Source organism: Roseburia rectibacter, assembly GCF_014287515.2.
Lineage (GTDB): Bacteria > Bacillota > Clostridia > Lachnospirales > Lachnospiraceae > Roseburia > Roseburia rectibacter.
This window is the reverse complement of the sequence record NZ_CP092473.1, coordinates 3,197,501-3,920,000: the sequence shown is the minus strand read 5'-3', so window position 1 is coordinate 3,920,000 and position 722,500 is coordinate 3,197,501. Positions and strand designations below refer to the sequence as shown.

Below are 722,500 nucleotides of genomic sequence, written 5' to 3'. Positions count from 1 at the left end.
ATAACGGTCCTAAGGTAGCGAAATTCCTTGTCGGGTAAGTTCCGACCCGCACGAAAGGCGTAATGATTTGAGCACTGTCTCGACAATGCATCCGGTGAAATTGAAGTACCAGTGAAGATGCTGGTTACCCGCGCCAGGACGGAAAGACCCCATGGAGCTTTACTCCAGTTTGGTACTGGGATTCGGTACTGCACGTACAGGATAGGTGGGAGACTGAGAACTTGGGACGCCAGTTTCAAGGGAGTCGCTGTTGGGATACCACCCCTGCAGTATTGGGTTTCTAACCAGCCGCTGTGATCCAGCGGTGGGACAATGCCAGGCGGGGAGTTTGACTGGGGCGGTCGCCTCCGAAAGGGTATCGGAGGCGCTCAAAGGTTCCCTCAGAATGGTCGGAAACCATTTGAAGAGTGCAAAGGCAGAAGGGAGCTTGACTGCGACACCGACGGGTGGAGCAGGTACGAAAGTAGGACTTAGTGATCCGGTGGCATAAAGTGGGATTGCCATCGCTCAACGGATAAAAGCTACCCTGGGGATAACAGGCTTATCACTCCCAAGAGTTCACATCGACGGAGTGGTTTGGCACCTCGATGTCGGCTCATCGCATCCTGGGGCTGTAGCAGGTCCCAAGGGTTGGGCTGTTCGCCCATTAAAGCGGTACGCGAGCTGGGTTCAGAACGTCGTGAGACAGTTCGGTCCCTATCCGGCGCGGGCGGAGGATATTTGAGAGGAGCTGTCCTTAGTACGAGAGGACCGGGATGGACGGACCACTGGTGTATCTGCTGTCGACCAACGGCATGGCAGAGTAGCCAAGTCCGGAAGGGATAAACGCTGAAGGCATCTAAGCGTGAAGCCCCCCTCAAGATGAGATATCCCTTCCATAAGGAAGTAAGATCCCTTGAAGAGTACAAGGTAGATAGGGCAGAGGTGGAAGCATGGTAACATGTGGAGCTGACTGTTACTAATCGATCGAGGGCTTGACCAAATAGCGAACGATGTTCGCAATGTTATTGACGGTGTTCTGTATGAAGTTTTGAAGGTATCAACTTCAATGGCCTAATGGCTCAGTTGGTTAGAGCGCCGCCCTGTCACGGCGGAGGTCGCGGGTTCGAGTCCCGCTTGGGTCGTTCAATATGGGATCTTAGCTCAGCTGGGAGAGCATCTGCCTTACAAGCAGAGGGTCATAGGTTCGAGCCCTATAGGTCCCATTTGATACGCCGATGTGGCTCAATTGGCAGAGCAGCTGATTTGTAATCAGCAGGTTATCGGTTCGAGTCCGATCATCGGCTTTTCTCAATTTATTTTGAGAATTAAAATGAGTCAATTTCATATTGAACGTTTTAAATGGGCAGATTCCCGAGTGGCCAAAGGGGACAGACTGTAAATCTGCTGCAATTTGCTTCGGTGGTTCGAATCCACCTCTGCCCATTCTCTTTTTAAGAGATTAATTATTATCGCGGGATGGAGCAGTCTGGAAGCTCGTCGGGCTCATAACCCGAAGGTCATAGGTTCAAATCCTATTCCCGCAACTCGAATTTTAATATCGTATTTGCCCAGTTAGCTCAGTTGGTAGAGCAGAGGACTGAAAATCCTCGTGTCTCTGGTTCGATTCCGGAACTGGGCATTCAAAGAAAATATGGGATATTAGCTCAGTTGGTAGAGCACTTGACTTTTAATCAAGTTGTCCGGGGTTCGAATCCCCGATGTCTCATTAGCTAAAAGATTGGAAGTGTTGAAAAATCAACACTTCTTATTTTTGTACATTAAAAAAATTGATTACACTTTGTTTAATTTAGCAAGTATCTTTGGTTGGCTACAGCTTGAGCTTGATTCAAGTCGATTCCCGTTAAGTAATTCTTTTCTGCGACGGTTGGACTATGTCCTAATAATGCAGATGCAATTAGAAGATTACCACCTTTTGAATTAACAAGGGAGGTGGAAACATTTCTTCTAAAGGAATGAGGATCTTTAATGATACCTTTTTCGCTTTTTATACCTAATTTTTGACAAATACCTTGATAAACAAGATAGACAGCTCTATTTGTGATAGGTGAAGTATTTTCCCTATTAGGAAACAGATAGTTGCTATCGGGATATCGTAATTGATATGTTATATTATAGATGGGGATAAAAATATTATTCCATAAAGTTGAATGATTAAAAAAATATGGTAAAATAGAAATAAAAAAGGAGGAGTTTGCCATGAATAAAAAATGGACAAAAAGTTTGTTAATGATACTTTTATGCGTTTGCTGTATGTTTATGTTTAAAAGCATAAAAGTAAATGCAGCAATGACGGATGAGGCAGAAGATTATGAGTTGGAGGAAGTTTATAATGGAACAATAACAAGTCCTTCACCATGGTATACTACACACAGATATTACAAATTTAGTATTTCTAAAAAGTCACATGTTACTTTAAGTGCAACAGTAGATTCCGCTACAAATTATGGGATGTGTATATATAATTCAGATGGAAAAATTGTACTGAATGGTAATGATTTGCAATATGAAAGTAATGTAGCGACAGGAAAATTCAAAACTAGTCAGAGCAGGACTTTGCCGAAAGGAATATACTATTTAGATATTACAAAAGGTGGTACAGAAATAAGTACAGTATATTCTTTCAAAATCCAAGCAGAAAAACAGATTAAATTATCTAAAGGAACTATTAGCTCTTTAAAAAATAACAAAAAGGGTCAAATGACAGTTAAGTGTAAATCAGCAGTAAATGCGATTGGTTATAGAATCCAATATTCTACAAATTACAAATTTAAAAAGGGAGTAAAAACTGTATATTCACCAACGACAACTTATACAATAAAAAAATTAGCAAAGGGAAAAAGATATTATGTTAAGGTGTGTCCATATACAGTTTACAATGATGGTACATATGTATTTGGACAGAATTCATATGTAAAGCAAGTATTCATAAAGAAATAGGATGAGATTAAACAAGAGGTTGTTAGAACAAATGTGTCTAACAACCTCTGAATTCATTATATAGAATATGTGATTCCGTCAAGTGTTAGCAAGCAAACTTTCTTTGTGGAAAGCAAGCATTTGACAGAATGATTACACTAAGTAGATGATGTGTTGCAAATGCCCTTTCTATCAGTATTTGAACATCGAGACTTAGGTTCGAATCCCTGATGTCTCATTAACTAAAATACAGCGAAAAGCCAGTAGAACTAAGGCTTTCCGCTATTTTTTTGTAATTTTTGAAGTGGTTTAAAAACATTTTGAACATTTACCATACCCTTTATGGATTGCTTCTTGTTCAGTGAATAAAAAAGGAGGAGCCAGTAAAACGGGGGATGTTTTACTGGCTTTGTTATGAAAAAAAAGAAACTGTTTTATGTGAAAAAGGTTTATTTCCTTTTGACATTATTTATAGTAAACGAAGTTCATGATGGAATTGTGGTAAATTTTTGAAAAAAGTGTGATGTCCTGGTAAAGATTCGGTTACAATAACTGCACATGAAACGCTATTGTCTGAGGTGGGATGCTTGCGGTCTGTGTGGTTGCATGTGTAATGCGGACGCGCTGGCTGGGGCGGAGGGATGAAAGTGTGATCGGGCGGCCGGATGGATCGGAGAAGGTGGAATTTGAGACGACGTAGCGGACCTGGCTGTTGATGTCGTTTGGATTGCCGGTGTACAAAAAGCCATTTGCGGCGTCGATACTTGCAATCCTGCCGATCGAGGTTGCAATTTCAATTTGAGGGCGCCGTCTCTGTACCATGATCAGAAATGCATTTGCCTGTGGAGGGATACTCCGTGTCATTGCAGAAGAGAAAACTGCATTGATCCATGTTTGCGGGCGGATTTCCGACAGGGATATGACCTGACCGGATGAATCGAGGATGACAGTGTTCCGGTTGATATTTAAACGGAGCATCTGGATGTTGTCGGATTGCTGTCCGGGCGAGGCTGCATAAGATACGATGATATATCCGGTGGAAGTGTTGGAAAAAGCATTGACCTCCTCCACGAAAGCATTTGTGATCTGTGAAATATTACCCCGCCGGGAAAGTGTTCCTCTGGTCTCTGTGTTCATTGAAAGTCTCCAGTACAATAAGCTATTTATTTTAGTATATGATGTGATGAATCAATGTGCGAGTATAAATTACGAGTGACAATAGTCGGTTGAGAATCAATAGAGAAGTTGTTGAGATAAATGATCAGAAAAATTTTTGAGTGATTTGGGGGGAGGGATATAGCGGAATGCAGCGCAATATGTAATTTATTAAAGAACCGTAAAAGATATTGCATAAGAGATGTAAACTTTTTTAGGTATTTTATCCTATATTTTGGAAGCAATTCAATGTAAAAATAAAATAATTATAAACAAATGAAATATTCAATTCCCAAAACATAAAAAAACTTACAAAAACCATTAATAGAATTTATATAAAATTACCAAAATGGGAATGGAAAATTTGGCTTTGACAAAAAATTGACAAGTGGAAAATTTTTAAATAAAATACAGCAAAGTGTAGGAAAGAAGGGAAGTGAGAATACGGAGGAATTATCGAAAGCGCTGATGGAAGAACTTAATTGTGAGACAGCATTCACGATTCCGGTATTTGGAGGTATTCCGGTTGCCGAATCAGTGGTAGTGACATGGATCATTATGGCAGTTCTTTTGGTAGCAGCATTTTTCTTAGGAAGAAACCTGCGTGTAGAGAACGTAGGAAAACGTCAGCTGGCAGTGGAGACAGTTGTTGGTGGACTGCATAACTTCTTTTACGATTTGCTTGGAGAGGAAGGAAAACGTTATATTCCTTATTTAATGACAGTAGGAATTTATATTGCAGTTGCTAATATGATCGGGCTGTTCGGATTGAAATCCCCGACAAAGGATGTCGGTGTTACCGGTGCGCTTGCTTTAATGAGTATTGTACTGATCGAATATTCGGGAGTACATGCAAAAGGAGTGAAAGGTTTTCTGAAGAGTTTCGCCGAACCGATACCACTTATGTTACCAATGAATATACTGGAGATTTTTATTCGTCCATTATCATTGTGTATGCGTCTTTTTGGTAACATTTTAGGAGCATTTGTCATTATGGAGCTGATCAAGATTGTGGCACCGCTTTTAGTGCCGGTTCCGCTCAGTCTTTATTTTGACTTGTTTGACGGATTTATTCAGGCATATGTATTTGTATTTTTAACATCCTTATTTATTAAGGAAAGCGTCGAGTAAAAAAAGTAAAAACAAAAAAGGAGAAATTTATCATGACATCATTAATCGCAATTGGAGCAGGAATCGCAGCATTAACAGGTATTGGAGCAGGTATCGGTATCGGCCTTGCAACATCTAAGGCAACAGACGCTATCGCAAGACAGCCGGAAGCAGACGGAAAAATCACAAAAGCATTATTACTTGGTTGTGCACTTGCCGAAGGTACTGCAATTTTCGGTATGGTTGTTGCAATTTTAATTATCTTATTCTTAGGTTAAGGAAAGGGTCTGGTAGAGAATGCAATTATTAAGAATAGATTGGAACGTCGTCTTTACCATCATTAACCTGATCGTTCTGTATCTGGGACTTCGTAAGTTTTTAATTGGTCCTGTCACGAATGTTATGGAGCAGCGTAAGCAGATGATCGAAGGTCAGATCGCAGATGCCAACAATTTAAAGGCAGAAGCGGGAGACTTAAAGAAACAGTATGAGGGAATGCTTGCACAGGCGCATGAGGAATCTGCAGAACTGCTTGAGAAAACTCGTAAGAGTGCACAGGCAGAGTATGAGAACAGAATCAATGTGGCGGATGCGGAAGCAGAAAAGATCATCGAGAATGCCCATAAGACCGTGGAACTCGAACGTGACAAAACTGTGCAGGATCTTCAGTCACAGATTGCAGTTCTTGCAGTGGCAGCAGCAGGAAAAGTACTTGGTGAGGCAAGTACGAACGAGAATAACCGGTTACTGTATCAACAGTTTTTGACAAAAGCAGGTGGTGTGAATGACGCAGACAGCAAATAATTATGCAACGGTTCTCTTAGAACTTGGTGTGACAAGAGAAGCTGTTGATGAGACAAAAGAGATTCTTTCTCTGACCCAGGATCTGCCGAAGAGTTTAAAAAGCCCGGTTGTGTCAAAACAGGAGAAACATAAGCTGATCGACCGGATCTTTCCGGAATCAATGAAAAATTTTCTGAAGGTGGTTTGCGATTACGGTGAGGCAGATCTCCTTGAGGAAATTTTTGCCGCATATGATGTAGTGGAAGCGGAGAAAAATGGTATCCTTCAGGCAAAACTGGAGTATGTCTTAGAGCCGACAGAGGATGAAGTGGCACAGATGAAGGCATATCTTGCAAAGAAATATCAGAAAGATAAAGTTGCGCTTGCATTGGAAAAGAAGCCGGAACTGATCGGTGGATTTGTACTGCGGGTAGGAGATATAGAAGAAGATTACAGCATGAAAGGGCGCTTAAATCGGTTAGAGAGAAGATTAGCGTGGAGGTGATAACGTGGGTTCTATCAGTTCAGAAGAGATTATATCTATCCTGAAAACAGAAATAGAGAACTATGACATGGTAAGCAAAGACCAGGAAGTCGGAACTGTCATCTGGGTCGGTGATGGTATTGCAACGATTTATGGGATTGAGCATGCGATGTATGGTGAGATCGTTATCTTTGAGAACGGTGTCCGCGGAATGGTACAGGATATCAAACGCGATCAGATAGGCTGTATTATTTTTGGTAAAGACACAGAGATCAAAGAGGGAACGAAAGTAACCAGAACTAAGAAAAAAGCAGGTATTCCGGTAGGTGATGCTTACCTTGGAAGAATTATTAATGCCCTTGGAGCCCCGATCGATGGAAAAGGTGAGATCAAAGCAGATGATTACCGTGCCATCGAGCAGGAAGCACCGGGTATCGTAGACAGACAGTCCGTAAAACAGCCAATGGAGACAGGTATTCTAGCAATCGATTCCATGTTCCCAATCGGACGTGGACAGCGTGAGCTGATCATCGGTGACCGTCAGACCGGTAAAACATCGATCGCAGTAGATACCATCTTAAACCAGAAAGGCAAAGATGTTGTCTGCATTTACGTTGCAATCGGTCAGAAGGCATCTACGGTTGCAAAATTGGTGAATACACTGACAAAGAACGGTGCCATGGATTATTCCATCGTGCTTTCCTCGACAGCGAGTGAATCTGCATCCTTACAGTACATCGCTCCGTATGCAGGAACAGCACTTGCAGAGTACTTCATGTACAAAGGAAAAGATGTCCTGATCGTATATGATGATCTCTCCAAACATGCAGTGGCATACCGTGCACTGTCATTACTTTTAGAGCGTTCACCGGGACGTGAGGCATATCCGGGAGACGTATTCTATTTACATTCAAGATTATTAGAGCGTTCCAGTAAGTTAAACGACGAGTTAGGCGGAGGTTCCATTACCGCACTGCCAATCATCGAGACACAGGCAGGCGATGTTTCCGCTTACATTCCTACGAACGTTATTTCCATTACAGATGGTCAGATTTTCTTAGAGAGTGATCTGTTCAACTCCGGTATGAGACCGGCGGTCAACGTAGGTCTTTCCGTATCCCGTGTAGGTGGTGCGGCACAGACAAAGGCAATGAAAAAAGCATCCGGTACGATCCGTATCGATCTGGCGCAGTACCGTGAGATGGAAGTGTTTACACAGTTCAGCTCCGATCTGGATGATATGACGAAAGAGCAGTTACAGTATGGTAAAGGACTGATGGAGCTCTTAAAACAGCCGCTCTGCCATCCGATGAGCCTCGCAGATCAGGTAATTACACTGGTTGCAGCAAACAAACGTCTGCTTTTGGATGTGGATATCAAACAGATGAAAGAGTTCCAGGGAAGATTACTGGATTTCTTTAAAATCGAGCATAAAGATGTCGTTGATGCCATCAACGAGAAAAAAGTGCTGGATGATGGGATTACAGAAAAGATCGTAGAGGCAGTCAAAGAATTTAAGAGCAGGTGATAGAGCATGGCAAATACCAAGGAAATTCAGAAACGAATGAAAAGTATTCAGGATACGATGAAGATTACGAGTGCCATGTATATGATTTCCTCTGCAAAGTTAAGAAGTGCAAAGCAGAAGCTCGAAAATACAGAGCCGTATTTCTATGCGTTACAGTCTGCAATCTCACGACTGCTCCGTCATATTCCGGATGCTAAGAGCCGGTATTTTGACCAGCGCGAGGAGATTCCGGACGACAAAAAACGCAGGGGATACATTGTGATCACTGCAGATAAGGGACTGGCAGGTGCGTACAACCATAACGTCATTAAAATGGCGCATGAACTGTTTGAGCAGGGTGAAAACAACAAACTGTTCGTCGTCGGAGAGCTTGGAAGACAGTATTTTACCAAGGAAGGGTTAGAGGTAGATACCGAGTTTAAATATACGGTGCAAAATCCTTCCCTGCACAGAGCCAGAGTTATCACAGAACGTATTCTGGAGTTATACAATAACAACGAATTGGATGAGGTATACATCATTTATACGAAAATGGAGAATTCATTTTCCATGGAAGCGGAAATGATGAAACTGCTTCCACTGGTAAAAGAGGATTTCATGGGGAAAGCTCCTGTTGATATTTATCAGGAGGAGATCAAGGCAGATACGACCATGCAGGATATTTTAGAGCATGTTGTGCCGAACTATGTCAACGGATTTATTTACGGTGCACTCGTGGAGTCATTTGCCAGTGAGCACAATTCACGAATGATGGCGATGCAGGCGGCAACAGACAGTGCAAAAGAGATGCTGCAGACTTTGTCCATTGAATACAATCGTGTGCGTCAGGCTGCGATTACCCAGCAGATCACAGAGGTAATCGGCGGTGCGAAGGCACAGAAGAAAAAGAAGAAAAAATAGGAAGGGGATGTGAAAGCGGAATGAAAACAGGAAAAATCGTGCAGGTCATGGGACCTGTAGTAGACGTTGAATTTGAAGATAATGACCTTCCGTTTATCAAAGATGCGCTTGAAGTAGACAACGGCGGAAAACGCTGTGTCATGGAAGTTGCACAGCACATCGGCAATAACACAGTACGTTGTATTATGTTAGCTGCCAGTGAGGGACTTCACAAGGACATGGAAGTTGTTGCTACGGGAAGCGGCATTACGGTTCCGGTCGGACAGGGCACATTGGGGCGTCTGTTCAATGTATTAGGAGATACCTTAGACGGCGGCAAGACTTTAGAGGGTGAGAAACACTGGTGTATCCACAGAGATCCGCCATCTTTCGAGGATCAGAGTCCGGTCGTTGAGGTACTTGAAACAGGAATCAAGGTCATCGACCTTTTAGCACCGTATGCAAAAGGTGGTAAGATCGGTCTGTTCGGTGGTGCCGGCGTTGGTAAAACGGTATTGATCCAGGAGCTGATCCGTAACATTGCAACCGAGCACGGCGGATATTCCATTTTTACCGGTGTCGGAGAGCGTTCAAGAGAGGGTAATGACCTCTGGTCCGAGATGAAAGAATCCGGCGTACTCGAAAAGACAGCCTTAGTGTTTGGTCAGATGAACGAGCCGCCAGGAGCACGTATGCGTGTTGCTGAGACAGGACTTACCATGGCAGAATATTTCCGTGATGAGGAGCATCAGAACGTGCTTTTATTCATTGATAATATTTTCCGTTTTACACAGGCTGGTTCTGAGGTATCCGCTCTGTTAGGACGTATGCCGTCAGCCGTTGGTTATCAGCCGACTTTAGCAACTGAGATGGGTGAATTACAGGAACGTATCGCATCAACCAAAAACGGTTCCGTTACTTCCGTACAGGCAGTCTATGTGCCTGCAGACGACTTAACTGACCCGGCGCCTGCAACGACATTCGCACATCTGGATGCAACGACCGTTCTTTCCAGAAAGATCGTAGAGCAGGGTATTTATCCGGCAGTTGATCCGTTGGAGTCAAACTCCCGTATCCTCGAGGAGGATGTTGTCGGAAAAGAGCATTATGAGACAGCAAGACGTGTTCAGGAGATCCTTCAGAAATACACAGAGTTACAGGATATCATTGCAATTCTTGGTATGGAAGAGCTTTCCGAGGAGGATAAACTTGTTGTTTACCGTGCAAGAAAGATCCAGAAGTTCTTATCCCAGCCGTTCCACGTTGCAGAGAACTTTACCGGTGTACCGGGCAAATATGTGCCGTTAAAAGACACCGTACGCGGATTTAAGGCGATCGTTGACGGTGAGATGGATGAATATCCGGAAGCTGCTTTCTTTAACGTAGGAACGATCGAGGATGTCATTGAGCGGGCAAAGACAATGGGTAATACCGGTTCCGCCAGCTAGGAGGGAGGAACATGAATACATTTAGCTTAAAAGTAATTGCCTGTGACAAGGTATTTTACGATGGAAGATGTGCACAGGTAGTCTTGCCGCTCCATGATGGTTTAAAGGCGATCCAGGCGCACCATGAAAATATGGTGTTTGCCGTGGAGGTCGGAGAGATCCGTATCTTAGAGGAAAACGGAAACACGATCTACGGTGTTACGGGAACCGGGTTTGCGCAGATCATCAACAACCGTGCAACAGTCATTGTAGACACCTGTGAATCACCGGAGGAGATCGATGTAAGACGTGCGCAGGAAGCAAAAGAGCGTGCGGAAGAACAGCTCCGCCAGAAACAGAGCATTGAAGAGTATCATCGCTCCAAAGCCTCATTAGCGCGTGCTATGGCACGTCTTAAGGTGGGAAGCAAGGATAAACCGATCGGCTATTAATGACGGAATTTTGAGGGCGGACAGTGCTTGTCTGCTGTCTGAATCTTTGCATGTAGACAGCTTGTCGGCTACTGATGGCGGACTTTCGAGGGCAGACAGCCGTATACTTCTTTGAACATACGGTTGAATACCTTATAGTTGATAAAACCGTGGCGTTCCATGATCTGTGTAATGCTGTCGCCGGTCTGCATGAGGTCAGAATAAATATGGGAAAGCCGTACCATGTTGACGTATTCTAAGAAGGTGAATCCCATGTTTTTCTTAAAGAAACGGCAGAAGTATTCGGTATTGAGTGCAAAACGGTCTGAGATATCCGAGAGGGAGAGCGGTTCCATATAATGCCTTTCCACATAAGTTATGATATCTTTTAGCCTTGTGAGCGTTTTGGTATCCTGCGAGACGGTACTCTGTGACTGTGGCAGGACGTAAGAAGTATAAAGTATATAAAGAAAATGATGAAGGTGGCTGCCAAATAAAAACTGGTAGCCATTTTTTTCATTTTTATATAAGGAACCCATGGTCAGTAAGTGATCCCGCATTTCGCAGAATACGGGGTCATTTTTATATTTTTCCGCAGAAAAGTATTCCTGAAAACGGATGGAGGCAAAACCGGGAAGCATCTGGTTAAAGAAGTCAAACGGGATCTGCAGCAGGTAGGTTTCCGTTCTGCCGATCGTGCGGGTGTAATGGATGTCACCGGAATTCACCAGAAAGATATCGCCTGTGTGCAGCAGGAAGGATTCCTCGCGGCAGATGACATGCATGGAACCGGAGGAGATGTATAAAATCTCAACGTGTGCGTGCCAGTGGCTGGGCACGAGCTGGTTGTCGGACTGGTAGATGTCGAAGTAGACGGGGAGTTTGGGTTTGGAGGTGATGATTTCGTGGGTGGTCATGGTGGTGGGGATTCCTTTCTTCTGGGGGGAATTGATTTGTGGCATGCGGGGGTTTTGGCGAGCCTTCCTGCGGTCTGTATGGCGCCGGAGTGTCCGGGTAAGGCTGAGCCGGTTACCGCTTTTTCGTGTTCCTAAGCGGGCACCTGAACAAAGTGGCGATTTCATGCTGCTCCCAGAACTCGCTTTTTCGTTTATGGAAAGCCAAAAGTGCATTGAGCTCGGACAACTGTCCGCAGCATGACTTTTTGTTCATGTGCCCGCTAAGGAACACACAAAAAGCGGTAAGACGGCTCCACCTTACCCGGACACCCCGGCGCCGTACAGACCGCAGGGCATGTTGGAAAGCCTTCCGGAAAATATGTGCGGCAGTCCTTGTAAAGTACGATAGGACTGATTCTGCCAACTTTGTTGTTAAACTCATAATAAGTCAATATCGACCGAAATACAAGTCATTATCTGCCTTGAAATAAAAGTGTAAGGTAAGTATGATAGGAATATAAAGAATATAAGAAACGTAAGAGAGTTGCCGACAAAACGCGTCAATACCAAGAAGCCGTTGCAGGCAAAAACGCATCGAAACCAAGAAGCCGTTGCCGACAAAACGCATCAAAACCAAGAAGCCGCTGCCGACAAAACGTATCAAAACCAAGAAGCCGTTGCAGGCAAAAATGCATCGAAACCAAGAAGCCGCTGCCGACAAAACGCATCAATACGCTGAAAGCGCTGCATGCAAAACGCACCAACAACCTGCGCCTGTTGCGAGGGATACGCAGATTTATAAGAAGGTGCTGGGGAGCCGTCGGTCCTTAGCGACCGTATTTTGGTCGCTTAGTACCGCTACGAGCGACACGCAGCGGGAGCGTGCCTTCGTTAAAACTGCGTATCCCTCGCAGCATACACATCCTACAAAGCGTTTTGCCAGCAACGTGACACATCCTACAAAGCGTTTTGCCAGCAACGTGACACATCCTACGAAGCGTTTTACATCCAACGTTCACAACCTACGAAAAAGTTTTACCTCCAACGCCCACCCACCAAATATTTCAAAAAGGAGCCCACAATCATGGAAAAATGGCAAAGATCACTTTATCAACCCAACCTCCCTCTCGGAGCTGACGGCACCAAAGTCACCGCCTCAAAAGCACACATCACCCTGTCAAAAGAAGCCGCCAAAGAAGGCATGGTTCTTCTAAAGAACAATGAAAGCCTTCTCCCATTTCAGGCAGGCACCAAACTCGCCCTGTTTGGAAAAGGCAGTTTTGACTATGTCAAGGGTGGTGGCGGAAGCGGAGATGTAACCGTTGCTTATACGACAAATTTGTATGAGGGATTCAAGAAGCTGCCGGAAAAAGTAGAAGTGTATGAGGCACTCTCTGATTATTACCGTAAAGAGGTAGAAAAACAGTACGAGGCAGGAGCAGAACCGGGAATGACAGTAGAGCCTGCGTTTCCGGAAGAAACTGCAAAAAAAGCGAGAGCGTACACGGACACGGCAGTGATCTGCATCAGCCGTTTTTCCGGGGAAGGCTGGGACAGAAAGAGTTCTTATGATAAGGAGATGGATGAGTCGGTACAGACAGATCCGCTGCTGGAAAAGGCAGAGCGCATTTTTCCGGACGGAGACTTTTACCTGACGAAGGAAGAGAGCGCGATGGTGGAACAGGTGCAGCAGTTGTTCCCGAAGGTGGCAGTCGTTATGAATGTCGGCGGCATGGTCGATACGGACTGGTTTGCAGAAAATGAAAAAATTCAGGCGGTACTGATGGCATGGCAGGGGGGTATGGAAGGCGGAAGCGCAGCAGCAGAGCTTCTGTGCGGCGTCGGCAGCCCATCCGGAAAACTTTCCGACACATTTGCAAAGAAACTGGAAGACTATCCGTCATCGGAGACATTCCATGAATCGGTAAAATATGTCGATTATAAAGAAGATATCTACGTCGGCTACCGCTATTTTGAGACAATACCGGGGGCTGATAAAGCCGTCAATTATCCGTTTGGCTACGGTCTTTCCTACACGACTTTCGAGTGTGCGTTAGTATCTGCGGAAGAAAAACAGGGTGTGATCCGTGTGCGTGTCAATGTGACCAACACCGGAAAATATCCGGGAAAAGAAGTCATGCAGTTATATGCGCAGGCACCGCAGGGCGTACTTGGAAAGGCAAAGAGAGTCCTTGCAGCATTTGAAAAAACACGACTGTTAGCACAGGGAGAAACGCAGCTTCTGACGTTAGAGGCACCGGTGGCACAGCTTGCATCCTATGATGATCTGGGAAAAATTCAGAAATCTGCCTATGTGCTGGAAAAAGGTAAGTATCAGTTTTATCTTGGCACGTCCGTGAGGGAAACAGAGCAGGTATTTTGTTTTACAATGCCAGAGGATACCGTAACAGAGCAGCTTAGTGCAAAACTGGTTCCGACTTCACTTGCGGAGCGCATGCTCTCCGATGGAAGTTTTGAAAAACTGCCGCAGTCCGAACCGAATGATCCGGATTACTCCGCAATCAAACGTGTTCCGAGGGAGGAAAGCGATGGATTTTCACCGGCTGTCCGCACACTGCCGGGACATCAGATCTGGTCACAGCCGTATAAGAAAGACGCACATATTTTTATGGAAGTTGCAGAAGGAAAGATCACGCTGGACGAATTTGTGGCACAGATGACAGATGAGGAACTTGCGCATATTTTAGGCGGACAGCCGAATACCGGTGTGGCAAATACATTTGGATTTGGAAATATGCCGGAGTATGGAATCCCGAATATTATGACGGCGGACGGACCTGCCGGACTCCGCATTGAGAAAAAATGCGGCGTAGTTACGACGGCGTGGCCGTGTGCGACACTTTTAGCATGTACCTGGAACCCGGATGTGGTATATCAGGTTGGTGCAGCAGGTGCCGCTGAGGTGAAGGAAAATAACATTGCCGTCTGGCTGACGCCTGCAGTCAATATCCACAGAAGTCCGCTCTGCGGAAGAAACTTCGAGTATTATTCCGAAGACCCGTATCTGACCGGAAAAATGGCATCTGCAATGGTAAAGGGAATCCAGTCAAAACATATTGCCGCGACGGTCAAACATTTTGCATGCAACAATAAGGAGACAAACCGTAAGGAAAGCGATTCCAGAGTGTCCGAGCGGGCAGCAAGGGAGATTTATTTAAAGGCGTTTGAGATTATCGTAAAAGAGGCAGATCCGTGGTGCATTATGTCATCTTACAATATCGTAAACGGACACAGGACTTCTGAAAACCGTGAGCTTTTAGAGGACATCTTAAGAGGTGAGTGGAATTATCAGGGAATGGTCACGACCGACTGGTGGACAAGCGGTGAGCATTATAAAGAAGTAAAAGCGGGAAATGACATCAAGATGGCATGTGGATTCCCGGAGAGCCTGCTCCGCGCAAAAGAGGCAGGAGTGCTGACAAGAGAAGAGATGGAGATCTGCGCAAAGCGGATTTTAGGATTAATACTGAAAATCGACTGAAATCAGGCGAAAAACAATCATAGACAAAAACAATGACAGGCTAAAAAGATAACAACAGATATATAGTGTGAAAAATAAGATTTTTCACACGCAAGATTTGTGCTTACGCACAAACTTGAGATGCAAATGAAAACGTTGTTTTCATTGAAAGACAGCGCAAGAATGGAGATTAAAATGGAGGATTATCATGGGTAACAGTGGAATCGGTGTTCCGCTGCCGGAACTGGCAGCATACTGTAGAGAGGCAGCAGCAGAGGGAGTCGTGCTTTTAAAGAATGAGGGGCATATGCTTCCGATCAAAAAGGATGAGACAGTTTCTATTTTCGGAAGAAGCCAGATTGAGTATTACCGGAGTGGAACCGGTTCAGGTGGAGCGGTTAATGTGCCGTATGTCAAAAATATTTTAGACGGAATCAAAGAAAACAATGCTTTCCCTGTAAATGAGGAATTGGTAGAAACCTATAAAGAATGGTTAAAGGAGCATCCGTTTGACAACGGAGGCGGTGGCTGGGCGGCAGAGCCGTGGCATCAGGAAGAGATGGAAATCACCGACGAGATCGCACGCTGCGCAGCAGAAAAGTCTGAAAAAGCTATTTTTCTGATCGGAAGAACTGCCGGTGAGGATAAAGATTACGAGGACACGGAAGGCAGTTATCTTCTGACAAAACGGGAGAAAGAAAATCTTCGCATCGTAACAAAATATTTTAACGAAGTGGCAGTGCTTTTAAATGTGTCTAATATCATTGATATGAGCTGGACGAAAGATGCAGCATATCAGGATCACATCAAAGCGATTCTTTACATCTGGCAGGGAGGAATGGAAGGCGCGAACGCCGTTGCAGATCTGTTATCGGGCAGAGTGACACCATCCGGAAAACTGACGGATACGATCGCGGAGAAACTTTCTGATTACCCGGTAGCGGACCATTTTGGAAGTAAGACAGAAAATATTTATGCGGAAGATATCTATGTCGGCTACCGTTATTTTGAGACATTCGCACCGGAAAAAGTAATGTATGAGTTTGGTTTCGGTTTATCTTATACGGAATTTTCCATGGAGACGGTAAAAGCGGAGAGTACAGGAAATGGAAAAGATGCAAAGATCGCACTCAGTATCCGTGTGAAAAATACCGGGTCAGCAGCCGGAAAAGAGGCTGCCCAGGTTTATGTGTCCGCCCCACAGGGACAGCTTGGAAAACCGGCAAAGGTATTGTGCGGATTTGCAAAGACAAAACTGCTTGCTCCGGGCGAGGAGGAAGTTCTTGAACTTACCATTCCGGTAAGCCGGTTTGCTTCCTATGACGACAGCGGTGTGACTGGTCATAAGTCCTGCTATGTCTTAGAGGAAGGTCTGTATGAGATCTACGTTGGAAACAGTGTCAGATGCACAGAAAAAGCCAATGTGGACGGAAAAGGCGGCTATGAGATTGCTTCCTGCGTTGTCACAGAGGAACTGAAGGAGGCGCTTGCGCCGACAAAAGAATTTTTGCGTCTTAAGACAGGCAGGCAAAAGGAGGACGGGGTGTTTGCCCGTGCATATGAAAAAGCACCACAGCAGATGGTTGATCTGGCAGAGCGGATCAAAAGCCGTCTGCCAAAAGAACTGCCACAGACCGGAAATAAAGGAATTACCTTACAGGCGGTTGCAGAGAATATCAAAAATGGCAGCAGTGTGGAAGAAGAATTGGACGCATTTGTAGCACAGTTTACCAACGAGGAGTTAGCCGTGATCGTCCGCGGCGAGGGAATGAGCAGCCCGAAGGTAACACCGGGTACAGCATCCGCATTTGGCGGTGTCAGCGACAGCCTGCACGGTTACGGTATCCCGATCGCCTGCGCATCCGATGGCCCGTCCGGCATCCGTATGGAGAGCGGATTAAAGGCAACACAACTCCCGATCGGAACACTCCTTGCATGTTCCTTTAATATTCCAATGATGGAAGAATTATATCAGATGGAAGGCAGGGAATTAGTTGGAAACGAGATCGACACCCTGCTTGGGCCGGGAATCAATATCCACCGCTATCCATTAAATGGACGTAACTTTGAGTATTTCAGTGAAGATCCGCTTGTGACAGGACAGTTTGCGGCGGCAATGACAAGGGGAATCCGAAGTGCCGGTTCTTCTGCGACCGTGAAACATTTTGCAGCGAATAATCAGGAGACGGAAAGACATAATGTAAACTCCGTTGTATCTGAGCGGGCACTCCGTGAAATCTATCTGAAAGGCTTTGAGATTGCCGTGAAAGAGGGAAATGCAAATTCGATCATGACCTCTTACAACCCGGTCAACGGACACTGGACGGCATCCAATTATGACTTAAATACGACGATCCTGCGTGGCGAGTGGGGATATCAGGGAATTGTTATGACAGACTGGTGGGCAAAGATGAATGACGTTGTAAACGGCGGGGAGGCAGACCGCAGATACACCTCATTCATGGTTCGTGCACAGAATGACTTATACATGGTAGTCAACAATAATGGTGCTGCCATCAACGCAGCGGGCGATGATACCGTAGAAGCGTTGGAGGCGGGAAAACTCACTGTTGGAGAGTTACAGCGCTGTGCGAAAAACATCTGCCGTTTCCTGCTTGGAACACCTGTGATGAAACGTCCGTTAAAAGATTTTGATCCACTGCTTACAGTTACTGCAAAAGAAGCAGTAAATACAGACGAAAAGCAGGTCTGTGCACTGCAGAGCGGAAACCGGATCGAGGCAGGAAAGTTTGAAAACACAGTCCTTTATGTGGAAAAAGAAAGCATTTTAAACGTTAATGCACATTTCTGTTTCCCGGTGGAAGGATTAGCACAGGGAGCTGCCAATCTGTATCTGAATGGAGAACTGATGGCAACCGTCCAGACAGGTGGAACCGGAGAGCGTTTCCTGACACAGCGGATGTGTCGTGTGAAATTTATGCCGGGGTATTATGAACTGAAAGCAGAGTATGTGACACCGGAACTGAAGCTGGACTGGATTGAGTTAGAGTAAAATTTATTATCTGAATTTATAAAGTAAAAGTATACAATTTTAATCTCATAAAACAACTTAAAAAAGCAAAAATTAAGTAAAAACTCTGAAAATTTACAAACTAATATAAGCTTAATTGACAATGTTTTTTGAAGTAACATATAATTAAAAGACAAAGTGCATAAAGCTAATAAATGTATTGGAGGTAAGTTTATGAGAAAACGTTTTATGGGAAAACGACTTGCAGCCGCTCTTTTAGCGGCTGCAGTTGCGTTTTCAAGCGGCAATTTTGCAGGGGGATACGAGTATGTCTATGCGGCAGAAGCGAGTGTGTTTTATACCGGGACAAACACAGTAACAAAAGACAAACTGGATCTTGCAACAGAGGATTGGGATAATCCGCCAATGATCACTTATGATGAAAGTATTGCAGATTGTGTGACAACGAAAGATTTCACAATGAAGGCAGATATTACACTGGATGATGAGGCGTACGCATCATTGGGTACCGGGGAAAGTTACTTAAAGGTTCAGGGTATCGTGAAGCTGGGAAGTGAGTGGACATGGACAGACAGTCAGGATATCCCGTATTTACAGCAGAGCAGTTTTTCAGAAGATACACACAAAACAACGATTACGATTAAGTTTGAGGATAAGGATGCAGATGATTTAAAAGGTGTATATTTCCGACTGATTGGTCAGGGCTTTTCAGGAACATGTACATTTTCCAATGTTACATTAAGCGGTGTGGCAGAAGCGCAGCCGGAACTGCCTGCAAAAGATCCGAGTGTGATCGATGATTTTGAATCTGCAGAGACAGGAAGCAGTGCAGGCTGGGATCAGGAAGGCGGCTGGCAGTACGACAATGCGGTAGGAATCAGTGTAGCTGAATTTCAGGGAAGCAAAATGTTAAAGGCAGATCTCGATTATACCGGTTGTGAAGGTTTTACATGGAGTGAGGCAAAGATTAAAAAGTCGTTTGCAGAAGGACTCGATGTATCGGCTTATAATGTTTTAAGCTATGAAATGATCTATCCGGAAGCTTTTGACGGTTCTTTTAAGGCAAAGATTTTTGCAAAAAACGGAGCAGATGATGTGGAGATCATCAACAAAGAAGCAAAGATCGAAACGTCAGATCTCGGTGACGGATATAAGAAAGCAGTGGTCACTGTCAAATTCTCACCAAACACTGCAAAGATCACGGATCTGATGATTGGAACAGTTGGTGTGAGCACTGCCTTTTTGGGAAGCGTATATCTGGATAACCTGACTTTATCCCAGTATAATGCAGCGGGCGATTATACGGAGATCACAGAGACGGCAGGAGAGGCTGTGCTTGCAGATACGTCCAGTATGCCGGAAGAAGTAACACTTTCGGATGTGAATGCATCAGGTTCAGCAAAAGCGTTATATGCATATTTAAAAGGACTGGATGCTGCTGACCAGGTATTATTCGGACATCAGAATGACACAAGCAAGCATGTTTCAACCAGAGACGGTGTCTATTCGGATACAAAGGACGTGACCGGAAGTATTAGTGGTCTGGTCGGAATCGATTCGCTGGCACTGACAGGCGGGGAACTTGGAATTGATAACGTAGATGATGCAGTTCAGAAATCTATCGAGATCAGCAAGGCAGCAGCTGCAGAGGGTGCGATCATCACATTATCCACCCATATGCCGAATATGAGCAATGAAAAAATCATTGCAACACCGGATGCGGCGAGAAAATATGATTTTTCACAGTGTGATTTTTCGGAGGCAAAAGACCTGAGCAATAACTGCTCCGCAGAAGTACTTCCGGGTGGAAAATACAATGCGCAGTTTACAACCTATCTTGATATCATTGCAGATTACGCAAACGGACTTGGCGATATTCCTGTTTTATTCCGTCCATTCCATGAAAATACAGGCGGATGGTTCTGGTGGGGTGCTGCGACAACCGATAAAGAGACATACCGTGCGCTGTTCCAGTACACACAGGATTATCTGGCATCAAAGGGAGTACACAACTTTATTTATGTATATTCCCCAAATGGTCCGTTAACTTCAGAGGAAGAGTATATGGACCGCTATCCGGGCGATGACTGTGTGGATATCGTTGCATTTGATTACTATGATGATTACAATACTTATCCGGCAGAATATTCCGGCGAGTTTGTGGACAATTTAAAGAAAACCTGTCAGGTGGTAAAGAATATTGCAGACGCAAAAGGAAAAGTAGCTGCAATTTCCGAAACCGGTGTAAGGGTGATGAAAGCCGATGGATCGGATAATGAAGGAATTTTAGTAAAAGGAAATCCGATCGCAGGACACAACTGGTACAAACAGGTTAATCAGGTGGCAGTTGACACCGGAATGCCGTACTTCTTACTGTGGGCAAATTTTGGAGACACCAACTTTTATGTCCCATATAAATATGATGATACCCACGGACAGGAACTGATCAACGAGTTTATTGAATTCTACAATGAAAAATCTTCTGTTTTTGCGAATGGAACAAACTTTTACGGAAATGCAGACCAGAAAGAAGTAAGAAATGCAAATCAGGGAAATGCAGCAGGTTATTTTGCCAATGTTTTCTCTAAGATGGCAATCACAAGTGCATTTACTTTAAAAGCAAATGTGAGAAATGCACAGAGTGTAAGTTTTGTGCTGACAAACCCGGATACAAAGACAGAAAAAACGATCACGGCAGAGAAAACGGAAGAATCTGGTGCTTACGAAGGTGTGCTGTCTGCGGATATTCTGAGTGCACTTGGAACAACGGATACCGGTAAGATCAGCCTTGTGGCAGATGGCAAAACACTTGTGACTGTTTCCTATATCAGTTTTGGAAAAGAAAAGGAAACACTTGCAAAGAATGTCATTGAAAATTTTGAATTATACTATGATGACAATGACTACCTGGATGGAACTTTTACAGAAAATTCAGCAGCAAACTGCAGTTCTTCCTTTGTATTAGATAAGGATCATAAAGCAGAAGGTGTTTACGGAGGTGCATTTACTTATCAGCTTAAGACGAGCGGACCGGAAGTATGGACCGGACGTATGAAAGGTTTAAGCACAAACGATTACAGCGAATACAATGCGGTCAGCATGTGGGTAAAACCGGATGGAAAAGGACAGAAACTGGTAGTTCAGCTTGTTTCCGGCGGAGAGGATTTCGAAGTATTTCTGACTGACTTTGTAAAGACGACAGAGGCAAAATATGTTACGATCCCATTTAACAAATTAAAGGGTAAACAGAATGGAACTTTTGATCCAAAGAATGTTACGAAGTTTGCAATCTGGTGTAACAGCATTTCAGAAGACGGAAATGGGGTTGATATCCAGTCGAAAATTGTTTTTGATGATATCCGCTTTGTAAATGTGGATGAATCAAAGTTAAATGTGACAGAAGGTGGATATGTACTGACAGATCAGTCACTCGTGTCCGGAGGACAGAAACCGGGAGATACAGAGAAACCGGGAGATACAGAGAAACCGGGAGATACGGAGAAACCGGGAGATACAGAAAAACCGGGAAATACAGAGAAACCGGGAGATACGGAGAAACCGGGAGATACAGAAAAACCGGGAAATACAGAGAAACCGGAAGATACAGAGAAACCGGGTAATACAGATAAAACGACAGTTGCACAGGTTTCCGGCTTCAAACAGTCCGGGGCAACGGAGACTTCCATCCGCTTAACATGGAAAAAAGTAAAGAAAGCAGATGGTTATCAGGTATACCGTTATAACAAATCAACGAAAAAATATCAGAAGGTTGCAACGTTAAAAACTAATACCTATACGGATAAAAAGCTCAAAACAGCAACGGTTTATCAGTATAAAGTGCGTGCATACAGGAAAAGCGGTAAAAAGACGGTAACCGGAAAGTACTCCAATGTGATCAAGGCTGCGACCAGCCCGCAGAAGGTGACTGCGGTTAAGGCAAAACGTGTGAAGTCCAAGGTAAAATTAACCTGGAAGAAGGTAAAAGGTGCAGATGGATACGCGATCTACCGTGCAACATCCAAAAAAGGAAAATATCAAAAGATAAAGACGCTGAAAAAGGGCACTATTGTTTCTTACACAGACGGCAAAGCGAAGAAAGGAAAAACATATTACTATAAAGTAAGAGCCGTAAAAAATGCCGGAAAAACATCGGTGAAAGGAACTGCTTCAAATGCAGTGCGCTGTGGAAAATAAAAAGATTTATCATAATAATGATTATCTGGAGCGTAGATAAGGCTGACAGCAAAAAATCCGTGCGGATCAAAACTGATCCTGCACGGATTTTTTACTTATTCATGACAACAGGTTTCCTGTGAGGCGGTCTATTGTTTAGTTCAACATATTTAAGAACTGTGTAATTCTTGGAATATTACTCTGTTCAAGCTCAGCGTAAGTTCCTTCTTTTAAGATTTTTCCCTCATCAAAAAAGACGACTTTATCTGCGACTTCTCTGGCGAAAGACATCTTGTGTGTGATGATCACGATGGTCTGCTTTTCGTCGACTAATCTGCGGATGATATTTAAAACCTCCACTTCAAGTTCCGGGTCTAACGCACTGGTAGGCTCATCAAAAAGAAGTAGTTCCGGTTTCATGGCGAGTGCCCTTGCGATGGCGATTCTCTGCTGCTGGCCGCCGGAGAGCTGTCCCGGATAAGCGTCGCGCTTATCGGATAAACCGACTTTCTCTAAAAGAGATAACGCTTCTTTTTCGCATTCACTTCGGTCTTTCTTTAAGACGGTGATAGGACCTTCCATAATATTTTCCAGCACCGTTTTGTGAGGAAAAAGCTGAAAGTTCTGGAATACCATACCGGTTTTCATGCGGATATTCCGGATCTCGTTGCCGCTGTACTTTACTTTCTGTCCTTCATGAAAGGTCATAGAGGAACCGTTTACATTCACGGTGCCGCTGTCCGGGATTTCAAGCAGATTGATACAGCGTAACAGTGTTGTCTTACCGGAACCGGATGGCCCGATCAGGACGGTGGTTTTATTTTTCGGAATCTCTAAGGAGACACCTTTTAAGACCTGATTATTGTCAAATGATTTATAAATGTTATCTAAAGAATACATATGATACCTCTACTTTCCGACACGCAGTTTTTTCTCAATCCATTTCTGCAGTCCGGTCAACAGCGTACAGAAAAGAAGGTAAATGAGTGCAACTTCGATATAGATCCAAAGGTATTCGAGTGAGCTTGCTGCGGCTTCCTGTGCTTTACGGAACATCTCACCGATCATGATCGTAGATGCAAGGGAAGTATCCTTGACAAGACCGATAAAGGTGTTAAAAAGCGGTGGTATGGATACAGTAGCAGCCTGCGGAATGATGATACGGCGGAATGTCTGCTGGTAACTCATGCCGAGGGAATAGCCGGCTTCCCACTGACCTTTGTTAATGGAAAGGATTGCAGCGCGGATCGTCTCTGCGGAGTAGGCACCTACATTTAAGGAGAGTGCCGAGATACAGGCAACCCACTTGTTGATGCCAAGGGGATTACAAATACCCCAGTACATGATAAATAACTGTACCAGCAGAGGGGTTCCGCGGAATACCCAGATATAGATTCCGGCGATCTGTTTTAATACCGGTATTTTGTTGATAATAAAAAGTGCACACAGCACGGCAATGATGACACCGATCGCAAAGGATACCAGTGTCAGGGGAATCGTGTAAAGCAGGCCCTGTCTTAGCATTGGCCAGAATGCATTTTTCATCAGTTCCGCTTGTCTTGCTGTAATAATACCCGCTGTCAGGTATGCATATGATCCCATGAGTTTTCTCCTGTAACGATAGTAATTCATGACAATAGAACGATATAGTACATTCTATTGCCATGTTTAAATTCTATATATTAAGGCTGAGATACGTCTAAGCCAAAGTATTTCTCAGAAATTTCTTTGACTGTTCCATCTGCGATTAATGCGTCAATGGCGGTGTTAATTTTCTCAACTAATTCATCATTGCCTTTTTTCAACATTACGGCACTTGCATTTACGTCATCTGATTCAGCAACAATCTTTGTGGATTCGTCGCCGCCCTTCTGCTGTTTCCAGTAAGCATAGGTCAGCTCATCATTGATAGCACAATCAGCTTCGCCACTTAAAACACATTCCATGGCAAGTGCGAATTTATCCTGCCCGACGATTTCAGCACCATAGCTTTTGGCAATTTCATTGAAGTTTGATGTAAGTCCTTCTGCGGCTTTTTTGCCGTTCACATCTTCAAAAGAAGTGATATCGGTGTTGTCAGCAGCAACAATGAGAACCGGTCTTGTATAAATATACGGTGTAGAAAAGTCATATTTTTCTTTACGCTCGTCGGTAATGGTTACCTGATTCATAACTGCATCAAAATTGCCGGCATCAAGTGCAGCAGTGATGGAATCCCACTCTGTTTCAACAAATTCAACATCATATCCCATTTTTTCACCGATCGCATTTGCCATATCAACCTCAAAACCGGTTAAAGTACCATTTTCATCGTGGTAGGTGTATGGAGCATAAGTTCCCTCCATGCCGACAGTTAATACAGGTTTTTCAGCAGAATCAGCAGAACCAGTGGATTCGGTTGAAGTTTCAGCTGTGTTCTGTGTATTGTCAGCTGTATTATTTGCAGAATTATCAGCTGTATTGCTGTCAGAACCGCATGCTGCCATTCCTGTGGCTAAAACGGCTGTCAGTAAAATTGAAATCACTTTTTTCTTCATAAAACTTGTCCCTTTCTTTTTTTCATAATCTCCATCTTCTTCTTAATTCATACTATTCTGATATGATTTAGAACAGATTATACTTTTATCAGATAATGATGTCAAGTGATTTGCAAAGAAAACATTTTTGTTTGTAAAAAAATACGGTAACAACCATGCTATACAGGAGAAATGAAGTTATTCCTGTATCGGAGAAAGAAAGTTTTTCAGTTCTTCAATCGGGATCGGTTTTGAAAATTTGAATCCCTGCAGATAGTCTGCATGACTGTTTACACAAATTTCTTCCTGTTCGTCTGTTTCCACGCCCTCATAGAGTACTTTATATCCGAGTTTTTCAAAAGCAGTGGAAAAGTAGTTCAGGATAAACTGGGAATTTTCATCCTTATTTGCCATCAGAAGAAGGCTGCGGTCAAATTTTACAACATCAAGTTTTAAGCTAAGAATCCGGTCAAAATTAGAATATCCGGTTCCAAAATCGTCGAGGTAAGTACATACACCGAGGGATTTAAACTGCATTACACGGTCAAGAACGAGTTCGTATTCGGTATCGTTGCGGCTCTCGGTCAGTTCCACTGCGATGGTATGAAAATCAACACCGTTTCTTTCTACGATCTGCCGGAACTCTTCCATAAAATTCTTATTGGAGAGCTCTGAAATAGAGAGATTTACGGAAACACGGGAAAGGTGGTAACCTTCATCCTGAAATTCCCGGATCGCACGGCAGGTCTTATTTAAAATGATCATGCTTAATTTATGGATATAGCCATTCTTTTCAGCGAGCGGAATAAACCGGTTTGGATATACCATGCCGGTGTCCTTTAGTTTCAGACGCATCAGTGCTTCTGCGGTGTCATAATTGCCGGCATTTACGTTGCGGACCGGCTGGCAGTATACAAGAACTCTTTCGTCATCAAGGGAACCGTTTTCTGCAATATCTTTTAACTGCGCCGAGAGATATTTCATATCATGAAAACTTTTATAATCGGCGGTGTCGCAGGAGCGGAAATTATTTAGTTCCATCGGTTCTGCAAAGAAGTTAAAAAGTTCGTAAAACTGCTCTAAGTTTTCACAGAAATCCAGATGATTGAACATAACGATCTTATAAGGCAGTTTATAAGTTTCAAAATGGCGTTTAAAGTCATTCTGGATCATATCCTGTGCGATTTTATCTGCATTCCGGATGTCACTGACATCAATTGCAAGAACAAAAAAATCTGTAGATGGGTGGAAGAGGAGTCCGTTTTTAAAGTAGCCGTTCCAGAAGTTGAAAAAAAGTTTGCCAAGCTCATCCGGCATCACATATTCGGAATCAGTGTCGAAACGGAGACACATATAATAAGTAGAATTTTGAATTGACGCCTGCTGGTTTAAATATTCGTTTAGGGAATCAGCATTCAGGGCCCCTGTCTTGATACTGTAAGAACTTCCATGTACCATATAAAGGATTACCATGATCGGCAGGAGAAAGGTGATGGCAAGGAAGGTATTGCTGCCAAAATGGTTTTCTGCACAGACGAGAAAAACACAGATGAACTGTACGATCACGAGCATATGGAATAAACTTGTTGGAATGCGTTTATGATAGTAAAGTAACAGGAAAAAAATAAACGCCATATAAATCCCGTAAGCAATCGTAAACGGTTTTAAATAAAGGTTATCATGCCATGCACCTGAGCTGTCCCGGTAGAAACTGTAACCCAATACAGGTGACAGTGCATCCACAACGGCAAAAATGATATATAAGGAATATAGGAAAATATTCATGATATGTCCTGTTTTTCCCGGAATACCAATCAAAATCTTTAAATAAGCCGCATACAGACAAAAAATGAGCAGCAGGCTTGAATGATATATTGCACGCAGAATACATAAAGTGGTATCACTGTCGAAATACAGTACAGTATAGTAAAAGCAGGAATTGCTGAAGGCTGCAATCAGCAAAAGCGCGATGCAGGTGCGAAAAAGCAGAAAAAGTCTGCTGCGGCGGATAAATGTCTCCCGGAGAAGCAGTAAAAGTAATATACATAAGATCACGAGAATCATATCTACAGCGGGAGTGTACCCGTTGATCAAAAAAGCGTTGGATAATATTTTGGGTTGCAGATTCATAATTTCATTCCCCTGTAATCAGATTAAAAGTAATTTAGCCGAACAAAAATTATACCATAATATGGGAAAAATGTCACGGGATCGCACATGTTAATGTTGACCAAAATGACAGTATGAATGTCGAAAAAATGTCACAAAAATGCATGCTCAGGTTGACGTTAAGACAGCAAAGTTATAAAATAAAAAGCGCAACCGATTGCGCTATATTGGAGAGAAAGAATGTTGCTGAAGCAGTCAGCCGCAGGTACCTTAAGAATATAGAGAAATCGTGGAAAAAAGAGCAAATTTATGGAGGGGAGTGTGAAAAAATTTTTTCACACACAGAAAAGGTGAACATTATGAAAAAACAGGTTTACAGAAAACTACTGGCGGCATGTGTCAGCGTAAGTCTTGGAACTGTTCTTCTGGCAGGATGTGGGGATTCTGCCGGAACGACAGGGACAAAGACAGAAGTACAGGAGAACAATACATCGGAAGATGTGGTTGAGCCGGTGGGAGAAGTTACAACATTCACGCTGCCGGACGGACCGGAGGAGTCTGATATTTTTGTGCAACCGGTTGCGGATATTTCGGATGACTTTATCCGGGGAATGGATGCATCCGCGGTTCTTTCTGTGGAAAACAGTGGGGCTGTGTATTATGGCTACGATGGAAAAGAGCAGGATGTGTTTGAGACACTTGCGCAGTCCGGAGTCAATTATATCCGCCTGCGTGTATGGAATGATCCGTATGACAAGAACGGCAATGGCTATGGCGGCGGAAACAATGATCTGACGACTGCCATGAAACTTGGTGTGCGTGCAGCCAGATACGGAATGAAGGTCTGCATTGATTTTCACTATTCAGATTTCTGGGCAGATCCGAAAAGACAGCATGCACCGAAGGCATGGAAAGGTATGACAGTCGATGAAAAGAGTGATGCACTCTATGATTATACGACAGAGAGCCTTGGAAAGCTGTTAGATGCCGGTGTGGATGTCGGGATGGTGCAGATCGGAAATGAGATCAATAACGGTATGTCCGGGGAAACAGATGTGGATGCCGTGATGCAGCTTTTAAATTCCGGAAGTAAGGCAGTGAGAGAAGTGGCAGAGTCTTATGGAAAAGACATTAAAGTTGCCGTACATTATACGAACATTGAGGATAATGACCAGATCGATACGATGGCAGCAAATTTAAAAGATGCCGGTGTGGACTATGATATGTTTGGTCTTTCCTTCTATCCGTTCTGGGACGGAACCAATGAAAATATGCAGAACGCAGCAAAACTGATCGAGGATAAGTACGGAAAAGAAGTATATATTGCAGAGACTTCTTACTGTTATACATCTGAGGATGGAGACGGTTTTGGCAACAGCCTGAAAGGAACCGATGACCTGACAGACGGTTACGGTGCAACGGTACAGAGTCAGGCAACAGTGATCCGTGATATCTGTGCAGCCGCAAATGAGGCCGGAGTGGAAGGTGTCTTTTACTGGGAAGGCACATGGATCCCTGTCGGATCAGCCGATGCGGATAATTCCGCTCTGTGGGAGAAATACGGAAGCGGTTGGGCAAGCAGTTATTCGGCTGAGTATGACCCGGATGATGCAGGGTTATACTATGGAGGCTGTTCCTGGGACAATCAGGCAATGTTTGATTTTACCGGACACCCACTGGCTTCTTTGAATGTATTTAAGTATTTAAAATATGGCGCAACAGCGCCGCTTGCAGTTGACTATATCCCGGATGTTTACGTCTCCTGCAATGTAGGCGAAGATCTGGTTCTGCCGGAGAGTATTGATGTTGTATACAATGACCGTTCACAGAATAAAAAACAATCTGTAAGCTGGAATGAGACACAGATGAAGGCAATCGATACCACGAAAGCCGGCAGTTATGAGATCGAAGGGGCATTGGAAGAGGGAACCACTGTTACCGCGCATGTGGAAGTGGAAATGGTAAATTATGCGGTCAATCCAGGTTTTGAAGATAAAAACCGTTCAATGTGGAAAGTCTCTTATGAAGGGGAAGCCGATCCGACTGATTATCAGGTAAAAGCGGATGATGCACATTCCGGTGAGACCGCATTTCACTTCTGGTCCGGGGATTCAGATATGGAATTTTCCATTGAGCAGGAAGTGACCGGTCTGGAGAATGGAACGTATCAGTTGTCTGTATTTTCACAGGGCGGTGATATGTCATCGGATGCGTCCATGGAACTGTATGCAGTGACTGCAGATGGCGGGCAGACGGCTCCGTTTATGCTGACCACCTACAATGACTGGCAGAATCCGACGATCAGGGAGATTAAGGTTACGGATGGAACGGTTAAGATCGGGGTACGGTTTCAGTGTAACGTGGGCAGCTGGGGAACAGTGGATGATTTCACACTGAACCGGATTTCGGACTGATAGCTGGTATCGCTGATGAGAAGGAGATGGGTAAAAGACGTGCTTTTTATTTAGGAGCGCTTAATATGATACAGTGGTGGCAGCAGATTTTGCCGATTTGGAATGCGAAGCATCAGCAAAATCCGTTACTGGAACGAGGTACGAGTGAACAGTAACATGTTAAAATCAGGTCCGGACAGATTTCTAGCATAATTTCTAGCTATTCCCCTTTATTTGTGATACACTGGAACAAGAGTGTATCGTGAATTTTTACAGAGAGGATAAAAAGCTATGCAGGATTATGATGAGAGTTTTTTTATTGCGAAAGCAAACAAGAGGGCGAGTATCACGTGGTTTGTACTTTTGCTGATAGCGTCCGTGTTTTACGGAATAAAAGTCGGCAGGGGACAGTTAAAGGAAGCGTATTTTGCAGGCTTTTTTGTTGCAGGCTGGCTGTCGTATCTTGGCGGCAGGATCTTACTGAGATTTAAGCATGCTGACAGTCTGCGGTATAAATGGGTGGTAGGACTTGGCTACCTGATATTTTATGCGGTAATTGCGTGGACATCTTTAGATGAAGTTTCTTATGTATTTATTTTACCGTTAGTATGCATTCTGATCCTTTATAAAGATCCGAAGTTTATCCGGACAATGATGGGTATCACGTTATTTGTACTGATTTCGAGTAATCTGTATAAAGGTCTGGCAAAAGGAATGATGGATTTCGTCGCAAGCGAGGAATGTGTCCTGCAGTTTGCCATTGTTATCTGCTGTTATGCCTGTACCAATATGGCAATCGCCCATCTGGTACAATCGGATGGTGCACTGACGGCATCCATTAAATCCAATCTTGCGCGCGTCGTAAAGACCGTAGAGCAGGTTAAGGGCGCGAGCAATGAGATCGTGGATGGTGTGACGGTTGTGAGAGAGCTTGCAGACGAGAACCGTACCGGTGCCAATGATGTAATGAAAGATATGAAAAATCTTGCAGACAATAACGAAGTGCTTAATGATAAGACACTTTCCTCCGTCGAGATGACCAATGTGATCGATACGCAGGTAAAAAATGTTGCAGGACTCATGGAGCAGGTGGTACAGCTCATCGGGGCATCGGTGGATCATGCCAATATCAGCGCGGAAGAGCTGGTTGAGGTGGTGGAGATCACCAATAAGATGGCGACACTTTCCAAAGAAGTAGAGCAGGTGCTTGAGGACTTTAAGGCTGAGTTTAAGAATGTAAAAGAAGAGACCAGTACGATTGAAGGTATCACTTCAAAGACAAATTTACTTGCTTTAAATGCATCCATCGAGGCAGCGAGAGCCGGAGAAGCCGGCAAGGGATTTGCGGTAGTTGCCAATGAGATTCGCGAGCTGAGCAGTGGAACACAGGCTTCCTCCAACAGTATTATGGAAGCATTGTCAAGACTCGAAGCAATTTCCGAGAAGATGATGAAGTCCATCTCAGAGACCGTGGAACTGATCCAGGTCAATATTGAAAAAGTATCGAATGTCAACCAGAGTGTGACAAATATTACAAACGATGCGACAAGCCTTGGCGAAAACATCAAGGTCGTAGACAGCGCAGTCAAAGAAGTGGAGACATCCAACCAGACACTGACGGACAATATGCATCAGGTCGGCGAAGTCATGGAAGTGATGACACAGAGCATCAGTGGTGCGGAACTGACAACCAAGACGATGCTGAGCAAATACGAGGCGAGTGCAAAGAGTGCGCTTGATATCGAGAGTGTTGTCGGCAAACTTATGGAAGAACTCGGCGTCGGCGGATTCATGGGCGTACAGGATGTAAAACCTGGCATGAAGATTACGATTGCATTAAATGATGACAGCAGTAAAAAAGAGTATGCCGGCGAAGTTGTGGACTGCAGTGGCAAAGATCTCTTTGTAACCGCAGAAAATGGAGTGAAAGACTTTGTTGATAAAAAGAATAAACATGAGTTATGTAAACTGCATATTGTAGTTGACAATGTCTTGTATTACTGGGATGATATTGAGATCCATCCGGTCAGACAGGGTGAAAAAGGTCAGTATAAACTGCATATTGAATCCAATCCGAAGGTATATAACCGAAGAAAATATCCTCGTATGCCGATCTCTAATGCATGTACCATCCGCTTAGAAGGAACAGATAAAACATATTCCGGAAAAATGGTAAATATCAGTGCAAACGGTTTTGCATTTTCTGTGCGTGATAACGTTTTTGCAAGCCAGAAAGGTAGAAATGTCCAGCTGGATGTGAAAGATTTTGCAGTGATCGGAAATAAGCCGCTGACCGGCTGCGTGATCCGAAGCTCCAACAATGAGGGTGAATTCATCGTTGGATGCAGAATGCCGGAGGACAGCGAGGCAATTAAAGAATATGTGAGCAGGAATTACAATGGGAATTAGAGAAAAACAGAAATAAGAGGCGAAATATATGACGGCAGAAGATATCAAAGCATATTGTCTCAGTAAGCACAAGGCATGTGAAACATACCCGTTTGGGAAAGTGCCGGTCTGCTACAAACTGAATGATAAAATATTTGCGCAGTTATATCCGGATGAGGAAAACTATAAAATTACATTAAAATGTACGGCAGATGCAGCACAGTTTTACCGGATGGTCTATCCGGATAAGATCGTGGAAGGGTATCATTGTTCAAGGGTTCAGAAACCTTACTGGAATACGATCTATCTGGATGATTTCCCGGAGAAGGAACTTTATAATATGATAGATTTTGCATATGATACCGTATTGCACAGTTTCAGCAAAAAAGTGCAGAAACAGATACTGGAAAATGTATGATTGGTTATGGGGAGAAGAGTGAAAATGGGATCAGATTATGCAGCGTTAAAAAAGATATTATATATACTGACAGGACTGACCTGTGCCGGAATGGTGATTGCAGATGCGTTTACAAAACCGGCTGAGGGTGGAGAGATACTTATCAATATTGTGTTATCGTTTTTTTTCTGTCTGTTAGTGCAGTATTTTACGCCGGCAATCTTACTGATGGTGTCTGTCGGGTGTCTTGGGAAAAGGCAGATAGCAGCGCTGGTTTTTGACATTCTTGCTGTGAGCATGGCGGCTATTATGCTGTCGGCGGGTTACTTTCTCAGCTATCTGGCAACCATAGAGTCACCACATTTCAGCTATGCATTTCTGGGAAATGGTGTGATTCTGCTTCTGGCGACTGTGCAGATGGTTTTTGTCATTATAGCGATCAGAAAACAGAAGGTAAAACCGGAAATATAAAAATAAGAGCAGGTTTTGGCAATGGATAACAATTTGATAAAGATACGCAAGGCAAAAAAAGAGGATATGGAGCGCATCCATCATCTGCGGATCGATACGCATGAAAATAATCAGGTGATGCGGCATAGATAAGAATGTCCGCAAGAGCGTGCATTCTATTATTTTATAAAGTTTCCGATCGTCTGCGTCATTTTTTTCATATCGATCGGTTTTGTCAGATGGGCGTTCATACCGGCATCCAGACATTTTTTTGCATCCTCAAAGAAGGCATTTGCAGTCAGAGCAATAACAGGGATCGTGGAAGCGTCAGGGCGGTTTAGGGAACGGATGGTCCTGCAGGCTTCAAGTCCGTCCATAACAGGCATCATGATATCCATCAATATCACGTCAAACGTTCCGGGGGCATTATTTTCGAAAATAGTTACCGCCTCTTTCCCATTGCGGGCAGGGGTGATAATGGCACCCTGTTGTTCCAGTAATTCTGTGACGATCTCAAGATTCAGGTCATTGTCCTCGGCAAGAAGGATTTTGACACCGCGGATCGAAGTGACGGCACTGTCATCCGTGACTTCGGAAACAGCTTCCTGTGGAGCAATCTCAAATGGGATCGTCACGGTAAAGGTGGTCCCGACATTCTGTTCGCTTTTTACTTCAATGGTTCCGTTCATTTTATCTACAAGTGATTTCACGATTGACATTCCAAGACCGGTTCCCTGAAAAACACTTCTTGCATCTACTTTTTCCTGGGAAAACGGGTCAAACAGATGTGACATAAATTCAGGGCTCATGCCGATTCCGGTGTCTTGAATGGTACAGATATATGAAATATTTTTCTCATCACAGGCACCACTTTCCAGTTTCACATAAATCTCCCCACCTGGTTTATTGTATTTTACAGCGTTATTTAAGATATTCACAAAAATCTGCCGTACATGCAGTGTGCTTCCGTAGACATATGGATGCGGCAGGTTATAAGAACTGCTGTCTAAGTGCAGTGTAATGTTATTTTCTTTTGCAAGCATTTCAGTAATCGTTAAGATATCGTTGCCAAGGTGCCGTACATCGAATGCAGTGTGCGCCAGTTCTACTTTGTTATCCTCTAACTTGCTCATATTCAAAATATCGTCGATCAGTGTCAGCAGATGATTTGCGGCAACTCTCATATTTTTCCGGTTCTGGTCTAAAAGTTCCGGGTTGTTTTTGTTCGCCTCCGCAATAGTAAGACAGCCGATGATGCCATTTAACGGTGTGCGGATATCGTGGGACATTCTGGAAAGAAAATCGGATTTTGCAGCATTGGCGCGGTTTGCTTTTTCCAAAGCATCTTTCAGTTGTATTTCGCGTTCTGCCTGTAAATGAGCGCGGTGTTTTTCACCGATGATGATAAGAGACAAAAAAATGAAAAATGCCAGCGAAATAAAAAATATAGTCTGGTAAGTGAGTGTTTTGCTTGTATTTGCGGTCTCCATGCAGACGGAATCAGGGGCAAATACGAGGATCTCCCAGTCACTGTAACCGGTTGGGGCATAGGACAGATACATGGTTTCGCCTTTTTCCTCGGAGAGAAAGGCGGCATGTCCGGAATTGCCGGCATCGTAATTGGCAGCGACTTCATTCCAGTCATATCCGTCGAGGGCTGTGATTCCGTTGCTATCCGAAATATTTCCGAGATTATGGTGCCATGAGTCGATTAAAATATCGCCGGTTCCACGCTCAAAAAGCATAATTTCTGATTCCTCGTTATAAGCCTTTGCCTGAAAAAGCCTGGAAAATGAATTCAGATCGATGACGGAGGATAAAATACCAACACAGTCTCGGTTATGAAAAATGCATTTTGAGAGCATGATGATCTGTGATTTTCCGTCTTTCAATGCCGTTCTCCGCTCAGAAACGGAAAAACCTTCCTGCACACGTTCCTGAAAGGAGTATTTCGGTCCGAGTTCTAATTGGGTTCCATCGCTGTAAAAAACTCTTTCATCCGGAAGGCAGATTTCCCAGTGGGAGTAAGTTTTATCTGCACTGGAGGCATTCATGATCTGAAGAATCATTTCTTCATTGTTGTCATAATCAGGCAGCAGATTTTCAAGGAGAGCAGAAGCGGCTTCTAAATGCTCCTGCTCTGTCTGCATTTCATTGGTGATCATTTGCCCGAGCAGCGTCCTCGAATCGTCTAAGATACTGAAGCATTGATTCGTTGCTGTTTTCTGGACAATGGAAGTGTAGCGGATCAGGGCAAATGTAATGACAAGGATGAGTACTGCCGTGATCTCAAGATAAAAGTTTTTTTTGCTGAGCAGTTTTTTCTTCATGTAAGCCTCTTTCGTATGAACGGTGTGAATCCTATATTTATTCATTATATCACTTTAGTAAAATAAAGGGAGAAATAGTTTTTGTATTTGCAGATTATAAGAACTGGTGGATATAAAAATATCCCTGTACAATCCTGATATTGTAAGGATTTGTACAGGGATATTTTTGATCCCATGATTAAAAATGGTTAAAGTGTACTGTATCCGGTCTACATCTCCAATAACTGGAATGCACCGATCAGTTCTTTGAGTTTTTCGGACTGGGCAGCAAGTTCCTCACTGCTTGCAGAACTCTCTTCTGCCATAGCTGTATTTTCCTGTACAACTGCGGCAATCTGGTTTGCAGCTTCGGAAATCTGGGCAAGGGCCTCAGACTGATTCTCGGAAGCGTTGGAGATCTCTGCAATGTTTTCAACAAGCTCGTTTGTCTTGCCTGCAGACTCCATCAGTTTGGATGCGGTGTCATCGACGATCTGTTTTCCTTCGTCAACCGCATTCATTGCCTGCAGGATCAGAGAGCTGGAATTCTTTGCGGCTTCTGCACTCTGTGCGGCAAGTGTTCCAACCTGGGTTGCAACGACAGCGAATCCCTTTCCGGCTTCTCCGGCTCTGGCAGCCTCGATGGAAGCATTTAAGGCGAGCAGGTTTGTCTGGGAAGCAATGTCGTTGATCGTATTGATGATCGAGCTGATCTGCTGTGAGCTTTCGTTGATCGTCTCCATTGCATGTACGACCTGCTGCATCTGCTCGTTGCTCTTTGTGATCTCATCACCGACGATTTTTGCCTTTTCATTTGCTGCGTTAGCGTTCTGGGCATTGATCTGTACCTGTTCAGATACATTCATGATCGTACTCTGCAGTTCATCCACAGAACTTGCCTGATCGGTAGCACCCTCGGTCAGGGACTGAGCACCGTCTGCAATCTGGGAGGCATTGGAAGCAACCAGCTCGGATACTTCTCCAATCTCGCGGAGCGTTTTGGATAAGTCAACCAGTACGGTTGAGAGGGCGGTTTCGATCTCTTTGAAATCACCGACATGTTCTGCCTCTGCTGCAATGTTAAAGTTGCCGGCTGCCATTTCTTTTAAACCACGGGTAATATCTTTGATACTTTCACGCAGACGTGCAGCCATTACATCGAATGTCTCTGCGAGTCCACCGATCTCATCATGGTAGGTCGGCTGTACAGAAGCATTGAAATCACCGTCGGAAAGCTGGCTTGCCACAGTGACAACGTCATCGATCGGCTTGATATATTTACGCAGCAGTCGTGAACTGATCACAATAATGATAAGTACCGTTGCAATGGCAAGTAAGACCATAATTACGACGAGTATCAATGTATTGCGGTTTAAATCTGTTTTGGTAAGTGCACTTGCAGCCCACCAGGTCTGTCCGGCAGCATCAATTGGCGTAAAGTATCTTACGATCTGGCGATGGTTGCTTGCCTTTCTGGTGCTGACCGTAAAACTTGATTTGGTGTCGATACCAGACTGGATCTTTGCAAAATCCTTTGCAGACAAAAGATCCTGTAAGGACTGTCCGATGCAGTCTGTCGATTCGCTGTCAAAGACCATCATGGCATCTGCGTTGTAAATGTCCACATACATACTTGGATATTTGGAGTCTGTGGAGACTAACATATCACTGAATGCAGCAAGATTGATATCTACAAGGATTACACCCTGGACTTCATCATTATAGACAATCGGGAAAGAAGCGCTGACCATGTTGATACCCTGATCTTCATATGGATCGGTAAAGCAGTCCTGCTTGGTCTCTGCAGCTTTCTTATAGTAATCCTGTGATCCGTAGGAATCATAACTTCCATAGCTCTGTACGGTTCCGTTTTTTGCATCATCGACACTGACATAGACAGTGTAATCTTTGACCGCAGGATCAAATGCGTTCGGTTCAAAGAAGACACCGACACCATCAATGGCTTCATTGTTCGTTACGGTAGAAGCAGCCATACTGATTAAAAATTCTTCGATCCTTTTGTTCATTTCCTGCAGGTCGACGTCATAGACTTCACTCTTTGCCACTTCGCCGCTGTATCCGTTTTTCGAATACTCGTCATAGCGGTCAAGCATGTAGTTCTGGATCGTGGTTGCTGTGTTGGAAGCAGTATCGATCACACTCTGTACTATTAAGGCATTCTCGGTTGCGATGCCGTTAAATTCACCGCTGACGGTCTTGTTTAAGGAACGTCCGGCGATGACTGCACTGATTAAGATCATAAGAGACATACAGATGACAAGAAGCAGTGCGACAGCGACAGACAGCTTGTATGCAAGCGGGCGGTCGTGGAATTGCAGTACAGCGGAGGCTGTACCGGTGTTACTTTTGTTTTTTTGTTGCTTGTCTTTTGACATTTTAAAGATATTCCTCCTCTGGAAATAAAAGGTTTAATAATATTTTAGTACCATGGTAACACTTTTTTTATAATTATACAATGCAAATTATGGAATGCTTTTGCTTTATCTTTACAAATACACAACAAAATGATATATTTGATTCTGATATGACATATTAATAAATCTAAATGATATACAAATGATATACTAAAGGAGGAAAAAATGAAGCTGGGGATCGATATGGGCGGTATGTCCATCAAAATGGGGCTGGTAAATGAGGAAAACAAGATCATTGGGAGGATTACGATTCCAACCGATCTGACGGTGCCGTATCAGACGCTGGTGGAGCGCATGGCAGATGCCGTACGGCAGATGCTTGAAAATGCAGGCATGACATTAGAACAGTGCGGGGGGATTGGAATCGGAAGTCCGGGAACGATCGATGCAAAGCAGGGAGTGATCCTGTATTCTAATAATTTTGGCTGGGAAAATGTACCAATCGTGGAAGAACTGAAAAAACATCTGGATACAAGAATTGAAATTGCCAATGATGCGGATGCTGCGGCGTTGGGAGAAGTATGTGCCGGTGCGGCGGAAGGTGCAGAAAATGCAGTGCTTCTGACACTTGGAACCGGCGTGGGCAGTGGAGTGATCCTGGATAAAAAGATTTTCCGTGGTGCGATGCCGGGAGGCTGTGAGTTAGGACATCTGTCTATCCGCTATGATGGCATCCGATGTACCTGCGGAAGAAAAGGATGCTTAGAAGCCTATGCCTCTGCGTCTGCACTTCTTCGGATCGCGCGGGAAAAGGCAGCAGAGCATCCGGAGTCTATCATGAATGAGATGTGTGGGAATGATCTGGAACAGATGAATGGTAAGATCCCGTTTGACGCTGCAAAAGCCGGGGATGAAGCCGGCATGGAAACTGTAAAAGAATATGAGGGCTATCTCGCATGCGGGATTGCAAATGTGATCAATACATTCCGGCCGGAAAAGGTGATCCTTGGCGGAGGAGTTGCTGCGCAGAAAGACAATCTGACCGCACCGCTTAAGGATCTGGTGAAGGATATGTGTTTCGGTGGCAGCCATGGACATATTGCGGATATCGTGACCTCTGTACTTGGAAATGATGCCGGGATCATCGGAGCAGCAAATCTGGTAGTGTAAAATTGTAGTGCACGGTGTCACAGAAAGCATAACGGAGGCGGCAATGGGAAAAACAATTATGTATGAGCGGATCTATGGGGATCTGCTTGCAAAAATACAGAGTGGAGATTACCAGCCGGGGGACCGGCTGCCATCGGAGAAGGAGTTAGCAGAGCTTTATGGTGTAAGCCGTATTACGGCGAAAAAGGCGATGGATATGCTGGCAAAAGAAAATCAGATCAACAGAGAGCCGGGAAGAGGTTCTTTTGTGTGCAGGCCCGCTGCTGTTGTGGAGATAAAAAAAGAAAGCCAGGAGGCAGCCAATCAGCGGATCGGTGTGATATTCGACGGGTTTGGAAGCGATTTTGGCACACGGCTTTTGCAGGGGATCGAGAGTGAATGTGACAGGAGACAGTTAGACCTTTTGTTTAAGTGTACTTATGGAAGCATCGAAAAGGAAAAACAGGCGATCGACGCGGCGATCCGTGCGGGAGTAAAAGGTATTCTGCTTCTCTGTGCACAGGGGGACAATTATAACAGTAAGGTGTTAGAGCTGGCGCTGGCTGGTTATCCGCTGGTGCTTGTGGACCGGCGGATGCAGGGCATTTCGATCCCGTGTGTCAGAACGGATAATTATGAAGCGGCGAAAGAAGTCACCAAAAAGCTGATCGCAATGGGACATGAAAAAATCTGTTTTCTGACGCATGCATCCGTCACGACGACAACGATCCATGAGCGCTACGAAGGATTTGTCCATTGTATGCTCAAATATGAGGATGCCAACGGGGCACTTGCAAAACTGGAAAAATATAACCACATTCCAGAGGACATCGAAAAAGAATACCGGGAATTTGACTATGCGCAGATTGCGGAGATCCTGGAAAAAAACAGGGACTGTACGGCATATATTGCCGCTGAATACCGGATCGGGGTACTCCTTTCAAAATATTTAAAACAGCGGGGAATCTCAAAAACGATTGCCGTATTTGACGGCATTGATGAGGTCTATGAGCAGGATGACTTTATCCATGTGCGGCAGAATGAATTTGCGATGGGACAGCAGGCAGTCACGCTTTTAGAGGAAATTACAGCCGGAAAGAAACAGACCGAAGATATTCTGATCCCTTATCAGATATCGGGGATCGTGTAAAACAGGAGGATAAGATGAAAGTAAAAGAAAATTATGCAGCGATCGAGCGTACGGTCGCTCTTGTAAAAGAAAAATTTGGTGCAGACAGCAAGATCGCTGTCATGTTTGAAAAATGTATTTCGAATACGCTGCAGACGACCATTAAAGTAAAAGAAGATGACACGGTATTTGTGATCACGGGGGACATCCCTGCCATGTGGCTGCGCGATTCGGCATGCCAGCTCCGCCCGTTCTTATTGTTTGCAAAAGAAGAACCGGAGCTTGTGGAACTGATCTGCGGGTTGATCAAAAAACAGATGCAGTGCATTCTTTTAGATCCATATGCCAATGCATTTAATGAAAACGGCGACGGACAGTGCTGGGATCATGACAAGACGGATATGAAACCGGAGCTGTGGGAGCGGAAATATGAGATCGATTCCTTATGCTATCCGGTGCAGCTTTCCTATCTGCTCTGGAAGAATACAGGATGTACGGAGCAGTTTACCGGAGAATGGTTAGAAGCCGCAAAAACCGTGATCCGCGTATTCCGCACGGAACAGGATCATGAAAATGCCTCCCCGTATACATTTGAAAGAGAAAACTGCAGTTTTACCGATACCCTCTCAAGGGACGGAAAAGGTGCGCTGGTAAAAAGCAATGTCGGACTGATCTGGTCCGGTTTCCGTCCGAGTGATGATGCCTGTGTCTATGGATATCTGATCCCGTCAAATATGTTAGCTTCTGTGATCCTTGGAAATATTGCAGAGATCGCCCGTGAGATCTACCATGATGAGAAACTGGCAGAAGAGGCAGATGCTTTCTCAGAGGAAGTGAGAAATGCGATCGAGACACTTGCCATTCTTCCGGCACAGAAGACGGAATACTACGCATATGAGGTAGATGGTTTTGGCCAGTATCTTGTGATGGATGACGCAAATCTGCCGAGCCTTCTTGCGATGCCATACTATGGCTATTGCGACAATAAAAATGAGAGATACCGGAACACCAGAAAAGTGATCCTAAGCGACCAGAACCCGTATTATTTCAGTGGAGAGTGCGCGAAGGGAATCGGAAGCCCGCATACATACACACGTTTCATCTGGCCGATGGCTCTGGCAATGCAGGGACTTACCTCTGACTCCATGGAAGAAAAATTAAAAATGCTTGAGAGGATCGCAGCCTGTGATGCGGGGACAGATCTGGTACATGAGTCATTCCATGTGGATCACCCGGATGATTTTACACGTCCCTGGTTTTCCTGGGCAAATTCCGTATTCTGTGAACTTGTACTGGACTATTGCGGACAGAAAGTTACCCTTTAAAAACGAAAAATATTTGTGCCTGCGCACAAACCTGTGATAAGAATGAAAAGCAGGGGGGCGAAAATGGGCAGGAATGGAGACTTTTGTGATGCCCTGAGATACGGGCAGGAATGGAGACTACTATGAAAAAAGCGCATATTATTTCTCATACACACTGGGACAGAGAATGGTATCTTCCATATGAAAAACATCATATGCTTTATATTGAAATGATGGATACGCTGATTGATACCATGGAAAAAGATAAAGAATATAAATGTTTTCATCTGGATGGGCAGACCATCATGCTGGAAGATTATCTTCAGGTACGGCCCGAAAACCGTGCACGTCTGCAGAAGCTGATCGAGGATGGCAGGATTGCAATCGGTCCATGGTATGTATTGCAGGATGAATTTCTGACAAGCAGCGAGTCGAATGTCAGAAACTTACAGATGGGTTATAAACTTGCACAGGAATTTGGCGGAAAGTGGACAAAGATCGGATACTTCCCGGATTCCTTTGGAAATATGGGACAGGCGCCGCAGCTTTTAAAGAAGGCAGGCATTGACACGGCGGTATTCGGAAGAGGTGTAAAACCGACCGGATTTAATAATCAGACAACAGAAGCCTATGAGTCCACTTATTCCGAGATGAACTGGCAGTCAGCAGACGGATCTGCGGTGCTTGGCATTTTATTTGCAAACTGGTACAACAATGGCGTGGAAGTGCCGGTGGAAGAAGAAAAGTCAAAAGAATACTGGGATAAAAAACTTGCAGATGCTGTGCGTTATGCAAGTACGGACCAGCTTTTATTCATGAATGGCTGTGACCATCAGCCGGTACAGACCGATCTGTCATCTGCCATCCGCACGGCAAATGCGCTATACCCGGATGTGGAGTTCGTACATTCTAATTTTACCGATTATGTGGAGCAGGTAAAAAAGGAACTGCCGGACGATCTGAACACGATCACGGGCGAGCTGCGCAGCCAGAAAACGGATGGATGGTATACGTTAGCGAACACAGCATCCTCCCGCATTTATATCAAACAGTGGAATGTCCGCTGTGAGATGCTATTTGAGAAAGTGGCAGAACCGCTCGCTGCGATTGCGGCAAAAGAGGGTATGGAATATCCACAGGATCTGTTTACCTATGGCTGGAAACTTCTGATGCAGAATCATCCGCACGACAGTATCTGCGGATGCAGCGTGGATGACGTACACCGTGAGATGGTAACCCGTTTTGAAAAGGCAGAACAGGTGGCGCTGCACATCATTTCCATGTGTATGGACTATCTGAAAGGAAAGATCGATACCAGTGCAGTGAAGGAAGGAAACATTCCGTTTGTCGTTGTCAATACGACCGGCTGGGACCGCACAGGCGTTGTGGAACTGGAGTTAGAAACCGACCGCATGTATTTCAGTGAAGCGCCGGTAGCCGAAGTGGCAGCGCGCATGCATGAAAAGAAACTCCCGGAATACCGTGTACTTGACAAAGACGGAAGAGAGATCCCGGCGGTTGTCACTGAAATTGCAAATCATTTTAATTATGACCTGCCAAAAGATAAATTCCGCCAGCCATATATTGCAAAACGCGTAAAGATCACCATGGAAGCAGCCGATGTGCCGGCATTTGGATGGGACACTTATGTGTTGGCAGAGGCAGCGGGACATCAGAGTGCAGAATATGCAAGTGCAGAATGTATCAATACTGTGGAGTCATTGATCACAGCAGAAAATACACTGGAAAATGAGTTTTTAAAGGCATACTTTAATGAAGATGGCTCTGTGGAACTGACTGATAAAAAGACAGGTCATGTATACAGGGGACTTGGTATCTTTGAGGACTGCGGGGATATCGGAAACGAATATATTTTCTTTGCCCCGGTAAATGACGTACCGGTGACGACAAAAGGGACGAAAGCAGAGATCACAGTGGCAGAAGATAACGCATGCCGCGCCGTGATCCGTGTAAAACATACGATGATGCTCCCGGATGCAGCCGATGAGACGCTGGCAGGAGAGATCGAGGATCTTGTAGAGTTTAAACACCGCAAGGCATCCCGAGGCAGTCATCTGGTTCCATTTGAGATCGTGACAGAGTATACCTTAGAGAAGCACGGAAAAGGACTGAAAGTAAAGACCGCTTTCAATAACCAGATCAAAGACCACCGTCTGCGCGTCCTTTTTGAGACGGGATTACATACAGATTTCCATTACGCAGATTCTGTATTTGAGGTGGCAAAACGCCCGAACGTACCGGCAGATACATGGGAAAATCCTTGCAATGCCCAGCATCAGCAGTGCTTTGTCAATGTGCATGAGGATGCATATGGACTCACCATCGCCAATAAAGGTCTTGCAGAGTATGAGATTTTGCGTGACGGAAAAAATACGATCGCAGTAACACTTCACCGTGGTGTGCGCGAGCTGGGAGACTGGGGTGTATTTTTAACACCGGAAGCACAGTGCCTGGGCGAAAAGACCACGGAATATGAGATCATCCCGCATGGCGCAGGGGAGGAACTTTATCATTCCTACGAGGAGGCATACCAGTTCCAGACAGACTGGCAGACCGCGGGAATGGAAAGACAGACGGGAACCCTGCCGCAGACTTACCGGTTTGTAGAAAAGAAACATTTACAGGCAGTTCCGACAGCATTAAAACACAGTATGCTGACCGGGAATGTGATTTTGCGTTTCTGCAACCTTTCGGATGAAGAGACGACGGTTTCTGTCTCACAGCCTGAAGTTTATACCTATGATCTGCTGGAAAAAGACCAGTTACAGAAAGAAGAGAAGGAAATCGTATTAGGAAAACATGAGATCCGGACGATCGGATGGAGAGCATAAACAGAGATGACGCACAAAAAAGGACTGGCAGTAAGCTGATAAAAATTCAGCAATGCCAGTCCTTTTGTGTTTACAGAGTTTAAATTATTTTATTCCATAAACTTCAATCTCATAAATACGCGCAGCACTGTCGCTTCCCTGTGTAGGTTTATTTACTACGAGTTTCACATACCGTGCGTCTTTTGGTGTAAATGCATTGTGCGTCGTGCCATTTGTATTTTTTGTCACGCTGTATACTTCTTCAAAACTATTTCCATCCTGGCTGACAAGAATGGTATAAGATTTCGTGTTCATGTCTGCACTCTCGCCACCTGCTTCTGCATGGAAAATGTCAACTGCACTTACGGTATTCACTTCGCCTAAATCAAGGGTAATTTCATGAGGTGCAGCTCCTGTTGCACACCATTTCGTCGAAACATCGCCATCTACCGCAAACTCCGGCGCTTCGTTTTCATTTACATATGCGTCTGCTTCGGTTCCTGCTCCCTGGGAAAGAAGTACAAGACCATCTGCTGCATCTGAGGTGATAACAATATAGCCTTCTTTTTCTTTCTCAATGCTTCCAGCCTTATTCACCGCTGTTACCTTAACATTGTAGATGCCCTCTTCTGGATAAGATACCGATACGCTCTCGCCTTCTGCTGTTTCGATATCTGCTCCTGTAAATGTCCAGTTTACGGTTTCTGTATTTGCAGAGCATAAACTTTCAAAAGTAATCTTCGTACCTGGTGCAGCCAGTGTTACATCTGCTGCAAAATCTGCTTTCGGCAGACTGTTGTCTGGCCAATCCATAACGACCTGTGCACTGTTTCCCTCTTCAAAGGCTGCATTGACTGGAACGACCTCAAAGGCAGACTTGTTGGTATCATCTGTACGGGGAAGTGTGTTGATATAGAAACTGGTTGTGTTGGATACGCCAAGCAGGGATCTGGAATTATCCTGATTCACCCGGTAAACTTCATAATAATCAGCAGCTGTATCTGAATTCCACGCAAGACGTACACCTGCATACATTCCATCTTCATCAAACTCGGAATCTAATACTTCCAGATTGCTTACGGCTGCATTTTCTTCGGAATCTGCCTCCATCATTGTGATGTTACCGAAACGTAACTGCAGTCCGCTCACATCTTCAGCAGAAGTTATCTCATAAGAGATGGATTTGATCGTCTTTCCTATGATAGAAGAAGTATCATAAGAGACAACGGTCCATTCCTCACCGACGTTCTGGTCACCCTCTAATGTCACAACAGAACCATCTTCTAATTCAAGTACCGCATTTAAAGTAATTTCTGTTCCCTTTGCCTTTGCAGCAGTCGTATAGATCATATTGTCTGCAGCGGTAAGTTCTGCAGCATATAACTTAATTGTGGAAGAGGTATCTTTTGCCATATTGCCTCTTAAAATGAGGCTTGTTCCACCATAGTAAGCATCTGCTACATCCAGATCAGCACTTAATTTATTGCCGTCACCGTTTTCAATAATATAACGGTAGGTTGGCATAATATCTGCGATGCTGCGGTTGTTCCAGTCAAGTAAGCTTATCTGGCTGCCGTTCTTAAAGAAACTGTAACCATTCCCTGTAGAGAAATTTGTTACAAACGGTAGAGATGTCAGAGGCGTACGCTCTACTATATAAGAGGAAATACCTTTCCACTGTGTGTTACTGAGTTTTTTGACATCTGCGGATGGATCACCCATGGAGTTGACCCAGAGTTTATTTTCCTGTTTCCAGAAATTCTGGATCGTATCAGCAGAAGTATAAGCCCAGCTTGGACAGTAAAGTCCCAGTGAAGTATAGGTCCCGCCTTTTTCGTTTTCGAATAAATCCCATTTAATTTCCGTATGATAGCCCTCGCTCTGGATATCTACACCCGCATAGAGATCATAAGGGTTGATACCGTTTTCGGAAGCAAGTGCGGCAGACTTCTTCAGAAGTTCCTGATCGGAAAGGGTGTCTGAAGTCCACCAGAAATTTAAAAACATTGCATCGGCGACGGGTTCTCCGTCTTCGGACACAAGATAAGCAAGGTTTTCTTCTGTTAAGGCATTCTGCCAATCCATCCTGCCGTCCACGGTCATGGAATCATAGTAGACCAGATCCAGATCCGGTGCCTGCTCTTTGAAATATTGGATAAATTGCTGCATGCGCGCCGCATGGTCTGCCGTCAGCGGTTCTTCATCGGTTCCTTCGGTTTCCTGATTCATGAACCAACCCTCAAAACCATAAGTCTGCGCAACTTCAATGAGTTTGTCTGCTACCGGATAAGAGCCATCTTCATTTTTTACAAGCAGGTCTTCTAACCACTCCATTTTACCGCCATGTGCGGTCTGAGGCATGAAAACAGTTCCAAGAACTCTTACGCCATTTTTATGTGCTGCATCTACAACGTCAGGGCTTGGCGATACAATGAGACCTTCTCCGGAAGAACCACCCCAGTAAACCAGCGTATCCACATACTGCCAGTAGGTGAAAGTATTTGCATTCACTTTATTCAGACCATGAGGCGGGTTTCCACTGGTACTGCTGTTCATAATGGAAATTGCCATGATATTTGTTTCTTTGTTCTGAGTTGAGTTTACTGTCTGCAAATGTTCTCTTGCGGCGCGCTCTGAAAGGGGGACGGTACTTACATTGAAACGCAAATCTTCATCTGTTTTTGCATCCCAGCTTAAAAGTTCAGATGGAAACCAGTAAGAGGATTCCGGCTGACGCGCCATCGTAAGCTCCTGATTTTCATTCTCTTCCGTAAGAGAATAAATTCTCTCTGCCGTTTGAACTGTCTCTGTTATTTGAGTTGTTTCCGTCGTGGCAGCTTGTGTGTCACCCCCTGTGTTGCCACAGGCTGTTAAGCCTGCAGATAATGCTGCTGCCAGAGAAATGGCAATGCATCTTCTTCCTAAAACTTTGTTTTTCATAAAACATTTCCTTTCTTTTTTCTCCCACCGTCTTTTCATAGTGTTACTTCTTAAACATATTTTTTAACTCGCCTTATCATTTGTTAATAATATGTTATCATAAAGTTATCTGTTTTTGTTATCAATGTCAACTTTTTGTGTTGTATTTTGTGCTTTTTCTCTATAGTTCACAAATATAAGTTTAAATTTTTGAGCTATCTGCTTAATTTATTTAAACATAACAAACAACTCTGTTAACTTTTGATAACATTGCTATGAAAGATGATGAACAGAATTTGAAAGGTCAGTCTACGATAGAATCCCGGTACACAATTTCAGGGCTGATATATGTCAGCTCGAAGGGCGCATCAGGATGATCCATCCGATAGATGATCTGTAAAGAAAGTCTTTTTCCCAGGAGGCTGGTGTGAACGTAAGCGGTTGTGAGAAGTCCGTTGATGTTCGTATATTCATTGCTTCCGTCAAATCCGGTGAGGATAATACCGTTTGGAATACGCTCCGGATGTTCTGTCAGGTACAGGTGAAGAAAATGGGCAATATAGTCACTTGCGCAAATGAAAGCCTGTGGAAGTTCCGGGATAGAATCCAAAAAGGCATACAGATCATTATGATATGAGAAAATACCAATGGGATCCGTGTGACAGATGGCTGGATTTAAGGGAATATTATGATCTTTCAGGCAATGGCAGAAACCAATATACCGGTCTTTGTTCGTGATCGCGTAATGGATATCGCCAATAAAGCCTATGTTCGTAATGCCTCTTTCCAGTATGGATTGTGTGATTTCATACATGGTATTATAGCCCTCGATCAGCAGCAGGTCGCCATGTAAAGCACGGTTGCCGACTTCGGGTACCGTATCAAGGAACACTTTAGGGATGTTTAAAGTGTTATTAATTAATTCAACCATTTTCGTGTCATATACATTCAGAATAATTGCCCCAGAGACAGTTCCGTTGGTCAGGGCAGAGGGAAAGGAGTAAGAAGGTGTATAGGAGGATGGCACATAAGTATAAAGAAGGTTAATATTATGGGTTGCCAGTTCCTGCGCTAATCTATGGATAATGTTTGTCCAGAATGTAGAGGAGTCCGGGCGGGATACGATTAAAGAGACTGTTTTATCCTCTTGCGGGTCGTTAGGGATTGCGGCGGGCTCCTGCATGAATTTGGAATATCCTAATTCTTTTGCCTTTTGAAGTACGCTTTCACGAACTGCTTCTGAAACGCCTGAATGATTGTTAAATACTTTCCATACCGTAACGCGTGAGATCCCCAATTCATCTGCAATGTCTTGCATAGTTACTTTACTCATAGTAGAAATACTCCTTTTTAGATTTATAGTACAAATAGAAAAATGTGTAGTTGCAGTCAATAAAAGACAGGTATGTAGTTTGAAATTATAAGTACAGTATAGCATTAAAGAGATGATGTTTGCAACAAAAAAAATTAACAAATGTTAACAAGAGGCGGTTCGATTAATAAAAAACAACTGAAAAATAGTTGAAATGCACAAAATGCTATATAAAAATATATTAAGAACAACAAAAGTGACGACAAATGGATAAAAAAGTTAATAAAATTATTGACAAAATATAAAATAAAAGTTAATATTTGTTCATAAACAGGGAAACAAAAGTAAAGGAGGAGACTGATGAAAGAGATAAAGAAAAAGAAGGGAAAAAGACGTTGGACAAGAGATGATACGGATTTAACACTGATTTCTCTTCCAACTTTTATATGGTTTGTATTGTTTTCTTACCTTCCAATGTTTGGAATTATCATTGCATTTAAAGATTATAAATTGAGCCCGGGGCATGGATTTATCTATAATCTGCTTCACAGTGACTGGGTGGGCTGGTCTAATTTCACATATTTCTTTAAATCAAATGCCTTTTGGATGTTATTGAGAAATACGATCGTTTACAATCTTGTGTTTATTGCACTGGGAGCGGCCGTTGCAGTAGGATTTGCGCTGATGCTGAGCAATTTGCGGAATAAATTGGCATCAAAAGCATATCAGACGATGATGTTTTTCCCGTATTTTATGTCATGGGTTGTGATCAGTTATATTGTTTATGCAGTATTAACGCCGGAAAAAGGTTATTTAAATAATATCATTGTTGCACTTGGTGGAACAAAGATCATGTGGTATCAGGAACCGAAATACTGGCCGTTTATCCTTACCTTTTTAAGGATCTGGAAAGGCATGGGATATGGAATGGTCATCTACCTGGCAACGATCACCGGAATTGATCCGTCTCTGTATGAAGCGGCAGTTATGGACGGTGCAACCAAATGGCAGCAGACAAAACATATCACAATGCCATGCATCAAACCCGTTCTGATCATGATGCTGATCCTGGATGCAGGAAAAATCTTTTATTCTGATTTTGGTCTGTTTTATCAGGCAACGGGTGGAATACCGGCGTCCCTGTACAACGTTGCATCTACATTTGATACATATATTTACAAAGCAATCCAGTCGAGCGCACCAATTGGAAAGACAGCAGCGGCTTCATTCTTCCAGTCTGTATGCTGTTGTGCAACTATTTTGCTTACAAACTGGCTGGTAAAAAAAGTTGATGAAGACAGCGCGATTATATAGGGGGATAGCAATATGGCACGCAACAAATTAAGAAAAGAAAAAGAACTTAATCAGATTAAAAAAAGCACGAATGTGTTTTTTAATATCATTTTTATTATATTATCAGCGTTGTGTATTTTTCCAATCGTATTTGTGTTTTCTATCTCTATTTCGAGTGAGACATCAATACAGAAAAATGGATATCAGTTAATACCACAGGAACTTTCGGCAGCGGCATATCAGTTTCTGTGGAATGAAAGAGGAACTATTTTACATGCAACATTCATTTCCATTCTGGTTACCGCGCTTGGTATTATTTTGTCAGTACTGCTGACAACGACGATGGGATATGTTGTTTCAAGAAATACTTATAAACTGAAAAGTTTTTATACCTGGGTGATTTTTATCCCGATGATTTTCAACGGTGGTATGCTCGCCGGATACGTTGTTAATACAAATATCCTGCATTTGAGAAATTCTATCTGGGCATTGATCCTGCCGCTTGCGGTATCGCCATTTAATATTGTGATCTGTAAAACCTTTTTTAAAACGACGATCCCAGATTCCATCGTGGAATCGGCAAAAATTGATGGCGCAGGACAGCTTCGAATTTTTGCACAGATCATTTTACCGATTTCAAAGCCGATCATTGCAACGATCGCACTGTTCGCGGCATTTGGATATTGGAATGACTGGTTTCAGGCATCCTTATATATTTCAGACAAGAATTTACAGACATTACAGTCTATGCTGAATAATATCCAGAACAATATTGAGTATATAGCGAACAATCCATATGGCGGGCTTTCATTGCAGCAGTATAAAGCAAGTATGCCGACAGAGAGTGTGAGAATGGCGATCGCTATTATTATCGTGGTTCCTATTGCATGTGTATATCCATTTTTCCAGAAGTATTTTATTTCAGGTCTGACCATCGGCTCTGTAAAAGGATGATACCGTGTAAACAAAATAAGAGATATCAGATTTAGGAGGAAAATTTTATGATGAAAAAGAGAATTGTGTCATTGGGGCTTGCAGCAATGATGACCGCAGGATTATTCGCAGGGTGTGGAAATAGTTCTGAAAGCCAGGGGGACTCCACCGCTTCAGGCAGTAAAAGCGATGATATCGTTACTTTGAAGTGGGTCACAATTGGAAGTGGAATGCCGGATAACTATGATTCCTGGGTAAAGAAAGTGAATGATTATGTCGGCGAAAAAATAGGTGTAAATATTGATATGGAAGTAGTTGCCTGGGGAGACTGGGATAACCGTAGAAATATCATTATCAGTACCAATGAAGATTATGACATTATTTTCGGCAACGGAAATGTTTATACATCTGATACAAAACTCGGAGCTTACTATGACATTACAGATCTGATCGATGATAATATGCCGGGCTTGAAGGAACTTATGCCAAGTGACTATTGGGATGCAGTAGCGATCGATGGAAAGATTTATGCAGTTCCGACCTACAAAGACAGCTCATTATCCAATTATGCGATCTGGGATAAGGAGATCGTTGACAAGTATAATCTTGATATTGAATCTATGACAGACATATCTTCCCTGACAGATACCTTTAAGCAGATCAAAAGTGATACCAATGATTATCCGGTCTATGTAAAGAATGATGGTCTGTATTATATCTTTGATACTTATGATCAGTTAGGTGCCGGATGCCAGGCACTTGGTGTAAAGTACAATGATAAAGATGCGAAAGTATGCTATACACTGGAACAGGATGATATTTATTCAGAGTTAGAGACCATTCATGAGTGGTATCAGGACGGTATTATCAATCCGGATGCATCTACACTTTCCGAAGGCCGTGTATATAATGTCTGGAGAGTGGCACAGGGATGGTCTACCGCAGCACAGACATCCTGGGGTCCACAGATGGGAAAAGATGTTGAGGTTGCAAAAATTGGCGATACGATCTTATCGAATGATACAGTTCGCGGTTCTATTAACATGATCTCTGCAAATACAAAATATCCTGAGAAATGTTTACAGTTCTTAGATCTTGTAAATACAGATACGACTCTTAGGGATATGTTCTACTATGGAGAAGAGGGAGTAAACTTTGAGTACACAGATGACAATAAAGTTCACAAACTCAATGAAGACTGGACAATGGCAGGTTATACACAGGGAACATTCTTTACCGTTACACAGCAGGATACAGATACTGTAAATCAGTGGGATGAAGTGAAAGAGTTAAATGAAAATGCAGTACCATCTGTTCTGTTAGGATTTACATTTGATACATCAAACGTTGAGGATCAGTTATCAAACTGTACAGAAGTATGGTTACGTTACAAGAGTGAAGTCCTCACAGGTGTAAGAGATCCGAAGGAAGCAGTTCCGGAGATCAAAGAGGAATTAATGAATGCAGGATTCCAGGATGTCTTAGATGAGGCACAGTCACAGATTGATGAATTTTTAGCAAATAAACAGTAGGAAGAACAGTAAATATGAGTAAAATAGTAGGAAAAGCATTGCCGGATATGCCATGGCAAGACAAGGACGAAAACGATAAACTTCCTGTATGGAGATATAAAGCAAATCCAATCATTGATCGCTTTGCGACCAGAAATTCAAACAGCATTTTTAACAGTGCGGTCGTTCCGTTTGAAGATGGATATGCAGGAATATTCCGCTGCGACAGCAGATCGATCAGTATGGATATCTTTGCAGGGTTTAGTAAAGACGGGATCCATTGGGATATTTCGGATGATCCGATCGTATTCCACTGTGATGATGAAGAGATTGGAAAAAGAGATTACAGATATGATCCGAGAGTATGTTTTATAGAGGACCGCTATTATATCACCTGGTGTAATGGATATCATGGATATCCAACGATCGGCGTAGGTTATACATTTGATTTTAAAACATTTTATCAGTTGGAAAATGCATTTTTGCCATTTAACAGAAATGGAGTTCTTTTTCCGAGAAAGATCAATGGAAACTACTATATGTTAAGCCGTCCAAGTGATAATGGACATACGCCGTTTGGAGATATCTTCGTCAGTGAAAGTCCTGACATGAAACACTGGGGTGTCCACAGATATGTGATGGGAACCATCAAAGGGGACGAGTCAGCATGGCAGTCAACCAAAATTGGTGCAGGCTGTATCCCGATCGAGACAGAAGAAGGATGGCTTGTGATCTACCACGGTGTTATCAACACCTGTAACGGTTTTGTATACCGTATGGGCTGTGCACTGTTAGATCTCGAACAACCATGGAAAGTCTTAAAGCGGACAAAAAATTATATTCTGGCACCACATGAAATTTATGAGTGTATGGGAGATGTTCCGAATGTCGTATTTCCGTGTGCTGCGCTTACGGACGCAGAAACAGGAAGAATTGCAATTTACTATGGCTGTGCAGATACAGTTACAGGACTTGCGTTTACGACAGTAAATGAATTAATGGAAAGCATGGAAAGTATGTAATAAAAAACGGAGTTGTTACAAAATAATAATAATATTATTTGTGACAGCTCTGTTTTTGCAAAAAATTTCTGGAAACAGCAGTGGGAGAAAAGAATGATAGAGAAAAATTCGGGAAAACCATATATGAATGTAATATTTGGAAATTTTTACAGTCCGGGATATGACGATCCGGATTTTGTGGATGAGACGATGGAACTGATCAAAAATCTTGGTTATAACAGCGTTATGTTTGACACAAAAGACTGGGAAGATTTCAGGGAACGCTATAAAACCGGAGAACGGAGCCAATATGTAAAAATGCAGGAATATATGGGGCAGTCTGCATTGAAACATGGATTAACGTATAATTTCCTGGTGTTATATTTGAATGGCGATAATTTGTACCCGCATATCCGTTTCAGTCCACCTGTATTTGGGGAAGAGGTCGTGACAATAGATCAAAAAGGTGGAAAATGGTACAAGTACTGGTCAGATACTGCGAGAGAAACGATGGCAGAGCATGTAGACCAGATCCTTCAAATGTACGGGGAGGGCTGTACCACCTGCCGGTTGGGACAAAAACAGGTCCTTCCAACATGTACGATGTGGGATCCGATTGCAGCGCCAAGTTTTGACCAGGATGGAATAGAACGCTATCAGAAATTTTTACAAGAGAAATATAAAAACAATATATCGTTATTCAATGAGAGGTACGATCTGGATATCGATGATTTTAAGCAGTTAAAACCAGAGGATTACTGGTATTCTGTGATTTATGGAGAGGGAAGCTGTTATACCGGAGAGGATATCAAAAAAAGAACAAAGAAGTTCTGGATATGGAAAGATAACATGTCCTGGAAAATAGAAGAACTGCGGCTGTACTTTAAAGATATGCAGACACGCCTCAAAAAAGACCACCCGGAATTATTCCTTTGTCCGGATCTGTCGCAGTGGGGATATTTTTTTAATGTGTACAGCCAGAAACAATGTGACAGTGACAATCCGGATTACAGTGAATTGTGGGATACTGCAATGCGGGGGATCGATATGTATGCGATCAGTCCATATGTGGATTCCTGCCATTTCATAACAGTTCCGGCAAGACCGGATGCGAGTCCGGATGCCTATGTCACTTCCTGCCAGCACAGTATGATGCGCGTGATGAATGAAGGAAAAGAATGTATCGGCGGTATCTATTGGGGACGTTATATTTACCGGGATCTGTATGCATTTTTAACGCCGGAAGAAATTGTGGGTACCATGACCGCGTGCGGGGTAGATGGCTACACTTCCTATGGGATGAACGGACTTGATGATGGCGGTGTGCTAAATCGCATGGAAGATGACTTTTTAGATTCACTGAGAAGGGGAAATACCTGGTGTGCAGAAGTGATTCCAAAAAGGGGAAAAAGTAAATTTAAAGAGATCGCAATCCTTTTTCCATCCGAGATGTCAGATTATGAACCGTTTGATGTGGAAAATAATGAGATCCGCCGGCTGGATATGCTGGGGTGGTATGAAATATGCTGTGATCTTGGGTATCAGACGGATGTCATCAGCTATCAGGACATTTTAGGGAATAAATTAAACGCCTATAAGATGCTGATCGTTCCATCCAATGACTGTTATTTTGCGGAAGAACACACAGACATGGAAAAAATGATCCGGGAATGGGTGACAAATGGGGGAGTCGTGCTACATGGACCAGACTGCGGGTTAAGTAAAAACTGTTTCGGCATTCAGGGGATCCCATGTGAAAAAACACCGTACATATATCAAAAGCCTGTCATTCCACAGGGCTGTGAATTTCAGAGATATGAGACAGGAAGATGTATCAGTGCGTATGCAGACGATGCGGGCAAATGTATTGTTATGCAGGAAATTGAAAAAGGAAAGGTTATTTCCTGCGGAGTACAGTTAGGTGCTTCTTATGTGGCAAAAAATATACCACATGTACCATATGAACAGAGAAATAAAGAAATGTATCCGATCATTCAGGCAAGAAGTACACTGTTGGAAGATCTGTTAGGGGTATGTGGAAAACCTGTTTCAGGAATCTGTGAAAGAGGCATTGAAACAGGTGTGTTTGAGACGGGAATGGTTTTGGTAAACCATCGGTCAACACCGTATGAGATTGGAAATTTAAAAGGAAAACGGAAATTTACAAATCCAGTGAATGATACCGTGTTATTGCCACATTCAGCGGTATGGATTGAGCGTGAATAAAGAGCAGGTGAAAGTATGGCTTTTATAAGAGAAAAAGAAGAAATCAAAACGGGGTTTCAGGAGATAGAACCGTGGTCATCAGAGATTGACCTTCAGACGGATTTCGTTATGGTCTATGGTCTGAATGAATCTTTAGAATCCCGGATGCAGCAATATAGGGAGCGGGGCTATAAGGTACATTTAATGCTTGGGTGCGCCTGGGGAAATTATAAAGAGTATCTGTGCGGCAGGTGGGACGGAAAGGAGCACTGGGATGAATGTCAGACGGACCGGAACGGAAACCCGATCCTGCACGGGGTTGATACACCATATATGGTGCCGACACGGTCTTTTATCCAATATCTGACGGAACATTTATGTACTCTCATAGATAAAGGGATCACAGAAATTTATATGGAAGAACCCGAATTCTGGGAAGCGGGAGGATATTCGGAGGCATTTAAAAAAGAATATCTGGCATATTATGGCGTGGATTGGGAACCGCCCCATACAAATATCAATGCGAAATACCGCAGTTCCAGATTAAAAGCATATTTATATGGAAGGCTTGTCAGACATCTCAGCAGAAATATCAAAGAGTATGGAAGAAAAACGGGGAAAGAGATCCATTTTTATGTGGCGACGCATAGTCTGGTAAATTATGCACAGTGGAAGATCATGAGTCCGGAAAGCCGTCTTTTGGATGTCGATGAGGTGGATGGTTTTATCGCACAGGTATGGACGGGGACGAGTGGCACAGGAAACGTATATGAGGGCCATTATAAGAGCAGAACATTTGAGACGGCGTATTTAGAATATGGCATCATGCAGGAACTGGTTAAAGGGACAGATAAGGAAGTATGGTTTTTACAGGATCCGGTGGAAGATAACCCGGAGCATGGCTGGGAAGAGTATGAAGATAAATATAAAAAGACTCTGACAGCAGCTTTATTCTGGCCGGATGTGGATCACTACGAGGTGTGTCCGTGGCCAAACAGGGTGTTTAAGGGAAGATATCCAAGAAAAGTCGGTCTTGCGGAGGGGATGATCCCGACGGAGGATATGGAAGGTGCAAAAAATATCCCGGATACCTACGCGACATTTCTGGCAAGTATGATACAGACACTGGGAGATATGACCAAAGGGGAAAACGAAACAGAAAAAGATGCGGTCGGTGTATTTTTAGCGGATAGCTGTATGTACCAACGGACATACCCGGATCATGTGGAACATCATGGGCAGAAGATCAATCTGTCGGGAATGGAAGATTGGATGAACCGTCTTATTTTTCAAAAGGAAGAAGAACGTCAGCTTCTTTTATCCATGGAAAAAATGGAATATGCGTATAAAGAATGCTGCGCATTCCCGGACTGGTTTGGACTGACACTGCCATTATTAAAATATGGTTTACCGATACAGCCGGTATATTTTGATCACATGGTCCGCTATGATGAGTATCTGAGAAAATATCGGTATCTGATCTTAAGTTATGAATTTATGAAACCGGAAAGTGAAGAATTTCATCACAAACTGGTGGAATGGGTAAAACAGGGAGGCACACTTTTTTATATTGGAAAAGACTTTGATCCATATAATTATTTACAGGAATGGTGGCAGAAATTTTTCTGCGACACGCCTGCACAACATCTTTTTGCAGAGTTTGGAATGGATAAGGAACCAGCCAATGGATGTTACCGGATCGGAGAGGGAAATGTTCTCGTATGGAATGAAGTTCCTGCGCTGTTAAGCGTGAATGAAGCGATCGCAGATAAATACCGCAACTGGATCCGGGAAGGACTTAAGATGGGCGGATATCACTGGAAGATGTGCAATTATCTGTCGGTAAGAAGGGATCCGTATATTGTGATAGCGTCCATGCAGGAATCGGATATGGGATCGGTTTATACAAAAGAGGGTCTGTTTGTGGATCTGTATGAAGATAAATATCCGGTCGTGGAGCGGGTTTTGGTAGAACCCGGGCAGGAAAAGCTGCTGTTTGATCTTGAAAAGATAAAAGAAGATGTAAGGATTATCGCAACGGCAGCGCGTATTGAAAATATGGTATGTGAAAACGGACAGCTTAGTATTGAGGCGAAGGCAATTGATCACATTCAGGTGAATATGAGGATCCGCCTGCCGGGGAAACCGGAAGATTTATGTGCACATACAGAAAGCGGGAAAAACATGGAACTGCAGTCTGTATGGGATGAGAAAAGCAGAACGGTTTTGTTATCCTACAGAAGCAACAACGAAAAAGTATATATTACAGGGAAATTAAAGTATGAATCATGATGCTAATGCAGCTGCCAGATAATTTAATGGGCTGCATCATGGAACTTATATAAAGATTGGAAACGATCTTAATATAGAAAGAAAACAAGACAAGGAGGAAAATATGGATTTCTTAGACAAAAGAGTCGGTGTAATTTGCAACGAACTTAAGAAATTAAAAGTAAAACAGGTATTTCCACTGACACAGTGGGAGTACAAGGAAGGAAACTTTATTCACCCGGAGGATGCATTAAAAGACGAGGCAGCCTGGGAAAACTTTGACTGCAAGACCATGCACTGGTATGGCAAGGACCGTCATTACTGGTTCCGCACGACCTATACCGTTCCGGAGGAGCTGGATGGCAAAAGCATATGGATCCGCGTTTCCTCACAGATCGACGAGTGGGATGACGGAAGAAATCCGCAGTTTATCGTGTTTGTGAACGGGGAGGTTTATCAGGGTATCGATATGAACCACAGGGAGTGCCTGATCACAAGAAGCGGAAAGGCAGGAGAGACACTGACCATCGATCTGCAGGCATATACCGGGATCATGCATGAGGAATTTGCGCTCCGCACACAGATCGAGGAGATCGATGCAGAGATCGAAAAACTCTATTATGACCTGTGGGTTCCGCTTGCAGCATTTTCCCGTATGGAAGCAGATGATAAAAACCGCAAGGATATTGAGTATGTGCTCAATGAGACGATCAATCTGCTGGATCTAAGGACCCCGTATTCCGAAGGCTTTTACCGGAGTGTGCGGGAAGCATCTGCTTATATCCAGAAAGCACTTTATGAGGATATGGCAGGGTATGAGGATGTGATCGCAACCTGTATCGGACATACGCATATCGATGTTGCGTGGTGGTGGACTGTGGCACAGACCAGGGAAAAAGTCGGACGCAGCTTTGCAACTGTGTTAAAGCTGATGGACGAGTACCCGAATTATAAGTTCATGTCCAGCCAGCCGCAGTTATATGCATTTTTAAAGGAGCGCTATCCGGAATTGTACGAGAAAGCAAAACAGCGCATCAAAGAGAAACGCTGGGAGCCGGAAGGCGGTATGTGGGTCGAGGCAGATTGCAACCTGACATCGGGAGAATCCCTCGTCCGTCAGTTTATGCATGGCAAACGCTTTTTTAAAGAGGAATTTGGCGTGGACAACCGTATCCTCTGGCTGCCGGATGTGTTCGGTTATTCCGGGGCACTGCCGCAGATCATGAAAAAATGCGGAATCGATTATTTTATGACAACCAAACTGGCATGGAACCAGTTCAATAAAGTACCTTACGATACGATGATGTGGCGCGGAATCGATGGAACAGAGGTGCTGACACACCTGATCACGACCCTTGGCGTGAGCCAGCCGATCAAAGATTACTTTACGACCTATAATGGCATGCTGCACCCGGATGCGATCATGGGAGGATGGATGCGTTACCAGAATAAGGACATCAATAACGATATCTTAGTCTCCTACGGTTACGGCGATGGCGGCGGCGGTCCGACCAGGGAAATGCTTGAGACTTCGATCCGCATGGAAAAGGGAATCAAAGGGATTCCGAAAGTACGCCAGGAATTTTCACGCACCTATTTTGAAGAACTTGAGGAGCGCGTGAAAGGTGACAGACGCCTGCCGGTATGGGAAGGTGAATTTTACTTTGAGTACCATCGCGGAACTTATACCTCCATGGCGAGAAATAAACGTAGCAACCGTAAGGCAGAACTTGGTCTGATGGATCTGGAACTGTTGTCCGTTTTAGCACAGGCACAGGCAGCGTATCCGGCAGAAGAACTCGACCGCATGTGGAAAAAAGTCCTGATCAACCAGTTCCATGATATTCTGCCTGGATCTGCGATCCATGAAGTATATGAGGTGACAAAGGAAGAATACGCTGCACTTCAGAAAGAGATCAAAGCACTGGAAGAGGAACGTCTCCATGCACTCGTGGGAGATGGCGAAGGCATCACTATTTTCAATACAACCGGACACGACCGCAGTGATATCGTAGAACTTGGGGAGATCCATGCGGAAGCGTTAAAGGATGCAGAGGGCGTGATCTATCCGGTACAGAAGACTGCAGAAGGTGCAGTGGTCTATGTAGAGCATCTGCCGTCAAAAGGATATAAGACATTTGCGGCTGTATCCAGTGAAATTGAGCAGAAAACACCGTTTGTCCTTGTGGATGACCATACGCTTGAGACACCGTTTTATACGATCCATCTGGATGCGGAGGGATGTTTTGACCGCATCTACGATAAGGAAAACGACAGGGAAGTACTGCAGGATGGCAAAAAAGGCAATCAGTTCCGCATGTACGAGGATAAGCCGATGTGCTTTGATAACTGGGATGTGGATATTTACTATACCGAAAAGTACTGGGATGTCAATGATGTGATTTCTATGGAATGGACAGAGTGCGGTCCGGTGCGTGCAACGTTAGAGATGGAGCGGAAAGAAAGCAATTCTGTGATCCGCCAGAAGATCCATTTCTATGCAGACAGCAGAAGGATCGAATTTGAGACTTATGTGGACTGGAAAGAGCATCAGACATTGTTAAAGGTACATTTCCCGGTCAATGTACATACCGATGAAGCAACATTTGATGTACAGTTTGGTAATCTGACACGCAAAGTGCATACCAATACGAGCTGGGATAAAGCACGTTTTGAGAGCTGCGGACAGAAATGGATCGATCTCTCGGAAGGTCACTACGGAGTCAGCATGTTAAATGACTGCAAATATGGACATTCCGTGAAGGATTCTGATATGGCACTGACACTGATTAAATCCGGCATCGAACCGAATCCGGTGGCAGATCAGGAAGAGCACTATTTTACCTATGCAATCTATCCGCATGCGGAAAAATGGCAGGAAGCAAAGACCGTGGAGCAGGCATATGACCTGAACCAGCCGGCTATTGCAGTGGCAGGAGGAAAGCCGGGAAGCCTGTTGTCAAAAGCATCTGTGGACAGGTCCAACGTTGTATTAGAGACGATCAAGTGTGCAGAGTCCGGTCATGGCATCATTATCCGTATGTATGAGAGCGAAAATGCACTCACAAAGACAAATCTTGTAGTTGAGGGGAACTACAACAAAGCGTTTGCCTGCAATCTGCTCGAGGAGGAAGAAGCAGAATTAGAGTTGAAAGACGGAGTGGTTTGTGTACAACTGAAACCGTATGAAGTTGTTACTGTAAAACTCGTTTAAAATCATATAGAGGCATTCAGATTCCGAAGAGAGTTCGGTGGGATGCCTCTCTTTTTATAGGGAGATTTACGTTATGACCAATAAATTAAGCCATATTTTTGAGTGTTCCGATCATATTACGGAAAAACAGTATCGGACCAGCAGGGCACTTTTTATCCTCGATGGATGCGCTTCCACACAGATTTTTACGGTTACTTCCGGCGCATTTTTATCGGGACTTGCCTATCTTGTGGGTGCGGGGACGGCACTGACCGGGATCATAGCTGCACTGCCGACGCTGATGAATACCATCCAGATTTTTTCCTCTGTCGTCTATGAGAACCGCGCAGGCAGCAAACGGATCACGGTAGAGTTTGCACTCATCCAGCGCTTATGCCTGCTCATGATGCTGTTTGTTCCGACATTGATGTTAGGAGTGAGAATCTCGGTGGCAGTGATCGCGGTGCTGTATTCCTGTGCACATTTCTGTGGGGCATTTATCAACACCGGGGCAAATAACTGGCTGATCAGCCTGGTGAAAAAAGAACGGTTGGGAAGATATCTCGGACTGAAGGATTCAATGACTTTAGTTGCGTCCACAGGCGGTTCCCTGATCTTAAGTAAAATTTTAGATGCCTACCGTTTCGCGGATCAGGAGATTCTGGGATTCCGGATCATCGGCATTTTAGGTATCGGTATCTGCGTGGTCGACATTACCTGTCTCACGCTGATCCGGGAACCGGAAAATGTGAAACATGTGGAGCCACTGAACATAAGGAAAGCAATACAGATGCCGCTCACAGACCAGAATTACCGCAATATATTGATTTTCTTCCTGCTGTGGAGTGTGGCGTCTAATTTTGCCAGTCCGTTTTTTTCTATTTATATGTTAGAGAATCTGGGGCTGTCCTATTTTTATATCACCGTCATGAATATGGTTGCATCGGTGGCGCGGATCGCGGCTGCAAATCTGTGGGGGAAGGCAGCAGACAGTTATTCGTGGAGGCTTGTCACGCTGGGGTCCATTTTTATGCTGGGAGTTGCATATATCGGCTGGGGACTGCTGACGAAAGAAAACTGTATCTACTGGCTTCCGGTCGTACAGGCTGTGAGCGGGGTTGCCTGGGGCGGCATCAATATTGCGACTTTTCGGATGCAGTTTGCCTTTGCACCGTTAGAACACCGTGTCAGCTATGTCAGCTTCTGCTCAACAATGGTTGGGTTTGTAGGATTTTTTTCATCCATGCTCGGCTCGACATTTGTGGCATTATCAAAGGATATCAGGATTTTAAACATTCCGGTAGATAACATACAGATGGTGTTTATTTTGTCTGCATTCGGAATTATTGCAAGTTCATTATACAGCCGAAAAATAAAGGAGAAATGACAGGACAGATATGGAGAGAGATAGCAGAAAGCGGGCAGAGGCGCTGCTTGCGCAGATGACCGCAACAGAAAAAGTGGGACAGTTAAACCAGCATTTATATGGTTTTCGGATCTACCATGTAGAAGATGGAAAAATTATTTTTACGCAGGAATTAAAGGATGAAGTAAAAAAGTGGGGCGGGATCGGCACGATCTATGGTCTTTACCGTGCAGATCCATGGTCGGAAAAAAATTATGAGACAGGGCTTGCCGGGGGACTTTCCATGCAGGCATATAATCAGTTACAGAAATATGTGATCGAACACAGCCGCCTTGGAATTCCATTTTTACTGAGCAGTGAATGTCCACATGGACATCAGGCGTTAGACGGATATCTGCTCCCGGTCAATCTGGCAGTAGGTGCATCGTTTGACCCGGCATTGTATGAGCGGGCAGGGCAGGTGTGCGGCAGGCAGTTAAAGCAGATGGGCGTGGATTTTGCACTGGTTTCGGCACTGGATATTTTAAGAGACCCAAGATGGGGGCGCAGTGAGGAGTGTTATGGGGAGGATCCATATTTATCGGCAGAGCTCGCGCGGGCGATCGTAACAGGAATCCAGAAAGAGGGCGTTGCAGTGGTTGCAAAACACTTTTGTGCACAGGGGGAGACGACCGGAGGGGTCAATGCCAGCGCAGCGAGGATCGGAGAGAGGGAACTGTGGGAGATCCATTTACAGGCGGCGAAGGCATGTTGTGAGGCGGGCGTAAAAGGCATTATGGCTGCATACAACGAGATCGATGGAAAATTCTGCCATGCCAACAGACATCTGCTGCAGGATATTCTGCGGGAACAATTGGGGTTTGACGGGGTCGTGATGGCGGATGGCATCGCCATCGACCAGTTAGACATTATGACGGGGGATAATATCAGGTCGGCAGCACTTGCACTGAAAGCAGGTGTGGATATCAGTCTGTGGGATGAAGGTTATACAAAGTTAGAGGAGGCGTTAAAACAGGGATTTATCACGGAAAAGGAACTCGATCAGGCGGTCCTTCGAGTGCTCACTTTGAAATTTGAGCAGGGACTGATGGATAAACCTTATATTGATGAAAACGGGAACCGTACCGCCTCTTACAGCGAAAATGGTGCTGTTTCATTTCCGACAGAGGCATATCAGGAGTCGGAAAAACTGGCGCGCGAGTCGGTAGTGTTGTTGAAGAATGAAAATGTACTGCCGATTGGGAGAGCAGAAAAAATAGCTCTGATCGGTCCAAATGCGGATGATATTTACCGGCAGATCGGTGATTATTCACCTCCAATGGACAGGGCAGGATATGAGACGTTAAAGAGCGGCATGGAAAAAGAATTTGGTGCAGACCGGGTTCGCTGTTATAATGGACATGAGGTCGGGACGGCTGTTTCTCTTGCGGAAAATGCGGATATTATCGTGCTGGCATTAGGCGGATCATCGAGTCGTTTTAAAGGGGCGCTGTTCGATGAAAACGGTGCGGCAAAAGTACAGGGAGTACTTGAGATGGACTGTGGGGAGGGCATGGATACCGCCAGATTACAGCTCCCCGGGAACCAGAACGAACTGTTTACGGCTGTCTGTGCGCTGAAAAAACCGGTGATCTCCGTAGTCATTGCCGGGCGGCCTTATGCAATCCCTGAAATTTCGCAGGATTCAGATGCACTGTTATATGCTTTTTATCCGGGACCGATGGGAGGAAAAGCAATCGCGGAGTTGTTGTCTGGAAAATATGCACCGTCCGGCAGACTGCCGGTGTCCCTTCCGCGAAACTGCGGACAGCTTCCGGTGTACTATAACCATACGGTGTCCTATCCGGCAATGCACTATTGTGATATGGAACAGGGAGTTTTGTATACATTTGGGGAAGGAATGGGATATTCCCACATGGAGTATGTGGATATCTGTCTTAAAAAGCAGCAGGATGTGTGGATTATTTCAGGAATTGTAAAGAATAAAGGAAATATAGATGATACGGCAGTGCTGCAATGCTACCGGAAAGTGTTGTCCGGTGAGCTTGTGCCAAGAGAGCGGGAACTGGTTGCATTTTCCAGAATAAAAGTGGAAAAAGGAAGTCAGAATGCATTTGAAATCGCTATGGATGCGGATAAATTCCGGTATTTTAATGAGAGTGGTGCAAAGATTTATAAGAGTAAAATACTTTTAATGGATAGTGGAAAAATAATTTTTGAAGAATAGGAAGAAATTCTGACAGCAGGAGGAGAAAATTATGTATTTATTACCAAAGCCAAAAACAATCAAAGAACAGGACGGACAGATGCTGCTTTGCCACAGCACACATATTGTGATGACAAAAGAGGTGGCAGAGACAGAGATGCATGCAGCAAAAAGACTGCAGGAGGCGATCAGGCAGGAAACGGGGCTTATCCTGCCGTTTTCCGTAGGGGAAGTAAGGGAGGGGGATCTCTCTCTTGGGATCGCAAAAACATTACCAGAGCAGACATATGAGATCACGATCGACGAAAAAGGCGGACAGATTTCAGGCGGCGACGGGGCTGGCGTGCTTTATGGTGTGGAGACCTTCTGCCAGATCGTACAGCAGTGTGGCGGGATACTGCCCTGTGTACAGATTCAGGATGCCCCGGATATGCCAAACCGTGGTTATTATTTTGACCAGACAAGGGGACGTGTGTTAAAACTGGAAGAACTCAAAAAAATTGCAGACAGGATGTGCCGCTATAAATTAAACCAGCTTCAGCTTTATGTGGAACATACCTATCTGTTCCGTGACTTTTCGGAAATGTGGAGGGATCAGACTCCGCTTACGGCAGAGGAGATCCGCGAACTTGACAGTTATTGCCGGGAACGTCATATTGAACTGGTTCCGTCGCTGGCAAGTTTTGGACATCTGTGCACACTGCTCTCCACAAAAACATATGGGGATCTCTGCGAGATGGAGGATTCCTGGAAGGAGCCGTTTTCCTTCTGGAACCGGATGCGGTATCATACGATTAATGTCTCCGATGAGCGTTCCCTTCCTCTGATCAAAAAGATGATCGCAGAATATATGCAGTTGTTTTCTTCCAACAAATTTAATATCTGTGCGGATGAGACATTCTGCCTTGGCAAATATAAATCGAAAAAACTTGTCGAAGAGCGTGGCGTCCATCGGCTTTATATTGACTATGTCAAAGAGCTTGCACAATTTCTGGTGGAAAATGGAAAAATCCCAATGTTCTGGGGCGATATCATCTGGAATTCGCCGGAACTGATGAAGGAACTGCCGGAGAGCATGATCTGCCTGAACTGGGGATACGCACCGGAACAGAGGGAAGATGAGACGAGGGCGATCGCACAGACGGGTGCAGTGCAGTATCTGTGTCCGGGTGTATGCGGCTGGAACCAGTGGGCAAACTTAATAGAAAATTCTTATAAAAATATTACAAGAATGTGCGGTTATGCGGCAAAATATCATGGCATCGGTGTGTTGAACACAGACTGGGGAGATTTTGGACACGTTAATGATCCGGCATTTTCTGTTCCGGGGATGATCTACGGTGCTGTATTTTCCTGGAATGGGGAGAAGATACCATTTGCAGAGTTAAACCGTATGATCTCACGGATCGAGTATGGGGATACTACCGGAAATTATGTTTCCCATCTGGCAGAAATCTGCGGACAGTCGGTATTTCAGTGGAGAGAAGCTGTCATGTATTATGAGAACCGGTGCTTAAAGCATGAACTCGAAGAGGGCGAAGATCTGTTCCGCGGTGTGGATCAGGCGGGTGTAGATGCTGCAGCAGATGCCCTGCGTGATATATACAAAAAACTTTTGGAGAGCACGCAGGCGATGCCGGAAACCAAAAAACAGATGCAGCTTTTATCCGTGACATTGCAGGGGATCGGTATCTGGAATGCCGTAGGACTCCTGACAGAAAGCATGGAAAAAACGGGAAGTTTTGATATGCAGAAAGGTCTGGAACTGGCAGAAAAGTTAGAATGCTGGTTTATGGCTTATAAAGAAAACTGGAGAGCCACCAGCAAAGAAGGCGATCTGCATCATATTGCAGAGATCGTGTTCTGGTATGCAGACTGGATGCGCAGAAAATGATAAAAAAGTATAAATTCTATCAGGTGATAACTGATTAATCATCAGGACTTTTCGCGGGAAATTTATGATATAGCATATTGTCTGCTGCCGGAATCATAAGCAAATGAGAGGATACAAGAATAAATCTCAATATTTTCCACATACTAACTCCAAAGCTGATATATAAGAAAGAGCTGCTTTATCAAAATATAGCATTGGAGGATAACAACGTGAAAGCAACAGGAATTGTTCGCCGGATAGATGACTTAGGACGTATCGTAGTGCCAAAAGAGATCAGAAGAACTTTAAGGATCCGCGAGGGAGATCCGCTTGAGATATTTACAGACCGTGAGGGGGAGATCATCCTGAAAAAATATTCACCGATCGGTGAACTCGGACAGTTTGCAGGGGAGTACGCGGAGAGCCTGGCACAGACCACGGGATATCTTGTACTTGTGACAGACTGTGACCATGTGATCGCGGCATCCGGAAGCGGGAAAAAAGAATTTGAGGGAAAGCCGGTCAGCAGACAGTTAGAGGAAGCCATCAGTGAGAGAAAGAACTATCAGGCATCTGCAGGAGATGCAGAATTTATGAAAATAACACTGGATGATGCCGGGGAATATACACAGCAGGCACTCAGTACGATCATCTGTGAGGGAGATGCGATCGGTGCGGTGGTTATCTGTAATAAGGATGAAAAAAAGAAAATGAGTGATACCGAAGGAAAACTGGCTGCTGCGGCAGCATCATTTTTGGGAAGACAGATGGAACAGTAAAAAAGAAGATCAAAGATAAGAAGAGGCGGCGGGGTTTCTAATAAGAAAAATCCGCTGCTTCTTTTCACTATTGGAAAAACAGAAAAAATCATATACAATAGACACTGTAAATGAGACAGAAATGGAGCAGCTTATGAAATTCATACATGTTTCGGATGTACATCTTGGGATAAAACCGGATGTGGGAAAACCGTGGAGTGAAAAAAGAGCGCAGGATATCTGGGATTCGTTTGCAGAAGTGATCGATGCAGCAGTGGAGCTAAAGCCGGATTTTTTGCTGATATCAGGGGATTTATTCCATGCGCAGCCATTGAAAAGAGAGCTTAGGGAAGTTAATTATCTTTTTAGCAGGATACCACAGACGAAAATCATTCTGATGGCGGGCAATCACGATTATCTTCGAACGAAATCCTATTATCTGACAATGGAATGGGAGGAAAATGTTTATTTTTTCCGTCAGGAAGAACCCGGTCATTTTGATTTTGATGAGGAAAATGTCAGCATTTATGGATTAAGTTACTGGCATAGAGAGATCGGGAATGCTATTTATGATTCGGTCATCCCGGAGGATAGATCAAGGATCAATCTCCTTTTAGTACATGGCGGAGACAAACAGCATATCCCATACAATCCCAAACTTATCTTGGAAAATGGGTTTGATTATATTGCTGCCGGGCATATCCATAAGGGAGAACAGCAGATTCCGGGGAGGGCAGTGATGGCGGGAAGTCTGGAGCCGACGGATAAAAATGATGTCGGGCCGCATGGATACTGGCTGGGGACGATCGACAAAGAGCATACGGATATTCATTTTCATCCGGTGAAAAAGTGTGAATACTGTCATGAAATTTATCCGGTTACGGCAAAAACAACGGATCTTGAACTTGGGGATTGGGTGAGAAACCTGCTGGAGGAAAGACCCGGATATCAGTATTTTCGTTTATTTCTGCGGGGAAAAATTTTGCCGGATATAGAATTTGATACAGAAAAACTTGAAACGTTTGACCGGGTTGTTGATGTGACAGAGCAGCTTTTGCCGGATTATGATTATGATAAATTAAAAGAAAACTATAAAGGTACCCTTTTGGGGAATTACATAAAAGAAATGGAAAAAAGACCACAGGATGTGGTCACAAAAAAAGCGTTGGAATATGGAGTCAACGCATTATTGGGATATAAGATATGCAGATAAAAGAAGCGATCATTGGTCAGTTTGGAAAATTGCAGAACAGGCAGATCTCATTTGAACCAGGGATCAATGTGATCTATGGAGAAAATGAGGCGGGAAAAACGACACTGCATGATTTTTTGCTTGCAATGTTTTTTGGAATGGAAAAGGGGCGTGGAAGAAATACATTAAACAGCATTTATAAAAAGCACGAACCCTGGCATGCCCCTTCGTACTATAGTGGTGCCCTGCGATTTCTTGTGGATGAAAAACCATTTTATTTAGAGCGTAATTTTTATTATAAGGATAAAAAAGATATTTTGAAAAATGAGGCAGATGGAGAAGAACTGTCGGTAGTTTACGGGGATCTGTCAATGCTGCTTGGTGGAATAGATAAGGAAACGTTTGGAAACACTTATGATATACCGCAGACAGGTGCAGTGACAGGAAAGGAACTGGCAGATATTTTGTCTGAGTATCTATCGAATGCTGCTGAGGGCGGTGGTGCCAATATTCAGGTTCAGAAGGCTAAAGCAGCACTTACAGCGCGGAAAAAAGAACTGGCGCAGGAAGTAAGAATAATTCATGAACAGAAAAATGAGGATATCAGGCAGCTCATTGTGGAAAAAGATCTTTTAGAACGGGATGCACGTGGATTACATGCCAATATTGCGGATGCAGAGAGAGAGATCAATCAGTTGAAACGTGTGCGCGTGGAAGAAATTGGTGAAAAGCGAAAGAGATTATCTGAGCAGAAAAGGCAGCAGGCAGACCGCAGAGAGAGACAGGAAAATGCACCGCACAAAAGAGAAATTGATGGGGCAATGCAACCGGAAAAAGAGCATCCGGACCGTATGGCAGGGATCGGAATCTGTGCTTCGGCACTGCTTGTCAATATAGCAGTACATTATGTTACTTCATATCCGTCTCGTCTTTTTTTTATTTTGCAGGCAGTCTTTTTTGCAGGTATGATTCTTTGCGGACTTTATGTGGGAATCCGTTATGCGGTGGAACAGGCAAAAAAAGAGGCATATATGTCAGCACAAAAGAGCGATATAGAGGGTGTGACGCAGGAAACATATGCAGATGCCGGGCTAAGGCAGGCAGAGCGTATGCTCCTCAGTCTCAAAGAGTCTTTGTCTGAAAAAGAGACAAGACGTTATAATATCATGCAGGATATGGAAGAGGCGAAGCAGCCGGGAGAGCAGGAACGGGAGTTGTTAGAAGATATCCGCGCATTAGAACTTGCAGCGGCAGAAATTGACCGCCTTTCAAGCGAATACTATGAGGAAAGCCTCGATGAACTTGGCAGTGCCGTCTCAAAATGGATGTCACAGCTTACAGCGGGAAAATATGATCATGCCATTGTAAAAGAAGATGGAAAACTTTTTATTTTAGCAGATGGAAAAGAAGTCATGCCGGAGGCGTTAAGCCATGGAACGTTAGAACAGATTTATCTGGCATTTCGTCTTGCTGTCGGAGAAATCGTGACAAAAGAGGAGCCTATGCCTGTCATTTTTGATGAAGCATTTGGAATGTATGACGAGAAACGTCTGATGCAGACACTTTGTGCACTTGATGGGATTGTCAGGAGAGAGCAGGGGAGACAGATTTTGATTTTTACCTGTCAGAAACGTGAGATGGAATTAATGGAACGGGCAGGGATTACATATCATAAAATTGTTTTGAAATAGAGGTGATGCAGTTATGACAGCCAGAAAAAGGAAAAAGAAGAAATACCGTATGTTCTGGTTTTTGGCAAAGATGCAGCTTGTTCTGCTTTTTGCAGTGATCGCGGGAGCATGCTGGTATTATTTTGGCGGTTACGCAGAAGAAGTAAAGGACTTAAAGACGCAGGCGGTGGAACTGGTGCGTTATTCCAATAAAGAAACATTTAAAGCTAACCAGACCAGTATTGTTTATGCTTCCGATGAAAGCGTGATCTCTACACTAAAAGGTGGAAAAGATTCTTATTATCTTTCGATCACAGATATTCCAAGTAATGTGATATGTGCAATTGTCAGCATAGAGGATAAAAAATTTTTCCGGCATAATGGAATTGATTACCGGGCGCTTGTACGTGCGGTAAAGGCGATGATCGAAAATGGAGAGGCGACGCAGGGCGGCAGTACGATCACAATGCAGCTTGCAAGAAATATTTTCTTAAGCCAGGAAAAAACATGGCAGAGAAAAGTTGAGGAAATGTATATTGCAAGAGAACTTGAAAAGAAATATACAAAGGACGAAATTCTCGAATTTTATCTTAATAATATTTACTTTGGAAACGGATATTATGGGATTCAGTCAGCAAGCCGCGGGTATTTTAACCGGGATGTGCAGGATCTTGATCTGTCAGAGCAGGCATTTTTATGTGCTATTCCCAATAATCCGACGCTTTATGATCCTGTTACGAATATCACAAACACCTACAAAAGAAGAAACCGTATTTTAAAAAATATGCTTGATGATGGAAAAATATCCCAGACTTCATATGATAAGGCGTTAGGTCAGGTAATCGCATTAGACCGCCCGGAGGCACTGGCAAAAAATGATTATGTAGAGACTTACACTTATTACTGTGCAGCAAGAGCACTAATGGAAAATGAAGATTTCCATTTTCAATATCAGTTTTCTTCGGAAGATGAAAAAGCAAAATATGATGAAGCATATGAGACGCTTTATAATGAATGCCAGAAAAAATTGTATACTGCCGGATACCGGATCTACACATCATTTGATCTGAATTTACAGCAGGAACTGCAGGACTCTGTAAATGATGCGCTTGCTGGTTTTACGGAGGTCAATGATGAGGGTGTATATGCGTTGCAGTCTGCAGCGGTCTGCATTGACAATGACAATGGTTATGTCAGGGCGATCGTGGGTGGAAGAAGCCAGGATTTTTCCGGGTATACGTTAAATCGTGCATTTCAGAGTTACAGACAGCCGGGGAGTGCCATTAAGCCGCTCACGGTCTATACACCTTCTTTTGAACGCGGTTATACGCCGGATTCGGTAGTTAAAGATGAGCCGATCGAGGACGGTCCAAGAAATGCAAACGGATCTTATTTAGGACAGATCACAGTACGGACTGCAGTGGAAAAGTCTGTCAATACGATCGCATGGAAATTATATGGGGAGCTGACACCGGAAGTAGGTCTTTCTTATCTTGAAAACATGAATTTTGCAAAACTTGATGCCAATGATTACAGACCGGCAACGGCGCTTGGCGGTTTTACAAATGGTGTGTCTGCGCTAGAGATGGCATCCGGTTACGCAGCGATTGAAAATGATGGAAATTACCGGACACCGACCTGTATCGTTAAGATATTAGACGCGGATGGCAATGAAGTTTATGCATCTGAACAGACGGAGGAGACTGTGTATAAACAGAACGCAGCGCGCATGATGACAGATGTTTTAAAAGGTGTTATCACAAGCGGAACGGCACATGGACTCGGACTTGGCAGTATGCCATCAGCTGGAAAAACAGGTACATCCAACGATCAGAAAGATGGATGGTTCGTAGGCTATACGAGATATTATACAACCAGCGTGTGGGTGGGGTATGATATGCCCAAAAAACTTGACAAACTCATGGGATCAACTTATCCGGGTACGATCTGGCAGAAGTTTATGTTAAAGGCGCATGAAGGGCTTTCCCCGATGGAGTTTCTGCCATATGCGCAGGTGTCGGATGAGGTTCATGTATTCCGTCAGGAAGATACGGAAGAAAATCCGGATCAGAACGTGGATGAAAATGCCGGGCAGGAGCAGCAGGCGGATGACCAGCAGCCACAAGACCAACAGCCACAGGATCAGCAGCCACAGGATCAACAGCAGCAACAGGAACAGCAGCAACAACAAGACCAACAGCCACAGAACCAGCAGCCACAGGATCAACAGCCACAGGATCAACAGCAGCCACAGGATCAACAGCCACAGGATCAACAGCAACAAGATCAACAGCAACAACAAGACCAGAAACAACAAGACCAGCAGCCACAAGATCAGCAACAGCAACAGCAACAACAGTAGGAGCAACCAAATCAGCAGCAACAGCAACAGAATCAACAGCAGTAACAGAATCAGTAGCAGACAGATATAACAGTTCTGACAGAATATCGTGAGGTCAGAAATACCCCTTGGAATTGGCAGGTATCCGGAAGCCTGGATACGTATCAAAGATCCATAAGGGGTATTTTTTTTGTAAGTGCTAAAAATAGTGCACCATTTTAAAAATCAGGTATCTGTTTTATACCCTATGCGGATGGTAACATAAAAGCATCTTAAGAAACGAACCAAATGGGAGGGTTTTAATCATGAAGAAAAAAATTGTTACATCAATTCTTGCAGCAGCAATGTTAGTTTCCATGGCAGCCGGATGTGGAAACAACACAGCAGACACCAGTACAGGTACAGATAATTCCGCAGGAACAAAGACAGAGAGTCAGGCAGCGGGAACGGAAAACAAATCAGATGCAGCAGATACAGCCGATTCCGGAGAAGCAGTTACTTTAAGATTATTCTCCAATCTGCCGGATCGAAAGAACGGACAGGGACTTGTAGAGCAGACGATCATTGATGAGTACATGGCTGAAAATCCAAATGTAACGATTGAGGTTGAGGCACTTGATGAAGAGTCTTACAAGACAAAATTTAAAGCATATGCGATGAACGGCATGCCGGACGTTGTAAGCATCTGGGGACAGCCATCTTTCTTAGATGAAGTCCTTGATTCCGGTGTTCTTGCTGAGTTAAATGAGAGTGACTATTCTGATTATGGATTTGTATCCGGTTCACTGGATGGATTTAAGAAGGACGGAAAATTATACGGACTTCCAAGAAATACAGACATCATGGTTTTCTATTACAACCAGAAAATGTTTGAGGACAATGGCTGGGAAGTACCGACCACTTATGATGAACTGCTTGACCTTGGTAATAAGATCAATGCAGCAGGAATCGTTCCGGTAGCAATGGATGGTGGTGACGGCTGGGTACTTGCATGTTACATGCAGGATCTGATGGTACGTTTAGAGCAGACACCGGCAGCAAAAGTTTCCGATGCGATCGCAAATGCAAACTTCCAGGATGAACTGTTCACCAATGCAGCACAGTTATTGCAGGATACTGCAGCTTCCGGATTATTCCAGACAGGATTTGATTCCCAGGATTATGGTACGGCACAGAACCTGTTTACAAACGGTCAGGCAGCAATGTTTTACATGGGAAGCTGGGAAACATCTATGGCATTAAATGAGGATATTCCAGAGGATGTCCGTGAAAATATCAGAGCATTTGTAATGCCATCCGTAGACGGTGGAAAAGGAACACAGACAGACTTAGCAGCATGGAACGGCGGTGGATATGCAATTTCTTCTGAATCAGAGCAGAAAGAAGAGGCTGTTAAATTCTTAAATTATATGTATCAGCCGGATAAATTATCCAAATACGGCTGGGAAGATGGTGTCGGACTTTCAGCACAGGATCAGAGTGCTTATTTAACAGGCAGCGAGACAGAACTTCAGCTTCAGATCATGGATCTGTTAAAGAACGCAACCAATATTTCCGGAACACCGATCAACGACTGTGGTTCCTCCACATTTAAGACAATGATCGAGACAGATATCCAGAGCCTGTCAAACGGAACACAAAGCGTCAGCGATTTTCTTGCAACATTGGAAAAAGCTTGTGAATAATCAATGAAAAAGGGGCTGCTGCAATGTGAGCTGAAAGTGGTAACTGCAGCAGCCTTTTTATAAAAAGGAGCCAATATGAAAAATTTGTACAGTAATAAAATGGTGATTTTCAGTCTGATCCTGCCGGGTATCCTTGTATTTTTATTCGCAATTTTAGCACCGATCTGTTTAAGTGTTTATTATGGTTTTACGGATTATTCCGGTATGGGGACAGCAAAATTCATTGGGATGAAAAATTACATAGACCTGATGCACGACAAATCATTTGGCAGGTCATTACTTAACTCATTGCTGCTTGCAATCGGATTTATCTGCATCCAGCACCCGATCGCAATCGTGGTAGCAGCAGTACTTGATAAACTGCAGGGAAAAGCAGAAGGATTTTTCCGCTGCGTATATTTTATACCGAACGTTATTTCCGTGGCAGTCATTGCCTATCTTTGGAAATTTATATACAATCCGGATTTCGGACTGCTCAACAATATTTTAAAAATTTTTGGCTATCAGGGAAAAGTCAATTGGTTTTCTCAGGAAAACGCGATATGGTCAGTGCTGATCGTACTGATCTGGCATGGATTTGGATGGGGCATGCTCATTTATTACACTGGAATTAAAAATATCGATCCGGTGCTCTACGAGGCAGCATCCATCGATGGTGCAGACTGGAAAACAACATTTTTCAAGATCACACTGCCGCTCATGAAACCGGTCATCCAGATCAATGTGACAATGGCGATCATTTCCGCATTAAAACAGATGGAGACGGTTTATCTATTGACAAACGGCGGACCTGGCGATTCTACGCAGTTTGCAGCTAACTATCTGTATCAGCAGGCATTTAAGTCATTCCGGTATGGATATGGTAATGCCATCGGTGTTGTATTCATCATCATATGTATTCTTGTAACTGTTGGGCTTAATACGATTTTCCGTGACAAGAATACGGATTAGGAGGTGCATGATGAAAGTTAGTCAGAAAATAGGCAAGGTACTGCTCTGGGCCATTTTAATATTTGTGGCAGTCATTCAGATATTCCCTTTGATATGGCTTTTGGATTTTTCACTTGCGAGCAGTACGGAGATGTTTACGAACGGTCTTTTGATCATTCCGGAAAAAATACAGTGGGGAAATTATGTAACAGCATTTGTAGACGGACATTTCCTGCTCTACTTAAAAAACAGTATTGTGATCAACACTCTTGCAGTATTGCTGGTAATCATCATTTCCATTATGGCTGCATATGCGATCCGCAGAATGCGCTGGAAACTGAGCGGATTTGTAAAAACACTTTTACTGCTCGGTATGATGATCCCGATCCATGCGACACTGCTTCCGAACTATAAGATTTATAACGCAGTCGGACTTACCGATACGATCTGGGCGCTTCTGATCCCATATGTGGCTTTTTCGCTGCCGCAGGGACTGTTCTTAATGACCGGGTTTATTGATTCAATCCCGTGGGAGTTAGAGGAAGCAGCAGTCATGGATGGCTGCAGCATTTACCGTATCGTGTTCCAGATCATTACGCCGATGTTAAAACCATCGATCGCAACCGTTGCGATCATGACGTTTTTAAATAACTGGAATGAATTTATCATGGCAAGTACTTATTTAAGCAAACCTACATGGAAGACACTTCCGTTCTCCGTATTAGAGTTTACCGGACAGTATTCTTCAAATTATGCGGTACAGTTTGCAGTAATGGCACTTACCGCGGCACCGGCAGTTATTGTTTACATTATTTTAAATAAACACATCACAAAAGGTGTTGCAATGGGAGCTGTAAAAGGCTGATATGCAGACGCAAATGAAGATTATCATGTGGAAGGAATGAGTGTGATATGAGACAGAAAATTCGAAATATGAATATCCGGAAAAAACTGGTATTTTACAGTTACCTCATTATCACACCCATCCTCCTTCTGATCAGCAGTATCATGTTTGTCAGAAATTACAGAAAAAATGTAAAAGAGGAACAGGAGCAGTACCTAAAAAGTGTCGAAAATCTTTCCGAAGGGATTGACACTATGTTAAATGGTCTGTCAGAACTCGGAACATATATCTGTATCAATCAGGATATTCTGGATATTCTCGCAGAACAGGATTCCGGGAAATTAAACATGGATTCCCAGTTATGGGTCCATGAGGCACCGATGCGTACCATTGAGGATATGATCGCATTGAGCGGACAGATCAAGACACTGGCAATTTATCCGGAAAACGGAGTCAGACCATATCTGCGTTGTATGGATGCAACGGCATATCTTGATGATATTGGAACAGTACGGTTACAGGATACCTATCAGACGGCACTAAAAAAACGCGGAAAAATGTTTTTCCGGTCTGTCGGAAAAGGAAGCAGCGATACTTATCAGGCAAACCGTACTGAAAAAATCGTCATGTACCGGGAAATCTATAACCTTTCAAAAACAAAACCGTTAGGTTATCTGGTGGTCGGTGCAGATAAACAAAAATATACGCAGTTATGCGAAAATTCCCTGCCGATCAAGTCGGCAGGGCTTGTTGTAGTCAATGAAGAAGGAGTGGAACTGTTGCGGGCCGGAAATATTGATGAAGATGCTCTGCGTGATGTCATGGAAGAAAAATGTACGCCTGAAAATGTGGAAGATCATTTTATTTATACGTATAAAAGTAAAGAAACCGGAACAACCGTCTATGAGATGATCCATAAAGATGATGTGAGAAGTCAGATTTGGGATATTGCAGCAGGGCCGCTCGCACTGCTTGCCGGTTTCTTTTTAGGGCTGTATCCGATCCTTGCCCTGGTTTCTGATATTGTATCAAAACCATTAAAGAAACTCTGCAAAGCAATGGAGTCCTTTGAGCAGGGGGATTTCTCACAGAAAGTGGAAGTGATGACCGGAGACGAAGTCGGAGAGGCGGCAGCCTGCTTTAACCAGATGGTTGAAGCAATCCATGAGCTGATCAATACCAATTATGTTATGGCATTAAAAGAAAAGGAAAGTGAATTAAATGCCCTGCAGGCACAGATCAATCCGCATTTTCTTTATAATACTTTAGATTCGCTGTACTGGCAGGCAGTGAATGAAGGAGATGAAGGGATTGCGGATGACATTATAGCGTTGTCAAATCTGTTTCGTCTGGTGCTTGGTCAGGGAAGAGGAATCATCAGTGTTGAAAATGAAAAATCATTGGTCGAGCAGTATCTGCATCTTCAGAAAATGCGTTTTTCCGATAATCTGGAATACAAAGTTGGGATGTCAGATGAAATCCTGGAACGAAAAATACCAAAGCTGATCTTACAGCCGTTTGTGGAAAATGCAGTGGTACATGGATACGAAAAGACCGGAGAACGCTGTCTGGTCAGTGTGATGGGATGGCATGAGGACAACTGGCTTATATTTAAGATCAGTGACGACGGAACCGGTATGACAGAGACACAGTTAAAGGAAATCTGGGAAGTACCGGATGAAAAGCGCTATGCAGGCCAGAGGATCGGGCGTTATGCGATCCGCAATGTAAAAGAAAGATTGGATCTGATGTATCATTCAAATTTTGTATTGGAAATTGAGAGCAAACAGGGAAAAGGAACCTGTGTGACGATAAAGATTCCATGGAATATCTGATTCCACAGTGAGAAAAATACGAAAGAACGGAGGTTTTGTAATGGGAATTAAATTACTGATCGCAGATGATGAAGATGTTGTGAGAAATGGCATTACAAAATATATCCAGCTTCATACCGACCGCTATGAAAAAATTTATGGTGCAAAAAACGGACAGGAAGCACTGGACTTTATTTTTCGTTACCGACCGGACATTATGCTGCTTGATGTACAGATGCCAGTGATGAATGGCATAGAAGTCATGCAGGCGGCACACCGCGGGGGAATTTTGCCAAACACGATTATTTTAAGCGGTTATGATGAATTTCGTTATGCGCAGCAGGCGGTGCGGTTCGGGGCGCGTGAGTATATGTTAAAGCCGAGCCGTTCTTCTGATATTTTAAAAAAGATCAATGAACTGGCGGATGATGTATTTGGACCGGAAAATGAGGAACCGCCTGTGATCATCCAGAAAAACCAGCTGGTAGAACTGGCAAAAGAATATATGGATGAACATTATTTTGAAAACCTGTCGTTAAACGATATTGCAGGAAAAATCGGAATCAGTCCGGCATACCTTTCGAGCCTGTTTTCACAGCAGGCGGGTATCACGCTGATCGATTATCTGAATGAGGTGCGGATCGACCATGCCTGTGTCTATCTGGAACAGAATTTTTTCAAAACTTATGAGATCGCTTACAAGGTGGGATTCCGGGATGAAAAGTACTTTTCCAAGGTATTCCGCAAGGTCATGGAGATGTCTCCGTCGGAATATAAAAAGAGGAGTAAATATGGATACAAGAAACCCTTGATGAAGGCTTGACATACAAAATTGGAAACGTTATCATTAGCTTAATATGAGCAAAAACAATAGCGTGGCAGGCGTTTTGCTGCGAAAATACTGGAGGATTGAAAATGAAAAAGTATGCATTTGGAATTGATATTGGGGGAACTACCTGTAAGATTGGATTTTTTGAGACAAGCGGAAAGCTGATCGATAAATGGGAGATCAAGACCAATACTGAAAATAACGGAGCAGCGATCCTGTCTGATATTGCACAGGCAGTGGATAATAAACTGGCGCAGGAAGGCATCAGTAAAGATGATGTACAGGGTGTTGGAATCGGTGTTCCAGGACCGGTTAAGAGTAATGGTGTGGTAAACCGCTGTGTAAACTTAGGCTGGGGCATTGTTAACGTTGAGGAAGAGCTCGGAAATCTGACAGGTCTGAAAGTCAAAGCAGGAAATGATGCGAACGTTGCAGCTTTAGGAGAGATGTGGCAGGGTGCAGCAAAAGGCTGTAAAGACGTTATCATGGTAACACTTGGAACCGGTGTCGGCGGCGGTATCATCGTAGATGGAAAAGTCGTTGCAGGATTTAATGGTGCAGGCGGTGAGATCGGACATATCACCGTAAATCATGATGAGATCGAGGCATGTACCTGTGGACAGTACGGCTGTTTAGAGCAGTATACTTCCGCAACCGGTATCGTTCGCGTGGCAAAGAGAAAACTTGCTAAGACCAACGATGAGACAAGCCTTAGAAACTTCCCGGAACTGACTGCAAAAGATGTGTTTGATGAGGCTAAGAGCGGAGATGCAGTGGCACTTGGTTTAGTGGATGAAGTCTGCGGAATCTTAGGATCTACCTTATCTAATATTGCATGTGTGGTTAATCCGGAAGTTGTTGTTATCGGTGGCGGTGTTTCCAAAGCAGGAAGTATCCTGATCGAGAGCATCCAGAAGCATTTTGTGGAGACATCCTTCCATGCCTGCCGCAATACAAAGTTTGTAATTGCAGGACTTGGTAATGATGCCGGAATGTATGGATGTGTGCAGATGCTGTTGGACTAATCAGTTTCCAGATCTGAAGTTGTATAGCTTTTCCGGTATTCCCCCGGAGTCGTATGGAACTGTTCATAAAACATGCGGCGAAATAATTTATAATTGGTAAAACCATGACGTTCTAACAGCTCCTTTAGAGGAATATCTGTGGATGTCAGGTCGTGATAGATATGGGATAGCCTTATTTCATTTAAGTATTGAAAGTAGGTGACTCCCATATTTTTTTTGAAAAAATGACAGAAATATTCTTCCTGAAAACAGGCTATGTTTGCAATTTGAGAGAGAGAGATAGGTTCATTATAATGTTCCCTTGTATAAGTCAGAATCGGATCTAAGCGTCTGAAGTTTTTTACATCTTTTTTGACACTGGAGCTTTCCACCTCTCTGGCAAAATTGTGATAGAGAAGATAGAGCATTTCAAAGAGCAGACTGTTAAAACGCAGCAGACCACCTCTGGGCTTGATCTGGTAGACAATCTGCATCTGCTTTACGACCTCGATCAACTGGAGCTGCTTGGTTTTCTGAATTGGATTGGTCGTGTGACAGTCGAAACCAAATACATAGGAATCTACATTCGGAATATACTTCTGTAAAAATTGGTAAGGAAACTGCAGCAAAAGGGCGTGGTTTCCGTTGATTGATTTTGTCGAATGGGGAAGACGTGAATCAATCAGGTAAATATCACCGGGCAATAACACGGTGGTCTGGTGGTTCATGGTAACATTTACTTCGCCGTCAATAATGTACATCATTTCTATGGCAGTATGCCAGTGCGTGGCAACAAAACTGCTCTTATCATTAAATTCCCAGAAAAAAATATCAAAACCGTCAGTGATACGGTCCTGTTCGAAAATCGGATCATTTTTTGAGTCTGACATGAGTTTTTCTCCTTTTTTGTGCAGTAACACGATTAAAATACTGCCTACTATGTTCAGTATAATGGATACTATGAAAAAAAGCAATATTGACCTATTACAAGACAGAATAGGCGCTTGTTAGAGTATTATGCGAATGGTAAGATAATTACTGTAATTAGTACAGACCAAACAAAAACAGGGAGTGGAACTATGGGAAAAAAGAAAGAAAATATACCAAAATTGACCTGTAAAGAAAAAAGAAAGGCGTATGCGCATGATTTTAAAAAGCAGCTTCCATTGCAGGTTATGGTCATACCGGGAATTATCTTTATGATCATTTTCTGTTATTGGCCAATTTATGGGCTGACCATTGCATTTAAGAGTTATACAGTTGTCGATACGATCAATTCGGCAAGATGGGTTGGTCTTGAAAATTTTAAGATCGTGGCGACGGATAAATATTTCTGGCAGTCGGTTGTGAATACACTTGGAATCAGTTTTTTAAAACTTTTGATCGGATTTACAACACCGATCATGCTCTCCATCATGATTTATGAACTGCGGGATGGCCCATTTAAAAGAGTGATCCAGACGATCTCCTATCTGCCACATTTCCTTTCCTGGATCGTGCTGGGTGGTATGCTGATCAACTGGCTGTCAACGACAGGACTTTTAAACCAGATCCTTATGGCGTTTGGAATGGTAGGTACACCGAAAAATTTCCTGCTGGATTCCGGGAAATACTGGTGGATCGCATCCTTATCCGACACCTGGAAAGAGGCAGGATGGGGAACGGTGCTCTACCTTGCAACGATGGCGGGAATCGACCCGACCTATTATGAGGCGGCAAAGATGGATGGTGCCGGAAGAATGCGCCAGATTTTCAGTATTACACTGCCGCTTATGAAAACGATCATCAGTCTTAATTTTATTCTGACTGTGAGTGGGCTTTTAAAATCCAATTTGGATCAGACATTAGTTCTTATGAATTCACAAAACCAGGTAAGAGCAGAAGTCATTGATTCTTATGTTTATCGGATGGGTATGACACAGGGAGATTTTTCCTATGCGACTGCGGTAGGACTTGGCGTATCGGTCGTATCTGTGATCTTACTTGTGACAGCGAATAAGATTACCGGGAAGATTAATGAAGAATCAGTATTGTAAATGGAGGCATATATGGGAAAAACAAAACGATACACAGGAGACAGGATATTTGATTTTGTGAATACGGCAATTATTCTGATACTTACAGTTTTGATACTGGTGCCGCTGTTGAATGTGGTTGCGTCTTCTTTTGCGGGAAGTACGGCATTAGCGGAGGGAGGATTTATCTTCTTTCCAAAAGAGTGGTCATTAGACAATTACAGAGCAGTGTTTAAGGACACTTCCATCTGGCAGGCATTTTTGATTTCAGTTGCAAAAACAGTGCTCGGTGTGGTCACGCATGTATTTTTCTGTGCGATGGTCGCATTTGCACTCAGCAAGCGGGATTTGCGGGGACGAAAACTGTACACGGTAATGGGAATCATCACGATGTTTTTTTCGGGCGGCATGATTCCAACTTACCTGTTGATGAAACAGCTCGGACTTTTAAATAATTTTATGGTGTACATACTGCCACAGCTTTTCAGCTATTATGACGTTGTCATTCTGATGAACTTTTTCAGACAGGTTCCGGCATCATTGGAAGAATCTGCAAAAATTGATGGCGCCGGTGTATGGAGAATTTTTCTTACGATCGCAATGCCATTATCAAAACCGGCACTTGCAACGATCGCACTTTTTAATGGCGTATACCAGTGGAATGATTTTATGACTGCGAAATTATATATGACAGATAAAAGCCTGTACCCAGTACAGATGAAGATTTATGAGATCATTGTACAGCAGCAGGCACAGAGCATGAACAGTATCGGAAATGTTGCACTTTCCACGACATCGAAAGGAATACAACTTGCAACAATTGTAGTTACAACAGTACCGATCATTATTATTTATCCGCTCTTACAGAAACATTTTGTATCAGGAATGATGCTTGGAGCGGTCAAAGAATAATTGTAGTAGAAAAGGAGAGAGGAACATGAAAAAATCAATGTGGAAAAAAGGAATGGCAGCTGTATTTGCAGCGGCGCTTGCAGTGGGGACACTTGCAGGCTGTGGCGGGGGATCAAAACAGACAGATGCAGGACTGACACAGACCGGCGAGGACGGAGTTGTAGAAGGTGGACGTTATACGCTAGATGAAAACACACCGGCATGGAAATCAGACACCAAAGAAAATACAAAACTGACCTGGTATGTGAATGCAGAATGGTGGAACACCGACTGGGGAAACGATGTGGTGACAAAAAAGATCAAGGATGACTTAAAACTGGATGTGGAATTTTTAGTCGGTGATGATACGAAACTGAATACATTTTTTGCCGGTGGGGATATGCCGGATATTATTACCGTTTTTGACAGCAACTCAAGTGTGGCACAGAAGGCAGATACCTGGGCATATGCACTGCAGGATCTTGCAGATAATTATGATCCATATTTTTACAAGGTGGCATCGGATCAGACCTTAAGCTGGTTCTCGATGGATGACGGCAAGACCTATGGATATCCTGATTATTCCAATACACAGGAGGATTATGATGGTGGCGATATTTTCGCAAAAACAGCATTTGTGATCCGGAATGATGTGTATGAGGCGCTCGGTAAGCCATCTATGGGAACACAGGAAGAGTTTCTTAATGTACTTGGAGAAATTAAAGAGAAATACCCGGATCTGATTCCACTTGGTTTTAACAACTTTGAGACAGACGGAACAAGTTCTCTTGGCGATGTATTACAGGATTTCTTAGGGGTTCCGATCGCAAATGATGACAATACATTCTATGATAGAAATATGGATGAGGATTATCTGTCGTGGATTAAAACATTCAATGAGGCATATCGTGATGGTTATATCAGCGATGACAGTTTTACGGATGACAACACTGCATGGCAGGAAAAAGAAAGTATTGGTAAATATGCCTGCATTATGATGGATGGTACGGTGCAGCAGTCTGGTTTCCTTACCACGTTTGCAAGCTCAGATCCGGATGCAGCTTATATTGCAATCGACGGACCGCAGAGTACAAAAGGCAATGCACCGAAACTTAATCAGGCAGGAATCAGTGGATGGATGATCACATATGTTTCTAAGACCTGCAAGGATCCTGCAAAAGCAATCCAGATATATACCTACCTTTTAGATGATGACGGTCAGATTCTTACTAATTACGGCATTGAGGGAGAGACATATGAGATCAATGCAGACGGTAAATATGAACTGACAGAAGCAGCAAAAGAATTGCGTGACAGTGATAACGACCGCTTTAAAAAGGAGATGCGTCTCGGTGAGTTTATCCCATTCGGACATGACCGCTATAAAGCATTGAGCGATGATGCATACCCGGATGCAGTAAAACAGATGCAGGAGTGGGGCATTGGAAAATTATATCCGCATTTTATCCTTGAAAATACTGATCCGGATACCGGAAGCAATGAGGCGCGTGCATACAGTGCGATTAAAACTAACTGGGCGACCACTTTAGTTGGTATGATCCGAGCAAATGATGATGCAGAGTTTGACAGTATTTTAGAGGCACACAAACAATTCCGTGCAGATAATGACTGGGATGCGATTGTAAAAGAACGCAATGAAAAAATGCAGAAGAATGCAGAAAAATTAAATACAAAATAGGAGAGACGGATCATGAAATATTACACAAGTGGGAGAAATTTCACATTTAAAGAGGCGGAGAAAGAATTTCAGACAGACGCAAAATGTGAGATGAATCTGATCAAAGCATACCCGAAAATCACCTATCAGGAGATTCTTGGCATGGGTGGAGCGCTGACAGAATCGGCAGCCTATACCTATGCGCAGATGAGTCCGGAAAAGCAGAAAGAGCTTCTTGACCTGTATTTGGAAAAAACGGAAACCGTTATAATTTCGGGCGTGTGCATATTCAGAGCTGCGATTTTGCACTTGGAAACTATGCATATGTGGAAGATGAAACAGACAAAGAACTAAAGACATTTTCCATTGAGCGTGACAAAGAGTATATTTTGCCGCTGATCCATGCGGCAAAAGAGCAGGAGGAAGAATTGACATTGCTCGCCTCCCCATGGAGTCCGCCTGCGTTTATGAAAACAAACGGTGAAATGAATCATGGCGGAAAATTAAAGAAAGAGTATTACGGCATGTGGGCGGATATGGTAGCGCACTATGTGACAGAATATAAAAAACAGGGCGTTCATATCAGCAGGCTTACAGTACAGAATGAGCCGAATGCGTCACAGACATGGGATTCCTGTCTGTTTACCGGAAAAGAAGAACAGGAATACGTATGTGGCTATTTAAGACCGGCATTAGATGCTGCCGGACATACCGAAGTAAAGATTAATATCTGGGATCACAACAAGGAGCGCGTCTTAGACCGTGCGATGGAGAGCATGTCCACAGAAGAATCAAGAAATGCGATTGATGGAATCGGATTTCACTGGTATACCGGAGATCATTTTGAAGCACTGCAGGAAGTGAGAAACCGTTTCCCGGAAAAAGAGCTGATCTTTACCGAGGGATGCGTGGAATATTCAAGGTTTGCAGCAGACAGCCAGGTGGCTCATGCAGAAATGTACGCGCATGATATATTAGGAAATTTCAATGCAGGAATGAACGCTTATTTAGACTGGAATATCTACTTAGATGAGCAGGGTGGACCGAATCATGTGAAAAATTATTGTGATGCTCCGGTTATGTGTGATACAAAAAATGATACGATCGATGTTAAATTATCTTACTATTATATCGGACATTTCAGCCGTTTTATCAAACGCGGAGCAAAGAGGATGCTGATTTCCCGTTTTACATCACAGGTAGAAGCAGCCGGATTTGTCAACCCAGATGGAGGTAAAGTGGCAGTTCTGTTGAACAGAATGGATGAAGTGCAGAAGTTTACATTTGGTGACGGAAGCAAAGTGTGTGAGATGGAGATGGAGCCGCACACGATCATGACGATATGCTGGTAGCCGCAAAAGACTTCCTCCCTTGTTTTTGGGGCAAAATCCGAGGCCTAAATGGTTTACACATTATCTATTCTGGCTTCGGAATTTCCCTGGTGTGGTATGGTAATACTTATGAAAAAGTTCACAAAAATAACTGGTATTTGAAAACCCACACATATATGCTATTTCGGTAACGGACATTGACGTGTTCCGGAGAAGAAAAATAGATTTTTCTAAACGATAACGGTTTAGATATATCATAGGGGAAGTATTTAAATACCTTTGAAATAGAGAAGTGCATTTTGTTTTACAGCAGTTTCCGGCAGAGGAAATATCTTTCAGCAGAAGTTTTTCCGGATAGTTTTTTTTGCACATATCCGATCATCGCAGTCAGAGCCAGTATATCCTCTGTATTTTTATCGTAGTCTGGGAAGAAGTTCATATTTTCAGAAAGCAGCCGGAAAATATGAACAGACTTTTCCAGAATAATAAATGGTTGAATCTTAGTTATATTATTTTCATAGAGAATTTTAAGATCATGAAGAATAGTGTTTTGCCATTGAATAGACGGATTCAATTTCTGATAAGGGAAATGGCTGTTTTGTATCAGAGAATCTAAATAATTTTGTATAAAATAAGTATTTACAGAAAGAAGCTGTGGAGAGAGCAGAATACAGATAAAGAGACACTCTGCATGGGTATCGGAATAACCATAATGGAAGCAGCGGCTGTTGACGAAAATTCCCTCTCCGGTCTGTAATAAAATTTTCTGCCCATTGATATCATAAGCCATTTGTCCATCCAAAATCACAATAAATTCAAGATCGTCATGCCAGTGGCTGACAGCACGAAAATCAGGATAGCTTGACAGCTGTCCTTTTTTGATATATGCAGGGAAGTCCGGATTGTTATATTATTATGGCTGATTCTGGTATGAAAATCAATGGAAATTGTTTATTACAGAAAATATAAATGGTTAAAAAATTTAACAGAAACGGAGAAGAAAAAAATGGACATGAAAAAAAGAAGAGATATGCAGCTTGCCTATATTTCAGATGAGGCTGTTATGGAGGAACAGGTAAAATGCAGAAAAATCCTGCAAAAACTTAACTTTGCAGATCGTTCCGATTTTGATGAAATTGCAAAAACTGTAAAAGAACTTTTGGGAAAATCAGATGGTGCATGGATCAATCCGCCTTTTTATTGTGATTATGGTTCACATATCGAGGTAGGTAAAAATTTCTTTGCAAATTATAACTGTACGATTATAGATGTGGCAAAGGTAAAAATAGGTGATAACTGTCAGATGGCGCCGAATGTAGCTATTTATACGGCGGGGCACCCAATTTATCCTGATACCCGCAATTCTGCTTTTGAATATGGAAAAGAAGTTACCATCGGGGACAATGTCTGGTTGGGAGGAAATACAGTCGTCTGTCCGGGAGTACATATTGGAGATAATGTGGTAATTGGTGCAGGAAGTGTTGTTACAAAAGATATCCCGGACTGGTCGATCGCCGCGGGAAATCCATGCCGTGTTATCCGTAAAATAACAGAAGAGGATAAAAGAAAATTGTTTCATGACGAAGAGATTGATGATGAAGCATGGGAGATGATATGTGCGCAGAAGGAAAAATAAAATGACGGTGCGGGAGCATAACTTTCGTTGATAAAAGAAAAAGCCTGCGTGTACGAAATGTGTATATATTGCATTTCGTACACGCAGGCAAAAAAGTAGTTGTTGTGGAACAAAATAAAACAATGTTACGATTCCACGGCATTCTGTTTTACGCGTGCCATTGCTTTTGCAACCGGCGGGATACTGATGATGATTAAGGTAATGACTGCCTCCGGTACTAAGTAAGAAGCCTGATATCCCAATGAATAAAGTACCGGGTTCATACCTTCTGGTGCATAGGATGCGAAAAATACAACACCTGAGATCGTAGCGAATATAAAGCGTCCGATCACACCGACGATATATCCGATCTGAAGTCCCCATTTTTTCTTATTGAAAAATCCTGCAAGACCAAGTGCACCAAATGCAAGCGGGTAGTCAAGCAGCATTTGTGGAATGGTATAAAAAATCGGTTCGGTGACAAACTGTACCAGACCGTATGCCACGGCTGTCATGATCCCGACATAAGGACCGTACCAGTATGCGATCAAAACAATAAAAAGCATGGAAAGTAATGTGACAGAGCCGCCCATCGGCATTTCAAACAGTTTGATCATGGAACATACCACGGCAAGTGCGATGGCAACGGCAGAGTAAACGAGCTGTTTGGTTGTTAAGGCTGCCTTGCGGCTTGCATTTTTCTGACGCACAAACGCTGCAACGATGAGCAGTAATGCGATGATTACGACGACGATTACGATTCCGGTCACAGTAAGGTGTACGGAGCCGTCTCCCCAGGCGCCTTCCGGTGTAGCAAAAAAGTTATTCATAAATCCTCCTTGTTTGATTCTGGTATCAAAAGGTGGTTTTCAATTTTTGGCTGTCAAGTTGCACAAAGTCGGATCTATTTTGTTCCGTTGTCCGAAAATAAGAAAAACTAAGTATGCCTGATTTAGATTTTCCAGGAGTGACGTGTACGTCTTAAACGTCCCGTCCATGGGACGTTAAGACTTTTGCTGCCATCCATGGCAGCAAAACACTATGCATTAACAGGCATACTAAGATTTTCTAATTTTCTCCCAAAGTCACAAAACGAGTCCCAACTTTGTGCAATTTGACAATCGCTAAGTTGTGAGCCACCTTTTGACACCAGAATCCTAATTCATGATAATAGAATGTTCGCGGAGCGTACATTCTATTGTATACAAACACGGGGGATTGTTTCTTACCAGAATAAAGTAAATGAAAACGCTTTCTTACGCCGGTATTATCCGGGTCAAGTAATAAGGGTCGATGAAATCATCTCTCAGCACGTTGTAGATACCATGTGGTATAAATAGCACCCCTAGCATTTGTATGGAACGTTTCACACTATAGCAATTAATGATGAAAAAGTCAAATGTTGACAAAAAAAGCAACAAAAAATATAATGTCAAAAATGTAGAAACAACTTGCGGAGGATGAAAGACATGAAAAAAATTTATCAGAAACTGGCACTGACAGGCGTGCTTGCAGCACTGCTTCTTTCAGCTGGCTGCGGGGGAGCAAAGGAAACTTCCGCAAATGAAACGGCAGGGGATGTGCAGGCTGTTGGGCAGAAAACAGAAAGCACAGCGGATGCAGAGCAGACGGAATTGTATACAGAGACATTGGAAGCAGATACCGGGGCATTAGAAACAAATATTGAGGCGCAGACACAGGGTTATACGTTCACCGATGATCTTGGACGTGAGGTGACAGTGAAATCTGCAGATCGTGTGGCAGCGCTGATCGGTAGTTTCACAGATGTATGGATGTTAGCAGGCGGAAATGTTGTTGCAGCAGCAAATGATTCCTGGGAGAGCCTTGGTTTAGAACTTGATGAGAGCGTGGTAAATCTTGGAAGCATTTTGGAGCCGGATGTCGAGCAGCTCATTGCAGCGGAGCCGGATCTTGTGATCGCAAGTGCAAATACGGATGCGGATGTTGCATTGGAGGAAACACTGACAAAGGCAGGAATTACCGTTGCCTATTTTGACGTCGCGAATTTTGATGATTATTTAAACATGCTTTCCATCTGTACACAGATTACCGGCAGAGATGATCTCTATCAGAAAAATGGTCTGGATGTGCAGAAAGAAGTGGAAGAAATGAAGCAGAGAGCGGACGGCAGTAATCCGACTGTATTATTCCTTCGGGCAGCATCAAGCAATGTAAAGGCAAAGGGCAGTGACGGAAATGTCTGCGGAGAAATGTTAGCAGACCTTGGCTGTGTGAATATTGCAGACAGTGACGAGAGTCTGTTGGATGATCTTAGCATGGAGGCGATCATTGCGGCTGATCCGCAGTATATTTTTGTGACGATTCAGGGAAATGACAGTGATGCCGCTATGAAAAATGTAGAAGAACTTCTGACCTCTAATCCGGCATGGGCATCTTTGACTGCCGTGAAAAATGATCATTATTATATCCTTGATAAGCGCTTATTTAACTTAAAACCGAATGCAAAATGGGGAGAGGCTTATAAGCAGCTGGCAGATATTTTATACCCGGAGATGAAGTAAGAAAGGTTCGGTTTGAAAATGGCATATTTTCCGTTTTTTATTGATATAGAAAATAAAAAAGGTCTGATCGTGGGTGGCGGCAGGATTGCAGCACACAAGGCAGAAAAGGTGAAACCGTTCGGTGTAAAGATTACCATAATAGCACCGGATATTATGGACAAATTAAAACAGGATCCGGCATTTATGTGTGAGGAGCGTCCCTTTGTGCCGGAGGATATCGAGGGCTGTGCATTTGTCATTGCGGCAACCGATGATAGGGAATTAAACCACAGGATCAGCGCACTGTGTCAGGAAAAAGGAATTTTAGTCAATGTGGTAGATGACAAAGATTACTGCGGTTTTCTATTTCCGTCTCTTGTGAAAGAAGGAAAACTGACCGCGGGAATCTCCACCGCAGGAGCCAGTCCGCAGATCGCGGCAGAATTAAGAAGCCGCATGGCGAGGGAACTTCCAAATCAGATGGAAGAGATTCTTGATTATTTAGAATCAATCCGGGAACCTGCAAAAAAAATGATTGCAGATGACAGGATCAGAGCCAGATTTTTGAAAGAGACAGCACAGCTTTGCATGGATGAAAACCGCGTGCCGGATGAGGAAGAGACGAGGCAGCGGATCAGAGATTATTGCCAGAGTGCGGAACAGACTGGATTAGGGAAAATCGTCAGTACAGGCATGGTAACGCTCGTCGGTGCGGGCTGCGGTGCATATGACCTGATCACACTGCGCGGTTTAAATGCAATACGGAGAGCCGAGGTGCTTGTCTATGACGATCTGATCGATGCGCGTCTGTTAGATCACGCTTCGGAGAGCTGTGAAAAAATTTATGTCGGGAAACGGATCGGTGTACATAGCAGGGAACAGGAAGAAATCAATGCGATTCTGATCGAACATGCGAAGAAAGGCAAACGCGTGGTGCGCTTAAAAGGCGGAGATCCGTTTGTTTTCGGCAGAGGCAGTGAGGAAATGGAAGCGTTAAAGGCGAAAGGAATCCCGGTGACAGAAGTGCCGGGAATCACATCTGCCATTGCGGTTCCGGCGGCAGCAGGAATCCCGGTAACACACCGTGGAAAAAGCCGCAGTTTTCATGTGGTGACGGCACATACGAAAGGCACTGCGGACAGTCTGCCGGAAGGACTAAAAGAACTTGTGGCAGTGGAGGGCACGCTTGTATTTCTGATGGGAATGCACCAGCTTTCAAAACTAGCCGGACGGCTGATGGAGTATGGAAAATCTCCGGAAACACCGGCAGCAGTGGTGCAGGGAAATTTTGATGGAAAAACGGTAAGTGTGCGAGGAACACTTTTTGATATTGCAGAAAAAGTAAAAGAATCCGGGATGCAGTCTCCGGCGGTTATTGTGATCGGGGAGACGGCAGAGATGGAGTTGTAGTTAAAAAAAGAGGAAGCATACTGCAGTGAATGGATCACATTTAAAGCAGAGTGTGTTTCCTTTTTGTATATTATCTGATTAGATGGAAACAACATCAACGGCGTTTCCGTATTCTTTTATGATCTGTAATAAATCTTCTGTTTTTAACAATACGGTAGCCGTATTTTCATTTGGATGCACACTGATCAGACCTGTTTCATTCAGAAAATAACTGTCAATAAAGACCTGTACGCTCCGTTCTGCTGGCGAAAAATCTTTAAGTGTTCATATTAAAACATAAATACACGTCAAAGGCAATCGCTGCTATTGCCGGCAACGTCTGCTAAAATGATTTCAATATGTGAAAAAGGCAGGTAGTATTTGTGAGGGCAGAAGAAGTGATACAGGCGGTTGCAGAACTTTGCAGACATTTTTCGGCGGTGGAGGTGATCTTATTTGGCTCCAGAGCGAAAGGAACAGCACGGGAGAGAAGTGACATTGATGTTGCCGTGTCCGGTGTGAAGGATTTTGATGCACTTGCAGAAGCAAAACAGAGGGATCTTTCGGATTCTTTTGTATTGAGTGGAACCAGTGCAAAATTTAGCATCACATTTGATCTGGCATGGAAAGTTATGAAAGATATACTGGTAGAATATTATGCAATGACGGGTTTTATTGCGGGTTCGCCGCGTGAAGTGCTCAAAACATCCTATAAAGCAGAATTGATTTCAGATGATACATGGATGGAAATGCTAAAAGGTGGTAGGCTCAAACCGTTCTACCACATTTCCATCCCGGTCGATCAGAAACTTCGTAAAGTTCCACTTGATATCAGGGGTGTTACGGAAATCCGGCTGGGTGCGGTATAATCCGCTTTCGAGCAGCGGGGTGAGAGGGTGGTTTGGATCAAATCCTCCGAAACCTTTCTGTTCTTTCAGATATTTGTACAGCGGATGCGTATTTTCTCCATTTGCCTCAATTTTGGAAAAAAGTTTAAAGGTAATTCCAAATTTTGCGTCGCAGAAAGATGCGATCTCCTCGGTTGTTCCCGGTGCCTGGTTTCCAAACTGATTACATGGGAAATCAAGAATCTCAAATCCTGCATCCTCTGCTTCATAATCATAAAAATTCATAGTAAAAGTTTCCTTTCAAAATAAAAGATTTAGAACAATTAAATTGCACACAATCAAATGCAAAATAAAAATACATCATTTTAATCCATATGTCAAGAAAAATTCATACAAAAAAGAGTATTACTCAAAAAAGTAATACTCCCCATCTTCATCCGTAAACCTTTTCCAGCTTGTCTGAAACACATCCTCGATCACATGTGACTGCAGACACTCCTGGGGCGTGCCAACCATGGCGATGCTGCCGGGAAAATCAGTTGCTTTAACATCAGAGTCTGTACCGGCATGCGCTGCTTCATCAAGAGATCTGGAACCGGCGCGGTTCATGACAACCAGCGTATCTGAGATGCGCACCGCCTGACTCAGATCATGTAAGATCAGAATAATCGTTTTTCCCTGTTTTTTTAATTCCTTTATCATGGCGTAAAATTCGCGCTGCCCGGTCAGGTCGAGATAGGTGGTCGGCTCGTCCAACACGATGTAATCACAATCCTGCGCTAACACCATGGCAAAAAACACGCGCTGTCTGATACCGCCGGAGAGCGTGTCGACATACTGGTCGGCATACTGGCTGATGTGGGTAAATTCCATGGCACGGTTTACAATTTCAGTGTCCTCCTTTGATTTCCGGCGGGAAAATCCAAGGTAAGGAAAGCGCCCGTGTTCCACAAGCATTTTAACCGGAATAGCAGGAATGATCGTGCGGACCTGTGGGAGCAGGGAAATTTCCCGGGCACGTTCTTTCGGGGAAATTTTAAGAAAATCCTGTCCGTTTAAGAATATCTGTCCGGCGGTCACCGTGGAAGCACCGTTTAAGCACTGGACCAGGGTAGTCTTGCCGCAGCCGTTCGGGCCAAGGATCGTGGTGATCTCCCCGTCACGGAAAGTTAATGAGATGTCGTTTAAGATCGGCGTGTGCTGACAGGAAACGGAAACATTGCGAAATTCAAGCATGGACTCTGCGCCCTCCTTTCTTTTTCAGTAACAGATACAGGAAAAACGGTCCGCCGACGAACGACATGATAATCCCGGCGGGCAGCTCAAACGGAGAGAAGAGTATTCGTCCGAGCAGGTCACATAACAGTACAAAACTGCCGCCCAAAAGTGCGGAGCACGGCAAAAGAAAACGTGCATCATTGCCAAAAAGCCGCCTGCAGATATGCGGGATGATCAGTCCGATAAAGCCGAGCAGACCGGCGAAACTGACGACACATCCGGCAAGGATGCTTGCGAGGGACAGAAGCAAAAAGCGGGTGAGTGAAACGCGCAGTCCGAGGGAGCGCGCGATGTCATCCCCAAGTCCGAGCATATTTAACGGCTGTGCGAGAAACAAGGAAACAAAGAATGCAATAGCAATACAGAGGCACGGCAGGATCAGCCTGCTTAGGGTAAGCCCGGAGAGGGAACCGATCAGAAAAGACGTCAGATTCACCGTGATATCCGTATTTAAAAGTTTGATCGTATTGATGCCTGCACTTAAAAAACTTGAGACTGTAATTCCGGCAAGAATGATCGTAGTCCTTGAACTGTCTGAGAGCGCAGCCAGAAAAAAGATCAGCAGTGTGGTGATCAGGGCGCCGCAAAACGCAAAGACCGGAAGTGTAAATGAGTTTGCCGGGGAAAAGATCATGGCGAGCATGACCGCAAAACCGGAGCCGGAATTGACACCGATCGTGCTTGGGCTTGCCAGCGAATTGTTCATTACGCCCTGTAAGATCACACCCGAACAGGACAGCCCGATCCCGGCAAAAAGTCCGCCGAGCACGCGTGGGATGCGCACGGTAGTGATTAAAATATAAGAAGTAGAACTGTGGTCTGCCCCGGTCAGACAATGTAAGATATCTTTGAATGCAATATTCACGCTTCCAAATAAAATGCCTGCGCAGACAGACACGAGGAGTAACATACACATCAGAAGGATGGTAATGCTTTTGTGCTTTTTCATAGGGGATTCCTTCCTGCAAAAGTCTTTTGTATTGGTTAAAAAAAGATGGCAAATTTGCTCATTATGGTATCACAGGCAGGGGAAATGCGCAATGGGTTGGTTTTCATTTAAATGTTAAGGTCACTAATAAATTTCATAGTTACTTCAAAAAAGATTACCTTTAGGTTATAATACATGTAATTGGCTCAGAGATTCTGAGCAGTTACGAAAAACCTGCAGGTGATTAGTGTGAAAAATAACATTTTTCACACGCAAGATTTGTGCTTACACATAAACTTGATATGCGAAAAATGGTGTTTTTTATGGCAAAATACAGAAAAAAATTAGAGGCTGATATCCGTTGCCCGCTTGAATACGGTCTTGCGGTCTTTGGTGGCAAATGGAAATCGCGTATTATATGTGTGCTTTCCGCCGATAAAAAACTGCGTTACAGCGAGATACGGAAAGAAATGTATAACATCACAGACGCAGTTTTAGCAGCAACGTTAAAAGATCTCATAGCCGATGGTATTGTCGACCGGAAATCATATGATGAGATACCGCCGAGAGTTGAGTATTCACTTACGGAAAAAGGAAATTCGGTTGTTCCGATATTGCAGAGTATCTGCCGGTGGTCAGATATTTTCTATAAGGAAGATGTGGAAAATGAGATGAAACAGTGCCAGAAATGTGACTATCACAGATAGGATTGTGATATGTAACTATAATAATAAGCAGTAAAACAGAAATCATAAAGGAGACAGGATAAAATGAGAATAGCAGTGACATACGAAAACGGACAGATTTTTCAGCATTTCGGACACACAGAGCAGTTTAAAGTGTACGATCTTGAGGACAACAAAATTGTTAACACACAGGTTGTGGACACAAACGGACAGGGACATGGTGCACTTGCAGGATTTCTTAATTCAACAGATATAGATGTTCTGATCTGTGGTGGCATCGGTGGAGGAGCACAGGCTGCACTTGCTGCTGCGGGAATAAAACTGTTCGGTGGAGTATCAGGTGATGCAGACGAAGCTGTAAAAGCATATCTTGAAGGCAATCTGACATACAATCCGGATGTTCACTGTACACACCACGATCATGAGGATGGTCATTCATGCGGAGAGCATCATTGTGGCGAGGACAAGCATGGCTGTGCGGGAAATCACTAACAAACATTGGCGGTAAGCCATTAACATTATGCCATTATAGATGAACAGCTTCTGAAACTTCGTACACTTGGACTTACAGAGGAAGAAGCAGAGGAAGTTATTATTCAGGAAGTTATTATTCAGGAAGTTATTATTCAGAATTTTTTAAATTAACAGGCATACTAAGATTTTCTGATTTTCTCCCAAAGTCACAAAAAAAGTCCGATCTTTGTGCAATTTTTCAAGGTACTATCAATGATAGAACGATAAAAAACTTTATTTGCCCCAGCATCATCTTATCCATAAAAAAATCTGTTCTACCTGTTAGATATGAATCTGGCAAACTTGAAGTTATCGGAGCAATTTATATATTTCATAGGCAACCGGCTCACACCATTCATTCGATATCTCTTCACCAGGTACTTCAATTGCCAGATGAGAAAACCATTCATCCGGTGCGGCACCATGCCAGTGTTTCACTTCTGCCGGAATATTGATACAGTCACCAGGCTTCATTTCTGCTGCTTTTGTAAAGCTCTGTTCTTTTGCCACTGTCAAAAAATAGCGCAATAGTCTTAATTCCATATTTTTTATTCCCACAACTTCCATTTTATTCTCTTCATTATATCATTAAATAAAACGAATGCATACAATTTCAATCCTGCCCGCAAATCATATCATTCGTAATGTCCGACACCGCTTCCGGTCATCCAATCCGCAAAAATAGAAAAATAAAAAAAGTGGAAAAAACTTCTTGCAATTTATTATCTTTACTGCTATACTCAGTTAAAACATATTATTCCTATACGACAAGTAGGAAATAAAAGGAGCGATACAGTGAAATTTAATACATCTTTGCTGCACGGTGCTTTTCGGGGGGAACCGCAGACGGGAGCAACATTAACACCAATTTATCAGTCGAGTGCATTTGAACAGGAATCGGCGGAGCGTCTGGAAAAGATATTTCATAATCAGGCTCCGGGATTTTCCTATACGAGGATCAATAATCCGACCGTTGAGGCATTTGAGAAAAGGATGACTGTGTTAGAGGGCGGTAAATCAAGCGTTGCCTGTGCATCCGGAATGGCTGCAATGTTTAATGCATTTGCAAATATTTTACAGGCAGGCGATGAGATCGTATCAAGCGCGAGCCTTTATGGTGGAAGCATTGATCTTTTCCGGGATCTGGAAGCATTTGGCATCAAAACACATTATGTGGAGAATAACGATCTTGATGCATTCTGCAAGGCAACCAATGCACACACAAGACTTTATTTTGCGGAGACACTCGGAAATCCAAGACTGGATGTGACAGATATTAAGGCACTTGCAAAGCTGGCACATGAAAATGGCGTACCGCTGATCATCGACAACACGGCAGCCACTGCGTATCTGGTAAAACCGCTTTCTCTGGGAGCAGACATCGTTGTGAACTCTTCTTCGAAATATATCAATGGAAACAGCAATTCCATCAGTGGAGTGATCACAGACGGCGGAACCTTTAAGTGGGATACGGAAAAATATCCAGGCATGCGTGATTTTGTAAAATTCGGACCGTTTGCATATACAGCAAAGCTCAGAAACGGACTGTTCCGCAACACCGGAGCCTGTCTTTCGCCGCAAAATGCATTTTTAAACAGCATTGGGCTTGAGACATTGGGACTTCGCATGGAGCGTATCTGCGACAATGCAATGCAGCTTGCGGCTTATATCGAAGAAAATTATAAAGATATCACAGTAAATTATGCAGGACTGAAATCAAGCAGCTGGCATGAAATTGCAGCAAGCCAGTTTGACGGTCACTACGGCGGCATCTTTACCTTAAGGCTTGGCAGCAAGGAGCGGGCATTTGCATTTATCAATGCATTAAAATATCCGCTTAAGGTATCGAACATCGGTGATACCAAATCGCTTGTCATTCATCCGGAATCGACCATCAGCGTACACAGTACAGAGGAAGAAAAGCGGGCAGGCGGTGTATTTGATGATCTGGTGCGCATCAGCGTCGGAATCGAGGATATAGATGATCTGATCTGGGATTTTAAACAGGCAATTGAGAGCCTTTCCTGAAAAATATATCGAATTTTACAGTAACACTTTAAAACGGGCACTTTAATGTGTTACAATAGAAAAGCACAGTAAAATACTAGGATATAAAACAGAAAAGATAAGGAGTGTAAAGATGGCGGGAGTCGATTATGCAGCATTAAAAAAAGGTGGATTCATGAGACAGAAGCAGAAAGGATTTTTCTCACTCAGAATCCAGGTAGTTGGAGGTAATCTGACTGCAGAAAATATTAAGACCGTGGCAGAGGTTGCGGAAAAGTACGGAAAAGGCTATATACATATGACATCCAGACAGGGAATCGAGATTCCGTTTGTCAATTTTGAGAATATCGAGGAAGTAAAAGCAGAGCTTGCAAAAGGCGGCGTGAAACCGGGTGTCTGCGGACCGAGAGTCCGTACCGTCACGGCCTGTCAGGGATCGGAGATCTGTCCAAGCGGATGTATCGATACCTATTCACTGGCGCAGGAGTTAGATGAGCATTATTTTGGACGCGAACTTCCTCACAAGTTCAAATTTGGTGTGACCGGATGCCAGAATAACTGCTTAAAGGCAGAGGAAAATGATATCGGAATCAAAGGCGGTATGGAGGTTACATGGGCAGAGGATAAATGTATCGGCTGTGGAGTCTGTGAAAAGGCATGCCGTCAGGGTGCGATCAAATGTGAAGGAAATAAAGTGACGATCAACCGTGATAAGTGTAATTACTGCGGACGCTGCGTAAAATCCTGCCCGACCAATGCGTGGGAAGGAAACAGCGGATATCTGGTTTCTTTCGGTGGATTGTTCGGCAATCAGATCTATAAAGGCGAACAGCTTTTACCGATCGTACATGACAAAGAAACATTGTTCCGTGTCACGGATGCGGCAATCGACTTTTTCAGAGACCATGCAAATCCGGGCGAGCGTTTCCGTCTGACATTACAGCGTGTCGGCGAGGATGAGTTCCGCAAAAAGATAAAAGATGCTTACGAGGGAAAGTAAGTATTTAGAGAAGAAAAACATGTATACAGGAAAATAGATGTAACGAAAGCATGTATGTAGAAAGTAAATCAAAATAAGCAAATAAAAAGTATTTATAATAAGAAGAAACAGGAGGGAAGAAATGGAAATCGCAGGAATTGCAATCGACGAAACAGTAGATATTACCGATAAAGTATGCCCGCTCACTTTCGTAAAAGCAAAGGTAGCGCTGGAGGAATTAGATGATGGCGAAGTCATTGCCATCCGCATGAACGATGGTGAGCCGGTACAGAACGTACCGCGCAGTGTCAAGGAAGAGGGACATCAGATCTTAAAACTGGTGGACAATGAAGATGGAACTTATAACCTGATCGTCCGCAAGGTAGAGGGATAGGAGGGAACATGGCACAGCGAATCAACAAAGACAATTTTGAAGAAAAAGTCCTGAAAAATCCGCTGCCTGTTCTGGTTGATTTTTATTCAGACAGCTGTATTCCGTGCAAGCAGTTATCACCGGTGCTTGGGGATATTGAGGACGAACGCGAAGACACACTTTCCGTATACAAAGTCAATGTCAATTATGACATGGAGCTTGCAGAAAAGTATGATGTCATGGGTGTACCGGCACTGCGGTTGTTTGTGCAGGGCGAAGTCAAAGCAGAGAGAGCCGGTGCAGCAGGAAAAGCTGACATTGAAGCCTGGATCGATGAAAATTTAAAATAGCGGGCAGACAAAAAAAGGTTCCGCGGAAAAGAGGAGAAACATGCAGATCACAGTAGCAGGAAACAAAAAAGAAGTAAAAGATGACTTAAAGTTAACAGAACTGTTCGAGTTAGAGCAGGTGGAAACCCCGGAGTATGTGACCGTTTCCATCAATGAGGAATTTGTTCCATCTGACCAGGTGCAGTCAACGGTATTAAAAGATGGTGACAACGTAGAATTTTTATATTTCATGGGAGGAGGCAGCTATGGCATTAACAGATGAGCAGATTGAGCGTTACTCAAGACATATTATTTTAAAAGAAGTCGGCGCAAAGGGACAGAAAAAACTTTTGAATGCAAAAGTTCTGATTATCGGAGCAGGCGGACTTGGAGCACCGGCAGCAATGTATCTTGGTGCAGCAGGTGTGGGAACCATTGGTATCGTAGATGCAGATGAGGTCGATCTTTCTAATTTACAGCGTCAGATCATCCATGGCACAGCTGATATTGGAAAAGCAAAAGTAAAATCCGCAAAAGAGACGATTAATGCAATGAACCCGGATGTAACGGTAAAAACATATCGTCAGTTTGTGACAAGCGAAAATATTATGGATCTGATCGCAGATTATGATTTTATTATCGACGGAACTGATAATTTCCCCGCAAAGTTTTTAATCAATGATGCCTGTGTCATGGCAAAAAAACCATTTTCCCATGCAGGAATCATCCGTTTTAAGGGACAGCTTATGACCTATGTTCCGGGAGAAGGACCATGCTACCGCTGTGTATTCAAAAACCCGCCACCAAAGGATGCAGTGCCGACCTGTAAACAGGCAGGTGTCATCGGTGCCATGGGCGGTGTGATCGGAAGTTTACAGGCAATGGAAGCAATCAAGTACATTCTCGGTGTAGGAAAACTTTTAACCGGTTATCTTTTAACCTACGATGCAATCAATCAGGAGTTCCACAAAGTTAAACTGCCGTCTAATACTGATGGCTGCGCAGTATGTGGAAAACATCCGACAATCACAGAACTGATCGACTACGAGCAGGTTGTCTGCACAGACGGTATTTAACTTAGGAGGCGCATATGCTGATTTTAAAACAGGAAGATTACAATAAAATCGTGGATCATGCAAAAAAAGGACTCCCGAACGAGGCATGCGGACTGCTTGGTGGCTATGTGGAAGGTGACAAACGTGTGGTGACAGACGTGTATCTGCTTCGCAACGTAGACGAGAGCAGGGAACATTTTTCCATGGATCCGGCAGAGCAGCTTGCGGCGATCAAAGATATCCGCCAGAAAAAAGGCGTACTTCTCGGCAATTTTCACTCGCACCCGGAATCGCCGTCACGCCCGTCCCAGGAAGACATCCGCTTAGCGTATGATCCGAAGATGAACTATCTTATCCTTTCGCTGATGAATCCGGAGGAACTTGTACTTAATTCTTTCCATATCGAAAAAGGAGAGGTCACAAAAGAAGAGCTTGTGATCGAAGCGTAAAAATAAAATCATAGACAAAAATAAGTGTGGAAGAAAATTTTTTCACACTTATTTTTTGTTTTATGGTACCAGAGGACTAGACCGTCAATTGACATAAATGATAATGATACGCTAAGATAAAAATATTGTGAAAAATGATTTCTTTAAAAGAAAATGAGGTTGCAGCAGGCAGCTGGAGGAGTATTGCGTGAGTAAGAAAATGTTATTAGGAGTATTAGCGGCAGTGATGCTATCAGGAGAGATAAGTGCTTCCCCTGTGTTGGCACAGAATCTGTACGCAGACAGGGACGTGACAGAAATCATGGAAACAGAGGAGGATGCGGCGGAGACAGAGCATGTGTTTTCTGTGGGCAATGCACTAGAAGATAAAAATGGTTTTGTAATTGAAAATGGAGTTTTAACAGATTACAGAGGGTATGAAACAGAGATTGCGATTCCGGCAGGGGTAACTTCCATCGGTGAGTCGGCATTTGAGGGAAAAGATATTGAGAGCGTCAAAGTTCCGGATGGGGTTACTGCATTAGGATATAGAGCATTTTATCACTGTACGAAATTAAAGTCTGTGGAACTGCCAAAGACCTTACAGACGATCGCATCATATGCATTCAGAAGTTGTGAAAATTTAGAAAGCATAACAGTTTCCGGTACCTCTGCGAAAAAAGGAACGGTAATGATACCGGGCAGCGTTACGGAGATGAAAGATTTTACTTTTGGCGGAAGTGATTTAATTACGGAACTGGATATAACGACTTCTACGGCAGTTATCTCTAACCGTATTGTAGATCTGCCCAATGTGAATACAGTAAAAGCCACCGGCAGTACAAAATACAAAGTCCAGGATAACATATTGTATGATAAATCAGTTGAAGATTTATACTATTTTCCGCAGGGAAGCAGCAAAACGCAGGTCATACTGCCGGAGGGCGTTGAGGTTATTGAAGAAGCAGCTTTTTACAACTGCAAAAATATTGAAAATATAACCTTGCCACAGACCTTATGGAAGATTGATGATATGGCACTGTGGGGGTGTGAGAAGATAAAGAAACTGGAGCTGACTTCGAAAATTTCAAGTGTTGGAAGTTACGTATTCAGGGACTGTAAGGCATTAGAAGAGATTATAGTTGTACCGGAAAACACATATTTTAAAAGTGTGGACGGTATTTTATATGAAAAGAAGAAATACATGAGAATGATGGTATGTCCTGCGATGAAACAGGGAATTGTTACGGTTGCAGACGGAATGCATGAGATTGGTACGGAGGCATTTCATGACTGTAAATATGTGACAGAAGTCAGACTGCCGGAAAGTTTAGAGACAATCAACAGCAGTGCTTTTGAAGGATGCAGTGCGCTGGAAAAAATTGAACTGCCGGATAATATCGAGCAAATTGGAATGTATGCATTTGAAGATTGTACAGCGTTAAAGAGTGTCAAATTACCAGCCAGATTAACGGACATTGATCAGGCAGTGTTTGCGGGGTGTGAGTCTCTGGAAAATATCGTGATTCCAGAAGGGGTAACCAGTATAAAATACAGGGCATTTGATGGCTGTGATAATTTACAGTATGCGATCATTCCGGCGTCCGTAACCAGCATAGAGGATGGTGCATTTGAAACCGGCCGGAGAGACAGGGATCTGCTCATTTACTGTAAGGAGGGAACCTGTGCAGAAAGCTACGCAAAAGAAAATGATATTTCTTATGCGTATGGAAACACAGCGAAGAAACGGCAGACGATCACAGCGAATGACTTTGAAAAAATGTATGGAGATGAGTCATTTTATATTCAGGCAGCTACAGACGGAGATGGAAAGCTGACTTATAAGGTAAAGGATGAGTCTGTGGTTACGGTAAGCGCTGACGGAAAAGTCACGATCAAAGGAACAGGAACAACAGATGTCGTGATCACGGCTGCAAGAACAGACGCTTACGAGTGGGCATCGAAAACGATCCATATCAGTGTCCGGGGTGTGGTGAAGAAAAAATCGCAGACGATCACCGTCGCGGATATTATCAGTATCTATGAAGGAAATACGGTAGCATTAGACGCTGCAACGGATGGGGACGGAACAATTTCTTATGTGTCAGATGATAAAACGGTTGCAAGCGTGGATGCTTCCGGAAAAGTCTGTGGAATAAAACAGGGGACAGCACATATTACTGTTCTTGCATCAGAAACGGAATTGTATCATGCATCAGAGACAATCGTCACAGTAACTGTGAAGCCCAAAAAGACACAGAGTAATACAGATCCGGGGAAAAAACCATCGGATAACGTGTCGAAGGATGATTCACAGACAACAGAGGATAAAAAACCTTCTGATGGCGGCAACAATACATCCGGGACAACAGATGGTCAGCAGACAAAGAAGAAACAGACCATAAAAGCAAAAAATATCACAAAGACATACAGTACAAAAACATTTTCCATCGGAGCAAAGACAAATGGTGGAGGTAAATTAACATACAAGGTGGCAGATAAAAAAATTGCGACCATAAGTAAGACCGGAAAGATCAAGCTGAAAAATTATGGACAGACAAAAATTACGATCAAAGCAGCCGCAAAAGGAAAATATAAGGCAGCAACAAAGACGATCACATTAACCGTAAAACCGGTAAAGGTAAAAGTAACCTCTGTAAAGCAGCTAAAGGCAAAGACGTTACAGGTAAAATGGAAAAAGGATAAGAAGGCATCCGGTTATATCATTCAGTACTCCACAGATAAGAAATTCAAAAAGAATGTGAAAAAAGCTGTTGTCACAAAAAACCAGACCGTTACGAAAAAGATCACGAAATTAAAACCGGGAAAGAAATATTATGTCCGTGTGTGTGCATATAAAAATTCTCACGGAAAAAAAGTACAGGGAAGTTATGGTACGGTAAAAAGTGTAAAATTGAAGTGATATGCATCGGCATAAAAGTGGTAAAGGATGGAGAAACGTTATGAAAATGAAAAGAATACTGACTGGAATGCTGGGAGCAGCTATTTTAGCTGCAGGCGTAAATCTATTGTCCGTACAGGCGGCAGAAAATGCAGGAGTGATGGAATATATAGCTGCGACAGAATACATAGAGGAAACAGAAGCAGCAGAGCCGGAAAATGCAGAAAAACAGGTGTTTGAAACTGAAGAAGATACAAAAACAGCAGATACGGGTGAATTTACGATCAACAACGGTCTGTTGACAAAATATACCGGAACAGCAGAGACGGTTACAATCCCTTCAAATGTCCGTAGAATTGGCAAGTCAGCATTTCAGAATAATAAATACATCAAAAGCGTAATCATTCCGGGAAATGTACGGAAAATTGAAATACTGGCATTTTATGGATGCAGCAATCTGGAAAGTGTCACAATGGCAGAAGGTGTAGAAGAGATTGGTATGCAGACATTTTCCGAAACTCATTTGAAAAGTGTTGTTCTTCCCAAATCCATAATCAAAATGGATAGACTTGTGTTTACAAGCTGCAATCGGCTGACAAGTATTGATTTTACAGAGGGCACTTATAATATTAATGGTGATATCATAGGTTCCTGTGCTGCGCTGACAGAGATAAAGGTTTCAGGCAATAATACGAGATATCAGGTTAAAGATAACGTGTTATATGAAAAGAATGGAAAAACAGTTTGTTATTGTCCGTCAGGCCGCAAGACTGATATGAATGTGCCGGATGGAGTAGAGCATATCGGAGATTTTGCATTCTGGGATTGTCTTACAACGAAAGTTACACTTCCTGATAGTGTAAAAAGTATTGGAGAACGGGCATTTTTTTCGACCGGAATGGAGACGATGATACTTCCGGCGAATCTGGAGTCGATCGGAAAAGAAGCATTTTTTTATTGCCAAAATTTAAAACAGATCACAATTCCGGCTAAGACAACAAAAATAGGAAACAATGTGTTCGGCAGCTGTGATCACTTAGAGACGATCAATGTGGCGGCAGGGAATACGATATACAGATCAGAGGATGGCATATTGTATGGCACAGAGGAAGGCAGACTCGTGTTGATTAATTGTCCTGCCGGGAAAAAAGGCAGCGTGAAGATCTTAGAGGGGACGGTGGGAATCCTTGACGGTTCCTTCAGTAACTGTGAAAAGATCACATCGGTAGATATGCCGGACAGCGTAAAGAGCATTGGCGAAGATGCATTTAAATCCTGTTCCTCGCTTATAAAAGTCCGGTTCTCAAATCAGCTTACGGATATAGGAAACTATGCCTTTTATAGGTGTGATTCCATGCAGCAGGTACATCTGCCGGACAGTGTTAAAGATTTGGGGGCATGGGCTTTCCGGTATTGTGATGCGTTGACAGAGGTAACAATTTCCAAAAATATTTCAGATATTCCGGATAATGCGTTTGGTGGCTGTACAAATCTGACCGGTATTACCATACCGGACGGGGTAAAAACAATAGCAGACAATGCGTTTTCGTATTGCAACAATTTAACGATATACTGTAGTTCAGGTTCTGCTGCAGAAAAATATGCGAAAAATAACAATATAAAAAGTAAGGTAGCCGACGAACGGAAAACCCAGACGATTACGACAGATAATGATAACATTGAAAAAACGGTTGGAGATCCGGATTTTAAGATCACTGCAAAAACAACCGGGGATGGAACTCTAAGTTTTTATTCGGGAAACGAAGATATCATTCAGGTATCTGAAAATGGAGCTGTAAAGATCATCGGAGCAGGTACGACCAATATTGTGCTCACGGCATCTGCGACGCAAAATTGTAAAATGGCGCAGACAGAAATTTATATTACAATAAAAAATAAAGAAACGGATCAAAAGCGTGTGCAAAAGATCACGTATTCTTATCAGGCAGATAAAAAGGATCTGAATATTTTCTATCTTGACGCAAAGTCAGATGGGGATGGTAAGATATCTTACCGGTCAGAAAACGAAAAAATCGTAAAAATAGATGCAGATGGAAAAGGATATATCTTAGGTTCCGGGACAGTAAAAATTATTATCTCGGCATCAGAGACAGATACCTGTGCGGCAGCGCAGAAAATAGTTACGTTAAATGTAGAAAAAATAACAGATCAGACAGATGAACCGGGGCAGACACAAAAGCCGGATCAGACAGAAAAGCCGGGGCAGACAGATACTCCGAATCAGCCGGATAAGCCGTCAGACCAGAACGGTAATGCCACACAGCAGAAAAAGAAACAGACCATAAAAGCTAAAAATATTACAAAGACCTACAGCACAAAAACGTTTGCCATAGGTGCCAAATCAAGTTGTGGGGCAAAACTGACCTACAAGGTGGCAGATAAAAAGATCGCAGCCATAAGTAAGACCGGAAAAATCAAATTAAAGAGTTACGGACAGACAAAAATCACGATCAAAGCGGCTGCAAAAGGAAAATATAAGGCAGCAACAAAGACGATTACTTTAACGGTAAAACCGGTGAAGAACCAGATTACTTCTCTGAAATCCAAAAAGGCAAAGACATTTGAAGTAAAATGGAAAAAGGACAAGAAAGCATCCGGTTATATCGTTCAGTATTCCATGGATAAGAAATTCAAAAAGAATGTAAAAAAAGTTGTTGTCACAAAAAACAAAACCATTACCAAAAAAATCACAAAATTAAAGCCGGGAAAGAAATACTATGTCCGTGTATGCTCTTATAAAAATTCCCGCGGGAAAAGAGTGCAGGGAACTTATAGTAAGGTGAAAACTGTGACGGTCAGAAAGTGATTGCTCCTGTTATTTTCGGAAATAAAAGATTAAAAAATTTAAAAGAATTAATGTAAGAACAGCTATAAACACAGTGTTTATGGTTGTTCTTTTTTTCTATTTATGGTTCCTGATACCTAAGTACCATTTTGCAAAAATTTATCAAATTACCTTGACAAATATTTCCATCAGACATATACTTTGAAAAGCTAATTATTTGACTATCAAACTATTTGAAAGGCAAATGATTACATGAATCAGAAAATAAGAAAAGAAAATCGGCCCACAATAGAAATGAGGGCAAGGCGCTGGAAAAATAATAAGGTATGCGCAGAAAAGGAGAAAAATATGTTAGAGAAAATGATCCCGATTATTGCAGAGCAGTTAAATGTAAATGAGTCTGAAATCAAGGCAGAGTCTAATTTCAAAGATGATTTAGGAGCAGATTCCTTAGATTTATTCGAACTTGTTATGGCTCTTGAGGAAGAGTTTGGTGTTGAGATCCCATCGGAGGATTTAACTTCTATCGTAACTGTCAATGATGTTGTTGAGTACTTAAAAGGAAAAGGTGTAGCTTAAGTATGGAGACAAGGGTAAGCAAACTGCTGGGAACGAAATATCCGGTCATTCAGGGTGGTATGGCATGGGTTGCGGAATATCATCTTGCAGCGGCAGTTTCAAATGCCGGAGGTTTAGGTATCATTGGAGCGGCAAGTGCACCGCCTGAGGTGGTCAGAGAGCAGATCAGGGAGGCAAAGAAGCTGACTGACAAACCGTTTGGCGTGAACGTCATGCTGTTAAATCCAAATGCAGCCGAGGTTGCACAGATCGTCATTGAAGAGGGCGTTAAGGTTGTGACCACAGGTGCCGGAAATCCCGGAAAATTCATGGATGCATGGAAAAAGGCAGGCGTTGTCGTGATTCCGGTTGTTGCAAGTGTTGCAATGGCAAGAATGATGGAACGTGGCGGAGCAGATGCAGTCATTGCAGAGGGAATGGAGTCTGGCGGACATATCGGTGCACAGACGACCATGACACTCGTTCCGCAGGTGGCAGATGCAGTACAGATACCGGTCATTGCCGCAGGGGGAATTGCAGACGGCAGAGGCATGGCAGCAGCATTTATGCTCGGCGCCGAAGGAGTACAGATGGGAACCAGATTTGTGGTGGCAAAAGAATCCATCGTGCATCCGAACTATAAAGAGCGTGTCATCAAGGCAAAAGACATTGACTCAGAAGTGACAGGCATGAGCACCGGACATCCGATCCGGGTTCTTCGCAACCAGATGAGCCGCGAATATCTAAAACTGGAAAAAGAGGGAGCATCCTTTGAAGAGTTAGAGCACCTTACACTTGGTTCCCTGCGCAAGGCAGTCATGGATGGTGATGTGGTAAACGGAAGCCTGATGGCAGGACAGAGCGCGGGCATGGTAAAAAAAGAGCAGACCTGTAAAGAGATCATTGAGGATGTTGTGACACAGGCAGAGAAACTGCTTGGAAGATAGTGCAAAAATAAGCGCAAAAAACGGAGGTTAGTGTGAAAAATAAGATTTTTCACACGCAAGATTTGTGCTTACGCACAAACTTGAGATGCGCAAAAGACAGCGCAAGAATGGAGATTAACATGGGAAAGACGGTTTTTATGTTTCCGGGACAGGGAGCACAGTACATAGGAATGGCAAAGGATTTTTACGATGCCATCCCGGAATGCAGGGAGGTATTTGAGGAGGCATCCGAGGCGTCAGCACTTGATATCGCTGCGTTATGTTTTGAGGAAAATGATAAGATCAATATCACAGAATATACGCAGATCTGTATGCTGACTGCAGAGGCAGCAATCCTGCGTGCCTTACAGGTAAAAGGTTACAAAGCAGACGTGACGGCGGGTTTAAGTCTTGGTGAGTATGGGGCATTGATCGCCTGTGGAGCATTGAGCAGAAAAGATGCGTTTGCACTGGTGCGCAAGAGAGGTATTTATATGCAGGAGGCAGTGCCGGAAGGTGGGGCAATGGCAGCAGTTTTAGCATTAGATACCGCGCAGATCGAGGAAGCCTGTGAAAAAACAGAAGGCATTGTATCGATCGCAAACTATAACTGTCCGGGGCAGATCGTTATTACCGGAGAAGAAGAAGCTGTGACAGCGGCAGGTGAGCTCTGTAAGGAAGCCGGAGCAAAACGTGTCGTTCCTTTAAAAGTCAGCGGTCCGTTCCATTCTGCAATGTTAAAAGGTGCAGGAGAAAAGCTGGGAGAAGAATTAAAGCGGGTGACAGTCCATACCCCGGAAATTCCTTATGTTGCCAATGTGACAGCAGACTATGTGACCAAAGAAGAGGATATCAAGCCATTACTGGAAAAACAGGTATCCTCATCTGTCCGATGGCAGCAGACGATCGAGCGACTGATCGCAGATGGCGCAGATCTGTTTATAGAGATCGGACCGGGAAAAACACTGACCGGATTTATGCGTAAAATCAACCGCGATGTAACGGCAGTCAACATTGATAAGTTTGAGGATTTCAAGAAGTTTATTGCGGAGAATTAATACGCGGAATCAATGTTATCAGCTTTCGTTAACTTAAAAATTATTTTTAATAACGAAGGCATGGTGCCGCAGTTATCAGAAAAAGGAGAAGTTATGTTAACAAATAAGACAGCACTGGTCACTGGTGCAAGCCGCGGCATCGGAGCTGCGATCGCAAAAAGTCTTGCAAAAGAAGGTGCTTTTGTCATCATCAATTACAATGGTTCAAAAGAGCGTGCGGATGCTGTTGCCGCAGAAATCCTTGCAGATGGCGGTAAGGCGGCTGTTTATGGATGCAATGTTTCTGATTACAGTGCCTGTGAAAAGATGGCAAAAGACATTATAGAGAACTATGGGCATCTGGATATTCTTGTCAACAATGCAGGAATCACGAGAGATGATCTTTTGATGAAGATGAGTGAGGAAGCATTTGATGCAGTCATTGCAACAAATCTTAAGGGGACATTCAACACGATCCGTCATTTTTCACGCTACCTGTTAAAACAGCGCTCCGGAACGATCATCAATCTTTCCTCTGTATCCGGTATTCTTGGAAATGCCGGACAGGCAAATTACAGTGCAAGCAAGGCGGGAGTGATCGGACTTACCAAAAGTGTGGCAAGGGAACTTTCTTCCCGCGGAATCACCTGCAATGCGGTTGCACCGGGATTTATTGATACGGAAATGACAGCACAGATGACAGATAAGGCGAAAGAAGCAGTGAAAACACAGATTCCGCTCGGAAGAGCCGGAAAGGTGGAAGATATTGCGGAGGTAGTAACATTTCTGGCATCAGAAAAAGCATCCTACATCACAGGACAGGTGATTTCCGTGGACGGCGGTATGAGCATATAAGCAGTAAAAACATTTTGACTGCATGGGTATTGTGTCGGATCAAAAAGGAAAAGCCTGAATTTGGGGCTTGAAAATGGAAAGGAAAAGTTATGAGCAGACGAGTAGTGGTAACAGGAATGGGCGCGATCACTCCGATCGGACTTAGTGTGGAGGAGTTCTGGCAGTCCGTAAAAGAAGGAAAAACCGGTTTCGGTGAGATCACAAAATTTGATACAGAAGGATATAAATGTCATCTTGCAGCCGAAGTAAAAGATTTCGATGCAAAACAGTATATGGATGCGAAGACGGCAAGACGTATGGAACTGTTCTGCCAGTACGCGGTGGCAGCTGCAAAAGAGGCGATCACAGATGCAGCATTAGATATGGAAAAAGAAGATCCTTACCGCGTCGGCGTATCAGTCGGAAACGGAGTCGGAAGTCTTGGGGGAATTGAGCGTGAGCACAAAAGACTGTTGGAAAAAGGACCGTCAAAAGTGAATCCGCTGTTCGTACCGCTTGTCATTTCCAATATGGCAGCCGGAAATGTCTCGATCGCATTCGGTTTAAAAGGAAAGAGCATCAACGTGGTAACGGCATGCGCAACCGGAACAAACAGTATCGGTGAGGCATTCCGGAGTATTCAGTATGGTGAAGCAGATGTGATGGTTGCCGGTGGAACAGAGGGCGCAATCTGTCCGCTTGGAATTGCCGGATTTACATCACTGACGGCGCTTTCCACTGAGAGTGATCCGGCAAAATGCTCGATTCCATTTGACAAAAACCGCAGTGGTTTTGTGATGGGAGAAGGTGCTGCGATCGTTGTATTAGAGGAATTAGAACATGCAAAAGCACGTGGAGCAAAAATATATGCGGAAGTAGTCGGATACGGAACATCATCCGATGCATACCATATTACTTCGCCTGCTGAGGATGGTGCCGGTGCAGCCCGCGCCATGACAAATGCGGTGGAAGATGCAGGAATACGTCCGGAAGACGTGACTTATATCAATGCACATGGAACCTCTACACATCATAACGATCTGTTTGAGACGCGTGCGATCAAACTTGCATTTGGTGAGCATGCATATGATATGAAAGTTAATTCCACCAAATCCATGGTCGGACATTTGCTCGGTGCGGCAGGAGCCATTGAATTTGTGGCCTGTGTCAAAGAAATCCAGGATAGTTTTGTACACGCGACAGTTGGTTATACAACGCCGGATGAGGAACTTGACCTTGATTACTGCAAAGAAGCAGTGCAGATGGATGTGCCATATGCGCTGAGCAACTCGCTTGGTTTTGGCGGGCATAATGCAAGTATCCTGCTGAAAAAATACAGAGATGCTATTTGATCTTGACATCAAACATCATTTGCCGGTCAATCCATACAATCAATATATTGGAAAAATAAGGAGGCAGGGTTATGCCAGTTCTTACAACAAAACAGATCATGGAGATCATTCCGCATCGTCAGCCGTTTTTGCTGATCGATACCATAGAAGAATTAGAATCCGGTGTGCGTGCAGTGGCAAAAAAATGTGTCAGCTACAATGAGCCTTTTTTTGGCGGACATTTTCCTGCAGAGCCGGTCATGCCGGGGGTATTGATCATTGAGGCACTGGCACAGACAGGTGCGGTTGCAATCCTTTCAGTGGAAGAAAACCGTGGGAAAACTGCATATTTTGCAGGAATCAATTCAGCAAAATTCAAACGCAAAGTAGTGCCTGGCGATGTTTTGACATTAGAAACAGAGATCATTAAGCAGAAAGGTCCGATCGGTGTTGGCTGTGCCACCGCGAAAGTGGATGGAAATATTGCGTGTATCGCAGAACTTACATTTGCAATCAGTTAATACAGTAACTAAACAGGCAAAAAGGGGAAAGTATGGCAGCGTTTTTTTTGAAAAAGAAAAAAGAAGTAACAGAAACAGTGGAAGAACCACAAAAAACGGTAGAAGCAGCAAAAAAAGATGTGGATGAAGGTGTCCTAGAGCCACCGGCAACGATCGTCTGTCCGGCATGTGGCAGGGAGATCAATAAGAAAACTGCGGAGAAAAATAAGTATGTCTGTTATGAGTGCGGTAATTATTTCCGTGTCCGTACTAGAAACAGGATTCGTATGGTTGCAGATAAAGATACTTTTGAACCGTGGTTTGAGGAGTTAGAGTCGAAAAATCCATTGGATTTTCCGGGATATCCGGAGAAGATCAAAGCTGCACAGGAAAAGACAGGACTGCATGAGGCTGTCACCGTTGGAAGATGTAAGATCTATGGCATGGAGACAGTGATCGGTGTGTGTGATGCAAGGTTTATGATGAGCAGTATGGGACACGTTGTGGGAGAAAAGATCGCACTTGCGGTGGAGCGTGCAACAGAACTTTCCCTTCCGGTCATTTTATTCTGCTGTTCAGGTGGTGCAAGAATGCAGGAGGGAATCGTTTCCCTGATGCAGATGGCAAAGACGGCGGCTGCATTAAAAAAACATTCCGAGGCAGGACTTTTATATGTGCCGGTGTTAACCGATCCTACAACCGGAGGTGTGACGGCAAGTTTTGCAATGCTAGGTGATATCATCCTCGCAGAGCCGGGGGCGTTGATCGGGTTTGCCGGGCCGCGTGTTATCGAGCAGACGATCGGGGAAAAACTGCCGGAAGGATTCCAGAGAGCACAGTTTCAGTTAGAGCATGGTTTTGTGGATGCGATCGTGGAACGTAAAGATTTAAAAATGACACTTTACCGTATCTTAAAAATGCATCAGAAAACGGAAGGTTATGCAAACTTTGATCCATTGCGCAGCGATGACTGCTATGAGCCGACAGAGGTGATGAAAGAGCGTGCCACAAAGGCACAGCCGCTTTCTGCATGGGAAAAGGTGCGTGCGGCAAGACGTGCAGACAGACTTGCTTCCGTGGATTATATGGAAAATATTTTTGATGACTTTATGGAATTTCATGGGGACAGACAGTTTGCGGATGATCCTGCGATCGTGGGTGGTGTTGCTTATCTCGATGGCCAGCCGGTTACTGTGATAGGGATTCATAAAGGAAAAGATTTAAAAGACTGCATGCGCCATAATTACGGAATGCCTTCACCGGAAGGTTACAGAAAAGCACTGCGTCTGATGAAACAGGCAGAAAAATTCAATCGTCCGATCATCACGTTTGTGAATACATCCGGTGCATTCTGCGGAAAAGAGGCGGAAGAACGCGGACAGGGGGAGGCAATCGCAAGAAATCTCTACGAGATGTCAGCCATCAAGGTTCCAATTTTATGCCTGATGATCGGAGAAGGCGGAAGTGGCGGTGCACTCGCGTTGTCGGTCGGCAATGAAGTATGGATGCTCGAAAATGCTACATATTCAGTTCTTTCACCGGAGGGCTTTGCATCGATCCTCTGGAAAGATGGAAAACGTGCGAAGGAAGCAAGTGAGGTCATGAAGATCACTGCGCATGATCTGTATGCATTAAATATTGTGGAGCAGGTAATTCCGGAGTATGGCACGGCAGACGAAAAAGCATGTGAGTCGATCTCAAGATATATGAAAGGCCATATGAAAGAATTTTTAGAGCGGCAGAATGGAAAAACGGGAGAACAGCTTGCAAAAGAGCGTTATGATAGATTTCGTGCGTTCTAAGAAGCAGATTATGTGAGCCTGTATTTTATAGATTCCGGTAAAAAATTGCCGGGATATTTCGCAGAGGGCAGATGAAAAAATAAACTCTGGTAATGAGGAAAAAGTATGAGAATCAAAATCAAGGGAACAGGAAGTGCAGTCCCGAAACTTCGGGTAACAAATGATGACTTAAGTAAATTGATGGATACCTCGGACGAGTGGATCAAAAGCCGCACGGGAATCGGTGCAAGGCACCTTGCGGTAGAAGAAACGACAACAGGACTTGCCGTTGTAGCAGCAAACGATGCTTTAAGGGATGCAGGAGTAACCGCAGAAGAACTTGATCTTATCATTGCAGCGACGGTTACTGCAGATAAATTTCTTCCCAATCTTTCCTGCGAGGTGCAGAGTGCTCTGGGGGCAAAAAACGCAGTGGCTTTTGATTTAAATGCAGCGTGCTCCGGATTTTTATTTGCGTTAAATACGGTGCAGATGTATCTGGAAAATGGTGTTTATAAAAAGGCTCTTGTCATTGGTGCAGAGACTCTTTCAAAGATCATGGACTGGAATGACAGAAGCACCTGTGTATTGTTTGGGGACGGTGCAGGGGCGGCGGTCGTTGAGGTGGATTCCGAAACAAATTGTAAAGCAAAGCAGCCGGGTGCAGCAAACAAAAGCGGCATTCTAAGCATGGTACAGGGTTCCGACGGCGCGCGGGGGGAAGTTCTCCGCTGTGATAACCGTCCGGTCAATAATCCGTTTGCGGTCAACGATACGAAACTTTCCTATGTGTCGATGAATGGTCAGGAAGTATATAAATTTGCAGTCAAAACGGTGCCAAAGGTGATAGAAGAGGCAGTGAAAAAAGCGGGACTTGAAGTGGAGGATATTGATCTGTTCGTACTTCATCAGGCAAATCTGCGCATTATTGAGTCTGTTGCAAAAAGACTGCATCAGCCGATGGAAAAGTTTCCTACCAATCTGGAAGAGTGCGGCAATATTTCCGCGGCGAGCGTGCCGATTTTGCTTGATAATATCAATAAACGTGGTATGATATGTGAAGGTAAAAAAATAGTTTTGGCAGGATTTGGAGCCGGGCTGACATGGGGCGCGACGGTTTTGGTATGGTAAAGGCAGCAGCAAACAGACTGGCTGCAGTTTACATATATGTGAAAGGCAATCTGTACTGCCATGAATAGGAGTATATTTGAATGACGGCAGATGAAACATTAAATGAATTATTGGTAAAATTATTTAAAGACATTATGGAGATCGAAGGAAAATCGCTGCTCACGGATGAATTTAAGGATCTTACCTATAATGATTTTCATGTAATAGAAGCGATTGGAATGTCAGAGCCAAAGAGCATGAGCACGGTGGCAAAGCTGATGAACGTTACGACCGGAACGCTGACAAAGGCGATGGACGGTCTGACCGATAAGGGATATGTTGTCAGGGAGCGCAGCAAGCAGGATAAGCGTGTTGTCTGGGTATGCCTGACCGAAAAAGGAAAGGCAGCTTATCTGCATCATGAAGAGTTTCATCACCGTATGATCGACCACATTAAGGAAGAACTTAACGCACAGGAGACAACGGTACTGATCTATTCACTGGCAAAACTGGTGGATTTTTTCCAGCAGGTATACGGGGAGAATGAAGAATCGTAGAGGGTTTGGACAAAGTTATGGATATTATATAGATATTTATGGATGTTTTTCGGAAACGGGAGGCATCCTTTTTCTTTATAGAAGAATGCCAGGGCAGATAGTGCTTTTCAATTTTCTGATAACACAGTCATGATATATTTTCTCAAATAAATGTTGTAATTACAACATACAATCTGACCGAAATAAATTAATATGATACCAGAGACAAGGACATCAGTGTGAAAAATAAGATTTTTCACACGCAGGGTTTGTGCTTGCGCACAAACTTAAGATGCGCAAAAGCAGCGCAAGAATGGAGGTTTTCATGAAACAGTTAGAATTAAACAACAGAAAAGTGGCAGTGATCGGATGTGGATTTGTAGGTGCGACCTCTGCGTTTGGACTGATGCAGAGCGGACTTTTTTCCGAGATGGTTTTGATCGATGCGAATACAGAGAAAGCGGAAGGGGAAGCGATGGATATTTCCCATGGAATCCCATTTGCAAGACCAATGAAAATTTATGCGGGCGGCTATGATGATATCATGGATGCAGCGATCATCGTTGTGACGGCCGGTGCAAATCAGAAACCGGGAGAGACAAGACTGGATCTGGTACAGAAAAATGTCGGCATTTTTAAGAGTATTATTCCGGAGATCGCAAAGAGAAATTATCAGGGAATCCTGCTTATCGTGTCAAACCCGGTAGATATCCTTACATATACGGCTCATAAATTGAGCGGGATGCCGGAAAACCGCGTGATCGGTTCCGGTACGGTTTTAGATACGGCAAGGTTGAAGTATGAGCTGGGAGAACATCTTGGTGTGGACAGCCGGAGCGTGCATGCCTTTATCATCGGGGAGCATGGGGACAGTGAGATTGCTGCATGGAGCAGTGCGAATGTATCAGGAATCCCGTTAAATACGTTCTGCGAGATGCGAGGCCATTTCAATCATGACGATTCTATGGAACGCATTGCGGCAAATGTGCGCAACAGCGCCTATGAGATCATTGCAAAGAAAAATGCAACTTATTATGGAATCGCAATGTCTGTAAAACGAATCTGCGAGGCAATCGTTCGTGATGAAAAATCGATCCTTCCGGTTTCCGGTATGATCCATGGAATGTATGGTGTGGAGGATGTTGTCTTAAGTATGCCGGCGATCGTTGGAAAAAACGGAATTGAGAGACAGGTTCCGATTTCTTTAGATGAGGATGAGCAGAAACAGCTTCAGAAATCAGCGCAGATCTTAAAAGAGATGGCAGAACAGGTTTTGTAATTGCCTGCAAAGCGAGCAGGCTGTTATCAAATAAATATCATCATGGGAGGAAAGTTATGATAAGAGAAAAAAAAGAGCTGGCTGACAGGAATTTTAGTATTTGCATTGTTGTGTGCATTACTTTTGGTGGTACCACAGGAGCATGCAATGGCAGCATCAAAAAAAGTGCCTGCATTTGACAAGACAAAGCAGATTGTTTTTGTAGGGGACGAGGATAGCTATGTGGATTCGATCAAATTTGTTAATGTTTCATCAAAAGCAAAGGTGACAAATATTAAATTTTCAAATCCGTCGGTGCTTGAGTATGCCGGTATGCATAATGTTAATCAGGGAATTGACTGCAGACCATTAAAAGCCGGAAAATGCAAGATAAGCTGTAAAGTAAAGCAGGGTGGAAAAACTTATACATTATCCAAAAATATAACAGTAAAAAAAGCAGATCCGTTTTCTTATGTCAAATTAAATGGGAAAAATGTTCAGTAATGATCATTATCGGGATTCCAAAACTTTAAGGTATACGATGACCAAGGATAAAAAAATGAAAAATGGAGATTCTGTAAAGATCCAGAAGGAGTACACGTCTGTGAAAATTGATGTGGAAAATTCAAAGGGAGAGGTATATCGTTACTTAATTATTCTTACGCGTAAATCCGGAAAAGCTGGCATGAAAGCAGCGCCAGGTGCGCAGTCAGATCCGGAGATTTATATTACAGAGCTTGGACAGGTATATGATTATTAGTTGTTTGCAGCCGGCTTCCGTGATAAAATAGAGGGCATATTACGAAGGAAAACGGAGGAACGGTATGAGCAGAGGAATTGCGGGAAAAAATAACTGGGCATTGTTTTTACTTTTGCTGGCAGGGATCGTACTTGGAGGTTTTATCGGGAGCCTTGCAGCGGGAGTGCCGTTTTTAAGCTGGCTTAATTATGGACAGACATTTGGATTTGCAAATCCGATCGTGCTGGATCTTGGAATCCTGGTCATTACATTCGGACTCAGTATCAAGATTACGATCGCAAGCATTATTGGTGTATTAATCGCAATTATTATTTATCGGTTTTTATAAAAATAAAAGTTTAAAATGCAGGTGCAGATGGGGCGCCTGCATTTTTTAATGCCAGATGATTGTTCATCAAAACGGACTGTGTTATAGTAATAAAAAATATCACAAGGGGGGAATTCGGGTGAAAAAATTATTATTAAAGAATGCAGTGATGCTGGCAGTCGTTATATTCTGCATTGGTTCCGTCAACTGTTATGCAGCCACCAGTACGGGGATCAATGTCAATTATCACAGCCAGAAGGAAATTAAGGATTACCTGAAAAGTAAAAAGGTAAATATTGACGCAGAGACGACCTACAGTAAGAAGGCATCGGATGTAAAGCCGTATCAGGCGGGTACGATCAGTGAGAGCAGTCAGAAATCAGCATTAAATACCATGAATGCGATCCGTTATATTGCAGGAATTGACGCAGTGGGGCTTGATTCTTCTTATACCAAAATGGAACAGGCGGCAGCTTTGGTTAACTCAGCAAATGGAACCTTATCACATTTTCCATCAAAACCGGCAGGAATGGACGACAGCCTTTATAAACTGGGGGCATCCGGTGCATCCAGTGGCAATCTTTCCTATGCAAGCTGGAAATGCGGACTCGGGTATCATCTGGCAAAATCATGGATGAATGATGGTGACGCCTACAATATAGACCGCGTCGGACACAGAAGATGGATTTTAAATCCGCCGATGGAAAAAACAGGATTTGGCTGGGTATATGGATCACATGGAACTTATGCGGCGATGTATGTATTTGATAACTGGTATGAACCGACGGATTATTATGGTGTGGCATGGCCAGCCCAGAATATGCCGGTAGAGTTTTTTGGCAGCAGTTATCCATGGAGCATCAGCATGGGGAAAGATGTGGACAAATCTGCTGTAAAAGTGACTCTCATAAGGCAGTCGGATCAGAAAAAATGGGCTTTTTCAGAAAAGAAAGCCGATGGCTATTTTAACGTGGAAAACAGTAATTATGGACAGAAAGGATGCATTATTTTCCGTCCGGAAAATCTGAGTTATCAGCCGGGAGATACATTTGAAGTAAAAATTACAGGACTTGACCAGAAAGTATCTTATACAGTGAAATTCTTTTCCATAAACAGTGCGGCAGAGTCAGATGAAAAGCAGAAAGAATCGAAGATCACGGCGAAAAACATCACAAAAACCTTCAGCACCACAACATTTTCCATCAATGCGAAAACGAATGGAAAAGGGAAGATGACGTATAAGGTTGCGGACGAAAAAATCGCCACCGTAAGTAAAAACGGGGTAGTTACACTTAAAAATTACGGAGAAACAAAAATTAAGATCCGTGTAGCTGCAAGTGGTAATTATAAGGCGGCTGAAAAGACGATCGCGCTGACGGTAAAGCCGGTAAAAGCAAAAACGGGTTCGCTGAAATCGACTGCAAAGGGCAGTTTTGCGTTAAAGTGGAAACAGGATAAGAAGGCGACCGGCTATATCATACAATATTCTACCGATAAACGTTTTGAGAAGAATGTGAAAAGCACAACAGTTTCAAGTAACAGGACGACATCGAAGAAGATTGGAAAGCTGAAAGCCGGTAAAAAATATTATGTCAGAATCTGTTCCTATAAAAAATCCGGTGGAAAGAATATAAAAGGCGCTTACAGTGACGTAAAAACCGTAATAACAAAAAAATAGACAAGAAAACGATACTTAGATGATATAAAATTTTTTGTGGAAAATGAATAATTGAACCTGAAATCCTGCAAAAAATGGCTTGTTACACTGTGAAACTTTAATAATTTAGTGAAATAAAGAAAAAAATATTGCACATGGATTCATTTTATAATAAAATAAGTGTGTCAAAACGAAACCAGCGGGAGAACCGTTAGGATCATGCAGTGTAAATGGCATTGTATGGAGTATATACTATAAGTAAGGAGAGATTGTAAAATGGGATACGTTGATGAAGTACTCGAAGTAGTAAAGAAAAAAAATGCAGATCAGCCTGAATTTTTACAGGCAGTAACAGAGGTTCTTGATTCCTTAAGACCTGTTATTGATGCAAACGAAGAGTTATACAGAAAGAATGCAATCTTAGAGAGAATTACAGAGCCGGATCGTCAGATCATGTTCCGCGTTCCGTGGGTAGATGACAATGGACAGGTTCAGGTAAACAGAGGATTCCGTGTACAGTTTAACAATGCAATTGGACCGTACAAGGGAGGTTTAAGACTTCATCCATCTGTAAACCTTGGTATTATCAAATTCTTAGGTTTTGAGCAGATTTTCAAAAACTCACTTACAACACTTCCAATCGGTGGTGGTAAAGGTGGTTCTGATTTCGATCCTAAGGGCAAATCAGACAGAGAGATCATGGCATTCTGCCAGAGCTTTATGACAGAGCTTTCAAAATACATCGGTGCAGACGTCGACGTACCAGCCGGAGATATCGGAACAGGTGCAAGAGAGATCGGTTTCATGTTCGGACAGTATAAGAGAATCCGTGGTTCCTTCGAAGGTGTTCTTACAGGAAAAGGACTTACCTATGGTGGATCTCTTGCCCGTACACAGGCTACCGGATATGGTCTGTTATACCTGACAAACGCATTATGGAAAGATCACGGCATGAGTCTTGAAGGCAAGACAGCCGCAGTTTCCGGATCTGGTAACGTAGCTATCTACGCAATCGAGAAAGCACAGCAGTTAGGCGTTAAAGTTGTAACATGTTCTGATTCTACAGGCTGGATCTATGATCCGGAAGGAATCGATGTTGCATTATTAAAAGAAGTAAAAGAAGTAAAACGTGCACGTCTGACAGAGTACGCAGCTGCAAAATCATCTGCAGAGTATCATGCAAAACAGAATGGTGAGCACGGTGTATGGCAGTACAAAGTAGATTTAGCTCTTCCATGTGCTACACAGAACGAGTTAGACCTTGAAGATGCTAAGATGTTAGTTGCAAACGGTGTTACTTCCGTAACAGAGGGTGCTAACATGCCTACAACACTGGAAGCTACCAAATATCTGCAGGAGAACGGTGTATTATTCGTAGGTGGTAAAGCTGCCAATGCCGGTGGTGTTGCTACATCTGCACTTGAGATGAGCCAGAACTCCGAGAGACTTTCCTGGACATTCGAAGAAGTGGATGGAAAACTCAAAGGAATCATGGAGACGATCTACGCTAACATTTCTGATGCTGCAAAGAGATACAATGCAACTGTTGGTGGTCAGACAGACTATGTTGCTGGTGCAAATATTGCTGGATTTGAGAAGGTTGTAGATGCTATGTTAGCTCAGGGTGTTTGCTAATCAATTAGCAGATAAGTCCCGATTACAGCTAAATAACGATTGAGAAATGTCCCCGTATATTGCTGGAAATGGTAGTATACGGGGGTTTTATTTGTATTAGGGGTAGCTAGTGCAGATGTTGTAATTATGCATAAAATTTTCAGAAAAGAATTTGCTTTGTTTGACATAAAAAGACGGTGTTCATATAATAATAGTACCCAGACAGATAAATCTGTCTGGGTGCGCTGACACCTTAAAAATCTGACATTTTAGCCAGTTCGTAGGCTGGCAGACAACAGAAAATCAGCATTAAAAGAAAAGAGAAAAGGTTGTCCGAAAGGGCAGCCTTTTTCAAGTTAATGGGGTATGGATGGCAAAGTATGACAAGAAAGCAGCTTTAAAGATTATGATAGAAGCTGTAAAGCAATACGAAGAAAAACTGAATGATAAACAGTTTCTAATCATATATCGGGAAAGGAAAGATATAAAGACAGTAAATGTAGGATTTCGGGATATGAACTTTTTACATATGACTGGTGTGAAAACAAGATTGTCTGCACAACAATTTTATGCGGCTTGCCTGGAATCAAAACTTTCTGAGTATGATTTTGAAATTGATAATAAAGGAAAAGTGCAACAGAAATTAATGGTGTTACCATATCTGGCGAAGAACCAGAGTATGCATGAACTTAGGGTAAGTGATGAAATATTTGAAATGATTTTAGTGGATGAGGAATGAAAATAGTAAGGTTATAACTCCCTTGTTGTCCAACCCCCGAAATGGTAGTATAATCAAAACACACAAATCAATAAACAAATGGGGGCAACACATATGAACATTTTATTTTTTCTGACACCGAAGGAAGACGTAGCACATGTGGAAGAAACGGACACCATGCGTCAGGTGCTTGAGAAAATGGAACATCATGGTTATACAGCTATTCCGCTGCTTAGCGTGGAAGGAAAATATATCGGTACGATCACAGAAGGTGATTTACTATGGTTTTTAAAGGACCGCAATTTCCCGGATCTGAAACTGCTTGAGGATATGCCGATCACGTCGATTGAGCGTAGAAGGGATAATCAGGCGGTAAAGATCGATGAATCCATGGAGAATCTGTTTGACAAGGTAATGAACCAGAACTTCGTTCCTGTTGTAGATGATAAAAGGGTATTTATCGGAATCGTAACCAGAAAAGATGTTCTGGCATACCTTGGAAAGAAAGCGGCTGCTCAGGCGTAATGATAAACCGTCCGTTTGCGGCGCTGATAAAAAATCGATAAAAACAGTGTCACAAACTCTGCCACCGGGATTGCGAGCCACACACCGGTCACATCCCAAATGACTGGCAGTGTGAGGAGTGACAGCAGGATAAAAACAAAGGTTCTTGTAAAGGATATGATTGCCGAGGTTTTACCGTCTGAGAGTGCCGTAAAGAGAGCGGATGAAAAAATGTTATAACCGCTGAACAAAAAGGTCACACAGAATACCGAAAAACCGCTGACGGCAAGGTCATAAGTCGCTGTTTTTCCACCCACAAACAAAAGTACGATCGGCTCGGAGAGCAGGTTACAGCAAATAGTAATTATAATAGAAGAAACGATCACGAAGCGTCTGCAGATTTTGCAGACGCTTTTCAGTCCGCCTGTATTTTTTGCACCGTAATTGTAACTGATCACAGGTGCAACACCCATGGAAAATCCAAGAAAAAGAGCATTAAATAAAAATTGGGAATAAAGCAGTATCGTGATTGCGGCAACACCGTTTTCGCCGGCAAGGCGCAGCATGATTTTGTTAAATGCATAAGTAATCACAGCGTTTGCAATATTCGTTACCATCTCGGATGCACCGTTAAAACTTGCAGTAGAAAGGACACTTCCATGAAAATGAAATTTTGTAAAATAAAGATCTCCCCTGACAAAGAAAAAGTAGAAGAGTCCCACGACTGCAGGTATGAGCTGACCGATACCGGTGGCTAAGGCGGCTCCTTCAATGCCAAATCCAAGAGGAGATAAAAATACATAGTCCAACACGGCGTTTGCGATACCGGCACTGATGACTAACGTCATGCCAATGTGTGGTTTTCCCGCTGTCACGAAGAACGTCTGGAACAGGCTCTGCAGCATGCACGCCGGGGCAAATAAAACAACGGTAAAAAGATATGCCTTGCAGTTTGCAAGTAATGAATCATTTGCACCGAGAGCGCGGCAGATTGGCTCTAAAAATAAAATCGTCAGTATCAGGATGACAACACTCGCCACAACACCGGTAAACACGAGCATGGAAAAGTTATCTTTTGCTTCATCGTCTTTCCCTTCGCCCATTTTCTTTGCAACGACGGCGCTTCCTCCGGTTGCGAGCATGACGCCGATGGCGAGTACGATATTGATGACCGGATAGACGATATTGACTGCGGACAGCGCATTATCTCCAAGAAAGCGCGAGATAAAAATCCCGTCCGTGATTGTATAACAGGACATGAGTACCATCATGACCATGGATGGTAATGCGAATTTTAATAAAGTGACAGGTGTGAATTTCTGACCAATGGACTGTGCCATAATGGGTTCCTCCTTTGAAATATTTTTAAATGTTGTGTCAGCGCGGATGGAAATTGCGGTTTTGAGACACAAATGCTATCATAAACTATATTGTTACCATATAGTCAAGAACTTTTTTCGTGAGGGGAGATTAAAAGTGGACAAAAGTCAATATCTGACAACTGGTGAGCTTGCAAAGCTCATGCACGTCACCAAAAACACTTTATTTCATTATGATAAGATCGGCTTGTTTTCGCCGGAGATCGTGCTTGATAACGAGTACCGTTATTATTCGATCCATCAGATCGAAGTGCTCGAAGCGATCATTATGCTAAAGGAACTTGGTATGTCTTTAAAAGAGATCCAGACCTTTTTAAGTGACCGGACTCCGGAAAAATTATTGGAGCTGTTTGAAAAAGAGGAACAGATTCTGGCAGAAAAAATCCGGCTGTTAAAGGATCGCAGGCAGTGGATGGAAGAAAAAAGTAAAAAAATCAGGGCATATTTAGAGAAAGAAAAAGATGAAATATTTGTCTGTGAAAAACCGGGCAGATATTATCTGATGGATGCATTTTTAGACGTTTCGGAATCAGAATTTGCGGAGCGCACAGCGGAACTGATCAATTTTTATGAGAACAACAGCAAAAGCATCTGTTATGAGATTGGTTACATCCAGTATGCAAAAGATGTCAGGCGGCAGATCTATGCAAATTACAGCAACGTAATATTGCTGATGAAACATAAGCCGGGCGGCATGTCCTGCCATTTTATGCCTGCGGGGAAATATCTGACAACTTATTTTAAAGGGCACTGGAGAAACATCGGGGAGGCTTACCGGAAACTTCTTGCTTATGCAGATGAACATCAGATTACACTGGCGGAAGAGTTCCTGGAAGTTTACACGGTGGATCAGCTGATGGCGGAGACGGTGGAGGAGTATGTGACGGAGATATCGGTGCGCATCTGCGGGGGAGATATGGATGAACTGTGAAGACTGCTGTTTCACTTAATCATAGAGTGTTCGCAGAACGTGTATTTTATGGTTGGAAATATGGAAGATTTTCTTAATTTAGACGAAGGTTTAACAAAAACAAAATGAGATAAGATATAATAAGACTGCCGAGCGAAGCGAGTATAAGGCATATAGCATGAAAAACTATCTGTGTATGTCCATTATCACAAAAAAATCCTCAAAAAACGCGGATTTAAGGGAAAATTATGGGTATTTTCCGAGCAAAATTTTCATATATACCCAAAAGGTAAAAATGAATCGTGATTGAAAGGAAAAATGATGGAAAAGAGGAGGCAAAATATGAAACGAACAAGTGTAACACGGAAAATGGCATTGATTTTAGCAGCGATAGTTCTTATGACAGCATCAGGCTGTGGCAGGCGGGAAAATGCTGATAAAGAAGACAATAATATTACCATATATAAAAGCAATGAAAATGCAGATGGTTTTGACACAGAAACGGTATCGCTCGATGCGCTTACGCCTGAAAATATCATGGCTGCGCTGATCGATGCCGGTGTGGTTCCGTCGGATGTGAAAGTGCTTGATTTTAAACAGGAAGAGGATACCATAACGCTTGATCTGTCGAAAACATTTGAGGAATATGTAAATCAGATGGGAACGGCAGGAGAGTACGCGACAGTTGGAAGCGTAGTCAATACTTATCTGGACGCCTATGATGCCAAGGCAGTGTCTCTTCTGGTGGAAGGAGGAACCTGGAGCACCGGGCATGCAGAGTATGAGACTCTGCAGGGGAGGTATACATACGATGCGCAGGAGTAAAATAACAGGTTTGCTGCTTATCATGGGAATGTTTTTGGCAGGATGTGGAGCAAATAGCGGATCCGCCGGTATAGAGGAAGATGCCGTGATGCAGGAGCTGTATGATCGAAGTGAGATTGCAAGAGGATACACAGATCCAATTTTTCAGGAGTATTTAGATCAATATGATTCGGATTGTGAGATCAAAGAGACGTCGTTTGGTTTCGAACCTGCCGAAACACCGGCACAAGCGCAGTATTTTGTGGAATATCAGTACAGTAATGGTGTCAGCGACGATTTGAAATATTTTTATCAGGTTCAGGTGGATGACAATCACAACTGCATCGTTTTAAAAGAAGGGGAAGGTCAGGCAGAGATGGAAACATCGACAGAGGACGCGGAGATAGAATGGCTGACACAGTAAAAGGAAGTGTGCAGCCATCCTAATCCGATATATCATCATAAGAATAAATAAATTCTGTTATTTCGCAGCCTTATGACCGGAATCTGCGACCATATTTTCCGCATAATCGAGAGCTTCCACAATATTCGGAAGGAAATGTTCTTCCCCGATCAGCTCGATAAAGTGATCTTTTTTCATAACGGACATCGGCTGTTCGTTGACATGTGAGAAGATCAAAGTGATATGTTTTTTCTTCGCACGGGCAGCAAGGTCACGCAGGGAACGCATTGCACTCGCATCGATTGCCGGAACACTTCGCATACGGATAACGATGACTTTGGTTGACTTGTCACTGGTAATTGTAAGAATTTCATCGGCTGCGGCGAAAAACAGCGGTCCACTGATCTCAAATACACGGATTGAGTGTGGAATGTCGCGCATTTTCTCGGCTTCGCCAGGGGTCACATCCGGCTCATCTGCATATTTCCAGGCAGTGACATCGGCAGTTTCTGCCATACGTTTCATAAATAAAAGTGCGGCAAGTACGACACCGACTTCGATGGCAACGACAAGGTCAAAAAATACAGTCAGGAAAAATGTTGCAACAAGTACGATCATATCACTCTTTGGAGCAGTTTTGCACAGATGGAAAAAGGAAGTCCAGTCTGCCATGTTCCATGCAACGACTAAAAGCACTGCGGCTAATGTTGTCATAGGAATTAGGGAAGCAAGCGGCATTAAAACAACTAAAATAATGCTTAAAGTGATACAGTGTGTGATACCTGCGATCGGGGTACGTCCGCCGTTTCTTACGTTTGCAGCAGTACGGGCAATCGCTCCGGTAGCAGGGATTCCGCCAAACAGGCCGGAAAAAATATTTCCAAGTCCCTGACCGATCAGTTCGGCATTTGACTTGTGGGTGTCACCGATCATACCATCAGATACGACTGCGGAAAGCAGGGATTCAATACCGGCTAAAATCGCGATCGTAAATGCCGGGGAGATCAGTTCCTGTACCAGTTTATAGCTGAATGCCGGCATGTGGAAAGACGGAAATTCGGAGGAAAGTTCTCCGTAAACACTTCCGATCGTGTTGACCGGCAGTTTAGCAAAATAAACGATGGCAGTTGTCACGATAATTGCGATCAGGGATCCCGGCAGTTTGTCAGTTACTTTCGGCCACAGAATTAAAATCACAAGTGCAACGGCACCGATTGCGACGGTAACCGGATTGATGGTTGTGATATTTGCAGCATAGGCGCCAAGTTTTTCAATAAATTCAGAAGGAACAGCACCCATATCAAGTCCAAGAAAATCTTTGATCTGTCCGACAAACAGGGTGACTGCGATACCACAGGTAAAACCTGTCGTGATCGTATAAGGAATATATTTAATCAGGGAACCAAAATGGCAGAGACCCATAATACATAAAATGATACCTGCCATGATTGTTGCGACAATCAGTCCGTCTGTACCGTAAGTGGTCACGATGCCATAGATGATAACAACAAATGCGGCAGTTGGTCCGCCAATCTGTACACGGCTTCCTCCGAAAAAGGAAATAAAAAATCCGGCAACGATCGCAGTGTAGAGTCCCTGTACCGGACCGACACCGGAAGCGATCGCAAGTGCGATAGAAAGTGGAAGAGCAATGATCGCCACAATGATACCGGAAAGGATATCTTTGATGAGCTGCTCTTTTGTGTATCCCTTCATTACGTCAAATAGTTTTGGTCTTAGTTCGTTCATAGGTCTTTTGTACTCCAATTCTTTCCTAAGTATAAAAAGTATTAAAAATTTATAAAAACACAAATTAAAATTTTAGCATGTTCTTAACATGATTGCAAGGTGAATGGCGCAAAAAAGTAATCCATGGTATAATAAGACTGCCGAGCAGAGCGAGTGTAGATCACGATCATGAAGCCGGGCTTCATGATATAATAAGACTGCTGAGCGAATCATAGTCTATACTTAAGGAGCAGCATGGAACAGAAAAATTCCTACGAAAAAATATATGACATTGTAAAACAGATTCCACGCGGTACGGTTGCAACCTATGGACAGGTGGCAGCGCTTGCGGGCAACAAAAGGTGGGCCAGGGTGGTCGGCTATGCGCTGCATGTAAATCCGGATCCGGAGGGAATCCCGTGTTACCGGGTAGTAAACCGTGAGGGGAGAGTTTCGGAGGCCTTTGCATTTGGTGGCGAAAACAGGCAGATCGGACTTTTGGAAGCGGATGGCATAGAGGTAAAAGACGGATGTGTTGATCTCTCAAAATATCAGTGGCGCAAAGAGATATTTTAACGAATACTTTAATTCCTATTGACATGGTATGAATAGTCGGATATACTTCTAATACGATGATAAAAGAATCGTTTATTCATAAGTTTGCGGCTGCGCTGCATCCGCAAGCCTAAAATATGAAAAACAGCGCAGAAATGAGGAAAATATGAGAATATCAACAAAAGGAAGATATGCGTTACGCCTGATGCTGGATCTTGCACTGAATAATACCGGAGAGCCGATCAGTTTAAAGGATATTGCGAGACGTCAGGAAATTTCAGATAAATATTTAGAGCAGATTATTTCCGTTTTAAATAAGGCAAAATATGTAAAGAGCATTCGTGGTGCACAGGGAGGATACATTCTGACAAAAAGACCGGAAGAATATACCGTCGGAATGATATTACGCCTGACAGAGGGAAGCCTTGCACCGGTGGCATGCGTCGAGGATGAAGACACCTGTGATAAGATGAATGACTGTGCAACAGTTCTGGTGTGGAAAAAAATGAACGAGGCGATCAACCAGGTTGTTGACAGTATCACACTCGCAGATTTAGTGGACTACGAGAGACAGCGTGCCGGCGAGTATGTAATCTGAATTTTATGAGAAAATAAGAAGCGTGGGAATGGATTGATCCGACACAGTGGAAGTAAAATAATAAGCCGGAATTTATCGGTCTGACACAGTGGGAGTAAAATAATAAGGAAGAAAGAAATGGAAAAGGCAGTGGATTTTACGGGACTTGAAAAAAATATCATCGAGGTCATACAGGAAGAACAGATAAAACTTGGTTACCGGAGTGAACTGATCCGGTTATATTATCCGATTACCTCGCTGAACCGTTTCTTCCATACCGATGTAGCAGAAAAAGAGATGTCAGAACTGCTTGCAGAATTTTCAAAAAAGACGGTGCAGACACTTGGCGGGGTGGAAATCTCCAATAAAGGTGAGCGTTTCTGCATTGCAATTCCGCCGAGCGGTGTTGATTATGTGCATGAACACACGAACGGAAGTGAGTTCATTTCCAGTTTTATAGAAACAATCGGAAAACATGGCTGCACGATAGACGAGCTTTTACAGCAGTTTCACAGATATTCAGATCATGTACATGTAGAACGGACGACACACGGGGAATTTGATTACCTGGTTTATTTTGAAGATGGGGTGCCGGATGATTACCGTTACTGCATCACGGATGAGGGATGCCATCTGATCTATCATCGTTTTACACCGGAAGATTATGAAGATTTTCAGTTTTAAATATAAAAGATTAAAATAAATCAATAAAATTGATAAAATCACACCTTGCGGAACTCGAAAAAGGTATGATATTATGTAGAACAGAAAATGAAATGCAATGAAAAGGAATAGTAACAGCGGAATGGAAATCAGAGAACTGCCGGAAGGTGCGAGGCAGTCAGAGTGAAGTTGTGAACTCGCCTTGGAGCTGCCGGCTGAAGGGATCGGATGCATTATGAATGAGCAGATGGTACTGGGTAGGCTTGGACGGATCGCCCGCCGTAAGAGGGAAAAGGCATGATTGTGCCGGATGAGTGCATGTATGACGATACAGGTCATTCATGAAACAGAGTGGTACCGCGTGAAGAAAATTTTGCGTCTCTGTATGACAAAACCACACAGGTTTTGCATACAGAGATTTTTTGATTCATGGGAAATAAATCAGAAAATAGAATCATTGTTAAAACAGGATAAGGAGAATGAATATGAATTTTAATGTTGCAGAAAAATACGGAAAAGCATATTTTATGCCGCCTGAAGTTACATATGACTGGGTAAAGAAGGATGCGATCGAAAAGCCGCCGATCTGGTGCAGTGTGGATCTGCGTGATGGCAACCAGGCACTGATCGAGCCGATGAGCTTAGAGGAAAAAATTGAATTTTTCCAGATGCTTGTAGACATTGGATTCAAGGAGATCGAGGTTGGTTTCCCGGCAGCTTCAGAGACAGAGTACAATTTCATGCGTGCCTTAATCGAGCGCAATATGATCCCGGAAGATGTTACCGTTCAGGTTTTAACACAGGCGCGTGAGCACATCATCAAAAAAACATTTGAGGCAGTCAAAGGCGCACCGCACGCAGTGATCCATCTTTACAACTCCACCTCTGTTGCACAGAGAGAGCAGGTCTTTAAAAAGAGCAAAGAAGAAGTAAAGAAACTTGCAGTGGATGGAGCGATTCTGTTAAGAGATCTTGCAGCACAGACAGATGGAAGCTTTACATTTGAGTACAGTCCGGAAAGTTTCCCGGGAACAGAGGTTGATTACGCGGTGGAAGTCTGCAATGCAGTACTGGATGTCTGGAAACCGGATGCAGAGCATAAGGCGATCATCAATATCCCGACTACGGTACAGATCGCAATGCCGCATGTATTTGCATGTCAGATCGAGTATATCCATAAACACTTGAAATACAGAGACAACGTGATCTTAAGCGTACATCCGCACAACGACAGAGGCTGCGGTATCAGTGACGCTGAGTTTGGTGTGTTAGCAGGAGCTGACCGTGTAGAGGGTACTTTGTTTGGAAACGGAGAGCGTACCGGAAACGTGGATATCGTAACACTTGCAATGAACATGGTATGTCATGGTGTAGATCCGAAACTTGATTTTTCCAATATCGCAGCAGTCCGTGAAAAATATGAGCGTTTTACCAGAATGAGAGTTTATGAACGTACTCCATATGCAGGAGATCTTGTATTTACCGCATTTTCCGGTTCCCATCAGGATGCGATCTCAAAAGGTATGGCATGGAGAGAAGCAGGAAAGAGCGGTGAACGCTGGGATGTTCCGTATCTGCCGATCGATCCGAAGGATGTTGGAAGAGAGTATGAGTCTGATGTTATCCGTATCAACAGCCAGTCCGGTAAGGGCGGGGTTGCGTTCGTATTAAAGCAGAACTTTGGTATGTCGCTGCCGGATAAGATGAAAGAAGAAGTTGGTTACCTGATCAAAGGTGTATCTGATCACAGACATGAGGAACTGACTCCGGATATGATCTATCAGATATTTAATGAACACTATGTCAACATCAAAGATGTATTTGATGTGCCTGATTGCCACTTCGAGCAGAAAGATGGTATTGCTGCAAGTGTGACGATTGAACAGAACGGTGAGCGCAGAGTAATCGAGACAACCGGAAATGGACGTCTCGATGCAGTCAGCAATGCGATAAAGATGTATTTTGGCATCAGTTATGAGCTGGCAGCCTATCAGGAGCATGCGATTTCAGAGGGATCTTCCTCAAAGGCAGCAGCTTACGTGGAGATCATCTGCCAGGGAAAACATTTCTGGGGTGTTGGTGTGGATGAAGATATCATCAAGAGTTCTATTGCAGCACTGGTTTCTGCCACAAATAAGATGGCGAAAAGTGAAAATATCATTGAGGGCAGAGATGAGCGCATTATGGAGATCATGAATTACATTCAGAATAATTATGTGGATGTGACGATGGATGTACTTGCTGAAAAATTCGGACTCTCCAAACCGTATCTTTCCAAGTATATCAAGGAAAAGTCCGGTATGACATTCCAGGATGCGGTAAAAGCTGCGCGAATGAAAAAAGCAAGAAGACTTTTAAAAGAGTCAAATCAGACGGTGGAATCAATCGCAGCAAGCGTTGGATATGAGAATGTGGAACATTTTAACCGTTTGTTTAAAAAAGCGTATGAGATGACGCCGGTACAGTTCCGCAGACAGTATAAATAAAAAAACAAGAGGTGCTTCCGGAAATCTGTTCCGGTGAGCACTTCTTGTTTTTGTGATAACAGATCTGTTTAAAATATGCACAGATTGTTGTTTGTGAAAATGATGTACTAATATATAGATGTATATATATCAGGTTATTTAATATGTTTTTTGATCGCATCAAAACTTTCTTTACTGATGACATGTTCCATGCGGCATGCATCTTCGGCTGCGATCTTTGGATCAACACCGAGACGTGTCAGCCAGTCTGTTAAAAGTTCATGACGTTCATAGATCATTTCTGCAATTTCACGACCCGAATCGGTCAGATAAATATATCCTTCTTTGGTAACGGTGATATTATTTTTCTCGCGTAAGTTTTTCATTGCAACGCTGACACTTGATTTTTTAAAACCAAGCTCTTCAGCGATATCAACGGAACGTACGACCGGATTACGTTTGCTAAGGATCAGGATGGTCTCTAAATAGTTCTCAGATGATTCGTTAACCTGCATAAAAATACCTCTTTTCTGTCTATAGGATGATCCCCTGACAGGAAACGGAATCCCATCAGGGGAAATGTGCCCCGATTAAAATATATTTATCATAGTATACCATAATTCGGAGCTGACAGCAAATTTTATTTGTATTTTAGCGGGTACAGAACCGGAAAATGGATAAAAATTCCTTGCTATGCAGAATGCGTTTTGATATAATACATCTATAGCACAATTTATATGAAAATCATGTGAAAGGTAATATTGTTCACATGCAGAAATGGAGAGTACTATGTTAGACAGTGCGGACGGGGACGCGGATCCTTACCCGAATCAGAATAACAAAATGAAAAGATCAATATTGAAATATGAGAAAGCATAACTGCCGTTTGGAGAGACAAACAGGTGCAGCTATGCTTTTTTGCGTGGAAAGAGAGGAATTATTTTTTTATGGGAAGTGACTCATTGTTTTTTATCATTATTGCGATATGCCTGATCATGTCAGCATATTTTTCGGCGACGGAGACCGCATTTTTGTCGCTGAACCGGATCCGCATGAAAAATATGGCAGACAAAGGAAATAAACGGGCGGCGCTGGTGCTTGAACTGGAAGAAAAGTACGACAACCTGTTGTCAACGATCCTGATCGGAAACAATATTGTAAATATATTATCTTCCTCCTTAGCAACGATCCTGTTTGTAAAAATGCTTGGGGATGCGAAGGGGGCCAGTGTTTCAACGATCGTTACGACAGTTCTGGTTTTGATCTTTGGTGAGATTTCACCAAAAAGCATTGCAAAAGAATCACCGGACAAATTTGCACTGTTTTCCGCACCGATCATTGCTGTTCTGGTAAAAATCCTGACACCGGTTAATTTTGTGTTTGCACAGTGGAAAAAACTGCTGTCACACATCTTTAAGTCAGAAGAGGAGCCGGGAATCACAGAAGAAGAACTGCTCACCATTGTGGATGAGGCACAGGCAGGCGGCGGTATCGGAGAAGATGAGCGTGTACTGATCCGCAGCGCGATCGAGTTTGATGAGCTGGAGGCAGTGGATATTTACACACCGCGAATTGATATTGTCGGTATCCCGGTGGATATGCCAAAAGATGAGATCGCCAAAATATTTGCGGACACCGGATATTCGAGACTTCCGGTCTATGAGGAAAATATTGACCAGATCATTGGTATTTTATATCAGAAAGATTTTTACAACTTTATTTACCGTTCGGATGTGACGATCCGTGACTCAGTGCGACCGGTTATTTTTACACCGAAAAATAAAAAGATCGATGATCTTTTGCGGGAACTTCAGCAGAAGAAACTGCACATTGCGGTTGCGATGGATGAATACGGCGGAACGGCTGGAATCATTACGCTTGAAGATATTTTAGAGGAACTTGTCGGTGAGATCTGGGATGAGCACGATAAGGTCGAGACAGAAATTGAGCGCATCAGCGACAATGAATATCTGGTTGCCGGAAAAACAAAAGTGGAAAAACTGTTTGAATGTTTAGACCGTGAGGCAGAATTTGATGTGCAGACCGTCAGCGGCTGGGTGATGGAACTGTTTGAATGTATACCGAAAGCCGGAGATTTTCATACGGATGAGGAATTTAAACTTGAGATAGAAGTGACAGAGATGTCCGGCAAACGGATCGAGCAGGTGAGAATATGTGATCTGCGGGAATCAGAAGAGAAAGACGGAAAAGAATAGATCATAGAGAAGAACAAAAAAGATACATAAGATATTTGCCGGATGTGGGAAAGGGGCTGTTGCACTAAGTAATTAGTGCGCAGCTCCTTTTTGCAGTTTATTGTAGTAAACTTATGAATCTGTTCTGACGGTATTTTCAAAGCAGATATCACGATCCACCCATTCCTGTATTTCTTTTTTTACAGTGACTTCAATATTTTGTGCTTTTACGTTTTTGGCATTTTTGACATAAACGCCATGAATCTTACATTCCTGAAAAGAGGGACCACTGCAGGGACGGAAATCATAGCCCTTGATAGGATATTTGGAATTCTTTTCAAGTGTCAGGCGGATATTTTCAAGTGTCAGATCCTCGATAGGAGAGGTGTCTTTTCCGGCAATATAGATACTGCCTTCTCCGGTACAGTACACATTGGTGATGGAAATTCCACGGATTTTGCCGGAAGGGACGTCGTCTTTGCGGTTGATGGAAGCGATATTAATAGGTTCTGCACAGCCCCACCAACATTCGGAGTAATTGTTTGTGTGGATGATGCAGTTTGAAATCAACACATTTTCAATATTACCCTGATCTCTGAGCTGGAAGGAGATACCGCGGTTGGTATCGTAGATACTGCAGCCCGTGATTATAATATCACGGAAATTATTGACACTTTCGGTACCGATCTTGATCGCTGCACTGGTAGAAGCCAGGGTGCAGTTACTGATTACGATATTTTCGCAGTCACCGTACTGGCTGTTTGCTTCGGTGGTCTTTAATACGATGCAGTCATCGGCTGCCTCAATATGACAGTTAGTAATACGGACATGTTTGCAGTGATCCGGGTCAATACCGTCACAGTTCGCCATCATGCGGTTGTTTAAGATGCGGACGCCGCTGATTTCCACTTCTTCGCAGCCCACCAGATGGGTTGTCCAGAAGCCGCTCTTTTGGATCGTTACATTCTGGATGGTCAGATGAGTGCAGTGCTCCATCAGAATCAGAGGGATACGGGGATAGAAAGCGCCGTCAATCTGGTCTTCACGGATCTCACCGTAGTAGATTTCCTCGGAACCATCAATGACACCGCCACCGCTGATGCGTACGCCGTCTGTATCTTTGGAGTAGATAAAGTATTGACGTGGTTTACCGTCGTAATCGCAATTTACAAAAGTGGGGACTTCTACCATGTGGTCGTGTCCATTTTTCGCCAGATCACTAATATAATTATAATCCTGTAAATCTTCGCTCGCTTTTAATGTTGCTCCGGTTTCCACGACCAGTTCCACATGACTCTTTAAAATAATAGATCCGGACAGGTAGATGTGTCCGCTATCCAGCACGACCAGTCCGCCGCCCTGTGCATGGCACAGATCAATCGCTTTTTGTATGATGGGAGCATCGTTGTTTTTTCCATCGCCGGCTGCACCCATTTCTATTATATGATAATTCATATCGGTAACCCCCTTAATGTGTTCTGAAATCTGTCTCTATTCTCCATTTTCAGAGGTTTTTTGTCAATGTGAAAAACCGAGTACGTCTGCCACATTTCCGACATGCTGTGGTTTCTGCAAAAAGGATCAATGTCCTAAGGAGGCAATATAGTCAGTAGGGGTGATGCCGGTCTGTTTTTTGAAGAGTTGGGAGAAATATTGCGGATTGTTTCCGCAGCCAACCTGTTCTGCAATATTTTTTACGGGTTCTTCCGGATTCTGTGCAATGAGTTGTTTTGCTCTGGCAATACGCATTGCAGTGAGATATTGTGAAAACTTCTGTCCGGTTTCTTTATAAAATTTTTTACTGACGTAATCCACATTCATGAACAGATAATTTTCCGCAATCTGTTTCAAGGTCAGGGAAGAATCCTCCAGATGTGTGTCGACATAGGAATAAATCTGGGAGATCATCGGGGAGATACTTGCCTCGGTTTCACGGATGCTGGATAACTCCATGAACTTGTTTACTACCATATCTTTTAGGCTGTCCAGATTTTCTTCGTTTTCCATCTGAGTGAGCCATTCTGCCAGACCTACCGGGGAAAGCATCTGGGAATTGGAAGACATTTTGAGAAACAAACTGCTTACAAGTTGTTTTAGAAAATCAATATTATCAATTCCACGCAGAATCTCAGCCACCTGGTCAGACTTTTCACTGTCTCCTCCGCGAAGCCGCTGATATAACTGCTGGATCTGAAAAATGACGCGGTCATAGTTGCAGATTGCTGTGACATGGAAATGATTGATATAATAAATCATGGGAAAACGCATGATACGGTCTGTGTTATCTGACAGCAGGATTTTTAGAGAGGGATAGTTGGTATCCTGAATTTCAAGGGATACCTTTTGCCCGCTTAAGTGTACGTTTTTCAGGAAATTATGTATGTTTTCACAAAATCCGGAACTATTCTGAAGGAAAAGCAGAAAAGTATTTTTTACATAGATTCCGTAAAAGATTACCTGGGACATCTCTTTTTCCACATAGACTTTTAACTGCTGCAGAAATTCTGGCAGGCTATCAAATTCCAGATAATACACATAAAATAGATGGTACCCTGTGGTATGAAAATCCACATATTGTTCATAGTGCAGGACGATTTCATCTAAGGACTGTTTTTCATTGAGGCAGTCGTTGATGACACTGGAAATGACATTGTGCAGCATGCCATCATAGAGGGTAAACTGTTTTTGCAGCATAGTACGTTCACGCATCATGCGGTCGTGGTCTTTTTTACATTCCAGCACACATTCTAAGATCTGTGTTTCATTGCATGGCTTTAGGAGATACTGCTTGACCCCGTAATGCATGGCTTCTTTGGCATATTCAAATTCACCGTAGCCGGATAAAATGATAAACTGAATCGGGATGTCTGTCTGGTGGACCTCACGGATCAGATCTAAACCACTCATGCCGGGCATGCGGATATCTGTAAGAACGATATCCGGGGATTCATCGAGGATCATGTCATAGGCTTCAATTCCGTTTTTACATAATCCGATCACTTCGATATCATATTTTTTCCAGTCAATAATTTTGGAAATCGTTTCTCTGATAATTCTTTCATCATCAGCAATCAGTAATTTTAACATTTTATTCGCCTTCTTTCTTTCGATAGGGCAGGGTTATGGTAGCAACGGCAAAATCATCTTCATTGGATAAGGTCAGACCGTATTCATCGCCAAACAACAGTTGGATCCGCTGGTCAATATTCAGGAGACCGATGCCAAATCCGTGAGGATTGCGGCTTTTATTGCGCAATTTTTCCAGAAGGTCATCTTCGAAATGGGAGCCCTCATTGCGTATCTGAATCACCATGATGTCATCTGTTACATTGACTTTCAGATAAATGTGGCAGACTTCGGTCATTTCCTCCATGCCATAGTGAATTGCATTTTCCACCAGGGGTTGTATGGTCAACGGAGGAATCATGCCTTCATGAAAGGCGTCCTCTGTGATTACCTGGAATTCCAGCCGTTCCTCAAAGCGGATTTTCTGGATCGTGATATAGGAATCTACCAGTTCCAGCTCGTAGGCAAGTGTTACCAGTGTCTCCTGGGCAGATAAGGATACACGCAGGAGATTTCCGAGAGATTCCACCATCTGGGAGATGACATCATTTCCCATAGCCTTTGCCCGCCAGTTGATCGTCTCCAGGGTGTTGTAGAGAAAATGTGGACTGATCTGGGAACGGAGCGCTTTTAGCTGGGCATCTTTGGTCAGAATCTCATTTACATAATTGACTTTTACCAGATTCTGGATACGCACTGCCATCAGACGGAATTGTCTGTGCAGGGATCCGACCTCAGTAGAGTAGCAGGTATTATCTTCCGCAGGAAGTTCCAGTTCATTTTGGGTAAACAGTTTCATTTTCTGGATCAGGGCGTCAAATTCGTTGATAATTGTGTGAATCAGCCGGTTTGACATATAGAACACCAATAGCATTCCAATGGCGAGAAGAAAGTAGGTCAGGCGTATGGAAGCTCCCAATGCATTGGCAACCTCATCGTAAGGTGCCAGAGTAACATAGCGGTATTCATAATCTGGCAGAGTGCCTCCTACGGCAAAATATTTGTGACCGCCATAGGAGACAATTTTGTAGGAATCCGTAAAATTCGAAATAAGTTCTCTGGCATCTGCATCAGAGAGACTTTTGGAGGCGTAGATCAGGCTTCCGGAATCACTGGCAATGATAAACTGCTGGTTCCTGTATTGGGAGACAAACTGGCTTGCATCGGATACAACCTGTTCGAGATCAACACCAATCACCAGATTACCCAGAGATTCCAGGGAGAGATTACTGATCTGTCTGACATTCCGGCTGAGCAGAATATAGGGCTGACGTTCTCCGTAGGTCCATGTAACAGAACCTTTTGCCTTGAAACCATTTTCCAAAGCGGCATCCAGTAAAAAGGACGGAGTCTTATTTAACAATGCCCAGTTTGTGCTGTTGGTATAAGTGTCACCATAGAGCACTGCATAGGAAATGCCATTAGTCCGAAACAGGGCAGAGTATTCGGTGAGGAGATTGTTGACTGTGCGATTGTATTCTGCCACGGCAATGGAGTCACTTTCAGGAGGCTGGCTGGCAAGTTCTTTCTGGATGACTGAGGAGGAAAGAATCAGAGAGGAAATGTATTCCGCATTTTCTAACTTCTGTGAGATCTGTTTGGAAGTGACGGACAGGCTGCTCGCCATAGACTCAAAAAGTAGTTTATTGTAAGCGTGGGTATAAAGATGATAGCCAAAAGCAGCACACAATAACATGGTAACGCTGTTGAACAAAGCAATGGTAAGTATTTTGTATTTTAGTGACCAGGATGCAAATTTTTTCATAGTTTTTTCCTTAATTTATATCTGAAAAATGCTTTTAAATACATTATACAAATTTAAAAAAAGAATGCAATTCAGTTGAAAAAGGATGTCGGTTTTTTAAACATACATGTCCGTTTTAACTATTAAACGGAGATAAAAGGTGCACTATAATAACACCATCAACAAAGTTCGGTTCACGAATCTAAGGAGGTTATAAGTATGAAAAAGAAATTAGTATGCATCCTTGCAGCAGTCATGGCAGTGACATCTTTTGCAGCATGTGGCAGCAATTCCGGCAATGCCGCTGGAGCTGATACAACCGGGGAAAACGATTCCCAGACTGTTCAGTCAAATGGCGGCAGCAGCGATTCTTCCAGCCTGGTAATGGCATGGTGGGGCAATCAGACCAGAAACGAGCGTACACAGAGTATTCTGGATATGTATGCAGAGGAAAATCCGGGAGTTACGATCGAAGGACAGTTTTCTGAATTTAATGACTACTGGAATAAACTTGCAACTGCAGCAGCAGGACACTCCATGCCGGATATCGTCCAGATGGATTATAAATATTTACAGCAGTATGTAAACAATGACCTGTTGGTAGATCTGACACCTTATATTGAAGACGGCACCATTGATGTCAGCAACTGCAATCAGGACGTACTGAATTCCGCACAGGCAGACGGTGGTCTGTATGCATTGTGTAACGGCATTAACGCTCCAGCGCTTCTCTATAATAAAACCTTACTGGATGAAAATGGCATTACGGTAAAAGATAACATGACTATGGATGAGTTTATTGCCCTGTCCAAGGAAATCCAGGAGAAGACCGGTTACAAGACGAATCTTTGCTACAACCAGAATGAGCAGTTCCTGGAATATTACCTGCGTGCAGATGATATTGTACTGTATCAGGATGGCAAACTGGGCGGCGATTCGGCAGATCCTTATATAAATTTCTTCAAGCTGTATGAAGATGGTATCAAAGATGGATGGGTAGTAGATCCTTCCGTATTTGCAGAGCGTACCATCGGTTCCGTAGAACAGGATCCTCTGGTATATGGTTCCAGTCCTGAGACAATGTCCTGGTGCTCATTCTCTTATTCGAACCAGTTGACTGCAATCGAAAATGCAGTTCCGGAAGGAACGGAGATCGGTATTACCACATGGCCTTCCAGTGATCCATCCAAATCGGATTACTTAAAACCAAGCCAGTTCTTTGCAATTTCTACCGATTCAAAAAATCCGGCAGAAGCAGCTAAGATCCTGAATTATATTACGAATTCCGTTGACTGCAACAATGTACTTCTTGCAGAAAGAGGTATTCCTCTGTCAAGTGATGTAGCAGAGGCAATTTCTCCAAATCTGGATGAGAGCAGCCAGAAAGTGATTGATTTTATTTACGATGTGGTAGAACCGAATTCCTCTCAGGTAAATCCGCCAAGTGCTGATGGTTCCAGTGAGGTAAATGATCTGATCAACAAGTTTGAAGAGCAGGTATGTTATGGGCAGATGTCTGCAGAAGATGCAGGTCAGCAGTTATTTGAACAGGGTAACGCCATCATGGCATCCAAGGCTTCTGAATAAGCAGAATAGAGGTTTTATATGAAAACGATTCGTAGACTGTTTAACAGTGAACATACAGCAGGAATTATGTTTACGCTTCCATTTACTTTGGGATTCCTCTTTTTTATGCTGGTTCCCATGGGGATTTCTCTTTATTATTCGTTCTGTGATTACGACATTTTGTCAGCACCAAAATTTACAGGACTTCAGAATTACATAACGATGTTTGGCGATGGTACCTTCTGGCAGACCATAAAAGTTACTTTTTTCTTTGCCTTTGTATCTGTTCCGTTAAAACTGGTATTTGCGTTGCTGGTAGCAATGCTGCTTTTAAAAAATTCCAGAATGTCCGGTTTTTACAGAGCTGTCTATTATCTGCCATCCATCATTGGCGGATCCGTAGCAGTGGCAATTCTGTGGAAGCGTATGTTTGCCATTGATGGTGTAGTCAACAAACTTCTGGCAGGCATTGGAATTGACAGCGGTATTTCCTGGCTGGGCAACACCAAGACAGCAATCTGGGTATTGATCCTGTTAGCTGTATGGCAGTTTGGTTCTTCCATGTTGATCTTTCTGTCTTCTTTAAAGCAGATTCCGGCATCTCTCTATGAGGCAGCCATGGTGGATGGGGCAAGTGGTGTGTATCAGTTTTTTAAGATCACACTGCCTCTGCTGACGCCGACAATCTTTTTTAACCTGGTAATGCAGATGATCAATGGATTCCTGGCATTTACCCAGTGTTACATTATTACACAGGGAAAACCTATGAACTCTACCCTGCTCTACACAGTTTATATGTATCAGCAGTCTTTCGAGTTCTATAATACAGGATATGGTGCAGCATTAGCATGGGTAATGCTCCTGCTGATCGGTCTGGTCACACTGTTTCTGTTTGCAACGAAGAAGTTCTGGGTATATGAAGGAGGAGTATAAACATGAAGATGGTAAGTACAGAGAAAAAACATATGGTGGGAACTATAATCTACCATGTAGTGATTTTACTGATTGGTCTGATCATGGTATACCCGCTGGTATGGATGGTTATGAGTTCTTTTAAAGAGACCAATACGATTTTTACCACAGCAGGATCCCTGCTCCCGGAACATTTTACACTGGATAACTATATTAACGGATGGAAGGGTTTTGCAAAGATCACATTTGCAACATTTTTCAAAAACTCTATTCTGATCTCCGTACTAGCAACTTTTGGAACAATTCTTTCTTCGGCAGTGGTAGCCTACGGTTTTGCAAGATTTAAATTCCGGGGCAGAGGGATCTTATTTGCGGCAATGCTTTTGTCCATGATGCTCCCAGCACAGGTACTGATGATACCTCAGTACCTGTGGTATCAGAAACTTGGCTGGGTAGGTTCTTATCTGCCCCTGATCATTCCGTATTTCTTTGCTACGCAGGGATTCTTTGTTTATCTTATGTCTAACTTCATCAGTGGCATTCCGGTGGAACTGGATGAAGCAGCAAAGATTGACGGCTGTTCCTACTGGGGAATTTTTATCAGGGTCATCGTTCCTTTGATTAAGCCGGCAGTAGTGACGGGATGTATTTTCTCCTTTATGTGGAGATGGGATGATTTCCTTTCAGCATTACTTTATGTTAATAAAACGGCAATGTATCCGGTGAGTCTGGCACTGAAACTGTTCTGTGATCCTGGATCTTCATCCGATTATGGTGCAATGTTTGCAATGGCAAGTTTGTCTATTCTTCCGTCCGTATTGATTTTTATTTTCTTCCAGAAATATCTGGTAGAAGGAATCAGTACTTCCGGATTGAAGGGCTGATTGATAAATTAAAAGATTTATATATAGGATGTAAGTGAGAGAAGCTGTGAGAGGCTTAAGAACAGGGGGCTGCCGCACTAGGTAATTAGTGTGCAGCCCCTTCTGGTATTATTCAAAAAAACTGGGGACTAGAACCCCAGTTTTTTTAATTCCTCCGAAAACTCTGCGCGCAGCAGCTTTCTGGAAAGCACAGCCGCATAAAATCCGTCGAGTGCCTGCTCATAAATATGCTGATACTGCACGAAGTGAAAACGGATGGTATCTTTCCAGTTGTCCGCAGTCACCAGACGGTCTTCTTCAAGGTGGTAATCAAAGAGGTTGCTGCGCAGTTCATAAAGTGCTGCGTAGTGGAAAGACTCCGACAACAGTGCAAGACAACTGTCGTGATCCGGCAGTCTGGTAAGTCCGAGTGCACCAAAACGTTTCTGTACGGCAAAGCGGGAAGCAGATCCGTTTAAAATTCCAGAAATTTCTGTTGCGAGGAGTGTTTCTAAGTCTGTTTTGTAATAGCCGAGTGTCGCGGCAACGAGTGTATTGGAAAGCTCTGCAAAAAACGGCTGAAGCAGACAGTTTTTTGTTTCAAAATATTCGTCCATGAAATCGTAAAGTGCCGTATCGTCACCGGTGAACTGGTAGCTGTCGTGGTAAGCTGCACCAAATTGTGGGAGCAGACTGCCAAGGGCAGATGGATATCTTGTCAGAGCAAGATACAAAACAGCGTAAAATTCGGCTCCATTGCCGATCAGTGCATCCAGGCGGATACCTGCATCATCTAATGATACGGAGCCAAGCACCGGATATTTTGTTAAGATCAGGTCATCTATGATGGCAAGTTCATCGCCTAAAGCAAATTCGTCAAAGGCATTTTCTAAAATGCTGATCGCAGTATATAAGAAAAATACGTCAAAGCTGTCCTCTTTTAGTACCGGGCAGAAATAAGGATCTAAATCCAGATAATCATCGATCAGGGAAAAATCGAGAGTTTCGTCCGTTGGAAACAGCGTATCTTTTAAATAAGCTGCGAGTGTATCATCTTCTTCTCCGGCAAAAGATAAAAAACGATACACAGTATAAGTTAAAATACGCTTTACCCCGTACTCCGGGTGCGCGTGCATATAATCCGGGATCAGTTCCGGTGAAAATAGCTGGTTCATAAAAATCCTCATTTCCTGCACCATTTTGTGCATCAAATAAATTCTGTTTGCAAAACCTTTCCTGAGTAAAATTATCTATTAAAATATAAAGATACCTGTTGCACTCAGCGCTTTATTATAGCATTATATAGGAAGGTTGTCACTCGCTTTAGTGGAAACTGATTGTTCTTGTTTTTGCACAAAAAAATACAATTCCTATCTTGACAATAGGAATTGATGATGTATAATACTTATATCATATCAACAAACTAGGAAATAAAACAGAATGGTGATGGATACACACAGAATATACGGACTTTCTGCTAGTATGAGCAGCGTATAAAATGGATAAGATAAGGACAAAGAAAGGAACGATATCATGGCAAAATTAATTTATTTAGATAATGCAGCAACCACACAGGTATATCCGGAAGTATTAGATGCAATGCTCCCATATTTTACAGAGCATTATGGCAACCCTTCCGCTATTTATTCTTTCGCAGGAGAGAGCAAAAAAGCAGTTGATGAGGCAAGAGCAAATGTTGCAGATCTGATCAATGCAAGACCGGAGGATATCTACTTTACCGGCGGCGGCAGTGAGTCAGACAACTGGGCATTAAAGGCAACTGCAGAGACATATGAGTCAAAAGGAAAACACATCATCACAAGCAAGATCGAGCATCATGCGATCCTTCATACCTGCGCATACTTAGAGCAGAAAGGTTATGAAGTAACTTATCTGGATGTCGATGAAGACGGAAAGATCAGCCTTGAGGAATTAGAGAAAGCGATCCGCCCGGATACGATCCTGATATCCATTATGTCAGCAAATAATGAGATTGGAACAATCCAGCCGATCAAAGAGATCGGAAAGATCGCACATGATCATGGTGTATTATTCCACACAGATGCAGTTCAGGCATTCGGACATATTCCGATCGACGTGGAAGAGATGAACATTGATATGTTAAGTGCAAGTGGTCATAAGATCAACGGACCAAAGGGTATCGGTGTGATGTATATCCGCAAAGGTGTTAAGATCCGTTCCTTTATCCACGGCGGTGCACAGGAGAGAAAACGTCGTGCCGGTACACATAATGTTCCGGGTATCGTTGGAATCGGTACAGCTGCAAAACTTGCAAAAGAAAATATGGAAGAACGCAGTGCAAAAGAGATCGCATTAAGAGATCATCTGATCGAGCGTATATTAAAAGAAATTCCTTATACCAGATTAAACGGACACCGTACAGACCGTCTGCCGAACAATGCAAACTTCTGCTTCCGTTTCATCGAGGGAGAGTCCATGCTGATTCTCTTAGACCAGGCAGGAATCTGTGGTTCCAGTGGTTCTGCATGTACTTCGGGATCATTAGATCCATCCCATGTACTTCTTGCAATCGGTCTGCCGCATGAGATCGCACATGGTTCCCTGCGTCTGACTTTATCCGAGAAGAACACGATGGAAGAGATCGACTACACAGTAGATGAGTTAAAGAAGATCATTGAGCGTTTGCGCGGCATGTCCCCATTATATGAGGATTTTGTAAAAGAACAGAATAAATAAAATCAGAGCAGATCTGTAAGAGTAAAAAATTTAAATTTGCAAAATGAAAACAAATTGCAAGAGCAAAAAAATTAGATTTGTAAAATGAAAACAAATTGAGCGTAGAGAGATAAAGAAGGAGAAATCAGATATGTACAGTGAGAAAGTAATGGATCATTTTAATCATCCGAGAAATGTTGGAGAGATGGAGAATCCAAGCGGTGTTGGTACCGTTGGTAATGCAAAATGCGGAGATATCATGCGAATGTATCTTGATATTGATGATAATGGAATCATTAAAGAAGCAAAATTTAAAACTTTCGGATGCGGCGCAGCCGTTGCAACCAGCAGCATGGCAACTGAGCTTGTAAAAGGAAAAACAATCCAGGAAGCACTTGAAGTTACCAACAAAGCAGTTATGGAAGCATTAGACGGACTTCCACCAGTAAAAGTACACTGTTCCCTGCTTGCAGAGGAAGCGATCCATGCAGCACTCTGGGATTATGCAGAGAAGAATGGTATTAAGATTGAAGGCTTAGAGCGTCCGGTAAATGATATCAGTGAAAAAGAAGAGGAAGAAGAATACTAATTATATTAAATGAAGGAAAAGTGATCTATGGGAAAAAAACATTTGAGCGAAAGAAATCTGGGTTTTGAAACATTACAGTTACATGTAGGACAGGAGGAAGCAGATCCGGTTACTGATGCAAGAGCAGTACCGATCTATGCGACATCTTCTTATGTATTCCATAACAGCCAGCATGCTGCAGACCGTTTTGGCTTAAAAGATGCAGGTAATATCTATGGAAGACTTACCAATCCGACCGAGGATGTATTTGAAAAGAGAATCGCAGCATTAGAGGGTGGTGTTGCAGCACTTGCAGTAGCATCCGGTGCAGCAGCGATCACATATACGATCGAGAACCTTGCACATGCCGGTGATCATATCGTTGCAGCAAACAATATTTACGGTGGTTCTTACAACCTGTTAGAGCATACACTGCCGGATTACGGAATCACAACAACATTCGTTGATCCGCTTGATGTTTCAAACTTTGAAAAAGCGATTCAGGACAATACAAAAGCACTTTACATAGAAACATTCGGAAATCCAAACTCAGATGTCAGCGACATTGAGGCAATCGCAAAGATCGCCCATGCACATAAAATACCACTTGTTGTGGACAATACATTTGCAACCCCGTATCTGCTTCGTCCGATCGAATACGGTGCAGACATCGTTGTTCATTCTGCAACAAAATTCATCGGTGGTCATGGAACTGCAATCGGTGGTGTTATTGTAGACAGCGGAAAGTTTGACTGGGAGGCATCCGGCAAGTTCCCTGCTATCACGGAACCAAATCCGAGCTACCATGGAATTAGCTTTTCACAGGCAGCAGGACCGGCAGCATTCGTTACAAGAATCCGTGCGATCTTACTTCGTGATACCGGAGCAACGATCTCGCCATTCCATGCATTTATGTTTTTACAGGGACTTGAGACACTGTCCTTGCGTGTAGAACGTCATGTCGAAAATGCATTAAAGGTTGTAGAGTATTTAAACAATCATCCGCAGGTGGAGAAGGTACATCACCCGTCCGTTACACAGGATAAAGAGCAGCAGGAGCTGTACAAAAAATACTTCCCGAACGGTGGCGGTTCTATCTTTACCTTTGAAATCAAAGGGGATGAGCAGACGGCAAAAGATTTTATTGATAATCTTGAGATCTTTTCCTTACTTGCAAACGTGGCAGATGTAAAATCACTTGTCATTCATCCGGCTTCTACCACACATGCACAGTTAAATGAGGCAGAACTGGCAGAGCAGGGAATTTGCCCGAACACGATCCGCCTTTCCATCGGAACAGAGAATATCAAGGATATTATTGAAGACCTTGATGAGGCATTTAAGGCAATAAAGTAACAAGTAGTTTTTATCAGCCGGAGTTTTAAAGTATCTATTGTAAATTTCGGAAACAGCAGCATTCAAATAACAGATTCGTGCAAAACAGCACAGAAAAGGAGACATTATTATGGCAAACGTATACCAGAGTGCAACAGATTTAATTGGAAAAACACCTTTATTAGAAGTAACAAAATTAGAGAAAAACAAAGGACTTGAGGCAAAAGTTCTTGTAAAACTTGAGTATTTTAATACATCAGGAAGTGTCAAAGACCGTGCTGCATATTACATGGTAAAAGATGCAGAGGAGAAAGGACTTTTAAAAGAAGGTTCTGTTATCATTGAGCCAACATCCGGAAATACAGGAATCGGTCTTGCTTCTATCGCAGCAGCAAAAGGATACCGCATCATTTTAACAATGCCTGAGACCATGAGCGTTGAGCGCCGCAACATATTAAAAGCATACGGTGCAGAGATCGTTTTAACAGAGGGTGCAAAGGGAATGAAAGGTGCGATCGCAAAAGCAGAAGAACTTGCAAAAGAGATTCCTGGAAGTTTTATCCCATCCCAGTTTACAAACCCGGCAAACGTACAGGCTCACTTTGAGACAACAGGACCGGAGATCTGGGCAGATACAGACGGTAAAGTAGATATATTCGTTGCAGGTGTTGGTACCGGTGGAACAGTTACCGGTGTTGGTCAGTACTTAAAATCCCAGAATAAAGATGTAAAGGTTGTAGCAGTTGAGCCTGAGACATCTCCGGTTCTTTCCAAAGGAACTGCAGGCCCTCATAAGATTCAGGGAATCGGTGCAGGATTTGTTCCGGAAGTATTAGATACCAAAATTTATGATGAGGTATTCCCGGTAGCAAACGAAGATGCATTTGCAACCGGAAAAGAACTTGCAAAAGCAGAGGGTGTATTAGTCGGAATTTCTTCCGGCGCAGCATTATATGCAGCGATCGAGCTTGCAAAACGCCCGGAAAACAAAGGAAAAACAATCGTTGCCCTTCTTCCGGACAGTGGTGACCGCTACTACTCTACAGCATTATTTGCTGACTAAGCCGATTTTATCAATTGTCAGTCAGAGAATTAAGATTTGCTGTTTAAGTTCAATCATAATAAAAGCTGTCAGATGACAAATGGCAGCCTGCAATAGAATCATAGACAAAAAGCCACACTGCTGATTTTATGTTAACTTAGTGACATTGAACCGGCAGTGTGGCTTTTTTTGGATATATGTTTTAGAAAAAGCCGGACAAATGCTGGTTTGCGGGTGACATGAGTTTCCTCGTGTAGGGTGGTTCCGGGGGGTTTTTGATTGGCAAATTGCATCAAGCCGGGACTGTTTTGTTCCGTTGTCCGAAAATAAGAAAGTCTAAGTATGCCTGAGTTAGGTTGTGGCTGAGTGACGTGTGCGTCTTAAATGTGCCATCCGGGCACATTAAGACTTGTGCTGCCGTCCGTGGCAGCACAACACTGTATTTCGGGCAGGCATACTAAGACTTTCTAATTTTCTCCCAAAGTCACAAAACGAATCCTGGTTTGATGCGATTTGCCAGCCGCAAGGCTGTGAACCACCCTTTGCCGGGGAACTCATTTTACAACACTGGGCGGTGCGTAAATTTTTAGTGTCTTATGTCTGAATCTGCTTAAACAACATTTTCAAATAACTATGTTTAATAGATTATTATTGGTTTGATAATGCTGAAAAAACTTCAATGTATCCCGTTATGCCCATGTTTATTGCCATACACATTTGAAAAATATTCTGTGTTATTTGGTCTGGCAATTTACCAAGTAATCCGTATTATGCAATGTAGCAGATAAAAATTCTAGCAATTCATTAGGATAAATATTAATGATACAGCACATTAGCATTTTAAGCATATTTTCATTCAAGCGAATATCAAAAGGTCCACACCAACGCCCCAATTCTGAGATGAACCGCCCGCCCAAATGGTGTTCACAACCCGACGATTGGCATTTTGCGCAAAGCCGAAGTAATTTTGTGACTTTGGGAGAAAATTAGAAAATCTTAGTGTGTCTGTAGATACACAGTGATGTTCTGCCACGGATGGCAGAACAAGGCAGCATCGAGTCATGGATGACTCGTTGTTGCCGGTCACGTCACTCCGAGAAAATCTAACCCAGACACACTTAGACTTTTCTTATTTTCGTACAACGGAACCAAAATTAACTCCGGCTTTGCGCAAGATGCCATTCACAAACCTGCGACTCACCATTTGGACGGGCGACTCATGTCACCCACAAACCAGCATTTGGCGAGCAGCTCATCAGATGATTTCAGAAAAGAAGGTTTTTATTTTAATGTAAATGTGCTAAAATGATGTTTAATACAAAATATTTTGCTGCATAAAGAAAGCATTTATGGCATAAAGTGAGGACACAGATGGAAACAAAAAGACAGGATAACGAGACAAATATAGAGGAAAAACAGAAAAGTTCGGGTGCAGCACGGGAAATCCTAAGCTGGGTTCTGACTTTCGCATTAGCAATCGGAGCGGCATTTCTGATCAAAAATTATCTGATCATCAATGCGGATGTGCCGACAGGATCAATGGAAAATACGATCATGCCGGGAGACCGTCTGATCGGAAACCGTCTGGCATTTTTAAAGAGCACACCGGAGCGGGGGGATGTTGTGATCTTCCATTATCCGGATGACGAGGAAGAACTTTATGTAAAAAGGGTCATTGGACTGCCGGGAGAGGAAGTCCGCATCGAGGACGGAAAGATTTATATTGATGGAGATGAGACACCGCTTGAGGAAGATTATTTAAAAGAAGAATGGACAGTGGCGACGGGACCATATTTATTTGAAGTGCCGGATGACTGCTATCTGGTTCTTGGAGATAACCGTAATGATTCTTGGGATGCGCGTTACTGGGATAATAAATATGTAAGCATTGATAAGATACTCGGTAAGGGTGAAGTCATTTACTGGCCGCTGCAGGATATCAGAAAAATTAAGTAGAAAATTTATAAAAAAGAGTTTGACAGACAGAAGGTAAACATCAGGTGCAGGGGGGCAGACATGATAACATTTCTTTCAAAGTTTTTTATCAGGGAAAAAGAGGATAAAGCGAAAATCAGGCAGGAGTACGGAATGCTTTGTGGTATGGTGGGGATTTTTTTAAACATCCTGCTTTTCTGTGGTAAATTTTTGGCAGGGACGATCAGCCGCTCGATCGCTGTAACTGCAGATGCATTTAACAACCTGTCTGATGCAGGATCTTCGGCAGTCACACTGATCGGATTTAAGTTAGCCGGGGCAAAACCGGACCCGGAGCATCCGTTCGGACATGGACGGATTGAATATGTGTCGGGACTGGTCGTTGCGGCAGCTATCCTTCTGATGGCATATGAGCTGATCCGTGATTCGCTGGTAAAGATCATTCATCCGGAAGAAACCGAGTTTTCCGTAATGGTGGTTGTGATCCTTATTGTTTCGATTCTCGTAAAATTGTATATGTATCTTTATAACAGCGGGGTGGCAAAAAAGATTGATTCTGCGGCAATGAAGGCAACAGCAACCGACAGCCTGAGTGATACCTGTGCAACGGCAGTGGTACTTGCAGCAACTTTGATCGGACATTTTACAGGGCTTTATGTGGACGGCTATTGTGGTGTGCTGGTGGGTGTATTTATCTTGTGTGCAGGCATTGGTGCAGCAAAAGATACGTTAAATCCACTTTTGGGACAGCCGCCGGAAGAGGAATTTGTACAGAAAATTGATCAGATCGTAATGGCACATGAGGAGATATGCGGGATTCATGATCTGATCGTGCATGATTATGGTCCTGGAAGACAGATGGTGTCGCTGCATGCGGAAGTTCCGGCAGAGGGAAATATCTTAGAGATACATGATATTATTGATAATGTTGAAAATGAATTAAAAGAAAAGTTAGGCTGTGATGCGACGATACATATGGATCCGATCGTGACATCAGATGAACATGTCAGTGAGATGAAAGCTGCAGTGACATCCATTATCAAGGGAATCGATGAGCAGATCAATATGCATGATTTCCGTGTTGTGACGGGGCTTACACATACGAATATTATTTTTGATGTTCTGATACCATATAAATTTCATATACAGGATGACGAGCTGGTTGCACGCATTACATCACAGGTGAGAGATCGTCTTGGAAATAACTGTTATGTCATTATAAAAGTCGATCATTCTTATGTATAAAAGAGCAGGGTAATTCAGGTTTTTACAAAGGAGAAGCGTATGCAGACACAAAACAGGGAACTGATCCTTTTGGTAGATGATGATCCGGGTAATCTGAAAAGAGCACAGACAATTCTTGGGGAAGAATTTCGAATTTCTGCGACTACATCCGGGAAAATGGCATTATCACTTCTTTCAAAAGTGACGCCGGATCTGATCCTTCTGGATGTAAATATGCCGGAAATGAACGGATTTGAAACACTGACAAAGATTCGCGAACTTGAAAATGGAGCTGCGATACCGGTTGTGTTTCTGACCGGTGATAATGATGCGGAGACAGAGACAAAATGTTTTGAAGCAGGGGCGATGGATTTTGTCGGAAAACCATTCGTCTCACAGGTATTAGTAAGCCGTGTGAAACGGATTCTGGAGAATAAACAGTATCAGAATCATTTAGAAGATATGGTTGCATCACAGGTTGCCCAGATCACGCGCATGCAGGATGAGGTGATCACCGGTATCGCAAACCTGATCGAAAGCCGTGACAACAGCACAGGACTTCATGTAAAAAATACGCAGAACTATGTGCGGATTCTGACGAGGGCGCTGCGTGAGCGGGGACTTTATGCAGATATACTTGATTATAATTATGAACTCAATACGGTAAAAGCATCGGTACTTCATGACATTGGAAAAATTAAGACGCCGGATGCAATCCTTTTAAAACCGGGAAGACTTACTGACGAGGAGTTTGCTGTCATGAAAAGGCATACCGTAGATGGCTGTGAGATCATTGACGGGATCATAGGAACTGTGGAACATGAGGAATATGTGGATATTGCCAGAAAAATAGCAAGACACCATCACGAAAGATGGGATGGTACAGGATATCCGGATGGATTAGCCGGGGAGGAGATTCCGTTATGTGCAAGGATCATGGCGCTTGCAGATGTTTTTGATGCACTTTATCAGGAACGGTGTTACAAAAAAGCAATCCGTCCCGCATCGAAAGTATTTGAAATAATAAAGGAAAACAGCGGTTCCCAGTTTGATCCGAACCTTGCAGAAATTTTTTGTGAATTACAGCAGAAAATTACGGATGTCAGTGAATGAGGGGAAACGTTATGAAAAGAGAAATCAGGAAAGACAGAGCGGGACTGATCCCGTACATACTTTATACCATATATACGGTTTATATGGTAATGGCAGCAGTTTACTTAAAATGGCCTAGCTGGGTAGCTGCAGTGGTAGTCTGCGGACTTTTGGCAAGCATCGGGCTTCGGATTCTGTTAGGACGATCCGCAAAACTGGCAAAATTATTTTGTTCGGTAATGATCTGGATGAACATTATTTTATATACAGTTTTTACGGATGGATCGTCTCTTACCATGGCAACGGTTGCGGCAAGTGTCGTGATGTTGTCTCTTTTTGATCTGATCGAGATTAATTATATTTCGTTGGCAGCAACGCTTCTTTTGTTTGGTCTTGATACATTCCTGTTAGATAAAGTTAATTATGATAATCCGGTACGGGAAATGGAATTTTTTATGCAGTTTCTTGCGATCATCATCCTCGAACTCATGGAAAATAAACAGTTAAAGAACCGTATACAGCATGAAATCGAACTTGACGAGGCAATGCGTGAACTTGAAGAAGCGGAACATGCAAAAGATGATTTTATGGCAAATATTTCACATGAGATCCGCACACCGTTAAATTCGATCATCGGAATCGGCTCAGAGTTACTGGATGCGAAAGTGGATGATACGACCAAAGAGCAGTTATATGATATTACGGTCGCAGGCAGGAATCTGATGTCCTTAGTGTCTGATATTCTGGATTTCTCAGAACTTGAAAATGATACAATGGAGCTTGTGGAGGAGCCTTATAATATCACATCTGTGATCAATGATGTGGTAAATATGGCACATGTGTGGAATAAAGAAAAGAATCTTGAGATCATTGTGGATTGCGAGGCAGATATCCCGAATAATCTGCTTGGGGACAGTCAGAAGATCTACCGTATTATTTTAAATCTGATTAACAATGCGATCAAGTTTACGGATGCCGGAGGTGTCATTTTGTTTGTTGGCGCCCGCAAGGAACCATATGGTATCAATCTCATGGTGAAGGTAAAAGACACCGGAATCGGCATGAGTGAGAAAAATATAGATGCACTGGAAAATACATACAATCAGGTAGATACAACACGCGACAGACGAGCCGGAGGTGTTGGTTTAGGACTTGCGATCTCACGCAAAATGATCGCAAAGATGAATGGACATATGCATATCGAGAGTGTTCCTGATGTGGGGACAACCGTTTCCATTATCATACCGCAGAGAGTACTGACGGATATGCCGCTTGTATCTGTACGTGATGCAGGGGATAAAAAGATCGTTTTTTATATGAATCTCGAAAGATATCGCTTTGGGCAGCTTCGTGACGGTTATCTTGAATGTATACAGAGGATGATCGATCAGCTTCATGTAGATGCTGTGCGCTGCTCTACGATGCATGAGTTAAAGAACCGTATCGAACATGAAACATTTCAGTTCCTGTTTGTTGCGGATGTGGAATATTTTGAGGAACAGAGTTACTTTGACAGCCTGACCGACAAAATGAAAGTAGTTGTCATGGCAAACAGGGATTGTGATCTGCAGAAAGTCGGATCAGAAGTACAGCTTATTTACCGCCCAATCCATGTGTTCTCAATTGCCACTGTTTTAAATGGCGAAAAACTTCAGCAGGATGCTTATGATGAAAGGTGGCACCATGACAGATTCCGCATAAAGGGAGCAAAAATTCTCGCTGTGGATGACAGTGCCATGAATTTAAAAGTTGTTTCAAGCCTGCTTAGCCATTATGGAATTACGATCGATACGGCACTAAGCGGCAAAGAAGCCATAGAGAAAATAAGTGACAGAAGCTATGATCTTGTGTTTATGGATCACATGATGCCGGAAATGGATGGTGTGGAATGTATGCACAGGATTCATGAACTGCCGGGATTCAGGGAGAGAAAGATACCGGTCATAGCACTGACTGCCAATGCGATAGGCGGAGCCAGAGAGATGCTGATAAGAGAAGGATTTGATGATTTTGTTGCGAAACCGATTGAAAAGTCAGCAATGGAACGTGTCCTCCGCAAATATTTAAGTGCATTTATTGAAAAAGATACAGGGGAAGCAGAGAAAAATAAAACGGAAGTGACTGAGAAAATATCTGGTCAGTCCAAAGAGGAACAGAGTAGAAGTAGTGAAGTATCCGGCGAGTCAGAAGAAAGACAGAATGGAAGCAGTGAAGTATCCGGTGAGTCAGAAGAAAGACAGAATGGAAGCAAGGAAGTATCCAGCGGGTTATCAGAAGAAGAGAATTTTGAGGTGGCAGGTATTGATCATAAGTTAGGACTTTCCTATTTTGACGATAATGAAGCGGATTATATGGAGATCGTACAGTGTTTTTATGAACAGGGAAGAAGCCAGATCCAGACACTGCAGGAGTTGTATGATAAAAAAGACTGGGAAAATTATAAGATCAACATACATTCTCTGAAAGGACAGAGCCTGACGATCGGCGCAAAAGATCTTTCTGCAAAAGCAAAGAGAATGCAGGAAGCATGTGAGCATAAAAATGAAAATTATATCATACAAAACCATGTGGAGCTGATAGCAGATTATTGTGCGATTCTCGATGGACTGTCAAAATATGTAACGGCAGAGGGAGAAGAACAGACCTTGCTACAGAAATTAGCGGCTGCGATCGATAATTTTGATCAGGAGGAGGCAATACAACTGCTGGAAAACGTAAAAAATGAAGCAGGCAGTTCACTGACGGATTCGGATGCACAGATCATCACTGATATGACAGAACAGATCGGATTGTTTGATTTTTTCAGTGCGGCAGAAACATTAAAAAAATGGGGAGGTGACGTGCAATGAATAAGTTAAGTGACAGAATTATCCGGGTACTGATCCGGAAAGATGTTTCCATTCATGCACAGTTATTCCGGTTTATGTCACTGCTTGGAACGATTGCAATGGCAGTAGGCGGAGTTTATACGCTTGCCGAAGGGATGGAAATAAAAAATGTTATTGCATTGTTTGCCGGGGCATTTTTTATGGGAGTGCTTTTCTGGGCGGGAAAGAAATTTAAGCAATATGATATCTGTTCCTTTATTCTGATGCTGGGACTGAATGGGATTTTCCTGCCGGTTACATTTATGCGTTCCGGGGGTTTAAAAAGCGGTATGCCGCTCTGGTTTGTACTCGGTTTTATCTCACTCTTTTTTCTGCTCCGCGGAAAAGGACTTATTGCGGGAACAGTCATAACGATCATTGCAGATGCGGTCTGTTTTTATATAGCGATGGTTTATCCGGAGAAAATTGTTTATATGGAATCAGAATCTGTGGTTAACGTCGACATTATTGTAAGTACTGTTATAACTGTTTTTCTGACCTGTGCATTTATGTTTATTCAGATCACACTCTATGAGTATCAGCGAAAAGAAAATGAAAAACAGCAGGCAAAGCTAGTTGCTGCAATGAATACACAGAGCCGTTTTCTTGCCAATATGAGTCATGAGATCCGTACGCCGATCAATACGATCATAGGGTTAAATGAAATGACACTGCGGGAGGAGAATCTGTCGGACGATATTATTGAAAATGCCAATAATATCCAGAGCGCAAGTAAGATGCTGCTATCCCTGATCAATGATATTTTAGACCTGTCGAAGATCGAGGCTGGAAAAATGGAGGTTGTTCCGGCACGTTATGAGACAGGTAAGCTTTTCAGTGAGATCGTAAATACGACCTGGATACGTGCACATGAGAAAAATCTGGAGTTTTGTGTCAACGTATCCGAAAAACTGCCGTCAATGTTATACGGCGATGAAATGAGGATCAAACAGGTTCTGACGAATATTTTAAGTAATGCGATCAAGTACACGCAAAAAGGATCTGTTACGTTGTTTGTGGAAGGGGAGCAGACAGGGACGGATGAAATCCTTTTAAAAATGTCCGTGATCGATACCGGTATGGGAATCCGGCAGGATGATATGAAATATCTGTTTGACAGTTTTAAACGGGTCAATGAGGGCAATACGAAAGGAATCGAAGGAACAGGACTTGGACTTTCCATCTGCAGCCAGCTCGTAAATCTGATGGGCGGTCAGATCACGGTTGACAGTATTTATCAGAAGGGTTCCACTTTTACGATCACGATTCCACAGAAGATCGTGAATGCTGCACCGCTTGGAAATCTCAACTACAACAGTTCATCGAGACATCAGAGGTCTTCCTACAAAAAGAGTTTTGAAGCTCCGGAAGCAAAAGTACTTGTTGTGGACGATAATGATATGAATCTGCTTGTTGCCAAAAAGCTGCTCCGGGAGACAAAAGTCCAGCTTTCCTTAGCACACAGCGGAATGGAATGCTTAAAGCTGACGGCGAAAAATAATTATGATGTGATCTTTATGGATCATATGATGCCGGAAATGGATGGAGAAAAAACCATGGATCTGGTACGCAATCAGGAAGGCGGATTCTGCCGGAAAACACCGATTATCGCCCTGACGGCAAATGCAATGTCAGGAGCGGAAGAGAAGTATCGTAAAATGGGATTTTCCGATTATCTTGCGAAACCGATCAATGGCATTCTTTTTGAGGCAATGCTGCTTCGTTATCTGCCGAAGGAGCGTATTGAATATATGGTTGCTCCGGATGAGATCAGTGAAATGGACGGATTCCGTATTTTAGGGCAGAAGAAAAAACAGAAACTGATCATCAGTACAGATAATGTGGTAGATCTGCCGAATGATGTGGTAAGGCAGCTTGGAATACCGATGATGCATTATTTTGTAAACACGGAATACGGTCATTTTGAGGATATGGTGGAAATCCATTCGGACAGCCTGCTTTCTTATATTGAAAAAGATCAGTATGCAAAATCAGAAGCACCGACAGTCGGGGAGTATGAGACATTTTTTGGAAATCTGCTTGAGGAGGCAGAGCAGGTGCTTCACATCTGTATTGCTTCCGGATCGGGAAAGGGATTTGAGAATGCAGGAAAGGCAGCAGCCGGATTTTCCCATGTGCAGGTCTATGATTCGGGACATTTATCCAGTGGCACAGGACTGATGGTAATGCAGGCGGCAAACATGTCATTGAAAAACAGGGATATGGATGAGATAATACAGAAGTTAGATGAGATGCAGAAAAAAGTGCAGACAAGTTTTATACTTGACAGTTCTAAGCAGCTTTACCGCAGCGGGCTCTTAAATAAGCAGGTTTGGAAACTGACAGAGATGCTGCAGTGTCATCCGGTTTTGTCACTGCACAAAAAGAAAATAGTGCCGTCCGCGATCTTTTTTGGTGATACGGAGAATGTTTATAAAAAATATATTCGTGCGCAGATGGCGCGGTTTGCCTCCATTGATCAGAGAGTTTTGTTTATAACGTCTGCAGGGTGTTCAAAAGAGACGAAAGACATGATCTTAGAGGAAGTGCAAAAATATAAGCAATTCGATCAGGTATACATGCAGGAGGCATCGGCGGCAATCACGAGTAACTGCGGAGCGGGGTGTTTTGGACTTATTTATATGTTAGAGTAAGATTTTAATGGTGCTGTTTGCATCATAAATATAGTACGAAAGGAAGGATGAGGAATGAAAAGTGTAAAGAAAAAGATAACGGCAATGTTGATGGCAATTCTTCTTATATTTAGCGGGAGCATGATCGCAGTGGATGTTATGCAGCCAGTCACTGTTGCAGCGGCATCTGCTGTAAAGCTGAATAAAACGAGCCTGACGATGACAAAGGGAAAGACATATCAGCTTAAATTAAGACCGGCGCAGAAAAAAGTGAAATGGTCATCTTCAAAGAAAAAAGTAGTCAGCGTTTCAAAAAGTGGAAAACTGACTGCAAAAAAAGCAGGAAAAGCAACAATTACGGCAAAGGTCGGGAAAAAGAAATATACCTGCAAAGTAACGGTAAAAAATAAGCCGGCGGCTGTTCTGACAAAAGCAGATAAAGAGAAAGCAGAAGTTCTAAAGCTGATCAACAAGGAGAGAAAGGCGCAGGGAAAATCTTCTCTGAAAATGAATGATACCTTAAATGCTGCAGCAGATAAGCGGGCAAAAGAGCTTACACAGCTGTTTTCGCATACAAGACCAAACGGAGAGAGCTGTTTTTCTATTTTAAGTGAAAAGAAGTATCAGGTAAATTATCGCAGTGCAGGTGAAAATATTGCGGCAGGTTATACCGATGCAGCAGATGTTATGAATGGATGGATGAACTCACCGGGACATCGTGCTAATATTTTAAGCGATTCTTATGATCAGGTTGGAATCGGTTATTATTATGATGCGAATGCGCCATATCGTTATTATTGGGTGCAGATCTTTATGGGAAGCTGGTAAAAAAGTATTGACATTTTAAGAAAGAGTGTTATACTCGGACACATAAAAACAGAATATGATCTTCAGGGCAGGGTGAGATTCCCTACCGGTGGTATAGCCCACGAGCCGCAAGGCATGATTCGGTGTAACTCCGAAGCCGACAGTATAGTCTGGATGAAAGAAGATATGGATAAGCAGGATTGAAAGGATCGTTTTAAACGATCGGTAAGAATGCATACAAGGCTCTGGAATAGTTTTATTTCAGAGCCTTTTTGTTTGTGACAATAGAATTTCGCAGAGCGTGTATTCTATCGTCATGAATCAACAAAGATTGCAGATTCTGTCTTGCAGAAAGGGGAATGTATTCATGCAACAGGAAAGATATATGCGCCGTGCAATGGAACTTGCAGAACTCGGCAGAGGATGGACAAAGACAAATCCGGTGGTTGGTGCGGTTCTTGTAAAAGGGGACAGGATCATCGGGGAAGGCTATCATAAAAAATTTGGCGGACTTCACGCAGAGAGGGAAGCGCTGGCGGATTGCAGGAGCAGGGGAGAAGATCCGGCGGGAGCAGACCTTTATGTGACATTAGAACCGTGCTGTCATTACGGGAAAACGCCTCCATGTACACAGGCGATCATAGAAGCTGGCATCAGCCATGTGTTTGTCGGGGCGAAAGATATTAATCCACTTGTGGCGGGAGGAGGAATCCGGCAGTTAAGGGAGCAAGGCATCCTGTTGACGGAAGGAGTTTTACAGGAGGAATGTGAGTACCAAAATCGGGTATTTTTTCATTATATCCAGACAAAACTGCCCTATGTGCGGATGAAATATGCGATGACACTGGATGGAAAAATCGCATCGGCATCTGGAAAATCGCAATGGATCACCGGAGAGGCGGCAAGAGAACAGGTACACCGCATGCGGCATGAAATGACCGGAATCATGGTTGGGGCAGGCACGGTAATCGCGGATGATCCAATGTTAAACTGCCGTCTGCCGCAGACAAAAGACCCGGTCAGGATCGTTTGTGATACGACACTGCGGATACCGCTTAAGAGCCGTATCGTGCAGACCGCAGAGGAGCAGAAGACCATCATTGCAACCTGCTGCCAAGATGAAGCAAGGATCAGGGAATATCAGAAATATGCATGCCGGATCATAGTGACAGAGCGTGCGGATGGAAAAGTAGATTTAAAAGAACTGATGCGGCAGCTTGGAGCAGACGGGATCGAGAGTGTATTACTTGAGGGCGGTGCCATGCTGAACTGGTCGGCGTTAGAAGCCGGAATCGTCAATGAGGTGTATGCGTATGTGGCACCGAAACTGTTTGGCGGTGCAGATGCCAAAAGTCCGGTTGCAGGAATGGGCGTGGATCATCCCGATGATGCGTACCATCTGGTCAATCAGAGGATACAGCAGGTGGGGGAGGACATTCTGATCACCGGGGAGCTGAAAAATAAATGAGAGGGAAATAGATACATAAGGTTTGAACATACTGTAAAAAGGCAGGGAGGGGAGGAAATTTGTTTACAGGAATTGTGGAAGAGGTCGGAAGAATCATAACAGCGGACCGGAAAGGCAATTCTGCCAGACTGAAAATAGAGGCAGAAAAAGTATTGGAGGATATCAAAATTGGTGACAGCATTGCCGTCAACGGAATCTGTCTTACCGTGACATCTTTTGGAAAAAACTATTTTACCGCCGATGTGATGCACGAAACGCTGCGGAGGTCATCGATTGGAGAAGCAGCGTCAGGCAGCCCGGTGAATCTGGAGCGCGCGATGGCGGCGAACGGCAGATTTGGCGGTCACATCGTGACAGGACATATTGACGGAACCGGAACGATCTGTGAAGTCATATCAGATGAGATCGCGATTTATTATTCCATTAAAGCGCCTGAGAAGATCATGCACTACATTGTTGAAAAGGGTTCTGTCGCAGTGGATGGGATCAGCCTTACCATTGCAGAAACGACACAGACCACTTTTATGGTGTCTGTTATCCCACATACGGCGCAGTGTACGGTTTTGGCTCACAAAAAGGCGGGGGATAAGGTAAATCTGGAAAATGACTGTATCGGGAAGTATATAGAACATTTTTTGAACTGGAAGGAAGAAAAAATAACGGAGAGTAAGATCACGAAGGAGTTTTTATTTTCTAATGGATTTTGAAAACTCAGAAAAATCAAGTGAAAGTTCTTGTATAGAAAGGGAGAAGTATAATGAGAGAATTTGATACAGTGGAACAGGCATTAGAAGAATTGAAAAAAGGAAAGATCATTCTTGTGACAGATGATGAAGATCGTGAGAATGAAGGGGATTTTATCTGCGCGGCAGAGTTTGCAACGACAGAAAATCTGAATTTTATGGCAACACATGGAAAAGGACTGATCTGCATGCCGATGTCAAAGGAGATCTGTGAAAAATTAAGACTCCCGCAGATGGTGGCAGACAATACGGATAACCATGAGACCGCATTTACCGTATCGATCGATTATGTCGGCACAACGACTGGAATATCGGCGGAGGAACGCGGTATGACGGCAAGGCATTGCATCAGTGAGGATGCAAAACCGGAAGATTTTCGCAGACCGGGACACATGTTTCCACTGCTTGCAAAAAAGAATGGTGTGTTAGAACGTAACGGTCATACAGAAGCAACCGTTGACCTGATGCGTCTTGCCGGATTAAAAGAGTGTGGTTTATGCTGTGAGATTATGCGTGAGGACGGAACAATGATGCGTACAACAGAACTTATGGAACTGGCAGAAAAATGGAATATCTGTTTTATCACGATCGCGGCAATTCAGGAGTACCGCAAAAAACATGAGAAACTGGTAGAGTGCGCAGCAGTCGCAAAACTCCCGACAAAATATGGAGAATTTAAAGCGTATGGTTATCAGAATATTTTAAACGGGGAACATCATGTTGCGCTGGTAAAAGGTGAGATCGGAGACGGAGAGGATGTGCTGTGCCGTGTACACTCCGAGTGCCTGACGGGAGATGTATTCGGATCTCTGAGGTGTGACTGCGGGGAACAGCTTGCTGCGGCAATGGAACAGATCGAAAAAGAAGGCCGCGGAATCCTGCTTTATATGCGGCAGGAGGGAAGAGGCATCGGATTACTGAACAAGCTGCGCGCCTATACATTGCAGGAGGAAGGAATGGATACGTTAGAGGCGAACCTTGCGCTCGGTTTTGCGGGGGATGAGCGGGAGTATTACATCGGAGCACAGATTTTAAAAGATCTCGGTGTAAAAACGCTGCGGCTTCTGACCAATAACCCGGATAAAGTTTACCAACTGAAAGATTATGGCATGGAGATCAAAGAGCGCGTGCCGATCCAGATGAAGGCGACACCGTATGATCTGTTTTATCTGCGGACGAAACAGGAAAAGATGGGGCATATGCTTCGTTTTGAATAAGAGGATAAATATAATATTAAGTATCTATGGTGTCAACCTGACATCAACATTATAAAAAAGGAGATAAAAAAATGAACGTTTTAGAAGGAAAATTAACAGGAGCAGAGGATATTAAGATTGGGATCGTGGCAGCGAGGTTTAATGAATTTATCGTGTCAAGACTGATCGGGGGTGCACTTGACGGGTTGAAGCGTCATGATGTACCGGAGGAGCAGATTGATCTGGCATGGGTGCCGGGAGCGTTTGAGATACCGGTGATCGCAGAGAAGATGGCGGCAAGTGGAAAGTATGATGCAGTGATCTGCCTTGGGGCAGTGATACGCGGGGCAACGAGCCATTATGATTATGTGTGCAATGAAGTTTCCAAAGGGATTGCAAGCGTTTCCTTACAGAGCAAAATTCCGGTTATGTTTGGCGTTCTCACGACAGATAATATTGAACAGGCAATCGAGCGTGCCGGAAGCAAGGCGGGAAATAAGGGATATGAATGCGCTGTGGGTGCGATCGAGATGGTGAACCTGATGCGTGTAATGAAGAAGTAAAGAAGAGCCCAGGCGGTGCCAGATGTTTCTGGATTCTAAGCTGCCTTAAAAATGGTTCGTTCCCGGATTCTAATACCTAAAAAGGGAGCATCCCAAAGTTTGTGTAAACCTCCAAACTGATGTAAGATAAAATTACTCAGTTTGGAGGTTATTTTTATGGCAAGAAGAAAAGACAGCCCAAAAACTCCTGTATAATGCAGATATGGGCAGAATCCGGAAAATCGGCTCTGCCCATTTGTAACTATTCACAAATCTTATATCAGTTTTTAGCGTTTACACAAAACTTGAAACGGTCTCGGGGCTGTCGCACTATCTGATTAAAATCAGCAGTGTCTCAGCTCCTTTTTTATAGATTTTTTCTATATCTTGAATGATTGCAAAACTGTATTACTGACTCAAGGTTCGAACCACATCCTTATATCGTTCCGATTTGCTTACTTTATCCTCTTTTGTGACACCGTAATATCTGTATATATCTTTATAGATACTCTGAAAGTTTTTAACCACCTTTTTATTTCCACCAGCCCCACCGCCAATATATGCATATTTTTTTTCGATAACAATATACATGGTATCATTGATATCATCAAATGCTTTTTTGAATTTATGAAAGTCAATATCAAATTCTGTCGAAGGGATTTCCATTGCCCTCTGCATTCGATCCTCGCTTTGCCTGATATAAGCCTCCACATCTTTTGGCGATTCGCTCTTTAATTTAGGACAGGCAGTAGATTCTCCTAATAATTCTGGAGCATATTGAATGATAAAAGAGGCTCTCATCTGCTGATATTCTTCTGGAAATTCTTCAGCATCCTTATCGACTTCAGCAAACCCATATCTATTTACGATATACTCTATTACTTCATCCAAACTATGACCTTCACATGAAAGGGTTTTATCCACATAGAACCGCTTAATTTTATTTTTTGCTCTTTGAATTTTCTGTTTTAGAGTAAGTTTTGCATTTTTCTTAAAAAAAATGGAGGTCGGTCCATCGGCTCCTCCAATAACAGAAACTGCGCTCGCGCTTTTTTTCATAAACACCTGTCCTATTCAAAATAAAATTTATCATCCTAATAAACTGGAAGTTTTCTATTGTTCTTTATACTTCCTTTCAATGCACAAACTATAAACCGCCATGATTACTATTGTTTCTATCATTACACCCAATACTGACAGTAAAATAAACGGAGAATTCTGTCCTGAAAGCAGCGGCAATCCCAATGCAATCAAAATCACTCCATAAATAACAAACAACTTACCAACAGCACGATTGTAACCCGCGATATCATTTATAGATATAGGTTTTATGTTTGCCCAAAAGCCAACCACTTTTCTTGAAAAATATGCGCTTATTCCAAGCCCAATGATAATAACGCCACCAATCGCCCATATAACAAACCCTATAATATTTCCCATCATAATATCCCTCCCAACAAAACCCGTCCCGCTAATTAGTTTTATTATAGCATATCTATGAGCCTATTCTACTCTAATATTATTTTTTGTATATTACCAGTTCGTCAAACATGAAGTTGTCGCTTTACTTTACTTCTGTTGCGTCTTAACCAAAATGCATTCGGTTACAAGTGCCATCGTTATCAAGGCTCCCACAAAGGTGAAATAACTCAATCCATACACCAACGGCAAAAGAGAAATAACTGTTGTAATAATTGAAAGAACAAACATAGAATTGAAAACTCCATTTTTCTTTAATGAAATCAACGACAGCAACAAGATAACAACAGTAAGTACGGCTGTAATAAGTGGAGCAAAATTTGCATAGCCAAACGGTATTGGACTAAAGTATGAGAATGTTTCTTTTACTCTTTCTGTCGGAGATGGAGCAAAAGTACAAACTGCCCCCAGCGGCAATATTTCTAACGCTATTGTTATAGCTGGCAAAACTACTAAATTGATTTTCTTCATGTTCTGTACCTCTTTCGTAAATACCGAGTTGTTAAACTCTTTCTCTGTTCCATCTTCTTGCCCTTCGGACAAGAAGTATCCCTCGCTCTAAAGAGCTCGGTCAATTCAGATTTTTATAGTACAATCTTTTTCCATTTCCTAATCTTAGTTCTGAAAGTTCCGAACGGAGCAACCGTATTAACATGTATAAACTTGTATACTTCCCAGACCGCTGTTTTGGTTGCTTCATCGGCCCACTTTCTCATATGTGGCTCGAATAACTCTTCATCGCTTAATGAGTCAATGATTTCATAAATCGAATTAATATTCTCATTCAGCATGTCTTTCAGCTCCTGAAGCGAAAGATGAGCATATGTATCTGTAAACCATTGATATAATTCGCCAAGCTGATTCCACTTAAAATTATCTGAAGGAGTCTTGACATGAAGACCTTTTCTTTCATCAGATTCCCATTTAATAACAAGCGTTGTCCAGCCAACCTGATAAGCAAGATTTTCTGCCGGAGTTCTGTCAACTTCCTCAACTCTCTTATCTTTTAATGATTCTGGAATAATATCGAATTCTGAAATGTACTTTGCAAAACTTTTATTTATCTCGTTCTTAAGTTCATCTTTATTCTCGTATGTTCTCAAAATACTCCTCCTCGGTTCTATGTCCCTTATTTCAGCAGTAAAACGCTATTCCGCTTTAGGTTCAAAGTCCATCCGACCGATGGATTTGATCAGGAAGCTCAAGATTCCGAAAGCTTATTTGTTATATTCCTGTTCTAATTCATCCGCTAAATATGCATCACTCATGCAGTGCATATCCGATACGCCGTCCCGCATCAGCTGATAAACCTCAGAATTGTAGAAAAAGGCCAATGCCTCATCTAATGAAAGACCCTGCTGTTTTGAAAAACGCTCGATGACACGACTATATTTTTTCTGAAGTAAAATCGGATTTGCCTTCATACTCTTTCACTCCCTTCAAAATGTAGCAAAGATAGTGCTTTTTCTGTGCGAAAACAACTTTGCAGATTCGGCTTTTCATATCTCAACCGATTGATAGCCTCTGCTTTATCAATCAATCCGTCAAAAAACAATTCCACAGTATTAAATACCTTATCATTAGCAACACCACCAAGCACAAGGTCATAATCTGTCATATCTTTTCCGCTACGACAATTCAGAATAAAATCAAGCCATTCCTCGGAATAGGAGTCAAATTTCAAAACTTTCAGTTCAGATTCTCGGCTCTCATCATATTCATATTTTGAAATAATACCGTCTTTTCCTCGGCGTTTGAATTTTCCACACCATTTTACAGCCTGTTCATACAACGGCGTGACATAAAAGCCTCTCCCAAAGTCTACGTTATGACGGGAATGAATCAAATCAGGCTGTGCGATTCCTAAAAAAGAACCATGGTAAAGAATCATACTTCCACCCCCTTTTCTCCCATCACATCAAGGAGGTCATCTACAATATATTCCCGGCTCTGCGTATGCAAAATTTCATATTCTGGCACAATATAACCGTTAAGAATATCGCTCTTTTCGGTAAATGCCTGATAAACGCGTTCCGCATCCACCCCTAACTTTGCCGCAACATTTTCAATGCAGAATATAGCAAATTCAAGTTCATTAGAATTTTTTATCTTCTCATCTGCTACCATACACACACCTCCTCATATTACATAATGCACTATACTTCTTTACAAACAACGATTTATTGATTCCATTTTAACACAGGACATAATGTAATCAAAATTATTTTGCAAAAAAACAAGCCCAATAGCAGCATCTTGCCACATATCGGACTTGTCTGTTATTTTGATTTTTTAATAAAGCTATCTGCCAAGTGTGTCAGAGATATTTTCGGAAGATTTCACTTCCGTGCTTTCAGAGGATTTCACTTCTGTACTTTCAGAGGATTTTACCTCAGTGTTCTCAGACGATTTCACTTCAGTACTCTCAGACGATTTTACCTCCGTATTTTCGGAAGATTTCACCTCCGTATCTTCGGAAGATTTCACTTCCGTGCTTTCAGAAGATTTCATATCTGTCTTTTCCGAAGAAGGCATGTTCAGATTCCATGTGGATGCAGGGACTGGTACTTCAGTTGTCTCGGTCGGATTTTCCGTCTCTGTCTCATGGATCACATCTGGATCTTCATAAACAACCTCATCAACTCCGGTACGAAGAAGGATCCCCTTTGAACCGAGAATATTTACGCTGATCGTATCTCCATCTTTTACGTTATCGAGACTGGTTGTAACAAGTGCAGAAGAAATGTAGTTGGTAGGAACTTTCTCGCCATTTACAAAGATCTTTGTATTCTTGGTAAATCTTGAACCGTACACAGCAAAAATATTGCGGTCAGAATTTTTGCGGAGATTGGAAATCGTAACATCCTCCACATCCATCTGAAGGTCAGTAGCAGGATAGGGATCCTCGCCGCTGTAAGTATATCTTTTGCCGTAAAGTAAATCATACTGCAGATTCTCAAGACCATTTAAGTATGTCTCGGAATTGCGCTGTGTCTGATGGTAATTAAACATGGTTCCTTCGTGGATACCTGCCTGATCTGTGATCTGGGAAAGAAGCTGGTAAGCGGTCAGATCAGCATCTTCTTTCGGAAGTCCCATATTATTCCAGGTGATATATTTTGTCTTGAAAATATCACCGGATTTCATATCAGAATCAGAAAGTCCCATGGTCGGAAGATGATCGCCGAACATTACGACGATGGTATCCTCACCACGACGGTCAACAGCGGAGATCAGATCGCCGATGAAATCATCTACCTCATGGATCATATTTACGTAATATTCCCACTGATTGTTTGATTCTTCTGTTGCTGCGCCGGTAACTTTGATTGCCGGATCAGTTAAAATCTTTTCGGTCGGGTAATCACCGTGGCCTTCTACGGTGATCGTATATACAAAATCGGACTGATCTTTTGTGGAATCCAAGGCTTTTACAGTTTCCTGAACCAGTACATCATCCGTTGGCCAGTTGCCGTTTGGTGTGTACTGTGTGATGTTCATCAGCTCTTTACTGGTAAATGTGTCAAATCCCATCATGGAGAAAGCATTGTTTCTGCTGTAAAAAGTAGCTGTATTATTGTGAACTACATGTGTTCCGTAACCGATCTTTGATAAGTCAGATGCAATACTTTCGCAGTCTGTCTGTTTTAAAATGGTTTTGTAAGGATATTCACCGGTTCCGAAATACTGCATGCTCATGCCGGTTAAAACTTCAAACTCTGTGTTTGCGGTACCTGCGCCGACAACCGGAACGGTAAGATATCCGGTCGAGTAGTTACTCTCTAAATTATGGAAATTCGGAATCGGATCTTCGGACATATTTAAAAAGTTTACTTCGTAAGGATCTGTAAATGACTCTAACAGGACACAAATGATATTTGGTTCGCTGTCTTTTGAAACTGTTGTCTGTTCCTTGGAAGAATTGACCAGAGTTTCAATCGCGTCGACAGTTTCCTCAGAATAATCATCCGGTTTGCTCATACCACGGCCAACCACGCTGGTGGAGAAACCGTATACAAAACCATAATCAGCATAACCCTGGGCAATGTTGGAAAAATAGGAAGCAAGGATGTTAGAACCCTGTGCAGCCTGTGTTGTGATCGGAAGTCCTACTAAAAGTAAGGCAGCAATCGCAACTGGTCCTAATACAAAATGACGTTTTCCCTGATATTTTGGCCCTTTTGCAAAAAAGAAACCTAAAAATACAAAAAATGCAACAACAACACCGACTACAAGAGTTGCCTCTTCTGCGGTAAAATAGTTTGTATTCTGCATTGCGAACAGGTCAGAGATACATTTTAGATCGGTGTAGCTGAAAGGTGTGACACGGTTTGAAAGGATCAGACCGTTGATTGTACCAAGAAACAGCCATAAACCACTGATCAGTACACGTAGCTGCGCCCTGCACCGGAACAGGTATACGATCGAGAGCGATGCAAATACGATAAATGCATTGTAAAGGTATGCAAGTGTGTGATTATGTAAGAAAGAGATGGTTGAAAGAAAATCTCTTCTTGAAATCACTTCGATCGCAAATGTCAGCATGCATGCTAAGATAAAATGAAATACTAATGAGTACTTGTTTAAAAATGCTATCATTTTATAATATTTTTCGCCGTGTGGCTTTTTCTTTGGTAATTTTGAACGGATAAGAGAAATCTTATCAAGACAAAGATGTAATTTTTCTTTCATGGTGACCTCCCAAAGTTTCGTATAATATCAAACTGTCTATCTTTAAATGGAAATGCTGTTGTTTTTGGTATTTTGTAAAAGGTACGTAAACCCTGTGTAAAAATATTATTTTTGACACTAAGAGAATATATCGCTTCTCAGGTAAAAAATCAATCGGAAAGATGAATAAAAAAGAATGAACAATCTGTGTTTTTCTATTGAATATGAATAAAAAATGAACAAAATATGTCCAAAACAGGTAAAAACAGGAAGAAAATTGGGATTGCAAGTGTGCAAATCTCCTATATAATAAGGAAAGAAGGTAATCAGATAAGCCCCAGATATTATAAAGTGCTGTCTGCACAGGCATATCAGGAAAATGTTGCGTCGGGAAAGGAGAGCCACATATGGGAGAGTTTACTCATTTTAATAAGGAAGGAAATGCGATCATGGTGGATGTTCATGCCAAGGATGATACCTACCGTGTGGCAGTGGCAGCCGGAAAGATATATGTCAATGAGGAGGTGTATGCGGCAATCAAGGGACATACCGCAAAAAAAGGAGATGTTCTTGGGGTGGCGCGCATTGCAGGAATCATGGCAGCAAAGAAAAATTCGGAACTGATCCCCCTATGTCATATCATTGCACTGACAGACTGTGAAGTCAGCTTTAAGATGCATGATGAGGAAAGTGCTATTGAGGCAATCTGTAAGACCTCCTGTATCGGAAAGACAGGTGTTGAGATGGAGGCGATGACAGGGGTGAGTGTGACACTTCTGACCATTTACGATATGTGCAAGGCGATGGACCGTGGGATGCGGATCACCGACATTCATTTGCTGGAAAAGGATGGTGGCAAGAGTGGACATTATGTCTGTGAAAAATAAGATTGGTGCCCGCCAAATGATGGTTTGTTTATGAAATAAATCGCCCGTCCAAATGGTGTTTCATAGGCTTGTGAATGGCATCTTGCGCAAAGCCGAAGTAATTTTTGTTCCGTTGTACGAAAATAAGAAAAGTCTAGGTATGCCTGATTTAGGTTTTCTCGGAGTGACGTGACCGGCAACAACGAGTCATCCATGACTCGATGCTGCCTTGTTCTGCCATCCGTGGCAGAACATCACTGTGTATCTACAGGCACACTAAGATTTTCTAATTTTCTCCCAAAGTCACAAAATCAGCTCCGACTTTGCGCAAGATGCCAGCCGTCAGGTTATGAACACCATTTGGGTGGGCGGTTCATCTCAAAACTGGGGGCGTAGGTGCGAATTTTTGATATTCGCTTGAATGAAAATATGCTTAAAATGCTAATGTGCTGTATCATTAATATTCATCCTAAGGAATTGCTAGAATTTTTATCTGCTGCATTGCATAATACGGATTACTTGGCAAATTGCCAGACCAAATAACACAGAATATTTTTTCAAATGTGTATGGCAATAAAGACACAAAACACTAAAAATTTACGCACTCCCAAGGTTGTAAAATGAGTTCCCCGGCGAAGGGTGGTTCACAGCCTTACGGCTGGCAAATCGCATCAAACCGGGATTCGTTTTGTGACTTTGGGAGAAAATTAGAAAGTCTTAGTATGCCTGCCCGAAATACAGTGTTGTGCTGCCACGGACGGCAGCACAAGTCTTAATGTGCCCGGATGGCACATTTAAGACGCACACGTCACTCCACCACAATATAAATCAGGCATACTTAGACTTTCTTATTTTCGGACAACGGAACAAAACAGTCCCGGCTTGATGCAATTTGCCAATCAAAAACCCCGGAACCACCCTTCACCGGGGAACTCAACTCACACCCAAACCAGCATTTGGCGGGCAGGTTCATGGAATTATTAACAGTTATCAACAAGCATGGATATTATTGAAACAAATCAGCATAGAAATGGAGAGTAAGATGAATAATAAGTACACAGTCGGAATCATAACAGCAAGCGACAAAGGTTCAAAGGGAGAGCGTGAGGATATCAGTGGAAAACGGATCAGAGAAATACTGCCGTCTGAAAAATACGAAATTATATCCTATCGGGTGCTGCCGGACGAGCAAAAAGAGCTGGAACAGGAAATGATAAGGCTTGCGGATGAATGTAAATGCAGTCTGATCTTAACGACAGGTGGAACAGGATTTTCCCTGCGGGATGTGACACCGGAGGCAACGCTTGCCGTTTGTGACCGGAATGCACCGGGAATTGCGGAGGCAATCCGGGCTTACAGCATGACAATTACGAAGCGTGCCATGTTAAGCCGTGGTGCAAGTGCGATCCGGGGGCAGTCCCTGATCGTAAATCTGCCGGGCAGTCCAAAAGCGGTCGAGGAAAGCCTGACTTATATCTTAGATTCGCTGGAACATGGGATGGATATTTTGTTGGGGAGAGATGGGGAATGTGCGCGGAGAGGATAGCTGTGTGGTGCTGAATGAGGTATGTCTGCCGGTTAAAATTTGAGAGATATTTTTAAAATACTATTTTCAAGCTGAGAAAATAGTGTTATACTTATAAAAGAATAACGAGGGTGTTACTGGAGAGATTCCGTAATGCCCTTTTCTGATTCATATGGTTTCCCGTATTATAAGGCAGTTCAAAATTGATGTAGCAGGAAGTTAAGAGTTGCCTATGGTATATGGAATCTTTATAAGAATAATGAAAAATTTAGCAGAAAGGCTGGAAAAAAGATGATTACAGTAAATGCAATGGGCGATACCTGCCCGATTCCGGTAGTAAAAACAAAAAATGCAATCAAAGAGCTTAAAGGTTCTGGTGTTGTGGAGACACTGGTGGATAACGAGATCGCGGTTCAGAATCTGACGAAGATGGCAAAACAGAAAGGCTATGGAGTGAAGTCCGAGAAAATCGCAGAGGGACAGTATAAAGTGACGATGGAGATTGGAGATGGAGCAGCGGACCAGAGTGATGAAATGTCCGTAACAGACACAGAAAAAGAAACCTGTGCTCCGAATGCAATCCATGGCAACACGGTTGTTGTGATCTCTGCAGATCATATGGGTGAGGGCGATAATGAGCTTGGAAAAGTTCTGATCAAGGGCTTTATTTATGCGCTGACAGAGCAGGATGTATTACCGAAAACCATGCTTTTTTATAACGGAGGTGCAAAACTGACCTGTGAGGAATCACCGACACTTGAGGATCTGAAATCATTAGAGGCACAGGGCGTGGAGATTTTAACCTGTGGTACATGCCTTAATCACTATGGACTTACGGATAAACTTCAGGTGGGAAGTGTAACAAATATGTATGTGATTGCTGAGAAAATGACACAGGCAGGAAATATTGTAAAACCATGATTTATTTAGATAATGCGGCAACTACATTTCCAAAACCACCGGAGGTAGAACAAGCCGTCACGGAGGCATTTCATACACTTGGAAATGCAGGAAGAGGAGCACACGCGGCAACACTTGATGCATCCAGGATCATTTATGGAACCAGAGAGCGGCTTGCAGAATTATTTCACGCGGAAGATGCATCACGTATTGCATTTACCTGTAATGTGACAGAAGCGTTAAATATTGCGATTCAGGGTTTATTTGAACCGGGAGATCACGTGATCACATCGGTATGTGAACATAACTCTGTCCTGCGTCCATTGTATCTGATGGAGCAGCGGGGCGTGAAGGTCACATATCTTCCGGCAGATTTTAAGGGACGGATTTTGTATGATGAGCTGGAACATGCATATCAGTCGGATACGAAAGCAGTTGTGATCACACATGCGTCAAATCTGACAGGAAATGTGACAGATTTAGAACATATCGCTGCTTTTACAGAAAAACATCATCTTCTGTTAATTGTGGATGCTGCTCAGACCGCCGGAGTACTTCCAATCGATGTGCAGAAACAGAATATCGATGTACTCTGTTTTACCGGTCATAAAGGATTACTTGGCCCGCAGGGAACCGGAGGAATTTATGTGCGGAAAGGTGTGGATATCCGACCGCTTTTAGCGGGAGGAACCGGAGTCAAAAGTTACAGTAAAGCGCAGCCGGAAGAAATGCCGACCGCGCTTGAAGCTGGGACATTAAACGGACATGGGATTGCCGGATTGTACGCTGCTTTGGGTTATCTGCAAAAAATGGGCATTGGTATGATCTATAAACGTGAGATGGCTCTGGCAGATCGGTTTTATAATGGCGTAAAAGATATTTCCGGTGTAAACATTTATGGAGATTTTACAACGGAAAACAGAGTGGCAGTTGTCTCATTAAATATCAGGGATTTAGATTCCGGCAGTGTAAGCGACTGGCTCTGGGAAGATTATGAGATCGCAGTCCGTGCGGGGGCACATTGTGCGCCTATGATGCATGAGACGCTTGGAACAAAAGAGCAGGGGGCAGTAAGATTCAGCTTTTCCCATTTTAATACGGATGAGGAAGTGGATGCTGCGGTGCGAGCTGTGCGGGAGATTGCGGAGGAAGCATGACGGAAAGAGTCTGCATAATAAGCGGCAAAGAAAAGAGGATAGATATGAGTTTGGGAAAAAGAAAGCTTCATGAACAGGTGAGGCTGCGTATTTATGGAGATGAGCTTATATTCGGACCTGGCATTGCACAAATTATGGAACTTGTGGAGAAAACGGGATCTCTTTCTGAGGCGTGCCGTCAGATGCAGATGGCATATTCGAAAGGCTGGAGAATTGTAAAACGCGCTGAAAATGAACTTGGCTTTTCACTTATGACCGGAAATAGTGGTGGAAAAGGCGGCGGCAATATGACATTGACAGAACAGGGAAGGAATTTCATGGAAAAGTATCAGGCGATGGATGCGGAGTTAAAGAAGGATGCACAGACGTTGTTTGAAAAATATTTCACAAATTAATTTATAGAAAATGTCAATAACTCTCATCCTTTCAGGCATAAAACAGAGTGCGCACAGATCACGGAGGTGTAAGACAGATATGGAACAAAATCAGGAAAAAATCATATTTTGCAAGGGTGGCGGATGCACTGCAAAGCTCGGTGCAGGCATTTTAAGCAGAGTGTTAGAGCGTTTGCCGAAAGGCCCGGCAGATGAGAATCTTCTCATCGGATATGACAGCAAGGATGATGCAGCAGTCTATCGTATTTCCGATGATACGGCAATCGTACAGACCCTTGATTTTTTCCCCCCAATGGTGGATGATCCGTACACCTTTGGAAAAATTGCGGCGGCAAATGCGCTCAGTGATATCTATGCGATGGGCGGCGAAGTAAAGACAGCATTAAATATCGTATGTTTTCCGGAGAGTATGGATTTGAATATTTTAGGTGAGATCATGCGGGGCGGCTCCGAAAAAGTCATTGAGGCGGGAGGAACTCTTGCAGGCGGTCATTCCATTGCCGATACAGATGTGAAGTATGGACTTTCTGTCATGGGAACTGTGCATCCGGACAAGATATATCCGAATAATCAGGGAAAACCGGGTGACAAACTGATCTTAACAAAGAAACTCGGAGTTGGAATTGTCTGTACGGCAAACCGTGTAAAAGAGGCATCTGATGCTGCAATGGAACAGGCAGTTGCATCTATGACAATGTTGAATAAATATGCTTCCCATATCTGTCATCCATATGAGATCCATGCATGTACAGATGTGACAGGCTTTGGTTTTTTGGGACATCTGCATGAAATGATGGATGGGAAGTTATCCTGCCGTATTTTTGCAGACCAGGTACCTGTGATAAAAGAAGCACTTGATTATGCAGATGAGTTTTTGCTGACGGCGGCAGGTCAGAAAAACCGGAATCATGTGGGTGAATCTGTTTCATTTGAAAATGTCACTTTTGCAATGGAAGAGGTTTTATTTGATCCACAGACTTCTGGCGGACTGCTGATTGCAGTGCCAGAAAAGCAGGCAGAGGCACTTTTAGCAGATCTAAAGAAGGAAGGGCATCCGGCTGCCATAGTTGGGGAGATCCTTCCAAAATCTGAAAAGGAAATTTATGTGTGTGGATAATTGGAAAATCTGCCTGATGATTCATTACATTAAGATATTTTATAATAATTCCGGACAAAATTTAAATAGTGATATTGGCTCCAACATCACGAAATAAGGTTAGCAGGGATGGAGATCATGAGAGAAAAGAAAAATTACAGAATCATCACATTTCATACCACATCAGCGGCAATGGCAATGGAAAAATATTGCAATGAGAATTCCATCAAAGGACGGCTGATCCCGGTTCCAAGAGAACTTTCTGCAGGGTGTGGACTGGCGTGGAGAATGGAACCGGGAGATTATGAAGTGTCCGGTAAAGAAATTGAAAAATCAGGAATTGAGATGGAACAGAGTGTAGAAATATATATCTAAATAAAAAAGTATCATTCTGTTGGAAAAGACAAAATGAGACCGGAAGCCTATGAAAAGGTAAATGGTATGAATATCGCAAATATTATGGGATGTGGTAATCAAAAAGGAAATCTTAGATCGACCAGACAGTATGAGTTTTCTGTTAATCTGCTGCCAAAGATTAAAGTAGAAACCGTTGTAACGGATGAACAGGCACCGGCGATCGTGGACGAGGTTGTAAAGGAGATTCAGACAGGAAACTTTGGCGATGGTAAGATTTTTATTTATGACGTAGAAGATGCGGTCAGAATCAGAACTGGTGAGCATGGTGGTGATGCACTATAAAATACGTCAGTATTGACTTGACAAAAATTATAAGTATGGTTATTCTTATAAAAGATAGCAATGTGTAAGCTGAATGAAAGATAGCCAATGTGGGTAGAGTCCCCACATTGGTTTTCTTTTTTTCTTAATGATAATTGTCTGAAAGGCAGATGAGAAATATTGAAGAAACCATTCATTATAGTAAGAGGCGGTGGCGATCTTGCCACCGGAACCATCCACAGACTCTGGTCGGCAGGATTTCCGGTTCTGGTTCTTGAAGCGGAATATCCGGCAGCGATCCGGCGTCAGGTAGCCATCTGTGAGGCTGTTTATGAGGGCAGTGCCACGGTAGAAGGCATGGAGGCTGTTCTGATCCAAGATGCTACAGAAGCAGAAAAAGTGATCGGCGCTGGAAAAGTTCCGTTACTGGTAGATCCGGACGGAGCAGCCATTGCAGCATTAAAGCCCGATGTGGTCGTTGATGCAATCCTTGCAAAGAAAAATCTCGGAACAACACGCAATATGGCAGCACTTACGGTAGGACTTGGTCCCGGATTTACTGCGGGGGAAGATGTGGATATCGTTATTGAGACAAAGCGAGGACATAATCTCGGTCGGATCATCCGTGAGGGATCAGCTATTCCCAATACCGGAATACCGGGCAATATTGGCGGCTATGCGGCAGAGCGTGTGATTCATGCAGGCGCACCGGGTATTCTTTATAATGTGCATAAGATCGGTGATATTGTTGAACAGGGCGAGGAAATTGCGTATATCATGAATGAGGATGAAAATGCCAGATATTCGGTAACCGCCACGATCCCCGGTATTATCCGCGGACTGATCCGTGATGGATATCCGGTTACAAAAGGCTTTAAGATTGCAGATATCGATCCGCGCAAAAGCGAACTTTCGAACTGTTTTACCATTTCGGATAAAGCACGCTGTATTGCAGGCAGTGTGCTTGAAGTTGTCTGTGCTTTTGACACTGACAATTTATCATAAAAAGAAAGGAGCATATGCTTCATGAAACTGATAAAGACAGAAGATGCAGTCGGTCAGGTACTCTGCCACGATATCACACAGATCATTAAGGGTGTTACAAAAGATGCGGTTTTCCGCAAAGGGCATATCATCACAGAAGAAGATATTCCGGTGCTTCTAAGTGTTGGAAAGGATCACATTTACATCTGGGAAAAAGATGACACGATTCTCCATGAAAACGAGGCAGCGCAGATTCTTTATGAGATGTGCAGAAATGACTACATGCATCCATCGGATGTCAAAGAAGGTAAAATTGAACTGATCGCGGATTGCGACGGACTGTTAAAAGTTGATAAAGAAAAATTAAAAAAGGTGAACAGTTTCGGGGAAATGATGATCGCCAGCCGCCATGGAAATACACCGGTAAAAGCGGGAGACAAACTTGCTGGAACAAGGATCATCCCACTTGTGATCAAAAAAGAAAAGATGGAACGGGCAAGGCAGATTTGTGCAGATGCTCCTATTTTTACACTAAAGCCATTTCACAAGAAAAAAGCTGCGATCATCACGACGGGAAATGAAGTTTATCACGGAAGGATCGCAGATACTTTTACACCGGTCATCCGGGAAAAATTAGCAGAATATGATACGGAAGTCATTTTTCATGAGACCTTTGATGATGATAACGAAAAGATTACGGACGGCTGTCTTGCGGCGATCGAAGCAGGAGCAGATCTTGTGATCTGTACCGGGGGCATGAGTGTGGACCCGGATGATAAAACACCGCTTGCCATCAAAAATACCGGGGCAGAGATCATTTCTTACGGTGCACCGGTATTACCGGGAGCAATGTTTCTGCTTTCTTATTATAAAGAAAGCATTCCGATCCTTGGACTGCCGGGCTGTGTGATGTATGCAAAGCGTACGATTTTTGATCTGGTGCTGCCGCGCATTATGGCAGATGACAAAGTGGCCGCAGAAGAACTTGCAGCACTTGGCGAGGGTGGGCTTTGCTTAAACTGTGAACACTGTATTTACCCAAATTGCGGCTTTGGAAAAGGATGGTAGCAGTAGCATAAGCTACAGAGCAGATTTTGAAATGAGATTTATGGAAAGGCATGAGGAAGTATTTGAATGAAAGATCAGACAGGCAGAGAGATTGATTATATGAGAATTTCGATTACCGATCGCTGCAATCTGCGCTGTAAGTATTGTATGCCTGGCGATATAGAGACAACGGATATGGCGAATCTGCTGACATACGAGGAAATTGTAAAAGTGACAGAGACTGCCGTGTCACTTGGAATCCGGCATGTCCGTCTGACCGGTGGAGAGCCGTTAGTGCGCCGTGGCTGTGTAGAGCTGGTCAAAAAAATAAAAAATATATCGGGCATTGATACGGTTGGAATGACCACAAATGGGGTTCTGCTTGCAGAGTATGCAAGGACTTTGAAAGAAGCAGGACTTGATAGTGTAAATGTCAGCCTGGATACTTTAGATGAGACAGAATTTCAAAGACTGACGGGACGGAATGAATTAAAAGCAGTGTTAGCAGGAATCAGGGCGGCACAGGAAGCGGAAATTCCGGTAAAGATCAATACGGTTCATTATAAAAATCTGGACTGGAGAGCCGTTCTTGCTTACGCAGATGAAAGGCAGATACCGGTACGTTTTATTGAGATGATGCCGATCGGATATGGTGCAGCTTATACCGGAAGATCCAATGAAGAATTGTTCCGGCAGATCGAGGACATATATGGAAATGCCTGTGCGATGGAACCGGATCGAAAAGTGGAATCTGAAAAAGCCGGAGAGCAGGAAGTTACAGTGAAGCTGCCATATAAAAACTATGGCGCAGGACCTGCAGTTTACTGCCATTTTCCGGGATTAAATATAGATGTCGGCTTTATCAGCGCCATACATCATAAATTTTGTAAGAACTGTAATCGTATCCGTCTCACCTCCGAAGGATATTTAAAATTATGCCTCTGTTATGAAAAAGGTGTTGATCTAAGAGCAGTCCTCAGGGATCCCCAAAAAGAACAGACCTTACAGAAAGTGATGAAAGAGGCAGTTTTAGAAAAACCTATGGAACACTGTTTTGAACAGATTTCAGAAATGACAGAGCATAAAGCGATGGTACGCATTGGTGGATGAAAGAAATAGACGAAAATTATTTAGAAAGCAGAGCAGTTATATATGGGAATCATAAAAGGAATTTGCATCAGCAAAGAAAGAGGAACAGAAAAGCATGAAGTGCCTGAGGCTGAGTTTATCAGGGACTGGGGCATTCAGGGTGATGCGCATGCAGGAAAATGGCACAGACAGGTCAGTCTGCTGTCCTTTGAAAAAATAGAAGAATTTCGTGCAAAAGGCGCGGATGTAGCGTTTGGAGCATTTGGAGAAAATCTGATCGTGGATGGATATGATTTTAAAAATCTTCCGGTCGGAACAAGATTCCGCTGTGGGGATGTCCTTCTTGAAATGACCCAGATCGGTAAAGAATGTCATTCACATTGCCAGATTTATCAGCGGATGGGAGAATGTATCATGCCGCATGAAGGTGTTTTTGCTGTTGTTTTAGAGGGCGGCATGATACATGTCGGGGATGAACTTATGATAGAATCAGTGTAACACATCCGGAACAGATCAATGAAAAGAGCGCAGAAATGGAGATTGTTATGAGAGAAATTGTGGAAGCTCTTAAGAAAAGAATCAATGAAAAGAAAAATAGTATGCTCATCACTGTGGTTGCAGGACGCGGTTCCATACCGAGGAAAGCCGGTGCATATATGGTAGTCGGCGAGGATGGCAGAATAGCCGGAACGATCGGTGGCGGTAATCTGGAATATCAGGCAATTTTGCTGGGACAAAAGCTTCTTGCCGAAAAGAAGAATTATCTGCATGAGTATAATCTTGGTCAGGAAAAATCAGCAGAACTTGGAATGGCATGCGGTGGAAATGCGACCGTCTTATTTTACTATGTGGACGCGGTGGAAGATGCTGTATGGATCGGACAGATGGAAGCGGCAGAAGAAAAAAGAAAACCATTCTGGATCCTTATGCCGTTAGAGCAAGGAAAGGTAAAAATACTGCCGGAGTTTCAGACATCTGCACATCAGTCGGTGACAGAGATTGATGGAGCGCGTTTCTATGCAGAACAATTCTCCTATGATGGAAAAGTTTATATTTTTGGAGGCGGACATTTAGCACAGGAACTTGTCCCGGTGCTGTCACATCTGGGGTTCCGCTGCATTGTTTCGGATGACAGGGAAGAATTTACAAAACCGGAACTGTTTCCGGGAGCGGAAGAGATACGGCTGATCGATTTTGGAAAACTGGAAGAGACATTTACGATTCATCCGGAAGACTACATTGTGGTCGTCACAAGAGGACATCTCTGCGATACGGATGCAGAGCGTTTTGGACTGAAAACTTCTGCCGGATATATCGGTGTTGTGGGAAGCAGGAAAAAAACAAAATTTGTATATGATAAATTGATCGCGGAGGGATTTACCGGGGAACAGCTTGCACGTGTGACAGCACCGATCGGAATTGAGATCGGAAGTGAGACTCCGGCGGAGATCGCGATCAGCATTGCGGCACAGCTGATCGAAGTACGTGCGAGAAAAAATCATCATAAAATTAATTTTTAAAAGAAATGGTATAGAAAAAGGAGTTATATGGAGCTGATTTAAGAAGCTGCTTTTTTAGAGCTTTTTAAAATAAAAAAAAAGAGGAAAAACAAATGAAAAAGAAATGTGTGTGTGTATTACTTTCTGCAGCTATGGCAATGACAATGTTTGCCGGATGTGGAAACAACAAGGATCAGGCGGCAGGTGAAACCAATACGGTGGTCGAGTCAGGTGCAGAAAAATCATCTGAGACAGAAAGTGTCAGTGCAGATGCTGCTGCGACTGAGGCAGTGGAGACAGCAGATGCAACCGAAGCTGCAGCAGCAGAGCCATTTGAAGCAACAACGGTAACTGTATTTGCTGCAAAGAGTTTAAATACGGTTATGGAAGAGCTGATCGCAGAGTATAACAAAACACAGCCGAACGTATCGATCGTGGGAAGTTATGACAGTTCAGGAACCCTGATGACACAGATCGAAGAAGGAGCAGCCTGTGATGTATTTTTCTCCGCAGCACAAAAACAGATGGATCAGCTTCAGGATCAGGACGGACTGGTTATCGACGGAACCAGACATAACGTTGTAAACAATCAGGTTTGTGTCGTTACATACAAAGGCAGCGGCACGACGGTAACCGGACTTTCCGATATCGGAAATGCAAAAAGCATTGCACTTGCCGATGGTTCTGTTCCGGTTGGAAAATATACCAGACAGGCAATGGTAAATGCGGGTATGTTAGACAAAGTGGACGATGTTTCACAGATTACGACAACGGAAATCCAGAATGCACTTGGTGGTGTGGATATCAATGAGTGTGTCAATGTAGGAGCTGTAACATCTGCAGTTGCAGAAGGTTCTAATGAAGTCGGAACCGTATATTATTCAGATACTTACGGTTTTGAAGACCGTTTGGAAATCCTAGAAAAAGTTTCGTATGACCTTACCGGAAATGTTATTTATCCGGTGGCACAGATTGTAAATAACGAAGCAGATGAGTTAGAGCAGAGTGCAGCAGAGGATTTTATCAATTTTCTGGTTTCGGATGATGCAAAAACAATTTTCCAGAAATACTACTTTGATACGGATGTTGAATAAAAGGTAAAAATGAAAACAGGAGGCAGTTATGAGTCAGTTGACAGCATATTTAAGTGGACTCGACTGGAGCCCGCTTCTGATATCAATTAAAACCGGAATTGTAGCAACCATTATTTCATTTTTTTTAGGCATCTATGCAGCACGAAAAGTAGTAAAAGCAGGACCGCGCATAAAGGCAGTGGCAGATGGAATTCTGACACTGCCAATGGTGCTGCCACCGACGGTGGCAGGCTTTTTTCTGCTGTTATTGTTCAGCCTGAGGAGACCGTTTGGAGCATATCTTTATGATACGTTTCATTTCAAAGTGGTACAGACCTGGCTTGGCTGTATTTTAGCGGCAACCGTGATCGCATTTCCACTCATGTACCGGAATGCCAGAGCTGCGTTTGAACAGATTGATGTAAATCTGATTTATGCGGCGCGGACACTTGGGATGCCTGAGATCAAAATTTTCTGGAAAGTGGTGGTTCCTGCGGCGGGACCGGGCATTGCATCCGGAACAGTTTTAACCTTTGCAAGGGCGCTTGGTGAGTACGGTGCGACCTCAATGCTTGCAGGAAATATTCCGAAAAAAACAAGTACAATCTCACAGAAAATTGCGATGGTCATCCAGGACGGAGACTATGCGACAGCGGGATTCTGGGTGCTCGTGATATTGATCATTGCATTTTTGGTCATATTTTTGTTAAATATCATCACGGTAAAGAGTATAAAACATGTGAGCAGGTGGTAGCATGAAAAGTACTTCTAATTACTCAGAGCAGAGGCTCTTTCGTGAAGAAGTACTAAGTTTCATGCGGAAAAACGCAGGCATTTTTCATGTGATCAATGGAGAGTATAGGCAAGTGCATTATTTTAAATGGAGATTGGAATGAGTCTGAAAGTAAATATAAAAAAGAAGTTTGGCAGCTTTTGTTTAGACGTCGCGTTCGAGACAGAGCGTGGCGTATTTGCGATTCTTGGGGCATCCGGATGTGGAAAGAGTATGACACTAAAGTGCATAGCCGGAATTGAGACACCGGACGAGGGACGGATCGAATTAAACGGCAGGGTATTATTTGATTCTGCAAAAAAGATCAATCTTACGCCACAGAAACGTCGTGTCGGCTATATGTTTCAGGATTATGCCCTGTTTCCCAATATGACAGTGGAACAGAATATCAAAGCTGGTATGGGAAAATGTCCGGATGAAGAGAAAGTAAAGTCTTATATCAGACGTTTCCGCTTAGAAGGACTTGAAAAACATTACCCCACGCAGCTTTCCGGTGGACAGAAACAGCGTGTAGCGATGGCGCGGATGATCGCTTCAGAGCCGGATATTCTGCTTTTGGATGAACCGTTTTCTGCGCTTGACAGTTATCTCAAGTGGGAGTTAGAGCAGGAAATGCGTGATATGTTAGCAGAGGTGAAAAAGCCGGTACTTTTTGTATCGCACAATCGTGATGAGGTTTATCGTCTGTGTAATATGGTAAGCTGTATCGATCATGGAAAAATGGAAGTCATTGAGGAGACAAAAGAGTTTTTCCATAATCCGAAAACAAAGACAGCGGCTGTGTTATCCGGATGTAAGAACATTTCTGCAGTGGAAATTGTGGATAATAGTCATATAAAAGCGGTGGACTGGGGGATAACTCTGTGCGTTCCGGAAATTCCAAAGGACACAAAAGCGGTTGGTATCCGGGCACATTCGTTTTATCCTGTGGATGCAGAGCCTGTTCAGGATATGAATATTTTAAGGATAGAGGAATACCGCATCATTGAGGATACGTTTGAGTGGAATATTTCATTCCGCCCATCGAAAGAGAGTGGATGGCTTCAGTGGAAAATAGCAAAAACAGAGCAGGAAGATTCGCCAGGACCAATCCCTTCTGGTCTGGCAGTGGATGCAAAAGATATTTTATTGTTGAGGGATAATGCCTATGAATAACCGACAACTGACCATTTTCCGTACAGTATGTGAAGAAGGAAGCATGACAAAGGCAGCCGAAAAACTTTATATGACACAGCCCGCAGTCAGCCAGACCATCAAGGAGTTAGAGCAGGAGAGCGGTGTCTGCTTTTTAGAGCGCTATAACCGCAAAGTAGTACCGACGGAGAGCGGCAGGCTGCTCTATCAGTATGCGTGTCATATCCTTGGACTGTATCATGATTTAGAACAGCATTTGAAAGAAACGGAAGGTGTGCGGACGATCCGTATCGGTGCAAACCTTTCGGTTGGAGTAAAAATGCTGCGTGGATTTATCCGTACATTTGAAAAAAAATATCCGGACATTCGTGTGAAAGTGATTGTCAGTGGATCGGTAAAGCTGATGGAACTTTTAAGAACGCATCAGATCGATCTGGGTATCATGGAAGATCTGCCTGGTGAGACGGACTATATACAGGAGCCGTTTGCAAAGGACAGGACTCTTGTTGTTGCAGCACCCGGTCATCCGTTGGCGGGCATGGAGCATGTCAGGTTTGAGGATCTGAAAAAAGAAACTTTTCTTTTGCGGGAAAAGGGAGCCGGTGTACGTGACCGGTTTGAAGCTATTTTAAGGACAAAAGACTGCGTAATCGAACCTTTATGGGAGAGCCGGAGCACAAAAGTACTCGTACAGGCGGTGGAAGATGGATTTGGTATTTCGGTACTGCCATATTTTCTGATTGAGGAATATTTAAAGGCTGGCCGTCTGGTGGAAATAAAAGTAGAAGATATTTGTCTTGGAAGAAACTTAAATCTGGTATATCATCCACATAAGGTTTGGAATGATCCACTGCGTGATTTTATGGATATTGTACGTCAATATGGGAATGATGAGAGGTAGAGTAAAATTTCCTATTACATAAAAAAAGAACAGGATTTCTACGGTGGAAATACTGTTCTTTTCTATGCTATAAATGTGTGTGTGTATATAGCAATTAAAATGTATCATAAATTTGATATAACTTCAAATAGGATAAAATTATAGAAAACATAAGTAAATACTTATGAGAACGGAGATAAGATATGAACCTGTTAGATATCATCGGACCTGTAATGGTCGGCCCGTCCAGTTCGCATACGGCGGGAGCCGTCAGAATCGGGAGAGTCAGCCGTAAACTGCTGGCGGAAGAAGTAAAAGAAGCAAAAATATACTTTCATGGTTCGTTCCTTGCGACGGGCAAGGGACACGGCACAGATAAGGCGCTGATTGCCGGATTATTAGGAATGCAGGTGGATGATCCGGCAATACCGGACAGTTTCAGGATTGCGGAGAAGAGAGGAATGAGATTTTCCCTAGAGGGGATCGACCTCGGTGATGTTCATCCAAATTCGGTGAAAATGAATCTGACAGGTATTTCCGGGCGTACACTTGAAGTGATTGCAGCTTCGATCGGAGGCGGGCGGATACAGATCTGCGAGCTTGACGGGATCACTGCCAATTTCAGTGGCGATTATCCGACACTGATCGTGCATAATATCGACCAGCCGGGACATGTTACCGAGGTAACATCCATGCTTGCCCATAAAGGCGTCAATATTGCCACAATGCAGCTTTACCGGAAAAGCAGAGGCGGCAATGCTGTCATGGTCATAGAGTGTGATCAGGAAGTGCCGAAAGAATCACTTGCATGGTTAGAGCGCTTAGAGGGTATATTAAAGGTAACGTATTGCAGTCTGGTGGAAGAGTAGAGATTAATACACCTTTTGATACATTAATCAAAATATATCATAGAAAGTTGGAAGTAGTGTGAAAAATAACATTTTTCACACGCAGGAATGGAGATTTTTATGTATGGATCATTACAGGAATTATGTGAATTAGAAGAAGCATCCGGGAAACCATTTTGGAAGATCGTGCAGGAGGATGACTGCCGGGAACAGGGAATCACGGAGGATGTGTCTTTTGGGCAGATGCGCGCGATGTATCAGGCAATGAAGGATGCGGACGAGCGTTATGATGAAAAATTAAAATCCGAGAGCGGGCTTGTCGGCACAGAGGGCAAAAAAATGATGGATGCAAGGGCTGCGGGTAATTTACTATGCGGCGATTTTATTGGGAAAGTCATGGAAAAGGCATTAAAAACCAGTGAGTCGAATGCCTGCATGAAGCGTATCGTGGCGGCGCCGACGGCTGGTTCATGTGGTGTTGTTCCAGCAGTATTTCTGAGTCTGCAGGAAGAAAAGGGATATTCCGAAGAGAAAATGGTGGAGGCATTGTTTGTGGCAGCAGGCATCGGCGGCGTGATCGCAGAGCGGGCTTTTTTAGCTGGTGCAGCGGGCGGCTGTCAGGCGGAGATAGGTTCGGCATCTGCGATGGCGGCTGGCGGTGTCATGCACTTATTAGGAGGCAGTGCAAAAGAGATCGCAAATGCGGCAGCACTGGCATTAAAAAATCTGCTGGGACTTGCCTGTGATCCGGTTGCCGGATTAGTGGAAGTGCCGTGTGTCAAACGAAATGTGATGGGAGCAGTCAATGCGCTGACTTCTGCCGATCTGACGAGAGCCGGCATATTCAGTAAAATTCCGCCGGATGAAGTGATCGATGCGATGCGAAGCATTGGAAGAAGCATGTCCGAAGATATCCGGGAGACAGGAAAAGGTGGACTTGCCGGAACACCGACCGGAGTGGAGATCCGTGAGCGGATGTCCGGGGGCAGAACGCAGGAATAAAAGGGGAATGTTTAAAGCAACACACATAACGATCTGATTTACAGATCAGTTATGATGGTGTTGCTTTTTTATTATAAAAAATTTTTTGAATAAAATAGTTGACAATATCACATCTTGGTGCTATGGTTAGTTACACAAGTAATGAACCATATAACTAAATAACGAAGTGACGAAATATAAAAATTTGAGAAAGGAGCCATTATGCATGAATGAAATATTAACGCAGGAGAAATCCATTTATCTGCAGATCGCAGAAATGATCGAAACAGATATTTTGAGGGATATTCTTCTGGAGGAAGAGCGTGTGCCGAGTACCAATGAGCTGGCAAAGCTATATGCGATCAACCCGGCGACCGCAGCAAAGGGCGTAAATATATTGGTAGATGAAGGAATCTTATATAAGAAAAGAGGAATCGGCATGTTTGTAGCAGAAGGGGCAAAAGAAAACATTTTAAACCGCAGACGAAATGAGTTTTATACGCACTATGTCAAAAAGTTATTAGAGGAAGCAGCGAGTTTAGGACTTGATAAAAATGAGGTCATTAAAATGATTCAGTCAGCAGATAAATAAAAGGGGGAAAATAAAATGGAAGCAATCATTTGCAGCAATGTCAATAAGAGTTATGGGAAAAAAGAGGTTTTAAAAAATATAGATTTTACACTGGAAAAAGGAAAAATCTATGGTCTGATCGGAAGAAACGGTGCAGGAAAAACAACACTGTTATCAATCTTGTCCGCGCAGAATCCGTCGACAGAGGGAAGTGTGACATGGAATGGTGAAAAGGTCTGGGAAAATAGAAAAGCATTAGATCATATCTGCTTTTCGAGAGAACTGTCGACCAACCTGTATGGAAGCGGTGCCAGTGCTTTAAAAGTAAAAGAGTATTTAAAGAATGCATCTTATTATTATCCGAACTGGGATCAGAAGATGGCAGATGAGCTGATCGAGAAGTTTGAATTGAACACGAAACAGCGCATCAACAAAATGTCAAAAGGTATGCTTTCCATGGTAACGATCATTGTTGCACTTGCCAGCAAAGCGGATTTCACATTTTTAGATGAGCCGGTGGCGGGGTTAGATGTTGTGATGCGCGAGTACTTTTACCATAAACTGATGGAAGAGTATACAGAGACAGGACGGACTTTTGTGATATCCACGCACATTATCGAGGAGGCAGCAGACCTGATGGAAGAGGTCATTATGATTAAGGATGGCAGTCTTTTGCTGAAAGAAAATACACAGGATCTGTTGGAGAGAAGTTACCATGTCAGCGGACTTGCGGAAGTGGTAGACCGGGCGACGGAAGGATATGAGAAACATCACGAGGAAAAAATGGGACGCAGCAAGAGTGTGACCATACTTTTAAAAGAAGACCAGGCGCTGCCAAAGGGTTATGATGTGACGATACAGCCAATCAGCCTGGAGAAATTATTTGTTTCACTGTGCGGATTAGATGACTAGGAAATAGCGGGAGGAATGGAAAATGGAACAGTCTAAAATGATAATAAAAAGGAATCTGCTTTTCTGGGGGAAATATGGCGTGCAGATGACAGCGATCCTTATGGGTTTTGTTATATTGTATGGCTTCTTTTTCAGCCTGGGTAACAGTGCCGACGATGGATTCTGGCAAAATGCCAATCTTTTTGCCATCCTTATAGGAATTATGTTTAATTACATCGGACCAATCAGTTATGCAGGTGCGTATATCCCGATGGTCATTTCCTTTGGCTCTGGCAGAAAAGAGGCTGCATGGGGAGCACAGCTTTTGTATGCAGTCTATGCAGTCACGTCATATCTGTTTATCCTTTTTACAGGCTATATGTCAGTTGGCAGATTGGAAGGCTTTAAAAATATACTGATTGCGGAAGCGTTCCTTTTCTGCATAGCATTCGGACAGATCTGTGCTGTATTGCAGATGCATTATGGAAAAAAGGGAATGGCGGTAGGAATTATTATAACGATAGCAGTGGTATTTTTTGTGGGTGCCGGTTTTGTTACAGGAGTCGGGTTTTGTGATACGGTGATCGCATGGGTTGAAAGCCTGTCCGGCAGTATTGTTGCAGGAGTGCTTGTGATCGGTGCAGTTGCAGCGGCAGTGTTTTATGTAATAAGCCTGGTCATGATGCTTCGTGTTGTGTCAAAGTATGAAGTTCGTGTGTAATAAATTTGTGCAGAAAACCGGGACGATATGAAAGGCGCAGGGTGTGAAAAATGATCGAAAATTTTTTGATACAGTGTAAAACAAGAAAGATGGAAGTGTTGCAGTTCCTTGTGGCTGCATTTGGCGGTTATGTGTTTGGAATCATTGTTATGATGATTATCCGGGCAAACACCGTGGAAAAAGAATGTGTAACGCTTGGAATGCTGATTGGGATGATTATATTGGTATTTATGCATTTCTTTGGAATCACATTTTCATTTGTTGGAGAGTTTAATATGGCGCTGTCTATGGGCGCAACAAGAAAATCATTTGTGGGAAGCTATGCATTGTTTAATATGGTGGAACTTGCAGGCTTGGAATTGTTACTGTTTGTACTTGGAAAGATAGAACTTGCATTAATCAGTGTGATCTATCCGCAGTGTGAAATTATACTGGATGTTACACAGTATTTTCAGTGGAAATATCTTCTTGCGGTTATCGTTGGAATGACGGTTGTTGAACTGTTTTTAGGGGCTGTGATCCTTAGGTTTGGCATGAAAGCATTCTGGGTAGTATGGGCGATCTGGATGTTTCTCACACTTGTGCCGGTCAAATTGAGTGAAAATGAAGTGATGGCAGCAAAGATGCATCAGCTTGGTGAACAGATCGGTCTGGAAAATATCGTGCAGTATCTGTTTGCCGCCGGAGTTGTGGCAGCAGTTATTATGGCAGTGCTGGGGTGGAATTTATTGAAAAAACAAAGAGTGACAGTATAAGAAGAAAAGGCAGAACCGGGGATGAAGCGGTTCTGCCTTTTTCTTGATTCGTGATAATAGAATGTTCGCGGAGCGTCCATTCTATAATTCATAGGAAATTACATCCTATGAATTATAAAGTTTACAAGCAATCTATTTGTTGCTGCGTCTCCAGATGTGCATTCTTTCTGCTTCTTTGATCAGCTCGTCACGGAAATCCGGGTGAGCGATGGAGATCAATGCTTCGGCTTTCTGCCAAGCGGAAAGTCCTTTGACATTTACTTTACCATATTCCGTTACAACATAATGTGTGTTGGCACGGGTATCAGTTACGATGGAACCGTTTGCCAATGTCGGGCGGATTCTTGACTGTACCTGTCCGTCTTTGGTCTTAAAGGTCGAGGACAGGCAGATAAAGCTCTTGCCGCCTTTTGACAGATAAGCACCTAATACGAAGTCTAACTGTCCGCCGGCACCACTGATCTGCTTGATACCTGCTGACTCTGCATTGACCTGACCGAAGAGGTCGATATCAACGGCGTTGTTGATGGAGATAAAGTTATCGAGTGCAGAGATGGAACGGATATCGTTGGTATAGTCAACCGGAGCACTCATTAGCTCTGGGTTGTCGTCTAAGTAATCGTACATTTTCTTGGTACCTGCACCGAAAGCGTAGGTCTGACGGTAGCGGTCAATATTTTTCTTTGCACCGGTGATCTTTCCGGCTTTTGCGATGTCAACGAATGCATCTACATACATCTCTGTGTGGACACCAAGATCTTTTAAGTCGGACTCCGCGATCAGGGAACCGACAGCGTTTGGCATACCACCGATACCAAGCTGCAAACATGCACCGTTCGGAATCTCGTCTACGATCAGTTTGGCAACCGTCTTGTCGATATCTGTTGCAGGACCGCCGGCACCAAGCTCGCCGATCGGAGGATTAGAACCCTCTACGATATATGTTACATCGGAAATGTGAATTCCGCATTCTGTTCCGCCAAGGCAGCGCGGCATGTTTTCATTGACCTCTACGATGATGTGTTTTGCTCTCTCACACATTGCACCGAGATGGGAGGCACTTGGTCCGAAATTGAAATATCCATGGGAATCCATCGGAGCTACCTGAAACATTGCTACATCATCCGGGCAGTCAAGCTCGCGGTAGTAACGTGGCAGTTCGGAGTAACGGATTGGTGAATAGAAAGCGCATCCGCGGCTGATCATTTTACGTTCGATACCTGACATATGCCATGAGTTCCATGTAAAGTGCTCACCGGCGTCCTCGCGTGCGAAAGTAGCTAACGGTTTTAAAAGGATACCACCGCGCAGGTTTACGTTTGTCAACTCATCGGTACGTTTTGCCAGCGCCTGATCAAGGGCATCTACGGTGTTCGTACACCATCCGAAGTCAACCCAGTCACCGGATTTGATCAATTTTACCGCCTCATCGGCAGATACAAGTTTCTGTTTGTATTCCTGTGAATAATCCATCACAAATACCTCCTCATAATTGTTAAAAATCATGATATAAAAAGATTGTTAAAAATTTACCATAGTCTTATCCTAACACTTTATGGAGGGTTTGACAAGTCAATTAAGTTACTGTTCACACATACTGTGTGAGCAGTAACAATTACAGCCCATTTTAAATGCATCTTCGATGCATGGGGCTGTAATCTGGCATGATATAGTCTTTGGCGCACAGCTTGACAGCAAGTGTCAAGCTTGCGAGTGAACAGTAACTCAATTAATTCTCTACCGGCATCGTCCAGCTCTGCGACTCACGGCGGTATTTTTCCAACGCTTCCTCATAGCTTGAAACCAGCATGGTATCCGAAGGGATATTCGATTTTGCCTCGGCGAGAAGCAGTTCATAACATTCGACCAATCCGTATAGTGGGAGATCGCCGTTGGTGTGGACATCTAAGATGCTCTCCGTCTCGTAGGCGGCATTGTAAAACCAGATAACAGCCTCATTTAAATCCTTCTGTGCAAGAAAATAGGTGCCAAGTTCATAACAGATCTCGGAACATGGAGTGGTCAGCATATCCTTCATCGTCAGCTTGAAAAATTCATTTTTGTTGTCCTCTAGGCGGTATACATGTGCGAGTACGCAGGAGGCTTCTTTCATCGCATCATCGGAGAGGTCATGCTCTAAGATATACTGAAAGATCGGTTTGGCATCCCAGAAATCTTTTGTATCACCAGTCTTTAACAGCTCTTTGGCATACATGGTGCGGATTTTTGGAGAAAGCTCGTGACCACTCTGGAAGTTTTTGATGAAAATAGAGAAGTCACGTTTGCTGTGAAAGTTCTGTGGTTTATGTAAAATTTCAACATCACTGTCAAAAATCACGGGAGTAAGTCTTACTGTCTCGTGCACCGGATCGACCCAGGTAAAGGTGCGCAGACGTTTGAACAGCTTCGGACGGTATTCTTTTTTTGCATTTAAAACGGTGTCAAAATCAGCGTCCGTCACATATTTCATCTGAACGATCTCGATTTCCGGCAGCAGTGCATTTTTCAGACGCAGAAAACGCTCATGGTTAAATTCATCTAAAACCTCGTCTGCATCGGCGGTATAGATGTAATCCATGTTTGCCTTGGAAAAAGAAAAATTTCTCGCCGCGGAAAAATCGCTTGTCCATTTAAAATCATAGATCTGACTGGTGTATTTTGCAGCGATCTCCTTTGTGTGATCCGTAGAACCGGTATCTACGATGATGATCTCATCCATAAGATCTGCAATTGAATCGAGGCAGCGGGCAAGAACCGCTTCTTCATTTTTTACGATCATGCATAAACTTATCGTAGCCATGGAAAGTCCCCCTGTTTGTGTATGTTTTTTATAATGATTCACAACAGATATATGTAGTGCTGTATATGTCGTATGAAAAAATATAGTCTGCTTTTTTATAGTATTTATTATATCGGACATGGCAGGCAGTTACAAGAAACAGTTTTTGTTTAAAAAATATTTTATAGGCAGCATGGAATGTGCTACAATGGGTAAATGCAAAAATCAGGAAATGAGGAAAACAAATGCAATTAAATGAACAATGGATGCAGAAAACCATTGTGGTGTGGATCGGTGCACTGCTTTGCTGTGCCTGGTGGCATTGGTGCTGGTCTGCGTGGAGATTTATGTTGTAAATTATGGAAAAGAAAAAGCGTGAGAAAGGTGGATGGAAAATGAGTGCAGTTGTGACATTAAAAAAGGGTGAAGGAAGAACGATCAAGGCAGGCGGTGCATGGATTTTTGATAACGAGATTGATACGGTCATGGGAAGTTTTGAAAACGGAGAGATCGTAGTTGTGCATGATTTTGACGGCTATCCGATGGGAAAAGGATTTATCAATACCAATTCAAAGATCCGCATCCGCATGCTGACGAGACATGTGGATCAGGAGATCGACCGCGCATTTTTACAAATGCGTGTAAAAAATGCATGGGAGTACCGCAAAACAACGGTCGATACATCATCCTGCCGTGTAATCTTCGGGGAAGCAGATTTCCTGCCGGGACTTGTCATTGATAAATATGAGGACGTACTTGTGGTAGAGTGCTTAGCACTTGGCATGGAGCAGTTTAAGGAGACGATCGTTTCCTTATTAAAGGAAGAACTTGGAAAAGACGGCATCAAAGTGCGTGGCGTTTATGAGAGAAGCGATGCCAATGAGCGCACCAAAGAGGGACTTCCAAAGGTAAAAGGATTTATCGGCGAGGAATTTGACACTAACGTTGAGATTACAGAAAACGGTGTCCGTTATCTGGTTGATGTCGTAAACGGACAGAAAACCGGATTTTTCTTAGACCAGAAATATAACCGCCTTGCGATGCAGCGGATCTGTAAAGGGAAAAAGGTGTTAGACTGCTTTACCCATATGGGAACATTTGCCTTAAATGCCGGAATTGCAGGGGCAGCGGATGTCACAGGTCTTGACATTTCCGAGTATGCCGTGCAGCAGGCAAACGAAAATGCGCGCAGAAACGGACTGGAGGATACCGTTCATTTCCGCTGTGCGAATGTGCTCGATGAACTGCCGAAACTGGCGCAGAGCGGCGAGCAGTATGATGTTGTCATCTTAGACCCGCCGGCATTTACCAAGTCGCGCCAGGCAACGAAAAACGCGATCAAAGGTTACCGTGAGATCAACATGAAAGGCTTAAAACTGGTAAAAGACGGCGGCTATCTTGCAACTTGTTCCTGCTCCCATTTCATGACACAGGAACTTTTGGCAAAAACAGTCAAAGAGGCGGCAAAGGCAGCACACAAGAGACTCCGCCAGGTGGAATTCAGAACACAGGCGCCGGACCATCCGATTCTCTGGGCAAATTCTGAGAATGTGCCGGAGAGTTATTACTTGAAGTTCTATATCTTCCAGGTCGTAGACGAACGCTAGGCGTTCGTCATGAGAAGTAAGGACTGGGAAGTGGTGGAAATGCTTGATTGATAAGTGATGGAAGGCATTTGACGTTGACAGAGAAAACCTCGTAAAGTATCGCAAAATATCACAAAACCGTGATTCAAAGTGGTAAGAAAAGTGGTAAGTCTGAGTGGTAAGCACCTGAATAGAAAAGTGATAAAGAAATTGCCAGGGCAATGTACCGTCTCCAGAAGTCGGATTAAAATCCGACTTCTGGAGACGGTACATGATCCTGGCAATTTTTGTGATGATTCAAAATCACAGGTCTGCTTATGAAACAGTTTATTGTTTTAAAGGTAGGAAACCAGCTCATCCATGTCAATGCGCATATCTTTATGACGTTCTGTGGATGCGTCCGGTTCATCACTGTATCCGAGTGCTAAGATATTGACCGGTTCTAAGTTTTCCGGAAGGTTCAGTTCTTCTTTTAATATGTCCGGGTTAAAGTAGCAAATCCAGACACTGCCAAGACCAAGCTCGGTTGCCTCAAGCATCATATGGTCGGTCAGGATCGAGGCATCGATGTCGGTTGTGATCTTGCCGTCAAACGGACGCTTCCAGGCTTTTGTCTTATTGGCACAGACGACAATGGCAGCCGGTGCCTGATAAATATTTGCTGCTTTTCCGACTTTTTCCAGTCCTTCTTTGCTTTTTACGACTATAAGGCGTACCGGCTGCATGTTCGCGGCGGTCGGTGCTACGTGGGCAGCCTCTAAGATTTTATCCAGTTTTTCCTGTTCAATTTCTTTTCCTGTGTACTTTCGTACAGAATGTCTCTTTTTTGCAATCTCTAATAATTCCATGATAATCTCCATTCTTGAGCTGTTTTTTGCGCATCTTGAGTTTGTGTGTAAGCACGGATCTTGCGTGTGAAAAATCTTATTTTTCACGCTAATCCTCCATGCTTGAGCTGATTTTTGCACATAATTGAATTTCATGCGGTTTCGCTGGGATAATCCTGTTTATTTCGGATTCTATCTTGTGTTTCTGAACGTTCATGTCTATAATTATATGGAAATGCAGAATATAAGCAAGTATGCACTTTTTTGATATATACTTCCGAAAAAGTAAGTAAGGAGAAATAGATCTATGAATAAGGAATTTAACTGTCCGGTGGAGGCGACGATCTCCCTGATCGGCGGCAAATACAAGTCGGTCATTTTGTTTCATCTGATGGGAAAAACGCTCCGCTACAGTGAACTTCATAAAAAGATACCGAAAGCCACCGATAAAATGCTCGCACAGCAACTTCGGGAACTGGAAAAAGACGGACTTATCAAAAGAACCGTCTATCCGGTTGTCCCGCCCAAAACAGAGTACAACCTGACGGAGTTTGGAGAGAGCCTGTCACCGATCCTAAATGCCATGTGTAACTGGGGAGAGTCCTATCTGAACATTCCGAGTCAGTGTGTGGAAGAGTCGTGAGGCGGAAAGGTTTGAGGGACAAGTGAAAAGCAGGAATACTGTGTCTTGGTGCAGAGCGAGGAACAGAGCACGATGAGAGATTGAGGATTGTGCGCAGGATTTGTGCTTGTGCGTAAACATGAGATGTCAATGAAAGTGTTGTTTTTATTGAAAAGAATGGAGGATTGAAATGGCAGATAAAAATGCAATGAAAAATAAAAGTGCAATGAGGAACAAAAGTAAAGTTAAAAATAAAGACATAGCGAAAAATAAAGCTGCAGGCAAGAAAAAGTATGCAGTTGATAAAACAATGAAGCAGGAGGCAGAAAAACGAACCGCCGGAAAAATGGGAAAGAAAAAATATGCGGTTGATAAAACAGTGAAGCAGGAAGCAGAAAAGCGAACCATCGGAAAAATGGAAAAGAAGTATGCAGTGACTAAAGCATTTAAAGAAAAAACGGATCATGGAAAATCGGTAAAAGAGAAAAAAGTATCAGGAAAAAACACGTCGGAAAAAATGATCACGAAGAAGCAGAACGCAGACATGTGCCAGTATGCAAAAAAATGCGGTGGTTGCGATTATCAGGGACTTTCCTATGAAAAACAGCTCAAAGAAAAGCAGGAATATGTCAGAAAAAATGTCGGTGGATTTTGCAGAGTACTGCCGATCATCGGAATGGAAAATCCGTATCATTACCGCAACAAAGTGCATGCGGTATTTGACATAGCAAAAGGTGGGACAGTTATCTCCGGTGTATACAAAGCAGGAACGCATGATGTGGTAAACATTGATTCCTGCCGCATTGAAGATGAAACAGCGGACGCGATCATCCGTGATATCAGAGGACTTTTACGTTCTTTTAAGATCAAAACATATGATGAGGATACCGGATATGGTCTGCTTCGTCATGTATTGGTTCGCCGTGGTTTTCACAGTGGGGAAGTCATGGTGGTATTAGTACTCGGTTCGCCAATCCTGCCGTCAAAAAATAATTTTGTCAAAGCATTGCGCAAGCTCCATCCGGAGATCACAACCGTTGTCCTTAATGTCAATGACAAAAAAACAAGCATGGTTTTAGGAGAAAAAGAGACGGTAATCTATGGTAAAGGCTACATTGAGGACACACTTTGTGGATGTACATTCCGTATTTCCCCGAAATCTTTTTATCAGGTCAATCCGGTGCAGACAGAGATACTTTATACCAAAGCAATCGAATATGCCGGACTGACAGGAAAAGAGCGGATCGTGGATGCTTACTGCGGTATTGGAACGATTGGTCTTATCGCAGCGTCAAAAGCCAAAGAAGTCATCAGTGTAGAATTAAACCGTGATGCAGTGAAAGATGCCGTGACCAATGCAAAACGCAATGATATCAAAAATGCCCAGTTCTACAATGCCGATGCAGGACAGTTTATGGTAGAAATGGCAGAATACCGTGACGATCAGAAAAAAAATCCGACACCGGCTTCTGGAAAATCAGGAAAAAGAGCAACGCCGGATGGAAATGTGGATGTCGTATTCATGGATCCGCCAAGAGCAGGCAGTGATGAGGCATTTTTATCTTCGGTTGTCCGTCTTGCACCGAAACGCGTGGTGTATATTTCCTGTAATCCGGAAACCTTAGCAAGAGATTTAAAATATCTGACTAAACATGGGTATGAGGCAAGAGAGTGCCAGCCGGTGGACCTTTTTCCTTGGACAAAACATGTGGAGACGGTAGTTTTGATGTCAAAGGTGAACCCTGACAGGTAAATAGAGTGTAGCAGATAAAGGACTTTCTCAGAGGCTATCGTTAAAAGGTATATGAAGTCTTGCGGAAAGTCCTTTTTTGATGCTTGCAAATAGCCAAGTGGGAATTGGTCTACTCGGCAGGGTTGACACTAGTATAGCTGTCAGTAATTAACTCGACTTTTTGACTGGCAACGTATCAACCACCACTTCTTCATTTGGATCAATTTCTTCAAGTTTGTACTTCCAATGATATATAACAGGTTCTTCATTTACTTCATCAAAGTATTTATATATACGCTGCACAAGTTCATCCTTAGTTTTTACACGAATGCCCTTGAGCATCTGGCGAGTAAGTTTACTGAAGAAGCCCTCAACAAGATTCAACCATGAACCGTGCTTTGGAGTAAATACAAATTCAAATCTTCCTGGTACGGTTGCGAGGTATTTTCTGGTTTCCTCAGAAGAATGAACTTTAAGGTTATCCAACACCAGACGAATCTTATCTGATTTTGGATACTTGTTATCAAGTTTTTTAAGAAATTCGATATAGTCCTTACTGTTATGGGACTCTTTAACGAGTGGAATCGCCTCACCTGTTTGCAAATCTATTCCGGCAAGCAGTGAAATGGTTCCAAGACGCCTGTACTCATAATCTCGGCTTATGGTCTTATGATTATTATCCGGCTGGATATCTTCTGATGTGGTGGCAATTGCCTGGATTCCAGGTTTCTCATCATAAGAGAGTACATGCACCACCTGATCATCTTCACAAAATGGAAGAAGTTGTCCTTTTTTATCGAACTGTAATGATAGCTGTTTATATACCAGAAGGACATTGTGCATCTTTTGGTCAAAATCCGGATCACGATTTTCATAGTAATAAGTTATTTTGTTAGGCTTAATATCTGCCTCTTCAAGTATTGTGCGAACCTTTGACTGACTTATAGTTGATAACCTTGTATAACCTGCATTTTCTGCAAACTTATTGATATGTTTTGTGAGAAGGGCACGTGTCCATACTTCTGCTGAATAGCCAAGATTAACCGGCTTCTGACATGCGATATTTATAATCCACGTCTTTTCGTCATCGGTTATTTCAGCATTACGACCACGACCGGGAGCATCAAACAAGGCGTTTTCGACACCGCCCTCTTTGAATTTATTCAAGCACAACATTACACTGCATCTATTGATGCCTACTTTATCAGCAATATCATTAATAGAAACACCATCAGCACGTAACAACAGTATTCTTGCTCTACACACGGTTTGTGCCTGTATTGTTCTAGCACGAGTTTGTAATTCAAGATACGAACGCTGCTCCTCTGTTAGTGTTATTGTGTTTACTTTTCTGCCCATGAATATGACCTCCCTATACAATTATATGAAGATTATATCATGGAATACTTATTGAGTCGAGTTAATTAAAAACATTTATACTAGGAAAGAAATCTATGAAACGGAGCTGCCACACAGGGCGGTGGCGGTCTATCTGTATCTGGAGACTCGTGCGGACAGGGAGAGGACATGCTATCCGGCAATCGGTACCATTGCCAGAGAGCTGCACCTGTCTGTAAGTACGGTCAAGCGTGCAATCCGCGATCTGGAGTGTGCAGGATTTATACAGAAAAAGCAGAGATGGCGTGAAAATGGAGGAAAGAGCAGCCTGCTCTATGAAATCATAAAATAGGCACAAAGGGATTACTGCGCCGGTCAGGTGGACTATGGTATGGTTCACCGTGGCCTGTGCAGGGAACTTTTCACTTTAAGGGGGAAGGACAGAGAAAAGAAAATACAGTTGGCGATATGAAACATCAATATTTTTTTGGAAAAAACTAAGAATTGAAGTATTATCAGATGGATCATGTGGGGGATTCATAAAGTAGTGGTATCAACATGACGATATAGAAAATGCAGGGAAGCATTGTATTTCAAAGAGTTTGAGATACAGTGCTTCTGCGTTTCTATAGGAGATAGTCGTTCTATGCGCAAAATAGTCATTTGATGCAGAGAATGATCGAGTGAAAGATTTGTTTGATATAATAAAGAGTGCTAGGTGAGACTTGTATGGTTTACAGGTATGAGAGCAATCAAAGACAGGAATGAAAAATATGAACATTATTATTTGTGATGACAGGATAGATGACAGAAAAAATTTGTCAGATTTGCTGTCAGACTATGGTGAAAAAAAGAATTATGAGTTTACTATTACAGAATATGAATCCGGAGAACAGTTATGCGAAGAACAATCGGCTTTGGAAGCGTGTCAGCTATTATTTCTGGATATCAATATGCAGGGGATGGATGGACTGAAAACAGCTATGAGGATTAAAGAAAAATATCCAAAACTTCCGGTTGTGCTGGTGACGGCATACATGAATTACGCACTGGATGGATATAAGGTGAAAGCAAGCCGTTTTCTGCTGAAAGATAACCTTGCAGATACTATAGAAGAATGTATGGATGATTTGATAGCAGAAATTAATAAAAACCGTAGGATTCTCGAATTTCGTTTTGTGGAAGGAACGATAAAACTTTATGCAGATGACATCATTTATATAGAAACAGAGCTTCACAAAAATGTATTTTATACAGAAAAAGGGACATTTCAGATTTATAAAAAACTGGATGAACTAGAAAATGAATTCAAGGATATGGGATTCGTGCGGGCACATCTAAGTTTTCTTGTAAATATGAGGTACATCACAAAAATCAGCGGTTATGTGATGACACTTACCACGGGAAAAAAGATTCCGGTTCCCAAGGCACGATATGCACAGGTAAAGAGGGAATATATGCTGTATAAGGGAGAAGAATAACATGACATTCTGGGTATTGACATTTATTGCGGAAATGCTGGAAGTAAAAGGAACGCTATACTTTTTTGATACTTTTATGGAAAAAAGAGATGGCGGATATAGGAACAGATATAGATTTTTTGTTTATTGCGGAGTGCTTTATCTGGTAGCAGTCACAGGGGCATGGATCGGAATGTTAAAATGTATCCCGATTATACTGGTTATGTCTTTCCTGAATCTGGCTTATTATGAAGTTTCCTTCCGGCAGAGTTTTTTGTTTTCAATCATCAACTATACAATGCTTGTATTGATTGATTATGTGACTGTTTTGCTGGGAAGAGGAGGTTCAATCCAAGAAAAATGGTTTTTACAGGCACTGATATCAAAGACGGTTTTTATCATTCTGATGTTGTTTATCAGAAGATTTAGCAAGACAAGAAAAAGCTGCGGTCTGATTACAGGAAAAGAATGGTTACAGTTTTTCTGTGTTCCTGTATTTACGGTGGTCGGTTTCATTCTTATGTTTTATTCAGAAAACGATGATATGCAGAATGTATTTTTATTTCTTTCGGTGGGACTGGTTGCGATTAACCTTATCCTTATGGAGTTCATGCAGAATACCATTGAAAAAGAAGAGAGAATAAAAATTGCGGTACTTACGGAACAAAATCAGAAAAATCGTATTGCAGATTATCAGGACCGGGAAGAAATCTATGAGCGTCAGCGAAGAAAAATGCACGATTATAAAAATCAGCTTTCTACGATCCAAACGTTGATAAAGAATGGACACACAGATGAGGCACTTTCATTTACGCAGAAGCTGACAGAGAGCATAGCTGTCGAGATGTCGGCAATCAACACAAATCATCCGGTGGTCAATGCTGTTTTAAACCAGAAGTACCGCAGCATGCAGGAGAAACACATAGCGGTTATCCTGAAAGTAGGGGATCTGCAGGAGATCTGTCTGGAGGAGGAAGAGATTGTGATTCTGCTCTCTAATTTATTGGATAATGCAATCCGGGAGAGTGAAAAGGTACTGAAAAATACCGGAAAAGCGGTCATTCATCTGAAATTAGAGTGCGAAGATCATAAACTGATATTTGCGGTGAGAAATCCGGTGACAGAAAAGGTGGAAATTGAAAATGACACGATAAAGAGCAAAAGAGGGGATCATCACGGCATTGGGCTGTTAAATGTAAAAGCAGTTGTGGATAAATATGGCGGTGATATGGTGCTTTCCTGCGATGAAAATGAATTTAAGGCTGTGGTTATCTTGTAAAGAGATGGTCTTTGTGTGCGTAATATGGTCGTTTGATGATATGGGACTAGGAGAACAGGTTATTTTATCCGATAAAAAAATAGAGGAAATAAGTATGTTATGAGAATTTTAAAGAATGAATATGATAAATGGATAAGTATATATAGAGGTTAAAATATATGCAGAGAAGGTAGAAAATATGAGGTGAATTCATGGGAATATCGATTTCAAATGCAACGAGTTCTGCTATTACAAAATATAGTGTATCGCTGAGAAGTGGAGAACCTGATTGGTCTATGATTCCAAGTGCAGGGAAAAGCAATAAGTCACAGGCAGAGTTTGTCTCTGAGATTAAGGAACTGGCTCAGAGAGCTGCCAACACTACGAGTAAAACGGAATTAGAATCTATTCACAGGCAGAGAACAAGGTTATGTGCAGAATACATATCCGATGTATCCCCTGACAGAAAGGCATTATATCAGCAGGCTAAAAATGCGGTAAAAAGTCAAAATGGTAATCCGAAATGCAAAGGAATCGGAGAATTATCATTGCTCGATTTTCTGGAGAGGGCAGAGGGGAAAAATAACAACCTTGCGCAAAAGAAGTTTGCTCTGGCGGGAGGAGGCACACTGGAATGTCCGATTCTGACAGGCGAAGGATATGGTGCCGACATTTCTTATCAAGGAACAAAAGTGTTGACCTATCTGGGAGATAGTTATGGATGGGGATGCGAAAGAACTCCGGCTGAGCGGGAAAAGGAAAGAGAATTTTACGGAATTTACTTCAATGAATACCATACGCAAAAGAATGCCCAAAGCTCAGAATTGAAAGAACTGCCGAACTATTTGGAAGAGAAAACGTCTTTTGATAGGAAAGCGTAAGGATATAGGTAAGATAACAGGTTTAATATGGGAGGATGTTTTATGTCAAAAATAACGGATTATGCTTTTTTGTTTCAAAAATCATTTGGGACATCAGGAGTAAATGCAATAGGCAGTTTTCAGTTGTCCCAGTTGAACAGCAGTTCTGTTCAGTCCAAGTTAAAAGCTGCCGGGATTAACACAAACAGCAAACAATATAAAGCCGCAGTAAAACAAATGATGTCTGCTGGAAATGGTGCAATGTATGGCAATATTCAGGGAATAAAAAATCTGATGAGTCATTATGACAAGGATGGAGATTATATCAACCCTGTAAATGGACTGGCAGGACTTTTAGTGACAGATGAAAATGAAAGTTCGAGAAAACGGATCATATCAATTCCGGATAGCAGCAAAGAAGAAATGTATGAACTGACAAAAAAAGAGTTCCTGCGTGAAAACGGTGTCCACAATGGAGATACAACAAAACGTTCCGAGGTATATAACAATTTGTATCGCAAAATGCAGAAAAAGGACAGATTGGCTGCCGGGTATACGCTTGAAAAATATGAGAGAATTTACAGACAGGCATTTTATGATGCCGCAAAAAAGGCTGATCCTAACTGGAAAATTGGTAAGCCAATCAAAGATGGTGCATTAGATAGTGTTACAAGAGAATTGGCAGAGTCGGGGAAATCTCCTGCACAGGCAACGCTTGATACTAAAATTTAACATATCAGGTATATTTGAATAATTAAAAAGAGAAAATTTTGAGCTGATTGGAGAAACAAAAATATGAACATTAGTTCTAGCCTGAATACCGTATCTTCATCATACGGTCAACAAAAAGGTAATCAAATGAAAACTCCTGCATCTGGGGAAAAGACATTTTATACGGCAGAAACACCAAAGGTATATCAGATATTTACAACAGATAATATGTTGTGGACAGGAGGTAATGGTACAGGTCTTTCTTATTGTCTTAAATATGCGGATGATTCGACGGATGAAAATCCTGTGGTGTTAGCGAAAGGTGTGGATGAAAACGGGAAAGAGTTTGAGCAAAGAATTTATATCAATGATGTTAATCCATCAAATGCTACAGTAGTCGAAATGCGTGCATTGGAGGCACATTACAAAGTGGAAAAGCAGGGAGGTTTCACGTCTCTGCCGCTTGAAGCTGGTAATATGGGACTTAACGACAGAAGAGATTTTATCGCAATGTTCAAAAAAAGCATAGAAGATTTAAACAAATTGGGAAGGTTTGACTTATCGTTGCTTTGGACGAAAAGTATGGATGCTTATCTTGATTTGACAAGTGCAAATAGTAAGTATAAATAGTGCTTAGTCATTTGAACATAGGAAAAAAGAGAACTTGGATTACATATCATATTGAGGCTGAGAGAAATCAAATAGGTGACATAGTCGGAAGAACTCCGAATAATGAAGAAAAAATATGTAAAATAAAATGAAAAAAGTTTATCGATAGGGTTCCAGTATGATTTACATGATACAGATTATAAGACTTATATAAGGCAGGGGGATAATATGGTTACTGTAAATAATTCTGACTATTATAACAACATTCCAGCTGGCAGGGATTTAAACAAGCTGCCCAATAATTCCAGCGCCGATACAACTGTAGGATATCAGTATGATGGACTTACAGAGGAAGATCGTTTCGTACAAAAAGTTTTGCAGGAGCATTATGATAAAGTGTACAAAGAAAATTTGTCTCATTCTGATCCAATGGCATATATCGAATCAAAATATTGTGATGTGACCTCACCTAATTTTTGCTCATATATGACAGAAGATCAGCGTTCCATAGCTTACCGCAATGAGAAAAGAATGTTACAAACAGGAGGAAAATATTCGGCTGGATTTGCCCGGTATGATTATGCATTAAGAAATTACAAGGATGTATATACAGGTGGTTCAAGAAGTGTTGGTTATGTACGCAATACTGACAGGGAAAAACAGCATGCCAGAAGTGTTGTAAATCAGCAAATTTCAAATCTACTTTCAAAGAATGGGATATCAATATCAAAACAGGCAGATTTGGTATTTTCTATTGATCCATATACATATCAATTAACAGTGTCGGGAAATGCAGATAGAGATACATTATCGCAGATAGAAAAATTACTGAATGAAGGGGATAATGCGAAAAATATATGGACACATGCGTGGATTTGTATGCATGATGCAGATAATGAAATTGTTAATTCGCAGGCAAGTATGACAAAGGCAAACCAATATTCTTTATGGCATGAAGTGTATGAGACAACTGGATATGATGCACGCAATGCGACATATAAAAATGGTACTTTTATTGCAGAGGATGGTACAGATTTACTGGCATTGTTTAAGGAAAAATCTAAAAGTGGCGCAGGGTATGAACTTTATTCTAAGAGATGGCTGCAATATGCTAAGAATGGTTGGAAAAAAGAAAATGATTTGGTATTGAAAATAGGATTTGACAGCAGTGGATTGTATGATATAGGGCAGGAAAAAGGATATGGAGCAACACAGAATATGTGGATGAAAGGTGTTAGCCAAAGTATGTTTGAAGCTAGAGTGTGACCAATGGATGACAGAAAGTATGAACCGCTTTATGAAGTCGTTGAATAAAATTTTATACGAAAACTTCAAGCTGTTGGAGGTGGATTTATGGGAATCTCTTTTTCAAATATAGGAACAGTTGGAAGGGAACAGTTAATTACTTCTGGTAGTAATGGAGAACCAAACTGGTCTTATATTCCATCGAAAGGAAAAAGTACAAAAAAAGCGAATAACAGAACCTATCAGTTTGCAGACGAAAAAACCAAAAAGCAGATTGCTTATATGAGTGGTTATTACCTTCAGACAGTGCCGCAGAGTGTCAAGGCAGCATATCTGCAACAGGAAAAAGAATTTTATATCGTGTTGGCATCTAAAATAAGAGAATAAAATGCCGGGAGGAATTTAAAAAATGATTGGAAGTATAGGAGCGGAGAGCCGTTATTCAACAGGTTATAACAACCTAAAACCAAATCGGAACCAGAATAAGTGGGCTGACACTTTGGCTCAGACGGTGGATAAGGAGGATATTAGCAGTAGAGCGGATATCAATCGTGCTAAGAAAAGTACAGTGATGGATTCTTATCTGGCACTGTCAGGAAAAACGATAAATACTTTGAAACAGGAATATTCAGAGTACGAATCCGAAAATTATAGAATCGTACCCGATAATGAAGCTGAATGTTTTGATATATACAATAAAGACGGGGAGCGTTTGGGGGCATTTTCCTATTCTGATATAAAAATAAGACAGGATGAAACAACAGGAAAGCAGTTTTTGATTTCTGAGCATGGAACGATGAGTTACGATGCCCTGGTATTAGATGATGAATTAAAAGATGCATTGCAGAATGTAATGGATAAAGATTCGCTGGATGTGGAGACTTTGCAGGGATTTACATTAAATACACATTCAGGTACCGGCATCCAGTATTTAGTAAAAGACGGTGAAGAAGGCAGAGGTGGCAAGGTTCTTCTGCAAAATGAAGCGGATCGGAAGAGGTATGAAGAATTAGCGGAGATGTATTTTGACAAATACCCTAATTTAATTGAGAGTCGGGAAGAAGGTTTTATCTGGGCTGATTTAGAGATTAGAGGAATGGCAAAACGGACAGATCAGGGAATTATATCCATAGGAGCTGATGGAATGTCATACAGTGACAATGAAAATTATAAAAACAATTGGAGTGTCCGGTTTTCTGGTTCTATGTATGAAAAGCTGTATGAATGGCTTCAGAATAACAAGGATAGCATGGAGGAAATCCATAAATTTTCTACATGGCAAAAGGTTTTTGACGAAATTGGTGGAACGTATGAAAGAGTCTGGTCGAAAGAAGAACTGGATCAGGGATATTTGAATAATTGAAAGAGGAGGGATAGAATATGTCAGTGGCGATAAATTCAAATTATTATGCAGGATACACTATGAATTCAGCCAATAAGTTTAAAAATGTATCAGACTATTCAAAGTATTTGACTAACAAGTATAAATGTTTGACTCCATGCAAAAATGCTTCTGTATTGATTGACAGAAGTGTAATGCAAAAGGCATGTGGAGATGAAAAAACTGCGAAATGGCTTGAGGAAAATTTAGCAATTATGCCAGATGTTATACGAAATGCACAGAAGGCGGCAATAAGTCATGGTAGTAAACTGATATCAGTGGAGTTTAAGTTTACGAATAATGGAACCGAAATGACAACCTGTGGCATTTTTGGAGAGACTGGTACGGATTCAGAAATTGACAAATGGCTGGAGAGAATGAAAGAGGATAAAGAAAAAGAAGATAAAAAAACAGAAAATATGATTGCTATAGAAGCGACAACTAAAAATAAGGTAGGTTTTGATACATATGCATAGTATCAATTTCTATATCCAATAAATCAATTAAAGGTTACTACTTGGGCTTCGGATGGAGAGAGCAGGTACGGTTCTGACTGACAGAAGAACCGTGGAAAGGAGTTAATATGGGATTAGGCGTTAAAAATTCAGTTAAATCCGGGCGGGAATCTGACCTATCAGTATTACGCAAGTGATATCCGGGAAATTTTAGCATATAACCGGACACAGCACAAAGATATTATGTCTGAGTTGAATGTACAGTTTGTTATAGCAGACGGTACAATTCAGATAAACTGATTGGAGGAATAGAAGTATGCACATCGGTTTTGGTCAGAATACCGTATCTTCATTGTACGGTCATCAAAAAGGCGATTATATGAAAACTATAGGGTTTTCTCATAAAAAGCATAAGGCAAATGAATCGCAAGAAAAAATGACCGTAACATCCGGCAAGGACGTATGCCGGAAGATAGGACATTCAGATGAAGTCGATGGGGAAAATCAGGAAAACACATATATACATGATAGTTTTGCCTTAGACGCTAGTTACGCAAATTATATCAGAGAAACGGTGCCTAAAACTGTTTGGTCAAATGATTATCTTCGAGAATTATGGGATGAAAAGGCTAAATATTTAAAAAGTATCCGTGAAAGTAAAAATGGGTATGGTTTCGATGATATTGGAATGGGAGCTACATATGCCTATTCTACTATGTATCAAAAAATTGTAGAAGGATATAGGAATGGAACAAGAGAAGTGTATGTATGCGATAATCCAGAGAGTGGAAAAAGACGTCTGTTGTCAATGGATGAAGAATTGGAAAAGCTAAATAAAGGTTTTGAGGAACTGATAAAATGGGACAAAATGGTTGCCAAAAGTCAAAAGCAAAATGCAGAAAATAAGCAGAAATTTCAGAATACAAAATTGGATGAATCGTTTGATGCCTTTGATATAAATCAGGCATGTGATTATATTCAAGATTCTTATTTAGAGTTCCGTTCACTTTATCTGGAGCAATATGAAAGAACGGGAGGAAATATAGATATAAAGTCTTTGTTTTCTTCTGTTTTAAGAAGCGGAAATCAGGATATGCATAAATATTGTGAATTTCTGTTTGAAAAAATTGGTTTTATTGTTTAATGCGGGTATTAAAATGTTTGAGAAATATTGAAATAATAAGGAAAAAGCAAGGGAGGGCAGTGGACTATGAACATTTTAAATAAACAGATTGATTCCATCTATGACCGACAGAAAAATTTATATAGTAAATATCCGCATTATAGCCAACAGAATGCAGAAAGTAAAAAGGTATGCGAACAAGAAAAAATCACAGCAACATCTGGAAAGGATGTATTGGGTATCACAAAAGGAGATAAAGAAAATTCTTATATTGTGCATTTCTCTGATTCTGCAATGGTCAGCAGGGCAGTTGCAAGAGGATATGTTACGGTCAATGGTAAAGAGGTGGAATTGACGGAAGATACCAAGCAGCAGTTGTTAAAGACAGACAAAGAAGCAAGTGCTGCGAGAGAAAAGGCATATCAGGATTGGTTGATAGTTTCTCGCAACTCTATTTTACCATAAATCTTGAGGAGATATTTTATTTTAACAACAAAAAATGCCGTATTTATGCGGCTTTTGGCGTTTCGCAAACGCCTATTTGATATAAAGGCATGAAAAAGTGCTGATAAAGGAGGATTAAAAATGGCTATTAGTGGAGTAGGACAGAGTTATTATCAGAACAATGTTGCAACAACGAAAAGTACAAAGAGCGTAAACAGCACGGGAGAAACGGGCAATACAAAGGAATTATCAGAAGCGGAAGAAATGGCGATTTTCAAAAAGGAATTTTATGCTGAAATTGATAAGATACCCAGAAATAGAACTATAACCAATGTGGCTATCAACATATCAGAGGAAGCATTTAAGAATATGAAAGATGATCCGGAGTACAGGGAAAAGATATTATCAGCACTTAAACGTGACTTAACTTCGTCCTTTGCACCGTTGGAAGCTTCTATGGTGCTCACTGTAGGAGCTACTGCTAAAGATTATAGGGGCGATTCATGGTCTGGTGTTAATAATCAGTCGGAATTTTATGCTCGTTCACAAAACAGTTTTTATAAAAAGACAAGCAACAAGAAAGATAGACAAAAAGAGCTTTTGGAAGAATATCTGGAAAAACGGGCGCAGGTTAAAAAACAGCAGCAGGAAATGTTGAATGAAAAGATTGCAAAGCAGGAACAGGAAAGAAGCCGATTATTACGGTCGTGGAACAATGAAAGGCTGTTGTCAAAAGCGTCTAATGCTTATGAAGCAAGATACCAAACGGCAGTTGTTAAAGGTAGATAAAGAAGCAAGTGCCGCAAGAGAAAAGGCATATCAGGATTATGTTATGCAGTATGAGATGGCGGTTGCAAAGCAACAGAGTGAAGCGTGGAGAAAAGCGATAGATGGAGTGCCGGATAGTTTAAGAATGTTGTTGGAAATAAATAATACTGAAAATGTGCCGGAATATTCAGAAAAACAAAAAAGCAATATAACGATGCAATCAAGGCTTATGATCATACCGGTAACGGTGTAAGCTGGTCGCAGTTTGAATGGAAAACTTACGATACACAGATGACAGTCACATTTGAGGATTCGGTGAAAGTTGAAAGCATTTCAAAAAATGGAAAGTTTAAGTGTATTATGGAGCCATATCCGGGTAATGAATTAGATTTTTAAAAAGTATTTCATGTAGGAGTCAGAGCATATTACTGACTCCTATGCAGAAAGGAGAACAATTTTATGAGTATAACGAAAGTTGGAAGTTCCTATAATTTCATTTATAACACAAAGACAGGTAAATTATCTACAAAAGATGGCAGCAAAAATGAATTTGTTGATTTTTGCAATGGAGATGTAAAGGGAGAAGATACAGAGACACTGAATCATTTTGATGAGCATACAAGATATCAGTTTACAAGAATGCTGTTTGCATATGGAACCGGAATGACCGGACAGAATCCTTTTGCCAATGATGAGAAAGTCGAGATTACAGCGGATATAGACAGTGCAACCCATACTTCCTTTTATGTGAATGGGCAGAAAGCGTTTACGGCAATTACGGGTATGTCATATCTCCCATCCGAGATTCAAACCTTTGGAACCGTACAGCAGCCATTTAAAACCAGAGGGTACAAACCATATGATCCCAGTACAAACAGTATCACGATTGGGGTTGGAAGCAGATTTAATCTTGGAAATGGATACAGCATGACGGTACAGGAAGATTTTGTCTGGGGCGAGGGCTATGGAAACGGAAGCAAGGCAGATGATGAAAGATGCAATATGATGATAGGTGGTCTGAGCTCCCTGATACATTTTGCGGATCAGCAGTATTTTTCAAGTATGACAGATACATACACCGATTATATTTTAGATTTTCTTGCGTCACAGGGAGTGGATACAAGCAGAGAATTTGTGATAAACGGGACACATTGCGAACTGGTAAATGGGAAAATAAGTGAAGTTGGTAACGATTATGTGGTGCCTAGTTCCATTCAGCAGAAAGCAGTGAAAAGATATGAAGAAAGTATGTCACAGCTTTTGAATAGCGGAACTTGGTATAGATGGTCATAAAAGTAATAGATCACTTGGACCGTTATGGAGAGTGAATAGATTCCGAATGACAGAGGAAAGGACAGCATATCTGCAACAGGAAAAAGAATTTTATACAGTGTTGGCATCCAAAATAGGAGAATAATAAATGCATGATGCAAAAATGATATTGAGATAGGAGGAGTTCCATATGAAATTAGGGAAGAAAACAAAGACTGAAAAAGGAACATTTATGGCATATGCTTCTTGTTCATGTACTTGCTTCTGTGTATGTAAGTGCCAGAACTGTAATAGATCATTGGGGAGAAGAAAATAGAAATGGAAATAAACAGTAATCATTCTACATATGGGGCAGCATTTCGTCAAAAACCGATTTTTTTCATGTCTGGAAAGGAAACAGTGGCATTTTTTGAAGGAAAACTGAAGAAAAATATGACACTTCAGGAAGATTCCTGTACACTTGGCAGCAATGACACTTATCGCAGACAGCATACCACTTATGAGGTTTCGGACAAGAAGAAGGGAAGTACGTTTCTGGATCTGGATTTTCTGATTAAGGACGAAACCAGCAGTCTGAAAGGAAATCTCAGTGATAAAAAGGATGTGGATTTCTACAACTTTTCCATTCCATTTAATCGAACCATACAGAATTATTTTGGGGTTCAAATATACATGGACATGCCGGAAGGCTGTGATTATGACCTCACCTTATATGATGAATATGGCAATCAGGTCGGAAAGGCAGAATGGGACGGGGAAGGACGTAAAACACTGACCATCCCGAACTGGGATACAAATACCAATAAATATTGTATCAAAATAGAAAACAAAAATGGGGAAGAAGTTTCTCCGCATGATTATTATAAAATCAGTTTCAAGGTTACGGAAAATAAAGAACAGGAAAAGACCGATGCCATAAGGGAGGCATTCGGGAACCTTCACGGTGCATACAGCCGGAAAGATGAAAATTGGAGGGAATACCTCGACAAATATAATGAAGTCCTGATGGATACAGAGAAAAATTATACAAAAGAAATGGAGAAACTCCACCAGAAGCAGTTTGAAAGTCTGCCGGAAGAAAAACAATACAAAGGCGGGCGCACAGTGGATGAATTGTTGCAGGACATGGCAGAAGGAAAGACACTGGATGATGCGGAAATGGAGTATGTGAAGATTTTTGCCAATCTGAAAGATTTTGAGAAAGCACAGCAGAAGGCGGAACTGAAACATGATTTTTCCGAGGATTTTGTAAAGGATCTGGAAAGCAAAGGTATCTCCCGTGATGAGCTGGAGGGAATGCAGATAAAGATTGAAAGCAATGGGAATGTAACAGTGAGCGGTATCGAAGATAAAGAAGTCCGGGAACAGGTTCAGAAACTGGTAGAGGAAAAGTACAGTGACCGGATGTATCAGTATTACACAGGAATTGCTGACAGTGTGGGAAATCTGTCGTCCAATACCTACCAGTATGCCACGGATGTGCAGGAAGTCAGGCGTTACTTAAAAGGGGTTACGGGAGAAGATATTTCTCTGGAGAACCTTTACCTGACACCAGACGGAAAGATTGGCGGGCTGCCGGAAAAAGCTGCTAATCTGATTAACAAAACAAAGGACAATGCCAAGATAGAGCGGATAAAGGATGCATTGATAAATATTATAGGACATAACCGGACAAGCGGTGATCTGGGGATTCCAGACTTTACTTCGGAGTTTCAATTCAGTAATGGTGCTTTTTCTGTGGCAGACAGTGGTTTTACGGTGGATATGGCGGCATTGGATAGAAGGCTGACGCCACAACCGCATGATAACATGTATTCGGATATGTATGCGTATAGTTTCAGGAAAGTATTATGATTATGAAAAGTAATTATACACAAGGAGAATGAACAGATGGTAATAACCCGCACAGTAGAGATGCATGCGCAGCTTGTGGGATATGATTTTAAGAAAAAAGGTTTACCCACTGATAAAAATATTGCAGTAGAAAATAGTAAAGTTTCCAATGATTATTTCTGGAAAACAAATAAATATACGGATCAGGATGTGTTTGGAAGAACACTGGATCTGACGGCACTTATCAATAAGCCGGACGGATATTTAAAGGGAAGTTTATCGGATACGGAGGATGTGGACTATTACGAATTCAATATTACAGAGTACCGGGCATTAAGTTTCGCGAAGGATACCTATAATAAGGATATTACGATCACTTTAGATCATATACCGGAAATAATGTATATAAAGTTGATGATTTAGGCAGATATTATATGTTTGCATAAGATATATATACAAGTATGAAACTATAAAAATATAGTATGTTTTATGTGGTAAAAATATTGTATTTATGAGACTTTTGGTATTTCACAAATACCTAAGAAAAAATAAAGTAGAGGAGAGTGTATATTATGAATATTGATTACAGTCAGTTTTACAGAGGAACAACGAATATTCCCTCATATGGGAATGGTATATATAAGAAAGACACCCTTGTAAAGTATGAATTTAACACTACAGATGAACATGGCAATAAGATTATGGACAAGATGTCAAGGGAAGAAACCCTGCAGGCGATGAAGGACATCGGTTCGCAGTATGGAGATGCGGTTATTGTTGAATTTTCGGGAGATGGAATGGCTGCACTTGTGGAAAACAAGAAAGGTATAGTGGATGCCAATGTAACACAGGAGCAGCGGGAATCAATGGAGGCGAGAAATGCAGCGTTCCAAAAAGAAATTACGCAGGTTGATAACTCCCTAGAACTTCCGGCATATTCCGGAATGTATGGTGCAGACAAGGCGGTTGCATCTGCGGTGGAGAACTGCAGCAAAGAGGAACAGGGATTTGTGTATGATATCATCCGTCAGAATTTCCTTGTTGGAAATACTGGCTCTATGACAGAGGAAGAACGGCAGGCAAATATTTCACTTGGTATGAAAAAAGCGGAATATGCGGCAGAGAATTTTATCCCGGAAGATAGCATAAAACCATTTTTGGAAGCAATGGAGTCTATCGCAAAGCTTGCGAGCGCAGGAAAAGCTGACAATAACGGAAATATGGACTATGGAGTAGGGAAAGGTACATATCTTGGACATGGTAGCAATATTGTAAAGACTACAAATGCGCTTGATATGATGAGGACGATGGACGGCAGTGCATACACGGAATATCAGAAGATTAGTAAAGAAAGCAGCAATGAGGACAGACAGCTTAATGCATTAAAATACCTTACAAATTGGTATGAAGGGGCAGTGAAAAAGAATCCTTCGATGGTTGATAATTACGAAAAGCAGTCGGAGGAATATGTGGAGAAAAATGTAAAAGATCAGAAGCTGGATGCAACTTTTTCAGATATAAAGACAGAAAATAAAGCGGCTTTTTTTGAAAGTCTGAAAGTGTTCCAGAATAATAATCCTAATTTTCTCTCATCTATCATAAATCGGGAGCTGGCATCTAAATTTTGGAGCATTTGATAAACGTAGATTGGAAAAGTTATAATTGCTCGGAAAATGGAAGATAACAACAATAAAGTGTAGAGTGTGCCTTTCACATAGGGACACTTGTTACAAGCAATATTGTAAATGATACAAGTGGAGATTAAGGCACAAATATGATAAAAACAAAAAATATTTCAGAAATGTTGACTTCTTTAATTGAGGAGTATCGTTTTAATAAAAATACTCTTTCAAAATATTTAGAAATAACTGAAGAAACAGTAGATTGAGTAGTAATGGGCAATGTGGAATGTTTGCCAGATGATCCTGCATTGCGTCTTAAAATACTTAGTAAAGCAGGATTTCTGTATTTTGGAGCGATTGAAGATAAGGATAGGCAATTAAGCGGTTTTTTGGAAGTGCTTGTTTCCTATCATGGCATATCCAAGCTAACGATAGCAAAAATGGCTGGTGTTGAGGAAAATGATATTGACAGGCTTTTAGTCAATCCACCAGAAAAGATTGAAATCGAAGTAAAGTATAAAATTGCTGTGACGGTTATGGAACTGCGATTTTGGCTAAAAGATTGTGAATCACCGATATAATCGGGATTTGTGAGTAGAGGGCACTTATGAAAAATAAAAGTATCAATCAAGTTTCCATAATAAATGGTGAAGATGGTCCCACAAGTGTTTTTATATTTGGAGAAGCTCAAAAGCAATCTCTAAAGATTAGAATCCGAAAAGCTATCTATCAATCCAGACGAAAAAGGATAGAAAAGAGAATAGCGGCCAACCCGCATACCCTTGCGGAAGTGGTGCAATACGCAAAGGATCATTATGATTTAGTGGAAATCAATCCTGCCGCAACAAATTGGATAGAACGACAGAAAAATCTAAAAGCTAGTTTGATTATGCAGCATAAACCAGAACTTTTGGGCCAAAGGAAGGATATTCCAAAACCAGATTTTCATAATGAAGAATCTGTTAAAAATTTTTTGAATGAAATGGAAATTAGAAATAAATTGATTGACCAAATGCCTGATAATGTAATTCCCATGGATTTTCATTTATATGAAATAAAAATTGGTGAGGATTTAATGGAAATAGAGGTAGATTATACCTGGAATATATTTGGAATATCTTACTCTGGCAATAAGTCGGTCATAAAAAGGTTTAAGAAAATAGCCAGAGATTTATATTGTTATTATGGTGTCAGTGAGGAGGATATAAAGAACCGGACAAAAAGATATTCTTCACTGGTAACGGAATTGAGTTCATAATTCAGAATTTTAAATAGAGGTGTATAGTAGGGTTAGTTCAGGAAGTGATTCGTTTTATTTATATGTAGAAGATGGCAATGGAAATGTTAATTATACAACAGTAAGTAAGAGTGGAACAATAACAATTAATGATTTTAATGGTTTTGATCCGTCAGGCAAGTGGAAAATATGGATTGTTACAAAAGGAACAGTTTCAACATCCACTGAAACAATAAAAGTATATTATACATATTAAAAATGTAATGTGGCTACAATTTTGTATTATAGGAGAGAGTGAAATATGAATGTAAATATTAACAATAAAAATTTATTTTCGCAAAGTTTGCTAATAAACAAATTCTTCTTTCAGAAAAATTTCTCACACAAGCAGACTGGGATTACGACCCTAGATTCTGGGTGTCAATATAGAAATAACAATTATTACTATAATAAAGATGGTGTACCTTTTTTATCAAAGGAACAGGCAGACCGTTGTATCAATGGTAAGGATTGGAAAAAGATAGTGTCTGTATCGGATAAGGTGAAGTCGGATTTAGAAAAGGTTGTAAAGCAGGATTTTATCAGTAGCAATGGTGCATATATACCAGAAGAAAGCAAGAGACATGATGTAATCAAACAGTATTTGAATACGATTCCTTCTGAACAGCGAAATTCCGCTTCGTGGACATTGAGCAGAATGGCTGGAGATTATGCTTCAAGAATGGAGACACTGGTAAAGAAAAATAATCCTGGATGGAAGCCGGGAGATGCATTTGATACAAGTATTTTAGATCAGATGGATGATACTCTTTGTGGATTAGATTTTAAAGTATAGATGTAGGTGAGAAAAATCCAACAGGTGGCATAGTTGGAAGGACTCCGAATAATGAAAGGAGATATGTTAATATGGCAGTTACAGGAATAGAAACTTATGCGTCATATACGAATCGTTATGGCGATACACAAAATGCTGGAAACAAAACGGGCAGGACATATAAGAATGCTCATGAATATAAGAACTATTTAACACAAAAATACGATTGTTTACGAAGCAGGGATTATTCCGTAAATATAAACAGTTCTCTTTTGTCAAAGGCTATGGGAGATGAAAAGACAAAACAATGGTTGGAGTATAATCTATCTTTAATACCGGAAAGTATCGAAAAATTGAAAGCTGCTCAAAGTGCTCGTGGCTGTAAGGTACTGAGTGTAACGGATACAATAAATGGATATGATAGCATAACAGAAGAAGTACTGGTAACAGATGAGGTTGATCCGGGAACAGAAAAAGCAAGGAAAGAACTTGAAGAAAGACTCGAGAAAAGGAAAGCAGAAAAGAAAGAGACAGAGGAAAGACTGGAAAAACAGCGTGCCGAAAAACAGGATCAGGAAGAACGGCAATATAATCTGAAAATTGATGGAAAAGATGTAGCTGACCTGACAGGAAAAATGGTGGAATTGGTAGGTAATTCAATTCCTATAGGAGTGACGGAAAGCGGAGTTTCGACATTTGATGTGCTGGCATAGGGACTTTGATATGAAACCGTAAGGTGTGCAATTAAAATAATGACTTATGCTAGAACATAAAATAGACAAAAATAAATTTGTTGATTTTTGCAATGGAGATGTAAAGGGAGAAGATACAGAGACACTGAATCATTTTGATGAACATACAAGATATCAGTTTACAAGAATGCTGTATGCATATGGAACCGGGATGACCGGACAGAATCCTTTTGCCAATGATGAGGAAGTCGAGATTACAGCGGATATAGACAGTGCAACCCATACTTCCTTTTATGTGAATGGGCAGAAAGCGTTTACAGCCATTACGGGTATGTCATATCTCCCATCCGAGATTCAAACCTTTGGAACCATACAGCAGCCATTTAAAACCAGAGGGTACAAACCATATGATCCCGGTACAAACAGTATCACGATTGGGGTTGGAAGCAGATTTAATCTTGAAAATGGATACAGCATGACGGTACAGGAAGATTTTGTCTGGGGCGAGGGCTATGGAAACGGAAGCAAAGCAGATGATGAAAGATGTAATATGATAATCGGGGGATTAAATACCCTGATACATTTTGCGGACCAGCAGTATTTTTCCAGTATGACAGATCCATACACCGATTATATTTTAGACTTTCTTGCGTCCCAGGGAGTGGATACCAGCAGAGAATTTGTGATAAACGGGACACATTGCGAACTGGTAAATGGGAAAATAAGTGAAGTTGGTAACGATTATGTGGTGCCTAGTTCCATTCAGCAGAAAGCAGTGAAAAGATACGAAGAAAGTATGTCACAGCTTTTGAATGGCGGAACTTGGTATAGATGGTCATAAAAGTAATAGATCACTTGGACCGTTATGGAGAGTGAATAGGCGTGGTCCTATGTCAAGATTTAGTACAAGTTAAAATGAGAAATTTCTCCCCATTTTAACTTGCCAGAAGCTCCGCCTTAGTGTGTGTTCTTTCATATACTCGTTCGAATTCGTCTGGTGACATAAAGTCGCAATGGCTGTGAATTCGTTTCGTGTTGTAAAAAGCTTCCAGATATTCGAAAATCAGACGGTATGCTTGCTTGTAATCGCGGATTTTAAAGCGATTGAGCCATTCACGTTTGATAATAGAATGAAAGGATTCAATGCACGCATTATCCCATGGAAATGCTTTCTTCGAATAACTGCGCTGCATGTTTTCGGTTGCTTTTTTATATTCTTTTGCAACATACTGGCTGCCACGATCTGAGTGGATGATTAATGGTTGGTCGATATTTCGGCGGGCTTTGGCTTTGTTTATAGTATCAATCACGCAGGATACTTCCAGTGTCTCTGAAAGCGTCCAGGTTATGATTTTTCTGGAAAATAAATCCATAATACTGGTCAGATAGACAAATCCGTCTATTGTCCAAATGTAGGTAATATCCGAACACCAGGCAGCATTCGGTCGGTCAGGATTAAACTGTTCATCAAGGATATTTTGTAATTCTGTGCTGAAATCAGAATCTTTTGTGGTGATTGTCCATGGTTTGCTCCACTGAGCACGAATCCCCATTTGGCGCATATATGTACCAACAGTTCTTTCCGAAATAACTTCACCGGTTTTTCGCAGCTCTATAGTAATTTTCGGAGCACCGTAGTTCTGCCTGGAATCATCATAAATATCCTGTATTTTTGCTTTTACAGCTTCACAACGTTTTTCTGTATCAGAAGGTACGTGGTGGAGCCATGCAAGATAGCCTGAGCGAGAGACACCCAAAAATTTCAACATTCCGGAGACGGAAACCCGGCGTCCAGCCTTTTTGGCAGCTTCCGTCTTCTCAGACACTTCGAGATAAATGGCTTCCGTCATTTTCCCAGAATGTTGATTGCTTTTTTTAACACATCAAGTGCATCTTGTGCATCACGTAATTCACGTCTGAGACGGGCAATTTCCTTCTGCTCATCAGATGAGTAATTACCAGAACCACGAACAGGAATATCACCTGATTCCCGGAAGTCTTTCAGCCACTTTGTTAATGTGCTGTATCCGATACCAAGATTTTCTGCACATCCACGTACCCCGAGGTCTTTATGATCTTGATAGTACTGGACTGCATCAAGCTTAAATTGTTTGTCGTGTTGCTTTGACATATGAGATCCTCCTTCAGCATGTCTCTATTGTACCATGCTTATGTGTATTTGGAATTTCTCATTTTGGCTTGTACTATTTATATTCTAGCACCAAGGGTTATACAGAGAATGATCTGAAGAAGATTCTTTCAGGTGAGATGGAACGTGCCTTTGAGGATAATGAAAATGCTGAGAAACAGCTTAAGGTTTATCATCATAAAAAAGATGAGCATGAGTTTGACCTTCTTATTGATATTCAAAAGAAGCTGGCTCAGGGCAAAGGTAAATATTATGTCCGTTTCGCTAAGAACTATAATACAAAGCAGGTGGCCAAGGCAGTTTTATATCTGAAGCAGCATGACATCCGAAGCTACGATGATCTGGAGAAAAATGTGAAAACAGCAACAGCCCGATTTACGAAAATTTCAGCTTCCATCAAAGCAAAGGAGAAGCGACTTGCTGAGATTCAGGTCTTGAAGAAACATATCTTTGATTACTTTAAGACAAAAGACGTATATGCGGATTATCGTAAATGCGGATATAGCAAGAAGTTCCTGGAAGAGCATAGACAGGAAATCCTACTTCATAAGGCTGCCAAGAATGCTTTTGATGAACTTCATCTGAAGAAGCTTCCAAAGGTAAAAGATCTAAGTGCAGAATATGCCGAGATCCTTGCAGAAAAGAAAAAGCTGTACGGTGAATATCGTCAGGTTAAGAAAGATATGCAGGAGATTCAAAGAGCAAAATACGACATTGACCAATTCCTTAAAAGCGATGAAGAGCAGAAGAAGGAACGTGTCAGAAAACACAATATCACTCGATAATTCTATTTGGGGAATCTGTAGGTTTAAGACTTATGGGTTCCCCTCTTTTTTCATTTCTGAAGAATTTTCCAACAGTAAAATAAAGCGATTCGTAAGAATTGCGTAGCCAAGCGATTAGCTTGTTCAAGGGGATTGGGGATGTGCCACCAACGAGCGGATAATAGTTTTTTGTACAAAAAAGCACTGCTCGCCACTTTGCGAAGACGCGCCCTGACACCATCGAAGATGGTGCTACGCGAAGTGCAGAATACCTTTGATAGGAAAATCACAAACATTGTTACAAAAATAAAACTAATTAGCTATTAATTCGAAGCCAACTTTCGAAAAGTCGAAAATTGTATTTGAAAATATATGCTTAAGAGCGTATAATGTACACTAGGACTATTTATGAGGACTTTCGGGTCCTTCACCAAGATGGGTAATCCCCATAAGAGAGGAATTATATGGCTGTATCTTATAACGGATTATGGAAATTATTGATCGACAAGAATATGAAAAAGATGGATCTTGTTGAGAACGAAAACATTGGAATTAGCAGCAGTACACTTGCCAAGATGAGCAGAGGTGAGACTGTGTCTATGAGTATCTTGGAAAAGATTTGCATGGAGCTTGACTGTGATTTCGGAGACATAATTAGTATTGATAAGAACAATAAAATTGGTAAATGAAGTTCAGTGTCCTGTTTTAGGGACAGTAAATATATTAGTATTTTGTTTTAGGGGAAGTTGTTGCAAAGATATGGAATGCTTTGCATTGTGAAATGAGTGATATCGTTGAAATACTACCTAACGAGAAAGAGGATTAAGGAGATATGGCAAAACTAGTAGATAACGAACCTCAGTATGAAGGAGAAAAAAAGGTGTGGAACTTGTTTGGAAGCAAGTTGCCTTCGAATTGGGTTGTCTATAACAATAGAAGTGTAAATGGACGTGAGTATGATATATGTGTTATTGCGCCGGAATTTGGTTTGTTTATTGTTGAAGTAAAAGGCTGGAGTCCCGCAGGAGTATTAACAGTAGTTAACCAGAATACAATTATCATAGAGGGTAAAGAGAAACCAGAAGATAGTCCAAGAAGTCAAGCTCGTGGATATAGATTTGATTTACTAAAAAAGATTCAAAAAGAACTTGGAATGAATCCTCTTGTAATGAGTTTAGTATGTTATCCGTTTATTTCAAAGAAGCAGTATTTAGAGAAGGGGTTAAATGTTGTATCGGAAGAAAATGAAACTATTTTTGCAGAGGAGCTTGATGATACATCTCTCTTGTTTCAAAAGTTTATGGATCGTTATAACGTCGATAAGGGCGTAAAGCATGATGACTTATCGGCTAAAAGATTTGCTTTAATTAGACATCATTTTGAACCAAATTATGATCTTAAAAGTGATGAGGAAGTCTTGAATCCAGGATATTCAAGATTAAGAATTTTTGCTAATGATATTAATGAGCAAGAAGTAAGAAATGTTGTGGAAGAGTACTTTTCGGGAATAAAAGAGATAGTTTTTGTACCTTCTGCGAAGTCAATGAATTTAATAATTGATGAATTAAAGATGAAGTTTCAAGCCCAAAACATTCATCCTATAAAAGCAGATTTGTGTATTGGAAGAGATGATAGTGCAATAAAGGCTTCTGATTCTGGTTTTTCAATTTTTAATTTTGAGATAGAAGTAGTGCCTAATCTAACAGAGCTAGTAGAGGAAAATATTCTAGTAGAAGAGGGAGAATGTGTACCTGAGGTAAGGAAATTGTTAAGGACTTTATCTGATGTTACTTCATTTAACTATCAGCAATATGAGATAGAACATGCTCCATGTGATAGAAATATTTTGGTTACAGCTGGTGCAGGAACGGGGAAAACATATTCTATGGTATCTAGGATTGCTTTTCTTTGTAACAAAACAGCAGATGCTGTAGTTGATATAGTTGGCGATATTGCGATGATTACATTTACTAAGGACGCTGCTCAAAATATGAAAGTTAGATTAAAAAAGATGTTTATGAATTATTTTATTCTAACTTCAAATGAGAAGTACATGCACCTTATAGAAGACATGAGTCAGATACAGATTTCAACCATACATAAATTTGCAATTTCTTTACTCCAAAGGGATTGTATGCGAATGGGATTGGCGTATGACAGCCAAGTATCTAGTGAAACTTATAATAGAAAAGAACTATATCATAATTATTTGAATCTATTTCTAAGTGAGAAAAGTGAGGAAAATCCTGATTTTGCACAACAGATGACGCTACCAACGTACAGATTAGAAGAACTTCTTATAGAATTTTGTGACAAGCTTTATGATCGAAGTATTGATATAAAAAAACTTTCTTCAAAATCATTTGGAGAGGCAACGAGCATTCTTCCATATTTTAATGAATTAGTTGATGAGGTAATTATAAAGGCAGAAAATGACTATGCGGAATCATTGAAAGCGTCAAATTTAATTGGCTTAAGAGAATGTATGATTCAAATCAATGATTTGGTTACGAGTAATAAGCTAATGAAACAAGGACATGAATATAAGTATGTCTTCGTTGATGAGTTTCAGGATACCGATGATATCCAAATTGAGACAATTACGGGGCTCCAACATCTTTTTGGCGAACAATGCAAATTATTTATTGTAGGTGATTTAAAGCAGAGTATTTACAGATTTAGAGGTGCATCGTTAAGTGCTTTTGACAAAGCAATACAGGTTGATGGTAAGGATTTTTGGACTTTTTATTCTCTAAATAGGAATTATAGAACGGATAAACGTTTGTTAGATAAATTCCATGATGTGTTTACTCAGATGGGATTACGAAGTTTGATTCCATATGAAGAAGAGAGTGATCGTTTATCAAGCCAGATTATTAAAGAATATTCAGATGGTAATTTGATTTGCAAAATGGAATCGCATCTCAAAGATAAAGATGCATTTTATGATGATTTTTTTGAAAAATTAGAAAGTGAATTAAATGAGCTTAATGAATTATGCCAAAAAGAAAAACTATCTAAAGAAGAAAAGACTATAGCTATCTTAGTTAGATATAATTGGCAGATTTGCAATATAGTAAAAGAAGCTGAGAAAAAAGGATTACTAATTAAAGTTACCGAAGGAGGAGATCTTTATAGATTATCCTCTACTAGGGATCTATATAAGTTGGTGATGGCAATCACACACCCAAGAAATGAAATATATTTGATGAATCTAATAATGTCAAATTATGTATCTCTTTCGATAGATTTTAATGGAATTGCAGGAAAAACAAAAGGTGAAAGAAGGGACGAGATAATTAGACTTTTGGATGAATATTTTATGCTGTGTATGGGAAAGACATGGAATCAGCTTGTGTCTGATTTTGAGTCAAGACCCGTTCTTGTTGTACTCAGAGATATATACGAGGCATTAAAGCCTTGGACACATTTAAGAGAGCAGGATGATCAGCTAAATTATAGACAAAACTATGAGTGCTTGATTGAAAAAATAATAGCAAAGTATGCTAGAGAATATTTGACAATTAATAAGATTTTAGATTTTCTTCATATAAATGTAACGACATATCAAGAGGAAGCATCTAGAAGTACGGCCAACACAACAGATGGTGTTCAAATTATATGTACGACAATCCATAAATCTAAGGGATTGGAATATGGGACAGTAATACTTCCTTTCATGAATGAAGATATATCGAACATTAATGTAGGTGGGTTAAATGTAAATTATATTGATGGGAAAGTTAGCTATGGTTTATCAATAAAGAATGTTGGTACAGAGTATAATAGCGACTTCAGTGAAGATGCAGAAATCAAAGAGAAAATGCAGGAAGAGTCCAGAATTTTATATGTAGCTTTAACTCGAACTATACGCAAATTAGTATGGTTTAAGGATTTGGATTCTGATGTAGAAGATTGTTGGGCAAACTACATGGAGGTCTCAGAGTAATGGCTATTATTATTTATACATATAGTAATCCTTATAAAATAAATAGAGAACAGTATTGGGCTTTAGTGAAGAATTCTTTTCATCTTTGTGTTTCACAGACACTTGTGAATGGATTGTGTGACCAGTATAGAGAATTTTATAAAGGAAAGTTGACGACTATTGATAGGTTTATCAATAAGCTTTTCTTGGATTGGGAAAGTGATGCGGTTGAAATCAGTCAAAGAGCTTATATAGATAATGTGATAGATTATATGAGCTTTAGGGAGTATGTGGATGATGATTTAAGTGAAGAAGATATAAAATTATCACTCAAAAGAAACCGTAGTTATGTTTTGAAAAGTCTTCGAGTAATGTTCGAATTAGGAATGAATCCGGATAATATACGAGAAGATTGCTTGACGTATGAACAGAAATGTATCGTAGGCTTATTTAAAGAACTGATGACAAGCGGAAGTAGTCTTTTTTCTTTAAAAAATGATTTTACAAAGGATGAAGTGGACGACGCTATTAAACAAACTATAGCAGATGCTTTGAGAGATAAAGAAAAGGATTGCTCAGATATCAATATCGATAATGTAGTAGTACATGGTATTCATCAGTTTACTCCAATAATGCTAAAGACAATTGAAATTTTGAGCAAATATAAGAATGTAATAGTTCTGTTTAATTACCAACCGGATTATAAAAATGTTTATCAAACATGGTTAAATATTTATTCATGGTTTGAGTCAAAGATTAATCTTTCAAATCAGAATTTTAACAATGATAGTCAAGAATTTGAGGGCGGAATTGTAGCTGATAATATGGCTGCAATGATTGCAGGAAGTACAGCTGCTATAGATTTATCAAAAAGAATAGAAGTTACAGAATTTGATAATCAAACAGAATTTGCGGGTTATGTTGCGAAGAAATTTGAAAACGCTTCTCATAAGCGTGAAAATGATGAATTTCGTCATCCTGCGCTTTATTATATGGATGAACAGATATATGCAGCCAATAGTGGGGTTAATCAGATACTTAAGATTTATTTCCCTGAACAATTTGGGGAAAGGGAATTTCTTGATTATCCTATAGGTCATTTTTTTATTTCTGTCACTAATATGTGGGATCCTGAATCTAATGTTATGTGTATTAAGGATTTAAGTGATGTTTTTGAATGCTTATCTTGTGGCATTATTTCAGAGGAAAAAAATGGATTATTGGTTTCTATATTGGATAGATGTCGTTTCTATATTTCTAAAGAAACAACGATAAAGGGAATGATCAAAAAGTTAAAGAAGCTGAAAAAATCATTGGACTTTGATGGCTATAGGGAAGATCTTAGAAGACTTGATTATTATAATGTTACAGAAGATGAAATAGATACATTAATTACGGCTTTACGAGAACTAAACTCAATAGCAGAACAATTTTTTGCGGATTTTAGCGATAAAAAAAATGATTTTAAGAAGTTCTATAAAAAGATAGAGGATGTCTTAGTTAATAAAGTTTTAGATAAAGAAGAGCTAGATGAAGACTTTAAAGATATTGTAGTAAGAGTTTTAGCTAGACTGAATGAAGTTAGTTCTATAGAGGCAAGTGCGTCTTTCGAGTGTTTAAGAGAAACGATGCAATTATATTTGAAGCAGGTGCCGATTGAAGGAAAGGGAGCTAACTGGATTGTAAGAAACTTTGAGCAAATCGATGGCGATGTTTTAAGGAACAATGCGCTAGAAAGTGAAAAAATTTATCATTTTGCGTGCTTATCTGATCAAGATATGAGTATTACACATAAAGATGAATTTCCGTGGCCTTTGGATATAGCTTTTTTTGAAGTTGCTCAGGCTCCTGTAGATTGGAAATATCAAGTGTATGTGACATCGCGATTGGAATATAAGAATTTTAGAAGGTATGCATTAGTTTATGGGCTTGGTTTTAGTAAGTCTAAAATAAAACTAAGCTATATCAAAAACGAGAATGATGAAGAAAACGAATTATATTATCTTCTTCGTGTTCTCAATGCTAATATCAGGCCATATGTGCCCGATGAAGTAAATAACTATAGGAAAGATGCCACATATATAAAAGTGGATGCCCCAAAATATAAGGTATATACACAGTATGATTTAATGAAGTATAGACTATGTAAATATAGATTTTTACTTGATTCAATTATTCAAGAAAAGTCGGTCTATAAGGATCAATTCCTTATGAGAATGTATTTAACAATTGTTTTGGAAGATAGAGCTAAAAGATATTTTTCTGGAAAAGCTTATGTAAGAAATGTTGTGCATGCGTATTTAAATGAACAAATGGAGGAATTAATAGGGGATTTTCCATTTATAACACACTTAGATGTATTGGATGTAATTAATGATACACTTGCTTATTTAGAAAGATCAGCTGGAAAGTATGGGAAATTCGGTGCCATAAAGGACAGTGATATTGATTATATGATAAAGAGAGAAGAATTTTTGAGTATACCTCTGAAAAAGAATGCTGATTCTGAATATCAAGAAGTATTTAAGAATTCTACTCAGGACGAGGTTAATAGTGCTTTGACTTTTGAAAATCTTGAAAAAGTAAAATATCATAAGTCTCTTAATGTTTTATGCGATAAGTGTAGTGATAAAGAAGTGTGTATTGAAGTGTATGGTGTAAAGAAAAGATAGAAGGAGAGTGGGAACATGTTCAAAGAGGGAATGTTTGTAAGATGCCCAATTGACAAGGAATATCCAGATGATCCGCGTTTGTTTGCTACAGGAAAAATTATTAGTGTCGATGAATTTAATGAATGCGCACAGATAAAATTTTATGATCCTTATGGATTTAAAAAGTACTTTGAATATATCCCAGATGTAGTTGATGATGCTCCTCTAGAAATGTTAGATCATTGCCACTTATTTAAAGATTCTATTGTTAAATATGGTAGAAGAGATGCAACAGTTATTGAATACAAGCATAAAAAAGATGATTTGACCGAGTATTATATTCAGACTAATGATACTAAGGAATATCTTCATGTTGATGAAACTAAAATAATAGCGTCTTTTTTCTCTGGAAGTGCAAATCCTGAGCATCAGCTTGAAAATTACGAATTTCAAAATCCGTGCTGGTATTTAGGACGTCAAATTGTAAAAGAAACTATGAATGTGCTTGATAATTCTATATTTGGTTTTAAGGAGTTAGCTGGTTGTAAGATATATTTAAAAGCATTTCAGTTAAATACAATTATGCAATGTCTTCAAAGTGAACAATGCAGGTATATGCTTGCAGATGAGGTTGGGCTAGGTAAGACAATAGAAGCTTGTGCCGTATTAAAAATATATTTGAGCAATAAAGCAAATCAGAAAGTTTTAATAGCTGTTCCTAATGCACTAGTTGCACAATGGAGAACAGAGTTATTGTTTAAATTTGGAATTATTGAAGGAAATAATGAAAATGGAAACAACGTTCAATTAATAGCGGTTGAGCAAGTTCATGAAGTACTGGCCAAGCAGAAATGGAACTTTGTTGTTGTCGATGAGGTTCATAATTACCTAAAGAGTGAAAAATATTATGAAAGAGTCCATGCATTAAGTGTTAACGCAGATAATATTATACTTTTAAGCGCTACGCCGATTCAACAACGACAAAATGAGTATCTATCGCTGCTAAGGCTGATTTTACCTGATAAATATGATGATATTAGTTTAGATGACTTCACTTGTTTAGTTGAAAAACAAAAGAAGATTTCAAGATTAGCGCATGAATTACTTGATGAGATAGATAGTTTTAAAAATGAAATATTACCAGAGGTTGAATCGGATAATCCATTAGATGATGAAGATGTGCAGGATGGATTAGAAGAAATTTGTGATAATTTAGATAGCATAGCAGATATTATTGGAGACCATAAGCTTTCGGAAATGGTTGAAGCAGTTGATACCACATCTCAAGATTTTGGTATTTATGCAATTCAAGTCATTATTTCTTATATTTGTGATAACTATCAAATTGAGAGAAATATTATAAGAGGCAGGAGAGCTGTGCTAGGAGTCTATCCAAATGCCCCAGACGGGGAATTTTCTGAGCGAAAACTAGAAGAAGTAACATATTCGATTAATGAAGAAGAGAATTTTTATGAAAATGAAGCACATAGAACGCTTACTGAATGGATTGTATCTCAACAATCAGAATTAGATGCAGAAAGAATTGATAGAGAGATAAAACCTATTCTTGAGGCTTTTTTTAGCTCTGCTTGGGCATATGTATCCAGGCTAGAAGAGGCAAAGAAAATAGGTGCTTCTATTCCTAATGATGTTTTTACTAGTGCTAACAGATGGTTGGAGGATGAAAAAACTGTATATAAGGATCTAGCCAACGCTATGGATGATGTGGAGTCACATCCATCTAGATTATTAAAATTAATTAACTTTATTGATACAGCGTTATTTGGCGAAAAAATAGTTGTATTTACTGATCAACCGGAAACCTTTGAAGTGTATTGCGATTTGTTGCAATCAGCATTTGGTGATGAAGTTACTTGTTTTGGGGCTAGTATAGATGAAACGGAGAATGAAATTAATATCTATAGATTTCAGTCAGATGATGATTGCAAAATACTTATATGCGATAAGACTGGAGGCGAAGGTAGAAATTTACAGATAGCTGATTATGTGGTGCATATTGACTTGCCATGGAATATCAATAGCATTGAACAGAGAATTGGACGACTAGATAGAATGGGGCGTGATGTTGAAAAGCCAGTGACTTCTGTTGTAATTCATTCTATTGATACATATGAAGATCAATTATTTAAACTTTGGAATGAAGGACTAAATGTTTTTAGCCAGTCATTAAGCGGGCTAGAGATAATTATGAATGACATAAATAACAAAATCACAGAGTCAATAGGTAGTGATTTTGAGTATGGATTATATAGATTAATTCCTGAACTTATCGAGGAATCAAAATCCATGCGTGAAAGTGTACATAAAGAGCAAATTTTTGATACAGCAGCCCTGCGTTTTAAGCCGCTTTATCTGCAATTGAAAAAATTATTATCTAATTATCAGTTTAATGAGAATAAGCTCTTCGCAGATACTATGATGAGTTGGGCTTCCTTGGCAGGGTTTGGAAAATTGAATCATCAAAAGGATAGTAGTTTTGTTTCGTTTGATGAAAATAATTTTTCGCTCAAGTCTGCACAGAATTCATTCCTTATTCCACCTAATTGGAATAACTATCTGTCAAAAAAGCAGAATGAGGTAGCAATACGAGTCCAAAGAGGCTTGGAAGAACGAAAGGAAAGGAATACTACTCATTCTGACCGGATGATAAAAGGATCATTTGATCGAGATACCGCGATTAAAAATGACTATATTCATTTTTATGCTCCAGGAGATGAAGTTTTTGACTGTATTGTTGATAATGCAATGCATTCTTATCGAGGCATGTGTACGGCGTTCGCTGCACTTTCTAGTATGGACTGGAAAGGTTTTATATATACTTTTTCAATAGAGCCTAATGAAAGAGCACTACTCGAAGAAGGGGTATCATTATTTGCATTAGGCCAATTTAGACAGTATTTGTCTAGTTCGATACAAGTGGTTCCGGTAGCTTTTTCAACGTATGCAGATGTTCAAGAAAAAATGGTAATATCTGAGCATAAAAGATTATGTAAGATGGGATATTTTAATCAATCCGATGAAATTGAGCATCTGGGGCGAAGGGGCTACTCTGATGGCTTTATGCATATTTCACGCCAGTACAATTCTAGTAATTTGGATTGGTTCAAGGCTCAATTTGATGAAGAACAATGGAAAAAACTAGTAGAAAAAAGTGAGGAAATTGCTTTTAAAAAAGCAAGGAGCAGGTTTTTAAAGGAATCAGATTTAGAGGGTGCTAAAGAATTGATAAATCAAATTGTGTCTACGAAGGAGTCTAGGGAACGGTACTTTGGTACTACATCTGAGGAGTCAGTTGAAGAACTAAAGCATCAATATGAACTTATTTTTAAAAGCTTGGAAAAACCGATAATTCGATTAGAAGCGGCTTGTTTCCTTTGGTTGGTAAAAAAATGAAAATTAAAGAAATAATTGATCAAGTAGAAAAATTAATAAATGATAATTCGGACTTAAAATTTAATATTGAAGAGCCGTCTGACTCTGCAGTAGAGGCTTTTTTTTATAAAACAGCTCGCAGGTTGATAAATGCAAAAAAAGGGTATTTATCTGGATCCAGCGGATATTTAGACTATGTGATTGCGCTCCGTAACTTTATGTTAGTCTTTCAGACTCCTTTAGAAGTTAATTCTATTGATATACCAGATGGTAACTCTTATGGAATATATAAAAATGATGATGGGAAGTATTATGCTACGTATGATATACCGGCATTTATCAAAAATCAATCATTTGTTAGAGATGCGTTTATTAATATTGGAACAGAGGAGCCATTTGAGAAGACAAAGTACTTATTGAAAACGAATAATTTTGTAGAGTCTATTACAGGTTTTAAGTATTTTAAATCATTGGAACAGAAATTATGTGTTTATGGAGGTCTGAATACACCTTTAGGTTTTACATCTTTAGTATCTATGCCTACTGGAGGAGGAAAGAGCCTTGTTACTCAAACTTTAGCATATGAAAAGGAAGGTTTGACAATAGTAGTTGTTCCTACGGTATCACTTGCTATAGATCAGGAACGCGTTGCCAAAAAGTATTTAAAGAATTCAAAGGAAAATGAAATATTTAGTTATTACAGCGGAATAAAAAATTTTGACGAAATAAGAAACGCACTAAAAAATAAAACTGTGAAATTGCTTTTCATTTCTCCTGAAGCATTAATAAAAAATGAGCAATTCCAGAAGCTTATAAATGAAGCTAATGATAGGAAGTACATAAAGAATATCGTTATTGATGAGGCTCATATTGTAGTTGAATGGGGCGATTTTTTTAGAGTTGATTATCAATGCTTAAGTCCATGGAGAAATGAATTATTAAAAGTGACACCAGAAATTCGAACATTTCTTTTATCTGCAACATTTCAGGATGATACAGTAAAAATCCTTAAAAGAATGTTTTCAGAAGAAGGAAAATGGATTGAAATTAGGTGTGATTCCTTGCGAAAAGAACCAAGGTTTATTTTTGATAGAGCCAAGAGTTTTTCTGAAAAAAAGAAAAAGGTTCTTGATCTTGTAAATAAGTTGCCTAGACCGATGATTGTCTATGTGAATGCGCCTTATGAAGCAAAAAAGTGGAAGCAGATTTTGGAAGCAGAAGGTTATGGAAATGTACGAACTTTTACTGGTGAGACCAAAACTGCTGAGCGAAATGAGCTAATTGAGCAATGGGCTAACGATGAATATGATTTAATGGTTGCAACGTCGGCTTTTGGTGTGGGTGTAGATAAGCCTGACGTCAGAACAGTTCTTCATCTATATGTACCTGAAAGTCCAGATTCTTATTATCAGGAACTAGGACGTGGAGGTCGTGATGGATTAGCATGTTTAAGCGTAATGTGTGTTACAAATGAAGATATTAGTTATGCATCTGATCATTTAAGCAAAGTATTAACAACTCCTAAGCTATGGGGAAGATGGTGGAGTATGCTTTATAATCCTGTAAATCAATGGCAAGGGGGACTAATTGCAATTATGGCTTCGACAAAGCCTAATTATAACAAGATTAATTATTTTGAAGAGGGAAATGATACTGACGAAAAGTGGAATATTAATGTTCTTCTACTTCTAAGTAGATATGAGTTAATAGATATTGTAGGTTTAGATATTGATCATTCTAATAGGTATATCTTTACAATCAAGATTAATAATGAACTTATAGTTCAAGATAATGAACAATCACATGCTTTGTTTGATTCTATTCGTGAGAAAGAGTCAAATAAGGCAGTAGCTGCATTTAGTTTAATGAATGAGGCTATAAACAAGAACGATAGATTATGTTGGTCTGGTATGTTTTATGAAACATATCCTCTTGTTTCAGAATATTGTTCTGGATGTAATGCTCATGAGAATGTAGAAAATGATGAGCTTAATAGATTCCCTCTTTTGATAAATGTTACTGGTCCAGAGAAGGAAATTTCAGCAGAAATAGAAGACTTTTTTTCTGATACAAATGAGGCATTGATTATTACTAAAGATAAAATAAGTAAAATAATAGATCGGTATAAACCAGATGTAATTGTATGTGATGAGGAAATTATAGTAAATAATAATAATCCATATATGAATTTAATGAATTACACGGAATGTAAAGACCTTCAAGCAAGGGATAATGGCTTTTATATTTCTGGTTTAATAATGCCAATTTACAGCGATGATGATGAATTGGCTAGAAAACAGTATCAAATAATAAGTAGGGTACTTAATCGATATAAACATGTAATTCATGTTTCAAATTGCGATTTTTGTGTATCCATGGCAAATGGAAAAAATATATCCGATGTTGTAAGTGGGTCGGTAATTAAATAGGGAGGCTATAGAAGATGTTTACTGGAAATATGGTTACTGAAGCTATACCAGCTAGAGTTTTTTCTTTATACAAAATAGTGACGAGTAAAAAAGAAATAGCTAGAAATGAGGTTCAATCCTTGATGGAACCGTCAGAAATATATGAGGGCTCCTCATACTTTTCTTCGATAATTAAGGCTGCAATTGAATTAAAAATTGTGGATATACAAGATAATATAGTTGTTCCACTTGTTCCTAAGGAAGAAATGAAAAACATTGAAGATTTCCGATTATATGCTATATCTAAGATTAATTCTTTTGAAGCAGAACAATTCTTCAAGGTAACTAATTGTATAGTTAATATTAATGAACGGATATATAAGCATACACTTACTGATACAGCATTGCTTAACGAATTATCTCGGGAAACTGGCACTCAAATTACAGCTCCGATGATTAGAGGATGGAGATTTTGGGCACAGTTTCTTGGTTTTGGATATATGAATAATATGTCCTTTTTGCCTAATGCATATGTTTTTGTGAAAAACGTTTTAAGGCTTATGAATTTAGAGAAAAATAAAGAGTATGAAATAGACGATTTTATGCTGATGTTTGACGCATATGGCAAAATAATAAGTGGAAATCTTGCAAAAGAACGTAATATGAATATCGCATTATCAAGTGCTTTGAGAGAATTGCATGATAATAAAGAAATAGAACTTAAATACCGAAGTGATGCTGAAAAACGATGGATTTTATATCCATCTGTAGAACAGTTTAATGATCAAATCGCCTCAATAGTTTATAAAGGAGTGAAAAAATGAATATAGAAATTGCTTTACAACGATATAAGGATGTTTTCCTTCCTGATGTAATAGACAATTCGCAGGGGGACTTTTTGGCAAAACATGTTCCAATGCGGAATTTGCTTTTAATCGACCATGATGAACCGACAGATAATGATAAGAAAAATCCACTGACTGAGGAAGATATATATGAGAGAGTTTTTTCTGCAAGAGATGATGACCAATTTGTTCTTGTTAAAGGTGCCAGTGGAGCAGGAAAATCTCATTTGATTCGCTGGTTTGAGTCTATGCTTCAGATTCATAAGCAAGACAATGAGATTGTATTGTATCTACGTAGAGCAGATAATACGCTTAAAGGTACAATCAAACAGTTGGTTGAGCTGGAAGAGATCAAAAATCTTCCTAATACAAGTCTATATAAGAAATTGGCTTCTGCATCGACAACGATACCTGAGCTAGAATTGAAAAATACTATCTATTATTCGTTCATTAATTTGATAGAAAGCGATGATGGAAAAGCTGGTGAAGACGAAGAAAGAATTATAAGTAATGTTGATCGCAAGCATTTTATTGCATTGCTTCAAAATTCTATCTTTAAGGACAGGTTAATGGATACCAACGGTCCGATAGATAGAATTTACAATAAAATTGCAGAAAATAAGACTTTTGAAATAAATGATCATGCTGCTGAATTCGAAATAGAAGATTTTGAAATAGACTCTGAATTTAGAACAGCACTTATTAGTGTTGGAGCAGATGAAAAGGCAAGAAAAATTGCTGACAAAATGCTTGATAATGAGGAGTATATATCAAAACTAGTTATTTACATTAATAAATTCCGCGAACGTGTAGTGCAGCGTTGTACAGGTTTGGAACCGGGGGATTTAAGAACTGTAATAGAAGAAATTAGACAAGAGTTATATAAGAAAAATAAAGTGTTGACTATCTTGATAGAAGATATTACAGCAGCTTCGGGGGTTGATGATTCCTTATTAGATGCACTTTTGACGAATAAGCGAGGGTATACGGATAAAAAACTTTGCAGAATTAATTCTATTGTTGGTGTTGCAGATGGTTATTATCGTGATGACTTCCGTACTAATACAAAAGGCAGAATAAAAAAGTTTATTATTGTTCCAGATGAAATGTTTAATGGTGATGATGATGGACTAATTGAATTCTTTGCTAGATATTTGAATACGGTTTCGCTGGATACAAAAACAATAGAAGCTTGGCTGAAAGAGAAGGCACCTGCTGATAGATATCCTATCCATGAAGTAACTTTGGGCCAAAATTGGGATAGTTATCAATTGGGTGATACTAGTATAAACATTTTTCCTTTTACTAGGCATGCTATTTTATACCTGTATCAAAAGCAAGATGTTACTTTGAGAAATCCTAGAGCAATTATGAGAAACTTGATTGAACCATATGTGAAGGACGCAATTGAGTCATTGGATACATATCCAAGTAGAAGAACGACGCTTACGGGAATTAATCCAAAGCTACAAAACAAAATTTATAATGATACTGAGCTTGAGGATGACATTAAAATAAGACTGACTCAATTTATGTATATTTGGGGAAATGGTAGAGATGAAATTTATGAAGAAAATGGCATCCGATATATAGCAGGCATAGCCGAATCAGTATATAAGGAACTCGGGTTGCCACTAATTGACGGTAAGGCTGTTTCAAAGCCCAAAGTATCTATAACAGCAGAAGTAACAGTGCCCGAAAAGAAAGTTAATCATAACGAAGTAGTTAATGTTGAAAAAGAAAATGAGCAAGTTGCTGTAGCATTAAAAGAGGTTGATAAATGGATTGAAAATAAAGACTATAAACTAAGCATCGGTGCTACAACTAAGAATGTAAGAGCTCTGAATGATGCAAGAAAGAATATTAATGATTTTTTGTATAGTGTAATTGATTGGACGTCAGAGGGTGTACCTATAGATGCAATGGTTAAGATTAAGAACACGTCATCGAAGTTCCTTGTTGCATTTGAACGGCAAACGATGAATAGTGATGCTGTAGTTTTATTACCTGCATCGATAGAATCACGAAAAATAATTGAAGCCTTTGTTAGATGGAGTGAGGTTGGAAATAAGTCGTGGGACTTTCCAAATGGTACAGATTACTTATACAGAGTACAGAAATGGACCGAGAGCATAAAATCTTTATTAGTAGATTCTATATTGCATTATGATAATAAGACTGCAGATTATTTTTCTTATGCTACGGCTGCGGAGTTTTATCATTTAATATTAAATGGTAGTTGCAAAAAATATCAGAATCCAACTAATTTCGCACCAGACATATTGCTAAAGAAAAAAGAAACTGTAGATTATAATAATGGGCATACAAAGGCATGGAATGACTTGTTAAAAATAACTAGCGGAAGTGATGGTGAAGACGCAAGAAACTGTGTTTTACAGTATTATAATCTACCTCAAGGTACATCAATTACTTCTACTAATTATGAATATGATTATACAGCTTTTTCAAAGGCGGTTAGGAAAGTAATAAATACAAGATTGGAATACTCTGATGTAGATTTACAATTAGATGATCCGGTAAAAAAGAGAAGAATATATAGTGAATATCTGAAAAAGATAATGGATAGAGTTCCGACGGTGGTTGAAGAAGAACGGAGCTTGATAAAAAAAAGCATTGAGGTTATAGAAAGCCTTATTGATTTAGATGATGTCGATGATGAAGATGATATCAAAGAGATTGTCGATTCTATAAGGGGATTTTATAATCGTGCGAATCAGAGTCATATTGGTGCTGCGGTACGGATGGACAATGGATTGTTGTTATCATGTAAGAAAAATGCTGCTATTATTTTCAGTGCTATAAAAAATGGAAAGCAAGCTTTGGAAGATTGTTCGCTTGTAGAATCACTTATACGTATGAGCAAAGATCCATTGAATGGACTAAAGCCATTTGTAGACCTTCTTTCTAAAACTAGTGCGGACCTAGAAAAGGCTGATCAAGAGATCAATACTAGATTGCAAACTGCAATTGGAGATGGTAACGATGAAACTACTGAAGAATATAAGGCGGAAAAGGATAAGCTAAAGGAGTGTAAGAGTATGCTTGAGGAGGTGAAGGAATAATATGCTATTAGATGATTTAAGTAGCACTATAAAACGACTTTCTCAACTAGATAAGAAAGAATCTGCTATTCAAAATGCTGCTAAGAAAGCACAGAATGATAGTGAATTTTCGTTACTGACTTCGGATTACTATGATTGTATGCAAAAGTTAAAATATGCACATGATGAATTGGGATATGTTTTGTCAAATGACAGCTATGATTTATTAAGTGATAGTTTAACGAAATTGGAAGATACCATTGATGCTGGTGTGGTTGATGAAGAATTATTGCGGGTAACTAAGCAGCAGATAAATAAAAAACTAAATCAGGCACTCTCGAAAGAATGGCGGGAATTTCATAGTAAGAAAACGAATAGTGTAGTTGGAAAGCTTGCAACAGTTGGAAGCTTAGCTTCAGACAAAGATCATATTAATACTATTAGAGATAATATTAATGATAGTGCAGATTGGAATGCTTTATCTAATAATATTAATGCGACTACAACAAAAATCATGCGTTTTAAATCTAGTATTGATGAGGTAGACAAGATAGAGGAAGAACTGAATTTAAATGATGAAATAAAGCGTTTTATTACTCTTGTTACTCGCGGGAAGGCTAAAATTACTGATTTGAATGACGAAATTATGGCGTGGATAGAGAACGAAAATCTCGCAGATAAATTTACAATTAGATTTAAGTAGATTTGTTGACACAGCATATACTCAAGGATATACTTAAGTAGGTACTTAAGTATATCCTTTTTATTTTGGAGGGAATATGGATTACGTATATAGATTTCCGGTAGTTAGAGGAATTCAAGCTGGTTCAGAGTATTATATTGCGATGGTTCCGTTGAAGATGCTGTCAAAATTGTTTTCAACAGATGAGGAAGAGTATATCCCACCTGAGTATAGAGCACAGCGTAGACTAAATGAGAGCAGAATACCTGTAATAAGTAAGTATATTTTAGACAATCGCGAAAATTATGTTTTCTCCGCGCTTGCTGCATCTATAGACGGCGAGTTTGTGTTTAAGAATAATAAGACTAACGATGATACTGGAATATTAGAAGTATCGATGGATGCGCATTTTCTTATAAATGATGGTCAGCATAGAAAGTCGGCAATTATGGCTGCATTAAAAGAAGACAAGTCACTAGAAAATGAGACAATTTCAATAGTTTTTTATGCAGATAATGGACTTGAAAGAAGTCAGCAGATCTTTACTGATTTAAATAAAAATGCTGTAAAGACATCGAATTCTATTTCTGAGTTATATGATTCAAGGGATGAAATGGCTGTTATAACGAGAAATGTGATTTGGAATAATGAATTTTTAAATACCTACACAGATAAAGAAAAAGATATTTTAGGTAAGTATTCTTCAAGCTTGTTTACACTTAACACATTTTATACAGCTAATAAAACTATAGTAGGAAGAACTATAAAAAAAGATACAGAAAAGTTCTTATTGGACTATTGGAATAATGTTGTTGAACATATGGCTCAGTGGCAGGAACTTCAACATAGAGAAATTACAAAAGTTGACTTGCGCGAGAGTTATATTGCTACACAAAGCATTGTTATACAGGCTCTTGGGCGTATAGGAAATTATTATGTTTCACATCAGAGCGAAATGAAAGATGGATTACAGGAGCTTGAACGAATCAATTGGAGTAGAAGTGCTAAGCAATGGTATATGAGAGCCGTTGGAAAGAATGGACGGATTATTACTAGCAAAAAGGCAGCATTATTGATTTCCAATGTAATAAAAAAAGAGCTTGGAATCGCATTAAGTGCTGAGGAATTAAATGCTGAAGAAGCATTGAAGAAAACAATAAAAGATTAGAGGATTGAAAATGGCTATTACAAAGGAATTGATAGATGGACTAATTGTTACCATCCAGAATTTATATTTGGCGGACGATATTCCATGGATGGTTGGATATTCAGGAGGAAAGGATAGTACAGCAGCTGTTCAATTAGTATGGATGGCGCTGGAGAAATTACCTAAAAAGGATAGAAAAAAGCCTATACATATAATGAATACAGATACATTGGTTGAGTCTCCAGTTGTTTCTAAATGGGTTGAGAAATCTTTGGAATCAATGAGAATTGAAGCAGAGAAGATCGATTTGCCGATTATACCAGAAAGGCTAACACCAGATTACAATAACACCTTTTGGGTGAATTTAATTGGACGTGGGTATCCATTTCCTAGAATGAAGTATAGATGGTGTACTGATAGATTAAAAATTCAGCCAGTAAATAATTTTATAAAAAATAAAATAGCTGAGCATGGCGAAATAATATTGGTTTTGGGTACACGAAAGCAGGAGAGTTCGAGGAGAAATAGAACTATGACTAATCTCGAAAAGAAAAGGGTTCGAGAACTCCTTAGTCCTAATCCTACTTTAGCAAATGAACTTGTTTTTTCACCTATGGAAGATTGGACAGATGATGATGTATGGGCGTTCTTAATGCAGTATAAGAATCCGTGGAATTATTCCAATAAGGATCTTTTGACTATGTATAGAGGCGCTACGGCTGATAACGAATGTCCATTACAGGTTGATAAGTCAACGCAATCATGTGGTAAGAGTCGATTTGGATGTTGGGTTTGTACAATGGTCGAAAAAGATAAATCTATGGAAGCTATGATTGCTAATGATCAAGAGAAGGAATGGATGAGTTCGCTTCTAGAATTTAGGAATGAATTTGGTAATGAAGAGGGTGATAGAGAACGTAGAAGTTTCAGACGAATGAAGGGAAACCTTCAAGGAAACTATGGAAAGTTGTTTCATGGTCCATATAAGAAAGAAGTAAGAGAGCAATGGTTAGAAAGACTTCTTTCTATTCAAAAAGAGATAAATGAAAATGGACCTGAAGAGTTCAGAAGTCTTGAATTAATTCGATTAGAAGAATTGCAGGCTATTAGAAGAATTTGGGTAAATGATAAACATGAGTTTGATGATGCATTGCCAAGAATTTATGAAAAAGTTCTAGGAAAAGCTTTTATAGATCCTACTTGGCTTCACAATGAGAATTTCGAGTCAGAAGAATGGGATATTCTTAAGAAAGTTTGTAGTGAAATGTACCCGGAAGAGGAATTAGCTTTTGAAATGATGTACACACTGATTGATGTGGAGAATAAAGCTTCTGGCGTGAATCAAAGAAAAAACATTCTGGATGATATTAATAAAACTTTGGCGAAAACTTTCTATAAGGATGAAACTGATGCAACAGAGTACTACTCGAATATGATGGTACGAAAAAAAGAAAATGGCGGTAAATACAATGAAAAGTTTTTGGATTATCAACCGCTTGAAACAGAATTTGAAGATAACGAGGATGAATAATCAATGATTATTAAGAGATTACGATTGCATAACTTTGGAGTATATGCAGGGGATAATGAATTTTTGTTTACCAACAATAAGCCAATTGTTTTAGTTGGTGGAATGAATGGTCGAGGAAAGACTACTTTTTTGGAGGCGGTTCTTCTTGCATTATATGGCTCTAACTCTGTCGCATATACAGAGAGTAAAAAAAGATCTTACGCGCAGTATCTTAAGTCTTTTGTTAATAAGAATGCAGAAGATAAAAAGTGTGTTGTAGAATTAGAATTTGAAATTAATAATGGCTTGAAAGAAAACTATATGGTGAAAAGAGCTTGGAATAGCATTGATAAGAAGACAGAGGAAAGTATCTTTGTTTATAAAGATGGTGTCGCAAATGAATTCTTAACACAAAATTGGCCTATGTTTGTTGAGAATATTTTACCAAGTGCATTATCAAGCTTCTTCTTCTTTGATGGAGAAAAGATTGCAGAAATGGCAGTAGATAGTTCTAATAATCAGTTGAAAAATGCTATTAGATCTATGCTTGGCATAACTGTGTTGGATGTTTTGGAAAATGATATTCTAAGAAATATAAAGAAAATAAATAAGGAAGATATAAATGATAAATCTTCTGAGATGGTTCAAAAACTTCGAGATCAAAAGGATCAAGCAGTTGCTGAGTTAGAAGAGATTGATGCTGAATTAGAAAAACTTTCTCAGGTTTTAGTTGAGGATAACGATAAGCTTGAATCGTTGCATCAGTTGTATAACGCAAAAGGTGGAGATGCAGTAGAGCAGAAGCAAGAAATTATGCAGAGAAGAGCGGCATTAAAGTCTGAGTTGTTGGCTGAAGAAAATCTTTTGAGAGAAATTGCAGGTAATGAGTTACCACTGGTTTTGGTATCTGATTTATTAAAGAGTATAAAACTGCAAGCTACAGATGAACATAATGATACGATTATGAGAGAGGCAGTATTGCAATTAGATAACATTTTAGATGAATTTGTTAATGAATATCAGGGGGATACAAAGGCTAGTTTTGATTTCATTGACTATGTAAAAAAACGTCAAGAAAACACGCAAGAAGCTCCAGTTTATAGTTTATCAGAGCAGGCATTATTCCAGGCAAACAATTTAGTAGAGGGGCTTTTAGATTCTTCAAAAGTAGAGGCTAAAAGAATATTAGCTGAGAAAAAGAAGAAACAAAAGCAAATAGGAGAATTGGATAGTTATCTTTCGTTGGATATCAATGAGAAGGAACTTCAGGAAGTATATAAGAAAATTAAAAAAGCTGAGGAAAAACTGATTAAAGATCAAGTGAAAATGTCCTCTTTAGAACAAAAAAGAACTTCAGCAAATTCTAAAGTAATGGCTACTACATCTGAATTCAATAAATATGTTGAAGCCTATCTTGCAACAGCAGAATCACGAGATAGTGCAGAGCGTACTATCAAGTATTCGAATATAGCACTTAGTATTTTGGATAGGTATCAGGTTGAATTGCAGAAGAGAAAAACGGATATTCTGGCTGAAACAATTACATCTTGTTATAAAAAGCTAGCTAACAAGAAGAATTTAATTAATAAGATTGTGATGGAGTCAGATTCTTTAGCAATAAAGTATTTGTCGGAAGAAGGAAGGGAAGTTACTCAAGATTCTTTATCAGCTGGTGAGCAACAGTTGATGGTAATATCTATTCTTTGGGCGTTGGCAATATGTTCAAAGAAAAAGCTTCCTGTAATTATTGATACTCCGCTATCAAGGTTGGACTCGTTGCATAGAACAGCGTTAATTAATACGTATTTTCCAAATGCGGGAGAACAGACAATCATCCTCTCAACTGATTCGGAAATTGATAGTACATATTATGGTTTAATGAAAGATAATGTCGGAGACGAATTTACACTTAAGTACGATGAAAAAACAAAAAGTACCTCTATTGAACGGGGTTATTTGATTGGAGCGTAATTATGATTATAAAGCAGGTTAGGGTTTCTCAGCAGGCAAAAGATCAGTTGTCCAGATTAAAGGGTAAAACAGGAATTAAGAATTGGAATGTATTGTGCAGATGGGCACTTTGCTATTCTCTTAGTGAAAAAACAATACCTACGGATATTCAAATTGCTGCAGATAGCAATTTGGAGATGTCATGGTTAACTTTTGGCGGCGATTATTATGAATTGTACGAAGCATTAGTAAAAGCATGGTGTCAACAGATGAAGTTGCCTACAGATAACGAAACGGTAATAAAGTATTTTAGATTGAACTTAGAACGTGGAATTGCTCATTTGTGTGGAACTGGTTTTATAAAGGAATTTGATGATTTGATAAAACTAGCAGTGAAGGAGAAAAGAGCATGAGTACATATTTAGATTATAATGCTTCTGCTCCAATTGATTTACGAGTTTTAGATTGTATGGTGGATGTTTACAAGAATTCAATTGGAAATGCAGATAGTAGAACGCATGGGTTTGGTGAAAAAGCGAGATCTGTGGTAGAGGATGCCAGAAAGCAGGTTGCAACACTTTTAGGAATTTCATCAGACGAAGTTTTTTTTACTAGTGGTGCCACAGAAAGCAATAATATAGCGATAAGAGGCTTAGTGGATTATGGCAAAAAAAATGGGAAGATGCACATTATTACAACTGCAATTGAGCATAAAGCTGTTCTTGAAACGGTAAAGCATTTATCTGAAAACGGATTTGAAGTCGAGTTTATAAAGCCGGGAATTAATGGAAGAGTAAATGCTCCTGATGTCTTGGATAAAGTGAGAGAAGATACACTTTTGGTTAGTGTTATGCATGTAAACAATGAAACGGGAATAATACAACCTGTTAAAGAAATTGGTGACGCGCTTGCTCAAAGAAATGTATTGTTTCATGTTGATGCTACGCAGAGTTGTGGAAAGCTTGTCGATGAAATTCGTGGCATTAAATATAATATGCTTTCATTTAGTGCGCATAAGTTAATGGGGCCTCAAGGGATAGGTGTGCTTGTTTTAAAGAAGAATCGATATAAGTTACCACCAGTAAAGAACATCATGTATGGCGGTCAACAAGAACACGGAATACGACCTGGGACAATCCCAGTAGCATTAGTTGCTGGATGTGGTATGGCATGTGAAATTGCAAGTACAGAATACAAAGAGAATGCCCAAAAAGCGATTGATATAAAAAAAGCTGTGCTTAAAGAATTTGATGATTCAGGGATAGAGTATTCTATTAATGGTGATCCGAAGTTTTGCGTTGATACAACAATTAATGTTTCATTAAAAGGAGTATCTTCTGAGGCATTGATGATATCAACAAAGCAGTTTTGTGGTGTGTCAAATGGCTCAGCATGTACCTCAAAAAGTTATACTCCAAGTTATGTCTTAGTGGCTATGGGACTTGATAATGATACAATTGAAAGCTCATTGCGTATAAGTTGGGGAGCAGGAACAAATAAAGATGAGGCGGTAGAAGGTATAAGAGAACTTTTGGCTGTGGCGAAGCAGTTTAGTTTGTAAAGTGGGTGATAAAGGTGGATTCAAGTAAGTTAAGCACAATTCTATATTCGAATAAGCTAGACGTAAAGAAATTTGAGCATCTGCTGAGCAATAATGATCAAGGGTATAAGTTTTTTTGGTTAGAAGCGATATTAAAGTTAATTGCTCAGAATAGACAGTTATTTACGTTTGAAGACGTTATAGATGAGATGATCGTGGGCGCTTGGCGTATGGTTACACATTATCACCTTCGTCTGGGTCATACTGTTAATGGTAATGCTGAAAACTTTCTTGAACACGCAATAAGGATTCTGTATGAATGTTCAAAGGAAGATGTCGGAAATAAGTCACCGTCAAAGGATCGCTTGTTGTTTCTTATACAAAAGTATCAAGATAATTTGATAGATGATAAGTTGCATTTGACCGACTATGTGCCTTACAGATTAATAAAGCCTTTTGTTGAAAAGGAAGGCAAGGATTATATTGATGGAAAAAACTACGGCCGCTTTATAGCCTATTTAAATGCATTCACAAAGGTAAATCATGAATTTTTTTATGATATTACGGATGCAGAGAATCCTCTTAAGAGAAGGGTTCGGCTTAATGAAGAATGGGTTAATTTCATTCTTCAGAACTATGCTGTTATTATGGGATGGCTTAGGTTTAATAAGGCATTATTTATACAGGATCGTAATCCAGGTGTACCTGGGGTCATGTATAAAGTAGCGCCAGAAACTGAAGAAAAGCGTAAGTCATTAAAAAATGCACGAGAATTATGGATTGCAACTGTTGATGTTACAGGAAGACCACTATATGAAATTTATACGGGTAATGAGTTGTCTATAGATGAGTTTGATTTAGATCATTTTGTTCCAAGGTCATATGTATCAAACGATGAATTATGGAATCTCACCCCAATGGCAAAGAAATTAAATTCAAGTAAAAATAATAAGCTGCCTGAGCGGAGATATATCAAGGATTTCGTTGAATATAACTATTATTTATACAGCTTAATATTTGCTAATGGTAATAAAGATCAGGCTGCTATTTTAAAACATTATTTTGACAGATGTGAAAATCAGCATTTGAATGCTATATGGGCTACGGAAAAGCTGTATATTCCGGGAAATACGAAAGAGCAGTTCGTCAATATTTTGGGAGAGAATTTGGGTCTTGTATATGATTCGGCCAAACTACAAGAATATGAAGAATGGGTGCTTTAGATGAACGAGACTATTACATATTACAACCAAAATGCAGAGGAATACTTCAATAAGACAGTGAATGTTTCAATGCAGGAGTCATATGACCAGTTTGAGGTGTATTTAAAACCAGGCGATAAGATTTTGGACTTGGGCTGTGGAAGCGGGAGAGATTCTAGGTATTTCTTATCAAAAGGATATGATGTGGTTTCTGTGGATGGATCGAAGGAAATGTGCCGTTTGGCAGAAAACTATATAGGAAGGGATGTTTGCAATATTACTTTTGAAGAACTGGATTATAACAACGAGTTTAATGCGGTGTGGGCTTGTGCTTCATTATTACATGTGGATTCAAAGGAAATGATAGATGTCCTGTGTAGTATAAGAAATGCGTTGAAGAAAGATGGTATATTATATGCTTCCTGGAAATACGGAGTAGAAGAGAGAATTGAGAATAAGAGATATTATGCCGATTTAGATGAAAGAGCAGTTCGAGAATTATTTAATATTGCATCTCTTAAAATAGAAAAAATATGGTCTACGGCGGATGCCTGTTTTCGTGGTTGCAACTGGATAAATGTTATAGGGAAAAAGGTAAACGAATAATTGGATAGCTGGCCGAGATGAAAAGCTAAGAAGAAAAAATAATGTGTTTGGGAGGATACATATGAAATTAAAAAAAGAATTTTCTGATTTTTATAAAGAAATTCGTATAAGTAGCGAGGCGGATAATCTTAGAGAAAAGCGCGAAATATTAGAAGATGAAATAAAAACTAAGTTACCAGGCAAATTAAAGGATCATGGAATTACAGTAAATAAGAGCGATATTCGTATGTTTATTCAAGGTAGTTATAAGTACAATACTACTATTGTTTCAGACGTGGTAGATATGGATGTAGCTGTTATGATTCCATTGAATATTGATGAAAACCCTGATCCAAGAAAAATCAAACGTTATTTAAAGGAGTCGATTGATATTGCTCAGAGAAGTGTAACTATTAAAGAACCGTGTGTAAGAGCTTCATATTATGAAGATGGTGAAGAATGGATGCACATAGATCTTCCTCTATATGCCAATATGGATGGAGATGTTTATTTGGCTCGCGGTAAAGATACTGGAACATATAAATGGGAAGATGCAGATCCAGATGGATTAAATGAGAGCCTGTGTAATAAAATTAATGGTAACGATCAATTAAGAAGAATTATATGTTTTGTAAAAAAATGGAGAGATGAGAAATATAGTAATTCTACTTCTGATCATGAGGTTCCACCAAGTATAGGATTAACATATTTAGTATGTGATAATTTTGTTGAGTGTTCATCTGATGATGGTGATGATGATTTGCTTGCACTTAAGAAAACTATGGAGTCAATAAAAAATGCTTTTACTAATGTGTCGTATGATGTATCTGGAACAGTTATAAGCGCAAACATATCTAAATATTTGCCAGTTAAGCCTTATACAGATATTTTTTCAAAAATGAGAGATAGCAGTGAAACATATATGGTTACGTTTTATAAAAGGTTATGTGTTGCTGTAGATAACTTAACAAATGCTTTAAATGTTGAATCAGAACATGATGCCGCAAAATATGTTCAAAAGATGCTTGGAGAACAATTTGTAATTCCTGAAAAAAAGGCAATGTCTGCATCTACAAATACAAAGAAGGAGCATAATTTTGGATGAATTATTAACTGCTATACATATATTAGAGGCGTATGATGAAATATCATGTATTCAGCAATCTGAAAACAAGCTTAAGTATATAACCTTTTCTATAAGAAAACATGATTTTTTAATGCTATGTCCGGAAGAAAGCGTTCCATCTTCACGAGTGACTATATTTGCAGTGAATGATACTTGTGATGCTTACCCACACATCATGACGGAAGGGTTTGACATAGGAAAGGATAAATCATTTCCGGAGGGAAATTATAAAGCTCTATGTCTGTATGAGTCTGGAAGCGTGATAATGTCACTCTTTACGTTCGAAGAAAAAATAGTAGATGCAATTGAAAGATTGTTAGAGTTAGTTAATCTTTCAAAGCTGCAGATAGAAAAGGAACTACAGAAGGAGTTTCTATATTATTGGGACGATGTTGCTGAAGAGGGAAAAATAGATATTTATTTAGGTGATGATTCAAAGGCAAAAAAATTGAATGTCTATTTAGGTAAAGACGAAATGCGATGTGTAGCACATGGAATTAGTCTTAACGATAAAGAAAAAAAAGATGGAGATAACTGTTATTGGAAACATCGTGCTGATATTTGTGCCTATTACATACCTCTTATAGATAATAGAGGTATTATTCCTCCGACAAAGAAAACAGGATGGGGAAAAAATGACATATTGAATGTTTTATATGGTAAGCAAATTAGTCATATATCACGGGAATCATTTGAATTTATATCATCTGAGCAGATAAAAGCGCGTTCTATGATCTTATCATTTGGAATGCTGATTAATGATGTTAGAAAAGTGTTTACAATGGTAGTGTCATTTAATAATGCTACTAAAAATAGTGTAATCGCTAAAATACAGAATGATATTACTGAAGTAAGAATTATCAAGTCCAAACGACAAGATTATTATGCGTTAAGCAAAGCTATTGGAAATAGAATTGATTTAATGGATAAAAAAGTTCTCATAGTTGGAGCGGGTTCATTAGGAAGTTATGTGGCAGCTGAGATGGTTAAAAATGGATTTCGCAGTATTACGGTCTATGATGGAGACCAGCTTGAGCCAGATAACATGATGAGATGGGCTTATGGTGGATTTGGACAAGGGTTAGAAAAGCCTTATTCATTAAGATTATTCTTGGAGTACTTACATCCAGAAATACATATAAGGGCAATTGGAAAAGATTTAGATAAAGATGCTTTGCTTAGTGAGATAAACAGTCAAGATATTATAATATTCACCATTGGTAATAGTGATAAACAATTGTATTTTAATAATCTATTGAAGAGTAATAATTGTTCAATTCCTGTAATTTATTCTTGGATTGAAGCTGGAGGCAATTATAGTCATCTTCTAAAAGTAGAATACAATAAAAAAGGATGTTTTCAGTGCTTGTACACAGATGAAAAAGGAGCTCTTATAAATAATAAAGCAAATCGATTAGAAGAAGATGCACATAACAGATTGATTATTAGAAATGGTTGTGGAGGAACTCGGGCTCCTTATGGTACAGCAGTGTTGCTACGAACAGTCGCTGCAATGTTATATTGTATTGAGAATATATTTGATGTAGATGATGATGATAATTATCTTCTTACTGTGACAAAAGAAGAAGGATACCAAAAAAATTATAAATTTTACGAAGGGATGTGTAACTGTTGTGGAAATCACTCAACAGAATAGTTGTGTAAAATACATATTGCCGGATGGTAGATTTTTGGATGTGCTAACCGATGTTTTTGATGAAATGTATAAGTGGTTGCAGAATGAAGCTAATAGCCCAGAAAGTGGAGGTTATATAGTAGGATATCAGCATGATATAACAAAAAATGTTTCATTAGAGAAAATATCTCATCCATTCAGTGGAGATTATTGTAATAGAATTCATTTTACGATTAAAGATCCACGGCATAATAGCTTTTTGCTGAAAGAAGAAGTAAAAAAAAGCTATTATATGGGAGTATGGCATACTCATCCACAGGATGTACCTATACCATCTTCTATAGATTGGGAGGACTGGAGAAGTTCTATAGAAAACGAAACTAGTGGGTGTGGTTATATAATATTCATTATTGCTGGAAGAAAACAAGTTAGAATATGGGCTGGAGATACGTTCACTAAGGTAATAACTGAATTACAAGAATGTCAAAAAGTAGACGGTATATATGTAAAAGGGGTAACAACAGATGAAGCGATTGCTAAAAATAATAGAGGATAATGGGATACAGATTATTGAAATAATCATTTCGATATTTGTGCTAATTATCCCTAAAATTTTTAATATAAAAGGTATGTTCTCAGACTATCTTAAGGAGAATATAATCGAGCCGGATAACGTATTTTATATTCTGCTTTTAGGTAGTAGTAATGTTGTTATAGGAATAGTTTTATGTGTTATTGTACTTCGTATATTTAGAAAACATAATCATGATAGTGTGATGATGAACAGAGTAAATACATATCATTCCTATCCGTATTGGTGGTTTTGGTTTTCGGCTAAAGTGCTGAACATAAGAAAGTGTAATTTGAAAAAAGTTCCGCAGTATATGCAAACAAAAATAGTCGTTAATGAATTATTTGATGATTTTCCAATTGATGATAACGATTATCCTGAAGATAATGCGGAAGTAAAATTAGAAAGAAAAAACTTCAGAAATGGAAATATTCCTAAAGAGATAAATCTTGTAATTGAAGATACATATCCTATAGAGTACCGCCAGCTTCCACGTTTGAAAGCTAGTTTGCCTACCATTAGGGTGTACAGAGAGCGGGGAAATGATTTAAGTAGGCATTATAGTCCAGAGTTAATAAAAACGGTGTCTTCAGAATTAAGGCAACTTCCTGAGGGCATAACGGTAAATATATTTGCTACGTTGAATCCGAAGAATATGTTGTATATTGCAAGAAATGCATTAGCGATGGCAGAAAGAGGAAATGTAAAACATTTATATGTATTTCAACAAAAGAGTATTGATAGCCGCCACTTCAATGATAATGGAAAGAAGATTTACTAATTTCAGCATCAAATCCTCCTCCAATTATATAATTTAGAATATTTACGAATATAAAGAATAAAACTGCGAATTTGCCTGTCCCTAAATTGGGACAGGCTTTTTGCTACCATTAGAATCATAGTAAGCGATGAATAACACACCGCCTACCATATTCCTAAATTCAGTTAAAGCAGTAAACGACTACCGTTTACTTTCACTTCCTCTGCTACCTATGCGGCAGGGGAATTCTTTTTTCCGGAACATTAGATTCCACATCAATTAGTCCTGAACATTGTTCCTTTATAAATTCACTCCATGGTGATTATTCCGGAGCTCTCTGAGCCACCTGTCCGGACTTTGGGAGCCACCATTCCGGAGAATGAGAGCCACATATTCCGGTAATTCAGAGCCACATTTAAACGCTCTATTACATATATTTCCTTTATACTGTTGATACACACCATTGGTGTGAATACAGGTAAAGGAGGTCACAATTATGACCAAGTATCGTGAAATCCTACGCTTGCAGAGCTTAGGATTCAGCGAACGGAACATCGCACAGAGCTGCGGTGTATCCAGGAACACAGTCGCCAAGGTTTTGAAAAAGGCAGCGGAAATAAATATTTCATGGCCGTTGGATTTTGACATGACCGACAGCGCACTTGAGGAGCTTATGTTCCCAAAGGATAAGTCAGTAACAAATAAACGCATGCCTGACTTTGACTACATTCGCAAAGAACTTCTGCGAAATGGAGTCAACAAAAAGCTTCTCTGGGTAGAATACTGTGAGGAGTGTCGTATGAGCAACGAAGAGCCGCTCATGTATTCCCAGTTCTGCTACTACATCCAAAAGGATGAAGAGAAACGCAGGGCTACCATGCATATCCCGAGAAAGCCTGGTGAACAGATTGAAGTTGACTGGGCAGGTGATCCCGCCCACATCTTTGATCCGGACACCGGAGAGATCACAGAGGCATGGATCTTTGTAGGGGTACTGACTTACAGCCAGTATGCTTTTGTAAAAGCATACATGAATGAGAAAACAAGCAACTGGATTAAAGCTCATGTCCAGATGTTCGATTTCTTTGGCGGTGTAACACCCATGCTTGTCTCCGATAACTGCACAACAGCAGTGAATCATGAAAAGAGCGACTGGTATACCACGTCATTAAACACAACTTACCATGAGATGGCAGAACACTATAATCTTGCCATCATTCCGGCCAGAGTCCGGAAACCCAAGGATAAACCAAATGTAGAAGGATCTGTAGGAAAGATATCTACTTGGATAACTGCAGCCCTTCGTAATGAACAGTTTTTCTCGCTTGCAGAATTAAATGATTCTATCCGGGAAAAACTGAATGCCTACAATGCTCGTAAATTCCAGAAAAAGGAATGCAGCAGGCTCAGTTTATTTCTTGGGGAAGAAATGCCGTTACTGGCTCCGTTGCCTGCTACACCCTTTGAACTGGCTGAGTGGAAACAAGCCACTGTCCAGTTCAACTATCACATCGCAGTAGACAAGATGTACTACTCCGTGCCTTATCAGTATATCAAAAATAAGGTAGATGTGCGTATAACAGATACAACGGTTGAAATATTTTATAATCACAATCGAATTGCCTCTCATAGGAGACTTCACGGAAGGAGCGGCCAGTATTCCACTGTGACGGAACATATGCCGCAGGAACACCAGAAATATCTGGAATGGAACGGCGACAGGTTCCGCAAATGGGCAGATTCGATTGGAATTAACACAAGTAAGGTTGTCGATGCAATACTTACCTCCGGCAGGGTTGAACAACAATCCTATAGAAGCTGTATGGGATTGTTAAAACTGGCAGAGAAATATTCGCCTGAAAAACTGGAACAGGTCTGTGCCAAAGCACTTTCTTATTCTGCTAAACCCAGCTATAAAAGTATCAAAAATCTATTGGCTGCAATGAAAGACTCACCAGATGACATATCGAATGCATCAAAGGAATCTCAGACTGTTGAAAAGCCACATGGCATCACAAGAGGTGCCAGATACTATGGAGGTAAACGATCATGACAAATCAAAGTACAATCGATAAACTTATCGAAATGCGCCTGACCGCTATGGCAGATGCATTCCGTATCCAGATGGATGATCCTACAATGAAGGAAGTGCCGTTCGAGGACCGCTTCGGTATGCTTGTTGATATCGAGTACAGCAATCGCAAAAATAACCGGTTGAAAAGACTGATCCGGCAGGCTGAGTTCGAACAGCCGGATGCCAGCATTGCAGCAATTGATTACCAGTCCGGTCGGAAACTGAACAAAGCACTGATCAGCCGTCTGGCAACTTGCGAATACATTACAGAATACAGGAACATCTTCATTACAGGTGCCACCGGAAGTGGTAAAACTTATATGGCCTGTGCTTTTGGCATGGAGGCCTGCAAACACTACTACACAGTACGGTATGTGCGGCTTCCTGATTTATTACTGGACTTACAGGCTGCCAGAGACAGCGGAACTTTTTCAACTGTCCTGAAGAAGTACACCAAGCCAGTAGTACTGATCATTGACGAGTGGCTTCTCCTCAAACTGACGGAAGCTGAAGCCAGAAACCTTTTTGAACTGATACACAAAAGACGCAAGAAATCATCCACGATCTTTTGCTCGCAGTTCCGCGAAAGTGAATGGTACCAACAAATCTGTGGCGGTGAAAGTACCCTGGCAGATGCCATTATGGATCGTATAACGTATGACTCATATAAAATCGATATTGAAAGCATTGATCCATCCAAAGATCTCTCTATGCGAGAGGTATATGGATTAGATCCTGCAATGGCAAAGTAACTTATCACTACAGAGAACGGAGTGGCTCCGTTAGTCCGGACAGGTGGCTCTCGCCACACCGGACTGGCGGCTCCGCCGCACCGTAATATTCACCATGGCATCAGCTGCTCTATACCTGCGGACGAATTCATGTAATCCGGCATATACAGGAGTACCGTATAGAGGTATTGGAAAATATTCAGATTGTTTGCTTTTGCTGTCTCTACGATGCTGTACATCACCGCACTTGCACCGGCACCGGTCTCTGATGTGTGGAACAGGAAAGCTTTCCGCCCAATTGAATAATCCGGGTGGAAATCCATCACCTGTCCGGCGTATGGAAATCACTAATCCATTTTATTGGAAATCACGATTCCGCTAAAAAGGAAATCATTTTATCTATAAAACCTTATAATGAATTCATGCACCATTTGGTGTAAATACATTATAAGGAGGTCACACTTATGACCAAGTACAGAGAAATTATCCGGCTTACAGGCTTGGGATTTTCTCAACGCGAAATCATGGCAAGCTGTGGTGTCGCACAAAAAACCGTTGTCAAGGTTCAGAAACGTGCCAGAGAATTAAAACTTTCATGGCCACTTGATGAATCCATGACAGATACTGAGCTCCAAAAACTCATGTTTTCAAAGGAGAATACAGTATCACCTAACAAGCGTATGCCTGACTACGATTACATCCACAAGGAACTACTCCGTAACGGAGTCAGTAAAAAGCTCCTGTGGACAGAATACTGTTGTCCGTCAAATTAGATGCACCAGCTCCATGCAGATTAGATGCACCTGATTTAGATCTTATTTGTTATGCATCCGCAGATTGTCTGCACCAACATCTGCAAGTTATCTGATCGACATAAAAAATGATGCAGATTAAGAGATCAGGGAAAATACAATAAAAGCAGGCTGCCCTGCTTTTACTGCTAAATCTCATTATTATTGATTGCCTGCATGACGATCTCTGCAGTAATCATGTCACTTTTTCTAGAGTCTCCAATCAGAAGACAACTATTGCATAGATTGTTGATGATACGAGGTGTTCCATCAGATGCATTTAAGATGGCTTCAAGTGCTGCGTCTTCAAAGATTGCCCTGGTTGCACCTGCTCTTTGAAGCTTATCGAGGACATAAGATCTGCCTTCTTCTTTTGTAAATGCAGGAAGTTCATAATTCATGATGATCCTCTGACGGAATGGCTCATGCACACTCAGGCGAAGTGTGGCGTTAAGTGATGGAAGTCCTGACAGGAGAACAACAGCACGATCCCTGGAATCCATCTCAAAGTTAAACAACAGCTTAAAATCATTCAGAATGGCAGAACTGATATAGTTCGCTTCATCAATGATGATTACTGGAGTTTTCCTTTTCTCAACAGAGAGCCTTGTGAGCTCTTCCTGAATTACCCGGAAGTTATCTGGTTTTCGGTAGTGGGCCTGTGCACCAAGTTCTGTGGCAAGATTCCGATAAAAATCATTGGGGCTAAAAGTGGAAAAACAGGTATAGACTACTTTGTATTGTGAGTTATTTAAGGTTTGTACCCATTTCCTGATTGCGGTTGTTTTTCCGCGGCCGGGGCTGCCGGTAAGCAGTCCAAAGCCCTTTGTTTTTGCAAGATAGTCCAGCCGGAATAAAACTTCTTTGGATTCGTCTGTTGATACAAAGATTTCTTTGGAATTCTTTAGGAAAGGATTGAATTCCAAACCATAGCGGATCGTATAATCCATTAGTCGTCACCTCCATAAAGACGTGGTTTTTCACGTTTGATATCCGCGTTTTCAACTTTGTTTAAAAGGCGGATCGGGGTAAGCGTACCATCTGCTTCAACGACATAGATAGATTCCATATCAGGAGAATAACGGAGTTTGATCCTCTGTTTTGCAAAACGGTAATCCACCTCATACTCGATGTGGTCAATCGTAACTACACAGTCAATGGAAACACGACGCTCTAACTCCAGTAGGAATAACTGGTCAATCTTATCTTCTGGTAAGCGTAGGAAACAGTCCGGCTCGCTAAAGTAGCGCTCTTGTGGCCTTCTTCCATTTAGGGAAGAATGAATCCTCTGGTTATACTGGGAGACATAGGTATAAAGACTGCCACGAAGCTTGTCAAGAGTGTGAAAATCTCTCATATCAAGGCCTGCCATCCACTGGTCTTTCATGGTACGGAACCAACGCTCCACCTTGGCCTTCTGGGTTGGCGTATACGGCTGGTCATAATGAACTGTAGACCCGATACGCGCGGCAAGCAGATCCATCTGTTTATTCTTATAGGAACTGCCATTATCGAAGTTGAATAACTTTGGAACACCAAACTTTGCAACTGCTGCTTTCATGACAGACATGAGATTGACGAAGTTATCATTGAAAAAGACATCAATGCCAACAATGTAGCGGCTGGCGTCATCAATGAGGGCAATCACATATACCTTATGCTTTTTGCCGTCTTCTGTTTTCAGGTAAGGGCCAACACTGCTGTCACCGCACCATACCTCATTGACATGGGCACGTTCATAACGACGCATATCCTGATTGTTTGTCGTCTTTTCTTTTAAAGCAAGATTGTTTAAGAAACGGTTTACGGTTGATTCTGACAGTTCATTACGGCTCGTGGATCCATTTGTGCACAACTGACGGAAGATAGCAGCTGCAGACATACGGGGATAGGTTGTTTTCAGATATCGGATCTGTTCCTCAAGGTCAGGGTCGATCTTTCTGGAAGTTCCCTCGTCGCTGCGGCTGGAAGGGAGCAGAGCATCAAAACCATTCTTCTGATAGTGCTGGTACCAGCGTTTGATGGATGTCGGTGCCGGATGGATGAAGGATCCGTTTGGATGGAGTGCACCACGTGCAGAGGCCGCACGAAAGTAAGCCTCCTTGGATCTGTACTCATCCGGGAGACCAACAATCAGTGGTGAGATCATGGAATACCGCATCAAAGCGATATCCTGTGCTAATTCCTGTTTCATTTGAAGTCCTCTCTTTCATTTTTTCTTAAGTATAGAAGGGATCGGGAGAGGTTTCCTGTAAGGCTATGTGGGTGTAAGAAATAAGATATTTGGGGTCTGTCTTATCTGCATGAACTGGTTCATAAAAAGTGAAAAACACAGCTTTACAAGACGGGATGGGAAGGATAAATCAACCCGAAAGGAACGGATCTTCTGCATCCAGTGCATTATATAGCGTTTGGTGATGGAGGCAATAAGATTTTCATCAATAGAAGGAGTTCTGTCCATGATCTGTTCAAAATCTCCGGTATCTTCATAAGCAGATATGATAGCAGCCTGCTCCTGTAAGGATACCTGGGAATAAGGCACAAGCTGGGAAGGAAGCAGAGCATGGGTTTTACCACAGTGAGAGCATTTAACCCTGCAGATAGATAAAGTGATTTCAGAATCATTTTCCTTGAGGGAACGGGGATAGTAGCCATGAATGGTTAAACATCCTGAATGTCCACAGGTACACTGTAACTGATGGAACTGTAAGGTGTTGATAAGATTTTCGTAAGTTTTTTGATTTAACGGATTGTCAAAAGGTACTGTAATTGTTATCATAGCGTTGGTGCAGCATCTCCCTGTTTAAGGATGTAGTGGTGCATCGGATTGTTATGATAGCAGGTGTCAAACTTTGGTCGGGGAGATACCTGCTATTCTTGTAACTTTGATATGATAACACAAGAAGGTACCGGTTCAAACACTCTGCTGTAAAAAACATCAGAATATCTGAGTCAGTACCTTCATTTAATTTGACTGATATAAGAATGATTTGGAGCACCAAGGGTGCTGGATAACAATTATGGTGGGGAAATGTGATTGAAAAAGGAAACGAGTTGGATTGTTGGTATCCTTTATTACCAAGAAGGATTAATGCCAAGGATATTAATCCATTTGATGCGGATTGGACTCTACAAGAGGCAGAAGATGATGGATATGATGATGTCTTTGACACCTGCCCAGATTGTGGGTGTGGTATAAGTTTAAGAAATGATGGTGGAAATGGTTTTTGCATAGATTGTGCTTGGAATCATTAGAAAAGTAACCGGTTATATAATAAAATGGTTGGAATCAAGCCTCCAAGTCCAAAACAGATTTGGAGGTTTTCTTCTGCCCATTTTTATCGGGAAGTAATTTCCCAAATAAACAATCTATGGTACAATATCTTAGAAGTTATCATCAAGGGATGAGTAGTGGACCATAGAGAAAGAGCAGAGTCAATCGTAAGCTGATCTGGCTTACATCTAAAATACAATGCAATCTTTTTCTATGCAGGGGCAGGAGAGAGTGCATCATGTCAATTTTTGCAGCTTTATCAGAGAGGAGTGCAACATTTTTCACTCCCAGAGTACAGTGAAAGCTCTGGAAAGTGCATCTAAAATACCCTATCGACACATTGCGAGGCAATCGTTCTTTTGTCCCAACTGAAACAAAAGCCGGATGATTACATTAATGTCACGATTGAACTTGATGATGTGGATATAACATCTGCAGAGACTAAGGCAACATATGATGAGATAAAGAAGTATGTGTCTGAACATAATGCCGGCATGAAGGTTTCCAATCTGTATATTTCACAGGTAAAGAAAAAATGTGGAATTGAGATTGGAAAGAATTATAATTTACCTAAAAATGAAGATAGTAGGCAACCATAGTGTCCGAAAGATAAAGAGAGAGCAATTGTGGAGGTATTGGAGCATTTTAAGATGATTCAGCGGAAATAAAAAGTGTTTGATAAATCGGAATTGTGCGCCCAGATAAGGGCGAGTAGTCTAGCAGGTGGAATGCCTGTCTGGTAAGGTCTAACCAACCGCCAGTAGCGAGTCTTGGGTGACTGTCAGTAATGGTAGTTGCTAAGTGTAGACAGCGAGAAAATAGAGAGTGTGATTGAGCCTCGAAATTTTGACATTTAGAAGGCTGACGTTCTAATTTCGACGGAAAGCAATACAAATCAATTCGAATTGATGAGAAATGGTTTGCTTCTGCGGGGTCAAAGAGCACTTTATGTTTTACATTGTGATTATTCAGTCAACTGGGGAGAGCCTATTGTTTCTTGCCATTGCAAGTATGGCAAACAACTGCAAAATAGGAGAATGTCAAAAGAACAGTGGGCAGTCGGATAGCTTCATAGTACTGAAGAAGTTGGGTAATGCCAACGGAGGAAAGGGAGCTACATAATAATGGTCTTTCTGAGAACACATCAACCGTACTCAGGGACGGAGGTATTGATGGAAACGAAATTAGAAAGAATAGCAGAAATATCGGCAAATTCGCCGAGACCAGAGTTCACATCGTTGTATCATTTAATCAATAAAGAAATGCTTTTGCAATGTCACAAAGAATTAGACGGAAACAAAGCAGTCGGTGTTGATGAGATTACTAAGAAAGAGTACGAGAGAAATCTGGAGCAAAACATAGATGACTTGGTAGAAAGACTGAAAAGAAAATCATACAAACCACAGCCATCAATTAGGGTATATATCCCTAAAAGCAATGGAAAACTTCGGCCATTAGGAATTGCGTGCTATGAGGACAAAATAGTCCAATTAGCATTAAAGAAGATATTGGAAGCTATCTATGAACCGAGATTTCTGAACTGCATGTACGGATTCAGACCAAATCGAGGATGTCATAACGCAATAAAAGAACTGTATAAGAGATTAAACAACACGAAAATCTGCTATATTGTGGATGCTGACATCAAAGGATTCTTCGATCATATGAAGCATGAATGGATTATCAAGTTTCTCAAACTTTATATTAAAGACCCCAACATAATTGGTCTTGTCAAGAAGTATCTTAAAGTGGGAGTGCTGGATAATGGTGAACTTATGGTGAATGAAGAAGGTTCAGCTCAAGGCAATATCATAAGTCCAATCCTAGCAAACATATATATGCATAATGTATTGACACTATAGTATAAGTTTATTATTACCAAAGAATGCAAGGGAGATAACTTCCTAATTGTATATGCAGATGATTTTGTTGCAGGATTTCAATACAAATGGGAAGCAGAGAATTACTACAAGCTTCTTAAAGAACGAATGGAAAAGTTCGGTTTGCAATTAGAAGATAGTAAAAGTCGTCTCTTACAAAGCGGTGCTTATATTGCAAGGGCAAAGCAAAAGAGCGGTGAGTGTATCAGATTACAAACATTTGATTTTCTGGGATTCACATTCTATTGTGGGCGTTCACGCAAAGGCATGCCATATATAATGCCAAAGACAAGCTCTAAGAAATTCAGACAGAAAATTCGAGACATCAAGGTATGGTTATATGCGAATAGAGATCAACCGCTAAAGAAACTAACGGGTATGCTAAATCTGAAACTAATAGGTCATTATAGGTACTATGGCATAAGTTTTAATGGCAGAATGATTTCAAACTACAAACAACAAGTGAGAGAACTTCTGTTTAAGGTGCTGAATAGACGAAGTGACAGAAAGAGTTATACAAGAGAAGGATTCATTGAAATGCTGAAATATTATCCATTGGCAATGCCAAAGATTTATGTCAGCTTGTTTTGAGACTGTAAATATTATTATGAAGAGCCGTATGCGGGAAAGCCGCACGTACGGTTCTGTGAGGGGCTTACATTGTGAGGTGTAAGTCTACTCGACTGTGGAGGTGATTGGATGTGTGGAATAGCAACTGATTTATAAAAATTAAATCGGAGGTTTATATGGATTATTCAATAAGAGAATTAAGACAAAACGAGTCTAAGGTGCTAAATACTTTTTTATATGAAGCAATTTTTATTCCAGAAGGGCTTCCTGTACCACCAAAAGAGATTATAAATCAACCAGAATTACAGGTGTATGTTAAAGATTTTGGTAAGAATAAAGGAGACTTGTGTTTGGTTGCTGAAGCAAATAATGAAATTGTTGGTGCAGTATGGTGTCGTATTATGAATGATTATGGACATATTGATGCTGAAACACCATCATTTGCAATTTCACTTTTAAAACAGTATAGAAACTATGGTATTGGAACTAATCTAATGGAGCAGATATTAAAAAAACTGAAAATGCAAGGATATAAGCAAGCGTCATTATCTGTTCAGAAGATGAATTATGCAGTTCATATGTATCTAAAAGTAGGATTTGAAATTGTCGATGAGAATGACGAAGAGTATATAATGATTTGCAAATTGTAGAAATCTGTAATTTGAGTTTATGGTTTACAAATCGTTATTTGTAGAGAGGAGATGATTGTTAAATGAGAATTGCTGCGTATCAATTTGCTGTATCTGGAAATATTAGTGAGAATTATAAAGAAATAGAAAAAGCAATATATATCGCAAAAACTGAAAATGTTCGGTTGCTTATATTTCCAGAATGTTCATTAACAGGGTATCCTCCGAGAAATATATCTAATGCGTCATGTGTTGATTTTAATCTTGTTCAGATAATGTGTGATAAACTTCAATCAATAGCTAACAAAAATGACATTTCCTTTATTATTGGAACTATATTTAAAGAAAAAGAAATATACAATAGAGCAATGTTGTTTCAGCCTAATAGTCAAATTGAGTTCTATGATAAGCGTGCCTTGTGGGGATGGGATAAGGATAATTTCACAAAAGGCAGTAACAATGGAATATTTGAAATGGAAGGGATAAAATTTGGAATAAGAATTTGTTTTGAAATCAGATTTCCTGAATTCTTTCGAGAACTATACAAAAGAAATACAGATATAAATCTAGTTCTATTTTATGATGTAGCAGATATAGATGATAACGAAAGATATAACATGATTAAAGGACACTTACAAACTCGAGCAGTTGAAAATGTTACTACCACTATTTCTGTAAATGCTATTTTACCATTTCAAACGGCTCCGACAATGGTCCTTGGAAAATCGGGTCAGTGTATAAAAGAATGTGTTAGAAATAAACCTGAACTTTTGATTTATGATTTTGAAAAGACAGAGAATGATTTCGGTGAAAATGGAAGGATATCAATATCTGATATGTTGATGGAATAGAGTGCAATTGATGTTTCAAGACAATGAATTGGTTAAGTCTAGTTTATATAGGCATATGAAATTCAGAGATATTGATGAAGTTATGTTAGATAGTGTGAAAGAAATACTTCTTGAAGGATTTAGGAATGAGGAAGAATTCGGTTACATGGCAGGATATGAACCATGGGAAAAACTAATCTTTGAGAGATAAGTTTTTCGAAAACTGTCGTTTGGTAAAATCTATTCCATTTTTAAAAGCCTTGCGATAAAATATGTTCTGTGAATTATTCACAAGATAATATTTTAAGGAGGCTTGGCAATGAACAAGGATTTTGAACGCTGCTGTAGCTTTCTTGCAGACATGATTATTAAATATGCACCAGAGATAAAAGAAGAAGTAGAGGTGTGTATGATGATCAAGGATTCAATTGATGACGAGAAAGCTAATAGGCAGAAACAATTTGACAGGTTCTGTTATTACTTAGGCGGAGAAAAACAGCTTCTGGACGAAAAGACTGCGTAGGCAACCGGCATCCTGCAGATAATATGCTGTAGGATGTATACATATATCAGGAGACTTCATTCATGGCGAGTGGAGTCTCTTTTATTTTGCACTGTATAATGGAAAAAGTTGTGGTTGAACAGAGGTTGGAATGATGATAAAATCTTGTTGGGACAATAGCGAACGCATGCGTTCACATTTTATAACTAAGAAGTAATGGATTGGAGCGGTGATATGGCGGACAAAATTGGAACAGGTGAATGTGGGGAAATTCTCATATACCAGACAGATAATGGACAGACAAATATAGAAGTTAAAATAGAAGATGATACAGTATGGCTGACACAACAGCAGCTTACTGAATTATATCAATGCAGTAAATCAAATATAAGTGAACATATAAAGCATATATTCGAAGAAGGGGAATTGGATAAGGATTCAGTTGTTCGGAAATTCCGAACAACTGCAGATGATGGAAAAACATATAATGTTACTTATTACAATTTAGATATGATTATATCTCTTGGATACCGTATTAAATCAGTGATTGCAACAAGATTCAGGCAGTGGGCTACAAAGCGGTTAAAAGAATATATGATTAAGGGATTTACGATAGATGACGAGCGTTTGAAAGGAAATGGTGGAGGAAATTACTGGAAAGAGTTACTTGACAGAATCAGGGATATAAGATCTTCAGAAAAGGTATTGTATCGCCAGGTTCTTGATTTGTATGCTACGAGTGTAGATTACAATCCTCATAGCGAAGAGTCTGTTAGATTCTTTAAAATTGTTCAGAATAAACTTCACTATGCAGCACATGGTCATACTGCGGCAGAGGTTATATATCAACGTGCTGATGCACAAAAACCATTTATGGGACTTACTTCATTTTCAGGTGAATTACCAGCATTAAAAGATATAGGAATTGCAAAAAATTATCTGGATGAGAGTGAACTAAAAGTATTAAATAATCTTGTATCTGGTTATTTTGATTTGGCAGAAATTAATGCAATTGAACATAAACCTATGTACATGGATGATTATGTAAAGCAATTGGATAGTGTTTTGTCATCAGGAAACAGAAAGCTTTTAACTGGTTCCGGTTCTGTAAGTCATAAACAGGCGTTGGAGAAAGCAAAGTCAGAATACAGAAAATATCAGGAGATTACTTTGACACCAGTCGAAAAAGCATATCTTGAAAGCATTAAAGAGGTTTCCAAGGAAGTAAAAAGGAGATAACATCTGATGAAAAAACAGCAGAAATGTTACATATATACAAGAGTTTCCACTTCCATGCAGGTAGATGGTTACAGTCTTGATGCACAGAAGGACAAGCTTAGAAAATACGCAGAGTATCAGGAAATGTCTATCGTCGGGGAATATTCTGATGAGGGTAAATCTGGCAAAAGTGTGGAAGGCAGACCACAGTTTAAGCAGATGCTTGCGGATGTAGAAAGTGGCAAAGACAATGTTGATTATGTGCTGGTATTTAAGCTGTCACGATTTGGAAGAAATGCTGCAGATGTTTTATCGTCATTGCAGAAAATGCAGGATTATGGAGTTAATCTTATCTGTGTAGAGGATGGAATTGACAGCTCCAAGGATGCCGGGAAACTGATGATATCTGTGTTATCTGCAGTAGCAGAGATAGAGCGTGAGAATATACTTGTTCAGACAATGGAAGGCCGCAGACAGAAAGCGAGAGAAGGCAGATGGAACGGCGGATTTGCACCATATGGCTATCAGCTGGTAAATGGTGAGCTTATCATTGCAGAGGATGAGGCAGAGATTATCCGCATAATATATGATAAATTCGTCAATACAACGATGGGAATGGCTGCGATAGCCGCATTTTTAAATAACAGTGGTTATAAGAAAAAGCTTCGCCAGAATAACATAATTGAAGGTTTCTCTACATCATTCGTCAAAGGTGTGCTGGATAATCCGATATATTGCGGTAAGCTTGCATTTGGAAGAAGAAAAAATGAGAAGATTCCGGGAACAAGGAATGAATATCATATCGTAAAACAAAAGGATTACTTGCTAAGTGATGGAGTCCATGAGGCAATTATATCAGAAGAAATGTGGAACCAGGCACACAGAAAGCGGCAGGAGACAGGTGTTTTACAGGTAAAAACACATAGTCTTGAGCATGAACATATTTTATCAGGGATTATTAAGTGCCCTGTATGTGGAAGCGGTATGTATGGCAATGTGAATCGTAAGAAGCATCCGGACGGAGGCTATTACAAGGATTATTTCTATTATGCCTGCAAACACAGGAAGCTTGTGGACAGACACCGCTGTACTTATAAAAGACAGTGGAATGAGGACAGAATCAATGCGGCAGTTGAGGAAATTATCCGTAAATTTGTAAAGAACCCAAAGTTTGAGCAGGAAATCCGTAAGCAGATAGGAAGCAGCATTGATACTTCGGAGCTTGACAAGGAATATGATGGATTAAAAGATAGACTGAGCCAGACAACCGGGGCAAAAAACAGGCTTGCTGACCAGATGGATCATTTATCTGTATCCGATAAGAATTATGACAAAAAATATAATGACATGCAGGAACGTTTGGACAAGCTATATGATGAAATCACTGATATTGAGAATGCCATGGAAGAAGTCGAAACAAGACTATATAATATCAGGCAGGACAAAATCTCAGAAGATAATGTTTACCAGTTCCTTTTATTCTTTGATAAGCTGTATGATAAATTTACAGATCTGGAAAAGAAGACATTTTTGAAGAGCTTCCTGTCGGATGTGTTTATCTATGAGGAAGAGCAAAAGGATGGCAGAATATTAAAAGGTCTCCGGTTTAAATTTCCTATATATATGAATGGCAGAAATGTATTAGGCGTGGATTGGGACAACGAGAGTACAGATGAGACAATAGTTGCACTACATCGGACAGATTCGTAAAAATCCTTGATTTGCGCGAAGGCAACGAGGAGAGTTCCGAAGAAACAACTGGCTGTAAAGCCAGTGTTTATGCGGAATTCGACGACTGCCCGCGAGTCGGGAAGTTTGTAAAACTTCTCGACTTCCGGCACTTTGAGAGGTTTTTCAGGTTTGACCAGAGTGACCGAAAAACATACAAAAAGGCAATTTCTGATGGAGTAAACGTGTCTGTGGTATTGGACTGCGGCTTCGGAAACACATCAAAGAGAAAGTAATACATTTATCATTCAACTAAATAACAGAATCCGCCGGCATTAGTTGATAATGATGATAGAAAGTGATGGCGGATTTAATTTTTGCCGTTATAATCCGCCGGCATAGAATGCAGTTTAGGAAAATGTCGCATGATTATTGGTGAAATATGCCGCCAAAAAGCGACGGCAACACCATAAAATGTCGCAATAAAGTGATGTCAGCAATCATAATTGCCATTAAAAAGTGACGGCAACAGTTAAAAATATTTGTGTTGTAAAATGCAATACATGGTGGTACACTATAAGAAACAGGAGGTGCATACTATGGCAACGAAAACTGCAAATGTAACAGCACGAATTCAACCGAATATAAAAGAGCAGGCAGAGGCAATTCTTGACAGACTTGGAATTCCTGTATCTGTATTCATAGATATGACTTACAGACAGGTTATTATGCGTGATGGAGTACCATTTTCACTTGATATTCCGGATAAACTTGTTACAAGAGATTCTATAACACAACCTGAATTTGATACGATGATGCAGACCGGGCTTGCACAGGCAAAAAAGAACGATTCTGTATCTGTTGATGAGGCTTTTAATCAATTAAAGTCGGAGATATAGTGAATGAATATGAGGTAAGGGTAACAAGGCAGGCATTAGAGCAGATGAAAGAGATAGTGCATTATATTTCAAATGATCTAATAGCACCGGATGCAGCAGATAATCTGCTTGACAAGATGAAAGCAGAGATTACTAAGTTGTCGAGCTTTCCGAAAAAACATGCCTTGATTGATGAAGAGCCGTGGAGGACTGAGGGAGTACGCAAGATTGTTGTTAAAAACTTCCTGATTTATTATTGGGTTGATGATGAAAATAACAGAGTTCAGGTAACAGCAGTTATTTATAGCAGGAGAGACCAGATCAGGCAGCTAAGTAATATGGATATGGAGTAGTGGCTTAATCCATAAGGATTACTATAAAAGTATATAGTTGCAAATATATAAAACTGAATACACGCAATGAAAGAAGCAGATATGTGGAAATATTCCATGTGTCTGCTTTTTTCATGCAGTTATATATCCCACACCGCAGGTGTGTACCGGCAGGGTATTAGGGGCAGCCGCCACTAACGAGATGGGTTTTCGTAACACGAAAACCGTATCTCACCTACCATGTTACAGGAATTTCCAAAGCAGCGGAAATGAATTTACAAAGGACTGACAGAGTGACTATCACAGCAAAACAGATAAGAAGAATTACACAAGAGGAGGGATGTGTATGGGCAGACCAAAGAGCAGACAGGCACCAAGAACGACAATGAGCATCCGGGTATCGGAGCGTGAGCGAAGACAGATAGAGGAAAAAGTCCAAGAAAGAGAATCCAGAAGTGAAGCAATGTCCGCAGGAAAAGGTGGAGTATATTAAGGATGCGTTGAGGCATTTCAGATTGATTTAGTAAATTGATGGTATGTCACGAAAAATCCCCTAGATACTCCTACAAAGCTCATAAATAAGCCATTTCTTAGTTGAAAAAGTGCTCTACTACACACTTACTACATGTTTTTTAGAGAAATAGTTCGGTATGATTATATTAAATGGATAATTGACATTATGGTATATATGCCATATAATATTTACAAAGGAGATTGTATGACAGAATTTAAACTGATAGCATATGAAAAAGAAAACGGAGAAGTTCCAGTAGAGCAATTTCTTGATTCAGTTAATCCTAAGATGCGAGCTAAAATATTTGGATTGCTGGGTATATTACAAGAAAAGGGAAATATGCTTAGAGAACCTTACAGTAAACATCTGGATGACGGGATATTTGAATTGCGTTGTAAATTTGGAAGTGATATTACCAGAGTCTTATATTTTTCTATTATGAGGGAAAAATAATATTGACGAATGGTTTTGTTAAGAAGACACAGAAAACTTCTAAAGAGCAATCTGGTGATATGTCAAGCTAATTTTTGAAATAATTTTGATATGTATTTCAGAAAAAAGGGTAACTTTAATAGATCTATGATTCAAGCAAAACATAGGTTCGACTAGTTAGAATCTTTAATTGATGTATCCAGCGATACGCCGGAGTACAGTTGGTTTCTGGCCAGCAATCCATAAACCAAACGAACGAATTTACGTGAAGTCAGCGCGAGTGCTCTTTTGTGTTGATGTTTCGGAACTTCATTGTACTTCTTCCGATAGTACGCTCCGTACTCAACGTTGTGTTTTCTCATACTGTTGGCGGCTTCGCCAAGATAGTATCGCAGATAACGATTACCGGCTTTTATCATGGGAGTATCTTCTCCGTAGAAATCACCGGACTGGTTGGATTTCCATGTGAGACCGGCATACTTGGCAAGAGCATCAGATGAATGAAAAGCGGTTATATCGCCTATTTCAGCAATTATGCCACCAGCAAAGACAGGACCGATGCCATCAATAGATTGAAGAATAATAAAGGCATTTGGGTTCAAACCTTTGATTTCCTTTTCGATAGCATTGTCAATGACTTTGATTTCTCTTTTAAAGGTTTCAATGCAGTTGAAAGAACTGGCAATAGACACATTTAAAGGCTCATAAAGAGCTTTATCCAGACGATAAGAATCTCTGGCAGCTTTCTTTAATAAATCTGCGGTCTTGCTTATATCCTTAATGCGGTTGCGGCTTTTTTCAGCAAGGAATGCAATCAGATTTTCTTCGGAAGAAGCTAAAATTTCTTCCGGGGAAAGGTATTCCATTAATACACTGGAAGATGTAGCGCCATATATATCGCAGAAAGGCTGGTCATCTCCTTCAAGCATCTGCAATTCGCTGAATTTCAGATAAAGATTGGAGATAAGATAAGTTTTCTCCCTGGTCATGCATTCAACAAGGTGAATACGATGCCGTGTGAGACGTTTCAAAGCAAGAAACTGGCTGCCGCGCCAAGGCTCGGATTCAATGTTTCCAGCTCTTGCATAGTCTGCAATAACAAAGGCATCAATAGGGTCAGATTTACCAAGTCCTATATAGCTTTTCTTGTAGTTTGCAGTACATTTAGGGTTCAGGACAAAAACATAAGGCTTAAACCGCATCAATTCTTCACAAGAAGAAAGATAATTAGCGATATGGATGCTGTAAACAGAAGTTGATTCTAAAGCAGCAACAACCATAGTTAAGTCGGGGTGTTGATTTAAACACTCAAGTATCTTCAAAGCTAATTCCTCAGCCCCGGGCTGATTGTTGGCAAAAGAAGAGTTTATGTAATTATTTTTGAAAAAATCCAAAGCACAAACATAGTTGGATTTTGAGCTGACGTCAATACCGACGTAAAGCGTAGATAAAGGGTTAATCTTTAACATGATATCACCCGCCTTTCCGATTAAGTATTCTTGGAATCTGAAGTAAAAGGTTTATCCTGGGAATCATATGCTGACCGAAACCTCGCGTAATAAGCATACACTCTGGCAGCTCTTTTGCTGGTGCTGTACGCCAGAGGATGAAACATCTGTGTAAGCGGAATATGACATATGAATCAGGCTGCAAGCTTTCTAAGCAGGCACCGAGATCGGGCTGAAAGGAGACAAAGCAGAGCCTCTAGACATCAGACTCTGCTGATATCATACCACAGAATAACCTATGTAACTAATAACCAAAGTAGATGAGATGGAAAGGGATTATCCCAGGTGTCTCAGATCATCTATAAATCTATAGAAAGAATAAGTGCATAACCATCGTTTCTACTGGCTATACACTTATTATACGAGGAGATTCAGATTGCAAAGGATAGAAGAAAGGATTTCATAGAAAGGGTGATGAAGGATGAGAACATTTGATGATATGCTTTCTAAGCAGTTAAAGGATGATGAGTTCAGAAAAGAATATGAAGCTATTCAGCCTGAGATGGATGTCATAAGAGCTATTGTGGATGCTCGTACTTCTCAGAATATGACACAGAAGGAACTTGCAGAACGTACTGGTATTAATCAGGCAGACATCAGCAAGCTTGAGAATGGAACAAGGAACCCTTCTGTTAATTTACTTAAAAGATTAGCGGATGGTATGGGAATGGCTCTTAAGATTGAGTTTGTACCTAAACAGAAAGCTTGATTATATGACCTCACTGGAATGTTGTCTGGTGAGGTTGTTTTATTAATTAATATGGAGGATGATAAATGATAGATATTGGAATGGGAGATTGGATTAAGGATTATAATGGCTATTTGCTTATGAAATTTACCAGTAAGTACCGTTATCAGCAACGCTTTCTCGATGGAAAACTGTTTTTTAATACATCTGATTTTTTTGCAAGATGTGATGATGCAGGACGAAGTGACCATCATGAGGGAAATGCCATAGTTGTTAATGAATCTGAGAAATCAACGTCGTCATTAAGATATGAAATTATCAATGGTCAAGTATGTTTGATAGAAGAGGAGTATGCAAATGGATTGGAAATACAAATTAAAGTACAAGCTATTATTGCTATTGCATATTTAATCTATGGAGCATTGAGCACATCATATACATTGCATCGGATTAGATATGAGCATAATCAACCCATTAAATATACTGGTTATTGCGATAACGAAGGAAAACCTATACCAATTGAAGCTAAGATTTTTTATAATGGTAAAGAATACAAAGTTGTTAAGCATGAGGGAATATATAGGCTATTACCATATGATGAGAAGATAATAACTTCAAGATTAATGAAACTTGAAGTTGTTGCGTGTGATAGAGAAGGGAAGTTGTTTATATACAAATAAAGAATAGATTAATTATGGAAGGTTGAAATATACCTTCTTTTTTTATACCCATTTTTTAAGGAGGTGGTGCTCTGTATGTGCATTCACTTTAGAAATCTTCCGGTTCAATGTAATTTCCAAAACTAAAACTATACTTTTCTTTGGGCAATCACTATAATAACAGTGTATAATAAGTGGTATGGAAAAAATTGAAGCAAATGCAGTAAGAGAGGAAGAAAACGAATGACAACAAGACAGGAGGCATTTTTATGGCAGCAAAAGATACAATGGAAAATAAAATTACAGAAGGCGTGATCTGGAAACAGTTGTTATTATTCTTTTTTCCGATACTGGTGGGAACATTTTTCCAGCAGATGTATAATACCGTGGACGCTGTGATCGTCGGGCGTTTTGTTGGAAAAGAAGCGCTTTCATGCGTTAGTGGTTCGTCCGGACAGATCATCAATCTGGTGGTTGGATTTTTTACCGGGTTATCAGCCGGGGCAACTGTCATGATCTCCCAGCATTTCGGTGCAAAAAATGAAGAACAGTTACACAAAGCACTGCATACGGCATATGCGTTCGCAATCACAGGTGGAATCATTGCTGGCGTGATCGGTGTTGCTGCGACACGTATGGTTTTACAATGGATGAATACGCCGGAAAACCTGTTAGCGGATTCGACACTTTATGTCCGGATCTATTTTGCAGGATTACTGTTTATTTTTGTTTATAATATGGGGGCAGCGATCCTGCGTGCGATCGGTGATTCAAAACGACCGCTTTATTTTCTGATCGTCTGCTGCATTGTAAATATTATTCTGGATCTTTTGCTGGTGCTTGGATTCAGACTTGGGGTACTTGGTGTGGCAGTGGCGACGCTGATTGCACAGGGAATCAGTGCGGTACTTGTCAGTGTGGCGTTAATGTATCATACTGCCGGGTTAAAGTTAATTCCACGTGAGATCAAAATTCATAAAAGCGTGTTGAAAAACATGCTGACGATCGGACTGCCAACCGGTATCGAATCGAGCATGTACAGCATTTCAAATGTGATCGTGCAGGCTGCATTAAATGGATTTGGTGTCGATACGATGGCAGCATGGGCTGCGTTTGGAAAAATAGACAGCCTTTTCTGGATGATCAACAGCGCATTTGGAATTGCGGCAACCACGTTTGTTGGACAGAATTTTGGCGCAGGGAAAATGGACCGTGTCCGCAAAGGAACGAAAGAGTGTCTTGGTATGGCGTTTGTGACAGCAATCCTGTTAAGTGTGATCTTAATGTCTGCCGGAAGGTTTTTATTTAGTATATTTACCACGGATGCAAATGTGGTGGAGATCGGTCTTGGCATGATGCAGATCATATCACCGACCTATTTTCTGTTTGTGTTTATCGAGGTATATTCCGGTTCACTGCGTGCGCAGGGACATGTGCTTGTGTCTACGGCAATGACGATGCTCGGTATCTGTGTGCTGCGTGTCGTATGGGTTACCTGGATCGTGCCGGATGGGACACTTTCACAGATCGTCGCATGCTACCCGGTCACCTGGTTTGTCAGTGCTGTCGGTATGATCATTTATTATCACTATAAGCAGAAAAAGATTTTGGAAAAATTTAGTGTGGCGCAAGTGTAAATCTTTGATGCAGACTTTATAAAAATAAAGACAGATGTAAAAATTAACGAAAGAAGAGAACATACAAATGAAACAGTCAAAAAATGAAATCAACCTGGGAGAGGGCAGTGTTGGAAAGCTTTTGCTGACATTGGCAATACCGTCCGTGATCGCACAGCTTGTCAATCTTCTTTATAATCTTGTAGACCGTATCTATATTGGTCATATCCAGGAAAACGGAGGCGTGGCACTGACCGGTCTGGGTTTATGTTTTCCAATACTGATGCTTGTCACAGCATTTTCCGGTCTGATCGGATATGGAGGGGCACCGCGTGTTGCGATTTACATGGGAAAAGAAAAAAATGACGAAGCGGAGGAAATACTTGGAAACTGTACAATGGCGCTGGTTGTGATTGCAGTTATTTTAACGGTGGTATTGGAATTTACAGCCGAGCCGCTTCTGATGTTGTTTGGTGCAAGTGAGAACACGCTGCCGTATGCACTTTCCTATCTGAAGATTTATGGAAAAGGAACATTGTTTGTCATGCTGACAATGGGATTAAATTCCTTTATCAATACACAGGGATTTTCAAAAGTGGGGATGAAAACAGTCCTGATTGGGGCGGTCTGCAATATTATTTTAGATCCGGTTTTCATTTTTGTATTTGGCATGGGCGTGCAGGGGGCTGCACTTGCAACCGTGATATCGCAGGCAATATCAGCGATCTGGGTTATTTGTTTCCTGACAGGAAAACAGACAAAACTGAAAATAAAAACAAAATATTTCAAACCAAAAGCATCGGTGCTTTTACCGGTATGCGCGCTCGGCGTATCACCTTTTATCATGAATGCGACGGAGAGTGCGATCAATATCGCATTTAATGCATCGCTGTCACGTTACGGCGGTGATGTGGCGGTCGGAGCCATGACGATCTTAAGCAGTATTATGCAGCTTCAGTTTATGCCGGTACAGGGAATTGCACAGGGGGCCCAGCCGATCATGAGTTTTAACTACGGAGCAAAAAAGATGGATCGTGTTAAAAAAGCATACCATCTGCTTTTGATCTGCAGTTTTACATACACTGTGATCTTCTGGCTGGCAGTGGAAATTGCACCGGGTGCTTTTGTACATCTGTTTAACAGCAGTTCGCAGGAACTATTCGAAATGACAAAATGGGCACTGCGCATCTATATGGCAGCAACCGGAGTATTTGGCATTCAGCTTGCAGTACAGCAGGTATTTATGGCACTTGGTCAGGCAAAAATTTCGTTATTTATTGCGTGTCTGCGAAAGATCATCCTGCTGATCCCGTTGATCTATATTTTGCCGCATTTCTTTGCGGACAAGGTGTTTGCTGTCTTTTTAGCAGAGCCGGTTTCGGATTTTATCTCGGTAACTGTTGCAGCAACTTTGTTTTTATTCAATATCAAAAAGATATTGAAAGAGGGCGAAGCGTGAGCATATAATGGGATAAAAGCAAAACAATTAAAAACGAGTTTAAGCTGGCAGAAAAGCGAGGGCGATAAATGTGCAGAAGAAAAAATGAGTCCGTTTGCAACGAAGAGTGCAAAAGTATTTAACATTCAGAAGATTTCCGGCAAAGGACAGCAGATCACAGTGACACTGAAGTCAAAAGTATATAAGTTTACAGCAAAATAAAATAACGCATAGGAAAAGAGAACTGTGAGAAAATAATCTCATGGTTCTTTTTTTGCTTGACAAGTGAGTGTATCTTACTGTATGATAAAAAACGTAAAGATTGTACACAATTAAATTTAAGACAATGATTTGGAGGTGGAGAGAAAAATGGAGAGAGCAGATATAGCGATCATTGGAACCGGTCCTGGCGGTGTCTCTGCCGCATTGACTGCAAAAGTAAGAAATAAAAACATTTTGCTGATCGGCAAAAAGCAGATGAGCGATAAGGTGAGCAAGGCGCATCAGATCATGAACTATCCGGGACTTCCGGCTGTGACCGGAGCCCAAATGGCAGAAACGTTTGAAAAGCAGCTTGCCATGATGGAGATTGACATTACGGACAGCCGTATTGGTACTGTTTATGCGATGGGTGACTATTTTGCAATTCAGGCAGGCGAGGAAATGCTTGAGGCAGAGAGTGTGATCTTAGCATGCGGAGTTGTCTCCGGAAAAACCCTTCCGGGTGAGGATGAGTTTTTAGGAAGTGGCGTCAGCTATTGCGCAACCTGTGATGCCTGCTTTTATAAAGGGAAAAAAGTTGCTGTTATCGGTTACGGAAAGGATGCGGAACATGAGGCAGATTTTCTTGCGGAAGTGGCAGCAGAAGTACTTTATTTTCCGATGTATCAGCATGAACCGGAGGTTTCGGAGCGGGTGACTGTGATCAAAGAACGTCCGAACGAGATTTTCGGGGAAAAGAAAGTAGAAGGACTCCGTACAGAGCAGGGAGAACACTTTGTGGATGGTGTTTTTGTATTGCGTGATGCTGTATCTCCGAAACAGCTCGTGCCGGGACTTGAATTAGACGGAAATCATGTAAAGGTTAATCTGTCCATGGAGACAAATATTCCGGGACTATTCGCCTGTGGTGATATCACTGGCACACCGTATCAGTATATTAAAGCAGCCGGACAGGGCAATGTTGCAGCGTTATCCGCCGTGACTTATCTGGATGCAAAGAAACGTGCAGCCGGAAAGCAGTAAATCACAGCCCATATAAAAAGGAATGTGGAAAATTTAAACCGCGTTGTATGTCATTACAGCAGATGTATAGATATGTAGATATATATTAGAAATAAACAGTATATTATGCGCAAAGGGCAGCGCAGGAAGGGAAAATATTATGGTAAAGAAAATTACAAATAACGATTTAAATGAAGCAAAAAAAGGAGTAGCAGTTGTCGATTTTTCCGCAGTATGGTGTGGACCATGCCAGATGTTAGCACCGGTGATGGAAGAATTATCCGAGGAGTTTTCCGGCAAGGCAGAATTTTACAACGCAGATTCCGATGAGAACATGGGACTTGCGCAGGAGTACCGCATTGTCAGTATCCCGGCAGTCATTGTATTAAAAGATGGTGTGGAAGTGGCAAGAACGATTGGTTTCCAGCCGAAAGACGCCATGAAAAGTTTTATTGAAGAACATCTGAATTAGAATGGAATGGGGATTATTATGCCGGATAAATATGATGCATTAAAACTGGAAAATCAGTTGTGTTTTCCACTTTATGCCTGCTCGAAAGAAATCGTGCGAAAGTATAAGCCTTTTTTGGACGAGCTGGATTTAACCTATACGCAGTATATTGCGATGATGGTACTCTGGGAGCATAAACAGATCAGTGTGAAGGATATGGGAGCATTATTATATTTAGATTCCGGCACGCTCACACCTGTATTGAAAAAACTTGAACAAAAAGGGTATCTGGTCCGTGCAAGGGACAGTCAGGATGAGCGTGTGTTAAACGTGACGATCACAGAACTTGGCGAAAAGTTAAAAGAGTCTGCAGTTGAGGTACCCAAAAAAATGGGATGCTGCGTGTGCCTTGGGAAAGAGGATGCCGCCGAGTTGTACCGGTTACTGCATAAAGTACTGGGGTTACTTGGAAAAGAGTAAAAATAAATCATATTTCAAACAAAAATTGCCGCTTAGTTTATCAGACCATGGCGGCTATTTTTGTGTTTTATGATCAGTGCCTGCAATAGAAAGTTAAAGTGATTTCTACACCTAATCCAGTTGCACCATATCAAACCCGTATGGTAAAATTATCCTAATATGATGGTCGGAAAACTGGCTGATTTATACTGACAGAATATTTGCTGGGTGTGTATTCTGTTTACAAAGAGGAGAAAACACTAGGGGAGATTTTTATGGAACAGAGAATGTTGATCGCAGTATTGATCGTGGCACTTGCAGGTCTGTTAGTGTTTGATACGATACGGCTGCGCCGTATGCAGGCACAAAGAGATTTGGCAAAAAAAGAAGTCGCAGATGTAAAAACAGAATTTTTGTCGCGCATCAGTCACGAGATCAAGACACCGATGAATGTGATCGTTGGTGCAACAGCGTTAGGACTTGAGGAGACAGAGCATCCGGAGCGGATGGAAGAATGTTTAAACCGTATCCGCGGTGCGAGTGAATTCCTGATGGGATTGTTGAATGATTTAGTGGATATGTCTAAGATCGAAAACGGAAAGTTCCATCTTCATCCAAAGCCGTATTCGTTTACGGAATTTTTAAATGAAGTGGAAAATATGATGGAGCCGATGTGTGAGCGCAAATGGATTCGATTTCATATGCCGCATGAGGAGATCAACATTAATATGATGGTTGATCCGGTGCGGTTTTTCCAGATATTTTTTAATCTGCTCTCCAACGCAGTGAAGTTTACACCGGAGGGCGGGGAGGTCACATTCCGTATCTGTAATTATGCAACTCATAATGATCATTTCTGTGCAGATTATGTAGTGTCGGATAATGGAATGGGAATGAGCGAAGAGTTTCAGCAGATCCTGTTCCAGCCATTTACGCAGGAGAGCGTGAATCAGGGCGAGCGTGGAAACGGAGCGGGACTCGGACTTGCGATCGTAAGGAGCATCGTTGACCTGATGGGAGGAACAATCGCAGTGAAAAGTGAGCCGCAGAAGGGCACGGAGATAAAGGTTCACTTAGAGATCGAGATTGCAGAGATACAGCCGGAAATTGAAGTAGCGCACCGCTCTGCGGAGGAGATGCAGAATATTTTACGGGGGAAGAGAATCCTGCTTGTAGAAGATCATCCGTTAGATATTGAGATCAGCAAAAGGATTTTAGAGCATGTCGCAGTGAACGTCGTCAGTGTGCAGGATGGAAAAGCGGCATTAGAGCAGTTTAAAGTGGAAGAACCTTATCATTTTGACGCGATACTGATGGATATCCAGATGCCGAATATGAATGGTTTCGTTGCGGCGAGAGCGATAAGGAAGGTTGCGAAGCCGGATGCGCAGATCATTCCGATCATAGCATTAAGTGCAGATGATACACCGGAAGATGTAAGAAAATGCAAGGAAACAGGAATGAATGCGCATATTGCAAAACCGGTTGAACCACAAAAACTGTATCAGATTTTGTGTGAATATCTGCTTGCACCAATTTAAGAGGCAATTTTATAACAGAAAATCCGATGGCTTTATAAAGACAAATAGATAGTCTACAGAGACAGAATTTTGGAAAATAAATATGAATAAAAAAGAAAAAAGTCCGGCAGGAATGATTCTGCGCGCGGAGCGGATCAGACAGGGAAAGGGACAGAAAGAAGTCTGTTATGGCATCTGTGTGGTTTCGTATTTAAGCAAGATCGAGCGTGGATCAGCGGAGCCGGATATGGCAATTTTAAAGCAGCTTTTTGCAAGACTTGGAATCGATTATGAGACAGATTCTGCATTTCTTACTGAGAGCAGGCAACAGATGGATAAATTTTTTTATAATCTCCAATATGGACTGGAAAATGAAACGGTATGGAAAAAACTTGCCGGAAAATGGGACAGGCTTTTGATGTCACCGTTTGTGATCGATATCAGGCTGGTGGCAGCAGTTTATTACAGTGAGAGCATATGGAAAGAAGTAGATGAAAGTTTTATCGAAAGGTTCATGGAAAAAGAAACGGATGGAAATTCTATCGGAAGTTTCATGAAAAATGAAGTGGATGGAAATGACATACAGAACTTTTTGGATAAGGATATCAGCACATTAGCGCAGTTAGAAGATTGTATGGATGAAAAACAGTATGCCTATTACAGTCTGGTCTGTTCAAGACTCACAAAAGATCCTGCAGAGAAAATGAAGTGGTATCAGAAAGTACAGCATGGACTGCAGAATACGCTTGGCATGTGTTGCCTGATTGCTGGTTATTATGAACAGGCAGAATACGACGTGATTCACCGGATGGAGAACCGTTTTGTGACAGCAGCATTAGAAGAGGGAAATGTATATGCACTGGCGGATTATTATTTTATGAATGGAAGCGCATATGCATGTGTCAATATGGATGAAATGATGACCGTCTATTATGAGCGCACCAGAAGAATGTTGCAGAATACTGGCTGGTGGAAAGAATACGAGCAGGGATTATATTATAATATGGGCGCAACCTATCTGGCAGTCGGAAGATATGAGGAAGCGCTTGCCTGTTTAAATCGTGTCCGGTCAGAAGATTTTCTGCACTGTCATAAAAAGGGATGGTTACATTTGCGCCTTGGAAATACAAGGGAGGCAGACCGATATCTTGCAAAAATGAAGCTGTTACTTTCACAGAAAGAAATGAAGGATAAGACGGCAGAGCATCTGATGTATGAAGAACTTTGCATGGAACAAAAGCCTGACTTTACGGCGGATCCGGCATATTTAGATCTGATCGAACGACTGATCACAGCTCTCAAAAAAGAAAAATCGTTTGGATTCCTCTATCAATATAAAGATGTGATCTTAGAAGCCTATATGAGACAGCGGAAATATAAAAAGGCATTGGAGTTTAGTGAACAAATTTCCGCAAAGACCAGAAAAAGTACGTTTTAGCGTGCTTTTTTTGTGCCGATTTTCCCAAATCAATTCGCTTTATCTAGTTTAAAGTGGAATATATAATAACTGTAGCAATCGATATATGATGTCTGGAATCCACTATTTGCTCCGGACATCATAATCTTTACGCTATACTACAAAACATGAAATGAGGAAAAAGCATGTCACACCAGCAAAAAACACTCTGGACAAAAGATTTTACCAGTATCACTATCGCAACCATTTTAACAGCCGTGGGCGGCGAAGCCATGAACCTGCCGATCAGCCTTTTAGTATTTGATGAAACCGGATCTACCTTCCTGTCCGCACTGGTGCTGATCTGCGGCGTCTTGCCGGACATTGTTCTTTCTGTTTTGGCAGCACCTTTGATCGACAAGGGCGGAAAGAAAAAATGGATTGTCGGACTGGATATTGTAACGGCGGTATTATATGCGGTGATGGGAGTCTATATTAGTGGTCATGCGTTCAACTATCTGCTGTATCTGATATTCGTTCTTGCGGTAGGGACAATCTCAGTGTTTTACCGCCTTGCATATGATGCATGGTATCCTAATCTGATCCCGAACGGGATGGAGCAGAAGGGATACGCGGTCAGCAATACGATATATCCGCTTGTCATCATTGCAATGTCCCCGGCGGCAACCTTTTTATATGAAAAAATATCCATGGCACATATTTTTTATCTGGTTTCTGGTATCACGATGGTATCTGTTGTCATAGAGAGCCGGATTCATGAGGAAAAAGAAGAAGCACAGGATGATTATACATGGAAGCAGTACTGTCAGGATATCAGGGAAGGATTTCATTATCTGAAAAAAGAAAAGGGGATTCGTAACATCTATACTTATATGAGTATCACAAGCGGTGTGTCAGATGGAAATACCGTACTGATCCAAGCGTTTTACCAGACAGTGCCGTGGCTTACGGTCACAATGCTTGGATTTTTAAAAAGTGCGGAAATGATCGGGAGGGGACTTGGCGGCATTTTCCAGTATAAAAAAGAAATACCGGTAAAAAAACGCTATGCGTTTACCAAATTTGTCTATACGGTCTATGGACTGATGGATATTTTACTTTTATATCTGCCATATCCGCTGATGTTGTGTAACCGTTTCCTTTGTGGGGCCCTTGGCATCTCAAGTGCGACCATCCGTGAGACAGCAGTGCAGAGCTATCTGCCCGAAAATATGCGGGCGCGTATCAACGCATTTTTTAATATGGTATTTGCGATCGGAAGTGTGGCATTCCAGATGGCAGCGGGAGCACTGGGGCAGATCATGTCTTATCGGTCAGCCATTCTGATGCTCTCAGTAGCAGAACTTACCGCTATGTTTTTACTGATTTGCATTCCGGCAAAAGAAAACCGCCCCGTATATGAGGCGGTTCGGAAAACGGAGTAGTGAGACACTGCAATTTTCCAGTCAGAGAACTGAAAACCACCTCTTTATACCCGTATAGCATTGCTTATAAATCTATCACTTTTACACCAGTGGTTTTATCTCGGGTGCTGCCTGACAGCGTGCCGTCGATTCTCTTTCAATGAGTCTTGCCCGGATCTGCGTCCGGCAGAACGGGATGTGGTGCACCAGAGAATTTAAAACGACGTAAGCGCATTTTCCAAGTTCATTGCGCTCCTGACGAACCGTGGTAAGCGGCGGCTCTAAGGAGGCAGAGAGCGGAAGATCATCAAAACCAATCACACTGATATCCTCCGGAACGCGGAAACCGCGCAGCTTACACTCGGCAATTACACCGGAAGCAATGAGATCGTTGCCGCAGATGATAGCAGTTGCACCTGCACCGAGAAAAGTCGGAACATGGTATTTTGCACTGTCTGCCACATAATAGCCGTAGGCGGTCAGCTTCTCATCAGCAGCCAGTCCATGAGCTTTCATGCTGTTAAAAAATGCTTCCTGGCGCTGCTCGGATACCATGGAGTGCAGGGAACCGTTTAAAAAAGCAATTTTTTTGTGGCCGAGGGTATACAGATGATCTACGGCTGCGTCGATACCTTCGTAATTATCGGTGCCGACATAGCAGACATTAGGATTTTTTTCGATATAGTTATCAAAGAGAACAGTCGGCATTGTGGTGTGGGAAAGCTGTTGCATCCATTCGTCATGCAGGGCGAATCCGACTAAAAAGGCACCGCAGAAACCGTTCTTTAACATGTATGTATCATATTTTTCTGTAAGCTGAAAAGCAGGTGTGACCGGAATAACGGTGACATCCCAATTATGGCGGAAAGCATTCTGTTTGAAACCGAGTACGATATCGTAGCCAAACTGATCTTCCGTTTCATATTCCATATTTTCGATAAAGACCGCAAGCTTGCGGTTTTCTTTTTTCTTTGATTTTTTTGTTGCGTATCCCATTTCAACTGCAGTGTCAAGCACCATCTGACGTAATTCTTCGCTGATGTCACTCGCGCCATTTAAACCTTTTGATACGGTACTGACGGAAACACCGAGTCTTGTTGCAATATCTTTGATTGTTGCCATGGGTAAGATCCTCTCCTTAGTAAAAACAGTTGATTTTTTTATATTATATAAAGAAAACAAAAAGTTGACAAGCAGACATACTAAAATTTTCGAAACTTTTGAGTGGTTTCGTTGTAAAAATAAACAAAAACGATATAGCAAAAACGGCAAATATGGCAAAAACGCTGTTAAAAGTTGCAAATTCGTTGACAAAAAACGTTTCCAGTAATAAAATTATCACAGATACGAAAAAAAAGCGAAAAAAAAGAGAGGAAGGACCGGGGAAGATCATTGGATGCAAAAAGAATGGCAAGGGGAGCAGGAATCCTCTTAGCGATCACAAGTTTACCATCTTCATACGGAATTGGTACATTAGGAGATGCGGCATTCCAGTTTATAGATCTGCTGGTGGATTTAAAACAGCGTTACTGGCAGGTGCTGCCGATCGGTCCAACCAGTTTTGGAGACAGTCCATATCAGTCATATTCCGCATTTGCCGGGAATCCATATCTGATCGATCTGGATGATCTTGTGCAGGAGAAGCTGCTTAGTGTGGAAGAGATCCGAAGTTTCCATTGGGGAAATGATGAAGCGGATATTGATTATGCGATGATTTATGAGAACCGCTTTAAAGTTTTGAAAATGGCGTTCGCACGATTCGATATCGAAAATGAAGTTTTTGTAACGTTCTGTGAGGAAAATGCCGGATGGCTTTCTGATTATGCACTTTATACTGCATTAAAGAAACATTTTGGTGATGAGGAATGGCAGAAGTGGGACGAACCGCTTCGAAGCCGGGATCCTGAGGCATTAAAAGAGTATGAAACAACGTTACATACAGACATATTGTTCTATGAATTCTGCCAGTTTGAATTTTTTAAACAATGGAAAAAATTAAAAGAATATGCAAATAACAGAGGTATCCAGCTGATTGGTGATCTTCCGTTTTATGTGGCATTAGACAGTGTGGATGTATGGGCAAACCGGGAACTTTTCTTATTGGAAGAGGATGGGACGCCAAAAGGAGTTGCAGGTTCTCCGCCGGATGCATTTTCAGAGAATGGACAAAAGTGGGGAAGTCCAGTATACAACTGGAGCCGGATGGAAGAAGATGGATTTGCCTGGTGGCAGGCGCGCATGTTAGAACATGCAAAGCTGTTTGATGTGATACGGCTTGATCATTTTGCAGCGATCGTAAAGTATTATGTCGTACCGAACAAGGCAGAAGATGGAAGAAGTGGAAAGTGGAGTAGGGGACCTGGAAAGAAACTTACGGATGCAATCGAAAAAGTGATCGGAGATACACACATCATCGTTGAGGATATCGCAGGAAAGAGTCCGATACCGGGTGTGAAGAAGCTGATGGCAAGAACCGGATGGCCGGGCATCAAGATTTTGATGTTCGCATTTGGGGATGATACGGCAAACGAACATCTTCCACATAATTACACCGACTGCAATCTTGTCGTTTATGCGGGAACGCATGACAATGAAACAATTGTTGGTTACTTCAGGGACAAAACAGATTATGAGCTTGCTTATCTGTACGAGTATCTGAATATCAAATATAAAGAAGAAATACCGGATGCGCTGATCCGGGCTGCCTATGCAAGCATTGCAGATGTGGTGATCATACAGATGCAGGATCTGATGAAGCTTGGAAATGAAGCGCGGATGAATGCACCATCCACCGTCGGGAGAAACTGGAGATGGAGGATTGGAACCGATGAACTGAGTGAGGAGCGAAGGGCATGGATCCGGACGCTTGCGTCGGTTTATCACAGATAATTATGTTATAAAGTGCAGATTGCATTTTATATAAAAACAAAGTTCATGAAAACTTTTTGGGAAAAAGAAAAGGAGAAGAAAAAAATGAAAAAGAAAGCAGTGTCATTATTAATGGTAGCAGCTATGATGACAACCATGGCAGCAGGATGCGGAAACAAAGCCGCAAACAATGCTGGAAGCGATGCAGCAGCAGACAACAGCACAACAAGTGATGCAGCAGCAGAGGAGACAGCAGGTACTGAGGCAGCAGCCGTAGATACCGCAGGTACTGAGGCAGCAGCCGCAGATTCTGAAGATGAGCCATGGTCCGGTACAATTACAGTATGGAGCCCACAGGAAGATCAGGATACAGGCTGGCTTGCAAAAGAGTGTGACGCATTCAACGCAGCTCATCCAAACTGGGATATCACTTTCAATTATGGTGTATGTGCAGAGGGTGATGCAAAAGCAACGGTTACACAGGATGTTGAAAACTCCGCAGATGTATATATGTTAGCAAATGATAACATCCCGGATCTTGTATCTGCAAACGCATTAGCAGAGCTTGGAGGAAGTTATCTTGACTATGTAACTACAACAAACTCTGATTCTATTACGGCATCCGTTACTTACAATGATGCAGTAGTAGCATTCCCATTCACATCAAATACATGGTTTATGTACTATGATAAGAGTGTATTTTCAGATGATGATATTAAGAGCTTTGATACCATGTTAGAAAAAGGAAAAGTTTCTTTCCCATTATCTAACTCCTGGTATATTCAGGCTTTCTATGTAGCAAACGGATGTACATTATTTGGTGATGGTACTGATGCAGCAGCAGGTGTCGATTTTAGTGGTGACAAGGCAGCAGCAGTTACTGAGTATCTTGTAGACCTTTGCAAGAATCCAAACTTCATTAATGATGCAGACGGAGCAGGTATTGCCGGTTTACGTGATGGCAGCGTTAATGCCATTTTCTCAGGTACATGGGATGCAGAATCTGTAAAAGAAGCTCTTGGCGATAACATGGGTGTTGCAGCTCTTCCTACTGTAAATATCGGAGGAACAGAGGGTCAGATGAAATCCTTCATAGGATCTAAAGCAATCGGCGTTAATCCAAATACAGAGAATATGCAGGTTTCCATGGCTTTAGCGGCTTACCTTGCAGGTGAAGATGCCCAGAAAGATCATTATGATATGAGAAATATCCTTCCTACAAATACAAACATTGCAATCTCAGATGATGAAATTGCTACGGCAGTTACAAAAGTTATGACAGATACATCTATCATGCAGCCATTAGTAAGCGAAATGAGCAACTACTGGTCACCGGCTGAGAACATGGGTAAAGCACTGGTCGCTGGTGAGATCACAGCTGATAACGCAGCAGAGAAAACAGAAGATATGAATACAACAATGAACACAGACATTGCACAGTAAAAAGATTTCTTCTGATAGAAATCCCAGGGTGCCCGGACGGGCATCCTGGATGTTTCTACATTGAGATTTAAAGGAGGCGCATAACGTGAAAAAGGCTGGAATGAAAAAAGGAAAAAATAAAGAATTTTCAACACCGTACACGGTTACAAATGCGGTGGCAAAAGGAAATATAATCACAAAACTTTCCCTGTTAATTATGGGCTTAGGAAATATTGCACATAAACAAATTGGAAAGGGAATCATGTTTCTTGCAGTAGAAGCTGCATATATCTGGTACATGATTCAGTCAGGAATTTATAATTTATCTATGCTGCCATCTCTTGGATGGAGAGAGCAGGAAAAAGTATGGAACGAAAAAAAGAGTATTTATGAATATACAGCAGGTGACCAGTCAGCACTGATTCTGTTGTATGGAGTGGCAACAGTTTATATTACAGCAATGTTTATCATTGTCTGGAGAGAGTCCGTAAAGAGCTCTTATAAATCGGAAGTGCTGGCAAAATCAGGAAAGCACTTAAACAACTTTAAAGAAGACTGCAAGAGTTTGTTAGATCAAAATTTATATAAATTACTGTTGGCAGCGCCGGTTATGGGAATTTTAATTTTTACGATCTTACCACTGATCTATAACATTACCATGGCGTTCACGAACTACAGTAAGGTCAACGATCATCTGGTATTATTTGACTGGGTGGGACTGGCAAATTTTAAGAAGATTTTAAACTTCGGTGACAGTATCGGAAAGCAGTTCTATTCCGTATTAGGATGGACACTGATCTGGGCCATTGTAGCAACCGCATTAAACTATATCCTCGGTATGATCTTAGCAATTATCATCAACCGTAAGGAGACAAAAGGAAAGGCATTCTGGAGATTCTGTTTTGTACTTTCCATCGCAGTACCGCAGTTCGTATCACTGCTGATCATGCGTACCATGTTACAGCCGACCGGTATCGTCAATACGCTGTTATTAAAATATGGTCTGATCGATACCGCATTACCGTTCTTTTCAAATGCAACATGGGCAAGAGTAACGGTTATTGTTATTAACCTCTGGGTAGGTATTCCGTATACGTTACTTCAGGTAACCGGTATTTTACAGAATATTCCGGGTGAACTTTATGAGGCAGCAAAGATCGACGGAGCGAATGCTGTACAGACTTTCTTTAAGATCACATTGCCTTACATGTTATTCGTTATGACACCGTACCTGATCACACAGTTTACGGGAAATATCAATAACTTCAATGTCATCTTCCTTCTGTCAGGTGGAAATCCTACTCCGGTGGATGCCACGGCAGGAAAGACAGACCTTCTTGTTACCTGGCTGTATAAGCTGACGGTTGATAAGAACTATTATAACTTAGGTGCTGTTATTGGTATTATGACATTTATTGTACTTGCGATCGTAGCATTGGTAACATATCGCAATACCGCATCCTATAAAGATGAGGAGGGATTCATGTAATGAACACGACACATACGAGTACAGCAGCAGTGGCTGCGAAAAAAAGTGGTGCATCCAATACGGCGAAAATCCGTAAAACAGTGATAAATGTGATTGTTCACATTTTCCTGGCAATACTGGCATTTATCTGGGTTCTCCCGATTTTCTGGGTAATCCTTACAAGTTTCCGTGGAGAGAAAGGTTCTTATGTAAGTACATTTTTCCCGAAAACCTATACATTTAATAATTACATCAAATTATTTACAGACACCAGTATTTTAAACTTTCCGAAGATGTTTATGAATACCTTTGTGATCGCAATTTTTACCTGCATCATTTCTACCATCTTTGTACTTTCAGTGGCATACAGTATGTCAAGAATGCGTTTTAAGATGAGAAAACCGTTTATGAACATCGCTATGATCATTGGTCTGTTTCCATCTTTCATGTCCATGATCGCTGTGTACTATATTTTAAGAGCACTTAATTTAGCAGATGGTGCAATGATCCGTGTAGCACTTATTATCGTGTTCTCAGCGGGTTCCGGTGCAGGATTTTATGTTGCGAAGGGATTTTTTGATACAATCTCAAAATCGCTGGATGAGGCAGCGATTATCGATGGAGCGACAAGATGGAATGTATTTACAAAGATTACGGTACCGCTCAGTAAGCCGATCATCGTATATACGATTTTAACATCCTTTATGGGACCGTGGGTTGACTTTATTTTTGGTAAAGTTATCTGCCGTGCGGATGCACAGTATTATACGGTATCTATTGGTCTTTGGAAGATGCTTGAGAAAGAGTATATCGATAGCTGGTATACCTGTTTCGCAGCAGGAGCAGTTGTCGTATCGATCCCGATCGCAATTCTGTTCTTAATGACACAGAAGTTCTATGTGGAAGGTATGAGCGGAGCTGTCAAGGGCTGATCCACAGGATACAAATGGAATATGAGGGCACATTTTGGTGTGTCATTGGGCAGATGGGGAGTCTGCCGGGAGAGCAGGGACGGTTTGTTTCTGCTCTCTTTTTAAATTCATAGGAAATTGCGTCCTATGAATTTAAAAGCCCTCCGGGCAGGATGCGCATCTTGCGGAGCAGAAGTTAGCTGTAAACAGCACCGCTCGAGCGCGAAAGAGTCGCAAGCGACTCTTTATTCTAATAGAGTAGTTGAAGGATGCTGAGGTCAAATAGTGCAATCAGGAAGCTTGGGTGCACTATTGTGACTTTAACATAATTGAAAAAGCGCAGGCATATATGCGCAGAAATGAGGACTGAGATGAAAAAGAGAATCATTGCGGCTGTTTTAGCCGGTATGTTGATAGTTTCCGCAGGGGGATGTGGAAATGGGACAGCTTCATCAGGGAATGCTGTGGATAACTCGAATGGAATGGCGACGGAAAGTTCTGCGGATCAAGCCATAGCTTCTGCCGGGCAGGATGAAAATGCAGATGCTGACACGAAGGAGGGGGGAGTGACCGTCCTTTCTCTGATGCAGGAAGTCAATACCGGGGATGAACAGATCATTGATGATAATTACCGTACCTGGTATGAGGTGTTTGTGTACAGCTTTTTTGACAGCGACGGGGACGGCATCGGGGATCTGAATGGTCTGACAGAAAAGTTAGATTATATCAATGACGGTGATCCGGCGACAGATACGGATCTTGGATGTAACGGAATCTGGCTGATGCCGGTCATGCCATCGACAACCTACCATAAATATGATGTGACGGATTACTGTGATATTGACCCGGAATACGGTACGATGGACGATTTTAAAAATCTGATCGCCGCATGTCATGAGAGGGGAATCAATGTCATTATCGATCTTGTCATGAACCATACTTCCTCCCAGCATGAATGGTTTAAAACGGCAGCAGATTACCTGAAAAACCTGCCGGAGAGAGCAGAGCCGGATGCGTCGGAGTGTCCTTATGTGGATTACTATAATTTTTCTAAGGAAATGCAGGGCGGTTACAGTAAGCTCGATGGTACAGACTGGTATTATGAGGCGCAGTTCTGGAGCGAGATGCCGGATTTAAACCTTGGCAGTCAGGCAGTCCGTGATGAATTTGACAAGATCGTAGACTTCTGGCTTGATCTGGGGGTGGACGGATTCCGCCTGGATGCGGCAAAAGAGTATTACAGCGGAAGTGTGGATAAAAATGTGGAAGTGTTGTCATGGTTTCATTCCATGGTAAAAGAGAAAAAAGAGGATGCCTATATCGTGGCGGAGGTCTGGACGGATCAGAATACCTACGCAAAATACTATGAGAGTGGTATTGACAGCTGTTTTGATTTTTCTTTTGCGGACAGCACCGGAACGATCACTTCCGTGCTTAAAAATGGTTCGGCATCTTCCTATGGAAAGGCGTTGGTAAATCTACAGGATAATCTTTCCCAGTACAGTGACAGCTATATCGATGCACCATTTTACACAAATCATGATATGGCACGAGGCGCAGGTTATTATTCTGGGGATGACAGTGAAAAACAGACAAAGATCGCACAGGCAATGAATCTGTTGATGTCTGGAAGTGCTTTTCTGTATTATGGAGAGGAACTGGGCATGAAGGGTTCCGGTAAGGATGAAAATAAGCGTGCACCGATGTATTGGAGCGAAGATAGCGCAGTCGATGGAATGTGCAAGGGACCTGCTGATATGGATGCCATAAAAATGAAATACGGTGCGCTCGAAACACAGGAGGAAGATGGAAACTCTATTTACCAGTTTGTAAAACAGACGATAAAACTCCGCAATGAGTACCCGGAAATAGCCCGTGGAACAGTAAAGTTTGAGGAGAATATTTCGGATGACAAGGTATGTGTCATAAAGAAAACATATGGTGATTCGGAAATACTTCTGGTTTACAATCTTGCTCCGGAGAGTGCGGATGTAGATTTATCCGGAGTTACAGTTGGAGAAAAGAGCGGAGGTGATCTTGCAGTTGGCGGTGTACTGCTGACGGGCACAGAAGAGGCAGTGCTCCAGGATGGAACACTGACAATGCCGGGATATTCGGTGGTGATAGTGAAATAATATGTCAGGCTGTGCCGGGCAGATTTAAGAAATTACGGACAGAGCAGGCAGTAATGTGCCTGCCAATCCAATTAGTAGTTCAGCAGGAAATCCGCAAATTTCGTATAGTAATCTTTCTGCTCGGAGCGGCTGAAAACACCAAAGTAGCAGCTGTCATAAATGCCATATTTCTGGATCCACTGATTATCGGTCAGTTCGATCGCACATGGATAGGACTCTGACTCGCCATCATCGGTGGAGTAGATCAGATGATCTTTATATTTTTCTAACACATCATCCGAAACATAGGTGCGCAGATCCATCAGCGCACCTTCTTCGGCATAATCGGTGTAAACACTTCCTGTACCGAAAAACAGATCCTCGCCGCCGGCACCGATCATCGTGGAAAGTACCATGTAGTCGTTGTAGTCCGTTGTTGCATTTGGATCATCGGAAAACTGCAGATTTGCAGAAACGTCGATTGGCTGCTGTTTTTTATCATAACCGGCAGCATCAGAAAATTCGTCAAACGCAGCCTCGGCATTTTCACTGGTTGTCTGGACATTGATCATGATGACGCTGAGTACCGGCTTGCGGTAAGTGATAAAATGATATCCCAGACCAATCACGATCGCAGCAATGACACCTCCAAATAAAATATGCAGTTTGTAATAGTCCCAGATATACTGAACTTTTGCTTTGTTCGAAAGTGCCTTAAAATCTGTCTTTTTTTCCATGGTATTTCTCCAATTCTAAATATTTGTCATGTATTTTTGCCATTTACTCCACCGGTATCATTCTACTAGCATAACATACTTAAAAAAATGAAAAAAGTGCCAATTCATGAAGTTTTTCTAAAAATTGTTATTGTTTATACTGCATGCGCAAATGATAACTAAAAATTTTCTGTACTCTGGTCGGATCCAGAAAGAGAAAGTAAGAGGAGCAGGAAACATTCTGGGAAAAACTGATTGGACTGTTCCGGCAAAAACTGAAAAATTAAATTAATTATTAAAGAAGGTCTATGATTTTCAGGACCTTGTTTTTTTTGTCGATATTACAGTATTTTAATTTATTCATGATTTCTTCATCCAGGGATTTTTCTTTTTCAGGATCATGTTTGTAGGTATATTCTGCAGAAATGAAATAATCGACGCTGCATTGCAGGAGATTGGCGATTTTGATCAGTGTAGTGAGTGAAGGATTCGCTCTGCCACATTCGATATTCGAGATATGGCTTGGATTTACGTCGAGTGCATTTGCAATAGATTCCTGGGTAATCCCCAGTGATTTTCGTCGTTCTTTAATTTTCAGTCCGATTGCTTTGAAATCGAGATCATTCATCGAAATATTACCTCTTATATAATATGTGTTAATTTTAATGTACTATTCATGGTAGATGAATGAGGTAAAACAAAATAACATTAGCTATGACTAAAGTATTAGATGAAAAGTGACGATATAAGAAATAAAATAAGATACGGGTGAAGGAGTGTGAACAAGAAAATTTCAAAGAGATGAAAGGATAGTTCGGGAATGAAACGGTGGAGGTACGGAGTATGAAGAAAAAAATGAATCGAATAGGGCGATTTCTAAGTGTATTTTTTGTTGCATTATTTTTTGTAAGTCTGACTACAGTTAATGCAACGCAGGTTCGAACTGGTTATTATAACAGATCATATACATTAGGGAACAATCAGGCTGATAATATTGTGGCGGTGGCACAGGCGCAGATGGGTAAAACAAAAGCGCAACTTAATTATACGGAAGCATGGTGTGCAGATTTTGTATCGGACTGCGCGAGCCTGGCGGGTATTAGTAATATCATTCCAGGCAATGGATATTGTCAGACGCTATATAACAATATCAAAAATAAAGGTGGACAGGATGTTTCGTCACCTCAAAAGGGAGATATTGTTTTTTACTATTGCAAGAGTTGTTCGGTGCATTGGTGTCATGTTGGAATTATGATCAATTCTTCCCAGTCGGTAGAAGGAAACTATAATGGAAAGGTTTCTTTAGTTAATGGTATTTACAAAGATGGAAATGGACATTCACTTGCAAATGGACATATTACACGAAGATTTATACGTCCAGCGTATGTATCAGCAAAACCATTCCATATAAATATTGATTCGCCAAAGGCAGGCGCAAGTACAACATCTGGAATTACGGCAGAGGGATGGGCAATTTATGGAAATGGAGTAACAAATGTAACTTGTAATATTAATGGAAACACATATAACTGTTCCAGAAAATCCCGTCCGGATGTTGCAGAGAGAAATCCGGGATACCCGACCGGAAATGAAGGATTTTCCTATTATATTCCTGAATATCTCATGCATCCGGGAACGAATCAGCTTACGTTTACCGCGTATAATGGAAATACTGTGTTGGGATCGTCAACACGTACATTTCAATATAATATGACGGCATCAAAAACTCTGTCAGATGGTTTATATACCATAGTGTCAGCGGTGAATAATAACAGCGTTTTTGATATTGAATGGGCATCCATGGTGGATGAAGGAAATCTGGTTATTTCAAACCGCAATGGCGGAAACAACCAGAAGTTTGATGTCACTTATCTTGGAAACGGATATTATAAAATAGAGGCACATCATTCGAAAAAAGCACTGGATGTTTATAATGCGAGCACAGAGCGGCTGGCGAATGTGCAGCAGTGTGGTTATCATGGAGGAATGAACCAGAAATGGATACTGCGAAGTGCGGGTGACGGCTATTATTATATTATTTCTGCAAATAATGGAATGTATATGGATCTTCCAAATGCAGATATATCGCCTGGAAACAGTATATGGATGAACTGGGGAAATGGTTCACCGGCAGAAAAATGGAAATTTGAATCGACCACAGAGAAAAGAGAGGAATATAACTTTACATATATTAACTGTGATGGATCAAGAACTTATTTATGTGGTCCTGGATCGACCATTAGAATCAGGGCAGACCAGATAAAAAATGGAAAACGGTTTAAAAAGTTCCAGGTAAAATCTGGAAATGTAAAAATTGATAATGAATATAGCACATCAATTACAGTTACCATGCCGGAATCAGATCTGATTATTGAGGCTGTATATGAAACGATTCCGACATATAAAGTGACATTTAATTCCAACGGGGGAACTGTATCAGGAACCAGTACAAAAACAGTGACATCCGGGGAAAAATATGGAACTCTGCAGACAGCTACAAAGAGCGGTTATACATTTGATGGCTGGTACACATCAGGAAGCGGAGGAACAAGGATAACAGAAAATACAACGGTTTCACTGACAGGAAATCAGACCTTATATGCGCACTGGACAGCAAAAACATATACAATAACATTTAATGCCAATGGAGGAAATCTATCAGGAAACAGTTATATCACAGTGAAAACGGGAAGCAGATATGGAACTCTGCCGACAGCTGCAAAGAGCGGTTATACATTTGATGGCTGGTACACATCAGGAAGCGGAGGGACAAGGATAACGGAAAACACAACAGTTTCCCTGACAGGAAATCAGACCTTATATGCGCACTGGACAGCAAAAACATATACAGTGACATTTAATGCCAATGGAGGAAATCTATCAGACAACAGTTATATAACAGTAAAAACGGGAAGTAGATATGGAACTCTGCCGACAGCCACAAGAAATAGTTACACATTTGATGGCTGGTATACATCAGAAAATGGCGGAACAAAGATAACAGAAAATACAACGGTTTCACTGACAGGAAATCAGACCTTATATGCACACTGGACAGCAGTAAAGAAATACGGTGTGACAATTTACAATGGAACCGGAAATAAAACGGAAATGTATCCCGCTGGAACATCTGTCAGAGTGAAAGCAGACAGCCTGGAAAATGGAATGGAGTTTTCAAAATGGGTCGTTTTATCAGGAAATATAAAACTGGAAAATGAGTCTGACATAGAAACATCGTTCACGATGCCGGAAAGAAGTGTAGTAATTCAGGCGGTTTATGAGAAGTCACAGGCAGATACGGATGCAGGAACAGACACAGATACGGATACAGGAACAGACACAGACGCAGGAAAAGATGCAGATACAGGGAAGACGGATACACCTGAAGCTGATACAGAACAGGACGATGAAGATGATGAGGAAGATGAATCAGATCTTTGGACTGAATTTATTTCCGGTAAAATCCGTTATGAGGTAATGGATGGAAAAGAAGCTGCTGTAGTCGGTCTGAAAACAAAGCAGGTAACGAAAGTGAAGATACCGTCTACCGTTTCTTACGATGGCAGGATATATAAGGTAACAGAAATATCTGATTATGCATTTAAGAAAAGCAGTGTTACGGAAGTAGTGATTGCTGACTCCGTAAAAGAGATTGGTACATCTGCATTTCTTGGCTGTAAAAAGCTTGTAAAAGTTACGATCGGAGCAAACACAACAAAAATCGGTACGAAAGCATTCAAGGACTGCGGCAAATTGAAAAACATTATTGTCAGGTCTAAAAAGTTAAAGAGGATCGGCAAAAATGCATTTTCCGGAATCAGAAAAAATGCACAGATCAAAGTGCCGGCAGCACAGTATAAGAAGTACAAAAAGCTCTTTAAGGGAAAAGGGCAGGGAAAGAAAGTTGTACTGAAAAAATATAGTGGAAAGTAAAACTGTAGTACAGGAAGTCCTGCCGGTCTGTGAAAAATGATTTGCAGACCGACAGGGCATGTTTAGAAAAAGAGAAAGGAATGCTAGTTATGAAAAAACTTTGCAGAAACGGAATTATTTTATTACTGGCTGGGATGATGATGCTTTGTATCATACCGGCACAGCCTGTCATGGCACAGGAGAAAGCGTATATATACATGGATACCCTGAAGCCTGTAAAAAGCGGACAGTATACAGGAAATGAGGGAGACAGTTTTGTATATACGATTGGGCAGCATCAATATACAAGGGGAAATACAGACATTTATGGAAATTCATATACGCATGGAATTGAAGCGTGGATAGCCAGATGGAATTACACACCGGAAATCAGCTGGGCATACAGTACTTACAATATTGGAAATAAATATAAAAAACTGGAGGCAAAACTGGTCTTGATAGACAGCTATAACACGACAAATTTTGACACTACATTGTATTTTTACGGGGATGGAAAATTATTGAAAAAATATCGTATGACCCCGTCAAAAATACCATTTAAAATTTCTGTTAATGTGGCAGGAGTAAAAAAACTCAAAATATATGTAAAAGATAACAAGGCTGTGAGCGGGGGAACATCATTTGGAATTGTAAACTGTAAATTATATAAATCACAGGCACCAAAGAAACCGATGATAACTAATATAAATAAAAAGAAAGGTGTTATTGCCGGAACGACCAGTAAAAATGTAACAGTATATGCCAATATAGGGACAACTACATATTCTGCAAAATCGGATAAGAATGGGAAGTTTAAAATAAAAACGCAGAAGATAAAAAATGGTACACAGATACGGCTTTATGCAAAAAATAAATACAAGCAGAAAAGTAAGGTAAATACGGTGGTTGTGTATTGAAAATTATTTTAGCAACAAAATAGAGCAGGAAAGGAAGGAATAAAGGGATGAAAAAAAACATTAAAAAAATTATTTTTATGCATTATGGTTTTTTGTCTGTTTATGCAGATGAACATGGTTGAAACACAGGCAGCCACAAAAGTTGGGAATACGAAAATAACATCCATCACACAGACTGGGAAAAAGTCTGTTAAAGTAGCTTTTAAAAAGGTATCTGGAGCTAAAGGATATACATTACAGTACAGGACTGCCGGTGGTTCATGGAAAACAAAGAATGTAACAAAAAATAAATTGACAATCTCAAAGTTAAGTACAGGAAAGACCTATCAGTTTAGAGTGCGGGCATATAAAAATGTCAATGGAAAAAAGAAATATGGAAAATATTCCGGAGTGAAAAAAATCACTGTGCGTGATTATGTTTATCTGGTCGATACATATGAACCATATAACAGTTATAATTATGAAGCCTATACAAATGGGAACTATTTTAAGATGGGCGGAAAAGAACAAAAGAAGAGTTTTACACTTGGGCAGGATTCATCTTGGGATGAAAAATTTGCAAACTTTAATATAGAAGGAAAATACAATAAATTGACTTTTAAGGTTGGTAAGATGGATGGAGCAGGTAATCATGGTGATTTCGACGTAAAGATATATTCTGAGGGGCAGTTGGTATAAACTGTTTCGGTAGGTATTTATGATTTGCCTAAAACTGTAGATATTTCGTTGAAAAATACAAGGCGTTTAACGATTGAAGTGCCAGCAGATGCCGGGACTATTGTTGGATTTTCAGATGTGAAATTGTATTATCGTTAAAATGTTGGAGTTAGAAAAGGAGAAAATTATCTATGAGCAAAAAAATTAAAAAAAATTTACTGTTAATGTTTTTATGTGTAATTGTAATTCTGGGATTCAGAAGTAGTACGGTACAGGCTGCGATGGCAGATGAGGCAGAAGATTACGAACTGGGTGAAAGTTATACGGGGAAGCTGACATCTGGCACTTTTTATACAGAAACGAGATATTATAGATTTCAGATTACAGAAAAATCACATGTGGTATTATATGCGGCAATGGATAAAGAACCATATTATAGCTGTGATATGGATATTTATAATACGGCAGGGAAGATATTGTTGAAGAATAATGATATACCATATAAACAAAATGCTGTAACGGGGTTATATAAAGGGCAACAATCCAGAACATTACCTAAAGGCATCTATTATTTAAAGGTTGAGGGATATAGAGATGTTACATATACCTTCCGTATTGAAGCAGAAAAACAGATCAAACTCTCCAAAGGCACATTAAAATCTTTAAAAAGCACCAAAAAAGGTCAGATGACTGTGAAGTGTGCAACTGCAAAAAATGCCATTGGTTACAGGATACAATATTCTACAGATTATAAATTCAAAAAAGGTATCAAAACAGTGTATTCAGCAGGCACAACCAGGACAATAAAAGGGCTGAAAAAGGGAAAACGATATTATGTGAAAGTTTGTCCATACACAGTATATGATGATGGTACGAGGGTATTTGGACAGAATTCGTATGTGAAAACGGTTGTGGTAAAAAAGAAATAACGGATTCAAGATGGGGTGTTCAAATGAACACTTCTTTGAACACCTCAAATGGTACAATTGTTAAAATTGTATCATTTTTATTATAGAATTTTATGTGTCTGTTCAGAAACTCTTCGGGTTCACTAAGCATTTGTTGTGCAAAACAGATAATCGAAAGTATAGGTGTTCTATCCGTTACAATAGAGAAATATAAAATCTTGCGGAAAAAAATGAAGAGGAGATGACTTATGTATAATATTGGAAAGATGAAAAAGTCTGCAAAAAAGAAGCTGTTAATTATTAGTCTGGTATTTACATTATGCTTTTCGGCATGTGGGACGGATAAGGTTGTTGAGACAGAAGCAGAAAAAATAGTTGAAGCAGTTACTAATAAGGATATGAAAGCTGTCGAAACCATAATTTTAGGAACTGGAAATTTTGTAACAGACGAAAAATTGGCGGATTTCTTTGAAGATTCTGAAAATGCCAGTAATGGCATTATTACTAAGATTGTGGAGCAGGATTCTATCAAAATAAAAGAGATAACCAAAGAGTATATTGTGTATGAAATTACTGCACCGGAACTTATGAATATATTTGAAGATGTTATGAAAGAAGAAAATTTGACGGAAGAAAGTTTCGAAGAATATATATACAACTATATTGCAGCAGCAGAGAAAACAAAGTGTGAAGTTAAAGTGCCGTATAACTATGAAGAGGGTATATTTACAGCAGACTATTCAACACAGGAATTTATGAATGGAATAACAGGAAATTTAATAACGGCATATCAGAAATTGATGAAGCAGATGATTCAGGAAAATAGTGAGGAGGATGTTAAATGAGAAAAATCATAAGTTTAGTATTATGTATTGCTATGTTAATATCGTCTTCGAATATCGTTTTGGCGGATGAAAGCACAGAAGAAGCATATCATACCGTGTCGGTTGAATTTTCCGATAATATTGGCAATGCGGAAACGTTACAGGTTATGATAAAAAATGATAATGTCTATGCAAATGCAGAAGAACTTGGGACAAGGCTTGGATATGAAGTTGGGATGTCTGAGGAATATGTTTCTATTTATAATCGGGATGCAGATGAAAAAGTACCATATGGTCTGACAGTATTTTATTATGACAGTACAAAGGCTGGACATATACTGTTTACGCAAATGGCTGATTCTTATGAAGCACCGTTTGAAACCATAAAAAATGAAAATGGTGTGTGGATTCCATTAGAATATTCGCTGCTGTTATTAAATAGCAGCATGTTGGTTGTGGATAACACGATTTTAATTGATATGCCAAGTAAAAATATCATTGATATTTATATGGATGTTTTAAAAAATAATCAAACGTATTTATTTGATTGGCAGGATGACATAGGTATTTCGGAAAAAAATGAAGATACTATGGGGAAGGCTTCTTTTGTTGTAACTATGTTTAATGGGCTGCTAAATATGGACGGGGAATCATGGGTACAGTCGATACAAAATTTTGCGTTAGACAGTTCTGCATATGATTCGAAATATAGTGAAGAACTGGCAATGTTATTTTGTACATATTCAGATGATGAATTACAACAAGAAGTAAAAGCAATGAACGAGTTAATGTCTCATTTTGACGGTAAAGGGGCATTAGGAAAAGCAATCAATGCAATCGATAAGCAATTAGATGAAAATATTGACAATTTGTTAAAGACAAGTAATCATTTGAAATCTCAGATAGACGTAGATAATAATGCAAGTATAGCTGCTTATAATAAATCTTATCAGACATTAGAAAATGCATGTGACAAAGCAAAATTCTTTTCTGATACGACAGAATTATATACAAAAGTGGGAAAAGGAGTAGCAGAAGCAACCAGTTTTCTTGATAAATTTTATAAAGTTGCAGAAGTAGTTGGATTTGCAGATGAGTTTCAGAATCAAGATAAGTATGCAGTAAATGCATTAAGTAAATTTGTTGTAAACACAGATTCTCAGAGTGTTATGTCAAATGCGATGAAAAATGGAATTGTCAATTATGTAGGCACTTTAAAGACCGATATTGCAACATATTCAGCGTTGAGATATTTAAAAGAAAATTATGATGATTTAATTTTTGAGGCGGCAGATCTGACAGCTTCTTTTGGCTTAACAGCAAATTTAATGTTAATAGGATGGAGTGTTATGTCTGCGAACATACCATTTTATAAAGAAGGACTGAGCAATACAGATAGTTTTATGCTTTCCATGTATGCAAGTATATTTCAGGCAGATTCATTTACATCATATCAGACATTAAGAAATTCAATATTTAGTGATGTGAATAATATTACTCCGGAAAATTTATATAAAATAAGTCAATATTGTTATACATATCTGAAATTCTGTTATATAACAAGAGATGCGGCATTAGGTGCATTGAGCGAAGGAGCAAAGACGGCAGTACCAGATTTGATTGAATATCAAAATAATATCAACGAAGAAATTGCAGGATATTTGGTGCAGTTGAAAAATGCAGATAAAACAAATGAAAGTAAATGTTATGGATTTTTGCCGGAAGATAATGCAGAATATTTAGAACAGTATGAAGGTGAAAAGGTATTTCCTATAACAGAAACAAAATCTATGGAAGATTCCTATAATGAAATTCTTGAAAGATATAAAGAGGCTTGTGCTGTTGAAGACAATGAATGGCTGGATAATTTAGAATTATATAATTCTAAATATAGTGATTTGCATACAGCTATTTTGGAATATTATCATGAATTACAATGTACGTTGTTATATACATATTATGATATTGATAATAATGGAATACCTGAATTGTTATTAGCAAGTGGTGGTAGTGAAGTTGTATGTTTTGATATTTATATATATAACGGAAAATCTGCTGTAAAACTATTTGAGAGTGGGCAGTCACTTTATACTTCGTATGAAATTTATACAAATGGAATTATTGCGCAATACCAAGATGATGTTTCATATTATGAAATTGATAACATAAATTATAAAGTCAATAAAATAGAATCTGTTGATGTTATGGAATTATTAAATTATCAATGGGTTGATGGCAACTGGATAATTTTGGCAGAAAATGTTGCACCTGCTACAGGTGAAAATAGTACGCAGACTGCTGTTGATTATACGGAACTTAGTAATGAAGTATTACAAAAGCTGGGGACTATATACGAAAATGAAGGGACAGTATATCAGACATCATTAACAGATAATGTTTTAACAGCTAGAGTAGGTGCATATTCCGAGGATCCAAATATTTCAAGTCTTTTATACACTTTACAAGTTGATTTGATAACGAAAGAAGTAAAAGAAACCAATACTTATACTTTAGAAGAAAAAGTTTATACATTAGAATAGAAAAAGGTAACCTATTTATGCTTTCTAAAAAAGGATTTTGTATCATACGAAGGAGGATAAGATATTATTATGAAAAAAAGAAAATTTGCATCGTTATATATGTTAATGGCAATGACAATTTCTGCCTGTGGGAATCAAACAACGCAGGCAGATCTGGCTGAGCTGCAGGAGAATGATGCGATAACTGCTGATACAGAAGGGCAGACAGAGTATGAAGAAGCTGCAGCAGAAGAGGAAGAGAGTTCTGAGGATAATTCTTTCGTCGAAGTATCCAATAGCGAAAATAATATAGTTGAGATCACAGATTATATAGGAAATTTTGAAAAGGTTGTTGAAATCATGGATATGGAATACGACAACGAAGCTGCGACGGGAAGTAATAATTATTGTATCGACAACTTTAAACTAAGCTGGGATGATTATGGCTATTATGCTGTTTCAAATCAGGGAAATGAGAAGGTGGCTTTATATGGGGTACGTATTGGGGATAATAGAGCAGCTGTATTGTCCAAGATTCAGGAATATGGTTATACATATCAAAGTGTGTCAGAAGATTCAGACGCAATTTATTTGTTACAGGATGGAAAAATAATATACATAGAAATATTTTATAATGGTGAACAAGTTACTGCCTGGTATGTTAATAATTATGAAGAAGGAGAGATAGAAGATATAAAAAATATATTAGAGTTGAAAGAACAATATAATATAAAAACTTCAGAGGCTTGGAAATCAGCATATATTGATTTTGTTTTTGAAAAGTATATGAACGATGATTTTTTGCTTGATGAACCTTTACAAAAATATAAATTAGTAAATGTGAATGGAGATAATATTCCGGAACTATATATTAATTTTGGCTCTACAGCGGGTGGAGATATGTTGTGTAGCTACTTCGATAATTCAGTGATTTATCAGCCTATGTGGAATTATGGCTTTTCATATATAGAGGGTGAAAATTTATTTTTGGATTCTGGCGGGCATATGGATGAGTATTATGATATCGTTTACAGCATAGAAGATGGTTCTTTTGTTGTAGAAGCGAAAGGAGAGTGTGGTGCAGAAGATAATGCTAATATTCAATTTGATGCGGAAGGTTTTCCAATTTATAACTATTATTGGAATGGAAATCAAGTATCGGGTGAAGCTGAATATGAAGAATTACTTAATAAAGCGTTTGATAAAGGACGAGCAAAAAAGCCGTTTGAAAATGATGATATTTATGATTATCAAGAAATAGTGAATCAGATTATACAATATTAAGGTTTGCTTAGATTTTATTTAAACTATATTTTGCAATAATAACGTAAATGCAGGACATTGGTTTAGATTCAATATGAAAAGTCCGGGTTTTATTAGAAACTCGGACTTAAATCATTGCAACAAAAAAGCGGGTGATGGGAATCGAACCCACGTATCCAGCTTGGAAGGCTGGTGTTCTACCATTGAACTACACCCGCATAAAATGTATGAAATTGAATACTGCTGAGCAGAAACCATTGTTTCTGTTCGAATGCCCAGTTCCGGAATCGAACCAGAGACACGAGGATTTTCAGTCCTCTGCTCTACCAACTGAGCTAACTGGGCGTCTCACAACAAAATTTATTTTAAAGGAAAAAGGTTTTGCTGTCAAGCAGAAAATGCAAATTTTTTTAATTTTTTTCATAATATGAATTTTTGCAATAATTAGGAAAACATATACGAGCCATTTTATGGAAATCGTATACCACATTATCAGCATAGCGTACAAAAATAAAAGTAATGCAAATCCAATGAACTTAGTTTGAAACAGAATGGGCGAAACATGAAGATTACAAAAGGATTTCGTCCGATTTTAACGGCAATATATTTCAATACGTGGGAGAATGGGCGAAATAGATATGAATCAATCGGAATAACCCACAAAATTGGAAAAATCAGGGTGAAATGAGTAGAAAAAGGAAGATTTCACCCAAAATCAATAGAAAGCTGTTAAATAGTTAGAAAAAATGGGTGAAACCAGATTTTAATACCGAAGTTTCACCCATTGTGCGCATCTGTTAAATTGTGAAATGATATGTTTTTTAATTCATAGGATTCGGGTGTCAAAAGGTGGCTCTTCAATTTTTGATTGGCAAATTGCACAAAGCAATGCCTATTTTGTTCCGTTGTCCGAAAATAAGAAAATCTAAGTCTGCCTGTGTTAAATTCTCTCAAAGAGACGTGTACGTCATAAACGTCCCATCCCCATCCATGGGACATTAAGACTTTTGCTGCCGTCCATGGCAGCAAAACACTGCGCATCGACAGGCAAACTAAGATTTTCTAATTTTTTCCCCATGTCACAAAAACAGTCTCTGCTTTGTGCAATTTGCCAGCCACTAAATTAAAATCCATCTTTTGACACCCGAATCTTCATAGGAAATTACGTCCTATGAATTAAAAAGCCCTCCGGGCGGGATGTGCATCCTGCGGAGAAGAAGTTAGCTGGGAACAGCACCGCTCGAGCACGAAAGAGTCGTAAGCGACTCTTTGTTCTCTGTGTTGTCGGTCAATCATGTTATGTGGTAACGTATGGCAGTACATTTGTATATCATGCGTATAGCAGGATAGCAGGACGGAAGTTACATATACGGCAGCACATCCTGCATATAAGCCCGCAGTGTCTCACCGACGCTCCATGCCTGCGCATAGCAGCCTCTTGGATTGTGAGGTGCATCCCCGTCGAAAATTTCGGAGATCGAGCCGATACAGCCATTGTCGGTCAGGTGATGACGCACCGGCCCGAGCAGGGAAAGCAGCTCTTTGGTACATTCCAGCGAGTGATCGTGGACTTTGGCATAGGCGGACAGAAAACCGCCGAGCAGAAATCCCCATGCCGTGCCCTGGTGGTAGGCAGCGTCGCGTTTTGACAGGGAACCACAGTAAATGCCGTGGTAGTCTGAATGGTCGCTGGTGAGAGAGCGAAGTCCGCAGCCTATATAAAGATATTTTTTGACAAATGCGACGATTTTTGCTTCCTGCTCCTTCGATAACATGGTAAAAGGCAGTGACACCGCATAGATCTGGTTTGGGCGAAGATGGTCATCCGGCTCATCCCCGTCCACGACATCGTAAAGACAGCCTTCTTCCTTCCACCAGAACTTCTGGCAGAAAGATGCTTTTACAAGTTCCGCAAGTGCAGCATAATTGTGGGAGGTCATAACATGACTGCCCAGACTCGTGGCGGAAACGCCAGTAACCGAAACATGACTGCCTAAACCCTGGGCAGAACCGCCAGAACCCGAAACTTCATTGCCGGAAACCGTGGCAGAACCCGAAACCTCACTGCCGGAACTTGTGGCATAACCGCCAGTAACCAAAACATCGTCCCCACCTTCATACCGCCGGGCAAGTTCCTCCATGACCTTCAGCGCATTATACCAGAGCGCATTGATCTCCACCGGTTTTCCGTGGCGCGGGGTGGCAACCCAGTCACCGACGCGTACGTCCATCCAGGTGATCTGGTCAAGACCGCTTCCGGCATGGATGAGCCCGTCCTCCTCCATATAAATACTGAAATCTGTGCCATTTTTGTAAGCGGAAATGATTTCCTTCAAATGAGGATAAATATTTTCCTGTACGAAAGCATTTGCAGCGGTATCCGGATAATACTGCAGATACTGCCATACCGCATAAAAATACCACAGGGAAGCGTCCGCTGTATTATAAAGCGGAGCGGCATTGTCATCCGGGAACATGTTTGGCACGATCCCGTGACGGATGTATTTGGAAAAAGTTAAAAGGATTTCCTCTGCATCTTTTCTGCGCCCGGTGCAGAGCGTCAGTCCGGTAAATGCGATCATCGTGTCACGGCCCCAATCCGTAAACCATGGAAGCCCGGCAAGCACGGTTTTATAGCCGGTGGAAGCACGGTCACAGAGAAACTGATCCGCGGCGAGAACCAGGCGATCTGCAAAATCATCGTGGATACCTGCCGTTTCGTAGAGTGATTTTGTATACTTTTCCCGTTCTTTTAAAATGTCAAAAGCGGTATCTGCCGTGATATCTGTAAATGTTTCATCGGCAGCGATCACGGAACAGAGCACGGAAATCTGTTTGTGGCTTTTCGCCGGAAGAAAAACAGTGACTTCATGTGGACAATAATGACAGTCGAGTCCGTCCGTCTCAAGATCGACTTCGGTCTGAAGCTGCATGTCAATATCGAACATAGGCGTATGGTCGGAAAAAATACCTTCACTGGTCTGGAACAAAATGGCAGTATCAGGATGGCTTTCTGGGATCAGGCAGAGTGAATTGTCGATCAGGGAAGTACGAAAATGAAAATCTTCCGGGCGGCTGGATGCACTGTGTTCACGGAAATTAAAAAGCGGAACCAGCGTGAGAGAAGCATCCGGACCATTATTTTCGATTTCATAGGCAATGGCACACACATTGGCACCATGTTTTAAGCAGATATGTTTTTTCAGCATGATATCGCCCGCCTGGTATGTGTAGTGAACACTTCCGTCATAAGAAAAAGAGACGAGATATTCCTGCCCCTGTGTGTAACAGGTTCCGCCATTTTTTCTGTGCTGTGAGGTCTCAAGGTTATACACTGCAGATACAGCTGGAACAGATCCTTTTTTTAACGTGTCCGTAATGGGATGAAATTTTTCGTCAGAACTGCCGGTGTTTTCTGCTGCAAATACGGACAGGGATTCGTTGATCTTGGAAAAAACAAGATAGCGCTCGATCGGCGGGTGGAGACTCGCGATCAGATAACCCTGATGCGTCCGGTTGTGAGCACCGATGAGGGAACTTCCGGCATAACCGCCGATGCCGTTGGTCAACGCCCATTCACGGCGGATTCCATTTTTAAATGTGGAAAATGCATCTTTTTCATAGTGATAATTGATCATTTTTTTATTCTCCATGATAAAAAGTTATTGTGTGTAAAAAATGTGTTGCAAAACTGCGAAAAATTACGAAAAAACCATTTGCTTTTATTTTACACGATAACAGGTGCGATGTACAGAAAAATAAAAAATGTATAAAATTTCCTGTATTTATGCAGAGAATGGAGGGACAGCCCTTGCCTGACAAGTTGTTACATGATAATATAAGAAGTATGACCTGTGGCAGACTTGCAAAAGAGATGCTGATGTATGTGAAATAGAACCAGTTCCACGATGGTGGAAAAGGCAGCCTGCCCAAAAGAGTATGTCAAAAAACAGGTAAATATAAGAAAACAGGAGAAGATTATATGCATGAGAAATTAGTGATCGTTCCGAAAAAGAAAACAGGTTCCAAAAAAATGTTAACTACAGCATGGTTTATCCTTGCCTGCCTGATGTTTTTGCTGGCTACATTTGTGAATCCGGTTATTTTTCTGATCCCGGGAATCGCATTTGCACTGGTATGGTATTTTCAGGCATTTCGTTCGGATATAGAGTACGAATATACCTATTATGATGGAGAGTTCCGCTTTGCACAGATCAAGGCAAAAAGCAAACGTAAAGCCATCGGCAGCGTGCAGATGGATGATGTACTTGGATTTGCTCCAAGAGGTGACAGAAGCGTATACAAATACGAAAATGACAAGAATCTGGCATATAAAAATCTGACTTCCGGCGACCCGGAGGCAAAGGTGTATGAGCTGATCGCAAAGGGCGAAAAAGGACTTGTGCGTTATGAGTTTGAGCCGGATGATGAGATGCTCGATGAAGTTATGGTAAAATATCCGCGTTCCGTGGTAAGATAAGCGGTGAAACGCAGACGGAGGAAGAAATGTTAGAGTTAAGAAATATCACTTATGAGGTAGAGGACAATCAGGACAACAAAGAGATCTTAAAAGATGTCAGCCTTACGATCGATGAGCATTTTGTGGCGATCACCGGACCGAACGGTGGAGGAAAGTCCACACTTGCAAAGATCATTGCCGGAATCATCAAGCCGACATCCGGTCAGATCATTTTAGATGGAGAGGATATTACAGAACTTGATATTACCGAGCGTGCAAAACATGGCATCAGCTATGCATTTCAGCAGCCGGTACATTTTAAAGGACTGACAGTCAAAGATCTGATCACAATCGCAGCAGGAAGAACGATGACGGTGAATGAGATCTGTGAGATCTTATCGGAGGTTGGTCTGTGTGCGAGAGAGTATATTGACCGTGAGATCAATGGCAGTCTTTCCGGCGGTGAGTTAAAGCGTATTGAGATCGCGATGATCACGGCACGCGGAACAAAGCTTTCCATTTTTGATGAGCCTGAAGCGGGAATCGATCTCTGGAGTTTTAACAGTCTGATCAGGGTATTTGAAAAAATGCGTGATGAGATTCAGGGAACGATTCTTATCATTTCACATCAGGAGCGTATTTTAGACATTGCAGATAAGATCGTGGTGATCGCAAACGGACAGGTTAAGACAATCGGAACCAAGGAAGAAGTACTTCCGGAACTGCTTCATACAGCAGGGGCCTGTGAGACACTGACCAGCAAGCTGTAATGTATGAGTATGAGGAAGTGAGGATAAAAATGGATTTAATACAGAAAAATTTATTAGAGCAGGTGGCAGGACTGCACGAGATCCCGGAGGGTGCCTATAACATTCGTGCCAACGGAACCAAACTCGGAAGAAATACAACTGCAAATATTGATATTGTAACAAAGACTGATAAGGATGGAATCGATATTATCATCAAACCGGGAACGGTCAATGAGAGTGTACACATTCCGGTTCTTTTGAGTGAAAGTGGAATGCAGGAATGTGTTTACAATGATTTTTATATCGGTGAGGGTGCAGATGTCACGATCGTGGCAGGATGCGGAATCCATAACTGTGGTGTAGATACCTCCAAACATGACGGTGTGCATACGTTTTATCTGGAGAAAAATGCAAAGGTCCGCTACATTGAGCGCCATTACGGCGAGGGTGACGGCAACGGAGAGAATATCATGAATCCGCAGACCATTGTGCACTTAAAAGAGGGTGCACATATGGAGATGGAGACGACCCAGATCAAAGGGATTGATTCCACAGTCCGTGTGACAAAAGGTGATCTTGCAGAAAATGCATCTTTAGAAATTCATGAGAAGATCATGACACACGGAAAACAGTACGCGAAGACAGATTTTCATGTGGATATTAACGGGGATAATTCCAGTGTGAATCTGGTGTCACGTTCTGTTGCAAAAGGGGAATCAAAACAGGAATTTTTCTCCGTTATGAATGGTAATGCAGCCTGTGCAGGACACAGTGAATGTGATGCCATCATTATGGATAACGCCTGTGTGACTGCAAGTCCGCAGCTGACTGCCAACAATATTGACGCAAATCTGATCCATGAAGCTGCTATCGGAAAAATAGCCGGAGAGCAGCTGATCAAGCTGATGACACTTGGACTTACAGAAAAAGAAGCGGAAGAACAGATTATCAATGGATTTTTGAAATAGTCATTTAAAGGTTGTGGCCGGGAATGTCTTTGTATTCGATCATCCCGTCATCAATCCATTCTTTAATGCGGCTGAGCGGCAGATGAAAATGTGTTGCAACATCATAAGCGGTGGCGTTGTTTGTCTGAATATATTCTTTTACCTGATGAAAAAGTTCCTGTTCTAAACAGCGGGGACACAATGTTCCCTCGTAGGATGTGGGAAGAAGACAGTGACATTCTTCGCAGTATCTCCGGTTTTCAAATAAAGGTGTTTCGGTCATATAAAGTCCTCCTGTCTGTTACATTAGGATTTTATTATAACATAAATTATCATGTGGAAAGAATTGTATTTATAAATAAAATATAAAAACAAAAATAAGGATTTTTATAAATCTTTTCGAAAATCGTCACACTTAAGACATATTTTTTCCGTATACTGTAACCATCGAAAGAAGTTAACAACGCTTACCCAGGCGGGTTGTTAAACAAGGTTGTATAGAATAAAGGCTGTACATCCCGACAATTCTTTCGACGCAATTTCCTTTATATAGATTAACATTTTCATAACTAAACTCCTCGGAGGAACCCCGGAACAGTGATGTTACCGGGGTTTCTTCATTTATGGGATTAGATTATCAAAAGGTGGATTTCATTTTTTGAAAATCGAATCATATTAAAATTCAGAAAATTATCAGAAAGGCCGGATATGAGAGAAAAAACATACAGTTTCACGATAGAAGAGATCCCGATCATTGTGACGAAAAAACGCATGAAAAATATGTATCTGCGTATCAGTAAAGAGGATGGCAGTGTGCGCATTTCGGCGCCGCATCAGATGAGCGACGAGCGGATTTACCGTTTTGCAAAGGAGCGGATCGACTGGATCCGGGTTTACAGGGAAAAATATATGCATGCGAAAGAGGGACGCAGGGAAGTAAGACAATTAAGCGAAGCGGAATTAAAACAGCAGAAACTGCTTTTGAAAAAAGACGTGGAAAAATTGATTGCAAAATGGGAACCCGTCATGGGCGTAAAGGCATCCGGTGTTACGATACGCCAGATGAAAACACGCTGGGGTTCCTGCAATGTGAGGACACACCACATCAATATCAATCTCGCACTGGCGAAAAAGCCGCCGGAGTGTCTGGAGTATGTGGTTGTGCATGAACTGACACATATTTTAGAACCGAGTCATAATGCCGTGTTCTGGGGCTATATGACACAGTTTTATCCGAATTGGAAGCGTGTCAGAAAATATCTGAATGATGAAGTACCGGAATAAATGTTATACAAACTGATTTTGGGTTTCGTCATATTCGTAATCGATCATTTTTAATTTTTCAGTGATCGCATCGGCATCTGCATGAAATGCGGCAACAAACTCAGAAAAAGACGGATAATTGTCGCGGAGCTGTGTATTGACGAAACTTAAAAGCATAGCAGGATCGTTTGGAAGATTTTGATATTCAGTCATAATAAACCTCGTTTCTTCTATAATTATGGTAAACGGTTTGCCCGTGTAGTGGGTTGCCCATGATTACCGCAGATATGCGGTCTTTTCTGTGAACGGTTTCTATGCTAAAATAACATGGGAACGCAAAAAATGCAAGGAGACGATAACAGCATGGAACAAAAGATTGACAAAGAAGTGTTTGATAAATTTTTTACGGAGAGTTACTGCCCGGTTGACTATACAACGGTAAAGGAAGAGTTCGAACAGATCGCATCGGTGGGAAATGATATTTTTACCGGAAGTTATGAGGCAAGAAATTTAAACCGCGAGAATTTCATCCTATACCTGACCAGTGAGGCGTATTGTGATTTTGAGGCTGCCGTGCAGGAGGCGATGGATGATCTGAACCCGGAGATCTTAGATGCAGTTATGGATGTGACGGAAAACACACCGGACGGAGACGAGATCACTGAGAAATACTGGGATACCCAGCGCACACTTTTGAAAGAATTTTTAGAACAGCTTTATGACGAAGTGATCTCAACATGGAGATAATGTTCTGCGGAAGAGTCGGAAGTGAAAGATAAGCAGCAGACAGGATATGGAAAATACGGCAATAAGAATTGGAGGATGTTATGGCGAGCTGTGACAGTTGTGTATACAATGTATACGATGAAGATGATGACGAATATTACTGCGAAGTGGATATGGACGAGGATGATGCTGCGCGCCTGATGCAGGGACATTATAAAGAGTGTCCGTACTACCAGCTGGATGATGAGTATGCGGTGGTAAGGCATCAGATGTAATATTGAAGACAGATAATAAGCAAAAAGAATGGAGAAATATATGAGTTTTGGCAATATAAAAAAGAAGAAAAGATTACTGGCGTTATTGTTATGTACGATACTGGCGGGGGCGTCTTTTATGACGGGATGTGGCAGCAAAGCGGATGAAAACGGATCTGCCCAGGTGTCTGCTGAAGAGAAAAATGTCACAGAAACACAAGAACAGACAGAGGCAGAGTCGGAGCAGATCATGACAGAAGCGACAGAAACTGCACAGACAAAAACACAGGAAACAGAGCAGACGGAAGAAACAGAGCCGGCAGAACTGGCACCAACGGAGACCCGGGAAACAGAAGAAATCATTACAACAGAGGTGATTAAGGGAGAAGCAGATTCGGAGCAGGAGAGTGCATCATCACAGACTGCGGACACAGCGCAGTCTGCTGAGGCGGGAAATCCCCAGACTGGCACAGAACAGTCTGCTGAGATGGAAAATACGCAGACAGATACAGTCCAGACAAACATTTCCGGTAATCTGGTTGTGATCGACGCCGGACATCAGGCAAAAGGAAATAACGAAAAAGAGCCGATCGGGCCAGGCGCATCTGAGACAAAAGCGAAAGTTGCTTCCGGTACAACAGGTGTGGCGAGCGGGCTTGCGGAATACGAACTGACACTTCAGGTATCTTTAAAGCTGCAGCAGGAACTTACGGCGCGCGGCTATCAGGTGTTGATGATCCGGACGACCAATGATGTCAATATCAGCAATTCCGAGCGTGCGGCAGTTGCCAATAATAATCATGCGGCAGCATTTATCCGCATTCATGCAAATGGAAGTACCAACTCTGCGGCAAACGGAGCGATGACGATCTGTCCGACCGCAGCAAACCCGTACTGCTCCAATATTTATCAGAACTCAAGAAAACTTTCCGACTGCATCATAGGTTCCCTGTGTGCGGCAACCGGTGCAAAAAGTGAGGGTGTCTGGGAGACAGATACGATGAGCGGTATCAACTGGTGTCAGGTTCCGGTCACGATCGTTGAGATGGGGTACATGACCAATGCGGATGAGGATCTTAAAATGGCGACTGACGATTATCAGCAGAAGATCGCATCGGGAATCGCCGATGGAGTGGATGCTTACTTTGGAAAATAAATAACAGAATGCACGTTGCACGAACATTTTATTATTATTAAAAAAGCTGACTGCCGGGCAAACCGGCAAGTCAGCTTTTTGCGTTTAAAATTTATTTCATGCTGTTCTTTACAGCAGCTTCCACAAAACCTTTGAATAACGGATGTGGACGGTTCGGTCTGGATTTGAATTCCGGATGAGCCTGTGTTGCAAGGAACCACGGGTGATCCGGAATTTCAATCATCTCAACGATTCTTCCATCCGGGGAGGTACCGCAGAGTTTCATGCCGCCCTCGGTAAGTGCTGCACGGAAATCATTGTTGACTTCGTAACGGTGACGGTGTCTCTCATGGATCTCTTCAGAACCGTAAAGCTCGCGGGCTTTAGAGGTTGGATCTAACACACATGGGTAAGAGCCAAGTCTTAAGGTACCGCCGATATCCTCCACACCATTCTGATCCGGCATCAGTGCGATGACAGGATGTGTGGTGTTCGGGTCAAGCTCCACACTGTGTGCATCATGGAATCCGCAGACATGTCTTGCAAATTCAATGATGGCTACCTGCATACCAAGGCAGAGACCAAGGTATGGAACGTTGTTTTCTCTTGCGTATTTTGCTGCGGAGATCATACCCTCGACACCGCGGGAACCAAATCCTCCCGGAACAATGATACCTGCCATATCGCCGAGCAGTTCTTTTGCATTGTCATCATTTAATGTCTCAGAATCGATCCAGTGGAGATCGACGGTAGCACGCTCAGCAATTCCGCCGTGTTTTAATGCCTCCACAACAGAGATGTATGCATCATGCAGTGCAATATATTTTCCGACCAAAGCAATTTTTATTTCTTTGTTCGGGTGGCGGAGAGAATCTACCATGGCTTCCCAGTCTTTTAAATCTGGTTCCGGGCAATCTAAATGCAGGGCCTTACATGCAACCTTGGCAAGATTTTCCTTTTCCATGGCAAGAGGTGCCTCGTAAAGATACTCAACGTCAAGGTTCTGGAGTACGTTGCCGTTTGGTACGTTACAGAACAGGGCAATTTTGTCTTTTAAGCTCTGATCAAGTTCGTGCTCGGAGCGGCAGACGATGATATCCGGCTGGATACCCATTCCCTGAAGTTCTTTGACGCTTGCCTGTGTCGGTTTTGTCTTAAGCTCACCGGAAGCCTTGATATAAGGGATCAGTGTGACATGGATCAGAATCGCGTTTTCGTGTCCGACCTCATGCTGGAACTGGCGGATCGCCTCTAAGAACGGCTGGCTCTCGATATCTCCGACAGTACCGCCGACCTCAATGATCGCGATATGTGTCTCATCGGAAGTGAAATTGCGGTAAAAACGGCTCTTGATCTCATTGGTGATATGCGGGATCACCTGGACAGTACCTCCGCCGAAATCGCCGCGGCGCTCTTTCTGGAGCACAGACCAGTAAACCTTACCGGTGGTCACATTGGAATTTTTTGTTAGGCTTTCATCGATAAAACGTTCATAATGTCCTAAGTCCAGGTCTGTTTCTGCACCGTCATCGGTAACGAATACTTCACCATGCTGGATCGGGTTCATGGTTCCGGGATCGATATTGATATACGGATCGAATTTCTGCATGGTCACTTTGTATCCACGGGCTTTTAATAATCTTCCAAGAGAAGCAGCCGTGATACCTTTACCAAGACCGGAAACGACACCGCCGGTGACAAAGACATATTTTACAGGCATAGGGTTTTCCTCCTCATCATTATAGTAAATTTAAAAAATATTTCACGTATTTTATAACCCATATAGTATACAACTAAGTTTACGCAAAATCCAGCATAACTTAAAAAAGATAAAAGTGAATTTAGAAATAATTTAGAAAACACATCAAAAGTTCATGAACTGTGTATTGCTTTTGCGTGTTGTTTTCAATATAATAAAGAAGATATTGACGAATATCAGATAAAATCCAGATGCAGCAGATACTGCAGATGTTTGGAAAGGATAGATTATGGATAACCAGGGACCAAATAATTACAATAATGGAAATAATAATTATAATAATAACGGCGGTAATGGCGGCGGTGGCAATGGAAATAACGGCGGCAATGGTGGAAAGGACAACCATAACGGACAGCTTATCATGGCATTTGTTCTGGTTTCTCTCATCGTGTTATTTATCATGAGCATGGTGTCGAACCGCTTTTCACAGATGAGCACCCAGGAGATTTCCTATTCGCAATTTCTGGAAAAAGTGGAAGCAGGTGAAGTCAAATCCGTAGAGATCGGATCGTATGAGATCGACATCACACCGGTGACAAAGGACAAGAGTCCGTACCAGCCGACCTATTACTGCGGACGCGTGGCGGATGAGGATCTGATTCCGCTTTTAAAAGAAAAAGGCGTAGAAATTTACGGAGTAATCCCGGACAACACTTCCACCTGGATTTACAGTATTTTAAGTTATCTGATCCCGTTAGTACTGATCTGGGTACTGCTCGGATTTTTGATGAAGCGTATGGGCGGCGGTGCCATGGGTGTTGGCAAGAGCAATGCGAAAGTTTACGTGGAAAAACAGACGGGTGTTACATTTAAGGATGTAGCCGGACAGGACGAGGCAAAAGAATCCTTACAGGAGGTTGTTGATTTCCTGCATAACCCGAAGAAATATTCCGAGATCGGTGCAAAACTGCCGAAGGGTGCACTTTTAGTCGGACCTCCTGGTACCGGTAAGACACTGCTTGCAAAAGCAGTTGCAGGTGAGGCGAAGGTTCCGTTCTTCTCACTGGCAGGTTCTGATTTTGTGGAGATGTTTGTCGGTGTCGGAGCATCCCGTGTGCGTGACCTGTTTAAAGAAGCACAGAAACAGGCACCATGTATCATCTTTATCGATGAGATCGATGCGATCGGTAAGAGCCGTGATACCCGTTACGGCGGCAATGACGAGCGTGAGCAGACGTTAAACCAGTTACTGGCAGAGATGGATGGATTTGATACATCCAAGGGACTTCTGATCTTAGCAGCGACCAACCGTCCGGAGGTACTTGATAAAGCGTTACTCCGTCCGGGACGTTTTGACCGTCGTATCATTGTCGATAAACCGGACTTAAAGGGACGTTTAGAGACATTAAAGGTTCATTCCAAAGATGTCATGATGGATGAGACCGTAGACCTTGATGCACTTGCGCTTGCAACGGCAGGACTTGTAGGTTCCGATCTTGCCAATATGATCAATGAGGCTGCCATCAACGCAGTAAAAAATGGCAGAAAGTTTGTAAACCAGTCCGATCTGTTTGATGCATTTGAGCTTGTTGCGGTCGGTGGAAAAGAGAAGAAAGACCGCATCATGAGCGATAAGGAGCGCAAGATCGTATCTTATCACGAAGTCGGTCATGCAATGGTAACTGCACTGCAGAAAAATACCGAGCCGGTACAGAAGATCACAATCGTACCGCGTACCATGGGCGCACTTGGATATACATTACAGACACCGGAAGAAGAAAAATACCTGCAGACCAAGGATGAACTGCTTGCAAAGATCACAACCTACATGGCAGGCCGTGCGGCAGAGATGCTGGTATTTGGTTCTGCGACGAGCGGTGCAGCCAACGATATCGAGAGTGCGACTTCGATCGCGAGAGCGATGGTCACACAGTACGGTATGTCCGATAAATTTGGTATGATGTGTCTGGCAACGGTTGAGAACCAGTACTTAGACAACCGTGCAGGACTGATCTGTGGTGAGGAGACTGCAGCACAGATCGATCAGGAAGTACTTTCCATCATCAACAACAGCTACGATGAAGCATACCGCATGCTTGAGGAAAACAGGGAGGTTCTCGACAAGATCTCAGAATATCTCTACGAGCATGAGACGATCACCGGAAAAGAATTCATGAAGATTTTCCGTGAATTAAAAGGAATCCCGGAGCCGGAAGAAGAGGAGAAAAAAACATTCTTCGAGCAGGCAGAGGATGCTAAAAATGCGTTAGAGCAGGCGAAAACAGAAGAACATGCAAAAACGGAAGGACAGACAGAAATAAAAAATCAGGCAGAAGCAGAAACTTCACGTGCAGCGGAAGATCAGAATACTGTATCCTTGGAAAAGGGCAGTTTTATTGATCAGGTCGTAGACGATCAGACAGCAGCACATGAGGAACACCAGAAATAACGCAGCAGAGGCTTCGCTGCAGAAGTATCAGAAATAAAAGCTGAAAAATAAGATAAATATCAGCAGGATAAGTATAAACAGAACGATCAGAGCAGGAATGAGGTTTCATGTTTAACATCGCAGAAGAATTAAAAAAACTCCCGGATCAGCCGGGAGTTTATATTATGCATGACAGCCACGATGCGATCATCTATATCGGTAAGGCTGTCAGTTTACGAAAGAGAGTACACCAGTATTTCCAGCCGAGTCATGATGAGGGCATCAAAAAGGCACAGATGGTAAAACAGATCGCACGTTTCGAGTATATTATTACGGACTCGGAATTAGAGGCGCTTGTGTTGGAGTGCAACCTGATCAAGGAACATTGTCCAAAATACAATACCATGCTGCGCGATGACAAGACTTATCCCTATATCCGTGTGACGGTCGGTGAGGATTTCCCACGGGTACTCTTTTCACGTCAGCAGAAAAAAGACAAATCGAGATATTTTGGGCCATACACCAGTGCGGGGGCAGTAAAAGATACGATCGAGCTGATCAATAAACTTTACCAGCTCCGCACCTGCAGCCGTGTTCTGCCAAGAGATATCGGCAAGGAGCGTCCGTGTCTGAACTATCACATCCACCAGTGTCAGGCGCCGTGCCAGGGATATATCAGTAAAGAAGAGTATCGGGAAAGAGTCGATGCTGCCGTTGAATTTTTAAATGGAAATTATGCACCAATCTTAAAATCATTAGAACAGAAAATGAATGAGGCATCCGAAAATCTGGAGTTTGAGAAGGCAATCGAATACCGGGAACTTTTAGGCAGTGTGCGTCAGATCGCGCAGAAGCAGAAGATCACGCATACAGATGGAGAGGATAAAGATATCATCGCACTTGCGTCGGATGACAGGGATGCAGTGGTTCAGGTATTTTTCATCCGCGATGGAAAGCTGATCGGCAGGGATCATTTTTATGTCAGAGTCGGAACAGAAGATACCAAAAGCCAGATCTTAACAACCTTTTTAAAACAGTTTTATTCAGGGACACCGTTTATCCCAAGAGAGATCATGCTGCCGGAGGAGATCGAGGATCACGAGGTCCTAGCTGAGTGGCTGGGTGAAAAACGTGGTGCAAAGGTTTATATCCGTGTTCCGCAGAAGGGCATGAAGGAGAAGTTAGTCGAGCTGGCACAGAAAAATGCAGAACTGGTTCTTTCGCAGGATCGTGAGAAAATCAAACGCGAGGAGGGAAGAACCATCGGTGCAATGAAAGAAATCGAACATCTTCTGGGGATGGAAGGTCTTTCGCGTGTCGAGGCATACGATATTTCAAACATTAATGGTTTTGAGACAGTTGGTTCCATGATCGTTTATGAGAAAGGAAAGCCAAAGCGCAGTGATTACCGTAAATTTAAGTTAAAAACAATCACAGGACCGGATGATTATGCGTCGATGCATGAGGTGCTGACCAGACGTTTTACGCACGGCATGCAGGAGAAAAAAGATCTTGCTGAACGTGAAATAGCGGAAGAATATGGAAGTTTTACAAGATTTCCGGACCTTATCATGATGGATGGCGGACGTGGACAGGTCAATATTGCGCTTAAAGTACTCGATGAGCTGAAGATAAATATTCCGGTCTGTGGTATGGTAAAAGATGATAATCACCGTACCCGCGGGTTATACTATCAGAATAAGGAAATACCGATCGAGCGGACGAGTGAGGGATTTAAACTGATCACAAGAATCCAGGACGAGGCACACCGGTTTGCAATCGAATATCACAGATCCCTGCGAAGCAAAGAACAGGTACACTCTGTGCTTGACGATATTCCGGGAATCGGGCCTGCGCGGAGGAAAGCGTTGATGCGCCGCTTTCAGTCGCTTGAAGCAATCCGGGAGGCATCGGAGGAAGAACTTACAAAGACAGAGTCGATGAACGAGCAGGCGGCGCAGGCGGTTTATCAGTTTTTCCACGAGTATTCAAGTTGAAGAATTTTAGCGTCTATGGTAAAATGGCGTCAGAATAGTTACGAAAAAATGCTTAGGAGAGGACAAAGGATATGGAAGGTGTTGGAGTAGCAAAGATCGCACAGATCATGGATTTATGTAATTTTCTGCCGGATATGGAATTAAAGGGACATCGCATTATGATCAGTGATGTGAACAGACCGGCATTACAGCTCAGTGGATATTTTAAACATTTTGAACAGTCCAGGGTTCAGATCATCGGTACTGTAGAGTACACATATCTGCAGCAGTTAGATGAAAAAAAACGTGAAAAGATCTATCGTGAATTTATGGGATATGATATCCCTTGTGTCATTTTCTGCAGGGATTTACAGCCGGATGAATCATTCTTAAAGATTGCAGAGGAGAAGAACATCCCGGTGCTTGGCACAAAACGCAGTACTTCTGAGTTTATGGCAGAACTTATCTACTGCCTGAATGAACAGCTTGCACCGTGTATCACGATCCATGGAGTTTTAGTAGATGTCTATGGTGAGGGACTTCTGATCATGGGCGAGAGCGGTATCGGAAAGAGCGAAGCAGCCCTTGAGCTGATCAAGAGAGGACACCGTCTTGTAACAGATGATGTGGTAGAGATCCGCAAGATCAATGAGCACACGCTGATCGGAACATCACCGGATATCACACGTTATTTTATCGAACTCCGCGGTATCGGGATCATCGATGTAAAGACACTGTTTGGTGTAGAATGTGTAAAGGAAAAACAGCAGATCGACCTCGTCATCAAGTTAGAGGACTGGAAGAAAGAAAATGAGTATGACCGTCTCGGCTTAGAGGAAGAATATACAGAGTTCCTTGGCAACAAGGTAGTGTGTCATTCCCTGCCGATCCGTCCGGGACGTAACCTTGCCGTCATCTGTGAGGCGGCGGCTGTCAACCACAGACAGAAAAAGATGGGATACAATGCGGCACAGGAGCTTTACCGTCGTGTGCAGGAGAATCTCACCAAAAAGTCTTCGGATGATGATGAATAATAAAAGTCCGGAGTTAAAAAGAATAGCATAAATGGAGGCATAATCAGTCATGGAAAGAAAAAACGCATGGGAGAAATACCCGGAAGGCAAAAAAAGAAAAGAGGTATTTCAGTTTGCAGAAGATTACAGAAAGTTTATTTCGGAATGCAAAACAGAGCGTGAGTGTACCACAGAGTTTGCAAAAAGAGCTGAGGAAGCTGGATTTGTAAATCTGGATAAAGTATTGGAAAAAGGAACAAAATTAAAAGCCGGAGACCGTGTGTATGCAAACAACATGGGAAAAGGAATCGCCATGTTTGTGATCGGAAAGAAGAGCATGGAAGAAGGAATGAACATTCTCGGAGCACATATCGATTCCCCACGTATGGATTTAAAACAGGACCCGTTATATGAGGATACAGATTTTGCAATGTTAGATACCCATTATTATGGAGGTATCAAAAAATACCAGTGGGTAACACTTCCACTTGCATTGCACGGCGTGATCGTCAAAAAAGACGGAACTGTTGTGAAAGTCAATGTCGGAGATAAACCTGGTGACCCGGTATTTGGCGTCAGCGATCTTTTAATTCACTTATCAGGAGAGCAGCTTGAGAAAAAGGCTGCAAAGGTGATCGAGGGAGAGAACCTTGATCTTATCATTGGAAGTATTCCTGCAGAGGAAACAGGCGATGACAAGGAAGCTGCAAAAGAAAAAGTAAAAGCAAATATCATGAAGATCCTTGCAAAGGAATATGATATAGAGGAAGAAGATTTCTTATCAGCAGAGATCGAGGTTGTTCCGGCAGGAGAGGCAAGAGATTACGGTTTTGACCGTAGCATCATTATGGGATATGGTCATGATGACAGAGTATGTGCATACCCGTCCTTTATGGCAATGCTTGCAATGAAAAAACCGGAGATCACGAGTGTCTGTCTGCTTGTAGATAAAGAGGAGATCGGCAGTGTCGGTGCAAGCGGCATGCAGTCACGTTTCTTTGAAAATACGGTTGCAGAGGTTATGAATGCAGCAGAGGATTATTCAGAATTAAAATTAAGACGCGCCCTGAAAAATTCCAAAGTACTTTCATCCGATGTGTCCGCAGCATTTGATCCGAATTATCCGTCTGTTATGACAAAACGCAATGCAGCATACTTTGGAAGAGGACTTGTATTTAATAAATATACCGGTGCAAGAGGAAAATCCGGTTCAAATGATGCAAATGCAGAGTATGTCGGATATTTAAGAAATATCATGGATAACAATAATGTATCATTCCAGACAGCAGAGCTTGGAAAAGTAGACCAGGGCGGCGGCGGAACGATCGCATACATTCTGGCAAATTACGGAATGAGTGTTATCGACAGTGGTGTTGCAGTATTAAATATGCATGCTCCATGGGAACTTATCAGCAAAGTAGACTTATATGAAGCATATAACGGTTATGTTGCATTCTTAAAAGAAGCGTAAAACCATAGAATTGAGGAAAGCATGAATCAGCAGTTTTTGACAGAACTTAAAGCAGTCACAGCAGAAAACAGAATATTTACGGATGAACCGATGAAAAAACATACGACATTCCGTGTGGGTGGTCCGGCAGATGTTTTAATACAGCCTAAGAGAGCAGAACTGGCATCCGTTATCCGTCTGTGCAGAGAGTATGATATCCCGTATCAGGTCATCGGAAATGGAAGCAATCTTTTAGTGGGCGACCGTGGAATCAGAGGTGCTGTGATCGAGATGCTGTCAAAAAAAGATGAGATTTGTGTGGAAGATGACTGCATCACTGTGGGAGCAGGAATGTTGTTGTCAAAGACAGCAAACTGTGCGGCAGAGCATGGTCTGACCGGCATGGAATTTGCAGCCGGGATTCCGGGCAGCATCGGTGGTGCTGTTGTCATGAATGCGGGCGCTTACGGCGGTGAGATGAAGGATATCTTAACCGCTGTGACCGTCTTAGATAAAGATGGCAATGAGAAAAAACTTACGGTAGAAGAACTTGAACTTGGCTACCGGACAAGCTGTATTTTAAAAAAAGGTTATATTGTAACAGAAGCAAAGATGAAACTTTTGCATGGAGAGGAAAAAAAGATCCGTGCCCGCATGGATGAGTTAAAGAAACAGAGGGTGGAAAAACAGCCGCTTGAGTTTCCAAGTGCAGGAAGTACTTTTAAAAGACCGGAAGGATATTTTGCGGGAAAACTCATCATGGATGCAGGATTAAGAGGTTATCAGGTGGGAGATGCGCAGGTGTCAGAAAAACACTGTGGATTTGTCATCAACCGGGGAAATGCTACGGCAGCGGATGTAAGGACCCTGATGCAGAATGTTTCAGATATTGTAGAAGAAAAGTTTGACGTCAGGTTAGAACCGGAAGTCAAGATAACCGGTGAATTTTAAACAGGCTTTAGATGCGCGGAAAACGCTCTGGAATGGAGAATAGTGTGAAAAATAAGATTTTTCACACGCAAGATTTGTGCTTACGCACAAACTTGAGATGCGCAAAAAGCAGCGCAAGAATGGAGAATAAGATGAAGTTCGTAATTTTAACAGGAATGTCGGGAGCAGGAAAAAGTACAGCGATAAAGATGATGGAAGATATAGGGTTTTATTGCGTTGATAATCTTCCTATTCCGCTACTGGAAAAGTTTGTAGAACTTACAACATTACAGAGCGCGGAACTGCAGAAAGTTGCAGTCGGCATTGATATCAGAAGCGGTCAGTCATTTGATGAGCTGCATAGTGTGTTAGACCGGATGAAAGATAATGGCGTTGAATATGAGATCCTGTTTTTGGATGCCGAAGATTCTGTTCTGGTAAAACGATATAAGGAAACGAGAAGAAACCATCCGTTATCCGGCGGCGAGCGTGTGGATAAGGGAATTGAAGAGGAAAGAAAGCGTCTGGCGTTTTTAAAAGAGCGTGCAGATTATATTATAGATACAAGCCAGCTTTTGACGAGAGAGTTAAAAGCCGAGTTGGACAAAATATTTATACAGAATCAGGATTATAAGAATTTATTTATCACGATTCTGTCGTTTGGATTCAAATATGGAATACCGGTCGATTCCGATCTGGTATTTGATGTCCGTTTTCTCCCAAACCCATATTATGTGGAGGGATTGCGGGCAAAGACCGGAAATGATAAAGAAATTCAGGATTATGTCATGCAGTTTCAGGAAGCAAATGTCTTTCTTGACAAACTTGAAGATATGCTGGAATTTCTGATCCCGAATTACATTACGGAGGGCAAGAACCAGCTTGTGATCTCCATCGGATGTACCGGGGGAAAACACCGGTCTGTTGCACTGGCGAATGAATTATACAAACGTTTGTCGGGAAGAAAAGGTTATGGACTTAAAATCGAGCATCGGGATATTGGCAAAGATGCTTTAAGGGGAAAATAAAGAATGTCTTTTTCAAGTGAAGTGAAACAGGAGCTGGCAAAGCAGAGTGGAAAGAGCAGACATTGCCAGATCGCAGAACTTGCAGCGCTGGTTGCTTTTGAAGGAAAACGTCAGCGGCTGATCGGGGATGCAGGTGATGTGTTAGATTCGGAAAATCCGCTTTTGCAGGAAAAATATGGACTGTTACTGACTCAGTTGTTCCAGATTAATATAGAGGAAATAGATACACTGTCAGCCGAACGTGTCCTTGAGACGATCAAAATGTGGAACCAGTCTTTTGGAGGGGCACAGATCACTGATACGGTAAATGGAATTTTGCTGCAGCAGACCTGCTGCAGGCGGGCATTTATCCGGGGAGCATTTTTAGCGGGTGGATCGATCAGTGATCCGAATAAATCTTACCATTTTGAAATTGTCTGCAGAGGTATCGAACAGGCAAAACAGCTTCAGGATACGATCAACAGTTTTGATATGGAAGCAAAGATCGTGGTGCGAAAAAAACATCAGGTCGTATATTTAAAAGAGGGTGCGCAGATCGTGGATATGTTAAATATTATGGAAGCGCATGTGGCATTGATGAATCTTGAGAATGTGCGGATATTAAAAGAAATGAGAAACTCCGTTAACCGCAAGGTAAATTGTGAGACGGCAAATATCAGCAAAACTGTTACAGCAGCAGTAAAACAGCTTGGCGATATTGAATATATTAAGCAGAATGCAGGTTTAGACAGTCTGCCGGAAAACTTAAAAGAAATGGCATTGCTGCGGTTAGAGTACCCGGATACACCACTTAAGGAACTGGGAACTTACCTTGATCCGCCTGTCGGAAAATCAGGAGTGAACCACAGACTGCGCAGAATCAGTGAGATCGCAGATGAACTGCGTGGGAAAGAACCGTGTGAAAAATAATATTTTCACATACGAACTTGACATGCTCTTAGAATTGAGAACAGAGCAAACAGGAATGGAGGATATCATGAAAAAGAGTGTAGTGGTAAATATGCAAAACGACATGGAAGCAAGACCGATCGCACTTTTAGTGCAGAAGGCAAATCAGTTTTCAAGCCGGATCTATATGGAATCTGCTGACAACAAGAGAGTGAATGTCAAAAGCATTATGGGAATGATGAACATGGCTCTTTTAAATGGTGAAGAAGTTGTGATCGATGCTGAGGGCGAGGATGAACAGGAAGCAATCGCAGCAATCGAGGAATTTCTGACAAAATAACAGGACAGGTGTAGGAAACTTATGGAAGAAAAGAAAACACTATTATTTATTTTCAATCCATTTTCTGGAAAAGCGCAGATTAAAAACCAGCTTATGGATATCGTGGATACCATGGTGAAGGCAGGGTATGAGGTAACAATTTATCCGACACAGGCACCGGAAGATGCGATACATAAAGTGGAAACAGATGCAGAAAAATATGATCTTGTTGTATGCAGCGGAGGAGACGGTACGCTTGATGAAGTGGTAAGTGGTATCATGCATAAAGGACTTGCTGTACCGTTAGGATATATTCCGGCGGGAAGCACCAATGATTTTGCAACTTCACTTGGAATTCCAAAGGATATGGTAAAGGCAGCAGATGCAGCAGTGAATGGAAGAGCATTTCCGTGTGATATCGGTGCATTTAACAATGATTATTTTGTCTATGTGGCAGCTTTCGGACTTTTTACGGAGGTCTCTTATAAGACAAGCCAGGAATGGAAAAATGTACTTGGACATGCAGCATATATTCTGGAAGGAATGCGCAGTCTGCATGATATCCCATCGTTTACCATGCAGGTTGAGTATAATAATGTGCGTATCCAGGATGAATTTATCTATGGAATGATCAGCAATTCCACATCGGTGGGTGGATTTAAGGGAATGACCGGAAAAGATGTGCGCTTAGACGATGGCGTGTTTGAGGTTACCCTGATCAAAAAACCACGCAATCCGATTGAACTCAACGAAATTATCGCATCTCTGATCAATCTTGTGGATGACACAGATATGATTTATTCATTTAAATCTAATGAAGTAAAGTTCCTTGTAAGAGAGGAAGTTCCGTGGACGTTAGACGGCGAATTTGGCGGGGCACACGAAGAAGTTGTCGTAAAAAATATCTGCCGTGCTGTTGATATTATGGTTCCGGGAAACAAATGATTAAGATTGTTATAAATTTAACTTTATTTTTTGAAAGAAGTAATATATAATACCCATAGGGTAAAAATATTAATTTTATGGAGGAATAAGACATGTTAGTATCTGCAAAAGAAATGTTAGACAAAGCAAAAGCTGGTCACTATGCAGTTGGTCAGTTCAACATTAATAACCTGGAGTGGACAAAATCTGTTCTGCTTACAGCAGAGGAGTTAAGATCCCCGGTTATCTTAGGCGTTTCTGAAGGCGCTGGAAAATATATGACAGGTTTCGGTACTGTAGCAGCTATGGTAAAAGCTATGCATGATGAGTTAGGAATCACAGTTCCTGTTGCATTACACTTAGATCATGGTACTTACGAAGGATGCTATAAATGTATCAAAGCAGGATTTACATCCATCATGTTCGACGGTTCCCATTATCCAATCGATGAGAACGTTGAGAAAACAAAAGAGCTCGTATCCGTTGCTCATGCAATGGGAATGTCCATCGAGGCAGAAGTTGGTTCTATCGGTGGTGAGGAAGACGGCGTTGTAGGTATGGGCGAGTGCGCTGATCCGGAAGAGTGCAAGAGAGTTGCAGATCTTGGTGTGGACATGCTTGCAGCCGGTATCGGTAATATTCATGGTAAATATCCGGCAAACTGGAAAGGATTAAGCTTTGAGACTCTTGATGCTATCCAGAAATTAACAGGTCAGATGCCGTTAGTACTTCACGGAGGTACAGGTATTCCGGAAGACATGATCAAGAAAGCAATCTCCCTTGGAGTAGCTAAGATCAACGTTAACACAGAGTGCCAGTTATCTTTCGCAGATGCTACACGTAAATATATCGAAGCTGGTAAAGATTTAGAGGGTAAAGGATTTGATCCTCGTAAATTATTAGCTCCAGGTGCAGAAGCAATCAAAGCTACTGTAAAAGAGAAAATGGAACTGTTCGGTTCTGTTGGCAAAGCTGAATAATATTGGCAGACAGACGGAAGTCCACTTTCAATGAAGTTATATTTGACAAAGATTTCTGAATTTACATGAATTTATTGTTCAATATAGCAAAAAGATAAAAAAGTAAAATTTTTCTCTTGCATTTTGGAGAGAAAAGTATTATCTTAAATTCAACAAAACAAATGTGAGAGATGAACAAGGGCGTTCCAAATAGCTTGGAATGCCCTTTTTTTATAAGAAATTGTCGCACAATTTTTTATAAAAGCCATATAGGAGAAATTTCTTACTGACATTCATCCACTTTCAAGGTACAATAAGAAATGAGGGTTTAAGATCTCTTACATTTGTTCAAAAAAGCAGGGAATAGTCTTAGGGGATTAGACCGGTGAAGAAGAAAGGATGTAGAACATGAGCGAAACAGGATACTTAAATGTAGCAGAGATTTTTGGCGAGAACGTATTCAATGATGCAGTTATGCAGGAACGCCTGCCAAAGAAAGTTTACAAGAAGTTAAAGGAAGTAATTCAGGAAGGTCGCGAGTTAGACCTTGAAACAGCAGATGTTGTTGCACATGAGATGAAAGAATGGGCAATCGAAAAAGGTGCAACACATTATACTCACTGGTTCCAGCCACTGACCGGAGTAACAGCAGAGAAACATGATTCATTCATCACAGCACCGATGGAGAACGGCAAGGTATTAATGAGCTTTTCCGGTAAAGAGCTGATCAAAGGTGAGCCGGATGCATCTTCTTTTCCATCCGGTGGTTTGAGAGCTACATTCGAGGCAAGAGGATATACAGCATGGGATTGTACCTCACCGGCATTCGTAAGACAGGATGCAGCAGGCGCAACACTTTGTATCCCAACAGCTTTCTGTTCTTACACAGGAGAAGCACTCGATCAGAAAACACCGCTTCTTCGTTCTATGGAAGCTATCAATGAGCAGGCATTACGTCTTGTAAGATTATTCGGTAATACGACATCAAAGAGAGTTACTCCTTCTGTTGGACCGGAGCAGGAGTACTTCATCGTAGACAGACAGAAATATTTACAGAGAAAAGACCTTATCTTTACCGGTCGTACTTTATTCGGTGCAATGCCTCCAAAAGGTCAGGAGATGGACGATCATTACTTCGGTGCGATTCGTGAGAGAATCGCAGCATTCATGAAGGATGTAAACGAAGAACTCTGGAAATTAGGCGTCAGCGCAAAGACACAGCACAACGAAGTTGCACCTGCACAGCATGAGTTAGCTCCGATCTACGCACAGGCTAACATTGCAGTAGACCACAACCAGTTGGTAATGGAGACATTAAAGAAAGTAGCCGGACGTCATGGCTTACAGTGCCTGCTTCATGAAAAACCATTTGCAGGTGTCAATGGTTCTGGTAAACATAACAACTGGTCAATTACAACGGATGATGGAATCAACCTGTTAGAGCCAGGTAAGACACCACACGAGAATGTACAGTTCTTATTAGTACTTACCTGTATCTTAAAAGCAGTTGACAAACATGCAGATCTTTTAAGAGAGTCCGCAGCAGATGTCGGAAACGACCACAGATTAGGAGCAAACGAGGCACCGCCAGCAATCGTTTCCGTATACTTAGGAGAGCAGCTTCAGGATGTATTATCACAGCTGATCAGCACAGGCGAAGCTACACACAGTCTTGCTGGACAGAAATTAGAGACAGGTGTTAAGACACTTCCTGATTTTATGAAAGATGCGACAGACCGTAACAGAACATCACCGTTTGCATTTACCGGTAATAAATTTGAATTCCGTATGGTAGGTTCCCAGGATTCTATCGCTCAGCCGAACGTTGTATTAAATACAATCGTTGCAGAGGCATTTTCAGAGGCATGTGATGTTCTTGAAAAAGCAGATGATTTTGATATGGCAGTACATGATCTGATCAAAGAATATGCAACAGAGCATCAGAGAATCGTATTCAACGGAAACGGTTATTCCGATGAGTGGGTAGCAGAAGCTGAGAGACGCGGACTTCCAAATATCCGTTCCATGGTAGATGCGATCCCTGCATTAAATACAGAGAAATCTGTGAAATTATTTGAAAAATTCAAAGTATTTACAAAGGCAGAGTTAGACTCCCGTGTTGAAATCGAGTATGAGACATACTCAAAAGAGATTAACATCGAGGCAAGAGCTGCAATTGATATCGCAACCAAGCAGATCATTCCGGCTGTTATCAAATACACAACCGTACTTGCTGAGTCTATTACTTCCGTAAAAGCAGCATGTGGTGCAGATATCAGCGCACAGACAGAGATCCTGACACAGGTTTCCTCTTTACTGGCTGATTCCAAGAAGGCACTGGCAAAATTACAGGTAGTAACGGAAAAAGCTGCAGAGATGGAAGAAGGCAGAGATCAGGCTGTATACTATAGAGATGAAGTTAAGACAGCAATGGATGAGTTAAGAGCACCGATTGATAAACTTGAGATGTTAGTAGACAAATCCATGTGGCCAATGCCATCTTATGGTGATCTGTTATTCGAGGTATAAGGTTACCTGTAAATAACGATAGATATGTGAAAATTGGATTTTGTGTGGAAGTGGCAGTAGAAAAATCGCTGCCACTACCGCAGAAATCTGCAAAACAAGGAGAAAAAACCTCTGCTCACCAGAGGGCAAATTTTACATGGTAAAATTGCATTTTTCTTCGAAAAACAAGGAGGAAAATCCTCTGCTCGCCAATGGGCTCGCATTTTCCTTCGGAAAACAAGGAGGAAAATCCTCTGCTCCTGCAAAGGCAGTCGCATTTTGCTCCGCAAAACAAGGAGGATTGGGATGAAGAAGTTAGAGATTATTATCAAACCTGAGAAATTAGAGGATCTTAAGGCTTTGCTTGACAGTGAAGAAGTAAATGGTCTTAATATTGTAAACAGCATGGGTTACGGTAATCAGAAAGGTATTATCAAAAATTACCGTGGTGCAGAGTATGCAGTCAATCTGTTACCGAAAATAAAAGTGGAGACAGTCGTGGCAGATGAGGTTGCTCCAAAGCTGATCGACAAGATCGTTGAACAGATCAATACTGGTCATATCGGTGATGGTAAAATTTTTATGTATGAGGTAGAAGATGCGATCCGTATCAGAACAGGTGAGCGTGGTGTAGACGCACTGTAAGAGGCTTTGTGGATGAAATGAGGAGTCATCTGCAAAATCAGGGAACGGATCAGGAATAAAATATTATGAAAAAAATTGAATCAGGAAGAAATTATTATCAAAGGAGATAATTGTGACACAAGTGTGGATTGGTGTCGTGATTATCTTTTTTTATTTCTTCGGAAAACAAGGAGGATTTGATTATGGATATGAGTGTATGGTACCTTATGGGTGCAGCGTTAGTTTTTTTTATGCAATGCGGATTTGCTATGGTTGAGGCTGGTTTTACCAGATCAAAGAATGTTGGTAATATTACGATGAAGAACCTGATGGATTTTTGTATCGGCACAGTTGCTTTTTATCTGTTGGGTTATAACCTCTTATGTGGTGATGGTAAGTTTTTTGGCTGGGGATTAAATCCATTTGCTCATTTTGGAGAGACTGACTGGTCGGGATTTGTATTTAACCTGGTATTCTGCGCAACAGCAGCAACGATCGTTTCCGGCGCAATGGCAGAGCGTACCAAATTTATTACATATTGTATTTACAGTTTTATCATCAGCTTATGTGTTTACCCGATCGAAGCTCACTGGGTATGGGGCGGAACACCATGGCTTACTGATCTTGGATTTACAGATTTTGCAGGTTCTGCATGTATCCATATGGTAGGTGGTATCACAGCTTTCATCGGTGCAGCAATGTTAGGACCTCGTATCGGAAAATATGACAAAAACGGAAAACCAAGACCAATTCTTGGACATAATATTTTGATCGGTGCACTTGGCGTATTCATTCTCTGGTTTGGATGGTATGGATTTAACGGCGCAGCAGCAACAGACACCATGCAGTTATCACAGATTTTTGCAACAACGACAGTTGCTCCTGCAGTGGCAACCTGTACCGCAATGCTTTATACATGGATCAGAAATGGCAAACCGGATGTTTCCATGTCATTAAACGGATCTCTTGCAGGTCTTGTAGCAGTTACTGCCGGCTGTGCAAATGTAGATGTTATCGGTTCTTTCATCATCGGCGCAGTAGCAGGTGTGCTTGTCTGTGTAGCAGTATACTTTGTTGAGGATAAACTAAAAGTAGATGACCCGGTTGGTGCAGTTGCAGTTCATGGCTGCAATGGTATCTGGGGAACGATCGCAGTAGGACTTTTTGATTATAAAGATGGTCTGTTCTACGGTGGTGGTGTCCATCATCTTCTGATCCAGTTACTTGGTATCCTTTGCATTGCAGGATGGACGATCGTTACGATGGGAATCGTATTTACAGTCTTAAAGAAAACAATCGGTCTTCGTGTTTCTGCACAGGAAGAAATCGAAGGACTTGATTCTACAGAACATGGATTAGAGTCAGGTTATCCGGATTTTGTATCGAGAGAGTTACATTAATATGCACTAATCTAATTTGATTAGATTGGTGAAATCTAATCCCCTTAGTTAGTATATACATCAACAGTGAAAACCCCGAATGTGACTTCGGGGTTTTTGCTGTCTTATTAGGAAAATCAATGGTTGAGAGGATTTTATTGCGTATAAAAAATTAGAAAAATCCGCTTGTATGAAACTGAAAAAAAGAAGTGTCTGGGAATTTTCTGGGAGTTTTTTTAATTCTTATTTCCAGTAACGGGAATTTTGAACAAAATCAATTAAATCGGCTTTTTCAATTCGGAAACTCCCTGCGATGATATGTGCAGGAATTAAATCTTTGTGAATCAAATCTAACATTTTTGATTTGCTGATGTGTAACAGATCTTGGCACTGCTTACGTGTTAGTAAATCGGGTTCATTTTTAAACATTTTCTGTTGTCTCCTTTTTTCAAATAGTGGTCTATATTGGATGAAATTGTATTAAATAGGTGTTTTGCGGACAAAACGTAAAGTATGTAAGTGCGTTTATATATTATCCAGATGGAAGGAGGCAGAGAATGTGTGATAAAAAGAAAAAGGCTTTAAAAATTATAAATATCGTTATTATCACGTCATACAATTTATGGCTAATGTTTCGGCGCGAATTTGAAGATGAGTAAGAGCAGTAACAGGTAAACGGGCATAGTGTGAAAGCTATGCCTTATTTTTGTTGGAAAAAGGGAGATGATAAGTAATTACTTTGAAAATGATTTTGATGAAGCTGAAAAGATGGGCGTGGAATAAATGCTTTTTGATTATGTATATTAGATTTTTATGGAGGAAAAGACATGAGTTATCAGGAATTTCAGAAACGAATAAAAAAGATTTTGGAAGAAAAATTTGCAGGAAATGCAGCAGTCATAATAAGTCCGGTATTGAAAAATAATGGGATAGAGCGCATTGGTTTGTCGATACAGGGAAATGAAAGCAATGTATGTCCGGTCATATACTTGGAATATTATTACGAGTCATACCAGAGTGGACGGGAATTTGATGATATTGTAAAGGAAATAGAAGCAGTGTATCAGAAAAATTGTATTTCAGGTATGGTGGATATGTCATTTTTTAAAGATTGGAGTGTGGCACAAGGGAAAATCACGTTAAAACTCATAAATTACGAAGAAAATAAGAAACTGTTAGAGCGGTTGCCGCATAGGAAGTTTTTAGATATGGCGATTGTATATCAGTATGTAATGGAAACCGGACAAAAAGAAAGTGCGACAGTGTTGATTAATTATTTTCATATGAAAATCTGGGAAGTACAGGAGCGGGATTTATATGAGTGTGCCTGTCGGAATTATCGAAAATTAACACCAGTGATGGTAGAAAACATAAAATGTGTGATAGCAGAGCTTTTAGAAGAAAGTATGTTAGATATACCACTGGATGAAGGGGAAGATATGGCACCATTGTATGTTGTTACCAATCGGGCAAAACTTAATGGAGCGGCATCTATGGTTTTTATTTCAGAACTAAGAGATAGTTCGGATGTATTTGAGCAGGATTTATACATATTACCAAGTTCTATTCATGAAGTTCTGGTTCTTCCGGTGCAATATGCAGATATAAAGGAATTAAGATGGATGGTAAAAGAGGTAAATGGTACATTGCTTCCAGAAGAAAAGTTGTCAGATCAGGTATATCGGTATTGTTGTAAAAGCGGAAAAATTGAGATTGTGTGAAATAAATAATGAAAATTTCAAAGTGATATTTCAAGGAAAAACATGTAAATTTATAGTAACTTCTCAAGAAATATATCGAGAAATGGCGGTGATATGTTGCAGTCAGAAAATTTTGTACCCATTTATGAAGAAATTGCAAGTGTAATAGGGGAGGAGGAAACGGTAAAACTATATAAGAAATTTCGCGGGCAGCAGATAACATTTCCACAGCGGTTGTATAACACAGATTATGTTGCTGCTTATGTGAAAGAAAACTACAACGGAGAGAATATCCGTGAATTAGCGCGTGAGTTTGAGTATTCGGAACGGCGCGTGAGAGAGTTTTTGAAAATTTAGTAAAGTAATATGGCGGAGGTAAAAGAGATGAGTGCATCAGTTAAATATGTAGAATGGCGTTGTTCGCATTGTGGTAATACCGTGAGCAGAGCGAAGAACTTAGGAAAGCCAGCAGGTGGTTTTTGCAGTAAAAACAATCAAAAACCGCATACATACAAAAAGCAACGGGAGTATTAATAGATGAAAGCGAAAGCCAGAGCAAATAATATCACTTCAAAGAAGTGTGCATTCTGCAAGAACTGGTACGACCCGGCAAATTCTGCAATTAAACCATGTGGGACAATTACATGGGAATATGACATGGAAATGAAGTGCATGTGCAGGGTAAAGAAAGTTCTAAAAAAGGGATTTCAATCGTGTTCCCAATTTGAATCAAAAATTTAGAGGTAAAAAAGATGGGAAAACTGGATGATTTAAGACAGTTAACAGTAGGTTTGATGGACTTAAATTATGGAGTAAATCGGCTTGAAGAAGCAAAAAAATGTTTTAAGGCAGATTTATCGCTTGCTATTATGAGCAATCTGATATTAGCAGCAGTATGTGTCGGTATTATGTATTTGCGATTCAGAGTTTTGGGAAAGTAGGTTGAAGGCTCATGGGATTAAAAGAAATAATTACATCTGCAAATAATATACTTGATACAACGAACGAAGCAGTTAGCACAGCAAATAATACTCTTAAAGGTGTCAGTGATGTGAGAGACCATTATCGAAGTGGGAAAAAATATTATAATTCAAAAAAGGCACAGGTGGATTTTGCTAAGGCAGAAAAATTTAACCGACAATCAGATTTTGTTACAGGACTGATGGTTGTTCTTTGGCTGGTGTTTATAATCGGAACCATCGTGTTATGCGTTACTGGAAATGATATTGTCTTGGAGTTTCTGCATTTATAAGGAGTAATAGAATGAAAAGATTAAGCAGAAAAGCAAGAAAACGAAAGAAAGAGGAGGAACAGTGCCGGGAAAAAAAGTTATCGAAAGCAGGAATTCAATACTCTAAGCACAAGAAAAGAATATGCTATCATTTTGGATGGAGTGGAGATATGGCACTTGGAGTGCGGATATATGCCATGACTGAAAAGGATAACGATAACAGATATGTTTGCCGGGGATGTGGTAAGGTATTTACACAAGCAGAAATGAAACAAATGGAAAAATTGTGTTTCTATCTACAGGCAACGCCAGTAAAAAGTAAAAGTAAGGTGCAGGATTTATTGAAAGGCATAGAGCCGGTTGAGTATTATTATAAGGATAGAAACGAAATTGTTCGATGTAGCAGATTAGATGTGCTACCTAGAATAGCAGGCGTTTGGAATGAATAACAAGAGAAGTCCTGATTGTGAATATCATAAGGATAGAACTTAGCAATACGGGTTTATAAAAGTATACATTTGCAGACACCAAAAAAGAGTACAAAGAGCGTTCGAAATTCTATACAAATAGGATTTGTGGACGTTCTTTTTGTATGCAGAAATTTATGGACAGTGAATCACTATAATTGTAACAGTAAATTTTTTAACGCTAATTCAGTTCAAGCGCAAAGCAAGGACTGCGCTTGAACTATGGAAGAAAGAGAAACTGAATCATCGTAAAAAATTAACTGCCACAATGCAAGGTCAGGAGGAAAAATTATGGCAACATATGGATATCATAGGACATCAACAAAGGAACAGCATTTAGATAGAGGAATTAATGAGATAACGGAGTTTTGCAAAGATAACCATTATAAACTGGAAAAAATATATACAGATCAACAGACAGGAAAGAATTTTAGCAGACCCCGGTACACGGTACTAAGGGATGATATTTTACGTGAAGGAGATACGTTGATAATCACCGAGGTAGACCGGTTGGGGAGAAATAAAAAGGATACAGTAGAAGAACTGCGGATGTTGGCAAATCGAGGTATACGGGTAATGATCTTGGAGATACCTACAACGTTGCAGGATTTGTCTAAAATGGACAATGCTATGGCGAAAATGATATTGGAAACGGTCAATCATATGCTGATTGAACTATATGCGGCTATGGCGCAGGCAGAGGTTGAGAAAAAAGAAAAGAGACAGCGTGAAGGGATTGAACAGATGAAGGCAAGAGGTGAATGGGATAAATATGGCAGACCGCGTATAAAACAGCCGGATAACTGGAAAGAGGTTATTCACAGATGGAAGGCAGGGGAGATAACAGCAGTGGAGGCTATGAGATTAACAGGGATGAAGAAGAGCAGTTTTTATAAGCTGATTAAATCTTTATAAATGTAAAAATAGATGTTCCAATGTTCCAGACTAGTGATATTCTTTAATATATAAAAATAAAAGAAAGGTAAACCATAATATTTATTATAGGTTGTAGAAAAAGGTGAGCATTGGTATGGAACAGTGGAACGATACACTGAAAGGATGGAAAATCAGTAAAGTATATGGGTTGGAAGAAATATTTGATGATAAAAAGAAATTAAAAGAAATGATATTTACCATGGATGATATGTTACGTATAAGATATTTAATGAAAATGCTTAACCATTTAGATACGATTATAGTAAAAGAAAATCAAAATAGAATAGAATTAAAATGTGAAGAGCAAATTGGCTATAACCTTCAAGAAATACCTGTTACTGAGGCTGATGATATAATTGATAAAGCGATACAGGAAGTGTCAGAGGAGGAAAAGGAACAAGATATTGTGAATGCTTTAAGAAAGATATTAAATATAATTCAAGTGCAAGTTGAACTAGAGGTGGAGAGTCAGCAGAATATTGACACGTATATACGAAATAAACGACGTGAATTAATGATGTTGTTAAAAATAATTTTGGGAGAAGAAAATATAGAAAAGCTGAAAAAAGAGAAAAATTATAAATTATCTCTACATAATATAGAGTTTTTTAATTATTTATTGAATACATACGAAAATAGAGAAGTAACTTGGAAGAAAAAAGAGGGGGTAGTAAAGAATACGGATGGATATTTTTGGGATAATGTAGAAGAGGGACTTAAGGGATTAAAGGAAAATGAAAATATGTCAATAAAAGACACCGATGTGAAAAGAATAATTCAGTGTAAATTCAGCGTACCTTACTTGAAATTTATGGAAAAACTTCAAAGCTTTGAAGATATGGTGGAGAAAATTAAGAGATTATCAACAGATGATAAAAATAATGCGCTCTTTTTTGAAGAGGCAGGACGCTTGATTGATGAGTGTAATGGTAGTTTATGTGGAAATGCATTGAAATTAGATGAATATAAAAAAAGCCAGTTACAGTTACTGATGTCTCTTGGTGAAAGTAACAATGAGAAAATAAATTAGTTGAGGGTACAAAAAAGAGAAAAATGTTTAGTTTTGCACCCGTGCTATTGGTCGTACAGTTAGTGTATTCTTTCTTTATCAGAGAGGAGCAAAGCACTATGAAACAATCAGAAGAAAAATTTAACACCTGGATTACAAATGCTGTAAAAGGAAAGGGAGGATATGAGGTAGTTTTAGTTAAGGACAACGATTACATATGCAAAAACGAGGATTATGTACAAAAAGTAACATCATTGATTGTTATAGCGTGGAAAGATGGAAAACTGTTTTTCTGCTATCAGTGGAAGGAAGGAGAAAATAAGGAAAATATAGCAGAAATGGCATTTGTTATAAAAAAACAGAAGAAAATGATGCTATATATAAATAGCAGTGATGCAAGGATTTATAATTTTGGTCTAGGGGATACAGAGGGGGAAGAAATTAATGTACTTATTTTTTATCAGGTTCAAAATGAAATTACATTAATAGCGGCATCAAGTAAGAGTGAAGAAATAAAGATGATAAACGCTATACAAAATGAAGATAATAAGGCGATGCAATGGATACTCGGGCAGATTGAAACTTCGCTTCAGAGTCAGATGGAAGTAGAAAAAAACAAGGAGGAAGCAGGTAATGCAACCGAACTATAATAAAAGATATATGAGACAGATATTAGACATTGCTGCCGAAAGAACCGAAATAAGCGAGGAATCTGATACCCGTCGCAAAAAAATTGAACTTGAGGAAAAAAAACGTATAAGCGAAGTTGTTGGATATCGTTATAAAAATGCTGTTCAAAAAACAGACGAAGTTCGAAGAGATATTAATTCGGCACCAGAAATTGCTAATTCTCAGCACTTGAAAGGAAGCGTTTTGGTTAATCCAATGGTTGATAATGCCAAAAGTACACAGCGGGAAGCACTTTCCATGAGTGCATGTGCAAAGCGATTACAGAAAAGTGTAAGGCTCATTTCATTAGATAAGGCATTGTACTATTTCAACGGTCGTTGTTATCAGATTATAGACAATGAGGGATTGATAGAACTTTATCGGAAAAATGTAGATGATGAATTGCATGGAGCAAAAACTTTGAAGCTATTTTCTGATGTGTACGATTATTTGCTTACTGATTCTAAAATCAGAGTCAAACCAGATGAAGAAAATATATCCAATTTTGTGGTACTGAAAAATGGTATTTATGATTTGCGTGAAAAAGAATTAAAAAAACATACATCCGAGATCATTTCGTTTTCCTATGTGAATGCTTCCTATGTTGAAGATGAAAAATGTCCAACGTTTGATAAATTTTTGGACGAAGTTACAAAGGGAGATAAGACGCTGATAGAACGGATGTGGATGGTGTTGGGATATATTCTTACACAGTCAATGGATGCTAAAGCATTTTTTGTAATGGGGCAGGCATCCAATAGTGGAAAAAGTCTTTTCGGGCATTTTATTCAGAAATTGTTTGACTCAAGTTGTGTCAGTGCAATTGCACTTTCCGATATGAATGGGGAATTTTCACTTGGACAGTTGGTCGGAAAAACAGTGAATATATCACTTGATTTGCCACACTCTAAAGTGAGTGTGGCAGCAGCCTCAAAACTAAAAATGTTGACAGGTGGAGATCTGATTACCGTGAACGAAAAGTACCGGAAACAGTTTAAATATCAGAATCGGGCAAAATTCATATTTGCCTCTAACCATCCAATTCAGTTGACACAGGATGATGATGCTTTTTGGGAACGTTTGGTATTTTTACCATTTGATTATTCGGTAAGCAGGGAAAATCAGAATGAAAATTTGCTGAGAGAATTGCTGGATGAAAAAGACGCAGTTGTATCAAATGCATTAAAGTATGCTCGAAAACTTATGAAAAGGCATTATCAGTTTCCAACAACACCGGAGATTGAGAAGCGAGTCAGAGCGTGGAGAGGATTAGAGATTGATACGATAAATGATTTTATACAAAACTGTTGTTTGGTTTCAGAAGAAAACAAAGGTGAACTAATGGAAGACTTGTATCGAGAGTACATAAATTTTTGCATAGAACAAGGTGAAACATATGTTAAGCAGAATGAGTTTAAGCGGTATCTTGAAGACCAGTTGGGGTTAGTTCACAGGAAGATGCGTCGTGAAAGCGGAATGAACCCACAGTCAGCTTTCTGCGGAATACAATTATATTCAAAATAACAGGAGGACAAAAGAATGAATACAGATACAAGCATAACAGAGACAAAAGGATTACCAGTAGTTGTGAACGTAGAGGGTTTATGTGAACTGCTGCAATTAGGCAGACCAAGTGCCATGAAAGTTGCCATTGCAGCAGGGGCACGCATTGATATTGAAGGTAGCAGGATTTTAAGATTTAATGTGAAAAAAATCCTTGAGTATATTGAGGAAAACAGCTACTAAAGGTTACGAAAGAGGCGGAGGAAACTCTGCCTCTTTTCATGGGAGGATTTGAATATGGCTTTTGATAAGGATGGAAAAACTGTATTACCGGCAAATATTTATTATGACAGGAAAAAGGAAATTTACTATGCCGATAAAGTGTATAAAGGTGAAAGAATTTATTTTGCAGGGAAAACGAAAGCAGAGGCAGAAAAAAGATTGCGGAAAAGGCTATATGAGATAGATATGCACATTTCCCCACAAAAGAAAAGTAATATTACGGTAGAGGAACTTTTTGAATTATATGTAGGAGAGTATCACCCGGAATTAAAGCCGACAACCGTGCAGCAGTACAGATTTTTGTATGATTATTATTTGAAGGATTTTATTGGAAAGGTAAAATTAAAAAATCTTTTGCCGTATCATATCCAAAAAGTATATAATCATCTTGTAGAAAAAAAGATGAAACAGGGTACAGTGAATAACGTTAGAAAAATGCTGCGTACTCTGCTGAATGAAGCTGTAAGGCGTGGTATGCTTTCGGCAGATGACAATCCATACCCGAAGGTAAAGGCACCAAGTAACTTGCCGGTAAAGCAGCAAAGAAGTTTTACGGAAGAGCAGAGAGACCAGTTTTTACAGTATGCGGGGAAAAGTTTATATGCAAATTTATATAAACTGCTGCTCTATACAGGAATGAGGGTTGGAGAGGCTTTAGCTTTAATGATCTGTGATGTTGATTGGGATAACCATGTTTTGCATGTTACCAAGAATTTGCAGAAAACAACGCAGGGGGTGTTTTATATAGAAACACCTAAGACGCGGGAAAGTATCCGGGACATCTATTTAGTACCAGAGGCAGAGGAAGCGATAAAAAGCCAGTTGGAGTTACGAAAAATTATTGTTGAACCGATACAAGAAGATATAAAGGGTGAGTTTGAAAACTTATTATTTGTAAATACTAAGGGAAAACCCGTAAATGTCGGTTCGGTCAGACAGAGCATCAATCGGATTGTTGAGAAGATACGTGCCGATGGAAACGACTGTCCGGACATATGGATACATGCTATGAGGCATGGGTATGTATCTATTGCGGTGGCAAGAGGTGTGCCATTAGAGGTAGTGCAGGCAAATGTCGGACATACGAGTATTGAGACGACAATGCGTTATTTGGAGTTGCAGCCAGACTATATTAGGAAGCAGAGTATGAAGATATCAGATCTTTATCAGAGCAGAGAAGCGGGAGATAAGTCTATGCAATAGTTATGATGGATTTTTGGCTGATATCAGAGTATAATAAAAGAAACCAATAGTGATTTTTATAAGGAAGGATAGGGTGATTTTATGGCACCATTAGCACAGGAAACTGTAAAATATAGCGAGCAGGAAGAAAAACTCTTTCGTGAATTGGATAAAGGAATTGATGATATGGAACAGGGGAATACCATTCCACATGAAGAAGCAATGAGACAAATTCGCGAAAGGTTGTTAAAGGAATATGCAATATAGGTTACGTGTGACAAGGGAAGCGTCAGAAGATGTAACAGGGTTGGCAGGATATATTGCGCGAAAATTTGCTAATATAGATGCGGCACTGAATTTTCTTGATAAATACGATAAAGAAGTACAGCGACTGACTAATTTTCCATTTGGTTATCGAGGGGTAAGTTTTGAATATCGTGGATATGAAATCAGAATAAAATCCTTTGGTACATATAATGTGTTCTTTACAGTTGATATTGCTGAAAAACAGGTATTTGTTTTGCGGGTTTTAAAGGATAGGCAGGATTGGAAAACAATACTTGGAGGTCAGGATGAATATCATTTTGAATAGAACGGATATGGAAAGACAGCCAGAAAATAGTCTGGGAATTTGTCTGGGAATCTGACTGGGAATTTCAGTTTAGAGTAAAACGACAGATAATCAGAAAATGCCGAAAATAAAGGCTTTTATCAAATCAGAAACTAAGGAAAATGCGAAAAAATGTATCCCCTTAGTTAGTATATACATCAACAGTGAAAACCCCGAAGGTGACTTCGGGGTTTTTGCTGTTTGTGCAGGGAAATCATTGTCGAATCGACGATAAGCCTGCATTCTTTATTATGAAAATATATTTTCAGTTACTGAATGGGTGCATCTCCGATATTCCATCCACCATCGCCGCTGGTGTTGTTAGATGCATCATTGCCGGAGGAACCATCTGTAGAAGCATTGCCGCCGGTGTTATCTGCGGGAGCATTGCCGGTATTTTCTGCAGGTGGTTGTGTCTGCTGCGTATTATCGGCAGGAGCCTGTGTTCCCCCGGAATTATCATTATTTACTCCAGGGACCGCGGAGAAAGCAGAAGTTCCCTGGTAGGTGGAGTTGCCTTCATTGTGCAAGGTACAGGTATTATTTTTAAAATCATCCGTCAGAAGATATGGAGTATCTTCCGTTCCGGCAGTTCCGCCAATAACGAATACCCGTGAGGAAATAGAATCTGTCGGGCAGTAACCACTGGCAAGCTGACCGGAAGCGTTACAGATATTTGCAACAATATGATGGTCACAATATTCCGTAGGCTGTGTACCCTCTGCAAAATATTCCGTGTATACACGGCTGCCGCGGGGATCTGCATCACAGACACCGGCAATTGCCAGTTTTCCGGACTCCTTGCAGACCTGAGCTGTAACGATACTGGATGGTTTTGTGAAATCCTGATATTCCAGATTTTCATGGATACGGCTCATAACTGCTTTCCAGATCTTTTTCGGATAGGTAGTCTGACCACCGGACTGTGGTGAGTTATCGTCAAATCCACCCCATACAACACAGGTATAATATGGTGTAAAGCCGGCAAAAAGCGCATCGCGGTTTTTGGTTGTTGTACCGGATTTACCTGCCTGTGCCATTGAACTTCCGAAATAAGCCGGAGTACCGGTTCCCTGAGTCATAACATCCTTCATGGCATCGGTTAAAAGCCATGCAGTTGTTTCTTTTAAAACAGTATGGGAGATCGGTTCGGTATTATCGATCAATACATTTCCATCATGATCTAAGATTTTGGTGTAGAATTTTGGCTTAATGTAAGTTCCACTGTTCGCAATCGTTGCATAAGCAGCCGTAAGCTCTAAGTTGGTAACACCATGTGTCAGACCGCCGAGTGCTAAGGTTTCGTTGGAACTTTCATCTAAACCGACGGTTGTGATGCCAAAATCACAGATATAATCATATCCGAGAGACGGTCCAATTTGTGCTAAGGTTTTTACGGTAACAACATTGATAGAGTCTGTAATGGCTTCGCGCAGTGTTGTGAAACCGCGATAGCGGTTATCATAGTTGTTGACGGCACCACCTTGTCCACTGCCGTAATTATATGGCGCATCGTCCTGAACAGATGCAAGTGTCAGACCGCCGGCATCAAGTGCCGGTGCATATGCAGCAATGATCTTAAATGTAGATCCAGGCTGCCTTGTGGTGTCTGCTGCACGGTTTAAAGTCTTGTTGGCGGTTTTGTCTCCGCGGCCGCCGACCAAAGCCTTGACATTTCCGGTGCTCTGATCGATGATCGTAAGAGCTGCCTGTGGCTGAAGTGTGTAGGTAACTGTTTCACTTCCGTTTACGATCGTATCACCGTCTTTCATGATGTCAGTTTTATACTGCTCGATTGCAGCAGCAGCCTCTTCTTCCGAGTTAAAATTGATCGTAAAGCTCTTGTTTGAAGACTGATAGTAGGAAAGCATCGTCTGTTCACTGTAATTTGATATGGAACCGTCGGCAGAGCGAACAGATAAACGATAGGAAAACGATACTTTTGGAGCAGTCGGGTAATTGTCCAGATTATTTACTTCATCATCACAGATCGCCTGAATTTCCGGATCCTGTGTGGAGTAGATCGTAAGTCCACCCTGATAAAGTGCCTTGTAAGCCTGTGTCTCAGTGTAACCTTTCTGTTCTACCAGATCCTGAATGACCTGATCAGTCAGTTCATCAACAAAATATGAGTTGATACTGTTGGTTTCGGATTCGATGTTGACAAGCTGGATACGGTCATAAACATTATCTGCAACAGCTTCATCGTATTCGTCCTGGGTAATATAACCCTGATCTTTCATATTATTAAGTACTTTCATGCGGCGCTTGGCATTTTCCTGTGGGTTGGTAATAGGGTTGTATTTGGAAGGATTCTGCGTAATAGCTGCTAAAACGGCACATTCCGATAAGGTAAGATCAGAAACATCCTTGCCAAAATAACGTTCCGAGGCAACACCGACACCTAAAGTATTTTGTCCGAGGTTGATCGCATTCAGATAATTTTCTAATATCCAGTCTTTATCTACTACTTTTTCCAGCTGCAGGGCGAGGTATTGCTCCTGAAACTTTCGCTCGAATTTGTCTGCCATGGAGGATTCGCTTGTCCAACTGGTAAAGACGGTATTTTTCAAAAGCTGCTGTGTGATGGTACTGGCACCTTCTGAAAAATGAAAACCGGATGCAACACCTTTTACTCCGGCACGGATGATACCTGTTACATCAATACCATTGTGCTCATAAAAACGCTCGTCTTCAATGGCAACAAATGCATACTGCAGATTTTTTGGTATCTCATCAATCGTAACGGCACGCCGGTTAGATCCCGATGCCACTAATGTAGCAGTCTGATTGCCGTTTGCATCTAAAACCGTGGATAAGAAACCGGTAGGAGTAGCGACGATATCATCAATTGTTGGAGCGGAGGCAATGATTCCCCGAATGATTCCAACACCGGAACATACTCCGATCACCATGAAGGCAAATACACATATAAGCAGCGACTTACAAAAAATCACGTAAAATTTTTTGCGAATCATGGTACTTTTGGAAATCAGTTCTTTTTCGCGCTTTTGCGTACTTTTCTTTCCATAATTCATTTTAGGTCTCCTTTTTGTAATAAAAATAAGCTATGAAATTACAATACTATTTATAGTCAGAACGAACCATCATCATATTATAGCAAAGAAATGTGTCAGAATAAAGGAAAAACTGAAAATACAGGCTTTCTTCATTTATTTTTAAGAATTGAATTTCGAAAAAAAACATGATACCATAGGAACACGCAGAGAATGTGAGAGGTTGATTTACCTATTTATATATAGAAATATTTGATTCATTAAAATGACAGAAAACAGTCTGAAAGATGAGTGACAGGAGGGACAGGCATGAAAACAGTATATGCCGGTGGAGAGGCAGAGATTATAGAAAAAAAATCAAGGTTTATTGCAACAGTGCGTCCTGTCTCATCCGAAGAAGAAGCAACCGCATTTATTGCAGAAATGAAAAAAAAATACTGGGATGCCAGACATAACTGTTCTGCTTTTGTAATTGGAGACAGACAGGAGTTGAGCCGTTGTTCAGATGATGGGGAACCTGCACAGACAGCAGGCAGACCGATGCTTGATGTATTATTGAAAGAAGATATCCACAATGTGGCTGTTGTGGTTACGAGATATTTTGGTGGAGTGCTCCTTGGAACGGGCGGACTTGTGCGTGCATATCAGAAATCTGTCCAGGAAGGACTTGCAGCAAGTGTCATTATTGATAAAAAAGAAGGACGCAGACTTTCCGTAGGGACGGATTATACCGGACTTGGAAAATTACAGTATCTGATTGCACAAAATGGGCTGACACTTATTGATACCGTTTATACCGAAAAAGTGGAGCTGCTTTTGATGGTTCCATCCGGGATGCAGGAACAGACAGAGAAAGAAATTATCGAGGCAACCAATGGAAAAGCTGATATTTCCTGGGGAGAGATGGTGTTATATGCGATGGTCGGAGAAAAATTGCAACTTTTTTAAAAATTTAAAAATTTTTTCAAAAAAACAGTTGACAAAAATATTATACTCATATATAATAGCTATTGTTGACGGCGCGAAACGCTAGAGACAAGATAAAGGGCTATCGCCAAATGGTAAGGCAACGGACTCTGACTCCGTCATTTCAAGGTTCGAATCCTTGTAGCCCTGCTAACAAGACCTCAGCAGTGAGACTGCTGAGGTTATTTTTTTGCCCGGAGAGACGCAGAATTGTGCGGCTTTCCGGGCTTTTTTGTCTGGATGAATCAGCAAAAGCTGGGATCAAAGGGAAAATGCTCTGTAGGAACGGAGTACGGCAATTTCCTGCAAAATAAGAGGAAATTTGAATGGATAGGTCAATTCATAGGTCAATCGAAAATGCCGGGAAACATAGATTTTACTGGTGCGAGGGATATGGAAAGGGCAGCGCAAATGCATCAAGTGATGTGGATTTATTGGTCGACAGTGGACTAAAAGGTTTAAAGTTTGTTGGATTGATTGAGGCATTGCGGGCGGCATTAGATAGGAAAATGGATGTTTTTGATGTTTCTCACGTGGAGAAGGGAACGGAAATTGACCATGAGATCGCAGAAACCGGGGTAAAGATTTATGAAAAATGATGTTATTAGAAATTAAATAGGTTAATTGCAATATCATAAATTAATTTTGTAAGTGAACCCTGCCAGTGATGAAGATGCTGTCAGGGTTATTTTTAATTCATAGGAAAATACGTCCCATGAATCAAAAAGCCCTCCGGGCAGGATGTGCAATCTCGCGGAAAAGAAGTTAGTTGTAAACAGCACCGCTAGAGCGTGAAAGAGAAGCTGTGTTATTTAGTCAGGCTGCTGTTTCTTAAAACATATTCTGAAACCGCATCTCGTGGAATTTTCCATATTCTTCCGATTCTAAATGCATGGATCTGATTGGTGTTTAACAGATGGTATGCAGTATTTTTTCCAATTGCGAGCATGTCGCAGAGATCATCAATGGTTATTAAACCATCGTAGCTGTTGAACATGATTATAAAAATCCTTCCTTTATTATTGTATTACATTTATGTTTGAAAATTATTTTTTATTTTTTGCAAACAAATAAGTAATCCTGAATTATTCACGGAACAGTATCTGAACTGATAACTGTACCATGAATCCCCAAATTGACCCATGTAGCCTAAACATCGCTCAACCAATCTCCAAAAAGGGTATAAAATCCCTGTAGCAGAGTCCTGAGCGGTTATTAAGCTGTCAAGGTTCGTTAATAGTTGCTATTCCAGCTGTACATTCAGCTTACCGATATTTGAAAGTGTCTCATAGAATTCATTCTTATAAGGGCAGCTGCTACACAGCTTGAATGTGATATATCTTGCTGAACGAATTACTTTTGCAGCAATCTTCAGCAGTTTTAAACGGACGGTATCTATGCGTTGTTTTCGCATGTTTGCTGATAACGCCAATCGTCTAAACCAATTAAATATGTTATACGCAAGAGCGTGTACCTGAAGTCTGTTTGCATTTACGATTCTGGTATGACTGCTTACGGAAGCAAAATCAAAACCGGATTTGCTTTCTTTGATAAAGTTTTCCATCAGACCTCGCTTGCAGTAAAATTTGATAAGATACTCTGGTGCGGAATCCATGTTTGTGACAACAAATGTGTACATGTAAACCATCTGGTTTTCCGGCTTTTCAACCTTGCATACCACACGCCTTTCATAAGGCCATGACTTTGCTTTGTACATGAATTCACCATAAACTACCGCATAATCCACTTTGTTATTTCTGGTGATTTCATTAAGTTCATCCACAAAATAGGATGCTTTTTCACGGAGAAGACCATTCTCCTTCAGCCGGATCACATAGCTTGTGCCGTTTTCTTCACACTGCTTATAAAGATCAGGAGTCGCAAAACCACTATCACCACGAAGCAGAATACGGATTGCAGGATAATCATTCTGGTATTCATCCAGTATCGGCTGCAGGAAGTCAACCACTCCTGTACAGGAATACTGTGTTCCATCACGAAGCTGTACTTTTATCAGATCTCCAGTCATTCCGTCATAACAGACAAGCGGATGATAACCATTGCTTTGATAATGAAAGTTAAAGGCTCTGCCTTCCTGTCTGCCGTATGCATCAAGAAGGGTGGAATCCAGATCCAGAATAACAGCCGATGGCATCTGAATACTGTAAATTTTCTTCCGAAGCACTCTGGCAATCGCAAGGAACTGGTTTAAGGTATCTTCATCCATACGGTTAAAGAATCTCGATACCGTAGGCTGTGATGCAAGCGCATCTTTTTCAAGTACAGACTTGAATACCGGATCATTGGTCAGTTCATCGGAAGCATCATCTTCGAAATAACCGGCAATGATCATATATATCATCTGGAGCAGATTTTTCTGATCCGTGTGATATCTGAATAATGCAGGATCATTGGTCTTGAAAGTTTTGTCTAAAAGCTTATCAATACCAAGCTTGCTTATGAATTCTTTGATAAGAAGCAGACCTGCATCGGAGGAGAGATCTCCTCCATCAAAATTTATTTTTATCTGTCTATTGCTTTCTAAGGCTAAGGTGTTTACAATACTCATAAAGGGCTCCTTTGGGTTATTTTTTAAGATTCGACACCTTAATTTTACCACAAATGGATGCTCTTTTTTCATTCATCTGATAGGTGAAAAGCAATATTCAGTTAAAATATAGAAACTATGTGGTTTTCAGCCACTTTCACGGCTGTGCCGTGAATAATATAGGTTATATATATATTTTCCCAAAAAAACTTTCCGAAGGAAATAATTGACTTGTTTCAATCATTTGATTTAGATGAGGATGAGAAAAGGAGATATTTGATAACAATGAATAGTTTCATATCAAGCGCAAGCCGTTTTAGACTAAGTGAAGCTGAGTGGAAAAATCATAGAAAGGAGAATTGGAGTGATGTGAATTACGAAAAATATATAGAAAATAATGGGTATTGGAAACTTATTAGTAAAGGTATGTAGAAAATGGCGAATGCAATGAGTAACGTTATCTATATATTTAACGGAAAAGATATTACGATGAATAATATGTCCTTGTAGCCCTGCCTTTTGTTTTATTTTACTGGTGTGTGGGGAGATGTATGTTTTGGGAGTATCATTGAAAGGGGTTCGTATTGTAAAGGACATAAAAATAGCATATAATAATAAGTGTAGAAATGAAACATATTTTATTGAAAGAAAGGGCGGGCGGCATTAGATAAGAAAATGGAAGGAAAGAAGGTGAAAGAACATGCCACAAGGAATTCAATCTGAATTGGATGAGTTTGTAACACTCGTAAAACAATATTTTGGGAAAAATCTGAAAAGTATTATAGTGTATGGTTCATATGCCAGAGGAGATTATAATGAGAGTTCGGATATTGATATTATGATTTTGGTAACTCTATCAGAAAATCAGATAAAACAATCTGAGAACCATATATATGATGATGCATTTGATTTAGAGTTAAAATATGGGAAAGTGCTTTCGCCGGTTATTAAAAATCAGGAATTTTTTGAATATTGGTCAGATACACTTCCATTTTATCGTAATGTAAAAACAGAAGGGGTGCAGGTTGCATGACAGATAAACAAAAAGATTTGTGTCTGTATAGAGTGTCTCAGGCAGAAGATACAAAAAGAAGTGCACAGTTGTGTATGGAAAATCATTTGTTTAAAGATGCGATTAACAGATCATATTATGCGGCATTTTATGCTGTGAAGGCTGTGTTGGCTTTAGCAGATACGGATTTTAAGAGGCATAAAGATGTCGTTGCTTATTTTAATAAAGAATATGTTGCAGCAGGTATTTTCCCTAGAGAAATAGGTCGTTTGCTTGCGCGCCTCCAGAAAAAAAGAGAAACGAGTGATTATGATGATTTTTATATTGCATCAAATGAAGAGGTAGCGGAACAAATGGAAGCAGCTGGAAATATATTAGAGGCGATAAAAGCATATTTAAGAGAGAATGCAGTTATTGAATAATGTATAGTAAATGCGGATTGGTCAATCAATAGGTCAATTTCTCCCATCCCACCCTTACAACCCTTGATTTTACAGGCAGAACAACCCCTGACATTACGGACTCTGACTCCGTCATTTCAAGGTTCGAATCCTTGTAGCCCTGCTAATAAGACCTCAGCAGTGAGAACTGTTGAGGTTTTTTGTGCAATAGGAAATTTCGTTGAAATTCCTTGTTACATAAAAAGCCTTACGGGCAGGATATACGGCTGCAGGCAGAAAATTTTTAATATCCCTACCATAACGCCTCAAAATGTGGTAGCATAACAAAAGAACAATACAGCAAATCAGTCAGAGAAGTTTAAAAATACCTGGAAATGAGGCATTTTATGTATAGTTTTAACAGCCGTGTGCGTTACAGTGAAGTGAACAGTGAAAAAGAACTGACATTACCGTCATTACTGGATTATCTGCAGGATTGCTGCACTTTTCAGTCTGAGGATCTGGAAATTGGTGTGGATTATCTTGCGAAAGAACAGGTGGCATGGGTACTATCTTCCTGGGAGATAAAAATTTACAGATATCCGCAGATGGGGCAGCATATTAAGGTCAGTACATGGCCGTATGCATTCCGTGGATTTTATGGATACCGGAATTTTCGGATTGAGGGAGACGATGGTATAATATTTGCTGAGGCAAATTCAGTATGGGTGTTTATGGACACAGAAAAAATGCGGCCGGCGCGCATATCAGAGCGGATGAAAGAAATTTATACACCGGAGATTAATGATGAGATACCGGGAGAATGGGCAGACCGGAAAATCAGTTTACCAGATGATGCGGTAAAGAAAAGTGTGAAAAAGGAACCGGTACGTGTCTCACGTTTTTATATCGATACAAATCATCATATGAATAATGGCAAATACATTCTGGTAGCGGAAGAGTATCTGCCGGAACAGGTTGTGGTTTGCGGACTTCGTGCGGAGTATCGTAAGTCGGCAATGTTAGGAGACATGTTGTATCCGGTTGTCACGATGGAAGGGAAAGAGATCACAGTTACTCTTGCGGATGAAAAAGGTGCACCATATGCGGTCATCTGCTTTCAGATTCAGAAAAAAGAAAGGCAGTCATAAAATATGAGATTAGGTGAATATCAGAAACTTGTTGTAATAAAAAAAGTAGAATTTGGCGTATATCTTGCAGAACATATGGAGGATGAGACCCGTGTGCTGCTGCCGGAAAAACAGGTGCCGGAAGGAACGAAGATCGGAGAAGAACTCCGGGTGTTTTTATATAAAGATTCCAAAGACAGGCTCATTGCGACGACAAATGCACCTAAGCTGACATTGGGTGGACTTGCGGTGCTGACTGTAAAAGAGGTCGGAAAGATTGGTGCATTTTTAGACTGGGGACTGGAAAAAGATCTGTTTCTTCCTTATAAAGAGATGACCGTTAAGGTTCAGCCGGAAGATGAGATTTTAGTGACGTTATACATTGATAAGAGCAGACGTCTGTGTGCAAGCATGAAGCATCTGTATGATCTTCTGTCACTGGAATCACCGTATCATACCGGCGATATTGTAAATGGCCGTGTCTATGAGTTCAGCGATAATTTTGGAACATTTGTTGCGGTAGATGATCAGTATTCCGCCATGCTTCCATCTTTTGAAGATCATAGCACGCTCCGTATCGGTGATGTCATCGAGGCAACCGTGACCAATGTAAAGCCTGATGGGAAATTAGATATTACGATGCGGCAGAAAGCCTATCTTCAGATGGATGCAGATGCCAAAAAGGTCATGCAGGTGATTGAAGAATTTGCAGGTGTGCTCCCATTTACGGACAAATCTTCACCGGAGGTCATCAAGAGAGAGACTGGCCTTAGCAAGAATGCGTTCAAGAGAGCGGTCGGGAAGACTTTATAAAGAACGCCGGATAGAGATCAATGAAAAATCGATCCGTAAAATTGATTAATTTAAAAGCATATGCTATGATAGGAAAAAATTGACAGAAAGAAGGAAAATATTATGAAAAAAGTCATCAGTACAGACAAGGCACCGGCAGCAATTGGACCATATTCACAGGCGATCGAAGTAAATGGAATGGTTTATACATCAGGCATTATTCCGGTTGTACCGGAAACCGGTGAAATCCCGGAAGGTTCTGTTGCACAGGCAAAACAGGCACTGACAAACCTTTCTAATCTGTTGGAAGCAGCTGGAACCAGTATGGCAAATGTTGTTAAGACGACTGTTTTTATCAAAGAGATGAATGATTTTGGTGCAATTAACGAAGTATATGCAACATTTTTTGACGGAGCATTTCCATCCAGAAGCTGTGTGGAAGTTGCACGTCTGCCCAAAGATGTTATGCTTGAGATTGAGGCTATTGCTGTAAAATAAAGCAAAGCCATAAAAAGCATAGTCACTGTATCCTAGATCAGCTCTTATGAATTAACATGAAAAATCCCAGTACAGATGGTGTGATTCCCATCTGTACCGGGATTTTTTATTCTGCCGACATGATATATAATCTCTGATTTATAGATTGATTAAATATAGACGTCAATATTTCCACCAAGTCCCGGTGTTACGGAACGTTCCATCATCTGAACCATAGCGGTGCCCATTTCCTGCGTCATATCGAGCTGCTGGCTTAATAGTTCAGTAGAAACCGCATAGGAAAGGCTGGTCTGACTGACAGAAGAGCCTGCGTCGTAGGACTGTAATGTACTAAGTGCCGGCGTCATACCTGAAATATCCATACTGCACCTCCTGAAAAAATATTTATAACCTTATTATGACAGGAATCTATGGAAAAGACAAGCCATTTCCATGAAAAGACAAGCCATTTCCATGAAAAGATAAGCTATTTCCATGAAAAATTGAATAAAAAGAAATGTAATATTTTAGTAAAATTCACGGTTAATACAGGTTGACATGGAAATATGCCTTTGTTATAATAAACACGTAATAAATGTAACAAATTCGTAACAAACGATGAAATAGTTTTATAGTTGCGAAAACATGAAAACTCAGTTGGAGGCTTTTCGTAAATGAAGAAGAGAATGGTAAGAATTACAGGCTGTCTTTTAGCAGGAGCATTATCAATTGGCAGCTTTGGGTTAAATACATATGCAGCCCCGGTCGCAGGTGTTTCAAGTGTGACTGCAGCTGAAATTGCAGAGGGACAGACACCTGCAGCAGGTGTTTCACAGGCTTTGGCACAGTGCCTTGCAGACAGCAATGATGCAGCAGCTCAGGCAGCAGCAGAGCAGGCAGAGCAGGTCAGTGAGAATGAGACACCGGTTGTTGCTTCTGAATATACAGATATTGCGATTGCGCAGGTTGATAATTATGTAAATGTTCGTTCAGAGCCAAATACAGACAGTGAGGTACTTGGTAAGCTGTACAATAATTCCGCAGGAACAATCCTTGAGACAACAGATAACGGTTGGTATCGTATTAAGTCCGGTAATGTTGATGGATATGTAAATTGCGAATATGTAGTACCAAATGATGAGGAACTGGCAAAGAAAGTCAGTACTAAATACGCAAAGGTCAACACCACAACACTCCATGTAAGAACAGAGCCGTCCACAGATGCAAGTATTCTTACCATGGTTCCGGTTGGAGATGACCTGGTTGTTACAGATGATGAGTCTGTGGAAGGCTGGGCAAAAGTTACCACCGAAGAGGGTGATGGCTGGGTACATAAAGATTATGTAGATATTACGATCGAGTTTGTACAGGCTGAGTCTAAAGCAGAAGAAAAAGCAAGACTTGCAAAAGAGGAAGCAGAGCGTGAGGCAGCTGATGCAGCAGCAAACGCAGCAAGAAAGAAAGCAGATGGCAAGTTATCTTCATCAAAGAATTCTGGAAGCTCAAAGAGCTATGCAGCAGCAGGAAGTTCTAACGGACAGGCAGTTGCAAGTTATGCATCCCAGTTTATCGGTAATCCATATGTATACGGTGGAACAAGCCTGACAAACGGTGCAGACTGCTCTGGTTTTGTTATGAGTGTATATGCAGCATTTGGTGTAGGTCTTCCTCATTCTTCCAGTGCATTAAGAGGGGTTGGATATGGGGTAAGTCTATCAGATGCACAGCCGGGAGATATTGTATGCTACAGTGGACATGTTGCTATTTATGTTGGTGGTGGTACGATCGTTCATGCAAGTACGCCGTCAAGTGGTATCAAGTTCTCCAATGTAAATTACAGAAGTCCGATCTGTGTAAGAAGAATTTTCTAATTTATGATAAGAACAGCTATTGTCTTAGGATAATAGCTGTTTTTTTAATTCATAGGAAATTACGTCCTATAAAGAAAAAGTGGAGTATACAACATGCACAAAATATCATGGCGCAAAAAAAGTAATAAACAAAGGGAGAAAGTTATCCCAAAAGTTGTCCACTGTTAAAATGCCCTAAAAACGTGGAAAAATAAAGTTATACACGAAGTTATCCACGTTATCCACATTTTTGGTGTAAAAAAACATGGTTTACATAGTAAAAAAATCGAATATTTGTTTTGTGTATAAATCATAAAGTTTGCCATAAAATAAAAAACTGTGGAAAAGATATTGACTTTTTAAATATGAAAAAAGATTACAATACTTGAGAAAATATCTGATAATTCAGAAAAAAGATTCGAAATAATTAAAATGTGAAAAAAGCGGTTGACATTTGAAAAAAGAGTGCTAAACTATGTGGCATACAGATAAATAGAACAAATGCAGTGAACAGAATACCGTTATTGGAAGGCAATGCATTACAGAGAGTCGTTGGCTGGTGGAAAATGACATGCATCTTTTGATAATATCCTCTGCAAGCAGTACGCCGAAAGCCATCAGGTCAGTAAGCGGCACCGGAGCTCTTCCGTTACAGAGAGACCTGTTAGGGATATTTGTGTATGATAGATGCACGATAGGCATATGTATATGTGTGATATGATATATACATATATGGTACACAGAATATATGATGGGGCAGAGAGGTCATGGGAACATGGCAAGAAAAGTGGTATCGCGGAAGTATAGGCTTTCGTCTTTTGGATGTATAAACATCTATCAGACGAAAGTCTTTTTATTTATCTGAAAAAAAAGAAAGGAGTTGTCTGCAGTGTGCAGACGGTAAGAGGTTATGAATGGATTAGTAATTGTTTTAATTGGAATTGTAGCACTTGCAGCAGGATATCTGCTGTATGGAAGGTGGCTTGCAAAAAAATGGGGGATCGACCCGAATGCAAAAACACCTGCCTATACACATGAGGACGGACAGGATTATGTACCGTCATCAAAATTTACCGTATTTTCACATCAGTTTTCTTCCATCGCAGGAGCAGGACCTGTTACTGGACCGATCTTAGCATCCGTGTTTGGATGGGTACCGGTTCTGTTATGGCTGATCATCGGTGGATTGTTCTTCGGTGCCGTACAGGATTTTGGCGCACTGTATGCATCCGTAAAGAATGAAGGAAAATCGATGGGAATGATCATTGAGAAATATATCGGTAAGACAGGACGAAAATTATTCATGCTGTTCTGCTGGCTGTTTACACTGCTTGTTATCGCAGCATTCACTGATATGGTAGCAGGAACATTTAATGGTGTCGGATTAGACAGCGCAGGAACTGCTTATGCAAACTCAGCAGCAGCATCTATTTCGATGTTATTTATCGTTGTAGCTGTTATCTTTGGCGTGATCCAGAAGCATGTTGGAAAAATGAATGAATGGGTAAAAGCAGTTGTTGCGATCGCTCTTTTAGTTGTGATGTTTGCAGTTGGTATGAAACTTCCAATCTATGCTTCAAAGACAGCATGGATCTACATCATCATGGCATACTTGTTCCTGGCATCTGTTCTTCCAATGTGGCTTCTGATGCAGCCGAGGGATTACATGACAACATTTATGCTGCTCGGTATGATTATCGGTGCAGTTGTCGGAGTTGTCGTTGCACATCCGCAGATGCAGTTAAATGCATTTAATGGGTTTAATGTAAATGGAAGTGGATTATTCCCGACATTATTTGTTACGATCGCCTGTGGTGCAGTTTCCGGTTTCCATAGCCTTGTATCTTCCGGTACTTCTTCTAAGACAGTCAGCAATGAAAAAGATATGCCGATGATCGGCTATGGCGCAATGGTAGTAGAATCATTACTTGGTATTGTGGCACTGGTAGTTGTCGGAGCCGTTGCAGTCGGTGGAACAAAACCTGAGGGAACACCGTTTGCAATTTTCTCTTCCGGTGTTGCCGGCTTCTTAGAGAAACTTGGTGTTCCGGTTCAGGTTGCAACTGTATTTATGACTATGTGTGTATCGGCACTTGCATTAACATCACTTGACTCTGTAGCGAGAATCGGACGTATGTCTTTTCAGGAACTGTTTTATGGAGACAGCACCGATCCAGAAAAGATGACACCTGCACAGCGTGTACTGACCAATAAATATTTTGCGACAGTGATCACATTATTCTTCGGTTATCTGCTGACACTTGGCGGATACAATAATATCTGGCCGTTATTTGGTTCTGCAAACCAGCTCCTTGCAGCAATGGTATTGATCGCACTGGCTGTGTTCTTAAAGACAACAGGAAGAACCGGATGGACACTTTACATACCAATGTTCGTAATGCTGGCAGTTACATTTACAGCCCTGGTGCAGAAAACGATTGCACTGGTATCAAATATTGCCGCACACAATGCAACGTTTTTAGTGGATGGATTACAGCTTATTGTCGCACTTTTACTTATGATATTAGGTGTTCTGGTTGCATATAGCTGCTTAAAGAAACTGTTTACAACAGCCAAAAATTCAGAGCAAAAATAAGATACGGTTAGTATTTCTTGAAATATTACCCCATGTCTGCTATACTGTTCGCGTATATTTTTTCAATATATGGAAATGAATATGGGTGTAAAATGATTAAGAAGATAGATATTCTTGGAATACAACTGGACAATTATACAGTGCGGGAAGCAATCATGCGCGTGGAAGCCTGGTATGATAATAATGTGTTAAATGTTATCGAGATGGTTTCCATGCAGATGCTTACCGAGTCGGAAACAGATCCTGTGTTAAAAGAGGTGATCTCAACCCTTGATCTGGCAGTGATCGGAGAGAAAGGAATCCTTCAGGCGGCGGGAGTCGATACGATGCAGAGGATTCGAGAAACAGAAGAAAATGATTTTTCAGATGAATTTTTAAAGCGTGTGGAGCGTAACCGTAAATCTGTTTTTGTTATTGGAGAAACACAGGAGGCTGTTGATGAATTAATACAGGAACTTAGTGAGGAATATCCCAAGCTGGTACTGGCTGGTGCTGCTGCGACGGAAAACTGCGTTGGAGATCTTGAGGGTGTGATCAATGAGCTGAATGCTGCAACACCGGCTGTGATCATTTCGATCATTCCATCCCCAAAACAGGAACATTTCCTTGTAGAACACCGTGATAAGATCAATGCGAATTTATGGTATGGAATCGGCGGATTTGAAGTTCACCGGAAAAGATCAAAGATCAAAGGTTTTTTCTTTAATCTGATTCAACGTATCAGATTAAAAAACAGTATTGAAAAGTATGAAAGCTGAGGTTTGGTATGCAGAAGTTTTTATATAAAAGATCTCTGGTCTGGGATTATATCCTTATGCTGGTGGGAACGGCATTGATCGCAGTGAGTATTCAGTGTGTTTATGATCCGGTCAGTATGGTAACAGGAGGATTTACCGGTCTTGCAATCATTATAAAAGATGTGACTGGCAGACTGATTCCGGGTGGTGTTCCTTTATGGCTGACGAACCTTGTGCTTAATGTGCCGTTATTTTTAGCTGCTTTTAAGATCAAGGGGAAACGTTTTATCTGGAGAACGATCGTTGGAACACTTCTTCTTTCCCTCTGGCTTTATATACTGCCTCTTATCGATCTTACTGATGGTGATTATGTGCTGGCAGCGATTTTCGGCGGCTGTATTGGCGGTGTCGGAATGGGACTTGTGCTGCTGGCAAAATCAACAACCGGTGGAACGGAGATGGTGGCGACCCTGATCCAGCATTACTATAAACATTATTCCGTGGTACAGATCATACAGTTTTTAGATGGAGCGGTTGTGATCGCCGGACTGTTCGTGTTTGGTGTACATGTGGCATTGTATGCGATCGTTGCAATTTTTGTGACAAGCAAAGTGTCAGATGCGCTGATGGAAGGTTTAAAGTTTTCAAAAGCTGCATTTATTATCACAGACCATTATGATCAGGTGGCAAAACGTATCATGACAGAGTTAGAGCGCGGCGTGACAGGGCTTCACGCAAAAGGAATGTATTCCGGTGCGGAAAAATGCATGCTTTACTGTGTGGTTTCGAGAAAAGAGATTGTTCAGGTAAAAGAGATCGTAAGCGAAGTGGATCCGGATGCATTTGTAATTGTTTCAGATGCAAGAGAGGTACTCGGTGAGGGATTCCAGGAGCAGATGTCCTGAAAATTTTCTTTGTGAACTATGTACACTGTAAAAAATGGGAAAAAAGCAGGATACATTGAGGAAGTGCATAAAAAATATGCATTTCCTCTTTCTTTTTTTGCTGTTTTGCATTAAAATAGAATTTAGGTATTTTTAAGTGGGGACAATGGGTATATTTTTATTGTGAAAGTTGCCCATGCGTGCAATGGAGGTTATGTACTGTGGCATACAGAAATTGACAGCTGATGTACACAGCAGCCCGATTTGCCGGGTGTGTTTCAAATGAAACGAAGATAGAAGGAGCGGAGCTTATGATTTCAAATCAGATACTTCAAAATACAATTGATGGGTTGAAAGGAATTACCCGCATTGATTTATGCATTATTGATGTAGAGGGGAAGGTGCTGGCTGCTACATTTCCGGAAGCAGACAAATATATGGAGCCGGCGCTTGCGTTTGTGGAATCTCCTGCAGACAGCCAGGTTGTAAACGGCTATCAGTTTTTTAAGGTGTTTGACGATCATCAGTTAGAATACATCCTGCTTGCCAACGGCGACAGCGATGACGTCTATATGGTGGGGAAAATTGCCAGTTTCCAGATCCAGAATCTTCTGGTAGCATATAAAGAGAGATTTGATAAAGATAACTTTATCAAGAATCTGCTTTTGGATAACCTGCTTTTGGTTGATATTTACAATCGTGCCAAAAAACTGCATATTGATACGGAAGTCAGACGTGTTGTTTTTATCGTGGAGACTAACCGCGACAAAGATGGTAATGAACTTGAACGTATTCGTGGCATTTTTGGAGGAAAGACCAAAGATTTTGTCACCGCAGTCGATGAGAAAAACATTATCGTTGTAAAAGAAGTAGGCGAGAACGAGGGATACGAAGAGATGAATAAGACCGCCGAGGTCATTGTAAATCTGTTCCGTTCTGATTCGGACAGTGATGTACATGTGGCATACGGTACGATCGTCGGAGAGATCAAAGAAGTATCTCGTTCCTATAAAGAAGCAAGAATGGCACTTGATGTAGGCAAGATTTTCTTTGAGGAAAAAGATGTTATTGCTTACTCTACACTAGGAATCGGACGTTTGATCTATCAGCTCCCGATTCCACTCTGCAAGATGTTTATCAAAGAGATCTTTGATGGTAAATCACCGGATGAGTTCGATGAGGAGACACTTACAACGATCAATAAGTTTTTTGAGAACAGCCTGAATGTTTCCGAAACTTCCAGACAGCTTTATATTCACCGTAACACATTGGTATATCGTCTGGACAAGCTGCAGAAAGCAACCGGACTTGATCTGCGTGTTTTTGAAGATGCCATTACTTTTAAGATCGCACTTATGGTAGTAAAATACATGAAGTACATGGAGTCGTTAGACTACTAGAAATGGAGATTGCTATGATTAAGTTAGAACATGTCAGCAAGTCGTACTCTGCAGGAATACCTGCGCTTAATGACGTGAGTCTTAACATTGAAGAAGGAGAATTTGTATTCATCGTCGGGGACAGTGGTTCCGGAAAATCTACGCTGATTAAACTTTTATTGAAGGAACTTGAACCGACGGAGGGTACGATCACAATAAACGGTCAGAAATTAAATAAGATCAGGCGAAGACAAATCCCGAAATTCCGTCGTAAGATAGGCGTGGTATTTCAGGATTTCCGCTTGTTAAAGGATCGTAATATTTATGATAATGTTGCATTTGCACAGAAAGTCATCGGAGAATCCACGCGTTCCATCAAAAAGAATGTTCCTTTGATGCTTTCCATGGTAGGACTGGCAGCAAAATACCGCTCATATCCGAAACAGTTGTCCGGTGGTGAGCAGCAGAGAGTTGCAATCGCAAGAGCACTTATCAATAAACCGAAGATTCTTCTGGCAGATGAACCAACCGGTAATCTGGATAACAATAATGCCTGGGAGATCATGAAGCTGATGGAAGAGATCAATAACAATGGTACAACGGTTGTTGTTGTTACCCATAACCTTGAGATCGTAAAAGCCATGAATAAACGTGTTATTACCATGCAGAAAGGTGTAATCGTGGATGACAGTGATACAGCCAGCAGTATTGTGACTGGTGATAATGCTATCAGCCGCAGCCTGACGGAACGCGATGTATTAAAACGCGAGGGAGATTACGATTATGAGGATTAGTACTTTTTTTTATACGATTAAACAGGGACTGGTCAACATCTGGAAAAATAAGATGTTTTCACTCGCATCCATTGCGACGATGACAGCGTGTATCTTTTTGTTTGGTCTTTTTTATTCAATCGTGACCAATTTTCAGGCAATGGTAAAAGATGCCGAATCCGGCGTGGCGGTCACAGTATTTTTTGATGCAGGTATATCAGAACAGCGCATTGAGGAAATCGGTGATCTGATCAAGCAGCGCGTTGAGGTATCCCATTGTGAATATACGTCTGCGGATGAAGCCTGGGAAAGTTTTAAAGATGTTTATTTTGATGGTAATGAAGATGCGGCTTCAAGTTTTGCTGGTGATAATCCGCTTGCCAATTCTGCAAGTTATTCTATCTATATGAATGATATATCAATGCAGAGTACGTTAGTAACTTATTTAGAGTCCATAGATGGAATACGATCTGTAAAACAGTCTGAAATGGTAGCGCATACACTGACTGATTTTAACAGTCTGATCGGTTATATTTCTGCGGGAATTATTCTGATTTTGCTTGGTGTTGCAATTTTCCTCATCAGCAATACGATCACGGTCGGTATTTCCGTGCGCAGGGAAGAAATTGGAATTATGAAACTGATCGGTGCAACGGATTATTTTGTCCGTGCCCCGTTTGTGGTTGAGGGAATCGTGATCGGGTTGATCGGAGCGGCGATTCCGCTTGGTATTTTGTATGTTTTATATGAGAAGATTATATTATATATTGGAGATAAGTTTAAATTTATCAGTAATATGATACAGTTCTTAAGTGTGGATCAGGTATTCCACACATTGGTTCCTGTGGCATTGTTACTTGGTGTTGGTATTGGATTTATTGGAAGCCGGATTACAATCCGCAAACATTTAAAGGTATGATAATTAATAAAAGTCAATGGATACACAGGATAACGGCTGTATTACTGATTGCGATGATCGGTGTGGCTGCCACAGTGCAGATAACACCGGCAGCAGAAAACAGCAGTGCAAAGAAAAGTGAAAATACATCCACATCTTTAAAAGAAGCGCAGCAGGAAAAAGCAGCGTTGGAAAAGGCTTTGGAAGATGCAAAACAGACCATAAACGAGCTCAAAGAGTCCAAAGGGGATGTGCAGGAAAAAGTAAATGACCTGAATACGCAACTAATGAATATTTCAAGTCAGATCACTGCACTCGAAAACCAGCTTGCGCAGAAGAATCAGGAGCTGACTGAGAAAAAAGACCAGATCGAGGATACGAAAAGTCAGCTTGAAGATGCAAAAAAGCAGGAAGAACAGCAGTATGCGGATATGAAAGTGCGCATACAGTTTATGTATGAAAATGCACAGGAGTCCTACTTTGAGGCACTTTTCAGTTCAGAGAGTTTTTCAGATTTTTTAAATTCTGCTGAGTATATCATACAGATTCAGGAATATGACAGAAAAAAGCTTAACGAGTATCAGGACACAGTGGATTATATTGAGAATGTGGAAAAACAGTTAGAAGAAGACTATGCCACATTAGAGGAAATAAAAAAAGAAGTAGAGCAGGAAAAAGCATCTGTTGAACAGGAAAAGGCTTCGGTTGCAGCACTTATGAAACAGCGTGAGACAGAACTTGCCGGAATTGAGGGAAATATCGATTCGGCACAGAGTGATGCAGATTTCTATGCGGCGGAGATAAAGGCACAGGAGGAAATCATTGCGGAGATCAAGCGTATCGAAGCAGAGAAAGCGGCTGCAGGCAAGCAGGATAATCCATATACAGGAGGAGTTTTCACCTGGCCTTGTCCGAGCAGTACACGTGTGACCAGTGATTATGGAACACGTGTGTCGCCGATGGGAGGTGCTTCTTCCAATCATAAAGGAATTGACATCGGAGCGTCCGGAGGTGCTGCGATCGTGGCGGCAGCGGATGGAACGGTTACGACGGCAGCCTACAGCAGTGCTGCCGGCAATTATGTGATGATCGATCATGGCGGTGGATTATATACTGTATATATGCATGCGTCTGCGCTTCTGGTTTCACCAGGTCAGACAGTATCTGCCGGACAGACGATCGCACAGGTCGGAAGTACGGGTATTTCTACTGGAAATCATTTACACTTTGGTGTATCATTAAACGGAAGCTATGTCAGCCCGTGGAGTTATCTGGGCAGATGATGCGGATGTTTTTGGGACTACCGCAATGCGCGGTGGTCCTTTTTAAATTGGTTGGATTTGGGTGTCAAAAGGTGGCTTTTAATTTTGGGATTGTCAAATTGCATAAGGCAGTGTCTGTTTTGTTCCGTTGTACGAAAATAAGAAAAGCTAAGCTTGCCTGAGCTTAGGTTGTGGCGGAGTGACGTGAACGGCAACAACGAGTCATCCGTGACTCGATGCTGCCTTGTTCTGCCATCCGTGGCAGAACATCACTGTGTATCAACAGGCATACTAAGCTTTTCTAATTTTCTCCCAAAGTCACAAAAGCAGTCTCTGCCTTGTGCAATTTGACAGCCGCTAAGTTGTGAACCACCTTTTGACATCCGAAATCCGAAGCTTCATGGGAAATTTTGTCCCGATGTAGTAGGACAGCGAATCTTCACATATGAATGATATGATAAGTAATGTGGAGTGTAGTATAAAAGGCAATATGAAATAAAAATGCGGCTGGTCACACAACAGGTGTGAATGGCAGCGTAAAACGGCAGCATAAAAATCAACATAAAAACAGCGCAGGAATGGAGACAGAATATGGAAAATAAAAATGAGCAGCAGGTTCCGGAGATTATGCCAGAGCAAATCGGAGAACCGAAGAAAAGCAAAAAAGGACAGATGGCAAAAGGTGTGGCCTACGGTATTGCAGGGACGATTTTCGTTGGATTTGTCGCACTGAGCGTAGTTACAAAAGTAACAGGAGCAAAAATCTACATAACGAATGCATCTGGTAAGACGGACTCGATCCTGGATGCAAAAACGGTTCAGAAGATCAATGAACTGAAAGCATATACAGATATGTACTATTATGACGAGGTGGATGATACCGAATTACAGGACGGACTGTATGAGGGCATGATAAGCAGTCTTGGGGATAAGTATTCCGTCTATTATAATGCAGAAGATTATAAACAGATGCAGGTGAGCACAACCGGACAGTATTATGGAATCGGTGCGGGGTTAAGGCAGGACCCGGATACGATGGTAGTATCAATTTCCAAGATATATGAAGGAACACCTTCGGATGAAGCAGGACTGCTTGCAGATGATGTGATCACTTCGGTTGACGGAACAGATGCCACAAGCATGGAAGTGACGGAACTGGTAAAACTGATCCGTGGTGAGGAGGGGACATCGGTACATTTAGAAGTATACCGTCCTTCTACCGGGGAAAATTTATCTTTTGATGTAGAGCGTAAAAATGTAACACTGCCAAGTGTGTCTTCACAGATGCTTGACGATAATATCGGTTACGTCCATATTGATTCTTTTGAGACAGAGACTGCAGACCAGTTTGAAAAAGCAGTGGCAGAGTTAGATAAAGAGGGAATGAAAGCAATGGTATTGGATGTGCGCTATAATGGTGGAGGACTCGTTACCGCTGTTGTGCAGATCTTAGATGATATTCTTCCGGAAGGCACAGTTGTATACACGGAAGACAAAAACGGTCACCGCGAAACATATACGTCAAGTGGAGACACTTACATGGAATATCCACTTGCAGTGCTGATCAACGGAGACAGTGCAAGTGCATCTGAGATTTTAGCCGGAGCGATCAAAGATTACAAATATGGCACATTGATCGGAACAACTACATTTGGAAAAGGAATCGTTCAGACTATTTTCCCACTTGAAGATGGGGATGCAGTGAAACTTACCACAGCAAAATATTTTACGCCGAATGGAAACTATATCCACGGTGTTGGAATTGATCCGGATATTGAGTTGGAATATGAATATTTAGATCTGGATGGAACGGAATATGATGTAAAATATGATAACCAGATCCAGAAAGCAGTGGAAGTACTCACGGAGGAATTAAACGGAAAATGAACAAAACAGTAATGCGGTTGATTCTGGGAATCATGCTGATATGTTGGATGTTTATCATATTCTGGTTTTCCAATCAGCCAGCGACGGAATCTTCCGAGATCAGCGGTACGATCTCATACCGTCTGGTTGAAGATACAGATGATATTTTTAACTGGGGACTGACAGCAGAACAGATCAGAAAGATAGCAGGAAATATTGAATATCCTATCCGGAAAGCTGCACATATGACAGAATATGCAATTTTAGGATGGATCGCATTCGCATTTTTGGGTTCGTGTGGAATACAGGGGAAAATGCATTATATTGCAGTACTTGGATTCAATTTTTGTTATGCGTCGACAGATGAGATCCACCAGCTGTTTATCCCAGGGCGTTCCGGACAGTTTAAGGATGTCTGCATTGATACAGCGGGAACAGCAATAGGTCTTTTACTTCTTGCGATTCTCTTAAAAATATGGAGAAGGCATTGCGCAAAAAGAGCGCATACTTTACAATAGAAATATATCTTAAATATCAGAAAGAGGTGATACTGTGGTAGAACTTGATCAATTTAAAGTGACCCTGAACACATACAGGGAACCGCTGCAGGAAGTGAGGGATTCACTTTGACCTGGCTAATAAAGAGCAGCGGATCCAGGAATTAGAGAGGGAAATGGAAGATCCCGGTTTTTGGGATGATCCGGTTGTTTCCCAGAAAAAAATGAAAGAATTAAAGAGCATGAAGGATGATGTCGCAACTTATGCATCCTTAAAGACAGAATTTGAGGATATTGAGACATTGATCGAGATGGGATATGAGGAAAATGATGCTTCCCTGATCCCGGAGATCCAGGAAATGCTTGATGAGTTTACGAAGACCTATGAGGGAATCCGTATCAAGACTCTGTTATCCGGTGAGTATGATTCCGATGGTGCGATCGTCTCGTTACATGCAGGAGCAGGCGGTACGGAGTCCTGTGACTGGGCGGCAATGCTTTATCGTATGTATACAAGATGGGCATCGGACAAAGGATTTTCCGTGGAGGTTTTAGATTCTCTTGACGGAGAGGAAGCAGGTATCAAGTCCATTACATTCCAGATCAACGGAGAGAATGCATATGGATACATGAAATCTGAAAAAGGTGTACATCGTCTGGTTCGTATTTCACCGTTTAATGCAGCCGGCAAGCGCCAGACATCGTTTGTATCCTGCGATGTCATGCCGGATATCGAGGAAGATCTTGATGTTGAGATCAATGAGGACGATCTGCGGATCGATACCTACCGTTCAAGTGGTGCCGGCGGACAGCATATCAATAAGACATCCTCTGCAATCCGTATCACGCATATCCCGACCGGAATCGTGGTACAGTGTCAGAATGAGCGTTCCCAGTTCCAGAATAAGGATAAGGCAATGCAGATGTTAAAGGCAAAACTGTATCTGTTAAAGCAGCAGGAAAATGCAGAGAAAGCTGCAGATATCCGTGGCGAAGTGACAGAGATCGGCTGGGGCAACCAGATCCGTTCTTACGTTATGCAGCCATATACGATGGTAAAAGATCACAGAACCGGTGTAGAAACCGGAAATGTAGACAGCGTCATGGATGGAAAGATCGATATTTTTATCAATGGTTACCTGAAATGGCTTTCACTTGGATGCCCGAATGGACTTGGAGGAGACGATGAGTAAGGGAACTGTCACGCTCCTTGTGATTGTCTTTGTTGTCTGCATATCCTGTGGTGCGGGATATGCGGCATACCGGATCGTGCGGGAAAAACTGCGTAGATTGTCCCGCATGGCGTTTGGCACAGATTCCATCACAGAGGGATTAGAACAACAGGCAAAAGAGCTTGCGGTAACACCGAAATCCGTTTCTGCGATGACACGGATTTTTCTGCCGCAGATCCAGAGGGATTTTCCTGATTTTCATATCGAACAGTTTAAGGATAAAGTGGAAAATGCACTCATGCTGGCATTGCAGGCAATCTCTGCCGCAGATGCCGGCATTTTTGAAAGACAGATAAAAGATGGCGTTTCGGAAGAGTTTTTAGCGCAGATCAAAAACAGAATCCGTGAAAATGAGACGGAGTCAGTCACAGAGCACTACGAACAGATACAGATCCATCAGACAGAGATTGCTGATTATGAGAAAAAGCAGGGTACCTGTGTGATTACATTCCAGAGTGCAGTCGGGTATCTGCATTACTGTGAAAAAGCGGGAAAAGTCTTAAGTGGCAGTAAAGAGCTGACGGAACAGACCAGATATAATGTACAGCTTATGTATATTCAGAATGAAAAACTTGCAGGAATGGACAATGCAGTCGGAACTACCTGCCCGAACTGTGGTGCGCCGATTACAAATCTCGGCGCAGCTTACTGTGAGTACTGTGGTTCAGCGGTAACGCTTTTGAACCTGAAAGTATGGACATTACATAGTTTTGATGAGACGGACTACCATCATTCATAACAAAGGATGGAAAACAATGGAGGAAAATCCTCTGCTCCTGCAAAGGCAGTCGCATTTTGCTCCGCAAAACAAGGAGGAAAATCCTCTGCTCCTGCAAAGGCAGTCGCATTTTGCTCCGCAAAACAAGGAGGAAAATCCTCTGCTCCTGCAAAGGCAGTCGCATTTTGCTCCGCAAAACAAGGAGGATTAATTATGGGAATTATCAGAGCGATTACGCAGGCAATCGGTGGAGGTCTAGCCGATCAGTGGTTAGAAGTTTACGAAGCAGATGACATGGGGGACAACACTGTCTTTACGAGCGGTGTGCTGATCCGAAAAGGACAGAACCGGAAGGGAACACCGGATACGGTCAGCAACGGTTCAGTGATCCATGTGTATGATAATCAGTTTATGATGCTTGTAGATGGAGGAAAAGTTGTAGATTACACGGCTGAGCCTGGATATTATAAGGTGGATAATTCATCTATGCCATCCATGTTTAACGGGGAACTTGGAGAAGCGGTAAAAGAAACTTTCAGTCGTATCAAATTCGGTGGTCAGACACCAACGATGCAGAAAGTGTTTTTTATCAATCTGCAGGAAATCAAAGGAATCAAATTTGGTACCAGAAATCCGATCAATTATTTTGACAATTTTTATAATGCGGAACTGTTTTTGCGTGCCCATGGAACATATTCCATTAAAGTTACCAACCCGCTGCAGTTCTATGCGGAAGTCATCCCGAAAAACCAGGATCATGTGGAGATCTCATCCATCAATGAACAGTATCTGTCCGAGTTTTTAGAGGCACTGCAGGCATCAATTAACCAGATGTCAGCAGATGGAACAAGAATTTCCTATGTGACTTCAAAGGCAAGAGAACTTGGAAAGTATATGGCGAATACGCTCGATGAAGAGTGGAACCAGATGCGCGGTATGGAGATCCAGAGTGTCGGTATTGCGAGCGTATCTTATGATGAGGAGTCCCAGAAACTCATCAACATGAGAAATGAGGGAGCAATGCTCGGTGGTGACTTCAATGTAATGCGCGGTATGGCAGTCAAAAATCTGACCGAGGGTGTGCGTGATGCAGGAAGCAATGCAGCAGGAGCCATGAACGGGTTTATGGGAGTCGGCATGGGCATGAATGCGATGAACCAGACGTTGTCAGGACTTGGCGCACTTCAGACACCGCAGGATCAGCAGGGGCAGATGTATGGAAATGCAGCACAGAGCCAGATGGCAGGAGGCATGAATCAGGGGCAGAATGCGGGAGCCATGAACCAGAGCCAGCCAAATCCGGCAGGCAGTGCAGCGGGCACATGGACCTGTGAGTGCGGTCACACCAACACGGGAAAATTCTGCAGTGAATGTGGAAAACAGGCACCTGCACCAAAGAATGAGTGGACATGTGAATGCGGCCATGTCAATACAGGAAAATTCTGCAGTGAGTGTGGAAAACCGGCACCGGCAGCAGAGTGGACGTGTGAATGTGGTCAGGTCAACAAAGGAAAATTCTGCAGTAACTGTGGAAAAGCGAGGAACTAATTATGGCAGTGATCAGTTTTAAATGTCCAAATTGTGATGGAGAACTGATTTTTGATCCTTCCACACAAAAGTATAAATGTGAATATTGTTTCAGTCTGTTTTCACAGGAAGAGTTAGATGCCATGAAGCCGGCACAGACGACGGAACCTCAAAATGCAGATGCTGCGGGCGCAGGAAAAGCATCAGGTAAACCGGAGGATAAGAAGCAGAGCCAGCCGGGAAATAAAGCAGGTAGTGGAGCAGAAAAAGATAACACGGAAAATAAAGAGTCAGATAAAGAAGCAGGGAAGGAAGCTGATGCAGTGACCTATACCTGTCCGAGTTGTGGTGCACAGATTGTGACGGATGCCACTACAGCGGCGACTTTCTGTTATTATTGCCATAATCCGGTCGTGCTTGGCGGACGGCTGGAAGGTAAATTTCTGCCGGATCAGGTGATTCCGTTTTCTGTGTCGCGGGAAGATGCAGAAAAAGGTTTTAAAGATTATGTCTGCAAGAAAAAATTTGTCCCGCGTGCCTTTTATAACAAAAAGCAGGTCGAGAGCATCACAGGTGTATATTTTCCATACTGGCATTACAATACCAGCCTGGAGGGAAAAATGCAAGGCGAGGCGAGAAATGTCCGCGTGTGGCGAACCGGAAACACGGAATATACGGAGACAAAGTATTATCAGGTATCAAGAGAAGGTGATGTAAAACTTGAAAACCTGACGGAAAATGCACTTGGAAAGGCAAATCAGGAGCTGATCTGCGGTGTAATGCCTTATGATTTTAAGGATGTGAAAAAGTTTCAGCTTGGATTTCTGTCTGGATTTCTGGCAGAAAAGCGTGATATTGAAAAAAAACAGATAGAAAAGAAAGTGCAGCAGGAAGCGCATGAGAGTGCAGAAAAACTGATGCGGGAACAAATAAATGGATACAGTTCCGTGTCGGTAAAAAATGCAGATTTCCGGGCATTAAAAGAAAAGTGGTCGTATACGCTTCTACCGGTATGGACAATTACATACAAGGCGAAAAACGAAAAAATCTATTATTTTTCCATGAACGGACAGACTGGAAAGGTGTACGGCGAACTCCCGATCGACTATAAAAAAATCTCACTTGTCAGTGGAATCGTCAGTCTGGTATCACTGGTCATTTTATTACTGGGAGGGCTAGCATGAGACAGAAAAGATTTTTATGTTTAAAGGGTATCGTATTTGCCTGGCTGTTTACGATTTTACTTGCAGCAGGCGGACAGCATGTATGCTTTGCAGCAGAAGAAAATGTTCCACAACAGACGGTATATGATGATGCTGCGCTTCTGACACCGGAAGAAATCGAGACGCTTGAGAGTGAACTGGATGCTGCGGGAGAGAAGACCGGATGGAATATCCTGGTGTTGACGACGGATGACACAAACGGAAAAACCACGCAGGAATATGCGGATGATTTCTTTGATGCGATTGCAGAAAACGGTGATGGTGTTGCACTCCTGATCGATATGCAGAACCGTGAAATCTGTATTTCTACCGGTGGCATTGCGATTAAGTATCTTACGGATGCGCGTATTGAGGATATTTTAAATGACGGATATGAACCGATTTCAGATGGAGAATATGAACAGTGTCTGTCTGTAATGTTAAAAGATGTGCTGGTTTATTATGATGAAGGAATCCCGTCAAATCAGTATGAGTATGAGGAGACGGATATTGAGATCACGCCGGCAGAATATGTCATCACCTCCGTTGTTTTAGCACTGATCCCGGGCGCTATTGTATTTCTGGTGCTTGTACTATTTTGCAAATTAAGGAATGGCAAATATAAATATGATGCTCACGAGTCTGGAACAGTGAATATAAAGAAACACAGCGATGTGCTTGTGAACACTGTTGTGACACACCGTCATATAGAAGAGAAAAAAGCAGAAGACAGCGGCAGGAGTACGGTACATACGAGCAGCAGTGGCGTAAAACATGGTGGAGGCAGCAAAAAATTTTAACAGCATAATGAAAAAATGTTCCTGACATGATAAAAAAGAGGTTGCGTTGGCAGCCTCTTTATGTTATTATCTTCCTCATGAGGACAAGTGTCAGCGTGCAACAAACACAACAGATGAATTTCTAAAGAGAGGGATAGAGTCACATGAAAGAAAAAAGTCAGTATTATGTACTGAAAGAAAAAGCAGTTCCGGAGGTCCTCTTAAAAGTAGTCGAGGCAAAGCGGCTGATTGAATCCGGTAAGATTGCATCTGTGCAGGAGGCAACAGAAAAAGTTGGCATCAGCCGGAGTTCTTTTTATAAATATAAAGATGATATTTTTCCATTTCATGATACGGCAAAGGGAAGGACGATTACGCTTGTCATTCAGTTGGATGATGAACCGGGGCTGTTATCCGTTGTATTAAAGACCGTAGCAGAGTTTCATGCTAATATTCTTACGATACATCAGAGTATACCGATCAACGGTATCGCTTCTCTTACACTCAGTGTGGATGTCCTGCCACAGACTGGTGATGTGGCTGAAATGTTAGAGCACATTGAGGAACAGGAAGGTATTCATTATGTGAAGATTCTTGCAAGAGAATAAGACATGGCAGATGCATCATATATTGTAGTTCATAAAATATGCATGTAAGATGTGTAAAATGATAGAAAGATAATAAAGTCTGTCTGAGAGGATGGAAGCGATAGTCTGGCAGACGAACTTGGAGGATGAAAAATGAAAGCAGCAGTAATGGGATATGGAACAATCGGTTCTGGTGTTGTGGAGGTACTTGACATCAACGGAAGCAGCATAGCAAAACGTGTCGGAGAGCCGGTAGAGATCAAATATGTATTGGATTTAAGAGATTTTCCGGGAGATCCGATCCAGGATAAGATCGTACACGACTATAAGACGATTGCAGAAGATCCTGAGGTAAAGATCGTCGTTGAGACCATGGGAGGTGTGGAACCGGCTTATACCTTTGTAAAAGCAATGTTAGAGGCCGGAAAACATGTTACTACGTCAAACAAAGCGTTAGTAGCAGCAAAAGGAGCAGAGCTGATCGCACTTGCAAAAGAGAAAAATGTTAACTTTATGTTCGAAGCAAGCGTCGGTGGCGGTATCCCGATCATCCGTCCGTTAAATTCCTGTCTGACTGCTGATGAAATTGAGGAGATTACCGGAATCGTTAACGGAACAACAAACTATATGATGACAGAGATGTCAGAAAAAGGTGCTGATTTTGATGAGGCATTAAAAGATGCACAGGCAAAAGGATATGCGGAGAAAGATCCGACAGCCGATATTGAAGGGTATGATGCCTGCAGAAAGATTGCAATTCTGACATCACTTGTCTGTGGACAGCAGGTAGATTTTGAGGATATCCACACAGAAGGAATTACACATATCTCTGCGACCGATATTAAATATGCAAAAGCCATGGGAAGAGCCATTAAACTTCTTGCAACAAGCAAAAAGACAGACGGCGGGTATGTTGCAATGGTTGCCCCATTCTTATTACCGAAAGAGCATCCGTTATATAATGTAAACGGTGTGTTCAATGCAATCTTTGTCCGTGGAAATGTACTTGGAGATGCAATGTTCTATGGAAGCGGTGCAGGAAAACTCCCGACAGCCAGTGCAGTTGTTGCGGATGTTGTGGAAATGGCAAAGAATCTTGATAAGAATATACCGGTGGAGTGGAGTTCAAAGAAATTAGAACTGGTAGATTACCGCAGCGCAAAGAACCGTTTCTTTGTCAGAGTGTCAGGTACAGATAAAGCATCTGTGGAAAAAATATTTGGAAATGTAGACTATATTGATGCGCAGGGTGTTACAGGAGAACTTGGCTTTGTAACAGAAGAGATGACAGAAGAGGCTTTAGAGAACAAAAAAGCAGCATATGGGGAAGTGTTGAATGTCATTCGTGTAGCGTAAAAAGAAAAGCAGGTCGTGAATCACGTGAGGGCGGTTCAGGGGCTGCTTTTTTTGTAATCTTATGAAATACCCGACTAATTGTGGTTTGCGGTATCGTGAGTTCCCCGGCGAAGGGTGGTTCCGGGGGTTTTCGATTGGCAGATCGCATCAAGCCAGGACTGTTTTGTTCCGTTGTCCGAAAATAAGACAATCTAAGGCTGCCTGGTTCAGGTTGTGGCAGAGTGACGTGTGCGTCCTAAATGTGCCATCCGGGCACATTAGGACTTGTGCTGCCGTCCGTGGCAGCACAACACTGTGTTGCGGACAGGCAGTCTAAGATTGACTAATTTTCTCCCAAAGTCACAAAACGAGTCCCGGCTTGATGCGATTTGCCAGCCGCAAGGTTGTGAAACACCCTTCTCCGGGGAACTCATTTTACAACCTTGGGTGGTGCGTAAATTTTTAGTGTCTTATGTTGATAAAAATATTTCCAAATAACTATGTTTAATAGATTATTATTGGTTTGATAACGTTGGAAAAAATTTCAATGTATCCCGTTATGCCCATGTTTATTGCCATACACATTTGAAAAAATATTCTGTGTTATTTGGTCTGGCAATTTGCCAAGTAATCCGTATTATGCAATGCAGCAGATAAAAATTCTAGCAATTCCTTAGGATGAATATTAATGATACAGCACATTAGCATTTTAAGCATATTTCCATTCGTGCAAATGTCAAAAATTCGCACCTACGCCCCCAGTTTTGAGATGAACCGCCCACCCAAATGGTGTTCATAACCTGACGGCTGGCATCTTGCGCAAAGCCGAAGTAATTTTGTGACTTTGGGAGAAAATTAGAAAATCTATCTCAATCTGATAATGGTCAGATTGAGATTGTGTGTCTGTAGATACACAGTGATGTTCTGCCACGGATGGCAGAACAAGGCAGCATCGAGTCATGGATGACTCGTTGTTGCCGTTCACGTCACTCCGAAAAAATCTAACTCAGACACACTTAGACTTTTCTTATTTTCGTACAACGGAACCAAAATTAACTCTGGCTTTGCGCAAGATGCCATTCACAAACCTACGACACACCATTTGGACGGGCGACACATATCTCAACAAACCATCATTTGTTGGATAATGAACTAAAAAACTTAACGTGAAAGGGGAGCAAATATGACGCTGGAAGAATGTTACAAGGAGATGGGCGCAGATTTACAGGAGGTCTTACGGCGGCTCAAGACGGAGGAGAGGATCGGGAAATTTTTAAAACTGATTCTGACGGATACGAATTATGAGTCGCTGTGTAAGGCACTGGAAGAAAAGGATTATGAGCAGGCGTTTACACATGTACATAATTTAAAGGGACTTGCGATGAATCTGGGACTGACGCCGCTTCTCATTCCGGCACAGGAGTTATGCGAAGAACTTAGGGATGGCGAACCGGAAAGGGAGCTTAAACCGCTTTTGGATGAGGTGGCGGCGGCTTATCAGAAAGTCCTTGGTATTGTCGAAAGACTTGACTGAGATAACAGTGTGAAAAGCTGGAATTTTGGCTGATTCTTTGTAATGAGTTATTCGGAAATGGAGAACAGTATCAAAGGTAAAGATGCATTTTTGAATCTCTGACATATGATAAAACAGAAGGTTTTATGTCTGAGGTAGAAAAAAGTGCAGGTAATTCTTTTGATCATAGCTGTCAGTGTGGATGTCTTTGTGGCGTGTGTGGCGTGTGGGAGTGAGCAGATAAAGATCGGATCTGTGGCAGCGTTATGCATCAGCACGGTCTGCAGTGGAATATTAGGGATATCACTTTATGCGGGGATGGCGTTACAGGGGATACTTTTAAAAAAATATGCAATATATTTAAGTTTTTTCGGACTGCTTGCAGTGGGAATTTTTAAGCTGACAGAGTATGCGATCAGAAAATATATTGAGCGTCATAAGTTCCTCTGTAAGAAAGTCAAAATCTCTTTTTCACAGCTCAGTTTTATTCTGAGTATCTACAACAATCCGGTAATGGCAGACCGCGACCATTCGGCGACCATGTCGTGTGTGGAGGCTGTATTTTTTGCACTTGCAATGTCACTGGATGGGATGTTTGGAGGGCTGGGTGCAGGATTTGGCGGAAAGTATATTTTTCTTACGGTGCTTGGAAGTTTTGTCGTCAGTTTCTGTGCAGTACTTTGCGGATGCAGGATTGGCATGCAGGCATCTAAGCGGTGGAAAGCCGATGTATCGTGGCTTGGAGGCGTGTTGTTTGTAATCCTTGCGTTTCAGAAGATGATATAAGACGCCGGCTGCCCATTGCTGCGGGAAAATCAGGAAAGTCTGTTACTATGTATGTCTTGCATGACGTTTTGGTAATAAAATTTTCCTGCGTGTGGGCAGCACATACTGCCGCTTTCTGTGGATTTGAAAATAATGTATAAATATACATAAATATGCATAAAATCTTGGTACTATTTGTTTTTGGAAAAAGGTTGAAAAAAGTCTTATGATATGATACACTTTTTACAATTTAAGAAAAAGACTATAGGTACTAATAAGGGAAAGTTCAGTCAGGGGACTGTCTGGATGGAAAAAGAAGAAAAACGGCGACGTTTTTTTTTTTGGAAAAAAGGTGAAAGGACAGGGAAACGAATGAAAGCTCATTTAATACTCGAAGATGGGAATGTATTTACCGGAACAAGTATAGGTTCTACTAGGGAAGTCATCAGTGAGATCGTATTTAATACGTCGATGACAGGTTATCTGGAGGTTCTGACTGATCCGTCATATGCGGGACAGGCGGTTGTTATGACTTATCCGCTGATCGGAAATTATGGAATCACACCGGATATGGAGTCAGGCAGACCATGGCCGGACGGATATATTGTAAGGGAGTTATCAAGGATGCCGAGTAACTTCCGTGAGGAGGGAACAATTCAGGATTTCCTTACGAAATATGATATTCCTGGTATTGCAGGGATCGACACCCGCGCACTGACAAAGATTCTTCGTGAGAAGGGAACCATGAATGGTATGATCACCACGAATGATAACTATAATATAGAAGAAATTATTCCCAGATTAAAAGAATACACGACAGGTAATGTTGTGGACAAAGTTACCTGCAGTGAAAAACGAGTATTAAAAGGAAAAGGCAAGCGGGTTGCCTTGCTTGACCTTGGAGCAAAAAATAATATTGCCCAGTCTTTAAATAAACGCGGCTGTGAAGTGACGATCTATCCGGCGCATACCACAGCAGAAGAGATTCTTGCATCGAATCCGGATGGAATCATGTTAAGCAATGGACCTGGAGATCCAAAGGAGTGCAAAGAGATCATTGCCGAGATCAAAAAATTATATGATTCCGATACTCCGATCTTTGCAATCTGTTTAGGACATCAGCTTATGGCACTTGCAACCGGAGCTGATACACATAAGATGAAATACGGACACCGTGGCGGCAACCATCCGGTAAAAGATTTAGAAACCGGAAGAGTATATATTTCCTCCCAGAATCACGGTTATGTGGTAGATACGGATACACTTGATCCAAAGATCGCGAAACCGGCATTTGTGAATGTAAACGATGGAACCAATGAGGGACTTTCCTATGTAGGCAAAAACATTTTTACCGTACAGTTCCATCCGGAAGCGTGTCCGGGACCACAGGATTCTGCATACTTGTTTGATCGTTTTATTTCGATGATGTAGAAAAATTCTTACGTTATTGTTTAACAAATTTTAGGAGGAAGAATTAATGCCAAGAAATCATGACATAAAAAAAGTTTTAGTAATTGGTTCCGGCCCGATCGTAATTGGACAGGCTGCAGAGTTTGACTATGCAGGTACACAGGCATGCCGCTCATTGAAAGAAGAGGGTGTTGAGGTTGTGCTGGTAAACTCAAACCCGGCGACGATCATGACAGATAAAGATATCGCAGATCAGGTTTATATTGAGCCGCTTACGGTATCTGTTTTAGAGAAGATCATTGCAAAAGAAAAACCGGACAGCGTATTGCCAACTTTAGGTGGACAGGCAGGCTTAAACCTTGGTATGGAGTTAGAGGAAAAAGGCATCCTTGAAAAATATAATGTCAGACTGATCGGTACAACTGCAGAGACGATTTTTAAGGCTGAGGATCGTCAGGCATTCAAAGATACCATGGAAAAGATCGGTGAGCCTTGTGCAGCATCCCAGGTCGTACACAACGTACAAGATGGTATCAAGTTTACCAATACCATTGGTTATCCGGTCGTACTTCGTCCGGCATATACGCTTGGCGGAAGCGGCGGTGGTATCGCACATAACGAGACCGAGCTGGTTGAGATCTTAACAAACGGTCTGCGTCTTTCCCGTGTCGGAGAGGTATTGGTAGAGCGTTGTATCGCAGGATGGAAAGAGATCGAGTATGAGGTAATGCGTGATGCGAACGGCAACTGTATCACCGTATGTAACATGGAAAATATCGATCCGGTCGGTGTACATACCGGTGATTCCATCGTTGTTGCACCTTCCCAGACACTTGGCGATAAGGAATACCAGATGCTCCGTACATCTGCATTAAATATTATTTCCGAGTTAAATATCACCGGAGGATGTAACGTACAGTATGCATTGAATCCGGACAGCTTTGAGTACTGCGTCATCGAGGTTAACCCGCGTGTATCCCGTTCTTCTGCACTTGCATCCAAAGCAACCGGATACCCGATCGCAAAAGTTGCTGCAAAGATCGCATTAGGTTACACCTTAGATGAGATCAAAAATGCAATTACCGGAAAAACTTATGCAAGTTTCGAGCCGATGCTTGACTATTGTGTTGTAAAGATTCCGAGACTTCCGTTTGACAAATTCATCACGGCAAAGAGAACACTTACCACACAGATGAAGGCGACCGGAGAGGTCATGAGTATCTGCAACAACTTTGAGGGCGCATTGATGAAAGCAATCCGTTCCTTAGAGCAGCACGTAGACAGCTTAATGTCTTATGACTTTACAGGACTTTCTGATAAAGAGTTAAACGAGCAGCTTCATGTGGTGGATGACCGCCGTATCTGGGTGATCGCAGAGGCACTCCGCAGAGGCGAAAGTTATGATGAGATCCATGAGATCACAAAGATTGACCGCTGGTTTATTGATAAACTTGCCATCTTAGTTGAGATGGAAAATCAGTTAAAGAATGAGCCTTTAACTGTAGAGTTATTAAAAGAAGCAAAACGTATCGAATTCCCGGACAGTGTTATTGCAAAACTGACCGGAAAGACCGAAAAAGAAATCCATGATATGCGTTATGAAAATGGCATCGTGGCAGCATTCAAGATGGTAGATACCTGTGCCGCAGAGTTTGAGGCATCCACACCGTACTACTATTCCGTATTCGGAAGTGAGAACGAAGCCATCGAAACCAATCCAAAGAAAAAGGTACTGGTACTTGGTTCCGGTCCGATTCGTATCGGACAGGGTATCGAGTTTGATTACTGCTCCGTACACTGTACCTGGGCATTTGCAAAAGAGGGATGGGAGACCGTCATCATCAACAACAACCCGGAGACCGTTTCCACTGACTTTGATATTGCTGACAAACTTTATTTTGAGCCTCTGACACCGGAAGATGTAGAGAGCATCGTAAGACTCGAAAAACCGGATGGTGCTGTCGTACAGTTTGGTGGACAGACTGCGATCAAATTAACCGAGAGCCTGATGAAGATGGGCGTTAAGATCCTTGGAACAAAAGCAGAGGATGTCGATGCGGCAGAGGATCGTGAGCTTTTCGATGAGATCTTAGAGAAAACACAGATTCCGAGAGCAGCAGGTGGAACCGTGTTTACTGCAGAGGAAGCGAAAGAAGTTGCAAACCGTCTCGGTTATCCGGTACTGGTAAGACCTTCTTACGTACTTGGTGGACAGGGTATGAAGATCGCATTTAATGATGATGAGATCGAAGAATTTATCGGCATCATCAACCGTATTGCACAGGATCACCCGATCCTTGTAGATAAATATTTACAGGGAAAAGAGATCGAAGTCGATGCAGTCTGTGATGGAACGGATATCCTGATCCCTGGTATCATGGAGCACATCGAGCGTACCGGTGTACACTCCGGAGACAGTATTTCTGTTTACCCGGCACCGACGATCAGTGACCATGTCAAAGAGACGATCGTTGAGTATACCAAACGTCTTGCACAGGCACTGCATGTAATCGGACTGATCAATATCCAGTTTATCGCCATGGACGAGCAGGTGTATGTCATCGAAGTAAACCCGCGTTCTTCGAGAACTGTGCCATACATCAGCAAAGTTACCGGTATTCCGATCGTTGATCTTGCAACGAAAGTAATTATCGGTGATACGATCCGTGGACTTGGATATGAGCCGGGACTTGCACCGACCGCAGATTACATTGCAATCAAGATGCCGGTATTCTCCTTCGAGAAACTGCGTGGTGCTGAGATCTCCTTAGGACCGGAGATGAAATCAACCGGTGAGTGCCTTGGTATTGCAAAGACCTTTAACGAGGCTCTCTACAAAGCATTCCTCGGTGCAGGTGTGACTTTACCGAAGTACAAACAGATGATCATGACAGTAAAAGATGCAGATAAACCGGAAGCAGTCGGTGTTGCAAAACGTTTTGAGGCACTTGGCTACAAGATTTACGCAACGAGAAGCACCGCAAAATATTTACAGGAGCACGGCGTCAATGCACTTCGTGTCAACAAGATCTCTCAGGAGTCACCGAACGTTATGGACTTAATCTTAGGACATAAGATCGACCTTGTCATTGACACACCGACACAGGGAAATGGTGATAAGACCAGAGACGGATTCCTGATCCGGAGAAATGCAATCGAGACAGGTGTTTACTGTATCACGGCAATGGATACGGCAAATGCGTTAGCACGCAGCTTAGAGACTGCGACCGATGATCTGACACCGGTGGATATTGCTACCGTAAAGAATCTGTAATTTTTTAATTCATAGGAAATTACGTCCTATGAATTAAAAAGCCCTCCGGGCAGGAGCGCACTGCGTCGGAGTGGAATTATGTCGCTGGAGCGACCCGCCGCAGGCGGAGAATCCTGCAAAGCAGGATTCTTTCTTGATTCATAGGAAATTATGTCCTATGAATCAAAAAGCCCTCCGGGCGGGATGCGGCATCTCGCGGAGAAGAAGTTAGCAGTAAACAGCATCGCTCGAGCGCGAAAGAGTCGCAAGCGACTCTTTGTTCTAATAATAAATAATGGAACTGACAAAAGACAGCACAAATCCTTAGGGAAATGTGCTGTTTTATGATACAATATTTGTACTATAGAACAATATACAGGTGAGTAAGAAGCAATGTCAGAAAGGAAATAGAATTGCCTGTGCCGGCAATTTTACATAAAATATGATCATACAGGAGCGGAATCCGGGGGAGACCGGAAGAGATTATGCATACAGAGTTATGCGTTATAATATTGTATACAGGGAATTAAAGCCCGGTACGATGCTGAGCGAAAAAGAGATCGCAGATCAGCTTGGACTGTCAAGAACACCGGTGCGCGAAGCATTTATTGAACTTGCCAAGACAGGGATCATTGAAGTCCTGCCGCAGCGCGGCAGCCGTGTCGCTTATATTGATTATGCGATGGTGGAGGAAGCGGATTTTGTGCGTATGGCACTTGAAAAAGCAGTTGTGGAGCTTGTCTGTGGTATGCGGACGGAGGATGATTTAAAAGAACTGCGGGAAAATGTAATGCTTCAGGAATTTTATCTTAAAAATCCAGATCATATCCGTCTGTTAGAACTGGATAATGATTTTCATAAAAAATTATTTCAGATAGCCGGGAAAATGCAGGCATATACCATGATGGAGGGGATCTGTGTCCATTTTGACCGGGTGCGTGATTTAAGTATCGGTGTAGTGAAAGATCTGAAAGTTGTGGATGATCACAAAAAGATATTAGAAGCGATTGAAGCACAGGATGCCAGGCAGGCAGCAGAGATCCTTACGCATCACCTGCAGCGTTTCCGTTTAGAGGAAGATGCAATCCGCGAAGTTTATCCGGAATATTTTGAAAAATGAAAAGATACACCCACTGGAATATTCTGTGAAATATAGAAAAAATTTTACACCAACTAGTATACTAGTAGACAAGTTGAAAAAGATATGTTATGATTCAGATAACAAAAATAACAGATGGTACAGGATCATTATAGGGATTCAAAAAGGAGGATTTCATATGAAGATGACATTTCGCTGGTTTGGAGAAAACAGTGACTCAGTAAAATTAAGCCAGATCAAACAGATTCCGGGGATGACCGGGGTTATGGGATTTTTGGATTACAAGGCAGCAGGAGAAGTCTGGACAAAAGAAGAGATCAAAGATTATATTGACGGGATTCATAAAGCCGGATTAGAGTGTGAAGTGATCGAGAGTGTCAATGTCCATGAGGATATCAAGATCGGTCTGCCGACAAGAGACAAATATATTGAAAATTATAAGACAACGATCCGCAATCTTGCTGAATACGGAGTAAAAGTCATCGTTTATAATTTTATGCCGGTATTTGACTGGCTGCGTACAGATCTTGCGCGTGTGATTCCGGAGGACGGATCAAACAGCTTATATTTTGATGAAAAGGATCTCGGAACGATGGGACCGGTTGAAATCGTGAAAAAGACTGCCGCAGATTGTAACGGTTTTTCATTGCCGGGATGGGAGCCGGAGCGTCTGGCAGAGTTAGAGACTACTTTAAAAAATTATGAGGGAATGACAGGTGATATGCTGCGGGAGAATTTTAAATATTTTCTGGATGCGATCATCCCGGTCTGTGAGGAGTGTGGCGTTGTGATGGCATGCCATCCGGATGATCCGGCATGGGATATCTTTGGACTGCCACGTATCGCACACAGTCAGGATGATTATGACCGTATCGTAAAACTGCATGATTCACCGGCAAATACAGTATGTTTATGCACTGGTTCCCTTGGATCAGATCCTGCAAATGATATTCCTTCGATCATCCGGCATTTTGGTGAGATGAACCGTATCGGCTGTATGCATATCCGTAATATCAAGCATTTGGGATATCATAATTTTCGCGAGAGCAGCCATCTTTCTTCGGATGGAAGTCTGGATATGTATGAGATTGTAAAAGCAGTTTACGAGACATGCCCAGATACCTATATCAGACCGGATCACGGAAGAATGATATGGGATGAGACAGGAAGACCTGGATATGGATTATATGACCGTGCACTTGGAGTTACATACTTAAATGGTCTTTGGGAAGCAATTGACAAAGCTGCCAGAAAGAACTAAAGCAAAATAGTTATAAAAGAGAAGGGAGAATAAAATGCTTCAGTTAAATTTAGAGGGAATCAAAGATAAAAGCGCATGGCAGGAAAGAAATGTAAAACTGCCGGAATTTGATGTACAGGCAATGATGGCAGAAACGAAAAATAATCCGGTATGGGTACACTTTGGTGCCGGAAACATTTTTCGGGGGTTTATTGCGGCATTGCAGCAGTCCCTGTTAAATCAGGGGCTTGAGAAGAGCGGAATTATAGCAGCTGATACATTTGATTACGATATCATAGATCAGATCTACCGCCCGCATGATAACATGACGCTGATGGTAAGTCTACTTCCGGATGGAACCATGAAAAAAGAAGTGATCGCTTCGATCGGGGCAGGACTTCGTGCCGGCACGGAATTTCCAGAAGATATGGAACAGTTAAAAGCGGTTTTTCGTAATCCATCCTTACAGATGGTTTCGTTTACGATCACAGAAAAAGGATATGCCTTAAAAAATATAGAGGGTGCATATCTGCCGGTTGTACAGCAGGATTTTGAAAATGGACCGGAAAAATGCTCACATGCAATGAGCAAAGTGACAGCACTTCTACTGGAGCGGTTTTTAAGTGGTGGTACGCCGGTTGCCGTTGTCAGTATGGATAACTGTTCACACAATGGAGAAAAATTAAAGACCAGCGTTCTGACCGTCGTAGAGGAATGGGAAAAACGAGGCTTTGTAACAAAAGAATTTGCAGACTGGGTAAATAATGAAGAAAAAGTGTCATTTCCATGGACAATGATCGACAAGATCACGCCGCGTCCGGCAAAAGTGGTGGAAGATGCCCTAAAGGAACTTGAAATTGGAGAAATGGCACCTGTCATTACCGGAAAAAATACATATATCGCACCATTTGTCAATGCAGAGGAACCACAGTATCTGGTTGTGGAAGACCGTTTCCCGAACGGCAGACCTGCGCTTGAAAAAGCAGGTGTATATATGACAGACCGCGATACGGTCAATGATACCGAGCGTATGAAAGTGACGACATGTTTAAATCCGCTTCACACAGCACTTGCAGTATATGGATGTATGCTTGGTTATGAGAGCATTGCTGCTGAAATGAAAGATACAGAGTTAAAGAAATTAGTAGAACTGATCGGCAAAAAAGAAGGTATGCCTGTAGTTACAGATCCTAAGATCTTAAGTCCGGAGAAGTTTTTAGATGAGGTGCTGACCAAACGTCTCCCAAATCCGTTTATTCCGGATACTCCACAGAGAATTGCAACTGACACGAGTCAGAAACTTGCGATCCGCTTTGGAGAGACGATCAAAAGCTACTGTAAAGCAGGAAAAGATTTAAACGAACTGACAGGAATCCCGCTTGTGATTGCCGGATGGCTCCGTTACCTTCTTGCAGTAGATGATGCAGGAAAAGAGTTTACACCAAGCAGTGATCCAATGCTTTCGGTTATGCAGGAGAAACTGAAAGATGTCCATTTATCAGATCCGGACAGTGCAGATGGAAAACTTTCTGACATTTTATCAAATGATACTTTATTTGGATGTGATCTTTATGAGGCAGGAATTGCGGAAAAAGTAATAAAAATGTTTAAAGAGATGTTAGAAGGACCGGGTGCAGTACGGAAGGTGCTGAAAAAATATCTCTAGTTCATCAGAAAAAAGACATGACAGTGATCGGAAATCCTGCCATGTCTTTCTTTTTTATCGTAATGGAATATTTGCGGAGTGCGTATTCTATTATTAACGAAGTTTCATTTTTTTGCGTGTCTTTTTTTGTGTCAGTGATTTTTCTGTGCCGGCATTCTGTGGGATCACGGAAGCACTGCTCATTAAAGCACTTGCAGCTTTCTGTTCCAGCTCACTTTGCTTGTGCTGGGCAATCTGAAGTTTAACCTTGCGGAAACGGTCTGCCGTTTCTTTGATATAGGCATCAGAGACAAATTGTTTGACAGAATCTTTGTCTAAAGCGATGCGGTTGTCCATAGTTTTCATGATATCTGTGATCTTTAAAGATTTACTGATCACCGGGTCACTTAAATCGTATATCATGTTTGTGGAAAACTTCAGTACCATCGGATGAAGAAAATCAGCCGGATTCTCTGCAAGCACAAGGGCTTTTTCTCCATCGGAAAGATCAACACATGCACCGGTCGGAAGAATATGGATACATTCTGCTAAAGCGGAAAGTACGAGCGGATTGTAGGTGGCTTTATCCTTTTTCAGACGTCCCATGGCAGCAATTTCTGAAATTGGCGGTTTGTTAATGTTCATTGCGGTCAGATGGTCAAATTCGTCCGCTACTGCTAAAATATCGACGAGAAGACGGATATTGTCTGCCGGTTCTTTGACTTTTAAAGTACGGCTGTTTTTAAAAATGATCTGCTGGATGATATCAAGCGTATGTACCGGGAATTTATAATCACCACGGTCCGGGCGGAGCGTTTCATAACCGCGCTCTAAGTTGAGCTGGATAAAATCCTTATCTGCTGTTGTAAGGTCATCCCCCTTGTCTAACACTGTCTGTGGTACATACAGATAACCAAAATCGTAGAGAAGCGCAGCTGTGATAAGGGCTGTCTGTTCTGCAGCAGGCAGATGCATCTGATTTGTGATCATCGCACAGAGAATGCCGACACTGATGGAATGTTTGTAAACAAAATCTGCAGAACTTCGCAGGTTTTGTGCAAAATTTAATTTGTGATCAAGACTGCCGTAATGTGTCTGGATGTCCCGGACGAGATCGCTCAGCGAAACAGGTGCCTGATTGGCCTGCAGACGATCCATATTTTCTTTTAGTTTAAAAACATATATCGTCTGGAACTGTTCGAATTCAAGATCCTCTCTGGAAAGAGGCGGTACCGGCTCTGCCGGCTCAAGAATAAAAATACCGATCAGACCAAAGTTTTCGATACTGTTAATACCCTGCATGGTTAAAAGTGTGTCTCTTTCATAAAGAAGAACACCCATCTTATTGTAGATTGGTTTTGCAAGTCTCATGCCGGGTTTTAAATCTGCTGTTTTTACAAATTGCATAGGTAAATCCTCCCCCTGTGATGATTATCAGGCTTTTTTATACCATATCCAGACACCAGATGCCTGAATATTCCCCCAATAATGGTATGTGAAAAAATTAATATTCATATTGTGCTTTACATGCTATAATACCATATTAATAGAAGAAATACAATGAACGAAAAATACAACAGCAGCCGAAAGGTTACTGTTCAGCCGAAAGGAACAGCATGAGACACAATTTTTTGAGAAGAATCCTGGGAGGAATACTGACCGGCTGCATGCTTGTTACGGCAACTGTCCATGCAGGAACGACACAGAAAGATATTGATAAGGCAAAAGACCAGATCACAGACCTTAAGAAACAGAAAGAAGATGCGAAAGATCAGGTGGACAGCCTGACCAATGAAAAACAGGGGTTGGAGAGCGACCTTAGCGGACTGAATGGACAGTTAAATACGATCACTTCCGATATGAACCAGTTAGAGCAGCAGGCAGCACAGAAAGAGGACGAGATCAATACGGCGGCGGAAGATCTGAAACGTTCCGAGGAACGATCAGCAGAGCAGTATGAAGATATGAAAGTGCGCATTCAGTATATTTATGAAAATGGCAATCAGTCTGTATGGGACATGCTTATTCATGCGTCCTCCATCGCAGAATTTTTAAATCAGGCGGAATATACAAGTGCAATCAATCAGTACGACAGAAATATGCTTACGGCATATCAGGAGCTCACGGAGCAGATCAAAGAACAGAAAAAGGAACTCGAGAAGCAGAAGGAAGAACTGACTGTATTACAGCAGGAAAAACAGAAAGAGCAGGAAAAAGTCAACAGCCTGATCGAGGATACGCAGAAGAAGATACAGGAATCCAGCGAGAAAATTGAAGATGCACAGTCCGATGTGGAGTCGATCGATGCAAAGATCAAGAAAATGATCGAATACGAAAAGCAGCTTGAGATACAGAAGGCAAAAGAGGATGCTGCGCGCCTTGCAGCCATCAAAAAGCAGGAACAGGAAAACAGGTCGAATGTGACATACGCACCGGCCCAGAGCGATGCGTATCTGTTAGCTGCCATCATCCAGTGTGAGGCATGGGGCGAGCCATATGATGGAAAACTTGCGGTGGGCAGCGTGATCATGAACCGTGTCAGAAGTTCCTATTTTCCGAATACAGTTTCCGGTGTGATTTATCAGGGAGGGCAGTTCTCTCCGGTTGCCAGCGGTCGTCTTGCATACCGTCTGGAGCAGGGAGTTGCTTCCGATTGTATGAGTGCAGCACAGGCGGTGCTGGGTGGAACGAGCACAACAAATTGTCTGTATTTTCGTGTGAATAACGGCATAATAGAAGGAACAGTTATAGGTAATCACGTGTTTTATTAAACAAAATGATAAAATGATAAAAATTTAACAAAAAACCCCGCAAAATGGAGCAAAAAGGATGTGGAAAATTGTTTACAAAGATGAAAAATAAAGAAAGCTATTGCAATTAATTGTGAAATATGTTAGCATATGAAAGTACAAGAAATGCAGAAAAATAGCTGATTACATAGCAAATAAGCTTTTAAAAATGAAAGAGAAAAAAGATAAATTTCAATCGGAAGTTTGAATTTATTTTTTTAAAAAAGATTGTTAAAAAATTAACAGCATTTTTCGGCAAAATGAAAGAGAAAGAAACAAATTCTCTGCAAATGCAGAGCTTTGTGTTAAATTGAAAGGAGAATTCAAAATGGCAAAGAAAGTAGTTTTAGCAGGTGCTTGCCGTACCGCAATCGGTAAAATGGGTGGAGCATTAAGCAATACTCCAGCAGCAGACTTAGGTGCAATCGTTATCAAAGAGGCTTTAAGAAGAGCAAACGTTAAACCGGAGATGGTTGACGAGGTAAAAATGGGTTGTGTAATCCAGGCAGCTCAGGGTCAGAATGTTGCACGTCAGGCAGCAATCAAAGCAGGACTGCCAATCGAAGTTCCGGCAATCACGATCAACGTTGTTTGTGGTTCTGGTTTAAAATGTGTCAATGATGCAGCTACCATGATCATGGCAGGTGAGGCTGATATCGTTGTTGCAGGTGGTATGGAAAACATGTCTATGGCACCATATGCTATGACAAAAGCTCGTTTTGGATATCGTATGAACAATGCAACGATCATTGATACAATGGTAAATGATGCATTAACAGATGCATTCAATCACTACCACATGATGATCACAGCAGAGAACGTATGTGATAAATATGGCATTACAAGAGAAGAACTTGATGAGTTCTCAGCAAACAGCCAGCAGAAATGTGAGAAAGCAATTGCTGAAGGCAAATTTGATGATGAGATCGTTCCGGTTCCTGTAAAAGTTAAAAAAGAGATCGTTGATTTCGTAAAAGATGAGGGACCACGTCCTGGCACAACTGCTGAGTCTTTAGCAAAATTAAAATGCTGCTCTGGTAAAGAGGGCGGACTTGTTACAGCAGGTAACGCTTCCGGTATCAACGATGGTGCAGCAGCAATCGTTGTTATGAGCGAAGAGAAAGCAAAAGAACTTGGTGTTACACCAATGGCTACATGGGTAGCAGGTGCTCTTGGCGGAGTTGAGCCAGAGATCATGGGTGTTGGTCCTGTTGCTTCTACAAGAAAAGTATTAGCTAAAACAGGTTTATCCATTGATGATATGGACTTGATCGAAGCAAACGAAGCATTCGCAGCTCAGTCTATCGCAGTAGCAAGAGATCTGAAATTCGATATGTCAAAAGTAAACGTAAACGGTGGTGCAATCGCATTAGGACACCCGGTAGGTGCTTCCGGATGCCGTATCCTTGTTACATTACTGCATGAGATGCAGAAGAGAGACGCTAAGAGAGGTCTTGCTACACTTTGCATCGGCGGTGGTATGGGATGCTCTACAATCGTTGAGAGATAATAGTTTTTTATAGTAATTCCCGGGGAATGACTTCCCGGGGATTGCATTTTTTAAACATACAGTTAACATAATTATTTTCAGGAGGTAACCGAAATGAAGGTTGGCGTTATTGGTGCAGGAACTATGGGACAGGGCATTGCAAAAGCATTTGCTCAGGTAGAAGGATATGAAGTAGCACTTTGCGATATCAAGCAGGAGTGGGCTGAAGGCGGAAAAGAGAAAATCAAAAAAGGTTATGCAAGATTAGTAGAAAAAGGAAAAATGACACAGGAAGCTGTTGATGGCATCCTTGCAAAAATCACTCCAGGTTTAAAAGAAGACCTTTGCAAAGACTGTGATCTGATCGTAGAGGCAGCTTTCGAGAACATGGAAGTAAAGAAAACTACTTTCAAAGAATTAGACGAGATCGCAAAACCAGATTGTATCTTCGCTTCTAACACATCCAGTCTTTCCATCACAGAGATCGGAAACGGATTAAACCGTCCAATGGTTGGTATGCATTTCTTCAACCCGGCAGACCGTATGAAACTGATCGAGGTTATCGCTGGTGTGAATACTCCGGATGAAACTGTTTCCGCTATTAAGAAAATCTCTGAAGAGATCGGAAAAACTCCGGTACAGGTTAATGAGGCTGCTGGTTTCGTTGTAAACCGTATCTTAATCCCAATGATCAACGAAGCAGCATTCATCAAAATGGAAGGAGTTTCCGATATCGCTGGTATCGATGCAGCTATGAAACTTGGTGCTAATCACCCAATGGGACCGTTAGAGTTAGGTGATTTCATCGGTCTTGATATCTGCCTTGCTATCATGGATGTACTTTACAAAGAGACAGGCGACAGCAAATATCGTGCATGCCCACTGATCCGTAAGATGGTTCGTGGTGGTAACCTTGGAGCAAAGAGCGGCAAGGGATTTTATGTATACAATGCTGATCGTACAAAGACTCCGGTCGATGCTCAGTAAAATAAATATTTATGGAGGAAAATTAGATCATGGATTTCACTTTAGACAAGAAACATGAAATGGCGCGTTCCTTATTCAAGGAATTTGCTGAAACAGAAGTAAAACCGCTTGCACAGGAAACAGATGAGACAGAAGCTTTCCCGGCAGAAACGGTTAAGAAAATGCAGAAATACGGATTCATGGGAATCCCGGTTCCGAAAGAATACGGCGGACAGGGTTGTGATCCTCTTACATACGTTATGTGCGTAGAAGAGTTATCTAAAGTTTGCGCAACCACAGGTGTTGTTGTATCTGCACATACATCTCTCTGCATCGATCCGATCATGACATATGGTACAGAAGAGCAGAAACAGAAATATGTAAAACCACTTGCAACAGGCGAGAAGTTAGGTGCATTCGCATTAACTGAGCCGGGTGCTGGTACTGATGCACAGGGTGCACAGACAAAAGCTGTTTTAGATGGTGACGAGTGGGTATTAAACGGATCAAAATGCTTCATTACCAATGGTAAAGTTGCAGATGTTTATATTGTAATCGCTATCACAAGCATCACAGAGGACAAGAGAGGCAGAAAGAAGAAAAACTTCTCTGCATTTATCGTAGATAAGGGAGCTCCTGGTTTCTCATTCGGAACAAAAGAGAAGAAGATGGGTATCCGTGGATCATCTACTTATGAGCTGATCTTCGAAGACTGCAGAATCCCGAAAGAGAATCTGTTAGGACCGGAAGGAAAAGGTTTCCCGATCGCAATGCATACACTTGATGGTGGACGTATTGGTATCGCTGCTCAGGCACTTGGTATCGCTGAGGGTGCATTAGACAGAGCTATCGCTTATACAAAAGAGAGAAAACAGTTCGGCCGTTCTATCGCACAGCAGCAGAATACACAGTTCAAACTTGCTGATATGGCTGCAAGAATCGAAGCTGCACAGCTTTTAGTTTACAAAGCAGCAATGGCAAAAGCTACCCAGAAAGTATATTCTGTAGAAGCTGCAAAAGCTAAATTATTCGCAGCCGAGACGGCAATGGCAGTTACAACTGAAGTTGTTCAGTTATTCGGTGGATACGGATATATCAGAGAGTATGATGTAGAGCGTATGATGCGTGATGCTAAGATCACAGAGATCTACGAGGGTACAAGCGAAGTACAGCGTATGGTAATTTCAGGTGCATTGTTGAAATAATTGAGAATATCGTAAGCCGAACTTCGCTCGCGAAGTACAACGTATGGTAATCTCCGGTGCATTGTTAAAGTAATTTCGAATCAATCCGCGTAAAATTTAAACATATAAAACATAAGGAGTGGAAAATACATGAATATCGTAGTATGTATTAAACAGGTTCCTGATACAAAGGGCGGCGTTAAGTTCAACCCGGATGGAACGCTTGACAGAGCAGCAATGCTTGCTATCATGAACCCAGATGATAAAGCTGGTCTTGAAGCAGCACTTAGAATCAAAGATGAGACAGGAGCAAAAGTTACAGTTCTTACTATGGGACTTCCAAAGGCTGATGCAGTTCTTCGTGAAGCATTAGCAATGGGTGCTGATGAAGCAGTTCTTGTAACAGACCGCGTATTAGGTGGAGCTGATACATGGGCAACATCAACTACAATCGCTGGTGCACTTCGTAACTTAGACTATGATCTGATCATCACAGGACGTCAGGCTATCGATGGTGATACTGCACAGGTTGGCCCTCAGATCGCTGAGCATCTTGGACTTCCGGTTATCTCTTATGCAGCAGACATCAAAGTAGAGGGTGACTCTGTTGTTGTAAAACGTCAGTACGAAGACAGATATCATGAGTTAAAAGCAAAAATGCCTTGTCTGGTAACTGCTCTTTCTGAATTAAATGAGCCGCGTTACATGACACCAGGCGGAATCTTCGATGCATTTGACAAAGAAGTAACCGTTTGGGGAAGAGCAGACTTAAAGGATGTTGATGATTCTGATCTTGGTTTAAAAGGATCTCCTACTAAAATTGCAAAAGCATCTGATAAAGTTGCAAAGGGTGCTGGTGAGAAAGTAAACCTTGATCCGGCAGAATCCGTAGCATATTTGATCGGCAAATTCAAAGAGAAACACATTATCTAATAAAAAAAGGAAAAGTGGTGAATAACATGGCATTAGAAGAATATAAAGGAGTATTTGTCTTTGCACAGCAGGTAGATAACGTATTAGATGGCGTTGCATTTGAGTTACTTGGAAAAGGCAAAGACTTAGCAAAAGATTTAGGTACAGACGTAACTGCTGTATTAATTGGTTCTGGTGTAAAAGGATTAGCAGATCAGTTAGCTGAGTATGGCGCTGACAGAGTTATCGTAGTAGATGATCCAGAATTAAAAGACTACAGAACAGAGCCGTATGCACATGCATTAGCATCTGTAATCAACGAGTACAAACCAGAAATCATGTTAGTTGGTGCAACTGCTATCGGCCGTGACTTAGGACCTACTGTTTCTGCAAGAGTAAAAACAGGTCTGACAGCAGACTGTACATCTCTTGAGATCGGTGATTTCCCACTGGTTGCTGCACCTGGTAAAGAATCAGAGCAGAAACACAATCAGTTATTAATGACACGTCCTGCATTCGGTGGTAACACAATCGCAACTATCGCCTGCCCGGACAACCGTCCTCAGATGGCAACTGTACGTCCTGGTGTTATGCAGAAGATCGCTCCGATCGCTGGTGCAAAAGCAAACGTTGTAGAATACAATCCGGGATTTACACCAAACAACAGATATGTTGAGATCTTAAATATCGTAAAGGCTGTTAAGAGCACAGCAAACATCATGGAAGCAAAGATCCTTGTTTCCGGTGGTCGTGGAGTTGGTTCCAAAGAGAACTTCAAACTTCTTGAAGATCTTGCAGAGGTACTTGGCGGTACTGTAAGCTGCTCCCGTGCAGTTGTAGAGAATGGCTGGTTACCAGTTGATTTACAGGTAGGTCAGACAGGTAAAACTGTTCGTCCTCAGATCTACTTTGCAATCGGTATTTCCGGAGCAATCCAGCATGTAGCTGGTATGGAAGATTCTGACCTGATCATCGCAATCAACAAAGATGAAGATGCTCCAATCTTCGACGTAGCTGATTACGGTCTGGTTGGTGATCTGAATAAGATCGTTCCTGCTTTAACAGCAGCATTAAAAGCTGAGTTAGGCAACAAATAATATAGGTGGACAACCTGTAAGATAGAAAGCCCGTCTTTCATGTTTGGATTCTGTGAGGAAGCTGACATGGGGGACGGGCTTTTTGTTGGGAGTTGGAGAAAATTTGCGGCTTCTTGTCTGGAGTTGGTGGAAAAAGTTATTTAGTTGTCCGGCAAAATCGTTACGGTACATTTTTTCTGATCCGCAGATACAGAGTCAACCGTGATCGTATACCCGGTATCAATGGTCACCTGTCCGTTGTTGTCATACCAGCCCAAGCCTGTGGCAGTGCCATCAATCACATCACCGTTCCGGTAAAAGCCATTTCCGTCATTGACCAGTCTTAAGATCCGCCTGCCGTTATTGGTGGAATCGTAGACAGGACTGTAGTTATCAGCGGTCAGATAGGGGGCATAGTATTCGTCGTTTGCAAGGGTGGCATCGACGTGATAAATACGAAGTCCGCCGGAAGAAAACATACCGTCATAATTACCATTCGGGGTGATATAGTCAAGGATCATGTATTCTGAAAAATAACTGGAAGCATCAGTGCGCGGTATGATCAGACAGCTTCCCTCTTGGGTATCATCTGTCAGGGTAAATGTCTGTGCAGCTGGAGTGTCAGTCTGCATGGAGGAGTCAGCTAAAGTGATGTCGGTCTTTTTGCTGCCGGGGTGGTAAATCTGTACTTCTGCCGGAAGGTACCATCCGAGCAGCAGCTTTGACAACGGACAAAAATCACCCGCAGCTTCATCCATGCGTTCAATGCCGGCATCCCCAGTCGTAGCTTCAAAATTTTCTTTTAAACCGTATTTATAATAATCCGGGAGTCCCATACAGTGCCCGTATTCGTGGGCGAGTGTTCCGAGATAATAATCCATGGTATCGGCATAAGGCTGTTCATCGCTGATCACATAGTAATTTAATTTTTCGCCATCTAAATCCGGCAGGGTGGAAGTCCACCAGGATGCCGTACAGCCATACCAGAAATCAGCATTGCCTCCGCTTGGAACAGAAAGGCAGAGAGCGTCGATATAGCCATCGCCGTCAGAATCATAATCGGTATAGTCGATCGTATCATTTAAACCGGAAAGAACCTCACGCACCAGCGTTTCGTATCCATCGTTCGTTTTTTCGTAGGATGCGATCGTACCTTTCGCTGTGTAATGAAATACATTTCCGGTCATATGTAGTGATCCGTATGAAGCACGGTCAAAATAACTAGTCAGGCTCTCACAGGGATAAAATTCAGTATTGTCTGTGCCAAACAGATAGGAGGAAATTTCTTCATCGGACAGGCGTCTGTCTGTATCATATTTCGCATCCGCAAAATCGACCACAACATCAAGTGCTCGGACATTGCCTGTCGTCGGCAGAATATCTGAGGCGAGAGCTGTAATCGGTGGCGGCGTCATTGGCGTGTGAAGCTGCCCGTATGCCGACCCCAAAAGCAGGGCACCAAGGCAGATAACCGGAACGGTGTTAAGTACATTTTTTTTCTGTATCATGGTAAAAACTCTTTTCTTATAAATATATGGTTAGCTTTGCACGCAAAAAGCAGAAAGTCAATGGCATTTATTGATAATTAAGGAAACATTAAAAATATAAAAAAGTGGTAGTATACTGTATCATTGATATTTAATTAATTTTATGGTCTGACAAACCGTTTCATGATATATTAAAAAGAAACGGCGGTGATTTTAGATGGCAAGACCAAAAAAATATAATATTTCATTAACGGATGACGAACTCAAGGAACTAAAATCTGTTATGCGTAAAAAGCAAACAACCAAAACTGTTCGAAACAGATGCCAGATTATCATTGATCTAGATGAGGCACACGGTAAAGTTCTTACCCATGCACAGTCTGCCAAAACAAATTGTGTATGTATGGCTACTATCATGAATACTGTAAAGCTTTATTCCGAAAAAGGCATCCAGGGTATCCGTACAATGAACCGGAATGTCAATTCTGATAATGCATGCAGAAAATTTGATGGGCGTGCTGAGGCTCGTATTATTGAAATTGCGTGCAGTCCTGCACCGGAAGGACATTCCCGCTGGACACTCCGTCTGCTGGAAGAACAGGCAAAAATTGTACTTGATGTTCCAGTCAGTAAAGATACCATCGGCAGGGCTTTAAAAAAAATAAACTTCGACCTCACATGAATGATTACTGGTGTATTCCGTCAAAAGAAGATGCTGATTTTGTAGCCTGCATGGAAGATGTCCTTGATGTTTATGAACTCCCATATGACCCGATGTACCCTGTTGTCTGTATGAATGAAAAGCCATACCAGCTTTTGGATGATGTAAGGCAGCCACTGCCTGTTCGTCCGGGTGACAACCAGAAAACGGATTCCGAATATAAGAGGAATGGCACCTGCAGCATATTTGCTTTTGTTGAACCACTTGGCGGCAGACACCATGTGAGTGTCCATGAACACCGTACTGCAATTGACCGGGCAATGGAAATCAAATATCTGTCAGATGAAATGTTTCCAGATGCAAAGAAAATCATACTGGTAATGGACAATCTAAACACCCATAAAGCTGCTTCACTTTATAAAGCATTTCCACCATCAGAAGCAAGAAGGATCATAAAACGACTGGAAATCCACTATACGCCTAAACATGGAAGTTGGCTTGACATGGCAGAAATTGAGCTGAATGTAATGACACGCCAATGTCTTTCGCGTCGAATATCCACCCTTGACAAACTTAAATGTGAGTTATCAGCATGGGAAATGGAACGTAATCGGGATACAGCTAAGATACAGTGGCATTTCCAAACAGGGGATGCACGGGAAAAACTGATATCACTGTATCCGACACTATCATCTGTCACTTTTTAATTAAAGTGGCAGATATACTAAATTTCAATGATACAGTACAGTAGTGCAATTCTGAGGATGGCACAATTTTAGGATTAACGCAATCTAAGATTGCGGAAAATACTGCCAGATGTTATACTTAGTCACGTTGCAGAGATACAGGATGCCGGAAATTTATAATGATTCACAAATGGCTCGTCCTGTGTTTCGTATAAAATTACATAAAAACGAGAAAAGAGGAAGGGACTATGACTCAGAAAAAGTTTTCCACAAAATTTCTTGTGGAAATGGCACTTTTAGTTGCCATCATTCTTATCATGGCTTTTACCCCGCTCGGATACATTAAGACAGTAGGTATAGAAATTACCCTGATCGTTGTTCCGGTGGCGGTAGGAGCTGTTACACTAGGACCAACGGCAGGTGCAATCTTAGGTGGTGTATTTGGATTTGCCAGTTTTTTACGGTGTTTCGGACTAAACGCCTTTGGTGCGACGCTGCTTGGAATTAATCCGTTTCTGGCATTTCTGGTATATGTGCCGACACGTATTCTGGTAGGATGGCTGACCGGATTGATCTATCAGGGACTCAGAAAGACGAAAATCCCATATACTGCATCAATCACGGTCGCAAATTTATGCTGTCCGCTTTTGAATACGACATTGTTTATGGGTATGCTGGTGATTGGTTTTTATCAGACGGAGTATATCCAGTCATTTGTTCAGACACTGGGTGTCAGCAATCCGTTCTGGTTTGTGCTTGCATTTGTGGGAATCAACGGACTTGTTGAAGCGGTTGTATGTTTTGTTGTAGGAACGGCAATTTCTGCAGCTTTGAAAAAGGCACTGAAATACAATTAACAGAATATGTTAAAAACGTTAATGCAGCATTGCGGAAAAGGTGTTCAAGTGCTATACTTAATAACGTTGCATATGAAAAAATTACATATTATTAAGAAAAGAGGAAGAGACTATGACTCAGAAAAAGTTTTCCACAAAGTATCTTGTGGAGATGGCACTTTTAGTTGCTATTATTCTTATCATGGCTTTTACCCCGATCGGATATATCAGAACAGCAGGTCTTGAGATCACGCTGATCGTCGTTCCGGTAGCGGTAGGAGCTGTTACATTAGGACCGGCAGCAGGTGCGATCTTAGGCGGTGTGTTCGGCATTACAAGTTTTATCCAGTGCTTTGGCATGAGTCCGTTTGGTGCAGCACTGCTTGGAATTAACGGTTTTTTGACATTTCTGGTATGCGTACCTACCCGTATTTTGATGGGATGGCTGACAGGTCTGATCTATAAAGGACTTCGCAAAACAAAGCTGCCATCCGGTGCATCTGTTACGATCAGCAACCTTTGCTGTCCATTACTTAACACTACATTTTTTATGGGAATGTTAGTGCTCGGATTTTACAATACAGAATACATCCAGTCATTCGTATCGGCTCTGGGTGCAAAAAATGCATTGCTGTTTATTTTAGCATTTGTCGGTGTGAACGGACTGATTGAAGCAATCGTATGTTTTATCGTAGGAACGGCAATTTCAGCAGCTTTGAAAAAGGCATTAAAATACAATTAAATAAAACATATGACGATATGTAGAAAGATCCCAGTGTTATCCTTAATGGTAACACTGGGATCTTTCTGCTTATAAAAAAAGTGTTGAAGTTTCCTGTTATATAAAATGAGGAAAGCAGCACACAGAAAATGGCAGATGCGCAGAGTCAGCAGGAAAACGAAAGTACACAGGCAAGCAGGGATATATTTGCAATGGATACCTATATGAATGTAACAGCTTATGGTGTTGGTGCAAATGAAGCTGTCCGACGGGCAGAGGAGGAAATAGAACGTCTCGATAGTCTTTTATCTACCGGAGATCAAAATAGTGAGATTTATCAGATCAATCAGAATGGAGGAGGAATCCTTTCGGAGGATACCGCTTATCTTGTGGAACGGTCTTTAGACCTGTACCAGTCAACAAATGGTGCATTTGATATTGCAATATACCCTGTGATGAAAGCATGGGGATTTACAGATGATAATTTCAGGGTGCCGGAGGAAGAAGAATTACAGGAGCTTCTGACATTGTTTAAGGCAAAAGGTGCCGGTAAAAATATCAAGGTTAAAAAAATGTAAGGCGCAGATATATTTTATTGTAAAATGGGGTCTGAATCTGAAAAGATTCAGATCCTTTTTTTGAACTGTAACCAGGCTTCTTCTTTCTTTTATTACAGAAAATATGGTGCTTGTGAGAAAAGAAACCTTATTGTAGAATGGAATGTGTAATTGAACATTTGCGGAGGAAAAAGCGATGCAGCAGAACACAGGCGAAAAAAAGAGCAAAAATAAAGAGAAGAGAACACGGGTGATAAAGATCCGTATCACGGGAGGGGTTATTTTAGCAATTGTGATAGTGTGTGTCATTCTGAAAATTCTGAATGCAGATCCTTCATCTGTTTTCTTAAAAAATACAAAAGATGCAATCATCGGGGAAGAAGGAACGGTAACAACGATTTCAAAAGCGTCATTGGAAAAAGTTTTTGAAATCAGTGAACTTTCCACGGTAGATTATTCCTATAATGCAGTTGCCCGTGCGTATGAGGAGGATGGTGTTACTCCGAAATATTATGTGGCATATGAAGGAACCGTTACTGCAGGAATTGATTTCAGTAAGATTATGATCGATATTGATGAGGATACAAAAATAATCACCATTACCTTGCCGGAGAGCGAAATACAGAATACAACGGTGGATTTTGGTTCAATGGATTATATTTTTGAAAATAAAAAATATGAAACGGAAACTGTATCACAGGAGGCATATGAATTATGTAAAACAGATCTTGCCAGGCGGGCGGCAAAAGAAAATGATCTGATGACATTGGCGAAGGAAAATGCGGTTACTGCGGTAGAAGCGCTGGTTGATCCATGGGTACAACAGATAGACGGGGAATATAAAGTTAATATTAAATAGGGGGGAATGCAATGAGAAAATATAGGATAATAATGATACTATGTGTCATGTCATTGTTTTTAGTTGCATGTACAAATAAAAACGATAAGACAAAAGTGAAAATGGAAGAAACACAAGAAATGGAAACTGCGGCTGTCTTAGAACCGGATCTGGCACAGATCAGATCCATCTGTGATCTTGCAACGCTGGAATGTTATTATCATAATGTGGCTAAGTCCACAAAAGAAAAAGGATCCGGATTGGCACATCTGGGGGAAAAGGAGAGAAAATTCTGGATTGAGTATACAGGAGTTGTCAAGATTGGGATTGAAATGTCAGATGTGAAAATGGATGTAAATGGTACCAGTGTACAAATTACGATTCCCGGAGCAAAAATTTTTCAACCGGAAGTAAAAACAATAGATGTGGATGATTATATTGCAACGTCAGATTCATGGTTTAACAAGAATCAGATCACAGCTGAGGAGCAGACACAGGCAGTAAATGAGGCACAGGATGAAATGGTGGCAGCAGTGGAAAAGAATAAAACGTTATTGGCAGGCGCGCAGGAGCGTGCGAAAACATTGATAGAAAATTATATCACACAGTTGGGGGAAGCTACCGGTGTGGAATATCAGGTTACATGGAAATATGCTGAAAATGGAACAGAAAGGTAAGAAACAATAGGATGCATGTTCTGTAAACATTCTATTGTCATGAACAAAAATTCCCTGCATACAATGTAAAAACAAGTATTGCAGGGGATTTTTTGTGAAAACCTATATTGAGGAAAGAGCTATGGAAATAGCCAGATATATTATTGATAATAATACGACGGTGCGTCAGGCAGCGAAACATTTTGGAATCAGCAAGAGTACGGTACATAAAGATGTCACGGAACGTCTTGCCCAGGTAAATCCGTCGCTTGCGGCAGAAGCACGAAAAGTATTAGATGTCAATAAATCCGAACGTCATATCCGTGGCGGACTCGCAACAAGGGAGAAATATCTGCATCAGCATGCATGAAACGAAAGACATGTTTCAAAAATGAAAGCCATGCTTCATGAAACAAAAAACATATAAAAAAGGAAAGTGCTTCCTACGAAATTATAGGACAGCATTGAAGAAATTGCACAATGAATTTCATGAATTGTATAAAAAATTTGTGAAATTAAAACTATTATAAAAGTGCATATAATACGTTATAATAATCACACGACGTGCAGCAGAGAAAGCGATCGCAAAGATTGCTTTCTCTGCTTTTTTGTCGGGAAAAATAAATATTTTATCAGAACAATGAGGAGAAAAATATGCCAAAGACAAAGTTACAGGAAGTTGTATTTACTATTTTAATGGTGTTCGTGATGGTGTACGCAATGATCTGCTACAATATTTCACTGAACATGGGAGGAATGAGCAATATTGTATTTTTAAATGCATTTCATGAGCTGGTGATCATGGGACCGATCGCATTTATTCTTGACTTTTTCCTTTACGGATCATTGTCAAAAAAACTTGCATTCCGTATTGTGACACCGGGTGTGGACAAGCCGATCATACTAATTCTTGCTATTTCATCAATCACAGTCTGCCTGATGTGTCCGACAATGAGCCTTGCAGCAACACTTTTATTTAAACATGCTGGAAAAGAAGTGATCGCTGTGTGGATTGAGACGACAGCACTGAATTTCCCAATGGCATTTTTCTGGCAGATCTTTTTTGCAGGCCCGTTTGTACGTGCTATTTTCGGAATGATTTTTAAAGAAAAAGAAAATCAGGTTATGGAAGAGGAAAGCGAATATTTAGAAAGTGGAAGTGCCAGAAATTAAAGAGGCAGATGAAGGCGCAAGCCTGCAGATTAAAATGTGATTCCATGCCCGGCATTTGGGAAAATCAGTGCAGCCGCGCAGTCTGCGAGGAATAAAAGTACCAGCATACTGTTGAAGCAGCGTCTGAAACCGGGTGGCAGGGAGAACCAGTATTTTCGGAATATATTAGAAAATACACAGATCCAGAGCATACCTGCGATACCAAATCCGATTGCTGAAAAAAGGCAGATATATCCATGAAAATTGTACGGATAACTGCTGTAATCCCAGTACCGTAAATGGAAAAATGTATTGAGAAGCCATCCGATCACAAGTTCTAAGGCTGTTCCAAGAAGAGCAGTTTTGGTGAATATAGTGATTGGGTGGTATTTTATTTTAGAGCGGAATGTTCTGCCTGATAGATGAGTGGCTCCGGATATTTTTTTGCTGGAATGATGAAAAAAAACAGTAAAAGACCACCGCACCAATCCCATAAACAGGCAGCCATGGACCATAAAAGAAGCCACGGTTGCGAAAAGTATTATCTTTTACAAGAAAAATAAGGGTTTCCCAGAGAAATCCTGAAAAACTTCCCAGAAAGAAGAAGTGGATCAGCAGGGAAATCTTATCCTGTATGGGATTCTGCTCCGGTGCGCAGAGTTTTGAAAAATCCGGAAGATTGGAATGTTTTTTCATATGGATATTATGACCGCAGAAGAAAAGGGATATGTATTTTTGTTTAATAATTCACAGATTTTAAAATGCATCAGACAGATTTTTAGACCAAATTTTTCAGGTACATGTTTTTAAAATTAAGTGATATTTGAATCCAAAATATTTATTTTTTTGATAAAAATGACAAAATCCTGTAATAGAGGGAAAAACGCCTTGTAAACTCTCAAAACGTATCTTATAATAAATATCATTAAAGTCTGTATCAGGGAAGGACATGCTTTAAAAAAGGCATCGTCATAAACGGATGGCAGGCAACGAAAACATCAGGAGGAAGAAGATCAATGGATCATGAGAAAGTAATTGTCATTGATTTTGGCGGTCAGTACAACCAGCTGGTTGCGAGACGTGTCAGAGAATGCAATGTTTACTGTGAGATATATTCCTACAAGACGGATATCGCGCAGATCAAGGCAATGAATCCAAAGGGAATCATTCTTACCGGCGGTCCGAACAGTTGCTATGAGGCTGATTCACCGACCTGTTCGAAAGAATTATTTGAACTTGGCGTGCCGGTTTTAGGACTCTGCTATGGTGCGCAGTTGATGATGCACGTACTTGGAGGAAAAGTGGAAAAGGCACCTGTCCGTGAGTACGGAAAAACCGAGGTTACGGTCGATACTTCATCGCCGTTATTTACAGGCGTATCAGAAAATACGATCTGCTGGATGAGTCATTTTGATTATATTTCAAAGGTTGCACCGGGATTTAATATTGTTGCGCATACGGCAGATTGCCCGGTTGCTGCTGCAGAGAATCAGGAGAAAGGATTATTTGCAATCCAGTTTCATCCGGAAGTGCTTCATACACAGGAAGGTACGAAGATGCTTCACAATTTTGTACGCAGCATCTGTGGCTGTGAGGGAACCTGGAGAATGGACTCTTTTGTGGAGCATACGATTAAAGAGATCCGTGAAAAAGTCGGTGACGGAAAAGTATTACTTGCCTTATCTGGTGGAGTGGATTCTTCTGTTGCAGCAGGTCTGTTGTCCCGTGCAATTGGAAAACAGCTTACCTGTGTATTTGTAGACCATGGCCTTCTTCGTAAAAATGAGGGCGACGAGGTTGAAGCAGTATTCGGACCAAACGGACAGTTTGACCTGAATTTTATCCGTGTCAATGCACAGGAGCGCTATTATAGCAAGCTATCTGGTGTCACAGAGCCGGAGCGGAAACGTAAGATCATCGGTGAGGAATTCATCCGTGTATTCGAAGAAGAGGCAAAGAAGATCGGAGCTGTCGATTTCCTCGCACAGGGAACGATTTACCCGGATGTTGTTGAGAGTGGACTTGGCGGAGAGTCAGCCGTGATCAAATCCCACCACAACGTAGGTGGTCTTCCTGATTTCGTTGATTTCAAAGAAATCATTGAGCCACTCCGTAATCTTTTCAAGGACGAAGTAAGAAAAGCCGGACTTGAACTTGGTATCCCGGAAAAACTTGTTTTCCGTCAGCCATTCCCTGGACCGGGACTTGGCATCCGTATCATCGGTGAGGTTAATGCCGAAAAAGTCAAGATCGTGCAGGATGCTGATGCCATCTACCGGGAGGAAGTGGACAAAGCAGTAGAAGAGTACACTAAAGCAAATGGCAAGGCGCCATCCTGGATGCCGAACCAATACTTTGCGGCACTCACTAACATGCGTTCCGTCGGTGTTATGGGTGATGAGCGTACCTACGACTATGCTGTGGCACTGCGTGCCGTCAATACAGTTGATTTCATGACTGCCGAATCAGCAGAGATTCCGTTTGAGGTGCTCCAGAGAGTTATGAGCCGAATTATTAATGAGGTGAAGGGCGTCAACAGGGTAATGTATGATTTGACGAGTAAGCCACCGGGAACGATTGAGTTTGAATAAGAGCCACAAGTCTTGGAATCCGCTAAACAAGCGGATTCCGAGACTTTTTCTTTTGCTCTGCTACTAATTTGCTACTAATAGCAACTACTCTTTTTCTATCGTTTTCAGTTGGTTGTCATTAACTTTAATAGCAAGAAACCCTGATGACTGCTGGATTTCTTTTATATGATCTTTCTTTGTGGCATCTGGATGATTTTCCCTGATGCGGTATTTGATGGTACTAACGCAGGTCCAAACTGAGGTCGGATTGTTACATCTGAGCCATTGTCTTGAGTCTGAGGCACTTCACATGTGATACCTGCTGCTTCAAGCAGAGGGTTATCAGATGGTGGTTCAGGTGTTGGCGAATCTGTCGCCTGCAATGATTCCAGACTATGCACAAGCTCCTGCTGTTTATGTGGAAACAGATGAGAGTATGTGTTAAGTGTTGTGGATACTTTCTCGTGTCCGAGCCGGTCTGCTAACATCAGCGCATCACAGCCCTGATTAATAAGTAAGCTGGCGTGCGAATGCCTGATATCGTGGATTCGTATCTTCTTTACACCTGTGTTTTTGCAACCTCTTATCAACTCGTGTGAGAGATATGATTTTGTTATCGGGAACAGCCTTTCATCTGCGTCAAGCATATACCTTGACTGGATATAGTCTGATAGCTCCTGGCAGAGAAAATCCGGAATCGGAATCTTTCGCTTACTTTTTCTTGTCTTAGGTGATGTAAATACATCTTTTCCTTCTATCCGCTGATATGTTCTGTTGATGGATATTGTCTTGTTATCAAGGTCAATATCAGCAGGTGATAGAGCAAGCAGTTCACCTTCTCGCATACCAGTCCAGTACAGGACTTCAAAGCATATATACGATAGCGACTTGTCTTTTACACCCTCACGGAAAGCAATATATTCATCGTAAGTCCAGTAATCCATTTCCTCAGCCTTTGCTTTTCCAATGGTGCCTGCCTTGCCGCAGGGATTGGTGTTAAGGTCATAGAAACGCTTGGCGTAATTGATGATGCTGTTAAGTTCCGTGTTAATCTTTTTCAGATAGGTCTGGGAGTAATTATTCGGCGAACTCATAAGCTTCGCCTGCCATCTTCGTACATCAGAGGCTTTGATTTCATTTATCGGCTTGCTACCGAAGAATGGAAGAATATGCGTCTGTAGTACTGCCTTTTTTGTCAGAAGAGTTGACTGCTTAAGTCTTGCAGCCATATCCTCCATATAAATTTCATAAAGGTTTTGAAATGTCATGTCAGGATTGGCAGACTGCTTTTCCAGAAAATCCCTTTCAAATCCTAAGGCTTCCTTTTTGGTGGCAAAGCCTCTTTTCCACTTCTGTTTTTTGATTCCCTGCCAGTTCGTATAATAGAACTTGGCGAACCATTTACCAGTTTTTTCATCTTTGTAAGCTGGCATAAATATCATCTCCTTTTTGTAAAATTGTTGTGCAATCATCAAAAGGCTATGATATAATCTACTTGTTCAGGGTGATTATAAAGCCTTCGGGTCAATCACTTACATAGCTTCGGTTATTCCTTTTGCGAGAAGGAGTGTGCCGGAGCTTTTTCTTTACTAAAGGTGTAAGTCTGCAATTATTCAGTTTTTTAATCGGCTTCATTACCCAGTCTGGAATCCTTATAATATGCCAACATATCTGATTTCCATGAATCAAACTTTTCTTTTGAAATTTTTCCTGTCTGAAGCATATTCTTCTTTGCTATCCAGTTTTCCATAAAGAGACAGAAGTCTGCATCATATTTTCCATTGCCTTTGCCATTAACCTTGATCCCGGCAGTCCATTCAGGATTTTCAGGAGGTTTGGTGTTGGTCAGCTCAAATGAAAAATCAGTAAGTTCAGTTATGGCAAAGAGAGCATTGATTACATCTGACATAGTGTGGAATTCATATGCCGGATATTCAGCGGTCGTATTATCTTTTGGAGTATTAGTATCTTTTGCAAATAAAAGCTCCTGCAATGGAACGTTTAATTCATTAGCAATCTGTTTTAAAACATCTATCTTTAACAGTATTTCACCAGATTCATATTTCTGGATAGTACGTTCTGATTTTCCCAGACGCTGTGCAAACTCCTTTTGCGTGATCTTTTGTGCTCTGCGCTGCTTCTGTATTGCCTTTCCGATTTCTTCTGAAGAGGACATAGTAAGTTTAATCGAATCAGAGTAAGCCATTCTGTTCACCTTCCTTTATATAAAATAGTCCGTTGTAAAGATACGTATTAGGTTGATATTAAATGAAATACGTATCAGTAAGTGACTTGTTTATGATTGTACGATTACTTTATCATAAATAAAAACGAATTGCAAATGCGTAATTATAAAAAGTTCTATTGACAAATTTTGAAAAGGATATTAAAATAAACACGAATTAGAAATACGGATTAAATGAAGAATAGGATAGCTGTTTTGTAAAAACACGTATTTAAAATAACAATTTATGAAAGGAGGAGCTGCATGAAGGGTATAAAGGAAGCATTCATAGATGCAGGTGAGATAAGCCAGATGCTTGGTATCGGGATGACAAAGGCATATGCGATTATAAAGGAATATAATGCAGAGCTTGAGGCAAAAGGTTATTTCACCATGCGGGGCAAATGTCCAAGGAAGTACTTTGAACAGAAAATCTATGGTTACGAAGATTATTACAATCCGGATTATGAGCCACAGCGTAACCGAAGCAAGGTTGCAGAAGAAATGGATTATGAAGCGGCAGTTGGGGATTCTGTGATAAGTGAACAGGATGAAGTGGATATACCGCCTGAAACAAATGAATTGTCGGAAGATGGTGCTGAGATAGCAGAAAATGTGATGTTGGATGCAGATGTAATGGTGAAAGAGACAACTGAATTGGTGAATCCAGCGAGTGGGGGCAAAAAGCGCCCCCAAAACGTGCAAATGGGGGCAGAAAGCGCCCCCAAAACCACAAAGTGGGGGCAGAAAGCGCCCCCGCACAAATCAGAGCCGAAAAAGTGTGGAGGCAAAAAGTGCCGTCAAAATGCAAAAGTGGGGGCAAAAAGTGCCACCAAAACAGTAAAGTGACGGCAAAAAGCGCCACCACTCAGATAAGCGAGAAAAAAGTCATGGTGGCGGAAAGTGCCATCAAAATGGAAAAGTGGTGGCGGAAAATGCCACCAAACAAGCAAAGTGATGGCAAAAAGTGCCACCACTTTTAAATCAGGTGGAACTTCAACCACCATATAAGTAATTGTGGTGGAATATTAACCACCACATATTATATACAGGGTGCAGGTGCTCCTGCCAAGACGAAAAATTATGTAAACGCTGATGGCGTTTATATTTTTTCGGGAAAAGGTCCGACCTTTTCCGCATCTTGCAAAACCTATAAGCAGAACTTTTAGAAAGGATGAAAAAAGCAATGGTACAGATAAAAAGAGATTGGTTTGATACAGAATTTGGAAATTACGAAAGGGGAAAAACGTATGGCAGATGGAAAGAGAAGATACAAGTCTGACAGGAAAGATTATAAGATATCGGTGAAGTTGTCAGAGAAAGATATGGATATTCTGAAAGCGGCACTTAAGCGAACAGGAATGACAGCAAGTGCCTATATAAGAGAATTAATTCGGACAGGAGGAAACATTGATACAAGTTATCCAGAGGACAGGGCAAAAATAATTCGTGTTATTGCAGGTATTGCAAATAATATTAATCAGGCGGTAAAGCTTGGCAATTCACAGGGAAGATTGTATTACAGCGATATTGATAAATTGCAGAACAGTCTGGATGATGTAAAGAAAACATTCGGGGAGGTGCTGGAAGTATGGCGATTACAAAGATCTTAAATATAAAAGAGTCAGAAGGTAGAAATCCAGCATCACACCTAAAGAATGCTTTGGAATATATCCAAAATCCGGATAAGACAGAAGAATGTGTACTGGTGGGCGGTATTAACTGCCTGCCGGATACGGCATTTGAGCAGATGAAGGAGACAAAGAATATATTTCATAAGACAGGTAAAAGACAAGGCTATCATGTGATTATATCGTTTTCGCCGGAAGAAAAAGTAACTGTAGAACAGGCAATGTACGTCCTGGAGCACTTTGCGAAGGATGTGCTTGGTGATGATTATGAGGCTGTGTATGCAGTCCACACAGACAGAGAGCATATGCCTGGACATCTTATCTGGAACAGTGTCAGCATGACAACCGGCAAGAAATACAATTCACCGAAAAGCAACTGGAAGAATCATCTCCAGCCTATCACAAATAAATATTGTGATGAACTTGGACTTTTCATAATGCCGGCAGAGTACAGCAAGAATCCAAAGAATATCAGCAGGGACAAGTGGGAAAAGGAAATGTCCATGAAAGAGATAATTCTCAGGGATGCCAAGATGTGTGCATATGCAGCCGGGAATGTGGAGCATTTTAAATATCTGATGAAACGGCTTGGATATGTATTCAAGAAAGACGCGTGGATGGAAGTGCAGGCACCGGGATTTCGATATTATCATAAACTGGCAAAGCTAGACGAAATGTTTTCAGAGGAGACGTTAAGGCATCATGTGGATATGCCCTGGATGGCAAAGCCTTACTTTTATTCGTTGGATATCAGAGGATTGCACATGGCGAAGCTGTCATCATTCCAGAAGAAGTTTTATGCAAAGCTGTACAGGTTAAGGATTGTAGAGCAGAAGCGCTTTGTAGTCGGCGGAGCAAAGTATACAGAGGATTTGAAGCGGTTTCATCAGTTACAGGACGAATATCTGCTGATTGTAAATAATGACATCAAAAGTGTTGTGGATCTTGTGGATTTCATAAATGAGCAGGAAGAACAGATTCAGCAGATTGAGGACAGACAGCATGAGATATACAGAGAAAGCTCTAGTCGGAAACGCAGTATAAAGAATGAAGAGCAGTATCGGGAATATCAGATATGGCATGTGGAAGTGCAGGAAGAACTGGACGAACTGAAGCAGGAGAAAAGGAAAATTAAGAGGCAGATACAGCTTGTTGATGACATTATAAAAGAAGATTTGTATACGGCTTATTATGCGGTGACAGGGAAAGAAGAAATCGTTGCAGACAGGGATGTTGAGATACCGGGGATGGAAGATGAGGCTGTGTTTGAGAAAGATGTGGCTGTTGAGCCGAGGACGAATGTTGATGTAATGAATCCAGACAATAATCAGAACGATACGTCTGTAATGCCAGATATTCGTAATGTGTCTGATGTAAATACGGCAAGAATGGATGAAGATATTACTGATGTAACAGGTAAAAGTGAATTTATGGAATCTGAAGAAAAAGTGTCTGTGGACAAAGCTGGCTGGATTGTCAGGAGGATATCAGAACTTGGTGGTTATGAGAATATTAGTGATTCTGTTAAGGCTGATATATTCGGATTTGATATTGCTGATGTTAGTGGAAGCATATGGTTGTTCTCGGATGTAATGAAAAGGCTGGGGATAAAGCTGGATGGAGACGAAATGTATGAGGAATTCCAGAGAATTTATGATGAGAGTGTTGGTAGAGATGCTGGTAAAGATAAAGCAGAAGATAAGATGTGGAATAGGGGCAGAGGAAGGTAATTCCTCTGTCTCAATATTAAATTAAGAATAGATGTATAATTGAACATTAAAGATATATTAAATACTAATAAATCATATTTAAACAGTGAAATATCAGTTGAGGGAAACAACTGTTCGTGATATAATTACTTTGTTATTTTATACATTTTAGAATCGGAGGGAGAATATGTCTGAGACTAATGAAAAATGGTCTAATTTAGAAGAAACCGCAGAATATCTAGGTGTAACGAAAGATACTATAAGAAATTGGATTAAAAAAACAGATATACCGGCTCATAAGATAGGTAGACTTTGGAAATTTAAATTTTCTGAGATCGATGAATGGGTAAAAAGCGGGAAGAGTGCATTGTAGAATTGGTAAGTTATGGAGGATAAAGAATGTATATTCCAACTAAGAAGGAATTAAAAATAGCAACTATAGATGTTTTAAAAGAAAATAACTCAGAATGTACAACAGAATATATTAATGATCAAGTAGCAAAACACTTGAATTTATCAGAAGAATATTTGTTATCAGAAGATGAAAATGGATTAGGAACGGCATATAACTACAGAATGAGATGGATCAGGACTGAGCTGAAAAAAGAGGGCAAGATAATAAATATTAAACGTGGAATTTGGAGAATAGCATGATAACAAAAGATAATATGGTATATATACTTAAAAGAACGGAATTAAAGAATATAACAGAACATCAATTAGAAGAGTTTATTAGTGAATTTGATCTTGATGATAAGGGAAATGTGTTAATTCCATATCAGCATAAAGGATATACTTGTAACGATAAGATGGATTTGTTTATTAATTCTGACATACAGGCAATTAGCTTTTTCTCGGGTTGCGGCGGTTTAGATATTGGAACTCAATTAGCAGGGGTTAAAGTGCTGTCCAGTTTAGATTTTTATGAGGATAGTGTAAATTCCCTTAGAAAAAATCCATTTTTTTCACATAGTGAACATTTTTGTGAAAATATAAATAATGTTAATGGAAAAGATTATATCAATATTATAAAAAAGAATAATCCTAGTAAGCTGCTTATTGTAGGGGGACCGCCATGTCAGCCGTTTTCTAAAGCGGGTTATTGGGTAAAAAACGAAAATAGGAAAGCGAACGATGATCCTAGAAATATGATAGAACCATATTTTAGATTGATTTCCGAAATAATGCCAGATGGATTTGTATTAGAAAATGTTGAGAGTATACTTCATCCATCGAATCGACCGGCCGTTGATGTAATAGTAAATAATATGGAAAAGCTTGGCTATAATTTTTCTATGCTAAAGACAAATGCAGCAGACTATGGAATACCGCAAAAAAGGAAAAGAGTTTTTTTTATTGCTACAAAAAAGAAGATAAAGGCTAGTATTGTACAGACTCATGGAGATGATAAGGCTATAAAAAATAATCCGAAACTTCTACCATATGAAAGGGTAATTGATTGGATTGGAAAATTTGATGATGAGTTATACTATTGTGATGAGCAAGTTGATACAACAGGAAAATGGAATCATGAGTTAACTTGTATTCCACCAGGAAAGAACTATATTGCGTTATCGGAAAAAGCAGGTTATCCTAATCCGGTATTTATTGCAGGTAAGCGTTATTGGAGTTCTTTATTAAAACTACATCCCTTACATCCATCTTGGACAATTATAGCTAGTCCTGGACATTGGGAAGGTCCATTCCATTGGAATAATAGACGATTATCTATACGGGAATGTGCTGCAATACAAACATTTCCAGATGATTATGTTTTCTATGGCAGTGAAAGATCTGCAAGAAAACAGATAGGAAATGCAGTTCCGCCATTATTGGCAAAGAAAATTATCGAGGAATTATGTAGGTGGATATAATGAGAAAACCAAAAGTTGTAAGTTTATTTTCTGGTGCAGGAGGACTTGACATAGGATTTAAAAAAGCAGGATTTCATACAGTTTTTGCGACTGATGTATGGGATATTGCATGCAATACACTTAAAGCTAATAATATGGCAGACGAAGTTATTTGTAATGATGTAAGAAAGATAAATTTTGATGAAGTTGTTAACAAGTATGGAGAGATTGATTGTGTTATTGGAGGTCCTCCTTGTCCGCCATATAGTCAAACTCGTCATTATTTGGTGGGCAAAGCGGATGGACTCAATGATGAAAAAGCAGGATTTGCGGTTCCTGAATATTTTAGAGCTATTGAAGAAATAAAACCGCGAGTGTTTTTCTTTGAAAATGTAGATGGATTCACATTTAAGACACATACGGAAGCATTTGATTTTTTGAAAGAAAGAAGTTATGAATTAGGGTACAATATAACATACAAAGTAGTTAATTGTGCAAATTACGGAATACCACAAACAAGAAAAAGATTTATATGTGTCGGCATAAGAAATGATGTTGGTGAGAAGTTTGATTTTCCTTTTGAAACACATTCCGAGAATGCAAAAGTTAAAGGTACATTGCCATGGGTAACATGCAAAGATGTTATAGGAGAGTTTGACAATATAACAGAAGAAGAAAAATTGCAGAGACCTGGATCTAAAGATTATGATTTGTTTGTTAATATTCCACCAGGAGATAATTATTTGTATTATACAGAAAAGAGAGGATGTAACGATCCTAAATTTAAATGGAAATCAAGATATTGGACATTTTTATTAAAGTTAAGTCCAGATAGACCATCCTGGACATTACAAGCAAGTTTTTCTAATAATCAAGGTCCTTTTCATTGGCGCAATAGATTTTTACGAATAGAGGAAGCAAAAAGGATTCAGACATTTCCGGATCAGTATAAATTGATGGGGGATTTTAAGCAACAGTGGAGGCAAATTGGGAATGCGGTGCCATCATTAATGGCAGAAATTGTCGCAAAAAAAATAAAGGAGGAATATTTTAGTGAGTGATGAACAAAAAAATGTTGATGATGGAAAACGTTGGCAGGTTGATTATGATTGTAATTTAGTGTGGAAGCAAACAAGTAAATCAAACACTAATCTAAATGAATTGAAAAAATTATTTGGATATGCAGAACGTTTTTATGACATATTACCATCAAGCTTTGAAAAATCTGATGGTCCTTATTATAAGATAATATTGAAACCAAAGGATAATTGGTCAAGTATCCCCGATATGGATGATAATCTCAAGCGTAATTTTTATGAAGATACTCAAGAAATTAATGTGGCTTTTTTGACAATATCAAATGATACAAGAGAGAATAATAAAAAAGGAAAAGAAAAAATTATTTCAAGTAATTTGAAAAATCATATTAATTCTATTAAATTACGCTGCCAGGGTAATTTATATTATGAGAATCTTAAGAATAAGGTTATAATAGCAAGATACTCGTATAACCAAAATGAAGATATAGATAAATCATTGTATATAGCATTTCCAGAGGAGGTTATTGGAAATGGACAGAAAAGCTATAGAGTTAAATGTCAGAATTTAAAAAAGGCTAGATGTTATGGTATATATGCAGATCAAAGCTCGGAGTATAAAGAAGTGGTTTTTGAGGCAGACAAATTAGGAATTTACATTGCTAACAGAGAAGTTTTACATGAAATGAGAGGTAATGTAGGAAATGTGCCTGATATTGATTTGATTCAAAATGGTGAACAAAAAACATGTTTACATTTTTTATATAATAGAATTATTTTTGGTGCACCTGGAACCGGAAAAAGCCATAAACTAGAGAATGATAGTAGATTGTTTGAAAATAATTTTGAAAGAGTAACATTTCATCCAAACTATTCATATGCACAGTTTGTTGGAACATATAAGCCAGTTCAGGATGAAAAGTCAGCGGATATTGTCTATGAATATGTTCCAGGACCTTTTATGAGGATATATGTGCAAGCACTTAATAATCCAAATGATAACTTTTTGCTTCTAATTGAGGAAATTAATAGAGCGAATGTTGCATCAGTTTTTGGGGATGTTTTTCAGTTGTTAGATAGAAAGAATGGAATAAGTGAGTATCCAGTTGCAACAACTGAGGATATAAAAAAGTATTTAATAAAAGAACTTAAATGCTTTAAGAAGAAAGATAGTATTGGAAATGAATCTATAAAAAGCTTTGATGAATTTTCGGATGATGATATAAAGAAATGTATGTATATGTGTATTCCATCAAATATGTACATATGGGCAACAATGAACAGTGCAGATCAGGGCGTCTTTCCAATGGACACAGCATTTAAGCGTAGATGGGAATTCGAATATTTAAGTGTCAATGATGATGAGCAGGTTGCAGCAATAAAAGATTATGTCATACCAATGTGTTTTAAGGACAATAAAGCGGATCATTATATTGGTTGGGATAGTTTAAGAACAAGGATAAATAATATTTTGACATCTGAAAAGTGTAAGGTTAATGAAGACAAGCTTTTAGGACCATTTTTTATATCTAAAAATATGTTAGACGAGATAAAGGATAATAAAGAGCAAATAGACGAATTAGAAGCAAAAGATGAAGCTTCTCGGACTGAGAAAGATAACGAAGCTCTTAAAGATATGCATCAAAAAGAGAACAATTATATAAAAGCATTTGAAAGTAAAGTAATCATGTATTTGTTTGAAGATGTTATGAAGATGCGTCCGGAGAACATATTTATAGGTCATCATAAAAAGAATGGAAAGATGATTTTTTCAGAAATATGTAAAGCCTTTGAGCAAGATGGCGAAGGCATATTTGGAATTGAAGATTGGGAAAATATATAAAAAGGGGATGAGAGACAATGACGAAGGGTTTCTTTCGTGAGAGAAAGCATTATTCTTTACAGGAAATAACAGACAATTTGATTAATATAAATATGGAAGAAACCAGACGCATTGTCGGGATTCTTAAAAAATATGGGGTAGTTAAAGCTGTAAAAAAGAATAAGCCAGATTTTGATGATTTATCAAATGAAGATATTGTCTTGACTGATGTGGTAGACAGTTCAAGCGATATAGAATATATATTTGATTATGTTGGAGTTGTTGTAATCGAGGGACAAGTTTTTAAATGCTATCCTAAATATATCAAATCAACAGAACATCTATTTGAGAATCTGAAGCAGGCTTTAAAGGTTATAAAAAAATACAATGCATCAGAACAATTGATTTATCTATTTAATGGAGAAGATGATAGTAAGATTTTTAATAGATTAGCTGTATCTATTCATTTGTTAGAGACATATTATACTGATGGTTTGTACACAAATCAGAAAGATATAATTGAAACAAATGGAGAAGGTGAGATTTTATGGGATAAGACTATAAATGAAACATTTGCAATTATACAGAATAACAAACCATATTATGTGGAATTACAGACTAAGAATACGATTGACAATGACTATGATTATTTTCGACGGCTACATGAATGTGTTCTTACACAATGTAGCAGAGAATTATCATATGCAGGACTTTTAGAATTGTTTGAATTGACAGAAGTTGAGCTGACACAAGAAGAACTGTCTGATTTTGGCGATGTGAGTTATATATTATATCGGTTGCAGTCTGAGATACAAACTCAATATATTACAAGGAAACAGAATCTTCTAAAAACAATATATACATATATTGCTAACGAGAAAACAGACAAAAATGATGTGAGCTATAGTTTATATGGAACTAATAGTTTTAACTTGGTTTGGGAAAAAGTATGTGCTGATAATTTTGGAAGTGTTCTAGATAAGAAAATAGTAGATCTCCCATTAAGTAATCCGGAATGGAATAAAGCTGAATATAAAGATAAAACATTAAGAAAAGTGATTAAATCACCAAGATGGAGAAAAACAGAGTTCCCGGATGCAGAAGATCCAAAGGTGGAAACATTAAAACCTGATTTGGTATGCATATATCCTGTTGATGAACAGAAAAAAGATTATTGCTTTGGAATATATGATGCAAAATATTATTGTATAGATTATCAAATACATGGAGATAAAGCTATCATTAGTGGACAACCGGGTGTGGGTGATGTCACAAAGCAATATTTATATCAATTAGCATTTGATGATTTTATTATGAAACAGGGATACAGATATGTGCAAAATATGTTTTTCTGTCCTGATGAAGTTGGAGATAAGCAGTATGGTTGGGTACAGATGGAAATTCTAAATCATGTTGGAAATAAAAGATTGGAAAATATAGCAGTTGTAAAATTATGTGCATCAAAGATGTATCAACTGTATCTTGATAATCAGACAATTAGTGAGTATGAGATTAATCAATATATACCAGATATAGGTAGACAGAAAATATCAGAGCAAAATTTTGCTAATCGAATGCTGGCATATCTTATGCGTATTACAAACGCTAGTAAAATGGCTGAGGAAAAACTTGAGATGAAAGCAGACCGAGGTAAATTGATATATCCTAGACAGATAAAAAGAGAACTGGGAGCAAAGATTATCTATGATGCTATCTGCCCGGTTGCAAGCAAAGCTTTTTATGGATTTAATCCATACGAAAAAGAAAACTATGGCAATATGGTAGCAGAGGATATAGGTAACTCTTATGAAAGATGCAATCAGATTGCAGATGCATCTATTGAAATAGAGAAAAAGATAAAAGAGTTGTCGGAAAAGGAACTTCAGGATGAAAAGGTAATTATAGATATTCTCAGGAAGTGTTTTGAGGATAAAGAAGATATAGTATCTATGGCTGAAGGGGATAACTTGGAGCTGCTGGCTGAAAAAGTTATGGAATTGGTTATTGAAGTATATTTGTAATAGTAGCTGTTTGATTAGTAATTATGTGTTATGTTGCTTAAGCAGAAATACTATTTTGATTTAAGTAAAAAAGAGAAAGTGACAAGATTGTAATGAACAAGAAATGCCAGGTATTTACTCCTAATGGGTATGTAAAAAAATTATTAGATTGCATAGATTATAATAAAAACATATATGATAAAAATATTTTAGAAAATTCATGTGGAGATGGAAATATTTTAGTTGTAATTGTTGAACGATATATAAATGATGCAAGAGCACATGGATTATCAAATAAAGAGATAAGTAATGGATTATCAAGATGCATATGTGGAGTAGAGATTGACCCTGAACAACATAAAAAATGTATTGCAAATTTAAATGAAATAGTAAATGAGAAAGGAATAAGTGATGTTCAGTGGAATATAGTGAATGAGGATTACTTAAAATGGGAACCGGATAGAAAATTTGATTTTATTGTAGGTAATCCACCTTATATAACATATCAAGAATTGGATGAGGAAAATAGAAGTTATGTAAGAAATAATTTTATAACATGTGAAAAAGGAAAATTTGACTACTGTTATGCATTTATTGAAAAAAGTGTACATTGTTTGAGTAATAAGGGGAAAATGTCATATTTAATTCCAAGTAGCATATTTAAAACAGTATTCGGAGAAAAACTTCGTTCTTATATTAAGCCATACTTATACGAAATATATGATTATACACAAGATAAAATGTTTGATGATGCATTAGTGAAATCGGCAATAATTGTTATTGATAAATGTATAATCCATAATGAAATGATTTATTATGATATGGCAAATGAAGAAGAAATGTGTATCAAAATTGAAAACTTAACTAATAAATGGTTTTTTACAAAAAATAATGTACCTGGAACAAGACGCTTTGGAGATTTTTTTCAAGTTGCACATGTGGTTGCAACTTTGTTAAACGAAGCTTATGTATTAAAAGAAGAAAATTATCAAGAAATGAATGAATTTTATTGTTGTAATGGGAAAAATATAGAAAAGGAAGTTGTTAGAGAGACTGCAACACCTCGTTCATTACGATATAAAAAGAAAGAAAAAATTATTTTTCCATATGATTATAAAAATGGAAAATTAATTAGATATTCAGCACAACAATTTTTATCACTTTTTCCTGGTACAGTTAACTACTTAAATGATTTTAGAGAACAGCTGGATGAGAGAGAAAGCGACAAGAATGCTTTGTGGTTTGAATATGGTCGTTCCCAGGCATTAGCAGGATTGAATAAACGAAAGTTATTGATTTCTACAGTTATTACTGAAAGAGTAGCAGTTTATATATTAAAGAAAAAATGTATACCATATGCGGGAATGTATATTGTGCCAAAAGCCGATAATAAAACTTATAAATTAGAAGATGCCAAAGAAATTTTGGAAAGTGATGAATTTATGAAATATGTTCAAGATGTAGGTATTCATATAAGTGGGACTTCTTTGAGAATTACATCAAAAGATATTGAAGAATTTAGATTTTAAGGGAGGTGACATGAATGGAAGAATTAAAATATGTCATAGAAGACAGTACAATAGCAGAATTGTTAGGAGTGCAGAATTTTTCTACAGATGAAGCGGCAATTCTTGAGTTAGTGAAAAATGCATATGATGCTAATGCATTGAATTTGAAAATTACATTTGAAAATGATATGCTTCGATTTGAAGATAATGGAATTGGTATGAATGCATGCGATATAAAAGAACATTGGATGCATATTGGTAAAAGTAGCAAAGAATATGAAATAATAGATCAAAATAATAAAAAAAGAATCCAAGCAGGCTCAAAAGGTGTTGGAAGATTTGCATTATCGAGATTAGGGTATAGTGTTTACTTAAAATCGAAAAGGTTAGATTCAGTTGGTGTAATTTGGAAAACGGATTGGAATACGTCTGTTTTAGATGAGAGCAATGATATTCACAATAATGGAACAGATATAAAAATAATAGGTTTAAGGGAAAAGTGGAATAAAAAACGCATAGAAAATTTAAATAAGTATCTAGAAAGAACTTATCATGATACATCTATGGAGATAAGAATTATTTCGGATAGTTATGATGAAATTGTAAAGGAACATTTTCCTAAAGCGAAGGTAGGAATTAATTGCAGAAGCAATATCGTTTTAAAGTATGCTAATGGAGTGCTGGTAACGACAGTAGAGTCAGATGAATTTGAAAATGAAGCTTTAAAATATTGCACAGGGATTGATATAAAAAAATTTGAAAAGAAAACGGATGTTGTTAATGAATTAAAAGGAAATAAGATTACTGAGCTCTTAGATGATGATATACAAAATATAATTAATAATATTGGTGAATTTTCAGCAAATTTATATTTTAATATAGTTTCATCAAAAGAGGAAAAAGAAAAATTTTTATACAAATATTTAAATACACAGGAAAACATAGAAAGTGGAATAATATTATACAGAAATGCATTTAGTATATCTTCATATGAAGGCAAAAAAGATTGGCTGGGACTTGGAAAAAGATCTAGAAAATCTCCAGCAGCAGCATCTCATCCAACAGGTGCATGGCGTGTGAGAGAGAATCAGATGGCAGGATATGTAATGATAGATAAGAAGAAGAATGCAGTACTTCAAGACATGGCTAATCGTCAAGGCTTAGACGAAAATATTTATTATCAGTTATTTGTTGAAATAATTTTAATAGGGATTAAGGAATTTGAAAGATATAGACAAAATATTGTAAGAAAAATAAATGTGAAAAATCAAGTAGAAGAACAAAAAGCAACACCTATTTCAGATCGAGTATTAAGTAAACCAACATCCGTTAGTGTACTTACAAAGGAAGAAGCAAAGCAATTAGCGACGGAAATTAAAGGCTACAAAAAAGAGGGGAAACAGTATCAAAAAGATAAAGAAGCTGTAGAAGCTAGGTATAAATATGATGTAAGAATTTTAAATGTATTAGCAACGACAGGATTAAAAGCTTCATCTATAGCACATGAAATGAAAAATGATAGGAATGCTATATATGATAATTACAATAATATAGTAGATGCATTAAAGGAATATGGCATGTGGGAGGAACTGAACTCTTTTGAAAAAACTCGCAAGTCTTATAAAAATATTCCTTATTTGCTGGAGAGTAATGACTTAGTTGGAAGAAAATTGGTAACATTTATGGATACTATGCTGGAAGAAATAGAAAAAAAACAGTTTGAGCCTAGGTATCAGAGCATAGCAGATATTTTAACTACTATAAAAAAGGTATGGGAAAGAGATTATGTATGGCTTAGTATTGAAATAATAATGGATAAAGATATTATTTATCAAATTTCGGAAGATATATTACAGGTTGTATTTGATAACTTAATTTTAAATAGCGTACAACAGAATGAAAATATACAAAAATTAATTATTACGATATATGTAGAAGAGATTGGTGGATCTTTAAAGATTAAATATTGTGATAATGGTAAAGGACTTGATGATAAGTATAAAACAGACCCGATGAAAATATTAGAAGTGCATGAAACAACAAGAACGAATGGACATGGACTTGGAATGTGGATTGTAAATAATACATGTATAATGTCAGGGGGCGAAATTCAGAAGATAGGTGGAGAAAAAGGATTTGAAATTGAATTTATTATAGGAGGGAAGATATAATGGAAACCTTAAAGATACTTTATATAGATGACCATCCAGAGACATCATTATCTAAATATTTGGATAAATATAAGAACCCAAGTTGTGAAATTGAGTATTCAGATATTGAATTTAAGCCAGATGAAGGATATGAGAGTTTGATTAATAATTCGGATGTTAAATCTGCAAATATAATTTTTATAGATTCAAAATTGTTTGAAAATAGAAATGCAATAGCTGGAAAATTTACAGGAGAAGAATTTAAAATTATTTTAAAAAAGTATTTCCCATTTATAGAAGTAATTGTTATTACGCAAAATGAAATAGCACCTGGTTATGAGACAATTTCTAAGTATGATCCTAAAAGCAAAATGACACCAGAGGAATATTATGGTAAAGAACTGCCCGTGTTATTAGAACAATGTGTTAGAAATATTTTTGAAGTTCGAAAAATAACCGCAGAGTTGCAAAAAAATACTAGTTGGGAAAAAGTTATGGTTGAAAAAATTGTGAATTCTGTGAATGGTCAAGGGAAATTTGATGAATTTACGAAGAAAGATATTGATGATGTGATAAAAATGTTTCAAGAGTTGCAGATAAAAGTAGAGGAATAGAAATATGGACTACAGAAGAACAAAATATTGCCCTGAATTAATTGATGTACCACAAAAAAAGAAAGAAGTAGAGGCTTTAGTAAAAGCAGAGCATCCTTATGCAAAAGATATGCATAATTATATAAGTGATAATTCACAGAAATTTAAGTTAGAATTTATTAAAGCATATAATGGGAAATGTGCATACTGTGGGGCTTCAAACGATTTGATAAAAAAGACTGAATTTGAAATAGACCATTTTTTATATGAAAAAGCTCCTATATTCGCAACTAAAAAAGAGGCGGGGTATATACAAAATTTGATTCTAGCGTGCCATGATTGTAATCATGATAAAAATTCATTTTGGATTAAAAAAGAAGAATTTGAAGAGTTGAATCCAGATGGAGAAAAAATAAAGAATGTATTTATAAGAGATGAACAATATTATATTAGAATAAATGATAAATTTAAACATAATACAACTATTGAAGAATTTTATAAGAAACTTTATTTGGGTTCTGAATTGCATAGGTTAGATTATTTGATAATGAATATAATCGGATTGCAGCGTTCTTGTCAAAATAATAGTGATTTATATGTTGGACTCGGGAAAATACTGGATATAATAAGGCAAAAGAGAAATATTATGTAGAACATAATTTTAATTATAACCTTTAACATACATAATACTATGCAGAGGGAGTCTGACAAAGAAGGAAGTGAATTTATGGACATAAAGCAGCTAATCGGCGAAGCCACAGATTATGATAAAAAGGTTGCACTTGAGACAAAGAAACCAAAAAGCTGGTGCAAGAGCATTAGTGCATTTTCAAATTGCTATGGTGGCAAGCTGGTATTTGGTGTGGCAAATGATGATGAGTTGGTTGGACTTGCAGATGCTGAAGGTGATGCAGAGAAAATTAGTGAAATAATTAAAACACACCTTAATCCAATACCAGAGTTTAAGCTTTCATTTGAAAAAGATAATGACAAGACATTCGTTATTGTAGAAGTTATGAAAGGGCAGCAGACTCCATACTATTATGAGGGTGATGGGCAACTTGTTGCATTTATGCGTATAGGAAATGAAAGTGTTCCGGCGACACCTTCGCAGTTAAGAGAGTTGGTACTTCGCGGAAGTGGTGAAAGTTATGATAGTCTGAAGTCAAGATATGATTTTAACAATATGTCTTTTACAAAATTAAAATCGGTATATAAGCAGAGAACAGGAAATGCATTTGAAGATACAGATTATGAATCTTTTGGTCTGATTGATGAGAAAGGCAATCTGACGAATGCAGGAGCACTTCTAGCAGATGAATCTCCGGTTCGTCATTCCAGATTGTTTTGCACTAGATGGAATGGACTTACTAAGGCATCTGGAATTGTAGATGCACTTGATGATAAGGAATATACTGGCAGTCTTGTCACATTGTTGCAGGCGGGAACTGATTTTGTGAGAAATAACTCTAAGAAGGCATGGCGTAAGGTTGGGGACGGCAGAATTGAAATGCCTGATTATCCGGATCGTGCAGTGCTTGAAGGGGTAGTAAATGCATTGATTCATAGAAATTATATAGAGATAGGTAGCGAAGTTCATATAGATATGTTTGATGACAGAATTGAAATATATTCACCGGGTGGAATGATAAGTGGAATATCTTTAGAGGGAAAAGATTTATTAAAAATCCCATCAAAGCGAAGAAATCCGATATTAGCTGATATATTCAGCCGTTTGAAATACATGGAGCGTAGAGGCAGTGGATTTAAGAAGATATTGGCAGACTATGAGAATCAGGTTGAATTTGATGAGTCCAAGATGCCTGTCTTTGATGCAGATAATGATGATTTTACAGTGACTTTGTATAATCTGAATTATGGTTCTAGTTATGCAGCACAGGCAAATGAAAATGTCATAGAAAATGTCATAGAAAATGTCATAGAAATTTCGGAAGAAAAAATTAAGAAGTTAATGCCAGAGTATTCTAAGAAGAAGCTTGCTAAAGCATATGAGATTCTGAAAATGATTTCGGAAAACCCGAATATTTCTATTGATGAATTAAGAATAGCATTAGATGTTACAGATAGAACAATTGCTAGATATATATCAGAATTAAAGGATAAAGGTATCATAGAACGAAAAGGTCCAGATAATGGTGGAAAATGGAAAATTAGGTAAGTAAATGACAGTAAATTTGGCACTCAATGTAACACCCAAACTTTCACTCAAGGATATTCCAGAGTTGGTCTCAACGAAGTCTCATGATATTTGAGACTTGGTGAGACTACATAATATGGCAGAAAAGCGATAAAATCGACATTTGTGGTTTACTTGTATGAGTACAGTCTCAAGTCAGTCTCATTTTTGACACTGTTTGTTGAGACTAACGTGAGACTGAGGAGATTCAAAATCATGGACATAAGCAAAAAGGATTGGAAATTATTTCGAGAAAGATTATCAGGCTGGCAGGAAAATTATATGGAAGGTCTTGTTAAAGAGTATGCAAATTTTCTGAATGATGATAAAAAGCCTGCATCAGAGAAATTCTGGGAACTTGAAAAACGGATAAAAGAAGATAAGCGTCATCCGGGAGTTATCATGGAGATGAGTAAGTCAGAGGTGATATGGGATATCGTTCGTCTTATTAGATTGAAAGTAATTACATATGATGATTTATCAGACTTTAGTGATGAATTACAGCTGGAAGTGAAGAGAATACTTGAAATGAGCAGGTGATACATATGGAGATTGGTGCAACAAAGGCAGTTCAAGATCGACTAAAAACCACAAAGATTGCAGAAAGCAAAGTTGTTTCACTTGTGTTCTGCTGGGACACACATTTGACGAAAATAAAAGGAAGAAATGTCTTGTTTATTGTAAATGCCAGTAATCGTTATACAATAGCAATGACAGATATTGAACCAAGAAACTGGAATTACTATGCAATGTATATCAGCCGCGTGATTTATGGCGTGATGCAGGAAATGGGATATTCCGAGGATCAGATAGGGCAGTATTTTAAAATGTCAGGCGATACAACTGTAACAAAAACTCATGGTAGGAAATCGGTTGGTGGCATTAACAGAATGGTAATGGATGCACAGTATTTTGGTAAGAAGCTGGAGAAAGAAGCAAAGTATCAATGGGAACTTAGTGAGTATCTGAACAGAGATATTTGCTAGCCAGAGGGATTTGATGCGTATGGATATCCGAGTGAACTTTTTAAATTAGACATGGAACGATTGGGGATTGCTGCTAAGAGAAAGCCTGCAAAGGTAATTGATTTCAGTCAGTATATAGAAAGCAATCGTGGTACTAACGATTAGTACCACAAAACTTTTTCTTGCAGAAATATTGCTTGGATACCAGCTATGAAAAGTCAACCATAAATTAGTAAAAAATTTCTTTTTCATATCGGTGGTAAAAAAGGGTAACTTTAATAGAGCTCCCTTAGGGTGCTTTTTCAAAATCTATCGATATTGGTATACAGACCTCTTATTTGAGGTTAAATTCGACATTGTCGGTGAGCATCTTCCAGATGACTCTGACAAGTTTGCCGGAACAATGCCCAAGTGCATTGTAATGAGACCGGCCTTCAGCCCTCTTGGCATCATAATAAGCCTTGAAGGTTGCGTTGTTTCTGACAACGTTCCAAGCTGCATTTACAAGGGTATATCGTAATACACGAGAGCCACGTTTGGACATCCTTGTTGTCTTAGCCTGAAAGTTACCAGACTGATAAACAGAAGGATCCAGACCAGCAAAAGCAAGCAGCTTGTTTGGATTGGAGAAACGGTGAATATCACCTATTTCACCAAGAATCATTCCACCATTTGATTATTCCGGAGCTCTCTGAGCCACCTGTCCGGACTTTGGGAGCCACCATTCCGGAGAATGAGAGCCACATATTCCGGTAATTCAGAGCCACATTTAAACGCTCTATTACATATATTTCCTTTACCTGTATTCACACCATTGGTGTGAATACAGGTAAAGGAGGTCACAATTATGACCAAGTATCGTGAAATCCTACGCTTGCAGAGCTTAGGATTCAGCGAACGGAACATCGCACAGAGCTGCGGTGTATCCAGGAACACAGTCGCCAAGGTTTTGAAAAAGGCAGCGGAAATAAATATTTCATGGCCGCTGGATTTTGACATGACCGACAGCGCACTTGAGGAGCTTATGTTCCCAAAGGATAAGTCAGTAACAAATAAACGCATGCCTGACTTTGACTACATTCGCAAAGAACTTCTGCGAAATGGAGTCAACAAAAAGCTTCTCTGGGTAGAATACTGTGAGGAGTGCCGTATGAGCAACGAAGAGCCGCTCATGTATTCCCAGTTCTGCTACTACATCCAAAAGGATGAAGAGAAACGCAGGGCTACCATGCATATCCCGAGAAAGCCTGGTGAACAGATTGAAGTTGACTGGGCAGGTGATCCCGCCCACATCTTTGATCCGGACACCGGAGAGATCACAGAGGCATGGATCTTTGTAGGGGTACTGACTTACAGCCAGTATGCTTTTGTAAAAGCATACATGAATGAGAAAACAAGCAACTGGATTAAAGCTCATGTCCAGATGTTCGATTTCTTTGGCGGTGTAACACCCATGCTTGTCTCCGATAACTGCACAACAGCAGTGAATCATGAAAAGAGCGACTGGTATACCACGTCATTAAACACAACTTACCATGAGATGGCAGAACACTATAATCTTGCCATCATTCCGGCCAGAGTCCGGAAACCCAAGGATAAACCAAATGTAGAAGGATCTGTAGGAAAGATATCTACTTGGATAACTGCAGCCCTTCGTAATGAACAGTTTTTCTCGCTTGCAGAATTAAATGATTCTATCCGGGAAAAACTGAATGCCTACAATGCTCGTAAATTCCAGAAAAAGGAATGCAGCAGGCTCAGTTTATTTCTTGGGGAAGAAATGCCGTTACTGGCTCCGTTGCCTGCTACACCCTTTGAACTGGCTGAGTGGAAACAAGCCACTGTCCAGTTCAACTATCACATCGCAGTAGACAAGATGTACTACTCCGTGCCTTATCAGTATATCAAAAATAAGGTAGATGTGCGTATAACAGATACAACGGTTGAAATATTTTATAATCACAATCGAATTGCCTCTCATAGGAGACTTCACGGAAGGAGCGGCCAGTATTCCACTGTGACGGAACATATGCCGCAGGAACACCAGAAATATCTGGAATGGAACGGCGACAGGTTCCGCAAATGGGCAGATTCGATTGGAATTAACACAAGTAAGGTTGTCGATGCAATACTTACCTCCGGCAGGGTTGAACAACAATCCTATAGAAGCTGTATGGGATTGTTAAAACTGGCAGAGAAATATTCGCCTGAAAAACTGGAACAGGTCTGTGCCAAAGCACTTTCTTATTCTGCTAAACCCAGCTATAAAAGTATCAAAAATCTATTGGCTGCAATGAAAGACTCACCAGATGACATATCGAATGCATCAAAGGAATCTCAGACTGTTGAAAAGCCACATGGCATCACAAGAGGTGCCAGATACTATGGAGGTAAACGATCATGACAAATCAAAGTACAATCGATAAACTTATCGAAATGCGCCTGACCGCTATGGCAGATGCATTCCGTATCCAGATGGATGATCCTACAATGAAGGAAGTGCCGTTCGAGGACCGCTTCGGTATGCTTGTTGATATCGAGTACAGCAATCGCAAAAATAACCGGTTGAAAAGACTGATCCGGCAGGCTGAGTTCGAACAGCCGGATGCCAGCATTGCAGCAATTGATTACCAGTCCGGTCGGAAACTGAACAAAGCACTGATCAGCCGTCTGGCAACTTGCGAATACATTACAGAATACAGGAACATCTTCATTACAGGTGCCACCGGAAGTGGTAAAACTTATATGGCCTGTGCTTTTGGCATGGAGGCCTGCAAACACTACTACACAGTACGGTATGTGCGGCTTCCTGATTTATTACTGGACTTACAGGCTGCCAGAGACAGCGGAACTTTTTCAACTGTCCTGAAGAAGTACACCAAGCCAGTAGTACTGATCATTGACGAGTGGCTTCTCCTCAAACTGACGGAAGCTGAAGCCAGAAACCTTTTTGAACTGATACACAAAAGACGCAAGAAATCATCCACGATCTTTTGCTCGCAGTTCCGCGAAAGTGAATGGTACCAACAAATCTGTGGCGGTGAAAGTACCCTGGCAGATGCCATTATGGATCGTATAACGTATGACTCATATAAAATCGATATTGAAAGCATTGATCCATCCAAAGATCTCTCTATGCGAGAGGTATATGGATTAGATCCTGCAATGGCAAAGTAACTTATCACTACAGAGAACGGAGTGGCTCCGTTAGTCCGGACAGGTGGCTCTCGCCACACCGGACAGGCGGCTCCGCCGCACCGTAATATTCAGATTAAAATGTTATTTAAACAATGGCATTGAACCGGATGATAATTTTAAGCAGAAATTTAGTGAAGCGTTCGGTGTTAATAAAGAATGGATGTTATACGGGCAAGGAGAATGTCCATTCCTATCCAATGTTAAGATTTTTGGAAACAACCCGATGGATATATTAAGAGAAGAAAATTTAATGGACATAGAGAAATTTGTTATTGTTATTGGAGAGTATGAACAAAGAAGGTATGCATGTATAATAAAAAAGAAAAGTGAATTTTGCTATGAAATATATCCCAAAAGATATATTTTGAATTCAGATGTAGGAAATGGTGGGAAAACCAAGTTAATAGAATTTTATAGATTTGTAAGAGAATCCGCTAAAATAAAAAAATTGGATTTTAACGCATATGAAGCTACAGAGCAACAATTTATAGATTTATATAACGGTAGCATTGCACCTAAAAAAGTTCAAAAATTTAAAGTGGCGAGAGGTTTTGTTGATGATTTTCTGAATTTGTCATCGGATTCTATAGAGCGAAATTCAAGATTTTGGGACGAGGATTTTCAAAAAGTTCAAAATTTTATAAAAGAAGGTTTAGGGGAACAAGATAGAATTGATAGTGAAAATGATAAGAGATTGATTACTGAAAACTTAGGTAATGTATTGGGTGAAAAATATGATGATATTGATTCATTTGATAGCTCAACATCCTTTTTTGATTATAGATTTGGAAAGGCATTTCCAGGAGTAAGAGGTATGAAAGAGTTCAATGAACCACAAGAATGTGTTAATAGATTAGAGATTCTTTTAAGAAGTCCATTGAAAAAAGAAGGATTAACAAGTCCAATTTGGTGGTTTAGAGGAAGTGCTAACCTACATATAGACAAATTTGTAAGATTATCAAAAACTAAATTTTTGATGAATTGCAATGAAATAGAAATAAATAGAATTGTAATTTATGCATCTTTGGAGTATTATAAAAAATTTGTTTATGTGGAAGCTAAACCAGAAAAGGCTACTGGATTATATCAAGAAATGAGTGAGGAGGATATAGCTGAACATATAAGAAGATATGGAGAATATCATGAAGAGTATGCAGTATATAATGGAAAAAATGTGACAAGAGCAGAATATGATGATGGGGCAGCAGTGATAGATGGAAAAGTTGTTGATATGGGGAATGAAGCTAAACTTAGAATAAGATATTTGACACCATATAATTTCATTATATGCGCACAATTTAATCCGATTAATGAAACAAAAAATGACAGTATTATGAAAATGTTTATGGATGGAATTTTGCAGGGAACATATTCTATAAATGATATTGTAAAATTTGTAGATGGGTTTTACAGACATAAAAGAGATGTGTAATTTGTGAGAGAAAGGAAGATACAAATGAAAGATACAAAATATCCATCAATATTATACCATTATGCAAGCATGGAAAAAGCTATAAGCATATTAAAATATAAAAATTTTAGATTATCGGATATTACCAAAAGCAATGATGTGAATGAAATGAGTATTTGTTTTCCGAGACTTTTCAATGAGATGATAAATAGTTATGATGGATTTAGTTATGAGTTTACTTATAAAGAAAAAGAAGGAAGAGAAGGATTTGGTATTTTAGTAAAAGAATTAAGGGAAAGAATAGAAAGAGAATTTGAAGATGGAACAATATCTACTTTTGTAATATGTCTTTCAGAAGAGGGGGATTTGTTAAGTCAATGGAGAGGATATGCGGATGACGGAAGGGGAATATGTTTAGGATTCAATGTACATGAATTATTGGAATTTACAGATACTTCAAACATTACAGGATATGCTTTGGAAAAAGTACAATATTTATCAAAAGAAGAACTTGACCAGTGGATTAAAAATGTCGCAAATGAATTATTACAATTAGTGAATATTGTTTTAGGGGCAATTGAGGATAGAAATATAGTTTATAATTCAGATGTGGAATTTGATAAAGATATATTTGATACGTTGTACTATAATATAATAGCTGAAATAGAAGAAAGTATAAAGTTTAAAGCAGATGGATTTAAAGAAGAAAAAGAGTGGTGTCTTTTTATAAAAAATTCATTAAATAAGGATGAAATAGATAAAAAAGAGTATTCTTCGATTGGACGTTTATCAGAGGAAACACGTAGGAAAGTAAGTGAGTTTGTGGATGCGAATATTGATTTCAATATAAAAGAAAATGATATTGTTCCTTTTATAAGTTTAGGGTTCGACAAGTTTTATAATAATTTGATAAGTGAAGTAATATGCGGTCCTAACAATATGATTAGGAAAAGTGATTTGGGTATGTTTTTACGCAAGTATGGTTACAGTAATTGTGAACATAGAAAATCAAGCATTACATATATTGTAAGGTGATATATATAGTATCATAGAGGCAAGCTGACAAAATAGAATATTTACGGAAGGAATAAGAGATGGAAGATTACATTGTAGCACTAATATCGGCAGTGGCATCATTTATAGCAGCCTATTTAGGAGCTTTTTTGGCATTGAAGAATGTAAAAAAAGAAAAATATTTTGAAGAACGAAAAAGATTATATTATGAACTGGCTGGGATATTACCTATTACAGATGAATTTATAGCGCAGTCGGATTATTTACAAGATTACGATTGTGGTGGAAATGCGGAACAAAAAATTGAAATTATGAAAATGAGGTTACAAGATGCAGAAGACCGGCTAAAGATAAAGAAAGTGGGACAATATACATCTAAAGAAATATATGAAATAGAAACAGAGATTAGTAATTGGAAGTATATAATAAAGAAACATAAAGAATATTTGCAAGAAATGGAAGAGTTACATAAAAAGTTAGAAGCGTTTGATAAAAGTGGTAAGAAAAATTTGGTGAGATTGTTTGCATCTGCTGAGGTGTGGAGTAGTTATGTACATTTCGAGGTTGCGTTACATAATGAGTATTATTGTAATATAGGAGTTAAAAAAGATGATATAGTATATCATATTAACAATTTAATTTTGGGTATGAGAAATGATTTGCAAGGATAGTGTTGTCCGTCAAATTAGATGCACCTGCTCCATGCAGATTAGATGCATCTGATTTAGATCTTATTTGTTATGCATCCGCAGATTGTCTGCACCAACATCTGCAAGTTATCTGATCGATATAAAAAATGATGCAGATTAAGGAATCTGGGAAAATACAATAAAAGCAGGCTGCCCTGCTTTTACTGCTAAATCTCATTATTATTGATTGCCTGCATGACGATCTCTGCAGTAATCATGTCACTTTTTCTAGAGTCTCCAATCAGAAGACAACTATTGCATAGATTGTTGATGATACGAGGTGTTCCATCAGATGCATTTAAGATGGCTTCAAGTGCTGCGTCTTCAAAGATTGCCCTGGTTGCACCTGCTCTTTGAAGCTTATCGAGCACATAAGATCTGCCTTCTTCTTTTGTAAATGCAGGAAGTTCATAATTCATGATGATCCTCTGACGGAATGGCACATGCACACTCAGGCGAAGTGTGGCGTTAAGTGATGGAAGTCCTGACAGGAGAACAACAGCACGATCCCTGGAATCCATCTCAAAGTTAAACAACAGCTTAAAATCATTCAGAATGGCAGAACTGATATAGTTCGCTTCATCAATGATGATTACTGGAGTTTTCCTTTTCTCAACAGAGAGCCTTGTGAGCTCTTCCTGAATTACCCGGAAGTTATCTGGTTTTCGGTAGTGGGCCTGCGCACCAAGTTCCGTGGCAAGGTTCCGATAAAAATCATTGGGGCTAAAAGTGGAAAAACAGGTATAGACTACTTTGTATTGTGAGTTATTTAAGGTTTGTACCCATTTCCTGATTGCGGTTGTTTTTCCGCGGCCGGGGCTGCCGGTAAGCAGTCCAAAGCCCTTTGTTTTTGCAAGATAGTCCAGCCGGAATAAAACTTCTTTGGATTCGTCTGTTGATACAAAGATTTCTTTGGAATTCTTTAGGAAAGGATTGAATTCCAAACCATAGCGGATCGTATAATCCATTAGTCGTCACCTCCATAAAGACGTGGTTTTTCACGTTTGATATCCGCGTTTTCAACCTTGTTTAACAAATCAATGGTGGGATACAATAGATGGGTTGGACAGAATTGTTGGAAATATAGCATTTTTTTGACGAGAGAATAAACAACTTAATGCTTGAATGGTCAACAGATGATGATTTTTGGGTGCGAAGAATTGCTATTGACCATCAGCTGTGCAGAAAAGATAAAACAAATACACAGTTGCTTGAGAAAATATTGGTAAACAATTTTGGCAGTTCTGAATTTTTCATCAATAAAGCAATCGGTTGGAGTTTGAGGGACTATTCAAAAACCAATCCTGATTGGGTAAGAAATTTCGTTGAGACTTACAAGGATAAAATGGATAAATTGAGTATTCGGGAAGCAAGTAAATATTTATGATTGTTGCTATATTAAAGAAATAGACAAATTCAAGTTTACCCAAATGACAACAGACAGGAAACTTGATATTTTTGTAACAAAGGCATCAATATATCTCCCATAATTCCCATAAATTTATGGAATTAAAATTTCATGATACTTATAAAATAGTTCCGATTTTCTTTCGGATTTCTCCTATTAATGAGACAATAATTATTTTTACACAAACCAGCTTATTCGTGGTAGAATAAAACCACAGATAAGCTGGTTGTTTGTTTTGAAAGGAGAATCTAATGAAAACCAAACAACCGGAACTAAACAAAATCACTGCACTCTACGAGAGATTATCCCGTGATGATGAGCAAAGCGGTGACAGCAACAGTATCATAAACCAAAAGAAAATGCTGGAGAAATATGCAACCGAACAGGGATTTACCACTCTGCGTCATTATACAGATGATGGCTGGTCGGGAACCAATTTTGACAGACCGGATTGGAAGCGTATGCTTGCGGATATTGAAGATGGCACTGTAGGATGTGTTATTGTAAAGGATATGAGCCGTATCGGGCGTAATTACCTTGAAGTAGGCTTTTATACGGAAGTGCTGTTTCGAAAGAAGAATGTGCGATTTATTGCCATTTCCAACAATGTAGACAGTGTTTTAAACGATGGCAGTCACGAATTTGCTCCGTTTCTTAACATTATGAATGAGTGGTATGTAAGAGATACCAGCCGGAAAATCAAATCCGTACTTCATAATAAGGGGATGGACGGAAAGCATCTGACAAGCAACGCAATTTACGGGTACAAGAAAGACCCTGATGACCCAGACCATTGGATTATTGATGAAGAGGCTGCCACAGTGGTACGACGTATTTATCAGCTTATCATTGAGGGAAACGGACCGATGCATGTAGCAAGGATTCTGAAGGATGAAAAAGTCGAAAGACCTTCCTATTATCTTGCAAAGCAGGGACTTGGAACCTGTCGGGGAATTCTTCTGTAGAAAAGGCGATAGAAGAATATGACCAATATTTGTCCGGGGATAACCAGAATGGTGGCCTTAGGTATATAGTTAAGGATATGAAGGGATGACGCTGTTATGGGTGTATGTTCCGCCAACATCTACTGTAGAAAAGTGTGCAAACAGGACCTATGACAGAAATGAAGATGGGGACATGGATATTACGGACTCTCCGATTCAACTACAGAATATGTATAACCGAAAGAGTAATACATATGCGGAGCACAAGATATTCCCATATGTTACAACGGAAGAGCTACGCATGGATTTGATGGATAAAGTAAGAAATCTTGCAAAGAGCAAAAATCCGGATCATCCTTGGTTGAAAATGTCTGATGAGGAAATATTGAAGAGTGCTGGCTTATGGGAAAAAGATTTTTCATCAGGTATTCAAGGATATAATCTGGCAGGTGCTGCTTACGATAAAAAGACTTCAACATGGACATTGTAATGAGACAGTCTCAACAAATTCTCATAAAATTTGACACTTGATGAGACTGAAAAAACTAAAAATGATTAATGAATTTATATGATTTATCGATTGGAGAAGATAAAATGAATCAATTTCAATCTATAGCATTAAAAACACATTTTGAAGTCGGAAAAGGATAAAAGATGAAAGTAAAATTAGAAGACATAATTGAGGCAATGGAATTTGCCAATATGGAAACAGAATATTATTATGATACCCAAAACGAAAAAGTTCTGATGTTGTTTGATGAAATGGTGGATGGTGAGGACAATCCGGAACTTTTCGAAGATTATATACCATTACCGGGACAATACGATATCAATGAGTATCGAATAATGGAAGAGTTTATATACGAACTTCCAGTGGGAAAGAATCAGGATGTATTGGCAAGGACAATTCAGGGAAGAGGTGCTTTTAGAAGATTTAAGGATAAATTGTATGACTTAAATCTGGAAAAACAGTGGTACCAATATCGTGAAGAAGCCTATGAAAAAATAGCAAGGCAATGGTCTGAAAGACATAAGATTGATATTGTTGAATGAAAGAAAGAGATGCTGCTATGATACCCACAGAAGATATTATGCCAATAGTGAAAAATACAATCGCTGCATCAATTAAATGTAACACCCATCGGGGATACATTGGTTGGAGCAGCTGCGATAATATTTGTATGGATATGCATGACTGTCTTGATATGTGTGCTGAGACTTTAGAAATGCGTGGTTATATGGTTGCACTTGAGGCGGCTACATATATACTGGTATCTGGTGTTAAGTTAGCATCTCATGCAGATAGTAGTTCGGGAATGCTTACAGATGTTATCATGTGTACATATGAATTAATAGAAAAATGCGCAAAAGAAATCGAAAAACAGGACAAACAAATGCGTGATCAAGCACTTGCATTAATTATAAAAGAGGCAAAAAAGAGTGTATTTGATGGTTGGACTGACTGGCGTTATGACTTGCTGAAATGTGGGATTTGCCTATGCGATGAAAAGAGTGCAAAGAAGCTTGAAAAGGTTTTGGATACCCTTTTGGAAATTTCACGGGAGGATTATTACCCGGAATATACGAAAAAAGAAGATTTGATTGTAAGATACCTTTTACATAGACATTTATATGGAAAAAAGAATACGCAGAAGGAACTATATCAGAATATTGCAATAAATGAACTCCGTATTATAGCTATCAAGGATGCTATGGAAGATAAAAATTATGATGAAGCAGAGAAGCTTTGTTTAGAGAAAGCAAACGAAGAAGAGACATGGCATTATCGTAGCAGTAATCCGGAAGATTGGAATAATATGCTATATGACATATATAAGACAGCAAACAGTACGGAAAAGCAAATCACACAGGCAAAAAAGCTGCTATTGATGGGAAATGAGAAGTTCTGGGATGTTTTGAAACAGATTTATAAAAAGTGTGGTGCGTGGAATGAAACTTACGAGAGCCTATTGGATGAATTAAAGGATAGCAAGCGAACTGTTTGCTATCGCAGTGTTCTTATTTCTGAAAATGAAAAGAAGAGACTGCTTGATGATGTAATGGAGAATCCGTATGATTTGTTTTATTATGGGAAATATTTGGTGAAGGAATATCCGGAGCAGGTATATGAGTTGTGTTATAAGGAAATAAGTGAGAGTTGTGCTCAGGCAAAGGATAGACGCGAATATAAGAAAATAACGAAGAATATTGCACAGCTTATAAAATGGAAGGGGAATGATACTGCTAAATCTTTAATTGAGGAATTGATGCAGAGATATCCAAGAAAACCAGCATTGTTGGATGAATTGGAGAAGGTGGAGAAGAAACTTTAGGAGAAAAGTGATGTTTTTACATTGACTTTATATAATTGAGTAAATAAAACAAAATATGATAAAAGAAATTTTGATAGGACCAAAGTCAGATGTAGAAGTGGAAGACGTGGTTAATTTTCTGAATTTTTGTGGATATTATTCCAGTACTCCTATTAGTATTAAAAAATCTGATATTTCGTACAGATAAGTAAAGCAGATATTAAAAGCATTGGAATTCCCAACTACCTTCTTGTCTATGCTATCACTAACAGATATAATATTTATATAAAACAGGAAGGGTAGGGATGGCATGACAAAAACGGGATCACAAAAAAATTTTAAAATAAGCATACGTGCAAAGATTTTAGTAGGAATGATCGTATGTGTTTTGACCGTGACGAATCTGATCGGCTGGTTTTTTTATAGTACAGGCGAGAGATACATTGTTGGAACAGTGTAAGAAAAATGCCAGAAATTCAGCGAAAATTGCCGCAGAAAGAATTGATGGGGATATTCTAGAAAAGATCAAAGCAGGGGATGAAGCGACAGAGAATTATAAAGAGATACTGTCGCAGCTGCAGGATTTTTTGTGTGGCGATGATATCCAATATATATACACGATGAGAATGAATGGCGGCAGACTGGAATTTATCGTTGATGCTGATACTGAAGAAGGGGCTGCAATTGGTGAAGAATATGAGATATATGATGAAATTGCAGAAGCATTTAAAGGAAATGTCACGGTTGACAGCGAAATGACATCCGATGAGTGGGGAGATTTTTACAGTGCATTTGCTCCGGTTTACGATAGTGCAGGTCAGATTGCAGGAATCGTAGGTGTTGATTGTTCTGCAACTGATATCAGACTTCAGGAGAATATTTTTATAAAAGAATTTTTGATCATTGAACTGCTTGGATTAGTGATAGCAGTAGTGCTTTCCCTTATCATAAGTGGTATCTTGTCGAAAAGTGTAGGTGTGATAGCAGGGAAAATGAGTGAACTTGCAAAGAAGGAGGGAGATCTTACACAGAAGATCAACGTAAGATCAACAGATGAAGTTGGAGATATTGCAGACAGCCTGAATATGTTTTTGGAAAATCTGCGTGAGATCATTCATAATATCAGTGTAAGTGAAAATAAACTTTTAAACAATTCAGAGCATGTAAATAATATTGTGACATCCTCTGCCAATGAAGTATCGAAGGTCAATGCGACAATGAACGATATGGAAGGAAAAGTCCTTGAAATGAGTGATCTGGTTCACAAGATCGCCGAAAATGCAAAGAATAATAATGAGATGATGTCATCTGTCATAAATGAGGCAAAATCGCAGGCTGAATATATTGGTGAGGTTGGATCAAAAGCAGAAAAGCTAGAAGAAGATGCGGTATCAGCCAGAGAGCGTATGCAGAATACGATCGTGAGAATTGGAAAAACACTTGAAGATAAAATTGAAGAATCAAAGGAAGTGGAGCGGATACAGCAGCTTACAGACAAGATCCTTAATGTTGCAGACCAGACAAATCTGCTTGCATTGAATGCCAGTATTGAAGCTGCAAGAGCGGGAGAAAGCGGCAGGGGATTTGCAGTTGTGGCCAACGAGATATCCAGTCTTGCGGAGGAGTCGTCAAAGACTGCAGGTGAAATTCAAAAGATAAATACATTTATCGTAGATATTGTAGCTAAATTAGCGGAGGCTTCGTTTGAACTGCTAAACTATGTGAAAACAAATGTTATTTCTGATTATGATGTCCTTGTACATACCGGTGAGGAATATGCAAATGATGCACATAATTTTAAAGAACAGATGGAAAAGTTTGAGGGGTATATAGATGAACTGGGACAGAGTATGGAGCGTATTCATTGTTATGTGAATGGCATCATGGATGGGTTTGATAAACAGAAAGAGGAAGTGTCGGTTAATTCAGAATATATGTCGCAGATCAATGAAGAATTTAAGAAGATCGTGGATGTAGTTTCGAACAATAAAGAAATTGTTGATGAGCTTGAAATGAATATCCGGCAGTTTAAAATCTAACATATCATATAATTCCTCTTAACAAAGTAGAAATAAAAGCGTATATTACCAGATAACAAAAGACAAGTGCAGCCAGGGGTTATAAAAATGCCAAAAAACATATTATTCAAAGAATATAAAACACAGGATTATATTGAGATCGCAAAATAGACAGAGAGATGGGTGGATGCCACAAAGGAACACCGGGTATCTTAGAGCATTTTATTTCTATGTATAAGATTACCGGTGAGGATGAGTTTTTAGGGTATGCAAAACGGACAGCAAGATTTATCATCAGCCAGTCGTTTGTGAGTGATGAACCGGGAGATATCTATAAACAGCAGAAAAAGAGAAACTGGTATGGAAACTGGTGGAGAACGATACCGCAGAATGTCCACAGCTATACCGGTTTATACATTGGAACAACAGGAAATGCATTGAGTCTGTTATCTTTAGCAGGGGTACTGGAAGGAAAAGAATGGATACAGACAGTAGAATACAATTATTTTAACTAAATGGGGAATGAAAAGATGGCAGAGAGAAAAATTTATCATTCAATCGCAGAATTAGTGGGAGAGACACCGTTAGTCGAAGTTACTAACTATGAAAAAGAACATGACTTAGATGCCACGATACTTGCAAAGCTGGAATTTAAAGATATTCCGGGAGTGCCGGAACTGATCGCAGAAAAAGGACTGGCATTCGATCCGATTTACGATCTGCTTCAGAAGTATGCAGATGAGCATGGCTGGTATTATATCAATCAGGGCAGAAATCCGGAAAACCCGAATGTACATATCGCAACTACCGGTCCTGAAATCTGGGATGCTACAGGCGGAGATATTGATTTTCAGTATGATGAAGTAGTTGAGGTTAATGCAGATCTTGCATATGAGGTTGGTCGTGATCTGGTAAGAACAGATGGAATCTTTCTTGGTCAGTCTGCTGCAGCAGCGATCAAAGTTGCAACGGATATTGCAAAAGACCGGAAGCAAAGGGAAAGACGATCGTTGCGATCTGTGCAGACAATGCATTCAAATATTTATCGACGAATATTTACAGATAGTAGGAGAAAATTGATCAGATCATGAATCATACATTATTACAGCAGATCACAAGAAAAGATGCAAAGGCATTTACACACGGCGGAAAGTTCCATGCGGACGATGTTTTTTCCTCGGCATTATTGCTCTATCTGAATCCGGAGATTACGATTACACGTGGCAATAAAGTCCCAGAAGATTATGACGGAATCGTATTTGATATTGGGCGCGGGGAATTTGATCATCATCAGAAGGACAGCAGAGTCCGTGAAAATGGAGTGCCGTATGCGGCATTTGGACTGCTTTGGGAGCAGCTTGGAACCGGGATTTTAGGGGAAGAACTCGCGCAGACTTTTGATGAGGCGTTTGTGCAGCCTCTCGATAACAATGATAATACGGGAGAAAAAAACGAGCTTGCAACCTTGATCGGAAACTTTAATCCAACCTGGGATGCGTCAGGCAGCAGTGATGATGCTTTTTTTAAGGCGGTCGGTGTCGCAGGTATGATACTGGAAAATAAATTTGAGCGTTATCTTGGAAATGAGCGTGCCGATAAAAGGATCGAGGAAATTTTAGAGTCACAGCAAAAGGAGTCTGATGCAAAAATACTCGTCCTGCCGGAATTTATTCCCTGCCAGAAAAGGCTTTCAGAGACGGAGATTGCGTTTGTGATCTTTCCATCTAATCGTGGTGGATATTGTATCCAGCCGCAAAAAAGAGAATATTCCATGAATTATAAGTGCAGTTTCCCGGAAAAATGGCTTGGACTGGAGAATGAAGAGCTGGTACAGGCAACAGGACTTTCCAGCGCCGGTTTCTGCCACAAAGGTGGCTTTCTGATGACGGCTGGCACATTAGAAGATGCTGTCGCAGCATGTAAGATCAGTCTGTCCTGCTTTAAAGAGGAACCCGTGATCGTAAATCTTGGCGGTGGAAAGGAAGCAGATGAATTATTGCAGAAATTGCCGGGAATGGAGCATGCCCGCATATCACACTGCGTGCTGCCGGATGTTCCGGAACTTACACTGCAGGGAATCTATGGGGAAGTTTTGATGGAAAAGCAGGAGTGGAAGAGCCGTATCAAAGATCAGGTAAAACAGATCTTAAAAGAAAAACCGGAAGCTGTTTATGTGGAAGGGGATGTTTTTTTGACTTATCCGATCGTACATCAGCTTCGAAAAAAACATATTCCGGTTTTAACACTGGCAGAATGTGATGGAGAGCGATATATCGTACGTATCCCGTCCGGTTCTTGAAAATTGATTGACGAAGCCCAAAAAAGGCAGTAAGATATGCAATGCAAAACAGGCATTGTATATCTTATTTTATTTTATGAAACAGTGTAAGGAAGAAAGGTGAGAGCAGCAATGAAAAATAATAAATATGAAATTGATATGTGCAATGGCACCATTATGGATAAATTAATATCGTTTGCATTTCCGCTAATGCTTTCTGGAATTTTACAGTTAATGTTTAATGCAGTTGACATCATCGTTGTGGGACGGTTCAGCGGAAGCCAGGCACTTGCAGCGGTCGGTTCGACAACGGCACTGATCAATGTATTTGTGAATCTTTTTATCGGGATCTCACTTGGAGCAAATGTGCTTGCAGCAAGATTTTATGCTGCAGGACGGGAGGAAGAAATGTCACAGACCGTACATACGGCGATTACGTTGGCACTGATCAGCGGTGTGGTGATGGCATTTGTTGGTGTATTGTTTGCAAAGGGAGCGCTGGAACTGATGGGCACACCGGATGATGTGATCGGTCAGTCGACTTTATATATGCGGATCTATTTTATGGGAATGCCATTTTTTATGCTTTATAATTATGGTGCGGCAATACTTCGGGCAGTCGGGGATACAAAACGGCCGCTTTTATTCCTTATTATATCCGGCTGTATCAATGCGGTGCTGAATATGATCTTGGTGATCGTATTTCATTTAGATGTTGCCGGCGTTGCGATCGCAACGATCATTTCACAGTGTGTGTCCTGTATTCTTGTTTTACGCTGCCTTTGTAAAACGCAGGGAAGCTATCAGCTTCATTTATCAAAACTTTCTATAAAAGGTGTTTATTTAAAACAGATTTTTCAGGTGGGAGTTCCGGCGGGAATCCAGAGTACAGTCATCAATTTTTCAAATGCATTGTTACAGTCCTCTGTTAATTCCTTTGGCGCAACAGCAATGGCGGGATATACGGCAGCAAATAATCTGCTTGGTTTCCTGTATGTTTCTGTAAATTCTGTTACACAGGCGTGTATGAGTTTTACCAGTCAGAATTTTGGTGTAGGAAAATATAAGCGTATGGACAGAGTTCTTCTGGACTGTCTGATTTTATCGGTTGGAGTTGCTGCTGTGCTTGGATGTGGGGCATATTTCTTTGGAACAGAGATACTGACGATCTATACCAAAGAACCGGATGTGGTTGCATGTGGAGTAGAGATTCTTTCAATTACTACAGTGCCATATTTCCTTTGCGGTATCATGGATCTTTTTCCGGGAGCACTGCGTGGAATGGGATATTCTTCGGTTCCGATGATATTGTCTGTGATCGGTACAGTCGGAATGCGTATATTATGGATTTTTGCATTCTTTCCGTATCACAGATCCTTGTATTTCCTGTTTATTTCGTACCCGGCATCCTGGCTGGCTACGATCGTGATGCAGGTGATCTGTTATTACTTTGTACGGAAAAAATGTCTGGGAAAAGCGGTTAAAAAGGATCTGTAAGCTGGTTAAAATACATCTTTATCCCGGTTATCATTCTTTGCACAATATAGTTTTTTGTCGGCGAGACTGTAGAGGGTGGAAATCTCCATTCCATTTTGGTATTGTGCAATGCCGCCATCCGGCAGATACTTTTCTAAAATCCGACTGAAAGTAACCAACACTTCGTCACCGAATACATGCCCATAGGTGTCATTGATTTTCTTGAAAAAATCTAAATCCAGTAAAACAGCATAAAAATCAGTATGATCATTTTGAATCAGCTGCTCTAAATACTGGTTCAGATAACGTCTGTTATAAAGTGCAGTCAGTGTATCGTGGTCAGCGGCATTTTTTAACTGATCTCCCAGAGTTCTTAGATCGCTGTCCTGTTTTTCATATTGAACCTTCAAAAGCAGAGTGACCATAAATACGCAAAACATAGAAATTACCAGAGAACAAAGGGTGGAGTAAAATGCTTCCTGTTCTGTGATCGCAGCCCATGGAACCGGATGATAATAAGAATAAATTACGATAAAAACATCACAGAAAACTGCTAAAACTGCAAAAATCAGGGCGTGGGCGGCCGGGATGAAAATGGCGATGGCAGCGATGCTTAAAATCATGTAAACGATCGTATTTGTATGATAAATATAATAAAGAAACGGAAATTCTATAAAAGTAAGCAGTGAGACTACCAAATAGGAGGCCCGTTTTGTATGTCCAAAATGGACACCATAGAAACTGTTCAGAAGGATGAGCAGTGCACATGTACCGCAGAAAAAGGTACCTGGTCCGAATCCATAAATACATTATTCTTTTCTGATAAGATGAGAATAGTATATAATGTTTTCCGGCATATTTCAAATAAAACAACGTTATGGTACAATAGCTATCGCATGAGATTAAAATACAGAAAGGCAGAACATATGAAATTATACATAATCAGACACGGTGAAACATCGTGGAATAAAGAGAAAAAACTGCAGGGACAGCATGATATCATGTTAAATGACGCAGGTGTGCGTCTGGCAGAACTGACAGGTGAAGGAATGAAAGACATTGATTTTGATCTTGTCATTTCCAGCCCGCTGATCCGAGCAAAACAGACAGCAGAGCTTGTGATGGCGGGCAGACATCTTCCGATGATCACAGACAGACGTATCATAGAACTTTCTTTTGGCGACTGGGAGGGAGAATGTGTGAAAGACAGCAAAGTTCTTCCACCGGATTTTATTGATAAATTTTACAATGATCCTTATCACTGTATGAAAGCACCGGGCGGAGAAAGTTTTAAAGATGTTTTAAAACGGACCGAAGATTTTTATCAGTCGCTGGTACAGAACAAGGCATATGAAAATGCCACGATCTTTATATCAACACATGGGGCAGCCGGACGCTGTCTTTTAGCTAATTTTTATGAAGACAAAGAGGATATCTGGCGTGGCGGCATTCCGAAAAACTGTTCTGTCTGCATCGTTGAAGTAAAAGACGGTGTTGGGACAGTATTGGAAAAAGACAAAATTTTCTATGATGAAGCAGAATAGATAAAATACGCGAGAGGAGATAATAAAAATGGCGTGTACTACAATACTTGTTGGAAAAAATGCATCCTATGACGGATCTACAATGATCGCGAGAAATGATGATTCCGGTTCCGGACATTTTACACCGAAGAAATTTGTTGTTGTCCATCCGGATGAGCAGCCGAAAACATATAAATCTGTTCTTTCGCATGTGACGATTGAACTTCCGGATGATCCGATGCGTTATACGGCAGTGCCGAATGCCGTGGATGGGGAAGGTATCTGGGCAGCGGCAGGTGTCAATGAGGCAAATGTTGCGATGACGGCAACGGAGACGATCACATCAAATCCGCGTGTGCTTGGAGCAGATCCGTTAGTTGAAATTCAGCCGCCGGAAGATGGAAAAGAAGAAGTACCTGGCGGGATCGGCGAGGAGGATATCGTATGTATCGTTCTGCCGTATATCCGCAGTGCAAGAGAGGGTGTGAAACGCCTTGGTTCTCTGTTAGAACAGTACGGCACCTATGAGATGAACGGAATCGCTTTTCAGGATCAGGATGAGATCTGGTGGCTTGAGACGATCGGTGGGCATCACTGGATCGCAAGAAGGGTGCCGGATGATGTGTACGTTGTCATGCCAAATCAGCTTGGTATTGATCAGTTTGATCTTGAAGATGCACTATCTGAACAGAAAGAATATATGTGTTCTTCTGATATGAAAGAATTTATAGAAAAAAATCATCTGAACCTCTCAATGGATGGCAGCCTGAATCCGCGTGATGCATTTGGCAGCCACGATGATGCAGATCACGTATACAATACACCGAGAGCATGGTATATGGAGCGTTGTTTAAATCCCCATACAAAAGTCTGGGATGGAGAAAATGCGGACTATACACCGCAGTCGGATGATATCCCGTGGTGCATGGTACCGGAAAAGAAAATTACGGTGGAAGATGTAAAATATGTACTGTCCTCCCATTTTCAGGGGACACCGTACGATCCGTATGCGGCATACGGAGAGAAAAATATGCGTGGCGCATACCGTTCGATTGGGATCAACCGCAATGACTTTTTGGCAGTGATCCAGATGCGCCCTGAGATGGAGCATGACTGTAATGTGATCGAGTGGATCGCATTTGCATCCAATGCGTTCAACGTGCTGGTTCCATTTTATGCAGATATTGATGAGACCCCGGATTACCTTTGCAATACCACAGATGAGGTTTCTACAGATAATTTTTACTGGTCGAGCAGAATGATCGCGGCAATGGCTGATGCGTCTTACCGGAGTTCGGTATTCCATATTGAAAGATATAAAGAGCATGTACTGGCAAAAGGTCATGAACTGATCAACCGGTATGATGATCTGCTTTCAAAAGAAACCGATGCAGCAAAAAGAAAAGAGATCCGGCATGAGGCAAATCGTGCAGTTGCAGGAATGTTAAAGAAAGAGACGGCAGACACGCTCGATAAAGTGCTGTTTGAGCTGAGTGGTCAGATGAAGAATGCATATGCCAGATCGGATGCATAACCTGCAGATAAAAGGAAATGGAAAAGGAGAAGAGATAATTTGAAAAAAGGTCGTTATATTTTTCTTGGGCTGGCAATGATTTTATTGTTGGCAGGATGCAGTATGAACCGGAAAACGATCCGTTTTGGAGCTGCGGGCATTGGTGGAATGTATGATTCATTTTCCAATGCATTTGTCAGTCTTGCAAATAAAGAGGATTTTTCTTATAAACTTGAAACAAGAAATACTGCCGGATCGGCGGCAAATATCAGACTTCTTTCCGGAAAATATATAGAACTGGGAATTGCGCAGGCAGACCTGGTGGAGGAAGCCTATCATGGAACAGGGGAATTTCGTGATAAAGCATATCAGGGATATAAAGCGGTTGCAGCACTTTACCCGGAGGCATGTCAGATCGTGGTGAGAGCAGATTCGGATATTACATCATTAGATGATCTCCTTGGAAAAACGATCAGTATCGGAGCGGAGGAGTCAGGAACAGAGCGGAATGCAAAACAGATCCTGCTCGCACAGGGTATCAGCACGGATATGACAGAGACTGTTAATTTAGATTATACGGAAGCGGCAGCAAAACTTGCAGCGGGTGAGATAGATGCATTTTTCTGCACTGCTGGCACACAGACAACGGTGATCGGGGAACTCGCAAAGGAGTGCGGAATACGGCTTTTAAGTATCGATGTAAAATGCAGGGACAGATTAAAGGCTGCATATCCGTTCTATTCCGAATATACGATCCCGGCAGGTACCTATAACGGTCAGACGGAAGATGTAAAAACACTGTCTGTACAAGCAGTGCTGTTAGCTGGTGACAGTTTATCCGCGGATACGGTAAAGGAGCTGACGGCACTTCTGTTTTCTCATGAACAGGATATCAGATATGCGACATCGATCGGACTAAAAGAGGATGAGCAGTCTGCGATCGGGGGAATCACGATCCCATTTCATAAGGGGGCGGCAGCATACTATGCAGAATGCGGCATCGAGGTGCCGACAGAGTAGATACGGATCTGAATATCAGATACGGTTTGGAAATTAAGATTGAAAGGATAAATATGGAAGTTCAGTTGGATATGTATCAGACACTGGCAGCTTCAGTGCTGGTGCTGATGCTCGGTAGTTATTTAAAACAAAAAATACATGTTCTGGAAAAATTCTGTATCCCGGCACCGGTTGTCGGGGGACTGTTGTTTGCAATCGTCACCTGCATCTGTTACAGCAGCGGAATTATGGAGATTTCTTTTGATGATACATTAAGAGAAGTGTGTATGGTATTCTTCTTTACTTCGGTAGGATTTCAGGCAAATTTGAAAGTATTAAAGAGCGGAGGAAAGTCACTGGCAGGATTTTTAGGACTTGTCATTCTTCTGATCGTTTCACAGAATTTACTTGCGATCGGAACGTCACGTCTGCTTGGCATTGATTCGCTGATCGGTATGTGTACCGGTTCGATCCCGATGGTAGGCGGACATGGAACGGCGGGTGCGTTTGGCCCGGTTTTAGAGGATCTGAATGTGGAAGGTGCAACAACGATCTGTACGGCAGCAGCGACCTTTGGACTGATCGCCGGAAGTCTGATCGGTGGGCCGCTGGGGAAGCAGCTTATTGAGAAAAAGAACCTGCTTGATACGGTTGTGCCGGAGGATGACAGTCTTTTGGTGGAAGATAAGAAGAAACATGAGCGTCATACAAATATGTATGCATCGGCAGTATTCCAGCTTATTCTGGCAATCGGACTTGGAACTGTTTTTTCCTGGTTTCTGACAAAAACAGGAATGACATTTCCGATTTATATCGGTGCAATGATCGCTGCGGCTCTGTTTCGGAATATCGGAGAATACTCTGGTAAATTTGTGATCCATATGGGTGAGATCAATGATATCGGTGGTATTTCCCTGTCACTGTTTCTTGGAATGGCAATGATCACATTAAAACTCTGGCAGCTTGCATCACTTGCTCTGCCGCTTATCATATTGTTAGCAGTTCAGGCGATACTTATCTGTGTATTTACAAAATTTGTAGTATTTTATGTGATGGGAAGAGACTATGATGCAGCAGTACTTGCAGCAGGAACCTGTGGATTTGGAATGGGAGCGACACCGAATGCTATGGCAAACATGCAGGTACTTTGTGAAAAATATGCCCCTTCCGTAAAGGCGTACCTGATTATTCCGCTGATCGGAAGTTTATTTGCAGATTTTATCAACAGTCTGGTCATCACATTTTTCATTAATATATTATAAATAGAAGAAACGGAGATGTTTATGTTTAAATTCAGAAAGAAAAGAGAGAAAGGTCACGAATATAATCTGACTTATGATAATCTTGCAGTCCCGGAGATCCATACACATGAGCCGGAAGAAGCAGCAGAGGAAGAGGACAAAAAGCCGGGAATCACCTATGACAGTGTGGCAATCCCGGAGATTCATATCAGAAAAAAATAGCAGAAAGGTAATTTTAACAGATGGCAGTAAATAAAAATGGAATCGTAGTAATTGGTGCGGTATTTGTGGATATTAAAGGATTTCCGGAAGATATTTATATTCCGGACGGAAGAAATGCAGGAAGAATTGAATATATCCATGGAGGTGTCAGCCGTAATGTTGTGGAAGATATCGCCAATATCGAACTGCGGCCTACATTTCTGGGAATCGTGGATGATTCAGCACTTGGAAGTGAGGTCATTCACAAACTACAGAATCATAAAGTAAATACAGAATACATGCTGACGATTCCAAATGGAATGGGAACCTGGCTTGCGGTATTTGATCATCACGGAGATGTTGCCGGTTCGATCTCGCAGAGACCGAATCTGATGCCGATCCTTGATGTGCTGGAAAAATCAGGGAATGAGATTTTTGAAAATGCTGATTCCGTTGTGATTGAAGTGGATATGGATAAAGAGATCGTCAAAAAAGTCGTGAATTTGTGTGAAAAATTCAAAAAACCGCTTTACGGGGTTGTCAGCAATATGAGTATTGCGGCAGAGAGAAGAGATTTTCTGCGGAAATTTGACTGCTTTATCTGCAACCAGTTAGAGGCAGGAATGTTTTTTTCTGATGATTACAGTGAAAAGACACCGGAAGAACTTGCAGAGATCCTTGCAGGCTGTGTAAAACGTGCCAATATTCCTTCCATGGTCGTTACCATGGGCGGCAAGGGTGCAGTATATGCGGACAGGGAAGGTATTTATGGAGTGTGCCCGGCAAAAAAGGTACAGGTAAAAGATACGACAGGAGCGGGTGATGCGTTCTGCGCAGGTGTGGCAAGTGGACTGACATATCAGAAAACGTTGGAAGAAGCAGTAGAGATTGGAACACGTCTGGCTGCATCCGTGATCACATCATCCGAAAATGTCTGTCCGCGATTCCTCCCTGCGGAACTTGGAATTGATGCCTGAGGATAAAAAATCTTATAAATTAAGAATGTAGAATACAGAAAGGACGAGTTAAAGAGAATATAGAACATTTCTATTTTAATGCCGTCAAATCTATGCTAAACTCATGGGCAGAAAGCAACGGTTTCAATAAGTGCCGGAGCATTACGAAAGATGAGGAGCAGAGTGATGGAGTTGGAAAGTGTATTTTTAGACAATCTTCCGGACACAGCAAATATGATCTTAAATATCCTGTGGGACAGAAATGAGGAAATGTGTACCGCTGAATTAACAGATGCAGTGAATGAAGTATATAACAGACGCTGAGAGAAGAACATGATACAGGAATTTATTAATCTGCTTATCCGGATGGACTATGTGGAGAAGAAGCGGCATGGATTTCGTGTATATTATGCTGCGTTAGGTGCAGATTATGAATTGTAAAAAAAATCTGAAAATTAATAAGAAATGATAAAATATCAAAAAAACAGATGGATAATACTTGACTTTGCTGATTTATAGTGCTATAACGTAACCGAAGCAAGGAAATAAAGTAAAAAGGATGAAAGATGATATGCAGAAAGGAAGCGTATAGTATGTCAGATAAGAATCCAAAACATCCATTAAAAAAGAAAAAGGTGGCAGCCAAGATCAATATTGCAGATCATGCCGCAGTAGAAGAGGCAAGAGAGACACATAAGTCAAAGAAACATGTATATTGATGAGTGGTTACAAAGTAGATGAGAGATACCCGGAGTCTTAGGATTCCGGGTATTTTTATGTAATAGCAAAATTCGTTGAAATACCCTATTATATAAAAAGCCCTCCGGGCAGGATTCTGCCTTTACAAATTAAAAAAGATATATTACGATAATTTCCGGCAGAAAGAGATCAGTGTGAAAATAAGATATTTCACACACAAGATTTGTGCTTACACACAAACTTGATATGCGCAAAAGACAGCGCAAGAATGGAGATTTTTATGAAAGAATTACTTTATGGTATCGTGGAACTGCTCGCAAAGATACACAGTTATCTGCTTCGTTTAAACGATGCATATGAATACAATTTCAGCGACAAGGAACTGCATTTTTTGGTCATTGGAATTTTGGGAATGATGTTTATTTTTGTGGTGTATCCGGTTTTTAAATGGCTTGCAAAACACGATCATGTCATGGTGATCGCATGGATTTATGTTTTTACGCTGATCATCGTGATCACGTTTGCGATCGAGATCGGTCAGAAGGTAACGAACACCGGTAATATGGAGTTTGCAGATATTGTCTTTGGTGTAGTCGGGTTTATTGTGATGTTTTTTGTCTTTGCGATTATACGTGAGATTTACAAGGGAATCTTAAGTCTGATCCGTGATACGACACATCAGGATCAAAACCGCAGTAAAAAGAGACATCAGAGAGCATATGACGAATACGAAGAAGATGTCATGGATGAAGATCGCGAAGAATAAGATTTTTCACATGCAGAAATGAGGATTTTTATGAAGCAGATTTTAAAAAGAGTAGTGGAAACGCTCATCGTAATATTTGGAAACTGTATTTATGCGTTTGGAATTGCAATGTTTATTTTACCAAGCGGCTTATCACAGGTGGAACGACAGGTATCGCATTGTTTGTCAATGATGTTTTTCACACACCGGTCACCGTGTTTGTGCTTGTGTTTAATACGATTATGTTTCTGATCGGTTTTTTTGCATTTGGATGGAAATTTGCGGCAAATACGGTCGTGAGTACGTTCAGTTACCCGATCGCACTCGAATTGATCACGAGACTGCTTGGTGGTTACCGTATCACAGATGATCTGATCCTTTGCACGGTCTTTGGAGGTATCTGTATCGGGGCAGCGATCGGACTTGTCATCAGAATGGGAGCTTCCACAGGAGGTATGGATATCCCGCCTTTGATCTTAAATAAGTATTTTAAGATCCCGGTTTCAAGTTCTGTTTATGTATTTGATATGCTGATCTTACTGCTTCAGGTATTTCACAGCAGTGGAGAGCAGGTGCTTTACGGTATCCTGCTTGTGATCGTATACAGTGCAGTACTGGATAAATGTCTGATGCTTGGTACTGCAAAAATGCAGATCAAGGTTGTCAGCAGCCATATTGATGAGATCCGCACGGCAGTGTTAAATGATATCGACCGCGGTGTGACGCTGTTAAACAGTGAGACCGGATTTTTAAGAAACAATACAATGATGCTTCTGACTGTGGTATCTATGCGTGAGCTTGCCAGAACGGAAAAACTGATCCATGAAGTAGACCCGGATGCCTTTGTGATTATCAATAAAGTCAGTGAAGTGTCCGGAAGAGGTTTTTCCAGTAAGAAGAGATATTTAAAACAGGAAAATACAGATTAGTGTGAAAAATATTTTTCACACGCAGGAATGAGGATTAGTATGACACTGCAGCAGTTAAAATACGCTTTGACGATCGCGGACTGTGGATCGATGAACGAGGCGGCAAAAACGTTATTTCTCTCCCAGCCGAGTCTGTCAGAGACGATCCGGGAATTAGAGACAGAGATCGGATTTGATCTTTTTGTGCGTTCTAACCGTGGAATTCTTGTGACACCGGAAGGGGAAGAGTTTTTAGGATATGCAAGACAGGTTACGGAGCAGTTTCATCTGCTTACTACCCGCTATATTGATAAACAGGTTAAAGAAAAGTTCAGTGTATCCATGCAGCATTATACGTTTGCAGTCAAGGCATTCGTGGAGACGGTAAAACAGGCTGGAATGGAACGGTATGAATTTGCAGTCCATGAGACAACGACATATGATGTGCTTGAAAATGTAAAGAATTTTCGCAGTGAGATCGGGGTTTTATATCTGAATGATTTCAATGAAAAAGTCATGAATAAGATCATCAGGGAACATGGACTGGAATTTATCGAACTGTTTTCCTGTGATACTTATGTTTATCTCTGGTCGGGACATCCGCTGGCAAAAAAAGGAGAGATATCGATGGAGGAGCTGGATGCATATCCGTGTCTTTCTTTTGATCAGGGAGAGCATCATTCCCTTTATCTGGCGGAGGAAATGAAAAGCACTTATGATTATAAAAGACTCATTAAGGCAAATGACCGTGCCACGCTTCTGAATCTGATGATTGGATTAAATGCCTATACGCTCTGTTCCGGAATTATCTGTGAGGAACTAAACGGCAGTGACTATATGGCAATCCCGTTAAAGGAAACGGAGAAAATGCGCATTGGCTATGTGAAGCGGAAAGGGGCAAAAGTCAGCCATATCGGGGAGATCTATATCGGAGAATTAAAAAAATACAGGGAAAATGTGATGTGATCAGCTATAGGCGAAACCTATAACCAACTCAAGGTTTCCAATATTAACACTTTCTGTAACTACCTGTTATAATAAGGACTATCAAATCAAGACAGAGCAGTAGGAGAAAGGAGAGATCAGATATGCGTACAGAAATTAAGACCTATACAACAGCAGACAAAATGATGATGACAGGATCCATGTGCGGCATGATGTGTATGTGCTGTATGGGACGATTTCGTGTGCGGGAAGATATCTGATTTTATGCGTTGATAGAAAATGTAAAACAGATGTTTCCGCGAGGGAGCATCTGTTTTTTTGCCTTAATGCCAGATTTGTGATAAGATGGAGCGCGGAGCACACACAGGTGCTCACATAGGGCAGGAAGAAAGGAGAACATGTATGGCAGCAATTGAGGTCAGACATCTCTATAAAAAGTTTGAACAAAAGGGAGTGACCGTTGAGGCATTAAGTGATATCAATCTGACGGTGGAGCAGGGCGATATCTACGGAATCATCGGTATGTCGGGAGCTGGAAAAAGTACACTGGTACGATGCTTAAATTTCTTAGAGAAACCGACAGAAGGTCAGGTGCTGATCGAGGGTCAGGAATTAGGAGCATTGACAGAGAAGGAATTAAGAGGGCAGCGCAGCGATATTGCGATGATTTTTCAGAATTTTAACCTTCTGATGCAAAAGAGTGTACTTGACAATGTATGTTTCCCGATGCAGATCCAGGGAAAGAAAAAGAAAGAGGCGCGGGAAAGAGCGAGAGAGCTTTTAAAGACGGTCGGGCTTTCCGAAAAGGAAAAAGCGTATCCGGCACAGCTTTCCGGAGGACAGAGACAGAGAGTTGCGATCGCAAGAGCACTTGCTTCGGATCCGAAGATCTTACTTTGTGATGAGGCAACCAGTGCCTTAGATCCACAGACAACCGCTTCCATTCTTTCACTTTTAAAGGAGATCAATGAAAAACTTGGCATTACGATCGTGATCATCACACATCAGATGTCAGTGATCCGTGAGATCTGCAGTCATGTGGCGATCATTGAACACGGTATCCTTGTGGAAGACGGACTGGTAGAGGATATTTTTTCCCATCCAAAATCAAAAGCTGCAAAAGAACTGATCCTAAGAGATCAGCCTGGCAATAACAATGCACCGTTAGCGGGTGCAGTTCAGGAGCGCATGCAGGGGGATAAAAAGATCAGGGTCGTCTTTTCAGAGAATTCCGCATTTGAACCGGTCATTGCAAATATGATCTTACAGTTTAAAACGCCGGTAAATATTTTAAGGGCAGACACCAAGAATGTCGGTGGTGTTGCAAAGGGAGAGATGATCTTAGGACTTCCGGAGGACAGACATTTACAGGTAGATATCGAGGAATATTTAAAAGAAAAAGGACTTGCAGTTGAGGAGGTGACCGAAGATGTGGAATGAGCAGATTATCATGATGCTGTTAGAGGGTATCAAAGACACACTTTATATGACGTTGACATCTACGCTGATCGGTTATGTGATCGGACTTCCGATGGGAATCCTGTTAACGGTCACTGACAAAGATGGAATCCATCCGAATGCAGCAGTTTACAAGGTATTAGATGTCATTGCAAACCTGATCCGAAGCGTACCGTTTTTAATTTTACTGATCGTGCTGATTCCGTTTACGAGATTTCTGATCGGAAGAAGCTATGGACCGACGGCGACGATCGTTCCGCTTGTCATAGCAGCAGCACCATATATTGCACGAATGGTTGAATCTTCTTTAAAAGAAGTGGACGCAGGTGTCATTGAGGCAGCACGTTCCATGGGGGCTTCTAATTTTACGATTGTGACAAAAGTTATGTTAGTGGAAGCACGCACATCCCTGATCGTAGGGGCAACCATTTCACTTGGAACCATTTTAGGATATTCTGCAATGGCTGGAACTGTCGGTGGAGGCGGACTTGGAGATATCGCAATCCGCTATGGTTATACCAGATGGCAGACAGATATTATGATCGTAACCGTTATTTTACTGGTAATCTTATTCCAGATATTCCAGACGATCGGTATGAAACTTGCGAGCAATTTAGATCGCAGAAAATAAACGTAAACAATGTTTTTCACATTATTATAAATTTAGGAGGAAAATCCTCTGCTCCTGCAAGGGCAGTCGCATTTTTCTTCGAAAAACAAGGAGGATTATATTATGAAAAAAAGAGTACTTACCACAATCTTAGCAGGCGTTTTAGCTGTATCTGCATTCGCAGGATGCGGCAGCAGCAACACAGCAGGCAATGCAGCTGCAGATAATAACGCAGCAGCAGAAACAAACGATGCAGCAGTTGCAGACACCACTGCAGCAGAAAGTGAAGCATCCGAGAGCGTAGCTGACACACAGACAACAGAGGGCGGCACAATTACCGTAGCAGCTTCTGCAACACCACATGCAGAGATCTTAGAGGAAGCAAAGAAAATTCTTGCAGATCAGGGCTGGGACTTAGAGATTACCATTTTTGATGACTATGTACTTCCAAACGAAGTAGTAGAGAGCGGTGAGTTCGATGCAAACTACTTCCAGCACATCCCGTACTTAGAGAACTTCAATACAGAGAAAGGTACACACCTTGTCAATGCTGGCGGTATCCATTATGAGCCATTCGGAATTTATCCGGGAACAAAGAAAGATCTCTCTGAGTTAGCAGATGGCGATACGATCGCAGTACCGAACGATACAACAAACGAGGCAAGAGCATTATTACTGTTACAGGACAACGGTATCATTACTTTAAAAGATGGCGCTGGTTTAGAGGCAACTGTAAATGATATCGCTGAGAATCCGCACAACATCAAGATCGAAGAGCTTGCAGCAGAGCAGGTAGCAAGAGTAGCACCGGAAGTTGCATTTGTTGTATTAAACGGTAACTATGCATTACAGGCAGGTTATTCCGTAGCACAGGATTCCTTAGCATATGAGACATCTGATTCTGAAGCAGCAAAAACTTATGTAAATGTTATCGCTGTAAAAGAAGGAAATCAGAACAACCCTGGCATCCAGGCACTTGTAAAAGTATTAAAATCTGATGATATCAAAAAATTCATCAACGATACTTATGATGGTGCGGTTATTCCATTTGAGGACTAATTGATTCCTAATCAGAAATGAATATAAAAAAGAGAAAGGGCATGGCGGAGACGTCATGTTCTTTTTTTGTACCTTGTGGATGGCTTAGAATGTAATAAAATGAGTTGTCTGATAAATGATGGTTTGTGGGTGATATGAGTTTCCTCGTGTAGGGTGGTTCTGGGGATTTTAGATTGGCAAATTGCATCAAGCCGGGACTGTTTTGTTCCGTTGTCCGAAAATAAGAAAGTCTAAGTATGCCTGATTTAGTTTTATGCCGGAGTGACGTGTGCGTCCTAAATGTGCCGTCCGGGCACATTAGGACTTGTGCTGCCGTCCGTGGCAGCACAACACTGTATTGTGAACAGGCATACAAAGACTTTCTAATTTTCTCCCAAAGTCACAAAACAGGTTCCGGCTTGATGCGATTTGCCAGCCACTAAGTTGTGAACCACCCTTCGCCGGGGAACTTATTTTACAACCTTGGGGGGACGTAAATTTTTAGTGTTTTATGTGTGAATCTGATTAAAAAAATATTTTCAAATAACTATATTCAATAGTTTATTATTTTTGTCCCTATTTACATTTGTGTGTCTGATGTATCAACAGTATAATTATACATTTCACGAATTGCGTATGCAATTAGAAAATCAAGTAGTCCAAATTCAAATACAAACCAATGAGGCTTTTCAGATAATCTGGGAAGCCTTTTTAAGAGGTTGTGATTTTAAGGTAATGAGTACAAGCATTAACCAATGTCTATGAGGCTGTTTTTCAAACACCAAGATATAGAAAATATAAAATATTTTTGAAAGGAAACTATTATGGAAAACAAATCACAAATCACAGACATTAGTTTGGATGTAGTATTTTTTATCAACATGTGTTAGCCTACTGTTATACAATCGGTACGTGAAGGGAGGAGCTGTTTATGTGGTTTTGGTGGTTTATGTTAATATGTGATCTGATAATTCCTATTGCTATGGTCATTGGTGGAAGAATGATGTGGAAACATTGTCCAAAAAATATAAATAGTATGTCAGGCTACAGAACAACTCGCTCAATGAAAAATATGGATACATGGAAATTTGCGAATGACTACTGCGGAAGAATTTGGTGGAAAATAGGATGGGTAATGATTATACCATCTGCTTTGATACATATTCCATTATATCATAGTGATAAGAATACGATTGGATTTGCAGGGTTGATTCTTGTGACAATTCAATGCTTTATTATGATTATATCAATTTATCCGACAGAGAAAGCTTTAAAAAAACATTTTAATGATGATGGAACACGTAGATAACTACAATTTGACGAGGAGATGATTTACATGAAAAAGAGTCTATCAAGGATTATCGGTTTGATGATGCTGATTATAGCTATTGTATTTATAATGTATGCATTGAACCATCCAGAAATGAGTTTTCCATGGAACAATACTATTACGTGGTTGCTGTATGGTGTATATTTTCTTGTGACAGTAGTGTTGCTTATTGCACCTAAAATGAAGAAGTGAGAAATTCCAGTTTGTCAATTACAGGTGACATTGAAAGAGCCAGTCCATTCAAGGTGCTGGCTCTTTCAAAATTCCATTCTAATAAATTGCACGACAACTTAGAGTAAAAATGAATACCCATTAGTAAGAAGTGAATAGAAAATGAATAAAAGAGTGGTGTTTCGTATAGTTATGAGCTAGTATGCATCAGACACACTTTTGTAAATAGGGAGTTATTTTTGATTACACTGGCAAAAACCTCGATATATAACACTATGCTCATATTTATTGCCATACACATTTGAAAATATTTTGTGTTATTGGTCTGGAAATTTACGAAAAAATTCATGTAATACAATGTAGCAGATGGAAAATCTGGGGAGCCATTAGGTTGAATATTAATGATACAGCACATTAGCATTTTAAGCATATTTCCATTTGTGCGAATATCGAAAATTCGCACCTACGCCCCCAGTTTTGAGATGAACCGCCCACCCAAATGGTGTTTCATAACCTGGAGGCTGGCATCTTGCGCAAAGCCGAAGCTAATTTTGTGACTTTGGGAGAAAATTAGAAAAACTTGGTCTGCCTGTAGTTACACAGTGATGTTCTGCCACGGATGGCAGAACAAGGCTTCACGAGCCAAGGATGGCTCGTTGAATGCCGGTCACGTCACTCCGCCATAACCTAAATCAGGCAGACCTAGCTTTTCTTATTTTCGGACAACGGAACCAAAATTAACTCCGGCTTTGCGTAAGATGCCACTCACAAGCCTGCGACACACCATTTGGACGGGCGACGCATATCACCCACAAACCATCATTTGTCGGGGGGATTGTAGGATGTTGCCATGGAGAAGTAGCATGGAAAAACATTTGACAAAAACTGGAATATTTGATATTATAATAACAGTAATGATTACTATTATTGTATAGACGTAATGATAGAACATTCGAGAAACATGTATTTTATCATTTGAAATCAGATTTTGATATGAGAAACGGTGAAAATAAACAATTTATAAAATCACATTCTGTTCGTTGAAACCCAAATAAGCATGTGGTATGATTTCACCGGAAAAGCCAATAATAGAATGGAAAGAGAGAGGGATACGGATATGTATAATATTAGAAAAGTTACGGATGACATTACATGGATCGGAGCGAGTGACCGCAGACTGGCATTGTTTGAAAATATTTTTCCAATCAGCCGCGGCGTATCTTACAACTCCTATATTCTGGTGGATGAGCAGACCGTTCTTTTTGATACCGTAGATGCTTCCGTTGCAGGACAGTTTTTTGAAAATCTGGAGGCGGTTTTAGAGGGAAGAACATTGGACTACCTGATCGTAAATCATATGGAGCCGGATCATTGTGCAATGATCGGTGATATTGTACGAAGATATCCGGATGTTAAGATCGTTGGAAATACGAAAACATTTGGGATGATGAACCAGTTCTTTGGAACAGATTTTGCAGAACGTTCCATTGTAGTAAAAGAGGGTGATACATTATCAGCCGGAAAGCATACGCTTCATTTTGTGATGGCACCTATGGTACACTGGCCGGAAGCGATGGTAACTTATGATGATGTGGATAAAGTGTTATTTTCGGCAGATGGATTTGGTTCTTTTGGCGCATTAAATGGCAATATTTTTGCTGATGAAGTTGATTTTGACCGTGACTGGCTGGATGATGCAAGACGTTATTATACGAATATTGTTGGAAAGTACGGAGCCTCTGTACAGACATTATTAAAGAAGGCAGCAGGACTTGATATTGCTATGATCTGTCCGCTGCATGGACCGGTCTGGAGAGAAAACCTGCCGTATATTCTGGAAAAATACCAGAAATGGAGTACTTATGAAGCAGAAGATCAGGCGGTTGTGATCATGTATGCGTCTATGTATGGCAATACGGCATCTGCTGCAGATGCACTTGCAGGTGCGCTTGCAGTGCGCAGTGTGAAGAAAATTGCAGTTTACGATGTATCCAATACACATGTTTCTGAGCTGATCAGTGAGATCTTCCGTGCAAGCCATCTGGTGTTTGCAGTACCGACTTATAATGCCGGAATTTATCCGGTTATGGAAAACCTGCTTTCTGATATGAAGGCGCTGGCTGTTCAGAAAAAGACGGTTGCGGTCATGGAAAATGGAACCTGGGCACCAACAGCCGCAAAGCAGGTAAAAGAAAAACTTGGCGAAATGAAAGATATGACGATACTCGATGCCGGACTTACCATTAAATCCGCAATGCATGCTGGTCAGAAGGCAGAGCTGGATGCATTGGCAGATGAGATCGTAAAGAGTATGATGTAGTAAGATTGCAGGGCGAAGCATAGGATAAAACAATGTCCTATGCTTTGTTTTTACAGAAAAAACAGAACAAAAGTTCGATTTTTGCTGTACATTTTTTTGATTGAATGATATACTGGAAACAGAATCATACTAAATATTGATGTCAGATGTTCCCAGATAGAAAAATTCATTGGGAGAAATGAGGAATACCATGGATCATTTCAAATTACATTCAAAATATAAACCGACCGGGGATCAGCCTCATGCGATCGAAGAACTGGTAAAAGGATTTGAGGAAGGCAATCAGTTTCAGACTTTACTGGGTGTTACAGGTTCCGGTAAGACTTTTACAATGGCAAATGTGATTCAGGCACTGAATAAGCCAACACTTATCATATCCCATAATAAAACACTGGCAGCGCAGTTATATGGGGAGATGAAAGAGTTTTTTCCGGAAAATGCAGTGGAGTATTTTGTGTCCTACTATGATTATTACCAGCCGGAAGCATATGTGCCTCAGACGGATACCTATATCGCAAAAGACTCGGCAATCAATGAAGAAATAGATAAACTGCGCCTTTCTGCGACAGCTGCACTGGTGGAGCGTAAGGATGTGATCGTGGTGGCGTCTGTTTCCTGTATTTATGGTCTGGGCAGCCCGGAAGATTATCTTGGAATGATGGTTTCCTTAAGACCTGGGATGGAGAGAGACAGGGATGATGTACTCCGCGCCCTGGTTGATATCCAGTATACAAGAAATGATATGGATTTTCACCGCGGTACGTTCCGTGTGCGGGGGGATACGTTAGAGATTTTTCCGGCAAACTATGGAGATACGGCAGTACGCGTGGAATTTTTCGGTGATGAGATCGACCGTATTACAGAGATTGATGTGCTGACCGGAGAGATCAAATGTGAACTGGAGCATTTTGCCGTGTTCCCGGCATCCCATTACGTTGTGCCGCAGGAGAAGATTTTAAAGGCATGTGAAGCGATCGAACAGGAATTGGACGAGCGCATCCGGTATTTTAAAGGTGAGGACAAGCTGCTTGAGGCGCAGCGTATTTCGGAGAGGACTAATTTTGATATAGAGATGCTGAAAGAAACGGGATTCTGCAGCGGCATTGAGAATTATTCAAGGCATCTTGCAGGACTTCCGGCAGGGGCGACACCGCATACGCTGATGGATTATTTTAAGGATGATTATCTGATCATTGTGGATGAGTCACATATCACAATCCCACAGATCCGCGGCATGTATGCGGGAGACCAGTCGAGAAAGTCAACGCTGGTCGACTATGGTTTCCGTCTGCCATCAGCGAAGGATAACCGTCCGCTTAATTTTGAAGAGTTTGAGAGCAAGATAGATCAGATGCTGTTTGTATCGGCGACTCCGAATGTATATGAAGATGAACACGAACTGCTCCGTACAGAGCAGATCATCCGTCCGACCGGATTACTTGATCCGGAGGTTGTGGTACGTCCGGTGGAGGGGCAGATTGATGATCTGATCGGCGAGGTTAATAAAGAGATTAAAGATCATCATAAGGTGCTGATCACAACACTGACGAAGAAGATGGCAGAAGATCTGACCGATTATATGCGTGAGATTGGTATCCGCGTGAAATATCTTCATTCAGATATTGATACATTAGAACGTGCTGAGATCATAAGAGATCTGCGTCTGGATGTATTTGACGTGCTTGTCGGCATCAACCTGCTGCGAGAGGGACTGGATATACCGGAGATCACGCTGGTGGCGATTTTAGATGCTGATAAAGAGGGATTCTTAAGATCGGAGACATCACTGATACAGACGATCGGACGTGCTGCGCGTAACAGTGAGGGACACGTTATCATGTATGCAGATAAGATCACAGATTCCATGCGTGTCGCGATAGAGGAGACAAAGCGGCGTCGTGAGATACAGCAGGCATATAATGAAGAACATGGCATTACACCTACAACGATCCAGAAATCTGTGCGGGAACTGATCAGCGTATCTAAGAAGGTAGCAAAGGAAGAAATGAATTTCAAAAAAGATCCGGAATCCATGAACCGGGACGAGCTTACAAAGCTGATCGCAGATATCCAGAAGAAGATGCAGAAGGCTGCGGCAGACCTAAACTTCGAGGCGGCTGCGGAATACCGCGACAAGATGGTGGAATTAAAGAGCATGCTGCGTGATATGTAATAAGAAAAGGACAGTAAATCATGAAAAAAACAAGTGAAAGAAAATACATTAAGATCAGAGGTGCAAATGAGCATAATCTGAAAAATATTGATGTAGATATTCCAAGAGATGAATTTGTCGTGCTGACCGGACTTTCCGGTTCCGGAAAATCATCGCTTGCGTTTGATACAATATATGCGGAGGGACAGAGACGGTATATGGAGTCACTTTCCTCTTATGCAAGACAGTTCTTAGGACAGATGGAAAAGCCAAATGTAGAGAAAATTGAAGGATTGTCTCCGGCAATCTCCATCGACCAGAAATCAACGAATCGTAATCCAAGATCTACCGTTGGAACTGTTACGGAGATTTACGATTATTTTCGTCTGTTGTATGCAAGGGTCGGTATCCCACATTGCCCAAAGTGTGGCAGGGAGATTAAAAAACAGACAGTTGACCAGATGGTCGATCAGATCATGACACTTCCGGAGCGTACTAAGATCCAGCTTTTAGCACCGGTGGTACGGGGAAGAAAAGGAGAGCACCAGAAGCTGTTAGAACAGGCAAAGCGCAGCGGTTATGTGCGTGTGATCGTAGATGGCAGTATGTATGAGCTGACCGAGGAAATTAAACTCGATAAGAATAAAAAGCATAATATCGAGATAGTGGTAGACCGTCTGATGGTAAAACCGGGTATTGAGAAGCGTTTATCAGATTCCATTGAAAATGTACTGGAGTTGTCAAAGGGACTGATGACGGTGGATGTGATCGATGGGGAGCCGATCCAGTTCTCGGAGAGTTTTTCCTGTCCGGACTGCGGTATCAGTATCGGAGAGATTGAACCGCGGAGTTTTTCATTTAATAATCCATTTGGTGCGTGTCCGACCTGTTTCGGACTTGGTTATAAAATGGAGTTTGATGTGGATCTGATGATTCCGGACAAGCGTCTTTCAATTGCGGAGGGGGCAATCCAGGTTATGGGATGGCAGTCCTGTACAGATCCGTCGAGTTTTACGTATGCTGTGTTAAAAGCATTGACCGAAGAATATCATTTTTCATTGGAGACACCGTTTCAGGATTATCCGGATGAGATTAAATACGTGATCCTGCATGGAACAGATGGCAAAGAACTAAAGGTACATTATAAGGGAATGCGTGGCGAAGGTATTTATGATGTGGCATTTGAGGGACTGATCCGGAATGTACAGCGCAAATACCGTGAGACCGGTTCTGATACCATGAAGCAGGAATATGAGCAGTTTATGCGTATCACTCCGTGTGAAACATGTAAGGGACAGCGTCTGAAAGCAGAATCATTAGCTGTTACAGTTGCGGATAAGAATATTTATGAGATTACATCCATGTCCGTAAAAAGTCTCGGAAGTTTTCTGAATGACATGGAGTTAAGTCATCAGCAGCATCTGATCGGAGATCAGATCTTAAAAGAAATCCGTGCGCGTGTGGGATTTTTAAATGAAGTCGGACTCGATTATCTGTCACTGTCCCGTGCTACTGGAACGCTTTCCGGTGGAGAGGCACAGCGTATCCGGCTGGCAACTCAGATCGGCTCCGGTCTTGTGGGTGTGGCTTATATTTTAGATGAGCCGTCTATTGGTCTGCACCAGAGAGACAATGATAAGCTGCTTGGTGCATTAAAGAATTTGAAAGATCTTGGAAATACACTGATCGTTGTAGAGCATGATGAGGATACGATGCTTGCTGCGGATTATATAGTGGATATCGGCCCCGGTGCAGGTGCGCACGGTGGACAAGTGGTAGCGTGCGGAACTGCAGAAGAAATCATGAAAAATAAAAATTCTGTGACAGGTGCTTATTTAAGCGGCAGAATTAAGATCCCGGTTCCGTCAGAGCGCAGAAAGCCGACCGGATTTCTGACAATAAAAGGTGCGAGGGAGAATAACCTTAAAAATATCGATGTGAAGGTTCCGCTTGGTATCATGACCTGTATTACAGGTGTTTCTGGTTCGGGAAAGAGTTCTCTCACCAATGAAATATTATATAAAAGACTGGCAAGAGACTTAAACCGTGCAAGATGTATTCCGGGCAAACATGATGATATCCTTGGCATTGAACAGTTAGACAAAGTGATCGATATCGACCAGTCCCCGATCGGAAGAACACCGCGATCAAATCCTGCGACGTATACAGGGGTATTTGATATGATCCGTGATCTTTTTGCTGCAACACCGGATGCGAAGGCGAAGGGATATAAGAAGGGAAGATTCAGTTTCAATGTAAAAGGAGGGCGCTGTGAGGCATGTTCAGGTGATGGAATTTTAAAGATAGAGATGCATTTTCTGCCGGACGTATATGTTCCGTGTGAGGTTTGTGGTGGAAAGCGTTATAACCGTGATACATTAGAAGTAAAATATAAAGGTAAGAGCATCTATGATGTGCTTGACATGACAGTAGAAGAGGCTTTGAAATTCTTTGAAAATGTACCTGCAATCGCAAGAAAGATCCAGACACTCTATGATGTGGGACTGTCGTATGTCAAACTTGGACAGCCATCAACGGAACTTTCCGGTGGAGAGGCACAAAGAATCAAACTGGCAACGGAACTGTCGAAGCGAAGCACAGGCAAGACGATTTACATTCTCGATGAGCCGACAACAGGACTCCATTTTGCAGATGTCCATAAGCTGATCGAGATCCTGCGAAGACTTTCGGATGGTGGAAACACTGTGATCGTGATCGAGCATAATTTAGACGTGATAAAGACGGCAGATTATATTATCGATATGGGACCGGAAGGCGGAGACGGTGGCGGAACTGTGATCGCACAGGGAACACCGGAGGAAGTTGCAGAAGTGCCGGGATCCTATACGGGATATTATGTGAAAAAATATCTTGAGAGAGACAGGGAGAACTGTCAGGAATCTTAAGTATGTAAGAACTGTAAAAATATAAAGAAAGCAGGATTGACTGCATCAAAAGAGGCGCTGCAACTGCAGCGCCTTATTACATTCGGGGAGTACTCCCCGGAATCCCTTGCGGAAAACCGGGAAGCATGAGTTATGAAAAATTATACTGCCCGTCAGACTTACTGACGGTTGGGTCCGTTTGTATCGGACTTATTAGCTAGTACTCTTAGAATATAAAATAAAAATGTGATGAAAATGTGATGATAAAATGAAAAATAAACAAAATAAATAAAAAAGAATGAAGATTTTCTTATTTTTTTTAAAAATGCGGTCCTGCCATAAAAAAACCTTTGAAAAATCCCATTTTTTGTATATAATAGGACTGTATATGTAAAAATAGGTTTAATGGCATTTCTGTGTCCGGGAGGACATGGGAATATTACCCATAGATTTTAGGAACAGAGAGACGAAAGGGGCAAGTATTTAAAATGATGAGTACAGATATTGGTATCGATCTCGGTACTGCCAGTATATTAGTTTATATCAAAGGAAAAGGTGTTGTATTAAAGGAGCCGTCAGTTGTGGCTTTTGATCGTGATACAAATAAGATAAAAGCTATCGGAGAGGAAGCAAGACTGATGCTTGGAAGAACACCGGGCAATATCGTAGCAGTCAGACCACTTCGTCAGGGTGTTATTTCAGATTATCAGGTTACAGAGAAGATGATCAAGTACTTTATACAGAAAGCACTTGGTAAAAAAACATTCCGCAAGCCACGTATCAGTGTATGTGTGCCAAGCGGTGTTACAGAGGTTGAAAAAAAGGCTGTTGAGGATGCAACCTATCAGGCAGGAGCAAGAGAGGTTGCAATCATTGAGGAGCCGATCGCTGCTGCAATCGGAGCAGGTATTGATATTTCAAGGCCATGTGGAAATATGATCGTAGATATCGGAGGAGGAACAGCAGATATTGCAGTTATTTCCCTGGGAGGCTCGGTTGTCAGCACTTCTATCAAGATCGCCGGAGATGATTTTGATGAGGCGATCGTTCGTTATATGCGTAAAAAACACAATCTTCTGATCGGTGAGCGTACCGCAGAGGATATCAAGATCCGCATCGGAAGCTGTTTTCCACAGGCACAGGCTGAGACGATGGATGTGCGTGGACGTAATCTTGTGACAGGACTTCCGAAAACGGTAACAGTTTCCTCAGAGGAGACGGAAGAGGCACTCAGAGAACCGACGCTTCAGATCGTGGAAGCCGTACATTCCGTACTTGAAAAAACACCACCGGAACTTGCAGCAGATGTTGCAGATCGTGGTATCGTGCTGACAGGTGGGGGATCACTGCTCAGAGGTTTAGAGGAATTGATTGAGGATCGCACGGGAATCAATACGATGACTGCAGATGAACCAATGACATGCGTTGCGATCGGTACCGGAAAATTCGTAGAGTTTTTAGCCGGAAAACGTGATGATGATTAATTTTATGAAAGATTTGCCGATACAATAAATGGAAGATATGCTTTGTGCACGGAAGATGTGATAAAAAGAACAAAAGCTGTGCAGAAATGGAGAGTTTACATGGTAAAAGGATTGTATACAGCGTATACAGGAATGATCAATGAACAGAACCGTCTGGATATTCTTTCCAATAACCTTGCAAATGCAGATACCAATGGTTATAAGAAAGAAGGAGCTACCAACCAGACATTTGCAGATGAACTTGCAATCAAGATTAAGGATACTTCCTATTATGGTATGCCACAAAAACTTGGAACCATGAGCATGGGGGTACACATAGGAGAGACTTATACAGATTACAGTCAGGGAAATTTCCGGGTAACCGATAATTCTACAGATTTTGCCCTGGATGGCGATGGTTTTTTTGCGATCGCTTATACAGATAAAGCTGGAAATACATCTGTGAAGTACAGCAGAGATGGAGCTTTTGTGGTAAATACAGCAGGTTATCTTGTCACGAAAGATGGCGATTATGTGTTAAACCAGAATGGCGCAATGAATGCAGATGCAGGAGCACGTATTCAGTTAGATCCGAATTTACCGATCACCGTTGATGAAAAGGGAAATATTTTTCAGAACAACCAGCAGGTCGGAACGATCGGTGTTGTAGATATAGAAGATTATAATTATCTGGCGAAGTATGGCGAGAATATGTATGATCTGGTAAATGGTGGGGTTCGTCAGGCGTCTACTGCGAAAGTAACACAGGGATGTATCGAATCATCCAATATCAATGTTGTTTCGGAGATGGTTAATATGATCACGATATCGAGAGCTTTCCAGGCAGGACAAAAGGTGATCAATGCTGTGGATGAAACACTCGATAAAGCGGTAAATCAGGTAGGAAGGGTATAAGCAGGAGGTAAACCGGAATTATGATGAGAGCTCTTTATACTGCGGCAACCGGTATGATTGCACAGCAGTCAAATGTGGATAATATTTCAAACAACCTTTCAAATGTTAATACAGTTGGATATAAACAGGAGAAGATGGAGTTTAAATCTTTGCTCTATCAAACCATTCAGACAAGAACAACCAGTGCAAATGGAGAGGAAAAACCGATTTCTGCACAGGTTGGACTCGGTACCAGGGTGGCATCTAACACCTCCATTTATACACAGGGATCACTGATGGCAAGTGAGAATGCTACTGACTTTGCAATCAGTGGAGATGGATTTTTTGCAGTGCGCGGAGCAGATGGAAAGACTTACTATACCAGAGCCGGTGATTTTGTATGGTCTGTAAATGCAGGTAATACATTGACTCTCTGCACAAATGAGGGCTATCCTGTTTTAGATTCCAATAACCAGCCGATCAATCTTCCGGCAGGTATCAGTGCAGAAAAAGTGATCGTCAGCGAAAATGGAAAAATTGGATATACCAATGCTGCCGGTAATTATGTAGATATGAATCAGACTATCGGGTTGTTCCAGTTTAACAACCCAAGTGGACTTGAAAAGGTAGGAACGAATCTTCTTGCGGTGACACCGGCATCCGGGAATGCCATGAATGAGTCTACGACGGCAAATCTTACTAAGAGTAAGGTTTTACAGAATTATTTAGAGGGGTCGAATGTTCAGGTTGCAGATGAAATGGTAAACCTGATCATCGCACAGCGTGCATATCAGCTTAATTCCAAGGCAATCACGACATCAGATGAGATGCTTGAGCAGGCAAATAATCTGAAACGCTAAGGACAGACAGCGGATATAGGAAAGGAAAAATGATATGATTTCCATGGACAGCATTTCATCATTGATCGATACAAGTAAGAATACGGCAGCTGCAAATCAGGCAAACTCTCTGCAGAACTCCTTAAACAGTATTTCTTCGGATACTTCCGAGGATGAACTGATGCAGGTATGCAAAGATTTTGAATCATATTTTGTGGAAGAGGTTTTAAAAGAGATCAAGGAGAGCCTGATGGATGATGATGAAGAGGATTCTTCTACATCAACGATGACTGATTATTATATGGATAATGTGATCGAACAAGTTGCTGATCAGGTTGTGGATGAAGTTGGAACCAGTTTTACACAACAGCTCTATGAGCAGATGAAACGTAATTATAATATTGAATAAAGGCGCGCAGATAAAATACAGTTTTGTAAAATCGGCGCAGCGAAGTAAGGTGTGCAGATAAGTACATAAATCAGTGCAGTTTTAATGGGAAAATGAATCTCTGCTTCAGAATCCCGTTAGACTGCATTTTTTAAATTAGTTACTGGAATGGAGAAAAAAGTGGAAAGTCTTGCAGGATATGTGGAACACATTATATATCGAAATGCGGATAATGGTTATACCGTCTTAAATCTGGTAAGCGGAGAAGATGAGATCACCTGCGTAGGGGTATTTTCTGCGATTGCAGAAGGAGAAAATATTGAGGCACAGGGAGAGTATACAGAGCATCCGACCTATGGACAGCAGTTTAAGGTGGCAAGTTTTGAGGAGAAAGCACCGGAGGATGAAGAGGCAATCGAGAGGTATCTTGGTTCCGGGGCGATCAAAGGAATCGGACTTGCCATGGCTGCGAGGATCGTCAGACGTTTTAAGGAGGATACTTTCCGGATCATAGAGGAAGAGCCGGAACGTCTTGCGGAGATCAAAGGAATCAGTAGCCGGAAAGCAATGGAGATTGCCAGTCAGGTGAATGAAAAAAGGGATCTGCGTCAGGCGATGATCTTTTTGCAGCAATATGGAATCACAATGAACCTTGCGGTTAAAGTATATCAGGAATATGGACAGGATATTTACAGTATTATCCGGGAAAATCCATACCGCCTGGCAGATGATATTGATGGAGTCGGATTCCGGACAGCGGATGAGATTGCAGCAAGAGTCGGGATACGCATGGATTCGGATTTCCGTGTGCGCAGTGGAATACTCTATACACTGCTTCAGGCAAGTGGGGAGGGACATACTTATCTGCCTGAAACGGAGCTGACACCGCGTGCAGCTAAATTATTGAATGTTACGGCGGAACAGGTGGAAAAACAGTATATGGATCTGGCGATTGAGCGGAAAATCATATTAAAGCAGATGGAAGATCAGACGCAGATCTATGCTGCATCCTTTTATTACATGGAAGCAAACACAGCAGCCATGTTGAAACGTCTCAATGTAAGCTATGATGTATCTGATATGGAGATAGAACAGCGAATCCAGGGAATTGAAAAGAAAAGCGGAATGACGCTGGATGAACATCAGGTAACGGCAGTCAAAGAGGCAGTGCGTAACGGACTGCTTGTGATCACGGGAGGACCGGGAACCGGAAAGACGACAACGATCAACACAATCATCCGTTATTTTGAACTGGAGGGACTTGAAATCTATTTGGCTGCTCCGACCGGGCGCGCTGCAAAACGTATGAGCGAGACGACCGGATTTGAAGCACGGACAGTTCACCGTATGTTGGAGTTGAATGGAGGAGCTGAAGGAAGCGGAGGATTTGAAAGGGATGAGAGCAATCCGCTGGAAGCAGATGTGATCATTGTAGATGAGATGTCGATGGTGGATATTTCTCTGATGTGCTCATTGCTTAAGGCAATTTCCGTTGGGACAAGGCTGATCCTTGTCGGGGATGTCAACCAGCTTCCGAGTGTCGGACCAGGCAGTGTACTCCGTGATATCATTCAGTCACATGCCTGCAATGTGGTCATGCTGACAAAGATTTTCCGACAGGCATCCACCAGTGATATTATTGTCAATGCGCATAAGATCAACCATGGAGAAGAAGTGGTGCTAGACAATAAGAGCATGGATTTCTTTTTCTTAAAAAGATATGATGCGGATGTGATCATCAATGTGGTTTTGCAGCTGATCAAACAGAAACTACCTAAATTCGTAGATGCCACGCCGTATGATATCCAGGTGTTGACGCCGATGCGCAAAGGCTTGCTAGGGGTAGAGCGTCTGAATGGAATTTTGCAGCGTTATATGAATCCGCCGGCAAATGATAAGGTAGAGAAAGAGTATGGCAGTACAGTGTTCCGCGAAGGGGATAAAGTTATGCAGACGAAGAATAACTATCAGCTGGCGTGGGAAATTCGTACAAAATATGGTCTGACTGTGGATAAAGGTCTCGGAATTTTCAATGGAGATATGGGGATCATAAGACAGATCAATGATTTTGCAGAGCAGATGATCATTGAATTTGACGAGGGAAGAATGGTGGAGTATCCTTATAAGCTATTGGATGAACTTGAGCTTGCCTATGCGATCACGATACATAAATCGCAGGGAAGTGAGTATCCTGCAGTTGTTATTCCTCTGCTCAGTGGTCCTATGATGCTGATGAACCGGAATCTTTTGTATACTGCGGTCACGCGTGCGAGAAAGTGTGTGACATTAGTCGGCAATGAAGTGACTTTTCAGCAGATGATTCAGAATACCTCGCAGCAGAAGCGGTATAGCGGACTCTGCGACCGCTTAAAAGAAAATTAAATAATAAAAAGCTGCCATACAATTAGCAGCCGATGAAAAGTTTTTAACACCGGTCATATTGTATGGCAGCTTTTTGATTCATTACATAAATACATGCGGAGCATGTAAGTGGTTGCTATGAAAGCAGTTGCTATGAAAGCAACGCTTTATCATTGGCAAATTCTTCGCCGCTGACTTTCTCAAACTGATGGAGAAGATCCTCGACAGTCAGTTTCTTTTTTTCTTCCCCGGAGATATTTAAAATCACTTTTCCCTCATGCATCATGATCAGACGATTGCCATGTACGATGGCATCCTTCATATTGTGTGTGACCATCATGGCGGTCAGATGATTTTCTGAGATAATCTTATCGGAAATCTCAAGCACTTTTGCGGCAGTTTTTGGGTCAAGTGCAGCAGTGTGTTCATCTAACAGTAAAAGTTTTGGCTTTTTGATCGAAGCCATTAAAAGTGTGATCGCCTGGCGTTGTCCACCGGAAAGCAGACCGACTTTGCTGGTGAGACGGTCTTCAAGTCCGAGATCTAAGGTTTTGAGCAGCTCCCGGTAAGTGTCACGTTCCTGATGGGTGATACCCCAGGAGAGCCCGCGTTTTTCTCCACGTCTTGCTGCAATTGCCATGTTTTCTTCAATTGACATAGTGGTTGCGGTTCCGGTCATTGGGTCCTGAAATACACGTCCGAGATATTTGGCACGTTTGTGTTCGGATAACTTAGTAACGTCATCGCCTCCGATATATATTTTACCGGAATCGATCGGCCATACACCGGCAACTGCGTTTAACGTAGTTGATTTACCGGCACCATTTCCTCCGATGACAGTGACGAAATCACCTTCCTCTAAGGTCAGGTTGACACCGTTTAGTGCAACTTTTTCATTGATGGTTCCTGGATTAAAAGTTTTATGGATATTATCAAGTTTTAACATTTCAGCCATTGACAGACACCCCTTTCCTGCCGTATTTGGACTTGAGATACGGGAATGCAAGGAAAATCGCCACGACGATGGCGGAAAACAGTTTTAAGTCATCAGACGGAAGTTTCAGCCACAATACGATATTCATTACAATATAGTAGATGATCGCTCCACCGATTACAGAAAACATGGTATACGCAAATGCTAGATGCTTTCCAGCACATAATTTTCCAAAGAGGACCTCACCGATGATGACAGCGGCAAGTCCGATTACAATGGCACCACGTCCCATGTTGACGTCTGCAGCTCCCTGATATTGTGCGTAAAGACCACCGCACAGACCGACGAGACCATTTGAGATCATCAGCGCAACGACAGTATGGAAATCGGTATTGATACCCTGTGCACGCGCCATCTGGCGGTTACATCCGGTTGCACGGATCGCATGTCCCTGTTCTGTCCCGAAATACCAGTATAAAAGTGCTACGACTGCAACACAGAACAGGACACAGGTGATAAATAAACGGATTTTTGTGGAAGAAGAATCCGAAATATACCGCAGGGAAACCACTAATGGATACTTGTCAACACTGACAGCCTGATTGGAACTTCCCATAATATTTAAGTTAATGGAATAGAGGGAGATCTGTGTCAGAATACTGGCAAGGATTCCGGGAATTCCGAGTGCAGTGTGCAGGATTCCGGTAATAAATCCGGCTGCCATGCCTGCTAAAAATGCAAAAATAAGTGCTGCCCATGGGTGCATGCCGGAGCGGATCAGCATTACGGCAACGGCACCGCCGGTGGCAAGAGAACCGTCTACGGTAAGGTCAGCAAAATCCAAAAGTCTGTATGTAATATATACACCCAGTGCCATCAGCCCCCAGACCAGCCCCTGCGCGAATGCGCCGGGCATGGAGCGGAAGAGAGCCATCGGGTCTAAAGACATAAGTATTGTCATAGGAAAACCCCTTATCAAAAATATTTTTATTCAGCAGCGATGGCTGTATAGTCATCCGGAACAGTGATGCCAAGCTGTGAACAGATATCTGCATTGTACTCTTTTGTAACATTTTCTGCATACTGTACATCCATGGTAGAGATATCAGCGCCGTTTACTAAAACATCGTATGCCATTTTACCTGCAGCATATCCGATGTCATAGTAGCTGATGGAAAGGGTGGCTACACCACAGCCGGAGCAGATACCTTCCTCACCGGCAATGATCGGAACACCTGCCGGAAGGGCGATATTGTTGATGGATTCAGTATTGCCTGCCATGGTATTGTCAGTCGGAATATAGAGAACATCACAGTCGCTGACGGCACTCTGTACGACAGAAGCAATGTCGTTGGAATCCGATACAGTGTATTCTTTATAGGAAATATTGTCCTCATCGAGGGCTTTTTCAAACTCTGCTGCCTGATAAGCGGAGTTCGGTTCTGCGGAGCAGTAAAGAATACCGACATTTTTGGCATCCGGGAATAATTCGACAAGCATGTCTTCCTGCTGGTCGATCGGGGCAAGATCTGCTGTTCCGGATACGTTTGTTCCAGTGGAACCTGTCCAGTTGTCAATATCAAGTGCAGTTGCATAGTCTGTGACAGAAGTTCCGATAACAGGGATCGTGCTGGTCGCTGATGCTGCACACTGCAGTGCAGTTGTTGCATTTGCCATGATCAGATCATAGTTGTTAGATACGAACCCGTTATTGATGGTTGCGCAGTTTGCCTGCTCGCCCTGTGCATTCTGCAGATCAAAGGTAACATTGTCAGCGCCGAGTAATTCGGTCAGAGCGTCTTCGAATCCCTGTGTTGCCTGATCGAGAGCCGGGTGCTCTAACTGCTGGCAGATACCGATCGTGTATTTTTTACCATCGGAAGAGGTGCCAGCAGCGCTTTCGGTGGCTGCTGCATCAGATGTCTGTGCTGCATCGGAAGATGATGCATTTGTTGTACTGCCTGTGTTTGTTGTGCTGTTTCCGCATGCTGCAAGTGAAGCAGCCATGGCTGCTGTCATTACGACAGATAAAATTTTCCTGTAGTTTTTCATAGAATCCTCCTTTAGGACTTTAAAGTGTTATCGCTTTTAATAAACAAATTATAAAGACCTGAATCGTTTTCGTCAACTATTATTATTCAGTATTGTGTATCCGTTTATCTGTATAGTAAGAAAAAATTAAGAAAAACTTTATGGTATATATGATGTAAAAATGATATCCTTTGCAAGGAGAGATCGGGAAAGGATCTTATGAAAACCGGAAAAAATGGAATTTCCTCATATGGAAGAAAAATAATATTTCAGATACTTGAAATCCTTTACCCCCGAAGGTGTGCAATCTGTGATGAAATCGATGCGGCAGGAAATGGAATCTGTTCGTCATGTAAAAACAAAGTACATGTGGCAGGAGAACCTGCATGCAAAAAATGCGGAAAACCACTTGTGGATGAGCGGGAAGAGTTTTGTCCGGATTGTGGGAAAAAGAAGCATGTGTATACACAGGGAAAGGCAGTGTTTGTTTATGAGGGTGGTATAAGAAATTCAATGTACCGCTTTAAATATGGAAATAAAAGAGAATATGCAGAGTTTTATGCGGATGCTGCAATAGAAAAGTATGGGACATGGCTGAAGCGGACAGAGGCAGAGGTGTTGATTCCGGTTCCTATGTTTCCACGGAAAAAACGACTGCGTGGATACAATCAGGCCGAAGTATTTGCGCAGGCACTTGGGAGAAAGACGGGGATTCCTGTTGAGAGGCATCTGATAAAAAGAGTGAGAAATACAACACCCCAGAAAGAGTTAAATGATTTACAGAGACGCAGTAATTTAAAAAATGCTTTCCAATTGACATCAGATATAGTAAAATATAAGAAAGTCGTACTTGTGGATGATATATATACAACAGGAAGTACGATGGACGAAATATCAAAAACCCTGAAAGAGTCAGGTGTGAAAAAAATATATTATATCTGTATTAGTATCGGAGAAGGGTATTGACAGATTGACAGAATGACAGAATGACAGGAGGTCATGCCAGTATGGAAGTAAAAAATTGCAAAGGTTGTGGACGTTTATTTAACTATATGGGGGGCGCACCGTTATGCGATGCCTGCAGAAAGAAACTGGAAGAAAAGTTTCAGAAAGTAAAACAGTATCTTGATGATCATCCGGATGCTTCTGTGAATCAGGTTTCCGAGGATAATGATGTGTCGGTGAAACAGATCAAGCAATGGATCAGGGAAGAGAGACTTTCACTGTCAGAAGCATCACTTGATGGGATTACCTGTGAACATTGCGGCAGACCGATTCGGACAGGACGTTTTTGTGAAAAGTGTAAAGCTGCAATGGCAGATTCATTCGCAAACTCGATCGAAAAACCAAAGCCTATAGAACCACCGAAAAAAGAGCGCGACGGAAACAGAATGCGTTTCTTATAAGAAGAGAGCAGGGCCTGACAGGTGGTCCTGCTTTATTATCATGTGATATAAAATACAGCCTGGTATGAGAAAGGAAACGCAGCATGGTCAATGAACAACGACTGCACAGTATGATAAAAATAGCAAAATTTGATGCAAACGATGGAAAAAGCTGCAAACCAATGATCCAGTATGCAAGGAAAGATTATGTGGCATTACAGCTTTTAAAAAGTTTTGTGATCGGCACGATTGCCTTTTTTATAATGTTAGGACTATGGGTACTCTATTCCATGGAAACACTGATGAAGCAGATCAATAATATGGATCTTATACAATCTGCCATTACGTTGGGAATATTATATGGAGTTTTTATGGTAATTTATCTTCTGGCTACATATATTATTTTTAATGTGAAATATACTTATGGCAGGAAAAAGGTAAAAAAATACTATGCGGGTTTAAAAAAGATCAATGCAATGTATCTGCGGGAAGAACGGTTGAAATCAAACGGAAACAAAGACTGGGAATGACAACAGAAAGTAATGTGGAAAATGAGAGTTTTCGCATGCAGGAATGGAGATTAGTATGACAACCTTATTGGAATTAAAAGAAAAGTTAACGCGTTTTTATGGAAAATATGATATATACATTACACCGGTTATAAAATTTGCTGTTGCACTCACAGCATTTTTAATGATAAATCATAATATCGGCTACATGGAAAAAATCAGCAGTACACCAATCGCGCTGATCCTGGCACTTATCTGTTCGATCCTTCCGGTCGGAGGAATTGTCTTTATTGGTTCTGTATTGATTCTTGCGGATATGTATGCACTTTCTCTGGAAGTATGTATTGTAGCACTTATCTTGTTTATTCTGATCTACATTCTGTACTTTCGTTTCTCTCCAAAAAACGAATATGGAGTGTTTTTGACACCGATCTGTTTCGGATTAAATATTCCGTTTGTGATGCCGGTTGGTATGGGACTTTTACGGGAATTATATTCCATGTTTTCAATGGTCTGTGGAATCATTCTCTACTTCTTCTTAAATGGTGTAAAGCAGAATGCGACAACACTTGGTGGAGTGGATGAGAAGGAAGCAGCAACGTCAAAGATCGTTGTTGCATTAAATCAGCTTCTGGGCAATAGGGAAATGTATCTTGTACTTGCAATTATGGTAGTTACTCTTGTCATCGTTTACATTATACGTAGAATGTCCATTGAACATGCATGGGCGGTCGCAATTATTTTTGGTATTCTGTTCGAGGCAGTTGGCATGATTGCAGGGGATATGGTACTTGGAATCAGCGGGAAAACGGTTACAATCCTGGTGGGAAGTATTATTTCCTGTGTGATTGCGTTTGGGATCCAGTTCTTATTTTTTAATCTGGATTATTCAAGAACAGAGAGACTTCAGTTTGAAGATGATGAATATTATTATTATGTAAAAGCTGTGCCAAAAGCGATTGTTGCAGGTACGGATAAAAAAGTGACCAGATTCGGCGGAAAAGAAGAGCAGGACCGTATGACAAAAAAGCGTTTCGCAGAAGAAATGGAGATTGACGAAGATCTGCTGGATTAGTTGTTTTAAATACAGATAGCGGAAAGGAAAGTGAAGCAGGTGCAGAATGCGATGGCGACCATGGGCGCATTTTGGGAAAAAGCGTCTATTTATTTAAATTTACCAAAGATTACAATGACAGATATTGTGGAAATTCTTATCATAACATTTCTGTTTTATTATATGCTTGTGTGGATCAAAAATACAAGAGCATGGGTACTGTTAAAAGGTATTATGGTAATACTGCTGTTTGTTCTGGTTGCGGCTGTATTTCAGATGAATACGATCATCTGGATCGCAAAGAACACATTAAGCGTCGCTATTACTGCCATAGTTATTATTTTTCAGCCGGAGATCAGAAAGGCACTGGAAAATCTTGGACAGAAGAACTTCCTTACTTCTTTTTTCGCGTTTGATTTTTCAAAAGGGGAAATTGCAAAATTTACAGATAAAACGATCAATGAACTGGTAAAGGCATGCTATGAGATGGGAAAGGTCAAAACAGGTGCACTGATCGTTATTGAAGATGAAATTGTCCTGTCAGAGTATGAAAGAACAGGAATTGCGGTGGATGGAATACTGACAAGTCAGCTTCTCATCAATATTTTTGAAAAAAATACGCCGCTTCATGACGGTGCAGTGATCGTGCGGGGAGACAGAGTGGTTTCTGCAACCTGTTATCTGCCGCTTACAGATTCCTTAAGTATCAGCAAGGATCTTGGAACAAGGCATCGTGCAGCAGTCGGAATCAGTGAAGTAAGTGATTCACTTACGATCGTTGTTTCAGAGGAAACAGGAAAAGTTTCCATTGCCATGGGTGGTGAATTGTACCGCAATGTGGATGCAGAGTTCTTAAAAAATAAACTTGCATACATACAGCGGCGTGAAAAGAAAGTAAGCAAAATTGAATCATGGAGAAGGAGGCTTAAGGATGTTAAAGAATCTCGTAAAAAAACTGACGAATAATCTTGGCCTCAAAGTACTGGCTTTATTATTTGCGATCGCTTTGTGGATTGTGGTGGTCAATATTGATGATCCGGTCAAACCCGCACAGTATACGATCAGTGTGACGCAGGATAATATGGATTATCTTACTTCAAATGGAAAGTATTCCGAGACACTTGGTGGAAAAAATACTGTTACGTTTACGGCATCTGCAAAACGAAGTATTCTGGAAAAGCTATCCAACACGGATTTTACCGCTGTTGCAGATATGGAAAAGATTGAATATGTGGAAGGGGACGGCATTTGCCGTGTTCCGATTACAATTACGTGCAGTAAATATAACAGTAATACGGTTACCATTTCATCCAAACAGCAGTATCTGGATGTAACAGTGGAAGACCTTGGAAATGTACAGAAAAAGATTACTGCAAACACGGAGGGTACGGTCATGAACGGCTGTGCACTCGGAGATGTTTCAATCGTAACATCGAATCTTTTGAAAATATCAGGACCTTCTTCTGTTACAAGCCAGATCAGTACGGTGGTTGCAACGATCAATGTTGATGGAATGTCATCGGATGTGACGGATACGGTGGTACCGGTTTTATATGATGCGGATGGCAATGAGATTGATGCCTCAAAGTTAAAAATGAATATCAATACCGTTACGATCACGGCACAGATATTAAATACAAAAGATGTAGATCTTTCGTTCCAGACAAAAGGAAATGTGGCATCCGGGTATACGTTAAAAGGAATTACCTACAGCCCGAAAAAAGTCCGGATCAAAGGAGAGACAGATGTACTTAACAAGGTGACTAAGATCACGATACCGGATGAGGTATTAGATATGAGCGGTGCGACGGAAGACGTTGAGACAACTGTGGATATTACATCTTATCTTCCGGATGGAACTTCACTTGTACTTGCAGCAGATGCAAAAGTGGAAGTGAAGGTAAAAGTAGAACCGATCACAACAAAGACGTTTGAGGTGGATGCATCGGCATTTACTCTTGAAAACATTCCGGATGAGGCAAAGGCAAAGATTACAGAAGAAACGATCGAGGTTGAGATCACCGGAGCTGAAAGTGATATTAAAAAGTTGTCAGCAGATGATATTACAGGTACTGTCAATCTGCAGGGATATGGAAATGGTGAACATAAGGTTGCTGCAGATATAGATGTTGATAATGAACTTTATCAGGTGAAAACCGTACGGATACCGGTTGATATTACTGTCGAAAATACGGAAAATGAAACAAAAGCAACAGAAAGCAGCAAAAAGAATGCTTCTAAAACAGAATAAAAGAAAATGATAACTGGAGGAAATACAATGGCAAGAATGTTTGGTACAGATGGTGTGCGTGGAGTAGCAGGATCAGAACTTACGATCGAGCTTGCAACAAAACTTGGACAGGCGGGAGCTTATGTGCTTACGAAAGAGCAGGAACATCAGGCAACTATTATTGTTGGCTGTGATACGAGAATTTCAGGAGGAATGCTTGCGAGTGCACTGATGGCAGGAATCTGTTCCGTTGGAGCGAATGCTATTTTTGTTGGGGTAATGCCGACACCTGCAATTGCATATCTGACAAGAAAACATAAAGTGGATGCCGGAGTTGTTATCTCTGCGTCTCATAACCCGATGGAATTTAATGGAATCAAGTTTTTTAACGGTGAGGGATATAAACTTTCTGATGAGCTTGAAGATGAGATTGAAGCACTGATCCGCAATAATATGAAAGATGTTAATCTGCCGATCGGTTCCGGAGTGGGTAAGATTGATTACCGTTTTGACTTGCGGGATGAATATGTAGAGTTCATGAAAAAATGTGTTCCTGTTGATCTGACAGGCATGAAGATCGTGGTTGACTGCGCAGAGGGAGCTGCTCATTATACATCCGTGAAAGCATTGAAAGATCTTGGAGCTGATCTGGTGGCGATCCATACAGAACCGGATGGAACCAATATCAATGCAAACTGTGGTTCGACGCATATGGACGAATTAAAAGCCAGAGTAGTTTATGAAAATGCCGCCGTTGGTATTGCATTCGATGGGGATGCAGACCGTATGCTTGCTGTGGACGAAAAGGGCGAACTGGTCGATGGAGATCAGATCATGGCGATCTGCGGTAATTATATGAAACAGAAAGGCACCTTAAAAAAGAATACGATCGTTGTCACTGTAATGACAAATCTTGGTTTTTCATTGATGGGAGAGCGTGAAGGCATTCATGTGGAAAAGACAAAGGTTGGAGACAGATACGTCCTTGAAAATATGAGAGAACATGGATATAATATCGGAGGCGAACAGTCAGGACACGTTATCTTCCTCGATGATAATACAACGGGAGACGGACTGCTTTCCGCACTTCATCTGCTTGAAGTTATGGTAAAAACGAAAAAGCCATTATCAGAACTTGCATCTGTCATGGAAGTATTGCCGCAGGCACTTGTAAATGCAAAGGTGCCAAACCATAAAAAAGATAATTTCATGGATTATCAGGAGATCGCGGATGCCGTTGCAAAATTAGAGCAGAAATTTAATGGAGAAGGAAGAGTGCTGATCCGTCCATCCGGTACAGAACCGCTTGTCCGTGTAATGATCGAGGGAAAAGATCAGCACGTGATCGATGAGGAAGCAAAAAAATTAGCAGACCTGATCACAAAGATCATGCTTTAAGATCTGTATGAAATCAAAGCGGCTGCAGAAAAATGCAGTGATAAAATAAACAGTCTGGAGGGATTTACTATGGTAAGTCAGAAAGTAACGATCAAGAATCCAACGGGGCTTCATTTGAGACCGGCTGGAATTTTATGCAAGGAGGCTATGCAGTTTAAATCTCATGTGACATTTCGGTACAGAGAGAATACAGCAAATGCAAAGAGTGTATTGAGCGTGCTTGGTGCATGTATCAAGTCCGGGGATGAGATAGAACTTGTCTGCGAAGGTGAAGACGAAAAGGAAGCGCTTACTGCAATTGTGACAGCGATTGAAAATGGGCTGGGTGAGTAGTCTCCCAAATATTATTTTCATAAAAAAGTACAGCAATGGAGAAAAAAATGAAAAAGATATTAGTGACAGGATGTAACGGACAGTTAGGACGTGCAATCCGACAGGAGTATAAAGATGAAGATGTTTCCTTTATCAATACAGATGTTGCTGAAGGTGAAGGTATCGTAGCACTTGACATTACAGATGTGAATGCAGTCCTTCGGCTGGTTCGTACAGAAAAACCGGATGTTATTATAAACTGTGCAGCACATACCAATGTGGATGCCTGTGAACAGCAGTGGGATGCTGCATACCGGATCAATGCGATCGGACCGAGAAATTTAAGTATTGCAGCAAGAGAAGCCGGAGCAAAAATGATTCACGTTTCCACAGATTATGTATTTGAAGGAAATGGAACAAGACCGTATACGGAGTTTGATGAGATCCATCCGGTCAGTGCTTATGGAAAGACAAAAGCAGAGGGAGAAAAATTTGTCCGTGAATTTGCAGACAGATATTTCATTTTCCGTACAGCGTGGCTCTATGGAGATGGGAAAAATTTTGTCAAGACAATGCTTCGTCTTGCGGAGTCACACGATGAAGTCAGCGTAGTATGCGATCAGCAGGGTTCTCCGACAAGTGCGGTGGAACTTGCAAGAGCAATACATCATTTTGAACCGACAGAAAATTACGGTACATTTCATGCAACCTGCGAGGGCGATACGAACTGGGCGGCTTTTGCGGAAGCAATCTTTAAACGTGCAGGGAAAACAACAAAAGTTAACCATGTCACAAGTGAACAGTATGCTAAAATGAATCCGGCTTCTGCGAACAGACCTGCATACTCGATCCTTGAGAACTATATGATGGAACTGACAGATGGCTACAAAATGGCTGACTGGCAGGCTGCACTTGATGAATATATGAAAACACTGGAATAATACAATGACAGAATATATCAAAAAACATTACCGGCTGATTTTGCTGTCTGTAATTGCAGCACTGGTCTGCTTTGGATATCAGGCGTTTAATGCGAATATCAGGATCGATACGGAGGAACTGATCAATCATCCCGGATCTACATTAGGATGGCTTACCATTGGAAGGTTCGGGTTGGTTCTTTTAAAACGGATTCTTGGTCTTGGGGTACACAAAGCGGTAAAGAGCGGTATTCTGATGCTTTTGTTTTTTATCCTTGGTGGTAACGTGCTGACATATGGCTGTTATTATTTTTCCGGGAAAAAGGATGAAAAACCTTATTGGATATTTACCCTGCTTTATATGACATCAAATATATGGAGTTTTCAGTTTTATTTTTCCATGCAGCAGGCGGAGATCGCACTGGCAATGCTCCTGGTGGCAGTTACGGGATTCTGGATGTGTGATATCTGTTTTCTAGAGGAATATAAAGAAAACAGAAGTGCAAAAAATCTGTGTAAAACAGTGCTGTCTGTGGCATTTCTTGTAATAGCGCTTGGAACTTATCAGGCACTGGCAGCTTATTATATCACAGTCTGCACCATGTTTTTCTTATTGATCTTCTGGCAGGTCAATGGAAAAAGAAAAAAATGGGGGCTGCGCATCGTTTTTCTGGCAGTTCACTTTGGAGTTGCTTATCTGATATACAAAATGATCGCAGATACCTGGTTCATGGCGGCTGGTGACTATATGGAAGGACAGAGCAACTGGGGAATGCTGTCGGTCGCTGAGTGTATAAAGAATGTTCTTCGTGTTGTAAAAAACCAGCTTCTTACAGTCGGGCCAAGAAATTTTTCGTTTTACGTGATCGGTATATTGCTTGCATTCTTTGCAATATGGGCTGTATGGAACAAAAAGGCAGAAATAGGCCGCACCGGTTTTGGAATATTTACAGCAGGAATGCTTTTTATGCTTATTACGCCATTTTTAATGACAATATATGCTGGTGCAATGCTGGTAACAAGAACGCAGTTAGCACTTCCGGTTGCGGCGGCATTTCTGGCAATGTTTGGTGTGATGACCCTGAAAGAGCGGCAGGCTTCTGTGGCACAATCAGAAAAAGCAGAACAGGACAGAAAAGTGTGTCATAAGCTGCAAATGATAAGCAATGCTGTAGTACTGCTTGTCATTGTGACTGCAGGCGGGCAGATCTGCTATAATTTCAGAATGCATAATGCAGATCAGGTGAGATATGAACAGGATGCACTGCTTGCAGATCAGATTGCAGATGCCTTAAAAAGGGAGAGCTCCAAAGTGGATGCAGATCCTGTGGATAAAAAGGTGATATTTATCGGATACCGTGAGCCGCAGTTAAATGGCTGGAACCGTCGCACCGAAATGTATGGCTGGTCATTTTTTGAATGGGATTATACCAAAGAGCATCCGGCAGGTGCAACACACCGGATCACCGGATTTTTAGAGGCACATAACGGAGTACATCTGGATGATGGCTATTCCTGGGATATGGAAAATAAAGCTGCGGCATTATCGGAAGATATGCCGGTATTTCCGGCGGATGGGGCAATTCGCATGGAGGACGATATGGTGATCGTAAAATTGTCCGAAATTACGGAACGCCCGGCAGTGGACTGGTGGTAGAGACAGTCTGCCTGCAGGATAGATACCTGCTGGTGGTAGTTACTTGTACAGATAATAAAAGTATGGTAAAATGACGAGAGATTTTGCAGATCATAGAATGGAGAAAATTATGAGAACTTATTTGGTAACCGGTGGAGCCGGATTTATTGGATCTAACTATATTCATTACATGTTTCGCAAATATGACAATGAGATCAGGATCATCAATGTGGATGTGCTTACCTATGCAGGTAACCTGGAAAATTTAAAAGACGTTGAAAATCGTGATAACTATACCTTTGTGCGTGCAGATATTACAGATAAAGAGGCAATTACAAAGATTTTTGCAGAAAATGACATTGACCGCGTTGTACATTTTGCGGCAGAGAGTCATGTAGACCGCAGTATCAAAAATCCGGAAGTATTTGTAAAGACGAATGTGCTTGGAACAGCAGTTATGTTGAACTGTGCAAAAGCTGCATGGGAACTGCCGGATGGCAGTTTTAAAGAAGGAAAGAAATTCCTTCATGTATCAACAGATGAGGTATATGGTTCCTTAGAGGATGATGGAACATACTTTTATGAGACAACACCATATGCACCGCACAGCCCATATTCAGCAAGCAAGGCATCTTCGGACATGCTTGTAAAGGCTTATATTGACACTTACCATTTCCCGGCAAACATTACGAACTGTTCTAATAACTATGGACCGTATCAGTTCCCAGAGAAACTGATTCCACTTATCATCAATAATGCGCTGCATGGAAAGAAACTCCCGGTATATGGCGATGGAAAGAATGTCCGTGACTGGCTGTATGTGGATGATCATGCAAAAGCGATCGATATGGTTCAGGAAAACGGCCGTCTTGGTGAGACTTATAATGTTGGCGGACACAATGAAAAACAGAATATCGAGATTATCAATATCATCATAGATACACTGCTTGAGATGCTTCCAGCAGATGATCCGAGACGTGCACTTGTAAGCAAAGATCTGATCACTTACGTGGAGGATCGAAAAGGTCATGACAGACGTTATGCGATCGCACCGGATAAGATCAAGGCTGAGATCGGCTGGGAGCCGGAGACAATGTTCAAAGAGGGTATCAGAAAGACGATCGCATGGTACTTTGAACATGAGGACTGGATGAAAAACGTTACCAGCGGTGATTATCAGAAATATTATGAGGATATGTATCAGAACAGGTAAGAAGATGCAGGCAGCAGTACCGTCAGATGGGGCGATACTGCTTGTTTGCGTTTTATAATGGTGGTACAAAACATGGAGGATTGATATATGAAAGGTATTATTTTAGCAGGCGGTTCCGGAACAAGGTTATATCCGTTAACAAAGGCGATTTCAAAACAGATCATGCCGGTGTATGATAAACCGATGATCTATTATCCATTATCCACACTGATGTTAGCTGGGATAAGAGAGGTTCTGATCATTTCCACACCGAGAGATCTGCCGGTATTTGAAGAGTTGTTTGGGGATGGAAGCCAGCTTGGAATGAGTTTTTCATATGCAGTGCAGGAGCAGCCGAGAGGACTTGCGGATGCATTTATTATCGGAGAGAAGTTTATTGGAAATGATGCTGTTGCATTGGTTCTTGGAGACAATATCTTTTACGGACAGAGTTTTTCAAAGGTTCTGCGCAGTGCGGCAGAGCGTACACAGAATGAAAAGGGTGCAACGATCTTCGGTTATTATGTCAGAGATCCGAGAGAGTATGGCGTGGTAGAGTTTGATGAGAATGGAAAGGCCCTTTCCATTGAGGAAAAGCCGGAGCATCCGAAGTCAAATTATGCGGTGCCGGGACTTTATTTTTATGACAATGATGTTGTACAGATCGCAAAAAATGTAAAGCCGTCTGCAAGAGGTGAGATCGAGATCACATCTGTAAATAATGCGTATTTAGAGCGTGGTGATCTGAGCGTTGAGACACTTGGCAGGGGATTTGCATGGCTTGATACAGGAAACCACGATATGCTGCTTGCGGCTGCAGATTTTGTGTCAGCGATCCAGAAACGTCAGGGACTTTATGTGTCCTGTATCGAAGAGATCGCATACAAACGCGGATTTATAGATAAAGAGCAGTTGTTAAAACTTGCAGAACCGCTTCTTAAGACTGATTACGGCAAATATTTAGTAGAGGTTGCCGAGGGACTTTAAAAAAACAGATAGCGAGGATCAATAATTATGGGAAAAATTAAAGTAACACATGACTGTAATGGAATAGAGGGACTGAAGGTAATTGAACCGGCAGTATTCGGGGATGCCAGGGGATATTTTATGGAGACATACAATTACAACGATTTTAAGGAGGCAGGAATTGACTGCCAGTTCGTACAGGATAACCAGTCTGCCTCAAAAAAAGGTGTGCTCAGGGGCTTACATTTCCAGATCAACCATCCGCAGGATAAACTGGTTCGAGTGGTAAATGGAGAAGTGTTTGACGTTGCAGTGGATTTAAGAGAAGGCTCTGAAACATTCGGAAAATGGTTTGGTATTGTCTTGTCTGCAGAAAATAAAAAACAGTTCTTTGTACCAAAGAATTTTGCACATGGATTCATCGTGCTGTCTGATTATGCAGAGTTCTGCTATAAGGTTACAGATTTCTATCATCCAAATGATGAGGGCGGTATTCTCTGGAATGATCCTGCAGTCGGTGTCGAATGGCCAATGCCGGAAGGAATGACACAGGCAGATCTGATCCTGTCTGATAAGGACAAAGTGCATGGTGGATTTGATGCATACTGCAGGGAACGTGGAATCGTAAGATAGGAGCTTTCATATGACAGAAAACAAAAAAAATGTCTGCCTGCCCAAACGTCTGATCGCCAGCCGGAAACTGATCGTTAATCTTGCGAAAAATGATTTTAAAAAGAAGTTTGCAGGCTCTTATTTCGGTGTGGTATGGGCTTTCATACAGCCGGTGATCACAGTGCTTTTATACTGGTTTGTCTTTGAGTTTGGACTGCATCAGAAAGTAAATGATTTAAGAACAGGGATTGAGGTACCGTTTGTACTCTGGCTGATGGGTGGTCTTGTGCCCTGGTTTTATTTTCAGGAGGCTTTAAATGGAGGAACCGGAGTCCTGGATGAATACAGTTATCTCGTAAAAAAAGTTGTATTCCAGATCGATGCACTTCCGGTAGTAAAATTAATCTCTGCACTATTTACACATGCATTTTTTGTTGTGTTTATGCTGGTTGTTTTTGCAGTTATGGGATTTTATCCGGATCTTTATGTGCTTCAGATTGTTTATTATTCGTTTTGCATGGTGATCCTTACAGCAGGACTGATTTATGCGACAAGCGCCGTGACGGTATTTTTCCGTGATATGAAAGAGGTTGTTTCCATTCTTTTACAGATCGGAATGTGGGTAACACCGATCATGTGGAATTTTGAGAGCATGCAGGGCATTCCTAAATGGGCTGTGCTCCTGCTTAAGCTAAATCCGATGTATTATATTGTTTCGGGATACAGGGATGCACTGATCAATAAAACGGCATTCTGGGAATATCCGGGACTGACATTGTGGTTCTGGGGAATCACGCTGTTTATTCTCTGGGCAGGAACGACCATGTTTAAGCGTCTGCGTGTACATTTTGCAGACGTGCTGTAAAGCATCGTAAGAATGAAAATGTTGTTTTTATTAGAAAGCAGCGCAAGAATGAGGATAGTATGGATAATTTAGCAATCAGGGTAGAGGATGTCTGCAAGGTCTACAAACTTTATGATAAACCTTCTGACCGGTTAAAGGATGCACTTGGACTGGTCAGAAAGAACCGTTTCAAAGAACATCATGCATTAAAGCATGTGTCATTTGAAGTAAAAAAAGGTGAGACGATCGGCATCATCGGAACGAATGGTTCCGGAAAATCTACCATTTTAAAAATAATTACAGGTGTTCTGAGTCCGACGAGCGGTGAGGTGGAGATCGATGGAAGAATCTCAGCACTGTTAGAGCTTGGAGCCGGATTTAATATGGAATATACCGGAATTGAGAATGTCTATCTAAACGGTATGATGATGGGTTTTTCACGCGAAGAGATGGATGCAAGGTTAGATGATATCTTAAAGTTTGCAGACATTGGCGAATTTGTGCATCAGCCGTGTAAGACCTATTCAAGTGGTATGTTTGTCCGGCTTGCATTTGCAGTGGCGATCAATATTGATCCGGAGATCCTTATTGTGGATGAGGCACTGTCAGTCGGAGATGTATTTTTTCAGGCAAAATGTTATAAAAAATTTGAAGATTTCAAGGCACAGGGAAAGACGATCCTGTTTGTAAGCCACGATATCAGCAGTGTGGCAAAATACTGTGACCGTGTGATCCTGCTCAATAAGGGAGACAAGTTAGCAGAGGGAAATGCAAAGGATATGATCAACCTTTACAAAAAGGTTCTTCTCAAAAACTCGGACAAGATCACTGGCGGTAAGATTTTAGAGAATGACGCATCAGATGGAAAGAAACTCTGGAAATCTAATTACCAGCTCAATCCGGATGTCAATGAATATGGAACCGGAGAGGCAGAGATCATTGACTTTGCACTGATCGATGAATATGGAAATTATACGAACTGTATCCAGAAAGGGACGTCTTTTACTATTAAATCAAAGGTAAAATTCCTTTCTGATATACAGGACCCGATATTTACCTATACATTTAAAACAGTGCAGGGGACTGCTGTTACCGGAACAAACACGATGTTTGAAAAAGTGGGGATCGGAATGGCAAAGACGGGAGAAACCTATGTGGCAGCGTTTCGTCAGAACATGGATATGCAGGGGGGTGAATATCTGTTATCCATCAGCTGTACCGGTTATGTCGGAGGCGAATTTCGTGCTTACCACAGATTGTATGATGTGGTTGGTGTGACGGTGGTGTCCGACAAAAATACAGTAGGTTTTTATGATATGAACTCGGAAGTTACGATTGAAAAATGTGATGACAAATAAGCAGAGAGCGCGCAAACAGGAGAACTATGGGACATGTAATGGTGCCGGAGAGGCTTTTGGAAATCGTACAACAGAATAGTGAAAAAGCATATCCGCAGATCATCATGGATGAGGCATCTTATCCGTATTTGTTTCATTTGTCGGATATCAGGCAAAATCTGATCGCATTTCTGCCGGTTACAAAACAGATGCACGTTTTAGAGCGAAACGCAGGCTGTGGTGCATTGACAGGAAAATTACTTTCTATGGCATTGCATGTGACAGCAGCGGTGGAGAGCATGGAGGAAGCAGAAATCCTGCGGGCACGTTACAAAGATGCAGATAATCTTACGGTATCGGTTATTTCAGATGCTGATACAGGAACAGAGAAAAACGTACTTTATCGGGATCAGACGTATGATATGATATTGATCGCCGGAGAATTTTCAAGGTATCAGAAAGAGCTTTCCTGTATGAGAGAACATCTGGCTGACAGCGGAAAACTTTATGTGGCGGATGCCAACCGTCTGGGACTAAAATATTTTGCAGGGTGTCAGGAGGAATACCGCGGTGGATATTTTACCGGACTGGAAAATTACGATGAAAATCCCAGAATATTCACAGCGGATGAGGGGGATGTAAAACCCAGGGTTTACACCAGAAAAGAGTATGAACAGATCTTAAAAGAAGCTGGATTTCCTGAAATTTATGTATATTACCCATATCCGGATCACAAGTTTCCTGCCTGTATCTACTCAGATGAATATCTTCCGGGAAAGGGAGAACTTTCAGATAACCGGAGAAATTTTGACAGGGACAGAGTACAGCTTTTTGATGAAAAAAGAGTTTTTGATACGGTGCTGGCAGAAGGGCTGTTTGGGGAACTTACGAATTCATTTCTGATTGAGGCAGGAAATAAGACAGAAGAAAAACGTGTTATCTACTCGAAATATTCAAATGAGAGAGCAAGGCAGTTTGCCATCCGTACGGATATCTGCAAGAATACAGATGGGGAAAAAAATGTAAAAAAATATGCACTTTATCCGGAGGGAAAAGAACATATCTGTCATATGGAAATGGCATACGAAAGGCTGACGTCATGCTATGAGGATGGCAGAGACAAAATTGCATTTTGCGCCTGTCATACAAAAAATGATGTATCTGTATCTGCTTTTGATTCGGGAACCACGTTACAGGATGTAATGGAGCGGGCACTTGAAGCAAACCAGACAGAGCTGGTGAAGAATATTCTTGATGATTATGCAAAGCGTATTATGGAATACGGTGGAAAAAAGAGGTTTTTACTGACCGAAGATTTCAAAAAGGTATTTGGTGAGGTAGATTTTACAGAAGAACCAGAAGCGGTGGATACATGCGATATTGATATGATATTTGCCAATATTTTAATACCGAAGGGCAGCGAAAATAAAATCGGGCAGGCTAAGTGGACAGTCATTGATTATGAATGGACTTTTTTCTTCCCGGTACCAAAGTTATTTGTTTTATACCGTGCTCTTTATTTTGCATACTACCAGATAATGGGGGGCAGGGGAACATCCCTTGATGAACTGTTAGCGTCTTATGGGATTGATCAGACATTAAAAGAGCAGTTTGGCAGGATGGAAGAAAATTTCCAGGCATATCTGGGAAAGGGAAATGTTCCGGTGCGTAATATGCAGCGTGTAATGGGAACGAAGATCATTCCGTTCGAACAACTGACTGACCAGGATACAAAGTGCGCAAAGACAGAAGAAAAAATACAGAATGAGCCTGCCGGGGTAAGAAAAATCTTATACCATATTGACAGACAGGAGTATCAGGACGGCAGTGTGGTCTGTAGTGGATGGGCACTTGCAAAGACATGGAGCGGAAAAATACTTCCGGTTGATATAAAAGCCGTGATGCAGGATGGCACTGCGGTTACAGCGGAACTGGCCAGATATGCGAGAACAGACGTTGCCGATGCGTTAAAACTGCGCAGGGCATGTGATGTTAATAACTGGGGATTTGACTGTGTGTTTGTTGCTCCACGCGAAGAAAGATGGAAACTGGTCTTTTCGTTGGGAAAGCGAAGTGCAGAATACTGTTACCGGAACGAATGACAGTGGGCAGCCGTGCCATCTGACTGTGAAACCGGGGGAAAGGAAAGGACTTGACATGTACCAGACAAGAGAAAAAATTCAGAGTATCATTTTACTGCTGGCAGATTTGGTATGCTTTGCCGTGAGTTATTTCGGGGGTGGATACCTGTGGCTGGTAGGCTATCGAAATGTTTCCATTGCGAACATGAAAATAGAGCTGATGGAGAGCTTTGGCATTGTAATGGTTATTTACATGCTGGTAATGCTTTTTTCGGATATTGAAAATCGCTTCATTGACCGCAGTGTATTTCAGGAATTGTGGGCAGCAATCAAAGCCAGTGTTGTGCTGATCTTTGTGACAGCACTGACCATCTTTTTACAGCATAATAATGCGGAGGCGTCACGAGGCGTATATTTTTGTATTGCACTGGTAAATATGTGCCTGTATTTTGGTGTGCATATTGTAATTAAATATTATCTGTTGCGTGTTTACCGGAATAAAAGAGCAAATAATCAGGTCTTTTTGGTCACAACGGCAGACCGCGTGGAAAAGGTCATCGCGGATGCTGACCATTCCGGTGACTGGATACATCGTCTTGCAAGTATTGCGATCATTGATGACAACCAGATCGGAAAATGGTATCACGGTGTTCAGGTCGTTGCGAATTATGATAACATGTTCCAGTATGTAAAAGAACAGATCGTTGATGAGGTTTTCATCAGTGTGCCTTATGAGTCTGGAGATTCTCTCGCGGAAGTTGTTAACCGTTTTGAAGATATGGGGGCAATGGTACATGTGACCATTGAGATCTTAAACAAGTTCGACGATTATCATAAGAGTTTTAATATGATGGGAAATATTCCGGTTGTTACATTTTCCAACCAGTCCTATGACTGGAAAATGCTTTTTATCAAGCGTGTGATGGATATCATAGGTTCGATCATTGGACTTGCGATCACTGCGGTTGTGACAGTATTTTTAGCACCGCCGCTTCTGATCGAGTCTCCGGGACCACTGTTTTTTGCGCAGAAACGTGTCGGTAAGAACGGCAGGTTTTTTAAGATCTATAAATTCCGCTCGATGTATAAGGACGCGGAGGAGCGGAAAAAGGAACTGGAAAGCCAGAATGAGATGAATGGTCTGATGTTTAAAATGAAAGATGATCCGCGTATCACGAAAGTCGGAAAATTCATCCGCAAGACCAGTATTGATGAACTTCCACAGTTCTTCAATGTTTTAAAAGGCGATATGAGTTTAGTCGGAACAAGACCACCGACGGTAGATGAGTTCAAACAGTATGAATCTCATCAGAAACGCCGTTTAAGTGCCAAACCTGGTATTACCGGGTTGTGGCAGGTCAGTGGACGAAATGAGATCAGTGATTTTGAGGAAGTTGTGAAACTGGATGTGCAGTATATAGATAACTGGAGTATTGGTCTGGATATCAAGATTATCTTAAAGACAATAAAAGTGGTATTTGAAAAAGGCGGAGAATAGAAAGGAGACCTGATATGAGTCAGAGATATGAGAGCAGAAAAGAATATAGTTTGATGGATGTTCTGAAGTATAACTTAAGAAAATGGTGGCTTGCAGCTATTATGGCAGTTCTTTTTGCAGTTATTGTAGGGGGATATAAGGCGAAAACCCTGATGCCTTATATTGAGGCGGAAACTTATGATGAAAAAATGCAGGTGGAAGCATCGGTGCTTTTAACAGAATATAATTCTGAAGGTCTGGTGGAACGTGGCACTAATATTATGAAGATCGCAAAGAGCAGAAGTGTATATCAGGAATTCTGCAAACTGACAGGAATCGAGCTGACACAACAGGCGTTTACAGATATGTTTGACGGTGAGCAGACAGAGGCATCGGACGTTGTTACTTTTTTTGTTGTATATCCAAGAACGAGCTGGGATTATGCTGTAGATGATGAGGAACAGGCAATTACATTTATGAACGGACTGATCCAGGCATTGGATACTGTGACACAAAAGGGATATGGAACAAAGTGTTTTTCGATACTTGATGAGCCGGCATCCGTGCGCAGGGTAGAAAAAGTTGCTTCTTATACTATTTCAAATTCAGAGTTCCGGCAGGCAGTGTTAAAGGCGGTCACGGCAGGAATCCTGCTTGGAATTTTACTGGAAGTTGTATGTTACACACTCTGGATCATGATTTATAAGAAACCAAAGGATGCACAGGAAATACAGGAATGTCTGGAAACCCAGATCGTTGATGTGATCACGAAAAAGAATGAAGAAGAGGAAACCTACAAAAAAGCAGCATTGTTTTTAAGCAATTCGAAAGGGCAGGGATGTCAGAAAATTAATTGTCTGACTGTCGGAAGATTTGCCGATACGACTGCGTCATGTCTTGCAATGTGTTATGCAAATGAAAAGAAAAAAACACTGCTGATCGATCTGAATGCAGCCGAAAGCGAAGAAGCATCTTTAAGTGCCTATATTATGGGAGATACAACGGAATTAAAACTGCAGCAGATGAATGAATATCTGGATACGGTAAAACGAAATACCAAGCAGGAAAAGGGATTTGATCTTGTAGGTAATGAAAAATTTAAAGAGCTGTTAGAACGTTTTTCAAAACAGTATGAGTATATTATCATTAATGGAAGAGATGCAGAAAAAGTGTCAGAAGGATATAAGGCAGCAGCACTCTGTGACAAAAATCTTGTGGTTTGCGGCCGCAGAAATACAAGAATGGAAACTCTTTACATGATAAAAAATACAACCGAAATTAATCATATCCATCTGGATGGAGTGTTAGTGTATGATTTATAAAGATTTTATTTATATGCTTGTATTATTTGTACTGCTTCCTGTGTGGTTTGGATTGTTGTGGGTTGTGTATCTGGATATAAAAGGAGCCTGTATACGTTTTTGCAGTGCATGGGTACTTGGATTGGTCAGCATGTTTGCATTGGGACAGATATTACTTGTACCAATGATACTGACTGGGAAAACACTGACACAGGCAATAAATCTGTGGAAAATACTTCTCGCAATACTTTCTGTTGTTGAGTTTATCCTGTTGTTAAAAAGACAGGGAAATCTGGCAGCGGAGAAAGACAGGGAAAAAATTAAAAAGAAAATAGACGGACAGACAGTCATATTTGCAGTACTTGCAGCCGTTCTGATCTTTACGCAGGCATGGATATCGTATCATTACCAGCATATTGATGATGATGATGCAAGATTTGTTTCCGAAGAAGTCTCTGCGGTAGTACATGATACGATGCTTGTGGATGATCCGATCACGGATGAATATATGTACTGGGATGTAGGGGAAGTAAGGAAAGATGTAACTTCTCCGTGGACAATGTATGTGTCTATGTACTGCAGGATATCAGGAATTGCCCCTGCAATATTTTCACATACCTATTTCCCATTTTTTATGATCATTATCTGTTATGTGCTGTATGGGATGATCGGAAATATTCTGTTTCGTGGCAATCCGGAGAAAACGGCATTGTTTCTGATTGTTTTATCCATATTTCATATTTGGGATTTTACATCAACACATACACTCTCAGCGATGTTTTTACTGCGTATCTGGCAGGGGAAAGCAATCGTGGCAGGATTTATTCTGCCGTTATTGATGTATTTGTTTTATTCGATCTTTCAGAGTGGAAAGCAGAGTATGAGATGGGTGGCACCATTGTATGTTGTGGGTTTTGCATCGTCCCTTTTATCAGGTATGGGAATTATTATGGCACCTGTCATGATGGGATTATATGGACTTTTAGATGGAATATATTACAGAAATTTTAAACGCGTGCTTTGTATATGGATAGCAGCACTGCCATGTGCTGTTTATATGATTTATTATACAGCGGGAATTTAAAAGGAAAGAAATATGGCAGCAGATTTTTATTCAATACTGGACAATTTTAAAAATTTTATTGGCGGACGTACCGGTCTTTTACACTGGGCACTGTTTTGTGCTGCGGTTGTGGCGATATTTTTACTTGGAAAAAAGTACAAAGAGGAAAAACAGGCAGTGCGTTTTCTTGTGTGGCCGTCTGTTTTAGTACTGTTATTTATATTTAATCCATTGTTTTACCGTTACGTCGGCAGTCGTTTTTTTGCCGGTGTATACTGGAGATTATTCTGGATGCTTCCAATTTCATTTTCTGTAGCATATGTGATAGTATGGCTGATCTGCAGATGGAAAAAACAGGCAGTGCGTGTGGCAGTCTTTGTGGCGGCACTTGTTACGATCATGGTCAGTGGACAAAGGATTTACAGCGAAACGACCTTTACAGAGGCAGAAAATGAATATAAACTTCCGCAGGCGGCGATAGATGTTGCTGATATTATAGGAAATTCAGGTTACAGCTGGAAAGTAAAAGCTGTTGTGCCAGATGAGTTATTCTGTTATATCAGACAGTATCGCTGTGATATCGGACTGTTTTACGGCAGAAATGTCGGTGGATTTATCTCCGGCATTGGCGAGGATGAGGATGCCATGCATCAGCAGATGTGTCAGGAAAAGCCGGATATGGAAGTAGTGACGGAGATTGCAAAACGAAACGGGCTCGTATTTTTGTGCTTTAACCGCGAGGAGAAGGAACTGCCGGATGATATGACACCGTATGGGTATCACTATTATATGGAAACCGGAGATTATATCATTTATATACGTGGAGAAGAATAGATGGATCAGATCAGGAAATGGATACAGGAAAACGATTGGAAAAGTATAGGGATCATTGCGTATTATGGCTATTTTGCAATCAATGTGTTAGTAAAGGCATTTGGCTATGACAGCAGTGACCAGATCTATAAATTTTTCATGTTATCGGGAATTATCCTTCTTGGTATCAAATTTATTACGACAAGATATACTTTGAGAGAAGTTGTGATCATTGCACTTTTATTGGGTGCCGGAATGTTCATCTGGGTCATGACAAAAAAGGCAACACTGTTGTTTTTGTTCCTGACCATCATAGGAATGAAAGATGTGCAATTTGGGAAATTGATTGGAATTTCGGTATGGATACGGTTATTCGTAGCGGCTGTTATGGTGATAGGATCGGTATACGGGGTTTACGATATTGGTTATAAGACAACCCCGAATGCACAATATGTCGAGGTGCCGGTATACAGCTTTGGATTTAATGAGCCGAATACCGCATACCTTACGATTTTCCTTCTGCTTATCCTGCTGGTTTATTCTTACTATGAAAAACTAAATGGATGGTGGTTTATTTGTACCTTTGCGGCGGCGTTTCTTTTTTATGAGCTGACATTCTGTCGTACCGGTATTCTTGTTTTCATATTTGCATGGGTTCTGATTGCATATGATAAACTGATAAAAAATAAATATGCAAAATTTATTTTTGTGCTGTCAGTTCCAGTTGGAGCATTGTTTAGTTTTGTTATGATGGTATTTTTTGACAATGAAAATTCCGTGATGAAGATGATTGACCGGTATGTATCAGGAAGGGTACATATCATGGGAGAATATTATCAGGATCAGGGACTTGCACTGCTTCCAAGGAATCAGGAACTTTTTTATGCAAGCTATCATGGATTGATCGATAACTCTTACATGCATATTTTACTGTATTGTGGATGGATCTTTGCACTGGTGTTTTTTGCGGTGATCGTTCTGGCAATGGTAAAACTTTATCAGGCAGGCTGTTATAAAGAACTTGTCATGCTTTCTGTATTTTCATTGTATGCGATCATGGAGCAGTTTGTACTGAATGGATTTATGAATCCGTTTATCTTATTGGTGGGGATTCTTTTATATCCGAATCTGTCAAATCAGATCAAAGAAGGTAAAAAAGAGGAGAAACATGGAAAAATATCGTATTCTTCAAATTCATAATTTTTATCAGATCCCGGGTGGGGAAGATGTTGTGGTACGCAATGAAAAGAAACTTTTAGAAGATCACGGGCATGAGGTTTTTACTTATTACCGCAGCAACAAAGAGCTGAATGAAGGAGGAAAGTTAAAAAAACTTCTGATTCCATTTACTGCGATTTATTCATTTAAGACCTGCCGGGAAGTAAAAAAGATCATTCGCGAAAATAAAATTGATATCGTGCATGTACACAATACGCTGATGATGGTAAGCCCATCTGTATTTTATGCAGCATTTGGGTGTAAGGTGCCGGTGGTACAGACGCTTCATAACTTCCGCATGCTCTGTCCGGCAGGATCTTTTTTCCGCAATGATGTGATCTGCGAGGAGTGTGTGGACGGTGGTTTAAAATGTGCGATCAGGCATAAATGCTACCGTGGAAGTAAGATACAGACAATGGTAAGCTCAGCAATTCTTTGGATTCATCGTTTCCTTGGAACTTATTATCGTGTGAACTTTATCTGTCTGACCGAGTTTAATAAAAACAAACTGTTAAGTTCCCTGGATCCTGGAAAAAAGATTGTTGATCCGAAGCGTGTTTATATCAAACCAAACTTTACTTTTGCGGATGGACTCGTTCCGGTCAGGAAGCAGCCCAAAGAGGAATATTATCTTTTTGCAGGAAGAGTCGAAGCATTAAAGGGAATTGATGTTGCGGTAAAGGCATTTGAAAAACTGCCGGATAAAATGCTTTATGTTGCAGGAACAGGACCAATGATGGATGAGATGCAGTCATATGTCAGCACCCATAATATGAAAAATGTCCGGTTTTTAGGTTATCTGCAGAAAGAAGAAATGACTGAGAAATTTTATAATGCAAAGGCAGTCATTATGACCTCCCAGTGTTATGAGGCGTTTGCAATGACGATCGCGGAGGCATATTCCTTTGGTGTTCCGGTAATTGCAGGTCGTGTCGGAAATATGGACGGTATGGTGAATGAGGGTGTGACAGGCGTAAAATTTGAGTACAATTCCGTCGAGGATCTTGCAAAAAAAGTCTGTGAATTTGAACAGATGGATCTGAATACCTTAAAGGAAAATGCGAGAGAGTTTTACCAGCACCGCTTAAGACCAGAGGATAACTATCAGAAACTTATCAGTATCTACCACAGCATTTCAGAGGAAAAAGAACAATGAAAAAAAAGGCAGTATTTATCACAAATATACCATCGCCATACCGGGTGGATTTCTTTTCTTATATGCAGAAAAACTTCCCGGAATATGAATTTCATATTATTTTTTCCGGCGCAGGCATGGAAAACCGGAAGTGGAATGTAGAGATGGAGGAGATCGAACATTATCATTTCTTAAAGTCAAAGACGATCATTATCAGAAAAAGATTTGATGACCGTTATGTGTTTATTCCGACAGGGGTGGAAAAAACTTTGAAAGAGATCGCGCCGGATGCGGTTTTTGCCATGGAGTACAACCCGACGATCCTTCGTGCAGTACATTGGTGCCGGAAGAAAAAGATACCGTTTATCAGCTGGACGGATGGTACCTTAAATTCCGAAAAAAATATCGGAAAAGTACAGCGGCTGTCGAGAAGCTATATCATAAAGAGGGCTGCAGCTTTTATCGCGAGCAGCACAGCATCGAAAAAAGCACAGATCGCTTACGGTGCCGATGAAAAGAAATGTTTTATTTCATATCTGACTGTGGATATTGATAAATATCTGTATAAAAGACCGGATACACCACAAAAAAGCGTGCCGGACAGAAGCACAGATGCTGCTTGTGCAGTACAGGATATGCAGGTTCAGCTTTTATATGTCGGAAGCCTGATCCAGCGTAAGGGACTTGACCTGTTACTGCCGGCAATCGCAAAAACACCGCAGAATGTGAGACTCTGGATCGTCGGAGAGGGGCAGGAAAAAGATCTGCTGAAAAAGCAGTGCGCAGAACTTGGAATTTCCGACCGTGTGGAATTTTTGGGATATCAGGAGGGTGAACCGCTGCAGAAATTATACCGCACGGCGGATGCCTTTGTACTTCCGACAAGGGAAGATTGTTTTGGACTTGTACTTTTAGAGGCAATGTGTGCGTCACTTCCGATCATTTCATCGAAGTATGCAGATGGAGCTTTCGATCTTGTCGAAGATGGCAGAAACGGATATATCATTGATCCGGAAAATACGGATGAATTTGCGGAGACAATAAAAAAGGTTTCTGCGGGAGATACGGCATCTGCCATGGGAAAAAGGAGTTACGAAAAGGCGCATGAATTTTCTTTTGAACAGGTATCAAAGGGCTGTATCGAGGCACTTTCGTATGTGTTGATGCAGAAAAAATGAGCTGCTCAGAACTTAGGATTATCGTGTGAAAAATTATATTTTCCACACACAGGATTGGAGTTTCATAATGAAAAAAAAGATTTTATTTAACGGACTTGGAAACAGAGGATGGATCGGTGGACTTTATTATATTAAGAACATTATATTCAGCTGCCTGCAGAATGAAAATATCATGGAGCGCTTTTCACTGGTGCTTTTGATCGATCCGGAACACGCAGATATCTTTGACTGCTTTAAAGGTAACTCAAATGTCGATGTCCGTATTTTTGATGGAAATAATAAAATAAAACTGGCACTCTATGAGATGCGTCTGATCTGGTTTGGCGGAGTGAAATACTGCTATGCCTTAGAACTCAACAAGATCGGAAAACTCTTTAAAAAGAAAGGTATCTTCTGGATACCTGACTTTCAGCACAGAACCCTGCCGGAGTTTTTCGGCGCAGAGGAGTTGGCACACAAAGAAAAAAATGATCTTGCCATGACAGGAAGCGATAATCCGATGGTTTTAAGCAGTTTCGATGCGGCAAGGGATTTAGAGCGTTTCTATCCGGGACACCGATGCTCGGTTGAAGTGGTACATTTTGTATCTTACATTGAACCGGAAGTGCGTGCCATTACACCGGAATTAGAGCAGAGTGTCCGTGAAAAGTTTGATCTGAAGCGAAAATATATTTATATTCCGAACCAGTTCTGGCAGCATAAAAATCATATCGTTATGGTAGAAGCAATCGAATGTCTGTTAAAAGAGGGCAGACTCTGTGATTATGATTTTGTATTTACCGGCAATCTGAAAGATTACCGTAACCCGGAATATATCGATAAATTGAGAAAGATCATGGAATCAGATGCAGTTTGTGCTAATATAAAATTGTTAGGATTTGTGGAGCGTACCGAGCAGCTTGCGATCATGAAGAATGCACAGTTTATCGTACAGCCATCACTCTGTGAGGGATGGGGGACGGTCTTAGAGGATGCAAAAGTACTTGATAAAGTTGTACTTTTGTCAAACATCCCGGTACATCAGGAACAGCAGAACAAAAAATGTGTTCTTTTTGATCCACATGATCCGAAACAGCTTGCCGAAACGATCGCGCGCACTGCAGCGCGCGCATCCCTGCCAGAGCATGAAGCTGAATATGCCGGCGACATGGAACAGGGAATCGCAAATATGTACCACGAGGCGAGAGAGTATTCGAGGGCACTTGAGAGAGTGTTTTTATAGGAGGTTTGTCCATGAAAAAAATGATCATCACCGGCGTAAATGGTTTTATCGGAAGATGCGCCATGGAATATTTCAGCAAAGATTACGAGATCACCGGCATCGACTTAGCCGACCGTTACTGCGAGGATAGAGCAGAGATCCACTACTATCAGTGTAATATGTCAAAGGACTCGCAGGAACTCGCCAATATATTTACCGGAGTACAGCCGGATGTGATCTTACACTGTGCCGGCAGTGCAAATGTCGGAGCATCGATTGTAAATCCGATGGCGGACTTAGACGGAAATCTGCACAGTTTATATCAGCTGCTTTTAGCATTGCAGTCATTTGAAAAAAGACCGAAGATCATCTTCTTTTCGAGTGCAGGTGTCTACGGCAATCCGAAGCAGCTTCCAATTACGGAAAAGGATGCACTTTCACCGATCTCCCCATATGGTCTTCATAAACAGATGGGCGAGGAACTGTGCAGTTATTATAACAGGGTGCATGGATATCACATCCGCTGTGTGCGCATTTTTTCTGCATATGGAAGCGGTCTGCGCAAACAGCTTTTATGGGACATCTATCAGAAATACTTAAATACCGGACGGATCGATCTGTTCGGAACCGGAAATGAGACGCGTGATTTTATCCATATTTCCGATATTCTGCGTGCCTTAGAGCTGATCTTAGGATATCAGGGACCGGAGGAGATCTTTAACGTTGCAAACGGCGAGGAAGTGTCTATCCGGGAACTTGCTGAGATTTATGCCGCACAGCTTGGAGAAAAAACGGATATCGTGCGGTTCAACGGTGAGACGAAGGTCGGCGATCCGCAGAACTGGCGTGCAGATATCTCTCTTTTGAAAAAGATCGGATATGAGAAAAAAATGGATCTTACCGAAGGAATCCGTGATTATGTAAGCTGGGTAAAACAGCAGGCATAGAAAGGAAAATAGAATGGAAGAAACAAGATGTTTAGCACCGGTCATATTATTTACCTACAACCGGCCGGAGCATACAAAACGTACCATTCAGGCACTTGCAGCGAATGAACTGGCAGAAGAAACCGATCTGTACGTATTTTCTGATGCTGCAAAAAAAGATGCAGATAAAGGAAAAGTGCAGGAAATCCGTGATTATGTAAAGACTGTGCAGGGATTCCGTCACGTGGAACTGACTGCAAGGGAGCAGAACTATGGGCTTGCAAAAAACGTGATCGAAGGTGTGACTGCAATCGTAAATAAATATGGAAAAGTAATCGTGTTAGAGGATGATCTTGTCACAAACCGCTATTTTCTTTTGTTTATGAACGATGGATTAGACCGTTATGAACAGGAAAAGAAAGTGACAGGAATTACCGGATTTTCCCATTTCGGAGATACATTCTCCTATCCGTGTGAATCCTATTTTAATACATTATCAGGTACAAGCTGGTCATGGGGAACCTGGAGTGACCGCTGGAAATATTTTGATGCAGACTGTGATGACTGGACGGATATGGTTTCCGATAAAAAACTGCGGAAAGCATTTAATTATGACAACACGTATGATTTTTACAAGATCATGAAAATGCAGAAAACTGATACAAAAACCAATTCCTGGGCGATCCGCTGGTACTGGACGAATTTCAGAAAGCAGGGACTGATCTTATCCCCGACAAAGTCATTAGTCAGCAACGAGGGCTGGGATGGAACAGGAATCCACTGCGGCAATGAAAAAGGACCGGTATTCGACCACAGACTGACCACGGATCACAGAATTGTGGAATTTCCACAGGAGATCTGTGAAAAACCCCAAATTCATAAGGCAATGAAAAAAGCACTGATCCATGAGTCACAGCCGAATCTGATCAAACGGATTTACCACATAGTATTCCGGAAAAATTATATCGGACAGGCATAGAATAAATGTGAAATCGGGCAGGAAGGATGAATATGAAGATACTTGCAATTTTTACCTGTTTTAACAGGAGAGAACTGACAGAACGGGGGATGGCAACTCTTTCTGAAAATAAAAATGTTACCTTTGATTATGTGATCTTAGATGACAATAGTTCTGATGGAACACGTGAGATGTTAAAGAAGATGCGTGATGATGGAACATATCAGATCGATCTGATCGAGGGAGACGGAAACAATTTCTGGAATGGCGGCATGCATAAGGCAATCGAGCATATCAAAAAAACACATATGGATTACGATTACTATATGCTGATGAATGATGACACGAAGTTTTTTCCGGGCATTTTTGACGAGATGGCACCGCATCTGAAAAAAGATGAGGTCACTGTCGGAGCCATCTGTGGAGAAAACGGTGGTTTAAGTTATGGTGGCATCAAATATACCAAAGGGATCAAATACAAAAAATTAGGACCGGATGCGCTGGAGGTAAATTGTGATACCTTCAATGCAAACTGTGCTATCATTCCGCGTGAGATCTTTGAAAAAGTCGGCATCGATCCGTTTTATCAGCACAGCATCGGTGATTTTGATTATGGTTTACAGATCAGTAAACTTGGATATAAAATTCATATTTATCCAAAGTTTGTCGGCGAGTGCAATGATAATACACTGCAGAAAACCTGGCAGGACGAGACACTGCCGCGCATGGAGCGTATCCGCTTAAAGGAAAGCCGTAAGGGACTTCCGTTCCGTGACTGGTTCCACTTCCTGCATAAAAACTTCGGACTGGGAACGGCAATTGTACGTTCCATCACACCGTATGTCCGTATTATACTTGGAACAAAGACGAGATATTCCGGCGCATAGAATGGATATAAATACAGAATTTGACAGGATGGGAGGAAACAGAAAGTGAATGAACAGATAGAGGAGCAGGAACTGGAAGATTACCATACCATAGAAGTAGAAGATGAGCAGGAAGAAAAATTAGATTATCCGGATCTGAAAATAAAGATTGATAAAGATCAGTATTCTATTTATGAAATGAAACGTAAATATGACCGTGGGAAAATATGCATGGATCCTTCATTTCAGAGGAATTTTGTATGGAAAAATAAACAGATGTCAGAATTGATCGAGTCAGTTATTATCGGGATCCCTCTCCCGCTGATTTATCTTGCGGAAAGTCAGAGGGGGGATCTGGTGGTTGTTGATGGTAGACAGCGTTTGACAACATTTATAAAATTTTTGAATGACGAGTTCCGGTTAAATGGATTGAGGATATTAAAAGATATCAATGGATGCTGTTTCAGTGATCTGGAAAAGGAGAAACGTTATTCAAAATATGCGACTAGTATAGAAGATTTTCAGTTGGTGGTACAGGTTATTAAATATCCTACACCGGATAAGGTACGATTTGATATCTTTGACAGGGTAAATAGAGGTGGTACACCTTTAAATAAGCAGGAAATGCGTAATGCACTCTATCAGGGGCAGTCAACACAGATGCTGAAGGAGCTTTCAGAGGGGGAAGCATTCTTAGCAGCAACCGGAGGTTCTATATCACCAAAGCATATGAAAGATCGTTATATTATTTTGCGTGCACTTTGTTTTGATCTGTATCAGAAACGGAAACTTACTGATGCAGATGGGAAAATTGTAGAATATCGAAGTGATATTGAGGATTTTTTAGGGACTGGAATGGAATTTTTAAATCGCATGCCTTCAGAGGAACTTCGCGGATTAAAAGAGGAATTTGAAAGGACAATGTGGCATATTTATCATATTATCGGGGATAATGCATTTCGTATCCCTACTGAATATGAGAGAAGAAGACCTATCAGTATGACATTATTTGAAGCATTATATTATCTCTTCCAGCCGTTTGTGCAAATAAAGGAAGAAGATATTACAAAATTGCAGGAGAGTGTGAAAGAATTGCTGAAGGATCCGGTGTTTTTAGAAAGCCTGCAATTTTCGGTGGACAGCAAAAATCACGTGGATATCAGATTCCATAAAGTTATGGAAAAGTATCAGGAGAAGTTTAATGATAAGTAAATTATTGGTAAATCAGTTTAAGTGTATTGATTCTGTGGAGTTGGAACTGGCTTCATTGAATTTGCTGACAGGACCAAATTCAACAGGAAAATCAACATTGATACAGGCGCTGCTTCTTTTGGCACAATGTATAAGACGTGGCGAAATGAGACATGGGGAAAGTCTGTTAAATGGGGAGTTTGCAAAGCTTGGTACGGCACAGGATGTCCGTAATATCTACACAAACCAGAAAAAGTGTGTGATTTCTTTTGAAATGGAACATGGACAGTTTGTGAGTGGGGAAATGGTATTTGAGGAAAATGATGAAGAAGATTCGATAAAACTTACAAATGCTCAATTATTCAAAAATGTTGATATTATATATTTGAATCATGACAGAGTTGGGGTAAAAGATATTTATGATAAAAATCTTGAGAATGTAAGTAGGATTGGAACTGCAGGAGAATATGCATTTGATTATCTGAGCCGTAACAGATTAGAGCCATTACCAGAGCCGGATTTTTCTGTCGAAGTAACAAAAGTAGGAATGAATCTTGGAAATCAGGTGGATTACTGGCTGGAAAAAATTATGGGATACCGTGTCTCTGCAGAAGGAATAGAAAGCACAAATTATGTGAGAGTTGTTTATCAGCAATCGCAGAGTAACCGGAAACTGCGCCCTTATCACATAGGAACAGGGGTAAGTTATGTGGCAAATGTAATTGTTGCTGCATTGTCATGCAAAAAGGGCAGTATTTTTATTGTGGAAAACCCGGAAATTCACCTTCATCCGGCTGCACAGTCAAAATTACTGGAGTTTTTTGTCTATTTATCGACTCGTGGATTACAGATTTTTGTGGAGACACACAGTGATCATATTTTTAATGGTGTCCGGAAACTGATTCATAAAGGTACCATGAAAAAAGAAGATACTGCGGTATATTTTATGAAAAAAAATGAGATGGAGTGTTCTGAGGCAGTGCGGATAGAGATTACAGGAGAGGGGAAAATTAAAAATCAGCAGAAGGGATTATTTGATCAGTTTGACGATGATCTTGATGAATTGCTGGATTTAAACACATATGAATGATATTATTTTAAATGAAAAATCTCTGAACGGACAATACAGCTCCATGGACGAGTTCTATCATTGTATACCGGAGTTTTTAGCGTGTGTGAGTTTTTTTATGAAAAATGAAACATGGAATTTATCACGAAAATCTGATTTATTTGACGCACAGATTACAAAAAATCAGCGTTTTTTTCAGATAAGAGGTGATCGTTCAGATGAAGCAAGAAAGTTAAAACAGATTCTTTGCAGGATGACAGATGATCCACCATATTGGGATGATGCTCCAAAACAGGCAGGAGAATATTATTTTAGAGAAAAATGTGTAACGGGAACTTCACTGGCAGAAGCGTCTGCAAGAACCGGATTTGTATTGTCTTTTCCAAAATCAGATTATACGGACTGCAATATTTTAATCAGATGTGGGGAGCAGATCAGGGATGTATCATCTTTGACTACAAACAAATATCGGAATGAAATGCTTTACCAAAAAGGTTATGTAGATATTTATACATATTTAAAAGAGCGTTTTCATGGAACCAGACTAAATTTTGAAAAAATGGATCAGGCATATGGATTTGATTCTTTTGAAAAATCTGAGATAGAAGAATGTATCAGGGATTTTGAACGATTTGCCAGACATAAGGATTGGGATGCAGTGTTATCGGATCGGTCACTGCATTACAAGGAATATCAGCCATCGAAGAAAAATAACTGGTTTAAGGGAACAGACTATGAAGATGTTACAATTGATAAATTTCGTTGCGGAAATCCAAAACGTTGTTTTGGATTTCGAAAAGAGGATGTGTTTTACGTTTTGCGAATGGAACGGGATCACAGTATCAGTAATTATGGATGAATGAGGATTTATATGGGAACAATCTGTTTTGTGATTTTAAATTATAAAACCTGGCGAGAGGCTGCCGCATGTGCGGAGTCAGTTCTCTCTACACAGCAGGGACAGGATATCCGCATTGTTCTGGTGGATAACGGTTCCGGCAATGGCAGTGAGGAGTCACTTCGGGAAGAATTTGCCGGGGAAAAAAGAGTGCACGTGATCGCAAGTGAAAAAAATCTTGGGTTTGCGCGTGGCAATAATCTGGGCATCCAGTACGCAAGATCTCATTTTGAGCCGGATTTTATCGTGGCAGCAAACAGTGATATCATCTTTGAACAGAAAGATTATTGTCAGAAATTACGCGAGATTTATGAGGAAGAACGTTTTGACATTTTAGGCGGTGATATCGTGGATGCAAGCCGCAGCAGACATTTTAATCCGGTGGCGAAAAACAGGCAGTATACATTAAACTATATGCGAAAGCAGATTGCGGTTTCCTGGGCAAAATGTAAAATGTTCCAGATGATCAAATTATTGCATTTAAAGAAAGCCATTGCAGGTCATTATGGAGTTGTTTCCGATGAAGAGGGACGTGATGTCAAAGATGGAAGCAAGAATCTTACCACGCGCGAGGAGAATGGAAAATCTGTATCCGCGGACAGCCGTGTGAATGAACGGATGAGAGATGTCCTTCTGCATGGCTGCTGTCTGGTCTTTTCGAAAGATTTCTTTCAGAAAATGGATGGGTTTTACGACGGAACGTTTCTCTATGCAGAGGAGGAGATCCTCTATTATCTTGCAAAGAAAAAAGGCATGACGCTATTGTATGCACCGGAGGTCGGCTGCATGCATAAGGAGGCAGTGTCCACTAATTTTGTGATGAAAGATTTTTGTGATGCGAAGATTTTTTATTTCGGGAATATCACGAAATCGTATCGGACATTTTTGAAGTTGATGAAAGAGTGACAGGGAATATGGACAGAGCAGATGTGACGGTGGTATGCTGTTATAATGATCCAAAACAGTACAGAAAGCTGACGGAGGATCTGGCAAGACAGCATTACAACTATACGCTGATAGGAATCGATAACTGCGGGAAGCAGTACAGCTCCTGTGCAAAAGCATTGAATGCGGCAACCGCACAGGTGAAAACAGAATATGTGATATATTCTCATCAGGATATAGAACTGCCGGATGCAGATATGCTGGAGAAGTTTGTAAATTATCTTTTGATGACGCAGAAGGAAGATATTCTTGGAGTGGCAGGTGCTGTGGAGGATAATGACAGACAGGCAAGAGAACATACCTGTGTGTTATCAAAAGTCCGTCATGGCAGGGAACAGGTAGTGGCAGGAGAAAGGGAGTACAGCGGCATGACTGGCTGTGAGACAGTGGATGAGTGTTTTTTTGGCGGTCATACGGAGTTCTTTTTGCAGCATCCGTTTGATGAGATAATTTGTGATAACTGGCATTTATATGGCGTGGAGCGCTGTATGTATACCCGTGCAAAAGGAAACAAAGTCTATGTATGTGATATCCCATTGATCCACACATCTACAGGAACGATTGGCAGGGAATATAATAAGGGATTTTACCGGGTGGCAAAGTGTTATGCCAAAGCTGATAAAAAAGAGGGAACAATGTCTTTGAAATGGCTTCGCACTGTGTGTGGAAGCAGCCGGACTGACCTTATGCACAGGTTATTGTTTTACTGGAAACGTGAGATATTGATACGATTGAACAGGTACTGAAAATGGGAAAAAAATCTCTTGCAAAAAATTCAATATTCAACATGGCATATAAGGGCTTTACGGCCCTTTTTCCACTGATAACGACTTCGTATGTATCGCATGTTCTGCTGCCGGCAGGCGTGGGACGTGTATCGTATGCAAATACGATCGCGGCATATTTTGTGCTGATTGCTTCTTTAGGCCTGCCAAGTTATGGTGTCAAGGCGATTGCGCAGAGCAATGTCGACAAGGAGCAGAGGAGCAGGACTTTTTTGGAATTGTTTCTTATCAATTTTGCTGCAACTGTTCTTTGCACGATCGCATATTATTTATTTGTCAATTATTTTCCGCATTTTGCTGACCGCAAGCCGTTATTCAATGTTATGGGACTGATGCTTATCCTCAATATTTTTAACATTGACTGGTTTTATCAGGGAATGGAAGAATATGTCTATATTTCCGTGCGCAGTTTTATTGTAAAGATTGCATCGTTTGGACTGATGCTTCTTTTTGTAAAGGACGAGAGAGATTATCTGATCTATGCGCTGATCTTATGTATTGCAACGGCTGGAAATAACCTCTGGAATGCATGGAATTTAAGAAAATATATTTCTCTGGAGGGAATCTGCCACAGCAGACAGGGAAAAGTGGCAGATACAGGACTACATATAGGAAAACATATGCGTCCGGTCATGATACTTCTTGCATCATCGATTGCAACTGATATCTATACAATGCTTGATTCGGTGATGCTGGAATACTATTATGGGGAAACAAATGTAGGATATTATTCGAATGCTGTAAAGATTGTCAGAATGACGTATACGGTAGTGATTGCACTTGTAGCAGTTTTTTATCCAAGGATCAGCATGTGTTATAAACAGAAAGATTATAAGACGGGGAATGCGCTGATCAACAGAGGAACACAGATTTTGCTGCTTTTAGCACTGCCCTGTGCAGCAGGACTTTTAGCAACGGCTGAATATGTAGTGCCTCTTTTATTTGGCAGGGCATTTGATCCTGCAATCCCAACACTGAGAATTTTGAGTGTTCTGATATTGATTTTTTCAATCGCATATTTTCTGGGACATATCATCTTAACTGCGACTGGAATGGAAAAAATGATCCTGCGTGCTACGGTTACAGGGGCTGTGGTAAATGTATGTGCGAATTTTGCATTGATCCCCGTATTAAAACAGGATGGGGCGGCTATTGCATCTGTGTTATCGGAAGCAGTCGTTACGGTAATTTTGCTGGTGCATGCGAAAAAGTATTATATATTAAAATTCAGCAGACATTATATACTTACACTGACAATCGCACTTTTAGCAATGTTAGCAGTGACTTTCGGATTGGAACAGTTGATTACGAACCGTGTATGGATGATTCTTTTTGTCATTGCAGTTGCAGGAGTGGTATACTTTGCAGTGTTGATCATATTACGCAATGAAATCGTGGAAGAACTTTGGAAAAAGGTGCGTGTTTATGCAAAACGCAGACAGGGGTGAGTCTTGTTTGTGACAGAATGGCATGATATACTTATAGCCAGAGTAATGGAGAGGTGCAGATATGAATTCAATTACAGGCATTATAATTGCTTTATTTGTGCTTAGCGCTGTGTTTTTTATATTGGGCAGCAGTTTTTGCTGTATATTTGGAACGGAAGAAACGACAGCATTTGAATATCTGTCCGGATTTGTAATATTTCTTACGGTTTTTGCATTAATAGAGATTCCAATTGAGCTATCGGGTATGGCATTTCATGTACTGGTATATGCAGAAACGGCAGTTTTTGTCATAATACTGACAGGATGTATTACATACCTTTTGAGGCAGAACAGAAAAAATAAAAAAATAATTTTTAAGAAACCGGATCAGGTGACGATAATCCTGTTTGTACTGATTTTGCTGCAGATCTTTTATGGAATGAACAATGGAAGCCGGATCAATGGTTATGATACATCTTATTATAACGGACATGCAGCAAATGCTTTGTATACAGATACTATTTACCAGTATAATGCAAGAACAGGCGAATATATCGGGCAGGAAAACTATGTGCATGATTGTTATCCGATGCTGATCGCATTTTTAGCAAGGATATTTGGAATGCATCCGCTTGTGGCGAGCAGCCGGGTACTGGCATGTGTAGAGATTCTGACCGCAAGTCTGATCGTGTATGAAATCGCAAGACGTCTTTCTGACGGCAGAAGAGACATTGCAGACTGGACAGTTGGAATTTATGGATTTATGAGTATTTTATGCTATGAGTTTGAGGAAACATCAGCATTTTATCTGTGGCAGAGAACGGCAGAATCAAAGTCAATGCTGGCTAATCTGTATCTCCCAATGGTACTTTTGGCGATGGTACTTTTAGCAAAAAAAATAGAAAGCAAAAGAAACTGGCTGATACTCTGTCTGATCGCATTTGCAGGTGTATCAATGTCTATCAGCGGTATTTTTATTATCACGGTAATGGTAGGAGCGGGATTACTGTCCATCATATTTGTACAGAAAAAATGGCGGTATCTGTTCCGGGCATTTGTGTGCATGATACCGGGGATAGTAATGGCAATGATTCGGATTTTGTAATGAAAGAGGGATGAAATGCTCGAAGAATGGTTTAATCTAAGTTATTTTCATACAACTTTTCTGGGGTTCTGGTGGAATGTTCTCTATATTGTGCCATATCTGGGATGTTTATTTTATATTATCCAAAAAAAGGACGAGGTATTAAAACAGATATTTGTATGGCCTTTTTTTATTTCACTGGTTACCATTTTTAATCCGTTTATTATGGAATGGGTGTTGAAAAAACTGGGATGGAGAGACCGCTACAGCAGATTTTACTGGATTCTTCCGGTAATGTTTCTGTGTGCATTTATGGGAGCAAAGCTGATCGTAAGGCAGAAGAAAGGTGCTGAGAGAAATATTCTGTTTCTGTTTCTGCTGTGTTTTTTGTATCTGTGCAGCGGCAGGGCAACGGCAATCGAACTTGATGATAATGTTTATAAGATAGATCAGTCAGTCATTGAGGTGTCAGACATGATCGGGAGAAATAAAGATACCAAAAATCCGGTTGTGCTTTGTGATGCGGATCTGTATTACTGGCTGCGTCAGTATGATCCGTCAGTTGTGCTTGCAGTGTCAAATAAAGTAATGGATCTGTACCAGTTTCAGTCAGCTTCCGGTATAGATCCGGAAGAACAGTATAAAAACAATAAAAGGGCATTATCCATGTTTACCAGAGGAGTGGAAATCGATCCTGAGACAGCAAATAAGCTGTTAAAAAAGAATAAAGTACAATATTTTGTCCGGAATACAGAGTATTATTCGGATTATTATATGGATCTGCTTGATCTGGTCTATGTTGATAAGGTAGACGGGTACGAATTATATCGCTGTAATAACGATTAGGAGGCTCAGAAAATTGCTTATTGTTTTTAAATTGCTTGTACTTACAGGCATCTGGTATATTTTCCCCACAGCGGTGGGATTTGTGGTGGAAAAACAAAGTGGTGCCCAAAATATAGATTTTCTGCAGTGTTATCTGAAGGGAATCATAATATTATTTGGACTGTTTTATCTGATCGCACGGATTGTGATTATGCAAAAGTTATCTTTGTCCGTGCTGACAGAAATATGGTGCAAAGTTATGATACTTGTGATCATTTTGGCGCTGGCATTTATTTTTTGGAAAAGAAAAGAAATACGCTTGTCAGATATCATCAGGGAAGTGAAAAAACTGATACCAGGTATACTGGTTGTGATCATACTTACTGTATTTAGTGTGGGAGCAGTGACGGTCAGCCAGAAAGATAATACGGTAGAATCCGTGCTGACTATGTATACTTTTGATACGCTGTATCAGATCAATCCGATGACAGGAAAAGCACCGATGCTGCCGGTAGAAAAAGAATTGTTAGCACAGATGGCAGGATCTCCGTTAGATGCATATTATGCAGTCTGTTTGAAAATATGTAACCTGAATCCGGCTAAATTCATCCGGATGATCCTACCGTTTTTTATGTTTCCGATATATTATGCTGTCTATGTTCTCTGGGCAAGATTTTTATTCCCTGGGGAAAAAGCGGGGAAAAGATATATGTTTCTTGCGATGATATGGGTATTGTATGCAATTCCGCTGGCAGCAGACAAGGCATTTTATTTCAGTGTTTTTCAAAATGAATGGAATGGAGAACCGTTGTTTTTCCTGGCTCTGCTGCCGTGGTCGATATTACAGATTTTCGGAAAGGGAAAAGAGCTGCGCAGTCTGAAAAATTATGCATCTGTGCCGGTACTGATCTGTTATGTGGCATCGGCGCTGGCAGGACAACTGATGTATGAAAAAGGATTTTTTATGATAACATTTGCATGGGTGGCAGTTATAGTTATGACAGGTATTATGAGGTGGAAAAATGGAAGCAGCATTTGAAGCACTCAGAGAGCAGTTTCGAAATTTTGGTACAGATGGAATAAGTCTGGCACTGACAGGTTTTGCAGTTCTTTTTCTTGTAGCAGAGAAAGAACGACTTGACTGGCGTATCGGACGGCTGGTAAAATATGAAATTTTGTTTTTTCTGCTTCTTGGAAATCCGTTTGGTTACAATAATATAAGCAGTTTCTGGATGCAGGAAGATTATGCGAAAATATTTATGCTGCTCATGCCGGCTGTTGTAATAGCAGTTCTCGTAACAGAGCTGACTTCAGCAGTTAAAAACTTTTTCACAAAGGTATTATGTATAGCTGGGTGTGTGTGCCTTATAGTTGTCAGCATGTATTTTTGTTTTGGCGAGGTAAAAATACAACTGTTACAGAATACATATAAGGTTTCAGAAGATATTGTGGAACTTGATACCCTGCTGCGCAGTGAAAATCCTGCAATTACGAATATGATTGCGCCAAGGGAAGTATGTGCACAGATCCGTGAATTAAATGAGTCGGTGCAGCTTTTGTATGGGGAAGATCTGATCAGACAGATGATAGATGGAAAAGATGTCTCTGAAGACGAAGAAGAAAAAGAATTTTATGAGGCCTGTGCAACCATTGTGGCGGTTCCACAGGCGGTAGATCATCAGATTGATGTTGCTGAGCGCTATGGCAGTAACTGTATTGTGCTACGGATTTCGGATGATGATGAACCTAAAATGGAGGAAGCAGGGTATACATGTTTTGGAAAGACAGACAGTTATGTCGTGTATTTGAAAGATTAAAAATGCGACTGGTATAACCAATATAGTACGCACAAACTTGAGATGCGCTTGAAAGCAGCGCAGGAATGGAGAATAATATGAAAAAAAGACATCAGGCAGGAAAAAGGATCGCTGCTTGGCTTATGGCATTGAGCCTTTGCGTGACAGCAGTTCCGGCAGAGCAGGTGGTATATGCAGCCGGTGAACAAAATGAAACAGAGATTACAGAACTAACACAGAATCCTGAGGTGACAGAGAGCACGGAGGCGATGGGAGACTCTGAAAACGCAGAGGGGAATGAAGCAGGAGATAGTGGCGAAGATCAGATTTCTGAGACAACGGAAAATACCGGAACAGAAGAAAATTCTGAGATGCCGGCGGATACGGAGAGTACAGAAATTCCTGAGACGACTGAAAATACAGAGAGTACGCAGGCAACAGAAGATTCAGAGATGACTGACGATACAGAAAGTACAGAGGCACTTATCGGGGATAACGAAGCGGCAGACACGGAGAAAGAAGAAAGTGAGGATATTCTAAAGAAAGATGGAAATGTGACTCCGGGAAGTACCTATGCGGCAGCAACATCGATTGGACTGAATACAACTTATAATGCAACGACATCCAGAACATCTGTTACACATTGGTATAAATTTACGATGAGCAAAGCCGGTATGGTACAACTGAAATTTGCACATGCGAATTTATCGAGCGCAAGCAACAGTACGGCCTGGAGGATTGATTTTATTGCCGATCAGGTTGGTGGGTTAGTCACTGTAACAAGCGGAATGCAGGATACACAGAACCAGACGGCGAAAATAGGACTTGATGCCGGTACCTATTATGTACAGATTACCGGAACCGGAGTACTTACAGTCGGGTCTGCAGCTTACAGCTTCAGCGTACAGTATGAAGATACCTATTGTGAGACAGAACAAAATAATACGATTGCCACAGCAGATAATTATGACAGATTAGGTCAGACGATAACAGGAAGCATTTCCTCTGCATCGGATACCGATTATTATAAGATCACATCCACCACGAAAGGATATCTTTCATTTCAGTTACAGCACGATAAAGTGAGCGGCAGGCTTTCAACAGATATTTACAGTGTAGCAGTCTGCGATGCTGCCGGAAATACGTTGTATACAATGACAAGTAAGAAAGATGAGGAGAAATCCGAGTCGGTTAATTTTGGACTTGACGCCGGAACCTATTATCTGAAAGTATCAGGAATCCAATATATGGATGCGTCAGGTTCACTGACAGTTCAGGGAGCAAATGGAGAGACGTACAAGCTGAAGGTATCCTGGACGAATGCAGACAACTGGGAGAGCGAGAGCAATGATGATATAAATACAGCAGACACAATGACATCAGGCAAGGCAGTTTACGGAAGTCTGTATGGTGTCAGTGATTCTGATTATTATGGTTTTCAGACAACAAAAGACGGATATATCGTGATCAATCTGCAGCATTCGAAAGTTACAGGATGGCAGAATAAGGCTATTTATGCAGTTACAGTCTGTGATACTTCCGGCAATTCGATCTACGAAATGACCAGTAAAGCGGAAGATGAAGCCACGGATTCCATTAAACTGGGACTGTCAGCAGGTAAATATTATATTAAGGTGGCAGGTCAGAATGCATATTACGGCGGAAACTATGTGATCAAAACTACCTTTAAGGCGTGCAGTACCTGGGAGCACGAGAGCAATGATACTTACGATACAGCAAATACGGCTGTTTCCGGCACAACATACAGCGGAGATATCCGTACCTACAGTGATGTGGATTATTTTAAAACATCACTTTCTGCAAATGGTTATATCAATGTGAAACTGACGCATCCGGTTGTGAGCGGACAGGAAACAACAAACATGTTTGTGCTCAGCGTGATCCGCAAAGTGGATAAAGACCAGTATACAGAAGTCTACACTACGAAGATCCGTGGCGGGGACACAAGCATTTCCACGCCGAACCTTGGACTGCCGAAAGGTGAGTATTACATTAAGATCGCAGGAACCGGAAATACGACGGGAACATTATTGAGCGGAACGAGTTATCCTGTAAACTATGATGTATGTATCAAAGCAAAGACAGCAAGTGACCGGGAAGTGGAGTCGAATGATTCTGCTGCCACTGCAAATACCGTAAAGAACGGAAAAACTTATTACGGAAGCACAAGCAGTTCCTCGGACAAAGATTACTATAAGATCAAAATGTCAAAAGCAGGCTATCTGCAGATTAAGTTTGGACATAAAAACAGTCAGAGTACAGCAAGCTGTTATAATGTTGTTCTTTACAATAAGGATAACAGTGAAATTTATAAATTTACGAATACCGGGACAGAGACTTCTTATACATCCTGTAAATTAGGACTGGATGCGGGGGAATATTACGTATGCGTCAGTCAGGCTTCGACCCTTTATACCGGAGACTACACGATCTGCCTGACACAGAAAGCAGCTTCCGGCTGGGAGACAGAGAATAACGGTGACTGGGCATCCGCAGATAATATACAGGTAGGCAAAGCGGTAAAGGGTGTGATCACAGGCTATTCATCAGACGAAGACTATTATCGTTTTACACTTACAAAAGCACAGTATATCAATTTCAGTCTGGCACATGAAAAGATCAATGATGCGGGAAGAAGCTGGTATGTAACACTTTATAATGCAAATGCTAAGAGAGGTTATCAGGATTATGACCATATCTATTCTTATGCAGGAAGTACTTATACAGAATCATCTGCAGTCAAATTAAGCAGAGGAACCTATTATCTGAAAGTGCAGGCATTTGCAAAAAATGCTGTAGATAAAGAATATACCCTCTGTGTAAATAAGATTGGAAATAAAAAGACAAGCGTAACTTCCGTAAAATCGACAGCATACAATAAACTGAAAGTTTCATGGAAAGTTGTGCCGGCTGCAGCTTCCTATCAGATTTACCGCAGCACGAAAAAAGATGGAGATTACCAGAATATAAAAACCATCGACAGTGTGGGAACCAGTTCCTGGACGGATAGCAGTGTAAAAACCGGAAAAACATACTATTACAAGATCAAAGTAGTTGTTAAGACGCAGAATGGAAATCAGACCAGTGGATTTTCCAATGTAAAATCTGCAAAAGCTGTACCGGCAAAGACAACACTAAAAGCGAAAGCATCCAATGCAAAGAACGTAAAGCTGACCTGGTCAAAGGTAAAAGGCGCAAATGGCTATGAGATTTACCGCAGCAACAGAAAAGATGGAAAATACCAGAAAGTAAAAACTATATCCAAAGGCGGTACGACATCTTATAAAGATGGAAAACTGAAAAAATCAACGACTTACTATTATAAGATCCGTGTATATCGTAAAGTGGATAGAAAGAAAGTATATGGAAGTTATTCTTCCGTTGTTTCCGTAAAGACCAAAGCGAAATAAAAGTAAAAAGAGATACCCCGGTGGGATGATCATCATACATCCTGCCGGGGTATTTTTAAGATTTTATGAAAATTCTGGTAAGATATATTCAAAGGTTGGGTTTTATGATAGAATAATATAGATTATGCAAAGGTATGAATGTGAGGTACTTCATGAGGAAAAGGGAAAGATATAAACATTTGCTGAATTTATTTGCTAATTTTGTAATGCTTGTGGCTGAGACAGCAATGTTTGCATTTATATGGTATAAAATGTATGTGCCGGAATTGGAGGATAAGTTCTGGAATAGAGGAAACTGGGCAGTAATCGGAATGTATGCATTGGTATTGTTCTTTTTTATCCGTACATTTGGCGGATACCGGATCGGATACCTTAGAATTACAGATATTTGTTTGTCGCAGATCCTTGGAATTTTGTTTGCAAATATTATCGAGTATTTTCAGATTTGTATGATTGCAAATGATTATATGTCAGCATCACCGCTTCTGTTATTGACGACAGCTGAGATTGCAGTGACACTGCCTACCGTTTTTGTTGTAAGATATTTTTATGTCAGATTATATCCGCCAAGACGTATGATCGTAATATACGGGGAACATTCTCCGGAAGAACTGATTTCCAAGATTAATTCCAGAAAAGATAAGTACAATGTTTGTGCAACTGCCAGCGCCTATATGGGATATGAGGCATTGTATTCTAAAATATTAGAGTATGAAGCGGTAGTTTTATGTGATCTTCCGGCAAGTATCCGTAATAAAATTTTAAAGTTCTGTTATGATCAGAATAAAAGAACCTATATTACACCGAAGATATCGGATATTATTTTAAATGGAACGGAACGAATCCATTTGTTTGATACACCTCTTATGTTGTCAAGAAATCAGGGACTTACGATAGAGCAGAGATTTGTAAAGAGGACTATGGATATCGTGTTTGCACTGCTCGCGATTGTTATTTCATCGCCGTTTTTACTGGTCATTGCAGTTGCAATCAAACTGTATGATGGGGGACCGGTATTCTATAAGCAGGAGCGTCTGACGAGAGACCGCGAGACGTTTCAGATTATCAAGTTTCGCAGCATGAAAGTAGATTCGGAAAAACAGGGAGCACAGCTTGCCAAAAAAGATGATGACAGGATCACACCGGTTGGAAAAATAATTCGAAGAACGCATTTAGACGAGCTTCCTCAGATTTTTAATATTTTAAAGGGAGAAATGTCTTTTGTTGGTCCTAGACCGGAAAGACAGGAAATTGCTGAAAAATATGAAGAAATTGTTCCGGAATTTAGGTTCCGCCTGAAAGTAAAAGCCGGATTGACAGGGTATGCACAGGTATATGGAAAATATAATACAACACCATATGATAAATTAAAACTGGATCTGACTTATATACAGACATATTCAGCGTGGTTAGATGTGAAATTAATGCTTATGACATTTAAGATTATGTTTCAGAAAGAAAACACAGAAGGTGTAGATGAAAAGCAGACGACAGCGATCAAAAAGGAATCATAGAGATGGAACAGACAAGCGAAGTACAGATATCTGTTATTATGCCGGTTTATAATGCACGGGATTATGTGGAGCAGTGACGGAAAGTCGCGCAATAAATACAAGTCAGCTAAAATGCAGTGGAAAGTTTACCGTTTTATAGGAAAGAACCGGCTAAATGCATTGCGTTATATGGTACATTACACATTAAATAGTGTCAAAAAATATACAAGAGGGTAAGGAAAATGAAAAAAAGGATTTTAGCAGTAATCATGGCAGTCTGCGTGAGTATGACAGCACTGCCTGCAGATGTAAGTGCAGCAGAAGACAGTGCAGTTCAGACAGAAAGCACGCAGAAAACATCACCGGCAGAGAAATCAGCCCAGACAGAAAACGCTGGGAATGCAGCAGAAGAACTGACCGGAACGGAGATGACAGAGACAGAAGAAACGACCGAGACGGTAACAATCGAAACAGAGACGATTGAGACAGAAGAGCCGGCAGAGACAGAAACCTCGGAAACAGAGAAACCGGCAGAGACAGAAACTTCGGAAACAGAGAAACCGGCAGAGACAGAAACAATCGAAACAGAAACTACGGAAACAGAGAGCACCGAGACGGAGACAGCTGAAACGGAGACAGAGGAGTCAACCGAAACGGAAACAACTGAAACAGAGACAGAAGAGCCGACCGAAACGGAGACTGCGGAGACAGAGACTGTCCAGGCAGCAGAACTTAACTACATGATGGTAGAGTCACCGTACGTTGAGACACCGGGAACGCAGAATGTGGTCTTAAGTCTTGGAACAGGCGATGAGCAGCTTTCGGATATCGTCTTAAATTATAAGAATCTGACCACCGGAAAAGCATATCAGACAAAAACTGCAGGAATAGAAGAGGATATGATCCGGTTTACCATGGATTTTTCAGAAAATGGACAGGCAGGAGAGTATCAGATCACTTCCGTGCAGTTTACACAGGAGAAAACAAAACAGGAAATCCTGCTATCAGACCTTGGCATGGATGTAAGATTTGGTGTCAATGAACAGGCAGAGACGAACCCGGATCAGGTACTTTATGATGAAGATGCCTATGCGGATGTGGATGCTGATGTTGTTACTATGAGCGCAGATGGAGAAGTTATTTCCGAAAACACTGTGGAAAATGTGCTGGAGCAGGGAATCTCAGATGCTGTCGCCAGTGTTGCAGATAACTTAAAAGGTGCGAACAGTAATGTGAAAGTCGTACTCGATCCGGGACATGATGGCACCCATGCAGGAGCACCCGGTTTTGGAGTACAGGAAGCGGATCTGACACTTAAGATCGCCACATATTGTAAAGAAGAATTATCTACCTATAATGGTATTACTGTTTATATGACAAGAGAGAGTGCAAGCTGTCCGGCAGGCGGCGGAGATTATATTGCATGTCTGGATGCCCGTGCAAACCTTGCAAAGAATGTGGGAGCAAATGTGTTAGTAAGTTTCCATTTAAATACTGCAAACGGAACAGCGAGAGGTGTGGAAGTTTATTATCCGAACAGCAACTATAATGCGCAGGTGGGAAGCAACGGACAGGCACTTGCAAAGAAAATATGTGACAAATTGGCAGCACTTGGATTAAATTATCGTGGCACAAAGATTCGGAATGCTTCTTATGACAAATATCCGGATGGATCTGCGGCAGACTATTACGGACTGATCCGCCGTTGTAAAAATAATGGCATTCCTGGACTGATCATCGAGCATGCCTTTTTGGACAATGCAAATGATTATTATACATATTTAAGTTCAGATGAAAAATTAAAGGCACTCGGGGTTGCAGATGCTACTGCGATCGCAGAATATTTCGGTCTGACAAAAGGTGCTCAGACAGTTACCTGTACCTATACGCAGTCAAGAGCGGATGGTAGTCTGAAAATCAAATGGAGCGGACTTGATAATGTTGATTATTATGAGATCTGGCGTGATACTAAAGATGCCTATGATTATGAAAAGATTGATGAAGTATCTGATGCGACATCTTTTATCGATGATACCGTAGAATTGGGAACAAGATATTACTATTTGGTTCGTCCGGTATTTAATGACGGAACTACGGGAGAATACTCCAAATCCATCTCTGGTGTGGCATTAGCAAAGACAAACTTTACGAAAATCGAGGCAAAGAGCGGAAAGAAGGTCGCTTTAACCTGGAAAAAAGTTTCACAGGCAGAAGGATATCTCATTTATCGCAAAGACAGTGAGGATGGAAAGTATAATCAGATCGGTAAAGTGACTTCAGGAAAGACTCTGACATACACAGATACTGTGAAATCCAATAACAAAACATATACTTATAAAATACAGGCGTATAACACAAATAATGGTAAACAGGGTGTCGGTGCATATTCCTCCACGAAATCAGCAAAGACACTTGCAAAAGCAAAAATTACAGGCATCACGTCCTCAAATGAGGAAGTATTAAAAATTTCCTGGAATAAGGTAAGCGGTGCAAAGGGATATATCATTTCCCGCAGCACAAAGAAAGATAGTGGTTATAGTGAAATAGATACAGTATCAGGAGAAAAGACAACATCCTACACAGATGATACTGTAAAAGCAGGAAAGACCTATTACTATAAGGTCGAAGCATATAATGTCAACAGCGGTACAAAAGGATACGGCGGTGCATCAGACGCGGTGGCAGGAAAAACTGCAAAACGTACAAAGATCACATCAATCGTTTCCACAAATGAAAAAACACTGACGATCAAGTGGAATAAGATCACAGGAGCTTATGGTTATCGTATCAAACGAAGTACCGATGAAGATGGTACTTACAAAGTTGTTAAGACGATTAAATCCGGAAACACGACCAGCTACAAAGACACCAGTGTAAAAGCAGGAAAGACCTATTATTACACGGTTGAAACGATGGTAAAGACAGGAGACAATATCTGTTATAGCGGTGATTCAGCGTCCATGGAAGGAAGAACAGCGAAAAAAGCGAAGATCAAGTATGCTGTTTCAAATGGAAGTAATCAGATTGAAGTAAACTGGGGAGCAGTGAGAGGTGCCTACGGCTACCGGATCAAACGCAGTACGTCAAAGAATGGTACTTATAAAGTGGTTGCCACTTTAAAAGGAAAAAATAATACGACCTATCAGGATAAAAAGTTAAAAACTGCAAAGACCTACTATTATAAGGTAGAGACGATCAACAAGGTAAATGGCAAAAAAGGATACAGCGGTAATTCGGCAGCTGTGTCGGCAAAGACTTTGAAAACTACATCCATTACGGCAGTCAAGGCAACCGGAAGTACTTCCGTAAGACTGGAATGGAAAGCTGTGGATGGGGCATCCGGTTATCAGATTTACCGGAGTACGTCAAAAGACAGTGGTTATAAAAAGGTCGGACAGGTCAAAGGTAAAAATACGAAAAAATATGAGGATAAAACATTAGAAGCCGGAAAAACTTACTATTATCAGGTTCGTGCATATAAGAGCAACAGTGCTAAAAACGGTGTGGCATCTTTCTCAAAAGCACAGAAGGCATGGACGATCAAACAGGTGGTATTCTCCCAGATCACAAGTGACAGCAAAAATCAGGTCACACTTGGCTGGAAGAAAGTTTCAAAAGCACAGGGGTATGATATTTACCGGAGCGACGAGTCAAACAGTGGATTTGAAAAGATCGCTTCAATTTCATCCGGATCTACACTGACTTACACGGATAAGGGCGTAAAGAGCGGCAATACGTATTACTATAAAATTGCAGCAACTTATAAGATCAAAGGCAGTGCAGGCAGAGGAAGTTATAGTAAGGTAACAGAGGTTGCAGTCTTAAAACAGGGAAGTATTTCTTCTATCACACTCGGAGATAATAATGTATTAAATATCTCATGGAACAGTGTTGCAAATGCAAGTGGCTATGAACTTGCCGGTGCGGTCAGCGAAAAAGGAACTTATACCACATTACAGACTTCTGGTGCAACATCCTTTACACACAGTAATCTGGTACAGGGAACGACATATTACTATAAAGTAAGAGCATACAAAGATTTAAGCAACGGAATCCGTATGTACGGACCATGGTCAGCGGTAAAAGCAAAAGCTGCAGCGCATGAGATCATGGGTACAAGCAGTGTGACAGTCGACCAGATGGTATCTTACTATAATAAACGTTATACCTTCCCGGCAGATACTTACCGTGATAAGGGAGCAGATTCTGCGGAGGCATTCTTTAAGATCTTAAAAGAAGAGGCAGAAGCCGAGGGTGTAAGAGCAGATGTATTGTTTGCGCAGGTTATGTTAGAGACCGGAGGATTAAAATTCGGCGGTGATGTGCAGCCGAGTCAGTGTAACTTTGGAGGACTCGGTGCAGTCGGTGGCGGTGCAGCAGGTGAGACTTTTGCAGATGTAAGAACCGGACTCCGTGCGCAGGTACAGCACTTAAAAGCATACGCAAGTACAGATGGATTAAACAATGCATGTGTGGATAAGCGTTTCCAGTATGTATCGCGTGGAACAGCCAGATACGTGGAGTGGCTTGCGATTCCACAGAATCCATATGGAAAAGGCTGGGCAGCAGATGCGGATTATGGTACGAAGCTGCTTCGGATCATGGATAGTTTATAAACGAAAAAGTATGGTGATATAAATGATAGAACAGAATTATTCCGTTTTAATGTCTGTATATAGAAAAGAAAAAGCTGAGTATTTGCAAAAAAGCATTGACAGCATGCTCTCCCAGACAGTACCACCGCAGGATTTCGTGATTGTATGTGATGGATTGCTGGGGGATGAATTAAATCAGGTACTCCAAAAAAAAAAGCAGGAGTATCCGGAATGTTTTCAGATAGTTCAACTGCCTGAAAACCGAGGACTGGGAGAAGCACTCAAAGAAGGACTGGTTTATTGTAAAAATGAACTGGTTGCACGAATGGACAGCGATGATATCAGTGTTCCAGAGCGTTGTGAATGGCAGTTAAAAGCTTTTGCCCAAAATAATGTATCGATTATCAGTGGAGCTGTGCAGGAATTTATGGATGATACAGCACAGGCAGGTACTGTCAGATATGTTCCGGAATCATCAGAAAAGATAGCGGTATATGCAAAAAAAAGGAATCCTTTCAATCATCCGGCAGTGATGTTTAAAAAAAGTGATGTTATAAAAGCTGGAAGTTATATGGATTTTCATGGATTTGAGGATTACTATCTATGGCTCCGTATGCTCTCAGGCGGGATGAAGGGATATAATCTATCTGAAGTGCTAGTGTACATGAGAGTCGGTAATGGCATGTATGCGAGGCGCGGAGGAGTTTCATACTTGAAAGATATGGCAGAGTTTCGGAAAATCATGTTAAATAGCGGATACATTAATTTACTGGAATTTCTGACATCTGTCATAGCCCGTGGAATTGTAATCCTGATGCCTGCGAATCTGAGAAAAACAGTATATTCGGTCTTTCTCAGAAAGTAATCCTTGGCTTAAAGACAGAGATTTCGCTTTTAAAAATATAATCCCTGGTTTTGCCTGTGAATTTCAGGAAAAACAGGGGATATCCATTTTCAATATAAAATCCCACAAAAAATCAAGTGTTTAACGGACAAAAGAAAATCTATTCCATTGTTCAACATTGTCATGCCGGTACTGCTTTTTCTGATGCTGCAGTATGAGAGCTTCCATACCATTTTTTCAGACCCTGAAAGCATGTCAAAAAGACTGAAAAACTGTATCAGTGGAAGGATTCCAAAAGTTGATGCAGTCCGCGACCTTCTCTCCAGAATAAACCCAGATGAAATACGCAGCATACATGAAGAAATGATTGATATCATAAAACGTAACCGGATATTCCGGAATGGAACGATAAGCGGTCAGCTTAAGGCAGAGTTGACGATATGCCGGACGTTTTGTCCGGAACCATAGCCTGACGCCTTCTTTTGCATACGATAGTATGCCAGAGATACCTTTAGCTAACCGGTAATAGCAGAAATATACTTTTTTCTTTACAGGGTCTGCTTTTTGTATAATTGAAACCTTAAGGGCATTTGTTTCTGACTTCATAGATATATGTGCAAGAAAAGCCATGCATAAGGTGATATAAAAATTTAACGTATTGATGGCAGACAGCTTTCGTACTCGAAAGTTTTCAAACTGAAACATCTGTTTTTTTGCAGCGGAAATATTCCTCTATTTTCCATCTCGAAAAGTACTGCTTTGCAACAGCGATTACATCTTCTTTTGATTTAATATCTTTATTGGTTGCAAGCATCATTGGATGTTCGGTTAAACCATAGACGAGCACCAGGTCAATATCTTTTTTAGAAGCGGTTATCTGAACTTTTACATGAGACAGATATGCTTCACGGGATGATTGTTGCCGGTAAGAACACAGGCTTCTGTTACGTGATAGCCTTTTTCATAAACGGTTTTAGTATTAGTGCTTTTAGAACCATCACGAACAAGTCCAAGTGCCTCGAACCTGCGGCCTTCCGGTTTTATCACATCACTATCATCGATATGGATAATGGGATTGCTGGAAACCATTGTACGAACAAAGGTCAGATATGACTTTTGAGCATCTTTCGGAATTCCTTTGTTGAGATGTCTTGTAAGACGCTCCACAGAATTAACTTTTTTAGAATTCTCATGAAGCTGGTCAACAATGTTTGTCAGAAGGCAGCTCTGAGAGGCAAGCATGCCGTAGGTCATATCAGCAGTAATCTTTCTATCTGGTTTGGAAAGATGTTTTGAAATTTTTTTGGAAAAAGTTAAAATTTCCAGTTTCAAAGTATAAGTATTTGTTGTAGAATTAAGCATAAGGAGTCCTCCTGTTTTTTTGTTTAGTATTATTTTGATTTGGTACCTTAATTTTACTACAAAACAGGAAAGGATTCCTTATATTTTGGGCATTTTTTGAAAGTTGTTTATGACGATGATTATGAAAACGGGGCTTTGTGGATAAAAGTACGGAAACTCAAGAGAGAGTAGAATAAATTGACGTGAAATAGCTTGTATGATATAATTGTGCAGTCTTTTGGAATACATGGAATAGATAAAAAGGAGTTAGAAAATGAATTGGAGAATCAATGAGAGTGGTGTATCAGCGACAATTGAAAATATTGAATGGGAAAGAATACACTTGATTCTTACAGTAAGGCTGCATATTGACGGGCAGAAAACGTATGATATAGATAAGATGGAATTTTATGCGGTAAATAATTTTGGGGGATGTGGAGTTAAGTTCGATGTACGCAGGAAAGAAGATATCATCAAACTTCATGTTAATGTAACAAATAATGGTGACCTACGTTGTATTCCGAGGGGAACATATCGTATTTTTGTATGTGAAAAAGATTGTGTTCTGGCAGAGTGTGAAACCAGTCCTGATATTGCAGATCAATTAGAAGCAATGTCCAGAAACTTTTTGTACGGTGAAAGGGGAAAATCTTACAATGTTACATTTTATATAGAAGATGGAACGGATACACTGCCATTCCGTATGCATTGTATCGCATTAGGGGCAGTAGGGGTTACATTTCCACAGAATCCAAGCTTCCTCAAAAAAATAAATTTGATAAAAGCATTGAAAGACTGCTATTTATCTAGCAGATCTGTTTTAAGAAGAGTATATAAATGGTATTCATTTTTGTATAAAAGCAGACGAAAAAATACAGTCCTTTTTATGACAGAACAGAATCAGAAAATTGCATCAAATTTAAAAGCAGTTTCAGACAGAATGGTTGACAGACAGCTGGATCAGCAATATCGGTTATTGTATTCTGCACGTCCTGCAGCGGCAGAGCCGCAAAGTAAAAAAAGCTGGATTGGTCTTATGAAATTACTGGCACAGAGCGGCACTATTTTTATTGACGATCATGCACCGGTACTGGATTGGCTAAAACTGGATGATGATACAACGCTGATTCAATTATGGCATGCAGGAGCAGGGTTTAAATCATCAGGCTACAGTCGCTGGGGACATGAAGGATGTCCTTCACCGCAGTCCTGTCACAGACAATATAAGTACGGAATTGCTGGCTCAAAAAATATCGCACCGTTTTTTTCGGAAGTATGGGGAATTAATGATGAGCAAGTATTGCCAACAGGAATGCCCCGTATGGATGAGTATTTGGATGAGCAGCATAGGAATGAAAAAATAAAAGAATTGTATGAGCAGTTTCCAATGTGCAGAGGTAAAAAAGTCATACTTTTTGCACCTACCTACCGTGGAAGAAATAAAAAAACAGCATATTATCCGTATGAATTGATCGATTTTGAAAAGTTATATCAGATCTGTGGAGATGAATATGTAGTTTTATTTAAAATGCATCCATGGGTAAATAAAGATATTGTGATTGAAAAAAAATATGCGGATAAATTCTTGGATGTAAAAAAATACCCGAATATTAATGATCTGTTCTATATTGTTGATTTATTAATTACAGATTATTCGTCGAATATTTTTGAATATTCACTCATGAGAAAACCGATGCTGTTTTTTGCATTCGACAAGATTCAGTATTCTTTTTCCAGAGGATTTCATAGAGATTATGAAGAATCTGCACCGGGTAAGGTATGTTATTCATTTGAGGAGGTGCTTTCTGCAATTACAGATAAGGACTTTGAATATGAAAAAGTTGAACAATATATCACACATCATTTTGATTATATAGACAGCGGTGCATCGGATCGTGTGATAGATTGGATTTTACTTGGAAAGATGCCTGAGAATATCAGTAATGCGATTAAGAAAAAACAGGAAGAAATACAGCGTATGCATGAGCTTGATTTTGCTACAGGTATGTTGGTACAACAGGATGACTAAGCTACTGTTCACACACTGTGTGAGCAGTAGCAATTACAGCCCCATGCATCTTCGATGCATGGGGCTGTAATCTGGCATAATATAGTCTTTGGCGCACAGTTTGACAGCAAGTGTCAAACTTGCGAGTGAACAGTAACATGACTAATACAGATACAAAAGGTATAGACAGACGCAAAATTGACGGAAAAATTGGTGTATGCTATAATTCATGGTAAGAGAATATGCGCAAAGCGTGCATTCTATTATCTATGGTAATAAGGTTGCATTAGTCGTAATGGAGAGTGAATGCAATGGAAAATGGATTAAAAGAATTGCAGCAACGTTTAGTTGAAATGCTGTCGTCTTTTCAGAAATTTACACAACAGAATGGAATGATTTTTTTTCTGGTAGGCGGAAGTGCGTTAGGTGCAGTCAGACATCAGGGATTTATACCATGGGACGACGACGTGGATATTGCAATGATGCGGGAAGATTTCGAAAAAATGGAATACCTGATGAGTCTGCAGCATGACCGGCTGGGTGAATTTATATATTCACCGGTCGAGAAGCATATGATACCGGATGCGCCAATTGGTTATTTATATGATACCTTGCATGCAGATGCCGGATATGAAAATACGGCAAAAATAGACATACATCCGATTGATGGTGTTCCAAAATCGGGAGTATTAAAGAAGGTTCAGAAGTGGACATCACTTATTTATTATTTGTCAGAATATCGTCTTCCAGTTAAAAATAAAGGAAAAGCAATCCGGAATATTTCAAAGGTAATTCTTAAAATAACCCCCGGTTTTATATTCCGGTTTTATATGAGAGTGTGTAAAAAGATCATGACATCATGGAGAACTTCGGATAGTGAGTATATCTGTAGCTTATTTGGGGTTGCCGGGTATGAGAGGGAAGTGATGCCGAAAAGTTATCTGCTTCCATTAAAAGAGGCTGATTTTGAGAATAAAGTTTTTATGATACCGGGAAATTATGATCCGTATTTGAAAAGGCTGTATGGAGATTATAAGAAAATGCCTCCTGAGATGGAGCAGCATCCCAGACATAAGATACATGAGCTATATAAAAAATAACCGGGTGGTGTAAAGAAAATCGTGCAGGCAATCAAAAAAAAGTTAAAACGAATAATAAAGTTATTTATAACATATAAAATCGAAAATGATACCAGAGTATATCAGTTAAAGTACACACCGTTTACTGTTAAAAAATCATTAATAAAAAAAACATTTCAACAATATGGTAATACTTCCATAAACACAAAAAAGATTATATTTGATAATTATATGGGACATGGATACGGATGCAATTGTAAGTATGTGACGGAAGAATTAATACGTCGCGGAACGGATTTTGATTTAGTTTGGATTGTGAAAGATGCAAATGCACATAAAGGGGAATTTCCCCCCAAGGTGAGGCTGGTTGAATATGGATCTAAAGAAGCTATGTTTGAATATTATACAGCGGCTGTATGGGTATGTAATTATCATTTGATTCATTATTGGAATCAGGGACTGGTAAAAAGATTTGGACAGTATTATATTCAGATGTGGCATGGATCATTTGGAATAAAAAAGATCGAAAAAAACTGTGATTGTTTAACCAATAGTCAAAGTTGGACATATCTTGCCAAAAAAAATTCGCAGAATACCGATTTTTGGATTTCGAATAGTTTTTTCGAAGATGAAGTATATCAGAATGCTTTTTGGTCGGTAAAAAATATTTTGAAATTAGGTCATCCCAGAAATGATATCTTTTTTAAGGATGGACAGGATCTTGTGGAAAAAAAAGTGCGCAAGAGTTTATCAATTGATGGAAAAGATAAAATTTTGCTATATGTGCCGACTTTCCGAGAAAAGCTTGATTTTCCTAATTATAAACTGGATATTGAAAAATTAAAAAAAGCTTTGGAAAAGAAAACAGACCAATCCTGGAAAATTGTTGTAAGACTGCATCCAAGGATGCAGAATTCGTTGGAAAAGGTTTGTATAGATGAAAAAAAACAGATTGTGAAAGCAGATGATTATCCTGATATTCAGGAGTTATTAGCAGCAGCACAAGTGGTGATCACAGATTACTCCAGTTGTATTTTTGATTTTTTATTAACAGTAAGACCTGGCTTTTTATTTGTGCCTGATTTAGAACATTATGATCAGGAACGAGGGTTTTATTATAAATTGGAAGAAACTCCTTTTCCAATCGCACATACAAATGAAGAACTTATTCATAATATAGAAAATTTTAATCAGGAAAAATATAGCATGCAGGTGGAAGATTTCTTAAAGAAAAAAGGATCGGTGGAAGATGGAGAAGCATCTGTACGTGTATGCAACTTAATAGAAAGTATAGTGTCAGAAAAGGAAATTAGAGGATGAGTATTAATAAGAAACATGTGAAGACATTTTGGAATCGTCGATTTCTGTTATATGAGCTGGTAAAAAAGGGAATTAAATTAAAATATCGTCGTTCGTATCTTGGTATTTTATGGTCTATGTTAGAACCGATATTAACCACAATTGTATTAACAATTGTATTTGGAACGTTGTTTGGAAATAATGATAAGGAATTTCCATTATATATCTTATGTGGAAGGCTGGTATATTCTTTTTTTGCAACGGGAACTAAAACAGCATCCAAATCTATCAGGTTAAATGCAGCGATGATAAAAAAGGTATACATTCCGAAATATTTATATCCGCTATCCTGTGTATTATATAATTATGTGATTTTTGCTATTTCGTTAATTGTAATGGTTCCGTTGGCGGTATATTGTAATGTAACTGTGACATGGCATATCATTGAGGCAATTATCCCACTGTTACTTCTTTTTATTTTAACATTTGGAGTTGGAATGATATTGACAACGATCAATGTATTCTTTCGGGATATGGAATATATATGGGAAGTGCTTTTAATGCTTATTATGTATTCAAGTGCAATTTTTTATTATCCGGAACGTTTAATGAACAGCGGGTATGCGTGGATTTTAAAATGGAATCCGTTGTATTGTATGATCCAGAGTTTTCGTAATGCAATGTTTGGGGAAGCTATGGACATGGGGTTGACGGCATATGCAGCAGTATGTTCTATTGTAGTGTTGATTTTAGGTGTGATTTGTTTTTATAAAAAACAGGATGATTTTATTTTGCAGATATAGAGGTTAAGATGGCAAAGGAATTATTACGTGTAGAACACATAGGAATGAAATTTAATCTAAGTAAAGAACGAGTGAATGATTTTCGTGAATATGTAATAAGAATGCTCAAAGGTAAAAAGTTAGAGAAGGATGAGTTTTGGGCACTTAAAGATATTAATTTTAGTATTCATGAAGGAGAACGAATAGGAATTCTTGGACTAAATGGAGCAGGAAAAAGTACGTTACTCAAAGTGGTTGCAGGAGTATTTAAACCCACAGAGGGCAGAGTAATAAGAAATGGAAAAATAGTACCATTATTAGAGCTTGGAGCAGGATTTGATAAGAACTATACAGGCCGGGAAAATATATTTTTATATGGAGCAGTGCTTGGATATGGTCGTCAATACATGGAAGAAAAATATGATCAGATTGTAGAGTTTTCCGGATTAGAGGATTTTATGGATGTACCTATTAAAAACTATTCATCAGGTATGAAATCAAAGTTGGGATTTGCAATCGCAACGATAGCTGAACCGGAAATTTTAATTTTAGATGAAGTACTTTCTGTAGGAGATGGTAAGTTCAGAAAGAAGAGTGAAAAGAAAATCCTTGATATGATGCAGGATGGTACGGCGGTTTTATTTGTGTCACATTCACTTGCACAGGTAAAACGTATCTGCAATAAAGCTATGATCCTTGAAGGGGGAAAAATGATTGCTTTTGGGGATGTAGATGAAGTGGCACAGGTTTATGCAGAAATGACGGGTGAACTGGATGAGTTAACAGTGGGTCAGAAAAATCTTGTGAAAAAAAAGAATAAAAAAAAGAAAACAGAAAAAATCAAACAGGAAGATAAAAGGGAGGTTATGGAAGAATCATGAATATAGCGATTGTTTTTGCTGGTGGAAGCGGAGTCAGAATGGGAGCCGGTGTCCCGAAACAGTTTTTGGAAATAAATGGGAAACCGATTATTGTTCATACACTTCAACTTTTTCAGTGCCATGATATGATTGATAAAATATATATTTCAGTACTTGCTGATTATATCCCTTATATGAAAGAATTGGTAGATGAATACCGTTTGAATAAGGTGGCAGATGTTATTCCAGGTGGAGAGACTGCACAGGATTCGATTTATAATGCGTTAAAAAAAGCAGAAAGTGAAAATGCAGAGGATTCTATCGTACTATTGCATGATGGTGTACGCCCATTTGTATCTTATGAAGTGATCAGTAATAATATTCGCTCTGTACAGGAAAAAGGCAATGCAATTACCTGTACTCCTTGTTTTGAAACAATCATGATCAGTAAGGATGGGAGTCACGTCGACTCTGTTCCATATCGTAAGGAAACGTTTGCAGCGCAGGCACCACAGAGCTTTTACTTAAAAGATATTATTGCTGCACATGATGCAGTTAGAAGTACACCTACAAAATATGAAAATATGGTTGATGCGTGTACGATTATTCGCAGCCAGGGGATTGAAGCACATATGGTGGAAGGAAACAGAGGCAATATTAAAGTTACGACACCGGAAGATGTGTATACGTTTCGTGCATTGTTACAGTACAAAGAGAATGAACAGGCATTTGGACTGGGTATTACAAATCGTATAGGAAATGGAAGAAAGCCTTTATAGAAAAGGTAAGTATAAACATATGGAGAATGGAGAAGTTGAAATGAACGAGTGCATGGAAAATGAAATTATGCAGCAAGATCTGGAGATGCTTGTAGATAGTGATCTGCCAATTACAGCATTAGAGGGTAAGTCGGTACTTGTGACAGGTGCGACAGGATTGATTGGTTCGCAGATGGTATATTTGCTTGCATGTTATAACCGAATGCGTAACCTTCAGATTCATATTATTGCTATGGTGCGTAATGAAGAAAAAGGGAAAAAGATGTTTTCGCATCTGATTGGGCGTGGGGATGTTGAATTGCTTGTTGGTGATATAAATAGACCAGTGGTATATTCGGATTCTGTAGATTACATTATACACGGAGCCAGTGCAACCAGTTCAAAATATTTTGTGTCTAATCCTGTTGAAACAATTTATACGGCATTGGATGGAACGTCAAATATCTTAAAGTTTGCTACAGAAAAAAAGATAAATGGGATGGTGTATCTGTCATCTTTGGAGGTATATGGAACACCGGAGAAAGATGCAGATCTGATTACAGAAAATGATTATGGATATATTGAACCGCTCAGTGTAAGAAGCAGCTATTCCGAAGGAAAACGTATGGTAGAGTGTTTGTGTGCATCTTATGCACACGAATATAGTGTACCGGTTAAGATTGCCAGACTTTCTCAGACCTTTGGACCGGGAGTTGCATACGAAGATGGAAGGGTGTTTGCGGAATTTGCACGCTGTGCATTGGAACAGCGGGATATTGTACTGCATACGCAGGGACATACGGTAAGAAGTTATTGTTACACAAAAGATGCACTTTCTGCATTATTATACATTTTAATTTCCGGTAAAGCAGGGGAAGCATATAATGTTACGAATATGGATACTGCGGTGTCGATTAAGGAAATGGCAGAATTGGTCTGTGAGACAATTGGAAGTGGAAAAATCAAAACTGTGATCGATATTCCTGAGGATTTAGCCTCTTTCGGATATAATCCGGAAATGATAATCCGATTGGATAGTAAAAAATTAATGCAGCTTGGCTGGAAAGCAACAATTGGATTAGAAGAGATGTTTGAGCGTTTGATAAAGGGAATGAAGAAATAATTTGAAAGGAGATCTACAATATGAAATTTGGTGTAGTGATTCACAAACCGACAATGAATTTGGGGGATGATATTCAGACCTATGCAGCAGCTAAATTATTGCCTCATGTTGATTATCAGATAGATAGAGAATATATTAGTGATTTTAAAAGTGAAAATGATGAACCGGTAGCTGTTATCATGAATGCATGGTGGATGTGGAAAAAATGGAACTGGCCGCCTGCAGACTGTATTATCCCCAAATTACTGAGCATGCATATTAATAATTATGGGGTTGCAAGAAAATCATCTCCAATTTATGCCGAATGGGCGCAGGGATGTGGAGGAGAGTTTTTTAAGAAGTATGGTCCGGTGGGATGCAGAGATATGGCATCGCTTGATTTTTTTAAAGAACAGGGTATAGATTGCTATTTTAGCGGATGTCTTACATTAACAATTCCGAAACAGGAGAAAACGGAAGATGCGGGAACATATGTCTGTTTGGTTGATTTAAACGATAAGATCAGAGCGAAAGCAATGGAATATCTGAAAGATACAGGACTAGAAATTCGGGTTATAAGTCATAATTGTGATTATAGAAAATCGAACGCAACATTTGAAGAGAGAATGGCAAAAGCAGAGGAGATACTTACTTTATATCAAAATGCTAAATTTGTTATTACGCGAAGGCTGCATGTAACATTGCCTTGTCTTGCACTAGAGACCCCCGTTTTGTCAATCGTTGATCTCAAGGATGCGGAAGGAAATGGGACACGCTGGGGATGTTATATGGATACGGTTCGTTGTATTGATAATGAAGATTTCTTATCTGGTAATTTTGAGTATGATTTCAATAATCCGCCAGAAAATAAAAAAGGATATCTTGCTTTACGCGAAAAGCTGATTCAGGATGTACAGGATTTTGTTGCCGAGTATGAGAATTGTGATCTGCCATTAGAACAGGTGCGGAAGACTACCTATACACCGTTGGAGCGTTTAGAGTGGCAGAATAACATGAAAACAGAAGTGTTAGAGAAGTGGTTAAAGAAAAGCAGAAAACTTCTGGATGATAAAAAATTATTTGAAAAAAAATATAAGGATACATTAAAAAACCTGAGAAAGTACAAAAAATATGTAGATGAATTACAAAGTCAGGGAATTATTAGTGAAATTAAGCTTCCTGATGTGGAGGATACACCGAAATCAGAGCAGCAATTGCAGCGAGATGCTTTCAAAAATAAAATTTGGAAGAAAATTAAAAAAATGTTTTGATTATAAAAAGCAGATGGTTTATTTGAAAGATTCAAATGCCATCTGCTTTTGTTATGATAGTGTAGTTGTATTATAAAAATTGGTTATTTGATCTTGATGGATACAATCTTACTATCTAGTCCATAAACTGTAGTTTTTCCTATTGTAGTGTATGGAACAATTTTATAGTAATAAGTAGACTTCCTCTTTAATTTAGAATCTTTATAGGTAATGGTTTTATTCTTTTTTATCGTAGAAATTTTTGTATAGCTGCCATTTTTGGAGGCTGAACGATAAACAACATAGCCGGAAGCTGATGAAAGTTTTTTCCAATTTAATGTAGCTGTTTTTGCTGACTTTGATTTTCCGGAAAGTGATTTTACAGTTAATGTTTTAACATAACTGGAATTAACTTTTACATTATTATAAGTATTCTTTTTGAAAGTATTCGGATAAACAGTCCCCTTTACTTTGGAAGAAAGAATAATCGCCCTACTACAGGAAGAGATTGTATTGCTGCTAAGAATAAGTTTACCTGAGTCAGCACGGATACCATCAATTTTTTTTGAATTGCCTGTTATGATATTTTTCTTCAACGTAATTGCGTAGGAGGTAGAGGCAGGGTTGCAATAAATAGGGTAAGCCTTGCATTTTTTTATTGTATTTCCACTGATCGTCATTTTGCACTTTACAGAGTTGATCGCAATTCCTTTATCTTTTCCAGAGGTAATGGTATTGTCGGATATTGTACCTGTTTTGCTTTTGGTAAAGATAAAAATACCTGTATTGGCAGGTTTGCTGATTGAGTTGCCAGAGATAGTTCTTGCAGTACTCTTTTCGGCACAGATGCCATACTTACCAGGTGAGGTAATTTGATTATTCGCAATGGTAGAAACTTTGCTGTTGTTATATACATGTACACCAGTAATAGCAGGTGCTTGTATCGTATTGGCTTTTATGGTTTTGGCAGTAGCACAATCGATAAATACACCATGTTTTCCAGAAGCATTAATGGTATTACTGGAAAGTTTATTTACTGTACATTTGTTATGCAAAAATACACTGTTTGTTTTTGCAGAAGAAAGCGTATTTTTACTTATTTCAGTGACTGTGCTTCCGTCAATGTTAATGTTGACATTTCCGGCAGAAATATTGTTGTCTGTGATTAAGTCAACATTAGAATTATTATAAATAAATATTCCGTTGATACCAGGCTTGTTAACCGTATTTGAAGAAATATTCGTAGCACTGGCATTTTCTATCATAATAGCATTGTTAGTTGGTGTAGTTACTGTATTCCCTGAAATGGATTTTGCAGAGGATTTTTCAAATATATGTATGCCGGAAAGGGGCTTATTGATTGTATTATTGTCAATGATTCCATTGGTAGAGGATTCGCGTAACTGTATGCCATAGAAGGTATTTTTAGGCTTTGAAACCTGAGAATAAGTTATTGTATTTCCAGTTATTGTTGAGTTCCTGGCGTCTTGCAGACGGATTCCATGTCCATCCGTATTGATCGTATTATCGGAGATGGTTATGCCGCTGATAAAATAATTACCTGCAGGAATTGTATCTCCAGAGCCGGTAGTGGCAGAACCTAGATTTAAACCACTGACAAAAATAGCGGCATTTTCGTAATCTTCATAAGGGTCATTACCTGAAGCTGCAATTGTATTATTGCTGATAACCATTTTTTGATTGTTCACAGGAGTTTGATATGTAACCGGGGTTGACGATGGAATATGTCCTTCTTTTACTGCTGTGGAAGCAAGAAAAGTACCACTTTCACGAACGGAATATATCATGATACCTTGCGGAGTATCAGTTATGGTATTGCCTGTAATAGTACAGTTGATGTAATTCATTGCCTGTATAGCTAGACTCTTAAGACTGGTAAATGTATTGTTGGAAATTTCTATCGTGTCTACTGGATTGTTTAGTATTGCAGTGTGACTACCAATACCACGTGGAACATTTTTAAAGGAGCAACCGGTAATTTTTACATTCTTTAAAGGAAGATCTTCAGATAGATAACCGGACAAGTGAGATTCTAGTAAAATATCAAGCTGAATGGCTTCATAGGTATAGGGTTTGGCACTTGTCGATAATGCCTGATCGGCAAAATTACAATTTTGAATTGTGATACCGTTATTGCCAGCAATCTCCATAAGGTGAGAATTGGAACAATTTTTCAATGTGGCATTCATCAGAGTAATGTTCTGTGTATGACAGATCTTGATGGCGGTATTGCTATTGCCATTTTCGTTCCAGATACCGCCATCAATGGTAATATTTTGGTAATAATAACCTGAATGTGTATCATTACTGTCGCCTACTTTTATCATGTTGTAATTGCTTCCCTTGTTTTGAGTAAGGGTAACACCTGTCAGGCAAAGATAAGTGTTGCTGTAAATACGAAGTCCTTGTGTGAGAGAATATTTTCCGGGATCTACAAAAACTTTGTATGGTAAGTCTGTTGTTGCATTTTCCTGAGCTTCATCTAGTGCAGATTGTATAGCGGCATATGCACTGGTGGAAGAAATTTCACTTTTGGTTACATTAATAACATAATACCCATTGGAAACAGCTCCTTTGGGAGTATCAAATTGTTCGGAAATTTCAGTATCTTCCGTTAATTCGATAATTTCGAAATTATCATTGTTCTCTGATTCTTCGATAGTTTCTGATGATTCAGCAGTTTCTGATGATTCAGTAGTTTCTGATGATTCAGTAGTTTCTGATGATTCAGTAGTTTCTGATGATTCAGTAGTTTCTGATGATTCAGTAGTTTCTGATGATTCAGTAGTTTCTGATGATTCAGTAGTTTCTAATGATTCAGTAGTTTCTGATGATTCAGTAGTTTCTGATGATTCGGTCATTTCCGACACTTCAGTTGTTTTCAATTCCTCGGATTTTTTGAACATTTCAGATACTGTATCCGCAATAGAATCGATATCTTGAATATTCGGTGATGCATATGATGATGAAGTGGATGACAGTAATAAAGCTGTACCCAGAATACAACTGCATACTGTCTTAAAAAAACATTTTTTTTTCATAAATATACCTCCATAAATAATATTATAGTGCTAGTGTACCACCTGAGGTACTATGTGACAAGATAATCACGGGAGTTTGACAGTTGAATATCTAAAAAAGTTATCGCAGGTCGCATAAAATCTGCATTTTTTATGTCAAATTTTTCGTTTTAATATGTACTTATTTGTAATAGTTTGGTATACTTAAAAGAAAAAGGATTTTGTGTTATGTATATTGCAGTTACAGGTAGTAAAAATAATAAAGATGTTTACATTTATCAATCATTCCGAAAAAAAGACGGAAAATCATCCTCTCGTATTTATAAGAAGCTTGGAAAATACAACACCTTGTTGGAACAGTTTGATGGTGATAATGAAAAACTTATGGCTTGGGCGAAAAGCGAAGCTGCCAAAGAAACAGATCTCTACAATGAGCGTACGGGGAAAGTAACGGTTGAATTCTCTCAAGCTGCCTGCATTCCTATGAACGAGACACGTTCTTTTCATGCCGGTTATCTATTTCTTCAACAATTATGTACGGAGCTACGCCTTGATAACATCTGCCGTGTGATTAAAGGGCGCCATAAATTTAAGTATGATCTTCATGCGATTCTGACTGATCTCGTTTACGCAAGTGTTCTCTCTCCTTCAAGCAAGCTCAGCAGTTATAATTTTTGCAAAACGATTCTTGAACCACCAAAGTATGAGATTCAGGATGTTTACAGAGCTTTATCTGTAATCGCGGAAGAGTCGGATTTTATCCAAAGTGAACTATACAAAAATTCAAACTTCATCCATCCAAGAAATCAGAAGATACTTTACTATGACTGTACGAATTATTACTTTGAGATTGAGGAAGAAAGCGGTTTGAATCACTATGGAAAAGGCAAGGAGAACCGTCCAAATCCGATTGTTGGTATGGGGCTGTTTATGGATGCTGATGGCATTCCACTTGCATTTGATGTTTTTCCAGGTAACCAAAACGAGCAGACAACGCTTAAGCCTCTGGAGAAGAAAATCATAAAAGATTTTAACTGTAGTGAATTTATTTTCTGTTCAGATGCCGGTCTTGGAAGTGCAAATAACCGAGCGTTTAACAGCATCGGGAATCGGGCTTATGTCATCACGCATTCCCTTAAAAAGATGAAGCAGGAAGACCGTGATATTGCCCTGAATCCAACACAGTTCAGAAAAGCTGGTTCGACAGATTTTATAGATATCAGGACTTTGGACGAAACTGATGATGAAGTTTTTAACTCCATTTACTACAAGGAAGTCCCTGTTGTTACCGGAGATTTGAATGAGACACTGATCGTTACATACTCACCGAAATATAAAGCTTATCAGCAAAGAATACGGTCACGTCAAATCGAGCGTGCAGAGATGATTATCAACTCTCCTTGCAAAAAACAAAAGGGCAAAAATCAAAATGATCCAATGCGTTTTGTGAAAAATACTGCCGTAACAAACGATGGTGAGATTGCAGAAAAGAAAGTATATGAGATTGACGAGGAACAGATAGCCAAGGAAGAACTTTTCGATGGTTTCTACGCGGTTATGACAAATCTGGAGGGAAATATCGAGGAAATCATAAAGATTAACAAGCAGCGCTGGGAAATTGAAGAAAACTTCAGAATCATGAAAACAGAATTCGAAGCCAGACCTGTTTATGTCAGAAGAGATGACCGTATCAAGGCACATTTCATGACCTGTTACATCAGCCTTCTTCTCTACCGTCTGTTAGAAAAGAAAATAGGAAACAGCTATACAACAGAGCAGATCATAGAGACTCTGCGATCCATGAAAATGACACTGTTAAATACCGCTAATGGCTATGTTCCATCCTACACCCGAACTGAAATAACGAACTCTTTACACAAAACTTTTGGTTTTCGGACAGACTATGAATTTATCAAAAAATCTACGATGCGAAGCATCATCAAGCAAACAAAAGAAATAGATTTACCATAGTGTAAAAAATATAGCACAATAACACATATCACTGCGAAACAAAAAACGGCTGTAAGCCTTGATTTTACTGGCTTTACGACCGCTTTTTTTGCTTTTCAACTGTCAAAGATGGGGAATGGAATGTAAAATGTGCGGGGAGGAATAAATATTGTAATTTGGATGGAAATCCGATATACTAAGTCAGAGGATAGCAAAGAATCAAAAGGATATTTTTAGTTATCCGTTATATTGGAGAAATCATGGAAAGAATAGCAGCAAGCGGAATACAGGCGTTACAGATTTTGATTGAAAATAACGGCATTATTTTGGAATTGCATTTGAGGGGAAAAGGTACAGATTGAAGGAATAACTTGAGGGATAGAAAATGAAAAACTACAAAAATGAAAAAAGCCTGTTTGTTGCGCTGCTTGGATGTACAATATGTCTGATGTTTACCTTGATGTATTTGGGAGGATTTAAAAGTCTGACGTATTTTCTTGGATCAGAAGCAATATATGATTTTCCAGAAACCGATATGATAAAAAATGCAAAAGGATGGGAATATCATGAAGAAGAAAATGGATATTATATTGTCAAGAATAATGCGGTTAATAAATATCGTGTAGATCGCTATGTCAGGACATGGAAATATTTATATTTGACAATTAGCAATTGTTCAGTGTCAGAAGTACACGCAATATTAGAATATTACGATAAAGAAAAAAATATATTAAAAGAACAGCCCATTGTAATTTACAATGGAGAAAATGAGATAGAGCTTGATGAAACTATAGAGATATATCGCATAGGCATACGTATTCGTGATGCGAAAGGTATCTTTTTTTCTATGAATTCAATGGAGATACGAAGTGAAAAGGCTGGATTTTCGTGGCAGAAGTTTTATGAATGTATGGGAATGAGTCTACTTATTTGTGGATGTGTGATATTCATGGGATATTCTGTTAGAAAAAAATATGTTAATACAGAAAATTATGCTTTGGAGAAAAATACTGGACTCTTATATATATTGCAGAGTCTTTATGTGCTGCAGGGGAATATTGTTGGAAAAAAGGCAATTCAGAAGTGCAGAAAAATAGACAGAAAAGTGACAGTTGAAATTTTGTTATGTGTTTTTTTTGCATGGATTTTGTTTTTTGAAATAATGGGATGGACAAAAGGGGAAAGCTATCGTTATTTTTCATTGGGATGTGCTGTTATTTTATTTGCCTGTGGATGTTTGTTGTGGAAAAAAGAATGGAAAAATACAGGAGTTATGTCATCAGTCCTGAAATCATGGTACGGATTATGGATCATGATGGCATTATCAGATGTCTTTAAAGAGGATGGGGAAAAGTTTTTTTCTTATGTGATGATATTTTCAGCAGGCTTTTTTATTTTTGCGTATAATCAGCGATTTAAAGCGGATGCGGTGATATGTCTGTTTTTAAGGGCATTAGAAATAGATTATGTTCTGGTTGTATTGTTTTGTGTCTTTTTTAGACCTAAGATTATAACAGTTTATTATAATGGAATTTGCAGACGTCCAGAGGATTTTGCGATGTATGCCCTGTTAATATTTGCCCTGTTTGTATGGAAGATATATGGGTTAATTGATAATGATGCGTCATATCTTCAGTGGATAGGTTATGGGATGGGGGCAGCGTCAGCACTATATTTTGTACTTAGATCAGGCGGAGTAGTGGCAAAAATTGCATTGATTCTTGTAGCCATAACATATTTATATGGGTGCGTTTATATATGGGTGAAGAAAAGGGTTAGTTTTAGATATCGGTGGAAGCAAATACTGACGGCAATTGTATTTTCATTTTTATGTGTGGTAGTTATACATATTTCGGTCAAATATTTGCCAGATATTTTGCAGACAACGGTTGTGTTTGAGGATGAACAATTGGTCAGTGTACTACCAGAGGATGAATTGCAGCTTTATCAGCAGATGTTTCCAATAACATTGGAAAATGTGACATCGAAAGACACTATCAATGTTATGGGAAGTTGGAAAAATTATGCAAGAATGATGGGGTTATATGGAAATGCAACGCAGATATATAGAAACAGGGAGCCCGTTCAGGCATATAATGGATATCTGGATTTGATGTATCATTACGGTATTTTTGCAGTAATTCCATTTGTATTATATCAAATTTATGGGTTTTGTATATCATTAAAAAAATGTAGAAGATTTTTTGGCAAAAAAAATCCGTATATATTTGTACTATGTGTTAATATTATTTTTACAGTATTTTGTGTGTTTGGGAATGCGTCTGTCAATTTTGGAAACATAGCAGTATGGTGTTATTTCCTTTTTAATGGCGTTTATTTTAAAGAGTGAAAGGTTTGCAATACATTACAGGGAGAAATTTATGTCAGGAAATACAGATGTTTTGATGAAAACAAAAATATTTTTGGTAAAAATCTGTATATGGATATTATTTTCAATTATTACAGGGATTAGCTGTGCAGCCTGGTATGTAACAGGAGGAAATATAACCCAATTTTATAATAGGGGCGACTCTTTGCAGTTTTATACAGAAAAAATTGTAAACAATCTGCAGAATATATCATTTGAAAATGAAAAATTTATTATACAGGGAGACACTGCACAAATTGTTTTTGACAGTTTAAATAAAAATAACCAGTGGAATTACTTGAAAACGGATTTGTATAATATGAACTGTGACTCAATAACTGCACAAATTGTTTTCTATGATCGGACATGGCAAAATGTAGGGGAACAAGAATTGAATTTAATGGAGGGAGAGAATCTATATCAGCTAAATGGAGAGAGTTTTTCAAAAGTGGTATTTTGTTTTGAAAATGAACAAGGAAAAGAATTTTCAATTAATAAATTTGAAATTTCTACAGATAAAATGAAGGATGATGAAAAGCTGCCAGCTGTAAGTGTATTATTTTCAATAATCTGTATGATCATAACAGGAATTTTATATTGGCTGAAAATAAGATATGGCAGAAAAGGTAATTATAAATGGGGAAGGGGATTACAAAGTATTTATATATTGGTGGGAAATGAGATTTGGCGAAAGCTTAGAAATGTACCGGAAAAAATGAGAAATTTTATTAGTATATTTCTTTTTTCGGTGATGTTTATTTTTTTGTCATTTATAAATGTATATGGCCTATTCTTTAAAAAAATGACACATGCATATACAATGTTTGTTTTAATTGGATGTATGTTATTGATAGCTGGATTGAATATACGAAAACCTTTGAAATATCGTAACTGGAATAATTTGTTGGTAATATCTTGGATCGTATTATGGGTACTGACTTGTATTTCGGACTTTATTGTAACAAAAAAAAGTGCGTATTTCTCTTTTTATGGATATTTTATACTGTTCCCGACAGGTTTTCTGTTTTTTGTATGGAATAATCAGGAAAACAGGGAGAAGATGTTGTGGCAATTATTAAAGGCACTGGAAATAACATTTGTATTATGTGTGGTGTATTGCCTGATGTTTCGCCCGGAAACAGATGGATACAGATATAAAGGATTTTATACCAATCCAAATCCATTTGGATTATATATGGCTGTTATGATAGGTGTTTTTTTATGTGAAATAGACTATTACATAAAATGTAAGGAAGTTAAAATTTTAAAGATTCTTCCATATGCCATTGGTTTGACAACAGCATTTTTTTTCCTGAAAAAAACACAAAGCACAACAGCTACTTTAGCAATTCTGTGCGGTGCATTGTGCTGGGGAATAGAAAAGATCCTGAAAAGACACATGAAAAAAACTATGATCGCAGTGATGTGTTTTGTGATATGTTATATTCCCGTTTCAATGGGGTTACAGTGGGGAATTACCAATATATCAGAGGCAATCGGAACGCAGATTGTATATCCGGTGGATTATGAATATGCATCTGTCAGAGATTTAGATGATTTAACTGGAACCATACATGTTTATGCAGCAGAAAGAGAGGATATGTCCCAAACTTCACAGAGAATCAGACAAAAGTTATTAAATTCGAATTCGATAAATGGTTTATTTTCAGGCAGGCTATACCACTATTCGACGTATCTGAGTCAGATGAATTTGTTTGGTCATACAAAAAGAGCAACTGTTTATGGATCAAATATTAATTCTGCTCATAATGGAGTATTGGCATATGCACATATGTATGGAGTTTATATAATAGTTCCTTATATAATGATGTTTGTTGGATATTTTTCGCGGGCGGTCAGGTATTGTAAAAGTGCGGAAAATAGAAATTATTATGCATGTCTGCCGTTGATCATATATGTTGTATTTTTCTTAGAGAACATGATGGACAATGTAGATATTCCATTCCATTGGATTGTATGGTTTGTGTTTATATTGTTAGGGGGGTTCTTGTTTTCTATGCGGGAGGAAGAGAAAGTGTAGATAACAGCAGAGATTTCGCTTTAAAAAATAAAAGTCCCTGTTCTGCCTGTGAATTCCAGGCAAAGCAGGGGATATCAATTTTGGGTATCAAATTACTGTTTTTTTCTGTATAATCACTCAAAAAGGACACCTTTTATTGTATAATTATGTTATGGAACAAAACATACGAAAGAAGGTGTCCTGAATGAAAAATTAGCATTGAAGAAACTGCTAACTTATATGAAGAGTGTATATAAAATCCCGCAAAAAATCAAGTGTTTAACGGACGAAAGAAAAAGAAAATCTATTCCATTGTTTAACATTGTCATGCCGGTACTGCTTTTTCTGATGCTGCAGTCCGCGACCTTCTCTCCAGAATAAACCCGGATGAAATACGCAGCATACATGAAGAAATGATTGATATCATAAAACGTAACCGGGTATTCCGGGAAGGAACGATAGGCGGAAAAAGGTTGATTGAGCGGCTGAAGAAACGGCATGGACATTTTGCGGATGTGATTGTGGCGGATGCGTTATATCTGAATGCTCCATTTATCAACACTCTGAAGGAAAATGGTCTGGAAGGGTGTCCATATAAACTGCGTGTGGTGCGGTATCATGAGCAGTGGGAAGAAAATGGAAAAGAAAGAGAGCGTTTCATGTGACTTGTAACGACACTGGAAGCGGCAGACTACCGGGTCTTATGGGAAATGATGCACCGCAGGTGGGACATTGAGGAGAATGGTTTCCATCAATTGAAAACGTATTATCACGCAAAGCACTGTTACTGTCGAGATGCGGTTGAAACCATATTTAATCTGATAAGCATAGGCTTTAATGTAAGAGAGTTATATTTGTACCGAAGAAGCCGGAACTTTGCAGGAAGTGGTATAAGCCGAAAGAGCATAAACCGGATTTTTTGCGATGAGCTGCTAACAGAAAAGGTGAAACAGATTTTATATGAAAAAGGTGGATAGAAAATCACCAGAAAAAATATATAGGGAAAAGCAGGGGGAATTTTGCGCGTATTGACCAGGAATGAAGGGTAACCGCAGATGGAATGCTGATAACTGGATTATTTATAAAAATGCATAGATAAAAAAGTTAAAAGCGAAATCCCTGAGAAAAAAGGGAATCGGTTTACACAAACAGAATAGATATGCTATAATAATGCTGTTATACCCTTGGGTATAACAGCATTTTGAATATAAAGGACAATAACAATAGATGAAACAGTTAATTCAAGATAGACAGTTATTTATGCGCCGTATTTTTTTGATGTGTTATGACATGCTTGCTGTATTTGTTGCGAGTATGTTTGCGCTGATAATACGGTTTGATCTGAACTTTTACAATGTACCGACAGAATATCTGAATGAAGTATGGAGAACACTTCCGTATATGATGGTGATCACATTGATCATCTTCTGGGCACTCCGATTATATTCAAGTCTGTGGAGTTATGCAGGGGCACTTGAAATGATGTATGTTGTTTCGGCATGTATACTGGATGCGATCGTGGTAGCTGCATTGATCCTGGTACGTAACTGGGGAGATATGTTCCCGGTTCCACGAAGCTTTTATATTTTATATGGGTTATTTTTACTTGTGCTGATCATGGGATGCAGATATTCCTATCGTGGACTTAGGGCAATCCGGAATATGCGAAGAGACGGCACATATCGTAGGAATGTACTGGTAATCGGTGCAGGTGAGGCTGGTAATCAGCTGATTAAAGAGATTAACAATAGCCGTTATGTAAAGAAAAAAGTTGTCGGTGTAATTGATGATGATAAGACAAAGATTGGTAATTATATCCATGGAGCAAAGGTGATCGGTGACAGAAGCTGCATCCGGGATAAGGTGTTGGAACTGCATGTGCATGAGATCATTATAGCGATGCCATCAGCCTCCCCGAAACAGATGAAGGGGATTCTTGATATTTGTAAAGAGACCGGCTGCGAATTAAAACGTCTGCCTGGAATCTATCAGCTTGTCAATGGTGAAGTTGGTATCAGCAAATTAAAAGATGTTGATGTAAATGATCTGCTTGGAAGAGAACCGGTCATGGTGAATCTTGAGTCTATCATGGGTTATGTGTCCGGGAAAGTTATCATGGTAACCGGTGGGGGTGGTTCTATCGGAAGTGAGTTGTGCAGACAGATCGCGGGACACAAACCAAAGCAGCTGATTATTTTAGATATTTATGAGAATACCACATATGATATACAGAATGAATTAAAGGTAAAATTCCCGGATCTTGATCTGGTTGTGCTGATCGGTTCTGTGCGGAATACCAATCGAATGAACTGGATTTTTGAGACCTATCATCCGGAGATCATTTACCATGCGGCAGCTCATAAACATGTGCCGTTGATGGAGGAGAGCCCGAATGAAGCAATCAAGAACAATGTCCTTGGCACATGGAAAATCGTGCAGGCTGCAGACCGTTATCATGTAAAACGGTTTGTGATGATCTCTACCGATAAGGCGGTCAATCCGACCAATATCATGGGCGCAAGTAAAAGAATCTGTGAAATGATCATTCAGACTTACAATAAGCGCTCTGAGACGGAATATGTGGCAGTGCGTTTTGGAAATGTACTTGGCAGTAACGGAAGCGTGATCCCTTTATTTAAAAAACAGATCGAACGTGGAGGCCCGGTGACTGTCACAGATCCGAATATCGTGCGCTATTTTATGACAATACCAGAGGCTGTATCCTTAGTATTACAGGCGGGAGCCTATGCAAAAGGCGGAGAGATTTTTGTTCTGGATATGGGAGAACCGGTCAAAATCCTTGATCTAGCCAAAAACCTGATTCTGTTATCCGGTCATAAACCGGATGAAGATATCCAGATCGTGTTTACCGGACTACGTCCTGGGGAAAAATTATACGAAGAGATGCTGATGGATGAAGAAGGACTGCAGGATACCGAGAATAACCTGATCCACATCGGAAAACCAATCGAACTGGATGAAGGAAAGTTTTTAGAGCAGTTAGAAGAATTAAAAGAGTATGTAGTGACAGAGCCATCTGATATTCGTGAGTGGGTGAAAAAAATTGTGCCGACGTATCAGCCGAAGGAGGAGTAGAAAGGGGAAAGTATGAGACTGGAAATTCAGCATTTTTCCAAAATTAAACAGGCATCTATCAAACTTGACGGAATTACTGTGATTGCCGGTGAAAATAATACGGGAAAGAGTACGGTAGGAAAGATTTTGTCATGTATGTTTAATTCCATGTATAAAGTGGATGAAAAAGCTTCACAGAAGAAGAAAGAACAGATAGAGTCACTGCTCCGTTATAACTGGCAGAATAGCTGGTATCATAATTTGAAAAATGATGATCAGAGAGTAACTGTGAATGTACCTTCCCGAACCAGCAGAAAAAGATATGCAAATGCAGCAGAATTGATTATGGCAGCAGATGAGGAGAAAAAAATAGAAATTATTTCTGAATTATATGATAATCTCAGAAATGTGATTGATGATGAAAGCAGAGATGCATTGTGCCATGAAGTTTTAGAGAAAGTAAATAGTATATTAAATTTAAAAAATGAGGCTGTGGAGCAGACCTTGATAGCAGACACTTTCGGCAGATATTTTTATGGTCAGATGAATGATCTGTATGAGCCAGAAAGCGAGGCGAAAGCAATATTGCTTATTCAAGGGAAAAAAATACAGGTTGGGATAAAACAGAATAGTGAATATATGATAGAAAGAGAAATATCTGTCATGCATGAAGCAATCTCAATTGATTCGCCGGCAATTATGGATTATATGAATTCGTGGGAGTACAGTGATGGGCTGAGTGAACAGGATTTGCACTTGCTTCAGAAATTAAGCGCGAATATACCGGACAATGCGATTGGAAAACTGATGGCAGAAGAAAAAATCAGTGATATACTGAAAATGTTATCTGAGGTAACGATCGGAAAAGTAATAAAAAATGAGGATGGGGATTTTTTTCTGGCAGATGAAGAAATGCATTATTTTGAAATTGGAAATTTATCCATGGGAATCAAGGCATTTACAATTATTCGCACTTTGTTAGAAAAAGGCGAAATCCATGAGAAAGATGTGATGGTGCTAGATGAGCCGGAAATACACCTACATCCAGAATGGCAGCTTATATATGCAGAATTGATCGTATTACTGGAAAAATATCTTCATCTTACGATACTAATCACTACACACAGTCCTTATTTTCTAGAGGCGATTGAAACATATACGAAAAAACATAATGTGGATCATATTACGAATTATTACCTTGCACAGGCAGATGGAAAAGAAACGGTTATGAAAGATGTTACAGAAAATCTGCAGTCTGTGTATCAGTTGTTAGCAAAACCGTTTGAAAAATTAGAAAGTATTCAGATGTCTAAATAGCAGAAAGCAGGCAAGAATTTGATTTTGAAGAAATGGGGATATAATGACAAAAGAGGCAATAGAAAAACTTCCGGAAGTTATGCAGTCGATGACTGCAACATTAAAACACTGTTCTAAGGACGATGCAAGTTCTGATTATATGACGGAAAGCAGATTACTTGCTGTCAATTTTGATCGTTTTTCAAAGTATTATTGCCAAGTGGTTAAAATAGCACAACAACCGAAAACCAATGATGCATTGTATTGTACAGAAGATGGAAAGTGGTATTTTGTGGAGTTTAAAAATGGCAGCATAAAAAAGGATGAAATTTACCGGAAAATATATGACAGTCTTATTATGCTGATAGAAGCAGGAATGATCCCTGATTATCAATTTTCCAGAGAAAATATAAGCTATATTCTTGATGAAACCAATACATATACCAAAGAGCAATTTGAACAATTGTTTGTAAAAAAGTTTGAAAAATTAGAAGGGACAGACAGAAAATGACAGGATACCGTTATATAAAACGAATCATAGATATCTTACTCAGCGGACTTGCGATCATTATATTGTCCCCGCTGCTTTTGATCTTATGCATTGCGATCAAATTAGATTCACCGGGACCAATCTTCTTTACACAAAAGAGAGTCGGCATCCACAAGACATATTTCCAGATTTATAAATTCCGGACCATGCGCACCGATACACCGAAAGATATGCCGACACATATGCTGGCAAATCCGGAACAGTACATTACAAAAACCGGCAGATTTCTTCGTAAGACCAGCCTCGATGAGCTGCCACAGATCTTTAATATTTTTAAGGGGGATATGAGTATCGTAGGTCCTCGCCCGGCACTCTGGAATCAGGATGACCTTGTCGCAGAACGCGACAAATACGGTGCAAATGATGTGACACCGGGTCTGACCGGCTGGGCGCAGATCAATGGTCGTGATGAACTTGAAATTCCAGTCAAGGCAAAAATAGATGGCGAGTATGTGAAAAAATATGGGTTTACAATGGATGTACGGTGTTTCTTTGGTACATTCTTAAGCGTTTTGAGACAGGATGGAGTGGTTGAAGGTGGAACAGGGAGCATGAAGGGGAAATGAAAAAGGTATTGATTTTAGGCGCCAACAGTTATATTGGCAACTCATTTCAAAAATATATTGGAGAAAATTATAATGACCAGTATGAGGTTCATAAAGTCAGTCTGCGTGGTGAGGCATGGAAAGAGGATGACTGGTCAGGATATGACAGTATTTTAAACGTGACTGGCAAAGCACATGCGGATATTGGCATCCTGACAGAAGAACAAAAACAGGAATATTATGCCGTAAACTGTGATCTGGCATGTGAAGCTGCCCAAAAAGCTGTAAAGGATGGCGTGGGACAATATATTTACCTGAGCAGTGTAATTGTATACGGAGACAGCAGTAATGGCGGAGGGGCAATACATATCACAAAAGATACAAAGCCTGCTCCGTCAAATTTTTATGGGGACAGCAAGTGGCAGGCAGAGCAGAAACTACAGGCGCTGTTTGAGGGGCTTAAGGTGGATGCCAGAAAAAACAATATTGTACTTGCAATTGTCCGCCCGCCGATGATCTATGGAAAAAACAGCAAAGGAAATTTTAAGATGCTTGTAAAGTTAGCGGATAAGGTACCGGTATTTCCAAATGTAAAAAATGAGCGGAGCATGCTTTATGTGGAGAATCTTGCGGAGTTTTTAAAAATTTTGATCGAGGATCAGAGGACTGGTGTGTTTCTGCCGCAGAATGCTTCCTGCGTGACCACGGCACAGATGGTAGCAGCGATTGCTACGGCAAAAGGGAAAAACGTACATCTGTGTAACTGGATGAATCCGTTTGTGGCGCTGGCAAAAAAAATGCCGGGGAAGATTGGCGGTATGGCAGGAAAGGCGTTCGGATCTATGGTGATCGACCAGGAACTGAGCAGAGAAAAAATTGATGGATATCAGCGGTTCGGATTGAAGGAGAGTGTGGAGAGATGTGTTTGAGGATGAGAGTCCCGTTTCTTTGCAACAGAATACATTTGTAGTATAATAAATTCTGATAATCGCTTATAACAATGAAAAGGTGGCAGGATGTTAAAAAGATTAACAATCGGTTCCTATCGCGGATTGCGCAATCTGACGATGGAGAATCTTGGTCAGATGAACATTATAATTGGGGAAAATAATTCGGGAAAAACGTCCATATTAGAGGCTATTCAGTTATTTGACTACGCATAGATACCATGATGATTGGCTATCTGAAGTGACATTGAGGGAATGTGAGATGTTAAAACGGCTGGATGAGGCTGTGGGAAAGTTTATTGGGGTATAAAAAGGAGATAAAAACTTCATGTCAGATAAAGTTTTACTGGTGGCTTCTGTAGCATCCATGATACAGCAGTTCAACATGAGAAATATCGATATTTTGTTGCAGATGGGATATCAGGTAGAGGTGGCATGTAATTTTGCAGAGGGAAATACGTGCGCACCAGAACAGATCGGTGAATTAAAAAAAGAACTGGAATCAAAACAGGTTGTGTGGCATCAGATTGATTTTGCCAGAAATGTATTTAAACTTGGACAAAATGCAAGAGCGTACCGGCAGTTGAAAGAATTATTCAAAAAGAATCAATATCATTTTGTACATTGCCACAGCCCGATCGGCGGGGTGCTTGGCAGACTGGCCGCACATAAATATAAGACGCATGCAATCTATACTGCACATGGGTTTCATTTTTTTAAAGGGGCGCCGGCAAAAAACTGGCTGCTGTTCTATCCGGTGGAAAAATATCTGTCACGATATACAGATGAACTGCTGGTGATCAATCAGGAAGATTATGAGCTTGCAAAAAAGAAATTTCATATGAAGCAGCTTACTTATATTCCGGGTATTGGAGTAAATGTAACACCACACGATATGCCACAGGAAGCAAAGAATAAAAAAAGACAGGAACTTGGTATACCTGAGAGTGCTTTTCTGATCGTACAGGTGGCAGAATTTACAGCAAATAAGAACCAGAGAACTGTCATAAAAGCATTGGAAAAAATGAAAAAAGCTGATATTTATTATGTGATGTGTGGGATTGGACCGGAAAAAGAAGAACTTGAACAGTATGTGAAAGAGCACCATTTAGAAAAAAATATACAATTTGCCGGATTCCGCAGTGATGTACATGAAATTCTACAGTGCGCGGATTGCTTTGTTTTGTCGTCGTTCAGAGAGGGATTATCCGTTGCATTGATGGAAGCAATGGCGGAAGGTTTACCTGTTGTGTGCAGCAGGATCAGGGGAAATGTTGACCTGATCGAAGATGGTGTGGGAGGCTGTCTGGCAGCACCGGAAGAAGCTGGGGCATATGGGGAAGCGTTTGAAAAAATATTTGAAAATAAAAGAAATAAACCGGAACAACTAAAAAAGATGGGCGAACAGAACCGGCAGAAAATCAGACAGTTCAGTGAAGAAACTGTGGATGAGATTATGAGAAAAGTATACCGGAGGTGAGGGATATGTTCAGTGTTATTATTCCGGCGTATAATAGTGAAAATACGATAGAAAAGGCATTAGATTCGCTGCGGAATCAGACAAAACCGGAACTCATCCGGGAAGTGATCGTAATTAATGATGGATCTGCAGATGCTACGGCAGATAAAGTGGAGCAGTATAAAAAACGTGAAAGCTGCAATCTGAACATTATTTTATATAATCAGCAAAACGCTGGTGTGGCGGCTGCAAGAAATGCGGGAATCCGTATGGCAACAGCAGATTATCTGGCATTTTTGGATTCGGATGACTGCTGGGCGCCTGAAAAATTAGAATGGCAGGAAAAAAATTTAAAAGAAAATCCACAGATCGACCTGCTCTGTGGCGGGCTGGAAGAAGGACCTTTAAGAATTTTTCTGCGAAAAGATTATTTGTTACATCGGTTATCGCTGAAAGAATATTGCACAAAGAGCGTTATATTTACCTCAACCGTTGTGATACGCAGGGCAAGAGTAAAAGATGCCGGATATTTTGATGAGTCTATGCAGTACTGTGAAGATATGAATTATTACCAGCGTTTTTTTGAATGGAACCAGGTGTATTATTTACCCAAGAAACTGGTTGATTATGGTATTGGACGGAAATATTATGGGCAGAGTGGGTTGTCGTCTCATTTGAAAGAGATGCATTGTGGGCGAAAAAGAAATTTTCAGATATTGAGAAGAAAAAAAAAGATTTCTTTTACATTTTATATTGTGATGATTGTATTTGGTGAAATTAAGTTTTTGAGACGCAAGATGATTATAAACAGACAAAAGTAGATGTAAAGGCAACTATTGGAATTTAAAATAAGTTATGTTATAATATAGCAGTTTTATATGAAAAATATAGGAAGAAAAGAGGAATCAGAGCGAGTAATGAATAAAATGAAAACAAGATGTCAGGTGTTGTATAATTACAGATATCTGATCAAACAGCTGGTAACGAAAGATATAAAGTTAAAGTATAGAAGAAGTTTTCTGGGATATGTATGGAGCGTATTAAATCCATTAATGGTTATGGTCGTTATGTATTTAGTATTTTCCAAAATGTTCCGTTTTAATATAGACAATTATTCTGCATATCTTATCATTGGACAGACGTTGTTTACATTTATGACAGAAGCAACAAATCAGGCGATCTTTTCCATTACAGGAAATGGACCATTATTGAAAAAGGTTTATGTTCCTAAATATGTGTTTACCTTATCTAAGGTTACGAGTTCTTTGGTCAACTTAGTCTTTTCTCTGGGAGCTATGATTATTGTATTTGTTATTACTAAGGTACAGTTCTCATGGGCAATGCTGTTTTTTCCGGTTATTTTAATGGAAGTATATATTTTCAGCCTTGGTCTTGGCTTGTTTTTGGCGGAGGCAGCTGTATTCTTCAGAGATATACAGTATATTTATAATGTACTGACAACGGCATGGATGTATTTGACACCTATTTTCTATCCGATGGAACAGTTACCGGAATCAGTGCAGAAAGCAATTAAAATTTTTAATCCTATGTATCAGTATATCACACAGTTCCGTACGATATCACTTCATCAGACATTACCGGCTGCAGGAGATGTGGTATACGGATTTGCGATAGCATTTGTCTTTCTGATTGTTGGATCATGGGCATTTATAAGAAAACAGGACGATTTTATTTTATATATCTAGGAGAATGAAGATGGATGACAAGAATATTGTTATTGATGTGTCGGATGTAACAGTGCGTTTTAACCGTGCATCACAGCAGGTCAATAATTTAAAAGAATATGTAATAAAAATGGTAAAAAAAGAACTGATGTTTCAGGAATTCCTTGCCCTACAGAATGTAAGCCTTCAGGTTCGGAAAGGGGAAGCATGGGGAATCGTAGGAACGAATGGTTCCGGAAAATCCACATTGTTAAAGCTGATCTGTGGTATCTTAAAACCGTATAAGGGCAGTGTGAGCCTTTCGGGAACGATCGCACCTCTGATTGAGTTGGGAGCCGGATTTGACGGTGAACTGACTGCCCGCGAGAATGTTCTGCTGAATGGAACACTGTTGGGGTACTCAGAGAGTTTTATGAAAGAGCAGTTTGAGGAAATCATTGATTTTGCTGAATTATGGGATTTTCTGGATATGCCGATCAAGAATTACTCTTCCGGTATGGCGGCAAGACTTGGATTTGCTGTGGCAACGATGGTTCAGCCGGATATCCTGATCTGTGACGAGGTATTATCCGTAGGAGATTATAAGTTTCAGGAAAAATGCGAAAAACGTATGAAACATATGTTAGAAACAGGAACAACATTATTATATGTGTCACATTCTATAACATCTGTACAGAATTTATGTGATCATGCATTGTGGCTTGACAAAGGACATGTGAAAATGTGTGGTGATGCTGATACAATTTGTGATGCATATATGAATTTCTAAACGAAGAATGATAAGAGGATTCTATGAGTGAGATAAAATTATTTGTAACCCATACGCCAAATCGCAATACAGTGAGAATAGAGCATCCACTGATGTATAATGTAATAGCAGGAAGTGCCTTTCTGACTCAGTCAGTTCCGGAAGGAATGCTTTTGGATAATGAGGGGGACAATATTTCATTTAAGAACAAATCTTATTGTGAACTGACGACACAATATTGGGCGTGGAAAAATCAAACTGCAGATTATTATGGTTTTTGCCATTACCGCAGATATTTTTCCTTTTCCAAAGTGAATCTGCAGGAAGCTGATTGTGGCTGCCTGATTTACCCGGTTTTGAGTGAAAACGTGAAACAGGAACTTTGTATGGATGAAGCATCCATGAGACAGACGATTGAGCAGTATGATTTTCTGATTGCAAAAGGGATTCCGGTAAATGCATTACAGGCGAAGTCTGTGTATCAGCATTATAAGAATGCACCGGAACTCCATATAGAAGATTTAGATCTTTTTCTTTCTATTATTCGTGAAAAATATCCCGAACTGAATGACGTGGCTGAAAAATATGTGCATGGGAAAATCTTTTACCCATGCAATATGTTTATTATGAATAAAGAATTATTCTTTCAGTATTCTAAGATGCTGTTTGATATTCTGGATGAATTTGAACAGAGATGTGATATGAGCAGATATTCCAGAGAAGGTTTGCGCACACCGGGGCATTTAGGGGAACGCATGACGGGAATCTTTTTTGAATATCTGAAACAAAAAGGCGGATATCGTCTGGGACAGCTGCAGATGGCACAGATTGAACAAAATGAAGGTACTTCAAAAATCAGTGTGTCAGAAGACGATGAAATACCGGTTGTGTTAGCTGCCAATCAAGGATATGTTCCAATTTTATATACATGTCTGCAGTCGATTGCAGACCATATATCGGAACAAAGAGATTATAAAATATATATTTTTCATACTGATATTGAGCCGGAAAGCCAAAATGAAATAAGAAAACTTAAAAAGAAAAATTTCGATGTTTCTTTTGTTAATGTAAGGAGCCGGGTGGCTGGATATCAGTTAAAAGCGAAAGAACATATTTCCACGGAAACATTTTATCGTTTTCTGATTCTTGATATTTTAAAGATGTATCCGAAAGTGGTATACTTGGATTGTGACATGATCATCCGGCGTGATATCGCAGAGCTATATGATGTTAAACTCGGTGATAATATGTTGGCAGCAGTGATTGATCCGGATTTCGCAGGACAATGTAACGGAGCGAATGCTGACACACTTGCTTATTGCAGAGACGTCTTAAAATTAAAGGATCCTCTTGCTTATTTTCAGGCTGGTGTATTAGTGTTCCATATGGGGCAAATAGCAGATAAGATTAGTGTTCAAAAATTATTTGAAATGTCAGATACTGGAATTTACAAATATTCCGACCAGGATATTTTGAATATCGTATGTGAGGGTAAAGTTACTTATCTGAATATGCAGTGGAATGTTTTGACAGACTGTAATAAATATCGCTGGCAGCATGTGATCAAATCGGCACCTTATTATGTTATGGATGCTTATGAGAATGCCAGAAAGGATCCATATATCATCCATTATGCAGGTGCGGCAAAGCCCTGGAAAAATCCAAAAGATGATTTTGCAAAGGAATTCTGGAAGGTGGCACGCAGGACGCCTTATTATGAAGAGTTAATTTATGATCTGTGTGGGCAGGAAAAAAGAAAAGGTAATCCGGGAACGGCTGTGGTAAATGTGATGAGAAAAACGGCGAAAAAGATTTTACCACAGGGAAGCTGGATACGGCGGACAGTCGGAAATTTATATTGGAAATTAAAATAAACAGGAGAAAAAAGTTATGATGTATGATTATCTGATTGTAGGAAGTGGACTTTATGGAGCGGTTTTTGCCTATGAAATGAAAAAGAGAGGGAAAAAGTGTCTGGTTATTGATAAGAGAAAACATATTGGTGGAAATATCTACTGTGAAAAGATAGATGATATTAATGTACATAAATATGGCGCGCATATTTTCCATACTTCAAATAAAAAAGTGTGGGAATACATTAACCAGTTTGCAGAGTTTAATAATTACATTAATTCACCGATTGCAAGATATAAAGATGAATTATACAACCTTCCGTTTAATATGAATACATTCAGCAAAATGTGGGGGATTGTTACACCACAGGAAGCAAAAGACATCATTCAGTTACAGATCGCAGATTTAAATATTACGGAACCGAAAAACCTCGAAGAACAGGCATTATCCCTTGTCGGACGTGATGTCTATGAAAAACTGATCAAGGGATATACGGAAAAACAGTGGGGAAGAGACTGCAAAGACCTGCCGGCTTTTATCATCAAACGTCTGCCGTTACGTTTTACTTATGACAACAATTATTTTAATGACCGCTATCAGGGAATCCCGATCGGTGGATACACAGCCATCATTAAAAAAATGTTAGAGGAAACAGAGATATTACTTAATACAGATTATAAAGAGTTTACTGCAAAGAACGGACAGGTCGCAGATAAAGTTCTGTATACAGGAATGATCGATGAATATTATGACTATAAACTGGGTGTCTTAGAGTATCGTTCCGTCCGGTTTGAGCAGGAACGTTATGAGATGGAAAATTATCAGGGAAATGCTGTCGTGAATTACACAGACAGAGAAGTTCCATATACGAGAATCATCGAACATAAACATTTTGAATATGGAAAACAGCCTGTTACAATTATTTCCAAAGAGTACTCGAGTGAGTGGCATAAGGGAGATGAACCTTATTATCCGGTAAATAACGAGAAAAATAATTCACTTTATGAAAAATACCGCCAGCTTGCCGAGAGTGAGAACAATGTCATTTTTGGCGGAAGACTTGGTAATTATAAATATTATGATATGGACAAAGTGATCGAAGCGGCATTAGATAAAATTGAGGAGTTAAAATAAAAATGAGTGATATTAAGATTTTTGTGACACATACCCCAAACCGTGATACGATGCGTGTTAATAATTCGTTATTTTATAATGTGATTGCAGGAAGTGATTTTCAGACGAAAGAAGTACCGGAAGGTGTGTATCAGGATAATCAAGGGGACAATATTTCGTCTTTGAATAAATCATATTGTGAACTTACAACTCAGTACTGGGCATGGAAAAACATGCAGGCAGATTACTATGGATTTTGCCATTACCGACGATTTTTCTCTTTTAGTGAAAAAAAGATCAAAGAGACATCATGGGGAACGATTGAATATGATTTCCTGGATCAGAAGGCAATGGATGAACTGGCATTGCATGAAAAAGCAGTGCAGGATTATATTGAAAAGTATGATTTCTTGATTGCCAAAGGTGTACCTACTTCTGATATGAATGCAAAGAGCGTTTATGAGCATTATAAAAAGGCACCGGAGTTACATATCGAGGATGCAGAGTTATTTTTAAAAATCATAGATGAAAAGTATTCATATCTGAGTGAGACAGCCAGAGAACTTTTTGAAGGTCATACGTTTTATCCATGCAACATGTTTATTGCCAAAAAAGAACTTTTTGAGGATTATTCGAAAATTCTTTTTGATGTGTTAGAAGAATTTGAAAAGCGTGCGGATATGAGCGAGTATTCCAGAGAGGGATACCGCACGACTGGTCATTTAGGAGAAAGATTGGCGGGTATCTATTATATGTACCTGAAAAAACAGGGAAAGTACCGCCTGGGAGAGTTGCAGATTGCATTGATTCACAATGCAGATGCAGAGACAGAAGTTACACAGGCAACAGATGGGGATGTAGTACCGGTAGTACTTGCAGCAAACCAGAAATATGTTCCGATTTTATATACCTGTGCACAGTCGATCGTGGAACATACAAGTCATGACCGGAAGTATGAGATTTATGTATTCCATACAGATGTCAATGCTGACAGCCAGAAAATGTTTACGGACAGATTGAATAGAGCGAATGTGAGATTTATTTTCGTGAATGTGAGCAGCAGGGTCGCCGGCTACGTCTTGCAGGCAAAGCAGCACATTACAACAGAAACATTTTACCGTTTCCTGATCCTTGATATTCTAAAGGTATATCCGAAAGTAGTATATCTGGATTGTGATATGATCATCTGTCATGATGTAGCAGAACTTTACGATACAGATATGGGAAACAGTCTGATTGCGGGTGCACTTGATCCTGATTTTGCAGGACAGTGCAATATGAAAAATTCAGAAATGCGTCAGTATTGTAAAAATACACTGGGACTCGAAAATCCGTTTGTATATTTTCAGGCGGGAGTACTTGTGTTTAATGTTACAGAGATGAGTAAAGTTGTGACAGTGGACAAACTACTCGAAATGTCGGATACAGGAATTTACCGTTTTTCAGATCAGGATATTCTGAATGTGGTATGTAAAGACAGGGTAACTTATCTGGATATGAAATGGAATATGATCTTTGACTGTGATCATTTCCGCTGGCAGAAAGTGATTAAATACGCACCGTATTATATTTTGGATGACTATGAAAATGCGAGAAAAGATCCATATATTATTCATTATGCCGGATTTTTGAAGCCGTGGATGAAACCGGATGAAGATTTTGGATATGTATTCTGGGACATGGCGAGAAAAACACCATATTATGAGCAAATTTTAAGTGGAATGCAGCATCAGGGCGGCGGTCAGAATGTGACAGTAGATACAGTAATTGAAGCAAGAGCATTTAAGAGAACCAGAAAGCTGCTGATGAAAATATTTCCACAGGGAAGTGGAATTCGAAGAACGTTAGGGAAGATGTATTGGAGAATTTTTGGATAAATAGTGGAGTAGTATGAAAATGGAAGAAGGAAAAATTAGTGTTATTGTTCCGATTTATAAGGTAGAGAATTATTTAAATCGTTGTGTAGAGTCAATTCGAAAGCAGACATACCGTAATTTGGAAATCATACTTGTAGATGATGGATCACCGGATGCATGTGGGGAGATGTGTGACAGGTATGCGCAGGAAGATTCGCGGATTCGGGTGATCCATAAGGAAAATGGTGGATTATCAGATGCACGGAATGCAGGCATTGAGGTGGCTGCCGGAGAGTACATAGCTTTTATTGACAGTGATGACTGGATAGATGATAAGATGTATGAGGTATTATATCATACTTTATTGAAATATGATGCTGATATTGCAGAATGCAGCTATCGAAATCTATATGCGGACTGTATTGTTGAAGAAACAGCCTGTACCGGAAATGTGGTAGAAGGCGATAATATTTTTGCGTTGGAGGCAATGCTTGACTGGCATTACTTTAAACCCAATGCGTGGAATAAGCTTTATAAGCGTAGTGTGATTGCGGATGTCAGATATCCGAAAGGCAAACTTCATGAAGATGAATATACGACCTATAAATATATGTATAATGCCAGAAAGTTAGTATATATAGATTTTTCATTTTATAACTATGACAGAAGACGAACAGACAGTATTACAGGTGAAAAATTCAGAGAGGCAAATCTTGATGCTTGCTGGGCATTTCGTGAGAGAGTAGATTTCTTTGATAAACATGGAATAAAGTCATTAGAGAGAAAAATGAATGATATCTATTGCTGGGTTCTCTTAGACAGGATTTATCAATGCTATTGCCAACAGGTAAATGGACCGAAAGTAAAAGCTCTTGTAGAACTGGCAAAACAAGATGTGGAATATCTGCAACAGCATGATGTTGATCCGTGGTATATTGAGGAATTTAAACTTTTGTCAAAAGGGCTTGAGAAGTATGGTATGGCAAGGAGTGTGCGTGAAAGAAAATGAAAAATGAGAAGGTCAGTATTATTGTTCCAGTGTATAATGCAGAACAATATCTTGGGTATACGATCACATCGATACTGAAACAGACATATAAAAATATAGAAATTATTTTGGTTAATGATGGATCGAAGGATGATTCACTTATCATATGCCAGAACTATGCTGCAATTGATGACAGAGTTAAAGTTCTGGATGTCCCAAATGGTGGAGTCAGCAATGCGCGAAACTGTGGAATTGAGTCGGCGACAGGAGAGTATATCCAGTTTGTTGATTCAGATGATGTGATAACAGAAAATATGACGGAACGACTGGTAGATACAATGCATATCTATGAAGCTGATATGGTAGTCTGTGGAATGCGTTATATGGTATTAGAAGGAAACAGACCTGTCAGTTCCAATGACTGGCTGCCACAGTATCTTGGAAAAGAATGTGTACTTTCGAGAGAAAAGTTTCTGGGTGATTTTTCAAGAATATTATTGTATACTGTGCTGCTTGAAGGACCATGTAATAAATTATATAAACGGGAATATTTTGACAAGTACGGATTGTGTTTTCCACTTGATAAGGAACTGGGAGAAGATTTTTTACTGAACTTACAATATTTTTCCCGATTAAAAAGAATTGTATTTATTTCAGACGTTCTCTATTACTATCTGCAATGGGGAAAAAATTCACTGACAACATGTTACAGAAGCAAAATGTTTGACAATCAGGTTTCTTTGCTGCAGGAATATGAAAAATTTTTACGTGTGCAATGTGTGTGGAAAGATGAGAATATTACCTTTTTTTACCAGTATGCTGTGGGACATGTAGTTCGTTGTATGAATATGTTGTTTGATTCCAGAAATGATGGAGAAGATGGTCAGATTAAGGCGGAACTATTTCGGATATTAGATAATGATTCGGTTATTACATGGATTGAAAATGCTGAATGGATTCCGGAAGGCTATGAATGGCTGAAAGATTGTGTGAAAAATGTTGATGTCGGATTTGCATTTGACAGATTAATGGATATGAGCAGGCAGAAAAGTGTGCCTGATGTTGTGGTTCAGGAGACGAGGCAGGTATATTATCCGGGGAAAGCGAATCAGAAAATGGATCAGATACTGCGGCGTGTAAACAGTGTTTTAGATAATGAGAGAATTGCCAAAACGATTGAAAGTTTAGAGCAGGATGGTATTAAAACGACAATCTCAAAAGTAGGAATAAGCTGCAGATACAGGATGTCAAGAGCTATATTTGGTGAAGATGAGAATAAATAAAACCAATGATATGGAGGTAAATATTTTATGAAGAACAGTGAATTGGAACAAAGATTAAAAGAATGTAATTATAGATTATCTAAAATGGATGAAAGAATAAAAAGACTGGAAGAAGAGAATGAGCAGTTGAAACAAAATAAAGAAGTGGAAGCTGTAAAGCCGGAAGCTGTAAAACCAGAAGCTGAAAAATTTCCAATGTCGTCAGAAGAAGTAGATAGATTGAATAACAGAATAAAGGCATTAAGTGATGAACTGTATGAGTATATAGGAAATCAGATCAGACAGCAGGCTTCTTATACGGATGAAAATAAAGAGCATTTAGAGAAGAGAATCAAGGGACTTAGTGATGAGTTATATGAATATATTGGAGAGCAGATTCAGAGACAGAAAGAATTTATAATTGAAAAAAGGTAAACAAGTAAAAAGGATTATGGTGCGCAAAGTATGAAGGAAAAGATTGAAACAAAAAAAAGATTAATTCAATTTGATTTATTAAGGATACTTGCAATTTTTTTTATGATGCTATTGCATATAGCTGGTTCTAATTGGGATTGGACGGCTGTAGATTCATTTGAATGGAATACATTTAATGTGTATGACAGTATAGCGAGATGCTGTGTACCTATATTTGTTATGATTTCTGGAATGTTTTTTTTGAATGATGACAGAATTGAGCCTATAGGTTATATTTATAAAAAGAGAATACTGAGACTTGTAACAGCGTATCTTTTTTGGTCTACATTATATTCATTGTATGTAAATTTAATCTTACAAAATGATTCTGGTGTAGAAATAAAAAAACAGATTGCTATAGACATTGTGAATGGACGCTACCATTTATGGTTTGTCCCTATGATGATAGGATTATATATGGTAGTACCTTTTTTGAAAAAAATATGTTCTGATAAAAAAACAGAGGAATATTATATTATTTTGGTGATTGTGTTTACATTTGGATTAAATGTATTAAAATTGATTCCTCAAAGTGATATTTTTGTTTATGGCATATTGGGAAATTTTAATTTGTATATGGTGTTAGGGTACACCGGATATTTTGTGATAGGTCATTATATAAGTTCATACTCTGTAAAACGTAAGACAGAAATTTTATTTTATGTATTAGGGATGATATCGGCTGTGCTAACAATAATAGCAACAGTTGTTATATCTAAAAAAAATGGATATCCAACCCAGACATTTTATGGTTATTTAATGCCAAATGTTTTAGGTATGGCAGTTGCAGTATATGTGTTTTTTGCTAAAAGAGTTTCAAAGTGGAAATTTAGTGAACGGATGAAAACGGTAATTGTTAAAATATCGCAAATTTCATTTGGAATGTATTTGATTCATGATTTCTTTATTATACTGTTTTCTAAATATTTAAACATAACAACGATGTCATTTAATGCAATTATATCTGTACCATTTATTACAGTATGTGTGTTTGTTTTGAGCATGTTTGGGGCTTATTTATTGAGCAAAATACCATATGTAAATAAATATATAATTTAAATTTATTATAATAGAATATTTTAAAAATTTTCTGTGGGGGTTGTGATGGAAAGAAATAAAAGCATAGATTTTTATAGATTTGCCTTTTGTTTACCTGTAATATTATTACATATCAGTGTATCGACTACGTTATATGATGAAAGATTTACATTAGGAGGTAATGCGGTTGAGTTCTTTTTTGTATTATCCGGATTCCTTCTTGGTAGATATATAAAAAAGACTAGTGAAAAAGATATATTTGTTAGTGCGTTAAATAAAACAAAAAGACAAATTATTCACATTTTTCCGTATTATTATTTATGTCTTTTTATGACATTGTTTTATCGAATACATATTAACATTAAATTTGATAGTTATAGTGAACAGGATTGGGTGCAATTTATTAACAATTTTGTTGCAGAATTATTGTGTATTACAGGCGTATCATATAGAACACGACATATTAATGGACCTGATTGGTATGTTTCTGCTTTAATTATAGCATCTTTTTTAGTAACAGTGTTTGTGCTGGCAATGAAACGCTACTTAAAGAAATGGGAATGTGTATATGAAGCGTTAAGCATATTTATTTTTGTGATATATATACAATTGTTTGATTTATCAAGTAGATATGCGAATATAGTTAGAGCTATTGTTAATATAATGATAGGCATAACTTGCTATATCATATATACAAATATAGAAAAAAAATATAAAAATAGAATCCCTATTATTGTATATGATATTATTGATATAATTGCACTGAGCTTTTGCCTCATGTGCCTATTCCCTAATCATATAATTGAAGAAAAGAGAATAATAGCATTAGCAAGTGGGATTTTAATTATAAATCAATTTATAGGTAAATCACATTTTTCGAAATTTTTAGATAATAACATGAGTTTATTTTTGGGAAGAATCAGTTTACCTATTTATTTGGGACATTTACTTGTTATATTAAAGTTTGCAAATGATCCAAGGTATGATATGACTCAATGGAAAGTTCAATCATACCTGACTATAGTTGCAGCGTCTATATTAATAGGTATAATTATAGATTTAATAATTACGTTGGTTTTGTGTGAGCTTAAGAAAAAGCAATGGGATTATCCAATAAGTATAAGAAAAATAGCATTTATAATTAGCATATTATTATTTGTTATTTCTTTTGCTAATGAGAAAGTATTTTTTAAATTTGATAATTTAAGTAAAAGCCAAATATGTGTATATGCAATCTGCAAAATAATACTGATATTATTATATATCTATTTGCCACAAGTTTTAATTACATCGGTTAGGAAAAAAGAATATCATAAATGGTGGAGATTAGGAATACTTATTTTTTCTATTTATGTTGTTTCAATATTATTGGCTTGGCCTGGAAATTGGGTTAATGATGAATTTGGTATACTAGGTATAGTACAAAATTTTGGGATAAAGTATCATCAAAGTTTTTTTACAAGTATATTTTTTATTGTTATGATTATGATATATCCAAGCTGTGGAAGTATCATTTTAGGTCAGGCAGTTGTCTGTACTATAATTAGTGTATATATTATAAAGGTAATATATGAACAATATGGAAGAATTGCATATTGTTTATTGGTTTTATTTTTTTCAGTGCCGACTTTATATTTTATTTTAAGTCCACTAAGAGTATGTATGTATACGTTTACATTTCTTTTATTAGTTGCTATTCTTTTAAAATTAACTAATAAATTTGAAAATATTGATTATAAAATACTTGGTGCGCTAGGAATTGTTACAGCTATTGTTGCTACATGGAGAACTGAAAGTGTATTTTTAATAATTTTAATTCCAGTATTTATATGCATAAATATATGCAAAAAAATCAACACAGTAGCAGTTAGGAAAAAGATGATCATTTTCTTTTTAGTTGTCTCACTGTTACCATTTGGTGTATTTAGAAATATTAATCAATTAGAGAATGAAGCGACTAAAAAAAATGTACTTTTGTGGTCTTTTGTAACAGGACTTAGTGTTATGTTGCAAGATGAAGATTTAAAATCTCCTGATTTGGAGGAAGATATAAGCAATATAGATAAAGTCATGCCGGTGGAAGAGATGAAGAGAAATGCTTCAAGTTATGATTTTTATGCGATATATAATGTGATTGGACCGTTTGAATACACAGACGAAGAATATACAAAATGTGTAAAAAGTATAGTTCGATTAATTGTATGTAATCCGGTTAAATATTTAGAGGCTAAATGGGATTTGTTTACATACTCGAGTGGATGCAGTTCAGAGTTTCATTGGGTTGAGCCGGCTAATTCCACGGAACAGACACAGAACATTATAAAAATGTATGGTATATCAGAAGATATATTAAATATATTTAGAACTTTAAATAATGAATTGAGAAGTGCATATATTTATTTCCTTACCGGCATGTATACTATCGAAGGAACAGAAGTATTGACATATTATTTCTTCTGGAATTTTGGAATACCGATTGTCTTGCTTATGGTCATGTTTGTTGTGTCAATATTAAGAAAAAATTTAACATTATGTTTTGTAAATTTTATGATTTTACTTGACTTTGCATTAGTATATGTAGCAGCTCCAACAACGCATGTTATGTATTTTTTCCCATTTTATATTTTGGGTTATGCGACAGTATTTTATCAAATATGTTACTTTATAAAAAAAGACAAATACAATCATAAAGAAAACTTATAGAGGAGATAATCAAAATGACGTTAGTTCTTGCAATAAGCTTAATATGTATTGCACATATAGTGAGAACACTAAGATGGGAACTTTTCGTAAAAACATATGAAAAACCAAATACGAAAAACTTATTACAGTCCTTGTCAATCGGATATTTTATCAATTCATTTATTCCATTCAAGGCGGGGGATTTAGTCAGAGCCTGGATTTCAGGAAGAAAAATGAAAAATGGGAGAGGGTTTGCACTGGCAACCGTTATTGTAGACCGCTATTTAGACATTTTGGTTGTAGGTATTCTGTTTGCGATTTTTTCAGCTTTTAATTTAGACAGTGCAGATTCGGTCTGGTTTTATATGTTTTTGGCAGTCGGCGTTTTAGCAGTTACTTTACTGGTATACATATTACGTGGGTATGTAAAAAAAATATTGAAAAATATTGCGGGCATTTTCAATGCAAGAATTGAAATACGTTTGTTGAGATTTTTCTGGTCGTTGATCTGGAGTTTTAAAGATATTTTTAAAAAGATATCAAAGACCAAGTTATTATTGGAAACATTAGGAATGTGGATTTTGTACCTTACGTCTTATTATTGTTTTGCTGCATTTTTAAGCCACCAGGGATCTAATATGAACTGGCTGGATGTATTTTACATGCTATTTACAAAGAACAGTATTCATGTTGGAAGTCTCGGAGCAATAACGGTTACGCAGGGAATGTTGAATACGCAGATGATATGGACTGGCATTTATTTATTTGCTCCGATTGTGATATTATTTGTCATTTCCCTGTGTTTGAAGTCTAAAAATGATGGAAGTGTAGATTCGGAAGAATCGTATTTGAATTTGATACCGCAATTGGATGAGGATGAACGACGGAACTTTTTGGAAACCTATTTTTCAAATGAGCGGCGTGAGTATATAGAGAGTTATCTGAAGATCAATCAAAATATATTGATTATTCGTGACTATTCTGCAGGTTCTAATGCGACGACAATGCTTTGTATGAATAATGGAAAAAATTTCTTCCGTAAATATGCATTTGGCGCAGATGGAGATAAGTTATATCAGCAGATTGAGTGGCTGCAGCGTTTTAAGGATATTATACCTTTGCCGGATATTATGCAGTATCAAAAGCAGGATAATTTCTGTTACTACGATATGCCATATGACAGTCAGGCAGTTGGATTGTTTGATTATGCACATTCTATGCCAAAAGAAAATGCATGGAAATTTATAAAAAAAGCGACGGAATGTCTGGAAAATTCTTTATATAAAGTAAATCAAAGACCGGCAGACAAAGCAACAATTGATGAATATATTAAGTCTAAAGTAAATAAAAACCTGGATAAAATTATGAATGCAAAATATTTGAAGCGTCTTATGGAGTATGATGATATCATCATTAATGGACGAAGTTTTCATAATTTGCCATATTATTTACAATATCTGTCAGAAGAACATTTATCTGATATTTTTAAAAATGATACATATTCAGAGATTCATGGTGATCTCACGATTGAGAATATTATCTGTACAAGAAATGCAGATGGAGAGGATGATTTTTATATCATAGATCCGAATACCGGAAATGTGCATGATTCTTCCAATCTTGATTATGGAAAACTGTTGCAGTCGATACATGGTGGTTATGAATTTTTGATGGCAACAAAGAATGTGAGCATTGAAAGAAATCGAATTAATTTTGTATTTACTAAATCAGAGGCATATACATATTTATATGATATGTTGGATAAGTATATGCGGGAACATTTTGCAAAAGAACGCGTAAAGAGTATTTATTATCATGAGATCATACACTGGCTGAGATTAATGCCTTATAAAATTGAAAAAAATGGAAAAAGGGTATTGCTGTTTTATGCCGGAATGCTTATGGTAATGAATGATGTTATCAATAATTTTGAAGAGGAACAATAGATGAAGACACGACTGGCACTATTTGATCTGGATGGAACATTATATGATACGAGAAGAGTCAATTTTCTTTCATATCAAAAAGCATTAGAACAGTTTGGATATACGATGGATTATGAGTATTTTGCAAATCAGTGTAATGGGAGACATTATAAAACATTTCTTCCAGAGATTATGCAGAGTGAGACCCATATGGAAGAAGTGCATGAATTAAAAAAGAAATATTATGGTGATTTCCTTTCAGAAACAGTGGAAAACAAACACTTATTTGAGATTATAAAAGCAATTCGTAACGAGTATTATATTGTTCTGGTTACGACTGCTTCGAGAAAAAACAGTGAGGATATATTAAAATATCATAATCGTCTTGATGAGTTTGATCTTATTATTTCGCAGGAAGATGTAAAAAAGAAAAAACCGGATCCGGAAGGATTTTGTAAGGCCATGGATTATTATAAGATTTCAAAAGATAATACAATTATTTTTGAAGATTCGGATGTTGGAATAGAGGCAGCAGAGAAATCTGGAGCATCAGTTTTTGTAGTCAGGGGCTTTGCTTAACAGGGAAAAAAGAGTATGAGAAAATTATTAAAGCAGGGAATTGCATTTGTTGGAATCAGTGGAATTGGCTGGATCATGGATTTTGTAATATTTAATCTGTTGAATTTAAGGTCATCCTATGTTGCAGTGAATAATATGATCAGTTCACTGGTCGCAGTATGCTTTGTATTTTGTGTATCTACCAGAAAAACATTTGTACAAAAGGATGGCGGAATTCCTCTGAAAGTAAAATTTGTAATTTATATTTTATATCAGATCATATTGATATTATTGGTGTCGCAGCTTTTAGCGATAATTGCAGCAGGGTTGTATCAGACTTTTAGTGGAAGTATCATTGGCAATTTTTCTGCGATGGCTGCTAAGATTATAGTAACTCCAGTAACGATGTGTTTGAACTTTTTGGTAATGAAATTATTGATAGAAAGGATTTAGAGATGAAAGAAAAAATACTGGTTTTTATCCCAATGTATAACTGTGAAAAGCAGATTGTAAGAGTTTTAGATCAGTTGAATGGTGAAATAAAAAAATATATTTCAGAAGCGATAATTGTCAATAACAGGAGTACAGATAATGGAGAGCAGGCTGCTATAGAAAAGATAAAAAAAATGAATGCAGGTTTTCCGATTAAAGTATTAAAAAACAGAGAAAATTATGGATTGGGTGGATCACATAAAGTGGCCTTCAATTATGCGATAGAGAATAATTTTGATTATGTTATCGTACTTCATGGAGATGATCAGGGAAGTATCAGTGATATGATACCGGTATTGGAAAATGGTGCATTTAAAAAGTATGACTGCTGTCTTGGAGGCAGATTTGCAAAGGGTTCAAAACTGGTTGGTTATTCAAAGTTCAGAACATTTGGAAATTTAGTGTTCAATGTGATTTTCTCAATTTCTGTTGGAAAAAGAATATTAGATTTGGGAGCCGGATTAAATCTTTATTCTACCAGAATGTTAAAATCAAAGTATTATGAAAAATTCCCAGATAATTTAACCTTTAACTGTTACATGCTTTTTGCACTTGCTTCATATAAACAAACATACAGATTTGTTCCGATCGTGTGGAGGGAAGAGGATCAGGTGTCAAATGTAAAAATGACAAGACAGGCATGGCAGACTTTAAAGATGGCAGTGAGCTATTTCTTTGGCAGAAAGAAATTTATGTTAAAGGATGCAAGAGAAAAGAAGTTTAAAGAATACAAATCAGATGTTGTTTTTTCTACGGAGGACTGAATATGAAATTAAATGTAATAATGCCTATGGGTGGTGGTGGCACCAGATTTGGAAATCATGGATTTAATGTACCGAAACCTTTAATTGAGATTTATGGGAAACCGTTTTTTTACTGGGCAACACAGTCACTGATCAAAAATATTGAAATCGAAAGCCTTACATTTGTTGTATTAAAAGAGCATATTGAAAAATTTGCGATTGACCAGAGAATTAAAGAATTTTATCCGGATGCCAGAATCAATGTGATTCCGGAAGTATTACCTGGAGCTGTACTGACTTGCAAGGCGGGTGTGACCAATATAGAGAATGATAAACCGATCATTTTTAATGATTGTGACCATTTGTTTTTGTGCAGTTCATTTTATGAATTCTGCAAAAATAACGAATTTGAGACGATTGATGGAGGCTTATTGACTTTCAAATCGCATGATCCAAAGTTCAGTTTTGTTGCATACGATGAAAATGGATATGTGAATCACACAGTTGAAAAACAGGCAATCAGTGAAGATGCGATTTGTGGAGCTTATTATTTTAGAAATAAGCAGATATTTGAAGAAGCTGTGGAGATTTATTTGGAAAATTGTTCCTACAATGAGTTTTTTGTCAGTGGTGTATATAATGTGATGGCAGAACAGGGCAGAAAAATCAAAAGTTTTAATGTGGATCAGCATGTTTCATTTGGCACACCGGATGAGTTCGAAGAGGCTAAGGGGAATGTGACATATAAAAAATTGTTGTAGATAAAATGCATTGAATAACAATAGTGGAGGAAAATAAAGTTGGAAAAGGTAGTAAAATTTATTGATTGTTATATTGAGACGGAAACCTGTAATTTGAAATGCCATTATTGTTATATTGCATTGCGTAATAAATTTAAGAATCATATCATTGAATTGCAACGTTCTCCGAAAGAAATTCAAAGTGCACTGTCAAAAGAACGTATGGGAGGGATTTGTCTTATTAATTTGTGTGCTGGTGGAGAGACTTTATTAGGGGAAACCATTTTGCCAGTAGTAAAAGCATTATTAGAAGAGGGACATTATGTTATGGTGGTCACAAATGGCACTATGACAAAGCGGTTTGACGAAATCATCACATGGGATAAAGCATTGTTAAGCCATCTTTTTATAAAATTTTCATTCCATTATTTAGAGATGATCCGTCTGAACATGATGGATACCTTTATTGGCAATGTTAAGAAAATTGCTCAGTCCGGTTGTTCTTATACCGTAGAAGTAACACCAAATGATGAATTGATTCCGCATATCGATGAAGTAAAAAAGGTATGTGTGGATAATTTTGGAGCACCTTGCCATGTGACAATAGCAAGAGATGACAGAACCGGTGGAATAGAGTTATTATCAGAGCATTCCCTGCCGGAATTTTATGATATCTGGAGCACGTTTGATTCAAAATTGCTGGATTTTAAGTATTCCATATTTAAGAAAAAGAGAACAGAATTTTGCCATGCCGGGATGTGGAGTTATTGGGTAGACTTAAATACAGGTGAATATAAACAATGTTACACGGGAGATACACTGGGAAATATTTATGAAAATTGTGATGAAAAGCTGGTTGAGTGTCCGGTTGGAACAAAATGCGGACTGGCACATTGCTATAATGGGCATGCTTTTCTGACGTTGGGAGATATACCGGGAGTAGATACAGTAACTTATGCAGAGACAAGAAATCGTTTGGAAGGAACAGACAATGAATGGCTGAGACCGGAAATGAAAGCAGCAATGAGTTGTAAACTTTATGAGACAAATTATGATGGAGAAGTTTTTACATCATATAATAAGGAGCGGAAAGTGGCATATCTGGATTATTATCATGTTATAAAAAACAAATATCATATGGAAGATGAGAAGCAGAATGTGTTTATTATTGGTACTCCGGATCATGGAAATATGGGAGATCAGGCAATCTGGTACGCAACACAGAAGTTACTGAAAAATTATTTTCCGGCTGCTAATGTGGTAGATGTGGATATGAGTGATTTTGAAACAGATATAGAAGGAATTGCACATCTGATTCAAAAACAGGATATTCTGATACTGCAGGGAGGTGGTAATTTTGGAAATTATTACATGGATGATGAGATGATTCGCAGATCTGTAATCAGCCAGTTCAGGAATAACAGAATCATCATGTTTCCACAGACGGTATATTTTTCAGAGGATGCGGAGGGAAAAGAAGAATTAGAGCGGAGTGTTTGTATTTATAATAAAAATAAAAATCTGGTTCTCATTGCGCGTGATGCAGAATCTTTTGAGTGTTTGAAAGCAAATTTTACAAACGATATGTACATGCTTCCTGATGTTGTACTTTCTTTAAATGCAATTAATATGGAAAAGGAACGTAAGGGAGTCTTAATTTGTTTACGTAGTGATAAAGAAAGTGTTATGAATCATCAGAATGTTGATGAAATAGAAAGCTTTTTAAAGGATAGGATTTCGGAAATAAGATATACAGATACGCAGATGGATAATTATTGCAAAGAGAATAGAGAATTATTACTAAAGCAGAAGATTAAAGAATTTCAGTCAGCTGAATTAGTGATTACGGATAGATTGCATGGTATGATATTTGCTGCTATAACGGGAACACCTTGTATTGCATTTGATAATTTTAATGCTAAGGTAAAAAAAGTTTATGCATATTTAAAAGATACATGCATTGTGAAATTAGTGCATGATTTTCAAGAATTTACGGAAGCATATGGTGAATTGAAGGTAAATGCGAAGAATAATTATGATGAAAAATCTGTAATACAGCAATTTGTGGATGTGTTAGATCAGATAAAATTGAAGTGTGTAGAAGCTAATGAAACAGATATTTATCAGAAGAGCATGGAGGAAATCTTACGTTACTGGAGTTTAAAAAATTATCAGACAGGTATAAGATGTACTGAGTTAAAGGAGTGGAATGAGAAGCTGCAGAAACAGAACGAGGACAGGATACAGGAATTACAGACATACAAGAACTGGGTCGAAAATTTACAGAAACAAAATGAAGAGAGAATGAAAGATACAGAAGTATACAAGGACTGGGTGAATAATCTGCAGAAACAGAATGAAGAACGGATGAAAGAATTAGAAGTATACAAAGACTGGGTCAATAATCTGCAAAAGCAGATAGAGGATATGAAAAGGTAATAAATATATGAAATTATTGAATTGGAGTTGTCAAAAAATCCACTGTTCGGTCGATGATACGTTATGGATATTTAAGGATCTAACGGAGCATAAAGAGTATGTTTCCATATTTGAGAATCCAATTTTAAATAAAATAAAAGAATTACATTTGAAATTCGGGGCTGTATTTACCTGTTATTGTTTTTTTAATGCTTGGTATAATTTTACACTTGCCGATGCGACAGATCGATTTACAAAAGAATTTGAAAAAAATGCAGACTGGCTTAAATTTGGATTTCATGGATATGGTTTTGATGAATCAGAGACTGACAGGACGTATGAAGCTGCTGATAGCGCTGAATTAATGTTAAAAGACTATAGGCAGGTTACAAAAGAACTGTGCCGTATAACATCTGAAAAAAATTTAGCACAGTATCTAAGATTATCCTCTTTTAAAGGAAATAGAGAGGGAATCAGGCTGTTACACAAAGAGGGGATAAAAGGTTTTTTATGTGCCGAAACAATGGAGAGAGAAAGTTATTATCTTGATGCTGAGGCTAGAACGAAATTATATTCTGATGGAAAATATTATGATAAAAAACTTGGTGTGAAATTTTTGCCTACATGGTTAAGAATGGAAAAAGAAGAATCTATAGAGGAAAAACGAGACTATCTGATAAAGAAAAAGTATCCAATTACAGTATTTACGCACGAATGGGCAATTATGGATGATGAGCAGAAAATATGGTCAAATTTTGAGCAGGTATTTGAGGGTCTGAATCATATTGAAAGAAAAATAAGATTTTTTTAAATACGGATCGAAAAATAAATTATGTTATGTTGAGGGAGAATAGGTTATAATTAGCTATTATAAAGGGTAGTTATATTATTTATGTTGAGGGAGAGTAGCTTATGGGCGGAAAGCTGTTTATACAAGGGAGAAGTGAATGGAAAAGTACGAAGAAGCGGCAGAATCACGCTTTGATGACTGGGAAAAACTGAGCAAAGGAGAAAATAGACGTAAAGCTTGTTCGATTCATTTGGGTGGAATCTATATAGAGTGTTTATTGAAAGGAATGTTATGCAGTCAATGTAGTGTCACAGAAGGCACGAATAAATCACGATGGATTATTAATGGAAATAATCAAAAGAGATCTGGTCATGGATTAAATATAAATATTTATACGAGTTATCTAAGTGATGTGTATGATGATATGTCAGAAGAGATGCTGGAAGCATTAGAGTATTTAGGTTCACCGGAAGGAATTGGTTACATAGATTACCGGTACATATCTGAAGATGAAGTAGATGATCAGATGTTTGAAAAATGGATGGAGAAGTTTATTATTATATTTGGATATTTGGAGCAAAAAAAGCTTGAGATGTAAGAAGGCAGGTAGAGATGGGAAGAATCTGGGAAGACTTAGAACAAATAATTCAAGATAAATATCAGATGAAACAGGATGAATGGGTACAGGTTAGTGTGAGTAAAAGGGGAAAAATTCATGTGACAGTTGTATCTGATTCAAATATAAAAAGAACTGATATAAAAGAGTTGATGGAAAAATGGTTAGAGAAGAAACAAGATAGTTACCAGATAGGTTTTATAAATATTTATTCAACAGAGCAGGCAGAGGAACTCCGTATTGAAAAATTGAGAAAAAGAGATGACTACTTATCATGGTCGGATGCTTTATATGCGGATGGTATTACCGAGGAAAGGAAAACACAAACGCAGGTAATCAGTTTTTACAGAAGCATAAAGAAGTAAAATATAGCGATTTACTAGAAGTGTTAAAACATACTGCGGAAAGAGAATTAAATGATCCGGATGAACAATATCCAGATCGGCTGATAAGTTTCTCGAAGCTAAAACAGGAACTGGAAAGGGTATAGAGAAAAAGAGGACTGTCAAAATAAAAAATTAAGATAGTCCTTTTTTTGAAGGAAAAAAGATGGCAAAAATATCAATTATCATACCAGTATATAATGTTGAAAAGTACTTACAACAGTGTATTGACAGTTTACTGTCGCAAACACTATCAGATATTGAAATTATCTGTATAGATGATGCATCGCAAGATGCGTCCGGAAAGATTTTAAATGATTATGCTGCACGGGATGATCGTATGAAAGTGATCCATGCAGATGAGAACATGGGGACATTGCGTGCAAGAATCAAAGGTATTACAGATGCGGCTGGTCAGTATGTAATGTTTGTAGATAGTGATGATTATCTTGAAGTATCTGCCTGTGAAGAACTTTTAAAACTGCTTACAGAACATCCTGTAGATGTGTTGCATTTTGGTACGGTTTTACACGCAAATGAGAATGTATCGGATGATTTAAAAGACTGGGTTGCCAATTTTCTGAAACCATATGAAGGAGAATTGGAGGGAAATCTGATTGAAAAATGTTTTGTAGATGAAATGTTTGACTTTAATATTACAAATAAGATCTGGAGACGGGAAGTATGTGAAAAGGCATTTGCAAATGTTGAACAGATCAGACTGGTTGCATCCGAGGATCGGTATATTTTTTCCTTCTCATGTACTATGCAAAAAATTATTATGGCATAATAGAAAAATATTATAATTATAATCTGGGCATAGGAGTAACTGGTGGAGATATTTTATCACTGGATCAGTTTGAAAAAAGATGTTCCGGTGCAGAGGCATCTGAGTTAGTAAAGAGATTTCTTGAAAAAACAGGATCAATTGAAAAGTTCCGGAAAGAATCAAAATGTTTTGCGGACAAGATATTGTGGGATTGTGTGGACTGCTGGCATAATAAGCTGGAAAAAAAGGACGAACAGCAGGGATTTGAGATTTTAAGAAAATATTTCAGACCTGATGAGATTACCAGTGCGGTGGCAAGAGTATATTTTGAACAGGGACAGGATATCTATAACAGGGCAAAAATAACGGGGCATAAAAAAATTGCAATTTATTATCGTTATTTAGGATATAACAATATGGATGAAAAGGTTCTGGAGTGTATGCAGTATTTGATACAGCGAGGAAATGATGTCATATTATATACGGATCAGGATCGGAAAGAATTGACAGAGGGGACAGATAAGTATGGAAAGGAGCTCGTGTATCTGCCGGATGCTGTCAGTGCTAACTGGGGAGATTATGAGGCACGGTGCAATGCCTTTTATAAGCAGATGCTGAAAGATAAAATAGAGGTTTTAGTGTATGCTTCGCCTACGTCGCATATATGCTGGCTGGATACATTGCTTTCATCTTTATCGGATATCGTGACTGTTGACATGCAGGATGAAGTATATCTGAATATGTTTGGTGAGATAAGGGAAGAGAATGAAAAGAAAATAGAGGAAAAGACAAGAATTGTAGATGAGAAGACCAAAGTTATAGAGGAAAAAACTATAGATGAAAAAGTAAGAATCATTGATGAGCTGCAGAGAGAGAACAATATGTTAAAGCTGCAGCAGGAAAGTCCGAGGATTATGTGGAAATATTTTTGGAGGAGTTTGAAAAACAAGCTTCTTAGAAGTTGACAATGTATTGATACAGTGTGAGAAATGTTTTAATATATGAGAATGTAGATGATAAAAGTAAGAATTAAAAATTTTATGAAGATATTATATTAGGTAATTGATAAATGGTTTTATCGATTCCTGTGGATAACTCTCCCTTAGGTAAGGAGATAAAAAGGGTCAGTATTCAGAATTATTTCTGAATTGACATAGATCATCAGATTTTGGGCGAATTTTAATAAGCCCAAATAAGTATTATGACAATTGAAAAGTTTTTCAGGCAATTAAAGTTTTTTTAGGAATGAATTTGTCCAAATCAAAATACTCCGAAGGAGCTGGAAAAACGAAGGGGGATATTTAGCATTCATAAATTTTCTCATTCATAGGTGGTTGAAATTGTTGGTGTGGTTATCTATATTTTACCATTTGTGGAGAGAAAATTTATATAAATCAAGCAAGAAAACCCAATAAAACCAAGGACTTGTGGCATTTGTCAAATGCCTAAAGTATTATACGATAAGGAGAAAAGTGATGGAATATTGTGCAATATTGATACCATGTTATAACGAGGAAAAAACAATCCGCAAAGTAGTAAGGGACTGGAAGAAAGAAATTCCTGAAGCAACGATTTATGTTTACGATAATAATTCAACAGATAACACAGCAAAAATTGCAAAAGAAGAAGGAGCGGTCGTAAGACGGGAATATAAGCAGGGAAAAGGAAATGTAATACGTAGGATGTTTCGGGAGATTGATGCACAATGTTACATCATGATAGATGGGGATGATACATACCCTGTTGAATATGGCAGACAGATGATGCAGGAAGTTTTGGAAAAGAAGACTGATATGGTTGTAGGAGACCGGTTATCTTCAACTTATTTTGAGGAAAATAAAAGACCTTTTCATAATTTTGGAAATAGTTTGGTAAGGTTTTCAATTAATCATTTGTTTAAAAGTGACATCAGAGATATCATGACAGGATACAGGGCTTTCAGTTTTCAGTTTGTAAAGACGTTTCCGGTATTGTCAAAAGGTTTTGAAATTGAAACAGAAATGAGTATTCATGCAGTTGATAAAAATATGCAGATTAGTAATATTATTATTGAATACAGGGACAGACCGGAGGGAAGTGAATCCAAACTCAATACGTACAGTGATGGGTTTAAAGTGTTAAAGACGATTGGACGTTTATATAAAAATTATAAACCTATGAATTTCTTTGGAATTTTATCATTGCTTTTAATTATTATAGCAGCAATTTTATTTGTACCAATTTTTGTTACATATGTTCAGACAGGACTTGTACCAAGATTTCCTACGCTAATAGCATCCGGTTTTATTGTCTTGGCTGCATTACAGAGTTTTTTCTCTGGAATGATATTGGATACTTTTGCACAGAAAAACAGACAGGAATTTGAATCGGAACTTAATACAATGGAAATGAATTATAAAGATTTATTGAAAAAAGAGTAGACTTATATAGTCATGGAATAGATATGCAAGCAGTTTCTTTACGGTTAAATAAAACGGATTTAGTTTTATCAGTGCGGAAGGAATCTGTTTTTGACTGAGGAGGGTATAGATTGAGTATAAAAGATAAAACAGTAGAACGTGGAGTGTTAATCAGTAAAATTGCTGTAATAGTGTTTGCAATGGTATGTGGGAGATACTTTATAGAATATATGCGATTGCCTAAGGCAGGGATTGTTTGGGCATGTGCTTTCATTATTATGTATTATTTGTTTTCAGGGTGGAGATTAGAAAAACAACAGATTCCATATATGATTTTTTCGGGTATATTAAGTATTGCTGTCATTTTAGGATATCATATGGAATTACATGGTTCAATGTATACGGGTTTAATGACTGAGAATTATATGACAAGTTTGACAGTAAATGATGTAATAGCTTTTTTATTATTAACAATAACAATAACAGCGTTATTGGAAAAAATTATTACACGATTTACACGAAAAGTAGAAAGTATTGAAATAAAATGTACATATGGTATTAGTAATAAAAAGGCATGGTTAGGAGCAGCACTGATAATTTTTATATTATGGATACCTTATTTAGTGATATACTATCCAGGATTTATATTTGGAGATTCACTGGGATCAATTGCACAGGCACTTGGTGTAGCCAAATTATATAATCATCATCCGATTTTTTATACTTTATTTTTGAAAATGTGCTTATCACTAGGAATTTTTATAAAGGATATTACATTTGGTTGTGCGGTGTATACGATTGTACAGATGATTTATATAGCATTGTGCCTTGGATATCAGATATGTTGGATTAGAAATAAAGGTATTGGTATAAAAATATGTATAATTTTAACTGTATTTTTTGGTTGTATTCCTTTTTTTGCACAGAATAGTATTGCTATGTGGAAAGATCCAATATTTTCATCAACGTTGGCCGTATGGTCTCTTGTACTAGCAGATTTTGCATTATCTAAAGGGAAAATTATATCAGATAATAGATTTTTCTTGGTAAAGAGTAATTTATTGTTAGTGGTATTATGTTTTTCAAGAAATAATGGATTTTATATCGGATTGTTTTGCGAATTAGTGATAATTTTGATATGGATATTGAATCGGAGAAAAAAAATAATAACAGGTTTGAAAAAACTTATGGTAAGTACGGGTTGTATTTTATTGATTATAAGCATTGTTATAGGACCGGTATACACAAAATTAGATTTAAATGGAGAGCCGGTAGAGAGCCTGGGTATATTTTTAAATCAAATGGCGAGTGTTGTTGCATATGATGGAGATATGACAGAGGAAGATAGAGAATACATGAATGGTTTATTACCATTGGAAAATTATAAAGATACATATCGACCTTGTGTAGTAGATCTTTTAAAATGGGATCAGAATTTTAGTCAGAAGTATTTAAATGAGCATTTAAACGGATTTATGAAAACATATATTTCAATGTTTATAAGAAATCCATATGCATATATAGAAGCATGGGCGCTTAACACATATGGATATTGGGCATTAAACCGTTGGGAATTAAATACAGATGCTAATAATATATATAAAGGAAATTTGGGAGATATTGAAAATGGAGAAAATTATGGTATAGTTCCTCACAGTTTATTAGAAATTCAAAAAGTGGATTTAAAAAGCATTTTTGAAATAGGAGACGCACCTGTGGCACTTGCTATACTAACATGGTTTGTATTTTTAATAGTATTATTAATTATAAAAAAGCAAAAATGGGGACTGGGATTGGCAATTGCACCGACATTGGGGCTTGCCATAACACTTTTTGTTGCAACACCATATGCTTATTGGCAGAGATATGGATTGGCACAGTACTACTTAGTTCCATTTTATATATTTATAGTTGTATATTTACTAAAAGAGAAAAAGGAATGAAGGTACATAGGAAAGTAAGATTATATGAAAAAAAATTAATATTATTGATTTTTAGTTTGTTTGTATTATTGATTTGCTCTGAAAGTTATTTTTATATAATGAGTAAAAAGTATCCCGAAATAAAAATAAGTCAAGAACAGTTCTATGGAAAACAAAATGAAAATTTAAAAGACTTTAAGGTGGAAGATGGAAAAATAATTTCATTGTCTGGTGACCCATGGGTTACATGGTAAGCGCCCAATAATCGGGCGGATTGTTTAATTCTTCTATATTCTCCATAATTATTGATAGTAAAGCGAGCGTTTTACTCTAATAATTATGGGAGGTATCTATCAATGAGTCGTAACTCAAAAACTTCAGCTGCCCAGCAGCTTAAATTTGTAATGGAATGCCGCAAAAGCGGCAAAACCGATGCACAGTGGTGCATCGAAAACGGAATTCGTCCAGCTACGTTTTACAACTGGGTATCCAGACTCCGCACCCTCCCGTCATATTCCAGAATCTAATTGGAATGAATTAGAACTTCCAGTGCAACATCAGGATGTCGTATTACTGGATGTGGGACGGGAGTGAAATTTTTTCTGTAAATTTAGATCTTCTATGATAATTGATGCGGCTTGACAGCGGTTTCTGCTATTAAGCCGTTGTTTATTTGTAAGTACGTAATCATCCGTATCTGTCAGCAACTATATTTTTCTGATACACTCTTTTCATAACAAAGAAAGGAAACTGTATCATTATGAAAACAGATGAAAAAATCACGTTGTGGTCTGAAAGAATCCATGAATTTCAATTCAGTGGGCAGACTTGCAAAACATGGTGTCAGGAACATCACGTTCCAGTCTCTACAATGAATTATTGGATGCGCAAGCTGAAAAAATTGGACGAACAATCAGATACAGATATGATTTTTGCAAAAATGCCAACGGAAAAAGAGATTTCAAAGAATGAGACTTTGAATATCAGCCCGTCTCCAGTCCGCATTTTTATCACAAACGCTATTCGGATTGAAGTGATGCCTGAATGCCCGCCGGAATTTTTTCGTGTTCTGATCCAGGGGCTGAAAGATCATGCTTGATCTGGCAGGTGGCACAACCGTTTACCTTGCATGTGGAGCTACCGATCTGAGAAAAAGCTATCACGGACTGGCTGCAATTATCAAGCTAAAATTCAAACTTGATCCCTATTCGCGCTGCATGTTTGCGTTCTGCAACCGCAGGCGGACTTCTATTAAGATTCTGCAATGGGACGGATCCGGTTTCTGGATTCTGATGAAGAGGCTTGACAAAGATTCCTTTCACTGGCCGGATACTCCGGATGAATTACAGAAAGTGACCCTGAAAGAAATGCATTGGCTGTGTGATGGCCTTTCACTTACTCCGAAGGGAGCTTTTGAAGAAAGACATCCAAAGATTGTTGTATAAAGAACGGATTTGTCAATTCGCAAAAAGCACGAAATACTTGTGGATATCGGTATATATTCCTACACAGTAAAACGTTGATTTTTCTCGAACAGCTGGACTTTCTATGCTATACTGGAATTATCATATAAGAGTTTGGAGATTGCCGGATGGATCCGTTTTTTACAGAGGAACAGCTGAATAACATGAGCCGTGAAAACATGATGGAAGTTATGAGAATCATGCAGAATCAGGTTCAAAAAAAAGAGACCGAGGTACAGCTTCTGAAAGACAAGCAGAAAGAACTGGAATTTATGAACGCAATGCTTTCAGACCGTCTTGCGCTTGCACAAAGAAGACGTTTCGGTTCTTCCAGTGAAAAATACGCAGATGGATATGAACAGATGGATCTGTTTAATGAGGCTGAAGTCAATGCAGATATGGATACTGCTGAGATTGAAGAGGAAATCGTGATTCCATCGCACAAACGGAAAAAACGCACCGGCAAAAAAGAAGAAGATCTCTCTAATTTCGAAGTAACAGAAACAATCGAATATAAACTGACCGGCGAAGACCGCTATTGTCCGGACTGTGGAACAAAGTATAAAGTCGTCACAAAAGAAGTCGTAAAACGACTGAAATTCATCCCCTCCACCTTTGAAGTGGTTGAAGAAGTAACCTATGTATACAGTTGTCCAAAATGTGGTGCTATGATCCGGCCGGAAAAAGAGTTTCCGCTGATCAAGGGAAGCATTGCTACACCTTCGCTGGTTGCCGGAATCATGAATGCAAAGTATGTCAATGGCATGCCGCTGGCAAGACAGGAACGGGAATTCGCAAGGTATGACTTAAATCTTTCAACAAAAACAATGGCAAACTGGATCATCAGCTGTGCAGACCGGTATCTGGGACTGCTTTATGGGCAGATGAAGGAAGAATTCCTAAAGAGCAGATACATCCATTGCGATGAAACCAGGATCCAGGTGATTGATGAACCAGATCAGAAAGGATCATCTCAAAACTGGATGTGGGTATATCTGACAGATCATTACAGTGAAGCCCCACAGATGGTTCTCTTTGATTATGAGAGAACGCGTGCCGGATATCACCCGGTAAACTTCCTTGGAGATACATTTCATGGATATCTGACGTGTGATGGATACCAGGCGTATCATGGACTGAACGATTCCATCACCGTAACCGGATGCTTTACCCATGCGAGACGCCGTTTTGATGCTGCACTCACGGCATTAAAAAAGGATTTCACAAAGGAGCAGCTGAAAGAAACAGTTGCATATCAGGCAATGACGAGGATCGGAATCCTGTATAAAGTAGAGGAAATGATCAAAGATAAGACACCGGAAGAACGGTATCAGGAACGTCAGAAACAGTCACGTCCAGTGGTGGATGCCCTGTTTGAATGGCTGCATTCGATGGAAGATTCTGTAGACAGATCTTCCCTTATTGGTGATGCCATTTTATATACGCTGAATCAGGAAAACTATCTTCGCAGGTACTTGGATGATGGGCATCTGAGCATTGATAATAATAGTGCGGAGCGTGCAATCAAAAATTTTGCAGTAGGCCGCCGGAATTGGCTGTTTGCCAAGAGTATCCGTGGTGCAGATGCCAGTGCTGTTGTTTATAGTATCGCAGAAACAGCCCTGCTGAATGGTCTGAAGCCGTATGTATATCTTTCCTATGTATTAGAAGAGCTTCGTAAAATGGGACCTTTTCCAAAGCCGGATGATCTAAATCGGCTTTTGCCATGGTCAAATGAATTACCGGAAGGATTTCGAACCAAAAAGAAGAAATAAAATGTGCCGCCCGATGGGCGGCATGTTTTAAATAATCAAGGTACAGATGATTACGTACTTACGATCTTGTTCCAGTTAATGAATGATTACAAAGCAGGTTTGTCAATAAATGACAGACCTGTTTTTTGATTTTGGTCAAAATTGGCTGCCGTATAAACAAGTTCTTAAAATTTAAGAAAATCAAATGACAAACTTCTGATAATGTGCTACAATTGCCTCAAAGCATTATATTCTAATTATCTATCAGGCGTAAGCTATTCAAAAATCAGTTCAACACGACGCTGCAGACGGTCATCCAAGAACGTTTTGCAGGTCGCATACAGAATTTTCAATGCTTTTAATCACTATAAAAAGCAGGGAGAATTCGAACAGACAATATTCTCCCAAATACACAAAGGAGGAGAATATTATCGAAGGGAAAGAGAAAACTGTGTCACCGGACACAGTGCTGAAAAATTATTGGAATGGAAACGAGGAATTTGCAGATCTTTTTAATGCAGTATTATTTGGTGGCAGTCAGGTCATCAAACCATATGAGCTTGAAAATGAAGATACGGAAGCGTCTGTTTTGCTGGAACATCGGGATCATACGCAAAGTATTAAGGCAGTCAGGGATAATATCAAGATACAAAAAAAGTCGACGGTGTATGGAGTACAGTTTGTGTTGTTAGGTTTGGAGTCACAGGAGCATATCCATTATGCTATGCCGCTGCGAGTCATGGGATACGATTATGCCACCTATAAAAAACAGTATGACAGTTTGACAAGACAATATAAAGAGCATAAAACTGACATGGATGAACATGAATTTTTATCCAGAATGAAAAAGACAGACCGGCTGACACCGGTCATTTCGGTTGTGATATATTATGGTGAAAAGGTCTGGGATGCAGCAACGTCGTTATACGGTATTTTAAACATTCCCACGGAGATGGCGTCGTATGTCAATGATTATCGTATGCTTCTGGTCGAAGCCAGACAAAACGATCTGTATTTTCATAATGGAAACAACCGGGATTTATTTAACCTGTTTAAAATTCTGTTGGATCAAAATAATTCAATAAGAGATAAAAAAGAAAAAGCAATTGAATACACAAAGGAGCATGAAGTCAGCAATACGATACTTAAAACAGTGGCTGGAGCAGCCAACTGTAAGATTGATTTTGATGCATTGAAGCAGGAGGGAGGAAACAGTATGTGGAGTGTGTTTGAAGAAACAGCAAAAGAGGGTGAAGCACGTGGAATTATAGATACCTGCAGTGACCTTGGGTTGCCGGATGATGATATTTTAAATAGATTGCAGGTAAAACTGGATATTTCGCTGCAGGCGGCGCAGGAGTATCTTAGGATGTTTGGGAAGAAGACCGTATAAATGAAATAGAAGGAGTTGTAAGGAGGCGAAGTTCGCCTCCTTATTTTTGTGATAATAGATTATTCATGGAACTTGTATTCGATTTTGTAGTTAAAATGTAACTTGTAGATAAAAAGGTTTAGGAGTATAATATGTTTAACTACAATTACAGATGAAATAATGAGATTCAGTAGGCGAAGGGTAATAAGATGGAAGATCGTAAGAACAATCAAATTATAAAAGAAATGTATCATGGAGAAGAAAATCGTGATGCAAGCAGCAAAATCAGAGGTTTTTTGTTTCAGGATTTAGTTGCGATTAGTAAGTTGCTGGATGAAAAAACGGTATATGTTATACCCGAGTATATCGAGGATGTCTTTGTGTATACAGAGGATAAAACAGCATATGTTATTCAGGCAAAGTATTATCCGAAAGGGGACATTAAGGGGAAACATAAAGATATTATTCGTGATTTGTATTATCAGTATTTAAGGTTGGAAGTCAAAAAATATACAGAGAAAGTGATTCCTGTCTTGGCAGTATATAGTTTAAATAATATAACAAAACCGGCATTGTCAATTCTACAAGGAGAGGATTATATAAATGTAAATAGAGAAGAAAAGCCGGCGGACATAGAGAATCCTGAGAAATGGTTAGAGGATAATGTGTATTCCCCAAAAAAGAATGATGCAGCGACAAAACTATTTGAAAAATTTGCTTATAATGAATCAATGCGTAAATTTTTGGAGGCATATAAAATTGATCCAGAATATAAAGAGATAGAACAGTATCGAAAAGATATAGGTGATCAGTTAAGTACAATTCAGATTGATGGATGTGTAATTGAAGGAGAAAAAAGAAAGCTGATTTTGTTGGGATTGGCAATCCAGTATATTCAAAAAAGATACGATGAATCTATGGAGGGAGAGGAAAATTTTGAAAAAAGAAAGTGTAAGCGAACAGAATTTATTGAATATCTGAGACAAAAGATGTGTACGGAAACAGAAGAAACAATAGGAGCTTATTTACGTTTAATAGTCATTGAGTGTTGGGAACAAATTCAAAATGGAAGTGATCTTGTAGATGAAAAAGTGAGTGATATGTTGGAGTGCATCAGAGATTATACAGCACAGTGGTTATTTGAACTTGGGAGTAATGTACAGGGACAAAGGCAACTGTTGAATACTGTGAGCTCGCAAAATCAAAGTAAGCTTGAAAATTTTTGTGAAATGCCTATAACAAGGCGTCGCGAGATAATATGTGAGCATTATGATAGTATAAATGATTTTTTGAAATATTTATGGAAAATAATGATAGATATAAATTTTGAGATATTAAGTCAAGAAATAGAGACTACGGATGAACAAAGAAAAAGATTAATGCCTCAAACCTATATAAATAGTTATGAAAAGAATTATATCAGTTTAAAATTCCCAGGGGATAATGTTGTAGATGGAGTTATATTAGCTAATATATTAGGCGGTTCAACTAAAACTAAAATGACTGCTATATTTGGTCGTATGAAAGAATTTCAACCTCAAAAGTGGTATATGGAAGCCGGATATAGAGGTAAATATTTATATACGATGAATATATCAGATATAAAAAATTTAGATAAAGAAGGATATGAAGTTACCGCAACTGATCCAAATAAATTTGAAATCGAGTGTATGGAATGTATTGATGTTGACATGGATGGGTGGAATAAAATCGAAAAATGTAACGAGTGTATTTTTGATCATAAGTGTGTAAAGCTAAAGGAGAAAAAAGAATGAATTGGCAGTCTTGTTTTGAAAAGTATAAATATAAATCGTTGATATCAGAAGATAAAAATGAAAATGAAAAGATATTAATGGAAATGTTTTATGAAGATGGTAAGAAACCAGATGAATTACAACAGGTGTATTTAAGCGAAAAGGAAGATGAATTATTTATAATACTACAGATGGAACCAGATATGGATGCAAAAAAGTTATCCGATAAATGGGATGCTAAAATATTAGCTTTTATTAATTTTGGTGAAGATTACGGAACCGATCATGCATGGATAGAAAAAATAAAATATAACATCACACAAATCATATTACACAGAGAAAAACTACAAAATAAGGATTTGGAAAAATCAGTTGATATTTCCAGAAAAATATTTTTAAAGTGTGATGAAAATGGTGAATTAGAAGAAAATGAGAAGGTTCGGTTACCTTTTTTATATGATGAGTTTGAGACAATGGAAATTAAATTGGACCAGGATGATGAGTTAATGAAAATATTGCCGGATAAAAAAACGCTATCTTTTTTATATGAAAAGCGTAAAAAGATCGATGGACGCAGTGTGAAAACGAAAGAGGAGCGGCTAAGTTATACAGACGAAGAATTAGAACTTGTGAAAGGATGGATGATGTCAGAATGAATATTAAAAAAATAAAAATTATCAATTTTCGTGGGTTCAGCGAAGAAAAAATATTTGAGTTTGAAGGAAAACCATTTGTTATGCTGACAGCTCCAAATGGTAAGGGCAAAACATCAGTTATTGATGCGATTGAGTGGTGCATGACAGGTGATATAAAAAGACTGCATGAAGGATACAATGACCGCAATACAAATGTAACAGAGAGAAAACAGAACGCAGGAGCAATTTTAAAAAATAAGAATTATCCTGATGAAAAAACAATAGTAGAAATGCTGATTACTGCGGAAAATGAAGAGTATACCATTCATCGTGAGCAGGACAAGGATACGTTAGATGATACAGGCGAAATAAAGATAAATGATTTTACAGGGGAGCAGGCGGAAGAAGAACTGAGAAAATTGATAGATGTTAAGAATTTTTATAAGTATCATTTCTGTGATATGCAGAAAACATATCGTTTTTTAAGTAAGACCAGAGGAAATATAGATGCTGAGTTTTCGGATTTTGCTTCAGACTATACAGACGTGCAGAATGTGGTAGATAATCTTAATATATTTGAACAGGATCTTGGTTTCCGTATTGAAGAAAAAGAAGGCGAGAAACAAAGAACGGAAGAATCGGTTCAAAGACTGAGAGACAAACTGAAAGACTTCGAAAATGTTCCAGAGATCCTGCCATACGAAAAGGAAAAATTATTTGAAAATGAAAATACGGATATTGTAAAAATGACAACAGAGCAGCTGCAGGAACGACTAAGAAATTTGTATGCATGCGGATATCAAAGAGGAGTGCATTTGCTTGAGTGGAAAATTGCAGGGATGAATGCAGAAAAGCAAAAAAATGAACTTGAGAAATTAAAAAGTGAATTTACGATACATGAAAAAGAAATCAGACAGGCTGCAGAGAAGAAAGTATATCAGGATGACGTTTTAAAAAAAGCCGAAGCTGATTTCGAAAAATACCAGAAGAAAGAATTAACAGTGGTGAATTTAGAAGGAAATCGCCAGATGTTATTTCAGATAGAGAATAAAAAATTTAATAAAGAGTTTTGGGAGGAAACAGAAGAAAACTTAAAAGAATTAAAGAAAACGAAAGAGAAAATAAATAATGAGATTCAGATCCTGAGCAGGGGAGATGAAATATTAGACATTCTTACAACGCTTACCACAAAAAAAGTTGGATTGATCAATTATCGTTTGAAAATGAAACAGAAAAATCCGGAAGAAATTGTGTTGTGTCCAGTATGTGGGTCTGAAAAATTTGATCAAATTGCAGAAGATGATATTACAAAACAGGCACAGAGCTATCAGATAGAACATAGAGATTTAATTGAAACAAAAAAGAAAGAGTTAGATGGTATAAAAAAACAGGAAAATGATATTTTGGAAAAACGATTGAAAACAGCAAATATGGCACTGGAAGAAGCAAGAGATAAGGCTAAGAAAGAGCTTGATTTGGTGACAAATCTGTATAATGCTTCAAAAGAATATTTCACGGTTTTAGATAAGCTGCAGAAGGAAGATGCTGAAAAATTTGCATTGGAAAATATGTTATTACAAGAAAATATTGTTGCTGCTATTGCATTTGATGAAAGTAAAATTTTAAGCTCTGACGAAAAAATTGCAATAGAGACAGAAATCAACCGGATATCTGTGATGGTAAATGAAACGATTCAGGGAATGACTGATGAAAGCCGGTTGAATAGTTTTAAAACAAAATCTGTATATGCGCCAGATGGAATTACATATAATGAGGAACTTTTGAATAAAAAAATCAGTTCTGTAAAAAGTTTCCTTGATAATATGGAATATACGAAAAACAGTAATGATCAGAAAGCTTTGGATGAAAAGAAGAAGGCAATTCAAGAAGAAATTGATAATTATAAAGACCTTCAGAAAAATGTTAAAAAACGTAGACAAAATATCGTTGAACAAATGGATAAGATGAAGCAGGAAGAATTTGAGCAGGTTGGAACCTATTTATACAAATTATTTTGTAAACTCTCACGAGATGTACAGATTGAAAAGATTCAGATGCAGAGAGAAAAGGGCGAAAAAATGGCTATACTTGATGAAAGTAATAAACCGTTGATCAACATGTTTAGTGATGGACAACTGAGTGTGTTTATGCTCTCATATTTTTTCGGAAATATTTTCAGATTGCAGGGGAGTGAGAAATTTCCAGTTTATTTTATTGATGATATTACAAGTTGTATGGATGATATCAATATGCTTGCTTTCTTAGATCTTATTAAATATCAGCTGATGAGATCTGATAGACCAATGCATCAGATTTTTTTTGTAACATGTAATGAAAAAATCCAGAATTTGATTGAATATAAAATGGAAAATTGTGGGATAGTATATAAAAGAATTGGAATAGAGGAGTTTGCCGGATAAACATAATTCCTTCCACAGCCCTCTTGACAACCCACCCGCCTCAAGCGTATACTTAGCAAAGTAATCTAAAATCCAAAAGAAAGAGAGGTAAAAGTAATGATTAGATTAACGAATGTTACAATGAACGAACTGCATAATCATCATACAATTACCTCGGTTAATTCTGTTACGCTGGCATAAATTCATGCAAAAGTAAATAGAATGTTTTTTGACATACTTCCCGTGGTGAGATATGACACTGCGGGATTTTTTTGTGCTAAGGGGGCTGCTTGTGAAGCGTGCAGGCGGCTGTCAGAGTGGTGCGTCACGGTACAAAAATATGTCAGAGACCGGGGAATGTAAGAGGGGAAAGTAAGGAGGAATCACAAGAATTTATGAAAAAGTTACATACATATATCGGACATTACTGGTATGGGTATTTGTTCGCAATATGTTCCATGATTATAGCGACCGGACTGGATATGGTTTACCCTCAGATCACACAGAGGATCGTGGATGAAGTTATTACCGGCGGAAAAATGGAACTGCTCACTGGTCTTTTGGTGGGAATCGTTGCAGTCGGAGTCGGACGATGCATCTTTGGATACTGCAAAGAATTTTCATTTGATGTCTTAAGTTCAAAGATCGGTGCACAGATCCGTAAGGATCTGTTCCGGCACATTCAGACGTTGTCGATGAATTATTTTGATAATACGAATACCGGAGAGCTGATGGCGAGAGTCAAGGATGATGTCGACAAGATCTGGAATGCGATGGGATATGTCGGCATGTTGACGATCGAGGTCGTCATCCATGTGAGCATGGTGCTCTACTGTATGTTCCATCTGAACTGGAAACTGGCGCTGATACCGCTTGTGACGATGATCTCCTGCGGCGCGATCGCGATCATCATGGAGCGGAAACTGGATAAAATTTACGAGGATATCAGTGAGGAAAATGCGGTGCTGACCACGGTTGCGGAGGAAAATCTTGCAGGTGTGCGTACCGTAAAGGCATTTGCCAGGGAAAAATTTGAGATTGAAAAATTTTTGTCACATAACAAACGTTACTATGACTTGAATATAAGCCAGTCAAAGGTGCTGGTAAAATATTATCCGTATTTCCAGTTCGTGGGAAAAGCGTTGCCGGTTGCAATGACGATCCTGGGCGGTATTTCCGTGATGCATGGAAATATGACACTTGGGGCACTTGTTGCATTTGTAGAGTACAGCAGGAACTGCACCTGGCCGATGGAAATGTTAGGCTGGCTGACCAATGATCTGTCCTCTGCCGTTGCTTCTTACAAGAAGATCAAAAAGATTTACGGGGAGACAGCCATGATCAAAGACGGAGAGCAGCCTGTCGTATTAAAACCGGTCAAAGGGGATATTTCTTTCGAACATGTTTCATTTTCCATCGAAGGAAGAGATATTCTTTCCGATATCAATTTTATAGTTCCAGCAGGAGAAACGATCGGGATCATGGGTGCTACCGGTTCCGGAAAATCATCGATCGTCAACCTGTTGCAGCGTTTTTATGATGTGACAGACGGCGCAGTTAAAGTGGATGGTACGGATGTGCGGAAACTTTCGTTAAAACAGCTTCGCAGCAGTATTTCGGTTGTACTGCAGGATGTATTTTTATTTTCGGATACAATCGAGGAAAATATTAAGATGGGGCAGCGCAAGGTGATGCAGGTTGATGAGATACGTAAGGCGGCAGACTGTGCACAGGCAAAAGATTTCATTGAAAAAATGGATGAACAGTATGCAACGGTCATCGGTGAGCGTGGTGTCGGGCTTTCCGGCGGACAAAAGCAGCGTATCAGTATTGCGCGTGCGATCGCAAAACATGCGCCAATCCTGATTTTAGACGATTCTACGTCTGCGCTGGATATGGAGACGGAGCATGAGATCCAGAAAACATTAAATGAATTAAAAGATACAACGAAAATGATCATTGCGCACCGTATTTCTGCGGTCTGTCATGCAGATGAGATCATCTATCTGAAAGACGGAGAGATTGCGGAGCGCGGAACGCATCAGGAACTGCTTGCAAAGCGCGGTCTTTATTATGAGACTTACATGGCACAGTACGGCACGTTCTTAGGAGGGGAGGCGATGTAATGGCAGTCAATTCATATCGTGAAGATGAATTTATGGAAAATACCGACAAGAAAAAGATTATGCGGCGGCTGTTTTCCTATCTGCTTGCATATAAAGGCACGATTATTGCCGTGTTATTCTGTATGGGGGTTACGGTGGCGATTTCACTGGTAAACCCGCTCTTGATCGAGGAAGCGATCGATCACTATATTGCGCAGTCCGATCTGCATGGGCTGATTGGACTTGGAATTTTTGCACTCGTGTTAAACCTGATCTTTATTGTGATGGTAAAACTCCGGATGTATGCGATGGCGGTGATTTCCAACAAGATTTTACTGAAAATCCGTCAGGATCTGTATGAGCACATTCAGACGCTGTCATTTTCATTTTTTGACAGCAGACCGACCGGAAAAATCCTTGCGCGTATCATCGGGGATGTCAATTCTTTAAAAGATGTGCTGGTCAATGTGGTCACGACGATGGTGCCGGAATTTGTGACGGTAGTCGGGGTTGTCGTGATCATGCTGGTAAAAGACTGGCGGCTTGCGCTTGCATCACTCTCTACGATCCCGCTTATGATTGCGGGAATCTGGTTTGTACAGACGGCATCCCACAAACGCTGGCAGATTTTCCGGAAAAAGGCATCAAACTTAAATGCTTATGTGCATGAGGATATTGCCGGAATGAATGTGGTTCAGAGTTTTGCGGCAGAAGATGAGACACAGGAGATTTTTGAAGGACTGACGGACGAACATCAGAGATCATTTGTGGATGCGGTAACTTACGCTGACATGTTTGGCCCGGTCATTGATTTCTGCTGGGGATTTGGTGCGATGATGCTTTATCTGGTCGGCATCCGTTTTCTGGGATTTGAAAAAGTATCGGTCGGACTTCTGGTTGCATTCGGAACTTATATCAATATGTTCTGGAACCCGATCATGAACTTGAGCAATTTTTATAACAATCTTGTCACAAATCTTACGGCGGCAGAGCGTATTTTTGATATCTTAGATACCGACGCTGACATTGTGGACGCAAAGGATGTGACGGAACTGCCGGATATAGAGGGAAGTGTTGAATTTTCACATGTAAGTTTTACTTATGATAAGGGAACACCGGCGGAGACAAAGGTACTTTCCGATGTCAGTTTTTCTGTAAAACCGGGTGAGACGATCGCACTGGTAGGACCGACCGGAGCAGGAAAAACAACGATCGTTAATCTGATCAGCCGTTTTTATGACATTGAAGACGGCAAAATTTTAGTGGATGGTTACGATCTGACAAAGGTTTCCATTGAGAGCTTAAGGCGTCAGATGGGTGTTATGACGCAGGATAATTTTATCTTTCATGGAACAGTCCGTGACAACATTTTATATGGAAAATTAGATGCGACAGATGAAGAAATGATTGCGGCTGCAAAGGCAGTCAATGCGCATGATTTCATTATGAAAATGGAAAAAGGTTATGACACGGAATTAAAAGAACATGGGGCAGGACTTTCCATCGGACAAAGACAGCTCATCGCATTTGCGAGAACGATGATTTCCATGCCGAAAATCCTCATTTTAGATGAGGCAACATCCAGCATTGATACACATACAGAACTTTTAGTGCAGCAGGGAATCGAGGCGCTGCTTTCCGGCAGAACCAGTTTTGTGATCGCACACAGACTCTCCACGATTCAGAATGCGAACCGCATTTTTGTGATCGACCAGGGAGGTATTTTAGAACAGGGAAGTCCGGCAGAGCTGATGGAGAAAAAGGGCGCTTATTATAAACTTTATATGGCGCAGTTTGCAGGTCTGCAGGAGTAAAAAAATATTTGCTGCTCACACAGTACGTGTGAACGGTAGCAAAAACGAAACAGAAAATTTCTACAGGAGGATGCGATGTTTTTAACCACACTTTGTTATATCGAAAAAGATGACTGTTATCTGATGCTGCACCGGGTAAAAAAGGAAAACGACCTAAACCATGACAAGTGGATCGGTGTCGGCGGCAAGTTTGAAGCGGGGGAAATGCCAGAAGAATGTATGCTGCGGGAGGTAAAGGAAGAGACAGGTCTCACCCTGACATCTTACCGCCCGCGTGGCGTCATTACCTTTATTTCCAATGAGTGGGGCACTGAATATATGCACTTATTTACGGCAGACCAGTTTACCGGGGAGATGACTGACTGCGACGAGGGAGAACTTGTCTGGGTTTCGAAAAAGAAGATCAAAGACCTGAAACTGTGGGAAGGTGACAAAATATTCTTGCGGCTTTTGGATGAGTGTGAGGAATATTTTTCGCTGAAACTGGTATACGAAGGCGATACGCTGGTCGATAAAAAACTCATCATTGCCGGAAAAATTCAAAAATAACTGGAATTTTCCCACACAGTGTGTTATAATCCTAAAATGACTGTGATAGTCGTAGTACGCCCTTTTTTCCGAAAGACAGGCGAAACCCTTGAAAAACGGGGGTGCTCGACAGGAACATAGATTGAAATGAACGGAAAAAAGTACATCAAGTATTCATATAAAGTTTGAAGGAGGAAATGAGTAATAATGAGTGTACAGGTGGAAAATTTAGAAAAGAACATGGCAAAACTCACAATTGAAGTTGCAGCAGAGAAGGTAGAGGATGCGATCCAGGCTGCATATATGAAAGAGAAAGGAAAGATCAGCATTCCTGGTTTCCGTAAAGGTAAAGTGCCGAGAAAGATGATCGAGAAAATGTACGGAGCAGGCGTATTCTATGAGGAGGCTGCTAATACTCTGATTCAGGAGAATTACGCACAGGCAGTAGAAGAGAGCGGCGCAGATGTTGTTTCAAGACCGACTATCGAAGTGGTACAGATCGAAGCTGGCAAACCTTTCATCTTCACAGCAGAAGTTGCTGTAAGACCGGAAGTAAAACTTGGCAAATACAAAGGCGTACAGGTAACAAAGATCGATACAACAGTATCTGATGAGGAAGTTGCAGCAGAGCTTGAAAAAGAGAGACAGAAGAACTCCAGAACTGTTACTGTAACAGACAGACCGATTGCTGAGGGAGATACAGCAGTGATTGATTTCGAAGGATTCGTTGATGGCGTTGCATTTGAGGGCGGCAAAGGCGAGAATCATCCGCTTGAGATCGGTTCCCACTCTTTCATCGATACATTCGAAGATCAGTTAGTAGGAAAGAACGCCGGAGATGAAGTAGATGTAAACGTTACATTCCCGGAGAAATACCAGGCAGCAGAATTAGCAGGCAAGCCGGCATTATTCAAAGTTAAGATCCACGAAGTAAAAACAAAAGAACTTCCGGAGTTAAACGATGAGTTTGCACAGGATGTTTCTGAGTTCAATACATTAGAAGAGTACAAAGAGGACTTAAAGAAACACTTAGAGGTTCAGAAAGAGGACGAAGCAAAACGCACCAAAGAGGATGAGGCAATCCAGAAGATCATTGACAAATCTACAATGGAGATTCCGGAAGCAATGATCAAAACCCAGTGCGAGAACATGGTAAACGAATTTGCCCAGAGACTTGCCCAGAGCGGACTTTCCATGGAGCAGTACATGCAGTTCTCCGGTCTCACATTAGACAAATTAGAAGAGCAGGTTCGTCCGGAAGCTGAGACACGTATTAAGAGCAGCCTTGTATTAGAGCAGATCGCAAAAGACGAGAACATCGAAGTAAGCGAAGAAGAGATCGACGCTGAGATCGAGAAGATGGCAAAGGCTTACGGCATGGAAGCAGACAAGCTCAAAGAGTACATGGGCGACGCTGAGAAAGAATCCATGAAGAGAGATATTTCCGTAACAAAAGCAGTTGACCTTGTTATGGAAAACGTAAAAGAGAGAGCAAAGGCTAAGACAAAGAAAGATAAAGAAGCGGACGCTGAAGAGAACGCAGAAGAATAAGAGAGGCTTCGTCGAAAGCGGACAACATACAACAGACTGGCTCATTCGGGCCGGTCTGTTTAAGCATATAAGCAATAATTAAATTTTTATAAACAATATGGATTGGAGGAAAACAAAATGAGTTTAGTACCTTACGTCATTGAGCAGACCAGCAGAGGAGAGCGTAATTACGATATTTACTCCCGTTTATTAAAAGACAGAATCATTTTCCTCGGAGAAGAAGTGAATGAGACAACAGCAAGTTTGACTGTAGCACAGTTGCTTTTCTTAGAGTCAGAAGATCCTGGAAAAGATATCCAGTTATATATCAATTCCCCAGGTGGAATGGTAACAGCAGGACTTGCAATTTATGATACAATGCAGTACATCAAATGTGATGTATCCACAATCTGTATCGGACTTGCAGCAAGTATGGGAGCATTTTTACTTTCCGGAGGTACCAAGGGAAAGAGACTTGCACTTCCGAATGCGGAGATCATGATCCATCAGCCATCCGGCGGAGCAAAAGGTCAGGCTACAGAGATCCAGATCGCAGCAGAGAATATCTTAAAGACGAAAAAACGTTTGAATGAGATTCTTGCTGCAAATACCGGAAAACCATATGATGTGATCGCAGCAGATACAGAGCGTGATTACTATATGTCAGCGGAAGAAGCAAAGGCATATGGTCTGATTGATGATGTCATCACAAATCGATAGAATACGGAGAAACAGCAATTATGGCAGGAAGAAATGACGATAAGTTCCGTTGTTCCTTTTGCGGGAAAACGCAGGATCAGGTTCGCAAGCTGATTGCAGGACCAAACGGTGCATATATCTGTGACGAGTGTGTGGATATCTGTGCTGAAATTATCGATGAAGAATTAGAAAATGATGAAGCAGCAGGAGAAGTGGCTGAGCCGGAAGATGAGATCAATCTGTTAAAACCGGAAGAACTTAAGGCATTTTTGGATGATTATGTCATTGGACAGGATCAGGCAAAAAAAGTGCTGTCTGTGGCTGTTTATAATCATTATAAAAGAATCATGGCAGGGGATGACCTCGGTGTCGAACTTCAGAAGAGCAACATTCTGATGTTAGGACCGACCGGTTCCGGAAAAACATTACTTGCCCAGACATTAGCAAGAGTTTTAAATGTTCCGTTTGCGATTGCAGATGCGACCACACTGACGGAAGCCGGATATGTCGGAGAGGATGTTGAAAATATCCTTTTAAAGATCATTCAGGCAGCAGACTATAACATCGAGCGTGCACAACGCGGAATTATCTATATCGATGAGATCGATAAGATCTCCAAAAAATCAGAAAATGTTTCCATCACCAGAGATGTATCCGGTGAGGGTGTACAGCAGGCACTGTTAAAGATCTTAGAGGGAACAGTTGCATCTGTTCCGCCGCAGGGTGGAAGAAAGCATCCACAGCAGGAACTGATCCAGATCGATACAACGAATATCTTATTTATCTGTGGTGGTGCATTTGATGGACTTGAAAAGATCATTGAGACCAGAATGGATCAGAAGACGATCGGATTTAATGCGGATATCCGTGACAGGAGAGAATATAACATTGGTGATGTGTTAAAACATGCATTGCCACAGGATTTTGTAAAATTCGGACTGATCCCTGAGTTTATCGGACGTGTGCCGGTAACCGTATCTTTAGATATGCTTGACAGAGATGCACTCATCCGTATTTTACAGGAGCCGAAAAATGCACTTACCAAGCAGTATCAGAAGCTGTTTGAGTTAGATGGTGTGGCTCTTAACTTTGATAAAGAAGCACTTGAGGCGATTGCAGATAAAGCGTTAGAACGTAAAACAGGAGCACGGGGACTTCGTGCGATCATGGAGGCTGTTACGTTAGATCTGATGTATCATATCCCATCGGATGAATCCATTACACAGTGCCAGATCACGAAAGATATGGTAGAAGAGCAGCTTGCGATCGAAGAACGTGAACTTGAAAAGATAGAGGAAAAACAGGTTGGATAATAATACGATGAAAATGCCTGCGGTGGCACTTCGCGGAATGGTCATCCTTCCGGGGATGATCGCCCATTTTGATGTGAGCCGTGATAAGTCGATCCATGCGGTAGAGCAAAGCATGATGGATGAGCAGAAGATTTTTCTGGTTGCACAGCGTGATGTGGAGCAGGAAGAGCCTGGCATCGAAGATCTGTATCAGATCGGTATCATAGCAGAGGTCAAGCAGGTTATAAAATTACAAAATAACATCGTAAGAGTTTTAGTCGAAGGAACAGAGCGGGCACAATTGTCCGCTTTTGTTTCTCAAACGGACTTTTTAGAGGTTGAACTCGTGCGGTGTGAGGAAGTCGATGAAGGGTTGTCAGATGAGGCAAAAACGGCTATGGTGCGCAGTGTGCAGGACACATTTGAAAAATATGTGTCTGTCAACCAGCGTGTCAGCGGTGAATTGCGCAGACAGGTCAGAGAAGAAGAGAATCTGCCAAAGATTATGGATCTGATCGCCAATAATCTTCCTTTTTATTATGAACAGAAGCAGGAAATATTAGAAGCAGTTTCTCTGACAGAGCGCTATGAAGTTTTGATGGCGCTTCTTTTAAAAGAAATTGAGATCATTGCCATTAAAAATGAATTTCAGGCAAAAGTAAAAAAGCGTGTTGACAAGAATCAGAAGGAATACATTCTGCGTGAGCAGATGAAACTGATAAGGGAAGAACTTGGTGAGGATAACACGGAGTCTGACGCGGATGCCTATTTAGAGCAGTTAAAAAAATTAAAGGCAGATAAAGAGGTCAAAGAGAAGATCAAAAAAGAGATCCTCCGTTTTAAAAATATCAGTGGAAGTTCTTCGGAGAGTGCGGTCAGCCGCGGCTATATCGAGACCATGTTAGAACTCCCATGGAATAAGGCATCACATGATAACAAGGATCTGAAAAATGCAGAGCGCATTTTAAATGAAGATCATTATGGTCTTGAAAAAGTAAAAGAGCGTATGTTAGAGTTCCTTGCCGTCCGTAATCTGACAAAAAAAGGAGAGAGCCCAATTGTATGTTTAGTCGGGCCGCCTGGTACCGGTAAGACAAGTATTGCAAGGTCAGTGGCACGCGCACTTGATAAAAAATATGTGCGCATCAGTTTGGGCGGTGTGCGTGATGAGGCTGAGATCCGCGGACACAGAAAAACTTATGTTGGTGCGATGCCGGGACGTATCGTAAACGGACTGCGCAGTGCGGGCGTGAAAAATCCTCTGATGCTGCTTGATGAGATCGATAAGATGAGCAGTGATTATAAGGGGGATACCGCATCCGCTATGCTTGAGGTGCTTGATGCAGAGCAGAACTGTAAGTTCCGCGATCATTATATCGAAGTTCCGGTCGATCTGTCTGAGGTGCTTTTTATCGCAACAGCGAACTCTGTACAGGATATCCCGCGTCCGCTGCTTGACCGTATGGAACTGATCGAGGTGAGCAGTTATACGGAAAATGAGAAGTTCCATATTGCAAAAGAGCATTTGCTGCCGAAAGTAAAAGAGAAAAACGGTTTAAAGCCGGAACAGTTAAAGATCAGTGACCGTGCGCTGCAAAAGATCATTTCCGGTTATACAAGGGAAGCAGGAGTGCGTAATTTAGAGCGCAGACTGTCTGAAATTGCAAGAAAAGCTGCAAGGGAAGTATATGAATCTGAAGCAAAATGCGTAAAAGTTACAGGTCAGAATGTGGAAAAATATCTTGGAAAAGAAAAATATACATTTGATATGAAAAACGAGACGGACGAGGTTGGAATCGTGCGCGGACTGGCTTGGACGAGCGTTGGCGGTGATACACTTGAGATCGAGGTCAATGTAATGCCGGGCAAAGGTGAGGTACAGCTTACCGGACAGCTTGGAGACGTCATGAAAGAGTCAGCGCAGGCGGGGTTAAGCTATATCCGTTCAGTAGGGGAAGAATATCACATCCCGAAAAAGTTTTTCCAGGAAAATGATATCCATATCCACATTCCGGAAGGCGCGGTGCCAAAAGATGGGCCGTCTGCAGGTATCACGATGGCAACGGCAATGCTTTCCGCGATCACACAGACTCCGGTACGTGCGGATGTTGCGATGACAGGTGAGATCACACTGCGTGGAAGAGTGCTCCCGATCGGTGGATTAAAAGAAAAAATCCTTGCTGCAAAAAATGCCGGGATCAAAACGATCTGCATTCCGAAGAAAAATGAGAAGGACGTAGAGGAAATTTCTGCGGAGATCAAAAAAGGCTTAGAACTTGTATTTGTGGAAAAAATGCAGGATGTACTGGAAGTGGCGTTTGTGAAAAAACAAAAATAAGATTTTCTGCCGGCAAATGAAAAGAAAGTTTTAGAAATCATAGCAAGTGAATGAAGATAACAATGAGGAGAATAACATGGTAATAAAAAATGTAAATCTGGAAATTGTCTGCGGTGTGACCAGCAAAGTGCCGGATACCGCGTATGCGGAAGTGGCTTTTGCAGGAAAGTCAAACGTTGGAAAATCATCCCTGATCAATGCGCTGATGAACCGTAAAGCGTTAGCACGTACTTCTGCCCAGCCGGGAAAAACACAGACCATTAACTTTTACAATATCAACGATGCCATGTATCTTGTGGATCTTCCAGGGTACGGTTATGCAAAAGCATCCGAGGAAGTTAAGGCTAAATGGGGAAAAATGATCGAGAATTATCTGCACACATCCAAACAGTTAAAAGCAGTATTTCTCCTGATCGATATCCGCCACGATCCCTCCGCAAACGACAGGATGATGTATGAGTGGATGGTATATCAGGGATTTGCACCGATCATTATTGCGACCAAACTCGATAAGATCAAACGAAGCCAGATCCAGAAAAATGTCAAAGCAATCCGCGAAGGCTTAAATGTGCAGCCGGGCACCACGATCATTCCGTTTTCCGCTGAGACGAAGCAGGGACGCGATGAGATCTGGGAGCTGATCGATTCATTCGTGCTGCCGCAGGAAGATGCATTACAGGATGAAAATGCAGCGCAGGAAGAAAAATAAAATGTTCGCGGAGTTATACATTTATTCATGCCAATAGAATGTTTGCAGAGCGTGCATTCTATTGTTCAGGATAAAAGAATGTACGCAAAGAGCATATTCTTTTATTTAAAAATATGTAAGAATATGGTATGCTGAAACTATAAATTTTACAAAAAGCAGAAAATCTTAACAGGAAGCAAACTCCTTTTACATTGCGCCTGAAAAAGGTTCATGCTAAAATAATCACTATGACGAAGAGTCAGTATCGGAGGATAGCCATGAAAAAGAAAAAAATCGTAATAGCACTTGGTCATGAAGCACTTGGTACCACATTACCGGAGCAGAAAGAGGCAACAAAACGCACTGCAAAAGCGGTTGCTGATTTTATCCGCGATGATTATCAGGTAGTCATTACACACAGTAACGGACCACAGGTTGGTATGATCCATACAGCAATGAATGAGTTCTGCAGATTATATCCGGAGTATACCGCTACGCCAATGTCTGTATGTTCTGCAATGAGTCAGGGATACATCGGTTACGATTTACAGAATGCTATCCGTGCTGAACTGCTCAATAAAGGAATTTATAAAACGGTTTCCACAGTTTTAACGCAGGTTGTCGTAGATCCGTATGATGAGGCTTTTTATAAGCCAAGCAAGGTGATCGGACGTGTGATGACAGAGGAAGAGGCTGAGGCAGAGGAGAAAAAAGGAAATCATGTCACTGCAGTAGAAGGCGGTTTCCGCCGTATTGTTGCGGCTCCAAAGCCAATGGATATCGTTGAGATCGATGCGATCCGTGCATTATCCGATGCAGATCAGGTTGTTGTTGCATGTGGCGGCGGCGGTATTCCGGTGCTTTCACAGGATAATAATTTAAAAGGTGCCAGCGCAGTGATCGAGAAAGACCTTGCAGCAGGAAAATTAGCAGAACTTTTAGATGCTGACATGTTAGTCATTTTAACAAGTGTGGATAACGTATGTCTGAATTATGGCACAGAGAATGAAAAAGCACTTTCCACCATGACGGTTGCAGAAGCAAAACGGTACATGGAAGAAGGCCAGTTCGGAGAAGATGATATGCTGCCTAAGATTCAGGCTGCCATCGATTTTATTGGAGATTCCGCAATCCGTTCCGTACTTATTACAAAGCTGAACAAAGACGGCACCTATGTGAGTGGTGGACCGGGTACGATGATCACAAAATAATAAGAAAGAATCGATTGCTGAAAATATATTTTTTTACGAGGAAAAAAGATGTTTAGAAAAACAAAAATTGTTTGTACTTTAGGACCTGCAACAGATAAAGAGGGTGTATTAAAACGCCTGATCGAAGAGGGAATGAATGTTGCCCGTTTTAATTTTTCTCATGGTGACCATGAGGAGCAGTTAGGACGTCTTCAGATGTTACAGAAGCTTCGTAAGGAATTAAAACGTCCAGTCGCAGCATTGCTTGACACCAAAGGACCGGAGATCCGTCTGAAAGATTTTACAGATGGAAAAGTTGAACTTAAGGATGGACAGACGTTTACTCTGACAACCGATGAGATTATGGGAGATGCGACACGCGTTTCCATTACCTATAAAAATCTGCCGGAGGATGTAAAGCCGGGAGACTGTATTCTGATCGATGATGGTCTGATCGGAATGGAAGTCAAAGAAATCAAAGTGACATCTGGTGCAAAAGCAGATAAAGATGGCAAAAAGCCAAAGGATATCATCTGCCAGGTATTAAATGGCGGTATGATCTCAAACAGAAAAGGTGTGAACGTTCCGAATGTAGAGCTGTCCATGCCATATATCAGTGAGAAAGATTACGGTGATATCGTATTTGCAGTAGAGCATGATTATGATTTTATTGCAGCATCTTTTGTCCGTACAGCAGATGATGTGCTTGCAATCCGTAAGATCCTTGCAGAAAAAGGCGGTGAAGATATCAATATCATTGCCAAGATTGAGAATATGCAGGGTGTACAGAATATTGATGATATTATCCGCGTTTCCGATGGTATCATGGTAGCCCGCGGTGATATGGGTGTTGAGATACCATTAGAGGATGTACCGGTCATTCAGAAAATGATCATCAAAAAAGTATACGATGCAGGTAAGAAAGTTATCACAGCAACGCAGATGCTTGATTCTATGATGAAACATCCGCGTCCGACCAGAGCAGAGGCAACTGACGTTGCAAATGCGATCTATGATGGAACCAGTGCGATCATGCTTTCCGGTGAGACGGCTGCAGGTATGTACCCGATCGAGGCTTTAAAGACCATGGTGCGTATTGCAGTCCGTACCGAGCAGGATATCAATTACTTACAGCGTTTCAAAATGCGTAAGACTATGAGCAACCCGGATGTGACCAATGCTATCTCCCATGCAACCTGTACGATGGCAGGTGATTTAAATGCAGCAGCGATCATCACGGTAACAAAATCCGGACGCACTGCCCGTATGGTTTCCAAATATCGCCCGAACTGTCCGATCATCGGAGGCTGTCTGACAGAGAAGATTTACCGCCAGCTTGCATTATCCTGGGGTGTGATCCCGCTTATGATCGAGGAAAAGACACAAGCAGAAGAACTGTTTGACTATGCAGTCGATGCAGCAGAAGCAGCAGGAATCATTTCCAAAGGAGATGTTGTTGTCTTAACCGCAGGAGTTCCTCTTGGTGTATCCGGTACGACCAACCTGATCAAGGTGCAGGTGGCAGGACATATCTTAGTGGAGGGACAAGGAATCGGAACACAGAAGATTTCTGCAAATCTCTGCGTTTGTCACAATGAAGAAGATCTTAAAAACTTTAAAGTCGGGGACATCATTGTTGCAAAAGATACCAGCAATGCAATGATGACACAGATGCGTGAGGCATCCGGACTGATCGTGGAAGCATCCGGCGAAAACTGCCATGCGGCGATTGCGGGATTAAGCCTTGATATTCCTGTCCTGATCGGTGCAAAACATGCGCTTGATGTCTTAAAATCCAGTGCATATGTAGAATTGGATTGTGAGAACGGACTTGTGACAGCAAATTAATTTGCAACAAATTTTGATAACTGAAAATAGAAGATTAAAATGAATGAGAAAAGGATATGAAAGGCTTTAGCGAAGGTCTGCATATCCTTTTTCCCATATACCGGTCCAGTATAGTATATACAGGATCAGGGCAGAGGTTCCGTTACTGATCACAACGGAGTACCAGATGGATGCTACTCCCAGATGGAATATATTTGCGCATATAAAGAGAGTCAGCAGACGGAATATCCATATCCTTGAAGCGTCTACAAGCATTGTTATGAATGTATGTCCACATCCCTGAAATAATCCCTGTGATACATTATAAAAAGCATTTGTCCAGCACCAGAAAGCAATAATGGACAGATAGTCGGCTGCAAGAGGAATGACTTTGGCATCGGATGAAAAAAATGATACCATAGCCTGGGAAACAGGGCGTCTTGATAATATGAATCCCAAAATAAGAAGGAATACGGCACATATTCTAAGAGAATAATGAAATGCTTTATCCGCCCGTTTCCTGTTACCGGCGCCAATATTCTGTCCTACGATAGTGGATACGGCAGAGCCAATACCGCTTGCGGGCATTGTAATAAGGCTATTGATCTTATTGCCAATACCGTAGGCACTTGTTGCAATATAGCCATAAACATTTACATTTCTTGTCATGAGCAAAGTTCCTAATTGCATGGTACTTCCGCCAATAGCAGTTGGCAGACCGATTTTTATAATGGAACTTATCATTTTTTTGTCAAATGCAAAATTCTTAAAAGAAATTCTTATCAACTGCCCTGGTTTTGTAAGTATGATAAAACCAATCAGGGCACATGGAATTTTTGCGGTAAGTGTTGCAAATGCCGCGCCTCCGATCCCCCAGTGAAATACGATGAGGAAAAGTGGATCTAATATGAGATTGATCACGATACCAAGCAGGTTTAGAAGCATAGGTTTTACAGTGTCGCCCTGTGCCTGTTTCACTGCCGTAAATAAATTAATCATAAATAAAAATGGAAGATCGAGAACAACAATTCTTAAATAGGTAAGACCATACACATACACATTTCCAACAGCACCAAGCCAGGTAACCAGTGATGGAGATATCAGAAAACACAGTAGTGCACAGATAATCGAGAAACCAAGAGAAATGAGGCATATATGATTTGCCATTTTGGCTGCCTGCTCATCTTTTCTGGCACCAAGATATTGTGATATCAGAATAGCACCCGCGGTTGTGATACCATTTCCAAAGCTGGTAAGGATATTTTGGAATGGTGATACAAGCGTTATGGCAGATTGATTTTCAGTTCCGATCCTGCCTAACCAGAAGGTATCGGTAAGATTGTACATTGACTGTATAAAACTGTTGATCATAACCGGAACGGCAAGCATAAGAATTGCCTGTGACAGACTGCCGTTTAAAATCATATTTCTTTTATTTTCAGATATTGGTTTTGACATAGAACCTCCCTGGAGCTTTATAAAATAATAAAGCATGTTGACAAAATGTATTTATGTAGTTCATAATATGACAATAAAACAGTATATTCCATGAAAAAATAGAAAAAATAAAGAAAAATACAGAAAAAAAGCACGAAAATGGAGAAGTTTATGTTTCAGGATATGCCAAGAGATTTTGATATTAAAAAAATCAAAAAAAGTAATACGATAAGTAAAAGTAACTGTGAACCACATGTACATCCGTTTCATGAGATCTTTTATCTGTCAAACGGAGAATGTACCAGTTTTATCGATCATAATATATACAAGTTTGGAAAAGGGGATCTTGTAATCGTTCCGGGTGGATGCCTGCATAAGACCATATATACCGGAAAAGGACTTCATGAAAGGATTGTGATCAGTTTTCGAAATGAGGCTGTAGACTCAATCAGAGAACAGATCGGAGACGAACACCTTAAGAACTGCATGGTTCCGGGAGTAATAAATGTACCGGAAAAACGCAGGGATTATGTGATTTCCCTTCTGGATAAGCTGATATTTGAAAATGAAACGCTGGATGAATTGTCACCAGCGTTTATCAGGGCAGGACTTGTGGAACTCTTACTGTTTATCATAAGATGCAGGGAGTATGAGGAAACAGTGATAAAAGAGCTGGATGTAGACAACCGGAAGATTCAGGAGGTTGCAACCTATATATTTGAGCATTATACGGAAAATATCTTACTGGAAGATGTGGCGGAGAAATTTCATATGAGCAAGTCATTTTTGTCCAAAAGATTTAAAACAGCGACAGGTTTTGGTTTTAAGGAATATATCATTAACCTGCGTATACAAAATGCCAGCAGACTGTTATTGGAAACAGATAAATCAATCACGGATATAGCATTCGAATGTGGATTTAATGACAGTAATTATTTTGGGGATTCTTTCCGTAGGATAAAAGGTGTTTCGCCGCGTAAATACAGACAAAATGAAATATTTTAACGGTATAGGATAAAAAAGAAGCCTTCATTTATCAAAGGCTCCTTTTTTATAGGTAAAGACAGGTATGGGAGGTTAACCCATCGTTACTTCAACATTTACATCTTTTTTATCAGCGGAGAATGGAATGGTATTTCCTTCTACCGGCTGTCCATCCACGATCATGGAAACAACACCTTTTTCAACATGATCCGGATTCTTTACTGTGATATGGTAGCTGACACCTCTGAAATCACGTTTTGCAGTAAATCCATCTAACTTAGATGGGATACAAGGATCTACAGTCAGACCGTCATAATCCGGACGGATACCGAGGATAAACTGGGAAACATCAAGGAATGTCCATGCGGCGGTTCCTGTCAGCCAGCTGTTCTTTGCCTCACCGAAGTTCGGTGCATCTTTTCCGGCGATCATCTGTGAGTATACATACGGTTCTGTGCGGTGGATCTCACTGATGTCTTCAATATATGCAGGACAGGTTCTGGTATATACCTGCCATGCGCGGTTGCCTCTGCCGACTACGGTCTCTGCGATGGAGATCCATGGATTATTGTGGCAGAAGATACCGGCGTTCTCTTTATATCCTGGTGGATAAGAGGAAATCTCACCAAGTTCTACATGATATCTGTGATAAGGCGGCTGTAACAGCACAATACCATATTTGGTGTCTAAGTATTTTTCAACGGATTCCATTGCTTTTAAGCAGAAGCCTTCTTCTAAGCCGATCTCTGCCATAACGCAGAATCCCTGCGGCTCGATAAAGATCTTGCCGTCCTCACATTCTTTTGAACCGATCTTATTTTTGTAATGGTCATAAGCACGCAGATACCATTCGCCATCCCAGCCGGCATCCATAACCGTTTTCTCCATCTCTGCGATTGCTTTCCCTGCGATTTCGGCCTCTTCTGTCATACCCTGATGGCGGCAGATTGCAGCATAATCTTTTCCATAGCGGACAAACATACCTGCGATAAATACGGATTCTGCATTCGGACCTTCAGAAGGACCAAATGTCTGGAATGATTCGCCAGGTTCTGTCGAGAAGCAGTTTAAGTTGAGACAGTCATTCCAGTCAGCACGTCCGATCAGAGGCAGATTGTGCGGCCCTAAGTGCTCCATTGTATAATGGAAGGAACGGCGTAAATGCTCCATGAAGGTGGTTGCTTTGGAAGCATCGCTGTCATATGGCGTCATTTCGTCAAGAATTGTATAATCCCCGGTCTCTTTGATATAAGCGGCAGTTCCGGCGATTAGCCATAACGGATCATCGTTAAATCCGCTTCCGATGTCAGAGTTACCTTTTTTTGTGAGCGGCTGATACTGATGATAAGCACTTCCGTCTTCAAACTGGGTAGCAGCGATATCTAAGATACGCTCTCTTGCGCGGTCAGGGATCAGATGTACGAAACCAAGAAGATCCTGGCAGGAATCACGGAATCCCATGCCACGGCCGATGCCGGACTCAAAATAGGAAGCGGAACGGCTCATATTGAAGGTAACCATACACTGATACTGATGCCAGATGTTAACCATACGGTCTAATTTTTCTTCACTGGAAGAAACAGTAAAATGAGAAAGCAGTTCATTCCAGTAATCTTTTAATTTAGCAAGTGCTGCATCTGCTTTTTCTGCGGTATCGAAGCGTGAGAGAAGCTCGTCAGCTCGTTTGCGGTTGATGATGCCGTCTTCAGCACGGCCTACCCATTTTTCTTCTACCGGATTTTCGACATAGCCAAGTACAAAAACATAGGTTTTTGTCTCACCTGGAGCAAGAGAAACTTTAAGGTGATGGGAACCGATCGGAGCCCAGCCGCTTGCAACAGAATTTTTTGAAGTTCCATTTACGACAACTTCCGGAGCAGAATTTTCTCCATATGCACCCAAGAAAGAATCGCGGTCTGTATCAAATCCTGCGATCGGGGCATTGACAGCGTAAACAGCATAGTGATTTCTACGCTCTCTGTATTCTGTCTTATGGTAAAGAGCGGAACCATGGATCTCAACCTCACCGGTGGAGAAGTTACGCTGGAAGTTGGTCATATCATCCATTGCATTCCACAGACAGAACTCTACGTAAGAGAATACGGAAAAATTACGGGTTTCATTACACTCGTTCGTAAGGGAAAGTTTGCCGACCTCACAGGTCTCACCAACCGGGACAAAGGAGGTAAGTTCTGCAGTCAGTTTATTTTTACTTCCTTTAAATACGGAATAACCCATGCCGTGACGGCAGCTATAGGCATCCAGTTCCGTCTTTGACGGCATCCATCCTGGATTCCAGATCGTATCGCCATCTTTAATATAGTAGTAATGTCCGTTAGAATCGAGCGGTACATTATTATAACGATATCTGGTCAGGCGAAGCAGCTTTGCATCTTTGTAGAAACTGTAGCCGCCGCAGGTGTTTGAGATCAGGGAAAAGAAGTTCTCGGAACCAAGGTAGTTGATCCATGGCAGTGGTGTTTTTGGGGATGTGATGACATATTCTTTGTTGGCGTCATCGAAATAACCGAATTTCATAATAAAATCCTCCATATACATAAATATTGATAAGTAACGGTTTCGAAAACGATTAAGTTTTCATTTCTTAATAAAAAGTATATATTCAGAAAGAATAAAAATCAATATAAAACATTGAAAAACAGGCAAATATAGCAGATTAGACAAAAAAAACATACTTTTATGGATGAAAGCGACAATGGCTATTTTTTGATGAATAATTAAAGTATTTTACGAAAACGTATAAGAAGTAGATACAAAGTACTAAGATTACAGATAATTGGTCTAATATTTAATGTAAAAATACACAAAAACTAATGTAAAAAAGTGTAAAAAGCGACGAATCGCCAAAAACCAGTTGCAATTTGCTTATGAATGGCATATAGTAAAAGTACGAAAACGATTAAGCAATATTTCGGAAACAACATTTCGTTTTCGAAGAGAAGCTGGAGGTTTCCATGGTATCATTAAAAACGATTGCAGAGAAATGTGGAGTATCCACTGCCACTGTAAGCAAGGCTTTAAATGACCAGAGAGATATCAGCGAAGAGACAAAGAACCGTGTCAGAAAGACAGCAGAAGCACTTGGATATTTTCCTAATGCAGCGGCGAGAGCTCTAAAGACAAACCGTTCCTATAATATAGGAGTTCTTTTTGAAGAAGATGCGGGAAGCGGTTTGACACATGAGTATTTTTCGGGAGTACTGAATGGATTAAAAGTCCAGTCAGAGAAACAGGGATATGACATTACATTTATCAATACCTGTTTTGAAAATCGCAAGATGTCTTATTATGAACATTGCAGATACCGGAATTTTGAAGGAGTTGCAATTGTCTGTGCCGATTTCAATGACCCGGATGTCTTAGAACTGATGAACAGTGACCTGCCGGTTGTTACAATCGATTATGTACATCATAATTGTACGGCAGTCAGTTCCAATAATATTCAGGGTATGGAAGATCTTGTAAAATACATATACGGGCAGGGACATCGAAAAATTGCATATATTCATGGGCAGCAGGCTTCTTACGTTACGAAAGACCGGCTGGCAAGTTTTTACCGGACAGTGGATGAACTTGGTTTAAAGATTCCGGATGAATATATCCGGACAGCAGATTATCTGGAAACCAGGGAAGCAGCAAAGCAGACAAAGGAACTGCTCAATTTAGAAGATCCGCCAACCTGTATCATATATCCGGATGACACCTCTTTAATAGGAGGAAGGAATGTTATCATAGAGATGGGACTTCGGATTCCGAAGGATATTTCAATTGCAGGATATGACGGGACGAGGATGTCACAGTTATTACATCCACAGCTTACAACAATCAGACAGGACACAGAGCTGATCGGGAGCGAGGCAGCCAAGCGGCTGATAGGCACTATTGAGAAACCGAGAACAACTCTCGTAGAGAGAGTCGTTATAGAAGGAATCTTAGTTGCCGGTAAATCCGTTGGACGTATTTAAAAGTAGTTGCAGCTACATACGGACAGCATTTTTGCAGAAATGTATACGGAAGATAGGCATTTGATTCTGAACTATCTACTGAAAAGTAGCAAACAAACAATGGTCAAAAGACCACATATTAAGGAGGAGGGTTTTCCATGAAAAAGAAAATCGTTAGCACATTATTATGCACAGCAATGCTCGTAACCATGATGGCAGGATGCGGCGGCAGCAATGCAGCAAACACCAGCACAAACAGTGGCAGCAACGCAGCAGATACGAAGAGTGATGCAGCAGCAGCCACAGATGAAGCCGCTCCGGCAACAGAAGCAGCAAGCGCAGATACAAGTTCAGATGCAAGTGCTTCTGATGAAGGAAAAGTACTTAACATCTACTGCTGGAATGAAGAGTTCAAGAGCCGTCTGACAGATCATTATCCAGGATATACAGAGGTGGATGCAACCACAGGTACGATCGGTGATGTAACTGTAAAATGGAACATTACACCAAATGATGACAATGCATATCAGAACAATCTGGATGCAACCTTATTAAAACAGGCAGATGCAGCAGCAGACGATAAGATCGATATCTTCTTGGTAGAAGCCGATTATGCATTGAAATATGTTGATACAGATTACACAATGGCAGTTACAGATCTTGGAATTACCGATGCTGATCTTTCCAAACAGTACCAGTACACCAAAGATGTTGTTACAGATTCCAACGGTGTATTAAAAGGTGTTTCATGGCAGGGCTGCCCTGGTGTATTATTCTATAACAGAGATGCAGCAAAAGAAGTATTAGGTTCTGATGATCCTGCTGAGGTTCAGAATTACGTAAAAGACTGGGATACATTTAATGATACAGCAAAGAAAATGAAAGATGCAGGTTACACAATCACATCTTCCGCAAACGATACTTACCGTGTATACTCCAACAACGTTACTTCAAAATGGGTTGTTGACGGCAAGATCAATATTGATGACAACATTATGAAATGGGTTGATGATTCCAAAGAGCTTGTAGATGCAGGTGAGACAGGAACATACGAACTGTGGAGTGATGACTGGAAGAAAGGTTTCTATCCGGAAGGAAATGTATTCTGCTACTTTGGACCTGCATGGTTAGTAAACTTCTCAATGGCAGCAGATACAGAAGGCAGTATCGGTTACAACGGTGGCTGGGGTGCAACGGAAGGACCTCAGGGCTTCTTCTGGGGCGGTACATGGATCTGTGCAGCAGCAGGAACTGATAACCAGAGCCTTGTAAAAGATATCATGCTTCAGATGACAACCAATGATGACGTTATGAAAGAGATCATCGAGAAAGATGATGACTTCGTAAACAATCAGGATGTAATCACTGAGATGGCAGACAGCTCCTACTCAAGCAAGATCTTAGGCGGACAGAATCCACTTGGCATTTACAGCTCAGGTGTTTCCAAACTTGATTTAAGCAATCTTTCTTCTTATGATCAGGGATGTAACGAAGAGTTCCAGAATGCAATGAAGAACTACTTCGAGGGAACAGCTACTAAGGAAGAAGCATTAGATCTGTTCTACAAAGCAGTTGTAGAGAAATATCCGGAGTTAACATACTAAGCAGACGAACGGTATAAAAAATGATCAGATGCCGCGCCTGCCGGACCGTAAGGGAGGCGGGCGCGGCTCATTTTATATCCAAATTTGTGTAAAAACTGTAAGCGCAGAGCTGACAGCAGACTTACACAGGATAAGAGTGAGGGATGCTGTGAGCTCTGTGAACGAAAATCATGCACTCTGGAAAAGGAGGTCAGGTTGTTATGAAAAAAAGCAGTGGAAAGGTAGTAAAGTACAATAAATGGGGATATATCTTTTTGATTCCTTTTATTGTAGTATATGTTGTTTTTCAGCTGATTCCATTGATCAGCACTATTTATAACAGTTTCTTCGAAAACTATATGTCAGGACTGACACAGGTCGGACCGAATTTTGTCGGACTTGCAAACTATAAAAAGCTTTTCTTGGATGGAGATATCTGGATTTATACCAAAAATACTCTGTTATTGTGGATCATGTGCTTCGTACCGCAGATTATTTTATCGCTTGTACTTGGGGCATGGTTTTCAGATGTGCGTCTCAGATTAAAAGGAACACGTTTCTTTAAAACGGTCGTATATCTTCCAAACCTGATCATGGCATCCGCATTTTCCATGTTGTTCTTTACCTTGTTTTCCGATGGAGGACCGATCAACTCAATGCTGATGCAGATCGGATTTATTGATACACCATATAAATTTTTATCAAATGCGGGAAGTGCAAGAGGACTGATCGCACTGATGAACTGCCTGATGTGGTTTGGTAATACAACGATCCTTCTGATGGCTGGTATGATGGGTATCGATACTTCTTTATTTGAGGCAGCAGAAGTCGATGGAGCAACTTCTTCCCAGGTATTCTGGCAGATCACGTTACCGCTGTTACGTCCGATCCTTGTATATGTGGTCATCACATCTCTGATCGGTGGTTTACAGTTATTCGATGTTCCACAGATTTTAACCAATGGAACCGGTGATCCGATGCGCTCTACTATGACACTGATCATGTTCTTAAATAAACATCTCTACAGTAAGAACTATGGTATGGCTGGTGCATTGTCAGTTATTCTGTTTATCATTACAGGTATTTTAAGTCTGATCGTATTTAAGATTACCGGCAATGATAAGAGGAAGGGGTGAAGATCATGAATGAAAATCGTAATTTGAAAAAAGGCGTAGGTATTCATGCAAGAAGAGCAATCGCATACGTTGTACTCATCATTGTTTCTATATTATGTCTGTTCTGGTTTTATGTATTATTTATCAATGCGACCAGATCAAATGGTGAGATGCAGTCCGGTTTTACACTGGTTCCAAGCAGTCATTTGTGGGAAAACTGGAAGAACTTAAGAAATGGAACGCTTCCAGTTTGGAACGGTATGTTCAACAGTCTGATCGTTTCCTCACTCAGTGCAATACTCAGTGTATATTTTTCAACGATGACAGCTTATGCGATCCATGCATATGATTTCAAACTGAAAAAATATATTTATCCGTTTATTTTGATGATCATGATGATCCCGACACAGGTAACTGCACTTGGATTTATCAAACTTGTATCTGGTATGCATTTAGAGGATTCCTTTATTCCTCTGATCGTGCCGACAATCGCAGCTCCGGTTACATTTTTCTATATGAAACAGTACATGGAAAGTACACTGCCGTTGTCACTGGTTGAGGCAGCGCGCATTGATGGATCTGGGGAGTTCCGTACATTTAACTCTATCGTAATGCCATTAATGAAGCCGGCGATCGCCGTACAGATGATCTTTACTTTTGTAAGCAGTTGGAATAATTACTTCACACCGGCATTGATCCTGCACGACGATAAGAAAAAGACACTGCCTATCTTAATCGCACAGCTGCGTGCTGCTGACTGGCTCAAATTCGATATGGGGCAGGTATATGTGATGATTGCATTCTCCATCTTTCCGGTTATTATTGTATATCTGTTTTTATCAAAACATATCGTACAGGGTGTTGCACTCGGTAGTGTAAAGGGTTAACAAGTCTGTTCAAAAATTTGTAAAAAATTGCTGTACTATAAAAAATGAGACTGCCAGACAGGTGGTCTCATTTTTGATTAAAAATCTTTGACGATGTCACTGGTAAACAGGGCAGTTTTGTGCTATACTATTATTTATAATTGGTAGAAAAAAGATCGGATGTGTTGGGGTACAACAGGTGCAGCTGAAATCGGACAGGCTGACCATTTGCAAAGTACACATAGAAATGGAGAGGAATATGACGGAGACAGGATTATGGATTTTTCTGATTTGTTTACTTTTAGTAGTGCTCATAGCAACTGTGGTTGCAGTAGTGTCAGCAGTATCAGGCGCTGCGGCAGCGATCGTGGATGACGAGGAATCAGAGGAAGAATAGGAATACAGCTGGTATGGATGAAGATCGTCGCCATTTATTATTATGTTCACGATCCCGCTTGCATTTACGGGAGGATTCTTTGCTGCAAGGAAGAGATCTAAAAAAACAGTTGACAAACCATGCGTCCCCTCGTATGATAAAAACAGCAAAAAAACAAAGGTTGTGAGAAAGAAGAGTACACATAAACTCTTTGCAGAGAGGGAAGTTCACCGGCTGAAAGACATCCCAGAGAAAGATATGTGGAAGGTAGCTTTTGAACCGGAATACTGAGAAAGTATAGCTGTATGACAGGACATAAGAACAGGTATTGCAGGTATGCACAGGTATTCACGACTCATCTACGTTACAGGATGACCGGTCAGGCATGGACTGGCTGGACACAAGCACCAACAAAGGTGGTACCGCGATCATATTCGCCCTTTGTATTCCGTATGGGATACAAAGGGCTTTTTTGATTCATAGGAAATTATGTCCTGTGAATCAAAACCGCCTATCTATCAGAACTAAAAAAGGAGAACAGATTATGTGTCAGAATTGTAGTAAAGAATTAGCAAAGACCTACGATCCAAAAAGCATTGAAGACCGTTTATACAAAAAATGGGAAGATAACGGCTATTTCCACGCCGAGGTAGACCGTAGCAAAAAGCCGTTTACCATTGTAATGCCGCCGCCAAATATCACAGGACAGCTTCACATGGGACATGCACTTGACAACACCATGCAGGATATTTTAACACGTTATAAGAGAATGCAGGGTTATAATGCACTGTGGCAGCCTGGTACAGACCATGCTTCCATTGCAACTGAGGTTAAGGTAATCGAGAACATCAAAAAACAGGGCATTGACAAACGTGATCTCGGAAGAGAAGGTTTCCTTGAAAAATGCTGGGAGTGGCGTGATGAGTACGGCAGCCGCATTATCAACCAGTTAAAGAAAATGGGATCTTCCGCTGACTGGGAGAGAGAGCGTTTTACCATGGACAAAGGCTGCTCTGAGGCAGTGCTTGAGGTATTCGTAAAATTATATGAAAAAGGACTGATCTACAAAGGTTCCCGTATCGTCAACTGGTGTCCGGTATGTAAGACATCTATCTCGGATGCTGAGGTAGAACATGAGGAGCAGGACGGATTTTTCTGGCACATCAACTATCCGGTTGTCGGTGAAGAAGGCAGATTTGTCGAGATCGCAACAACAAGACCGGAGACATTGTTTGGTGATACCGCAGTTGCAGTCAACCCGGATGATGACCGATACAAAGATATTGTTGGAAAAATGTTAAAACTTCCGATGACAGACCGCGAGATCCCGGTGATCGCTGATGCGTATGTTGATAAAGAGTTCGGAACCGGATGCGTAAAGATCACACCGGCACATGACCCGAATGACTTTGAGGTCGGAAAACGCCATAACTTAGAAGAAATCACGGTTATCAATGATGATGCAACGATGAATCATTATGCCGGAAAATATGAGGGCATGGATCGCTATGAGTGCAGAAAAGCATTAGTGGAAGATCTTGAGAAACAGGGACTTCTTGTAAAAGTAGAGCCACATTCCCATAATGTAGGAACCCATGACCGCTGTGGCACAACCGTAGAGCCGATGGTAAAACAGCAGTGGTTTGTAAAGATGGATGAGCTGATCAAACCTGCTGTTGAGGCAGTAAAAAATGGAGATATCCAGTTACTTCCAAAACGCATGGAGAAAACATATTTTAACTGGACAGACAATATCCGTGACTGGTGTATTTCCAGACAGCTCTGGTGGGGACATCGTATTCCGGCTTATTACTGCCCGGACTGTGGTGAGATGGTCGTAGCAAAGACTGCGCCGGAAAAATGTCCGAAATGCGGCTGTGACCATATGGAGCAGGACCCGGATACCTTAGATACCTGGTTTTCATCCGCACTCTGGCCGTTCTCCACATTAGGCTGGCCGGAAAAGACAGAAGACTTAGATTACTTCTATCCGACAGACGTACTTGTAACCGGATACGATATCATTTTCTTCTGGGTTATCCGTATGATCTTCTCAGGTTATGAGCAGATGGGAAAAGCACCGTTCCATACCGTATTATTCCACGGACTGGTTCGTGATTCCCAGGGACGTAAGATGAGTAAATCTTTAGGAAACGGTATCGATCCGCTGGAAGTTATCGACAAATACGGTGCAGACGCACTCCGCCTGACACTGATCACCGGAAATGCACCTGGAAATGACATGCGTTTCTACTGGGAGCGTGTTGAGGCATCCAGAAACTTTGCAAATAAAGTGTGGAATGCATCCCGTTTCATTATGATGAACCTTGAGGGAAGTGAGATCAAAACCCCATCACTTGACGAGTTAAAACCGGCAGATAAATGGATCTTATCCAAAGTAAACACACTTGCAAAAGATGTGACAGAAAATATGGATAAGTACGAGATGGGAATCGCCGTACAGAAAGTTTACGATTTCATCTGGGATGAGTTCTGTGACTGGTACATCGAGATCACGAAGACACGTACTTATAATAAAGAAAATGATCCTGCATCTGCAAATGCAGCATTCTGGACGTTAAAGACCGTATTGACAGAGGCATTAAAACTGCTTCATCCGTTCATGCCGTTTATCACAGAAGAGATTTTCTGTACACTGCATCCGGAAGAAGATACGATCATGCTTGCAAAATGGCCGGAGTACCGTGCTGACTGGAATTTCCCGGCAGAGGAAGAAATGTTAGAGCACTGTAAGGATCTGGTAAAAGGTGTCCGTAATTTGCGCACAGAGATGGATGTTCCGCCATCAAGAAAAGCAAAAATCTTTATTGTTGCTGAAAATGCCGCTTTGCGTGATTCCTTTGAACTGACGAAAGAGGCTTATGCAAACCTTGCCGGCGCAAGTGAGGTCATGGTGCAGCAGGATAAGACAGGAATCGGGGAGGATGCCGTATCTGTTGTAATACCTGGTGCAACATTATATCTGCCACTGGAAGATCTGGTTGATTTTGAAAAGGAAAAAGAACGTCTGTTAAAAGAACAGGCACGTTTAGAGAAAGAACTTGCACGTTCTAAGGGAATGCTTTCCAATGAAAAATTCTTAAGCAAAGCACCGGAAGCAAAAGTGCAGGAGGAAAAAGATAAACTTGCCGGATATGAGCAGATGATGGCACAGGTCAAAGAACGTTTGGCACAGATGTCAAAATAATTGCAAGATAATGAGCGCAAGAATGGCGAATTGGATTATGTGCTGATTTTGTACATGATATAAGTAAAAAGGAGCTATGCATGACAGGTTTCATCCTTACCGGCGAGTCGGAAAGGAGCCTGCCTGTCATAGCTCTTTTTAGTAAAATAGCACCAAAAAACAAACATTTTGTTAAAGAATTTACTTGAAAAAGCATAAAAGTACTAGTATTATATAAGATAAGGAATATTCTACGTTACTATATATATATACATACATGAGAAAGAATTGGGGAGCACGCCTATGGTAACAGAAGAAAAGCCAATCGTACAGATCACGGCGGATGGCATGGAAGCTTATATTATGCTTGTAACGCCGGACGATGGGGGAGAATATACAGTTGAATCATTGCAGAAAGCACTGGATGAGAGAGGTGTCAAGTACGGAATAGATGAATCAGCGTTGAAAGAGCTGGCTGATGAAAAAAAGTATGGACTGGAGACATTAATAGCACGGGGCACAGAGGCGGTAGATGGAAAAGACGGTTATTATGATTACAATTTTAACTGCAACTTTGATAAAAAACCGTTGATAAAACCGGATGGAACCGTGGATTACTGGTCTGTAAAGTCGATAGAGTCTGTGGTGCAGGATCAGGTGATCGCGGAGTACCATCCTTGTGTGGAGGGAACAGACGGCAAGACAGTCACTGGAAAGCCGATACCTGCAAAGCGGGGAAGAGAACAGCTTCCACTGAAAGGAAAAGGATTTGAACGCAGGGATGATAATACCTATGTTGCGCTGATGAGTGGTAAGATTGAGACACAGAATGACAGGGTTGTGATCCTTCCGGTACATGAATTGTCCGGCAATGCAGATCTTTCCAGTGGCAACATTGATTTTCATGGTGATGTTGTGATCCACGGAAGCGTGGAAAGCGGCGTTATAGTAAAAGCAAGCGGTACGATCACAGTGGATGGAATCGTCGAGGCATGCACGTTAGAGGCAGGGAAAGATATTATTTTAAGAAGTGGAATGCTCGGTGGAAATAAGGCATCAGTAAAGACAAAAGGCAGTATTACCGCAAAGTTTTTTGAATTTACTCGTATTGAATGTGCAGGCGATATCCGTGCAGATGTGTTGATGGATTGCCAGGTACAGTGCTTTGGAAAGATCATCATGAATGGAAAACGCGGAGGCATCATCGGTGGCCTTACACATGGAGTGTGTGGAATCGAGGTTACGACATTAGGGAACGATGCCGAGAAGAAAACCGTTATTATGGCTGGTGCAAGTCCGGAGGAATATGCAAAGCTCAAACAGTTAGAGAAGACGATTCAGGAGCTGAGTCAGGGATTAGTGCAGATCGATGAGGGACTGCGAAAGTTTGAAGAACTCGAAAAAGCTCGTGGAGTCAGCTATAAAGATGATCCGAGAAGAGTAACACTGCTCCGTGTCAAGATCCGTGATACTGCAACGTTAGCAAACAGCAAAGAAGAGGCAAAACGGATTCGTAATCTGATCGAGAGTGCGAGCGGTGCATGTGTTACCGTTTTGCGGGAGACTTATCCGGGAGTGGTGATCCAGATCGAGGATACCAAGCTGCTTGTACAGAACAATGTAAAATCAGCGGAGTTTTACAAGCTGCAGGATAAGATCAAGACGAGAGAATGCTCATAAAACTGCTGTCGAATATGGCAGAAGTTTTACGAAAAACTTAATATAAATTTACTTGATTATTGTCACCACTATATTATAATATAGTGGTGATTCTTTTTGCCCCGAAATTGTGCGACGGAGCGAAGAATATTAAAATAGATGTTGCCATAAAATTTGGCAGAAAAGGAATGGTCGATTATGATTAATTTTGAAGAAGAGTTAAAGAATTTTAAACCGAGCTTAGAGGTAGAAGAGGCAGAGCAGGCGATATATAATCATGAATTAACAGATATGACAGATGTTTTAAAAGAGATGATGCAGGAATTAAAGCATAATATGTAAGATATCTTTTGAAAAGTCAAATGTAAGTTCATGAAGTGAGGGAAAGAATGAAGTGCTATAATTGTGGAGCAAAGCTTGGAAGGGAAAATATCTGCCCTGAATGTGGCGTAAATGTAAAAATATATAAAAAAATTGTCATGGCATCCAATGAATATTATAATGATGCACTGGCAAAGGCGGGGGTTCGTGATCTTTCAGGAGCAATTGAAAGTCTGAAAACAAGCTTAAAATTCAATAAATTAAATATAGATGCAAGAAATCTGCTTGGACTGGTCTATTTTGAGATGGGCGAAGTCGTGGAGGCGTTGACAGAGTGGGTGATCAGTAAGAACTATCAGCCGTCTGATAATGCTGCAAGCCGTTATCTGGATGAGATACAGAATAACAGGTCAAGGCTTGAGACGATCAATCAGACCATCAAAAAATACAATCAGGCATTATTATACTGCAGACAGGACAGCCGCGATCTGGCAATTATCCAGTTAAAAAAAGTATTGTCATTGAATCCGAAATTAGTCAGCGGGCATCAGCTTTTAGCACTGCTTTACATTCAGGAGGGCAAGTATGATCTCGCAAAGAAGTCTTTACGCAATGCAGGAAAGGTCGATGCAAATAATACGATCACACTCCGTTATCTGAAAGAAGTGAATGCAGGATTAAAGGATAATACCTCCGGGAAAAAACCAAAAGAAGAACAGATTTCCTATCAGAGTGGCAATGAGACGATCATCCAGCCAAAGTATTTAAAAGATAATTCTGCGATGGGAACAATCCTTAATATGGTCATAGGAATCGCAATCGGTGCGGCAATTACTGGATTTCTGGTTGTGCCGGGTGTGCGCCGTCAGGTTCAGAATGATGCAAAAGCGCAGGTGCTTGATGCGAATAACACAGTTTCATCAAAGAATCAGGAAATCAGCACTCTGCAGAAACAGATCGACGATCTGACAAGTCAGATGACTGAGGTCAAGGACAGTGCAGAAGGATCGGAGAACAAGATCAGCACATATGATCAGCTGCTCTCTGCCTATGCATCTTATTCGGATGGTAATATTGAGGCGGCAGGGAATGCACTTGGCAATGTCAATGAGGAATATTTAAGTGACAGTGCTAAGAGTGTTTATGAGACGATCAATGCACAGGTCAATGCAGACTATTTAGAGTCCTTATATAATCAGGGATACAGCGATTATAACAGCCAGAAGTTTGAGGAGGCTGCCACAAGTTTACAGAAAGTTGTAGACATGGAAGAGACCTACAAAGACGGATATGCACTGTATTATCTGGCACAGGCATACCGCAAGAACAATGATCTTGAGACAGCAAAGATTTATTACCAGAAGATCGTAGAACTCTATCCTGGTACAGAGCGTGCAGCAAATGCACAGAATTATCTTAATATTGAGGAATAAGATATTTGGAATAAACAAAATTAAATATCAGCAATGCCATTATACAAAAGACGTCTGGATAATATCAGGCGTCTTTTTATTTCACAAAAAGGCATTTTATCAATGATATCACGAATCAGGGAACGCTGGGAAAGGAGTATTTATGGAAGAAAAATATCAATTAAAGGAAGGGTGTTTAACGATTCAGATGCCAAAAGAGCTTGATCATCATGAGGCGGGCAGACTTAAGCTGGAAGCAGATTATCTGATCGGGGCATACCATGTCAGACGGCTTGTATTTGATTTTCGGGAGACGGAGTTCATGGACAGTTCAGGGATCGGTGTGATCATTGGAAGGTGCAAGAGTATGGGATTTTCCGGTGGGGAAGTGATGGCGATGAATATGAACGAGCGTGTAAAAAAAATATTTATGGTGTCAGGACTGCAGAAGCTGATCCGGACGGATCTGGTCAGAAAAGAATGGGACATGCAGGATTAAAAAAGTGAAAATCAGAAAATGAAATGGAGAATCAATATGCAGACAGATCATAGTAATGAGAACGAAATGAAACTCGAATTTGATGCAAGGTCAGTAAATGAAGGGTTTGCAAGAATGGCAGTAGCTGCGTTTGTAGCGGAATTAGACCCGACACTGGATGAAATTTCAGATATTAAGACTGCTGTTTCGGAGGCGGTGACCAATGCGATTATCCGCGGGTACGACAGTCCAAAGGAAAAGGTGGAAGTATCCTGTAAACTGTGTGGAAACTGCGCTGAGATCACGGTAAAGGATCATGGTCATGGAATTGAAAATGTACCAAAAGCCATGGAACCTTTTTTTACAACAAAACCGGAACTGGAGCGCTCCGGTATGGGATTTGCCTTTATGGAAGCCTTTATGGATGATGTGGAGGTACATTCGGCACCCGGAAAAGGGACTACAGTGATAATGAAAAAAAAGATCGGCGCAGGGATGGGCGTCTGATATGGAGCATTTTAAGGAACTGATGCAGCAGGCACATGAGGGGGATAAAAGTGCGAGGGATGCACTGATCGCAGGAAACCTTGGACTTGTACATACGATCGTGTACCGGTTTGAAAACCGTGGGCATGACAGGGAGGAGTTATTCCAGATCGGATGCATCGGACTTATGAAGGCGGTAGATAAATTTGATCTTTCATTAAATCTTGCATTTTCTACATATGCTGTTCCGGTGATCATGGGGGAAATCCGCAGGTTTTTAAGGGATGACGGTATGGTGAAGGTAAGCCGGACGTTAAAGGAAAATGCTTATAAGGCAGGACGGGCACGAGAGGAATTGTGGAGAGAACTTGGAAGAGAGCCGGGAATGGTTGAGATTGCAGAGCGGACAGGGTTAAGCTGTGGCGAGATCATTATGGCAATGGAATCAGCAAGGGATGTGGAATCTATTTATCAGCCGGTCTATGAGAAAGACGGGGACGAGCTTTTAATGGTCGATCAGTTGTGTGAAAGAGAAGAAAACGGCATAGATGAACCGGAAAAGGAAGCGGTCTTAAACCGGATGGTGATCGAGCAGTTGTTAGCACTACTGGATGAGCGGGAAAAAAATCTAATCCGGTGCCGTTATTTTGAAAACCGGACGCAGAGCGAGACTGCAAAAGAACTTGGAATGACGCAGGTGCAGGTCAGCAGGCTTGAAAAAAAGATTCTGATTGGTCTTAGAAAAAATTTAGGATAGAAAAGTGCAGGGGGAATATATTAAAAAAACGGGCAAATTGTAATGATTATGCCACATCCGGTTGATTTTCCCATATAAACATGTTATTTTTTTATAAAATGCAGAGAAATTAACATGACAAGGCTGTGCAAAGTGGAAAACAGTGTGAAAAAATAAGAATTTTGTGCAAAAGTGAAAAAGGATTTTGGTGCAGAAGAGGGAGAATTAACATGAAATACGAAAATTATATATTTGACTTATATGGAACTTTAGTGGATATTCACACGGATGAGGAAAAACCGGAGTTATGGGAAAAACTTGCGCAGTTTTACGGATATTACGGTGCAGCTTATACAGCGCAGAAACTGAAAAATGCATATGCACGCCTCACAGGACAGAAAGAGGATGCCCTGCGGCAGGAGATGGGATCAGAGGCGGATATAAAAAAAGATGATACCCATGAAGCACATCCGGAGATAGAGATTGAGGAAGTTTTTCTTGCGCTGTTTCAGGAAAAAGGAGTGCAGGCAGACTTAGAACTTGCCATTCATGCGGGGCAGTTTTTCCGGATTCTTTCCACAGAATATATCAGACTTTATGATGGGGCAGAGGAACTTCTTACAGCATTGCGTGAAAAAGGGAAAAAGGTATATCTGCTCTCAAATGCACAGCGTATTTTTACGGCGTACGAAATGAGACTTTTGGGGTTAGAGCCTTATTTTGATGATATTTTACTGTCATCTTCGTGCAAAGTAAAAAAACCGGATGCGCGTTTCTTTCATTTATTACTCGACAAACATCACATGGTACCGGAAGAGAGCATTATGATCGGAAATGATGCAGTCAGTGATATCAAGGGAGCAAAAGAGGTCGGACTGCATACATTTTACATCCATTCAAATATTTCACCGGACATAAAAAAGAAACCGGACGCAGATTATGTACTGATGCAGATGGATCTGGCAAAAGTGCGGCAGATCCTGATTTCCGATTAATGTGATAGAAAAAAATGCCGATACATTCATATATGAATGGAGGACCGGTTATGGCAAAATACGAAAAAACAGAACGTCTCGAAAAAGTACCGATGGAGTACTTGTGGGAAGGACTTGTTTTATCAGATAATCTTTACAATTATAATGGAAGTGTACTTTTAGTGCCGAGCGGAGAAGTTATCACGAAAAGCAAACTTGATAAACTGATCAATTTCAGCGAAGGCAATAATTATATTACAACATTCCGCGGATCTTACGAGTATATCATGAAGGGAAAAGACCGTCCGGCTGAAATACAGCAGAAAATGTTGGAAAACAGAACCGGGTATACAGAACTGCGCAAAGGCGTCGACCATGTGCTTCAGATGAGCAAAAATGTGATGTTTGTCAATCATGCTGAAGTGGAAGGTATGATGGAGAAAGTATACAGCAGAATGGTATCCGTGGATGCCGGAGAGATTTTCCAGTGTATTACCGTGCCACGGCCTGTTGATGAGGCATTGCAGAGACATTCACTAAATGTTGCACTTTTAAACGGTATCATGGGACAGTGGTTAGGACTCGACGAAACAGATGTCCGGAACCTGATCTTAACAGGAGTACTTCATGATATCGGAAAAACAAAGATACCGGAAGAAATTTTAAATGCACCGAGAAAACTGACGCAGGAAGAGTTTGAAATTATGAAAAGACATCCGCTTTATTCTTTTGAACTGCTGGGGGAGGATATCAGCGAGGATGTACGCTATGCAGTACGCTGGCATCATGAAAAATTAGATGGAAGCGGTTATCCGGATGGTTTAAAAGGAAGCTCCATTTCTTATTTTGCAAGAATTACATCAATTTCGGATATTTATGATGCAATGCTTTCTGCGCGCAGTTATAAAAAAGAGAAGATACCGTTTGATGTGCTGCAGTGGTTTGTAACTGCGGGGTACAAAGGACTTGACCAGAATCTTCTCAATATATTTATAAAAAATATGGTAAAAGTATACAGACATCAGCAGGTTATTATGTCGGATGGCAGGGAAGGATGCGTTGAATATATTCCGTTAAATGATATGGATCATCCGATCGTCTCCGTCGGAGAAGAAGCAAGACAGGTAGACGAAGACTGGTACTGTGTGCATATGGCATAAGAATCGTGATGTCCTATCATGCAGTGGATTCACTTGCAGCATGATCAGAGATCAGAGTCGAGGGAATCTTCATGCAGAATAAAATGATTGCGCTCCGTTTTAAGGAGTCCCTCCCGCTGCATTTTTGATAGTTCTGCAGACAGGGCACTGCGGTCTACGTTTAAGTAGTCGGCAAGCTGCTGTCTGTTAAATGGTATCGTAAAATCAAGGCTTTTCGCAGCGGCAGATTGTGCAGAAAGGTAAGAGAGAAGCCGTCCGCGGATCGATTTTGGTGTGGTATGGAAGATCCTGCGGGAGAGAAGCAGATTTTTCCGTGCCGAAATAAAAAACATATTATGGATCAGGCGGTTGTGATGTGAACAACTGTTATTGCAGGTTGTGAGCAGCCGTCCTATATTTAAAAACAATACTTCTGTCTTTGCGGATGCAGAGACAACATTGACCATCAGAGGTTCTTTTGACAGGCTTGCGTAAGTTTCAGCGAAGAAAAAGCCGGGGGCTATGTCATCTAATACACTGTGATTTCCCCATACATCATCATTTTCAATCTGAACATTTCCGGACAGTACAAGTCCCATGGAATGAACACATTCCCCGGCGTGATAGATGATCTCGCCTTTTCCGTAACTTCTTGTGACTGCTCCAAGACAGGAGAGCATTTCTTTAATTTCTTCCGGCGATTCGCCCGAAAACAGCATTGTCTGACTTAAAAACTGATAATCCATAAAAGAGAAACCTTCTTTTTTAAAATTTTTTTAATGTTGTTATGACAACATACTTTTGAGAAAAATTCTAGTATAGTGTACGAGTAATGTCAAGAGCGCAGAAAACAGGAGGAATTTATATGGTACGCAGAGTAATACAGATAGACGAAGAAAAATGCAACGGATGTGGTCTTTGTGCAGAGGCTTGTCATGAAGGTGCGATCGGCATCGTGGACGGAAAGGCAAAACTGCTTCGTGATGATTATTGTGACGGACTTGGTGATTGTCTGCCAAACTGTCCGGTTGGAGCAATCTCTTTTATAGAGCGTGAGGCGGCAGCTTATGATGAGGCAGCAGTCCAGGAAAATAAAAAGAAAAAAATGCAGGCAATGGGACAGGCACTTTCCGGTGGATGTCCGGGTGCAAGAATGCGTCAGCTTGAAAGAAAACCTGCAGAAGAAAATCAGAGTGCAGCTTCACCGGTCAGTTCAGAATTACGTCAGTGGCCGGTACAGATCAAACTTGCACCGGTCAATGCGCCTTATTTTGACGGGGCAAAACTTTTGATCGCGGCAGACTGCAGCGCATATGCGTATGGTAATTTCCATCAGGATTTTATCCGTGGAAAAGTGACACTGATCGGATGTCCGAAATTAGATGATGTGGATTACAGTGAAAAACTGACAGAGATCATTAAAAATAATGATATTAAGAGCGTGACGATCGTGAGAATGGAAGTACCTTGCTGTGGAGGAATCGAGCATGCAGCAGTGACTGCATTAAAGAACAGCGGAAAATTCATTCCATGGAATGTTGTGACGATCTCAATTGACGGAAAAATTTTAGATTAAGAAAAACGAAGATAGTGTGAAAATAACATTTTTACACACATAAATGGAGGATGATATATGTTTTGTTTTCAGTGTGAGCAGACAGCGGGATGCAGCGGATGTACGGGAGCTGCCGGTGTATGTGGAAAGAAGAGTGCAACAGCGGATCTGCAGGATGAACTGACAGGAGCACTTGTGGGACTTGCACATGCCTGCATGAACAACCCAAAGACAGAGCAGACGGACCGCATTATAATAGAAGGTTTATTTACAACCATCACAAATGTGAATTTTAATGATGAGACACTGCGTGAAATGATCGCCCGTGTCAGAGAAGAAAAAGCGAAAGTTGCACCTGGATGTACGACTTGCATATCACCGTGCGGCAATACCAATGATTATGATATGAAGCGGATGTGGGAGGCAGATGAGGATATCCGTTCCTTAAAATCCTTAATTTTATTTGGCATCCGTGGTATGGCAGCTTATGCTTATCATGCAATGGTACTCGGATATACAAATGAGGAAGTAAATGACTTTTTCTATCGTGCCTTATTTGCAGTCGGTGAAGATTTCGAGATGGGGGATCTGCTACCACTCGTGTTAGAAACAGGAAAAGTAAATCTTACCTGCATGGAGATGTTAGACCGTGCTAACACAGAAACATTTGGAACACCGGTACCGACGGAAGTGCCTCTGATGGTGGAAAAGGGACCATTTATCGTTATTACCGGACATGATCTTTATGATCTGAAGCTCTTGTTAGAGCAGACAAAAGACAAGGGAATCAACGTTTATACACACGGTGAGATGCTGCCGGCACATGCTTACCCGGAATTAAAGAAATATCCGCATTTAAAAGGCAACTTTGGTACTGCATGGCAGAATCAGCAGAAGGAATTTGATCATATTCCGGCACCGGTTCTTTACACAACAAACTGCCTGATGCCGGTCAAAGAAAGTTATGCAGACCGTGTATTTACAACAGAAGTGGTTTCTTATCCGGAAATGGTGCATATCGGGGAAGATAAAGACTTTACCCCGGTTATCGAAAAAGCGTTAGAGCTTGGCGGTTACAAAGAGGATACACAGTTTACCGGTATCAATGGCGGTACAAAGGTCATGACCGGATTCGGTCACGGAACTGTACTTGGCGTGGCAGATCAGGTGATCGCAGCCGTAAAATCCGGTGATATCCGTCACTTCTTTTTAGTCGGCGGCTGTGATGGCGCGCGGGTCGGAAGAAATTATTATACAGAGTTTGTAAAACAGACGCCAAAGGATACCATGATCTTAACACTTGCATGTGGAAAATACCGCTTTAACGATCTTGATCTTGGAACGATCGGCGGATTGCCAAGAATCCTTGATATGGGACAGTGCAACGATGCCTACAGTGCGATCCGTGTCGCAGTGGCACTTGCGGAGGCATTTGACTGTGGCGTGAATGAGCTGCCGCTTTCCATGGTGCTTTCCTGGTACGAACAGAAAGCAGTCTGCATTTTATTGACACTGCTCCACCTTGGTATCAAAAATATAAAGCTAGGACCGACACTGCCGGCATTTATCTCACCGAATATTTTAAATTATCTGGTAGAAAATTACGGCATTGCACCGATTGCGACACCGGAAGCAGATTTAGCAGAGATCCTTGGATAAATCAATAAAATAAATGTTTTGGAAACCTTTCTGTCGCCCTGAATGAGAAAAGGGGGTGTGAAAAATGATTTTTTATTTTTCATACTTCCTTTTTCTGGTTAAAAGAAAAAATATACTGTATATTGTCGAATTTTGAGTTATAATAGATAACAAGTTTATATTTGTATTCAGGCTTGTCAGGAATGAGAATATTGTTTTTTTAAGCACGAAATGGGGAATGGTATGGAAAGAATCTGGAATTTTTTTGAAAATATGAATGAATATGTATATGTTGCAGATGCGGATACCCATGAACTGGTTTATATGAATAAAAAGATGAGAGATACTTATGGGATACATTCAAAAGAGGAACTTGCCGGCAAAAAATGTTATGAATTGCTTCAGAATTCAAGCCTGCCCTGTACGATCTGCAATAATGATGAACTGCAGGAAGGACAGTTTAAGGAGTGGCGGTATTTTAACCCGCTTTTAAATAAATACTTTAAAATTAAGGATACTGTTGTGGAGGACAATGGCAGACGATATAGAATAGAGATTGCTCTGAATATAAGTTCTCAGGAACATCAGAAAAATGTGGTACGCCGCTACGAAAAACTGGAAAAAATCGTTAATGAGGGACTGCGTCTTGCCCTTGGAACATCTTCTGCGGATAAATCGCTGGACATCATTCTGGAATATATAGGAAAGGCATTAGATGGAGAGAGAACATATATTTTTGAGCATAATGAGAATGGGTACGATGACAACACTTACGAGTGGGTTGCAAATGGAATCAAGCCGGAGAAAGATAATTTACAGAACCTTCCACCAGAATTATGTGCCAACTGGTATCGGAATTTTCAAGAAGATAAAAACATTGTAATTGAAAATCTGGAGAACATCAGAGAGGAAGATTCGGAACAGTATAAGAATCTGAAACGTCAGGATATCCATTCACTGGTGGTTGTTCCACTTTATTGGGAGAAAAAGATCATTGGATTTTACGGAGTGGATAATCCACCGGCAGAATCATTAGATTATGTTTCCGATATGCTTCATATCATGGGATCTTTTATTGTTTCCTCCATTCGGAGAAGAAATCTGCTCCGTCAGTTAGAACGCATGAGTTATCATGACCAGCTCACTCAGTTTGGCAATCGTTATGCGGTCGACTGGTTTGTGGAGCATGAGTGGAATGGGGAACAGATCGGTGTAGTGTACTGCGATATCACAGGGCTGAAAAAGGTCAATGATGAGCAGGGGCATGAAGCCGGAGATCGGTTGATCATCAGGGCATGTGAGTGCTTAGCGGGTGTATTTAAGGGGTATGGTCTGTATCGGATCGGCGGCGATGAACTTTTAGTACTCTGTCTTGGAATAGAGGAAAAAGACCTGAGGGAACACGTTGAGAAACTGCGCATGGATATGAAAGAACATCAGGTTACGATGGCGGTTGGCATGATATGGAAAGAACGCGGCCCTAAGGATATCGATCTGCTTTTAAACGAATCGGAGCGCCTGATGTATGAGGATAAAGACCGGTATTATAAGGAACACGGACTGAAACGGCGCAGATAAATCATTGTATTGCAGAATTAAGTGTTATATTTTCCTTCATGCTGGTCTCCTTCTGTTTATTCCCGGTAAATCTGTGCAAACCGGAAATTTCTGATGAATAACATGGTGTAGGATCGTTTTCGATTATTATATTTTACTGTGAGATTGTGATATTAGCAATAGTGAAATGGGGCAGAGAAGAGTTGAAAAGGCAGACGGATAAGAAACAAAGATAAAATAGTAAAAATAGAATAGAACAAAGAAAGAATATGGAGATAAAACAGAAAGGAATAAACAATGAATGTAAATCCTATAACAAGATTGGATTATCCAGATCTGGACGTGATCCGCGTAGAAGACACCTATTATATGGTATCCACAACCATGCACTTTATGCCGGGCTGTGAGATTCTGCAGTCTTTTGATCTGGTGCACTGGGAGCATGTGACTTATGTCTATGAGACGTTGGATCATACGGATGCGCAGCAACTGAAAAGCGGTCAGAATATTTACGGACAGGGCATGTGGGCAGCTTCCCTGCGCTATCATGAAGGCCGATTTTATATCTGCTTTGTGGCAAATGATACCCGTAAGACTTATTTGTATACTTCGGAAAAAATAGATGGTCCATGGAAAAAGCAGCTGATAGAAGGCTTTTATCATGACGGCTCCTTATTATTTGATGAGGATGGCAGAAACTATATTGTATATGGAAATGATGAAATCTGGATTACAGAATTGAATGAAGATTTGACTGCACCAAAGAAGGACGGATTACATCGTCTTTTAGTCAGTGATCATAAGAACCCGGAGCTAGGCTATGAGGGTTCTCATATTCAAAAAATAAACGGCTATTATTATATTTTTCTGGTTCATTCCCTGAGAGACCGCTGGATGCGGACGGAAGCATGCTTTTACAGTGATTCTCTGGAAGGAGAATTCACGGGTGGAGATGTACTTTGTGATGATCGTGGATATTGTGGGCAGGGCGTGGCACAGGGAGGAATAGTGGATACGCCGGATGGAAAGTGGTATGCAATGCTGTTTCAGGATTCCGGAGCAGTTGGACGGATTCCTATTCTGCTTCCGGTTACCTGGAAGGATCATTTTCCGTTTTTTGGACAGAACGGACATGTGCCGGAAGAAATAGAGGTTCACAGTACCAGACCAGGATATATTTATCAGCCATTAGTGGGAAGTGATGATTTCTGTAATGGGCTGCTTTCGCGCTGGCAGTTTAATCATGATCCAGATCCACGGTACTATCATCTGGATGCATTGCAGGGAACCTATACAATTACAACACGGGAAGTTTGTACAGAGCTTACACAGGCAGTAAATACGCTTACGCAAAGGATGAGTTATCCGTCCTGCGCAGCTGAGGTTACTGTTGATGCTTCTGCATTGAAAGAGGGCGATGTCGCAGGTTTGTGTGCGTTGCAGAGCTGTTATGCTGCAGTTGGCATTACAAAACATCATGGAAAATATGAAGTCCTTATGCTGGATAAAAAAGAAGATGGTATATTGGATATGACGGAAGGAACTGTTGTTGAATCACATCAGATGGATTTTCGCCTTGAAGCAGATTTCTGTAACATGAAGGATGAAGCACGCTGCTATTACCGGGTAAATAAGGGAGACTGGCTACCCATCGGAAACGTGCATAAGCTGTACTTCAAACTGGATCATTTTACTGGTTGCCGGTTTGGTCTGTTCTGCTATGCGGCAGAGGAAACAGGAGGAAGTGCCTGCTTCCGGGATTTTAAGTATTATGATGTTGATGAAATCTCATAAAGATAGAACTGCATAAAATAAGTGTCGGAATTTACTCAAATTTTTCCTACTTTGGACATTGGTTTTTACAACGGTATTGTATAGTGAAGCAGAGGAAAAACAAAACATGTTTCAGGAGATCACCCATGTTAAAAAAAATAACATATGTGGTCTCTTTTTGTTATATCTTTTGCTGGAAAATGATGTTTCGTATGTTTACAATAAAGTATGAAAAGTATGAAATGTATGAGAACACGAGAGGAGATGGGAGGAAAAACATGCTTTCAGATAATATACAGTTACTTAGAAAACGGGCAGGAATGTCACAGGAGCAGTTAGCGGAACTGACGGAAACGAGCAGACAGACGGTCTCAAAATGGGAATCTGGGGAGAGTATTCCGGATGTGATCGCCTGTGACAGGATGGCAGAAGCATTTGGTGTGGCGTTGGAGGATATGCTGCATTATGAGGAAAAAAATAAAAGTCTTCCACTTCCGCCAAAAGGGAAGCATATGTTTGGAACGGTTACAGTCGGAGCGAGAGGACAGATCGTTCTGCCAAAGAAGGCGAGAGAAGTTTTTCAGATTAAAGCGGGAGATACGATCATGGTGTTAGGTGATGAAGCACAGGGGATTGCCCTGGTCAAAGCAGATGATATGATAGATTTTGTGCAGCAGGCATTAAAAATGGCAAATCAAAAGGATAAGAACTAAGACGCAAAAAAGTGAGGAAAACACTGCAGGAGGAAATGGAGATTTTTATGAGAAAACATTATCTGGATAATATCCGGTTTCTGACGATTTTTTTTGTTGTGATCTTTCATGTTTATTTTTATTACAATAATATTGGAACCGAGGCGATGTTTGCCGGTTTAAAACCGTATGAAGGAGCAGTTACATTTGCGGGGATTTACCAGTATTTTGTATACCCGTGGTTTATGTTACTGCTGTTTGTAGTCGCCGGAATCAGTGCAAGATATGCACTGGAAAAGAGGACAGAAAGACAGTTTTTGAAAGAGAGGGTGGATAAGATTCTGGCGCCGTCGACACTTGGTGTTCTGGCATTTGGCTGGATCGGTGGATATGTGATCTATCTTCACACTGCGCGTGGCAATATGCCGGAGAGTGTACCGGCTTTTGTGAGAGTCATTATCATCTTATGCTGTGGTATCGGGGCATTGTGGTTTTGCCATGTATTGTTTGTGGCAGCACTGATTTTGCTTCTGTTCCGGAAAATTGCAGGAAAATGCAGCGCTGATGATGAAAAAATCTGTGGATGGATCGATCAGAAATTGAGTCACGGAATCCCATTTGTAATCGTAATGGCAGCAGTGTATTTTATTTTCTGGGGCGGTTCGCATATCCTTAATATGCCCCTTATCACGTCCTACCGGAACGGCATTTATATTCCGGCATTTTTAGCCGGATATTACCTGTTTTCGAATGAAAGTGTCATGGAAAAAATAAAAAATGCAGTGCTCCTATTGGGCATTTGTGCAGCTGTAAGCGGCATATTTTATATCGTAAGATGTTATGGAATGGCATATACGGACAAAGATGTACTGTCAAGATGGGATTTAAACCTGTATGCATTTTTTATGGTTTTGCTCGTGCTTGGTGCAGGTCCAAAATGGCTTGATTTTTCCAATAATTTTACGAATTATATGAGAAAATGCTGTTTCGGTATCTATGTATTACATATCCCGGTACTTTTAGTGATCAATTATCTTCTGGCTGGAAAGGAGCTGCCACTGACTGTAGTCTATGGTATTGAATTGGTGGGTGGATTTGTGGTTTCAATCTTATTATATGAAGTGATACGTCGGATCCCGGTGCTTAGATACTGGATTTTGGGGATTCGGAAACAACGGAATAACGTTTGAAAAGCGAGATATAAGGGACTTTTTTGATAAAAATATCAGCTAAAATATGATTTCACAAAAAGTTCACAGAAAATTAGCACTCACCTATTGACAGTGCTAATAAGTGGTGGTATAACATAGTCAGAACAAAGGAAGAGGGAACAAAAAGAGAAGATGATTCCCCAGAGTTCCTTCGTCTGAGGTTCCAAAACAAAGGTAAAAAACATGGGAGGTTCCACAGAAAGTGGACCGGTAGAAAAAGGAGAGATGACTTATGTTACTGCCTAGCATTTTTGGAGAAAACTTATTTGATGACTGGATGGATTTCTCATTCCCAGAGATTCCGGATGTTGATAAAACATTGTATGGTAAACATGCAAAGAACATGATGAAGACAGATGTAAAGGAGACCGAGAAAGGTTACGAAGTAGCCGTTGATCTTCCAGGATTTAAGAAAGACGAGATCCAGCTTGAGTTAAACGATGGTTACCTTACAATCAGCGCTGAGAAGGGTCTCGACAAGGAAGAGAAGGATAAGAAAGACAAATACATCAGACGTGAACGTTACGCCGGAAGTATGAGCCGTACCTTCTATGTAGGCGAGAGTGTTACCGAAAACGATATCCACGCAAAATACGAAAATGGTATTTTAACACTGGATGTCCCGAAGGAAGAAGCAAAGAAAGTTCCGGAAAAACGATACATATCCATTGAGGGATAACAGATGAGAGGATGCCCCCGGAGAGCGAAAGCTCTTCGGGGGCATTTTTGCGCGTAAGAAGATTTTTACAGGTTGTATATGAGAAATGAATGTTGTATAGTATCTGCAAGAAATATCTTCTTTCGTGAATGTTATAAATGTTGGTTTCGTTATTTTCATTATATGACAATTGGATTTAAAGGGGATTATAATGACGCGGTAAAAAACAAAGGAGAAGGAAATAAACATGAGAATTTTTTTGGCGGAAGATGAACAGGATTTAAATGCCATTATTGTTCAAAAACTGACTGAGGATGGTTACAGTGTGGATCATTGTTTTGATGGCAGGACAGCAATAGATATCCTTTCCTGTACGGAGTATGATGCAGTGATTCTTGATATTATGATGCCAAAAGCAGATGGATTTACAGTGCTGCGTGCGCTGAGGGGAATGGGAAAGACAACACCGGTGCTATTTCTGACAGCAAAGGATGCTGTTTCGGACAGAGTAAAGGGATTAGACAGTGGGGCAAATGATTATCTTGTGAAGCCATTTTCGTTTGAAGAGTTGTCAGCACGTCTGCGCGCAATGATGAGGGGATCTTTCGGAGTTACTGACAATGTTTTGCATATTGCGGATCTTTCTTTGGATTGCACTTCCCACAGGGTAATGCGGGGGGGAAAAGAGATCACATTATCGGCTAAAGAATATGCCATGCTGGAATATTTCATGTACAATCAGGGGCGTGTGCTGTCTCGTGAGATGATAGAGGATCATGTCTGGAATTTTGATTACGAAGGGGGCACGAATATAGTGGATGTTTATATCAGCTATCTTCGAAAAAAAATTGATGGTGGATATGACAAAAAGCTGATTCATACAGTCCGTGGAAGAGGATTTATAATGAGAGAGGAAATTTAAGATATGGGGAGATTCTCAATCCGTCTGAAAATAACAATCTGGTTTACTGCAGCATTGGTGGTAATAGTACTATTTGCATATCTGATGATTTTTGTCGTCAGCCGTCAGATTTTGATAAAAACAATACAGGATAGTCTGGTGGAGACAGTGGAAAATAATGTGGATGAGATTGAATATTTTTCTGGGATGGGTGAAATCCGTACAGATGCGGATATTGATTATTTGATTGATTACCGGAAAGGGTATCTGGAAATTGACGACGATTTTCTGAGCAAGGTAAATGAAGTCTATACAGGATTGTATGATGAAAAGTCAAGGCTTATTTATGGAGAAAATCCAATAGCTGCAAAAGTGGCAGATCTGGAATTTGTGGATTCCGAGATTCAAAAAGTAATGAAGGATGGAACGGGGTATTATATTTTTGACCGGAAACTCACAGCAGAAGGACTTAACGGATTATGGCTTCGTGGAGTGGTATCAGAGGAACAGGGAGAGCGTCAGAGCTTTGGGATTATGCGGATTGCACTGGTTCTTCTGCCGGTTCTGGTCGTAATAGCATCTGCGGGAGGATATTTTATTGCTGGACGTACATTAAATCCAATTCAGAAAATAGCTGGGACTGCAAGAAAGATTGGAGAAGAAAATGATTTGAAATGCAGGATCAATCTTGGAAAAGGGAATGATGAACTGCACCAGCTTGCGGATATATTTAATGAGATGTTTGAACGACTGGAAAGTACATTTGAAAAGGAACAACAATTTACATCTGACGTTTCACATGAACTAAGAACACCGATGGCTGTCATTTCAGCACAGTGTGAGTATACACTTGAAAAAGAAAGAAGCGTAGGGGAATATGAAGATGCCTTGCGGGTAATCAGGCGTCAGGCGCGGAAAATGACAAAACTTATTGATCATATGCTGGACTTTGCCAGACTGGAAATGAAATCAGGAAAATATGCAGAGGAAACTGTTGATATGGAAGAACTGGTGGCATCTATTTGCTCTGATATGAAGCTGATAAGAGAAAAGGAAATTATGCTTGATTATGAGACGGAGCAGGCAGTGTTTTATGGAAATCGTGAACTTTTATCAAGAATTCTCGTTAATCTTGTCAGCAATGCCTATCGTTATGGGAAAGAGAATGGGCATATCTTTGTGAAATTAAAGAAAGAAGAAACGGAACTTGTTTTGTCTGTAACGGATGATGGGATAGGAATTGCAGAAGAAGAGCAGGAAAAGATCTTCCGGCGGTTTTATCAGACTGATGTATCGCGAGGAGGCGAGGGAAGTGGACTTGGGCTTGCCATGGTTTATGAAATTGTGAAGTTTTACAGAGGAAAAATCCAAGTGAAAAGTGAGGCAGGCAGTGGGAGTGTTTTTCAGGTAAAACTGCCGCTTTGATAAAAGCAGACATATGGAAATCAATAATGATTATAAAAAATTTGTCGTATTAATAATGTTCTAATAAATGCATGATATAATCAAAGTACAAAGCAAAACAATTAGAAATGAGAAACTCTCATGAAAAAAGGAGGATTTGTTTATGAAGAGAGCAGCAAAACAGGTTTTAATTGTACTTTTGGTTGTGATAGCGGTAATTGGTACGGGAAACATTTCAGCACAGGCAGATTATAACTGGAAACCGAAGAAGGTTTCCATAGCGCAGTCGGCAAAAAAGGTTTCTCAGGGAAAGGAGTTTGAAATCAGAGCGAAAGTAACTCCAATAGATGCTGAGGACGATTATATCCGCTGGGAAATTATTTCAGGAAAAAAATATGTAAAATTTGAGGATCGTGACCGCACAGGCGATGAAATGGATTTCATTGCCGTAAAACCAGGAAAAGCAAAAATCCGGTGTTATGTACAGGGAAAGAGTAAGAAGAAATATGGTGATACAATAACTGTAACTGTGACGAAGAAAAAGAGTGATTATTCATTGGCAAAGGTTGGAGAATCAGTCAAATATGTAGAAGCATGGGATGATTTTGATTTAGAGGTCAAAAAAGGATCCTCAATAAAGAACAGTCAGTTAAAATGGGAGATCAGTGATACAAGTATTGTCTCGTTTGCAGAAAGAAAAACAACCGGAACGGACGTTGAGTTTTATGCGGAAAAGACAGGAACAGTACGGGTAACCTGTACATGTACAAGTGGTAAGGCAAAGGGTAAAAAAGTAGTATATACCGTGAATGTTATTGCGGATGATGATGATGACTACGAGGATGATGACTACGATGATGACTATTATGATGACTATGATTGAGCATGATTGAGAGCGAAAGCTCTTCGGGGGCATTTTTGACAGTTTATGCAAAAAATGCCCCCATTTGTGAAATATTCCCTCTTCATCTTTTGTTTGTGCTATGCTGAAATTACGAAAGTGAAAGATGTGCAGATCACAAATAAAGAGAGGATCAATCATGAGTTTAAAATACGAATCTATCATAAAACAGATGTCACTCGAAGAAAAAGCCCTGATGATGTCCGGCAAAAACACCTGGGAGACAGTGGATTTTGAAAAATACGGAATCCCGTCCATGGCAATGTCTGACGGACCGCACGGATTGAGAAGACAGGCGGGAGCCGGAGACCATTTGGGATTAAATGCAAGTCTCCCTGCGACCTGTTTTCCGACCGCAGCCTCGGTTGCAAACAGCTGGGATGAAACATTAGGCGAGGAGATCGGAACGGCATTGGCAGAGGAAGCCGTGACCATGGATGTCAATGTGATCTTAGGACCGGGATTAAACATCAAGAGAAGCCCGCTCTGTGGAAGAAATTTTGAATATTTTTCTGAAGATCCGTACCATGCAGGAAAAATGGCGGCAGCCTATGTAAGGGGAATCCAGAGCAAAGGAATCGCAGCCTGCCCGAAGCATTTTGCAGCAAACAGCCAGGAACTGCGTCGTATGGCAAATGATTCCGTTGTGGATGAGAGAACCTTCCGCGAGATCTATACGACCGGATTTGAGATTGCGGTAAAAGAAGGAAAAGCGAAGTCGATCATGTCTTCTTATAATGAAGTAAACGGTGTCTATGCCAATGAGAACCGCCACATGTTACAGGAAATCTTAGTCGATGAATGGGGTTTTGACGGATATGTGGTATCCGACTGGGGTGGAAGTAATGATCACGCACTCGGAGTGAAAAACGGAAGTCATCTTGAGATGCCGGGCACCGGAAAATCAGGAATGCATGATATCGTAAATGCCGTCAAAAACGGAACATTAGAGGAGAGTGTGTTAGATCAGCGCTTAGATGAACTGCTCCGTGTCATTTTTGCGACGCATCAGGCGACCGTGGATGGAAAAGGAACTACTTTCAATAAGGAAGCGCATCATAAACTTGCACGCAAAGCGGCCGAGGAGAGCATCGTCCTTTTAAAAAATGAAGAGCAGATCCTTCCATTAAAACAGGGGACAAAAGTGGCTGTGATCGGAGACTTTGCAAAGACTCCGCGATATCAGGGAGCAGGATCTTCCTTAGTGAATCCGGCAATGCCGCCGGAGTCCATATTAGAGGAGATAAAAGACAGCGGACTTACGATGACAGCCTATGAACAGGGGTATATCAGAAACAGAAAACCAAATGCTAAACTGGTAAAGGCAGCTGTTGATGCAGCAAAAAATGCGGATGTGGTGCTGTTTTTCGGAGGTCTTGACGAGATCAGCGAGTCGGAGGGACTCGACCGTACCCATATGCATATGCCTGTAGCACAGGACGAATTGATCAATGAACTTACCACGGTAAATAAAAATGTGATCGTAGTTCTTTCAGCGGGATCTTCCGTGGAAATGCCGTGGTATCCGTATGTCAAAGGAATTGTGCACGGTTACCTCGGCGGTCAGGCGGGTGCGTCAGCGATTCTTAACGTTCTGACCGGAAAAGTCTGCCCGTCCGGAAAACTGAATGAGACCTATCCGCTTCATTATGAAGATACACCGGCGTATGAATATTATCCGAGCAAAGAGAGAAGCAGCGAATACCGGGAGGGACTTTATGTAGGATACCGCTACTACACGACAGTAGGTAAAAAAGTGCGTTTCCCGTTTGGTTTCGGACTCAGTTATACCACATTTACATACCGTGATCTGGCGGTAGATCAGGATGGTGTGACATTTAAAATTAAAAATACCGGAGATGTGACCGGAACAGAGATTGCACAGCTTTATGTCGGAAAAGAATCTGATTCCGTGTTCCGTCCGCTGCGCGAACTGAAAGGCTTCGCGCGGGTGGAACTGGCTCCGGGAGAAGAAAAAGAAATAAGGATTTTATTTGACGATAAGACATTTCGTTTTTATGATACACGGACAGACAGCTGGGAAGTGGAAACGGGAACCTATCAGATCATGATCGGAAGCAATGCGGAAGAAATGCTGCTTGCGGGATCACTTGCGGTAAATGGAACTGTCACAGAGGGTGGTTACAGCAGAGAAAGCCTGCCGGAATATTTTAATGGTGAGATCAAAAATATTTCTGATGATACATTCCGCAGACTGTATGGCAGAGAGATCCCGGATGGAAGCTGGAGCGGAGAAATCCGTATGAATGATGCAGTCTGCCAGCTTTATTATGGAAAAGGAATTTTTGGTAAACTGTTTTACGGGGTACTGCGTATTTTGTTAAAGATCAGCGAATGGCAGGGAAAACCGAATCTGAACGTATTGTTTAATTACAATATGCCGATCCGCGGCTATGCAAAAATGACAGGTGGTTTTGTCACAATGAAGATGGCAGAAGCTTTGACCGAGATGGCAAACGGACACCGCATTAAGGGAACAGCGCACCTGATCAAAGCGGCAGTGAAACGTGATTAGGTAAAATGTAATCAGATAAAAAAGTGGTAAATAACAGGGACTTGTACTAAAATAAATTTGGTGCAGGTCCCCATTTGCGTTCACAAAACGTTTGTGGGGGATGATATCATGAGCGCAGGTGAGTCAACATGTTCACATGATTGCCGAACGGCGAATTGGAGCAGGTACACTGGAAAAGAAAATGGAGAAAAATATATGATAAAAATTGCAATCGTAGAAGATGAAGCGATGTATGCAAAGCAGCTTGAGGAATTTTTACATCAATATGAAAAAGAAAATGGGGAGGCTTTTGATATCACGATCTATTCGGACGGGGATCAGATCGTTAATAAGTATCAGTCCCAGTATGACATTATTCTTATGGATGTGGAAATGAAATTTATGGATGGCATGTCGGCAGCGGAGGAGATCCGAAAAGTGGACACGGAGGTCGTTATCATTTTTATCACAAACATGGCACAGTATGCGATCCGCGGCTATGCGGTGGATGCACTCGACTATGTATTAAAACCGGTGTCTTATTTTGCATTTTCACAGAGACTGAGCCGTGCGATCGGGCGCATGAAAAAAAGAGAGACAAAGATGATCATGGTCAGCATGAAAGGCGGGACGGTGCGGATCAATATCGCAAATATTTATTATATCGAAAGCCAGGGGCATACGCTGATCCTGCACACAATTCTTGGCGACTATGAGACAACAGGCACAATGAAAGAGATGGAAGAAAAATTAGCTGATATGAACTTCTGCCGTGGTAACAAGGGGTATCTCATCAATTTAGCGCATGTGGACGGGATCACGGACGGCTGTGCCATGGTAAAAGGTGAGCAGCTGGTATTAAGCCGTGCGCGCAAAAAAGAATTTATGGAAGAACTGACAAAATACTGGGGAGAGGTTATCAAATGATGGAACATATTATGCCGGATATACCAAGAATCTACACAGCGGTCGCAGAGTGGATGGCATGCATGTTATTTATCCTGCCGGTCAAAAAGAGATTTCAAAAATGGCAGACGGCAGGCATTATGGCGGCTGTGCTTCTGATACAGAGTGTGTTTTTAGTCATGACGGATGATATTAAGATTTATTTCTGGATTCCTTGTATGATCGTGGCTGTATTTTTAATGATCGTATTTATCTACAGCTGCTGCGAAATTACTTTTACTGATGCTGCCTATTTTGGGATGATCGCATTTGTTGTCGCGGAATTTATGGCATCGTTCGAATGGCAGGTTGTATGTTACTTTTTCGACGAGGCGATGACAAACTGGTGGCTTTGCAGAGGTCTTCTGGTTCTGATCTATGGTGCGATCGCACTGATCCTGTATAAAATTCTGCGGGTACATATGCCTAAAGATGGGAAAATGAATATCAGCCACCGGGAATATATTTCCGCCGGACTGATCGCAGTTGCGGTGTTTGCTGTTAGCAACATGAGTTTTCTCACGGAAAATACGCCATTTTCCGGTCGCTATTCGTTTGAGATCGGAAATATCCGTACATTAGTAGATCTTGGCGGTATCGCGATCCTTTATGCACATCTGATCCAGTGCCGGGAACTGCGTGTGAGAAAAGAACTCGAATCCGTGCAGAATGTGCTGCAGAATCAGTATGTGCAGTACAAGCAGTCGAGAGAGAGCATCGAACTGATCAATTATAAATATCACGATTTAAAACATCAGATCGCAGTCCTTAGGAGTGAGGATGATCCGAAAAAGCGTGAAGAATATTTAAACCGCATGGAAGATGAGATAAGACAGTATGAGGCACAGAATAAGACCGGAAACAAAGTGCTCGATACGGTGCTCACTACCAAAAGCCTCTATTGTGCGAAACATGGGATCACGTTTACCTGTGTTGCGGACGGCACACTGCTTGATTTTATGGATGTGATGGATATCTGCAGCATTTTTGGAAACGCGCTCGATAACGCGATTGAGTGTGAACTGAAAATACCGGATAAAGAGAAGCGGCTCGTGCATGTGACGGTTTCAAAACAGAAAAATTTCCTGCTCCTCCGGTTTGAAAATTATTACGAAGGGAACTTAGAGTATCAGGAGGGAAAACTGGTCACGACCAAAAAAGAGAAAGAATATCACGGGTACGGACTCAAAAGTATCCGCTATACGGTCAACAAATATGACGGTGCGGTCAGCATTGATACAAAAGAGAACTGGTTTGATTTAAAGATCCTGATCCCGATGAGAGATAAGGTTATATGAAAACAAAAATGTAAAAATCTATTTGGGGTGTTGAAATGAAAAATGAGAAGAAAAAATTACCGATTGGAATAGAAAATTTTGAAGAAATACAGACAGCTGGATTTTACTATATAGATAAATCCTATTTGATCAAAGAACTTCTGGAAAATTGGGCAAAAGTCACACTCTTTACCCGTCCAAGGCGGTTTGGAAAGTCCCTGAATATGAGTATGTTAAAAAATTTCTTTGACATAAACGGAAATAAGGAAATTTTTAATCATTTAAAGATTGCACAAGAAACCAGGCTGTGTGAAGAGTACATGGGAAAATATCCGGTGATATCTGTTTCTTTAAAAGGAATCAATGCGCAGACTTATGAAAAAGCAATAGAGATGACGGTCCAGCTTATCAAAGGGGAGGCAAGAAGGTTTCAATATCTGTTAGAAAGCAGCAGGCTCACGGAATATGATAAAAAAGCATATACGGCATTACTTGAAACGGATGTGGATGAGGGAACACTATGCAGCAGTTTAAAAGTGCTTTCCGAACTTCTTGAAAAGCATTATGGGAAAAAAGTAATTATTCTGATCGATGAATATGATGTTCCACTGGCAAAAGCACTTGAACGGGAATATTATGATCAGATGGTTATCTTTATCCGCAACCTGTTTGAGTATGCGCTTAAGACAAATGACAGCCTGAAATTTGCGGTGCTGACTGGATGTATGCGCATTTCCAAGGAAAGTATTTTTACAGGACTGAATAATCTGAAAGTTCTTTCCATTGCAGATGTACAGTTTGACGAGTATTTCGGATTTACCGATGAAGAAGTAAGGGAGATGCTGGAATACTATGAACTTTCCGATCATTACGAGGATATTAGGGAGTGGTATGACGGATATCAGTTCGGAAAAGCAGAAGTTTATTGTCCATGGGATGTAATCAATTATGTGGACACGTTGCGGGCGGACCCGCTGGCAGAGCCTAAAAATTACTGGTCAAATACAAGCAGCAATGAGGCGGTCAAAAGATTTATCAGGGAATCGGATAAAGTAACGCTAAGGCGTGAGATAGAGCGGCTTGTTGCAGGTGAAGTGATCGAGAAAGAAATCCATCAGGAACTGACTTATAAAGAAATGTATGACAGTATTGACAATCTATGGAGTGTATTATTTACAACAGGATATCTTACACAAAGAGGACGGGCAGCGGGGGATACGTTCCAGCTGGTGATTCCGAATATGGAGATCCGGAAGATTTTTACAGACCAGATTATGGATTTTTTTAAAGAAAATGTACCGAAGAATGGCGTGCTGTTAAATACATTCTGTGAAGCATTAAGAAACGGAGAAACAGAAACGATAGAAAAATGCCTGTGTGATTATCTGCGGCGGGCCATCAGTATCCGGGATACTTTTGTGAGAAAAAAGATGAAAGAAAACTTTTATCACGGTATCTTACTTGGAATTCTCGGGTATGAGGAATCGTGGAGTGTTTCTTCGAATAAAGAATCAGGCGATGGTTACAGTGATATTGTGATCGAGACGGATGACGGTGAAATGGGAATCATTCTGGAACTTAAGTATGCACAGGATGGAGATTTGGAAACGGCATGCCAGTCTGCGTTAGAACAGATCGGTGGGAACAATTATATAGACATTCTTGAAGAGGATGGTGTGGAAAAGATTCTGAAATATGGAATCGCATTTTATAAAAAGAGATGCAGGGTAATGATTGGGGAAAAATCCTGATGCGGGATAAAAAACTTGACTTGGAGTCCACTTTATGAGCTATACTAGAGGGGAAAAAGAAAGGAGAATTATGGAAAAGTCAGGAATTTTAAAAAATAAGCTGTTTTTGTATCTCACGGAATTTTTTGCCGGAATGTCCGTGATGGCAGTAGAACTGGGTGCGAGCAGGCTGTTGGCGCCGTATTTCAGCTCGTCGCAGATCGTGTGGACGATCATCATCGGAACGATCATGATCGCAATGGCGCTTGGAAATATTTATGGAGGAAAAAGTGCGGACCGGTCGCCGGACCCGGACAAACTGTACCGCAGAATACTGATCGCTGCGATCTGGATCGCACTGATACCGGTCGTCGGAAAATACATTATCCTTGGAATATCGGCACTGCTGATCTTTACCGTCAGCAGCAATTTCCTCATTATTGCCGCATTTGTGGCATGTATGGTGATTTTTGTATTCCCACTGTTTTTACTCGGCACAGTGACGCCATCCCTTGTGAAATACTCGGTGGACAGTCTTGACGACAGTGGAAAAACGGTCGGAACGCTGGGAGCATTCAACACGATCGGAAGCATTATCGGAACATTTGTGCCGACTTTTGTGACGATTCCGGCAGTCGGAACCTCTATCACGTTTCTCATTTTTGCGGGAATTCTGATCGCATTAGCCGCAGTGTATTTTTTGAGCAGCCACAGGGGACAGAAGAAGGTGGCAGTATCGGCAGTTATTTTCGTACTCTGCTGTGGACTTGGCTATTCGGATTCTTTTGCATTCTGGCAGAATGACTTAAGTTACGAAGGGGAATCCATTTATAATTATTTACAGGTCTCCGAGGATGACAGGCGCGTGATCTTATCCACGAATGTCCTGTTCGGTGTGCAGTCACTCTACATGAAAGACGGCGGTCTGACCGGAATGTATTACGATTATGCGATGGCGGCGCCGCTCATGATCCCGGATAAAAAGGCAGAGGATATGAATGTTCTGATCCTTGGAATGGGAACCGGAACTTACGCGACCCAGTGTAAAAAATATTTCGGTGATATGTCAATCGAGGGCGTGGAGATCGACGATAAGATCACGGCGCTTTCCAGACAATATTTTTCCCTGCCGGACGATGTCAAAGTGACGACCTATGATGGCAGGGCATATTTACAGGCGATCGACGAGAAATATGACGTTATCATGGTGGATGCCTACCAGGATATCACCATCCCGTTTCAGATGTCATCGGTCGAATTTTTTACGATGGTCAAAGAGCATTTAAACGAGAACGGCGTGATGGTCGTAAACATGAATATGCGCGGAAACAATGAGGGCAATATCAACCAGTATTTGTCGGATACCATTGCATCCGTATTTGACCATATCGTGACCGTGGATGTGGACGGTTCCACAAACCGGGAGCTGTATGCTTCCTCCAATGCAGACATGGTAAAGACATTAGAGAATAACGCAAATGAGACCGGACATTCCGATCTGCGCGATATGATGCTTCATGTGGCAGACACCAGCAGTGTGTATGAGGCGGGAGATTATATCATGACGGACGACAAGGCGCCTGTGGAGCTTCTCGGCATGCAGGTGATCGACCAGCTGATCCAGGGGGAAGTTGCATATTATAAGGATATTTTTGAAAAAGACGGGATCAACGGACTGCTGGAGTCACTATAAAAAGATTTTAGAAGACAGGAAATCAAGCGCATGCGCAAACAGCTTTTACAGGAACTGAAACTCATATCAGAAGAAGAAAAGAAGTATCAGTCAGGACAGGGAAACATCGAAAAACAGTTATATGCGAAAGATTCGATCAGTGAGATCGACCGGGAACTGCTGTTAGAGAGAGGACGGCTCGTCACGGTGCGCCCGCACAGCCGTTTTGTGGAATTCCCGGAGCACAGGCACAATTATGTGGAGATGATGTATGTGGTGCAGGGAAACATCACACATATCATTGAGGGAAAAGAGCTGACCCTTCACAAGGGAGATGTGCTGATGTTAAACCAGCAGGTGCGTCATGCGATCCGGCGGGCGGAATATGAGGATATCGGGATCAATTTTATTGCGCTACCGGAGTTTTTTGAAATCCCGCTCTCCATGCTGCATGAGAAAAATGTACTGGCGGAATTTATTGTCGGTGCGTTCCGGCAGAAAGATCCCGTTTCACATTACCTGCTGTTCCAGCTGCAGGAAGATCCGCAGGTGGAAAATCTTATGGAAAATATGATCGTCTCCATGCTGCACGAACATGCAAATGAGGATGCGATCAATCAGTATTCCATGGGACTTGTATTTTTGTATCTGTTAAATCATCTTGAAAATTTAAGTCATAATTCTTCGATGGATTATAAAGAAACAGTGGTACAGGCGGTGCTCCGGTACATTAACAGTGACTGCAAAAATGCGAATCTGACAAAGATCGCTGCGGATACGCATCAGTCCATGACGGTACTTAGCAGACTCATCAAGCAAAAGACCGGATATAATTTTCAGGAACTTTTGCAGCACAGGCGGTTTGAGACAGCTGAACATTTATTATTGGAGACAGATTTGTCAGTGGAAGAGATTGCGTTAGATGTTGGTTATGAAAATCAGAGCTATTTTTTCCGGCAGTTTAAAGAAAGATATGGAATGACACCGCGAAAGTATCGGTTAGAACATTATAAAAGATAGACAATGCAGAAAATAAGGACAGTTTTTTAGTCGAATGAGAGTCTAAAAAGCTGTCCTTATTTTTGTTATCTTAAAAAAAGATACATAGTCTATAAGTTTACAAGGGGGTATCCTATGAATACAATACGTGCAATTATTTTTGACTTGGATGGTGTTATATGCTTTACGGATCAGTATCATTATCAGGCATGGAAAGAAATGGCAGACGCAGAAGGAATTTATTTCGATGAGACAATTAATGGCAGACTACGGGGAGTAAGTCGTATGGAAAGTCTGGACATTATTTTGGAGAAAGCATCAAGAGAATATACACAGGAGGAAAAAGAACAACTTGCCGCAAGGAAGAATGAAAGTTATGTTCGTCTGTTGGAAAAGATGTCTCCGGATGATCTGTCGCAGGAGGTAAAAAAGACACTGGAAATATTACGTCAGCGAGGGTATAAGCTTGCGATTGGATCAAGCAGTAAAAATACGAAAAAGATTCTGACACAGATTGGATTAAACGGATACTTTGATGCAATTAGTGACGGAACGAATATTACGAAATCAAAGCCGGATCCGGAAGTATTTTTGAAAGCGGCTGAGATGCTTGGTGAAAAACCTGAAAATTGTCTGGTCGTAGAGGATGCGCTTGCCGGTATTGATGCTGCTTATGCTGGTGATTTTCAGAGTGCTGGAATCGGAGATGCCGCAGGTCATAGCCAAGTGACATATCCGATTCAGGCATTTAAAGATCTGCTTTCTATTTGTTCTATCTGCTAACGTCAGATGGGCAGATGACAGGTGTGATTTGAATAAGTCGAATCTCTAATAGTTCTAATTCTGCATTCAATCTTAGGGTTTCATCAGAAGCGATATGCATCAGCTTCTGATGGAATCCTGGAGAGGATGCTTTTTTTAACAAGTCAAATTCATAAGGAGTGGTAAGTTCTAATCCACCCATGGAAACCCATTGGTCATAAGAACTCCCATGTGTTCGATTTACATAAGTCTCAGAAATTTTGTATGTACCTTGCGGAATATTAGAAAGACATAGTTCGATTGTGACTGGATCAGAATCTGCAAATACAGTATAGCGATCTGTTTCTGTCATATCAAAACGTTCTCCGTTGGCATAAAGATAGTTAAAATGTTTGTAATTGTACAACATAATCTGATAACTGTTGTGTTTACGGGTAATGAAATAACCGTCTCCTCGTCCTAAAAACTGATCTCCTAACTGCCGTAAGAGAGTATAAGCATAATAACTTGCTTTTGGAATTCCATTTACCGTGAACAGACCTAGTCCACCGAAAAAGAGTTTGTTGGGCAGAGCGTCATCTGCCATAAGATCGGTAAGAGCCTGATAAGTAAAACTATCTAGTCGGTCATAATTTTCCAAAATATTTTTTACAATGTAGCACGATTTAAAACATGTATCATTGAGCAAATCCTGCTGGCTTGGTGTGTTGTTCCATTCTGACAGGTAGATTGGCATATTACCAAGTCCAAGCTGGCGTCGTTCACGGAGAACCTGCATAACAAAATCTTTTAACCCATCAGGAGATTCAGAAAGACTCATTGCATACACAAAACCAAACGATTCCTTGGAATGATTTTTATCGGAAATCATTTTAGTGTCGTAGTATGTAAAACTTAAACAGTCTGGAAGACAGGAATTTTTTTTACACCATTCCAAAAAGTTCAGATACCAGTTTTCATAGCTTTCGCCTACAATGTAGTAGGTTGGAGGAAGACTAAATTCGATATCAGGGCAAAAATCTTTAATACAATCATAAGTGCTTTTATAGAATAGAAAAAAGTCATTTTCGTTTGTAAAGCCAAATAGGTCGGAAGAAGTATTCGGTTGGTTCCATAGACCAAATTTCCAGGTCTTTATGGTATCTAACCCGTAACGGTCAGTGATGTGAAGCAAAAATTCATGGACCAGCTGACACCATGCACTGACAGAGTGGGGCTGGCTGACATTTGCACCAAACAATCGTCTGTTTGGATATTTTGCAAGTTTTTCCGGCATGTAGGATAATTGAAGCCAGGGTTTTAGGTGATTGACGATAACAAAATCCAAAATCTTATCAAGATAAGAAAAGCTATAGACCGGGACTTTACTTGCAGTTTCATTGTATATATGCAGATCATCAGAAAAGATGCCACATAATTTAATATATTCAAATCCAACTGTTTCCTGAATCTGTGTTAACATTTTTTGAACATCACAAATTAGTACATCACTTGCCCGCCCAACGGTCATCATTTTTTTCCAGGTGTGAAGCAGAGTATAGGAACTTCCGTTTACAGAAATCTCAATTTCAGTTTTTTTCACAGGAGATACAACCTGAAAAAATGTATCTTCTTTCAAATATTTTTTTAATCCGTAAATATAGTTATGTTGTTCTACACGTTGGGCAGTATTCTCTTTCTTCTTTTTTTGTTCACGGCGATAGTCTTTTGGTAACATCCCGTATTGCTTTTTAAAAAAAGTTACAAAGGCATGACTGTTGGAAAAACCGCTGTCAATCGCTATTTCATCAATATTCTTATCAGTGGTTGAGAGTTCCTGTACTGCGTGCATAAGGCGGTATTGGTTAAGATAGCTTAAAAAATTCATTCCGTAATATTCCACAAAAAACTTAGAAAGATATGGAACGGACAAATGGACTGCATCAGCAAGTTCTTGTAAGGTTATATTTTCCGTGTAATGCTGCTGGATCAACTGTGAGATTTCGGAAATACGTAAAGCATACTTGTGATTTTTCTTTTCTTTAGCAGTAGAGAGTTTGATGCGGAAGTTCCGATACAGTACATCCATAATATTGTAGATATAAGACCAGTTTCGTAATTCATACCCATCTTTTTTATCAACATTTGTTTTGATAATGTGCGCTATCAGAGTGCGGAGTTGGACAATAGCTTCCTGATTATCGGTCATCGTACTGATAAAGAAAAAGCGAGGATGGAATGGAACGGGTAGAATCTGTTCAAACAAAGTCTGGTTGAATAAAACGGTTACAATCACACAGTTGACACCATGAAGTTCATGAAGCGAGAGTGGATTAACACAGAACACGTCATCTTCTGTTAAATTGTATATATGATCATCCAGTTGCAATGTACAGTTCCCGGAAACAATCATTGATAATTCAAAATAGTCATGCATTTGTGAACGAATATGATCAAAACGCTGCATTATACAGCGAATGGGCATGTGCATATCATTTTCTGAAATAAGATCGTAATTTTCTGACATAAAAAATCCCCCATTTAAAACTAAATAAGATATTGTAATGATTAAAACATAAATGTAATGAAAAAATCAATAAAAACATCGAATTTTTAATCTGTTTTGTATGACGGATTGAAAAGATGTGGAAAGAAAAGAAGAGCAGACATAAAAAAGTTAAAAATTAAAGTGAAACAGATAAAAAACAAAATCACATGAAAATTAATGAAAACTTATAATATCTATAAAGACGAGGTGATAAACATGAGTGAACCAATATTAAAAGTTGAAAACATGAATAAAAGATTCGGAAGTACAGTGGCTTTAAAAGATGTGTCACTTTCTGTATATCCGGGGGAAATTCGGGGATTAATTGGGGAGAATGGATCAGGAAAGTCAACCATTACTTCCATTGTAGCAGGAATGCAGGCATGCGATAGTGGTAAGATGATATTTAAAAATCAGGACTGGAAACCTCTTAGTATGATTGATGCACTTCACAAGGGGATTGGAATGATCGTTCAGGAAAGCGGAACAATACCGGGAATTACAGTTGCGGAAAATATTTTTCTGGCAGAGACAGAGAGGTATAAAAACAGGTTTGGATTGATCAATCGCAGGAAGATGAATGCAGATGCAACTGAAGTCATGAAAAAAATTGGGGTAAATGATATTACTGGCGATATGCTTATGCAACAGCTGGATTTTCAGACAAGAAAGCTTGTAGAGATTGCAAAGGTCGTGATGAAACAGCCTCAGATTTTGGTAATTGATGAGACAAGCACTGCCTTATCTCATGATGGAAGGGAAATTTTATATGATATTATGAATCGTTTCCGCAAAGAAAATAAGTCAGTGATTTTTATTTCACATGATCTGGATGAGATTATGGAGGTGTGTGATACTTTAACGGTTCTTCGAGATGGAAAAATAATCAGAACATTTAATAAAGAAGAGTTTGAAGCGGGTGCAATTCGTTCAAGCATGATCGGACGAGAACTGCAGGGGGATTATTATCGAAGTGATTTTGAAGCAAGCGCACAGCAGGAAGTTGCGTTGAATGTTAAAAATCTTGTTTATACAGATAGACTGAAAGGTGTTTCCTTCCAGGTGCGAAGGGGAGAAATTGTTGGAGTCGGAGGTCTGGCACATTGTGGAATGCATACACTTGGAAAGGTATGTTTTGGTGCAGTAAAGCCAGAAGAAGGAAATGTTTCAGTGGCAGATGGAACGGTAATTGACAGTCCGGCAAAAGCGATGAAGAAACGTATGGGTTATGTGTCTAAGGATAGAGATGTGGAATCATTATGTTTGAATGCAAGTATTGAAGACAACATATCAATTGCGGGAATGAGCAAATTTGCCGTAAAAGATTTTCTTGTTTTAAAAAATCGCGAAAAAAAATATGTAAATCAACAGATTGAGGAATTGTCCATTAAATGTTCTGGAAGAGATCAGGCGGTATCACAACTCTCGGGAGGAAATAAACAGAAAGTCGTATTTGGAAAATGGATTGGCTGCGGAAGTGAAATTCTTATACTGGACTGCCCGACACGAGGCGTGGATATTGGTGTAAAGCAGGCAATGTATCAGCTTATGGTTAAGTTGAAAAATGAAGGAAAATCCATTCTGATGATCAGCGAGGAAATGCCGGAACTCATTGGAATGAGTGATCGGATTTTGATCATGAAGGACGGAGAGATTACGGCAGAATTTGAGAGAAATAAAAATCTTTCTGACTCACAGATTATTGAGTACATGATATAGGAGGCTGGGAAAGATGACAAAAAGTAAAAAAATAATGATAGGTGCATTGCCGTTTGCAGCACTTATCGTATTGTTTGCAGTATTTTGTGGAATTGTAAGCAGTAAGGGATATCGCCTGGATATGTATATCAAGATTATATTTAATGAAGGTATTGTATTATCCATTGTTGCAACAGGTGCAATATTTATTTATACATTAGGTTCGTTTGATATCAGCTTGGGTGCGGCAACGCTTTTTTCAGCAACACTTGGGGTAATGACATATAATGCAACTGAAAATTTTATATTAATGATTGTTGTGATTTTATTGTCTGGAATTGTCTGTTCTTTGTTAAATTCTGTGCTGGCATCCATTTTTCATATTCCGGTGTTTGTTACAACGGTGGCAATGATGTCTGTTTTGTCTGCAATTGCATCACAGATCATTACCACAAAAGGTGGTGCAGTAGGCGGAATCAGCATTCCGAGTGAGGTAGTGAAACATTTGGATACATCCGCATTTAAAATTATAGTTTTGGTAATATGGGTGGTAGTATGTGCGTTCATCTTTGATTACACCAAGTTTGGAAGACGTGAAAAGTTTGTTGGGGGAAATCCAATCTGCGCCCAGCTTTCCGGTATTAAATACAATACATATGCAATACTTGGATTCCTTCTGGCGGGAATCGGCGTTGGAATCGGCGCATTTATGACGCTGGTTTATACCCCATCTGTTACAACAACGACAGCGGGGGATATAGGGATGAACATTATGGTTGCTATCGTGTTTGGAGGTATGCCAATCTCAGGAGGTGCAAGATCGAAAATTTATGCGGCTGTAGTCGGTGGATTTTCCTATATTATTTTAAATAATATTCTGGATCTGCTGATTGATTCAACATCTGGATATGGAATTACACAGATTGTCAGTGCTGTTTTTTTTCTGGTAGTTGTTTATGTTGCAAGTGCAAATTATCGTTCGCAGATGTTGCCGCGATAACAGAAATATGAATTTAACACATAACGTGTTAAAAATAAAATTTTAATAAGAGAAATGGGAGGAATAATTTATGAAACGTACAATGAAGAAAATGGTAAGCCTTGGACTGGTTGCTGCCATATCGTTGACAATGCTGGTTGGTTGTGGAAACAGCAAAGAAACAGCTGACAATACAGCCAGCGACAACACAGCAAATGATACGAGTGATACAAGTGTCAAGGAGGAGACAAAGACAGCAGAGAATGCTAAGATTGGTGTTTTAGTTCAGGATGTTAGTGGCGAGGAAGCATTAGGGTTCCGTACTTATTATGAAGATTATGTTGCGAATCAGTATGGTGTGACATTTACTTATACCGATGAACTTAAAGATGCGGCAAGCGAGAAGTCTGCTATAGAAAAATTCGCTTCACAGGGATATCAGGCAGTCATCTCTCTTTCAAGTAATGATCGTGCATTGCAGATTGAAACCTGTGAGGAAAATCAGATTTATTATGCGGTTGCTGCTGGAACTCTTGATCAGGAGCAGTTTGAAAAATATAAGACAAATGAGTACTTCCTTGGTCAGGTTGGACCAAGCATGGATACAGAGTATGAAGCTGGTGTAGAAATGGGCAGGTTCTTTGCGGAAAAAGGCATTAAGACAGCTGCTATCTATGGGGCATTTATTCCAAATCCTATGCATGTATACCGTGTAGCGGGTGTACTTTCCGGTCTGGGACTTTCCTATGATGGTGCTACAGAAGAGGGAGAAGTAGTGGGCAAGATTTTTACTGATCAGAGCGTGGATTTGTCTAAGATTTCTGGGGATATCCAGATTGTTTCTTATCTGCAGGGCTATGGTGATACAACAACAGATGAGATCAATGCAGCAATTCAGGCAAAACCGGAAGCATTTATTTCAGTGGGAATGGCAACAACATTTTTTACACAGCAGTTAAATGCTGCTGGTATTGAGTTCTCAGATATTGATTCCTTTACACAGAGTAATGGAGAAGCTATCACAAATGGAAAACTTGTCTATCTTGCCGGTAAATATTCATCTTCTGTAGGTCCTGCATTTGCATTAGTTTTAAATGCCATCAATGGAAATGTAATCCGTGATGAACAGGGAAATGCAGTCTCACTCAGCCAAAACTATCAGGTTGCAACTGACGAGGCTACATTTGATGAGTTTTATAAGTCAGATAACGGAGATAATCCAATTTACAATAAAGAAACATTAGACCAGATTATTGGTGAGTCTGTTACTTTTGATGAGATCAATGAACTTGTAACATCGAAGTAATTCATTTTTACAGTTAGGTCACGGCTTCATTTAGAAGCCGTGCTCTCTCCAAATAAATGAAAAGTTAAAAATTCATTTATTTGGAGAGGGTATGGAATATCCTGAAAAATGAAAGGAGAGGACAACATGAAAAATAAAAATAGACATTTGGTAAAGAATGTAATTGGTACATTAACAATACCGGTACTGGTGGCTGTATTATTGCAGGGAATCTGCATGTTCAATGGAAAAACAATGATTTCAAACATGACAGGTTTTGATAACTTTGTTGTATATATTGCAATTGTGATGATTACAACAATAGCATTATCCATTAATTTAAATAGTGGTCGTTTTGATTTTTCCTTGGGATCAATGGCAGCACTTTCTTCTGTATTAGGAGCTAAAATTACATATTCCATTTTAGGTGGTGGAAGTAACAGTGCATTGATGATGTTGATATTGACGATCTTATTTGGTATGTTACTTGGACTTGTTTCAGGACTTATGTATGTGGTGCTGCATCTGCCGCCAATCATTACATCTCTTGGAGTGACACTGATCTATGAGGGAATTCTTTTTACAATCACGGAAGGACGTTATGTGATGAAGGAAGTGCAGAATCCATCTATGACAGCTTTTACAGGAAGCTGGATTTATGCAGCAATCATTATTGTGGTTGTGTTAGCTGTCTGTATAGCAATCTTTGATTACACAAAGTTTGGATATGATTATAATGCACTCAAAAATGGTCAGAAGGTTGCGGTAAATACCGGTATAAAAGAGATATCAAATGCCATTGGATGTTATGTGATCTGTGGCGGATTGATGGGAATTGTAGGATTTTTAAATGCGACAAGAAGCACAACAATCAACGGTGGTCAGTTGAACTTTTCCTCTATCAGCATTATGTTTACGGCGTTTCTTCCAATGTTCATAGGCTCCTATATCAGTCGCTTTACAAACGAAAAAATTGGATTCCTTTTAGCTGCTTTATGTATGTCCATGCTTAATTCAACATTTGCTGTATTCTCCAATGAGGTAAATGCATCAATGCAGGCAATCATTAATGCAGTACTGCTTGTAGTCTTTTTGATTTATTTGAGTAATGAACATTTATTGGTAAGTCTTTTTAACGGAAAACGAAAATAGAAAGCAGGAGGGTATGAATATGATCAACTTAACAAAGAATCCATTCTTCCTTTCAGGGGAAGACATTGAATGGGTTGAAAATACAAAAAAGTCAATGACATTAGAAGAAAAAATAGGTCAGTTGTTTGTCCCAATCGGGTATTCCGGAGATCCGCAATATCTGGAACATGTCATGCTCGCACATCACATTGGTGGAATTATGTATCGTTGTGGTGAGGCGAAGGAAATGCAGCGGACACACCGTTATCTGCAGGAACACAGTAAGATCCCACTTCTTATTGGAGCTAATCTTGAGGATGGAGGCTGCGGAATTGCAACAGATGGAACACAGTACGGAAAACAAATGCAGGTTGCGGCAACTGGAGACACGGAGGATGCATATCGGCTCGGAAAAGTAAGCTGTAGTGAAGGTGCAGCGGTTGGTTGTAACTGGGCTTTTGCACCTGTGGTTGATATTGATAGAAATTGGAGAAATCCGATTACAAACGTGCGTACATATGGGGATGATCCGGATCGTGTTCTTGCATGTGGTCTCAATTACATGAGGGCAGCTAAGGAAGAAAATGTTCTTGTTGCAATTAAGCATTTCCCAGGGGATGGCTGCGATGAAGTGGATCAGCACATTCTTACAAGCGTAAATAATCTTTCCTGTGATGAGTGGGATGCGACATATGGAAAAATATATAGCGGCTTGATTCAGGCGGGGGCACAGACAGTGATGGTCGGACATATTGCACAGCCGGCATATCAAAAATCGTATAATACAGATTTTCCAAATAAATTAATACCGGCAACACTTTCATCGGAATTGTTAAAAGGTTTGCTCCGTAAAAAATTGGGATTTAACGGTCTGATTGTAACGGATTCTACCTGCATGGTAGGTTTTAGCTGTGCAATGAACAGAGAAAGGGCAGTTCCTTATGCGATTGAGGCAGGATGTGATATGTTCCTTTTTAATAAGGATCTTGAGGAAGATTATCAGTATATGCTGAATGGATACAAGCAGGGAATCCTTTCGGAACAGCGATTAGATGAAGCAATCACAAGAATTCTTGCAACTAAAGCTTCGCTTGGACTTCACAGAAAAGCAAAGTGTGAAATTGTGCCTTCGGAAAGTGCACTTTGTATTCTGCAGGCTGATGAGCATGTTGCATGGGCTAAAAAGAGCGCAGACAAGGCAGTTACACTTGTAAAGGATATAGATGGAATTTTACCGTTGAATCCGCATAAGACCAAAAAGGTGTTGCTGGAAATCATAGGTGGGTTTCCATCAAATGAGCGTGTTTTGGAAAGCTTTCGTAAGCGATTGGTTGAGGAGGGGTTCGAAGTTAACGTATATGAACAGGAGAACTTTGAAACAGCAAAATTTGATGTTGGCACATTCCGGAAGAATTATGATCTGGTCATTTATATTGGAAATGTAGAAAATGCATCCAATAAAGTGACAAACCGACTTTCATGGTATACATTCTGGGGAAATGGAAATAACGTTCCATGGTTTGCTGCTGAGAGACCGGTTGTGTTTATCAGCCTTGCTAATCCATATCATCTTGTGGATGTACCCATGATAAAAACCTTTATCAATGGCTATTCCAATAGTGAGTATGTAATTGATAGTGTGATGGAAAAACTTATGGGAAGAAGCAATTTTACTGGCAAGAGTCCGGTAGATCCGTTTTGTGGAAAAGAATACTTAAAATGGTAAGAGTGAGAGAAGAACAAATACATGAAAAAAAATTTAGAATTTTTAAGTAAGGCATTAAGTTTATTGCCGGAAGTTAAGGAGACACTGGTTCCTCCAAAAGAGGGACAGTTTTTTTCAAAACCTTTAGGAAAAGGCGATTCGGTAACAATTGATTTTGGGAAACATTTGGTAGGACATCTTCAAGTAAAAATGGGTTATGTCAATTCACATCCAGATGCTCCGGTTTGGATTAGATTTTCCTTTGCAGAGAATTTGAAAGAATTTGAAGAAAATGTGGAGAATTATCAGGGATGGATCTGTTCAGCGTGGGTACAACAGGAACAACTTCATTTTGATCTGATTCCGGGAGAGTATACTTTGCCGAGGCGTTATTCGTTTCGCTATGTGAAAATTGATATACTTGATATCAGTTCAAAATTTAATTTGGTTATTGAAGATGTCATGGCAATCGCATTATCTTCTGCAGATGATAGTAAGTTAAAACCATATCATAATGTGCATAAAGAATTGGAGCAGATTGATCATATTGCGTGCCATACACTGCATGATTGTATGCAGAAAGTTTTTGAAGATGGACCAAAACGTGATCGGCGACTTTGGATGGGAGATCTTCGATTACAGGCATTGGCAAACTATGAGACATATCAGATGAATGATATGGTAAAGGGGTGTTTATATTTATTTGCTGCATTACCGATGCAAAATGGACAGGTGGGTGCATGTGTATTTTTAGAGCCAGAACCGGAAGTAGATGATACCAGTATGTTTGATTACTCTTTATTGTTTGTGGCAGCCCTGTGGGATTATTATGTAGAAACGAAGGATCGTGAGGCCCTTGAAGATTTGTGGGAAACAGCAAAAATGCAGATTGTATTGGCACAGAAACAGGTCGGTAATGATGGTGTGGTAAAAGACTGCAATAAACTCGGCTGGTGTTTTCTTGACTGGTCACTGGAATTAAATAAGCAGGCAGGTGCACAGGGTGTTTTGCTGTATGCGATGAAAAGTGCCGTTGCCATTGCAAAAGAAATCGGAAAAGACCATGATGCAGAATGCATAATGAAAACTTATGAACTTTATAGAAAAGCTGCTAAGATGCATTTTTATGATGAAGAAAAAGGACTATTTGTCAGTGGTGATTGCAGGCAGATTTCCTACGCAAGCCAGGTATGGATGATTCTTGGTGATGTTGTAGATGAGCAGAGTGGAATTCGAATTTTACATGATGTTGCGACACAGACAGAGGCAATTGAAATGATTACCCCATATATGTATCACTATTATATAGAAGCATTACTTAAATGTGGTGATAAAACAGAGGCTCTTAGTGTTATGGAGAAATATTGGGGAGGTATGGCACGACTTGGTGCGGATACGTTTTGGGAGTTATATAATCCAAATAATCCGGATGAATCACCTTATGGTGGGACTATTGTTAATAGTTACTGTCATGCCTGGAGTTGTGCGCCTGCTTATTTTCTTCGAAAATATTATTCTGAAAAATAAGAGTGGGGTATTTGTATGAAAAAAATTGGAAATAAAGTTTTTTTAATGATTATTATATTTGTTTTGATATTTGGATTAAATACAGTGTTTTCTATAAGAATGCAGAATAGTATAAAACAGGCTGGATTGCAGATAACGAAACAGTATATTCCGATTCAGACAGAGATTTTCACTATCCAAAAAAGTATGGAACGAGGTCAGAAATATCTTAACATTATCAGTTTGTATGATGATGCAGAGCTACGTCAACAGTTGGAAAGTTCACTAGCAGAGGAAATTTCGACGATTACGGCAAGTGAGAGTAAGATGGATGAATATCTGAAAAATATCGATAATGTAGAGTTAAAAGATAAAATCCATACATATGAGGATTTTTTAACAGAGGTTATTTCGCAATTTGCCATAATACAAGGGTATGTTGACAAGGGGGATTTTGTGCAGGCTGGTATAGCTCTTGGTGTAGATTTTCAGAATCTGATGGTTGATATGGGAGAAACAACGGAAAAGGAGCTTACAGAGGAGCTTGAGCAGGGAATTTCTGATTTATCGAAGGAATATAATCAAGCTGTTGAGACAAATTTAATAATGACAAAAATTCTATTTTCTTTTTTTGCTTTGGTATCAGTAGTTGTCTTTTTGGTTATAAGTAAGACTGTAAGTAGACCGGCAAGTGAAGCCAGCCGGCAGCTAAATGATATTATTGATGGTATCAATAAGAAACAGGGAAATCTTACGCAGCGTATTACTGTTAGTTCGCGGGATGAAATTGGTCAGTTATCGGATGGAATTAACAATTTTATCATTCAGTTACAGAATGCTATGCAAAAAATACGAAAGCAGTCAGAAATAATGCAAAGTTCACTTGGATTAATGAATGAAGAAGTAAACAATTCAAATGAAAATGCAGATAATATTGCGTCTACCATGGAAGAAATTACTGCGAGTATGGAAGAAATATCATCTTCTATAGAGGGAATTACCGGGAACACCAATGATATAGTGAGTTCAATTAACGATGTTGGAAATCAAGTTAATGAAGGTGTTGTAATTGCCTCTGATATTAAAGCATTAGCGGTTGGTGTTAAAGAGGAGACAGAGAAGAAGAAAACAGACATTTCTGATATTATTAACGAAAAGAGTCAGGCATTATCTTTATCCATTGAAGAAAGTCGGCAAATCAGCAGTATTAATAATTTAACTAACGATATACTTGAGATCGCAAGTCAGACGAATTTGCTTGCATTAAATGCTTCTATCGAAGCTGCAAGAGCGGGGGAAGTTGGCAAGGGATTTGCTGTTGTCGCAGAGGAAATTCGTCAATTGGCAGAAAACAGTAAGAATACGGCAAATGACATTCAGGGTATCAGTGTTCGTGTTATTGCGGCAGTCAATCAATTGATGACAAATGCACAAGATCTCATGAATTTCATACAAAATCAGATAATGAATGATTATGTTGAATTTGAGGCTGCAACAGATATGTATTATGAAAAGGCAGATCATATGGATACTATTACAGGTCTTTTCAATAAAAATATTATGTCTCTTCGTAATATTATGGCAGAGATGAATGATGGCATTACAAATATATCAGCTGTAGTAGAGGAAAATGTGCGTGGAGTAAGCAATGCAACAGAAAATGTGACCAAACTTGCAAATTCAATTTTAAATATTCACGAGCAAGTGATAAAAAATGTTGACTCTTCGAAATATCTGTTGGAAGAGTTGAATAGTTTTCAGCAAATTTAAAGACAAAATAAAAGAAAGACGAAAAGTATTACGAAGAGAAAATAAGGACAGTTTTTTAGTCGAATGAGAGTCTAAAAAACTGTCCTTATTTTTGATATCTTAAATTCAGCAAAAGAGAAGGAAAGGAGTAAGGGATGAATACAAAATATTATCTGGCTGTGGATATCGGTGCTTCAAGCGGACGGCATATGCTTTCGCACCTGGAGAACGGCAAAATTGTTTTGGAAGAGATATATCGTTTTCCAAATGGCATGATTGAAAAAAATGGTCACAAAGTATGGGATGTGGACCAGTTATTTCAAGAGATTCTGACTGGGATGAAAAAATGTGCCATGGTAGGAAAAATCCCATATAGTATGGGTATTGATACATGGGCAGTCGATTTTGTTCTGCTGGATGAAAATGATGAACGTATCGGGGATGCAGTGGCGTACCGGGACAGACGGACGGAAGATATGGGCAGGAAAGTATATGAGTTTATACCGGAAGACGATTTATACGGAAGAACTGGAATACAGAAACAGATTTTCAATACGATCTATCAGCTGATGGCAGTCAAAGAGCAGCAGCCGGGGCAGCTTGAGTGGGCAAAAAGTATGTTAATGATACCGGATTATTTTCATTTTCTATTAACTGGGAAAAAGGTACAGGAATATACAAATGCGACAACGACCCAGCTTGTGAATCCTGTGACAAAAGATTGGGATATTGAATTGATAGATATGCTTGGATATCCTCGAAGAATTTTCCATAAAATTCAAAATCCGGGATATGAATTAGGCAGACTGACGGAAGATATTCAAAACAGGGTTGGATTTGATTGTAAAGTAGTTCTTCCGCCAACGCACGATACTGCTTCTGCGGTGATGGCAGTTCCAACGCAGGAGGAGCATGCACTTTATATCAGTTCCGGCACATGGTCATTGATGGGAACAGAGTTAAAAGAGGCAGATTGCAGCAAAGTCAGTATGCAGCATAACATGACAAATGAAGGCGGTTATGATTACAGATTCCGCTATCTGAAAAATATCATGGGATTATGGATGATACAGTCAGTGAAAAAAGAAAGCGCACCGGATATGGGATTTGGAGAAATTTGTGCACTTGCATCAAAAGAAACGATCAGATCCTTTGTAGATGTCAATGATGCGAGATTTCTTGCACCGGAAAATATGACAGCGGAAGTAAAATCGGCATGCGAAGAAGCAGGGGAACAGATTCCGCAGACAATTGGTGAATTAGCCGCGGTCATTTATCACAGCCTTGCAAAGTATTATGCAAAAACGGCAGAGGAAATAGAAAAACTGACAGGTATTGATTATTCCAGAATACAGATTGTCGGCGGCGGGGCAAACGCACATTATTTAAATGAACTGACGGCAGAGTATGCAGGGAAAAACGTATATGCGGGGCCGACAGAGGCAACAGCAGTCGGAAACTTTGCTGCACAGATGATCGCGGCGGGAGAACTAAAAGACCTAAAGGCAGCAAGGGCATGTATTGCAGAGTCGTTTGAAATAAATATTTTTACAAGTAATCAGGATACAGAATAGAAAGGAAAAGTAAAATATGACAGGTTACGAAGCAGCAAAAGCAAAATATGCAGCATTAGGTGTGGATACAGATCAGGCAATTGAGATATTGAAAAAGGTTCCGGTATCACTGCACTGCTGGCAGCTTGATGATGTGATCGGGTTTGATAATGACGGAGGACTGACCGGAGGAATCCAGACAACCGGAAATTATATGGGACGTGCGAAGACACCGGAACAGCTCATGGTAGATATGGAAGAGGCAATGAAACTGATGCCTGGAACGGCAAAGCTGAATATCCATGCATCTTATGCGATTTTTGGATCGGGAGAATTTGCAGACCGCGATGCCTTAGAGCCAAAGCATTTTGCAAAATGGGTAGAATTTGCAAAGAAACACAACATGGGAATTGACTTCAATCCTACATTTTTCTCCCATGAAAAAGTAAAGGACGGATTGACCTTATCAAGCCCGGACGAGGAGACGAGAAAGTTCTGGATCAACCACGGAAAAGCATGTATCCGTATTTCGGAATATTTTGCGAAAGAGACCGGAATGCCGTGTGTGATGAACATCTGGACCGGTGATGGATTTAAGGATGTTCCGGCAGACCGTATGGGACCGCGTCTCCGCTATAAGGATTCGATCGAGCAGATCCTCTCAGAGCCGTATGATAAAAATCTTGTAAAACCGTGTGTGGAATCAAAAGTGTTTGGAATAGGTGTGGAGTCTTATACGGTAGGTTCTGCGGAGTTTACGCTGAGCTTTGCGGCACTGCACGATGGATGTATGCCGCTTATGGACAACGGACATTATCATCCGTTAGAGTATGTGTCCGATAAGATCCCGGCAATGCTCTGTTTTTACCCAGAATTTGCACTTCACATTACAAGGGGTGTGCGCTGGGATTCCGACCATGTGCTGATTTTGGATGATGAGACAAAAGAGATGGCAAAAGAGATCGTAAGAGATCACGCATTAGACCGTGTTTACATGGCATTAGATTACTTTGATGCAAGCATTAACCGTGTGTCAGCACTTGCAACCGGTTTCCGCAGCTGGCAGAAAGCACTTCTGATGGCTCTGTGCACACCGAATGAGATGTTAAAGGAACTTCAGGATACCAATCAGATGGGGAAACTCATGGTGATGAATGAGGCTGTGAAAATGCTCCCGATCGGAGAAGTCTGGGAAGAATACTGCCGTAGGGAAGGCGTGTGTGATGATCTTCATTTCTATGATGAGATTGAAAAATATGAGCGCGAAGTGTTAGTAAAGAGAGCATAGCTGAAAAAATAGCATATAGCAAATTAGACGGGGATTTGTGAATACCTGAAAATTACAGAGAAGAGGGAAACGAACATGAAATTTATAGATGCAGAATTTGTAAAAGGATTTATCCGTATGGCGAACGACGGATGGGAGCAGGGATGGCATGAGAGAAATGGCGGAAATCTGTCCTATCGTGTCAAACCGGAGGAAATAGAATCCGTAAAAGAAAACTTTGAGGCAAAGAAGTGGCAGCCGATCGGGACATCCGTTCCAAATCTGGCGGGAGAATATTTTCTTGTGACCGGAAGCGGCAAATATTTCCGCAACGTCATCATTAAACCGGAAGATTCCATCTGTATGATCGAACTGGATGAAAAAGGCGAAAATTACCGCATCGTATGGGGACTGGTAAATGGAGGCAGACCGACATCAGAACTGCCAAGCCATCTGATGAATCTGGAAGTGAAGAAGATACAGAACCCGAAGTACCGTGTCGTATACCACGCGCACACCACGAACATCATTGCGTTGACGTTTGTTCTGCCGCTGGAAGATAAAGTGTTTACGAGAGAACTCTGGGAGATGGCAACCGAATGTCCGGTCGTATTCCCGGCAGGCATTGGCGTAGTTCCGTGGATGGTACCGGGCGGCAGGGAGATCGCAGTTGCAACCAGTGAACTGATGAAAAAATATGATCTTGCGGTCTGGGCACATCATGGTATGTTTGCGGCCGGGGAAGATTTTGACCTGACGTTTGGTCTGATGCACACCGCAGAAAAATCCGCGGAGATTCTGGTAAAAATGCTTTCCATGAGACCGGATAAGCTGCAGACCATCACACCGGATAATTTCCGTCATCTTGCGAAAGACTTTCATGTTACACTGCCAGAAGAATTTTTATATGAAAAATAAAAGCTAGTACGAGCGATATGCGGATGGTGTCATCCCATATCGCTTTTTAAATACTTTCACGAAGTAATTGCTGTCAGGATATCCTACATACATTGCAATTTCCGCAACAGAAAGCATGGAGGTCTTTAAGAGTTCGGCAGCTTTTTTTGTGCGTAAATCTGCTATATATGCGGTCAGGGTGATACCCATTTCTTTTTTAAACAGACGGGACAGGTGTTCTTCGCTTACATGATTTGTATCCGATAATTCGTGCAGGGAAATGTCCTGTGAATAGTTGATGGAGATGTAGTTTAGTACATTTCGGATAACGGGAGAGTATTGTGACATATGCTTTGTATCATGAACAGCCTGGGTCAGTCTGATCAGCATATCTTTTTGAATCTTATCCAGTTCAGATCCGGTTCTTGCGGAGGCAAATTTCTGGATACTTTCTTGTGCTATTTCATCTATTTTTACCACAGGGCAGCCACCGGCCTCAGCGGCTTTTCTGGCAAGAGTTCTAAGGATGGCAAAACCATTCCAGTCGGTAGAATATAGAGAACGCTGTGATTGGGAGGTGTTGGCATAGTAATTGCTTGCTATACTCTCAAAAGCCATACGGACACCGTCTATATCCCCATCTGATATTTTTCTGAGAAAATAATTCTCCGTTTCATATCTGTCTATGATTTGATAATAGGTATTATTGGATTCTAAAATCAGCTTATCTGTCTTGAGCTCCTCATGGAATCCGGTCAGCTTTCTGTAAGAAAATTCAGGTGTATTTGGGATAAAGGTACGCATGGCAGCAAGTACGGTACCGTGGATCATGGAATAGCTGAGCTGTGGAAACTGATCATAGTATAGCTTCAGTGGCAGCAGAATGCTTGCAGGTAGTTTGTGGGATGCTAATAATTCCTGCATTTCCAGTGATGAAAAAGTATTTTTTACATAGGGACCCAGCAGGTAACAGGTATTATCAAAACAAAATAGAATCAGATTTGTATTCAGATAGTCTGTAATCTCATAAAATACGTCTTTTTTTGCATTTTCCAGCAGATAATGCAGATATTCTGCGGTGTACATCGGCTGAAGCGTTTTTTCAAAGCAATTTTGCTGTTCAAATGAATCAAGAGAGGCATTATCATTTGCAATACTGCAGATTCTGATGCCCAGTATATTTGCTACAAATCCCATGAAAATTTTCTCATTCATTAGATATCCCCCGTCATGTATATGTTATCAGATACCGCTGCGGGCGGCAGACTGTGATTTTTATACAAATATCAAAATAATACTATTTATATCAAATTTACTCTAACTATATCATGGATCATATGTTAATGTAAATACAGATCAAAACATATTTAACAAAAAGATACCAGGGAGGTTTTTTTATGAGGAAGGAAAAGAAATTAACGCAAAGTGAAATTGACGGTGTGCAATACCGTCGTGCAAAATTATGGCAGATTATTTTGTACTCATGTAATGCAATGGTTGGAATGACGGTTTATTCTTTAATTGGTATGGCAAGCTATAGTGCAAGTGTTGGATATGGAATTTCAACAGCTGTCATAGGAATTATTCTGACATGTACACGTATTTTTGATGGTGTGACAGACCCTGTTTTAGCAATTATATATGACAAGGTGGACACGAAATTTGGAAGATTAAGGGTACTGCTTTTGGGAGGATTTGTTATTGAAGCAATTGCACTTCTTGCCATGTTTGATGTGTTCTCATCAAAGGGCCATGGAATCGTTGTGTTTACGTTGTTATATGTAATTTACGTTATTGGTTATACAATTACAAATATGACAGCGCAGACATTACCGGCAATTATGACAAATGATCCGAAACAGCGTCCTACAATCGGAGTATGGCAGACAGCATTTAACTATCTTGTTCCTATGATAATGACGGTTATACTTAACATGGTATTACTTCCGAAATTTGGAGGGACATATAATCAGGAGTTCTTGTCAGCTGCAGTGAGAGTAAGCATGATTGTGGCAGCAGCAGGCATTGTGCTTGTATGCATAGGAATTTCAGAATATGACAAGCCGGAATATTATCTGGGAATTAAGAAACAGGAGCCACTTAAAGTAAAGGATATGCTTGATGTATTAAAGGGAAATAAACCATTACAGGCATACATTGTCGCTCAGGCATCTGATAAAATTGCACAGCAGACAGCATCACAGGCAGTGATTACAACAATGCTTTTTGGTATTATTATTGGAAATATGAGTCTTGCCACAATGCTTTCTGTGATAAGCATGCTTCCTTCGATCGTATTTGCCGGCTTTGGAGCCAGATATGCAGGAAAATATGGCAGCAAAAATGCGATTGTGACATGGACAAAGATATGTATGGCAGTTGCAGTAATATCACTTGTATTCTTTATCGTAATTGATCCGGGCACAATCTCAACATTTGGATTTACAATGATAGCTTATGTCATACTCACTCTTGTGCTGAACGGAGCGAAAATGTGTGTTACCACAGCGGATGTATCATTTATGGCAGATATCATTGACTATGAGCTTGACAGAAGTGGAAGATATGTACCAGCCGTTGTTACAGGTACTTACAGTTTCATTGATAAACTGATCTCTTCCTTAGCAGCACTCATTGCAACCGGTGCCGTGGCGATTATCGGATATACAAATACTATGCCACAGCCGAACGAGCCGCTTACAACCCCTATTTTTGTGGTGACAATGATAATATACTTTGGGATGCCAATTCTTGGATGGATTGTGACACTTATAGCTATGAAAAACTGTAAACTTACAAAAGAGGAAATGGTTCAGGTACAAAAGAGGATAGAGGCAAAGAAGAATGAGATGAAAGAAAAAGTAATAAAGGAGTATGTGTAAGTATGAGAAAAATAAATTTATTTAATGATAATTATATATTTGAAAAGGAGGGAGTCACCGAAAAAGTGACTCTTCCGCATACCTGGAATGCAGCAGATGGACAGAGCGCATCCGATTATTACAGAGGAGAGTGCATTTACACAAAGAAATTTGCAAAACCGGAACTTAAGGATGGAGAGCAGTTATATCTTGAAATAACCGGAGCAAATTCATCATCAAAGGTAAGCCTGAATGGGAAGGAGCTTGCGTCACATGACGGAGGCTATTCTACATATCATGTAAATCTGACAGATGGACTTATGGATGAAAATGAGCTTGAAATCAAGGTGGATAATTCCCCAAATGACCACGTATATCCACAGAAAGCAGATTTTACATTTTATGGCGGCTTATACAGGGATGTGAGGCTTATCACTGTGCCAAAGAACCATTTTGACCTTGATTATTATGGTGGAAAAGGTTTTTATGTGACACCAGAAGTGAAAGAGGATGGCAGCGCAGAGGTCAGATTTGATGCATATGTATGTGGTGATGCAGATGAGATCAGTGTTTTGGTAAATGGAGATTCTGGTTCGCAGAGTGTAACACTTTATATCCCGGAAGATGACACACAGACAATTTATGATGAGGACGCACTTTGTGGAATCAGACATTATACAGGAACGCTTATCATTGATAATCCTCATCTGTGGAATGGATTAAAAGATCCATTTTTATATACAGCGGCAGCAGAACTTAAGAAAAACGGTGATATAATTGATGAAGTTACCACAAAATTTGGATGCCGGAACTATTACTTTGACCCTGAAAAAGGATTTTTCCTGAATGGAGAGAGCTATCCGCTCAGGGGAGTATCACGCCATCAGGACAGGATGGGCGTTGGAAATGCACTTACAAAAGAGATGCATGAGGAAGATATGGAGCTGATATTGTCAGTGGGAGCTAATTCAATCCGGCTTGCACATTATCAGCATGACCAGTATTTTTATGATCTGTGCGATGAAAAAGGAATTGTGGCATGGGCTGAGATACCGTATATCACAGTACATATGGATGGTGGAAGAGAAAACACGATCTCACAGATGAAAGAACTGATTGTCCAGAATTATAATCATGCGTCTATTATTTGCTGGGCTATCTCAAATGAAATATCTTTACAGGGGGTAACGGAGGATCTGTTAGAAAATCATAGAATATTAAACGATATGATTCACAGAATGGATCAGAGCCGCGTATCTGCAATGGCAAATCTGTTTATGCTTGAGACAGACAGTCCGCTTGTAAGTCTCCCGGATATCAGAGGCTATAATCTCTACTATGGATGGTATGTGGGGGAGATGGAAGACAATGATGCATTTTTTGACCAGTTCCACAAAGAACATCCGGATACAGTGATCGGACTGACAGAGTATGGTGCTGATTCGGTAATTAAATTGCAGTCACCAAAGCCGCAAAAAGGTGATTATACAGAAAGCTATATGGCAGTGTACCATGAGCATATGCTTGAGATGATTTCCCAAAGACCATACCTGTGGGGCACCTATGTATGGAATATGTTTGAATTTGCTGCTGCAGGACGAGATGAGGCGGGCGACCCTGGTAAAAATCACAAGGGACTTATCACCTTTGACAGAAAAGAGAAAAAGGATGCTTACTATATTTACAAGGCATGGTGGAGCGATGAACCGTTCGTTCATCTTTGCGGAAGAAGATATGCAGACCGTATAGAAACGGTCACAGAGATTAAGGTTTACTCTAACCAGAAAAGGATAGCCCTCTATGTGGATGGAAAACTCTTTGGGGAGCAGGAAGGTGAGCATATATTTAAATTTGAGGTTCCAATCTGTGGAGAGCATACGATAAAAGCTGTCTGTACAGATCATGAGGCATTAAGCGATGAAATGACGATCCAAAAGGTCAGTGAACCAAATCCGGCGTATTTTATGGATGCCACAAAGGTTTGTAACTGGTTTGAAGAACCACAGGAAGAGTCTGAAAAGGAAGAAGGCGGATATCTCTCGTTAAACAGCACGATGGCAGAGATTCAGGCTGTACCGGCGGGAGCGGCACTTCTTGCGCAGATGATGAAGCAGATGCAGGGTTCAGTGGCTGGAGGTATGGGTAAGAATGTAAAGATACCAGAGACAATGATGGCTATGATTGCAAGACAGCCGTTAAAGAAACTTCTGGCACAGGGAGGAATCGATGCAGATGGAGAGCAGGCGAAGATACTTGCAGCAGCACTTGGAAAGATTCCAAAGAAATAAGGTTCTTTAAATGGAAAATTATGGTAGTTAATTGAGAGAGAGCAGTGAAGTGAGGTCAGATGAAATGAGCAGATTTCCAGACAAATTTATGATTGGTGCGTCAACTGCGGCGCACCAGGTAGAGGGCAGCAATACAAACAGTGATTACTGGGCAATGGAGCACTTAAAGCATACGAACTTTAATGAGCCATCTTTAAACGCAGTTGACCATTATAACCGTTATGAGGAGGATATCCGTCTGATGGCAGAGGCTGGGCTGAATACTTATCGGTTTTCCATAGAGTGGGCACGTATAGAGCCGGAAGAGGGAAAATTTGATGAAGCAGAAACAGAGCACTACAGAAAGGTGCTCAAATGCTGCAGGAATCATGGAATAGAACCGGTTGTTACCATGATGCATTTTACATCACCAGTATGGCTGATACAAAAAGGCGGATGGGAAAGTGAGTCAACCGTAAAGTATTTTGTAAGATACTGTGCATATCTGGCAGAAAAACTTGGAGACCTCATGCATTATGTCATCACAATCAATGAAGCAAATATGGGACTTCAGGTAGCTGCGATCGCAGAGCGTTATAAGCGTCAGATGATGGCGAAGCGCAGGGAAGGAAAAAAGAGTAAAAAAGATAAGAACATGGAAGGCACCGCTCAGGTTGGCATGAATTTTAATAAAATGCTGAAAAATATGTTCTGGCAGGGATTTGAAAACAAAAAAGTTTTTGGAACAAAAAAACCGCAGATCTTTGTCAGTGCAAGAACACCAGAAGGAGATATCCTTGTAATGCGTGCGCATCAGGCTGCAAGAGATGCGATGAAAAAGGTTCATCCAGAACTTTTGATAGGATTGTCATTGTCACTTCATGATATTCAGGCTGTTGATGGTGGAGATGCAGCTGCAAAGCATGAGTGGGAGGAGGAATTTACACATTATCTTCCCTATATAAAGGATGATGATTTTTTTGGACTTCAGAATTATACCAGAAGCCTTATTGGACCAGATGGAATATGTCCTGTGCCTGAGGGGGCAGAGATTACACAGATGGAGTATGAATTTTATCCACAGGCATTGGAACATGTGATCAGAAGAGTGCATGAGGAGTATACAAAAGCTGGGAAGAAAAATATGCCGATCATGGTCACAGAGAATGGCATAGCAACAGAGGACGATACCAGAAGGGTTGCATTTATTGATGAGGCAGCAAAGGGAGTGGAAGCATGTATTGCGGATCATATACCGGTGATAGGCTATTGCCACTGGTCGCTGCTGGACAATTTTGAGTGGCAAAAGGGCTTTTCAATGAAATTCGGACTGATAGCAGTAGACAGATCCACCATGAAGCGTATGCCGAAAAAGAGTCTCTATTTTCTGGGACAACTATAACTTGGAAAATATATGGAGTGAAAATAAATGAAGTATTATTGTAATCCGGTAAATATAAATTACAGATATCAGTTCAATGCGGATCAGAGGAAAAACGGAATTGCTGTCTGCCGCGAAGCAGCAGACCCATCCATGATAACGTTTAAAGGCAGATATTACATATTTGCATCCATGACTCTTGGTGTATGGGTTTCGGATGATCTGGTAAAATGGGAAAATCATAAACTGCCATCAGAACTTCCGTTGTATGATTATGCGCCGGATGTGCGTGTGATGGGGGAATATGTATATTTCTGTGCCTCAAAAAAAGGGGAAAAATGCGACAGGTACCGCACAAAAGATATCTTAAACGGACCATATGAGAAGATAGAGGGAACCTTTGATTTCTGGGATCCGAATCTGTTTGTGGATGATGATGGAAAGGTTTATTTTTACTGGGGCTGTTCAAATGAGACCCCTATGTGGGGAGTGGAGTTAGACCCACAGACCATGAATCCAAAGGGAGAGAAAAAAGAACTGATATATGCCGATCCTTATAAATATGGATATGAGCGGATTGGTGATGATAACGGTAAGCTGCCACGCTCAAAGGAAGAGGTGGACGCCTGTTTTGACAATTTCATGAAATCCCAGGGGACACCTGTGGAGCAGATCCCGCAAATGTATATCCCGATGATCAGGGGAATGTTCACAGATAAACCTTATATTGAGGGTGCCTGGATGGATAAGCATGAAGGCAGATATTATCTGCAGTATGCATTTGCCGGTACACAGTATAATACCTATGGAGATGGAGTATATGTCTCAGACAAGCCGTTAGGACCATTCACACCGGCAAAAAACAATCCATATTCCTATCATCCAGGTGGATTTATGCCAGGTGCCGGTCATGGTTCTACGATGGAGGATTATAAGGGGAATCTGTGGCATGCGGCTACAATGCGGATCAGCGTAAACCATGATTTTGAGAGAAGAGTCGGCATCTGGAAGGCTGCATATGATGAGGAAGGTGAGTTGTGCTGTAATCAGAGGTATGGGGACTGGCCGGTTCATGTATCAGATAATAAAGAAAATGATATATGGGAAAACCCAGAGTGGATGCTGTTATCTTATGGTAAGAAAATGACAGCGTCATCCTATACAGAAGGAAAATCGCCAGAACTTGCCTGCAATGAAAATGTGCAGAACTGGTGGCAGGCTTCATCGTCCGATAGAAAAGAATGGCTGATGATGGATTTGGGAAAAGCTATGGATGTGCATGCGATTCAGATTAATTTTGCAGATGATGAAATAAATATTCCTGTTCCTGGTCAGATTAGAGGAACAACGCAGGCAAGATATATTGAGGAAGCAGATATTGCTACCCAGTACCTTTTAGAGGGTTCTGTGGATGGGGAAAATTTCTTTGTATTAGAAGATAAGACAAAAGCAGATACGGATTTAAGCCATGACTTTTTAGTATATGAGAACGGCATCGAGGTTCGCTACATAAGGTTGTCTGATATGAAAGTACCTTACGGTCAAAAGCCATGTGTCAGTGGACTCAGAGTGTTCGGTAAAGGTGCAGGCAGTTTGCCGGAACAGGCATCATATGAAGCAGCAAGAATTTCCGGAATAGACATGGAGATTGTGATTGATTCACAGGAGAAGGATGAAGCGGATGGGACGACAGGATACAATATTCTCTGGGGACTTAAACCGGATAAGCTGTATCACAGCTATCTCGCATATGACACGAAAAAGAGAATAGGAGCTCTTGTTGACGGAGAATCTTACTATGTAAGAGTGGATACATTTAATGAAAATGGAATTACGGAAGGAAAACTTCAGTTTGTAGAAAATTTGTAAGATAAGAAAAACAGGGAGAAAATTCATGGCGATCAAAGCAGTACAACAGATTATGCTTGGAACAGTGACAGGCAGTGAAGCAAAGGCAAAAGAGACACTGCAGGCGATGGTAAATGCCGGATATAATGGAATCGAACTAAACAGCTTTATGGTTAATCCTACCCCATTTATGGTGCGGATGCTCACGATGGCTGCGGGCATGCCTACAGGAAAAGGAGGCAATCTTGACTGGGCAAAGCTGGTGAAGGAGGCAGGACTTTCTGTTGTCAGTCTGCATAAGGATTTAGGTGGTATAGAAAAAGAACTTGCCAAGACAGTGAGGGAAGCAGAAAAATACAATACCACCAATGTTGTTATTACAGGAATGTACCGCTTTGATTATCGCGATAAGACGCAGGTTACAGACCTGTGTAAAAGGCTCAATGAAGCTGGAAAAAAACTGAAAGCAGAGGGTATAAATCTCTTATATCACAATCATAATTACGAATTTCAAAAAGTGGATGGCAGACAGAATGCGTATGAATATATTATCTCAAATACAGATCCAGAATATGTAGGTTTTGAGTTTGACTCTTACTGGCCGACAGAGGCTGGTGTGTGCGCACTGGATGTTATGAAAATGCTGGGCAGCAGAATGAAGCTGTACCACATTAATGACAGAGGAACAAAGCTTACAAAGCCTGTAATGACACCGATTCTTAAGTCAGACAGCTGTGAACTTGGATATGGTAACATGAATCTTGAAGCCTTATGTGGGCAGGCGTTGTCGTCAGGAGTGGAGGCGGTCGTGCTGGAAAGTCACAAAAACTGGATAGATAAGTCGCCGATAAAATCATTTGAGGCATCTGCAAAATTTTTGAATGAACATATTGGAACTGTTTAAATATACATGAGGAAAAATTATGCGAGCAATTAATTTAAGAACAGAACATATGATAAATCCCATAGGAATTGATATAAAGGAGCCATATCTGTCATGGAATTGTGCAGATGGCAGGAGACAGACCGCATATGAGATCGTGGCTATGGATGAAAATTGTGTGGTTTGGGACAGTAGCCGGGTAAAGTCGGACAGTATGCATACGTATTGTCCGTTGGAGCTGAAAAGCAGACAGCGTATATCCTGGAAAATACGACTATGGGACGAAAGGGATGAAGCTGGTGAGTGGAGTGAGGAAGCCTTTTTTGAAATGGGGTTGTTAGATAAGTCTGACTGGATGGCAAAATGGATAAATCCAGAGTCTGAATGTAATCCGGAGGCACATAAGCCAGCCAGCTATCTGAGAACACATTTTCAATGTGATGAAAAAATCCTAAATAAAAGTGTAAGATTGTATGTAACTGCCCATGGTTTATATGAAGTCTGGATTAACGGAAAAAGAGCAGGGGATTTTGTGCTTGCACCAGGCAGCTATAATTATGATAAGAGACTTGCATACCAGACCTATAATGTGTCAGGACTTTTATGTGAGGGCAGAAATGAAGTAGAAGTGATTCTTGGTGATGGCTGGTACAGAAGTGTCTCTGGAGTAGATGGAGACAGGAATATTTATGGTACAGATATTGCCCTGCTGTTTCAGCTTGAGGCAGATGGCAGGGCTGTATGTGTTTCGGATGAAACATGGGAGGCTTCACAAAATGGTGCCATACGTCAAAATGATATGCAGCAGGGGGAAATTGTGGATGCAAGACTGGCTGAGGTGTCAGAGTACCATGAGGTAAAGGTGGAGGATTTTTCTTTTGATCAGTTGATATGTTCTGATTGTGTTCCTGTATGTGAAATGGAGTATTTTAAGGGAAAGATTATAACGACGCCAAATGGAGAGACGGTTATAGATTTTGGACAGAATCTTGCAGGATATGTGGAGTTTACACTGAATGCCCATGAAGGAGATACAATTGTCCTGACACATGGAGAGACTTTAGACGAAAATGGTAATTTCACGCAGGAAAATTTTCAGGACAGAAAACGTCATAAAGAAGGTGGCACGAAACAGCAGGTTGTGTATACATGTGCAGAGGGAGAAAATCACTATAAGACAAAGTTCTCTATATGGGGGTTCAGATATGCAAAGGCTGATACAGTGATTGACCTCTCAGATGCATCATTTACTGCAATTGCAGTATATTCAAAGATGGATACACTGACAATTTTTGAGTGTGGAAATGACGATATTAACAGATTGGTGCAAAACAGTATCTGGAGCCAGAAATCCAACTTTTGTGATGTTCCTACCGATTGTCCTACAAGAGAACGGGCAGCCTGGACTGGGGATATGGGAGTATTTGCCCATACAGGACTGTATCTTATGGATGCCTATCCGGTAATGCGAAAATGGCTTGCAGAGTGCAGAACATCGCAGTTTGATGATGGAAAAATTGCAAATATTGCACCAAAGAATAACAAGTCATCTTTTTTCTCGGGGCTTCTTGCCGGTTCCGTAGGATGGGGGGACGCATGTATCATTGTTCCATATGAGATGTACAGGCGGTATGGTGATGCAAGGATTTTATCCGAAAATTATGAGATGATGAAGAAATGGTATGTATTTCTCGAAGAGCGTGCAAAAAAGCGTCCAGTGAACCCTGTAAAAAGATTTAAGAGAAATCCATACCGCAGATATACGATAGAAACAGGAGTTGATTATGGTGAGTGGTGTGAGCCTGATGTGGAAAGTACTTCCGCTATGCGCACACCACAGGGCAAAGTTGCCACAGCATTTTTTGCATACTCAGGGCGGATGTTAGCAGAGATCGCAGCGATTCTCGGAAAAGAAGATGACGCTGCTTATTACAGTAAAACCGCAGAGATGGCAAAGAAGGCATGGCGTTTTATAGCAACAGAGGATGGAAAGATCTCTTCAGACAGACAGGCTGATTATGTGAGGGCACTTGCGTTTGGACTTTTAGATGGGGATGAAGCAAGGCAGGCAGCAGCCGATCTGAATGAACTGGTAAAAAAATGTGGATATCATTTAAATACCGGATTTTTATCTACCCCGAATCTGACAAGGGTACTGTGTGATTACGGATATGAGGATACTGCATATAAGCTGTTGCTGCAGGATACAAGACCGGGCTGGCTTTATGAGGTGAAAAAAGGAGCTACAACGATCTGGGAAACATGGGATGGTATTAATGAAAAGGGCGAGGTAAAGGCATCGTTAAACCATTATTCTTATGGCGCAATATGTGGATGGATCCTGGATGCCGTATGCGGAATACAGGTTTCAGATGGAAAAATCAGAATCTGTCCGCATCCCGATAAAGTCCTTGGCTATGCGAAGGCTTCCTATCAGTCGCCATATGGCAGAATTGAAAGCGGCTGGAAATATGATGGGGACAAAGTCACATATGAGTTTGAAATCCCGTCAAATACGCATGCAGAGGTGATTTTACCCGATGGAAGAAGAGAAGTGTTAGATTCAGGAAGATATTCATTGTAAATGACAAAATAACGGAATGGGAGACTTGGTATCAGATATTTCTGATGCCAAGTTTTGCTTTACAGGAGAAATATATGGTGAAGGTATTAATTATTGAAGATGACAGCAGCGCAAGACTGGTGACAAAACTGCATTTGAGAAACGAATATCAGGTAGTAGAAGCATCGGATGGAATGGAGGCAATGGAACTGTTAAAGCATCAGTCAGTAGATCTGATCATTGCAGATGTTATGATGCCAAAAATGAATGGCTATGAATTTGTGGAGCAGTTTCGGATGATGGATAAGAACACACCGGTTCTTCTTTTAACAGCAAAAAAAGAATGGCAGGACAAAAAAATGGGATTTGCTATTGGAATTGATGATTATATGACGAAACCCGTGAACTATGAGGAATTACAGTGGCGGATCAGGGCATTGCTCCGGAGGGCAAAGATAAGCAATGAGAAACAGATTATTATTGGAGATGTGGTAATCAGTGAGGATTTCAACATGGTAGTCAGAGGGGAAGAGAAGATAACATTGCCGAAAAAGGAATTTGAATTACTGTTTAAACTGCTTTCATATCCAAATAAAATTTTTACGGTATCCCAGATTTTAGACAATATCTGGGGATATGATTCAAATTCAGATGAGACAACGGTAAGAACACATATCAACCGTCTGAGAAAGAAATTTGCAGACTGGAATGAATTTGAAATTGTTACGATTCGTGGATTGGGTTATAGAGGGAAACTGAATGAGTAACGGGGCAAAAAGAAACAAGAAAATAGGAACCATTCGCTGGGCAATCGTATTAGCTTTTATTGTTACTTTTTTTTCCGTTGTATCGTACCTGCTTACGATGGCAATCAGGTTTTATTATTACGGTCATGCAGGTGATAATGTGTTTGCCTGGAGTGTGGCAATTTATCAGATTATGGGATCTTTATGTGGAATCGTGATTGCGATAATTTCAGTTATGCTGTACCACAGGATGGAAAAACTTTTAAATGGAATGGAAGATGTGGCAAACGGAAAGTTAGATGTGGAGATTCCCATAGAAAATTCTGGTGAATATAAAGTCATATATGAGAATTTTAACCAGATGGTAAGAGAATTAAAAAATGCAGATGAGCAGCAGAAACAATTTATGAAGGATTTTTCGCATGAATTTAAGACACCGATTCACTCAATAAAGGGAATGGCAGAATATCTGCAGCATAATGAAATTACAAGAGAAGAGGAAAAAGAATATCTGAATGTAATGGCGGAGGAAGCTGGGAGACTGGCACAGTTATCGCAAAATACGCTGTTGTTATCAAAACTGGATCATATGGAAGTACTTCGGAAAAAAGAAGAGTTCCGGCTTGATTCTCAAATCCGTGACTGCGCGATATTACTGATGCCATCTTTTGAAGAAAAAAATATTCAGCTTGAAGCTGAGCTGCCAGAAATGAAATTCTATGGCAATGAGGAATTAATGAAAGAGGTCTGGGTAAATTTATTGGACAATGCCAGAAAATATTCATCAGAAGGAAACCTTGTCTTTGTAGAAGGAAAGGTAACACAGGATGATCTATGGATTACTGTGAGAGATGAGGGGCAGGGGATGGATGAGCAGACAAAGCAGCATTTGTTTGAACGTTATTATCAGGGGGATGCGTCCCACGAAACCAGTGGATTTGGTATGGGATTGCCAATAGTTAAACGCATTGTGGAGCTTAGCGGGGGAACCATATGGGTGGAAAGTACATTGGGAAAGGGAACCACTGTCACTATATTTTTAAAATTAATTTGAAAAAGTTTATACTGCGTTTATCTTCCTTTGTTAAGGTATGCAAAGAACAGGAAAAGAAGGAGGAATATCAGGATGGAGGATAGCAGAATATATTTATTGACAGGTGCGGCTGGTTTTCTTGGGAATAATATTGCCAGGCAGTTAGTTGAAAAAGGATGCCGGGTGCGAGGACTCGTGTTGCAGGGGGATAAGGCTGTCAAGCACATTCCGGAAGGAGTAGAAATCGTGTATGGTGACTTGACAGATAAGACTTCTTTGGAAAATTTTTTTGATGTGGAAAAGGAACAACTTGTTTGTATTCACTGTGCAAGTATTGTGTATTTAAAGGAAGAACCCAGTGAACTGGTATATCGGGTTAATGTTGAGGGAACCCAAAATATTATTGATTTTTGTTTGGAAAAAAACGTGGAAAAACTTGTATATGTAAGTTCGACAGGAACCGTGGCAGAGCTTCCGCACGGGGAATTTATGAGAGAACCGGAAAAATTTGACCTGGATAAAATAGTTGGATATTACGGAAAAACAAAAGCTATGGCAACACAGTTAGTATTTGATGCAGTAAAAGAAAAAGGATTAAAGGCGTGCGTAGTATATCCTACAGGTATATGTGGACCAAATGATTACGCTGGTGGACCGGTATCGACTTTTATTGAACAGTATTGTAATGGGGGAAATAAGGTAGGATTTCCGGGGTCATTCAATTCAGTAGATGTAAGAGATTTGGCTGCAGGAACAATTGCTGCGGTAGATAAGGGGAGAATTGGAGAAGGCTATATATTGGGCAATGATGTGGTTTGGATGAAAGATATGTTTGCTTATATCAGTCATGCAAGTGGTGTGAAAATGACGAAAATAATTCTTCCAATGCCATTAACAAGGATTATTGTAAAAGTAAGTGAGACAATTGGAAGACTAACAAACAAGGCCCCATTGATAACAGAATTAATGCTATACAACTTAGTACGAAATAATGCATATGATAGTAGCAAGGCAAAGAAAGAACTGGGGTATCAGACAAGACCATTTGCTGATACAATTTATGACGAAGTAGAATGGTTAAAAGAAGAACACAGGGTGTCGGCATAAATAGCATCAAAAGGAAGGATTTGAGTAAAGTGAATTTTTCAAGTGTAGAAGGAAAAGTAGCAATTGTAACAGGTGCAAGCAGAGGTATTGGGGAGTCAATTGCAGAAATTTTTGGTGAAAACGGAATGAAAGTAGTCTGTGCAGCCATTCCGGTAGATGGAGCATTGTCAGCAGGACATCAGAACTAAACTGTGAATTGTAACATTGTTTAAGACAGATATCCCTTGAAGAAAAGAGTCCGGTTTTTTATAATTGGAAAAGAGAATATAATTTTAAAACTGAACTGGGGGAATGAAAGATATGTTACCGCATATCAGTATTGGAAAACAGAATTTTGCAGCATTGCGGGAAGGCAATTATTTTTTTGTAGATAAGTCTGATTTTATCCGGTCATCTTTTTAAGTTTTGCGGATGTGAAACAGACAAATTATGAGGATGCCGTACGAAAAATAAAAAATATTATTGAAGAAACATATATGCAGCATGCGTATCTGAATGAAAGCAGAAGAGGTGGAATACCGAGGTATGCTGTTAGAGCCGTGGTATCATCTTCGTATCACGAATCTGGAAACTTACAGTATGTTTTCGAACATGTTTAAAGGATGGTTTGATGATTCCATGTCGAACTATAATGAGTTCATAGAGGCATTATTAAAAGGGAACTTAAAAGAGATGAATATTTATATGAATGATATTGCACTCACAACTTTCAGCAGTTTTGATACCGGAAATCATCCATCGAAAAGAGCACAGCCAGAGCGTTTTTATCATGGATTTGTACTGGGACTTTTGGTGGAACTGCGGGATTCCTATGATGTGCGGTCAAACAGGGAAAGCGGTTACGGCAGATATGATATCATGCTGGTTCCTCATGACCGGAAAAAAGATGCGATCGTAATGGAATTTAAAGTCCATGAGGCAGATGAAGAAGAATCATTAGAAGATACGGTGCAGTCCGCTTTAAAACAGATCAGGGAAAAAAATTATGACGCCGGACTGACTGCAGCAGGAATCCAAAAAGAAAAGATCAGACACTACGGATTTGCTTTTGAGGGAAAGAAAGTATTGATCGGAAAATAATTTAGAATTGTATTTAAGATGATAGTAAATGCCATGTTTTATGCACAATGCATAAAACAATGGCATTTCTTTTGTCTAAAACTTCCAACATGCAAAACAGTTTATGCGAAAAAAGTGCAGATTGTGAAGATTTTTACCAAAGAATGTGTGATGTGGTAGGATACAGTTACAAGATCCGAAACGGATAAAGAAAACAAGGGAGGATTTAGAAATGTTAGCAATTAACATGGATGACGTGATCAACGTTCTCAATTCCTGTAAGCCATACCTGATTGCGCTGGGTATTGCATTAGCGCTCGCAATTATTGTAACTGTGGCATGCATGAAATTGAAGAAACCGGTAAAGAAACTGGTGAGAAAGGAAGCATGGATTGCATTCCTTATGGCAGCAGTTGTGATTATCAATCTGATCTGCTTTATCCCGATGTCAAGTATGATCTCACTTGCAATGGGAAATGGTACGATCACAGAGGAGACCTCAAATGAGGCAACAGCACTCTGTGAGGATATCGCGGACGAAGGTATTGTATTATTGAAAAATGAGGACAATATCCTTCCACTTACAAATACACAGAATATCAACGTGTTTGGATGGGCATCTACCAATCCTTGCTACGGTGGTACAGGATCAGGAGCATTATCCGACGCATATGAGACAACAACACTTCTTGGTGGTCTTGAGGATGCCGGATACAAGATCAATACAGAACTGACCGATTTCTACAAAGCGTACCGTGAGGACAGACCGGAAGTTGGTATGTGGGCGCAGGACTGGACATTGCCGGAGCCTACAGCAGATTCTTACAGCGATGAGCTGATCAACAATGCAAAAGAGTTTTCGGATACAGCAATGGTAGTAATTACCCGTGTTGGTGGTGAGGGAGCAGACCTTCCAACTGATGTAAGCAAAGTAACTTACACAGATAACTCTGAAAATTACAAAGATTTTGAAGCTGGTGAACATTATTTACAGTTAAGCCAGACAGAAAAAGATATGTTAGACCTTGTTTGTGCCAACTTTGACAATGTCGTTGTTGTATATAACGGTGCAAACACCATGGAACTTGGATTCTTAAATGATTATAAACAGATCAAGGGTGCAATCTGGTGTCCTGGAACAGGTCAGTCCGGATTTGAGTCTCTTGGCGCAGTCGTAGCCGGTACGGTAAATCCATCCGGAAAAACCAGCGATACATTTGTATATGATCTGACAGCAACACCGACTTATAACAACTTTGGAAACTTCCTGTATGACAATATGGATGAGTTTGCCGCTACATCCAAAAACTTCGGAACAGGCGAAGAAGAAGCAACAATTCCATCTTTTGTCAACTATGTAGAAGGCATTTATGTTGGCTATCGTTTCTATGAGACAGCAGCAGTGGAAGGACTCATTGATTATGATAAGACGGTTCAGTTCCCATTTGGATATGGACTTTCTTATACAGATTTTGAACAGAAGATGGGAGATGTTACCGTAGCAGACGGTAAAGTATCCTTTGACGTTACCGTAACAAACAACGGAACTGCCGCAGGAAAAGATGTGGTAGAGGTATATTACAATCCGCCATATACAAACGGTGGAATTGAAAAAGCATCTGCAAATCTGATCGATTTTGCAAAAACAGATGTGTTACAGCCGGGTGAATCCCAGACAATCAATGTAAGTTTCTCAGAAGAAGATATGGCTTCTTATGATACATATGGCAATGGATGCTATGTATTAGAGGCTGGTGACTATGAGATTTCTATCAACTCTGATTCACACAATACGATCGCATCACAGACCGTAAGTGTTGCAGATACCGTTGTATATGATGAGAATAATGCACGTTCTACCGATGATGTAGCTGCAACAAATCAGTTTGCATATGCACAAGGAGATGTAACATATCTTTCAAGAGCAGATGGATTTGCAAACTATGCAAAAGCAACAGCAGCTCCTTCAAACTTTACATTAGCAGAGGATGAGAAAGCTGAGTTCTTAAATAACAGCAATTATGATCCAAACAATTACAACAATGATTCTGATGAAATGCCGACAACAGGCGCGAAAAACGGAATGACACTTGCTGATATGCGTGGTCTTTCCTATGATGATGAAAAATGGGATACACTGCTTGACCAGCTGACAGTTTCCGATATGGATACAATGATCGCTCTTGGCGGATATCAGACATCTGCAGCTGCAAGTGTTGGAAAAGTTATGACCGTTGACTGTGACGGACCTGCATCCATCAATAACAACTTTACAGGAACAGGCTCCATTGGATTCCCGTCCGCAGTTATGATCGCAAATACCTGGAACAAAGACCTTGCACTTTCCTTCGGTGAGAGCATTGGTAAGATGGCAGACGAAATGGAAGTATCCGGATGGTATGCACCAGCGATGAACACACACAGAAATGCATTTGCAGGACGTAACTTCGAGTATTATTCGGAAGATGGAGTTCTCTCAGGAAAAATGGCTGCAAACGCAGTGATCGGTGCTGAAAAATATGGTGTTTATGCATATATCAAACATTTTGCATTAAACGATCAGGAAACAAACCGTACCGGAATGCTCTGTACATGGTCAAATGAGCAGGCAATCCGTGAAATTTACTTAAAACCTTTTGAAATCGCTGTAAAAGAAGGTGGAGCAAAAGCAGTAATGTCTTCCTTCAATTATATCGGTACACAGTGGGCAGGCGGAACATATCCGTTACAGACAACTGTCCTTCGTGATGAGTGGGGATTCCGTGGATTTGTATTAACTGACTACTTTGGTGTTTACGGATACATGGATTCTGATATGGGTATCCGCGGTGGTACAGACTGTATGTTAGTTGCATATGATACAGAGACAAACCATGTGACAGATACTACAAGCGCAACAGGTGTGAAAGCAATGCGTCAGGCATCCAAAAATATTATGTACACTGTTGTAAACAGCCGTGCATATGATCCTGAGAACTTAAAGACAGGTCTGATGAACTGGCAGATCATTGCAATCGTGATCGATATCATTCTTGGAGTACTGGTTATTTTCTTAGAAGTTCTTACCATCAAAAAATATAAAAAAGATGCCGCAGAAGAACCGGTAAAGACAGTAACTGAAACATCAGCAGAATAAAACAGGATTATGCAGAGGAACAACACATAGAGGTGAAAGCATAAATGAATGGTATAAAAAATCTATGGCAGAACTTTGCAGATAAGCATCCCGGAGCCTCCAAATGGGTCCGGGAGGGCGGTCTGTTCGTGATCGTAAGTAACCTGATCACGGTATTCAAATATTTGATGTTATTGTTTCTGCCGCTCGCATTTGCAGGACTTCCAAATGTTGATTTTGGATTCCCGGGAATCGACATCACATTATTTGGAGAGACATTTAAATGGAACATTATCGGTTATGATGCCGCACACGGTGGACTTCCATATTTCTGTGCATACATGGTTGCCATGGTGATCGGAGAATGCATCAATTTCCCGATCCAGAGAACCTTCGTATTCCGGAGTAAGGGCAATATCTGGTATCAGGCATTCTGGTATCTGATCGCATTCTGTATCGTGACCTGTATTGTAAACTCCATTAACTGTATCTGGGTAGCAGTAGCCGGTATGTTCGTGCCGGACTGGCTCTACAATATCGGAACAACCGTATTAAACGGTGGAGTTTCAATGGTTGTATTTTTCTTTGTAAATAAGATCATTTTCCCGGAAGGGGAAGCGAAAGCATAAAAAGTAGTATGTGAAAAACAAAATAAGCACATATAAAAAGCATGTTTTACGATTCAAAAGAATTGCAGAGCATGCTTTTTTTGTTGTATTTTAAATAGGAATAGGATTCACATATTGACAAATAAAAAAGAAATGTTTATATTTATAACAGTGTTATATAACACTGTTATAAATGAGCGGAGGAACCAGTGACAAAACCAGTAGAAGGAGTTTCAGAGAAAATCATAGCCTGTGCAAAGGAAGAATTTTTAAAAAAAGGTTATTCCGATGCATCCCTGCGGACGATCGCGGCAAAGGCAGGGACGACAACCGGATCGATCTATTCAAGGTTTCAAGATAAAGAAGGATTATTTTCTGCAATCGTAGAACCGGCAGCAGATCATCTGGTGCAGAGATTTCTGCATATACAGGAGACATTTCACGGGCTTGAGGAAGAACAGCAGCCGAAAGAGATGAAGCATTATGTGTCATCCGGCATGGTGGAGATGATCGATTATATTTATGACAATTTTGAAGTGTTTGAGCTTTTGCTGGATGCTTCCTACGGAACAAAGTTTCAGGATTTTGTGGAACGGCTTGTCGAGATCGAGACAGAATATACTTATAAGTATATGGACGTCATTCATTACCGGACGGAAGATGGCGAGGTGATCACCGAGGATTTTATCCATATCATGACGAGGGCATTATTTGAGAGTATGTTTGAGGTGGTACGCCATAAAATGACGAAGGAGAAGGCACTCCGTTATATGGATATGCTGGAAAAATACCATTATGGAGGCTGGAATGCAATTCTGAAATGGGAGTAAGAGATGGGCTGTACATTTCTGGTAACAGGATGACAGCCTTCTAAAAAAATCATTGGTTAGCGAAAACTAATTTAAAGTAGTGCTGTATAACAAGAACTAAAAATGGAAAGGGAGTCTTTGAGATGGAAAGTGATGCGAAGTTAAAAAAACAAAGTTCTTTGGCAAGGCTTTTTGAATATGCCGGGAATTATAAATATCTGACGATCCTGTCGTGGATATTTTCTGTGGTCAGTGCATGGATTGCACTGGTGCCGTTTTATTATATCTGGAAAGTGATAAAAGAAGTTTTAGAGGTGGCGCCTCATTATGAAAATGCAGGAAATATTGCAGATTATGGATGGCATGCAGTAGGATTTGCAATTTTATCGATGGCGCTTTACATTTGCGGGCTGATGTGTTCCCATTTGTCAGCATTTCATGTGCAGGCGAATATCCGTTCACAGTTGATGCACCATATTATGACACTGCCGATGGGATTTATGGACAGTGACGGAAGTGGTAAGTTCCGCAAGATCGTTAACGAGTCAAGTGAGGCAACAGAGACATATCTTGCACACCAGCTGCCAGATCAGGCAGGCGCGATCGCAACGCCGGTGGGACTTTTAGTACTGCTTCTGATGTTTGACTGGAGGCTTGGACTGTTGAGTCTGATCCCGGTGGCAGCGGCATTTTTAATTATGGGAAGCATGACCGGGCAGCGGATGAAGGATAAAATGACAGAGTATCAGAATGCGCTCGAAGAAATGTCGAGTGAGGCAGTTGAATATGTCCGTGGCATTCCGGTCGTAAAGACATTTGGTCAGACGGTATTTTCGTTCAAACGATTCCAGTATTCCATCGAAAAGTACGAGAAATGGACGATCGCTTATACAAAAGAACTGAGACTTCCGATGACGTTTTATACCATGATCATCAACGCAGCATTTGCTGTTTTGATTGCAGTTACTTTTTATGTGGTCAGCAGGGGCGGAGAAAATGACACGTTTTTATTAAATCTGCTGTTTTATATTATCATCACACCGATCATTACGGTTACATTAAATAAGATCATGTACGCAAGTGAAAATCAGATGATCGTAGAGGATGCGTTAAAGCGGATCGATGGTATTTTAGAAAAGAAACCACTGGCAGAAGCAGCAGAAAAAGCAGCTCCAAAAGATATGTCGATTACGTTTGACCACGTATCTTTCCGCTATGAGGATGCCGCAAAAAATGCCTTACATAACATCAACCTGGAAATCAGAGAGGGCGAACACGTTGCGTTTGTCGGACCGTCCGGTGGTGGAAAATCAACGCTTGCAAGCCTGATCGCGCGATTCTTTGACACGACAGAGGGACAGATCAAAATCGGCGGCGTAAATGTAAGGGACATTCCGTCGGAACAGCTTATGAACATGGTATCATTTGTATTCCAGGATAGTAAACTTTTGAAAATGTCCATTTATGACAATGTACGCATAGGCAGGAAAGATGCGACAAGAGAGGAAGTTATGGAAGCCTTGAAAAATGCACAGTGTGAGGATATTATCGGGAAACTTCCGGATGGAATTGACACTGTGATCGGGGCAAAAGGAACTTATGTATCCGGTGGTGAGGCACAGCGGCTTTCGATTGCAAGGGCAATGTTAAAAAATGCGCCGGTTCTGATCTTAGATGAGGCAACTGCATTTGCTGATCCGGATAATGAAGCGAAAGTACAGCAGGCATTTTCAAAATTATCTGAAGGAAAAACAGTGATCATGATCGCACACCGTTTATCTTCGGTTGTGGATGCCGACCGGATCTGTGTGTTAAAAGATGGAGAGATCGTTGAGTCAGGAACACATAAAGAACTGACAGAGATGACGGGGCTGTATGCGCATATGTGGAACGAATACAATAAATCTGTTCGTTGGAAAGTGGGGGAATAAAACATGTCATTCAAAGAAAAAATACAACATAAATACGCACTTTCAGATCAGGGTGCAAAGGATATGATAAAAGCATTTATTTCTGTCACGATATCAGATATTGTCCTGATGTTTCCGGTGGGGATGCTTTATTTTCTGGTAAAGGACTATATGGAGGGAACATTAAGTGGAAGAGGCAGTTTTTATATTGCAGGCTGTATCATTAGTCTGGCACTGATCGCAGCTACTACCTATATCCAGTACAATGCAACTTTTTTTGCAACTTATGTGGAGAGCGGTGTGAGACGTATCACTCTTGCGGAAAAATTAAGAAAAATTCCACTTTCTTTTTTCGGGAAAAAAGATCTTTCGGATCTGACTAGTACGATCATGGCAGACTGTGCAACCATGGAGACGGTTTCCTCCCATGTGATTCCGGAGCTGATCGGAGCATGTATTTCCACGGCACTTGTGGCATTAAGTCTCTTTTTCTTTGACTGGAGAATGGCACTTGCAGCACTCTGGGTACTTCCTGTTTCCTTCCTGATCGTTGGATGTTCCGGGAAGGTTCAAAACGGCCTGAGCAGAAAACAGATGAAACTGAAAATGGAATGTGCCGATGGGATTCAGGAAGGACTTGAGACAGTCCGTGATCTTAAGGCAAATAATGCGCAGAGCGAATATATGAAAGGACTCGACAGAAAGATCAGAGCAGTTGAAAAACATGCGATTGTGACAGAGCTCGGAATGGCTGTATTTGTGGCAAGTGCCCAGATGATATTAAAACTTGGGATTGCAACAGTTGCCCTGACGGGAGGTGTACTTCTTGCAAAGGGGAGCATTGACGTTTTGACATTTTTCATGTTTTTACTGGTTGTATCGAGAATTTATGATCCAATGCAGATTTCCCTGCAGAATTTAGCTGCGATGATCAATGCAAATATACAGAGTGAGCGTCTGGATGAGATTTTATCCCATGAGATCCAGACGGGAAGCACAAAACTCGATCATGACGGATATGATATTGTATTTTCCCATGTGGGGTTCTCATATGATAAAAAAGAAGCTGTCTTAGAGGATGTCACATTTACAGCAAAACAGGGAGAGGTAACAGCACTGATCGGACCGTCCGGTGGCGGAAAAACGACGGTATCAAGACTGGCTGCGAGATTCTGGGATATTGAAAAAGGAAAGATCACAGTAGGCGGTATGGATATCTCTAAGATCGATCCGGAAACACTGATGTCGTTGTATTCCATCGTATTTCAGGATGTTACACTTTTTAACAATACGATCATGGAAAATATCCGTATCGGCAGACAGGATGCGACGGATGAGGAAGTCATTGCCGCCGCAAAGTTAGCACATTGTGATGAGTTTGCAGAAAAACTGCCGGATGGATGGAAAACCATGATCGGTGAAAATGGTTCGGAACTTTCCGGTGGAGAACGTCAGAGAATCTCGATCGCAAGGGCATTTTTAAAGAATGCACCGGTTATTTTACTGGATGAGGCTACGGCATCACTGGATGTGGATAATGAAACGCTGATCCAGGAAGCATTATCAAGACTGATCCAGAATAAGACAGTACTTATCATCGCACACAGGATGCGTACAGTTGCAAATGCAGACAAGATCGTCGTGTTAAAAGACGGTGTAGTTGCAGAGGAAGGAACACCGGATGAGTTGTTCCAAAAACAGGGAATCTATCATCATATGGTAGAAACACAGATGCAGGCAGCAGGCTGGGTGCTGTAGCGTAATGGGACAGCAGAAACAGAGTGCATAAATAGATGCCAGTATGAATGATATAAAAAATTGAACTGATAAAAAATACCGCAAATGCGATCTTCACATCTGCGGTATTTTCAGGTTTTATCATTTATTTTTTCTTTTTCTTGCTTTTCTCTTTTTCAAGTTCAGTTTTTTCTTTTTCGAGCTCCTTATTTGCACGGACAGCTTTTTCTTTTAATTTGGTTCTCCAGCTCTTTTTACCTTCCGGTTTCTCAAGAGGTCCGCGTACACCGGTAACCTTTGTGATATAAATACCACTTACGGTAGCTTTTACTTCTTTCTTGATCGGTATGTAATCAAACACGGATTCATCTGCAATCAAAGACATAACTTTCGGTCCAACCTTTGCTTTTACGATCGGAAGTTTGGTACGGCGCATCATCTTTGGTGTCTGGTCGATCACAACCTGTGGAAGACCAGATTCGGTAATACGCATTCGCTTCTTATCTATGATCAGCATGGATACGGTCTGTGCGGCGGCTGCAAGCTGTTCATCCTGTTCGGCTTTCTTTTTCTGTGCTTTCTTCCCGAGAAAATAAAGGACAACAAGTCCGATGATTAAGACGGCTAAGATAACCAGTAATACGATAGTAACTGGGCTCATAAATAATCCTCCATATATTTACTTTTTAGAACAAAATTCAAAAAATATTGTAGCATTGATTTTTGGAAAAAGCAAGGTGTTCAGGATTATCTTGCCAGAATATCAATGATCTCCGCAATATACATTGTGTGCATGTCATGATCTGTGTACCATTTTTTTGCGATTTCCGGCATCAGGAAAGAATCTTCCGTCAATCTTGTCGCAGACATTTTCTCACATAACAGGACCATATTTCCCTCGTCGATGAATGGAATACTGTGACGGGAAGTAAGTGTTAATCCGGCAGCAGAGATTTTGTCTTCTTCATCACGACCGGAGTGGCTTCCACAGTAATTTAATGCGTCACGGTATTTTTCAGACAGGAAACTTAAGGAAAAAAATTCGTTTTTATCGATTAGTTCCTTGGTGTATCTGGAATCACGGACAAATACGAAAGCGACGTTTTTACCCCATAAGACACCGACACCGCCCCAGCTTATGGTCATGGTGTTTGCTTTATCCTTAGAACCTGCGGTGAGCAGAGCCCATTCTTTGCCAATCTTTGTAAATGGATCGAATTCTATCATATCTGCTGTTATAGGCTGAAATGTATGCATAGCGTAATCTCCTTTATCAGTGCACAAAATATTTATATGTTGGTTTTATTATAAAATTCCCTGATTTAATTGACAAGAGAAAAATAGGGCTGTTCAAAAATTGACTTTTTATAAGTGTTGTACTATGATGGTTGCGAAAATTACACAGGAAAAAGGAGCAGAGGATTTATGAAAATCACAACGAAACAAATTACAACAACAGCAGTCTTACTGGCGATTTGTATCGTGAGCCAGTTCTTTAAAAACACAAGCGTCTATATCACGGGACCGATCATTAATGCATGTCTTATCATTGCCGCATTAGGTGCAGGAATGGCATGCGGGATCATTCTCTCAGTGATCACGCCGGTTACTTCATTTCTGATCACGGGAAGTCCTGTCATGTCAGCAATTCCGGCGATCATCCCATGTGTTATGATCGGAAATATGATTCTCGTGGTTGCCGTCAGTCTGCTTGCAAAGAAGATCAAGGGCAATGCAGGACTGATCGCAGGTATGGCAGCAGGCAGTATCGCAAAAGCATTATTTATGGGAATCGTGATCGCATTGATCTTAATCCCTTCCTTGCTCCCGGAAGCAATGGTACCTAAAATGGCAGTATTCCAGACAACATTTTCCGTGACGCAGCTTATCACAGCAGCAATCGGAAGCGTATTCGCATTTATCATCTGGATTCCTTTAAAAAAAGTAATCGCAGGGCAGAACTAAGTGTGAGCCATCATTTATCAGGTGCCCTATTTCGATTACAAATAGTATAACGCATGCTTATGAATAATAAATAATATTATGAATTTAAGTAATGGCGAATATAAGCCTTTGGAATAATCTTGACACTCAAAAAAGAAAGTATCATAATGATGGTCAGAAAAAAACGATAGAGAGTCGGAGGCATATGTTATGGATATCAGATTTGAAAAAAGAGAACATTTAAAGGAGAAACCGGATCAGAAACATCTTGGATTCGGAAAATATATGACAGACTATATGTTTGTTATGGACTGGACAAAAGAAGAGGGCTGGAAAGATGCAAGAATCGTTCCGGAAGGACCGATTACCATGGATCCTGCATGTGTAACTTTACATTACGCACAGGAAACATTTGAGGGCATGAAAGCATACCGTACAGCAGAGGGCAAGATCCAGTTATTCCGTCCGGAAATGAACGCAAAGAGAATGATTAATTCCAACGCAAGACTCTGCATGCCGGAGTTCCCGGTTGATATGTTTGTGGAGGCAGTAAAAGCACTGGTAAAAGTTGAAGAGGACTGGGTTCCGTCAGAACCTGAGACATCTCTTTACATCCGTCCATTTATGTTTGCAACAGAAGCCGCACTTGGTGTACATATGGCATCTGCTTATAAGTTTATGATTATCTGCTGCCCGGTTGGCGCATATTATGCAGAGGGAATCAACCCGGTTAAGATCTTAGTCGAGGACGAGCTGGTTCGTGCCGTAAAAGGTGGTACCGGATTTACAAAATGCGGTGGTAACTACGCAGGTTCCATTTTAGGACAGGTCAAAGCAGAGAAAATGGGATATTCTCAGGTACTCTGGTTAGACGGCGAGCATCGTAAATATGTAGAGGAAGTTGGAACCATGAACATCATGTTCAAGATCGCTGGCGAGATCTACACAGCACCGATTGAGGGAACTGTTCTTCCGGGTGTAACAAGAGATTCCATGATCCATCTGTTAAGAGACTGGGGTTATAAAGTAAATGAGACCAGACTTTCCGTAGACGATCTGATGAAAGCCGGACATGACGGCACACTTGAGGAAGTATTTGGAACAGGTACAGCAGCAGTTATCTCTCCTGTCGGAGAACTCCGCTACAAAGATGATGTTGTAACGGTCAACGATTTCAAGATCGGAGAGCTGACACAGAAATTATATGATACCTTAACCGGAATCCAGTGGGGCAAACTGCCTGATAAATACGGCTGGACAGTAGAGGTAAAATAAACAATATTGTCTGATCACGATTGAAAAAAACACCATGGACATGCACAATGACATGTCTGTGGTGTTTTTTGGTTATACTAAAAATAAGTGACAGGTCACATGTCCTGTGTTAATATGGAACAGAAAGAACGGCATGCCGTATGTGGAAATGGCATCGTTCTGAAAATGGAGGACTACATGAGTAAAACATTAGAAGAATTCGAGCAGTATCTCGATAAAATGAAAAAATATGAACATATTAATACACTTTTGTACTGGGACATGAAAACATGTGCACCAAAACTGGGACAGGCAGGACATATTGATGCGCTGACCTATTTTTCAACGGAAAGTTTTGCGATGTCTACTTCGGATGAACTTTATGGAATGTTGGAAAAATTAAAGAAGCCGGAAGAATTTGAACAGTTATCGGATAAGATGAAGTTTATCGTGACACGCATGCAGCGTGATATGGAAAAAGACAGACGGATTCCAAAAGACCGCTATGAAGTGATGGTGCGTGAGCAGGCAGAGTCCGGAAATGCCTGGGAAGAGGCAAAGAATGCATCTGATTTTTCTATTTTTGCACCACATTTAGAAAAAATGATCGCACTTACCAGAGAAATGGCAGGTTATACGGATCCTGGCAAAGAAGTTTATGATGTATTGTTAGATAAATATGAAGAGGGAATGGATTCTGCAACGATTGATCGTCTGTTTGGTGAACTAAAGGAAGCACTGATTCCGCTTGTGAAAAAAATACTTGCCGCAAAACAGCCGGATGATGCAAAGTTCCATGCTTATTTTGATCCGGATGACCAGAGAAAAGTACAGGATCTTTTACTTTCCTACATTGGATTTTCCAAAGATGCCGGTTCAGTGGGAGAGACAGAGCACCCATTCACACTGAATTTTTCATCAAAAGATGTCCGTGTGACCAATCATTATTACGAGCATGATCCGATCTCAGCAATGTTTTCTGCAATTCATGAGGGTGGTCATGCGATCTTTGAGCAGAATGTCAATCCGGAATATGACAATACGGTAGCCGGAAGCTGTCATTACATGGGCGTTCATGAAAGCCAGTCCCGTTTTTATGAGAATATTTTAGGTCGCAATAACAACTTCTGGATTCCGGTTTATGGGAAAGTGCAGGAGCTGATGCCGCAGATGAAGGAGATTTCGCTGGATGAGTTTTACCATGAGATCAATCATGTCAGAAACAGCCTGATCCGTACCGAGGCAGATGAGGTGACCTATTGCTTCCATATTATATTGCGCTATGAAATGGAAAAGGCAATCTTCCGTGAGAATATTCCGGTTGGGAATCTGCCGGAATTGTGGAATCAGAAAATGAAAGAATACTTAGATATCACCCCGGCGAATGATGCAGAGGGAATCTTGCAGGATATGCACTGGTCAGACGGCTCATTCGGTTATTTTCCAAGTTATCTTTTGGGAAGCATCTATGATGGAATGTATTTAGAGGAGCTTGAAAAAGAATTAGGACCGGTGGATGAGATCTTAAAAGATGGCAGAATTTTACAGATCACAAAATGGCTGAACAAAAAAATTCACTGGTATGGCAGTACACGTACACCGAAAGAAGTGATCGCAAATGTGTGCGGCAAAGAAGTATCAGCAGAGCCGCTGGTGCGTTATTTTGAAAAAAAATATGCCGACATATATAATTTAGATCATTTAATGGAAAAATAAGACCGGTAAATTAATTTGCAGTTAAAACGCAGATCAGATTGAAAGATCGGATTTTTCACAGACAGGAATGGAGATTGCTATGAAAAAACAGGGAATTATTTTTGACATGGACGGTACACTCTGGGATTCCGCAGCCAATGTGGCTGAATCCTGGAACGAAGCGATCCGTCAGGATGGAAGGATAAATAAGGTACTCACGGAAGCAGATATCAAGGGCGTTATGGGAAAAACCATGGATGTGATCGCAAAGCTGTTATTCCCGGAACTTTCCGAAGCAGAGCAGGAATCTCTTTTAGCAGAGTGCTGCAGGATAGAAAATGATTATTTAAGAGAGCACGGCGGTGTGCTTTACCCGGATCTTGAGGATACTTTCAAAGAATTAAAAAAGAATTATGAACTCTATATTGTAAGTAATTGTCAGAAAGGTTACATTGAGGCATTTTTAGATCACTATCATTTCTGGGATTATTTTTCAGATATTGAATGTTATGGCAATAATCTTTTACAGAAAGGTGATAATATCAGACTTCTGGCAGACCGGAATCATTTAGAGGAAGCGGTCTATGTGGGTGATATCCAGGGAGATTATGAGGCAAGCAAAAAGGCGGGAGTCGGATTTATACATGCTGCATATGGTTTTGGAAGTGTTCCGGAAGCACAGCATAAGATTCTGGCATTTTCAGAACTTGTGACAAAAAAGGTGGCAGAAAAATATTTTGCAGAGAAGAACAGGGACTGAATCATGTTTATGAAAAATAATGCTGTCAAAAAGATTACGGATGAGTGGTAAAGGAAATAGTACAGTATGACAAAGCTAGAAGAATTGTTAAAACAGATCAACCGAAAACACGTATATATCCAGACACATAATTTCCCGGATCCGGATGCGATCGCAAGTGCGCTTGGCATACAGGAGTTATTAAAGCACAATGGTATTACTTCGACGATCTGTTACAAAGGAAAAATCGACCGTTACAGCACAGATAAACTGCGGGAACTGATGAACATTGAGCTCCTGAATGTGGAAGATCTTGGAGCGATCCTGACGGAAGAAGATGAAGTGATCCTTGTAGATGCACAGAAAGGCAACTCCAATATCATAGATATTACGGGGGATGAGATCATCTGCATTGACCATCATCCCGAAAATGAAAAGTTTTCATACCGGTTTAAGGACATCCGTCCGGGGGTGGGTGCCTGTGCAACGATCGTAGCGCAGTATTTCTTTGAGAATGAGATCCCGATGGATAGAAGGATTGCGACGACTCTGACATACGGTATAAGGATCGACACCAACAATTTGAGCCGTGGGGTATCAAAACTTGATATTGAGATGCTCTACCGGATGTTTGATGAATGTGATTATGAGGTCATTCATATGTTAGAAAACAGTAATCTTTGTTTTGATGACCTGATGGCATATTCCAGCGCCATTTCAAGCATTGAGGTTTATGATGATATCAGCTTCTGTAATACAGGGAAAGATTGTCCGGTGATCGCAAATATATCCGATTTCATGCTTGCTTTAAAAGAAGTGTCATTTTCCGTTGTGTATTCGAGAAAGTCAGACGGGATCAAACTTTCCGTGCGCAGTGAAAAGAGTATGCTCGATGCAGGAAAGATCGTGGCAGAGGCACTGAAGGGAATTGGCAATGGCGGCGGTCACGCATCGATGGCAGGAGGATTTGTGCCATGTACGGGCAGTGACATGGATGTCAAACTGTTAGAGGCACAGATGAAAGAGAGGTTTCTGGCAGTGATCGCGGATGTCAAAAAGCGTGCGGTATAAAAGCGTGCGGTATAAAAGTATCTGGACTCTTGACATTCTTACTTTCCGAGTCTATACTAAAAACTAGATTTTTGGCAAAAGGCAATGACGAAGACAGTAGTTCATCAGAAAAAGTAACAGAGAGCCGGAGCAGGTGGAAACCGGTGCGAGTATCTGCTGAATGAAGATCACTTTCAAGCTGCAGTCTGAAATGATCCCGGCAGGTCGAGATAAGGACTTTTCGAGGCAGAGTAAGCGCTGACGCATTTCCTGCGTTACAGGGAACATGTATCCGGATTTTACCGTGTACATTTGTATATCAGGTGGTATAACGAAGAAATCAAGCCCTCGTCCTATATACAGGACGAGGGCTTTTTTCATTCACAGGATTTCCTGTGAATGAAAAATGATGCGCACCTCGTGGAGAAGAAGTTAGCTGTAAACAGCACCACTCGGGCGCGAAAGAGTCGCAAACGACTCTTTATTTAAGTAATGGAGGTTAGCAATGTATAAGAAAGTTGATGCGAATCTGAATTTCGTAGACAGAGAAAAACAGATCGAAAAGTTCTGGAATGACAACGACATCTTTAAAAAGAGCATGGAACACCGCAAGGAAGGAGAGACGTACACCTTTTATGACGGACCGCCAACTGCAAACGGCAAACCGCACATCGGACATGTGGAGACCCGTACGATCAAAGATATGATCCCGAGATACCAGACCATGAAAGGAAAATTTGTTCCGCGTAAAGCCGGCTGGGATACACACGGACTTCCGGTAGAACTTGAGGTAGAAAAACTCCTTGGTTTAAATGGAAAAGAGCAGATCGAAGAATATGGTATGGAGCCTTTCATCAAAAAATGTAAGGAATCCGTCTGGAAATACAAAGGAATGTGGGAAGATTTCTCTAAGACCGTTGGTTTCTGGGCTGATATGGATAATCCATATGTTACCTATGATGATAATTTTATCGAATCTGAGTGGTGGGCATTAAAAGAAATCTGGAATAAAAACCTTTTATACAAAGGATTTAAGATTGTTCCTTACTGCCCGCGCTGTGGTACACCGTTATCTTCACAGGAAGTTGCGCAGGGTTATAAAACTGTCAAAGAGCGTTCCGCAGTTGCACGTTTTAAGGTAATCGGAGAGGATGCATACTTCCTTGCATGGACCACAACCCCTTGGACACTTCCGTCTAACGTTGCACTCTGTGTGAACCCGGATGAGACATACTGTAAAGTAAAAGCTGTCGATGGATATACCTATTATATGGCAGAGGCACTGCTTGACACGGTTCTTGGCAAACTGCTTGATAAGGATGCAGCAGAGGGAACAAAGGCATATGAGGTATTAGAGACTTACAAGGGAAGCGATTTAGAGTACAAAGAGTATGAGCCTTTATTTGACTGTGCAAAAGAGATTATCGAAAAACAGCACAAAAAAGCGCATTACATCGTATGTGATACCTATGTAACCATGACAGATGGTACTGGTATCGTTCATATCGCACCTGCATTCGGTGAAGATGATGCCGCTGTCGGAAGAAAATATGACCTTCCATTTGTACAGCTTGTAGATGGAAAAGGTGAGCTTACAAAAGAAACACCATATGCCGGTATTTTTGTAAAGAAAGCCGATCCTATGGTATTAAAAGATCTCAATGAAAAAGGATTATTATTTGATGCGCCGAAGTTTGAACATGAATATCCACACTGCTGGAGATGCGACACACCACTGATCTACTACGCAAGAGAATCCTGGTTCATCAAGATGACTGCAGTCAAAGATGACCTGATCCGCAACAATAACACCGTAAACTGGATTCCGGAGTCCATCGGAAAAGGACGTTTTGGTGACTGGCTTGAGAATATCCAGGACTGGGGTATTTCCCGTAACCGTTACTGGGGAACACCACTTCCGGTATGGGAGTGTGAGTGTGGTCATCAGGAGTGTATCGGAAGCCGCGCAGAACTCGCGGAGAGAAGCGGTAATCCAAATGATGCCAAAGTAGAACTTCATCGTCCGTATATCGATGCAGTTACATTCAAATGTCCGGATTGTGGAAAAGAAATGCATCGTGTACCGGAAGTAATCGACTGCTGGTTCGATTCCGGAGCAATGCCATTTGCACAGCATCACTATCCATTTGAGAACAAAGATGTATTTGAAAAACAGTTCCCGGCGAAGTTTATCTCTGAGGCAGTTGACCAGACAAGAGGATGGTTCTACTCCCTGATGGCAGAATCTACACTGTTATTTAACAAAGCGCCTTACGAGAACGTTATCGTTCTTGGCCATGTACAGGATGAGAACGGACAGAAGATGAGTAAGTCCAAAGGAAATGCAGTAGATCCGTTTGATGCATTAGAGACTTATGGCGCAGATGCGATCCGCTGGTATTTCTATACAAGCAGTGCACCGTGGATCCCGAAACGTTTCAGCGGTAAGCTGGTACAGGAAGGACAGCGCAAATTCATGGGTACTCTGTGGAATACTTATGCATTTTTTGTACTGTATGCAAATATTGACCAGTTTGATGCGACGAAATATACTTTAGATTATGAGAAATTATCCGTTATGGATAAATGGCTGTTATCCAAACTGAATTCTGCGATCAAAGGAACAGATGAGAACCTTGCAAATTACCGCATCCCGGAGGCAGCAAAGGTACTCGATGAGTTCGTGGATGACATGAGTAACTGGTATGTCAGAAGAAGCCGTGACCGTTTCTGGGCAAAGGGCATGGAGCAGGATAAGATCAATGCTTACATGACACTTTATACTGCACTTGTTGAGATCTGTAAGGCAGCAGCTCCTATGATCCCATTCATGACAGAGGAGATTTATCAGAATCTGGTGCGTTCCATCAATACAGAGGCACCGGAGAGTATCCATCTGTGCGATTTCCCGGCAGTCAATGAAAGCTGGATCGACAAAGATTTAGAGAAAAATATGGATGAGGTCTTAAAGATCGTTGTTATGGGTCGGGCGTGCCGTAACTCTGCAAATATCAAGAATCGTCAGCCAATCGGAAATATGTATGTCAAAGCACCGAATGTACTGCCAGAATATTTTGTGGAGATCATCGAGGATGAGTTAAATGTGAAGAAAGTAAACTTCACAGAGGATGTCAGTGCATATACAAGCTATACTTTCAAACCACAGCTTCGTACTGTCGGACCGAAATATGGCAAGTTCTTAGGACAGATCCAGAAAGCACTTGCAGAGTTAGACGGAAATAAGGCAATGGCAGAATTAAAGGCAAACGGCGTGCTTGCGCTGCCTTCTGTCAGTGATGATGTAAAACTTTCCGAGGAAGACCTTCTGATCACGATGACACAGATGGAAGGTTATGTGACGGAAGGAGATAATACGGTAACAGTTGTGCTTGATACGAACCTGACACTTGAACTGGTAGAGGAAGGATTTGTCCGTGAGCTGATCAGCAAGATCCAGACCATGCGTAAGGAAGCCGGATTTGAGGTTATGGATAAAATTTCCATTTACTATCATGCAGATGAAAAAGTAGCCGACATCTTTAATAAGTACGAAAATGACATCATGGGTGATGTTTTAGGTACTGAAGTTGTAGCAGAAGCTGATTCTTTTGACTCCGGAGAAAACGGAATTTACTGCAAGGAATGGAACATCAATGGGGAAAAAGTATTGCTTGGAGTCAAAAAAGGAGAAAACTAGATGAAGGAAAATGTTTTCAACAAAGAAGCGTTTATTGAGGATGTAAAAGAAAATGTAAAGAATCTTTACCGCAAAACGTTAGATGAGGCGTCACAGCAGGAGATTTTTCAGGCAGTTTCCTACACGGTAAAAGATGTCATTATTGATGACTGGCTTGCCACACAGAAAGCGTTTGACAAACAGGATCCAAAGATGGTTTACTACATGTCCATGGAGTTTTTAATGGGTCGTGCGCTTGGCAACAACATGATCAATTTAAAAATGTACAAAGAGGTCAAAGAGGCACTTGAGGAGATCGGTCTGAACTTAGATGAGATCGAGGATCAGGAGCCGGATCCGGCACTTGGAAATGGCGGACTCGGACGTCTTGCAGCCTGCTTTATGGAGTCACTGGCAACACTTGGATACGCAGCTTACGGCTGCGGTATCCGTTACCGGTACGGAATGTTCAAACAGAAGATCAAAGACGGTTTTCAGGTGGAAGTGCCGGATAACTGGTTAAAGAATGGATATCCGTTTGAACTTCGCCGTCCGGAGTATTCCTATGAAGTTAAATTCGGCGGTTATGTCCGTGCAGAAGTGACAGAAGAGGGGAAAACACGTTTTATACAGGAAAATTACCAGTCTGTTTTAGCGGTACCGTATGATATGCCGATCGTAGGTTATGGCAATCATGTGGTAGATACCTTAATGATCTGGGATGCAGAGCCGATGGAGTGCTTTGAGTTAGACTCTTTTGATAAAGGTGATTACCACAAGGCAGTAGAGCAGGAAAATCTTGCCCGCAACTTAGTGGAAGTACTTTATCCGAATGATAATCATATCGCAGGAAAAGAGCTTCGTTTAAAACAGCAGTATTTCTTTGTATCTGCAAGTGTACAGCGTGCGCTGGCACGTTACAAAAAACATCATGATGATATCCACAAACTGCCGGAGAAAGTGACATTCCAGTTAAATGATACACATCCGACTGTTGCAGTGGCAGAACTTATGCGTATTTTACTTGACGAAGAAGGATTAAGCTGGGATGAGGCATGGGAGATCACAACAAAGACCTGTGCATACACCAACCACACGATCATGGCTGAGGCACTTGAAAAATGGCCGATCGAGATATTCTCAAGGCTGCTTCCGCGTATCTATCAGATCGTTGAGGAGATTAACCGCAGATTTATTTTACAGATCCAGGCGGAGTTCCCTGGCGATAACGGCAAGGTTGCACGCATGGCGATCGTTTATGATGGTCAGGTGAAGATGGCACATCTTGCAATCGCAGCAGGATATTCCGTAAACGGTGTGGCAAAACTCCACACAGAGATTTTAAAGAATGAGCAGCTTCATGATTTTTATGAGTTATTCCCGCAGAAGTTCAACAACAAGACAAACGGAATCACACAGCGCCGCTTCTTAATGCATGGTGATCCATTGCTTGCAGACTGGGTAAGTGAGCATATCGGAAATGACTGGATCACAAATCTTGCCCATATTGAAAAGCTGGCGATTTATGCAACTGATAAGAAAGCACAGCAGGAGTTCATGAATATCAAATACCAGAATAAACTGCGTCTTGCAAAATATATCAAAGAGCATAATGGTATCGAAGTAGATCCACGTTCTATCTTTGATGTGCAGGTAAAACGTCTGCATGAATACAAACGTCAGCTGCTCAACATTTTGCATGTTATGTACCTGTACAATGAATTAAAAGAGCATCCGGATATGGATTTTTATCCGAGAACATTTATTTTTGGCGCAAAAGCAGCAGCAGGCTATAAGAATGCCAAACTTACAATCAAGCTGATCAACAATGTTGCAGATGTCATCAACAATGACAGAAGCATTAATGGCAAGATCAAAGTTGTATTTATTGAAGACTACCGTGTATCGATCGCAGAGTGGATCTTTGCGGCAGCAGATGTCAGTGAGCAGATTTCTACAGCCAGCAAAGAGGCATCCGGAACCGGTAACATGAAATTCATGTTAAACGGTGCGCTGACGCTCGGAACGATGGATGGTGCCAATGTTGAGATCGTAGAGGAAGTCGGCAAAGAAAATGCCTTTATTTTCGGTATGAGTTCCGATGAAGTCATTGCGCATGAAAGAAACCGTGACTATGATCCAATGCAGATCTTCAACAGTGATCAGGATATCCGTAAGGTACTGATGCAGCTCATCAATGGATTTTATTCACCGAATGATCCTGAGTTATTCCGTGACCTTTACAATTCACTGCTCAATACACAGTGTACACAGTTTGCAGATACCTATTTCATTTTAAAGGATTTCCGTTCCTATGCAGATGCACAGAGACGCGTCATGGAAGCATACAAAGATGAGGAAGGCTGGGCAAAGAGTGCAATCTTAAATATCGCGCATGCCGGTAAATTCTCATCTGACCGTACGATTCAGGAATATGTAGATGATATCTGGCACTTAGACAAAATTACCGTAGAGGTATAAGAAAATCGTATAAGATAGCAGACTGCCTGTTTTAGCAGGCAGGTCTGTGCACAGAAAAAGAAACCCGGCTTTGGGGTCATGAACCTTAAAGCCGGGTTTTTACATAATAATGTTTTTTTAATATCTTAGTTTAAAATCTTAATACTTCCTAAAAGTGGAAGCTCTTTGTCACCGGCGCAGAATGCAATCAGCCAGCCGATAAGCGTGATGTAGGAAACGATTCCTGTTGTTTTCTTGTCCATAAGTAAACCTCCTCGAAAATTTAATAACATTCGTATTGTAACACTCTTATCAGTGAAATGCAAAAAAATATCTCCCTTTTTACAAAAGTGTGTCTGATGCATACTAACTCATAATTATACGAAACACCACACTTTTATTCATTTTCTATTCATTTCCGGCTAATGGGTATTCATTTTTACTCTAAGTTATCATGCAATTTATTAGAATGGAATTTTTGAAAGAGCCAGCACCTTGAATGGGCTGACTCTTTCAATGTCACTTGTAATTGACAAACTGGAATTTTCAAATTAGTCTTTGCAAATAACCTTTGAATCTTCACCATCAATTACAATTCCCTGACGGTTGTTAATTGGGCATAGATTCAAATCCGAAAACTCAGTCATTATTTTCTCGGTAACTTTCTTAAATGGTGCTGTAAGATAATGCGGAAGAACATAGAAATCAATCAAATCAATCCCTGCATCATCTTCTTGTGAGTAGTCCTCCGGCTTTTCATCCATTTGCTCGATATATTGGATGCTTGGAGCGCATATAATTGCGCCTGCCGACTCGCCGATCATCAATTTTCCATTTGCCAATTCCTTTTTCAGCAGTCCATCAGTTCCCGTTTTACGGAGCTGGTCCATAAGAAAGAAAGAATTTCCGCCGGTAAAATATATCACATCTGCTTCTTCAAAAACAGACTGTATCGTTGAATAAGCCTCCGTTGAAATATCAATTTCAGTTACGATCGCTCCCAACTTTTTGAATAATTTTCGAGCCGAGCCGACATAACCGGTGTAGCCTTCACGCAGTGAAGCTGTTGGAATAAATGCGACTTTCTTATTTTCAATTTCTTCCTTTATCAGACTTCCTACACTTGAAAAGTGCGAACATAAAAATAATTTCATCAATATTCTCCTTTATAAATTTTGATTTGTATAACAGTAGTCTAACACACGTTGTTTAAAAATACTACAGCCAAGCCAATGTCTGTAATTTGCCCTAAAATTTCATTTTATGGAATTTGGACTACTTGATTTTCTAATTGCATACACAATTCGTGAAATGTATCATTATACTGTTGATACATCAGACACACAAATGTAAATAGGGACAAAAATATAGAGAAAAAAAGAGAATTTTGCAGAAATAAGGAAAATATAAAGAGAATCTTTCAAAAATCTTTATTTTTTTCTGCGGGCGTTCTTTGCATTCGGAAGGTATGATAATACTCAAAGGAGGGTAAGAGCAGGAAGATATCAGTTGTGCCGGGAATAATACAGGATTTGTTTCATTTTGATAAGGTAAATGATATACTGATAGGAAGTGTGGCAAAAAGGAATATCTGCGGCACAGAAAGAAAAGGGGAGAAGTGTGAAAATCTTTCACACAGACAAAAATAATGGAACAGTACAATATTTTAATCGTAGAAGATGACAAAGAGATCCGTGATGGAATCGAGATATTTTTAAAAAGCCAGAATTATAACGTTTATAAGGCGGCAGATGGTATAGAAGGTTTAGAGATTATTGAGAGTAAGGAGATACATCTTGCGATCGTTGATATCATGATGCCGCGTATGGATGGGGTAACAATGACATTAAAACTCAGGGAACATCATGATTTTCCTGTAATTATGCTTTCGGCGAAATCAGAGGAGACAGATAAAGTGATCGGGCTGAACATCGGAGCGGACGATTATGTGACAAAACCATTTACGCCGTTAGAATTGATGGCGCGCGTCAATTCCCAGATCCGGCGTTATACAAAGTTTAACAACAAAAGTCAGGAGAAAAAGGAAAATGACAGGGTACATATCATTGGCGGAATTGAGCTGAATGAAGATACGGTAGAAGTATTTGTGGATGGAAAACCGGTAAAAATGACACCGATTGAGTTTAAAATCTTAGCACTTCTGATGAAAAATCCGGGAAGAGTTTATTCGGCGGACGAGATTTACGAGCGTGTCTGGAATGAAAAAGCGATCAATACGGATACGATTATGGTGCATGTGAGAAATATCAGGGATAAGATCGAGATCAATCCGAGAGAACCAAAATATTTAAAGGTGGTGTGGGGCGTTGGATATAAAATGGAAAAACAGCCGTAAGGCGGGGATTGTGATAACAGCAGGGTTTCTTCTTGTTTTAGCAGTTATCAATTTTTTATGCTATCCGGGAATCAATCGCAGAAGCAAAGACTGGATGCAAAAGACAGAAGCAGCAAAAACAGGTGCAGACAGTGATACGCAGATTCGGACACAGTTTCTGAAAAATCTGTATGAGGGATTTTATCTGCTCGATCTGGAATATCAGAATCAGAAGAGTGAGACGGAGATGTCAGCAACAGATCTTTATATCGCATCTTATGCAAAAGCGGATGAAACCGACAGGTGGGAGTCACAGGAACAATTAGAGCAGGTAACCAATGATGAAGTATTGTCGGTGATGGATGAATGGAGCAGTCAGTTTGAAAAAATCCGTTCCCAGATTGATTATTGCGTCATGGAATCCGAAGATGGAAGTAAACTGAAAAATACAACGCAGAATTTAGAGAGTGTACTCGGTGGAGAGGAAAAGGATGTCAGTGAACAACTGGCACAATATTACAGCGAATTGTTTGCGGTAAAATTTAATGAAGTCGGGGCGATGGAAGTAATTCCTCTGCTGTCAGACAGGGAAAATAGCGGCGATCTTTTAGTAAAATCCTTAGGGGCACAGGAACGCAGTGAACTGTTAAAAACTAATCTGGAAGAATATTTTAATCCGACAGACATGCCCGTGCTCAAAGGACCGGAAAATATAGAGTTTGTGATCGGTATTTCCAAAGAGAAAGCATCTGAAAATATTCTTTATGATTCTGGCAGTGATGAGGAAGAAGATTATTTTGAAAAGCTGTCCGCCTATAAAATTAATGGGGCACTTCCATTGTATGGCGCATCTGTTGTAGCGGTGATCGCATTTATGTTTTTTATGACAGGGAAAAAAGCCGGAGGCAATATCTTAAATGATGGAAAGGTACATGCTTACGCGGCAGAACTTGGAGTCACAGGTGTGATCTGCGGACTGTGTCTGCAGAATTACTTTATGGAACTTATCTGGTCATATGGATTTGATTCATTTTCGGATGCGGCAGATGAACTGATGGGTGGACAGGTTTATGATGTTGTGATCAGCGTACTTACTGTAGTTGGAACTTTGTGGCTGATCTATGCAATGTGGTTTGCAGCCGCATATCTGCTGAGACCGGTATTTTCAGTCGGACTATGGGAATATGTTAAAAGATACAGTCTGGTCTATCAGATCTTCCCATGGATAATAAAACAGTTTAAAAAGACAGGCAACCGGATCAGACAGTGGTGGAACACACTCTCCGGGGAGATCACACACATTGATTTCAGTGAGGAAACGACAAAACTGATCTTAAAAGTTGTCGTTATAAACTTTGCAGTGCTTGCAGCCTGTTCCTTGTTCTGGTTCTTTGGGATCGGTGCATTAGTTGTCTATTCGATCGTCCTGTTTTTTATTATAAAGAAACATTATGAGCAGATCAATAAAGATTATCATGCGATGTTAGATGCCATGCAGACGATCGCAGAAGGTAATCTTGATCAGGAGATTCAGGGGGATTTTGGCATATTTAATCCGTTCCGGTACGAACTTGCGCAGATCCAGACCGGTATGAAAAAAGCTGTGGAGGAAGAGGTAAAGAGCCAGCGTATGAAAACAGAACTGATCACAAATGTTTCACATGACTTAAAAACACCGCTCACTGCCATCACGACATACATTGAACTGCTGAAAAAAGAAGACATCACGGAGGAAGAAAGACGTTCTTACATTGATACTTTAGAGCGTAAATCACTGCGCCTTAAGGTGCTGATCGAAGATCTTTTTGAAGTCAGCAAGGCAAACAGCAATAATATCGTACTTAATAAGATGGAACTTGATGTTGTAAACCTGATCAAACAGGTAAGTATTGAACATGTGGATAAGATGAAAGAGCGGGGACTCGAACTTAAGTGGAATGTGCCGGAAGAGAAAGTACTGTTAATGCTTGATAACCAGAAAACCTACCGCATTTTTGAAAATCTCTTTGTCAATGTGGTCAAATATGCAATGCAGGGCAGCAGGGTTTATTTAGAGGTGCGAAAGAAAGCATCCCTTGTGGAAATCATCTTAAAAAATATGTCTGCTGAGGAAATACATATCAGCGGTGATGAGATCACGGAACGATTTGTGCGTGGCGACAGTTCAAGAAACACAGAAGGTTCCGGACTTGGTCTTGCGATCGCAAAAAGTTTTACCGAAGCCCAGGACGGCGAATTCCACGTCGAGGTCGACGGGGATCTGTTCAAAGTTGTCATTTTGTTTTAGGGACGGGTGTGTTATAATACCGTTTAGAAAATGTAGATCTCTGCAAAACTCAACAAAATGTGGAGCTATTGCGAGAGACTGACAAATGAATAAGAAGGTGCTGGGGAGCCGCCGGTACTTAGTGACCGTATTTTGGTCACTTAGTATCCGTTGCGAGCGACACGCAGCGGAAGCGTGCCTTCGTTTCATGTGTCAGTCTCTCGCAATTTCAGAAAAAGTGGGTGAGTTTTACAGGTATTACAATTAACAAATGGGAGGATCACACAATGGAAACAATGGACGACTACAAAGACGAACTGGAAGCCTCTTTCCGCAGGATCAACGAGGGAGACATCATTTCCGGTACTGTCATTGATGTAAATGAAGAGGAAGTAACACTGGATTTAAAATATTATGCGCAGGGTATCATCAAAGTTGCAGATTTAAGCAATGATCCTGATTTTAATGTGCTAGAGCAGGTACATAAAGGTGATGTGATCGAGGCAACAGTGGTACAGAAAGACGATGGTGCAGGCAATATCGTACTTTCAAAGAAAGAAGCAAACGATATACTCGCATGGGATAAATTAAAACAGATGATGGAAGGTGAGACGACAGTAAAAGTGCGCATCCAAGAGAGCGTACCGAGCGGTGTTGTTACTTATCTGGAAGGTATCCGTGCATTTATCCCGGCATCGCAGATCACACTTGATTATGTGGAAGATACCGATGCGTGGATCGGAAAAGAGATCGAGGTACGCGTGATCACTGTGGATGCAGAAAAAGAAAAACTTGTTTTATCCGGCAAGGCAGTAGCAAGAGAGGCAGAAGCCGAAGAACGTAAACACAAGATCTCCATGATCGTGCCTGGCACTGTCATGGAAGGAACTGTTGAGTCACTGATGCCATATGGTGCATTCATAAACCTTGGAAACGGACTGAGTGGTCTGGTACATATTTCACAGATCTGTGAGCGCCGTATCAAAAAGCCGTCCGAAGTGTTAAAAGAGGGACAGAAGGTAAAAGTAAAAGTTGTCAATACCAACGATAATAAGATCAGCCTCAGCATGAAAGCACTGCAGGAAGAGATGGTTGATACCGAAGGTGTTGCAGAGGAAGAATTAGAAAAATATACCGATACAGAATCCACAGGCACCAGCCTAGGCTCTTTACTGGCAGGATTTCACTTTGACGCGTAAGCAGTAAAAACATCAGAGGCATCAAGAGACAAAAATCTTGACGCCTCTGTTTTTTTCCCCAGAATCTTTGTCATATATTGTTGACAAGGAAACAAACTTGCGCTATATTAAAACAGAAGTAATTGTTGACAAGGAAACAATATTTGCTTTTATGTAAGGGAGTGGATGTATGAAAGAGCAGGAGCTTCTGTTAAAAGAGCTTGCGCTGATGTTAGAGCGGCAGGACATGCTCTCGAAGCTGACCGAGGGGAAATGTCTCGATGAATATGGCTATTCCGAGACGCACTGTATTGACTATATTGGAAGATTAGAGTTACCCAATGTTACCAAGATCGCAGAAAATATGGGGATGACAAGAGGCGCGATCAGCAAAATGACAAAGAAGCTGTTAGCGAAAGGTCTGATTGAAAAATACACTTTGGAATCAAACAAAAAAGAAGTCTATTTTAAACTGACGGATCTAGGAAAAATGTTGTTTGAGGAACATGCAAAACGTCACAAACGCTGGGAAAAAAGGGATATGGAGTTTTTGTCCCATTATTCTACAGAGGATGTAAAGACGGTGTATCAGTTTATGAAAGAATTTAATCACTACTTAGAGGGACAGATTGAAGAATTATCATAACGATATAGGAAAGTATGAAACAGTTACGGATCAGACAGAAGTTTTGAGATCCATAGGATCGACATAAAAATTGCCTGCGGGCAATCCGCAGGCAACAGGATATTTAAGATTCACTGTCAGTGTCTGTACTGACATCGTCATTAGTATCTGTGCTGACAGCTGCATCAATATCTGTGTTTGTTTTAGTATCAGTATCTTCGTCCGTATCTGTTTCTGCAGAAGGAATCACGCGTACAGGGATGTCTTTTGTGATATCTTCAATTGTTTCAGAATCAGAATTTATGGAAGTAAGGACTGCAGTGCGGTCGGATGGGGTTTCAGAGGTACTTCCCACAGCAGATGTTGTAGTATCCGTATTCTGTAAAGCAGAAGAGACATCTGTTGATGTTGTCTGACCAGATATCATATTTTTTAATTTTAAAATAGCAGTTAAGATATCGAGTGCATCTTTACTGATATTTTTGGAGGAGAAGAAATCAGCGAGCATCTGATTTGCTTCATCTCTTGCAGTTCCGGTCAGACTGAAAATAGAAGAAAGCTGGTCTGAAACGGAAGATACCGTATTAGAAACAGCAGAACCAAATTCTTCCATATAAGAGAGAACCTTTTTAACGTAATTCTGTGTCTCAGTAAAAGGCGGGATGCCGCCGTATTTGTCAACATTTGCACTGCCGGCATTGTAAGCGGCGAGAGCAAGGGAGATATTTCCCTGATAGTTGGACAATAACTGACTGATATATTTTGCACCGCCCATGATATTTTCTCTGGCATCGTAGGAATTAGAAACGCCAAGAGCAGCAGCGGTCGATGGCATTAACTGCATGATACCGACGGCACCTGCACTGCTTACGGCAGACGGATTAAATCCGGATTCTGCTTTTGCAATTGATTTTAGTATAATAGAAGAAACACCATAGGTATTGGCTGCATCTTCGAAAATAGAGTCAAGCTCGCTCGAAGTATAAGAACTTGCGGATGATGCAGCAGTCTGACCTGTGGATACGGTCGATGTATCAGATACGGCGGTATTGGTGCTGATGGTGTTCTGATTGTTTTCTATAGCTTTTGTACTGTCAGCTAACACGGTTGCAAAATCGTCTGAAGTAGTCTGCTTTGCAGTTTCGGCACGTTTGGCAGCCTGCGAATGGATACGGTCAACTAATGCCTGATCCATATAGTTTAATACGGTAATACTCATTCATAACTCCTTTTCGTGTAAAACGCGACTAGAAAAAGTATAGCACATGTTTTTGCAATAGTGAAGTTTTTGTTGAAAATTGTCTTGATGTATCGTAAAAATTGTTGTAGAGTACATAGTGCGATAAGCTAAAGTGATAAAGTGCAGGGGATAGATAAAAGAAATGGATTGTGAAATAGAAAAAAACAAAATAAGTAAAAAATCCTCCTATGGAAAAGCATTTAAAGCCGCATTTCCATATACCATACCGGTCATGACAGGATATCTGTTTATCGGCATGGCTTTCGGAGTGATGATCCAGGAAAAAGGGTATAATTTTCTGTGGGCGATATTGATGAGCGTTCTTTGTTATGCAGGGAGCGGACAATATCTCGCCGTGAACTTTTTTGCACCGGGTGTGAGCCTTTTACAGGTGATCTTTATGGAGTTTATGTTAAATATCCGGCATATTTTTTATGGACTGTCGTTGTTAGAGCGTTTTGCAAAGATGGGAAAAAAACGTCTGTATATGATCTTTTCCCTGACAGATGAGACATATTCCTTATTTTTTGTAACGAAAGTGCCAAAGGATGTGGACGAAGGACAGTTCTTATTTGCGATCGCACTGTTAGACCAGCTTTACTGGATCGCAGGTTCGGCGATCGGAGCACTGCTTGGTTCGGTGCTTCCAATCGACACAACAGGCATTGATTTTGCGATGACGGCATTGTTTGTTGTGATCATGGTGGAACAGTGGATGGAGTCAAAAAACCGTCCGAGTGTGCTGATCGGACTTGGATGCGGACTGATCTGCCTGCTGATCTTTGGGGCAGACAATTTTATCCTGCCGACCATGATCTGCATTATGTTAATTCTGCTTCCGTACAGAAAGTTTTTGGATAAAGAAACAGAACAGAAAAAGGAGGTAGAGCATCATGCCGGTTAGTGTGGCACGTTCACTTGTTATCATTGCAGCAGTTGCGGGAACGATCTTTTTTACAAGACTCTGCCCGTTTTTATTCTTTCCGCCGGGAAAACCGATCCCGCCTGTGATACAGTACCTTGGAAAGGTGCTGCCGCCCGCAGTGATAGGGATGCTGGTGATTTATTGCTTAAAGGCGGTAAGTATTACATCCTATCCATATGGGCTTCCGGAGTTTATATCCGTGGCAGTGGTGATACTGCTTCATGTCTGGAAACGAAACAACCTGCTTAGTATCGGCGTCGGCACAGTGCTTTATATGGTGCTGGTACAGGCTGTATTTTAAATATCTTGGAGGAAAAATTATGAAGAAGAAACCTTTTGTAACCAAAGAACAGCTCGAAGAGATCGTAAAAAAATATCCGACACCGTTTCATCTTTACGATGAGAAAGGAATCCGTGAAAATGCTAAGGCAGTCAAAGAGGCATTTTCCTGGAATCCGGGATTCCGTGAATATTTTGCGGTAAAGGCAACACCAAACCCATATATTCTTGATATCTTAAAAGAATATGACTGTGGCTGCGACTGTGCATCTTTAACAGAATTAATGCTGGCAGATTCCCAGGGTTTTGATGGAAAACATATTATGTTTTCTTCAAATGATACACCGGCCGAGGAGTTTAAATTTGCAAATGAACTTGGTGCGATCATCAACTTAGATGACTTTACCCACATTGACTTCTTAGAGAAAACGATCGGAAAGATTCCGGAGACAATTAGCTGCCGTTATAATCCGGGCGGAGTGTTTAAGATGAGCAACGGGATCATGGACAATCCTGGTGATGCAAAATATGGATTCACCCATGAACAGATCATCGAGGGATTTAAAATTTTAAAAGAAAAAGGTGCAAAGCATTTTGGCGTGCATGCGTTTTTAGCAAGCAACACAGTGACAAACGAATATTATCCGAAACTGGCAAGACAGTTGTTTGAATTAGTTGTGGAACTGCGCGATAAGACCGGATGCGATATCCGGTTTATCAATCTTTCCGGCGGTGTTGGTGTACCTTATACTCCGGATCAGACTCCGAATGATATCCGTGTGATCGGTCAGGGCGTCAAAGAGGCTTTTGAGGAGATCTTAGTTCCGGCAGGACTTGGAAATATCTCTATCTATACAGAGATGGGTCGTTTCATGTTAGCACCGTATGGTTGCCTTGTTACGACAGCCATCCATGAAAAACATACTTACAAAGAGTATATCGGTGTGGATGCCTGTGCGGTCAACCTGATGCGTCCGGCAATTTACGGGGCATATCATCATATTACCGTTATGGGAAAAGAGGACGAGCCATGTGACCACAAATATGATGTAACAGGTTCCCTCTGTGAGAACTGTGATAAATTTGCCATCGACCGTATGCTGCCGAAGATCGACATGGGAGATCTGCTTGTGATCCATGATGCCGGAGCACATGGTTTCTCCATGGGATATAACTATAACGGAAAACTTCGTTCTGCGGAGGTATTGTTAAAAGAAGATGGTTCTACCCAGTTAATCCGCCGTGCGGAGACACCGGATGATTACTTCAGAACTTTTGACTGTTTTGATATTTTAAAGGACATGAAGCATCCGGAAAGAAAATAGGACTGCATTCTGCAAAGGGAGTGTGTCATGTGTATTGATGAAGTAAGGTTTGAAGCTGCAAAAAATAAAGTGATCGGGATAAACAGGGAACGTCAGGGAATCGGGACGCTTTCCGAGAAAACGGTACATGCCGTTTTGAAAAATTATTATGCACCGGATACGGACATGCATGAGATTCCGATCGAAAATTTTGTGGCAGATATTTTTACAGGAACCGAGATCATCGAGATACAGACGCGCTCCTTTAATGTTATGAGAAGAAAACTCGATGCATTTCTAAAAAGCTATCCGGTAACGATCGTTTATCCGATTCCTCATATCAAATGGCTTTCCTGGATCGACGAGGAGAGCGGGGAAATGTCACCAAAGCGAAAGTCGCCGAAAAAAGGTAATCCTTATCTGGCATTTAAAGAGTTATATAAAATCCGTCCTTTTTTAAAAGATGAAAATCTGAGATTTCGCTTTGCCCTGATCGATATGGAAGAATACCGTCTGCTAAACGGCTGGAGCAAAGATAAAAAGAAAGGCAGTGAGCGCTATGACCGTATTCCGGTGCAGTTTGTGGAAGAGGTATGCATCGAGAGAAGGGAAGATTATATGCAGTTTATCCCGTTTGATCTGCCGGAGCCTTTTACTACGAAAGATTTTTCAAAATATGCGAAAATACCTGTGTCGCTGGCGCAGACAGTACTTCTGATACTGACAGATTTAAAGATTGTAGACAGAGTTGGAAAACAGGGAAACAGTTACCTGTATGAGGTCTGTGAGGTATAAAAAAGGGGACCTGAATTTTCAAGTCCCCATCTTAATAATTGCTCACGATCAATCCGCGCCGGAAAACAGAATCCATATGATCGAGTGTATGTCTTGCCTGTGAATAACGGTTGCGGTTGGTATTGATCACATAAAACTGGTGTGCGCCACGGTATTTTTCACGTAAAAAAAATGGAATCTTAATAAAACTTCTTGTAAAAGGGATCTGGTTTTCAATCAGTAACTGTGCTGCCTGATTACTGATCCTTTCATTGGTTGTGCGGCATAATTCCACATCTTTATCGAGTTGTTTTGTATCTTTTCCTAATATAAGTGTCTTTCCCATTATTTCAGCCCCTTTTTCAAAAAACTATCATATGTGATAACTTTTGTCAAACATGCTTTTATTTTTGCAGAAATTGTGGTATGTTATTAAGGTTAGACGGAAAAGCTCGTCTGAAAGGATTAGAAAGGTAATTATAATTATGAAGAAAAAAATAGTAGTATTAATGCTTTGTACGATGATGGCAGTCACTGCACTCGGATGTGGCGGCAAGAAAAATAATGCCGCAGAGGGAACAGAGATTGCAGAATCAGTAAACGGTACAGAAACGACAGAAGCAGAAGCAGCAGTAGAATATGAGAGTCCTGCTTATGATCTGAAGGCATCTGATTATGTAACACTTTGTGATTACAGCAAAGTGCCGGTTACTATCACCGGTGATTATGATGTGGACGATCAGGATGCAAAAGATTATTTTGAGCAGATGTTCTCTTATTATGGACCGTTCTATGTTGCAGATGATACCAAAACCACGGTTGGTGAGGGTGACATCGTAAATGTGGACTATGTTGGAAAATTAGACGGAGAGGCATTCGATAATGGAAGTGCCGAGGATCAGAATATCGATGTGGACAATAACTGTTCCGCAGGAAGCCAGTCAAGCTCCTTTATTGATGGCTTTACAGATGATTTAAAAGGTGCATCGGTCGGCGATGTCATTGACAGCGATGTGACATTCCCGGATAATTACGGTAATGCAGATCTTGCCGGAAAGCAGGTTGTATTTACATTTACAGTCAATTCCATCCAGAAAGAGATGACACTTGATGATGTGGATGACGAGTTCGCACAGAAACAGTTCCAGGCTGATACTGTAGATGATATGTATGCACAGATCAAAACTTTTCTTGAGAACACTGCAAGCAGCAACAAGGACAGTGACACTTATGCAGCAGTGCAGCAGTATCTGTTAGATAACTGTAAAGTAGACATTCCGGAGGATTATCTGACAGCCCGTGTCAATGATTATGAGAAACAGTTTGTACAGAACAACTGTGACGGGGATGATTCCAAACTGGAAGATTATGTCAGCAAACAGTATAATATGACACTTGATGAGGTACGCCAGGAATGGAGATCCGGCATGGAGAAAAATATTTCCATGGAGTTCATCACAGGTGCGATCGCAGAAAAAGAAGGAACAGAGCTTGATGAAGACGGATTTTCTTCCTATGTGCAGACACTGATGAGCAGTAACAATTTTTCATCAGAAGAAGATTTATATAAGAACTATGGTTATGGCGATGCAACGTATGGCGAGAAGTATTTAAGACAGATCTATGTGGATAATCTTGCATTACAGTCTGTCAAGGATAACGCAGAAGTAACTGTGGAGGCTCCGGCAGAGACAGAGAGCACAGAAAGTGCAGAGCCACAGGAAGCTGTTGATGCAACAGAGACAGAAGCAGCAAATTAATCAAATAAATATCCCAAAAGAAGACCAAAGAGATGGGGATTGGAGGATTCAATTATGGATATGGTAAATGTAAGGGATTTATTCCGCAAACAGGAAGAATATGTGGATCAGACCGTGACGATCGGTGGATGGGTGCGAAGCATCCGTAATTCCAAAAATTTTGGATTTATCGTGGTAAACGACGGAACATTTTTTGAACCGGTTCAGGTCGTGTATTCAGATGTTCTGGAAAACTTTGACGACGTTGAAAAATTAAACGTTGGTGCAGCGATCATTGTGACAGGTAAACTCGTTGCAACACCGGGAACCAAGCAGCCGTTTGAGATCCAGGCAGAGAAGATTGACATCGAGGGTGTTTCCACACCGGATTACCCGCTGCAGAAAAAGAAACACAGTTTTGAATATTTAAGAACGATCTCTCATTTAAGACCGAGAACAAATACATTTGAAGCGGTTTTCCGTGTACGTTCCCTGATCGCTTATGCGATCCATAAGTTTTTCCAGGAGAGAGACTTCGTATATGTACACACACCACTGATCACAGGCAGTGATTGTGAGGGTGCAGGAGAGATGTTCCAGGTGACAACACTTGATATGAACAATCTTCCGAAAAATCCGGATGGAACCGTGGATTATTCCAAGGATTTCTTTAATAAGCCGACCAACCTTACCGTAAGCGGACAGTTAAACGGTGAGACTTATGCGATGGCATTTAAGAACATCTACACATTCGGACCGACGTTCCGTGCAGAAAATTCCAATACGACCAGACATGCAGCAGAGTTCTGGATGATCGAGCCGGAGATCGCATTTGCAGATCTTGAGGATGACATGATCTTAGCAGAGAGCATGTTAAAATACATCATCAACTATGTACTTGAGAACGCACCGGAAGAGATGGCATTCTTTAATAATTTTATTGATAAGGGACTCTTAGAGCGCTTACAGCATGTAGCAAATTCTGATTTCGCCCGCGTGACATATACAGAGGCTGTTGAAATCTTAGAGAAGCACAATGACAAGTTCGAGTACAAAGTATCATGGGGAACAGACCTTCAGACAGAGCATGAGCGTTATCTGACAGAAGAGATCTTCAAACGTCCGGTATTCGTAACGGATTATCCGAAGGAGATCAAGGCATTCTACATGAAGATGAACGATGATGGAAAGACAGTTGCAGCAGTAGACTGTTTAGTACCTGGCATCGGTGAGATCATCGGAGGAAGCCAGAGAGAGGATGATTACGACAAACTTCTTGCAAGAATCAATGAACTCGGCTTAAAAGAAGAAGATTATCAGTTTTATCTGGATCTCCGCAAATATGGTTCTGCAAGACATGCAGGATTCGGACTCGGTTTCGAGCGCTGCGTTATGTATTTGACAGGAATGTCTAACATCCGTGATGTTATTCCGTTCCCAAGAACCGTAAACAACTGCGAATTATAAAAAAGAATAGATTTACAGAGGACTGCCGCCCGGATGAATAAGATTCTGCGGGCGGCAGTTTTTTTGATATCCAAATCTTCATAGGAAAATTCGTTCTGCAAATTTGTGTAAACCTTCCAAAAACCTGCAAAAATTGAGAAAAAATGTAGCATAAATATAATTGACATAATGTATAATAAGTAGTAGTATCAAAATACAAAAGATATAGTAATAAATACTACATGTAAAAATAATAAATACTATTTTGCTAAAAGGAGGTCATATTATGTTACAGATAGGGATTCGTGAACCGGGAAGCGCTATTACACATTTTATAGCTATGATGATGGCAATATTTGCCACATCGCCGTTGTTAGTCAAGGCTGCGCTGAATGGAAATCATACAACGATTCTGGCAATGGCCGTGTTTATGGGAAGCATGGTGCTGCTTTATGGTGCAAGTACGGTGTACCATTCGCTTGTTGTCCGGGATAAAATTTTAAAGATATTCCGCAAACTCGACCATATGATGATATTTGTCCTGATTGCCGGATCTTATACGCCGGTATGTCTGATCGTACTTGGCGGGAAGTCGGGTTATACGCTGCTTGCGGCAGTGTGGGGCATTGCGGCGGCAGGAATGCTGATAAAAGTGCTCTGGATCAACTGCCCGAAGTGGTTTTCATCCGTGATCTATATCGCAATGGGATGGGTGTGTCTGTTTGTATTCCGGGAACTGTTAGCCACTCTTTCCCAGGCAGCATTTTTGTGGCTGCTTGCAGGCGGTCTGATCTATACTGTCGGCGGTGTGATCTATGCATTAAAACTGCCGGTGTTCAACGCGAAGCACAGTCAGTTTGGCTCCCATGAAGTATTTCATCTGTTTGTCATGGCTGGAAGCATCTGCCATTTTGTATTCATGTATCAGTATGTAGCGTGAAAAATAAAACGATTGCCGGATAGATTTTATGGAAAAGTTAGGTTATAATGTAACAGCAATGAAAAATGAGCAGTGACAGGCAGATGAGAAATGAAATGCCTGTATGAAGAGGAGACAGATATGAGATATACGTTGGAAAATGAAAATTTAAAAGTGGAGATTGACTCATTTGGAGCAGAGATCAAATCTGTAAAAAGAAAATCAGATAACTTTGAATATATGTGGTGTGGTGATAAAAAGTACTGGGGCAGAACATCCCCTGTATTATTTCCGTTTGTCGGTGCGCCCAAAAACAAAGAATACCGTTACGATGGAAAAACCTATAAGATGGGACAACACGGATTTGCAAGAGATATGGAATTTGCATTAGAAGAACAGACCGCAGAAACCATTTCATTTGTGCTGTCTGATACAGAAGAGACTTTTGAAAAATATCCATTTCATTTTACACTGCACATTGGCTATGAATTGTGCAAAAATGAGGTAAAAGTGAACTGGACTGTGGAAAACACTGACACAAAAGAACTCTGGTTTGCTATCGGAGCACATCCTGCATTCAACTGTCCGATTCACGGGGAAGCAAATAAAACCGGATATGGACTGAAATTTGGCGGGCTTACGGACACGATCCATCATCATGGAAATACACCGGATGGCATGGCTGTGATGGAAGATGAAATTTTACCATTAAAAGATGGCTGCGTGACATTTACAGAAGGATTTTTTGATAAATGCACCTACATGGCAGAGGGAAAACAGACGAAAGAAGTTTCCTTACTTGATCGTGACGGAGCACCATATGTAACTGTAAAATTTGACACACCATTATTTGCAGTATGGTCGCCGGAAGGAAAAAATGCTCCGTTTGTCTGCATTGAACCGTGGTACGGAAGATGCGATGCCACAGATTTTACCGGTACATTACAGGAGCGCGACTACGAAAACATGCTGCCGCAGGGCGGAACATTCAAAGCAGCATACAGCATCTTATATTTATAAGCTAACAAAAGGTATAAACTAAAAAACGCAAAAGCATGCAAACTCTGCATAGCTTTTGCGTTTTTTTCATATAGTGAAACAGAATCTAAAATCTATGGAGTGGACAATGAATATACAGTCAAAAATGAAAACAAGAGATGCAAAGAACAATCCGGTCGCCGCGGCAGTGGTGTCTGTACTTGTCATGTTCCTGTTAAGCTGCCTGTTCCTGCTGCTTTTAGCAGCACTATTGTATAAGTTTGATCTGAGTGAAGCGGCAGTGAAAGTTGGAATCGTTGTCATCTATATTGTTTCCGGTGCGATCGGTGGATTTTTAATGGGAAAAATTATGAAAACACAGAAATTTTTATGGGGATTTGCGGCAGGTACCATTTATTTTTGCATTTTATTTCTGATATCGGTGCTGGTTAAACAGGGAATATCCATGGAGATTCCCAAGGTGGCAACAACATTTATACTCTGTGCAGCATCCGGTATGGCGGGGGGCATGATCAGCTAAAATTTACTGTTCACTCGCAAGCTTGACACTTGCTGTCAAGCTGTGCGCCAAAGACTATAATATGCCAGATTACAGCCCCATGCATCGAAGATGCATTTAAAATGGGCTGTAATCGTTACTGCTCACACAGTATGTGTGAACAGTAACAGCTAAATATCTGTCCAGGTCATCAGATATACACAGAGTACTTGCGCTGGATATTGGGAGCGTGATATACTCATAGAAAAGCGTGTATGAGCAGGGAATATCAATGATTCATGCAAAAAATACACACGAGGAGGAAAAGATGGAAAGTCAAAAGAGACAGGGAGCAGAGTACGAATTTTATGGAAAACTTCCACTGAAAAAGGCAATCCCTCTGGGATTACAGCATGTGCTGGCAATGTTTGTTGGAAACCTGACACCGATCCTGATCATTACAGGGGCATGTGGCATTGCGGGTGAAGAGTTTGGGGGTCTGCAGGTCGACCTTTTACAGAATGCGATGCTGATCGCCGGAATCGTGACGCTGATTCAGTTGTTTGCGATCGGACCGGTTGGCGGAAAGGTACCGATCATCATGGGAACCAGTTCCGGATTTATCGGTGTGTTCAACAGTGTAGTTCAGGTGATGGGAGGAGGCATTCTTGCGTATGGGGCAATTATGTGTGCATCCGTCATTGGAGGTCTGTTTGAGTGTATTCTTGGTTTCCTGTTAAAACCGCTTCGTAAATTTTTCCCTGCGGTTGTTACAGGAACGGTCGTATTGTCGATCGGATTATCCCTGATCGCAGTTGGGGTCAATTCTTTTGGCGGCGGCAATACGGCAAATGACTTTGGCTCTGTTGAAAATTTACTGCTTGGTGCAGCCGTTTTACTGATCATCGTAGCAGTCAAACACTGGATGAAAGGCATGGCGAGCGCTTCATCAATTCTGATCGGTATCGTGGCAGGCTATATTATTGCAGCAGTCATGGGGCTGGTTCTGCCAACAACAGGGATCAATGCAGACGGTGTGGAATATACAAAAGCCTGGGTATTAAACTGGGATAAAGTTGCGGATGCAGCGTGGTTTTCCGTTCCGAAATTAATGCCGGTCAAACTGGTATTTGACTGGAGAGCAATCGTACCGGTTTTGATTATGTTTATTGTCACTGCAGTTGAGACAGTCGGAGATATCTCCGGCGTTATGGAAGGCGGAATGGACAGAGAAGCTACTGACAAAGAACTTTCCGGCGGTGTCATATGTGATGGGATCGGTTCTTCCCTTGCAGCACTTTTTGGTGTACTGCCGAATACTTCTTTCAGCCAGAATGTAGGACTTGTCACAATGACAAAGATCGTAAACCGTATGGCGCTTGCCTCAGGAGCAGTATTTCTGATTTTATGCGGTTTATTCCCGAAACTTGCAGCACTGATCTCGATCATGCCGCAGAGTGTACTTGGCGGAGCGGCTGTTATGATGTTTTCATCCATCGTGATCAGTGGAATCCAGCTTATCACAAAAGAACCGATGACAATGCGCAATATCACGATCGTTTCCGTTGCGTTGGGACTTGGCTACGGAATCGGATCAAGCAGTGGTATTCTTGCACATCTGCCGCAGGGTATCCAGTTGATCTTTGGCGGTTCCGGTATTGTTCCGGCAGCCATTGTGGCGATCATCTTTAATATCATCCTGCCGAAGGATGCGGAATAAAAAAAACTTCCCATATGAAAAAAGTTATGTTATACTATACAGGTTAATAGAACTCCGCGCGAAAGCGAATAAATACATAGTATTACGGGGAGTGGGCAAATGGCGTATCCCATGTGTGCGGAAATTACAAAAAAGGAGAGAAGCATCATGAAACATGTAAAGACATTAAATACCAAGAGATTACAGAACACAATCAAAAAAGGTGGCTGCGGCGAGTGCCAGACATCCTGCCAGTCTGCATGCAAGACATCCTGTACAGTAGGAAACCAGAGCTGCGAGCACAAATAAGATTTGAACTGGTACAGCCGGGCATGCATAGCATGGTAAAAATTGTGCATATGAGTGCCAGATATGCCATCATGGCATGATACAAAATGACTGTGTGATACAACGATGAAAATCATACGGTCGGATATAAGTGGAATCTGCAAACGACCGTTCGCATAGCGTGCGGTCATTTGTACGTTTTATCGGCAACATTAAAATGCCGTAATACTTGAAAAAAATACATTGATTTGCAGAAAACTTTAAATGTTTTGCTGTAAAATCAGATAGAAAGAGAGGAAATATTATAGTGGTTCATCAGTATAAGAACAACGGCTATGATATTGTTTTAGATGTAAACAGCGGAGCGATTCATGTGGTGGATGACGTGACTTATGATGTCATTGAGATGATCGATCAGAGCCAGCCGGAATCGTATGCAAGGGATGAGATCGTATCTGCACTGTCCGGAAAATACGGCAAAGAGGAAGTGGAGGAAGCAATCGATGAAGTCCAGACATTGATCGATGAGGAGTCGCTTTTTACAAAGGACACTTACGAAAACTATATCATGGATTTCAAAAAACGCCCGACGGTTGTCAAGGCACTCTGCCTGCATATTGCACATGACTGCAACCTGGCATGTCAGTACTGCTTTGCTGAGGAGGGAGAGTACCATGGAAGAAGGGCACTGATGTCCTTTGAAGTTGGAAAGAAGGCACTGGATTTCTTAATTGCCAATTCAGGTAACAGACGAAATCTTGAGGTGGATTTCTTTGGCGGCGAGCCGCTTATGAACTGGCAGGTCGTAAAAGACTTAGTTGCTTATGGAAGAGAGCAGGAAAAGCTGCATGACAAGAATTTCCGTTTTACACTGACCACAAATGGTGTGCTTTTAAATGACGAGATCATGGAATTCTGTAATAAAGAGATGGCAAATGTGGTCTTAAGTATCGATGGAAGAAAGGAAGTTCATGATAAGATGCGTCCGTTCCGCAAAGGGGCAGGAAGTTATGATCTGATCGTTCCAAAGTTCCAGAAATTTGCAGAGAGCAGACATCAGGACAAATATTATGTGCGTGGTACATTCACACACTACAATCCTGATTTTGCAGCAGATGTACTTCATCTTGCCGATCTTGGTTTCAAACAGATTTCTGTGGAGCCGGTAGTTGCAGAGCCGAGTGAGCCATATGCGATCACAGAGGAGGATCTTCCGAAACTGTTTGAGGAATATGACAAGCTTGCTGCAGAGATGGTAAGACGTCACAAAGAGGGAGATGATTTTAATTTCTTCCATTTTATGATCGATCTTGAAGGTGGTCCGTGTGTGGCAAAACGTCTGTCCGGCTGTGGTTCGGGAACCGAGTACCTTGCGGTAACGCCTTGGGGTGATTTTTATCCGTGCCATCAGTTTGTAGGCAATGAGAAGTTCCTGCTCGGCAATGTGGATGAGGGGATTAAAAATACAGAGATCCGTGATGAATTTAAGTGCTGCAACGTCTATGCAAAAGAAAAATGCAGAAAATGTTTTGCCAGGTTCTACTGTAGCGGCGGATGTGCAGCAAATGCGTATAATTTCAGCGGTGATATCTGCGGAGCATATGATATCGGATGTGAACTGCAGAAAAAACGTATTGAATGTGCAATCATGATTAAGGCTGCCGAAGCCGATTGTGAATAAAAAAGAAACAGGAAGGAAAAAGAAAATGAAAAAGAGTAAAGCAGCAGTCATATTAGTTGCGATTCTCGCTGCATTTGTGGGACTTGCCTATTATGCATCTATTATTCTTTCATCGACCGGTATTGGGGAGGAAATGAGTATTCCGCTTGGACTTGATCTGTCCGGTGGTGTATCGATTACCTATCAGGTCATGGATGAAAATCCAAGCGCAGAAGATATGAGTGATACGATCTACAAACTCCAGAAGCGTGTGGAAAGTTACAGTACAGAGGCTTCTGTATATCAGGTCGGAGATGACCGTATTGCCGTTGAGATCCCTGGTGTTACAGATGCGAGCAAGATATTAGAGGAACTGGGTAATCCGGGTTCCTTAGAGTTCCAGCTTTCTGATGGTACTGTATTTATGACAGGTGATCAGGTAGCAGATGCACAGGCTGCAACAACCACAGACCAGTATGGTAACAAACAGTACGTTGTACAGCTTACCCTGACGGATGAGGGTGCAAAGACTTTCGGAGATGTTACATCTGAAAATGTCGGAAAAGCACTTCCAATCGTATATGATGGAGAAATCATCAGTTATCCTACCGTACAGGAGGCAATTACCGGAGGTACAGCACAGATTTCCGGTCAGAGTACTTTTGAAGAGGCGCAGACTTTAGCAACACAGATCCGTATCGGTTCTCTTTCCCTGCAGTTATCAGAGTTAGAGTCCAGCGTGGTAGGGGCACAGCTTGGAAGCCAGGCAATCTCCTCCAGTTTAAAAGCAGCAGCGATCGGTCTTGTGATCGTTATGATCTTTATGATCATCGTATATGCAGTTCCGGGTGTTGCAGCAACTTTAGCACTTGCGATCTATACAGCACTTGTGATCGCAACCTTATACTTATTTGAAATCACATTAACATTACCTGGTATTGCCGGTATCATCTTAAGTATCGGTATGGCGGTAGATGCCAACGTTATCATCTTCGCACGTATCCGTGAGGAGATCGCAGCAGGTAAGTCAGTTATTACTGCAATGAAAACCGGTTTCCATAAGGCAATGTCCGCAATCTTAGATGGTAACATCACAACCTTGATCGCATCTGTCGTATTGATGTCATTAGGTTCCGGTACTGTAAAAGGATTTGCTTATACACTTATGATTGGTATTATCCTTTCCATGTTTACAGCACTTGTTGTGACAAGATGGATTCTTTATGCTTTCTACTGGTTAGGACTTAGAGATGAGAAATTCTACGGACGTGCCAAAGAGAGAAAGACTATTAATTTCCTGCAGAAGAGATATGTGTTCTTTGGAATCTCTCTTGCAATTATTGCTGCCGGATTCATTGGTATGGGAGCACATAAAGCATCCGGTCAGAATTCCTTAAATTATGGACTTGATTTCATGGGAGGAACTTCCACTACTGCTGATTTTGGTAAAGAATATACCATTGAGGACATTGAGAAAGACATTATCCCGGCTGTAAAAGAAGTGACCGGAGACAGCAATATCCAGGCAAACAAAGTGGAGGGAACAACACAGATCACGATCAAGACAAGAACTTTGTCTAAGGAAGAACGTGATACATTGAACCAGACACTTGCAGACAATTTTGATGTGGATGAATCTACGATCACATTCCAGAGTATCAGTTCCACAGTCAGTGGCGAGATGCGTGCGGATGCATTTAAAGCGGTGATCATTTCAACAATCTGCATGTTGATCTATATCTGGTTCCGTTTCAAAGATATCCGTTTTGGTGCAAGTGCGATCATTGCCCTGGTTCATGACGTTTTAGTCGTACTTACCGTATATGCCCTGATGCGTATTTCTGTCGGAAATACCTTTATCGCATGTATGCTGACGATCATTGGTTATTCCGTCAACGATACGATCGTTATCTTTGACCGTATCCGTGAGAACCTTGCAGCAAAACATGGCAAGCAGACGAAAGAGTCTCTGATGGAAATTGCAAACCGAAGCCTGACACAGACGTTGTCACGAAGCATCAATACTTCCTGGACGACTTTTGTTATGGTATTTATGCTGTTCATCCTCGGTGTGACCAGCATCCGTGAATTTGCACTTCCTCTGATGGCAGGTCTTATCTGCGGTGCTTATTCATCTATCTGTATTGCAACAGAGTTGTGGTATGTGATGAAGATTCATGTAGGTAAAAATAAGGTAACAGAATAAAAACTGTTGTTATGAATGAAAGCCCCGGTAGTTTTGCCGGGGTTTTTTTGTGAGAGGAGAAAATCATGGATACGATTACAGCTTATCTGGTATTTTTAAATCTGGCTGGATTCCTTATCATGGGAGATGATAAAAGACGTGCGAGAATGCACCGGTGGCGTATTTCAGAGAGAATGCTTTTTCTGGTCAGCATTTTAGGAGGCAGTATCGGAACATGGGCTGGAATGTATGTGTTCCACCATAAGACGAGACACTGGTATTTTGTCATAGGAATGCCGTTGATCCTGGCTTTGCAGATCGTGGCAGCAATCCTGCTTTATCGACAGGGCTTATACCATTTATAATTATTTGATATAACTGCTGTGGTATTTGGAATTGCCAAAAAAAGGGAAGTCATATATAATGATAAACAGAAATAAAAGACAAGTGTTTTTGGTAGAAAGACACATTGATCAAACAGCAAAGGAAGGGAGTATTACCAATTATGTATACACTGGAAGATATTCAGGCAGTTGATATGGAAGTGGCAAATGCCATTACCGATGAATTTGAGCGTCAGAACAGCCATATTGAGCTGATCGCATCCGAGAACTGGGTGAGCAAGGCAGTAATGTCAGCAATGGGAAGCGTTCTTACGAATAAATATGCAGAGGGTTATCCGGGAAAAAGATATTACGGTGGATGCGAATGTGTGGATGTAGTGGAGGAGCTTGCAAGAGAGCGTGCGAAAGAGCTTTTTGGATGTGAGTATGCCAATGTACAGCCTCATTCCGGCGCACAGGCAAATATGGCAGTCCAGTTTGCCATCTTAAAACCGGGTGATACAGTGATGGGAATGAATTTAGACCATGGCGGACATTTGACACACGGAAGCCCAGTGAACTTTTCCGGTACGTATTTCCATATTGTACCTTACGGTGTCAATGATGAGGGATTTATCGATTATGATAAAGTAGAAGAGATCGCAATGGAGTGCAAGCCGAAGATGATCATCGCAGGTGCAAGTGCTTATGCGAGAACCATTGATTTCAAAAGATTCCGTGAGATCGCAGATGCATGCGGAGCAGTTCTGATGGTCGATATGGCACATATCGCAGGACTTGTCGCTGCAGGACTTCATCCAAGCCCAATCCCGTATGCACACGTTGTCACAACCACAACACACAAGACACTGCGTGGACCGCGTGGAGGCATGATCTTATCCAGTCAGGAAATCGCAGACAAATATAACTTTAACAAAGCTATTTTCCCTGGAATCCAGGGCGGACCTTTGATGCATGTGATTGCTGCGAAGGCAGTCTGCTTTAAAGAGGCACTTCAGCCGGAGTTTAAAGTATACCAGCAGAATATTATCGATAATGCACAGGCACTCTGCAAGGGACTGTTAAGCCGTGATATTAAAATCGTATCCGGCGGTACAGACAATCACCTGATGCTTGTTGATCTGACAAATTATGATCAGACCGGAAAGGCAGTGGAGAAACTTCTCGATTCTGTCAATATCACCTGCAACAAGAACACGATCCCAAACGATCCGAAATCTCCGTTCGTAACCAGCGGTGTACGTCTTGGAACACCGGCAGTTACCTCCCGTGGTCTTAATACAGAGGATATGGATCAGATCGCAGAGGCGATCGCCATGATGATCAAGGAGGGTGAGTCGGCAGCTGATAAAGCGCGTGCAATCGTAAAATCTCTGACAGAGAAATATCCGTTAGAGAGATAGAAAAGAATACAAACAATACTCTGATATGATAGAACAAAAAGCGAGGAAACCAGTTTTTGATGGTTTTCTCGCTTTTTGGTGTAATAATAAGTATATATCTGTAAAGAATACAGCCTTCTATTTTACATCATCTGCAATACGGAAGAGTGTATAGTTTATGCTTCGGGTCTGTTTGTTCTTGTCCTGGTAAGTAATTATTACAGTCGTTGGCGCAAGCAGGCTTGTATACATATTATGTGATTCATAATTATAATCAGGAGAGTATGTAGATTCATATACATAGCTGTATCCGGAATAGCTTGCATAACGTCCTAATTTAATAGCTTTTCCGTTTGCGGTTTTTGTGGTTTTCTCTGTATTTGAGATGGATTTACTGGTAGAAGTTGAAGAGGTTACTGTTGGTTTACTGTAAGTTCTGTATTCAATTTTCTTTAATTTATATCCTTTGTTCATTTTTACATTGATCTTGACAGAATCTTTGGTGTAAAGAGTCGAATAATCATAATATTTCCCATCGAAAGTTAAACTCTTGAAAGGATAATTGTTGGAAGAGACTGCGCTTAGTACCCTTACCTTTACAGAGAGTGATTTTACTTTTTTGTTTTTGGCATTGTATACATCAAAAGTAACTTTGTAATTACCGGTTTTCTTTGCATAGACACCGATATAGCCAGTGTTTTGAGTGGTATTCAGATTCAGGCTTGTTAATTTTGCTTTCAGATTTTTACTGTTTGTTTTTATATTTTTAATGTTTTTTCCGTATGTTCCAAGATTTACACTAATGGCATAATCATTGACATCAGGGTAGCTTGGATAATAGTAAACATCGACATTTTTTGACACACTTGGTGTGGTTGCAGCGGATACCGGAGTGGAAGGGATCATGAATAATCCGACACACAGGCAAAGTGTAAGAATGGTGCAGACAATCTGTTTCATTGATTTCATATTAAATATTCCTCCTGTTGGATTATTTTGCAAGACGCCTGATTATATAAACAAGCTGATATTCCTGTTTTGTATATTTGTCAACATAAGTGACGGTGATTGTGGTCCGGGCAGCAAGTGAAGTATAATAACTGGAACTGTCAGAGTAAGTATTCCTGCTGATATAGGCATATTGACCAAGTTTTAATGTACTGTTGTTTTTGAAATTTTTAACAACTTCCTTACCTGACTTATCGTAGGTGGCAACGGTAATTTTTTTCAGCTTATACCCTTTGTTCATTCTGATGCTTAATTTGCCGGATGATTTGCCTGTAAGAGCACTGTTAATTTCTTTGTTTGCAAACTTGGCAGATTTAACCGGTGAGTCATTTTTTGCATATACGGTTACTTTACCGGAAGAAAGTTTTTTACCTGCTTTATCACAGATGTTGTAGGTTACTTTGTATGTACCTTCTTTCTTTGCATAAAGACCGATTTCTGCGTAAGGATTTGTATATTCGTCTGTGGAAGTGCTGGTATAGTAGCGGGTGTTTTTGGCAATCAGATTTTTGCTGTTTGTCTTGATATTTTTTACATAGCAGACTTTACCTTTTGGTAAATTGATATGGATATCTGAATTACTCTGTGATCTGCTGTATATACGCAGTACTTTGGTGGTTGGTGTGGTTGTGGTGGCTGCGGATACTGTTGACTGCGGCTGCAGTAAGAGCATTCCGGCGCAGAGACAGAAAGCTAAGAACAAGCTTGCTGTTCGTTTGAAAATTTTCATAAGTGAATCCTCCATTTTTATAAGTATTTTATAAATGTTACAAAAATATTATAATATGTAGAAAAATTTTATACAATCGTAAATTTAAGAAATAAATAAGAAAAATTACAGAAATATATCAGAGAATTTCAATATGCCAAAACTTGTATTTTATGTGATGTTATTTTATAATTGTATACAATAGATTGCATATTTTATAAGCCGGCTAAGGACAGACAAAATAGAAATTAAAACGGCATGCAGAGTATGCAGAAGCGAGGAATATATGAAGAAACAGAATAAAGGAGTTCCGGCATACCGTGACATTCGCTGGGACAGACTTGATAATACAGCCCATCTTTTTCCTGTCATAGCCGGGGAGAGCATGAGCAATGTATACAGGATCAGTGTTACACTGAAAGAAGAGATTGATCCGGAATTATTGCAGAAGGCACTTGATATGGTATTGCCGAAGTTTGACGGTTTTAATTTAAGACTGCGTCAGGGTGTATTCTGGTACTATTTTGAGGAGAACGGAAAGGCAGCGCCGAAAGTCCGTATGGAGAACAATTTCCCATGCAGGTATATTCAGCAGAACAAAAACCGCAGTTATATGTTCCGTGTGACTTATTATAAATGCCGGATCAATCTGGAAGTATTCCATGTACTGACAGATGGTATGGGAGGAATTAATTTCTTAAAAGAACTGACCTATCAGTATCTGCGTCTGGCACATAAGGATCTTCAGAAAAAATTAGGGGATTCTTTAAGCGTTGATACGTCTTTGAACAGGGAGGACAGTTTTTTAAAGAATTACAAAAAAAGCTCTGCAAAAGGTTATCAGACAAAAAAGGCATACCTGATCCGTGGGGAAAAGTTAAGACCGGGTGAGTTTGGTGTGATGCACGGCTACATGAAAATCCCCGAATTAAAAAATGTCTGTCATGCGATGGGAGTCAGCATCAATGAATATCTGGTAAGCGTATATATTTGGAGTGTTTATACGGAGTGTCTGCACGGCATGCCGTCAAAGTGCCCGATCCGTGTTGCCGTACCGGTCAATCTGCGCCCGTATTTTAATTCGATTACCACAAAAAACTTTTTTGCCATGGTTTCTGCAGAGTTTCATCCGACCAAAGAAACCTATACGTTTGCGGAGGTAGTTGAGATAGTGAAAGAAAGCCTGCGCAGTCAGATCAACAGGGAAAATCTTGAAAAACTTTTTTCTTATAATGTTTCCAATGAGAAGCTTATGATCGCAAGGATAGTTCCACTTTTTCTGAAAAATCTGGCAATGAAATATGTTTATACAACCTCTGCGCTTGCAAATACTGCAACAATCACCAATATTGGAAATATTTCCGTGTCAGAAGATTACCGTCCATACGTGGAAATGTTTCAGGCGTTTCTTGCAATGTCGAAAGGGCAGCATTTGAAAGGAACTATCTGCTCTTACGGAGATACACTTGTATTCAGTTTCAGTTATGATCTTGTGGATGCATCCGTGCAGCGTGGCTTTTTCCGGAAAATTGCTTCAGATGGGATTGCAGTAGAAATAAAGAGTAATGGAGTAAATTATGAGTAAATGCAGAAATTGTAATGTGGAGATATCAGATGAAACAGAGCGTTGTCCGCTCTGTGGGTCAGTGTTAGAGCATACAGGTGATGTGGAAAACATGTACCCGGATGTGAGAGTGCACACCAGAAAAATGACGCTGATAAGCAAGATTTATCTGTTTTGTGCACTTTTAGCTGAGGTGCTGCTTATTTATATCAATATAGTTACCGAGTCCCAAATAGCGTGGAGTGCCATTGCAGGACTGGCATTTTTCTACGGATATATGCTGATCCGCTTTGCAATCCTTGGAAAAACAGGTTACCGTGCCAAGATCACGGTACTTACGCTGATGGCGATTTTGGTCGTGATCGCGATTGATTTTGTGGTCGGATACCGTGGCTGGTCTGTCAACTATGCGATACCGGCAGCAATCATTCTGGTCGATATGGGTATTATCATATGTATGATCGTAAACCGCAGAAACTGGCAGAGCTATATGATGTGGCAGATTTTTATGATCTTATGCAGCATTGTTCCGGTAATACTGATTTTTACCGGTATCGTGACGGCACAGCTTTTTGCACTGATCGCATTTGCGTTTTCCCTGTTTCTGTTTCTTGGAACACTGATCATCGGAGACCGCAGAGCAAGAGTGGAGTTAAAGCGAAGATTTCACATTCGCTGATACATTAGAATAAAAAGAGCAAACATCAGCAGAACAGGAGCAATCGGATGAGAGAAAACGAAGCGAGCATCAGGGGAAAAGTCATGAGGGACCTGATCGCCCATGTGACAAATGATCACCTGATTGGGAAGAAGATAAAAAACGGAGAATTAAGAAAAAAGATCGGAGATTCTGAACCGCCATGGAAATGCCCGGACTGTTTTTCCTTAGAAGTGATCGGAATGGACAACTTTTCCATGGAATATTTGCAGTCAAAAGAAAATCCAAATATAGAAAAGGTCATTTTACAGCTTCATGGAGGGGGATATGTTGGAGCAATGCGGAATGCATACCGCATGTTCGCAGGACTATACTGTGAAGTCAGTCATGGAATGAGCGTGCTGACCCCTGATTACCGTGTGGCACCGGAGCATCCGTATCCGGCAGCTTTAGAGGATGCCTATGCAGCATATTGTTATCTGTTGGAGCAGGGGTGGTTTTCTGAGCAGATCATCATCGCGGGCGATTCTGCAGGGGGTGGTCTTGCAATGGCGTTATGTCATTATTTAAAAGATAAGGGAAAACAGCTTCCATGCGGGATCGTAGCGATGTCACCCTGGACAGATCTTGCTGCGCGTGGAGAGTCTTATGAGACAAACTATGAGAAGGATCCTCTGTTTGGAAAAACAAGGGACAGCCTTATCTATAATAAGGATTATATCGGAGACAACGATCCGTTAAATGCTTATATTTCACCTTTGTATGGAGATTTCAGGGGATTTCCGCCGATGCTGATACAGGTCGGCTCTTATGAAATGCTGCTCTCGGATTCTGTGGATGTGGCTGCAAAAGCCAGAGAACAGGGAGTAAAAGTAAGAATCAGTATTTATGAAGGAATGTTCCACATCTTTCAGATGGCAGCAAAAATGCTGCCGGAATCTAAAAGAGCGTGGGTTGAGATCGGTAAATTTATTGATGTTTTGCTAAATGACTGACATCCATATAGACAGGGATACCGCTTTCGTATTTTACCGGAACTTCACCGAGTATGAGAGGTGAAAGGTAATCGATCAGTGGCTGTGTGACATCATTGCCTGCATCGTTGATCCATTCTCTCGGAATTGATTTTGCCTCATTTGCAATGTGGCGGATCTCGGCATGCTCATAGGCGATTTCGTACGGAGCATCGGAGATACGGCGCATTGTTACCATGGAAGCGGTAACCCCTTCTTCGGAAAGTGCAACAGCTTTTCTGCCGAGAGCAAATGCCTCATCAAGATCAGTCTTTGAAGCGAGATGTGCTGCGCAGCGCTGTAATACGTTGACTTCTACGGAACGGACTTTGACACCAAGTTTTTCCTTGACTAAAAATTCAAGCGTTTTTCCGGCGCCGCTTAACTGGCTGTGCCCGAACGTGTCAACAGAACTCTCAGAAGCACTGATATAGTTGCCGGAAGCATCACGGATACCTTCGGATACGGCAACGATCACGTTGTTACGCTCAAAAAGCATACGCTTTACATCCAGTAAAAAATCTTCTTTATCAAATGGAACCTCCGGGAGATAAATCAGATGAGGTGCTGTATTATAACCGTTTCTTGCGAGTGCAGATGCAGCAGTCAGCCATCCGGCATCACGTCCCATGATCTCGACGATTGTCACACTCTTGACTGCATAGATAAATGTGTCATGTGCGATCTCTAAAAGAGAAGATGCGATATATTTTGCAGCAGAACCAAATCCAGGTGTATGGTCTGTTTCGCAGAGATCATTGTCGATGGTTTTTGGAATACCGATGATACGCACCGGGCTGCCGATCCGCTTACCGTATTCAGAGAGCTTTAAAACGGTGTCCATGGAATCATTGCCGCCAATATAAAAGAATGCATCAATATGGTAAGTTTCAAACTGTTTGAAAATGAATACATAGGAAGAATCATCATCTAAATAATTCGGCAGTTTGTAACGGCAGGAGCCAAGATACATTGCCGGAGTGACTTTTAAGCGGTCGAGATATTCCGGATTCTGCTGCATTAATTCAGAAAGATTCATCAAATCATTGTTTAAAATACCTGTGATTCCGTTTAAGGAACCATAAACCGTGTCATACATATCAGAACGCATCACACCGTCGATCACACCGGCAAGGCTGGCATTGATCGCAACGGTAGGACCGCCTGACTGTGCTACCATACAGTTTTTTGGACTCATAAGAAAAACTCCTTTGTGTTTGATCTTCTTTTTGCAATGTCTATCATACAAAAAAAGACACGGTTGCGCAATCATTAATTTAAATAGAAAGAGTGATGTTATACTATGAAAATATGTACATTGTGTCCTAGAATGTGTGCTGTAAACAGAGAAGCGAAAGAACGCGGGATCTGTGGACAGACAGATGAGATCAAGGTGGCACGTGCCGCACTGCATTTTTGGGAAGAACCATGTATATCGGGTGAAAAAGGTTCCGGGGCGGTCTTTTTTTCGGGCTGCGCGCTGCACTGTGTATTCTGCCAGAATGAAAATATTGCAAATGGTACGGCGGGGAAAGTCATAAGTACCGCACGTCTGTGTGAAATTTTTCTGGAACTTCAGGAGAAAGGCGCAAATAATATTAATCTTGTAACACCGGGACAGTTTGCACCACAGATCATAAAAGCAGTGGAGCTTGCCAGAGACCAGAATTTAACAATTCCGATAGTTTATAACACAAGCAGTTATGAAAATGTGGATACGATCCGTTCTCTGGAGGGAATTGTGGATATCTATCTTCCGGATTTTAAGTATCAGGATGCCGCTTTAAGTGCAAAATATTCCCATGCACCGGATTATCCTTCTGTGGCAAAGGAGGCGATAAAGGAGATGGTGCGTCAGACGGGAGAAGCTGTTTTTGAAAATGGGGAAGATTCTCTGATGAAGCGGGGGACGATCGTGCGTCATCTGATTCTGCCGGGATGTACGAAAGATTCCAAAGCAGTTTTATCATATCTGCATGAAACTTATGGCAATGAAATATATATCAGTATCATGCATCAGTTCACGCCGCTTTCCAATGTAAAAAAATATCCGGAATTAAACCGAAGGATTACGGAACGTGAATATAATGAAGTTGTCGATTTTGCGATTGATATAGGAATAGAAAATGGTTTTATCCAGGATGGAGAGACAGCTGAGGAAAGTTTTATTCCTGAATTTGACAATGAAGGAGTTTGAGGTTGACGCTTTTTCGAATATCTCATATAATTCCATAGTGATGATGGTAATAAAGGGAGTGTGAAGCAAATGAAGAGAAAAATAGCAATTATCGCTGCACTTTTCTGCATTGGCTGCATTGTGGCAGAGCCTGCGACAGATATAAAAGCTGCCGGGATTCAGGTGGCTGCTGCACAGACAACACTTTCCGCGGATAATTCGCTGGAAGTTTTATCACTTTCTGCGGGAACATTATCCCCGGATTTTACAGGAAAGACAGTACAATATACAGCTACCGTACCAAATGATGTTACAAGCGTTACGGTGACGGCAACACCGGTCAATGAATTTGCGACGGTGCAGTCGATCACAGGAAATGACAATCTTCAGGTTGGTACCAATACGATAAAAGTTGTCGTAAAGGCACAGAACGGGGCACTTGCCCAGTATACGATCACGCTGACAAGAGAAGAAGGACAGGCAGCAGACGGGCAGACGACAGACCAGCCAGCAGATGGAACGGACGGGCAGACCACAGATCAGCCGTCAGATGGACAGACGACAGACCAGTCAGCGGATGGACAGACCGCAGATCAGCCGTCAGATGGACAGACGACAGACCAGCCGGCAGATGGAACGGACGGACAGAATGCGGAGACTGAGACAGCAGAAGATGATGATACTTATAATATGGAATATCTTCAGCAGGAATACAATGACCTCTCAGAACAGTATGCGAAGGAAAAATCCTTTTCCAGAAATATGATGGGAATCATGGCATTTGTGATCGCAGTACTCGTCGTGATTATTGTTAATCTCTTATTAAGAGGAAGCAAAAGAGATGACTGGGATGATGAAGAAGATCAGGATGACTGGGACTGGGAATCTGCAAAGAAAGTAAAGGATCAGGAGCAGCAAGAGGATGCTGATTTCGAAGAAAACAGCAGTATGGAAGAAGAAAATGATATTGAACCGGAAAGAAGAGGCTTCTTCCATGGAAAGACAAAAACGGCAGATGAAACAGAAGACAGGGACGATGACGAGACAGAAAACGAAATCGGCGTGTCAAAGATCCACAAAGTACATGCAGGATTATTCGGAAGGGGTATGTCGGATGATCTTGAAGATGAGGACTGGGATGATGATGAGGAGTTCTCACCGGTAGAGAAGAAACGTCCGGAGAAAAAAGAGCAGCCGGAGGAGAAACACCGCCCGGAGAAAAAAGAGCAGCCGGAGGAGAAACGCCGTCCGGAGAAAAAAGAGCAGCCGGAGGAGAAACACCGCCCGGAGAGAAAAGAGCAGCCGGAGGAGAAACACCGCCCGGAGAGAAAAGAGCAGCCGGAAAGAAAACATACTCCGGAGAAAAAACATATTCCGAGAGAAGAAGAGGAAGATGATGATTTAGAGATCATCGATTTAAATGATTTATAAATAGGAACAGAATGGAGAGACTATGCAGATACGATATACAACAAAGGCAAAAAAAGCAATTGATCTGGCTTCAAAAATGTCGAAATCACTGCATCACCACTATATTGGAACGGAGCATATCCTGATCGGACTTTTAAAGGAAGGAACAGGTGTTGCTGCACAGGTGTTAAATGAAAATGGTGTCGAGCTTGACAAAGTCATGCAGCTGATCGAAGAACTGATTGCGCCGGACGCACAGGTGTTGACGGCAGAGGCAAAAGAATATTCACCAAGAGCATTGCAGGTGTTAGAAGGTGCAGCCAGAGAGGCAGCGCGTTTTCATTCAGAGGAGATCGGAACGGAGCATATTCTGATCGCAATGATGAAAGAGACGGAGTGTGTGGCATCGAGACTTTTAAATACGTTAGCAGTCAATATCCAGAAAATGTATGTGGATATCCTGATTGCCATGGGAGAAGATGCAAGCCTGTATAAAGAAGATTTCATGAATGGAAAACCGGTGAAGAAAACTGCATCGGATACACCGGTACTAAATCAGTACTCCAGAGATCTGACTGCATTAGCAGCCGAGGGGGCTTTAGATCCGCTGGTTGGCAGACAGGACGAAATCGACCGTGTAATACAGATCCTAAGCAGAAGAACAAAAAATAACCCTTGCCTGATCGGTGAACCGGGAGTAGGAAAGACAGCGATCGTTGAGGGAATTGCAGAGCGTATCACAACCGGAATGGTTCCGGACACCGTTGCTGGAAAGAGAGTTGTATCCCTTGATATGTCTGGGATCGTTGCAGGTTCAAAGTATCGTGGAGAGTTTGAGGAACGCATTAAAAAAGTACTTCAGGAAGTAAGGGCAGCAGGTAATATCCTGCTCTTTATCGATGAACTGCATACGATCATCGGGGCAGGTGGAGCGGAAGGTGCGATAGATGCATCTAATATTTTAAAACCGGCACTTGCACGTGGAGAACTGCAGCTGATCGGTGCAACAACGATTGATGAATACCGCAAATACATTGAAAAAGATGCTGCATTAGAGCGCAGATTCCAGCCGGTTACAGTGGAAGAACCAACAGAAGAAGAGGCAGTGCAGATCTTAGAAGGACTGCGGGATCAGTATGAAAAGCATCATCAGGTAAAAATCACGGATGAGGCAGTATCAGCAGCAGTTCGCCTGTCGGCACGTTATATTAACGACCGTTTCCTGCCGGATAAAGCAATTGATCTTATGGATGAGGCGGCAGCAAAAGTACGTCTGCGTGCAGGTGGAAGACCGGAAGAAGTTGTGGAACTGCGACACCGCATTAACATGTTAGAAGAGGAAATGCTGGAATTTTTACATGACGGTGATGTGGAAGGTGCAAAGCAGAAGAAAAATGAAAAAGAAGAGTGTGAAGAACAGCTTACCAAAATACAGACAAAGATAAAGAAAGATGGCCGCAGTAAAAAGTTAAAAGTGACAGAAGACGATATTGCAGATGTGGTATCCGGATGGACAAAAATCCCGGTGAGAAAAATTGCCGAAGGGGAGGCTGCGCGCTTAAGAAAATTAGAGGCTACTTTACACAAACGTGTCATCGGTCAGGAGGATGCAGTAAGTGCGGTGGCAAAAGCAGTGCGCAGAGGACGTGTCGGATTAAAAGATCCGAAGCGCCCGATCGGTTCATTCCTGTTTTTAGGACCGACCGGTGTCGGAAAAACAGAGATATCAAAGGCACTTGCGGAAGCGGTGTTTGGCAGTGAAGAGTCCATGATCCGCGTTGACATGTCAGAATATATGGAAAAACACAGTGTATCAAAGATGATCGGATCACCGCCAGGATATGTAGGACATGAGGAGGGCGGACAGCTCAGTGAAAAAGTGCGCCGGAATCCATATTCTGTGATCCTGTTCGATGAGATCGAGAAGGCACATCCGGATGTATTTAATATTCTGCTTCAAGTACTTGATGATGGACATATTACAGATTCACAGGGGCGCAAGGTAGATTTTAAAAATACGATCATCATTATGACTTCAAATGCCGGAGCACAGGCGATCATTGAGCCGAAAAAACTTGGATTTGCAGCTTCAGATGATGAAAAACAGAATTACGACCGGATGAAAAACAGTGTTATGGAAGAGGTGCGCCATATTTTTAAACCGGAGTTTTTGAATCGTATTGACGAGACAATTGTATTCCGTTCATTAAATAAAGATGATATGGAGCAGATTGTTACCCTGATGTTAAAAGAACTTACAGAACGCTGTGAAAAACAGATGGGAATCCACCTTACCGTACGTGGCAGCGTTAAGAAGTATATCGTAAATAAGGCATACAACCCGAAATATGGTGCAAGACCGCTGCGTCGTCAGATTCAGAATGATATTGAGGATGAGCTGGCGGAAGAAATTTTATCTGGAAAAGTGAAAAAAGACATGGATGTGACCGTGACAATTCACAAAGAAAAGATCGTGTTCGAAACAAAATAAATTTTTACTGAAATATCCGGGAAAGCACTGGAAATCGTAACAGGGATATTATATAATAAGGGCACAAAATTTTACGATAAAGAGAAAACTACTTTATCACAGGAGGAAAAAATGGCAACGATCAGCGAATTAATTCGTTCAGAAGCAGATGGAACGATCAGTTTTGGGGATTACACATTAGGTGCAAAGGCGAAACTTGATAATTTTGAGCATCAGGGAGATATCTACAAAGTGAAGACATTTTCCGAGATTACCAAGTTAGAGCGCAATGGCATGTTCGTGTATGAATCTGTTCCGGGAACGGCTGTCATGAATCTGAAAGCAACAGATACAGGCCTGACATTTCAGGTAGAGGGACCGGAAGATGCACAGATTACAGTGGGACTTGAGGATGAGGCAGAGTACGACATCACGATCGATGGCGCAGATGCAGGAAAGATGAAGACCAATCTTGGCGGCAAATTAAGCTTAAGCGTAGAACTCGGTGACCATCCGGTAGATGTGAAAGTTACAAAGTGCTAGAAACGGAAAATGAAATCAAAAGAGGCTTATGTGTCAAAGCGGCATGTAAGCTTCTTTTTTTATGTAATAGGAAATTTCGTTGAAATTCCCTGTTACATAAAATGACCACAGAGTCTGTATCGTATTGTTGTGTGTACGCTCAGGTACGAAAGTACGATTGACTGCCAAAAACTGTTAAAGTAACATAAAAAATGCGCGTGATTACGCGTAATAAATAAGAAGGAGAAAAAGGTTATGAAAAGAAAAAAGCTCACGGGCTGGAAACGTATGGCGGCATTTGCGATGGCGCTAACGCTGACGATAGGAGATGGTGCATCAGTGTGGGCTGCTGTAGTGCCACAGACAGTCACAGAAACCGCAGCACAGACAGAAGATGCGATGGAAGCTGTCGGGGCTACGGAACAGACAGAAAGTGAAGCAGACAGTGAGTCTGTGGAAAATGACAACGGGCAGACGAAAGAGAGCGAGGCAGCAGAAGTATCAGAAGTTACAGAGACAACAGAAAAAGTTGACGAGACGGAAACTGAGGGAACAACTGAGAACGTGAATAACACAGAAACAACAGAAGATACGGAGAATAATGACGAGACGGAATCTGTGGAAATTGAGACTGAGACAGAAACGGAACAGGAAACTGAAAAAGAAACCGAAGAAGAGACAGAAGAAGAAACCGAAGAGGAAGAACGGGCTGCAATCGATAAGCCGTCAAAGGTCATCAATGTAAGCGGAGAAAGAAATTGTTATACTCTGACCACACAGTCCGGGAAGCTGTTGAGATATGTTTATGTAAATCAGTTTCAGAATGGCGTGATCGTGGCAGGTACGCCGGATGAGAGAGTTGATTATAAAATAGTCAAAAGAAGCAGTTTATGGGATAAGACAGTAGGATTATATAAGTATGGCAATGACTATTATGGACAGTGTGGCAGCACGGATATTGATGGATTCGTAAGACTGTATTATAAGGCGGAGACCATAATAAAAGGAAATACAGAGCAGTATAAAGATGCATATGGTATGTATAAGGTCAATGGAAAGACGTATCTGTATATGCAGACATGCGATAGAACCGGTTATCATTACATAACGGAAGGTGATGAGATTACGGAGATCGGTATGTGTGATTCGGACGAAGAATGTCAGAATGTAATAGACCGCTATGCGGTAAAAGATGGCGATAAAGTGATTTATTATAATTATAATGGTAACTTTTATAAAAAATTACAATCTATTAGAAAATATGATTCAAAGTCAAAAACATATAAATATATTGTATATGCAGGCAGAGGATATGAAATTTCATTTGAAAAATCAAATGTAAAGATAAGCTGGAATGAGATTACAAATGATAAGGCGACACTCAAAAATAAAGCCGGAGATCTGATGAAAGTCGGATATGAGGTGATCTGCGATGGCAATACGAATGTTTACGGCATGTCAGGTCTGTTTCTGGATGCTTCGGAAGGAAAACTGCATGCAATGACACCGTCAGATCACGAAATAATTCCATATGTTGTCCTTTCCCAGGGACAGCAGGTAAATGTAAAAGTGCGTGCCGTATATTACCATGAAGTTACGGACATAAAGAAAGCAGAATATAAGAACTGGGATGATAACAGCAGATACATTGTAGAATCAAAACAGACGAAATATGTAGCAGACATGTATGGTCAGTGGTCAGATGTTTATACTTATAAGAATGAAGTTGTAAAACAGTTGTCGGCAGTAACCGGTGTAAAGGCATCAGTAAATGGCAAAAAAATAACGGTTTCCTGGAATCCACAGAATGGTGCAAGTAATTACCAGTTGTTTTATATACAAAGCAGCAAGCCATTAAATATCACAAATGCAGACAGTTTTTTACAGTTTTACAAACATGGTGGTTCGCTGTATGATGCATATGTCAATACAAAGGGAGAAAATGATTCTTTTGAAACAGACTATACCTATGCAGTGAAACCGTATTGTGATTTTACAGTAAAATCAGCATTACCGTATAACTATTTCTGCGTCAGATTAGGAGCCACGGAAGATGGGTATTATTCAGACGGAAGTTATTCAGAAGCAGCAAACGTAACATGTAATGTAAATGGAAACATACCAGTCGTAAAAAATCTGAAGATAGAAAAGACGGAAAATGGACAAAGATGGCAGCTCTCATGGACGCCGGTAGATGCAGATGTGATCATTTATGCTTTTGAAGACAGTAAGATACCGGCATACTATAATTATGAGCTTTTGAGTGCGTATGGATATTATACGGATGGTAACGGGGCACAGAAAAAACTTTATTTAGAAGATATTTTGACAGAACTTCAGAGGAAAGAGATAAAAAGTTATGTACATGCTTATAAAGCAACAGGAAGTTATGGCGCATACAGTTTCAGTTCATTAAAGCCGGGAGTAAAATATACATTTGTTGCACACACGTATGATACAGACAGTTCACTTTACAAGGTACAGAAGAAACCGGTATATACAATAAACCAGAAAATAAAGATAACAGATAATCAGAAAAATGAAATATATAAAGATATGTCTGTTGGAATGACTTATTATATGGCAATGAGTGCGGCTTCAAATATGGTAAGCTGCACCGAAAAAGTAAGTGTGCCGTATGTATACACAAAAGCCGGAAAAAACAGCATAAAATTATCTTTTGATAAAGGAAATAATACAGGATACGAGATTTATCGTTTGTCTGGTAAGAAATATAAAAAAATAGCAACGATTACAGACCGTATCTATACGGATCAGAACTTAAAGCAAAATACAAAATATACTTATAAAATCCGTTCTTATTATTATGATCCGGACAGAAAAATAAAAAGTTACAGTGAATATAAGAACATTACAGCAAGTACCAGCCGTGTAAATAACATTGAATTAAAGGTTGTAAAAAGTTCAAAAAATTCAGCAAAACTTATCTGGACAAAAGTCTCTTTTGCAACGAAATATGAGATTTACAGAACTTCTGAGCTTGACAAGGATGTGACGGAAGTTAAAAACTCCTTAAATTCAGGAAACTCTGCCAACAATGTATATAACTCAAAATATGAACTGGTAAAAACGATCACAAATGCAAAAACAACAAGTTATACGGATAAAAAACTAAAATCCGGTGAGAAATATACTTATATTGTAAATGCATATTATAAGGATGGAAAAGCATTAAAATATATTTCCAGATCAGCGAGTGTTGAAATGCAGTTAGAAGCACCAAAAAATGTAGTTCTTACGAATAAAGGAAAGAATGTAAATGCAAAATGGGATGCAGACAAGTTTGCAGCAGGTTATCAGGTCAGATATGTAATATATGATAAATATGGACGGAAAAAAACAGCTACACCGAAAGTGGTTACGGCAAAGAAAAATAAATATACCATCAAAGGGTTAGCAGGTGGGGAATATGTAAACGTATCGGTAAGAGCCTATACCTCAAAAAAAATATACAGCGAATGGACAGCAGAAAAAGAATCTACTTCACTTGCGGCAGCAAAGTCCATTAAAGCTGTTTATGATACGAAAAAGAAAGCAGTAAAAATTACCTGGAAAAAGGTAAAAGGTGCAAAATATTATAAAGTATACCGTTCCATATCAATGCCGGTATATAACTCAGATGAAAAACTATATGCAGTGTCAGGAAATCTGATCGCAAAAGATTCCAATGATGATACAGGATACGAAAATGAGGCTTGTTATACGGATTATTATGGAGAGACCGGTTCTGTCACAAAGACAACGGCATATGATAGGGCGCAGTTGAAAAGTGGAGTGACCTATTACTATACCGTCTGTGCATATGGAGAAAAGGGAACAAGAATAGCTTCTTATATGTCTTATGGAAGCGGTACCCAGTATGCTTCCGGTAAACCTGCATCCATTCTGTATGGTGTGAAAATTGCTGCAAAACTGAAAAACAACAAAAAGGGAACCGTTACAGTTTCTTACAATAAGGTGAAAGGCGCAAAAACATATCAGATCTACCGTGCAGAAAAAATGAACGGTAAATATACGCTGATCGGAACCACAAAGAAAACAACTTTTGCAGATAAGAAAGCAAAGAAGAAAAAGACATACTATTACAAAGTAGTTGTAAATGGTAAAAATGCATTGCTTGCAGACTTTAAAACTCAGAGTTCTGCAGTAAAGATCAAAGTAAAAAAATAACCTTATCATCAACATTGCTTTTTACTGCAAAAGTAAGTATACTGATAAGCAATAAAAAGAGATGGAGAAGAAATATGCCAAAGGGAAAAACAACCGTATTTTTTTGCCAGGAGTGCGGCTACGAATCATCGAAATGGATGGGGCAGTGCCCGGCATGCAGGGAATGGAATACATTTGTTGAAGAGACGATCGACAAAAAAAGTGCAGCAAAAGACGGCAGGGTAGCAGCAAAAACAACGGAAGCGAAGACAGTTCCGCTCTCGCAGATCGAGATGACACAGGATAAGCGTATGTCGACAGACATGAAAGAACTTGACCGTGTGCTTGGAGGTGGGATCGTGCAGGGTTCTTTAGTACTGGTAGGCGGTGATCCGGGAATCGGTAAATCAACGCTGCTTTTACA

Annotated in this window: 620 protein-coding genes, 10 tRNA genes, 1 rRNA gene, 10 pseudogenes, 2 riboswitches and 1 other annotated feature (2 of these 644 cut by a window edge); of the genes and pseudogenes, 554 read left to right on the top strand and 87 right to left on the bottom strand. The window is 40.6% G+C overall.

The window, feature by feature from the left end:
• From H8S51_RS17905 to H8S51_RS17870, 8 genes are all read left to right on the top strand, one after another.
• Positions 1 to 982: ribosomal RNA gene (locus tag H8S51_RS17905) — 23S ribosomal RNA — on the top strand (it extends 1,911 nt beyond the left edge of the window).
• A gap of 68 nt (positions 983 to 1,050) precedes the next feature.
• A tRNA-Asp gene (locus tag H8S51_RS17900) sits at positions 1,051 to 1,124 on the top strand.
• An 8-nt stretch (positions 1,125 to 1,132) separates the two neighbouring features.
• Positions 1,133 to 1,205, top strand: a tRNA-Val gene (locus H8S51_RS17895).
• Positions 1,206 to 1,213: 8 nt separating this feature from the next.
• A tRNA-Thr gene (locus H8S51_RS17890) sits at positions 1,214 to 1,286 on the top strand.
• A 57-nt stretch (positions 1,287 to 1,343) separates the two neighbouring features.
• Positions 1,344 to 1,425 (top strand) — tRNA-Tyr (locus H8S51_RS17885).
• Positions 1,426 to 1,452: 27 nt separating this feature from the next.
• Positions 1,453 to 1,526: transfer RNA gene (locus tag H8S51_RS17880), tRNA-Met, on the top strand.
• A gap of 22 nt (positions 1,527 to 1,548) precedes the next feature.
• Positions 1,549 to 1,621 (top strand) — tRNA-Phe (locus tag H8S51_RS17875).
• Between the two features lie 14 nt (positions 1,622 to 1,635).
• A tRNA-Lys gene (locus tag H8S51_RS17870) sits at positions 1,636 to 1,708 on the top strand.
• 76 nt (positions 1,709 to 1,784) lie between these two features.
• On the opposite strand, the gene H8S51_RS18485 is transcribed toward H8S51_RS17870, so the two are convergent.
• Complete coding sequence (locus tag H8S51_RS18485) at positions 1,785 to 2,201, bottom strand: tyrosine-type recombinase/integrase (RefSeq protein WP_006857805.1); 417 nt, start codon at positions 2,199 to 2,201, stop codon at positions 1,785 to 1,787.
• Between H8S51_RS18485 and H8S51_RS17865 the strand changes: the two genes are divergently transcribed.
• On the top strand, positions 2,200 to 2,940 hold the full coding sequence (locus H8S51_RS17865) for a fibronectin type III domain-containing protein (RefSeq protein WP_186899282.1): 741 nt from the start codon (positions 2,200 to 2,202) through the stop codon (positions 2,938 to 2,940). The genes H8S51_RS18485 and H8S51_RS17865 overlap by 2 nt on opposite strands.
• Before the next feature lie 522 nt (positions 2,941 to 3,462).
• Here the strand turns inward: H8S51_RS17865 and H8S51_RS17860 are convergent.
• Entirely contained in the window at positions 3,463 to 4,056 is a 594-nt protein-coding gene (locus tag H8S51_RS17860; RefSeq protein WP_118590558.1) for a hypothetical protein, read from the bottom strand.
• Positions 4,057 to 4,542: 486 nt separating this feature from the next.
• Here H8S51_RS17860 and H8S51_RS17855 point away from each other — a divergent pair, with 486 nt between their 5' ends.
• Genes H8S51_RS17855 through atpC form a run of 8 tightly spaced genes read left to right on the top strand, consistent with a single transcriptional unit; the run spans position 4,543 to position 10,737 of the window.
• Entirely contained in the window at positions 4,543 to 5,205 is a 663-nt protein-coding gene (locus tag H8S51_RS17855; RefSeq protein WP_157350238.1) for a F0F1 ATP synthase subunit A, read from the top strand.
• A 32-nt stretch (positions 5,206 to 5,237) separates the two neighbouring features.
• A complete protein-coding gene (gene atpE, locus H8S51_RS17850) occupies positions 5,238 to 5,462 on the top strand; it encodes an ATP synthase F0 subunit C (protein WP_006857776.1) in 225 nt (74 codons plus the stop codon).
• 19 nt (positions 5,463 to 5,481) lie between these two features.
• Positions 5,482 to 5,988 (top strand): F0F1 ATP synthase subunit B, encoded by a 507-nt coding sequence (gene atpF, locus H8S51_RS17845; protein WP_117921163.1) that lies wholly within the window; start codon positions 5,482 to 5,484, stop codon positions 5,986 to 5,988.
• Positions 5,969 to 6,472 (top strand): ATP synthase F1 subunit delta, encoded by a 504-nt coding sequence (atpH, locus tag H8S51_RS17840; protein WP_022112582.1) that lies wholly within the window; start codon positions 5,969 to 5,971, stop codon positions 6,470 to 6,472. The genes atpF and atpH overlap by 20 nt, the downstream gene beginning before the upstream one ends.
• Positions 6,473 to 6,476: 4 nt before the next feature.
• The gene (gene atpA, locus H8S51_RS17835; RefSeq protein ID WP_186899281.1) at positions 6,477 to 7,979 is read left to right on the top strand and encodes a F0F1 ATP synthase subunit alpha; all 1,503 of its coding nucleotides are present in this window, start codon (positions 6,477 to 6,479) and stop codon (positions 7,977 to 7,979) included.
• Between the two features lie 6 nt (positions 7,980 to 7,985).
• The gene (gene atpG / locus H8S51_RS17830) at positions 7,986 to 8,879 is read left to right on the top strand and encodes an ATP synthase F1 subunit gamma (RefSeq protein ID WP_022112580.1); all 894 of its coding nucleotides are present in this window, start codon (positions 7,986 to 7,988) and stop codon (positions 8,877 to 8,879) included.
• 20 nt (positions 8,880 to 8,899) lie between these two features.
• Positions 8,900 to 10,306, top strand: coding sequence for a F0F1 ATP synthase subunit beta (gene atpD, locus H8S51_RS17825; RefSeq protein WP_006857771.1), 1,407 nt, complete (start codon positions 8,900 to 8,902; stop codon positions 10,304 to 10,306).
• A gap of 11 nt (positions 10,307 to 10,317) precedes the next feature.
• Entirely contained in the window at positions 10,318 to 10,737 is a 420-nt protein-coding gene (gene atpC / locus H8S51_RS17820) for an ATP synthase F1 subunit epsilon (RefSeq protein WP_015522401.1), read from the top strand.
• A 68-nt stretch (positions 10,738 to 10,805) separates the two neighbouring features.
• Here atpC and H8S51_RS17815 read toward each other — a convergent pair whose 3' ends face one another.
• Complete coding sequence (locus H8S51_RS17815) at positions 10,806 to 11,798, bottom strand: helix-turn-helix transcriptional regulator (RefSeq protein WP_186899280.1); 993 nt, start codon at positions 11,796 to 11,798, stop codon at positions 10,806 to 10,808.
• An 898-nt stretch (positions 11,799 to 12,696) separates the two neighbouring features.
• Between H8S51_RS17815 and H8S51_RS17810 the strand changes: the two genes are divergently transcribed.
• The 3 genes from H8S51_RS17810 to H8S51_RS17800 all read left to right on the top strand — a co-directional run bounded on the left by H8S51_RS17810 (position 12,697) and on the right by H8S51_RS17800 (position 22,279).
• A complete protein-coding gene (locus H8S51_RS17810; RefSeq protein ID WP_186899279.1) occupies positions 12,697 to 15,114 on the top strand; it encodes a glycoside hydrolase family 3 protein in 2,418 nt (805 codons plus the stop codon).
• 187 nt (positions 15,115 to 15,301) lie between these two features.
• Positions 15,302 to 18,106 carry a glycoside hydrolase family 3 protein gene (locus H8S51_RS17805; RefSeq protein ID WP_186899278.1) on the top strand — a complete coding sequence of 935 codons (2,805 nt, stop codon included), beginning with the start codon at positions 15,302 to 15,304 and terminating at the stop codon, positions 18,104 to 18,106.
• A gap of 192 nt (positions 18,107 to 18,298) precedes the next feature.
• The gene (locus H8S51_RS17800) at positions 18,299 to 22,279 is read left to right on the top strand and encodes a glycosyl hydrolase (protein ID WP_186899277.1); all 3,981 of its coding nucleotides are present in this window, start codon (positions 18,299 to 18,301) and stop codon (positions 22,277 to 22,279) included.
• Between the two features lie 135 nt (positions 22,280 to 22,414).
• Here the strand turns inward: H8S51_RS17800 and H8S51_RS17795 are convergent, their stop codons facing one another.
• The 4 genes from H8S51_RS17795 to H8S51_RS17780 all read right to left on the bottom strand — a co-directional run bounded on the left by H8S51_RS17795 (position 22,415) and on the right by H8S51_RS17780 (position 26,904).
• Entirely contained in the window at positions 22,415 to 23,158 is a 744-nt protein-coding gene (locus tag H8S51_RS17795) for an amino acid ABC transporter ATP-binding protein (protein WP_186899276.1), read from the bottom strand.
• 9 nt (positions 23,159 to 23,167) lie between these two features.
• Entirely contained in the window at positions 23,168 to 23,860 is a 693-nt protein-coding gene (locus tag H8S51_RS17790; RefSeq protein WP_015559376.1) for an amino acid ABC transporter permease, read from the bottom strand.
• An 80-nt stretch (positions 23,861 to 23,940) separates the two neighbouring features.
• On the bottom strand, positions 23,941 to 24,795 hold the full coding sequence (locus H8S51_RS17785) for an amino acid ABC transporter substrate-binding protein (protein WP_186899275.1): 855 nt from the start codon (positions 24,793 to 24,795) through the stop codon (positions 23,941 to 23,943).
• A 177-nt stretch (positions 24,796 to 24,972) separates the two neighbouring features.
• A complete protein-coding gene (locus H8S51_RS17780) occupies positions 24,973 to 26,904 on the bottom strand; it encodes an EAL domain-containing protein (RefSeq protein WP_186899274.1) in 1,932 nt (643 codons plus the stop codon).
• A gap of 338 nt (positions 26,905 to 27,242) precedes the next feature.
• Between H8S51_RS17780 and H8S51_RS17775 the strand changes: the two genes are divergently transcribed.
• The 4 genes from H8S51_RS17775 (at position 27,243) to H8S51_RS17760 (ending at position 32,532) form a co-directional block, all read left to right on the top strand.
• Complete coding sequence (locus H8S51_RS17775; RefSeq protein WP_241070805.1) at positions 27,243 to 29,297, top strand: glycosyl hydrolase 53 family protein; 2,055 nt, start codon at positions 27,243 to 27,245, stop codon at positions 29,295 to 29,297.
• Between the two features lie 270 nt (positions 29,298 to 29,567).
• Positions 29,568 to 31,685: a methyl-accepting chemotaxis protein gene (locus H8S51_RS17770; RefSeq protein ID WP_015522409.1), complete on the top strand. Its 2,118-nt coding sequence runs from the start codon at positions 29,568 to 29,570 to the stop codon at positions 31,683 to 31,685.
• Positions 31,686 to 31,713: 28 nt separating this feature from the next.
• Complete coding sequence (locus tag H8S51_RS17765; protein ID WP_015522410.1) at positions 31,714 to 32,082, top strand: MmcQ/YjbR family DNA-binding protein; 369 nt, start codon at positions 31,714 to 31,716, stop codon at positions 32,080 to 32,082.
• 24 nt (positions 32,083 to 32,106) lie between these two features.
• A complete protein-coding gene (locus H8S51_RS17760; protein WP_015522411.1) occupies positions 32,107 to 32,532 on the top strand; it encodes a hypothetical protein in 426 nt (141 codons plus the stop codon).
• Between the two features lie 158 nt (positions 32,533 to 32,690).
• On the opposite strand, the gene H8S51_RS17755 is transcribed toward H8S51_RS17760, so the two are convergent.
• Together H8S51_RS17755 and H8S51_RS17750 are read right to left on the bottom strand one after the other, a co-directional pair.
• A complete protein-coding gene (locus tag H8S51_RS17755) occupies positions 32,691 to 34,841 on the bottom strand; it encodes an ATP-binding protein (RefSeq protein ID WP_015522413.1) in 2,151 nt (716 codons plus the stop codon).
• Between the two features lie 209 nt (positions 34,842 to 35,050).
• Positions 35,051 to 37,216 (bottom strand): methyl-accepting chemotaxis protein, encoded by a 2,166-nt coding sequence (locus tag H8S51_RS17750; RefSeq protein WP_118590574.1) that lies wholly within the window; start codon positions 37,214 to 37,216, stop codon positions 35,051 to 35,053.
• A 204-nt stretch (positions 37,217 to 37,420) separates the two neighbouring features.
• Between H8S51_RS17750 and H8S51_RS17745 the strand changes: the two genes are divergently transcribed.
• From H8S51_RS17745 to H8S51_RS17730, 4 genes are all read left to right on the top strand, one after another.
• Positions 37,421 to 38,365, top strand: coding sequence for an ROK family protein (locus tag H8S51_RS17745; protein ID WP_015522416.1), 945 nt, complete (start codon positions 37,421 to 37,423; stop codon positions 38,363 to 38,365).
• Positions 38,366 to 38,408: 43 nt separating this feature from the next.
• Positions 38,409 to 39,494, top strand: a complete 1,086-nt coding sequence (locus H8S51_RS17740) for a GntR family transcriptional regulator (RefSeq protein ID WP_118590576.1) — start codon at positions 38,409 to 38,411, stop codon at positions 39,492 to 39,494.
• Positions 39,495 to 39,508: 14 nt separating this feature from the next.
• Entirely contained in the window at positions 39,509 to 40,798 is a 1,290-nt protein-coding gene (locus H8S51_RS17735) for a glycoside hydrolase family 125 protein (RefSeq protein ID WP_118590578.1), read from the top strand.
• A 122-nt stretch (positions 40,799 to 40,920) separates the two neighbouring features.
• Positions 40,921 to 43,629 carry an alpha-mannosidase gene (locus tag H8S51_RS17730; RefSeq protein WP_055194654.1) on the top strand — a complete coding sequence of 903 codons (2,709 nt, stop codon included), beginning with the start codon at positions 40,921 to 40,923 and terminating at the stop codon, positions 43,627 to 43,629.
• An 84-nt stretch (positions 43,630 to 43,713) separates the two neighbouring features.
• Here H8S51_RS17730 and H8S51_RS17725 read toward each other — a convergent pair whose 3' ends face one another.
• Both H8S51_RS17725 and H8S51_RS17720 read right to left on the bottom strand, forming a co-directional pair.
• The gene (locus H8S51_RS17725; RefSeq protein WP_241070804.1) at positions 43,714 to 46,548 is read right to left on the bottom strand and encodes an endo-beta-N-acetylglucosaminidase; all 2,835 of its coding nucleotides are present in this window, start codon (positions 46,546 to 46,548) and stop codon (positions 43,714 to 43,716) included.
• Between the two features lie 283 nt (positions 46,549 to 46,831).
• The gene (locus H8S51_RS17720) at positions 46,832 to 47,860 is read right to left on the bottom strand and encodes a LacI family DNA-binding transcriptional regulator (protein ID WP_006856796.1); all 1,029 of its coding nucleotides are present in this window, start codon (positions 47,858 to 47,860) and stop codon (positions 46,832 to 46,834) included.
• A 339-nt stretch (positions 47,861 to 48,199) separates the two neighbouring features.
• Between H8S51_RS17720 and H8S51_RS17715 the strand changes: the two genes are divergently transcribed.
• From H8S51_RS17715 to H8S51_RS17620, 20 genes are all read left to right on the top strand, one after another.
• Positions 48,200 to 49,153 (top strand): ABC transporter permease, encoded by a 954-nt coding sequence (locus H8S51_RS17715; protein WP_006856797.1) that lies wholly within the window; start codon positions 48,200 to 48,202, stop codon positions 49,151 to 49,153.
• Between the two features lie 12 nt (positions 49,154 to 49,165).
• Positions 49,166 to 50,086, top strand: a complete 921-nt coding sequence (locus H8S51_RS17710; protein WP_006856798.1) for a carbohydrate ABC transporter permease — start codon at positions 49,166 to 49,168, stop codon at positions 50,084 to 50,086.
• A gap of 47 nt (positions 50,087 to 50,133) precedes the next feature.
• Entirely contained in the window at positions 50,134 to 51,597 is a 1,464-nt protein-coding gene (locus H8S51_RS17705) for an ABC transporter substrate-binding protein (RefSeq protein ID WP_006856799.1), read from the top strand.
• A 14-nt stretch (positions 51,598 to 51,611) separates the two neighbouring features.
• Positions 51,612 to 52,598 carry a glycoside hydrolase family 130 protein gene (locus tag H8S51_RS17700; RefSeq protein ID WP_006856800.1) on the top strand — a complete coding sequence of 329 codons (987 nt, stop codon included), beginning with the start codon at positions 51,612 to 51,614 and terminating at the stop codon, positions 52,596 to 52,598.
• A 93-nt stretch (positions 52,599 to 52,691) separates the two neighbouring features.
• Positions 52,692 to 54,803, top strand: a complete 2,112-nt coding sequence (locus H8S51_RS17695; protein WP_118590584.1) for a type 1 glutamine amidotransferase family protein — start codon at positions 52,692 to 52,694, stop codon at positions 54,801 to 54,803.
• Between the two features lie 15 nt (positions 54,804 to 54,818).
• The gene (locus tag H8S51_RS17690) at positions 54,819 to 57,074 is read left to right on the top strand and encodes a hypothetical protein (RefSeq protein WP_118590586.1); all 2,256 of its coding nucleotides are present in this window, start codon (positions 54,819 to 54,821) and stop codon (positions 57,072 to 57,074) included.
• Positions 57,075 to 57,177: 103 nt separating this feature from the next.
• The gene (locus tag H8S51_RS17685; protein ID WP_186899272.1) at positions 57,178 to 60,267 is read left to right on the top strand and encodes an alpha-mannosidase; all 3,090 of its coding nucleotides are present in this window, start codon (positions 57,178 to 57,180) and stop codon (positions 60,265 to 60,267) included.
• Between the two features lie 73 nt (positions 60,268 to 60,340).
• Positions 60,341 to 61,633: an MFS transporter gene (locus tag H8S51_RS17680; protein WP_186899271.1), complete on the top strand. Its 1,293-nt coding sequence runs from the start codon at positions 60,341 to 60,343 to the stop codon at positions 61,631 to 61,633.
• 10 nt (positions 61,634 to 61,643) lie between these two features.
• Complete coding sequence (locus H8S51_RS17675) at positions 61,644 to 63,839, top strand: glycoside hydrolase family 3 protein (RefSeq protein WP_186899270.1); 2,196 nt, start codon at positions 61,644 to 61,646, stop codon at positions 63,837 to 63,839.
• A gap of 31 nt (positions 63,840 to 63,870) precedes the next feature.
• The gene (locus H8S51_RS17670; RefSeq protein WP_186899269.1) at positions 63,871 to 65,712 is read left to right on the top strand and encodes a glycoside hydrolase family 20 zincin-like fold domain-containing protein; all 1,842 of its coding nucleotides are present in this window, start codon (positions 63,871 to 63,873) and stop codon (positions 65,710 to 65,712) included.
• 209 nt (positions 65,713 to 65,921) lie between these two features.
• A complete protein-coding gene (spoVT, locus tag H8S51_RS17665; RefSeq protein ID WP_118590596.1) occupies positions 65,922 to 66,470 on the top strand; it encodes a stage V sporulation protein T in 549 nt (182 codons plus the stop codon).
• Between the two features lie 133 nt (positions 66,471 to 66,603).
• Complete coding sequence (locus tag H8S51_RS17660; protein ID WP_186899268.1) at positions 66,604 to 67,662, top strand: metallophosphoesterase family protein; 1,059 nt, start codon at positions 66,604 to 66,606, stop codon at positions 67,660 to 67,662.
• Positions 67,653 to 69,332, top strand: coding sequence for an ATP-binding protein (locus H8S51_RS17655; protein ID WP_186899267.1), 1,680 nt, complete (start codon positions 67,653 to 67,655; stop codon positions 69,330 to 69,332). Before H8S51_RS17660 ends, H8S51_RS17655 begins: the two co-directional genes overlap by 10 nt.
• A gap of 13 nt (positions 69,333 to 69,345) precedes the next feature.
• Entirely contained in the window at positions 69,346 to 71,673 is a 2,328-nt protein-coding gene (locus tag H8S51_RS17650) for a transglycosylase domain-containing protein (RefSeq protein WP_186899266.1), read from the top strand.
• A 284-nt stretch (positions 71,674 to 71,957) separates the two neighbouring features.
• Positions 71,958 to 73,337 carry an ABC transporter substrate-binding protein gene (locus H8S51_RS17645; RefSeq protein ID WP_117921189.1) on the top strand — a complete coding sequence of 460 codons (1,380 nt, stop codon included), beginning with the start codon at positions 71,958 to 71,960 and terminating at the stop codon, positions 73,335 to 73,337.
• A gap of 75 nt (positions 73,338 to 73,412) precedes the next feature.
• Positions 73,413 to 74,288 carry a carbohydrate ABC transporter permease gene (locus H8S51_RS17640; protein WP_117921190.1) on the top strand — a complete coding sequence of 292 codons (876 nt, stop codon included), beginning with the start codon at positions 73,413 to 73,415 and terminating at the stop codon, positions 74,286 to 74,288.
• A 7-nt stretch (positions 74,289 to 74,295) separates the two neighbouring features.
• Positions 74,296 to 75,132, top strand: a complete 837-nt coding sequence (locus H8S51_RS17635) for a carbohydrate ABC transporter permease (protein WP_117921191.1) — start codon at positions 74,296 to 74,298, stop codon at positions 75,130 to 75,132.
• Between the two features lie 47 nt (positions 75,133 to 75,179).
• Positions 75,180 to 76,946: a sensor histidine kinase gene (locus H8S51_RS17630; RefSeq protein ID WP_118210116.1), complete on the top strand. Its 1,767-nt coding sequence runs from the start codon at positions 75,180 to 75,182 to the stop codon at positions 76,944 to 76,946.
• Positions 76,947 to 76,986: 40 nt separating this feature from the next.
• The gene (locus tag H8S51_RS17625) at positions 76,987 to 77,748 is read left to right on the top strand and encodes a response regulator transcription factor (RefSeq protein WP_117921193.1); all 762 of its coding nucleotides are present in this window, start codon (positions 76,987 to 76,989) and stop codon (positions 77,746 to 77,748) included.
• Positions 77,749 to 77,840: 92 nt separating this feature from the next.
• Positions 77,841 to 78,779, top strand: coding sequence for an ROK family glucokinase (locus H8S51_RS17620; RefSeq protein WP_241070803.1), 939 nt, complete (start codon positions 77,841 to 77,843; stop codon positions 78,777 to 78,779).
• On the opposite strand, the gene H8S51_RS17615 is transcribed toward H8S51_RS17620, so the two are convergent.
• Positions 78,776 to 79,648, bottom strand: coding sequence for an AraC family transcriptional regulator (locus H8S51_RS17615; RefSeq protein WP_117921195.1), 873 nt, complete (start codon positions 79,646 to 79,648; stop codon positions 78,776 to 78,778). The two genes, H8S51_RS17620 and H8S51_RS17615, sit on opposite strands and share 4 nt — an antisense overlap.
• A gap of 189 nt (positions 79,649 to 79,837) precedes the next feature.
• Between H8S51_RS17615 and H8S51_RS17610 the strand changes: the two genes are divergently transcribed.
• The 5 genes from H8S51_RS17610 to H8S51_RS17590 are packed head-to-tail and all read left to right on the top strand — an operon-like array spanning position 79,838 to position 84,694.
• On the top strand, positions 79,838 to 80,794 hold the full coding sequence (locus H8S51_RS17610; protein ID WP_117921196.1) for an ABC transporter permease: 957 nt from the start codon (positions 79,838 to 79,840) through the stop codon (positions 80,792 to 80,794).
• A gap of 12 nt (positions 80,795 to 80,806) precedes the next feature.
• Entirely contained in the window at positions 80,807 to 81,685 is an 879-nt protein-coding gene (locus H8S51_RS17605) for a carbohydrate ABC transporter permease (protein ID WP_117921213.1), read from the top strand.
• A gap of 25 nt (positions 81,686 to 81,710) precedes the next feature.
• Positions 81,711 to 83,363 (top strand): type 2 periplasmic-binding domain-containing protein, encoded by a 1,653-nt coding sequence (locus H8S51_RS17600; protein WP_117921197.1) that lies wholly within the window; start codon positions 81,711 to 81,713, stop codon positions 83,361 to 83,363.
• 12 nt (positions 83,364 to 83,375) lie between these two features.
• Positions 83,376 to 83,696 carry a hypothetical protein gene (locus H8S51_RS17595; protein WP_241070802.1) on the top strand — a complete coding sequence of 107 codons (321 nt, stop codon included), beginning with the start codon at positions 83,376 to 83,378 and terminating at the stop codon, positions 83,694 to 83,696.
• Positions 83,624 to 84,694 carry a glycoside hydrolase family 30 protein gene (locus H8S51_RS17590; protein ID WP_241070801.1) on the top strand — a complete coding sequence of 357 codons (1,071 nt, stop codon included), beginning with the start codon at positions 83,624 to 83,626 and terminating at the stop codon, positions 84,692 to 84,694. Before H8S51_RS17595 ends, H8S51_RS17590 begins: the two co-directional genes overlap by 73 nt.
• 60 nt (positions 84,695 to 84,754) lie before the next feature.
• Here H8S51_RS17590 and H8S51_RS18555 read toward each other — a convergent pair whose 3' ends face one another.
• Complete coding sequence (locus H8S51_RS18555; RefSeq protein WP_117921199.1) at positions 84,755 to 85,045, bottom strand: helix-turn-helix transcriptional regulator; 291 nt, start codon at positions 85,043 to 85,045, stop codon at positions 84,755 to 84,757.
• Positions 84,978 to 85,541 carry a cupin domain-containing protein gene (locus H8S51_RS17585; protein WP_207724019.1) on the bottom strand — a complete coding sequence of 188 codons (564 nt, stop codon included), beginning with the start codon at positions 85,539 to 85,541 and terminating at the stop codon, positions 84,978 to 84,980. Before H8S51_RS17585 ends, H8S51_RS18555 begins: the two co-directional genes overlap by 68 nt.
• 138 nt (positions 85,542 to 85,679) lie before the next feature.
• Here H8S51_RS17585 and H8S51_RS17580 point away from each other — a divergent pair, with 138 nt between their 5' ends.
• The gene (locus H8S51_RS17580; RefSeq protein WP_117921214.1) at positions 85,680 to 86,309 is read left to right on the top strand and encodes a sugar O-acetyltransferase; all 630 of its coding nucleotides are present in this window, start codon (positions 85,680 to 85,682) and stop codon (positions 86,307 to 86,309) included.
• A gap of 125 nt (positions 86,310 to 86,434) precedes the next feature.
• Here the strand turns inward: H8S51_RS17580 and thiT are convergent, their stop codons facing one another.
• Positions 86,435 to 87,118: an energy-coupled thiamine transporter ThiT gene (gene thiT / locus H8S51_RS17575; RefSeq protein ID WP_117921201.1), complete on the bottom strand. Its 684-nt coding sequence runs from the start codon at positions 87,116 to 87,118 to the stop codon at positions 86,435 to 86,437.
• A gap of 406 nt (positions 87,119 to 87,524) precedes the next feature.
• A riboswitch (TPP riboswitch) is annotated at positions 87,525 to 87,645 on the bottom strand.
• Positions 87,646 to 87,757: 112 nt separating this feature from the next.
• On the opposite strand from thiT, the gene H8S51_RS17570 reads away from it, so the two are divergent.
• From H8S51_RS17570 to H8S51_RS17560, 3 genes are all read left to right on the top strand, one after another.
• Positions 87,758 to 88,831: an ABC transporter substrate-binding protein gene (locus H8S51_RS17570; RefSeq protein WP_186899265.1), complete on the top strand. Its 1,074-nt coding sequence runs from the start codon at positions 87,758 to 87,760 to the stop codon at positions 88,829 to 88,831.
• 18 nt (positions 88,832 to 88,849) lie between these two features.
• Complete coding sequence (cysG, locus tag H8S51_RS17565; protein WP_186899288.1) at positions 88,850 to 90,220, top strand: siroheme synthase CysG; 1,371 nt, start codon at positions 88,850 to 88,852, stop codon at positions 90,218 to 90,220.
• A gap of 362 nt (positions 90,221 to 90,582) precedes the next feature.
• Positions 90,583 to 91,068, top strand: coding sequence for a nucleotidyltransferase substrate binding protein (locus H8S51_RS17560; RefSeq protein WP_186899264.1), 486 nt, complete (start codon positions 90,583 to 90,585; stop codon positions 91,066 to 91,068).
• Here H8S51_RS17560 and H8S51_RS17555 read toward each other — a convergent pair.
• From H8S51_RS17555 to H8S51_RS17545, 3 genes are all read right to left on the bottom strand, one after another.
• The gene (locus H8S51_RS17555; RefSeq protein WP_186899263.1) at positions 90,952 to 91,332 is read right to left on the bottom strand and encodes a glutathione peroxidase; all 381 of its coding nucleotides are present in this window, start codon (positions 91,330 to 91,332) and stop codon (positions 90,952 to 90,954) included. The two genes, H8S51_RS17560 and H8S51_RS17555, sit on opposite strands and share 117 nt — an antisense overlap.
• 120 nt (positions 91,333 to 91,452) lie before the next feature.
• Entirely contained in the window at positions 91,453 to 92,283 is an 831-nt protein-coding gene (locus H8S51_RS17550) for an ABC transporter ATP-binding protein (protein WP_118489138.1), read from the bottom strand.
• Entirely contained in the window at positions 92,276 to 93,274 is a 999-nt protein-coding gene (locus H8S51_RS17545; protein WP_186899262.1) for a FecCD family ABC transporter permease, read from the bottom strand. The genes H8S51_RS17550 and H8S51_RS17545 overlap by 8 nt, the downstream gene beginning before the upstream one ends.
• A gap of 302 nt (positions 93,275 to 93,576) precedes the next feature.
• On the opposite strand from H8S51_RS17545, the gene H8S51_RS17540 reads away from it, so the two are divergent.
• Both H8S51_RS17540 and H8S51_RS17535 read left to right on the top strand, forming a co-directional pair.
• Entirely contained in the window at positions 93,577 to 93,960 is a 384-nt protein-coding gene (locus tag H8S51_RS17540; protein ID WP_117921215.1) for a winged helix-turn-helix transcriptional regulator, read from the top strand.
• 63 nt (positions 93,961 to 94,023) lie between these two features.
• Positions 94,024 to 94,431: pseudogene (locus tag H8S51_RS17535) on the top strand (NifB/NifX family molybdenum-iron cluster-binding protein); the annotation flags it as partial.
• Between the two features lie 330 nt (positions 94,432 to 94,761).
• On the opposite strand, the pseudogene H8S51_RS17530 reads toward H8S51_RS17535, so the two are convergent.
• Together H8S51_RS17530 and H8S51_RS18480 are read right to left on the bottom strand one after the other, a co-directional pair.
• Positions 94,762 to 94,935, bottom strand: a pseudogene (locus H8S51_RS17530) (carboxymuconolactone decarboxylase family protein); the annotation flags it as partial.
• Positions 94,927 to 94,995: pseudogene (locus H8S51_RS18480) on the bottom strand (LysR family transcriptional regulator); the annotation flags it as partial. The pseudogenes H8S51_RS18480 and H8S51_RS17530, both read right to left, overlap by 9 nt.
• Positions 94,996 to 95,247: 252 nt before the next feature.
• On the opposite strand from H8S51_RS18480, the gene H8S51_RS17525 reads away from it, so the two are divergent.
• The 26 genes from H8S51_RS17525 (at position 95,248) to H8S51_RS17400 (ending at position 120,783) form a co-directional block, all read left to right on the top strand.
• Positions 95,248 to 96,480, top strand: a complete 1,233-nt coding sequence (locus H8S51_RS17525; RefSeq protein ID WP_186899261.1) for an O-acetylhomoserine aminocarboxypropyltransferase/cysteine synthase family protein — start codon at positions 95,248 to 95,250, stop codon at positions 96,478 to 96,480.
• Between the two features lie 112 nt (positions 96,481 to 96,592).
• Positions 96,593 to 97,459, top strand: coding sequence for a 4Fe-4S binding protein (locus H8S51_RS17520; RefSeq protein WP_186899260.1), 867 nt, complete (start codon positions 96,593 to 96,595; stop codon positions 97,457 to 97,459).
• A 121-nt stretch (positions 97,460 to 97,580) separates the two neighbouring features.
• Entirely contained in the window at positions 97,581 to 97,832 is a 252-nt protein-coding gene (locus H8S51_RS17515) for a sulfurtransferase TusA family protein (protein WP_022111933.1), read from the top strand.
• Positions 97,833 to 97,840: 8 nt separating this feature from the next.
• Positions 97,841 to 98,161, top strand: coding sequence for a thioredoxin family protein (locus H8S51_RS17510; RefSeq protein ID WP_186899259.1), 321 nt, complete (start codon positions 97,841 to 97,843; stop codon positions 98,159 to 98,161).
• Positions 98,162 to 98,201: 40 nt separating this feature from the next.
• Positions 98,202 to 98,423, top strand: a complete 222-nt coding sequence (gene thiS, locus H8S51_RS17505) for a sulfur carrier protein ThiS (RefSeq protein ID WP_117922037.1) — start codon at positions 98,202 to 98,204, stop codon at positions 98,421 to 98,423.
• Positions 98,407 to 99,216, top strand: coding sequence for a HesA/MoeB/ThiF family protein (locus tag H8S51_RS17500; RefSeq protein WP_006855308.1), 810 nt, complete (start codon positions 98,407 to 98,409; stop codon positions 99,214 to 99,216). Before thiS ends, H8S51_RS17500 begins: the two co-directional genes overlap by 17 nt.
• A 14-nt stretch (positions 99,217 to 99,230) precedes the next feature.
• The gene (locus H8S51_RS17495; protein WP_006855307.1) at positions 99,231 to 99,644 is read left to right on the top strand and encodes a M67 family metallopeptidase; all 414 of its coding nucleotides are present in this window, start codon (positions 99,231 to 99,233) and stop codon (positions 99,642 to 99,644) included.
• Between the two features lie 187 nt (positions 99,645 to 99,831).
• Positions 99,832 to 102,546, top strand: coding sequence for a leucine-rich repeat protein (locus tag H8S51_RS17490; RefSeq protein WP_186899258.1), 2,715 nt, complete (start codon positions 99,832 to 99,834; stop codon positions 102,544 to 102,546).
• Positions 102,547 to 102,586: 40 nt separating this feature from the next.
• Positions 102,587 to 105,352 (top strand): leucine-rich repeat protein, encoded by a 2,766-nt coding sequence (locus H8S51_RS17485; protein ID WP_186899257.1) that lies wholly within the window; start codon positions 102,587 to 102,589, stop codon positions 105,350 to 105,352.
• A 327-nt stretch (positions 105,353 to 105,679) separates the two neighbouring features.
• Entirely contained in the window at positions 105,680 to 105,910 is a 231-nt protein-coding gene (acpP, locus tag H8S51_RS17480; protein ID WP_117922041.1) for an acyl carrier protein, read from the top strand.
• A gap of 2 nt (positions 105,911 to 105,912) precedes the next feature.
• Positions 105,913 to 106,836, top strand: a complete 924-nt coding sequence (fabK, locus tag H8S51_RS17475; protein ID WP_186899256.1) for an enoyl-[acyl-carrier-protein] reductase FabK — start codon at positions 105,913 to 105,915, stop codon at positions 106,834 to 106,836.
• Positions 106,837 to 106,955: 119 nt separating this feature from the next.
• The gene (fabD, locus tag H8S51_RS17470) at positions 106,956 to 107,873 is read left to right on the top strand and encodes an ACP S-malonyltransferase (protein WP_186899255.1); all 918 of its coding nucleotides are present in this window, start codon (positions 106,956 to 106,958) and stop codon (positions 107,871 to 107,873) included.
• A gap of 93 nt (positions 107,874 to 107,966) precedes the next feature.
• Complete coding sequence (gene fabG / locus H8S51_RS17465) at positions 107,967 to 108,707, top strand: 3-oxoacyl-[acyl-carrier-protein] reductase (RefSeq protein ID WP_186899254.1); 741 nt, start codon at positions 107,967 to 107,969, stop codon at positions 108,705 to 108,707.
• Between the two features lie 89 nt (positions 108,708 to 108,796).
• Positions 108,797 to 110,038, top strand: coding sequence for a beta-ketoacyl-ACP synthase II (gene fabF / locus H8S51_RS17460; protein ID WP_186899253.1), 1,242 nt, complete (start codon positions 108,797 to 108,799; stop codon positions 110,036 to 110,038).
• A gap of 71 nt (positions 110,039 to 110,109) precedes the next feature.
• Positions 110,110 to 110,538, top strand: coding sequence for a 3-hydroxyacyl-ACP dehydratase FabZ (gene fabZ, locus H8S51_RS17455; RefSeq protein ID WP_186899252.1), 429 nt, complete (start codon positions 110,110 to 110,112; stop codon positions 110,536 to 110,538).
• Between the two features lie 32 nt (positions 110,539 to 110,570).
• Positions 110,571 to 112,319 (top strand): acetyl-CoA carboxylase carboxyltransferase subunit alpha, encoded by a 1,749-nt coding sequence (locus tag H8S51_RS17450; RefSeq protein WP_186899251.1) that lies wholly within the window; start codon positions 110,571 to 110,573, stop codon positions 112,317 to 112,319.
• 105 nt (positions 112,320 to 112,424) lie between these two features.
• Complete coding sequence (locus H8S51_RS17445) at positions 112,425 to 113,429, top strand: beta-ketoacyl-ACP synthase III (RefSeq protein ID WP_186899250.1); 1,005 nt, start codon at positions 112,425 to 112,427, stop codon at positions 113,427 to 113,429.
• A gap of 80 nt (positions 113,430 to 113,509) precedes the next feature.
• The gene (locus H8S51_RS17440) at positions 113,510 to 113,965 is read left to right on the top strand and encodes a MarR family winged helix-turn-helix transcriptional regulator (protein ID WP_006855295.1); all 456 of its coding nucleotides are present in this window, start codon (positions 113,510 to 113,512) and stop codon (positions 113,963 to 113,965) included.
• Between the two features lie 304 nt (positions 113,966 to 114,269).
• On the top strand, positions 114,270 to 115,223 hold the full coding sequence (locus H8S51_RS17435) for an L-lactate dehydrogenase (protein ID WP_186899249.1): 954 nt from the start codon (positions 114,270 to 114,272) through the stop codon (positions 115,221 to 115,223).
• A 147-nt stretch (positions 115,224 to 115,370) separates the two neighbouring features.
• A complete protein-coding gene (locus tag H8S51_RS17430; protein WP_186899248.1) occupies positions 115,371 to 115,706 on the top strand; it encodes a hypothetical protein in 336 nt (111 codons plus the stop codon).
• A 55-nt stretch (positions 115,707 to 115,761) separates the two neighbouring features.
• Entirely contained in the window at positions 115,762 to 115,962 is a 201-nt protein-coding gene (locus tag H8S51_RS17425) for a hypothetical protein (RefSeq protein WP_186899247.1), read from the top strand.
• Positions 115,963 to 116,026: 64 nt separating this feature from the next.
• On the top strand, positions 116,027 to 116,290 hold the full coding sequence (locus H8S51_RS17420) for a DUF4321 domain-containing protein (protein WP_015522456.1): 264 nt from the start codon (positions 116,027 to 116,029) through the stop codon (positions 116,288 to 116,290).
• 118 nt (positions 116,291 to 116,408) lie between these two features.
• Positions 116,409 to 117,947 (top strand): fibronectin type III domain-containing protein, encoded by a 1,539-nt coding sequence (locus tag H8S51_RS17415; RefSeq protein ID WP_241070800.1) that lies wholly within the window; start codon positions 116,409 to 116,411, stop codon positions 117,945 to 117,947.
• Between the two features lie 255 nt (positions 117,948 to 118,202).
• Positions 118,203 to 119,561, top strand: coding sequence for an NADP-specific glutamate dehydrogenase (gdhA, locus tag H8S51_RS17410; RefSeq protein ID WP_006855284.1), 1,359 nt, complete (start codon positions 118,203 to 118,205; stop codon positions 119,559 to 119,561).
• A gap of 349 nt (positions 119,562 to 119,910) precedes the next feature.
• Positions 119,911 to 120,279, top strand: a complete 369-nt coding sequence (locus H8S51_RS17405) for a PBECR4 domain-containing protein (RefSeq protein WP_015522467.1) — start codon at positions 119,911 to 119,913, stop codon at positions 120,277 to 120,279.
• A 93-nt stretch (positions 120,280 to 120,372) separates the two neighbouring features.
• Positions 120,373 to 120,783 (top strand): CBS domain-containing protein, encoded by a 411-nt coding sequence (locus H8S51_RS17400; RefSeq protein WP_022112593.1) that lies wholly within the window; start codon positions 120,373 to 120,375, stop codon positions 120,781 to 120,783.
• Here the strand turns inward: H8S51_RS17400 and H8S51_RS17395 are convergent.
• Positions 120,774 to 122,102: an MATE family efflux transporter gene (locus H8S51_RS17395; protein WP_022112594.1), complete on the bottom strand. Its 1,329-nt coding sequence runs from the start codon at positions 122,100 to 122,102 to the stop codon at positions 120,774 to 120,776. The two genes, H8S51_RS17400 and H8S51_RS17395, sit on opposite strands and share 10 nt — an antisense overlap.
• Before the next feature lie 136 nt (positions 122,103 to 122,238).
• Between H8S51_RS17395 and H8S51_RS17390 the strand changes: the two genes are divergently transcribed.
• From H8S51_RS17390 to H8S51_RS17380, 3 genes are all read left to right on the top strand, one after another.
• Complete coding sequence (locus tag H8S51_RS17390; RefSeq protein ID WP_158576226.1) at positions 122,239 to 123,072, top strand: MerR family transcriptional regulator; 834 nt, start codon at positions 122,239 to 122,241, stop codon at positions 123,070 to 123,072.
• A 321-nt stretch (positions 123,073 to 123,393) separates the two neighbouring features.
• Positions 123,394 to 123,876: a GerMN domain-containing protein gene (locus H8S51_RS17385; protein WP_241070799.1), complete on the top strand. Its 483-nt coding sequence runs from the start codon at positions 123,394 to 123,396 to the stop codon at positions 123,874 to 123,876.
• Positions 123,863 to 124,279, top strand: coding sequence for a hypothetical protein (locus H8S51_RS17380; RefSeq protein ID WP_006858881.1), 417 nt, complete (start codon positions 123,863 to 123,865; stop codon positions 124,277 to 124,279). Before H8S51_RS17385 ends, H8S51_RS17380 begins: the two co-directional genes overlap by 14 nt.
• Positions 124,280 to 124,336: 57 nt before the next feature.
• Here the strand turns inward: H8S51_RS17380 and H8S51_RS17375 are convergent, their stop codons facing one another.
• Positions 124,337 to 126,007: a SulP family inorganic anion transporter gene (locus H8S51_RS17375; RefSeq protein WP_055195921.1), complete on the bottom strand. Its 1,671-nt coding sequence runs from the start codon at positions 126,005 to 126,007 to the stop codon at positions 124,337 to 124,339.
• A 234-nt stretch (positions 126,008 to 126,241) separates the two neighbouring features.
• On the opposite strand from H8S51_RS17375, the gene H8S51_RS17370 reads away from it, so the two are divergent.
• The 4 genes from H8S51_RS17370 to H8S51_RS17355 all read left to right on the top strand — a co-directional run bounded on the left by H8S51_RS17370 (position 126,242) and on the right by H8S51_RS17355 (position 130,267).
• Positions 126,242 to 126,562, top strand: a complete 321-nt coding sequence (locus tag H8S51_RS17370) for an MGMT family protein (RefSeq protein WP_006858879.1) — start codon at positions 126,242 to 126,244, stop codon at positions 126,560 to 126,562.
• Positions 126,563 to 126,707: 145 nt separating this feature from the next.
• Positions 126,708 to 127,139, top strand: coding sequence for an RrF2 family transcriptional regulator (locus H8S51_RS17365; RefSeq protein WP_015522474.1), 432 nt, complete (start codon positions 126,708 to 126,710; stop codon positions 127,137 to 127,139).
• A 117-nt stretch (positions 127,140 to 127,256) separates the two neighbouring features.
• Positions 127,257 to 127,802: a DUF3877 family protein gene (locus H8S51_RS17360; RefSeq protein ID WP_186899245.1), complete on the top strand. Its 546-nt coding sequence runs from the start codon at positions 127,257 to 127,259 to the stop codon at positions 127,800 to 127,802.
• Between the two features lie 88 nt (positions 127,803 to 127,890).
• Positions 127,891 to 128,167, top strand: a binding site (T-box leader).
• Positions 128,168 to 128,260: 93 nt separating this feature from the next.
• Positions 128,261 to 130,267, top strand: a complete 2,007-nt coding sequence (locus tag H8S51_RS17355) for a 2-isopropylmalate synthase (protein ID WP_186899244.1) — start codon at positions 128,261 to 128,263, stop codon at positions 130,265 to 130,267.
• A gap of 134 nt (positions 130,268 to 130,401) precedes the next feature.
• Here the strand turns inward: H8S51_RS17355 and H8S51_RS17350 are convergent, their stop codons facing one another.
• On the bottom strand, positions 130,402 to 130,761 hold the full coding sequence (locus H8S51_RS17350; protein WP_117922073.1) for a metal-dependent transcriptional regulator: 360 nt from the start codon (positions 130,759 to 130,761) through the stop codon (positions 130,402 to 130,404).
• Between the two features lie 432 nt (positions 130,762 to 131,193).
• Here H8S51_RS17350 and H8S51_RS17345 point away from each other — a divergent pair, with 432 nt between their 5' ends.
• Positions 131,194 to 132,462 (top strand): HlyC/CorC family transporter, encoded by a 1,269-nt coding sequence (locus H8S51_RS17345; protein WP_186899243.1) that lies wholly within the window; start codon positions 131,194 to 131,196, stop codon positions 132,460 to 132,462.
• A gap of 111 nt (positions 132,463 to 132,573) precedes the next feature.
• On the opposite strand, the gene H8S51_RS17340 is transcribed toward H8S51_RS17345, so the two are convergent.
• The 3 genes from H8S51_RS17340 to H8S51_RS17330 all read right to left on the bottom strand — a co-directional run bounded on the left by H8S51_RS17340 (position 132,574) and on the right by H8S51_RS17330 (position 137,272).
• Positions 132,574 to 133,896, bottom strand: coding sequence for a glycoside hydrolase family 28 protein (locus H8S51_RS17340; RefSeq protein ID WP_186899242.1), 1,323 nt, complete (start codon positions 133,894 to 133,896; stop codon positions 132,574 to 132,576).
• 126 nt (positions 133,897 to 134,022) lie between these two features.
• The gene (locus H8S51_RS17335; RefSeq protein ID WP_186899241.1) at positions 134,023 to 135,528 is read right to left on the bottom strand and encodes a response regulator; all 1,506 of its coding nucleotides are present in this window, start codon (positions 135,526 to 135,528) and stop codon (positions 134,023 to 134,025) included.
• A 1-nt stretch (position 135,529) separates the two neighbouring features.
• Entirely contained in the window at positions 135,530 to 137,272 is a 1,743-nt protein-coding gene (locus tag H8S51_RS17330) for a sensor histidine kinase (RefSeq protein ID WP_186899240.1), read from the bottom strand.
• 198 nt (positions 137,273 to 137,470) lie between these two features.
• Between H8S51_RS17330 and H8S51_RS17325 the strand changes: the two genes are divergently transcribed.
• From H8S51_RS17325 to H8S51_RS17315, 3 genes are read left to right on the top strand one after another with little or no spacing between them, the layout of a single operon-like run.
• The gene (locus H8S51_RS17325) at positions 137,471 to 138,838 is read left to right on the top strand and encodes an ABC transporter substrate-binding protein (RefSeq protein ID WP_186899239.1); all 1,368 of its coding nucleotides are present in this window, start codon (positions 137,471 to 137,473) and stop codon (positions 138,836 to 138,838) included.
• 18 nt (positions 138,839 to 138,856) lie between these two features.
• Positions 138,857 to 139,750 carry a carbohydrate ABC transporter permease gene (locus tag H8S51_RS17320; RefSeq protein WP_186899238.1) on the top strand — a complete coding sequence of 298 codons (894 nt, stop codon included), beginning with the start codon at positions 138,857 to 138,859 and terminating at the stop codon, positions 139,748 to 139,750.
• 32 nt (positions 139,751 to 139,782) lie between these two features.
• Entirely contained in the window at positions 139,783 to 140,613 is an 831-nt protein-coding gene (locus H8S51_RS17315) for a carbohydrate ABC transporter permease (RefSeq protein WP_370775769.1), read from the top strand.
• A 128-nt stretch (positions 140,614 to 140,741) separates the two neighbouring features.
• On the opposite strand, the gene H8S51_RS17310 is transcribed toward H8S51_RS17315, so the two are convergent.
• Positions 140,742 to 141,767, bottom strand: coding sequence for a hypothetical protein (locus H8S51_RS17310; protein WP_241070798.1), 1,026 nt, complete (start codon positions 141,765 to 141,767; stop codon positions 140,742 to 140,744).
• A 358-nt stretch (positions 141,768 to 142,125) separates the two neighbouring features.
• Here H8S51_RS17310 and nifS point away from each other — a divergent pair, with 358 nt between their 5' ends.
• The 14 genes from nifS to ribH all read left to right on the top strand — a co-directional run bounded on the left by nifS (position 142,126) and on the right by ribH (position 160,762).
• Positions 142,126 to 143,310, top strand: coding sequence for a cysteine desulfurase NifS (gene nifS, locus H8S51_RS17305; RefSeq protein ID WP_186899236.1), 1,185 nt, complete (start codon positions 142,126 to 142,128; stop codon positions 143,308 to 143,310).
• Positions 143,311 to 143,440: 130 nt separating this feature from the next.
• Complete coding sequence (gene nifU / locus H8S51_RS17300) at positions 143,441 to 143,878, top strand: Fe-S cluster assembly scaffold protein NifU (RefSeq protein WP_117922078.1); 438 nt, start codon at positions 143,441 to 143,443, stop codon at positions 143,876 to 143,878.
• A gap of 27 nt (positions 143,879 to 143,905) precedes the next feature.
• Positions 143,906 to 145,213 (top strand): O-acetylhomoserine aminocarboxypropyltransferase/cysteine synthase family protein, encoded by a 1,308-nt coding sequence (locus tag H8S51_RS17295; protein WP_186899235.1) that lies wholly within the window; start codon positions 143,906 to 143,908, stop codon positions 145,211 to 145,213.
• A gap of 109 nt (positions 145,214 to 145,322) precedes the next feature.
• Entirely contained in the window at positions 145,323 to 146,255 is a 933-nt protein-coding gene (cysK, locus tag H8S51_RS17290; RefSeq protein ID WP_117922080.1) for a cysteine synthase A, read from the top strand.
• 1,350 nt (positions 146,256 to 147,605) lie between these two features.
• Positions 147,606 to 148,190 carry a signal peptidase I gene (gene lepB, locus H8S51_RS17285; RefSeq protein ID WP_117920686.1) on the top strand — a complete coding sequence of 195 codons (585 nt, stop codon included), beginning with the start codon at positions 147,606 to 147,608 and terminating at the stop codon, positions 148,188 to 148,190.
• A gap of 60 nt (positions 148,191 to 148,250) precedes the next feature.
• Positions 148,251 to 149,414, top strand: coding sequence for a cation diffusion facilitator family transporter (locus tag H8S51_RS17280; RefSeq protein ID WP_186899234.1), 1,164 nt, complete (start codon positions 148,251 to 148,253; stop codon positions 149,412 to 149,414).
• Positions 149,415 to 149,453: 39 nt separating this feature from the next.
• Complete coding sequence (locus H8S51_RS17275; protein WP_186899233.1) at positions 149,454 to 150,506, top strand: response regulator; 1,053 nt, start codon at positions 149,454 to 149,456, stop codon at positions 150,504 to 150,506.
• Positions 150,507 to 150,517: 11 nt separating this feature from the next.
• Positions 150,518 to 153,334 carry a hybrid sensor histidine kinase/response regulator gene (locus H8S51_RS17270; protein ID WP_241070797.1) on the top strand — a complete coding sequence of 939 codons (2,817 nt, stop codon included), beginning with the start codon at positions 150,518 to 150,520 and terminating at the stop codon, positions 153,332 to 153,334.
• Positions 153,331 to 156,006: a DegV family protein gene (locus H8S51_RS17265; RefSeq protein WP_186899232.1), complete on the top strand. Its 2,676-nt coding sequence runs from the start codon at positions 153,331 to 153,333 to the stop codon at positions 156,004 to 156,006. Before H8S51_RS17270 ends, H8S51_RS17265 begins: the two co-directional genes overlap by 4 nt.
• A 54-nt stretch (positions 156,007 to 156,060) precedes the next feature.
• Positions 156,061 to 156,813, top strand: coding sequence for a CAP domain-containing protein (locus H8S51_RS17260; protein WP_186899231.1), 753 nt, complete (start codon positions 156,061 to 156,063; stop codon positions 156,811 to 156,813).
• Positions 156,814 to 156,867: 54 nt separating this feature from the next.
• A riboswitch (FMN riboswitch) is annotated at positions 156,868 to 156,982 on the top strand.
• A 177-nt stretch (positions 156,983 to 157,159) separates the two neighbouring features.
• Complete coding sequence (ribD, locus tag H8S51_RS17255) at positions 157,160 to 158,260, top strand: bifunctional diaminohydroxyphosphoribosylaminopyrimidine deaminase/5-amino-6-(5-phosphoribosylamino)uracil reductase RibD (protein ID WP_186899230.1); 1,101 nt, start codon at positions 157,160 to 157,162, stop codon at positions 158,258 to 158,260.
• A 59-nt stretch (positions 158,261 to 158,319) separates the two neighbouring features.
• Positions 158,320 to 158,967 (top strand): riboflavin synthase, encoded by a 648-nt coding sequence (locus H8S51_RS17250; RefSeq protein ID WP_117920679.1) that lies wholly within the window; start codon positions 158,320 to 158,322, stop codon positions 158,965 to 158,967.
• 50 nt (positions 158,968 to 159,017) lie between these two features.
• On the top strand, positions 159,018 to 160,220 hold the full coding sequence (locus H8S51_RS17245) for a bifunctional 3,4-dihydroxy-2-butanone-4-phosphate synthase/GTP cyclohydrolase II (RefSeq protein WP_022112606.1): 1,203 nt from the start codon (positions 159,018 to 159,020) through the stop codon (positions 160,218 to 160,220).
• A gap of 71 nt (positions 160,221 to 160,291) precedes the next feature.
• Complete coding sequence (ribH, locus tag H8S51_RS17240) at positions 160,292 to 160,762, top strand: 6,7-dimethyl-8-ribityllumazine synthase (RefSeq protein ID WP_015522487.1); 471 nt, start codon at positions 160,292 to 160,294, stop codon at positions 160,760 to 160,762.
• A 387-nt stretch (positions 160,763 to 161,149) separates the two neighbouring features.
• Here ribH and H8S51_RS17235 read toward each other — a convergent pair whose 3' ends face one another.
• The 8 genes from H8S51_RS17235 to H8S51_RS17200 all read right to left on the bottom strand — a co-directional run bounded on the left by H8S51_RS17235 (position 161,150) and on the right by H8S51_RS17200 (position 166,912).
• The gene (locus H8S51_RS17235; RefSeq protein ID WP_186899229.1) at positions 161,150 to 161,800 is read right to left on the bottom strand and encodes a hypothetical protein; all 651 of its coding nucleotides are present in this window, start codon (positions 161,798 to 161,800) and stop codon (positions 161,150 to 161,152) included.
• Positions 161,801 to 161,854: 54 nt separating this feature from the next.
• The gene (locus tag H8S51_RS17230; RefSeq protein ID WP_186899228.1) at positions 161,855 to 162,184 is read right to left on the bottom strand and encodes a hypothetical protein; all 330 of its coding nucleotides are present in this window, start codon (positions 162,182 to 162,184) and stop codon (positions 161,855 to 161,857) included.
• Positions 162,185 to 162,310: 126 nt separating this feature from the next.
• Positions 162,311 to 162,691: a hypothetical protein gene (locus H8S51_RS17225; RefSeq protein WP_186899227.1), complete on the bottom strand. Its 381-nt coding sequence runs from the start codon at positions 162,689 to 162,691 to the stop codon at positions 162,311 to 162,313.
• 113 nt (positions 162,692 to 162,804) lie between these two features.
• Positions 162,805 to 163,323 (bottom strand): ClbS/DfsB family four-helix bundle protein, encoded by a 519-nt coding sequence (locus H8S51_RS17220; protein WP_118203934.1) that lies wholly within the window; start codon positions 163,321 to 163,323, stop codon positions 162,805 to 162,807.
• Between the two features lie 114 nt (positions 163,324 to 163,437).
• The gene (locus tag H8S51_RS17215) at positions 163,438 to 163,644 is read right to left on the bottom strand and encodes a DUF3791 domain-containing protein (RefSeq protein WP_186899226.1); all 207 of its coding nucleotides are present in this window, start codon (positions 163,642 to 163,644) and stop codon (positions 163,438 to 163,440) included.
• Positions 163,641 to 164,111: a DUF3990 domain-containing protein gene (locus tag H8S51_RS17210; RefSeq protein WP_186899225.1), complete on the bottom strand. Its 471-nt coding sequence runs from the start codon at positions 164,109 to 164,111 to the stop codon at positions 163,641 to 163,643. Before H8S51_RS17210 ends, H8S51_RS17215 begins: the two co-directional genes overlap by 4 nt.
• Positions 164,108 to 164,347, bottom strand: a complete 240-nt coding sequence (locus H8S51_RS17205) for a DUF3791 domain-containing protein (RefSeq protein ID WP_186899224.1) — start codon at positions 164,345 to 164,347, stop codon at positions 164,108 to 164,110. Before H8S51_RS17205 ends, H8S51_RS17210 begins: the two co-directional genes overlap by 4 nt.
• 174 nt (positions 164,348 to 164,521) lie before the next feature.
• On the bottom strand, positions 164,522 to 166,912 hold the full coding sequence (locus H8S51_RS17200; protein ID WP_186899223.1) for an LTA synthase family protein: 2,391 nt from the start codon (positions 166,910 to 166,912) through the stop codon (positions 164,522 to 164,524).
• A gap of 386 nt (positions 166,913 to 167,298) precedes the next feature.
• Here H8S51_RS17200 and moaC point away from each other — a divergent pair, with 386 nt between their 5' ends.
• The 23 genes from moaC (at position 167,299) to H8S51_RS17085 (ending at position 186,774) form a co-directional block, all read left to right on the top strand.
• Positions 167,299 to 167,778: a cyclic pyranopterin monophosphate synthase MoaC gene (gene moaC, locus H8S51_RS17195; protein WP_118210534.1), complete on the top strand. Its 480-nt coding sequence runs from the start codon at positions 167,299 to 167,301 to the stop codon at positions 167,776 to 167,778.
• A gap of 1,021 nt (positions 167,779 to 168,799) precedes the next feature.
• Entirely contained in the window at positions 168,800 to 169,303 is a 504-nt protein-coding gene (locus H8S51_RS17190) for a MogA/MoaB family molybdenum cofactor biosynthesis protein (RefSeq protein ID WP_118210722.1), read from the top strand.
• 270 nt (positions 169,304 to 169,573) lie between these two features.
• On the top strand, positions 169,574 to 170,203 hold the full coding sequence (gene yedF, locus H8S51_RS17185; RefSeq protein WP_118210721.1) for a sulfurtransferase-like selenium metabolism protein YedF: 630 nt from the start codon (positions 169,574 to 169,576) through the stop codon (positions 170,201 to 170,203).
• Entirely contained in the window at positions 170,200 to 171,339 is a 1,140-nt protein-coding gene (locus tag H8S51_RS17180) for an aminotransferase class V-fold PLP-dependent enzyme (RefSeq protein WP_186899222.1), read from the top strand. Before yedF ends, H8S51_RS17180 begins: the two co-directional genes overlap by 4 nt.
• A 44-nt stretch (positions 171,340 to 171,383) precedes the next feature.
• Positions 171,384 to 171,734, top strand: a complete 351-nt coding sequence (locus H8S51_RS17175) for a winged helix-turn-helix domain-containing protein (RefSeq protein WP_186899221.1) — start codon at positions 171,384 to 171,386, stop codon at positions 171,732 to 171,734.
• A 79-nt stretch (positions 171,735 to 171,813) separates the two neighbouring features.
• Positions 171,814 to 172,851 carry a selenide, water dikinase SelD gene (gene selD / locus H8S51_RS17170; protein WP_117920669.1) on the top strand — a complete coding sequence of 346 codons (1,038 nt, stop codon included), beginning with the start codon at positions 171,814 to 171,816 and terminating at the stop codon, positions 172,849 to 172,851.
• Positions 172,852 to 172,968: 117 nt separating this feature from the next.
• Positions 172,969 to 173,205, top strand: a complete 237-nt coding sequence (locus tag H8S51_RS17165) for a DUF3343 domain-containing protein (protein ID WP_118210727.1) — start codon at positions 172,969 to 172,971, stop codon at positions 173,203 to 173,205.
• Positions 173,206 to 173,238: 33 nt separating this feature from the next.
• Positions 173,239 to 173,529 (top strand): P-II family nitrogen regulator, encoded by a 291-nt coding sequence (locus tag H8S51_RS17160; protein WP_186899220.1) that lies wholly within the window; start codon positions 173,239 to 173,241, stop codon positions 173,527 to 173,529.
• 156 nt (positions 173,530 to 173,685) lie between these two features.
• The gene (gene yqeB, locus H8S51_RS17155) at positions 173,686 to 174,513 is read left to right on the top strand and encodes a selenium-dependent molybdenum cofactor biosynthesis protein YqeB (RefSeq protein ID WP_186899286.1); all 828 of its coding nucleotides are present in this window, start codon (positions 173,686 to 173,688) and stop codon (positions 174,511 to 174,513) included.
• Between the two features lie 21 nt (positions 174,514 to 174,534).
• Positions 174,535 to 175,560 (top strand): molybdopterin-binding protein, encoded by a 1,026-nt coding sequence (locus H8S51_RS17150; RefSeq protein ID WP_186899219.1) that lies wholly within the window; start codon positions 174,535 to 174,537, stop codon positions 175,558 to 175,560.
• A 66-nt stretch (positions 175,561 to 175,626) separates the two neighbouring features.
• Complete coding sequence (gene moaA / locus H8S51_RS17145; protein ID WP_186899218.1) at positions 175,627 to 176,649, top strand: GTP 3',8-cyclase MoaA; 1,023 nt, start codon at positions 175,627 to 175,629, stop codon at positions 176,647 to 176,649.
• Positions 176,650 to 176,691: 42 nt separating this feature from the next.
• On the top strand, positions 176,692 to 177,126 hold the full coding sequence (locus tag H8S51_RS17140; RefSeq protein WP_186899217.1) for an MOSC domain-containing protein: 435 nt from the start codon (positions 176,692 to 176,694) through the stop codon (positions 177,124 to 177,126).
• A 47-nt stretch (positions 177,127 to 177,173) separates the two neighbouring features.
• The gene (locus H8S51_RS17135) at positions 177,174 to 178,148 is read left to right on the top strand and encodes an XdhC family protein (RefSeq protein WP_186899216.1); all 975 of its coding nucleotides are present in this window, start codon (positions 177,174 to 177,176) and stop codon (positions 178,146 to 178,148) included.
• Positions 178,149 to 178,240: 92 nt separating this feature from the next.
• A complete protein-coding gene (gene modA, locus H8S51_RS17130; protein ID WP_186899215.1) occupies positions 178,241 to 179,221 on the top strand; it encodes a molybdate ABC transporter substrate-binding protein in 981 nt (326 codons plus the stop codon).
• 28 nt (positions 179,222 to 179,249) lie between these two features.
• Entirely contained in the window at positions 179,250 to 179,954 is a 705-nt protein-coding gene (gene modB, locus H8S51_RS17125) for a molybdate ABC transporter permease subunit (RefSeq protein ID WP_117920661.1), read from the top strand.
• Positions 179,955 to 180,092: 138 nt separating this feature from the next.
• Positions 180,093 to 181,148, top strand: a complete 1,056-nt coding sequence (locus tag H8S51_RS17120) for a sulfate/molybdate ABC transporter ATP-binding protein (protein ID WP_186899214.1) — start codon at positions 180,093 to 180,095, stop codon at positions 181,146 to 181,148.
• The gene (locus H8S51_RS17115) at positions 181,141 to 182,028 is read left to right on the top strand and encodes a LysR family transcriptional regulator (protein WP_241070796.1); all 888 of its coding nucleotides are present in this window, start codon (positions 181,141 to 181,143) and stop codon (positions 182,026 to 182,028) included. The genes H8S51_RS17120 and H8S51_RS17115 overlap by 8 nt, the downstream gene beginning before the upstream one ends.
• A gap of 182 nt (positions 182,029 to 182,210) precedes the next feature.
• The gene (gene sdaAB, locus H8S51_RS17110) at positions 182,211 to 182,876 is read left to right on the top strand and encodes an L-serine ammonia-lyase, iron-sulfur-dependent subunit beta (protein WP_186899213.1); all 666 of its coding nucleotides are present in this window, start codon (positions 182,211 to 182,213) and stop codon (positions 182,874 to 182,876) included.
• Positions 182,877 to 182,975: 99 nt separating this feature from the next.
• On the top strand, positions 182,976 to 183,857 hold the full coding sequence (gene sdaAA / locus H8S51_RS17105) for an L-serine ammonia-lyase, iron-sulfur-dependent, subunit alpha (protein WP_186899212.1): 882 nt from the start codon (positions 182,976 to 182,978) through the stop codon (positions 183,855 to 183,857).
• Positions 183,858 to 184,062: 205 nt separating this feature from the next.
• Entirely contained in the window at positions 184,063 to 184,428 is a 366-nt protein-coding gene (locus H8S51_RS17100; RefSeq protein ID WP_186899211.1) for a GntR family transcriptional regulator, read from the top strand.
• 15 nt (positions 184,429 to 184,443) lie between these two features.
• Complete coding sequence (locus tag H8S51_RS17095; RefSeq protein WP_186899210.1) at positions 184,444 to 185,319, top strand: ABC transporter ATP-binding protein; 876 nt, start codon at positions 184,444 to 184,446, stop codon at positions 185,317 to 185,319.
• Positions 185,320 to 185,341: 22 nt separating this feature from the next.
• Positions 185,342 to 186,019 carry a membrane-spanning protein gene (locus H8S51_RS17090; protein WP_186899209.1) on the top strand — a complete coding sequence of 226 codons (678 nt, stop codon included), beginning with the start codon at positions 185,342 to 185,344 and terminating at the stop codon, positions 186,017 to 186,019.
• 50 nt (positions 186,020 to 186,069) lie between these two features.
• The gene (locus H8S51_RS17085; RefSeq protein ID WP_186899208.1) at positions 186,070 to 186,774 is read left to right on the top strand and encodes a hypothetical protein; all 705 of its coding nucleotides are present in this window, start codon (positions 186,070 to 186,072) and stop codon (positions 186,772 to 186,774) included.
• 132 nt (positions 186,775 to 186,906) lie between these two features.
• Here H8S51_RS17085 and H8S51_RS17080 read toward each other — a convergent pair whose 3' ends face one another.
• Positions 186,907 to 188,247: a butyryl-CoA:acetate CoA-transferase gene (locus H8S51_RS17080; RefSeq protein ID WP_186899207.1), complete on the bottom strand. Its 1,341-nt coding sequence runs from the start codon at positions 188,245 to 188,247 to the stop codon at positions 186,907 to 186,909.
• A 256-nt stretch (positions 188,248 to 188,503) separates the two neighbouring features.
• Entirely contained in the window at positions 188,504 to 189,574 is a 1,071-nt protein-coding gene (locus H8S51_RS17075; RefSeq protein ID WP_241070795.1) for a glycosyltransferase family 2 protein, read from the bottom strand.
• Positions 189,575 to 189,948: 374 nt separating this feature from the next.
• Here H8S51_RS17075 and H8S51_RS17070 point away from each other — a divergent pair, with 374 nt between their 5' ends.
• Positions 189,949 to 191,160, top strand: a complete 1,212-nt coding sequence (locus H8S51_RS17070; RefSeq protein WP_186899284.1) for a class I SAM-dependent rRNA methyltransferase — start codon at positions 189,949 to 189,951, stop codon at positions 191,158 to 191,160.
• Between the two features lie 314 nt (positions 191,161 to 191,474).
• Here H8S51_RS17070 and H8S51_RS17065 read toward each other — a convergent pair whose 3' ends face one another.
• The gene (locus H8S51_RS17065; protein WP_186899206.1) at positions 191,475 to 191,987 is read right to left on the bottom strand and encodes a nitroreductase family protein; all 513 of its coding nucleotides are present in this window, start codon (positions 191,985 to 191,987) and stop codon (positions 191,475 to 191,477) included.
• Positions 191,988 to 192,273: 286 nt separating this feature from the next.
• Here H8S51_RS17065 and H8S51_RS17060 point away from each other — a divergent pair, with 286 nt between their 5' ends.
• Together H8S51_RS17060 and rlmD are read left to right on the top strand one after the other, a co-directional pair.
• Positions 192,274 to 192,609, top strand: a complete 336-nt coding sequence (locus H8S51_RS17060) for a winged helix-turn-helix transcriptional regulator (RefSeq protein WP_006857229.1) — start codon at positions 192,274 to 192,276, stop codon at positions 192,607 to 192,609.
• A 169-nt stretch (positions 192,610 to 192,778) separates the two neighbouring features.
• Positions 192,779 to 194,341, top strand: a complete 1,563-nt coding sequence (gene rlmD / locus H8S51_RS17055; protein WP_241070794.1) for a 23S rRNA (uracil(1939)-C(5))-methyltransferase RlmD — start codon at positions 192,779 to 192,781, stop codon at positions 194,339 to 194,341.
• 147 nt (positions 194,342 to 194,488) lie between these two features.
• On the opposite strand, the gene H8S51_RS17050 is transcribed toward rlmD, so the two are convergent.
• Positions 194,489 to 195,679 (bottom strand): IS630 family transposase, encoded by a 1,191-nt coding sequence (locus H8S51_RS17050; protein WP_186899205.1) that lies wholly within the window; start codon positions 195,677 to 195,679, stop codon positions 194,489 to 194,491.
• Between the two features lie 73 nt (positions 195,680 to 195,752).
• Between H8S51_RS17050 and H8S51_RS17045 the strand changes: the two genes are divergently transcribed.
• The 24 genes and pseudogenes from H8S51_RS17045 (at position 195,753) to H8S51_RS16935 (ending at position 214,283) form a co-directional block, all read left to right on the top strand.
• A complete protein-coding gene (locus H8S51_RS17045) occupies positions 195,753 to 196,010 on the top strand; it encodes a helix-turn-helix domain-containing protein (protein WP_117921155.1) in 258 nt (85 codons plus the stop codon).
• Between the two features lie 421 nt (positions 196,011 to 196,431).
• A complete protein-coding gene (locus H8S51_RS17040) occupies positions 196,432 to 197,139 on the top strand; it encodes a LytR/AlgR family response regulator transcription factor (protein ID WP_227701584.1) in 708 nt (235 codons plus the stop codon).
• Between the two features lies 1 nt (position 197,140).
• Positions 197,141 to 198,397 carry a sensor histidine kinase gene (locus H8S51_RS17035; protein ID WP_117833062.1) on the top strand — a complete coding sequence of 419 codons (1,257 nt, stop codon included), beginning with the start codon at positions 197,141 to 197,143 and terminating at the stop codon, positions 198,395 to 198,397.
• A gap of 191 nt (positions 198,398 to 198,588) precedes the next feature.
• Positions 198,589 to 199,257, top strand: coding sequence for a hypothetical protein (locus H8S51_RS17030; RefSeq protein ID WP_117465419.1), 669 nt, complete (start codon positions 198,589 to 198,591; stop codon positions 199,255 to 199,257).
• Between the two features lie 42 nt (positions 199,258 to 199,299).
• Positions 199,300 to 199,968, top strand: a complete 669-nt coding sequence (locus H8S51_RS17025) for a DUF3879 family protein (RefSeq protein ID WP_109258908.1) — start codon at positions 199,300 to 199,302, stop codon at positions 199,966 to 199,968.
• A gap of 63 nt (positions 199,969 to 200,031) precedes the next feature.
• On the top strand, positions 200,032 to 200,577 hold the full coding sequence (locus H8S51_RS17020; RefSeq protein ID WP_055040309.1) for a hypothetical protein: 546 nt from the start codon (positions 200,032 to 200,034) through the stop codon (positions 200,575 to 200,577).
• A 207-nt stretch (positions 200,578 to 200,784) separates the two neighbouring features.
• Positions 200,785 to 201,822: a DUF4885 family protein gene (locus tag H8S51_RS17015; protein ID WP_186899204.1), complete on the top strand. Its 1,038-nt coding sequence runs from the start codon at positions 200,785 to 200,787 to the stop codon at positions 201,820 to 201,822.
• 87 nt (positions 201,823 to 201,909) lie between these two features.
• Positions 201,910 to 202,188 (top strand): hypothetical protein, encoded by a 279-nt coding sequence (locus H8S51_RS17010; RefSeq protein WP_117921152.1) that lies wholly within the window; start codon positions 201,910 to 201,912, stop codon positions 202,186 to 202,188.
• A 22-nt stretch (positions 202,189 to 202,210) separates the two neighbouring features.
• Positions 202,211 to 203,164: a hypothetical protein gene (locus tag H8S51_RS17005; RefSeq protein WP_015517465.1), complete on the top strand. Its 954-nt coding sequence runs from the start codon at positions 202,211 to 202,213 to the stop codon at positions 203,162 to 203,164.
• 17 nt (positions 203,165 to 203,181) lie between these two features.
• Positions 203,182 to 203,658, top strand: a complete 477-nt coding sequence (locus H8S51_RS17000; RefSeq protein ID WP_241070793.1) for a hypothetical protein — start codon at positions 203,182 to 203,184, stop codon at positions 203,656 to 203,658.
• A 295-nt stretch (positions 203,659 to 203,953) separates the two neighbouring features.
• Positions 203,954 to 204,781, top strand: a complete 828-nt coding sequence (locus tag H8S51_RS16995; protein WP_117921151.1) for a hypothetical protein — start codon at positions 203,954 to 203,956, stop codon at positions 204,779 to 204,781.
• A 66-nt stretch (positions 204,782 to 204,847) separates the two neighbouring features.
• Complete coding sequence (locus H8S51_RS16990; RefSeq protein WP_117921150.1) at positions 204,848 to 205,225, top strand: hypothetical protein; 378 nt, start codon at positions 204,848 to 204,850, stop codon at positions 205,223 to 205,225.
• Between the two features lie 120 nt (positions 205,226 to 205,345).
• Positions 205,346 to 205,993 carry a hypothetical protein gene (locus tag H8S51_RS16985; protein ID WP_015516270.1) on the top strand — a complete coding sequence of 216 codons (648 nt, stop codon included), beginning with the start codon at positions 205,346 to 205,348 and terminating at the stop codon, positions 205,991 to 205,993.
• Entirely contained in the window at positions 205,953 to 206,225 is a 273-nt protein-coding gene (locus tag H8S51_RS16980) for a hypothetical protein (protein ID WP_241070792.1), read from the top strand. The genes H8S51_RS16985 and H8S51_RS16980 overlap by 41 nt, the downstream gene beginning before the upstream one ends.
• A gap of 206 nt (positions 206,226 to 206,431) precedes the next feature.
• Complete coding sequence (locus tag H8S51_RS16975) at positions 206,432 to 207,265, top strand: hypothetical protein (protein ID WP_055068427.1); 834 nt, start codon at positions 206,432 to 206,434, stop codon at positions 207,263 to 207,265.
• 169 nt (positions 207,266 to 207,434) lie between these two features.
• Positions 207,435 to 207,560 carry a CLI_3235 family bacteriocin precursor gene (locus H8S51_RS18550; RefSeq protein ID WP_082241399.1) on the top strand — a complete coding sequence of 42 codons (126 nt, stop codon included), beginning with the start codon at positions 207,435 to 207,437 and terminating at the stop codon, positions 207,558 to 207,560.
• A 2-nt stretch (positions 207,561 to 207,562) separates the two neighbouring features.
• The gene (locus H8S51_RS16970; RefSeq protein ID WP_117921149.1) at positions 207,563 to 209,098 is read left to right on the top strand and encodes a hypothetical protein; all 1,536 of its coding nucleotides are present in this window, start codon (positions 207,563 to 207,565) and stop codon (positions 209,096 to 209,098) included.
• Positions 209,099 to 209,134: 36 nt separating this feature from the next.
• Positions 209,135 to 209,500: a hypothetical protein gene (locus H8S51_RS16965; protein WP_241070791.1), complete on the top strand. Its 366-nt coding sequence runs from the start codon at positions 209,135 to 209,137 to the stop codon at positions 209,498 to 209,500.
• 149 nt (positions 209,501 to 209,649) lie between these two features.
• A complete protein-coding gene (locus H8S51_RS16960; RefSeq protein WP_117921148.1) occupies positions 209,650 to 210,714 on the top strand; it encodes a hypothetical protein in 1,065 nt (354 codons plus the stop codon).
• Between the two features lie 137 nt (positions 210,715 to 210,851).
• Positions 210,852 to 211,280 (top strand): annotated as a pseudogene (locus H8S51_RS16955) (HTH domain-containing protein).
• A gap of 26 nt (positions 211,281 to 211,306) precedes the next feature.
• Positions 211,307 to 211,957 carry a hypothetical protein gene (locus H8S51_RS16950; RefSeq protein ID WP_055171124.1) on the top strand — a complete coding sequence of 217 codons (651 nt, stop codon included), beginning with the start codon at positions 211,307 to 211,309 and terminating at the stop codon, positions 211,955 to 211,957.
• 280 nt (positions 211,958 to 212,237) lie between these two features.
• Positions 212,238 to 212,771: a DUF3879 family protein gene (locus H8S51_RS16945; protein WP_117921146.1), complete on the top strand. Its 534-nt coding sequence runs from the start codon at positions 212,238 to 212,240 to the stop codon at positions 212,769 to 212,771.
• 71 nt (positions 212,772 to 212,842) lie between these two features.
• Positions 212,843 to 213,463 carry a DUF6033 family protein gene (locus tag H8S51_RS16940; RefSeq protein ID WP_186899203.1) on the top strand — a complete coding sequence of 207 codons (621 nt, stop codon included), beginning with the start codon at positions 212,843 to 212,845 and terminating at the stop codon, positions 213,461 to 213,463.
• Between the two features lie 46 nt (positions 213,464 to 213,509).
• On the top strand, positions 213,510 to 214,283 hold the full coding sequence (locus H8S51_RS16935) for a hypothetical protein (protein WP_186899202.1): 774 nt from the start codon (positions 213,510 to 213,512) through the stop codon (positions 214,281 to 214,283).
• A 94-nt stretch (positions 214,284 to 214,377) separates the two neighbouring features.
• On the opposite strand, the gene H8S51_RS16930 is transcribed toward H8S51_RS16935, so the two are convergent.
• Complete coding sequence (locus H8S51_RS16930; protein ID WP_186899201.1) at positions 214,378 to 215,292, bottom strand: IS3 family transposase; 915 nt, start codon at positions 215,290 to 215,292, stop codon at positions 214,378 to 214,380.
• Complete coding sequence (locus H8S51_RS16925) at positions 215,289 to 215,573, bottom strand: helix-turn-helix domain-containing protein (RefSeq protein WP_186899200.1); 285 nt, start codon at positions 215,571 to 215,573, stop codon at positions 215,289 to 215,291. Before H8S51_RS16925 ends, H8S51_RS16930 begins: the two co-directional genes overlap by 4 nt.
• A gap of 68 nt (positions 215,574 to 215,641) precedes the next feature.
• Here H8S51_RS16925 and H8S51_RS16920 point away from each other — a divergent pair, with 68 nt between their 5' ends.
• The 22 genes from H8S51_RS16920 (at position 215,642) to istB (H8S51_RS16815) (ending at position 248,177) form a co-directional block, all read left to right on the top strand.
• Positions 215,642 to 216,376, top strand: a complete 735-nt coding sequence (locus H8S51_RS16920; RefSeq protein WP_186899199.1) for a hypothetical protein — start codon at positions 215,642 to 215,644, stop codon at positions 216,374 to 216,376.
• A gap of 443 nt (positions 216,377 to 216,819) precedes the next feature.
• Complete coding sequence (locus H8S51_RS16915; protein WP_186899198.1) at positions 216,820 to 217,044, top strand: helix-turn-helix domain-containing protein; 225 nt, start codon at positions 216,820 to 216,822, stop codon at positions 217,042 to 217,044.
• A gap of 143 nt (positions 217,045 to 217,187) precedes the next feature.
• Entirely contained in the window at positions 217,188 to 220,304 is a 3,117-nt protein-coding gene (locus tag H8S51_RS16910; protein WP_186899197.1) for a UvrD-helicase domain-containing protein, read from the top strand.
• Complete coding sequence (locus H8S51_RS16905) at positions 220,304 to 222,955, top strand: hypothetical protein (RefSeq protein ID WP_186899196.1); 2,652 nt, start codon at positions 220,304 to 220,306, stop codon at positions 222,953 to 222,955. Before H8S51_RS16910 ends, H8S51_RS16905 begins: the two co-directional genes overlap by 1 nt.
• Positions 222,956 to 222,970: 15 nt before the next feature.
• A complete protein-coding gene (locus tag H8S51_RS16900; protein ID WP_186899195.1) occupies positions 222,971 to 226,348 on the top strand; it encodes an SNF2-related protein in 3,378 nt (1,125 codons plus the stop codon).
• Positions 226,345 to 228,756, top strand: a complete 2,412-nt coding sequence (locus H8S51_RS16895; protein ID WP_186899194.1) for a DEAD/DEAH box helicase — start codon at positions 226,345 to 226,347, stop codon at positions 228,754 to 228,756. The genes H8S51_RS16900 and H8S51_RS16895 overlap by 4 nt, the downstream gene beginning before the upstream one ends.
• Positions 228,757 to 228,770: 14 nt before the next feature.
• Positions 228,771 to 229,559: a hypothetical protein gene (locus H8S51_RS16890; protein ID WP_186899193.1), complete on the top strand. Its 789-nt coding sequence runs from the start codon at positions 228,771 to 228,773 to the stop codon at positions 229,557 to 229,559.
• Entirely contained in the window at positions 229,556 to 232,663 is a 3,108-nt protein-coding gene (locus tag H8S51_RS16885; RefSeq protein WP_186899192.1) for an ATP-binding protein, read from the top strand. Before H8S51_RS16890 ends, H8S51_RS16885 begins: the two co-directional genes overlap by 4 nt.
• Before the next feature lies 1 nt (position 232,664).
• Positions 232,665 to 233,345, top strand: a complete 681-nt coding sequence (locus H8S51_RS16880) for a hypothetical protein (protein ID WP_186899191.1) — start codon at positions 232,665 to 232,667, stop codon at positions 233,343 to 233,345.
• Between the two features lie 76 nt (positions 233,346 to 233,421).
• A complete protein-coding gene (gene dndB / locus H8S51_RS16875; protein WP_186899190.1) occupies positions 233,422 to 234,492 on the top strand; it encodes a DNA sulfur modification protein DndB in 1,071 nt (356 codons plus the stop codon).
• A gap of 10 nt (positions 234,493 to 234,502) precedes the next feature.
• Entirely contained in the window at positions 234,503 to 236,002 is a 1,500-nt protein-coding gene (gene dndC, locus H8S51_RS16870) for a DNA phosphorothioation system sulfurtransferase DndC (protein ID WP_186899189.1), read from the top strand.
• A 3-nt stretch (positions 236,003 to 236,005) separates the two neighbouring features.
• Positions 236,006 to 237,952, top strand: a complete 1,947-nt coding sequence (dndD, locus tag H8S51_RS16865; RefSeq protein ID WP_186899188.1) for a DNA sulfur modification protein DndD — start codon at positions 236,006 to 236,008, stop codon at positions 237,950 to 237,952.
• A 2-nt stretch (positions 237,953 to 237,954) separates the two neighbouring features.
• A complete protein-coding gene (gene dndE, locus H8S51_RS16860; protein ID WP_029506160.1) occupies positions 237,955 to 238,344 on the top strand; it encodes a DNA sulfur modification protein DndE in 390 nt (129 codons plus the stop codon).
• Positions 238,341 to 239,492, top strand: a complete 1,152-nt coding sequence (locus tag H8S51_RS16855) for a cysteine desulfurase family protein (RefSeq protein WP_186899187.1) — start codon at positions 238,341 to 238,343, stop codon at positions 239,490 to 239,492. The genes dndE and H8S51_RS16855 overlap by 4 nt, the downstream gene beginning before the upstream one ends.
• A 14-nt stretch (positions 239,493 to 239,506) precedes the next feature.
• A complete protein-coding gene (locus tag H8S51_RS16850; RefSeq protein ID WP_186899186.1) occupies positions 239,507 to 240,694 on the top strand; it encodes an HNH endonuclease domain-containing protein in 1,188 nt (395 codons plus the stop codon).
• The gene (locus H8S51_RS16845) at positions 240,695 to 241,279 is read left to right on the top strand and encodes a class I SAM-dependent methyltransferase (RefSeq protein WP_186899185.1); all 585 of its coding nucleotides are present in this window, start codon (positions 240,695 to 240,697) and stop codon (positions 241,277 to 241,279) included. It abuts the gene before it with no gap.
• Positions 241,280 to 241,340: 61 nt separating this feature from the next.
• Positions 241,341 to 242,363, top strand: coding sequence for a cyclic GMP-AMP synthase DncV-like nucleotidyltransferase (locus H8S51_RS16840; protein WP_186899184.1), 1,023 nt, complete (start codon positions 241,341 to 241,343; stop codon positions 242,361 to 242,363).
• Positions 242,356 to 244,041, top strand: coding sequence for a ThiF family adenylyltransferase (locus tag H8S51_RS16835; protein WP_186899183.1), 1,686 nt, complete (start codon positions 242,356 to 242,358; stop codon positions 244,039 to 244,041). The genes H8S51_RS16840 and H8S51_RS16835 overlap by 8 nt, the downstream gene beginning before the upstream one ends.
• Positions 244,019 to 244,576, top strand: coding sequence for a Mov34/MPN/PAD-1 family protein (locus H8S51_RS16830; RefSeq protein WP_186899182.1), 558 nt, complete (start codon positions 244,019 to 244,021; stop codon positions 244,574 to 244,576). Before H8S51_RS16835 ends, H8S51_RS16830 begins: the two co-directional genes overlap by 23 nt.
• Positions 244,545 to 245,372, top strand: a complete 828-nt coding sequence (locus H8S51_RS16825; RefSeq protein WP_186899181.1) for a hypothetical protein — start codon at positions 244,545 to 244,547, stop codon at positions 245,370 to 245,372. Before H8S51_RS16830 ends, H8S51_RS16825 begins: the two co-directional genes overlap by 32 nt.
• A gap of 475 nt (positions 245,373 to 245,847) precedes the next feature.
• A complete protein-coding gene (gene istA, locus H8S51_RS16820; RefSeq protein ID WP_118375804.1) occupies positions 245,848 to 247,404 on the top strand; it encodes an IS21 family transposase in 1,557 nt (518 codons plus the stop codon).
• Positions 247,401 to 248,177, top strand: coding sequence for an IS21-like element helper ATPase IstB (istB, locus tag H8S51_RS16815; RefSeq protein ID WP_015520015.1), 777 nt, complete (start codon positions 247,401 to 247,403; stop codon positions 248,175 to 248,177). Before istA (H8S51_RS16820) ends, istB (H8S51_RS16815) begins: the two co-directional genes overlap by 4 nt.
• A gap of 89 nt (positions 248,178 to 248,266) precedes the next feature.
• Here istB (H8S51_RS16815) and H8S51_RS16810 read toward each other — a convergent pair whose 3' ends face one another.
• Positions 248,267 to 248,395 (bottom strand): transposase domain-containing protein, encoded by a 129-nt coding sequence (locus H8S51_RS16810; protein WP_408639568.1) that lies wholly within the window; start codon positions 248,393 to 248,395, stop codon positions 248,267 to 248,269.
• A gap of 225 nt (positions 248,396 to 248,620) precedes the next feature.
• On the opposite strand from H8S51_RS16810, the gene H8S51_RS16805 reads away from it, so the two are divergent.
• A complete protein-coding gene (locus H8S51_RS16805; protein ID WP_330646678.1) occupies positions 248,621 to 248,929 on the top strand; it encodes a hypothetical protein in 309 nt (102 codons plus the stop codon).
• 167 nt (positions 248,930 to 249,096) lie between these two features.
• On the opposite strand, the gene H8S51_RS16800 is transcribed toward H8S51_RS16805, so the two are convergent.
• The 3 genes from H8S51_RS16800 to H8S51_RS16790 all read right to left on the bottom strand — a co-directional run bounded on the left by H8S51_RS16800 (position 249,097) and on the right by H8S51_RS16790 (position 251,726).
• Entirely contained in the window at positions 249,097 to 249,897 is an 801-nt protein-coding gene (locus H8S51_RS16800) for an ExeA family protein (RefSeq protein ID WP_007890459.1), read from the bottom strand.
• Entirely contained in the window at positions 249,897 to 251,141 is a 1,245-nt protein-coding gene (locus H8S51_RS16795; RefSeq protein ID WP_186900226.1) for a DDE-type integrase/transposase/recombinase, read from the bottom strand. Before H8S51_RS16795 ends, H8S51_RS16800 begins: the two co-directional genes overlap by 1 nt.
• Before the next feature lie 63 nt (positions 251,142 to 251,204).
• Positions 251,205 to 251,726, bottom strand: coding sequence for a DUF6431 domain-containing protein (locus tag H8S51_RS16790; RefSeq protein WP_186900225.1), 522 nt, complete (start codon positions 251,724 to 251,726; stop codon positions 251,205 to 251,207).
• 254 nt (positions 251,727 to 251,980) lie between these two features.
• Here H8S51_RS16790 and H8S51_RS16785 point away from each other — a divergent pair, with 254 nt between their 5' ends.
• The 14 genes and pseudogenes from H8S51_RS16785 (at position 251,981) to H8S51_RS18545 (ending at position 261,766) form a co-directional block, all read left to right on the top strand.
• Positions 251,981 to 252,202: a hypothetical protein gene (locus tag H8S51_RS16785; protein ID WP_186900224.1), complete on the top strand. Its 222-nt coding sequence runs from the start codon at positions 251,981 to 251,983 to the stop codon at positions 252,200 to 252,202.
• A gap of 351 nt (positions 252,203 to 252,553) precedes the next feature.
• A pseudogene (locus tag H8S51_RS16780) lies at positions 252,554 to 252,820 on the top strand (23S rRNA (uracil(1939)-C(5))-methyltransferase RlmD); the annotation flags it as partial.
• 573 nt (positions 252,821 to 253,393) lie between these two features.
• Positions 253,394 to 254,083 (top strand): reverse transcriptase domain-containing protein, encoded by a 690-nt coding sequence (locus H8S51_RS18575; RefSeq protein ID WP_330646677.1) that lies wholly within the window; start codon positions 253,394 to 253,396, stop codon positions 254,081 to 254,083.
• A gap of 126 nt (positions 254,084 to 254,209) precedes the next feature.
• Positions 254,210 to 254,692: a group II intron maturase-specific domain-containing protein gene (locus H8S51_RS18570; RefSeq protein WP_330646676.1), complete on the top strand. Its 483-nt coding sequence runs from the start codon at positions 254,210 to 254,212 to the stop codon at positions 254,690 to 254,692.
• A 155-nt stretch (positions 254,693 to 254,847) separates the two neighbouring features.
• Entirely contained in the window at positions 254,848 to 255,321 is a 474-nt protein-coding gene (locus tag H8S51_RS16770) for a GNAT family N-acetyltransferase (RefSeq protein WP_186900222.1), read from the top strand.
• Positions 255,322 to 255,383: 62 nt separating this feature from the next.
• The gene (locus H8S51_RS16765) at positions 255,384 to 256,151 is read left to right on the top strand and encodes a carbon-nitrogen hydrolase family protein (RefSeq protein WP_186900221.1); all 768 of its coding nucleotides are present in this window, start codon (positions 255,384 to 255,386) and stop codon (positions 256,149 to 256,151) included.
• Positions 256,152 to 256,161: 10 nt separating this feature from the next.
• The gene (locus tag H8S51_RS16760) at positions 256,162 to 256,341 is read left to right on the top strand and encodes a hypothetical protein (RefSeq protein WP_241070790.1); all 180 of its coding nucleotides are present in this window, start codon (positions 256,162 to 256,164) and stop codon (positions 256,339 to 256,341) included.
• 108 nt (positions 256,342 to 256,449) lie between these two features.
• The gene (locus H8S51_RS16755; RefSeq protein ID WP_186900220.1) at positions 256,450 to 256,653 is read left to right on the top strand and encodes a hypothetical protein; all 204 of its coding nucleotides are present in this window, start codon (positions 256,450 to 256,452) and stop codon (positions 256,651 to 256,653) included.
• Positions 256,654 to 256,866: 213 nt separating this feature from the next.
• The gene (locus H8S51_RS16750) at positions 256,867 to 257,871 is read left to right on the top strand and encodes a virulence RhuM family protein (protein ID WP_186900219.1); all 1,005 of its coding nucleotides are present in this window, start codon (positions 256,867 to 256,869) and stop codon (positions 257,869 to 257,871) included.
• 3 nt (positions 257,872 to 257,874) lie between these two features.
• Entirely contained in the window at positions 257,875 to 259,560 is a 1,686-nt protein-coding gene (locus H8S51_RS16745) for a recombinase family protein (protein ID WP_186900230.1), read from the top strand.
• 557 nt (positions 259,561 to 260,117) lie between these two features.
• Entirely contained in the window at positions 260,118 to 260,417 is a 300-nt protein-coding gene (locus H8S51_RS16740) for a type II toxin-antitoxin system RelB/DinJ family antitoxin (protein ID WP_118591445.1), read from the top strand.
• Entirely contained in the window at positions 260,417 to 260,749 is a 333-nt protein-coding gene (locus H8S51_RS16735; protein ID WP_118591447.1) for a type II toxin-antitoxin system RelE/ParE family toxin, read from the top strand. The genes H8S51_RS16740 and H8S51_RS16735 overlap by 1 nt, the downstream gene beginning before the upstream one ends.
• A 325-nt stretch (positions 260,750 to 261,074) precedes the next feature.
• Positions 261,075 to 261,221, top strand: a complete 147-nt coding sequence (locus H8S51_RS16730) for a hypothetical protein (RefSeq protein WP_182002558.1) — start codon at positions 261,075 to 261,077, stop codon at positions 261,219 to 261,221.
• A gap of 132 nt (positions 261,222 to 261,353) precedes the next feature.
• Positions 261,354 to 261,766: pseudogene (locus H8S51_RS18545) on the top strand (type II toxin-antitoxin system RelE/ParE family toxin).
• A gap of 81 nt (positions 261,767 to 261,847) precedes the next feature.
• Here H8S51_RS18545 and H8S51_RS16720 read toward each other — a convergent pair.
• The gene (locus H8S51_RS16720; protein WP_118591449.1) at positions 261,848 to 263,143 is read right to left on the bottom strand and encodes an IS110 family RNA-guided transposase; all 1,296 of its coding nucleotides are present in this window, start codon (positions 263,141 to 263,143) and stop codon (positions 261,848 to 261,850) included.
• 460 nt (positions 263,144 to 263,603) lie between these two features.
• On the opposite strand from H8S51_RS16720, the gene H8S51_RS16715 reads away from it, so the two are divergent.
• The 10 genes from H8S51_RS16715 (at position 263,604) to H8S51_RS16670 (ending at position 274,078) form a co-directional block, all read left to right on the top strand.
• A complete protein-coding gene (locus H8S51_RS16715) occupies positions 263,604 to 263,891 on the top strand; it encodes a helix-turn-helix domain-containing protein (protein WP_022263216.1) in 288 nt (95 codons plus the stop codon).
• A gap of 65 nt (positions 263,892 to 263,956) precedes the next feature.
• Complete coding sequence (locus tag H8S51_RS16710; RefSeq protein WP_118591451.1) at positions 263,957 to 264,550, top strand: hypothetical protein; 594 nt, start codon at positions 263,957 to 263,959, stop codon at positions 264,548 to 264,550.
• Positions 264,551 to 264,798: 248 nt separating this feature from the next.
• A complete protein-coding gene (locus H8S51_RS16705; protein ID WP_118591453.1) occupies positions 264,799 to 266,166 on the top strand; it encodes an MATE family efflux transporter in 1,368 nt (455 codons plus the stop codon).
• 67 nt (positions 266,167 to 266,233) lie between these two features.
• Positions 266,234 to 267,604: an MATE family efflux transporter gene (locus H8S51_RS16700; RefSeq protein WP_186900218.1), complete on the top strand. Its 1,371-nt coding sequence runs from the start codon at positions 266,234 to 266,236 to the stop codon at positions 267,602 to 267,604.
• Between the two features lie 348 nt (positions 267,605 to 267,952).
• Positions 267,953 to 268,828 (top strand): NAD(P)/FAD-dependent oxidoreductase, encoded by an 876-nt coding sequence (locus tag H8S51_RS16695; RefSeq protein ID WP_186900217.1) that lies wholly within the window; start codon positions 267,953 to 267,955, stop codon positions 268,826 to 268,828.
• A gap of 139 nt (positions 268,829 to 268,967) precedes the next feature.
• Positions 268,968 to 269,279: a thioredoxin gene (gene trxA, locus H8S51_RS16690; protein WP_118591457.1), complete on the top strand. Its 312-nt coding sequence runs from the start codon at positions 268,968 to 268,970 to the stop codon at positions 269,277 to 269,279.
• Positions 269,280 to 269,297: 18 nt separating this feature from the next.
• Complete coding sequence (locus H8S51_RS16685; RefSeq protein ID WP_186900216.1) at positions 269,298 to 269,738, top strand: MarR family winged helix-turn-helix transcriptional regulator; 441 nt, start codon at positions 269,298 to 269,300, stop codon at positions 269,736 to 269,738.
• 254 nt (positions 269,739 to 269,992) lie between these two features.
• A complete protein-coding gene (locus H8S51_RS16680; RefSeq protein ID WP_118591461.1) occupies positions 269,993 to 271,258 on the top strand; it encodes an ATP-binding protein in 1,266 nt (421 codons plus the stop codon).
• Between the two features lie 82 nt (positions 271,259 to 271,340).
• Entirely contained in the window at positions 271,341 to 272,675 is a 1,335-nt protein-coding gene (locus H8S51_RS16675; RefSeq protein ID WP_118591463.1) for a helix-turn-helix domain-containing protein, read from the top strand.
• A 164-nt stretch (positions 272,676 to 272,839) separates the two neighbouring features.
• Positions 272,840 to 274,078, top strand: a complete 1,239-nt coding sequence (locus tag H8S51_RS16670; protein ID WP_118591465.1) for an MFS transporter — start codon at positions 272,840 to 272,842, stop codon at positions 274,076 to 274,078.
• Between the two features lie 81 nt (positions 274,079 to 274,159).
• Here the strand turns inward: H8S51_RS16670 and H8S51_RS16665 are convergent, their stop codons facing one another.
• Positions 274,160 to 275,179 carry a LacI family DNA-binding transcriptional regulator gene (locus H8S51_RS16665; RefSeq protein ID WP_118591467.1) on the bottom strand — a complete coding sequence of 340 codons (1,020 nt, stop codon included), beginning with the start codon at positions 275,177 to 275,179 and terminating at the stop codon, positions 274,160 to 274,162.
• Positions 275,180 to 275,449: 270 nt separating this feature from the next.
• On the opposite strand from H8S51_RS16665, the gene malQ reads away from it, so the two are divergent.
• The 5 genes from malQ to H8S51_RS16640 all read left to right on the top strand — a co-directional run bounded on the left by malQ (position 275,450) and on the right by H8S51_RS16640 (position 282,861).
• Complete coding sequence (gene malQ, locus H8S51_RS16660) at positions 275,450 to 276,946, top strand: 4-alpha-glucanotransferase (protein WP_241070788.1); 1,497 nt, start codon at positions 275,450 to 275,452, stop codon at positions 276,944 to 276,946.
• Between the two features lie 84 nt (positions 276,947 to 277,030).
• A complete protein-coding gene (locus H8S51_RS16655) occupies positions 277,031 to 278,368 on the top strand; it encodes an extracellular solute-binding protein (RefSeq protein ID WP_118210375.1) in 1,338 nt (445 codons plus the stop codon).
• Positions 278,369 to 278,468: 100 nt separating this feature from the next.
• Positions 278,469 to 279,836: a carbohydrate ABC transporter permease gene (locus H8S51_RS16650; protein WP_044999520.1), complete on the top strand. Its 1,368-nt coding sequence runs from the start codon at positions 278,469 to 278,471 to the stop codon at positions 279,834 to 279,836.
• Positions 279,836 to 280,747: a sugar ABC transporter permease gene (locus H8S51_RS16645; protein ID WP_117921132.1), complete on the top strand. Its 912-nt coding sequence runs from the start codon at positions 279,836 to 279,838 to the stop codon at positions 280,745 to 280,747. Before H8S51_RS16650 ends, H8S51_RS16645 begins: the two co-directional genes overlap by 1 nt.
• A gap of 338 nt (positions 280,748 to 281,085) precedes the next feature.
• Positions 281,086 to 282,861 carry an alpha-amylase family glycosyl hydrolase gene (locus H8S51_RS16640; RefSeq protein ID WP_186900214.1) on the top strand — a complete coding sequence of 592 codons (1,776 nt, stop codon included), beginning with the start codon at positions 281,086 to 281,088 and terminating at the stop codon, positions 282,859 to 282,861.
• A 71-nt stretch (positions 282,862 to 282,932) separates the two neighbouring features.
• Here the strand turns inward: H8S51_RS16640 and H8S51_RS16635 are convergent, their stop codons facing one another.
• Entirely contained in the window at positions 282,933 to 283,577 is a 645-nt protein-coding gene (locus H8S51_RS16635; RefSeq protein ID WP_006858972.1) for a type 2 periplasmic-binding domain-containing protein, read from the bottom strand.
• Positions 283,578 to 283,851: 274 nt separating this feature from the next.
• Positions 283,852 to 284,184, bottom strand: a complete 333-nt coding sequence (locus H8S51_RS16630; RefSeq protein ID WP_118488125.1) for a helix-turn-helix domain-containing protein — start codon at positions 284,182 to 284,184, stop codon at positions 283,852 to 283,854.
• Between the two features lie 215 nt (positions 284,185 to 284,399).
• On the opposite strand from H8S51_RS16630, the gene H8S51_RS16625 reads away from it, so the two are divergent.
• The 7 genes from H8S51_RS16625 (at position 284,400) to H8S51_RS16595 (ending at position 294,577) form a co-directional block, all read left to right on the top strand.
• Positions 284,400 to 287,489: an InlB B-repeat-containing protein gene (locus H8S51_RS16625; protein ID WP_186900213.1), complete on the top strand. Its 3,090-nt coding sequence runs from the start codon at positions 284,400 to 284,402 to the stop codon at positions 287,487 to 287,489.
• Positions 287,490 to 287,518: 29 nt separating this feature from the next.
• Complete coding sequence (locus tag H8S51_RS16620) at positions 287,519 to 288,385, top strand: Ig-like domain-containing protein (RefSeq protein WP_186900212.1); 867 nt, start codon at positions 287,519 to 287,521, stop codon at positions 288,383 to 288,385.
• A gap of 114 nt (positions 288,386 to 288,499) precedes the next feature.
• On the top strand, positions 288,500 to 289,063 hold the full coding sequence (locus H8S51_RS16615) for a fibronectin type III domain-containing protein (protein WP_186900211.1): 564 nt from the start codon (positions 288,500 to 288,502) through the stop codon (positions 289,061 to 289,063).
• Between the two features lie 170 nt (positions 289,064 to 289,233).
• Positions 289,234 to 289,971, top strand: a complete 738-nt coding sequence (locus tag H8S51_RS16610) for a fibronectin type III domain-containing protein (protein WP_186900210.1) — start codon at positions 289,234 to 289,236, stop codon at positions 289,969 to 289,971.
• A 227-nt stretch (positions 289,972 to 290,198) separates the two neighbouring features.
• Entirely contained in the window at positions 290,199 to 290,795 is a 597-nt protein-coding gene (locus H8S51_RS16605; protein WP_186900209.1) for a hypothetical protein, read from the top strand.
• Complete coding sequence (locus H8S51_RS16600; protein ID WP_186900208.1) at positions 290,792 to 293,314, top strand: hypothetical protein; 2,523 nt, start codon at positions 290,792 to 290,794, stop codon at positions 293,312 to 293,314. Before H8S51_RS16605 ends, H8S51_RS16600 begins: the two co-directional genes overlap by 4 nt.
• A 69-nt stretch (positions 293,315 to 293,383) precedes the next feature.
• The gene (locus H8S51_RS16595; protein WP_186900207.1) at positions 293,384 to 294,577 is read left to right on the top strand and encodes a hypothetical protein; all 1,194 of its coding nucleotides are present in this window, start codon (positions 293,384 to 293,386) and stop codon (positions 294,575 to 294,577) included.
• 126 nt (positions 294,578 to 294,703) lie between these two features.
• On the opposite strand, the gene H8S51_RS16590 is transcribed toward H8S51_RS16595, so the two are convergent.
• From H8S51_RS16590 to H8S51_RS16580, 3 genes are all read right to left on the bottom strand, one after another.
• A tRNA-Gly gene (locus H8S51_RS16590) sits at positions 294,704 to 294,774 on the bottom strand.
• A gap of 54 nt (positions 294,775 to 294,828) precedes the next feature.
• A tRNA-Phe gene (locus H8S51_RS16585) sits at positions 294,829 to 294,901 on the bottom strand.
• 1,016 nt (positions 294,902 to 295,917) lie between these two features.
• Positions 295,918 to 298,194 (bottom strand): amylo-alpha-1,6-glucosidase, encoded by a 2,277-nt coding sequence (locus tag H8S51_RS16580; protein ID WP_241070786.1) that lies wholly within the window; start codon positions 298,192 to 298,194, stop codon positions 295,918 to 295,920.
• Positions 298,195 to 298,538: 344 nt separating this feature from the next.
• Between H8S51_RS16580 and H8S51_RS16575 the strand changes: the two genes are divergently transcribed.
• The 3 genes from H8S51_RS16575 to H8S51_RS16565 are packed head-to-tail and all read left to right on the top strand — an operon-like array spanning position 298,539 to position 300,732.
• A complete protein-coding gene (locus H8S51_RS16575) occupies positions 298,539 to 299,036 on the top strand; it encodes a hypothetical protein (RefSeq protein WP_022113068.1) in 498 nt (165 codons plus the stop codon).
• 26 nt (positions 299,037 to 299,062) lie between these two features.
• Positions 299,063 to 299,785: an ABC transporter ATP-binding protein gene (locus H8S51_RS16570; RefSeq protein WP_006858976.1), complete on the top strand. Its 723-nt coding sequence runs from the start codon at positions 299,063 to 299,065 to the stop codon at positions 299,783 to 299,785.
• Positions 299,786 to 299,814: 29 nt separating this feature from the next.
• On the top strand, positions 299,815 to 300,732 hold the full coding sequence (locus H8S51_RS16565; RefSeq protein WP_173022940.1) for a SufB/SufD family protein: 918 nt from the start codon (positions 299,815 to 299,817) through the stop codon (positions 300,730 to 300,732).
• A gap of 4 nt (positions 300,733 to 300,736) precedes the next feature.
• Here the strand turns inward: H8S51_RS16565 and H8S51_RS16560 are convergent, their stop codons facing one another.
• Entirely contained in the window at positions 300,737 to 300,994 is a 258-nt protein-coding gene (locus tag H8S51_RS16560; protein WP_186900205.1) for a hypothetical protein, read from the bottom strand.
• A gap of 425 nt (positions 300,995 to 301,419) precedes the next feature.
• Between H8S51_RS16560 and H8S51_RS16555 the strand changes: the two genes are divergently transcribed.
• Positions 301,420 to 301,995 (top strand): M48 family metallopeptidase, encoded by a 576-nt coding sequence (locus tag H8S51_RS16555; RefSeq protein WP_207724060.1) that lies wholly within the window; start codon positions 301,420 to 301,422, stop codon positions 301,993 to 301,995.
• A gap of 3 nt (positions 301,996 to 301,998) precedes the next feature.
• On the opposite strand, the gene H8S51_RS16550 is transcribed toward H8S51_RS16555, so the two are convergent.
• Entirely contained in the window at positions 301,999 to 302,187 is a 189-nt protein-coding gene (locus tag H8S51_RS16550; protein WP_015560932.1) for a DUF4250 domain-containing protein, read from the bottom strand.
• Between the two features lie 150 nt (positions 302,188 to 302,337).
• Between H8S51_RS16550 and H8S51_RS16545 the strand changes: the two genes are divergently transcribed.
• From H8S51_RS16545 to H8S51_RS16535, 3 genes are all read left to right on the top strand, one after another.
• Positions 302,338 to 302,721, top strand: coding sequence for a hypothetical protein (locus tag H8S51_RS16545; protein ID WP_015560933.1), 384 nt, complete (start codon positions 302,338 to 302,340; stop codon positions 302,719 to 302,721).
• Positions 302,722 to 302,801: 80 nt separating this feature from the next.
• A complete protein-coding gene (locus H8S51_RS16540) occupies positions 302,802 to 302,975 on the top strand; it encodes a DUF6472 family protein (protein ID WP_186900204.1) in 174 nt (57 codons plus the stop codon).
• Positions 302,976 to 303,015: 40 nt separating this feature from the next.
• A complete protein-coding gene (locus tag H8S51_RS16535) occupies positions 303,016 to 304,110 on the top strand; it encodes an N-acetylmuramoyl-L-alanine amidase (RefSeq protein ID WP_022113066.1) in 1,095 nt (364 codons plus the stop codon).
• A gap of 91 nt (positions 304,111 to 304,201) precedes the next feature.
• Here the strand turns inward: H8S51_RS16535 and H8S51_RS16530 are convergent, their stop codons facing one another.
• On the bottom strand, positions 304,202 to 305,809 hold the full coding sequence (locus H8S51_RS16530; protein WP_186900202.1) for a CTP synthase: 1,608 nt from the start codon (positions 305,807 to 305,809) through the stop codon (positions 304,202 to 304,204).
• Positions 305,810 to 306,077: 268 nt separating this feature from the next.
• Between H8S51_RS16530 and ftsH the strand changes: the two genes are divergently transcribed.
• From ftsH to H8S51_RS16465, 13 genes are all read left to right on the top strand, one after another.
• Positions 306,078 to 308,237, top strand: a complete 2,160-nt coding sequence (gene ftsH / locus H8S51_RS16525; protein ID WP_186900201.1) for an ATP-dependent zinc metalloprotease FtsH — start codon at positions 306,078 to 306,080, stop codon at positions 308,235 to 308,237.
• A gap of 107 nt (positions 308,238 to 308,344) precedes the next feature.
• The gene (uvrC, locus tag H8S51_RS16520) at positions 308,345 to 310,213 is read left to right on the top strand and encodes an excinuclease ABC subunit UvrC (RefSeq protein ID WP_186900200.1); all 1,869 of its coding nucleotides are present in this window, start codon (positions 308,345 to 308,347) and stop codon (positions 310,211 to 310,213) included.
• Positions 310,214 to 310,284: 71 nt separating this feature from the next.
• Positions 310,285 to 311,226 carry an HPr(Ser) kinase/phosphatase gene (gene hprK / locus H8S51_RS16515; RefSeq protein WP_117921120.1) on the top strand — a complete coding sequence of 314 codons (942 nt, stop codon included), beginning with the start codon at positions 310,285 to 310,287 and terminating at the stop codon, positions 311,224 to 311,226.
• 49 nt (positions 311,227 to 311,275) lie between these two features.
• Positions 311,276 to 312,676 carry an aminopeptidase gene (locus H8S51_RS16510; protein ID WP_117921119.1) on the top strand — a complete coding sequence of 467 codons (1,401 nt, stop codon included), beginning with the start codon at positions 311,276 to 311,278 and terminating at the stop codon, positions 312,674 to 312,676.
• Positions 312,677 to 312,697: 21 nt separating this feature from the next.
• Entirely contained in the window at positions 312,698 to 313,606 is a 909-nt protein-coding gene (gene murB, locus H8S51_RS16505) for a UDP-N-acetylmuramate dehydrogenase (RefSeq protein ID WP_186900199.1), read from the top strand.
• 131 nt (positions 313,607 to 313,737) lie between these two features.
• Positions 313,738 to 314,613 carry an RNase adapter RapZ gene (rapZ, locus tag H8S51_RS16500; RefSeq protein ID WP_186900198.1) on the top strand — a complete coding sequence of 292 codons (876 nt, stop codon included), beginning with the start codon at positions 313,738 to 313,740 and terminating at the stop codon, positions 314,611 to 314,613.
• Between the two features lie 3 nt (positions 314,614 to 314,616).
• Positions 314,617 to 315,522, top strand: coding sequence for a DNA-binding protein WhiA (gene whiA, locus H8S51_RS16495; RefSeq protein ID WP_117921116.1), 906 nt, complete (start codon positions 314,617 to 314,619; stop codon positions 315,520 to 315,522).
• 67 nt (positions 315,523 to 315,589) lie between these two features.
• Positions 315,590 to 315,841, top strand: a complete 252-nt coding sequence (locus tag H8S51_RS16490) for an HPr family phosphocarrier protein (RefSeq protein WP_182384829.1) — start codon at positions 315,590 to 315,592, stop codon at positions 315,839 to 315,841.
• 21 nt (positions 315,842 to 315,862) lie between these two features.
• Positions 315,863 to 316,765, top strand: a complete 903-nt coding sequence (locus tag H8S51_RS16485; protein WP_186900197.1) for a diacylglycerol/lipid kinase family protein — start codon at positions 315,863 to 315,865, stop codon at positions 316,763 to 316,765.
• 92 nt (positions 316,766 to 316,857) lie between these two features.
• Positions 316,858 to 317,724: a class II fructose-1,6-bisphosphate aldolase gene (fba, locus tag H8S51_RS16480; protein ID WP_186900196.1), complete on the top strand. Its 867-nt coding sequence runs from the start codon at positions 316,858 to 316,860 to the stop codon at positions 317,722 to 317,724.
• A gap of 387 nt (positions 317,725 to 318,111) precedes the next feature.
• Positions 318,112 to 320,232 carry a glutamine synthetase III family protein gene (locus tag H8S51_RS16475; RefSeq protein ID WP_186900195.1) on the top strand — a complete coding sequence of 707 codons (2,121 nt, stop codon included), beginning with the start codon at positions 318,112 to 318,114 and terminating at the stop codon, positions 320,230 to 320,232.
• 285 nt (positions 320,233 to 320,517) lie between these two features.
• Positions 320,518 to 320,856: a P-II family nitrogen regulator gene (locus H8S51_RS16470; RefSeq protein WP_117921112.1), complete on the top strand. Its 339-nt coding sequence runs from the start codon at positions 320,518 to 320,520 to the stop codon at positions 320,854 to 320,856.
• Between the two features lie 182 nt (positions 320,857 to 321,038).
• A complete protein-coding gene (locus H8S51_RS16465; RefSeq protein WP_118209816.1) occupies positions 321,039 to 322,235 on the top strand; it encodes an ammonium transporter in 1,197 nt (398 codons plus the stop codon).
• Between the two features lie 222 nt (positions 322,236 to 322,457).
• Here the strand turns inward: H8S51_RS16465 and H8S51_RS16460 are convergent, their stop codons facing one another.
• Positions 322,458 to 322,643, bottom strand: a complete 186-nt coding sequence (locus H8S51_RS16460) for a helix-turn-helix domain-containing protein (protein WP_006855222.1) — start codon at positions 322,641 to 322,643, stop codon at positions 322,458 to 322,460.
• A gap of 398 nt (positions 322,644 to 323,041) precedes the next feature.
• On the opposite strand from H8S51_RS16460, the gene H8S51_RS16455 reads away from it, so the two are divergent.
• The 13 genes from H8S51_RS16455 (at position 323,042) to H8S51_RS16395 (ending at position 331,785) form a co-directional block, all read left to right on the top strand.
• Complete coding sequence (locus tag H8S51_RS16455; protein WP_015521411.1) at positions 323,042 to 323,935, top strand: DUF5688 family protein; 894 nt, start codon at positions 323,042 to 323,044, stop codon at positions 323,933 to 323,935.
• A 93-nt stretch (positions 323,936 to 324,028) separates the two neighbouring features.
• Positions 324,029 to 324,271 (top strand): Mor transcription activator family protein, encoded by a 243-nt coding sequence (locus H8S51_RS16450; RefSeq protein WP_015521410.1) that lies wholly within the window; start codon positions 324,029 to 324,031, stop codon positions 324,269 to 324,271.
• Positions 324,272 to 324,666: 395 nt separating this feature from the next.
• Complete coding sequence (locus tag H8S51_RS16445) at positions 324,667 to 324,855, top strand: hypothetical protein (RefSeq protein WP_186900194.1); 189 nt, start codon at positions 324,667 to 324,669, stop codon at positions 324,853 to 324,855.
• Positions 324,856 to 324,866: 11 nt separating this feature from the next.
• Positions 324,867 to 325,166: a hypothetical protein gene (locus tag H8S51_RS16440; RefSeq protein WP_186900193.1), complete on the top strand. Its 300-nt coding sequence runs from the start codon at positions 324,867 to 324,869 to the stop codon at positions 325,164 to 325,166.
• Between the two features lie 11 nt (positions 325,167 to 325,177).
• On the top strand, positions 325,178 to 325,594 hold the full coding sequence (locus H8S51_RS16435; protein WP_186900192.1) for a hypothetical protein: 417 nt from the start codon (positions 325,178 to 325,180) through the stop codon (positions 325,592 to 325,594).
• A gap of 309 nt (positions 325,595 to 325,903) precedes the next feature.
• A complete protein-coding gene (locus tag H8S51_RS16430) occupies positions 325,904 to 326,527 on the top strand; it encodes a recombinase family protein (protein WP_186900191.1) in 624 nt (207 codons plus the stop codon).
• A 115-nt stretch (positions 326,528 to 326,642) separates the two neighbouring features.
• Positions 326,643 to 327,578, top strand: a complete 936-nt coding sequence (locus H8S51_RS16425) for a hypothetical protein (protein WP_186900190.1) — start codon at positions 326,643 to 326,645, stop codon at positions 327,576 to 327,578.
• Positions 327,579 to 327,676: 98 nt separating this feature from the next.
• Positions 327,677 to 328,207: a hypothetical protein gene (locus H8S51_RS16420; RefSeq protein WP_186900189.1), complete on the top strand. Its 531-nt coding sequence runs from the start codon at positions 327,677 to 327,679 to the stop codon at positions 328,205 to 328,207.
• Positions 328,191 to 329,750, top strand: a complete 1,560-nt coding sequence (locus tag H8S51_RS16415) for a DNA primase family protein (protein ID WP_186900188.1) — start codon at positions 328,191 to 328,193, stop codon at positions 329,748 to 329,750. Before H8S51_RS16420 ends, H8S51_RS16415 begins: the two co-directional genes overlap by 17 nt.
• Before the next feature lie 15 nt (positions 329,751 to 329,765).
• Positions 329,766 to 329,972: a hypothetical protein gene (locus tag H8S51_RS16410; RefSeq protein ID WP_186900187.1), complete on the top strand. Its 207-nt coding sequence runs from the start codon at positions 329,766 to 329,768 to the stop codon at positions 329,970 to 329,972.
• 54 nt (positions 329,973 to 330,026) lie between these two features.
• Positions 330,027 to 331,214, top strand: a complete 1,188-nt coding sequence (locus H8S51_RS16405) for a tyrosine-type recombinase/integrase (protein WP_207724059.1) — start codon at positions 330,027 to 330,029, stop codon at positions 331,212 to 331,214.
• Between the two features lie 81 nt (positions 331,215 to 331,295).
• Positions 331,296 to 331,460: a hypothetical protein gene (locus H8S51_RS16400; protein ID WP_015521401.1), complete on the top strand. Its 165-nt coding sequence runs from the start codon at positions 331,296 to 331,298 to the stop codon at positions 331,458 to 331,460.
• On the top strand, positions 331,450 to 331,785 hold the full coding sequence (locus H8S51_RS16395; protein ID WP_186900186.1) for a type II toxin-antitoxin system RelE/ParE family toxin: 336 nt from the start codon (positions 331,450 to 331,452) through the stop codon (positions 331,783 to 331,785). The genes H8S51_RS16400 and H8S51_RS16395 overlap by 11 nt, the downstream gene beginning before the upstream one ends.
• A gap of 287 nt (positions 331,786 to 332,072) precedes the next feature.
• Here H8S51_RS16395 and H8S51_RS16390 read toward each other — a convergent pair whose 3' ends face one another.
• Positions 332,073 to 334,841, bottom strand: coding sequence for a transglycosylase domain-containing protein (locus H8S51_RS16390; protein WP_241070784.1), 2,769 nt, complete (start codon positions 334,839 to 334,841; stop codon positions 332,073 to 332,075).
• A 288-nt stretch (positions 334,842 to 335,129) separates the two neighbouring features.
• Between H8S51_RS16390 and H8S51_RS16385 the strand changes: the two genes are divergently transcribed.
• The 3 genes from H8S51_RS16385 (at position 335,130) to H8S51_RS16375 (ending at position 336,385) form a co-directional block, all read left to right on the top strand.
• Positions 335,130 to 335,768, top strand: coding sequence for a YigZ family protein (locus H8S51_RS16385; RefSeq protein WP_186900185.1), 639 nt, complete (start codon positions 335,130 to 335,132; stop codon positions 335,766 to 335,768).
• Positions 335,769 to 335,864: 96 nt separating this feature from the next.
• Positions 335,865 to 335,936, top strand: a tRNA-Gln gene (locus tag H8S51_RS16380).
• A gap of 176 nt (positions 335,937 to 336,112) precedes the next feature.
• The gene (locus H8S51_RS16375) at positions 336,113 to 336,385 is read left to right on the top strand and encodes a nucleotidyltransferase domain-containing protein (RefSeq protein ID WP_118209818.1); all 273 of its coding nucleotides are present in this window, start codon (positions 336,113 to 336,115) and stop codon (positions 336,383 to 336,385) included.
• A 209-nt stretch (positions 336,386 to 336,594) separates the two neighbouring features.
• On the opposite strand, the gene H8S51_RS18470 is transcribed toward H8S51_RS16375, so the two are convergent.
• Positions 336,595 to 336,783: a helix-turn-helix domain-containing protein gene (locus H8S51_RS18470; protein WP_117921107.1), complete on the bottom strand. Its 189-nt coding sequence runs from the start codon at positions 336,781 to 336,783 to the stop codon at positions 336,595 to 336,597.
• Between the two features lie 246 nt (positions 336,784 to 337,029).
• Positions 337,030 to 338,355, bottom strand: coding sequence for an IS1380 family transposase (locus tag H8S51_RS16365; RefSeq protein WP_241070783.1), 1,326 nt, complete (start codon positions 338,353 to 338,355; stop codon positions 337,030 to 337,032).
• A gap of 679 nt (positions 338,356 to 339,034) precedes the next feature.
• Between H8S51_RS16365 and H8S51_RS16360 the strand changes: the two genes are divergently transcribed.
• The 5 genes and pseudogenes from H8S51_RS16360 (at position 339,035) to H8S51_RS16340 (ending at position 342,146) form a co-directional block, all read left to right on the top strand.
• Positions 339,035 to 339,367 carry a nucleotidyltransferase domain-containing protein gene (locus tag H8S51_RS16360; RefSeq protein WP_117922493.1) on the top strand — a complete coding sequence of 111 codons (333 nt, stop codon included), beginning with the start codon at positions 339,035 to 339,037 and terminating at the stop codon, positions 339,365 to 339,367.
• Positions 339,364 to 339,768: a HEPN domain-containing protein gene (locus H8S51_RS16355; protein ID WP_117922494.1), complete on the top strand. Its 405-nt coding sequence runs from the start codon at positions 339,364 to 339,366 to the stop codon at positions 339,766 to 339,768. Before H8S51_RS16360 ends, H8S51_RS16355 begins: the two co-directional genes overlap by 4 nt.
• 365 nt (positions 339,769 to 340,133) lie before the next feature.
• Positions 340,134 to 340,877 carry an acyl-[acyl-carrier-protein] thioesterase gene (locus H8S51_RS16350; protein ID WP_117922495.1) on the top strand — a complete coding sequence of 248 codons (744 nt, stop codon included), beginning with the start codon at positions 340,134 to 340,136 and terminating at the stop codon, positions 340,875 to 340,877.
• A gap of 3 nt (positions 340,878 to 340,880) precedes the next feature.
• Positions 340,881 to 341,718: pseudogene (locus H8S51_RS16345) on the top strand (CvfB family protein).
• Between the two features lie 53 nt (positions 341,719 to 341,771).
• Positions 341,772 to 342,146: a RidA family protein gene (locus tag H8S51_RS16340; RefSeq protein WP_006855202.1), complete on the top strand. Its 375-nt coding sequence runs from the start codon at positions 341,772 to 341,774 to the stop codon at positions 342,144 to 342,146.
• A 149-nt stretch (positions 342,147 to 342,295) separates the two neighbouring features.
• Here H8S51_RS16340 and H8S51_RS16335 read toward each other — a convergent pair whose 3' ends face one another.
• Positions 342,296 to 342,508 (bottom strand): YjfB family protein, encoded by a 213-nt coding sequence (locus tag H8S51_RS16335; protein ID WP_117922497.1) that lies wholly within the window; start codon positions 342,506 to 342,508, stop codon positions 342,296 to 342,298.
• A gap of 291 nt (positions 342,509 to 342,799) precedes the next feature.
• Here H8S51_RS16335 and H8S51_RS16330 point away from each other — a divergent pair, with 291 nt between their 5' ends.
• The 25 genes from H8S51_RS16330 to H8S51_RS16210 all read left to right on the top strand — a co-directional run bounded on the left by H8S51_RS16330 (position 342,800) and on the right by H8S51_RS16210 (position 373,193).
• Positions 342,800 to 343,996: a C40 family peptidase gene (locus H8S51_RS16330; RefSeq protein WP_117922498.1), complete on the top strand. Its 1,197-nt coding sequence runs from the start codon at positions 342,800 to 342,802 to the stop codon at positions 343,994 to 343,996.
• 889 nt (positions 343,997 to 344,885) lie between these two features.
• Complete coding sequence (locus H8S51_RS16325) at positions 344,886 to 346,571, top strand: carbon starvation CstA family protein (RefSeq protein ID WP_117922499.1); 1,686 nt, start codon at positions 344,886 to 344,888, stop codon at positions 346,569 to 346,571.
• Between the two features lie 92 nt (positions 346,572 to 346,663).
• Positions 346,664 to 347,329, top strand: a complete 666-nt coding sequence (locus H8S51_RS16320; RefSeq protein WP_241070782.1) for a WecB/TagA/CpsF family glycosyltransferase — start codon at positions 346,664 to 346,666, stop codon at positions 347,327 to 347,329.
• A gap of 8 nt (positions 347,330 to 347,337) precedes the next feature.
• Positions 347,338 to 348,213 (top strand): YitT family protein, encoded by an 876-nt coding sequence (locus H8S51_RS16315; RefSeq protein WP_117922501.1) that lies wholly within the window; start codon positions 347,338 to 347,340, stop codon positions 348,211 to 348,213.
• A 290-nt stretch (positions 348,214 to 348,503) separates the two neighbouring features.
• On the top strand, positions 348,504 to 349,592 hold the full coding sequence (locus tag H8S51_RS16310; protein WP_006855194.1) for a PucR family transcriptional regulator: 1,089 nt from the start codon (positions 348,504 to 348,506) through the stop codon (positions 349,590 to 349,592).
• Positions 349,593 to 349,606: 14 nt separating this feature from the next.
• Positions 349,607 to 350,365: a cell division ATP-binding protein FtsE gene (ftsE, locus tag H8S51_RS16305; protein ID WP_015520859.1), complete on the top strand. Its 759-nt coding sequence runs from the start codon at positions 349,607 to 349,609 to the stop codon at positions 350,363 to 350,365.
• Entirely contained in the window at positions 350,355 to 351,263 is a 909-nt protein-coding gene (ftsX, locus tag H8S51_RS16300; protein ID WP_117922502.1) for a permease-like cell division protein FtsX, read from the top strand. The genes ftsE and ftsX overlap by 11 nt, the downstream gene beginning before the upstream one ends.
• Positions 351,260 to 352,525 (top strand): murein hydrolase activator EnvC family protein, encoded by a 1,266-nt coding sequence (locus tag H8S51_RS16295; RefSeq protein WP_241070781.1) that lies wholly within the window; start codon positions 351,260 to 351,262, stop codon positions 352,523 to 352,525. Before ftsX ends, H8S51_RS16295 begins: the two co-directional genes overlap by 4 nt.
• A 570-nt stretch (positions 352,526 to 353,095) precedes the next feature.
• Positions 353,096 to 354,391 carry a S41 family peptidase gene (locus tag H8S51_RS16290; RefSeq protein ID WP_186900249.1) on the top strand — a complete coding sequence of 432 codons (1,296 nt, stop codon included), beginning with the start codon at positions 353,096 to 353,098 and terminating at the stop codon, positions 354,389 to 354,391.
• Complete coding sequence (locus H8S51_RS16285; protein ID WP_117922505.1) at positions 354,388 to 354,888, top strand: VanZ family protein; 501 nt, start codon at positions 354,388 to 354,390, stop codon at positions 354,886 to 354,888. Before H8S51_RS16290 ends, H8S51_RS16285 begins: the two co-directional genes overlap by 4 nt.
• Before the next feature lie 34 nt (positions 354,889 to 354,922).
• A protein-coding gene (gene prfB / locus H8S51_RS16280) for a peptide chain release factor 2 (RefSeq protein WP_117922506.1) occupies positions 354,923 to 356,060 on the top strand; the annotation gives its coding sequence in 2 pieces (ribosomal slippage) (positions 354,923 to 354,997 and positions 354,999 to 356,060; 1,137 coding nt in all).
• The gene (locus H8S51_RS16275; protein ID WP_117922507.1) at positions 356,053 to 356,838 is read left to right on the top strand and encodes a TIM44-like domain-containing protein; all 786 of its coding nucleotides are present in this window, start codon (positions 356,053 to 356,055) and stop codon (positions 356,836 to 356,838) included. The genes prfB and H8S51_RS16275 overlap by 8 nt, the downstream gene beginning before the upstream one ends.
• A gap of 16 nt (positions 356,839 to 356,854) precedes the next feature.
• The gene (locus H8S51_RS16270; protein ID WP_186900255.1) at positions 356,855 to 357,028 is read left to right on the top strand and encodes a hypothetical protein; all 174 of its coding nucleotides are present in this window, start codon (positions 356,855 to 356,857) and stop codon (positions 357,026 to 357,028) included.
• A 2-nt stretch (positions 357,029 to 357,030) separates the two neighbouring features.
• Positions 357,031 to 358,365, top strand: a complete 1,335-nt coding sequence (locus H8S51_RS16265; RefSeq protein ID WP_117922508.1) for an SPFH domain-containing protein — start codon at positions 357,031 to 357,033, stop codon at positions 358,363 to 358,365.
• Between the two features lie 2 nt (positions 358,366 to 358,367).
• Positions 358,368 to 359,528 (top strand): TFIIB-type zinc ribbon-containing protein, encoded by a 1,161-nt coding sequence (locus H8S51_RS16260; RefSeq protein WP_117922509.1) that lies wholly within the window; start codon positions 358,368 to 358,370, stop codon positions 359,526 to 359,528.
• Positions 359,525 to 360,346 (top strand): TPM domain-containing protein, encoded by an 822-nt coding sequence (locus H8S51_RS16255; RefSeq protein ID WP_117922510.1) that lies wholly within the window; start codon positions 359,525 to 359,527, stop codon positions 360,344 to 360,346. Before H8S51_RS16260 ends, H8S51_RS16255 begins: the two co-directional genes overlap by 4 nt.
• Positions 360,347 to 360,489: 143 nt before the next feature.
• Positions 360,490 to 360,933, top strand: a complete 444-nt coding sequence (locus H8S51_RS16250) for an ACT domain-containing protein (RefSeq protein WP_117922511.1) — start codon at positions 360,490 to 360,492, stop codon at positions 360,931 to 360,933.
• A 132-nt stretch (positions 360,934 to 361,065) separates the two neighbouring features.
• Entirely contained in the window at positions 361,066 to 362,268 is a 1,203-nt protein-coding gene (locus H8S51_RS16245) for a homoserine dehydrogenase (RefSeq protein WP_186900248.1), read from the top strand.
• Positions 362,269 to 363,430: 1,162 nt separating this feature from the next.
• Positions 363,431 to 363,781, top strand: coding sequence for an Hpt domain-containing protein (locus H8S51_RS16240; RefSeq protein ID WP_186900247.1), 351 nt, complete (start codon positions 363,431 to 363,433; stop codon positions 363,779 to 363,781).
• A 144-nt stretch (positions 363,782 to 363,925) separates the two neighbouring features.
• Entirely contained in the window at positions 363,926 to 364,546 is a 621-nt protein-coding gene (locus H8S51_RS16235) for a manganese efflux pump (protein ID WP_117922278.1), read from the top strand.
• Positions 364,547 to 364,897: 351 nt separating this feature from the next.
• Complete coding sequence (locus H8S51_RS16230) at positions 364,898 to 365,956, top strand: carbamoyl phosphate synthase small subunit (protein ID WP_117922282.1); 1,059 nt, start codon at positions 364,898 to 364,900, stop codon at positions 365,954 to 365,956.
• 46 nt (positions 365,957 to 366,002) lie between these two features.
• Positions 366,003 to 369,209, top strand: coding sequence for a carbamoyl-phosphate synthase large subunit (carB, locus tag H8S51_RS16225; protein ID WP_117922277.1), 3,207 nt, complete (start codon positions 366,003 to 366,005; stop codon positions 369,207 to 369,209).
• Between the two features lie 421 nt (positions 369,210 to 369,630).
• Complete coding sequence (locus H8S51_RS16220) at positions 369,631 to 370,308, top strand: GntR family transcriptional regulator (RefSeq protein ID WP_117922276.1); 678 nt, start codon at positions 369,631 to 369,633, stop codon at positions 370,306 to 370,308.
• Positions 370,309 to 370,465: 157 nt separating this feature from the next.
• On the top strand, positions 370,466 to 371,548 hold the full coding sequence (gene uxuA, locus H8S51_RS16215) for a mannonate dehydratase (RefSeq protein WP_117922275.1): 1,083 nt from the start codon (positions 370,466 to 370,468) through the stop codon (positions 371,546 to 371,548).
• A gap of 34 nt (positions 371,549 to 371,582) precedes the next feature.
• Positions 371,583 to 373,193: a mannitol dehydrogenase family protein gene (locus tag H8S51_RS16210; protein ID WP_186900246.1), complete on the top strand. Its 1,611-nt coding sequence runs from the start codon at positions 371,583 to 371,585 to the stop codon at positions 373,191 to 373,193.
• Between the two features lie 93 nt (positions 373,194 to 373,286).
• Here the strand turns inward: H8S51_RS16210 and H8S51_RS16205 are convergent, their stop codons facing one another.
• A complete protein-coding gene (locus H8S51_RS16205; RefSeq protein WP_117922274.1) occupies positions 373,287 to 374,579 on the bottom strand; it encodes an HD-GYP domain-containing protein in 1,293 nt (430 codons plus the stop codon).
• Between the two features lie 224 nt (positions 374,580 to 374,803).
• Between H8S51_RS16205 and H8S51_RS16200 the strand changes: the two genes are divergently transcribed.
• The 6 genes from H8S51_RS16200 (at position 374,804) to H8S51_RS16175 (ending at position 381,609) form a co-directional block, all read left to right on the top strand.
• Positions 374,804 to 375,943, top strand: coding sequence for a cell wall hydrolase (locus tag H8S51_RS16200; RefSeq protein WP_241070780.1), 1,140 nt, complete (start codon positions 374,804 to 374,806; stop codon positions 375,941 to 375,943).
• Positions 375,944 to 376,289: 346 nt separating this feature from the next.
• Positions 376,290 to 377,471: an acetyl-CoA C-acetyltransferase gene (locus tag H8S51_RS16195; RefSeq protein ID WP_117922272.1), complete on the top strand. Its 1,182-nt coding sequence runs from the start codon at positions 376,290 to 376,292 to the stop codon at positions 377,469 to 377,471.
• A 93-nt stretch (positions 377,472 to 377,564) separates the two neighbouring features.
• Positions 377,565 to 378,437, top strand: coding sequence for a 3-hydroxyacyl-CoA dehydrogenase family protein (locus H8S51_RS16190; RefSeq protein ID WP_015520873.1), 873 nt, complete (start codon positions 377,565 to 377,567; stop codon positions 378,435 to 378,437).
• 29 nt (positions 378,438 to 378,466) lie between these two features.
• A complete protein-coding gene (locus H8S51_RS16185; RefSeq protein ID WP_006855164.1) occupies positions 378,467 to 379,621 on the top strand; it encodes an acyl-CoA dehydrogenase in 1,155 nt (384 codons plus the stop codon).
• 129 nt (positions 379,622 to 379,750) lie between these two features.
• The gene (locus H8S51_RS16180) at positions 379,751 to 380,533 is read left to right on the top strand and encodes an electron transfer flavoprotein subunit beta/FixA family protein (protein WP_006855163.1); all 783 of its coding nucleotides are present in this window, start codon (positions 379,751 to 379,753) and stop codon (positions 380,531 to 380,533) included.
• Positions 380,534 to 380,559: 26 nt separating this feature from the next.
• Positions 380,560 to 381,609, top strand: coding sequence for an electron transfer flavoprotein subunit alpha/FixB family protein (locus H8S51_RS16175; RefSeq protein ID WP_117922270.1), 1,050 nt, complete (start codon positions 380,560 to 380,562; stop codon positions 381,607 to 381,609).
• Between the two features lie 140 nt (positions 381,610 to 381,749).
• On the opposite strand, the gene H8S51_RS16170 is transcribed toward H8S51_RS16175, so the two are convergent.
• On the bottom strand, positions 381,750 to 383,096 hold the full coding sequence (locus H8S51_RS16170; protein ID WP_186900245.1) for a metallopeptidase domain-containing protein: 1,347 nt from the start codon (positions 383,094 to 383,096) through the stop codon (positions 381,750 to 381,752).
• A 196-nt stretch (positions 383,097 to 383,292) separates the two neighbouring features.
• Here H8S51_RS16170 and H8S51_RS16165 point away from each other — a divergent pair, with 196 nt between their 5' ends.
• The 9 genes from H8S51_RS16165 (at position 383,293) to H8S51_RS16125 (ending at position 389,203) form a co-directional block, all read left to right on the top strand.
• A complete protein-coding gene (locus H8S51_RS16165; RefSeq protein ID WP_117922268.1) occupies positions 383,293 to 383,757 on the top strand; it encodes a helix-turn-helix domain-containing protein in 465 nt (154 codons plus the stop codon).
• Positions 383,754 to 384,443, top strand: coding sequence for an IS630 family transposase (locus tag H8S51_RS16160; protein ID WP_117922267.1), 690 nt, complete (start codon positions 383,754 to 383,756; stop codon positions 384,441 to 384,443). Before H8S51_RS16165 ends, H8S51_RS16160 begins: the two co-directional genes overlap by 4 nt.
• 227 nt (positions 384,444 to 384,670) lie before the next feature.
• The gene (locus H8S51_RS16155; protein ID WP_117922266.1) at positions 384,671 to 385,279 is read left to right on the top strand and encodes an ECF transporter S component; all 609 of its coding nucleotides are present in this window, start codon (positions 384,671 to 384,673) and stop codon (positions 385,277 to 385,279) included.
• Positions 385,280 to 385,391: 112 nt separating this feature from the next.
• Positions 385,392 to 386,000, top strand: a complete 609-nt coding sequence (locus H8S51_RS16150; protein ID WP_117922265.1) for an ECF transporter S component — start codon at positions 385,392 to 385,394, stop codon at positions 385,998 to 386,000.
• 128 nt (positions 386,001 to 386,128) lie between these two features.
• Positions 386,129 to 386,557, top strand: a complete 429-nt coding sequence (locus H8S51_RS16145) for an FAD:protein FMN transferase (RefSeq protein ID WP_015520877.1) — start codon at positions 386,129 to 386,131, stop codon at positions 386,555 to 386,557.
• Between the two features lie 175 nt (positions 386,558 to 386,732).
• Positions 386,733 to 387,395, top strand: coding sequence for a DUF4230 domain-containing protein (locus H8S51_RS16140; RefSeq protein ID WP_186900244.1), 663 nt, complete (start codon positions 386,733 to 386,735; stop codon positions 387,393 to 387,395).
• Between the two features lie 11 nt (positions 387,396 to 387,406).
• Positions 387,407 to 388,051, top strand: a complete 645-nt coding sequence (locus tag H8S51_RS16135; RefSeq protein ID WP_241070779.1) for a DUF4230 domain-containing protein — start codon at positions 387,407 to 387,409, stop codon at positions 388,049 to 388,051.
• Positions 388,052 to 388,145: 94 nt separating this feature from the next.
• The gene (gene spoIIID / locus H8S51_RS16130; RefSeq protein WP_117922258.1) at positions 388,146 to 388,400 is read left to right on the top strand and encodes a sporulation transcriptional regulator SpoIIID; all 255 of its coding nucleotides are present in this window, start codon (positions 388,146 to 388,148) and stop codon (positions 388,398 to 388,400) included.
• Between the two features lie 284 nt (positions 388,401 to 388,684).
• The gene (locus H8S51_RS16125) at positions 388,685 to 389,203 is read left to right on the top strand and encodes a DUF2798 domain-containing protein (protein WP_186900243.1); all 519 of its coding nucleotides are present in this window, start codon (positions 388,685 to 388,687) and stop codon (positions 389,201 to 389,203) included.
• 29 nt (positions 389,204 to 389,232) lie between these two features.
• Here the strand turns inward: H8S51_RS16125 and H8S51_RS18465 are convergent, their stop codons facing one another.
• Together H8S51_RS18465 and H8S51_RS18460 are read right to left on the bottom strand one after the other, a co-directional pair.
• Positions 389,233 to 389,676 carry a putative ABC transporter permease gene (locus H8S51_RS18465; RefSeq protein WP_256451905.1) on the bottom strand — a complete coding sequence of 148 codons (444 nt, stop codon included), beginning with the start codon at positions 389,674 to 389,676 and terminating at the stop codon, positions 389,233 to 389,235.
• Positions 389,579 to 389,878 carry a putative ABC transporter permease gene (locus H8S51_RS18460; protein WP_256451904.1) on the bottom strand — a complete coding sequence of 100 codons (300 nt, stop codon included), beginning with the start codon at positions 389,876 to 389,878 and terminating at the stop codon, positions 389,579 to 389,581. The genes H8S51_RS18465 and H8S51_RS18460 overlap by 98 nt, the downstream gene beginning before the upstream one ends.
• Positions 389,879 to 390,198: 320 nt before the next feature.
• Between H8S51_RS18460 and guaA the strand changes: the two genes are divergently transcribed.
• A complete protein-coding gene (gene guaA, locus H8S51_RS16115) occupies positions 390,199 to 391,773 on the top strand; it encodes a glutamine-hydrolyzing GMP synthase (protein WP_117922255.1) in 1,575 nt (524 codons plus the stop codon).
• Between the two features lie 365 nt (positions 391,774 to 392,138).
• Here the strand turns inward: guaA and H8S51_RS16110 are convergent.
• Both H8S51_RS16110 and H8S51_RS16105 read right to left on the bottom strand, forming a co-directional pair.
• Positions 392,139 to 393,185 (bottom strand): annotated as a pseudogene (locus tag H8S51_RS16110) (site-specific integrase); the annotation flags it as partial.
• Positions 393,186 to 393,373: 188 nt separating this feature from the next.
• Complete coding sequence (locus H8S51_RS16105) at positions 393,374 to 393,958, bottom strand: helix-turn-helix domain-containing protein (RefSeq protein ID WP_186900241.1); 585 nt, start codon at positions 393,956 to 393,958, stop codon at positions 393,374 to 393,376.
• Between the two features lie 282 nt (positions 393,959 to 394,240).
• Here H8S51_RS16105 and H8S51_RS16100 point away from each other — a divergent pair, with 282 nt between their 5' ends.
• The 16 genes from H8S51_RS16100 to H8S51_RS16025 all read left to right on the top strand — a co-directional run bounded on the left by H8S51_RS16100 (position 394,241) and on the right by H8S51_RS16025 (position 411,462).
• Complete coding sequence (locus tag H8S51_RS16100; protein WP_241070778.1) at positions 394,241 to 394,825, top strand: hypothetical protein; 585 nt, start codon at positions 394,241 to 394,243, stop codon at positions 394,823 to 394,825.
• Positions 394,826 to 395,187: 362 nt separating this feature from the next.
• Complete coding sequence (locus tag H8S51_RS16095; protein ID WP_241070777.1) at positions 395,188 to 395,589, top strand: plasmid mobilization protein; 402 nt, start codon at positions 395,188 to 395,190, stop codon at positions 395,587 to 395,589.
• Positions 395,568 to 397,337 carry a relaxase/mobilization nuclease domain-containing protein gene (locus H8S51_RS16090; protein WP_186900240.1) on the top strand — a complete coding sequence of 590 codons (1,770 nt, stop codon included), beginning with the start codon at positions 395,568 to 395,570 and terminating at the stop codon, positions 397,335 to 397,337. The genes H8S51_RS16095 and H8S51_RS16090 overlap by 22 nt, the downstream gene beginning before the upstream one ends.
• Positions 397,338 to 397,503: 166 nt before the next feature.
• Positions 397,504 to 397,689, top strand: a complete 186-nt coding sequence (locus tag H8S51_RS16085) for a helix-turn-helix domain-containing protein (protein ID WP_117570061.1) — start codon at positions 397,504 to 397,506, stop codon at positions 397,687 to 397,689.
• Between the two features lie 26 nt (positions 397,690 to 397,715).
• On the top strand, positions 397,716 to 397,970 hold the full coding sequence (locus H8S51_RS16080; RefSeq protein ID WP_186900239.1) for a winged helix-turn-helix domain-containing protein: 255 nt from the start codon (positions 397,716 to 397,718) through the stop codon (positions 397,968 to 397,970).
• Positions 397,967 to 399,190 carry a DNA cytosine methyltransferase gene (locus tag H8S51_RS16075; RefSeq protein WP_241070776.1) on the top strand — a complete coding sequence of 408 codons (1,224 nt, stop codon included), beginning with the start codon at positions 397,967 to 397,969 and terminating at the stop codon, positions 399,188 to 399,190. Before H8S51_RS16080 ends, H8S51_RS16075 begins: the two co-directional genes overlap by 4 nt.
• A complete protein-coding gene (locus H8S51_RS16070) occupies positions 399,190 to 400,230 on the top strand; it encodes a DNA cytosine methyltransferase (protein ID WP_186900238.1) in 1,041 nt (346 codons plus the stop codon). The genes H8S51_RS16075 and H8S51_RS16070 overlap by 1 nt, the downstream gene beginning before the upstream one ends.
• Positions 400,223 to 402,049 carry an AAA family ATPase gene (locus H8S51_RS16065; RefSeq protein WP_186900237.1) on the top strand — a complete coding sequence of 609 codons (1,827 nt, stop codon included), beginning with the start codon at positions 400,223 to 400,225 and terminating at the stop codon, positions 402,047 to 402,049. Before H8S51_RS16070 ends, H8S51_RS16065 begins: the two co-directional genes overlap by 8 nt.
• Positions 402,050 to 402,066: 17 nt before the next feature.
• The gene (locus H8S51_RS16060; RefSeq protein ID WP_186900236.1) at positions 402,067 to 404,049 is read left to right on the top strand and encodes an LlaJI family restriction endonuclease; all 1,983 of its coding nucleotides are present in this window, start codon (positions 402,067 to 402,069) and stop codon (positions 404,047 to 404,049) included.
• A gap of 92 nt (positions 404,050 to 404,141) precedes the next feature.
• Positions 404,142 to 405,557 (top strand): Eco57I restriction-modification methylase domain-containing protein, encoded by a 1,416-nt coding sequence (locus H8S51_RS16055; RefSeq protein WP_186900235.1) that lies wholly within the window; start codon positions 404,142 to 404,144, stop codon positions 405,555 to 405,557.
• Between the two features lie 14 nt (positions 405,558 to 405,571).
• Complete coding sequence (locus tag H8S51_RS16050) at positions 405,572 to 407,707, top strand: sensor histidine kinase (protein ID WP_186900234.1); 2,136 nt, start codon at positions 405,572 to 405,574, stop codon at positions 407,705 to 407,707.
• On the top strand, positions 407,707 to 408,300 hold the full coding sequence (locus H8S51_RS16045) for a hypothetical protein (RefSeq protein WP_186900233.1): 594 nt from the start codon (positions 407,707 to 407,709) through the stop codon (positions 408,298 to 408,300). Before H8S51_RS16050 ends, H8S51_RS16045 begins: the two co-directional genes overlap by 1 nt.
• 4 nt (positions 408,301 to 408,304) lie before the next feature.
• A complete protein-coding gene (locus H8S51_RS16040) occupies positions 408,305 to 408,931 on the top strand; it encodes an HNH endonuclease (protein ID WP_186900232.1) in 627 nt (208 codons plus the stop codon).
• 75 nt (positions 408,932 to 409,006) lie between these two features.
• Positions 409,007 to 410,458 carry an ATP-binding protein gene (locus H8S51_RS16035; RefSeq protein ID WP_186900231.1) on the top strand — a complete coding sequence of 484 codons (1,452 nt, stop codon included), beginning with the start codon at positions 409,007 to 409,009 and terminating at the stop codon, positions 410,456 to 410,458.
• A 234-nt stretch (positions 410,459 to 410,692) separates the two neighbouring features.
• On the top strand, positions 410,693 to 411,016 hold the full coding sequence (locus H8S51_RS16030; protein WP_117833190.1) for a hypothetical protein: 324 nt from the start codon (positions 410,693 to 410,695) through the stop codon (positions 411,014 to 411,016).
• Positions 411,017 to 411,021: 5 nt separating this feature from the next.
• Positions 411,022 to 411,462 (top strand): DUF6933 domain-containing protein, encoded by a 441-nt coding sequence (locus tag H8S51_RS16025; protein WP_241070775.1) that lies wholly within the window; start codon positions 411,022 to 411,024, stop codon positions 411,460 to 411,462.
• A 313-nt stretch (positions 411,463 to 411,775) separates the two neighbouring features.
• Here the strand turns inward: H8S51_RS16025 and H8S51_RS16020 are convergent, their stop codons facing one another.
• The gene (locus H8S51_RS16020) at positions 411,776 to 412,105 is read right to left on the bottom strand and encodes a transposase (protein ID WP_408639567.1); all 330 of its coding nucleotides are present in this window, start codon (positions 412,103 to 412,105) and stop codon (positions 411,776 to 411,778) included.
• A gap of 183 nt (positions 412,106 to 412,288) precedes the next feature.
• Here H8S51_RS16020 and istA (H8S51_RS16015) point away from each other — a divergent pair, with 183 nt between their 5' ends.
• The 5 genes from istA (H8S51_RS16015) (at position 412,289) to H8S51_RS15995 (ending at position 417,735) form a co-directional block, all read left to right on the top strand.
• Positions 412,289 to 413,845, top strand: coding sequence for an IS21 family transposase (istA, locus tag H8S51_RS16015; protein ID WP_118375804.1), 1,557 nt, complete (start codon positions 412,289 to 412,291; stop codon positions 413,843 to 413,845).
• A complete protein-coding gene (gene istB, locus H8S51_RS16010; RefSeq protein ID WP_015520015.1) occupies positions 413,842 to 414,618 on the top strand; it encodes an IS21-like element helper ATPase IstB in 777 nt (258 codons plus the stop codon). Before istA (H8S51_RS16015) ends, istB (H8S51_RS16010) begins: the two co-directional genes overlap by 4 nt.
• Before the next feature lie 244 nt (positions 414,619 to 414,862).
• The gene (locus H8S51_RS16005) at positions 414,863 to 416,071 is read left to right on the top strand and encodes a hypothetical protein (RefSeq protein ID WP_186900638.1); all 1,209 of its coding nucleotides are present in this window, start codon (positions 414,863 to 414,865) and stop codon (positions 416,069 to 416,071) included.
• A 24-nt stretch (positions 416,072 to 416,095) separates the two neighbouring features.
• Entirely contained in the window at positions 416,096 to 417,085 is a 990-nt protein-coding gene (locus H8S51_RS16000) for a DUF2971 domain-containing protein (protein ID WP_186900639.1), read from the top strand.
• Positions 417,086 to 417,144: 59 nt separating this feature from the next.
• Positions 417,145 to 417,735, top strand: a complete 591-nt coding sequence (locus tag H8S51_RS15995; protein ID WP_186900640.1) for a hypothetical protein — start codon at positions 417,145 to 417,147, stop codon at positions 417,733 to 417,735.
• Between the two features lie 185 nt (positions 417,736 to 417,920).
• Here the strand turns inward: H8S51_RS15995 and H8S51_RS15990 are convergent, their stop codons facing one another.
• Positions 417,921 to 418,721, bottom strand: coding sequence for an ExeA family protein (locus H8S51_RS15990; protein ID WP_186900652.1), 801 nt, complete (start codon positions 418,719 to 418,721; stop codon positions 417,921 to 417,923).
• Between the two features lie 149 nt (positions 418,722 to 418,870).
• Here H8S51_RS15990 and H8S51_RS15985 point away from each other — a divergent pair, with 149 nt between their 5' ends.
• The 11 genes and pseudogenes from H8S51_RS15985 (at position 418,871) to H8S51_RS15935 (ending at position 428,210) form a co-directional block, all read left to right on the top strand.
• Positions 418,871 to 419,140 (top strand): DNA alkylation repair protein, encoded by a 270-nt coding sequence (locus H8S51_RS15985; RefSeq protein ID WP_186899912.1) that lies wholly within the window; start codon positions 418,871 to 418,873, stop codon positions 419,138 to 419,140.
• Positions 419,141 to 419,412: 272 nt separating this feature from the next.
• Positions 419,413 to 420,102: pseudogene (locus tag H8S51_RS15980) on the top strand (recombinase family protein); the annotation flags it as partial.
• A gap of 196 nt (positions 420,103 to 420,298) precedes the next feature.
• Positions 420,299 to 420,595 (top strand): hypothetical protein, encoded by a 297-nt coding sequence (locus H8S51_RS15975; RefSeq protein ID WP_241070774.1) that lies wholly within the window; start codon positions 420,299 to 420,301, stop codon positions 420,593 to 420,595.
• 164 nt (positions 420,596 to 420,759) lie between these two features.
• Complete coding sequence (locus H8S51_RS15970; RefSeq protein ID WP_186899910.1) at positions 420,760 to 421,158, top strand: UPF0158 family protein; 399 nt, start codon at positions 420,760 to 420,762, stop codon at positions 421,156 to 421,158.
• Between the two features lie 17 nt (positions 421,159 to 421,175).
• Positions 421,176 to 422,438: a hypothetical protein gene (locus tag H8S51_RS15965; RefSeq protein ID WP_241070773.1), complete on the top strand. Its 1,263-nt coding sequence runs from the start codon at positions 421,176 to 421,178 to the stop codon at positions 422,436 to 422,438.
• A gap of 289 nt (positions 422,439 to 422,727) precedes the next feature.
• Entirely contained in the window at positions 422,728 to 422,877 is a 150-nt protein-coding gene (locus tag H8S51_RS15960; RefSeq protein WP_241070772.1) for a hypothetical protein, read from the top strand.
• Positions 422,864 to 424,456 (top strand): methyl-accepting chemotaxis protein, encoded by a 1,593-nt coding sequence (locus tag H8S51_RS15955; protein WP_241070771.1) that lies wholly within the window; start codon positions 422,864 to 422,866, stop codon positions 424,454 to 424,456. The genes H8S51_RS15960 and H8S51_RS15955 overlap by 14 nt, the downstream gene beginning before the upstream one ends.
• Before the next feature lie 158 nt (positions 424,457 to 424,614).
• Positions 424,615 to 424,950, top strand: a complete 336-nt coding sequence (locus H8S51_RS15950) for a glycoside hydrolase family protein (protein WP_186899908.1) — start codon at positions 424,615 to 424,617, stop codon at positions 424,948 to 424,950.
• 15 nt (positions 424,951 to 424,965) lie between these two features.
• A complete protein-coding gene (locus H8S51_RS15945; protein WP_207724047.1) occupies positions 424,966 to 425,526 on the top strand; it encodes a hypothetical protein in 561 nt (186 codons plus the stop codon).
• A complete protein-coding gene (locus tag H8S51_RS15940) occupies positions 425,523 to 426,734 on the top strand; it encodes an MYG1 family protein (RefSeq protein ID WP_186899907.1) in 1,212 nt (403 codons plus the stop codon). Before H8S51_RS15945 ends, H8S51_RS15940 begins: the two co-directional genes overlap by 4 nt.
• 111 nt (positions 426,735 to 426,845) lie before the next feature.
• A complete protein-coding gene (locus tag H8S51_RS15935) occupies positions 426,846 to 428,210 on the top strand; it encodes an MATE family efflux transporter (RefSeq protein ID WP_186899906.1) in 1,365 nt (454 codons plus the stop codon).
• 5 nt (positions 428,211 to 428,215) lie between these two features.
• Here the strand turns inward: H8S51_RS15935 and H8S51_RS15930 are convergent, their stop codons facing one another.
• Complete coding sequence (locus H8S51_RS15930; RefSeq protein WP_186899905.1) at positions 428,216 to 428,887, bottom strand: GGDEF domain-containing protein; 672 nt, start codon at positions 428,885 to 428,887, stop codon at positions 428,216 to 428,218.
• 228 nt (positions 428,888 to 429,115) lie between these two features.
• On the opposite strand from H8S51_RS15930, the gene H8S51_RS15925 reads away from it, so the two are divergent.
• The 24 genes and pseudogenes from H8S51_RS15925 to recD2 all read left to right on the top strand — a co-directional run bounded on the left by H8S51_RS15925 (position 429,116) and on the right by recD2 (position 455,849).
• Positions 429,116 to 429,733, top strand: coding sequence for a histidine phosphatase family protein (locus H8S51_RS15925; protein ID WP_117920328.1), 618 nt, complete (start codon positions 429,116 to 429,118; stop codon positions 429,731 to 429,733).
• A gap of 28 nt (positions 429,734 to 429,761) precedes the next feature.
• Positions 429,762 to 431,246 (top strand): C69 family dipeptidase, encoded by a 1,485-nt coding sequence (locus H8S51_RS15920; RefSeq protein WP_186899904.1) that lies wholly within the window; start codon positions 429,762 to 429,764, stop codon positions 431,244 to 431,246.
• Positions 431,247 to 431,321: 75 nt separating this feature from the next.
• Positions 431,322 to 432,245 carry a TAXI family TRAP transporter solute-binding subunit gene (locus tag H8S51_RS15915; RefSeq protein WP_186899916.1) on the top strand — a complete coding sequence of 308 codons (924 nt, stop codon included), beginning with the start codon at positions 431,322 to 431,324 and terminating at the stop codon, positions 432,243 to 432,245.
• Positions 432,246 to 432,298: 53 nt separating this feature from the next.
• Complete coding sequence (gene gltS / locus H8S51_RS15910) at positions 432,299 to 433,486, top strand: sodium/glutamate symporter (RefSeq protein WP_186899903.1); 1,188 nt, start codon at positions 432,299 to 432,301, stop codon at positions 433,484 to 433,486.
• 21 nt (positions 433,487 to 433,507) lie between these two features.
• Positions 433,508 to 433,687 (top strand): hypothetical protein, encoded by a 180-nt coding sequence (locus H8S51_RS15905; RefSeq protein WP_117920332.1) that lies wholly within the window; start codon positions 433,508 to 433,510, stop codon positions 433,685 to 433,687.
• 20 nt (positions 433,688 to 433,707) lie between these two features.
• Complete coding sequence (locus H8S51_RS15900) at positions 433,708 to 434,643, top strand: PfkB family carbohydrate kinase (RefSeq protein WP_186899902.1); 936 nt, start codon at positions 433,708 to 433,710, stop codon at positions 434,641 to 434,643.
• Between the two features lie 165 nt (positions 434,644 to 434,808).
• Positions 434,809 to 434,946: a hypothetical protein gene (locus tag H8S51_RS15895; protein ID WP_241070770.1), complete on the top strand. Its 138-nt coding sequence runs from the start codon at positions 434,809 to 434,811 to the stop codon at positions 434,944 to 434,946.
• 269 nt (positions 434,947 to 435,215) lie between these two features.
• Entirely contained in the window at positions 435,216 to 435,341 is a 126-nt protein-coding gene (locus H8S51_RS18140) for a hypothetical protein (protein ID WP_256451903.1), read from the top strand.
• A 260-nt stretch (positions 435,342 to 435,601) separates the two neighbouring features.
• A complete protein-coding gene (locus H8S51_RS15890; protein WP_117920502.1) occupies positions 435,602 to 436,087 on the top strand; it encodes a VanZ family protein in 486 nt (161 codons plus the stop codon).
• A gap of 18 nt (positions 436,088 to 436,105) precedes the next feature.
• A pseudogene (locus H8S51_RS15885) lies at positions 436,106 to 436,995 on the top strand (YitT family protein).
• A 39-nt stretch (positions 436,996 to 437,034) separates the two neighbouring features.
• Positions 437,035 to 437,940, top strand: a complete 906-nt coding sequence (locus H8S51_RS15880) for a LysR family transcriptional regulator (RefSeq protein WP_117920340.1) — start codon at positions 437,035 to 437,037, stop codon at positions 437,938 to 437,940.
• A 381-nt stretch (positions 437,941 to 438,321) separates the two neighbouring features.
• Positions 438,322 to 439,359, top strand: coding sequence for a methionine ABC transporter ATP-binding protein (locus H8S51_RS15875; protein ID WP_186899901.1), 1,038 nt, complete (start codon positions 438,322 to 438,324; stop codon positions 439,357 to 439,359).
• A complete protein-coding gene (locus H8S51_RS15870) occupies positions 439,349 to 440,008 on the top strand; it encodes a methionine ABC transporter permease (RefSeq protein ID WP_015521960.1) in 660 nt (219 codons plus the stop codon). The genes H8S51_RS15875 and H8S51_RS15870 overlap by 11 nt, the downstream gene beginning before the upstream one ends.
• A 102-nt stretch (positions 440,009 to 440,110) precedes the next feature.
• Positions 440,111 to 441,046, top strand: a complete 936-nt coding sequence (locus H8S51_RS15865; RefSeq protein WP_117920345.1) for a MetQ/NlpA family ABC transporter substrate-binding protein — start codon at positions 440,111 to 440,113, stop codon at positions 441,044 to 441,046.
• A 910-nt stretch (positions 441,047 to 441,956) separates the two neighbouring features.
• Complete coding sequence (locus H8S51_RS15860) at positions 441,957 to 442,334, top strand: SdpI family protein (protein WP_117920347.1); 378 nt, start codon at positions 441,957 to 441,959, stop codon at positions 442,332 to 442,334.
• Between the two features lie 27 nt (positions 442,335 to 442,361).
• Positions 442,362 to 442,547 carry a hypothetical protein gene (locus tag H8S51_RS15855; RefSeq protein ID WP_117920349.1) on the top strand — a complete coding sequence of 62 codons (186 nt, stop codon included), beginning with the start codon at positions 442,362 to 442,364 and terminating at the stop codon, positions 442,545 to 442,547.
• 1,096 nt (positions 442,548 to 443,643) lie between these two features.
• Positions 443,644 to 444,846: an FprA family A-type flavoprotein gene (locus H8S51_RS15850; protein WP_186899900.1), complete on the top strand. Its 1,203-nt coding sequence runs from the start codon at positions 443,644 to 443,646 to the stop codon at positions 444,844 to 444,846.
• A 190-nt stretch (positions 444,847 to 445,036) separates the two neighbouring features.
• Entirely contained in the window at positions 445,037 to 447,019 is a 1,983-nt protein-coding gene (gene uvrB, locus H8S51_RS15845; protein ID WP_117920353.1) for an excinuclease ABC subunit UvrB, read from the top strand.
• Positions 447,020 to 447,039: 20 nt separating this feature from the next.
• Entirely contained in the window at positions 447,040 to 449,904 is a 2,865-nt protein-coding gene (gene uvrA, locus H8S51_RS15840; RefSeq protein ID WP_117920355.1) for an excinuclease ABC subunit UvrA, read from the top strand.
• Between the two features lie 467 nt (positions 449,905 to 450,371).
• Complete coding sequence (gene mreB / locus H8S51_RS15835; protein WP_117920356.1) at positions 450,372 to 451,367, top strand: rod shape-determining protein; 996 nt, start codon at positions 450,372 to 450,374, stop codon at positions 451,365 to 451,367.
• Positions 451,368 to 451,466: 99 nt separating this feature from the next.
• Positions 451,467 to 452,261, top strand: coding sequence for a flagellar hook-basal body protein (locus tag H8S51_RS15830; RefSeq protein WP_186899899.1), 795 nt, complete (start codon positions 451,467 to 451,469; stop codon positions 452,259 to 452,261).
• Positions 452,262 to 452,281: 20 nt separating this feature from the next.
• Entirely contained in the window at positions 452,282 to 453,100 is an 819-nt protein-coding gene (locus H8S51_RS15825) for a flagellar hook-basal body protein (protein ID WP_117920358.1), read from the top strand.
• Between the two features lie 34 nt (positions 453,101 to 453,134).
• Positions 453,135 to 453,488: a hypothetical protein gene (locus H8S51_RS15820; RefSeq protein WP_117920360.1), complete on the top strand. Its 354-nt coding sequence runs from the start codon at positions 453,135 to 453,137 to the stop codon at positions 453,486 to 453,488.
• A gap of 147 nt (positions 453,489 to 453,635) precedes the next feature.
• Positions 453,636 to 455,849 (top strand): SF1B family DNA helicase RecD2, encoded by a 2,214-nt coding sequence (gene recD2, locus H8S51_RS15815; protein ID WP_186899898.1) that lies wholly within the window; start codon positions 453,636 to 453,638, stop codon positions 455,847 to 455,849.
• A gap of 130 nt (positions 455,850 to 455,979) precedes the next feature.
• On the opposite strand, the gene H8S51_RS15810 is transcribed toward recD2, so the two are convergent.
• From H8S51_RS15810 to H8S51_RS15800, 3 genes are read right to left on the bottom strand one after another with little or no spacing between them, the layout of a single operon-like run.
• Complete coding sequence (locus tag H8S51_RS15810; protein ID WP_186899915.1) at positions 455,980 to 456,774, bottom strand: ABC transporter ATP-binding protein; 795 nt, start codon at positions 456,772 to 456,774, stop codon at positions 455,980 to 455,982.
• Between the two features lies 1 nt (position 456,775).
• Complete coding sequence (locus tag H8S51_RS15805; RefSeq protein WP_117920366.1) at positions 456,776 to 457,723, bottom strand: ABC transporter permease; 948 nt, start codon at positions 457,721 to 457,723, stop codon at positions 456,776 to 456,778.
• 26 nt (positions 457,724 to 457,749) lie between these two features.
• Positions 457,750 to 458,814, bottom strand: coding sequence for an ABC transporter substrate-binding protein (locus H8S51_RS15800; protein ID WP_117920368.1), 1,065 nt, complete (start codon positions 458,812 to 458,814; stop codon positions 457,750 to 457,752).
• Between the two features lie 198 nt (positions 458,815 to 459,012).
• Between H8S51_RS15800 and H8S51_RS15795 the strand changes: the two genes are divergently transcribed.
• The 42 genes from H8S51_RS15795 (at position 459,013) to H8S51_RS15590 (ending at position 508,256) form a co-directional block, all read left to right on the top strand.
• Positions 459,013 to 459,759, top strand: coding sequence for a ComF family protein (locus H8S51_RS15795; RefSeq protein WP_186899897.1), 747 nt, complete (start codon positions 459,013 to 459,015; stop codon positions 459,757 to 459,759).
• A 41-nt stretch (positions 459,760 to 459,800) separates the two neighbouring features.
• Positions 459,801 to 460,199 (top strand): flagellar protein, encoded by a 399-nt coding sequence (locus H8S51_RS15790; protein WP_186899896.1) that lies wholly within the window; start codon positions 459,801 to 459,803, stop codon positions 460,197 to 460,199.
• Positions 460,200 to 460,282: 83 nt separating this feature from the next.
• On the top strand, positions 460,283 to 460,708 hold the full coding sequence (locus tag H8S51_RS15785) for a hypothetical protein (protein ID WP_117920374.1): 426 nt from the start codon (positions 460,283 to 460,285) through the stop codon (positions 460,706 to 460,708).
• 55 nt (positions 460,709 to 460,763) lie between these two features.
• The gene (locus H8S51_RS15780) at positions 460,764 to 461,762 is read left to right on the top strand and encodes a hypothetical protein (protein ID WP_117920376.1); all 999 of its coding nucleotides are present in this window, start codon (positions 460,764 to 460,766) and stop codon (positions 461,760 to 461,762) included.
• A gap of 39 nt (positions 461,763 to 461,801) precedes the next feature.
• Entirely contained in the window at positions 461,802 to 462,707 is a 906-nt protein-coding gene (cdaA, locus tag H8S51_RS15775) for a diadenylate cyclase CdaA (protein WP_370775751.1), read from the top strand.
• Positions 462,673 to 463,992, top strand: coding sequence for a CdaR family protein (locus H8S51_RS15770; RefSeq protein ID WP_118209363.1), 1,320 nt, complete (start codon positions 462,673 to 462,675; stop codon positions 463,990 to 463,992). Before cdaA ends, H8S51_RS15770 begins: the two co-directional genes overlap by 35 nt.
• A 27-nt stretch (positions 463,993 to 464,019) precedes the next feature.
• Complete coding sequence (glmM, locus tag H8S51_RS15765) at positions 464,020 to 465,369, top strand: phosphoglucosamine mutase (protein WP_117920382.1); 1,350 nt, start codon at positions 464,020 to 464,022, stop codon at positions 465,367 to 465,369.
• A gap of 69 nt (positions 465,370 to 465,438) precedes the next feature.
• The gene (locus H8S51_RS15760; protein WP_118209362.1) at positions 465,439 to 465,702 is read left to right on the top strand and encodes an HPr family phosphocarrier protein; all 264 of its coding nucleotides are present in this window, start codon (positions 465,439 to 465,441) and stop codon (positions 465,700 to 465,702) included.
• Positions 465,703 to 465,749: 47 nt separating this feature from the next.
• Positions 465,750 to 466,622 carry a dTDP-4-dehydrorhamnose reductase gene (gene rfbD, locus H8S51_RS15755; RefSeq protein WP_117920386.1) on the top strand — a complete coding sequence of 291 codons (873 nt, stop codon included), beginning with the start codon at positions 465,750 to 465,752 and terminating at the stop codon, positions 466,620 to 466,622.
• Between the two features lie 4 nt (positions 466,623 to 466,626).
• The gene (locus H8S51_RS15750) at positions 466,627 to 468,258 is read left to right on the top strand and encodes a glucosyltransferase domain-containing protein (RefSeq protein WP_117920388.1); all 1,632 of its coding nucleotides are present in this window, start codon (positions 466,627 to 466,629) and stop codon (positions 468,256 to 468,258) included.
• A 109-nt stretch (positions 468,259 to 468,367) separates the two neighbouring features.
• A complete protein-coding gene (gene rfbB, locus H8S51_RS15745) occupies positions 468,368 to 469,450 on the top strand; it encodes a dTDP-glucose 4,6-dehydratase (protein ID WP_022112668.1) in 1,083 nt (360 codons plus the stop codon).
• A gap of 87 nt (positions 469,451 to 469,537) precedes the next feature.
• Complete coding sequence (rfbA, locus tag H8S51_RS15740) at positions 469,538 to 470,416, top strand: glucose-1-phosphate thymidylyltransferase RfbA (protein ID WP_117920390.1); 879 nt, start codon at positions 469,538 to 469,540, stop codon at positions 470,414 to 470,416.
• Positions 470,417 to 470,443: 27 nt separating this feature from the next.
• A complete protein-coding gene (rfbC, locus tag H8S51_RS15735; RefSeq protein WP_022112666.1) occupies positions 470,444 to 471,028 on the top strand; it encodes a dTDP-4-dehydrorhamnose 3,5-epimerase in 585 nt (194 codons plus the stop codon).
• Between the two features lie 10 nt (positions 471,029 to 471,038).
• On the top strand, positions 471,039 to 471,872 hold the full coding sequence (locus H8S51_RS15730; RefSeq protein WP_022112665.1) for an ABC transporter permease: 834 nt from the start codon (positions 471,039 to 471,041) through the stop codon (positions 471,870 to 471,872).
• Between the two features lie 59 nt (positions 471,873 to 471,931).
• Positions 471,932 to 473,209: an ABC transporter ATP-binding protein gene (locus tag H8S51_RS15725; RefSeq protein ID WP_186899895.1), complete on the top strand. Its 1,278-nt coding sequence runs from the start codon at positions 471,932 to 471,934 to the stop codon at positions 473,207 to 473,209.
• A 26-nt stretch (positions 473,210 to 473,235) separates the two neighbouring features.
• Positions 473,236 to 475,290, top strand: a complete 2,055-nt coding sequence (locus H8S51_RS15720) for a class I SAM-dependent methyltransferase (RefSeq protein ID WP_186899894.1) — start codon at positions 473,236 to 473,238, stop codon at positions 475,288 to 475,290.
• Positions 475,291 to 475,345: 55 nt separating this feature from the next.
• Positions 475,346 to 476,767 (top strand): sugar transferase, encoded by a 1,422-nt coding sequence (locus tag H8S51_RS15715; protein WP_207724049.1) that lies wholly within the window; start codon positions 475,346 to 475,348, stop codon positions 476,765 to 476,767.
• Between the two features lie 14 nt (positions 476,768 to 476,781).
• Positions 476,782 to 478,068: a P-loop NTPase family protein gene (locus H8S51_RS15710; RefSeq protein ID WP_186899893.1), complete on the top strand. Its 1,287-nt coding sequence runs from the start codon at positions 476,782 to 476,784 to the stop codon at positions 478,066 to 478,068.
• Positions 478,058 to 479,131 (top strand): DUF6077 domain-containing protein, encoded by a 1,074-nt coding sequence (locus H8S51_RS15705; RefSeq protein WP_117920397.1) that lies wholly within the window; start codon positions 478,058 to 478,060, stop codon positions 479,129 to 479,131. The genes H8S51_RS15710 and H8S51_RS15705 overlap by 11 nt, the downstream gene beginning before the upstream one ends.
• A 12-nt stretch (positions 479,132 to 479,143) precedes the next feature.
• Complete coding sequence (locus tag H8S51_RS15700) at positions 479,144 to 479,944, top strand: hypothetical protein (protein WP_186899892.1); 801 nt, start codon at positions 479,144 to 479,146, stop codon at positions 479,942 to 479,944.
• Positions 479,945 to 481,123: a hypothetical protein gene (locus H8S51_RS15695; RefSeq protein ID WP_118209355.1), complete on the top strand. Its 1,179-nt coding sequence runs from the start codon at positions 479,945 to 479,947 to the stop codon at positions 481,121 to 481,123.
• Entirely contained in the window at positions 481,092 to 482,297 is a 1,206-nt protein-coding gene (locus tag H8S51_RS15690) for a glycosyltransferase family 4 protein (RefSeq protein ID WP_117920403.1), read from the top strand. The genes H8S51_RS15695 and H8S51_RS15690 overlap by 32 nt, the downstream gene beginning before the upstream one ends.
• Positions 482,294 to 483,454, top strand: a complete 1,161-nt coding sequence (locus H8S51_RS15685; protein WP_118209354.1) for a glycosyltransferase family 4 protein — start codon at positions 482,294 to 482,296, stop codon at positions 483,452 to 483,454. The genes H8S51_RS15690 and H8S51_RS15685 overlap by 4 nt, the downstream gene beginning before the upstream one ends.
• A gap of 67 nt (positions 483,455 to 483,521) precedes the next feature.
• Positions 483,522 to 484,676: a glycosyltransferase gene (locus H8S51_RS15680; protein ID WP_118209353.1), complete on the top strand. Its 1,155-nt coding sequence runs from the start codon at positions 483,522 to 483,524 to the stop codon at positions 484,674 to 484,676.
• An 11-nt stretch (positions 484,677 to 484,687) separates the two neighbouring features.
• The gene (locus tag H8S51_RS15675) at positions 484,688 to 485,602 is read left to right on the top strand and encodes an NAD-dependent epimerase/dehydratase family protein (RefSeq protein WP_117920409.1); all 915 of its coding nucleotides are present in this window, start codon (positions 484,688 to 484,690) and stop codon (positions 485,600 to 485,602) included.
• A 13-nt stretch (positions 485,603 to 485,615) separates the two neighbouring features.
• A complete protein-coding gene (locus tag H8S51_RS15670) occupies positions 485,616 to 486,560 on the top strand; it encodes a glycosyltransferase (RefSeq protein ID WP_186899891.1) in 945 nt (314 codons plus the stop codon).
• Positions 486,561 to 486,592: 32 nt separating this feature from the next.
• Positions 486,593 to 487,426 carry a glycosyltransferase family 2 protein gene (locus H8S51_RS15665; protein WP_186899890.1) on the top strand — a complete coding sequence of 278 codons (834 nt, stop codon included), beginning with the start codon at positions 486,593 to 486,595 and terminating at the stop codon, positions 487,424 to 487,426.
• A gap of 45 nt (positions 487,427 to 487,471) precedes the next feature.
• The gene (locus H8S51_RS15660; RefSeq protein WP_186899889.1) at positions 487,472 to 488,617 is read left to right on the top strand and encodes a DUF262 domain-containing protein; all 1,146 of its coding nucleotides are present in this window, start codon (positions 487,472 to 487,474) and stop codon (positions 488,615 to 488,617) included.
• A complete protein-coding gene (locus tag H8S51_RS15655) occupies positions 488,607 to 489,686 on the top strand; it encodes an AAA family ATPase (RefSeq protein WP_186899888.1) in 1,080 nt (359 codons plus the stop codon). Before H8S51_RS15660 ends, H8S51_RS15655 begins: the two co-directional genes overlap by 11 nt.
• A complete protein-coding gene (locus H8S51_RS15650; protein WP_186899887.1) occupies positions 489,679 to 490,524 on the top strand; it encodes a hypothetical protein in 846 nt (281 codons plus the stop codon). Before H8S51_RS15655 ends, H8S51_RS15650 begins: the two co-directional genes overlap by 8 nt.
• A gap of 12 nt (positions 490,525 to 490,536) precedes the next feature.
• Positions 490,537 to 491,469 carry a glycosyltransferase family 2 protein gene (locus H8S51_RS15645; protein ID WP_241070768.1) on the top strand — a complete coding sequence of 311 codons (933 nt, stop codon included), beginning with the start codon at positions 490,537 to 490,539 and terminating at the stop codon, positions 491,467 to 491,469.
• A gap of 8 nt (positions 491,470 to 491,477) precedes the next feature.
• Entirely contained in the window at positions 491,478 to 492,254 is a 777-nt protein-coding gene (locus H8S51_RS15640) for a glycosyltransferase (protein WP_117920416.1), read from the top strand.
• Between the two features lie 2 nt (positions 492,255 to 492,256).
• Positions 492,257 to 493,741 (top strand): flippase, encoded by a 1,485-nt coding sequence (locus tag H8S51_RS15635; protein ID WP_186899885.1) that lies wholly within the window; start codon positions 492,257 to 492,259, stop codon positions 493,739 to 493,741.
• 61 nt (positions 493,742 to 493,802) lie between these two features.
• Complete coding sequence (locus H8S51_RS15630) at positions 493,803 to 494,825, top strand: DUF6077 domain-containing protein (protein WP_118209346.1); 1,023 nt, start codon at positions 493,803 to 493,805, stop codon at positions 494,823 to 494,825.
• Positions 494,826 to 494,840: 15 nt separating this feature from the next.
• Complete coding sequence (locus tag H8S51_RS15625) at positions 494,841 to 495,650, top strand: hypothetical protein (RefSeq protein ID WP_117920422.1); 810 nt, start codon at positions 494,841 to 494,843, stop codon at positions 495,648 to 495,650.
• A gap of 13 nt (positions 495,651 to 495,663) precedes the next feature.
• Positions 495,664 to 496,668, top strand: a complete 1,005-nt coding sequence (locus tag H8S51_RS15620) for a DUF6077 domain-containing protein (RefSeq protein WP_186899884.1) — start codon at positions 495,664 to 495,666, stop codon at positions 496,666 to 496,668.
• Positions 496,652 to 497,446 carry a hypothetical protein gene (locus H8S51_RS15615; RefSeq protein ID WP_186899883.1) on the top strand — a complete coding sequence of 265 codons (795 nt, stop codon included), beginning with the start codon at positions 496,652 to 496,654 and terminating at the stop codon, positions 497,444 to 497,446. Before H8S51_RS15620 ends, H8S51_RS15615 begins: the two co-directional genes overlap by 17 nt.
• Before the next feature lie 77 nt (positions 497,447 to 497,523).
• A complete protein-coding gene (locus H8S51_RS15610; RefSeq protein ID WP_186899882.1) occupies positions 497,524 to 500,856 on the top strand; it encodes a fibronectin type III domain-containing protein in 3,333 nt (1,110 codons plus the stop codon).
• A gap of 152 nt (positions 500,857 to 501,008) precedes the next feature.
• A complete protein-coding gene (locus H8S51_RS15605) occupies positions 501,009 to 502,370 on the top strand; it encodes a sugar transferase (RefSeq protein ID WP_015559560.1) in 1,362 nt (453 codons plus the stop codon).
• Positions 502,371 to 502,591: 221 nt separating this feature from the next.
• Positions 502,592 to 506,965: an N-acetylmuramoyl-L-alanine amidase gene (locus tag H8S51_RS15600; RefSeq protein WP_186899881.1), complete on the top strand. Its 4,374-nt coding sequence runs from the start codon at positions 502,592 to 502,594 to the stop codon at positions 506,963 to 506,965.
• A 22-nt stretch (positions 506,966 to 506,987) separates the two neighbouring features.
• Entirely contained in the window at positions 506,988 to 507,809 is an 822-nt protein-coding gene (locus H8S51_RS15595; protein WP_118209340.1) for a glycosyltransferase, read from the top strand.
• Positions 507,810 to 508,040: 231 nt separating this feature from the next.
• Positions 508,041 to 508,256 (top strand): hypothetical protein, encoded by a 216-nt coding sequence (locus H8S51_RS15590; protein WP_118209391.1) that lies wholly within the window; start codon positions 508,041 to 508,043, stop codon positions 508,254 to 508,256.
• Positions 508,257 to 508,673: 417 nt separating this feature from the next.
• Here the strand turns inward: H8S51_RS15590 and H8S51_RS15585 are convergent, their stop codons facing one another.
• Complete coding sequence (locus H8S51_RS15585) at positions 508,674 to 509,150, bottom strand: hypothetical protein (RefSeq protein ID WP_186899880.1); 477 nt, start codon at positions 509,148 to 509,150, stop codon at positions 508,674 to 508,676.
• Positions 509,151 to 509,403: 253 nt separating this feature from the next.
• On the opposite strand from H8S51_RS15585, the gene H8S51_RS15580 reads away from it, so the two are divergent.
• The 8 genes from H8S51_RS15580 to H8S51_RS15545 all read left to right on the top strand — a co-directional run bounded on the left by H8S51_RS15580 (position 509,404) and on the right by H8S51_RS15545 (position 518,288).
• Positions 509,404 to 511,158 (top strand): CDP-glycerol glycerophosphotransferase family protein, encoded by a 1,755-nt coding sequence (locus tag H8S51_RS15580; protein WP_118209338.1) that lies wholly within the window; start codon positions 509,404 to 509,406, stop codon positions 511,156 to 511,158.
• A 290-nt stretch (positions 511,159 to 511,448) separates the two neighbouring features.
• Positions 511,449 to 512,237: a LicD family protein gene (locus H8S51_RS15575; protein ID WP_006856667.1), complete on the top strand. Its 789-nt coding sequence runs from the start codon at positions 511,449 to 511,451 to the stop codon at positions 512,235 to 512,237.
• Between the two features lie 21 nt (positions 512,238 to 512,258).
• Positions 512,259 to 513,536, top strand: coding sequence for a CDP-glycerol glycerophosphotransferase family protein (locus H8S51_RS15570; RefSeq protein ID WP_118488559.1), 1,278 nt, complete (start codon positions 512,259 to 512,261; stop codon positions 513,534 to 513,536).
• A complete protein-coding gene (locus H8S51_RS15565) occupies positions 513,533 to 514,318 on the top strand; it encodes an ABC transporter permease (protein WP_006856665.1) in 786 nt (261 codons plus the stop codon). Before H8S51_RS15570 ends, H8S51_RS15565 begins: the two co-directional genes overlap by 4 nt.
• Before the next feature lie 8 nt (positions 514,319 to 514,326).
• Positions 514,327 to 515,178, top strand: coding sequence for an ABC transporter ATP-binding protein (locus H8S51_RS15560; RefSeq protein ID WP_006856664.1), 852 nt, complete (start codon positions 514,327 to 514,329; stop codon positions 515,176 to 515,178).
• Complete coding sequence (locus tag H8S51_RS15555; protein ID WP_006856663.1) at positions 515,175 to 515,936, top strand: IspD/TarI family cytidylyltransferase; 762 nt, start codon at positions 515,175 to 515,177, stop codon at positions 515,934 to 515,936. Before H8S51_RS15560 ends, H8S51_RS15555 begins: the two co-directional genes overlap by 4 nt.
• Before the next feature lie 40 nt (positions 515,937 to 515,976).
• The gene (locus H8S51_RS15550; RefSeq protein WP_015559565.1) at positions 515,977 to 517,038 is read left to right on the top strand and encodes an NAD-dependent epimerase/dehydratase family protein; all 1,062 of its coding nucleotides are present in this window, start codon (positions 515,977 to 515,979) and stop codon (positions 517,036 to 517,038) included.
• 20 nt (positions 517,039 to 517,058) lie between these two features.
• On the top strand, positions 517,059 to 518,288 hold the full coding sequence (locus H8S51_RS15545; protein ID WP_006856661.1) for a polysaccharide pyruvyl transferase family protein: 1,230 nt from the start codon (positions 517,059 to 517,061) through the stop codon (positions 518,286 to 518,288).
• Between the two features lie 83 nt (positions 518,289 to 518,371).
• On the opposite strand, the gene H8S51_RS15540 is transcribed toward H8S51_RS15545, so the two are convergent.
• A complete protein-coding gene (locus H8S51_RS15540; protein WP_241070767.1) occupies positions 518,372 to 521,329 on the bottom strand; it encodes a right-handed parallel beta-helix repeat-containing protein in 2,958 nt (985 codons plus the stop codon).
• A 207-nt stretch (positions 521,330 to 521,536) separates the two neighbouring features.
• Between H8S51_RS15540 and H8S51_RS15535 the strand changes: the two genes are divergently transcribed.
• The 54 genes from H8S51_RS15535 to pyk all read left to right on the top strand — a co-directional run bounded on the left by H8S51_RS15535 (position 521,537) and on the right by pyk (position 586,382).
• Positions 521,537 to 523,279, top strand: a complete 1,743-nt coding sequence (locus H8S51_RS15535; RefSeq protein ID WP_186899879.1) for an IS1634 family transposase — start codon at positions 521,537 to 521,539, stop codon at positions 523,277 to 523,279.
• A gap of 364 nt (positions 523,280 to 523,643) precedes the next feature.
• Entirely contained in the window at positions 523,644 to 525,608 is a 1,965-nt protein-coding gene (locus tag H8S51_RS15530; protein ID WP_186899878.1) for a hypothetical protein, read from the top strand.
• Between the two features lie 31 nt (positions 525,609 to 525,639).
• Positions 525,640 to 527,667 carry a hypothetical protein gene (locus H8S51_RS15525; RefSeq protein WP_241070766.1) on the top strand — a complete coding sequence of 676 codons (2,028 nt, stop codon included), beginning with the start codon at positions 525,640 to 525,642 and terminating at the stop codon, positions 527,665 to 527,667.
• A gap of 392 nt (positions 527,668 to 528,059) precedes the next feature.
• Positions 528,060 to 528,311 (top strand): hypothetical protein, encoded by a 252-nt coding sequence (locus H8S51_RS15520; RefSeq protein ID WP_006856656.1) that lies wholly within the window; start codon positions 528,060 to 528,062, stop codon positions 528,309 to 528,311.
• Between the two features lie 562 nt (positions 528,312 to 528,873).
• Complete coding sequence (locus tag H8S51_RS15515; RefSeq protein ID WP_006856655.1) at positions 528,874 to 530,742, top strand: polysaccharide biosynthesis protein; 1,869 nt, start codon at positions 528,874 to 528,876, stop codon at positions 530,740 to 530,742.
• A 12-nt stretch (positions 530,743 to 530,754) separates the two neighbouring features.
• Positions 530,755 to 532,038, top strand: a complete 1,284-nt coding sequence (locus H8S51_RS15510) for an AAA family ATPase (RefSeq protein WP_155219981.1) — start codon at positions 530,755 to 530,757, stop codon at positions 532,036 to 532,038.
• Between the two features lie 43 nt (positions 532,039 to 532,081).
• Positions 532,082 to 532,528, top strand: coding sequence for a hypothetical protein (locus tag H8S51_RS15505; protein WP_186899877.1), 447 nt, complete (start codon positions 532,082 to 532,084; stop codon positions 532,526 to 532,528).
• Entirely contained in the window at positions 532,525 to 533,133 is a 609-nt protein-coding gene (locus H8S51_RS15500; protein WP_118598443.1) for a sugar transferase, read from the top strand. The genes H8S51_RS15505 and H8S51_RS15500 overlap by 4 nt, the downstream gene beginning before the upstream one ends.
• Entirely contained in the window at positions 533,130 to 534,041 is a 912-nt protein-coding gene (locus H8S51_RS15495; RefSeq protein WP_157350451.1) for an NAD-dependent epimerase/dehydratase family protein, read from the top strand. The genes H8S51_RS15500 and H8S51_RS15495 overlap by 4 nt, the downstream gene beginning before the upstream one ends.
• A gap of 87 nt (positions 534,042 to 534,128) precedes the next feature.
• Positions 534,129 to 534,275 carry an AAA family ATPase gene (locus tag H8S51_RS15490; protein WP_157350452.1) on the top strand — a complete coding sequence of 49 codons (147 nt, stop codon included), beginning with the start codon at positions 534,129 to 534,131 and terminating at the stop codon, positions 534,273 to 534,275.
• A 112-nt stretch (positions 534,276 to 534,387) separates the two neighbouring features.
• Positions 534,388 to 535,539, top strand: coding sequence for a glycosyltransferase family 4 protein (locus tag H8S51_RS15485; protein ID WP_015559578.1), 1,152 nt, complete (start codon positions 534,388 to 534,390; stop codon positions 535,537 to 535,539).
• 5 nt (positions 535,540 to 535,544) lie between these two features.
• A complete protein-coding gene (locus H8S51_RS15480; protein ID WP_118413457.1) occupies positions 535,545 to 536,339 on the top strand; it encodes a glycosyltransferase family A protein in 795 nt (264 codons plus the stop codon).
• A gap of 96 nt (positions 536,340 to 536,435) precedes the next feature.
• Positions 536,436 to 537,224, top strand: a complete 789-nt coding sequence (locus H8S51_RS15475) for an ABC transporter permease (RefSeq protein WP_118209389.1) — start codon at positions 536,436 to 536,438, stop codon at positions 537,222 to 537,224.
• 4 nt (positions 537,225 to 537,228) lie between these two features.
• Positions 537,229 to 537,972 carry an ABC transporter ATP-binding protein gene (locus H8S51_RS15470; protein WP_015522036.1) on the top strand — a complete coding sequence of 248 codons (744 nt, stop codon included), beginning with the start codon at positions 537,229 to 537,231 and terminating at the stop codon, positions 537,970 to 537,972.
• A 23-nt stretch (positions 537,973 to 537,995) separates the two neighbouring features.
• Complete coding sequence (locus tag H8S51_RS15465; RefSeq protein WP_118209326.1) at positions 537,996 to 539,825, top strand: DUF4422 domain-containing protein; 1,830 nt, start codon at positions 537,996 to 537,998, stop codon at positions 539,823 to 539,825.
• A gap of 16 nt (positions 539,826 to 539,841) precedes the next feature.
• Positions 539,842 to 540,939, top strand: a complete 1,098-nt coding sequence (gene glf / locus H8S51_RS15460; protein ID WP_186899876.1) for a UDP-galactopyranose mutase — start codon at positions 539,842 to 539,844, stop codon at positions 540,937 to 540,939.
• 2 nt (positions 540,940 to 540,941) lie between these two features.
• Positions 540,942 to 542,795 (top strand): DUF4422 domain-containing protein, encoded by a 1,854-nt coding sequence (locus tag H8S51_RS15455; RefSeq protein WP_186899875.1) that lies wholly within the window; start codon positions 540,942 to 540,944, stop codon positions 542,793 to 542,795.
• 19 nt (positions 542,796 to 542,814) lie between these two features.
• A complete protein-coding gene (locus tag H8S51_RS15450; RefSeq protein ID WP_118413461.1) occupies positions 542,815 to 543,783 on the top strand; it encodes a glycosyltransferase in 969 nt (322 codons plus the stop codon).
• A complete protein-coding gene (locus H8S51_RS15445) occupies positions 543,780 to 545,045 on the top strand; it encodes a glycosyltransferase family 2 protein (protein WP_186899874.1) in 1,266 nt (421 codons plus the stop codon). The genes H8S51_RS15450 and H8S51_RS15445 overlap by 4 nt, the downstream gene beginning before the upstream one ends.
• 27 nt (positions 545,046 to 545,072) lie before the next feature.
• On the top strand, positions 545,073 to 545,459 hold the full coding sequence (locus H8S51_RS15440; protein ID WP_186899873.1) for a hypothetical protein: 387 nt from the start codon (positions 545,073 to 545,075) through the stop codon (positions 545,457 to 545,459).
• Between the two features lie 30 nt (positions 545,460 to 545,489).
• The gene (locus tag H8S51_RS15435) at positions 545,490 to 546,557 is read left to right on the top strand and encodes an acyltransferase (protein ID WP_186899872.1); all 1,068 of its coding nucleotides are present in this window, start codon (positions 545,490 to 545,492) and stop codon (positions 546,555 to 546,557) included.
• A gap of 45 nt (positions 546,558 to 546,602) precedes the next feature.
• The gene (locus tag H8S51_RS15430; RefSeq protein WP_186899871.1) at positions 546,603 to 549,239 is read left to right on the top strand and encodes an acyltransferase family protein; all 2,637 of its coding nucleotides are present in this window, start codon (positions 546,603 to 546,605) and stop codon (positions 549,237 to 549,239) included.
• 14 nt (positions 549,240 to 549,253) lie between these two features.
• Positions 549,254 to 551,164: a lysylphosphatidylglycerol synthase transmembrane domain-containing protein gene (locus tag H8S51_RS15425; RefSeq protein WP_186899870.1), complete on the top strand. Its 1,911-nt coding sequence runs from the start codon at positions 549,254 to 549,256 to the stop codon at positions 551,162 to 551,164.
• Complete coding sequence (locus H8S51_RS15420; protein ID WP_118413450.1) at positions 551,165 to 551,722, top strand: HAD family hydrolase; 558 nt, start codon at positions 551,165 to 551,167, stop codon at positions 551,720 to 551,722. It begins immediately after the preceding gene.
• A gap of 15 nt (positions 551,723 to 551,737) precedes the next feature.
• Positions 551,738 to 552,154, top strand: coding sequence for a GtrA family protein (locus H8S51_RS15415; RefSeq protein WP_015522046.1), 417 nt, complete (start codon positions 551,738 to 551,740; stop codon positions 552,152 to 552,154).
• A gap of 2 nt (positions 552,155 to 552,156) precedes the next feature.
• On the top strand, positions 552,157 to 552,957 hold the full coding sequence (locus H8S51_RS15410) for a glycosyltransferase family 2 protein (RefSeq protein ID WP_118413449.1): 801 nt from the start codon (positions 552,157 to 552,159) through the stop codon (positions 552,955 to 552,957).
• 2 nt (positions 552,958 to 552,959) lie between these two features.
• Positions 552,960 to 553,697 carry a glycosyltransferase family 2 protein gene (locus tag H8S51_RS15405; RefSeq protein ID WP_186899869.1) on the top strand — a complete coding sequence of 246 codons (738 nt, stop codon included), beginning with the start codon at positions 552,960 to 552,962 and terminating at the stop codon, positions 553,695 to 553,697.
• Positions 553,698 to 553,736: 39 nt separating this feature from the next.
• A complete protein-coding gene (locus tag H8S51_RS15400; RefSeq protein WP_186899868.1) occupies positions 553,737 to 556,115 on the top strand; it encodes a polysaccharide pyruvyl transferase family protein in 2,379 nt (792 codons plus the stop codon).
• A gap of 7 nt (positions 556,116 to 556,122) precedes the next feature.
• The gene (locus H8S51_RS15395; protein ID WP_186899867.1) at positions 556,123 to 556,905 is read left to right on the top strand and encodes a hypothetical protein; all 783 of its coding nucleotides are present in this window, start codon (positions 556,123 to 556,125) and stop codon (positions 556,903 to 556,905) included.
• A 136-nt stretch (positions 556,906 to 557,041) separates the two neighbouring features.
• Entirely contained in the window at positions 557,042 to 557,482 is a 441-nt protein-coding gene (locus H8S51_RS15390) for a hypothetical protein (protein WP_186899866.1), read from the top strand.
• 14 nt (positions 557,483 to 557,496) lie between these two features.
• On the top strand, positions 557,497 to 557,865 hold the full coding sequence (locus tag H8S51_RS15385; protein ID WP_186899865.1) for a hypothetical protein: 369 nt from the start codon (positions 557,497 to 557,499) through the stop codon (positions 557,863 to 557,865).
• A 184-nt stretch (positions 557,866 to 558,049) separates the two neighbouring features.
• Positions 558,050 to 558,673 carry a glycosyltransferase family 2 protein gene (locus tag H8S51_RS15380; RefSeq protein WP_241070765.1) on the top strand — a complete coding sequence of 208 codons (624 nt, stop codon included), beginning with the start codon at positions 558,050 to 558,052 and terminating at the stop codon, positions 558,671 to 558,673.
• On the top strand, positions 558,643 to 559,617 hold the full coding sequence (locus H8S51_RS15375; protein ID WP_241070764.1) for a hypothetical protein: 975 nt from the start codon (positions 558,643 to 558,645) through the stop codon (positions 559,615 to 559,617). The genes H8S51_RS15380 and H8S51_RS15375 overlap by 31 nt, the downstream gene beginning before the upstream one ends.
• Positions 559,618 to 560,127: 510 nt before the next feature.
• Positions 560,128 to 561,072, top strand: a complete 945-nt coding sequence (locus H8S51_RS15370) for a glycosyltransferase family 2 protein (protein WP_015559596.1) — start codon at positions 560,128 to 560,130, stop codon at positions 561,070 to 561,072.
• Between the two features lie 110 nt (positions 561,073 to 561,182).
• On the top strand, positions 561,183 to 562,994 hold the full coding sequence (locus H8S51_RS15365; RefSeq protein WP_118209307.1) for a DUF6020 family protein: 1,812 nt from the start codon (positions 561,183 to 561,185) through the stop codon (positions 562,992 to 562,994).
• A complete protein-coding gene (locus H8S51_RS15360) occupies positions 562,991 to 563,227 on the top strand; it encodes a hypothetical protein (protein ID WP_015521680.1) in 237 nt (78 codons plus the stop codon). Before H8S51_RS15365 ends, H8S51_RS15360 begins: the two co-directional genes overlap by 4 nt.
• A gap of 102 nt (positions 563,228 to 563,329) precedes the next feature.
• The gene (gene tnpA / locus H8S51_RS18540; RefSeq protein ID WP_015559597.1) at positions 563,330 to 563,500 is read left to right on the top strand and encodes an IS66 family insertion sequence element accessory protein TnpA; all 171 of its coding nucleotides are present in this window, start codon (positions 563,330 to 563,332) and stop codon (positions 563,498 to 563,500) included.
• A 233-nt stretch (positions 563,501 to 563,733) separates the two neighbouring features.
• Positions 563,734 to 564,072 carry an IS66 family insertion sequence element accessory protein TnpA gene (tnpA, locus tag H8S51_RS15355; RefSeq protein ID WP_006855327.1) on the top strand — a complete coding sequence of 113 codons (339 nt, stop codon included), beginning with the start codon at positions 563,734 to 563,736 and terminating at the stop codon, positions 564,070 to 564,072.
• Entirely contained in the window at positions 564,065 to 564,418 is a 354-nt protein-coding gene (tnpB, locus tag H8S51_RS15350; RefSeq protein ID WP_006855325.1) for an IS66 family insertion sequence element accessory protein TnpB, read from the top strand. The genes tnpA (H8S51_RS15355) and tnpB overlap by 8 nt, the downstream gene beginning before the upstream one ends.
• A 146-nt stretch (positions 564,419 to 564,564) precedes the next feature.
• Positions 564,565 to 566,211: an IS66 family transposase gene (tnpC, locus tag H8S51_RS15345; protein WP_241070763.1), complete on the top strand. Its 1,647-nt coding sequence runs from the start codon at positions 564,565 to 564,567 to the stop codon at positions 566,209 to 566,211.
• 430 nt (positions 566,212 to 566,641) lie between these two features.
• Entirely contained in the window at positions 566,642 to 567,583 is a 942-nt protein-coding gene (locus H8S51_RS15340) for an Rpn family recombination-promoting nuclease/putative transposase (protein WP_241070762.1), read from the top strand.
• Between the two features lie 188 nt (positions 567,584 to 567,771).
• A complete protein-coding gene (locus H8S51_RS15335) occupies positions 567,772 to 569,337 on the top strand; it encodes a hypothetical protein (protein ID WP_186900579.1) in 1,566 nt (521 codons plus the stop codon).
• Positions 569,334 to 569,972, top strand: coding sequence for a hypothetical protein (locus tag H8S51_RS15330; RefSeq protein WP_006858223.1), 639 nt, complete (start codon positions 569,334 to 569,336; stop codon positions 569,970 to 569,972). The genes H8S51_RS15335 and H8S51_RS15330 overlap by 4 nt, the downstream gene beginning before the upstream one ends.
• On the top strand, positions 569,969 to 572,371 hold the full coding sequence (locus tag H8S51_RS15325) for an AAA family ATPase (RefSeq protein ID WP_186900578.1): 2,403 nt from the start codon (positions 569,969 to 569,971) through the stop codon (positions 572,369 to 572,371). The genes H8S51_RS15330 and H8S51_RS15325 overlap by 4 nt, the downstream gene beginning before the upstream one ends.
• Before the next feature lie 374 nt (positions 572,372 to 572,745).
• Positions 572,746 to 574,476 carry an ABC transporter ATP-binding protein gene (locus H8S51_RS15320; protein ID WP_186900577.1) on the top strand — a complete coding sequence of 577 codons (1,731 nt, stop codon included), beginning with the start codon at positions 572,746 to 572,748 and terminating at the stop codon, positions 574,474 to 574,476.
• Positions 574,476 to 576,269 carry an ABC transporter ATP-binding protein gene (locus tag H8S51_RS15315; RefSeq protein WP_186900576.1) on the top strand — a complete coding sequence of 598 codons (1,794 nt, stop codon included), beginning with the start codon at positions 574,476 to 574,478 and terminating at the stop codon, positions 576,267 to 576,269. The genes H8S51_RS15320 and H8S51_RS15315 overlap by 1 nt, the downstream gene beginning before the upstream one ends.
• A 75-nt stretch (positions 576,270 to 576,344) precedes the next feature.
• Positions 576,345 to 576,818, top strand: coding sequence for an NUDIX hydrolase (locus H8S51_RS15310; protein ID WP_186900575.1), 474 nt, complete (start codon positions 576,345 to 576,347; stop codon positions 576,816 to 576,818).
• Between the two features lie 186 nt (positions 576,819 to 577,004).
• Positions 577,005 to 578,348, top strand: a complete 1,344-nt coding sequence (gene tig / locus H8S51_RS15305) for a trigger factor (RefSeq protein ID WP_186900574.1) — start codon at positions 577,005 to 577,007, stop codon at positions 578,346 to 578,348.
• A 117-nt stretch (positions 578,349 to 578,465) separates the two neighbouring features.
• Positions 578,466 to 579,047, top strand: coding sequence for an ATP-dependent Clp endopeptidase proteolytic subunit ClpP (gene clpP, locus H8S51_RS15300; RefSeq protein WP_006858218.1), 582 nt, complete (start codon positions 578,466 to 578,468; stop codon positions 579,045 to 579,047).
• Between the two features lie 20 nt (positions 579,048 to 579,067).
• Positions 579,068 to 580,339, top strand: coding sequence for an ATP-dependent Clp protease ATP-binding subunit ClpX (clpX, locus tag H8S51_RS15295; RefSeq protein ID WP_117922459.1), 1,272 nt, complete (start codon positions 579,068 to 579,070; stop codon positions 580,337 to 580,339).
• A complete protein-coding gene (gene lon, locus H8S51_RS15290; RefSeq protein WP_330646657.1) occupies positions 580,332 to 582,656 on the top strand; it encodes an endopeptidase La in 2,325 nt (774 codons plus the stop codon). The genes clpX and lon overlap by 8 nt, the downstream gene beginning before the upstream one ends.
• A 76-nt stretch (positions 582,657 to 582,732) precedes the next feature.
• Positions 582,733 to 583,365, top strand: a complete 633-nt coding sequence (gene yihA, locus H8S51_RS15285; RefSeq protein WP_118209677.1) for a ribosome biogenesis GTP-binding protein YihA/YsxC — start codon at positions 582,733 to 582,735, stop codon at positions 583,363 to 583,365.
• A gap of 257 nt (positions 583,366 to 583,622) precedes the next feature.
• Positions 583,623 to 584,555 carry a carbamate kinase gene (gene arcC / locus H8S51_RS15280; RefSeq protein WP_117922457.1) on the top strand — a complete coding sequence of 311 codons (933 nt, stop codon included), beginning with the start codon at positions 583,623 to 583,625 and terminating at the stop codon, positions 584,553 to 584,555.
• 48 nt (positions 584,556 to 584,603) lie between these two features.
• Positions 584,604 to 586,382: a pyruvate kinase gene (pyk, locus tag H8S51_RS15275; RefSeq protein WP_186900573.1), complete on the top strand. Its 1,779-nt coding sequence runs from the start codon at positions 584,604 to 584,606 to the stop codon at positions 586,380 to 586,382.
• 66 nt (positions 586,383 to 586,448) lie between these two features.
• On the opposite strand, the gene H8S51_RS15270 is transcribed toward pyk, so the two are convergent.
• Positions 586,449 to 587,819: an MATE family efflux transporter gene (locus H8S51_RS15270; RefSeq protein WP_118209675.1), complete on the bottom strand. Its 1,371-nt coding sequence runs from the start codon at positions 587,817 to 587,819 to the stop codon at positions 586,449 to 586,451.
• A 150-nt stretch (positions 587,820 to 587,969) separates the two neighbouring features.
• Here H8S51_RS15270 and H8S51_RS15265 point away from each other — a divergent pair, with 150 nt between their 5' ends.
• Positions 587,970 to 588,803: a helix-turn-helix transcriptional regulator gene (locus tag H8S51_RS15265; protein ID WP_241070761.1), complete on the top strand. Its 834-nt coding sequence runs from the start codon at positions 587,970 to 587,972 to the stop codon at positions 588,801 to 588,803.
• A gap of 72 nt (positions 588,804 to 588,875) precedes the next feature.
• On the opposite strand, the gene H8S51_RS15260 is transcribed toward H8S51_RS15265, so the two are convergent.
• Positions 588,876 to 591,320 carry a GH36-type glycosyl hydrolase domain-containing protein gene (locus H8S51_RS15260; RefSeq protein ID WP_118209673.1) on the bottom strand — a complete coding sequence of 815 codons (2,445 nt, stop codon included), beginning with the start codon at positions 591,318 to 591,320 and terminating at the stop codon, positions 588,876 to 588,878.
• A gap of 437 nt (positions 591,321 to 591,757) precedes the next feature.
• Here H8S51_RS15260 and H8S51_RS15255 point away from each other — a divergent pair, with 437 nt between their 5' ends.
• From H8S51_RS15255 to H8S51_RS15190, 14 genes are all read left to right on the top strand, one after another.
• Complete coding sequence (locus tag H8S51_RS15255; protein ID WP_118209672.1) at positions 591,758 to 592,768, top strand: LacI family DNA-binding transcriptional regulator; 1,011 nt, start codon at positions 591,758 to 591,760, stop codon at positions 592,766 to 592,768.
• A 137-nt stretch (positions 592,769 to 592,905) separates the two neighbouring features.
• Positions 592,906 to 594,351: a type 2 periplasmic-binding domain-containing protein gene (locus H8S51_RS15250; RefSeq protein WP_118209671.1), complete on the top strand. Its 1,446-nt coding sequence runs from the start codon at positions 592,906 to 592,908 to the stop codon at positions 594,349 to 594,351.
• Positions 594,352 to 594,551: 200 nt separating this feature from the next.
• Entirely contained in the window at positions 594,552 to 595,466 is a 915-nt protein-coding gene (locus H8S51_RS15245; protein WP_118209670.1) for a carbohydrate ABC transporter permease, read from the top strand.
• A gap of 5 nt (positions 595,467 to 595,471) precedes the next feature.
• Positions 595,472 to 596,332, top strand: a complete 861-nt coding sequence (locus tag H8S51_RS15240; RefSeq protein ID WP_186900033.1) for a carbohydrate ABC transporter permease — start codon at positions 595,472 to 595,474, stop codon at positions 596,330 to 596,332.
• A gap of 238 nt (positions 596,333 to 596,570) precedes the next feature.
• On the top strand, positions 596,571 to 596,708 hold the full coding sequence (locus H8S51_RS15235) for a hypothetical protein (RefSeq protein ID WP_186900032.1): 138 nt from the start codon (positions 596,571 to 596,573) through the stop codon (positions 596,706 to 596,708).
• A 523-nt stretch (positions 596,709 to 597,231) separates the two neighbouring features.
• Positions 597,232 to 599,895, top strand: coding sequence for a valine--tRNA ligase (locus H8S51_RS15230; protein ID WP_186900031.1), 2,664 nt, complete (start codon positions 597,232 to 597,234; stop codon positions 599,893 to 599,895).
• Between the two features lie 282 nt (positions 599,896 to 600,177).
• Positions 600,178 to 601,554, top strand: a complete 1,377-nt coding sequence (locus H8S51_RS15225; RefSeq protein ID WP_186900030.1) for a DUF342 domain-containing protein — start codon at positions 600,178 to 600,180, stop codon at positions 601,552 to 601,554.
• Between the two features lie 177 nt (positions 601,555 to 601,731).
• Positions 601,732 to 601,875 carry a hypothetical protein gene (locus tag H8S51_RS15220; protein WP_015560889.1) on the top strand — a complete coding sequence of 48 codons (144 nt, stop codon included), beginning with the start codon at positions 601,732 to 601,734 and terminating at the stop codon, positions 601,873 to 601,875.
• Between the two features lie 47 nt (positions 601,876 to 601,922).
• Complete coding sequence (locus tag H8S51_RS15215) at positions 601,923 to 603,287, top strand: tetratricopeptide repeat protein (RefSeq protein WP_186900029.1); 1,365 nt, start codon at positions 601,923 to 601,925, stop codon at positions 603,285 to 603,287.
• Positions 603,288 to 603,429: 142 nt separating this feature from the next.
• Positions 603,430 to 603,765 carry an STAS domain-containing protein gene (locus H8S51_RS15210; RefSeq protein ID WP_117922516.1) on the top strand — a complete coding sequence of 112 codons (336 nt, stop codon included), beginning with the start codon at positions 603,430 to 603,432 and terminating at the stop codon, positions 603,763 to 603,765.
• 36 nt (positions 603,766 to 603,801) lie between these two features.
• The gene (gene spoIIAB / locus H8S51_RS15205; protein ID WP_241070760.1) at positions 603,802 to 604,251 is read left to right on the top strand and encodes an anti-sigma F factor; all 450 of its coding nucleotides are present in this window, start codon (positions 603,802 to 603,804) and stop codon (positions 604,249 to 604,251) included.
• A 1-nt stretch (position 604,252) separates the two neighbouring features.
• Positions 604,253 to 604,987, top strand: coding sequence for a SigB/SigF/SigG family RNA polymerase sigma factor (locus H8S51_RS15200; protein WP_117922518.1), 735 nt, complete (start codon positions 604,253 to 604,255; stop codon positions 604,985 to 604,987).
• 209 nt (positions 604,988 to 605,196) lie between these two features.
• Positions 605,197 to 605,961 carry an HAD family hydrolase gene (locus H8S51_RS15195; RefSeq protein ID WP_186900027.1) on the top strand — a complete coding sequence of 255 codons (765 nt, stop codon included), beginning with the start codon at positions 605,197 to 605,199 and terminating at the stop codon, positions 605,959 to 605,961.
• 50 nt (positions 605,962 to 606,011) lie between these two features.
• A complete protein-coding gene (locus tag H8S51_RS15190; protein WP_186900026.1) occupies positions 606,012 to 607,100 on the top strand; it encodes an HD-GYP domain-containing protein in 1,089 nt (362 codons plus the stop codon).
• Positions 607,101 to 607,144: 44 nt separating this feature from the next.
• Here the strand turns inward: H8S51_RS15190 and H8S51_RS15185 are convergent, their stop codons facing one another.
• On the bottom strand, positions 607,145 to 607,825 hold the full coding sequence (locus H8S51_RS15185; RefSeq protein WP_117922521.1) for a Crp/Fnr family transcriptional regulator: 681 nt from the start codon (positions 607,823 to 607,825) through the stop codon (positions 607,145 to 607,147).
• 119 nt (positions 607,826 to 607,944) lie between these two features.
• On the opposite strand from H8S51_RS15185, the gene H8S51_RS15180 reads away from it, so the two are divergent.
• From H8S51_RS15180 to pgmB, 17 genes are all read left to right on the top strand, one after another.
• Complete coding sequence (locus H8S51_RS15180) at positions 607,945 to 608,655, top strand: 4Fe-4S binding protein (protein ID WP_117922522.1); 711 nt, start codon at positions 607,945 to 607,947, stop codon at positions 608,653 to 608,655.
• Positions 608,656 to 608,712: 57 nt separating this feature from the next.
• Complete coding sequence (gene hcp / locus H8S51_RS15175; RefSeq protein ID WP_186900025.1) at positions 608,713 to 610,293, top strand: hydroxylamine reductase; 1,581 nt, start codon at positions 608,713 to 608,715, stop codon at positions 610,291 to 610,293.
• Between the two features lie 222 nt (positions 610,294 to 610,515).
• Positions 610,516 to 611,850: a sensor domain-containing diguanylate cyclase gene (locus tag H8S51_RS15170; RefSeq protein WP_022112421.1), complete on the top strand. Its 1,335-nt coding sequence runs from the start codon at positions 610,516 to 610,518 to the stop codon at positions 611,848 to 611,850.
• Between the two features lie 276 nt (positions 611,851 to 612,126).
• Positions 612,127 to 613,623, top strand: coding sequence for a glycoside hydrolase family 43 protein (locus H8S51_RS15165; RefSeq protein ID WP_118592244.1), 1,497 nt, complete (start codon positions 612,127 to 612,129; stop codon positions 613,621 to 613,623).
• 257 nt (positions 613,624 to 613,880) lie between these two features.
• Positions 613,881 to 614,315 (top strand): helix-turn-helix domain-containing protein, encoded by a 435-nt coding sequence (locus H8S51_RS15160; RefSeq protein ID WP_044999388.1) that lies wholly within the window; start codon positions 613,881 to 613,883, stop codon positions 614,313 to 614,315.
• 47 nt (positions 614,316 to 614,362) lie between these two features.
• Entirely contained in the window at positions 614,363 to 615,484 is a 1,122-nt protein-coding gene (locus H8S51_RS15155; RefSeq protein ID WP_186900024.1) for an acyltransferase family protein, read from the top strand.
• Between the two features lie 253 nt (positions 615,485 to 615,737).
• Positions 615,738 to 616,184, top strand: coding sequence for an Hsp20/alpha crystallin family protein (locus H8S51_RS15150; protein ID WP_006858190.1), 447 nt, complete (start codon positions 615,738 to 615,740; stop codon positions 616,182 to 616,184).
• A 226-nt stretch (positions 616,185 to 616,410) separates the two neighbouring features.
• The gene (locus H8S51_RS15145; protein ID WP_015559324.1) at positions 616,411 to 617,085 is read left to right on the top strand and encodes a response regulator transcription factor; all 675 of its coding nucleotides are present in this window, start codon (positions 616,411 to 616,413) and stop codon (positions 617,083 to 617,085) included.
• 3 nt (positions 617,086 to 617,088) lie between these two features.
• Positions 617,089 to 618,489, top strand: coding sequence for a sensor histidine kinase (locus tag H8S51_RS15140; protein WP_186900023.1), 1,401 nt, complete (start codon positions 617,089 to 617,091; stop codon positions 618,487 to 618,489).
• Between the two features lie 142 nt (positions 618,490 to 618,631).
• A complete protein-coding gene (locus H8S51_RS15135) occupies positions 618,632 to 619,351 on the top strand; it encodes a hypothetical protein (RefSeq protein WP_186900022.1) in 720 nt (239 codons plus the stop codon).
• A 157-nt stretch (positions 619,352 to 619,508) separates the two neighbouring features.
• Positions 619,509 to 621,905 (top strand): glycoside hydrolase family 3 C-terminal domain-containing protein, encoded by a 2,397-nt coding sequence (locus H8S51_RS15130; RefSeq protein WP_186900021.1) that lies wholly within the window; start codon positions 619,509 to 619,511, stop codon positions 621,903 to 621,905.
• Positions 621,906 to 622,100: 195 nt separating this feature from the next.
• On the top strand, positions 622,101 to 622,811 hold the full coding sequence (locus H8S51_RS15125; protein ID WP_015559327.1) for a LytR/AlgR family response regulator transcription factor: 711 nt from the start codon (positions 622,101 to 622,103) through the stop codon (positions 622,809 to 622,811).
• Positions 622,808 to 624,127 carry an ATP-binding protein gene (locus H8S51_RS15120; RefSeq protein WP_186900020.1) on the top strand — a complete coding sequence of 440 codons (1,320 nt, stop codon included), beginning with the start codon at positions 622,808 to 622,810 and terminating at the stop codon, positions 624,125 to 624,127. The genes H8S51_RS15125 and H8S51_RS15120 overlap by 4 nt, the downstream gene beginning before the upstream one ends.
• A 35-nt stretch (positions 624,128 to 624,162) precedes the next feature.
• Positions 624,163 to 625,857 (top strand): AAA family ATPase, encoded by a 1,695-nt coding sequence (locus H8S51_RS15115; RefSeq protein WP_186900019.1) that lies wholly within the window; start codon positions 624,163 to 624,165, stop codon positions 625,855 to 625,857.
• A 34-nt stretch (positions 625,858 to 625,891) separates the two neighbouring features.
• A complete protein-coding gene (locus H8S51_RS15110) occupies positions 625,892 to 627,529 on the top strand; it encodes a spermidine synthase (protein WP_022111899.1) in 1,638 nt (545 codons plus the stop codon).
• Between the two features lie 30 nt (positions 627,530 to 627,559).
• Complete coding sequence (locus H8S51_RS15105; RefSeq protein WP_118412759.1) at positions 627,560 to 628,528, top strand: helix-turn-helix domain-containing protein; 969 nt, start codon at positions 627,560 to 627,562, stop codon at positions 628,526 to 628,528.
• Between the two features lie 114 nt (positions 628,529 to 628,642).
• Entirely contained in the window at positions 628,643 to 629,290 is a 648-nt protein-coding gene (gene pgmB / locus H8S51_RS15100; RefSeq protein WP_015520061.1) for a beta-phosphoglucomutase, read from the top strand.
• On the opposite strand, the gene H8S51_RS15095 is transcribed toward pgmB, so the two are convergent.
• Positions 629,280 to 631,775, bottom strand: a complete 2,496-nt coding sequence (locus tag H8S51_RS15095; RefSeq protein WP_186900018.1) for a GH39 family glycosyl hydrolase — start codon at positions 631,773 to 631,775, stop codon at positions 629,280 to 629,282. The two genes, pgmB and H8S51_RS15095, sit on opposite strands and share 11 nt — an antisense overlap.
• A 237-nt stretch (positions 631,776 to 632,012) precedes the next feature.
• Here H8S51_RS15095 and H8S51_RS15090 point away from each other — a divergent pair, with 237 nt between their 5' ends.
• The 10 genes from H8S51_RS15090 to rhaD all read left to right on the top strand — a co-directional run bounded on the left by H8S51_RS15090 (position 632,013) and on the right by rhaD (position 645,587).
• Positions 632,013 to 633,515, top strand: coding sequence for a sugar ABC transporter ATP-binding protein (locus H8S51_RS15090; RefSeq protein ID WP_055194010.1), 1,503 nt, complete (start codon positions 632,013 to 632,015; stop codon positions 633,513 to 633,515).
• Positions 633,516 to 633,528: 13 nt separating this feature from the next.
• Positions 633,529 to 634,494, top strand: a complete 966-nt coding sequence (locus H8S51_RS15085; RefSeq protein WP_015520064.1) for an ABC transporter permease — start codon at positions 633,529 to 633,531, stop codon at positions 634,492 to 634,494.
• A gap of 70 nt (positions 634,495 to 634,564) precedes the next feature.
• On the top strand, positions 634,565 to 635,779 hold the full coding sequence (locus H8S51_RS15080) for a substrate-binding domain-containing protein (RefSeq protein WP_015520065.1): 1,215 nt from the start codon (positions 634,565 to 634,567) through the stop codon (positions 635,777 to 635,779).
• A 126-nt stretch (positions 635,780 to 635,905) separates the two neighbouring features.
• Complete coding sequence (locus tag H8S51_RS15075; RefSeq protein WP_022111896.1) at positions 635,906 to 636,910, top strand: ABC transporter permease; 1,005 nt, start codon at positions 635,906 to 635,908, stop codon at positions 636,908 to 636,910.
• A gap of 19 nt (positions 636,911 to 636,929) precedes the next feature.
• Positions 636,930 to 638,615: a glycoside hydrolase family 3 protein gene (locus tag H8S51_RS15070; RefSeq protein ID WP_022111895.1), complete on the top strand. Its 1,686-nt coding sequence runs from the start codon at positions 636,930 to 636,932 to the stop codon at positions 638,613 to 638,615.
• Positions 638,616 to 638,636: 21 nt separating this feature from the next.
• Entirely contained in the window at positions 638,637 to 640,121 is a 1,485-nt protein-coding gene (locus H8S51_RS15065; protein WP_022111894.1) for an alpha-L-rhamnosidase-related protein, read from the top strand.
• A gap of 15 nt (positions 640,122 to 640,136) precedes the next feature.
• A complete protein-coding gene (locus H8S51_RS15060; RefSeq protein WP_186900017.1) occupies positions 640,137 to 641,870 on the top strand; it encodes a methyl-accepting chemotaxis protein in 1,734 nt (577 codons plus the stop codon).
• Positions 641,871 to 642,004: 134 nt separating this feature from the next.
• On the top strand, positions 642,005 to 643,423 hold the full coding sequence (rhaB, locus tag H8S51_RS15055; RefSeq protein ID WP_186900016.1) for a rhamnulokinase: 1,419 nt from the start codon (positions 642,005 to 642,007) through the stop codon (positions 643,421 to 643,423).
• A gap of 16 nt (positions 643,424 to 643,439) precedes the next feature.
• On the top strand, positions 643,440 to 644,690 hold the full coding sequence (locus H8S51_RS15050; RefSeq protein ID WP_186900015.1) for an L-rhamnose isomerase: 1,251 nt from the start codon (positions 643,440 to 643,442) through the stop codon (positions 644,688 to 644,690).
• 75 nt (positions 644,691 to 644,765) lie between these two features.
• Positions 644,766 to 645,587, top strand: a complete 822-nt coding sequence (gene rhaD, locus H8S51_RS15045; RefSeq protein ID WP_117921051.1) for a rhamnulose-1-phosphate aldolase — start codon at positions 644,766 to 644,768, stop codon at positions 645,585 to 645,587.
• Between the two features lie 3 nt (positions 645,588 to 645,590).
• Here the strand turns inward: rhaD and H8S51_RS15040 are convergent, their stop codons facing one another.
• Entirely contained in the window at positions 645,591 to 646,781 is a 1,191-nt protein-coding gene (locus tag H8S51_RS15040; protein WP_186900014.1) for a helix-turn-helix transcriptional regulator, read from the bottom strand.
• A gap of 182 nt (positions 646,782 to 646,963) precedes the next feature.
• Between H8S51_RS15040 and H8S51_RS15035 the strand changes: the two genes are divergently transcribed.
• The 16 genes from H8S51_RS15035 to H8S51_RS14960 all read left to right on the top strand — a co-directional run bounded on the left by H8S51_RS15035 (position 646,964) and on the right by H8S51_RS14960 (position 669,514).
• A complete protein-coding gene (locus H8S51_RS15035; RefSeq protein ID WP_186900013.1) occupies positions 646,964 to 648,448 on the top strand; it encodes an MFS transporter in 1,485 nt (494 codons plus the stop codon).
• 2 nt (positions 648,449 to 648,450) lie between these two features.
• Positions 648,451 to 650,715 (top strand): glycoside hydrolase family 2 protein, encoded by a 2,265-nt coding sequence (locus H8S51_RS15030; RefSeq protein WP_186900012.1) that lies wholly within the window; start codon positions 648,451 to 648,453, stop codon positions 650,713 to 650,715.
• Positions 650,716 to 650,779: 64 nt separating this feature from the next.
• Positions 650,780 to 652,096 (top strand): glycoside hydrolase family 1 protein, encoded by a 1,317-nt coding sequence (locus tag H8S51_RS15025; protein ID WP_117921055.1) that lies wholly within the window; start codon positions 650,780 to 650,782, stop codon positions 652,094 to 652,096.
• Between the two features lie 27 nt (positions 652,097 to 652,123).
• Positions 652,124 to 653,944: a family 43 glycosylhydrolase gene (locus tag H8S51_RS15020; protein ID WP_186900011.1), complete on the top strand. Its 1,821-nt coding sequence runs from the start codon at positions 652,124 to 652,126 to the stop codon at positions 653,942 to 653,944.
• A 25-nt stretch (positions 653,945 to 653,969) separates the two neighbouring features.
• Positions 653,970 to 654,827: a sugar phosphate isomerase/epimerase family protein gene (locus H8S51_RS15015; protein WP_117921057.1), complete on the top strand. Its 858-nt coding sequence runs from the start codon at positions 653,970 to 653,972 to the stop codon at positions 654,825 to 654,827.
• A 19-nt stretch (positions 654,828 to 654,846) separates the two neighbouring features.
• Positions 654,847 to 657,390 carry a family 78 glycoside hydrolase catalytic domain gene (locus H8S51_RS15010; protein ID WP_117921058.1) on the top strand — a complete coding sequence of 848 codons (2,544 nt, stop codon included), beginning with the start codon at positions 654,847 to 654,849 and terminating at the stop codon, positions 657,388 to 657,390.
• A gap of 74 nt (positions 657,391 to 657,464) precedes the next feature.
• Entirely contained in the window at positions 657,465 to 658,136 is a 672-nt protein-coding gene (locus H8S51_RS15005) for a response regulator transcription factor (RefSeq protein WP_118210006.1), read from the top strand.
• Positions 658,129 to 659,169, top strand: a complete 1,041-nt coding sequence (locus H8S51_RS15000; protein WP_117921060.1) for a HAMP domain-containing sensor histidine kinase — start codon at positions 658,129 to 658,131, stop codon at positions 659,167 to 659,169. The genes H8S51_RS15005 and H8S51_RS15000 overlap by 8 nt, the downstream gene beginning before the upstream one ends.
• Positions 659,170 to 659,196: 27 nt before the next feature.
• Positions 659,197 to 660,255: an NAD-dependent epimerase/dehydratase family protein gene (locus H8S51_RS14995; RefSeq protein WP_241070759.1), complete on the top strand. Its 1,059-nt coding sequence runs from the start codon at positions 659,197 to 659,199 to the stop codon at positions 660,253 to 660,255.
• A gap of 29 nt (positions 660,256 to 660,284) precedes the next feature.
• Complete coding sequence (locus tag H8S51_RS14990) at positions 660,285 to 660,443, top strand: SDR family NAD(P)-dependent oxidoreductase (RefSeq protein ID WP_241071014.1); 159 nt, start codon at positions 660,285 to 660,287, stop codon at positions 660,441 to 660,443.
• 307 nt (positions 660,444 to 660,750) lie between these two features.
• On the top strand, positions 660,751 to 661,335 hold the full coding sequence (locus tag H8S51_RS14985) for a PD-(D/E)XK nuclease domain-containing protein (protein WP_118210003.1): 585 nt from the start codon (positions 660,751 to 660,753) through the stop codon (positions 661,333 to 661,335).
• Between the two features lie 211 nt (positions 661,336 to 661,546).
• Positions 661,547 to 664,450, top strand: coding sequence for a glycoside hydrolase family 3 C-terminal domain-containing protein (locus tag H8S51_RS14980; protein ID WP_118592014.1), 2,904 nt, complete (start codon positions 661,547 to 661,549; stop codon positions 664,448 to 664,450).
• 44 nt (positions 664,451 to 664,494) lie between these two features.
• On the top strand, positions 664,495 to 665,058 hold the full coding sequence (locus H8S51_RS14975) for a GtrA family protein (RefSeq protein WP_117921065.1): 564 nt from the start codon (positions 664,495 to 664,497) through the stop codon (positions 665,056 to 665,058).
• Positions 665,059 to 665,246: 188 nt separating this feature from the next.
• Positions 665,247 to 665,867, top strand: coding sequence for a TetR/AcrR family transcriptional regulator (locus H8S51_RS14970; protein WP_186900010.1), 621 nt, complete (start codon positions 665,247 to 665,249; stop codon positions 665,865 to 665,867).
• A 122-nt stretch (positions 665,868 to 665,989) separates the two neighbouring features.
• Positions 665,990 to 667,777 carry an ABC transporter ATP-binding protein gene (locus tag H8S51_RS14965; RefSeq protein WP_117921067.1) on the top strand — a complete coding sequence of 596 codons (1,788 nt, stop codon included), beginning with the start codon at positions 665,990 to 665,992 and terminating at the stop codon, positions 667,775 to 667,777.
• A 3-nt stretch (positions 667,778 to 667,780) separates the two neighbouring features.
• On the top strand, positions 667,781 to 669,514 hold the full coding sequence (locus H8S51_RS14960) for an ABC transporter ATP-binding protein (RefSeq protein ID WP_186900009.1): 1,734 nt from the start codon (positions 667,781 to 667,783) through the stop codon (positions 669,512 to 669,514).
• Between the two features lie 124 nt (positions 669,515 to 669,638).
• Here the strand turns inward: H8S51_RS14960 and H8S51_RS14955 are convergent, their stop codons facing one another.
• Both H8S51_RS14955 and H8S51_RS14950 read right to left on the bottom strand, forming a co-directional pair.
• A complete protein-coding gene (locus tag H8S51_RS14955; RefSeq protein WP_117921069.1) occupies positions 669,639 to 670,154 on the bottom strand; it encodes a hypothetical protein in 516 nt (171 codons plus the stop codon).
• 86 nt (positions 670,155 to 670,240) lie between these two features.
• On the bottom strand, positions 670,241 to 670,750 hold the full coding sequence (locus H8S51_RS14950; protein WP_186900008.1) for a flavin reductase family protein: 510 nt from the start codon (positions 670,748 to 670,750) through the stop codon (positions 670,241 to 670,243).
• 168 nt (positions 670,751 to 670,918) lie between these two features.
• On the opposite strand from H8S51_RS14950, the gene H8S51_RS14945 reads away from it, so the two are divergent.
• The 7 genes from H8S51_RS14945 (at position 670,919) to H8S51_RS14915 (ending at position 682,332) form a co-directional block, all read left to right on the top strand.
• Positions 670,919 to 671,458: an ECF transporter S component gene (locus tag H8S51_RS14945; protein ID WP_117921071.1), complete on the top strand. Its 540-nt coding sequence runs from the start codon at positions 670,919 to 670,921 to the stop codon at positions 671,456 to 671,458.
• Positions 671,459 to 671,647: 189 nt separating this feature from the next.
• Positions 671,648 to 672,712: a branched-chain amino acid aminotransferase gene (locus H8S51_RS14940; RefSeq protein WP_186900007.1), complete on the top strand. Its 1,065-nt coding sequence runs from the start codon at positions 671,648 to 671,650 to the stop codon at positions 672,710 to 672,712.
• A 177-nt stretch (positions 672,713 to 672,889) separates the two neighbouring features.
• Positions 672,890 to 674,407 (top strand): carboxypeptidase M32, encoded by a 1,518-nt coding sequence (locus tag H8S51_RS14935; RefSeq protein WP_186900006.1) that lies wholly within the window; start codon positions 672,890 to 672,892, stop codon positions 674,405 to 674,407.
• 79 nt (positions 674,408 to 674,486) lie between these two features.
• Positions 674,487 to 675,146, top strand: coding sequence for an HAD family hydrolase (locus tag H8S51_RS14930; protein WP_157350399.1), 660 nt, complete (start codon positions 674,487 to 674,489; stop codon positions 675,144 to 675,146).
• Positions 675,147 to 675,212: 66 nt separating this feature from the next.
• On the top strand, positions 675,213 to 676,196 hold the full coding sequence (locus H8S51_RS14925) for a DHH family phosphoesterase (protein WP_117921074.1): 984 nt from the start codon (positions 675,213 to 675,215) through the stop codon (positions 676,194 to 676,196).
• Between the two features lie 484 nt (positions 676,197 to 676,680).
• The gene (gene ileS, locus H8S51_RS14920; RefSeq protein ID WP_186900005.1) at positions 676,681 to 679,872 is read left to right on the top strand and encodes an isoleucine--tRNA ligase; all 3,192 of its coding nucleotides are present in this window, start codon (positions 676,681 to 676,683) and stop codon (positions 679,870 to 679,872) included.
• A complete protein-coding gene (locus tag H8S51_RS14915) occupies positions 679,873 to 682,332 on the top strand; it encodes a glycogen/starch/alpha-glucan phosphorylase (RefSeq protein ID WP_186900004.1) in 2,460 nt (819 codons plus the stop codon).
• Between the two features lie 530 nt (positions 682,333 to 682,862).
• Here H8S51_RS14915 and H8S51_RS14910 read toward each other — a convergent pair.
• Entirely contained in the window at positions 682,863 to 683,465 is a 603-nt protein-coding gene (locus H8S51_RS14910; RefSeq protein ID WP_007888235.1) for a Type 1 glutamine amidotransferase-like domain-containing protein, read from the bottom strand.
• A gap of 494 nt (positions 683,466 to 683,959) precedes the next feature.
• On the opposite strand from H8S51_RS14910, the gene H8S51_RS14905 reads away from it, so the two are divergent.
• The 4 genes from H8S51_RS14905 (at position 683,960) to H8S51_RS14890 (ending at position 688,736) form a co-directional block, all read left to right on the top strand.
• A complete protein-coding gene (locus H8S51_RS14905) occupies positions 683,960 to 684,667 on the top strand; it encodes a response regulator transcription factor (protein ID WP_015520092.1) in 708 nt (235 codons plus the stop codon).
• Positions 684,639 to 686,933, top strand: coding sequence for a sensor histidine kinase (locus H8S51_RS14900; protein WP_186900003.1), 2,295 nt, complete (start codon positions 684,639 to 684,641; stop codon positions 686,931 to 686,933). The genes H8S51_RS14905 and H8S51_RS14900 overlap by 29 nt, the downstream gene beginning before the upstream one ends.
• A gap of 266 nt (positions 686,934 to 687,199) precedes the next feature.
• The gene (locus tag H8S51_RS14895) at positions 687,200 to 688,111 is read left to right on the top strand and encodes a S1 RNA-binding domain-containing protein (protein ID WP_186900002.1); all 912 of its coding nucleotides are present in this window, start codon (positions 687,200 to 687,202) and stop codon (positions 688,109 to 688,111) included.
• A gap of 169 nt (positions 688,112 to 688,280) precedes the next feature.
• The gene (locus tag H8S51_RS14890) at positions 688,281 to 688,736 is read left to right on the top strand and encodes a MarR family transcriptional regulator (protein WP_117921081.1); all 456 of its coding nucleotides are present in this window, start codon (positions 688,281 to 688,283) and stop codon (positions 688,734 to 688,736) included.
• Between the two features lie 103 nt (positions 688,737 to 688,839).
• Here the strand turns inward: H8S51_RS14890 and H8S51_RS14885 are convergent, their stop codons facing one another.
• Positions 688,840 to 689,934 (bottom strand): lytic transglycosylase domain-containing protein, encoded by a 1,095-nt coding sequence (locus H8S51_RS14885; RefSeq protein WP_186900001.1) that lies wholly within the window; start codon positions 689,932 to 689,934, stop codon positions 688,840 to 688,842.
• Positions 689,935 to 690,097: 163 nt separating this feature from the next.
• On the opposite strand from H8S51_RS14885, the gene H8S51_RS14880 reads away from it, so the two are divergent.
• The 4 genes from H8S51_RS14880 to H8S51_RS14865 are packed head-to-tail and all read left to right on the top strand — an operon-like array spanning position 690,098 to position 693,258.
• Positions 690,098 to 690,859 carry an AzlC family ABC transporter permease gene (locus H8S51_RS14880; RefSeq protein WP_117921083.1) on the top strand — a complete coding sequence of 254 codons (762 nt, stop codon included), beginning with the start codon at positions 690,098 to 690,100 and terminating at the stop codon, positions 690,857 to 690,859.
• Positions 690,849 to 691,181, top strand: a complete 333-nt coding sequence (locus H8S51_RS14875; RefSeq protein ID WP_117921084.1) for a branched-chain amino acid transporter permease — start codon at positions 690,849 to 690,851, stop codon at positions 691,179 to 691,181. The genes H8S51_RS14880 and H8S51_RS14875 overlap by 11 nt, the downstream gene beginning before the upstream one ends.
• Positions 691,182 to 691,200: 19 nt before the next feature.
• Complete coding sequence (locus H8S51_RS14870; RefSeq protein ID WP_186900000.1) at positions 691,201 to 692,484, top strand: diaminopimelate decarboxylase; 1,284 nt, start codon at positions 691,201 to 691,203, stop codon at positions 692,482 to 692,484.
• 27 nt (positions 692,485 to 692,511) lie between these two features.
• Entirely contained in the window at positions 692,512 to 693,258 is a 747-nt protein-coding gene (locus H8S51_RS14865) for a hypothetical protein (RefSeq protein WP_186899999.1), read from the top strand.
• A 31-nt stretch (positions 693,259 to 693,289) separates the two neighbouring features.
• Here the strand turns inward: H8S51_RS14865 and H8S51_RS14860 are convergent, their stop codons facing one another.
• Complete coding sequence (locus tag H8S51_RS14860; protein WP_186899998.1) at positions 693,290 to 693,583, bottom strand: hypothetical protein; 294 nt, start codon at positions 693,581 to 693,583, stop codon at positions 693,290 to 693,292.
• Positions 693,584 to 693,722: 139 nt separating this feature from the next.
• Here H8S51_RS14860 and H8S51_RS14855 point away from each other — a divergent pair, with 139 nt between their 5' ends.
• From H8S51_RS14855 to glyA, 11 genes are all read left to right on the top strand, one after another.
• Complete coding sequence (locus H8S51_RS14855; protein ID WP_186899997.1) at positions 693,723 to 694,997, top strand: trigger factor; 1,275 nt, start codon at positions 693,723 to 693,725, stop codon at positions 694,995 to 694,997.
• Between the two features lie 54 nt (positions 694,998 to 695,051).
• Complete coding sequence (asnS, locus tag H8S51_RS14850; RefSeq protein WP_117921088.1) at positions 695,052 to 696,443, top strand: asparagine--tRNA ligase; 1,392 nt, start codon at positions 695,052 to 695,054, stop codon at positions 696,441 to 696,443.
• Between the two features lie 265 nt (positions 696,444 to 696,708).
• Positions 696,709 to 697,362, top strand: coding sequence for a PAQR family membrane homeostasis protein TrhA (gene trhA / locus H8S51_RS14845; protein WP_006856484.1), 654 nt, complete (start codon positions 696,709 to 696,711; stop codon positions 697,360 to 697,362).
• 120 nt (positions 697,363 to 697,482) lie between these two features.
• On the top strand, positions 697,483 to 698,361 hold the full coding sequence (locus H8S51_RS14840) for an aldose 1-epimerase family protein (protein ID WP_241070758.1): 879 nt from the start codon (positions 697,483 to 697,485) through the stop codon (positions 698,359 to 698,361).
• A 106-nt stretch (positions 698,362 to 698,467) separates the two neighbouring features.
• Entirely contained in the window at positions 698,468 to 698,860 is a 393-nt protein-coding gene (locus H8S51_RS14835) for a TIGR04086 family membrane protein (protein WP_186899995.1), read from the top strand.
• Between the two features lie 286 nt (positions 698,861 to 699,146).
• Positions 699,147 to 700,538: a uracil-xanthine permease family protein gene (locus H8S51_RS14830; protein ID WP_186899994.1), complete on the top strand. Its 1,392-nt coding sequence runs from the start codon at positions 699,147 to 699,149 to the stop codon at positions 700,536 to 700,538.
• Between the two features lie 147 nt (positions 700,539 to 700,685).
• Positions 700,686 to 700,826: a six-cysteine ranthipeptide SCIFF gene (gene scfA, locus H8S51_RS14825; protein WP_044998835.1), complete on the top strand. Its 141-nt coding sequence runs from the start codon at positions 700,686 to 700,688 to the stop codon at positions 700,824 to 700,826.
• A 286-nt stretch (positions 700,827 to 701,112) separates the two neighbouring features.
• A complete protein-coding gene (scfB, locus tag H8S51_RS14820) occupies positions 701,113 to 702,486 on the top strand; it encodes a thioether cross-link-forming SCIFF peptide maturase (RefSeq protein ID WP_186899993.1) in 1,374 nt (457 codons plus the stop codon).
• 25 nt (positions 702,487 to 702,511) lie between these two features.
• Positions 702,512 to 704,671 carry a protein translocase subunit SecD gene (secD, locus tag H8S51_RS14815; protein WP_186899992.1) on the top strand — a complete coding sequence of 720 codons (2,160 nt, stop codon included), beginning with the start codon at positions 702,512 to 702,514 and terminating at the stop codon, positions 704,669 to 704,671.
• Between the two features lie 65 nt (positions 704,672 to 704,736).
• On the top strand, positions 704,737 to 705,015 hold the full coding sequence (locus tag H8S51_RS14810; protein ID WP_117921092.1) for a DUF1294 domain-containing protein: 279 nt from the start codon (positions 704,737 to 704,739) through the stop codon (positions 705,013 to 705,015).
• A 140-nt stretch (positions 705,016 to 705,155) separates the two neighbouring features.
• Positions 705,156 to 706,397: a serine hydroxymethyltransferase gene (gene glyA / locus H8S51_RS14805; RefSeq protein ID WP_186899991.1), complete on the top strand. Its 1,242-nt coding sequence runs from the start codon at positions 705,156 to 705,158 to the stop codon at positions 706,395 to 706,397.
• Between the two features lie 117 nt (positions 706,398 to 706,514).
• On the opposite strand, the gene H8S51_RS14800 is transcribed toward glyA, so the two are convergent.
• Both H8S51_RS14800 and H8S51_RS14795 read right to left on the bottom strand, forming a co-directional pair.
• Complete coding sequence (locus H8S51_RS14800; protein ID WP_186899990.1) at positions 706,515 to 707,345, bottom strand: hypothetical protein; 831 nt, start codon at positions 707,343 to 707,345, stop codon at positions 706,515 to 706,517.
• A 22-nt stretch (positions 707,346 to 707,367) separates the two neighbouring features.
• On the bottom strand, positions 707,368 to 708,114 hold the full coding sequence (locus H8S51_RS14795) for a hypothetical protein (RefSeq protein WP_186899989.1): 747 nt from the start codon (positions 708,112 to 708,114) through the stop codon (positions 707,368 to 707,370).
• 265 nt (positions 708,115 to 708,379) lie between these two features.
• Here H8S51_RS14795 and H8S51_RS14790 point away from each other — a divergent pair, with 265 nt between their 5' ends.
• The 3 genes from H8S51_RS14790 to H8S51_RS14780 are packed head-to-tail and all read left to right on the top strand — an operon-like array spanning position 708,380 to position 711,310.
• On the top strand, positions 708,380 to 709,678 hold the full coding sequence (locus tag H8S51_RS14790; RefSeq protein WP_207724053.1) for a hypothetical protein: 1,299 nt from the start codon (positions 708,380 to 708,382) through the stop codon (positions 709,676 to 709,678).
• A complete protein-coding gene (locus tag H8S51_RS14785; RefSeq protein ID WP_117921096.1) occupies positions 709,671 to 710,336 on the top strand; it encodes a DUF6320 domain-containing protein in 666 nt (221 codons plus the stop codon). The genes H8S51_RS14790 and H8S51_RS14785 overlap by 8 nt, the downstream gene beginning before the upstream one ends.
• Before the next feature lie 47 nt (positions 710,337 to 710,383).
• Entirely contained in the window at positions 710,384 to 711,310 is a 927-nt protein-coding gene (locus tag H8S51_RS14780; protein WP_186899988.1) for an alpha/beta hydrolase, read from the top strand.
• Here H8S51_RS14780 and H8S51_RS14775 read toward each other — a convergent pair.
• A complete protein-coding gene (locus H8S51_RS14775; protein WP_118209985.1) occupies positions 711,285 to 712,526 on the bottom strand; it encodes a 6-phosphofructokinase in 1,242 nt (413 codons plus the stop codon). The genes H8S51_RS14780 and H8S51_RS14775 overlap by 26 nt on opposite strands.
• Positions 712,527 to 712,658: 132 nt before the next feature.
• On the opposite strand from H8S51_RS14775, the gene H8S51_RS14770 reads away from it, so the two are divergent.
• The 6 genes from H8S51_RS14770 to radA form a co-directional block, all read left to right on the top strand.
• A complete protein-coding gene (locus H8S51_RS14770) occupies positions 712,659 to 713,525 on the top strand; it encodes a 4Fe-4S cluster-binding domain-containing protein (protein WP_117921099.1) in 867 nt (288 codons plus the stop codon).
• Positions 713,526 to 713,594: 69 nt separating this feature from the next.
• Positions 713,595 to 714,935, top strand: a complete 1,341-nt coding sequence (locus tag H8S51_RS14765; RefSeq protein WP_186899987.1) for a cadherin-like beta sandwich domain-containing protein — start codon at positions 713,595 to 713,597, stop codon at positions 714,933 to 714,935.
• A 22-nt stretch (positions 714,936 to 714,957) separates the two neighbouring features.
• Positions 714,958 to 717,405 (top strand): ATP-dependent Clp protease ATP-binding subunit, encoded by a 2,448-nt coding sequence (locus H8S51_RS14760; protein ID WP_186899986.1) that lies wholly within the window; start codon positions 714,958 to 714,960, stop codon positions 717,403 to 717,405.
• A gap of 111 nt (positions 717,406 to 717,516) precedes the next feature.
• The gene (locus H8S51_RS14755; protein ID WP_117921102.1) at positions 717,517 to 717,927 is read left to right on the top strand and encodes an endosialidase; all 411 of its coding nucleotides are present in this window, start codon (positions 717,517 to 717,519) and stop codon (positions 717,925 to 717,927) included.
• Positions 717,928 to 718,161: 234 nt separating this feature from the next.
• Entirely contained in the window at positions 718,162 to 722,097 is a 3,936-nt protein-coding gene (locus tag H8S51_RS14750; protein WP_186899985.1) for a fibronectin type III domain-containing protein, read from the top strand.
• A gap of 74 nt (positions 722,098 to 722,171) precedes the next feature.
• Positions 722,172 to 722,500: the start of a DNA repair protein RadA gene (radA, locus tag H8S51_RS14745; protein ID WP_241070756.1), read on the top strand. Its footprint extends 1,057 nt past the window's final position; only the first 329 of its 1,386 coding nucleotides appear in the window; it begins with the start codon at positions 722,172 to 722,174; its stop codon lies off the right edge, out of view.

Coding starts and splice junctions, on each gene's coding strand:
- moaA (WP_186899218.1), top strand. CDS start 175,627: ATGAAAGATCAGACAGGCAGAGAGATTGATTATATGAGAATTTCGATT.
- H8S51_RS17730 (WP_055194654.1), top strand. CDS start 40,921: ATGAAAAAAGCGCATATTATTTCTCATACACACTGGGACAGAGAATGG.
- H8S51_RS16935 (WP_186899202.1), top strand. CDS start 213,510: ATGCTAGAACATAAAATAGACAAAAATAAATTTGTTGATTTTTGCAAT.
- H8S51_RS17605 (WP_117921213.1), top strand. CDS start 80,807: ATGGGAAAAACAAAACGATACACAGGAGACAGGATATTTGATTTTGTG.
- H8S51_RS15725 (WP_186899895.1), top strand. CDS start 471,932: ATGGATAATTTAGCAATCAGGGTAGAGGATGTCTGCAAGGTCTACAAA.
- H8S51_RS15225 (WP_186900030.1), top strand. CDS start 600,178: ATGGTAACAGAAGAAAAGCCAATCGTACAGATCACGGCGGATGGCATG.
- H8S51_RS16415 (WP_186900188.1), top strand. CDS start 328,191: ATGCAACCGAACTATAATAAAAGATATATGAGACAGATATTAGACATT.
- H8S51_RS15360 (WP_015521680.1), top strand. CDS start 562,991: ATGAAGGTACATAGGAAAGTAAGATTATATGAAAAAAAATTAATATTA.
- H8S51_RS17165 (WP_118210727.1), top strand. CDS start 172,969: ATGAGAGAAAAGAAAAATTACAGAATCATCACATTTCATACCACATCA.
- H8S51_RS16025 (WP_241070775.1), top strand. CDS start 411,022: ATGGAGATTGGTGCAACAAAGGCAGTTCAAGATCGACTAAAAACCACA.
- H8S51_RS14765 (WP_186899987.1), top strand. CDS start 713,595: ATGAAGAGAAAAATAGCAATTATCGCTGCACTTTTCTGCATTGGCTGC.
- H8S51_RS16205 (WP_117922274.1), bottom strand. CDS start 374,579: ATGCAATTTGTAAAAACAGCAGATTTAAAACCCGGCATGAGACTTGCA.
- H8S51_RS17705 (WP_006856799.1), top strand. CDS start 50,134: ATGATGAAAAAGAGAATTGTGTCATTGGGGCTTGCAGCAATGATGACC.
- H8S51_RS17135 (WP_186899216.1), top strand. CDS start 177,174: ATGAGAGAAATTGTGGAAGCTCTTAAGAAAAGAATCAATGAAAAGAAA.
- H8S51_RS17655 (WP_186899267.1), top strand. CDS start 67,653: ATGCAGATAAAAGAAGCGATCATTGGTCAGTTTGGAAAATTGCAGAAC.
- H8S51_RS16315 (WP_117922501.1), top strand. CDS start 347,338: ATGCAGAAGTTTTTATATAAAAGATCTCTGGTCTGGGATTATATCCTT.
- H8S51_RS15380 (WP_241070765.1), top strand. CDS start 558,050: ATGGCAAAAATATCAATTATCATACCAGTATATAATGTTGAAAAGTAC.
- H8S51_RS16470 (WP_117921112.1), top strand. CDS start 320,518: ATGAAGAAGTTAGAGATTATTATCAAACCTGAGAAATTAGAGGATCTT.
- H8S51_RS15555 (WP_006856663.1), top strand. CDS start 515,175: ATGAATATAGCGATTGTTTTTGCTGGTGGAAGCGGAGTCAGAATGGGA.
- H8S51_RS16755 (WP_186900220.1), top strand. CDS start 256,450: ATGAACAAGGATTTTGAACGCTGCTGTAGCTTTCTTGCAGACATGATT.
- tnpC (WP_241070763.1), top strand. CDS start 564,565: ATGGATCCGTTTTTTACAGAGGAACAGCTGAATAACATGAGCCGTGAA.
- H8S51_RS15625 (WP_117920422.1), top strand. CDS start 494,841: ATGCTCGAAGAATGGTTTAATCTAAGTTATTTTCATACAACTTTTCTG.
- H8S51_RS15465 (WP_118209326.1), top strand. CDS start 537,996: ATGAGTGAGATAAAATTATTTGTAACCCATACGCCAAATCGCAATACA.
- H8S51_RS15105 (WP_118412759.1), top strand. CDS start 627,560: ATGCGCAAACAGCTTTTACAGGAACTGAAACTCATATCAGAAGAAGAA.
- H8S51_RS15080 (WP_015520065.1), top strand. CDS start 634,565: ATGAAACGTACAATGAAGAAAATGGTAAGCCTTGGACTGGTTGCTGCC.
- H8S51_RS16675 (WP_118591463.1), top strand. CDS start 271,341: ATGAATAAAAAAGAAAAAAGTCCGGCAGGAATGATTCTGCGCGCGGAG.
- H8S51_RS16090 (WP_186900240.1), top strand. CDS start 395,568: ATGGCGATTACAAAGATCTTAAATATAAAAGAGTCAGAAGGTAGAAAT.
- scfA (WP_044998835.1), top strand. CDS start 700,686: ATGAAACATGTAAAGACATTAAATACCAAGAGATTACAGAACACAATC.
- H8S51_RS17270 (WP_241070797.1), top strand. CDS start 150,518: ATGAAAAGAGAAATCAGGAAAGACAGAGCGGGACTGATCCCGTACATA.
- H8S51_RS16710 (WP_118591451.1), top strand. CDS start 263,957: ATGATAGATATTGGAATGGGAGATTGGATTAAGGATTATAATGGCTAT.
- H8S51_RS16605 (WP_186900209.1), top strand. CDS start 290,199: ATGTATAATATTGGAAAGATGAAAAAGTCTGCAAAAAAGAAGCTGTTA.
- H8S51_RS15315 (WP_186900576.1), top strand. CDS start 574,476: ATGGCAGTCAATTCATATCGTGAAGATGAATTTATGGAAAATACCGAC.
- H8S51_RS15410 (WP_118413449.1), top strand. CDS start 552,157: ATGAAAGAAAAAATACTGGTTTTTATCCCAATGTATAACTGTGAAAAG.
- H8S51_RS15135 (WP_186900022.1), top strand. CDS start 618,632: ATGAAGAGAGCAGCAAAACAGGTTTTAATTGTACTTTTGGTTGTGATA.
- H8S51_RS16240 (WP_186900247.1), top strand. CDS start 363,431: ATGACGCTGGAAGAATGTTACAAGGAGATGGGCGCAGATTTACAGGAG.
- H8S51_RS15575 (WP_006856667.1), top strand. CDS start 511,449: ATGGAAAATGGATTAAAAGAATTGCAGCAACGTTTAGTTGAAATGCTG.
- modB (WP_117920661.1), top strand. CDS start 179,250: ATGAGTCAGTTGACAGCATATTTAAGTGGACTCGACTGGAGCCCGCTT.
- H8S51_RS17600 (WP_117921197.1), top strand. CDS start 81,711: ATGAAAAAATCAATGTGGAAAAAAGGAATGGCAGCTGTATTTGCAGCG.
- rfbC (WP_022112666.1), top strand. CDS start 470,444: ATGGGAAAAATTAAAGTAACACATGACTGTAATGGAATAGAGGGACTG.
- H8S51_RS14880 (WP_117921083.1), top strand. CDS start 690,098: ATGGATTGTGAAATAGAAAAAAACAAAATAAGTAAAAAATCCTCCTAT.
- H8S51_RS16650 (WP_044999520.1), top strand. CDS start 278,469: ATGAAAAAAGGAAAAAATAAAGAATTTTCAACACCGTACACGGTTACA.
- H8S51_RS16930 (WP_186899201.1), bottom strand. CDS start 215,292: ATGACGGAAGCCATTTATCTCGAAGTGTCTGAGAAGACGGAAGCTGCC.
- fba (WP_186900196.1), top strand. CDS start 316,858: ATGTTAGTATCTGCAAAAGAAATGTTAGACAAAGCAAAAGCTGGTCAC.
- H8S51_RS15035 (WP_186900013.1), top strand. CDS start 646,964: ATGAGGAAGGAAAAGAAATTAACGCAAAGTGAAATTGACGGTGTGCAA.
- H8S51_RS15005 (WP_118210006.1), top strand. CDS start 657,465: ATGGTGAAGGTATTAATTATTGAAGATGACAGCAGCGCAAGACTGGTG.
- H8S51_RS15985 (WP_186899912.1), top strand. CDS start 418,871: ATGCTTGAATGGTCAACAGATGATGATTTTTGGGTGCGAAGAATTGCT.
- H8S51_RS15255 (WP_118209672.1), top strand. CDS start 591,758: ATGGTATCATTAAAAACGATTGCAGAGAAATGTGGAGTATCCACTGCC.
- H8S51_RS17265 (WP_186899232.1), top strand. CDS start 153,331: ATGAATAAGTTAAGTGACAGAATTATCCGGGTACTGATCCGGAAAGAT.
- ftsH (WP_186900201.1), top strand. CDS start 306,078: ATGGATAACCAGGGACCAAATAATTACAATAATGGAAATAATAATTAT.
- H8S51_RS17785 (WP_186899275.1), bottom strand. CDS start 24,795: ATGAAGAAAAAAGTGATTTCAATTTTACTGACAGCCGTTTTAGCCACA.
- H8S51_RS15640 (WP_117920416.1), top strand. CDS start 491,478: ATGGACAGAGCAGATGTGACGGTGGTATGCTGTTATAATGATCCAAAA.
- H8S51_RS16035 (WP_186900231.1), top strand. CDS start 409,007: ATGGACATAAAGCAGCTAATCGGCGAAGCCACAGATTATGATAAAAAG.
- H8S51_RS15375 (WP_241070764.1), top strand. CDS start 558,643: ATGTACTATGCAAAAAATTATTATGGCATAATAGAAAAATATTATAAT.
- pgmB (WP_015520061.1), top strand. CDS start 628,643: ATGAATACAATACGTGCAATTATTTTTGACTTGGATGGTGTTATATGC.
- lepB (WP_117920686.1), top strand. CDS start 147,606: ATGGAAACAAAAAGACAGGATAACGAGACAAATATAGAGGAAAAACAG.
- H8S51_RS15995 (WP_186900640.1), top strand. CDS start 417,145: ATGGAAGATTACATTGTAGCACTAATATCGGCAGTGGCATCATTTATA.
- H8S51_RS16050 (WP_186900234.1), top strand. CDS start 405,572: ATGGAAGAATTAAAATATGTCATAGAAGACAGTACAATAGCAGAATTG.
- H8S51_RS15025 (WP_117921055.1), top strand. CDS start 650,780: ATGAGCAGATTTCCAGACAAATTTATGATTGGTGCGTCAACTGCGGCG.
- H8S51_RS17205 (WP_186899224.1), bottom strand. CDS start 164,347: ATGGTAGCAGATGAGAAGATAAAAAATTCTAATGAACTTGAATTTGCT.
- pyk (WP_186900573.1), top strand. CDS start 584,604: ATGTTTAGAAAAACAAAAATTGTTTGTACTTTAGGACCTGCAACAGAT.
- H8S51_RS14755 (WP_117921102.1), top strand. CDS start 717,517: ATGGCAACGATCAGCGAATTAATTCGTTCAGAAGCAGATGGAACGATC.
- H8S51_RS17245 (WP_022112606.1), top strand. CDS start 159,018: ATGAGAGAATTTGATACAGTGGAACAGGCATTAGAAGAATTGAAAAAA.
- H8S51_RS15540 (WP_241070767.1), bottom strand. CDS start 521,329: ATGAAAAAAAAATGTTTTTTTAAGACAGTATGCAGTTGTATTCTGGGT.
- H8S51_RS15805 (WP_117920366.1), bottom strand. CDS start 457,723: ATGACAATACTTATGTCTTTAGACCCGATGGCTCTCTTCCGCTCCATG.
- H8S51_RS14890 (WP_117921081.1), top strand. CDS start 688,281: ATGAAAGAGCAGGAGCTTCTGTTAAAAGAGCTTGCGCTGATGTTAGAG.
- H8S51_RS16435 (WP_186900192.1), top strand. CDS start 325,178: ATGAAAAGATTAAGCAGAAAAGCAAGAAAACGAAAGAAAGAGGAGGAA.
- H8S51_RS15040 (WP_186900014.1), bottom strand. CDS start 646,781: ATGAATGAGAAAATTTTCATGGGATTTGTAGCAAATATACTGGGCATC.
- H8S51_RS16700 (WP_186900218.1), top strand. CDS start 266,234: ATGAAACAGTCAAAAAATGAAATCAACCTGGGAGAGGGCAGTGTTGGA.
- H8S51_RS17120 (WP_186899214.1), top strand. CDS start 180,093: ATGAGTCTGAAAGTAAATATAAAAAAGAAGTTTGGCAGCTTTTGTTTA.
- H8S51_RS15145 (WP_015559324.1), top strand. CDS start 616,411: ATGAGAATTTTTTTGGCGGAAGATGAACAGGATTTAAATGCCATTATT.
- H8S51_RS17425 (WP_186899247.1), top strand. CDS start 115,762: ATGAAAAATGGAGATTCTGTAAAGATCCAGAAGGAGTACACGTCTGTG.
- ftsX (WP_117922502.1), top strand. CDS start 350,355: ATGAGGATTAGTACTTTTTTTTATACGATTAAACAGGGACTGGTCAAC.
- H8S51_RS16580 (WP_241070786.1), bottom strand. CDS start 298,194: ATGATCAATTATCACTATGAAAAAGATGCATTTTCCACATTTAAAAAT.
- H8S51_RS16055 (WP_186900235.1), top strand. CDS start 404,142: ATGAACAAGAAATGCCAGGTATTTACTCCTAATGGGTATGTAAAAAAA.
- H8S51_RS16270 (WP_186900255.1), top strand. CDS start 356,855: ATGGAGGAAAATCCTCTGCTCCTGCAAAGGCAGTCGCATTTTGCTCCG.
- H8S51_RS16960 (WP_117921148.1), top strand. CDS start 209,650: ATGAATATTGATTACAGTCAGTTTTACAGAGGAACAACGAATATTCCC.
- H8S51_RS17580 (WP_117921214.1), top strand. CDS start 85,680: ATGGACATGAAAAAAAGAAGAGATATGCAGCTTGCCTATATTTCAGAT.
- H8S51_RS17860 (WP_118590558.1), bottom strand. CDS start 4,056: ATGAACACAGAGACCAGAGGAACACTTTCCCGGCGGGGTAATATTTCA.
- H8S51_RS17320 (WP_186899238.1), top strand. CDS start 138,857: ATGAAAACGATTCGTAGACTGTTTAACAGTGAACATACAGCAGGAATT.
- tnpA (WP_015559597.1), top strand. CDS start 563,330: ATGAGTCGTAACTCAAAAACTTCAGCTGCCCAGCAGCTTAAATTTGTA.
- H8S51_RS15970 (WP_186899910.1), top strand. CDS start 420,760: ATGAAAGTAAAATTAGAAGACATAATTGAGGCAATGGAATTTGCCAAT.
- cysK (WP_117922080.1), top strand. CDS start 145,323: ATGGCAAACGTATACCAGAGTGCAACAGATTTAATTGGAAAAACACCT.
- H8S51_RS17495 (WP_006855307.1), top strand. CDS start 99,231: ATGCTGATTTTAAAACAGGAAGATTACAATAAAATCGTGGATCATGCA.
- H8S51_RS15670 (WP_186899891.1), top strand. CDS start 485,616: ATGGAAGAAACAAGATGTTTAGCACCGGTCATATTATTTACCTACAAC.
- H8S51_RS16075 (WP_241070776.1), top strand. CDS start 397,967: ATGATAACAAAAGATAATATGGTATATATACTTAAAAGAACGGAATTA.
- sdaAB (WP_186899213.1), top strand. CDS start 182,211: ATGAACCTGTTAGATATCATCGGACCTGTAATGGTCGGCCCGTCCAGT.
- H8S51_RS16560 (WP_186900205.1), bottom strand. CDS start 300,994: ATGACCGAAACACCTTTATTTGAAAACCGGAGATACTGCGAAGAATGT.
- H8S51_RS18550 (WP_082241399.1), top strand. CDS start 207,435: ATGAAATTAGGGAAGAAAACAAAGACTGAAAAAGGAACATTTATGGCA.
- H8S51_RS15595 (WP_118209340.1), top strand. CDS start 506,988: ATGATAGAACAGAATTATTCCGTTTTAATGTCTGTATATAGAAAAGAA.
- H8S51_RS14905 (WP_015520092.1), top strand. CDS start 683,960: ATGGAACAGTACAATATTTTAATCGTAGAAGATGACAAAGAGATCCGT.
- H8S51_RS16995 (WP_117921151.1), top strand. CDS start 203,954: ATGCACATCGGTTTTGGTCAGAATACCGTATCTTCATTGTACGGTCAT.
- H8S51_RS18485 (WP_006857805.1), bottom strand. CDS start 2,201: ATGGCAAACTCCTCCTTTTTTATTTCTATTTTACCATATTTTTTTAAT.
- H8S51_RS15180 (WP_117922522.1), top strand. CDS start 607,945: ATGGTACGCAGAGTAATACAGATAGACGAAGAAAAATGCAACGGATGT.
- H8S51_RS15260 (WP_118209673.1), bottom strand. CDS start 591,320: ATGAAATTCGGTTATTTCGATGACGCCAACAAAGAATATGTCATCACA.
- dndB (WP_186899190.1), top strand. CDS start 233,422: ATGGATTACGTATATAGATTTCCGGTAGTTAGAGGAATTCAAGCTGGT.
- H8S51_RS17420 (WP_015522456.1), top strand. CDS start 116,027: ATGAGCAGAGGAATTGCGGGAAAAAATAACTGGGCATTGTTTTTACTT.
- H8S51_RS16185 (WP_006855164.1), top strand. CDS start 378,467: ATGGATTTCACTTTAGACAAGAAACATGAAATGGCGCGTTCCTTATTC.
- H8S51_RS17100 (WP_186899211.1), top strand. CDS start 184,063: ATGAATGAAATATTAACGCAGGAGAAATCCATTTATCTGCAGATCGCA.
- H8S51_RS17815 (WP_186899280.1), bottom strand. CDS start 11,798: ATGAAATCGCCACTTTGTTCAGGTGCCCGCTTAGGAACACGAAAAAGC.
- H8S51_RS16000 (WP_186900639.1), top strand. CDS start 416,096: ATGAAAGATACAAAATATCCATCAATATTATACCATTATGCAAGCATG.
- H8S51_RS16175 (WP_117922270.1), top strand. CDS start 380,560: ATGGCATTAGAAGAATATAAAGGAGTATTTGTCTTTGCACAGCAGGTA.
- H8S51_RS15820 (WP_117920360.1), top strand. CDS start 453,135: ATGATTTCCATGGACAGCATTTCATCATTGATCGATACAAGTAAGAAT.
- H8S51_RS15680 (WP_118209353.1), top strand. CDS start 483,522: ATGAAAAAAAAGATTTTATTTAACGGACTTGGAAACAGAGGATGGATC.
- H8S51_RS15785 (WP_117920374.1), top strand. CDS start 460,283: ATGGTCAATGAACAACGACTGCACAGTATGATAAAAATAGCAAAATTT.
- H8S51_RS14860 (WP_186899998.1), bottom strand. CDS start 693,583: ATGGGAAAGACACTTATATTAGGAAAAGATACAAAACAACTCGATAAA.
- istA (WP_118375804.1), top strand. CDS start 245,848: ATGACCAAGTATCGTGAAATCCTACGCTTGCAGAGCTTAGGATTCAGC.
- H8S51_RS17750 (WP_118590574.1), bottom strand. CDS start 37,216: ATGTCAAAAGACAAGCAACAAAAAAACAAAAGTAACACCGGTACAGCC.
- H8S51_RS15085 (WP_015520064.1), top strand. CDS start 633,529: ATGACAAAAAGTAAAAAAATAATGATAGGTGCATTGCCGTTTGCAGCA.
- H8S51_RS16450 (WP_015521410.1), top strand. CDS start 324,029: ATGTTGCAGTCAGAAAATTTTGTACCCATTTATGAAGAAATTGCAAGT.
- H8S51_RS15140 (WP_186900023.1), top strand. CDS start 617,089: ATGGGGAGATTCTCAATCCGTCTGAAAATAACAATCTGGTTTACTGCA.
- H8S51_RS16125 (WP_186900243.1), top strand. CDS start 388,685: ATGCCAAAGACAAAGTTACAGGAAGTTGTATTTACTATTTTAATGGTG.
- H8S51_RS15875 (WP_186899901.1), top strand. CDS start 438,322: ATGGCAGCAATTGAGGTCAGACATCTCTATAAAAAGTTTGAACAAAAG.
- fabD (WP_186899255.1), top strand. CDS start 106,956: ATGGGAAAGACGGTTTTTATGTTTCCGGGACAGGGAGCACAGTACATA.
- H8S51_RS15210 (WP_117922516.1), top strand. CDS start 603,430: ATGGAAGAAAAATATCAATTAAAGGAAGGGTGTTTAACGATTCAGATG.
- secD (WP_186899992.1), top strand. CDS start 702,512: ATGAAAAAGAGTAAAGCAGCAGTCATATTAGTTGCGATTCTCGCTGCA.
- H8S51_RS14945 (WP_117921071.1), top strand. CDS start 670,919: ATGAAAATCACAACGAAACAAATTACAACAACAGCAGTCTTACTGGCG.
- ribD (WP_186899230.1), top strand. CDS start 157,160: ATGCAACAGGAAAGATATATGCGCCGTGCAATGGAACTTGCAGAACTC.
- H8S51_RS17310 (WP_241070798.1), bottom strand. CDS start 141,767: ATGAACCAGCTATTTTCACCGGAACTGATCCCGGATTATATGCACGCG.
- H8S51_RS14875 (WP_117921084.1), top strand. CDS start 690,849: ATGCCGGTTAGTGTGGCACGTTCACTTGTTATCATTGCAGCAGTTGCG.
- H8S51_RS15490 (WP_157350452.1), top strand. CDS start 534,129: ATGTTAAAAAGATTAACAATCGGTTCCTATCGCGGATTGCGCAATCTG.
- thiS (WP_117922037.1), top strand. CDS start 98,202: ATGCAGATCACAGTAGCAGGAAACAAAAAAGAAGTAAAAGATGACTTA.
- H8S51_RS17770 (WP_015522409.1), top strand. CDS start 29,568: ATGCAGGATTATGATGAGAGTTTTTTTATTGCGAAAGCAAACAAGAGG.
- H8S51_RS15425 (WP_186899870.1), top strand. CDS start 549,254: ATGACGTTAGTTCTTGCAATAAGCTTAATATGTATTGCACATATAGTG.
- nifU (WP_117922078.1), top strand. CDS start 143,441: ATGTACAGTGAGAAAGTAATGGATCATTTTAATCATCCGAGAAATGTT.
- H8S51_RS16320 (WP_241070782.1), top strand. CDS start 346,664: ATGATTAAGAAGATAGATATTCTTGGAATACAACTGGACAATTATACA.
- H8S51_RS17355 (WP_186899244.1), top strand. CDS start 128,261: ATGAATATGAATTTTAATGTTGCAGAAAAATACGGAAAAGCATATTTT.
- H8S51_RS16805 (WP_330646678.1), top strand. CDS start 248,621: ATGACCAAGTACAGAGAAATTATCCGGCTTACAGGCTTGGGATTTTCT.
- H8S51_RS14865 (WP_186899999.1), top strand. CDS start 692,512: ATGTGTATTGATGAAGTAAGGTTTGAAGCTGCAAAAAATAAAGTGATC.
- H8S51_RS17675 (WP_186899270.1), top strand. CDS start 61,644: ATGGAGAGAGATAGCAGAAAGCGGGCAGAGGCGCTGCTTGCGCAGATG.
- H8S51_RS14750 (WP_186899985.1), top strand. CDS start 718,162: ATGAAAAGAAAAAAGCTCACGGGCTGGAAACGTATGGCGGCATTTGCG.
- H8S51_RS16220 (WP_117922276.1), top strand. CDS start 369,631: ATGATCATACAGGAGCGGAATCCGGGGGAGACCGGAAGAGATTATGCA.
- H8S51_RS17550 (WP_118489138.1), bottom strand. CDS start 92,283: ATGCTTGAATTTCGCAATGTTTCCGTTTCCTGTCAGCACACGCCGATC.
- H8S51_RS17150 (WP_186899219.1), top strand. CDS start 174,535: ATGAAACTGATAAAGACAGAAGATGCAGTCGGTCAGGTACTCTGCCAC.
- H8S51_RS14855 (WP_186899997.1), top strand. CDS start 693,723: ATGAAGAAAAAAATAGTAGTATTAATGCTTTGTACGATGATGGCAGTC.
- H8S51_RS15895 (WP_241070770.1), top strand. CDS start 434,809: ATGGAGTTGGAAAGTGTATTTTTAGACAATCTTCCGGACACAGCAAAT.
- H8S51_RS15850 (WP_186899900.1), top strand. CDS start 443,644: ATGTATAATATTAGAAAAGTTACGGATGACATTACATGGATCGGAGCG.
- spoIIAB (WP_241070760.1), top strand. CDS start 603,802: ATGCAGACAGATCATAGTAATGAGAACGAAATGAAACTCGAATTTGAT.
- H8S51_RS15915 (WP_186899916.1), top strand. CDS start 431,322: ATGATTTTATTGTTGGCAGGATGCAGTATGAACCGGAAAACGATCCGT.
- H8S51_RS16260 (WP_117922509.1), top strand. CDS start 358,368: ATGGCAGTGATCAGTTTTAAATGTCCAAATTGTGATGGAGAACTGATT.
- H8S51_RS15825 (WP_117920358.1), top strand. CDS start 452,282: ATGATGAGAGCTCTTTATACTGCGGCAACCGGTATGATTGCACAGCAG.
- gltS (WP_186899903.1), top strand. CDS start 432,299: ATGGAAGTTCAGTTGGATATGTATCAGACACTGGCAGCTTCAGTGCTG.
- H8S51_RS15170 (WP_022112421.1), top strand. CDS start 610,516: ATGGAAAGAATCTGGAATTTTTTTGAAAATATGAATGAATATGTATAT.
- H8S51_RS15890 (WP_117920502.1), top strand. CDS start 435,602: ATGAAAGAATTACTTTATGGTATCGTGGAACTGCTCGCAAAGATACAC.
- H8S51_RS15790 (WP_186899896.1), top strand. CDS start 459,801: ATGGAAGTAAAAAATTGCAAAGGTTGTGGACGTTTATTTAACTATATG.
- H8S51_RS16510 (WP_117921119.1), top strand. CDS start 311,276: ATGGAAAGAAAAAACGCATGGGAGAAATACCCGGAAGGCAAAAAAAGA.
- H8S51_RS16610 (WP_186900210.1), top strand. CDS start 289,234: ATGAGCAAAAAAATTAAAAAAAATTTACTGTTAATGTTTTTATGTGTA.
- H8S51_RS15920 (WP_186899904.1), top strand. CDS start 429,762: ATGGCGTGTACTACAATACTTGTTGGAAAAAATGCATCCTATGACGGA.
- H8S51_RS17650 (WP_186899266.1), top strand. CDS start 69,346: ATGACAGCCAGAAAAAGGAAAAAGAAGAAATACCGTATGTTCTGGTTT.
- H8S51_RS15950 (WP_186899908.1), top strand. CDS start 424,615: ATGGGTGGATGCCACAAAGGAACACCGGGTATCTTAGAGCATTTTATT.
- H8S51_RS17230 (WP_186899228.1), bottom strand. CDS start 162,184: ATGATGGGAAATATTATAGGGTTTGTTATATGGGCGATTGGTGGCGTT.
- H8S51_RS16330 (WP_117922498.1), top strand. CDS start 342,800: ATGAAGAAGAGAATGGTAAGAATTACAGGCTGTCTTTTAGCAGGAGCA.
- H8S51_RS16325 (WP_117922499.1), top strand. CDS start 344,886: ATGAATGGATTAGTAATTGTTTTAATTGGAATTGTAGCACTTGCAGCA.
- H8S51_RS15075 (WP_022111896.1), top strand. CDS start 635,906: ATGAAAAATAAAAATAGACATTTGGTAAAGAATGTAATTGGTACATTA.
- H8S51_RS16250 (WP_117922511.1), top strand. CDS start 360,490: ATGAAAGAAAAAAGTCAGTATTATGTACTGAAAGAAAAAGCAGTTCCG.
- H8S51_RS16155 (WP_117922266.1), top strand. CDS start 384,671: ATGACTCAGAAAAAGTTTTCCACAAAATTTCTTGTGGAAATGGCACTT.
- H8S51_RS17015 (WP_186899204.1), top strand. CDS start 200,785: ATGGTTACTGTAAATAATTCTGACTATTATAACAACATTCCAGCTGGC.
- H8S51_RS17395 (WP_022112594.1), bottom strand. CDS start 122,102: ATGGCACAGTCCATTGGTCAGAAATTCACACCTGTCACTTTATTAAAA.
- tnpB (WP_006855325.1), top strand. CDS start 564,065: ATGCTTGATCTGGCAGGTGGCACAACCGTTTACCTTGCATGTGGAGCT.
- H8S51_RS15235 (WP_186900032.1), top strand. CDS start 596,571: ATGACGGAGACAGGATTATGGATTTTTCTGATTTGTTTACTTTTAGTA.
- hprK (WP_117921120.1), top strand. CDS start 310,285: ATGGAAGGTGTTGGAGTAGCAAAGATCGCACAGATCATGGATTTATGT.
- H8S51_RS15415 (WP_015522046.1), top strand. CDS start 551,738: ATGAGAAAATTATTAAAGCAGGGAATTGCATTTGTTGGAATCAGTGGA.
- H8S51_RS16275 (WP_117922507.1), top strand. CDS start 356,053: ATGAGTAAGGGAACTGTCACGCTCCTTGTGATTGTCTTTGTTGTCTGC.
- H8S51_RS16855 (WP_186899187.1), top strand. CDS start 238,341: ATGAGTACATATTTAGATTATAATGCTTCTGCTCCAATTGATTTACGA.
- H8S51_RS16845 (WP_186899185.1), top strand. CDS start 240,695: ATGAACGAGACTATTACATATTACAACCAAAATGCAGAGGAATACTTC.
- H8S51_RS15565 (WP_006856665.1), top strand. CDS start 513,533: ATGAGTATTAATAAGAAACATGTGAAGACATTTTGGAATCGTCGATTT.
- H8S51_RS15165 (WP_118592244.1), top strand. CDS start 612,127: ATGAATGTAAATCCTATAACAAGATTGGATTATCCAGATCTGGACGTG.
- H8S51_RS14955 (WP_117921069.1), bottom strand. CDS start 670,154: ATGAGCCCAGTTACTATCGTATTACTGGTTATCTTAGCCGTCTTAATC.
- H8S51_RS17790 (WP_015559376.1), bottom strand. CDS start 23,860: ATGGGATCATATGCATACCTGACAGCGGGTATTATTACAGCAAGACAA.
- H8S51_RS15580 (WP_118209338.1), top strand. CDS start 509,404: ATGAATTGGAGAATCAATGAGAGTGGTGTATCAGCGACAATTGAAAAT.
- H8S51_RS15870 (WP_015521960.1), top strand. CDS start 439,349: ATGTGGAATGAGCAGATTATCATGATGCTGTTAGAGGGTATCAAAGAC.
- H8S51_RS16195 (WP_117922272.1), top strand. CDS start 376,290: ATGGCAAAGAAAGTAGTTTTAGCAGGTGCTTGCCGTACCGCAATCGGT.
- H8S51_RS15435 (WP_186899872.1), top strand. CDS start 545,490: ATGAAGGAAAAGATTGAAACAAAAAAAAGATTAATTCAATTTGATTTA.
- H8S51_RS16550 (WP_015560932.1), bottom strand. CDS start 302,187: ATGACTGAATATCAAAATCTTCCAAACGATCCTGCTATGCTTTTAAGT.
- H8S51_RS16975 (WP_055068427.1), top strand. CDS start 206,432: ATGAGTATAACGAAAGTTGGAAGTTCCTATAATTTCATTTATAACACA.
- H8S51_RS16005 (WP_186900638.1), top strand. CDS start 414,863: ATGGATATATTAAGAGAAGAAAATTTAATGGACATAGAGAAATTTGTT.
- H8S51_RS16445 (WP_186900194.1), top strand. CDS start 324,667: ATGGGAAAACTGGATGATTTAAGACAGTTAACAGTAGGTTTGATGGAC.
- H8S51_RS14980 (WP_118592014.1), top strand. CDS start 661,547: ATGTTAGCAATTAACATGGATGACGTGATCAACGTTCTCAATTCCTGT.
- H8S51_RS15220 (WP_015560889.1), top strand. CDS start 601,732: ATGATTAATTTTGAAGAAGAGTTAAAGAATTTTAAACCGAGCTTAGAG.
- H8S51_RS15420 (WP_118413450.1), top strand. CDS start 551,165: ATGAAGACACGACTGGCACTATTTGATCTGGATGGAACATTATATGAT.
- H8S51_RS17005 (WP_015517465.1), top strand. CDS start 202,211: ATGATTGGAAGTATAGGAGCGGAGAGCCGTTATTCAACAGGTTATAAC.
- H8S51_RS15030 (WP_186900012.1), top strand. CDS start 648,451: ATGAGAAAAATAAATTTATTTAATGATAATTATATATTTGAAAAGGAG.
- H8S51_RS16630 (WP_118488125.1), bottom strand. CDS start 284,184: ATGAATGATCTCGATTTCAAAGCAATCGGACTGAAAATTAAAGAACGA.
- H8S51_RS15130 (WP_186900021.1), top strand. CDS start 619,509: ATGAGTTTAAAATACGAATCTATCATAAAACAGATGTCACTCGAAGAA.
- H8S51_RS17755 (WP_015522413.1), bottom strand. CDS start 34,841: ATGAAGAAAAAACTGCTCAGCAAAAAAAACTTTTATCTTGAGATCACG.
- H8S51_RS17610 (WP_117921196.1), top strand. CDS start 79,838: ATGGGAAAAAAGAAAGAAAATATACCAAAATTGACCTGTAAAGAAAAA.
- H8S51_RS15095 (WP_186900018.1), bottom strand. CDS start 631,775: ATGTCAGAAAATTACGATCTTATTTCAGAAAATGATATGCACATGCCC.
- H8S51_RS17090 (WP_186899209.1), top strand. CDS start 185,342: ATGGAACAGTCTAAAATGATAATAAAAAGGAATCTGCTTTTCTGGGGG.
- H8S51_RS15405 (WP_186899869.1), top strand. CDS start 552,960: ATGAAATTAAATGTAATAATGCCTATGGGTGGTGGTGGCACCAGATTT.
- H8S51_RS17085 (WP_186899208.1), top strand. CDS start 186,070: ATGATCGAAAATTTTTTGATACAGTGTAAAACAAGAAAGATGGAAGTG.
- H8S51_RS17335 (WP_186899241.1), bottom strand. CDS start 135,528: ATGTTAAAATTACTGATTGCTGATGATGAAAGAATTATCAGAGAAACG.
- H8S51_RS17445 (WP_186899250.1), top strand. CDS start 112,425: ATGAGAATCAAAATCAAGGGAACAGGAAGTGCAGTCCCGAAACTTCGG.
- H8S51_RS17485 (WP_186899257.1), top strand. CDS start 102,587: ATGAAAATGAAAAGAATACTGACTGGAATGCTGGGAGCAGCTATTTTA.
- H8S51_RS14885 (WP_186900001.1), bottom strand. CDS start 689,934: ATGAGTATTACCGTATTAAACTATATGGATCAGGCATTAGTTGACCGT.
- H8S51_RS16885 (WP_186899192.1), top strand. CDS start 229,556: ATGAATATAGAAATTGCTTTACAACGATATAAGGATGTTTTCCTTCCT.
- H8S51_RS16880 (WP_186899191.1), top strand. CDS start 232,665: ATGCTATTAGATGATTTAAGTAGCACTATAAAACGACTTTCTCAACTA.
- H8S51_RS16160 (WP_117922267.1), top strand. CDS start 383,754: ATGAATGATTACTGGTGTATTCCGTCAAAAGAAGATGCTGATTTTGTA.
- H8S51_RS15530 (WP_186899878.1), top strand. CDS start 523,644: ATGAAAAACTACAAAAATGAAAAAAGCCTGTTTGTTGCGCTGCTTGGA.
- H8S51_RS16170 (WP_186900245.1), bottom strand. CDS start 383,096: ATGATACAGAAAAAAAATGTACTTAACACCGTTCCGGTTATCTGCCTT.
- H8S51_RS16410 (WP_186900187.1), top strand. CDS start 329,766: ATGAATACAGATACAAGCATAACAGAGACAAAAGGATTACCAGTAGTT.
- H8S51_RS15515 (WP_006856655.1), top strand. CDS start 528,874: ATGAAACAGTTAATTCAAGATAGACAGTTATTTATGCGCCGTATTTTT.
- H8S51_RS17645 (WP_117921189.1), top strand. CDS start 71,958: ATGAAGAAAAAAATTGTTACATCAATTCTTGCAGCAGCAATGTTAGTT.
- H8S51_RS16395 (WP_186900186.1), top strand. CDS start 331,450: ATGCAATATAGGTTACGTGTGACAAGGGAAGCGTCAGAAGATGTAACA.
- H8S51_RS15485 (WP_015559578.1), top strand. CDS start 534,388: ATGTCAGATAAAGTTTTACTGGTGGCTTCTGTAGCATCCATGATACAG.
- H8S51_RS17325 (WP_186899239.1), top strand. CDS start 137,471: ATGAAAAAGAAATTAGTATGCATCCTTGCAGCAGTCATGGCAGTGACA.
- H8S51_RS15385 (WP_186899865.1), top strand. CDS start 557,497: ATGGGAAGAATCTGGGAAGACTTAGAACAAATAATTCAAGATAAATAT.
- dndD (WP_186899188.1), top strand. CDS start 236,006: ATGATTATTAAGAGATTACGATTGCATAACTTTGGAGTATATGCAGGG.
- H8S51_RS17405 (WP_015522467.1), top strand. CDS start 119,911: ATGGCAAAGTATGACAAGAAAGCAGCTTTAAAGATTATGATAGAAGCT.
- H8S51_RS17670 (WP_186899269.1), top strand. CDS start 63,871: ATGTATTTATTACCAAAGCCAAAAACAATCAAAGAACAGGACGGACAG.
- fabK (WP_186899256.1), top strand. CDS start 105,913: ATGGAGACAAGGGTAAGCAAACTGCTGGGAACGAAATATCCGGTCATT.
- H8S51_RS17340 (WP_186899242.1), bottom strand. CDS start 133,896: ATGAATTATCATATAATAGAAATGGGTGCAGCCGGCGATGGAAAAAAC.
- H8S51_RS16390 (WP_241070784.1), bottom strand. CDS start 334,841: ATGAATTATGGAAAGAAAAGTACGCAAAAGCGCGAAAAAGAACTGATT.
- H8S51_RS17440 (WP_006855295.1), top strand. CDS start 113,510: ATGACGGCAGATGAAACATTAAATGAATTATTGGTAAAATTATTTAAA.
- yedF (WP_118210721.1), top strand. CDS start 169,574: ATGATTACAGTAAATGCAATGGGCGATACCTGCCCGATTCCGGTAGTA.
- H8S51_RS15690 (WP_117920403.1), top strand. CDS start 481,092: ATGGAAAAATATCGTATTCTTCAAATTCATAATTTTTATCAGATCCCG.
- H8S51_RS16530 (WP_186900202.1), bottom strand. CDS start 305,809: ATGCCTGTAAAATATGTCTTTGTCACCGGCGGTGTCGTTTCCGGTCTT.
- H8S51_RS16540 (WP_186900204.1), top strand. CDS start 302,802: ATGGCGAGCTGTGACAGTTGTGTATACAATGTATACGATGAAGATGAT.
- H8S51_RS17865 (WP_186899282.1), top strand. CDS start 2,200: ATGAATAAAAAATGGACAAAAAGTTTGTTAATGATACTTTTATGCGTT.
- H8S51_RS15605 (WP_015559560.1), top strand. CDS start 501,009: ATGAGGAAAAGGGAAAGATATAAACATTTGCTGAATTTATTTGCTAAT.
- H8S51_RS17370 (WP_006858879.1), top strand. CDS start 126,242: ATGGAACAGAAAAATTCCTACGAAAAAATATATGACATTGTAAAACAG.
- H8S51_RS17075 (WP_241070795.1), bottom strand. CDS start 189,574: ATGGCTACGATAAGTTTATGCATGATCGTAAAAAATGAAGAAGCGGTT.
- H8S51_RS15675 (WP_117920409.1), top strand. CDS start 484,688: ATGAAAAAAATGATCATCACCGGCGTAAATGGTTTTATCGGAAGATGC.
- H8S51_RS16165 (WP_117922268.1), top strand. CDS start 383,293: ATGGCAAGACCAAAAAAATATAATATTTCATTAACGGATGACGAACTC.
- H8S51_RS16770 (WP_186900222.1), top strand. CDS start 254,848: ATGGATTATTCAATAAGAGAATTAAGACAAAACGAGTCTAAGGTGCTA.
- H8S51_RS16230 (WP_117922282.1), top strand. CDS start 364,898: ATGAAAGCTCATTTAATACTCGAAGATGGGAATGTATTTACCGGAACA.
- H8S51_RS18140 (WP_256451903.1), top strand. CDS start 435,216: ATGTCAGATAAGAATCCAAAACATCCATTAAAAAAGAAAAAGGTGGCA.
- H8S51_RS14775 (WP_118209985.1), bottom strand. CDS start 712,526: ATGAGTCCAAAAAACTGTATGGTAGCACAGTCAGGCGGTCCTACCGTT.
- H8S51_RS17060 (WP_006857229.1), top strand. CDS start 192,274: ATGAATAAGGAATTTAACTGTCCGGTGGAGGCGACGATCTCCCTGATC.
- H8S51_RS15250 (WP_118209671.1), top strand. CDS start 592,906: ATGAAAAAGAAAATCGTTAGCACATTATTATGCACAGCAATGCTCGTA.
- H8S51_RS17715 (WP_006856797.1), top strand. CDS start 48,200: ATGAAAGAGATAAAGAAAAAGAAGGGAAAAAGACGTTGGACAAGAGAT.
- H8S51_RS15860 (WP_117920347.1), top strand. CDS start 441,957: ATGTGGTTTTGGTGGTTTATGTTAATATGTGATCTGATAATTCCTATT.
- H8S51_RS14800 (WP_186899990.1), bottom strand. CDS start 707,345: ATGAAATCAATGAAACAGATTGTCTGCACCATTCTTACACTTTGCCTG.
- H8S51_RS15635 (WP_186899885.1), top strand. CDS start 492,257: ATGGGAAAAAAATCTCTTGCAAAAAATTCAATATTCAACATGGCATAT.
- H8S51_RS16795 (WP_186900226.1), bottom strand. CDS start 251,141: ATGAAACAGGAATTAGCACAGGATATCGCTTTGATGCGGTATTCCATG.
- moaC (WP_118210534.1), top strand. CDS start 167,299: ATGGGAGAGTTTACTCATTTTAATAAGGAAGGAAATGCGATCATGGTG.
- atpE (WP_006857776.1), top strand. CDS start 5,238: ATGACATCATTAATCGCAATTGGAGCAGGAATCGCAGCATTAACAGGT.
- H8S51_RS17615 (WP_117921195.1), bottom strand. CDS start 79,648: ATGTCAGACTCAAAAAATGATCCGATTTTCGAACAGGACCGTATCACT.
- rfbA (WP_117920390.1), top strand. CDS start 469,538: ATGAAAGGTATTATTTTAGCAGGCGGTTCCGGAACAAGGTTATATCCG.
- selD (WP_117920669.1), top strand. CDS start 171,814: ATGGAACAAAATCAGGAAAAAATCATATTTTGCAAGGGTGGCGGATGC.
- H8S51_RS15525 (WP_241070766.1), top strand. CDS start 525,640: ATGTCAGGAAATACAGATGTTTTGATGAAAACAAAAATATTTTTGGTA.
- H8S51_RS15560 (WP_006856664.1), top strand. CDS start 514,327: ATGGCAAAGGAATTATTACGTGTAGAACACATAGGAATGAAATTTAAT.
- nifS (WP_186899236.1), top strand. CDS start 142,126: ATGGCAAAATTAATTTATTTAGATAATGCAGCAACCACACAGGTATAT.
- fabZ (WP_186899252.1), top strand. CDS start 110,110: ATGCCAGTTCTTACAACAAAACAGATCATGGAGATCATTCCGCATCGT.
- H8S51_RS16460 (WP_006855222.1), bottom strand. CDS start 322,643: ATGTTTAAAAATGAACCCGATTTACTAACACGTAAGCAGTGCCAAGAT.
- H8S51_RS16265 (WP_117922508.1), top strand. CDS start 357,031: ATGGGAATTATCAGAGCGATTACGCAGGCAATCGGTGGAGGTCTAGCC.
- H8S51_RS14810 (WP_117921092.1), top strand. CDS start 704,737: ATGGATACGATTACAGCTTATCTGGTATTTTTAAATCTGGCTGGATTC.
- H8S51_RS16800 (WP_007890459.1), bottom strand. CDS start 249,897: ATGGATTATACGATCCGCTATGGTTTGGAATTCAATCCTTTCCTAAAG.
- H8S51_RS15880 (WP_117920340.1), top strand. CDS start 437,035: ATGACACTGCAGCAGTTAAAATACGCTTTGACGATCGCGGACTGTGGA.
- H8S51_RS15990 (WP_186900652.1), bottom strand. CDS start 418,721: ATGGATTATACGATCCGCTATGGTTTGGAATTCAATCCTTTCCTAAAG.
- H8S51_RS14910 (WP_007888235.1), bottom strand. CDS start 683,465: ATGAAATTATTTTTATGTTCGCACTTTTCAAGTGTAGGAAGTCTGATA.
- H8S51_RS16595 (WP_186900207.1), top strand. CDS start 293,384: ATGAAAAAAAGAAAATTTGCATCGTTATATATGTTAATGGCAATGACA.
- H8S51_RS15810 (WP_186899915.1), bottom strand. CDS start 456,774: ATGTTAAAACTTGATAATATCCATAAAACTTTTAATCCAGGAACCATC.
- H8S51_RS14780 (WP_186899988.1), top strand. CDS start 710,384: ATGAGAGAAAACGAAGCGAGCATCAGGGGAAAAGTCATGAGGGACCTG.
- H8S51_RS16705 (WP_118591453.1), top strand. CDS start 264,799: ATGGCAGCAAAAGATACAATGGAAAATAAAATTACAGAAGGCGTGATC.
- H8S51_RS16290 (WP_186900249.1), top strand. CDS start 353,096: ATGGAAAATAAAAATGAGCAGCAGGTTCCGGAGATTATGCCAGAGCAA.
- atpG (WP_022112580.1), top strand. CDS start 7,986: ATGGCAAATACCAAGGAAATTCAGAAACGAATGAAAAGTATTCAGGAT.
- H8S51_RS17500 (WP_006855308.1), top strand. CDS start 98,407: ATGGCATTAACAGATGAGCAGATTGAGCGTTACTCAAGACATATTATT.
- H8S51_RS18555 (WP_117921199.1), bottom strand. CDS start 85,045: ATGTGCAAAAAAAACTATCCGGAAAAACTTCTGCTGAAAGATATTTCC.
- H8S51_RS16190 (WP_015520873.1), top strand. CDS start 377,565: ATGAAGGTTGGCGTTATTGGTGCAGGAACTATGGGACAGGGCATTGCA.
- H8S51_RS16020 (WP_408639567.1), bottom strand. CDS start 412,105: ATGATTCTTGGTGAAATAGGTGATATTCACCGTTTCTCCAATCCAAAC.
- H8S51_RS14930 (WP_157350399.1), top strand. CDS start 674,487: ATGAAAAAACAGGGAATTATTTTTGACATGGACGGTACACTCTGGGAT.
- H8S51_RS16140 (WP_186900244.1), top strand. CDS start 386,733: ATGCAGCAGAACACAGGCGAAAAAAAGAGCAAAAATAAAGAGAAGAGA.
- H8S51_RS15150 (WP_006858190.1), top strand. CDS start 615,738: ATGTTACTGCCTAGCATTTTTGGAGAAAACTTATTTGATGACTGGATG.
- H8S51_RS16990 (WP_117921150.1), top strand. CDS start 204,848: ATGAACATTTTAAATAAACAGATTGATTCCATCTATGACCGACAGAAA.
- H8S51_RS17450 (WP_186899251.1), top strand. CDS start 110,571: ATGGCAGCGTTTTTTTTGAAAAAGAAAAAAGAAGTAACAGAAACAGTG.
- H8S51_RS17595 (WP_241070802.1), top strand. CDS start 83,376: ATGAAATATTACACAAGTGGGAGAAATTTCACATTTAAAGAGGCGGAG.
- H8S51_RS15090 (WP_055194010.1), top strand. CDS start 632,013: ATGAGTGAACCAATATTAAAAGTTGAAAACATGAATAAAAGATTCGGA.
- H8S51_RS16180 (WP_006855163.1), top strand. CDS start 379,751: ATGAATATCGTAGTATGTATTAAACAGGTTCCTGATACAAAGGGCGGC.
- H8S51_RS15750 (WP_117920388.1), top strand. CDS start 466,627: ATGACAGAATATATCAAAAAACATTACCGGCTGATTTTGCTGTCTGTA.
- ftsE (WP_015520859.1), top strand. CDS start 349,607: ATGATTAAGTTAGAACATGTCAGCAAGTCGTACTCTGCAGGAATACCT.
- rhaB (WP_186900016.1), top strand. CDS start 642,005: ATGAATACAAAATATTATCTGGCTGTGGATATCGGTGCTTCAAGCGGA.
- H8S51_RS16085 (WP_117570061.1), top strand. CDS start 397,504: ATGTCTGAGACTAATGAAAAATGGTCTAATTTAGAAGAAACCGCAGAA.
- H8S51_RS16060 (WP_186900236.1), top strand. CDS start 402,067: ATGACGAAGGGTTTCTTTCGTGAGAGAAAGCATTATTCTTTACAGGAA.
- H8S51_RS16425 (WP_186900190.1), top strand. CDS start 326,643: ATGGAACAGTGGAACGATACACTGAAAGGATGGAAAATCAGTAAAGTA.
- H8S51_RS14975 (WP_117921065.1), top strand. CDS start 664,495: ATGAATGGTATAAAAAATCTATGGCAGAACTTTGCAGATAAGCATCCC.
- H8S51_RS16210 (WP_186900246.1), top strand. CDS start 371,583: ATGCTTCAGTTAAATTTAGAGGGAATCAAAGATAAAAGCGCATGGCAG.
- H8S51_RS17030 (WP_117465419.1), top strand. CDS start 198,589: ATGGGAATATCGATTTCAAATGCAACGAGTTCTGCTATTACAAAATAT.
- H8S51_RS17680 (WP_186899271.1), top strand. CDS start 60,341: ATGACCAATAAATTAAGCCATATTTTTGAGTGTTCCGATCATATTACG.
- H8S51_RS16490 (WP_182384829.1), top strand. CDS start 315,590: ATGAAAAAGAGTGTAGTGGTAAATATGCAAAACGACATGGAAGCAAGA.
- H8S51_RS16915 (WP_186899198.1), top strand. CDS start 216,820: ATGGCTGTATCTTATAACGGATTATGGAAATTATTGATCGACAAGAAT.
- H8S51_RS17080 (WP_186899207.1), bottom strand. CDS start 188,247: ATGGATTATTCACAGGAATACAAACAGAAACTTGTATCTGCCGATGAG.
- H8S51_RS16670 (WP_118591465.1), top strand. CDS start 272,840: ATGTCACACCAGCAAAAAACACTCTGGACAAAAGATTTTACCAGTATC.
- H8S51_RS17720 (WP_006856796.1), bottom strand. CDS start 47,860: ATGAGTAAAGTAACTATGCAAGACATTGCAGATGAATTGGGGATCTCA.
- murB (WP_186900199.1), top strand. CDS start 312,698: ATGAATCAGCAGTTTTTGACAGAACTTAAAGCAGTCACAGCAGAAAAC.
- H8S51_RS14760 (WP_186899986.1), top strand. CDS start 714,958: ATGCAGATACGATATACAACAAAGGCAAAAAAAGCAATTGATCTGGCT.
- thiT (WP_117921201.1), bottom strand. CDS start 87,118: ATGAATAACTTTTTTGCTACACCGGAAGGCGCCTGGGGAGACGGCTCC.
- H8S51_RS16905 (WP_186899196.1), top strand. CDS start 220,304: ATGGCTATTATTATTTATACATATAGTAATCCTTATAAAATAAATAGA.
- H8S51_RS17350 (WP_117922073.1), bottom strand. CDS start 130,761: ATGCAGGTTAACGAATCATCTGAGAACTATTTAGAGACCATCCTGATC.
- H8S51_RS16535 (WP_022113066.1), top strand. CDS start 303,016: ATGAGTTTTGGCAATATAAAAAAGAAGAAAAGATTACTGGCGTTATTG.
- H8S51_RS16475 (WP_186900195.1), top strand. CDS start 318,112: ATGAGCGAAACAGGATACTTAAATGTAGCAGAGATTTTTGGCGAGAAC.
- H8S51_RS17625 (WP_117921193.1), top strand. CDS start 76,987: ATGGGAATTAAATTACTGATCGCAGATGATGAAGATGTTGTGAGAAAT.
- rapZ (WP_186900198.1), top strand. CDS start 313,738: ATGAAGTTCGTAATTTTAACAGGAATGTCGGGAGCAGGAAAAAGTACA.
- H8S51_RS16790 (WP_186900225.1), bottom strand. CDS start 251,726: ATGATAACAATTACAGTACCTTTTGACAATCCGTTAAATCAAAAAACT.
- trxA (WP_118591457.1), top strand. CDS start 268,968: ATGGTAAAGAAAATTACAAATAACGATTTAAATGAAGCAAAAAAAGGA.
- H8S51_RS15770 (WP_118209363.1), top strand. CDS start 462,673: ATGTTAAAGAATCTCGTAAAAAAACTGACGAATAATCTTGGCCTCAAA.
- H8S51_RS15730 (WP_022112665.1), top strand. CDS start 471,039: ATGACAGAAAACAAAAAAAATGTCTGCCTGCCCAAACGTCTGATCGCC.
- H8S51_RS17140 (WP_186899217.1), top strand. CDS start 176,692: ATGGGAATCATAAAAGGAATTTGCATCAGCAAAGAAAGAGGAACAGAA.
- H8S51_RS15270 (WP_118209675.1), bottom strand. CDS start 587,819: ATGTCAAAACCAATATCTGAAAATAAAAGAAATATGATTTTAAACGGC.
- H8S51_RS16925 (WP_186899200.1), bottom strand. CDS start 215,573: ATGTCAAAGCAACACGACAAACAATTTAAGCTTGATGCAGTCCAGTAC.
- H8S51_RS16645 (WP_117921132.1), top strand. CDS start 279,836: ATGAACACGACACATACGAGTACAGCAGCAGTGGCTGCGAAAAAAAGT.
- H8S51_RS16255 (WP_117922510.1), top strand. CDS start 359,525: ATGAGACAGAAAAGATTTTTATGTTTAAAGGGTATCGTATTTGCCTGG.
- H8S51_RS16070 (WP_186900238.1), top strand. CDS start 399,190: ATGAGAAAACCAAAAGTTGTAAGTTTATTTTCTGGTGCAGGAGGACTT.
- H8S51_RS16750 (WP_186900219.1), top strand. CDS start 256,867: ATGGCGGACAAAATTGGAACAGGTGAATGTGGGGAAATTCTCATATAC.
- H8S51_RS14940 (WP_186900007.1), top strand. CDS start 671,648: ATGGATATCAGATTTGAAAAAAGAGAACATTTAAAGGAGAAACCGGAT.
- H8S51_RS17190 (WP_118210722.1), top strand. CDS start 168,800: ATGAATAATAAGTACACAGTCGGAATCATAACAGCAAGCGACAAAGGT.
- H8S51_RS15715 (WP_207724049.1), top strand. CDS start 475,346: ATGTACCAGACAAGAGAAAAAATTCAGAGTATCATTTTACTGCTGGCA.
- H8S51_RS16895 (WP_186899194.1), top strand. CDS start 226,345: ATGAAAATTAAAGAAATAATTGATCAAGTAGAAAAATTAATAAATGAT.
- H8S51_RS16135 (WP_241070779.1), top strand. CDS start 387,407: ATGAGAAAATATAGGATAATAATGATACTATGTGTCATGTCATTGTTT.
- H8S51_RS17735 (WP_118590578.1), top strand. CDS start 39,509: ATGAAAGTAAAAGAAAATTATGCAGCGATCGAGCGTACGGTCGCTCTT.
- uvrB (WP_117920353.1), top strand. CDS start 445,037: ATGGATCATTTCAAATTACATTCAAAATATAAACCGACCGGGGATCAG.
- uvrA (WP_117920355.1), top strand. CDS start 447,040: ATGAAAAAAACAAGTGAAAGAAAATACATTAAGATCAGAGGTGCAAAT.
- guaA (WP_117922255.1), top strand. CDS start 390,199: ATGGATCATGAGAAAGTAATTGTCATTGATTTTGGCGGTCAGTACAAC.
- H8S51_RS17225 (WP_186899227.1), bottom strand. CDS start 162,691: ATGAAGAAAATCAATTTAGTAGTTTTGCCAGCTATAACAATAGCGTTA.
- H8S51_RS16840 (WP_186899184.1), top strand. CDS start 241,341: ATGAAATTAAAAAAAGAATTTTCTGATTTTTATAAAGAAATTCGTATA.
- H8S51_RS16695 (WP_186900217.1), top strand. CDS start 267,953: ATGGAGAGAGCAGATATAGCGATCATTGGAACCGGTCCTGGCGGTGTC.
- H8S51_RS17700 (WP_006856800.1), top strand. CDS start 51,612: ATGAGTAAAATAGTAGGAAAAGCATTGCCGGATATGCCATGGCAAGAC.
- H8S51_RS17210 (WP_186899225.1), bottom strand. CDS start 164,111: ATGATTCTTTACCATGGTTCTTTTTTAGGAATCGCACAGCCTGATTTG.
- H8S51_RS16040 (WP_186900232.1), top strand. CDS start 408,305: ATGGACTACAGAAGAACAAAATATTGCCCTGAATTAATTGATGTACCA.
- H8S51_RS15510 (WP_155219981.1), top strand. CDS start 530,755: ATGAGACTGGAAATTCAGCATTTTTCCAAAATTAAACAGGCATCTATC.
- yihA (WP_118209677.1), top strand. CDS start 582,733: ATGGTAATAAAAAATGTAAATCTGGAAATTGTCTGCGGTGTGACCAGC.
- H8S51_RS14935 (WP_186900006.1), top strand. CDS start 672,890: ATGAGTAAAACATTAGAAGAATTCGAGCAGTATCTCGATAAAATGAAA.
- H8S51_RS14840 (WP_241070758.1), top strand. CDS start 697,483: ATGAGATATACGTTGGAAAATGAAAATTTAAAAGTGGAGATTGACTCA.
- H8S51_RS17765 (WP_015522410.1), top strand. CDS start 31,714: ATGACGGCAGAAGATATCAAAGCATATTGTCTCAGTAAGCACAAGGCA.
- glf (WP_186899876.1), top strand. CDS start 539,842: ATGATGTATGATTATCTGATTGTAGGAAGTGGACTTTATGGAGCGGTT.
- H8S51_RS15310 (WP_186900575.1), top strand. CDS start 576,345: ATGTTTTTAACCACACTTTGTTATATCGAAAAAGATGACTGTTATCTG.
- H8S51_RS18465 (WP_256451905.1), bottom strand. CDS start 389,676: ATGGGATTGGTGCGGTGGTCTTTTACTGTTTTTTTTCATCATTCCAGC.
- H8S51_RS15060 (WP_186900017.1), top strand. CDS start 640,137: ATGAAAAAAATTGGAAATAAAGTTTTTTTAATGATTATTATATTTGTT.
- H8S51_RS17000 (WP_241070793.1), top strand. CDS start 203,182: ATGTCAGTGGCGATAAATTCAAATTATTATGCAGGATACACTATGAAT.
- H8S51_RS15050 (WP_186900015.1), top strand. CDS start 643,440: ATGACAGGTTACGAAGCAGCAAAAGCAAAATATGCAGCATTAGGTGTG.
- H8S51_RS16600 (WP_186900208.1), top strand. CDS start 290,792: ATGAGAAAAATCATAAGTTTAGTATTATGTATTGCTATGTTAATATCG.
- H8S51_RS16455 (WP_015521411.1), top strand. CDS start 323,042: ATGAGTTATCAGGAATTTCAGAAACGAATAAAAAAGATTTTGGAAGAA.
- H8S51_RS15200 (WP_117922518.1), top strand. CDS start 604,253: ATGGAGCATTTTAAGGAACTGATGCAGCAGGCACATGAGGGGGATAAA.
- H8S51_RS16640 (WP_186900214.1), top strand. CDS start 281,086: ATGAGGACTGAGATGAAAAAGAGAATCATTGCGGCTGTTTTAGCCGGT.
- H8S51_RS15505 (WP_186899877.1), top strand. CDS start 532,082: ATGACAAAAGAGGCAATAGAAAAACTTCCGGAAGTTATGCAGTCGATG.
- mreB (WP_117920356.1), top strand. CDS start 450,372: ATGATGAGTACAGATATTGGTATCGATCTCGGTACTGCCAGTATATTA.
- H8S51_RS17360 (WP_186899245.1), top strand. CDS start 127,257: ATGGAAAAGGCAGTGGATTTTACGGGACTTGAAAAAAATATCATCGAG.
- H8S51_RS18575 (WP_330646677.1), top strand. CDS start 253,394: ATGGAAACGAAATTAGAAAGAATAGCAGAAATATCGGCAAATTCGCCG.
- H8S51_RS17010 (WP_117921152.1), top strand. CDS start 201,910: ATGGGAATCTCTTTTTCAAATATAGGAACAGTTGGAAGGGAACAGTTA.
- H8S51_RS17510 (WP_186899259.1), top strand. CDS start 97,841: ATGGCACAGCGAATCAACAAAGACAATTTTGAAGAAAAAGTCCTGAAA.
- ileS (WP_186900005.1), top strand. CDS start 676,681: ATGTATAAGAAAGTTGATGCGAATCTGAATTTCGTAGACAGAGAAAAA.
- H8S51_RS17640 (WP_117921190.1), top strand. CDS start 73,413: ATGAAAAATTTGTACAGTAATAAAATGGTGATTTTCAGTCTGATCCTG.
- H8S51_RS16950 (WP_055171124.1), top strand. CDS start 211,307: ATGAAAAATAAAAGTATCAATCAAGTTTCCATAATAAATGGTGAAGAT.
- H8S51_RS15900 (WP_186899902.1), top strand. CDS start 433,708: ATGGCAGTAAATAAAAATGGAATCGTAGTAATTGGTGCGGTATTTGTG.
- H8S51_RS15710 (WP_186899893.1), top strand. CDS start 476,782: ATGAGTCAGAGATATGAGAGCAGAAAAGAATATAGTTTGATGGATGTT.
- H8S51_RS15945 (WP_207724047.1), top strand. CDS start 424,966: ATGGCAGAGAGAAAAATTTATCATTCAATCGCAGAATTAGTGGGAGAG.
- H8S51_RS16285 (WP_117922505.1), top strand. CDS start 354,388: ATGAACAAAACAGTAATGCGGTTGATTCTGGGAATCATGCTGATATGT.
- atpF (WP_117921163.1), top strand. CDS start 5,482: ATGCAATTATTAAGAATAGATTGGAACGTCGTCTTTACCATCATTAAC.
- H8S51_RS17540 (WP_117921215.1), top strand. CDS start 93,577: ATGGCAAAATACAGAAAAAAATTAGAGGCTGATATCCGTTGCCCGCTT.
- recD2 (WP_186899898.1), top strand. CDS start 453,636: ATGGAGAAAAAAGTGGAAAGTCTTGCAGGATATGTGGAACACATTATA.
- H8S51_RS17315 (WP_370775769.1), top strand. CDS start 139,783: ATGGTGGGAACTATAATCTACCATGTAGTGATTTTACTGATTGGTCTG.
- H8S51_RS15780 (WP_117920376.1), top strand. CDS start 460,764: ATGACAACCTTATTGGAATTAAAAGAAAAGTTAACGCGTTTTTATGGA.
- H8S51_RS16385 (WP_186900185.1), top strand. CDS start 335,130: ATGAAAACAGTATATGCCGGTGGAGAGGCAGAGATTATAGAAAAAAAA.
- H8S51_RS14790 (WP_207724053.1), top strand. CDS start 708,380: ATGAAGAAACAGAATAAAGGAGTTCCGGCATACCGTGACATTCGCTGG.
- istB (WP_015520015.1), top strand. CDS start 247,401: ATGACAAATCAAAGTACAATCGATAAACTTATCGAAATGCGCCTGACC.
- H8S51_RS16665 (WP_118591467.1), bottom strand. CDS start 275,179: ATGGCAACAATCAAAGATATTGCAACAAGACTCGGTGTTTCCGTCAGT.
- arcC (WP_117922457.1), top strand. CDS start 583,623: ATGAAAAAGAAAAAAATCGTAATAGCACTTGGTCATGAAGCACTTGGT.
- H8S51_RS17740 (WP_118590576.1), top strand. CDS start 38,409: ATGGGAAAAACAATTATGTATGAGCGGATCTATGGGGATCTGCTTGCA.
- H8S51_RS17805 (WP_186899278.1), top strand. CDS start 15,302: ATGGGTAACAGTGGAATCGGTGTTCCGCTGCCGGAACTGGCAGCATAC.
- H8S51_RS16430 (WP_186900191.1), top strand. CDS start 325,904: ATGGCAACATATGGATATCATAGGACATCAACAAAGGAACAGCATTTA.
- glmM (WP_117920382.1), top strand. CDS start 464,020: ATGGCAAGAATGTTTGGTACAGATGGTGTGCGTGGAGTAGCAGGATCA.
- H8S51_RS15325 (WP_186900578.1), top strand. CDS start 569,969: ATGAATATTAAAAAAATAAAAATTATCAATTTTCGTGGGTTCAGCGAA.
- H8S51_RS17780 (WP_186899274.1), bottom strand. CDS start 26,904: ATGAATCTGCAACCCAAAATATTATCCAACGCTTTTTTGATCAACGGG.
- H8S51_RS16045 (WP_186900233.1), top strand. CDS start 407,707: ATGGAAACCTTAAAGATACTTTATATAGATGACCATCCAGAGACATCA.
- H8S51_RS15430 (WP_186899871.1), top strand. CDS start 546,603: ATGGAAAGAAATAAAAGCATAGATTTTTATAGATTTGCCTTTTGTTTA.
- H8S51_RS16825 (WP_186899181.1), top strand. CDS start 244,545: ATGAAGCGATTGCTAAAAATAATAGAGGATAATGGGATACAGATTATT.
- H8S51_RS17200 (WP_186899223.1), bottom strand. CDS start 166,912: ATGAAAGAAAAATTACATCTTTGTCTTGATAAGATTTCTCTTATCCGT.
- H8S51_RS16420 (WP_186900189.1), top strand. CDS start 327,677: ATGAAACAATCAGAAGAAAAATTTAACACCTGGATTACAAATGCTGTA.
- H8S51_RS18570 (WP_330646676.1), top strand. CDS start 254,210: ATGGAAAAGTTCGGTTTGCAATTAGAAGATAGTAAAAGTCGTCTCTTA.
- H8S51_RS16740 (WP_118591445.1), top strand. CDS start 260,118: ATGGCAACGAAAACTGCAAATGTAACAGCACGAATTCAACCGAATATA.
- H8S51_RS16100 (WP_241070778.1), top strand. CDS start 394,241: ATGAAGGGTATAAAGGAAGCATTCATAGATGCAGGTGAGATAAGCCAG.
- H8S51_RS17180 (WP_186899222.1), top strand. CDS start 170,200: ATGATTTATTTAGATAATGCGGCAACTACATTTCCAAAACCACCGGAG.
- H8S51_RS17695 (WP_118590584.1), top strand. CDS start 52,692: ATGATAGAGAAAAATTCGGGAAAACCATATATGAATGTAATATTTGGA.
- H8S51_RS14870 (WP_186900000.1), top strand. CDS start 691,201: ATGAAGAAGAAACCTTTTGTAACCAAAGAACAGCTCGAAGAGATCGTA.
- H8S51_RS17160 (WP_186899220.1), top strand. CDS start 173,239: ATGAGACCGGAAGCCTATGAAAAGGTAAATGGTATGAATATCGCAAAT.
- H8S51_RS15795 (WP_186899897.1), top strand. CDS start 459,013: ATGAAAACCGGAAAAAATGGAATTTCCTCATATGGAAGAAAAATAATA.
- istB (WP_015520015.1), top strand. CDS start 413,842: ATGACAAATCAAAGTACAATCGATAAACTTATCGAAATGCGCCTGACC.
- gdhA (WP_006855284.1), top strand. CDS start 118,203: ATGGGATACGTTGATGAAGTACTCGAAGTAGTAAAGAAAAAAAATGCA.
- H8S51_RS17115 (WP_241070796.1), top strand. CDS start 181,141: ATGAATAACCGACAACTGACCATTTTCCGTACAGTATGTGAAGAAGGA.
- H8S51_RS18470 (WP_117921107.1), bottom strand. CDS start 336,783: ATGTTCAACAGCTACGATGGTTTAATAACCATTGATGATCTCTGCGAC.
- H8S51_RS16910 (WP_186899197.1), top strand. CDS start 217,188: ATGGCAAAACTAGTAGATAACGAACCTCAGTATGAAGGAGAAAAAAAG.
- H8S51_RS17035 (WP_117833062.1), top strand. CDS start 197,141: ATGACATTCTGGGTATTGACATTTATTGCGGAAATGCTGGAAGTAAAA.
- rhaD (WP_117921051.1), top strand. CDS start 644,766: ATGAAATTTATAGATGCAGAATTTGTAAAAGGATTTATCCGTATGGCG.
- H8S51_RS17855 (WP_157350238.1), top strand. CDS start 4,543: ATGGAAGAACTTAATTGTGAGACAGCATTCACGATTCCGGTATTTGGA.
- H8S51_RS16570 (WP_006858976.1), top strand. CDS start 299,063: ATGTTAGAGTTAAGAAATATCACTTATGAGGTAGAGGACAATCAGGAC.
- H8S51_RS14785 (WP_117921096.1), top strand. CDS start 709,671: ATGAGTAAATGCAGAAATTGTAATGTGGAGATATCAGATGAAACAGAG.
- H8S51_RS16030 (WP_117833190.1), top strand. CDS start 410,693: ATGGACATAAGCAAAAAGGATTGGAAATTATTTCGAGAAAGATTATCA.
- H8S51_RS17795 (WP_186899276.1), bottom strand. CDS start 23,158: ATGTATTCTTTAGATAACATTTATAAATCATTTGACAATAATCAGGTC.
- H8S51_RS15665 (WP_186899890.1), top strand. CDS start 486,593: ATGAAGATACTTGCAATTTTTACCTGTTTTAACAGGAGAGAACTGACA.
- H8S51_RS15190 (WP_186900026.1), top strand. CDS start 606,012: ATGGCAAAATACGAAAAAACAGAACGTCTCGAAAAAGTACCGATGGAG.
- atpC (WP_015522401.1), top strand. CDS start 10,318: ATGAATACATTTAGCTTAAAAGTAATTGCCTGTGACAAGGTATTTTAC.
- H8S51_RS16970 (WP_117921149.1), top strand. CDS start 207,563: ATGGAAATAAACAGTAATCATTCTACATATGGGGCAGCATTTCGTCAA.
- H8S51_RS14925 (WP_117921074.1), top strand. CDS start 675,213: ATGACAAAGCTAGAAGAATTGTTAAAACAGATCAACCGAAAACACGTA.
- H8S51_RS15470 (WP_015522036.1), top strand. CDS start 537,229: ATGAAGATGGATGACAAGAATATTGTTATTGATGTGTCGGATGTAACA.
- H8S51_RS14965 (WP_117921067.1), top strand. CDS start 665,990: ATGGAAAGTGATGCGAAGTTAAAAAAACAAAGTTCTTTGGCAAGGCTT.
- uxuA (WP_117922275.1), top strand. CDS start 370,466: ATGAAGATGACATTTCGCTGGTTTGGAGAAAACAGTGACTCAGTAAAA.
- H8S51_RS16145 (WP_015520877.1), top strand. CDS start 386,129: ATGGCAGATGCGCAGAGTCAGCAGGAAAACGAAAGTACACAGGCAAGC.
- H8S51_RS17745 (WP_015522416.1), top strand. CDS start 37,421: ATGAAGCTGGGGATCGATATGGGCGGTATGTCCATCAAAATGGGGCTG.
- H8S51_RS15240 (WP_186900033.1), top strand. CDS start 595,472: ATGAATGAAAATCGTAATTTGAAAAAAGGCGTAGGTATTCATGCAAGA.
- H8S51_RS14950 (WP_186900008.1), bottom strand. CDS start 670,750: ATGCATACATTTCAGCCTATAACAGCAGATATGATAGAATTCGATCCA.
- H8S51_RS15630 (WP_118209346.1), top strand. CDS start 493,803: ATGAATTCAATTACAGGCATTATAATTGCTTTATTTGTGCTTAGCGCT.
- H8S51_RS15440 (WP_186899873.1), top strand. CDS start 545,073: ATGAAGAACAGTGAATTGGAACAAAGATTAAAAGAATGTAATTATAGA.
- H8S51_RS16655 (WP_118210375.1), top strand. CDS start 277,031: ATGAAAAAGAAAGCAGTGTCATTATTAATGGTAGCAGCTATGATGACA.
- H8S51_RS17810 (WP_186899279.1), top strand. CDS start 12,697: ATGGAAAAATGGCAAAGATCACTTTATCAACCCAACCTCCCTCTCGGA.
- H8S51_RS15495 (WP_157350451.1), top strand. CDS start 533,130: ATGAAAAAGGTATTGATTTTAGGCGCCAACAGTTATATTGGCAACTCA.
- dndC (WP_186899189.1), top strand. CDS start 234,503: ATGGCTATTACAAAGGAATTGATAGATGGACTAATTGTTACCATCCAG.
- H8S51_RS16760 (WP_241070790.1), top strand. CDS start 256,162: ATGTTTCAAGACAATGAATTGGTTAAGTCTAGTTTATATAGGCATATG.
- H8S51_RS15395 (WP_186899867.1), top strand. CDS start 556,123: ATGAAATTATTGAATTGGAGTTGTCAAAAAATCCACTGTTCGGTCGAT.
- H8S51_RS17175 (WP_186899221.1), top strand. CDS start 171,384: ATGAGTTTGGGAAAAAGAAAGCTTCATGAACAGGTGAGGCTGCGTATT.
- H8S51_RS17215 (WP_186899226.1), bottom strand. CDS start 163,644: ATGAAGGCAAATCCGATTTTACTTCAGAAAAAATATAGTCGTGTCATC.
- H8S51_RS16310 (WP_006855194.1), top strand. CDS start 348,504: ATGATTTCAAATCAGATACTTCAAAATACAATTGATGGGTTGAAAGGA.
- H8S51_RS17435 (WP_186899249.1), top strand. CDS start 114,270: ATGAAACAGTTAGAATTAAACAACAGAAAAGTGGCAGTGATCGGATGT.
- H8S51_RS15330 (WP_006858223.1), top strand. CDS start 569,334: ATGAATTGGCAGTCTTGTTTTGAAAAGTATAAATATAAATCGTTGATA.
- H8S51_RS16625 (WP_186900213.1), top strand. CDS start 284,400: ATGAAGAAAAAAATGAATCGAATAGGGCGATTTCTAAGTGTATTTTTT.
- dndE (WP_029506160.1), top strand. CDS start 237,955: ATGATTATAAAGCAGGTTAGGGTTTCTCAGCAGGCAAAAGATCAGTTG.
- H8S51_RS15585 (WP_186899880.1), bottom strand. CDS start 509,150: ATGCTTAATTCTACAACAAATACTTATACTTTGAAACTGGAAATTTTA.
- H8S51_RS18460 (WP_256451904.1), bottom strand. CDS start 389,878: ATGAAAAAACATTCCAATCTTCCGGATTTTTCAAAACTCTGCGCACCG.
- H8S51_RS17380 (WP_006858881.1), top strand. CDS start 123,863: ATGCGCAGGAGTAAAATAACAGGTTTGCTGCTTATCATGGGAATGTTT.
- H8S51_RS16335 (WP_117922497.1), bottom strand. CDS start 342,508: ATGGATATTTCAGGTATGACGCCGGCACTTAGTACATTACAGTCCTAC.
- H8S51_RS17375 (WP_055195921.1), bottom strand. CDS start 126,007: ATGAACGAACTAAGACCAAAACTATTTGACGTAATGAAGGGATACACA.
- istA (WP_118375804.1), top strand. CDS start 412,289: ATGACCAAGTATCGTGAAATCCTACGCTTGCAGAGCTTAGGATTCAGC.
- tig (WP_186900574.1), top strand. CDS start 577,005: ATGAGTGTACAGGTGGAAAATTTAGAAAAGAACATGGCAAAACTCACA.
- H8S51_RS17280 (WP_186899234.1), top strand. CDS start 148,251: ATGATAACATTTCTTTCAAAGTTTTTTATCAGGGAAAAAGAGGATAAA.
- H8S51_RS16440 (WP_186900193.1), top strand. CDS start 324,867: ATGGGATTAAAAGAAATAATTACATCTGCAAATAATATACTTGATACA.
- H8S51_RS15965 (WP_241070773.1), top strand. CDS start 421,176: ATGATACCCACAGAAGATATTATGCCAATAGTGAAAAATACAATCGCT.
- fabF (WP_186899253.1), top strand. CDS start 108,797: ATGAGCAGACGAGTAGTGGTAACAGGAATGGGCGCGATCACTCCGATC.
- H8S51_RS17620 (WP_241070803.1), top strand. CDS start 77,841: ATGAAAAAGTATGCATTTGGAATTGATATTGGGGGAACTACCTGTAAG.
- H8S51_RS15475 (WP_118209389.1), top strand. CDS start 536,436: ATGAATAAAATGAAAACAAGATGTCAGGTGTTGTATAATTACAGATAT.
- H8S51_RS16350 (WP_117922495.1), top strand. CDS start 340,134: ATGTATAGTTTTAACAGCCGTGTGCGTTACAGTGAAGTGAACAGTGAA.
- H8S51_RS16465 (WP_118209816.1), top strand. CDS start 321,039: ATGGATATGAGTGTATGGTACCTTATGGGTGCAGCGTTAGTTTTTTTT.
- H8S51_RS17400 (WP_022112593.1), top strand. CDS start 120,373: ATGAACATTTTATTTTTTCTGACACCGAAGGAAGACGTAGCACATGTG.
- cysG (WP_186899288.1), top strand. CDS start 88,850: ATGGCATATTTTCCGTTTTTTATTGATATAGAAAATAAAAAAGGTCTG.
- H8S51_RS16575 (WP_022113068.1), top strand. CDS start 298,539: ATGCATGAGAAATTAGTGATCGTTCCGAAAAAGAAAACAGGTTCCAAA.
- H8S51_RS14895 (WP_186900002.1), top strand. CDS start 687,200: ATGGAAACAATGGACGACTACAAAGACGAACTGGAAGCCTCTTTCCGC.
- H8S51_RS15370 (WP_015559596.1), top strand. CDS start 560,128: ATGGAATATTGTGCAATATTGATACCATGTTATAACGAGGAAAAAACA.
- H8S51_RS15905 (WP_117920332.1), top strand. CDS start 433,508: ATGTTTAAATTCAGAAAGAAAAGAGAGAAAGGTCACGAATATAATCTG.
- rlmD (WP_241070794.1), top strand. CDS start 192,779: ATGGCAGATAAAAATGCAATGAAAAATAAAAGTGCAATGAGGAACAAA.
- H8S51_RS14915 (WP_186900004.1), top strand. CDS start 679,873: ATGAAGGAAAATGTTTTCAACAAAGAAGCGTTTATTGAGGATGTAAAA.
- H8S51_RS15215 (WP_186900029.1), top strand. CDS start 601,923: ATGAAGTGCTATAATTGTGGAGCAAAGCTTGGAAGGGAAAATATCTGC.
- H8S51_RS15265 (WP_241070761.1), top strand. CDS start 587,970: ATGTTTCAGGATATGCCAAGAGATTTTGATATTAAAAAAATCAAAAAA.
- H8S51_RS16965 (WP_241070791.1), top strand. CDS start 209,135: ATGGTAATAACCCGCACAGTAGAGATGCATGCGCAGCTTGTGGGATAT.
- H8S51_RS15655 (WP_186899888.1), top strand. CDS start 488,607: ATGATAAGTAAATTATTGGTAAATCAGTTTAAGTGTATTGATTCTGTG.
- H8S51_RS16360 (WP_117922493.1), top strand. CDS start 339,035: ATGCCACAAGGAATTCAATCTGAATTGGATGAGTTTGTAACACTCGTA.
- H8S51_RS17710 (WP_006856798.1), top strand. CDS start 49,166: ATGGCACGCAACAAATTAAGAAAAGAAAAAGAACTTAATCAGATTAAA.
- H8S51_RS15010 (WP_117921058.1), top strand. CDS start 654,847: ATGCGAGCAATTAATTTAAGAACAGAACATATGATAAATCCCATAGGA.
- H8S51_RS17515 (WP_022111933.1), top strand. CDS start 97,581: ATGGAAATCGCAGGAATTGCAATCGACGAAACAGTAGATATTACCGAT.
- H8S51_RS17275 (WP_186899233.1), top strand. CDS start 149,454: ATGCAGACACAAAACAGGGAACTGATCCTTTTGGTAGATGATGATCCG.
- H8S51_RS16940 (WP_186899203.1), top strand. CDS start 212,843: ATGGCAGTTACAGGAATAGAAACTTATGCGTCATATACGAATCGTTAT.
- H8S51_RS15230 (WP_186900031.1), top strand. CDS start 597,232: ATGTGTCAGAATTGTAGTAAAGAATTAGCAAAGACCTACGATCCAAAA.
- H8S51_RS15020 (WP_186900011.1), top strand. CDS start 652,124: ATGAAGTATTATTGTAATCCGGTAAATATAAATTACAGATATCAGTTC.
- ribH (WP_015522487.1), top strand. CDS start 160,292: ATGAACGTTTTAGAAGGAAAATTAACAGGAGCAGAGGATATTAAGATT.
- H8S51_RS15480 (WP_118413457.1), top strand. CDS start 535,545: ATGTTCAGTGTTATTATTCCGGCGTATAATAGTGAAAATACGATAGAA.
- H8S51_RS14830 (WP_186899994.1), top strand. CDS start 699,147: ATGGAAAGTCAAAAGAGACAGGGAGCAGAGTACGAATTTTATGGAAAA.
- H8S51_RS15015 (WP_117921057.1), top strand. CDS start 653,970: ATGGCGATCAAAGCAGTACAACAGATTATGCTTGGAACAGTGACAGGC.
- sdaAA (WP_186899212.1), top strand. CDS start 182,976: ATGTATGGATCATTACAGGAATTATGTGAATTAGAAGAAGCATCCGGG.
- H8S51_RS17095 (WP_186899210.1), top strand. CDS start 184,444: ATGGAAGCAATCATTTGCAGCAATGTCAATAAGAGTTATGGGAAAAAA.
- H8S51_RS17050 (WP_186899205.1), bottom strand. CDS start 195,679: ATGGGCAGAAAAGTAAACACAATAACACTAACAGAGGAGCAGCGTTCG.
- H8S51_RS17570 (WP_186899265.1), top strand. CDS start 87,758: ATGAAAAAAATTTATCAGAAACTGGCACTGACAGGCGTGCTTGCAGCA.
- H8S51_RS17760 (WP_015522411.1), top strand. CDS start 32,107: ATGGGATCAGATTATGCAGCGTTAAAAAAGATATTATATATACTGACA.
- H8S51_RS16565 (WP_173022940.1), top strand. CDS start 299,815: ATGGATTTAATACAGAAAAATTTATTAGAGCAGGTGGCAGGACTGCAC.
- H8S51_RS14835 (WP_186899995.1), top strand. CDS start 698,468: ATGAATATACAGTCAAAAATGAAAACAAGAGATGCAAAGAACAATCCG.
- H8S51_RS16150 (WP_117922265.1), top strand. CDS start 385,392: ATGACTCAGAAAAAGTTTTCCACAAAGTATCTTGTGGAGATGGCACTT.
- asnS (WP_117921088.1), top strand. CDS start 695,052: ATGGATATGGTAAATGTAAGGGATTTATTCCGCAAACAGGAAGAATAT.
- H8S51_RS17235 (WP_186899229.1), bottom strand. CDS start 161,800: ATGAAAAAAAGCGCGAGCGCAGTTTCTGTTATTGGAGGAGCCGATGGA.
- H8S51_RS16890 (WP_186899193.1), top strand. CDS start 228,771: ATGTTTACTGGAAATATGGTTACTGAAGCTATACCAGCTAGAGTTTTT.
- H8S51_RS15070 (WP_022111895.1), top strand. CDS start 636,930: ATGATCAACTTAACAAAGAATCCATTCTTCCTTTCAGGGGAAGACATT.
- H8S51_RS15960 (WP_241070772.1), top strand. CDS start 422,728: ATGACAAAAACGGGATCACAAAAAAATTTTAAAATAAGCATACGTGCA.
- H8S51_RS17295 (WP_186899235.1), top strand. CDS start 143,906: ATGGGAAAAAAACATTTGAGCGAAAGAAATCTGGGTTTTGAAACATTA.
- atpH (WP_022112582.1), top strand. CDS start 5,969: ATGACGCAGACAGCAAATAATTATGCAACGGTTCTCTTAGAACTTGGT.
- tnpA (WP_006855327.1), top strand. CDS start 563,734: ATGAAAACAGATGAAAAAATCACGTTGTGGTCTGAAAGAATCCATGAA.
- H8S51_RS15125 (WP_015559327.1), top strand. CDS start 622,101: ATGATAAAAATTGCAATCGTAGAAGATGAAGCGATGTATGCAAAGCAG.
- H8S51_RS17070 (WP_186899284.1), top strand. CDS start 189,949: ATGAGTGCAGTTGTGACATTAAAAAAGGGTGAAGGAAGAACGATCAAG.
- H8S51_RS15695 (WP_118209355.1), top strand. CDS start 479,945: ATGGATCAGATCAGGAAATGGATACAGGAAAACGATTGGAAAAGTATA.
- H8S51_RS15610 (WP_186899882.1), top strand. CDS start 497,524: ATGAAAAAAAGACATCAGGCAGGAAAAAGGATCGCTGCTTGGCTTATG.
- H8S51_RS15705 (WP_117920397.1), top strand. CDS start 478,058: ATGATTTATAAAGATTTTATTTATATGCTTGTATTATTTGTACTGCTT.
- H8S51_RS16980 (WP_241070792.1), top strand. CDS start 205,953: ATGAAGCAAGATACCAAACGGCAGTTGTTAAAGGTAGATAAAGAAGCA.
- H8S51_RS16400 (WP_015521401.1), top strand. CDS start 331,296: ATGGCACCATTAGCACAGGAAACTGTAAAATATAGCGAGCAGGAAGAA.
- H8S51_RS16080 (WP_186900239.1), top strand. CDS start 397,716: ATGTATATTCCAACTAAGAAGGAATTAAAAATAGCAACTATAGATGTT.
- H8S51_RS17430 (WP_186899248.1), top strand. CDS start 115,371: ATGGCAGCATCAAAAAAAGTGCCTGCATTTGACAAGACAAAGCAGATT.
- modA (WP_186899215.1), top strand. CDS start 178,241: ATGAAAAAGAAATGTGTGTGTGTATTACTTTCTGCAGCTATGGCAATG.
- H8S51_RS15935 (WP_186899906.1), top strand. CDS start 426,846: ATGAAAAATAATAAATATGAAATTGATATGTGCAATGGCACCATTATG.
- H8S51_RS15455 (WP_186899875.1), top strand. CDS start 540,942: ATGAGTGATATTAAGATTTTTGTGACACATACCCCAAACCGTGATACG.
- H8S51_RS15450 (WP_118413461.1), top strand. CDS start 542,815: ATGGAAGAAGGAAAAATTAGTGTTATTGTTCCGATTTATAAGGTAGAG.
- H8S51_RS15000 (WP_117921060.1), top strand. CDS start 658,129: ATGAGTAACGGGGCAAAAAGAAACAAGAAAATAGGAACCATTCGCTGG.
- H8S51_RS15065 (WP_022111894.1), top strand. CDS start 638,637: ATGAAAAAAAATTTAGAATTTTTAAGTAAGGCATTAAGTTTATTGCCG.
- H8S51_RS14985 (WP_118210003.1), top strand. CDS start 660,751: ATGAAAGCAGAAGAGGTGGAATACCGAGGTATGCTGTTAGAGCCGTGG.
- H8S51_RS16375 (WP_118209818.1), top strand. CDS start 336,113: ATGGATAGGTCAATTCATAGGTCAATCGAAAATGCCGGGAAACATAGA.
- H8S51_RS16945 (WP_117921146.1), top strand. CDS start 212,238: ATGAATGTAAATATTAACAATAAAAATTTATTTTCGCAAAGTTTGCTA.
- clpP (WP_006858218.1), top strand. CDS start 578,466: ATGAGTTTAGTACCTTACGTCATTGAGCAGACCAGCAGAGGAGAGCGT.
- whiA (WP_117921116.1), top strand. CDS start 314,617: ATGTCTTTTTCAAGTGAAGTGAAACAGGAGCTGGCAAAGCAGAGTGGA.
- H8S51_RS17775 (WP_241070805.1), top strand. CDS start 27,243: ATGAAAAAACAGGTTTACAGAAAACTACTGGCGGCATGTGTCAGCGTA.
- H8S51_RS15650 (WP_186899887.1), top strand. CDS start 489,679: ATGAATGATATTATTTTAAATGAAAAATCTCTGAACGGACAATACAGC.
- H8S51_RS16685 (WP_186900216.1), top strand. CDS start 269,298: ATGCCGGATAAATATGATGCATTAAAACTGGAAAATCAGTTGTGTTTT.
- H8S51_RS17660 (WP_186899268.1), top strand. CDS start 66,604: ATGAAATTCATACATGTTTCGGATGTACATCTTGGGATAAAACCGGAT.
- H8S51_RS16295 (WP_241070781.1), top strand. CDS start 351,260: ATGATAATTAATAAAAGTCAATGGATACACAGGATAACGGCTGTATTA.
- H8S51_RS16555 (WP_207724060.1), top strand. CDS start 301,420: ATGAGAGAAAAAACATACAGTTTCACGATAGAAGAGATCCCGATCATT.
- H8S51_RS17635 (WP_117921191.1), top strand. CDS start 74,296: ATGATGAAAGTTAGTCAGAAAATAGGCAAGGTACTGCTCTGGGCCATT.
- H8S51_RS16405 (WP_207724059.1), top strand. CDS start 330,027: ATGGCTTTTGATAAGGATGGAAAAACTGTATTACCGGCAAATATTTAT.
- H8S51_RS14770 (WP_117921099.1), top strand. CDS start 712,659: ATGTGTGCTGTAAACAGAGAAGCGAAAGAACGCGGGATCTGTGGACAG.
- H8S51_RS16720 (WP_118591449.1), bottom strand. CDS start 263,143: ATGTTAAAGATTAACCCTTTATCTACGCTTTACGTCGGTATTGACGTC.
- H8S51_RS17040 (WP_227701584.1), top strand. CDS start 196,432: ATGAACATTATTATTTGTGATGACAGGATAGATGACAGAAAAAATTTG.
- H8S51_RS15800 (WP_117920368.1), bottom strand. CDS start 458,814: ATGAAAAACTACAGGAAAATTTTATCTGTCGTAATGACAGCAGCCATG.
- clpX (WP_117922459.1), top strand. CDS start 579,068: ATGGCAGGAAGAAATGACGATAAGTTCCGTTGTTCCTTTTGCGGGAAA.
- H8S51_RS15865 (WP_117920345.1), top strand. CDS start 440,111: ATGAAAAAAAGAGTACTTACCACAATCTTAGCAGGCGTTTTAGCTGTA.
- H8S51_RS17685 (WP_186899272.1), top strand. CDS start 57,178: ATGGATTTCTTAGACAAAAGAGTCGGTGTAATTTGCAACGAACTTAAG.
- H8S51_RS15185 (WP_117922521.1), bottom strand. CDS start 607,825: ATGGATTATCAGTTTTTAAGTCAGACAATGCTGTTTTCGGGCGAATCG.
- acpP (WP_117922041.1), top strand. CDS start 105,680: ATGTTAGAGAAAATGATCCCGATTATTGCAGAGCAGTTAAATGTAAAT.
- H8S51_RS16900 (WP_186899195.1), top strand. CDS start 222,971: ATGTTCAAAGAGGGAATGTTTGTAAGATGCCCAATTGACAAGGAATAT.
- H8S51_RS15535 (WP_186899879.1), top strand. CDS start 521,537: ATGTATATTGCAGTTACAGGTAGTAAAAATAATAAAGATGTTTACATT.
- H8S51_RS17365 (WP_015522474.1), top strand. CDS start 126,708: ATGAGAATATCAACAAAAGGAAGATATGCGTTACGCCTGATGCTGGAT.
- H8S51_RS16680 (WP_118591461.1), top strand. CDS start 269,993: ATGGAACAGAGAATGTTGATCGCAGTATTGATCGTGGCACTTGCAGGT.
- H8S51_RS16545 (WP_015560933.1), top strand. CDS start 302,338: ATGGAACAAAAGATTGACAAAGAAGTGTTTGATAAATTTTTTACGGAG.
- H8S51_RS17330 (WP_186899240.1), bottom strand. CDS start 137,272: ATGAAAAAATTTGCATCCTGGTCACTAAAATACAAAATACTTACCATT.
- H8S51_RS15115 (WP_186900019.1), top strand. CDS start 624,163: ATGAAAAATGAGAAGAAAAAATTACCGATTGGAATAGAAAATTTTGAA.
- H8S51_RS16485 (WP_186900197.1), top strand. CDS start 315,863: ATGGAAGAAAAGAAAACACTATTATTTATTTTCAATCCATTTTCTGGA.
- H8S51_RS16245 (WP_186900248.1), top strand. CDS start 361,066: ATGAAAGCAGCAGTAATGGGATATGGAACAATCGGTTCTGGTGTTGTG.
- hcp (WP_186900025.1), top strand. CDS start 608,713: ATGTTTTGTTTTCAGTGTGAGCAGACAGCGGGATGCAGCGGATGTACG.
- H8S51_RS17025 (WP_109258908.1), top strand. CDS start 199,300: ATGTCAAAAATAACGGATTATGCTTTTTTGTTTCAAAAATCATTTGGG.
- H8S51_RS15120 (WP_186900020.1), top strand. CDS start 622,808: ATGATGGAACATATTATGCCGGATATACCAAGAATCTACACAGCGGTC.
- H8S51_RS15855 (WP_117920349.1), top strand. CDS start 442,362: ATGAAAAAGAGTCTATCAAGGATTATCGGTTTGATGATGCTGATTATA.
- H8S51_RS16365 (WP_241070783.1), bottom strand. CDS start 338,355: ATGAGTATTGTAAACACCTTAGCCTTAGAAAGCAATAGACAGATAAAA.
- uvrC (WP_186900200.1), top strand. CDS start 308,345: ATGTTTAACATCGCAGAAGAATTAAAAAAACTCCCGGATCAGCCGGGA.
- carB (WP_117922277.1), top strand. CDS start 366,003: ATGCCAAGAAATCATGACATAAAAAAAGTTTTAGTAATTGGTTCCGGC.
- H8S51_RS16730 (WP_182002558.1), top strand. CDS start 261,075: ATGGGCAGACCAAAGAGCAGACAGGCACCAAGAACGACAATGAGCATC.
- H8S51_RS15940 (WP_186899907.1), top strand. CDS start 425,523: ATGAATCATACATTATTACAGCAGATCACAAGAAAAGATGCAAAGGCA.
- H8S51_RS15760 (WP_118209362.1), top strand. CDS start 465,439: ATGGTAAGTCAGAAAGTAACGATCAAGAATCCAACGGGGCTTCATTTG.
- H8S51_RS15590 (WP_118209391.1), top strand. CDS start 508,041: ATGTCAAAAAGACTGAAAAACTGTATCAGTGGAAGGATTCCAAAAGTT.
- H8S51_RS15700 (WP_186899892.1), top strand. CDS start 479,144: ATGGCAGCAGATTTTTATTCAATACTGGACAATTTTAAAAATTTTATT.
- H8S51_RS15520 (WP_006856656.1), top strand. CDS start 528,060: ATGATTGATATCATAAAACGTAACCGGGTATTCCGGGAAGGAACGATA.
- H8S51_RS14960 (WP_186900009.1), top strand. CDS start 667,781: ATGTCATTCAAAGAAAAAATACAACATAAATACGCACTTTCAGATCAG.
- H8S51_RS16105 (WP_186900241.1), bottom strand. CDS start 393,958: ATGGCTTACTCTGATTCGATTAAACTTACTATGTCCTCTTCAGAAGAA.
- H8S51_RS17260 (WP_186899231.1), top strand. CDS start 156,061: ATGAAAAGTGTAAAGAAAAAGATAACGGCAATGTTGATGGCAATTCTT.
- H8S51_RS16615 (WP_186900211.1), top strand. CDS start 288,500: ATGGTTGAAACACAGGCAGCCACAAAAGTTGGGAATACGAAAATAACA.
- H8S51_RS15390 (WP_186899866.1), top strand. CDS start 557,042: ATGGAAAAGTACGAAGAAGCGGCAGAATCACGCTTTGATGACTGGGAA.
- H8S51_RS15335 (WP_186900579.1), top strand. CDS start 567,772: ATGGAAGATCGTAAGAACAATCAAATTATAAAAGAAATGTATCATGGA.
- H8S51_RS17020 (WP_055040309.1), top strand. CDS start 200,032: ATGAACATTAGTTCTAGCCTGAATACCGTATCTTCATCATACGGTCAA.
- H8S51_RS16715 (WP_022263216.1), top strand. CDS start 263,604: ATGAGAACATTTGATGATATGCTTTCTAAGCAGTTAAAGGATGATGAG.
- H8S51_RS15320 (WP_186900577.1), top strand. CDS start 572,746: ATGAAAAAGTTACATACATATATCGGACATTACTGGTATGGGTATTTG.
- rfbD (WP_117920386.1), top strand. CDS start 465,750: ATGAAAAAGATATTAGTGACAGGATGTAACGGACAGTTAGGACGTGCA.
- atpD (WP_006857771.1), top strand. CDS start 8,900: ATGAAAACAGGAAAAATCGTGCAGGTCATGGGACCTGTAGTAGACGTT.
- H8S51_RS15925 (WP_117920328.1), top strand. CDS start 429,116: ATGAAATTATACATAATCAGACACGGTGAAACATCGTGGAATAAAGAG.
- H8S51_RS17690 (WP_118590586.1), top strand. CDS start 54,819: ATGGCTTTTATAAGAGAAAAAGAAGAAATCAAAACGGGGTTTCAGGAG.
- H8S51_RS15195 (WP_186900027.1), top strand. CDS start 605,197: ATGAAATACGAAAATTATATATTTGACTTATATGGAACTTTAGTGGAT.
- H8S51_RS17630 (WP_118210116.1), top strand. CDS start 75,180: ATGAGACAGAAAATTCGAAATATGAATATCCGGAAAAAACTGGTATTT.
- H8S51_RS17800 (WP_186899277.1), top strand. CDS start 18,299: ATGAGAAAACGTTTTATGGGAAAACGACTTGCAGCCGCTCTTTTAGCG.
- H8S51_RS17545 (WP_186899262.1), bottom strand. CDS start 93,274: ATGAAAAAGCACAAAAGCATTACCATCCTTCTGATGTGTATGTTACTC.
- H8S51_RS15160 (WP_044999388.1), top strand. CDS start 613,881: ATGCTTTCAGATAATATACAGTTACTTAGAAAACGGGCAGGAATGTCA.
- H8S51_RS16985 (WP_015516270.1), top strand. CDS start 205,346: ATGGCTATTAGTGGAGTAGGACAGAGTTATTATCAGAACAATGTTGCA.
- fabG (WP_186899254.1), top strand. CDS start 107,967: ATGTTAACAAATAAGACAGCACTGGTCACTGGTGCAAGCCGCGGCATC.
- H8S51_RS17065 (WP_186899206.1), bottom strand. CDS start 191,987: ATGGAATTATTAGAGATTGCAAAAAAGAGACATTCTGTACGAAAGTAC.
- H8S51_RS15685 (WP_118209354.1), top strand. CDS start 482,294: ATGAAAAAAAAGGCAGTATTTATCACAAATATACCATCGCCATACCGG.
- H8S51_RS17385 (WP_241070799.1), top strand. CDS start 123,394: ATGAAACGAACAAGTGTAACACGGAAAATGGCATTGATTTTAGCAGCG.
- H8S51_RS15975 (WP_241070774.1), top strand. CDS start 420,299: ATGGATATTACGGACTCTCCGATTCAACTACAGAATATGTATAACCGA.
- H8S51_RS15500 (WP_118598443.1), top strand. CDS start 532,525: ATGACAGGATACCGTTATATAAAACGAATCATAGATATCTTACTCAGC.
- H8S51_RS15830 (WP_186899899.1), top strand. CDS start 451,467: ATGGTAAAAGGATTGTATACAGCGTATACAGGAATGATCAATGAACAG.
- H8S51_RS15600 (WP_186899881.1), top strand. CDS start 502,592: ATGAAAAAAAGGATTTTAGCAGTAATCATGGCAGTCTGCGTGAGTATG.
- H8S51_RS17345 (WP_186899243.1), top strand. CDS start 131,194: ATGGGAAGTGACTCATTGTTTTTTATCATTATTGCGATATGCCTGATC.
- H8S51_RS15720 (WP_186899894.1), top strand. CDS start 473,236: ATGGGACATGTAATGGTGCCGGAGAGGCTTTTGGAAATCGTACAACAG.
- H8S51_RS16635 (WP_006858972.1), bottom strand. CDS start 283,577: ATGGAAAAAAAGACAGATTTTAAGGCACTTTCGAACAAAGCAAAAGTT.
- H8S51_RS17520 (WP_186899260.1), top strand. CDS start 96,593: ATGGCGGGAGTCGATTATGCAGCATTAAAAAAAGGTGGATTCATGAGA.
- H8S51_RS16810 (WP_408639568.1), bottom strand. CDS start 248,395: ATGTACAGCATCGTAGAGACAGCAAAAGCAAACAATCTGAATATTTTC.
- H8S51_RS15615 (WP_186899883.1), top strand. CDS start 496,652: ATGGAAGCAGCATTTGAAGCACTCAGAGAGCAGTTTCGAAATTTTGGT.
- H8S51_RS16765 (WP_186900221.1), top strand. CDS start 255,384: ATGAGAATTGCTGCGTATCAATTTGCTGTATCTGGAAATATTAGTGAG.
- H8S51_RS15645 (WP_241070768.1), top strand. CDS start 490,537: ATGGGAACAATCTGTTTTGTGATTTTAAATTATAAAACCTGGCGAGAG.
- H8S51_RS16355 (WP_117922494.1), top strand. CDS start 339,364: ATGACAGATAAACAAAAAGATTTGTGTCTGTATAGAGTGTCTCAGGCA.
- H8S51_RS15545 (WP_006856661.1), top strand. CDS start 517,059: ATGAAATTTGGTGTAGTGATTCACAAACCGACAATGAATTTGGGGGAT.
- H8S51_RS17725 (WP_241070804.1), bottom strand. CDS start 46,548: ATGAAAAACAAAGTTTTAGGAAGAAGATGCATTGCCATTTCTCTGGCA.
- H8S51_RS17555 (WP_186899263.1), bottom strand. CDS start 91,332: ATGAATTTTTATGATTATGAAGCAGAGGATGCAGGATTTGAGATTCTT.
- H8S51_RS16340 (WP_006855202.1), top strand. CDS start 341,772: ATGAAAAAAGTCATCAGTACAGACAAGGCACCGGCAGCAATTGGACCA.
- H8S51_RS15550 (WP_015559565.1), top strand. CDS start 515,977: ATGAACGAGTGCATGGAAAATGAAATTATGCAGCAAGATCTGGAGATG.
- H8S51_RS15155 (WP_186900024.1), top strand. CDS start 614,363: ATGAGAAAACATTATCTGGATAATATCCGGTTTCTGACGATTTTTTTT.
- glyA (WP_186899991.1), top strand. CDS start 705,156: ATGTATACACTGGAAGATATTCAGGCAGTTGATATGGAAGTGGCAAAT.
- H8S51_RS15445 (WP_186899874.1), top strand. CDS start 543,780: ATGAAAAATGAGAAGGTCAGTATTATTGTTCCAGTGTATAATGCAGAA.
- rfbB (WP_022112668.1), top strand. CDS start 468,368: ATGAGAACTTATTTGGTAACCGGTGGAGCCGGATTTATTGGATCTAAC.
- H8S51_RS14795 (WP_186899989.1), bottom strand. CDS start 708,114: ATGAAAATTTTCAAACGAACAGCAAGCTTGTTCTTAGCTTTCTGTCTC.
- H8S51_RS15110 (WP_022111899.1), top strand. CDS start 625,892: ATGAGCTATACTAGAGGGGAAAAAGAAAGGAGAATTATGGAAAAGTCA.
- H8S51_RS15245 (WP_118209670.1), top strand. CDS start 594,552: ATGAAAAAAAGCAGTGGAAAGGTAGTAAAGTACAATAAATGGGGATAT.
- trhA (WP_006856484.1), top strand. CDS start 696,709: ATGTTACAGATAGGGATTCGTGAACCGGGAAGCGCTATTACACATTTT.